Source organism: Bacteroides bouchesdurhonensis, assembly GCF_900155865.1.
In the GTDB taxonomy this organism is placed as follows: Bacteria; Bacteroidota; Bacteroidia; order Bacteroidales; family Bacteroidaceae; genus Bacteroides; species Bacteroides bouchesdurhonensis.
Window position 1 is genome coordinate 458,832 of the sequence record NZ_LT707006.1, and the last position, 922,746, is coordinate 1,381,577.

At 39.8% G+C, this 922,746-nt stretch carries 720 protein-coding genes, 14 tRNA genes, 33 pseudogenes and 3 riboswitches (2 of these 770 running past the window's edge); of the genes and pseudogenes, 418 read left to right on the top strand and 349 right to left on the bottom strand.

The genetic code is table 11. The features are described from left to right. From CZ225_RS01720 to CZ225_RS01750, 6 genes are all read right to left on the bottom strand, one after another. Positions 1 to 2,109, bottom strand: partial view of a HEAT repeat domain-containing protein gene (locus CZ225_RS01720; protein WP_011108060.1) — the 5' portion only. The gene continues 93 nt to the left of window position 1, outside the view; only the first 2,109 of its 2,202 coding nucleotides appear in the window; the start codon lies at positions 2,107 to 2,109; its stop codon lies beyond the left edge, outside the window. 6 nt (positions 2,110 to 2,115) lie between these two features. Beyond that, positions 2,116 to 4,290 carry a HEAT repeat domain-containing protein gene (locus CZ225_RS01725; protein ID WP_005651733.1) on the bottom strand — a complete coding sequence of 725 codons (2,175 nt, stop codon included), beginning with the start codon at positions 4,288 to 4,290 and terminating at the stop codon, positions 2,116 to 2,118. A gap of 30 nt (positions 4,291 to 4,320) precedes the next feature. Further along, complete coding sequence (locus tag CZ225_RS01730) at positions 4,321 to 5,883, bottom strand: DUF6850 family outer membrane beta-barrel protein (RefSeq protein ID WP_004327091.1); 1,563 nt, start codon at positions 5,881 to 5,883, stop codon at positions 4,321 to 4,323. Between the two features lie 23 nt (positions 5,884 to 5,906). After that, complete coding sequence (locus CZ225_RS01735) at positions 5,907 to 7,178, bottom strand: DUF4876 domain-containing protein (protein ID WP_004312956.1); 1,272 nt, start codon at positions 7,176 to 7,178, stop codon at positions 5,907 to 5,909. 13 nt (positions 7,179 to 7,191) lie between these two features. Next, positions 7,192 to 10,062 (bottom strand): TonB-dependent receptor, encoded by a 2,871-nt coding sequence (locus tag CZ225_RS01740; RefSeq protein WP_004311273.1) that lies wholly within the window; start codon positions 10,060 to 10,062, stop codon positions 7,192 to 7,194. A gap of 910 nt (positions 10,063 to 10,972) precedes the next feature. After that, the gene (locus tag CZ225_RS01750; RefSeq protein ID WP_004327093.1) at positions 10,973 to 12,853 is read right to left on the bottom strand and encodes a carboxypeptidase-like regulatory domain-containing protein; all 1,881 of its coding nucleotides are present in this window, start codon (positions 12,851 to 12,853) and stop codon (positions 10,973 to 10,975) included. Between the two features lie 987 nt (positions 12,854 to 13,840). On the opposite strand from CZ225_RS01750, the gene CZ225_RS23590 reads away from it, so the two are divergent. After that, a complete protein-coding gene (locus tag CZ225_RS23590) occupies positions 13,841 to 14,002 on the top strand; it encodes a hypothetical protein (protein ID WP_153862836.1) in 162 nt (53 codons plus the stop codon). Positions 14,003 to 14,110: 108 nt separating this feature from the next. Here CZ225_RS23590 and CZ225_RS01755 read toward each other — a convergent pair whose 3' ends face one another. The 3 genes from CZ225_RS01755 to CZ225_RS01765 all read right to left on the bottom strand — a co-directional run bounded on the left by CZ225_RS01755 (position 14,111) and on the right by CZ225_RS01765 (position 15,825). Further along, positions 14,111 to 14,899 (bottom strand): ParA family protein, encoded by a 789-nt coding sequence (locus CZ225_RS01755; protein ID WP_077152770.1) that lies wholly within the window; start codon positions 14,897 to 14,899, stop codon positions 14,111 to 14,113. Between the two features lie 75 nt (positions 14,900 to 14,974). Further along, entirely contained in the window at positions 14,975 to 15,379 is a 405-nt protein-coding gene (locus CZ225_RS01760) for a DUF3408 domain-containing protein (protein WP_004315818.1), read from the bottom strand. 29 nt (positions 15,380 to 15,408) lie between these two features. Then, positions 15,409 to 15,825: a DUF3408 domain-containing protein gene (locus CZ225_RS01765; RefSeq protein WP_004327094.1), complete on the bottom strand. Its 417-nt coding sequence runs from the start codon at positions 15,823 to 15,825 to the stop codon at positions 15,409 to 15,411. 121 nt (positions 15,826 to 15,946) lie between these two features. On the opposite strand from CZ225_RS01765, the gene CZ225_RS01770 reads away from it, so the two are divergent. Continuing rightward, the gene (locus CZ225_RS01770) at positions 15,947 to 16,156 is read left to right on the top strand and encodes a hypothetical protein (protein WP_005829337.1); all 210 of its coding nucleotides are present in this window, start codon (positions 15,947 to 15,949) and stop codon (positions 16,154 to 16,156) included. Positions 16,157 to 16,487: 331 nt separating this feature from the next. Here CZ225_RS01770 and CZ225_RS23595 read toward each other — a convergent pair whose 3' ends face one another. From CZ225_RS23595 to CZ225_RS24660, 14 genes are all read right to left on the bottom strand, one after another. Next, the gene (locus tag CZ225_RS23595; protein ID WP_159441741.1) at positions 16,488 to 16,676 is read right to left on the bottom strand and encodes a hypothetical protein; all 189 of its coding nucleotides are present in this window, start codon (positions 16,674 to 16,676) and stop codon (positions 16,488 to 16,490) included. 331 nt (positions 16,677 to 17,007) lie between these two features. Further along, positions 17,008 to 17,544 (bottom strand): methylglyoxal synthase, encoded by a 537-nt coding sequence (locus CZ225_RS01775; RefSeq protein ID WP_005654459.1) that lies wholly within the window; start codon positions 17,542 to 17,544, stop codon positions 17,008 to 17,010. A 52-nt stretch (positions 17,545 to 17,596) separates the two neighbouring features. Continuing rightward, entirely contained in the window at positions 17,597 to 18,406 is an 810-nt protein-coding gene (locus CZ225_RS01780) for an arginase family protein (RefSeq protein WP_005825802.1), read from the bottom strand. Positions 18,407 to 18,422: 16 nt separating this feature from the next. After that, on the bottom strand, positions 18,423 to 20,981 hold the full coding sequence (gene glgP, locus CZ225_RS01785; protein ID WP_005654457.1) for an alpha-glucan family phosphorylase: 2,559 nt from the start codon (positions 20,979 to 20,981) through the stop codon (positions 18,423 to 18,425). A gap of 27 nt (positions 20,982 to 21,008) precedes the next feature. Beyond that, on the bottom strand, positions 21,009 to 23,255 hold the full coding sequence (locus tag CZ225_RS01790; RefSeq protein WP_005825801.1) for a cation:proton antiporter domain-containing protein: 2,247 nt from the start codon (positions 23,253 to 23,255) through the stop codon (positions 21,009 to 21,011). A 13-nt stretch (positions 23,256 to 23,268) separates the two neighbouring features. Beyond that, positions 23,269 to 24,255: a 6-phosphofructokinase gene (gene pfkA, locus CZ225_RS01795; RefSeq protein WP_005825800.1), complete on the bottom strand. Its 987-nt coding sequence runs from the start codon at positions 24,253 to 24,255 to the stop codon at positions 23,269 to 23,271. A 22-nt stretch (positions 24,256 to 24,277) separates the two neighbouring features. Further along, positions 24,278 to 24,775 carry an RNA polymerase sigma factor gene (locus CZ225_RS01800; protein WP_032537059.1) on the bottom strand — a complete coding sequence of 166 codons (498 nt, stop codon included), beginning with the start codon at positions 24,773 to 24,775 and terminating at the stop codon, positions 24,278 to 24,280. Between the two features lie 101 nt (positions 24,776 to 24,876). Beyond that, positions 24,877 to 25,305 carry an Hsp20/alpha crystallin family protein gene (locus CZ225_RS01805; protein WP_005825798.1) on the bottom strand — a complete coding sequence of 143 codons (429 nt, stop codon included), beginning with the start codon at positions 25,303 to 25,305 and terminating at the stop codon, positions 24,877 to 24,879. A gap of 75 nt (positions 25,306 to 25,380) precedes the next feature. Then, entirely contained in the window at positions 25,381 to 26,130 is a 750-nt protein-coding gene (gene gpmA / locus CZ225_RS01810; protein ID WP_005825796.1) for a 2,3-diphosphoglycerate-dependent phosphoglycerate mutase, read from the bottom strand. Positions 26,131 to 26,143: 13 nt separating this feature from the next. Then, on the bottom strand, positions 26,144 to 27,193 hold the full coding sequence (locus CZ225_RS01815; RefSeq protein WP_005825795.1) for a class I fructose-bisphosphate aldolase: 1,050 nt from the start codon (positions 27,191 to 27,193) through the stop codon (positions 26,144 to 26,146). A 28-nt stretch (positions 27,194 to 27,221) separates the two neighbouring features. Continuing rightward, the gene (locus tag CZ225_RS01820) at positions 27,222 to 27,704 is read right to left on the bottom strand and encodes a ferritin (protein WP_005859444.1); all 483 of its coding nucleotides are present in this window, start codon (positions 27,702 to 27,704) and stop codon (positions 27,222 to 27,224) included. A 50-nt stretch (positions 27,705 to 27,754) separates the two neighbouring features. Next, complete coding sequence (locus CZ225_RS01825; RefSeq protein WP_005851956.1) at positions 27,755 to 28,402, bottom strand: MarC family protein; 648 nt, start codon at positions 28,400 to 28,402, stop codon at positions 27,755 to 27,757. A gap of 102 nt (positions 28,403 to 28,504) precedes the next feature. Beyond that, positions 28,505 to 28,957 carry a ferritin-like domain-containing protein gene (locus CZ225_RS01830; protein WP_008777875.1) on the bottom strand — a complete coding sequence of 151 codons (453 nt, stop codon included), beginning with the start codon at positions 28,955 to 28,957 and terminating at the stop codon, positions 28,505 to 28,507. 160 nt (positions 28,958 to 29,117) lie between these two features. Continuing rightward, complete coding sequence (locus CZ225_RS24660; protein WP_005654431.1) at positions 29,118 to 29,327, bottom strand: hypothetical protein; 210 nt, start codon at positions 29,325 to 29,327, stop codon at positions 29,118 to 29,120. A gap of 789 nt (positions 29,328 to 30,116) precedes the next feature. Between CZ225_RS24660 and CZ225_RS01850 the strand changes: the two genes are divergently transcribed. Beyond that, entirely contained in the window at positions 30,117 to 30,392 is a 276-nt protein-coding gene (locus CZ225_RS01850) for a hypothetical protein (protein WP_234982977.1), read from the top strand. Between the two features lie 141 nt (positions 30,393 to 30,533). On the opposite strand, the pseudogene CZ225_RS23135 reads toward CZ225_RS01850, so the two are convergent. The 5 genes and pseudogenes from CZ225_RS23135 to CZ225_RS24125 all read right to left on the bottom strand — a co-directional run. After that, positions 30,534 to 31,987 (bottom strand): annotated as a pseudogene (locus CZ225_RS23135) (IS1182 family transposase). A gap of 190 nt (positions 31,988 to 32,177) precedes the next feature. After that, positions 32,178 to 32,483, bottom strand: a complete 306-nt coding sequence (locus tag CZ225_RS01865) for a hypothetical protein (protein WP_005859437.1) — start codon at positions 32,481 to 32,483, stop codon at positions 32,178 to 32,180. 310 nt (positions 32,484 to 32,793) lie between these two features. Further along, a complete protein-coding gene (locus CZ225_RS24815; protein WP_227220777.1) occupies positions 32,794 to 33,087 on the bottom strand; it encodes a hypothetical protein in 294 nt (97 codons plus the stop codon). Positions 33,088 to 33,131: 44 nt separating this feature from the next. Continuing rightward, positions 33,132 to 33,749, bottom strand: a complete 618-nt coding sequence (locus tag CZ225_RS01875) for an FAD:protein FMN transferase (RefSeq protein ID WP_077152772.1) — start codon at positions 33,747 to 33,749, stop codon at positions 33,132 to 33,134. An 81-nt stretch (positions 33,750 to 33,830) separates the two neighbouring features. Then, positions 33,831 to 34,022 (bottom strand): annotated as a pseudogene (locus CZ225_RS24125) (site-specific integrase); the annotation flags it as partial. On the opposite strand from CZ225_RS24125, the gene CZ225_RS01880 reads away from it, so the two are divergent. Next, complete coding sequence (locus tag CZ225_RS01880; RefSeq protein WP_005859435.1) at positions 34,020 to 34,193, top strand: hypothetical protein; 174 nt, start codon at positions 34,020 to 34,022, stop codon at positions 34,191 to 34,193. The pseudogene CZ225_RS24125 and the gene CZ225_RS01880 overlap by 3 nt on opposite strands. A 514-nt stretch (positions 34,194 to 34,707) precedes the next feature. Here CZ225_RS01880 and CZ225_RS01890 read toward each other — a convergent pair. The 3 genes and pseudogenes from CZ225_RS01890 to CZ225_RS01900 form a co-directional block, all read right to left on the bottom strand. Then, a pseudogene (locus tag CZ225_RS01890) lies at positions 34,708 to 35,463 on the bottom strand (tyrosine-type recombinase/integrase); the annotation flags it as partial. A gap of 581 nt (positions 35,464 to 36,044) precedes the next feature. Then, positions 36,045 to 37,451, bottom strand: coding sequence for an alpha/beta hydrolase family protein (locus CZ225_RS01895; protein ID WP_077155644.1), 1,407 nt, complete (start codon positions 37,449 to 37,451; stop codon positions 36,045 to 36,047). 266 nt (positions 37,452 to 37,717) lie between these two features. Then, the gene (locus CZ225_RS01900) at positions 37,718 to 39,862 is read right to left on the bottom strand and encodes a TIM-barrel domain-containing protein (RefSeq protein ID WP_077152775.1); all 2,145 of its coding nucleotides are present in this window, start codon (positions 39,860 to 39,862) and stop codon (positions 37,718 to 37,720) included. 342 nt (positions 39,863 to 40,204) lie between these two features. Between CZ225_RS01900 and CZ225_RS01905 the strand changes: the two genes are divergently transcribed. Then, entirely contained in the window at positions 40,205 to 40,606 is a 402-nt protein-coding gene (locus CZ225_RS01905) for a putative quinol monooxygenase (RefSeq protein ID WP_077152776.1), read from the top strand. 232 nt (positions 40,607 to 40,838) lie between these two features. On the opposite strand, the gene CZ225_RS01910 is transcribed toward CZ225_RS01905, so the two are convergent. Beyond that, the gene (locus tag CZ225_RS01910; RefSeq protein ID WP_077152777.1) at positions 40,839 to 42,059 is read right to left on the bottom strand and encodes a transglutaminase domain-containing protein; all 1,221 of its coding nucleotides are present in this window, start codon (positions 42,057 to 42,059) and stop codon (positions 40,839 to 40,841) included. A gap of 277 nt (positions 42,060 to 42,336) precedes the next feature. Between CZ225_RS01910 and CZ225_RS01915 the strand changes: the two genes are divergently transcribed. From CZ225_RS01915 to cysK, 3 genes are all read left to right on the top strand, one after another. Then, positions 42,337 to 43,143, top strand: a complete 807-nt coding sequence (locus tag CZ225_RS01915) for an alpha/beta hydrolase (protein ID WP_077155645.1) — start codon at positions 42,337 to 42,339, stop codon at positions 43,141 to 43,143. Positions 43,144 to 43,290: 147 nt separating this feature from the next. Further along, entirely contained in the window at positions 43,291 to 44,937 is a 1,647-nt protein-coding gene (locus CZ225_RS01920) for a glycoside hydrolase family 32 protein (protein WP_077152778.1), read from the top strand. A 283-nt stretch (positions 44,938 to 45,220) separates the two neighbouring features. Next, positions 45,221 to 46,183, top strand: a complete 963-nt coding sequence (cysK, locus tag CZ225_RS01925; protein WP_077152779.1) for a cysteine synthase A — start codon at positions 45,221 to 45,223, stop codon at positions 46,181 to 46,183. A gap of 122 nt (positions 46,184 to 46,305) precedes the next feature. On the opposite strand, the gene CZ225_RS01930 is transcribed toward cysK, so the two are convergent. Then, positions 46,306 to 46,785, bottom strand: coding sequence for a pyridoxamine 5'-phosphate oxidase family protein (locus CZ225_RS01930; RefSeq protein ID WP_077152780.1), 480 nt, complete (start codon positions 46,783 to 46,785; stop codon positions 46,306 to 46,308). 88 nt (positions 46,786 to 46,873) lie between these two features. Further along, entirely contained in the window at positions 46,874 to 49,030 is a 2,157-nt protein-coding gene (rnr, locus tag CZ225_RS01935) for a ribonuclease R (protein WP_077152781.1), read from the bottom strand. Positions 49,031 to 49,138: 108 nt separating this feature from the next. On the opposite strand from rnr, the gene CZ225_RS01940 reads away from it, so the two are divergent. From CZ225_RS01940 to CZ225_RS01950, 3 genes are read left to right on the top strand one after another with little or no spacing between them, the layout of a single operon-like run. Continuing rightward, entirely contained in the window at positions 49,139 to 50,038 is a 900-nt protein-coding gene (locus tag CZ225_RS01940; RefSeq protein WP_077152782.1) for a cation diffusion facilitator family transporter, read from the top strand. A 2-nt stretch (positions 50,039 to 50,040) separates the two neighbouring features. Beyond that, positions 50,041 to 51,048: an NAD-dependent epimerase/dehydratase family protein gene (locus CZ225_RS01945; RefSeq protein ID WP_077152783.1), complete on the top strand. Its 1,008-nt coding sequence runs from the start codon at positions 50,041 to 50,043 to the stop codon at positions 51,046 to 51,048. Beyond that, positions 51,039 to 52,004 carry a phosphatase PAP2 family protein gene (locus CZ225_RS01950; protein ID WP_077152784.1) on the top strand — a complete coding sequence of 322 codons (966 nt, stop codon included), beginning with the start codon at positions 51,039 to 51,041 and terminating at the stop codon, positions 52,002 to 52,004. The genes CZ225_RS01945 and CZ225_RS01950 overlap by 10 nt, the downstream gene beginning before the upstream one ends. Before the next feature lie 106 nt (positions 52,005 to 52,110). Here CZ225_RS01950 and dusB read toward each other — a convergent pair whose 3' ends face one another. Then, on the bottom strand, positions 52,111 to 53,109 hold the full coding sequence (dusB, locus tag CZ225_RS01955) for a tRNA dihydrouridine synthase DusB (protein ID WP_077152785.1): 999 nt from the start codon (positions 53,107 to 53,109) through the stop codon (positions 52,111 to 52,113). Between the two features lie 91 nt (positions 53,110 to 53,200). Here dusB and CZ225_RS01960 point away from each other — a divergent pair, with 91 nt between their 5' ends. The 6 genes from CZ225_RS01960 (at position 53,201) to CZ225_RS01990 (ending at position 58,115) form a co-directional block, all read left to right on the top strand. After that, a complete protein-coding gene (locus CZ225_RS01960) occupies positions 53,201 to 53,659 on the top strand; it encodes a DUF2059 domain-containing protein (protein ID WP_077155646.1) in 459 nt (152 codons plus the stop codon). Positions 53,660 to 53,740: 81 nt separating this feature from the next. Further along, on the top strand, positions 53,741 to 55,024 hold the full coding sequence (locus tag CZ225_RS01965; protein WP_077152786.1) for a peptidase U32 family protein: 1,284 nt from the start codon (positions 53,741 to 53,743) through the stop codon (positions 55,022 to 55,024). Between the two features lie 4 nt (positions 55,025 to 55,028). Then, positions 55,029 to 55,436: an acyl-CoA thioesterase gene (locus tag CZ225_RS01970; protein ID WP_077152787.1), complete on the top strand. Its 408-nt coding sequence runs from the start codon at positions 55,029 to 55,031 to the stop codon at positions 55,434 to 55,436. Continuing rightward, a complete protein-coding gene (gene dprA / locus CZ225_RS01975) occupies positions 55,429 to 56,550 on the top strand; it encodes a DNA-processing protein DprA (RefSeq protein WP_077152788.1) in 1,122 nt (373 codons plus the stop codon). The genes CZ225_RS01970 and dprA overlap by 8 nt, the downstream gene beginning before the upstream one ends. 55 nt (positions 56,551 to 56,605) lie before the next feature. Beyond that, positions 56,606 to 56,773: a hypothetical protein gene (locus CZ225_RS22910; protein ID WP_234982978.1), complete on the top strand. Its 168-nt coding sequence runs from the start codon at positions 56,606 to 56,608 to the stop codon at positions 56,771 to 56,773. A 436-nt stretch (positions 56,774 to 57,209) separates the two neighbouring features. Continuing rightward, on the top strand, positions 57,210 to 58,115 hold the full coding sequence (locus CZ225_RS01990) for an alkaline phosphatase family protein (RefSeq protein WP_077152790.1): 906 nt from the start codon (positions 57,210 to 57,212) through the stop codon (positions 58,113 to 58,115). 382 nt (positions 58,116 to 58,497) lie between these two features. Here the strand turns inward: CZ225_RS01990 and CZ225_RS23140 are convergent, their stop codons facing one another. From CZ225_RS23140 to CZ225_RS02020, 7 genes are all read right to left on the bottom strand, one after another. Then, entirely contained in the window at positions 58,498 to 58,710 is a 213-nt protein-coding gene (locus CZ225_RS23140; RefSeq protein WP_159441742.1) for a DUF3864 domain-containing protein, read from the bottom strand. Beyond that, entirely contained in the window at positions 58,679 to 58,921 is a 243-nt protein-coding gene (locus CZ225_RS01995) for a DUF3863 domain-containing protein (RefSeq protein WP_077152791.1), read from the bottom strand. Before CZ225_RS01995 ends, CZ225_RS23140 begins: the two co-directional genes overlap by 32 nt. Before the next feature lie 66 nt (positions 58,922 to 58,987). Further along, positions 58,988 to 60,964 carry a sialate O-acetylesterase gene (locus tag CZ225_RS02000; protein ID WP_077152792.1) on the bottom strand — a complete coding sequence of 659 codons (1,977 nt, stop codon included), beginning with the start codon at positions 60,962 to 60,964 and terminating at the stop codon, positions 58,988 to 58,990. A gap of 18 nt (positions 60,965 to 60,982) precedes the next feature. After that, positions 60,983 to 61,654, bottom strand: a complete 672-nt coding sequence (locus tag CZ225_RS02005; protein ID WP_083714557.1) for a DUF4998 domain-containing protein — start codon at positions 61,652 to 61,654, stop codon at positions 60,983 to 60,985. Between the two features lie 18 nt (positions 61,655 to 61,672). Next, entirely contained in the window at positions 61,673 to 62,878 is a 1,206-nt protein-coding gene (locus CZ225_RS02010) for a DUF4959 domain-containing protein (RefSeq protein ID WP_077152794.1), read from the bottom strand. A 19-nt stretch (positions 62,879 to 62,897) separates the two neighbouring features. Then, complete coding sequence (locus CZ225_RS02015; protein WP_077152795.1) at positions 62,898 to 64,808, bottom strand: RagB/SusD family nutrient uptake outer membrane protein; 1,911 nt, start codon at positions 64,806 to 64,808, stop codon at positions 62,898 to 62,900. Positions 64,809 to 64,824: 16 nt separating this feature from the next. Then, a complete protein-coding gene (locus tag CZ225_RS02020) occupies positions 64,825 to 67,968 on the bottom strand; it encodes a SusC/RagA family TonB-linked outer membrane protein (RefSeq protein ID WP_077152796.1) in 3,144 nt (1,047 codons plus the stop codon). A gap of 236 nt (positions 67,969 to 68,204) precedes the next feature. Here CZ225_RS02020 and CZ225_RS02025 point away from each other — a divergent pair, with 236 nt between their 5' ends. Then, on the top strand, positions 68,205 to 69,104 hold the full coding sequence (locus CZ225_RS02025; protein WP_077152797.1) for an AraC family transcriptional regulator: 900 nt from the start codon (positions 68,205 to 68,207) through the stop codon (positions 69,102 to 69,104). Here CZ225_RS02025 and CZ225_RS02030 read toward each other — a convergent pair. Together CZ225_RS02030 and CZ225_RS02035 are read right to left on the bottom strand one after the other, a co-directional pair. Next, positions 69,094 to 70,515 (bottom strand): L-fucose/L-arabinose isomerase family protein, encoded by a 1,422-nt coding sequence (locus CZ225_RS02030; RefSeq protein ID WP_077152798.1) that lies wholly within the window; start codon positions 70,513 to 70,515, stop codon positions 69,094 to 69,096. The genes CZ225_RS02025 and CZ225_RS02030 overlap by 11 nt on opposite strands. A 34-nt stretch (positions 70,516 to 70,549) precedes the next feature. Then, a complete protein-coding gene (locus CZ225_RS02035; RefSeq protein WP_077152799.1) occupies positions 70,550 to 73,666 on the bottom strand; it encodes a glycosyl hydrolase in 3,117 nt (1,038 codons plus the stop codon). A gap of 502 nt (positions 73,667 to 74,168) precedes the next feature. On the opposite strand from CZ225_RS02035, the gene CZ225_RS02040 reads away from it, so the two are divergent. The 8 genes from CZ225_RS02040 to CZ225_RS02075 all read left to right on the top strand — a co-directional run bounded on the left by CZ225_RS02040 (position 74,169) and on the right by CZ225_RS02075 (position 85,180). Then, positions 74,169 to 78,209, top strand: a complete 4,041-nt coding sequence (locus CZ225_RS02040; RefSeq protein WP_077152800.1) for a glycoside hydrolase family 2 TIM barrel-domain containing protein — start codon at positions 74,169 to 74,171, stop codon at positions 78,207 to 78,209. Between the two features lie 41 nt (positions 78,210 to 78,250). Further along, positions 78,251 to 79,507 carry a Gfo/Idh/MocA family protein gene (locus CZ225_RS02045; protein WP_077152801.1) on the top strand — a complete coding sequence of 419 codons (1,257 nt, stop codon included), beginning with the start codon at positions 78,251 to 78,253 and terminating at the stop codon, positions 79,505 to 79,507. Between the two features lie 160 nt (positions 79,508 to 79,667). Beyond that, complete coding sequence (locus CZ225_RS02050) at positions 79,668 to 80,948, top strand: DUF3575 domain-containing protein (protein WP_077152802.1); 1,281 nt, start codon at positions 79,668 to 79,670, stop codon at positions 80,946 to 80,948. A gap of 3 nt (positions 80,949 to 80,951) precedes the next feature. Continuing rightward, complete coding sequence (locus CZ225_RS02055) at positions 80,952 to 81,914, top strand: DUF5119 domain-containing protein (RefSeq protein ID WP_077152803.1); 963 nt, start codon at positions 80,952 to 80,954, stop codon at positions 81,912 to 81,914. A 49-nt stretch (positions 81,915 to 81,963) separates the two neighbouring features. After that, positions 81,964 to 82,929, top strand: a complete 966-nt coding sequence (locus CZ225_RS02060) for a fimbrillin family protein (protein ID WP_077152804.1) — start codon at positions 81,964 to 81,966, stop codon at positions 82,927 to 82,929. A gap of 195 nt (positions 82,930 to 83,124) precedes the next feature. Further along, positions 83,125 to 83,982: a helix-turn-helix transcriptional regulator gene (locus tag CZ225_RS02065; protein ID WP_077152805.1), complete on the top strand. Its 858-nt coding sequence runs from the start codon at positions 83,125 to 83,127 to the stop codon at positions 83,980 to 83,982. A gap of 127 nt (positions 83,983 to 84,109) precedes the next feature. Further along, positions 84,110 to 84,253, top strand: coding sequence for a DUF4248 domain-containing protein (locus CZ225_RS23145; RefSeq protein WP_262351959.1), 144 nt, complete (start codon positions 84,110 to 84,112; stop codon positions 84,251 to 84,253). Between the two features lie 213 nt (positions 84,254 to 84,466). After that, positions 84,467 to 85,180 (top strand): helix-turn-helix domain-containing protein, encoded by a 714-nt coding sequence (locus tag CZ225_RS02075; protein ID WP_077152806.1) that lies wholly within the window; start codon positions 84,467 to 84,469, stop codon positions 85,178 to 85,180. Positions 85,181 to 85,278: 98 nt separating this feature from the next. Here CZ225_RS02075 and CZ225_RS02080 read toward each other — a convergent pair whose 3' ends face one another. The 4 genes from CZ225_RS02080 to CZ225_RS02095 all read right to left on the bottom strand — a co-directional run bounded on the left by CZ225_RS02080 (position 85,279) and on the right by CZ225_RS02095 (position 89,784). Next, a complete protein-coding gene (locus CZ225_RS02080) occupies positions 85,279 to 86,034 on the bottom strand; it encodes a succinate dehydrogenase/fumarate reductase iron-sulfur subunit (protein ID WP_025076365.1) in 756 nt (251 codons plus the stop codon). 36 nt (positions 86,035 to 86,070) lie between these two features. Further along, positions 86,071 to 88,050 carry a fumarate reductase/succinate dehydrogenase flavoprotein subunit gene (locus CZ225_RS02085; protein WP_077152807.1) on the bottom strand — a complete coding sequence of 660 codons (1,980 nt, stop codon included), beginning with the start codon at positions 88,048 to 88,050 and terminating at the stop codon, positions 86,071 to 86,073. Positions 88,051 to 88,086: 36 nt separating this feature from the next. Then, the gene (locus CZ225_RS02090) at positions 88,087 to 88,791 is read right to left on the bottom strand and encodes a succinate dehydrogenase/fumarate reductase cytochrome b subunit (RefSeq protein WP_077152808.1); all 705 of its coding nucleotides are present in this window, start codon (positions 88,789 to 88,791) and stop codon (positions 88,087 to 88,089) included. Between the two features lie 120 nt (positions 88,792 to 88,911). After that, on the bottom strand, positions 88,912 to 89,784 hold the full coding sequence (locus CZ225_RS02095) for a helix-turn-helix domain-containing protein (RefSeq protein ID WP_077152809.1): 873 nt from the start codon (positions 89,782 to 89,784) through the stop codon (positions 88,912 to 88,914). A gap of 296 nt (positions 89,785 to 90,080) precedes the next feature. Between CZ225_RS02095 and CZ225_RS02100 the strand changes: the two genes are divergently transcribed. The 3 genes from CZ225_RS02100 to CZ225_RS02110 all read left to right on the top strand — a co-directional run bounded on the left by CZ225_RS02100 (position 90,081) and on the right by CZ225_RS02110 (position 95,962). Then, a complete protein-coding gene (locus CZ225_RS02100; RefSeq protein WP_077152810.1) occupies positions 90,081 to 91,553 on the top strand; it encodes a glycoside hydrolase family 30 protein in 1,473 nt (490 codons plus the stop codon). Positions 91,554 to 91,795: 242 nt separating this feature from the next. Beyond that, positions 91,796 to 92,734, top strand: coding sequence for a tyrosine-type recombinase/integrase (locus CZ225_RS02105; protein ID WP_077155648.1), 939 nt, complete (start codon positions 91,796 to 91,798; stop codon positions 92,732 to 92,734). Positions 92,735 to 93,106: 372 nt separating this feature from the next. After that, positions 93,107 to 95,962: a PL29 family lyase N-terminal domain-containing protein gene (locus CZ225_RS02110; RefSeq protein WP_077152811.1), complete on the top strand. Its 2,856-nt coding sequence runs from the start codon at positions 93,107 to 93,109 to the stop codon at positions 95,960 to 95,962. 235 nt (positions 95,963 to 96,197) lie between these two features. Here the strand turns inward: CZ225_RS02110 and CZ225_RS02115 are convergent, their stop codons facing one another. From CZ225_RS02115 to CZ225_RS02125, 3 genes are all read right to left on the bottom strand, one after another. Continuing rightward, complete coding sequence (locus CZ225_RS02115) at positions 96,198 to 96,821, bottom strand: HU family DNA-binding protein (RefSeq protein ID WP_077152812.1); 624 nt, start codon at positions 96,819 to 96,821, stop codon at positions 96,198 to 96,200. Between the two features lie 664 nt (positions 96,822 to 97,485). Then, positions 97,486 to 98,424 carry a sugar phosphate isomerase/epimerase family protein gene (locus CZ225_RS02120; RefSeq protein ID WP_077152813.1) on the bottom strand — a complete coding sequence of 313 codons (939 nt, stop codon included), beginning with the start codon at positions 98,422 to 98,424 and terminating at the stop codon, positions 97,486 to 97,488. 55 nt (positions 98,425 to 98,479) lie between these two features. Further along, positions 98,480 to 99,322, bottom strand: coding sequence for a PHP domain-containing protein (locus tag CZ225_RS02125; RefSeq protein ID WP_129585729.1), 843 nt, complete (start codon positions 99,320 to 99,322; stop codon positions 98,480 to 98,482). Between the two features lie 194 nt (positions 99,323 to 99,516). On the opposite strand from CZ225_RS02125, the gene CZ225_RS02130 reads away from it, so the two are divergent. Beyond that, positions 99,517 to 100,338 carry an AraC family transcriptional regulator gene (locus CZ225_RS02130; protein WP_077152815.1) on the top strand — a complete coding sequence of 274 codons (822 nt, stop codon included), beginning with the start codon at positions 99,517 to 99,519 and terminating at the stop codon, positions 100,336 to 100,338. A 12-nt stretch (positions 100,339 to 100,350) separates the two neighbouring features. On the opposite strand, the gene CZ225_RS02135 is transcribed toward CZ225_RS02130, so the two are convergent. The 6 genes from CZ225_RS02135 to CZ225_RS02160 form a co-directional block, all read right to left on the bottom strand. Continuing rightward, entirely contained in the window at positions 100,351 to 101,298 is a 948-nt protein-coding gene (locus CZ225_RS02135; RefSeq protein ID WP_234982979.1) for an immunoglobulin-like domain-containing protein, read from the bottom strand. Between the two features lie 268 nt (positions 101,299 to 101,566). Next, positions 101,567 to 103,141, bottom strand: a complete 1,575-nt coding sequence (locus CZ225_RS02140; RefSeq protein WP_392387490.1) for a S41 family peptidase — start codon at positions 103,139 to 103,141, stop codon at positions 101,567 to 101,569. 44 nt (positions 103,142 to 103,185) lie between these two features. Next, positions 103,186 to 103,644, bottom strand: a complete 459-nt coding sequence (gene coaD, locus CZ225_RS02145; protein ID WP_025076358.1) for a pantetheine-phosphate adenylyltransferase — start codon at positions 103,642 to 103,644, stop codon at positions 103,186 to 103,188. Then, positions 103,641 to 105,521 carry a DNA topoisomerase IV subunit B gene (locus CZ225_RS02150; RefSeq protein WP_077155650.1) on the bottom strand — a complete coding sequence of 627 codons (1,881 nt, stop codon included), beginning with the start codon at positions 105,519 to 105,521 and terminating at the stop codon, positions 103,641 to 103,643. The genes coaD and CZ225_RS02150 overlap by 4 nt, the downstream gene beginning before the upstream one ends. 84 nt (positions 105,522 to 105,605) lie before the next feature. Next, positions 105,606 to 106,745 carry a hypothetical protein gene (locus CZ225_RS02155; RefSeq protein WP_025076356.1) on the bottom strand — a complete coding sequence of 380 codons (1,140 nt, stop codon included), beginning with the start codon at positions 106,743 to 106,745 and terminating at the stop codon, positions 105,606 to 105,608. Positions 106,746 to 106,862: 117 nt separating this feature from the next. Next, positions 106,863 to 107,849 (bottom strand): calcium/sodium antiporter, encoded by a 987-nt coding sequence (locus CZ225_RS02160; RefSeq protein WP_077152817.1) that lies wholly within the window; start codon positions 107,847 to 107,849, stop codon positions 106,863 to 106,865. 121 nt (positions 107,850 to 107,970) lie between these two features. Here CZ225_RS02160 and CZ225_RS02165 point away from each other — a divergent pair, with 121 nt between their 5' ends. Further along, on the top strand, positions 107,971 to 109,809 hold the full coding sequence (locus tag CZ225_RS02165) for a mechanosensitive ion channel family protein (RefSeq protein ID WP_077155651.1): 1,839 nt from the start codon (positions 107,971 to 107,973) through the stop codon (positions 109,807 to 109,809). Between the two features lie 42 nt (positions 109,810 to 109,851). On the opposite strand, the gene CZ225_RS02170 is transcribed toward CZ225_RS02165, so the two are convergent. The 6 genes from CZ225_RS02170 to CZ225_RS02195 form a co-directional block, all read right to left on the bottom strand. Next, positions 109,852 to 111,033 carry a THUMP-like domain-containing protein gene (locus CZ225_RS02170; protein ID WP_077152818.1) on the bottom strand — a complete coding sequence of 394 codons (1,182 nt, stop codon included), beginning with the start codon at positions 111,031 to 111,033 and terminating at the stop codon, positions 109,852 to 109,854. A 40-nt stretch (positions 111,034 to 111,073) separates the two neighbouring features. After that, positions 111,074 to 111,850: a M15 family metallopeptidase gene (locus CZ225_RS02175; protein WP_083714558.1), complete on the bottom strand. Its 777-nt coding sequence runs from the start codon at positions 111,848 to 111,850 to the stop codon at positions 111,074 to 111,076. A 319-nt stretch (positions 111,851 to 112,169) separates the two neighbouring features. Beyond that, complete coding sequence (locus CZ225_RS02180) at positions 112,170 to 112,607, bottom strand: hypothetical protein (protein WP_077152819.1); 438 nt, start codon at positions 112,605 to 112,607, stop codon at positions 112,170 to 112,172. A gap of 99 nt (positions 112,608 to 112,706) precedes the next feature. Continuing rightward, the gene (locus CZ225_RS02185; RefSeq protein ID WP_077152820.1) at positions 112,707 to 113,327 is read right to left on the bottom strand and encodes a hypothetical protein; all 621 of its coding nucleotides are present in this window, start codon (positions 113,325 to 113,327) and stop codon (positions 112,707 to 112,709) included. Positions 113,328 to 113,559: 232 nt separating this feature from the next. After that, positions 113,560 to 114,573, bottom strand: coding sequence for a hypothetical protein (locus CZ225_RS02190; protein ID WP_077152821.1), 1,014 nt, complete (start codon positions 114,571 to 114,573; stop codon positions 113,560 to 113,562). 76 nt (positions 114,574 to 114,649) lie between these two features. Next, positions 114,650 to 115,918, bottom strand: a complete 1,269-nt coding sequence (locus tag CZ225_RS02195) for a phage integrase SAM-like domain-containing protein (protein ID WP_077152822.1) — start codon at positions 115,916 to 115,918, stop codon at positions 114,650 to 114,652. Positions 115,919 to 116,275: 357 nt separating this feature from the next. Here CZ225_RS02195 and CZ225_RS02200 point away from each other — a divergent pair, with 357 nt between their 5' ends. The 8 genes from CZ225_RS02200 to CZ225_RS02235 all read left to right on the top strand — a co-directional run bounded on the left by CZ225_RS02200 (position 116,276) and on the right by CZ225_RS02235 (position 125,519). Continuing rightward, positions 116,276 to 117,775, top strand: coding sequence for a tyrosine-type recombinase/integrase (locus CZ225_RS02200; RefSeq protein WP_032839064.1), 1,500 nt, complete (start codon positions 116,276 to 116,278; stop codon positions 117,773 to 117,775). Positions 117,776 to 117,950: 175 nt separating this feature from the next. Continuing rightward, the gene (locus tag CZ225_RS02205; protein ID WP_007747646.1) at positions 117,951 to 119,243 is read left to right on the top strand and encodes an ATP-binding protein; all 1,293 of its coding nucleotides are present in this window, start codon (positions 117,951 to 117,953) and stop codon (positions 119,241 to 119,243) included. Between the two features lie 33 nt (positions 119,244 to 119,276). Next, positions 119,277 to 120,680 carry a DUF6043 family protein gene (locus CZ225_RS02210; RefSeq protein ID WP_234982980.1) on the top strand — a complete coding sequence of 468 codons (1,404 nt, stop codon included), beginning with the start codon at positions 119,277 to 119,279 and terminating at the stop codon, positions 120,678 to 120,680. A 141-nt stretch (positions 120,681 to 120,821) separates the two neighbouring features. Next, the gene (locus CZ225_RS02215; RefSeq protein WP_007747650.1) at positions 120,822 to 121,127 is read left to right on the top strand and encodes a helix-turn-helix transcriptional regulator; all 306 of its coding nucleotides are present in this window, start codon (positions 120,822 to 120,824) and stop codon (positions 121,125 to 121,127) included. A gap of 16 nt (positions 121,128 to 121,143) precedes the next feature. Then, positions 121,144 to 122,337 (top strand): primase-helicase family protein, encoded by a 1,194-nt coding sequence (locus CZ225_RS02220; RefSeq protein ID WP_007841857.1) that lies wholly within the window; start codon positions 121,144 to 121,146, stop codon positions 122,335 to 122,337. 224 nt (positions 122,338 to 122,561) lie between these two features. Beyond that, entirely contained in the window at positions 122,562 to 122,909 is a 348-nt protein-coding gene (locus CZ225_RS02225; RefSeq protein WP_007747656.1) for a hypothetical protein, read from the top strand. 34 nt (positions 122,910 to 122,943) lie between these two features. After that, entirely contained in the window at positions 122,944 to 123,720 is a 777-nt protein-coding gene (locus CZ225_RS02230) for a hypothetical protein (RefSeq protein ID WP_007747659.1), read from the top strand. Positions 123,721 to 123,989: 269 nt separating this feature from the next. Then, on the top strand, positions 123,990 to 125,519 hold the full coding sequence (locus CZ225_RS02235; protein WP_007747663.1) for a DUF2968 domain-containing protein: 1,530 nt from the start codon (positions 123,990 to 123,992) through the stop codon (positions 125,517 to 125,519). Between the two features lie 8 nt (positions 125,520 to 125,527). On the opposite strand, the gene CZ225_RS02240 is transcribed toward CZ225_RS02235, so the two are convergent. The 9 genes from CZ225_RS02240 to CZ225_RS02280 form a co-directional block, all read right to left on the bottom strand. Further along, positions 125,528 to 126,097: a hypothetical protein gene (locus CZ225_RS02240; protein ID WP_007747666.1), complete on the bottom strand. Its 570-nt coding sequence runs from the start codon at positions 126,095 to 126,097 to the stop codon at positions 125,528 to 125,530. Positions 126,098 to 126,162: 65 nt separating this feature from the next. Continuing rightward, complete coding sequence (locus tag CZ225_RS02245; protein ID WP_007747668.1) at positions 126,163 to 127,200, bottom strand: HNH endonuclease signature motif containing protein; 1,038 nt, start codon at positions 127,198 to 127,200, stop codon at positions 126,163 to 126,165. Between the two features lie 2 nt (positions 127,201 to 127,202). After that, the gene (locus CZ225_RS02250; protein ID WP_007747671.1) at positions 127,203 to 127,829 is read right to left on the bottom strand and encodes a hypothetical protein; all 627 of its coding nucleotides are present in this window, start codon (positions 127,827 to 127,829) and stop codon (positions 127,203 to 127,205) included. Between the two features lie 345 nt (positions 127,830 to 128,174). Further along, positions 128,175 to 128,248, bottom strand: a tRNA-Ile gene (locus CZ225_RS02255). 92 nt (positions 128,249 to 128,340) lie between these two features. Then, positions 128,341 to 128,652 (bottom strand): DUF4491 family protein, encoded by a 312-nt coding sequence (locus CZ225_RS02260; protein ID WP_077152823.1) that lies wholly within the window; start codon positions 128,650 to 128,652, stop codon positions 128,341 to 128,343. Between the two features lie 4 nt (positions 128,653 to 128,656). Next, the gene (locus CZ225_RS02265; RefSeq protein ID WP_025076302.1) at positions 128,657 to 129,121 is read right to left on the bottom strand and encodes an Lrp/AsnC family transcriptional regulator; all 465 of its coding nucleotides are present in this window, start codon (positions 129,119 to 129,121) and stop codon (positions 128,657 to 128,659) included. Positions 129,122 to 129,281: 160 nt separating this feature from the next. After that, entirely contained in the window at positions 129,282 to 130,163 is an 882-nt protein-coding gene (locus tag CZ225_RS02270; protein ID WP_077152824.1) for a BamJ family beta-barrel-assembly machinery protein, read from the bottom strand. Positions 130,164 to 130,183: 20 nt separating this feature from the next. Beyond that, entirely contained in the window at positions 130,184 to 130,768 is a 585-nt protein-coding gene (locus CZ225_RS02275) for a BamJ family beta-barrel-assembly machinery protein (RefSeq protein WP_077152825.1), read from the bottom strand. 168 nt (positions 130,769 to 130,936) lie between these two features. Then, a complete protein-coding gene (locus CZ225_RS02280; protein WP_077152826.1) occupies positions 130,937 to 132,877 on the bottom strand; it encodes a CotH kinase family protein in 1,941 nt (646 codons plus the stop codon). 328 nt (positions 132,878 to 133,205) lie between these two features. Between CZ225_RS02280 and CZ225_RS02285 the strand changes: the two genes are divergently transcribed. Further along, positions 133,206 to 133,907: an SIR2 family NAD-dependent protein deacylase gene (locus CZ225_RS02285; RefSeq protein WP_077152827.1), complete on the top strand. Its 702-nt coding sequence runs from the start codon at positions 133,206 to 133,208 to the stop codon at positions 133,905 to 133,907. A 43-nt stretch (positions 133,908 to 133,950) separates the two neighbouring features. After that, a complete protein-coding gene (locus tag CZ225_RS02290) occupies positions 133,951 to 134,808 on the top strand; it encodes an SGNH/GDSL hydrolase family protein (protein ID WP_077155653.1) in 858 nt (285 codons plus the stop codon). A gap of 149 nt (positions 134,809 to 134,957) precedes the next feature. Here CZ225_RS02290 and CZ225_RS02295 read toward each other — a convergent pair whose 3' ends face one another. Genes CZ225_RS02295 through CZ225_RS02310 form a run of 4 tightly spaced genes read right to left on the bottom strand, consistent with a single transcriptional unit; the run spans position 134,958 to position 142,596 of the window. Continuing rightward, positions 134,958 to 135,968, bottom strand: a complete 1,011-nt coding sequence (locus CZ225_RS02295) for a DUF4973 domain-containing protein (RefSeq protein WP_077155654.1) — start codon at positions 135,966 to 135,968, stop codon at positions 134,958 to 134,960. 28 nt (positions 135,969 to 135,996) lie between these two features. Then, positions 135,997 to 138,051 (bottom strand): RagB/SusD family nutrient uptake outer membrane protein, encoded by a 2,055-nt coding sequence (locus tag CZ225_RS02300; protein WP_077152828.1) that lies wholly within the window; start codon positions 138,049 to 138,051, stop codon positions 135,997 to 135,999. 19 nt (positions 138,052 to 138,070) lie between these two features. After that, positions 138,071 to 141,169 (bottom strand): SusC/RagA family TonB-linked outer membrane protein, encoded by a 3,099-nt coding sequence (locus CZ225_RS02305; RefSeq protein ID WP_077152829.1) that lies wholly within the window; start codon positions 141,167 to 141,169, stop codon positions 138,071 to 138,073. 20 nt (positions 141,170 to 141,189) lie between these two features. Next, a complete protein-coding gene (locus CZ225_RS02310; protein ID WP_077152830.1) occupies positions 141,190 to 142,596 on the bottom strand; it encodes an IPT/TIG domain-containing protein in 1,407 nt (468 codons plus the stop codon). A gap of 1,861 nt (positions 142,597 to 144,457) precedes the next feature. On the opposite strand from CZ225_RS02310, the gene CZ225_RS02315 reads away from it, so the two are divergent. The 4 genes from CZ225_RS02315 to CZ225_RS02330 are packed head-to-tail and all read left to right on the top strand — an operon-like array spanning position 144,458 to position 152,089. Further along, positions 144,458 to 145,894 (top strand): IPT/TIG domain-containing protein, encoded by a 1,437-nt coding sequence (locus tag CZ225_RS02315; RefSeq protein WP_077152831.1) that lies wholly within the window; start codon positions 144,458 to 144,460, stop codon positions 145,892 to 145,894. A 28-nt stretch (positions 145,895 to 145,922) separates the two neighbouring features. Further along, a complete protein-coding gene (locus tag CZ225_RS02320; RefSeq protein ID WP_077152832.1) occupies positions 145,923 to 148,994 on the top strand; it encodes a SusC/RagA family TonB-linked outer membrane protein in 3,072 nt (1,023 codons plus the stop codon). 11 nt (positions 148,995 to 149,005) lie between these two features. Continuing rightward, entirely contained in the window at positions 149,006 to 151,051 is a 2,046-nt protein-coding gene (locus CZ225_RS02325; RefSeq protein WP_077152833.1) for a RagB/SusD family nutrient uptake outer membrane protein, read from the top strand. A 27-nt stretch (positions 151,052 to 151,078) separates the two neighbouring features. After that, positions 151,079 to 152,089: a DUF4973 domain-containing protein gene (locus CZ225_RS02330; RefSeq protein WP_077152834.1), complete on the top strand. Its 1,011-nt coding sequence runs from the start codon at positions 151,079 to 151,081 to the stop codon at positions 152,087 to 152,089. 131 nt (positions 152,090 to 152,220) lie between these two features. Here the strand turns inward: CZ225_RS02330 and CZ225_RS02335 are convergent, their stop codons facing one another. The 8 genes from CZ225_RS02335 to metG form a co-directional block, all read right to left on the bottom strand. Further along, positions 152,221 to 152,979, bottom strand: coding sequence for a glycosyltransferase family 2 protein (locus CZ225_RS02335; protein ID WP_077152835.1), 759 nt, complete (start codon positions 152,977 to 152,979; stop codon positions 152,221 to 152,223). Next, positions 152,972 to 154,237: a glycosyltransferase family 4 protein gene (locus tag CZ225_RS02340; protein WP_077152836.1), complete on the bottom strand. Its 1,266-nt coding sequence runs from the start codon at positions 154,235 to 154,237 to the stop codon at positions 152,972 to 152,974. The genes CZ225_RS02335 and CZ225_RS02340 overlap by 8 nt, the downstream gene beginning before the upstream one ends. A gap of 71 nt (positions 154,238 to 154,308) precedes the next feature. After that, a complete protein-coding gene (locus tag CZ225_RS02345) occupies positions 154,309 to 155,220 on the bottom strand; it encodes a glycosyltransferase family protein (RefSeq protein ID WP_077152837.1) in 912 nt (303 codons plus the stop codon). 43 nt (positions 155,221 to 155,263) lie between these two features. Next, positions 155,264 to 156,361 carry a glycosyltransferase WbsX family protein gene (locus tag CZ225_RS02350; protein WP_234982981.1) on the bottom strand — a complete coding sequence of 366 codons (1,098 nt, stop codon included), beginning with the start codon at positions 156,359 to 156,361 and terminating at the stop codon, positions 155,264 to 155,266. 5 nt (positions 156,362 to 156,366) lie between these two features. Continuing rightward, the gene (locus CZ225_RS02355; RefSeq protein WP_077152839.1) at positions 156,367 to 157,272 is read right to left on the bottom strand and encodes an alpha-1,2-fucosyltransferase; all 906 of its coding nucleotides are present in this window, start codon (positions 157,270 to 157,272) and stop codon (positions 156,367 to 156,369) included. A gap of 4 nt (positions 157,273 to 157,276) precedes the next feature. Further along, positions 157,277 to 158,092 carry an O-fucosyltransferase family protein gene (locus tag CZ225_RS02360; RefSeq protein ID WP_077152840.1) on the bottom strand — a complete coding sequence of 272 codons (816 nt, stop codon included), beginning with the start codon at positions 158,090 to 158,092 and terminating at the stop codon, positions 157,277 to 157,279. Positions 158,093 to 158,099: 7 nt separating this feature from the next. Further along, entirely contained in the window at positions 158,100 to 159,545 is a 1,446-nt protein-coding gene (locus tag CZ225_RS02365) for a lipopolysaccharide biosynthesis protein (RefSeq protein WP_077152841.1), read from the bottom strand. Positions 159,546 to 159,547: 2 nt separating this feature from the next. Continuing rightward, complete coding sequence (gene metG, locus CZ225_RS02370; protein ID WP_077152842.1) at positions 159,548 to 161,587, bottom strand: methionine--tRNA ligase; 2,040 nt, start codon at positions 161,585 to 161,587, stop codon at positions 159,548 to 159,550. A 319-nt stretch (positions 161,588 to 161,906) separates the two neighbouring features. Between metG and CZ225_RS02375 the strand changes: the two genes are divergently transcribed. The 5 genes from CZ225_RS02375 (at position 161,907) to CZ225_RS02395 (ending at position 171,276) form a co-directional block, all read left to right on the top strand. Next, a complete protein-coding gene (locus CZ225_RS02375) occupies positions 161,907 to 163,118 on the top strand; it encodes a transposase (protein WP_077152843.1) in 1,212 nt (403 codons plus the stop codon). Between the two features lie 483 nt (positions 163,119 to 163,601). Continuing rightward, positions 163,602 to 165,059: an IPT/TIG domain-containing protein gene (locus CZ225_RS02380; protein WP_077152844.1), complete on the top strand. Its 1,458-nt coding sequence runs from the start codon at positions 163,602 to 163,604 to the stop codon at positions 165,057 to 165,059. Positions 165,060 to 165,087: 28 nt separating this feature from the next. Beyond that, complete coding sequence (locus CZ225_RS02385) at positions 165,088 to 168,174, top strand: SusC/RagA family TonB-linked outer membrane protein (RefSeq protein WP_077152845.1); 3,087 nt, start codon at positions 165,088 to 165,090, stop codon at positions 168,172 to 168,174. Between the two features lie 11 nt (positions 168,175 to 168,185). Beyond that, positions 168,186 to 170,237 carry a RagB/SusD family nutrient uptake outer membrane protein gene (locus tag CZ225_RS02390; protein WP_077152846.1) on the top strand — a complete coding sequence of 684 codons (2,052 nt, stop codon included), beginning with the start codon at positions 168,186 to 168,188 and terminating at the stop codon, positions 170,235 to 170,237. Positions 170,238 to 170,265: 28 nt separating this feature from the next. Next, entirely contained in the window at positions 170,266 to 171,276 is a 1,011-nt protein-coding gene (locus CZ225_RS02395; protein WP_077152847.1) for a DUF4973 domain-containing protein, read from the top strand. 855 nt (positions 171,277 to 172,131) lie between these two features. On the opposite strand, the gene CZ225_RS02400 is transcribed toward CZ225_RS02395, so the two are convergent. The 4 genes from CZ225_RS02400 to CZ225_RS02415 are packed head-to-tail and all read right to left on the bottom strand — an operon-like array spanning position 172,132 to position 179,764. Continuing rightward, complete coding sequence (locus tag CZ225_RS02400; protein WP_077152848.1) at positions 172,132 to 173,142, bottom strand: DUF4973 domain-containing protein; 1,011 nt, start codon at positions 173,140 to 173,142, stop codon at positions 172,132 to 172,134. A gap of 32 nt (positions 173,143 to 173,174) precedes the next feature. Then, positions 173,175 to 175,220: a RagB/SusD family nutrient uptake outer membrane protein gene (locus tag CZ225_RS02405; protein ID WP_077152849.1), complete on the bottom strand. Its 2,046-nt coding sequence runs from the start codon at positions 175,218 to 175,220 to the stop codon at positions 173,175 to 173,177. A gap of 11 nt (positions 175,221 to 175,231) precedes the next feature. Next, positions 175,232 to 178,306, bottom strand: coding sequence for a SusC/RagA family TonB-linked outer membrane protein (locus tag CZ225_RS02410; RefSeq protein ID WP_077152850.1), 3,075 nt, complete (start codon positions 178,304 to 178,306; stop codon positions 175,232 to 175,234). Positions 178,307 to 178,327: 21 nt separating this feature from the next. Continuing rightward, a complete protein-coding gene (locus tag CZ225_RS02415) occupies positions 178,328 to 179,764 on the bottom strand; it encodes an IPT/TIG domain-containing protein (protein ID WP_077152851.1) in 1,437 nt (478 codons plus the stop codon). Between the two features lie 325 nt (positions 179,765 to 180,089). On the opposite strand from CZ225_RS02415, the gene CZ225_RS02420 reads away from it, so the two are divergent. From CZ225_RS02420 to CZ225_RS02450, 6 genes are all read left to right on the top strand, one after another. Continuing rightward, positions 180,090 to 182,162 carry an acetate--CoA ligase family protein gene (locus tag CZ225_RS02420; protein WP_077152852.1) on the top strand — a complete coding sequence of 691 codons (2,073 nt, stop codon included), beginning with the start codon at positions 180,090 to 180,092 and terminating at the stop codon, positions 182,160 to 182,162. A 236-nt stretch (positions 182,163 to 182,398) separates the two neighbouring features. Continuing rightward, a complete protein-coding gene (locus CZ225_RS02425; protein ID WP_077152853.1) occupies positions 182,399 to 183,580 on the top strand; it encodes a purple acid phosphatase family protein in 1,182 nt (393 codons plus the stop codon). A gap of 61 nt (positions 183,581 to 183,641) precedes the next feature. Next, the gene (locus CZ225_RS02430) at positions 183,642 to 185,636 is read left to right on the top strand and encodes a glycoside hydrolase family 97 protein (protein ID WP_077152854.1); all 1,995 of its coding nucleotides are present in this window, start codon (positions 183,642 to 183,644) and stop codon (positions 185,634 to 185,636) included. A gap of 24 nt (positions 185,637 to 185,660) precedes the next feature. Continuing rightward, positions 185,661 to 187,658, top strand: a complete 1,998-nt coding sequence (locus CZ225_RS02435; protein WP_077155655.1) for a glucosidase family protein — start codon at positions 185,661 to 185,663, stop codon at positions 187,656 to 187,658. A 181-nt stretch (positions 187,659 to 187,839) separates the two neighbouring features. After that, positions 187,840 to 189,798, top strand: coding sequence for a family 43 glycosylhydrolase (locus tag CZ225_RS24130; RefSeq protein ID WP_234982982.1), 1,959 nt, complete (start codon positions 187,840 to 187,842; stop codon positions 189,796 to 189,798). Positions 189,799 to 189,872: 74 nt separating this feature from the next. Then, a complete protein-coding gene (locus tag CZ225_RS02450; protein WP_077152855.1) occupies positions 189,873 to 190,703 on the top strand; it encodes a glycerophosphodiester phosphodiesterase in 831 nt (276 codons plus the stop codon). An 88-nt stretch (positions 190,704 to 190,791) separates the two neighbouring features. Here CZ225_RS02450 and CZ225_RS02455 read toward each other — a convergent pair whose 3' ends face one another. After that, on the bottom strand, positions 190,792 to 194,769 hold the full coding sequence (locus CZ225_RS02455; protein ID WP_077152856.1) for a hybrid sensor histidine kinase/response regulator transcription factor: 3,978 nt from the start codon (positions 194,767 to 194,769) through the stop codon (positions 190,792 to 190,794). Between the two features lie 350 nt (positions 194,770 to 195,119). Here CZ225_RS02455 and CZ225_RS02460 point away from each other — a divergent pair, with 350 nt between their 5' ends. From CZ225_RS02460 to CZ225_RS02475, 4 genes are all read left to right on the top strand, one after another. Next, on the top strand, positions 195,120 to 197,153 hold the full coding sequence (locus CZ225_RS02460) for a hypothetical protein (RefSeq protein ID WP_077155657.1): 2,034 nt from the start codon (positions 195,120 to 195,122) through the stop codon (positions 197,151 to 197,153). A 60-nt stretch (positions 197,154 to 197,213) separates the two neighbouring features. Continuing rightward, positions 197,214 to 199,283 carry an arylsulfatase gene (locus CZ225_RS02465; RefSeq protein WP_077152857.1) on the top strand — a complete coding sequence of 690 codons (2,070 nt, stop codon included), beginning with the start codon at positions 197,214 to 197,216 and terminating at the stop codon, positions 199,281 to 199,283. A gap of 33 nt (positions 199,284 to 199,316) precedes the next feature. Further along, positions 199,317 to 200,297, top strand: a complete 981-nt coding sequence (locus tag CZ225_RS02470; protein WP_077152858.1) for a glycoside hydrolase family 43 protein — start codon at positions 199,317 to 199,319, stop codon at positions 200,295 to 200,297. A gap of 873 nt (positions 200,298 to 201,170) precedes the next feature. Further along, complete coding sequence (locus tag CZ225_RS02475) at positions 201,171 to 202,142, top strand: glycoside hydrolase family 43 protein (protein ID WP_077152859.1); 972 nt, start codon at positions 201,171 to 201,173, stop codon at positions 202,140 to 202,142. A gap of 142 nt (positions 202,143 to 202,284) precedes the next feature. On the opposite strand, the gene CZ225_RS02480 is transcribed toward CZ225_RS02475, so the two are convergent. The 4 genes from CZ225_RS02480 to xerD all read right to left on the bottom strand — a co-directional run bounded on the left by CZ225_RS02480 (position 202,285) and on the right by xerD (position 207,804). Next, positions 202,285 to 203,823: a YifB family Mg chelatase-like AAA ATPase gene (locus CZ225_RS02480; protein WP_077152860.1), complete on the bottom strand. Its 1,539-nt coding sequence runs from the start codon at positions 203,821 to 203,823 to the stop codon at positions 202,285 to 202,287. Between the two features lie 5 nt (positions 203,824 to 203,828). Then, positions 203,829 to 204,902, bottom strand: a complete 1,074-nt coding sequence (locus CZ225_RS02485; protein ID WP_077152861.1) for a TlpA disulfide reductase family protein — start codon at positions 204,900 to 204,902, stop codon at positions 203,829 to 203,831. Between the two features lie 111 nt (positions 204,903 to 205,013). Continuing rightward, positions 205,014 to 206,708 carry a tetratricopeptide repeat protein gene (locus tag CZ225_RS02490; RefSeq protein ID WP_077152862.1) on the bottom strand — a complete coding sequence of 565 codons (1,695 nt, stop codon included), beginning with the start codon at positions 206,706 to 206,708 and terminating at the stop codon, positions 205,014 to 205,016. Positions 206,709 to 206,844: 136 nt separating this feature from the next. Beyond that, entirely contained in the window at positions 206,845 to 207,804 is a 960-nt protein-coding gene (gene xerD / locus CZ225_RS02495; RefSeq protein ID WP_077152863.1) for a site-specific tyrosine recombinase XerD, read from the bottom strand. Between the two features lie 146 nt (positions 207,805 to 207,950). Here xerD and aroQ point away from each other — a divergent pair, with 146 nt between their 5' ends. From aroQ to CZ225_RS02525, 6 genes are all read left to right on the top strand, one after another. After that, a complete protein-coding gene (gene aroQ, locus CZ225_RS02500; RefSeq protein WP_077152864.1) occupies positions 207,951 to 208,373 on the top strand; it encodes a type II 3-dehydroquinate dehydratase in 423 nt (140 codons plus the stop codon). A gap of 28 nt (positions 208,374 to 208,401) precedes the next feature. Then, the gene (gene pyk / locus CZ225_RS02505; RefSeq protein ID WP_077152865.1) at positions 208,402 to 209,859 is read left to right on the top strand and encodes a pyruvate kinase; all 1,458 of its coding nucleotides are present in this window, start codon (positions 208,402 to 208,404) and stop codon (positions 209,857 to 209,859) included. A gap of 11 nt (positions 209,860 to 209,870) precedes the next feature. Continuing rightward, complete coding sequence (locus CZ225_RS02510) at positions 209,871 to 210,509, top strand: O-methyltransferase (RefSeq protein ID WP_077152866.1); 639 nt, start codon at positions 209,871 to 209,873, stop codon at positions 210,507 to 210,509. A gap of 16 nt (positions 210,510 to 210,525) precedes the next feature. Beyond that, positions 210,526 to 210,858: a 30S ribosome-binding factor RbfA gene (gene rbfA / locus CZ225_RS02515; protein ID WP_077152867.1), complete on the top strand. Its 333-nt coding sequence runs from the start codon at positions 210,526 to 210,528 to the stop codon at positions 210,856 to 210,858. Next, complete coding sequence (locus CZ225_RS02520; protein WP_077152868.1) at positions 210,855 to 212,081, top strand: FtsX-like permease family protein; 1,227 nt, start codon at positions 210,855 to 210,857, stop codon at positions 212,079 to 212,081. Before rbfA ends, CZ225_RS02520 begins: the two co-directional genes overlap by 4 nt. A 95-nt stretch (positions 212,082 to 212,176) precedes the next feature. Beyond that, a complete protein-coding gene (locus tag CZ225_RS02525; protein ID WP_077152869.1) occupies positions 212,177 to 213,073 on the top strand; it encodes a CE1 family esterase in 897 nt (298 codons plus the stop codon). Between the two features lie 116 nt (positions 213,074 to 213,189). On the opposite strand, the gene CZ225_RS02530 is transcribed toward CZ225_RS02525, so the two are convergent. Beyond that, positions 213,190 to 214,200 carry a 2-oxoacid:ferredoxin oxidoreductase subunit beta gene (locus CZ225_RS02530; protein ID WP_077152870.1) on the bottom strand — a complete coding sequence of 337 codons (1,011 nt, stop codon included), beginning with the start codon at positions 214,198 to 214,200 and terminating at the stop codon, positions 213,190 to 213,192. A 3-nt stretch (positions 214,201 to 214,203) separates the two neighbouring features. Further along, positions 214,204 to 216,054, bottom strand: a complete 1,851-nt coding sequence (locus CZ225_RS02535) for a 2-oxoacid:acceptor oxidoreductase subunit alpha (protein WP_077152871.1) — start codon at positions 216,052 to 216,054, stop codon at positions 214,204 to 214,206. A 203-nt stretch (positions 216,055 to 216,257) separates the two neighbouring features. Here CZ225_RS02535 and CZ225_RS02540 point away from each other — a divergent pair. The 3 genes from CZ225_RS02540 (at position 216,258) to CZ225_RS02550 (ending at position 217,627) form a co-directional block, all read left to right on the top strand. After that, positions 216,258 to 216,332 (top strand) — tRNA-Arg (locus CZ225_RS02540). A 404-nt stretch (positions 216,333 to 216,736) separates the two neighbouring features. Further along, complete coding sequence (locus CZ225_RS02545; RefSeq protein ID WP_077152872.1) at positions 216,737 to 217,147, top strand: hypothetical protein; 411 nt, start codon at positions 216,737 to 216,739, stop codon at positions 217,145 to 217,147. A 24-nt stretch (positions 217,148 to 217,171) separates the two neighbouring features. Continuing rightward, a complete protein-coding gene (locus CZ225_RS02550; protein ID WP_077152873.1) occupies positions 217,172 to 217,627 on the top strand; it encodes a hypothetical protein in 456 nt (151 codons plus the stop codon). A gap of 127 nt (positions 217,628 to 217,754) precedes the next feature. On the opposite strand, the gene secDF is transcribed toward CZ225_RS02550, so the two are convergent. From secDF to CZ225_RS02575, 5 genes are all read right to left on the bottom strand, one after another. After that, positions 217,755 to 220,781 carry a protein translocase subunit SecDF gene (secDF, locus tag CZ225_RS02555; protein ID WP_077152874.1) on the bottom strand — a complete coding sequence of 1,009 codons (3,027 nt, stop codon included), beginning with the start codon at positions 220,779 to 220,781 and terminating at the stop codon, positions 217,755 to 217,757. A 164-nt stretch (positions 220,782 to 220,945) separates the two neighbouring features. Further along, entirely contained in the window at positions 220,946 to 223,030 is a 2,085-nt protein-coding gene (locus tag CZ225_RS02560) for a M3 family metallopeptidase (RefSeq protein WP_077152875.1), read from the bottom strand. Between the two features lie 28 nt (positions 223,031 to 223,058). After that, positions 223,059 to 224,144 carry an endonuclease/exonuclease/phosphatase family protein gene (locus CZ225_RS02565; RefSeq protein WP_077155658.1) on the bottom strand — a complete coding sequence of 362 codons (1,086 nt, stop codon included), beginning with the start codon at positions 224,142 to 224,144 and terminating at the stop codon, positions 223,059 to 223,061. 4 nt (positions 224,145 to 224,148) lie between these two features. Next, the gene (locus CZ225_RS02570; protein WP_077152876.1) at positions 224,149 to 225,051 is read right to left on the bottom strand and encodes a rhomboid family protein; all 903 of its coding nucleotides are present in this window, start codon (positions 225,049 to 225,051) and stop codon (positions 224,149 to 224,151) included. Further along, complete coding sequence (locus CZ225_RS02575; protein WP_077152877.1) at positions 225,032 to 225,733, bottom strand: rhomboid family intramembrane serine protease; 702 nt, start codon at positions 225,731 to 225,733, stop codon at positions 225,032 to 225,034. The genes CZ225_RS02570 and CZ225_RS02575 overlap by 20 nt, the downstream gene beginning before the upstream one ends. Positions 225,734 to 225,948: 215 nt before the next feature. Here CZ225_RS02575 and CZ225_RS02580 point away from each other — a divergent pair, with 215 nt between their 5' ends. Next, positions 225,949 to 226,221, top strand: a complete 273-nt coding sequence (locus tag CZ225_RS02580; protein ID WP_077152878.1) for an HU family DNA-binding protein — start codon at positions 225,949 to 225,951, stop codon at positions 226,219 to 226,221. 82 nt (positions 226,222 to 226,303) lie between these two features. After that, the gene (gene argS, locus CZ225_RS02585; protein WP_077155659.1) at positions 226,304 to 228,097 is read left to right on the top strand and encodes an arginine--tRNA ligase; all 1,794 of its coding nucleotides are present in this window, start codon (positions 226,304 to 226,306) and stop codon (positions 228,095 to 228,097) included. A 530-nt stretch (positions 228,098 to 228,627) separates the two neighbouring features. Here the strand turns inward: argS and topA are convergent. Beyond that, a complete protein-coding gene (topA, locus tag CZ225_RS02590) occupies positions 228,628 to 231,063 on the bottom strand; it encodes a type I DNA topoisomerase (protein ID WP_083714701.1) in 2,436 nt (811 codons plus the stop codon). A 250-nt stretch (positions 231,064 to 231,313) separates the two neighbouring features. Between topA and CZ225_RS02595 the strand changes: the two genes are divergently transcribed. After that, positions 231,314 to 235,234 (top strand): hybrid sensor histidine kinase/response regulator transcription factor, encoded by a 3,921-nt coding sequence (locus tag CZ225_RS02595; protein ID WP_077152879.1) that lies wholly within the window; start codon positions 231,314 to 231,316, stop codon positions 235,232 to 235,234. A gap of 199 nt (positions 235,235 to 235,433) precedes the next feature. On the opposite strand, the gene CZ225_RS02600 is transcribed toward CZ225_RS02595, so the two are convergent. From CZ225_RS02600 to CZ225_RS02610, 3 genes are read right to left on the bottom strand one after another with little or no spacing between them, the layout of a single operon-like run. Further along, complete coding sequence (locus CZ225_RS02600) at positions 235,434 to 236,474, bottom strand: glycosyl hydrolase family 18 protein (protein WP_077152880.1); 1,041 nt, start codon at positions 236,472 to 236,474, stop codon at positions 235,434 to 235,436. 41 nt (positions 236,475 to 236,515) lie between these two features. Then, entirely contained in the window at positions 236,516 to 238,513 is a 1,998-nt protein-coding gene (locus CZ225_RS02605) for a discoidin domain-containing protein (RefSeq protein WP_083714561.1), read from the bottom strand. Between the two features lie 24 nt (positions 238,514 to 238,537). Further along, positions 238,538 to 239,086, bottom strand: a complete 549-nt coding sequence (locus tag CZ225_RS02610; RefSeq protein ID WP_077152881.1) for a DUF5043 domain-containing protein — start codon at positions 239,084 to 239,086, stop codon at positions 238,538 to 238,540. 620 nt (positions 239,087 to 239,706) lie between these two features. Here CZ225_RS02610 and CZ225_RS02615 point away from each other — a divergent pair. After that, the gene (locus CZ225_RS02615; RefSeq protein ID WP_077152882.1) at positions 239,707 to 240,909 is read left to right on the top strand and encodes an IS110 family RNA-guided transposase; all 1,203 of its coding nucleotides are present in this window, start codon (positions 239,707 to 239,709) and stop codon (positions 240,907 to 240,909) included. Positions 240,910 to 241,136: 227 nt separating this feature from the next. Here the strand turns inward: CZ225_RS02615 and CZ225_RS02620 are convergent, their stop codons facing one another. The 14 genes from CZ225_RS02620 to CZ225_RS02685 form a co-directional block, all read right to left on the bottom strand. Then, the gene (locus CZ225_RS02620; RefSeq protein WP_077152883.1) at positions 241,137 to 242,264 is read right to left on the bottom strand and encodes a hypothetical protein; all 1,128 of its coding nucleotides are present in this window, start codon (positions 242,262 to 242,264) and stop codon (positions 241,137 to 241,139) included. Between the two features lie 342 nt (positions 242,265 to 242,606). Then, on the bottom strand, positions 242,607 to 243,158 hold the full coding sequence (locus CZ225_RS02625; RefSeq protein ID WP_077152884.1) for a DUF5043 domain-containing protein: 552 nt from the start codon (positions 243,156 to 243,158) through the stop codon (positions 242,607 to 242,609). 22 nt (positions 243,159 to 243,180) lie between these two features. Then, positions 243,181 to 244,719, bottom strand: coding sequence for a hypothetical protein (locus CZ225_RS02630; RefSeq protein WP_077152885.1), 1,539 nt, complete (start codon positions 244,717 to 244,719; stop codon positions 243,181 to 243,183). 126 nt (positions 244,720 to 244,845) lie between these two features. After that, positions 244,846 to 245,397: a DUF5043 domain-containing protein gene (locus tag CZ225_RS02635; protein WP_077152886.1), complete on the bottom strand. Its 552-nt coding sequence runs from the start codon at positions 245,395 to 245,397 to the stop codon at positions 244,846 to 244,848. Positions 245,398 to 245,419: 22 nt separating this feature from the next. Next, entirely contained in the window at positions 245,420 to 246,958 is a 1,539-nt protein-coding gene (locus CZ225_RS02640) for a hypothetical protein (protein WP_077152887.1), read from the bottom strand. Positions 246,959 to 246,988: 30 nt separating this feature from the next. After that, positions 246,989 to 248,710, bottom strand: coding sequence for an O-antigen ligase family protein (locus CZ225_RS02645; RefSeq protein WP_129585730.1), 1,722 nt, complete (start codon positions 248,708 to 248,710; stop codon positions 246,989 to 246,991). A 162-nt stretch (positions 248,711 to 248,872) separates the two neighbouring features. After that, the gene (locus tag CZ225_RS02650; protein ID WP_077152889.1) at positions 248,873 to 249,994 is read right to left on the bottom strand and encodes a DUF4971 domain-containing protein; all 1,122 of its coding nucleotides are present in this window, start codon (positions 249,992 to 249,994) and stop codon (positions 248,873 to 248,875) included. 83 nt (positions 249,995 to 250,077) lie between these two features. Then, complete coding sequence (locus tag CZ225_RS02655) at positions 250,078 to 251,550, bottom strand: BACON domain-containing protein (RefSeq protein ID WP_077152890.1); 1,473 nt, start codon at positions 251,548 to 251,550, stop codon at positions 250,078 to 250,080. 26 nt (positions 251,551 to 251,576) lie between these two features. After that, the gene (locus tag CZ225_RS02660; RefSeq protein WP_077152891.1) at positions 251,577 to 253,073 is read right to left on the bottom strand and encodes a BACON domain-containing protein; all 1,497 of its coding nucleotides are present in this window, start codon (positions 253,071 to 253,073) and stop codon (positions 251,577 to 251,579) included. Positions 253,074 to 253,104: 31 nt separating this feature from the next. Continuing rightward, on the bottom strand, positions 253,105 to 254,829 hold the full coding sequence (locus CZ225_RS02665; RefSeq protein WP_077152892.1) for a RagB/SusD family nutrient uptake outer membrane protein: 1,725 nt from the start codon (positions 254,827 to 254,829) through the stop codon (positions 253,105 to 253,107). A 22-nt stretch (positions 254,830 to 254,851) separates the two neighbouring features. After that, positions 254,852 to 257,629, bottom strand: a complete 2,778-nt coding sequence (locus CZ225_RS02670) for a SusC/RagA family TonB-linked outer membrane protein (RefSeq protein ID WP_077152893.1) — start codon at positions 257,627 to 257,629, stop codon at positions 254,852 to 254,854. A gap of 26 nt (positions 257,630 to 257,655) precedes the next feature. Then, positions 257,656 to 259,419, bottom strand: a complete 1,764-nt coding sequence (locus CZ225_RS02675; RefSeq protein ID WP_077152894.1) for a RagB/SusD family nutrient uptake outer membrane protein — start codon at positions 259,417 to 259,419, stop codon at positions 257,656 to 257,658. Positions 259,420 to 259,431: 12 nt separating this feature from the next. Next, positions 259,432 to 262,608 (bottom strand): SusC/RagA family TonB-linked outer membrane protein, encoded by a 3,177-nt coding sequence (locus CZ225_RS02680; RefSeq protein ID WP_077155661.1) that lies wholly within the window; start codon positions 262,606 to 262,608, stop codon positions 259,432 to 259,434. Between the two features lie 336 nt (positions 262,609 to 262,944). Beyond that, entirely contained in the window at positions 262,945 to 266,319 is a 3,375-nt protein-coding gene (locus CZ225_RS02685) for a BACON domain-containing protein (RefSeq protein ID WP_083714562.1), read from the bottom strand. A 435-nt stretch (positions 266,320 to 266,754) separates the two neighbouring features. On the opposite strand from CZ225_RS02685, the gene CZ225_RS02690 reads away from it, so the two are divergent. Both CZ225_RS02690 and CZ225_RS02695 read left to right on the top strand, forming a co-directional pair. Continuing rightward, positions 266,755 to 267,360 (top strand): HU family DNA-binding protein, encoded by a 606-nt coding sequence (locus CZ225_RS02690; protein WP_077152896.1) that lies wholly within the window; start codon positions 266,755 to 266,757, stop codon positions 267,358 to 267,360. A gap of 110 nt (positions 267,361 to 267,470) precedes the next feature. Continuing rightward, complete coding sequence (locus CZ225_RS02695; protein ID WP_234982983.1) at positions 267,471 to 268,673, top strand: hypothetical protein; 1,203 nt, start codon at positions 267,471 to 267,473, stop codon at positions 268,671 to 268,673. A gap of 64 nt (positions 268,674 to 268,737) precedes the next feature. Here CZ225_RS02695 and CZ225_RS02700 read toward each other — a convergent pair whose 3' ends face one another. The 3 genes from CZ225_RS02700 to CZ225_RS02710 all read right to left on the bottom strand — a co-directional run bounded on the left by CZ225_RS02700 (position 268,738) and on the right by CZ225_RS02710 (position 274,074). Next, entirely contained in the window at positions 268,738 to 270,423 is a 1,686-nt protein-coding gene (locus CZ225_RS02700) for a TonB-dependent receptor (protein WP_077152897.1), read from the bottom strand. A 5-nt stretch (positions 270,424 to 270,428) separates the two neighbouring features. Next, positions 270,429 to 273,455: a tetratricopeptide repeat protein gene (locus CZ225_RS02705; protein ID WP_077152898.1), complete on the bottom strand. Its 3,027-nt coding sequence runs from the start codon at positions 273,453 to 273,455 to the stop codon at positions 270,429 to 270,431. Positions 273,456 to 273,555: 100 nt separating this feature from the next. Beyond that, positions 273,556 to 274,074, bottom strand: coding sequence for an NUDIX hydrolase (locus CZ225_RS02710; protein ID WP_077155663.1), 519 nt, complete (start codon positions 274,072 to 274,074; stop codon positions 273,556 to 273,558). Between the two features lie 387 nt (positions 274,075 to 274,461). Here CZ225_RS02710 and ahpC point away from each other — a divergent pair, with 387 nt between their 5' ends. The 3 genes and pseudogenes from ahpC to CZ225_RS02725 all read left to right on the top strand — a co-directional run. After that, on the top strand, positions 274,462 to 275,028 hold the full coding sequence (gene ahpC, locus CZ225_RS02715; RefSeq protein ID WP_077152899.1) for an alkyl hydroperoxide reductase subunit C: 567 nt from the start codon (positions 274,462 to 274,464) through the stop codon (positions 275,026 to 275,028). Positions 275,029 to 275,113: 85 nt separating this feature from the next. Next, positions 275,114 to 276,664, top strand: a complete 1,551-nt coding sequence (ahpF, locus tag CZ225_RS02720) for an alkyl hydroperoxide reductase subunit F (RefSeq protein WP_077152900.1) — start codon at positions 275,114 to 275,116, stop codon at positions 276,662 to 276,664. Positions 276,665 to 276,777: 113 nt separating this feature from the next. Next, positions 276,778 to 277,512: pseudogene (locus CZ225_RS02725) on the top strand (endonuclease/exonuclease/phosphatase family protein); the annotation flags it as partial. Between the two features lie 191 nt (positions 277,513 to 277,703). On the opposite strand, the gene CZ225_RS02730 reads toward CZ225_RS02725, so the two are convergent. The 14 genes from CZ225_RS02730 to CZ225_RS02795 form a co-directional block, all read right to left on the bottom strand. Continuing rightward, positions 277,704 to 279,230 (bottom strand): ADP-ribosylglycohydrolase family protein, encoded by a 1,527-nt coding sequence (locus CZ225_RS02730; protein WP_077152901.1) that lies wholly within the window; start codon positions 279,228 to 279,230, stop codon positions 277,704 to 277,706. Positions 279,231 to 279,256: 26 nt separating this feature from the next. Then, positions 279,257 to 280,246, bottom strand: coding sequence for a nucleoside hydrolase (locus CZ225_RS02735; protein ID WP_077152902.1), 990 nt, complete (start codon positions 280,244 to 280,246; stop codon positions 279,257 to 279,259). Positions 280,247 to 280,353: 107 nt separating this feature from the next. Further along, positions 280,354 to 281,358, bottom strand: a complete 1,005-nt coding sequence (locus CZ225_RS02740) for a GRP family sugar transporter (RefSeq protein WP_077152903.1) — start codon at positions 281,356 to 281,358, stop codon at positions 280,354 to 280,356. Between the two features lie 23 nt (positions 281,359 to 281,381). Continuing rightward, positions 281,382 to 282,296: a ribokinase gene (gene rbsK / locus CZ225_RS02745; RefSeq protein ID WP_077152904.1), complete on the bottom strand. Its 915-nt coding sequence runs from the start codon at positions 282,294 to 282,296 to the stop codon at positions 281,382 to 281,384. 39 nt (positions 282,297 to 282,335) lie between these two features. Next, positions 282,336 to 283,259: a ribokinase gene (gene rbsK, locus CZ225_RS02750; RefSeq protein WP_077152905.1), complete on the bottom strand. Its 924-nt coding sequence runs from the start codon at positions 283,257 to 283,259 to the stop codon at positions 282,336 to 282,338. 259 nt (positions 283,260 to 283,518) lie between these two features. Next, positions 283,519 to 285,057, bottom strand: a complete 1,539-nt coding sequence (locus CZ225_RS02755; protein ID WP_077152906.1) for a hypothetical protein — start codon at positions 285,055 to 285,057, stop codon at positions 283,519 to 283,521. A gap of 129 nt (positions 285,058 to 285,186) precedes the next feature. Continuing rightward, complete coding sequence (locus CZ225_RS02760) at positions 285,187 to 285,645, bottom strand: HU family DNA-binding protein (RefSeq protein ID WP_077152907.1); 459 nt, start codon at positions 285,643 to 285,645, stop codon at positions 285,187 to 285,189. Between the two features lie 334 nt (positions 285,646 to 285,979). Next, complete coding sequence (locus tag CZ225_RS02765; protein ID WP_077152908.1) at positions 285,980 to 286,675, bottom strand: M48 family metallopeptidase; 696 nt, start codon at positions 286,673 to 286,675, stop codon at positions 285,980 to 285,982. After that, the gene (locus CZ225_RS02770; protein WP_077152909.1) at positions 286,672 to 289,890 is read right to left on the bottom strand and encodes a type I restriction endonuclease subunit R; all 3,219 of its coding nucleotides are present in this window, start codon (positions 289,888 to 289,890) and stop codon (positions 286,672 to 286,674) included. The genes CZ225_RS02765 and CZ225_RS02770 overlap by 4 nt, the downstream gene beginning before the upstream one ends. Before the next feature lie 57 nt (positions 289,891 to 289,947). Further along, complete coding sequence (locus tag CZ225_RS02775; RefSeq protein WP_077152910.1) at positions 289,948 to 290,424, bottom strand: protein-tyrosine phosphatase family protein; 477 nt, start codon at positions 290,422 to 290,424, stop codon at positions 289,948 to 289,950. Positions 290,425 to 290,429: 5 nt separating this feature from the next. Next, the gene (locus CZ225_RS02780; protein ID WP_077152911.1) at positions 290,430 to 291,611 is read right to left on the bottom strand and encodes a restriction endonuclease subunit S; all 1,182 of its coding nucleotides are present in this window, start codon (positions 291,609 to 291,611) and stop codon (positions 290,430 to 290,432) included. Between the two features lie 10 nt (positions 291,612 to 291,621). Continuing rightward, positions 291,622 to 292,455 (bottom strand): DNA damage-inducible protein D, encoded by an 834-nt coding sequence (gene dinD / locus CZ225_RS02785; RefSeq protein WP_077152912.1) that lies wholly within the window; start codon positions 292,453 to 292,455, stop codon positions 291,622 to 291,624. Positions 292,456 to 292,475: 20 nt separating this feature from the next. Next, a complete protein-coding gene (locus CZ225_RS02790; RefSeq protein ID WP_077152913.1) occupies positions 292,476 to 294,005 on the bottom strand; it encodes a type I restriction-modification system subunit M in 1,530 nt (509 codons plus the stop codon). Continuing rightward, positions 293,995 to 294,561, bottom strand: a complete 567-nt coding sequence (locus CZ225_RS02795; RefSeq protein WP_077152914.1) for a restriction endonuclease subunit S — start codon at positions 294,559 to 294,561, stop codon at positions 293,995 to 293,997. The genes CZ225_RS02790 and CZ225_RS02795 overlap by 11 nt, the downstream gene beginning before the upstream one ends. Positions 294,562 to 294,932: 371 nt before the next feature. Between CZ225_RS02795 and CZ225_RS02800 the strand changes: the two genes are divergently transcribed. Next, positions 294,933 to 295,532, top strand: a complete 600-nt coding sequence (locus CZ225_RS02800; RefSeq protein ID WP_077152915.1) for an HU family DNA-binding protein — start codon at positions 294,933 to 294,935, stop codon at positions 295,530 to 295,532. A 269-nt stretch (positions 295,533 to 295,801) separates the two neighbouring features. Here the strand turns inward: CZ225_RS02800 and CZ225_RS02805 are convergent, their stop codons facing one another. Next, entirely contained in the window at positions 295,802 to 296,743 is a 942-nt protein-coding gene (locus CZ225_RS02805; protein WP_077152916.1) for a HEPN domain-containing protein, read from the bottom strand. A 422-nt stretch (positions 296,744 to 297,165) separates the two neighbouring features. Beyond that, positions 297,166 to 298,425, bottom strand: coding sequence for an ISAs1 family transposase (locus CZ225_RS02810; RefSeq protein ID WP_234982984.1), 1,260 nt, complete (start codon positions 298,423 to 298,425; stop codon positions 297,166 to 297,168). Positions 298,426 to 298,717: 292 nt separating this feature from the next. Between CZ225_RS02810 and CZ225_RS02815 the strand changes: the two genes are divergently transcribed. Beyond that, positions 298,718 to 299,647, top strand: a complete 930-nt coding sequence (locus CZ225_RS02815) for an Abi family protein (RefSeq protein ID WP_316242831.1) — start codon at positions 298,718 to 298,720, stop codon at positions 299,645 to 299,647. A gap of 173 nt (positions 299,648 to 299,820) precedes the next feature. Here CZ225_RS02815 and CZ225_RS02820 read toward each other — a convergent pair whose 3' ends face one another. From CZ225_RS02820 to CZ225_RS02830, 3 genes are all read right to left on the bottom strand, one after another. After that, complete coding sequence (locus tag CZ225_RS02820; RefSeq protein WP_077152917.1) at positions 299,821 to 300,984, bottom strand: IS4 family transposase; 1,164 nt, start codon at positions 300,982 to 300,984, stop codon at positions 299,821 to 299,823. 135 nt (positions 300,985 to 301,119) lie between these two features. After that, on the bottom strand, positions 301,120 to 302,640 hold the full coding sequence (locus CZ225_RS02825; protein WP_077155666.1) for a hypothetical protein: 1,521 nt from the start codon (positions 302,638 to 302,640) through the stop codon (positions 301,120 to 301,122). Between the two features lie 73 nt (positions 302,641 to 302,713). After that, entirely contained in the window at positions 302,714 to 303,061 is a 348-nt protein-coding gene (locus CZ225_RS02830) for a DUF3795 domain-containing protein (protein ID WP_077152918.1), read from the bottom strand. A 549-nt stretch (positions 303,062 to 303,610) separates the two neighbouring features. Here CZ225_RS02830 and CZ225_RS24135 point away from each other — a divergent pair. From CZ225_RS24135 to CZ225_RS24140, 3 genes and pseudogenes are all read left to right on the top strand, one after another. Beyond that, positions 303,611 to 303,958, top strand: a complete 348-nt coding sequence (locus CZ225_RS24135; protein ID WP_234982985.1) for a transposase family protein — start codon at positions 303,611 to 303,613, stop codon at positions 303,956 to 303,958. A 341-nt stretch (positions 303,959 to 304,299) separates the two neighbouring features. Next, positions 304,300 to 304,470: pseudogene (locus CZ225_RS23160) on the top strand (4-carboxymuconolactone decarboxylase); the annotation flags it as partial. Between the two features lie 25 nt (positions 304,471 to 304,495). Continuing rightward, positions 304,496 to 304,689, top strand: a pseudogene (locus CZ225_RS24140) (alpha/beta hydrolase); the annotation flags it as partial. Between the two features lie 66 nt (positions 304,690 to 304,755). Here CZ225_RS24140 and CZ225_RS02850 read toward each other — a convergent pair. Next, positions 304,756 to 305,601 (bottom strand): aldo/keto reductase, encoded by an 846-nt coding sequence (locus CZ225_RS02850; RefSeq protein ID WP_077152920.1) that lies wholly within the window; start codon positions 305,599 to 305,601, stop codon positions 304,756 to 304,758. 46 nt (positions 305,602 to 305,647) lie between these two features. After that, the gene (locus tag CZ225_RS02855) at positions 305,648 to 306,493 is read right to left on the bottom strand and encodes an aldo/keto reductase (RefSeq protein ID WP_077152921.1); all 846 of its coding nucleotides are present in this window, start codon (positions 306,491 to 306,493) and stop codon (positions 305,648 to 305,650) included. A 124-nt stretch (positions 306,494 to 306,617) separates the two neighbouring features. Here CZ225_RS02855 and CZ225_RS02860 point away from each other — a divergent pair, with 124 nt between their 5' ends. Beyond that, complete coding sequence (locus CZ225_RS02860) at positions 306,618 to 307,433, top strand: helix-turn-helix domain-containing protein (RefSeq protein WP_129585733.1); 816 nt, start codon at positions 306,618 to 306,620, stop codon at positions 307,431 to 307,433. Between the two features lie 22 nt (positions 307,434 to 307,455). Here the strand turns inward: CZ225_RS02860 and CZ225_RS02865 are convergent, their stop codons facing one another. Beyond that, complete coding sequence (locus tag CZ225_RS02865) at positions 307,456 to 308,040, bottom strand: sugar O-acetyltransferase (RefSeq protein ID WP_077152922.1); 585 nt, start codon at positions 308,038 to 308,040, stop codon at positions 307,456 to 307,458. 252 nt (positions 308,041 to 308,292) lie between these two features. Between CZ225_RS02865 and CZ225_RS02870 the strand changes: the two genes are divergently transcribed. The 6 genes from CZ225_RS02870 to CZ225_RS02895 all read left to right on the top strand — a co-directional run bounded on the left by CZ225_RS02870 (position 308,293) and on the right by CZ225_RS02895 (position 314,073). Then, positions 308,293 to 309,096 (top strand): inositol monophosphatase family protein, encoded by an 804-nt coding sequence (locus tag CZ225_RS02870; RefSeq protein WP_077152923.1) that lies wholly within the window; start codon positions 308,293 to 308,295, stop codon positions 309,094 to 309,096. Between the two features lie 44 nt (positions 309,097 to 309,140). Then, complete coding sequence (locus tag CZ225_RS02875; protein ID WP_077155667.1) at positions 309,141 to 309,848, top strand: ComF family protein; 708 nt, start codon at positions 309,141 to 309,143, stop codon at positions 309,846 to 309,848. Between the two features lie 144 nt (positions 309,849 to 309,992). Then, entirely contained in the window at positions 309,993 to 310,610 is a 618-nt protein-coding gene (locus tag CZ225_RS02880; RefSeq protein WP_077152924.1) for a RyR domain-containing protein, read from the top strand. Between the two features lie 25 nt (positions 310,611 to 310,635). Beyond that, positions 310,636 to 312,681: a hypothetical protein gene (locus tag CZ225_RS22920; protein ID WP_083714564.1), complete on the top strand. Its 2,046-nt coding sequence runs from the start codon at positions 310,636 to 310,638 to the stop codon at positions 312,679 to 312,681. 50 nt (positions 312,682 to 312,731) lie between these two features. Then, positions 312,732 to 313,094: an ISAon1 family transposase N-terminal region protein gene (locus CZ225_RS02890; RefSeq protein ID WP_077153107.1), complete on the top strand. Its 363-nt coding sequence runs from the start codon at positions 312,732 to 312,734 to the stop codon at positions 313,092 to 313,094. A gap of 25 nt (positions 313,095 to 313,119) precedes the next feature. After that, entirely contained in the window at positions 313,120 to 314,073 is a 954-nt protein-coding gene (locus CZ225_RS02895; RefSeq protein WP_449374842.1) for an ISAon1 family transposase, read from the top strand. A gap of 143 nt (positions 314,074 to 314,216) precedes the next feature. Here CZ225_RS02895 and CZ225_RS02900 read toward each other — a convergent pair. Then, positions 314,217 to 314,290: transfer RNA gene (locus CZ225_RS02900), tRNA-Asn, on the bottom strand. A 28-nt stretch (positions 314,291 to 314,318) separates the two neighbouring features. Next, positions 314,319 to 314,392 (bottom strand) — tRNA-Asn (locus tag CZ225_RS02905). 77 nt (positions 314,393 to 314,469) lie between these two features. Between CZ225_RS02905 and CZ225_RS02910 the strand changes: the two genes are divergently transcribed. Together CZ225_RS02910 and CZ225_RS02915 are read left to right on the top strand one after the other, a co-directional pair. Next, on the top strand, positions 314,470 to 315,459 hold the full coding sequence (locus CZ225_RS02910) for an adenosine kinase (protein ID WP_077152926.1): 990 nt from the start codon (positions 314,470 to 314,472) through the stop codon (positions 315,457 to 315,459). A gap of 44 nt (positions 315,460 to 315,503) precedes the next feature. Continuing rightward, positions 315,504 to 317,192 carry a S41 family peptidase gene (locus CZ225_RS02915; RefSeq protein ID WP_077152927.1) on the top strand — a complete coding sequence of 563 codons (1,689 nt, stop codon included), beginning with the start codon at positions 315,504 to 315,506 and terminating at the stop codon, positions 317,190 to 317,192. 84 nt (positions 317,193 to 317,276) lie between these two features. Here the strand turns inward: CZ225_RS02915 and CZ225_RS02920 are convergent, their stop codons facing one another. Further along, a complete protein-coding gene (locus CZ225_RS02920; RefSeq protein WP_077152928.1) occupies positions 317,277 to 318,440 on the bottom strand; it encodes a sensor histidine kinase in 1,164 nt (387 codons plus the stop codon). Between the two features lie 184 nt (positions 318,441 to 318,624). On the opposite strand from CZ225_RS02920, the gene ahcY reads away from it, so the two are divergent. Then, entirely contained in the window at positions 318,625 to 320,043 is a 1,419-nt protein-coding gene (gene ahcY, locus CZ225_RS02925; RefSeq protein WP_077155669.1) for an adenosylhomocysteinase, read from the top strand. A gap of 25 nt (positions 320,044 to 320,068) precedes the next feature. Beyond that, positions 320,069 to 322,570, top strand: a complete 2,502-nt coding sequence (locus tag CZ225_RS02930) for a YfhO family protein (RefSeq protein ID WP_077155670.1) — start codon at positions 320,069 to 320,071, stop codon at positions 322,568 to 322,570. Positions 322,571 to 323,032: 462 nt separating this feature from the next. Here the strand turns inward: CZ225_RS02930 and CZ225_RS02935 are convergent, their stop codons facing one another. Both CZ225_RS02935 and upp read right to left on the bottom strand, forming a co-directional pair. Further along, positions 323,033 to 323,629, bottom strand: coding sequence for a hypothetical protein (locus tag CZ225_RS02935; protein WP_077152929.1), 597 nt, complete (start codon positions 323,627 to 323,629; stop codon positions 323,033 to 323,035). Between the two features lie 326 nt (positions 323,630 to 323,955). Then, entirely contained in the window at positions 323,956 to 324,609 is a 654-nt protein-coding gene (upp, locus tag CZ225_RS02940) for a uracil phosphoribosyltransferase (RefSeq protein WP_077152930.1), read from the bottom strand. A gap of 286 nt (positions 324,610 to 324,895) precedes the next feature. Here upp and pckA point away from each other — a divergent pair, with 286 nt between their 5' ends. The 3 genes from pckA (at position 324,896) to CZ225_RS02955 (ending at position 330,010) form a co-directional block, all read left to right on the top strand. After that, positions 324,896 to 326,503 carry a phosphoenolpyruvate carboxykinase (ATP) gene (pckA, locus tag CZ225_RS02945; protein ID WP_077152931.1) on the top strand — a complete coding sequence of 536 codons (1,608 nt, stop codon included), beginning with the start codon at positions 324,896 to 324,898 and terminating at the stop codon, positions 326,501 to 326,503. Positions 326,504 to 326,677: 174 nt separating this feature from the next. Beyond that, positions 326,678 to 328,468 (top strand): right-handed parallel beta-helix repeat-containing protein, encoded by a 1,791-nt coding sequence (locus tag CZ225_RS02950; protein WP_077152932.1) that lies wholly within the window; start codon positions 326,678 to 326,680, stop codon positions 328,466 to 328,468. Positions 328,469 to 328,708: 240 nt separating this feature from the next. Beyond that, a complete protein-coding gene (locus CZ225_RS02955) occupies positions 328,709 to 330,010 on the top strand; it encodes a MutS-related protein (protein ID WP_077152933.1) in 1,302 nt (433 codons plus the stop codon). A 324-nt stretch (positions 330,011 to 330,334) separates the two neighbouring features. On the opposite strand, the gene typA is transcribed toward CZ225_RS02955, so the two are convergent. Then, on the bottom strand, positions 330,335 to 332,134 hold the full coding sequence (typA, locus tag CZ225_RS02960) for a translational GTPase TypA (RefSeq protein ID WP_077155671.1): 1,800 nt from the start codon (positions 332,132 to 332,134) through the stop codon (positions 330,335 to 330,337). Positions 332,135 to 332,290: 156 nt separating this feature from the next. Between typA and rpsO the strand changes: the two genes are divergently transcribed. The 3 genes from rpsO to CZ225_RS02975 all read left to right on the top strand — a co-directional run bounded on the left by rpsO (position 332,291) and on the right by CZ225_RS02975 (position 335,002). Beyond that, positions 332,291 to 332,560 (top strand): 30S ribosomal protein S15, encoded by a 270-nt coding sequence (gene rpsO, locus CZ225_RS02965; protein WP_025073690.1) that lies wholly within the window; start codon positions 332,291 to 332,293, stop codon positions 332,558 to 332,560. 181 nt (positions 332,561 to 332,741) lie between these two features. Beyond that, complete coding sequence (locus CZ225_RS02970) at positions 332,742 to 333,317, top strand: helix-turn-helix domain-containing protein (protein WP_025073689.1); 576 nt, start codon at positions 332,742 to 332,744, stop codon at positions 333,315 to 333,317. Between the two features lie 35 nt (positions 333,318 to 333,352). After that, positions 333,353 to 335,002 (top strand): AMP-binding protein, encoded by a 1,650-nt coding sequence (locus CZ225_RS02975; RefSeq protein WP_077152934.1) that lies wholly within the window; start codon positions 333,353 to 333,355, stop codon positions 335,000 to 335,002. Positions 335,003 to 335,102: 100 nt separating this feature from the next. On the opposite strand, the gene CZ225_RS02980 is transcribed toward CZ225_RS02975, so the two are convergent. Then, positions 335,103 to 336,185 carry a mannose-1-phosphate guanylyltransferase gene (locus tag CZ225_RS02980; protein WP_077152935.1) on the bottom strand — a complete coding sequence of 361 codons (1,083 nt, stop codon included), beginning with the start codon at positions 336,183 to 336,185 and terminating at the stop codon, positions 335,103 to 335,105. A gap of 163 nt (positions 336,186 to 336,348) precedes the next feature. Here CZ225_RS02980 and CZ225_RS02985 point away from each other — a divergent pair. The 3 genes from CZ225_RS02985 to CZ225_RS23805 all read left to right on the top strand — a co-directional run bounded on the left by CZ225_RS02985 (position 336,349) and on the right by CZ225_RS23805 (position 337,664). Next, positions 336,349 to 336,432, top strand: a tRNA-Leu gene (locus CZ225_RS02985). Positions 336,433 to 336,607: 175 nt separating this feature from the next. Then, on the top strand, positions 336,608 to 337,417 hold the full coding sequence (locus tag CZ225_RS02990; RefSeq protein WP_004323155.1) for a Fic family protein: 810 nt from the start codon (positions 336,608 to 336,610) through the stop codon (positions 337,415 to 337,417). Positions 337,418 to 337,487: 70 nt separating this feature from the next. Continuing rightward, a complete protein-coding gene (locus tag CZ225_RS23805; protein WP_200800542.1) occupies positions 337,488 to 337,664 on the top strand; it encodes a hypothetical protein in 177 nt (58 codons plus the stop codon). Between the two features lie 51 nt (positions 337,665 to 337,715). Here CZ225_RS23805 and CZ225_RS02995 read toward each other — a convergent pair whose 3' ends face one another. The 10 genes from CZ225_RS02995 to CZ225_RS03040 form a co-directional block, all read right to left on the bottom strand. Next, positions 337,716 to 338,276: a hypothetical protein gene (locus CZ225_RS02995; protein WP_077152936.1), complete on the bottom strand. Its 561-nt coding sequence runs from the start codon at positions 338,274 to 338,276 to the stop codon at positions 337,716 to 337,718. Between the two features lie 88 nt (positions 338,277 to 338,364). Next, entirely contained in the window at positions 338,365 to 339,138 is a 774-nt protein-coding gene (locus tag CZ225_RS03000) for a hypothetical protein (protein WP_004323152.1), read from the bottom strand. Then, positions 339,135 to 340,316 carry a hypothetical protein gene (locus CZ225_RS03005; protein WP_077152937.1) on the bottom strand — a complete coding sequence of 394 codons (1,182 nt, stop codon included), beginning with the start codon at positions 340,314 to 340,316 and terminating at the stop codon, positions 339,135 to 339,137. Before CZ225_RS03005 ends, CZ225_RS03000 begins: the two co-directional genes overlap by 4 nt. Positions 340,317 to 340,330: 14 nt before the next feature. After that, a complete protein-coding gene (locus CZ225_RS03010) occupies positions 340,331 to 341,023 on the bottom strand; it encodes a hypothetical protein (protein WP_005833670.1) in 693 nt (230 codons plus the stop codon). A gap of 399 nt (positions 341,024 to 341,422) precedes the next feature. After that, positions 341,423 to 342,826, bottom strand: coding sequence for a mobilization protein (locus CZ225_RS03015; RefSeq protein ID WP_077152938.1), 1,404 nt, complete (start codon positions 342,824 to 342,826; stop codon positions 341,423 to 341,425). A 210-nt stretch (positions 342,827 to 343,036) separates the two neighbouring features. Further along, positions 343,037 to 343,993: a toprim domain-containing protein gene (locus CZ225_RS03020; RefSeq protein ID WP_077152939.1), complete on the bottom strand. Its 957-nt coding sequence runs from the start codon at positions 343,991 to 343,993 to the stop codon at positions 343,037 to 343,039. Positions 343,994 to 344,225: 232 nt separating this feature from the next. Beyond that, on the bottom strand, positions 344,226 to 345,416 hold the full coding sequence (locus CZ225_RS03025; protein ID WP_077152940.1) for a primase-helicase family protein: 1,191 nt from the start codon (positions 345,414 to 345,416) through the stop codon (positions 344,226 to 344,228). 4 nt (positions 345,417 to 345,420) lie between these two features. Then, a complete protein-coding gene (locus CZ225_RS03030; protein WP_004291341.1) occupies positions 345,421 to 345,735 on the bottom strand; it encodes a helix-turn-helix transcriptional regulator in 315 nt (104 codons plus the stop codon). Between the two features lie 169 nt (positions 345,736 to 345,904). Next, positions 345,905 to 346,846, bottom strand: a complete 942-nt coding sequence (locus CZ225_RS23810; RefSeq protein ID WP_004291334.1) for a DUF6043 family protein — start codon at positions 346,844 to 346,846, stop codon at positions 345,905 to 345,907. Between the two features lie 7 nt (positions 346,847 to 346,853). Continuing rightward, positions 346,854 to 348,191 (bottom strand): site-specific integrase, encoded by a 1,338-nt coding sequence (locus tag CZ225_RS03040; protein WP_009037359.1) that lies wholly within the window; start codon positions 348,189 to 348,191, stop codon positions 346,854 to 346,856. 389 nt (positions 348,192 to 348,580) lie between these two features. On the opposite strand from CZ225_RS03040, the gene CZ225_RS03045 reads away from it, so the two are divergent. Next, complete coding sequence (locus CZ225_RS03045; protein ID WP_004323155.1) at positions 348,581 to 349,390, top strand: Fic family protein; 810 nt, start codon at positions 348,581 to 348,583, stop codon at positions 349,388 to 349,390. Positions 349,391 to 349,460: 70 nt separating this feature from the next. After that, complete coding sequence (locus CZ225_RS23815; RefSeq protein WP_200800542.1) at positions 349,461 to 349,637, top strand: hypothetical protein; 177 nt, start codon at positions 349,461 to 349,463, stop codon at positions 349,635 to 349,637. 51 nt (positions 349,638 to 349,688) lie between these two features. On the opposite strand, the gene CZ225_RS03050 is transcribed toward CZ225_RS23815, so the two are convergent. The 16 genes and pseudogenes from CZ225_RS03050 to CZ225_RS03120 all read right to left on the bottom strand — a co-directional run bounded on the left by CZ225_RS03050 (position 349,689) and on the right by CZ225_RS03120 (position 365,399). Next, positions 349,689 to 350,249 carry a hypothetical protein gene (locus CZ225_RS03050; RefSeq protein WP_077152936.1) on the bottom strand — a complete coding sequence of 187 codons (561 nt, stop codon included), beginning with the start codon at positions 350,247 to 350,249 and terminating at the stop codon, positions 349,689 to 349,691. An 88-nt stretch (positions 350,250 to 350,337) separates the two neighbouring features. After that, positions 350,338 to 351,111 carry a hypothetical protein gene (locus CZ225_RS03055; protein ID WP_004323152.1) on the bottom strand — a complete coding sequence of 258 codons (774 nt, stop codon included), beginning with the start codon at positions 351,109 to 351,111 and terminating at the stop codon, positions 350,338 to 350,340. After that, on the bottom strand, positions 351,108 to 352,289 hold the full coding sequence (locus CZ225_RS03060; protein ID WP_077152937.1) for a hypothetical protein: 1,182 nt from the start codon (positions 352,287 to 352,289) through the stop codon (positions 351,108 to 351,110). Before CZ225_RS03060 ends, CZ225_RS03055 begins: the two co-directional genes overlap by 4 nt. Before the next feature lie 14 nt (positions 352,290 to 352,303). After that, positions 352,304 to 352,996 (bottom strand): hypothetical protein, encoded by a 693-nt coding sequence (locus CZ225_RS03065; RefSeq protein ID WP_005833670.1) that lies wholly within the window; start codon positions 352,994 to 352,996, stop codon positions 352,304 to 352,306. 399 nt (positions 352,997 to 353,395) lie between these two features. Continuing rightward, positions 353,396 to 354,799, bottom strand: coding sequence for a mobilization protein (locus CZ225_RS03070; protein WP_077152938.1), 1,404 nt, complete (start codon positions 354,797 to 354,799; stop codon positions 353,396 to 353,398). Between the two features lie 210 nt (positions 354,800 to 355,009). Next, complete coding sequence (locus CZ225_RS03075) at positions 355,010 to 355,966, bottom strand: toprim domain-containing protein (RefSeq protein ID WP_077152939.1); 957 nt, start codon at positions 355,964 to 355,966, stop codon at positions 355,010 to 355,012. A gap of 232 nt (positions 355,967 to 356,198) precedes the next feature. Beyond that, a complete protein-coding gene (locus CZ225_RS03080; protein WP_077152940.1) occupies positions 356,199 to 357,389 on the bottom strand; it encodes a primase-helicase family protein in 1,191 nt (396 codons plus the stop codon). Positions 357,390 to 357,393: 4 nt separating this feature from the next. Next, positions 357,394 to 357,708, bottom strand: a complete 315-nt coding sequence (locus CZ225_RS03085; RefSeq protein ID WP_004291341.1) for a helix-turn-helix transcriptional regulator — start codon at positions 357,706 to 357,708, stop codon at positions 357,394 to 357,396. Positions 357,709 to 357,877: 169 nt separating this feature from the next. Beyond that, positions 357,878 to 358,819 (bottom strand): DUF6043 family protein, encoded by a 942-nt coding sequence (locus CZ225_RS23820; protein ID WP_004291334.1) that lies wholly within the window; start codon positions 358,817 to 358,819, stop codon positions 357,878 to 357,880. Between the two features lie 7 nt (positions 358,820 to 358,826). Continuing rightward, complete coding sequence (locus CZ225_RS03095) at positions 358,827 to 360,164, bottom strand: site-specific integrase (RefSeq protein WP_009037359.1); 1,338 nt, start codon at positions 360,162 to 360,164, stop codon at positions 358,827 to 358,829. 104 nt (positions 360,165 to 360,268) lie between these two features. Beyond that, positions 360,269 to 361,243, bottom strand: a pseudogene (locus tag CZ225_RS03100) (recombinase family protein); the annotation flags it as partial. An 82-nt stretch (positions 361,244 to 361,325) separates the two neighbouring features. Then, a complete protein-coding gene (gene istB, locus CZ225_RS03105; RefSeq protein WP_077152941.1) occupies positions 361,326 to 362,117 on the bottom strand; it encodes an IS21-like element helper ATPase IstB in 792 nt (263 codons plus the stop codon). Next, positions 362,114 to 363,679 carry an IS21 family transposase gene (gene istA / locus CZ225_RS03110; RefSeq protein ID WP_077155672.1) on the bottom strand — a complete coding sequence of 522 codons (1,566 nt, stop codon included), beginning with the start codon at positions 363,677 to 363,679 and terminating at the stop codon, positions 362,114 to 362,116. Before istA (CZ225_RS03110) ends, istB (CZ225_RS03105) begins: the two co-directional genes overlap by 4 nt. Before the next feature lie 92 nt (positions 363,680 to 363,771). Further along, positions 363,772 to 364,467, bottom strand: coding sequence for a recombinase family protein (locus tag CZ225_RS03115; protein ID WP_234982986.1), 696 nt, complete (start codon positions 364,465 to 364,467; stop codon positions 363,772 to 363,774). 8 nt (positions 364,468 to 364,475) lie between these two features. After that, on the bottom strand, positions 364,476 to 364,619 hold the full coding sequence (locus tag CZ225_RS23825) for a hypothetical protein (RefSeq protein WP_195740335.1): 144 nt from the start codon (positions 364,617 to 364,619) through the stop codon (positions 364,476 to 364,478). A 156-nt stretch (positions 364,620 to 364,775) separates the two neighbouring features. After that, positions 364,776 to 365,399, bottom strand: coding sequence for a recombinase family protein (locus tag CZ225_RS03120; RefSeq protein ID WP_077152942.1), 624 nt, complete (start codon positions 365,397 to 365,399; stop codon positions 364,776 to 364,778). Positions 365,400 to 365,555: 156 nt separating this feature from the next. Between CZ225_RS03120 and CZ225_RS03125 the strand changes: the two genes are divergently transcribed. Then, entirely contained in the window at positions 365,556 to 365,840 is a 285-nt protein-coding gene (locus CZ225_RS03125) for a helix-turn-helix domain-containing protein (protein ID WP_077152943.1), read from the top strand. Positions 365,841 to 366,161: 321 nt separating this feature from the next. Beyond that, positions 366,162 to 366,572 (top strand): hypothetical protein, encoded by a 411-nt coding sequence (locus CZ225_RS03130; protein WP_077152944.1) that lies wholly within the window; start codon positions 366,162 to 366,164, stop codon positions 366,570 to 366,572. Positions 366,573 to 366,674: 102 nt separating this feature from the next. On the opposite strand, the gene CZ225_RS03135 is transcribed toward CZ225_RS03130, so the two are convergent. Both CZ225_RS03135 and CZ225_RS03140 read right to left on the bottom strand, forming a co-directional pair. Then, a complete protein-coding gene (locus CZ225_RS03135; RefSeq protein WP_077152945.1) occupies positions 366,675 to 367,670 on the bottom strand; it encodes a hypothetical protein in 996 nt (331 codons plus the stop codon). Positions 367,671 to 367,757: 87 nt separating this feature from the next. Next, a complete protein-coding gene (locus CZ225_RS03140) occupies positions 367,758 to 367,937 on the bottom strand; it encodes a hypothetical protein (protein WP_129585735.1) in 180 nt (59 codons plus the stop codon). Between the two features lie 606 nt (positions 367,938 to 368,543). On the opposite strand from CZ225_RS03140, the gene CZ225_RS03145 reads away from it, so the two are divergent. After that, the gene (locus tag CZ225_RS03145; RefSeq protein ID WP_077152947.1) at positions 368,544 to 369,353 is read left to right on the top strand and encodes a Fic family protein; all 810 of its coding nucleotides are present in this window, start codon (positions 368,544 to 368,546) and stop codon (positions 369,351 to 369,353) included. Positions 369,354 to 369,530: 177 nt separating this feature from the next. On the opposite strand, the pseudogene CZ225_RS03150 reads toward CZ225_RS03145, so the two are convergent. The 7 genes and pseudogenes from CZ225_RS03150 to CZ225_RS03180 form a co-directional block, all read right to left on the bottom strand. Then, positions 369,531 to 370,890 (bottom strand): annotated as a pseudogene (locus CZ225_RS03150) (transposase). Between the two features lie 263 nt (positions 370,891 to 371,153). Continuing rightward, complete coding sequence (locus CZ225_RS03155; RefSeq protein ID WP_077152948.1) at positions 371,154 to 371,594, bottom strand: hypothetical protein; 441 nt, start codon at positions 371,592 to 371,594, stop codon at positions 371,154 to 371,156. 15 nt (positions 371,595 to 371,609) lie between these two features. Further along, on the bottom strand, positions 371,610 to 373,193 hold the full coding sequence (locus CZ225_RS03160) for a LamG-like jellyroll fold domain-containing protein (RefSeq protein ID WP_159441743.1): 1,584 nt from the start codon (positions 373,191 to 373,193) through the stop codon (positions 371,610 to 371,612). 34 nt (positions 373,194 to 373,227) lie between these two features. Further along, positions 373,228 to 374,187 (bottom strand): BT_3987 domain-containing protein, encoded by a 960-nt coding sequence (locus CZ225_RS03165; RefSeq protein WP_077152950.1) that lies wholly within the window; start codon positions 374,185 to 374,187, stop codon positions 373,228 to 373,230. A gap of 21 nt (positions 374,188 to 374,208) precedes the next feature. Further along, on the bottom strand, positions 374,209 to 376,164 hold the full coding sequence (locus CZ225_RS03170) for a RagB/SusD family nutrient uptake outer membrane protein (RefSeq protein WP_077152951.1): 1,956 nt from the start codon (positions 376,162 to 376,164) through the stop codon (positions 374,209 to 374,211). Positions 376,165 to 376,177: 13 nt separating this feature from the next. After that, complete coding sequence (locus CZ225_RS03175) at positions 376,178 to 379,288, bottom strand: SusC/RagA family TonB-linked outer membrane protein (protein WP_077152952.1); 3,111 nt, start codon at positions 379,286 to 379,288, stop codon at positions 376,178 to 376,180. Between the two features lie 36 nt (positions 379,289 to 379,324). Next, positions 379,325 to 380,710 carry an IPT/TIG domain-containing protein gene (locus CZ225_RS03180; protein ID WP_077152953.1) on the bottom strand — a complete coding sequence of 462 codons (1,386 nt, stop codon included), beginning with the start codon at positions 380,708 to 380,710 and terminating at the stop codon, positions 379,325 to 379,327. An 867-nt stretch (positions 380,711 to 381,577) separates the two neighbouring features. On the opposite strand from CZ225_RS03180, the gene CZ225_RS03185 reads away from it, so the two are divergent. Beyond that, positions 381,578 to 381,931 carry a hypothetical protein gene (locus CZ225_RS03185; RefSeq protein ID WP_077152954.1) on the top strand — a complete coding sequence of 118 codons (354 nt, stop codon included), beginning with the start codon at positions 381,578 to 381,580 and terminating at the stop codon, positions 381,929 to 381,931. A 136-nt stretch (positions 381,932 to 382,067) separates the two neighbouring features. On the opposite strand, the gene CZ225_RS03190 is transcribed toward CZ225_RS03185, so the two are convergent. The 4 genes and pseudogenes from CZ225_RS03190 to CZ225_RS24675 all read right to left on the bottom strand — a co-directional run. After that, on the bottom strand, positions 382,068 to 383,351 hold the full coding sequence (locus CZ225_RS03190) for an NCS2 family permease (RefSeq protein ID WP_077152955.1): 1,284 nt from the start codon (positions 383,349 to 383,351) through the stop codon (positions 382,068 to 382,070). Between the two features lie 896 nt (positions 383,352 to 384,247). Continuing rightward, positions 384,248 to 385,450, bottom strand: a complete 1,203-nt coding sequence (locus CZ225_RS03200; RefSeq protein ID WP_077152882.1) for an IS110 family RNA-guided transposase — start codon at positions 385,448 to 385,450, stop codon at positions 384,248 to 384,250. Between the two features lie 95 nt (positions 385,451 to 385,545). Further along, complete coding sequence (locus CZ225_RS23830) at positions 385,546 to 385,851, bottom strand: hypothetical protein (RefSeq protein WP_200800566.1); 306 nt, start codon at positions 385,849 to 385,851, stop codon at positions 385,546 to 385,548. Positions 385,852 to 385,925: 74 nt separating this feature from the next. Next, positions 385,926 to 386,246, bottom strand: a pseudogene (locus CZ225_RS24675) (ISAs1 family transposase); the annotation flags it as partial. A gap of 934 nt (positions 386,247 to 387,180) precedes the next feature. On the opposite strand from CZ225_RS24675, the gene CZ225_RS03220 reads away from it, so the two are divergent. Together CZ225_RS03220 and CZ225_RS03225 are read left to right on the top strand one after the other, a co-directional pair. After that, positions 387,181 to 388,272 (top strand): 6-bladed beta-propeller, encoded by a 1,092-nt coding sequence (locus CZ225_RS03220; protein ID WP_234982987.1) that lies wholly within the window; start codon positions 387,181 to 387,183, stop codon positions 388,270 to 388,272. 104 nt (positions 388,273 to 388,376) lie between these two features. Continuing rightward, positions 388,377 to 388,883: a hypothetical protein gene (locus tag CZ225_RS03225; RefSeq protein ID WP_129585736.1), complete on the top strand. Its 507-nt coding sequence runs from the start codon at positions 388,377 to 388,379 to the stop codon at positions 388,881 to 388,883. A gap of 297 nt (positions 388,884 to 389,180) precedes the next feature. Here CZ225_RS03225 and CZ225_RS03230 read toward each other — a convergent pair whose 3' ends face one another. Then, the gene (locus tag CZ225_RS03230; RefSeq protein WP_077152960.1) at positions 389,181 to 391,289 is read right to left on the bottom strand and encodes a BT4734/BF3469 family protein; all 2,109 of its coding nucleotides are present in this window, start codon (positions 391,287 to 391,289) and stop codon (positions 389,181 to 389,183) included. A gap of 849 nt (positions 391,290 to 392,138) precedes the next feature. Between CZ225_RS03230 and CZ225_RS03240 the strand changes: the two genes are divergently transcribed. From CZ225_RS03240 to CZ225_RS03250, 3 genes are all read left to right on the top strand, one after another. Further along, positions 392,139 to 393,548: a sulfatase family protein gene (locus tag CZ225_RS03240; protein WP_077152962.1), complete on the top strand. Its 1,410-nt coding sequence runs from the start codon at positions 392,139 to 392,141 to the stop codon at positions 393,546 to 393,548. Between the two features lie 68 nt (positions 393,549 to 393,616). Beyond that, entirely contained in the window at positions 393,617 to 395,059 is a 1,443-nt protein-coding gene (locus tag CZ225_RS03245) for a glycoside hydrolase family 140 protein (RefSeq protein WP_129585737.1), read from the top strand. Between the two features lie 297 nt (positions 395,060 to 395,356). Then, positions 395,357 to 396,052, top strand: a complete 696-nt coding sequence (locus tag CZ225_RS03250) for an energy transducer TonB (protein ID WP_077152963.1) — start codon at positions 395,357 to 395,359, stop codon at positions 396,050 to 396,052. Positions 396,053 to 396,190: 138 nt separating this feature from the next. On the opposite strand, the gene CZ225_RS03255 is transcribed toward CZ225_RS03250, so the two are convergent. After that, complete coding sequence (locus CZ225_RS03255; RefSeq protein WP_077152964.1) at positions 396,191 to 397,183, bottom strand: FimB/Mfa2 family fimbrial subunit; 993 nt, start codon at positions 397,181 to 397,183, stop codon at positions 396,191 to 396,193. A 114-nt stretch (positions 397,184 to 397,297) separates the two neighbouring features. On the opposite strand from CZ225_RS03255, the gene CZ225_RS03260 reads away from it, so the two are divergent. From CZ225_RS03260 to CZ225_RS03270, 3 genes are all read left to right on the top strand, one after another. Continuing rightward, positions 397,298 to 397,924, top strand: coding sequence for a hypothetical protein (locus tag CZ225_RS03260; protein WP_077155674.1), 627 nt, complete (start codon positions 397,298 to 397,300; stop codon positions 397,922 to 397,924). Positions 397,925 to 397,969: 45 nt separating this feature from the next. Further along, complete coding sequence (locus CZ225_RS03265) at positions 397,970 to 398,533, top strand: cob(I)yrinic acid a,c-diamide adenosyltransferase (RefSeq protein WP_077152965.1); 564 nt, start codon at positions 397,970 to 397,972, stop codon at positions 398,531 to 398,533. Positions 398,534 to 398,603: 70 nt separating this feature from the next. Further along, positions 398,604 to 398,825 carry a DUF2795 domain-containing protein gene (locus CZ225_RS03270; RefSeq protein WP_025073674.1) on the top strand — a complete coding sequence of 74 codons (222 nt, stop codon included), beginning with the start codon at positions 398,604 to 398,606 and terminating at the stop codon, positions 398,823 to 398,825. Between the two features lie 128 nt (positions 398,826 to 398,953). Here the strand turns inward: CZ225_RS03270 and CZ225_RS24940 are convergent, their stop codons facing one another. From CZ225_RS24940 to CZ225_RS03280, 3 genes are read right to left on the bottom strand one after another with little or no spacing between them, the layout of a single operon-like run. Then, entirely contained in the window at positions 398,954 to 399,625 is a 672-nt protein-coding gene (locus tag CZ225_RS24940) for a PDDEXK nuclease domain-containing protein (protein ID WP_234982988.1), read from the bottom strand. A gap of 53 nt (positions 399,626 to 399,678) precedes the next feature. Then, positions 399,679 to 400,032 (bottom strand): DUF1016 N-terminal domain-containing protein, encoded by a 354-nt coding sequence (locus CZ225_RS24945; RefSeq protein ID WP_234982989.1) that lies wholly within the window; start codon positions 400,030 to 400,032, stop codon positions 399,679 to 399,681. Then, positions 400,025 to 400,243, bottom strand: coding sequence for a helix-turn-helix transcriptional regulator (locus tag CZ225_RS03280; protein ID WP_077152966.1), 219 nt, complete (start codon positions 400,241 to 400,243; stop codon positions 400,025 to 400,027). Before CZ225_RS03280 ends, CZ225_RS24945 begins: the two co-directional genes overlap by 8 nt. 147 nt (positions 400,244 to 400,390) lie before the next feature. Here CZ225_RS03280 and CZ225_RS03285 point away from each other — a divergent pair, with 147 nt between their 5' ends. Continuing rightward, the gene (locus CZ225_RS03285; RefSeq protein ID WP_077152967.1) at positions 400,391 to 402,391 is read left to right on the top strand and encodes a WD40/YVTN/BNR-like repeat-containing protein; all 2,001 of its coding nucleotides are present in this window, start codon (positions 400,391 to 400,393) and stop codon (positions 402,389 to 402,391) included. 72 nt (positions 402,392 to 402,463) lie between these two features. Here CZ225_RS03285 and CZ225_RS03290 read toward each other — a convergent pair whose 3' ends face one another. Genes CZ225_RS03290 through CZ225_RS03300 form a run of 3 tightly spaced genes read right to left on the bottom strand, consistent with a single transcriptional unit; the run spans position 402,464 to position 406,069 of the window. After that, complete coding sequence (locus CZ225_RS03290) at positions 402,464 to 403,651, bottom strand: porin (RefSeq protein ID WP_077152968.1); 1,188 nt, start codon at positions 403,649 to 403,651, stop codon at positions 402,464 to 402,466. Positions 403,652 to 403,666: 15 nt separating this feature from the next. Continuing rightward, positions 403,667 to 404,725: an L-asparaginase 2 gene (ansB, locus tag CZ225_RS03295; protein WP_077152969.1), complete on the bottom strand. Its 1,059-nt coding sequence runs from the start codon at positions 404,723 to 404,725 to the stop codon at positions 403,667 to 403,669. A 33-nt stretch (positions 404,726 to 404,758) separates the two neighbouring features. Next, positions 404,759 to 406,069, bottom strand: a complete 1,311-nt coding sequence (locus tag CZ225_RS03300) for an anaerobic C4-dicarboxylate transporter family protein (protein WP_077152970.1) — start codon at positions 406,067 to 406,069, stop codon at positions 404,759 to 404,761. A gap of 178 nt (positions 406,070 to 406,247) precedes the next feature. On the opposite strand from CZ225_RS03300, the gene CZ225_RS03305 reads away from it, so the two are divergent. The 3 genes from CZ225_RS03305 (at position 406,248) to CZ225_RS03315 (ending at position 410,069) form a co-directional block, all read left to right on the top strand. Then, on the top strand, positions 406,248 to 407,684 hold the full coding sequence (locus CZ225_RS03305; protein ID WP_077152971.1) for an aspartate ammonia-lyase: 1,437 nt from the start codon (positions 406,248 to 406,250) through the stop codon (positions 407,682 to 407,684). Between the two features lie 199 nt (positions 407,685 to 407,883). Then, complete coding sequence (locus CZ225_RS03310; protein ID WP_077152972.1) at positions 407,884 to 409,254, top strand: FAD-dependent oxidoreductase; 1,371 nt, start codon at positions 407,884 to 407,886, stop codon at positions 409,252 to 409,254. Positions 409,255 to 409,472: 218 nt separating this feature from the next. After that, on the top strand, positions 409,473 to 410,069 hold the full coding sequence (locus CZ225_RS03315; protein ID WP_077152973.1) for a porin family protein: 597 nt from the start codon (positions 409,473 to 409,475) through the stop codon (positions 410,067 to 410,069). 97 nt (positions 410,070 to 410,166) lie between these two features. Here the strand turns inward: CZ225_RS03315 and CZ225_RS03320 are convergent, their stop codons facing one another. After that, the gene (locus CZ225_RS03320; RefSeq protein ID WP_077152662.1) at positions 410,167 to 411,828 is read right to left on the bottom strand and encodes an IS1182 family transposase; all 1,662 of its coding nucleotides are present in this window, start codon (positions 411,826 to 411,828) and stop codon (positions 410,167 to 410,169) included. A gap of 143 nt (positions 411,829 to 411,971) precedes the next feature. Here CZ225_RS03320 and priA point away from each other — a divergent pair, with 143 nt between their 5' ends. The 3 genes from priA to CZ225_RS03340 are packed head-to-tail and all read left to right on the top strand — an operon-like array spanning position 411,972 to position 416,744. Further along, on the top strand, positions 411,972 to 414,428 hold the full coding sequence (gene priA / locus CZ225_RS03330; protein WP_077152975.1) for a replication restart helicase PriA: 2,457 nt from the start codon (positions 411,972 to 411,974) through the stop codon (positions 414,426 to 414,428). 30 nt (positions 414,429 to 414,458) lie between these two features. Beyond that, a complete protein-coding gene (locus tag CZ225_RS03335; RefSeq protein WP_077152976.1) occupies positions 414,459 to 416,258 on the top strand; it encodes a DUF4091 domain-containing protein in 1,800 nt (599 codons plus the stop codon). A 15-nt stretch (positions 416,259 to 416,273) separates the two neighbouring features. Continuing rightward, positions 416,274 to 416,744 (top strand): low molecular weight protein-tyrosine-phosphatase, encoded by a 471-nt coding sequence (locus CZ225_RS03340; protein WP_025075477.1) that lies wholly within the window; start codon positions 416,274 to 416,276, stop codon positions 416,742 to 416,744. Here the strand turns inward: CZ225_RS03340 and CZ225_RS03345 are convergent. After that, positions 416,719 to 418,794 (bottom strand): HD family phosphohydrolase, encoded by a 2,076-nt coding sequence (locus CZ225_RS03345; RefSeq protein ID WP_077152977.1) that lies wholly within the window; start codon positions 418,792 to 418,794, stop codon positions 416,719 to 416,721. The genes CZ225_RS03340 and CZ225_RS03345 overlap by 26 nt on opposite strands. Positions 418,795 to 418,888: 94 nt before the next feature. Between CZ225_RS03345 and gltX the strand changes: the two genes are divergently transcribed. Continuing rightward, positions 418,889 to 420,406, top strand: a complete 1,518-nt coding sequence (gltX, locus tag CZ225_RS03350; RefSeq protein ID WP_077152978.1) for a glutamate--tRNA ligase — start codon at positions 418,889 to 418,891, stop codon at positions 420,404 to 420,406. A 10-nt stretch (positions 420,407 to 420,416) separates the two neighbouring features. Further along, on the top strand, positions 420,417 to 421,640 hold the full coding sequence (locus CZ225_RS03355) for a 3-deoxy-D-manno-octulosonic acid transferase (RefSeq protein ID WP_077152979.1): 1,224 nt from the start codon (positions 420,417 to 420,419) through the stop codon (positions 421,638 to 421,640). Positions 421,641 to 421,762: 122 nt separating this feature from the next. Here the strand turns inward: CZ225_RS03355 and CZ225_RS03360 are convergent, their stop codons facing one another. Both CZ225_RS03360 and CZ225_RS03365 read right to left on the bottom strand, forming a co-directional pair. After that, on the bottom strand, positions 421,763 to 422,275 hold the full coding sequence (locus CZ225_RS03360) for a gamma carbonic anhydrase family protein (protein WP_025075474.1): 513 nt from the start codon (positions 422,273 to 422,275) through the stop codon (positions 421,763 to 421,765). A gap of 128 nt (positions 422,276 to 422,403) precedes the next feature. Then, entirely contained in the window at positions 422,404 to 424,185 is a 1,782-nt protein-coding gene (locus CZ225_RS03365; protein ID WP_077152980.1) for an aminopeptidase P family protein, read from the bottom strand. A gap of 187 nt (positions 424,186 to 424,372) precedes the next feature. On the opposite strand from CZ225_RS03365, the gene rpsU reads away from it, so the two are divergent. From rpsU to CZ225_RS03630, 53 genes are all read left to right on the top strand, one after another. After that, the gene (gene rpsU, locus CZ225_RS03370; protein ID WP_002558090.1) at positions 424,373 to 424,564 is read left to right on the top strand and encodes a 30S ribosomal protein S21; all 192 of its coding nucleotides are present in this window, start codon (positions 424,373 to 424,375) and stop codon (positions 424,562 to 424,564) included. Positions 424,565 to 424,637: 73 nt separating this feature from the next. Further along, positions 424,638 to 425,519 (top strand): tyrosine recombinase XerC, encoded by an 882-nt coding sequence (xerC, locus tag CZ225_RS03375; RefSeq protein ID WP_077152981.1) that lies wholly within the window; start codon positions 424,638 to 424,640, stop codon positions 425,517 to 425,519. A 15-nt stretch (positions 425,520 to 425,534) separates the two neighbouring features. Further along, on the top strand, positions 425,535 to 425,834 hold the full coding sequence (gene hpf / locus CZ225_RS03380) for a ribosome hibernation-promoting factor, HPF/YfiA family (protein ID WP_077152982.1): 300 nt from the start codon (positions 425,535 to 425,537) through the stop codon (positions 425,832 to 425,834). 96 nt (positions 425,835 to 425,930) lie between these two features. Continuing rightward, a tRNA-Thr gene (locus CZ225_RS03385) sits at positions 425,931 to 426,004 on the top strand. A 149-nt stretch (positions 426,005 to 426,153) separates the two neighbouring features. Next, positions 426,154 to 426,236, top strand: a tRNA-Tyr gene (locus tag CZ225_RS03390). A 28-nt stretch (positions 426,237 to 426,264) separates the two neighbouring features. Further along, a tRNA-Gly gene (locus tag CZ225_RS03395) sits at positions 426,265 to 426,337 on the top strand. A 12-nt stretch (positions 426,338 to 426,349) separates the two neighbouring features. Further along, positions 426,350 to 426,421, top strand: a tRNA-Thr gene (locus CZ225_RS03400). A gap of 49 nt (positions 426,422 to 426,470) precedes the next feature. Next, on the top strand, positions 426,471 to 427,655 hold the full coding sequence (gene tuf / locus CZ225_RS03405; RefSeq protein ID WP_025075470.1) for an elongation factor Tu: 1,185 nt from the start codon (positions 426,471 to 426,473) through the stop codon (positions 427,653 to 427,655). A gap of 52 nt (positions 427,656 to 427,707) precedes the next feature. Then, positions 427,708 to 427,780, top strand: a tRNA-Trp gene (locus CZ225_RS03410). Between the two features lie 14 nt (positions 427,781 to 427,794). Then, positions 427,795 to 427,986, top strand: coding sequence for a preprotein translocase subunit SecE (secE, locus tag CZ225_RS03415; RefSeq protein ID WP_025075469.1), 192 nt, complete (start codon positions 427,795 to 427,797; stop codon positions 427,984 to 427,986). A gap of 15 nt (positions 427,987 to 428,001) precedes the next feature. After that, positions 428,002 to 428,544 (top strand): transcription termination/antitermination protein NusG, encoded by a 543-nt coding sequence (gene nusG / locus CZ225_RS03420; protein ID WP_073350106.1) that lies wholly within the window; start codon positions 428,002 to 428,004, stop codon positions 428,542 to 428,544. 61 nt (positions 428,545 to 428,605) lie between these two features. Next, positions 428,606 to 429,049 carry a 50S ribosomal protein L11 gene (gene rplK / locus CZ225_RS03425; protein WP_004307548.1) on the top strand — a complete coding sequence of 148 codons (444 nt, stop codon included), beginning with the start codon at positions 428,606 to 428,608 and terminating at the stop codon, positions 429,047 to 429,049. Between the two features lie 15 nt (positions 429,050 to 429,064). Continuing rightward, on the top strand, positions 429,065 to 429,763 hold the full coding sequence (gene rplA / locus CZ225_RS03430; RefSeq protein WP_025075467.1) for a 50S ribosomal protein L1: 699 nt from the start codon (positions 429,065 to 429,067) through the stop codon (positions 429,761 to 429,763). 15 nt (positions 429,764 to 429,778) lie between these two features. Beyond that, entirely contained in the window at positions 429,779 to 430,297 is a 519-nt protein-coding gene (rplJ, locus tag CZ225_RS03435) for a 50S ribosomal protein L10 (RefSeq protein WP_077152983.1), read from the top strand. A gap of 47 nt (positions 430,298 to 430,344) precedes the next feature. Further along, positions 430,345 to 430,719, top strand: a complete 375-nt coding sequence (rplL, locus tag CZ225_RS03440) for a 50S ribosomal protein L7/L12 (protein WP_072529622.1) — start codon at positions 430,345 to 430,347, stop codon at positions 430,717 to 430,719. A gap of 104 nt (positions 430,720 to 430,823) precedes the next feature. Then, a complete protein-coding gene (gene rpoB, locus CZ225_RS03445) occupies positions 430,824 to 434,636 on the top strand; it encodes a DNA-directed RNA polymerase subunit beta (protein ID WP_077152984.1) in 3,813 nt (1,270 codons plus the stop codon). A gap of 105 nt (positions 434,637 to 434,741) precedes the next feature. Next, the gene (gene rpoC / locus CZ225_RS03450) at positions 434,742 to 439,025 is read left to right on the top strand and encodes a DNA-directed RNA polymerase subunit beta' (protein WP_077152985.1); all 4,284 of its coding nucleotides are present in this window, start codon (positions 434,742 to 434,744) and stop codon (positions 439,023 to 439,025) included. 140 nt (positions 439,026 to 439,165) lie between these two features. Further along, a complete protein-coding gene (locus CZ225_RS03455; RefSeq protein WP_077152986.1) occupies positions 439,166 to 439,474 on the top strand; it encodes a DUF3467 domain-containing protein in 309 nt (102 codons plus the stop codon). A gap of 135 nt (positions 439,475 to 439,609) precedes the next feature. Next, on the top strand, positions 439,610 to 440,017 hold the full coding sequence (rpsL, locus tag CZ225_RS03460; RefSeq protein ID WP_077152987.1) for a 30S ribosomal protein S12: 408 nt from the start codon (positions 439,610 to 439,612) through the stop codon (positions 440,015 to 440,017). Between the two features lie 144 nt (positions 440,018 to 440,161). Further along, positions 440,162 to 440,638 (top strand): 30S ribosomal protein S7, encoded by a 477-nt coding sequence (gene rpsG, locus CZ225_RS03465; protein WP_025075462.1) that lies wholly within the window; start codon positions 440,162 to 440,164, stop codon positions 440,636 to 440,638. Positions 440,639 to 440,685: 47 nt separating this feature from the next. Continuing rightward, positions 440,686 to 442,803, top strand: coding sequence for an elongation factor G (gene fusA / locus CZ225_RS03470; RefSeq protein WP_077152988.1), 2,118 nt, complete (start codon positions 440,686 to 440,688; stop codon positions 442,801 to 442,803). A gap of 82 nt (positions 442,804 to 442,885) precedes the next feature. Continuing rightward, on the top strand, positions 442,886 to 443,191 hold the full coding sequence (gene rpsJ, locus CZ225_RS03475) for a 30S ribosomal protein S10 (protein ID WP_002558075.1): 306 nt from the start codon (positions 442,886 to 442,888) through the stop codon (positions 443,189 to 443,191). Positions 443,192 to 443,209: 18 nt separating this feature from the next. Further along, positions 443,210 to 443,827, top strand: coding sequence for a 50S ribosomal protein L3 (gene rplC, locus CZ225_RS03480; protein ID WP_077152989.1), 618 nt, complete (start codon positions 443,210 to 443,212; stop codon positions 443,825 to 443,827). Next, the gene (gene rplD, locus CZ225_RS03485) at positions 443,827 to 444,453 is read left to right on the top strand and encodes a 50S ribosomal protein L4 (protein ID WP_077152990.1); all 627 of its coding nucleotides are present in this window, start codon (positions 443,827 to 443,829) and stop codon (positions 444,451 to 444,453) included. Before rplC ends, rplD begins: the two co-directional genes overlap by 1 nt. A gap of 16 nt (positions 444,454 to 444,469) precedes the next feature. After that, entirely contained in the window at positions 444,470 to 444,760 is a 291-nt protein-coding gene (rplW, locus tag CZ225_RS03490) for a 50S ribosomal protein L23 (protein WP_073350110.1), read from the top strand. A 5-nt stretch (positions 444,761 to 444,765) separates the two neighbouring features. Beyond that, positions 444,766 to 445,590 carry a 50S ribosomal protein L2 gene (gene rplB, locus CZ225_RS03495; RefSeq protein ID WP_073350112.1) on the top strand — a complete coding sequence of 275 codons (825 nt, stop codon included), beginning with the start codon at positions 444,766 to 444,768 and terminating at the stop codon, positions 445,588 to 445,590. Between the two features lie 20 nt (positions 445,591 to 445,610). Continuing rightward, positions 445,611 to 445,880: a 30S ribosomal protein S19 gene (rpsS, locus tag CZ225_RS03500; RefSeq protein WP_004296345.1), complete on the top strand. Its 270-nt coding sequence runs from the start codon at positions 445,611 to 445,613 to the stop codon at positions 445,878 to 445,880. Between the two features lie 34 nt (positions 445,881 to 445,914). Then, a complete protein-coding gene (gene rplV / locus CZ225_RS03505; RefSeq protein WP_025075458.1) occupies positions 445,915 to 446,325 on the top strand; it encodes a 50S ribosomal protein L22 in 411 nt (136 codons plus the stop codon). Positions 446,326 to 446,330: 5 nt separating this feature from the next. Beyond that, positions 446,331 to 447,062 carry a 30S ribosomal protein S3 gene (gene rpsC / locus CZ225_RS03510; protein ID WP_008762038.1) on the top strand — a complete coding sequence of 244 codons (732 nt, stop codon included), beginning with the start codon at positions 446,331 to 446,333 and terminating at the stop codon, positions 447,060 to 447,062. A 23-nt stretch (positions 447,063 to 447,085) separates the two neighbouring features. Next, the gene (gene rplP, locus CZ225_RS03515; RefSeq protein ID WP_004291234.1) at positions 447,086 to 447,520 is read left to right on the top strand and encodes a 50S ribosomal protein L16; all 435 of its coding nucleotides are present in this window, start codon (positions 447,086 to 447,088) and stop codon (positions 447,518 to 447,520) included. Positions 447,521 to 447,525: 5 nt separating this feature from the next. Beyond that, positions 447,526 to 447,723, top strand: coding sequence for a 50S ribosomal protein L29 (gene rpmC, locus CZ225_RS03520; protein WP_008762039.1), 198 nt, complete (start codon positions 447,526 to 447,528; stop codon positions 447,721 to 447,723). Beyond that, positions 447,720 to 447,989 (top strand): 30S ribosomal protein S17, encoded by a 270-nt coding sequence (gene rpsQ / locus CZ225_RS03525; RefSeq protein WP_005675432.1) that lies wholly within the window; start codon positions 447,720 to 447,722, stop codon positions 447,987 to 447,989. Before rpmC ends, rpsQ begins: the two co-directional genes overlap by 4 nt. Before the next feature lie 2 nt (positions 447,990 to 447,991). Then, positions 447,992 to 448,357 carry a 50S ribosomal protein L14 gene (rplN, locus tag CZ225_RS03530; RefSeq protein ID WP_004296340.1) on the top strand — a complete coding sequence of 122 codons (366 nt, stop codon included), beginning with the start codon at positions 447,992 to 447,994 and terminating at the stop codon, positions 448,355 to 448,357. A gap of 19 nt (positions 448,358 to 448,376) precedes the next feature. Then, positions 448,377 to 448,706: a 50S ribosomal protein L24 gene (rplX, locus tag CZ225_RS03535; RefSeq protein ID WP_025075454.1), complete on the top strand. Its 330-nt coding sequence runs from the start codon at positions 448,377 to 448,379 to the stop codon at positions 448,704 to 448,706. After that, complete coding sequence (gene rplE, locus CZ225_RS03540; RefSeq protein ID WP_077152991.1) at positions 448,706 to 449,263, top strand: 50S ribosomal protein L5; 558 nt, start codon at positions 448,706 to 448,708, stop codon at positions 449,261 to 449,263. The genes rplX and rplE overlap by 1 nt, the downstream gene beginning before the upstream one ends. 5 nt (positions 449,264 to 449,268) lie before the next feature. Then, on the top strand, positions 449,269 to 449,568 hold the full coding sequence (rpsN, locus tag CZ225_RS03545) for a 30S ribosomal protein S14 (RefSeq protein ID WP_077152992.1): 300 nt from the start codon (positions 449,269 to 449,271) through the stop codon (positions 449,566 to 449,568). Between the two features lie 52 nt (positions 449,569 to 449,620). Beyond that, entirely contained in the window at positions 449,621 to 450,016 is a 396-nt protein-coding gene (rpsH, locus tag CZ225_RS03550; RefSeq protein ID WP_004296336.1) for a 30S ribosomal protein S8, read from the top strand. A gap of 16 nt (positions 450,017 to 450,032) precedes the next feature. Then, a complete protein-coding gene (gene rplF / locus CZ225_RS03555) occupies positions 450,033 to 450,602 on the top strand; it encodes a 50S ribosomal protein L6 (RefSeq protein WP_077152993.1) in 570 nt (189 codons plus the stop codon). Between the two features lie 21 nt (positions 450,603 to 450,623). After that, complete coding sequence (gene rplR / locus CZ225_RS03560) at positions 450,624 to 450,968, top strand: 50S ribosomal protein L18 (RefSeq protein WP_024988108.1); 345 nt, start codon at positions 450,624 to 450,626, stop codon at positions 450,966 to 450,968. Positions 450,969 to 450,973: 5 nt separating this feature from the next. After that, entirely contained in the window at positions 450,974 to 451,492 is a 519-nt protein-coding gene (gene rpsE / locus CZ225_RS03565; RefSeq protein ID WP_025075452.1) for a 30S ribosomal protein S5, read from the top strand. 9 nt (positions 451,493 to 451,501) lie between these two features. Further along, on the top strand, positions 451,502 to 451,678 hold the full coding sequence (gene rpmD, locus CZ225_RS03570) for a 50S ribosomal protein L30 (protein ID WP_077152994.1): 177 nt from the start codon (positions 451,502 to 451,504) through the stop codon (positions 451,676 to 451,678). 30 nt (positions 451,679 to 451,708) lie between these two features. Continuing rightward, entirely contained in the window at positions 451,709 to 452,155 is a 447-nt protein-coding gene (rplO, locus tag CZ225_RS03575; RefSeq protein ID WP_077152995.1) for a 50S ribosomal protein L15, read from the top strand. 4 nt (positions 452,156 to 452,159) lie between these two features. Then, a complete protein-coding gene (secY, locus tag CZ225_RS03580; protein ID WP_077152996.1) occupies positions 452,160 to 453,503 on the top strand; it encodes a preprotein translocase subunit SecY in 1,344 nt (447 codons plus the stop codon). A gap of 14 nt (positions 453,504 to 453,517) precedes the next feature. Continuing rightward, the gene (gene map / locus CZ225_RS03585; protein WP_077152997.1) at positions 453,518 to 454,315 is read left to right on the top strand and encodes a type I methionyl aminopeptidase; all 798 of its coding nucleotides are present in this window, start codon (positions 453,518 to 453,520) and stop codon (positions 454,313 to 454,315) included. Position 454,316: 1 nt separating this feature from the next. Continuing rightward, positions 454,317 to 454,535: a translation initiation factor IF-1 gene (gene infA, locus CZ225_RS03590; RefSeq protein ID WP_002558052.1), complete on the top strand. Its 219-nt coding sequence runs from the start codon at positions 454,317 to 454,319 to the stop codon at positions 454,533 to 454,535. Between the two features lie 8 nt (positions 454,536 to 454,543). Beyond that, positions 454,544 to 454,660 (top strand): type B 50S ribosomal protein L36, encoded by a 117-nt coding sequence (gene ykgO / locus CZ225_RS03595; protein ID WP_002558051.1) that lies wholly within the window; start codon positions 454,544 to 454,546, stop codon positions 454,658 to 454,660. A gap of 33 nt (positions 454,661 to 454,693) precedes the next feature. After that, positions 454,694 to 455,074: a 30S ribosomal protein S13 gene (rpsM, locus tag CZ225_RS03600; RefSeq protein WP_077152998.1), complete on the top strand. Its 381-nt coding sequence runs from the start codon at positions 454,694 to 454,696 to the stop codon at positions 455,072 to 455,074. Between the two features lie 11 nt (positions 455,075 to 455,085). Further along, entirely contained in the window at positions 455,086 to 455,475 is a 390-nt protein-coding gene (gene rpsK, locus CZ225_RS03605) for a 30S ribosomal protein S11 (protein WP_004296327.1), read from the top strand. A 116-nt stretch (positions 455,476 to 455,591) separates the two neighbouring features. After that, the gene (rpsD, locus tag CZ225_RS03610; protein ID WP_077152999.1) at positions 455,592 to 456,197 is read left to right on the top strand and encodes a 30S ribosomal protein S4; all 606 of its coding nucleotides are present in this window, start codon (positions 455,592 to 455,594) and stop codon (positions 456,195 to 456,197) included. A 12-nt stretch (positions 456,198 to 456,209) separates the two neighbouring features. Beyond that, a complete protein-coding gene (locus CZ225_RS03615; protein ID WP_077153000.1) occupies positions 456,210 to 457,202 on the top strand; it encodes a DNA-directed RNA polymerase subunit alpha in 993 nt (330 codons plus the stop codon). A gap of 3 nt (positions 457,203 to 457,205) precedes the next feature. Beyond that, on the top strand, positions 457,206 to 457,697 hold the full coding sequence (rplQ, locus tag CZ225_RS03620) for a 50S ribosomal protein L17 (protein ID WP_077153001.1): 492 nt from the start codon (positions 457,206 to 457,208) through the stop codon (positions 457,695 to 457,697). 136 nt (positions 457,698 to 457,833) lie between these two features. Then, positions 457,834 to 458,229 carry a hypothetical protein gene (locus CZ225_RS03625; RefSeq protein WP_077155675.1) on the top strand — a complete coding sequence of 132 codons (396 nt, stop codon included), beginning with the start codon at positions 457,834 to 457,836 and terminating at the stop codon, positions 458,227 to 458,229. 105 nt (positions 458,230 to 458,334) lie between these two features. Further along, positions 458,335 to 458,874 carry a hypothetical protein gene (locus tag CZ225_RS03630; RefSeq protein ID WP_077153002.1) on the top strand — a complete coding sequence of 180 codons (540 nt, stop codon included), beginning with the start codon at positions 458,335 to 458,337 and terminating at the stop codon, positions 458,872 to 458,874. 32 nt (positions 458,875 to 458,906) lie between these two features. Here the strand turns inward: CZ225_RS03630 and CZ225_RS03635 are convergent, their stop codons facing one another. After that, complete coding sequence (locus CZ225_RS03635) at positions 458,907 to 460,721, bottom strand: MutS family DNA mismatch repair protein (protein WP_077153003.1); 1,815 nt, start codon at positions 460,719 to 460,721, stop codon at positions 458,907 to 458,909. Between the two features lie 170 nt (positions 460,722 to 460,891). On the opposite strand from CZ225_RS03635, the gene CZ225_RS03640 reads away from it, so the two are divergent. The 10 genes and pseudogenes from CZ225_RS03640 to CZ225_RS03685 all read left to right on the top strand — a co-directional run bounded on the left by CZ225_RS03640 (position 460,892) and on the right by CZ225_RS03685 (position 472,291). Beyond that, positions 460,892 to 462,094 (top strand): IS110 family RNA-guided transposase, encoded by a 1,203-nt coding sequence (locus CZ225_RS03640; RefSeq protein WP_077152882.1) that lies wholly within the window; start codon positions 460,892 to 460,894, stop codon positions 462,092 to 462,094. 537 nt (positions 462,095 to 462,631) lie between these two features. After that, on the top strand, positions 462,632 to 463,273 hold the full coding sequence (locus CZ225_RS03645; protein ID WP_077153004.1) for a DUF6563 family protein: 642 nt from the start codon (positions 462,632 to 462,634) through the stop codon (positions 463,271 to 463,273). Positions 463,274 to 463,469: 196 nt separating this feature from the next. Then, the gene (locus CZ225_RS03650) at positions 463,470 to 464,027 is read left to right on the top strand and encodes a hypothetical protein (protein ID WP_129585738.1); all 558 of its coding nucleotides are present in this window, start codon (positions 463,470 to 463,472) and stop codon (positions 464,025 to 464,027) included. Positions 464,028 to 464,578: 551 nt separating this feature from the next. Beyond that, entirely contained in the window at positions 464,579 to 465,235 is a 657-nt protein-coding gene (locus CZ225_RS03655; protein WP_033886838.1) for a TetR/AcrR family transcriptional regulator, read from the top strand. Between the two features lie 42 nt (positions 465,236 to 465,277). Further along, complete coding sequence (locus CZ225_RS03660) at positions 465,278 to 466,630, top strand: TolC family protein (protein WP_077153006.1); 1,353 nt, start codon at positions 465,278 to 465,280, stop codon at positions 466,628 to 466,630. A gap of 22 nt (positions 466,631 to 466,652) precedes the next feature. Continuing rightward, positions 466,653 to 467,666: an efflux RND transporter periplasmic adaptor subunit gene (locus CZ225_RS03665; RefSeq protein WP_077153007.1), complete on the top strand. Its 1,014-nt coding sequence runs from the start codon at positions 466,653 to 466,655 to the stop codon at positions 467,664 to 467,666. 13 nt (positions 467,667 to 467,679) lie between these two features. Continuing rightward, a complete protein-coding gene (locus tag CZ225_RS03670) occupies positions 467,680 to 470,841 on the top strand; it encodes an efflux RND transporter permease subunit (RefSeq protein WP_077153008.1) in 3,162 nt (1,053 codons plus the stop codon). Positions 470,842 to 470,853: 12 nt separating this feature from the next. Further along, positions 470,854 to 471,147: a PG0541 family transporter-associated protein gene (locus CZ225_RS03675; RefSeq protein WP_077153009.1), complete on the top strand. Its 294-nt coding sequence runs from the start codon at positions 470,854 to 470,856 to the stop codon at positions 471,145 to 471,147. Positions 471,148 to 471,269: 122 nt separating this feature from the next. Further along, positions 471,270 to 472,029, top strand: a pseudogene (locus CZ225_RS03680) (ParA family protein). Between the two features lie 4 nt (positions 472,030 to 472,033). Beyond that, positions 472,034 to 472,291, top strand: a complete 258-nt coding sequence (locus tag CZ225_RS03685) for a hypothetical protein (RefSeq protein WP_074784304.1) — start codon at positions 472,034 to 472,036, stop codon at positions 472,289 to 472,291. Positions 472,292 to 472,479: 188 nt separating this feature from the next. Here the strand turns inward: CZ225_RS03685 and CZ225_RS03690 are convergent, their stop codons facing one another. From CZ225_RS03690 to CZ225_RS03700, 3 genes are read right to left on the bottom strand one after another with little or no spacing between them, the layout of a single operon-like run. Further along, complete coding sequence (locus CZ225_RS03690) at positions 472,480 to 473,598, bottom strand: fimbrillin family protein (RefSeq protein WP_077153010.1); 1,119 nt, start codon at positions 473,596 to 473,598, stop codon at positions 472,480 to 472,482. Positions 473,599 to 473,641: 43 nt separating this feature from the next. Then, positions 473,642 to 474,562, bottom strand: a complete 921-nt coding sequence (locus tag CZ225_RS03695) for a DUF5119 domain-containing protein (RefSeq protein WP_007856438.1) — start codon at positions 474,560 to 474,562, stop codon at positions 473,642 to 473,644. Further along, entirely contained in the window at positions 474,559 to 475,779 is a 1,221-nt protein-coding gene (locus tag CZ225_RS03700) for a DUF3575 domain-containing protein (RefSeq protein WP_013611927.1), read from the bottom strand. Before CZ225_RS03700 ends, CZ225_RS03695 begins: the two co-directional genes overlap by 4 nt. Positions 475,780 to 476,091: 312 nt before the next feature. Here CZ225_RS03700 and CZ225_RS03705 point away from each other — a divergent pair, with 312 nt between their 5' ends. Then, positions 476,092 to 477,153 carry a helix-turn-helix domain-containing protein gene (locus tag CZ225_RS03705; protein WP_007756689.1) on the top strand — a complete coding sequence of 354 codons (1,062 nt, stop codon included), beginning with the start codon at positions 476,092 to 476,094 and terminating at the stop codon, positions 477,151 to 477,153. Between the two features lie 128 nt (positions 477,154 to 477,281). On the opposite strand, the pseudogene CZ225_RS03710 reads toward CZ225_RS03705, so the two are convergent. Further along, positions 477,282 to 477,665 (bottom strand): annotated as a pseudogene (locus CZ225_RS03710) (beta-barrel fold lipoprotein); the annotation flags it as partial. A gap of 6 nt (positions 477,666 to 477,671) precedes the next feature. Next, positions 477,672 to 477,848: a hypothetical protein gene (locus CZ225_RS23605; RefSeq protein WP_159441744.1), complete on the bottom strand. Its 177-nt coding sequence runs from the start codon at positions 477,846 to 477,848 to the stop codon at positions 477,672 to 477,674. Between the two features lie 104 nt (positions 477,849 to 477,952). On the opposite strand from CZ225_RS23605, the gene CZ225_RS03720 reads away from it, so the two are divergent. The 30 genes and pseudogenes from CZ225_RS03720 (at position 477,953) to CZ225_RS03860 (ending at position 505,487) form a co-directional block, all read left to right on the top strand. Next, complete coding sequence (locus tag CZ225_RS03720) at positions 477,953 to 479,725, top strand: DUF3945 domain-containing protein (protein ID WP_075965624.1); 1,773 nt, start codon at positions 477,953 to 477,955, stop codon at positions 479,723 to 479,725. 48 nt (positions 479,726 to 479,773) lie between these two features. Then, positions 479,774 to 480,037, top strand: coding sequence for a DUF4099 domain-containing protein (locus tag CZ225_RS03725; protein WP_075966082.1), 264 nt, complete (start codon positions 479,774 to 479,776; stop codon positions 480,035 to 480,037). A 93-nt stretch (positions 480,038 to 480,130) separates the two neighbouring features. Then, on the top strand, positions 480,131 to 482,230 hold the full coding sequence (locus CZ225_RS03730) for a type IA DNA topoisomerase (protein ID WP_077153013.1): 2,100 nt from the start codon (positions 480,131 to 480,133) through the stop codon (positions 482,228 to 482,230). Between the two features lie 195 nt (positions 482,231 to 482,425). After that, positions 482,426 to 482,662, top strand: coding sequence for a hypothetical protein (locus CZ225_RS24160; protein WP_055300465.1), 237 nt, complete (start codon positions 482,426 to 482,428; stop codon positions 482,660 to 482,662). A gap of 11 nt (positions 482,663 to 482,673) precedes the next feature. Further along, positions 482,674 to 482,997 (top strand): hypothetical protein, encoded by a 324-nt coding sequence (locus CZ225_RS03740; RefSeq protein WP_159441746.1) that lies wholly within the window; start codon positions 482,674 to 482,676, stop codon positions 482,995 to 482,997. Between the two features lie 12 nt (positions 482,998 to 483,009). After that, a complete protein-coding gene (locus CZ225_RS24165) occupies positions 483,010 to 483,225 on the top strand; it encodes a hypothetical protein (RefSeq protein WP_075965632.1) in 216 nt (71 codons plus the stop codon). A gap of 33 nt (positions 483,226 to 483,258) precedes the next feature. Further along, a complete protein-coding gene (locus tag CZ225_RS03750; protein ID WP_075965633.1) occupies positions 483,259 to 484,233 on the top strand; it encodes a PRTRC system protein E in 975 nt (324 codons plus the stop codon). Between the two features lie 3 nt (positions 484,234 to 484,236). After that, positions 484,237 to 484,458 carry a PRTRC system protein C gene (locus CZ225_RS03755; RefSeq protein ID WP_075965634.1) on the top strand — a complete coding sequence of 74 codons (222 nt, stop codon included), beginning with the start codon at positions 484,237 to 484,239 and terminating at the stop codon, positions 484,456 to 484,458. A 5-nt stretch (positions 484,459 to 484,463) separates the two neighbouring features. After that, positions 484,464 to 484,631, top strand: coding sequence for a hypothetical protein (locus CZ225_RS24170; RefSeq protein ID WP_227045009.1), 168 nt, complete (start codon positions 484,464 to 484,466; stop codon positions 484,629 to 484,631). Positions 484,632 to 484,648: 17 nt separating this feature from the next. After that, entirely contained in the window at positions 484,649 to 485,575 is a 927-nt protein-coding gene (locus tag CZ225_RS03760; RefSeq protein WP_227045012.1) for a hypothetical protein, read from the top strand. Positions 485,576 to 485,591: 16 nt separating this feature from the next. Further along, positions 485,592 to 486,293 carry a prokaryotic E2 ligase family D protein gene (locus tag CZ225_RS03765; protein WP_075965636.1) on the top strand — a complete coding sequence of 234 codons (702 nt, stop codon included), beginning with the start codon at positions 485,592 to 485,594 and terminating at the stop codon, positions 486,291 to 486,293. Continuing rightward, a complete protein-coding gene (locus tag CZ225_RS03770; protein ID WP_075965637.1) occupies positions 486,290 to 487,078 on the top strand; it encodes a PRTRC system ThiF family protein in 789 nt (262 codons plus the stop codon). Before CZ225_RS03765 ends, CZ225_RS03770 begins: the two co-directional genes overlap by 4 nt. A gap of 154 nt (positions 487,079 to 487,232) precedes the next feature. Continuing rightward, positions 487,233 to 488,315, top strand: a complete 1,083-nt coding sequence (locus tag CZ225_RS03775; protein WP_077155676.1) for a helix-turn-helix domain-containing protein — start codon at positions 487,233 to 487,235, stop codon at positions 488,313 to 488,315. Between the two features lie 361 nt (positions 488,316 to 488,676). Next, a complete protein-coding gene (tnpA, locus tag CZ225_RS03780) occupies positions 488,677 to 489,111 on the top strand; it encodes an IS66 family insertion sequence element accessory protein TnpA (RefSeq protein ID WP_077153015.1) in 435 nt (144 codons plus the stop codon). 4 nt (positions 489,112 to 489,115) lie between these two features. Then, positions 489,116 to 489,457, top strand: a complete 342-nt coding sequence (gene tnpB, locus CZ225_RS03785) for an IS66 family insertion sequence element accessory protein TnpB (RefSeq protein ID WP_234982990.1) — start codon at positions 489,116 to 489,118, stop codon at positions 489,455 to 489,457. An 88-nt stretch (positions 489,458 to 489,545) separates the two neighbouring features. Beyond that, positions 489,546 to 491,141 (top strand): IS66 family transposase, encoded by a 1,596-nt coding sequence (gene tnpC, locus CZ225_RS03790; RefSeq protein ID WP_077153017.1) that lies wholly within the window; start codon positions 489,546 to 489,548, stop codon positions 491,139 to 491,141. Between the two features lie 163 nt (positions 491,142 to 491,304). After that, the gene (locus CZ225_RS03795; protein WP_077153018.1) at positions 491,305 to 492,390 is read left to right on the top strand and encodes a DUF3575 domain-containing protein; all 1,086 of its coding nucleotides are present in this window, start codon (positions 491,305 to 491,307) and stop codon (positions 492,388 to 492,390) included. Positions 492,391 to 492,406: 16 nt separating this feature from the next. Continuing rightward, complete coding sequence (locus tag CZ225_RS03800; RefSeq protein ID WP_077153019.1) at positions 492,407 to 493,294, top strand: FimB/Mfa2 family fimbrial subunit; 888 nt, start codon at positions 492,407 to 492,409, stop codon at positions 493,292 to 493,294. 20 nt (positions 493,295 to 493,314) lie between these two features. Next, positions 493,315 to 494,202 (top strand): fimbrillin family protein, encoded by an 888-nt coding sequence (locus CZ225_RS03805; RefSeq protein WP_077155677.1) that lies wholly within the window; start codon positions 493,315 to 493,317, stop codon positions 494,200 to 494,202. A 34-nt stretch (positions 494,203 to 494,236) separates the two neighbouring features. Continuing rightward, on the top strand, positions 494,237 to 496,030 hold the full coding sequence (locus CZ225_RS03810) for a fimbrillin family protein (protein ID WP_077153020.1): 1,794 nt from the start codon (positions 494,237 to 494,239) through the stop codon (positions 496,028 to 496,030). A 63-nt stretch (positions 496,031 to 496,093) separates the two neighbouring features. Next, positions 496,094 to 497,773, top strand: coding sequence for a fimbrillin family protein (locus CZ225_RS03815; protein ID WP_077153021.1), 1,680 nt, complete (start codon positions 496,094 to 496,096; stop codon positions 497,771 to 497,773). Between the two features lie 227 nt (positions 497,774 to 498,000). After that, the gene (locus CZ225_RS03820; RefSeq protein WP_077153022.1) at positions 498,001 to 498,498 is read left to right on the top strand and encodes a DUF2589 domain-containing protein; all 498 of its coding nucleotides are present in this window, start codon (positions 498,001 to 498,003) and stop codon (positions 498,496 to 498,498) included. A 21-nt stretch (positions 498,499 to 498,519) separates the two neighbouring features. Next, positions 498,520 to 499,221, top strand: a complete 702-nt coding sequence (locus CZ225_RS03825) for a DUF2589 domain-containing protein (protein ID WP_077153023.1) — start codon at positions 498,520 to 498,522, stop codon at positions 499,219 to 499,221. 100 nt (positions 499,222 to 499,321) lie between these two features. Further along, positions 499,322 to 499,948, top strand: a complete 627-nt coding sequence (locus tag CZ225_RS03830; RefSeq protein ID WP_032856211.1) for an exonuclease/endonuclease/phosphatase family protein — start codon at positions 499,322 to 499,324, stop codon at positions 499,946 to 499,948. 903 nt (positions 499,949 to 500,851) lie between these two features. Continuing rightward, positions 500,852 to 502,276 (top strand): annotated as a pseudogene (locus CZ225_RS24825) (ATP-binding response regulator). A 30-nt stretch (positions 502,277 to 502,306) separates the two neighbouring features. Then, positions 502,307 to 503,614, top strand: a complete 1,308-nt coding sequence (locus CZ225_RS03840) for a sigma-54-dependent transcriptional regulator (RefSeq protein WP_004311804.1) — start codon at positions 502,307 to 502,309, stop codon at positions 503,612 to 503,614. A gap of 312 nt (positions 503,615 to 503,926) precedes the next feature. Continuing rightward, complete coding sequence (locus tag CZ225_RS03845) at positions 503,927 to 504,343, top strand: hypothetical protein (RefSeq protein ID WP_004311805.1); 417 nt, start codon at positions 503,927 to 503,929, stop codon at positions 504,341 to 504,343. A 206-nt stretch (positions 504,344 to 504,549) separates the two neighbouring features. Continuing rightward, positions 504,550 to 504,873 carry a helix-turn-helix domain-containing protein gene (locus CZ225_RS03850; protein ID WP_004311806.1) on the top strand — a complete coding sequence of 108 codons (324 nt, stop codon included), beginning with the start codon at positions 504,550 to 504,552 and terminating at the stop codon, positions 504,871 to 504,873. A gap of 12 nt (positions 504,874 to 504,885) precedes the next feature. Further along, entirely contained in the window at positions 504,886 to 505,179 is a 294-nt protein-coding gene (locus CZ225_RS03855) for a helix-turn-helix domain-containing protein (RefSeq protein WP_004311807.1), read from the top strand. After that, positions 505,176 to 505,487, top strand: coding sequence for a helix-turn-helix domain-containing protein (locus CZ225_RS03860; RefSeq protein ID WP_004311808.1), 312 nt, complete (start codon positions 505,176 to 505,178; stop codon positions 505,485 to 505,487). Before CZ225_RS03855 ends, CZ225_RS03860 begins: the two co-directional genes overlap by 4 nt. A 24-nt stretch (positions 505,488 to 505,511) precedes the next feature. Here CZ225_RS03860 and CZ225_RS03865 read toward each other — a convergent pair whose 3' ends face one another. Further along, positions 505,512 to 506,810, bottom strand: a complete 1,299-nt coding sequence (locus CZ225_RS03865) for a site-specific integrase (RefSeq protein WP_234983142.1) — start codon at positions 506,808 to 506,810, stop codon at positions 505,512 to 505,514. A gap of 414 nt (positions 506,811 to 507,224) precedes the next feature. On the opposite strand from CZ225_RS03865, the gene CZ225_RS03870 reads away from it, so the two are divergent. The 5 genes from CZ225_RS03870 to CZ225_RS03890 all read left to right on the top strand — a co-directional run bounded on the left by CZ225_RS03870 (position 507,225) and on the right by CZ225_RS03890 (position 514,949). Then, positions 507,225 to 508,616 carry an SGNH/GDSL hydrolase family protein gene (locus CZ225_RS03870; protein WP_077153024.1) on the top strand — a complete coding sequence of 464 codons (1,392 nt, stop codon included), beginning with the start codon at positions 507,225 to 507,227 and terminating at the stop codon, positions 508,614 to 508,616. Next, a complete protein-coding gene (locus CZ225_RS03875) occupies positions 508,603 to 509,517 on the top strand; it encodes an SGNH/GDSL hydrolase family protein (RefSeq protein ID WP_077153025.1) in 915 nt (304 codons plus the stop codon). The genes CZ225_RS03870 and CZ225_RS03875 overlap by 14 nt, the downstream gene beginning before the upstream one ends. Beyond that, positions 509,504 to 510,991 carry an MBOAT family O-acyltransferase gene (locus CZ225_RS03880; RefSeq protein ID WP_077155678.1) on the top strand — a complete coding sequence of 496 codons (1,488 nt, stop codon included), beginning with the start codon at positions 509,504 to 509,506 and terminating at the stop codon, positions 510,989 to 510,991. The genes CZ225_RS03875 and CZ225_RS03880 overlap by 14 nt, the downstream gene beginning before the upstream one ends. Before the next feature lie 124 nt (positions 510,992 to 511,115). After that, a complete protein-coding gene (locus CZ225_RS03885) occupies positions 511,116 to 512,132 on the top strand; it encodes an aldo/keto reductase (protein ID WP_077155679.1) in 1,017 nt (338 codons plus the stop codon). Between the two features lie 72 nt (positions 512,133 to 512,204). Further along, positions 512,205 to 514,949 (top strand): alpha-L-rhamnosidase-related protein, encoded by a 2,745-nt coding sequence (locus tag CZ225_RS03890; protein WP_234982991.1) that lies wholly within the window; start codon positions 512,205 to 512,207, stop codon positions 514,947 to 514,949. A gap of 575 nt (positions 514,950 to 515,524) precedes the next feature. Here the strand turns inward: CZ225_RS03890 and CZ225_RS23615 are convergent. Beyond that, a complete protein-coding gene (locus tag CZ225_RS23615) occupies positions 515,525 to 515,671 on the bottom strand; it encodes a hypothetical protein (RefSeq protein WP_159441747.1) in 147 nt (48 codons plus the stop codon). Between the two features lie 175 nt (positions 515,672 to 515,846). On the opposite strand from CZ225_RS23615, the gene istA (CZ225_RS03895) reads away from it, so the two are divergent. The 12 genes from istA (CZ225_RS03895) (at position 515,847) to CZ225_RS03950 (ending at position 527,027) form a co-directional block, all read left to right on the top strand. Further along, the gene (gene istA / locus CZ225_RS03895) at positions 515,847 to 517,412 is read left to right on the top strand and encodes an IS21 family transposase (protein ID WP_077155672.1); all 1,566 of its coding nucleotides are present in this window, start codon (positions 515,847 to 515,849) and stop codon (positions 517,410 to 517,412) included. After that, entirely contained in the window at positions 517,409 to 518,200 is a 792-nt protein-coding gene (istB, locus tag CZ225_RS03900) for an IS21-like element helper ATPase IstB (protein ID WP_077153027.1), read from the top strand. The genes istA (CZ225_RS03895) and istB (CZ225_RS03900) overlap by 4 nt, the downstream gene beginning before the upstream one ends. A gap of 406 nt (positions 518,201 to 518,606) precedes the next feature. Continuing rightward, positions 518,607 to 519,404: a MotA/TolQ/ExbB proton channel family protein gene (locus tag CZ225_RS03905; protein WP_077153028.1), complete on the top strand. Its 798-nt coding sequence runs from the start codon at positions 518,607 to 518,609 to the stop codon at positions 519,402 to 519,404. Positions 519,405 to 519,433: 29 nt separating this feature from the next. Then, positions 519,434 to 520,039: an ExbD/TolR family protein gene (locus CZ225_RS03910; protein WP_077153029.1), complete on the top strand. Its 606-nt coding sequence runs from the start codon at positions 519,434 to 519,436 to the stop codon at positions 520,037 to 520,039. Between the two features lie 15 nt (positions 520,040 to 520,054). Then, positions 520,055 to 520,705, top strand: a complete 651-nt coding sequence (locus tag CZ225_RS03915; protein WP_077153030.1) for an ExbD/TolR family protein — start codon at positions 520,055 to 520,057, stop codon at positions 520,703 to 520,705. 29 nt (positions 520,706 to 520,734) lie between these two features. Beyond that, on the top strand, positions 520,735 to 521,547 hold the full coding sequence (locus tag CZ225_RS03920) for an energy transducer TonB (protein ID WP_077153031.1): 813 nt from the start codon (positions 520,735 to 520,737) through the stop codon (positions 521,545 to 521,547). A gap of 1 nt (position 521,548) precedes the next feature. Continuing rightward, complete coding sequence (locus CZ225_RS03925) at positions 521,549 to 522,499, top strand: PstS family phosphate ABC transporter substrate-binding protein (protein ID WP_077153032.1); 951 nt, start codon at positions 521,549 to 521,551, stop codon at positions 522,497 to 522,499. A 13-nt stretch (positions 522,500 to 522,512) separates the two neighbouring features. Then, on the top strand, positions 522,513 to 523,946 hold the full coding sequence (locus tag CZ225_RS03930) for a tetratricopeptide repeat protein (protein WP_077153033.1): 1,434 nt from the start codon (positions 522,513 to 522,515) through the stop codon (positions 523,944 to 523,946). A gap of 172 nt (positions 523,947 to 524,118) precedes the next feature. After that, the gene (locus tag CZ225_RS03935) at positions 524,119 to 524,964 is read left to right on the top strand and encodes an ABC transporter ATP-binding protein (protein ID WP_077153034.1); all 846 of its coding nucleotides are present in this window, start codon (positions 524,119 to 524,121) and stop codon (positions 524,962 to 524,964) included. Positions 524,965 to 524,969: 5 nt separating this feature from the next. Continuing rightward, positions 524,970 to 525,827, top strand: a complete 858-nt coding sequence (locus CZ225_RS03940) for a hypothetical protein (RefSeq protein WP_077155680.1) — start codon at positions 524,970 to 524,972, stop codon at positions 525,825 to 525,827. A gap of 12 nt (positions 525,828 to 525,839) precedes the next feature. Continuing rightward, a complete protein-coding gene (locus CZ225_RS03945) occupies positions 525,840 to 526,208 on the top strand; it encodes a GntR family transcriptional regulator (protein WP_077153035.1) in 369 nt (122 codons plus the stop codon). Between the two features lie 15 nt (positions 526,209 to 526,223). Then, the gene (locus CZ225_RS03950) at positions 526,224 to 527,027 is read left to right on the top strand and encodes a hypothetical protein (RefSeq protein ID WP_077153036.1); all 804 of its coding nucleotides are present in this window, start codon (positions 526,224 to 526,226) and stop codon (positions 527,025 to 527,027) included. Positions 527,028 to 527,178: 151 nt separating this feature from the next. Here the strand turns inward: CZ225_RS03950 and CZ225_RS03955 are convergent, their stop codons facing one another. Further along, a complete protein-coding gene (locus tag CZ225_RS03955) occupies positions 527,179 to 528,813 on the bottom strand; it encodes an alpha-galactosidase D (protein WP_077153037.1) in 1,635 nt (544 codons plus the stop codon). A gap of 511 nt (positions 528,814 to 529,324) precedes the next feature. Between CZ225_RS03955 and CZ225_RS24185 the strand changes: the two are divergent. The 3 genes and pseudogenes from CZ225_RS24185 to CZ225_RS03965 all read left to right on the top strand — a co-directional run. Further along, positions 529,325 to 529,591: pseudogene (locus tag CZ225_RS24185) on the top strand (DUF2961 domain-containing protein); the annotation flags it as partial. Positions 529,592 to 529,654: 63 nt separating this feature from the next. Continuing rightward, positions 529,655 to 532,798 carry a glycosyl hydrolase gene (locus CZ225_RS03960; protein WP_077153038.1) on the top strand — a complete coding sequence of 1,048 codons (3,144 nt, stop codon included), beginning with the start codon at positions 529,655 to 529,657 and terminating at the stop codon, positions 532,796 to 532,798. A 123-nt stretch (positions 532,799 to 532,921) separates the two neighbouring features. Continuing rightward, positions 532,922 to 535,015, top strand: coding sequence for a discoidin domain-containing protein (locus CZ225_RS03965; RefSeq protein ID WP_077153039.1), 2,094 nt, complete (start codon positions 532,922 to 532,924; stop codon positions 535,013 to 535,015). A gap of 134 nt (positions 535,016 to 535,149) precedes the next feature. Here CZ225_RS03965 and CZ225_RS03970 read toward each other — a convergent pair. The 3 genes from CZ225_RS03970 to gadC form a co-directional block, all read right to left on the bottom strand. Further along, positions 535,150 to 535,222: transfer RNA gene (locus CZ225_RS03970), tRNA-Pro, on the bottom strand. A gap of 10 nt (positions 535,223 to 535,232) precedes the next feature. Next, positions 535,233 to 535,305, bottom strand: a tRNA-Phe gene (locus CZ225_RS03975). Positions 535,306 to 535,532: 227 nt separating this feature from the next. Continuing rightward, the gene (gene gadC / locus CZ225_RS03980) at positions 535,533 to 537,200 is read right to left on the bottom strand and encodes a glutamine/gamma-aminobutyrate antiporter GadC (RefSeq protein WP_077153040.1); all 1,668 of its coding nucleotides are present in this window, start codon (positions 537,198 to 537,200) and stop codon (positions 535,533 to 535,535) included. A 180-nt stretch (positions 537,201 to 537,380) separates the two neighbouring features. On the opposite strand from gadC, the gene CZ225_RS03985 reads away from it, so the two are divergent. Further along, on the top strand, positions 537,381 to 538,178 hold the full coding sequence (locus CZ225_RS03985; protein ID WP_077153041.1) for a potassium channel family protein: 798 nt from the start codon (positions 537,381 to 537,383) through the stop codon (positions 538,176 to 538,178). Between the two features lie 103 nt (positions 538,179 to 538,281). Here CZ225_RS03985 and glsA read toward each other — a convergent pair whose 3' ends face one another. Together glsA and CZ225_RS03995 are read right to left on the bottom strand one after the other, a co-directional pair. Continuing rightward, on the bottom strand, positions 538,282 to 539,247 hold the full coding sequence (gene glsA / locus CZ225_RS03990; protein ID WP_077153042.1) for a glutaminase A: 966 nt from the start codon (positions 539,245 to 539,247) through the stop codon (positions 538,282 to 538,284). A gap of 8 nt (positions 539,248 to 539,255) precedes the next feature. Continuing rightward, the gene (locus CZ225_RS03995) at positions 539,256 to 540,701 is read right to left on the bottom strand and encodes a glutamate decarboxylase (RefSeq protein ID WP_077153043.1); all 1,446 of its coding nucleotides are present in this window, start codon (positions 540,699 to 540,701) and stop codon (positions 539,256 to 539,258) included. A gap of 179 nt (positions 540,702 to 540,880) precedes the next feature. On the opposite strand from CZ225_RS03995, the gene CZ225_RS04000 reads away from it, so the two are divergent. Further along, the gene (locus CZ225_RS04000) at positions 540,881 to 542,122 is read left to right on the top strand and encodes an MFS transporter (protein ID WP_077153044.1); all 1,242 of its coding nucleotides are present in this window, start codon (positions 540,881 to 540,883) and stop codon (positions 542,120 to 542,122) included. Between the two features lie 7 nt (positions 542,123 to 542,129). Next, positions 542,130 to 543,056 carry a DMT family transporter gene (locus CZ225_RS04005; RefSeq protein WP_077153045.1) on the top strand — a complete coding sequence of 309 codons (927 nt, stop codon included), beginning with the start codon at positions 542,130 to 542,132 and terminating at the stop codon, positions 543,054 to 543,056. A 62-nt stretch (positions 543,057 to 543,118) separates the two neighbouring features. Here CZ225_RS04005 and CZ225_RS04010 read toward each other — a convergent pair whose 3' ends face one another. From CZ225_RS04010 to CZ225_RS04020, 3 genes are all read right to left on the bottom strand, one after another. Then, a complete protein-coding gene (locus CZ225_RS04010; RefSeq protein WP_077153046.1) occupies positions 543,119 to 543,511 on the bottom strand; it encodes an HIT family protein in 393 nt (130 codons plus the stop codon). Between the two features lie 52 nt (positions 543,512 to 543,563). Beyond that, positions 543,564 to 544,028, bottom strand: a complete 465-nt coding sequence (gene greA / locus CZ225_RS04015) for a transcription elongation factor GreA (RefSeq protein ID WP_025075211.1) — start codon at positions 544,026 to 544,028, stop codon at positions 543,564 to 543,566. A 177-nt stretch (positions 544,029 to 544,205) separates the two neighbouring features. Then, entirely contained in the window at positions 544,206 to 545,357 is a 1,152-nt protein-coding gene (locus CZ225_RS04020) for a DUF4369 domain-containing protein (protein WP_077153047.1), read from the bottom strand. 193 nt (positions 545,358 to 545,550) lie between these two features. On the opposite strand from CZ225_RS04020, the gene pnp reads away from it, so the two are divergent. Beyond that, a complete protein-coding gene (gene pnp / locus CZ225_RS04025; protein WP_077153048.1) occupies positions 545,551 to 547,677 on the top strand; it encodes a polyribonucleotide nucleotidyltransferase in 2,127 nt (708 codons plus the stop codon). Between the two features lie 399 nt (positions 547,678 to 548,076). Here pnp and buk read toward each other — a convergent pair whose 3' ends face one another. Both buk and CZ225_RS04040 read right to left on the bottom strand, forming a co-directional pair. Further along, positions 548,077 to 549,138 carry a butyrate kinase gene (gene buk, locus CZ225_RS04035; RefSeq protein ID WP_077153050.1) on the bottom strand — a complete coding sequence of 354 codons (1,062 nt, stop codon included), beginning with the start codon at positions 549,136 to 549,138 and terminating at the stop codon, positions 548,077 to 548,079. Positions 549,139 to 549,155: 17 nt separating this feature from the next. Further along, positions 549,156 to 550,103 carry a phosphate acyltransferase gene (locus CZ225_RS04040; RefSeq protein ID WP_077153051.1) on the bottom strand — a complete coding sequence of 316 codons (948 nt, stop codon included), beginning with the start codon at positions 550,101 to 550,103 and terminating at the stop codon, positions 549,156 to 549,158. A 179-nt stretch (positions 550,104 to 550,282) separates the two neighbouring features. Between CZ225_RS04040 and CZ225_RS04045 the strand changes: the two genes are divergently transcribed. From CZ225_RS04045 to CZ225_RS04060, 4 genes are all read left to right on the top strand, one after another. Beyond that, positions 550,283 to 551,089: a glycoside hydrolase family 16 protein gene (locus tag CZ225_RS04045; RefSeq protein ID WP_077153052.1), complete on the top strand. Its 807-nt coding sequence runs from the start codon at positions 550,283 to 550,285 to the stop codon at positions 551,087 to 551,089. Between the two features lies 1 nt (position 551,090). Continuing rightward, a complete protein-coding gene (locus CZ225_RS04050; RefSeq protein WP_077153053.1) occupies positions 551,091 to 551,999 on the top strand; it encodes a S66 peptidase family protein in 909 nt (302 codons plus the stop codon). 71 nt (positions 552,000 to 552,070) lie between these two features. After that, a complete protein-coding gene (locus tag CZ225_RS04055; protein WP_077155681.1) occupies positions 552,071 to 553,051 on the top strand; it encodes a M20 family metallopeptidase in 981 nt (326 codons plus the stop codon). A gap of 32 nt (positions 553,052 to 553,083) precedes the next feature. Next, a complete protein-coding gene (locus CZ225_RS04060; RefSeq protein ID WP_025075218.1) occupies positions 553,084 to 553,509 on the top strand; it encodes a SufE family protein in 426 nt (141 codons plus the stop codon). 88 nt (positions 553,510 to 553,597) lie between these two features. Here the strand turns inward: CZ225_RS04060 and CZ225_RS04065 are convergent, their stop codons facing one another. From CZ225_RS04065 to CZ225_RS04085, 5 genes are all read right to left on the bottom strand, one after another. Further along, positions 553,598 to 554,395 (bottom strand): CPBP family intramembrane glutamic endopeptidase, encoded by a 798-nt coding sequence (locus CZ225_RS04065; protein ID WP_077153054.1) that lies wholly within the window; start codon positions 554,393 to 554,395, stop codon positions 553,598 to 553,600. A 38-nt stretch (positions 554,396 to 554,433) separates the two neighbouring features. After that, positions 554,434 to 555,378, bottom strand: coding sequence for a bifunctional riboflavin kinase/FAD synthetase (locus CZ225_RS04070; protein ID WP_077153055.1), 945 nt, complete (start codon positions 555,376 to 555,378; stop codon positions 554,434 to 554,436). Positions 555,379 to 555,388: 10 nt separating this feature from the next. Next, entirely contained in the window at positions 555,389 to 556,015 is a 627-nt protein-coding gene (locus CZ225_RS04075; protein ID WP_077153056.1) for an HAD family hydrolase, read from the bottom strand. After that, positions 556,005 to 558,707 (bottom strand): calcium-translocating P-type ATPase, PMCA-type, encoded by a 2,703-nt coding sequence (locus CZ225_RS04080; RefSeq protein ID WP_077153057.1) that lies wholly within the window; start codon positions 558,705 to 558,707, stop codon positions 556,005 to 556,007. Before CZ225_RS04080 ends, CZ225_RS04075 begins: the two co-directional genes overlap by 11 nt. 91 nt (positions 558,708 to 558,798) lie before the next feature. Further along, positions 558,799 to 559,974 carry a sensor histidine kinase gene (locus CZ225_RS04085; protein WP_077153058.1) on the bottom strand — a complete coding sequence of 392 codons (1,176 nt, stop codon included), beginning with the start codon at positions 559,972 to 559,974 and terminating at the stop codon, positions 558,799 to 558,801. Between the two features lie 209 nt (positions 559,975 to 560,183). Between CZ225_RS04085 and rd the strand changes: the two genes are divergently transcribed. Then, positions 560,184 to 560,348, top strand: coding sequence for a rubredoxin (rd, locus tag CZ225_RS04090; protein WP_025075222.1), 165 nt, complete (start codon positions 560,184 to 560,186; stop codon positions 560,346 to 560,348). Positions 560,349 to 560,481: 133 nt separating this feature from the next. Here rd and CZ225_RS04095 read toward each other — a convergent pair whose 3' ends face one another. Further along, complete coding sequence (locus CZ225_RS04095; RefSeq protein WP_077153059.1) at positions 560,482 to 562,179, bottom strand: Na/Pi cotransporter family protein; 1,698 nt, start codon at positions 562,177 to 562,179, stop codon at positions 560,482 to 560,484. Positions 562,180 to 562,267: 88 nt separating this feature from the next. Between CZ225_RS04095 and CZ225_RS04100 the strand changes: the two genes are divergently transcribed. The 4 genes from CZ225_RS04100 to CZ225_RS04115 all read left to right on the top strand — a co-directional run bounded on the left by CZ225_RS04100 (position 562,268) and on the right by CZ225_RS04115 (position 566,425). Continuing rightward, complete coding sequence (locus CZ225_RS04100) at positions 562,268 to 563,941, top strand: nucleoside kinase (protein WP_077153060.1); 1,674 nt, start codon at positions 562,268 to 562,270, stop codon at positions 563,939 to 563,941. Positions 563,942 to 564,031: 90 nt separating this feature from the next. Further along, a complete protein-coding gene (locus CZ225_RS04105) occupies positions 564,032 to 565,585 on the top strand; it encodes an ATP-binding protein (RefSeq protein ID WP_077153061.1) in 1,554 nt (517 codons plus the stop codon). 160 nt (positions 565,586 to 565,745) lie between these two features. Beyond that, complete coding sequence (locus CZ225_RS04110; protein WP_077153062.1) at positions 565,746 to 566,207, top strand: hypothetical protein; 462 nt, start codon at positions 565,746 to 565,748, stop codon at positions 566,205 to 566,207. A gap of 11 nt (positions 566,208 to 566,218) precedes the next feature. After that, the gene (locus tag CZ225_RS04115; RefSeq protein WP_025075227.1) at positions 566,219 to 566,425 is read left to right on the top strand and encodes a helix-turn-helix domain-containing protein; all 207 of its coding nucleotides are present in this window, start codon (positions 566,219 to 566,221) and stop codon (positions 566,423 to 566,425) included. Positions 566,426 to 566,540: 115 nt separating this feature from the next. Here CZ225_RS04115 and CZ225_RS04120 read toward each other — a convergent pair whose 3' ends face one another. Continuing rightward, complete coding sequence (locus tag CZ225_RS04120) at positions 566,541 to 567,914, bottom strand: aminopeptidase P family protein (protein WP_077153063.1); 1,374 nt, start codon at positions 567,912 to 567,914, stop codon at positions 566,541 to 566,543. A gap of 137 nt (positions 567,915 to 568,051) precedes the next feature. Between CZ225_RS04120 and rpoN the strand changes: the two genes are divergently transcribed. From rpoN to CZ225_RS04175, 12 genes are all read left to right on the top strand, one after another. Then, a complete protein-coding gene (rpoN, locus tag CZ225_RS04125; protein ID WP_077153064.1) occupies positions 568,052 to 569,536 on the top strand; it encodes an RNA polymerase factor sigma-54 in 1,485 nt (494 codons plus the stop codon). Between the two features lie 28 nt (positions 569,537 to 569,564). Further along, positions 569,565 to 570,236, top strand: coding sequence for a phosphatase PAP2 family protein (locus tag CZ225_RS04130; RefSeq protein ID WP_129585876.1), 672 nt, complete (start codon positions 569,565 to 569,567; stop codon positions 570,234 to 570,236). A 30-nt stretch (positions 570,237 to 570,266) separates the two neighbouring features. Next, positions 570,267 to 570,647 (top strand): glycine cleavage system protein GcvH, encoded by a 381-nt coding sequence (gcvH, locus tag CZ225_RS04135; protein WP_025075231.1) that lies wholly within the window; start codon positions 570,267 to 570,269, stop codon positions 570,645 to 570,647. 50 nt (positions 570,648 to 570,697) lie between these two features. Further along, complete coding sequence (gene purE, locus CZ225_RS04140) at positions 570,698 to 571,207, top strand: 5-(carboxyamino)imidazole ribonucleotide mutase (protein WP_077153066.1); 510 nt, start codon at positions 570,698 to 570,700, stop codon at positions 571,205 to 571,207. Next, complete coding sequence (locus CZ225_RS04145) at positions 571,208 to 573,049, top strand: 4-hydroxy-3-methylbut-2-en-1-yl diphosphate synthase (RefSeq protein WP_077153067.1); 1,842 nt, start codon at positions 571,208 to 571,210, stop codon at positions 573,047 to 573,049. A 127-nt stretch (positions 573,050 to 573,176) separates the two neighbouring features. Further along, positions 573,177 to 573,611, top strand: coding sequence for a DUF6078 family protein (locus tag CZ225_RS04150; RefSeq protein WP_025075233.1), 435 nt, complete (start codon positions 573,177 to 573,179; stop codon positions 573,609 to 573,611). 196 nt (positions 573,612 to 573,807) lie between these two features. Further along, positions 573,808 to 575,469: an IS1182 family transposase gene (locus tag CZ225_RS04155; RefSeq protein ID WP_077152662.1), complete on the top strand. Its 1,662-nt coding sequence runs from the start codon at positions 573,808 to 573,810 to the stop codon at positions 575,467 to 575,469. A 38-nt stretch (positions 575,470 to 575,507) separates the two neighbouring features. Continuing rightward, the gene (locus tag CZ225_RS04160; RefSeq protein WP_077153068.1) at positions 575,508 to 575,741 is read left to right on the top strand and encodes a hypothetical protein; all 234 of its coding nucleotides are present in this window, start codon (positions 575,508 to 575,510) and stop codon (positions 575,739 to 575,741) included. Positions 575,742 to 576,006: 265 nt separating this feature from the next. Beyond that, complete coding sequence (locus CZ225_RS23625; RefSeq protein ID WP_159441799.1) at positions 576,007 to 576,102, top strand: smalltalk protein; 96 nt, start codon at positions 576,007 to 576,009, stop codon at positions 576,100 to 576,102. Positions 576,103 to 577,227: 1,125 nt separating this feature from the next. Beyond that, positions 577,228 to 579,417 carry an RHS repeat domain-containing protein gene (locus tag CZ225_RS04165; protein ID WP_159441749.1) on the top strand — a complete coding sequence of 730 codons (2,190 nt, stop codon included), beginning with the start codon at positions 577,228 to 577,230 and terminating at the stop codon, positions 579,415 to 579,417. Between the two features lie 48 nt (positions 579,418 to 579,465). Then, complete coding sequence (locus CZ225_RS04170) at positions 579,466 to 584,313, top strand: RHS repeat domain-containing protein (RefSeq protein WP_077153070.1); 4,848 nt, start codon at positions 579,466 to 579,468, stop codon at positions 584,311 to 584,313. 38 nt (positions 584,314 to 584,351) lie between these two features. After that, on the top strand, positions 584,352 to 584,738 hold the full coding sequence (locus CZ225_RS04175) for a hypothetical protein (protein WP_077153071.1): 387 nt from the start codon (positions 584,352 to 584,354) through the stop codon (positions 584,736 to 584,738). Between the two features lie 395 nt (positions 584,739 to 585,133). On the opposite strand, the gene CZ225_RS04180 is transcribed toward CZ225_RS04175, so the two are convergent. Then, on the bottom strand, positions 585,134 to 586,135 hold the full coding sequence (locus CZ225_RS04180) for a malate dehydrogenase (protein ID WP_077153072.1): 1,002 nt from the start codon (positions 586,133 to 586,135) through the stop codon (positions 585,134 to 585,136). A 177-nt stretch (positions 586,136 to 586,312) separates the two neighbouring features. Here CZ225_RS04180 and CZ225_RS04185 point away from each other — a divergent pair, with 177 nt between their 5' ends. The 4 genes from CZ225_RS04185 to CZ225_RS04200 all read left to right on the top strand — a co-directional run bounded on the left by CZ225_RS04185 (position 586,313) and on the right by CZ225_RS04200 (position 589,330). Further along, the gene (locus tag CZ225_RS04185; protein WP_077153073.1) at positions 586,313 to 587,161 is read left to right on the top strand and encodes a CvfB family protein; all 849 of its coding nucleotides are present in this window, start codon (positions 586,313 to 586,315) and stop codon (positions 587,159 to 587,161) included. A gap of 106 nt (positions 587,162 to 587,267) precedes the next feature. Then, positions 587,268 to 587,936 (top strand): proline and serine-rich protein 1 family protein, encoded by a 669-nt coding sequence (locus tag CZ225_RS04190; RefSeq protein ID WP_077153074.1) that lies wholly within the window; start codon positions 587,268 to 587,270, stop codon positions 587,934 to 587,936. Positions 587,937 to 587,966: 30 nt separating this feature from the next. Next, positions 587,967 to 588,287 (top strand): outer membrane protein assembly factor BamE domain-containing protein, encoded by a 321-nt coding sequence (gene bamE / locus CZ225_RS04195; RefSeq protein WP_077153075.1) that lies wholly within the window; start codon positions 587,967 to 587,969, stop codon positions 588,285 to 588,287. A gap of 44 nt (positions 588,288 to 588,331) precedes the next feature. After that, the gene (locus CZ225_RS04200) at positions 588,332 to 589,330 is read left to right on the top strand and encodes a hypothetical protein (protein WP_077153076.1); all 999 of its coding nucleotides are present in this window, start codon (positions 588,332 to 588,334) and stop codon (positions 589,328 to 589,330) included. A gap of 21 nt (positions 589,331 to 589,351) precedes the next feature. Here the strand turns inward: CZ225_RS04200 and CZ225_RS04205 are convergent, their stop codons facing one another. Beyond that, positions 589,352 to 591,301, bottom strand: coding sequence for a transglycosylase domain-containing protein (locus CZ225_RS04205; RefSeq protein ID WP_077153077.1), 1,950 nt, complete (start codon positions 591,299 to 591,301; stop codon positions 589,352 to 589,354). 73 nt (positions 591,302 to 591,374) lie between these two features. After that, on the bottom strand, positions 591,375 to 592,403 hold the full coding sequence (msrB, locus tag CZ225_RS04210; RefSeq protein WP_077153078.1) for a peptide-methionine (R)-S-oxide reductase MsrB: 1,029 nt from the start codon (positions 592,401 to 592,403) through the stop codon (positions 591,375 to 591,377). Between the two features lie 355 nt (positions 592,404 to 592,758). On the opposite strand from msrB, the gene CZ225_RS04215 reads away from it, so the two are divergent. After that, positions 592,759 to 593,739 carry an ROK family protein gene (locus CZ225_RS04215; protein ID WP_077153079.1) on the top strand — a complete coding sequence of 327 codons (981 nt, stop codon included), beginning with the start codon at positions 592,759 to 592,761 and terminating at the stop codon, positions 593,737 to 593,739. A 149-nt stretch (positions 593,740 to 593,888) separates the two neighbouring features. Here the strand turns inward: CZ225_RS04215 and rplS are convergent, their stop codons facing one another. Beyond that, a complete protein-coding gene (gene rplS, locus CZ225_RS04220; protein WP_077153080.1) occupies positions 593,889 to 594,239 on the bottom strand; it encodes a 50S ribosomal protein L19 in 351 nt (116 codons plus the stop codon). 220 nt (positions 594,240 to 594,459) lie between these two features. On the opposite strand from rplS, the gene CZ225_RS04225 reads away from it, so the two are divergent. The 3 genes from CZ225_RS04225 (at position 594,460) to CZ225_RS04235 (ending at position 599,136) form a co-directional block, all read left to right on the top strand. Then, on the top strand, positions 594,460 to 595,266 hold the full coding sequence (locus CZ225_RS04225; RefSeq protein ID WP_077153081.1) for a 5'-nucleotidase C-terminal domain-containing protein: 807 nt from the start codon (positions 594,460 to 594,462) through the stop codon (positions 595,264 to 595,266). A 91-nt stretch (positions 595,267 to 595,357) separates the two neighbouring features. After that, complete coding sequence (locus tag CZ225_RS04230) at positions 595,358 to 596,137, top strand: bifunctional metallophosphatase/5'-nucleotidase (RefSeq protein WP_392387528.1); 780 nt, start codon at positions 595,358 to 595,360, stop codon at positions 596,135 to 596,137. Beyond that, complete coding sequence (locus tag CZ225_RS04235) at positions 596,134 to 599,136, top strand: serine hydrolase domain-containing protein (RefSeq protein WP_077153083.1); 3,003 nt, start codon at positions 596,134 to 596,136, stop codon at positions 599,134 to 599,136. The genes CZ225_RS04230 and CZ225_RS04235 overlap by 4 nt, the downstream gene beginning before the upstream one ends. 96 nt (positions 599,137 to 599,232) lie before the next feature. On the opposite strand, the gene CZ225_RS04240 is transcribed toward CZ225_RS04235, so the two are convergent. Next, complete coding sequence (locus CZ225_RS04240; protein WP_077153084.1) at positions 599,233 to 599,859, bottom strand: porin family protein; 627 nt, start codon at positions 599,857 to 599,859, stop codon at positions 599,233 to 599,235. Between the two features lie 15 nt (positions 599,860 to 599,874). Next, positions 599,875 to 600,507, bottom strand: coding sequence for a DUF4136 domain-containing protein (locus CZ225_RS04245; protein WP_077153085.1), 633 nt, complete (start codon positions 600,505 to 600,507; stop codon positions 599,875 to 599,877). Between the two features lie 132 nt (positions 600,508 to 600,639). Here CZ225_RS04245 and CZ225_RS04250 point away from each other — a divergent pair, with 132 nt between their 5' ends. After that, complete coding sequence (locus tag CZ225_RS04250; RefSeq protein WP_077153086.1) at positions 600,640 to 601,944, top strand: S28 family serine protease; 1,305 nt, start codon at positions 600,640 to 600,642, stop codon at positions 601,942 to 601,944. A gap of 118 nt (positions 601,945 to 602,062) precedes the next feature. Here CZ225_RS04250 and CZ225_RS04255 read toward each other — a convergent pair whose 3' ends face one another. From CZ225_RS04255 to CZ225_RS04260, 3 genes and pseudogenes are all read right to left on the bottom strand, one after another. Continuing rightward, on the bottom strand, positions 602,063 to 602,419 hold the full coding sequence (locus tag CZ225_RS04255) for a MarR family winged helix-turn-helix transcriptional regulator (RefSeq protein WP_077153087.1): 357 nt from the start codon (positions 602,417 to 602,419) through the stop codon (positions 602,063 to 602,065). A 38-nt stretch (positions 602,420 to 602,457) separates the two neighbouring features. Next, positions 602,458 to 603,186: pseudogene (locus tag CZ225_RS24830) on the bottom strand (DsrE/DsrF/DrsH-like family protein); the annotation flags it as partial. Positions 603,187 to 603,237: 51 nt separating this feature from the next. After that, positions 603,238 to 604,890, bottom strand: a pseudogene (locus tag CZ225_RS04260) (FAD-dependent oxidoreductase); the annotation flags it as partial. Between the two features lie 129 nt (positions 604,891 to 605,019). On the opposite strand from CZ225_RS04260, the gene CZ225_RS04265 reads away from it, so the two are divergent. From CZ225_RS04265 to CZ225_RS04280, 4 genes and pseudogenes are all read left to right on the top strand, one after another. Next, the gene (locus tag CZ225_RS04265) at positions 605,020 to 606,231 is read left to right on the top strand and encodes a peroxiredoxin family protein (protein ID WP_077153089.1); all 1,212 of its coding nucleotides are present in this window, start codon (positions 605,020 to 605,022) and stop codon (positions 606,229 to 606,231) included. Between the two features lie 82 nt (positions 606,232 to 606,313). Further along, positions 606,314 to 606,518, top strand: a pseudogene (locus CZ225_RS24950) (response regulator); the annotation flags it as partial. 168 nt (positions 606,519 to 606,686) lie between these two features. Continuing rightward, the gene (locus CZ225_RS24955; RefSeq protein WP_262352082.1) at positions 606,687 to 606,809 is read left to right on the top strand and encodes a helix-turn-helix domain-containing protein; all 123 of its coding nucleotides are present in this window, start codon (positions 606,687 to 606,689) and stop codon (positions 606,807 to 606,809) included. A gap of 510 nt (positions 606,810 to 607,319) precedes the next feature. Next, the gene (locus CZ225_RS04280; protein WP_025076144.1) at positions 607,320 to 607,544 is read left to right on the top strand and encodes a winged helix-turn-helix domain-containing protein; all 225 of its coding nucleotides are present in this window, start codon (positions 607,320 to 607,322) and stop codon (positions 607,542 to 607,544) included. Positions 607,545 to 609,164: 1,620 nt separating this feature from the next. On the opposite strand, the gene CZ225_RS23840 is transcribed toward CZ225_RS04280, so the two are convergent. The 3 genes from CZ225_RS23840 to istA (CZ225_RS04300) all read right to left on the bottom strand — a co-directional run bounded on the left by CZ225_RS23840 (position 609,165) and on the right by istA (CZ225_RS04300) (position 611,979). After that, positions 609,165 to 609,491, bottom strand: coding sequence for a hypothetical protein (locus CZ225_RS23840; RefSeq protein WP_200800543.1), 327 nt, complete (start codon positions 609,489 to 609,491; stop codon positions 609,165 to 609,167). A gap of 134 nt (positions 609,492 to 609,625) precedes the next feature. Continuing rightward, complete coding sequence (gene istB, locus CZ225_RS04295) at positions 609,626 to 610,417, bottom strand: IS21-like element helper ATPase IstB (protein ID WP_077152941.1); 792 nt, start codon at positions 610,415 to 610,417, stop codon at positions 609,626 to 609,628. After that, positions 610,414 to 611,979 carry an IS21 family transposase gene (gene istA, locus CZ225_RS04300; protein WP_077155672.1) on the bottom strand — a complete coding sequence of 522 codons (1,566 nt, stop codon included), beginning with the start codon at positions 611,977 to 611,979 and terminating at the stop codon, positions 610,414 to 610,416. The genes istB (CZ225_RS04295) and istA (CZ225_RS04300) overlap by 4 nt, the downstream gene beginning before the upstream one ends. A gap of 214 nt (positions 611,980 to 612,193) precedes the next feature. Between istA (CZ225_RS04300) and CZ225_RS04305 the strand changes: the two genes are divergently transcribed. From CZ225_RS04305 to CZ225_RS04320, 4 genes and pseudogenes are all read left to right on the top strand, one after another. Then, positions 612,194 to 612,640, top strand: coding sequence for a hypothetical protein (locus CZ225_RS04305; RefSeq protein ID WP_077153093.1), 447 nt, complete (start codon positions 612,194 to 612,196; stop codon positions 612,638 to 612,640). A gap of 386 nt (positions 612,641 to 613,026) precedes the next feature. Beyond that, positions 613,027 to 613,179 (top strand): annotated as a pseudogene (locus CZ225_RS22935) (potassium-transporting ATPase subunit KdpA); the annotation flags it as partial. Between the two features lie 148 nt (positions 613,180 to 613,327). Further along, positions 613,328 to 613,775 (top strand): annotated as a pseudogene (locus tag CZ225_RS04315) (sensor histidine kinase); the annotation flags it as partial. 188 nt (positions 613,776 to 613,963) lie between these two features. Next, on the top strand, positions 613,964 to 616,438 hold the full coding sequence (locus CZ225_RS04320; protein WP_234982992.1) for a glycoside hydrolase family 127 protein: 2,475 nt from the start codon (positions 613,964 to 613,966) through the stop codon (positions 616,436 to 616,438). Between the two features lie 95 nt (positions 616,439 to 616,533). Here the strand turns inward: CZ225_RS04320 and CZ225_RS04325 are convergent, their stop codons facing one another. Continuing rightward, complete coding sequence (locus CZ225_RS04325; RefSeq protein ID WP_129585740.1) at positions 616,534 to 618,342, bottom strand: hypothetical protein; 1,809 nt, start codon at positions 618,340 to 618,342, stop codon at positions 616,534 to 616,536. A gap of 539 nt (positions 618,343 to 618,881) precedes the next feature. Here CZ225_RS04325 and guaA point away from each other — a divergent pair. Next, a complete protein-coding gene (gene guaA, locus CZ225_RS04330) occupies positions 618,882 to 620,189 on the top strand; it encodes a glutamine-hydrolyzing GMP synthase (RefSeq protein ID WP_077153096.1) in 1,308 nt (435 codons plus the stop codon). Between the two features lie 399 nt (positions 620,190 to 620,588). After that, positions 620,589 to 620,804, top strand: coding sequence for a hypothetical protein (locus tag CZ225_RS04335; RefSeq protein WP_077153097.1), 216 nt, complete (start codon positions 620,589 to 620,591; stop codon positions 620,802 to 620,804). A gap of 1,048 nt (positions 620,805 to 621,852) precedes the next feature. Here the strand turns inward: CZ225_RS04335 and CZ225_RS04340 are convergent. After that, the gene (locus CZ225_RS04340; protein WP_077153098.1) at positions 621,853 to 622,698 is read right to left on the bottom strand and encodes an AraC family transcriptional regulator; all 846 of its coding nucleotides are present in this window, start codon (positions 622,696 to 622,698) and stop codon (positions 621,853 to 621,855) included. Positions 622,699 to 623,583: 885 nt separating this feature from the next. Between CZ225_RS04340 and CZ225_RS04345 the strand changes: the two genes are divergently transcribed. The 8 genes from CZ225_RS04345 (at position 623,584) to CZ225_RS04375 (ending at position 633,638) form a co-directional block, all read left to right on the top strand. Next, positions 623,584 to 624,168 (top strand): DUF3575 domain-containing protein, encoded by a 585-nt coding sequence (locus tag CZ225_RS04345; protein ID WP_077153099.1) that lies wholly within the window; start codon positions 623,584 to 623,586, stop codon positions 624,166 to 624,168. A gap of 12 nt (positions 624,169 to 624,180) precedes the next feature. Then, the gene (locus CZ225_RS04350) at positions 624,181 to 625,608 is read left to right on the top strand and encodes a DUF3868 domain-containing protein (RefSeq protein WP_077153100.1); all 1,428 of its coding nucleotides are present in this window, start codon (positions 624,181 to 624,183) and stop codon (positions 625,606 to 625,608) included. Positions 625,609 to 625,635: 27 nt separating this feature from the next. Further along, positions 625,636 to 627,432, top strand: a complete 1,797-nt coding sequence (locus tag CZ225_RS04355; RefSeq protein ID WP_077153101.1) for an Mfa1 family fimbria major subunit — start codon at positions 625,636 to 625,638, stop codon at positions 627,430 to 627,432. Between the two features lie 270 nt (positions 627,433 to 627,702). After that, a complete protein-coding gene (locus tag CZ225_RS04360; protein ID WP_077155683.1) occupies positions 627,703 to 628,728 on the top strand; it encodes a FimB/Mfa2 family fimbrial subunit in 1,026 nt (341 codons plus the stop codon). Between the two features lie 21 nt (positions 628,729 to 628,749). Next, positions 628,750 to 629,919, top strand: coding sequence for a glycoside hydrolase family protein (locus CZ225_RS04365; protein ID WP_077153102.1), 1,170 nt, complete (start codon positions 628,750 to 628,752; stop codon positions 629,917 to 629,919). Between the two features lie 18 nt (positions 629,920 to 629,937). After that, positions 629,938 to 633,042: a DUF4906 domain-containing protein gene (locus tag CZ225_RS04370; RefSeq protein ID WP_077153103.1), complete on the top strand. Its 3,105-nt coding sequence runs from the start codon at positions 629,938 to 629,940 to the stop codon at positions 633,040 to 633,042. 90 nt (positions 633,043 to 633,132) lie between these two features. Next, on the top strand, positions 633,133 to 633,345 hold the full coding sequence (locus CZ225_RS24190) for a hypothetical protein (protein ID WP_234982993.1): 213 nt from the start codon (positions 633,133 to 633,135) through the stop codon (positions 633,343 to 633,345). Then, a complete protein-coding gene (locus tag CZ225_RS04375) occupies positions 633,312 to 633,638 on the top strand; it encodes a hypothetical protein (RefSeq protein ID WP_077153104.1) in 327 nt (108 codons plus the stop codon). The genes CZ225_RS24190 and CZ225_RS04375 overlap by 34 nt, the downstream gene beginning before the upstream one ends. A 176-nt stretch (positions 633,639 to 633,814) precedes the next feature. Here CZ225_RS04375 and CZ225_RS04380 read toward each other — a convergent pair whose 3' ends face one another. Further along, positions 633,815 to 635,026: a transposase gene (locus CZ225_RS04380; RefSeq protein WP_077153105.1), complete on the bottom strand. Its 1,212-nt coding sequence runs from the start codon at positions 635,024 to 635,026 to the stop codon at positions 633,815 to 633,817. Between the two features lie 765 nt (positions 635,027 to 635,791). Then, a pseudogene (locus CZ225_RS04385) lies at positions 635,792 to 636,754 on the bottom strand (IS110 family transposase); the annotation flags it as partial. An 80-nt stretch (positions 636,755 to 636,834) separates the two neighbouring features. Here CZ225_RS04385 and CZ225_RS04390 point away from each other — a divergent pair. Together CZ225_RS04390 and CZ225_RS04395 are read left to right on the top strand one after the other, a co-directional pair. After that, positions 636,835 to 637,197, top strand: a complete 363-nt coding sequence (locus tag CZ225_RS04390) for an ISAon1 family transposase N-terminal region protein (protein WP_077153107.1) — start codon at positions 636,835 to 636,837, stop codon at positions 637,195 to 637,197. A gap of 25 nt (positions 637,198 to 637,222) precedes the next feature. Continuing rightward, the gene (locus tag CZ225_RS04395; RefSeq protein WP_449374843.1) at positions 637,223 to 638,176 is read left to right on the top strand and encodes an ISAon1 family transposase; all 954 of its coding nucleotides are present in this window, start codon (positions 637,223 to 637,225) and stop codon (positions 638,174 to 638,176) included. A 173-nt stretch (positions 638,177 to 638,349) separates the two neighbouring features. Here CZ225_RS04395 and CZ225_RS04400 read toward each other — a convergent pair. Beyond that, positions 638,350 to 638,423: transfer RNA gene (locus tag CZ225_RS04400), tRNA-Met, on the bottom strand. A 222-nt stretch (positions 638,424 to 638,645) separates the two neighbouring features. Between CZ225_RS04400 and CZ225_RS04405 the strand changes: the two genes are divergently transcribed. From CZ225_RS04405 to CZ225_RS04420, 4 genes are all read left to right on the top strand, one after another. Next, complete coding sequence (locus CZ225_RS04405; protein ID WP_077155684.1) at positions 638,646 to 639,032, top strand: START-like domain-containing protein; 387 nt, start codon at positions 638,646 to 638,648, stop codon at positions 639,030 to 639,032. An 80-nt stretch (positions 639,033 to 639,112) separates the two neighbouring features. Beyond that, positions 639,113 to 641,011, top strand: a complete 1,899-nt coding sequence (locus CZ225_RS04410; RefSeq protein ID WP_077153109.1) for an LptF/LptG family permease — start codon at positions 639,113 to 639,115, stop codon at positions 641,009 to 641,011. A gap of 5 nt (positions 641,012 to 641,016) precedes the next feature. Next, the gene (locus CZ225_RS04415; protein ID WP_077153110.1) at positions 641,017 to 642,231 is read left to right on the top strand and encodes a bifunctional 3,4-dihydroxy-2-butanone-4-phosphate synthase/GTP cyclohydrolase II; all 1,215 of its coding nucleotides are present in this window, start codon (positions 641,017 to 641,019) and stop codon (positions 642,229 to 642,231) included. An 82-nt stretch (positions 642,232 to 642,313) separates the two neighbouring features. Further along, positions 642,314 to 643,507 carry a pyridoxal phosphate-dependent aminotransferase gene (locus CZ225_RS04420; protein ID WP_077153111.1) on the top strand — a complete coding sequence of 398 codons (1,194 nt, stop codon included), beginning with the start codon at positions 642,314 to 642,316 and terminating at the stop codon, positions 643,505 to 643,507. A 146-nt stretch (positions 643,508 to 643,653) separates the two neighbouring features. Here the strand turns inward: CZ225_RS04420 and CZ225_RS04425 are convergent, their stop codons facing one another. Continuing rightward, the gene (locus tag CZ225_RS04425) at positions 643,654 to 643,824 is read right to left on the bottom strand and encodes a DUF362 domain-containing protein (RefSeq protein ID WP_002559159.1); all 171 of its coding nucleotides are present in this window, start codon (positions 643,822 to 643,824) and stop codon (positions 643,654 to 643,656) included. Between the two features lie 182 nt (positions 643,825 to 644,006). Between CZ225_RS04425 and metA the strand changes: the two genes are divergently transcribed. The 4 genes from metA to CZ225_RS04445 all read left to right on the top strand — a co-directional run bounded on the left by metA (position 644,007) and on the right by CZ225_RS04445 (position 648,351). Continuing rightward, complete coding sequence (gene metA, locus CZ225_RS04430; RefSeq protein WP_025074893.1) at positions 644,007 to 644,924, top strand: homoserine O-acetyltransferase MetA; 918 nt, start codon at positions 644,007 to 644,009, stop codon at positions 644,922 to 644,924. 6 nt (positions 644,925 to 644,930) lie between these two features. Beyond that, a complete protein-coding gene (locus tag CZ225_RS04435) occupies positions 644,931 to 646,760 on the top strand; it encodes a peptidase U32 family protein (protein ID WP_077153112.1) in 1,830 nt (609 codons plus the stop codon). An 86-nt stretch (positions 646,761 to 646,846) separates the two neighbouring features. Next, positions 646,847 to 647,791: a zinc ribbon domain-containing protein gene (locus tag CZ225_RS04440; protein WP_051572870.1), complete on the top strand. Its 945-nt coding sequence runs from the start codon at positions 646,847 to 646,849 to the stop codon at positions 647,789 to 647,791. Positions 647,792 to 647,835: 44 nt separating this feature from the next. Continuing rightward, a complete protein-coding gene (locus CZ225_RS04445; protein ID WP_025074890.1) occupies positions 647,836 to 648,351 on the top strand; it encodes a GNAT family N-acetyltransferase in 516 nt (171 codons plus the stop codon). Between the two features lie 335 nt (positions 648,352 to 648,686). Here CZ225_RS04445 and CZ225_RS04450 read toward each other — a convergent pair whose 3' ends face one another. The 4 genes from CZ225_RS04450 to CZ225_RS04465 all read right to left on the bottom strand — a co-directional run bounded on the left by CZ225_RS04450 (position 648,687) and on the right by CZ225_RS04465 (position 656,180). Beyond that, positions 648,687 to 650,120, bottom strand: coding sequence for a TlpA family protein disulfide reductase (locus tag CZ225_RS04450; RefSeq protein ID WP_077153113.1), 1,434 nt, complete (start codon positions 650,118 to 650,120; stop codon positions 648,687 to 648,689). A 517-nt stretch (positions 650,121 to 650,637) separates the two neighbouring features. Continuing rightward, on the bottom strand, positions 650,638 to 651,930 hold the full coding sequence (locus CZ225_RS04455; protein WP_077153114.1) for a TolC family protein: 1,293 nt from the start codon (positions 651,928 to 651,930) through the stop codon (positions 650,638 to 650,640). 18 nt (positions 651,931 to 651,948) lie between these two features. After that, positions 651,949 to 655,119 (bottom strand): efflux RND transporter permease subunit, encoded by a 3,171-nt coding sequence (locus tag CZ225_RS04460; protein WP_077153115.1) that lies wholly within the window; start codon positions 655,117 to 655,119, stop codon positions 651,949 to 651,951. Continuing rightward, positions 655,119 to 656,180, bottom strand: a complete 1,062-nt coding sequence (locus CZ225_RS04465; RefSeq protein ID WP_234982995.1) for an efflux RND transporter periplasmic adaptor subunit — start codon at positions 656,178 to 656,180, stop codon at positions 655,119 to 655,121. Before CZ225_RS04465 ends, CZ225_RS04460 begins: the two co-directional genes overlap by 1 nt. Before the next feature lie 181 nt (positions 656,181 to 656,361). On the opposite strand from CZ225_RS04465, the gene CZ225_RS04470 reads away from it, so the two are divergent. Beyond that, positions 656,362 to 657,261 carry a helix-turn-helix domain-containing protein gene (locus CZ225_RS04470; protein ID WP_077153116.1) on the top strand — a complete coding sequence of 300 codons (900 nt, stop codon included), beginning with the start codon at positions 656,362 to 656,364 and terminating at the stop codon, positions 657,259 to 657,261. Between the two features lie 614 nt (positions 657,262 to 657,875). On the opposite strand, the gene CZ225_RS04475 is transcribed toward CZ225_RS04470, so the two are convergent. From CZ225_RS04475 to CZ225_RS23205, 6 genes and pseudogenes are all read right to left on the bottom strand, one after another. Beyond that, the gene (locus CZ225_RS04475) at positions 657,876 to 660,248 is read right to left on the bottom strand and encodes a TonB-dependent receptor (protein ID WP_077153117.1); all 2,373 of its coding nucleotides are present in this window, start codon (positions 660,246 to 660,248) and stop codon (positions 657,876 to 657,878) included. A gap of 161 nt (positions 660,249 to 660,409) precedes the next feature. Further along, a complete protein-coding gene (locus tag CZ225_RS04480; protein ID WP_077153118.1) occupies positions 660,410 to 661,012 on the bottom strand; it encodes a helix-turn-helix transcriptional regulator in 603 nt (200 codons plus the stop codon). A gap of 5 nt (positions 661,013 to 661,017) precedes the next feature. Beyond that, positions 661,018 to 661,878 carry a hypothetical protein gene (locus tag CZ225_RS04485; protein WP_077153119.1) on the bottom strand — a complete coding sequence of 287 codons (861 nt, stop codon included), beginning with the start codon at positions 661,876 to 661,878 and terminating at the stop codon, positions 661,018 to 661,020. Between the two features lie 38 nt (positions 661,879 to 661,916). Next, entirely contained in the window at positions 661,917 to 663,575 is a 1,659-nt protein-coding gene (locus CZ225_RS04490) for an NAD(P)/FAD-dependent oxidoreductase (protein ID WP_077153120.1), read from the bottom strand. Positions 663,576 to 663,621: 46 nt separating this feature from the next. Beyond that, positions 663,622 to 664,989 (bottom strand): DNA repair protein RadA, encoded by a 1,368-nt coding sequence (radA, locus tag CZ225_RS04495; protein ID WP_077153121.1) that lies wholly within the window; start codon positions 664,987 to 664,989, stop codon positions 663,622 to 663,624. A 158-nt stretch (positions 664,990 to 665,147) separates the two neighbouring features. Further along, positions 665,148 to 665,258: pseudogene (locus CZ225_RS23205) on the bottom strand (L-asparaginase 1); the annotation flags it as partial. A gap of 508 nt (positions 665,259 to 665,766) precedes the next feature. Here CZ225_RS23205 and thrA point away from each other — a divergent pair. From thrA to thrC, 3 genes are all read left to right on the top strand, one after another. Further along, positions 665,767 to 668,202, top strand: coding sequence for a bifunctional aspartate kinase/homoserine dehydrogenase I (thrA, locus tag CZ225_RS04505; protein ID WP_077153122.1), 2,436 nt, complete (start codon positions 665,767 to 665,769; stop codon positions 668,200 to 668,202). A 29-nt stretch (positions 668,203 to 668,231) separates the two neighbouring features. After that, a complete protein-coding gene (locus CZ225_RS04510; protein WP_077153123.1) occupies positions 668,232 to 669,440 on the top strand; it encodes a cofactor-independent phosphoglycerate mutase in 1,209 nt (402 codons plus the stop codon). Positions 669,441 to 669,527: 87 nt separating this feature from the next. Next, the gene (gene thrC, locus CZ225_RS04515; protein ID WP_077153124.1) at positions 669,528 to 670,829 is read left to right on the top strand and encodes a threonine synthase; all 1,302 of its coding nucleotides are present in this window, start codon (positions 669,528 to 669,530) and stop codon (positions 670,827 to 670,829) included. Between the two features lie 294 nt (positions 670,830 to 671,123). Here thrC and CZ225_RS04520 read toward each other — a convergent pair whose 3' ends face one another. From CZ225_RS04520 to CZ225_RS04540, 5 genes are all read right to left on the bottom strand, one after another. Continuing rightward, on the bottom strand, positions 671,124 to 673,619 hold the full coding sequence (locus tag CZ225_RS04520; protein WP_077155686.1) for a glycosyl hydrolase family 95 catalytic domain-containing protein: 2,496 nt from the start codon (positions 673,617 to 673,619) through the stop codon (positions 671,124 to 671,126). Positions 673,620 to 673,954: 335 nt separating this feature from the next. Then, positions 673,955 to 674,806 carry a sugar phosphate isomerase/epimerase family protein gene (locus tag CZ225_RS04525; protein ID WP_077153125.1) on the bottom strand — a complete coding sequence of 284 codons (852 nt, stop codon included), beginning with the start codon at positions 674,804 to 674,806 and terminating at the stop codon, positions 673,955 to 673,957. A 271-nt stretch (positions 674,807 to 675,077) separates the two neighbouring features. Beyond that, positions 675,078 to 675,707, bottom strand: a complete 630-nt coding sequence (locus CZ225_RS04530) for a thiamine diphosphokinase (RefSeq protein ID WP_077153126.1) — start codon at positions 675,705 to 675,707, stop codon at positions 675,078 to 675,080. Continuing rightward, a complete protein-coding gene (gene pnuC / locus CZ225_RS04535; RefSeq protein ID WP_077153127.1) occupies positions 675,704 to 676,297 on the bottom strand; it encodes a nicotinamide riboside transporter PnuC in 594 nt (197 codons plus the stop codon). The genes CZ225_RS04530 and pnuC overlap by 4 nt, the downstream gene beginning before the upstream one ends. Before the next feature lie 9 nt (positions 676,298 to 676,306). Then, the gene (locus CZ225_RS04540; protein WP_077153128.1) at positions 676,307 to 678,544 is read right to left on the bottom strand and encodes a TonB-dependent receptor; all 2,238 of its coding nucleotides are present in this window, start codon (positions 678,542 to 678,544) and stop codon (positions 676,307 to 676,309) included. After that, positions 678,545 to 678,641, bottom strand: a riboswitch (TPP riboswitch). Positions 678,642 to 678,771: 130 nt separating this feature from the next. Here CZ225_RS04540 and CZ225_RS04545 point away from each other — a divergent pair. Beyond that, the gene (locus tag CZ225_RS04545; RefSeq protein WP_077153129.1) at positions 678,772 to 679,674 is read left to right on the top strand and encodes a mechanosensitive ion channel family protein; all 903 of its coding nucleotides are present in this window, start codon (positions 678,772 to 678,774) and stop codon (positions 679,672 to 679,674) included. 183 nt (positions 679,675 to 679,857) lie between these two features. Here CZ225_RS04545 and CZ225_RS04550 read toward each other — a convergent pair whose 3' ends face one another. Further along, positions 679,858 to 680,097: a hypothetical protein gene (locus tag CZ225_RS04550; RefSeq protein WP_077153130.1), complete on the bottom strand. Its 240-nt coding sequence runs from the start codon at positions 680,095 to 680,097 to the stop codon at positions 679,858 to 679,860. Between the two features lie 122 nt (positions 680,098 to 680,219). Here CZ225_RS04550 and CZ225_RS24200 point away from each other — a divergent pair. Continuing rightward, a pseudogene (locus CZ225_RS24200) lies at positions 680,220 to 680,347 on the top strand (arginase family protein); the annotation flags it as partial. 53 nt (positions 680,348 to 680,400) lie between these two features. On the opposite strand, the gene CZ225_RS04555 reads toward CZ225_RS24200, so the two are convergent. Next, positions 680,401 to 681,237, bottom strand: coding sequence for a hypothetical protein (locus CZ225_RS04555; RefSeq protein WP_077153131.1), 837 nt, complete (start codon positions 681,235 to 681,237; stop codon positions 680,401 to 680,403). Positions 681,238 to 681,772: 535 nt separating this feature from the next. Continuing rightward, positions 681,773 to 682,909 (bottom strand): 6-bladed beta-propeller, encoded by a 1,137-nt coding sequence (locus tag CZ225_RS04560; RefSeq protein WP_077153132.1) that lies wholly within the window; start codon positions 682,907 to 682,909, stop codon positions 681,773 to 681,775. Positions 682,910 to 683,300: 391 nt separating this feature from the next. Between CZ225_RS04560 and CZ225_RS04565 the strand changes: the two genes are divergently transcribed. Beyond that, the gene (locus CZ225_RS04565; RefSeq protein ID WP_077155687.1) at positions 683,301 to 683,675 is read left to right on the top strand and encodes an MmcQ/YjbR family DNA-binding protein; all 375 of its coding nucleotides are present in this window, start codon (positions 683,301 to 683,303) and stop codon (positions 683,673 to 683,675) included. Positions 683,676 to 683,715: 40 nt separating this feature from the next. Further along, a pseudogene (locus tag CZ225_RS04570) lies at positions 683,716 to 683,907 on the top strand (IS1182 family transposase); the annotation flags it as partial. 135 nt (positions 683,908 to 684,042) lie between these two features. On the opposite strand, the pseudogene CZ225_RS04575 reads toward CZ225_RS04570, so the two are convergent. The 4 genes and pseudogenes from CZ225_RS04575 to CZ225_RS23215 form a co-directional block, all read right to left on the bottom strand. Further along, a pseudogene (locus CZ225_RS04575) lies at positions 684,043 to 684,245 on the bottom strand (RteC domain-containing protein); the annotation flags it as partial. Between the two features lie 389 nt (positions 684,246 to 684,634). Next, on the bottom strand, positions 684,635 to 686,347 hold the full coding sequence (locus CZ225_RS04580; protein ID WP_077153133.1) for an ATP-dependent nuclease: 1,713 nt from the start codon (positions 686,345 to 686,347) through the stop codon (positions 684,635 to 684,637). A gap of 23 nt (positions 686,348 to 686,370) precedes the next feature. Continuing rightward, the gene (locus CZ225_RS04585) at positions 686,371 to 687,612 is read right to left on the bottom strand and encodes an ATP-binding protein (RefSeq protein ID WP_077153134.1); all 1,242 of its coding nucleotides are present in this window, start codon (positions 687,610 to 687,612) and stop codon (positions 686,371 to 686,373) included. Positions 687,613 to 687,752: 140 nt separating this feature from the next. Further along, positions 687,753 to 687,857, bottom strand: a pseudogene (locus tag CZ225_RS23215) (site-specific integrase); the annotation flags it as partial. Between the two features lie 261 nt (positions 687,858 to 688,118). On the opposite strand from CZ225_RS23215, the gene CZ225_RS04590 reads away from it, so the two are divergent. The 4 genes from CZ225_RS04590 (at position 688,119) to CZ225_RS04605 (ending at position 690,838) form a co-directional block, all read left to right on the top strand. Beyond that, on the top strand, positions 688,119 to 688,487 hold the full coding sequence (locus CZ225_RS04590; protein WP_077155688.1) for an ISAon1 family transposase N-terminal region protein: 369 nt from the start codon (positions 688,119 to 688,121) through the stop codon (positions 688,485 to 688,487). Beyond that, positions 688,453 to 689,436, top strand: coding sequence for an ISAon1 family transposase (locus CZ225_RS04595; RefSeq protein ID WP_077153135.1), 984 nt, complete (start codon positions 688,453 to 688,455; stop codon positions 689,434 to 689,436). Before CZ225_RS04590 ends, CZ225_RS04595 begins: the two co-directional genes overlap by 35 nt. Positions 689,437 to 689,517: 81 nt before the next feature. Beyond that, a complete protein-coding gene (locus CZ225_RS04600) occupies positions 689,518 to 689,859 on the top strand; it encodes an ISAon1 family transposase N-terminal region protein (protein WP_077153136.1) in 342 nt (113 codons plus the stop codon). A gap of 10 nt (positions 689,860 to 689,869) precedes the next feature. Beyond that, positions 689,870 to 690,838, top strand: a complete 969-nt coding sequence (locus CZ225_RS04605; protein ID WP_449374844.1) for an ISAon1 family transposase — start codon at positions 689,870 to 689,872, stop codon at positions 690,836 to 690,838. 111 nt (positions 690,839 to 690,949) lie between these two features. Here CZ225_RS04605 and CZ225_RS04610 read toward each other — a convergent pair. The 3 genes from CZ225_RS04610 to CZ225_RS04620 form a co-directional block, all read right to left on the bottom strand. Then, positions 690,950 to 691,022 (bottom strand) — tRNA-Lys (locus tag CZ225_RS04610). A 94-nt stretch (positions 691,023 to 691,116) separates the two neighbouring features. After that, on the bottom strand, positions 691,117 to 692,250 hold the full coding sequence (locus CZ225_RS04615) for an AI-2E family transporter (RefSeq protein ID WP_077153138.1): 1,134 nt from the start codon (positions 692,248 to 692,250) through the stop codon (positions 691,117 to 691,119). Positions 692,251 to 692,267: 17 nt separating this feature from the next. Continuing rightward, positions 692,268 to 692,864 (bottom strand): thymidine kinase, encoded by a 597-nt coding sequence (locus CZ225_RS04620; protein WP_077153139.1) that lies wholly within the window; start codon positions 692,862 to 692,864, stop codon positions 692,268 to 692,270. A gap of 1,070 nt (positions 692,865 to 693,934) precedes the next feature. On the opposite strand from CZ225_RS04620, the pseudogene CZ225_RS24835 reads away from it, so the two are divergent. From CZ225_RS24835 to CZ225_RS04680, 11 genes and pseudogenes are all read left to right on the top strand, one after another. Then, a pseudogene (locus CZ225_RS24835) lies at positions 693,935 to 694,198 on the top strand (hypothetical protein); the annotation flags it as partial. Between the two features lie 5 nt (positions 694,199 to 694,203). After that, positions 694,204 to 694,878, top strand: a complete 675-nt coding sequence (rsmI, locus tag CZ225_RS04630; RefSeq protein ID WP_077153140.1) for a 16S rRNA (cytidine(1402)-2'-O)-methyltransferase — start codon at positions 694,204 to 694,206, stop codon at positions 694,876 to 694,878. Positions 694,879 to 694,912: 34 nt separating this feature from the next. Next, positions 694,913 to 695,770 (top strand): Cbp1 family collagen-binding glycoprotein adhesin, encoded by an 858-nt coding sequence (locus CZ225_RS04635; protein ID WP_077153141.1) that lies wholly within the window; start codon positions 694,913 to 694,915, stop codon positions 695,768 to 695,770. 100 nt (positions 695,771 to 695,870) lie between these two features. Next, positions 695,871 to 696,563, top strand: a complete 693-nt coding sequence (locus tag CZ225_RS04640) for a YjjG family noncanonical pyrimidine nucleotidase (protein WP_077153142.1) — start codon at positions 695,871 to 695,873, stop codon at positions 696,561 to 696,563. A 62-nt stretch (positions 696,564 to 696,625) separates the two neighbouring features. Next, positions 696,626 to 697,285: a MarC family protein gene (locus CZ225_RS04645; protein ID WP_077153143.1), complete on the top strand. Its 660-nt coding sequence runs from the start codon at positions 696,626 to 696,628 to the stop codon at positions 697,283 to 697,285. Positions 697,286 to 697,375: 90 nt separating this feature from the next. Further along, positions 697,376 to 698,554 carry a site-specific integrase gene (locus CZ225_RS04650; protein ID WP_077153144.1) on the top strand — a complete coding sequence of 393 codons (1,179 nt, stop codon included), beginning with the start codon at positions 697,376 to 697,378 and terminating at the stop codon, positions 698,552 to 698,554. 102 nt (positions 698,555 to 698,656) lie between these two features. Next, a complete protein-coding gene (hflX, locus tag CZ225_RS04655; RefSeq protein ID WP_077155690.1) occupies positions 698,657 to 699,916 on the top strand; it encodes a GTPase HflX in 1,260 nt (419 codons plus the stop codon). 56 nt (positions 699,917 to 699,972) lie between these two features. Then, positions 699,973 to 701,964, top strand: a complete 1,992-nt coding sequence (locus CZ225_RS04660; RefSeq protein ID WP_077153145.1) for a DUF4954 family protein — start codon at positions 699,973 to 699,975, stop codon at positions 701,962 to 701,964. Between the two features lie 627 nt (positions 701,965 to 702,591). Beyond that, the gene (locus CZ225_RS04670) at positions 702,592 to 704,238 is read left to right on the top strand and encodes a fumarate hydratase (RefSeq protein ID WP_077153147.1); all 1,647 of its coding nucleotides are present in this window, start codon (positions 702,592 to 702,594) and stop codon (positions 704,236 to 704,238) included. A gap of 96 nt (positions 704,239 to 704,334) precedes the next feature. Further along, positions 704,335 to 705,495 (top strand): acyltransferase, encoded by a 1,161-nt coding sequence (locus CZ225_RS04675; RefSeq protein WP_077153148.1) that lies wholly within the window; start codon positions 704,335 to 704,337, stop codon positions 705,493 to 705,495. A 168-nt stretch (positions 705,496 to 705,663) separates the two neighbouring features. After that, positions 705,664 to 706,824, top strand: a complete 1,161-nt coding sequence (locus tag CZ225_RS04680; protein ID WP_234982996.1) for a hypothetical protein — start codon at positions 705,664 to 705,666, stop codon at positions 706,822 to 706,824. A 6-nt stretch (positions 706,825 to 706,830) separates the two neighbouring features. Here the strand turns inward: CZ225_RS04680 and CZ225_RS04685 are convergent, their stop codons facing one another. The 3 genes from CZ225_RS04685 to CZ225_RS04695 are packed head-to-tail and all read right to left on the bottom strand — an operon-like array spanning position 706,831 to position 712,313. Next, positions 706,831 to 708,186 carry a TolC family protein gene (locus tag CZ225_RS04685; RefSeq protein ID WP_083714572.1) on the bottom strand — a complete coding sequence of 452 codons (1,356 nt, stop codon included), beginning with the start codon at positions 708,184 to 708,186 and terminating at the stop codon, positions 706,831 to 706,833. Further along, a complete protein-coding gene (locus CZ225_RS04690) occupies positions 708,183 to 711,215 on the bottom strand; it encodes an efflux RND transporter permease subunit (protein ID WP_077153150.1) in 3,033 nt (1,010 codons plus the stop codon). Before CZ225_RS04690 ends, CZ225_RS04685 begins: the two co-directional genes overlap by 4 nt. 12 nt (positions 711,216 to 711,227) lie before the next feature. Continuing rightward, on the bottom strand, positions 711,228 to 712,313 hold the full coding sequence (locus CZ225_RS04695; protein ID WP_077153151.1) for an efflux RND transporter periplasmic adaptor subunit: 1,086 nt from the start codon (positions 712,311 to 712,313) through the stop codon (positions 711,228 to 711,230). A 553-nt stretch (positions 712,314 to 712,866) separates the two neighbouring features. On the opposite strand from CZ225_RS04695, the pseudogene CZ225_RS04700 reads away from it, so the two are divergent. From CZ225_RS04700 to CZ225_RS04760, 14 genes and pseudogenes are all read left to right on the top strand, one after another. Beyond that, positions 712,867 to 713,169, top strand: a pseudogene (locus CZ225_RS04700) (ATP-binding cassette domain-containing protein); the annotation flags it as partial. 276 nt (positions 713,170 to 713,445) lie between these two features. Beyond that, the gene (locus tag CZ225_RS23845) at positions 713,446 to 713,589 is read left to right on the top strand and encodes a hypothetical protein (protein WP_181982133.1); all 144 of its coding nucleotides are present in this window, start codon (positions 713,446 to 713,448) and stop codon (positions 713,587 to 713,589) included. Between the two features lie 310 nt (positions 713,590 to 713,899). Further along, the gene (locus tag CZ225_RS04705) at positions 713,900 to 714,865 is read left to right on the top strand and encodes an IS1595-like element ISBun2 family transposase (protein ID WP_083714575.1); all 966 of its coding nucleotides are present in this window, start codon (positions 713,900 to 713,902) and stop codon (positions 714,863 to 714,865) included. Positions 714,866 to 715,224: 359 nt separating this feature from the next. Then, a complete protein-coding gene (locus CZ225_RS04710) occupies positions 715,225 to 716,037 on the top strand; it encodes a uracil-DNA glycosylase family protein (RefSeq protein ID WP_077153152.1) in 813 nt (270 codons plus the stop codon). Positions 716,038 to 716,044: 7 nt separating this feature from the next. Then, positions 716,045 to 716,317 (top strand): hypothetical protein, encoded by a 273-nt coding sequence (locus CZ225_RS04715; RefSeq protein ID WP_077153153.1) that lies wholly within the window; start codon positions 716,045 to 716,047, stop codon positions 716,315 to 716,317. Positions 716,318 to 716,337: 20 nt separating this feature from the next. Further along, entirely contained in the window at positions 716,338 to 717,114 is a 777-nt protein-coding gene (locus CZ225_RS04720; RefSeq protein ID WP_077153154.1) for a hypothetical protein, read from the top strand. A 373-nt stretch (positions 717,115 to 717,487) separates the two neighbouring features. Further along, positions 717,488 to 718,132, top strand: a pseudogene (locus CZ225_RS04725) (ATP-binding cassette domain-containing protein); the annotation flags it as partial. A gap of 21 nt (positions 718,133 to 718,153) precedes the next feature. Then, entirely contained in the window at positions 718,154 to 720,448 is a 2,295-nt protein-coding gene (locus CZ225_RS04730; RefSeq protein ID WP_077153155.1) for a Gldg family protein, read from the top strand. 33 nt (positions 720,449 to 720,481) lie between these two features. Further along, a complete protein-coding gene (locus CZ225_RS04735; protein WP_077153156.1) occupies positions 720,482 to 721,405 on the top strand; it encodes an ABC transporter ATP-binding protein in 924 nt (307 codons plus the stop codon). Between the two features lie 27 nt (positions 721,406 to 721,432). Then, on the top strand, positions 721,433 to 723,754 hold the full coding sequence (locus CZ225_RS04740) for a Gldg family protein (RefSeq protein WP_077153157.1): 2,322 nt from the start codon (positions 721,433 to 721,435) through the stop codon (positions 723,752 to 723,754). A 50-nt stretch (positions 723,755 to 723,804) separates the two neighbouring features. Next, a complete protein-coding gene (locus CZ225_RS04745) occupies positions 723,805 to 726,951 on the top strand; it encodes a SusC/RagA family TonB-linked outer membrane protein (protein WP_077153158.1) in 3,147 nt (1,048 codons plus the stop codon). An 18-nt stretch (positions 726,952 to 726,969) separates the two neighbouring features. After that, entirely contained in the window at positions 726,970 to 728,460 is a 1,491-nt protein-coding gene (locus tag CZ225_RS04750) for a RagB/SusD family nutrient uptake outer membrane protein (RefSeq protein ID WP_077153159.1), read from the top strand. Positions 728,461 to 728,481: 21 nt separating this feature from the next. Continuing rightward, entirely contained in the window at positions 728,482 to 729,222 is a 741-nt protein-coding gene (locus tag CZ225_RS04755; RefSeq protein WP_083714576.1) for a DUF4843 domain-containing protein, read from the top strand. Positions 729,223 to 729,234: 12 nt separating this feature from the next. Beyond that, positions 729,235 to 730,968, top strand: a complete 1,734-nt coding sequence (locus CZ225_RS04760) for a PKD-like family lipoprotein (RefSeq protein WP_083714578.1) — start codon at positions 729,235 to 729,237, stop codon at positions 730,966 to 730,968. A 303-nt stretch (positions 730,969 to 731,271) separates the two neighbouring features. Here CZ225_RS04760 and rsgA read toward each other — a convergent pair whose 3' ends face one another. From rsgA to CZ225_RS04780, 4 genes are all read right to left on the bottom strand, one after another. Continuing rightward, positions 731,272 to 732,204: a ribosome small subunit-dependent GTPase A gene (rsgA, locus tag CZ225_RS04765; RefSeq protein ID WP_077153161.1), complete on the bottom strand. Its 933-nt coding sequence runs from the start codon at positions 732,202 to 732,204 to the stop codon at positions 731,272 to 731,274. Positions 732,205 to 732,289: 85 nt separating this feature from the next. Continuing rightward, positions 732,290 to 732,850 carry a ribosome recycling factor gene (frr, locus tag CZ225_RS04770; protein WP_077153162.1) on the bottom strand — a complete coding sequence of 187 codons (561 nt, stop codon included), beginning with the start codon at positions 732,848 to 732,850 and terminating at the stop codon, positions 732,290 to 732,292. A gap of 51 nt (positions 732,851 to 732,901) precedes the next feature. After that, positions 732,902 to 733,813, bottom strand: a complete 912-nt coding sequence (locus CZ225_RS04775; RefSeq protein WP_077153163.1) for a DMT family transporter — start codon at positions 733,811 to 733,813, stop codon at positions 732,902 to 732,904. Positions 733,814 to 734,026: 213 nt separating this feature from the next. Then, positions 734,027 to 735,121, bottom strand: a complete 1,095-nt coding sequence (locus CZ225_RS04780; protein WP_077153164.1) for a GntR family transcriptional regulator — start codon at positions 735,119 to 735,121, stop codon at positions 734,027 to 734,029. 260 nt (positions 735,122 to 735,381) lie between these two features. On the opposite strand from CZ225_RS04780, the gene CZ225_RS04785 reads away from it, so the two are divergent. From CZ225_RS04785 to CZ225_RS04830, 10 genes are all read left to right on the top strand, one after another. Beyond that, positions 735,382 to 736,872, top strand: coding sequence for a family 43 glycosylhydrolase (locus tag CZ225_RS04785; protein ID WP_077153165.1), 1,491 nt, complete (start codon positions 735,382 to 735,384; stop codon positions 736,870 to 736,872). A 359-nt stretch (positions 736,873 to 737,231) separates the two neighbouring features. Then, positions 737,232 to 740,366 carry a SusC/RagA family TonB-linked outer membrane protein gene (locus tag CZ225_RS04790; protein WP_077153166.1) on the top strand — a complete coding sequence of 1,045 codons (3,135 nt, stop codon included), beginning with the start codon at positions 737,232 to 737,234 and terminating at the stop codon, positions 740,364 to 740,366. Positions 740,367 to 740,378: 12 nt separating this feature from the next. After that, a complete protein-coding gene (locus CZ225_RS04795) occupies positions 740,379 to 742,361 on the top strand; it encodes a RagB/SusD family nutrient uptake outer membrane protein (RefSeq protein ID WP_077153167.1) in 1,983 nt (660 codons plus the stop codon). Positions 742,362 to 742,386: 25 nt separating this feature from the next. After that, positions 742,387 to 743,664, top strand: coding sequence for a DUF4959 domain-containing protein (locus CZ225_RS04800; RefSeq protein WP_159441750.1), 1,278 nt, complete (start codon positions 742,387 to 742,389; stop codon positions 743,662 to 743,664). 25 nt (positions 743,665 to 743,689) lie between these two features. Then, positions 743,690 to 744,418 (top strand): DUF4998 domain-containing protein, encoded by a 729-nt coding sequence (locus CZ225_RS04805; protein ID WP_077153169.1) that lies wholly within the window; start codon positions 743,690 to 743,692, stop codon positions 744,416 to 744,418. A 538-nt stretch (positions 744,419 to 744,956) separates the two neighbouring features. Then, complete coding sequence (locus CZ225_RS04810; RefSeq protein WP_077153170.1) at positions 744,957 to 746,579, top strand: glycoside hydrolase family 172 protein; 1,623 nt, start codon at positions 744,957 to 744,959, stop codon at positions 746,577 to 746,579. Positions 746,580 to 746,599: 20 nt separating this feature from the next. Next, the gene (locus CZ225_RS04815; RefSeq protein WP_077153171.1) at positions 746,600 to 747,916 is read left to right on the top strand and encodes a sedoheptulokinase; all 1,317 of its coding nucleotides are present in this window, start codon (positions 746,600 to 746,602) and stop codon (positions 747,914 to 747,916) included. Between the two features lie 11 nt (positions 747,917 to 747,927). After that, positions 747,928 to 749,565 (top strand): glycoside hydrolase family 172 protein, encoded by a 1,638-nt coding sequence (locus CZ225_RS04820; RefSeq protein ID WP_234982997.1) that lies wholly within the window; start codon positions 747,928 to 747,930, stop codon positions 749,563 to 749,565. A 130-nt stretch (positions 749,566 to 749,695) separates the two neighbouring features. Further along, complete coding sequence (locus tag CZ225_RS04825; protein WP_077153172.1) at positions 749,696 to 751,759, top strand: glycoside hydrolase family protein; 2,064 nt, start codon at positions 749,696 to 749,698, stop codon at positions 751,757 to 751,759. Between the two features lie 159 nt (positions 751,760 to 751,918). Beyond that, the gene (locus CZ225_RS04830) at positions 751,919 to 752,221 is read left to right on the top strand and encodes a RyR domain-containing protein (RefSeq protein WP_025074089.1); all 303 of its coding nucleotides are present in this window, start codon (positions 751,919 to 751,921) and stop codon (positions 752,219 to 752,221) included. A gap of 125 nt (positions 752,222 to 752,346) precedes the next feature. Here CZ225_RS04830 and pyrH read toward each other — a convergent pair whose 3' ends face one another. From pyrH to CZ225_RS04855, 5 genes are all read right to left on the bottom strand, one after another. Then, positions 752,347 to 753,057, bottom strand: coding sequence for a UMP kinase (gene pyrH / locus CZ225_RS04835; RefSeq protein ID WP_025074088.1), 711 nt, complete (start codon positions 753,055 to 753,057; stop codon positions 752,347 to 752,349). A gap of 120 nt (positions 753,058 to 753,177) precedes the next feature. Next, a complete protein-coding gene (locus CZ225_RS04840) occupies positions 753,178 to 754,491 on the bottom strand; it encodes an MATE family efflux transporter (RefSeq protein ID WP_077153173.1) in 1,314 nt (437 codons plus the stop codon). A 69-nt stretch (positions 754,492 to 754,560) separates the two neighbouring features. After that, the gene (locus CZ225_RS04845) at positions 754,561 to 755,322 is read right to left on the bottom strand and encodes a glycerophosphodiester phosphodiesterase family protein (protein ID WP_025074087.1); all 762 of its coding nucleotides are present in this window, start codon (positions 755,320 to 755,322) and stop codon (positions 754,561 to 754,563) included. 28 nt (positions 755,323 to 755,350) lie between these two features. Beyond that, entirely contained in the window at positions 755,351 to 756,637 is a 1,287-nt protein-coding gene (locus tag CZ225_RS04850; protein ID WP_077153174.1) for an MFS transporter, read from the bottom strand. A gap of 368 nt (positions 756,638 to 757,005) precedes the next feature. Next, positions 757,006 to 758,448, bottom strand: coding sequence for a sn-glycerol-1-phosphate dehydrogenase (locus CZ225_RS04855; RefSeq protein WP_234982998.1), 1,443 nt, complete (start codon positions 758,446 to 758,448; stop codon positions 757,006 to 757,008). A gap of 343 nt (positions 758,449 to 758,791) precedes the next feature. On the opposite strand from CZ225_RS04855, the gene glpA reads away from it, so the two are divergent. From glpA to CZ225_RS04900, 7 genes and pseudogenes are all read left to right on the top strand, one after another. Further along, complete coding sequence (glpA, locus tag CZ225_RS04860; RefSeq protein ID WP_077153175.1) at positions 758,792 to 760,414, top strand: anaerobic glycerol-3-phosphate dehydrogenase subunit A; 1,623 nt, start codon at positions 758,792 to 758,794, stop codon at positions 760,412 to 760,414. 9 nt (positions 760,415 to 760,423) lie between these two features. Next, a complete protein-coding gene (gene glpB, locus CZ225_RS04865) occupies positions 760,424 to 761,668 on the top strand; it encodes a glycerol-3-phosphate dehydrogenase subunit GlpB (RefSeq protein ID WP_077153176.1) in 1,245 nt (414 codons plus the stop codon). Positions 761,669 to 761,675: 7 nt separating this feature from the next. Next, positions 761,676 to 762,926: an anaerobic glycerol-3-phosphate dehydrogenase subunit GlpC gene (glpC, locus tag CZ225_RS04870; protein WP_077153177.1), complete on the top strand. Its 1,251-nt coding sequence runs from the start codon at positions 761,676 to 761,678 to the stop codon at positions 762,924 to 762,926. A gap of 40 nt (positions 762,927 to 762,966) precedes the next feature. After that, positions 762,967 to 764,310, top strand: a complete 1,344-nt coding sequence (glpT, locus tag CZ225_RS04875) for a glycerol-3-phosphate transporter (protein ID WP_077153178.1) — start codon at positions 762,967 to 762,969, stop codon at positions 764,308 to 764,310. 709 nt (positions 764,311 to 765,019) lie between these two features. Beyond that, positions 765,020 to 766,000 (top strand): 6-bladed beta-propeller, encoded by a 981-nt coding sequence (locus tag CZ225_RS04880; protein ID WP_129585742.1) that lies wholly within the window; start codon positions 765,020 to 765,022, stop codon positions 765,998 to 766,000. A gap of 493 nt (positions 766,001 to 766,493) precedes the next feature. After that, positions 766,494 to 768,167: pseudogene (locus tag CZ225_RS24210) on the top strand (DUF4838 domain-containing protein). 83 nt (positions 768,168 to 768,250) lie between these two features. Beyond that, positions 768,251 to 768,934 (top strand): tetratricopeptide repeat protein, encoded by a 684-nt coding sequence (locus CZ225_RS04900; RefSeq protein WP_077153183.1) that lies wholly within the window; start codon positions 768,251 to 768,253, stop codon positions 768,932 to 768,934. Between the two features lie 23 nt (positions 768,935 to 768,957). Here CZ225_RS04900 and CZ225_RS04905 read toward each other — a convergent pair whose 3' ends face one another. Genes CZ225_RS04905 through CZ225_RS04920 form a run of 4 tightly spaced genes read right to left on the bottom strand, consistent with a single transcriptional unit; the run spans position 768,958 to position 771,778 of the window. Then, on the bottom strand, positions 768,958 to 770,238 hold the full coding sequence (locus CZ225_RS04905; RefSeq protein WP_077153184.1) for a zinc-dependent metalloproteinase lipoprotein: 1,281 nt from the start codon (positions 770,236 to 770,238) through the stop codon (positions 768,958 to 768,960). 60 nt (positions 770,239 to 770,298) lie between these two features. After that, the gene (locus CZ225_RS04910) at positions 770,299 to 771,060 is read right to left on the bottom strand and encodes a biotin--[acetyl-CoA-carboxylase] ligase (protein WP_077153185.1); all 762 of its coding nucleotides are present in this window, start codon (positions 771,058 to 771,060) and stop codon (positions 770,299 to 770,301) included. Then, positions 771,044 to 771,400, bottom strand: coding sequence for an MmcQ/YjbR family DNA-binding protein (locus CZ225_RS04915; protein WP_077153186.1), 357 nt, complete (start codon positions 771,398 to 771,400; stop codon positions 771,044 to 771,046). Before CZ225_RS04915 ends, CZ225_RS04910 begins: the two co-directional genes overlap by 17 nt. Before the next feature lie 12 nt (positions 771,401 to 771,412). Beyond that, positions 771,413 to 771,778 carry a YraN family protein gene (locus CZ225_RS04920; RefSeq protein WP_077153187.1) on the bottom strand — a complete coding sequence of 122 codons (366 nt, stop codon included), beginning with the start codon at positions 771,776 to 771,778 and terminating at the stop codon, positions 771,413 to 771,415. 67 nt (positions 771,779 to 771,845) lie between these two features. Here CZ225_RS04920 and CZ225_RS04925 point away from each other — a divergent pair, with 67 nt between their 5' ends. Then, positions 771,846 to 772,079: a hypothetical protein gene (locus tag CZ225_RS04925; RefSeq protein WP_025074073.1), complete on the top strand. Its 234-nt coding sequence runs from the start codon at positions 771,846 to 771,848 to the stop codon at positions 772,077 to 772,079. Positions 772,080 to 772,083: 4 nt separating this feature from the next. Next, complete coding sequence (locus tag CZ225_RS04930) at positions 772,084 to 772,521, top strand: nucleoside deaminase (protein ID WP_077153188.1); 438 nt, start codon at positions 772,084 to 772,086, stop codon at positions 772,519 to 772,521. Between the two features lie 40 nt (positions 772,522 to 772,561). On the opposite strand, the gene CZ225_RS04935 is transcribed toward CZ225_RS04930, so the two are convergent. The 3 genes from CZ225_RS04935 to CZ225_RS04945 form a co-directional block, all read right to left on the bottom strand. Then, positions 772,562 to 772,867: a DUF4834 family protein gene (locus CZ225_RS04935; RefSeq protein ID WP_077153189.1), complete on the bottom strand. Its 306-nt coding sequence runs from the start codon at positions 772,865 to 772,867 to the stop codon at positions 772,562 to 772,564. A 65-nt stretch (positions 772,868 to 772,932) separates the two neighbouring features. After that, the gene (pssA, locus tag CZ225_RS04940; RefSeq protein ID WP_077155695.1) at positions 772,933 to 773,640 is read right to left on the bottom strand and encodes a CDP-diacylglycerol--serine O-phosphatidyltransferase; all 708 of its coding nucleotides are present in this window, start codon (positions 773,638 to 773,640) and stop codon (positions 772,933 to 772,935) included. Positions 773,641 to 773,650: 10 nt separating this feature from the next. Then, the gene (locus CZ225_RS04945) at positions 773,651 to 774,337 is read right to left on the bottom strand and encodes a phosphatidylserine decarboxylase family protein (RefSeq protein ID WP_077153190.1); all 687 of its coding nucleotides are present in this window, start codon (positions 774,335 to 774,337) and stop codon (positions 773,651 to 773,653) included. Between the two features lie 161 nt (positions 774,338 to 774,498). Between CZ225_RS04945 and dnaE the strand changes: the two genes are divergently transcribed. The 3 genes from dnaE (at position 774,499) to CZ225_RS04960 (ending at position 779,067) form a co-directional block, all read left to right on the top strand. Next, on the top strand, positions 774,499 to 778,305 hold the full coding sequence (gene dnaE, locus CZ225_RS04950; RefSeq protein ID WP_077153191.1) for a DNA polymerase III subunit alpha: 3,807 nt from the start codon (positions 774,499 to 774,501) through the stop codon (positions 778,303 to 778,305). Positions 778,306 to 778,367: 62 nt separating this feature from the next. After that, positions 778,368 to 778,682 carry a thioredoxin gene (trxA, locus tag CZ225_RS04955; protein ID WP_025074069.1) on the top strand — a complete coding sequence of 105 codons (315 nt, stop codon included), beginning with the start codon at positions 778,368 to 778,370 and terminating at the stop codon, positions 778,680 to 778,682. Between the two features lie 49 nt (positions 778,683 to 778,731). Further along, a complete protein-coding gene (locus CZ225_RS04960; protein ID WP_025074068.1) occupies positions 778,732 to 779,067 on the top strand; it encodes a hypothetical protein in 336 nt (111 codons plus the stop codon). Positions 779,068 to 782,552: 3,485 nt separating this feature from the next. Here CZ225_RS04960 and CZ225_RS04985 read toward each other — a convergent pair. Beyond that, complete coding sequence (locus CZ225_RS04985; RefSeq protein WP_077153196.1) at positions 782,553 to 783,278, bottom strand: RDD family protein; 726 nt, start codon at positions 783,276 to 783,278, stop codon at positions 782,553 to 782,555. Positions 783,279 to 783,378: 100 nt separating this feature from the next. On the opposite strand from CZ225_RS04985, the gene CZ225_RS04990 reads away from it, so the two are divergent. The 6 genes from CZ225_RS04990 to CZ225_RS05015 are packed head-to-tail and all read left to right on the top strand — an operon-like array spanning position 783,379 to position 789,506. Further along, a complete protein-coding gene (locus CZ225_RS04990) occupies positions 783,379 to 784,341 on the top strand; it encodes a stage II sporulation protein M (RefSeq protein ID WP_025074066.1) in 963 nt (320 codons plus the stop codon). Further along, a complete protein-coding gene (locus tag CZ225_RS04995; RefSeq protein ID WP_077153197.1) occupies positions 784,322 to 785,257 on the top strand; it encodes a hypothetical protein in 936 nt (311 codons plus the stop codon). The genes CZ225_RS04990 and CZ225_RS04995 overlap by 20 nt, the downstream gene beginning before the upstream one ends. Before the next feature lie 18 nt (positions 785,258 to 785,275). After that, on the top strand, positions 785,276 to 785,890 hold the full coding sequence (locus CZ225_RS05000) for a DUF4129 domain-containing protein (protein ID WP_077153198.1): 615 nt from the start codon (positions 785,276 to 785,278) through the stop codon (positions 785,888 to 785,890). After that, positions 785,887 to 787,161: a DUF4350 domain-containing protein gene (locus CZ225_RS05005; RefSeq protein ID WP_077153199.1), complete on the top strand. Its 1,275-nt coding sequence runs from the start codon at positions 785,887 to 785,889 to the stop codon at positions 787,159 to 787,161. The genes CZ225_RS05000 and CZ225_RS05005 overlap by 4 nt, the downstream gene beginning before the upstream one ends. Before the next feature lie 11 nt (positions 787,162 to 787,172). Beyond that, complete coding sequence (locus CZ225_RS05010) at positions 787,173 to 788,147, top strand: AAA family ATPase (protein WP_077153200.1); 975 nt, start codon at positions 787,173 to 787,175, stop codon at positions 788,145 to 788,147. Positions 788,148 to 788,195: 48 nt separating this feature from the next. Continuing rightward, positions 788,196 to 789,506 (top strand): DUF58 domain-containing protein, encoded by a 1,311-nt coding sequence (locus CZ225_RS05015; protein WP_077153201.1) that lies wholly within the window; start codon positions 788,196 to 788,198, stop codon positions 789,504 to 789,506. Positions 789,507 to 789,527: 21 nt separating this feature from the next. Here CZ225_RS05015 and CZ225_RS05020 read toward each other — a convergent pair whose 3' ends face one another. From CZ225_RS05020 to CZ225_RS05035, 4 genes are read right to left on the bottom strand one after another with little or no spacing between them, the layout of a single operon-like run. Beyond that, positions 789,528 to 789,755, bottom strand: coding sequence for an immunity 17 family protein (locus tag CZ225_RS05020; RefSeq protein ID WP_077153202.1), 228 nt, complete (start codon positions 789,753 to 789,755; stop codon positions 789,528 to 789,530). Continuing rightward, on the bottom strand, positions 789,752 to 790,165 hold the full coding sequence (gene tsaE, locus CZ225_RS05025; RefSeq protein WP_077153203.1) for a tRNA (adenosine(37)-N6)-threonylcarbamoyltransferase complex ATPase subunit type 1 TsaE: 414 nt from the start codon (positions 790,163 to 790,165) through the stop codon (positions 789,752 to 789,754). Before tsaE ends, CZ225_RS05020 begins: the two co-directional genes overlap by 4 nt. 19 nt (positions 790,166 to 790,184) lie before the next feature. Further along, a complete protein-coding gene (locus CZ225_RS05030) occupies positions 790,185 to 790,988 on the bottom strand; it encodes a metal ABC transporter permease (RefSeq protein WP_077153204.1) in 804 nt (267 codons plus the stop codon). Positions 790,989 to 791,003: 15 nt separating this feature from the next. Further along, positions 791,004 to 791,429: a phospholipase gene (locus tag CZ225_RS05035; RefSeq protein ID WP_077153205.1), complete on the bottom strand. Its 426-nt coding sequence runs from the start codon at positions 791,427 to 791,429 to the stop codon at positions 791,004 to 791,006. Between the two features lie 110 nt (positions 791,430 to 791,539). Here CZ225_RS05035 and CZ225_RS05040 point away from each other — a divergent pair, with 110 nt between their 5' ends. Next, entirely contained in the window at positions 791,540 to 792,637 is a 1,098-nt protein-coding gene (locus tag CZ225_RS05040) for a leucine-rich repeat domain-containing protein (protein WP_077153206.1), read from the top strand. 27 nt (positions 792,638 to 792,664) lie between these two features. Then, positions 792,665 to 793,663: a M28 family metallopeptidase gene (locus CZ225_RS05045; protein ID WP_077153207.1), complete on the top strand. Its 999-nt coding sequence runs from the start codon at positions 792,665 to 792,667 to the stop codon at positions 793,661 to 793,663. Between the two features lie 4 nt (positions 793,664 to 793,667). Here CZ225_RS05045 and CZ225_RS05050 read toward each other — a convergent pair whose 3' ends face one another. The 6 genes from CZ225_RS05050 to CZ225_RS05080 all read right to left on the bottom strand — a co-directional run bounded on the left by CZ225_RS05050 (position 793,668) and on the right by CZ225_RS05080 (position 799,506). After that, positions 793,668 to 794,384 carry an SDR family NAD(P)-dependent oxidoreductase gene (locus CZ225_RS05050; protein ID WP_077153208.1) on the bottom strand — a complete coding sequence of 239 codons (717 nt, stop codon included), beginning with the start codon at positions 794,382 to 794,384 and terminating at the stop codon, positions 793,668 to 793,670. A gap of 152 nt (positions 794,385 to 794,536) precedes the next feature. Further along, positions 794,537 to 795,109 carry a Crp/Fnr family transcriptional regulator gene (locus tag CZ225_RS05055; RefSeq protein WP_077153209.1) on the bottom strand — a complete coding sequence of 191 codons (573 nt, stop codon included), beginning with the start codon at positions 795,107 to 795,109 and terminating at the stop codon, positions 794,537 to 794,539. A 10-nt stretch (positions 795,110 to 795,119) separates the two neighbouring features. Next, positions 795,120 to 796,352 carry a 3-phosphoshikimate 1-carboxyvinyltransferase gene (locus CZ225_RS05060; RefSeq protein ID WP_077153210.1) on the bottom strand — a complete coding sequence of 411 codons (1,233 nt, stop codon included), beginning with the start codon at positions 796,350 to 796,352 and terminating at the stop codon, positions 795,120 to 795,122. 617 nt (positions 796,353 to 796,969) lie between these two features. Next, positions 796,970 to 797,242 carry an RNA polymerase sigma factor gene (locus CZ225_RS23225; protein ID WP_234982999.1) on the bottom strand — a complete coding sequence of 91 codons (273 nt, stop codon included), beginning with the start codon at positions 797,240 to 797,242 and terminating at the stop codon, positions 796,970 to 796,972. 129 nt (positions 797,243 to 797,371) lie between these two features. Then, positions 797,372 to 797,926, bottom strand: a complete 555-nt coding sequence (locus CZ225_RS05075) for a TlpA family protein disulfide reductase (protein ID WP_077153212.1) — start codon at positions 797,924 to 797,926, stop codon at positions 797,372 to 797,374. 206 nt (positions 797,927 to 798,132) lie between these two features. Then, positions 798,133 to 799,506 carry an NAD(P)/FAD-dependent oxidoreductase gene (locus CZ225_RS05080; protein ID WP_077153213.1) on the bottom strand — a complete coding sequence of 458 codons (1,374 nt, stop codon included), beginning with the start codon at positions 799,504 to 799,506 and terminating at the stop codon, positions 798,133 to 798,135. Between the two features lie 245 nt (positions 799,507 to 799,751). Between CZ225_RS05080 and CZ225_RS05085 the strand changes: the two genes are divergently transcribed. After that, positions 799,752 to 800,810 carry a winged helix DNA-binding domain-containing protein gene (locus CZ225_RS05085; RefSeq protein ID WP_077155697.1) on the top strand — a complete coding sequence of 353 codons (1,059 nt, stop codon included), beginning with the start codon at positions 799,752 to 799,754 and terminating at the stop codon, positions 800,808 to 800,810. A 50-nt stretch (positions 800,811 to 800,860) separates the two neighbouring features. Here CZ225_RS05085 and CZ225_RS05090 read toward each other — a convergent pair whose 3' ends face one another. The 4 genes from CZ225_RS05090 to CZ225_RS05105 all read right to left on the bottom strand — a co-directional run bounded on the left by CZ225_RS05090 (position 800,861) and on the right by CZ225_RS05105 (position 807,374). Then, a complete protein-coding gene (locus tag CZ225_RS05090; RefSeq protein WP_077153214.1) occupies positions 800,861 to 802,030 on the bottom strand; it encodes an MFS transporter in 1,170 nt (389 codons plus the stop codon). A gap of 31 nt (positions 802,031 to 802,061) precedes the next feature. Beyond that, positions 802,062 to 804,437, bottom strand: a complete 2,376-nt coding sequence (locus tag CZ225_RS05095) for a GH92 family glycosyl hydrolase (RefSeq protein WP_077153215.1) — start codon at positions 804,435 to 804,437, stop codon at positions 802,062 to 802,064. Between the two features lie 68 nt (positions 804,438 to 804,505). Next, positions 804,506 to 805,603 carry an ROK family protein gene (locus CZ225_RS05100; RefSeq protein WP_077153216.1) on the bottom strand — a complete coding sequence of 366 codons (1,098 nt, stop codon included), beginning with the start codon at positions 805,601 to 805,603 and terminating at the stop codon, positions 804,506 to 804,508. Between the two features lie 40 nt (positions 805,604 to 805,643). Then, positions 805,644 to 807,374, bottom strand: coding sequence for a class I mannose-6-phosphate isomerase (locus CZ225_RS05105; protein ID WP_077155698.1), 1,731 nt, complete (start codon positions 807,372 to 807,374; stop codon positions 805,644 to 805,646). A gap of 141 nt (positions 807,375 to 807,515) precedes the next feature. Between CZ225_RS05105 and CZ225_RS05110 the strand changes: the two genes are divergently transcribed. Beyond that, positions 807,516 to 808,244, top strand: coding sequence for a GntR family transcriptional regulator (locus CZ225_RS05110; protein WP_077153217.1), 729 nt, complete (start codon positions 807,516 to 807,518; stop codon positions 808,242 to 808,244). A 104-nt stretch (positions 808,245 to 808,348) separates the two neighbouring features. Here CZ225_RS05110 and CZ225_RS05115 read toward each other — a convergent pair whose 3' ends face one another. The 3 genes from CZ225_RS05115 to CZ225_RS05125 all read right to left on the bottom strand — a co-directional run bounded on the left by CZ225_RS05115 (position 808,349) and on the right by CZ225_RS05125 (position 813,648). Continuing rightward, positions 808,349 to 811,474 (bottom strand): GH92 family glycosyl hydrolase, encoded by a 3,126-nt coding sequence (locus CZ225_RS05115; protein WP_077153218.1) that lies wholly within the window; start codon positions 811,472 to 811,474, stop codon positions 808,349 to 808,351. Positions 811,475 to 812,206: 732 nt separating this feature from the next. Beyond that, positions 812,207 to 812,872, bottom strand: coding sequence for a DUF1349 domain-containing protein (locus tag CZ225_RS05120; protein ID WP_077153219.1), 666 nt, complete (start codon positions 812,870 to 812,872; stop codon positions 812,207 to 812,209). An 83-nt stretch (positions 812,873 to 812,955) separates the two neighbouring features. After that, the gene (locus CZ225_RS05125) at positions 812,956 to 813,648 is read right to left on the bottom strand and encodes an HAD family hydrolase (protein WP_077153220.1); all 693 of its coding nucleotides are present in this window, start codon (positions 813,646 to 813,648) and stop codon (positions 812,956 to 812,958) included. A 185-nt stretch (positions 813,649 to 813,833) separates the two neighbouring features. Here CZ225_RS05125 and CZ225_RS05130 point away from each other — a divergent pair, with 185 nt between their 5' ends. Next, entirely contained in the window at positions 813,834 to 814,898 is a 1,065-nt protein-coding gene (locus CZ225_RS05130; protein WP_077153221.1) for a DUF2027 domain-containing protein, read from the top strand. A gap of 38 nt (positions 814,899 to 814,936) precedes the next feature. Next, entirely contained in the window at positions 814,937 to 817,231 is a 2,295-nt protein-coding gene (locus tag CZ225_RS05135; protein ID WP_077153222.1) for an alpha-L-rhamnosidase-related protein, read from the top strand. Between the two features lie 4 nt (positions 817,232 to 817,235). Here the strand turns inward: CZ225_RS05135 and CZ225_RS05140 are convergent, their stop codons facing one another. The 4 genes and pseudogenes from CZ225_RS05140 to hemW all read right to left on the bottom strand — a co-directional run bounded on the left by CZ225_RS05140 (position 817,236) and on the right by hemW (position 819,655). Further along, on the bottom strand, positions 817,236 to 817,844 hold the full coding sequence (locus tag CZ225_RS05140; protein ID WP_025074037.1) for a LysO family transporter: 609 nt from the start codon (positions 817,842 to 817,844) through the stop codon (positions 817,236 to 817,238). Beyond that, positions 817,841 to 818,128: a LysO family transporter gene (locus CZ225_RS05145; protein ID WP_077153223.1), complete on the bottom strand. Its 288-nt coding sequence runs from the start codon at positions 818,126 to 818,128 to the stop codon at positions 817,841 to 817,843. Before CZ225_RS05145 ends, CZ225_RS05140 begins: the two co-directional genes overlap by 4 nt. 126 nt (positions 818,129 to 818,254) lie before the next feature. Next, a pseudogene (locus CZ225_RS24215) lies at positions 818,255 to 818,500 on the bottom strand (RNA polymerase sigma-70 factor); the annotation flags it as partial. A 21-nt stretch (positions 818,501 to 818,521) separates the two neighbouring features. After that, entirely contained in the window at positions 818,522 to 819,655 is a 1,134-nt protein-coding gene (gene hemW / locus CZ225_RS05155; RefSeq protein ID WP_077155699.1) for a radical SAM family heme chaperone HemW, read from the bottom strand. A gap of 418 nt (positions 819,656 to 820,073) precedes the next feature. Between hemW and CZ225_RS05160 the strand changes: the two genes are divergently transcribed. The 4 genes from CZ225_RS05160 (at position 820,074) to rprY (ending at position 826,296) form a co-directional block, all read left to right on the top strand. Further along, positions 820,074 to 821,381 (top strand): Gfo/Idh/MocA family protein, encoded by a 1,308-nt coding sequence (locus tag CZ225_RS05160; RefSeq protein ID WP_077153224.1) that lies wholly within the window; start codon positions 820,074 to 820,076, stop codon positions 821,379 to 821,381. Positions 821,382 to 821,614: 233 nt separating this feature from the next. Further along, on the top strand, positions 821,615 to 823,771 hold the full coding sequence (locus CZ225_RS05165; RefSeq protein WP_077153225.1) for an elongation factor G: 2,157 nt from the start codon (positions 821,615 to 821,617) through the stop codon (positions 823,769 to 823,771). A gap of 265 nt (positions 823,772 to 824,036) precedes the next feature. Further along, positions 824,037 to 825,593 (top strand): sensor histidine kinase, encoded by a 1,557-nt coding sequence (locus CZ225_RS05170; RefSeq protein WP_077153226.1) that lies wholly within the window; start codon positions 824,037 to 824,039, stop codon positions 825,591 to 825,593. 1 nt (position 825,594) lies between these two features. After that, on the top strand, positions 825,595 to 826,296 hold the full coding sequence (rprY, locus tag CZ225_RS05175; protein WP_077153227.1) for a response regulator transcription factor RprY: 702 nt from the start codon (positions 825,595 to 825,597) through the stop codon (positions 826,294 to 826,296). A 75-nt stretch (positions 826,297 to 826,371) separates the two neighbouring features. Here the strand turns inward: rprY and CZ225_RS23850 are convergent, their stop codons facing one another. Continuing rightward, positions 826,372 to 826,548, bottom strand: coding sequence for a hypothetical protein (locus CZ225_RS23850; RefSeq protein WP_187367538.1), 177 nt, complete (start codon positions 826,546 to 826,548; stop codon positions 826,372 to 826,374). A 172-nt stretch (positions 826,549 to 826,720) separates the two neighbouring features. Then, the gene (locus CZ225_RS05180; RefSeq protein WP_077153228.1) at positions 826,721 to 827,167 is read right to left on the bottom strand and encodes a MarR family winged helix-turn-helix transcriptional regulator; all 447 of its coding nucleotides are present in this window, start codon (positions 827,165 to 827,167) and stop codon (positions 826,721 to 826,723) included. A gap of 161 nt (positions 827,168 to 827,328) precedes the next feature. Between CZ225_RS05180 and rpsF the strand changes: the two genes are divergently transcribed. The 3 genes from rpsF to rplI are packed head-to-tail and all read left to right on the top strand — an operon-like array spanning position 827,329 to position 828,406. Next, positions 827,329 to 827,673, top strand: coding sequence for a 30S ribosomal protein S6 (gene rpsF / locus CZ225_RS05185; protein ID WP_077153229.1), 345 nt, complete (start codon positions 827,329 to 827,331; stop codon positions 827,671 to 827,673). A gap of 2 nt (positions 827,674 to 827,675) precedes the next feature. Further along, complete coding sequence (rpsR, locus tag CZ225_RS05190) at positions 827,676 to 827,948, top strand: 30S ribosomal protein S18 (protein ID WP_004307964.1); 273 nt, start codon at positions 827,676 to 827,678, stop codon at positions 827,946 to 827,948. A gap of 14 nt (positions 827,949 to 827,962) precedes the next feature. Continuing rightward, positions 827,963 to 828,406, top strand: coding sequence for a 50S ribosomal protein L9 (rplI, locus tag CZ225_RS05195; RefSeq protein ID WP_077153230.1), 444 nt, complete (start codon positions 827,963 to 827,965; stop codon positions 828,404 to 828,406). A 251-nt stretch (positions 828,407 to 828,657) separates the two neighbouring features. Here the strand turns inward: rplI and CZ225_RS05200 are convergent, their stop codons facing one another. Further along, on the bottom strand, positions 828,658 to 830,526 hold the full coding sequence (locus CZ225_RS05200; RefSeq protein ID WP_394334016.1) for a PAS domain-containing sensor histidine kinase: 1,869 nt from the start codon (positions 830,524 to 830,526) through the stop codon (positions 828,658 to 828,660). Between the two features lie 226 nt (positions 830,527 to 830,752). Between CZ225_RS05200 and CZ225_RS24840 the strand changes: the two genes are divergently transcribed. Next, positions 830,753 to 831,967 (top strand): serine/threonine protein kinase, encoded by a 1,215-nt coding sequence (locus CZ225_RS24840; RefSeq protein ID WP_077153231.1) that lies wholly within the window; start codon positions 830,753 to 830,755, stop codon positions 831,965 to 831,967. Between the two features lie 152 nt (positions 831,968 to 832,119). Here CZ225_RS24840 and CZ225_RS23855 read toward each other — a convergent pair whose 3' ends face one another. Then, positions 832,120 to 832,368, bottom strand: a complete 249-nt coding sequence (locus CZ225_RS23855; protein ID WP_077153232.1) for a hypothetical protein — start codon at positions 832,366 to 832,368, stop codon at positions 832,120 to 832,122. A gap of 158 nt (positions 832,369 to 832,526) precedes the next feature. Beyond that, positions 832,527 to 834,200 carry a long-chain fatty acid--CoA ligase gene (locus tag CZ225_RS05220; RefSeq protein WP_077153233.1) on the bottom strand — a complete coding sequence of 558 codons (1,674 nt, stop codon included), beginning with the start codon at positions 834,198 to 834,200 and terminating at the stop codon, positions 832,527 to 832,529. 109 nt (positions 834,201 to 834,309) lie between these two features. Here CZ225_RS05220 and mtaB point away from each other — a divergent pair, with 109 nt between their 5' ends. From mtaB to CZ225_RS05240, 4 genes are read left to right on the top strand one after another with little or no spacing between them, the layout of a single operon-like run. Next, complete coding sequence (mtaB, locus tag CZ225_RS05225) at positions 834,310 to 835,626, top strand: tRNA (N(6)-L-threonylcarbamoyladenosine(37)-C(2))-methylthiotransferase MtaB (protein ID WP_077153234.1); 1,317 nt, start codon at positions 834,310 to 834,312, stop codon at positions 835,624 to 835,626. A gap of 4 nt (positions 835,627 to 835,630) precedes the next feature. After that, positions 835,631 to 836,524, top strand: a complete 894-nt coding sequence (locus CZ225_RS05230) for a lysophospholipid acyltransferase family protein (RefSeq protein WP_077153235.1) — start codon at positions 835,631 to 835,633, stop codon at positions 836,522 to 836,524. A gap of 3 nt (positions 836,525 to 836,527) precedes the next feature. Continuing rightward, positions 836,528 to 837,556 (top strand): glycosyltransferase family 2 protein, encoded by a 1,029-nt coding sequence (locus CZ225_RS05235; RefSeq protein ID WP_077153236.1) that lies wholly within the window; start codon positions 836,528 to 836,530, stop codon positions 837,554 to 837,556. A gap of 4 nt (positions 837,557 to 837,560) precedes the next feature. Next, positions 837,561 to 838,082, top strand: coding sequence for a methylglyoxal synthase (locus CZ225_RS05240; protein ID WP_077153237.1), 522 nt, complete (start codon positions 837,561 to 837,563; stop codon positions 838,080 to 838,082). 204 nt (positions 838,083 to 838,286) lie between these two features. Here CZ225_RS05240 and CZ225_RS05245 read toward each other — a convergent pair whose 3' ends face one another. After that, positions 838,287 to 838,646 carry a hypothetical protein gene (locus tag CZ225_RS05245; protein ID WP_077153238.1) on the bottom strand — a complete coding sequence of 120 codons (360 nt, stop codon included), beginning with the start codon at positions 838,644 to 838,646 and terminating at the stop codon, positions 838,287 to 838,289. A gap of 232 nt (positions 838,647 to 838,878) precedes the next feature. Then, on the bottom strand, positions 838,879 to 839,553 hold the full coding sequence (locus CZ225_RS05250; protein ID WP_077153239.1) for an inorganic diphosphatase: 675 nt from the start codon (positions 839,551 to 839,553) through the stop codon (positions 838,879 to 838,881). A 265-nt stretch (positions 839,554 to 839,818) separates the two neighbouring features. On the opposite strand from CZ225_RS05250, the gene CZ225_RS05255 reads away from it, so the two are divergent. Then, positions 839,819 to 840,322, top strand: coding sequence for a DUF5035 domain-containing protein (locus CZ225_RS05255; protein ID WP_077153240.1), 504 nt, complete (start codon positions 839,819 to 839,821; stop codon positions 840,320 to 840,322). Positions 840,323 to 840,426: 104 nt separating this feature from the next. Here CZ225_RS05255 and CZ225_RS05260 read toward each other — a convergent pair whose 3' ends face one another. The 3 genes from CZ225_RS05260 to lysS form a co-directional block, all read right to left on the bottom strand. After that, on the bottom strand, positions 840,427 to 841,764 hold the full coding sequence (locus tag CZ225_RS05260; RefSeq protein WP_077153241.1) for a glucose-6-phosphate isomerase: 1,338 nt from the start codon (positions 841,762 to 841,764) through the stop codon (positions 840,427 to 840,429). 39 nt (positions 841,765 to 841,803) lie between these two features. After that, positions 841,804 to 842,799, bottom strand: coding sequence for an NAD(P)H-dependent glycerol-3-phosphate dehydrogenase (locus tag CZ225_RS05265; protein WP_025074476.1), 996 nt, complete (start codon positions 842,797 to 842,799; stop codon positions 841,804 to 841,806). 90 nt (positions 842,800 to 842,889) lie between these two features. Continuing rightward, positions 842,890 to 844,620 carry a lysine--tRNA ligase gene (gene lysS, locus CZ225_RS05270; protein WP_077153242.1) on the bottom strand — a complete coding sequence of 577 codons (1,731 nt, stop codon included), beginning with the start codon at positions 844,618 to 844,620 and terminating at the stop codon, positions 842,890 to 842,892. A 75-nt stretch (positions 844,621 to 844,695) separates the two neighbouring features. On the opposite strand from lysS, the gene CZ225_RS05275 reads away from it, so the two are divergent. Next, entirely contained in the window at positions 844,696 to 846,078 is a 1,383-nt protein-coding gene (locus CZ225_RS05275) for an MATE family efflux transporter (RefSeq protein ID WP_077153243.1), read from the top strand. Between the two features lie 48 nt (positions 846,079 to 846,126). On the opposite strand, the gene CZ225_RS05280 is transcribed toward CZ225_RS05275, so the two are convergent. The 4 genes and pseudogenes from CZ225_RS05280 to CZ225_RS05295 all read right to left on the bottom strand — a co-directional run. Continuing rightward, complete coding sequence (locus tag CZ225_RS05280; RefSeq protein WP_077153244.1) at positions 846,127 to 846,378, bottom strand: DUF4248 domain-containing protein; 252 nt, start codon at positions 846,376 to 846,378, stop codon at positions 846,127 to 846,129. A 131-nt stretch (positions 846,379 to 846,509) separates the two neighbouring features. Then, a complete protein-coding gene (locus CZ225_RS05285) occupies positions 846,510 to 846,983 on the bottom strand; it encodes an HU family DNA-binding protein (RefSeq protein ID WP_077153245.1) in 474 nt (157 codons plus the stop codon). Positions 846,984 to 847,140: 157 nt separating this feature from the next. Next, positions 847,141 to 847,740, bottom strand: a complete 600-nt coding sequence (locus CZ225_RS05290) for an HU family DNA-binding protein (RefSeq protein ID WP_077153246.1) — start codon at positions 847,738 to 847,740, stop codon at positions 847,141 to 847,143. Between the two features lie 383 nt (positions 847,741 to 848,123). Next, positions 848,124 to 848,771 (bottom strand): annotated as a pseudogene (locus CZ225_RS05295) (cysteine peptidase family C39 domain-containing protein); the annotation flags it as partial. Positions 848,772 to 849,114: 343 nt separating this feature from the next. On the opposite strand from CZ225_RS05295, the gene CZ225_RS05300 reads away from it, so the two are divergent. The 7 genes and pseudogenes from CZ225_RS05300 to CZ225_RS05325 all read left to right on the top strand — a co-directional run bounded on the left by CZ225_RS05300 (position 849,115) and on the right by CZ225_RS05325 (position 854,350). Beyond that, positions 849,115 to 849,495, top strand: coding sequence for a hypothetical protein (locus CZ225_RS05300; protein ID WP_077153248.1), 381 nt, complete (start codon positions 849,115 to 849,117; stop codon positions 849,493 to 849,495). Positions 849,496 to 849,526: 31 nt separating this feature from the next. Continuing rightward, positions 849,527 to 850,330, top strand: coding sequence for a glycosyltransferase (locus CZ225_RS05305; RefSeq protein ID WP_129585744.1), 804 nt, complete (start codon positions 849,527 to 849,529; stop codon positions 850,328 to 850,330). A 106-nt stretch (positions 850,331 to 850,436) separates the two neighbouring features. After that, a complete protein-coding gene (locus tag CZ225_RS05310; RefSeq protein WP_077153250.1) occupies positions 850,437 to 851,705 on the top strand; it encodes a 6-bladed beta-propeller in 1,269 nt (422 codons plus the stop codon). A gap of 238 nt (positions 851,706 to 851,943) precedes the next feature. Further along, positions 851,944 to 853,212, top strand: a complete 1,269-nt coding sequence (locus CZ225_RS05315) for a 6-bladed beta-propeller (protein ID WP_083714586.1) — start codon at positions 851,944 to 851,946, stop codon at positions 853,210 to 853,212. A gap of 90 nt (positions 853,213 to 853,302) precedes the next feature. After that, a pseudogene (locus CZ225_RS24685) lies at positions 853,303 to 853,671 on the top strand (DUF6734 family protein); the annotation flags it as partial. Between the two features lie 2 nt (positions 853,672 to 853,673). Next, on the top strand, positions 853,674 to 853,859 hold the full coding sequence (locus CZ225_RS05320) for a hypothetical protein (protein WP_077153252.1): 186 nt from the start codon (positions 853,674 to 853,676) through the stop codon (positions 853,857 to 853,859). A gap of 5 nt (positions 853,860 to 853,864) precedes the next feature. Beyond that, complete coding sequence (locus tag CZ225_RS05325; protein WP_234983000.1) at positions 853,865 to 854,350, top strand: hypothetical protein; 486 nt, start codon at positions 853,865 to 853,867, stop codon at positions 854,348 to 854,350. Positions 854,351 to 854,868: 518 nt separating this feature from the next. Here the strand turns inward: CZ225_RS05325 and CZ225_RS05330 are convergent. Continuing rightward, positions 854,869 to 855,738 (bottom strand): helix-turn-helix domain-containing protein, encoded by an 870-nt coding sequence (locus CZ225_RS05330; protein ID WP_077155702.1) that lies wholly within the window; start codon positions 855,736 to 855,738, stop codon positions 854,869 to 854,871. A 179-nt stretch (positions 855,739 to 855,917) separates the two neighbouring features. On the opposite strand from CZ225_RS05330, the gene CZ225_RS05335 reads away from it, so the two are divergent. Genes CZ225_RS05335 through CZ225_RS05345 form a run of 3 tightly spaced genes read left to right on the top strand, consistent with a single transcriptional unit; the run spans position 855,918 to position 861,492 of the window. Further along, positions 855,918 to 856,988 (top strand): efflux RND transporter periplasmic adaptor subunit, encoded by a 1,071-nt coding sequence (locus tag CZ225_RS05335; protein ID WP_077153253.1) that lies wholly within the window; start codon positions 855,918 to 855,920, stop codon positions 856,986 to 856,988. After that, positions 856,985 to 860,122 carry an efflux RND transporter permease subunit gene (locus tag CZ225_RS05340; protein WP_129585745.1) on the top strand — a complete coding sequence of 1,046 codons (3,138 nt, stop codon included), beginning with the start codon at positions 856,985 to 856,987 and terminating at the stop codon, positions 860,120 to 860,122. The genes CZ225_RS05335 and CZ225_RS05340 overlap by 4 nt, the downstream gene beginning before the upstream one ends. After that, entirely contained in the window at positions 860,119 to 861,492 is a 1,374-nt protein-coding gene (locus CZ225_RS05345) for a TolC family protein (RefSeq protein WP_077153254.1), read from the top strand. Before CZ225_RS05340 ends, CZ225_RS05345 begins: the two co-directional genes overlap by 4 nt. An 87-nt stretch (positions 861,493 to 861,579) precedes the next feature. On the opposite strand, the gene CZ225_RS05350 is transcribed toward CZ225_RS05345, so the two are convergent. The 9 genes from CZ225_RS05350 to CZ225_RS05390 all read right to left on the bottom strand — a co-directional run bounded on the left by CZ225_RS05350 (position 861,580) and on the right by CZ225_RS05390 (position 873,685). Next, positions 861,580 to 863,697 carry a hypothetical protein gene (locus tag CZ225_RS05350; RefSeq protein ID WP_200800544.1) on the bottom strand — a complete coding sequence of 706 codons (2,118 nt, stop codon included), beginning with the start codon at positions 863,695 to 863,697 and terminating at the stop codon, positions 861,580 to 861,582. Positions 863,698 to 863,766: 69 nt separating this feature from the next. Then, positions 863,767 to 864,330: a Crp/Fnr family transcriptional regulator gene (locus CZ225_RS05355; protein WP_077155705.1), complete on the bottom strand. Its 564-nt coding sequence runs from the start codon at positions 864,328 to 864,330 to the stop codon at positions 863,767 to 863,769. Between the two features lie 180 nt (positions 864,331 to 864,510). Continuing rightward, positions 864,511 to 865,860, bottom strand: a complete 1,350-nt coding sequence (locus CZ225_RS05360) for an MATE family efflux transporter (protein ID WP_077153255.1) — start codon at positions 865,858 to 865,860, stop codon at positions 864,511 to 864,513. Between the two features lie 238 nt (positions 865,861 to 866,098). Beyond that, the gene (locus tag CZ225_RS05365; RefSeq protein ID WP_077153256.1) at positions 866,099 to 866,854 is read right to left on the bottom strand and encodes an ABC transporter ATP-binding protein; all 756 of its coding nucleotides are present in this window, start codon (positions 866,852 to 866,854) and stop codon (positions 866,099 to 866,101) included. Further along, positions 866,851 to 867,867 carry a FecCD family ABC transporter permease gene (locus CZ225_RS05370; protein ID WP_077153257.1) on the bottom strand — a complete coding sequence of 339 codons (1,017 nt, stop codon included), beginning with the start codon at positions 867,865 to 867,867 and terminating at the stop codon, positions 866,851 to 866,853. Before CZ225_RS05370 ends, CZ225_RS05365 begins: the two co-directional genes overlap by 4 nt. Then, complete coding sequence (locus CZ225_RS05375; RefSeq protein WP_077153258.1) at positions 867,864 to 869,000, bottom strand: ABC transporter substrate-binding protein; 1,137 nt, start codon at positions 868,998 to 869,000, stop codon at positions 867,864 to 867,866. The genes CZ225_RS05370 and CZ225_RS05375 overlap by 4 nt, the downstream gene beginning before the upstream one ends. Before the next feature lie 42 nt (positions 869,001 to 869,042). Further along, positions 869,043 to 871,070, bottom strand: coding sequence for a TonB-dependent receptor (locus CZ225_RS05380; RefSeq protein ID WP_083714588.1), 2,028 nt, complete (start codon positions 871,068 to 871,070; stop codon positions 869,043 to 869,045). Between the two features lie 2 nt (positions 871,071 to 871,072). Next, the gene (locus tag CZ225_RS05385; RefSeq protein ID WP_077155707.1) at positions 871,073 to 872,146 is read right to left on the bottom strand and encodes a YncE family protein; all 1,074 of its coding nucleotides are present in this window, start codon (positions 872,144 to 872,146) and stop codon (positions 871,073 to 871,075) included. A gap of 185 nt (positions 872,147 to 872,331) precedes the next feature. After that, positions 872,332 to 872,532, bottom strand: a riboswitch (cobalamin riboswitch). 112 nt (positions 872,533 to 872,644) lie between these two features. Next, positions 872,645 to 873,685, bottom strand: a complete 1,041-nt coding sequence (locus tag CZ225_RS05390; RefSeq protein ID WP_077153259.1) for a DUF4465 domain-containing protein — start codon at positions 873,683 to 873,685, stop codon at positions 872,645 to 872,647. Between the two features lie 146 nt (positions 873,686 to 873,831). After that, positions 873,832 to 874,050, bottom strand: a riboswitch (cobalamin riboswitch). 244 nt (positions 874,051 to 874,294) lie between these two features. Between CZ225_RS05390 and CZ225_RS24560 the strand changes: the two genes are divergently transcribed. The 3 genes from CZ225_RS24560 to CZ225_RS05400 are packed head-to-tail and all read left to right on the top strand — an operon-like array spanning position 874,295 to position 877,912. Beyond that, positions 874,295 to 874,417: a hypothetical protein gene (locus CZ225_RS24560; protein WP_262351969.1), complete on the top strand. Its 123-nt coding sequence runs from the start codon at positions 874,295 to 874,297 to the stop codon at positions 874,415 to 874,417. A 51-nt stretch (positions 874,418 to 874,468) separates the two neighbouring features. After that, the gene (locus CZ225_RS05395) at positions 874,469 to 877,231 is read left to right on the top strand and encodes an outer membrane beta-barrel protein (protein WP_077153260.1); all 2,763 of its coding nucleotides are present in this window, start codon (positions 874,469 to 874,471) and stop codon (positions 877,229 to 877,231) included. Positions 877,232 to 877,282: 51 nt separating this feature from the next. Next, positions 877,283 to 877,912: a cytidylate kinase-like family protein gene (locus CZ225_RS05400; protein ID WP_077153261.1), complete on the top strand. Its 630-nt coding sequence runs from the start codon at positions 877,283 to 877,285 to the stop codon at positions 877,910 to 877,912. Between the two features lie 86 nt (positions 877,913 to 877,998). Here CZ225_RS05400 and CZ225_RS05405 read toward each other — a convergent pair whose 3' ends face one another. Then, the gene (locus tag CZ225_RS05405; protein WP_077153262.1) at positions 877,999 to 879,663 is read right to left on the bottom strand and encodes a putative transporter; all 1,665 of its coding nucleotides are present in this window, start codon (positions 879,661 to 879,663) and stop codon (positions 877,999 to 878,001) included. 503 nt (positions 879,664 to 880,166) lie between these two features. Between CZ225_RS05405 and mutA the strand changes: the two genes are divergently transcribed. From mutA to CZ225_RS24850, 5 genes and pseudogenes are all read left to right on the top strand, one after another. Then, positions 880,167 to 882,068, top strand: a complete 1,902-nt coding sequence (gene mutA / locus CZ225_RS05410) for a methylmalonyl-CoA mutase small subunit (protein WP_077153263.1) — start codon at positions 880,167 to 880,169, stop codon at positions 882,066 to 882,068. Position 882,069: 1 nt separating this feature from the next. Then, complete coding sequence (scpA, locus tag CZ225_RS05415) at positions 882,070 to 884,217, top strand: methylmalonyl-CoA mutase (RefSeq protein ID WP_077153264.1); 2,148 nt, start codon at positions 882,070 to 882,072, stop codon at positions 884,215 to 884,217. 528 nt (positions 884,218 to 884,745) lie between these two features. After that, positions 884,746 to 886,710 (top strand): annotated as a pseudogene (locus CZ225_RS05420) (DNA topoisomerase 3); the annotation flags it as partial. A 359-nt stretch (positions 886,711 to 887,069) separates the two neighbouring features. Continuing rightward, complete coding sequence (locus CZ225_RS24845) at positions 887,070 to 887,243, top strand: hypothetical protein (protein ID WP_394334017.1); 174 nt, start codon at positions 887,070 to 887,072, stop codon at positions 887,241 to 887,243. A gap of 43 nt (positions 887,244 to 887,286) precedes the next feature. Next, positions 887,287 to 887,563, top strand: a pseudogene (locus CZ225_RS24850) (linear amide C-N hydrolase); the annotation flags it as partial. Positions 887,564 to 887,672: 109 nt separating this feature from the next. On the opposite strand, the gene CZ225_RS05435 reads toward CZ225_RS24850, so the two are convergent. The 4 genes from CZ225_RS05435 to CZ225_RS05450 form a co-directional block, all read right to left on the bottom strand. Beyond that, the gene (locus CZ225_RS05435) at positions 887,673 to 889,031 is read right to left on the bottom strand and encodes a dipeptidase (protein ID WP_077153268.1); all 1,359 of its coding nucleotides are present in this window, start codon (positions 889,029 to 889,031) and stop codon (positions 887,673 to 887,675) included. Beyond that, entirely contained in the window at positions 889,031 to 890,107 is a 1,077-nt protein-coding gene (gene aroC, locus CZ225_RS05440) for a chorismate synthase (protein WP_077153269.1), read from the bottom strand. The genes CZ225_RS05435 and aroC overlap by 1 nt, the downstream gene beginning before the upstream one ends. Positions 890,108 to 890,476: 369 nt before the next feature. Further along, entirely contained in the window at positions 890,477 to 891,262 is a 786-nt protein-coding gene (locus CZ225_RS05445; protein WP_077153270.1) for a porin family protein, read from the bottom strand. A gap of 36 nt (positions 891,263 to 891,298) precedes the next feature. Then, positions 891,299 to 892,384, bottom strand: a complete 1,086-nt coding sequence (locus CZ225_RS05450) for a PCMD domain-containing protein (RefSeq protein ID WP_077155708.1) — start codon at positions 892,382 to 892,384, stop codon at positions 891,299 to 891,301. A gap of 133 nt (positions 892,385 to 892,517) precedes the next feature. Here CZ225_RS05450 and CZ225_RS05455 point away from each other — a divergent pair, with 133 nt between their 5' ends. Continuing rightward, entirely contained in the window at positions 892,518 to 893,804 is a 1,287-nt protein-coding gene (locus CZ225_RS05455; RefSeq protein ID WP_077155709.1) for an L-cysteine desulfidase family protein, read from the top strand. 67 nt (positions 893,805 to 893,871) lie between these two features. Here the strand turns inward: CZ225_RS05455 and CZ225_RS05460 are convergent, their stop codons facing one another. Both CZ225_RS05460 and CZ225_RS05465 read right to left on the bottom strand, forming a co-directional pair. Further along, complete coding sequence (locus tag CZ225_RS05460) at positions 893,872 to 896,547, bottom strand: glycoside hydrolase family 2 TIM barrel-domain containing protein (protein WP_077153271.1); 2,676 nt, start codon at positions 896,545 to 896,547, stop codon at positions 893,872 to 893,874. A 174-nt stretch (positions 896,548 to 896,721) separates the two neighbouring features. Continuing rightward, on the bottom strand, positions 896,722 to 897,309 hold the full coding sequence (locus CZ225_RS05465; RefSeq protein ID WP_077153272.1) for an FKBP-type peptidyl-prolyl cis-trans isomerase: 588 nt from the start codon (positions 897,307 to 897,309) through the stop codon (positions 896,722 to 896,724). Between the two features lie 470 nt (positions 897,310 to 897,779). On the opposite strand from CZ225_RS05465, the gene ilvD reads away from it, so the two are divergent. The 5 genes from ilvD (at position 897,780) to ilvC (ending at position 903,905) form a co-directional block, all read left to right on the top strand. After that, entirely contained in the window at positions 897,780 to 899,582 is a 1,803-nt protein-coding gene (ilvD, locus tag CZ225_RS05470) for a dihydroxy-acid dehydratase (protein ID WP_077153273.1), read from the top strand. A 68-nt stretch (positions 899,583 to 899,650) separates the two neighbouring features. After that, complete coding sequence (gene ilvB, locus CZ225_RS05475; protein ID WP_077155710.1) at positions 899,651 to 901,348, top strand: biosynthetic-type acetolactate synthase large subunit; 1,698 nt, start codon at positions 899,651 to 899,653, stop codon at positions 901,346 to 901,348. Positions 901,349 to 901,379: 31 nt separating this feature from the next. Next, complete coding sequence (ilvN, locus tag CZ225_RS05480) at positions 901,380 to 901,940, top strand: acetolactate synthase small subunit (protein ID WP_077153274.1); 561 nt, start codon at positions 901,380 to 901,382, stop codon at positions 901,938 to 901,940. Then, positions 901,940 to 902,683, top strand: coding sequence for an acyl-[acyl-carrier-protein] thioesterase (locus tag CZ225_RS05485; RefSeq protein ID WP_077153275.1), 744 nt, complete (start codon positions 901,940 to 901,942; stop codon positions 902,681 to 902,683). Before ilvN ends, CZ225_RS05485 begins: the two co-directional genes overlap by 1 nt. Positions 902,684 to 902,861: 178 nt before the next feature. Next, positions 902,862 to 903,905, top strand: coding sequence for a ketol-acid reductoisomerase (ilvC, locus tag CZ225_RS05490; RefSeq protein ID WP_077153276.1), 1,044 nt, complete (start codon positions 902,862 to 902,864; stop codon positions 903,903 to 903,905). 318 nt (positions 903,906 to 904,223) lie between these two features. On the opposite strand, the gene CZ225_RS05495 is transcribed toward ilvC, so the two are convergent. The 3 genes from CZ225_RS05495 to CZ225_RS05505 all read right to left on the bottom strand — a co-directional run bounded on the left by CZ225_RS05495 (position 904,224) and on the right by CZ225_RS05505 (position 907,842). Continuing rightward, positions 904,224 to 905,177 carry a hypothetical protein gene (locus CZ225_RS05495; protein WP_077153277.1) on the bottom strand — a complete coding sequence of 318 codons (954 nt, stop codon included), beginning with the start codon at positions 905,175 to 905,177 and terminating at the stop codon, positions 904,224 to 904,226. Between the two features lie 226 nt (positions 905,178 to 905,403). Continuing rightward, entirely contained in the window at positions 905,404 to 905,643 is a 240-nt protein-coding gene (locus CZ225_RS05500) for a DUF6734 family protein (RefSeq protein ID WP_077153278.1), read from the bottom strand. 216 nt (positions 905,644 to 905,859) lie between these two features. Continuing rightward, positions 905,860 to 907,842, bottom strand: coding sequence for an AAA domain-containing protein (locus CZ225_RS05505; RefSeq protein ID WP_129585746.1), 1,983 nt, complete (start codon positions 907,840 to 907,842; stop codon positions 905,860 to 905,862). 54 nt (positions 907,843 to 907,896) lie between these two features. Between CZ225_RS05505 and CZ225_RS05510 the strand changes: the two genes are divergently transcribed. The 4 genes from CZ225_RS05510 (at position 907,897) to CZ225_RS05530 (ending at position 914,414) form a co-directional block, all read left to right on the top strand. Next, complete coding sequence (locus CZ225_RS05510; protein ID WP_077153279.1) at positions 907,897 to 910,140, top strand: aconitate hydratase; 2,244 nt, start codon at positions 907,897 to 907,899, stop codon at positions 910,138 to 910,140. A 4-nt stretch (positions 910,141 to 910,144) separates the two neighbouring features. Then, a complete protein-coding gene (gene icd, locus CZ225_RS05515) occupies positions 910,145 to 911,335 on the top strand; it encodes an NADP-dependent isocitrate dehydrogenase (protein WP_077155712.1) in 1,191 nt (396 codons plus the stop codon). A gap of 28 nt (positions 911,336 to 911,363) precedes the next feature. Continuing rightward, a complete protein-coding gene (locus CZ225_RS05520) occupies positions 911,364 to 912,707 on the top strand; it encodes a citrate/2-methylcitrate synthase (RefSeq protein ID WP_077153280.1) in 1,344 nt (447 codons plus the stop codon). Between the two features lie 711 nt (positions 912,708 to 913,418). Beyond that, the gene (locus CZ225_RS05530; RefSeq protein WP_077153281.1) at positions 913,419 to 914,414 is read left to right on the top strand and encodes a 6-bladed beta-propeller; all 996 of its coding nucleotides are present in this window, start codon (positions 913,419 to 913,421) and stop codon (positions 914,412 to 914,414) included. Positions 914,415 to 914,421: 7 nt separating this feature from the next. On the opposite strand, the gene CZ225_RS24220 is transcribed toward CZ225_RS05530, so the two are convergent. Then, positions 914,422 to 914,763 (bottom strand): transposase, encoded by a 342-nt coding sequence (locus CZ225_RS24220; protein WP_234983001.1) that lies wholly within the window; start codon positions 914,761 to 914,763, stop codon positions 914,422 to 914,424. Between the two features lie 5 nt (positions 914,764 to 914,768). Next, entirely contained in the window at positions 914,769 to 915,035 is a 267-nt protein-coding gene (locus tag CZ225_RS24225) for a hypothetical protein (protein WP_234983002.1), read from the bottom strand. A gap of 368 nt (positions 915,036 to 915,403) precedes the next feature. On the opposite strand from CZ225_RS24225, the gene CZ225_RS05540 reads away from it, so the two are divergent. Continuing rightward, entirely contained in the window at positions 915,404 to 916,498 is a 1,095-nt protein-coding gene (locus CZ225_RS05540) for a 6-bladed beta-propeller (RefSeq protein ID WP_077153282.1), read from the top strand. Between the two features lie 251 nt (positions 916,499 to 916,749). Here the strand turns inward: CZ225_RS05540 and CZ225_RS05545 are convergent, their stop codons facing one another. Continuing rightward, entirely contained in the window at positions 916,750 to 919,728 is a 2,979-nt protein-coding gene (locus tag CZ225_RS05545; RefSeq protein ID WP_077153283.1) for a family 43 glycosylhydrolase, read from the bottom strand. 232 nt (positions 919,729 to 919,960) lie between these two features. On the opposite strand from CZ225_RS05545, the gene CZ225_RS05550 reads away from it, so the two are divergent. Beyond that, on the top strand, positions 919,961 to 920,722 hold the full coding sequence (locus CZ225_RS05550; protein WP_077153284.1) for a DUF1295 domain-containing protein: 762 nt from the start codon (positions 919,961 to 919,963) through the stop codon (positions 920,720 to 920,722). 205 nt (positions 920,723 to 920,927) lie between these two features. Here CZ225_RS05550 and CZ225_RS05555 read toward each other — a convergent pair whose 3' ends face one another. Next, complete coding sequence (locus tag CZ225_RS05555) at positions 920,928 to 921,857, bottom strand: hypothetical protein (RefSeq protein ID WP_234983003.1); 930 nt, start codon at positions 921,855 to 921,857, stop codon at positions 920,928 to 920,930. A 278-nt stretch (positions 921,858 to 922,135) separates the two neighbouring features. Between CZ225_RS05555 and CZ225_RS05560 the strand changes: the two genes are divergently transcribed. Next, a protein-coding gene (locus CZ225_RS05560) for an NADH:flavin oxidoreductase (protein WP_392387494.1) crosses the window boundary here: on the top strand, positions 922,136 to 922,746 show its 5' portion. Its footprint extends 640 nt past the window's final position; 611 of the gene's 1,251 nt are visible here — the first part of the coding sequence; its start codon is at positions 922,136 to 922,138; its stop codon lies beyond the right edge, outside the window.

Consider the following 922,746-nt stretch of genomic DNA (forward strand, 5'->3'; position numbering starts at 1 on the left):
AATGTGTGGCCGTTGTACAGAATTAGTAAACCAACCTAATGCTTCGGCCATTACTACACGTACTTCCTGTGGATTACCGGCATCACGAATTACATTCAAATAATCATCCACGTGGAAATGGAATGTATAGTTACGCACATTGCGGATTGCACTGATACGTTTTGCTTCCGGTGCAGCTACATCCATCAAGGTCTGATGGACTTTTGCCTCTTGTACAAACATTCTTTCCAGGCTTCTTAGTAATCGTTTTTTCTCTTCGTTTTCATTCAAACGGTCAACTTTTGCATAAAAGTCTTCTATTGTCTTTTCTACTTTCTCTTTCGGATAAAGGCTTAAAGCCTTGTTGGCACTCATTTGTACGCGTAAGCGTTCATTATGTTCGACCAATGCTTCCACAATAGCGGGCAATAAGGAATCGTCACCTACAAATCCAGCATAAATGGCACTTTGGCGAGCTACCATTTCATAAGTATCGTTCAAACCTTCGCGTAATGCTTCGATGAAGTTGTCGTCCTGATAACGGCTCAACAACTTGATAGCTTCCATACGAACCGTATTGAAGCCACTTTCCCGGTACTTCTTCAGGAGCAACGGAGATAATTCCTTTTGGGTATCGGCGTCAGCCAGCATACGCATGGCCAAACTTTGTACATCAGCGTATGGGCTGTTTAACAAATTCTTCCAATAGGCTTTGTCATCTTTGTGTATTGTTATATCGGTACTTAAAGTATTGGCTTCGATAGGAGCAAAACGGAAAGTGGGATCACCAAACAAATGACCTTCAAGTGATGCGATTAGCTTATTGTATTGCCCGGCTCGTACACCATGGGACAACAAACCAATCATTTCAATAGTCCAGCGGTCTTGCAATACGTTACGGGTATTTCCTTGTGCTACTAATGTCTGACCGTCATTAAAGATATATTGTCCTGCTATATAGTCGTTTTCGTGAAAAGAACCGTTGTAGCACGCATCAAACATTATCATCTTCGGATTAGTGGAAAGATTTCTCTTCATTAAATCTTCCGTTACGATACGTTCATCAGCGTAGTGAAGAGAGTCTGCTTCCCAGAACTTAGGATTGTCCAGGTCTTTAAAAAACACCTCATTCACTTGTCGTTTTTCCTGCATCTGAATACGTAAGGTGTCTTTGTCACGTTTTCCAACATGGGACATGACTGCATTATAAAGTGTACTCTTCAACATTTTATAACGATTATTGAAATCAGTGCATGCCAATTCATCATTAATAAGCTGCCCTGTTGGCATTCCATGTTCATGAAACATAAATAAGTCAAGGTCCTTTCGTTGCAATTCGCTGAATAACTTATATTTCATAGGGTGTTTCATTCGGAAGTTCCAATGTTTGAATCCCATTTGACGACCAAAAGCTAATGGAAAGTTCTCCATATAAGCTTTTTCGTCATCCATCCATACAATCAGGCAATCGGAATTGTAAGAAGCACCATTGAATGAGAATACCCGATCTAATTGATTATGCTTATCTGCCTTGGCAGCAGCAGCTTTCTTCAGATATGAGGCAATGGCCGCATATTTATCCCCTTCCTTTTTTTCCGGATACTTGATACGAGCTGAATAGAAAGTAGGATTTAGCCGCTGGGGACTGTCTTCTGTCAATTTGTAGTAGAAATGCTGATGATTTACTGAGTCTTGCCTGATGAACTCAAACTTTAAGTTCAGATCATCATAAAAGCGGTCGGTAGGTACGGAAGACTGATCCCAAGGAAAGGCTTTCTCATTCATTTTGAATGCAGTAGTCATGTGTTGCGCATTACGTACCAATGCGACAGGCACATCGCCGATTAAAACCAGACCTTCCAATGAAGGGCATTCTTGATATGTTTTGATGATTATCTGTTTGACTTGATCTGGATTTTGCCAGTCACCGCTGATCAGATAAGTTGCCAAACCATCATCTTCAACCGCAGTTTTGTACTGATGCATGGCATCTTTGGTATTTGCATAAGTTTGGTTATCTGTTATGATAGCAAAAGCGGTAGGTTGTTTGACCAATGGCTTTATGACTGTTGTTTGTGCATTTCCTGCCAATGGCAAAAGAAATGCCAGATATATTATTTTTTTAATCATGGCCAATTAATTTTTAAGTCTGTAATATGTACGGTCGGCTTCTTCACGAAGGTTCTCGGATAAGCTCTTATCTTTTCTCAGTTGATCGCATACCCGAAGGATGTCAGGCTTCCGATAAGAATGAGTGAACCAAGCAAAAGCCTCCAATAAACAGGTTTTTAGCTTTTCACTTTCACTGGAGTCGGTAAGTAAAGCCAAGAGGCCGTCTACACAGGCATGTGCCATATGATTTTTCAGAGAATTGCAATAAAGGATGCGCCAACGTTCGGAAGTTTCTTTGCTTAATAACTCTTTTTGCATGCTACGACTATTATTGGCATTCTCCAAAACCTTACGCATCTCCTCCTTGTCTTGCAACACATAGGTCTCAGCCATTACTTTATCAATTGCCGCCTGTACGGCTGCCTGATCAAAGACTTGAAGCCCCAAACTCACATTAAATGCCACACGCTCGGATAGGTTGTCTTCTACATAGGCTTTGATTTGCGGATAAACATACTCGTTCAGTCCCACATGTTGCATCATACGAACAGAGGTGCGACGAATAAATTCATAGGAATCCGTAATGGCCAAGTGTAAGACTTCCCGGAAGTTTTTGTCACTAATCTTCTCAAGCAATGCCAAGCAGGTGAAACGTACCATCATGAACGAGGAAGTTTCAAAAGTTTTTCTTAATAAATCAGAAATACCCGGATAGTCATTGCGATAAAGGTTGTGCAAAGCAAAATTCTGTATGTCGGCATAGGGCGACTGTAATAACTCCAACATGCGGGACTCGCTATATGGTTCTTTGAACAAAGCATTGGCATCTACCTCATTGATAGATTGAAAACGTAGAGTAGGGTCACCGGTAATGTGCGATTCGAGAATATTCGTCAATTTAGCCCATTGCCCCACTCGTGCTCCCATACCTAACAGGCCGAGCATCTCGTTTGCCATTTTATCTTGCAGTACATTGACTGAATTGGCAAAAGTAGTTACGCATTTTCCTTCCGACATGATATAACGTCCGGCAATGTAATCTTTTTCCCGGAAATCACCATTATAGCATGCATCGAAAATTACCATACGGCTATTAGGCTTAAACTCTGTAACTTCCGACAGGATAATACCGGTGCGCAGGTCTAGTAAAGAATCTTCTGCAATTACTTTGGGATCATCATAGCCTGCAATCCAAGTAGTGTCCAAACCGTATGTGTTTTTCATCATATCCAGCATTTCGTCGAAAGACTTTTTGTTGTTTTGCTTTCTACGCGCTAAACCACGATAATAGTACTTCATTGCATCTACATGAGCATTCCACCTATTAGTAGCGGGACTACCGGAAAGATATTGACGTTCGGGCATACCATGCTCATGAAAAATAGACAAGTCCAGATCTGTGCGTTTCAGCATATTAATGACATCGTCCTTGGGATAATCGCTGAAATTATAACGGATGAAACGGGCCCGTCCCTCTTTATCGAATACGCCCGGCATTTGTTCGCGAATAGTAAAGGTTTCCGGTGTCCATGCAGTCAATGAGTTAGAGTAAGAGCCATCACCTGTATAGGAGAAGAATTGGTCTAATTTATTGTTTATCTGGTGCTCAGCCACCACTTTTTTAAAATAGCGGCTGATTTGCGCATGCGGTTCTTCGCCGTTATCAACAGCTTTGACACGTGCAGAATATATGTCACACCGAATTTGCTGTGGAGATTTTATAGCCAAATTATAATAGAAGAAATTATTTTCGACACTGTCCTGTTTCAAAAAATCGAATTGTAGGTCGAAATCATCGTAGAAACGGTCGCTGGGCACTGAAGAATCTCTCCAGTCATTGTTTTTCTCATCCATTTTAAAAGCGGAAGTCATATGCTGGGCTTTGCGGAGCATTGGAATAGGGATATCACCGACAAATACCACTCCTTCCAATTTATCCTTTTTGTAGAGCTTAACAATAACTTTCTTTACATCTTCCGGTTTATTCCATTCATTGTATACGATGAACGTAGGCAACCCTTCCATTCCTAGAATCTCCTGATAGGCTTTAAGCTCGGCTTCACAAGCCTGAAATGTCCCTTTATCTGTAATTACAGCAAAAGAGGTGTCCTTTACTTTCACAGCCGGTTTAACAAATGTCTGTGCCCGCAGAGATAATATGCTGCAGAGCATCAAACTTCCAGTTATTAATTTACGCATGTTTTGTAATATAGATTTCGTTATGTAGCATTAAAAATTACATCCTAAACTTATCGATAAATGAGTACGCCCATCATAATCATAGTCAGAGGTATTTACACGATCGAATACAACTTTTGCAAATAAGTTCATACGTCTGTTTTCTCTGACTTGTTGCGAATACGTTATCGACCCGCCAATACGATAGTAATCACAGGTATAATAATTAGTCAGCCCTTGTTGTAATTCGGTTACAGTTGGATAGTCTGCATGGCTGCCACCATATACATATTCACCTCCCAGATTATTGTTATACGCAACATGAACATCTATTAAAAGCCTGCGATTCAAACTATTGCCTAAAACAAAATTTTTTTTGCCACCTAAGCCTAAAGATAAATTTTCTGCATTCTGTACAGAATTAGGCATTAAATATTCATCGTCTTGCTTGGTATAATTCACATTTAATTCTGCTTTCCAACTATATTCATTCCCGCGGTTTCTGCTTAATGCATAATTAAGAGAAGCGGTTTGTGCCTTGTACGTAGAACGGATGTTATTATATAATTCCACCCAGCCACTTTGTGATTCAGAGTTATCGCGTTGAGAAATATACTGAATACCATCGATGTTACGATTTGTATATGTGGTTCTCATATAATTGGTATAGTCCTTTCCTTCCTGAATCATCGTTAAAGAAACATGAGCAGTTTTATCTTTTACACCGGCTATTTTTTTAGGAGTCGTATAGCTCTGCTGAACAGTTTCCGCTTTTACATCGTAACTGCCCTCAAGCAGTAAATTGAAAGAGGGCATACTGAAGTTGTACTGGAGAGCTCCACCGAAACGGTCTCCAATATAATTGCTGGTTACACCGCTGCCTATTCCTTTTATGGCTGTTCCCAAACCGTATAATATATAATAGTCCTGATCCACATAAGAGTTGACATTACTCATTCTTGAGTCTTCCTTGATAGAACTATACTTGAAACTTGCACCAAACTTGTGTGAATTATTCAACTTGTAAGTAATCCCCGGCGTCAGTCCCAGCGTATAAAAACGGGTATCCACACGCGGGTCGCGCTGTTTGGCAGCTAATGTAGCTACATAATTACCTTCCAACCCCAATGCCCAATGATTACCAAGTAAAGGAGTAGCTGCACGAAACTTCAGATCGTAATATTGATTTCTCCATTTGCTTAAGTGCTGGTCTGCGACATAGTAAGGCATTCCCCTGAATGGATCGGCAATGGAGGCGTTATATCCGGCATCTGTCAGATTTTTTTGTGCAAAATTAAATGCTCCCCACACATATGCATTTTTCAGATTGATAAAGCCTTCACTGGATACACCTACGATAGCCTCTTTCTGCCCCTCTTGCGGACGGCAATAGTTTCCGTCCTGTAAGTCATATCCCAATATAACATTCGAATAATTCTGAATATCATCGAATGGCATACCGGCAGCATTCTGTGAATGAGACCATAGTCGTCTTGTTTTCAATTGTTCCATAGCGGCGGGAGAGAAGCCCTGTGCCGCTCCCACCATACTTACAAGGCAGGCTATCATTACCAGCAGGCAGCTTTTCATATAGTTCATATATTGTTTTTTCATTGTTCTGTCTTTTTAGTTAATTATTACAATGTGTGATTCCATGAAGGCATTTTTGCTCCATTACGACGCATTACAGGAACAACGCCACGTTCAAAGTCATCCGTACTGTTGTTTGTATCCTGATATATATATGTACCTGTTTCTTCGCGAATAATAGGATTACCTTCTTCGTCTGTGGACAATTTGCGAGCAATACCTAAACCGCAATAAGTAGCTCCTACCCAAGTAATACCTGCATCAAGTACACCGGGGACACGTTTTGCATTCATCTTTGACTCATTGTTTACTGCTTCAACAGCATCCAATACATATTTAATAGGTATTTTTGCATAATAAACATTGCTGTTCGGTTTGCTAAGATCTGTTGTCTTCATATTTTCATCGTTGACCGGATCCCAAGCTTCTCCTTCAGGAACACGAAAAATCACATAAGCACCTCCGAATACGGATGTCAAATATTGTGGTATACTTCCCATCTCTGCTTTTCCTTGGTAGAAAACATGTTGCATATCATAAGCTGCCTGGTCAGGGAAGTTTGGATTATTCATATTAAACTCAAACTCAGAACTACTGCCGTCTATAGGACTTTGAGGGTTATAGATGTCCAACTGATGGTTAGCGGCAAATTGAGAAATGATGCAAGATTCACCTGGCGCTAACGGATATTCGGTTCCATTTCCTGGAAATTTCCACACACGTTCTCCATATGCATAATTATTACCGTCCGCTTCCGGCCAAATAGGTAATTTAGTGGTAGCTGTACCCGGAGTTAAATTTGCGAAATAAATACCGTCCAAATACAAAATGTCAGCAGAGTTATTGTATATCTCATAGAACTGGTCTCGGAAATAGACTCCTCCTTTTTCCGGACGGCTACCGCAATAATAAATCTCCTTGAATATTAATGGGCTCACTTTAAGCCCTTGTACTTCAATATTCAATGCGCTACCATGCTTAAATAATGCCGCATTTACAGAATTGCCATTGATGTAGTATTCATTGTTTTCTGTATCGATCGCTGTACCGGATACTGTTACCGAATAAATTCCGGGGATAATTCCGTCAACTTTCACACTATTATCAGTTACTTCTTTTACATAATGTAAATCTTCATCGTAATTGTCGAACTTTACAGTCAGATCTTTCAGTGTGGATATATTTTCAACGGTAATATCCAAATATACATCCACTGTGATAGGATTCACTTCTGCTGTGCCAGACATGTCCCTGAACGAATCGCATCCTATCAAAAGGGTACTTGCCAATGTAAACAAATATATTAAATATTTTTTCATAACTTCCTAAACATTATAAAGTGAGTGATAATTCCAGCCCAAAGAAAAATCGGTTATTCAATTGAATATATGAACCCGGATTACGTTTGGATTCTCTGCGCGGATAACTTCTGAACATATTGTTGGCAAAGAAAGAAACACGTAGCATATTGCTAATTTCTTTAGTTACATTCAAGTTAAAACAAAAATAAGGACTGTATGATTCTTTTATAGCATTATTATGACTTACATTATTCAACATATATCCATATCCTGCATCCTTTACTTGCTGGGTAGTGGTATATTTCCCCTTGGGAAACATATTTACAGACGCATCTTCCAATGCTAAATAGCCCACAGGTATAGAATCGTTTCCAAATGTATTCCAATTAGACTGCTGCCAAATAGCTTGTGCTGTCATCGTAACAACAAAACCGATACGCGGGATATTGTGAGTGGCACGTAAAGTCGTTACAAATTGTTGTTTGTAACTTGCATTGCCTTCTTGAGAATAAATGGCCACCGGTTTACGGGCTGAAGCAGCATCTTCGCTATTGTCATAGAAGCTATAACCCTGACGCCAACTCTTAGTACGCATCCATGAGCCATTTATTTGGAAGGCCGTACGGATAGCATCAATACGTCCGATATTCAAATCAAATTCTAAACCTTTAGTTTCTATATTTAAATTATTAGTTGGTTTTGCATAAGTAGACAATACCGGTAGGCTACTACTAAGCTCTATCCCGTTTTCTGTGCGCTGGTATTCATTGTAGATAAATGTATTGAAGGTGTTGAAGGTTTGGCTCATTACATAACCATCCTTCAGACGCTCCTTATAAGCTATTACATTCAGATTGGTTTTACCCACTCGTAAATTAAAACCGACTTCTGCTTTATGATTTTGGGCAATCTTCAAATCTGAGTTATCTACTTGCCGAACTTCTGTGGTAGTCATAAACAAGCGCTGGCTTTCCGGAATATTTTCATTGGTAAGCTCATTTATATTGATATATTCAAAATATGCATTTTCTGGATATAAATAGAGAAGAGAAGGCATCTTTGCAGCAATACCGTAACCTCCCTGAAGACTTAATAGATTCGGAATCAAATCAATGGATGCATTTACACGTGGCGAGAAAATGCCTCCTACTACTGAGGTATGATCATAACGCACACCAGCCTGAATGTTCAAATCATGCGTACCGCTTATGGACCATTTGAAATTATCTTCCACATATGCACCAAATTGGTTAATGAAAGGAATATCCTTATAGTTACGTGGACGGAAAGATGAATTATGACCGTATTGACTACGATAAGGAGGAGTACTTGGGTCATAAGTTTTTCCTTTACCAACGTTACCGTCACTCCGGAAATCCGCACCAATCAAGATGCGGTTGTTTACATGACCGCTCGCCTTGAATAGAGAACTCGTCACTTTAGCAAACAAATTAACTTCACGACTATCGATCTCATAGTGTCCCAAATAGCTGCTTGGTAGATAAACAGCATAATGATTTATGTCTTCCGGTCCAAAATTAGTAATTTGATTACCATTGGCATCATAGATATGCTGACCTGCAAAGTTACTAAGTACCGCACCGTTTGTAGTGGTCATGGAATAAGGAGATGTAGCAGAACTGTATACGGTTTCATAATAACTGTCTTTATCCATATACGTACCTGACAATACATAGCGTAGTGTTTTTAACCAGCCCTTATTTATATTCCATGTACCATTGGTATTCAAAGTAAAACCTATATCGCGGCCTTCCGAAGCTGTTTTAGTTTGTTCATCATCAGGATTACGTTCACGTTGATCCTTACCATAAATAAAATCAAAGCTGGAATTGGTACGTAACTTATTATTAAAGAAAGTATTTGAATAGAGCAACTTTGTTGTGGCACGCTGATAGTGCTGGTAACTGGATATTGGATTATTCGTATTATAAGCATAATCTGCACTTACATTTAAAGCGCCTTTCTTTTTTCCAAGTTCAAAACCGGTTCCCATAGACACCTGATAGATATTGGGATTGGCTTTTGCTTTGACACGTAGCGGCTCACGACCAGCTTTTGTATTAATAATTACTGCTCCTGAGGTCAGATCACCATATTCAACAGAAGGGATACCACGAACGATTTGTATAGACTCTATATTTTCAGTAGAAATACTACGAACATCGGTTCCACCAGCCGGCGAGGCACCTCCGGCCAATGAAGCGGGTGTTTCCGTACCACTTAATACCGTAGGGCTCATCGCAGATAGATTAGCATTATTTGAGATGGGGGCACCATCACGAATTATTGCGGTGCCCATAGCATTCATCGGAGCTTCCGGACCACTGGAACTGGAAACTTGACGGATGTTAATCTGTTGTGCCGAACTCATATCTTGATTCTGTGAAATTCCACCTGGCATCAATGACATTACATCATATAAACTGGTCGCTTGCATATGGTCCATAGCAGAGCGGGAAATGTGAGAAGATGTGGATTTGCCTGAACGGCTGTTGGTTGCAGTTACTGTAACTTCTTTCAACTTAAAATCCTCATTCCTCATTGTAAAATTAAGAACCAAATCCTTATTTACATTTATTAAGGTGTCAATGGAGACTTTGCCCAAATATTGAATTTGCATACGAATTTTACCAGTAGGTACGTTTTCCAGTATGTATCTACCATTTTCATCAGAGGTTGTCCCTAGTGCAATTTCAGGAATAGACACAGCTGCAAATTCTAAAGGCAAACGCTTGTTGTTGTGGTCGTACTCATAAACAGTGCCTGTAAGTTTTACTTTGTAATTGTTTTGCGATTTGATAGGGAGGGCAATTCCTATGCAAATAAGTATAAACAAGTATATAATATTACACCCCAAAATACCTTTTTTCATAAGTAACATCATATTTATTAATAATGCAAAATTATATGTAAATTTTAAATTAAAACAAACCATTGTGTGTAACAAAACTAAAATTATTAAAAATACATGTTGTTTTTGTTGGTGCCGTTGCATAATCTCACAGACCTCAACCGTCTGTTGTCTAACAATATAGCAACTGCATTATATTTAGGAAAATCCAATATATATTAGTACTTTATTTAAGTTCCATACATAGTAATACGGATCTTGAGTGATTAAAAGCAAACTGCAAATCTAAATAAAAAACGGGATGGTTGTAGTTCTGATATGCTATATCTTAATACAACGCAGATAAATACTTATATTTTCATTGATAGATCTAACTAAGTTAAAAAACGGATTTTCTCCAAAATTCTTCTGATAGCTCCGTTCCAGCCTCATATTTATCGCACTTTACAGAAGCCCCAGTTCAAATATAAGGAAACTGTATCTCTCTTCGATAAAAGATCTATTTTAGGACGCAAAATTAGATATTACAAAAGATTATAAAAATACCATTTTTTGGGTATAAAAACGCATCTAATACCTATATATAGGTATTAAATATCATTGGCAATGTATGTTCCATTTCATTAAGCAAACAATTTTTTGTATAAAATACAAATAGTACTTTTTTACCCACTTAAAAAGTGCAAGAATGTATAAAAGTCCATGTGTCAGCTATAATAGGGGCATGAATAGGCATCCGTTCCATACCTGTCCCTATTTGAATCGGTCACCCCACAGTGACCGGACATTACTCACCCAATTCGGATTCTCATTACAGTAGGCAACGAAAATCTGTATCAAGTTCCAAAGCCCGAGAATCATTCCATTAAACCTGGCAGGAATTGTGACAACATGTCTGCTTGAAACAGCTACTATTATGGTATCATGCTGTATTGTTATGCTATATACCATGTTCTAAGTCAAAACTCTTTTTTTTTAGAATTGAAGGTTTAAGGCTCCATCCGAAAGTCAATATCACTTTCTCAAAATTCTTTTCTACAGCACCCTTTGTATAAGTTAGGATGTCTTTCTCTAGAAAATTTTTGAAATCAGATGAACTCATGTCTCTAAAAATGTTTATATATTCTTTTTTAAGAAATTCATTTATGGCATGTGCCGATATCTTTTTTTGCGTGCACTTTTCTATAACATATAAGTTGCTTGGTACCGGTACCATCGTGTCCAGCCCCATGAAGATATTACAGTCTACCATAAGAGTATAAGCGCCGCTCTCGGCAAGAGGTGCGGAAATGCAGTAATTGGCTTGCTCAAGCAGAGAATCCACCAGTTCTTTTGTGGAAGAACTGATACTATTGGCCAATTGTTCATATCCTCTTAGATTCAGTTGGGATATGGTCTTTTCGATAGCCGGGATGAATTTCATTCCTGGACCCAGGTTCAAATCAAATCTTTTGTAATAGACAAGAAGCTCATTCCAATCTTTGTACCGTGAAGGTTTGATGATATTTACATTGTCTATACCATGTTGTTTAAGATACTCGCCGGAGGAAAATGCATCTTCTTTGAAGGTCTGTGTGTTTCCATCCGGGAAACTTAAATAGATGGTCTTATATGTGTCTCCAGTGTTGGTCCTTGCAAAAGCTTTACATTCCTCACCTTTGAGATAATATGCTGTGGTGATGTCAAAACCATTACCGCTGGCATCATTGTCATAGCAACAATTCCACTTTACCTTATCAGATGGGAATATACGGCTTATATTCTCTATTTGGGATTTGGTGACATATCCCCCCGTGCTTATGAATGCGCATGTGGTTTCTTTAGTATAATGGTTTATTTCGTAGAAACTCATTGCGTCAATAGCGGATTCAAAGAGATATATGTCTGTAACCTTGTCAAAAGGAACAAAATTGGCCATCCAACAGCTTTGTGCCTTGTCACCACCCGTGGCAAAGGCTTTATAATTGGTATTGGTCTCTGCAAAATAGTTCCTCATTTCAAAGTTAAGGATTTCCATCTGGGAGGGTTTGCGGAATGGAAAGCCGATATGATTGTTTTTTCCTACCTGGTAGATGAACAGTCTATTGGCGAAATCCTCCACAGTCTGTGGAGAGAGCTTCCTTTGGACGGTCAAATATGGATTATCCTTTTTGATAGGACGAGGATTCCAATAATTCAAATTGGATTCAATATCATTTGGATTCAGTCCCAGCAGAGGATTGTTTACCGTTTCGGTATCTTCATTGGTGATCTGTTGAGTAGGCATTGGTACACCATCAATGACGAAGAGAGGCTGGGTTCCTCCTGTGACGGAGTTGACACCTCTGATTCTGAAAGTCATTCCGCTTGACAATGAACCGTCTGTGGGGATAATCTGTACTCCGCTGATTTTGCCTTGTAGTGCTTGCAACGTCTGCGTAGAACTACTGTTTACAATATCTTTTATATTCACAGAAGCAACGGCGGTTGCAATATCACTTTTTCGCTGGCTACCATAGCCTACAACAACCACCTCATCCATCTCTGTGACTGAAGGGTCTAGAATGATATCAAATCTTCGGTTCTTTCCGATAGTGATAGTTTTGGGCTTATATCCCAGATAACTGATGACCAGTTTTTCAGAAGGAAGTACTTTTATCGTGAACTTTCCTTCTAAATCGGTGATTACTGCATTGGTGGTACCTTCGATATTTATCGTGGCACCGATAAGAGGTTCACTCTTCTCATCCAACACTTGCCCTGAAATAGTTACTTGCTGTGCTAATGCTACAGTGAAATGTAGTATTAGAAACAATGTGCTTAATAGTACTTTTCTCTTCATAGTGCAGATATTAAAGTTTATAATAAGGATTAATACAATTAGATTTAAAATGGTAGTGCAAATAAAGCGAATTATAATATCCATGTTTTGACCTATTGTACTTTTCTCTTGACCAAATTACAGACTTTTTCTTCAAAGGTAATCGCTTTCTATTAATTTCATTTATCACCGCGTAAAATTATTCGATTGGACTTTTTATAGTGAGTATTATCATGGGGAGTATTAAAAAAGATTGGATATGAAAAATAGTATGTTAAATCATTCTGTTTTCTCAAATATGCAGTGGGGTGTGAGCGCAAGGAAAAATATCTGTAGAAATTGATAATAATGTATTTTATTCAAACTTTCCATTTATCCAAACTCTATCAGTTATCTGCACTTAAATCAGGCTTTGATATTTCAAGAGTTTGGATAAATGATTAAGGATTCAGTCTGCATTAATACCGAACATAGCAGTCAGTGAACGATTGATACCTTACGTTCGCATCGTGCGAAGTCTATTCCTTTCCACACGGTTTTGCGTCCGGCTGAAGATGCACACTCGGCTTGCGCCTTGTTCCTTTGCTGTTTCTTTATACTTGAAGTTCTACAATTCGTTTCACAAAGAATTACCCTGTGGAAGTCTGCCCACTTTCGCGTAGGGTGACGTTGAAACCTTTATCCAGGGCATTACACCATGGCATTCGCTTTCTCCACAATCCTTTACCCGCACCTCATTCGGCCGCTCTTACAATTGGCCACCCATCGGTTATTGGCTGACGGGAGAGATACGGGCTTACCAAGTTTCGCACAAATAACTGACGACCGACTTAGACTCCGCCTATCCACCAGCAGTGCGACATCCGTGTAGCACGATGTAACAGCGTACTATCCTGACTGCTTGCCTTTTGGAATGGCCCATAAATATCCGTGAGCTAATTCATAGTCACGATGGTACGGCGATTCACTTAGGTTACTCATATCAGTCAGCTTTGACATTCTTCGCCTATGATGCTTAGGTTGGAACGTCGTTGTCAAGAGGGCTTCGCACCCGACCGTTGCCAGTCACGTACGCCTCTTCAGGCTACTATTGATGGAACAATAGGTTCAGACACGATGCTGAACAATTACTTGTGTGACCTCTTGGCGCACATTACACTACTAAGGTAATGCTTTTATAGGAGAAGTCACATCTGTAAAAAACTTATTATCATGCAATTATCTTACTTTATCTTAGGCTAAAAGCCCTTATTCAAGGTGTCTGTATCCTATCATCCGCTACCGCTCGGTATCGGATTCCTCCAGACCGATGGCATGGCATATCTCCTCCACCAGTTCAGGAAGGCCGGAGTCTTTCTCCTGACGGGGATCGGGTGAAAACAGCGTGGAACGAAAGACACCCTTACAGACAGGGTCCGCCTCCTTGTTGTAGCGGAGGGTGTTCGGAATGTGTGAGGACAGCAGCCGCAGCCCCATCCTGTGGATGACCCGGTTCCAGGCATCATACAAATTCTTCCGTCCCCTTCTATCCACCATGTTCCAGAACAGCCGGATTCCTTTCAAGTTGCAGTTCCCCTTGGCGATCAGCTCCTCTTCCAGCACCTTGGTAAACTGCAGGGAACTCTGCATGACGATATTGTCCGCCTTGAGCGGGACAAAGATATAGTCCATCGCGGCAACGGTATGAACCACCCCCTCGCTGCGGAGCGTTCCGGGAAGGTCGAAGAGCACGATATCGAAAGTCTCCCCTTTTTCGTCCATATAACGCCGCAGGTCTTCCACCCCCTTTTCCGGGTCGCTTTTGATGACCGGATAGGCAGGCTTACGGATTCTTTCGTACTGCCGGTACAGGTTCACCTTCAGGTCGTCATTTTTCATGACATTCTCCATGTCCCTCTCACGCATCAGGGCGATGCTGTGCTGCGGGGAGTCACAGTCCACAACCGCCACACGCACGTCTTTGCGGTAATGCAGGACACTGGCCAGCAGTACCGTAAAGACGGATTTTCCCACGCCACCCTTCTGGCTGGCGATGGCAACCAACAACTCTTTTTCTTTTTTCATCATACTTCTTTTTCATTAAAAGTTAAACACTATTGTTTCAGAAACAAAAATAATGCTCCCATCGGGGGAGATCCCCTGTCATGGGGGACGAGCCTTTATGACCGGGCCGGGCAGGGACTCCTCCAGAATCATGTCCGTCGTTTCCCTGTATTCTTCCAGATGCCGCGAGACAAGGTGGTTGATGAACCCCTCCAGAGTGACCTTTCCGTTTCTCGAGGCTCCCGCCAGGATGGACAGTTTCCGGTGCAGGGCGGCGGGAATATGCAGCGACCGACGCTGCACGCCCGCAATGCCATGCAGGTATTCCTCCCCGTAGACGGACGGTTGCATGGGGCCATTTTTCCTTGCGGGACGTATAATGTCGTTACCGGACGTTCCACGTCTCTTCCGGGGACAGGCAGGCGCTTCCCCCATGATCTCACGGATGCGGTCCGCGTCCATCCCGCCAAGACCAATCCGCTCTTTTACGTTCTTTCCTGTCATGATATGCCTTCTTGGACAATGACAACGTTTTATCGGCGAGGTGTTCCTCCCGGCTGTCCGTCCTCATCCCAGGGACGGTAGACCTCACCGAGCAGGGAGGCGATGTCCTCCCTGTGTTCCTCCATATGGAGTTCCAACAACCGGATGATAAAACCGGAGATGCTGCCGCAGCCGGCGGCCCTGACCAGCATGGCGATCCGGCGGTGCAGTCTCCCATCAATGTAGGCGGTCTTCCACTCAGCGGCTCTGGGAGCGGGAACCAGAAACCTCCTCTTGTATTCCTCCGGACCTGTCACTTTCCCTGCCCGGACCTGACTTCCATGACTTGGTATCTCCACCACTGGTTCCAGGGATGGGGAAACGGGAGCTGACAGAAGGTTCCCCGTGAGTCCGACCCTCTCGAGAACGATATCGGAAAGCCGGTTCTTTTCCTTTTCTGAATCCATATTTTAAAATCTTAAATTATTAAATTACACAACTGGTATTGTCTCGGAATACAAAATAAAGGAAGAAGAGAACAGGATGAAACCACCTGTCACTTATAGTCATCCAAAGTCAGTTATTGTCATGATACACATGACGGGGGGGACGGAGATGCCGTTCCGTTCGGACGGTTCTTCCTATGCGGAGGCGACATCAGAGGCCCGTAGTGGTGTGGAAAAGCGAGCGGGATTCCGTTTCCTTGTCCACCGTTCCTTTTTAATCCTTATGGGCAGGCGTGAGAGCGCGCATCCGTCCGGATACGGATTCTTAAATTATCGGTCTATGGGAGTGTAAAAGTATTAATCCGTTAATGGAGAATTATGAAGGAAGACCATAAGGTGTACACGGCTACATTCTCCATTTGCAGAAGTGTAGAAGTAGTAATCCATTAATGAAGATAATGCAGAAAAACCATAAACCATATACGGCTCACTGCCGCTCTCCATTTGTAGATGTGTAGAAGTAACAATCCATTAATGGACAATAGGGCATGTAAAGGGCAGATTTCCCGTATATTCGCCTCCTTATTCCCGAATTATGGACGTAAGTCATATGATTATGGAGAGATATCCACCCTTTTATGGGGAGAGCAGCCGGCAAACACCTGATGGAAATGCCTCGTAAATCACAGGAGAATAGCCATACAATGGGCTAATACACAATAATTATTGGATAAATGTGGTCCGCTCCTGCGGACAGCAAGTTGTGTTTTCGTTAAACGAAAATCGTACGGTTTAACGGCAACCTGCCGCCAAACCGTCCCTACCCCCTGATGCTCCGGAGTCGTGGGGGATAAGCTACCGGCATGTTCCATGTCCCTTTGGCATGGGATCCTGCGGATGAATCCGGGCACAGAAAGGCGATTTTCGCATAATTTTTCACAAGGTAGTTCCAGAAAAAACTGGTAGTAAGACTTTGCTGGAAGGACTAAACAAGAAGGTGAAAGGAGTGATGTACACCCGCAATGCCCTTGTCCTTTTTCGACTGGGATGCATAAAGGAAGCGAAATATTTTATAAGTGGTTTCTTTCCACCAACCAGAAGGGTTGGTGGAAGCAGATTACCATTCAGTAGATACCAGTTCTGAAAGATGTAAACAACTTGTTTCTTAGATAGCCTTATAAATATGCTACTACTTATTACAGTTCATTTGGAAATGTTATTCTCACTTTTATTCCTCCGCTTTTTCACTTGCTCCACTGCTTCAGATATGATTCCCTTGTTTTCAAAACGCTGCGTGTAATTGGTATAATCCGGATGAATACGTTCGTAAGTTGGGTCAGTGAATAAAGGACTCGTAATAATGTGGTCCGCAGTCGAACGGTTACAGCAGAAAACAATATTTTCAACTCCAGCCAGTCTGGTCAATGCTTTCACATCCGTATCGTGCGGCTGTAGTGTCATCGGATCTGTAAAAAAGAACAGATAGTCTATTTCTCCTTCTACGATCCGCGAACCAATTTGCTGGTCACCTCCTAAAGGACCAGATTTCAGGATTGTGATATCCCATTTGATTTCAGGATGTTTTTCTTCAAGGGCTTTTTTAATTAGTGTACCGGTTGTACCCGTACAATAGAATTTATGTCCTATCAGACGTTCCGAGTTCCAGAGAACCCACTCTATCATGTCTTTTTTCATTGCATCGTGTGCAACAAGCCCAATTCTTCGAACAATTGTTTTCATAAAGCTAAATTATTTTTATATGATAAATTATAATAACAAGAAAAAACTAATTCTATTGAAGGCCGGAGGATGACCGGATAAGTCTGAGCAATTCTTTGTTTGCCCGGCTATCCATGATGGTTTCCCGTTTTTCTTCAAAAAGATTGAGTGTTGTGGAGCATTCCCCACAGATGTCAATGCCCACTACCTGTTCTTTCTGAAGAATAACAGCCAGCAGTTTCTCCAATTCCCATAAGCTGAGAGAACCTTGATCCCAGTTTGTTGCTGCCGAAGCCGGATTCAAGACATCCTTGTCTATGGAAATGTAAACCGGCCCGTTGATATGTCCGGAAGAAAAGTCCTGCCAACCCTCTTCGTGCATGAGCGTAGTTTCACTGTAAAACCGGACTTGTCTTTCATATCCTTTCGGCACAGCCTGTATCAGTTTGTCTGAAGCACCTACGATAATTACTTTCTTGCAGTTGTTGTTATGGTCCAATATATCCTTTACCCAACTTCCGCAAGAAAGTATGTTGTCAAACAACGGTGGCTGCATATCGGGATGGTGGTCGAACACAATCAGCGAAAACGGAGTTTCGAGTTTGTCTGTCCAGAATTTAGTCAAATAATGATAATTGCCTGAATCGATGAAATGGACTCCCTCCGCCGGATAATCAGCAATCATCCGCTTCAAAGCCAAAGTACCATCCCTGTCACAGTAGCCCTCTGTACCATAAAGATGACGACAGTCCAGCCATATAAACTTATTGTTCCGGGCAAACGCCTCGTAGTCATACACTCCCGTGAAGTTCATGATGATGATCGGCCATGCTATCCGTTTATCTGTTTTTTGATTTTGCCCGCTCATACGTTGTTTTTGCATATCCTTTTACTGTTCATTAAAACCATCGTACATAACAGAAATCTTGCCGGTGAGGTAACAAAGCATTCTTGGGATACATACGGAAGGCCTGCTTGAAGCTTCCGGCGTTGAAAATGCCGGATGTCGCCTTAAAGGTATATAAATTCCCATTCTTGGAAACTGACGAAAGGGGAATTACCTCATATATGTGATCCTGACCGCCTTCATGCCTGATAATGACCGATTCTATTCCGATTGCGTCATCCAGGCCTTTCTCATCAACGACAACCGTCACCTCATATTCCTTTCCGGCTTCAACCGTGGCATTCAGCCCATTCCCAGCCTCTATGGATTTGATTTCTATGGCATCCCATCTGCTCCGGACGTTTGCTTTCCAGTCAGCCATCATTTTCGCCTTCGCAAAGTTGTCGGCTGCCAGAATATGGAAATGCTCTGACAGCTTGTTATAGAACCTGTCATAGTAGTCGTCCAACTGTCTTTTCATGGTAAAATGGGGAGCGATTTGTGCGATTGAGTTCTTGATATACTTGACCCAGTTTTCCGAATAGTTCTTCCCCCCATGCTCGTAATATAGTGGCAGGATGTCATGCTCCAACAAATAATAGATGGCTTCGGCATCCAACTGGTTTTGGTACTGTTCATTCTGATAAGTACTTTTATCGGTCAGTGCCCATCCGGCATCCTTGCGGTATCCTTCATACCACCAACCGTCCAGCACGGAGAAATTAAGCACACCGTTCATCAATGCCTTCTCGCCCGACGTACCCGAAGCTTCTGCCAACCGCGTAGGGGTATTCATCCAGATATCCACACCCGAGATAAGATGGCGCGCCAGGTCCATGTCGTAATTCTCCAAGAATATGATTTTACCTAAAAATTCCGGGCGCCGGGATATTTCCACGATTTGCTTGATCAGTCCCTGCCCGGCACCGTCATTGGGATGGGCTTTGCCTGCAAAGATGAACTGTACCGGATATTTCGGATTATTCACGATCCTAGCAAGTCGGTCTATATCCGTGAACAGAAGATGAGCCCTCTTATATGTAGCAAAACGGCGTCCGAAACCTATTAGAAGGGCATCGGGATTGAATCTCTCAAAAATGGAAACGCTCAATGCCGGATCAACCTGACTCCTGAGCCAGTCCTTGCTGCATTTGCTTTTGATATAGTCCAGCAATTTTGCTTTCTGTTTTAACCGGGTATTCCATATCTCTTCATCTGGGATGCCATAGACAGCCTCCCAGATTTTCTGATTGGACTGGTCACAGAAAAAGTTCTCATCAAAATTGTCCTTGAAAAGCTTTTTCCATTCTGCCGCACACCAGGTAGGCAGATGTACCCCGTTGGTTACATAACCCACATGGTTCTCTTCCGGGAAGTATCCCTTCCAGATCGGCGCAAACATTTGCTGGGATACCGATTTATGTAACTTGCTGACGCCGTTTACCTCCTGGCAGGTCTTGCAGGCGAAGACAGACATGCAGAAACGTTCCTCCTTGTCTCCCGGATTGTGACGCCCGAGATCCATCAGGTTATCCCAGGTTATACCCAACTTGCCAGGATATCCCTTCATATATTTATTGAAAAGCCCTTCGTCAAAATAATCATGACCAGCGGGTACGGGAGTATGTACGGTATAAAGTGAGGAAGCACGTACCAGCTCCATGGCCTGCCCAAAATTCAAGCCGCCATTTATGTAATCACAAAGCCGCTGGATATTGATCAATGCGGCATGCCCCTCATTACAGTGATATACATCCTTCGTTATACCCAAAGCTTTCAGCGTCATCATCCCGCCTATGCCAAGCAGAATTTCCTGTTTTAGCCGATTCTCCCAGTCACCTCCATACAGATGGTGAGTGATAGGGCGGTCAAACTCGCTGTTGAGTTCATTGTCCGTATCCAGCAGATAAAGGGGGATACGCCCCACACTGGCTTTCCAAACATTGGCATGTACCACAAAACTGTCGGCATAGGGGACGTGGATTACCAGTTGTTTCCCATCCGGTTGCATTACCTTTTCAATCGGGAGCTGCCCGAAATTCTGCGCTTTATAATTGACTGTCTGCTGGCCGTCCATGGAAAGCGACTGGTCAAAATAACCGTAACGGTACAAAAGTCCTATGGCACAAAGGTCCACATTGCTGTCCGACGCCTCTTTCAGGTAATCCCCCGCCAACATTCCCAAACCACCGGAATATATCTTAAGAACTTCATCCAAGCCGTATTCCATGCTGAAATAAGCTATTGACGGGCGCTGGTGGTCCGGTTCCACATCGATGTATTTTTTGAAGGCGGAATAGACGGCATCCATTTTATAGACAAAGTTCTCATCATGTGCCAGCGCTACCAGCTTTTCATAATTTATCCGCTCCAGAAACAATACCGGATTCTGTTCCACCTCTTTCCAAAGTCCCGGGTCCAAATCACAATACAGTTTCTTTACGTCATCATTCCATGTCCACCAGAGATTATGTGCGATTTCTGCAAGCTTCCGCAGTTCTGCAGGAAGATGTGAACCTACTGTAATCTCCCTCCATTGAGGGGTATTTACATTATAACTTGAATATTCCATGACATTTTATATTAAATTAAATAAGTTCTAATCTTTATTCAATCCTTTTATTATTTTTCGTTTACCGACAATCCATACCGTATCATTCTCCTTGAAAATTGTATCAGGGTCTGGATTCATAATATTCACGGTACTTCTCTCTATTCCGATAATGATGCTATCCGATATGTCTGCCTCCCGGATCGTCTTTCCGATCAATGGTGAACCTCCTTCGACAGGAAATTGCCCTATTTCCATCTCATCCTGCGAGGATGTTCCGTTCCCGTTCCTTTCTACCTTCTTTTGCTCCATGGATGTCCGGAAGCTTTCCAACTGCCGGTCCGTACCTACGACCGTAACCTTGTCATATGGATAGAGATGCTCTTCCCCTTGTGGTATATCCAGGCGTTTTTCTCCACGGGTGATTGAAATCACATTTATCTGAAACAAGGTGCGCAGGCTGCTTTCTTTTAATGTTCTGCCCACATATATGGAATCAGGGGATACTGTGAAATCCGCCAAATGTAATTCCTTGAACGGGATATTGCTGCCAAGGGTGGAGCCTGTATCACTTTCTGTAGAAAGTCCATTCCCATCCGTCCCTTGAAAGTTTGCCATAAATTGTCTCTCTATAGTCAGCGACCGTTTCTTGATCCGCTTGGAGAAATAAATGACGGCAATGATAAGGGAAGAAACTACCAGCCCGGCTCCCAAGGCAACATTGAAAAGATGGGTAATGATACTCATCATGATAATCGTGCAAATCAGTATTTTGACAAGTACGATTGATACCAAAGGCCCTCTGTTGAACTTGTTGTCCGTCCAGAGTTTACGGAACTCGGCTGAATTGTTCTTTTTCATGATGATGGCCCATAGAAACGGAGATATGACAAGAAAGATGATGATGAAGCCCAACAAGTTCCCTTCCATTCCCGGCAGACTTTTCCTAATCAAAGGATGCACATAGGAAAAATATAAAGTGATGAAAAAAACGCATACGACCAGATAGAGTGTGACAGACACCAGCATAGACCGGATCAGTTTATGCCAAGTGCCCTGGTGTTTTACAGTCATTGCCCCGGACGTATAGTGTACGAGATAATCTTTCAGGAATCCAGGCATGTGGATGTCTATAAACCGGTATGCCGGTTCCGAAAGCCGTATCATATAGGGGGTAAGAAAAGTCGTTATGACAGATACGGCCACTATGACCGGATAGAGATACTTGTCCGTGACATTCAGACTGACGCCTAAAGATGCGATGATGAATGCGAACTCACCGACCTGTGTCAGTGAAAAGCCGGACTGTATGGCAATTTTCAACGGCTGGCCGGAAAGCAGGACACCAAAGCTCCCGAACAGGACCTGACCGGACAGTACCAGCAATGTCAGGATAAGAATAGGGACGGCATATTCCCACATCATGGCAGGATCGATCATCATTCCCACCGACACGAAAAATATGGAAGCGAACAGGTCTTTTACCGGCTGTACGATATGTGCGATTTTTTCCGCTTCAACGGTCTCTGCCAGCAGGGACCCCATGACAAAGGCTCCCAATGCGGCAGAAAATCCCGCTTTTGTCGCAATCATCACCATTCCCAGGCAAAGTCCCAGAGAGGTTATCAATAAAATCTCGTTGCTGGTGAAACGGCGTATCTTCTTCAGCAGGGTAGGTATCAGATAGATACCCAATGCCGACCAGAAAATCAGGAAAGCGGCCAGCTTCAATATACTTTCCAGCATCTCCTTCCCTTCAAAATGTTTGCCTACCGCCAACGTGGAAAGAATAACCATCATCACTACCGCCACCAGATCTTCGATGACAAGAATCCCCAAGACAATGCCGGTGAATTTCTGTTGGAGAAGTCCCATGTCATTGAAGGCCTTGAATACGATGGCCGTGGACGACATGGACAACATTCCACCCAGAAAAATACTGCTCATGTGGGAGAACCCCATTGCATTCCCCGCTGTATAGCCTATGAACATCATGCCACATACAATAGTGACAGTGGCAACGATAGCCGTAATGCCCACATTTATCAATTTCTTGAACGAAAAGTCCAGTCCCATCGCGAACAGCAGAAAAATGACACCGATGTCCGCCCATATTTTGATATTGGCAGGATCGGAAACAGTCGGGACCAGGGAAACGGAAGGACCCGCCATAATACCGGCTACAATGTAGCCCAATATGACCGGTTGCTTCAGCCACTTGAAAATGACGGTTACAATACCGGCAATAATCAGAATTATGGCAAGATCCGATATTAAAGGAGCAACTTCTGACATATTAACGGTTATTTTAGATCGATAATTCGTTAAGGACCCGGATCAGGCTTTTGTCAATAGGCTTGTCCTTTTTGATTGCCTGGACAAAAGGAACATAAACAATCTCGTTGTTCCGTATGCCTATCATAACATTTCGCTGGCCTTCCATCAAGGCCTGGATTGCGGCTTCACCCAGCCGGCTTGCCAGTATGCGGTCATTGGCACTCGGAGCGCCACCCCGTTGCAGATGGCCCAGGATAGAAACCCTGACATCATATCCGGGATATTCCTTCTTTACCCGGTCGGCGTAATACATGGCACCTCCATTCTTGTTTTCAGGACTTTCGGTCACAATTACGATGCTGCTGTTTTTCGTCTTTCTGAATCCACGTCCGATGAATGTTTCCAACTGGTCCACGTCCGTCCGGTCTTCCGGAATGATGGCCGCTTCAGCACCGGAAGCTATTGCGCTGTTTTGTGCCAGGAAGCCCGCATCACGCCCCATCACCTCGACAAAGAAAATGCGGTCGTGCGAGGTGGCCGTATCCCGGATTTTGTCCACACACTCCACGATGGTGTTCAGGGCCGTATCATATCCTATGGTAAAATCGGTGCCGTACAGATCATTGTCAATGGTGCCGGGCAATCCTATGCACGTCACATCATACTCCTCCGCAAAGATCCGGGCTCCCGTCAGGGAACCGTCTCCACCGATAATTATCAATGCATTGATGTTCTCTTTCTGTATGATCTCATAAGCTTTCTTGCGTCCTTCGGGAGTGATGAAAGTCTCGGAGCGGGCTGTTTTCAGTATGGTACCTCCCCTCTGGATAATGCTGCTTACGTCTTCCGTAGTGAGTTCTTTCACTTCACCGGCAATCAGCCCCTCGTAACCTCTATAAATTCCTTTCACTTTAAATCCGTTAAAAATAGCGGCGCGGGTCACGGCACGGATAGCCGCATTCATTCCGGAAGCGTCCCCTCCGGAAGTCAGAATTCCTATATATTCATCTTTTTTCATCTATCTCAGTTCTTGTTTTGTTTCATTCTGCCAATATAGCTTTCAGTTTTTTCCGGCAGTGAAAAATACGGCTCTTTATAGTTCCCAAACTCACGCCGGTTCTTTCCGCTATCTCACGGTATTTGAATCCTGACAGGTACATCTCAAAAGGTATGAAATGTGACTCCGGTACACTTTTGATGGCATTACGTATCTTTTCCAGGTCATAGTTCTTGTCCACCTCCTCTCTACAGGACTCGTCCATGATCCGCGAATAATATGCAGGATCGGAGGATATGTACAGGCGGGTATGACCGACCTCCGCCCGGTAACCGTTGATAAACGTGTTGCGCATGATGATAAACAGCCACCCTTTGAAATTCGTGTTCTTGTTGTAACTTTCTTTGTGAAGCATTGCCTTGAGCAGGGTATCCTGCAACAGGTCTTCCGCCTTCTCCCTGTTAGCTGTCAGTTTGTACGCAAAACGGAACAGTTCGTCCTGTACGCCAAGTAGTTCTTTTTCAAAATTGAATTCCTTCATCGGTTGTGCCGGTTCCCTGTTCCGGAAGTGTCTGTTAAAGGTCGGACGGCTTTTCCGAACAAGAAAAGCCTGTCCGACCTTACGACATTCCAGATCTGGAATTATTTAACCTCGATAGCCTTGAAAGTTTTTTGTTTTTCTTCCTCCTTCATTTTCGGGATTTCAATGGACAGAATCCCGTGTTCGACTTTTGCGGAGATCTTATCCTTCTCCACATTTTCAGGCAGCAGGATGGTCTGCTGGAACTTGGAATATGAGAATTCGCGGCGGAGATACTTCTTGTCTTTCTTCTCCTCCTTCTTCTCTTCTTTCTTTTCCATGCAGATTGTCAGGTTGTTGTTCTCGTCAACATTCACCTTGAAATCATCCTTTGTCATTCCGGGAGCCGCCATTTCAACCTTGTAGTCCTTGTCATTCTCAATGACATTGATGGCAGGAGCCGTAACTCCCGTTTTTGCCAGCCACTCATTCTCGAAGAAATCGTTAAAAATACTCGGCAACCAGTTTGAGTTTGTTTTTACAGGTACCATTTTTACCTCCTTTTTTAATTGTTAATAAATAAAATATTCAAAAAGACAATACAATCCAGTCTGATTGACTGACTTTTATCGTCTGATCATACCTTGTTCAGCTACAGCCTTTGTCCGTTTCCGTATCTCTTCCGGGTTTCCAAGGTAGTAGTCCTTGACAAGAACCAGTCTGTCGTCAAATTCAAAGACATAAGGAACCGCCGTAGGCAGGTTCAGGTTGGAAATATCCGTATCGGAAATCCCTTTGAGATGCTTGATGATTCCGCGCAGGCTGTTGCCATGGGCGACTACCAGCAGGCTGTCCTTATACATCAATGCGGGAAAGATGATGCATTCCCAGTAAGGCATGACACGCCCAATAGCATCTTTCAGGGATTCCGTACGGGGAAGTTCCCTATCTGGCACACCGGCATAGCGGATATCCATGCCCGGATTACGGGGATCATCTTTGCCTACCGGAGCGGGAGCCACGTCATAGCTTCTTCGCCAGATGTGTACTTGTTCTTCACCATATTGGACCGTCGTCTCACTCTTATTCAGTCCTTGAAGCATGCCGTAATGCTTCTCGTTCAGCCGCCAGGTCTTTTCAACCGGAATCCAGTCTTCATCCAGCCGGTCCAGGACACAGTTCAACGTTTTTACGGCACGTTTCAAGTAAGAAGTGTAAGCTGCCTCAAAAGAAAATCCGGCCTCCCGTAATGCATCGCCTGCCTTGCAGGCTTCTTCGACTCCTTTCTCGCTTAAATCCACGTCCGTCCATCCGGTAAAACGGTTTTCTTTGTTCCATAGGCTTTCGCCATGACGTAATAACACTATTCTTTTCATGGATACTTCTCCTTTATGCAATGGTTATTGAAGAATCCAGATATACGTCCTGAATGGTGTTCAGAAGTTGAACTCCGTCTTTCATCGGTTTCTGGAAAGCCTTACGACCGCTGATCAGCCCCATACCACCTGCACGCTTGTTTACTACTGCCGTTACGACGGCATCATGCAGGTCGGATTCCCCATGGGATTCCCCGCCCGAGTTGATCAATCCGACACGTCCCATATAGCCATTCGCCACCTGATAACGACAAAGGTCTATCGGATGGTCAGTGGTCAGTTCCGAATACATACGCTCGTTTGTCTTTCCGAATCCGATAGCCTTGAAACCGCCGTTATTGGATGGGAGCTTCTGCTTCACGATATCGGCTTTGATGGTAACCCCGATATGGTTGGCTTGTCCTGTTAAATCGGCAGCGGCATGATAGTCGGTTTCATCCTTTTTGAAGCTGCTGTTTCTCAAATAGCACCATAAAATAGTAGCCATTCCCAGTTCGTGGGCATATTCAAAAGCCTGTGACACTTCTACTATCTGGCGGCGGCTTTGTTCCGAACCGAAATAAATGGTAGCGCCGACAGCTACAGCACCCATGTTCCATGCCTCTTTTACCGTACCGAACATTACCTGGTCGTAGCTGTTCGGATAAGTCAACAGCTCGTTATGGTTCAACTTCACGATGAAAGGAATCTTATGGGCGTACTTACGTGCCACAGCTCCCAGAACTCCGAATGTGGATGCCACGGCGTTGCATCCTCCTTCAATGGCCAGCTTTATGATGTTTTCGGGATCGAAATAAAGCGGATTGGGGGCGAAAGACGCTCCTGCAGAATGTTCTATCCCCTGATCCACCGGCAGGATGGAGACATACCCGGTATTGGCCAAACGCCCGTGCCCGTACAGGGCTTGTAGGCTCTCCAAGGTGCGTATATTCCTGTCGGAATTCATCCATACCTTATCTATCATATCCGGTCCCGGAATATGGATAAGTTGTTTGTCTATCGTCTTACATGTATGGTTCAGGTAGTACTCAGCCTGTCCTCCCAATAAATCTACTATTTTCATCTTATTTATTTTTATTGATTATTCTGGTTTATGACTCCCGTTCACCCAGTTTTGCATCCATAAAAAGGATAGCACTGTCTCCGGCTTTCCTTAGCCGACTAACAATATTGAGTACATTCGCTTCTTCTTCTACCTGCTCACGAACAAATTGCCACAAGAAGTTCTGAGTGGCATTGTCTTTCTCTTCGGATGCTACCTGTACCAATTCATCAATCAGTTTGGAAACATGTTTTTCATGCTCCAAAGCATGTTCGAATACTTCAACAGGGTTACCCCAACCTTGTGGAACCACATCGACCTTGTCCACTTTCGGGGTTGCCTCACGCTTAATCATGTACTCAGCAATGGCATATGCATGCCCGATCTCTTCTGCAGATTGTTTCTGCATCCAGCGAGCCATTCCGGAAAAGCCCTCTCTTTCCAGATAAAAAGACATCGATAAATACAGGTTGGCAGACCATAATTCTGCTGTGATTTGCTCATTCAGGGCATTTTGCAATTTTTCAGTCATGACGAATCAAACTTTTAATGTTAATAATAAATCCAAATTATCTCTCTTCTTTAAGAACAAGCATGGGCTTGTTTCAAAATTTCAATTAATACCGGACGTATCCCGCTGATAAAACATTCCACGGCGATCACCATCAGAATAAGTCCCATCAGTCTCATCATTACATTGTTTCCCGTCTCTCCCAAGATTTTTAAAAGCTGGGTGGACGCGCACAGAATAAAGAATGAAAGAATGCAGACCAAAGCGATTACGCCAAGCAATACTATTTTGAAAGTATATTCCGAAGCATCTTCCATCAATGTTATTCCACTGGAAATCGCTCCCGGACCGCATAACATCGGAATGGCAAGAGGTGTGATGGTTATATCTTTGGAATATTCTTTTCGTTCAGTTTCATTCAGTTTCACATGGGTGAAATGTGCCTGCAACATATCATATCCGATTTTAAAGATGATGATACCTCCCACAATCCGGAATCCGTCTGTTGAGATGCCGAAAAAATGAAACAGGAACCTGCCCGATAATGTAAAAAGGACTAATATGATAAATGCAATGGTACATGCTTTCAAGGCGATACATCTGCGTTCTTTCGTATCCATTCCATCAGTCATTTGCAGGAATACCGGCATCACTCCAAGCGGGTCCATCAAGGTGAATAGCGAAGTGAAACACAATGTTATATATACAAATATATCCATGATGACATATATTTTATTGTCGATTATTATATCGCAAAAAACATACCAGATAGCATTCTGCAATATTAAATTTTGCAGAATATCAATCTTAAATCCATACCGTCAAAAATAAGGTAGTCTCCGTTCGTTTTCCTTGGCGAGGATACGTAATAATTCCATAAATACCGTACTTACATATATACGGTCTGCATACAGCCCGCTGATGAAAGAATGGAAGGACATGTTCACATTCCGGCATAATATGAGAAATGTGTTTACCTGACATGATATGTACTGCTCGTGTTCAAGCAATTCATTCAGGGCATTCAATGGCGTTGTCCATTCATGTGTATCCCGTTTCATTTCATTGATTGCAACACATCCTCCATCATGGCATATCCGATTCATCATCTGATAAACCTTGTTCATATTGTCCTGTGCTTGGGAGTTTAGCCAGGAGCTAAGTATTGGAAGCCGTTCATCTTCAAAATAGACCTGCAATGACAGGTATAAACCGGTTGACCATATTTCTGTATTGATCAACTCATTCATGGCGTTTTCTATTCGTTTATCCATTATCACTCTGAATATTGAAAATCCATTACTAATATTATGTGTTATTCCCTGTATATAAAAATTCCATTCGATTGTGGGTAACCCATAAAACGGAATTCTTAAACGAGGCTTAAATAATAGGATACTTATCCGCATAGACAAATTGTCACAAAAAATAGTGCTATGGTGTCTTTTTGTCTTGTCTTCCTTGCAGAATATCCAATAAGATATCCAGTTCTCTTTCTATTCCTTCAATCTTATCGGAAATACAGTCCAAAGTATTATGGTGCAGACTAGCTTTACAGTCCTGCAACTCTCTTGATAGAGAAAGTACCTGCAACCAAAGTTCTTCCTCTGTGTGACAGGGGGAGTTACTATTATCTAGTACCATAGAAGGAGAAGGCAGAAAAGTGTCTTGGCATGTAATTTGTATGATAATGAACGGTATGTCCCGAAAGAGACAGGATGGAAATGAAAGGATAGAATATTCCACAAAAGACAGTAACAAACGAAGGGGGGGGGAGTCGTTGGAGACAGTTGTCTCGCTTTTAAAACAAGTTGCTTTCATAATGTTTATAATAAGCCAACCCTGTTCCCTGGAGTTGTGTTTATATAAAGTTAAGCGTGGGAACTTTGGTATTACCGTTCAGAAGTATCCCCATACTCAACAACATATAATACACAAAGCCCCACGCCTATATATAACAAAAATCTATATAAATAGTACGTGGAGCGTCCAATGTATTATCCAATTGTTGTTTCGAAATTGGGGATTTCCTGAACTTGGATAATGCCTTAACGCTTTACTATAAATCTTCTATTTTTAAAAGACTAATACAAATGTAATAAAAGAAATGAATTCTTTCAAAGGAAATATCTCCTTTTTTAAGGGGTGGCTTAATTTTTCTTCATTAAAAGTCTTAGAATTACTGCCTGCCAAAGCCCGTCACAATTTTTTTGAAATCCTCAAGCTGTACATTAAGCTCTATATAGTACAAGCAGAAAAACAGACCATGATGCCGCAGGCAGTATAGGCCATAACCCACTCTTCCGTGAGTATCTTATCTATTTGACAATAATAAAAATGTAAAGGAGGATAATGGCATGGACAATATTCGTATCCCAATACATATAGGTTAACATATAAGGGAAAATGGTCACGGAGTCCACAAACCGTAGAATGAAAAAATATATTTCCATCGTGCACGGTTTATGCCTCTATCCGGATATTTGGCCGGTGCCGCAAAATGCACAATGCATACTCCATAAAAAACACCAGGGAGGAAAAATAAGTCATACTGAACAACGCCTGTCTGTAATGGGTCATGGATACAAATGGCCTACAGATAATGGCTGCAATGGATATAACGATACAATCAAGCACAAAATAATGTACGAACGTGCCTATCAGTTGCATTTGGATGAAGCAGTACCACTTCATGCGATGTTTGGTTAGATTGAGTATGGATATAGGGGCTTAAAAATTAGACAGATACAAATTTACTAAAAAAGGAGAGGCTGTCTCAAAAGAGGTGTTTACAAACTTACTTTTGAAGATTTCATCCTTTCAAACTGCTTTTTCGTTGCCATAAGCCTCCTAAGAGGCTACTTTTGCAAGATTATATGCTATGGCTAGCAGGGCGAACTCAATTTCAACCTTCTTAAATCCACGAAGATGGAACCTCTTGAAGTGCTTGTTGTTCTTGAGGTTTCCAAATACGGCTTCCACATCCTGTGGTCGCTGACTGCGATATTTCAGACCTTCATCAGAGAGTAGCTTTTCACGTTCTCTTTCCTTGATTTTCCTCAGACGGTGATTTACCTGTACAATCCTTTCCGAGCGGCTTCTGTAGCACCGGCATCTTAACGGGCAGCCCTTATAGTTACGTGCCTTGTATCTTGATATGGTCTGCACAAAACCGTTGTTTGTTACCCGCCTTGCATCGGAGAGTCTTTCCATTCTCTGTCCCGTAGGACAATACATGCCGTCGGTTTCTTCGTTATGAAAATAATTGTACTTTATAAAGGTTTCAATGCCATGTCTGAAAGCATACAGATAGTTCTCTTCACTTCCGTATCCGGCATCACAGACAGACACGTCAGGGTATCTGCCGTAGAGGGAATGGAAATCATCCATATGCAGAGGATAGGTGGAGGTATCGCCCAACACTGATGGATGGTATAGTTCAGAATGAACTGTTTATTGGTACTGAACTGGGGATTGTATCCGGGTTTGAGTTGTCTGTTCTTCATATGGTCATCTTTCATGCGCATGAAAGTAGCATCATTGTCTGTCTTTGAGTAGCTGTTACGTCCGTCAAGTATCTTTCCCTGCGATTCATATTTCTTGAGCTGTTCAGGCCATGACTTCCTTACACGTCTTACCTTCGCTTTCATCTTCTTGTCAGCATCCACTCCATTCAGGGCATCATCTATCTGCCCGAGTGCCTTTTCCACTTTCTCCGGGGTGATATCCTGATAGGCAACCGGAGCGGAATCACGCAGTTCCTGCTTGGTGAGGGACTCGGCGTATTGCCATATCTCCTCAAGCTGTTCCGCGATTCTGGATATGCGGGTATGTATAGATTTGCCCCCCAGACGAACGTATAACGGTTGGCGTTCACCTCCATCTTCGTCCCGTCAGTACAGGCCACATCCAGACTTACAAAACCTTCCGCCACGAGAAACTTTACAATGGTTGCAAATATCGTCTTCAGCACATCCTTTAGCCGGCTGCTGCGGAAACGGTTGATGGTATTATGGTCAGGAGTTACATTGCCGGTAAGCCACATGAAGCGTATGTCATTACGACAGAACTCTTCTATGCGACGGCTGGAATAGATATTACGCAAATGCATAGACAAGAATCTGAAGCATCATGCGTGGGTGGTACGCAGAACAGCCTTTAGGGGAATACTTACGGTAAAGTGCTTCAAGGTTTATCTGTTCAATGATGCGGTGAACAACCCGGACCGGATCGTTCCGGGGAATAAAATCGCCTAAACATGGAGGTAAAAGCAGATTATCGTTGGATGTGTAACTTTTAAACATTATCTTTGGGATATCTTACTTGATGCCCTAAGATACAAAAAATTAGGGAGATGGGCAAGTTCTGGCTGAGCGAAGTTAGGGCTTACCCGATTTTTTGCAGACACAAAAAAGGCCATCCCAAAGTTTATTTGAGACAGCCTTGTTTATTTTATGTGCAAATGTAACTGTTATCCTAAATAACCATTCAGAATTATTTCAGCATTTCACCTTTTTCGTTGAAAAACACAACGCTTTCGGTTCCGACGGCATCAACCAAAGTTACTTTATAAGTCTTTACGCCATCTTCTGCCACTTCTACGGCTGCTTCCTTAATGGTGGATTCAGCATAGTCTTTCTTGATGGCGTCCTGAACTGCCTGCGGGAGTTCCTTTATATCAATCGGTTTAAACTCGTTCACCATTGCAACGATTTCAACATCTGATGCCATGTTGTTAGCGAATGCTACTGAACTACCTAATCCCATTACCAGTGCTACTGCAAACAATACCTTTTTCATAATGCTAATTATTAAATTGTTAAACATCTTATCGTCTTACGCTAAAGAATAGACAATCACCGTGCCAAATAAATGGATATTTATCATATTGCTGTAAAACAGACCCTTATGAATTATTCATATTGCATAATGCAAATGTCTGATGGGCATTTTTTCTACAATGATGTGGAATGCGATACACATGGCTACACATGGTCTAACGACTGTGAATAAGAGAGTTGAGACGTTAAAATCATGCAGACGGCATGCGAAAGGAGTCGTAACGAAAGTAATCTCTCCATTACGGCTCCTGGTTATTATCCTTCTACTGTTAAAAAGTAATATCCAATTTCACCATGAATGTTATCGAACGATAGCCGCACTCCTTGCTCAACAGGTTGTTCACCATAAACTGGAAAGCGACTCCCTTTGTCACTTTCACGCCGAAGTAATTGCGTATATGTTCGTAAAGGAGATGGCCCATTCGCTGGGATTTGAAAATACGGCGTTCTTCACCCAATTCTTTAAACGGTTCACCGGCTCTACTCCGCAGGAATATAGAAAACATTAATCTGCCAGATACCTTTTCATTCGCGGCGAGTACTCTGTCCGGTAGTTTCCGCAACTGTCCGTATAGATAATGAAATTGTCAATTTCCGGATGCTCTTTCTACAACTGACGGGCTTTGCGGCTCCCCAACGTCATAAAGGCCGTTGCATAGGCATCAGCAAGCATGCACTGATGGGCAATAATTGTAGCACTCAATATATCCTTTTGAACCGGATATCCTGTTATCGGATTGATGGCATGAACGTATTTCCTTCCATCTTTCAGATAGAAATTACGGTAGTTGCCGGAAGTTGCGAGTCCCAGCCGTTCCGACAGTTGCACAATTTGTTCAAGCTCGGAGTTTGTTCCGGTACTGTCATCCTTCGGTCTGACAATGCCAATGCACCAATTCCACCCTTGCGGGTTCTTTCCTTTCGCTATCATTTCGCCGCCGATGTCTATCATATAGTTCGATATGCCTTTGCGGTCGAACAAACACGCGATTATGTTACAGATAGTACCGCCGCCGAGCACCGAGAAATTGAGCAGGATGCGGGGATCGTCTTTCATCACACGGTTGCCCTGTAAATGCACTTTTCGGAAGCCTACAAAGTGGCGGATACTGTCTACGAGTTGCGGAGTGATGCTGTCAAACTTTGTAAAGCCAAATCCCCACAGGTTGATAAGCGGTGCACAAGTTACGTCAAATATCCCGCCTGTTTGTTCCGACGCTTGCATGGCTGTGCGGAAAGGATTGCATCAAGTTATATATCTTACGATGTTTTTTGTGCCAAGTGTATCTCTATGTAGAATACATTTCTAATTAGCTAAGCGATATATGAAACTAATCTTATCGAAAATTTTGTCCGTATCTTCTCCGACCTTTGGGTTAATCAGTTCAGCATATATCTGCATAGAAAAGATTGATTTTGTGTCCTAATACTTTTGTAAAGTTTCTTATGGCACGCCTTTTAATATACCCGAAACAACAAAGGTATAATGTCCGATATGAAAAAAACTGGATTTTTATTGAAGCGAATCAATTCTTTTATTATTTTTACCTTTCCTTCCATAACCAACGTGGTGCGCCGTTGCGCCCTGCAGCTGCTCATGTCGAAACAGAAAACACTGGACAAGCAGACGCTGAAGGAAGCCTTACAGAAAGAAACACAGAAAATGTGAAATTATTACGTGGACTCCGACGGACCGCCCTGCTTGTGTTACCGGCTGCCTTGCCCGGGATGAACCTTTGAGATGCAACCGCCAGACAAAGGGGAAGAGGAACACTTCCATACCCGTAACCCGGCAGGACAGTCTTATGCCAGGGACACAACTATAGAAAAAAGGACAGACCTGATAGTAAGATGCGTTTGGTAAAAAAGGAAATGATGAATATTAATAATAGAAAAAGACATTTGTTCCGCAAAGCATACGCGGATATGTACATAAAAGAAGAGAAATATCTTCAAAAGGAGGATTGTTTTCCAGCCCCCCATTACTGGTAGTTTTTAGGAGATAAAGCCTAAGGATATTTTGTTTTTCTCACTTGAAAACCTTATTTTTGCATAACAAAAACGTCCTTTGAATGTATGCAAGATGAAACAAGCCGCTGAATTTCGCTCGTTTCTAAATAGTTACCTATTAAATAAAAATAACAAGAGAACTATTTAATTTTCAGTTAGATAGCAAAAGCATTGTGTTTCGCAAGGTAGGAACTTAAATTGGAAGTAAATCCCAAAATCCTTTTAAGTAGGGTTAATTGATAATTGAAGTTGCGCAAAGCTAGTTGATATTCTCGATAAGCCACTTCGGTACCTTCATCAGCAGTTATTAATGAAAACAGATAAGGAGAACTTGGATCAGTATTCATATACCTTCTTACCAATATCATTGCTTCCGGCGTCAATGTAACACTTAACTGCCGTCCGGTTTTACGACGACGATAAGTAAGCACGTTTTCTTCTAAATCACTTTTTTTCAGATAAGCTAAATCGACGAATGGTAATCCTCTGAGCATAAACATTAGTACAAATAAAGCGTGTGTCTTTTTCAGATAAGAAGGAGTAATTGGACCCGATGGTGAATTATCTAATAACTGTGCCATCTCACCATTGTCCAACGCTCGTTTTCGATCAGCACGCGTCCCGGTATAGACATATTTGAATAAATGCGGTACATAATTTGCCATATGGCACCTTATCGCCCTATTATAAACTGCTCTCAAAGTTCGCAGATAAGTAGAGACTGTATTCCAACTACATCCTTTTCCCCGTAGATGTGTTTCAAAACTCTTTATAAATTCAGGAGTCACTTTACGAAATGGAAGGTGACCATTTCCATGAAATGCAACAAGTGCATTCAAACTACTCTTATACACATGTGCAGTACCATAATTACCGCTCGCTTGTAGCTCATTAGCTACTTTCTGCATAAATGAAATCAAATTCCCCATTTTCTTCCTTTTGATTTTTTATAATTCCCCTGACTGCCACGATATCACAATACTTTGTTGTCCGATTTGCATTCGGAAAAATTTGAATAAAATTACACCTGAATGATATCATGCTAAGGGATTATTTCCCATTATTTGGCACTATTGCCACTTCCAATTACTAAAATTTTCCGTAGTTTGTTTATTTCCCATAGTGTTTTTTCATGAATATTATCAATTAATTATATACAAAAGATGCCCTATTTATGGGGATTTTAGTAAAAAGTAACATCATATGCAGTTCATTAAAACAGATTATTCGAATATGTGGAATCTACTAATATTTTATCCAAGCAACTTATCAAGAATGAATAATGTAATTGCATAAAGAGCAATACAGGTAGGAAAATAGATTATAAAGCGTAAGGAAAGTAATAAACTGAGTTCTAATAATGAGTTGCTAACTCTATTTTCATTAAAACCTAAAAGATAGGGGATTAATATGATTTTACTCAAATAAAAGTAAGCATTGATAACCTGTCGGGGAATTTCTTACATAGAGCATTCTTTGCAATGCTCTATGGGAAGGATTGCTTTGCTTTCTATTTCGGGGAAGCTTTACAAACGGTATTTAGTATCCATTCTGTTATATCCTTTAGAACTTCCTGGCTGATTGTTTCTTCTAAATCTCCATATTCAAGATGGTTACATGTTTGACAAGTCTGGAAAAAGTGATTCAGACCAGGATAAATTTTTACTGTTACATTTTTATTTCCGTTTTTAATGATTCCTTGTTGAATGGCATTTAAGTTCATGGCAGCATCTACTTGAACGTCTTTATCTCCATTGAGTGCAAGTACCGGGCATTTTATTTTATTCAGGGCTTCCGTCGGGTCATATCTCATAAAGTGGAGATACCATGGGCTGGTGGCTGCAGCGAGTTGTGTCGGTAGTTGGCGCATCACGTTTAAATCCTGAAGTTCCTCAGGTGATAGTAATTTTATTGCGTCGGCATACAACTCTTTTTGAAGTTCTTCTACTGTTTTATCTGTTTGTTGCAGTACAGTTGAGTATTGATGGCGGTAAATAGGTTTTTTCTTCTGCCAGACAGAATCCGGTTTACCTGTAGATTGATAAATCAATTCTACTTGCTTCAACATCATACTGTCTCCTCGTACTCCAGCTCCGGCCAATGATACGATAAATGCGACTGCCGGATTTTTCGCTGCTGTGATAAACGAGACAGTTCCGCCACAACTGTGACCAATAATCCCGATTTTCCGGGTATCTATTTCTTTTCTACTTCGCAGATAGTCCAATGCAGCTTTCGTGTCTTTGGCAAAATCCTCGTTGGTGGCACTTGCAAAGTTTCCTTGGGAAGCAGCCACTCCCCGGTCGTCACAACGTAGTACGGCAATTCCCTTTCGTGTGAGGTAGTCAGCTATAACAAGAAAAGGTTTGTGCCCTTTCGTCTCTTCATTTCTGTTCTGCGGACCACTTCCTGTCACCAAGATCACTGCGGGAAATCGGTTCCCTTTTTGCGGAAAAGTCAGTGTGCCGGCCAGGGTGATTTTATCTTGTTCATTCTTTATGCTGACTTCTTCTGTGTGGTATGGGAAAGGAGGGCGAGGTTCTTGTGGACGATGGTAGGCTTCTCCTTTTTGCAGATTCAATAGGAGTGGCAGGCCTTGTGTAAATATTCCGTTGATGGTATGGTCAGGATTTAACTTCCCTTTGAAAGAAGCACTGATGATAGGTATTTCGATCGTCAATGTAGAATCCTGAAAGCAAGTTGTTGCTGTTTTTATGTTCGAAACTCCTTGATCGGGACTATCGAGAGTGGTCACATAGTTTCCTTGCTCTGCGTGGTTGATATGGAAAACGATGGTTAATGATCCGTTTGGAAGAGTCAATTTGCCATGCCAGATACCAGTGATATCTTGTGCACAAAGAAAAGACGAGAATAATAATCCGATAATGGTTATGAAATGGAAATTTGAATATTTCATAATAGGGAGTTTTTGGTTTGGCGAAGATCTTTCTCTATTTGCAAACATACGCAAAAACTTTTAAATATGGTGTTGGTGGAATAGAATTCTCACGTTTCCACGTGGAACGGTAGCGATGTATTATAAACCAATAAAGAGGGATAATATCTTTTTTCTAGGTTATTAATACTTGAAAAGTTGAGTATTAATAGCTGAGAAACGAACTATTAATACTCAACAGGCTGATACATAAAGTACCGGATCAGGGTATCTGACACCTACTTATGTTAGTTGATAAACTCATAACCGGAGAGCTGGTATCTTTTTAGATCGCCATCTTTCGTCCTTTTGAGTTTTACCTCTCCTTTATCTGCTTCCAAAGTGACGATGTTATATTCTCCTTTCTTGAAATTATAGCTGATACCGTCATCTTCAAGAAGTTGGCAGCTAGCTGTAGGAGTGCCGTATACTTTGCAGTGCAGATTGAATACAGTTTGCGGGTCTACATAAGGAACGGGTTCGGACAGAGGCAATAATGTTCCCTGACGGACATAGAGCGGCAATTGGTCAAATTCCGTATTGATTTCGTACTCCTTATTCCCTTCATATTTCTCGTTCGTATTGAAGTTATACCATGTTCCTTCGGGGAAGTAAACAGTTCTTGATTTTTTATTCTCATAGAGAGGTGCAGCCATCAGCCCATCTCCGATCATATACTGGTTGCTGATATCACGCAGACGTTTATCCTTAGGATAATCCATCAATAAAGGACGGAAAGGAGGAATTCCTTCTTTATAATAAGCATAGAAAGCATTATAAAGATAAGGTATGAGCTGCATGCGTAGATTAATCAGTGTGCGTGCATAAGCCTCATATTCCTGGGCTTCCGGCAAAAACTCACCCCGCTCATTTTTTCCACGGTCGAATTGCAACCATGGTGCGTACTGCAAATACCAGGCATTCACCATGGCTTGCGGAGAAAGAATCACCGTTTGCAAGCGGTGGAAGAAGTCTTCGGCAGAGTGTGCTTCACGTACTTCCGGGCACCATAACAGACCGCCGAAAGCAGAGTTGCAAAGTGCTTGAATATATTCTTTATGATCATACGTATCACTGTAGAGCACCGCATTCCGTGAGGACATGAACATTCCCGAAGAACGGTAATCCTGATAAGCGCGGGTATTCATCTCACGATAAATACTGTCTATCGTATTCACATAAAGCGAGCCGAAGATTTGGTGCATCTGTTCGCCGTCAATTCCTGAAGGGAACTGTGCTGCGTCAGGGAAACACCAAGTGGCTGAGGCATAAGATATGTTCGAATTATCACATTCGTCGAGTTTAAAGCCGGAGATTCCTTCTTCTACCAGTGTGCGGTGATAATCACTGAATATCTTACGTGCTTCCGGTGTCAGAAAGTCCGGTACAAGCCCGTTCCAGACGAGGAAGTCACCCGAATAAGGTTCCATGTCTTTCCGGATTGGAGAAGAAGGATGAACGTAGGCATGTTCCCACAGATTGACTTTATAGCCTTTCTGTTTTAACTGATCCAGCATTTCCTTGTGTTTAGGAAAACGTTCCTCACTCCAGATGTATGAGCAGGAATAGGCTGCCGTTTGCCATCCCGGTTCCAGTCCCAACACATCACATGGAATCTGTTTGTCCCGGAAATAATCCGCGAAGCGGATGACCGAATCCTGTACAGCGTCTCCTTTCACCCGGTACTTGAATCCGAGTCCCCACATTGGAGGAAGGCATCCGCCGCCGGAAAGAAGGTTGTACCGCTTTACCACATCCAGTATCTCCGGTCCCGTTATAACAAACACTTCGATACCTTTTGCACCGGGGATGTCGATATATACTTTATTTCCATTACTTCTGTTCTTATATAAATCTTCTGTAGTGGTGGCAATCTTTTTTCTACCTTCTGCGTCCTGCAGATTTTGCTGTTTTTTTTGATTGGAACCGCATAAGAAAGTGGTATACCGGGCGGTATTGACCAGAATCCCGTATCCTTTGGTAGAGACGTAGAACGTCTGTGGAGCGTGTGTATATCCGAGCCCGTTCAGTGGATTGTCGTTTACTATCGGGCGTTTACGCATTCCACGTTGTCCGAAAGTCTCTATCTGAAGCCCGAAGCCGTAAAGTTGCTCGTCGTCTGCCAGAGGTACTTCGACCATACATCCCCGGTCTTTCACTTGTATGCGGACTTCATCCGGACTGAAAGGAAGTTCGGCTGTGGGGAGTTGTTTCATAGCCTCTAATGCAGGTTTCCCACCGAATAGTGCGTAAGGAGTATAAGTATCAATTTCTCCTGCTTGCAGTTTGATCACTCCCGGGGCAATCTCTTGCTGAGTCGGTAATTGTTCTGTCTGGCAGGCAGCGAGGAGCCCTCCTGTAAATAGAAGAAGATAAAGTCGTAATTTTCTCATTGCAATTTGTTTATGATGTTATACTTATATAAGACTTTTGAGTTCTAATTTTCCACTAAAAGTAATACATTTATTTTTAGGAAGAATCATGTCGCTTCTTTTTATTTCTTTGCAGAAGCCCTTTTTTTTCTGGTTGCATTAAGTAACTGTTTGGGTATGAAATCTTTTGGTTATCTCTATAATTTGTTTTTCGGAGGAATTTAGCAACGAAGAATGATTGGTAGGAGTGATTTGAATTGTTACTGCTTTACAAGCGATTACTAAAAAAGTGTATAAAATGGGGGGGCTTGTTCCAATAAAGAGAAACTTTTAATAATTTTGTCGGAACTAATAACAATAGATATGAAAAATTTATTTCTAGGTATAGCCTGTGTCCTGCTGGCAGGTTGTGCAAACTCTCCTAAGCAGGAAACTGTTACCTCTTGTTGTAATGATAAAAGTTCGATGGAAGTTGTACTGAATTTGCATCGGAAAGTAAAGCCCGAATATGTATCTGCTTATAAGGAGGCCTTTGCCAAATGCAAGGCCAATACTATTCAGGAAGTCGGTTGCGTGGATTATGGTGTATACCAATCTCCGGAAGATAGTACTGAATTTCTGATCTGTGAAGTCTGGGAAAATGAGAACGTACTCGCAAAACATGGGGAGACTGCTCATTTGAAACAGCTTTTGGAAGAGACTAAAGATATGTTTGACGGTGCATCTAATAAAAAGATTTATGTATGTGCTGAGGCGCAGAAATAAATTTTTGAAAGATAGAGGGAGACGTGTTTGCGAACTACTTAGACTCAGCCTTGGAATACTTTGTTTAAAGCGGTCGAAAGGATTGTTCTATAGGGTTGAACGCATTGTTTCATACAGATAAACGCATTGTCTCATACCTTGGTGATAGGTGATAGAGAAAAAGCGTTTTTTACTATGGAGAGGATACATGCTGAATTTAGTTTGCTTACACTTCCTCATGAACACTATTTATTTACACTGTTTTGAAATGGACATTGTGGATATCCATTTGTGTTTCTATATTTTCCACCTGCCGTATTGGAATCAGTTGAATCGTATATTCTGTCATTGGTTTCATATTCTTCAGCCTTATATGTGTCTTAGTGGCTTTTACATTCTTTGTCTGTATAAGCGTTTTGCCGTCTTTTTCATATAATTTAATTCTATAGTCGGTAGCTCCCTTTATATCTTTCCATTCCAGCGTGACTTTCGAACTACCTATATCCGATACGACCGGATCTGTGGGCAACTGTATCGGTTTGCCTTCGATGTGGTGGGTTGCCATAACTTTTGTCCCAGCGTTATACCAATACCAATAAAGGAAGTTTTGTAAAATAGCAGTATTGAAGGTCTGTCCCGGTTCCGGCTCTATCGGATGACAGACATCCTCTGACATGACGATGCCATCACCCCGGCAATATCCGAAGTAGTCGCCCTCCGGATGATCCAGCTTCATGTTTGCATCCACCGGGATCCAACCGTATTTTTCCAGATAGAAGTCGGCCCATACATGAAAAGTACCATTCGGCCTTACGGTAACGATGTGGCGGGCAGGGATCTGTTTAGCTCTCAATAAGTTTACAAAGATAGAGGCCAGATTGCCGCAATCTCCTCCGCCTGCCGATAAGATAGTTGCTATTTTATGAATGCCCGTATTCGGATTTAGATATTTATAATTGGCCCCCACATGTTCGTAGCACAGTCGGGCATAATCTATTATATTTCCTTTCGACTCGTTCCATAAGTTATCTGATATTTCTTTGATGCGGGCATTGCCGGTGTCGATATATTCCCCCTTGTTGGTAGTGTATCGCTTATAAATTTCCGATTGTGTATTATATGGATATATTTTTTTGAACTGCTTCATATCGATATACATGGGGTATAAGGTTATGTGGAAGTTCTCAGTGAGAGAGTAGCTATCACCTTTTGAAGGCAGACCTGATGTTTTCAGGTTTCTGAGATATTGGTTATTAGAATTTTCTACATCGAGCACTTCACCTGAAGAATATTTAAAGTTGGCAATCTCCTGATAGTTGTTGCTCTGTGGAACAGGTAGGATAATAGTTGTTTTTGTAAGTTCACAATCCTGATTCTTTAAAGTTACCGAGTTCGTGATTTGATAACTTGTTTGAGCATTCAATGTTACAGAGGTTATAATCAATATGCAGATTAGTAAAATTCGTGTCATCATCATAAGTATGTTTTAAGTAATTTACAGATTTTCTTACTCACAAAGGTAACCGTTATATTTTAATATCAAATTGGTTATTTCATGTTTTTCCCTTCATTTACATCAAGATATATGAATCCTTATATATTCATGATTGGTAGAATCATATTTGTTTTTTATATGTTAATTCAAAACCTAACGAACTATTATTATGGATATTTCCTTATTTTTGCCCTTACTTCCGTAATGGAGGTTTATTTTTGAAATAAAACACTGAAATATTAAAACGAACAGAATGATGAAAAAGAATTACTGCTTACTACTTTTCCTATTTTGTGCTTGTATGATCCAAGCGCAAAATTCTTATCGGACAGATAAAGATATCTCATATATTCCTAACTCGGAAACAGATGCTTATCGTCGTGAACGTTGTAAACTGGATATCTATTATCCCGAGAATAAGAAAGACTTTTCGACCATTGTGTGGTTTCATGGAGGAGGGCTTGAAGGAGGAGGAAAATACTTCCCTAAGGAATTGACAGAACAAGGATTTGCGGTAATTGCTGTTAATTACCGTCTAAGTCCGAAGGCTAAGAATCCTTCCTATATAGAAGATGCTGCCGCTTCTGTTGCTTGGGCTTTTGATCATATAGAGAAGTATGGCGGACGTAAAGACCGTATTTTTGTTTCCGGTCATTCGGCGGGAGGTTATCTTTCATTGATATTGGCAATGGATAAAAAATATATGGCTGCTTATGGAGCAGATGCGGATAGTGTAGCTGCTTATCTTCCGGTCAGCGGGCAGACCGTTACCCATTTTACTATACGTAAAGAGCGGGGATTGCCGGATGGAATTCCTATCATCGACGAATATGCACCTGTGAATAAAGCGCGTAAAAATACAGCTCCCATCGTCTTGATTACTGGAGATAAAAATCTGGAGATGGCTGAAAGATATGAAGAAAATGCACTTTTGGCATCTGTATTGAAGAGTATCGGCAATAAAAGAGTAAAGTTGTACGAGATGCAGGGATTTGATCATGGACAGGTTGCAGGTCCTGCTTGTTACTTGATTGTTGATTATGTCAAGAAGTTCGGGCGATAGATTTTCGGGGGAGGATAGGTTATTCAAGGATAATATCTGTGCAATGTAATCGTTTTTATAGTTTTTGTATCATTTGTTATAGTGCAAACAGGACGTATTGCCTACTTTTACCTCCGAATTCATGAACTAATAAATAATTGCATTGCTATGAGGACATTAAGCAAAATTGTATTCATCCTTTTTATTTTTTTATTCTCTCCTTTGGTTATAATGGCTGGAGAAGTTACTTTTAAAATAACAAAGAAATATCTGAATTTCCCTATTTCTCATAAAGTAGATAGGGCAAAGATGACATTTCAAGTAAATGGGAAACCGGATTTGTCTGTCGTTATACGTTTGGCACCGGATGAAGCTGAATACTGGGTATTTAAAGATGTATCAGCTTATAAAGGCAAGACGATTAAAATCGGCTATGAAGGCGATGAGAAAGGATTAAGTAAAATATACCAGTCGGACGAGTTCGCAGGTCAAGACAATATATATAAGGAAAAGAACCGTCCACAATTTCACTTCACTACTCGTAGAGGATGGATCAATGACCCTAACGGATTGATTTATCACGATGGTGAATACCACTTGTTCTACCAACACAATCCTTATGAAAGAGATTGGGAGAACATGCATTGGGGACATGCAGTGAGCAAAGATCTGATACATTGGACAGAGTTGGCTGATGCGTTATATCCCGATCATCTGGGAACCATGTTTTCCGGATCAGCAGTTATTGACTATGATAACACCGCCGGATTTAATAAAGGAAAGACTCCTGCCATGGTAGCCGCTTTTACTGCCGCCAGTTCAGAGAAACAAGTACAGGGAATCGCTTATAGTCTCGACAATGGACGTACATTCACTAAATATGATAAGAATCCGGTCATAGACTCAAAAGCAAAGTGGAACTCCCAGGATACACGAGATCCTAAGGTTTTCTGGTATGCACCCGGGAAGCATTGGGTATTGGTATTGAACGAACGTGACGGACATTCTATCTATACATCTGCCAATCTTAAAGATTGGAAATACGAAAGCCATGTTTCTGGTTTTTGGGAATGTCCCGAGCTATTCGAACTTCCGGTTGATGGTGACAAGAATCATACAAAATGGGTGATGTACGGAGCTTCCGGCACTTATATGTTGGGTTCCTTCGACGGCAAAGTATTTACTCCTGAAGCAGGAAAGTATTGTTATACTACAGGAAGTATCTATGCCGCGCAAACAATTACCAATATCCCTGCCAGTGACGGTAGGCGTATTCAGATAGGCTGGGGAAGAATTTCTCATCCGGGGATGCCGTTCAACGGAATGATGATGTTACCAACCGAACTGACTTTGCGTACAACGAAAGAAGGTATCCGTTTGGTCAGTGTTCCCGTAAGAGAGGTTGAATCTTTATGTAAGCCTGTACGTTCATGGACTTCGTTGTCTTCGGATGAGGCTAACCGTAACTTAAAAGAATTCTATGACGCAGATTGTCTTCGTATTAAAACTACTATCAAACTATCTCATGCTACAGATGCAGGTTTTAACCTATTCGGACAGCGTATGATCGGTTATGATATGAATTCAAATACATTGAACGGCCGCTTCTATTCACCCCAAGATCCGACCAGCATGGAGCTTACTGCTGATATTTACATTGACCGTACTTCAATTGAAGTCTTTATCGATGGTGGCTTGTATTCTTATTCCATGGAACGCCGTCCGGACATGAATAATAAAGAAGGGTTACATTTTTGGGGAAATAGAATCGAAGTCAAAGATCTGGAAGTCTTTTCAGTAGATTCCATCTGGTAAATAATAACCTCTGTTGGGTAGAGGATAAATCATAGGTAATTAATCATTTCCGGGCAATCAGTATTTTGATATTGATTGCCCGGAATTTTTTTAGTGGGACTTGGTGCCTATGTAATTCCCAGTGAATCTCATTATTTTATTTATAAAGGTAAATATACTAGTGTATACAGGCTTTCGTAATACAGACATGGTATGAAATTACCATAACTGTGGTATTTACTGACAACAAAATCGGTGTTATTTTTGTAATATCTTAAAACAAAAGAATTTAAAACAGGAATATATGGAAAAGATAGCAAAGAGATTGACGGATTTGATAGGTAATACTCCATTATTGGAACTTGGGAAATATAATAAAAGTAAAGGGCTGAAAGCCCGTCTGGTAGCAAAGCTTGAATATTTCAATCCTGCGGGAAGTGTGAAAGACCGTATAGCATTGGCAATGATAGCAGACGCCGAAGGAAAAGGAGTTTTGCATCCGGGGGCTACCATAATAGAGCCGACGAGTGGAAATACCGGAGTAGGACTGGCCTTTGTTGCTGCTTCAAAAGGATATAAGTTGATTTTGACAATGCCGGATACGATGAGCGTCGAACGCAGGAATTTGTTGAAAGCATTGGGAGCTGAACTGGTATTGACTCCCGGTGCTGATGGAATGAAAGGAGCAATTGCTAAGGCAGAAGAATTGAAAGCCGCTACTCCCGGTGCTGTTATCTTACAACAATTTGAGAATCCTGCAAATCCAAATGTACATCTGCGAACTACCGGATTGGAAATATGGCGAGATACCGAAGGAAAAGTAGATATTTTCGTGGCAGGTGTTGGTACTGGCGGAACAGTAAGTGGCGTGGGTGAAGCATTGAAGATGCGTGATCCTAGTGTGAAGATTATTGCTGTAGAACCAACAGATTCTCCTGTTTTGTCAGGTGGAAAACCCGGTCCACACAAGATACAGGGAATAGGAGCAGGCTTTGTTCCTAAAACTTACAATCCTGCCGTAGTGGATGAGATTATTCAAGTACAGAACGATGATGCCATTCGTACCAGCCGTCAATTAGCGAAAGAAGAAGGACTTCTGGTAGGTATTTCTTCAGGAGCTGCCGTATATGCGGCTACAGAGTTGGCAAAACGACCGGAGAATGAAGGTAAAATGATTGTAGTATTGTTACCTGATACAGGGGAACGATATCTATCTACTATTTTATATGCTTTTGAAGAATATCCTCTCGGTGATGAGAAAAGATAATTCAATATGTTCTATCTCTAGTGTTGTGTATGGTTAGTTATATTAGAAATCGCTATAGAAACTCCTCAAAGAGTGACTATAGCGATTCTTGATTTTAATAAAACACAGGATACTTTTGTGGGTTAGGGCTCCTCATTAGGGCGCAAACCAAAAATTTTTCCTGTCATTTGTTTAACCGAAACTTGCCATACCTTCACATTTCGTACAGCAGGATCGGAGTATACAAACTCATTATCTGTATAATGTCGCATGATGATGTCCAGTGCATGGCGTTTTTCGTCCATATTTTCGATAAACTCTACTTTCCCCCTGCACATAGCACTTTCAGAACGCATACTATAGCTGCAAGCCACTTTCTCATGTTGGTAGACAAGTTTATGTCCGAGGCTGAACGTGATACAGACGTTATTATTGTGTTCCAACATCTCCACTTTGCTTCCTTCAGGACCTGAGTGCAAGTAGATTATACCGTTTTCATAACCAAAGTTCATGGGTACCACATAAGGGTTCCCCTCTAAATCCGTAATACCTACAAAGCAAGCATCACAATGCAAAATAATGGATTCAATTCGTTGTATATCCTCAATAACAACTGTTTTCATTGCTGTTTATTTATAAAGAATGAATACACAAAAGCCGCAGAGAAACAAATTTAAGATAATAAAAGCACTGCGACTTTTTGTGATAGATTTATTTTTCGATTAATTGAAAGTCCAATTGTTTCTTCTCTAAGTTTGCTCTTGCCACGCGAATAGTAATCGCATCACCCAAACTGTATGTCCGGTTTTTGCGACGTCCACGCAGACAGTAATTTTTCTCATCGAATTCGTAATAATCGTCATCCAGATCACGCATAGGAACCATTCCTTCGCATTTGTTTTCGTTCAGTTCTACATAAAGGCCCCATTCCGTAACTCCGGAGATCACACCATCATATACTTGTCCAAGGCGTTCACTCATAAACTCTACCTGTTTATACTTGATAGAAGCACGTTCGGCATTGGCAGCCACTTGTTCCATATTCGAACTATGATCGCATAGATCTTCATACTTCGTTTCCGATACGCTACGACCTCCATCCATATATTTTGTAACCAGACGGTGTACCATCATATCCGGGAACCGACGAATCGGAGAGGTAAAATGTGTGTAGTAGTCAAAAGCCAATCCGTAGTGTCCGATATTGTGCGTAGAATAACGAGCTTTTTGCATGGCTCGGATAGAGACAGTTTCAATCAGATTCTCTTCTTTCTTACCATGAACGTCATCTAATAAATGATTGATAGATTTCGAAATATCCGTTTTCGTTCCACTAGTACGTACTTTATATCCAAAGCGGGCTATGAACTGCGCCAGATTATCTAACTTTTCAGGATCTGGAAGATCATGAATACGGTAAGGAAGTACTTTAGCCTTTTTGTTCTTAGGTACTCTTCCTACTTTCTCGGCTACTGTCCTGTTGGCTAGTAGCATAAATTCTTCCACCAATTTATTGGCGTCTTTAGACTCTTTGAAATAAACACTGATTGGCTTTCCCTTTTCGTCAATTTCAAACTTTACTTCATAGCGGTCAAAGTTGATAGCTCCTGCGGCAAAGCGTTTCTCCCGAAGTGCTTTTGCTATCGTATCCAGCATAAGTACTTCTTCCTTAAAATCTCCTTCCTTTGTTTCGATAATCTGCTGTGCCTCTTCATAAGTAAAACGGCGGTCGGATCTGATAACTGTATGTACAATGCGAGAGTCGTTCACTTCCCCTTTTTCTGTAATATCGAAAATAACGGAAAATGCGAGTTTCTCTTCATTGGGTCGAAGTGAGCAGATAAAATTACATAAACGTTCGGGAAGCATTGGGATAGTACGGTCTACCAGATATACGGAAGTTGCTCGTTTCTCTGCTTCTCTATCGATGATACCACCTTCTTTCACATAATGGGTCACATCTGCAATATGTACGCCAACTTCCCATAATCCGTCTTTTAGCAGGCGAATGGAAAGGGCGTCATCAAAATCTTTTGCGTCTTTCGGATCGATAGTAAAAGTGGTTATTTGGCGGAAATCCTCACGCCGGGCTATTTCGTCGGAAGTGATCTCAGCAGGAATTTTATCCGCTGCTGTCTCTACCGCTTTCGGATAAACGTACGGCAATCCGAATTCGGCAAGGATTGCGTGCATTTCCGTTGTGTTATCTCCGGCTTTGCCCAATATGTCGATTACCTGACCGATGGGATTTTTGGCTTTATCCGGCCATTCAGTCACTTTTACAATTGCTTTGTCACCAGTCTTTCCCCCTTTTAATTTATCTTTCGGAATGAAAATATCATTGGCAAGCGTACGGTTTTCTGTTACCAGAAAAGCATATGAGTTAGCTACCTCTAGTGTTCCTACAAAGGTATCATTGGCACGTTCTAATATTTCAATAACCTCTCCCTCTGCTTCTCTTTTCTTTCGTTTGGCATAGAATACGATTTTTACTTTATCATTATTCATTGCATGTGCAGAGTTTCGTTCTGCAACGAAGACCGGTTCGCCTCCATCTTCGGGGATAAATGAATTCTTTCCATTACTCTTACGCTGGAATGTACCTACCATTTCTGTTCCGTGGCTATTCATGCGGAACTTGCCTTTCTCTATTTCGCTGATATAATCGTCGTCTGACAAGTCGTGTAGAATATCGACGCACAACATCTTTTGCGGATGAGTGGTGAGATGTAACTCCGCGAAGATATATTTCATACTGAGCGTTTCGTTGGGTTTGGCATGGAAAAAGTCTATCAATAATGCGGCCAATTGTTGTTTTCCCATTCTTTTACCGGCCTTCTTTTCTTTTTTTTCTTTCTTTTTCGCCATAATTGAATCGTTCTAAATTACTATTCTTACTACAAAGTAAATGATTAAATATCAATAATTCAAGATTTTCATGTACATTTGCCAATATCTTATTGATAATGTAACAAAATGGAGGATAAAAAGACTGCTCGTGAACGAGGAATTTATAAAGTCACGATAATCGGTAGTAGCGTTAATTTTCTGCTGCTTGTTTTCAAGTTTGTGGCAGGATTTATGGGGCATAGTGCGGCTATGTTGGCCGATGCAGTGCATTCATTGTCAGATTTTGTCACAGATTTGGTCGTTATTGTGTTTGTACGGATTTCCAATAAACCGCAAGATAAAACCCACGATTATGGACATGGAAAGTATGAAACATTGGCCACAGCAATAATCGGATTATTGTTGTTGGTTGTCGGTTTTGGAATATTGTGGAATGGAGCTTCCTCTATTTATGCTTTTATCAAGGGGCAACAGTTGGAAAAACCGGGGATGGTGGCTCTGATAGCGGCACTTGTTTCTATAGTTGCCAAAGAGATATTGTATCAATATACAGTGATTGAAGGGAAGAAATTGGATTCACAAGCTGTTATAGCGAATGCTTGGCATCATCGGAGTGATGCGCTTTCTTCTATCGGAACAGCGATTGGTATCGGAGGAGCTATTTTGTTGGGAGAAAACTGGCGGGTACTTGATCCGGTTGCTGCAGTGATTGTTAGTTTCTTTATTATAAAAGTAGCGATTCAGTTATTAATTCCTTGTGTGGATGAACTATTGGAAAAATCATTACCAGATGAGGTGGAAAAAGAAATTGAACAAGCACTGTTGTCTTTTCCGGGTGTGAGTGAGCCGCATCATTTGCGTACCCGGCGTATTGGTAGTTACTATGCCATTGAGGTGCACGTACGAATGGACGGAAATATTACATTGGAGGAAGCGCATGTTACTGCTACCGCAATTGAGCATAGATTGAAAGATATATTCGGTGAGGGAACATTAATCAATATTCATGTAGAACCTAAAAAGTAGTAATGGAGAGTATTTTGATCACAGGGGCAAGTGGGTTTATTGGTAGTTTCATTGTTGAAGAGGCTTTGAAACGTAAGTTTAACGTTTGGGCAGGAATACGGTCTACTAGTAGCAAGAAATATCTGAAGAACAGGAAAATTCATTTTCTGGAACTCGATTTTACTCATCCCAATGAACTTCGTGCCCAACTTTCCGGTTACAAAGGGACATACAATAAGTTTGATTACATCATCCATTGTGCCGGTGTCACTAAGTGTATTGATTCAAAATCTTTCGATTACGTGAATTATCTACAGACGAAATATTTCATCGATACCTTGAAAGTGCTTAATATGGTTCCCAAACAGTTTATTTATATTAGTACGCTGAGTGTTTTTGGACCAGTGCGCGATAAGGATTATTCTCCTATTGAGGCAGATGATACTCCAATCCCTAACACTGCTTATGGGTTAAGTAAACTAAAGGCTGAACTTTATATTCAAAGTATTCCCGGATTCCCTTATGTTATTTATCGTCCTACAGGAGTGTATGGTCCACGAGAAATGGATTATTTCCTGATGGCGAAATCCATTCAACGTCATATGGACTTTTCAGTTGGTTTCCGTCGGCAGGATTTGACTTTCGTTTATGTAAAAGATATTGTTCAGGCAATTTTCTTGGGAATAGAGAAGAAAGTAGTACAGAAAACTTATTTTCTGTCGGACGGTAAAGTATATCAGAGTCGTGTATTTTCGGACTTAATTCAAAAAGAGTTAGGCAATCCGTTTGTTATTCGTGTGAAATGTCCATTAATTGTGCTAAAAGTTATATCTTTGCTTGCTCAATTCATTGCCATGCGCTCAGGAAAGTGCAGTACATTGAATTTGGATAAGTATAAGATAATGAAACAACGCAATTGGCAATGCGACATTACCCCTACAATAGAAGAATTAGGGTATACTCCCGAGTATGATTTGGAAAGAGGAGTCCGTGAAACGATTGCCTGGTATAAAAACGAAGGATGGCTTTAGACTTATTTAAGCGTGTAGAAACCCGGAAAGGGTTGTTCGCAGTGGAGAAGATAACATTGATTTATAATCTGCTGACCTCCATATTAATTCTGTTCCTGTTTCAGCGAATGGACCATCCATGGCATATGTTGCTGGATAGGGCAATGATTGCTGCAATGACTTTTTTGTTGATGTACCTTTACCGGCTGGCTCCTTGTAAGTTCTCGGCTTTTGTACGTATTGTTATACAAATGAGTTTGTTGTCCTACTGGTATCCGGATACTTTTGAGTTTAACCGCTTTTTCCCGAATCTGGATCATATCTTTGCTGTAACTGAACAGTTTATTTTCAATGGTCAGCCCGCTATCTGGTTCTGTGATACTTTCCCTCATTTATTGGTGAGTGAAGCATTTAACATGGGATACTTCTTCTATTATCCAATGATAGTGATTGTAACTTTATTCTATTTTATCTATAAATTCGATTTATTCGAGAAGATGTCTTTTGTATTGGTCACTTCTTTCTTTATCTATTACTTAATTTATATTTTCATTCCGGTGGCAGGACCGCAATTCTATTTCCCTGCTATTGGGATTGAACACGTGGCAAAAGGAACTTTTCCAGCTATTGGTGATTATTTTAATCTTCATCAGGAATTGTTGCCGGGACCAGGTTATCAACATGGATTTTTTTATAATCTTGTAGAGGGTTCCCAACAAGTAGGTGAACGTCCTACAGCCGCATTTCCCAGTTCCCATGTCGGTATTTCCACTATACTGATGATTATGGCGTGGCGTGGTAGCAAGATACTGTTTGGCTGTCTGTTGCCGTTTTATCTATTATTATGTGGAGCTACCGTATATATTCAAGCTCATTATGCAATTGATGCTATTGTAGGCTTCTTCTCAGCTTTTCTGTTGTATGTGGTGGTAACCTGGATGTTTAAAAAGTGGTTTGCAGTGCCTATGTTCAAATAGTTTCGGTGATTTTCTTGTTTTGTATAATGATTACAAGTAATCATCATGCCACAATAGGATAATTGTTGCAATAGATCTAATAACTTTCATATTGCTAAAGTTTTAATTAGATATTTTCATTAGCTGATGACATGATGGTATGTACCTCTTCAAAGATATGGAAAAGGTCCTCTTTTGTTTCCGCCCTAAGCATAGCAATACGAGTATTGCGGAAATTCGGAATACCTTTAAATATAGGGCTGGCAGCCAGATGGCGACGAACATGCAGGATACCTCTACGCTCATCTAGTAAGTTTACGCTGTCGATTACTTCTTGTCGAAGTACTTCCATGCACCATTCAAAACTGAGTGGAGGTAACTCTTCCCCTGTCTCTAGGTAGTGCTTCATTTCTTTGAAGATCCAGGGACGTCCGAAGCTGGCACGTCCGATCATGACTGCATCTACTCCATAACGGTCAAAGCATTCTTTACAACGTTGAGGAGTGGTTACGTCTCCATTACCAATGATAGGAATATGCATTCTTGGGTTATTCTTGACTTCACCAATTAAGGTCCAGTCTGCCTCTCCCGTATACATTTGTGCCCGGGTACGACCATGAATGGTCAATGCCGCAATGCCACAATCCTGTAACTGCTCTGCCAGATCAACGATAATCTTGTTGCTTGCATCCCAACCTAATCGAGTTTTTACAGTGACAGGTATCTTGACTGCATCTACTACGGCACGAGTAATCTCCAACATTTTGGGGATATTCTGCAACATACCTGCACCTGCTCCCTTTCCTGCTACTCTTTTCACCGGACACCCGAAGTTTATATCCAGAATATCCGGTTGTGCCTGCTCTACGATTTTAGCAGCTTCAACCATCGTTTCCGTATCTTTACCGTATATCTGGATAGCAACAGGCCGTTCTTCGTCACTGATACTTAATTTCTGTGCGGTTTTGCTGACTGAACGAATGAGGGCGTCGCTGGATACAAACTCAGTGTATACCATGTCGGCACCAAACTTTTTGCACATCAGGCGAAAAGCAGGATCTGTAACGTCTTCCATTGGGGCGAGCAGTATGGGATGTTTTCCCAGGTCTATGTGGCCTATTTTCATGAATAAATTGAACTAATGATTATTATACTGCAAAAATATGGAAAAAATACCTACTTTTGTATCTATTCATTCATTTAACAAATTTAGAATTATGAGAAAAGGTCTGTTTTTAACAGCTGTAAGTATGATAATGCTTTTCGCTACTGTAACTTCGGTTTATGCACAAAGTGATAATAATAAAGAATATAGAGCAACGTTGGAGAAGATGATGAATCTTTCCGGTGCTTTAGAAGTTTCGAAAACGATGGTACCGCAAATGGTAAGTATGATGAAACAAGCTTCACCCGGTACAGCGGACGCTTTTTGGGATGATTTTGCTGCTAAATGGAAAACAAAGTTCGCTGATAGAATGGTGGATCTCTATGTCCCTATTTATCAGAAATACCTGACTATAGATGATCTAAAAGATTTGATTGCATTTTATGAAACTCCAATTGGAAAGAAATTAGCAGAAGCTACTCCTAAGATGACTGTAGAAGGAATGCAGTTGGGACAGAAGATAGGTATGGAAATGGCGACTGAACTTCAGAATGAGTTGAAGGCCCAGTAAGATAAATTAAGTCTTAGATACAGATAAACTTTGTACCTTTGCACTTTCTTATCATATTTAAAAGATTATCTGACAGTACTGATGAATATTACGGATTTTGAAATTATGGCTCCTGTCGGCTCACGTGAATCATTGTCTGCTGCCCTTCAGGCAGGAGCGGATTCTATTTATTTTGGTATAGCAAACCTGAATATGCGTGCCCGCTCGGCCAATACATTTACCATTGATGATTTGCGCGAGATTGCACAGACTTGTGACGCGCATGGAGTGAAAAGCTATCTGACTGTAAATACGATTATTTACGATAACGATATCCCTTTAATGCGTACCATTGTGGACGCAGCAAAGGAAGCAGGAATTTCTGCAGTTATTGCTGCTGATGTGGCAGTGATGAATTATGCTTTTCAGATAGGGCAGGAGGTACATCTTTCTACGCAATTGAATATCTCTAATGCGGAAGCATTGAAGTTTTATGCTCAATTTGCAGATGTAGTAGTCTTGGCTCGTGAATTGAATCTGGAACAGGTAGCCGAAATATACCGTCAGATTCGTGAAGAGAATATCTGTGGTCCGAGCGGAGAACAACTTCGTATCGAGATGTTCTGTCATGGCGCACTTTGTATGGCTGTTTCCGGTAAGTGTTACCTGTCATTGCATGAGATGAACCATTCGGCCAATCGTGGTGCTTGTATGCAGGTATGCCGTCGTTCTTATACGGTTCGTGATAAAGAAACCGATGTAGAGCTGGATATTGATAATGAATATATCATGTCGCCGAAAGACTTGAAGACCATTCACTTCATGAACAAGATGATGGATGCAGGTGTACGAGTGTTCAAGATAGAAGGTCGTGCTCGCGGTCCTGAATATGTGCGTACAGTTGTAGAATGCTATAAGGAAGCGATCAAGTCATACGTGGAAGGAACCTTTACCGATGAGAAAATTGCTGCTTGGGACGAACGTCTGAAAACGGTTTTCAATCGTGGTTTCTGGGATGGATATTATCTGGGACAACGTTTGGGTGAATGGACTCGGAATTATGGTTCGGCTGCTACAGAACGTAAGATCTATGTAGGTAAAGGAGTCAAATATTTCTCTAATATCGGTGTCTCTGAATTTTTGGTGGAGGCTGCCGAAGTCAGTGTCGGTGATAAACTGTTGATTACAGGTCCAACTACTGGTGCTCTGTTTATGACTTTAGATGAAGCACGTGTAGACTTGGAACCGGTGCAAACCGTAAAAAAGGGTGAACACTTCTCTATGAAGTCTGACCGCATACGTCCTAATGACAAACTGTATAAGTTGGTATCGACCGAAGAACTGAAGAAATTTAAAGGGATCGATATCGAACAGAAGAGAGGATAAAGTCATGAATCAGTATATATATGAGTTGGAAATGAAGGTTCGCGACTATGAATGTGACCTTCAGGGTATTGTTAATAATGCCAATTATCAACACTATCTGGAACATACCCGTCATGAGTTTTTGACTTCGGTAGGTGTTAGTTTCGCTGCTCTCCATGAACAGGGAGTCGATCCGGTAGTGGCACGCATCAATATGGCTTTCAAGACTCCATTGAAAAGTGGGGATGAATTTATCTCGAAGCTATCTATGAAAAAGGAAGGTATCAAGTATGTATTTTATCAGGATATTTTCCGGAAAAGTGATAATAAAGTAGTAGTGAAATCCACTGTTGAAACGGTATGTGTGGTAAACGGACGTTTGAGTGACAGCGAATTATTCGACAATGTCTTTGCACCATACCTAAATGACTGATAACGAAGAAGAACAGATTTATAGCATTGCTTTGACTATGGTGCCCGGTATCGGGCATATAGGGGCAAAGCGTTTGATCGATGGCATGAAAAGTGCCACTGATGTATTTCGTTTCCGTAAAGATCTTCCCGATCGATTACCGGATGTTAATGAACGTATCATAAAAGCCTTGGACTGCCCGCAAGCTATTGCACGTGCCGAACAAGAGCTGGAATTTATTCAAAAGAATCGTATCCGTTGTCTGACGTTTATGGATGAAAACTATCCTTCCCGTCTTCGGGAATGTGAGGATGCTCCTATCGTTCTTTTCTTTAAAGGTAACGCTGATTTAAATTCACTGCACATTATAAATATGGTGGGTACGCGCAATGCTACTGAATATGGTACTCAAATTTGTGCTACCTTGCTACGGGATTTGAAAGCTCTTTGTCCGGATGTATTGGTGGTTAGCGGACTGGCTTATGGGATTGATATTCATGCTCATCGGGAAGCTCTCGCAAATGAATTGTCTACAGTCGGTGTTCTTGCTCATGGATTGGATCGTATTTATCCTTATGTACATCGGAAAACCGCTATTGACATGCTTGATAACGGAGGACTTCTGACTGAGTTTGTCTCCGGAACAAATCCGGATCGTCATAATTTTGTGAGTCGTAACCGTATTGTTGCCGGAATGTGTGATGCTACTATTGTTATTGAGTCTGCAGAGAAAGGAGGTTCTTTAATCACAGCCGAACTTGCCGAGGGATATAACCGGGATTGTTTTGCTTTTCCGGGTCGTATCAGCGATGAGTATTCTAAGGGATGTAATCAGTTACTTCGTGATAATAAGGCTTCTCTGCTTCTTTCTGCCGAGGACTTGGTTAAAGCAATGGGCTGGAATAGTGATTCTCATTCAGTAAAAGTAGAAAGTGTTCAACGTAGTCTTTTCCTTGATTTATCCGTTGAAGAACAAAAGATAGTTAACCTTTTGGAAAAGCAGGGTGATTTGCAGATCAATGCTTTAGTGGTAGGGACGGACATTCCTGTCCATAAGATGAGTGGCCTTCTTTTTGAGTTGGAGATGAAAGGAGTGATTCGTGTATTGGCTGGAGGGATGTATCAGTTATTGTAACTTTAATTATTAATCTGACATATTTAACAATGATGGTTTATATACTTTTCTGAAGGTGGATGAATTGAAGCATTGTATCTTTGATGAGCAGGGGTTGGATGCCTATGTTGCACGTATGAAACAAATGAATGTAGCGGAAGCTGACATGATTTCTATGGTAGACTATAAAGGACACTTGTTGCAAATAGCAAATAAACTAAGAAAGCCAATAGAGAAAAGTTGATAGACTGGCATAAAAAAAGGAGCAACGCTTTGCTCCAACCTTTGTTAACCTTAAATCTAATACTATGAAAAAAATCACATGACAAATGTATGTCTTTATGACTATACATCCAAATAAATTGCGCGTATTTGTTTCTCTTTTGATTTCTTTCACTGTTTTTCACTGTTAGCGTACACGGAAATAGGCTAGGTAGGTTTCCGTAATCAAAGAACCTATATAATATACGGTACCATTTGCTTCATAATCAATCAATGAAGAAGGATTATGAGAGCAAAATTTGTTTAATACTAAAATATCTTTGAAAAATATTGGGACTTTATAAACTTTATAGTTATTTTTACTCAAATTTCCTTTGTTATCGGTTTGACAGTATTAAAATTATATGAATCTTTTGATATCATCCTGTTTTAACAATTAAATATTTAATAGTACACTTATGAAAATAAATTCTTTTCTGCTGATCTTATTATTTATATTAATCTCCTCTGTTACTTCTTCCGGTCAAGCTAAGGAGAAAGCAAAATATGTTATTTTTATTGGTTTGGATGGTTGGGGAGCTTATAGTGTACCAAAAGCTGATATGCCTGTTGTTAAGCAGATGATGGCGGATGGATGTTATACGCTAAAGAAACGTACCGCACTTCCTTCTTCGAGTGCGATCAATTGGGCCTCAATGTTTATGGGAGCAGGTCCGGAATTACATGGATATACGCAATGGGGTTCACGTACACCGGAACTTCCTTCGCGTGTAGTGAACGAACATGGAATTTTCCCTACTATTTTTCAGTTATTGAGGGAGGCTCGTCCGGATGCAGAAATAGGTTGTCTATATGAGTGGGAAGGGATTAAATATTTGGTAGATACACTGGCTTTGAACCATCATGCTTTATCACCTGATTATACAGAAAACCCGGAGGTCCTGTGCCGTATGGCAGAAAGTTATATCAAAGAAAAGAAACCTACATTGCTTGCCGTTTGTTTTGATAATCCCGATCATGTAGGACATGGAGCGGGACACGATACACCTGCCTATTATGCTAAACTAAAAGAATTGGATACATATATCGGCCGGATTGTCAGTGCTGTGGAAGAGGCTGGAATGCTGAAACAAACAATCTTTATTATAACTTCCGATCATGGTGGAATCAATAAAGGACATGGTGGAATTACTATGCAAGAGATGGAAACTCCCTTTATTATTTCCGGTAAGAATATAAAGTCGGGTGGTGAATTTTCGGAAAGCATGATGCAGTATGATGTTGCTTCCACTATTGCATCTATTTTCGGATTGAAACAACCGCAAGTATGGATTGGACGGCCGATGAAGCAAGTGTTTAAGTAGTATATGCTATTTTGGGCAGGCTACTAAGCTACATTTGTTTTCCAGTAATGAAATTCTTTTTTTGTAGTAGTGGAAGTTTGTACGACACCCGGGTCTCAAGCAGTTCGACACCCGGGTGTTGAACATGTCGAGACCCGGGTCTGAGTATGTATGACACCCGGGTGTCGAACAAGATTTGGCTACTAACAAAAAAAGAGAGGAATATAGGGCAATTAAAATTGGGTAACTGTAAAATTGGGATTCGATGACATACATGCTCTAAGATAACGATTTTAGAAAGCGCATTTTCAGACACTCTCTGACGGTTTATTGTATGCATTCGTGTAAGATATGTACGCTATTCAAACCATAAGTAGTGTACTGACTCGCTTCATATTTATATTCAATCAAATACCTCCGGATAATAAGAGCAGATCACCTCTTTTTGTATATCTGTTAGCTGATCGACACAAACAGGTTCATCTTGCTGACGAGTCCGTTTTTGATTTATCTCTCCATATAGTGTCCAATTGCGTGTAGACCCGAATACGGGCTCCTCTACTTTTACATCGTAGCGGGTAAAGTCAATCCTTTGCTCCGGGAAAACCTTTCTCAACAGCATTACGAAACTGAACGACTCTTTCCGGGGTATGCCATTCACGCTCATCAACCCCTACGTTCTTGTCTCTTGTCACCTCTATTTGGTTAACACGAATGACTGTATTTATAGTTAAAAAACGATTCCCCTGTAACTCCAATGCTGAGTTCGTGCAACTAGTTATCACTAATCCCAAGAACCAGCTGCAACCAATCTTCCAATACTTCATTTATTCTTATATTAATAATTTATATTCCTGTCAATGATCTCACAACAAACGATTAGGATTACCTTTTTACCATCTATCGGTCCGGAAAGAAGAGATCGGCAAACCGGATGTACTAAACAAATTACAAATCGGCGAATCTGCCCACCCGTAACGTACTGCAGCAGGAAGACTGACCTGCGCTGAGTAGACAATAATCTCATCACCATCAAAATGTGCCTCTGCCGGATAAAATTGATGATCGGTACCGGCAATCGCAAATCCTTTTAATGAAGCTTCCTTCCGGAATCCATTTCCTAAATCTTTAAATCGAATACGAATGGTGTTTCCTTCTATTCGATAAGTGTCATATACAGGGGCAGACGCGTCTTTGATCTGTTTGTTATAAGTATCTCTTAATGCCAACAATGCCAAACGCCGTCCGACCTCCTGCTTGTTCTTAGGATGGATGTCTTTGTCATCTCCAATATCGGTGGTTATTGCCATACCCGTATTAGACAATGCTAATGCGGCACTTTGCGCTTCTCGCACATAAGGCCATTTAGCATTCACGTCAATGAGAGATGCTTCTCTGAAAGCGGCAAGTTGCACAAAGTAAAACGGTAATGCCTGATTATTCCATTTCTGCCGCCAATCATTGATTAATGCCTGAAATAGATCTGTATATTCATAAGCGCGCCCCTCGTTGCCTTCTCCCTGATACCAGATAAATCCTTTTATGGGGAAATTGATGAAAGGATGCACCATGGCATTGTAAAGAACACCTGGAGTCAGAGGTGTAATTTGCGGTTTGGAAGCATAAAACGCCTGTAACTCCTGTCCGCTTGCCCCGACATTGTATTTCCATTCTCCGGCCAATGCTGCTATCCGTTTCTTTCCATAACGGATATCCAGACTTTCAGGTACACCTGCGAAACCGCCTTCACCTCCAGTATCCAAAACCCGTATAGCGATAAGATTAGTCCCACTTTCCACCAATTCGCCCGGTACGGCATATCGTCGTTCCTTATCTACTCCTGTGGTCGATCCGATCTCCGTTCCATTGAAATAAACAACATTATCATCATCTATCCTTGACAAAGAAAGTTCCAGTGTTTTTCCCTGATAAGCGGACGGAATCCGGATCTCCTTTCTGAACCATACCAATCCGTCAAATCCTTCCAATCCCTGTGTCTCCCAATATCCGGGCACATTCATGCTTTTCCACTGATTGTCGTTATAGTCTGTAGTTGCCCACACTGCTTTTCCGTCTTTCATTCCCTTATCCAGCGGTGAAAGGTTATCCATCCACTTACGATATTCTTGTTGGAAAATCTCATTTGTATTCTTTTTCCCGTCAGACATTGCCGACATCTTCTCGGCATAGGTTCGGTAATTGTTAACTTTCTTCAGCCCCTCATAGCTAACCCATGGTTCTGCCGGAGTTCCTCCCCAAGAACTATGTACCAATCCAATAGGGATCTTCAGCTCTTCCCACAGTTTACGTGCGAAGAAGTAGGCGGTTGCCGAAAATCCGGGAATAGAAGCCGGTGTACATTCCTCCCATCCAAAATCGATACCAGCATCCGTTTGTGGAACAAAATCCACGGCATGTCTTACTTGAAGTAGTCGGATAGAGGGGAAATCAGCATTGGCTATCTCCTGCTGATAATTCATAATCTTTCCCCAACCGTCCAGCGGCATTTCCATATTAGACTGTCCGGAGCAGAACCAGACTTCACCTATCAAGATATTTTTCAATACCAGTTTCGTACCGTCCGAGAAGGTAAGCTCGTAAGGTCCTCCCGCTTTGGGTGTCTGCACATTCAAACTCCATTCTCCTTGTTCATCAGAACGAGTCTCATATTTCTTGCCGTCCCATCCTGTACACACACTTACTTGCTTCAGCGGGGAAGCAGTTCCGTATAACTTTACGGTCGCCTGCTGTTGAAGCACCATATTGTCGGTAAAGAAGGAGGGAAGCGTAATTTTCGCTTCCGCTGACATCAAAGCCAAACCACAGGCAACCGTAACAAATGTTCTTCTAAATAAGCCTTTAGATCTCATATTTTATCAGTCCTTTAGTTATTCAAAATTTTCATATTTTGGTGGGAGTGAAATATATTCCAAAGCGTCTTTATTCGGCTTCACACAAGTCGTAATCTTCAGTTGCGTATCAGGCTGAATATCGGGAATCTCTGTCTGCATGGTAAAAGCAGGTACTACGACTGTCTGTTTATCACCATCCCGATTCGTATACTCCAACAATACTTGCATGAGTGTAGGAATCTCATTCCACATTAAGATAAAACCTCCCTCTCCATTCGAGGCATAAGTATACGCCACCGGATTTTGAGCCGCGATAAACTTATCACCATACACATTGGCCTGTAAGGTTGTAACGATGGAGCGATTGTTGTTCTTGTCCACTGTATACACATCAAACACGTATAAGTCTTCTTCCAAATCCTCCAACAATATTTCCAATACATCCGTCTTCGCATATCCTTCCAAACTTTGTGTATATTGCTGGTCATCCCATTTTATGATTATGTCAGTAGCCGTTTCCGCATAATAAAGAAATCCTTCAAACTGTATTTTATGTAATCCCTCATGCACTTTTAATGAGTCAATCTTACCGACATAATTAATCTCTCCATCTCCCTGAAATTTCTCAAATGTCCCTACCAGGTCTGTACAAGAGAGTAATGTGACGAATACACACAGTAAAACGATCATATATCTTATTCTTTTCATTTTATCTATATTTTAAAATTACTTTATATCTTTATCTGCATATTGTCCCCAGAATTTCATCTCAGTAATACGCGAACATTCCATTCCCGACCACGAGGATAAGGAAATAAAACGTACATAACGCACTGGCTTCATCAATTCGTTATCAAACAAGAACTCATGCCCCTGCTGAGCCACTAGAATATCCTCTGCCGTATTAGGATCGGTAAACTCTCCTCCCGACGGCTTTTCCAGATGACCATCCATCAATAATTCATAGTTTTCTTCTTTAAAAGGATCCAATCCCTCAGGACAACCATATACTGCAAAATGACGGGGGCAACCATGTTTATAGAAGTCATCCTGAACCAGACGTTGCCATATTTTCATACGACTTAACATCACGGTAGCACCCATATCAATAGTAGTAGGGTGCGGAAATGCTTGAGGGTAATCCGTATGAGCAAAATCCATAGAGCCGTAATTATCATTAAAGAAGCAACTCCAGTTGCCGCCGAAGAAGGTCCAACGGACATCACCGGGAATAAACATTTCTTTAAATCTGGTGGCGTCAAGCAATTCTTCTTCTAATGGCGTCAGTTCAAATTCATAAGGTTCCGATTCATTTTCCCAACGGTCTTTCACCTTAACTACAAATTTGGAGGGTAAAGGTGACAACCCTCTGACAGCAAGAGGACCCTCTTTCTGCTCCGTATAATAGACGTCGTACAAGCTCTGTCCTTCCGTTTCGGTATTCTCATAATAAACCATGACAGAAATGGCGTCTTTACCCTCATTCTTAAAATCCAGACTGAAACCGCCCCAATCTACTATCGCCCTCAATGATTCCCGTATATTTACCACAGGAGGCGTATTTGGAACAAAAGCTATTTTTATTCCTTTGGATACATTCTCCGAACGGTCTACAGCATAAACCGTCACTTCATGCTCATCCGTATCTCCTATGCCCTCAATCTTTAACGAATCCACATATTTAGAGGAGCGGACTTCACGTGTCTCTCCTTTCTTAGTCTGGAATAAGGCTTTTACATAGGACAAGTCCGAGTCGTCCGGAACCTGATATTTTATCACAGCTCCACCCGAAATACTTTTTATCACAACTCCCGATATGTCTTGCGGCGGGGTCTGATCATCATATCCATAAGGAGCCCGTACTTCATCTTCTTTGCAAGACAACAATAATGTACATATAATGACATTCAACCATATTAGTTTTGTTTTCATATCCTTTCACTATTTAATATTACCATAATGGATTCTGAACTAATCGCGTATTCTTGTTTAAGTCTCCTTGCGCCAAAGGCCATAGATAGTCACGCACAGAAAAACTACGAGTATAAATTACACGCGGCACATAGAATAACTCCGGAGTCTCTTCCATGATATTTAATCCTCTCATTTGAGCATTAAAATATTGTCCACATTTCTTCCAACGGCGCAGGTCATTCAAACGCTTTCCTTCAAACTGCATTTCAATCAACCGTTCACGATGAATGATCTCGCGCATTCCCTCTTTCGTGAGAGGTTTATTAGGATTGACTGAATATTTGGACCATGTATCCTGTAAAGTAGTACCCTTATCCAATCCGGCACGATGACGCACTAATTGAATATATTTATAAACCTCATCATTCGGTTTATCCAGGCTCTCATTCAATGCTTCGCTGTACAACAAATAAATATCCGCCAAACGAATAATTGTATTCGGAAAGGCATAAAGCACTTCAACTTCTGCCGTATTCATATTTTTATAACTACATACTTTCTTTATAAAATATCCCGTAGCAGATGTCCTGTACGTCTCATCCCCAGCAATACCTCCTTTTTTTGAATTCACTCCATACGCCTCTTCCGGACTAAGGACCTCACTATTAAACCACTTACCGCCATCAAAACCAATATTGGCATAAAAACGAGGCTCACGATTCAAATGTAGTTTAGCCGTAGTGTAATTGGGAACAAAGAAAGCGGGACGATCAGAGGGAGTCGTTGCCAATTCATACAAATCGGTTCCGACCAAAGACTTGTCTTCCTCTATGGGTACTCCATTTTCCGTATAATACTCTTCTATGATATTCAACGTAGGGCTATATTGACACAAATGATGCCATTCCCGATTTCCCATATCATAAGTAGTCAAACGCGGTTGTGCTGCTCCTTGTATCCATGTATCTGTCGACCCCGGAGCAAATACTTGCTCACAGTTATATCGGGAAGTGACAATCTCACGCAAAGTCATTTCCAATTTCGTTTCAGGAGTCAATTGAAATGCCACACGGTCATTAAATTCGAATAAATCGTGATTACCTTCCAACGATATGTCGATTGCCTTCTTACATGCTTCTGCGGCAATACTCCACTTTTCCTGGCTATATGTTTGATTAAAGAAAGGCTGGCGGTCTCTCGGATCGAGAAAGTCCGCATAATCCGTATTACCATTAAACAAAGGACTTGCAGCAGTAACCAGCACCTTAGCTTTGATACAATGAGCGGCCGGAAGAGTGATACGCCCCATTTCGGTAGTTACAGATGATATGTACATGGGAAGTCCTTGATCCATATCGATCGCCTTATCCAATAACTCTACCATATAATTGACTACATCATCTACCTTCTCACGATATTGAATCATTGACTCCAAATCAGAATTGATATCGATATTCTCGTCTAATAGAGGAATAGGACCGTAATGTAGGAAGAGCCAATACAAATAGAAAGCTTTTAACGTATAGACCTCCGCTTTCCACCTATTTCTTTCCGAATAGGATAAATCCGGAACCTTATCCACATTGGCCAAGAACACATTACATTCATGCACGCCTCTGAAATAATTTGCGCCACTCCAATAATTAAAGAGTGGATTACTGGAATTTTGCAATCCTCTCGCCCAACTCCAAGAATTCGTAAAGTCCCAACGGTCGTATTTCATCAAGTAAGGACAATAATCGTCAGCGCATGAAATGGAAGCATTATTTCCCATATCATAAGTGCGCGGTAGAAAATTATAGCACGTAGCCAGGTATTTTCTCGCGTTTGTCCTGTTGTTAAACGCCATATCTATTGTTGTGATATTATCCGGAATGACATCCAGATAATTGCAAGATCCCAAAGAAAGTCCCGCTGCAAGTAGAGCGATATATACTATTTTTTTCATACTCTTTCTCTATTTTTTAAAAACCTATATTCAAACCTATATTATACACTGCCTGAATGGGATAGTTAAACCCGTTTCCTCCCATTTCGATGTCCCATTCTTTGAACTTGCTGAACGTCGCCAAGTTCAGGCCGCTCGCGTAGATGCGTAAGTTGCTCATGCGCAACTTATCGATGATCTTTCTCGGAAACGTATATCCCATCTCCACGGATTTCAAACGAAGATAGGAACCGTCTCTAATCCACCAGGTACTTGCCCGAATATTGTTTTCTACAGTTTCCGTCGTCAATCGCGGCATTGCGGCGTAGCTGTTCCTATTCGATTCTGACCAATGACTATTTACCCAACATTGCATCAAAGCATTAGGAGCTATTCTATTACTAAATGCACCATCAAAAGATGCAGCATTTACAAATGGAGTATTAGCCCTTGCATCTACCCAAAATGAGCTGCGCCCGGAACCCTGGAAGAAGATCGAAGCGTCAAAATTCTTATATTTCACTGAAGCTCCGAATCCATAGTTTATCTCCGGAACGGTCGGATAACCGATCGGCACCACGTCATTGTCGTCGATAATGTCGTCTCCGTTAATGTCCCGATACTTAATGTCACCAGGCATGTAGTCTCCAAACATCTGCCGCGGAGAGTTGGCGATATCCGCCTCATCGATAAATAGGCGGTCGGCTATCAAACCTCTTTGCTGCCCGATAGGATAACCCGTGACGGTCTGCCACCAGTAGTTCAGCCGTGCCTCTTCCGCATATTCGTAATTGCTGCGCGCGAAAGTAAAGTTACCACGGAGTTGCAATAAAAGATCCTTAGTGAACCAGCGATTAGCGTCCATCTGCACCTCAAATCCCCGTGAGGAGGCACGTCCTACATTGGCGGCCAGTCCGGCGGCGTAGCCAAGTTCGGCAGGAATAGTAGGGCGTGCTTGGAAAATCTTCTCGCGCTTTTCCTGGAAGTAATCAGCTTGCACTTCCAAGAAATTAAATAGAGTCGTCTCTAAACCGATATCTAGCTTCTTGGCGACCTCCCAAGTAATGTTTGGATTTGCATAGCGGGTAATAGCAACCGTTTGTATGCCCTGCTGCCAGTTGTCTCCAAACCGGATGCCAGACTCTCCCGCATTCAAATTGACCTCTGAGATATAAAAGAAGCGGTCTCGCGGGCTACCTATCCTGTCGTTACCTACTAACCCGTAAGTACCTTTCAGCTTCAGCTTGTTCACATACTTGTTCTCACGCCAGAACGGCTCGTTGCTGATCAGATATCCGATACCGAAAGAGGGAAAGAAACCGAACCGCTCCTTTTTTGCGAAACGCTCGGAACCGTTGTACCCAAAGTTAAACTCGAACAGGTAGCGGGAGTCGTATGCGTAAGTCGCGCGTCCGGATAATCCGATATTACGAGCCGGAAGAGACTCCTGGATATTGGGAGCGTTACCGGAGAGATACTCGCGCATGGTGCCGACCAGCAATCCTCCCACGCTGTGCTTGTCGAACTGCCGGGCATAATTAATGGCACCCTCAAAGTAGTAGGTGGAGTTTACAGACGGAACACCACCTACAAAGTTTAAGTCCTCCCTTCCCGTCTCTGGGTTCAACTGGTTCAATGTATACCGGTCGGTTTCCCTGTCGTAATAGCCTATGCTGTAATAGAAAGGAGTGATCTCGCGCGTCAGGGAGAAACCGGAATAGCGGGTGGCATTCGCCAAAATGCGCAAACTCAGTCCTTTGGTAATGAAGTCCAGTTTCTGCGACAACTCCAGTTGGGCTGTCAGTGTCGTCTCGTGCGAGTCCCTATACCCCCTGATCATGTCCGCATAAGGGTTCAGGTAGTTTCCCTGGTCGGCATTTCCGAAAAGGACATGTTGCGTCAGTACATTAGAGTCGTCGGGAGCAAAGGATTTTGGGAACATCACCGGCGAAGCAACACGCACCTTGCGGTACATCGCATCTCCACCATCGATCGGGCCGTTGTAATCTCTGAAATTTGTATTGACGCGAATATCGAATCGGGTTGTCTTGGTCAGGTCCAGATTCACGTTCGTTCTCAACTGGATGTTTTTAATATCGATATTAGTGTTGTAGTTATTTTTTTGGTCTACCTTCAGTGCACCGTTATCCTGACTGATAGTGGCCGACACATAATAGCGCGCTGTCTTACCTCCACCCTTAAGGCTCACATTGACCCGCTGGTTCATGACCGTTTTCTTGAACAGCTCGTCATACCAGTCTATTTCCGGATAAACGTAAGGGTTCAATCCCTTTCCGGTATTGGCGATCTTCTCGTCGCTGAAAATACGGGGTGCCAGCGGATTACGGGTCACTATCGCCTCGTTATACATCTTCATGTATGTAACAGGGTCGGCCATTTCAATATTCCTTGAAGCAACGGAAATAGAGTTTTCTAATCGGATATTTATTTCAGCAGGTCCTTCTTTGCCCTCCTTGGTGGTGACCAAAACCACACCGTTAGCACCGCGGGCACCATAAATGGCGGTTGCCGTGGCATCTTTCATAATAGAGAAAGAGGCCACATCATCTACAGGCAAACGCGCTAATTCATCATTTGACGCTTCGATGCCGTCTATTAATATTAAAGGAGAAGAAGAATATCCGAAAGTGGTTACACCGCGAATAAAGAAATTCACGTTGTCCTTTCCCGGTTCACCCGAGGATTGGTAGGCTATGACTCCGGCCAGACGGCCCGAAAGACCCTGAGTCAGGTTGCTGGAAGGGACTTTCAGCTCCGAAGGCTTGATGGTTGTCACCGAAGCAATAACGCTCTCCTTCTTCTGTTTCGCAAATCCAACGACTGTCACTTCGTCCAATTCGTCTGCCTTCGGCTGTAGGTTTACAGTAATTTTCTTTTGTGCTCCGACTGTGACTCTTTGTGTCTGGTAACCGAGGTAGGAGAAAATGAGTACATCGGCATTTCCTACTTTAATAGAGAACGAACCGTCAATGTCCGTAACGACACCTCTGGACGATTTGTCCACCAGGATCGTAACTCCGGGAAGTCCTGCTCCTTGTTCGTCATAGACGATGCCTGTGATTTCCCTTGTCGTTTGTGCTGTGATAGCTGTCATCTGAAAAAAAAGGACGATGAGTGCTAACCATACCTTTAACAAATAATTAATGATTTGCTTTTTCATGTGTTTCCAAGTTAGATAAATGAAAGAATGATTATATAATGCAAAAGTAGGTGGAAACTGTTTTGGAAATTTTTCGATATTGATATATAATTTTTCATTTTTGATAAATTAGAATGGTTGTATCCGGATTTACTTTGTTAATTGTCTTCCATTTGTTCTCGTATATCGAAAAAATGCTTTAATTTGCCTTCGCATTAATCAGTTAACGAGTTATCTTAGTATTTATCGAAACTAGCATGAACACAATTGAAAACCGTAATATTAAGTACTTTAGCATAAGTAATAATGATGAAGCATGGGGGATTGTAGTGACTACTGTGGGGTCTCAATTAATACCGAAACATAGTTCTTATCCTCGTTCCCAGCATCCGAAGTCCCATATCTTTGATCCGAAGAGTGGTAGGGTATTGAAAGAATATCAGCTTATTTATATTTCCAACGGTGGAGGATATTTTGAATCGCAATCCTGCAAGAGGCAACGTATTGAAGCGGGAACTATGATTCTATTGTTTCCGAACGAATGGCATACTTATGAACCGGATACTGCTACAGGATGGTATGAGTATTGGGTAGGATTTAAGGGAGTGCATATCGACAACCGTGTGGCGAATGGATTCTTCTCACCGAAGTGTCCTCTCTATCATATAGGCTTTAGTTCATCCATCATCGGGCTGTATGAGGACATTGTGAATTATACTTTGGAAGAGAAAGCGGGATATCAGCAGATTATTTCAAGTATTGTACTCTATATTTTAGGTTCTGTCTATTATAAAAAAAGGAATGAAACTTTCAACGATTCCTTTGCCGTTAATAAAATCAATGAAGCCCGTACGATTATGAAACAGGAAATTGAGAATAATATTTCTCCTGAAGGTATTGCGGAAAGGCTTGGAGTGAGTTATTCCTGGTTCCGGAAAATGTTCAAGCAATATGTAGATGTATCGCCTGCACAATATCAGGCTAATTTGAGATATTTAAGATCGAAGGAGTTATTGGATACGACAGATATGAGTATCATGGATATTGCTTTTAAACTTAACTTCGAAAATGTGGGACAGTTTTCTACTTTCTTCCGCAAGAAAGAAGGAATCCCCCCTTACCAGTACCGTAAGGAGGGACGCCATATCAAGAAATAACAGTGACGGGAATATTCAGCATAAATGCATATTTCTTGAGAATATCGGCAACATGACCTACGCCGATGGAACAATGGTGCGATGGTCCTGCCTTGCTCCACCTTTCGATAAACTCTTTGGCGGATATCGGGAACTTGTACCTGCTGTTGAGATTGCCGATATTCAGTATAGGACCTGGAACGGATTCTCCTTCAGCAATCAGGAAAGATAACCCATCTTTTCCTTCGACAACGGATAATAAAGTTACCGGACCTTGTTTGACGGACATTTGAATAGATAATCCTTTGCCCGGTTTTCCATGATATACGGGCAATGGAACGAGTTTCACCCGATCTTCTGAAATAATAAAGTGTGCCGGTCCGTCGTGACCCAGCATAACGATATCATCATTGTAGTCTAAGGCGTAGAACTCGGAGAAACATCCGCCGATACCGAGAAGCGACATGATTTTCATGGCTTGTGCATTCTTCACCTCATACTCGCCTGCTATGGGAATATTCTTTCCGGTGAGAAGGGTGTTTCCGGCAATAATAGAGGTAATGATATCCTCATATTCATTCCCATTCATGCCCGAATAGTAATAGGCCATTGAACCTAGCTTATGATTAGCAACCAGCTTGTCAAGGGCTACGGATGTGTGTGCTGCTCTTTCAATCTCATCTGCTGTGCAGGTTTCGTCGATCACGAATATCCGGCTAAACTCTTCTTTCTTCGATTCGATTTCTGCCTGAGTCGCACTCTGTCTTAGTGCTGCCAATTCACACATTTCCAACACTTCGATATGCGTGCCGAATACAGTACTTTGTAATGCCAGATCGGAATATACATCGACCATTCCTCCGTAATAATTACCGAGTATCCCCATACGGTTCTTTCGCATCCCTTGTGAAACTTCCGCTGCTTTGATCCATTGGGAGATTTCTGCCCAAGCTTCCCGGTCGTCCAGATATCCGGATACGATCTCATATCGGATTGAGGTACGATTGAATACTGAGCAAAATTCGGGAATGGAACAAGCCTGACAGTTTGCCAGCCATTCTCCGGTCATACTGCCTCTGTCGCCCATGCTGTTCAGTTTGTCGTATTCGATGGCAGGCAGAGGTTGTATGTTCAACAGGATAACCGGTATATTCAGCCGGTTGGCTATCGGAATAATGGTAGATGAAAGGGCATAGGTTGAAATGTAAATGAATAGAATTTCGACATCTTCGCTCTTCATTAGGGAGGTTACCCGATCTGCCTTTTCGGAGTCATCGACCATTCCTGCATCGATGACTGTCACATTGCCGAGCGACTGCATTTTATTCTTTATTTTGTTCTGATAACCTATCAGACGATCCAATAGTCCTTCGAATTGCTCCCAGTACGTATTTAGTCCGACTCCCATCAAGCCGATTTTTACATTTTCCATGATATTGTTTTTTCTATATTTGAATAATCTATCTTTATTTTGAGGTGATAACATCGAAATCTTCCATTAATCCGTAATCCATGAAGTAATATTCATTTCCCGGTGCTTGCTTCTGTACTCCGTTCCAATGCCAGGGACCGGTAATGCCGACTTCAGTTGTATAGTGAGGTCCCATCAGGTTTCTCAGACTACCTATTACTCTGACTTCAATCTTATTATCTCCTTTCTTTATATACGGTGTAAGGTCAAAATTGTAAGGTTTATAAGCGATGATACCTGCTTTCTGGTCATTTACGTAGACTTCGGCAAGTGTTCCGTTCCACTTGTTCAGTTGGATGGCGTAACGGTCCGAAAGGTCGTCGATATGATATGTTTTACTATAGCCCATATCCCATGAATAATAAGGTTGTCCCTGTTCTTTCCAGCTTCCTGTCTTAAAGGTCTTGACAGGTTCTTTGATTATCCACCCCATCGGTGCAGGTTCCAATGAGAAATCTCCCAGAATGTAAACCGGAGCAATCTCAGCGTAGATACTCATCGGTCTCACACTCAACTCGATGGTGTTTACTCCGTTTTTGGTTACATCTCCGATACTGTAGACTCCGAAACGGCTGTCCAGCCAATACTCTCCCTTAAGCGTTGATAGTGCCTTTCCATTCACTTTTACTTTCCATATGTCCGGTTGTTCGGCAACAAGTCTCATTTTGCTCTTATCCATATTGCCTGCAACAGTGAAATTATAGAGTACTTTGATATCACCTGTGCGGAAAGTATCCTTCTCAACAATCTGTTGTTTAAACTGAACGGCGGAGTTCCACGGATCATTCATGCCATAATGTTGATACAACTTGTTACAAGCTTCGACCGTATAGAGTTGTTTTTCTGCTTTTCCATCTATAATCAAATCACAGAAGTCAATACTCAGTGCGTTATCCTTCAGCCTTTTCACTTCCAACGGCGTGACGGATTTTATTATTTGCCCGTTGGCAATCTCCGGTTTCACCTTATATGTATTAGTACTGGATGGGGAACTGAATAAGATCAAACTACCGGCAGGTGGAAGATTGAACTCTGTTTCTACATGATTACCGTCCGTTTTGCATGGGTATGCGTAGATTGTACCGGACATGGCATCAAGTTCCATCAATGTTTTTCCTTTGATGGAAATACGTCCTGTAGCGGATTCAGTTAATGAAGAGTTGACCAGGAATACCAATTCGCCATCTTTGTAAGTTCTTCTGTGATGATAGAGATGATTGCCCGTCACTTGCTTAAAACTGATTTCGGGACTTGCGAATACCGTCTGAATCAGTGGTTCGGATAGTTCGCTGTACGTTTTGATCTGCCCCGCATTGTCTTTCATGAATTGAGCCAATTCAGCACTTTCTTTACCATCAATAAAGGTAGGTGTTGAGAAAAGGATCAATTCGCCACCGGATTTTACAAATTTCTTCAACAACTGGAATGTCTTTGAGTTCAAGTTCTCGGTAATGGGAGGAAGAACGACTTTCTTGTATCCTCTCTTGCCTACAATGAATCGACCTTTCTTTACACTTCCTTGGTCTTTGATGATATTCTCAGAACCTAAATCGTATTCTACCTGGCTTTTTTCCAGTTTGGTGATAAAGTTCTGGAATGCGATACCGATATCCATTGTTCTGACTTGTCCTTTTACATACGAATAAGTCAGCCACGCAGTGGTAGTCGGTTCTATAATCAATATGTCGTTGAGTTGATCGCCTTGGCTCAGGATCAGAGACAGACGTGCGAAATAATCATTTTGGGTTTTATAACTCGACCACCAGGGCGAGATAGAAGTAAAGACAGGTGGGTAATCGTATTTACGTGCTCCTACGATCGTCATGTGTGACAGATGCTGGTTCATGAAGTTCACTCCCAGCACATATTCCCAGTCACCCAGTCTTTTGAAATCTTCAAAAGTTTCATTCCATCCGCCACCGCCATACGTTTCGCTGAGCGTTCGGGTATATCCCATCTGGTTGGCAACACTACTCAATTCTTTGACTGATCTTATATTTCCGAACTGGGCCATCGGATGCCCTTCGTTATATTGGTTGAACAACATGTCGATTGCAGGCATCTGATGCCAAGCATACATAGCCATATTGTCTCCGCCATGAGACATGTCCGGCCATCCGTGTTCCCAGTAATGACCTGTCCATTTCATGTTTTTCTTCTCGCAATAGGCGTGATAAGGTTTCGACCATCGGTCAATAAAAAGTTGAGTCAGTGTTTCTGTGTAGTTGTGACGGACTTGCTGCCAGTTGTCTGTTGTTTCTACTAATAAGGGAAGTACTGATTTTAAATCATATCCCCAACGCTTTTGGAATACGTCGAATAAGTCGGGAGTCCAGCGTATGCCACCCGGACTTGAAATGTTAGGCTCGTCGGTGAAAACACCTTTAATAACCGTACCGAGCTCTTTTCCAAATGTCTTTTCATATCCTGTCATTGTGATGTCTAAGAATTTCTCTGTTACACCGGGATGTAATAAATCGACGTATGAATAACCGCCATGCCAGTCGGAACGGCCATAGTAGGTCTTCTTATACAAATAGTATTCCCCTTTGGTGTTCTTATAACCGTCCAGGGAAGCTGTGATGTCTTTAAAAGTACTTCCTTCTTTTTTCAGACATAAGAAGTAATCTTTCGCATTATCAGGCAGAGTCTCGACCTTTGTGTAGTCCAGTCCTTGTCCCTGGTTATACGATTCGGGCATTTGTTCGTTCACATGCCCTCCGGCAAATCCGCTAGGATATGAGTTCTCATCGTAGATCCAGATATCCATTCCCAGTTTTTTCCCGGCTTCTACGCTGTATTTATACAATTTGAACCAGTCATCAGAGAGGTATTCGGTGATCAGTCCCGGACGCGGATGTACAAAAGCTCCGCCAAATCCCTGTGATTTAAGTTCCCCCAGCATGCGGTCGATATCCGCATTGGTTACTTTCGTGTTCCACACCCATAGCGGAGCGGAACGGAATTCTTTTGATGGATTTTTAAAAGCTGCTTTCAGCTTTTCGAATTGTCTCTCTCTGGGTTGTTCAGAGGAAGCCTTTCCTACACAACAGCACAATGTCGCAATAGCGAAAACAAGTACTGTACGGAAAGATTGTAGATTCGTTTTCATATCTTTTGCAATATATTTTATGGTAACGTATTCTGAAACCGGAGTTAATAGGGTAAATTTACAAGGACAAAAGTAACAGGTTACAAAAAATAATTATTGCTAATAATGATATATTTCTTATCAAAAATGATATTCGTATTGGCATATTCTTGTTAATCCTGCGTCTCTCAAGTATTAATGTGGAATGTGTTAAATATTAATATAGTAGTAAACGCATCCTAAGGAACGAAAGCAAAAGGAAGTATAACCGGTCTTTCACCAATATAATATATCATTAAAGATAGAGCGAAGAGAATGTTTACGCTTGCGCTCTTTGTCATCTGAAAGATTTTCTATAACTTGCCACTGTTTATCAATCAGACCGGTACCGTATTCCATTTTATTATTCTTTGAATATGATTTGGTTGTTATATTTGAAGATACAAAATTGAGAAAAAATTATCATCTGATGGACTTTTAGATAACTCAAAATAGTCTCTAAATTTTAACACCTGAATATATTATGAAGAACATTCATTTAATTGGTTTCCTTCTTATGACCTTGACTTCCAATGCTCAAGAGAAGACATTGGAAGGATTTACTTACGCAGAAACAGCCGCCCCAACAGGGAAAGAGTGGGAGTCGCCCGGACAGGTGGCGTTGAATAAAGAACAGCCTCATGCTTGGTTCTTTACTTTTTCCGATAGTGAAAACGCACGTCGTGTATTGCCAGAATACAGTAGTTATTATAAATCTCTGAACGGTACCTGGAATTTTAATTGGGCTGGTAATCCCGATGAACGCCCGGTCGACTTTTATCAACCGTCATTTGATGTCTCAAACTGGGATACGGTAAGTGTACCTATGCAATGGAATGTAGCAGGTATTCAAAAAGACGGAAGTCTGAAGTATGGAACACCTATTTATGCTAATCAACCGGTAATTTTCCAACATAAGGTGGAAGTGGGTGACTGGAAAGGGGGAGTGATGCGTACTCCGCCTCAGGATTGGGTGACTTATAAACATCGCAATGAGGTAGGTTCCTATCGTCGGACTTTTGCTATTCCCGAAGATTGGAAAGAACGGGAAGTATATATCAACTTTGACGGCGTTTCTTCTTTCTTCTATTTATGGATTAATGGACATTATATTGGATTCTCTAAGAACTCACGTAATACAGCTTCATTCAATATTACTCCTTATTTAAATAAGAATGAGGAGAACGTGGTGGCAGTTGAAGTATACCGTAATTCGGACGGCTCTTTCCTCGAAGCACAGGATATGTTCCGTTTGCCGGGAATTTTCCGTTCTGTTTCATTAACTTCTACTGCTAAAGTGCAAGTGCGTGACCTCCGTGTGTTTCCGGATCAGGATGCTGACTATAAGAATGGAAATGTACGTATAGAAGCGGATATCCGTAATCTTGGCAAAAAGCCGGTGAAAGGATATACAATTTCTTATTCACTCTATGCTAACAAACTTTATTCGGATGAGAATATAGTAGTGAATGGGGTGAGTGGTATAGCGGATGTAGAAGAACTGGGTAAAGGTGAAATGACATCTGCTGTCGCTACCATACAAGTAGATAATCCGCAGAAGTGGTCGGCTGAAGCACCTTATCGCTATGTATTAGTAGGGCAACTGAAAGACAAAAAAGGAAGAGTTGTTGAAACCTTCTCTACGGCTTTTGGCTTTTGTAAAGTAGAGATTAAGGATACACCGGCCGATAAGGATGAATTCGGATTGGCGGGACGATACTATTATGTAAATGGTAAAACAGTCAAACTGAAAGGGGTGAACCGTCAGGAAATTAATCCGGCTACGGGTAATGCCATTACCCATCAACAAATGAAAGAAGAAATCATGTTGATGAAGCGCGGTAATATTAATCATGTGCGCAATTCACATTATTCCTGTGATCCTTATTGGTATTATTATTGTGATAAATATGGTATTTATCTGGAAGATGAGGCTAATATTGAAAGTCACGAATATTACTATGGTGATGCGTCTTTATCACATGTTCCGGAGTTTGAAGCTGCTCATGTGGCACGCGTGATGGAACTGGCACACTCTCACGTCAATCACCCGTCTGTCGTAATCTGGTCATTAGGCAATGAAGCGGGACCGGGAAAGAACTTTGTGACAGCTTATGAGAGGTTGCATGCTTTCGATCCTTCACGTCCTGTACAATATGAACGCAATAATTCCATTGTCGATATGGGTTCCAACCAGTATCCGTCTATCGGATGGATGCGGGGTGCAGTGACTGGTAAATATAATATCAAATATCCTTTCCATGTATCCGAATATGCTCATTCGATGGGTAATGCTGTAGGCAATCTGATTGATTACTGGGAAGCGATAGAATCAACGAACTTTTTCTGTGGAGCAGCTATATGGGATTGGGTGGACCAGGCTTTGTATAATTATGATCCTCAAACGGGCGACCGATATTGGGCTTACGGCGGTGATTTTGGGGATAAACCTAATAGTGGCATGTTCTGTATGAATGGCATTCTGTTTCCCGGACATTTACCCAAACCTGCTTTCTACGAAGTAAAAAAAGTATATCAGAATGTAGGGGTACGGGCGGTAGATATGAAGAAAGGACAAGTTGAGATATTCAATAAGAATTATTTCACTTCCTTGAAAGACTATGAAATGCTATGGATACTTTATAAGGATGGGAAACCAATCAAAGAGGGTACGGCTCCTAAAAACTCCCTTTCTGCTATCGAGGCCCGTTCGAAAACTTTATTTACTATACCTTATAACTATAATGAGTTGGCAAAAGGAAGTGAATATTTCGTTAAAGTGCAGTTCAGATTGGCAAAGGATATGCCGTGGGCGAAAACCGGTTTCGTGCAAATGGAAGAACAACTGGCGGTAAAAGCTGCTGAAAGCAAGCCTTCTTTGTCTTCGGTGACTGCTGTACTTGACAAACCGACGGTGGTAGAGGATGGAACCTTTACGACAGTTACAGGAAAGAATTTCCTAGTGAAATTCGATAATGAGCAAGGAACTATCTTTAGTCTCGAGTACGATGGCCGCAACGTATTGTGTGAGGGCGAAGGACCTAAGATTAATGCGTTGCGTGCTCCGGTTGATAACGACAATTGGGCATATCGTCAATGGTTTGAAAAAGGGTTGCACAACTTGAAACATAAAGCAACAAGTTATCAATGGATCAATGCCAAAAATAAAACGGATCAAGTAGTACAATTGATGTATACTGTAGAGTCGCAAGCTCCGAATGCTGCCGTATTAGAGGGAGGTACTTCAGGAAGATATAGCGTGAAAGAACTTACCGAACGTCCGTTTGGTCCGGATGATTTCAAGTTTGTCACCAGTCAGATATGGACCATTTATCCGGATGGTTCTATAGAACTGCGTACAGAAATAACTTCGAATGATCCTTCTTTGGTGTTGGCTCGTTTAGGATATGCGATGCAGGTTCCTACAAGATTGCAACAATACAGTTATTATGGTCGTGGTCCATGGAATAATTTTAATGACCGTCGGACTGGCTCGTTTATAGAGATGTTCCAAAGTACGGTCAAAGACCAGTATGTAGATTTCCCCAAACCACAAAGTATGGGTAACCGGGAAGAAGTGCGTTGGTGTGCACTGACAGATAATTCCGGTGATGGTATAGAGTTTGTGGCAGACGGGCAAATGTCGGCTTCCGCATTGCCATGGTCGGATATGGAGATGACACTTGCACCTCATCCTTACCAATTGCCGGAATCCAAGGCTACACACCTTCATCTAGACTTAGGAGTGACAGGGCTGGGTGGAAATAGCTGTGGACAAGGCGGACCGTTGGAGCAGGACCGTATCAAGGCGGAAAATCATTCGATGAGTTTTATCATTCGTCCGGTACGTGGGGCAACCTATACGGAAACGGCAAATGTTGTTCCTGCGGGAGAAGTTCCTTTGGCCATTTCTCGTGCCCGTAATGGTTTGGTAACGATCCATTCACAGAAAACGGATGCTGATATTGCCTATACGTTGAATGGCGGTAAAAAGGAAATAAGTTATACCGGACCTTTCAACTTACGCGAAGGCGGTACAGTTACCGCTTTTTATAGAAGCAATAAAGCCGTATCTACCCGTATGACATTTGCAAAGATTGAGAAGGTCCCATTGACAGTCGTTTATGCTTCCAGTCAAGAAACAGGCGGTGAAGATGCGGCAAATCTTGTTGATGAAGATCCTAATACAACCTGGCATACCATGTATTCGGTTACCGTAGCAAAATATCCGCATTGGGTGGATTTTGACGCAGGAGAAGTGAGGACTGTTAAAGGATTTATCTATTTGCCCCGTCAGGATGGTTCGATGAATGGTTTTGTGAAAGAGTACTCTTTGGAAGTAAGTATGGATGGAAAGACATGGAGCGATGCGGTAGCCACTGGTACTTTTGACAGTAACAAGAAAGCCAAAAGGGTAGAGCTGAAAACTCCTGTACAGGCACGCTATATCCGTTTTACTTGCTTGAGTTCCCAAAATGGAGCTGATTTCGCCGGTGGTGCCGAGTTCTCAATTATAGCAGATTAATTATAAACTATTTAGTATTCGATTAAAAAAATGACGATGCTATGAAACAAGATATCTTTCGGGGAGAGAAACCTGTGAAAATAGTGGCTATCGGAGCTGGAAACCGAACTAATAAATACCTGGAATATGCACGTATACACCCTGACCGGTTACAACTGGTCGGGGTTGTTGAAGTAAATGCCAATCGGATGCAGCGTATTGCTGAAGAATTTGGCTTGGAGCGTTCACAATGCTTTTGTGACTATAATGATTTCTTTGCTCATCCATTTCCTACCGATGCTGTTTTAATAGCAACTCCTGAAGATATCCACTATGATCCTTGTATGAAAGCGATTGATGCGGGATACCATGTATTGCTCGAAAAACCGATTGCACAGAATCTTGCAGAATGTAATGATATCGCTGAGCACGCTAAACGTAAAGGTGTGCTTGTTTGTGTGTGTCATGTGCTTCGTTATCACCCTTATTTCCGGAAGATTAAGGAGGTGGTTGATTCCGGTGAACTGGGAAAGATTATCTCAATCAGCCATATCGCATCTGTAGGATTGGATCGTACTACACATGGATTTGTGAGAGGATTGTGGCGAAAGGAAAAATTGACTAATCCGATGTTGATAGCAAAGTGTTGCCATGATGTTGACCTGTTGTTGTGGCTGACAAAAACACCTTGCCGAAGGCTTTCGTCATTTGGCTCTTTACGCTGGTTCCGTTCGGAAAATGCACCGGAAGGTAGCTCGGAACGCTGCATTGATTGTTCTGTAGAAACAGAATGTCCGTACTCTGCAGTCGATCTATACTACAATCGGCGTAGCTGGATTTCAAATTTCGATATTCCGGCAGGAAAGACCTTGGATGATGTCTTGATGGAAGAACTACGGCATGGTATGTACGGACGTTGTGTTTTCCATTGCGATAATGATGTAGTTGATCATCAAGTTCTTTCGATGGAGATGGCCGATAAAGTGACGATCAATCTTTCTATGGATATATTTACTAATGATGATTGCCGGGAAACTCATATTAAATTGACTCATGGGGAAATAGACGGCAATGAAAAACATTTGCGTGTGCGTAAGTTCCGAAGTAATGAAGAACAGGTTTTTGACTTTTCGGATATCTCTAATAAGCCTTTTCATGCCGGGGCAGACTTAAATTTGGTAGATCATTTTGTGAAAGCATTATCGAGTAAGGAATATGAGCTTCAGACCTCTATTGAGAATTCAGTAGAAAGCCATCGGATCTGTTATGAAGCAGAGCGTAGCCGGCTGACAGGTCAAATTGTTGAATTTGAAATCTAAGGCGGCTACTTAAACTATATTTATACCCCGTTAAACACTTCTCAAAGTTGCAAATTCGTTTCAATCGCTTCACAGAACCTTCCACGGCCTTAAAATACTTCTAAAAGTATTATTTTTTTCATTTCCAAACTTCTATATTTGTTCACAGAAACGAACAATTATGAAACATGGCATCCACATACTGTTTTTTTTTATAGCTCTTTGGGGGCTATCGGTAAAAGGGTATGCGTCGATTCCATCAGTTGCCGTTGTGAAAGACACAACCCAACAAGTAATTGTTTATTTTGATGAGAACGAGAGCCTTGTGGATACTAACTATTGTAGCAATAATCAGTCTATTGCTCTGTTGGATTCATTACTTGGTAAGCCTTGTGGGGCAGAATCTGTTATTTCATTGAAAGTGGAAGCTTTTGCTTCACCTGAGGGGGAGTCCATTAAGAATATTGGCCTGTCTGTCAGAAGAAAAGAGTCTTTGAAAGAATTGTTGCGACAACGCTATCCATATATTGATGATAAAAAAATTGAATTATCGGCTAAGGGGGAAGATTGGTCAGAATTTCGCAGGTTAGTGTCTGCTGATTTGAACTTACCGGATCGGGAAGATGTATTGATGCTGATTGATTATCATCGGGAGGATATGATAAAATTGAAACACTTATTGCAAAGATTGGACGGCGGGATCCCTTATCGGTCTATTGTGCGTGATCTATTGCCCGGATTGAGAAGGGCGGTGATAACAGTAGTTCGGAGATTGCCGGAGACGGATAACAATGCTTTTACACCAGGAACTTCCACTTCCGGATTGTTTGTTTCAACGAAAGGAGAAGTGTTTCCTGATAATAGTTCGAATGAGCCCTTAGAAGAAAGTCAAAGAAAACAGTCTTGTAAGGTGGCTATAGCGGAAGTGGAAGAACCGGTGGAAAGTAAAACAGTTTTAGCCGTAAAGAATAATTTGCTATATGATCTGGTATTGGCACCTAATATAGAGGTTGAGATACCAATAGGCAAAAGATGGTCTTTGAATACTGAATATAAATGTCCTTGGTGGCTGAATAGCACGCATGAGTTTTGTTATCAGTTACTTTCCGGAGGAATAGAGGGACGTTGTTGGTTGGGTAACCGCCAAAAACGTAATCGGTTGACCGGGCATTTCATGGGGCTGTATGCAGAAGGTGGTATCTATGATTTTCAGTTTCAGGGAGACGGTTATCAAGGTAAATACTACGGAGCGGCAGGAGTGACATACGGATATGCCAAACAGTTGGCTCGACATTTTTCATTAGAGTTCAGCTTAGGTGTAGGATATCTGGCAACGGAATATAAGAAATATACTCCTTACGAAGGAGACATTGTTTGGATGAATAGCGGACGTTATCATTTTATTGGTCCTACCAAGGCAAAGGTCTCTTTAGTATGGTTGATAACGACAAGGAGGCGGTGATGTATGCAAGGTGTAAGATATATATTTCCTGTGTTTCTGTTCACGCTGTGGGTGTTAGGGGGTTGTAGCCGTCGGGATATTCTGGATGATTATCCGGTTAGCGGAGTGGAAATATCACTGGACTGGGATGGCGTTGCAGATCAATTACCGGAGGGAGTAAGAATTATCTTCTATCCGAAAGATGGAAAGAGTAAGAAAGTTGATACTTATCTTTCAGCAAGAGGTGGAAAAGTAAAGGTTCCGCCGGGAAGATATTCGGTATTGGTGTACAATTACGATACGGAGACGGTGCAAATCCGGAATGAAGGAGCTTATGAGACAATTGAAGCTTTTACCGGACATTGCAATGGATTGGGAATAGCGGGTACGGAAAAATTAGTTTGGGGACCTGATCCGTTATATGTGGTGAATGTTGAAGAATTGCAAATAAAGAAGAGTGATGAGACACTTCTCTTGATCTGGAAACCTAAATTGGTGGTAAAAACATACACTTTTAAAGTAAAGGCGGAAGGATTACAGTATGTTTCAGCTATTGTCGGAAGTGTTGAAGGAATGGCAAGCTGTTATTGTTTGGGCAGGGGGTGTGGAATGAAAGGTGAAGCACCTATTTATTTTGAGGCAGGTATACAAGGAGATGAGATCATTGGAAGTTTTACTGCTTTTGGAGTACTTGAAGATATGGTTGCCAGGGCTGCTAGAGGAATGGTGAAGATGAATTTTGCATTTGTAAAAACCGATAAGACTGTGCAGAAGGTTGAGGTTGATATAACAAAGGTAATAGCTGATTCTGGAGGTAACGAAGGTGAAAATGAGGAGGAGGATCCTCCTATGGAAATTGAGTTGCCTATTGAAGACGAAATAAAAGTTGAAAAACCGGATAATCCTTCCGGCGGTGGAGAGGGTGGTATTGGTGGAGAAGTTGGAGGCTGGGGAGATGAAGAGGAAGTGGTTTTACCAGTGAAATAAATGACGTAAACAAAATAAACAATATTATAAACTTTTAAAAAATACGATTATGAAAAAAGTACTTTTAGCAACAGCAGTAGCCGCAATGGCTTTTACAAGTTGTTCACAGAATGAAGAGTTTGAAGCACAGGGAACAAACAATGAAATTAAAATTGGGACTATGGTAAAGAAGTCACCAAGAGCAGTGGTAACGGATGATGAGACCTTTAAATCTTTTACACTAAGTTCTTTTATCGTAGATAAAGATCAGATTTATAGTGAAAAAGGGTTAGGGGATGCTTATATGGATGGAGTTTCTTATACTGGTATCAAAGGAAATTGGACGAATACTGGTGTTAACTATTATTGGCCTATTGGCAAGAATGTACAGTTCTTTGGTTATTCTGGTGGGACAAATTTCATGGTTAATGATACAGGATACCCAACTTTATCCTTTTCTATAAAGGGCACATCTTCAGAACAGGAAGACTTAGTTGTTGCTGCTATGAATACGGAAAAGCCAGCTGATGATAATGCTAAAGTACTACTAGAATTTAAGCACATTCTTACTAAAATCAATTTCTCATATAAACCAGAGGCTGATTATACATATGAAATAACAAAACTAAAAATTAATGGTGTAAAAGGAGGGAATGCAACTTACACTTTTAATGCGGATCCGCTTCAGGGAACATGGACAAATGGTAGTTCAGATGAGGCTTATGAATATCCAATAACCACAGAGGGAGCAAATGTTTCAGAGGGTTATTATCCATTGGATTCAAAAGATGGTTCATTGATGTTATTGCCACAAAGTTTTGCTGCTGAAACTGTATCAATTCAGATTACCTATACAGCAAAGAGAGGTGCTTACAGTTATACAGCTACAGATAAAATTATTAAAATACCAGCAACTACTTGGAAAATTGGACAAAGTGTACGTTATAAATTAGCATTACCTGCCGGTGAAGGAGTAATTAGTGTTGAAACAGAGGTATTGAAGAATTGGGAAACTGAAACTTCAAGTACATTATAATTGAAAAAATGAGAAATTGAGAATTTATAATTCTTAATTCTAATAATCTTTCTAATTTTGAATATTTCAAGAGCTGTATAAATCATATGATTTATATAGCTCTTTTTAATATGATTCTACTTTATTTCTTTTTTTTTGGTAATATCAAACAAATAATATACATTTGCTGCAAACAACAACAAACACCTAATATCTATGACATCTACCTGTCAGGGCGATTGGGACTGCCCGTCTTGTTCCAAAGCTGTAGACAATGCGGTTACTCATATTATTCATCAAAGGGGATATCATTCGCCAGCCCGGAAATGTGAGGAGAACTTTATCCTTTTTTTATTAAAAGGAGAGCTGCTTGTGAACAGTCAGGAATATGCAGGTACGATGTTGAATGCCGGAGAATTTATCCTTCAAGCTGTTGGTTCAAAATTCGAGATGTTGGCAATGAGTGATGCAGAATGTATCTATTATCGTTTTAATCAGCCCGAATTGTTTTGTAATTTCCGTTTCGATCATATTATGAATGAGATTCCTGCTCCACTTATATTTTCTCCTCTGAAGATAACTACAGAACTGCGGTATTTTCTAGAAGGAGTCAAGTCTTATTTATGTGAACCTAAGATATGCCGGGAATTGCTGAGCTTGAAACGTAAAGAATTGGCGTTTGTTTTAGGCTATTACTATTCTGATTACGATTTGGCAGGTTTAATCCATCCACTCTCAAACTATACGAATAGTTTCCAATATTTTATAATCCAAAACTATAAGAAAGTAAAGACAGTAGAAGAGTTGGCTAAGTTGGGTGGATATACTGTCAGTACTTTACGCCGCATCTTCACTAATGTTTTTCATGAACCGGTATACGAATGGATGTTGGCACGCCGTAAAGAAGGTATTCTCGAAGATTTGAACAACTCTAAGATCAGCATCTCTGAAATATGTTACAAGTATGGCTTTGAGTCTTTACCGCATTTTTCTAATTTCTGTAAGAAATCATTTGGACTCTCTCCTCGTAATTTGCGCCATCAACAGCATAAGAACGATATTGAAGAGAAATAGTGTAATATAATAATATCGTATCGCTGTGCATATTAACGTTGACATGGTCTAAAGACTTGACAACGGCTTTTTGATGTTGTATATTTGTACTACGAAACAATGAAACTACAAATTAAAAATTAGACGAATGAGAGGAATCTTATCTTTTGCTGTACTTGCTGCGATGTACTTCCCCGGATGTACAACGAGTAAAAATGCAGTGCACTGTCTCAGCCGATGGATTAAAGGTTGTACCTCGTTGGTTAAAGAGCTTATGCCAACTATCAGATAAAGTATAGTTTATTGTGAACTTTCTGCGTTTTCTCATGGTAGTTTCATTTTGAATTTATACTTTTGAAACGAATTACTCTTTGGATATCGCAAATATAAAATATATTTTGTTTGAAGATCAAATGGTTTTAGGCTTTTATTCTTAACTCCTTTCTAACAAATTATGAATAGCTAAGAATTTTGTGATAAGTTAATCAATTTTAAACAGTAACAGATGGATACAATTTTAGACGTTCTAGGAATTGTGAAACGTGCTAAGCAGATTTTGAATTTTAAAAAAGACAGTGAACTGGCTGAATATTTGGGAGTTTCACGGGCTACGGTGTCAAATTGGTGTGCACGAAACCGGATTGACTTTCATTTATTACTCGATAAGATGGGACGTGATGTAGATTACAACTGGTTACTGATTGGCAAGGGAAATCCTAAACATTACACACGTTCCTGCAGCAATGGCCTTGTAGAGGGGGGAGTAGAAATGCTCCGTAACTCGAGAACGATGGAAGCGGTAAACGATCGTATCGTAACATTGTATGATATTTCAGCGGCTGCCAACCTGAAGGCTTTGTTTAAGAACAAAAATCAATATGCGGTGGGCAAGATACAGATTCCGAAAATCCCTTTTTGTGACGGAGCTATTTATGTGAATGGAGATAGTATGTATCCTATACTTAAATCGGGGGATATCGTAGGATTTAAGGAAGTAAACAGCTTCAATAATCTTATTTATGGGGAGATGTATCTGATTTCATTTAATATTGAGGAAGACGAGTATTTGTCTGTGATGTATGTGAATCGTTCGGATAAGGAGGAATGTTTGAAATTAGTCAGCTATAATCCTCATCATGAGCCGTTGGACATTGCATTCGCTTCTATTAATGCAATGGCAATGGTGAAATTCTCTATTCGGAGGCATACGATGATGTAGCGTGTGGGTCAAGTTAAAGTTGTAAATAGATAGTAAAAGAAATCCCCTGCCGGCATTGCCGGCAGGGGATTCTTCTATTAATCAAATCAAGCTTTTGCTTAGTCTTTCAACTTAGCTATAATAAAGTCGCGGTTCAAACGAGCGATATTGCTGATAGAGATGTTCTTCGGACATTCAGCCTCACAAGCACGAGTGTTTGTACAGTTACCGAATCCCAATTCATCCATCTTGGAAAGCATTGCTTTTGCACGGCGCAAAGCTTCCGGTTTACCTTGCGGAAGCAAGTTCAACTGGCTGACTTTAGCAGATACGAACAACATAGCAGAGCCATTCTTACATGCGGCAGCACAGGCACCACAACCGATACAAGCAGCAGCGTCCATGGCTTCGTCAGCAATCTGTTTCGGAATCAGGATAGCATTGGCATCCTGAGGAGCACCTGTACGAACGCTTACGTAACCACCAGCCTGCATGATCTTATCATAAGCAGTACGGTCTACCATCAAGTCTTTGATCACAGGGAAACCTGCCGAACGCCAAGGCTCGACAGTGATTGTGTCACCGTCTTGGAAACGACGCATATAGATCTGGCAAGTAGTAGCACCTGTTGCCGGACCGTGCGGATGTCCGTTGATATAAAGAGAACACATACCGCAGATACCTTCGCGGCAGTCATGGTCGAATACAACCGGCTCTTTTCCGTCACTGATCAACTGTTCGTTCAGGATATCCAGCATTTCGAGGAATGAAGTATCACCTGAGATATCTTTCATTTGGTAGGTTTCAAAAGCACCTTTAGCCTTTGGACCGGCTTGGCGCCATACCTTCAGTGTAAATGATATATTTTTATCCATTTTCTTCTAATTCTTTTTAATGTTTAACTTCACCGATTAGCTCTTGTAGTTACGAGTCTGGACTTTGATGGCTTCGTATACCAACGGTTCCTTGTACAATACAGGAGCCTTTTCATCGTCACCCTGGTATTCCCAGCATGCTACATAGAAGAAGTTTTCGTCATCACGTTTTGCTTCTCCTTCTTCAGTCTGGTATTCTTCCCGGAAGTGACCACCACAACTTTCGTTACGGTTCAGAGCGTCATAAGCTACAAGTTCACCCATAGTGATGAAGTCGTACAAACGGATTGCTTTGTCAAGCTCAATATTCATACCTTCTTTAGAACCAGGGATAAACAGGTTAGTTTCGAATTCCTTGCGGATTTCTTTCAGTTTGGCAATACCTTCTTTCAAACCTTCTGCGGTACGTCCCATACCCATGCATTCCCACATTACATGGCCCAGTTTCTTATGGATAGAATCTACAGACTCTTTACCCTGAATGCTCATGAAGTGATCAATCTTAGCCTGAACAGCTTTCTCTGCTTCTGCGAACTCTGGTAGATCGGTAGAGAAACGGGGAACAGTGATCTGGTCAGCCAGATAGTTTTGAATAGTGTAAGGCAATACGAAGTAACCGTCAGCCAAACCTTGCATCAATGCAGAAGCACCCAGACGGTTTGCACCGTGGTCGGAGAAGTTACATTCACCGATAGCGAACAAACCTTTGATCGTAGTTTGCAGTTCGTAGTCTACCCAGATACCACCCATTGTGTAGTGGATAGCCGGATAAATCATCATCGGGTTATAATATTTCACGCCATTCGTTTCCTTGGCCAGTTCACCCGGGTTAACGTCAGTGATTTCCTCATACATGTCGAAGAGGTTACCGTAACGTTGGAGAACAATATCGATACCTAAACGGTTGATAGCTTCTGAAAAATCGAGGAATACGGCCAGACCGGTATTGTTCACACCGAAACCTGCATCGCAACGTTCTTTAGCGGCACGGCTGGCAACGTCACGCGGAACTAAGTTTCCAAATGCCGGATAACGGCGTTCCAAGTAATAGTCGCGGTCTTCTTCAGGAATATCACTTCCCTTGATTTCGCCTTTCTGAAGTTTAACAGCATCTTCTTTCTTCTTCGGAACCCAGATACGTCCGTCGTTACGAAGAGATTCAGACATCAATGTCAGTTTAGACTGCTTGTCACCGTGTACCGGGATACAAGTCGGGTGAATCTGAACATATGCAGGATTAGCGAATACAGCACCCTTGCGATAGCAAGAAATGGCAGCTGTACAGTTACATCCCATAGCGTTGGTAGAAAGGAAGTAAGCGTTTCCGTAACCACCGGTAGCAATGACTACGGCATGAGCTGCGAAACGTTCCAATTTACCTGTGATTAGGTTTTTAGCGATGATACCGCGTGCACGTCCGTCGATGATGACAACGTCTTGCATTTCGTAACGAGTGTACAATTTTACAGTACCTGCGTTTACCTGACGGCTCAATGCAGAGTAAGCACCCAGCAATAACTGCTGACCGGTTTGGCCTCTGGCATAGAACGTACGTGATACCTGTGCACCACCGAAAGAACGGTTGTCCAAAGTACCGCCATATTCGCGAGCGAAAGGAACGCCTTGCGCTACACATTGGTCGATGATAGCATTAGACACTTCAGCCAAACGATACACATTCGCTTCGCGGGCACGGTAGTCACCACCCTTTACAGTATCGTAAAACAGACGGTAAACGGAGTCACCATCATTTTGATAATTTTTAGCAGCATTGATACCACCTTGTGCAGCAATGGAGTGTGCACGACGCGGAGAGTCCTGGATACAGAAGTTGAATACTCTGAAACCCATTTCACCAAGTGAAGCAGCGGCAGAAGCACCTGCCAGGCCCGTACCTACAACGATGATATCCAAACGGCGTTTGTTAGCAGGGTTCACCAATTTCTGGTGAGCTTTATAGTTAGTCCATTTCTCAGCCACCGGGCCTTCTGGAATTCTTGAATCTATTTTGATCATAATCTTATTTACAATTTAATCATTTACAATTTACATTTAGCAAGCACCGCCACACATCAGTGATTTCAAGAAGAATACCACTACTACCAGTGCGAAACCGAGTACTACAATCGTAGCGTAGATGTTAGAAATACATTTCCAACGGCTGATCCATATTTTGTTGTTCCATCCCAATGATTGCATAGAACTCCAGAAACCATGAGTCAGGTGGAACCATAATGCAAACAGCCAAATCAAGTAAAGCACTACGTAAACCGGGCAAGAGAAAGTTTGCTGGATATGATAAGCACCGTTAGCTGCATAAGCCAAAGTCAGTGTATCAGCATGCATATCCATGTTATGCATCAATTCCGGTAATTGCATGTTTGCCCAGAAGTTGAAAAGGTGCAGACCAAGACCTACAATTACAATGATACCTAACACTAACATGTTCTGAGAAGCCCATTCTACTGTTTTGGGTTTGTCAACTACTGCATAGCGTTCGCTACCACGCGCTCTGCGATTCTGCATGGTCAGCCAGAATGCATAGATGATGTGAATTACGAAGAGGGCAGCTAGTGCTAAGGTAGCTACTAAGGCATACCAGTTTGCTCCCAGGAACTCACAAATCATGTTGTAACCATCAGCCGAGATGATTGCAACAAGGTTCATCGCCATGTGAAATGTTAGAAACAGGACAAGGGCGATACCGGTAACGCTCATCACCACTTTCCTTCCTACAGATGAATTACTTAACCACATAAATGATTGAATTTAAATTATTTAATTGTTAGAACTAAAATTTCGTTATTTTACACCACTTACTGGCTGCAAAAATAGAGCAAATTGATTGATTGACCAAAGAATTAAAGAAATAATTCCTTAATCAGGGAGCTTTCCGATTTTTTCACCGTTGACCGCTTTCTTGCGTAATGCGCGCGGAGTATCTCCAAAAGAATCTTTGCAGAAATGGGCGAAGTGGGATAAGGAGTCGAAACCGTACCGATTACTGATTTCAGTAATACGCATTTTTGTATGCTGGAGATCGGTCAAAATACCTTCCCGTTTTTTCTCTAATATCCATTCGTAGACGGGTACACCGTATAGGTTTCTGAAAAGACGTCGGAAAGTGGTTGTCGTATATCCTCCTAAATGTGCAAATTCTTCTACATTCTTTACCTTGCTGTAGTTCTGCATGATAAAATATTGGAAGCTTTCCGTATAGGTACTGATCGGAAAGAAGAAAGCTCTTAATTGAGGGAGTGGATAATAGGTGAGTATCAAGAAGGTTAGTTCCTGACATTTTAGTTCGATGAATGTATCACAAGGAGGTTGCTCGTCAAGAAAATCGGCAAGGTCTGTAACCAAATACTGTAAACGAGGGTTCATGACCATGGGAGTGTAAGTGATCGGAGCTTCTGCTTGATCTATGATCTCTTGATAGCGATCGGGACAAACCATTGGCAGTTCGTTGAACCAATAGCATATATATTCCACTTCCGTAAGTGCTAGCAACTCGATCTTTGATCCAATAGCTTGAAGAATAAATTGTTTGTCATACAATACAGTGCCGGGATATTCTTCGCTATTGATCAGCAATTCGCCTTTAATCATGAATAGTATGCAATTCTGCGTACACTTATCTTTAGGAAAATGCTGTCCTCTCGACAGTTTACTGTAAACACATATACCTTCAGTAACTTTGGGGCATTGTGAACAATCTTTGGTAGATTTGCAGAAAGGATCTCTTGCCATGAATTTAATTGTAATTAATTCCTATAGGAAGCAAAGATAAGGTTTTTTTGAGAAAATATAGATAGTAATAGTATCATTCTTTCTTTATTCTTGTTCGATTGTGATTGTTCATCCTGATTTTGTGTGGAATAGTTAGTCCTATTGAATGTTTTCTTCATTGCTTAGAAAATTACGGGTGAAGATCATTTGCCGGATAATATATTTATGTAAATTTGTTTATTCTAATGCTTGCATTCCAATAGCCGGACCGTTAGAGTGATGTTCAGAGTTTATTGTTTGTTTAAAGTATATTTTTGATGAGAATAAGATTATTGGTTGCTTCGGTGGGGGTATGGATTATAAATACGGCGGTTTGGTCGCAATCTGCTGTCTTTTTTCAGATAGAGTCCTCAAAACCGTGCCAGACGATGGAGTATTTTAGTGCATCTGATGCATGGAGTATGCAGTTTATCGGTCTTTGGCCGGAGGAGAAACAAAATCAGATAGCCGACTGGTTATTCAGTACGGAGAATGACGAAAACGGACAACCGAAAGGAATTGGTTTGTCACTCTGGCGTTTTAATGTCGGGGCAGGAAGTGCCGGACAAGGAGAGGCTAGTGAGATCTCTTCCCCTTGGATGCGTACCGAATGTTTTTTGAATTCTCCTCCTGCCTTTTATACCCAAAATGGATTGGCTACTAATACCGGTCGTGGAGGAACAGCGAATCTTAAATCGGATTGTTATGGGAAGTATGCTTGTTTTCTGGCAGATGTAGTGCAGGGGGTGGAAAAACACGATGGAATCAAGTTCGATTATATTTGTCCTTTTAATGAACCGGATGGACATTGGAATTGGGTGGGGCCGAAGCAAGAAGGCTGTCCGGCAACTAATAGGGAAATAGCCCGTACAGTCCGTTTATTAAGCAAGGAATTTGCGGACAGGAAAGTAGATACACAAATTCTGGTCAATGAATCATCCGATTATCGTTGTATGTTCAGTACTCATATGACCGATTGGCAACGCGGGTATCAGATACAATCGTTTTTCCGTCCGGACAGTGTGGAAACTTATTTAGGGGATCTTCCGAATGTTCCCCGGTTAATAGTTGGACATGGCTATTGGACAAATACTCCATTGAGTGCTTTGCGTGACATCCGTTGTCAATTGCGTGATACATTAGATAAATATAAGGTGGATTTCTGGCAAACTGAGATCTGTATCATGAGTAATGATGAAGAAATTGGTGGTGGGGGAGGTTTCGACCGTACTATGAAGACGGCACTTTATGTTGCCCGGATGATTCATCATGATATGGTGTATGCTCAAGCGAAAAGTTGGCAATGGTGGCGTGCTATCGGCGAAGATTATAAAGATGGCTTGATTCGTGCATATACAGGCAATGACTTCCGAAACGGGCGTGTGGAAGACTCCAAACTGATGTGGGTATTAGGTAATTATAGCCGTTTTATTCGTCCCGGAGCTGTCAGGTTCGCTGTTTCAGCATTTGATAATACTGGAAAACCGATTCATGAAGGAGATACAGACCAAAAAGGCCTGATGTGTTCTGCTTATAAAAATGTAGATGGAACGTATGTGGTTGTACTCATTAACTATGCTAATGAAGATAAGAGTTTTTCAGTCGGAAAAACGATAGGGAAGAAGGTAAAATGGAGGGTTTACCGTACCTCGGACCGAGAAGGGGAGAATCTGAAACCTATTGAAAAAGTAAAAGGAGGTCTGGTGAGCCGAATTCCTGCACGTTCGGTCATTACGCTTTTGTCAGAGTAATGCTTTGTCTCAAATATACCATTAATTAATAATATTCATGAAAAACATGAATGCTAACAAACATTTTGCAGAATGTTTTGGTAAATGAGAGTGGTAATATTGCCGAAATATATAAGATAGTTTCTCGGTTTGATTATCATAATGAGGTCATTCTACGAATACTTTTAGATCTAAATTAGAAGAAAATGTTGACTTTCGGTGTGCTCTCAGATCGAGAAAATATTGAATTAAATTGTAGGAAAATGGGAAATTTCATTTTATTTATGCAGAAAGTAGCCCAAGGGCTACAGATGAATGGTAATTATGGGACGGCACATGTATATAGGAGTAGTTTGAATGCACTACTCCTATATCATGGAAACACTTACTTGTCATTTCAGAAGATGACTCCTAAGTTTCTAAAAGGTTTTGAACTTCATTTGCGTCAAAGGGGGTGTAGCTGGAATACAGTTTCAACGTATATGAGGACACTGAGAGCTATTTATAATCGAGCAATAGAACGTAATATGGCGATTTATGTGCCTCGATTATTTAAGCATGTCTATACTGGGACTCGTGCCGATCGAAAACGTGCACTTGATAACGGTGAAATGGCTCAGTTGTTGAATGAGCTACCCCAAATGACTACAATTCCCTGTTATTTGAGAAGAACAAAGGCTATGTTTGTGCTTATGTTTTTGCTTCGCGGGTTACCTTTTGTCGATTTAGCTTATTTGAAAAAGAGTGATCTGAAAGGAAATGTTCTTACTTATCGTCGTCGTAAAACCGGTCGGCAATTAAGTGTGACATTAACTGCGGAAGCTATGAATCTGATAAACGAATATATGGATAAGAATATGAATTCTCCTTATCTTTTTTCGTTACTTACTGCTGGTGAAGGTACTGAGACAGCCTATCATGAATATCAAATTGCATTGCGTAATTTCAACTATCAATTGACTTTATTAAAGGAGATTTTGGGGTTTACTTCCCAATTAAGTTCTTATACTGCACGCCATACTTGGGCAACGATGGCTTATTATAGTGAAATACATCCTGGAATTATTTCAGAAGCTATGGGACATTCATCTATTTCTGTAACAGAAACATATTTGAAACCTTTTAGGAATAAAAAAATAGATGAAGCAAATGTTCAGGTAATTGCTTTCGCAAAACAATATTTTGATGGTGTAATCGCTTGATATTTATAATATTACTTTATAGGTAACGGGAATAAAACACGCTGCAAATATGGACATATTTCTGAAAACAAGCAAACAAATAACATCTTTTTCTAATAAACTACTAAAAAAAAAATAGTAAAATACACGAAACTACGAATTCTTTGCATTGACAGTCTGTTAACTTTGAAATTTGGACAAAGAATTCTCTGTCCCTCATCTCTGTTCCGGAACGAGGGAAAAAATCTTTTTATGCCTTTTGTCAGTAATCATCCATCCAAACGCTTTCGAGGATGCCATAAGAGTGTTTTGTCGTTACCTATAAAGTAACGGGGAAGCATTATTGAAACTTAGTGTTTAATAATATATTATTAATGTAATTTTTAAGTAGTTATGAGAAAAAAATTTGTGAAAGTGATGTTCTTCGGAGCATTGGCTCTTTCTACTGTCACCTATGTAGGCTGTAAAGACTACGATGATGACATCGACAATCTGCAAACCCAGATTGATGCCAATAAAGCCGACATCGCCAAATTGCAATCGTTTGTGAATGAGGGCAAATGGGTGAAAACTGTTGAACCTATTACTAGTGGATTCAAGATTACGTTTAACGATGGCAAGTCTTATGAGATCGTAAATGGTACTAAAGGCGATAAGGGTGAAACTGGTGAAACTGGAGCTACTGGAGCCACCGGTGCTCAGGGAACTGCGGGTTCTAAGGTTACCATTGACGAAAAAACAGGCGAATGGCTGATCGATAATGAACCGACAGGGTGGTTTGCCAAAGTTCAAGATGGACGTTCTCCTTATATTGCCGATGGAACAAATGGCGATAAAGGTTATTGGTATTTCTGGGATAGTGCAGCTGATAAATTTGTAAAAGGTGATAAGGCACAAGGGGATGCCGGTCAATCTATTCCGGGACAGAATGGTAAATCTCCTTATATAGATCAAACTACTGGCCAGTGGGTTTATTATAATGAGGCAGGAGAAAAAGTATTTGGTCCTGTTGCTGCCGGAACAAAAGGAGATGACGCTGTTTCACCTTTCATCGGCGAAGATGGATACTGGTACTATTGGGATGTTAAACAAACTGCCGAAGATGGTACTCCGGGTAAACTTGTAAAGGGTGCATTTGCACAGACAAGTGTATACGTAGTGAAGTCTAAAGACAGACCTGCTTACGATCTGCATATCAATGTACAGAACGAAGATGGTACTTTTACTGCAAAAACTTTGGCTCTTCCTTCTGCTGAAGCGATCGCTACAATGGATATCGTTTCTATCAAAGGGGGTAAGATTGCTCAGAATATGGATGAAGCCATTGAATTGTATTATGGCGTAATCGATAAAGAGATAAAGTTCAACGGCAATACTTATGGTGCTAAAGACAAGAAGACTACATTAGTAGGTAGCAACTACAATACTCTTTTTGCGATTATTAATCCTACGAACGTGGATTTCTCTGAATATCCTGTAACATTGATCAATTCGCATGGTGAAGAAGTATTTAAAGTCTCTCAAGAGAAATACATGAGTACTACTCCATTGACTACTACTCGTGCAACTGACAAGGTGAACGTTGGTGTATATGCTTTGAAGGTTTCTTTGAATGCTGCCAGTGTTACCGAAGATCTGAACGGTAAGACTTATGCTTATGCCTTGAAGACTAAAGATGCATTCGGCAATGAAATCATCTCAAAATACGACGCTAAGATTGTTGCTAAGAAACAGACGGCAGATTTCATAGGAAGAAATCCAACTGTTGATTACACAAAACCTGCTGTACTTGACGAGTTGTTTGCTGATGGAGTAAACAAGGTAGTTGATCATTTTTACACAATTGATGAGAATGAATTGAAAGCTATTGGTGCTACCTATGATAAGAATACCAAGACTATCTCTGCTCCTACTAAACAAGGAACAATCAATATCAAGGTGAGCTATTTGAAAACAGATGGTACGATCGTAGAAAAGAGTAATATTGGTAAAGTGACATTTACATATAGCACAGGTACGGATATCAATGTTGCAGAAGCTGTAAAATGGAAACTTACTAAAGATGCGAAAGCTGATATGTCTCAGAACAAGGCTTCTATTACAATTACATCTGCCAACAATCCTGCATTGTTCGCGTTGTTGGATAAAGACTTCGGCAGTGGTAAAAAAGCTCCTTTGGACCTGGCTTCTATTAAGTTTGCACAAGATATCAAAGATATTACTTATGAGGATGGCTCTATTAAACTGGCTGAAAACCAACCTGAGAAGGTTGTAAAGGACAAAGTAACAAGCTATAAGATCACGTTTAACTTTGATCCGACGAATATTTGTGCTACTACGCATAATGTTGTTTTGAATGTGAAAAATCCATTAACGGTTTCCGGTTCCGGATTGAATGACGAAGTCTTGAAGAAAGTAAATGTGCAAGTAGTAGTGGAGGATCCGGGTATATTTGCATTCGAACCATTGGATGCATATTTCGTCAAAGGTACTAATAATGCAGTTGCTTACGGTACTCCGAAGAATGGTGTCGTGGAACAAGACATTTATGCTCTATTCGCAAAAATTAGTGCTGGCGACCAGAAGCTAATTACTTTCTCTGAAGAAAGAAAGAACTTTGGAACAACAGAAAAGCCTGATTTAGCTAAAGAATGGCTGGCTGGTGGAACTACTTCAACTTTGCAAGTTCCGTTGCAAAATAGTAGTAAGAAAGACGAAGGAGTATATTCCACACGCGAATTGACAATCTCTTATCAACCGTTCAATAACAAGAAGTTGGCTACAATTTCTAAGAAGTTTAACCTCACAGTGAAATCTGAGATCAAAGAAGGTGCACATCCTGATATCGATGCGAAAAAAGGAAAAGAACTTTCTATTAAGGCGACAGAATTCGATATACAACCGTTCGAATTTGATGTGAAAGATGTTCGTGGTAAGGCTATATCAGTTGCTACTTATGCGTATACGTATAAAGATGATAAAGGTGAGGAGCAAAAAGAAGAATTTACTAAAGATACGAGAGTGACCAGTGCTACTCTCGAGTTGAGCGAAAACATCGCCAAGTATGCTGAAATAGGTAACAGTAATAAAGCGGATGTTAACGGAGCACTGACTGTGAAATTGAAAGCTGGTACAGTTTCTATTGCAAATTCAATTACTGGTTTTGCTGTATTGAAGATCACAGATACATGGGGTGCTGTAACTGAAGTTAAATGTCCGATCACGTTGAAGGCTGATAACGCAAAATAAATAAACTTTGTATATCCCGGATCTGAAATAAAGTTTTGGGAGGATAAAGTTGATTTAAGGGTATCTCTTCCCCACTGGAGATACCCTTTTACTTATAATTCAAAGAGATAAGTCTGTTCTTGTGAAAGCCCAGACTTTAGTTAACTCTTGATTGAGGATACTCCTAGTTCCCCTGGGGTATCCTCCTTTTTTATCTATTAAGCTCCCGAATTTTCAGCTTCTTCTTCGCTAGTTATTATTGTTTCGGCTTGCCATAATATCCCGGCATGGGTACATAGATCGGTTGATGATAAGTATTGATATTCTGCAACTTCTTTTCTTCTTTTAATCGTTTGAGATGTCGGGTCGCGGTGGTTTGCGTAAACGTGCAAATCTGTTGGAGATCTCGGCGGGTCAATATCTGATTATGTTTAAAGTAATTCGTCAGTAGTTGATCTATCTCAGTGTCGGAATGGGATAAAGAGTGTACCTTCACTTTGGAACGTGCTACTTTAACGACACTGATTGAACTTTTGAGCTTCTTATCGGCTGTGAAGCTGACGTTCGCTTTGAGCTTCATTTGATTAGCCTTTTGTTTAGGTGAAGTGATCGGTTCTTTACTATTCAGCTTTATCTGGAAATACCCGATCCCTTCCAAATGTACCCGTTCGCCTTCCCGTAGCCTTGAACCCATGAAATGGCTAAGAGATTCCAGTACGGCTTTCACATCACCTTCCGTCAATGAAGTTGCCATTTGAATTTCTCTAGCTAACTGATTCGTATCAATGTGTTGAAAATTGACCACTCGTGCATGGTATAGTTCCTTCTCTTCCTTATCTTTAGGACTGGGGACTTTATAAAGTTCAAATTGTATAGCCATTGTTTCTTTATTGTCAAGCGTTTATATATAAGTTATCAAGCCTTTATCTTTGTCTTCCGAAGCTTGTATTGTTCGATTATGTTGCCTTTATCATTTATTAGTCACGTTCGTGACGATATCTCTCCATATATATGATAGTATCTCATTACAGTTGTGACGAGATATCGTCACAACTGTGACGTATAAATAATAACGGTATCAAAAATACAATATATAAAGGAGAAAAACAAAGTATTCCTACTTCATTTGCTTACTATTACGCCTTAGTTGGCAAGTTGTGCCTTGTGGGTTCTATTCTTATCTGATGATAGGGTATAATGCCATCTGCTTGGGAAAACAGATGATTTTGCGGGAATAGTTCAGTATGAAAAGAATTACATACCTGTTGGCGGATGAAAAAGGAGGGAAATGATATGTATATTCTTGTATATCAGCTGCTTATTACTGTTGCAGATGTGTGACAGCAAAACTATCTGCAACACATCTGCAACGGTATCTTACACACAGGTAATAGGCTATGTGTTAGGAATATAAGACCTATCTAGTGACAGGTGACAGATACTTTGGTTGTTTTAAATCTAAGAGTAGAACTCCTGAATTTATTAAGTATCTGTCTTCCTTAAAAGAATTGTTCGCTTTCAATAAGCCCAGTAAGAGAGTATGCTTATTTTTTCACGAACTTAGCATTATTCAAATACTCTATACTCTTCTGTGCAGCCTCAAATACTTCATTCATCACCTGCTCTTGAGTATATTTGCTACCATCAGCATTCTTCTTATCGCGTATATACTGTGGAGTTTCAATCTCAACAAAATAGTTTTTCATCCCATTTTTATAGAACTGTGTGAAGATACCCTCAAAGTCTATTGTTCCGCTTTCGCCGATAACGAAATCATCTTTAATGTGCAACAGTTCTATACGTTTAGGATATTTTTTCAAATACTCTACAGGAGACTTACCTCCTTTTGTACACCAATAAACATCCAATTCAAGGCATACATATTTAGGATCGGTATTCTCAACGAGGTATTCCCACATAACCTTATCGCTATCTTTTAACTTCTTGAACTCACCGGAATGGTTATGGTATCCAATTTTCAATCCGTACTCTGCGGCAATTTTACCAACGCGGTTGAAATAGTCGCACATGCGTTGTACATCCTTTACGGTGTAGTCCACGCCATAGCTCGGAATAACAAAATACTTGCCGCCGCATGCTTTCTGGGTTTCAAAGAGCTGACGCCAGCGTGCCATAATCTCATCTTCTTTGGCAGGGTCCTCTTGAATGCCGGAATGTGTAGAAGTGATTTTGGCTCCGTTTTTGTCACAGAGGGCTTTGAACTCATTGGCAGGAAGGCCGAAAACCTTTGGGTCTCCCCCCCACTGTACCAACTCAAATGAATTGTAACCCATATCACCAAGTCTTTCAACAGATGCTTTGGGATCTTTATTCATGGCATCCATTACTGAATAGAGTTGAATACCGATTGTTTTCTTTTTCTTTGCCGAAACCATTTCGGGCGTTGCAAACATGGCAATTGCCATAGCCACACAAACAAATGTGGTTAATGGTTTGCCGCAAAATTCAAATAACTTTTTCATAATGTTTCTATTTGGTTGAATTAATATTATAATCTTATATTATTAGTGAGTATAACTACCTGCGACTGCGTGGAACAAAAAAATCTTTCTCCGTCAGACCACATCTTCGGGCTATACTTTTACAATAGTTGAGTCGTCCTACATAATGATTACGTGAGTCTGAACCAAATGTGAATTTCAATCCGGCACGTTTTGCCATAAGGATAAATTCTTCGTGAGGAACGTGTACTATATCATTTATTTCTATTGCAATATTTCTTGCTTTGGCAGCATCGATAATTTGTTGCAAACGTTTTTTGGTCCAAAGAGTGTTATATTCTCGTTGTATGCAACTAGGTAAGAATAGCGGGCAGGCAAATATATCCAACGGTTCTTCACCTGTAAGGATATCCATATAGTGTTGCATATTACGCTTCATAAAAGCTTCTGAATCATCTATGTAGGTATTGTATTCCCATAACATGACTGTTTCACCGTAACCATTCCCATTTTTAACAATCTGTGGGTCCATCGCAATATAATCAGCTTGAGATATTAACTCAGGTGACAGATTCTCAGACCATCCGGGACTCATGGGTTGTAGGCCAATATATACCGGATAAGGTTTTATGGCGTTAATGTATTCTTTTAATTGGTCATCGTTGGTAATGCCCCAGGGTGCAATATTTTCCATTACGCCAATCTTCATATTCAATTCTTTGGATTTTGCGACAATATCTGTAATGGTCAATTTGTCCGAACGGTGAACATGTAAATCCATTATCGGAAAATCGAGGTCTGTAGATGTGTTGGTATGTACAGTGCCGTCTATCAGATTTATCTCGTGGGCTGAAATCCTTCCTAATACTGTACTTGCGAGCAACAAGCCTGATGTTTGTAGAAATCTTTTTCTATTCATAGGTTATTTGTTTAATTCCGTTGTCTGTATTCTCCTTGTCATCTACATTAAATCAATTATCTGTATTGTATACTTTTACAAAGTTAGTACTTTATAAAATCTTCCATTTGCTTCATTTTTCATAATGATTGTCTTATATTTGCATAAATCGTGATTTTAAGACATTTATATGGCATTTTTGCAAGAATAGTACAATGATATCGTTCAAAGAACACTCTTTTACTTTTAATAATGTCAGTCTTACCCCGAGTGAGCAAATAGGGTTGCACCGGCAGCCCCTGTGGGAACTTTCGTATATTGTTACCGGATCGGGAATGAGACTTATAGGAGATATGACGGAACCGTTTCAATGTGGAGAAGTGGTGATGATACCTCCCGAGATTCCGCATTGCTGGATTTTTAATAATAACGATACTGACGCCAATGGGCAAATATCCAATATTACAATCACCTTTGCCAATGAATTTCTCGATAACTGCTCGTCTGTGTTTCCGGAACTTCGTAGATATATAGAACAGTTGAAAGATATTCGTGGTGCTGTGAAATTTGATAAACGGAATGCCGGTTTCATAGCCTCGATTATGAAAGTGATGTGTGGTCAAAATGATGTGGGACGGCTTTCGTCAATGATCAGGTTGCTTTCAATCATATCAATAACGGATAAGGCACATATTGTAGGTGCATATAATATGATTGATAAAAAACAAGAACGGTTGAATATGGTACATACTTATGTAATCTGTAATGCTACTCGTAATATATCCCTTGACGATGTGGTGCGTTATGTGGGAATGAACAGATCTGCTTTTTGTGTATTCTTTAAACAGGCTACGGGAAAGACTTTTGTGACCTATTTAAATGAGTATAGGATAGAACTGGCTTGTCAATTGTTGAAACAGAAAAACATGTCAGTCTCGGAGATCTGTTACCATGTGGGATTTACCAATATCCCATATTTCAACAGAACCTTTAAAAAAATGAAAGGATGCTCTCCTACAAAATTTTGTAATGAGTAAGTGGGAATCGTTCTACTTTACTTCAAACTCCGTAGTCAAATAAACTTCCAGTTGTAACCCAATTTTGTATTTGCCGGGAGACAGTTTACCTGATTTGAATCTTTCCTTTTCATTGGGGTCACTCAGGCGATTGATATCCCATGATACCGGAATACTGAATAGAATTGCTTCACCGCCTTGTAGCAAAGCATGTTTTTTCATCCAGTCAGCTTCTCCTACCCAACCCGAACGTGCTAAAGGATGTACGCTATATAATTCATCTGTCCCTACGCTGGGCAGAAATACGGGCTGTACAGATAAGTTGGTGTGATTCTCAAATAGAACATGAATAGAATCATTGTCTGATGGCAGTACGCGGAAGCTGAAAGCACCATTCATTTCACTACCTTCCATAGGCTGAATGCTGCGGTCGGTTAAATTACAGTAGGTATGAATATTCTCAAATACATAGAAATGTATTCTGTATTTATTAGGTTTCAATGGGTTCTTGAATTCCGACATATGGATGTATTCCGGCAATGTATCTCCTTTAGACAGGTCCCTTCCCACTCCTGCAAATGCTAAATTGTCTATGAAAGGGAAAGTAACCCATTTCCCATCTTTCCATTCTTCCATCCAATGGTACTCCGGTTCGGCTGTAGGAGCATTGACATTTATCACATCAAGCTGAATTTGTTCGGTTTGAGGAGAATAAACGGGCTTTTGTGTCTTTATTTTATAGGCGTCAGGGTGAGTAATTGCAACATTAGAAAGACGTTGCAAAGTTACCCGATTTTCATAATCTTCTATCTCAGACAAGGAGATCGGAGCGTCTATGTCGTATGGTTGAATAGTGGAATCTGTGATTACAATGTTGGTCGCACTGTCGGCTGTGCCGATTATCTTTGTCTGCTTGTTTTGACTCGTACATCCCGCAATCAGGGCATAACATAGCAGATTACATAACATTATTCTTTTCATAATTTTATGTTTTACCGTTGTATGACCGTAAATGTATGAAAATAAATTAGGATAAGGAAGTAACGCTTGAAATAAAGATTCTGGTGAAGAGAGTCTTTGAGAGAATATGGTATGTTTTGTAGGAATGATTTATATTAATAAATCCGGATACAACTATGTTGCAGTAAAGTTATCGCCAACATAGTTGTATCAGGATAAATGCTATCTGTCAGATGAATATAGTATTCCTTGTCAAAGCTAACGAATACCTATATAAATCTTATAAGAATTATTTCAACTTCGCCTTATATTCTCCGCTATTCAATATTTCCAGTGCCTTTTGAACGCTTTCATTGGTAGTATTCATTACCCGGAAATATTCATTTATATCCCAGAGATCGCGTGCAATAAGTGCTTTTAACTGTGTTTTGATAAGCGGCAGCGATTTCTGGTATTGTTCTTCGTTGAACTTCACTTCTTCTTTATCGCCCATCTCACGCAAAGCGGATAACATATCATTGCTGATGTTGAACTTCTTATTGAAATCTTCAAAATTCTTATATTCGCCGGTCAATTCTTTCCGATGGTTCTCGATATATTTCATCGTGAACTTTGAAACAATACCTTTGGCTACCAGGTTACGATGATAATTCGTAAAAAGAGTCGTATCGATTGGTACAAAATAGTCAGGCATGATACCACCTCCGCCGTAAACGGTACGTTTCAACTTCTTGGTCTGTACTTTCAAAGAGTCGGGAAAATGGATACTATCAGCATTCATCAATTCGCCATGGTTGAAACGGTCGATCAGGTCTTTATTGTAATCGGTCTCGCTGTTGTAAGGCTTCTGGATGGAACGGCCGGTAGGAGTATAGTATCGAGCCACAGTCAGACGAATCATCGAACCGTCCTGTAAGGGAACCGGGCGTTGCACTAATCCTTTTCCGAAAGAACGGCGTCCTACAATTACTCCTCTGTCCCAGTCTTGGATAGCACCACTTACGATCTCGCTGGCTGAGGCTGTATATTCATCTACTAACACGACGAGACGACCGTTACGAAATTCTCCCTTTCCATTAGCAAGGGTTTCATTGCGAGGGGCAGTTCTCCCTTCGGTGTAAACAATCAGTTCGTTCTGATCCAGAAACTCATTGGCAAGATCTTGAGCTGCGCTCAGGTAACCGCCTCCATTTCCTTGCAGGTCGAGGATGAGGTCTTTCATTCCTTGTTTCTGTAGCTCCTTCATTGCTTTCTTGAATTCTTCTGCTGTGGTAGCTCCAAACCGGTTGATACGGATATATCCTGTACCCGGTTGAATGATATATGAAGCGTCGAGACTGTAAATAGGAATTTTATCTCTTTTTACGGTGAACACCAACGGATCTTTTACACCGCGACGAATAACCGTCAGATTAACTTTCGAATCTTTCGGACCACGAAGTCGCTTCATTATATCTTCCGTACTCATCTTTACTCCTGCAATGGTGCTGTCATTAACCGCTACAATACGGTCCCCGGCAAGGATACCTACTTTTTCCGAAGGTCCGTTGCTGACAGGTTGTATCACTAACAGCGTATCTTCCACCATCTGGAATTGTACACCGATACCTTCAAAGTTACCTTGAAGAGGTTCGTTCATCTTTTTCACTTCTTCTGCATTTGAGTAGGTGGAGTGCGGGTCGAGTTGAGCCAGCATCTTGATGATAGCTTCCTCTACCATTTTGTCCTCATCTACTTCGTCCACATAAAACCTGGAAATAGCCATCTCTGCCATTTGAAGTTTCTGCAAAGCAGGCGAACCGAAGTTCTGGGCGTGTGCAGTGATTGCCCACAGACAAGCAAGTAATATACTTAGTTTTTTCATTATCATCCTTTCTCTTCTAATTTATGAGTCTCTGTCGGGAGGTGTTAATCATTCATTTTCATTCCTTTAGGGATGAACTGGCTGATATCTTTGTTATAAGTTAGCAATTCGCGTACGATCGTTGAGCTGACACATGTCAATTCCGGTTCTGTGAAGAGTAGAATCGTTTCGATACCTGCCAGTTTACGGTTAATATCTGCGATAGTTTCTTCATACTCGAAATCTTTTACTGTACGGATGCCGCGAACAATGAACTGCGCTTCTACCTGTTGGGCAAAGTCTATCGTCAGACAGTCATAAGACATCACTTTGATGCAGGGATTGTCCTTGTAGAGTTCCCGGATCATCTCCTCTCTTTTCTCGATAGGAAAATACGTATTCTTGTTTTCGTTGATACCAATTCCGATCACAATCTCGTCCATAAAGGTAAGTGCACGTTCTACTACCGAATAATGTCCGATGGTGAAAGGGTCGAAAGTACCCGGAAATATTGCTTTTCTCATGATGCCAAGTCTTCTTCTATAACTAAGTTGTCTATAATAAAGTTCTGCCGTTCCATTGTATTTTTACCCATATAGAATTCAAGCAACTCTTTTACAGCATCCGTTTTGCGTAATGTTACTTGTTCCAGACGCATATCTTTGCCAATAAAATGCTTGAACTCGTCCGGTGAAATCTCTCCCAGACCTTTGAATCGGGTGATTTCCGGATTGGGACTAAGTTCATTGATAGCATTGATACGTTCTTCTTCGCTGTAGCAATAAATCGTTTTCTTTTTATTACGTACGCGGAAAAGCGGCGTTTGCAAAATGTATACGTGTCCCTTCTTGATGAGATCGGGGAAGAATTGCAGGAAGAAGGTAATCAGCAAAAGGCGAATGTGCATACCGTCCACATCTGCATCAGTTGCCACAATTACTTTGTTGTAGCGTAATCCTTCTATTCCTTCTTCAATATTTAGAGCTGCCTGAAGCAGGTTGAATTCTTCATTTTCATAAACTACCTTTTTGGTTAGTCCGAAAGAGTTTAATGGCTTACCACGAAGACTGAATACTGCCTGGGTATTGACATCACGGCTTTTCGTGATAGAACCACTAGCAGAGTCTCCCTCGGTGATAAAGATGCAAGACTCCTCTTCCAAGCCTTTTCCTTTCGGATCATTCAGGTGGATACGGCAGTCACGCAACTTACGATTATGCAAATTTGCTTTTTTGGCACGTTCGCGTGCTAACTTCGTTACGCCTGCAATGGCTTTACGTTCCTTCTCCGACTCCTGGATTTTTTGGTACATAACGTCCGCAATATCCGAATTTTTGTGCAGATAGTTGTCTACTTCCTGTTTGATGAAGTCGCCTACGTATTTATTGACCGTTATGCCACCGGGTGCCATATTAGTAGAGCCTAACTTGGTCTTAGTCTGACTCTCGAAAATAGGTTCTTCCACATTTACAGCAATAGCGGCTACCAAACCGTTACGTATGTCTGTATAGTCTAGGTTCTTATTATAAAACTCCTTAATCGTGCGGGCAATGTGTTCTTTGAAAGCACTCTGGTGTGTGCCTCCTTGGGTCGTATGTTGTCCATTAACGAACGAATAGTATTCTTCTCCGTACTGTCCGGTATGCGTGAAAGCGATTTCTATATCTTCTCCTTTCAAATGGATGATAGGATAGAGTCCCGTAGCTGTCATGTTGTCATTCAACAAATCTACCAGACCATTACGTGATAGGATGCGATGGCCGTTATAGATAATGGCAAGTCCGGTATTGAGATATGTGTAGTTGCGCAACATTGTTTCTATAAACTCTGGTATGAAACAATAGTTCACAAACAAAGTGTTGTCCGGCTCAAAGAAAATATAGGTTCCGTTTTCCTCTTCCGTATCTGTTGTCTTATCTGTCAGTAGTACTCCTTTGGAGAAAGTAGCGGTACGTACTTTACCGTCTCGATAGCTTCGTACTTCGAACTGTGAGCTTAGAGCATTGACAGCTTTCACACCGACGCCATTTAGTCCGACACTCTTTTTGAATGCCTTACTGTCATATTTACCACCTGTGTTCAACATACTGACAGCTTCTATCAGTTTTCCTTGCGGAATGCCACGACCATAATCACGGACACTGACACGGAGATTCTCTTCAACGGTAATTTCGATCTTCTTACCAGCTTGCATTTTGAACTCGTCAATACTGTTGTCAATTACCTCTTTCAGAAGGACATAGATTCCGTCTTCGGCATGTGCACCGTCGCCTAGCCTACCAATATACATACCGGGGCGTGTGCGCACATGTTCCATGTCGCTTAAGTGTCGGATATTGTCGTCTGTGTACTCTACTGTTGTATTGTTATTGTCTACAGATATCAATTCGTTCTCTTCCATAATGTTTAAATGAAAAATGGGGAATGAAGAATGAAGAATTGCCATACAGCATAAAAGCGCAGCCTATTTCTTCATTCTTCATTCTCAATTATTAATTTCCTTGATGAATGCACGGCGACGCTTATGTTGCTTCGTTTCAAAGTAATCCCACTGTGCCTGAACTTTTCCGTTCATTTCCAGTTCGGGGTTGCTTTCCGCAAAGATAAAACCTAATTTTTGATAAACCGGAATTAAATCGGAAAATAACAAAGCATTAACACCTTTATTCTGATATTCAGGTTTTACTGCAACAAGCAGCAGATCGAGCATTTTAGCACGACGTTTCATGAATAATGCTTTCAAAAGATAGAACCATCCGAGAGGCAACAGGCGTCCATGTGATTTCTGCAAAGCTTCGGATAGAGAAGGCATTGAGATACCTACACAAACTAATTGGTCGTCGGCATCGGTGATTAGTGTGACCATTCGCAAGTCTACGATAGGCAGGTACATTTTCACGTACTGATTGATTTGCCGTTGCGACAACGGTGAATATCCGTAAAGCGGACTGTAAGCTTCGTTCATCAGTTCGAAGATTTGCTGTCCATACTCCTTGGCTATCTTTCGTGAAGAAGTATATTTCTTGATTTTGAGATTATATTTGCGTTGGATCAGGTCGGAGATTCGTTTGTGCTTTTCAGGAATAGCGTCGGGGATGTATATTTTATATTCTACCCAGTCAGCATCCTTGCCGAAACCCAATTTCTCCATGTGCTCCGGATAATAGGGGTGGTTGTAGATAGTGGCCATCGTACTAAGCTGGTCAAAACCTTCAATGAGCATTCCTTCTGCATCGAAGTCGGTGAATCCCAGCGGACCTACGATATGAGTCATTCCCCGTTCTTTTCCCCATTCTTCTACTGTTTTGATTAATGCAGAAGAGATTTCAAGATCATCGAGGAAATCGATCCATCCGAAACGGACATTCTTGCATCCCCATTTTTCGTTGGCGCGCTTATTGATAATAGCGGCTACGCGCCCCACAATTTCATTATCTCTGTACGCCAGAAAATAGTCTGCTTCACAAAATTCGAATGCTGCGTTTTTCTTTTTGTTGAATGTGTTGAGCATATCGTCGTAAAGGTCGGGCACAGAATAAGGGTTTTCTTTGTAAAGTTTGTAATTGAAACGAATGAATTTCTTCAATTCTCTCTTCGTTGAAACTTTCTTAATTGTAATAGCCATATCTCGTATTTATGATTAGAGGAAGCAAAGATACGTGATAATCTTTAATATTCATCGTTCAGGGACTCAAAATCCAAAGAGATGACTTCGAATTATTGTTCCTTTTATTGCGGTCCTTTATATAGAGCGAATGAGCAGAACTGTATAAATAATGTAAGCTAATACTAAAATTCCTCCTTCTATCCGGGTAATAGTCCGTTTGGCAAAAAAGAGTCCAAGCAACCAAAGCAGAATGCTGGAACCAACTAATACAAAGAGGTCGAAATTAGTAATACCGTTCAGACGGAGGGGCGTAATAGTGGCACTACATCCTAATACAAAGAAGATATTGAAAAGGTTACTGCCGATGACATTACCGATAGCAATCTCCGGATTCTTTTTAATAGCGGCCACAATGGAAGTGGCAAGTTCGGGCAAGGAAGTTCCCCCGGCTACTAAAGTCAACCCGATAATTGATTCACTGATTCCCATGTTACGGGCAATTCCTGTAGCTCCATTCACAAAGATTTGTCCACCGAAGATAAGGGCGGCTAAACCGCCAATAATGTAAATAGTGGATTTCCACCAGGGAAGTAGTTTGATCTCATCCTCTCCTGTAGCTGTTGTTGGTTCTATAGGCTGTCCACCGGAAGGTTTTGTAGGGAAAGCAATAGCAAACGTATATCCCATAAAGATGGCGAAAAAGCAAAGTAACAGTAATCCGTCTACTCTATCTAAGATATTCTCAGCAGCTTTATTCAGAAAAATATCATTGGCGCAAATCAATAATACAATGGAAGAAAGAATACAGAGTGGAATCTCTTTTTTCAGTGTATTCCGGGTGATGACAATCGGGGCTACTAATGCTGTACAACCTACAATCATTAATGTGTTGAAGACATTACTACCCACCACATTACCGATGGCAATATCTGCACTTCCTTTGAGAGCAGAAGCGACACTGACCGTAAGCTCCGGTGCGGAAGTTCCGAAAGCAACAATTGTAAGACCGATGACAATCGATGGAATTCGGAAGCACTTGGCTACCGAAGCTGCTCCGTCTGTTAGCCCGTTGGCTCCCAGGAGAATCAGGAGCAATCCTCCAATAAGTAGTAATATATTCATAATTTCTCCATTTTGCAGCAAAGATAGTGATTCTTTGAGATGATATATCAAAAACAATATGTATGTTTGTATGTTTAATAAAAAGTAAGATTATAAGCTTATATAACCCGAAATGTTCTGTATGGAAAGGAAATGTCTAAAACGATATTGTCTATTGTTTCTGATAGCTTTTGGAACTGTGAATGCACAAGCTCAACTTAAGGAAGCGGTTAAGAATATATTATTGAGGGATACTGTAGAAACCTCTAATGTTTCGTTAAAAAAGGATTCGGATTCCACTCAATTGGCGAATCTGCAAAAGTCTTTAGTGGAAGCTCGTCTCAGCGAAGCAAATCTGCGAATGGAAATGGAGCAAATGAAGCTGCAAATGGCAACTGCCGATTCTGTGAAATTTGCCCGGCAAAGACTACGTATTGACTCATTACGTAAGTTCACGAAAGGAATTCCGGTGGTAGCCGATGGAGATACTTTATTTTATCTCTATACAAAGCGTGGAGGCTATACCCCTCAGCAACGGGCACAAATGACCGGAACAGCGATTGAAGAACTCGGAAGACGTTTTAACCTTAGTCCGGATTCTGTTTCGATAGATCACTCGGATATTGTTTCCGATCTTATGTATGGCAATAAAGTATTGCTTTCTCTAACTGATCAGGACGCTTTATGGGAAGGAATCCCCCGCGATTCTTTGGCAAAGGAGAGAAGAGGCGAGGTAGTGGATAAGTTGCATGAAATGAAAGCTGAACATGGCCTTTGGAGAATGGCAAAACGTGTCCTTTATTTTGTATTGGTGATTGTAGGACAATATTTGTTTTTCCGTCTAACCAATTGGCTGTTTAGGAAGCTCAAAGTGCGTATCCTACGTTTGAAGGATACTAAGTTGAAGCCTGTCACTATTCAGGGATATGAATTGCTGGATACACAAAAGCAAGTGAATCTGTTGGTTTTTGTAGCGGGTATCGGGCGATATATCATTATGGGGCTTCAGTTACTAATCACTGTTCCTTTGGTCTTCATAATTTTCCCGCAAACCGAGGGATTGGCTTATAGCCTTTTTGGATACATATGGACTCCCGTTAGAAAGATTCTGATCGGTATTGTTGATTATATTCCGGATTTGATTACCATTATAGTCATATGCTATGCTATAAAATCTTTGATTCGCCTTGTCCGCTATCTGGCACATGAAGTGGAGTCAGGAAGGCTTAAATTGGGCGGTTTCTATCCCGATTGGGCGATGCCGACTTATCATATTGTCCGTTTCCTGCTTTATGCATTTATGATCGCGATGATTTATAATTATTTGCCGGGTGCTGATACAGGAGTCTTTCAGGGAATTTCAGTATTTGTCGGGCTGATCGTCTCACTTGGATCTAGTACGGTAATCGGAAATGTTATGGCGGGGATGGTGATTACTTATATGCGCCCGTTTAAATTGGGTGACCGTATAAAATTGAATGATACAGTGGGGGATATTATAGAGAAAACTCCTCTTGTCACTCGTATTCGTACCCCGAAGAATGAAGTGGTTACTGTCCCTAATTCGTTTGTTATGTCTTCACATACAGTAAATTACAGTGCATCTGCCCGTGAATATGGTCTGATTATTCATTCGGAAGTTTCGATTGGTTATGATGTTCCTTGGCGACAGGTTAATCAATTGCTGATAGATGCAGCATTAAATACGCCCGGTGTTTTAGATGATCCCCGTCCGTTTGTATTGGAGACTTCATTAAGCGACTGGTATCCGGTTTATCAGGTAAATGCTTATATTAAAGAAGCGGATAAGATGGCACAGATCTATTCGGATTTGTATCAGAATATTCAAGATCGGTTTAATGAAGCAGGGGTTGAGATCATGTCACCTCATTATATGGCTGTGCGTGATGGCAATGAGACGACAATCCCTAAGGATGATCTGAGAGGGAAAACGAAAACGGAAACAGGGACAGCTAAATAATTATTGCTGCACCCTAATTGTTACCTTTCGAGTTTATACTGATTAGGTCTTCTCGCACAGGATTAATAGCTTCTTTTCATTATTTAAAGTGGTTGCAAATAGGTAAGTGGAGCCTCCATCGGATAATTTGGTCCGTTTGCGGAGTTCCGCAACAGAAGCGGGAAAATTGCGGATCGTGATATTGGCTTTCTCTAGATTCCCTAAAGTCTCTTTAATTTCTTTTCTGTTGAAACTGCAATATCCTTTAATCTGGAATACTCTTCCGGGGAAGTTCTCAATCAGTATATCGGATGTATAAAGATGGCTGTTAGGATGAAGTTTTGAAATATGATAGGCGGACGATAAACTTTTATAAGCACCTCCTTTCAGTAGTGAGGCATGTGGCTCATAGAGATAGTCTGCAAGGATATTTGTATAAGTACATTCGCTGTGTTGTTCTTGTTCGCGGGTAAAGGTGAACTTTTGCTCACCTTTGGATGAAAAGTTTACACAATAGATAGGAACTTCTTTGGCTGGTGTTTGCCCCAGAATTAAAAGGAGTTCTTTGCATTCATTATTGACGGAAATAATATGAGCCTCCTGCGTGTGTTGTAGCTCTTTCAATGCGAGGGATAGGTCAAGCATAGGGGAGAGCTTAATCATAACTTTATTCGCTTTCTCCAATAAAAGTTGTTCCAGTTCGGCCACATTGGGTTCACAATCGGAAATAGCTACGGTTTTTGCTCCATGTTCGTTGCGGCGGGCAGGATCAAGGAAGATACAATCTACCGGAGACATCATTTTCAGATAGGCTACTCCGTCTTCGTTTTTAACACTAATATGATTCAAACCAAGTATGGGGAAATTGTGGGCTGCAATCTCACAAAGCTCTTCTTGGCACTCTATGTATACAGCGGACTTGAATCCTGCAGCAAGGAACGAACAGTCGATGCCGAATCCACCGGTAAGATCAGTCAAAGACTGGCCTTGTATTAATTTGGCTTTATAACGAGCTGTAATTTCTGAAGAACATTGTTCTAATGATAGATGCTTTGGGTACCAAATATCATCTATTTTTTTCCACGATGGAATCTTCTCTGTTGCAACTTGCCTTCCTGCTATTTGGGTAATAGCTGTTGGCATATCTACATTCGGATATTTCTTGGCTTGTAAAGCCAAGGTTCGTACATCATCTGCTTGATGTTCATGAATAAATACTTGAGTTGCTGGAGAAATCTGTATCATAACTATCAGTATTCAGAACTAAATAATAATTTATAATTGATTATGGAATCAGTTTATACTTCCGCTTGGCTTCGTCCCTGCTGCAGAAATTGAAATGCCACCATTCACTTGGTAGTGGACGGAAACCTGCTTTTTTCATAACTGTTCTTAGTAATATCCGGTTTTGCCGTTCGTTTTCACTTATTTTACCTGTATGTACTAATTCATTTTCCTGTGTAATGTTTGCTTCGAAGCCGAGATGGTCTACTTGGGTTCCCATTGGTAGTGGAGTCCCCAAAGAATCCAGTATACTGATGTCTACCGCAAGTCCGTAATTATGTAGTCCACCTCCATGGTTCGGGTTAGATACGTATTTGAATTTAGATGTGCCTTTTACTACATTCCACATTTTCTTTTGCACAGACATTGGGCGTGCTGCATCGTAAACGATGAGGCTGTATGATGGATATGACTGTTTGAGCTCTTTTTGTGCCTGCATAAGAGCGTGTGCTGCATCCGGGTGAAGATAAGCTTCTTTCAGGTCATCGTAGAGTATTTCTCCTGTGAAGTTGTCTGAGCGAGTGTACATTAATTCGATGTGAATGGTCGGATCTAACTCGGAGATATTCACAAATCCTAGAGAATCTAGTGTAACTGCTGTCTGGCTTTTAGTTGAGGTGTTTTCTAGAGGAGTAGGGGTAGTTGGTCTTATTGAATCTATGTACGCAGCATTCTGCTGTTGTTTTTCTTTTGTCGGGGTACAGGAACAAGAGAAAATCAACATTAACCAGAATAGGAATAATGCATTACGTCTTATTAATATCAAGGTTTTTCCCATCTAGTCCACTTATTTTCAATAAATTAATGCTCTCTTAATAATGCCTTGGTGAAATATCAAACTCTATAGTTGCAAAGGTAGTTATTTGATTTATATTTAGCAAGTTGTAAGGGCATCATACAATAGCCAATTGATATTATTGATTTCATGTGTTTCTCTTTTAATTGAACTTAGGATATGCTAATGGATAATTCATGAACCTGCTGTATTTTAATGTGAATAATTCCAAATTTGATAGCACAAGGAGCAGTTCTTATGTCGGGTGATAGCGAGATTTGCTTATTTCGTTAATAAGCGAACTTCTGTTCACCTCTCATGATTATTTCTTTACGCAACGCACGAAGCAAGTATCAGAACCGTTATCATCATATATATTCGATGTATCAATATCATTAAAATCGAAAGTGAAATAATTGATATCCCAGCCAAATTTCTTATTTCCTTTAACAGTTGCTTCACTTTCAAACCAATATATCGCTCCGGGTCTTCTGAACAAATCGAAAAATAGGGGTCTGTCTTTCACTCGTGAGTTTCCCCAGGAATGATATTCATCTTCGGGATAATAATCCGTGCGCCCGGCAGAATATCTCAGAATTCCATGTTCATTGCGTTTTCGATGCCCATAGCCGGATGCGCCTATCGGGAAGAAAAGGCTCTTGCCCGTTTGTTTATTATAAGCGAAACAGCCTCTCATACCACGTCCATTATTGTTGTTCTTGTAGTCGTAACCGTACGCTGTTTCGATATATATAGTCACTTTGCAAATTTGCTCCTAACTGTTTTTTTAATATAAAAGTATGTTTAAGAGTAGAATTTAGAGAGGAAGGGGAGCGAACTCCCCATTCCATTCTCATCATTACAGATTGAAGTAGTCTGTCTTATTAATTGTCAATCGTTCGTGTATGAACTCTTTGACATCATCTGTGAGAGGCATATCAAATCTTACTTCACCGCGATAGAATCGGAAGTAACCACGAAAGTAGGTAACACCTTTTCTAACTTTATCACGTTCACGATAAAGACGTTTATACTCGTCTTTCAAACGCTTTAAGAGTTTCAGTTGGAAGTTGTCAGTAGCATTCACTTCTTGTTCTTGTTTAAAGAAATCATCATTGGGATTGATTCCGTTACCTTTTAACAGGCTTAACACAATTTCAACTGCTCTATCATTTACATACGTACCTTGCTTCTCTACTAATCCGTCAAGTTCGGCAATGATATAAAGATACGCCTTACCCTTAGTGTTGTAGGGGACAACCGTCACTCTAGCAAAGTTAAAGACAGCATTGAATAGCCATATTAAAACTGCCTTATCTACATACACTGGCGGTTCACTCTTTACTGTCGTAACTTTTAAAACGCCTTCATTACCCTTCTCCACCTTTAAGGTGTTAGTTGAATTAACACTTGAAGTTTTACCAACTTCTTTACCATTCACCATTGCAGTCTGTCCCGCTGTCATAATCTTTTCTTCCATAATTATGAAGTTTTTGATTTTACATTAAAACTAATCAAGAGTGGTATGTACCGTTTATCTCTTGATTACGTTGCAAAGGTGAGGAATTGTCAAGAGGTGTGTTATAAAGAATGGAGAGCCATTTCTAGGCAATTCTTTAGATAGTAGTATATCAGCAAGTTAGCTAATTTAAGGATATAAAAAAACTACCACGTAATTACATGGTAGTCTGTGAGGATTGGTAGATTATAAATTACCAGAGATGTTCTGTAGATCGATTAGTAGGTGAAAAATTGTAGTCCGCTATCTGCTTAGGCTTCCACATAGGTTTATAGCTTTGCTTCACTAAGTAGGCTATAGCTGCATTGGTGTAGTTCTCGTCATCATTGAAGCTGCCTTCTTCAAACAGTAGCCTCATGTAGTCTAAAGTCATGCGTATCTGTTCGCTCTTTGTCTTTAGTGAAGAGTACTTCTGTAACAGGTGGAATGTACCGTACATGATTAATTCGCAAGCATGATTCTTAGTCTTTCTGCCTTTTTTGGCTGCATATACTTCCTTCAATTCTGCTTGGGCTTCTTCCAGACTGTTTACTCCTAAGTATATATGTAGGTAGTTATCCAGTAAGTCAGTAAGCCAATGGCATGAGTTGTCTAGTGTTATCTTCTTTACTCCATTATCAATGGTGATAGAATTTAGTGATCTCAACTCTTTCTTCTTACTAGGTGAGTATCTCTTAGTGTTTAGCAACTCATATAGCTTTAGCATTTCTGGACGGACTTGTTCCAGATAAGGCAGTGTGTCCTCTGACATGGTAACTTCTGTATAAAGTTCACCATTCTTATACTTCTCATATATAGCAGCTACTACAAACAAGGTTGTACCAATGACTTCGTTATAGTCTGCTTCTCCATGATCTTGTAACAGATCAAACAGTTTTTTTAAGATCTTATCATCAGACAAGGTGATAGTGATGTTAAAATCTGAATCCATTATAAAGCTACTAGGATCAAACTCTTTACTAGTTGAGGCTGGTCTTGGTGCGTAACGGTGATAGTCAAATGCACCATTATCTACTGCAAACTCATCCAGAATTGGACTATCAATCATATAGGCATTGGCTATCTCCTTATCAATCCCATTGGGATAGTGAGTATAATAGGCATGTAGTAGTTCACTCTCAAACATAGCACGCTTATAACCAAAGTACTCTGTTAAGATTGGCTCTAATTGCTTTAGTTCTGGAATTGGTAGTATGTAATCTCTCATGTCATATCTGCATTAGGAGCTGTAAAGTTAAAAAGAAATCCCCACTTGCATTGCTACAAATGGGGATAATCTTAAATTACTTGCCAAACACGTACTTTACTACTTTGGCATTAGCCTTGTTCTCATTCATGAAGTCACGTTCAATGTAGATGTCAGTAACCTTCATTGCTTCATCAACATGGTTTAATGCTGCGTGGACTGTGTACTTGTCAATTCCTACTTTGTTGAGTGCTATGGTAGCCCATGAGTGGCGGGCGGCGTAGTACTCTAAATCATACACACCCAACAATTCACCAATTTCTTTTAAACCGTAGTTAATGGCTTTGTTGAAGTTTCCTTCATCAGCATAGTAGCGGTAGAAGTTGAAGAGACGTTTACCGCTTGGGTCTTTGTACTTCTCAACCAAAGGAAGAATTGTTTTAGGAATCTCTACCATCATTTTTGCACCATCCAGCCTACGAGCTTTGGTCTTGGTTCTGTTGTAAGTAATGGTGTTACCTGTTCTTTCTGTGGCATTATAAAGGTCAGCTGAATTGATTCCCATAAGACAGAATGATAGAATGAAACAATCCTTAGCCAAATTATAACGGCAGGTAGACTTATATCCTTTCCTCATGTCTTTATAAGGTAACTTCCACACCTTTTTAATGATGTCTGCTGGAATGGCTCTCTTACGGGTAGCTTCCTGTTTTGGTATCTCAAACTCATCAAAAGGAGAATTGGAGATGAGGATTAAGTTCTTGTCTTTCTTATTGAACTTGCGTTTAGCTTCATTGAACAGCTTTTTAATGCTTACCAAGTAGAGGGAAAGGGTACGGTTAGAGGGAACACGCTTACCCTGCTGCATCAGTTTCTTGGTACGTGCATCACGTTCTTCAATTAAAAACGCTTTGAACTGTTCTAAGAAGTCTAAGGTGATAAGATTTATATCCAATTCCTCCTTACCAACAAACCGTACCAAAGCATTGATGGCAGTTGTATAATTGGGTGCGCCTTTGATTGTAGTTGAGGCTATCCATTCACGACTGAACTTAATGAAGTCAATGGTTTGTTGCTTTTGATGTTCACCATCTAAAAAGTCCATCACATCGTCAATGGTGTAGTTGTTTAATTCAATTTGAAGTTTGTTACACTTGTTTTGATAGCACCGAATGAGGTCGTTTACTTCTTGTTTTAAGGGAGATGATTGTTTGATTTTTAAATCTTTAGTTAAGTCTTTAGAGGTTGCAAACAGGCTTGTAGATAATCTTTTCATTCGTCTGTTTAGGGTAAACCTAAGTCTTACAATGAAACATTCATTTGATTTTCGTTGGCTTTTTACTACTTCTGCATTGATTGTCAGCATACTACATGTTGTTTAACTGGTGAAACAATAGTGAAACAACTGCATCAATTTGTGGATAAAACCACTAAAGCAACAGACCTTTAATCGGAGGTCTCCATAAAGAAAAAGGCTGTATTCTCTTAGGAATCAGCCTTTTTCTTTGTGGACCAGCCTGGGCTTGAACCAGGGACCTCCAGATTATGAGTCTTTTTGTATGGTATTTCATGGAATTACATATTATATAAATATACTGATTGTCAGTACTTAATGCATTTTGTGGTTTGCAGGAAAATACGTATGTTTGCAGTAGTTTCCGTGCGAAAAGGTCACCTGAAGGTCACCAAAGAAAGCGGAATATCACTTGTAAATAAACATATTATGGAGAAGAAAGAAACGAATAAGGTCACTAAAACGGCAAAAATGGAAGCCAAAACCACTTCAAGGGGAGAAAAGTGCCTCGCCAAATTCACGGCTGCAAATGGCAACGTATATGGGTCGTTGACTCTTGACATACGAAAAGCAGGAGATTACTCGCAACCGCTTCCTGTGGCTGTGCGTGTGTGCCATGCTGGACAGAAGGTCTTTCTTCGTTTGGGCAAAACATACACTATGGAAGAATGGTTGACCTTGTGCGAATACGAGAAAAGTGGCCGTCGTGTTCAACTGACAGAGAGAAACGACATGAAAAATCTAATGGACAGGGTGGAACTTATCGCCAATCAACTTATCGCAGAAAACAACTTCTCTCTTCGCAAGCTGCAAGACAGATTTCAGGGTAAAAAAGATGATGACAGCACCATTATTACAGTGTGGGATTCATACATTCAATCTAAGACCAATGAGGGCAAGGCTGGTTCAGCCCGTTGTAGCAAAGATGTTCGTAACCGCTTTGTGAAAGACTTGGGGACGGATGTATCATTTGCTGACATTAACAGGGAGTTCGTCTTGAAGTGGGTGAAGATTATGAGGAAAAATGGACTGAGTACCACGACCATTGCCATCGCACTTCGTAGTTTCAGAACAATCATCAATATGTGTATCTCAAATGGTTTGATGAAAGGTGATACCAAGGAAATGTTCAAGGACACAGGTTACAATAAATCCCAAAGCCGCAAGCATGAGTTTCTTGATGTGGCTACCATGCGTAAACTTTATGACTTCTGGAAAGCAGGTGAGGCAAAAGACAAGGATGGGAACGAGTTGTTTCTTGGGCGAGAAAAGCATGCTATATTTCGCGACCTTGGATTATTCCTCTTTATGTATTTAGGCGATGGGCAAAATCTTGCTGATACTCTCCGTCTGACTTATGATGAACTATACTATGCCACTCATGGCAAACAGTTACGTTTTCTTCGTCATAAGACCCGGGAACGAAACGAGAGTGCCAGTGAGGTAATATTTCCTGTTACACCTGAGATACAAGAGATACTCAACCGATATGGTAATGCTCCAGAACTTGGGCGAAGGGTATTTCCCATAATGAGCGAACTTATTACCCCTGAACAGGAGATATGGGTTATCCAACGTTATAACAGATATATACGTGAGCACATGGCAAAAGTCGCTAAACTCATAGGATTGGAACAAACACCATCACCAACATGGGCAAGACATAGCTTTGCTACCAATCTCAATAATTCAGGTGTCGTACCTTATAAATATATAAGTGACAGCATGGGGCATAGTGGTGGCAGTGACATCACTTCCAACTACATAGGCGCCTATCCTCTTGCGAAGATGTTGGAGTACAATTATTATTTGCTTAATGAGAAGCCTAAAGAAACTGCCCCAGTTGTAGATAAGAAAGCTTTGTTGGAGATGCTGAAGGGCTTAAGCGAAGAGGAGAGGATGGAACTGATAGCTAATCTATCTGACTAATTATAGCTGTTTACCGCAAGAGCACCAAGTGAAATACCACAAAAACACGGAACAAAACACAGCAAAAATACCGAATTAAATACCGCAAAAAAGTGGATTTAATTACCACAAAAAACACGAATTAGCAATACAATTCGCAGGAAATGTGTATCTTTGCCATTGAAAAATATATTATATGAATTATTATAAAAGAACAGCCGATGCCCTGCTGCAAGATTTACTGGATGCATTTGGGGCAGTATTGATAGAAGGTCCCAAATGGTGCGGTAAAACCACTACGGCATCTCAACTTGCCAATAGCATCTTGAGAATGCAAGACCCAAGTATGCGTGAGGAGTATTTAGCCACAGCTAAAACTAAGCCGTCCATTCTGTTAAAAGGAGATACACCTCGTCTTATTGATGAGTGGCAAGATGCTCCAATGTTGTGGGATGCGGTACGAACAACTGTTGATGACCGCCAAATTCCCGGACAATTTATACTCACTGGTTCCAATGCTGTTGACAAATCTCAAATACATCATTCCGGAGCTGGTCGTATTGCCCGGCTGCGTATGTTGCCTATGAGCTTGTGGGAGTCGCAAGAATCTACGGGCGAAGTTTCATTGAAAGAACTTTTCAACAATCCTGATTATGATATTGACGGTAAAATGTCTAAGATGACAGTCGAAGACCTAATCTTTGCCGCATCCCGAGGTGGATGGCCGGCTTCTTTGTTGGCTCGTACTCCAAAAGCTCAATTACTTGTGGCAAAGAACTATGTTCAAACCATTTGTTCTGACGACGTTTCCGGTATTGATGGAAAGAAAAGAGATGCCAAACTGACCAGCATGATACTTCGGGCTTATGCCAGGAATGTTTCGACATTGGTCAAGAAAAAATCTCTTTTAGATGATGTAACCTCGTCTGGCGAAGTAAGTTGTCACGTAGATACATTTGATGATTATGTTTCGGCTTTAGAAAAACTATTTGTTATCCAGAACATAAGTGCATGGTGTCCTGCTATAAGAAGCAAGACCGCTATCAGAAGCAGTGTAAAACGATGCTTCTGTGACCCTTCTATACCGATTGCCCTTTTGGGACTATCTCCCGAATCATTAAGTATGCAGCTTAGGACGTTTGGATTTATCTTTGAGCAGATGTGTATTCGTGACCTAAAGGCGTACACCATTGATTTGAACAGTCATGTATCTTACTACCATGACCGATACGACTTGGAAGCGGACATAGTGCTGCATTTGGAAGATGGACGTTATGCTCTCATTGAGTGCAAACTTGGTAGTAGCGAAATTGATGAAGGAGCTAAACACTTACTCGAACTCAAAAGGCTTATACAGGAGCACAACAAAACGGAGAAGCAGGTGCCTATTCGGGAGCCGGACTTGCTTATTGTGATGACGGGTGGAACAATGGCATACTCTCGTCCCGATGGAGTTAAAGTGATTCCTTTGGCATGTCTCAAAGATTAACCATTTAGCGAAACTGTTTATATGGACGATGATATGAAGGAACTTCACCATGATAACTATCCCAGTCAATCGGAAATGCAGGAATGGCTTGAAGCGAATCGAGAAATCTATACAGACTTTAAGAGTAAGATTCAATCAATCTTAAAGAACCTGTTGTGCGATAACTACAGTAAACAGATAGATGATGAGGCAAACAAGCTACAAAGTATAATCCTGGAGATAATGACCACAGAAGAAGGGGCTGCTACCGATGAGATGATTGACAAATTCTCCAATACCATAGAAGATGGGAATGTGTCTGCCTGCTGCTTGTATTGCTATTTGGAACTGGACAATGGGCTTAAGGAAATAGAATATGCCATAAGCAAATTTGAGCAATCAGAGGATGCAAAATACATTAAAGAAGGCATTCATGCTTATTGGGAGGACGAGAAACGTGAAACTCAAGAAGCAGTTAACAAGGATTTGAATTTGCTCAGCTTGCGTCGCTGGCACTATGAACACCCCGGAGACTATCAAGAATTTACAAATCTTTTTGCCAAAGCATACGAAGGTGACATGACTTTCATTCTTAAAGGCATGTCTTACTTGGCAGAGATGCTGTCTCTCAATGGAATTAAGGGCATTACAGAATTACTTGAAAGTCTTTGTCCTGGGACTGAAAGCTACAATAAAGCTCAATTTGGAAGCAATTACCAACAAGTCCATGAGAAACTGACAGCCTTGTTTGCTTCTACATTTAATCAAGAGGCTACGAAACAAAAACTCCTGCATAACAATCCTTTCATGTGTAGTGCGTTCTACTGGATGATATTTGACGATGGTTTTGTGAAGATGGGAGATTTACTCTCCAAAACAATGATGGGAGAAAACTCGTCTGTCTGGCAGAAAGGTTTTGGTGGGCAATTTATACGCTCTTTAATGCTTACCAGTTTTGACAAAGCGGCTTATACCAAAGGGGCATGGAAAGCTATGGGTAAAAATGGTGCGGCAAAAGAGGTGGTCAGTTCCACCTTACAGGCATCTATAGGACGCCGTGGACGCAAGCAAGTCTGTGTTCTGCTTGAGGAAATGCTTATACAACCTTATGCGGAACTTCTTACCAATGGGATAGAGACAATACTCACCGAATGGATGGAAACGAATGCTACAGACTCCGTTCTTGCCTATATTTTTGCTGCGTTGACTAATGGTGGTTTGCTTAATGACTCTTATAATTACCGAACTTTTCATACTGCCATTTTGGAGAAATTCCCATCCCTTGGATTCAAATTGGGTTTTGATTGGGCAGAAGCCCTTTATTGTGCCATTATCAATGAACATGGCGACTATGGCTATAATTTGAGCTTATCAGAAAAAACTATTCAAACAGGAAGGGAACAAGCGAAGTTGATGGGGATAAGACTGCGTACTTTGCTTTCTCCCAATGTATATTAATTCTATCATAAACGCTTGGCTAGTTAAAAAGAAACGCTATCCCGTTAAAAGCACCTCGGCAGAAATCGACGCGATTTTTACCGAGGTGCTTTCTTTGTGTTCTATAATAATTTCGCGGCATAATCATTTAAACAACATATTATGCAAGGAAATTTTATCATGTTACAGAAGGATGACCTCAAGCAGGTTGTTTCTGAATTAGTAGAAGAACTGATTGGGAAAAAGTCTCAAACTGACTTGACACCAGAAGAGAGTGACGAATACTATACGCGCGACCAAGTATGCGAACGGCTCCACATCACCTACACCACTTTGTGGCGTATGCAGAAAGAGGGTACAATCATCGTTCACAAGTTAGGTGGACGCAACCTTTACTCAAAAAGGGAGATTACTTCACTTGTGAAATCGAAAGTGCAGGGTTCTGGCTGTAGTGAATTGAATGTATAATCCCAAGAGGAACAATATGGAAGAATTATATATTCGGGTAGGTACTACAATATATAAGGTAGTGCAGCAACCTTTGGTTGATGGTACAACTATCACTCGCCGGATTCAATGGAGCTTTGGCACTATCCGGCAGGACTATGGGAAGAACAACATTCCTCCCATCACAAAGTATAATGGCTTTTGTACGGTGCCGAGTCATATTAACTATCAAAAAGAGGTTGCAGGTTTCTATAACCTTTACGAGCCGATAACCCATATTCCTGTGGAGGGCGATTTCAAGCATATCCGCTCGCTGGTGGAACACATTTTTGGTGAGCAGTATGAGTTGGGAATGGACTATCTTCAACTGCTATACCTAAAGCCCACGCAGAAGCTGCCGATACTTCTGTTGGTTTCGGAAGAACGGAATACAGGCAAGAGTACATTCCTGAACTTCTTGAAAGCATTGTTTCAGGATAATGTTACTTTCAATACGAATGAGGACTTTCGTAGTCAGTTCAATGCCGATTGGGCAGGCAAACTGATGATAGTTGTGGATGAAGTGCTGCTCAACCGCCGTGAGGATAGCGAACGGTTGAAGAATCTTAGCACAGCCCATTCCTATAAAATGGAATCCAAAGGGAAAGACCGTTATGAAGTGCAGTTCTTCGCTAAGTTCGTGCTGTGTTCTAATAACGAGAATTTCCCCGTTTACATTGAGCCGGAGGAAACACGTTATTGGGTGAGAAAGGTTCGCAGATTGGAAAAGGATGATACTTCGTTTCTACAGAAATTGAAAAACGAAATCCCAGCATTTTTGCACTATCTGTTGCATCGTGACTTGACAACCAAAGAAGAAAGTCGAATGTGGTTTTCGCCGTCACTCATACGCACGGAAGCATTGGAGAAAATCATCCGCTGCAACCGGAGCCGCATAGAACTTGACATGGCTGAACTACTGCTCGACATCATGGACTGCATGCTGGTGGATGTGGTGGATTTCTGCATCAACGACCTATTGGCGTTGTTCAACTATTCAATGGTAAGGGTGGAACGCCATCAGGCAAGGAATGTCCTGCAACAGTGTTGGAAACTGGAGCCTGCGCCCAATGCGTTGTCTTATTCCACTTACCAAATATCCGTGTTGCCGGGACAGAAGTATTCCTTATCACCCAAGAAAGTCGGTCGCTTTTACACCGTCACCCGAGAAATTCTGAAAGGCTACCGTTGAGTTTGTTGAATTTGATGAAATATAGGGAGAAACGTATGAACAAGGCTTATATGATTCAACAATAGTCTCAACAGTTTTCAACAGAATTGCTGGCCAAAAAAGAAAAGTAGAATCCTAAACCGTTGGATGCGATTTTTATTTTCCCTTTTGTCGGTACTCTCTCAACAAAGTCAACAAAATCAACGAGAAATAAACAATCACAAGACTTCTAAAATAACAGTCACATGAAGAAAGAAGATTTGATACCAATTATCGCACAGCACAATCCGCTGTTGGCAAATGCGGTCGACAAAATGACAGACTACATTCAAGACAAATGGGCAGCACCGTATCCCTCAAAGGAACAGACGGAAGCGGTCAATGCCTACCTCCGTTCCGTCCATGCGGACGGTGACGGCACGATGAACGAGAACAACATCGCCCACCGCAGGATTGCCACGCAGAAGATAACCATCAATGCCATCCGGGTGCTTGACCATGAACAGCTTGACCGTTTGCAGGATGTGCTGAACCATATCGCAGCGGACAGGGAATACCACATGCCGGAACACGGGTATGGCATGGGCAGGTAGCTGACCGGTGTAACACCTATAAACATCATAGACTATGTGCAAGAACGAACAGACCATACATTACTGCACCATCCTTTCCGCCGGGCAGTGGGATTTCCTTTTGGACGGCAAAGCCGCCATCGACAGGCAGAAGTGCCTGCACAGGCTGATGACCGCCGCCGTGCGGACAAAGGCCGTCCTCCATATCAAGGGCGTTGAGATTGCCTTGGAGGTGGGACAGGCGGCAGCTTCCGATGTGGAACTGGCGGAATACATGGGCTGCAACCGAAAGACCATCGGAAAGCTCATCGACAGTTTCAACAGGCTCGGTATGCTGACCACCCGAACCAACAACCGTACTTCCGTACACACCCTGCATTTCCTGACGGGATGGTATGTGGATGGTGTCCTGTTGACCAATCCCCATTATGTCAAGCCAGCGGCAGTTTCCAAAGGGCAGACAGACGGAGTGCGGACACCATATTCTAATGATACGCCGTCGGAAAACAAGCCGTGTACCGTGCCGGACGGTTGCCAATGCCCAAGACAGGAAGCGGACAGCATGGCAGACGTAGCAGTCGCCCTTTCTTCTTCCCTTTGTTCCTCTGTGGTTTTTGACAGTTCGGATGACAGAGCGGATGCGAAGGACAAAGCCGACAATCCTCATATCGCAGACAACGGCAACGGACAGCATGGGGATGACCCCGTAGAAAGCCCGAAAGAGGCGCAGAACGGCACGATTGGCGGAGCGGATGATACCGACACAGACAGGGTGGATGACGGGCGCACAGCGCAGGATTTCAGCGGTACTCCGTTGGCGTGGCGTGACTGACTGGGCTTGCCCAGATATAGCCCACTATAACTTCTCCGCTGCGCTCCGAAGTTGTGGGCTCTCCCGAGGGGCTTATGGCTCTGCCCTAAGAACCCGGCAAGGACTTTCAGCCCTGTGCAACCCGACCAAAGAGTGACCCCCTCTTTGGAAACTCCGCTTAGTGGCTTCCACCCCTAAGAACCCGGAGCAGGAAGTGACCCTCTCCCTGCCCCCACCGATTAAGGCTCTGCCCTAATAACCCGAAGTGAAACTCAAAATACAGAAAGCCTATGGCACAGAAGACATCCATCAACATCAAGCCGTGCAACATCGGCAGCAGCGAAGCGCACAACAGGCGGACAGCGGAATACATCACCAATATCCGCAAGGAGAAGTTCTACATCCGTACCGACATCATGGCAGGAAACGAGGCATGGGTATCACCTGATTTCGGTGAAGCCACGCTCACCGACCGCTACAATCAGATAGCCGCTATGGTCAAGGAAAAGACAGGACGGGCGATGCAGACCAAAGACCGGGAAAGGGTGAACAAGAAGACTGGTAAGGTGACCATAGTCCGTGGCAGCACTCCGCTCAAGGAGGGCGTGGTCGTCATCAAGGACGACACCACGATGGAGCAACTGCGGCACTTCTGCGAGGTGTGTAAGCAGAGTTGGGGAATCACAGCCCTGCAAGTGTTCATCCACCGTGACGAGGGACATTACGGAACACCCGGCGACAATGCCACATGGAAGCCCAACCTCCACGCCCACATCGTATGGGACTGGATGAACCACGACACGGGCAAATCCTGCAAACTGGACGAGAAAGCCATGAGCGAGATGCAGACCGTTTTGGCTGAGTGTCTGGAAATGGAAAGGGGCACCTCAAAGGAGGTGACGGGAAAGGAACATCTGGAGCGCACGGACTTCATCATCGCCAAGCAGAAACAGGAAGCGGAACAGGCGAAAGCCGCAAGGCAAGCCGCCATCGCCGCCAAGGAGAAAGCCGAAGCGGAACTTATGTTTGTGGAGGGCGAGAGCAAGGCGAAAGAACAATACAGCCTTTCCCTCGACAGCGAGATTGCCGAAAAGGAGAAGCAACTCAAGGACGAGCGCAAGGCGAAAGTGGACAGCATACTGGACAGTGTCGGCAGTCTTGTGGGGGTCGGTAAATCCGCAGCGGTCGAAAAGGAAAATGCCAAGCTGAAAGCCGAGAACGAGCGCATGAAGAAAGCCTTTGCCGAAGCCGTAAAGGACAAGGTGGAGGAACGGACAAAGGCATTGGTCGCAGAAAAGCAGAAAGCCGAAACGGAACGTGACAGGGCTTTGGTGCAGAGCCGTTCACTTGCCATTGATAGGGACAAGGCGGTACGGCAGCTTCAGGAGCAGAAAGACAACGAGCGACAGCGCATCAGCCAAGCGGTAAACCAAGCCACGGCAGAGAAAGACAAGACCATCCGCCTGTTGCAGAGTACGCTGAAAGCGAGCAGGCATGTCCTAAGCCTGTTTGCGGATATGCTCTACAAGGCAAGTGAGGTTTTCCGGCGAGCCATTGATGCGATTATCCATTTCGGTACGGAACAGCACAAGTCCATCTTTGCACCCTCCGAAGCCGCCGACATCAAGAGCGTGATGCAGGAGTACGGGGAAACGACCGAACAGCAGAATGCGGTCGGCGCATGGCTCTGTGATTATGCGGAGAGCCGACAGCCGTTTGACGAAATAAAACATCGCCATACACTCAAAGAGGTTGGCGATGTGGCAGAAGGTAAGTATGATTGGAAAATAGAGAGTATACAACAAAGATTACAAAGATGATATTGGATCTAAATATCATCCAAATCGCTTTGAATTTTGGCTTCTACATTTTGAGAATCACGATAGCGAATCAGCACCATACCTTCGTAAACCCCAGAGGATTTTTCAATTGAAAGTTGTATATCTCCACCTGTCACTTCCCATGCACTACCATATACAACTGTTCCTTGATGGACTTCTGCCATTAAAGCAGTATTGGAATCAGAAAGGGCTGGATTTTTTTCTTTTGAGATAGACGGCTTACCATATTTGCGAGTATACAAATCTTTATAGTAGTCATAGGTGTTAACGAGAGTGTTCCATTCTCCGCTCGGTTCAAACAACACAACTACAGCAAAAACATTTTTCCCATCGTCTGTAGCAGTTACACCTACAGTCGCTTCACTGCCAGTAAAATCCCCTGTAAACAAAGAGATATTGTTTTCCTGCCCGATAGAAGTAAATCCTTTGGTTTTTAGTTTTTGACAAAACTCGGTCATGCTTCCTTCAATAGGAATCCCTTTGAATGAAAGGTGTTCTTGTGCCATGATGTTAATGACAGCTAAGAATACGGCTAAAGAGGCTAGAATCTTTTTCATAATTTATGATGGTTGATTTGTTATAGTTACAAATTTACTCATTTTTAGCCATATAGCAAATTATTTTAGCAATAATCGTCAATTCCATCTTCACCATCCCATTCTAAACCTTGGGCTAATGTAAAAGCCTTTCGTGCGCCCTGTTCCTCAAAGAATGTTTGTCCCTCGTGAATATATTTATCACCTTCAAATGACACAGTAATCAAAGAGAATTTCTTGATGCCATCATCTGCATGGGTTCTGATTAAAAGGGAGTCCCCTTTCAAGGCGAAATCGTCAATATAATGAGTGGAATATTCATTCTTGGTAACGATAGCCCCTTTTTTAAGCATCTTGGAATATGTTTCCAATGGTTCTTCATCCCAACGAATTGGGCATAGCGGAAATTCTGTCGGTGTACGCCAATACTTTTGCATCGCAGTCGGTGATAGCGATTCAGTCAGAATGTCTTGCTTGTATTCTACGGCAGAGAATTCTGATTGGCTACTGGGTACAGAACTGTATTTAGAAAATGGCTCAATGTGTTCGTGGCGTTTGGTCGGTGCATAAATCCACTCGCCCATAGTACCATTGCTTGTGTTTGTTGGGGCAGATGGTGTTTCCGCCCATAATTTCAAGCGTTCATATGAAGCCTTTGCTTCCTCGGCGGAAACAGTCCGCATCCATGCAAAGTTTGGGTTGTCATTGGCAAATTCCTGTATGATTGAAGGGTCGTTTATGAATGCTTCAATACTCCCACATAGAAACTCTATTCTCTTTCTTGTAATAGGATTTAGCAAAACATTTTCCAACTTTGTTAACCACCTTAGATTTTGAGGGCGATTGTTTCGTCTATTGGTGTCTATATGGTCAACAACATGTTGGGGTGTAGGTGGCTCCCCTAAGAAAGCATAGGCAACAATGCGATGTACTCTTTCGCCGCCAATAATCATATATCCAGTTTGTTCATTAGCTTTTCCGAATGTCCAAATATCATCTTCTTTCCTCACTCTTTTACCTATGCGAGAATGGCGCAATACCGCCCCATTGTCACGGACAGAGTAGGTTTCACCTTTGTAGATGCAATCCTTAACCTCCTTATAATCATCCAATAAATTTCTCATTATTACCTCCGTCCAAATCTGTCATAGGTTTCAAAAGCTAACAGCAAAACTTTTCTCCATTCGTCTTGTGTCTTGTAATCCAGCTTTACATTTACACAGACTGACCCATAGACGACATTAGTGCAGACTTCGACTTCACAGTTATTCGTGCTGTCGTGGACTACTCCAATAGGAAGCGCAAGGTTGTTGCCGATTCGCTCTTGGAGAGTGTCTCCGATGGTGAAAGTTATGAAATAGTCGGGCAATCCAAAATCTGGTGTAGCACAATCTTCATAGCCAGAATCGTCCAATTTACAGAAGATAATTGTAGACGGTTTTCCCAATTCTCGCAATATATTCGGTACGACCTCAAAGAATTGTGATACTGCCTTTTGCTTTTTTACATCAGCCCCACTCATTTCTTCTTCATTTATCAATTCAAGGTCATCGGCAAGCTCTTTGAAAAAGTTCTGCCTTAAAACCTTTGATATTTGTTTAAGCTGTACGATGTCAATTTTGCTGCGCTTGAATATGTCATACACATTGTTCCTTTGGCAGCAAATCAATCGTGCAAACTCTGTGATTGGAATTTGCTGTTTCCTCACCTCCTTTTCGATGAGTTTGCCAATGGTTAATTTTTCGCTTTCCATATTGCATAATATTTATGGATACAAAGTTACAGAACAAAATATACGCAAAGAAAAAATAGGTGTATCATGTTATTGTGCATAATGTATTAATTTCAAGAATACTCAATAATTCCCCGACAAGTTATTGCGGTCTCATCTTATCCCTTACACGAATAATCGCAATGATTTATTTAAAGGCCAGATTTAGCCACTCTTTCTATTTAAAAATCTATAAAAACTCTCTGTAATTTCATGGAATTGCAAAAGGCCATTATTACAGAGTTTCGCCTCAAAAAGGTCACCTGAAGGTCACTGTATATAAGAATCAAGCACTTACAAATATTTGTAAGTGCTTGATTCTTAGTGTGGACCAGCCAGGGCTTGAACCTGGGACCTCCAGATTATGAGTCTGTTGCTCTAACCAACTGAGCTACAAGTCCGATGTATCCTTTTATTGGATGCGGTGACAAAAGTAGTTCTTTTTGTCGAATTATGCAAGTTCTTTTAATAAAAATCTGTAAATCCTTTCTTCTCAGAACTTATATTTTCGTTTTGGATTCTTAGGGAACCAACCTTTTCTTACTCGATCTTCTTGTTCAAAGACTTCTTTTATAGTCCAGAATGAAGAAAAAGCAAATACACCTAATAACGAAGAAAGAATCACATTATCAATACTTAGTGAGGCAATGATACCTGCAATGCCAAGTATAAGGAATATCCACCAACATCTTGTTCCCCAATGATATTCAGCCTTTACTACTATAGGATGAAAAAGACCGATAATTAAAAAGGTGCAGATTCCGATGAATAATCCAGCCAGATGATATTCATTCAGAAACTCCATTGGGTTATTTTTCTATGCGAATTGGAATTTCTTTTTTAATACTTTGCTCCAGAGAGATTAATGTCTCTGTAGCAACTACGCCTGGAATTTCTTGCATTTTGTTATTAAGTAGGTCCATCAGGTGTTCGTTGTCACAAGCATAAAGTTTAGTTAGCATGGTATAAGGACCTGTAGTAAAGTGGCATTCCACAATCTCAGGAATTTTTTGTAATTCTGCTACTACAGATTTATACATGGAACCTTTTTCCAACTTGATACCGACATAGGTGCAAGTTCTGTATCCCAGAGATTTCGGATTCACATGATAACCTGAGCCTACAATAACTCCGAGATCAATCAGTCTCTGTACACGTTGATGAATGGCTGCGCGTGATACACCACACTCAGCTGCTACATCTTTGAAAGGGATACGGGCATTCTGCGAGATGATCTCTAGGATTTGTCTGTCGAGGTTGTCTATTTTTTCCATAATAATAAATTATATTTTCCAGTTGTTATCAAATAGTAAGCAAATATAGAGATTTATTTTAATTCTTCTTCTTTTTCGAGAAAAAAAAGAGGAAAAAGCAAAAAAAAGAGATGCAAGCGAGTTGCACCTCTTTTTTTCTTTATTTAAGCCAAGACTTTTCTTATTTCTTGTCCGGTTCGATTTCCACTAATTCAACTTCGAATATTAAAGTAGAGAACGGTTTGATCTGACCAGACTCTCTAGCACCGTAAGCAAGTTCCTGAGGAATATAAAGTTCCCATTTTGAACCTACAGGCATCATAGTCAGAGCTTCTGTCCAACCTTTGATTACTTGGTTAGCACGGAAAGTAGCAGGTGCATTACGTTTGTAAGAGCTGTCAAATTCAGTTCCGTCAATCAAAGTTCCTTTATAGTTTACTTTTACTTTGCTAGAGTCAGCAGGAATTGCTCCTGTACCTTCAGTGATAACTTTGTATTGAAGTCCGCTAGGAGTAGTTTTTACACCATCTTTAGTCTTGTTTTCAGCCAGGAATTTTTCACCTGCAGCTTTATTGTCTGCATATTTTTCTTCCATAGCTTTTGCTTTAACGGCTTCCATAGCTGTACGAGTATATATCTGCGCTTCATCCATAGACATCAAACCACCTTTCTCTAAAGCACCCGCGATGAAACCTGCCATGAAGTTATCTTTGCTGATAGTTTTAAGAGAGTCACCGGCAAATAATTCTTGGTTGATATTCTTAATCATACCATTAGCACCGTTGATTTGTTGACCGATCTGCAAACCTGCCATATAAGCAATTTCTTTCTTGCTTGTCTTGTCAGCACCTTCGTTCAAACCTTTGATAAATTCTGCCATATAAGCAGTATCTACACCCAGACGTCCTACCAGATAATCTTTCAGACCTTGAGTCTGAGCCATACCAATTGAATAAGACAATGAATCGATGTCTGATTTCAGGTTTGCTTTAGGAGCTTGTGCTGTACAAGAAGCAAGACTTGCAGCAGCAGCGATTGCCATAAAAATACTAACTTTTTTCATGTTGCTTTGAAATTTTTTATTTATAATACTTCAAGTAATTCTACTTCAAATACAAGTGTACTGTGAGGAGGAATCATTTCTCCGGCACCTTGTGCACCGTAAGCTAACTCTGACGGAATATACAGTTTCCATTTTGAACCTTCTGGCATTAGCTGAAGAGCTTCTACCCATCCTGGAATCACTTGGTTTACTCCAAATACAGCAGGCTCACCACGTTTTATAGAACTATCAAACAATGTACCGTCGATCAACGTACCTTCGTAGTGGCATTTAACCTGATCGGTAGCCTTTGCCTGTTTGCCATTTCCTTCCTTGATAACTTCATATTGTAATCCGCTCGGAAGGGTAACAACATTAGCTCTTTTTTTGTTTTCTTCCAGAAAGACTTTACCCTGTTCAATACTGGCGGCACTCATTTTAGCTTCCAGCTCTTCAAAATATTTGTTTACTATTTCACGGGCTTCCGTATGACTGATTGCAGTCTGGTTACCTTCAAATACGTCTTTAATAGCTTGTGTAAAGTCATCTACCTCGATGCCTTTTGCTCCCATGCTTAATAAGTTTTGGCCTATTCCGAGACCAATAGCGTAACTAAATTTATCCATATAATGTTTTTATTGGAGATTGAACTATGGTCCTTCATGACTTTAACATTCAATCAATTGCAATTTTATAAGCCGCAAAAGTACACGTTTTATTTGAATGATTTAGCATTTAGTATTTAAAAATTCTTATATTGGCAAAAGTTCATTCTTTTCTTTATGATAACTTTCTTATAATTCGTTAATATATTTGTCTAACCAGACTAGGCGTTGTTCTATAAAATCTTTTAGGAATTTAACCTCTTTCTCATAGCTTCCGCGATCTATATAGTTAGGCCACATCACTTTATGTATATCCCATCCGGCTCCGCCGTCTTCTATGTTCCCGAAATTACGTGCGGCAGCACTTTCCAATTCGTTGGAATGGTTCTGAACAAATTGTGGTAACTGGTCTAATTGAGGTTTTACTGTATTCCATTTCTCTTTAAGTGCTTTTACGAAAGCCGGATCCCTAAATAATTGGTCGAACCATGGTGAACAGGTTTTGATATACCAACCTTTCGGACCGGTTGATGATGCTCCTTGCTCTGTCGTAATGTGATTGGCATTACCAAATGCAATGTCGAAGTCCCATACAAGAGGCTGTTCTATAATATTATTGTTGAGAATGGCCATATAACAGCTTCCTCGCATATTTCCGTCACAATTCTTTGAGAGTTCCTGTACGATGAAGTATTTAACAAACGATTCTATGTCTATATATTTATGGTACCCATTTTCAGGATCGGTGAATTTGTCGGAATATAAAACAGATTCTGCTTTATTGTAGAAGTCTTTTACAAAATTGAATTGTTCGTCAGTCGGTTCATCCGGATCTTTAAACATCATAGGCAATTTCTTTATATCTGTTTTGAAACGTGCTCCTTCATCATAGTGAAAGTCTAGTTCCATGAGATAGTCGCCATCAACAGATTTATCGGCTAAATTGATGTTGAGTCGTTCTTCGGAGACTTTGACATGTTCTGTCAAAGCGTAGACTCCCAGATATTTTCCATTAAGATATACTTCAACGCTAATAGATTTTGGGGTCCATCTCATGCCAACAATTCGTGAAATATGGAATGCAGTGATATTTCTTAAAAGTGATTTATCTGCATAATTAGCAAGCAAAGCCCAATCTTTATCAGTACTCATGCCTAATAATTGCGTTTTTTTATCCAGTTTTATTCTATATGGCTTTTTCGGCATTCCCCAAGTAGAATTTCCCCGTCCACGTATTCTGGCACTTCTTTCAACTGTAGTTCCATCGGTATATAACTTACTAGGATCTTCTACTCTGATATTAGCATTTACATAATTTTCTTTATCTTTAATTTCAGCATTGTTTTCTGTGTCAATATAAATTTGAGGAATACGGATTGATCTTATGTTTACTAAATAATCGATCTTGGTTCCATCTTTTTTCTTTAGACTATAAGTCAGAGGGTTTTCGAAATTGTTAGCGGTTTCACCACTTTCTTGTGCGGTACCATTGACTGTAACTGAAACACCACGATAACCAAAAGTTAAAACGAGTGATTCTGTTGAAATTCCTTCAGGTAGGATAGCATTTATGGAGTTACCTTCGATGACAGCTATAATATCTTTATCCAGTTCTCTGTTTTTTGCTGCCTCAATAATAAATGAATAGATACCTTCTTCTCCTTCTCTATTGATTGTTTTTCTTTCTCCATCGTTTAGATATATTGTAACAGCATTATTGTCATAGGCTATACATACAATGAGCGGGTCATCGGAACCGGTAGTTTTAACTGGAATGCCTAAATTAGTACCGTTTACAATCCATGTGTTTGTGGTTCCTTTGGTGACAACAGGTATGTCTTTGCCTGTAAAATCAATAATATGATATTTTATTGGGAGTTCTATAGTGCTTTTATCACTAAAGGTAAAAGTGGTTGTTGCTCCTGTAGCTTTGATATCATTGACCATTAAAGACTTATCCAGCGCATCTTCAAATTGTTGAAGAATTGTTGTGGTAATAACGGGTGGTGGTTCGTTTCCATCAATATTACCTATATCTTTTTTGTCATCAGAGCATGAGAAGAGAAAAATTGATAGAACGACACAAAGCTGTATGAAGCCTTGCAGGAATGATAAATTGTGCTTTTTCATAAATAAATGTATTAAGTTAGTTATTTGGAATATAGATTATATAAGGCTAATAATGTAAAATATTATGGATTACTTGCTTGAATACCAGGACTTTGATTGTTTACGCAAGTGGTAAATATAGTCCAAAAATATGAAGTTTTTAGCTAACAAGCAAGAAATTTATCTGGAAATTTTCTTTTATCATTGTTTTTCGAAAGAAAAGCTATATTGACTATGGTAACAATAAGAAAATTAACTCAAAGTGCAAGATTACATATATTTGTACTTTCTTTTATCGACTATTCTCTTTATTTTTGTATTCTTATATATAAGATAGGGAGGATAGGTTATGAAGAATTTGGTAATATTGACAGGGGCTGGCATGAGTGCTGAGAGCGGAATTAGTACCTTTCGGGATGCAGGCGGATTGTGGGATCGTTATCCTGTAGAACAGGTCGCGACTCCTGAAGGATATCAACGTGATCCAATATTAGTAATCAATTTTTATAATGAACGTCGAAAGCAGTTGTTGGAGGTGAGACCGAATCGTGGACATGAACTGTTGGCAGAATTAGAGAAAGAATATCATGTCACAGTGATAACACAAAATATTGATAATTTGCATGAACGGGCGGGTAGCAGCCGTATCATTCATTTGCATGGTGAATTAACAAAAGTTTGTTCTAGTAGAGATCCATATAATTCTCATTATATAAAAGAACTGAAGCCCGAAGAATATGAAGTAAAGGTTGGAGATAAAGCAGATGATGGTAGTCAGTTACGTCCTTTTATTGTATGGTTTGGAGAAGCTGTTCCGGAGATTGAGAAAGCGATTCGTTATGTAGAAAAAGCAGATGTTTTCGTGATTATTGGTACTTCGTTAAATGTATATCCGGCTGCAGGTTTACTGCATTATGTACCGCGAGAGGCAGATGTTTATTTGATTGATCCCAAGCCAGTAGAAACACATACTTCCCGACCGATTCATATTATTCAGAAAGGTGCCTCTGAGGGGGTGGCTGAACTGAAGAGCATGTTGGAAGTTGGATGATAAAGATATTATTGTTATTTATTCCTATAAATATAAGATACTTATGAAAAACAAACTATTAATAGTTGGTACTTTATTATTTCTTAGCTCGTGCTTATGTGGACAGAATCAATCTTCTATCTCAAAAAAAGAGTTATTTGGAAATGAGGTGGGTTGTTTTCAACATCCATGGCAAGGTAAACGAGTAGGATACATTGGTGACTCTATCACAGATCCTAATTGCTATGGTAAGGAGATTAAAAAATACTGGGATTTCTTGAAAGATTGGTTGGGAATTACTCCTTTTGTTTATGGTGTTAGTGGACGGCAGTGGGATGACGTACCTCGTCAGGCAGAAAAACTAAAAACGGAGCATGGGGCGGAAGTTGATGCTATTATTGTCTTCATGGGTACTAATGATTTTAATAGTGGAGTGTCAATAGGAGAATGGTTTACTGAACGGGAAGAATCGGTAATGGCAGCTACTGGAGAAATAAAAAAGTTGGTAAAGCGTATAAGGCGTATTCCAAATATGGATAAAGATACTTATAAAGGTCGTATCAATATAGGTATATGTCAGTTAAAGAGGCTTTTTCCTGATAAACAGATTGTTTTATTAACTCCTTTGCATCGTTCTTTAGCTGAATTTAGTGAGAATAATGTGCAACCGGATGAAAGTTATCAAAATAGTTGTGGAGAATATATTGATGCTTATGTTCAAGCTATAAAAGAAGCCAGTAATATTTGGGGAATTCCTGTGATAGATTTTAATGCAATGACAGGTTTGAATCCGATGAATGAGGAGCAGCTTGTTTATTTCAATAATCCGGATTTTGATCGTTTGCATCCAAATACTAATGGTCAAAAACGTATGGCACGTACATTGATGTATCAATTACTTTCATTGCCAGTGACGTTTTAGAGACTCTTTGGATTTTGTTTCCTTTAGGGTCAATTGAAATAGATAATTAGATTGGAATTATTTGATTAAAAGTCAAAAGAACTGTCTCCTATGGGTGAGACAGCTCTTTCTTCATGGTTTTCTTATATACTATATTAAATATATAATCATCACCATTGAATAGCCTGATCTTGATCTGGAATCAGCGTATTGATCTGGCGTTCCATTGTCATGGAACCCTTTACATCATATATCATCGGATTCTTTGGATCGGAAGTGAAGTCTGTATATTTATATTCTAAACGTAAAATCGTGATATGACGTTCCAAATAGGGTTTCGTCTCATGTTTTTGTACAATTAACTCATATGTACAGTCGCCGACAGGCACAATGTTAGCTCCACTTGTAGGGTCACCTTGTTTAATGGTTAGTGAACCGGCCATATTTCCATCTTTATTAAGTTCTCCTTCATTAAAGGTCACAATCACCTTATATTTACTGCGATTCTCATCTTCTTCCCATACTGAACCAGCATAGAAGAAGATTGAATTGTTGTCTACTACGCGGGTTACGCGATTATCTACTATAGCCGGGTCATTGGTAGTACCATCGACATAAATATTCATTAATGTGGTTGAATAAGTACCGGAATAGTCGTTATATAAGTTGATACCCAATAAAGCTTTGCACCATCCCTTACGAATATTGCGAACATAAGACGGATCCTCTTCAACATTTAATGGAAGCACCCATTTTTCATTTAGGTCTAATCCCTTCAGATTAAAATTAAGGGTGTAGTTTTGTACATTTTCACCAGCAGGTATTTGGCAAATCTCTGATGGGAAAGAATAAAAATTCTCAGGCAGTTGCCGATACCAAAGATCCTTACGTCCCACTGCAAATTTCTCCGTATTCAAGTGATAAAGTGTATCGTTATCTACACCGATTTTTACATCGATATTCCGTTCGTTATCACGTGTGCCGCTGACGATGACTGGTAACTCATAGGACGCAGTACCATCTGGCTGGTAACGCATATAAATGTCGCATACGCCGTTGCTTCCTACTGGAGCTTTAAACGAAATCATCTGGCTGTGTAGTTCTTCCTTCCATTCATCGTTGCATGATCCGAAGAAGATACATACAACTGACACAATTCCTAAAAAATATAATTTCTTCATATCATCTTCATTGTTTATATTAATACTTTTAATCATAATCCTGCCATCCTGGTGCCTGTGTCATATTCTTATTACGTTTCAATTCGTCATAAGTGATAGGCCAGAAATACTGTTTTCGTGAGAAGGAAGTTTGAAGGTTGGCTACTCTAACTGGAGTATAGAAAGCATCTCTGTGCTCTCTGTTAACTAAAGTGTTGCAACCATATATCTGCTCACTTTCATGCTCTTCTGCAATCTTCCAACGACGTAAATCAAAGAAACGCTGATTCTCGTTGAAGAATTCGATTTGTCGTTCGTGCACGAGTTTATTAAAGAATAATTTGGGATCTTGGTAAACAGTATTATCGTAGTCTGGGAGTCCGGCACGCATACGGACAGGTTTAACGCCACGACGCATTTCTTCGATATCTCGTTTGATAGTATGTGTCTTACTCTCGTCCCAAGAAGCGATTTCGTAGCTTTGTCCTGAGGTTAAATTATTTAGTGCTTCTGCATATATCAAAAGAATGTCAGCATAACGAAGAGTAGGTTCTACCTTATCACAGATGCTTCCTCCGTGGTTAGCACAATCTGTAGGGTGAACATATTTTTTTACTCCAATGCCGGTAACTAGCCAATTCTGCCCGCCATTGATTCGACCATCGTCTGCACCACGATAATACCATCTTTGTATATATCTGTAATGTTCATCTTTTCCCTCTACGGCACTTGCACAATCCCATACACATCCGTTGTAAGCTATTGATGCATAGAATCGAGGTTCTCTGTTGGTATATTCCATGTGAACGTCATTCGGTACGTGGTCATAAAGATGATCCTGTTTGTTATCATTGGTAACATACCCATCGGGACAAGTTGCCCGGTCAAATGGTTCTCCCCATGCCATATCATATGCGTCACATTGTTTCTGTGTTACACCATGGATGTTCCATCCACCGCAGGAAGCCGGTAATTGATGTCTTACTAAATCAGCGATACCTTGTGCTGTTTCCAAGTTATTACCGTCTTTATTTAAACCACGAGTGAAGATTAATTCAGGGTTTTCTGCAGCATACAATTCTCCATTGAATATAGCACGATAAGATTCGAATGGATCTATATTTTGCCATCCTTCAGGGAAGTTTTTATTGGAATAAATCTCATGTGGCGGTGGAGTAATTGTACTAGGGTATGATTTATCATTATCTTGTTTTCGTACTCCTACCGTGTAAATCCTATAAAAACCTGTTTTTTCTGCATATTCAATCATGTCTTTTGCGGCAGCAGCAGCTTTCGCCCATTTTGACTCGTCATATTCCTGTGGAATTAGGATGCGTCCACTTTTATCTGTAAAGTCTGCCATTTCTGTATTTCCATTGGCTAATGGGCTAGCTCCATAAAGAAAGACTTTTGCACGTACTGCTAAAGCTGCTCCTTTGGTCGGACGACAAATATTCAAGTTATCTCGTCTCTCGAATAATTCAAATGCAGCTTGCTGCATCTCAGAAGTGATAAAGTCTACACATTCATCATAAGTGTTACGCGGAAAACTTAATTCTTCATAAGATTTAGTATAATCGGCACCTTCTATTGGCATAATCGGTACTGGACCATATTTTTTTAACAGTAGCCAGTAAAAATACGCTCGAAGAAAACGCGCTTGTCCTTTTACGTCAGTGATCTCCTCTTGAGTGAAATCCTTATTTTTATCTACATTATTGATTAAGATAGATGCTTGGTAGATAGCGTCATATGCCCAAGGCCATGAATTGGTGTAATATCCTCCGTAGGAATATCCATATCCGTATTCACCCAATTTGAATTTACGGTAACGGTCTCCATTATTTCCTTCATTAAATGCTTGATCATCAGAGAAATTAGTTGGGCAGATGTCACTATGTCCTACTTCGATATTATCACCCTGCAGACGACTGTAGCAAAATGACAGCCATTGTAATGTATAATCTTTACTTTCGAATATATGATCGTTTGATTGTTGTTCTTTAAAGTAGCGATCTACATTTAAGTAATCAGAACAAGAAGTGAAGCCAAGTCCAAGTCCGACTATTATCGCTCCCATCAATATATATATATCTTTTTTCATATTTTTTATTTATTATAGGTTATAAGTTTATCGTCAAGCCTATTGTATAGGATTTGGCCAATGGGTATTCTTGTCCGTTAGAACTTCCTAATTCAGGATCCCAAAGCTTGAAATTGGAGAATGTTAATAAGTTAGTCCCCATGAGATAAATACGTACGTTATCCAAACGGATACGGTTTACTAATCGTTTAGGAATTGTATAACCGATATCCAGATTCTTTAGGCGGAGATATGAACCATCACGCAACCAATATGTAGAAGCTCGGTAATTATTGGAGTTGCCGCCATAACTTAAACGAGGATAGGTTGCATGCGGGTTTTCATTCTCTCCTAATGACCAATAGTTTCCTGGTACATCGTTTAGGATATTTCCCCAACTGTTTTCTTGGAATGGATAAACCGTAAATCCATTGATAAAGAAAGATGATTTCCCGGCTCCTTGGAAAAGTACATTGAAATCTAATCCTTTCCATGCCGCAGAAAATCCGAATCCATAAATCATGTTTGGTTTGGTAGTAGCACCAATAGGTACTACGTCATTATTATTAACAACTCCATCTCCATTTACATCTTTATATTTTATGTCACCGGGAGCTACCTCACCAAAATCTTGTCTGGGACTATTGCGAATTTCATCATAATCTTTGAATAATCCTTCAGCGATTAATCCACGTGCTTGATTTACACGGAACCCAGCATTCATATTATAGGAGTAATGGCTGAACTGCTCATCGTACTCTTTAATTTCATTCTTGCTATAGGTCATGTTGGCACGCAAAGTCAGGGCTAAGTTCCCGAATTTCTCATGGAAAGCAATATTTCCGTCAAATCCTCTAGACAATACAGCACCTACATTGGCATACGGAGCTGGGATATGGTTTAATCCGACACTTTGTGGTAAAAACTTACGATTTAGATAAATTCCATCGCGTTGTTCGTGGAAGTAATCAACCGTACCGCTAAGTTTGTCATTGAAGAGTGAAAAGTCCAAACCTATATCATGCTTTGTAGCGACCTCCCAAGTGATGTATGGAGACGAAATTCTCGAATATGATAATCCTGGGTAGTAGTAAAGAGATGTTTTGATGTCACCGTAATAATATCCATCTGCATCATAAGTTGCAAATCTTTCTACGTAAGGGAAACGGATCTGGGTGTTACCATTCATCAATTTATCATTTCCTACTTTACCATAAGAATAACGTAACTTAAACATATTTATCCATTTGAGATTTTTCTTGACAATTGGTTCTTCTGCAATGTTCCAAGCGGCAGAGTATGCGGGGAAGAAGCCGAATTGATGGTCAGTCGCAAAGTTCTCCGAACCGTTGTAACCGAAGTTGAAATCAACGAAATAACGATATTTCCATCCGTAAGTAAATCGTCCGGCAAGACCCTGATGACGATATTGAATTCCGGAAACGATTCTTTCGTAACCCGCTAATTCATAATAATTCTTGTTATCCACTTTTTTATCTTGTGAATACTTCATTACGGCTCCTACCTGGTGATTACCAAAAGTACGGTTATAATGTAACTCTGCTTCCAGATTCTCATATCGTGTACCGCTAGCTCCCGTTGTTGATAACATCAACTGCTCAGTTTCTATTCTTGTAAACTGAAGTTTACCTTCAGTCGTACGTTGTCTTTCTGCTAACCAGCTTTCCGGCCATCTGTAATGGTTATCACTATTATCTGTATTTGTATCAAAGCCAAATCGTCCGTAGAACTTCAATCCATTTGTTATAAATTTCAGATCCTGTTCCAGATTGACAGTTGTCTGTATTTTATTTTTCCATTTTTCCTGATATCCTTGTTGTGTAATCAGTACCCATGGATTTCTTTTTCCACCACTTCCTTGTGCTCCCCATCTACCGTCACTATATTGTGGAGGAGAGGCAATTGGATTATATCCCATCAAAGATTTCCAAATTTCACCATATTGGCTTCCCGGTAGATTTTGTTTATCTAATGAACCTGCTACACCAACTTTCAATAAAGTAGTCTTCGTCAAGTCAATATCTACATTCATACGATAATTCCAACGATGGTAATTAGCGTTGGTCTTATAGTCTTTCATGGTCCGATCTGATTCGTACATACCTCCTTCGTCCACATAGCTGGCAGAAATGAAATAACGTGCTACTGTACCACCACCGGTTAAGTCGATATTAGCGCGGTAGGTAGGTGCTCCATCTTTCAATATCATTCCCATCCAGTCTACATTCGGGAAAAGATCAGGATCCAGTCCGTTCTCGATTAGCTCTATATCACTATCAGAATAAGCTGCCGACTGATTACGTGTCATTAATGCTTCGTTCATCATACGGGCATAAGTCGGTCCATCTACAAATTCCGGGGTTTTTGTGCGTGTATTGTAGGTCATCTCAGCTTTTGCATTGATACGGGTTTTACCTTCTTTTCCTCGCTTAGTAGTGATCAATACAACACCGTTGGCACCTCTTGAACCGTATATAGCAGTAGCGGAAGCATCCTTTAAAACAGAAAAGGTTTCTATATCCTCTACGTTCAATTCATCCATGCTACGTTCAAAACCATCTACCAATACTAAAGCACTTGATCCTGCACCGAATGTGGAAATACCTCTGATCCAAAATTCGGAAATATTGTCACCTGGTTGTCCTGAAGTTTGGCGTGCCATAATACCAGGTACATTGCCTGCCAACGCATTTGTGATACTGGATGTTGAGGTTTTTAATTGAGATACGTCCACTGTAGTCACAGCTCCGGTTATAGTTACCTTTTTTTGAATACCGGTACCTGTTACTGTTACTTGGTCTAATACGGTCGATGAAGTTTCTTTCATCATAACAGAAAGTGCCTTATTGTCTTTTACAAGTATCTCTTGCTTATCAAAACCAATGTAAGAGAACACCAAATAAGAATAGGCAGGGACCTTTATCTTAAAATGCCCATTTACGTCTGTCATCACACCTAAGCTCGGCACGTTTTTTACAACAATATTTACACCGATCAATGGCTCTTTGTTTTCTTCTGTGACCGTACCTGTCACTTCTATCATCTGTTGCTGATCTTGGGCATAGGACATATTCATCCATCCTACCATCAACAAAAACAGTAAAATATAATTCTTCATAAGTATGTGTTTATATAGTATTATTCTGTAGTTAAGTAACGAATTCCTTTGTTGTTGATATCACCAATATAGAAGATTTCCTGTTCTGCATCGTAAGCCAAGGAAGTCGGTCGGTTGAAGCGTGCTTCCGTAAGTGGAGCTCCATCTACATAACCCGTATATTTTTTATCTGCATTATAGTTACTTCGTCCTGCTACCATGGTGGCTACACCTTCTGGAGTCAATTTCCAGATACAATGATTTACATCATCACTGAAATAGAAATCGTAAAGCTCTTTCTTACCGGCTACTTCATACTCTCTATTTTTTACGAATATTCCAGCCCATGGTTCTTCAAATCTAGCTACGTTACCAACTCCTTCTGTGCATCCTTTTGAACTGAGAGAACCGGCTATTACTCTTGGTGTATCAAATAATTTTGTTTCTTCGTTGTAGTCAGATCTCATAATTGCTCCTCTTTGTGGTGCAAATACATACATATATTTTTCTGATGGATGTAGTAGTAATCTTGTGTGTGCTGAACCACCACCGATAGCTGTCAATGTGAAACATTTTATTGGCTTAACATCTATATTGGGTAGTATGTCATTGGCACGTTGCATCTTGTAAATCGCTCCATCATTCCAAGATGAATAAAATACTGAACCATCTCTCATTGATATGCAACCATAACTACAATATCCATAGTTATAAGCACGAATCTTACGGAACTGCTCACTTCGTAATGCATAATATATGTTAGGGGCTGTATTATCAGCTCCATGTCCATTATCATCAGGGAACAATAACGTATCACCATCAGCTGTGAAAGTAAAAGATACCATTTTTGCATACTGCGTTCTTGGAAAGAGACGTTTTACATAGCGTTGAGTGAGATTCAATTCACGAAAACCATCATAATAGTTACTTGAGAACAGTATTTGATCACCATTTTCCGATGGCTTAGGATCAAAAACCATCCAGTCATTTGAAGGACACGATCCTTCACCGTCGAAAGAGCCATCTTGAAAAGCGGAGTTACCATCCTCATCTACTTTGCGAAGTAGGGTGCCCACTACTGTTCTAGCCTCATAGTTGAATGGTTCTTCAAATGTATAATCTGCAACAGTCTCACCGTTTTTACCATCAATTCGAACGCTCACATTACCGTCATAAGCACGTTTTGGAACCATACAATAGAGCTTTCTACCATCCGAACCAATGGTCATAGCTTCCTGTCCACCTATGTTTATGTGTATTTTTGAAAGGTCTTTCCCAAAATTACTACCCGTAATGTACATTCGAGTACGTACCGGTCCTTCTTTGGGGGTAAAATCTGTAAAAACTACAGGTTGAGATGGATCAAACTCGCTAGAGTCATTTTCATCCTTACAACCCACTAATAATATGCTACATAAAGCTAGCATGTAAAATAAGTGTTTATTCATAAATTAAACAATTAAAAAGGTTAATGTAATATATTATGTAATTTGCATTAAGGATAAAGATTTTTTATTTGTTAGCTGAATTAATGCAATGTATCTTTTCCCAAATGCTATTTTAGATTTATTGCCAATTATGGTAGTGATATATTTCTCGTCTATTATTAATTTATTTCTAGTATATTGAGATATCGTTTGTATAACATATTTTATATAAGTAACATAATGCGAATTATGTATTTCTTGGCTGGATAGGTAAAAGAGGCTAGTTTTATAATATAGAATGTTGAATAAGTGGAATTTATTTCCATGGAGGTGATAACTTTGAGGTTTACCATTGTTTTATTATAGAAATATTAGAAGATTGCTTTTTATAAATTTGAAAAAATAGAGTGTATAGAATACTCTAGTATTATTTCGTAAATAATACTAGCAAAATTACTATTAAGTATGTTGGGTAATTTAAAAGTGGATAAATCTATTAGTTTATACTGAAGTGTTCTTCCTACTCCTAATTGCTATAGCGATGACTTTTTATGCAAAGTCAGTTTAGAATCAGTTTTTTATAATAAGCGGCAATGATTTATTAATGGAAATTTGTATGAGAATAATTTCTCATGTAAAAAATCTAGTGATACTTATTTATGATGGAATAATAAGATAGTAGAATATTTAAAGTTTATTTTTATAATTGATATTGACTTTTAATTAAGTCTTATTTACATATAAGTAAGATTTGCTGAACATATTTGAAAATGGATAATATTGTTAATCCTATCGAATCCTTGCTAATATGTTTTAATGAAAAGGATATGCTAATGAATGGAAACATCTCAATTATTATGAAGAATTTATTAATATAGATGTTTAGGCTAAGAAAAATGCAGGCAATATTTTAGTTCTATGATAAATCGAAACTCAATGAAAGGGATAAATACAACATGTAAGAAATGCCTTATCTATTATCTTATTTTCTCTCTTATGAATATGATTATCTTTATCTTAATATAAATAACCAAGAATTAGTGATAGATACATTATATTTATGTAGTATTCGTATATAATTATCTTTTGTGTTTTATGAGATGATAAAACTATGATTATAATATTTATACTTATATCGTGTAGTTATTTAAAGTTTCGTTTTGAATAATATTATAAAACACAAAAAAGTGTTTTTATACCGAAATATATGTTTCTAATTAATGAAAAATCGAATAAATAACTTCTATAACGCTAAAATGATTGAAATATTGTATCTTTTGATTTGTTTATTCTATTCAATTAGATTTTTCTTTGCTTCCTTTGTACTAAGGAATGTTATATAAAAAGCAATATTTATTAGGCGAAATTCTTTTGTTTTATGATAAATATATGGCAAAAACGAAAAATAAGTGATTTTTTTTTTTGATTTATGTTTTTTTGTTCTATTTTTGTAGCGACAATAGAAATGAGACTATTTGTTAACCGAATTTAAAAATACACAGAATATTATTATGAAAAAGATACAACTATCCGTAATATTCATGATTTTAGAAGTAACAAAGCTTTTAAGATATCTATTTTTGATTTATGTTTTAAATGCTGTATCCATTATATTTTTAGAGGTACACAAATTATATATGTCTTGTAAACTAAGTGGTGCTATACATTCTTTATATTTATCAATTTTAAGAATACATAATTCGCATTATGTCATGTTGGGGGGTGAATTTAAACTGAGAATAAGTATCGATAGAATTGAATGTATTTAAACGAAGTTTGATATATAGGATAAAACAGTTATTTATATTATATGCATAGTTAGACTATATACATATATTACCTAATAAATATATTTTTATTAACCTTTTTAATTATTTAATTTATGGATAAACACCTGATTGTAGCACTTATGTGCTGTTTATTTATGGTCGGCTGCAAAGACGACTTCAAAGATCCTAGCATATGGGATTTTAAACCGTGTGATCCGTCAAAGCCAATAGAGTTTACAGACTTTACCCCTAAAGAAGGAGGCGTACGTACTCGAATGTATATCATGGGCTCAAATTTTGGTACGGATGAAAGCAAAATTCATGTAACGATAGGGGGGCAAAAAACACCAGTCATCGCATGTGATGGCTCAAAAATTCATTGTATGCTTCCGGCACGTGCTTATAACGGTGATATTAAAGTTGTTATTAATGACAAAGATGGTAATGTTGTAGCAGATTATGCATTTGAAGAACGTTTTGATTACAAGTCTCAAGTAGTAGTCGGAACATTATTGAGAAATTATAATTCAGAAACTGGAGCAGCTCCGTTCCAAGATGGTGCTTTCTCTGAAGGTGCCGGAATTCCAAGGTCTGATTGGATGATGTTTGATCCTAAACCAGATAATGGAGACAAAATAATATTTACGTCTAGTTTTACGGATGGAAGTGAAGGTATCCGCATGATTAATCTGACAAAACAAGAGGTGAAGACGATTTATACGGGGTCACGATCTCCGAAAATGCAAACTTTTACTTTCTCGGCAGACGGTGATACATTGTTGATTGCTGATGATAATGGTAAGGGTAATCTAGGTGATGTCTCAATGCCTAACATCCATTATTTATTGCGTTCGGAAGGCTTTCAGAAGTTACGTCCATATTCCTATGCTTCATGTACTTATGCTGTGGCATATATGCCGGATGGTACTGTTTTCTTTACCACTTATACAGGTGGATCTATTATGAAACTTATCCGTAATAGTGGAGTTCCAGTAATAGACAGAACCTCAACTGTTTGTTTCGATTTTCTCAAGAGTGCAGGTCGCCAAATAAAAATGAAGGCACATCCGAGTGGGAAATTTGTTTATGTATTTAGCCGTTATGATGGCGGTATTTATAAAAGTGACTATGATCCTGTCACTAAAATGCTGGTAAGTCCTACACTTGTTGCCGGTTCTTCTTATGGTGGCTCTGCGGGAGATCTAAGAGAAGGAGTTGGCTCATTAGCTCGTTTCGGACTTCCTTGGTGTGGTGATTTTGTAAAAAACCCCAAATATGTGGAGGAAGGTAAAGAAGATGTTTATGATTTTTATATCGCAGATCAACTTGGACACTGTATCTGGAAGATTACTCCCGAAGGCATTGCTTCCATTGTTGCAGGACGTAGTAATTATACTGCAGACAATGCTTACAATGGATATATTGATGGAGAACCTTTACATGAAGCTCGTTTCAATAGTCCGAAATCTATAACGTATGATGAAGAGGAAGAAACATTCTATATTGGTGATACTGGAAATCGTTGTGTCCGTTATCTAAGAACTGAATAATACTATATACTATAAAAGCATATTTAATATGAAAAAAATATTTTTACTGTTTTTGTTGGTGATAGGATGTATCAGTGCTTCCTATGCACAAGAACAACAAATAGAAGTAACAGGAACCGTTACTGATGTAAACAAAGAACCTCTTATAGGTGTAAACATCACTGTAAAAAACATGCCTGGATTCGGTGTGATGACTGATATAAATGGTAAATATAAAATAAAAGTACCTGATTATTCCACATTAATTTTTTCTTATGTAGGATTCCAATCAAAAGAAGTATTGGTAAAAGATAAGAAAGTGATTGATGTTATCATGAAAGAAGATGAGAATAATGTATTGGATGAAGTTACTATTACAGGTACTGGTGCACAGAAAAAGATTACTGTAACCGGAGCTGTGACTACAGTAGATGTGTCTCAGTTGAAAACTCCCTCCTCTAGCATCACAAATGCTTTGGCTGGAAATGTACCAGGTATCTTGGCGCGTCAGACTTCCGGGCAGCCGGGTGATAATATCTCCGAGTTCTGGATCCGCGGTATTTCCACTTTTGGAGCGGGATCCAGTGCATTGGTCTTAGTAGATGGATTCGAACGTGACTTGAATGAAGTGAATGTAGAAGATATTCAAGATTTCTCGGTATTGAAAGATGCTTCTGCAACAGCTATTTATGGTTCTCGAGGTGCGAATGGTGTTGTATTAATCACTACCAAACGAGGAAAAGAGGGTAAGACAAAGGTAAACGTAAAGGTTGAAACATCTTATAGTACACGTACCAAGACCCCGGAATTTGTAGATGGTGTTACTTATGTTAATATGGTAAATGAGGCTTTTACTACACGTAGCAAACCTGCTCCTTATTCAGCTGAAGACGTTGAACTTTTTAGAAACGGACTTGATCCGGAATTATTCCCGAATGTAGATTGGATGGACCTGATTCTTAAGAAAGGTGCTCCTATCTATCGTGCTACAGTCGATTTGAGTGGCGGTGGTACTACTGCACGTTATTTCGTTTCTGCAAGTTACGTAGACGAAGGTGGTATGTATAAAACAGATGAAGGATTGAAAGAATATAATACCAATGCAAACTATCGTCGTTGGAACTATCGTATGAATATTGATTTGAATCTGACAAAAACGACTTTATTGAAAGTTGGCGTATCCGGTTCTTTGGACAAACAGAACCAGCCGGGAGGATCAGCCAGTCAAATTTGGATTTCTGCGCTCTCATACAATCCTATTGCTACTCCGGTGAAATATAAAGATGGAAAGTGGGCTGCACAGGGAACAAATAACCAAATAAACCCATGGTTCTTGGTTACCCAAATGGGATATGCAGAAAAGTGGAATAATAAAATTCAAACTACTATTAATTTAGAACAAGATTTGAAGTTTATTACTGAAGGATTGAAATTCTACGGACGATTCGGATATGATACTAATACCTATAACACTAACTCACATATTAAGTATCCTGATATGTGGAAAGCACAAAATAAACGAAATGCTGAAGGAAAGTTAGAATATGATAAGGTAGTATCTGAACAGTTGATGGTAGTTAATCCACATGCAACTGGTAACCGTAAGGAATATCTGGAAGCTGAATTACATTACAACCGTACTTTTGGTGACCATATAGTAGGTGGCGTTTTAAAATATTCACAAGATAAGACAGTAAATACCTCTGAAAACCTTGAGAAAAACGCAATTCAAGCTATTGAACGCCGTCATCAGGGATTAGCCGGACGTTTTACTTACGGATGGAAGTATCGCTATTTCTTTGATTTCAACTTTGGTTACAACGGTTCGGAGAACTTTGCAACAGGACATCAGTTCGGTTTCTTCCCGGCTTATTCCGCAGCTTGGAACATTGCAGAAGAGCCAATTATTAAAAAGATTTTACCGTGGATGAATATGTTCAAACTCCGTTATTCATACGGTAAGGTAGGTAATGACTATTTATCATCACGCTTCCCTTATTTGTCAACGTATAAAACTGAAGATAAATATGGCTATTATTACGGAGATATAGGTACTAATAGTTCTACCGGGGCCTTCTATCAAGGATTGACGTACAGTAATTTCGCTTCAACAGGTATTACTTGGGAAGTTGCAAAGAAACATGATGTCGGTGTTGATTTCTCTCTATTCAACGATAAGTTTAGTGGTACTGTAGATTACTTCCATGAACAACGTGATGGGATTTACATGAAACGTACTTATTTACCCTATAGTACCGGATTGTTGGAATATTCTCCATATGCTAATGTAGGATCTGTTTTGTCAAGAGGTTTTGATGGGAATATAGCTTATAATCAAAAACTAGGAGATGTTGCTCTTACTTTCCGTGCAAATATGACTTATAGTAAGAATGAAATCAAAGCGTATGATGAAGCTTATAGTCATTTTGACTACAAGAGAAACCAAGGTTTCCGTGTAGACCAATTAAGAGGACTAATCTCAGAAGGATTGTTTGTAGACTATGATGATATTCGCAATAGCCCAAAGCAAACATTTGGGGATGTAGCTCCAGGTGATATTAAATATAAGGATGTGAATGGTGACGGAGTAATTGATAGTAACGATGAAGTGCCTATTGGGGCTACAACTAGACCTAACTTGATCTATGGTTTCGGTTTGTCTGCTCAATGGAAAGGATTCGATTTCAACTTACATTTCCAAGGAGCTGGAAAATCTTCTTTTGTACTTTATGGTTCGGTAGCTTATCCTCTTAGTCAACAATATTGGGGTAATATCCTAACCGATGTGGTAGGCAATTACTGGTCATTGGGAGAAAATGAAAATCCGAATGCAAAATATCCTCGTCTTACTTTTGGAGGAAATAGTAACAATTACCGTACTTCTACTTATTGGATGCGTGACGGCTCTTATCTCCGTCTGAAGAATTTGGAATTAGGTTATACATTACCTACACAATGGACAAGAAGTTTATATCTAAATAAGGTACGAATCTATCTTATGGGAACTAATTTACTGACATTCTCCAGTTTCAAACTGTGGGATCCTGAAATGGGAAGCGGAACAGGAGAGAAATATCCTTTATCTAGAACCTATACAATAGGATTAACCGTTAATTTATAAAATAGAATACTATGAAGAGAAAAATATGCTTAATATTAGGAGTGGCAGTTGTTACTTGCGGACTGTTCTTCACCTCTTGTTCCGATTATTTAAATGTGGAAAAACATTTTAGAGATACACAATCGGAAGATAAAATATTCGCTGACGATACATATACATTACAATGGCTAGCTTATTGCTATTGCCGGTTGCAGGGTGATAATATAGAAGTTGGACATACTCGTTTCTGTCCCCAGAATTTTGCGGACGACCAAGTATTTAGTGAGACTTATGGACGTTATAAGGCTTATAAACTGGGAGAGATCGGATATGGTTATTCATACAGCGGTTACTACCAGAATGCTTGGAAATGGTCGTATGCAGCTATCTATCAAGCTACAGTTTTGATTAATAAAGTAGATGCTAATCAAGACTTTACTCCGGATGAGATTCTTGATGTAAAAGGGCAGGCACGTTTCTTACGAGCTTATTTTTATTGGATGTTGTTAAGAAGATATGGTCCGATTCCTTTATTACCGACTGAAGGGGTTGATTACACTAAATCTTACGATGAACTAAGTTACCCGCGTAATACATACGATGAATGTGTGGAGTTTATTGCGGAAGAAATGAAACAAGCTGCTAAGGAGTTGCCTGAAAAACGAGATAATCTGAATCTTGCCCGTCCTACTCGTGGAGCTGCTTTAGCAGTACGTGCTAAAGTCTATCTTTATGGAGCTAGTCCATTGGCTAATGGTAACACTGAAATGGCTGATTTCACAGATAAGAGTGGACGTATTTTGATTCCACAAGAATATGATGAGTCTAAATGGGCAAAAGCAGCAGCAGCGGCTAGAGATGTAATAGAGGGCGGTTGGTATAAACTTTTTACAATAAAGAAACGGGAAACCGCGGTTGCTGGTGATTATTCTTATCCAAAAACTATCGAGCCTCCGTATAATGAAAAGTACTCAGACAAACCTTTCCCAGAAGGATGGTCAGATATCGATCCATTCGACTCCTATCGTTCATTGTTTAACGGAGAGGTCTTTTTATATAATAATCCGGAAATAATATTTAGTCGTGTTGTAAATGACGGTGGAGCTGACCATGATTATTTGGTAGATTATTGTGATGTGGCAGATATGGCTAAGCATCAGATGCCGTCATCTATTGGTGGATGGAATATTCACTCAATGACAATGAAGCAATGTGATGCTTATGATATGGCAGATGGAAAACCATACGATCGTACAACCGGACTGACAGGTTTTACTGACAAAAATAACAAAGACCTCCATCCATATGATAATTTGGAAGAAGGGATTTGGTTAGGATATGCTAATCGTGAACCTCGTTTTTACGCATCTGTTGGTTATAATGGAGCAAGATGGAATTGTACAAGTGCTACTGGAACAGGATCCGAAAAGATTATAAATAAGCAAGTATGGTACTATCGGGGTGACACAGACGGGCGTTCCAATGGAACTGAGCGTTGGTTGGTTACCGGTATTGGAATTAAGAAGTATGTTCATCCATCCGACTGTGCATCATATGGTGGGTCGATTGTTGAGAAAGTAGAACCGGCTCTTCGTTATGCTGATATATTACTTTCATATGCAGAAGCATTGAATAATTTGACAACTACCTATGAAATTCCTTCTTGGGATGAAAGTACAACATATACTATTAGCCGTGATGTGGAACAAATGCGTCGTGGTGTGAAACCTGTCCGTATGCGTGCCGGAATGCCTGATTATGATGACGATGTATATGGTAATCGTGATGCATTCTTTAATAAAATCGTACATGAACGCCAAATCGAGTTCTTTGCAGAAAGCCAACGTTACTATGATGTACGCCGTTGGAAGATTGCACCGGAACATGAAGGAGGACAGATTTACGGTTGCAACGTAATGATGGATAAGACACATGCTGAGGCGTTCTATACACCAGTTCGGGTGGCTGGAGTCCAGACTGCTTTCTCTCGGAAGCAATACTTTTGGCCCATGAATTATGATGAACTGAAACGGAATAAGAATATGACCCAAGCTCCAGGATGGCAGGATTATGATTAAGCGATATAACATAAATAATGAAGTAATATGAAAAAAGTATATATTTTAGGAATCATGCTATGCGCATGTACCTTATTTAATTCATGCAACGATGAATGGAAGGAAGAGCTATATCGTGAAATGATTTCATTCAAAGCACCGATAGGTAGTAACGGAGTGCATGATATTTATGTACGCTATCAGCCTGATGGTAGCGGTGCATTTCAACTACCGGTAATTGTTAGTGGATCTCAAGATAATGGGCGGGATATTAATGTAAAAATCAGTGTAGATAATGACACGCTTGATCATTTAAATCAGGAAAAATATCTGGACCGTAGAGACTTGTGGTATAAACAGTTACCTGAACGTTTTTATTCCTTCCCAACAGAAAACGTTTGTCATATACCAGCTGGAAAGAATGTTCAGACTTATGATATTAATTTTCATTTAGAAGGTTTGGATTTGAATGAGAAATGGGTACTTCCGCTGATGATCGATGAAGATCCTTCATATGCACAAAATGTTCGTAAAGGATATTATAAGGCTTTATTAAATATTCACCTTTTTAATGATTATTCGGGTACATACTCTTCATCAGGTATGAATGTATATTTGGGAGAAAGTAATAATGACCCTGCTACAACAAGTACACGAACTGTTCGTGTAGTGGATGATAAATCAGTTTTCTTCTATGCCGGAACATGGTGGGAAGAAGACGAACATCGCGACAAATATAAAGTGGTCGTTGAATTTGGTGAAGGTACAAAGGATGAGGATGGAGTGGTTACCGGTCCACTGACAGTTAGAGCTGGTGATGCTGCTAATGAAGCTCAAATTAGTTCGTTTGGTAACTGTACATACAGAAGAAGTGTGGAAGCACATCCGACAAAACCATATATAGAATTACATACTACAGTGATGTATTTGAATTATTATTATACAGATGTCACCTCAGACCAATTTAATCCATTAGCTTACCGTGTCGTTGGTAGTATGACGATGCAACGTTCGATCAACACGCTGATACCAGACGAAGATCAGGCTATCGAATGGTAGTTTATTTTTGTACATAGTACAGTTTCATGTTTTAATAAAAAGAGGATGCTCTCGATTTTCTGTGAGCATCCTCTGATTTTTATCCAAATATTCAATATAGTAGTGATAATGTGAGGAGGAAATATAAAAGATTATACCTTCTTACGATGCGTAACTGCCCGTATAACGAACCAAATATGCCACATCACGGTGCTGAACAAACCATAATGCTTTGCCATGATATGGAAACGTTCTTTTAAAGAAGCTTTATGATTCTGGGTGGTAAGTCCCTCCTCCAAATAATCGATAACAATCACATGGGTATTGTGTAAGCTATGCGCTTTCTTCATGGCATATATGCACCAATCGAAGTCAGCAGAATAGCGGTATTTTAGATCGTATGGTTTGACTAACGTACACTTAGCAAAGAAAGCCTGATGACAGACCAACATTCCTTGTTTGAAACTTTTCCAATTTAGCTTTTCAGGAGTTGATAACCGGCGCATATGCAAGAAATGTCCCTCAGTATCTACAATTGCTGTTTCACCGTATAAGATATCAGGAAGTTCGTTTCCATTAATCGTATGTACTATTTGTTGTAAGGTGTCATCTTCATGAAAACAATCTCCAGCATTAAGGAAACACAGATAATCTCCGGTGGCAAGTGATATTCCCTTGTTCATGGCATCATACAATCCTTTGTCCGGCTCACTGATAACGGTATCTATCCGTGAACGATATTTATCAATGATAGATAAAGTGGCATCTTTAGAAGATCCGTCCACAATGATATATTCCACACGATGGTAAGTCTGCGAAATAACACTCTGAATCGTATCCTCCAATACTTTTTCGGCATTGTAGGTTACAGTGATAATCGAGAACTTAGGTGTTGGATGACCGTTATGCATACTTTCCTGTTATTTTGTTATAAATATCCGTATACTTTTTAGCTATAGCACATTCAGAATAGTTGGCTACAGCCTTCCGACAAGCTTGCTCAGAAAGTTCATCATATTCCTGGTCGGTTAGTATCCATTGAATGCCGTTAGCAAAATCTTCCGAAGACTTGTATTGTGCCAGATAACCATTGTGCAGATGATCAATCATTTCAGGAATACCACCGATATTGAATCCTACACAAGGTACGCCGCACGCCATTGCTTCCATAATCATATTGGGAAGATTTTCTTCAAGAGAAGGAGTTACGAAAATGTCTACTGCATTATATATATCAACTAGCTCATGCTCATTTTTAATGAAAGGGAGTGGATAGACATGAAAAGGGAGCAGACTCTGTAGTTCTTGTGACTGGTTACCAAATACAACTACCCCCAATGATTCTTTCCATTCCGGATGTTTCTCTGCCAATATTCTGCATGATTCAATTAGATAGTCAATCCCCTTCCGTTTATCTGTGATCTTTACGGAGCCGAACAACATTAATTTACGGTTTTGAGGCAGTCGGCATTTGTTACGGGCTTCTTCCATATTCCGAGGTTTGAACAGATTAGTATTAATCGGATTCGGAATTGATGTTACAGTCTGACCGGAGAATAATGCACTGGTTTTAGCCCTTTTCTCCAACCACTTGCTGCAAGCTACAAAAGTGATAGGAGCTATACCATATATTTTTTTCTTTTTCCGGAAAATACGGGTAGATAGATCCTTCTTTTTTCCTCCTCCACAGATAAAAGGGCAATGATGACACTCTGTTTCATAGTTCACACACTCGCGTGAATGATGACAAATACCCGTACAAGGCCACATATCGTGCATGGTCCAAACTACCGGCTTGCCGGATTTCAGTATTTCACGGATATTCTTGAGTGATAACATCCCTTGATTGATCCAATGCAAATGGATGACATCCGCTTGCTGGAATTCGGGAAGAGAAGTAATGTCTGTCCCAGTATTAGCGATATCTACAGCAAATAGATTGTTCTTCTTAAAACAATTGGCTTTCCAGATGACAACGCGTTCCCAAATGAATTTCCATACATGCAGCCAGTTACGCTTTAGTCCGACAACACTGATTTGATCAGTTTGCTTGTCACGCACTAGCATTTTTGCTTTAATCCCGTTGTTCTTTAATGACTCCATCAACCGACTGGCAGCGACAGCAGCACCACCTATTCGTTCGGAAGTATTAATAATCAGTATTCTCATGCCCTATCATTTACTATCGTGGAAAAGAAACTTTTTGCAAAAGTATGTATTTCTCGGTAAACAGCTTCTTTTTAAGCACTAAAATCTCCTTTCAATGTTCGTTTTAACCGTCGAATAGCCTTTGCCATAAAACAATTGGTACGGTGATAATAACGGGCGAAAACATCGCGCGCCTGTTGATTTTCCTCGATCGGATGCAGATGTTCTACAGGTAGCGGTTGGAGCCAAAGAGAGGACTGGTATAGATTCCCACCTCCACAATTGGTTCCACTTCCATCAAATCCGTTGTTTTGTACCAAGGAACGGCCTACATTTACAGAAAGTATATCATTTAGAAACAGACTTGCATTCCAGCGAATTGCCCAGGAATTGTTCTTCCCTTCAATTTGACGACATAACATCCGTGTGAATGGGTAATTACCGTTAAAATCGAATTTATGTGTAAGTTTTCGCTCTTTCATTTCTTTCAGTAGCACTTCTCCATCCGGATTGAAGTATTTCCAGGCTCTATCCCAAGTTGCCCAGCCCCAGCTTCCGGTAAACTTGATAAGAAAAGTATCCGGTAAAGAAGAATCATTGGTGAAATCGCAAGCTTGGATGTGTCCGACACGTGGTTCATCTTTATAAGTTTCGAGCGCATCATTCATAAACTGCAAAAAATAAGGAGCCACAATCAGATCGTCTTCCAATACGATGACACGACCAAAACGACTCACTTGTGTAGTGACTCCGTCGATGATGTTGCGGGCTAACCCCCAATTCTCACTTCGTTCGATAACAGTAACAGATGCAAAGCCTGTAATTTGACGAATGAAATTACGAGTTTCTTCCACAGCATTTTGATCGGCATCTGTTTTGGCAGCATCGGAATAGATATATAATGGACTTTCAGCTGCCAGTTCATTCTTCAATAAGGAAATAACAGCTTGCTGTGTATGAATGGGACGATTATATACAAATAGCAAAATTGGTGCTTGAATCATAACTTATTGTTTATGTATAAGTTCATTGATTATGAATCTTAATTTATTTAGAATTAATTTCTTCAATTGCTTCCTTAAGTGCTTTGAGATAGGATAAACCAAATTTTAGATCTGGTTCTATGTAATTACCTTCGGCCCATTCATTCCATGACTTGAGGAATACCAGACGTTTATCCATAGGTTTATGTACCACATTAGAGAAGGATTGAAGCACGTGTTTCTTAAACTTTTCCGGAGTAGAATGGACAAGAATATGTCCCATGCGTCCTGACCGTGGAGAATGATCCCAATTAGGGATAATAGTTGGATAACAATCCACTTCCCGGTCTTCACTGCCTGAAAAGAATTTTGCTGCTTTGGCATATTCAATGATACGTCCTTTTTTGAAAACTATACGCATAATCTTCATGTGCATCTTCTCAAATATAGAGTAATCCTGTTTAAAAAACTCAAATAGTCTGACGATATTCACAGCATCAAATCCCATATCTTTCAATGTCTGTACATCTCCGGCATTATTGGTCTGACCAATAAAGTGGATACCTTTCAATCCATTATCTTGGGCAAGTCTCTGCCACAACTGGATAAAACGTTTCGCGTCAGGAAGGTTGAAAGGTGCGTATACCATAAATACAGGTTTGCCATCCACCCGTATATAGCGATGATCCTTGAATGCGGGGAGTAAATAGTTAAAGTGAGCTATCTCATCTGTTTCACCCGGATATAACTGTTCCATCAGCATTTTATGTGTACCCTCCTTACTGAATTGTTTATCTTCCCAACTATGATTAGCCCAGGAAAGGCAGAAAGGAAAATTCGGCTGTCCGGATGTAAGTACTTCCTGAAAAGGACGTTGAAGAAGTTGGCGGCCATTGCCAAACCAATAATGCCAGTAACAAAATCCCTCTACTCCGTATTTTCTTGCCATTTCTGCTTGTTCAACGCGAGTTTCCGATACTCTCAAGTCATAGTATCCTAAATCAGCTGGAACCCGTGGCTGATAGTGTCCGCGGAATAAAGGCTTTGCTTTGCCTACGTTAGTCCACTCCGTAAATCCTTTTCCCCACCATTGATCATTTTCGGGCGTGGGATGGAATTGTGGCAAATAAAATGCAATGACACGAATTTCCTTCTCTTCCATATTCTTTATATTTTTATCCATTCATCGGGCATGACGTTTACGAGATTCTCTGTCCGGGAAAAGATCTGGGGACAGATTACTATTTTTTCCTCGTTTTTGTTCAGCCATGCACCCCACCAACTGAATGTACTATTAGCAATAATATGATGCTGGCAATGTGACATCAGACACATGTCCTGCCATGAATCAGTTTTCATATTCCAGTTCACATAAACTGTATTTTGGGGAAGGTCAAGATTCTCCTTTACCCATTGTATATCATCAGAGAAAACATAAAATCGGGCATTATCGATTTTTTCTTTGATTAGTCCGATAGCTTTCCGATAATAAGTTGTGTTGCAGATATCGAAATATTGTGGGTTCTTCAGATAATCTCCCCGACGTACATGAATAGATATACTGTTAGTCCCTGTTTGCGAGAGTTCTTCCAATAGGTTGGCAGATTTTGGAGATAGCTTCTGTAAGTCAAATGAAAAGCACTTTTGTATCTCTTCTTTTATTGGTAAAAACCACTTCTCAGACATCCATCCTCCCCAAAATACTTTGTATTTTCTATTCCAAATATAGGATTGTGCACCTTGATAAGGTATTTCGGGCTTCTCCATACATAACCCTATATGAAGTATATAAAGAAGCTTTAACGTATATCTCCCGAATATACCTGTGAAAGTCTGTTTTTTGCTTAGATAATATAACTTTCTGTACATCCTCATCATAATCCGGTCATGCTTCTTTTCGGATAGAGGAAGCGAGAATATCCTGTCTATCTCCAATCCGTTATGATCGCACCGTCTGGCAAACAGATAAGTTGTTATTCTGGCTTTCGGATAGATCCTTTTCAATGCCAGATAAAATGCATAATCGAACATCTGGTTTCCCAATCCATTCTGTATGGCAACAATCTGTTTCATAACTTTAAATGATAAGTGGAATATTAGAAAGATCAGCAGCAAGAATAGAGTAGCTACTACGATAAGAGCCGTATATCTTTTGAGTAGATTTCAATGCATACATTTCTGTAATCGCTTCAATAATCCCCTCACTTGTTGAACGATCTGCTTTATAAGGCGAAGTGATAATACGTTCTTTGAACTGTTCTTTCAACCGTGTTTTGTCTTCTTCCGAATCGGTAGCCACATAGAAGGCAACTTCCGGATGAAGTTTCATTTCCTTTTCCATGTTTTCAATGAAAAAAGTGAGAGGGCTATGCTGAATAGAAGCAGTATTGTCGGTCCGCCTGATATGAATCCCGACAGTATAGTCCGGAAAGTTTTTTATCCGTTCCATGATCCGGGCTTGTATCTGTTCATTAGGTTCAAAAACCTTCAGCATATTGGGAGCATCATAAAACTTTGCCAAATGAATGAGGTAGACGAACTTGCCTTTTTTAAAATCAGTGAAGATATCTTGTGGATTTTTATATCTGTAGATATCTTTTTCATAAATACGATAATCGAAAGCTATCATTTGCCAGAAAATAGGAAACCAGAAGTTTTTACGACGCGGTTTATCGAGCATCAGGTAATCATACCATTTGCCATCTTTGATTTCCACATTTTCGATTGTGGGTGAAAGCTTGAATAGAGAATGAAAATCGGCTCCCATTCCCCAATCCTTGAACCACACTATTTTTAATGGAATAGAGTGTGCCTGACAATATGCTATGGCAGAAGTGATTGCATATATTCTGTTAGCAAGTCCTCCGATGGGGATTAGAGTTAATTTATCCATATATCTTTTATTTTTTTGAACGTCCGGATAGATATTTTATGCTCTCTTTAAAAATGGCCACTTTGCTAAGCCACATAATAAGTGAATAGATAGCGATAGCTAGTATTATTTTTGCAATTAGCATGAGATAGATATTACTGATTCCTATCGTTATATAATATGTGGCTACCATAGTGGCAGTTCCAACTCCGGCAAAAGGTACGGTGTCTTTCAATGCATTCCACAGACTGAGACGTATCTCCTTCCATATAAAATATTGCCAGACACCCAGCCAAATGATGTTAAGCACAACAAACAGCATTAACATGATATGAATTCCGTATGGATAGGCAAGTAACATGATAATTAGTTGTAAGACACATAACAATATTGAGTTCCACATAAATATATTAGGCTTTTCTTTGCTAAGAATCAGCCTGGAGTACAAAGAGATAACAGGCATAAATGCTCCCCATACACACAGAATCTGTAAAATAGGTACACAGGATATCCACTTGTCAGTAATGGTAATAATGATAAATTCTTTAGCTATCAACGCTAGCCCAAACATTGCAGGAAAAGAAAGGAAAGAAGTGAAACGCAACATTTTACGAAATACGTTTTGTTGTCGTTCCGGATCATCAGCTACTTCTCTCAGAACGGGTTGCGCTACGCTGCTTATCATTCCCTCTATAGCATTGTATCCCATGTAATTCCACTTACTGGATTGTGTGTAGTTACCCACTTCTGCCTTAGTATAAAATGCACCAAGTATGGTAGATACAAGATTGTTATTAATTTGTTGGAAGATGCTTGTAACGAGTATTTTGCTACTGAATCCGAAAATGCCTTTTAATGGCCGGAAATCAATGCGAAAAGTGGGCCTCCAAGGAGAAAAGTGCCAATACCAGAGATTAATGGTAGCAATATATACAAGATTTTGTGTTGCTATCCCCCAATACGACATCCCATTGTATGCCATGATAATCCCTATCGTACCGGATAGAATGAGAGCGGGTAATTGTGCCATTGCTCTCTGTTTTATCATCAGATTACGAAGAAAATATGCATTGTGAACAACGGAGGTGCTTGACATTAAAAAACCTAAAAAAACATATCTGGAGAGCCATATAAGCTCTGGAGCGTTGAAAAAATCGGCAATAAGCGGAGCACAGAAAAAGAATATGATATATATAGACGTTCCAATACTTAAACTGCACCAGAAAACAGCATTGTAGTCTTCTTGTGTAACATTTCGTTTATTGACTAAAGCTGTTACAAATCCACTGTCTTGAAGCGTACTGGCTATGGCAATGAAAATAGCGAGTACCCCGTACATTCCATAATCGGTATTATCTAATAAACGGGCAATAACAATTCCGAAGAGGGCACTCAGCAGTTGCTGTAGTCCACTGCTGAATCCTCCCCAGAATATTCCTTTTGCTGCTTTCTGCTTCAGTGACGGTTCCGGCATGCTTATTTCACCTCACTCCCAGGTTTCACCTCACGTCCCGGCATGATCACAGCCAGACTACCATCATTGTTTTCAGCACTTAGAATCATGCCTTCGCTAACGATGCCTTTCAACTTGCGTGGAGCCAGATTGGCAATAAAGCAAACTTGCTTGCCTACCAATTCTTCGGGTTGATAGTGTTTGGCAATACCCGACACAATAGTCCGTGTTTCCAGTCCGTCGTCAATCTTGAATTGTAATAGTTTGTCTGCTTTGGGCACCTTTTGACATTCAAGAATAGTCCCCACACGAATATCTAGCTTCATGAAGTCATCAAATTCAATGTTCGGACGTATTGGATTTGCTTTATAATTAGCTTCTTCGTTTGCTTTTTTTGTATCAAGTAACTTTTGTACCTGAGCCTCGATCGTTGCATCTTCAATCTTCTCGAAAAGTAATTCCGACTTGTTCAATTGATGGCCTTCCGGAAGCAAATTGCTCCGTCCAAGTTCAGCCCAATCAAAGTTATCCATATTCAACATCTGACGTAGTCTTTCCGAACTAAACGGAAGGAATGGTTCGAAGGCAATAGCCAGGTTAGCAACTAGTTGAAGAGCAATATTCAAAATGGTGCCTACACGCTCCATATCAGTCTTAGCTAACTTCCAAGGTTCAGTATCAGCGAGATATTTGTTACCAATACGTGCTAGATTCATGGCTTCTTTTTGTGCATCACGGAATTTGAAAATATCAAGTAGTTTTTCAACTTCTGCTTTTACATCAGCAAATTCCTTTAGTGTATCTTTGTCATAATCTGTCAGTTCACCGCAAGTTGGCACTTTTCCATCAAAATATTTTTGAGTCAGTACCATAGCCCGATTTACAAAGTTACCATAAACGGCTACCAATTCATTATTATTACGTGCCTGAAAGTCTTTCCAGGTAAAATCATTGTCTTTAGTTTCCGGTGCATTAGCAGTTAATACATAACGGAGTACATCTTGTTTATCGGGAAAATCAATCAGGTATTCATGCAACCATACTGCCCAATTTCGTGAAGTTGAGATTTTATCACCTTCCAAATTCAAAAATTCGTTGCTTGGAACATTATCCGGCAGGATATAACTACCTTCCGCTTTCAACATAGCAGGAAATACAATACAATGGAATACAATATTATCTTTTCCGATAAAATGAACCAGACGAGTTTCGGGGTCTTTCCACCAAGTTTCCCAACTGTCCGGCAAAAGTTCTTTCGTGTTGGATATATAACCGATAGGAGCATCAAACCATACATACAGTACTTTACCCTCAGCACCTTCGACGGGAACAGGAATACCCCAATCAAGATCGCGGCTCACCGCACGTGGCTGCAAGCCCATATCGAGCCAACTCTTGCACTGTCCATATACATTCGGCCGCCATTCTTTATGGTCTTCCAGAATCCATTGACGCAACCAGCCTTCATGTTTATCAAGAGGAAGATACCAATGCTTGGTTTCTTTCATGACTGGTTTACTTCCGCTAATGGCACTTTTAGGATTAATCAGATCTGTTGGTGACAAGGAAGTACCGCATTTTTCGCATTGATCACCGTAAGCACCTTCTGCGTGGCAATGAGGACATTCGCCGGTTATATAACGGTCGGCAAGAAACTGATGAGCTTCTTCATCATAATATTGCTCAGAAGTTTTTTCAATAAATTCTCCTTTGTTATAGAGAGTTTTGAAAAAATCCGAAGCCAGTTGGTGATGAGTAGGCGAAGTAGTCCGGCTATACACGTCAAATGAGATACCAAATTCTTTGAATGATTGCTTAATGAGCGAATGATAGCGGTCTACCACATCTTGCGGAGTAATTCCTTCCTTTTTTGCACGGATTGTAATAGGCACTCCATGCTCATCTGAACCTCCAATAAACAGTACATCTTCTTTTTTCAACCGCAAATAGCGTACATAGATATCTGCGGGTACATATACACCTGCCAAATGACCAATGTGGACAGGTCCGTTAGCATACGGCAATGCCGATGTGACAGTAGTTCTTTTGAATTTCTTTTCCATTATATAGTGTGTATTTTGTTATTTTTTATAGCACTTGCTTTTATAATAATGTGCAAAGATAAGGAAAATCTGACATCATTAGATGTCTTTGAAGGGAAGATTACTTTTTTATCATTGAAATAAGTCTCATATTTTAAAGAAATAAGGGCTTTAATTGAAAGTTCCGAATATAAACCCGAAAGTTCTACAATATAGATTCAAAGTTTACAATTGTAATTAAGCTTAATAACAATAGTTCGTTAAGTTTTGAATTAACAACTAAAAAGTAGGTCAAGTCCTACCAATTCATTATATTAAGGGTTCCTACATCCTGAAAAAAATGAATCTGAACGAACTTGACCAATATCTTGAGATAATAAATAATTTGCTGAGTCAGTCAGCTGCAAAGATAAACAAATGGCGTGAGAAATTTATGCTTGAAGTACTACTTTTATATCTGATTATCCCCGGTAGGATTAATTTCCTTCAACTGGGTCGTTATGGTCGCTTTTGCGAACAACGCTATCGTCAGCAGTTTGGTCGCAAGTTTGACTGGCTCTGCTTCAATGCGACTTTGGCTGAATCTCAGATAAGTAGCCGTGTTGCTATCGCTTTCGATCCGAGTTATATCAGCAAGTCAGGGAAATGCACTCCCTATCTGGGCCGTTTTTGGTCCGGTTGTGCAAAAATGGCTAAGCATGGTCTTGAAATCTCCGGTATAGGTATTATTGATATGGATCTTCATACCTGCTTCCATTTGGAGGCCGTTCAAACGCCGCCTGTGAAAACCTTGGAACAAGCTAAATGGACATTGATAGATTGGTATTTGCATGTACTTCGTACCCGTAAGGGAACTCTTCAGCAGCTGACCAAGTATGTAGTTGCCGATGCTTATTTCTCTAAATCCACTTTTGTGGATGGTGCCCTGGATATAGGATTCCATGTCATCAGTCGTTTTCGGGATGACGCTTATTTCCGGTATCTGACGATGGAACAACCTACGGGTAAAAAGGGCCGACCTAAATTGTATGATGGTAAAATTGATATGAAACACTTGGAAGAGGAACGTTTTGAAATTATTCAGTTGGAAAAGGGAGAGGGACGAATACTTTCAGCAATCGTCCACTCCCGTTCCTTAGGGAGAAATATTCGATTGTGTATTTGGGAAAGTGATGACAAGAAGGTGCGTAAGTTATATTTCTCTACGGACACGCAGATGAAAGCGATGGATATACTGGATTATTACAGGACTCGTTTTCAAATTGAATTTTGCTACCGGGATAGCAAGCAATTCACAGGGCTGACCGACTGCCAAAGTCGCGACTTGGACAAACTGCATTTCCACTTTAACGCTTCATTGACCAGTGTAAATCTGGCAAAAGTGAAAGCCTTGGAGAAGGGAACTGTTCTATCAATGGCATCTGTAAAGGTGCTGTGCCACAATCTTTTTCTTATGCAACGATTTATTTCCGTGTTAGGGATTAATCCTAACGAGGAAATAAATCGAAGACTATGGGAAGAGGGAGTGAAATTTGCAGCAATTGCTGCGTAAATGTTAATTAAATATTTAACGAACTATTGTAATAAGAAACATATTTTCTATTAAGGTAAAGCAGTAAGAAATAACCGATTGTTCTCCGCTGATTAAGTAAAGATAAGAAGACCTTATTACATGTAAAATAATTGAAAGCATCTACTTAACTAATAAAACACGTGTAATCTATTGATTGAATACTTATTTTGTTTTTCAATTTTAAAAATAAGCATTCATAATTCGCATTATGTCATGTTGGGAATAAAAAGGGTTCCATAGTATCATAGAAGAGACTTTTTGAATGATAAAAGATATAACGTCTGGAATGTTTGGTTGAAACAAATTGAAATTATTAAACACATATAAATTCTATTGATTGAATTAAATATTTGTCAATTCTATTTATTGATATGATGAAATTATGCTCGCTTTAATATATAGATATTATAAAAGTAAATACATGTAACGTGATTTTTATTAACCTTTTTAATTATTTAATTTATGAATAGACACTTAATTTACATGCTAGCATTATGCAGCATGTTAGTGACTGGCTGTAAAGACGATACTAAAGACCCGACAGTGTGGGATACTACACCATGTGATCCGTCAAGGCCGGTTGAGTTTAAGGATTTTACTCCTAAAGAAGGTGGCGTACGTACCAGGCTGTATATCAGTGGTTCGAATTTTGGTAAAGATGAGAGTAAAATTAGTGTAACTATTGGCGGACAAAAAACACCCGTTATTTCTTCAAATGGTTCAACTCTGTATTGTATGCTTCCTGGGCGTGCATATGGCGGTGTCATAAATATTGTGGTCAGAGACAAGGACAATAAGGTTGTGAAGGACTATACATTTGACGAAGCTTTCAACTATCACTCCAAAACCGTGGTAGGTACCTTATTGAGAAATGTCGATCCGAATACGAATGCACACCCGTTTCAGGACGGAGCTTTCTCCGAAGGGGCAGGACTGCCTTATTCCGACTGGATGATATTTGATCCGAAACCGACAGATGGTGACAAGATTATTTTCACCATCAATTATCAGGGAGGTAACGAAGCAATTCGCACGATTAATCTGACTAAACAGGAGATAAGTACGATCTATACGGGAGCCCGTTCGCCTAAAATGCAGACCTTCGAGTTCTCTGCCGATGGCGATACTTTACTGATTCCCGACGATAATGGAAAGGGCACTATGGGTAATGTAGAAATGACTAATATCTGGTACGCTCTTCGTTCTGAAAACTTCAGTAAGTTGCGTCCCTACTGTTATGGACCGTGTGCTTATGCTGTGGCTTATATGCCGGATGGAACTATATTCTATACGGTTTATCCCAATGGATCAGTTCTAAAGATGGATCGCGGTGCACAGGCAACTCCTCCCTATATTGACAGAAAATGTGAAGTAATGTGCTCCATGAATCAAGTTTCTGCAGATAAAGGACGGCAAATTAAGATCAAGGCACATCCCGATGGTAAATATGTACTTATTTTCAGTATCCAAACAGGTGCTATTTATAAGTGTGAATACAATGCAGCAGGACATCGACTGAATGGTATTCAACTTTATGCCGGTGATTATGGCAGCAAAGATAATGCGAACAATATTCAGGAAGGTGTAGGTGCTCAAGCGCGTTTTGCAAGACCATGGGCAGGTTGTTTTGCATATAATCCTAAATATGCGGATCGTCCCGACGGTGATATGTACGATTTTGTATTTATGGATCAAGTGGCACATTGTATGTGGAAACTTACTCCGGACCAAGTTGCCACTATTATCGCCGGACGTAGTAATTATACGGTTGATAATAAATTTGATGGATATATTGATGGCGAGCCGTTACATGAGGCACGTTTCAAAGCACCACGTGCCTGTACCTATGATCCGGAAGAAGAAACTTTCTATTTGGTAGATAATGGAAACCATTGTATTCGTTATTTGAGAACCGAATAATACTATATACTATAAAAACACAGATGATATGAAAAAAATATTTTTACTGTTTTGGTTGGTGATAGGATGTATGAATGCCTCCTATGCTCAGGAACAACAAATAGAAGTAACGGGGGTTGTCACCGACAATAATAAGGAGCCACTTATCGGAGCGAACATTACGGTGAAGAATATGCCGGGATTTGGAGTGATGACTGACATAAATGGACGTTATAAAATCAAAGTAAGTGAATATGCCACTTTGGTATACTCTTATATAGGTTTTAAAACTCAAGAAAAAATAGTGAAAGGGAATAAAGTAATCGATGTGGTGTTGAAAGAAGACGAAGCTAATGTACTTGACGAAGTAACTATCACCGGTACTGGTGCGCAAAAGAAAATTACGGTGACAGGTGCAGTGACTACAGTCGATGTTTCCCAGTTAAAAACTCCCAGTGCCAGCATCACGAATGCACTAGCAGGTACCGTTCCAGGCATTATGGCTCGTCAGACTTCCGGCCAACCGGGTGAGAACTTTTCCGAGTTCTGGATTCGCGGTATTTCCACTTTCGGAGCGGGTGCCAGTGCACTGGTTTTAGTCGATGGATTCGAACGTAGCTTGAATGAAGTAAACGTAGAAGACATTCAAGATTTCTCGGTATTGAAAGATGCTTCCGCAACTGCTATTTATGGTTCTCGTGGCGCAAATGGTGTTGTATTAATCACTACTAAGCGAGGAAAAGAAGGTAAAACGAAAGTGAATGCAAAAGTGGAGACTTCTTACAGTACACGTACTAAGACTCCAGAATTTGTAGATGGTGTAAAATATGTACAGATGGTAAATGAGGCGTTTACTACACGTAGTAAGCCAGCACCATATACGGATGAAGACGTAGAACTTTTCCGTAACGGACTTGATCCGGAACTTTTCCCGAATGTAAACTGGATGGATATGATTCTTAAAAAAGGTGCTCCTATCTATCGCGCTACAGTCGACTTGAGTGGTGGAGGTACTACTGCGCGCTACTTCGTTTCTGCCAGCTATGTGGATGAAGGTGGTATGTATAAGACGGACAAAGGATTGAAGGAATATGATACTAATGCGAATTATCGCCGTTGGAACTATCGTATGAATATAGACTTGAATCTAACCAAAACTACTTTACTCAAGGTAGGTGTAAGCGGCTCGCTGGATAAGAAAAACCAACCGGGAGGAACAGCCAGCCAGGTTTGGATATCTGCTCTTTCATACAATCCTATTGCTACCCCAGTGAAATATAAAGATGGAAAGTGGGCTGCGCAAGGAACAAACAATCAGATAAACCCATGGTTTTTGGTTACTCAGATGGGATATGCTGAAAATTGGAATAATAAAATTCAAACTACGATCAATCTGGAGCAAGATTTGAAGTTCGTCACTAAAGGTCTGAAATTCATCGGACGTTTCGGCTATGATACCAATACTTATAATAGCAATGCACACCGTAAATGGCCTGATATGTGGAGAGCGCAAAACCAACGCAACGGTTTTGGACAATTGGAACTAAAAAAAGTGGTAGATGAACAATTAATGAAGATTACGCCAACTTCAACTGGTGACCGTAAGGAATATCTGGAAGCGGAGTTGCATTATAACCGTACATTTGGGGATCATATAATAGGTGGAGTCATGAAATACACACAGGATAAGACGGTAAACACTTCTGAAAATCCTACACTTAATGCTATTCAAGGCATTCAAAACCGTCATCAAGGTTTGGCCGGACGCTTCACATACGGATGGAAATACCGTTATTTTGTTGATTTCAATTTTGGTTATAACGGATCAGAGAACTTTGCTACCGGACACCAGTTTGGTTTCTTCCCGGCTTATTCCGCAGCATGGAACATTGCAGAAGAACCAATTATCAAGAAAAATCTCAAATGGATGAATATGTTCAAATTACGTTATTCATACGGTAAAGTAGGTAACGATAATCTAATGGAAGGTAGTACAAAGATCCGTTTTCCTTATCTGTCAACGTATAAAACAGCTGACAAATATGGTTACTATTTTGGTGATGTGAGAACTGAGTCCTTTAGCGGTACATTCTATCCAGGATTGACTTATAGCAATTTTGCCTCTAATGGCATTACATGGGAAATTGCTAAAAAGCACGACGTTGGTATCGATTTCTCTATGTTCAACGACAAATTTAGCGGTACTATCGACTATTTTCACGAACAACGTGACGGAATTTACATGAAACGTACTTTCTTACCTTACAGCACCGGATTGTTAGAGTACTCTCCGTATGCTAATATAGGATCTGTCTTGTCAAGGGGTTTTGACGGCAACATTGCTTATAACCAGAAGTTTGGAGATTTTAATCTCACATTTCGTGCCAATATGACTTATAGTAAGAATGAGATTAAAGAATACGATGAGCAATTCAGCCACTTTGACTATAAGTATAAAAAGGGCTATCGCGTAGATCAACTGCGAGGATTGATCTCCGAAGGTTTGTTTTCCAGTTATGATGAAATCCGTAACAGTCCTAAACAGACGTTTGGAGAAGTAGCCCCAGGTGATATCAAATATAAGGACGTGAATGGTGACGGAGTGATTGACGGTAATGATGAAGTACCTATCGGAGCTACGACTAAACCAAACCTGATCTATGGTTTCGGTTTGTCAGCTCAATGGAAAGGATTCGATTTCAATTTACATTTTCAAGGAGCCGGCAAATCATCTTTCGCTCTCTACGGGTCTGTCGCTTATCCTCTTAGCCAAGGATATTGGGGAAATATCCTGAGTGATGTAGACGGTAACTATTGGTCATTAGGTACCAATGAAAACCCGAATGCCAAATATCCACGCTTGAGCTTTGGAGGCAATGGTAACAATTTCCGTTCTTCTACGTATTGGATGCGCGACGGTTCTTATCTTCGTCTGAAGAATCTGGAATTGGGTTACACATTGCCTACAAGGTGGATGAACCGTATCTATTTGAATAAAGTTCGCATTTATTTCATGGGAACCAATTTGCTAACATTCTCCAAATTCGACCTTTGGGATCCGGAAATGGGTAGTGGAACCGGTGAAAAGTATCCTTTGAGTAGAACCTATACGCTTGGGTTGACTGTTAACTTATAAAACAAAATATCATGAATAGAAAAATATATATATTATTAGCAGTGTCCGTAATGACGTTTGGATCGTTTTTCACTTCTTGTAGCGATTATTTAAATGTAGAAAAGCATTTCGCTGACACGCAGTCTGAAGATAAGATATTTACAGATAGAACTTATACGATGCAATGGTTGTCTTATTGTTACTGCCGATTAATGGGAGATAATATAGAAGTCGGTCATAGCCGTTTCTGCCCGCAAAACTTTGCGGACGACCAAGTGTTTAGTGAAACCTATGGACGTTATAAAGCCTACAAGCTGGGAGAAATCGGATACGGTTATTCATACAGTGGTTATTATCAGAATTCTTGGAAATGGGCTTACGCTGCTATCTATCAGGCTACCGTTTTGATTAATAGAATAGACGGAAATATTGACCTGACACCCGAAGAAATTTCTGATGTAAAAGGGCAGGCTCGTTTCTTACGTGCATACTTTTACTGGTTAATGATGAGAAGATACGGTCCGGTACCCATCATGCCGACGGGAGGCGTGGATTACGGAAAAAGTTACGAAGAACTGAGTTATCCACGTAACACATACGATGAGTGTGTGGAATTTATTGCAGAGGAGATGAAACAAGCTGCCAAGGAACTGCCGGAGAAACGCAATAACTTGAATATGGCACGTCCCACCCGGGGAGCTGCACTAGCGGTCCGTGCCAAAGTATATCTCTATGGAGCCAGTCCGCTTTTTAATGGAAACACTGAAATGTCAGATTTCCAAGACAAGACCGGGCGCGTGCTGATCTCTCAGGAATATAGTGAAGAAAAGTGGGCGAAAGCCGCTGCTGCTGCGAAAGATGTGATAGAAGGCGGATGGTATCAGTTGTTTACGAGAAAATTCCGCGATAGTGAAGTTGCCGGTGATTATGCGAATCCTAAAACAATCAAACCTCCTTATCATCCGGTTTATTCGGAAAAGAATTTCCCGGAAGGATGGAAAGATATCGACCCGTTTGAATCATATCGATCGACATTTAGCGGTGAAGTCAATTATTACAATAACCCGGAGATTATTTTCAGTCGCGTCACTAATAGGGCAGAAGGCGACCATGATTATTTGGTAGATTACTGTGATGTAATTGATTTAGTTAAACATCAGATACCAAATTCTGCAGGTGGATATAATATGCACAGTATGACCATGAAACAATGCGATGCTTACGATATGGCAGACGGTAAACCTTTTGACCGTGAAACTTGCTTATCCGGTTTTGCCAGTGCTAAAAATAAAAAAGACCGACCTTATGATAATCTAGAAGATGGAGTTTGGATGGGATATGCCAATCGCGAGCCTCGTTTTTATGCATCTGTGGGTTATAATGGTGCAAGATGGAACTGTACGAGTGCTTCGGATAATTCTGCATCTGATGTAATCAACAAGCAAGTATGGTACTATCGTGGCAAGCCGGACGGACGTGCCAATAATAGTGAACGTTGGCTGGTTACCGGTATAGGCATCAAAAAATATGTTCATTCGAATGACTGTATGAATCATGGTGGAAATATACTTGCTAAACTGGAACCGGCTCTTCGTTATGCCGATATATTGGTATCTTATGCAGAAGCTTTGAATGAAATAAAAGATGGTAACAGTTATGAGATTGAGTCATGGGATGGCAGCAAAACACATGTCATCAGCCGTGATATTAACGAAATGCGCCGTGGTATAAAACCCGTCCGTATGCGTGCCGGAGTACCTGATTTTACTGATGATATTTACGGGAATCGCGATCTGCTATTTGAAAGAATTGTACACGAACGTCAGATTGAATTCTTTGCTGAAAGTCAGCGTTATTATGATTTGCGTCGTTGGAAGATTGCTCCGGAACATGAAGGTGCACAGATCTACGGATGCAACGTGATGATGGACGAAGCGAACAAAGAAGCCTTTTATGTGCCTGTCAGAGTAGCAGGAGTACAAACTGCTTTCTCCCGCAAACAATACTTCTGGCCTATGAACTATGATGAGTTACAACGAAATAAGAATATGACTCAGGCACCCGGATGGCAGGATTACGATTAATAAATCTAAGTACATAAAAAAATATAATATGAAGAAATTATATATATTAGGAATGATGTTAGGAGTATGTGCTGTATTCAGTTCATGCAACGACGAATGGAAAGACGAATTATATGTGGAGATGGTATCATTGAAAGCACCGTTAGGCAGTCAGGGAGTACATGACATTTATGTACGTTACCAATCTGACGGTTCCGGCTCGTTTCTGTTGCCAGTCATTGTGAGTGGTTCACGGGAAAACGCCCGGAATATAGATGTGAAAATCAGTGTAGATAACGATACGCTTGATACTTTTAATCGCGAAAAGTACTTGGACCGCAATGATTTGTGGTATCATCAACTTCCGGAACAATTTTATTCGTTCCCGACAAATGGAGTTTGCCATATTCCGGCCGGGAAAAATACAGAGACATTTGCCATTGACTTCAATTTGAAGGGATTGGACTTGAATGAGAAATGGGTACTTCCATTAACCATAGACAAAGATCCGTCATACGTGCAAAATATCCGTAAAGGATATCATAAAGCCTTACTGAATCTTCATTTATTCAATGACTATTCCGGAAGCTACGCATCGAATGCCGTGAGTGTTTTTATTGGTGAAAGTACAAAAGATCCCGCAACTGTAGCTACTCGCGAGCTACGTGTTATAGACGACAGGACAGTGTTCTTCTATGCCGGAACTTGGTGGGAAGAAGATGAGAAACGTAATCAATATAAAGTTGGTGTCAGATTCGGAGAGGGGACAATTGATGAAGACGGAGTTGAGACGGGACCGATTGAAGTGTTTGCGGTAGATCCAACAAATCCGACTCAAATCGAACCATTTGGTAGTTGCCATTATCGTAGAAGCGTAGAACCGCATGCGACTCTGCCGCATATCGAAAAGCATACTACGACCATATACCTGAATTATTATTATACGGATAATACATCTGATCCGGATCATCCGATTCGTTATCGCGCTACCGGAAGTATGGGTACACAACGCTCTATCAATACGTTGATACCGGATCAAGATCAGGCTATTCAGTGGTAATTTCCGACTGAGCTATATATAAGATGATTATATGTAGTATCACTAAGGAAAATTTCTGAAAAGATAATGTATTCCCCAAAAGGTGGATAAGTTGGATACTATAGATTTTGGCAAAGTATTCGGTACGCTATCGGATTCTTTACCAAAATCTATTTTTATTCATATGATACAACATTTGCTCGTTAAACCTTCCATCCATTTTTATACAGCAATAACCGCAAATTCAATTTCCTCTTCCCATGTAGTCGTCGATTTATTTCCGAGCTCAGTTTTCCATATCCACAATTTTCATGATATTATAAGTGATGAGCAGAAGTATTAATAGATTAGTTCTTCTCCTCCTATTACAAACTTTATTTTCTTTAATAGTAAAGTTGTTTTTATTAATTTGTAAACTATAAATGGAAGTTGCAGTTATATAAACAAAAGTTGCGGTTATATAAATTCAACTTCCATTTATATAACCGCAACTTCCGTTTATAGTTTATTCCTAACAAAAATAATTTTTCTATCAGGGGAGAAGAAGTTAGGTATTAAAGAACAGAAAGTTTGTTATTAATGAAATGTATGTTTACTATTAAGGAGTTTAAAAGGTTATCCGCATCCATAAAACGAAGAGGATAATGGCAAGAACCGGCAAAGGTGATAGGTGATAGAGAAGGTGATAGGTTGATTTCCAACCTATCACCTCTTGCAAGTACGATGAATAGGGGGATATAGAAAATTGGTGATAGGTTGATAGAGAAAATGATGTTTTTTCTAGTAGAGTTATATTAAGAAGTAAACCCTAATAGTTTGTTAATAACATTTAGGGCTTACTTCATATGTTCATGTCTTGCAGTATTTACTAAAGACTTACCACTGAATAGCTTGATCTTGATCCGGAATCAACTTATTAACCGAACGTTGCATAGACATGTTACCTGTAACTCGGTAAAGAATTGGATTGGCCGGATCTGAAGTGACATCCGTATAATAATAATTCAAATACATCACCGTAGTATGTAATTCTATATACGGTTGAGTCGGATGCGGTTCCACGCTTCTACGATAACGGCAGTTACCAAACGAACTGATTTGAGCTTCATTAGCAGCATCACCAGCTCTAACAGTCAGTGGACCGGTAACCACTCCATCCGCATCCTCAGTTCCTTCACCAAATTCAACAATCACTTTATATTTGTCGCGGTGCTCATCCTCTTCCCACCAAGTTCCGGCATAGAAGAAAACCGATTTATCGTCCACTACCCGAACATCACGGGTCCCTGCCGTGGCAGGATCATTACTGCTTTCTCCCAAATAGACATTCATGCCCGTTGCAGAGTAAGTGCCCGAGTAATCATTAAAAAGATGAAGATTCAACAATGCCTTATAATATCCCTTACGGATATTCAGCTCATAAGAAGGGTCTGTCTCAATTGTCAGCGGGAGTACCCACTTCTCATTCAAATCCAGTCCTTCCAAATGAAAGTCGATGTCATAGGTTTGGACGTCCTTTCCTGCGGGAATACGGCAAACTCCGTTTGTCGGGAATGAATAAAATTGCTCTGGCAATTGCTTGTACCACAGGTCCCTGCGGTCCAGATATTTCTCTGTATTCAGAATTGCGAGAGTATCATTATCCACACTGATTTTCACGTCTATATCCTTAGTATTAGCTTGAGAACCGCTGACAATCACTGGTAATTGAAACGAGCCGCTACCATCAGGCTGATAGCGTATGTAAATATCACTCACGCTATTATTGCCGTTCGGTGCTTTGAAAGAAATCATCCTTGTAAAAAGCTCGTCTTTCCATTCATCGTTACATGAACTGAATAAAGTACATGCACCCAATATGATTCCTAAAATATATACTTTTTTCATCTTGTATTAATTCATTATTTATATTACATCTCTTAATCGTAATCTTGCCATCCCGGAGCTTGAGTCATGTTTCTATTCCGTTGCAACTCATCATAGTTCATAGGCCAGAAATATTGTTTCCGAGAAAAAGCGGTTTGGACTCCGGTTACTCTGACCGGCGTGTAGAATGCTTCTGCATGTTCCTTATCCATCATTACGTTGCAACCGTAAATCTGTCCTCCTTCATGTTCCGGAGCAATCTTCCAGCGACGTACATCATAGTAACGCTGACTTTCAGCAAAGAACTCGATCTGACGCTCATGTACGATTTTATCAAAGAATGCGTTTCTATCTCTATATACGTCATCATCATAGTCAGGTACTCCGGCACGCATACGGACAGGTTTCACACCACGACGCATTTCTTCGATATCGCGACCAACGATGTATGTGGTACTTCCGTCCCATGATGGAATCTCATAGGTAGTTGTTAAATTGTTCAACGCTTCCGCATAAGAAAGCAAGATATCTGCATAACGGAGAGCGGGTTCCGGCTTCTGTGTAATGCTTCCGCTGTTATTGGCACAGTCGGACGGATTGATATATTTCTTTATACCAATACCGGTAACCAGCCACCGCTCGACACTATTGGAACGCCCGTCCGTTTCACCGCGATAATACCACACCTGTTTGTTTATAACATTGGCAGCACCGGTACCTGTGGCACTTGTACAGTTCCACCTCGCGCCGTTATAACCTACAGACGCGTAGAAACGTGGTTCACGGTTAGCGTATCCCAGCCAAACGCCGTCTTCCAGATTGTCATAAGGGCGATCTTTCTTATTATCACTGCTTGCAAAGCCAGTCATACCGGTTGCACGGTCGTATGGCTTTCCATCCGCCATGTCATAAGCGTCACACTGTTTCATTGTCATGGCATGCATATTCCAACCACCGACAGATGACGGCATTTGATGTTTTACCAACTGCACTACATCGCTATAATCTCCCAGATTATCAAAATCGGCAGCGGCATCGTTTACGACACGACTGAAGATAATCTCCGGATTATTGAACAGAAAGACCTCCCCATTAAATAATGAACGATAAGAGTCAAATGGGTCTATATCTGCCCATCCGTCAGGGAATGGTTTGTTTGAAAACTTTTCATTATATGGGGGCTCGATAGTTTTTGGATAAGAATAATCTCCCTTGGCTGCCGTTTCCCGTTTTTTAACCGTGAATAGCTTATACCAACCACCCTCTATTACATCTCTAGCCGCTGCCGCCGCTTTTGCCCATTTGGACTCATCATATTCTTGTGGAATCAATACGCGTCCAGTCTTATCTGTAAAATCAGACATCTCCGTATTACCGTTCGCCAATGGGCTGGCCCCATAAAGATAAACCTTGGCACGTACCGCTAGGGCGGCTCCCCGGGTGGGGCGGGCAAGATTCAAATTATCCCGTTCTTCTGGCAACTCTTTGGCTGCTTGCACCATTTCCGAAGTGATAAATTCTACACACTCATCATATGTGTTACGCGGATAACTCAGTTCATCGTATGGCTTGGTATAATCAACGCCTTCGGTCGGTAGCAAAGGTATTGGTCCATATCTTCTTAACAACATCCAGTAAAAATAAGCTCGAAGGAAACGCGCCTGCCCTTTCACATCTTGAATCTCTTCCGGGGTAAAGTCTTGATTGACGTCTATTTTATTAATCAACACTGTCGCTTGATAGATAGCCGCATATGACCATTTCCAAGCATTCTGGTAGTAACCGCTGTATGAATAACCATATCCGATCTCTCCCAGTTTGTATGCCTTATAACGGCCATACGTTTCACTGAACACCTGATCGTCTGCGAAGTTTTGCGGACAAAAGCGGGAATGGCCCACTTCTATGTTATCACCCAATAAACGGCTATAACAATAAGAAAGCCACTGTAGTGTATACATATCATCGGAGAATATTTTATCTTCGGATTGTGTATCCTCAAAATATTTCTCTACATTCAGAAAATCGGAGCAGGAAGTGAAGGACAGTCCGCAAGCAACAACTGCCATTCCCAGCAATAAGTGTATTTTTTTCTTCATAGTATTCTATTTTATAAATTAACAGTCAATCCTACTGTATAGGTTCTGGATAAGGGATATTTTTCTCCTGTTGCGCTACCCATTTCAGGGTCCCACAACTTAAAGCCGGAGAATGTCAGCAAGTTGGTTCCCATGAAATAGATACGCATCTTATTTATATATAAGTTTCTTGTCCACCTAGTAGGAAGTGTATAACCCAACTCCAAATTCTTCAGACGAAGATAAGAACCGTCGCGCATCCAATAAGTAGAATTTTGGTAGTTGTTGTTATTGGGTCCGAAAGTCAGACGTGGATATTTCGCATTAGGATCTTCATTGGTACCTAAAGACCAATAATTTCCCACCACATCGGTCAGAATATTTCCCCAATATCTACTACTGAGAGGACGGGCAACTGTCCCATAGGTTATGAAAGAAGATTTTCCCGCTCCTTGGAAATGTACGTTAAAGTCGAACCCATTCCACTGAGCCGAGACTCCGAATCCATAAATCAGGTTCGGTTTGGTGGTAGCACCGATAGGTACGATATCATTGCTGTTAATCACTCCATCGCCATTAATATCTTTGTACTTGATGTCACCTGGGGCTACGTCTCCAAATGTCTGCTTCGGACTGTTACGGATGTCATCATAGTCTGTAAACAGTCCTTTCGAAATTAGCCCCCTCAACTGGTCTACGCGGAATCCGCTGTAAAGGGTATAGTCATAATGGCTGTAAGCCTCATCATACGCTTTGATTTCATTTTTACTATAGGTCATGTTGCCGCGGAAGGTAAGATTGACTTCACCCAATTTCTGATTGTAAGAGATGTTCCCGTCGAACCCCTTTGATAAAACGGATCCCACATTGACATACGGAGCATCCTCCAATAAACCAGTACTGTACGGTAAAAATGCTCGCTTCTGATAAATTCCGTCACGCTGTTCGTGGAAGTAATCTATGGTACCGCTGAACTTGTCGTCGAACAGAGAGAAATCAATTCCGACATCGTGCTTTTTCGCAATTTCCCATGAAATGCCTCTTGAGGCAAAATTATTAAAAGTTAATCCCTGATAGAAAGCGGAGGGAGAAGTAGAAGTACCTATATCCCCGTAATAATAACCGTATATATCATTGGTCTTATACGATGACAAATAGGGGAAACGTGATGATAAATAGTCGTTGCCTACCTTGCCGTATGAATAACGGAGTTTGAACATGTTCATCCATGGAAAAATCTTTTTAATAATTGGTTCTTCTGCAATGTTCCATGCTGCGGAATAAGCCGGGAAAAAACCGAACTGATGTCCGGTAGCAAAGTTTTCCGAACCGTTGTAACCAAAGTTGAAATCAAAGAAATAACGGTATTTCCATCCATAAGTGAAGCGTCCGGCTAGTCCTTGATGACGACGTTCAATAGCTTGAATTGCGTTTTTCTCAAGGTTTTCAGAGGTATTTACTGTCTTATCTTGTGAATATTTTATAACGCCACCCACCATATGATCACCGAAGGTACGGTCATAATGCAATTCAGCTTCCAGATACTCTTTACGTTCACCTGTCGAATGAGGATTAACTACCATCAATTGTTCGTCTACTACCTTGTCATATTCCAGCTCCCCTAAAGCATTCCGCTTATTCTGTGCCTTCCACATGTCAGGCCATTTAATATGTGAGTTGGTGTTATAAGTATTAGTATCGTATCCGAACCGTCCGTAGAACTTCAGTCCTTGGGTGATAAACTTCAAGTCTTGTTCCAGATTAGCGGTACTTTGTATCTTGTTGTTCCATTTTTCCTGATATCCCATCTGCGTAACCAACATCCATGGATTAATTTGGTTATTAGTACCCTGTGCAGCCCATTTTCCATCCTTGTATCTTACTGGAGTAGCGATGGGATTGTATGAGAGTGCAGAAATCCATATCTGACTAGCAGACCCTCCCGGTTGATTCTGTTTATCCAATGAACCGGATATGCCGACTTTCAACAAGGTAGTCTTTGTCAGATTTAGGTCGATGTTCATACGATAATTCCATCGGCGGTAGTTGGCATTAGTGTTGTATTTTTCTAGTCCTTCATCCGACTTGTACATACCTCCTTCATCCACATAGCTGGCGGAAACAAAGTAACGGGCAGTGGTACCTCCACCGCTTAAATTAAGCGTAGCGCGATAGATGGGGGCACCTTTCTTAAGAATCATGTCCATCCAATCCACATTCGGATAGAGCTCCGGATCTAACCCGTTCTTAAAGAGCTCAACTTCCTCATCTGTATAAGGAATTGGCTGACTACGGGTGGAGAAAGCTTCGTTCACCATATTGACGTAGGTCACACCGTCTACAAATTCCGGAGTCATGGTACGTGTACTATAAGAGGTCTCTACTTTCGCGTCTATTTTCGTTTTTCCTTCCTTTCCACGCTTGGTGGTAATCAACACAACACCATTTGCTCCGCGGGAACCATAAATAGCTGTCGCGGAAGCATCTTTTAAAACAGAAAAGTCTTGAATATCCTCTACATTGATTTCGTTCAGACTACGTTCGAATCCATCGACCAAGACTAGTGCACTGGAACCTGCTCCAAACGTAGAGATACCGCGTATCCAGAATTCGGAGATGTTTTCACCTGGTTGTCCGGAAGTCTGACGTGCCAAAATCCCCGGCACATTACCGGCTAGGGCATTTGTAATACTGGAGGTAGGGGTCCTTAATTGCTCCACGTCCACCGTGGTTACTGCACCGGTGACGGTAATCTTCTTCTGTACACCGGTACCTGTAACGGTAACTTCATCCAATACATTATTTTCATCCTCTTTCATGACAATGTCAATCACTTTCTTGTTTTTTACAAACACTTCTTGTGATGTAAAACCTACATAAGAGAAAATCAATGTGGAGTAGTCGGGTACTTTTATCTTATATTTACCATTGACGTCAGTCATCACACCGAATCCCGGCATGTTTTTCACGGTAATGTTTACGCCAATAAGAGGCTCATTGTTTACATCGGTAACAGTACCCATCACTTCCACTTGTTGTTGCTCCTGCGCATAGGAAACGCCGACATATCCTGTCACCAACAAAAACAGTAAAAATAGTTTTTTCATATTACATGTGTTTTTATAGTATTATTCGGTTCTTAGATAACGGACACAATGATTTCCACTGTCACCGATATAGAATGTCTCCTCTTCTTCATCATAAGCTATAGATTGTGGGTTGTAGAAACGTGCCTCGTGTAACGGATCGCCATCGATATATCCATTGTAAGTATTGTCCGCTGTGAAATTACTACGGCCTGCAACGATGCTGGCGATTCCTTCCGGGGTGATTTTCCAGATACACTGCCCCCGCTGGTCGGCTAAATAAAAATCATAAATATCTTCTCTACCCTCTTGCACATATTGGGGATTCTTTACAAAATCACCACACCAGGGAAGTCCGAAACGAGCCAGTGAACCAGCCCCTTCTTTCACATCCGCTGCTGATCCAGCCAATGTAGATCCCGCTACAAGCGTAGGGCTTCTAAGCATTTTAGCTACGGGATCATATTCACTTTTATAAACGCCACCTTCATAACGGCTGAATATATAAACGAATTTTCCACTCGGATGTGCCCTCATCTTTACTTGGCGACCCGCGCTTCTAAGAAAATCGAAAGCGACGGTGCCGCTTCCATCTATGACAGGCACTCCGCTATTACGTACCAGTTTCATTATCGACGCATTTGGATAAGTAGCAAAGAAAATAGTTCCGTCCGGCATATATACCAAGCCATAAGTACACGAACTATAAGAATACGCGCGTAATTTCTGAAAGCCTTCCGAACGCAATAAGTAATGGATGTTAGGCATTGTAATATCGCCCTTAGTACCTCTACCATTATCATCAGCAATCAACAATGTATCACCATCTGCCGAGAAAGTAAAAGTCTGCATTTTGGAAGATCGTGAACCTGCATAGACCGTTTTTACCTCCTGTTTAGTCAAATTAATCATGCGGATACCCTCACTTCCACCACTGAAATTAGAGGTGAAGATTATTTTGTCACCATTATCCGGTTTGGGATCAAACACCATCCAGTCGCTGGTCGGGACTCCAGCACCATCGGCAAAGGCACCGTCTTGGAACGGGGCAGCTCCGGTTTGGGAATTGTAGTTTCTCAACAATGTTCCTACGACCACCTTAGACTGATAATTGAAACGTTCCTCGAATGTATATTCTGTGACAACATTGCCATCTTTGTCATTAATAACGACTTTAATGTCACCGTCGTAAGCACGCGCTGGAAGCATACAATGAATTTTTGAGCCATCAGATGCAATTACCGGTGCCTTATGCCCTCCTATCATCACATGAATCCTGCTTTCATCCGTACCAAAATTTGAGCCTGTGATGTACATTCTAGTACGTACGCCACCTTCTTTGGGAGTAAAGTCTATAAACTCCACTGGCTTTGACGGATCACAAGGTTTGAGGTCCCACACGCTGGGATCCTTGAAATCGTCTTTACAGCCGATCATAAACAAACAACACATAAGTGCTACAATCAGGTGTTTATCCATAAATTAAATAATTAAAAGGTTAATAAAAAGGTATATTATTTTAATATGTATTTACTTTAACACAGTACTCTTTCCACATATTTTGGGATCTTACTTGTCCCAACCCAAACATTCCAGACGTTATATCTTTTATCATTCAAAAAGTCTCTTCTATGATACTATGGAACCCTTTTTATTCCCAACATGACATAATGCGAATTATGTCATTAAGTTATAGTATAGACACCTCAATAAATAAGTACCCCAATCTTTCTGCATATTTTTTCATATTTCTTTCAGAAAAAGAATATATTTGTACTTACGTTAAATAAAACCTGTAGACGATATGATAACAACCCAGTTACTGTGTCCCAAAAGCATTGTTGTAGTAGGGGCTTCGAATAATATACATAAGCCAGGTGGTGCTATATTGAAGAATCTGATTAACGGAGGATATTGTGGAGAACTTAGAGCAGTGAATCCAAAAGAGAAAGAGATACAAGGAGTTCCTGCTTTTGCTGATGTAAAAGATATACCAAATACAGATTTGGCTGTATTGGCTATTCCTGCAGCTTTATGTCCGGATGTAGTCGATTTGTTGGCAAAAGAAAAAAAAACAAGGGCTTTTATCATTCTTTCTGCTGGATTTGGAGAGGAAACACATGAAGGAGCCTTGCTTGAACAGCGGATCTTGGAAACTGTCAATCAATATGGAGCATCTTTGATCGGTCCTAATTGTATTGGATTAATGAATACTTGTCATCATAGTGTTTTCAGTCAGCCTATTCCTAATTTAAATTCAAGGGGAGTGGATTTAATTTCCAGTTCTGGAGCTACAGCTGTATTTATTTTAGAGAGTGCCGTAACGAAAGGATTACAGTTTAATTCCGTCTGGTCAGTAGGTAATGCGAAACAAATAGGGGTGGAAGATGTGCTTCAGTTCATGGATGAGCATTTTGATCCGGAAAGGGATTCCCATCTTAAATTACTTTATATTGAGAGTATTAAAAAACCGGATAGGCTGTTATTCCATGCTTCTTCTTTAATTAGGAAAGGCTGCAAGATAGCAGCTATTAAGGCAGGAAGTTCGGAAAGTGGAAGTCGTGCAGCTTCTTCGCATACAGGGGCAATTGCCAGTTCAGATTCAGCAGTTGAAGCTTTATTCCGTAAAGCAGGCATTGTTCGTTGCTTCTCACGTGAAGAACTCACTACTGTAGGATGTGTCTTTACTTTGCCGGAATTGAAAGGGAAGAATTTTGCCATCATAACTCATGCGGGTGGTCCCGGAGTTATGCTGACCGATGCTTTAAGCAAAGGTGGATTGAATGTTCCCAAACTGGAAGGAGAACAAGTGGAAGAGTTGAAAGCACAGCTTTTTCCTGGTGCTTCTGTTGGTAACCCAATCGATATTCTTGCAACCGGAACGCCAGAACATTTACGTACCTGTATTGATTATTGTGAGGAGAAATTTGAGAATATAGATGCAATGATGGCTATCTTTGGTACGCCAGGATTAGTGACAATGTTTGAGATGTATGATGTACTTCATGAGAAAATGCAGATTTGTCGCAAACCTATTTTCCCAATTTTACCATCCATAAATACTGCTGGAGCAGAAGTGGCGGCATTTCTGGCAAAAGGTCATGTAAATTTTGCAGATGAAGTGACATTAGGGACAGCTCTGTCCCGTATTGTGAATGCTCCTAAACCTGCAGCACCCGAGATTGAATTGTTCGGAGTAGATGTGCCGAGAATTCGTCGTATCATTGATTCTATTCCGAACGATGGCTACATCGAACCGCATTATGTCCAAGCCTTGCTTCATGCCGCAGGAATCTCGATTGTGGATGAATTTGTTTCTGATAAGAAAGAAGAGATTCTTGCTTTTGCCCATCGTTGCGGGTTTCCGGTTGTTGCTAAAGTAGTAGGTCCGGTACATAAGTCAGATGTTGGAGGAGTTTCCCTGAATATTAAAGGAGAGCAATATCTTGCGTTAGAATTTGACCGGATGATGAGAATTCCCGAAGCTCGTGCAGTGATGGTACAACCCATGTTGAAGGGTACTGAACTGTTTATCGGTGCAAAATATGAAGAGAGATTTGGTCATGTAGTACTTTGTGGATTGGGAGGTATTTTTGTAGAAGTACTGAAAGATGTATCTTCCGGTTTGGCTCCACTCTCTTATGAAGAAGCATATTCTATGATTCATTCTTTGCGTGCTTATAAGATTATACAAGGAACACGTGGTCAAAAAGGGGTGAATGAAGATAAGTTTGCAGAGATTATTGTTCGTTTGTCCACACTTCTCCGGTTTGCAACAGAAATTAAAGAGATGGATATAAATCCGCTTCTCGCTACAGATAGGTCTGTTATAGCCGTTGATGCACGTATCAGGATTGAGAAAGGAGATATGCAATAGGGTTTATATCTTTGTCAATACTTTAGTATTTGAGTTAAAGAAACGATTGCTGTATTATATTTACTAAGACAAATTGAGTAAAATAGAAATATAAGTCGGCATTTATGCACTAATTGGTTGAATCGATTTTTTTAGGTTTTGATTCAAATGTTGCATTTGCTTAAAGAATAACGGGTTAGCTTTGCAACAACTAATTACGACACCTTTAAAATAACTATATGTAAACTGAAAATGTAATGAGAAACACACTTTTACATCTTAAACGATTTACTTTGGCATTTATTCTGATTATTGGGCTTACTTACAGTCTTTCTGCCAAACAAGCTGAAGCTTTTAAGATCTCTCATGGTCCTTATCTGCAAGAGGTTACCACCGATGGTGTAAGTTTTATTTTTACCACATCACTTCCTGCTTTTTCGTGTATCGAATTACGAAAGCAGGGAGAAACACAAACTAAAAAGTATCGCCATACAGAATATGGATTGCATGATGCATATAATGTTTTTCATTCCATTCGGGGAAAAGGTTTAGAACCGGGGACTACTTACGAATATCGTATTCTTACAAAAGAAATACGTGAGTTTAATCCTTATAAGATTGTTTATGGAGATAGTATCACTTCTCAATGGTACTCTTTTCAAACTACCGATCCCAAAGGTAAGGGTGGCTCATTGTTTATTGTAAGTGATACACATAACGATGCTAAGAAGTTGGAAACATTACTGAATCTTTGTGACTATAAAACTTGTGATGTTTTTCTTTATGCCGGTGATCTTATGAATTATATGGAAAACGATGAGACTCCATTTGAAGCTTTCATTGATACCAGTGTACGTCTTTTTGCTACATCTATTCCTTTTGAAATGGTAAGAGGTAATCATGAAACACGCGGAAAACTGGCACGTACCTATCCGAAGCTATTTCCGAAAACAACTAACAAAATATTTGGTAGTCGTTTGGTAGGAGATATTATGATAGTAATGATAGATTGTGGGGAAGACAAACCAGATACAGCTCCTGTCTATGCAGGATTGAATGATTTCGATAACTATCGTACTGAACAAACGGAATGGTTGAAAGGACTGGTAAGAACCAAAGAATTTAAGAATGCCAAATACCGTATTGTCATATCGCATTTTCCAATGGTTACTTCTCTCGACAAAGGTCGGGATACCGATCATGGAATAAGCGATTTAGCAGCTAAAATGTTACCTGTTTTAAATAAGGCAAACATTGATCTTATGATTTCCGGTCATACTCATCGTTATGCTTTCTTTGAAACAGGTAGTGGAGGTAATCATTTTCCAGTTATTGTAGGAAGTAATCAAAGTGCTACTCGATTAGATATCCAAGATGGAAAGATTAAAGCCAAAGTAGTAGATAAAGATGGAAAGATATTGTTGGATACGCAGTTTTAAGAAGAAGATAATCTCTTATCGTAGATTTTAATAAAATATTATACCTATATAAAATAAAAAAATGAAGAAATTAATACTAATGATCGCATGCGGAATGCTAGTGCTTTCCGTTCAGGCACAAAAGGTGTTTAAGCTCAATTCTCCGAATGATAATTTATGTGTTAAGATTACTACTGGTAAGCAGTTGGTATATGACATCACTTGTAATGGCAAACAGATACTTGCTCCTTCTCCGATTTCTATGACATTGGATAACGGACAGGTTTGGGGAGTAAATGCCGGATTGGCGGGTAGTAAACAGAAAAAAGTTGATCAGGTAGTTCCTTCTCCTTTTTATCGTGCAAAGGAGATAAAAGATTGCTATAATGAATTAGTACTTCGTTTTAAAGGAAATTATTCCGTTGAATTTCGTGCCTATGATGATGGAGTGGCTTACCGCTTTGTCAGTCAGGTAAAAAAGCCTTTCAATGTAGTAAATGAGCAGGTCGATTTTTGTTTTCCTTCTGATGTGTCGGCAACTGTCCCTTATGTGAAAAGAGGAAATGACGGTGATTTTGGATCGCAATTTTTTAATTCGTTTGAGAATGAATATACTACAGATAAACTATCGAAGTTAAATGAAAAACGCTTGATGTTTCTTCCGTTAGTGGTAGAAGTAGATGAGGGAACTAAAGTGTGTATTACTGAAACTCATTTAGAGAATTATCCGGGACTTTATCTTTCGACAGCGAAAGGGGGAAATAGTTTGAGTGGTGTATTTGCTCCTTATCCTAAGAAAATGGTTCAAGGTGGGCATAATAATCTCCAAATGTTGGTAGAAGAACGTGAAAATTATATTGCCAAAGTAGATAAAGAAAGGAGTTTCCCATGGCGTATTGCTATTGTGACCACTTCGGACAAAGATCTAGCAGCTAGTAATCTGAGTTATTTACTGGCTGCTCCATCCCGATTGAAAGATATTTCTTGGATTAAACCGGGAAAAGTTGCTTGGGATTGGTGGAATGCTTGGAATTTGGAAGGTGTTGATTTTGCTACTGGAGTAAACAATGCTACTTATAAGGCATATATTGATTTTGCTTCTGCAAAAGGTATTGAATATGTGATTCTTGATGAAGGTTGGGCTGTGAATAAAAAGGCAGACTTAATGCAGGTTGTGGATGAGATAAATCTGGAAGAATTGGTAGGTTATGCTGCGGCTCAGAATGTAGGAATTATATTGTGGGCCGGTTACCATGCCTTCGATCGTGATATGGAGAATGTTTGCCGTCATTATTCGGAGATGGGTGTAAAAGGTTTCAAAGTAGACTTTATGGATCGTGACGACCAATTGATGACAGATTTCAATTATCGTGCGGCAGCAATGTGTGCCAAATATAAAATGATCCTCGACTTGCATGGTACGTCTAAGCCGGCAGGGTTAAACCGTACTTATCCGAATGTATTGAACTTTGAGGGCGTAAACGGATTAGAGCAGTTGAAGTGGAGTTCAGCTGCACTTGATCAGGTAAAATATGATGTGATGATTCCTTTCATTCGTCAAGTATCCGGACCGATGGATTACACGCAAGGTGCAATGCATAATGCAGTTAAAGGAAATTATTATCCATGCAATACTGAGCCGATGAGCCAAGGCACACGTTGCCGTCAGTTAGCTTTATATGTAATATTTGAGTCACCGTTTAATATGTTGTGCGATTCTCCCAGTAATTATATGCGTGAGCCGGAATCCACTAGTTTTATAGCCGGTATACCTACTGTATGGGATGAAAGTAAGGTGTTAGACGGTAAGATGGGTGAATATATTGTGACTGCACGTCGGGATGGAGATGTGTGGTATGTTGGAGGAATTACAGACTGGAATACGAGAGAAATGACGATCGATCTTTCTTTCTTACCGGATGGCGACTATCAGGTAGAGGAATTCCGTGATGGAATGAATGCCCATCGCAAAGGTACGGATTATCGCAGGGAAGAGAAAAGTTTACCTGCGGATAAGAAACTGAAAGTTAAGATGTATCCGGGCGGAGGATATGTAGCTAAAATTCAGAAAAAGTAATCTTCTAATATTTGAAGGGCGATGATGAAAAAGATAAGCTTGTGGATACTTCTCTTATTTTTCTTAAATGCTACTAATAATGCGCAGCAGTTCTGGAAAATTGATAGCTTGGGTAATAGTATCACGTGGCAGGTGAGAGAAGGTGAAGCTCATTCCGATCATATTGAGATGGCTGGTAAGCGGCTTGCCACGGTACTTCGGTATGGAGTAAATAAAGAAGGATCTTTCAAACTTAATAAGAGTTTAGTCTGGCCGATGCTTCGTACGATACCTAATAATACGCATGGTAATGTGATTCGCCGTTTCGACTGGAATCCGCTGGATGCGGTGACAGTGAATGGATACAGTATTCGTGAGCAAGTGAAGACTGTGACTTTGAATGGCACAATGGAGGTAATTAGTCAGATATCATTAGGAAATAATTCATCATTGTCTTTAAGACGGACTTATTTCCCATCTGTGGGTTCCCCTTCTTTAGTGGAAGTCTATGAGTTTACCAATACAGGGAAAGAAAAAGTAAATCTCGAAATTCCCGAAACTCATTCGGTACTTACGACAGATCCGAGTCGGGGAGTCGAAGGTAGTTATACTATACACTTACAGACTTGGAATTCGGGATATGTGGATTTAAGTCCGGGAAAATCATATTCGTTTTCAGCAACGATTTCAGCTTATAAATCTTCGGAAAAGGAACAAAAGATAGATGGTATTGTAGAAATGAATAAGCGTAAGGAATTGGTGGCGGAATGGATGAATAATCTGGTGTTGGAAACCCCGGAACCTGTACTTAATGAAATGTTTGCTTTTTCTAAGATACGTGCATGCGAAAGCATTTATGAAACCAAGTCCGGTCCGATGCATGGACCGGGTGGTGAAGCTTATTATGCTGCGATCTGGGCTAATGATCAGGCAGAATATGTTGATCCTTATTTCCCATTTGTAGGTTATTCCTATGGAAATGCCTCTGCCTTAAACTCATTCAGATTATTTTCAAAATATATAAATGATGAGGGTAAACCGATGCCCAGCTCAATCATTGCCGAAGGACTCGATCATTTTGGGGTGGCAGGTGACCGTGGTGATGGTGCTATGGTTGCTTATGGTGCTGCTCGTTATGCTTTGGCAAGGGGAAGTAAAGCTGAAGCGGAAGAGTTATGGCCATTGATTGAATGGTGTTTGGAGTTCTGTCGTCAAAAACTTAACGATAAAGGAGTTGTGGCCTCTGACTCAGATGAGTTGGAAAACCGTTTTCCTTCCGGAAAAGCGAATCTTTGTACCTCTTCTTTGTATTATGATGCATTACTTTCGGCTGCCTATTTGGCAGAGGATTTAGGAAAAGGGAGTGCTGTAGTGAAGAAATATCGTGAGCAGGCTGCTCAGATGGAAAAGAACATCGACAGTTACTTTGCTTCCACTGTGGAAGGTTTTGATACGTATGCTTATTTTGAGGGAAATGATATTTTGCGTTCATGGATCTGTATTCCTTTGGTAATGGGAATCAACAAGCGTGCATCGGGAACAATTGATGCACTCTTCTCCCCCCGGTTATGGACAGAGAACGGTTTGCTGACGCAAGCAGGTACAAATACTTTTTGGGATCGTTCCACATTGTATGCATTGCGTGGAGTGTTTACAGTTGGTGAGATAGAGAAGGCTATGACATTTTTGAAACGTTATTCTGTAACGCGTTTGTTGGGTAGTCATGTCCCTTATGCAGTAGAGGCTTGGCCGGAAGGTAATCAGCGTCATCTTTCTGCAGAAAGTGGATTGTATGGTCGTATCTTTACAGAAGGAATGTTTGGCATTCGTCCCACCGGACTTCATTCGTTTTCTTTGACGCCACGTTTGCCGGAAGAGTGGGATCGTATGGCATTTCGAAAAATGAAAGCTTTTGGAGCGGATTTTGATGTTATAGTGGAACGTGTGAAAGGAGAGATAATCCGTATTAAAATAGAAAAAGCAGGAAAGATTGTTCTAAACAAGAAGATAAAGAGTGGTAAAACAATCTTGTGTAATATTTAAATAATTTCCTTATCCAAAGTGTCTTTCTGAGGATTCGGTATGATTACTTGATGTATTTGAACAATGGTTGATAAATATGAATAATAATATTAATATGCGTTTAAATAGAATAAATAAGAAAGTAGGTGTAATAAAAATTGGAGTTTGTCTAGTTATTGTATTGTTAAATAGTTACGTTCTTTTGGCACAACAGAATTCTCTGTCGGCAACAGAGGAAGTGGGTTATGGCATTTCTGCCGAAGATATGCATATGCGTGATCCTTTTGTTACAGTAGATCGTAAAAATCATTGTTATTATATTATTACTTCTCGGTGGAAAGATGGTAGGGGCGGACTTTTTGCTTATAAGAGTGAGGATTTGAAAAGTTGGAAAGAAATAGGTTTTGTGTTTCAGGCAGCTCCTGATTATTTAGGGAAAGATGATTTCTGGGCTCCTGACACATATGAATATAAAGGTAACTATTATTCCTTTCTGACTCTGAGTAACAAGGAAAAAGGGATCTTGCGAGGAACTACTATTTTGAAATCGACTACAGGAGTTTTAGGTACTTACAAGCCAGTGTTACCGGCAGGACAGTTGAATATAACTCCCGAATCTATGCAATGCCTGGATGGTTCATTGTTTGTGGAAGACAATGGTACACCTTGGATTATTTTCAGTGTAGAATGGTGCGGTCCGAATGTCCAGAATAAAATTGGAGAAATATGGGCACAGAAGTTGAAGCGTAACTTGACAGGAACCGTTGGTAAACCACACCGATTGTTTAGAGCTTCCGATGCAAAATGGCCCACAAAAATAGGAGATGGAGTATTAGTTACAGATGCTCCTTTCATTTGGAAAGATAAAGTAAGTGGAAACTTGATATTGACTTGGTCCAGCTTCTCTCCGCTTTATTCTATTGGCCAGGCTATTTCCAAAAGTGGTAAAGTATTAGGTCCTTGGGAACACGAAGAAAAACCTGTTTTTTCTAATAATGGTGGACATCAGATGATTTTTGAAGATTTACAGGGGAATTTGAAGATATCTTTTCATTCCCCCAATGAATCAAAAGGAGCAAAACGCGAAACATTGACAATTATGGATATTAAGATTAAAGATGGAAAGTTTGAAGCCCTCGATAAAAATCTGGTGTCTGAAAAGAATGTTTTCAATCCGTTAGTAGTAGATGGAAAGAATAAAATGTGCAGCAAACCTGAGAAGGAATATTCTAATCCTGTAAAAACAACGGATAATAAAGATTTGTCTATAGGAGATCCGTTTGTCTATCAGCATAATGGTATCTATTATCTGACAGGGACGACAAATGATTCCGGTTTTGATTATTATACTTCTAAAGATCTTATCACATGGGAAAATAAAGGGTCTCTTTACCGCAAACCTGCTAATCATATTGGAACTAGTGCTTTTTGGGCACCCGAAGTGAGGTATTACAAAGGCAAGTTTTATATGACTTACTGCTGTTACGTTCCGGGAAAAGATATGTTGCAAACGTGTCTGGCCGTAAGCGAAAATCCTGATGGTCCTTTTACTGATCTCTATACCCCTTGGTTTGATTTGGGTTACTCTGTTATTGATGCTGATATATTTGTGGATGACGATGGTACTCCTTATCTTTATTATAGTAAAAACGGCATGTTGAATGGCGTTGCAACGGGAGAACTTTATGCCGCGAAATTGAAAGAAGATCTTTCCGGGCTCGACGGAGAGCCTGTGTTTGTGTCCGGAGCATCTCAGGTATGGGAGAAAGTGCGTTGGGATGTAAATCGTTGTAACGAAGGACCTTTTGTTTTTAAGAGGAACGATACCTATTATATGACTTATTCTGCTAACGATACGGGGGAAGGTTTTTACGGTGTTGGAGTCTCTTTAGCACAGCATCCGTTAGGTCCATGGAAGAAATGTGCTGATAATCCTCTGATGACAACTGATCTTTCGAATAACATTTCTTCTCCCGGACATAATTCTATTATTGAAGCACCGGATAGAAATTTATATATAGTCTATCATCGTCATGCAGATGCACATTGTAAGAAGCCGAATTGGGATCGTGTAGTTTGTATAGATAGGCTTTATTTTGATGAAAGGAGCAGGTTGAAAGTGGATGGCCCGACTAATACTCCTCAATTGGTTGCCTGGTAATTAACTTTTGATCCTCGTATTTATTCTCAAATATACCCTAATATATCAATTAAGTCTGTCAAGTTAATAAAAAAATGAAAACACATCGATTATCTTTTACTTTGTTTGTAGCACTTTTCACATCCGTAGAGTTGTTCGGACAGACTCAGGAAATACGCTTGTTCTCGCACCGTGGCGGACGGATGGAAAACGATGAGAATACGCTAAAAGCTTTTAAAGCCAGTTATGATGCCGGTTATCGTGGTTTTGAAACTGATATACGAATGACTAAGGACGGAGAACTAGTAATTACGCATGATAGTTCATTGGAACGAACCACTAATGGTAAAGGTGTTGTTGAAGATCATACAAAAACGGAGATTATGCAATTGCAGACAAAGCAAGGGAATAAGATGATCTTCCTTGATGAACTACTTGTGTTTCTGCAAGATAAAAAGGGATTGTATGTGGAATTTGAAATGAAAACGAGTCCTGCATCTCTTTATCCTGAAGATCGTTTGAAAGAATATTGTGACAAGTTATATAAAAAAGTAATGGAAAAACGCCCATCGGATGCTCTCTATGTATTTACTTCAAGTGATTATCGGGCTTTGCGTTATCTTCAGTCACATTATCCGGGTGTTGATTTGTTATTGATAACTTCAAAACCTTGTAATGCCGAAACGATAGCTTTATGCAAAGCCGTTGGAATAAACCGTTTAGGAGCAACCATGAATGGAACAAGTCGCGAGAGTGTTCAAAAAGCTCATAAAGAGGGAATCATTGTAAGCTTATGGCCAGGAACATCTGTTGAGGATTTTATGCTAGGAGCATATTTAGGATGCGATTATATGTGTACCGACATCCCAATACAACTCAAAAAATGGATTGCAGTGAAAGCTCCTTGGATCAATGTGAAATATTAGACAACATAGAAGATATACCGAAATTTTCAGTTTAGTATAGAAATTGTAATACAAGTTTTAATAATCCATATTCCTAAGGACTCTTATTTTAAAAGTCCTTAGGTAAAGTACCGAATTGCTTTTGGAAACATTTAGCAAAATACGATGGAGTATTGAACCCCACCATATAGCAAACCTCATTGATCCTATACTCTCCTTTCTTTAAAAGTAGAGCAGCTTTCTTTAGTCGTTCCAATCGGATATAATCATTGGGAGTCATATTTAGAATTCCCTTTATCTTGCGGTTCATGCTTGATCGGCTCATGTTCATCAATACAGCCATTTTATCCAAGTCGAATTCCGGATCTTGCATATTTGTTTCCACTGTTTGTGACAAGGTTTGTAGGAATTTCTGATCCGCTTCTGTCATTGCTACCGAATTAGTTGGAAGGAAAGGTGAATTTGCAAATGCTGCATACAACCGTTCACGACTTTCCAGCAAGTTCTCTATGGTGGTTCTTAAAAGCTCCAGAGAAAAAGGTTTTTCTATGTACGCATCAGCTCCAGATTTTAACCCGTCTATTTTAGCTTGCAGTGAGACTTTTGCTGTTAATAGAATGATAGGTATGTGACTATAGTTTACATCTTTCTTTAATTGGTTACATAGTGCCAATCCATCCATTTCAGGCATCATGACATCACTGATCACTAATTTGATTTCCTCTTGTTTGAGTGTTTCTAACGCCTCAACGCCATTCCCGGCTGTCACTACTTTATACCAAGGAGATAGTTGCCGTACTATAAAAGCTTGCATATCTTTATTATCCTCTATGATCAATATAGAAGGTAATTTTTTGTTTTCTATATTAGTTTCAGGCACTTTTATGGTAGCAGAAGCTTCATTTCCCTCAAGTATTATATCTTTGTTTTCACCTAAATCTTTCACTTCTGACTGATAATGGGTAATCGGAATTGAAAGGATAAACCGATTACAATCCATGGTTTGGTCGATGACTAATGTGCCATGATGGAACTCTGCTAAAGAACGGGCCAAAGCTAAGCCAATACCTGTGCCGGATGTCAGGTGATTTTGCTCATTCTTATATTGAATGAAAGGCTTGAAAATTTCTTCTCTCATATTCTCTGGTATCGGTTCTCCGTCGTTACATATAGATAATAGAAAACAGTTATTTTCTACCCATAATTTGATATGTATATAAGTTTCAGCATATTTAATAGCATTCGTCAGTAAGTTGCTAATGATTTTGATCAGTGCTTCCCGATCGACTGATGCATTGACTTGATCGACCCCTTCAATGGTGTATTCCAACTTCCTTTGCAATGCTAATGGCGTGAAACCTTTATAAGTTTGCTGCAGTAACTCTGTAATATTGCATTCTTCAAACTTTAGTTGGAAACCCTGGATCTCCGCTTTCCGGAAATCAAGAAGTTGATTGACCAAATCCAATAATCGGTTGGCATTCATATTCATAATTTCCAAGTCCTCACGTATTTCATTAGGAAGTTTCTTATAAGAAAGAACGTTCTCCAATGGCCCTTTGATCAAAGTTAGCGGGGTCCGTATCTCATGGGTTACATCTGTAAAGAAGTCTATCTTTGCTGTATATAGGTCACGTTCTTTTTCTTGTTTGATTTTCTCTATTAGTTTCAGTTGATTCTCCTTATTCCTTTTCTGAAAATAAGAGAGCAATAGAAAAGCTGATAATAAGCTAAACAAAGCATAAATAAAATACGCCCATTTTGACAGATAAAACGGAGGAAGAACTTCAATCTCTAAGGTACGTTCCATATTTATTCCGGAAAGATTTTTGTTTTTTGCTAATTTTAACCGGAGCGTATAGGTACCATAAGGTAGATTTGAATAATTGATAATGAAGTTATTCTCTACCGGAGCCCACTTTTCGCTGAATCCATCTAATTTGTAGATTAATTGCTGCGTTGAAGGTGATTGATAATTCAAAGCAGCAACATGCAATGAGAACGAATTTAGTTTGGGTTGCAACTGGATTTTATCTGAGAACAAGATACTTTTTTTTAATGGGGAATTCTCGTCAGTCACGATTACCCGATTGTTGAATATGGAAAAGTCGGTTATTACAATGGGAGGGTTAAAAGGATTTTCCATAAGCATGTCAGGTTCAAAAGCAATAAAGCCATTGATACATCCAAAATAGATACGGCCGTTTTTATCTTTGAAACTAGACTGATAGTTGAACTGATTACATAATAAACCATCATCAGTGGTATAAATACGTTTCTCATTCGTCTCCGGATTGAAACAAACAAGCCCATTATTGCTAGTCAGCCATAGTTGATGCATATTATCTTCTTCCATTCGGTAAATGGTATTACTTGGGAAACCATGCGGCATACCATAACGGAGAAAATTATCATTTTCCGGAATGTAGCGACAGAAACCTCCCCCTTGAGTCATGACCCATAGCCTTTTTTGACTATCTTCATAACAATTGGTTACTTTATTGTAAGGCAAAGAATTCGGATCATTTGCCTGATAATGAAAGTTTTTCCATTTCTTTAATTTGATATCATAACGGAATATTCCACTAGCATACGTAGATACCCAGACGTTGCCATGCGAATCTTCCAGAATATGATAAATGTTTTTGTTAGAGAGTTCCGGAATTGATGTGAAATTATCAGATTCGGGATTATAGCGTATCAACCCTCGGACAGTTCCCAACCATAAATCACCTGTGGTTGATTTACATATTGACATCACATCGTTGATATCCATAGTACTCGAAGTTATCCCTTTCTGAAAATGTTTCACTTGCTTTGTTCGTAGGTCTATGCGGTTTAATCCACCCAAATAGTTGCCTACCCATAAATAGTTTCCATCCAGGCACAGGCCATGTACATTGTGAGAAATATCAGGATGCCGGAAAGGTTTTATCTCCCCGCTGACTGGGTTAAAGTTGAATAGTCCGCAATCTTCCGTACCGATCCATATCGTGCCATCATTGCTTTCGCAAAATTCTCGTACTCTTTTCCCAAAGTCTCCGATTCTTCCGGAATAGAATTTCTCAAAGTAAGTATAGGGATACGGGTGGTAGTTAATTCCCCCAAAAAAAGAGCCAATCCACATTCCTGCCTCTCTGTCCCGATAAATAGAATAGATAGCATTATCTGCCAATGAATATGGATCATTACCGTCTGAATCTGTAAGGTGTTCGGTTTTGCCATCATTTAAGTGGCAAATATATAATCCGTTTTCAGTGCCTACCCATAATTCATTATCAGAGCATAATTCCAGATCGCGAACATAATGGTCAAGTAGCCGTCTGGTTTTTAGGGTTGTCAGATTGATCTCTGTCAGTCCATTTGAAGAACCGACATACCAGCAGTTATGTGCTCCAACGAGTCTTGCAGTGATTATCTCGTTTTTGAATGTTTCTTTTCCCTCACTGTCCTTAAAAGGTTGTAGGGTTTTGAAGTCATCATTTGTATAGTAGAGATTGTCGGCATACAATCCTATCCAACAGGCTTGATCTTCAAACCAGAAATGGCTGATATTTGCCAATGACTTTCCGGGCTTCTTAGGAGACAAATAATTGGATAATGTCTGTTGGTTCGTGTCGTATTTAAACAGACCTTGGTAATCTACAGAAATCCAGATGTCATTATTCCTATCACTTCCGATTTTGGTTACAGCTTGAGTGATTACTTCTCCTGTATCGCTGGTTATATTAAAGGCGGTAAACTTTTCTTCTCTCGGGTCATATATGTATACTCCGGCATCTGTTCCTATCCAGATTTTCCCTTTTCTATCTTCAAATAAAGCTGTAATGAAATCATTTCCCAGACCGGATTCTTCTTTCTTAAAGATACGGAAACTCTGTCCGTCATAGCGGTTCAATCCTTCTTTTGTACCAAACCACATAAAACCTTGTCGGTCTTGCAGAATTGCAAATATGGTATTCTGTGACAGTCCGTTTTTGATATCCAATGTTTTGAAATAGTGTTGGATATTATCTTGCGCAAACAACGGAAAGCCATAGAGAAAGACAGTACAGAGGATAAACAACAGAGCTTTTATCTTTTTCATAATGCAAATAATGATACAATTTAGAATTGGCTGGCTTTTTATATTAAGGCTATGCAAACTTATATAAAAATTCCGAGATTATTGTATATGTGTCTCAAAAACGAGATTATTACTATTGTTTTTATATGGATTCATTCCCTTTAGTATCCAAAATATCTAGATGATAGGGGAATGTAGTTCGTTTGGAACAATTTTTTTATTTATTGACCAATTTGTTATGTTATGAGCAGATTATGTTCGCTAACTTTGCCTACATCACATATTCATGTGATGACGAAACATGAAATGAACAACCGAATTTAGTGCTAACAGAATCAGGAAATATGGCTGATTCGAATAATTTAATTTATATGAATTTGAAATACTTATTTTTGGGTATAGCTATTGCAACATTTACAGTGACTGCTAAAGCTATCGACTATGTACCGCAAAACACTTCTGCATCTATTTCTTTGAAGGTGCCTGGAAACATTGCAAAACAATATCCTTTGAACATGCAAAAGCTGCAGAATGATGGTTCTGCTTATTTATTGGAAGCTTCTGAAAGTATTCCTTTGATCGTTTCTCAAAGAGTGGAGAATATCGATGGCAAAGTAAATATCAAAGTGTGCATTACTGCATTAGAAGATGTCTATTTTAACTATAATCAGCAAGTATCTACAGGTTTCCGCCATGATGATTGTCAATTTTACATGCCTGGTTTCTGGTATCGACGTAATCTTCGTTCACCGAAGGAGGCACCGTCATTCCATACATCGGATAGCTGGTTGGTTCGTGAAGATAGATTGAGTGCACCGCTTACCGGTATTTACTGTGAGAAGGAAAAAAGTTATATGACAGTAAATCGTCTGGACGCGTTTACGGATGATGCCCTGACTACCCATCGGGAAGGGGAGGTTATTCTTTCCGGCAAAACTTCCATCGGTTTTACAGGCTTTGAGAACAAGAACGGAACAGCTACTCTTTCTTTTGGCTTTCCTTATCGTGAGGCTCCCAGAACCTATATTCGCAAGCTTACATTAGCACCGGAAGTAGAGGCTTTCCAATTCCTGAAGAAAGGAGAAACTGTGTTATTGACATGGGTGCTTGCGGAAAATAAAGCAGAAGACTTTTCTGAGTTTATTCAACATGCGTGGGAATATTGCTATGACACATACTCTCCGAAACCAGTTGAAACTCCTTATTCTATAGCAGACATGAAGGAAACAATGAGTGCTTTCTTTGTAAACAGTCTGGTGGAAAAACATCCGTTAGTATTTAACTCCGGAATACATCTTAGAACTGATGAATGCCATAAAAATGGGCAGGCTGAAGTGGGTTTTATCGGACGGGTACTTTTGAATGCTTTCAACGCATTGGAATATGGCTGGGAGAACAACCGCGAAGACCTGAAAAACAACAGTACCAAAGTATTTGATAGCTATCTGAAGAATGGTTTTACACCGGCAGGTTTCTTTAAAGAATCTGTGAATTTTGATCGTAACACTGAAGATCCGGTTCATAGTATTCGTCGTCAGTCAGAAGGAATCTACGCAATGCTTCATTATCTGGCTTATGAAAAAGAAAATGGCCGCCGTCACCCGGAATGGGAACAACGTATGAAGACAATGCTGGATATGCTTTTACAGTTGCAAAATGCTGACGGTAGCTTCCCGCGTAAGTTCAATGATGACTTTACGATTGTAGATAAGAGTGGCGGTAGTACTCCTTCTGCAACCTTACCTCTTGTGATGGGATACAAATATTTTAAGGATAAACGTTATCTGGAGAGTGCTAAACGTACGGCAGCCTATCTGGAGAATGAGTTGATCTCGAAATCCGACTATTTCTCTTCTACACTCGATGCAAACTGTGAAGATAAAGAGGCTTCTCTTTATGCAGCTACGGCTACTTATTATCTTTCATTGATTACCAAGGGAGAAGAACGTCGTCATTACGCTGATTTGACAAAGAAGGCTGCTTATTTTGCTTTGTCATGGTATTATTTATGGGATGTTCCTTTTGCTCAGGGACAGATGTTGGGTGATATCGGTTTGAAAACTCGTGGCTGGGGTAATGTATCCGTAGAGAATAATCATATCGATGTGTTCGTATTTGAATTTGCCTCTGTATTGCAATGGCTATCGAAAGAGTATAATGAACCTCGTTTCTCTGATTTTGCGGAAGTTATCTCAACTTCTATGAGACAACTGTTACCTCATGAAGGACATTTGTGTGGAATTGCCTTGACTGGTTACTATCCGGAAGTAGTACAACACACGAACTGGGACTATGGAAAGAATGGAAAAGGATATTATAACGATATTTTTGCTCCGGGATGGACGGTTGCATCTCTTTGGGAGTTGTTTACTCCGGGACGTGCAGAGGAACTATTGGCAAAGTAATCCTTTGGATGGATGAAAAGATAGTAATTATACTATGATTTTGTATAAAAGCCAAATTGTATGATTAAACTTCCCTTTATCCTAACAGCCGCAACTGCGGCTGTTAGTGTTTCTGCACTCGCTCAGACTTGCAATACAAAGAAACCTAACATCATTGTAATCCTGGCAGATGATATGGGATACTCCGATATCGGGTGTTATGGTGGGGAAGTAGAAACTCCTAATTTAGATCGATTGGCTAAAAACGGACTTCGTTACCGGCAATTTTATAATGGTGCGAGAAGTTGTCCTACTCGTGCCAGTCTTTTAACGGGATTGTATGCTCACCAGGCAGGAATGGGATGGATGGCTGCTGCTGATATGCAACGCCCGTCTTATCAAGGATGCTTGAACAAAGAATGTATGACGATAGCGGAAGTGTTGAAAGGTTCCGGATATAGCACTTATATGAGTGGTAAATGGCATGTAAGTAGTGACCGCCAGAATGAGGGAGGTATTAAAGATAACTGGCCCAATCAGCGAGGATTTGATCGTTTTTATGGTATTGTAGGGGGAGCAGCCAATTACTTTAATACCACTTATAACTATAATAATGATCAATTCCAATCCCCTAAAGATGGAAGTTTCTACTTTACTCATGCTATCAGCGACAGTGCTACGGTTTTTATTCATCGTCATGATTACGAAAGATCTCCTTTGTTTTTATATCTTGCCTATACAGCTCCACACTGGCCTTTGCATGCTTTGCAAAAAGATATAGATAAATATGTGGAAGTATATAAAGCTGGCTGGGACCGTTTACGTGAAGAACGTTTCCGTAAGCAAAAAGCGATGGGGTTGTTTTCGAAAGATGCAAAGATGTCACCTCGTGATTCAAAAGTTCCTGCATGGGATAGTCTTTCAGAAACAGAGCAGAATGAGTTTGCTATGCGTATGGCGATCTATGCAGCTCAGATAGATGCGATGGATCAAGGCATAGGCAGAGTGATTGATGAACTCGAGAAAAGGGGGCAATTAGAGAATACAGTGATTATGTTTCTGAGTGATAATGGAGCATGTGCCGAATTTATCAGTGGAGGTAAGAGGAAAGCGGTGGATGGAAAGGAAGATACTTATGAGAGTTACCGCATTAATTGGGCAAACCTGAGTGACACCCCTTATAAAGAGTATAAACATCACACGAATGAAGGAGGAATTGCCACGCCGTTGATAGTGCACTATCCTGAAGGTATCAAGAAGAAAATGCGTAATTCGTTTATCGACCAGTATGGACATATCACAGACATTATGGCTACTTGTGTTGATCTAGGAAAGGCCGACTATCCACAATCGTATAAAGGACATAAAATTACTCCCATGCAGGGAGTTAGCCTGACTCCGGATTGGCAAGGGAAGAAAGCGGAAAGAGGTAAAACATTTTGGGAACATGAAGCCAACATTGCCGTAAGAGACGGCAAGTGGAAGATTGTCACCAAAGTGATGGAAGGAGAAACCTTTAGTGAAGACTCAATCAAATTGTATGATATAAAAAAGGATCCGACAGAGATGAATGATCTCTCCTCGAAATATCCCGAAAAAAAGTTAGAACTTTATGCTGCATGGAAACAATGGGCGGCAGAGGTTGGAGTTCTTCCTATGGATACTCGTTTTTACGGCGAACGTCAGCGTGACTACAAACGCGAATGTATAAATGGAGGATTTAGAGATAATTTCGGAGGTTGGGTATGCTCATCCGGCGAGAAAGCGAAAATTAAATTTTCTATTGATACTATGCAAGTTATCTCGGGAAAGAAAACGGCTAAGATTGAGATACTTAAATCGGGAGATATGCCTAGAATGGGATTCTTGAAATGGGAATTCAATGCGAATAAAGGTGAGAAGGTATCTGTTCGTTTTAAAGCGAAGTCATTGCAAAAATCGGATATGATTGTCAGGCTGGAAACAATGAGGAATTTGTCCGTCAAGTATATAGATAAGGTAGTTCCACTTACAGAGGACGTTCAGACTTTTGAATTTGAATCACAGGAGTTACCTTCGAGGGGAAGTTACCAGTTGGTGTTTTACGTCGGAAAATCGGAAGAAGGTACGATTTGGCTTGACGATATTGAGATGACATTTGGAAGAGATTGATACAGAAATATATAATACTTTAAAAGCTAGTTTATGAGTTGTAATTTGAGAAGACTATTTTCTTTGTTGCTATTTTGCAGTTGTGTGTCGTTTGTTTGTTATGGTACAAATGATGGAGTACCTCGGATAGATGAATCCTGTGATAAGGTGTCATCTAATTTGCCTATTGCTGATCCTTATATATTGAATTATGATGGTACATATTATGCCTATGGTACACATGGGAATGGTTTTGAGGTATATATATCAGATGATTTGAAACATTGGAAACAAGGAGAAAAATTGGCTCTTTCTCCAAAAGATTCTTGGGGAACAAGATGGTACTGGGCTCCTGAAGTATACTATGTAAAGTCGAAAAATAAGTTTTATATGTTTTATTCTGTAGACGAACATATTTGTGTCGCTACTTCAGATAGTCCCGAAGGTCCGTTTGTACAGGATAAGAAGGAACCGATCTGGGACGAAAAAAGTATTGATACCAGTCTGTTCATTGATGATGACGGTACTCCTTATCTCTATTTTGTACGTTTTACGGGTGGTAACGTAATCTGGGTAGCTGAAATGAAAGCTGACTTGAAAAGCATTAAGAAGAAAACTTTGAAACAATGCATTAGTGCTGAAGATGGGTGGGAGACGATTCGTGATAAAGTAGCAGAAGGTCCTTCTATACTTAAAAGGAACGGTACGTATTATTTAATTTATTCAGCCAACCATTATCAAAGTCAGGATTATGCAGTAGGATATGCAACAGCAACTTCACCACTAGGTCCTTGGAAGAAATATACCGGGAATCCTATTTTACGGAGAGATCAAAAAGTAGCTTCGGGATTGTTTGGTACGGGACATGGGGCACCATTTGTTTGCAATGACGGGAGTTATAAATATATCTTTCATGCTCATTGGAACGAGAGTAAAGTAGCTCCACGTACTTCGTTCATTGCTGATTTTACATTTTCGGATGATGGAGTAATTTCTATTGGTGGAGAACTTATTAGACCGGAAGTGGTGAAGTAGTATAGAGTATCTCTTTAAAAAGATAGATAGAAAGAAGCGAAACAATCTTTTCGTTTCAGTTGAACAGATTTGACGTGTAAAATTGCGTAATCCCCTTTACATAAAAGGAATTAAGCCGTTTGCTTAGTTGTTTTAAAGCTTTAATTAATGTTTTTTTTGAGATGGTAAATATCGTTTTGCGTACATGGTCCCATGGCTTCACGTACGTGGTCCTTTGGGTTCTCGTACGTCATCCGAATGGTTCACGTACGTGAAATGAGGATGTGTACCTTACAAAAAACACTAATCGAGCCTTGTCTGTATATTAAGGTTAGTAGTATTTGTTCTACTACATACCGTATTGGTGAGTAACAATTCTATTAATTAATAAAAAACGAGTAATATAATGGTTGCACATGATGGTTTTATGAGAAAATTCGATGAGAATGGAACGGAAAACTCTAGATTTGACATCTTTTAAAGTGTATCTAATGACCTGCCAGATTAATATTTATTATGTAATTAACTGCTGATTATTAGATGATTAAATAGTTAAAATAGTAGGGTGGAAGTGACAATAGAGATGTCTTGAACTTTTGTTGTCACTCTATTGTCACCGACTATTGTCACCAATTTATTATTGATTACCAGAGGTTTAGTTTCAAAAAGTGACAAATGACAATAAATAGCCACTTTATTTTCTCCAAGAGTATAAATGGATTATTCATGAGCCAGGTGTTTAGCTGTGATGCAAGAGGTAAATATGCTGTTGTCTTTTATAATATTGCTGTATAAGAGTCTTTTGTATTTTACTGAATTTCTGTACATTTGTCGTGTAGAATGCTAAGTCATAATATCTATCTTGGGATTATAAAATTAAAACAAACTTATAAAATGAAGAGATTATTTGGTTTTTTATTGTTTTGCTATTGCCTTATAGTGACGTGTGGTGCCGAAAATCGGGATGGTTCATTTCTGATTAATAAATCTGATGATATAATAGAAGATCGTTTGCCTATCGCTGATCCCTACGTGTTGTGTTATAATGATAAATACTATGCCTATGGTACAAATGTCGAAGGTTTTGAAGTTTATGTTTCAGATGACTTGAAACATTGGAAACGAGAGAGCAAGCTGGCATTGTCACCGAAAGATTCTTGGGGGACTACCTGGTTCTGGGCTCCTGAAGTATACTACATAAAGTCCAAAAATAAATTTTATATGTTCTACTCTGTAAATGAACATATTTGTGTCGCTACTTCTGATAGTCCTACAGGACCTTTTGTGCAGGATAAAAAAGAGCCTATCTGGGAGGAGAAAAGTATTGATACCAATCTATTTATTGATGATGACGGTACTCCTTATCTCTACTTTGTGCGCGTTGCCAATGGCAATGTTATTTGGGTAGCTGAGATGAATGCAGATTTGAAAAGTATTAAAGAAGAAACCCTGACAGAGTGTGTGAGAGCGGAGACTCCGTGGGAGCGTGTACAAGCTCATGTAGCAGAAGGACCTTCCGTCTTGAAAAAGAATGGTTTATACTATCTACTTTATTCTGCTAATGATTATAAAAGTAAGGATTATGCGGTAGGTTATGCTACTGCCTCTTCTCCATTCGGACCTTGGAAAAAGTATGATGGAAATCCAATATTGCACAAAGATAAAGACCCTACTATGAAGTTAGTCGGTACGGGACATGGTGCTCCTTTTATGTGTAAAGATGGGAGCTATAAATACATTTTCCATGCTCATTGGAGCCAAGAGAAAATACAACCACGTACCTCTTATTTTAAGAATCTTACTTTCTCGGATGATGGTGTGATAACTATAGATGGTGATCTCATTAGACCCGTAGTGGAGAAATAAGAGAATTGTTATTGGATGGTTGAACTGAACATATCATAAAATAGCAAAGAGAACAGGAGTTTTAAGTGTACTTAAAGATTCTGTTCTCTTTATTGCTACAGGTAATATCCTGTTATTGAATACTACATTTTTTATGTAAATCTTATCCTGCCCAGTTCTCTCTGTCCAGATTGCGATAACCGATTGCTTCTGCCAAGTGATTAGGAAGTATCTGTTCGCAACCTTCCAAGTCGGCGATGGTACGTGCTACTTTCAATATACGGTCATAAGCTCTGGCTGATAAATTGAGCCGGTCCATAGCAGTTCTTAATAATTGAAGTCCCTTTTCATCAGGATGCGCATAAGTGGCTAATAATTGGCTATTCATTTGTGCGTTACAATGTACTCCGGGAAAACCCTTATAGCGTTTTTCTTGTATTTGTCGTGCTTTCATCACACGCTCTCGGATTATAGCACTGGCTTCTCCCCGTCGCTGGTCGGAAATCTTGTCGAAAGGAACAGGCACAATTTCTATTTGGATATCAATCCGGTCAAGTAATGGACCGGAGATTTTATTTAAGTATTTCTGCACTTGTCCCGGACTGCAAACACAGGGCTTTGTCGGATGATTGTAATATCCGCAAGGGCAAGGATTCATGGATGCGATCAGCATTAGGCTAGCCGGATAATTTATACTGCTTCTGACACGAGAAATGGTAATGCATCTGTCCTCCAACGGCTGGCGTAATACTTCCAATACACTTCTTGAAAATTCAGGAAGTTCGTCTAGAAATAAAACCCCATTGTGAGCTAAACTGATTTCTCCGGGTTGTGGAAAACTACCTCCTCCTACCATTGCTACTTGAGAGATTGTGTGATGTGGTGCGCGGAATGGACGTTGTGTAATCAGCGAGGAGTTACGGTCCAATTTGCCTGCCACAGAGTGTATTTTTGTTGTTTCTAAACTTTCGCTTAGAGATAGTGGAGGCAAGATAGAGGGTAAGCGTTTAGCCATCATTGATTTACCACTCCCAGGAGCACCTACCATTATTAGGTTGTGTCCTCCGGATGCAGCTACTTCTAAAGCTCGTTTTACATTCTCTTGACCTTTGACGTCCGCAAAATCAAATTCAAAGTTACTTTGTTGGGCATAAAATTCTTCCCGCGTATTGACAATTGTCGGCTCTAGTTCCCGTTCATTATTGAAAAACTCGATAACTTCCTTAATATTACTTACTCCATAAACTTTTAGTTGATTAACAACAGCTGCCTCTCTCGCATTTTGTTGTGGAATAATTAGCCCCTCGAATCCATCCTCACGTGCTTTGATCGCAATAGGTAAAGCTCCTTTGATGGGTTGAATACTACCATCCAGACTGAGTTCACCCATTAATAAATAGCGTGAAAACTTTTCAGAGGATATCGTCTCACTGGCACCTAAAAGACCGATTGCAAGGGGCAAATCATAAGCAGAACCTTCTTTACGGATGTCAGCAGGGGCCATGTTGACTACTAAATTGCTGGTAGGCATTTTATAGCCATTAACTTGCAGTGCAGAGATAATGCGTTGATGACTTTCCTTTACCGCAGAATCCGGAAGGCCGACGAGATAAAACATGCAGCCCCGAGAGCTGTTTACTTCAATTGTGATGAGTGTTGCATCAATTCCTTGAACAGCCGCTCCGAAAACTTTGATTAACACGATGGCTAGCGATTATTTTTCTTTTTACTATTCTTTTCTTTTTCTTCTGCTTTGATAACTACCTCTTCCAATTTCTTTTTCAACTCTTGTCCATGCAGATTCTTAGCAACAATTTTTCCTTCTGGTGAGAGTAATACATTTGAAGGTAAATGTTTGATAGAATATTGTTTGGCAATATCTGAATTCATTCCGTTGAAGTCACATACTTGTTCCCAACTTAGACTATCTCGTTTGATAGCATTTTTCCATTGTTGCTTGTCAATATCGAGAGAAATGCCAAGAATATTTAGGTATTTACTCTTCTTATATGTTTGATAGAGTGCTTTTAGCTCTTTATTGTTTTGTTGGTTAGAAATGCTGTCTCCCCATGAAGCCCAAAAGTTGATTAATATATTCTTGTCTTTGAATCCTTCAGATGAACGGGAAATTTTTTCCCCTTTCTCATTAGGTAGGGTGAAGAATGGAGCATATTTACCTATTTCTGTCTTTTCAGCCTGAGCCATTGTTTCATTCAGACGTTCGATATATGACTTATCCTGCAACACTCCCGTCATGACTTCAATTAGCTTTTTAATCTTATTGAAATCAGGTGCATCCTTTTGAACAAAGTATTTATCCAATAGATAGAGACTTACGTATGAGGAATGATGCTGCTGTATAAACTCTTCGGCTTTTTGTTCCAGAATTTCAGCAGAAGGATTTCCTAACTCTCCTAATTCCTTTTGGAATTTGGAGAATTCTTCATTATATATATTTCCGTCAATGGAAAGAAGATTCGGATTAGCTATATCTCCTTTGATCGTGATTTTATTACCTTTATCAAAGAAAATGGGATATTCTGTCCGATTGTTGAATAGTAAATAAGCAGAAATGACTGTATCTACTTTTGTCGTAAAGGAGAATTTGCTATCCTTAGCATAAATCGTATCTATCTGGTCATACGATTCATCCATGCCATATAAGTAAATTGTATCTGTTCCCAAGCCGTTGATCTCTCCGGTGATATTGACTTTGTCCGAAATCTTTTTGCAACCGACTAAACAGATGATTATGAGGATTAAAATACTGCTCTTTTTCATTGCTTTGATTACTTTTCTGCGAAAGTACGGTTTTTTACAGATAAAAAAAAGAATTGCCCGCCATTTGTCATGACAGGCAATTCTTAATATTTAAAATAAGTGATAAATCTCTTATTTAGCAATGCTCATGAAATCTGCGTTAGTGAAGAACTTAGCAAATTCTAAGTCAGTTGCAGCTTTCTTAGCCAATGCAGGTTCTTTAGCAACAGCACTCTTCAAGCTGCTAATTACCATAGAAGCGTTGTTAGTTCTAGCACCCAAAACAGCCATCAAGTAGTCTGTGTAAGCATCCGGTCTTTGAACATTTGCCAAAGTGTTTTTAGCTTTGTTGTAGTCTTTTGCCAAGATCTGAGCCAAAGCAGCACTATTAGTCTTAGAGTCACCGAATGAGTTTACTGCTCTTTCGTATTGGCCTTGAGCGATGTATAGGTTACCCATTGATTCGCCAAGTTCTTTAGTACCGGCAGCTTTACCAAAGTAAGCTTCAGCAGCACCCTTGTCACCCTTCATCAAAGAGATCAAACCTAAGTTCATATTAACTTCAGGAGATGCATTTACGCTAGCAGCTTTCTTGAAGAAAGTTTCAGCTTTGTCAATGTTACCTGCTTGGTAAGCCAATTTACCAAGGTTGTTGAATGCACGGTAATCGCTTGGGAATTGTTTAGTAGCCTGAGTGTAGATAGCTTCTTGTTGAGAAGGATTGTTAGTCAATGTAGCAGCATACAGTAACTCTTCAATATTCAGTTCAGAAGGTTTAGAAGAAGCCAATTTAGTGATTTCTTCGTCAGACTTACCAATGATCTCATAATTCAATGTCAAACGAGAACGGCGCAATTGAGGTAAAATAGTGTTAGCCAATTCTTTGTATACAGCAGAGATGTTCTTGATTTCGCTTTCTCTTTGAGCTGGATCTTGATACATAGAGATTACACGAAGGATCAATTCTTTATCTTGGATGTTAGATTTAGAAACCAGTTCCTGGAATCCTTCCCAGTCCTGAGCAGTATATTTAGCATCCATAGGAACATCGATTTTGTCTTTCTTCAAATCTTTGCTCAACAGCTTAGTTGTATTGTCTTCACGATTTTCAGCAAGAGTAGTATTCAAACTTACACCACCATCAGGAGAAGCGTATGCAGAAACTTCGATGTTGCTGATTTTTTTGTTTTCAGCAGCGTTTACGTTAGCAACTTCTTTGTTGAATTCTTTAGCTTTCTTCAATTCGCTTGAACGGATGTTAGCTTGTTGGATAAGGAACATGATGTTAGATTCATGTTTTTCTTTGATGATACGTTGGAAAGCGTCTTCACCCAAAGCCGGGTTAGCATTAGCTAAAGTGTTGTTTACCAATTCAGAAGTCGAAATCACACCATCAGCGATTTTAACGGCAGGAATAGTAACCACTTTCTTTCCGATAGTAGCCTTGAACTCAAGGTAGAGTTCTGACTTAGCCATTGCAGGTACATAGTCGAAAGAGGTTTTCATAGTATAGCTACCACCCATCTTATAAGAGATAGTCTGATCGTTACCTTCTACTTTTTCACCTTGGAATGTAGCAGGTTGACCTTTAGCTTCGCCACCGTTCCATCTCAAAACCGGAGTAACTTCTACTACCGCTTTCTTGTTGAAATACTTTTCAGGGAATTTACCATTAATGGTTGCAGGAACTTTGCCACCAATAGCCTCCAGCACTTGCGGAGTTACAGTGAAGTAATCTGCTGACAATTCACCCATTTTTTTGCTGCAAGAAGAGAATAATGCAACAACCATTGCCATGAGTAAAGGCAAGTACAACTTCTTAGTCATTTTAGGTATAAAATTAAATGTTTGTAATTGAAATTTCGCCTATTTGATCACTTTTGCTGCCTAAGGTAGAAAAAGTAGGGCAAAGATATTAATTCTTAATATAATTATATAGATAAGGTCCTGATTTTATCATAATTTAATAAAAACTTCCTCCTTTTTCTTGCCGATACTTAATATTTCGGGGGTGATGCTCAATTATCTCACTACGAAGCATATTGCGGTCGATGTGTGTATAGATTTCAGTTGTTGCTATCGACTCATGTCCCAGCATGCATTGGATGGCTCGTAAATTGGCACCTCCTTCCAATAAGTGGGTGGCAAAGGAGTGGCGAAATGTATGCGGACTAATGTTTTTGGTAATACCTGCTTCTTGTGATAATTCTTTTATCATGTGGAATACCATAATTCTCGAAAGAGATTTGCCTCTTCGTTGGCTGACAAAGACAAAATCTTCGTAGCCTTGTTTAATATTTATTTGGTTTCGGTCAATAAAATAAAGTTTTATTTCGTTAATTGCTCGGGGAGAGATGGGGACGAGACGCTGTTTGCTGCCTTTTCCCTCCACTTTAATAAAACCTTCGTCAAAATAAAGGTCAGAAAGTTTGAGATTGACGAGCTCGGATACACGCAGTCCGCAACTATATAATGTCTCCAGGATAGCTCTGTTTCGTTGTCCTTCTGTTTTGCTGCGATCTACTGTGGAAATAATGGTGTCAATTTCTTCAACAGTTAGTACTTCGGGGATCTTGAAGCCGATCTTAGGACCTTCGAGTAGTTCACTGGGATCAGCTTGCAGATAATCAGACAGAATTAGAAATCGGAAAAAAGACTTGATACCTGATAGAATTCGTGCTTGGGAACGGGGATGAATACCGATGTCATGTAACCCGGCAGTGAAATGTTGAAGATCTGCCAGACTTACTTCTAAAACATTGATACCTTCAAGGGCTAGGAAACTCATGAGTTTATCCAGGTCGGTAAGATAGGCGTCCAATGTGTTGGGAGATAAAGACTTTTCCAGTTTCAAGTATTGTTGATACTTTCTGATTATCAGTGCTTGTTGTTCCTTCTTTTGCATTTTTTCGTTGATTTCCATTTCTTTTTTCTACCTTTGCTCCGCAAAAATAGGCTGCAACTCAGCAGAATACAAATAAATTTGTTTCTGCATTCGGTTTGCACTATCTTTGCACCTTGAAATATTGTTCTTTGGATGCAAAGGTATTAAAAAAACAGGATTACGTGATGAGGATACAAATTATTAACGGCCCGAACATTAATCTGTTGGGTAAACGTGAACCTTCCATATACGGAAGTGTTACATTTGAAGACTATCTGTCTGAACTTCGTAAAAAGTATGCTGACGTGGAGATCGACTATTTTCAATCGAACATTGAGGGAGAAATGATTGACTGCATTCAGCAAGTCGGATTTGATGTTGATGGGATTATCCTGAATGCTGGTGCATATACACATACGTCCATAGCATTGCAGGATGCCATTCGTTCTGTGACCTCCCCTGTGATAGAGGTGCATATATCTAATGTACATAGTCGTGAATCCTTCCGGCATGTGTCCATGATTGCTTGTGCCTGCAAAGGAGTGATCTGCGGTTTCGGGCTGAACTCTTATCGTTTGGCTTTGGAAGCTTTATTAGAAAATATATAAGATAATAATATAAATAGGTAAAAGGATTATGTTACTGAAACAGACTAAGATTGTTGCTTCTATTTCGGACAGACGTTGTGATGTGGATTTTATCAAACAATTGTTTGATGCTGGGATGAATGTGGTACGTATGAATACGGCTCATGCCAGCCGTGAAGGTTTTGAAGCTTTAATTGCAAATGTGCGGGCGGTATCTAACCGTATTGCGATATTAATGGATACGAAAGGTCCTGAAGTGCGTACAACTGCCAATGCTGAACCGATTCCATATAAAATAGGTGAAAAAGTTAGGATTGTAGGTAATCCGGATTTGGAGACTACTCGCGAATGCATTGCCGTTTCGTATCCGAACTTTGTACACGACCTGAATATTGGTGGTACTATTTTGATTGATGACGGTGATTTGGAATTGGAAGTTATTGATAAAACGGTCGATTATCTCCTTTGTGAAGTGAAAAACGAAGCAACTCTGGGAAGTCGTAAGAGTGTAAATGTACCGGGTGTTCGTATCAACCTTCCTTCATTGACTGAAAAAGATCGTAACAATATCTTGTATGCTATTGAAAAGGATATTGACTTTATAGCGCACTCTTTTGTTCGTAATCGTCAGGATGTGCTTGATATTCGCACAATATTGGATGCTCATAACAGTGATATCAAGATCATTGCCAAGATTGAAAATCAAGAGGGTGTGGATAATATCGACGAGATTCTTGAAGTGGCTGATGGGGTGATGGTTGCTCGTGGTGACTTGGGGATTGAAGTTCCGCAGGAACGTATTCCGGGTATTCAGCGTGTGTTGATCCGTAAGTGTATTCTTGCTAAAAAACCTGTAATCGTTGCTACTCAAATGTTGCATACGATGATTAATAATCCTCGTCCGACTCGTGCTGAAGTGACTGATATTGCCAATGCTATTTATTACCGTACAGATGCTTTGATGCTAAGCGGCGAGACTGCTTATGGTAAATATCCTGTTGAGGCGGTGAAAACTATGACCAAAATTGCTGCTCAGGCTGAAAAAGATAAATTGGAAGAAAACGACATACGTATTCCATTGGATGAAAATAGTAATGATGTGACTGCATTCCTTGCTAAACAGGCTGTGAAAGCAACTTCTAAGCTTAAGATTCGTGCTATTATTACTGATAGTTATAGTGGACGTACAGCTCGTAATCTGGCTGCTTTCCGTGGCAAATATCCAGTATTAGCTATTTGCTATAAAGAAAAGACAATGCGCCATTTGGCTCTTTCTTATGGTGTGGAAGCTATTTATATGCCAGAGCTTGCTAACGGACAGGAATATTATTTTGCTGCTTTGCGTCGTCTGTTGAAAGAAGGACGTTTATGTCCGACAGATATGGTGGGTTATTTGAGCAGTGGAAAGGAGGGCACTCAGACTTCCTTCCTTGAAATCAATGTGGTAGAAGATGCGTTGAAGCATGCAGAAGATACTGTGTTGCCTAATAATAACCGTTATTTGTAAAGAACAGTTTTATGCAAGAGACTGAATCTATTGACGAATATATTTTACAGCATATAGATGCGGAAAGTGATTATCTGAAAGCACTTTACCGGGATACGCATGTGAAACTACTTCGTCCCCGTATGGCTTCCGGGCATTTACAGGGAAGAATGTTGAAAATGTTTGTGGAGATGATTCGGCCTCGGCAGATCTTGGAGATCGGAACGTATAGCGGGTATTCTGCTCTTTGCTTGGCAGAAGGTTTACAGCCGGGTGGAATGTTGCATACGTTTGAAATCAATGATGAACAAGAAGATTTTACTCGTCCGTGGTTAGAGAATTCTCCGTTTACGGATAAAATCCGTTTCTATATAGGTGATGCTTTAGAGCTTGTTCCCGATCTGGGTATCACGTTTGATCTGGCTTTTATCGATGGAGATAAACGTAAATATATAGAATATTATGAAATGACATTGGCACATCTCTCCGACGGTGGGTATATCATTGCTGACAATACATTATGGGACGGTCATGTACTTGAACAACCTCGTAATACGGATACACAAACTATTGGTATTAAGGCATTCAATGATTTGCTTGTCGGTGATGAACGGGTGGAAAAAGTCATTTTACCTTTGCGTGACGGATTGACTATTATAAGAAAAAAGTAAAAAAAGGAGTAAATTTATGGAAACAACCAGACAGAATAAGATTTCTCGCCTGTTGCAAAAAGAACTGAGCGAGATATTCCTGTTGCAAACTAAGGCAATGCATGGAACCTTAGTGTCGGTAAGTGCAGTACGTATCAGTCCTGATATGAGCATTGCTCGTGTTTATCTCAGCATATTTCCCTCTGAGAAAGCAGAAGATATGGTGAAAAATATTAATGAAAATATGAGATCCATCCGTTATGAGCTTGGAACTCGTGTGCGTCATCAGCTACGTATCATTCCGGAACTGAAGTTCTTTGTGGATGATTCTTTGGATTATATCGAAAAGATTGATTCATTGTTGAAGTGAATTTTCCTTTCTATATAGCCAAGCGTTATCTTCTTTCTAAAAAGAAACATAATGCTATTAATATCATTTCCGGCATTTCTGTGTGCGGAGTAGCTTTTGCTACGCTTGCTTTAGTCTGTACTCTTTCTGTTTTCAATGGATTCCAGGATATGGTAGCGAGCTTTTTCACAGCATTCGATCCGGAACTGAAAATTACTGTACGTGAAGGTAAAGTGTTTGATGGACAGGATGAACGGATTCGTGCGGTATCTGTTTTGCCTGAAATAGATGTCTTTTCAGAATCACTCGAAGAGAATGCAATGGTACAGTATAAAGATCGTCAGGCTATGGTAGTTCTTAAAGGAGTGGAAGATAACTTTAACCGGTTGACTGCAATTGATAGTCTCCTCTATGGAGCCGGAGAATTTTTACTCCATGATTCGATTGCGGATTATGGGATTATGGGGGTGGAATTAGTGGCAACGCTGGGTACAGGATTGCAATTTGTTGATCCTTTGCAGGTATATCTTCCTAAAAGGAATGTGAAAGTAAATATGGCGAATCCGGGAGCATCTTTCAATCATGATTATCTTTATTCTCCGGGCATTGTTTTCTCTGTAAATCAGCAGCAATATGATGCTAAATATATTCTTACTTCTCTTGATTTCTTGCGTCATTTGTTGGATTATACAACAGAAGTTTCTGCCATTGAACTGAAATTGAAGCCCAACGTGAATCTCTCTTCCGTGCAAGCTAATATAGAGAAAATATTGGGAAGTGATTTTGTAGTGCAAAACCGTTATCAACAACAAGAAGATGTATTTCGTATTATGGAGATTGAGAAATTAGTCTCTTATCTGCTTATGACATTTATTTTAATGATTGCTTGTTTTAATGTGATAGGCTCGCTTTCTATGTTGATATTGGATAAGAAAGATGATGTTGTCACATTGCGTAGCCTTGGGGCAAGTGATAAAATGATTTCTCGGATATTCTTGTTTGAAGGACGGCTTATCTCTCTTTTCGGTGCTCTTTCCGGTATTATTTTGGGATTGATTTTATGTTTCATTCAAGATAAGTTTGGCATCATAGCCCTTGGTGGTGGAAATGGTACTTTTGTGGTAGATGCTTATCCTGTGAGTGTTCATGCCTGGGATATTGTGCTTGTTCTTGTGACTGTGTTGGCTGTCGGATTCCTTTCTGTATGGTATCCAGTACGTTATTTAAGTAAACGGCTCTTATGATGTTTCTAGAAAGAGTACTTATTATATTAGGCATTATAATGTTTCCTATTTAGAATTCTGGAAATATTAGGTACAAATTAATATAAAATGCTTTTATGAATCTATCTTCAACGAAAAGAAAAACAATATGGCAGATATGTCTCTTGTTTTCGTTTATCTCCGTATCCGTACAAACGTCTGCTCAAATAAGTGATTCCATATACACATTCAAGGCAGGACGGTTGGAACGCACTTACTACCTTCACAAGCCTATTGATTTGGCAGAAGATGCACCACTCGTTTTTGTATTGCATGGATATGGTGGTAATGCGCGATTTCGTGAGCATTCTATTCTAGATTCCTTAGCCGATCAGAAAGGGTTTGTTGTTTGTTATCCGCAGGGGATAAAAGACGGCAGAGGAAAGACTTGTTGGAATGTTGGCTATCCGTTCCAAGAAGATATGACTGTCGATGATGTGGATTTTTTATGTAAACTGGCACGACATTTGCAGAAAAAGTATCAGCTGAGCAAAGTAAATACGTTTTGTACCGGACTTTCGAATGGTGGAGAGATGTGCTATTTATTGGCGTATGAAAAACCTGATGTCTTTTCTGCTGTAGCTCCCATAGCGGGATTAACTCTGGTCTGGATGAATAAAACACTCAAATGTCGAAAACCGATTTCATTGTTTGAAGTACATGGGACAGAAGACAGGACTTCAGAATGGTGCGGTGATCCAACTAATAAAGGTGGTTGGGGGGCTTATATGGCTGTGCCTTTAGCGGTGGGTTACTGGGCTGCACAAAATCATTGTACCTATGAAGTCACAGATACGCTTCTGGTCAAAAAGAACAAAAATGATCACTATGTTATTACCCATAAATATATGGGAGGTGATAATGAAAATGAGGTTTGGCTGTATGAGGTCGTGAATGGTAAACATGGATGGGCTTTGCAAGATTTAAATACATTTGAAGAGATCTGGAGTTTTTTTGAGAGATGTATGAAATAGTCTAAGTTTGAAATTGGAAGAGTATGATATTAGGGTTTAATTGATTTAATAATAAAGGCGTAGTTGAGATTTTGTTCTCAAATCTACGCCTTCTATTTTTATATCATAGATGGGAGTTATTTTACTTCCCAAGTATCGTTGGTCATCAATAGTTCCTGGAAATTGTGATATTTCTTTTTGCCTTTAACTTCCTCAATCTGTTGATCGATTGCATCGTTGTATGTTGGGGCTTCTATATCACGAATCACACCTAGTGCAATCGGGAAGTCGGGACCTTCCATCAATGCGAGCTTTAATTGCAATGTGTTATCTTGGCAATGAGCGTCATGCACCAGAATATCTTTTTCTGTTACACCATTCTCACCAAGTTTTACGACTTTCAGTCCGAAACCTTCCTGCATCAATCCGAACTCCTTGTTTTCACCAAATAACATCGGTTTGCCATGTTCCAAATAAATAGCATTCTTAGCACGTCCTTCTTTCGTTGCTACGGAGGCATGTGTACCATCGTTGAAAATAACACAGTTCTGAAGAACTTCAACTACTGACGCACCTTTATGATGAGCAGCTTTTTTCAACACTTCTACAGTTGCAGCAGCATCTACAGCTACACAGCGTGCAAAGAAACGTCCACGAGCTCCGAATGTGAGTTCTGCCGGGCGGAACGGATCTTCCACAGTGCCATAAGGAGAAGACTTGCTGACGAATCCACGAGCTGAAGTCGGTGAGTATTGCCCTTTTGTTAGGCCATAAATACGATTGTTCAACATAATCATATTTAAATCGATGTTACGGCGAATAGCATGGATAAAGTGGTTTCCACCAATTGCCAGACCGTCACCATCACCGGAAATCTGCCAGATGGTCAAATGGGGATTGGCCACTTTTGCGCCAGTTGCTATGGCTGCAGCACGTCCGTGAATAGTGTGGAATCCATAAGTATTCACATAGTAAGGCAAACGGGAAGAGCAACCGATACCTGAGATTACGGCGATATCGTGTGGAGCTACTCCCAGTTCGGCCATAGCTTTGTGCAGTGAGTTCAGGAAAGCGTGGTCACCACATCCCGGACACCAGCGAGGCTGACCTGATTTATAATCTTGCATGGTATATACTGTTTCGCTCATCTCTTATTCCTCCAATAATTTAGTGAATGCATCTATCAATTCTCTTGTAACGAAAGGTTGTCCTTTTACTTGATTGAACTGGCTGATGTTTAATCCGGGTATCTTCATCCGCAGATAACCGGCAAACTGTCCCAAGTTCTGCTCTGCTACGATAATTTTCTTGTATTTACGTAGTACGTCGGCTGTATTTTTGGGGAGCGGATTGATGTATTGGAAGTGAGCAAAAGCCACTTTCTTTCCATGATCACGCATAAAGTCCATAGCCAGACGGAGATGTCCGTAAGTTCCTCCCCAACCAACGATCAGAAGATCTGCATCCTCGTCACCTAACACCTTCAGTTCAGGGATAGAATCCGCAATTTTATCTACTTTTGCTTGGCGAAGGTGTACCATCTTGTCATGGTTTTCCGGTTCAGTGGAGATCGCACCAGTTTCGTTGCTTTTCTCAAGGCCACCGATACGGTGCATAAAGCCTTCTGTTCCCGGAACAGCCCAATAACGTACTCCTGTTTTCTCGTTACGTTGGTATGGAGTCCATTTGCCAGCCATATCAGGAGTAACGTAGGGAGGATTGATGGATGGATATTCGTCCAAATTGGGAAGTTTCCAAGCTGCAGAACCATTAGCGATGAAAGCATCAGTCAGCAATACGACCGGAGTCATGTGTTCCAGTGCTATTTTGGCAGCCATATATGCGGAATCGAAACAGTTAGTGGGAGAAGTTGCGGCAATGACAGGCATTGGGCTTTCACCATTACGTCCGTAAAGTGCTTGCAATAAATCAGTTTGTTCAGACTTAGTTGGCATACCGGTGGATGGACCACCACGTTGTACATTTACAATAACCAATGGAAGTTCTCCAATCACAGCAAGGTTCATTGCCTCACTTTTTAGACAGACACCTGGACCGGATGTGGTTGTAACTGCCAAAGCACCGGCAAATGCAGCACCTACAGCTGAAGCACAGCCTGCAATTTCATCCTCGCATTGTACGGTTTTTATTCCCAGAGATTTATGTTTAGCTAATTCGTGCAGAATATCAGTTGCCGGAGTGATAGGATAAGAACCTAGATAAAGATCCAAACCTGCCTTTTCAGCAGCTGCAATCAGTCCGTATGACGTTGCCTTATTACCATTAATATCCGTATAAAGTCCCTTTGACTTTGGAGCCTTACTTTCTATCTTATAAGTAGAAATAGAAGCGTGTGTATTAGCTCCGTAGTTGTAACCATCGTTTAATACCTTAATATTAGCTTCTGCAATTTCAGGCTTTTTAGCGAACTTCTCACGCAACATCTTTTCAGCTGCTGACAGGTTACGGTTGAACAGCCAGCAAACCAATCCGAGTGCGAACATATTTTTACAACGGAGGATTGTTTTGTTGTCTAGTCCGGAATCCTTCAGGCTCTCTTTACACATGGAAGAGATAGGAACTTCCAGTATTTCTTGTTTGATGCCTAATTCTTCAAAAGGGTTGTTAGTCGTGAATTTGGCTTTTTCCAGATCTCTGGCTTCGAATGAGTCGGAGTCGGTAATGATCAATCCTTGCGGTTTACAGAATTTGATTTGAGTTTTCAGTGCTGACGGGTTCATTGCTACTAATACGTGACAACGATCTCCTGGAGTATATACTTGTCCGGCACCTACATGGATTTGGAAACCGGAAACACCGGTGAGTGAACCTTGCGGGGCGCGGATATCTGCCGGATAGTCAGGAAATGTACAGATGTCATTACCTACTGTCGCCGACACGTTCGAGAAGATGTTGCCGGCTAGCTGCATACCGTCGCCGGAGTCGCCGGAGAAACGTACTACTACTTCCTCCAATTCTTTAACCATCATTTCGTCTGCCATAACTTTAATTACTATATTTAATTTAAAAATTGATTTTGCTTTCAATTTGTGAGCGCAAAGGTCGGAAAGTTAATCGAATTATCAAAATAAATCGACCTTTATTGTCCTATTGACGCTATAGATTTGAAATAACTGAAAGGAAGCTGTATTTTTATTCTTGTTAAATCAACAGAAACCTTTATCTTTGCAACCAAAATAGAAACGGCCTTGTAGTTCAACGGATAGAATAGAAGTTTCCTAAACTTTAGATAGGGGTTCGATTCCCCTCGAGGCTACCACTTTGTCATGTGATTTGCTTGATGTGCTGTCACATCTTCTCTTTAATTTAAGTATTTCTCTGTTGTCCATGTCTCTTTAAGGTATAATTTACTACTATTACAACTATTTTGTGAGCATCTTATTTCGCTGTAAAGATACTCTTTTCGAATTCAATTTGCGAATAGAATCCTTTTTATTCTTTAATATATAACGTAAATGTTAATCAACTTGTTTTATTGTAAAATGATTTCGTGCCTTCTGTTTGTTTAAATTCGTTTTTGATAAATGTAAGCTAACCAACTGAAAAAAAGAAATTTATGTTGTTAAACAGTTGATAATATTTGCGTAATGTGCTTTTATTCCTTAAATTTGTATAATTGTTTAGCTAAATAACTAATTTTTAGTATTTACATTGAAAAATAAAATGAAGAAAGTATTTATTTTATCTGTAATATTATTGGTAATATTAGATGTTACTGGGCAAACAAGAATTAAGAAGGATGAGTGTTCAGCTTCAAAGACTTTTATTTTTCCATCTCATTCCAGTGATGGCAAAATTAAATGGGTATTTAAAGGTGGTCAATGTATTTGGATGTTTTATAGAAATGAGAATATTTTAGGTGTTACTTTGACGGTAGAATGTCTTAATTTTTTAGAAAAAGATCCTCAGCGTACTTGTTCATATATAATTCTTCCTATGTTTGAGGCTGATGGTGGCAAATATTGTATATTTGGATATACACCGATAGGCTGGGGGTTTACATTGTCTACAATCTCTGATGCGGCATTCATTACAGCTATTGCTCGTTGGGATCCGTTTGAACCAGATGACTAAGTGATTAACTAAAATATAAAGCTTATGAAAAAAATAATTGTTATTGCATTAGTTGTCTTCGCTTATGGGTTGGCTGGTTGTCAATCAAGTGAAAAAACTTCATCGAAAGCTGAAGTACAAAATGTAGGTAATAAATCTGCAAAGGAATATGTAGAGGATAATACTTATATTGATCTTGACGTAAATTCACTGCATGCGACAATTGCTACGAATGCTACCCGAAGTGGTGCTAAGGGGGATGATATGGCTCGAATGAAAGCAGCTTTATATCGTTTTTACAGCCATGTGAAATTGGAAGAGGAAGGATATGTCTGTGATTTGTCTTCTGCTAATGAGATAAATGTTTCTTCCACCGTATATACGGCTTTATTGAATAATATGAATGATATGAATGCTTCTTATAAAAAGGCTAAGTCGGAAGGAAAAAATGTGGTTGCATTATCTGTTAATAAGGCATATTTAGATTCTTTGTTAGAATAGATTTCAATTGTAAAAATCCCCTTATTTTGATCCAACTTCTCAAATGAAAAAGGATAAAATAAGGGGATTTTTTAAGAGATGCATCAATGAGTATTTCAATTGATGCTCTCTTTGCTATATATGATTATTAATCTTCTGTAACTTTCTTACCTTTCATCATATTGTATGCGATCGGAGAAGCAATGAACAATGAAGATAATGTACCGATTACTACACCGAGGATCATTGCGAATGCGAAGCTCCGGATTGAGTCACCACCAAGGATGAAGATACACAACAACACGATCAATGTACTCAATGAAGTGTTAATAGTACGCGCCAATGTAGTATTCAAAGAGTCATTGAATAACTGACGTTTATCACGTTTCGGATATAATCCGAAGAACTCACGTACACGGTCGAAAATTACCACCTTGTCATTGATAGAATAACCGATAGCCGTCAGGATAGCACCGATAAATGTTTGGTCGATTTCCAATGAGAACGGCACGAAGCCCCACAATAGTGAGTAAGCACCAATAATCATAATGGTATCACAAGTCAATGCAACAATAGAACCTATACTATAAGCAATGTTGCGGAAACGAATCAGGATGTAAAGGCCGATTGCGAACAATGCCAGAACAACTGACCAGATAGCACCTGTCTTTATGTCATCAGCGATACTTGGACCTACTTTCTGGGAGCTAACGATACTACCACCTGTATGATTATCACGGTCGATGAAAGTAGCTAAATCAATATTCTGAGTCAGCAACGGTTTCAGTGTTTCATACAAGAAACTTTCAATTTCAGAATCGACGTTATTACCTTCGTCATTTATACGGTAGTTGGTGCTAATACGTACTGTCTTTTTGTCTGTACCGATAGCGATAACACTTACGTTAGCTTCACCGAATTTACTTGAAATCAGTTCGCGAACTTGTTCCGGTTCTACTGGGTTTTCGAACTGTACTTTAAAGTTGCGTCCACCCGTAAAATCGATACTTTGACTTAAGCCACGATATGCGAATGAAGTAATACACGCAAGGATGATTATACTTACAATGATCAACGCTTTCTTGTTGGTTCCCATGAAGTCGAAGTGAGTATTTACCAGCAAGTTTTTAGAAATCTTAGAAGTAAATGTCAAATTCAACCATTTGTCTTTGCTCATGAAATGTTCGTAAACCAAACGGGTTATGAACACTGCTGTAAAGAAGGAAATCAAAATACCGATAATCAAAGTTGTAGCAAAACCACGAATCGGGCCTGTACCGAAGTTGAACAGGATGATACCCGTAATAATAGATGTCAAGTTGGAGTCAAAGATTGCAGAGAAAGCGTTGGAGTAACCGTCAGCAAGTGCTTTCTTAACTCCTTTACCTGCTCTTAACTCTTCTTTTGTACGTTCGTAAATAAGTACGTTCGCATCCACCGCCATACCTAAAGCCAATACCATACCGGCAATACCTGACATTGTCAATGCCGCTTGGAAGGAAGAAAGAATACCTAGTGTGAAGAAAAAGTTGAGAATTAATGCTCCGTTAGCAACCATACCTGGGATAAAGCCATACATAGAGCACATATAAATCATCAACAGGATTAGAGCCACAACAAATGAGAAAATACCTGCGTTGATAGATTCCTGACCCAGTGACGGACCAACAATGTCTTCTTGCACGATATGAGCCGGAGCAGGCATTTTACCGGATTTCAATACGTTAGCCAAGTCTTTTGTTTGTTCCGGGGTGAAACTTCCAGAGATTTCAGAACGTCCACCTGTGATTTCTTTATCTACACCCGGTGCAGAATATACATAGTTATCAAGTACGATGGCAATGTGTCCTTTTTCGGTAGGGTTTGCTACTTTTTTAGTTAGCTGTGCCCAACGGCGGGCACCGTCATTATTCATAGCCATGGTAACGATAGGCTTGCCAAACCGGCTGAATTCGTCTTTTGCATCAACGATAACGTCCCCTTCTAATGGAGCTTTACCGTTGCGTTCGGTTAATCTGATACCGTATAACTCAAAAGTCTGCTTTTTCTTGTCAAAATCAGCGGCAGCCACACCCCATTTCAGACTAAGGTCTTTCGGGAGTTGTGCTTTCACTTCTGGCATAGCTAAATATTTATTGATTTCAGCAGTGTCTTTGTAGTTTGCATAACCGATTACCGGACCTTGACCACTGGTATTCAATTGGAGAATAGCCAACAATGGATATTGCTTTTTAGCTTCTTCTATATTTGTAGCAGTAGCCTTTTCCTTCTTATCTCCTTTTAGTGCAGCTGCAAGGCTGTCGGCAGCACTGACCGCTTTAGTGCCCGTAGTTGCTGCTGTAAGCTCAGTAGCAGGAATTGTATCGACAGTGTTTGTAGTTACTGAGTCTGTTACATTATCCTGATTCAGAATAGTACGTAATTTAGCATCGGCAGCTTGCATAGCCGGAAGTAAATCCTTTGCTATATAAGTTTCCCAGAATTCCAGATTGGCAGAACCTTGAAGAAGTTTTCTCACACGTTCAGGTTCTTTGATACCTGGAAGTTCCACCATGATACGTCCCATCTTGTCTTCCAAACTTTGGATATTTGGCTGAACCACACCGAAACGGTCGATACGAGTACGGAGTACGTTGTATGAATTTTCAACGGCAGCTTTAACTTCTTCTCTTAATACTTTTTCAACTTCTGCATTTGAAGATTTCTGATTGATTTTGTCTTTCAGCTGTTGAGTTGCGAAGAGTTCGGATAATTTTGCATCCGGAGCGGCTTTATGGTATTCTTTGACGAATAGAGTGATGATATCTTCTTGGCTATTGATAGCTTGTTTAGCGGCTTCAGCCAATGCTTTGTTGAAAACTTCATCCGGCTTATTGTCAGCTAATGCTCTGATAACGTCCGGCACAGAAACTTCAAGGATAACGTTCATACCACCTTTTAGGTCCAAACCTAAACCAATCTCCATCTCACGACATTGTTTCAGCGTCCAGTTACCCAACCATACTTTCTCATTTGCGAGAGAATCGAGGTAGTCTTGTTCTACTTGAGCGTCGCCTTTCGCAATTTCTTTCGCCTTATTGGTATAATGGCGAGTCACGAAGGAGAAGGAGAGGTAGAACACGCATACCAGCGTGAGTAATACCGCAAAAACCTTTACAAATCCTTTGTTTTGCATTTTACTTTTAATTTATGATGATTACTTTTTTAATTTAATTTTCATTTAATTCTGTCGTATACAAGTTCATTTTGCCGTATACAAGGCTGCAAATATAGTTTTTTTTTCACATTCATGTGTCATAAGCCCTCAAATATTTGATGTTTAAGGGCTTTTTTGCCGAATTATTTCATTCCTCTGTTTTTTAATAACGGCTCCAAACTGGGTTCTGTCCCGCGAAAACTTTTGTAAAGTACCATCGGATCTTCACTGTCTCCTTTTTCCAATACATTGTGGCGGAACAGGTCTGCAGTACTTTTATCAAAAATGCCATGTTCCTTGAAAGCTTCGAAAGCATCATTATCCAATACATTAGCCCAAAGATAACTATAATATCCGGCTGCATATCCGCTAATGATATGGTTGAAGTAAGTTGTGCGGTAACGTGGTGCGATTTCCGGGATTAAACCGAGCTTATCCATTGCTTCTTTTTCATAAGAAAGTATATCCAAATTATTTACATCTGTCAGGGTGTGTAAGTTCATATCGAGGAGGGCGGCTGCAAGTAATTCAGTAGTCATGAATCCCTGATTGAATGTTTTTTGTTCTTGAATTTTTTCGATGATTTCATCGGGGATTGTTTCGCCGGTTTGGTAATGTTTTGCATACATTTTCAAGACTTCAGGTTCGGTTGCCCAATGTTCGTTGATTTGCGAAGGAAGTTCTACGAAGTCACGTACAACATTAGTGCCTGAAGTACCTTTATATTCGCATTTAGTCAATAAACCATGTAAGCCGTGTCCAAATTCATGGAATAGTGTTTCCACTTCATCCATCGTGAGTAAAGATGGAGTATTACCTATGGGTTTTGTAAAACTGGCTACGTTACATACGAATGGGCGGATTGATCCTTGCTGTTCGCGGTAATTACTCATCCATGCACCGCCACTTTTTCCTGGACGAGGAAAATAGTCTACATAGAAAATACCAAGTTGAGATCCATCTGTATCTTTTACCTCAAAGACCTCTACATCCGAATGATAAGTTGGAATACCTTCCAATTTATTTAGCGTAATTCCATAGAGCTTGTTTGCTACTGTGAAAGCACCTTCTCTTACATTCTCCAGCTTAAAATAGGGTTTAGTTTCCTCTTCTGATAAATTGTACTTTTCTTTCCGTAGCTTTTCCGTATAATACCACCAATCCCATGCTTCTAATTTTTCACCTTTACCTTCTTTGTCCATTAATTTTTGGAGATCGATAGCTTCGGCTTTTGCTTTTGGCAGTGCGTAACTCCATAGATTGTTCAAAAGATTCATGACGTTATCGGCATTTTTCGCCATTGTCTCATCTAAAACAAAATTAGCGTAGCAATCAAAACCTAATAAATTTGCTTTCTCCAGGCGAAGAGACACAATTTTCCGGATTATTTCTTTGTTATCATTAGAATCGTTATTGTTTCCTCTGTTAATGTAAGCTTTATACATTTTCTCCCGTAGTGGGCGATTCTCTGAATATTGCAAAAAAGGCAAACGGCTGGCATTGTGCAATGTGAATAGCCATTTATTAGCTTGTCCGGCAGCTTTAGCTTCTTCAGCGGCACTTTGGCGGAACCAATCAGGTAATCCGGCTAAATCTTCTTCTTTATCTACAAAGAGTTGGAAGGTGTTATTTTCATTCAGTATGTTGTTGCTGAAAGTGATACCGAGTGTAGAAAGTTCTTTATTGATGTCACGAAGTCGGGCTTGTTTATCAGTGCTGAGATTTGCACCAGAACGTACAAATCCTTTATATGTCTTTTCTAACAAACGTTTCTGTTCGGACGTGAGATTAAGGGACTCTTTTTGTTGATACACTGCGTTTACACGTTTAAACAGTTCTTTGTTTAAAGAAATGTTGTCTTCGTGTTCGGAGAGTACCGGAGCTAATTTGATTGAAAGTTCAGTTAGCTGATCGGTAGTTTCAGCATCTGTCATGTTAAAGAAGATAGCACTGACACGATTTAGTATGGGAGCACTATTGTCTAATGCTACTATAGTATTTTCAAAATTGGGTATTTCTGTGTTTTCAATGATTGCCTTGATACGATGATTTTGTTCTGCAATACCTTCAAGAAAGGCAGGTTCATAATGTTCTAATTTTATTTTATCGAATGGAGGAACTCCATTATCTGTTTGAAACTCTGTGAGAAAGGGGTTGTTTTCTGTTTTTGTAGAACAAGAGTAAATCATACAGCTTATTGCTAAAATGGTTAGTGTTTTTTTTATCATAATAGGGGATATATTAAAAAATCAGTATTTATCGTTTGGTTATGTGGCACCAGATAGGATAATGGTCTGAATCTTTGATAGAACGGTCTACTGTGCAGTTATAAGTTTTCAGATTCGGACTAATAAGGATATTATCTATCCGGAAATAAAATTTATTTTGGTTGTAGGAGATACCTAATCCTTTACCGGATTGCGTAAAGGCATCATCCAAATGTTGTGTGAGTATCCGATGTGTGTACGAGATGGAGACATCGTTGAAATCGCCACAAGCAATAATAGTAGGATATTTGCTTTCTGTGATGGCGTTGGCAACAGAATCTGCTTGTGCGGAGCGAATAGATGATGCTTCTGCTAATTTCTTGACAAGTTGGCGGAGCCCGGTTTTTACCTTTCTGGCATTTGGATCATTGATCATGTCTTCATATATTCCTCTGTCCTCCTTAGTGAGTTTATTGGATTCCAAGTGGTTGTTGATTAGGGTGATGGTGTCCTTATTTACTTTTAGTGTGTACTGCATGGAACCATTGTAGGAACTTTCGTAGTTGATGGGGATTGCTGAGATTATAGGAAATTTGGAGAAACAGGCAAGTTGGGAATCACCCGTTCCAGGTCGGCGGATGGAATAGTATGGGTATGCTTTTAAGGCTTTCTTTATATCTTTTTCTGTCACATACTTTTGATTTCCGGAAGCGTTGTATTCTTGTAAGCAGATAATATCTGCGCCACTCTCGGACAAATAGGATAATATTGGGTTTTTTTCGTCCTTCTTTTCCAGATTGTTAAATCCCATTACATTGTAAGAGAGAAGTTTTATACTATTCTCCGGGATGGATTTGTCGGTAAAGTTAATAGGTATATAAGTTTGTATCTGCTGATAGCAAACCAGTAAACCAACAATCGTTAGAACGGTATAACGGTAATTGATGATTAACCAGAAAATGACAAAGCAGATATTTATGGCTAGAAAAATAGGAAATGTTAGTCCTAAGCATGAAGCAAGTGGATGTATTTTCGGATGAAGATACGGACTATAGGCAGTCAAGATTAACATTCCTACAAAGAATGCGTTGATTGCTAAAATTAAATATGAGACAATTTTTCCAAAATGCTTCATGCTTCTATCTTTTACTTGCATCAAACAAGCTTTTCTTTTCTTCTGTCGTCAGACTTTCGTAACCGGATTTTTTAAGTTTTTCTAGTATGCGGTCTACTTCTTCTGATTGTGCCTTTTTCCGGGCATTGTAATCATAGTCTTTATCACGCGAAGTCTGGCCGCCATAATGCACTTTCATCCTTGGTTTACGCTTCCATGTCTTTTTTTTGAATAAAGATATGAAACCGTCCAGTAACCAATTGATCCATCTGGTTATATCTTTTCCTTTGCTTAGACATGCAGCGAACCATAGCCCGGCAAGAGCACCTCCCAAGTGTGCAATATGTCCTCCTGCGTTGCCTGAAGTAATAAATAACAAGTCTGTTCCTATAACAATTAATGCCAGATATTTTAGGCGTACTGCGCCAAAAAGGAAAAGTTGTACTTGGAAATTAGGCTCTCGATAGGCAGTCGCTGCTACAATGGCCAATACAGATGCGGAAGCACCAACTAAAGTGGAGTATGGAACAGCTTGGCTGAAATAAGGAAAGATATTGTAAGCAGCCATATAGAGTAAACCACCACAAATTCCTCCTAAAATATATAGTCCACGCAAATGTTTTGCTGAAAAGAAGTAGAGGAATAGACTTCCAAACCAGTATAGCCAGAGCATATTGAACAGGATATGCAGGAATCCGGCATGCATAAACATATAAGTGAATAACGACCACGGCTGAAAAATAAACCGGGTAAAAGAAGCCGGTAATGCGAATTGATCAAATATCCCCGCCGCGCTGAGATTGAACAGTTGCAGGAATACGCTTATTAACGTACCGATAATAAAAATGGCTACGTTAATGAAAATCAGTTGAATGAAGATGTTTCCTCTTCTGAATGTTTCTTTTAAATCATCTATAATATGTCCCATTACTTCTACTTTTTTTTCTCCAATACAAAATAAAGATGAGTCCGAATAACATTCCTCCTAAATGAGCGAAGTGGGCTACATTGTCTCCTGGATTATTAGACAGTCCTGACCATAGCTCAATTGCGGCGTATCCGATCACAAAGAATTTTGCTTTGATAGGGAAAGGCAACGGGAAAATGAACATTCGATTATTGGGATACAACATACCGAATGCCAGCAAAATAGCATATACCGCTCCCGAAGCACCTACCGTAGTCCAAATGTTCAAATAACTCTCTACAGGCATATTAGTTATACTTCCTGCCAGATCTCTTACGGGAATTATGTCAGATAATTGTAGCTGTGAAAGATTACTGACTGCGTAGGTAGCAAACTGGACTCCTTCCTGAATAAGACCTGCCCCGATACCACAAGCAATATAGTAAAAAAGGAAACGTCTGGGTCCCCAAGTTTGTTCGAGAACCGGACCAAACATGAATAAGGCAAACATGTTAAAAAAGACGTGGGGAAATCCACCATGCATGAACATGTAAGTAATAAGCTGTGCTGGATTGAAATCGCTTGCGAGGAAAAAATGAAGTCCTAGATAATCGATTAAATCGATACCATAATTTTGGGCAACGATTGTTCCAAAAAATATAAGTACATTGATAATTATCAGGTTTTTAGTTACAGTTGGCATAATTTTAATTTCTGAGTATTTATAGTTTAAATGCAAAAGTACGAATAAATTCTGTTTTAAAGCATGAAAATGGTATCCTATTAGCTCTTTTTCAATAATTTGCTGCGTTTTTTTGATGTTTTTATTTGATATGTTGTTTTGTTCGTCTATATTTGTAAGGTTCTTGTGAGAAATCTTTTGTGTAACATATATATTAATTAATCATTTTACGTACCATGAATAAGTCTGATCTTATTAGTGCAATGGCTGCTGAAGCTCAAATGAGTAAAGCCGATGCAAAGAAAGCTCTTGATGCTTTCATCTCTTCAGTTACTAATGCTATGAAAGCTGGTGACAAAGTATCTTTGGTTGGTTTTGGAACTTTTGCTGTGAGTGAAAGAGCTGCAAGAACCGGTATTAACCCGTCTACAAGGGCAACTATTACTATTCCTGCTAAGAAAGTAGCTAAGTTTAAACCGGGTGCTGAATTGTCTGCAGCTGTTGAATAAGATATATAGTTGAAAGAAATTAAAAAGAGGAGGCATGGCGTCTCCTTTTTTTGTATCTTTGCGCGCAAGAAACAACTTGATTATGAAGATAGAAGATAAACTTGTAGCGTCCGTTATTAGCGGACTGAAGGCACTTTACGGTCAGGAAGTGCCTGAGAAGATGGTACAGTTACAAAAGACCAAGAAAGAATTTGAGGGACATCTGACATTAGTCGTATTTCCATTCTTGAAAATGTCAAGAAAAGGACCGGAGCAGACAGCTCAGGAAATAGGTGAATACTTAAAGGCAAATGAATCGGCTGTGGCAGCTTTTAATGTAATAAAAGGTTTTCTGAACCTGACTGTTGCTTCGGCTACTTGGATTGAATTGCTTAATGGAATTCAAGCTGACGAACAATATGGTTTGGTAAAGGCTACAGAAAATTCTCCGCTAGTAATGATTGAGTATTCTTCTCCGAATACAAACAAACCGCTACACTTAGGTCATGTACGTAATAATCTTTTAGGAAATGCGTTGGCCAATATTGTTGCTGCGAATGGTAATAAAGTTATCAAAACAAATATTGTGAACGATCGTGGAATCCATATTTGTAAATCTATGTTGGCATGGAAAAGATATGGTAATGGCGAGACTCCTGAAAATTCAGGCAAAAAAGGTGATCACTTGGTAGGTGATTATTATGTTTCTTTCGATAAACACTATAAAGCGGAAATTGCGGAGTTAATGGCAAAAGGCATGACGAAGGAAGAGGCGGAAGCTGCTTCTCCGTTAATGCAAGAAGCTCGTGAGATGCTTGTTAAATGGGAGGCTGGCGATCCGGAAGTTCGCGCTTTGTGGACTATGATGAATAACTGGGTATATGCCGGATTTGATGAAACCTATAAAAAAATGGGCGTTAGCTTTGATAAAATATATTATGAATCCAATACCTATCTTGAAGGGAAAGAGAAAGTAATGGAAGGTCTGGAGAAGGGTTTTTTCTTTAAAAAAGAAGATGGTTCTGTGTGGGCTGACTTGACTGCGGAGGGATTGGATCATAAACTTCTTCTTCGTGGTGACGGGACATCTGTATATATGACTCAGGATATTGGTACTGCTAAACTTCGTTTTGCGGATTATCCGATTGATAAGATGATTTATGTAGTAGGTAATGAACAGAATTATCATTTTCAGGTACTTTCTATCTTGCTTGATAAATTAGGTTTTGAGTGGGGAAAGGGGTTGGTACACTTTTCATATGGAATGGTAGAATTACCGGAAGGTAAGATGAAATCTCGCGAAGGAACTGTAGTGGATGCAGACGATTTAATGGAAGAAATGATTGCTACAGCAAAAGAAACATCGGAAGAACTTGGTAAATTAGACGGGCTGACCAAAGAAGAAGCAGACGATATTGCTCGTATCGTAGGTTTGGGAGCTTTGAAATATTTTATTCTTAAGGTAGATGCCCGCAAGAATATGACTTTCAATCCGAAAGAATCAATCGACTTTAATGGTAATACCGGGCCTTTCATTCAATATACTTATGCTCGTATTCAATCTGTACTTCGTAAAGCGGAAGAGTCGGGGATTGTGATTCCGAAAGAAATTCCTGTGGGTATTGAATTGAGTGAAAAGGAAGAAGGATTGATTCAAATGGTTGCAGATTTTGCTGCGACTGTGAAACAAGCTGGTGAAGATTATAGTCCTTCTATCATTGCAAATTATACATATGACTTGGTAAAAGAATATAATCAGTTCTATCATGATTTTAGTATTTTGCGTGAAGAGAATGAAGCGTTGAAAATCTTCCGTATTGCTCTTTCTGCAAATGTTGCTAAGGTGGTTCGTTTAGGAATGGGTTTGTTGGGAATTGAGGTTCCCTCTAGAATGTAGGTTGCTTCTCTGGACAAAAGATACTTTTACGGGATTTCTTTACTATTATTTGTAAAAGGAGTCCCGTATGTTTTATTCCTCCTATCTTTTACTTCGGAATAGAAAAGCAAAAATAGTTTTCGTTTCTTATTCTGAATTGTTGTTTGACTTCATTTATGTGTTTGCTGTCACATACTTTCTCATTATTTAATACACTATTTGACTCGGATTGGCTTGTATGGCGAGTGTTATTCCATATACTTTTACTTATCGAGGACCTATTATTGTTATTTGTCTTGTCTTGATACAAATAGAGTAAATATTTTACGTTATCTATGTATTGGCTAAGCATCATCTTATGGTAAAGTTTAAACGAATGGTGGAGGAATATCATCTTTCTTCGTTGTTGATAAGTACAAAAATGTAGATAAACAAAATATATTATATGCAAAATGCTAAAACCTAGTAATATAGATCGGTAGAAAGAAAAAGTCGGTAAACTGGATATCTCCAAGCTTACCGACTTTTTTATAAACATACTACTTCAAATTTTATTTCTTTTTAGTAGTGGCAGTTTTAGCCTTCGTTTGGGACTTTGGCTTTGCCTTTGCTTTAGGTTTATCTTTGGGCTCTTCTTTAATCTTTGCATTCGGTTTTGCCTTTGGACTAGCAAGTGCATTAGCTTCCTTTTCTTCTTGTATTTTAATAAGCCCCATACAACTTTCTAAATTCAGATCTTGTGGAACAATGTCTTTAGGGATCTTATAGTTTTTACCTTTATAAGTAATGTAAGGTCCATAACGTCCGTTCAGAATCTCAAGTTCAGGTTCTTCTTCAAACTTCTTGATATGGCGTTCAGCTTCTTTCGTACGTTTCTCTAAAATCAACTGTTCTGCCTCTTCGAGTGTAATTTTCATCGGATCAAGTGTTTTCGGAAGTGATACATATACCTTATTATGTTGTATATAAGGACCAAAACGACCAGCACCAACAGAAACTGTTACTCCTTCGTATTCACCTAAAGTACGTGGTAGTTTAAATAAATCCAAAGCCTCCTCCAGTGTGATTGTCTCTAAAGATTGTCCTTTCTTCATTGAAGCAAACCGCGGTTTTTCTTCGTCATCCACTGTTCCTATCTGTACTACAGGTCCGAAACGACCTATTTTTACAGAAACAGTTTTTCCCGTTCCCGGTTCTTCCCCCAAAATACGTTCTCCTACTTTGTGCTCTGTTTTAATAGACAACGTTTTTTCTACAGATGGATGAAACTGTTCATAGAAGTTTTTCATAATAGAAGTCCACTGTACATCTCCTTCTGCTATTTCGTCGAATTCTTTTTCTACGCTTGCAGTAAAGTTGTAATCCAAGATATCCGGAAAATATTCAGTAAGGAAATCGTTTACTACTGTTCCCGTATCTGTTGGGAAAAGCTTGGCTTTTTCCGTACCGGTAATTTCAGAGCTGGTTTCATCGTTAATTTGATTGTCCTTTAATGTCAGTACATTGAAGGTACGTTTTTCGCCTTCTTTATTACCTTTTTCTACATATTCTCGTTGTTGAATGGTAGAAATGGTAGGAGCATAAGTAGAAGGTCGCCCGATACCTAACTCTTCCAGCTTACGAACAAGACTTGCTTCTGTATAGCGTGGTGGACGTTGAGTGAAACGTTCCGTTGCTACGATAGGACCTTGTCCCAGTTTCTGGCCTTTAGTTAAGGGAGGCAATAAATGGCTTTCATCTTCTTGTTCATTGTCATCATCATAAGATTCGCGATATACACGCAAAAAACCATCGAATTTGATTACCTCACCGGTTGCAGTAAAAAAGTCACTACTATTAGTGATTGAGATATTGGCTGTCGTTTTTTCAAGTTCCGCATCGGCCATTTGTGAAGCAATGGTACGTTTCCAGATTAAGTCGTATAGTTTTTTCTCTTGTGAACTACCTTCAATAGATTGGTGTTCCATATAGGTCGGACGAATTGCTTCGTGTGCTTCTTGAGCTCCTTTGGTTTTTGTTTCGAAATGGCGGGGGTGTACATAACGCTCGCCCATTATTTGGATAATAGCTTCCTTACTACTTGTAGTTGCATATTCCGATAGATTCACAGAGTCGGTACGCATATAAGTGATAAGTCCAGATTCATATAGGCGTTGGGCGATCATCATCGTCTGCGCTACAGTATAACCCAGCTTACGTGCTGCTTCCTGTTGCAGTGTAGAAGTTGTGAATGGAGCAGGAGGTGTTTTCTTTATTGGGCGTGTGCTAATATCGTCAATAGTGAAAGTTGCCCCTTGGCAAGTTTCGAGAAAAGCCTTTGCTTCTTTCTTGGTTTTGATGCGGCGAGCTAACTCAGCTTTCATTTCAACTAGCTTTCCATCTGTATCCGGAACCAAGAAAATGGCAGTGATACGATAAGACGCTTCTGTTTTGAAAGTATGAATTTCTCGTTCTCGTTCTACAATCAGGCGGACAGCAACAGATTGTACACGTCCAGCGGATAAAGCAGGTTTTACTTTTCTCCAAAGTACAGGAGATAACTCAAAACCAACAATTCGGTCTAGAATCCTTCGTGCCTGTTGGGCATTCACAAGATTGAGGTCAATATCACGTGGTTGTTCAATTGCTTTTAAGATAGCTGTCTTTGTAATTTCATGGAAGACAATTCGTTTGGTGTTTTCCGGTTTTAATTTTAAGACTTCATACAGATGCCATGCAATAGCTTCTCCTTCGCGGTCCTCATCGGATGCGAGCCACACTGTTGTTGCATTTGCTGCCTCTGCTTTCAGCGTATCAACCAGCGTCTTTTTGTCTTCCGGAATTTCGTAGTGAGGATTAAAGTTCTTTTCTACATCAATACTGAACTCTTTTTTCTTCAGATCACGTATATGTCCGTAACTTGAAAGGACTTTGAAATCTTTCCCAAGAAACTTCTCAATTGTTTTAGCTTTTGCCGGAGACTCGACAATGACAAGGTTTTTTTGCATAATTTTTTCTTTTATAATGGCTAGTACCATAATATTCGGAGCAAAAGTAGAAAAAAAGATTTTCCTTACCTTATATTATAAGGAGAAACTATTATTTTTTTAGAAAAAAGGAGGGAGTAATAAGAAATATTGTTGATTAGTCAAAAAGAAGTGGAAAATTTCAGCGATTTGAGAATAGATTTTAATATAATACATTTTTATTTAAAGAGAATTCTTTATATTTACATCTCAAATATGATATTATTAGCTTATGATGAAGATACTATTTAAAATATACGTTTGTTTTTTACTACTTGTTAGTTGTATTCCAGTTGCTGAATCCCAGACTACTTCCTATTATTATAAACAACTGGGGATAAAAGAAGGACTTTCTCAATCAAGAGTACAATGTATCTTGAATGATTACAGAGGATATTTATGGATTGGCACGGAATCAGGATTGAATTGTTATGACCGTGATCATCTGAAACAGTATTTACATCAATCAGGGAATAATACGACACTTATCTCTAGTAATATTACTTTTATAGCCGAAGACTCCATTTGCAATCTTTGGGTGGGAACTTCTGATGGTATTTGCCTGTATAACAGAGAAAATGATAATTTTACGACTTTGATGAAAGATGGCAATCCCATATATGTTGCTTCTTATCTGTTGGTTGAGGGAGGGATCTTATTCGGAGGATCAGGAGCTATTTATAAATATGTATATGAGACCAAACAGTTAGAGCCATTGTATTATGCCCAAGATCCCGCTTTATATAATCCTTTTTGGGAGATGGTACGTTATGATGAAGATAATATCCTGCTAAATTCTCGTTGGCATGGAATTTATTCATTCAACATGGTAACTCGCGAATTTAGTAAAGTCACCGCATTTGATGAGAAGAATTATACCAGCATTTACTTAGATTCTCATAAACGCTTATGGCTTAGCGCATATGGTAATGGTTTGTATTGTTATCAAAATAAGGAGCTGCTCAAACATTTTACGACACTCAATTCTCCTTTGACGTATGATGTAATTCATGATATCACAGAAAGAGATGACCAGCTTTGGGTGGCGACTGACGGTGGTGGAATCAATATGATTAATTTGAATGATTTTTCATTCTCTAACATACAACAAACTGAGGGGGATATTCATTCATTTCCTGCTAATACGATTTATCGTTTGTATGTAGATCCGGTAGATAATATGTGGGCAGGAAGTATACGAAATGGTTTGATTGGTATTAAAAATGTATATGCCCGATCTTATGAATATGTACCATTCGGTAATTTGCATGGCTTGAGTAATCAGACAATAAATTGTTTTTTTCAGGATAGCGATGGGATTATTTGGATAGGAACAGATGGTGGTGGCATCAATCGTTTTGATGCTGTAACATCCACCTTTAAACATTACCCTTTCACTAAGTATGAAAAAATTGTTTCCATTGTCGAATATAGCCCGGACGAGTTGTTGTTTTCCTCCTTTAATAAAGGGCTTTATCTCTTTAATAAGCATACAGGACAGCAACATCCTTTTGTACTTATGAACCAGGAAATGAATGCTCAATCTTGTATAAATGGTTTTTCAGTCTACATCCAGCGAATATCGGAAAATAAGATTCTTTTTAGTGCACAACATGTGTTTGTTTATGATATCCCTACTCGGAAATTTGAGATTGTAGCAACTATGGGGAAGGAATATGAGCGCACTTCTCCGGGAATTATTACTACGGTGGGAAATAAGACATATCTTACGGATCTGAAAAATATATGTGTGTATGATGCTTCCGAACAAACTTTTAAAACACTTTATCAGGGAGAGTACGTAATAAATGATGCTTGTATGGACCAGAATGGTACTTTTTGGTTAGCTACTACCGAAGGAGTACTGCACTATGATCCTCGAACAAGAAAAAGTGACTTTGTAAAAACCGGTTTATTTCAGGAGGCCACTTCCGTTATGTCGGATAATCAAGGACGTATTTGGATAGGTACGCGACGCCATTTATATGTATATTCTTCATTAACTCAGAATTTTGTTATTTTGGATGAAGTAGATGGTGTTTTGCCCAATGAATATCTTTTTAATGCCGCCCTTCTCGCAAAAAACGGAGATATATTAATGGGAGGAACTGAAGGAATGACTTTGATAGATCCTGCAATCCATTTTGAAGCGAATGTAAATTATACTATAGAATTGTTAGATGTGTTATTAAACGGTTTACCTGTATCGTTGGAAGAAAAACAAAATGTGGTTACTGAATCAATTAAAGTTCCATGGAATTTTTCTTCTCTTCAATTAAAAGTATTGCTAAATGAAAATGATGTATTTCGTAAAAATAGATTCCGTTTTCATATCGAAGGATATGAACAAGAATTGACGCAGTCAAATTCTAATTCTTTGATTATAAATTATCTTCCTATTGGGGAATATACAATAACAGCCTCTTATTATACCCGTAAAGGAGAGTGGGGACCTAAACAGCAGATTCTTCATCTTATTGTTACCCCGCCTTGGTGGAAAACAGATTGGTTCTACATGGGGTTAATCATCTTGTTTTGTTTGTTAGTTTATGGAGTTATGTATTTTCTTTATCGTAAAAAGAAAATCAAACAAAAACGTGAAATCATGCGATTGAAGAATAAGATGTATGAAGAAAAGATTAATTTTCTGACCAATATCAGCCACGAACTTCGTACCCCATTGACACTGATTTGTGCACCGTTGAAACGTATACTTAATCATGAAACTGAAGAAGGTGATGTGAATAGGTTGTTGGTTTCGATTTATAAGCAAGCACATCAGATGAAAGGTATAATTGATATGGTATTAGATGTGAGAAAGTTGGAGGAAGGAAAAGAAATGCTACATATTCTACCACATCCTTTGAATGAGTGGGTACGTTCTGTGGGAGATAAATTTACTTTTGAGTTTGAGTCTAAAGGTATTCGGATAAAATATGAGTTGGATGAAGATATTAAGGAAGTTCCTTTTGATAAGAGTAAATGTGAATTTGTTCTTTCCAATTTTTTGATGAATGCATTGAAATTCAGCGAATCTGGGACTACCACCACTATTATTACCAGTCTTTCTCCAGAAAAAGATTGGATCAGAGTATCTGTACAAGATGAAGGCATGGGACTGACGTTAGTAGATATGAATTCTCTATTCTCTAATTTTTATCAAGGATCTCACGAAAAGGGTGGAAGTGGTATTGGTTTATCCTATGCAAAAAGTCTGATTAATCATCATAAAGGGAAAGTAGGTGCATCTAATGCGCCAGGACATGGAGCAATCTTTTATTTTGAGCTTCCGCTTTTTACTAATGCGCATGGTCAGCTAGCTCCTATTTCTGCAGAAGTTCCTGGGGATATTGAGGTTAAGGAGGCAGATCGTATTGATTATACATTCTTGCAGAAATATTCAGTGATAATAGTGGAAGATACTGCTGATTTACGAAATTATTTAAAGGAGACACTAGGTAATTATTTTGCTCGGGTGTATGTAGCTAAAGATGGGAAAGACGGATTGGAGCTGATCAAACAACGTTTGCCAGACATAATTATAAGTGATGTGATGATGCCTCGCATGAATGGATTTGAGCTTTGTAGAGAAGTGAAAACTAATCTGGATATCAGTCACATTCCTTTTATTTTGTTGACTGCCTATCATAATTCGCAGAATATGTATACCGGATATAAAACGGGAGCGGATATCTTTTTACCTAAGCCTTTTGAGATAGATAGTTTATTGGCTTTAGTATATAATCAGCTGAGACTTCGTGAACAAATGCGGAAGAGATATATAAATGATAAACTATTATCTCATAAAGAAATGAGTTTTAGTAATGCAGATGAGGCTTTCCTTTTAAAGTTGAATACGATTATTGAGGAAAATATGAGCAACCCGGAGTTAGGTGTGGCATTCCTAGCTACAAATATGTGTATTAGTCGTTCTTTATTATTTAATAAGATAAAAGCGATTACTGGAATGGGAATTATTGATTATGTTAATAAACTACGTATTGATAAATCTGTTGTCTTGTTGACTACTACTTCTATGAATATTACTGAAATTTCGGAGGTTGTAGGCTTTTCTTCTCTGCGCTATTTCAGTAAAGTGTTCAAAGCTATAAAAGGAGAAATACCTTCTGCATATAGAAAGCAAGATAAGTAAGTTGCAGATTTATAATGTCTTATTTCCTGTTTTACAATCGGCATGTTATCTCATAGAAATGAGTATTTATTCTCACTATGGTGAGAATTTTTTCTCGTCACAGTGAGAATAAATTGAGAAAAGTAAGTAAGAAGAATACCTTATGATATTAAAGCCATTTAGACTACTTATTTTTCAGATAAGCAATTATGTATCTTGTTTAGCGTGAAAGTATAATTGTTTCGCCTACTGCTTTTATTAATTTTAGATTTTGATTATTGTTGTGAGCATCTTGGAACAGTTGCCAGATCATTACACCTGCATATCCGTTTTCTTTCACGAATTTACATTTCTTGCGTATAGTCGGTCGCCCGTTATAGTATGTTTTATCTATCACATCAAGTTCTGCCGCTTTGGTACCTAGGTGTTCTAGAATTGCGTGATAGCGTATTCCCCGGACATCATCCACTATATCTTTCAGATTTTCGTCCCAAGAATATCCATAGAAAGGTAATCCGCCTACGATTTTATCTTTAGGTGCCATGCATACTGTATTCCAGTATTCCAAATCTTTCATAAAGTCATCATAAGAGGCATGTTGAGTAGGGGTTTCAGTGAATGCTCCACGATCGTAACTCATAAGATTTATATAATCGAAATACTGTTGCCATTCAGTCCCATAGTTGAGCCATCGGCTATTTACAGCACAAGTCATGAGCATCTCTTTCTCTTTGGCATCATATAAACTTTTGGCGAAGACCAAAAGTGAGGGAAAATAGACGTCCCACTTATCGTACTCTTCATAATCAATGTCAAATCCATCCAATTCATACTCTTTGGTGAATGCTACGATTTGTTTTACCAACTCTTTTCTTGCCTTCGGGTCATTAATAGCAGACGTGAATTCACCTTTTCCGTTCTTGGCAAGTGAAATCAGAACCTTGACATTATGTTTACGGGCTGTTTCGCGTACTTCCTGGATTCTGTCCCGGATCGATTCGATATTAAGTGTGCCATCAGCCTTTACTCTGGCAAAGCTCATATTGATATGTGTCAGGTACTTCCATTCTATGGAAGAGAATTGAGTCTTAAATTCCCAATCGTCTAGTGGTAGATAACCAATGACTACTTGCTGTACTTTTTCCGGCTGAGTCTCCGGAATATCTGGAATTGGTAAAATGTTGGCACCAGAAGAGGTAGATGTACAACTCATAAAAAGAATACAGATTACGATTGATAATGTTTGTAATAAGCGTGTCATAATAAATGTGGGTTAAGTTAATATTTATTCTATTTGCTTCTTTATAACCAAACAACTTTTCCGTTTTTATAAATAAAAATACGATGATGTTCCTGAATCATTTTTTCGGGATTTATAAGTCTTAATAAAGCATTTTTAGGAACATGATTAAAGAGAAGGTAATTGCCGCTCCCTTCTTTATGCTCTATTGGTTGCCATCCGTTTTTCCAATAGTGTAATTCATATGTATTTGATTTGCCAAGCCATGACCTGATGTAGGGGGTTATTCCTATGTCGGATAAATTATATTCATTATTTAAATCAAAATCAATGTATCCTTTCGGAGCCTCTCCGCTAAAAGCGGTATCACTTAATCCATCAATAAGCATTTCTGGCTTTTCATTTTTATTGCTACCTGACAGAGCAGAAATGATTTTCACATAGGTAATTTGTTGGTTTGTGGCATAGAATGAAAGTTCTCCTAATGCAATGTTCGAAGAAGGCAGACAAAGTCTGACAAATCGATAAGATGTTGTGTCTTTTATATGGAAGAGTTGATGTTCGATTTGTAATGTATCATTGATAGTACATAATAATTTGTCTTTTTTCCCATTTTTTATTCCCCAAAATTCACTTCCTATTAGTGATGTAAGATACTTCCTGTTCTCATTAAAAGGTACTTGTCCACCATAATTACGAATAACCACTTGTTCTTTTTCTGTACTTGGAGACAAATATTGTATGGTTCCATCTGTTTTTAATAAGAAGGGATCACCTGCGGGTATATTCATGCCTTTTGTGTAATAAGTGGGGAGATAAACAATATCTTTTCCCATTTTGCCGAAGGTTACGTGATTGCCTTCCACTTTACCCCATTGAATAGGAGTCCAGTTTTGAAAGTTGTACACAGATAAATAAGCATATTGAGGAATGGATTTCATAGAATCGGTGTTTAATTTGATTTCTACGTCCTGAGTCTCGAAATATTCGGAAGATACATCCTTTTTCTTTTCATTTTTAAACAGTAAAGGAATATTCTCGCGTGAAACTCTATTATCTGCCAAGGGACCTTCTATATAATTGGTGTATGTCCTTCGGTATACTTTAGCCAGTCTGAATTTACCCCATAGGTTGTCATAAGATTTGTTGTTGTATACACGTTTGTATTTCCAACGGTCATTATCCCAGAATGCTTCGAAAGGATACGATACTCCATTGACGATGATTACATTCCAGCTATGTCCTCCATTACGGTTACCCCATACAGGGACAAAATCTATAGCGGTAGCCATACCCAAGGAAGAAAGTAAGATGGAGTTGAACCAGCAACGTTGTTCACACGTACCTGTTTTCACCTTTTCAAAGGCCGATACGTTTAATAACGGAATTTTAGGAACATAATACGGTGAGTGTTTCATATCTTTATAAAGAAACAGTAAAGAATCAGTCTCATCTATAAAGTTTTTTCCATCTCTGGTATAGAAATCATTATGATGACGATGGTAGAAAAGTTTTCTAGAGTCGTCGATAATTAATTCGTTCTCTCTGCGATAAGGTAGGATATATTCGCAGAATTCATTGAAAGAACATGTGCGGGTGTATATATTTTCCTTCCAAACTTTAAATGCCAGTTCTATCTCGGAAATAAGAGTCGATGCTTTTAAAAATCTCGCATCATCCATCTTTTTCTCCATCAACTCCTCTGAATTTACAAAACAGAAAACTTGCCATAAACTGTCGATTTCTTCTCCGCATTTCTTATTGATCTCATTATTATACTTTTCACAGACATTATAATAAATCTGATAAAAGGCAGAGTATGCTTTTTGCATACTTGAATCGATTGCGTATGACCCGGTCATGTTAGAAATCAGATATTTCGCGGCCTCAAGTTTTAAAGAATCATTCTTATAATATTCTAATACTTTTTGTAGCTCTGAGCGATTTTCTTTGGCAGAAGATAGAACGGTCTCTAATTTACTGTTTCTTTCTGTACATGAAGATACTAAAAAGAGCATCCATGAGGTGTAGATATAAAATAACCATTTCTTTTTCATCATATCATTTTCTGTTTTTTATTGATCCTATTTCGGCTCTATTGCCCACCATTGATATACATAGTTCAATGTTTTGGCTAGTGGTGTTAATGTGTATTTTAACCCTACTAGCTTTGTCTCTATTTCCCGGTATACAGAAATTGGAACGGTTGCATAAGGAGTACGGTTTGAAAAATCAAAATAAAGTTCACTAATTTCTCCTGTTTCTGAACTTATACAGGTTATAATAAACAGTTCATAACTTTTCATTTTACCTCTATAATTACCAAAAGCGTCATTGACAATAACTTTATAAATGGAATCGTTATAAGCTTCACGCTCATCTTCCACCATTAAAGGTTCATAATTTTCTGGAGTTACATAAAATGGGACATTGGTACCTATTTTCATCTGATCAGTATATGTCCATCTGTTTTTACTATTGTATAATCTTACTTCCCCTCCTTTAAGTACATCACATTGGTAGGTGTATTCAGGACCTTTAAGTGGTTGACTAATAGTATAATAATTGGTCGTTTGAGCTATAGTGAATATTATATTAAATAATAAACCTATAAAAATGGATATCTTTTTCATATCTATTATAATCTTAATATTTTAAACCATAGTGTAGTATTTTTACTAAATTCTCAAAGTTGCTTATTCCTTTTCTGCTTATAAGCCAAGGATAATTAATACTGTCATAGCCTGTTCTGTGTAAATCATTGATTACTCTATTTTCTAGAATTTGTTGTAAATCATCATTTGTGAAATCATCTTTTAACTCTCCTCCTGATAATTTAAAATATTTTACTAACTCACGAATAGAATTCTAACGAGGGTCATATTTAGTTATTTTTAGCCACCAAATTTGTTCACTTTCAGGCAAAGAATTGATATACATTTGTTGTAAAAGATGTGCTTCAACCTCTCTATTTAATGCTGATCCATTCCATGTTTCTTTTTCTGTATACGATTGAAGAAGGTGAATCATTTCATGAAACAGGGTGCTACTATTGCATTCTGTTCCTAATTCAATAGAAGTAGTGGTTGGGTCAAAGCGTGATCCTTTACCTTCTACAAAATTATATAGAAAAATCGAGTTTTTCTACACCAGCGTAATAAAAACCGAGGCCAACCCGCAAACTCTGCTTCATACTTCGTTTAATTGTTATGAATGTCCTATATTTAAGGAGTGTAACTAAAAAATCTCAAATATGGACAAAGACAGAATCGTGGCCGGCCTCGATGTCCACAAAGATACAATTTATCTCTGTGTGATGGACAATACAGAGTCCGTTATTTTTGCAAAAGTTTATGGTACATTGACTCCTGATTTACAACTTATGTGTTCCGACATGGTTTCTCATGGGGTGACAGAGGCAGCAATGGAAAGCACTTCGACCTATTGGGTTCCAGTGTGGAATGCCTTGTGCGAGAGCATGTCTCTCAAATTGGTAAATCCTTATTTTATAAAGCAGCTTCCCGGTCGCAAGAGTGATGTGAAGGATGCCCAATGGATAGCGGAATGCTTGTTGAAGAATCTGATTCGTGGAAGCTTTGTGCCGGATAAGACAGTGCAGGACATGCGCAAGTATAACCGTCGCATCTTCGACCTGAATGAAGACCTGACGTATAACACCAATAAACTGGACGCTGCTTTACAGCGATGTGGTTTTCGGTTAAGTAACTATGTATCCCGAGTCAATGGAAAAAGCTATCAGAAGTGCGTCCGTGCAATAATAACCGGTATAACAGACCCTGAGGAGCTGGTGAAACTCATTCATGGAAAAACTCTGCGTAAATACGGACGCAACATCATAAAGGATGCCGTAACGGGTGACTTCCACCAGGCAGACATCTGTTTGTTAAAGCAATACGCAGAGCTTATAGAGGTAATCGAGCGACAAATCGAAGAATGCAGGAATGCCCTCATTGCCATGTGCCAGGAACACTTCCCGAAACAATTCAAACGTCTACAGAGCATCCCCGGTGTTAAAGAACGCGCCGCTTCGGCTATAATTGCGGAGACCGGGGCTGACATGAAACCGTTTGAAAAAGCAACAAACCTCGTAGGATGGTGTGGATTGAAACCACGCAATGATATAAGCAACAATAAAGTCAAGAGCAACAGGACGACGCATGGAAACCGATTCCTGCGTCAGATATTGATTGAAATATCCTGGGTCGCATCCAGAACCCGCAACTGCTTTTTCTCAAACTTCAGCTACGTGCAATGCACCCAACGCCATAAGAACAAGATGAAGATACAAGTAGCCATCGCCCGAAAGCTATTGGTCGCGGTATGGCACATGCTGACAAAAGACGAGGATTTTATAGATGTTTACCTCAAGCGTCTTGAAAAGGAGGCGGAATGGCAAAATGATATTCAGGCATTAGAATCGTTATGGGTCGGATAGACCTTTCCGATATACCTCTATCGACAACATAATTACCTTTGTGCTGCCACAGGAGCGAGTTTACAAAATTATTGTATCCATAGAGGGATTGGACACCGGCGTAGTCCTTTCAGGCTGAAGAGGAAAGTAACAAACTTTATTACTTCGGACGACAAAACACTTGTCGTCTTAGGCGTTTTGTGGGAAAATTTACGGACTATAAGTATAATTAATTAGATACAAGTAAGTTACATACGAATATAAGAGCTGGGGATTTTTCTTTTTAGAGGAAAGGTAATTATAGCTGTTTTCCCTTCTAATTCAGATAATAGAATATTATAAAAGTTATAACCGATACTGGTTTTGTACATTTTGTTCAGCATCTTCTCTAATACTTCCCAATTATTTTCCGTCATCTTAGAATTTCGGAATATTGCTTTAGCTTTGGGAGTTTTGGGTATGTAACCACCATTAGTACTTCCTCCACCACCTCCACCATTATGATTATTATTATCCTCAGGATACCATGTTTGACTATTTCCACTTTCGTCATAGTATATGTCTTCACATACCTCTACAGTCTCCCATTTTGTTTTTTTACGGCATTCAATTCCGATTTCAAGACCATATTCAGGATCTTGATAAAGTGTTGGATTACAGTCATTATATTCCACTAGGATATTTTCAAAATGGCAAACATGTACTGTGAATCCTCTCGAAGCCGCTTCTGTTTGCATCTGTACCCCCTCTTCAGTCCCCTGTTTGATGGTAGCCACAATTTTTCCATCTTCATATTTCCATCCATTTACCAAACTACCTTCAGGTTCATAGAAGTAGACACTACCACTAAAATGAGGCTCTCTATATAAATAGCTGTTCTCCTCAAAATGTTTAGCGTTCATCAGATAGTCATAAGTCCCTATGATATGCATAACGAAGTTGATGATTTCCCCTGTTTCCAGATTCTTGATGATAACCATTCGTGAAATATTGCGAATCTTTCCACGTTCTGTCTCTTTACATTTCTCCATCGTTTGGCTATCCATTAAAACCGCACCTCCTTTGTTTAGTAAAGGCACTTCCACGACTTCAAACTTCTCCTTTCGGCTTTCGAGGCCTTTTCCCCAATGCAGTTTTGACAATAATTCAAATTTGGTATCAACGGAACGTGTAGAAACTACCGGTGTCTGATTAGCCTCATACCAACTTAGCGCAGTAGCTACGCTCAACTCCCTGTTTTTACCTTTAATAACTCCATTTGATGTCTTTTGCAACTCCCAATCTGATTCATCCTTTAAACAAGAATACAGAATCAGACAAAGGACGAACAAACCGTCAAAGTAACAAGCTCTACGTTTGACTTCTTCTTTTCTCATGTTTTCTACTCTTTTAGTGAATACTTATTTGAGTTGATATTCGAAAATCCTTCGTAATTCCCGGTGCATCTTATTGGGCTCGAAACCATAGTAAGATGTTTAGAATATGCCAAATAGTCCCCTGTATAATCATTCGTTTGAGCCTTAATTCCTGATATGTTCAAATATGCTATAATAAAGAAACATGTTATTCTCATGGCATACAATTTAAAAGATTTGTTATTAATTACCACAATGGTATGTTTTTGACAGTTTATACATTTCAGGATATGTTAGAAGAGGTCAAAATACGTAATATGTATAACCTCTTCTAACTGTAATTCTTTGCTCAATTCGGATTAGCTATTTCGGCTCTATTGCCCACCATTGATATATATAGTTCAATGTTTTAGCCAGTGGTGTTAGTGTATACTTCAATCCCACTAGTTTCGTCTCTATTTCTCGATAAACAGAAATGGGAACAGTAACATATGGAGTGTGCTCTGCAAAGTCAAAGTAAAGTTCACTGATTTTCCCCGTTTCAGAACTAATAGCGAGGACTATGATTAGTTCGTATCCTTTCATTTTACCTTTGAAACTACCAAATGCATCATTGATAATAACTTTATAAATAGAATCTATATAGGCTGCATGTGTGTCTTTTACAGTTAAAGGCATATCATCATAATCCTCCATTTTGATATAAAATGGGGTGTTTGTCCCTTTTTTCATTTGATCCACGTATGTCCATTTATTTAGGTTATTGTATAGTGTTATTTCACCGGATTCATCCACATCGCATTGGTATGTGTAACCTTTTTCTTGGAATGTTTTTGTTATTGCATAATAATTCGTTTGAGCTACAACGAATATAATGTTGAATAACAAACTACTCAATACAATTACTTTTTTCATATGTGTTATATATTTTATAAATTTATTGTGATAATATTCTTATCGTATTAAAGTTGCTTGTTCCTATTCGGCTATTAAGCCAAGGATAATTGTTGGCAGTATAGCCTACTCTTCGAAAACTTTTGATGACTCTGTTCTCTAATAATTTCTGCAGTCTAACTTCATTAGATCCTTGGCGTAACTCCCCTTTTTCATTTATCAATCTCATTAATTCTCGGATTGCGTTCCAGCGAGTATCTCTTATACTTCTCTCTCGCCACCAGATTCGTTCACTTTCAGGTAAGCTATTTATGTAAATTTGTTGTGCAAGATGTGCTTCAACGTCTCGATTTAATGCAGATCCGTTCCAAGTTTCTTGTTCAGTATATGATTGGAGAAGATGAAACATTTCATGAAATAGAACTCCACTACTGGCGTCTGTCCTTAATTTGATGGTAGATAGACTCGGATCGAATAGAGAATTGCTGTTTTCAACAAACTCAAGAATAATAGTTTTTGAACTTAGTGTTTCTACAATTTTGTTATATAAAGCATTACCGATTGATGTTCCAGTCATTTTATTCAGCATCTTCTCTAATACTTCCCAATTATTTTCCGTCATCTTAGAATTTCGGAATATTGCTTTAGCTTTGGGAGTTTTGGGTATGTAACCACCATTAGTACTTCCTCCACCGCCTCCACCGTTATGATTGTTATTATCCTCAGGATACCATGTTTGACTATTTCCACTTTCGTCATAGTATATGTCTTCACAAACTTCCACAGTCTCCCATTTTGTTTTTTTACGGCATTCAATTCCGATTTCAAGACCATATTCAGGATCTTGATAAAGTGTTGGATTACAGTCATTATATTCCACTAGGATATTTTCAAAATGGCAAACATGTACTGTAAATCCTCTCGAAGCCGCTTCTGTTTGCATCTGTACCCCCTCTTCAGTCCCCTGTTTGATGGTAGCCACAATTTTTCCATCTTCATATTTCCATCCATTTACCAAACTACCTTCAGGTTCATAGAAGTAGACACTACCACTAAAATGAGGCTCTCTATATAAATAGCTGTTCTCCTCAAAATGTTTAGCGTTCATCAGATAGTCATAAGTCCCTATGATATGCATAACGAAGTTGATGATCTCCCCTGTTTCCAGATTCTTGATGATAACCATTCGTGAAATATTGCGAATCTTTCCAAGTTCAGTCTCTTTATACTTCTCCATCGTTTGGCTATCCATTAAAACCGCACCTCCTTTGTTTAGTAAAGGCACTTCCACGACTTCAAACTTCTCCTTTCGGCTTTCGAGGCCTTTTTCCCAATGCAGTTTTGACAATAATTCAAATTTGGTATCAACGGAACGTGTAGAAACCACCGGAGTCTGATTAGCCTCATACCAACTTAGGGCGGCATCTAAACTCAACTCCCTGTTTTTACCTTTAATAACTCCATTTGATGTCTTTTGCAACTCCCAATCTGATTCATCCTTTAAACAAGAATACAGAATCAGACAAAGGACGAGGAAACTGCCAAAGTAACAAACTCTACGTTTGACTTTTTCTTTTCTCATGTTTTCTACTCTTTTAGTGAATACTTATTTTAGTTGATATTCGAAAATCCTTCGTAATTCCTGGTGCATCTTATNGTAATATGTATAACCTCTTCTAACTGTAATTCTTTGCTCAATTCGGATTAGCTATTTCGGCTCTATTGCCCACCATTGATATACATAGTTCAATGTTTTAGCCAGTGGTGTTAGTGTATACTTCAATCCCACTAGTTTCGTCTCTATTTCTCGATAAACAGAAATGGGAACAGTAACATATGGAGTGTGCTCTGCAAAGTCAAAGTAAAGTTCACTGATTTTCCCCGTTTCAGAACTAATAGCGAGGACTATGATTAGTTCGTATCCTTTCATTTTACCTTTGAAACTACCAAATGCATCATTGATAATAACTTTATAAATAGAATCTATATAGGCTGCATGTGTGTCTTTTACAGTTAAAGGCATATCATCATAATCCTCCATTTTGATATAAAATGGGGTGTTTGTCCCTTTTTTCATTTGATCCACGTATGTCCATTTATTTAGGTTATTGTATAGTGTTATTTCACCGGATTCATCCACATCGCATTGGTATGTGTAACCTTTTTCTTGGAATGTTTTTGTTATTGCATAATAATTCGTTTGAGCTACAACGAATATAATGTTGAATAACAAACTACTCAATACAATTACTTTTTTCATATGTGTTATATATTTTATAAATTTATTGTGATAATATTCTTATCGTATTAAAGTTGCTTGTTCCTATTCGGCTATTAAGCCAAGGATAATTGTTGTCAGTATAGCCTACTCTTCGAAAACTTTTGATGACATTGTTCTCTAATAATTTCTGCAGTCTAACTTCATTAAATTCTGGGCGTAATTTCCCATTTTCATCAATATATCCTGTTAGTTCTCGAGTTGCATTCCAACGAGCATCTTTTTTACTCTTTTCTCGCCACCAGATTCGTTCACTTTCAGGTAAGCTATTTATGTAAATTTGTTGTGCAAGATGTGCTTCGACGTCTCGATTTAATGCAGATCCGTTCCAAGTTTCTTGTTCAGTATATGATTGGAGAAGATGAAACATTTCATGAAATAGAACTCCACTACTGGCGTCTGTCCTTAATTTGATGGTAGATAGACTCGGATCGAATAGAGAATTGCTGTTTTCAACAAACTCAAGAATAATAGTTTTTGAACTTAGTGTTTCTACAATTTTGTTATATAAAGCATTACCGATTGATGTTCCAGTCATTTTATTCAGCATCTTCTCTAATGCTTCCCAATTATTTTCCGTCATCTTAGAATTTCGGAATATTGCTTTAGCTTTGGGAGTTTTGGGTATGTAACCACCATTAGTACTTCCTCCACCACCTCCACCATTATGATTATTATTATCCTCAGGATACCATGTTTGACTATTTCCACTTTCGTCATAGTATATGTCTTCACATACCTCTACAGTCTCCCATTTTGTTTTTTTACGGCATTCAATTCCGATTTCAAGACCATATTCAGGATCTTGATAAAGTGTTGGATTACAGTCATTATATTCCACTAGGATATTTTCAAAATGGCAAACATGTACTGTAAATCCTCTCGAAGCCGCTTCTGTTTGCATCTGTACCCCCTCTTCAGTCCCCTGTTTGATGGTAGCCACAATTTTTCCATCTTCATATTTCCATCCATTTACCAAACTACCTTCAGGTTCATAGAAGTAGACACTACCACTAAAATGAGGCTCTCTATATAAATAGCTATTCTCCTCAAAATGTTTAGCGTTCATCAGATAGTCATAAGTCCCTATGATATGCATAACGAAGTTGATGATCTCCCCTGTTTCCAGATTCTTGATGATAACCATTCGTGAAATATTGCGAATCTTTCCAAGTTCAGTCTCTTTATACTTCTCCATCGTTTGGCTATCCATTAAAACCGCACCTCCTTTGTTTAGTAAAGGCACTTCCACGACTTCAAACTTCTCCTTTCGGCTTTCGAGACCTTTTTCCCAATGCAGTTTTGACAATAATTCAAATTTGGTATCAACGGAACGTGTAGAAACCACCGGAGTCTGATTAGCCTCATACCAACTTAGGGCGGCTTCTAAACTCAACTCCCTGTTTTTACCTTTAATAACTCCATTTGATGTCTTTTGCAACTCCCAATCTGATTCATCCTTTAAACAAGAATACAGAATCAGACAAAGGACGAGCAAACCGCCAAAGTAACAAGCTCTACGTTTGACTTTTTCTTTTCTCATGTTTTCTACTCTTTTAGTGAATACTTATACTTATTTGAGTTGATTTTCGAAAATCCTTCGTAATTCCCGGTGCATTTCATAGGTCTCGAAACTATAAATTTTTACCTTTTCAGTTAGTATTTCGTTTGCCAATTCCACAGCCTCAGGGATACGTCCTTGACGATAATAAAGGAGAGCTAATTTATAACGGGCTTTCTGTCGGGAAGGAACCATCTTGTGAGCTGTCCAATAAGCTACTTCGGCATCTTTTAATTTTCCTGTACGCTGCAAGGCATCACCTTTGAGGATATAAGTGTGCGTGCTTGGATATAATCTTTCCCAATTAATTATCTTTTCCAGTAATGTGGTGTCCTTTTGGCATTTGTCAAGTGTATGGCAATAATATATCCAAAATATAGTCTCATTTTTCATTGCTGATTCTAAGTGAGATAGATCGCTGATTATTTCTTCTGATGGCCGATTTATAGAATATTGGGATATTTGATGTAACTCATGTTGGTTTCGATACATTCTTTTCAGTAGTACTCCTTCCCCTACGATGGCAAAAAGGAGCAATGTTTTTAGAAATATAGATTTATAAGAAAATTGTTTTACTATACTTTTCTTCTGTTGGTTGGACATTTCAGCTAATGCTATTACCATGATAACCAAAATTGGAAAAGCTTGGTCGGGATAAGAGAAAAATCCCCAGACAAGTCCGGCTATACATATGGTTTTAGCGGATAAAGAACGTATTTCTCTTTCCTTATAGGAAAATATGATGTAGAGTATACCGATGTATAACAGCAATCCTGGAATACCGTATTCTACGGTCCAACGTAATGGCTCGTTGTAGACGTAATGGTTGTTGTCTGCGAGTCGTTTGTCGCCTATTGTTCCTTTTTCCTGCAGATAGTCACCTTGAAAATGCATGTAGTAGGTGTTAAAGCCATGAGGACCAAAACCGCTAAAAGGTTTCTCTTTGACCATTTGTGTGGTGACTTTCCAGATCAGTACTCTTCCATTAGCGGAAGCTGGTTTTAACTGATATAGCCAGAATGAAAGTAAACCGATTAATAACAAGGTAAACAAACCCCATCGGACAGAGCATGAGAAACGGTGATGAATGGCATAACCAATAATAGCTAGTATTGCTATCCAAGCAGACCGACAGTTGGTGAGCCATAATGCGGGTAAAGCCATAGCATATATAAAAATACTCATAAAGTATAAATGTGCAGGGATTATACTCTTTTTGAAGTGTAATAACGTTATAGTAGGGACAGTCAGCAATAAGGCTAACATTCCGGCATAAATCGTAGGATTACCATAAGGTCCTGTTATTTCGAAATCGGGATGGTAGGAAGGAAATACGTGAAATACTTGTAAATACCCGATAGCCGATAAAATAATGATTGCAGCAAGAATGACATAATAAAGAATGGTGGCATTTAATCCTCCTGTTTGACGTATGCCCCAATATATGATGACCAGAGCAAAACGGGCTAATCCGTAAAGGCTAGAGTGTGGGGGATAAAAGTAAATACTACCTATAGCTATTAAAATGAATAACCAATCGATAACAGTCGGTCGCTGAATAAGCCGGTTCCTAGAGAAGAAAGTTGATATTCCTATTAGTATTGATAGTGATATGCTCGTAAACAAGCATGATTGATGGGGAATATCAAGTATTCCTTTCACTGGATTGAACAGTAAGCTCAATATAATAACTCCCGTGAACAAAGATAGTATGTTTTTCCTGATGATTATCATTGATATTTCTATCTTAGTTTCTAATGAAAATAGGATAGCGTTTTGTTCCGTGTGAGTTTTGTATTTATAGAAATAGAGGAATGAAAGTCATTGGAAGAATTTCCATGCTCTCATTCCTCTTAACTTGAGAGTTCCTAAAACAATAGTTTTCTACCTTAAAACCTATTTATCTAATTTGGACACTTTTACATAGTCAATTTCCATAATAGCGGGTAGATTATCGTCGTCAATAGGACCGGGCCAAGAGCCATCTCTATCTCCTCCTAATCCCATGTTCAGAATAATGTAGAAAGGATTTTCATTAGTGAAAGGCCATTGCTTCATTTCTGCCTCATTTTCCAGATTCAGGTTCGAGTATGAGAAAGTTTCTTGTCCATTGACAAAGAATGTCAACTTATTCTCATCCTTTTCTACTGTATAGATATTCCAATCTTGATAGTCGCAGGTTATCTGTGCTGTATTTGTCGGATCTTTTATATCTAAATCATAAGTGTAGTGGGTATGTATGGTGTGGTGGATCACAGACTCTTGTTTTATGTGCTCCATGATATCAATCTCTCCACTTTGAGGCCATCCTCCATAAACGGGTGTTTTTGGCATCATCCAGATAGCAGGGAATGCACCATTCGGATAGCTTGTAATTCTTGCTTTCACTTCTATTTTTCCGAATGTGAAATCGAATTTGCCTTGTGATTCAATGCCACCGGCTTTGTATTCACCGTTTATTTTTTCAGCTTTTAATATCAGTTTGCCATCTTCTACATAAGCTTGATCATAGCTTTCGGACATCTCGTCGTTCCAGTCAGAACCTTGCTTTTTACATAGTACCCATTTTGTTGGATCCGGATTGCCGTCTACGCTAAAATTATCAAAGAAGAGTATATTCTTCATCGCTTCATCGAACTTGGTCAATACAATGGTATAGGTGGTCGTTTGATTATCTTCAGTGGTGACGGTCACTTTCTGTTCTTTGTTCCATTCTCCGATAAATTTCTTCGGATCAGGTGAGATCGTAGCCCCTTCACTCATTAATGTATAATCTACGCCTGTGATCATATTGGCGTCTTCTATATAGCCAATTTCTACCCTATGAGTTGTTTGGTCAATCTTTCCATGATAATAGGATATATTATCAGCCTGCGTACCTTTTACTGCTACGGAAAAGGATGTTAGCGGATATCTCTTCTGTGGAGTGATATCATTGGTCTCATCATCTGAGCAGGCAATGCTGGAGATTCCCATAAGTGCCATACTCAGTAAAAGTAATATTTTTCTTTTTATCATACTCTTTTTCTTTTTATTGATTTGTGAGTTTATTAGAAGCGATTACCTGATTGGGGGCTCAGGTAATCACTCTTATTGGAGAATTAATCTCCCCAAACTAATGGGGCGATATATTCCCACTTAATAAATCCGATACTGCCACCGGAAGCTGACATTGAGAAGTTAGCACCTACTTTTGTCCGTTCAAATGGAATCTTATAAGTATCACTTGTACCATTGGCATCTGTTACACCATCACTTGTGGCTTTGCCTAACAGGACACCATTTAATATCCATTCGGAGTATATCCACGATTTAGTCGGATCTGTTGCGTCTACTGCTTCTTTGATATCGAATGTTAAGACGTTCGAAATGCTAGTATCAACAGCGTGACCGCTATTTTCATTGTATACATCACCGTTCCATGGTCTTGTACTCAATTGTGTCTTTTGGCTTAAAATGTGGAAACGAAGTTCTACATTTCCTCCATCATCAGCTTGTCCTGCCCACATCATGAAGAAACTAAGATTTGCACTGCCAAATGGATCAAAATAGAAGTTGTAACGTCCTTCTTTCAATCCGCCTGGACCGGAATAACTGGTCATTGCTTGATTTACATCATGTACGACTGGTCTTTGTGGATTAGCTTGTTTGATCTTTATAGTTTTCACTAATGGAGTAGCACCTTCGTCAGCTTTAGTTGCCAGTAAGATAACCCCTGTACGTACACTGGTTCCTGTGTGTTCGTTTACATTGATCACAATGTCACCATCACCATTGAATGATGTTTCTTCGAAATTATACCAAATGTCATCAGCCTCATTTTCTTTCGATATTGTCCACTCTGTATTAGATTCTACGTGAATAGTAAGTTTTTGTGCCTCTTCATACATTCTGAACCATTTTCCGTTCTCCGGAATCTCCGGATTTAATACTACACCGTCTTGTATACATTTTACTTCCTGAGCCACAACACCGTGACGGTCGTATATTGTTACAATACCCGTACGTTGTTCGCCTGTATTTGGAGTTGCCTTTACTGTGATTTGTCCATCCAGTTCACCGGAGTTTCCGGATTTAATGGATAACCATACATCACCCTCCGTTACTTTTGCAGTCCATTTTTGGTTAGTAATTACATCAAATGTTTCGTCATCTCCTTCTTGGTTGATCATATCAACATTCTCTACGTTCAAATAGGCAGTACCTTTTTGTGTAAGTACAAATGTTTTACCTATCCAGTAATCACTTTTGATATTGATTGTATCTATACGATCATCTAATGAAGTGTTTTCTTTACAAGTGATAGTAACAGTAGAAGTTTTATCACTAGCTTCGCCCTTATTAGGTGAAATAGTATACCAATCATATTTTCCGAATACTTCCCACGGATCAGTTGATTTAACCTGAAAAGAGAAAGATTCAGGATTTTTAGCTTCAACTAGGTATGAATCCTCTACTCTATAGCGCAGATCTACCCATTTCATGGCTTCGTCGTCATTGCATCCAGAGAATGTGGTGAGAACGGAGATGCCGATGAAACTATTGTATATAAGTTGTTTTAAATTAAATTTCATACTCTATATTATTTAGAGGTTATTTATTACTCTATCGGTTCCCAAGTCATCGAATTTACATGCATGCTTGAATCCTCAGCACCATTTTGTAGTCTGTAGTATATGGTTTGTGGACAATACTGATTATCATCCCCAAAGGCATAAATATCTTGAATGTTATTGTCTAATACAGCAACTTCTTCACCATTAAATAGTAATCTGATAATAAGTTTATCAGTAGTACCTGGTTTATAAGTTACTTCAGCCACGATTTGGCGGATCGCATTACATTCTTCTGTTGTCATGGTGAATGTCTTTTGTGTCCAATTGTAACCTCCACCACATGTAAAATTACTTTCTTTGTTAGGTTTCAGGTGTAAATGGAAGTTAGGTGTACTTGTCCAGTCGATATTAGGCCAATAGTTTAGTTCAATCCAGCTTTCACCTGTTAAGTTTAGAGAAGCAAGGTCAATTGTCAAACGACCTTTCTTGCTTCTAAAGTTGGAAACAATTTGAGATGTACCGGTTCCACTAAGAATAATTGAACCATTCTCTTGAACTTGAGCTGCAGTACCTCCTCCGTTCCACCAGAATGACTTACCCTGTTGCTCGACGTCAAAAGTGATTCCATCAAATCCATCGATTACTTCTTTTGTTTTGATTAACACTTGACCTTTACGTGACGCGAACAAAGGATTATAACTAGTAGTAATTAGTTTTAGTTCAGAATCACTGATAGCCTCTGCTTGTAACCAACTTTGATATTCTTTCGGAACTTCTACTTTCCATTCTTTATTGGAACTTATCTTTATAGTCGTTTCAGACGGACCGGCATTAGTTATTGCCATTGTCGTGTTTGCCGGATCTTCTTCTTGAACAATGGTAATACCATTCTGAGTAATAGTAAAAGAGTATTCTTCAAATTCTGTTCTTACAGTAATAGTACCTTCACGACGTGCACCTGCATTTGCAGGTATTTTAACAGTGATGATTTCTTCCTGGCCATCTTCATTTCCATTACCTGATTTCTTATCAATGTCACTTACATAAGAAATAGAAGGAATAATTTCCCATGGTTTGTTGGAAATGATAGAGAATTGAATCTCTTCACCTTCTGTTGCAACTAGTTCTCCGTAAGGAACAACAACAAGTTTTTCTTTAGAAACTTGTTCAATTGTAATCACCTTTGTATTTGAAATACCTTCTGCCTTGATAGTCAGTTTAGCAGTACGTGATTGTTTTCCTGTATTGTTTTCCATTGCCACTACAATCTCCGAAACCAATGAACTGCTTGCACTCATGGAAGGAGTGGGTACGCACCATTGTGCATCACTTTCGATAGTCCAAGGAGTATTGGAACTGATGTTGAAAACTACATTGCTTGGAGATGTTGCCAAGGCAGTATAAGAATCCTGAGCGTCGATTTGGATATTGAGCGGACCTTCTGGCTGAGAGTCAATGCTGTACTCTTGGCATGCTACAAAACTGAATGTGCACAGAGCAACAATCAGTTGCATTAATGTATTACTATATAACTTTTTCATATTTCTTTAAAATATTAGATTTGACAATTAATTACCATCCCGTATTTTGAGGATTTAAGTTTGCATTTTTGTACAACTCGCTTTGAGGAATAGGATACAAATACATTGCATCTCTCCAATTACGAGTTTCATACAGATTTTTGTAGAAGTTAAAAGTACCGTCAGGTTGTTTTTCGATTTTTACTCCATACAGTTCACGCTGAGTTGAGTCCGCGATTTTCCATCTTCGTACATCCCAGAAACGGTGGTCTTCGAAAGCAAACTCTACGCGCCATTCATTGTATAGACGTTCTAAGAATTCATCTTTGCCGGAAGAAGGAATTGCCGGCATACCAGCATTCTTTCTAACCTCGTTGATTGCCCATAGTGCAGAATATTTATAAGTATCGTCTGTGTAATTTACATCGTTGAAGGCATTCACCATAGATTCTGCATAAGTAAGCAATGTCTCGGCATAGCGATAAATTACCCAATGGTGCTTATTCGAAGTTTCTTGTCCGTCGGTGAAAAGAGTTCCTTCCTGAATGTATTTGCGTAAGAAGTAACCGGTAGGTGAACCACCTTCTGATACGATTCCGTCGTCGGCACCACCTTTATAGGTTTCAATCGTCTTCTCTTGGAATTGCATGCCATTGGCTAAAATAGCAAGGTAGAAACGTTTATCGCGTTTGTCATAAGGCAACTGCGGATCAAACTCCGGGTCTTCAGAAACCCAGCCTGTGTTTTCTAAGGTCACTTTGTAACCATTGACTGTTTCGAATGCGTCTACAAGGTTCTGAGAGGGGAAGTTGCTATAAGGAATCTGGCTTGAGTTACGCTTACCTGCCGTGAAGCGAATAGGAAAGTTGAATAGCTCGAAGCTTGCGTCATTATCGTTAATTCTCATCAGTACAGTCTCTTTGGATTCGAGATTGTTAGCACTCTCTTTGGGATCCAGAGAGTATAACCCTGTGTTGATAATATCTAATGCTGCTTTTGCAGACTTTTTCCATAAATCTGTGTTCATGGAAGGATTGTGTAACTTGCTGGCAGCATATAAAAGTGCTTTTGATTTTACTGCCATCGCAAATCCTTTGGTAACTCTACCAACTTCCGCATTCGGCTCGTTTACATAACTGTCCGGCAGATGATTGTCGGCAATGGCTTCATCACATTCGCTGACAATGAAATCAATAACATCATTGAAAGATGTCTTGCCAATGGTATTAGCTTCTTCTTCAGTCAGTACTTCTAATGGCATGGCGATGTCACCGTAACGGCGTGCCAGTTCAAAGAAATAGTGTGCCCGTAACACTCTGGCTTCGTAAGGGAAATACTTTAATTGCTTCATCCAGTTGGTATATTGTGCATTATGCTCATAACGTGTGAAGTCTACTTGAGCAATTTCTGCAATAAAACTATTGGCAGCACGTATACCTTTGTAAAGAGACCAAGAGTCATCAAATGTCTTGATGGCAGACCAGTTACCGTTATTAGTATTTTGGATATTGGCCGCTACTGCTCCAAATTCACCGTCATCGCTGGCGCAATCACGCATGGCAAGCCCATCCGGAGTAAAGTTACCGGATGTTGCAAACCATTGGCATCCCTGTGGCATGAATGAGTATACATACGTAAGCATTGATTTGCTCGTATCGAAATACTTGTACATGTCTTCTTTTGTCTTCAGATTATTAGTCTCGTCAAAATCCAGGTAATTGCAGGAGGCAAAGACTAACGAAGACAAAAGAGTTAAGATTATGTATTTAGTTCTCATAATATTCATTTGTTACTTTGAATTAAAAATTAAGTTTGACACCTGCCCAATAACTTCTTGTCGATGGATAAGCAACACCAAGTTGTTCCGGATCAGCAAAATGAAGGTTGTCTAATGAGAACAGATTAGTTCCCTGTACAAATACTTTCAGATCAGCAAAGCGAGTCTGTGATTTTGAGAAAGTATAAGATACGAGCAGGTTACGCAATTTCAAGAATGAACCGTCGCGGTACCACAATGAACTGGCACGATAGTTGTTCAGGTTTTCCTGAGTAGTCAGTCTTGGCATGGTTGCGTTCGCTTTGTTCTCCGGAGTCCAATATACTTCCTCGTTCAAGAAAGTATTTGAGATATTTCCATTTTTTACCAGTGGCTGATACAACGGGCTGTTGAGCAAAGAAACTGTAACGCCAGTCATACCTTGGAAGTCAGCAGAAAGCTCAAATTTCTTGTAAGCGAGGTTCAGATTAAATCCGAAGTAGAAACGTGGAACGGATGAACCGAACATTTTGACAACGTCTTTTTCATCAATAACATTGTCTCCATTCTGGTCTTTATATTTCACGTCACCCGGAGCTACGGTGGAGAAGGTTTGCTGAGGACTATTGTTGATTTCTTGTTGGCTATTGAAGAAACCGATAGCTTCCAGACCATACATCTGTCCGACACGATTACCTTTCATATACAAGTAATTGTATTCCTGATATTCCTGATTTACATTGACTACTTCTGAATTCAAGTAAGACATACTGGCTCCTATACCGTAGTGAAGGTCACCGATTTTGTCATTCCAACTCAGGGAAGCATCCAGCCCTTTGTATTTATAGATCCCTTCATTCACCTGTCCCACAGTGATACCGATGATGCCGGAAGTAGAATTGGCTCCTGAAACAAGCATGTCCGAGCGTTTTTCGTAGAACCCTTCTACGGTTGCACTCAAGCGATTGTCAAAGGCTTCAACATCAAAGCCGAAAGTGGCTTTTGTTGATTTCTCTGCTACTAATCCTATGACTGGCAAGTTACCTTCGCTGCCGCCACTTATATAACCGGCGTTTACTCCAAAGTTATAGCCAGTATTACCAATGTAAGATTGGCGCCACAATTCATGGCTTAGGTTACCGTCCCATCCGGACAAACCGTATGATGCACGAATCTTGAAAAGATTGATCGGAGTTATATTTTCCATGAATGCCTCGTTGGATGCGATCCATGCGACAGATACAGCCGGATAAGTTGTAAATTTATCTCCATCCGGTAAATAAGCGGAACCGGAATGATTGATTACGGCATTAATGCTGTAACGGTTATCATAGGTATAAGTTGCGTTCAGCAATATGGATTGGTTCTTCCGGGAGCTGTTTCTGCCATCCTCCACGATAGATTGCATATCGTAGATCAATGCTCCACTCACCTGGTGCTTTTCAAAACTACGGTTATAATCTACCTTTGCCTGAAAATCGCTACGCATGATCAAACTTTCGAAAGGCTGGGTGTGTCCCAATGTTTCAGAGTCTGTTCCCCACATAGTAGGAGTGGTCACCAGCGTACCATCACTAGTGATACTTGCCGAGCTATTCATATAACGGTAGCTTTTGCTGGAAGTTTCGTACATCCCTCCTATATTGTCAAAAGATACTGCTACCTCAGCACCAAGTCCTTTGACCAGTACATCTAAATCCTGACGTAAACTCAAATCAGCCAGCAATGTGCCATACATATTTCTGATATGGCCATAGTTTTTCAATAAGGCTACCGGATTGTTGGCCCCATAAACAGAACTACCTCCATAAATGCCGTTTTCGTAACGGATAGGGAATGCAGCCGATGGTGTGTTATAGATATTGCGGAAGATATTAGAGCGTCCGTAGCGGGTGCCTCTATATTCCTGTAACTTTCCTACTAAGCCAACCTTCATATGAGTGCTTTCAGTAATATCCGCATCAATGTTAGTGCGCAGAGTAAGACGTGTATCCGTTGGAGTCGTATCATAACGTTCATCTTCAGTGTTCTTCTTCAACATGGAACGGTCGCGATAATAATCGATTACGGTGAAATAACGGAATTTCTCACCGCCTCCATTGAAAGACATTTTTAGATTGTGTGTAAAACCGGCTTTATTCATCGTCTGATCCCACCAGTCTACGTTTGGAAAATCATACGGGTAGATCCCTGTGCGGAAGGCATCCAATTCTTGTGAATTGTAACGCGCATCCAGCCCATCACTCTTCAATGCCGTATTGAGACTGTTAGCGTATGTGTATGCGTCTGCAAATTCCGGTGAACGGAATTGGGTATTAACACCGAAATTATAGTCTACGTTCACTTTCAGTCCGCTTTTAGCACCACGTTTAGTAGTGATAAGCACTACACCGTTTGCACCGCGTGTTCCGTAAAGTGCTGCTGCGGCAGCATCTTTCAGAACATAGCACGATTCAATTTCCATAGAAGTGATATCGGTAATATCACGAGGAAAACCGTCAATCAGTATCAGAGGGGCATTGCCGTGCAGAGAGAGAGTAGATACGTTGTCAGGAGATGTACCTATACCTTGATACACATTCAGACCTGCTACTTTACCATACAATGCTTTGCTTATATCTACATACGGAGACTTTTCAAATGCAGCAGCATTGACTCCGTTGATAGAATAACTGCTATTTTGGGAAGATACGTTCATTTGATATCCGACGCTCAGTGTATCAGCAAGCTGTGTTTCCGAAACAGCTTTTGATTTCTGTGCATTCAGGGAAACCGAACCTCCCAAAAGCAGGGTAATTAATATATAATTTAATTTATTCATTGTTCGATTGATATTAGTTAAGATATTTACCAACCCGGATTTTGGGTCATTCCATATTTCTTGTTGATTTCATTCTGAGGAATTGGAGCCAGGTACCATTTGGTATCCCAATTGGTCTTCCAATAACGATCTCCCAATACTACTTTCTCAAAAGTGAATGCAGTAGGATTATGCAGGTCGTTACCTCTACTTCTCAGTCCATATAATGTTTTCTTGAAATCATTTTGACGGTCTCTGCGTACAAGATCAAACCAACGAACTTCTTCGAATCCTAACTCCAGGGCTCTTTCTTTTAAGACAGCTTCCAGAAACTGGTCATGGTTCATTGTTTTGGGGAGTGCAGAAAGTCCTACTCTGGCCCGTACATCATTGACCATTTTGTAAGCTTCATCGTTCGGACGACCGTTTACTTCATTCAGTACCTCCGCATATCCCAACATGATTTCCGACAAGCGGGTATGTGCCCATTGTACCGGACTGTTACGATCATTGTTTTCCTGCAGGATATATTTCATGATCAGGAATCCGCTACCGTCTTTGTAATCTTCATGGTTGATATAAACAGGAGCAGTGGTACCGGTACAATATTTATCTCCCGGGCAGGCTACATTTTCATACAAACGCGGGTCGCGGGTTGGTACCATCTCGTCATTCGTATAAGTAAAGAATGGCTGTTTAGACGGATTTGTCCAGTCGAAGTCTTCCGGAAAATCAGAACCGTCTTCCCAAGGGAACATATCTACATAGTTCAGGGTTGGACCGGTATAGTAACGTTGGTTAATGAAGTCGGAATGAGTACTGACATCATAACCTTTGCGCGTAGAAATCAAAATTTCTGTTCCGCCCCGGTTGTAATATGCTTTACGATATGCCAAACGTCTTGCCCGATGAGTATCTTCAGTAGGCTGGATCAGTTCGTATCCATGTTGCTTTTTGATTTCATTGAAGAAAGCCTCCCCAGCCGCTGCTGCATCTTTCCAACGTTGGTCGCTGTAATTGCCGTAACAAGTGTACTCATCCGCCTTCGCATTCCATTTTGTGTTGGAGTTGAATGTCGGACTTGCTGCCCATTGCAATACCTTGAATTTTAATGCCATGGCACCTGCTTTCGTCATTCGACCGTCATTCTGGTCATCTTGCTTCCATTTTAAATTTGAATTAATAGCTTCATCGAGCAAGTCTACGATATTTTTTACCGTTTGCTCAAAGGTGATTCGTGGAAATTCCATTTTCTCATTTACATCTATTGCATGGTCCAACCAAGGTACACCGCCTATATATCTCATCATTTCGAAATAAGAAAGAGCGATCAATGTTTTGGCCTCAGCGATGCGTTCGTTCTTTTCATCGTCGGTCATGTCGGGTACTTTGGCTACATTTTCAATAAACAGCCATGCGTAACGGATGGTAGTCCAGTCGGATTTTCCTGCATATAGATAGGCAGCACTTCTAGGAACATTGTTTGCACTCAATGCTCCGTTATAATATAGTTTCATGGGACCATCGCTGATGTTATCACGAAAACTCTGGCACAAATCGGTGATTGATTCAAGGATATTGCCTCCCAATTTGAAGTCCCCACCGGTAGGCAATCCGTATGGTACACCGGTATAAGCTTTCGTCAGTACTTTCTCAGCGTTTATTTTCGAAGAAAACATTTCTTCGGTGGTAGCTCCGGAGCTTTCAGGTTGGTTGCCTAAGAAATTATCCCCAAAGCTGATTTCAGAACAAGAGGATGCTATCAGTATGTAACTAAACGCAATTCCAAGTCCTTTTATTATGCTATTCATAAGTTGTCTTTTTTAGAAGTTAAGATTTAAACCGAAACTATAAGTCTTGATGAGTGGATAATCTCCGAATCGGTCAGGATTACTTTCCGGATCAAGATACTTAAGTGGCGAGAAGGTTAGTAAATTGTAACCACTGAAATTCAGACCAAGTGAACTAATTCCTAATTTTTTTAGGAATTTCTTTCCGGTTATGGTATATCCGAAGTTCAAACTCTTTAAACGGAGGTAAGAAGCATCTACTAACCATAAGGTTGAAGGTTCAGAGTTCCAGCTTTCCGATTCTTCTGATGGACGCGGATAAACAGCTCCCAATTGGTTTTCCGGAGTCCAGCAACCATCATAGAAATAAGTCAGCAAACCACGTTTCCCGGCATTAGTGTACGGAATCCGGTATTCGATATCATACATACGGCTCACATTTTTTGAGCCAACCCATTGCATGGATAAACTGAAGCCTTTCCAGTCGAATCCCATATTCATACCAAATGTATATTCCGGACGGTTAGCATAACCTGACACACATTTATCATTACCGTCTACAATCCCGTCTCCACTAAGGTCGGCATACATTGCATCACCCGGATACACTTTTTGGTAAGGTTGGGGAAGGTTGGGGTTCAATGTCAGTTCTCCGTTTGCACCTTCGATGAAGTCGCTATACTGGTAGAGTCTCAAGTATTTATACACGTCAGTTTGTCGTCCGGTTGAACCGCCTGTTTCATTCATGTAACTGAATTGCTTGGGTACTTCATCCATGTTAATGATCTTGTTGCGTGCGAAAGATACGTTTGCATTAACAAAATAGCTGAAGTCTTTTCCAATTCTGTCATTCCAGCCAACAGAGATTTCATAACCATGATTGTTCACCTGACCAATATTCAGATTAGGTAAAGAGGTTGCAATAATACCTGGAGTCGATAATGGAGAAATCAGAATACCAGTACGATGCTCTATAAAGTAATCGAATGTAGCGGATAAACGGCTATCTAAGAGTTTGATGTCGATACCGTAATTCTGCTTTTCGGCTGTTTCCCACGTAACTGCCGGGTTACCGATGGAGGAAATGCCGGAAGCTGATTGTGAATAGGCATTATCTACACCGAAACTGTAGCCACCTGATCCTCCCCATACGGCAGGCATATACATAAAGCGGGAATTCACCCCTTTATCATTACCGACACGTCCCCAAGACGCTCTGAGCTTTAAGTAATCAATTACCTTTTGATTTTCCATAAATTCCTCGGCAGTTGCTATCCAGCCTGCGGAGAATGACGGGAAAACACCAAAACGGGTACTACCCGGAGCAAAGTTTTCCGAACCGTTGTAGCCGACATTTACGTCAAGTAAGTATTTACTTCGATAAGCATAAGTAGCACGTCCAACTAGTCCTACATAACTACGGGGAATATAGGTATAGCTGTCAGGATAATAATTTCGTGATTGGTTGTAAAGGAACAGACCGGATACCCTGTGATCGCCGAATGTACGGTCATAGTTGACACGTCCTTCCAGATACCAATTCTGTCCACGTCCACTACTTTCTGAATAGTTCAGCGGGGTATCGCTTCCATTGGGTACATAAATATATGTCTTGTCATAATCCGGATCGGTCTGTGCCATGGAGCCATTTGTGTCAAAATAGGACTTGTAGTATACAGTCTGTGACTCTATGGCACCTCCGGTACGTACTTTGTTTAACGTGAATTTATTGTCGTATGCTCCTTTCACAGCCACGCTCAAGCCCGGAGTCACAAAGTCCAATTTCTGTGTGATCTCTAGGTCCAGATTTAAATTCGTATCATAATTCTGATTATAACCTTGTCCGTAAAATACGAACATACCATCACGCATAACTTCTCCCAAAGGAACCATATCTTTAGGAACTAACGTACGTACTCCGTTGATAAATCCCGGTCCTGCGAACGGATGTGACCAGATCTGTGCAATCACCCAAGGATTCTGATCCTCTCCGGTACCCGAAACGACACTACGTGGCTCTTGCAGCTTACCTAAAATACCACTAATGCCAAGTTTCATTAGTGTAGTCTTAGTCAGGTTAGCGTCGATATTAGCACGATAATTATATCGGTTGAAACGGTAGTTGTTATCATACATCTGTCCGGGAAGTTCCTTTAAAAGACCGTTTTGGTATGTATAACCTAATGAAATGTAATACTTTACATTCTCGCTGCCGCCAGAGATGTTAAGGTTGTTCTGGCTTTGAAGATAGAGGTTATTAAAGATATACTTTTTCCAGTCCATACTCGGATACATAATCGGATCTGATCCTGTACGATAGGCTTCTACCTGTTCCGGTGTGAAATAGAGTTTGGGATTACTAACGTGATCCATTTCCTGTTTTATGTTCCAGAAACGAGCGAATTCATAGCTTCCGGTTTGTTCAACTAACGAAATAGGTTGTTGTAAACCCAGTTTGGTGCTGACAGAAATTTGCGTTTTGCCGGCTTTACCTCTTTTAGTGGTAACTAATACTACGCCATTCGCTCCTCGTACACCGAATACAGCTGTTGAAGAAGCATCCTTTAATATAGAGATGGTCTCAATCTCGTTCGGGTCGATCTGTGAAAAATCACGTTCGATTCCGTCTACGAGAATCAATGGCTTAGCCTGTGAGTCATTCAGTGTACCGGCTCCACGTACATAAATAGTGGCGGCGTCTTTACCGGGTTGTCCGGTAGTCTGTACTGAAGATACACCGGGTAAAGCTCCTGCCAATACATTAGTAATACTAATAGCCGGAGATTTGATCAACTCCTTGTTGTCAATGGAAGAGACTGCACTGGTAAGCATCTTCTTGTCTTGGTTACCATAGGCAATCGCAACAACTTCTACTTCACCGAGGCTTTGCGCGTCTTCTTTTAAACTAACGTTAATGATTTGTTTGTTTCCGACTGTGATCTCTTGGGTTACATACCCCATAAAAGAGATGACCAATACGGATTCCTTGCTTGGAACGACGATTGAGTAGTTACCGTCAAAGTCTGTGATTGTCCCGATAGTAGTGCCCTTCACGGTCACGTTTGCCCCGGGAACGGCTTCTTTAAGTGCTTCGTCCACTACTGTACCTTTAATAGTAATCCCTTCCGGTGGAAGTGCATACGTTATTAAAGGTATGAATGAAAGAAACGTAATAAGAAAGCAGATTCTTAATTTGAGCGCGTTTCTCATACTTTTTAATTTGTAGGTTAATAATATATTTAGTTCTGTCAATGAATGACCTTCGTTTTGTTCTAAAGAATAGACTTTGTGTGTATAAAAGCCTGACATTTTTGTTCTCTTTCATTGCAAAGTTAGTTGGTGCGCCTAAAATCGACGTGTAATATTCACCATATTAGGTACAAAAATAGCTAGAAACGTTATCTGTAGCGAATGATAAGCCTTCCCGTTAATTTTGTAGACAGGACGGAAAATGATAGGTTTTGCTACCTATAAAAACAGTTTTCCCCTCAGATAAAAGCTTATCTGGGGGGAAATATATACGAAATTCAGAGAATATTAATTGATTTAAGGTTTATATAATATCCAGTCGAAAACCTCTCCGGCATCTTCTTCTTCTCCTTGCTCTTGCATAATCAGTAGATCTTTATTCAAAGAGATAACAGGCATATTCTCTGTCTCACCAGCCGCAGTCATCTTAATTGTTTTGTGAACCGGGTCATAAGCATAGGTTCCGGAAATATTTTCACCATCCATATCTTTCATTGCAAAGGTCCCGTTTGCATTAAAAGTAAATTGCACTCCATCGATGTCCTTCCATTGTCCTTCTATCAGCTTGCTGTTACTTCTTTCGTCTTCTACATCATATCCGGTTCTGTCATCTGTCAATCGTATCAACGGAATATTCTGCCCATCGGCACTGAAGAATGGTGAAATCAGGATATTTCGGGTCAGTTTTACTATCTTTATGTTTATAGACACGTCATCAAAGAGTGACGAAATAGTTTGGGTCGTTTCATTGTAAGTGTATGGATGAGTTTCGGAAGTAGTGCCTTCATCACCGTATTGAAAGAGAGTGATGGTATTGTCGTCACGCAGCACCATCATTGTCTGTTTGCCGGCTCCCCATGTGCCTGTCAGCCCGCCGGATGCTTCATTTCCTTCGATTACTACCCTAAAAGTGGCTTTCTTTCCGTTGTTCAGTTGGGCTGTCAGTACATCCCCCGTAGTAGTGGGAGTCCAAACGACTGAAATAGTTCCGTTGGCTTCTGTTTTGCCTGTATTCGTGCCGAGTGTACCCGACGTTGCCGAGAAGCTGACGGGTTCAGACGGACAAGCAGTTCCCGTGTGGCTTTCCTTCACTGCAAAGGTGACTGTCACGGACTCGCCTTTCTTTATTTTCTGACCGTTCGATGGAGAAACCAGCATGATATCTTTGCCTTTTATCTGTGGAGTAAAGGTCACTTTCTTAATCAGTTGCGTCCCGTCTTTATCTCTGATCTCCGCTGTCAATACGTCTTCCGTACCTTTGGGTGTCCACTTTAGCGTCACTTTCCCCTCAGCATTCGTAGCGGCAGTCTGTTTAAAGTCTGTAGACGAGAAATAAACCTTACGTTCCGGATAAGCATGGTTTTGCCCCTCTGAGAGATATTGTACAAGGAATGTGGCACTAATGCTTTCTCCTTCGTTCATCACCGTCCCGTCTGCAGGAGTTAGAAGTGCAATGGAGGAAGTTACTACCGTAGGCGTAAAGGTAGCAGCGGTAACGATCACCGTACTTTCTTTCCCGTCTTTGTCCGTCACTTTGTTCACGACTTTGGCTGTCAGCCTGTCGCCTTCCTTTTTAGGAGCCCAGTCGACGCTTGCTATCCCCTTCTCATCGGTTGTGGCAGCCGAGATTTCCTCCGGTGCGAATTCTATTTCGGTTCCATACTTAGGCGATTTCTTTCCGTCTTTATCTACCAAGCTTACTTTAAACTGAACGTTTTCGGTACTTCCCAACTCTATTTTATCTTTGTCTTTATGGGAAATCAGTTCTATTTCCACCTTTTCTATAATAGGTTCGAATACATCCATTCCGATTTCATTTCCGTCCTCGTCGGTCAGTGTCGCCCCATCCTTATCTACAACTTTTGCGGTCAATTTATCGTTTTGTCCTTTGGGGGTCCATTTCACAGTGGCAAGTCCTTCTGCGTCCGTTTCCACAAACTCATGTTCAATTTTTCCTCCTTCTTCTGACGAGAACTGCACGTAAGCCAACGGACAATTATAAGGATTGTCCGGAGTCAAATCGCTATAAGAAGTCACTCGGAACGTTACTTCCTGCTCTGTCCCCTCCGTAAGAGTAGCATTCTTTTCCGGTGAAACAAGTTCTATCTTGTAGGGTGCTTCGAAAACTGTTTTTCGTAGCATACTATAAGGGGCATTTGGCAGTTTCCACTCGTATCTTTCGAACAAACCGAAATCCATCGCCAATCCCATGTCCAACTCTATTCCGGCATTTGTTTTTGATTTCCAACCTATATACTGGTTGTTGCCGGATGCGGTAGCCTGAAGTCCTGCTTCTAGATTCTCTTCCACATAGGGCATCACGGAAAACCACGGGCCTACGAAATTGTAAACTTCAATCTCCACTTTCGGATAGCTGTACACTTTACTATATAAAGATCCTTTAAAGGTAAAAATAGGGTCGTAAACAGTAAACGACGGTGTGAGCTCGTTAATTACTGTCACTCCCGCATCTTTCTGCCAAGACAGACCTGTTTTGGACTGCGATCCTAAATAGAATCCTGCGCTTGCTGTGATGTCTGCTTTGGAATTAAATTCATATTTCATCCCCCAATGAGTGTTTATCTTTATCCAGATGGGCACGTTGCCAATCATAAAACCAAACTCAACGAAAGGCAGAATGTTTTCCCATGTCTTAGTTTCAGACTGTTTACATTCGGCTTTGAATTTATATTTGAGCAAAAAGTCCATATTATAGTCACCTTGCAAATAATATTCGAATTTCTGCAACTCTCCTACATTAAGTCCATCAAACAATGTCTCTCCAAATTCGAAATCAAAGATTCCTTGTAGTGTTACGCCGTAATAGCATTTTTCCCAAAAGAGTTTTCCGTAAGAGCCTTCGTAAAGTTTTTCTTCACTAAAATCGCGATCAATGGTGTAGAACGTTTTGCTATTTGTAATTTCACCTCTTGCCAACGCATCCGACTTTTCATAAATCTTTTTCGCTCCTTCTGTTTTATCGACCAGATAAACCACTTGTGGAGTTACTACCCGCGTGCGCCTTCCCGATGCCGATCTCACATTAGTAGGCGTTCCCGGATCGGTAGCCAACGTAAAGTTTATATTTTTAAAGATGTTGGACATATTACCTTCTTCCGTTTGCAACGTTAAGCGATTCCCAGATGCTTGAACGTTTTTCACTACCCGGATTGCATGGTCATACTCTTGCGGCAGCACCAATGCCTTGCCTACTTCTACCTTAGGAGGAGCAGACTGGTCGTACTGTACTTTCAATTCTCCGGTACCGACATTATAGTTGGTGATTGTTCCCCCTTCGCCAATCTTTAAGTCGGCATAGTTCGTTTCCGCTTTGCCATATTGCAGGACTTCCAATGGTAACGTAGCTTCCCGGCAAGTAAAAGTCAATGTGCAAGTCTGGTCTTCGGACGTTTCATTCGCTTTCACCTTTACAGTAACCAATTGTCCGTCCGAACCCTTATCCGGAGATACGGTGCACCATTCTGCTTGTCCGCTTACTTCCCATTCATCGCTGCTCGAAACTGTCAGGACCTGCATATCCTCATTCGAGTCGAACGTCATTTCACTTCTGTTTACTGAGATGGTAGACGTGCTTTCATCATGATTACTACTGCAACTCCATATCATCCATATGGAGAACAGAACCAGAAATCCACAAATCTTTCTTCTCATTGAATTATAAATTTAAGTTTCGTAAGTATTTATATTAAGGCTGTATTAGCTACTTGCCATAGTTGAACTATTGATTTTAAAGTCAATCTGTCTGAACATAAGCAATATTCAAATACAACTTTTTCTTCTGTTCTTAGGTGTGAATGTAAAAATACATAAAAACGTAGAATATCCTAAGCGCATCTGTTTTTTTAGACTACAGTTTTATAGGGGTAACTAGAAATAAAAATCCAATATGCATAGATTAATATACGTTTATTCTATGTATATTTGTTTCGTTACTACTGAAAGTTTCGTTCCATTTAAGTGGAACGAACGAACTAGTTAAGTAGAACTATCGTTCCACTTAAGTGGAACGAAAATCGGATTGAACTTTAATAAATTAATAGATGGGAAGGAATAAATTAATCTCTCCTAATAAAAAAATAATAGATAATGAGCGTATATTATGATCTTTACGAGACTCCCGATCTCACTAAAAGTGGGGAGGAACAACCTTTGCACGCACGTGTTGTGCTGAAGGGCAGTTACACGGCAGATGAATTTATTAACCGGGTGGTGATGTGCCAGCATGTAGCACATGCCCAATTGGTAGGAATTCTTGATGCAGTAGCAAATGAACTGAAAGATTTGCTTCTTGAAGGGTTTTCAGTAGAACTGGGTGAAATCGGTTATTTCTCTCTTTCTCTGAGTGCAAATAAGAAGGTGTTTGATTCGAAAGGGATTCGTTCTTCGTCTATCTCGCTTAAAGATATTAACATACGAATTAATCGCCAGTTTAAAAAAGAGGTAAAAAACAGACTTGAGTTGGAACGTTTCCATTCGCCTTTACGGATAGAGAATCCGTTGGAAAGAGAGAAGTGCTTACGATATTTGAAAAAGTTCTTGGAACAAAATCCGTGTATCAATCGACAAGACTATGCGAAGCTTGTAGGGAAAACAAAGAAACAGGCATTGCAGGATATCAATGCTTTTATTGAACGAGGGATTTTGAAAAAATATGGGTCGGGACGTTCAGTGGTATATATTAAAGTAGAATAATGATAGGTCGTTAAAAGTATTGGATAATATACCATACGAGTAACAGGCTTCTGCATGGAACAGAATATACATTTTAATTTATAAAAAACACATCACAATTAGTTGTCTATATGGAATTATCTGTCTGTTATTCAGAGCGCAGCGAAGAATGGCAGATACTCTTGGACATAGTAGAAACTAATTATGAAGCAGTACTTAGAACGGATATGAAAAACAAAAAGAAAAGCTGGTTTCTATTTTTCGTTTTACTTCCTTTTTTCTTACAGGCAGGTGCGGGAAATATATGTGATTTTACTGTTGAGGCACAGGAGGCTGACCTTCAACCGTGGGATACGATTGAATATAGGGTATTTGTAGCTGTGGACAAGGCCGCAGTGGAGCATTGGGGCGGAAAAGCGTCATATCAAGCGAAATTGAATGCCTTCTTCAACCAAATGAATGATTTTTGGAATAAAGCTGGGGACGGGCGTTTTAACTATTACTTCCGCTATCTTCCGGATTTGCAGGTTGTTTATGATTGTTCTTCCCGCCAATTGGAAAACATTTATAGAAAGAGCGCAGGTTTTCCCAATCACGATGTGTTGCTGATTATTGATTCTCTGCTTGATTTTGATGATGAAGAAGGAGCGGCAGGTTGGTATTGTGGTGGAGGTGCAGACAATCTGAGTATAGTTGTTTGCCGTAGCCGGAGTAAAACGGAGCATGAAGATTTGTTCGGTATTGATTATTTCCACCGGGGACTGGCGCATGAGTTCGGGCATTATCGTGGAGTGACGGATTTGTATGCTGATAGGATTCTGGCGGAAAAGAATCCTGTGAACCATCTCCGGTATGAGCCGGAGGCTTGTGTGATGAACAGTCATTATAATACGTATAAGTGGAGTTCGTATGCCGTGAATATCATTAACCATACGGCAAAGTCGAAACGACCGGGGCGTGACTTCCCGGGCTTATTCAAGCAAATGTTTCCGGAAAATATTTTGGTGTCTGTAAAAGTGAAAGGCAAAAATAAAAAAGGAGTGAAGTTGAATCTGTACGGTTCACGTGCACAATTTAATGATTTGATTGCTGTTCCTTACCGGACTTATGAAATGGATAAAAAAGGAGATTTTTTGATAACTGATGTCTCTAATTTGTATGATAATCCTGCAAAACCTCTGAATGTGGATGAGCTGCCCTATAATCGTTGGTTTACTTTCTTGCTCGAAGCAGAATATGAGGGGCAGAAGAAATATGTATGGCTTCCCGAGTACGAGGTGCAACAAGCCTTTTTTGAAAATAAGGATACTTATCAGGTAGCTATTGATTTCTAACCAATGAGGGTGCGATTCTGAAGTGAACCGCACCCTCATTACCTCTCTAAAAAATGTGAGTGGTTTAGAAACTAAAACTCAAACCTCCTACAAAATTAAATCCTTCTGTAGGATAGCCAAGATAGTATTGGTACTTCTTATTCAACAGATTATTGATTCGTGCATAAACAGATACACCTTTATATATATTATAGTTCCCTCCTGCGTACAGATTGCTGATGGCAGACAGCTTTCCGAAATCTTTGACCTCTTCACGGCCGATATAATCGAATCCGACATTAATGCCCAATTCCTTTATCGGTTTGAAAGTGGCATTAAAGTTAAACTCGCTGGCGGGCTTTAGCAACAAAGCATAGTCTTCTTTCGTATCCCAGTTGCGATAGGTGCCTGATGCGGATAAGGCGACAATGTCTTTGTATTCATAGCTGATCTTCATTCCTGCATAGAAGTTATGAGAATTAGTCATAGCCATGTTCAGGAATTGATAAGGCATCGGTTCACTGTCAGGACCGGCATTGTTATCTACTTCCTCACTTACCTGGTACAGGTCATCTTTCAAATCCTGATAGCCACCATACAAATTAAACCATAACCCCGGATAAGGACTTGCTTTGAAACCTAAAGAGGCATTGAACTGTTCGTAAGTATCCTGAATTGCATTCACAGGAAGTGCGTATGGACAAAGTGTTTCCAATCTGCGGAAGTCGTTTACCAATTTACCTCCGGTAGCCTGGGCGTAAAGTACATAGCTCTCAGAGAAGATATATTGGGCAACCACATCAGGAGAGACGCGGAGCGTCTTTCCGCTACCAAAAGATAAGTCTACATTCGCTCCAATACGTAAGTTCCAGTTGTCACTATGAAGTTTATAATAAGGATTCAGGTTCAATGCAGTGCGGTCTTCATAAACAGGTATCTCATTCAGTTTAAGATCTTTGTTATAGAAGATATTACGCATATCCAATCCGATGTTGATACTCTGTTCGTCACTGATGGTTCCGCCAATAAAGCCCTTTGTATGTATCTGGGTTTCTCCTAATGTTTCGTTGAAGAACAAGCTGTTGTTATTCTGACGATTATACATCATGAAGTTTGTCTCAGCATTGAATAATACCGGGGAACTCTCATCCGTTGATTTCACTCCTAAGTGAAAATCAGCTTCCGTAAATTTCTGCTTGCCCGGTTCGTGGGGAGCAAGGTTGAAGTTACTAAGTCCGAAGTTGGCAGCGATGTTGAGATCCACTTTGTTGAACTGATGGGTATAATCCATGTTGGCACGCGTACGGTAATAGTATGCTTTCCACTTCTCTTCTTGCGTTGGTATAGTCAGCTTCCCGTCCATACCGTCCATCTGGAAACGCAGGTTCAGTTTGTCTTTGTCCGAAATATTGAACAGGTAGTTGGCTAGTATATCCAGATTACCATAATTACCGTATCCGGCACGTACATAACCAGGTTTGCTTCCGGGCTCGATTTCCGTTCCGACGTAAGGACGCATCAAATCTATCGGGATGGAACTTGCCGGAAGGAATCCGATCGCATATTCTACATCTTTTTTGGTGATGCTCGGTTCTTCTACCTTGGGGAGGACGTTTACTTTGGAAGCGTCCATAATATCCGGGTTATATTCTTGTTCTACCACCACTGTACGGTTCATGGTGGTATCCTTGGGTTGAGTCTGGGCTTGGAGGCCGCATGGCATTAAAGCTGCTAAAGTAATTCCTCCTGCTATATAAAGAGATCGTTTCATATTTTTCAATCTTTTGGTTCGTTCGTTTTTAGTTTCTGTAGTCTGCTTTCAATCATGCTCTCGATATCGTCATCGCCTTTATAATTCTGTTGCAAACTCAACAGATATTGGCGTGCATCCAGGTCTTTGCCCATAGCAACGTATACATCCGATAAAAGGACGAAGCTACGTGCCAGCCAATAGGCGTGAGGCGTACTTTGTTCGATATAGCCGAGAAGCTCTTTTTCTGCTGCAGTATATTGATGGGTATCATAAAGTGATTGTGCAACCAAATATTTTGCTTCGGCACCATAAAGGTTACGAGTATCTTTGGCTAATTCACGCAAATCGGCCAATGCTTTCGTATCCGCTTTCTGCTTCAAGTATGCTTTGCCACGATAATAAAGAGCCTCGTTTTTCAGTTCCGGGCTTAGTTTGGCTTCTGCCAATAGGTCCGTAGCAGCCTGAATCGTTTCCACATCATCTCTCAAAGCATATGCGCAACGTAAAATACCAGTCTCAGCGAGCTGACGACGGTCTACATTACTTGCCTTTTCTTTCAACATCTTGTAGCTAGCCAGGGCTTCCTCCATCTGGAGTTTATTGAACTGCACTTCTGCGCGCATTACCAATGCTTCTTCAGCAAACGGATTATTAGGATATTCAAGCAGCTTGCCGGAATGTTCCAACACCATGTCATAATTCTTTTGCTCGTTCCAGATCAAGCAGAGATAGTAATGAGCATTCAGGCTAAAGGCTCCTTCCGGGAAAGTTTGCAAATATTTCTCAAAACTGCTTTTAGCTTCCTCTGCCCGTCCTTTCATATAAATCTTTTCCGCAGCAACGTAAGTCAGAGAGTCCTGTTCGTTGGTATCGAAACGAATGTTACCAGGCATTGCATTAGCCAAAGCTGCGAATTCGTCGATACGGTTCATATCCACATAAATAGATTTCAAGTCAAGCATAGCAAGGCGTGCTTCTTCACTACCCGGATATTTTTCAACTACATGTTTGTAGGCTGGGATTGCCTGATTAAAGTCTCCGTTCTGGTAATATAGCAAGCCGATTTCCGTTGCCGCTTTACGGCTGACCGGGCTTTCGGGATATTTATTTAATAATTCTTTGAAAGAGGTAATTGCCTGAGCATTGTTTTCCATCAACACATAGGAACGTCCTTTCTCATAAAGAGCATTCACTGCATAAGGTGAAGACGGGTACTTACCAATCAGACGATTTAAAAGTGTAATCTTGCCACTGTAGTCTTTCTGCAAACCGGAAACGAGAGCGAGTTGATAGAAAGAATAATCTCCGGAAGGAGTATTCATTTGTTCTGCTTGTGAATAATAGCGTTTGGCCTCTTCAAAGTCGCGTATATTCAAATGGCAGTCACCGATACGGTTGTACGCATCTGCCAGAGCTGTAGTGTTCTCACCTTTCTCCAGCTGAATGTATTTCTGGAAATAATTGCTCGCTTGAGTATAGTCTTTCCGGTGGAAAGCGATGTATCCCAAGTTATAGTTGGCAAGCGCATACATTTCATTATTAGGTTGTGACGTCAGTTGCAGATAAGCGTTGAAGTCACGCGCTGCTTCAGTCATCCGATTCAGGCGATAATAGGATTCTCCACACCAATAATAAGCGTCTGCTTTAGTCTGACGGTTGTATTGGCCAAGAGTAATAGATTGATTCAGGTAAGTGAGAGCTTGCTCGAAATTGGCATTGGCAAACGCTTGTGTGCCTAGCTGGAACAGTATCTTTTGTTTGGCTTCCAGTATTTGCGGACTTGGATGTGTGATACGGTCGATAGATTTCAATGCGGCGTCATAGCTTCGGGTAGTCATATAGACTTCCACCAGATAATTGCTCACCTTTTCAGCATACGGTGAGGTAGGGAACTCATTCAGGAATTTCTCAAATGCAGTTACTGATTCGCCGAAAGCAGAGAAAGAAGTTTCATGCAGGCACAGAGCGTAATTGTAAGCTGCTAGTTCTTTTACCTGAATATTCGCATCAGAAGCAGCTGCCTGTTCGAAAGCCATACGAGCTTTATTTTTCTCAGCTAATTGCAAGTAGGCAAGGCCCATATGCAGATTGGCATTTTGCGTCAGGGCATCGTTGATGGTAGTTACTTTACCTAGCATTTCCACAGCTTTGGTATAGACTTTCGTTTGATAATAAGAGAGTCCTAACATATAAAGCGCATCACGTCGTGGAGCGGATTGATCTCTGTCCAGATAATTATTGAATGCTTCTACTGCCTGTTGATATTGTCCGAAATGATAGTACGCGTCTCCTAAAATGCGATACATTTCAGCAGCGTGCTCGTTATTCGGATAAGCCGACAAATAGTTTTGTGCTACGATCTGCGCCTTATCATAGTTCTTTTTGATTGCATAAATTTCTGCAATATAATAAGGTACTAATGCTTTGTACTTCGGATCATCCTGCAAAGGGAGGAAGTCCTTTAATGCCTCGTCGTAACGTCTTTGAGAATACCGGATATAAGCCAGATAGTAACTGCAATCTTTTGCATATTTAGGGCTGCTGGCACGTAAGGTTTCAAACCATATGGCTGCTTCCTTCAGATTATCCGTTTTCAGGTAGCAAGTTGCCAACTGATAGGTACAATCATCACGTTCTGCATTGCTCAATAAATCAAGTCGTGCCGAGTTGAAAAGAGACAAAGCTTCGTCATACTTTCCTTCATAAAAATAGCAGGAAGCTATAAGCGCATAAATGCGGTTGGCATGGGGCGTATCAGGATAATGATCAAGGTATCCGCGCAACAGTTCAATACGGTTTTTGTCTTTCAGCTCATAAGCAGAGCTTACCAGCATATATTCAGCTTCTTGACGAAGGCTGGCTACTGGTTTTTGTTTTACGAATGCTTTTAAGGCAGGTACAGCTGCCGCATAATTTTTTTCAAGGAAAAGCTCTTTTCCTTCTTTGTAAAGGTTGTCGGGAGAAGTAATCTGTTCACTCGTCTGAGCCAATCCTATGATTGGTGTGCAGCAGATGGCTGTACAAATAAGTCTGGTAATTTCTTTTTTCATAATTGGGTATTTATGCAAAGGTGCCATAATAATCATTAAACAAATGACGGTCACAAAGATAATGATAAAAATAAAATATGCCTGTATTTTAATGCTTTATCTATATTGATAAGAACTTTTTAAGCCCTTGACGGATAGAACCCAGTCCAAATTCCTCCGGATTGATCTTAGACAAAGGTACAAAAAAAGAGTCGGATACATCATCCCTTGCAGAGAAGTGTTCCGTATTTTCTACGGTGCAACGGAAAAACATATCCAAGGTGTGAACCGGAAAACCGGAATAAATATAGATGTTGGGCAGTGAAAACAGGTAAGTAGCTTCTTTTACTTTCAGGTTTGTTTCTTCCAAAACTTCCCGGGCAACGCCTTCTTCACCTGTCTCATTCATATCAATAAAACCACCCGGGAGATCCAGTGTCCCTTTCGCCGGCTCTTTGGCACGACGGCAGACTAATAACTCGTTATTATCATTCAGAATAAGTGCTACTGTCGCCGATGAGGGGTTGAAATAGTAGACAAAGCCACAATCGGTACATTTTTTCGATTTCTCATTGTGAATCTCAAAATGAGAAGAACCACATTCCGGGCAATATAGGAATTGTGAAAGAGGATGTTTCATCATTGTCTAAATAGTTTCTTGTATTAAGCCAACAAAAATACATAGAATTAGTTTTTAATGGGCATTACTTATATAACTTTAAGTAAATAAAGTATGAAATGAACCGAATCTTGTTACATAGATAACTATTCCCGGACGTACATCCGGGGATTACCGAGATGTACGTTTGGGGATAACTGTTTATATAGCCGAAAAAGGTAGAAGTATTCATCTTTATCATTCTGGTTTTACTGATTTGTTTCATCTATCAGTGCATAGATTTATTCGATTGGACTTTTTTTGCAGAAGCCCCCTTTCTACCTTTATCTTTGCATCAGAAACGAAAAACAAAATATCGTTTTTACTGTTATAAGTCAATCAATTAAAAACAATAAAAATAAAAAGATTATGGAACCAATTTTAAACTCTCACCTTCCTGAATTCAGTGTTCAGGCTTTTCACAACGGTGCTTTTAAGACTATCACTAACAATGACCTGAAAGGTAAATGGGCGGTCCTTTTCTTCTATCCGGCCGACTTTACTTTCGTATGTCCGACAGAGTTGGTAGATATGGCCGAGAAATATGACCAGTTCAAGGAAATGGGAGTCGAAATTTATTCGGTAAGTACTGATTCGCATTTTGTGCATAAAGCTTGGCATGATACTTCTGACAGTATCCGCAAGATTCAGTATCCGATGTTGGCAGATCCGACTGGTGCTTTGAGCCGTGCATTAGGAGTTTATATCGAAGAAGAAGGAATGGCTTATCGTGGCACGTTCGTAGTAAATCCGGAAGGAAAGATTAAAGTCGTTGAACTGAATGATAATAACATTGGGCGTGACGCCAGCGAATTACTTCGTAAGGTAGAAGCTGCTCAGTTTGTAGCAACTCACGACGGAGAAGTTTGTCCGGCTAAATGGAAAAAGGGGGAATCAACCCTGAAACCAAGTATCGATCTGGTAGGTAAGATTTGATAAACTACCTTGATCATGTATACGAAAGGCCGGTAACGGGAAACGCTGCCGGCCTTTCTTTTAAAGAAATGAAAGGAGAGAGAATATGTTAGATTCAGCATTAAAAGAACAATTAAAAGGTATTTTCGCCGGGTTGGGAGCGAACTTTACCTTCGATATAAATGTATCGTCGCAACATGAAAACCGGAATGAACTTCTGGAACTTTTGGAGGATGTAGCTGCTTGTTCCGATCACCTGACTTGTGCTGTGAATGAAGGGGACGGATTGGAGTTTACGATCTTAAAGAACGGTGCTCCTACGGGTATTACTTTTAGAGGTATTCCTAATGGACACGAATTTACTTCTCTGCTGCTTGCTATTTTGAATCTGGATGGTAAAGGCAAGAATTTCCCGGATGAAGGTGTTTGTAATCGCGTAAAAGCTTTAAAGGGTCCCATCCACCTGGCTACTTATGTATCGCTGACTTGTACCAACTGTCCGGATGTGGTACAGGCGTTGAATGCTATGACTACGCTAAATCCGTCCATTTCACATGAGATGGTAGATGGAGCGTTGAATCAGGAAGAAGTGGAAGCATTGAAGATACAAGGAGTGCCTTCGGTCTTTGCGGATGGAAAACTGATTCACGTGGGACGTGGTGAGTTTGGAGAGTTACTGGCAAAACTTGAAGAACAGTACGGGGTTGATGAGGCTTCACTTTCAACGGAAGAGAAACAGTACGATGTGATTGTGGCCGGAGGAGGCCCTGCAGGAGTTTCCGCAGCTATCTATTCCGCCCGAAAAGGGTTGAAAGTAGCGATTGTTGCAGAACGTGTGGGTGGTCAGGTGAAAGAAACTGTAGGAATTGAGAATCTGATTTCTGTTCCGGAAACTACCGGAAGTGAACTGGCTGATAACTTGAAAACCCATTTGTTGCGTTATCCGGTGGATCTGCTGGAACATCGGAAGATTGAGAAAGTGGAACTTGTGGGAAAAGAGAAACAAGTAACCACCTCTGTAGGCGAGAAACTGACTACTCCGGCATTGATTATTGCTACCGGAGCAAGTTGGAGGAAACTGAATGTTCCGGGCGAAACGGAATATATCGGAAGAGGTGTTGCTTTCTGTCCTCATTGTGACGGTCCTTTCTACGTAGGTAAACATGTGGCGGTTGTTGGTGGTGGAAACTCCGGTGTGGAAGCAGCTATTGATTTGGCAGGTATTTGTTCCAAAGTGACCGTATTCGAGTTTATGGATGAGTTGAAAGCTGACCAAGTCCTTCAGGAAAAACTCAGAAGCTTACCGAATGTAGAAGTATTTGTAAGTTCTCAGACTACTGAAGTGATCGGCAATGGAGATAAACTGACTGCCTTGCGTGTAAAAGACCGGAAGACAGAAGAAGAACGATTGGTGGAATTGGACGGTGTATTTGTACAGATCGGATTGACAGCGAATAGTGGAGTTTTCCGCGATTTGGTAGAAATGAATCGTCCGGGAGAAATTGTGATCGATGCTTTTTGCCGTACCAATGTTCCGGGAGTTTATGCAGCCGGTGATGTTTCTACAGTGCCCTATAAACAAATTATTATCTCTATGGGCGAAGGCGCAAAAGCTGCACTTTCTGCCTTTGATGATCGGGTCAGGGGAAATATCTGATGAATATAAAAAGTTGATAATAAAAGCTATAAAGGTATGACCACATATCTTTGTAGCTTTTTGTTTTTTTCATATCTTTGGGGAGTTCTAATAATTATAATCTATTGAAAAACATGAAAAGTATCTTTTTATTGATTCTTACGAGTCTCTTTATCCTTCCGGTACAAGCCCAGCATACATTGAAGCTGATGAGTTATAATATCAGAAATGGGAATGGCATGGACAATGTTTGTAATTACCGACGCATAGCAGATGTGATTAATAAAGCTGCTCCTGATATAGTAGCTGTGCAGGAATTGGACAGTATGACGAATCGAAGCGGGAAGAAATATGTATTGGGTGAACTTGCTACACTTACCGGGATGCACGCATATTATGCTCCGGCTATTAAACATGATGGAGGCAAATATGGAATAGGAATACTGTCTAAACAAGTCCCGGTTCGTTTGAAAACGATGGCTTTGCCGGGAAGGGAAGAATCTCGTATGTTGGTGATGGCAGAATTTAAGGATTATATTTATTGTTGTACTCATATGTCTTTAACGGAAGAAGATCGTATAAAGTCATTGCAGATACTAAAGGAGTTTGTTTCTTCTTGCAAGAAGCCTTTGTTTCTGGCGGGTGATATGAACGATCAACCGGACTCCGAATTCATCAAAGAACTGCAAAAAGAATTCCAGATTATATCCAATCCTAAACAATTAACTTTTCCCGCTTCTCAACCTAAAATGACTATAGACTATATTGTGAGTTTAAAACGTAATATGAAGGGAATTTCTGTAAAATCTACAGAAGTAGTGAATGAACCGATAGCATCCGATCATCGTCCGTTGATTGTAGAATTACGGATGGGCAAATAAGCTCTTATATGATAATGTTATATCCATTGCTATTTGGCAATGAGGTGTAAATCAGTTGGCATTGACAGAAATGCTAGCCATCATTATTGAATGGTTTCGTAAGAAATGGAAATATGCAAAAAAGAGACTCTTCAGTAAAAATGAAGTAGTCTCTTTTTCTTGGAATATTCTATGATTATCTAGTCTGAATAGATGATATACTCCCATGACCTCAACTGGGCATTGCAGTTGTCCTCCAGGACTTCCATTTTCACTTGATGTTTTCCTTTAGGCAATTGATAACGCCAGAAAAGATCCAAACGGCGGGCATTGGCGTTAGTCGGAAAGACAGCCTCTTCGACAAATTCCCCATCAATATAAAGTTTGGCTTTCACTTCCGCATCCGGTAGGTTGTGGTTTCTACGGATTGTTCCTCCTCTCAATACAAATCCGGTACCATCGAAATCGAATGTAAGTGTTTTAATATCCGGGTTATTCAAATCTACTCTCGCAATGGGAACCATATGTGGAAAACTTTGTTCGAAGCGGACTGCTTTGGGTTTTTGAACATTGATTATAACGTTTTCTTGCTCTACTTTTCCACCGTTTTTCTGTATCATTTCCAGAGCATGTTTATAGCTGATCTGATAGGTTTGATTTAAGGAAAGTGATGTGTATTCAAATACCTTGTCTTCTGCCCCCTTCAAGCCTTTCATCCAATATTCCGGTATTTTGCTATAGCCTATCATTGTACCCAATATCCCCCCGGCGGAAGAAGGATTACAATCTGAATCCTGCCCGGCTCTTGTAGATATTTCCATCGTTTGTGTGAAATCACCGTTTCCATATAAAAGCCCTAAAACAATGTATGCCGCATTGATTTTAGCGTCGATATCGAGGGTTTGAAATACTCCGTCCGGACAACCGATGTCTTCCGCATGATATTTTTGTATTTCAAACCAAGTCTGTTTCCAGTCTTTGGGATACTTCTTATGCCATTTTATAACGTCTGAAATACATTTATAGAATCCACTTTCTTTAGGGATTGTTTTCAGGGCTTCCGTTACAATGTACTGAATATCGTTGGATACGAAAGCGAGGCTATACATAGCTCCTACGTATACGCCACCATACCAACCATCACCGTAACACATAAGATGTCCGATTTTGTCACTGACTTGCGAAGCGGAGTTGGGCATACCCGGATTCATCAATCCGGCAAAGTCAGCCTCTATTTGATAGTCGATATCGTCTGCATGAGGATTGTTCAGCCAGTGTCCGGGGTCCTCTATTCCCTGAAGAATATTATATCTTGCTGCCTGATTAGCATGCCATAGCGGATATCCTGCCTGAGCAAACGCTTCTGCAAAGTCTTTTATCGGGGCGTCTAAACCTTTCTTTTCAAATACATCCACAAAGGTGAGATCCATGTATATGTCATCATAAAGCCCCGGCCATTCATCCATTGTTTTACTGATATAACCTTCATACCAGGGAATGGTCTGATAATCTTGGATGAAAGTGCCTTGAAAACGAAACTCGGTAGGACCACCGAAAGTTACTCCAATGGTTTGTCCCGCCCATCCTCCTTTTATCTTGTCTAATAATTGGGCTTTGGAGAGGGTGATTTGTTGAGGCAGAGCTTTTGCTTTATCAACGGTGGCAGCAGTACACAAACTAATAATAACAGATAGAATGATTGTGTTTAAAAGACATTTCTTTCTCATTTCAAGAGTTTGTATTTTAGGTTTTATTAATTCTGTTTATTTTGGGGCTTATGAAGCATTAGATCCTCTATGATCTTTGTCAGTTGTGGAATGGGCATTTGGAAGATCAGTCGGGAATGCAAGCCTTTTGGATCGGCTGTCCATGTGTTACTACCATCGGGGAATACTTTCATTATTCCTTTTTCTAGTTTGAAATAGGGGGCGGCTCCGCGTACGGCAACAAGGACTGCTGTCTGGTCCCAACTCATTCTGCCTTCAGGATTGTCTTGTGGGAGACACATTGAGAAGGCATCAACAATAGGACTACCTTGTATATCGGACGATGCTAAACGTTTACCTGTTGAGATTTCATTACCAATGTCCCATCCGCTTAATATAATGGGTGTAGGCCATTCTTCAAAAACAACTACAGAAGCTGTCGAATCCTTCTCTACATTAAATTCTTTTCCTTGAGGCATTCTACCTGCCATTGCTACCAGTAGTTTAACTTTCTTTTTAACCAAATCGGCTCCGGATAACTTACTATACTCATCAGGTTGCGATTGCAATAAGTTTTTTAAGTTAGAAAAGAATCCCACAGTTACGATAGTTACACTTGTATCCGGTTGTAGACTCAATATGCGGCGATATACTTTCAGCGCATCTTCACTTTCAGAGGCTGATTGAGCTTTATGAGGATAGCGTTTGGGTAATTCATCCGTCCAGCGTGGTTCTCGATGCCAAGTAGTCAGGTTGGGCGCATCCCCTTTTACACAACCAACCGGAATATCAGGCCGACCGAAATAAGTATTGATTACATCGATACAAGGTACTGTCGTCTCACACTTGTTAGAAGATACTGTTGCGAGTATTTTGACTTCTCCCGAATCAGCTAAGGCATGCAGAGCCGCCAAAGCACCTACATCATCATAATCGGGTGCCATATCAGTATCAAAAATCAAATTTGTGGTTTGTTTGCCATTTGAGCAGTTACTAAACAGGCATACTGCGAACAGATAAATTAGTAGTTGTTTCATTGTCTTTCTTTTTTAGAGTTTTACGGTTAATAATTTCTTTATGTATTTTTAGACGTTTTGAAGATATGGATAAATGTTGAATATAAAAGGTAATTTTAAGTCGGCTCTTAGTTTCCTCCGGATAGAATGATAAGAATCAGTCCCAGAATGAACAGTATGAACATGATAGTCAGCAATAAATTGATCTTTTTGCTGGAACCGCTGAATTCTTTCCAAATGAAGACTCCCCATAAGGCAGCAATCATAGGAGCACCCTGCCCTAATGCGTAGGAGATGGCTGCTCCGGCTTTCCCGGCTGCAATATAGCTTAGTGCTGTTCCCAATCCCCAGATACATCCGCCTAAAATTCCGACTAAATGTGTGCTGGCTTTTCCGGCAAAATATTCTTTATAAGTGACTGGTTTCCCGACAAAAGGATGTTTCATCACTAAGGTGTTGAACACAAAATTACTAAGAAAAATACCGATGGTGAAAATGAAAAATGCTGTGTAGGGAGTTGCCATTCCTGCAGTCGGTGATTCGAAATTATTTAAATCCATGGAAGCAGCAACGAAACGATAGAAAAAAGACATTAGTATACCGGCAACTGCGGCAAGGATAATTCCTTTTTTACTACTACCAGCATTTTCCTTTTGCTTTTGTCCGGCTGCTATCCCATTACAAATAATGGCGATGACAATCAGTAATACTCCTGTAAATAACCAGATCGGATCTCCTTTGGGAGCACTGAAATAGTTGATGAATACTCCTAATACTAACGCTAATCCTACGCCAAGCGGGAAAGCGACGGCCATTCCTGCAATGGATACGGAGGCTGATAGGAGAATGTTGGAAGCATTAAAGATGATACCTCCGATCAATGCACTAACTATATTCGCAGTACTTACTTGTTGTATGTTTTCGAGAAATCCTACACCGGAACTTCCGAAGCTGCCTAACGTAAATACCAAAAGAAGTGCGAATAATAGAATACCGATTGTATAATCCCAATAATAAAGTTCGTAACGCCAGTTTTTACTGGCCAGTTTCTGGGTATTTCCCCAGGAACCCCAACAAATCATTGTGATGAAGCAGAATATGACTGCTAATGTGTAACTATTAACTATAAACATGGTATTATAAGGATTTAAAGATTTTATTCAATGGTTCGGATAAATGCACTTACTTCGATAAGAGTCGGAATAGAAGATTGCGCTCCTAATCGTGTCACTGTGATTGCTGCTGCTGCATTTGCAAAACATAGTACATCTTTACTTATTTCTCTTTGGGCACAAACTACGGCTAATGCTCCGCAGAATGTGTCGCCTGCTGCAACAGTATCAATAGCTTTTACTTTGAAGCTGGGGACTTGCATGATTTCCCGTTCGTTCATCATGTAAACACCTTGGCTTCCCAACGTGATCACTATATTGCGTGCTCCCGATCTTAGTAGGGTTTGAGCAATATCATCCAGATTGTTTCCTGTATATTCGATTCCGGAAATGAAAGATGCTTCCAGTTCATTAACTACCAGTATGTCAATGGCTGTCATTAACTCCTCATCGATCAGACAGGCAGGTGCAGGGTTAAACAATACTTTTTTGCCTTTTTGTTTGGCTAATAAAGCGGTCTTTTTTATCGTTTCGTAAGGAATCTCAGCCTGCATGACAACAATATCTGCTTCTTCTATTATTTCAGAGAAATGAGTGATAGATTCGGGCAGTAAGGAATAATTAGCTCCGGGAGCCACTGCTATGCAGTTCTCACCACTATTAGCAACGTAGATAAGTGCGGTTCCTGTGGGGTGGTGGGAATCGTCGATGATATAATCCGTGTTGATTCCTTCTTCTGTGAAATGCTTTTTCAGGATATCTGCATACATATCATTTCCCAATGCGGTGACAAAAGTCACAGAACCGCCCAGTCTTGCTGCTGCAACGGCTTGGTTCGCCCCTTTTCCACCAAAGGATTGAATAAACCTGGCATTACCGACAGTTTCTCCGGGTGCCGGAATATGGCTGACTTGTGCCACCATATCGATATTAGAACTTCCAACAACTACTATTCTCATTTAAAAATAAAATTATATATATTTGACTTAGGTTTATTCTTATACTATCACTTCTCTTTTATAAGGAATGGCACTTTGGGCACCAATACGGGTTACAGCGAGAGCTGCTGCGGCATTGGCAAATCGCACTGCTTCAGCCAAACTGTGTCCCTCGGACAAATGGACACTGAAAGCTCCACAAAATACATCTCCGGCTCCGGTTGTATCAATTGTTTCCACTTCTTTAGCCGGAATCATGGTGAATTCATCTTTCTCTTTTACGTAAGCTCCGTCTTTTCCCAATGTGATAACTACATTTTCGATTCCTTTCTCTCCGATCGCTTCGGCAGCCCGATGTGCACTTTCCGTATCCATAACTTTGATTCCTGACAACATTTCAGCTTCGATACGATTGGGGAGTATGGTATGTACATTTCTTAAAAAGGAATCACTTAGCGTAGAGGCCGGGGCTGGGTTGAGGATTACTTTCTTACCATATTCATTCGCTATAGATGCAGCATATTCTACTGTTTCTAAAGGAACTTCCAGTTGCATAAGTACGATATCCGCTTCTTTAATCTTTTCTCTGGCCTTGTCTATGTCCTCTAAAGAAAGCGAGCGACTTGCTCCCGGGGCAACAATGATACTGTTTTCGCCAAAAGAATCGACCGATATAAGTGCCACTCCTGATGGACTTTTCTGATCAGTGAAGATAAATTCAGTATTAATCTTCTCCGATTTATATATTTCCAATGCCTGTAGGCCAAATAAATCATAACCTATTTTGGAGATAAATGTGACTTCGGCTCCTAATCTGGAAGCGGCAATTGCCTGATTGGCGCCTTTGCCGCCCGGATTCATGTAGAAAGTTCCTCCCAGAATGGTTTCACCGGGCACAGGCAGTCTGCTGGCTTTGACAACCATATCAGTGTTGCAACTACCGATTACTACGATCTTAGGTCTATGAATGGACGTTATTTCCATGGTATTTAAAATTAGGATTGTACAAAAGAAGAAAATAATAATATACTGTTTTCTACATTAATCTTCTATTTATATAATCTCAAATTGCATCTATTTCTCAATGAACCTTGTATGTATCGAGAAATGAATATGAATTCTATTCTTTGATTAAACAACGTCATTTAACGAATTGTTCTTTTTCCTCAGGGTGTGTAAAGGATATACTTCTTTTGATTATTTATATAATTTCAATGTCATTCTTATCAGATAAATTTCTTTCTCATAGCCTTTTTGCATTGATATGCTGTTGGAGAGTTTCAGTCAGGCTTTTTTTGAGTATTTTTGATTCTATCCATGCAGTAAAGTCGAAAATGCGGAGTAGCTGGTTTTCGAATTTATCATCGAATAAATGTTCGATTTCAGGAGTTAGTTTCTCCCAGAATAGTTCCCGTTCATTTCGTAGGATTGGGAGATTCTTCTTGTTCAGAAACCATAATATGAGGTGTTCTGTTTTGAATGATTGTTCTTTAGAAGATGAGAGTCCTCGACTGATGGATCGGGATTCATGCCGGATTAAGTCATATTCCTGCATTTCGTAATAAGCAATCAAACGGACCAACCGGATGGTTCTCATTAAAGGCAGGTACTTGATGTTATGGTCTACAATCGCATTGCTAATGTGTTTTTTTGCAGCTTTGTAATCTTGATTTCCGATATGAATTAGTGTAGTATAAAGTAATAATTCACTTTTCCGAATGGGACTTAACCATGCTTCTTTTTCGTAAAGTGGTTCGTGATAAAGATCCATAAGCTTGGTGCATTCCAGGAAATTTCCTTTGTCAAGTGACGGGAAAAGTTCGTATTGAAAAAGCAGACAAGTTGCATTGACTTTAAATTCCAGTGAAGTGGTTGTAATTAGCTTTTTCAGTTTTTCGAGGAAATAAGGCATTTCTTCATAGTTGCCGACAAAACGTAAACTGCTAAGTACTCCTTCGAGTACAGATAGATAATAAATGGGTGGATTTGACCAGAACTGCTGATTCTTCTCAAACAACAGATCAAGTTCTTTGTATGAGTTTAAGGCAGCTTTGTAATTTCCTGTCATCATTAAATAGTTGGCTTGAAAAAGCTTGTGATTCCGGTTTAATTCAAAGTTCCCCTCGGTTTCGGACGAGGCTGCGATATAAAGCTCATTGACCATGAGATCGTTCATGTCTTGTTTCTGTTGGGCTGTTCGGATAGATCCGATATGAGCCAGACGGAATTTTAGAAGATTGTGCAGAGAGGATTGTTCGGTGATTTTTCTGATTTTCTTTAATGCTTCATTTTGCATAAAGTGTTTGTGAAAAAGTTCTTTTTCAGTCATACCGGGAAAGTTCAGCCGGAGCAGATATTCCAGTTCTAGCTTGAGGGCAATGATCAATATCTCATTATTTTCATAATATTGTGCCTGCTCAATGGTGGCGGATAGTATCTCGAAACATTCCTCAAATAGAGAACGTTCGTAGAGCATGCGGGCTTTGCAAAGATTGTTGAGCAAGTCATAGCAGATGTCTTTTTTCTTTCGGAGAATGAGTAAGGCATCTGTCAATTTCTCATATAAATATTGAATAGAAACTTCAAAAGATCCATTCGGTCTGCGTTTATAAAACTCCTCCTTTATTGTATTTCCATTTGGTTGTTTGCTTTTTATAATAATATCATAAATCACCAGATAATCTTTCTCATCCTTGTCTTTTACGACTAAAAGGGAGAAATGCTTTTTTTCAGCTTTTGATAGGGAATATATCAGGGAGATGACGGAATCGACTCTTTTCATGGGAATTTCATTAGTATTAGCCTCGCAATATTCGGGAATTTATATGGAAAATGCAAATCATAGGAATATAAAAATCCGACTTGAACGAAATCAAGCCGGATTTTCTGATACTAATGAATGAAGCTAACCTTACAAGGTTGGGTCCGGTGATTCTCCACCGCCTTCTCCACCGCTGCTGGGAGGGACTGTATTATTTTTACTTGCCGTATCCAGTTTTTGAATGCTGACCTTGTTTATCATATCTTTTAATAAACTGCCGGGTGTGAAAATAATCTTTCGATTTCTTAGCGTATCTGTGCTCACTTCTCCCTCCTCATCCTGACTTTTACATCCGAACGAAGGACGGAAAGTTCCGAATTCTCCGAGACTGACAGAGGCCCCTATCTCCATATATGTTTTCAGGGAATCGATTAATCCGTCGAGGACAGACTTTACTACACCGCGTGGGACGAATCCTACAGCTGTTACTTGATTGCATAGCATCTTAAAATCAACATTCACTACATTGAACGGACGTGCTACATACTTTTCGGCTTTTTCCTTATCAAAGCCAAAGGTTGTTTTTTTGACTACATATCTCAGTGCCATAATCTTTAATAGTTTTAATAGTTAATACTTCTAGTTTTTTTGTTTTGTGATCACGATGCAAAGATATGTAATCGAAAATAATTAAAGGGGAAATCTCAAAAAAGTTTCTCAATTAAATTATTAATTGATTTATATAGCTTATAATCAGTATTGTAATGGGCAAACTTCATGTTCCAGTTGTCTGTCCTTATTGAGATGTAACGGTATATTATATAATGTATAAAATGTAAATTCTTATACGAGACTAAATGGTGGGTATAGAAATAATACGGATGATTCTTGATGGTATATTTTTTAGGTGTGATTGATGTGGGGTTTTTATTTGAAATTTTCTTTAAACCATAAAATTCTCCAATCTATTTTTCCAGCGTTTCCAATCGGGCATTTCTGCTTCGAGAAGTTCAAAAAACGCTTTGGTGTGATCATGATGTAATAAGTGGCATAATTCATGTGTTATCACATACTCAATACATGGTTTAGGAGCTTTTATCAATTCTGTATTTAAGATGATTTTCCCTTTTGGCGTACAACTTCCCCATCTGTTTCCCATTTCTTGTATATAGATAGAAGAAGGTGAAATTCCATATTTGGCGAAACGAGTGATAATAGGTTCTGCTATTTCGGCAAACTTTATCTTTGCATGTTCTCTGTACCAACTTTTCATTAATTCTTCTGCCTTATGTTTTTGCGAACACACCACTTCAAAATAACGTCCTTTGTATTTGGCACTGTTGGTTTTTCCATTTATTACTTTGAGCATATATTGTTTACCCAGATAATAATGTGATTCGCCACTTACGTATTTTTTAGGAGGTGTGTGCGTCCCGAACGAAAGGAAGTATGATTGTTGTTTTACAATCCATCTGGCACGTTTTAGTAATTTTGACTCAATTAGTTCCTGTGAGGAACCTAAAGGAGCACTAAGTAAAACCTTTCCTTCGGGCGTGACGGTAATTCCCAACGTTTTTCGTTTGGTAAATTTTATGCTATACTGAATTGATATTGTACCGTATGTTATCTCACCATTCATTGTTTAAACCATAATTTTGCTACTTCTACGCATCGGTCTATTATTAAATCCATATCGTCAAATGAAATTGGAAGGTTATACATTCTTTTCACTTCATCGATTAAATAATCTTCAATTTCAATTTTTATTTTTCCGATAATGTTTCCTTTATTAGGCCAATCGATAATAATCATTTCATTATCCATTATATGTTCTTTTATAATAGTGTCTATAGCATTAGCTGTATTTAATGCCATTTCTTTCAAGTTGATCTCAGCCCCATCTTTCATGATCATTTTATAAACTTCAAGGCTTAATCCGAAATAAGCTCTTGCGGCATTATTATTTTGAATAGATACTGGGATGTCACTGTCTGTGTGGGAAAGTACCTTATTCATACATTCAGTCACCCGTTTAAGATATTCTATTTCATCAATTCGGGCTTGCTCATAGGCAGCGATGGTTTCTTCAAGCAATTGCGAGAACTTCTTGTAGAAGGCCGGGTCGGTATCCATATTCTCTGTTATGTGCTTGGCTGTTCTTGATGCGATGGTGTCAGCTTTGGCTGCGGTGCCTGTCACTTTTTCTACTTCTTGGGCAAACTTTTCCTTATCGAAGATATTCACCAGTTCTGTTATGATTTTCACTTCTCCACTTTCTATGTGGGTATTAATTAATTTCTGTATTTGGCTTTCATACTGTTTGAAGTTAATGGTGTCAGAATAACGTTCTTGGACTGCACTTCTAAGTTTTAAGAACATGGTTAAGTCATTCTTGTAAACTTCGATCTCATTTTCGGGCGTATTTTTATGGAAATAGATTGCCGATAGTGCTATTTTCAGCGTTTTTGCATAGGCTGTAAGCTTTTCGTAAAACTCTTCACGGATATTATCTGCACGTAGCAGTTCTCCATAAGCTTCTAAATCCTTTTTGTTGCCAATTTCCTTAAAGATATTCCAAAGGTCTGAATGTTTTTGAGGTAATTGGGATATTTCTTCGGAAATATCTGTAAATGTACCTTCCAATTCTTCGGCATTAAAATTCGAATACAGCTCAAGAGCTGAATTCAGGTTACTTAATACGCCGTAGTAATCTATAATATAACCGAAATCTTTGTCATCACAAACACGGTTTACGCGGGCTATAGCTTGCAATAGCGTATGATCAGTCAGCTTTCGGTCAAGATACAGAACCGTATTCTTCGGTTCGTCAAATCCTGTTAATAGCTTATCAACTACAATTATGATTTCGGGCTTCTCACTCTCTTGGAAGCGGTTAATAATATTTGTTTCATATTTTTTAGCTGTTCCATGTTCATCCATCATGCGTTTCCAGAAGGCAATCTCGGTGTCGGATGTATCACCATATGCGGTATCTTCTCCTTCACGGGTATCAGGAGAGGTTATTAAGACTTCTGAAGAAACAATTCCTATTTCATCTAAGAACTTTTTATAAAGAATTGCAATACGTTTGCGGGGTGCTACGAGTTGAGCCTTAAATTTAGTTCCCTGCCAGTTTTCTTTAAAATGGATAGAAATATCCCAAGCGATGGCGTAAATACGTTGCTCCGTTTGGTTTAACTGGTCGGCACGACTGAATTTCTTTTTCATGTCTGCCCGCTGGTATTCGTTTAAGGGTTCACAGACTTTCTCAAAGTACAGGTCGATCGGCTTTTCGTGTACAATTTGTGGAATCATGCGTCCTTCGTAAAGCAGGGGAACTATTGCACCATCCTTGACTGCCTGATCTACTGTGTAAACAGGCAGAATGATACCTCCAAATTTTTTGGCTGTACTTTTTTCTTTTTTCATCAATGGCGTTCCAGTCATAGCTATGAAACAGGCATTCGGTAATGTCTTTTCCATTTTAGTTCCCATTTCATCATATTGTGAACGGTGTCCTTCGTCGATGAGTACGAATATATTAGGATCGGCAAGTGGTTTCTTTATACCTTTTACTGCTGTTTGAAATTTATTGATGACTGTTGTAATTACGGCGTTACTTTTGCTTTCGAGTAATTCAGTCAGTTTGCTACCGGTACGTGCATTTTCTACATATGTGCCGCACTTTGTGAAAGTTTTTGTTATTTGTCTGTCAAGGTCGGTCCGGTCAGTTACTAAAATGATTTTAGGATTACGGATGTTTTCATCTAAAACAATGGCTTGTGCCAAAAGTACCATTGTTAATGATTTACCGCTTCCTTGGGTATGCCATATTACACCTCCGTGTCGTTTCCCACCTTCGATGTTACGGATTCTGTTTATGGTTTTACAAACGGCAAAGTATTGCTGATAACGGGCTATTTTCTTGATTCCATCATGATAAAGCGTATAGCGATACATTAATTCTAGTAACCGTTGGGGACGGCATAGAGAGTATAGGTATTCATCTTGTACTGAAGGAGTGATTGGCGCAAGATATATTTCCTCAAAATGCTGCCGGACATAGTGAAAACGTTCAGAGAAAAGTTTGTTGTTAATCTGTTTGATATTAACTAAGTTGTAGAGTGCTTGTTTATGTGCATTCTCTTCTGTACTATCGGCAAATTGCTCTGTCCATTTTGCCCAAAACTTTTCTGGGGTAGCTGTTGTTGCGTAACTTGCTGATTGGGTCGCAACTGAAAGTAGCAAGGCTGAGTAGAGATATAATGAACGTATGCCATCATCTTTTTGATTTCGCAAGTGTTGTGATATAGCTTGTGCGATAGAATCTTTTATATCAGGACGTTTACATTCTATTATACATAGAGGTATACCGTTTACAAACAGAACGATATCCGGACGATAAGTCTCAGTTGTTCCTGTGCGTGTTACTGCAAACTCTTCGGTTACGTGGAAAACATTGTTTTCAGGATGCTTCCAGTCAATATATTGCATTGTGAAACTTTTCTTGTCGCCATCCACTATTTGTTCGAGTGTTTTTCCTGCTGTTAGCAGATCATAAACAGCTTGCGATGCCGACATGAAACCTTCATTCAATGGTACGTTTCGGAGTGCCTCAATCCCAATTGTAATGTTCTGCGGTGTGAATAGAGAGGTTTTTGTAGAGCTTACTCGTATGGTGTTGATATGTTCCAACTGACGGCGTAGAATTGGTGTAAGCAACACATTGGAGGTGTTACCTTCGCGCAATTCCAAAGCTTCATCTTGAGTGAGGTAGGTATAACCTAGCTTTTCAAGTAACATGAGAGCTGGGATTTGGCTGATGTGGTCTTCTTTGAAAGATATTCCGTTCATAGTGAATGTTTTTTATAATCAGCTTTAATTATTCTTTTGGAGTTCGTAGATTCTATTTTAATAATTATCCCAATTAGCTGCTGCAAACATTTTCATTCCATTAGCAGGATTGTACCAAGGATACAGTTTTAAAAACTCTTTTTCTGCATCGGCAAAGTTATTATTGATCACTCTTATATGATGTAAATATAATAATCCTATCGTAGCAGAACGAGACATTCCTTGATTGCAATGTACAAATACTTTCATGCTAGGTAGATGTTGGTCAATTGCTTTAATTGCTTCGTCGATAATTTGTTTTGGAATATATGCAGGATTAGGAGCATCTACCAAATTTAATATTAAGTGATTCTCACGATAAGCTATTAAGTATTCACGATGGGTTTTAGGTGCACCTTGTCCTGAATATCCTAATGCTTGTCGATGATACGGTTCTTTACAGGCATGTATAATAAACCAACCATCTTGTTGTTTGACAATATTCTCGTAATCGTCTTGGGAACCAATGTGTAAATTGGGATAAATTTCTTTCATATTGTTTATGTTTTTATTCTTTTTTTCCCAGTAAGTAATTGTTGCATAAGGCTACGTTTCTGAGTGCCGAATTGATCAAGACGTTTTTTCACTAGTTCAATTTCCAGATCAGCTGTTGCTAGAATAGCAGCGATTACTTGCTGCTCTGTAAAGTGCGGAAAAGGAACAGTTGTGTTGAAAAAATCTTTTCTATCTACATTTAATAAACCATCACCTCTTGCACCAGATGTAATTATTCGTTTAAGCTGTTTGTCTAATCCATGATTAATAAACCATTGTTGATAGAAACTAATGTTTATTTTGGCAGTTTTTCGAAAACAAATATAGACAAAAGGAACAAGGGCATATTCGTATTCATCTAGTTTATAAATGCATCCCATTGGATATGTTTTAGAATTTCCTTTGTTATATGCGAAATCATCTTTTTTTAATAGTGTGTATTTATTAAGGCTATTCCCCGCAATGATTCTGTCGAATTTATTTTGCTGAGAAACTAATCCTAATTTTGCAGAAATCGTCATTACTGGGTAGTTCTGTTGCTTGTCATTTATTGCATTAACTTCACAGAATATATTTCCGAGTCTTACTTGTTTCCATGGTTCAGTATAATAAAGAAGCCGTTTTTTTCCCGTGAGTAGTTGTTGCATTAAAGCACGTTTACGACAGATGAGTGCATCAATTAGTCTTGTTTGCTTTTCAATAGCATCATCCCATACACTGAGTATTTCAGCTATTTTTTTCTGCTCATCAATCGGCGGGACTGTGAGTTTGTAACGAACTAATTTCTCGACAGATAATCCTGGTTGAGCTGAAGATTCAGAGAATTTGTTTAGATTCCAATAATCAAGTTTATATCTTAACCATTGTATATTTTCGAAAGATTGAACAGCAATTGCATGTTCCGAAATATAGTTTCTGCCTTCAACATAGTTTATATTTCCACATAATGCTCCTTGGCGGCCTATTAATATATATGCTCCATCATGTGTGTAAGTATCAGAATAGCCTCGTAATCCATTACCACCATATACTGGATATTTTCCTTTTTCGGATATTTGTTTTGAGGTTATTGTTGTTCCGCTCTTAAAATGAGAACATATCTCTCCTAATCTTTTCACCTCCCACTCCTTCGGAATAATCCCCAACGGTGAATCTTTATATCCTTTCGGTATATTTTTATGTTTCATATTCCTAGTCTTAGTCAGATACCTTTTTATTCAACACCTTTTTCTGCTCGCTCGCCAACCTACGTACCACCTTTTTAATATCTTCCGCTGCTGGCAAATCTTCCGGAACAATGCCTCTTTCCAAAAGCATTTTTCTTACTGCGAGATTGTTATCAACATGTTCTTTGGATATAGACGTTTCGCCATGTAGATCTTTTGCTTGCACATTGACACTTGTCATTTCCGCAGCAAAGTCCTTTGCTTTTATGCTGATAGTCGGTAGAAAATCTGCGATGGGGCGTTTTTCGGGTACTCCCATTTTATGTTTCATGAGTGCTGTATTCAATCGAAAGAGAGCCTGGTCGCCTTTCGAGCGAATGATAGCAAAGCCTTTGTCATTCACACCACGTTCGTATAGAACGCCGGAAAGATGCTTCTCTGTTTCTTGTAGTTTGATGCGAGCTTTGATACGTTCTACTTCCAGTAACCGTTGCTCTATTAATTCTGCCCTTCGCGTTTGGACGGCGAAATACGTCTGTGCAAAAGCAACTTGCTCCTTTCGAGAATCTCCATTTTGAGCGATCAGATAACAGGCATAGCGTGTCAGAAGGATATCAATTATCTCTTTTTCGGCTCCTTTGGGCATGGCGATCGTTTTCCTGACGTCAGGAAAATGATCAGCAGTGTCTTGACCGGCATTTTTGCACGATTCTTTTGCTTTTTCAATAACTTTGGAAAAGTTTTCCCATTTACTGTATCCAAATAAATGTTGTATTTCTCTGGCACTCCAACATTCTACTCCTTCTAGTTCTGAAGCAGCTGCCTCGAAGTCGGAAAATAAACGCTTAATTTCTTCTGTCTTCATTTTCAATCAGTTTTCTTTTGTCAATAACCTAATTCTTTTAGATAAGCTTTCATCTTTGTTTGTACTTCGGCAAGTTCCGCTTCAAGCGAATCAATCTCCTTTTGCACGGCTACAATATCAATTTCCTCTTCTTCTTCGTAGGTATCTACATAACGAGGTATATTAAGGTTGTAATCGTTTTCAACGATTTCTTCCCGCGTTGCCACATAAGCATATTTATCTTCCGCTACACCTGGTGATAGTTCTCCTGCTGTAAATTTACGATAGGTGGAAACGATATGATCAATATCTTGATTACGTAACTTGTTCTGGTTCTTACCATTCTCATATTCACGGCTGGCATCAATGAAGAGTACATTATCTGTCTTTTTTCCTTTATTGAATATTATAATCGTTGCCGGGATACCTGTGCCAAAAAACAGATTAGCCGGAAGACCTATAACTGCTTCCAAGTAGTTTTCTTCAATAGTCTTTTGGCGTAGTTTCCCTTCGCTTGACCCTCGGAATAGCACGCCATGGGGTGCTACAACACCAACTTTACCATGCCCTTCATATGCAACTTCGAGCATGTGACTGATAAATGCCCAGTCTCCTTTGCTTTTGGGAGGCACACCTCTCCAAAAACGTTTATATTGATCGTTTGCGGCTTCATCGGCTCCCCATTTGTCGAGAGAAAACGGAGGATTGGCTACAACTGTATCAAACTTCATTAACGCATCGCCTTCTTTAAGTTTCGGATTTCGAAGTGTATCACCCCAACGTATGGTGGCACTGTCAAAGCCATGTAGTAACATATTCATCATTGCCAAAGCCCATGTGCTGCCGTTAAGCTCTTGTCCGTAAAGTGAGAAGTTGTCTCCCCCAACTTCTTTCCCTGCTTTAATCAACAAAGAGCCGGAACCACACGTTGGGTCGCAAATTCTGGCTCCTGGTTTGCTTTTAGTTAGTTTGGCCAATAAAGTCGATACTTCTTTGGGAGTAAAGAATTCACCTGCTTTTTTCCCGGCACCGCTTGCAAAGTACTCGATTAGATACATATAAGCATCTCCAATTACATCGTTATTCTCCAAATGTGATTCATCAAATTGTAACCTTTCGTCAGAAAAATCGATGAGCAGGTTTTTCAGTCGGGTGTTTTTATCTTTGGCTTCTCCGAGATTACTACTATTAAAACTTATATTACGGAATATGCCACTACCATCTTCGCTACTCAGTTTTTCCCGATTAGCATTTTCGAGGTCGGCAAGTGCGATGTCTATCAGTTCTCCGATATTTGTTTCGTTGCGACGTTCGTATAAATAGTCAAAAGTACTGTTCTCCGGTACAATAAAGCGTTCATGACGCATGGCTCTTTTGGCACGTTCCTCATCACCTTCATACCTTTTAAGATATTCCTGATACTTTGATTTATTTACATCGCTTACGTATTTTAAAAACAGCATGGTGAGAATGTAATCTTTGTATTGGCTGGGGTCAATCACCCCTCTGAATGTGTCACATGCCTTCCAGATTACTTTGTTAATATCGTCTTGAGTAATTTTAGTTTCCATTATTTATTATGTTTTTTAATTTGTATTCTGTTAATTGGTTGCGTTTGCGGATAATCTCCTTATATAACCTTTCTTCCTCTTTTTGAAGTTCGGCTATTGCTAAAATTGTTTTTTGTTTATCAATAGAAAGAATCGGAATGTTTAGTTCTTCCATTGTTGCCTTTGATATGGAGCGGATTGCGGTCCCTTTTGCATTTAGACTCAAATATTGAAGTGTCGTAGGCAAATTCAAAAACCAACATAGATACTCGGGGAGTACTCTGTCTTTGTTAATGATTTTTATAACGAGGAATGATGATGAGGCTACCGCATTATATTCCTGAGTCTGGAAAATGGCACAAAAAAGATTTGTTCCTTTTGCTACAAACAACAAATCTTTCTTTCTGAGAAGATATTTGCTATTTGTGTTGTCAAGTGCAATCGCAGGTTTTTGTTTTGAGTGCATACGCCCATTGTTGTCGAAGTTATTAACTTGCAGATACAAAGTGTTAGCTACTGGCGATGGCTTGAGATAGACACCAGTTTGTACTTCTGCTATATCTTTTAATTTAATCATTATGATTTATTTTGTATTACGTCTACAAAGAAATAAATTATTATTCAATTACACAAATTATTTTCAGTAATAATTCTACAAAATGATGCGATTTGCTTTTTATCTTTATTTTTGTTACCCGTTTTATATCTTTTTTATCCTCTAATGAAATTCCAATTAAGAAGTTTAACCCTAAAAGCTTAGTTATTTCTCTGAATAAAGTAATATCTTTGACTGCATAAATTAATTCGTTGAACTATAGTCTTCCTTTCGTTGAAGTATAGTCCTACGAAACGAAGACTATAGTTGTCGCTTCGAAGGACTATAGTTCTACGAATTAATGTGTGTATACAAAACTATTAATTGTTGAACCATTATATATTAATTATAGTATGAGCATTTATTATGATCTTTACGCCAGTGGAAATCCGCTGAAACGGGAGGAACAACAACCGCTTCACGCGCGTGTTATTCCATCAGGCACCCTTGATGCCAAGAAATTTATCGAATTGGTATCCAAGTCCAATGGTTTTAGTCAAGCTACCATTGAAGGTTGTCTGCAAGCTGTGACAGACGAATTGCAGCGTTGGCTCTCGCAAGGGTGGACCGTAGAAGTGGGAGAGTTGGGATATTTTTCTTTGTCATTAAAATGTGATCGTTCGGTGACGGAGAAGAAAGAAATCCGTTCACCTTCTATCCGTCTTAATAAGGTGAACCTTCGTGTTAATAAGAAATTCTATGAAGAGTTGGAGCCGTTGCAGTTGGAACGTATTGAATCACCATATCGTGCAGACAATACTCGTGGGGAAGATGAATGTCGTGCACTTCTTATGCAGCATATAGATGAACATGGTTGCATTACTCGTGCTGATTTTATGAGATTGGCAGCTATCAGTCGGGATAAGGCAGTCGAATTTCTCAGGAAATATCAGGATGAAGGAATTATCCGGAAATATGGAGCAGGTAAGACAGTGGTGTATTTGAAAAAGTGATGGCATTAAAAAAGGATAGAGATTTTTCAATTCCGCTCCTTTGGATGATAGATAGTCTGATAATATAAAATAATAAGAGTACATGCTTAGCTCGGTTGATTTGTCATTATATCGCGAGGATGATATCTATAGAGGTTGTTTTGTTAGGTAACAGAAATTAATTTGTTATTCTATGGTGAAAATCGAATAACTTTTATTTCTTGATGTGGATTTGACAGATGATTCGGGCTATTATCAGTTGAGCTATTAGCCCCGAGGTTCTATCAACTTTATTTCGAAGTCGGATTGTTTAATTGATTTTGTTGTGATTGTGTTTTTTCATTCGCAATTAGCGCATCATAAGAGGCTATTTTCTCTGTGCAGATTCTGAAGGTGATCTCTTTTAATATTTCAATTCGTTCGAGCATATAGGCATACTCTTCTTTGGTTACAATAAAGTCTTTATTGTAACGAGCTTCAATATATGCGCGACAAAGCAGATCAAAACATCGTTTTTCAAAATCTGTACTTGATGGAAATATTACTGCTAACTCTCTCGAAAATTCTTTTGCATGACCTGCCAATTCATCTAGTTTATGGCTCTTTAGACGGTAGTTTGTATATACAAGGCTGATAGAATTATAAAATCGTTCACAGGTTTGATGCAATAGAAATGAACCGCCTCTATACCGTTCTTTATTATAATCGGTATACCCATGTTCTAAATAATTTACCCCCAGCGGATAATGTATATCAAATTCTTTAATTGCAAATTCTTTAATCTCTTTAAACGACAGTTCACGAGGTTTAGCCAATTTAAATTCTTTGCTGTCATACATCTTGATGCCCTCTTTCACAATATCGGTAAAGAAATACTGACTGCGTTCAAGTTCTTTATTAAGCGTATTTACGTATTCAACAATGAATTGTGGTGAAGCATGACGACGATGGGCAAAAGCTTTGTGATATTTAGGAGTTATCTGGTTTCTTAGTCTATCCTCTACATGTTTCATTCTTGGCTTTGGGATGACTACCATTATATCATAATCACTCTGATAGGAAGTATTCACACCGAACTCTACCTTCTGATCCCACAGGACGTAACCGCCACGGGCATAGCTACCATATAATACAACCATACAGCACCACGGAAAATCGTGTTTAATTAACTCCAGCAAGGTGTTTAACTCTTCCTGTGTTCGTTTAGGTAGATGCTTTATTGACCTTTTCATGTGTTATGATATTTATCCGATCACAAAGTTAATACAAATTAATTGAGATATCACTTATTTCTATCTCTTAATTCCTCTGTTTTGTTCTTTTTAGCTCCATACTTGAACCGAATAATCCTAGATAAAGTTATGTTATTCAGATAGAATTATTGAGAATAATGTTACCAGATAGTTCCCGATAATTGTTAAGAGTTAAGCCTGTTATTCTCAACTTCTATTGCGTTAAGCAATAAAACCATGTAGCTAGGTTATCTGTAGGTAGTGTACTATGACTTATTACGAAAACCCTCATAATGCCCACGGCTTTTTCATTTAAGTTTTGATTTAGGGGTACAATCCCCCTACCCATGCCAGTGCGGCATGGGCGGGTATCCCGTTGTTGGTAATCAATGCGTTACGAATATGTCAAATCTGAATTTTTCTCATTTTTGAGCCAAAAAATGCAACACGTTAGTGAAGCTTACCGATAGTTCCCTTATTATCTCAGCTGTACCCTTTTGCTTATCTGATATTTTTTTCCTTCTGTTCTTCCAAACGGCAATCAATGCCAACACCATCCTTTGAATTGTGTCCAGATTCCTGGCCGCCCGTTCAGCCTTACGCTTTATGCTGTCCTGCCGGAGATTGCGGTCAAGATCCCAGTGCATGCTTTCAATAGCCCAATGCTGTTTGGTTATCTGACTAAGCCGCTCTGCACTGCTATCCAGGCTTGAAATGTAGAGTCGCTGTTCAGATGTACTCCTGCCATCGGACTTTTTTTCGGTAGATGTGACTATTTCTATAACTGTCAAATTGCCATTCCATTTTTCCCTGTCCACAATAAGTTCTTCCCCACGGTATATACGGCATATCCTTGACTCAATCCTGCCGTGTTCCAAGTATGGACCTTCCTTGTAGACATCAGTCGGGGTGGCGGTCTTTATAGAATCTTCAAGTCCATAGCGCAAAGATCTTTGATTCGCCTTGAGTTCGATCACGAAGTCTGCTCCTTTATCTCTAATCTTGTCTATTATTACCTTTTGGAATGACATGGCGTCTGCTGTGACTACACATCCTGACACGTCTAGTTTGTCCAATAACCGGGGCACGGATTTGATTTCATTACTTTTCTCCTTGCAAATATCAGTAGCCAAAGTAAGGCCCGAACCAAGTGAGTAGGCAGAGACGATATCAGGGTTACGTCCGTTGTCGTACAAGGTACCCCGCATGGCCTTGCCATCAATACAAATGATATCAGTTGCCGTAGTGGATATTTCCTTGCGGAAAACATCTGCAAAAGCAGACATGCGCTCAGCCATCTTTTCATCGTCTATGCTTTGAAACACACGGCAAAGCGTAGCTGCTGAGGGTAGCCCATACGGGAATAGCCCTTTCCCCTGCAGGCGTTTTAAGTGATGTTTGCCAAATTGAAGTATTTCAGCCCTGGTAATACACTTGCTGAGTCTCCCCAATATGACAAGCATGAGTATGTCTTCAAGTTTGTGCTTGAAGTTTCCCCTGCTTGTTCTGCGGTATTCAGGGACTGAGGATACAAATTTTCTCAAATGAGTCAGGATGCTGCCACGAAGACAGTCAAGGTGTTTCTTCTTTAGTAGTATTATGCGTAAAAAGTTGTATATCAGGGAAATAAATCGTATTTTTGCTGTCGCAAAAACAAAGGCGGAAGACAATAGAAACATCATACCACTATTGAATTCCGCCTATAAAAAAATAAAAATGAACGATAAGAAGAAACACCTAAGGCGGTGCTTCAGCATCGCTGCGCACGAATATAAGGATTTTTATTACAACAACAAGCGATGAACAATATTTCTTAAATGAAAAAGCCGTGCATAATGCCGAAAATATTTTTGGCACATCCATTGCAGAATCAAATAAAAGTATTACCTTTGCACACGATATGACCTCCCACGCTTCCCGTAGAACAGCGCACCCGGGGAGGTCTTCGAGTTTTTATATAATAGCTTGATAGGATTGGCTGATAAAATTGATTATACAAAGAGACCGTTGACCCTCGCCGAGCAAGTCGCACGGCTAAAACAACGAGGGCTTGTTTTCGATGATGAAAACGAGGCTATTGCTTATCTTGATAATATTAGCTACTATCGGCTTCGTGCATACACTTATCCGTTCCAAGAAAACGGCGAAGATTCTGAACACAACTTTACTCGCAAAGATATTCACTTCAAAGACATAATAGACCTTTATTGTTTTGACCGCAGACTGCGTTCTCTTATTTTCAATGCCATTGAAAAAATAGAAGTGGCAGTGCGTACAAAAATCGTACAGGTATATGCTGAAAGCACAGGTGATAGCCATTGGTATGATGATGAAAGTTTATATCGTTTCGGCTATGACGATTTGATGAATCATGTTGATGCTGATGTAAACCGAAGTAATGAAGATTTTATTAAGCACTACAAATCAAAATACGACAATCCCCCGATGCCGCCAAGTTGGATGGCACTCGAAGTGGTATCGTTTGCAACATTGAGCCGCTTGTTCCAATCCTTAAAGTTGGACAACAGCAAAGAGTACATTACTGAACAATTCGGTTTGAAAAAAGTGGCTATATTGGAGAACTGGCTTCACGCTATTTCCAATCTCCGCAATTGTTGTGCCCACCACAGCCGAGTGTGGAATCGCCGTTTTATGGTTAGCGTGATACTGCCATACAACACTCTTTATCCGTTCATGGATAGAACAACAATCGGACAAATACGCACAAACAAATTATTTGCTGCGCTTTCTTGCGTTGCGTATATTCTTGATATTATCAGTCCCGGAAGCGACTTTAAAAGGAATATCAAAGAATTGCTCAAATCCGACTGTCGTATACTTGACCTTAAAGATATGGGATTCCCCAAATACTGGCAATCGCTCTCTGTTTGGCGAGAAAAATAACAACCCCAGCGTTTTATTATGCTATAAATAGTTTATCCCAGTGTCCCGGTAGCCCTTGATTCGTCAAACTATCGGGTTTGTTGTTTTTATTTGCCTGAATGATTTTATATATAGAGATGTAATTGGCGTTTTCTTATATTGTAACATTAGTTTCCCATTAAAATTGGGACGAATTAAAAATTAAACAAGCTTGGCCCATTTGGTCCGAATCGTTCTTTGTCATTTTGAAATTTAGTTTTATTAAAGAGGTCTCTCAGATGAGTCTTATCAGTCAATGAGATGCTCAGTATTTGTAACACTTCATATGTACTTCTGTCCAGTTGCATATCGTGTTGAATGATTGCCACCAAACAGTAAGCGCATATAGCAGCATATATCTGTATTCGAACAGCATTCTCTGTAGTTCCCCAAAATCTTTTGATTTTAAGGTGCTGCTTGAGCCATTTGAAAAACAGCTCTACCTGCCAGCGATTTTTATAAAGTTCAGCAACTTGAAGCGCAGATATATGCATCGCATTGGTTATGAATATAAATTCTCGTTCTTGTTCTTCATCCCAATATTTAACCAGCCTAAGTGGCTCTGGGTAATATTGTTTAGGATAGAATCCTGTCAGAAGTACACTCGCGTCTGAAAGCACATTCTTAGTCAGCCTGCGTTTCCATTGGATGGATTTGTACCCGAGATTCTTTTTTGCTCTGACAACAAAGTAGGCTTCAATTTGATGAATTTTATATAGCATTTTGAAGTTGTTATAACCGCGGTCAAAGATGTAATAAGAGCTTGGTTCATAAGGAATTTCAATCATGACTTTAGAATCGTGTACGGATGCTTCCGTGATATGAAAGAATGCAGGAATCTGTGTTTCCACCTCATATAATGTATGCACTTTGATACTACCTTTCTTTTTGCGGAATTTTGCCCACCAAAAGACTGAAAGGCACAGGTCAATAGTTGTCGAATCGAAAGCATAAACGTTACCGCCAAGTTTGAAAATATGATTAGCACACTTTTGTCGTGCTTCGCTAACCAGGTAGTAAGCATATTCTTCAAAGAGGTGATAGTCTCTATCTTGATTTGCTCTTGCCAGCGATGACTTTGATACATTTTTACCCATTCCTAAATGATAACATTTGGAATAATGAGCTTCAAGAGCAACTATCAAATCTCGTAGACTATCACGATTAGAAAGTTGGTCAAACATCAAAGCAAGTAGTTGATTCCAGCAGGTGAAGTGCTTCACATATTTGTCGCCATCATACTTGGTGACTATGCGGTTAAACTTACTTCGATTCAGAAATGAAGCCAATTGAGCGAAAACGTATTTGTCTTGGAACATATGCCATCGGATTAATCTGATGCAAAGCTACAAATTCAAGTCCGTTCGCTCGGAGAATCGCTGTAACTAACTAAATTTCAAATATTTCAAAGAACTCTTTTAGATTTTAATGGGACAGTAATGTTTTCTTTAATATCAGAAAATCCTCAGCACTAATCCGGGATCCGAACAATCATCTTTTGATGCGTTCATCAACCCTACAGTACGTATCACTTCTCCCGGTATTGTCAAAAAGTTCCCTTTTACTGAAACTTTTTTGGTAATATTCACCGGTATATCCCCTGCCAAATCTTGTGCATAGATTTTATGCTTCTTCAATTTCACAGATGAAGGAAAAACGATTGTAATATCTTTGAAGTAACCGAAGATACCAATGGGAGAATCGTAGTTCTCAACCGCTATTTTTACGGAAACTTCTTTCGAAACGTATTCATGACCTAATGCACGTCCTATGCTGGCAATGGCAACAGCACCATTGGGATAACGGGAAGCAAGAATAAATGGTCTATCTTCACCTGAATCGGAAACTTCGGGTAAAGGCATCCCTCTACTAACTCTGGCAGGTGCTTCGGCAGTTAATCGGGTACCGACAGGGCGACTCGTATTCCAAGTTTCACGATCTTGCAAAACCCAATAATCATTTAACTTTTCGTTATCTATTGCCACCGATTCTTTTCCGACTCCGAATGGTTCCGCTATCCGATGCCATCTTACTCCACGAACGACCTCGTCCAACCGATGTTTCATATCCCGTATTGCAGGAGGAAAAACAAAATCCTGAGTTCCATTCGGTAGATTCCCGACAAATGGATGACGCATCACTCCGATAGCACATCCTAATCCGGCCGCGATATATGGTTCATCTTCGCAGTTGATAATACCTTTAGCATTTCCTTGCGCTTTGTAAGGTAGTAAATCACAAATTCGTTGTATGGTGACCGGTTGTGCTATCACGTTTTCTACGTCATACGTACGGAAAGCGTCACTAAACTCTATAAAACTATTCTGAAAGGCGTGTTCAATGCATAAACGAGGTGCATACTGCTTACCGATAGTAGTCAGCATCTTTCTCCATGCTTCATCTTTTTCATGAGCTCCCCAATCTACTTTCCAATAGTCAAAGCCTGCTGCATTTGCAGCCTTGATACGTTCTGTCCAGTATTCTTCTTCAGGAATATCAGAGAAGATCTCAGCTTTTTGTGCACAAATCCATCCGCCTGCTCCTTTCCATCCTTTTTCTTTGATGCGATCCGTCAGTTGTTTCAAACGGCTGGCAGCATCTCCACGAAATGATGGAAACCGACCGGGATCTAGTTCTACAGTTCCTAAATACTTATTTGGCGTGTGATTGACATCTTTAGGGATATCCCATGAATCGTCCATTACGAAGTATAGATCTTTGCGGATAGATGGATAACAGTCTACCCAATTCTGGTAAGTACCCTTACCAAACATATATTCCTCGTTCATGGCTTCTCTGGTTGGGTCAGAACCCTGATAGCTTACTACGTAGCCTTGCAAATTCCAGGTGCATAAGTAATCCGGAGCTTTAGACGGTTCATCCGGTACTAAACTTCTTAAAGACGATTGCTGCCCGGTTATAGATAAAGAAACAGCACAAAAGGCTGCTAGTAGTGATGTCTTGATATGTTTCATGGTGATGTGAGTATAAATCAGATAAATTAATGTACAAAGTTTTTTTGTGATCTTCATCCAAAGTTATCGGTCTTTAGATCGTTTCCGAAGCTAGAAGATTCTCTTTTGCGTTGGGGGAATGCTGAAAAATAGCACCAACTATTTGGCAATGATTCAATTCCTTACAGTCACCACAGGTATTAAATCCTTTTTCGGATACACATTTTCGGATTCCGCAATAATTGCTGCAAAATGCAAATTTCACCCCATCAGTACGGCAGCCCATACAATTTATGGTCTCTGCTGTGATTTCCGGTGTGTTGTTCATTTCACTCCATTTTTGAGCAGTCTTTTCTCTTAATTCATTATCATTTTTGACAGTGGCTATGCGGGCTTCGCAACTTTCGCAATCTAGTCCGCAACATGCAATTAATTGTTTCATTGTTTTTTTATTTCTGACCTTTCAGTTCTTAGTTCCTGTTAAAAAATGGCTGAAATTTTTTCTACTAAAGTTTCTGTATCAGCCGGATCGTTGCTTTCTTTGAAGTGACCAAACTTAAAAAAAATATATCAGACTGATTTAACGGAAACAGAGTGGCAATATATAACAAAAGTGTTGAAGTTGCAAGAAAGAAAGCGAAAATATAATTTACGAATCCCGGCTTTTTCATTTAAGAAATATTGTTCCTCGCTTGTTATTGTAGTAAAAATCCCTATATTCGCGTACAGCGATGCTGAAGCACCGCATTAGGTGTTTCTTCTCATCGTTCATTTTTATTTTTTTTATAGGCAGAATTCAATAAAATATGATGTTGATATTGTTTTCCGCCTTTGTTTCTGCGATAGCAAAAATACGGTTTATTCCACTGACATACAACTTTTTACACGTAATATTACTAAAGAAAAAACACCTTGACTGTCTTCGTGGCAGCATCCTGACTCATATTTGAGAAAATTTGTATCCTCAGCCCCTGAATACCGCAGAACAAGTATGGGAAACTTCAAACACAAACTTGAAGACATACTCATGCTTGTCATATTGGGGAGACTCAGCAAGTGTATTACCAGAGCTGAAATACTTCAATTTGGCAAACGTCACTTGAAACGCCTGCGGGCGAAAGGACTATTTCCGTATGGGTTACCCCCGGAAGCTACGCTTTGCCGTGTGTTTCAATGCATAGACGATGAAAAAATGGCTGAGCGAATGTCTGCTTTTGCAGACGTTTTCCGCAAGGAAATATCCTCTTCGGCAACTGACATCATTTGTATTGATGGCAAGGCCATGCGAGGTACCTTGTACGAAAACGGACGTAACCCAATAATAATTAGAACGGTATGAAATCATTAGTCATTACAGCAATGTGGTTCTTGACTTTAACAGTCGGAGCAAACGCACAGGAGAATCAGAAAGTATTCGCCGCCGAGGAAGAGGCAATCGTGGATTTGTCCAACAGCAAATGGGACTGGATGTCGGAGAAGAATGTGGAGCGGCTGGCGGAACTCTTGGAAACCATCCGCACGGGTAGCATCTGGTACAAGAAAGCCGAGATACACGATGTGCAGGTGAAGTTTGCCGCAGGAACGGCAACGGTTTACAGCCGCATCCATCTGAACTCGGTGGTCGGCGGTAACTCCGTGCGCTTCCCTTTTATCGTGACGGAAGTATACCCCAATCCAAACTTCACGGGCGAAGTATGGCTCGCCCCTCTAACAGAGAAGAAAGAGTTGAACGTCCCGATGGCAAACGTCACCTTCGAGCCGGGTTGTCGCAACAGTTGGCACTCGCATAAGGCAGGGCAGCTCCTGATAGCCACAGCAGGCATCGGTAACCACCACGACAAAGCCCGTAGCCGATGAAATGTTTTGGTTCGACATCTGGCGCGTGCGTCTTCAAATGGCACGCAAGTTCGTGGAAACCATCAACTGACACGGAGGAAATGCCACGTTGGTGGAACTGCCTAAATCGGGATTTATGGGAATACGCATTTCTTGATGCAGGACTTGAATAATGGTGAATTGGCGGGATTGCTTAATGAATGGCTAACGAAGAATCAATTATCAAATAAATAGTTTTAGACATAATTCCCTAAAGAAAGATTAAAATCTTTTTTTAGGAAAAAGGTTATACCTGTCGGATTATCCGTAAGTTCCGATAAGGTACTTAACAAATTGAGGGTCTCCAAATGACACAGTACCCACATCCTGCTGATTGAGAGTGGCAATGTGTGTCATTTCTTCATCAGTGAGAGTGAAGTCAAAGACGTCAAGGTTCTGGCGCATACGCTCCACATGCGTGCTCTTGGGGATAGCGACTATTCCACGCTGGGTCAGCCAGCGGAGAGCCACCTGTGCGGCTGTCTTGCCGTATCGTTTACCGATTTCTGTAAGCAGGGGATTATTTGTGACCCCGTCAGCACCTTGCCCGCCGAGAGGTCCCCACGCCATCATCTTGGTATCGAACTCGGAAAGCGTGGGCTGTATGCCGCTCTGCTGGACGAGAACATTGCACTGCAACTGGTTGACCATCGGTTTGATGTCAACATAGTGGGCAAAATCGAAAAAACGTCCTGCCTGAAAATTGCTGACACCTATTGCGCGAACCTTGCCGTCGCGATAGGCTTTTTCCATAGCCCGCCATGTGCCGAACACATCTCCATAAGCTTGGTGTATCAGCAACAAGTCGATATAGTCGGTGCGGAGTTTACGGAGACTCTCGCCAATACTCTTGGCGGCCTTTTCTTCCCCGGCATTTGAAATCCACACTTTCGACACAAGAAACAGATCATTACGGTTGATACCGCTCTTGGCAACGGCATTGCCGACACCTTCTTCGTTGAAATAGGCCTGCGCCGTGTCAATAAGGCGGTAGCCGACATTCAGGGCATCGCTTACGCATCGCTCACATTTTTCAGGAGCTACGAGAAATACGCCGTAGCCCAACAGGGGCATGTTAACCCCATTGCTCAATTTTATTGTCTCCATATTGTTTTTGATAATTACACATTAACATTATACCAATAAAGATAGTTTAACGTATAGTGTGGGTGCTGATGCCTCTGACCGTCGCCAAGTCCATATCGTCATATATCGGGCTTTTGCCGGTGTCAAGCCGGGCTATAGCTGCCATTTCTTCCGAGGATAGAGAAAAATCGAATATATTGAGGTTCTCTGCCATCCTCTCCTTGCGGACGCTCTTGGGTATCACCACCACATTGCGCTGGTTAAGCCACCGCAATATCACTTGCCCGACACTCTTGCCATGTTTTTCCGCTATCCCTGCAAGCACCGGATTATGGAATATATCGTTCTGCCCCTCGGCAAACGGGGCCCATGCTTCATGAACGATACCCTCTTTGGCAAGAAACTCGTTTGTGGCTTTCTGCTGATGAAACGGATTGGTCTCAACTTGATTGACCATCGGCTTTATCCCGTTGTGGAGGAAAAGGTCGAGCAGCCGCTCATCGGTGAAACTCGTCACACCGATTGCATGTATGCGCCCTTCTTTGTAAAGCCGTTCAAGGGCACGCCATGCGGCATAGTAATTCCCATACGGCTTATGCAGGAGATAGAGGTCAAGGTAATCAAGACCGAGATTGCTCATGGACTTGTCGAAAGCCCGCAACACATCATCGATCTCATAGTCTTGTACCCATAGCTTTGTCGTCACGAATATCTCCTCACGCTTTATCCCACTGTTGCGGATTGCAGCCCCGACCTCTTTCTCGTTGAAATATGAAGAAGCCGTATCTATCATACGATATCCGGTTTCAAGGGCATCGCTTACACAACGCTCCGTTTCATTCTGAGGAATCTGGAATACTCCATATCCGATAGACGGCATCATGACGCTGTTGTTTAACCTCACTTGTTTCATAATCTTATGCTTTATTTTCTGATGCAAAATTACGTAAGGATGTGTGAGTAGCCGTTATAAAAATCGTGGCGATATTTTCACAAATCGTGGTATTTCATTATTTTTGTACTCAAAAAGACAGGCTATGATGGAGCATCATGCGATATTCTTTATAGATGACATTACGGGATATGACTTCACGGCTTATCCTGACAACACGGTGCATGCGTTGTGTCTGAAAGGGAATATGAGTTTCTCCGCTTGGCGCACGAGATTCAATGTGTCAAAAGGAGATTATGCCATATTGCCGACCGGGATAGTCGCCGGTGACATTCTTCAAAGCGATGACTGCTCATTGATTACCATGAGTTTTAATGGGGCGGTGACATCCAAATGTGGAATAAGAAACGATTACGGAGTTATCGGTCATCTCTCATTGTTGCAGAATCCGGTGTTACGGCTTGACGACAAGGATTTCAAAAAATGTAGGGAGGATATATATCGGATTAGGGAGCGTGTCAGCGAAACGGGACATCTTTTCTATGATGAGATGATTACTTCGATTCTGAAGACACACATTCTTGACCTATATGACATCCATGCAAGAAATAACCGTGATATCATGACCAACTCACGTCCCGCTGCACTCATGCGCAGATTCATCGGGATGCTTGTTGACGGCGACTATGAGACCGACAGGACGTTGGAACACTATTCGTCACGGCTGTGCATAACCCCGCACTATCTTTCAGAAATAAGTCAGATGCTAAGCTGCCGCCCGGCAACCTACTGGATAGACCGTTTCGTGATAAATGAAATTTCCCGTCTGCTGGTTCACAAGGAACTTTCATTGACTGACATTGCAGAAAGGCTTAACTTCTCGTCTGTATCTTACCTAAGCCGTTATGTGAGCAAGCATCTTGGCATATCCCCGTCCGCCTATCGGAAAGCGTTGAAATAATTTCGCATGTGCATAATTCAACTCATAACCTCTTCAATATCTTGGCTGGAACGCCTCCGATAAGACAATTGCCGGGAAAAGATTGTGTAACCACTGCTCCGGCTGCTACCGTGACATTGTCACCCAACGACACGCCTCCGAGGACAATCGCCCCTGCCCCTATCCAGCAGTTATCGCCGATGGTGACAGGACGTGCGTATGTCTTGCAGAAATAAGCCTGCGGATTGTTCTCAAAATCAGGGTTACGCCTTTCCGGCCATTCCACGGGATGCGAGGCTGTATTTATCTGCACTCCGGGGGCGATGAGCACATTGTTGCCGATTTTGATGGTGTTGCAATCTATGAGGGTACAGCGATAGTTTATGGACACATTGTTCCCAAGAAATATATTGCAGCCAAACCCGCATATAAATCCGTCGGCTACCGAGCAGTTTTCCCCGACCTCGGCAAACAGTTCTTTCAACATCGAATAACGCTGCTTCCGTTGTTCGTATGACAGCGAGTTGTATCGTTGCATCCATAGGGTTGCAACCGCTTTCATCTTTATAAACACATCATCGTGGCAGTCATAGAATTCTCCTGCCATACATCTTTCAAGTTCAGTCATCGTCTTATGCTATTAATCCCAAATACAAAATTATGAAAATCCGTACATACTGCAATGGAGTCCAACGGAAATGAGTAATTTTTCATATTGGTTGCTGTCAATATATGCTGAGCATTCTCCGAATGTAAATCTATTGAAACTTATATCATATCCAAGTTTGTCAGGTTGATGAACTGAAATATTACTATTTTGATATGGTTTTTCATATGAAAAGTTATATCTTCGAAGCACTTTTAAGATTTAAAGAGCAAAATGTTAGATTTACAACAACTGACTGCTGATGTTTGCCGAATAGCTACAGAAGCCGGATATTTTTTGAAAGAAGAACGGAAAAGTTTTCGTCGTGATCGTGTGGAGGAGAAACATGCGCATGACTATGTGTCTTATGTAGATAAAGAATCGGAGAAAAGAGTGGTATCGGCACTTTCCACTTTGTTGCCTGAAGCCGGATTTATAACAGAGGAGGGTTCTGCTATTTATCAGGATGAACCTTATTACTGGGTAATCGATCCATTGGACGGAACGACAAATTATATTCATGATGAGGCACCATATTGTGTATGTATCGCTTTGCGTAGCCGTACGGAATTGCTCTTAGGAGTGGTTTACGAGGTATGTCGGGATGAATGTTTTTATGCTTGGAAAGGAGGAAAAGCCTATATGAATGCTAAAGAAATTCATGTATCAGACATAAAAGATGCAAAAGACGCTTTTGTCTTTACCGAACTACCTTATAATTATTATCAATATAAACAGACTGCCCTTCACTTAATTGATAAACTGTATGGCAAAGTAGGTGGTATTCGTATGAATGGTTCCGCTGCTGCAGCTATTTGTTACGTAGCTATGGGACGTTTCGACGCTTGGGCTGAGGCATTTCTCGGTAAGTGGGATTATTCGGCTGCCGCATTGATTGCTCAAGAAGCTGGTGGAAAAGTGACCGATTTTTATGGCAATGATTATTTTATAGATGGACATCATATTATCGTGACTAACAAGTACTTGCACCCTTTATTCCAAAAACTATTGGCAGAAGTTTCTCCGTTGGATATGTGATGTTATTAATTTATTGAACTGTAATAAAACAAATCACTGCTATGATGAAACACACACTATTAATTAAAGATTGGCTCAGTTCATTTTTGTCCCTGCTTTTTCCTCGTTGTTGTCTGGTCTGTGGCAGACCATTGGCAAAAGGGGAAGAATGTATTTGTACAATGTGTAATATAAATTTGCCGCGTACCAATTATCATCTTCAGGAGGATAATCCGGTGGAACTGCTTTTCTGGGGGAAAATACCTTTGGAACGGGCTACTTCTTTTTTCTTTTATCGGAAAGGTAGTGATTTTCGTCAGATTCTTCATCTACTTAAATATGGCGGACGGAAAGAATTAGGAGCGACTATGGGACGATATATGGCGTCGGAACTTTTACCGTCCGGGTTCTTCAAGGGAATAGACGTGATTATTCCGGTTCCGTTACATAAGAAGAAGCAACAACTTCGTGGTTATAATCAAAGTGAATGGATTGTCCGAGGGATTGCTGCTGTGACAGGGATATCCGTAAATACCGAATCTATTATTCGCAGGAAGAATACAGAAACTCAGACACGTAAGTCTGCTTTTGAACGCTGGGAGAATGTGGATGGTATTTTTGAACTTCATTCTTCTGAACCTCTTCAAGGAAAGCATGTACTGGTTGTAGACGATGTGCTGACAACAGGAGCTACTACTGTAGCCTGTGCCTCTGCATTAATGGAAGTACAAGGGATACGAATTAGTATATTGACTTTGGCTGTAGCAGAGTAATAATTTAAGAGGAAGAGGGGTATATTATAATAAAAAGAATGTATCTTTGTCCCATACCCCCCAAAAAATCTTTTTGAATTATGAGAATAAATAGGGAACTAGGTGTCTGATATCTGGAAGATTAATACCATTAAAAACACAAATATGGAAATGAACGAATACATTCCTCGTCCGCGAGATACACAAGGGATTGAATTGCCGGAGTCATTGAAAGGATTGTCCGAAGCAATGGCTGCTCATACACATGAGTTATGGACGTATCAGCAATATTTGAAAGGTTGGAGATATGCTCCGGAGAATGATAATAAGGAAAAGAAAACGCCTAAAATGGTGCCTTATGACAAGTTGCCTGATGTGGAAAAAGAGGATTCTCTTATGGCTGCTACAGAGGCTTTAAAATTCATTTATTTAAATGGATATGAGATACAGAATAAAAAGAATGAAACGAATTACAATCCGGTAAAGAAAGGCTGGAAGTGGGCCACTGTAATTCTTATATTCTTTTTTCTGCTAGTATTGGCTTTTGTAGCTTTGGGGGCAGTTAAGGTATGCATAGGTACGTTCCCTTCCACGAATGAAGTTTATATGAGTATTATATATCTAGTCATAGCATGTGCTTTTTTATTGGGTATAACAAAGATTATCTTAAAACTGATTGCTTTATATACGGATGTCCTGCGTAAAGAGCATGAAGTGTTGAGTGAACTTTATACTGAAGAACAAAAGAAGGAGATTATTCGGAAGAATAAGAACCGAATTTGAGTTACTACTAAAACTGTAATATGCAATGATTTCTATATTTAGGCTTTTGTCTTTGCATTTTGACCGTTCTTTTTCGGGAAAAGGATGGAAACAATTGTCTTGGCTATTTGGCATTATACTGTTGGTGTTTGTGCTTATCTTTGTGATGAGTCTGGCTTATAATTGGGCTAATCCTTCAGCTGAGCAACTAGCGTCTGATGAAGTTAGTGCTCCATTGGGAAGATTATTTCAGTTAATTTGTCTTTTCATTGATCCCGGTAATATTAATAATGTACCTCCCTCTTTTCGCTGGTTTGCACTAGTGGTAGTGATAATTGGTATGCTGCTTTTTACGGGACTGCTTATTTCGGTGGTTTCCAATATGTTGGAAAGAAGAGTGGAACGTTTTCGTGAGGGAGACATTGACTATCAATTGAGAGATCATGTCGTAATTATCGGTTTTGATGAGATGGTGCCAACGTTAATTCAACAGATATGTTCAGATCCTCATTATGGGCAATGCTATATATTAGTGCAAAGTACCTGTCCGGCTGTGGATATTAGAAATAAGGTACATACTCTGTTGGATACTAAAAATGAAAGTCGGATTGTGGTACTACATGCCCGTCGGGATTCAAAGGAGGAGCTTTATAAACTTCACACAACCCAGGCTCGTGAAGTGTTTCTTATCGGTGAACGAGATGAGCATGATCATGATTCACTTAATATCGATTCTCTAAAAAAAATAGTTTCTATTCACGAGAAGAAAGAAGGTTGTCCGATGATCCCTTTTACTGTAATGTTTGAGTATCAAACGACTTTTGCAGCTTTCCAGCTAACGGATTTGTCTGTGGAATGGCGAAAGTATATAGAATTTCATCCTTTCAACTTTTATGAAGAATGGGCTAAAAAGCTTCTCGTCAGCCGTTGCTATAATAAGGGGGATAACCCCATTATTTATCCTTCTTTAGATAGAGTTCCCATTACAGAAGATAGTTCGAAGACGGTACGATTTGTCATTATTGGTATGAGTCGAATGGGGATTGCTCTTGGTGTGGAGGCGGCTCACTTATTGCATTTCCCCAATTTTTGCAGGGATAATAAATATAAAAGTGTGATTACTTTCATAGATGATCAGGCCGATACGGAAATGAACTATTTCCGTGGGAGGTATCAACATTTTTTTGAAATAGCACCTGCTATATATAAAGAGGTAAACCAAGAAGGAGGACTGGATATTCAGATACTTTCTCCAACAAAATTTGAAGGTACGGATGCTAATTTTCTGGATATTCGGTTTGAGTTTATCAAAGGGCGTGCCGAAAGCGAGGTTATACAGCAGCAATTGAACCAGTGGGCTTCCCCCGAGAGTAATGAGATCCTTACTATTGCAGTCTGTTTGAACTATCCTCCTCAAAGTGTTGCTATTGGGCTTTATTTGCCTGATAACGTTTTCGAAAATAATATCCCGGTATTTATCCGGCAAGAAACATCCAGTGCATTGCTTAGTATGTTGAGCAGCCGGAAAGATGAGGAAGAATGCCAATATCATAAATATTCGCACATTTATCCTTTTGGTATGATGGATAATTGCTATGATCTTGACCGTAGTGGAATGGAAAAGGGAATGGTTATTCATTATATCTATGAGTTTTTTAATACTTATGGTGTCTTACCTGAAAGTTGTCCGGGCATGGAACGTTTGAAGAAAAGCTGGAACGAGCTGTCTGTAGCTAAACGGTGGTCCAATTTGTATAGTGCCTGTTCTATTGATTATAAGTTACGGTCTATTGGTTGGGATGGTAAGAGTGATATATCACTGACTTCTGAGCAAATTGAACTATTGGCTCGGGTGGAACATAATCGTTGGAATGTAGAAAAGTTACTTCTTGGTTTTAGAAAACCAACTGCTGATGAGATGGAGATTATTGCTAGTAGTAAAGCAAAGAAGGATGAATTTAAAAATGAACGGTTTGTGCACCCGGATATCTGTTCTTATGAAGAATTGCCGAAAAGTTCGAAGGACTATGACCGATGCATTGTTAAAGGAATATCGGGTCAGTCCGAAAATCCTGTGGGTATGTTATGTTAATACGCGAAAGTAATCTATCTTTGCGGTTAGATTTTAACAACAACAATCCAATGAATTCTAGTCGCACCCTACATAAGTTACTACGAGTCATCTTCCCCGAAGTTTTAATGGAGTATTTTGAGATTTCCGGTTGGCATGACGACTCTGCCAAGATCGAAGTTTGGCTTGATGAAAAGAACTACCTGGAACGTTCCGATTACAAGAGTGGAACTGTGATTTCACATGGTTTTACAGATGAGAAAGTTATCCAGGACTTTCCTCTTCGTGGCAAACCGGTTTATCTCCACGTAAGACGTCGCCGCTGGTATGACAAGGCTAGCGGGGAAACGTTTTCCTATACCTACGATGATCTTACTGCCGAAGGGACGAAACTCACTCCTGAGTTCGTTGCTTTTTTAAAAGAAGAAGATTGAAACTACGGCGGCCAGTATAAGCTCCATAGCAGATGCTTATGGGGTAAACGGTAAACAGTTAACTTCACAGTACAAGGAGTTTATCAGTGCATACAGACAGTGGGACCAGTTGGATCATGCTTCAGACTATGTCCTGTTCAAGCAGAACCTGGGTCCCAGCCTTTGTATTGACGAGACTTCCTTGAGCTGCGGAGAATTATATACTGTTGTCACTAACCGTGCGGGGCGTGGTGGCAGAGGCACCCTTGTGGCCATGATACGTGGCACGAAGTCTGAAGACGTCATCAAGGTGCTTGAAATGATTCATGTCTCCAAGCGCAAGACGGTCAAAGAGGTCACTTTGGATCTTTCGCCGACCATGATGCGGATTGTCCGAACGGCTTTTCCCAACGCCACTATGACCAATGACCGGTTTCATGTACAGAAGCTCTTTTATGAGGCAATTGATGAACTCAGGATTACTTATCGCTGGATGGCACGGGATCTGGAGAACGATGAAATTCAGCGGTGCAGGGAGCAGGGTATAGAGTATGTTCCGTTTCGATATGCCAATGGCGATACCCGTAAGCAGTTGCTGGCCAGGGCTAAACATCTACTTGTCAAGCATTTTAGCAAATGGACTGAATCCCAAAGAATACGTGCGGAAATCATATTCGAACAGTATCCGGAATTGAAATCAGTTTACGACTTGGCTATAGAGTTGACCAATATATATAATAAGCACTATGACAAGAATGTGGCACGTGGAAAGCTTGCCTTGTGGTACAATAAGATAGAAAAGCTTGGATACGGATGTTTCAGAACCGTAACGAATACCATGCAGAACTATTATGAAACAATACTAAACTATTTCGTTAACAGAGAAACGAATGCATTTGCAGAATCATTCAATGCAAAAATCAAAGCCTTCAGAGCACAGTTTAGGGGAGTCGGAGATATACCTTTCTTTATTTTTAGATTATGCAAACTAACTGTGTAAATTTAACATACCCACAGGATTTTCGGACTGACCCGGAATATCTCTTGTCGTGAATTACCGGAAGTCAGTTCAATAAAATAGTTTAGGAGTCTGATCTTATGAAAATATAAAGCCACCCAAATAAATAGGTGGCTTCTTTATTGCTCTTCCTCTTGGACTTGAACCAAGGACCCTCTGATTAACAGTCAGATGCTCTAACCGACTGAGCTAAGGAAGAATATTTGCAACTGAGATTTTGAACTTTGCTCTTCCTCTTGGACTTGAACCAAGGACCCTCTGATTAACAGTCAGATGCTCTAACCGACTGAGCTAAGGAAGAATGTTTTTCTCAATTGCGATGCAAAAGTAATAGGATATTTTGAAATATGCAATATCTTTGCAAAAAAAATATTGAGAATGGACAAAATAATAGGATTGGGCAACGCCCTAGTAGACGTACTTGCAACCCTGGAAGATGATACACTCCTAGATGAAATGGACTTACCTAAGGGTAGCATGCAACTAATAGATGATGCTAAGTTACAGCAAATTAACTCCAAATTCTCTCAGATGAAAACACACTTGGCAACCGGCGGATCAGCAGGGAATGCTATACTTGGACTGGCTTGTCTCGGAGCGGCAACAGGTTTTATAGGAAAAGTGGGAAATGATGATTATGGAAACTTTTTTCGTGAGAATCTGAAGAAAAATACGATTGAAGACAAATTGTTGATCTCTGAACAACTGCCTTCGGGCGTTGCTTCTACTTTTATTTCTCAGGATGGTGAACGCACTTTTGGTACTTATTTAGGAGCTGCTTCCAGTTTGAAAGCGGAAGATCTGACATTGGATATGTTTAAAGGTTACTCATATCTTTTTATTGAAGGGTACTTGGTGCAGGATCATGAAATGATTCTTCATGCTATTGAATTGGCTAAAGAAGCCGGATTGCAGGTTTGTCTGGATATGGCGAGCTATAATATTGTGGCCAATGATCTTGAATTCTTTTCTCTATTAATAAATAAGTATGTAGATATTGTTTTTGCTAACGAAGAGGAAGCGAAAGCATTTACAGGTGAAGAACCGGAAGACGCGTTAAGAATAATAGGAAAGATGTGCAGCATTGCCATCGTAAAAGTTGGAGCAAACGGTTCATATATTCGTAAAGGAACAGAGGAAATAAAAGTTTCTGCTATTCCTGTCGAAAAAGTAGTGGATACTACTGGTGCCGGTGATTATTTTGCTTCCGGATTTTTGTATGGTCTTACTTGTGGATACTCTTTGGAGAAGTGTGCTAAAATAGGTTCTATTCTCTCGGGAAATGTTATCCAAGTGATTGGAACTTCGATGTCAAAGGAACGTTGGAATGAAATTAAGTTAAATATTAACAAGGTTCTAGCAGAATAACCAAGGATTGAGTTATTTTTACGTCTTATTTTAATGAAAGGAATATGAAAAAATTGCTGAATAAGCGGATAATCGTCGGTCTGGTAGGCGTAATCGCTGTGGTTGCTTTCTTTAGTTTCAAGAATGGAGACGACCGGAATTTCCAGCTTGCTAAGAATCTGGATATATTCAATGCCATTGTGAAAGAGTTGGATATGTTCTATGTAGACACCATTGATCCCAATAAAACGATTCGCCAAGGTATTGATAATATGTTGTTGTCTTTAGATCCTTATACGGAATATTTTCCTGAAGAGGATCAGAGTGAATTGGAGCAGATGGTCAAAGGAAGTTTCGGAGGAATCGGTTCGTTGATAACTTATGATGTGAAGATGAAACGTTCTATGATCGCGGAACCATTCGAAAATACTCCTGCTGCTAAAGTAGGATTAAAGGCTGGAGATATCTTGCTGGAAATTGATGGTAAGGATCTTGCCGGAAAGAATAATGCCGAAGTGAGCCAAATGCTTCGTGGAGAAGCAGGTACTAGCTTTAAATTAAAGATAGAACGTCCCAACGAAAAAGGTGGACGTACTCCCATGGAATTTGATATTGTACGTGAGTCGATCCTGACTCCTCCTATTCCATATAGTACTTTGATGGAAAATAACGTGGGGTATATCAGTCTGAGTACATTCTCGGGTAATCCTTCGAAAGACTTTAAGAGAGCATTACTGGACCTGAAAAAGCAGGGAGCCACTTCCTTGGTAATTGACCTTCGTAACAATGGTGGTGGGCTTTTGGATGAAGCAGTAGAAATAGCCAACTATTTCTTGCCTCGTGGAAAAGTCATTGTAACTACAAAAGGAAAGATAAAACAAGCTAGTAATACCTACAAGACCTTACGTGAACCATTGGACCTGGATATTCCAATTGCTGTATTGGTAAATAGTGGAACGGCTTCTGCATCGGAAATCTTATCCGGTTCTTTGCAGGATTTGGATCGTGCTGTTATTGTGGGTAACCGTACTTTTGGAAAGGGATTGGTTCAAGTTCCCCGCAATCTGCCTTACGGTGGAACGATGAAAGTGACTACTTCTAAGTATTATATTCCGAGTGGACGCTGTGTGCAGGCTATTGATTATAAACATCGTAATGAGGATGGAAGTGTGGGTACAATACCGGATAGTTTGACGAAAGTGTTCTATACGGTAGCAGGACGTGAAGTACGTGACGGGGGCGGTGTAATGCCGGATATTGTTGTAGAGCAAGAGAAGTTGCCAAATATTCTGTATTATCTGATGCGTGATAACCTGATATTCAACTATGCTACTCAATATTGCTTGAAGCACCCTACAATTCCTTCTCCGGAAGAGTTTGAAGTGACCGATGCTGATTATGATGAATTTAAGGCTATGGTTAAGAAGGCTGATTTTAAATATGACCAGCAAAGTGAAAAGATCCTGAAGACTCTGAAAGAAGCTGCTGAGTTTGAAGGTTATATGACGGACGCTTCTGAGGAATTTACCGCATTGGAAAAGAAGTTGAATCATAATCTTGATCGTGACTTGGATTATTTCTCCAAAGATATCAAACCGATGATTGCTTCTGAGATTATCAAACGTTATTATTTCCAACGTGGAGGTATCATCCAACAATTGAAAGATGATAATGATCTGAAAGCGGCATTGAAAATATTGAATGATCAGGTAAAGTATAAAGAGATACTAAGTACGCCGGCAGCAAAGAAATAAGTTTTTATTGCTATATCAATAATATAAAAGACGATGGATAGCTAGATTCAACTATCCATCGTCTTTTATTTACCTGTATAATTATTAATATGCTTTCGGCAAAGTGAAATAAAAGGTCGTTCCTTTCTTTTCTTGGGAGCGTAACCAAATGCGTCCTCCCATTCGTTCTACTAGCATTCTACAGAGAGTTAGTCCCAATCCTGTTCCTTGAACGAAATTATTGATTTTACCGAACCGTTCAAAAATGGTTGCAGCTTTTTGAGCCGGAATGCCAATACCGCTATCTTTGACGTAAAATTCTACGAAGTTTTCTTTCTCTTGACAACCGAAATGTATTTCTCCTTTGATCGTGAATTTCGTTGCATTACTGAGTAAATTACTAATCACTTGGGTGACCCGTTCAGAATCACCCAATACGTAGGTATTTGCTATTCCATCATCTAGGATTAACTTTACTCCATCATGAGTTTTAGAGTTGTATTGTTGTTCTAGTTGAATACAAATCTCCAATAACCTGATAGGGTGAATCTTGAACTTAAGGGAATCTGATTCCAAAGCGGATAAATCCAGAATATCACTGAATAAATTAAGTAATAACTCTGAGTTTTTTTCAATGATTGCTGAATATTGTTTCTTTTCCTCCGGGTTATTAGAGGTCGCTATTAATTGTGAGAATCCTACAATTGAGTTGAGAGGAGTACGAATCTCGTGGCTCATGTTGGCAAGAAAAGCAGACTTCAACCGGTCGGCTTCTTCCGCTTTGATACGAGCTTTATCCAACGCTTTTTCTGTTTCCCATTGCTGTGAAATATCCCGACACATACATAGTAAGTATTCATTGTCTAACGGGAAAATACGATTTTCAAAATGGTGTATGACACCATTTACCGTCAAATTATGTCTGGAAGTAGAACTTTGTTTTGTGCGTATCACTTTCTCCATGTTCTGGCGTACGCTTTCGTAGGCTTCTTTCGGAATGATATCTTTTACATTTGAATGGATAATACTTGTTGCCGTCGTTCCTTCTACATGATTGGTAGCCGGAGAAGAAGCTAGTTCTATAATATCTCCATTATGGTCAAAAACCGTCAGCATATCGGGCAAAGCGTCCAATATACGCGTACAATATTTGTCGCGAAAACATTCTTGTCCGGAAGATAATCGAGAAGAAAGGCTTTCTACTTCGCTTTCTAACTGATTTATTATTTTCAACAGCTCTTCTTTTGTCTTGTTTTCATAGTGCTCCATAGCAAATGGATTATAACTGTATAAATGTTGTAGAATATGTGTAACTTGTTGCAAATATAAAACAATATTTTAATAATATATCTTCCCCTCCAAGTTATTATTTGATAAAAAAGCCGAATAGCTTTTGTCCTACCAATCAGAATGTTCTATCTTTGTAACCATTATATATTAAATGATTTACAATATGTCTACAGAATTATTCTCTACTCTGCCTTATAAAGTGGCAGATATTACGCTTGCTGACTTTGGACGCAAGGAAATCGATTTGGCAGAAAAAGAAATGCCCGGGCTTATGGCTCTTCGCGAAAAGTATGGAGAATCCAAACCACTGAAAGGTGCCCGTATCATGGGATCATTGCACATGACCATTCAAACGGCTGTTCTGATTGAAACGCTGGTTGCATTGGGAGCTGAAGTCCGTTGGTGCTCTTGTAATATATATTCAACACAGGATCATGCTGCGGCTGCTATTGCTGCTTCAGGAGTAGCTGTGTTTGCTTGGAAGGGGGAAACACTGGCTGATTATTGGTGGTGTACATTGCAAGCATTGAACTTTGCCGATGGTAAAGGACCGAATGTAATTGTGGATGATGGTGGCGATGCTACGATGATGATTCATGTAGGTTATGAAGCTGAAAATAACTCGGCTGTTTTGGATAAGGAAGTACATGCAGAAGATGAAATTGAGTTAAATGCCATATTGAAGAAAGTATTGGCTGAAGATAATACTCGTTGGCATCGTGTTGCTGCAGAAGTTCGCGGTGTTTCAGAAGAAACGACTACCGGAGTACATCGTCTTTATCAAATGCAGGAAGAAGGGAGACTTTTGTTCCCGGCTTTTAACGTGAACGATTCTGTAACAAAATCTAAGTTCGATAATTTGTATGGTTGCCGCGAATCATTGGCTGACGGTATCAAGCGTGCTACAGATGTGATGATTGCCGGTAAGGTAGTTGTGGTGTGCGGATATGGTGATGTAGGAAAAGGATGTGCTCATTCTATGCGCACTTACGGAGCGCGTGTGTTAGTGACTGAGGTTGATCCAATCTGCGCTTTACAGGCTGCTATGGAAGGCTTTGAAGTCGTAACAATGGAAGATGCATGTACAGAAGGTAACATTTTCGTGACAACAACAGGAAATATTGATATTGTTTGTATCCATCATATGGAAAGAATGAAAGATCAAGCGATTGTTTGTAATATTGGACACTTCGATAACGAGATTCAGGTAGATGCTTTGAAACACTATCCCGGCATTAAGTGTGTCAATATCAAGCCACAAGTAGATCGTTATTATTTCCCGGATGGACATAGTATTATTCTGTTGGCAGACGGTCGTTTGGTAAATTTGGGCTGTGCTACCGGTCACCCGTCATTTGTGATGAGTAACTCTTTCACTAATCAGACTTTAGCTCAAATCGAACTGTTCAATAAGAAATATGATGTAAATGTCTATCGTTTGCCGAAGTATTTGGATGAAGAAGTGGCGCGTTTGCATCTTGAGAAGATTGGGGTGAAACTGACAAAACTCACTCCTGAGCAAGCTGCTTATATCGGTGTGTCGGTAGATGGGCCGTATAAGGCTGATCATTATAGATATTAGTCAGTTTCATTTATTATTCATTATTATGAAGAAAATCCTTCCTGATTTGATTGCCATTCTGGCTTTCGTTATTCTTTCTTTTGCCTATTTTTTCCCAGCGGATATTGAAGGACGTATTCTCTTTCAAAATGATTCGGTTGCCGGAGTAGGTGGTGGCCAAGAAGCTACCGAGTATTTGCAACGTACCGGCGAACGTACTCGTTGGACAAACTCTCTTTTTGGAGGTATGCCTACTTACCAGATGTCTCCGAGTTATGATTCAACCAAGCCATTGAAATGGGTGGAAGCGGTCTATCATTTGTATCTTCCGCCTTATGTAGTGCTGACATTTATTATGATGCTTGGCTTCTATATACTGCTCAGGGCATTTGGAATATCGGTTTGGTTGTCGGCTTTAGGAGGTGTTATCTGGGCTTTCTCGTCCTATTTCTTCATACTGATATCGGCAGGACATATTTGGAAATTTATAACCCTTGCATATATTCCGCCTACGATTGCCGGTATTGTGTTGGCGTATCGTAAGAAGTATCTGCTGGGAGGAATCATTACTGCCTTGTTTATAGCACTTCAGATACAGGCAAACCACATACAGATGAGTTACTACTTTATGTTTGTAATCCTGTTCTTTGTTGGAGCTTATTTCGAAGATGCATATAAGAAGAAAGAATTACCTCACTTTTTTAAAGCCAGTGCTGTATTGGTATTGGCAGCAGTGATAGGAGTCTGTGCAAATCTTTCCAATCTATATCATACGTATGAGTATAGCAAAGAAACGATGCGCGGTAAAAGTGAACTGAAACATGAAGGGGCAGCCGCAGCAAATCAGACAAGTAGTGGCCTGAACCGCGATTATATCACACAATGGAGTTACGGGATAGGTGAAACACTGACATTGCTGGTGCCGAATGTCAAAGGGGGAGCATCTGTTCCTTTGTCAAGGAATGAAACGGCAATGGAAAAGGCAGATCCGACATACAGTAGTATTTATTCTCAACTGACACAGTATTTTGGTGATCAGCCGATGACATCCGGTCCGGTTTATGTAGGAGCATTTGTACTGTTTCTGTTTATTCTGGGTTGCTTTATTGTGAAAGGACCTTTGAAGTGGGCATTGCTAGGCGCGACTATTTTCTCCATTTTGCTTTCGTGGGGAAAGAATTTCATGGGGCTGACGGACTTCTTTATAGACTATATGCCGATGTATAATAAGTTCCGTGCGGTTTCTTCTATTCTGGTGATTGCCGAGTTTACTATCCCATTGCTAGCTATTTTTGCATTGAAAGAGGTGCTGGCAAAACCGAATATTTTGAAATTGAAGGAGAACCGGACAGGATTAATTGTCAGCTTGGTATTAACGGCGGGTGTTGCTTTAATTTTGGCAGTTGCACCGGGAATATTCTTCTCTAATTATATTCCGGCTCAGGAGATGGCTGCTTTGCGACAAGGGATTCCGGCAGAACATTTATCTCTAATTGTAGCTAATTTGGCTGAAATGCGAAAAGCATTAGTGACTTCGGATGCATGGCGTAGTTTCTTTATTATAGTAGTAGGATGTGCGTTGTTATTCCTTTATTTGCAAGAGAAGTTAAGAGCTTCCTTGACGATAGCAGGTATTGCAATCCTTTGTCTGGTAGATATGTGGAGTGTGAATAAGCGTTATTTATACGATGAAGAGTTTATTCCCAAATCCCAAAAGACAGATGTCTTCCGTAAGAGTCAGGCAGATGAAATAATTCTTCAGGATACTACTTTGAATTATCGTGTATTGAATTTTGCAACGGATACCTTTAATGAAAATAATACCTCTTATTGGCATAAGAATGTAGGTGGATATCACGCTGCAAAATTGCGCCGTTATCAAGAAATGATCGAACATCATATTTCTCCGGAGATGCAGCAAACCTATCAGGCGATAGCTGCCGCCGGCGGGGCTATGGATAGTGTAGATGCTTCTAAATTCCGGGTACTGAATATGTTGAATACGAAATATTTCATATTCCCGGCTGGACAGAAAGGCGAGACAGTACCTGTAGAGAATCCTTATGCTTACGGCAATGCTTGGTTTGTTGATAAAGTTCAGTACGTTGATAATGCTAATGAAGAAATAGATGCACTGAATGATATTTCCCCGATAGAAACTGCTGTGGTAGATGTGAAATTCAAGGAGAATCTGAAAGGGGTAACAGAGGGGTATAAAGATTCTTTGTCTGTGATCCGTTTGACAAGTTATGAACCGAATCGTTTGGTTTATGAGACCTCTTCTGCCAAAGACGGGGTCGTTGTCTTCTCTGAAATTTATTATCCGGGTTGGCAAGCAACAATTGATGGGCAACCGGTAGACATAGCTCGTGCTGATTATATTCTGCGTGCCATGAATGTTCCGGCCGGTAACCATACAATTGAAATGTGGTTTGATCCGCAAAGCTTACACTTGACAGAGAGTATAGCATATGCTGCCATGGCTTTGTTGTTGATTGGTGTGATGTTATTTGTGTGGTTGAAAAGAAAACAATTAGCCAAAAAGTGAATAAAACGCAGAATAAAGATTCTTATGGCATAATAAGAACTTTTTTGTTATCTTTGTTCTGCATAAATTCTTTTTAATCGGAAGGAAACTTGTTCCTTCGAGGACTAAAATGTGTTTTTGTAGGAAAGGGATTATAACCGCAAGTCCTGATTATAAAACCGGAACCTTTGATTATATAATCAAAAGTTTCAGTTATATAACCGGAGCTTGCGGTTATAGTTTTATATGAGAGAAAGATAAGTTTTCTCCTAATAGAGAGTAAGTTATCTATAGGTAAAGGATAAGTTTGCTATTATAGAAAGACATGTTTTATATGAATGCCCAACAGATAATGCACAGAAGATGACTATATGAAGTCTAGGAAAATAAAAACGGCTCCTTTCCTCACGAAGAGAGCCGTCTTGTATTCACTAAAAAATTATGAAAACAAAAAACTGTTTTTACTTATTTATTGAGTGTAGATTATATGCCATTGTGATTTTGTTCCCTTCTTGGGCGGTTATCGTTTGATTTTCTCATTTGAGCCGCTTTGGCGCGATTGGCTTCTTGTTCCGCTTTCCACTTCTCATATTGTTCGGTGGTCAGAATCTTCTTTATTTTTTTATCTTTAGCTTCTGCCGCCTTTTTTAGAGCTTTGGCGGAATCATCGTCTAATTGCATTCGTGGTCTTTCTCCCATTCTACCGGGAAATCCACCTTCTCTTGCCATCGGAGGTTCACCTCCACCCATAGGCATGGGAGAAGGACGTCCTCCCATGCCGAATCCTCCTCTCATAAATGAACCTTGGTTTTCTGCATTTTGCATCAAATTAAAGCGTTTCTTCTGTTCTTTCAGATTAAGTTTATAAATCTTGTTATATTGTTTTTCAGTTAGTTGCAATGACCTCTGCATCTGTTCCGTTATTCGCGTTGCTATCTTTTCCGGATTAGCCACTTCGTGGGGAAGACGTTTTTCCTGTTGTTGATTGGCTTGAGATTCGGGTGCTTCTTGTGCAGTTGCAAGGCCGGCAAGGGTCATAAAGCATATCATGGTCCCAACAATTTTCATGCTATTTTTCATATCTGTTATCTTTTTAATTGATTTTATTGAATCAAAGTTAGGCAAATATAGGAATTGAGAAAAATAAAATCGACCGGAGACGAGGTTTTGTCTATCAAAGGTGATAGAAATGATTTATTCGAACGATCTCCATTCATCTAAGTAATCTTTGTACAAGGTTTACTTTCAAAATGGGATAAGAAAATAGTTAAGGACTTCTTGGATGCATATATGATCCCAACTGTCTCTTCTTGAGAAGCACCCTCAATAAGAAGCAGTTGGGATGATCACCTTATAATATAGTACGTTAGGATAAGATTTCAGATGTAATTAGCTTTGGTAGAATATTATTCTTTCTCTCCATAAGCCAAGTCACCTGCATCTCCCAATCCGGGTACAATATAAGAATGCTCGTTGATTTCAGGGTCGATGGCTGCACACCAGATCGTTGTCTTGTCTTTCGGAAATACATTCTTTATATGATCAATAGCTTGTTGGCTGGCAATAATAGAAGCAATGTGGATTTCTGAAGGATGGCCTTTGGTCAGCATAGCCTGATAACTTAACTCCATACTACTGCCTGTTGCTAACATTGGGTCTGTAATTATCAATGTTTTTTCGTCAATACGTGGAGAAGCTATATATTCAATATGTATATCAAATTTTAGCTTGTCTTTATATTTTCTATATGCAGAGACGAAAGCATTTTCTGCTTGATCGAAGTAGCTTAGGAAGCCTTGATGAAAAGGTAATCCGGCACGAAGAATAGTACTGATAACTATTTTATTATCCGGGGTGCTGACCGGGGAGATCCCTAGAGGAGTCTGTATGTTTTTTACTGAATATTGTAACTCCTTGCTTATTTCGTAAGCCATAACTTCTCCAATTCGCTCGATATTGCGGCGAAAACGCAGGCGGTCATTCTGAACTTCTACATTTCTTATTTCAGCAACATATTGGTTTAGAATGGAATTTGTCTGGCTAAAATCAATTACTTTCATTGTATATTATTTAATTGTTATTTAATCTTATATTCATCATATTGATGACGTACTGCCTTGCAAAGTAAATGATAATCTTTCAAATTGCAATATTCAGTTTGCAGATATTGTTAGGAATTTATAAAAGAGATTCTATTAGGGAAAAATTTCTCTAATAGCTTCTTGCTTTTCAAAGAAAGTATTACTTTTGCCCTCGGATTATAAAAGGAGTACCCAAGACTCCTCCATGTTAAGGTAAAAAAAGAGATAATAAACGAAATACCAATTTAAATTAATTCAAAAGAAAATGGCAAATTTAGATTTGAGCAAGTACGGAATTACAGGTGTAACTGAAATCCTGCACAACCCGTCTTATGATGTTTTGTTCGCTGAAGAAACAAAACCAGGTCTTGAAGGCTTTGAAAAAGGTCAAGTAACTGAATTAGGCGCTGTTAATGTGATGACAGGTATCTATACCGGTCGTTCTCCTAAAGATAAATTCTTCGTTAAGAATGAAGCTTCTGCTGATTCTGTATGGTGGACTTCTGACGAATACAAAAACGACAATAAACCTTGTACTGAAGAGGCTTGGGCTGATCTTAAAGCAAAAGCTGTAAATCAATTGTCTGGCAAACGTTTGTTTGTTGTGGATACTTTCTGTGGTGCTAACGAAGCTACTCGTATGAAAGTTCGTTTCATCATGGAAGTGGCTTGGCAGGCTCACTTCGTAACTAACATGTTCATCCGCCCGACTGCTGAAGAACTTGCTAACTACGGAGAACCTGATTTTGTATGTTTCAACGCTTCTAAAGCTAAAGTTGATAACTACAAAGAACTTGGCTTGAACTCTGAAACTGCTACAGTTTTCAACTTGAAGACTAAAGAACAAGTTATCTTGAATACTTGGTATGGTGGTGAAATGAAGAAAGGTATGTTCTCTATCATGAACTACATGAACCCACTTCGTGGTATTGCTTCTATGCACTGCTCTGCTAACACAGATATGGAAGGAACTAGCTCAGCTATCTTCTTCGGTTTGTCTGGAACAGGTAAGACTACTTTGTCTACTGACCCGAAACGTAAATTGATCGGTGATGACGAACACGGATGGGATAACGAAGGTGTATTCAACTATGAAGGTGGTTGCTATGCTAAAGTTATCAACTTGGACAAAGAAAGTGAACCGGATATCTACAATGCTATCAAACGTGACGCTTTGCTTGAAAACGTAACTGTTGCTGCTGATGGTAAGATCGACTTCACAGATAAGAGCGTAACAGAAAACACTCGTGTTTCTTATCCTATCTACCACATCGAAAACATCGTTAAACCGGTGTCTAAAGGCCCTCATGCTAAACAAGTTATCTTCTTGTCAGCTGATGCATTCGGTGTATTGCCTCCGGTATCTATCCTGAACCCAGCACAAGCTCAATACTACTTCTTGTCTGGATTTACTGCTAAATTGGCTGGTACAGAACGTGGTATCACTGAACCGACTCCGACATTCTCTGCTTGTTTTGGTGCTGCTTTCTTGTCATTGCATCCAACTAAATATGCAGAAGAGTTGGTTAAGAAGATGGAAATGACTGGTGCTAAGGCTTACTTGGTAAACACTGGTTGGAATGGTTCTGGCAAACGTATTTCTATCAAAGATACTCGTGGTATCATCGACGCTATCCTTGATGGTTCTATCGATAAAGCTCCTACTAAGGTGATTCCTTTCTTCGACTTCGTTGTTCCTACAGAACTTCCGGGGGTTGATCCGAAAATCCTTGACCCACGCGACACTTACGAATGTGCTTGTAAATGGGAAGAAAAAGCAAAAGACTTGGCTGGACGTTTCATTAAGAACTTCGCTAAGTTTACAGGTAACGAAGCTGGTAAAGCTTTGGTTGCTGCTGGTCCGAAACTCTAATTTATTGGATTCAGATATGAGAAGGCGGTTCCGAAAGGAACCGCCTTTTTCTGTATTGATAACTTTCATCTCTATGAGTAATCTCCGTAGGTAAGGAATGAAAGTAATAACTTGTAAATATGTAGGTTATGTTGTATCTTTGTGTAGACATGATATAAACCAAATTACTGTAATATGAGAAAACTACAATCATTTCTTTGTTGCCTTATTCTTCTGTCCATAGGGCTTTCTGCGAATGCAAAGGAGCGTGTATATGATATGTCTAAATTGGGACTGAAGGCTGATAGCCGAAAAAATGCCAGTCCTGTTTTGCGAAAGGTGATCGCAAAAATAAAAGCTGAGTGTGAAGTTGGTGACGAGATCGTTCTGAGATTCTCTGCTGGAAGATATGATTTTTATGAGACGGGGGCGGATGTGCGTGAATACTATATATCCAATCATGATCAAAGTAATCCCAAAAAGGTGGGAATAGCATTGGAAGATTTATCCAATTTAGTATTGGACGGGCAAGGGGCTGAATTTATTTTTCATGGAAGAATGATTCCGTTGTCTTTGTTACGTTCTGTCAATTGTACTTTAAAGAATTTCAGCATTGACTTCGAAAATCCGCATATTGCACAAGTAGAAATCATTGATAATACTCCTGAGCATGGAATTACTTTCAGACCGGCTCCATGGGTGAAATATCGGATTAGGAAGGATTCGGTATTTGAAAACTATGGTGACGGTTGGCAAATGCAGCCAGGTAGCGGTATTGCTTTTGAGAAGGGAACGAAAAGGCTGGTATATAAAACGAGCGATTTACATTGTCCGACTAAAGGGATCAGGGAAGTTTCTTCTGATTGCCTGAACGCTCCTCAGTGGAAAGATAAGCGTCTGATTCCGGGGACAGTGGTTGCAATGAGGACAGGAGAACGACCTACACCGGGAATCTTTCTGTCTCATGATGTGAACACTACATTGCAGAACGTAAAGATACATTATGCTGAAGGCATGGGATTATTGGCACAACTTTGTGAAAATATAACTTTAGATGGATTCAGTGTTTGCCTGAGGGGAGAAAACGATCTGCGCTATTTTACTACTCAAGCGGATGCGACCCACTTTTCCGGTTGTAAAGGAGTGATTGTTTCTCAAAATGGGCTTTATGAGGGAATGATGGATGATGCAATTAATGTGCATGGCACCTACCTGAAAGTCATTAAGAGACTGGATGATAATACTTTGGTAGGACGCTATATGCATAATCAGGCATGGGGATTTGATTGGGGATACCAAGGTGACAGTGTGCAGTTCATCCGCTCGGAGACTATGGAAATTATTGAAGGAGTGAATCATATTGTTTCTATTCGTCCATATGATAAAGAAGGGGTTCAGGGTGCCCGTGAGTTCTGCATTACTTTTCAAGAACCGATCGATCCAATGATTAATGAAAAGGCTGGTTTTGGTATTGAGAATTTGACTTGGACTCCGGAGGTGTTTTTTGCCAATAATGTAATACGTAATAATCGTGCTCGCGGGAGTCTGTTCAGTACCCCCCGAAAAACAATTATAGAAAATAATCTTTTTGATCATACTTCAGGAGCAGCCATTCTTTTATGTGGTGATTGTAATGGTTGGTTTGAGACCGGTGCTTGCCGTAATGTGCTTATTCGTGGAAACCGTTTTGTAAATGCCCTTACTAATATGTTTCAATTTACGAATGCTGTTATTTCTATTTATCCGGAAATTCCTAATCTAAAAGATCAGCAGAAGTACTTCCATGGAGGGAAAGATGGAGGAATTGTCATCGAAGGAAATATATTCGAAACTTTTGATGCACCTATATTATATGCTAAGTCGGTAGATGGTTTGATTTTCCGCAATAATACAATAGTTCAAAATTCCGATTATAAACCATTCCATTGGAACAAAAGCCGATTTTTACTGGAACGGGTGACCAATGTGAAGATAATGGAAGACTGATACACAGATGACAAAATTAATATTGATAGAACATGAGATTGTAGACCATCATCATTGGCTGACTTCACGACAGTTTACTGATGTGTAGCTATTTCTCAAGTGACTTTGTTTCAGTTTTCCTGATAACATGGAAATGGAACCTTCATCCGATTTTGTTAACTTTGTTTGGCGGGTTCTGTAGGACTAATTTTATATTGAGGATTAAGAATTCATTGTTCTCGTATTATAATATAATTGTTTATGACATATCTGGATACCGATAAGCAAACTTGCATAGATCTTAGTATAACGGATGGCGTACAGGACGAACAAGCCCTTTCTTCTTTGTTTCTGAAAACGGAAACGAAGCAAGGGAAATCTTTAATGATGGAATGGATTATGTATCCGTTGAGTGACTGGGAAATGATCTGTAAAAGACAGAAACTTATAGCTTGGGGGGCACTACCGGAACTTCCTTTGAATGAGGAAGAGTTGGACTTTATCGAGTATTACCTGAGTTATCGTGACCAGATTAGGGAGGCGAATGTTATAATGTCTTGTGCTACAATTATTGATCGTCTTGTGAGGTATGATTCTCAACGTTATGTCGTTTGTAGAGGGGTTAAACTTATAGTTCGAATGTTACATCATTTGGAAAAGTGGATTACAGAGCAACAGGAAATTGTACCGCAACTTTGGAAAGATATGATTGATTTGGTACAGGATATCTTGCATGGAACTGAACTGAAAAATGTCTTGCAACAGGCGTTTGATAAGGATACCCGATTCTCCAATTATGTGATAGATAAATATGATTATTTATTTCGATGTACCCGCTTGCTATCTTTGAAAGAGTTGCTGTCAGTTATTTATACGTTGGACGTTTGCCGTACTGCTCATCGGATTGCTGAAGAAAAAAATCTTTGTAGCACTCCAAAGGTGGTTTGGAGCATGGATTTCTCGGTAGAAGGAGTAGTACATCCTTTTGTGAAGAATGCGCAAGAAAATGATTGGGAAATGTCCCAAGGTAATATCTGTCTTTTTACGGGATCCAATATGGCGGGGAAATCGACTACGTTAAAAGCATTGACTCTGGCTGTCTGGTTAGCGCATTGTGGATTACCTGTTCCAGTAAAATCAATGGTTTGTCCTCTATATGAGGGCATATATACTTCAATCAATTTGCCCGATTCTTTGAGAGACGGACGAAGTCATTTTATGGCAGAGATACTTCGTATTAAAGAGGTGTTGGAGAAAGCGGGAAAAGGTAAGAGGTGCTTAGTCGTGTTGGATGAAATGTTCCGTGGCACAAATGCGAAGGATGCTTTTGAAGCTTCTGTTGCGGTAAATGAGATATTAAAAGAATTTGCTAATTGTCATTTTCTTGTTTCTACGCACATTCTTGAATATGCGAAAGCATTTGAAAAAGATAGTTCTTGTTGTTTTTATTACATGGAGGCGGAAATCAAAGAAGATTGTTTCGTCTGTCCTCATCGATTGCGGAAAGGTATCTCGGAAGCAAGAGTAGGTTATTGGTTGGTGAAAAAGATATTGAATTTGTAAAAGCTGAATAATTAACTTGATGTTTTGTTAGTGGATGGTATATGGTAACTTTCATCCCTTTAATGAGTGAATCATTAGTGGGAATGGCAGAATTTATATTCTTCATGTTAACTATTTTAGCTGCTGTGTCTAACACATAGGATTTAGTTTATTGCTATCTTGTTGTGAGAAGCGAATAAGATGCCAAGAATGGATAAATATTATTTTCATAAATACAATTTGTTTTGTTGGTCATAAATACATCTTTTTCTTTTTAAAGAAAAAAATAACGGGAGATAGTTATTTTCCATCTCCCGTCACTTATATTGATTTGGTTATTATTTATTAGATCTTGTTAGCGCGTTTACGCTCAATTTCATCCAGAATAACTTTACGCATACGCATTGCTTTCGGTGTTACTTCTACATATTCATCTTCTTTGATGTATTCCAAAGCTTCTTCCAGTGAGAATTGTATTGGTGGAATCAAACGAGCCTTTTCGTCAGAACCGGAAGCACGCATATTAGTCAGTTTCTTCGATTTTGTAACGTTGATCACTAAGTCATTATCGTGAGAGTGTTCACCTACTACCTGACCGGCATAGACATCTTCTTGTGGGAAAATGAAGAACTTACCGCGGTCTTGTAATTTGTCGATAGCGTAAGCAAAAGCTGTTCCACTTTCCATAGCAATCATAGAACCATTGGTACGACGTTCGATCTCTCCTTTATATGGCTGATATTCTTTGAAACGGTGAGCCATGATTGCTTCGCCTGCAGAGGCTGTCAATACATTAGTACGCAAACCGATGATACCACGAGAAGGCATATTAAATTCCAGATTGATACGTTCACCGGTATTTTCCATTTTTACCATTTCACCTTTACGGCGAGTCACCATATCAATGATCTTGCTTGAATATTCTTCCGGTACGTTGATTGTCAGTTCTTCAATCGGTTCGCATTTTACTCCGTCGATTTCTCTGAAAATAACCTGAGGCTGTCCTACCTGTAACTCATATCCTTCACGACGCATCGTTTCTATTAACACAGAAAGGTGAAGTACGCCACGGCCAGAAACGATCCATTTACCGTCCTCCTCGCTTTTCTTTACGCGTAGAGCCAGATTCTTGTCGAGTTCTTTTGTAAGGCGGTCATGGATATGACGTGAAGTCACAAACTTACCGTCTTTGCCAAAGAATGGCGAATCGTTAATGGTAAATAACATACTCATTGTAGGCTCATCAATTGCAATAGGCGGCAATGCTTCCGGGTTTTCATAATCGCAGATTGTATCTCCAATTTCAAATCCATCAATACCTACCAATGCACAGATGTCTCCCGAAGAAACTTCATCGGTTTTGACGCGTCCTAAGCCTTCAAATACATGTAGCTCTTTAATTTTTGTTTTGAACTTATCACCATTACGTTTCACGAGTGTTACATTCATACCTTCTTTCAGTGTACCGCGATGAACACGTCCTACGGCAATACGACCTGTGTATGAAGAATAATCCAATGAAGTGATTAGCATTTGCGGAGTACCATCCAATTGTTCCGGAGCCGGAATATTTTCGATAATGCAATCTAATAATGGAGTGATACTGTCGGTCTGTTGTTTCCAGTCAGTACTCATCCAGTTGTTTTTGGCAGAACCGTAGATGACAGGAAAGTCGAGTTGGTCTTCAGAAGCATTCAGGCTGAACATTAAGTCGAATACCATTTCGTAAACTTCTTCCGGACGACAGTTTGGCTTATCGACCTTGTTTACTACTACAATCGGCTTCAAGCCGATTTCCAGTGCTTTTTGTAATACAAAACGCGTCTGGGGCATCGGGCCTTCAAAGGCATCCACCAATAGAATACAACCATCGGCCATATTCAATACACGTTCTACTTCACCCCCGAAATCACTGTGCCCCGGAGTATCAATGATATTAATTTTAGTACCGTTGTAATTGATGGATACATTTTTGGAAAGAATAGTTATACCACGTTCACGTTCCAAATCGTTGTTATCCAGAATGAGTTCACCACTATTTTGGTTACTGCGGAACAAGTTTCCAGCCAATAACATCTTATCAACCAGCGTTGTTTTCCCATGATCGACATGGGCAATGATTGCAATGTTTCGAATATTTTGCATATAATCCCTATTATTTGGGCGCAAAGGTACTAAAATTGGATTAGAAATATACGCTATAAACATACTTTTTTCCTGTAAAACGTTGTGGGATATAAAGATAATGTTTATCTTTGCACGCTCAAAAGAATAAATTACTATATCAAAATTCTAAAAATTATGTATTTAGACGCAGCTAAAAAGCAAGAAATCTTCGGAAAGTACGGAAAGTCTAACACTGATACTGGCTCAGCTGAGGCGCAGATAGCTTTGTTTTCCTACCGTATTTCTCATCTGACTGAGCATATGAAGCTCAACAGAAAAGATTATAGTACAGAGAGAGCTTTAACAATGTTAGTAGGTAAGCGTCGTCGCTTGCTCGACTATCTGAAGGCTAAAGATATCGAAAGATATCGTGGTATCATTAAAGAACTCGGTTTGCGTAAGTAATCTACTTGCAGCGAAAAGTTTGAAAACCGTTTCTCGAGAAAGAGAAACGGTTTTTTTGTGCCTATAGTTGTGTATGACTGATAGATTTTAACGCTTATAATTGTGATGGAATAAAGATTTTACTATTTTTGCAGCTTAATAATTATAATTTATAACCTTTGAAGACAAAAATACTTTCAATATGGATACAAGTAAAATTGTAGGAGAAAAAATTAAAGCTCTCCGCGAAGACAAAACTATTACTATTGAGGAACTTTCCCAGCGCTCCGGTTTAGCTGTGGAACAGATCGAACGAATTGAAAAGAATATCGATATACCCTCTCTAGCACCACTTATTAAAATAGCACGTGTGTTGGGAGTTCGTTTGGGAACTTTTTTAGATGACCAGGATGAAGTTGGACCTGTTGTTTGCCGTAAAAAAGAAGCGAAAGACGCTATCAGCTTCTCGAATAATGCGATTCATTCTCGTAAGCATATGGAGTACCATTCTTTATCCAAGTCGAAAGCAGACCGCCACATGGAACCGTTTATCATTGATGTGATGCCTACAGAAGATAGTGATTTTGTACTTTCATCACATGAAGGTGAAGAATTCATTATGGTTATGGAAGGAGTGATGGAGATTAGTTATGGCAAGCATACTTATCTACTGGAGGAAGGTGATAGTATCTATTATGATTCTATTGTACCTCATCATGTCCATGCATACGAAGGTCAGGCGGCAAAAATATTGGCTGTTGTTTATACACCGGTATAATTAAGTAATGAGTATCAAGTCTTAAATTTAATCCCATGCAATTATTTGAACGTACTTTGGGACAGTGGCTGGAACACTGGGCCGAAGAAACTCCCGATAAAGAATATATTGTATATTCCGACCGCAATCTCCGTTTTACATGGAGCCAGTTGAACCGTCGTGTAGACGATATGGCGAAAGGATTGATCGCTATAGGTGTGGAACGAGGTACGCATGTAGGTATTTGGGCAGCTAACGTGCCCGATTGGCTGACATTATTATATGCCTGCGCAAAGATTGGTGCAGTATATGTGACTGTGAATACGAACTATAAGCAGGCTGAACTGGAATATCTTTGTAAGAATTCCGATATGCATACTCTTTGTATTGTCAATGGTGAAAAAGACAGCGACTTTGTGCAAATGACCTATGCAATGCTTCCTGAACTGAAAAATTGTGAACGTGGTCATCTGAAAAGTGAGCGTTTCCCTTATATGAAGAATGTGATTTATGTCGGTCAGGAAAAACATCGTGGAATGTATAATACTGCAGAAATTCTATTGTTGGGAGATAATGTAGAAGACGACCGACTGAATGAAATGAAGAGCAAAGTTGATTGTCACGATGTGGTGAATATGCAGTATACTTCGGGAACGACTGGTTTTCCGAAAGGCGTGATGCTTACTCATTACAATATTAGTAACAATGGTTTCCTGACAGGGGAGCATATGAAGTTTACTGCTGATGATAAACTTTGTTGTTGTGTACCATTGTTCCATTGTTTTGGTGTGGTATTGGCTACTATGAACTGTTTGACACATGGTTGTACACAAGTGATGGTGGAACGCTTCGATCCATTGGTTGTATTGGCTTCCATTCACAAAGAACGCTGTACTGCTCTTTATGGTGTGCCGACTATGTTTATTGCCGAGTTGAATCATCCTATGTTCGATCTGTTTGATATGTCTTGTTTGCGTACAGGCATTATGGCAGGTTCACTGTGTCCTGTGGAATTGATGAAGCAGGTAGAGGAAAAAATGTATATGAAAGTCACCAGTGTATATGGCTTGACAGAAGCTGCACCAGGTATGACGGCCACACGCATCGATGATCCGTTTGAGGTACGTTGTAATACTGTAGGGCGAGATTTTGAGTTTACAGAAGTCAAAGTGATTGATCCAGAGACGGGTGAAGAATGCCCGGCAGGCATACAAGGTGAAATGTGTAACCGTGGATATAATACTATGAAAGGTTATTATAAGAATCCGGAAGCTACGGCAGAAGTGATTGATAAAAACAACTTTTTACATTCTGGTGACTTAGGCATTAAAGACGAAAATGGGAACTATCGTATTACTGGGCGTATTAAAGATATGATTATCCGTGGTGGTGAGAATATTTATCCTCGTGAGATAGAAGAGTTTCTTTATCAGCTTGAAGGTGTGAAAGATGTTCAGGTTGCAGGTATTCCTTCTAAGAAGTATGGTGAAGCAGTTGGTGCGTTTATTATTTTGCATGAGGGAGCTCAAATAAGTGAATCGGACGTGCGTGATTTCTGTAGAAATAAGATTTCCCGCTATAAGATACCCAAATATATATTCTTTATCGATGAATTTCCTATGACTGGTAGTGGAAAAATTCAGAAGTTTAGATTAAAAGATCTTGGTTTGCAACTTTGCAAAGAACGAGAAATAGAAATCATTTAAAGGGGAAGACAGTTGGAAATGAATAACTAAAAATGAGGAATGAAGAATGGGTGGTGCAATATATTGCAAATAGTTCTTCATTCCTCATTTTAGTTCTTCATTAAATATAATCGTCTCCCAATTGCATTTGGGCATCGTTTACATATTTGCGGATGGCATGTTCTTCATTTTTAGGGCAGATCAATAATACATTATTTGATTCAGCTACAAGATAGCCTTCTAAGCCGTCGATAACGGCTAATTTATTGTTAGGGAGAACCACCATATTATCTTTACTATTATAAATTAGGGAGTTACAGCTTAGCGCAGCATTCCCGTACATGTCTTTTTCTGACAAGTCATAAAGAGACCCCCATGTGCCTAAATCGGACCATCCGAAATCTCCTAGAGATACATATACGTTGTCAGCTTTCTCCATGATACCAAAATCTATTGATACATTGGGACATGCTGGAAAGTTTTCTTCAATAAATGCTGCTTCTTTATCAGTTCCATAAATATCTTTGCCAGGTGCTAGTTTCGACGCAAGTTCAGGTAAAAGTAGTTCTGCAGCTTTGATAATTGAATTTACGTTCCACATAAAGAGTCCCGAGTTCCAATAGAACTCACCGCTTTCTACAAATACTTTCGCGAGTTCCAACTCAGGCTTCTCTGTGAAAGTTTTGACTTTATAGAAGTTATTGCCAGCCGGTTCATCAATTTGTATATATCCATACCCTGTCTCTGGACGATTAGGTTTGATACCTAATGTTAGAAGTTTCTCGGAACATGAAACAAAATCTAATCCTTTTTCGATGGCAGAGAGAAATTCTTCTTCTTTCAGAATCAAATGATCCGAAGGAGCTACTACAATATTAGCGTTTGGATTCAAGGCACGAATGTGGTAAGCAGCCCAAGCAATACAAGGTGCAGTATTTCGTCTAGCTGGTTCTAACAGAATTTGTCTTTCATCCAGTTCAGGTAACTGTTCTTTCACCAAATCAGCATATATAGTATTGGTGACAATTAGAATATTTTCAGTTGGAATTACTTTTTTGAAACGATCGAAGGTTTGTTGAAGAAGTGAGCGACCAGTTCCGAAGAAATCAAGAAATTGTTTAGGCAACGTTTTACGGCTGAAAGGCCAGAAACGACTGCCAATACCGCCCCCCATAATAACACAATAATTATCTTTACCTGTCATGATTGTGACTCTTTTTAAAGTTTCTGCTAATGTACACTTTATTCTCTGAATACAGAAACGTTTAAGATATGTTTTATAAATTTTTGCTCCTTTTTTTAGTGAAACTATTGCGGATTTAAAATTAAGTCGTATCTTTGCACCGCAATTGAGAAATCAAGTATGCGCCCAGATGGCGGAATCGGTAGACGCGCTGGTCTCAAACACCAGTGGATTCACTTCCATCCCGGTTCGACCCCGGGTCTGGGTACAAGGAAGAAAGCTAAGTATTTGATAATTCAATACTTAGCTTTTTCTTTTGCTTGAATTTTCCCCACATTTTCCCCACACGTGCAAAAAATATAGCAGTAAGTCATTATTTCTTTTGGTTGAACGTAGTAAATAAGTTACCTTTGAAAAGAAATAAAGCCTATTAAATAAAAGTAATGGAACAAGGTGTTTGGCAAGAAATAGAACTGTTGTACCAGAAGTTTCAAAAACTTGGTATCAGTGAAGCGGTGGACTATGACAAGTACTACCTTTATTCTCTCATTACCCATTCCACAGCCATAGAAGGCTCAACGTTGACCGAACTTGATACGCAGCTTCTCTTTGACGAGGGAGTAACAGCGAAAGGGAAACCGCTTGTGCATCATCTGATGAATGAAGATTTGAAGCAAGCGTACGAACTTGCCAAAGTTGAATCAGACAGCCTTGTACCTATAACTCCTACTTTTCTGAAAAGGATGAATGCAATGCTGATGCGTACTACTGGCAGCGTTCACAGTGTGATGGGTGGCTCTTTTGATTCTTCTAAAGGAGAGTTCCGTCTATGTGGTGTTACGGCTGGTGTTGGCGGACATTCTTATATGAACTATTTGAAAGTTCCTGCTAAGGTGGATGAACTTTGTGCGATTCTTCAAGAGAAGCAAAAGAAAATGGGAACATTTCGGGAACAATACGAATTGAGCTTTAATGCCCACCTTAATTTAGTAACTATTCATCCGTGGGTGGATGGCAACGGAAGAACAGCTCGATTATTGATGAACTACATCCAATTTTGCTATCACCTTTTTCCGACCAAAATATTTAAAGAAGATAGAGAAGCCTATATCCTTTCCTTACGTCAATGCCAAGATGAAGAAACCAATCAGTTGTTCTTGTTGTTTATGGCAGGACAGTTGAAGAAGTCGCTTTCTTTGGAGATTGAAAGGTTTAAAGCTTCGCAAAAGAAAGGATTCTGTTTTATGTTCTGATATTATATTAAGCAAAGAATTACTATTTACGAATTTGGGTAACTTTGTGTAGAATTAAAAAAAGTTTAATATGGACTTGGTGCAAACTTATCATAAAGCAAATATTTTGATTGCTCAGACTTACGGTATAACAGGTGTACCGGAAAAAGGATATGTTATCGTTACTGTTAATAATGTTAGATATATTGTATATTTCTACAAAATAGAAAGTGGCTGGAATATTGAGAAAGTAGAAGAATGCTTATAACTGAATTCTGCCTTTCTTTCCATTATTACAGTTGAAGCTAATTTTTTATGTTTATCTTCTATATAGTTTATGTAAATGTCTAAACAAATTATGTAGCCAATTTCCTTTTTTCTGAAGTTTTACACCAAATATAGCTTCGCATAAATCACTCATATTTCTTTCTTCCATTCTCTTTTTATTGGCATAGAAATGAGTATTATCTTCTTCACGATAGCTTACAAGAATTCCTGATTCAAATCTTAAGAAAAGCTCTTTTTCATACAGTGAAGCATATCCTTGATGTACATATTTCATCATTTTGCCATGTGGAATACGTATAACTTCTGAGTACCAATTCGCAAAGACTTTTGTTTGTCCGGGAAATAAAAAATCTAATCCAACTTCTTTATCTGCACCAAATTTTTTATTACCCTCAGATATATTAGCTTTCAAATCAACAAGATATAATTTATTATCCTCAATAAGCCAAGAACCTATATACCCTCTCCAGCACGCCGTATGTGGAGCAATAAACCTTATATAATGCTTAATAAGATAAGAAGCTAATGGCTCTGTCGCAAGATAATATTCTTCACCATTATAAATTAATCGTTCTCTACATTGTGCTGTCATAATATATCTAAATTATAAATGAAATTTCCACTTATTAGTATTTAACATAACTTTTAAATAGCATTAGGTCTAATGTTACATTTTAGGATTAATACTTTTCAAGTCGTCTAAATATTGCACTATATTTATTTGAAATGGTTGAAGTTGGTATAGTTAAAAAAGAATTTTGACTTTCTTTATCTTCACTTTCTATTGCCTTATACTTTGCAAGCAAAGTCTGTATATAAGATTCCTCTAAATCAACATTTAAATTATGCTGAACAAAATCACGTAACATTTCATAATTGTATTTTAATTCAAATATTTCAATAAAATTCTTTTCGCCATTTGTATATAAAACAAATTGTCTATCGACAATTGCTCCAGAAGCAGTTCGATAACCGCAAGCATAATATATTCTGTCACCATGAAATTCTTCTTCCTCCAAATCTTTTATCATTTTTCGAATTTTAGGAACTGATTCACTATAATATATATAATCACAGATTTCGCGTTCTTCTTCTGTAATATATGACTCTTTAATTTTTTTAGCATATCCTTGAGGCTTTTCAAAATTCGATTCAAAGATGTTTGGAAATAGCCATCCTGTAGTTTTAGTAAGAGGAACATAGTTATTTGCCAATATAGTTCTTCTTTGGCTTGCATACATATAAAGTTGGCGTTGAATTCTGTATATGTCAGATTTCCAACTGAAACTATCAATATGTTCCTTTACCATATTACGCTCAAAGAAACCATAAGAACCATCTACATTATTACTTATATAGTTCTTCATTTCTTTTGTAATAAAACTCTCACTTTCATTCTCATTACATGAAGAAAACAAAAGTAGTCCAAACATAAATACTATATACTTAATCATAATTCTTTCTTTATTCTATCTAACAATTTTTTTAAAACATCCCTATTATGCTTATTTTTCAAAGCTTCTGAATAAATTTCATTTGCAGTAGCTAACTTATTAGGCTGGTAAGGTTCTATAAACATTTTAGGATTAGCTTTCGTTATAATTTCATTATATAAATACGATATATCAGGTTCTATATTAATTTTAGAACTTAAGCTGTTCGCTGTTGAACGATATTTTGAAAAACGATATATTAGATATGACAAATAAACAAATAGTATAAAAAATAATGTCCAAAAGCAAATTTTGACAACAAAAAAGTGCTCTGTATAATAAGTTTCTTTATCATTATTATAGTTTAGATGATTAAATGTGACTTCATAAGTCAACAGTGGATATGTATCATAATACACACGATAAAAACCATTATAAATCCAATTTATTCGATGCCCACATAACGGTTCGCCTTCTGGGTTAGGTGAGAGTTTTATATTTTCAAAATTTACATAATTATTGTCTTCAAAGTTTTGATAATGACCTTCTGTCTGCAAGTAGTAATAGCGATTGTAAAGACTTAAAATTTTATTAATTGTTTTCTTGTTATTTTGATTATAGCAATCCTTATAATTTCTATCTTCTTTTATAAGGTACTCAAGTGCACTAGTACAACTCTCATCTAAAGAAGGTCTCCAATCTCTCAAATTATATGAAGATTGTAAGTACCCTACAGCTACTGGTTTAAAAATAAACATCTGAAACTTATCTTTCTCTTGATATTTCAGCAAGAAGGCCCTCCAAGGCATATTCTTTACTGCATTCAATTCATATAACTCCCTAAAACACCCCGGCCTTAAACATTTGAACATTGTTGATGTTAGTAGAGGGAATCTGTCATAAGGGAATAGCCTTTCAACAGAACTATAGAAAGTTGCATCTTTTTCATTCCTATTATCAATAAACTGAACTGCATCCATATCCATAGGAACATAAGACGTACTGCCATACTCTTCTGAATACATCAAACGAGATTCTCCTGCCCAATATTCATTTAATTTATCATAGAACTCCTTCTGTAAAGTGTTCTTTTTCTTTTCCACATAACTCTCTGACATCTGTAAAACATGCAAGTGCAAGAAATAGTAAGCTATAGGAAAGAATATTAATACTAAAATACCAATAAAAATTTTCTTCATCTTTACAATTACATTTATTTACGAATAGATTTGGCTTTTACAACTTTACGATAAGAAACATTTTCGTTATCTTTAAATTGAATCATTCTATATTTATTTCCACCAACATAATAAGACCCTCCAGCACCATATGGTCCTTCATACGTAAATGTCACTTCAATATTATGATAGCAATTATTCATATAATCATTTCTTGGGCGAGTGCTCTTTACAAACATCATCTTAAAATCTTCATACGAATATTCTACAAAATAGGCATCAGGACATGTTACGTTAAGTATTCTTTTCTCCCAACCAGCTTCATCAAAAAGAGGCTCCAATAATACTTCCATTACAGTTCCCTCAATACCACTAGAAGTATATCCTGCAATAGTTCTTAATAACTCTTCAAAAGCATCTGCAATGGCTTGCATTTTATCTGTCGTATCATAAAACAGTCTCACTTTATAATTATCCCATTTTGAAAGAACTTCATATTTGTTAGATTGTATTTCTTTATATATTGTATTCAATTCCTTTAATTGATTAAATACAATTATTGTGTTGCTATGGTTATTAGGAAATTTCAAAAAAGATGCAGAAGCATCTAACAATAAATCATTTACCTTTTCCAATTCATTCAAACTTCTGTCATAATCATCTTGTGAGAACGAAGGAATAGTACATATCAAACACACAAAAAATATAAGCAATTTCATTCTTCTCATTTTACAATTAAATTTATTCTACAATCAGAGTATTTAATTAAAGTATAGCCTTTTAGATTACATATACAATAATCATCTAATATCAAATATAAAATTTATTATTCTTCTCAATATCCAAGAAAAGATAATATTAAATTATAAAGCGTGGAACTGTAATGCCACGTCTTTGAATGAAGGTCCTGAGAAAACCTTTGTGTACAGATGTAACAATAGCAGCCCACGCTATAGCGTGAGAACCACTATGCTATTCTTGTACACGTTTGAAAGTTTCTCAGGTTTTCATTCGCAAGAAATAAGCATAACGCTTCTTCTAAATTTTAATATGTCTTGGACAGAGTTGTCTCAATCCGCTTACAAAGATATTTAATTTTATTGAGATACAATCAAATACTATCAATATTACATTCTGAATCCTCTACTTTTTCTTGATTCTTCCGTTGATTGTCGTAAACCTTGCCTTAATTTCTCCCATTGCTCTTTGAACCATTCGCTGATTGGTTGTCGGTTTATAGTTAGCACCAATTTGTTATCATCAACCGAACTTTTCTCCACTTTGAAAACATCATTCTTTATTTCAAATCTTCGTCTATGCTCTTCGGAATAGACTTTTCCATTGCATCTGATAGCTTCCTTTTTGGTCAAAAGACTGTTTACCATGTCTTTGGTAAATCCGATGGCATAGCAGAGTTTTTCCATTTTCAACATTTCTTTGAGCAATGGGAACCAGTTGAACGCTTTTTCAAGAATGGCGTTCAATCGTGATATTTCCTTGTCTTTGGCTTCAAGTTCTTGATGATGTATTTCTTGAAGATTGCGAATCTGCTTGCCATGCTGTTCCTGCATTTGTTGCATCTTGACTTTTAATTCATCAATGCCCTTGTCACGCTTGGCTATTTCATGCCGTAAACTCTCGTTGGCTTGCTCCAAATCTTTCAATTTTCCGCTGCCGAAAAGAGAACCGACGCCACTTGCTATGGCTGTGGCTGCATCAGTGGCTACACTTTTGAGCTTGTCGGTGCGTATCTCCGATTTTACCTGTTTGAGTTCCTGTTCGGCAAGGCTTACCTGTTGCTCCTTGTGTCGCTTGGTTTCCTCTATACGTTGCAGTTCGGCTTTCTGCTTCTCAATGATGAAGTCGTTTCGTTCCAGATGCTCTTTGCCTGTAACAGCTTTTGCCTGCCCACGTTCCATCAGGAGAATATCGGAAGCAAGGGTCTGCATGGTTGCCATATCCTCGTCATTGAGCTTTCGGCTCTTTCCGGTTTCGTGGTTCATCCAGTCGAAAACGATATGTGCATGATAATTCGGCTTGAACCATCTGCTCCCGACCTGAAAACTTTCCCTGTCTTCCGCTTCCGGCTGACCGTTCAGCCAATGCCCTTCGTCTTTGTGCAGGAAAATTTGTAATGGAGTGATGCCCCAGCGTCTTTGACACTCTTCACCGAATTTGCGTACATCAGCCAGTGTGGTATCCGGTCTGATGAGCAATACTCCTTCACGGATGGGTGAACATCCCGCCACCTTGATAATTTTTCCATTCTTTCCCTTGCGTTCCCTTTCCTTTTCCTGCATGGCACGTCCGGTCTTTTCCTTGACCATTTGCTTGATATTGTCATAATGAGTTCGCAGTTCGGGAGTGCCGAAGTCGGGATTTATCCACTGTTCGTTGTCGGTGGAAAGTTCGGGAACGACATAGATTCTGGACTCCCCGATATTACGCATATACTCGGCAGTCCTTCGGTTGTGCGCCTCGCTCGATGCGATTCTGCAAGGCTTGATATGTATGCTTGATTTTGTTGCCATAGCTTCTTTTCTTTGTTTGCAATTGATTATTCTGCTCGCTTTCGCAGAGGGGTTCTTAGGGGTAACCCATAAGCGGAGATTGCAAAGAGAGGGTCACTCTTTGCTCGGGGTTCTCAGGGGTGAAACACCCTGAGTGGGTCATTAGGGCAAAGCCCTAATCCCCTCGGGAGAGCCCACAACTACGAAAGCGGAGCGTGTAGTTATAGTGGGCTATAACCGAAAGCCGTTTTTCTTTTTCGGTGACTGGCTGCTCACTCCTTTGACGGATTGGACTTGCCTTTTTCTTTCAACCTGTTTCTGTAAGTATTCGTTCAAGTCCTTGCATCCTCTGTAAATCTGCGAAGCGTCCCGGATGTATCGGTCTCTGCCGTATTCCATGCGGATTTGCCGGAGTGCTTCCATTCCTGCATGGTCGTTGTCTAAAAAGCAGTGGATGCGTTCGTAATTGCCCAACGGATAGAGAGCTTTGTTTACATTCGATACTGAGTTCAATACAATGTAGTCCTGCCCGTCCAATTCCGGATAATTTGGGCAGCTCTCTTGTCTCAATGTCAAAAAGGAGAGGTAGTCCATAAATCCCTCGAACACATAACAGGTATTCCTCGCTTTCCCAGACTGTCTGATGTGGGAGATTTCCTTTGGAGCGATGCAGCCCTTGAAATAGCGGTTGCGAACCTCAAACCCACCCGAAGCATTGGGAAAGGCGATGGCAAAGTACCGCTTGCCGTTGTGGGTGAAACGGGCTTCACTACATTCTCTTTTCGCCAGTTCTGTATTTATTCTTCTACCTTGCAAGTAGGCAAGCAGGGCAGGAGATGACAGCGGAACAATCTCCAACTGTTGGAAACTCGGCTCAGAAGAGCTTTGCTTGCCAAAAGAAAAAGATACCGGGCGCACGTGCGGTGTCTGCTCTGCTATCCGTTTCAAGATGTAAGGTACATGGTCGGTAGCGTACAGATGTGCAGCCAGTGCAATGATGTTTCCGCCCTTTCCCAAACCGAAGTCATACCATTGTTCACGTTCGGTATTCACTTTGAACGATGCTTCACTCTCTTCCCGAAACGGAGATTTGTACCAAAGGTTGATACCTTGTTGTTTTACTGGTGAATAACCCAAGCTGTGCAGGTAGTCGGCTATTCGTATGCTTTTAGCTTCTTCTATTGTCATTTTCTTGCGGATTTGTTGGTGAATGAAAAAATGATGATTTGATGAATTTGGAATTTAACACACTGTTAAACAGCGTTATATCGGCTCATCTTTTTCTCATCAGATTGCTTGCCAAAAGAGAAATGATGTTTTCTTTTTTCATCAGCAATCGTTGTTGATGAGTGTTTGATGAATACATATCTATCTGTAAGGCAATATATTACTCCCCTTATTCATCATTTCATCAAAATAATTAGATAGCGGTCAGTTGTTCTTTCGTTACCGTATAAAACCGACCAGTTTTCCTTTTCGGCTCATAGTGGCACTCACGATGGGGTGCGAACTCATAAGCGGTGTAGGATAGCGAATTGTGTGCGGAAGTAAGTTTCCATACTTCCTGCACAACTTTCCTCACTTGATACTTTTCAACCTTGACCTGTGAATAGAGTAGCAAGGTTACAAGGTCGTTCAGGCAGAATGATACGCTTTCCACGTTCATGTTCGACATGATGTCAAGCAACAACTCGGTCATTTCTATTTCCAGTCGGTTGCGGTTGCTTCGGATTATTTTCTGCAAGGCTGCGGTATGTGTCAGTCTTGGGTTGAACCACATACGGCTTTCCTGTGTTGTGGATAGTTCCCTTTGGATCAGGAAATAAAGAAATGCGGGTATTTCCGCTTTTAGCTTTTGCAGAAAGTTGGTATCATCACTCTGCAACGGCATTATCTTCCGCACCCAGTAGCGTGTTTCTCCTGCGTCTATGAGTATGGGCAGATATTCGTTGTTGGAACATAGCACGAACTTGGCGAAGAAAGCAATCTCCGTTCGGTCTTTGCCTTTGGCTTCCACCTTGTAGGTGAAAGTGGTGCTCAGGTTTTTCAACCGTTCGCTGTCTTCCCTGCGGTTGAGCAAAACTTCGTCCACAACGATTAGCAGCTTTCCTGCCCAGTCGGAATTGAACTGGCTGCGGAAATCTTCGTTGGTGTTGAAAGTCACGTTGTTCTCAAACACGGCTTTCAGGAAGTTCAAGAACGTGCTTTTGCCTGTGTTGCGTTCTTCTGAAACAAGTAGGACAATAGGCAGCTTCTGTGTCGGCTGTAGATACAGCAGTTGCATATAGTCCATACCCAGCTCGTATTGTTCCCCGAAGATGTGCCGCATCAAGGATTGGATGTGGGAGAAGTCCCCCTGCTGCGGTTTATGCTTTATAGGCTCGTAAAGGTTCAGAAATCCCTCAATCTCCTTTTGGTAGTTCAAATGGTTGGGAACGGTGCAAAAGCCGTCATACTTGGGGACGGTGGCAAGATAGTTCTTTCCATAGTCCTGCCGTAATGTGCTGTTGTTCCATACGACACGTTTCTTTTCATAACCGCCATTAGCGCATGGCTGATTGACCACCTTGTACAAAGTTGTTCCTACGCGCATATATTCTTCCTCCTTCATAGGCTTAGATTAAAGGGTTGTGTTCACCTAAAATTCTCTGAATGTCGGATTGTCGGTATCTGACCTTGTTTCCAACCTTTACAGGCTTCAGATAGTTTTTCTTAGACCAGTGCCAGAGTGTGGTATCACAAACACCGCACATCTTTTTCACTTCCTCTTTGGTTAGATACTTCTCCTTTCTTGCTTCCGCAATGGCGGTAGAAAGTTCATGCTTCGCACGGCTGATTAACTGGTTGGAGAATAATAGCAAATCTTCTCCTGTTACTTCCAACTTGATGTTGCCGTTTCCGTTTTGGATAATTGCCAATATGTCTGTCATAGGCTTCTTGAAACTGCCGGTTGTAAGACTTCCCGTTTCGGCAGTATTATAAACGAAAAGCCACTACCCCGATTAGGATAGTGGCGCAAATATATAATGAAAATCAATCGTAAAACAATGATATTCAATTCGTTAAATTCGTAAAAACGAAAAGCGAATTAAACGAACTTCAATTGGATAGATAGGCTTTCAATTCCTCGATGGCTTCATGGTCTTCACCAATGTCTTTTACCAGTTTCTTGCTGTTTCCAAACGGAGAAGTGAGATTTCTGTATGCTTTCTGGATGCCTCTTTCGTGGACGATTTCTTGTTCCTTGAACTGCTCGTACAGTGCGTTTCTGAAAGTCTTGATGGGACACTTCCGCATGAATCGGTATTCCACCAGTGCGATAAACAGTCGTGCTATATCTGTTTCCGTAGCATGGGTTTTCAATCGTGTGCCAATTCTTTCAATCAGTATGTCATGCCTTTCTATCAGAAGTTCGGGCAACGTGCGTGTGTCGGCTTTGCGCCCTGCGGTCTTTGGCTGTTCTTCCTGCAGCATATCTGTTTCTTCCTCGTCCATGTCTTCATCTTCTTCTATTGCCCATTCCACAAGAGAGTTTTCCTCAATGGCTTTCTGCTGCTTCCTGAATACTTGCCAGTCCTCTTTGGTTCTCATGCCATTGGCGATGCTTTTTCTGATAATGAATTTGACCATGCCGGAAACAAGCCATTTGTATAAGGTGGGAATATCCTTTCTTTTGGTCAGTTCCTCACCCTGTTCCACCATGCACTCATAGCTTCGTCCGTAATAGAGCCATGCAAGCATGGCAGGAACAATGCTTCTCTTATTCGGGGTATGAAACTCATTCACTATTTTCTCGGCAAGGTCTGATTGTAAAAGAACATTTTCCAGTTCCTCGAAATCAGGGTTTCTATCATCGCCTATTCTCTTGCGTGCTGCTTCTTTATATTTCGGAACAAGCCTTACAGCCGTATTGAAAATATTGAAGAACCCTTTGAACTTCTTGTCGTTCATTTCTTCTACAAAATCAGCATATTCATTCGGATGGCTGTCGAGCCATTCCTTTATCAGTCTTTTGAAATTATCATATTCCTGTTGTCCCATACAAGTATCAGTCTAATAGTTTTACAAGGTCTTTCTTCATTTCTTCGTCAATATCCCTGTATCGTCTGAAAGCTTTGCTTCCCTCCTTGTGTCCCGACAGTGCGGAAACAAGGTTCGGGTCTTTCACTTTTTTATAGATATTGCCGATAAACGTACGTCTTGCCAGATGGCTGCTTGCCACTTCATAAATAGGTCGTTTGATTTCGTTGTGCGTCAACGGGTCTAAGATTGTTACGATGCGGTCAACTCCAGCTAATTTGAATATCTTTTTTATGGCATCATTGTACTTTTGCTCGGATATGAACGGCAACAGTTTTCCCTCATATTCTTTGTAGCGTTCAAGGATTTCTTTCGCTTTGTCGTTAAGTGGAACACGTACCGTAACCGGATTCCCCTCTTTGGTTTTCTTGGGAATATATTCTATGGCTTCATTGACCACATTTAGTTTGGTCATTCGGTACAGGTCGCTCACCCTGCATCCTATCAGTGTCTGAAATATGAATATATCCCTCTGTATTGCCAGTTGTGGGGTGGCAGAAAGGTCTGCATTAAAAATCCTGTCCCTTTCTTCGAGTGTTATATAATAAGGTGTGCCATATGTACACTCCTCTATCGGAAACTTGTCGAAAGGTCTGTTTGTGGTGCGTTTGTTATCGAAGCACCACAGGAAGAATGTGCGTATTCTTGAAAAACAGTCTATCAGCGTGTTCTTGCTTCTGGGCTGTGGTGTCCTCTTTTCGGGAATGGCTTCATAAATGCTTGGGTAAAGTTCATAATACTGGTATTCGTTCTGAAAGAAATCCCACATATCCCGAAGCGTGTCAGGTGTTACCAAATCCACGTCAAAGATAAAGCCCTTTTGTCCTCTCTTTGTAGCCCTTACATATAGTTCATAACGCAGTAAGGCTCTTTTGACAACCCGGAAATTTTTCTTTCGTACTTCCGACAAAGGGTGCTTGTTTAGAAATTCATCGAATAGTTCTCCAATGGTAGGCTTGATAACCACTTCCTCCGGCAAAAAATATTTTTCAGGATGGTAAAATTTATCAAGTGTTGTTTTTAGCCATTCTTTGTCTATTGCTTCCTTTTCTTGTTGATATACCTTCTCGATATAGGTTTTCAACTGGCGTATCTCTTCATTTATATGGGTACGCATTTCTTCATTGCAGACAGCTTTCGTTTTTACACATTCGTCTTTATCATCCCATAGATTGGGATTGATGGCTAACTGAGTAGGAGCAACGGAGTCTAACTGCCTTCCGTTTCTAAAACGGACATAGATTGTAGCCATGGATTCTGTATCATATCGTTTGGCTGCTTTTTTAATGATAAAGGTTACTTTCATAGACTTTCAGGTTGAATTTTACTCTGCTGCAAATATAGATATTTTCCCCACATTTTCCCCACATCTGCTAAATATTTTGCAATTCGATTAACTTGGATTAAAATTTAATAGGATTGTAATATATTGAAATACAGTGTAGTTATGGCGTTTTTTCGCGTTTTTCTTTTTACCCACATTTTCCCCACTTTAATTATTTCAAATGCGGGTCTGGGTACAAGGAAGAAAGCTAAGTATTTGATAATTCAATACTTAGCTTTTTCTTTTGCTTGAATTTTCCCCACATTTTCCCCACACGTGCAAAAAATATAGCAGTAAGTCATTATTTCTTTTGGTTGAACGTAGTAAATAAGTTACCTTTGAAAAGAAATAAAGCCTATTAAATAAAAGTAATGGAACAAGGTGTTTGGCAAGAAATAGAACTGTTGTACCAGAAGTTTCAAAAACTTGGTATCAGTGAAGCGGTGGACTATGACAAGTACTACCTTTATTCTCTCATTACCCATTCCACAGCCATAGAAGGCTCAACGTTGACCGAACTTGATACGCAGCTTCTCTTTGACGAGGGAGTAACAGCGAAAGGGAAACCGCTTGTGCATCATCTGATGAATGAAGATTTGAAGCAAGCGTACGAACTTGCCAAAGTTGAATCAGACAGCCTTGTACCTATAACTCCTACTTTTCTGAAAAGGATGAATGCAATGCTGATGCGTACTACTGGCAGCGTTCACAGTGTGATGGGTGGCTCTTTTGATTCTTCTAAAGGAGAGTTCCGTCTATGTGGTGTTACGGCTGGTGTTGGCGGACATTCTTATATGAACTATTTGAAAGTTCCTGCTAAGGTGGATGAACTTTGTGCGATTCTTCAAGAGAAGCAAAAGAAAATGGGAACATTTCGGGAACAATACGAATTGAGCTTTAATGCCCACCTTAATTTAGTAACTATTCATCCGTGGGTGGATGGCAACGGAAGAACAGCTCGATTATTGATGAACTACATCCAATTTTGCTATCACCTTTTTCCGACCAAAATATTTAAAGAAGATAGAGAAGCCTATATCCTTTCCTTACGTCAATGCCAAGATGAAGAAACCAATCAGTTGTTCTTGTTGTTTATGGCAGGACAGTTGAAGAAGTCGCTTTCTTTGGAGATTGAAAGGTTTAAAGCTTCGCAAAAGAAAGGATTCTGTTTTATGTTCTGATATTATATTAAGCAAAGAATTACTATTTACGAATTTGGGTAACTTTGTGTAGAATTAAAAAAAGTTTAATATGGACTTGGTGCAAACTTATCATAAAGCAAATATTTTGATTGCTCAGACTTACGGTATAACAGGTGTACCGGAAAAAGGATATGTTATCGTTACTGTTAATAATGTTAGATATATTGTATATTTCTACAAAATAGAAAGTGGCTGGAATATTGAGAAAGTAGAAGAATGCTTATAACTGAATTCTGCCTTTCTTTCCATTATTACAGTTGAAGCTAATTTTTTATGTTTATCTTCTATATAGTTTATGTAAATGTCTAAACAAATTATGTAGCCAATTTCCTTTTTTCTGAAGTTTTACACCAAATATAGCTTCGCATAAATCACTCATATTTCTTTCTTCCATTCTCTTTTTATTGGCATAGAAATGAGTATTATCTTCTTCACGATAGCTTACAAGAATTCCTGATTCAAATCTTAAGAAAAGCTCTTTTTCATACAGTGAAGCATATCCTTGATGTACATATTTCATCATTTTGCCATGTGGAATACGTATAACTTCTGAGTACCAATTCGCAAAGACTTTTGTTTGTCCGGGAAATAAAAAATCTAATCCAACTTCTTTATCTGCACCAAATTTTTTATTACCCTCAGATATATTAGCTTTCAAATCAACAAGATATAATTTATTATCCTCAATAAGCCAAGAACCTATATACCCTCTCCAGCACGCCGTATGTGGAGCAATAAACCTTATATAATGCTTAATAAGATAAGAAGCTAATGGCTCTGTCGCAAGATAATATTCTTCACCATTATAAATTAATCGTTCTCTACATTGTGCTGTCATAATATATCTAAATTATAAATGAAATTTCCACTTATTAGTATTTAACATAACTTTTAAATAGCATTAGGTCTAATGTTACATTTTAGGATTAATACTTTTCAAGTCGTCTAAATATTGCACTATATTTATTTGAAATGGTTGAAGTTGGTATAGTTAAAAAAGAATTTTGACTTTCTTTATCTTCACTTTCTATTGCCTTATACTTTGCAAGCAAAGTCTGTATATAAGATTCCTCTAAATCAACATTTAAATTATGCTGAACAAAATCACGTAACATTTCATAATTGTATTTTAATTCAAATATTTCAATAAAATTCTTTTCGCCATTTGTATATAAAACAAATTGTCTATCGACAATTGCTCCAGAAGCAGTTCGATAACCGCAAGCATAATATATTCTGTCACCATGAAATTCTTCTTCCTCCAAATCTTTTATCATTTTTCGAATTTTAGGAACTGATTCACTATAATATATATAATCACAGATTTCGCGTTCTTCTTCTGTAATATATGACTCTTTAATTTTTTTAGCATATCCTTGAGGCTTTTCAAAATTCGATTCAAAGATGTTTGGAAATAGCCATCCTGTAGTTTTAGTAAGAGGAACATAGTTATTTGCCAATATAGTTCTTCTTTGGCTTGCATACATATAAAGTTGGCGTTGAATTCTGTATATGTCAGATTTCCAACTGAAACTATCAATATGTTCCTTTACCATATTACGCTCAAAGAAACCATAAGAACCATCTACATTATTACTTATATAGTTCTTCATTTCTTTTGTAATAAAACTCTCACTTTCATTCTCATTACATGAAGAAAACAAAAGTAGTCCAAACATAAATACTATATACTTAATCATAATTCTTTCTTTATTCTATCTAACAATTTTTTTAAAACATCCCTATTATGCTTATTTTTCAAAGCTTCTGAATAAATTTCATTTGCAGTAGCTAACTTATTAGGCTGGTAAGGTTCTATAAACATTTTAGGATTAGCTTTCGTTATAATTTCATTATATAAATACGATATATCAGGTTCTATATTAATTTTAGAACTTAAGCTGTTCGCTGTTGAACGATATTTTGAAAAACGATATATTAGATATGACAAATAAACAAATAGTATAAAAAATAATGTCCAAAAGCAAATTTTGACAACAAAAAAGTGCTCTGTATAATAAGTTTCTTTATCATTATTATAGTTTAGATGATTAAATGTGACTTCATAAGTCAACAGTGGATATGTATCATAATACACACGATAAAAACCATTATAAATCCAATTTATTCGATGCCCACATAACGGTTCGCCTTCTGGGTTAGGTGAGAGTTTTATATTTTCAAAATTTACATAATTATTGTCTTCAAAGTTTTGATAATGACCTTCTGTCTGCAAGTAGTAATAGCGATTGTAAAGACTTAAAATTTTATTAATTGTTTTCTTGTTATTTTGATTATAGCAATCCTTATAATTTCTATCTTCTTTTATAAGGTACTCAAGTGCACTAGTACAACTCTCATCTAAAGAAGGTCTCCAATCTCTCAAATTATATGAAGATTGTAAGTACCCTACAGCTACTGGTTTAAAAATAAACATCTGAAACTTATCTTTCTCTTGATATTTCAGCAAGAAGGCCCTCCAAGGCATATTCTTTACTGCATTCAATTCATATAACTCCCTAAAACACCCCGGCCTTAAACATTTGAACATTGTTGATGTTAGTAGAGGGAATCTGTCATAAGGGAATAGCCTTTCAACAGAACTATAGAAAGTTGCATCTTTTTCATTCCTATTATCAATAAACTGAACTGCATCCATATCCATAGGAACATAAGACGTACTGCCATACTCTTCTGAATACATCAAACGAGATTCTCCTGCCCAATATTCATTTAATTTATCATAGAACTCCTTCTGTAAAGTGTTCTTTTTCTTTTCCACATAACTCTCTGACATCTGTAAAACATGCAAGTGCAAGAAATAGTAAGCTATAGGAAAGAATATTAATACTAAAATACCAATAAAAATTTTCTTCATCTTTACAATTACATTTATTTACGAATAGATTTGGCTTTTACAACTTTACGATAAGAAACATTTTCGTTATCTTTAAATTGAATCATTCTATATTTATTTCCACCAACATAATAAGACCCTCCAGCACCATATGGTCCTTCATACGTAAATGTCACTTCAATATTATGATAGCAATTATTCATATAATCATTTCTTGGGCGAGTGCTCTTTACAAACATCATCTTAAAATCTTCATACGAATATTCTACAAAATAGGCATCAGGACATGTTACGTTAAGTATTCTTTTCTCCCAACCAGCTTCATCAAAAAGAGGCTCCAATAATACTTCCATTACAGTTCCCTCAATACCACTAGAAGTATATCCTGCAATAGTTCTTAATAACTCTTCAAAAGCATCTGCAATGGCTTGCATTTTATCTGTCGTATCATAAAACAGTCTCACTTTATAATTATCCCATTTTGAAAGAACTTCATATTTGTTAGATTGTATTTCTTTATATATTGTATTCAATTCCTTTAATTGATTAAATACAATTATTGTGTTGCTATGGTTATTAGGAAATTTCAAAAAAGATGCAGAAGCATCTAACAATAAATCATTTACCTTTTCCAATTCATTCAAACTTCTGTCATAATCATCTTGTGAGAACGAAGGAATAGTACATATCAAACACACAAAAAATATAAGCAATTTCATTCTTCTCATTTTACAATTAAATTTATTCTACAATCAGAGTATTTAATTAAAGTATAGCCTTTTAGATTACATATACAATAATCATCTAATATCAAATATAAAATTTATTATTCTTCTCAATATCCAAGAAAAGATAATATTAAATTATAAAGCGTGGAACTGTAATGCCACGTCTTTGAATGAAGGTCCTGAGAAAACCTTTGTGTACAGATGTAACAATAGCAGCCCACGCTATAGCGTGAGAACCACTATGCTATTCTTGTACACGTTTGAAAGTTTCTCAGGTTTTCATTCGCAAGAAATAAGCATAACGCTTCTTCTAAATTTTAATATGTCTTGGACAGAGTTGTCTCAATCCGCTTACAAAGATATTTAATTTTATTGAGATACAATCAAATACTATCAATATTACATTCTGAATCCTCTACTTTTTCTTGATTCTTCCGTTGATTGTCGTAAACCTTGCCTTAATTTCTCCCATTGCTCTTTGAACCATTCGCTGATTGGTTGTCGGTTTATAGTTAGCACCAATTTGTTATCATCAACCGAACTTTTCTCCACTTTGAAAACATCATTCTTTATTTCAAATCTTCGTCTATGCTCTTCGGAATAGACTTTTCCATTGCATCTGATAGCTTCCTTTTTGGTCAAAAGACTGTTTACCATGTCTTTGGTAAATCCGATGGCATAGCAGAGTTTTTCCATTTTCAACATTTCTTTGAGCAATGGGAACCAGTTGAACGCTTTTTCAAGAATGGCGTTCAATCGTGATATTTCCTTGTCTTTGGCTTCAAGTTCTTGATGATGTATTTCTTGAAGATTGCGAATCTGCTTGCCATGCTGTTCCTGCATTTGTTGCATCTTGACTTTTAATTCATCAATGCCCTTGTCACGCTTGGCTATTTCATGCCGTAAACTCTCGTTGGCTTGCTCCAAATCTTTCAATTTTCCGCTGCCGAAAAGAGAACCGACGCCACTTGCTATGGCTGTGGCTGCATCAGTGGCTACACTTTTGAGCTTGTCGGTGCGTATCTCCGATTTTACCTGTTTGAGTTCCTGTTCGGCAAGGCTTACCTGTTGCTCCTTGTGTCGCTTGGTTTCCTCTATACGTTGCAGTTCGGCTTTCTGCTTCTCAATGATGAAGTCGTTTCGTTCCAGATGCTCTTTGCCTGTAACAGCTTTTGCCTGCCCACGTTCCATCAGGAGAATATCGGAAGCAAGGGTCTGCATGGTTGCCATATCCTCGTCATTGAGCTTTCGGCTCTTTCCGGTTTCGTGGTTCATCCAGTCGAAAACGATATGTGCATGATAATTCGGCTTGAACCATCTGCTCCCGACCTGAAAACTTTCCCTGTCTTCCGCTTCCGGCTGACCGTTCAGCCAATGCCCTTCGTCTTTGTGCAGGAAAATTTGTAATGGAGTGATGCCCCAGCGTCTTTGACACTCTTCACCGAATTTGCGTACATCAGCCAGTGTGGTATCCGGTCTGATGAGCAATACTCCTTCACGGATGGGTGAACATCCCGCCACCTTGATAATTTTTCCATTCTTTCCCTTGCGTTCCCTTTCCTTTTCCTGCATGGCACGTCCGGTCTTTTCCTTGACCATTTGCTTGATATTGTCATAATGAGTTCGCAGTTCGGGAGTGCCGAAGTCGGGATTTATCCACTGTTCGTTGTCGGTGGAAAGTTCGGGAACGACATAGATTCTGGACTCCCCGATATTACGCATATACTCGGCAGTCCTTCGGTTGTGCGCCTCGCTCGATGCGATTCTGCAAGGCTTGATATGTATGCTTGATTTTGTTGCCATAGCTTCTTTTCTTTGTTTGCAATTGATTATTCTGCTCGCTTTCGCAGAGGGGTTCTTAGGGGTAACCCATAAGCGGAGATTGCAAAGAGAGGGTCACTCTTTGCTCGGGGTTCTCAGGGGTGAAACACCCTGAGTGGGTCATTAGGGCAAAGCCCTAATCCCCTCGGGAGAGCCCACAACTACGAAAGCGGAGCGTGTAGTTATAGTGGGCTATAACCGAAAGCCGTTTTTCTTTTTCGGTGACTGGCTGCTCACTCCTTTGACGGATTGGACTTGCCTTTTTCTTTCAACCTGTTTCTGTAAGTATTCGTTCAAGTCCTTGCATCCTCTGTAAATCTGCGAAGCGTCCCGGATGTATCGGTCTCTGCCGTATTCCATGCGGATTTGCCGGAGTGCTTCCATTCCTGCATGGTCGTTGTCTAAAAAGCAGTGGATGCGTTCGTAATTGCCCAACGGATAGAGAGCTTTGTTTACATTCGATACTGAGTTCAATACAATGTAGTCCTGCCCGTCCAATTCCGGATAATTTGGGCAGCTCTCTTGTCTCAATGTCAAAAAGGAGAGGTAGTCCATAAATCCCTCGAACACATAACAGGTATTCCTCGCTTTCCCAGACTGTCTGATGTGGGAGATTTCCTTTGGAGCGATGCAGCCCTTGAAATAGCGGTTGCGAACCTCAAACCCACCCGAAGCATTGGGAAAGGCGATGGCAAAGTACCGCTTGCCGTTGTGGGTGAAACGGGCTTCACTACATTCTCTTTTCGCCAGTTCTGTATTTATTCTTCTACCTTGCAAGTAGGCAAGCAGGGCAGGAGATGACAGCGGAACAATCTCCAACTGTTGGAAACTCGGCTCAGAAGAGCTTTGCTTGCCAAAAGAAAAAGATACCGGGCGCACGTGCGGTGTCTGCTCTGCTATCCGTTTCAAGATGTAAGGTACATGGTCGGTAGCGTACAGATGTGCAGCCAGTGCAATGATGTTTCCGCCCTTTCCCAAACCGAAGTCATACCATTGTTCACGTTCGGTATTCACTTTGAACGATGCTTCACTCTCTTCCCGAAACGGAGATTTGTACCAAAGGTTGATACCTTGTTGTTTTACTGGTGAATAACCCAAGCTGTGCAGGTAGTCGGCTATTCGTATGCTTTTAGCTTCTTCTATTGTCATTTTCTTGCGGATTTGTTGGTGAATGAAAAAATGATGATTTGATGAATTTGGAATTTAACACACTGTTAAACAGCGTTATATCGGCTCATCTTTTTCTCATCAGATTGCTTGCCAAAAGAGAAATGATGTTTTCTTTTTTCATCAGCAATCGTTGTTGATGAGTGTTTGATGAATACATATCTATCTGTAAGGCAATATATTACTCCCCTTATTCATCATTTCATCAAAATAATTAGATAGCGGTCAGTTGTTCTTTCGTTACCGTATAAAACCGACCAGTTTTCCTTTTCGGCTCATAGTGGCACTCACGATGGGGTGCGAACTCATAAGCGGTGTAGGATAGCGAATTGTGTGCGGAAGTAAGTTTCCATACTTCCTGCACAACTTTCCTCACTTGATACTTTTCAACCTTGACCTGTGAATAGAGTAGCAAGGTTACAAGGTCGTTCAGGCAGAATGATACGCTTTCCACGTTCATGTTCGACATGATGTCAAGCAACAACTCGGTCATTTCTATTTCCAGTCGGTTGCGGTTGCTTCGGATTATTTTCTGCAAGGCTGCGGTATGTGTCAGTCTTGGGTTGAACCACATACGGCTTTCCTGTGTTGTGGATAGTTCCCTTTGGATCAGGAAATAAAGAAATGCGGGTATTTCCGCTTTTAGCTTTTGCAGAAAGTTGGTATCATCACTCTGCAACGGCATTATCTTCCGCACCCAGTAGCGTGTTTCTCCTGCGTCTATGAGTATGGGCAGATATTCGTTGTTGGAACATAGCACGAACTTGGCGAAGAAAGCAATCTCCGTTCGGTCTTTGCCTTTGGCTTCCACCTTGTAGGTGAAAGTGGTGCTCAGGTTTTTCAACCGTTCGCTGTCTTCCCTGCGGTTGAGCAAAACTTCGTCCACAACGATTAGCAGCTTTCCTGCCCAGTCGGAATTGAACTGGCTGCGGAAATCTTCGTTGGTGTTGAAAGTCACGTTGTTCTCAAACACGGCTTTCAGGAAGTTCAAGAACGTGCTTTTGCCTGTGTTGCGTTCTTCTGAAACAAGTAGGACAATAGGCAGCTTCTGTGTCGGCTGTAGATACAGCAGTTGCATATAGTCCATACCCAGCTCGTATTGTTCCCCGAAGATGTGCCGCATCAAGGATTGGATGTGGGAGAAGTCCCCCTGCTGCGGTTTATGCTTTATAGGCTCGTAAAGGTTCAGAAATCCCTCAATCTCCTTTTGGTAGTTCAAATGGTTGGGAACGGTGCAAAAGCCGTCATACTTGGGGACGGTGGCAAGATAGTTCTTTCCATAGTCCTGCCGTAATGTGCTGTTGTTCCATACGACACGTTTCTTTTCATAACCGCCATTAGCGCATGGCTGATTGACCACCTTGTACAAAGTTGTTCCTACGCGCATATATTCTTCCTCCTTCATAGGCTTAGATTAAAGGGTTGTGTTCACCTAAAATTCTCTGAATGTCGGATTGTCGGTATCTGACCTTGTTTCCAACCTTTACAGGCTTCAGATAGTTTTTCTTAGACCAGTGCCAGAGTGTGGTATCACAAACACCGCACATCTTTTTCACTTCCTCTTTGGTTAGATACTTCTCCTTTCTTGCTTCCGCAATGGCGGTAGAAAGTTCATGCTTCGCACGGCTGATTAACTGGTTGGAGAATAATAGCAAATCTTCTCCTGTTACTTCCAACTTGATGTTGCCGTTTCCGTTTTGGATAATTGCCAATATGTCTGTCATAGGCTTCTTGAAACTGCCGGTTGTAAGACTTCCCGTTTCGGCAGTATTATAAACGAAAAGCCACTACCCCGATTAGGATAGTGGCGCAAATATATAATGAAAATCAATCGTAAAACAATGATATTCAATTCGTTAAATTCGTAAAAACGAAAAGCGAATTAAACGAACTTCAATTGGATAGATAGGCTTTCAATTCCTCGATGGCTTCATGGTCTTCACCAATGTCTTTTACCAGTTTCTTGCTGTTTCCAAACGGAGAAGTGAGATTTCTGTATGCTTTCTGGATGCCTCTTTCGTGGACGATTTCTTGTTCCTTGAACTGCTCGTACAGTGCGTTTCTGAAAGTCTTGATGGGACACTTCCGCATGAATCGGTATTCCACCAGTGCGATAAACAGTCGTGCTATATCTGTTTCCGTAGCATGGGTTTTCAATCGTGTGCCAATTCTTTCAATCAGTATGTCATGCCTTTCTATCAGAAGTTCGGGCAACGTGCGTGTGTCGGCTTTGCGCCCTGCGGTCTTTGGCTGTTCTTCCTGCAGCATATCTGTTTCTTCCTCGTCCATGTCTTCATCTTCTTCTATTGCCCATTCCACAAGAGAGTTTTCCTCAATGGCTTTCTGCTGCTTCCTGAATACTTGCCAGTCCTCTTTGGTTCTCATGCCATTGGCGATGCTTTTTCTGATAATGAATTTGACCATGCCGGAAACAAGCCATTTGTATAAGGTGGGAATATCCTTTCTTTTGGTCAGTTCCTCACCCTGTTCCACCATGCACTCATAGCTTCGTCCGTAATAGAGCCATGCAAGCATGGCAGGAACAATGCTTCTCTTATTCGGGGTATGAAACTCATTCACTATTTTCTCGGCAAGGTCTGATTGTAAAAGAACATTTTCCAGTTCCTCGAAATCAGGGTTTCTATCATCGCCTATTCTCTTGCGTGCTGCTTCTTTATATTTCGGAACAAGCCTTACAGCCGTATTGAAAATATTGAAGAACCCTTTGAACTTCTTGTCGTTCATTTCTTCTACAAAATCAGCATATTCATTCGGATGGCTGTCGAGCCATTCCTTTATCAGTCTTTTGAAATTATCATATTCCTGTTGTCCCATACAAGTATCAGTCTAATAGTTTTACAAGGTCTTTCTTCATTTCTTCGTCAATATCCCTGTATCGTCTGAAAGCTTTGCTTCCCTCCTTGTGTCCCGACAGTGCGGAAACAAGGTTCGGGTCTTTCACTTTTTTATAGATATTGCCGATAAACGTACGTCTTGCCAGATGGCTGCTTGCCACTTCATAAATAGGTCGTTTGATTTCGTTGTGCGTCAACGGGTCTAAGATTGTTACGATGCGGTCAACTCCAGCTAATTTGAATATCTTTTTTATGGCATCATTGTACTTTTGCTCGGATATGAACGGCAACAGTTTTCCCTCATATTCTTTGTAGCGTTCAAGGATTTCTTTCGCTTTGTCGTTAAGTGGAACACGTACCGTAACCGGATTCCCCTCTTTGGTTTTCTTGGGAATATATTCTATGGCTTCATTGACCACATTTAGTTTGGTCATTCGGTACAGGTCGCTCACCCTGCATCCTATCAGTGTCTGAAATATGAATATATCCCTCTGTATTGCCAGTTGTGGGGTGGCAGAAAGGTCTGCATTAAAAATCCTGTCCCTTTCTTCGAGTGTTATATAATAAGGTGTGCCATATGTACACTCCTCTATCGGAAACTTGTCGAAAGGTCTGTTTGTGGTGCGTTTGTTATCGAAGCACCACAGGAAGAATGTGCGTATTCTTGAAAAACAGTCTATCAGCGTGTTCTTGCTTCTGGGCTGTGGTGTCCTCTTTTCGGGAATGGCTTCATAAATGCTTGGGTAAAGTTCATAATACTGGTATTCGTTCTGAAAGAAATCCCACATATCCCGAAGCGTGTCAGGTGTTACCAAATCCACGTCAAAGATAAAGCCCTTTTGTCCTCTCTTTGTAGCCCTTACATATAGTTCATAACGCAGTAAGGCTCTTTTGACAACCCGGAAATTTTTCTTTCGTACTTCCGACAAAGGGTGCTTGTTTAGAAATTCATCGAATAGTTCTCCAATGGTAGGCTTGATAACCACTTCCTCCGGCAAAAAATATTTTTCAGGATGGTAAAATTTATCAAGTGTTGTTTTTAGCCATTCTTTGTCTATTGCTTCCTTTTCTTGTTGATATACCTTCTCGATATAGGTTTTCAACTGGCGTATCTCTTCATTTATATGGGTACGCATTTCTTCATTGCAGACAGCTTTCGTTTTTACACATTCGTCTTTATCATCCCATAGATTGGGATTGATGGCTAACTGAGTAGGAGCAACGGAGTCTAACTGCCTTCCGTTTCTAAAACGGACATAGATTGTAGCCATGGATTCTGTATCATATCGTTTGGCTGCTTTTTTAATGATAAAGGTTACTTTCATAGACTTTCAGGTTGAATTTTACTCTGCTGCAAATATAGATATTTTCCCCACATTTTCCCCACATCTGCTAAATATTTTGCAATTCGATTAACTTGGATTAAAATTTAATAGGATTGTAATATATTGAAATACAGTGTAGTTATGGCGTTTTTTCGCGTTTTTCTTTTTACCCACATTTTCCCCACTTTAATTATTTCAAATGCGGGTCTGGGTACTGAAGCGGAGAAAGTTGAAAAACTCTCTCCGTTTTTCTTTTCTACTCCTCGTAACTCGTTGGTTTGCTGATAGATTAAATCAAGAACTTTATTGTAAGAATTGGTTCGATATGTTTTTCCATCAAATTCGATTTTTTCGGGAAACATCGAACTTATCAGCTTAATTTTCACCCCTACAGACGCATTTCTTATATAGCTATCTATATTGTTTATCAGATTGATAGAGTAGTTTAGTTTTGGTTCGATATTACTACGGTTAGGGTTCTCACGCATTTCAATCTGTTGTTGCATGGCTGAGGCTTCTTTGGTGTATCTCTCCAGCATTCTGTTATATTGTTCTTTGGTTAAATCTCCGTCTAGATATTTATCTTCAATGCTGTTGATGCGTTTTTGGACGGTAGAAAGTTCATTTTGCAGTGCTGCTGCTTCTTTTTTGCTTTCTCCTTTGCGTTCGTTTTGCAAATCCTTTAGAATTTCGTTATACAAGTCCAATACCGTTTTATTGGGCTTTAATTGGGCTGTGTATCGAGCGAACTCTTCGTTTACGTTCTCTGCTCTCATTCTTATATGTTTTTGATTGTTGCAGCAAAAGTAGTAGGTGTATTTGCCGCCATTGCCCGAACTTGTCGCACCAGTTAGGGCACAACCACATACGGGACAGATTAAAAACTTCCGCAAAAATAAGTCAGGATTTATGGCTTTGGATAGTTTAGGTGTTTTCTTTCTTTTGCCGTCTAATATTTCTTGAACTTTATAGAATGTTTCTTTATCTATAATTGCTTCATGTTCACCGTTTACATAATATTCGGGTTCTCCTTTGTATGCTGGCACACGAATTTTACCGATGTAATAAGCAAATTTTAAATCGTCATTTTTCGGTAAAGTTAAATCACCATTTAATAATTGAGACTACCAGTTTATACTATTGATTACATTTTAATGTTGGTCATCTTTGGCTGGGGGTACCCCCAGCCAAAGATGCGTCTTTTTCCTCTTCAAAAATGGATTTTCGGTTTCCCATGCGGTAGCTTTGCCCGGCGAGTTTTATGACCTCGCAGTGATATAACAGCCTGTCCAGAATTGCTGAAGCCAGCACTTCGTCATCCAGCGTTTTGGCCCATTCGGTGGGTGCCTTGTTCGTGGTAATTATCAGTGAGGCTTTCTCATGAAGCGTGTTGATCAGATTGAAGAATCCTGCGGCATCCTCTTTTTTCACCGGGAAGAGCATTATATCATCGATGGCCACCAGATCAGCTTTGAGCAGACGGTTGTATGCACTCATGGCCGAAGGCATCAGCGTTTTCATCTTGATGGTGTTTATGACATCCTCCATCGTGACCATGTAAGCCTTGTATCCTTGCCCCACAGCCTCGTACACGAGTCCTGCGGCGATAAAGGTCTTGCCTGTTCCGGAAGGTCCCATGAGTATCAGGTTGTAGTTCTGTTCGAGCCACCCCAGCCGGCGCAGTTCACGCAGTCTTGGTGCGGTTATACCTTGCGAGTAGTTGTGGTCGAAAAGGTCGAGGTCGTGTCTTGCCGGCAGAGCCGCCGCTTTCAGCCGCCGTTGGAAGTCCTTGCTGTCTCTTTCCTGAACCTCGCGGGAGAGCAGGTCATGCAGGAACTCGACATGGGTTTTTCCCTGCTCCTGCGCCAGATGAGCTTCAGATTCCAGCAGGCGTGGCAGGGCGTACAGGCGCAGACGCGAGCACAGGTTCTTGATTTGTTCGTTCGTTATCATACGAAAAGGGTGTTAAAGGTGGATATGTCTGTTTTCTCGGGGATCATGGCGGATGTGTCGGCTCCGGGAACCGGCCCGGTTTCCGTCCGGACCTCGATGGGGGCTTCTCCCTTACGGATCCTGAGGGTCTCGGCTACCTCCATCAGGCTGCATCCGTTGAAGACACCTGCCTTGAGGCACTCGGCAAAAGCTTCGGTAAGCGTGATGTCCGAGTATGCCGCGTGGCGCCGCACTATAAACTGGAGGTTGTCGCGGTAATTACGGGCCTTATGCACACGTAGTTGTGACAAATATGTATCAATCACCGTGCTTACGGGAAGTTCTTTGCGTACAAAAGCCTCATAATCGTCCAGCGGGGCTTCGCGGTCACGCCGGTGGGAGGTGTTGCTTACCAGACGTCCCTTATCTCCGCTTATTTTGTGAACGGCAAGGGTTTTGCCTGTCTCATGGCTGTAGATATATAGCCGGCCTTCCTTTTCTTCGATATAGACCAGTGTCTGATGGCCGCGGTAGGTGCCTGTGGGAACGCTGTAATAGTTGCCCCTGTAGGTTATCACGTTGTCCTTGCGCACGTGATGCGGCAAGAGGGTTTCGCAAGGGACTGTCGGAACTCCCTTATAAGGCGTGAGGTGTGCTTTCTCCGTCTCGAACTCCTCAGACGGGACACGACGTATGCCGTGGTGTTCCGTGCCGTTGGCCGTGCGTTCCAACCAGCCAAGGGCCTCCTTGTTGAGCAGGCCTATGTCAACCAACTCGCGGCCGCGAAGGAAGTTGTACTTCACATATTTGACGACGTTCTCTATCTTGCCTTTGCTCTGGGGATCGGATTTGCGACAGAACACGGGCTCAAAGCCATGTTCACGGACAAGAGTGCGGAAACCGCGGGTAAGCACCAGGTCACCAAGGTTTTCATTGACAAGAAACACCTTGTCCTGGTCATAAACTATTTTTCGGGGTACTCCCCCGAAGAACTCGAAAGCCAGTTCATGGGCATAAACCGCAAGAGCGGTGGTAAACGGTGTACGGCTAAAGAAGACGAACTTATACCTGCTGCGGCTCAGGCACATCGCAAAGAAATACACTTTTAAAGACTGTCCCGGAGGTGTCTTCATCCACCGTTCACCGAAGTCGCATTGGGCGTATTCGCCATAGGCCGTCTCGGGCTGTTTCTCATAGGGGCGGTAACCTTTCTCAACCTCCTTGGGAAGATCGTGCGTTAAACGCAACCGGTTGACGAAGTTGAAGACCGTTTTGGGAGTCACGCACGGAAGATCCGAAAAATGCTCCTTCAAGCGGTCATGGAGCTGCGGAGCGGACAAAAAAGGCCACTTGCGCAACTCATTGACTACATAAGATTCATAGCCGTCAAGTTTATGACCGTAATGACGGTCATAGCTCTGGCTGGAAATGAACTCTTCTTCTGTCATGGACAGATACTTGGCCACCGTTTGACGGTGGAGACCTAAGGATTGACCTATTTGGGTCTTGTTTAGGCCAGTTGAAAATAATTCTTTAACTTTGTACCACATCAGATACTTCTTTAATTGGGAAGTCTCGGTCATAGCATTGTAATTAGTAGTTAGCACCACAAAATTACAATGCTATTTTTTCTAATCATGTCGATTTTACTTTTCCGATTTTTGACGATACAAAGTTACCGATTACAACCGATATAAAATTTGTTGCGTAGCATTTCAAGAAATGAACTTTCGGGTATATTATATCCTTTTCTTGCAAACTTCCTGCGGATATAACAAGGTGTTTCAATGCCTTTAGCCACTTCTTTAAACATGGCTTGTATAAATGGTGCTGTATTGGTATCTATTTCTACATGGGTTTCATGTTTGCTAATACGTACATTCTTATATCCTCTTGGTGCTTTATTAGCGCATTTTCCTTTTGCTAATGTTCCATGAATGCCGTCCATTGTGGCTTTTGACCTCTTGATGTTGTCGCATTGTGCCGAACCTATGTGTACTCCCAATAATAGGGGCCAAGTGTCAGAATTGAAGTCTAAAGGTGCTTCGATTGCGTTTGGTTCAACTCCCAATTTGAGTAATTCTTTTAAGTTCTCACTGGCACTGATAATGTCTCGTGAATATCTATCCCACCGTAAGAATAGTAATTTGTTTACTCTACCTTTGTTTTTACGTATATAATTCATTATTCCTTGTATGACAGGACGTTTCTCAAATGTTTTAGCACTCTCGTCCTCTCTGTATGGGATATTGTCAATGATGTTATATCCCATTTGGTTACAATACTTCCGTAGGCGTTCTTCTTGTACATCTAAGCTGGCTCCTAACGTTTGTTCATCAGAACTTACTCTGCAATATATTATAACATTCATAATTTTATTTATTCTTTTTTGTATTCTTCTTCACTTTCTATTTGTAGCTCTGCTAATAGATATAGATATTCTCTTAGTAGCTTTATTTCTTCATTATTGAATTTTTCATATTCTTGGTTTAGTATTTGCTTACATTTTTCTAATGTAATCATTTAATTAAGATATTACCGTCTGCTCATTGGCAGTTATTTCTGCATTTTAACCTTATCGAGATGAATTTACATTTTAGTTGTATGCAGATTAATTCATCCCATCTTTCTACAATATATGTAGAGTAAGACTACTCATGGATGAGGTTGTAGATATATTTATATCATAGTTTTTAATTTCCTTAATGTGTTAATACTAGTATTTGTTAATGTATGTATATTTCTAAGACTGTAGTTCTTTTTGAGCAGTCTAATTTCTTCTTTATATTCTTCTCGCATAGTTTCTTTATCCTTTCGATACCCAATTTTACGGCCTACGACGCCACCATTGATGCGATAATTTTTGTAACCACTTTCTATTCGTTCATGGATAGTTTTTCGCTCCATTCTTGCTACTTCGGCTAAGATTGTAATAAGAAATTGGGACATAGGATTTATTGCTCCTTCTGGTGTAAGTGTTTCGATAGCATAATTTTGAATGTATATGGAAACTTTTTTGCTGTTTAAAAGTTCTATAACTTCTAATACTCCTAGTGTATTCCGCCCTAGACGGGATAACTCCGTTACAAGTACTTTGTCTATTGCATTATTTGTAACGTATTCAACCATACGTAACAGTTCTGTTCTTTCTGTGTTTGCTTTTGCCCCACTAATTTTTTCCGTAAAGCAAGCGCATACTTTCCAATTATTATTAGCAGCTAAAACTGTTAATTCATTCACTTGTCTATCGTATTCCTGATTAGACGTTGAAACTCTTGCAAATATTACTACCTTCTTATCCATAGTCCCATCTTTTGTTTTATATATCAATTATTTTGTCACAAATATACATATAAAACAATTAAATTCAAAATATAAATTGATATATTTAGCAATTATGAATACATTATTTGTTTTTTACGATAATTCCATGTAATTTTGGGAAAAAATAAAGAGACAATGGAAAAAGTTCTAGCTGAAAATGTAAAACGCATTTGTAAGGCACAAGGAAGACAGTTAAAAGAGCTTGCTAATGAAATGGGAATAGACCCTGGCAGTCTAACACGTGCAATCTACGGGAACCCACGTTTGGACACTGTTGAAAAAATAGCAATAGCGCTAGGTGTGTCGGTTAAGAGCTTATTGGAAGCAACAAATGACAACGTAGAGGGATACATTAAAATAAATGGAAAAATATATCAATTCAATAGTAGAGAGGAATTAAATTATATACTTTCACTTTAGCTATTATGAGAAAAATTGTATTTTTGTACACAAATTTAAAGTAACTGCCTATGTAACATTGAAATTAAAGACATATAAATAAAAAGCGTTAGCTTGTATATTCTTGTTTTCTGAAAATCGCCAAATTAAAGAAAATTCCCAAGAATTACAAAGTTGATGCCTGCGCTTATATAGCGTGGGCTTTTACTTATGTATTCGGGAATATGGTGTTTGGCGATACCACAGAAAACAATACAAAGTAAATAGTCCACGTTTTTTATTGTCTCCCCCACTTTGGACTAAACATTAAATTATGTATACAAATTATAAAATAGACATTATATGAAAAAAATTAATTTATTCACATTGTTATTAATCCTACTCGCAGCTAACATACTAGTCTCTTGTTCTTCTGATGATGACGAAAAAAAAGAAGACAACAATGGAAATATTAATTATTCCGAGATGATAGTAGGATGGTGGAAAATGACATATTCAAGTGAAGGAGATTTAGATGAAGATGATAAAACTTCAATCTTCAAAATCGAAGCAAACAAAACATACTGGAACGGAAATGATAATGGAAATGACTATGGTACTTGGTCTATGGAAGGAAACATTTTCAGATTCAAATCACAAAAATGGGGTTTGTCATTTGAAACTGAAATCACCGAAATTACAAAAGACACATTTACCTCTAAAACGAAACTAGGAAGTGCATCAACAATAGCCTCTTACGAACGTGTGAAATAATCATATTAATCTTTTAGGTTAAGCTGACACAAAATAGAGTGTATCAATATGTCTTTTGATAGATTATATTGATACGCTTTTTGTTTTGATACATAAGCCTCATCAAAGTAACAGATTACGTATCTTTTCAACAGGGCTTTCGCTAGTTGAGGCTGTTGTCATTGCATGATAAACAGTCTCAAACTTTTTCATTCGTTTGGCTGCTCCACTGCGTGAATTGAATTTACTCCTAACATCTTGCTCCAGTAATTTCAAATCACCTTTGTACCTTTCGAGAATGATTTTCATTGCCCAATTCTCATAGTCGTCAAAAGTTGTATTTGACATATCGGCTGTAGAATTGCCGAAAACTTTGTCGAATTGAGTAAGGATAGGATTCGTATTGGAATTTAGTACACTGGATATTTTGGTGTCGGCTAAATTCAAATAGCTCATTATCTTTTTAGGAGTGTCCAATGTGATTTCAAATCGTGTTTTCCCTTTGAAGTAGTCCACTATTGATTGTGGTCGTGGTAAGCTACTTAGGAAGTTTTTATTGTGGCTGGTACATATTTCTTTTTCCTTATTATATAGGGTAATTGTTTCTGTGCAACCTTTAGATTTCACGTCTTTAGTGAAGGTGATGCCTTCTTTCTCGTAATGCGTCCATTTAAAACGTCTGTAATTGTTTACTTGTGAATTGAGTGCATTTAATGCTTCGTCATCTAAAATAAAATTAGTGTCATAAGTGACATCTACTGATGTTATAGCCCCTTCTGCTAGGATGTTGTCTACATCAATCTCACAAATATCTAATAGGTTAATATTGGTAAGACATTCTTTGATGGTGTTTTTTGAAATCAATTTTGGATAGTTCTCTTTTAAAATTTTGCTTGAAAATTCAAGAGTTAGGGTTTGTTTAGGATAACTGACAGCTATGTAAAGATTATAAGGTACATCTATATCGTCTTTGGAGCTGTAAAATAGACCTGTCTTTTCTCCACTGCGTGAGTGAAATCTTTCATTGAATTTCACTTTGGTATTGAGAAGATATTTATAGTTGGATTTAATCTTGATTCTATCAAAAGTTATTGTTCCTTTCTCATGGTGGTAATTCATTTTAAATTCAAAATTTACTTTTTTATTTTTGGGAAATGTACTCTACAGACTACAGTTTCCCCCTTTGATAATAAGGAAGAGAGAAGATTATTCATCTTCTACTTCCTTTTCATCTTTTGGCTTATGTGGTATTGTTGCCCAATATAATTTCATAGCTTCGGCTATTGCCTGTTTGTGAGCCTCGCTTTTATTGCGATGCTTTAGGCTTTGGCTAATTTTTAATTTAGTTTCGTTGGTTAGCTCCCGATACTGACGTTTACTTTTCATACTCATCTCCTTTTTAGAATAAATAGTAAATGCAGTAAGAAAGTAAAGTATAGTAACCTTTTTATAGCTCTTTCTTTGCGAAAAGAAACAAAAAGAACGGTTGGGTTAAGCAATGCACCTATATAGCCCATTGTTTGAGTGTGAAGTTACGTAGCTAACATCCTATATATAAGGAAATAGAGTGGTCTTTTCTTACCTGACGTTTATATTACAAAAGGTGTCCTTTTCGTAAGAATATAAAAAATAATATTGCATACTTTGTCTAGTGGCTATTTTTATTTACCTTTGTCTATATATCCTTATGTGTTCTTTGCTTGATGATAAATGAGCTTATTGGGGTTTGGAATAAAATCCCTTAGTTCCCAAATTAGATTTAAATCATGTAAAAATTGGTTCGAGAAAAGAACGCTTAAGGGTACCACATAGGAAGCTAAATGATAAAATATCAATCATTTAGCTTTCTTGTTTTAAGGTGTTTGTTCCCAAATTGACCCCCAATCATTCTTGAACAAAATCTTTCTTTCCTTAAAAATATGTCGCTTCCTTTTGTCGGAGTATAAAATCGGAGTAATTTTGGGAAAAATAACAATTTAAAGATAGCCTATTATGGAAAAGGATATTTGGCAGGAGATAGAAGAACTGTATCAAGAGTTTCAGAAACTTGGTATCAGTCAGTCGGTGGACTATGAGAAGTACTACTTTTATTCTCTTATTACCCATTCTACGGCTATTGAAGGCTCTACGCTTACTGAAATGGATACGCAACTTCTCTTTGATGAAGGGGTAACTGCCAAAGGAAAGCCGTTGGTGTATCATCTGATGAATGAGGATTTAAAGAAAGCGTATGAACTTGCCAAAGAGGAAAGCAAACAAGACACAGTGATTACCCCCGCCTTCTTGCGAAAGTTGAATGCTACGCTAATGCGTACTACTGGAAGTGTGCATAATGTTATGGGTGGCTCTTTTGATTCTTCCAAAGGTGAGTTTCGTTTGTGCGGTGTTACTGCTGGTGTTGGTGGGCGTTCTTATATGAATTATCAAAAAGTGCCTGCTAAAGTAGAAGAATTTTGTACTATCTTACAGGAAAAACAAAAAACGGTGGGAACATTTCGGGAACAATACGAGTTGAGCTTCAATGTTCACCTTAACTTGGTTACTATTCATCCGTGGGTGGATGGTAACGGAAGAACGGCTCGCTTGTTGATGAACTATATCCAGTTTTGCTATCACCTTTTCCCAATGAAAGTCTTTAAAGAAGATAGATCCGACTATATTCTTTCTTTGCGGCAATCGCAAGATGATGAAGTAAATCAACCTTTCTTGGATTTCATGGCTGTGCAGCTAAAAAAATCACTAGCATTGGAAATTGAGAAGTATAATACGGCTCATGAAAGAAATTTAAATTTTTTGTTTTAATTTCCGCTGACCTGGTTTCCTCTTAATTTTTCTCTGTAAAGTCTCCAGTCTTCTGTCTTTTTTATGGAATATTATTCACATATCATTATTTTTTCTTCCCAACCATGGATTATGTATATGTCTTTTTAGGGGAAGTTAAAAAAAAACTCCTGTTTTCCTCTTATTATTTTAGTCCGATTATGCAGCGGTTCTTTTTTTCTTTTCAACCTTTTCTATCATGCATACCGCATTGGCGGTATGTATTCCAAAGAGAATCCAAAGCATTTCCGTTTTCCTGTTTCTGGCTTTTATCCTAGCCAGTGAGTAATGTTGTTTCTGTGTTCCAAAGCTTCCTTCCAGGCGGGTAGCTCTTTCACGGCTGAATTCCGAACATAATATCTTACGAAGCAGCTCATCTTTGGCCGCTCTGCCCTTACGCTTAAAGGAAGTACTTATATGATATTTAGTACAAAATTTCCGGTTGGCATTATTGGCATAGATTGAACCTGCCGCAAGTGCCTTAACCCTAACCCCGGTCAGTTGTTGTTGCAGCTGAATACAGTCTTTCAAACGTACTCCTTCGTTAAAAGCCTTAAAGGAGATATGTTCTATAAAGGAGATTCCGTCTATCTGTATATTGTTGACTTTGGCTCCGAATTCAACGGATTTGGTTTCCTTGCCCCTGACAATGGGGCGAAGGTAATGCCGGTCGATACTCACGATACGGTCGGACACTTTTTTGCCTGCAAATAAATTCTTCCCTTGCTCAAGGACTGTCTGTATGACCGAGAAACGTCTTTGGTAATCAGAGGATAGTGTGAGCTTGTGCCTGCAGGATGAATGAAGCTGCTCCAGCTGGTCCAGTAACTTTTCCAACAACTGAAGTAGTCTGCGTTTAATCATACGGTTCTGTGATTTCCTGCGTTTACGCAGTTTGCTATAAGCAAGACAGGCACGGCTTACATCAAGATACTTGTTACGGGGACGTTGTATATGCAATGTCCGGCAATGTTTGCACAGATGACGATGAAGCCATACAATACCTTCCCATAAGAGTTTGACATCAGTAGGAAAGCGCAAATGGCTTTCATAACAGGTGGCATCGGTCATACAGACATGAAGGTTCTCAAGATAAGGTTTCCAATGCTCTGCCAGAATAAGCTGGAGGGACTCAATATCAAGGCGGTCCGCTAGTTCCTGACGAATTGCACTGACGATTTTAGGATTGGTCAGTGGATGAAGAGGATCAATCTGAACACCACAAAATAACTGGTAATGAATATTACCGTTTAAATGTTCAATCAGTTGTGAATCGGAAAAGTTGGTATAGGACTTCAAGACCATCAAGGCTATTTTGCCCTCAGGAGAAAAATAACTTTTACGACCCAAAGCAGAGGACTTCAAATGCATTTTGTCGGGCCAGTTCCGAGAAAGGAAACAGAGCATGGAGGCGACCTAATTCACTCGTTGCAAAACTTTGACGATATTTTTTTAGCATATCGAACTCAGTAAAACCTAAACAAGGTTCGATTTCGGAGATTTTTTGTATCTTTACCATGTGTTTTTAGTTTAGATTACCCTCATTTTGGCCGTCAAACCGTTTTGGGGGGTGAATGCTTAAAGATACAAAAAAGGCAACTGACTCGCAATGAATTAGTTGCCTTAAATTTTATTATTTTAGGAATATCCCTAAATAAAGTTTTTATTATTTGAAATATTTCTTTTTTTGTGTATTTTCTTCCCGTATCAGAATGTGCTTATAAAAGAGAACCATCACAAAATTGAGTTCTGTGATGGTTCTTATCTTAGATTTCAGACGTATTATTCTTCTTTGTCGTCAGATTCTGTAGACTTAGGAAGATAAGGTTCTGCTTTTACGCTTTCTTTGGGAGAGCGTATACCTGCTTTATTGATGGCTACTGCAGAAATAGTGTAGACATCATAGCAAGGTACAGTAATGAGTACTTCCCCTTCGGTACCCTTAGATGCTTCAACTAATATAGGGCTGCTTGAAAACGCACGTGTGGTGACTGCTGAATAAGAAATCTCTACCCGATACACATCTTTGTTCATCGGATTCGTCCATTTGACTAGTAGCTCGTTTTCATTCTCTGTTACTTCTGCACGCAACAATGAAACTGGAGCCACAGTATCAATGACAGGATCTTTTATTAAGGATGTTTCGTCATCGTCATCGCTACAAGATGAAAATGTCCAAGTAAATAGGAAGGACAATAATAATAACTTATAAAGTGTTTTCATATCGTTTCGTTTTTATTATTTTAGGTAATCTTTTTCAATCCATGCCGACATAGGTACTTTAGTGCTAATAGCACCACCTTTACCACAAATAGTTAAGTTGTTTTCAAATTTTCCTCCGGCGATATCTTGAATATAATTTGTTTCAACTCCGGCGTTAAATTCCCAGTGACCTAGTAAGCCTACAGGGTCCTTTTCTGTTAATCTCCACAGATTAGCTCTGATTTGTTCTGGCGTACGGGCAACAGTCCATACACGAGCTTCTCCGATAGAACCATTCAGCATACGTCGGTCGTCACCACAGGCACGTCCAAGTGTGAACTTGTTATCATCATTACTAGAGGCTAAATCTACTTCTTCATGTCTATTACTTTGATTGTCGATAATATAATCATCTTCTTCTCCGTTAATGAACAAGCGGTATTGTTCTTTATGATTAGTCTTAGAACAGTCTATGACAAATGTGATATGTATCCATTCATTTGTTTTAAGTTCAGTTTTACTATGGAATTTAAAGGCATCTCCTAATGCTGATAGTTCAATGTGTGAACCATCTCCTGTTCCACGTAATAGACATTTCCCTTCCATACCTATAAATGTCTCTAACCATGAAAGTGAGTTTAAACGACAGATGATTTCCCATGTAGTTTGTTTGACTTTAACAAGCTTATTATCAGTTATATTGCCGAAATTTGCATAGAGCCAGAATTTGTTATCGAGTGCTAAGCCATAATTCTTTCCATCTACTGTTACAGTCAATTTATTCTCTTGTTTCTTAGAGTCAGTAATTGTAATGTATGTAGAACCATTTTTCTTACCGGTTATTTCAATTGTATTGCCGTTCATGGATGCTTTCACAATGCTTGGATCAGCAATTTCCAATTTATATCCTCCATTACCACTGATTATTTCTACTTTTCCGCTCTGTTGTGTTGCACTAAATTGCAGGATCTTTCCGTCGTAATTTGTTATGAGTGGGTCTGGAGCAATTACTTTTGTAACAACTGTTAGAGATTTATTTAATTTATCAGTTATTTTGATTTTGGCTGTACCATTATCTAAACCTTTTACAGTAAAAGTACCGGTCGTTTCTATATCTTCTACTCCGATTAGTTCCGTACAATTATCTGGGTTTTCAAGGTATTCTACCTTATATCCACCGTTACCAGTGATAATTTTGAACGTGAATACATCCTGTCCGTCAACTTGGGAAAAAAGAGTAGCTTCCGATTTATTAAGGCGTATTCCGAAGACAGCAGCCGTTTCTACTTTAATATAAGCTCTTTTATAATATTTGTCTGTCACGACGATCATTGCTTCAGCATTATTATCTGTCGGGAGTGCTGTGATTGTGATCACTTTACCATCGACAGTGGCTGTTACCACTTCTTCATTAGAGGAAGTTACTTTATAATCTCCATTACCAGCCATAATATTCACTATACGGCTATTTTCTTGTGCAATCTGTAATTCTGTTTCATCTACTTTCAGTTCTACGGCATTGGCGGGAATTGTATTTCCTCCATTGTCGTCATCATCGCTACAACTGGTAAACACTAGTGGGAGCATTGCTATTGATAGTATGAATAATATTTTTTTCATGTTTATTAATCTTTGGTTAATAATTACTCTTCGTTTACTCCTCTTCATCTTCTATAGGTACATCTGGATAGTCTTTTGCCCATACGCTTTGGTTCATCGTCAATGTACCTTCATATGAATAACGTGCGGAGCTGCCTTCTGACAAATCATTATATTTGTAATTCATAACGATGACAGTTTCTTCGTTGTACTTACGCAGATCAGTGGTGTTTTTGGTATATTTGCGCGTAATACTGACAGGTTCTGCTTCTAAATTCAACGCACTATTTTTTGTACTTAATGTAATATTTTTAGTTGTTTCGTCATACGTTAATTCAACGATATATTGTTTGAAGTCAGTACTATTATCGCGAGTTACATTACCTACGTACATATAACATTTATTTTTAGAAATCGCATACAATGTCTTACCATTAGCTGAAGTGGTATAGCTGGTACCTTCTTCCTTTATAGTACCATATCCGGCAAAGTTTCCAGAAAAATGATTCTTAAAGGCAATGTGATACAATGCCTTAGAATATTTATTTGGACCGATCGGTTCGCCTACAGAAGATGTGATTTTCAGAGGTAATACGTAATCATCATACAAATCTCCAATAAGGGAAAGGTCTATTGTACAATACCCACTTGTGTTTAGATCTCCTTTTTTGATTGTGAATGTATTTTGATTTAAAGTAAAACTTTCCTCGGGTAACTGTTGGTAGTATTTACTTGTTTCGTTCTTGTATTTCTCCCAATTATAGGCATCTAATGTATCAGCATCAAAACCAATTTTGATTTGAATATCTTTATCATTACCGGAAGTTCCGTTTATTCCAAAATATAGAGGTAATATAGCTGTATTATCCTCTTCAATATTCAAGGACGTTTCTTGCCATCCACTTAGCTTCAGGTTAGTGAACTTTGTGAATAATTCGTCATCTAACTCGTCTACACAAGAAGAAAACGCCAATAAAAGCAAGGAGATAAGACTTATATTTTTAATCTGTTTCATATTTATAACTTAATTATGTTGTTATTGCCATCCTGGGTTTTGGGTCATATTTACATTTCGCTTCAGTTCTTCGGTCGGTATAGGGAAGAAATACATTTTTTGTTCAAAGTTTTTAGGCATTGAAGTAATGGCTGTAGGTACATAATATAATTGTATTTTATCTTCATCATAACTGATGTTGATATTACAACCCATTAATGGCATATTTTCTTCTACCATAGCATCTTTCCATCTACGATTATCAAGGAAACGGAAAGCATTTTCACCAAGAAACTCTATTTGTCGTTCTCTTTTTATTCTAGTACGGAGTTCACCTTGATCAGCATATATATCATCCTTAAAATCTGGTAAACCGGCACGAAAACGGATTTGTTTTAACGCATATCTCATTTCCTCAATATCACGTGAAATGGTCGTACTAGTTCCGTTATAGGTTACTACATTGTGCGTGGTTGTCAGTTCGTTAAGTGCCTCTGCATAAATCAATAGTACTTCTGCATAACGCATTGAAGGTTCTGTTTTGTTTACCACATATCCTCCAGTCGTCAACGCGTCTTCAGGGTTATAGAATTTTTTGAAACCAATACCACTTAAAGGGAGATCTTCTTTGAATCCTAATTTTCCGTCGTTCTCATTTTTGTAGTAGAAAAGTTGTTGTCTTCTATATTTACTTTCATTCGCACTTTCGCATTCCCAAATAGAACCATTGTATGCAATAGATGCATAGAATCTAGGTTCCCGGTTAGCATATTGTAATGAAACTTTTGCTGGTAAATATGGATATTCTGTTGAACTAGTTGTAAATCCTCTTTCTTGGTAATAGCCGTCAGCTTTTCCTTCTTGGATGGTACGTCCGTCATTCATATAATAAGCATCTACCATTTTTTGGGAAACGCCAATTTTATTACCTCCATTTAAGGTTCGTGGTATGCAAGACTCCACTAATCCTCTAATAGTGTTATGTCCTTCATTGGTACGGGTGAAAATCAATTCATCATTTTTAGAACCAAGGATTGTTCCATCAAAAATTGATTTATACGATGCATATGGGTCAACATCAGCCCAGCCGTTAGGAAATTCTTTATCAGAATATTCTGGATGATGTGGAGGCATGATAGTTGTTGCTGACGGTTTTATAATATTTAATGCGTATTGGTTTAATTCCATTACGTCTTTGGCAGCGGCGGCGGCTCGTGCCCATTTCCCTTCATCGTAAGTTTGGTTAATTAATTGATTTCCTACGTTATCTTTCATGTTGAATAAATCTGTATTTCCATTAAATAATGGACTTGCTGCATACAGAAGTACTCGTGCGCGTAAAGTCAGAGCAGCTCCCTTAGTAGGGTGTCCCATGTTATTAATGGTACGTCTTACCGGTAGGTTTACAGCTGCAAGTTCCAAATCTTCGTTAATAAAGTTAATGATATCATCGAATTTGGAACGTGGTAATGAAAGTGTTTCATATGAAAGATTCACATCTAATCCTTCTTTAGGAATTAAGGGAATGGGGCCATATCTACGAAGTAAAGACCAATAAGCATAAGCGCGTAAAAAATGTGCTTGTGCGGTATAATCAGAGATTTCTGTGAGCGTTAGTTCGGGACATCTGCCAACATTTTCAATAAATGTGGAAGCTTTACGTACACTCTCGTATACCTTATACATTGTACCGGCTGCACCACGACCATCCATATTGTCTAATGGGTCATCAGCACTGTAATTACCATTCTGCATTGCTTTTTCATCTGGATTAATCAGGTCATCGGATCCCCAGCGATAACGCTCTTTAAACTCTGCCATAAAATTCATTCCTTCATAGGCGTTAGCCAACCATCCATCTACATAGATTTTTTTTGCAAAAGCCGAATCCAGAGAAAGTTGATCGTAGAAATATTTATCTACATTAAGATAATCGGCACATGAACTAAGCATAAAGATTGTCCCTATTGCTATTATGTTGAATATTAATTTTTTCATATTTAATATTTTGTTAGAATTCAACTTGAACTGAGAATGAGTATGTCCGGCTAATTGGATAATTAGAACCGCTTTCATTATTACCTTCCGGATCCCACCATTTAAATGGACTCCAAGTGTAGAGATTTTCTCCAACAAAGCCTAGGCGTATATTGCTCATATACATTTTGCGAGCAAACCCTTTGGGTAGATCATAAGTAACTTCCACATTTTTTAGGCGTAAGTAACGTCCGTTTTTCATCCAGAAAGTAGATTTACGATTGTTGTTTGCATTATTTCCCCAAGTTAAGCGTGGCCAATCTGCATTCGGATTTTCTGTGTCAGCTGTTCCAGAGACTTCTCTTGGACTCCAACGGTTGCCATCTACCATTTCTTGAAGAATGTTACCTGTCATTCCATTATGGAATGCATGAGGTCCGTTTCCACCCACAAACCAGTCACGTCTACCTGCTCCTTGGAACAAGACATTAACATAAAGATTTTTCCATTGGACACTTGCTCCCATACCATATTGTAAGCCTGGCATTTCTCTATATCCTAATGGTACATAATCATCATCTGTGATAACGCCGTCACCATTTACATCTTTGTATTTGATATCTCCAGGTAAAACGGGGCGTCCATCTGTTGCTAACCCTGTTTGTGATGGGCTGCAATCTATATCTTCTTGATCTTTGAATAATCCAAGCGCAATCAAACCACGTGTCTGATTGAGGCGGAATCCTTTATCCATCTTATACCAAAGTTCATTAGCTGCTTCATCACGGTCTACGATTTCATTATTTTGGTAAGTCATGTTGGCACGTAATGTGATATCTACTTGTCCGATTCGTTGCAAGAAAGCAATGTTACCATCCCATCCTGTGGCTTTCATGCGTCCAACATTTGCCATTGGAGTTTGATCGGCCAGACCTGTAGTTAATGGCATGTGATTACGTCTCATGAAAATATCATCGCGTACGTCTTTATAGATATCGACTGTACCTGTTAATTTACTGTTGAAAAGATTGAAATCGATACCTAAATTGTATTTTTTTGCAGTTTCCCAAGTTAATTTTGGAGTACCAACCGTTGTTATACGGTATCCTTGAATTCCATGAGAACCGAATTCTCCCCAGTTATACCCACTGGTTGTTCCTATTAAAGAAATGTAAGGAAAACGTTGTCCACCGATATTATCATTACCTACTAAACCATAAGAACCTCTAATTTTAAGCATTTCTAGCCATGGTGCAATTCTTTTAATAAATGGTTCTTCAGAAATAACCCATCCGGCAGAATAGGAAGGGAAGAAGCCAAATTGTTTGCCATGCTCAAAATTCTCAGATCCTGTGTATCCCCAATTGAACTCCACCAAGTATCTGTCACGAAATGCATAAGTAAAGCTTCCTGAATAGGCGAGATTACGGTGAGGGATAGAAGCGATAATATCACCTTCATTGGCAAGTCTGGTATCTGCATTTTGTTCTTGATAAAGCATGGCATAAGCTCCTACGCGATGAACCTCTGCAAATAACCGATTGTATTTTAAATGGGCACGTAAATAATTACGTTTCCAGCCTTCGGTCGTCACAGTTTGGGTCATTGTCTGTGGATTGGATGTCCTACGAAGAATTAGTTGACCTTTTTGATCGCGATAGTTTTGAGCTACCCACAATTCAGGTAATTTACGGCGATTGGTAATATTTGAATTTTGTGTATCAAATGCGTAAGTACCTTCAAATATCAATCCTTTAGTAATAAAATTTAGTTCTTGTTGTAAAGTAACGTTTAATTCTGCTTTATTTTCCCATATGGTTCTATATCCTGTTTGGGTTAATTGAATTTCAGGTGTCAATCGACCATTAACATGGGGCCACTGTCCGGTTGAATATTTACGTGGAGAACTTAAAGGAGTAAATTCTGAGAATGATCCCCAGATATTGTCTCCTTCTGCACCTGGTTGTGTGCGGTCAACTAACCATCCACCTACTCCAATTCTTACTAAAGTGGTTTTAGTTAGATTCATATCAACATTTGCACGATAATTGTATCGTTTGTAGGTGGAGTTGGTATTATATTTATTTTCTGAACTTTGAGTCTTGTAAATACCATTTTCATCATAATATTGTCCAGATACATAGTATCTGACATTATCACCTCCTCCTGAGAAACTGATTTCTGCTTTGTATTGTGGGCTTCCTTTTTTAAGCATAAGGTCTTGCCAGTTTATATTAGGATACAAATCAGGGTCTAGTCCGTTTTGGATAATATTGAGTTCCTCTGGGGTATACAGAGGACTCTCATAACGTCCTATTTTAGCTTCATTTGCCAATGTAGCCCAATCATATGCATTGGCAAACTGTGGCATACGTCCTGTTTGATTATAACCATAAGTAAAACGAGCCCTAATATTAATTTTACCTGGCTTACCTCGTTTAGTGGTAATTAATACAACTCCATTTGCTCCTTTGGAACCATAGAGAGCTGTAGCAGATGCATCTTTCAGAATAGAGAAGGACTCAATATCTTGTACCGGTATTTCATTCATGCTTCGTTCTACTCCATCTACCAATACAAGTGCTCCACTACCGCTACCAAATGTACTAATACCTCGAATCCAGAACTCAGACATGTTTTCACCCGGTTCACCTGAACTTTGAACAGCAATGATACCAGGAACCACTCCTGCTAAAGAGTTTGTCAGGTTTCCGGAAGGAGACGCTAATTGTTTAATATCTACAGATGTATAAGCACCGGTTAGAGTCTTCTTGGTTTGTGTACCACTAGCTGTAACTACGACTTCGTCGATTTTTTTACTACTTTCAGTCAATTTGATATCTACATTTGAGATATCTTTGATTTTCACAATCGGGAGCTCGACTACATCGTAGCCAAGAAATGAAATGACCAGAATATCAAATTGACTAACTTTTAATTTGAATTTTCCATCTATATCAGTTGTTACACCCAATCCTGGTTGTCCTTTGGCAATAATAGAAGCTCCAATGACCGGCCCCATTTCATCTCTTACAATACCTTTTACTTCAATCGTATTGTTTTGTCTCGACTGCTGGGCAAAGCTTGAAATTTGTGTACCCAGCAAGAGTAGTAACATAAAAATTGCCCGCTGTATGTTATTCATAATATATTATAATTATCTGTTTATTTTTCATATTATTTATTCTACTACAACTCGACGTATACAGTGATTGTCGCGGTCGGCTACATACATAGCACCGTCACTCAAAAATACGACAGCTTCAGGACCACGGAAACGGGCACGGTCGGGAGTACCATCTTTATAACCTGCTTCAGTGCCTTTACCGGCATATAGTGAAACTTCACCTTGTGGAGTTATTTTGCGGATGCAATGATTGTCTTTGTCGGGAACAAACAGATTTCCATCTTCGTCAAGAGCCGGTTGTCCTGGCCAATTAAATCGTGCTCCTGTTCCAACTCCGTTGGCATACCCAGATTCTCCCCAAAGTCCTGCAAACATTTCAGGAACACCAAATGTACGAGTTTCTGTATCATAATTTATTTTATAGATACAATGTCTATTACGAATTACAACATAAAGTGTGGAACCATCTTGGGAGAATAACATTCTCATCTCCACATTTGAACTTCCACTGATACGGAAGAGTTGTTCGTATGGTGTATCTTCTTGTGTTGCAGTCTTACCGGTACCAGTATATCGATAAATATATCCATCTGTTTGGCTGTCGAAGAAAACTTCTCCAGTTTTCGGATTTACTGCAATTCCCTGTGTTTGTGCGCCTTTCATATAAACGAAAGGTTTAGTATCAACAAATCCTCCGGCACGTGTACAATAGAGGATATTAACATCTGTTGTTACCTCATGACTGGATTTATTGGTTATATAAAGAGTATCTTCGTTCTTGCTGAAAGCCAAACAAGTCGGTGATTGGAATGGACCTGCTGAACATTGAACTAATGTTTCTATTAAATCTTCACGTGCACGGCGTAGAGCACCGTTTTTATCCGTTCCACGACCTTCGTCAACAAAGTACATTGCATCATCTTTATCGGCGAGAAGAAACCAAGGACGTTGTAAACGTGCTTCTCCATAATCACCGTCTATACGTCCGTTTTCTTGGTCTTTACCTGCTAAAGTCGTTACGTTACGTTTAAATTTGTAGCGGAATGGTTTATCCAATGCATATTCTTCTACGTTGTCTCCTTGACCCACATATAAGCGCACATATCCGGTGTCTGCACGGGCAGGAACTACTGCGTAAATATAATCGTTCTTTACACCAACAATTTTGGCTTTCTTGTCATTGACAGTAACATACAAATAGTTACTGTCTGTACCAAAATTCTGTCCTTTCAATACAAGCTGAGTTCCAACACCGCCACTGTCTGGGCTGAATGACTCTAGAATAATTGGTTTACTGAAATCCGGTGGCGTACTTTGGACACTGGAAATGATAGGAGGAAGGTCACTGTTATTGCATCCACTAATAATGGATAGTGCAACAATTAGAAATAGCGGAATGCTAATTCCTAATCTCAAACTTGTTTTTCTATTAAATTTCATAAGTAATAGATTAAAGAATGAATTTAATAATTAATTAGATAATGGTTAATTGGAAAACTGACTACTATTTATATGTATAGTTGTCTGGAGGTAATTTAATACATGGTTTTTTCATTGTTTCTAATATTTAAAGTTATAACAATTGGTTCTATATTCTAAAATATCTTTAGTAGGATGATAATCTTACTAAAGGAGTGTTGTGTGTTTTTATGCTTTATTTCTCATTAATTAGTGTTTTATATTTGTATTAGTTATAATTAAATAAGGTTTTATTTTGTCTTATTAACTGTTTTGCGAAAGTATAATAATTAGATGGTTTATAAAAGAATTAACTCGGATAAATTTTATTTATGGCACCGATATTAACTAATTTGTCTTTAATATTAACTAATTTGGCTCTAATATTAACATTATGTCTTGTTTACTATTGTTGTTTCTTGAGGATTTTTTATCTTTACTCTATTTGATAGTGAATTGTTCTCTGATTGAATGTCATTATTGAGCTAGATTTACATTAATATATCTACTTTATTGAGGTTTTATATTGAAGTGGAATATTGATTCTACTAGAAATTTGGTTTTACTCTGTGACTAATAAAACAGTTGCATTACATTTATATTTTAAAGAGATTTATGAGTAAAGGATAAATAAAGGTGAACCATCACTAATTAAAAACGAGAAACTATACTAAAAATGAGCACAAAGCCCAAAGCCATTTCATGTGTTCAATTTGCGAAAATATATTCCTTCTAACTGCTTAATACATAAATAATGCAAAAATGATGTTTTTTTCTTTAGGGTGGGATTAACTTTCAATCATTTATATGGTCATATATACATTATTCACTTAATATGATAATTAAAATATGAAAAAGCAGATTTTAAGTTTAGTTGTTGTCTTATTAATAGGTACAACAGTTTGTATTGCACAAAATCGTCCACAAGGTCAACAAAGAAAAGTTGATAGAGAAAAGCGTATGGAGAAAATAATTACAGATTTGGGGCTGAATGAAAAACAGGCAAAAGATTTTAAAGCTGCTCTGGAGGAAATGAGACCTGCTAAACAGAAATCGGGTGAAAGACCTTCGCGCGAGGAGATGCAGAAGAAGAGGACAGAAGTAGAAGCTAAGATAAAAAAGATCTTAACGGATGAGCAATACAAGAAATATCAGGATATGCGTAAGAAGGAAAACGAAAATAGAAGAAAGAGAACTAAATAACTTCGCTTATTCTTTTAAACTTTTTATTCATAAATATGGTGTGAGGTGACAATATATTTGTTATTTCATAAAGAGAAAGAAAGTATATTGTTGAAAAATGATATACTTTCTTCCTTTTATATATTATATAGGATATTTACACCAAGTACTTGAGTGTAAATAATGCGGCTAAAATATACATTGTAATCGATATCTTTTTAAACTTACCGCAAAGTAAGTTAGTCAGTACATAACTTATAAGTCCAAGTACGATGCCATCAGAAATGCTATAAGCCATCGGAATCATGATGATACAGATAAATGCAGGGACTGATTCCGTATAATCATCTAAATCAATTTCTTTAATTGGAGACATCATAAACAGTCCTACTAATACCAGAATGGGGCAAGTTGCTGCACTTGGAATAGAAAGAAAAAGTGGGGCGAAAAGTAATGCGACAGCGAAACAAAGAGCTGTTACAAAGGAAGTAATACCAGAACGTCCTCCCTGTGCAATGCCCGACGCACTTTCAACATAAGTGCTAACAGTATTGGTTCCTAACATTGCACCTACTGTAGTACCGATAGCATCAGCCATAAACGCCTCTTTGACATGTGGAATCTTTCCATTTTCCATCATTCCGGCTTTATTAGAAACACCGACTAGAGTACCTATTGTGTCGAACATATCAATAAACAGAAGTGTGAATACGGTAAATGCCATTTTAGTTGTGAAGACTTCAGTAAAATCAAATTTAAAGAAAACCGGTGCTAATGACGGCGGGGCACTTATAATCCCGTTATATTCTGTGATACCCATAGGTACGCCAATTAGCATAGTAGCAAGAATTCCCCATAACATAGAACCCTTAACCTTTTTGATAAGCAATACGGACGTAATGGCAAGGCCGATGAGTGCAAGTAAAGGAGATCCTGATGTGATATTGCCTAGTGTCACCAAGGTTGCATCGTTATTGGTTATTACACCAGCATTTTGTAATCCTATAAAAGCGATGAATAGTCCGATACCTGCTCCGATAGCACTTTTCAACGAGTTAGGTATGGCATTGAGTATAGCTTCTCGGAGATTAGAAAGAGTTAATAAGATAAATAAGATTCCTTCGATGAGGACGGCAGTTAATGCAAATTCCCATGTATTACCCATGCCTAAACAGACTGTGAATGCGAAAAAAACATTTAAACCCATTCCGGGTGCTAATGCAAAAGGTAGTTTAGCCCAGGTAGACATGATGAGTGTAGCAATGAAAGAAGCAACAGCAGTCGCAGTAAATACAGCTCCTTTGTCCATACCAGTTACACTTAAGATACTTGGATTGACAGCCAAAATATAAGACATGGTCAAGAATGTAGTAAGTCCAGCCAATATTTCAGTTTTTAGTTGCATTGATTTTGGATTGAATCCGAGTAATTTTCGTAGCATAACTGTTTTATTAAAAGTATTCTGTAGTAAGTGATTTTTTAGTAGTACAAAAATAGATAAAATAATCAGTTATAATGAAACATGAATCTATTTTGTTATAGTTACCCACGGCTTTTTCATTTAAGCTTTGATTTAGGGATACAATCCCCCTCCCCATGCCAGTGTGACATGGGCGGATATTCCGTATTTGGAAATCAATGTGTTGGGAATAATCAAATCTAATTTTTTTTCATTTTTGAGTCAGAAAATGTAACACCTTAGTGAAGCTTACCGATAGCTCCCTCATTATCTCAGCCGTGCCTTTTCGCTTATCTGATATTTTTTTCCTTCTGTTCTTCCAAACAGCAATCAGTGCCAAGACCATCCTTTGAATTGTGTCGAGGTTCCTAGCCGCCCGTTCAGCCTTACGCTTTTTCCTTGTCGACAATAAATTCTTTCCCACGGTATATACGGCATATCCTTGACTCAATCCTGCCGTGTTCCAAGTATGGACCTTCCTTGTAGACATCAGTCGGGGTGGCGGTCTTTATAGAGTCTTCGAGCCCATAGCGCAAAGATCTTTGATTCGCCTTGAGTTCGATCACGAAGTCTGCTCCTTTCTCTCTAATCTTGTCTATTATTACCTTTCCTCTAAAAAGAAAAATCCCCAGCTCTTATATTCGTATGTAACTTACTTGTATCTAATTAATTATACTTATAGTCCGTAAATTTTCCCACAAAACGCCTAAGACGACAAGTGTTTTGTCGTCCGAAGTAATAAAGTTTGTTACTTTCCTCTTCAGCCTGAAAGGACTACGCCGGTGTCCAATCCCTCTATGGATACAATAATTTTGTAAACGCGCTCCTGTGGCAGCACAAAGGTAATTATGTTGTCGATAGAGGTATATCGGAAAGGTCTATCCGACCCATAACGATTCTAATGCCTGAATATCATTTTGCCATTCCGCCTCCTTTTCAAGACGCTTGAGGTAAACATCTATAAAATCCTCGTCTTTTGTCAGCATGTGCCATACCGCGACCAATAGCTTTCGGGCGATGGCTACTTGTATCTTCATCTTGTTCTTATGGCGTTGGGTGCATTGCACGTAGCTGAAGTTTGAGAAAAAGCAGTTGCGGGTTCTTGATGCGACCCAGGATATTTCAATCAATATCTGACGCAGGAATCGGTTCCCATGCGTCGTCCTGTTGCTCTTGACTTTATTGTTGCTTATATCATTGCGTGGTTTCAATCCACACCATCCTACGAGGTTTGTTGCTTTTTCAAACGGTTTCATGTCAGCCCCGGTCTCCGCAATTATAGCCGAAGCGGCGCGTTCTTTAACACCGGGGATGCTCTGTAGACGTTTGAATTGTTTCGGGAAGTGTTCCTGGCACATGGCAATGAGAGCATTCCTGCATTCTTCGATTTGTCGCTCGATTACCTCTATAAGCTCTGCGTATTGCTTTAACAAACAGATGTCTGCCTGGTGGAAGTCACCCGTTACGGCATCCTTTATGATGTTGCGTCCGTATTTACGCAGAGTTTTTCCATGAATGAGTTTCACCAGCTCCTCAGGGTCTGTTATACCGGTTATTATTGCACGGACGCACTTCTGATAGCTTTTTCCATTGACTCGGGATACATAGTTACTTAACCGAAAACCACATCGCTGTAAAGCAGCGTCCAGTTTATTGGTGTTATACGTCAGGTCTTCATTCAGGTCGAAGATGCGACGGTTATACTTGCGCATGTCCTGCACTGTCTTATCCGGCACAAAGCTTCCCCGAATCAGATTCTTCAACAAGCATTCCGCTATCCATTGGGCATCCTTCACATCACTCTTGCGACCGGGAAGCTGCTTTATAAAATAAGGATTTACCAATTTGAGAGACATGCTCTCGCACAAGGCATTCCACACTGGAACCCAATAGGTCGAAGTGCTTTCCATTGCTGCCTCTGTCACCCCATGAGAAACCATGTCGGAACACATAAGTTGTAAATCAGGAGTCAATGTACCATAAACTTTTGCAAAAATAACGGACTCTGTATTGTCCATCACACAGAGATAAATTGTATCTTTGTGGACATCGAGGCCGGCCACGATTCTGTCTTTGTCCATATTTGAGATTTTTTAGTTACACTCCTTAAATATAGGACATTCATAACAATTAAACGAAGTATGAAGCAGAGTTTGCGGGTTGGCCTCGGTTTTTATTACGCTGGTGTAGAAAAACTCGATTTTTCTATATAATTTTGGAATGACATGGCATCTGCGGTGACGACACATCCTGACACGTCTGGTTTGTCCAATAACCGGGGCACGGATTTGATTTCATTACTTTTCTCCTTGCAAACATCAGTAGCCAAAGTAAAGCCCGAACGATGTGAGTATGCAGAAACGATATCAGGGTTACGTCCGTTTTCGTACAAGGTACCTCGCATGGCCTTGCCATCAATACAAATGATGTCAGTTGGCGAAGAGGATATTTCCTTGCGGAAAACGTCTGCAAAAGCAGACATCCGATCAGCCTTTTTTCATCGTCTATGCATTGAAACACACGGCAAAGCGTAGCTTCCGAGGGTAATCCATACGAAAATAGTCCTTTCGCCCGCAGGCGTTTCAAATGACGTTTGCCAAATTGAAGTATTTCAGCTCTGGTTATACACTTGCTGAGTCTCCCCAATATGACAAGCATAAGTATGTCTTCAAGTTTGTGTTTGAAGTTTCCCATACTTGTTCTGCGGTATTCAGGGGCTGAGGATACAAATTTTCTCAAATGAGTCAGGATGCTGCCACGAAGACAGTCAAGGTGTTTCTTTTTTAGTAATATTACGTGTAAAAAGTTGTATATCAGGGAAATAAACCGTATTTTTGCTATCGCGAAAACAAAGGCGGAAAACAATATCAACATCATATTTTATTGAATTCCGCCTATAAAAAAATAAAAATGAACGATGAGAAGAAACACCTAATGCGGTGCTTCAGCATCGCTGTGCGCGAATATAGGGATTTTTACTGCAATAACAAGCGAGGAACAATATTTCTTAAATGAAAAAGCCGGGATAATCAAATATAAAAGTAGTACTTCAAGCATAAACTTCTCACGCCATTTGTTTATCTTTACCGCGGATTTTAACAGCACACTATTTATTAGCTCTAAATATTGGTCAAGTTCGTTCAGATTCATTTTTTCAGGATGTAGGAACCCTTAATATAATGAATCGGTAGGACTTGGTCTATTTTTTATCTGTTAATTCAAAAGTTACCGAACTATTGTTATAAGTTAATTACGTTAATATTGCATAATATGAAGTATAATAAATGATTATATTTTCTTTATTTATAAAAATATACAGATAAAATCTGTTTTTCTATTAACCTTTCAATATATCTATTATGAAAAGAAAAATGCTTAAGATTGTTATGCTATTGGTTGTAGCTATCAGCTTGTATAACATTTTCATTTGTTCTTCAATGGGAAAGAAATCTGTTTCTATAATTCTGAATGACATCGAGGCAGTCGCTGCAGATGTGAGCGGAATTAATCATGGACGTCTTTTATTACAGTCAACATCTGGATACTTTAAATGTGCTAATTGTACAGGTACAGATTGTGGCGCGGTATGCTAGAATCAAATCGAGAACTGACTAAAGTATTCTAATTTATCCTTATTATCATAGGAATAATACATCTTTCAGTCAGTTCTCTATTAACCTTTCACATTAAGAAAACTTTCCAATTTAAGATATGAATTATATAAAATATCAAGATGAAATCATACCTACTTGAAATATTGTGTATCATGCTTTTTCTTTCTTCGTGTCATTCATCCAAAAAAGAAAATGATTTGAATGAAAAAAAAATTGAAATAAAGATTAATGAAGCATCGAAAATTCATTTTTCTAATATTTTTGAACAGGTGAATTATATACCTTTAGAAACAACAGACTCTTCCCTAATTGGAACAGTAGAACGTTTGCGAATATTCGACAATAAAGTTTGTTTGTTAAGTGATAAATCACTTCTGTTATTCAATAAACAGAGTGGCAATGTAGAACTCCAGTTATCAAAATTAGGCAGTGCACCTGAAGATTACAAATCACTATATGATGTCTATATTGATAATGAGATGGGAGAAATTGAATTATTAGATATGAATGGAAAAAAAATTCAGAAATATAATATGCATGGGCAATATAAGAGTTCATTATCTCTACCATTCATGTCATTTTCATTCACAAAAACAGGCAAGTCAGATTATTGGTTTTATAATAATAATTTGATTTCTGATCAAACAAAATCTAAAGTTATCCATTATGATTCTAAAGAGAGAAAAATTTTAGAAGAATATTTTCCTATTGACTCATCTCTCTCTAATTTTTTCTTTGTCGTTGAAGGTAATAATTTTGTCAACAAAAAAGATGGAATGTTTTTCTTTTCATGTCCGTCTCAAAATATTTACTTGATTGATAACAAACTATCTCCACAAGTTGCTTATACATTTGATTTTGGTAAACATTCTATTCCTGAGGAGTTTTTTAAGCATAATTTTTCAGATATAATGGAATTTTCCATAGAAGCTAATAAGCGGGAATATGTTTATTTTGTTAATAATTTTGCATTAAACAAAGAGTATATAATGCTATCTTTTCTCTTAGATAAAAAATGTTTTTGGAGCATTCACAATACTTTAAATAGCATTAACATCGCAGGAAATATTTTAGAAGATGATATCAATACTTTATCTCATATTAATATTGATAATTTGAATACACTTATCACAATGGATGAGGAAGCTCTTTATTTTCTTATTTCATCAGAACAATTTATCAACATGTGTAAGGACAATAAGGAGTTTCAAAAAATATTGATTAATAATAATATTACAGAAGAGTCAAATCCAATATTAGTAAAATGTACTTTCAAGAAAAAACTATAGAATATCTAGCAGTAATATGCGTTGTTTCATTATTACTATCGACTTTTTTATTGTATCGTAAAACAAAAGAATGTCAAGTTTTAGAACAAAAAAATAGCATACAAATGGCTAATAGTACAACTCTACATAAAGTTTTATCCAGAAATATGAAAGCAACGATGTATTTTGATTGTACTCAGTTAAATGACGATATTTTTTTATACAAGTATTCTAATGGAAAGACAGATTCAATACCTATTGGAAATATAAAAAATCAGAATGTACTTTTTGTTCCAAAACAATGTTGTAATGTTTGTTATGATGAGGTATATGATGCCTTGCTTTATGCTAAAGATTCTTTGAATATTGAGATAATAGCAATTACAGAAAAAGAAAAATACAATGAAGTCCGTAATATAATTCATGATTTAGGATTTAAATTAAATGTTTATTACATTAACTCCTTCTCATTTTGGAAATCTACCTCAATTGAATATGCTCCATTTTTTAGCTATATTGATAAATATTTAAGATGTAATCACTGTTTTATTCCTTTAGTAAATTACCCAGAATATTCCTATTTGTATTTAAGAAATATATCTAAGAAATATTGGAATAAACCAATTTATTAAAGAATCTACTCCTTATAGACAATAGTTCGTTAAAAATTATCCTAACCTAAGCTATTTTGGCGGTAAATTAAATGAGTTCAATAATTAGTGTGTTTGATTTCATATCAGACACACTAATAAATCGTTCAAAGCATATATGCATTGTGTATGACCGACTTGCAGGAGGATTATGGTATTCCTGGCTTCTTACATGCGGCTTTAGCCAAATTGACTGCAGTCAGTGACGCATTACGGTGGAAATTCAAGTGAAGAAGCCCCCCCTCATCTATCACTTATCACCTTCGATAAATTGTATATTTATCCTTTTTCAGGCTTTATGCGCACCACTTTATACATATTCCCTCTCTTCGACCTCGTAGAAGGCACTTTGTTCTTCTGCAAGATTCTTCCAAACTGAATAATGTTGCAGTTTGATACACGAATTTTGCTGTCGTGTTGTACTTGTTCCAATATTTCGATGGCGAGCAACTGTTCGCATTCTTCGCCTTCACAAGCCGGGCGGAAATATTCGTGAAACAATTGTTCGGCAATCGGCATGACCTGAAACTCCTTATTACCCTCCTCTATAAATTTTTCATCTTCTGTGTCAAACCAATAACGTTCGTTTTTATAAAGATGATGAATTGCTTGTGCATAAAGTTGTTCATAATCAATAGGTGAGCAATCTATTGGTCCCATGACGTCGATGACGATATAACGCCGGTTCCCTGATGTGTCTGTCAGTAAGTCTTTATGATTACTCGTTCCAATGAAGGAAGCGTATCTCCGAATCTCTTCGGTAGTTGTGCCATACGGACGTTTAACATTCACGACAGGTTTCTGAAGAATATGTTTCAGGAAAGCCTGTTGATTTTCTTTGTTTTGGTCGAATTCGTCCAAGTTGATCAGTAAAAAGCGATTGAGAGATAGCTCTGCATCCCGTTTGTTACTGAAGTCAATGCGGTCGTTATAATATGTCTGTAATTCAGGAGGTAATAAACTCCTGCAAAATGTTGATTTCCGGTAAGCTTGCGGACCGACTAGCAAAGGAACCGTACAATTTGCGTGTTTCCGATCTATCTGACGCCAATGAGCAACCATGTTCAGGAACCAGCGGTAGAACAGGTCCGGCCAATGGGGATTGCTGCAAGGCACTCGGTTGGCAAGTTCGCGTATCCGGTCGCGTCCGTCCCAACGGACATCCAAACTGAAAAGGTAATCTTCTATCGGGTTGAATATCGGTATGCGGTCGGAGTCGAGATACCGAATCACATCTCTGTCCCAGAGATTCAGTCCTTCCAATCGCGCATTTATGGCGATACTGTTTCGTATACGGCTGCTAATAGGACGAAAATAGAAACAAAACGTGTTTCGTTCGCGATACTCCGTTACTGCGGTTATGGTGTTGTAGCGGAACTCATATCGCCGTTGCATAAACTCCTCAGTACGAAGTCCCAGTTCCTGTTCCGGAGAGAGGGGAGATTTCTTGCCAAATCCTTTTGCGTTTGTATATACGTTTTGCACTGTTTGCCGGACGAGGAATTCTTTCTTTTTTGTATAGAAATGAGCGATTGCCCAACGAGTGGTTTCTTCTTCGGGTATGCCTGCCAAAAAGCAGTTCCGGGCTAACTGAACTAACAAGGGTTTTAGGTCTTCGTCGGAGCGGGTGTGCAGACTTGGTTGGAGCTCGCTCAACGATTGATAGGCTTTATTTAGTGCCACTTCAAAAAGTGCGGACAGTGTATCGAAACTGTCATATCCCGGGATTAACCGTTTGAAGGGGGATGATTCTGCCCGGACGGTTTCTTTGTAAGTCGTTTCCGCAGGCATCTCTAACGGTTGGCGCAGGTAGACGACAGTAGATTGGGGGTTATAATAGAGTTCCGGATCATATGTCTGTCGGCAAAACTGTTCCAAAGTCGGGTTTTTCAGTTCGATGGGGTAAGATAATACCGGTTGGTAGAGGCTGACAGCTTTCCGGTAAGCATGAGCCTGAAATATTTCGGCTTCTTCCCGCGTTGTCGGTAGGGAATCGTCCGGTCGTGTGAACCGTACCCATATTTTTACGGAATGTGCTCCCGATCCCATGAATGCGGCGAACGTTTGGGAAAGTTCGGAGGCTTCCTGTTTTACCAGATTTACTTCCACCTGATTTGCCAGGTGGTTTACTTCTATTTGTACAACCCCGTTGTATTCGGTCATTTGCATACCGTTAGGCGTTTTTCGGAAAGCGGCGGCAGGAATGATCTTCGATAGTTTTTCCACTCCTTCCAGTTGGCTGTCCGGTGATGCGTATCGTATGCTCATCCGCAGATTGCTTACCGGTTGAGCTTTTGTTTCATGCATCATCGCTTTCATTTGTAGGTCTGCGTCAAGCGTGCGCATGGTTGTTGCTCCACCGTTTTCCCGCATCAAAGTTACTTTCATGATAAAAATGTTTTCTAATTTGTGCCCTGTTCTTTAGGACATATAAAGGTACTGCTTATTCTCCGGTTTTCCAAATGATGTAGCATGTTTATAAAATATATTGTTGAGGGAAAAATAGAAACTATAAGGATGAATATTTTATAAGTAATGCTATAATTACAGTTCTATAGGGTGGAACAAAGTGTTTTATACATTGAAACACTTTGTTTCACTATATAGAACACTTTGTTTCCCTATATGAAACACTCTGTTTCAATAAGGCGAACACTTTGTTACAAGCATTTGAACAAAGTGTTTATAGGCTAAAAACATCTGGTTTACCTGTATGTTTTCTGGTAAATATAGGTTATATGTTATATAGTTTGCCGGTGATAGGTGATAGAGGAGGTGATAGGTTGATTTCCAACCTATCACCTCTTGAAAGTACGATGAACAGGGGAATACAGAAGACTGGTGATAGGTTGATAGAGAAAATGATGTTTTTTTTCTGGTAGAACGGTTTCGGGATATAATCTGATCAGTCCAAAAGGGAAAATCTGATATTCTCCAGATTAAAGGAATACTTGGATCTGCACTTTTACTTTGTTGCTGAGTCATACGATGGATGGTATTTGTTGGCTATTTCCCATTGTTTATATATTCCATAATCAATTCTATTTCAGTTTATTTTTAATTTGATCTGATATAAAGTTTTGTTTTGTAAAGCTCAAATATAAGAAAAGAATTTTTAGCCGGAAAGACAACCCTCTTAATAATTGCCCGCAAATTATATTATCGCTTCTTTTCTTGTAGATTCAAGATTTTTTTAGTATTTTGCCACCCTATATCTTTTAAATCTATATTGGAAAAATGAGAGTGACCACTTTATTGATCGGAATCCTTTGCTTGCCCCAGATGTTATCAGCAAAGAAACATACAAATTTTGTAATTATCTTGATGGATGATATGGGATATGGCGATGTGTGCTCCAATGGAGCTATGGGATACGAGATGCCGAATCTGAACCGGATGGTAAAAGAGGGTATGCAATTCACTCATTTCTATGCCCCACAAGCTGTGAGTGGGGCTTCGCGTGCGGGACTATTGACAGGATGTTATCCCAATCGTATCGGAATGGCCGGTGCACCTTCTCCCGGAGCAAAAAACGGAATACATGAGGATGAATTGACTATTGCTGAAGTTTTGAAGCCTAAAGGGTATACTTGTGCAGCTTATGGAAAATGGCACTTGGGAGACGCGATACAATTTCTTCCTTTAAGAAATGGCTTTGACGATTATTATGGCATACCTTATTCTAATGATATGTGGCCGAACCATCCCAGTCACCGTTATCCTGATTTGCCGTTAATTGAAAAAGAAGAGGTAATTGAACTGAATCCTGACCAAAGTCGGTTTACGACGGATTTTACCAATAAGGCTGTTGATTTTATTGATAAAAATAAGAAAAATCCTTTCTTTCTGTACTTAGCTCATCCTATGCCGCACGTTCCATTGGCTGTGTCTGACAAATTCAAAGGAAAAAGTGCAATAGGATTATATGGGGATGTGATGATGGAATTAGACTGGAGTATAGGGGAGATACTGCATAAATTGAAAAGAGAGGGACTGGACGAAAATACGTTGGTTATTGTTTTGTCCGATAATGGACCTTGGCTGAATTATGGCAATCATGCCGGTAATACCGGAGGATTACGTGAAGGGAAAGGCACAAGTTTTGAAGGCGGACAGCGGGTCCCATGCATCATGCAATGGAAAGGGACGATCCCAGCCGGGAGTATCTGCGGCAATTTGGCATCCGGCATTGATTTGTTGACTACATTTGCTGAGATTGCAGATGTGCCACTTCCGGAACATAAAGTAGATGGTGTCAGCTTAGTTCCTTTATTGAAACAGATTCCCGGTGCAAATCCTCGTTCTACATTTTATTATTATTATCGTCGAAACGATTTGGAAGCTGTGACGGATGGGTTCTTTAAATTGATATTTCCACATAAGCATCGTACTTATGAGGGATTTCTGCCTGGTAACGATGGAGCACCCGGGAAAGTCAATGAGTTTTATCCGTTAAATGAGAAGTGGTTAATTGATCTCCGTCGTGATCCGGGAGAAAGATATAATGTGATAAAATTGTATCCGGAAATAGCAGAACGATTAGAGAAGGTGGCCGAAGAGGCAAGAGAGGATTTGGGCGATAATCTGACGAAGTCGAAAGGAAGAAACAGGCGTCCGGCAGGTCGTGTAGAGGATGTTTCTCATTAAATAGTTAGTTTGCTTTATCCTGATAGGGCAATATCTGACTATGATTAATAATAAAACATGATACAAACATGCAAAATAAAAAATGGTTTATCATTTGGATAATAGTAATGTTGTCTGCCGGAGGGATAGAAGCGCAGGTAAGTAAATACTCCAAAACAAAAGGAGATTTTCTTAAAACTCGTCTTGAGATCTCTGAAAATAAACGTTTCTTGCAGTATAGTGATGGTACGCCTTTCTTCTATCTAGGAGATACGGCGTGGGAATTATTTCATCGCACCAATAAGGAAGAAGCTGATTTATATCTTGAAGATCGTGCGCGGAAAGGTTTTACTGTTATACAAGCAGTTGCTTTGGCTGAGCTCGATGGAATCAATGTGCCAAACGCTTACGGTTTTCTACCCTTTGAAAATAATGATCCGGATAAACCTTTAATAAAAGAAGGTGCCGATAATGATTATTGGGATTATGTGGATTATGTTGTAAAAAAAGCCAACGAACTTAATTTATATATAGGCTTTCTTCCAACATGGGGCAGATATTGGCATGACGGTACTCCCATCTTTAATAAACAGAATGCGAGGAGTTATGGAGAATTTCTGGGGAAACGTTATAAAGAGGCGCAAATTATATGGATTCTGGGAGGAGATCGAAATCCTGAGAATGAGAATCAAAAAGAAGTAATAAGGGCCATGGCCGAGGGACTTGCGGCTGGGGATGGAAAGAACCATCTCCGCACATTCCATCCTACAGGAGGACAAGGTTCTGCCCAGTTCTTTCATGCGGAAGATTGGCTGGATTTTAATATGCGTCAGAACGGGCACGAAGTAGAATATGGGAACTATTCTAAAACCAGGGATGATTATAATCGTACTCCCGCTAAGCCGGTAATGGATGGTGAACCTCTGTATGAAGATCATCCTGTTGCTTTTCAGGCTAAACGTAGGGGACATTCCATCGCATCGGATATTCGTCGTGCTCTATATTGGGATTTATTTAATGGAGCTTTCGGGCATACTTATGGTCATCATTCGATTTGGCAAATGTATGATCCTGACAAATCGGGACCTATTAATAATCCTTTAATGTCTTGGCGTGATGCCATACATCAGCCAGGTTCAGAGCAAATGATATACGGACGTTTATTGATAGAATCACGCCCATTCTTTACCCGTATACCTGCAACAGAGAAGATTCTGGTTACAGACAAAGTTCCGACAGCCATGCCGGGAGAAGGCCGCTATCGTTTTGTTGCTACTTGTGATCAAGATTTCTCCTACGCCATGATATACGCACCTGTCGGGAGAAAGTTTAAGGTACGAATGAATGTATTGAAAGGTGATAAAATCAAGGCTTGGTGGTATAATCCAAAAACAGGAAAAGCTAGTAATGCAGGTATTTACTCTAATAAAGGAGTACAGACATTTATTTCTCCTGATCCGGGAGAAATGATAGATTGGGTTCTGGTTTTGGATGATGCCTCAAAAAAATATCCTGCACCAGGAAAAAGGTGAATGTAAAGTCAAAGTCTGGCTTTGGATATCATTACGAAATGTGTCAATCATCAATTTCTTTCATTCAAAGATGGAAATCGTTCGTTAATATTTCTTTAGTTAATAACTTCAATCTTTAAATAAAAGCAAACAACAGCCTTTATTCTTAAATAATTTGTTGAAAAAGAACAACTTGTCTAAAGTTTTACTATATTTATTGCAGCTAGAGAGCACTTTAAGTAATGCTTTAAGAAGAAATACGATAAGTAGTATATATACTATATATTTTCTATTATTAATTACTTAAACAAATTTTTTATGGAAGCCAAGAAATCAAAAAAGGCTGCAATTGAGAACCAACGTGGTTCTTGGTTGATGATGGGTTTGATTGTTGCGCTTGCGTTCATGTTCGTTTCGTTCGAATGGACACAACATGGTGTAAGAGTTGCGACAACATCGTCATTGAATGACGACCCCATCTTTGTAACGGAGCTTGTTCCAATCACATTTCCTGATGAGAAGAAACTGGAACCACCACCTCCCGTAGTGACAAAAATAGTCGATGTATTCGTAGTAGTGGATGATAAGACAGAGATAGCGGAAGATGTTTCTATGATAGCGGAAGATATGTCGTTTAAACCTGTAGAGGGTATTTTGGCACCGCCAACTGAAGTAGTGGAGGATGTGGTAGTGGAGGATGAGATTTATGTGGCAGTAGAGAATATGCCGGAATTTCCCGGCGGGACTGCCCAATTAATGAAGTATCTTTCTTCGCGTATCAAGTATCCGACAATTTCTCAGGAGATGGGCACAAGTGGAAAAGTAATTGTTCAGTTTGTCGTAGACAAAGACGGATCGATCACAAGCCCTGAAGTGGTGCGAGGTGTGGATCCTTATCTGGATAAAGAAGCTCTCCGCGTGATTAGTACAATGCCCAAATGGAAGCCGGGTGAACAAAACGGCAAGAAAGTAAGAGTAAAATTTACTGTACCGGTGAGTTTCACATTACAGTAGTTACTTTGGAATAAATGAGTAAAAGGGTCGATTCTCGCGATGAGAATCGACCCTTTTCAATTGATAGTCAGAAATGTTATTAATCGTCAAACGTGTTTTCGGTAATTGTTACTTTACCGATTAATGGATACCTCTTATTTAATTCATACTGGGTATGTCGATTGTTTCGCTTTCCTCCTGCCAATTGTCTATTGTAAAATTTCCGGTCTCTTCCTCCGAGAAGATTTCGGCTAAAGTCAATGTTAGGGTAAGTCGGGTATTCGCTTTCAAAGGAGAACTCAGAGGTTGCTTGAATGTTTTTACAGTTCCGTTTTTTAGAGTGACAATGAGTTGAAATAGAGGACTAACCGAGGATGGAAACAGCATAACGGTAGCATTACTCATTTGAGTGCCATCTGTGGATAGCACAAGCGGGAAAGCTACAGTCTTGGTTTGGTTTGTCACAGCCGCAGTGTATAGGTTCATCTTTTCAGCAATGCCTCCGATATGAACTGTCATACTAGCTATGCTGGAACTTAAAATACCATTATTCTTATTTTTTACAATAACTTTCAAACCTGCAACTTGCCGTTTCATGGCAGCATTCAACTCTTCCGTACCAATATTAGCTGGTTTCACGGCATATACCAAATCAAAGACCGGATAATATGTAGTATCCGGAATATTCTGGCGAAGTCCAAAGTACTGTTGTGATAAATCTCCGCCAACAGTGATCTGAGGGTCAGTCACTGTCGGATTACTATAGATAGGTTCTTCATATTTAGGTGTTCCCCAATAAATCATGTTATATGTCCCTATCGGAAGTGATAGCGCACGTTTCGGAGCACCGAAAGTACTTCCGTCTTTCAGGTTGTACAACCCTGGAAATGGCGTAAGCATATCATTAATATAATTTCCAAAATAGATGGAGGTTCCGGCTTGGCAGGGGTATACTTCCAGAACACCGGTCATCGGACTCTGTAAGTTGTCGGGTGAATTGACCGTAGCATTTATAACTGGACTGATAAGTCCGTTGTCTCCTCCTCCATTATTTCCGTTATTGCAATCGTTTTCGGGTAACATGGGATTGTCGCTGGAACAACCGGAGAAGATGGCAACTATTAGTGTTGCCATAAAAAAAATTTTCTTCATAATTAAAGCTGTTTTAGGTTCTGTTTTCCCCTAATAACATTTTCTATCCGAATTGGTTCTATGAGATTAAAAAACGTATCTTTGCATTACGAATGATAAATGAATGATTGTCTTATGAATCATCTACTACTTTGCTTGAAAAGACCTTTTGTCTGGCTTTCCCGTTTCCGTTATCGTTGTGGTTATGGTGTTCATTCTCCTTTTGCTTTCAATTTGATTACGGACGTGATCTATGAAAAGCTACCTTACTATGCTTACCGTTCTTTAGCGTCTGAACAGAAAAAGATGTCTAAAGAGCGGGGATGGTATAGAGGAACACAAAAGGTTAACCGCTTATTGTTCCGATTGGTAAACAGGGCACAACCTGACATCATTGTAGAAGTAGGACGTCCCTCTGTGAGTGCTCTCTACCTGCAATCTGCAAAGCCTTCTGCCGGATATCTTTTTGCATCCGACTTGTCGGAACTTTTTCTGGATACAGACGTACCTGTTGATTTCCTGTATCTGAATGATTGCCGGAATCCGGTTCTTGTAAAAGAAGTTTTTGAGGTTTGTGTGCAACGGACTACTCCTAAAAGTTTGTTTGTTGTTTATGGAATAGCCTACTCCAGGCAGATGAGAACGTTATGGCACGAATTGCAAAATGATGAACGGGTAGGGATTACTTTTGATTTGTATGATGTCGGTCTGCTTTTTTTTGATAAAACAAAAATAAAACAGCATTATATGATCAACTTCTGAGAACCGTTATGCGTTACTTTACTATATAATGATAAATAGAAGATTATGAAAAAGAGCCTTGTATATACAAAAACCGGTGATAAGGGAACTACCAGTCTTGTTGGTGGTACCAGGGTTCCGAAGACTCATATACGTTTGGAAGCTTATGGAACAATCGATGAATTAAATTCCCATTTGGGTTGGTTGCATACCTATTTGATAGATGAGAATGACCGCGATTTTATTTTGGGAATACAGCATAAATTATTTTCTATAGGTTCGCACCTTGCTACCGATCAGGAGAAAACACAACTGAAATGCGCAAGTATTATTACTAAGGAAGACGTGTTACGTATAGAAAAAGAAATTGATAAATTGGATGAACAGTTGCCGGAACTTCGGGCATTTATTATTCCAGGAGGTGCTCGTGGTGCAGCTGTTTGTCATGTTTGTCGTACTATTTGTAGGAGAGCCGAACGCCGCATTTTAGTTTTGTCCGAAACTTGTACAATTTCTCCCGAACTTCTGGCCTATGTAAATAGATTATCAGACTATTTATTCGTTTTATCTCGAAAAATTAATTTTGAGGAACAAAATAATGAAATATTTTGGGATAATAGTTGTAAATGATAGATTTTATTATACTTTTGCCGAAAAATAGAAAACAAGACGTTAGTATTCACTTTTAATACTCAAGATTATGTATTGGACATTGGAATTAGCATCCAAACTAGAAGATGCGCCTTGGCCGGCAACCAAAGAAGAGTTGATCGATTATGCCATGCGTTCAGGGGCTCCTCTTGAAGTTATTGAGAATCTCCAGGAAATGGAAGATGAGGGCGAAATCTATGAGAGTATCGAAGATATTTGGCCGGATTATCCTAGCAAAGAAGATTTCTTCTTTAACGAAGAAGAGTATTAATACCCACAGATAAGCTAAATAGTTAAATATCAGTGCGATAAACAATGGAATTTGTTGTCGCACTGGTGTTTTATGGGGGCAGATGGCGCAATTTGTTTGTCCTCAGGAATATGTGATTAAGTTGAGTGTTAATCCTGTTCCTCTATCCACTCTCTTAATTTTGCTTGTAGCAGCTGTTTGTCAGGAAGATATAATGCATATTGCTGCGCATAGATATTGGATTCTTTTGGTAAAGTAAGTTCTACCAATGCATCTTTCTTTTCTTTGCAAAGTAAAATTCCAATTGTAGGCTTTTCAAAATCCTGTTTTACATATCGGTCATAGTAGTTGACATACATCTGCATTTGTCCTAAATCTTGATGAGCCAGTTTATCTACTTTCAAATCAATAAGCACATAGCATTGTAGAAGCCTGTTATAAAAGACCAAATCTACATAGAAATTTTCTTCCTCAAATGTAAATCGTTTCTGCCGAGCTTCAAATAGAAATCCCTTTCCCAATTCTAATAGAAAATGTTGCATCTTGTCGATTATGGCATTTTCCAGCTTGGTCTCAGAATAAGACGCATCAGGCTTTAGACCTAGGAACTCTAATGTTAAAGGATTCTTTATGATGTCATCTGGTTTATTGATTGTTTGCCCCTCTTGTGCTAAACGCAAGATTGAATCTTTGTCTTTGCTGAGAGCCAAACGCTCATACAGACTTGAATTATATTGCCGCTGCAATTGACGTACACTCCAATTTTGTTTCTGAGACTCAATTTCGTAAAATCTGCGTTCTTTATCAGATTCAATGCGCATTAATATCAAATAGTGAGACCATGAAAGCGTAAACGGATATTCACTAGTTGATTTTATGGGGCTTTCGGTGAATTTTTCAATTTGGTCAACGCTGTTGTTCCAATCTCTTTTGTCGAGTATGTTGAGAAAAACTTACGACATCTTTTCAATGTTTCTACTGACCAGCCATCGCCAAAACACTCTGTCAATGATTCTGCTACACCTTGCAAAAGTTGCTTGCCGTAGGTTGCTCGATCTTCACCCTCTTGTACGACATCTACGATGATGCGTCCGATTTCATATTTGGTGATGACTTCGGTAATATTAATGGACCGCGCGACATTTGCCCGTGCATTATTTATCAGGTGTTCAATACGTTCTGCAACATCTGCTACGATACGCTTATCTATGTTTTGTATATTACTCATGTTCTTTAGGGTTATCTTTACTGATCAAATCCTGTACTTTAACACCTAAACACTCTGCTATTTGGAATAATGTCTCAAGGCTCGGCTGGCTGGTGTTAGTACACCATTTGGAAACAGTAGCCTGATCTTTCCCCAATTGTTCAGCTAACCAACGATTGGTGCGTTTCGTCTCAGCAAGTACCACTTTCAGCCGATTCATCTCTTTATTCATGCGTTATAACTTTATCTGTATGCTACAAAGATAGCAATAGTTCAAATATTATGAGATATAATGATAAATATTTCCTTTATTATTTTAATGTTTTGCGTATTGAGTCAAAAAGAAGTTGTATATTTGTAGGTAATCTATATTCGTGCTATGAAGAAGATTATTTTTATCATAACCACTTTATTGATTGGTATTAATGCTTTGAGTCAAAGTTTGTTTTCCTCACGTCTTCCTTTTCATGGAGGGACTCTTGCTGTGTCTTCTACAGAAAACATGTGGGTAGCAGATAGATCTGGCTATTTGTGGTATGTAGAGAGTATAGATAGTCTTTGGACTCTAGCTCCTTTGGGAGATAAAGCAAATTATCCTTATGGGGGTATGTCTATATTTGAGCATGTGACACTTTTCAATAGAGATACCTTGATGATTTCCGGATTCATAAGAGAAAATAATTTAGAGGGAGATTTTGTTTTGTGGTCGGGTGACAAAGGAAAGAATTGGGAAAAAATAAAGTTTGGTTACTCTAGTTGGCTAAATGCCTTTTATCATCTTCCCAATGGAAAAGCCTGGATGAGTGGTTCTTCACAATATATCTATTATACAGAAGATTTTGGAAAAACATGGAAACAGTTTGATAAGGTAGAGAAAGAAGGCAATTTACGGTTTCAATCTTTGTGTTTTGCTAAAGATGGTAAAGTTGGTCTGTTTGGTTCTTTATGGAATGTTATATATAAGACTTCTGATAATTGCCAAACATGGGAAAAACTGCCTACTCCTTATACTCAAAAAAAATACAAGTGGCAGTATGGTTCGGGAGATACAACTGGTAATCGTCCGGAAATAACTAAGATCAGAATGATTGGTAATTATTATATCATTAAACAAGACGGACGAACATTCATAACCAAGGCGAATGATGTAGATTGGATGCCATTAAGTTCCGTATTGGACTTTGAGGTTACCGCTAATGAAAAAATATATCTTATTTATAAAGATTATACGGTTGAGCTTTTGGATTGTAATCTTGCTACATTATGGAAATCAATTATTCATCTTCCCTCAGATCCTACGTCTATTGCAGTACAGAATGAAACGCTATTTTTTATTACCTCCTATTTTGTAGTAGCAATAAGTCCTGAACGGTTTTATATCAAGGAAACTTTTACGGATGAGTTTTCTATTTCCGAACCTTATTTACAAGTTGATTATGAAAAAGAGAAATATGGATTTGATGAGAAGGATGTTTTGCTTTACGATAAATTGCGAGAACAATGGAAACGTTTCCTGACGACAGATTTTCTTATCGGAAATATCTCTAATTATAAGGGTGAATTGCTTATTTCTAATGTTGATCTAACGAAGCATTTTATATTAGATATAGAGCAGAAAAAATTAAAACCGTTTATGTTACCTGAAAGAATTATTGGAGAAGATATTTCTATCAGAGGATTTAATATAGAGATTGGCAGTAAGGGGTGTTTCCATTATGATGTTGCGCGGAGAGTGTATGAAAGGGAGAAAGATGTGTTGGTTTCTAATCCTCGAAAAGATACGACAGGTGATTTGAACGAAATGCCTACTCAACTTGATATTAGTATAATCGAAAATTTGATTATGGCAATTGATAGCTTGAAATGTCATCCACTGTCACTTACTGATTTGGAGATAACAGAAGAAGACATTCTGGATTTTCAGAGTTTTGTGGACAAGGAATCTCTTGTGACCGAAGATAGGACACCTTACTTGATTGAAGAGGAAATACCTCTGTATACTTTTGATAATAATACTGACTATAATTATTATAGAAGGATAACTTCTTTACTTGATAAAGTGAATGATGATACCATGGGGCTTATTTTTAGTCTTAGTTCAAGAAAGTTGTCTACTACTACAGATTGGCATAAGATAACGATCTTATTGGATAACCATACAACTATAGAAATAAGGAATGAGGATAATAAACCAAATTATTATTATTCTCCTTGGATAATAAGTAGCAATGGATTAAAATTTAAAGTTAATTCTTTTGAAGTTGGTCGGATGATAAATACTCTGACTAATAATTGTTTCCTTCGTAAGAAATTCCGAGAGAAGAGATATCTGTTGTTCCAAATCGCTGATTATTTTTATCGTAAAGAAGTGTTGAATTGAAAACTTTCGTATATAAAAAATACCCGATAACGGCTAAAAGGTTATCGGGTGTTTTGGGTAGTTTCTGTTATATTAGAATATAGGCATCTGCCAAATGAAGCCTACGGATATCCGATTCGTACTGTAGTCCTCTTGTCCCAAGACTTTGGCACGTGAGGTGAAATTGTATGAACGTCCTACGTAAGTCAGGAAAAAATGGAGGTTAGTTTCCATTGGATAAAATTCAATCCCTGCGAGATATCCCCAGGAAGTGCGATAATTTCCTTTTTCTATATCTTCACCGGCTTTCCTGATGGAAGCAGTTTCATACATGCCTTTTACAAAAGCATTCCATTTGGGGAGAAAACGGTAATTGCATTTGGCTACTACAGAGAGATAATCAGTATTAAATGTATTATGTCCGTTTGGACGACCGACAATACTTGTGATTATTCCGGTACGGTCAATTGCTTCCTGTGAATACATGAAATCGACAAACGCATTCCATTTCCCAAGATTCAATTCATTACCCATGGCATAATAATAGAGATTCTTGCTACTAGCTTCATTCAAAAGAGAAGCTGACCAACGGGTTTTGAATACGTTGTTGAAATTACCATTCCAGTTTAATGTATAGACTAACGGCATTTTCCCCGATTTTAAATCGGGAAGCTTACCTTCTGAGTCTTCTGTGATACCATAAGTCTTCTCAAAACTGTTATTACGGCTGTTTAACACTTGGAGGTTTAACTGCTGATCCGGAGTAATATTATATCCGACATTCAATCCAGTCATAAAGTTACTCATATTCTCAATCATGTCGCAGTATTCATAGACATCTATAGGATTTAAATCAAATTCGAAACCTCCGTATGCCGTACATTGCTTTCCTGCAAAAAGGCTGAACTGATCGTTTAATTTGATATTAATACCAGCCCAGTCAATAGAAGTCGGTAGATTGTCTATCATGCCGTTAGCATCGTTCGAACGGTTAAGCCGTTGGCGATAGCGGTAAGAAAGCCAGTTGTTGATGTTTCCTTTTGCTTCTATACGAAGCTGGTGCATGTTGAAATCCCCTTCTTGAAACCCATCTCTGAAATGTGCATCAAAACTACCCTGCATATTAAGGAAAAGATTGAATTTATCTGTTTTCTTTTTCACATCAGTCAGTTCCTCAAACAACGGAGTGTTGGGTGAGAACTTTTCCTTTTTTTCAGTATTTTGGGCGTATACTCCCTGTATGCTACCCGCAAGGAGTAGCATAAGCACTAGTCTTTTCATAAGTTGGCTCGGTTTTTAATATTCGTTAAAATATTCCTGAATTTGTTTCCAATCCATGGTTTTGGTTAGTGCAAGCATTAGCAAAACGCGTGATTTTTGTGGGTTCAATTCCTGAGAAGCCACAAACTGATACTGGGCATCATCTACTTCAGCATCGAGAGTAGTAGGACCCGTCGGTACACGAGAAGAACGGACTACTAGGATACCTTTTTTACGTGCATCTATCAGTAGTGGGAAAATGTTTTTATGGATATTACCGTTTCCTACTCCTGCATGGATAATTCCTTTGTATCCATTATTGAGTAGAGGGGCTACCATATCTGCTTCAATATTGGAATAACTGTATACAATGCCAACTTTAGGTAGTGAAGTCAGGTGAGTTATATCAAATACAGAGTGGGTAGTATGTTTTTTGAGGGTAATTTGGTTATAAGTAACTTTTCCATTCAGGACATAACCTAGTGCACCGGAATTAGGAGCCTGGAAGGTTTGTACATCTACTGTATTCATCTTTATTACACTTTCTGCTCCCAGGATAAGACCATTCATAGCAACCAATACGCCTTTTCCATAGGATTCTTTAGCAGCCGCAGTAACTACAGCATTATAAAGGTTTAGCGGACCATCGGCACTAAGTGCTGTGGAAGGACGCATGGCACCTACTATTACTACCGGTTTGTCACTTTTGACTGTCAGATTCAGAAAGTAAGCGGTTTCTTCCATCGTATCTGTTCCGTGAGTGATAACGATACCGTCGATATCTGCTCTTTTCAGTAGCTCATTGATCTTTTTAGCTAAAGTTAGCCAGACTTCATCATTCATATCCTGTGAACCGATTTTTACGATTTGCTCGCCAGTTACATTAGCAATGTTCTTAACCTCGGGTACTGCCTCGAGCAATGTACTGATAGCTACTTGCCCGGCGGTGTAATTGGTTCCTGTTGCCGAACTTCCTGTTCCGGCAATTGTTCCTCCGGTGGCAAGAATATGGATATTCGGTTTTTGGGCAAAAGCCATTGTTACGGAAAATAGTAGTGTGACTACTATCAGACCTAGTTTCTGGAATTGTTTCATAACTAAATAATGATGTTTAGGTTAATTATATTATTAAAATACTTGTATAAAAAGTAATCCCAAACCAATTGCTACGATAGTAGATACCAGTCCGGGCATCATAAAGGAATGATTCAACACATATTTGCCGATTTTTGTTGTCCCTGTCCGGTCAAAATTGATGGCGGCTACTACAGTCGGATAGTTAGGTATAAAGAAATAACCATTTACAGCGGGGAATAGTGCTATCAGCATATAAGGAGAAATTCCGAGTGCAATGCCCAGTGGCATCAATGCGCGGACTGTAGCAGCCTGGCTATATAATAGGATTGACATGACGAATAATGCAATACCGAACAACCAAGGCATTTGTCGTACAATACCTTCAATGGATAAGGTAAGTTGTGCCATATTACCTTGCAGGAAAGTGTCACCCATCCAGGCAATACCGAAAATAGCAATAACAGCTTGCATTCCAGCAGGAAATACGGAACCTTGTGTTGCTTTGATCCCGTCTGTCTTGGTCACTATAAGAATAATCGCAGCAGCGGACAACATCACAATCTCGATGATAGCAGACATTCCTAGAGTTACAGTTTCTCCATCAATGAAGAAGCTCGGACGCATCCCCTCAAATGAACCGAAACAGACAATGAAAACAGTTGCTAGTATAAAGATGATAACGGATAACATAGCAGAACGTTTGTTCTTGACATCCTTTATTTCTATCTTCTTATCATTAAACAATCCATCTTTTAAGCGTTTCAGATATTCAGGATCGTCTACTAATTCTTTACCCACTCTCATGGAAAACAGCGCACCGACCAATACCCCGACAATAGTGGCAGGAATTGTAATTTTAAGGATATCAAATAAAGTGATATCAAATCCCGCCAATAAACCAAGCAAAGCAACTGTTGCAGCAGAAATGGGACTTGCTGTAATAGCTTGTTGCGAAGCAATTACAGCAATGCCAAGCGGACGTTCCGGTCGTATCTTTGTTTCTGTAGCAACTTCGGCAATCACTGGTAAAACAGAATAAGCAACGTGCCCGGTTCCGGCGACAAAGGTGAATAGATAGGTTACCAGCGGACTAAGCAACGTGACGTGTGACGGATTTTTCCGAAGCAAATGTTCTGCGAGTTTCACCATGTAGTCGAGTCCTCCCGCAGCTTGCATACAAGAAGCCGCCGAAATGACAGCTGCAATCATTAACATAACATCGATGGGAGGGGTAGTCGGCTGCAAACCGAAAACGAATGTTAGTATTCCCAGACCTACACCTCCCATCACACCAAGTCCTATACCTCCCAGGCGTGCACCGATAATAATAGCTGTCAGAACAAAAGCTAATTGTAATATCATAAACTGTTATTTTAAGTTTAAAGCAAATATAACTAATTTCTTTTCTTGTTTTCTATCTGTTTGGAATTAACAACAAAAAAAGTTATTGAATGGTTTTTGCATATTTATTAAAACAATAACATCTTTGATTGGTTATTATATCAACTAACGATAAAGTTATAGCTATAAAACAACCGATATGGAACAAAAATTATCAAAGAAAACTCGTATGGAAAGCGACTTGATAGGTAGTCGTGAAGTGCCGGAAAATGCATTGTATGGAGTACAAACACTTCGGGGAATTGAGAATTTCCGAATTAGCAAATTTCACTTGAGTGAATACCCTTTATTCATTCAGGCTTTGGCAGTCACCAAGATGGGAGCTGCCATCGCTAATCGTGAATTAGATTTATTGACGGAAGAACAAGCGGATGCTATTTTAAAAGCTTGCAAAGAAATATTAGAAGGAAAACATTGCGAACAATTTCCCGTTGATATGATTCAAGGCGGAGCGGGAACAACAACGAACATGAATGCTAATGAAGTGATAGCCAATCGTGCTTTGGAATTGATGGGGCATCAACGTGGTGAATACCAGTATTGTTCCCCCAACGACCATGTGAACCGTTCACAATCGACTAATGATGCTTATCCTACCGCTATTCACATTGGATTGTATTATACTCATCTTAAGTTACTGAAACATTTTGGTATCTTGATTGAGTCTTTCCGAAAAAAAGGAAGAGCATTTGCCCATATTATAAAAGTGGGACGTACTCAATTAGAAGATGCTGTTCCAATGACTCTTGGACAAACATTTAATGGTTTTGCAAGTATTCTGGAAGATGAAGTGAAGAATTTGGATTTTGCTGCACAGGACTTTTTGACGGTCAATATGGGTGCCACAGCGATCGGAACCGGAATTACTGCCGAACCGGAATATGCTGAAAAGTGTATTGATGCTTTGCGTAAAATTACCGGTCTGGATATTAAACTAGCTACTGATTTGATTGGTGCTACTTCGGATACTTCTTGTATGGTCGGTTATTCTTCTGCGATGAGGCGGATAGCTGTGAAGATGAATAAGATATGTAATGACCTTCGTTTACTGGCATCCGGTCCCCGTTGCGGATTGGGAGAAATTAATCTGCCTGCCATGCAACCGGGATCTTCTATTATGCCTGGAAAAGTGAACCCGGTGATTCCTGAAGTAATGAATCAGATTTCTTATAAAGTCATTGGAAATGATCTGTGTGTGACTATGAGCGGTGAAGCCGCACAAATGGAACTCAATGCTATGGAACCGGTAATGGCACAATGCTGTTTCGAATCTGCGGACTTGTTGATGAATGGCTTCGATACATTGCGGACATTATGTATTGATGGTATTACTGCAAATGAAGAAACTTGTAAGCGAAATGTACACAATAGTATCGGTGTAGTTACGGCATTGAACCCAATCATTGGATATAAGAATTCGACAAAGATAGCAAAAGAAGCTTTGGAGACAGGGAAAGGGGTCTACGAACTTGTCTTGGAACACAATATACTTTCTAAGAAAGATCTGGATACTATTCTGAAACCGGAAAACATGATTAAACCGGTGAAGTTGGATATTCATCCGAACCATGAATAAATAGTAAGTGGCAACATAATCAATCGGAAAAGATTCGCCGGAGAAATTGATTTGATATCGATTCCGGCGATTTTTTTTGTTACTTTTGATTCATTTGGGAATAATTGCCAATTCATTCGGTGAAATGGTCATTGATTGTTTCTCCGAAAAGGGAGAACTTTGCATCATTAATAGGAATCACTTTTAAAAAGAAATAGATATGAAAGATTTTGATGTTATTATTATTGGCTTCGGCAAAGGAGGAAAGACGCTTGCCGCTGAGTTCGCAAAACGTGGTAAGAAGGTAGCTATTGTTGAACGTTCTGAGAAGATGTACGGAGGTACGTGTATCAATATTGGATGTATCCCGACTAAAACATTAGTACATCAGGCAAAGATAGCTTCCGGCATGAAGGGACTTACTTTTGAAGAAAAGAGTGAATTTTATCGTCAAGCTATTTCTATAAAAGAAGAAGTAACAAGTTTGCTTCGGAATAAAAACTTTCATAATTTGGCTGATCACCCCAATATTACAGTTTATACAGGGATAGGGTCTTTTGTTTCCCCGAACGAGATTTCTGTACATACAGCTACAGAAGAATTTATATTGAGAGCAGAACAGATTATCATCAATACAGGGGCAGAAACGGTAATTCCTCCTATAGAAGGAATTACTGATAATCCATTTGTGTATACAAGTACTTCAATCATGGAACTTACCACTCTTCCTCGTCATTTGGTCATTGTAGGTGGTGGTTATATCGGATTGGAATTTGCTTCGATGTTTGCCTCATTTGGTTCGCAAGTGACAGTGCTTGAAGGATATTCGGAATTGATTTCACGTGAAGATCGTGATATTGCTGCCAGTGTCCAGGAGACATTGGAGAAGAAAGGCGTTGTGTTTCGTCTAAATGCAAAAGTACAATCAGTTAAGTATGTAGATCAGAAAGCCATAGTTACTTTTGGGGATTCTCTGACAAACGAAGTGCTTGAACTTGAAGCTGATGCAGTGCTTTTGGCTACGGGACGTCGTCCTAATACCGAAGGACTCAATTTGGAAGTAGCAGGAGTGGAAGTAGATGCGCGTGGAGCCATTATTGTGAATGAATATTTGAAAACTACGAATCCTGATATACGGGCCGTGGGCGACGTGAAAGGCGGATTACAGTTTACTTATATCTCTTTGGATGACTATCGGATTGTGCGTGAAGATTTGTTTGGTAAGAAAGAAAGGAAGATGACAGATCGTAATCCTGTTAGTTACTCGGTATTTATTGACCCACCATTGTCACGTATCGGGATCAATGAAGAGGAAGCACGCAAACAAAATCTGGATGTTGTCATTAAGAAATTACCTGTAATGGCAATACCGAGAGCTAAAACATTAGGAGAAACTGATGGGTTACTAAAAGCTGTTATTGATAAGGAAAGTGGTATGATATTGGGGGTTACGTTGTTTGCTCCCGACTCTAGTGAAGTAATTAATGCGGTTGCCATTGCAATGAAGACGGGGCAGGATTATACATTCTTGCGTGACTTTATATTTACCCATCCTAGCATGAGCGAAGCTCTTAATGATTTATTTGCCTAAAACTGGTTGTCCCAGACGTACGTCTGGGGATGTCCCACATGTACGTCTGGGGAAGTAAATCTTACTAAAGTATATGGTTATCGTATATTACTTGTCGGAAAGATTAGCAATAAAGTAGAGTATGGTTTAAGTTAGTTGTACGAACAAAAAATGATAATTTGTGTTTAAATTACTATAAGATGTTGTATCTTTGTAGCAAATTATAAACACGTAAATTTATGAAAAAGATTTTTAGTGCATTGTTGGTTGCTGTATGTATCTGTATGGCAATGCCTGCCCAAGCTCAAATAAATTTTGGTGTAAAGGGTGGTTTGAACTTGTCAAAAGCAAGTTTCTCAAAGGCTGACTTTAAGAAAGATAACTTTACCGGTTTCTTTATTGGTCCAATGGCCGAGTTTAAAATTCCTGTGGTGGGCTTAGGATTGGACGGAGCTTTATTGTTTTCCCAACGAGGTATAGAAGTAGAAGGAACAAAAATCAAACAGAACGGATTGGATATTCCTATTAATCTGAAATATAACATTGGTCTGGGAAGTCTGTTGGGAGTTTATCTGGCTGCAGGTCCTGATTTCTATTTCGACTTTGAAAAGAACAAGCAAGTTTGGGATGCTGACGACTATAGAATAAGAACTGATAAGAAAAGGACAGAGGTTGGTATCAATCTAGGTGCCGGTGTGAAGTTGGTAAACCATTTACAGGTCGGATTCAATTATAATATCCCGTTAGGAGATTCTGCTAAACTTATTGATAGTGATGCAGAAAGTGCTTCTTATAAAACTAAGACTTGGCAAGTTTCCATTGCTTACCTTTTCTAGTAGATTATATTTATTAAGATATGAATTAGAAGGAGGTGTGTCAAAACTCAGGCACATCTCCTTTTTTTGATCTAAAACATTCATTTTCCTTTTTTGTCTATGCGGCTATTTTTTGCCTCATTAAACGATAAGTCGTTACATTCCCCGCATTTTGAGCCACACATGGTCTGAGAGCGATAAATATAGCGTGTACATTCTTTCCCTTTCTCGCTTTTAGCAGTTTTGCACACATTTTTTTGATATTAAATGCTATAGCAAAGAAGGCAAAGTCCATTGTAACCTTGTCTTGTCCCACATGCCGGAACCTTCTGTATGCCATGTTGTGTTTCATTTGTCCAAAAACTGCTTCCGGTTCTATACATCGCCTTCCCCTATGCCTGATGCCTTCTTCCGAGAGCAACCTTTCCCGTGCCTGCCGTTTGTATTGGTTTAACCGGTGGTTTACTTCTATAATACGGTTCCCCCGGGCTTTAAAGCAACTGCCACGCAAAGGGCACCCTTCACATCTTTGTGCTTTATACCGGGCACTTTCGGTGATGTATCCGCTCGCAGTCTTGTCACATCTGGTTCCTATACGGTTCATGTGCTGCCCCATAGGACAAACGTAATAATCCTCTTCCGCATTGTAATGGAGACTCTCCGTATGGAATGGATTGGGGGTATAACGGGGACGCCGTTCTTTATGGAAGTAGTTGTACTTGACAAAGGCTTCTATCCCATTATCTTGCATGAACCGGTAATTTTCTTCCGAGCCGTAACCGGAGTCTGCCACACCGACAGTTGGTAAGCGGTTATAGCGTTGCTCAAAGGAGTGGAAGAAAGGTATGAGGGTCAGTGTATCGGTTGGGTTTGGAAACAGTCGGAAGTCTATGAGGAATTGGTTCTCGGTACCTATTTGCAGATTATATCCGGGCTTTGTCTGCCCGTTTCTCATGGCGTCTTCTTTCATGCGCATGAAGGTGGCATCAGGATCGGTCTTGGAATAGGAGTTGCGTTCTCCAAGAGTATCAAGATGGTTGTCGTATTCCATCAACTTGTCACGGTACTCCTCAAGTTCCCGGACCTGTTTCTTCTTTTCCCGGATGACTTTCTTTTGTTCCTTGTCCTTTGTTACAGGTTGGTGTTCCAGTACCTCTTTAAGTTCATCCACTATATCTGAGAGCATGGCGGGAGTGAACTCTACGGGGGTGTCTTTGACGGAGTTCTCTTGGGCTATGGCTTCATCCACCTGCTCCAGGAGAATGCGGATCTTATCCATCAGCTTTGTACGGTTCTTTTCGACTGTCTTGCGCCAGACAAAAGTATATTTGTTGGCCCTGGACTCAATCTTGGTACCGTCGATATACTCTACGTCAAGGCTGATGAAACCTTTGTCGGCAAGGACAAGGACCAACTGCGTGAAGACGTTGTTGATTTCCTCCTTGACACGGTTACGGAAACGGTTGATGGTAATAAAATCCGGATGTTCATTACCGGAAAGCCAGATATAATGAATGTCACGTAGGAGAAGCTTCTCTATTTTGCGGCACGAATAGATATTGTTCATGTAGGCGTAAATAATCACCTTGAGCATCATTTTAGGATGATAAGGACAACGACCGGTTGCTTTATAAAGCTTCTTGAAATTGTCAAGATTGAGATTATCAACAACAGTATTAACTATGCGAACCGGATCGTTCGCTGCTATGTTTTCATCAATTCTTTGGGGAAAAAGAACTGTTTGGTTGGGAATGTAAGGACGAAAATGTAACTTTGCCATAACGAAAAACTTTATGCCTAAAGATACAAAAACTTTGGGTAATAACAAAGCCCGGGCTTGGGAAAGTCTGGGCTTTGTGCATAAAAAAAGGTTGGGCCAGCGTTTTGACACAACCTCTTTTTTTTTCTATCTTTGTCGCAACAATGAACAAATATGTAGATGTAATATTACCGCTTCCGCTTCCGAAATGCTTTACTTACGCGCTTCCGGGTGAATTTGCGGAAGAAGTGAAGGTCGGTTGTCGGGTGATAGTGCCCTTCGGGCGGAAGAAGTATTATACGGCAATTGTCCGTAATGTACATTTTTCTGTCCCGACAGAATATGAGGTAAAGGAAATATCTGCATTGCTGGACGCTTCTCCTATTTTACTACCGACTCAATTTAAATTCTGGGAATGGATAGCAGATTATTATCTCTGTACACAAGGTGATGTTTATAAAGCGGCACTTCCATCCGGATTAAAGTTAGAAAGCGAGACCATCGTAGAGTACAATCCCGATTTTGAAGCGGATGCACCATTATCCGAGCGAGAGCAAAAGATATTGGATTTACTCTCTGTAGATCCGCAACAATGTGTCACAAAATTAGAGAAGGAAAGCGGATTGAAGAATATTTTGTCTGTTGTCAAATCCTTGCTTGATAAAGAAGCAATTTTTGTGAAAGAAGAATTGCGTCGTACGTATAAGCCGAAAACTGAAGCGAGAGTACGTTTAGCAGGCGTAGCAGATGAAAGACGTCTCCACATCCTTTTTGATATCCTTTCACGTGCTCCGAAGCAGTTGGCATTATTGATGAAATATGTAGAATGTTCCGGTGTTTTGGGAAGAGAAAAGCCAAAAGAAGTTTCCAAGAAGGAACTTTTACAGCAGGCAGGCGTATCTCCTGCTATTTTAAATGGACTGGTCGAAAAAAAAATATTTGAAATTTACTATCACGAGATTGGCCGGTTGAATAGGGAAGTAAATATTGCCGGTGAATTAAATCCTTTAAATGGGTTTCAGCAACGAGCGCATGATGAAATCAAACAGTGTTTTCAAGAAAAGAATGTTTGTTTGCTGCATGGAGTCACTTCCAGTGGAAAGACTGAAATATATATTCACCTGATTGAAGAAACTATTCGTCAGGGAAAACAAGTATTGTATCTATTGCCTGAAATAGCATTAACCACTCAGATTACGGAACGTTTACAACGAGTGTTTGGTTCGCGTTTAGGAATTTATCATTCTAAGTTTCCGGATGCCGAACGAGTGGAGATATGGCAGAAACAACTGGGAGAAAAAGGGTACGATATTATTTTGGGAGTGCGTTCTTCTATTTTCTTGCCTTTCCGAAATCTTGGGCTGGTAATTGTGGATGAAGAGCATGAGAATAGTTATAAGCAGCAAGATCCTGCTCCTCGTTATCATGCACGTAGTGCAGCGATTGTATTGGCGACTATGTATGGTGCTAAAACACTGTTGGGCACAGCGACTCCTTCTATTGAAACATGGCAGAATGCAATGCTGGGAAAGTTTGGCTTTGTGCAACTGAAAGAGCGATATAAAGAGATTCAATTGCCCGAAATCATTCCAGTTGATATTAAAGAGTTGCATCGTAAAAAAAGGATGGTCGGACAGTTTTCCCCATTGCTGATACAATATATGAAGGAAGCTCTGGAGCAAAAAGAGCAAGTGATTCTTTTCCAGAATCGGCGAGGATTTGCTCCGATGGTAGAATGCCGGACTTGTGGATGGGTGCCGAAATGTAAAAACTGTGATGTGAGCCTGACCTATCATAAAGGGATTAATCAGCTTACGTGTCACTATTGCGGTTATACGTACCAACTTCCTAAGGCCTGTCCCGCTTGTGAAGGGACTGAATTAGTGAATCGAGGATTTGGGACAGAAAAGATAGAAGATGATATCAAAGTTATTTTTCCGGAGGCGGCTGTAGCACGAATGGACTTGGACACAACTCGTACCCGCTCGGCATATGAAAAAATTATAGCAGACTTTGAACAAGGAAAGACGGATATACTGATTGGAACACAGATGGTTTCAAAAGGATTGGATTTTGACCATGTAAGTGTGGTTGGTATCTTAAATGCTGACACAATGTTGAATTATCCGGACTTTCGTTCTTACGAACGAGCGTTTCAATTGATGGCGCAAGTGGCCGGACGTGCTGGACGTAAGAACAAACGGGGAAGGGTAGTGTTGCAAACGAAAAGTATTGATCATCCTATTATTTATCAGGTGATTGGTAATAATTATGAAGAAATGGTGAATGGACAATTGGCAGAACGCCAGATGTTTCATTATCCACCCTATTACCGGCTGATCTATGTATATTTGAAGAACCATAATGAGTCTCTGTTGGATCAGATGGCTACTGTAATGGCGGATAAATTGAGGACTGTATTTGGCAATCGGGTGCTGGGACCGGATAAACCTCCTGTAGCCCGGATTCAGACCTTGTTTATTAAAAAGATTGTGGTCAAGATTGAACAGAATGCCCCGATGGGACGTGCGAGGGAACTGCTGTTACGTATCCAACGGGAACTGCTAGAGGATGAACGGTATAAATCACTGATTATTTATTATGATATGGACCCTATGTAAAATTATATAATCACTTTAAATTTATTTACTATGACACGATTTTCTATTTTTTGCTTGTTGGGATTGTTTAGCACTAGTATGTTGTTTTCCCAAAATGGAGTGACTCAATGTGGAACGCCTACCGGTCAGCCTCGTTTTCCTCTGAATACTTATCAGGAGTTACCTGATCCGGTTGCTCCCTCTGCTGAAAACTGGGTAACTGTTTCTACTCCCAAAGCGTCATGGGGGAGTATCGACTATCGGTATGCAAAACACATGGTCCCAGCGAAAGGATTGCAAAAGGTATCTGTTTTGCAGGGATGGCGTGGTGAACGAGTAAATGCACAGGCAGTAGTATGGACAGGCGAGGATATTCAGAATTTGAATCTTAGCCTCACAAGTTTTAAGAGTTCGAAAGGAGCAGTGCTTCCGGCAGATGCTTGCACAGCTGCTTTTATGCGTTATGTAATGACGGATCAATTGAATCTAAATGGTAAGGGAGGTTGTGGAAACAGACCGGACCACTCTCTTTTTGATTCTTTGTTGGTAGCGGATATGATTGATCCGGATCTGAAGAGTATGAAACTTCCTGCTCGTACTTCACAACCTATCTGGGTGCAGTGCTGGATCCCCCAATCTGCTACACCGGGTATGTATAAAGGTAATTTATTGGTGAAGGATGGAGAAAAGCTAATTGCTAGCCTTCCTCTGGAAATTAAAGTTTCTTCACGTGAACTTCCTCAACCTTCGGAATGGGCTTATCATCTTGATTTGTGGCAAAATCCATTTGCAGTAGCTCGTTATTATCAAGTTCCACTTTGGAGTCAGGCACATCTGGATGCTATGCGTCCTTTAATGAAGATGTTAGCGGATGCTGGACAAAAGATTATTACTACTTCAATCATGCACAAACCTTGGAATGGCCAGACAGAAGATTATTTTGAGTCAATGGTTACTTGGCTGAAGCGCGCAGACGGTACATGGGCTTTTGACTATACGGTTTTTGACCGTTGGGTGGAATTTATGATGGGAGTGGGTATCAATAAACAGATTAATTGTTACTCCATGGTTCCTTGGAAATTGTCTTTCCAGTATTTTGATCAGGCAACAAATTCTTTGCAATTTGTAACGACTGCCCCCGGAGAGCCGGCTTATGAAGAAATGTGGATGGCTATGCTTACTTCATTTGCTAAACACCTCAAAGAGAAGGGATGGTTTGATATTTGTACCATTGCCATGGATGAGAGGCCAATGGAAGTGATGCAGAAAACATTGAAAGTGATTCGTAAAGCCGATCCGGATTTCAAAGTCTCATTGGCAGGAAACTATCACGAACAAATTGAAAAGGATTTGTATGACTACTGTATCGCTATCGGACAGAATTTCCCTGAAGATGTACGGATTCGTCGTGCGGCAGAAAATAAGCGTACTACGTATTATACTTGTTGTTCGGAAGCGCATCCTAACACCTTTACTTTCTCTGATCCGGCTGAGGCTGTTTGGATTAGTTTCTATTCCTCAAAGAAACATTTGGATGGGTATTTGCGTTGGGCATACAACAGTTGGCCCTTGGAACCATTGCTAGATTCCCGTTTCCGTAGTTGGGCAGGTGGAGATACTTATCTGGTATATCCGGGAGCCCGTAGCTGCCTTCGTTTTGAACGTTTGATTGAGGGCATACAAGCTCATGAGAAGATTCGTATTCTTCGTCAGGAATTTAAAGAAAAAGGAAATGAGGCCGGTTTAAGAAAAATAGAAAAAATGCTGGTTCCGTTTAATTTAGGTGATATGCCGGAGATTCCGGCAGCGACAACGGTGAACCGGGCGTATAGTATATTAAATTCATTTTAATAAAGAAAGGATAAAATGGTAAAGATCTTATTTGTGTGTTTGGGAAATATCTGTCGTAGTTCTACGGCAGAAGGAATCATGCTTCATTTAATAAAGGAAGCGGGATTGGAACAAGAATTTGTGATTGATTCCGCAGGGATTCTTTCATATCATCAGGGAGAGCTTCCCGACAGTAGAATGCGTGCTCATGCTGCTCGTCGGGGATATCAGTTAGTGCATCGCTCCCGTCCGGTACGTACAGAAGATTTTTATCATTTTGATTTGATTATTGGTATGGATGATCGTAATATTGATGATTTGAAAGATAAAGCTCCTTCTCCGGAAGAGTGGACGAAGATTCATCGTATGACGGAATATTGCACACGAATTCCTGCGGATCATGTACCCGATCCTTACTATGGTGGTGCTGAGGGCTTCGAGTATGTACTCGATGTCCTTGAAGATGCTTGTGTGGGGTTGCTTACTTCTTTAACTCAGGATAACTGATTCGAGTATGATAAGCAATTTTTAGCTTTTCTTTAAATACTGATTTAATGATCGCAATATCTTTAAAAGTAATCGGACATTCTTTGAAATAACCTTCAGCAACCTGAGAGTCGATAATCTTATCCACCAGGTTGCTGATACTTTCTTCTGTATATTCAGGTAGACTGCGGGAAGCCGCTTCAACAGCATCTGCCATCATTAGGATAGCTTGTTCCTTTGTAAAAGGATTCGGTCCCGGATACGTAAATAGTTCTTCATCTGGTTCTTCACCCGGATGTTCGTTTTTCCAGGAGATATAGAAAAACTTCGTTTTCCCACGTCCATGATGGGTGCTGATAAAATCCTTGATTACTTTAGGTAGGTTATGCTTATCTGCCAATTTCAATCCATCTGTGACATGACTAATAACAACTTGCGAACTTTGTTCGTGGCTCAAGTTTTTATGTGGATTGACTCCACCGGATTGATTCTCCGTAAAGAAAGCTGGGCTTTCCATTTTACCGATATCATGATATAATGCGCCTGTACGTACCAGTTGACTCTTTACTCCGATTCGTATAGCAGCTTCTGCGGCAAGATTGGCTACCTGCATAGAATGTTGGAAAGTTCCGGGAACAGTTTCAGACATTTGTCGGAGAAGATCATTGTTGATATTGGAGAGTTCTATTAGCGTAACGTTGGACGTAAATCCGAATGTCTTTTCCAATATGAACAATAATGGGTATGCAAATAGTAAAAGGATACCATTCGTTATAAAATGAGTGTACATTCGGACATTCAATTTTGAGAAATCATTGGAGAGTCCATTTTCAGTCATGAGCTCAAAAGAGAAATAGATGGCAGCATAGGTCAGTATTACTAATAATGCCGTTCGGAAAAGTTGCGATCTCTGAGAGAGTTCCCGTAGACTGAATATAGCGACTAATCCGGCTGCCAACTGAGTGAGGATAAACTCATGTGGAAAACGGAGTGATATGGAACAGAGTAGGATGGTGACCGTATGTGTCACGAAAGCGGTACGTGAATCTAGGAATACGCGAATGATAATCGGTAACATCGCATAAGGGATTATGTACACATTTGATAGATTATGTGTCACCATAAAGGCGGTAACTATATTGTAAAAGACGATCAATGTAAAGAGTAATGACAGACTTCCTTTACGTTGATAATAGTCTTTTCGGAATAGGTCCAAGTAAAGCATGAAACACATGATCAAAATACCGACAAATAGAATTTGTCCTCCAAGTATGAGGCGGCTTTGTCCGATTGATTCATTTCGTTTGATAGATTCTTTACGCAATGATTCGAGAATGTTATATGTCTCTGGCGTTATCATTTCCCCACGATCGACGATTTTCTGTCCGCTTACCACAAGTCCGTTTGCCCATGGATAGTTACTTAGTATTTCTTTTTGAGCAGTTTCGGTTCGTTGTTGGTCGAAGATAAGGTTCGGGGTGATATATTCATTCAAGGCACATTGACGCAATATATCTTTATTTAAATGAAGTGAGTCTGCTTGGGCTAATAAATGTTCGTAGGCTTTCTTTACCGTATAAAGATGATCGGTGCTTCGTGGATTGGCAAGCTTATCATCAATAACCAGAATGGAAGTGACGCTATCCTTATGGAGTTCTTGCATATTTTCTGTCGATACAATTCCTGATTCATAGATGTCTTTCAGCATTCGTTCAATGTATCGCAGATAATCGGTAGAAGGAAGAATGCCCTTCAAATTGGCATGATAATTCTCTTTCAGTTTGTTTAATGCATCCTTTTCTATTGATTTCTGGAATTGATAATAAGGTTGGAAGGATGCCATCAGACTATCCTGTTCCCGTTTAACGGTCGCGTCTTCTTTATATATAGGAAAGTTGAAAGTAGCAATTAATTGTCCGTACTTCCAAGGCTTGTTTATATCATACTGATAATTGAATTTTCCATCACGTGGCAGGAAATAGACAATTAATGCTACAGTCCCTACAAATAGTAGGGCTTTATAGAGTAAATCTCTCCAAGAGAAGCTTCTTTTCTTCTTTAGATGTTCCATAACCGTTTAAATTTTGGCGAAAAGTACAAAAAAAAACAATAGTGTGGAAAAAAAGATTTAATTTTGCCGTGATTTACCTATACTAACCCAAATTATGGCAGAAAGAAAAGTAAGAGTTCGTTTTGCTCCAAGTCCAACAGGAGCATTGCACATCGGTGGTGTGCGTACAGCTTTATATAATTATTTATTTGCACGTCAGCACGACGGAGATTTGATTTTTCGTATTGAAGATACTGATTCTAACCGTTTTGTTCCGGGTGCAGAGGAGTATATACTTGAATCTTTTAAGTGGTTGGGTATTCACTTTGACGAAGGGGTAAGCTTCGGAGGTGAACACGGTCCGTACCGTCAGTCTGAGCGTCGCGAGATCTATAAGAAATATGTGCAGATTTTGTTAGATAGTGATAAAGCATACATTGCTTTTGATACTCCTGAAGAATTGGATGCTAAACGTGAAGAGATTGCTAACTTTCAATACGATGCTTCTACCCGTGGTATGATGCGTAATTCGCTGACTTTGGCTAAAGAGGAAGTGGATGCTTTGATTGCGGAAGGTAAGCAATACGTGGTTCGTTTCAAGATAGAACCGAATGAAGATGTACATGTGAATGATTTAATTCGTGGTGAAGTAATTATTAATTCGTCTATTTTGGATGATAAAGTTCTCTATAAGTCTGTAGATGAGTTGCCTACTTATCATTTGGCAAATATCGTGGATGATCATTTGATGCAAGTATCTCATGTAATTCGTGGTGAAGAATGGTTACCTTCAGCTCCGTTGCATGTTTTGTTATATCGTGCTTTTGGTTGGGAAGATACCATGCCGCAATTCGCTCACTTGCCTTTACTCCTCAAGCCGGAAGGAAATGGAAAATTAAGTAAGCGTGATGGCGACCGTTTAGGCTTTCCGGTATTTCCGTTGGAATGGCATGATCCGAAGTCTGGAGAAATCTCTTCTGGTTATCGTGAATCCGGTTATCTGCCTGAAGCGGTAATTAATTTCCTTGCTTTGCTGGGATGGAATCCGGGAAATGATCAGGAAGTGATGTCGATGGATGAGTTGATTCAGTTGTTTGATCTTCACCGTTGCAGTAAATCGGGAGCTAAATTTGATTATAAGAAAGGAATTTGGTTTAATCATCAATATATTCAACAGAAACCGAATGAGGAGATTGCTGAGCTGTTTTTGCCTGTATTGAAGGAACATGGTGTGGAAGTTCCTTTTGAAAAGGTAGTTACGGTTGTCGGTATGATGAAAGACCGGGTAAGTTTCATTAAAGAATTATGGGATGTATGCAGTTTCTTCTTTGTTGCACCTACTGAATATGATGAAAAAACGGTAAAGAAGCGCTGGAAAGAAGATTCAGCTAAGTGTATGACCGAATTAGCGGAAGTGATTGCCGGAATTGAGGATTTTAGTATTGAAGGACAGGAAAAAGTTGTTATGGACTGGATTGCGGAAAGAGGATATCACACAGGCAATATCATGAATGCCTTTCGTTTGACATTGGTTGGCGAAGGAAAAGGTCCGCACATGTTCGATATTTCTTGGGTATTGGGTAAAGAAGAAACATTGGCTCGTATGAAACGTGCCGTAGAGGTATTGAAGTAAACACAACACTATGCTTTACAACCTGGCAATAGTCATTTATGACTTTCTGGTCCATTTAGCTGCACCGTTTAGCCGTAAGCCCCGGAAAATGATGAAGGGGCATTGGGTGGTATATGAACTTCTGCGTCAGCAAGTGGAAAAAGGGGAACGATATATTTGGTTTCATGCTGCTTCATTGGGGGAATTTGAACAAGGACGTCCATTAATCGAAATGATCCGGGCAAAGTATCCGGATTATAAGATTTTGCTGACATTCTTTTCTCCGTCTGGTTATGAAGTTCGTAAGCATTATAGAGGGGCAGATATCGTTTGTTACCTGCCTTTTGATAAGCCACGAAATGTGAAAAAATTCCTGGATATTGCGAATCCTTGTATGGCGTTCTTTATAAAATATGAATTTTGGAAGAATTATCTGGATGAACTGCATAAACGCCGTATTCCAGTATATAGTGTTTCTTCTATTTTTCGTCGAGATCAAATCTTTTTTAAATGGTATGGAGGAACTTATCGGAATGTATTGAAGGACTTCGATCACTTGTTTGTGCAGAATGAGGCTTCCAAACGTTACTTGTCTAGGATTGGCATTGGACGTGTAACTGTGGTGGGGGATACTCGTTTTGACCGGGTGTTACAGATTCGTCAGGAAGCTAAGGATCTTCCATTGGTTGAGAAATTTAAAGGAAATAACTCTTTTACATTTGTCGCTGGAAGTTCATGGGGACCGGATGAAGATATATTTCTTGAGTATTTCAATTCTCATCCGGAAATGAAATTGATTATTGCTCCCCATGTCATTGAGGAGAACCACCTGGTTGAGATAATTAGCAAATTGAAACGTCCGTATGTCCGTTATACTCGTGCTGATGAGAAGAATGTATTGAAAGCAGATTGTTTAATTATCGACTGTTTCGGATTGCTTTCTTCTATTTACAGGTATGGTGAAATCGCTTACATTGGAGGTGGTTTTGGAGTCGGCATTCATAATACATTGGAAGCTGCTGTTTATGGCATTCCGGTTATTTTTGGTCCAAAGTATCAGAAGTTCATGGAAGCAATTCAGTTACTCGAAGCGAAAGGCGCATATTCTATTAAAGATTATGAGGATTTGAAAAATCTTTTAGATCGTTTTCAATCGGATGAAGTTTTCTTACGTGAAACGGGTGATAATGCAGGGTATTATGTGACAAGCAATTCCGGAGCTGCAGAGAAGATAATGCATATGATTAACTTCTAAATATAAATTGAAGGGTACTATGAAAAGCAGTACCTTTCAATCTGTAATCTTCTGGACGCTAATAATTGTGTCTAAAAGGCAAACTATTAAAGTTTTTGATCTTTATCTAAAGCAATATTTTGTTATTTATACCATTGTGAGTACATTAAATAGTTGTGAGCAATCTTTTGATTTAGTTCTTTTGCTTGTTCCGGATCTACTTTCTTGATAAATTTAGCCGGCACTCCTCCCCAGATACTACCAGGTTCAATTACCGTATTGCTTAATACTAGAGAACCGGCAGCAACAATTGCTCCTTCCCCTACTATAGCATGATCTAATATTGTTGATCCCATTCCAATCAAAGCATAGTCTTTGATAGTTGCTCCATGAATGGTTACATTGTGTCCAACAGAAACATGATCACCGATTTCAAGAGTCGATTTCTCATATAAAGTATGTAGAACACTCCCGTCTTGGATATTTACTCCGTTGCCGATTCGTATGGAATTGACATCTCCACGTAAGACGGTACAAAACCAGATGCTACAGTCATTTCCTATCTTAACATCTCCTATGATGGTTGCATTGTCTGCTAAAAAACAGTTTTCTCCGATTTCGGGAGTAAATCCTCGTACTGATTTGATTAAAGCCATAAATCTTTGGTTATAATAATGTTTCTAATTTAATATGCTAATATGTTGTTCTTCCTCCCTCTGGATGTCGTGAGATTTAAAACGGAGGTCTTGTATAATCCGACATCTGAAGTAGAGCAAGATTTGTTTTAAATGGAAGAGGTAGCTTTTTTTAGCCAGTTTTTCTCTTCTTCGTTGAGATGTGGAGAAAGTTTTTCATAAACGGTTTGATGATAATCATTAAACCACTTAATTTCTTCGTCTGTTAGCATCTCTTTGACAATACCTTTTTTACAGATAGGACATAAAGTGAGTGTTTCGAATCTGAAATATTCTCCAAACATGCCTTCTTTATCTTTACAAACTAATATCAGGTTTTCTGTACGTATTCCATGACTGCCTGATTTATATACACCAGGTTCATTAGAGATGACCATACCGGGTTGTAACACAACAGGGTTTTCGTTCATACGGATACTTTGAGGACCTTCATGTACACTTAGAAAATGTCCGACGCCATGTCCTGTACCATGGAGGAAGTTCATTCCATGCTTCCAGATTGGCATGCGGGCTAATACATCGAGTTGTGCACCTCGGGTACTATTTGGGAATTTGGCCATGGCCAGTGCTATATGTCCTTTTAATATTAAGGTATAGTCTGTTTTTTCTTCTTCCGTAAGTTCTCCTAGTGCAATCGTACGGGTGATGTCGGTAGTTCCATCTAAGTATTGAGCACCTGAATCTAGAAGTAGAAAGCCTTTAGGCAAGAGAGTTGCATTACTTTCCGAGGTAGCAGAATAGTGCACAATGGCTGCATGCTCCTTATATCCAGCAATCGTATCAAAACTTTCTCCTATATAAAGCGGTTGGGCTGCCCGAAAATCATGTAGCTTTTTATCAATGCTTAATTCAGTCTCTTTTTCTGAAGGAACAGCTTCTTCCAACCATTTCAAAAATCTTACTAATGCTACTCCATCTCTTTGCATGGCAGCATGTATACCACTAATTTCCTGTTCATTGCGGATAGCTTTCAACAGACTAACCGGTGATTCTCTTCGGATGATCGAACATTGAGGAGGAATGGTTGAGTAAATGGCATAATTTGTTTTTTTGGAATCGATAAGTAGGTTCTTCCCTGTATACGAGTTTAGGAAGGTTTCAACATCATTGTAATCTCGGAGATTGATATGCTCCTCCTTTAAATACTTTTCAACTTCTTTAGTAACTTTCTCAGGTGAAATGAAAAAGACAACTTCGTCTTGAGTAATCAGTAAGTAGCTTATGACAACCGGATTGCAATGAACATCATTACCTCTTAAGTTGAGAGTCCATGCTATTTCATCGAGAGCTGATAGAAATAAAGCATCGATTCCTTGCTTTTTTAGCTCATTGCGAAGAATCTCCACTTTTTCACTGCAACTTTTCCCCGCATATTGGAGTTCATAGATGAAAGCCGGTGCTTTGGGCATAGCAGGACGATTTTCCCAGATATAATTCATGAGGTCACCGGATAGATTCACATGGATATTATGAACAGCAAGTTCTTTCTTTATCTGTTCTATTTGGAGTACGGAAAACATTTTTCCATCGATACCAATTGATTCTCCAGGCTTTAAATTGTCGCATAGATAATCGGTGATACTAGGTGTGTCGGGTAGCATTTCTTTAAATAGTGTAATATCGCTACCCTTTAATTCTTCAGCTGCTTGAAGGAAATATCGGGAATCAGTCCATAAGCCGGCTTTGTTTTCCAAAACAACAACTGTTCCTGCAGAACCTGTGAAGCCGGAAATCCATTCACGTGATTTCCAATGCGGTGCTACATACTCACTTAGATGAGGATCGGTACTTGGAATAATAAAAGCCTTTATATGGTTAGGCTTGAACATCATCCGTAATGCTTGTATCCGTTCTTTTATATTCTCTTTCATACATTATTATATTATTAGATACATAAGTGAATTCAAAGGTAATAACTTTCCATGGTTAATTGCTTGTTTATGAATAGTTTTTGAGAAATATTTGCCGAAAGTTTTGTGAATAAAGAAACTATGTGTAATTTTGCGGCGCAATTTGACTGCAGAAATTTTTAACCATAACATATTTAATAAAAACAAAATGATTGTAGTACCTGTAAAAGAAGGCGAAAACATTGAAAAAGCGCTGAAGAAGTTTAAAAGAAAATTTGAGAAAACTGGCATTGTAAAGGAGTTGAGAAGCAGACAGCAGTTTGATAAACCGTCTGTAACTAAAAGACTTAAAAAAGAACGTGCAGTTTACGTGCAACAACTTCAGCAAGTAGAAGATTAATAATTCGTAAATTCCTTTGAATTATTGAATTCTTTTCATACATTCGTTGCACGATTTTAGATGTAGCGATATTATGTTGATAGAATCTTTTCTTGATTATCTCCGGTATGAACGGAATTATTCCGATAAAACCATACTTGCGTATGGTGAGGATATAAAGCAACTACAGGAGTTTGCTCAGGAAGAGTACGGAAAATTTGATCCGCTGGAGGTGGAAAGCGAACTGATTCGTGAATGGATTGTTTCATTAATGGATCAGGGATATACTTCTACTTCTGTAAACCGTAAGCTAAGTTCACTCCGGTCGTTTTATAAGTATCTTTTAAGGCAAGGGGAGGTGGCTGTGGATCCGTTACGTAAAATAACGGGCCCTAAAAATAAGAAACCACTACCAGTCTTTCTGAAAGAGAGTGAAATGAATAGGTTGTTGGACGAGACCGATTTTGGCGAAGGGTTTATAGGATGTCGAGACTATTTAATTATCGAAATGTTTTATGCCACAGGCATGAGGCTGTCGGAGTTGATAGGACTGGATGATAAAGATGTGGATTTTTCGGCTTCTCTTCTGAAAGTGACTGGGAAAAGAAATAAGCAGCGGTTGATACCGTTCGGTGACGAACTGCGAGGTTTGATGCTGGAATATATTAATGTAAGAAACGAAACAATTCAAAAAAGGTCAGAAGCTTTTTTCGTTAGAGAAACTGGTGAAAGGCTTTATAAGAATTTAGTCTATAATTTAGTGAAACGGAACCTGTCAAAGGTGGTGGCGCTGAAAAAAAAGAGTCCTCACGTGTTGAGACATACTTTCGCCACAACTATGCTGAATAACGATGCAGAACTGGGGGCGGTAAAAGAACTTTTGGGTCACGAGAGTCTTGCGACTACCGAGATTTACACGCACGCCACGTTTGAAGAACTTAAAAAAGTGTATAAACAAGCTCATCCAAGGGCTTAAAAAAAGGAGGTAAGTATGGACATTAGAATTCAATCAATTCACTTTGATGCGTCAGAGCAATTGCAGGCATTTATTCAAAAGAAAGTGTCTAAGTTGGAGAAATATTACGAAGATATAAAGAAAGTAGAGGTGTCATTAAAGGTAATTAAGCCGGAAACTGCTTCTAATAAAGAAGCAGGCATTAAAATACTAATCCCTAACGGGGAATTTTATGCTAGTAAAGTGTGTGATACATTCGAGGAAGCAATAGACTTAAATGTGGAAGCACTTGAGAAACAACTGGTGAAATACAAGGAAAAACAACGTAGCAAATAAAAAAACTGCAAATGTTTTGCGGGAAAGAAATAAATAACTAAATTTGCAGCCGTTTCGCTCGCGTTAGAACGTGACGGTTGCATTTTTTAGCTAAACGCCTCTTTAGCTCAGTTGGCCAGAGCACGTGATTTGTAATCTCGGGGTCGTTGGTTCGAATCCGACAAGAGGCTCAAGGATTGATGAAAGTTAATTTAACTCGCTTGGCGAGAAATTGATGAACTGAAAATGAAGAAAGAATAGTCATAGGGAAGAACATAAGTATTCAATGTATTGTTCGCTTTTAATTCTTAATTTTTATGATTCGTTCTTGATTTTAAAAGGGCAAATACCAGAGTGGCCAAATGGGGCAGACTGTAAATCTGCTGGCTTACGCCTTCGGTGGTTCGAATCCATCTTTGCCCACAAACAGAGTGACAACTTTGGCAAGAATGCGGAAGTAGCTCAGTTGATAGAGCATTAGCCTTCCAAGCTGAGGGTCGCGGGTTTGAATCCCGTCTTCCGCTCTCAATTTTCTTGCTGTTATAGCTCAGTGGTAGAGCACTTCCTTGGTAAGGAAGAGGTCCCGGGTTCAAGTCCCGGTAACAGCTCATAAATGATGAAAGCTGATTATTAATCAAATAAATAACAAGTAAAGCTATGGCTAAAGAGAAATTTGAACGTACCAAACCGCACGTAAACATTGGTACAATCGGTCACGTAGACCACGGTAAGACAACGTTGACAGCTGCTATCACAACTGTGTTGGCAAAAAAAGGTCTTTCTGAATTGCGTTCTTTCGATTCTATCGATAACGCTCCTGAAGAAAAAGAAAGAGGTATTACTATTAATACTTCACACGTTGAGTATGAAACAGCTAACCGTCACTACGCACACGTTGACTGTCCGGGACACGCTGACTACGTAAAGAATATGGTAACTGGTGCTGCTCAGATGGATGGTGCTATCATCGTTTGTGCTGCAACTGATGGTCCGATGCCTCAGACTCGCGAACATATCTTGTTAGCTCGTCAGGTAAATGTGCCTCGTTTGGTTGTATTCTTGAATAAGTGTGATATGGTTGATGATGCTGAAATGTTGGAACTCGTTGAAATGGAAATGAGAGAACTTCTTTCATTCTATGATTTCGATGGTGACAATACTCCTATCATTCAGGGTTCTGCTCTTGGCGCATTGAACGGTGTTGAAAAATGGGAAGACAAAGTTATGGAATTGATGGATGCAGTTGATACATGGATTCCACTTCCTCCACGTGATGTTGATAAACCTTTCTTGATGCCGGTTGAGGACGTATTCTCAATCACAGGACGTGGTACTGTAGCAACAGGTCGTATTGAAACTGGTGTTATCCACGTAGGTGATGAAGTAGAAATCCTTGGTTTAGGTGAAGACAAAAAATCAGTTGTAACTGGTGTTGAAATGTTCCGTAAACTGTTGGATCAAGGTGAAGCTGGTGATAACGTAGGTCTGTTGCTTCGTGGTATCGACAAGAACGAAATCAAACGTGGTATGGTTCTTTGTAAACCAGGTCAGATTAAACCGCACTCTAAATTTAAAGCTGAGGTTTATATCTTGAAAAAAGAAGAAGGTGGTCGTCATACTCCATTCCATAACAAATATCGTCCTCAGTTCTATTTACGTACTATGGACTGTACAGGTGAAATTACTTTGCCAGAAGGAACTGAAATGGTAATGCCGGGTGATAACGTAACTATTACAGTAGAATTAATATACCCTGTAGCATTGAACCCAGGTCTTCGTTTCGCTATCCGCGAAGGTGGACGTACAGTAGGTGCTGGTCAGATTACTGAAATTCTTGACTAATATACTATAATTAATCAGTTCTCGGTTTCGATCGAGAACTGATTATGTACACACGGGAGTAGCTCAGTTGGTAGAGCACCGGTCTCCAAAACCGGGTGTCGGGAGTTCGAGCCTCTCCTCCCGTGCTAATATTATTGAAATGAAAAAGGTAATAACTTATATCAAAGAATCTTACGACGAACTTGTTCATAAAGTATCGTGGCCTACGTATTCCGAGCTTGCTAACAGTGCAGTAGTTGTTTTATATGCTTCCCTGCTTATTGCATTGGTAGTATGGGGTATGGATGTCTGTTTCCAGAACTTCATGGAAAAAATTGTTTATCCACATTAAAAAATGGAATTGAAAATGGCTGAGGTAGAAAAGAAATGGTACGTTCTGCGTGCTATTAGCGGAAAAGAAGCTAAGGTGAAAGAGTATCTCGAAGCTGATATTAAAAACAGCGACCTTGGTGAATATGTATCTCAGGTATTGATTCCTACTGAAAAGGTTTACCAGGTTCGCAATGGAAAAAAAATTGTGAAAGAGAGAAGTTATCTTCCTGGGTATGTCTTAGTGGAAGCTGCTTTAGTTGGTGAGGTCGCTCATCATCTGCGCAATACTCCAAATGTGATAGGCTTTTTAGGTGGTTCCGAAAAACCGGTGCCCCTTAGACAATCAGAAGTGAATCGTATACTTGGTACAGTAGACGAACTACAGGAAACGGGTGAAGAACTCAATATTCCTTATGTAGTGGGTGAGACTGTGAAGGTTACTTTTGGTCCTTTCAGCGGATTCAGTGGCATTATTGAAGAAGTGAATAGTGAAAAAAAGAAACTAAAGGTCATGGTAAAGATATTCGGGCGCAAAACGCCGCTTGAATTAGGCTTTATGCAAGTGGAAAAGGAATAACACGGAATTGTTACGCTGTTGTTGTTCTTCGTTTAATGTTTATATATAAATCAATAAAAAAATGGCTAAAGAAGTTGCTGGACTAATCAAATTACAGATTAAAGGAGGTGCTGCAAATCCATCACCTCCCGTTGGACCTGCTCTAGGTTCTAAGGGTATTAATATCATGGAATTTTGCAAGCAATTCAATGCCAGAACCCAAGACAAAGCAGGTAAAATTTTACCTGTTATCATTACTTACTACGCAGATAAGTCTTTCGATTTTGTAATCAAGACTCCTCCCGTTGCCATTCAATTGCTTGAGGTGGCTAAGGTAAAGAGTGGTTCTGCTGAGCCTAACCGTAAGAAAGTTGCCGAGCTTACTTGGGAACAGATTCGTACGATTGCTCAGGACAAAATGGTAGACTTGAACTGTTTTACTGTGGAAGCTGCCATGAGAATGGTTGCAGGTACAGCTAGAAGTATGGGTATCGCTGTAAAAGGGGAGTTCCCGGTTAATAATTAATAAACTTCAATTGTAATGGGTAAACTGACAAAAAATCAAAAGTTAGCTGCAGAAAAAATTGAAGCAGGGAAGGCATACTCACTGAAAGAAGCTGCATCTTTGGTAAAAGAAATCACTTTTTCCAAATTTGATGCTTCACTGGATATTGATGTACGTTTAGGTGTTGATCCACGTAAAGCTAACCAGATGGTGAGAGGTGTTGTTTCACTTCCTCATGGTACTGGTAAGGAAGTACGTGTTTTAGTGCTCTGTACACCGGATGCTGAAGCTGCTGCGAAAGAAGCTGGTGCTGACTATGTTGGTCTTGACGAATATATTGAAAAGATCAAAGGTGGATGGACTGATATTGATGTGATTATCACTATGCCATCTATCATGGGTAAAATTGGTGCACTCGGTCGTGTACTCGGTCCTCGTGGATTGATGCCGAACCCGAAGAGTGGTACTGTAACTATGGATGTTGCTAAGGCTGTAAAAGAAGTAAAACAAGGTAAAATTGACTTTAAAGTTGATAAGAGTGGTATCGTTCATACTTCAATTGGTAAAGTTTCATTCAGTGCTGATCAGATTCGTGATAATGCGAAAGAGTTTATCTCTACACTGATTAAGCTGAAACCTACTGCAGCAAAAGGTGCATATATTAAGAGTATTTATCTTTCTAGCACAATGAGTGCGGGTATTAAAATTGACCCGAAATCAGTGGAAGAAATCTAATAAAACAGAGAAAAAATGAGAAAGGAAGATAAAAGTACGATTATAGAGCAAATTGCTGCTACAGTAAAGGAGTATGGTCACTTCTATTTGGTAGACGTTACAGCTATGAATGCTGCTGCTACTAGCGCATTAAGAAGGGAGTGTTTCAAAGCTGACATTAAATTGATGTTAGTGAAGAATACACTGCTTCATAAAGCACTGGAAAGCCTGGAAGAAGATTTTTCTCCTCTTTATGATAGTTTGAAAGGTACAACAGCTGTGATGTTTTGCAATACTGCAAATATTCCTGCTAAACTGATTAAAGACAAAGCTAAAGACGGAATTCCTGGACTGAAAGCAGCATATGCAGAAGAAAGTTTCTATGTTGGTGCAGACCAATTGGATGCTCTCGTTGCTATTAAGAGTAAGAATGAAGTTATCGCTGATATCGTGGCATTGCTGCAATCTCCGGCCAAGAATGTTATTTCTGCTCTTCAATCAGGTGGTAACACCATTCACGGATTACTCAAAACCCTTGGTGAGAGACCCGAATAATTTTTCAAAAATCAACTAGTATTTAAACATTAAAATCATACAAAAAAATGGCAGATTTGAAAGCTTTTGCAGAACAATTAGTTAACTTGACAGTAAAAGAAGTTAATGAACTTGCAACTATCCTTAAAGAAGAGTACGGTATTGAACCTGCTGCTGCAGCTGTAGCTGTTGCTGCTGGTCCTGCAGCTGGTGCTGCTGCTGTAGAAGAAAAAACTTCTTTTGACGTAGTATTAAAAAGTGCTGGTGCAGCTAAACTTCAGGTTGTTAAGGCTGTGAAGGAAGCTTGTGGTCTTGGCTTGAAGGAAGCTAAAGATTTAGTAGACGGTGCTCCTAGCACAGTAAAAGAAGGTTTGGCTAAAGACGAGGCAGAATCATTGAAGAAAACATTGGAAGAAGCTGGAGCTGAAGTTGAACTTAAATAACATTAGCCTGGTAATCAGGTAATTCGGTTAGGAATCCTTCGCAAGAGGATTCTTAACCTTTTTGTGTATATATTTAAAATTAAGTTCTCCAAATTCATTGACAGATGTCTTCAAATACTGTAAATCAAAGAGTTAATTTTGCTTCGACTAAGAATCCGCTTGAATACCCGGATTTTCTGGAAGTACAATTGAAGTCATTCCAAGACTTTCTACAATTAGATACCCCACCTGAAAAGCGTAAGAATGAGGGTTTGTATAAAGTATTTGCTGAAAACTTCCCTATTGCCGATACAAGAAACAATTTTGTTCTTGAGTTTTTGGATTATTATATTGATCCGCCGCGTTATACCATCGACGATTGTATAGAGCGTGGGCTCACTTATAGTGTTCCTTTAAAAGCGAAACTTAAGCTTTACTGTACAGATCCCGATCATGAGGATTTTGATACAGTAATTCAGGACGTATTCCTCGGCCCGATCCCTTATATGACTGACAAAGCTACTTTTGTCATTAACGGTGCCGAACGTGTAGTTGTGTCGCAGCTTCACCGTTCTCCGGGTGTATTCTTCGGTCAGAGTGTACATGCCAATGGTACGAAACTTTATTCGGCCCGTATTATTCCGTTTAAAGGTTCGTGGATTGAGTTTGCTACTGACATCAATAATGTGATGTATGCATACATCGACCGTAAGAAGAAGTTGCCAGTTACAACTCTGTTGCGCGCTATTGGTTTCGAAAATGATAAAGATATTCTTGAGATTTTTAACCTTGCAGAAGATGTAAAGGTGAACAAGACAAATCTGAAGAAAGTGCTTGGTCGTAAGTTGGCTGCACGTGTCTTGAAAACATGGATTGAAGATTTCGTTGATGAAGATACCGGTGAAGTGGTTTCAATCGAACGTAACGAAGTTATTATTGATCGTGAAACCGTTCTGGACGAGGAGCATATTGATGAAATTTTAGAATCGGGTGTTCAGAATATTCTTTTACATAAGGATGAGCCGAACCAATCTGATTTCTCTATCATATATAATACTTTGCAGAAGGACCCGAGTAACTCGGAAAAAGAAGCTGTATTGTACATTTACCGTCAGTTGCGTAATGCTGACCCGGCTGATGATGCAAGTGCTCGTGAGGTTATTAATAACTTGTTCTTCTCTGAAAAACGATATGACCTTGGTGATGTGGGGCGTTATAGAATCAATAAGAAGTTGAATCTAACGACTGATATGGATGTGCGCGTCCTGACTAAGGAAGATATTATTGAAATTATCAAATATCTGATTGAGTTGATTAACTCAAAAGCAGATGTAGATGATATTGACCACTTGAGTAATCGTCGTGTACGTACCGTAGGTGAACAGCTATCTAATCAGTTTGCTGTAGGTCTGGCTCGTATGTCTCGAACGATTCGTGAGCGTATGAACGTTCGCGATAATGAAGTGTTTACTCCGATTGATTTGATTAATGCGAAGACTATTTCTTCTGTAATCAACTCTTTCTTCGGAACGAATGCATTGTCTCAGTTTATGGATCAGACAAACCCGTTGGCTGAAATTACGCACAAGCGCCGTATGTCTGCACTAGGTCCTGGTGGTTTGTCTCGTGAACGTGCCGGCTTTGAGGTTCGTGACGTTCACTATACACACTATGGTCGTCTTTGTCCGATTGAGACTCCTGAAGGTCCGAATATTGGTTTGATTTCTTCATTATGTGTATTTGCTAAGATTAATGATCTGGGATTCATTGAAACCCCATACCGTAAGGTAGATAATGGAAAGGTGGATCTTTCAGATAATGGGTTGATTTATCTGACAGCTGAAGAAGAAGAGGATAAAGTTATTGCGCAGGGTAATGCTCCGTTGAATGATGATGGAACGTTTATACGTAATAAAGTTAAATCTCGTAAGGATGCAGATTTTCCGGTTGTGGAACCGTCGGAGGTTGATCTGATGGATGTTTCTCCTCAGCAAATTGCATCAATTGCGGCTTCTTTAATTCCATTCCTTGAACATGATGATGCTAACCGTGCATTGATGGGATCAAACATGATGCGTCAGGCTGTTCCTTTGTTGAGAAGTGAAGCTCCGATTGTGGGTACAGGTATTGAACGTCAGTTAGTAAGAGATTCTCGTACACAGATAACTGCTGAAGGAGATGGTATTATTGATTTCGTTGATGCTACTACTATTCGTATTTTGTATGATCGTACAGAAGATGAAGAGTTTGTAAGTTTTGAGCCTGCGTTGAAAGAATACAGAATTCCGAAGTTCCGTAAGACTAACCAGAACATGACGATTGATTTGCGTCCGATTTGTACCAAAGGTCAGCGTGTGAAGAAAGGTGATATCTTAACGGAAGGTTATTCCACTGAAAATGGTGAGTTAGCTTTGGGTAAGAACCTATTGGTAGCTTATATGCCTTGGAAGGGATATAACTATGAGGATGCTATTGTGTTGAACGAGCGCGTGGTACGTGAAGATTTATTAACTTCTGTTCATGTTGAAGAATATTCATTGGAAGTTCGTGAAACAAAACGTGGTATGGAGGAACTGACTTCTGATATTCCTAATGTTAGCGAAGAAGCAACTAAAGATCTTGATGAAAATGGTATCGTTAGAATTGGTGCTCGTATCGAACCAGGTGATATCATGATCGGTAAGATTACTCCGAAAGGTGAATCTGATCCATCACCGGAAGAAAAATTGCTTCGTGCAATCTTTGGTGATAAAGCTGGTGATGTGAAAGATGCTTCTTTGAAGGCTTCTCCTTCTTTGAAAGGTGTAGTAATTGATAAGAAGTTATTCTCACGCGTAATCAAGAATCGTAGTTCGAAATTGGCTGATAAAGCATTATTGCCTAAGATTGATGATGAGTTCGAATCTAAAGTTGCTGACTTGAAACGTATTTTGGTTAAGAAGTTGATGACTCTGACTGAAGGTAAGGTTTCTCAGGGAGTGAAAGATTATTTGGGAGCAGAAGTTATAGCTAAAGGTGCTAAGTTTAGTGCTTCTGATTTTGATTCTCTTGATTTCACTTCTATCCAGTTGAGTAATTGGACCAATGATGATCATGCTAATAACATGATTCGCGATTTGGTGATGAACTTCATCAAGAAATATAAAGAATTGGATGCCGAATTGAAGCGTAAGAAGTTTGCTCTTACTATTGGTGACGAGCTTCCTGCAGGTATCATTCAGATGGCTAAAGTATATATTGCTAAGAAACGTAAGATCGGTGTAGGTGATAAGATGGCTGGTCGCCACGGTAATAAAGGTATTGTATCTCGTGTTGTACGCCAGGAGGATATGCCATTCTTGGCAGATGGTACTCCGGTTGATATTGTATTGAATCCGTTAGGTGTGCCTTCACGTATGAACATTGGACAGATTTTCGAGGCTGTATTGGGACGTGCAGGAAAAACATTAGGTGTTAAGTTTGCAACTCCTATTTTTGACGGTGCTACTATGGATGACTTGAATGAGTGGACAGATAAAGCGGGATTGCCTCGCTATTGTAAGACTTATCTTTGTGATGGTGGTACTGGTGAACAGTTCGACCAACCGGCAACTGTCGGTGTGACTTATATGCTGAAATTAGGTCACATGGTTGAAGATAAGATGCACGCTCGTTCTATTGGTCCGTATTCATTGATTACTCAGCAACCTCTTGGTGGTAAGGCTCAATTTGGTGGTCAGCGTTTCGGAGAAATGGAGGTTTGGGCACTCGAAGGTTTCGGCGCAGCTCATATCTTGCAGGAAATCTTAACAATTAAGTCTGATGATGTCGTAGGACGTTCAAAGGCGTATGAAGCAATTGTGAAGGGAGAACCGATGCCACAGCCGGGTATTCCGGAATCTCTGAACGTATTGTTGCATGAGTTGAGAGGTTTAGGTTTGAGTATCAACCTAGAATAAATAATAGAAGATTGCAGATGCCAATATGCCGCTGATGGCGTGTTGGCATTTGCTCGCTCTTCATTTTCCAAAGATTCAATTATCAAAATCTCAATTATATAGAGTATGGCTTTTAGAAAAGAAAATAAGACAAAAAGTAATTTCTCGAAGATCTCAATAGGTCTGGCTTCTCCGGAAGAAATCCTAGAGAATTCGAGTGGTGAAGTTTTGAAGCCTGAAACCATTAATTACCGTACGTATAAACCTGAACGTGACGGGTTGTTTTGCGAGCGTATCTTCGGTCCTATCAAGGATTATGAATGTCATTGCGGTAAGTACAAACGTATCCGTTATAAAGGTATCGTCTGCGACCGTTGTGGTGTGGAAGTTACAGAGAAGAAAGTACGTCGTGAACGTATGGGACATATACAGTTGGTGGTGCCTGTTGCACACATTTGGTACTTCCGTTCACTTCCGAATAAAATCGGTTATTTGCTTGGATTGCCGACAAAGAAGTTGGATTCTATTATATATTACGAACGTTATGTTGTCATTCAGCCGGGTGTAAAAGCCGAAGATGGTATAGCTGAATATGATTTGCTTTCTGAAGAAGAATATCTGGATATTCTGGATACTCTTCCAAAAGATAATCAATATCTTGAGGATAACGATCCGAATAAGTTTATTGCTAAGATGGGAGCTGAAGCTATCTATGATTTGCTGGCTCATTTGGATTTGGATGCTTTGTCTTACGAACTTCGTCATCGTGCAAGTAATGATGCTTCACAGCAACGAAAGAATGAAGCTTTGAAACGTCTTCAAGTAGTAGAATCTTTCCGTTCTTCACGTGGGCGTAATAAACCAGAATGGATGATTGTACGTATTGTACCGGTTATCCCTCCTGAACTTCGTCCGTTAGTACCGTTAGATGGTGGTCGTTTTGCTACCTCTGACTTGAATGACCTTTATCGTCGTGTAATTATTCGTAATAATCGTTTGAAACGTTTAATTGAAATTAAGGCTCCAGAAGTCATTTTGCGTAATGAAAAACGTATGCTTCAGGAATCTGTAGATTCATTATTCGATAATTCACGTAAATCAAGTGCAGTTAAGACAGATGCTAATCGTCCTTTGAAGTCTTTGTCCGATAGTTTGAAAGGTAAGCAAGGACGCTTCCGTCAGAACTTGTTGGGTAAACGTGTCGATTATTCTGCACGTTCGGTTATCGTTGTTGGTCCGGAATTAAAAATGGGTGAATGCGGTATTCCGAAATTGATGGCAGCTGAGTTGTACAAGCCGTTTATTATTCGTAAATTGATCGAACGCGGTATTGTGAAGACTGTTAAGTCTGCAAAGAAAATTGTAGATCGTAAAGAGCCAGTGATCTGGGATATTCTTGAACACGTAATGAAAGGTCATCCGGTGTTATTGAACCGTGCTCCGACTTTGCACCGTTTGGGTATTCAGGCATTCCAACCAAGAATGATTGAGGGTAAGGCTATTCAATTACACCCGTTGGCATGTACGGCATTTAATGCTGACTTCGACGGTGACCAGATGGCTGTTCATTTGCCTTTGAGTAATGAAGCTGTTCTTGAAGCTCAGATGTTGATGCTTCAATCGCATAATATTTTGAACCCGGCAAATGGTGCACCTATTACTGTGCCTGCGCAGGATATGGTTCTTGGTTTGTATTATATTACCAAATTGCGTGCTGGTGCGAAAGGCGAAGGTTTGACATTCTATGGACCGGAGGAAGCGTTGATCGCATATAATGAAGGCAGAGTGGATATTCATGCTCCTGTGAAAGTTATTGTGAAAGACCTTGATGAAAATGGTAACATTATAGATGTAATGCGCGAGACTTCTGTAGGACGTGTCATTGTGAATGAGATTGTTCCGCCTGAAGCTGGATATATCAACGAGATCATTTCTAAGAAATCATTGCGCGATATTATTAGTAATGTAATTAAGGTTTGTGGTGTTGCAAAAGCTGCTGATTTCTTGGATGGAATTAAAAATTTAGGTTATCAGATGGCCTTCAAAGGTGGTTTGTCATTCAACTTGGGTGATATCATTATTCCAAAAGAGAAAGAAGCATTGGTACAGAAGGGTTATGATGAAGTTGAGCAGGTTGTAAACAACTACAACATGGGTTTCATTACTAATAATGAACGTTATAATCAAGTGATTGATATCTGGACGCATGTTAATTCAGAGTTATCTAATATCTTAATGAAGACTATTTCTTCAGATGATCAAGGATTCAACTCCGTATATATGATGCTTGATTCTGGTGCTCGTGGTTCTAAAGAACAGATTCGTCAGTTGTCAGGTATGCGTGGCTTGATGGCTAAACCGCAAAAAGCTGGTGCTGAAGGTGGTCAGATCATTGAAAACCCTATCTTGTCAAACTTTAAAGAAGGATTGTCCGTGTTGGAATACTTTATTTCTACTCACGGAGCTCGTAAAGGTTTGGCTGATACAGCGTTGAAGACTGCTGATGCTGGATATTTGACTCGTCGTCTGGTAGATGTATCTCACGATGTGATTATTACAGAAGAAGACTGTGGTACTCTTCGTGGATTGGTTTGCACAGATTTAAAGAATAACGATGAAGTTATTGCTACTTTGTTCGAACGTATTTTGGGACGTGTTTCCGTGCATGATATAATTCATCCTACTACAGGTGAACTTCTTGTTGCTGGTGGTGAAGAAATTACAGAAGAAATAGCAAAGAAGATTCAGGATTCTCCAATTGAAAGTGTTGAAATCCGTTCGGTATTAACTTGTGAAGCTAAGAAGGGTGTTTGTGCTAAATGTTACGGACGTAATTTAGCTACGAGCCAAATGGTTCAGAAGGGTGAAGCTGTTGGTGTGATCGCTGCTCAATCTATTGGCGAGCCGGGTACACAGTTGACATTGCGTACATTCCATGCTGGTGGTACGGCTGCGAATATTGCAGCAAATGCTAGTATTGTTGCTAAGAACAATGCTCGTTTGGAGTTTGAAGAACTTCGTACAGTAGATATTGTAGATGAAATGGGCGAATCTGCAAAAGTAGTAGTCGGTCGTTTGGCTGAAGTACGCTTCGTAGATGTAAATACAGGTATTGTCCTTTCTACGCACAATGTGCCTTATGGTTCAACATTATATGTATCTGATGGTGATTTGGTAGAAAAGGGTAAATTGATTGCTAAGTGGGACCCGTTCAATGCTGTTATTATCACTGAAGCTACTGGTAAGATAGAGTTCGAAGGTGTTATTGAGAACGTAACTTATAAGATCGAATCTGATGAAGCAACTGGTCTTCGTGAGATTATTATTATTGAATCTAAAGATAAGACAAAGGTTCCTTCAGCTCATATCCTGACTGAAGATGGTGATTTGATCCGTACCTATAACTTACCGGTTGGTGGGCACGTTATTGTTGAGAACGGACAAAAAGTAAAAGCTGGTGAAGTTATCGTGAAGATTCCGCGTGCTGTTGGTAAAGCGGGTGATATCACAGGTGGTCTTCCGCGTGTTACTGAGTTGTTTGAGGCTCGTAATCCTTCGAATCCCGCTGTTGTTTCTGAAATTGACGGTGAGGTTACTATGGGCAAGATCAAACGTGGTAATCGTGAAATCATTGTAACTTCCAAAACCGGTGAGGTGAAAAAGTATCTGGTTGCGTTGTCTAAACAGATACTGGTGCAGGAGAATGACTATGTGCGTGCTGGTACTCCATTATCTGATGGTGCTATTACTCCGGCAGACATCTTGGCAATTAAAGGTCCTACGGCTGTACAGGAATATATTGTGAATGAAGTTCAAGATGTATATCGTTTGCAGGGGGTGAAGATCAATGATAAGCACTTCGAAATCATAGTTCGCCAGATGATGCGCAAAGTACAGATTGATGAACCGGGTGATACTCGTTTCTTGGAACAACAAGTGGTAGATAAGCTGGAATTCATGGAGGAAAATGATCGTATTTGGGGTAAGAAAGTGGTAGTAGATGCGGGAGATTCTCAGAATTTGCAACCTGGTCAGATTGTGACCGCTCGTAAATTGCGTGATGAGAATAGTATGTTGAAACGTCGTGACTTACGTCCGGTTGATGTTCGTGACGCCGTTGCTGCTACATCTACCCAGATTCTTCAAGGAATTACTCGTGCTGCATTACAGACTTCAAGTTTCATGTCTGCTGCATCTTTCCAGGAAACTACGAAGGTGTTGAATGAGGCTGCTATCAACGGTAAGATTGATAAACTCGAAGGCATGAAAGAAAATGTAATTTGTGGTCACTTAATTCCTGCAGGTACAGGGCAGCGTGAGTTTGAAAAAATCATTGTTGGATCAAAAGAGGAGTATGACCGTATTTTGGCAAACAAAAAAACGGTGCTTGACTACAATGAAGTAGAATAATACAAATCAATTGATTATATGTAAAAAGGAGTGATTGTCATAATTGGCAGTTACTCCTTTTTTATTTCTTTTTATTCTAATGTGCTATTGTCTCAGGAAATTTGTGTTATTTTGCAGAGAAACTTTTAATCACATTTAATATGGAAGAACAAACTAACGATGGTCAGTTACAGATTGAGCTAAAAGAGGAAATAGCTCAGGGAACCTACGCTAATCTAGCTATTATTACTCACTCAAGTTCCGAATTTATTCTTGATTTCGTACGTGTAATGCCTGGAATACCGAAAGCTGGTGTTCAGTCTCGTATAATATTAGCACCTGAACATGCGAAACGATTGTTGCGTGCTTTAGAAGATAATATAGCAAAATATGAACATGTGTTTGGTTCGATAAGAACTTCTGATGGAGCACCCTTACCTCCTTTGAATGGTATAAAAGGCGAAGCATGAGGAATATACGAAGTATTAAAAAATAAAAAAAAGATGTAGCGCATTGAAAATTCAAATATTATTCGTATTTTTGCAGCCCAAAATGTATAGTTACGAAATTAATATAACAATAATATAAATCAAAAAACAATTAAAATGCCTACAATTCAGCAATTAGTAAGAAAAGGACGCGAAGTGCTGGTGGAGAAAAGTAAATCTCCAGCCTTAGATTCATGTCCTCAAAGACGTGGCGTTTGCGTGAGAGTATATACTACTACTCCGAAAAAACCGAACTCTGCAATGCGTAAAGTAGCTCGTGTGCGTTTAACTAACCAAAAAGAAGTAAACTCATACATTCCGGGTGAAGGACATAACTTGCAAGAACACTCTATTGTATTAGTACGCGGTGGTCGTGTGAAAGACCTTCCAGGTGTACGTTATCACATTGTACGTGGTACGCTAGATACAGCAGGCGTTGCAGGTCGTACTCAAAGACGTTCTAAGTATGGAGCTAAGCGTCCTAAGCCAGGGCAACAAGCTGCAACAGCTAAGAAGAAAAAATAAGGATTAAAACCTAATTAAAATTTAAAGTAATAATTTACGTTTTAGTTTGTTGGAGATGCTAAAGGTTGAGTAAATTCTCCGGTGGGAGAATTGAAGAAGTCAAGAAGTAGACAACCAAGAACAAAAACATTATTTTTCAAACAAATGAGAAAAGCAAAACCAAAAAAACGCGTTATCCTTCCGGATCCTGTGTTTAATGACCAAAAGGTTTCTAAGTTTGTAAACCATTTGATGTATGATGGTAAGAAGAATACATCTTATGAAATCTTTTATGCCGCTCTGGAAACAGTGAAAACAAAACTCCCTAATGAGGAAAAATCTGCTCTCGAAATCTGGAAAAAGGCTTTGGATAATGTGACTCCACAAGTGGAAGTAAAATCTCGCCGTGTAGGTGGTGCTACTTTCCAAGTTCCTACTGAAATTCGCCCAGATCGTAAAGAATCGATATCTATGAAGAATTTGATTCTGTATGCTCGTAAAAGAGGTGGTAAATCTATGGCTGATAAATTAGCTGCTGAAATCATGGATGCATTTAATGAACAAGGCGGTGCTTTCAAACGTAAAGAAGATATGCACAGAATGGCTGAAGCTAATCGTGCATTCGCTCATTTCAGATTCTAATACTGTAAGAAGCATAAATTATAAACTTGAAGTAAAAGAATTAGGAAATGGCTAAAAATGATTTACATTTGACTCGCAATATCGGTATCATGGCGCATATCGATGCTGGTAAGACTACAACTTCTGAACGTATTCTGTTTTATACTGGATTGACTCACAAGATTGGTGAAGTTCATGATGGCGCAGCTACAATGGACTGGATGGAACAGGAACAAGAACGTGGTATTACAATTACATCTGCTGCTACAACAACTAGATGGAAATATGCAGGTGATACTTATAAAATCAACTTGATTGACACTCCGGGACACGTGGATTTTACCGCTGAGGTAGAGCGCTCATTGCGTATTCTTGATGGAGCTGTTGCTGCTTACTGTGCAGTTGGTGGTGTAGAACCACAATCTGAAACTGTATGGCGTCAAGCTGATAAATATAATGTACCGCGTATCGCATACGTTAATAAAATGGACCGTTCTGGTGCAGACTTTTTTGAGGTTGTACGTCAGATGAAGGATGTTTTGGGTGCTAATCCTTGTCCTATTGTTATTCCTATTGGTGCTGAAGAAACTTTCAAAGGTCTAGTTGATTTGATTAAGATGAAAGCTATCTATTGGCATGATGAAACAATGGGAGCTGATTATACTGTGGAAGAAATCCCTGCTAATCTTATTGATGAAGCAAACGAATGGAGAGATAAAATGCTTGAAAAGGTAGCTGAATTTGACGACGCTTTGATGGAGAAATATTTCGACGATCCTTCTACTATTACAGAAGAAGAAGTGTTGAGAGCTCTCCGTAATGCAACAGTTCAAATGGCAGTTGTACCAATGTTGTGTGGCTCTTCATTTAAGAATAAGGGTGTTCAGACATTGTTGGACTATGTTTGTGCTTTCTTGCCTTCTCCATTGGATACTGAGAATGTGATTGGTACAAATCCGAATACAGGTGCAGAAGAAGATCGTAAACCGAGTGATGATGAGAAAACATCAGCTTTGGCATTTAAGATTGCTACTGACCCTTATGTAGGTCGTTTGACTTTCTTCCGTGTATATTCGGGTAAGATTGAAGCTGGTTCTTATATCTATAATTCTCGCTCTGGTAAGAAAGAACGTGTTTCTCGTCTGTTCCAGATGCATTCAAACAAGCAGAATCCGGTTGAAGTAATCGGTGCTGGTGATATTGGTGCAGGTGTAGGTTTTAAAGATATTCATACTGGTGATACGCTTTGTGATGAAACAGCTCCGATCGTATTAGAGTCTATGGACTTCCCAGAACCGGTAATCGGTATTGCAGTTGAGCCTAAAACTCAGAAAGACATGGATAAATTGTCTAACGGTTTGGCTAAGCTCGCTGAAGAAGACCCGACATTTACAGTTAAGACTGATGAGCAAACAGGACAGACTGTAATCTCTGGTATGGGTGAGTTGCACTTGGATATCATTATTGACCGTTTGAAACGTGAATTTAAAGTGGAATGTAACCAAGGTAAACCTCAGGTTAATTATAAAGAAGCTATCACTAAGACAGTTGATCTTCGTGAAGTTTATAAGAAACAGTCTGGTGGTCGTGGTAAGTTTGCTGATATCATTGTTAAGATCGGTCCTGTTGATGAAGATTTCAAAGAAGGTGGATTGCAGTTTATCGATGAAGTGAAGGGTGGTAATATTCCTAAAGAATTTATTCCTTCAGTTCAGAAAGGCTTCACAAGCGCAATGAAGAACGGTGTGTTGGCTGGATATCCGTTGGATTCAATGAAAGTAACTTTGATCGATGGTTCATTCCATCCGGTTGACTCTGATCAGTTGTCTTTCGAAATCTGTGCTATTCAGGCATATAAGAATGCATGTGCTAAAGCAGGTCCGGTATTAATGGAACCTATTATGAAACTGGAGGTTGTAACTCCAGAAGAAAATATGGGTGATGTAATCGGTGACTTGAATAAGCGTCGTGGTCAGGTTGAAGGTATGGAATCAAGCCGCTCTGGCGCTCGTATTGTAAAAGCGATGGTTCCATTGGCAGAAATGTTTGGTTATGTAACAGCATTGCGTACCATAACTTCAGGTCGTGCAACTTCTTCAATGACTTATTCTCATCACGCTCAGGTCTCTTCTTCTATTGCTAAGGCTGTATTGGAGGAAGTAAAAGGACGTGCTGATTTACTCTAAAATATCTAGGGCAGCAGACTAGCGAATGACTCTTAGTCTGCCGCTTTATCTTATTTATAACTATCTTAATTAAAAAAATATAATGAGTCAGAAAATTAGAATTAAATTGAAATCTTACGACCACAACTTGGTTGATAAATCGGCTGAGAAGATTGTAAGAACTGTAAAGGCTACAGGTGCTATTGTTAGTGGTCCAATCCCTCTACCTACGCATAAACGTATCTTTACTGTAAACCGTTCGACTTTCGTTAATAAGAAATCTCGTGAACAGTTTGAACTCTCTTCTTACAAGAGATTGATCGACATTTATAGCTCAACAGCTAAAACTGTAGATGCTCTAATGAAGTTGGAATTACCAAGTGGTGTAGAAGTAGAAATTAAAGTTTGATAATTAAAAATTAGTGAAATGCCAGGATTATTAGGAAAAAAAATCGGAATGACATCCGTTTTCAGTGCTGATGGTAAGAATGTACCATGCACTGTTATCGAAGCAGGTCCTTGTGTTGTTACTCAGGTTAAAACTGTAGAAAAAGATGGTTATGCAGCTGTTCAGTTGGGTTTCCAAGACAAAAAGGAAAAGCATACAACTAAACCGTTGATGGGTCACTTTAAAAGAGCTGGAGTAACACCAAAGAGACACTTGGCTGAGTTCAAAGAATTTGAAACAGAATTAAATCTAGGTGATACCATTACCGTAGAGATGTTCAATGACGCTAGCTTTGTAGACGTTGTTGGTACTTCTAAGGGTAAGGGTTTTCAGGGTGTAGTGAAAAGACATGGTTTTGGTGGTGTAGGGCAGACTACTCATGGTCAGCATAACCGCGCTCGTAAACCGGGTTCTATTGGTGCTTGTTCTTACCCCGCAAAAGTATTCAAAGGTATGCGTATGGGTGGACAACTTGGTGGCGACAGAGTCACTATACAAAACTTGCAGGTATTAAAAGTAATCGCGGATCATAACCTTCTTTTGGTTAAAGGTTCTATCCCGGGTTGCAAAGGTTCAATCGTTTTAATTGAGAAATAATGGAAGTTAACGTATATAACATTAAAGGTGAAGACACTGGGAGAAAGGTTACGTTAAACGAATCTATCTTCGGAATTGAGCCCAACGACCACGCTATCTATTTGGACGTAAAACAATTTATGGCTAATCAGCGTCAGGGTACTCATAAGTCAAAAGAAAGAAGCGAAATCAGTGGTTCAACTCGTAAAATTGGTCGCCAAAAAGGCGGTGGTGGAGCACGTCGTGGTGATATGAATTCACCGGTACTTGTAGGTGGTGCTCGTGTTTTCGGTCCAAAACCAAGAGACTACTTCTTCAAGCTGAATAAAAAAGTTAAGACATTGGCTCGTAAGTCAGCTTTGTCTTATAAAGCTCAAAACAATGCAATTGTTGTCGTAGAAGACTTTACTTTTGAAGCTCCTAAGACAAAAGATTTCGTTGTAATGACAAAAAATCTTAAAGTTTCCGATAAAAAGCTACTTGTGATTTTACCGGAAGCAAATAAAAACGTATATTTGTCAGCTCGTAACATTGAGGGTGCTAATGTACAGACTGTCTCAGGATTAAATACTTACAGAGTATTGAATGCTGGGGTTGTTGTGCTTACAGAAAACTCTTTGCAGGCTATTGACAATATCTTAATTTAAAAAGGAGGCTTAAATAATGGGAATTATTATTAAACCGTTGGTAACAGAGAAAATGACTGCAATCACTGATAAGCTGAATCGTTTCGGCTTTGTTGTGCGTCCTGAAGCTAACAAACTGGAAATTAAGAAGGAAGTTGAAGCTCTTTATAATGTTACTGTAGTTGATGTGAATACTGTGAAGTATGCTGGCAAAAATAAGAGCCGTTATACCAAAGCAGGTATCATCAATGGTCGTACAAATGCTTTCAAAAAGGCAATTGTGACATTGAAAGAAGGAGATACTATTGATTTTTATAGCAATATTTAATAAAAATGGCAGTACGTAAATTTAAGCCCACTACACCGGGGCAAAGACATAAAATTATTGGTACTTTCGAAGAAATTACTGCATCAGTACCAGAAAAGTCACTTGTATATGGTAAAAAATCATCTGGTGGTCGTAACAACGAAGGTAAGATGACTATGCGCTACATTGGTGGCGGTCATAGAAAAGTGATTAGAATTGTCGATTTCAAGAGAAATAAAGACGGTGTTCCAGCAGTAGTTAAGACAATTGAATATGATCCGAATCGTTCGGCTCGTATTGCTTTGTTGTTTTATGCTGATGGAGAAAAAAGATATATTATTGCTCCCAATGGATTGCAAGTTGGTGTGACTTTGATGTCAGGTGAAAACGCAGCACCAGAGATTGGTAATGCTCTTCCTCTTCAGAACATACCGGTGGGTACTGTAATTCACAATATTGAATTACGTCCGGGACAGGGCGCGGCTCTGGTTAGATCAGCTGGTAATTTTGCTCAGCTGACTTCTCGCGAGGGTAAATATTGTGTTATTAAATTACCTTCAGGTGAAGTAAGACAGATTCTTAGCACATGTAAAGCTACTATCGGTAGTGTTGGTAACTCGGATCATGGATTGGAAAGTTCAGGTAAGGCTGGACGTTCTCGTTGGCAAGGACGTCGTCCTCGTAACCGTGGTGTTGTAATGAACCCGGTTGATCATCCAATGGGTGGTGGTGAAGGACGAGCTTCCGGAGGTCACCCAAGATCTCGTAAGGGACTGTATGCTAAGGGACTTAAGACTAGAGCTCCTAAGAAACAGTCGTCTAAGTACATTATTGAGAGAAGAAAAAAGTAATCTGATTAATTGAGTAAACTATGAGTCGTTCATTAAAAAAAGGTCCATATATTAACGTAAAGCTTGAAAAGAGAATTCTTGCGATGAATGAATCGGGCAAGAAAGTCGTAGTAAAGACTTGGGCCAGAGCTTCAATGATTTCGCCTGATTTTGTAGGCCATACAGTTGCAGTTCACAATGGAAATAAATTTATTCCTGTTTATGTTACCGAGAATATGGTAGGACACAAGTTGGGCGAATTTGCTCCAACTCGTACATTCAGAGGACACGCTGGTAACAAGAAGAGATAACAGGATTATTTGAAATAATAAAGTAATAAATATAATGGGAGCAAGAAAAAAAATATCGGCTGAAAAAAGAAAAGAAGCCCTTAAGACCATGTATTTTGCTAAATTGCAAAATGTTCCTACTTCTCCGCGTAAGATGCGTCTGGTTGCAGATATGATTCGCGGTATGGAAGTGAACAGAGCACTTGGTGTTTTGAAGTTTTCTTCAAAAGAAGCTGCTGCAAGAGTGGAAAAATTGCTTCGCTCTGCAATTGCTAACTGGGAGCAGAAAAACGAACGTAAAGCAGAAAGTGGAGAGTTATATGTAACTAAGATTTTTGTTGATGGTGGCGCAACTCTGAAAAGAATGAGACCGGCACCACAGGGTAGAGGTTACAGAATTCGCAAACGTTCAAATCACGTAACATTGTTCGTTGGTTCTAAAAGTAATAACGAAGATCAAAATTAAGGTAGATGGGACAAAAAGTTAATCCAATAAGCAACCGTTTAGGAATTATCAGAGGATGGGATTCTAATTGGTATGGTGGAAATGATTACGGAGATTCTTTGCTGGAAGATAGCAAAATCCGTAAATATCTTAATGCAAGACTTGCAAAGGCAAGTGTATCAAGAATCGTAATTGAACGTACGCTGAAGCTCGTTACTATTACTGTTTGTACTGCTCGCCCGGGTATTATTATCGGTAAAGGTGGCCAAGAAGTTGATAAGTTAAAAGAAGAGTTGAAGAAGGTTACCGACAAAGATATTCAGATCAATATCTTTGAAGTGAAAAGACCTGAACTTGATGCAGTGATTGTTGCTAATAACATCGCTCGCCAAGTTGAAGGTAAAATTGCCTATCGCCGTGCCATTAAGATGGCTATCGCAAATACAATGCGTATGGGTGCTGAAGGTATCAAAATTCAGATTTCAGGACGTTTGAATGGAGCTGAAATGGCTCGTTCTGAAATGTATAAAGAAGGAAGAACTCCGTTACACACTTTCAGAGCGGATATCGACTACTGTCATGCAGAAGCATTGACTAAAGTGGGTCTTTTAGGTATCAAAGTTTGGATTTGTAGAGGTGAAGTGTTTGGTAAGAAAGAATTAGCTCCGAACTTTACACAAAGCAAAGAAAGTGGTCGTGGAAACAATGGTGGAAACAACGGCGGAAAGAACTTCAAAAGAAAGAAAAATAATCGCTAAACGAATTTGAATTTTAGGAAACTATGTTACAACCGAAAAAGACAAAATTCAGAAGACAACAGAAAGGTCGTCAGAAAGGTAATGCCCAAAGAGGTAACCAACTGGCCTTCGGTTCTTTTGGCATAAAGGCTTTGGAGACTAAGTGGATTACAGGCCGTCAGATCGAAGCTGCTCGTATTGCAGTAACAAGATATATGCAACGTCAAGGACAGATCTGGATCCGTATATTCCCGGATAAACCGATCACTAGAAAACCTGCTGATGTACGTATGGGTAAAGGTAAAGGTGCTCCGGAAGGATTTGTGGCTCCTGTGACTCCAGGTAGAATCATTATTGAAGCTGAAGGAGTATCTTACGAAATTGCGAAAGAAGCATTGCGCTTAGCTGCTCAAAAGCTTCCTATCACAACGAAGTTTGTCGTAAGACGTGATTATGATATTCAAAATCAAAATGCGTAATGTTTATGAAAATTGCAGAAATTAAAGAAATGACTACTAATGATTTAGTAGAAAGAGTAGAGGCAGAAACAGCTAATTATAACCAGATGGTTATCAATCATTCTATTTCTCCTTTGGAAAATCCTGCTCAAATTAAACAATTACGCAGGACTATTGCGCGTATGAAAACTGAGTTACGCCAGAGAGAACTTAACAATAAATGATCAGCTTGATGGAAGCAAGAAATTTAAGAAAGGAAAGAACAGGGGTTGTATTGAGCAATAAGATGGAGAAAACTATCACAGTTGCTTCTAAATTTAAGGAAAAACACCCTATATATGGTAAGTTCGTTAGTAAGACGAAGAAGTACCATGCTCATGATGAAAAGAATGAATGCAATATCGGTGATACTGTACGCATTATGGAAACTCGTCCTTTGAGCAAGACTAAAAGATGGAGATTAGTAGAAATAATTGAAAGAGCTAAGTAATTATGATACAAGTAGAATCCAGACTTACAGTATGTGATAACAGTGGAGCTAAAGAGGCTTTGTGTATCCGCGTTTTGGGTGGTACAGGTCGTCGTTATGCTTCAGTGGGGGATGTCATTGTAGTTTCAGTGAAGAGTGTTATCCCTTCTAGTGATGTTAAAAAAGGTGCAGTATCAAAGGCTTTGATTGTACGTACAAAGAAAGAAATTCGTCGTCCTGATGGTTCTTATATACGTTTTGATGATAATGCTTGCGTGTTGCTGAATAATGCAGGTGAAATTAGAGGAAGTCGTATTTTCGGTCCTGTAGCAAGAGAACTTCGTGCTACAAACATGAAAGTTGTTTCACTTGCGCCTGAGGTACTTTAATTTGTAAAAGATTTGAGTAATGAGTAAATTACATATTAAAAAAGGCGATACAGTTTACGTAAATGCTGGTGAAGATAAGGGCAAAACTGGTCGTGTATTGAAGGTTCTTGTTAGTAAGGGTCGTGCAATCGTTGAAGGTATCAATATGGTATCTAAGAGCACAAAACCAAGTGCTAAGAACCCGCAAGGTGGTATCGTGAAGCAGGAAGCTTCTATCCACATTTCAAATTTGAACCCGGTTGATCCAAAAACAGGTAAAGCAACGCGTATTGGGAGAAAAGTTAGTTCTTTGGATGGAAAAAGAACTGTAGTGCGTTATTCTAAAAAGTCAGGAGAGGAGATTAAGTAATGAGTAATACTGCTAGTCTTAAGAAAGAATATGCAGAGCGTATAGCACCTGCATTGAAATCACAGTTCCAGTATTCTTCTACAATGCAGATACCCGTACTTAAGAAGATTGTCATCAATCAAGGTTTAGGTATGGCTGTTGCCGATAAGAAGATTATTGAAGTAGCAATCAATGAAATGACGGCTATTACAGGTCAGAAAGCTGTAGCTACCATTTCTCGTAAAGATATTGCTAACTTTAAATTACGTAAGAAAATGCCGATTGGTGTGATGGTTACTTTACGTCGTGAAAGAATGTACGAATTCTTGGAAAAATTGGTTCGTGTAGCTCTTCCTCGTATTCGTGACTTCAAAGGTATTGAAAGCAAGTTTGATGGTAAAGGTAACTATACCCTTGGTATTCAGGAACAAATCATTTTTCCTGAAATAAATATCGATAGTATTACAAGAATTCTCGGAATGAATATTACCTTTGTAACTTCTGCGCAAACAGATGAAGAAGGCTATGCATTACTGAAGGAATTCGGTTTACCTTTTAAAAACGCTAAAAAAGATTAATAGATATGGCAAAGGAATCAATGAAAGCACGTGAAGTTAAGCGTGCTAAATTAGTAGCCAAATACGCCGAAAAAAGAGCTGCTTTGAAGCAAATCATAAGAACAGGTAATCCTGTTGACGCTTTTGAAGCTGCACAGAAATTGCAAGAGTTGCCAAAGAATTCTAATCCGATTCGTATGCACAACCGTTGCAAACTGACTGGTCGTCCAAAAGGTTATATCCGTCAGTTCGGAATTTCAAGAATTCAGTTCCGTGAGATGGCATCTAACGGGCTGATTCCAGGCGTAAAAAAAGCAAGCTGGTGATTATTGTTTAAATATTGTCAGGGAAGTCCTGATTAATTTAATTTATTTATATATGACTGATCCAATAGCAGATTATTTGACGAGGTTACGGAACGCAATTGGTGCAAAGCACAGAGTTGTTGAAGTTCCTGCTTCAAATTTGAAAAAAGAAATCACTAAGATTCTTTTTGAGAAAGGTTACATTCTTAATTATAAGTTTGTAGAAGATGGTCCTCAAGGAACTATAAAAGTTGCCTTGAAGTATGATTCTGTTAACAAAGTTAATGCAATCAAAAAACTAGAAAGAATATCTTCTCCAGGTATGCGTAAGTATACTGGTTATAAAGATATGCCGCGTGTTATTAATGGGTTGGGTATTGCTATAATATCTACTTCCAAAGGTGTAATGACTAACAAAGAAGCTGCTGAACTTAAGATCGGTGGTGAGGTTTTGTGTTATGTATATTAATTAGGAGGAATTAGCAATGTCAAGAATAGGAAAATTACCCATTAGTATTCCTGCAGGAGTGACAGTCACTCTAAAGGATGATGTGGTTACCGTAAAGGGACCGAAAGGCGAAATGAGCCAATATGTGAATCCTGCAATCAATGTTGCCATTGAAGACGGACACGTTATTTTAACAGAAAATGAAAAAGAAATGATTGATAATCCAAAGCAGAAACATGCTTTCCATGGATTATATCGTTCTTTGATTCACAACATGGTTGTTGGTGTATCGGAAGGATATAAAAAAGAATTGGAACTTGTTGGTGTTGGTTATCGTGCTTCTAATCAAGGTAACATTATTGAACTGGCTTTAGGTTATACACACAATATTTTCATTCAATTGCCTGCTGAGGTGAAGGTTGAAACTAAGTCTGAAAGAAATAAGAACCCTCTTATTATATTAGAATCGTGTGACAAACAGTTGCTTGGTCAAGTTTGCTCTAAAATACGTTCTTTCCGTAAACCTGAACCATATAAAGGTAAAGGTATTAAGTTTGTTGGCGAAATTATTCGCAGAAAGTCTGGTAAATCAGCCGGTGCTAAATAATTCATATAAAATTAGAACATTATGACAACAAAAATAGAAAGACGAGTTAAGATCAAATATAGAGTACGCAATAAGATTTCAGGTACTACTGAATGTCCGCGTATGAGTGTATTTAGAAGTAACAAGCAAATTTACGTCCAGATTATCGATGATCTTTCTGGTAAGACACTAGCTGCTGCTTCTTCTTTGGGTATGACTGAAAAAGTTGCAAAGAAAGAACAAGCTGCTAAAGTTGGTGAAATGATTGCTAAAAAGGCTCAGGAAGCAGGTATTACAACTGTTGTTTTCGACCGTAATGGTTACTTATATCATGGGAGAGTAAAAGAAGTAGCTGATGCTGCTCGTAACGGAGGACTTAAATTTTAATCATTATGGCAGGAGTTAATAATAGAGTTAAGATTACTAACGATATAGAACTGAAAGATAGATTGGTTGCTATTAATCGTGTTACTAAGGTTACCAAAGGTGGTAGAACTTTTAGTTTCTCTGCAATCGTTGTTGTAGGTAACGAAGAAGGAATTATCGGTTGGGGACTTGGTAAAGCAGGTGAAGTAACAGCTGCTATCGCTAAAGGTGTTGAATCAGCTAAGAAGAATCTGGTTAGAGTACCTGTGTTGAAAGGTACAGTTCCTCACGAACAATCAGCTAGATTTGGTGGTGCTGAAGTATTTATCAAACCTGCATCTCATGGTACGGGTGTTGTAGCTGGTGGTGCAATGCGTGCTGTATTGGAAAGTGTTGGTATTACTGATGTTTTAGCAAAATCTAAAGGTTCTTCAAATCCACACAATCTAGTTAAAGCTACAATTGAAGCTTTGAGTGAGATGCGTGATGCAAGAATGATTGCTCAGAACAGAGGTATTAGTGTTGAAAAAGTATTTAGAGGATAAGGAGGAGATATGTCAACTATAAAGATTAAACAAGTTAAAAGTAGAATTGGTGCTCCAGCTGATCAAAAAAGAACTCTCGATGCGCTGGGACTTCGTAAGCTGAATCGTGTGGTTGAACACGAATGTACTCCTTCAATTCTTGGAATGGTAGATAAAGTAAAACACTTGGTTACCATTATTAAGTAATTATTTGTTGAATAAAAAACGAATTACAATATGAACTTAAGTAATTTAAAACCTGCAGAGGGATCTACTAAGACAAGAAAGAGAATAGGACGTGGTGCTGGTTCTGGTCTAGGTGGTACTTCTACAAGAGGTCATAAAGGAGCTAAATCAAGATCTGGATACTCTAAGAAGATTGGTTTTGAAGGTGGGCAGATGCCTCTTCAACGTCGGGTACCTAAATTTGGTTTTAAGAATATTAATCGTATAGAATATAAGGCTATCAACTTGGATACTATTCAGGCACTTGCTGAAGCTAAGAATTTGGTGAAAGTTGGTGTAAGTGATTTTATTGAAGCAGGATTTATCTCTTCAAATCAGTTGGTAAAAGTATTAGGTAATGGGACTTTAACTAATAAGCTGGAAGTAGAAGCTCATGCATTCTCTAAGACTGCAACTACTGCTATCGAAGCTGCTGGTGGAAGTGTAGTAAAACTCTGATTCAATGAGAAAAGCTATTGAAACATTAAAGAATATATGGAAGATTGAGGATCTGAGACAACGGATCCTCATCACCATATTGTTTGTGGCAATTTATCGTTTTGGTTCTTATGTAGTATTGCCTGGTATTAGTCCGGCTATGCTGACAAAATTGCACGAACAAACAAGTGAAGGGCTTTTGGCCTTGTTAAATATGTTTTCTGGAGGAGCATTCTCTAATGCATCTATTTTTGCATTGGGAATTATGCCTTATATCTCTGCATCTATCGTAATTCAGTTGTTAGGAATTGCTGTACCGTATTTCCAAAAATTACAACGTGAAGGTGAGAGCGGCAGAAGAAAGATGAATCAATATACTCGTTATTTGACGATTGCTATATTATTAGTTCAGGCTCCTTCTTATTTGCTCAATCTTAGGGCGCAGACTGGCACTTCCTTGAATGCTTCATTAGATTGGACTCTGTTTATGTTTACCTCTACTGTTATTTTGGCAGCAGGTAGTATGTTTATTTTGTGGCTTGGTGAAAGAATTACTGATAAAGGTATTGGTAATGGTATTTCATTTATCATCTTGATTGGTATTATTGCTCGTTTCCCGGATGCTTTAATTCAGGAAGTTGTTTCTAGAGTTACGAATAAGAGCGGTGGTCTGGTCATGTTTATAATTGAAGTAGTATTCTTGTTATTAGTGATTGGTGCTGCTATTCTCTTGGTGCAGGGTACGAGAAAAATTCCTGTACAGTATGCAAAGAGAATTGTAGGTAATAAGCAATATGGTGGTGCAAGACAGTATATTCCTTTGAAGGTGAATGCTGCTGGTGTAATGCCTATCATTTTTGCTCAGGCAATAATGTTTATTCCAATTGCTTTTATCGGTTATTCCAATGGTAATAATGCAGCAGGTGGTTTCTTGCATGCGTTTACTGATCATACAAGTTTCTGGTATAATTTCGTTTTTGCGGTAATGATTATATTATTTACATATTTTTATACTGCAATTACAATTAATCCGACTCAGATGGCGGAGGATATGAAGAGAAATAATGGTTTTATTCCGGGAATCAAACCAGGAAAGCAAACTGCTGAGTATATTGATGATATTATGTCACATATTACTTTGCCTGGTTCTTTCTTCTTGGCATTGGTTGCAATTATGCCTGCTTTTGCTGGTGTTTTTGGAGTACAAGCCGGATTTGCTCAGTTCTTCGGTGGTACATCTTTGTTAATTCTTGTAGGTGTTGTTCTTGATACATTGCAACAAGTAGAAAGTCATTTGTTGATGAGACATTATGACGGTTTACTGAAGTCTGGTCGTATTAAGGGACGTGCTGGTGTGGCGGCATATTAATTCTTTGATTGGAAATGATATTTCTTAAGACAGAAGATGAAATAGAATTGCTCCGTCAGAGCAACTTACTTGTTGGTAAGACATTAGCTGAAGTTGCCAAATTGGTGAAACCTGGTGTTACTACGCGTGAGTTGGATAAAGTTGCTGAAGAATTTATCAGAGATAATGGAGCAACTCCAACTTTTAAAGGATTTCCGAATCAATATGGTGAACCATTTCCTGCATCCATCTGTACTTCTGTAAATGAGCAAGTAGTACATGGAATTCCAGGGGATACCATTTTAAAAGAAGGTGATATCGTTTCGGTGGATTGCGGAACTTACATGAATGGTTTTTGTGGTGATTCTGCATATACTTTTTGCGTAGGAGAGGTGGATGAAGAAATTCGTAATTTGTTGAAGGTAACTAAAGAAGCGTTATATATTGGCATACAGAATGCAGTGCAAGGCAAAAGAATCGGAGATATCGGATATGCTATTCAGCAATATTGTGAGTCTCATTCTTATGGCGTAGTGCGTGAGTTTGTTGGTCATGGTATTGGCAAAGAAATGCACGAAGATCCTCAGGTTCCCAATTATGGTAAAAGAGGGTACGGTACTTTGATGAAAAGAGGTCTTTGTATTGCGATTGAACCGATGATAACATTGGGAGACAAACAAGTGATTATGGAACGTGACGGATGGACTGTGAGAACCAGAGATCGGAAGTGCGCAGCGCATTTTGAGCATACGGTAGCCGTTGGGTCTGGTGAGGCAGATATTTTGTCTTCGTTCAAATTCATTGAAGAAGTTTTAGGAGATAAAGCAATATAGTATGGCAAAGCAATCTGCAATAGAACAAGATGGAGTTATAGTTGAAGCATTGTCAAATGCAATGTTTCGTGTTGAATTAGAAAACGGACATGAGATTACTGCACATATTTCAGGTAAGATGAGGATGCATTACATCAAAATCCTGCCTGGTGATAAAGTGAGAGTCGAAATGTCTCCTTACGACTTATCGAAAGGAAGAATTGTGTTTAGATATAAATAAAATAAGATATGAAAGTAAGAGCATCATTAAAGAAACGCACGCCAGAATGTAAGATCGTTAGACGTAATGGCCGTTTGTATGTTATTAACAAGAAAAATCCTAAGTATAAACAACGTCAAGGATAATTTATTATTTTTGCAAAAAGAATAATTTAGTATATGGCTATAAGAATAGTTGGTGTAGATTTACCTCAGAATAAAAGAGGTGAAGTTGCGTTGACCTATATATATGGAATAGGTCGCAGTAGTTCAGCAAAAATTTTAGATAAAGCTGGTGTAGATAAAGATCTGAAAGTTAAAGACTGGACAGATGATCAAGCTGCTAAGATTCGTGAGATTATCGGTGCAGAGTTTAAAGTAGAAGGAGATCTTCGTTCTGAAATCCAATTGAATATTAAGCGATTAATGGATATTGGTTGCTATCGTGGTGTACGTCATCGTATTGGGCTACCAGTTAGAGGACAGAGCACTAAGAATAATGCACGTACTCGTAAGGGTAGAAAGAAAACCGTTGCTAATAAGAAAAAAGCTACTAAATAATAATTGTTGATATGGCAAAAAAAACAGTTGCAGCTAAGAAGAGAAATGTGAAAGTAGACGCTAATGGACAGTTGCATGTTCATTCATCTTTCAACAATATTATTGTTTCTCTTGCAAACAGTGAAGGGCAGATTATCTCATGGTCATCTGCTGGAAAGATGGGATTTAGAGGTTCCAAAAAGAATACTCCTTATGCAGCTCAGATGGCTGCCCAAGATTGTGCTAAAATTGCATTTGATCTTGGCCTAAGAAAGGTAAAAGCGTATGTGAAGGGTCCAGGTAACGGACGTGAGTCTGCTATTAGAACTATCCACGGAGCTGGTATCGAAGTTACTGAAATCATTGATGTAACTCCGCTTCCGCACAATGGTTGTCGTCCTCCGAAAAGACGTAGAGTTTAATTTACCTTTAACTTAAAATGATCTTGATTTTGTTTTTGGATTGCAATAATTTCTTCTCTGCAATCGCGGCTGCAACAAATTGAGTTCATGAATAAACAATTAAATATTTAAAAGAAATGGCTAGATATACTGGACCAAAAACAAGAATTGCCCGTAAATTCGGTGAAGGAATTTTTGGAGCTGATAAAGTTTTATCAAAGAAGAACTATCCTCCCGGACAACATGGTAATTCTAGAAAAAGAAAAACTTCTGAATATGGTGTGCAACTTCGTGAAAAGCAAAAAGCAAAATACACCTATGGAGTTTTAGAAAAACAATTCCGTAATTTGTTTGAAAAGGCAGCAACAGCTAAAGGTATTACCGGTGAGGTATTGCTTCAGTTGTTGGAAGGTCGTCTTGACAATGTAGTGTTCCGTTTGGGTATTGCTCCTACACGTGCTGCTGCGCGTCAGTTGGTTAGTCACAAGCATATTACAGTAGACGGTGAAGTGGTAAATATCCCTTCATATGCCGTAAAACCAGGACAATTGATTGGTGTTCGTGAAAGATCTAAATCTTTGGAAGTTATTGCTAATTCTCTCGCAGGTTTCAATCATAGTAAATATGCTTGGTTGGAGTGGGACGAAACTTCAAAGGTTGGTAAGTTGTTACATATACCTGAAAGAGCAGATATTCCTGAGAACATTAAAGAACATTTGATCGTTGAATTGTATTCTAAATAAATAATTAATTTCATGGCGATATTAGCATTTCAAAAACCTGATAAAGTATTAATGTTGGATGCGGACTCCAGATTCGGTAAATTCGAATTTCGTCCGTTGGAACCGGGTTTTGGTATTACTGTCGGTAATGCATTACGCCGTATCCTTCTCTCATCATTAGAAGGTTTTGCTATCACTACTATTAGAATTGATGGTGTGGAGCATGAATTTTCTAGTGTACCGGGAGTAAAAGAGGATGTTACCAACATTATCTTGAATCTGAAGCAAGTAAGATTCAAGCAAGTAGTTGAAGAGTTCGAGAGCGAAAAAGTGAGCATCACTGTCGAGAATTCTAGTGAATTTAAAGCAGGTGACATAGGTAAGTATTTGACTGGATTTGAAGTGTTAAATCCGGAATTAGTTATTTGTCATTTAGATTCTAAATCAACTATGCAGATTGATATTACAATTAACAAAGGTCGTGGATATGTTCCCGCTGATGAAAATCGCGAATATTGTACGGATGTTAATGTAATTCCAATCGATTCTATTTATACACCGATACGTAATGTCAAGTATGCGGTAGAAAACTATCGTGTTGAACAAAAGACTGACTATGAAAAGTTGGTACTTGAAATTACTACCGACGGTTCTATACACCCGAAGGAAGCGTTGAAAGAGGCTGCAAAAATTCTGATTTATCATTTTATGTTGTTCTCAGATGAGAAGATTACTCTGGAAAGCAATGATTCTGATGGCAATGAAGAGTTTGATGAGGAAGTATTGCATATGCGTCAGTTGTTGAAAACTAAACTTGTTGATATGGACTTATCTGTCCGTGCACTCAACTGCTTGAAAGCTGCTGATGTAGAAACTCTTGGTGACTTAGTACAATTTAATAAGACTGACTTATTGAAGTTTAGAAACTTCGGAAAGAAATCGCTTACCGAGCTTGATGATTTGCTGGAAAGTCTGAATCTGTCGTTTGGAACCGATATTTCTAAATATAAATTAGATAAAGAATAAAAAATGAGACATAATAAAAAATTCAATCATTTAGGTCGTACTGCTTCTCATAGAAGTGCTATGTTATCTAACATGGCTTGTTCTTTGATCAAGCACAAAAGAATCACTACGACTGTTGCAAAGGCAAAAGCTTTGAAGAAGTTTGTTGAGCCTTTGATTACAAGAGCTAAAGATGACACAACAAATTCTCGTCGTGTTGTATTTAGTAATTTACAAGATAAGTTTGTAGTAACTGAATTATTTAAAGAAATTTCGGTTAAGATTGCTGATCGCCCAGGTGGTTATACTCGTATTATCAAGACTGGTAATCGTTTAGGTGATAATGCTGAAATGTGTTTCATTGAGTTGGTTGACTACAATGAAAACATGGCTAAAGAAAAAGTTGCTAAGAAAGCTACTCGTACTCGTCGTTCTAAGAAGAGTGCTGAAGCTGCTGCTCCTGCTGCTGTTGAAGCTCCTGCAACTGAAGAACCAAAAGCTGAATCAGCTGAATAATTTTAAAGTTATTCGTATACATATAAAAAAGGCTACTCACAACGGGTAGCCTTTTTTGTTTATTTTCTAAAGATACATTAAAAGATTTCCTGAGTGAACAATTCTCATAAATATTCTGTTATATTTGCAAGAGAATATGGCAAGATTTGTAAGGGTTATATTATTCCTGTTGCTAACAGTTTTCCTGAATGGGATTGCGAGCAATATTTCCAATGAAAAACTGGAACAAGAAGAATGTGTTCCTGTAGTTCACTTGGTACATCAGGATCAGATCGGTGCTCCAGAATTCCCATATTTGCCTGTTGCAGTATTGGCTAACAATTTGCAATGTCATCAGGTTTCAATGTCCCGTATACAACGTGTGCAGAACTGTGAATATTTCTTTTTATTAAAAAACTTCCTGCAAAATTGGGCGGAAAGAGAGAGCTCTTTATCATTGCATCGGGAGAAAATCTACGCAACAACAGTTTCGTGTTATTGTCAGCCAGCAAGTGAATACTATGTATTTACTTTAAAACATATTATTATTTAGGAGTTTGTTTATTAGTGTAAACTTGTCAGTTGCTTCTATGTACTGATTACATACTAGCAGTTTTTATATTTTCTATTTTTACTAATAATTTAAATTTCAAATAATATGGCAACTCAAACTATTGATGCAACTATTTTTGCATCTTCACATCCTGATATCGCTAAACGTACGAGTATTTCTGGAATTGTATTCTCATGTATAATGTTATTGATAGGTATCTTATCTTTTGCTTCTACTTTTGAGCTGGAAGATAAATCATCTACAATTAGTATGGCTTTAATGGTATTTGGAACTGGTTTATTTCTTGTTGGAATATTTCGTATATTTTGGAAATCAAAAGAAGTTGTTTATGTTCCAACTGGCAGTGTTGCTAAAGAGCAGAGTGTTTTCTTTGATTTGAAGCATATGGATAAGTTGAAAGAGCTAGTGAATTTCGGAAATTTATCGATGGATTCAGGAATCAAAAGCGAAACAAGCGGTAATCTTCGTATGGACATAATACTTTCTGAGGATAATAAATTTGCCGCTGTTCAGTTGTTTCAATTTATTCCTTATACATATCAGCCGATCACTACTGTTCATTATTTTACGAATGGAGAGGCTGCAACTATTGCTGCTTTTCTTGCAAAAAGTAAGATGAATTAATAAGATTTTGATTCTTTAAATTTGATGGGAATTTAGTCGTCAATGACGGCTATTCCCATTTTTTTCATTAAAAAGCAGGCATTCATGTTTTGTGCAACTCCGTCTCTCATTTTATAAGAAAAAGTCAATTCGTTATTAGTGATATCTGCTTCAAAACAATAATTACGGATATTCTTTGGAAAGGAGTTGGCCAAGCTACTTAATAATAGATCATGAGTGGCGATGATGCCATTGGCATTCATACTCATAAATTGTTTTATAAGGGCAAAAGAGCCTTTTTGCTTATCTACCGAATTTGTCCCTTTTAGAATTTCGTCGAGGATAATGAATAAATCTTCCCCTGCTTGAAGCTTGTCAATGATTAACTTTAGTCGTTTAAGTTCTGCAAAGAAATAAGACTCGTTATCCGTCAGTGAGTCACTTGTCCGTAGACTGGTGATAAGACGGGCAGGAAATATTTCCATCTGTTTGGCCCATACAGGTGCACCTATACAGGCTAAGAGATAGTTGATTCCTACCGTACGTAAGTAAGTGCTTTTTCCTGCCATATTTGCCCCCGTAATAATAATAAAGAATGGACGTTTTTCTATACTAATTCCGTTTCTAACACATTTGTTTCGATCCATAAGCGGGTGTCCTAAAGCTTCTGCTTGTAGATGGAATGATTGTGAGCTTATTTGCGGATAGATAAATTCCGGATGATTGTAGGAAAAAGTAGCTAGCGAGCAATAAGCATCAAATTTTCCAATAGCTTCTAGCCAACGAGGAAGATCAGAGGCATGAGACTCTTTCCATTTTTCAATTCGTATTACTTGACGTAATTCCCAAAATAAAAGACCATTCAATAGAGTACTCATTAATAAGTTACTTCGTTGATCGAGTGCATTCATCAACTTGGAGAGGCGATGTACAGCTTGTGAAGCTGTTTGATTTTTGCTTGTTAATTCACTTTTTAATCCTATTAGAATAGAACTATGCATCTCTTTTTTCTCAGTGAGAAGAATCTGATCTGCATAAGTAGACAGTATTTGCAGCTTTTCTCCGTAAGTTGCTTGCATTTTAGTAATTCCTTTTGAGAAAATGAAACTAAATGTGACAAAACATGCAAATACTACTCCGGCAATACTACCTGGAATAACCCCCAAAATAGAAGCACTGATACATAATATATTGGCAATAGTGACTATACTTGGTAAAATTCTAAGAAATGAGTGTTTGCGATAATAACTGGCACTGGCAGCCCATTGGTTGATTTCGGAGATATCGGCCGATTTTCCTTTGTATAGTAAACCTAATACACGGAACTTTTGCCGATATTCCAGATCTAAAGATAATTCACGTATGGCTTTTTGCCTTTGCTCAATACTTTCTTTATCTTTGAGATGATGGTTAAACCATTCGGCAAGTTGCTGTTTGCCGATAGGAGTAGAACTTCGGTTGATGTATTGAAAGAGAGAGTGTTCTCCAAATACATCCAAGTCGAAAGTATAGAGATGAGATGGATCGATATATTCTTTACCACCGTCAAAATTGGAAAAGTCGTATTGGATAGCACAGAGTTCTTGGTTATTAATTTCTATTTTCTTTTTTAAAAAGTCTTTTCTATGAAACCATAGATTATGCCGTTTTACTAACCAGATAAACAAGAGGATAGGAAAGACAGAAAAAAGAAGAATATATTCCCACCCCTTATCCCAAAAGTAAAAAGCAGCTATTACAGCTTCTATAAACAGAAATAATCGCAATAAGCTAATATTTCGGATCTGCTTACGAGTTTTTTGTAATTGCTGCTCTGATTCGAGAACTATTTTCTGATAGTTTTCTATGATGTTTTCTAATGTTTCCATAAGATAGTTTACTTAAAATATATTAGTTTTGGACAAAATTATATAGAAAAATCGAGTTTTTCTACACCAGCGTAATAAAAACCGAGGCCAACCCGCAAACTCTGCTTCATACTTCGTTTAATTGTTATGAATGTCCTATATTTAAGGAGTGTAACTAAAAAATCTCAAATATGGACAAAGACAGAATCGTGGCCGGCCTTGATGTCCACAAAGATACAATTTATCTCTGTGTGATGGACAATACAGAGTCCGTTATTTTTGCAAAAGTTTATGGTACATTGACTCCTGATTTACAACTTATGTGTTCCGACATGGTTTCTCATGGGGTGACAGAGGCAGCAATGGAAAGCACTTCGACCTATTGGGTTCCAGTGTGGAATGCCTTGTGCGAGAGCATGTCTCTCAAATTGGTAAATCCTTATTTTATAAAGCAGCTTCCCGGTCGCAAGAGTGATGTGAAGGATGCCCAATGGATAGCGGAATGCTTGTTGAAGAATCTGATTCGGGGAAGCTTTGTGCCGGATAAGACAGTGCAGGACATGCGCAAGTATAACCGTCGCATCTTCGACCTGAATGAAGACCTGACGTATAACACCAATAAACTGGACGCTGCTTTACAGCGATGTGGTTTTCGGTTAAGTAACTATGTATCCCGAGTCAATGGAAAAAGCTATCAGAAGTGCGTCCGTGCAATAATAACCGGTATAACAGACCCTGAGGAGCTGGTGAAACTCATTCATGGAAAAACTCTGCGTAAATACGGACGCAACATCATAAAGGATGCCGTAACGGGTGACTTCCACCAGGCAGACATCTGTTTGTTAAAGCAATACGCAGAGCTTATAGAGGTAATCGAGCGACAAATCGAAGAATGCAGGAATGCTCTCATTGCCATGTGCCAGGAACACTTCCCGAAACAATTCAAACGTCTACAGAGCATCCCCGGTGTTAAAGAACGCGCCGCTTCGGCTATAATTGCGGAGACCGGGGCTGACATGAAACCGTTTGAAAAAGCAACAAACCTCGTAGGATGGTGTGGATTGAAACCACGCAATGATATAAGCAACAATAAAGTCAAGAGCAACAGGACGACGCATGGGAACCGATTCCTGCGTCAGATATTGATTGAAATATCCTGGGTCGCATCAAGAACCCGCAACTGCTTTTTCTCAAACTTCAGCTACGTGCAATGCACCCAACGCCATAAGAACAAGATGAAGATACAAGTAGCCATCGCCCGAAAGCTATTGGTCGCGGTATGGCACATGCTGACAAAAGACGAGGATTTTATAGATGTTTACCTCAAGCGTCTTGAAAAGGAGGCGGAATGGCAAAATGATATTCAGGCATTAGAATCGTTATGGGTCGGATAGACCTTTCCGATATACCTCTATCGACAACATAATTACCTTTGTGCTGCCACAGGAGCGCGTTTACAAAATTATTGTATCCATAGAGGGATTGGACACCGGCGTAGTCCTTTCAGGCTGAAGAGGAAAGTAACAAACTTTATTACTTCGGACGACAAAACACTTGTCGTCTTAGGCGTTTTGTGGGAAAATTTACGGACTATAAGTATAATTAATTAGATACAAGTAAGTTACATACGAATATAAGAGCTGGGGATTTTTCTTTTTAGAGGAAAGGTACTATTATTTGTAAAGGTTAAGAAAGAATACTATCATTCATAAATGTAGATTTACTGTTTATTAACGCTCGTATAAATACGTCTATTTATAGTATATATATTTCTTCTACATGGTTATATAGCAGAGTATGATCTACCTTATGGGTAGAGGATTATCGTTTATCATTTTACATTTTTTCTTTTTCCAAACTTGTTTTTATGCGGTTAAATATATAACTTTCCACACGAAAATGCGTTAAGTAAGAGAGAAGGAGGATAGCTTATGAAAAGAAGATATATTTTATGGTTACTTTTAGGTGCAATTAGTCTTCCGTCAATTGCGCAAAATGTTATATATTCCAATCTGAAACAATTACTCACTCAAGATGGTGATACGGTTGCTGTATTAAGGGTTGAGAAGCGTTCTAGAAATCAGATTGTTTTATCAGGGGGTGCTGATTATCGGATAACGGTTGCTGAGGATGAATCGATGTGTCGTTTATTGAAGAAGCGTTGTTTTGCTGTGCGTACAAATGAAGGAGATCTTTATGTAAATTGTCGTAAATTGCGCTATAAGAAGTTACGGTTTGGAGCCTGGTATGCTCCTGCAGTTCAGTTGGGCAATAATATTTATTTTTGTGCAATGCCTTTAGGTTCCAAGATTGGTGAGAATTTTGTGGAGGCGGACGATGTAAAACTTGGAGGTAATGTTGGAGATGCTTTGGCAGCATCAGGCTTGGTAACCAAACGTGTATGTTATGTACTCAATGGTGAAACTGGTAAAATTGATTTTCTGGGTCAAGAAGAAATGCTCAAATTACTAAAAAAATATCCGGATTGGAAGGAGGCTTATTTGAATGAGGGTAGTCAGGAAGCGGAGAACACTTTTAAATACCTATTGATGTTACAAAAGCAAAAGAAGTAGTTCTTTTTATAAACTCCCTAATTTATATTCAGGTTTTGAGACTCATTTGAATACCGTTATTTACTCGAACTAAAATTAATCAACTTTCAAATAATAAATAAGTTGATTTTCTTGTCTTTATATAATCTTTTTCTTATCTTGCGAAGAGTTATAAGACAGTCTTGTTTACGGTTTGTAATCTTTGATTCTGCTTATTATGAGAATAACTCTTGGTGACACATTACTTCTCTATACAACTTTTGTAGAAGGTATCCGGAGAGCTTCCAACCGTGGTTATACGTTTACCCCGGGACAAGTTCTTGTAACACTCAATAATACATTACGTTATATCCTTTCTGAACCAACTGAACAACTTACTATTGAATTAATAGAAAAACTTTGTATTCATATCAGAATTTACGGATATTATTTCCCTCCGGAAAGAAATTCGAAGTTAAAGCCTATTGAAGAATGCTATAATAGATATATTGAAATCAAATCTTTTCAGACGATGATTGGCCATAGTATTAATATATGTCCTTATAAGTTACATTTAAATGGTGAAACGGGTCAGAACTGGCAAAAATTGGTGCAGTATAGTCTGGTTAAACAATACCTTAGAAAGTTGATTCACGAGCGAGCTTATGTTATTGAATCCAGATATTCATTAGAATTTTTTATTTCACCACACTTCAGGGCTTTACATATTAATATAACCAATCCCATGAAGACAAGCCAATTCCATAATCTGTGCAATTGGCATATTGCGGTATAAATGGAAGTTGCTAATAATGTTCAGATAACTGCAAAAGAATGATTAGAATATATTGCATAATGAATCGAATACCGTTACCTTTGGGAAACGTCGTTATTTCGGGAGCGTTTTCTAAGAGTAGATAGGTACAATTACAAAAGATAATATGGTAATATACAAAGAGAAACATAAGACGGTTGCCTTTTTAGAAAGAACGGAGTTAGAGTACTAACACATTCTTTATCCTTTTTCATCTCGTTAATACTGGTAACTGTTATGCCGGATAAAAAGTCGTTCTCTTATCGGCTTTTATCCGGCATTTGTCGATTCTCATCCTTTAGATGGCGAGAAAACTTTATGCTACTTCTCTATCTTTTCTATTTTTGCTCCGTATTTCCTATTAACACTTGTTTTTATATTTGTTGGTAGAATGATAATATTTATCAATAAGGCTATAAATATATGGAAACTTAATCTGTTAATTGAGTTTTCTATATATCTTTGTTCCGTTTTTCCTATTATAGAGGTGAAATTGAAGAAAACTAGGAGTCTAACCAAAAAGAAAACGAGTGATGATGGAACATGGAAAAGACGCTTCACAAAGGGCGGAATTGAGAGAACGGATCATAATGACATCAACAGAAGCATTTACTTCAAAAGGTATCAAGTGTATTACAATGGATGATATTGCAGCAGCCTTAGGAATATCGAAGCGTACTCTTTATGAGGTCTTTGCAGATAAAGAAACCTTGCTGAAAGAAAGTATTTTGAAGATTCAGCAAGACAGGGATAAATATCTGCAAGAAGTATATGAGCATTCATCGAATGTATTAGAGGTGATTCTTGCCGTTTTTCAGAAGAGCATAGAAATTTTCCATAAGACGAACAAGCGTTTCTTTGAAGATATCAAGAAATATCCAAAAGTATATGCAATGATGCAAGATCGTCAGGATAGTGACTCAGAGAAAACTATGTTTTTCTTTAAATCGGGTGTTGAACAAGGTATTTTCCGTTCGGATGTCAATTTTGCGATCGTTAATCTATTGGTACGTGAGCAATTTGATGTTCTTCTGAATACAGATATTTGCAGCGAATATCCTTTTATTGAAGTGTACGAATCCATTATGTTCACTTATATACGGGGAATTTCGACAGAGAAAGGAGCGAAAGTATTAGAAGATTTTATACAAGAATATCGTAAAAACCGGATCGGGCATATTAATGACTGAATTCCGGCGACAAACAATTAAGGATTAATTAAGAATGAGATTATGAACAGAATGAAGAAATTGACAGGCAAGAGGTTACTTTTGACAGCGATAGCGGTTGGAGCATTTGGTCTTGCAAAGGCTCAGACAGCAGATTCACCGCAGGACACGTTGGTCCTGACGTTGAATAAAGCCATAGAAATCGCATTGGATGAGAATCCAACGATGAAAGTGGCTGCAGATGAAATAGCCTTGAAAAAAGTGGCAGGTAAAGAAGCCTGGCAGAACTTATTACCTGAGGCTAGCCTGACGGGAACGTTAGATCATACAATTAAAGCAGCTGAAATGAAATTGAACAATCAGTCGTTCAAGATGGGACAAGACAACACTAATACAGCAAATGCAGGGTTGAGCATTAATCTGCCATTGTTTGTACCGTCTGTTTACCGGGCTATGTCGATGACGAAAACAGATATAGAACTGGCTGTGGAGAAGTCGCGTGCATCTAAACAGGATTTGGTAAATCAGGTTAGTAAGGCATACTATCAGTTGATGCTTGCACAAGATAGTTATAATGTGCTTCAAGGAAGTTATAAAGTAGCAGAGGACAATTATAATGTAGTGAAAGCAAAATTTGAACAAGGAAGTGTTAGTGAATTTGATAAGATCAGTGCGGAAGTACAGATGCGTAGCATTAAGCCTAATCTGATTTCCGCCGAGAATGCTATTACTTTGGCAAAATTACAGTTGAGAGTATTGATGGGCATTACTGCGAATGTAGATATTAAGATCAATGACAACCTGACAAATTACGAAACTGCTGTTTTCGCCAATCAACTATCAGAAGAGCATCTGGGATTGGATGATAATACGACAATGAGGCAGATGGACCTGAATATGAAACTGTTGGAGAAGAATGTAAAATCTTTGCGGACAAACTTCATGCCTACATTGTCAATGAGCTTTTCTTATCAATATCAGTCTCTGTATAATCCGAATATTAATTTCTTGAAGTATAACTGGAGCAATAGTTCCTCTTTGATGTTTAATTTGAGTATTCCTTTGTATCGGGCAAGCAATTTCACTAAGTTGAAATCCAACCGGATTCAAATGCGGCAGCTCGATTGGAATCGTATCGATACGGAAAGAAAGTTGAATATGCAGATAACAAGTTACCGCAATAATATGACTGCCAGTTCGGAACAGTTAGCTAGTAACAAAGAGAATGTGATGCAAGCAGAAAAGGCTGTTCAGATTGCTGAGAAGCGTTATGATATCGGTAAAGGAACAGTGCTTGAACTGAATAGTTCGCAGGTATCGTTAACTCAGGCGCAGCTGACTTACAATCAAGCAATTTATGATTACCTGGTATCTAGAGCAGATCTTGACCAGGTTTTGGGAAAAGAACAAAGATAGACAACTAAAACAACTAAGGAATATGAAAAAAGGTATCCAATTAGTAGCCCTGTTATTGACAGTATTTATGACTTCATGTACAGGTGGAAAAGAAAAGGAAGCTGTGAAAGAAGAAGAGAAACTCAGGGTAAAAGTGGCTGATGTAACAGCTCGTCCCGTAGAGCAGATACAAGAGTACACAGCAACAGTAGAAGCAGAAGTGAAGAACAATATCGCTCCTTCATCACCGGTGCGCATTGATAAGATTTTTGTCGAAGTAGGTGACCGCGTAAAAAAGGGGCAGAAGTTGGTACAGATGGATGCTGCAAACCTGAAACAGACAAAGTTGCAGCTGGATAATCAGGAGATTGAATTTAATCGCATCGACGAACTCTATAAAGTGGGTGGTGCCTCCAAATCAGAATGGGATGCAGCTAAAATGCAGTTGGATGTGAAGGAGACTGCTTATAAGAATCTGTTGGAAAATACAGCATTATTAAGCCCGATCAACGGAGTTATTACTGCTCGTAATTATGATAATGGTGATATGTATAGTGGTGGTAACCCTGTACTGGTAGTCGAACAAATTACTCCGGTGAAACTTTTAATCAACGTATCAGAAACTTACTTCACTAAAGTAAAGAAGGGGGCACCGGTGGATTTGAAATTAGATGTATATGGTGACGAGATATTTAAAGGAACGATTAGCCTGATTTATCCGACTATCGATGCAGCTACACGTACTTTCCAAGTAGAAATCAAACTTGATAATAGAGACCAGCGCGTACGTCCAGGAATGTTTGCCCGTGCTACTCTCAATTTCGGAACGGCAGATCACGTCGTTGTTCCTGATTTGGCAATAGTGAAGCAGGCCGGTTCAGGTGATCGTTATGTATTTGTTTACAAAGACGGTAAAGTATCTTATAACAAAGTCCAATTAGGCAGACGTATGGGATCAGAATATGAGTTGATATCTGGTGTCCCTGATAATTCACAAGTAGTCGTTGCCGGTCAGGCACGTCTGGTGAATGGAACAGAAGTAGATGTTGAAAAATAATTAAATTAAAGAAATGAGTTTATACGAAGGTGCGGTTAAGAAACCGATTATGACCTCCCTCTGCTTCCTGGCAGTGGTGATCTTTGGTCTTTTCTCTTTGTCCAAATTACCTATCGATTTGTATCCGGATATTGATACAAACACGATTATGGTAATGACCGCCTATCCCGGCGCAAGTGCGTCGGATATAGAAAATAATGTGACTCGCCCGTTGGAAAACACATTGAATGCGGTGAGTAATTTGAAACATATCACCTCTCGTTCCTCCGAGAATATGTCATTGATCACGTTGGAATTTGAGTTTGGCAATGATATTGATGTACTAACAAACGATGTACGCGACAAGTTGGATATGGTAAGTTCTCAACTTCCAGACGATGTTGAGAATCCAATCATTTTCAAGTTTAGTACAGATATGATTCCTATTGTGCTGCTTTCAGTACAGGCCAATGAGAGTCAGTCCGCTCTTTATAAAATATTGGATGACCGTGTAGTAAATCCGTTGGCACGTATTCCGGGTGTCGGTACCGTTTCAATCAGTGGTGCGCCGCAACGAGAGATACAGGTATATTGTGACCCGAATAAATTGGAAGCTTATAATCTGACAATCGAAACGATTAGTTCAATCATCGGAGCTGAGAATAAGAACATTCCGGGCGGTAACTTTGACATTGGCAGTGAGACGTACTCATTACGTGTCGAAGGTGAGTTCAATGATTCCCGGCAGCTGAAAGATGTTGTAGTTGGTACACACAACGGGGCCAATGTATTCTTGCGTGATGTCGCCCGAATCGTGGATACTGTAGAGGAACGTGCACAGGAAACATATAATAATGGTGTCAAAGGAGCCATGATTATTGTTCAGAAACAGTCGGGCGCTAATTCTGTAGAAATTTCAAAGAAGGTAGCAGAAGCACTTCCGAAACTACAAAAGAGTTTGCCGAGCGATGTGAAGTTGGGTGTGATTGTCGATACCTCAGACAATATTTTGAACACAATCGACAGTTTGACAGAAACCGTTGTCTATGCGTTGCTGTTCGTTGTGATCGTTGTGTTTCTATTCTTGGGACGTTGGCGTGCGACGTTGATTATTTGTATTACCATACCGCTTTCATTGATTGCCTCCTTTATTTATCTGGCAGTTACCGGAAATACAATTAATATCATTTCTCTATCATCACTATCCATCGCAATCGGTATGGTGGTGGATGATGCGATTGTAGTACTGGAAAACGTAACAACCCACATTGAACGCGGTTCGGACCCGAAGCAAGCTGCTGTACATGGAACGAATGAGGTGGCTATCTCTGTAATCGCTTCTACATTGACCATGATTGCTGTATTCTTCCCACTTACAATGGTTAGTGGTATGTCCGGTGTACTCTTCAAGCAGTTAGGATGGATGATGTGTGCTATTATGTTTATTTCTACCGTAGCCGCTTTGTCGCTTACTCCAATGCTCTGTTCGCAGTTACTTCGTTTACAGAAGAAGCCATCAAAGATGTTCAAACTCTTCTTTACTCCGATTGAGAAAGCTCTGGACGGACTTGATGTATGGTATGCAAAGATGCTGAACTGGGCAGTACGTCATCGCCCGGTTGTGATTGTGGGATGTATTACATTCTTCATTATCAGTTTGCTTTGTGCCAAAGGCATTGGTACCGAGTTCTTCCCGGCACAGGATAATGCTCGTATAGCAGTACAATTGGAATTGCCGATTGGTACGCGAAAAGAAATAGCACAAGAACTTTCCGAGAAACTGACACAGAAATGGCTCGAGAAATATAAGGGCGTAATGAAAGTGTGCAACTATACTGTCGGTCAGGCAGACTCAGACAATACTTGGGCTTCTATGCAGGACAACGGTTCACATATTATTTCCTTTAATATCAGTTTGGTAGACCCAGGGGATCGTGATATTTCATTAGAACAAGTTTGTGACGAGATGCGTGAAGACCTGAAGGCTTATCCGGAATTCAGTAAAGCACAGGTAATTTTGGGAGGTAGTAATACAGGTATGTCTGCTCAGGCAAGTGCTGACTTTGAAGTGTACGGATATGATATGGCGATCACTGATAGTGTGGCAGCTCGTTTGAAGCGTGAATTGCAGGCTTTAAAAGGTGTATCGGAAGTAAATATTAGTCGTAGTGACTACCAGCCGGAGTATCAGGTAGACTTTGACCGGGAGAAACTTGCCATGCATGGGTTGAACCTGTCTACTGCCGGTAATTATTTGCGTAACCGGATCAATGGTGCAGTGGCTTCGAAATATCGTGAAGATGGTGATGAGTATGACATTAAAGTTCGTTACGCACCAGAATATCGTACTAGCTTGGAAAGTATTGAGAATATTCTGATTTATAACACTCAAGGTGAAGCTGTTCGTGTGAAAGATGTGGGTAAAGTAGTAGAGCGTTTTGCGCCTCCTACTATTGAACGTAAAGACCGTGAACGTATTGTAACTGTCTCTGCTGTTATTTCCGGTAAAGAAGCATTGGGTAATATAGTAAATGAAGGTAACGCTATTATCAATAAAATGGATATCCCCGGTGAAATCTCTATTCAGGTAGCCGGTTCATATGAAGATCAGCAAGATTCGTTTCGTGATTTGGGAACACTTGCCGTTTTGATTGTTGTCCTCGTATTTATTGTAATGGCGGCACAGTTCGAATCATTAACTTATCCGTTCATCATTATGTTCTCTTTGCCGTTTGCATTTAGTGGCGTTTTGATGGCATTATTTTTCACAAAGAGTACATTAAGTGTTATGAGTTTGCTGGGAGGAATTATGTTGATCGGTATTGTGGTGAAGAACGGTATTGTGCTTATTGACTATATCATTCTTTGTCGTGAACGTGGTTTGACAGTCATGAATTCTGTAGTAACGGCTGGTAAGAGTCGTCTTCGTCCGGTATTAATGACTACTGCTACTACCGTACTCGGTATGATTCCGATGGCTATCGGTGGAGGTCAAGGTTCGGAAATGTGGAGCCCAATGGCGATCGCTGTAATTGGCGGTTTGAGCGTATCAACCATATTGACATTGATTCTGATTCCGACTCTATATTGTGTATTTGCCGGTACAGGAATCAAGAACCAACGTCGCAAGTTACGCCGTCAGCGTGAACTGGATCTTTACTTCCGGGAAAATAAAAGTGACTATATAAAGAAATAATAGAAAAGAAATATGAAATCAGTATTAATAACATTCGATCAGGCCTATTTTGAACGTATCATTGCATTGCTAGACCGCTTGAATTGTCGTGGCTTCAGCTATTTGGAGAAGGTTCAGGGGCGTGGCTCGAAGACTGGTGATCCGCATTTTGGTAGCCATGCATGGCCAAGTATGTGTTCGGCAATCCTTACGGTAGTCGATGATGATAAGGTCGATCCATTATTGGATACATTACATAAGATGGACCTGGAAACCGAGCAATTGGGTTTACGGGCTTTTGTCTGGAATATTGAACGAACGATCTGACACCTATACAGTGAATAAATAAATGGAAAGGAGAATCGCATTAAATAATGTAGATTCTCCTTTCTTTTTATCGCTTTTTAACTATATTTGCGGACATGACAACCATTTAAAAAACTGAATTTATGAGCAAAGCAAAAGTAATCTCCGTATTGAATCACAAGGGGGGGAGTAGGAAAGACCACAACCACGATCAACCTGGGCGGTGCGTTACGTCAAAAAGGGTACAAGGTTCTTTTGATCGACCTTGACGGGCAGGCCAACCTGACCGAATCGCTGGGCTTCTCTGCGGAGCTTCCCCAAACGATCTACGGTGCGATGAAAGGCGAATACGACCTGCCGATCTACGAGCATAAGGACGGCCTTAGCGTCGTTCCCTCCTGCCTGGATCTCTCGGCCGTTGAAACGGAGTTAATCAACGAGGCCGGACGGGAGCTTATCTTAGCCCACCTTATCAAAGGCCAAAAGGAGAAATTCGATTATATCCTGATCGACTGTCCCCCCTCGCTGTCGCTGCTCACGCTTAACGCACTGACGGCCTCGGATCGGTTGATTATCCCGGTTCAGGCTCAATTCCTGGCAATGCGTGGAATGGCTAAACTTATGCAGGTAGTCCACAAGGTGCAGCAACGTTTGAACTCGGATCTTTCGATAGCCGGGGTTCTGATAACCCAGTACGACGGAAGAAAGAACCTGAACAAGAGCGTTTCGGAACTGGTACAGGAAACATTCCAGGGCAAAGTGTTCAGCACCCATATACGCAACGCCATTACGCTGGCCGAAGCCCCGACACAAGGGCAGGATATTTTTCACTATGCTCCAAAATCTGCCGGGGCAGAGGACTACGAGAAGGTATGTAACGAACTGCTAACAGAAATAAAGTAACCATATGGCAAAGAAGAACGATTTAAAAAACAATATGTCGGCCGGGCTGACCGGGGGGTTAGACAACCTGCTCCAATCCACGGCCGGGCAAAAAGAGGCTCAAAAGCCGAAGAAAGCGAAAACCGTGCATTGTAATTTTGTCATGGACGAAACCTATCACCAGAACTTAAAGCTGATCGCGATCCGCAAAGGCGATTCGCTAAAATCGGTATTGCAAGAGGCTATATCTGACTACTTGGATAAAAACAGTTCCCTGCTATAACAGCGTATCGGGAATATACAGGGCAAACACTCCACAAAAGAAATTCTCCAGGAAAAAGGTACGCAAAAAGCACCCCTACACATCAAAAAGTATATTGAAAATGCGATTCCCTATAAAGAACCCGTTGGCGGGATTAATCTTGCGTATGTTTAACCTGCCAACGGGTACGATATTAATAAACGTTTGGATTAAGGTTTGACGTTTACGTCTTTATTATCTGCATCAACCCAGCCTGTTGTCTCTGCATCAAACCGGATCGGATTCAACACAGCCTCTCCCTGATCATCATAACCACCACCGAAAATCAACGTGTAGATATGACGCTTGCCCGCTACCCATGTATCTCCGAACGGAACATAAATTGTTTTGTATTCGCTTGCTGAACCCAACAGATAAGCTCCGGACTGCCGGATTTTGCAGGAGATCTCCAGGTAACATTGCTTCGCATTATCGGCCTCCAACTTGCTTTTGTTGGGTGCGGAAACAGTCCAAGCAGTCAGCGTCTGTGGTATATTCAGCATAGGAGTATTTGTGGAAATATCGGTAGCTGCGGTATTACTATTGACCGTGATATTTGCGTTTTTCACTACGGTAAATGCGTGTGGAAATGCTAAATCAGACGAACTCCAACTTCCCGTTTCTTCGGCTGTCGCAGGCAATGTGAAGGCGCCGGCAAATTTGAAATTATGAATCTTGATCATGTCGATGTCCACCTCCATGTTATCGTATTCGGTCTTTGCTTTGAATACGACCTGTGACAGAATATGCTTGAAGTTAAATTTCACTACTCCGTTGTTCATGTCTTTTGTCCGGTCTTTGGCCATGGCATACATCACGTCGTAGTTTTCATGAGTACCGGCTCCATACTCATCGATGCAGGTATAACTTATCTTTTGGACAGTCCCGGAGGCTTCCCACATATAATTCACCATCATGTCTTCACTAACCGTTCCGGGATTGAACGCGTAAAAGTCCAAAGCCTCGGTAGGCCAATAACGAAGGTCGCTCGCATTGTCATAATCCCACTTACCATTTTTGTACACGATCTTCACTCCGTCATGTCCAAAATCCGTGTCTACCTTTCCCATGAAGGCAGTACCATCCGCCGTAAAAGCGAACACGTCGAAATCGGTGTTCTTCAAGTTGGTGTTGGTAGTAGGGGTAGCCCTCGTTTCCGCCGCATTACTTAACACGTTAAAACCAATCGCATTTCGTGAGGAGATTTCCACATTCGCAATCTCCTCTTCTGAGCAACTCATCAGTAGTACTCCAAAGATTGCCCAAAGCATTACTGTACTTTTTTTCATAAAATGAATAAAATTGTTAATAAATATAATTAATAAAACTCGATTACAACACTATATCCACATTCACATCATCCCAATCATCAACGTCCACATCAAATCCCGGACCGCCACTTCCCGGCTCGGATGGTACCTCATAATCAAAATTCAACACCAGATGCACATCACCGATATGCCCCGCTACCGGGACATCATGCACTTGGTCGCTCACGTCCTGTTCCAATACAGACATGCTGCCTGAACGGTTCTTGAGATACAGCCGGAAAACATTGGGCTCTCCTTCAAGTGCGGAATGTCCAAACGTATAGAATCCGCCTATAATCTGATTCCGTGAAACCATTCCATCAAAGAGCAGGCTCTCCGAAAGATCGGCGGGCAAACTGTCGCCGGACATGTTAAGCGAGCCGGACATGCCGGAAAGAGCGGCCCGCAAATCCGCCACCCTGTCCAGTCCCCGAATTCCGTTCACCTCATACGTGTAGTGACATACCATGTTTACGGGAGTTAGCCGTATTATCTTCGTGCTTCCTTCCGGAATGTCCTTGAGGATAACTCTGTCTATATGGTCGCCACACAGCCAGGGTGGGGTGACGGCCATTGTCTGGTTATCCGGCGACCGAACATCACGCGTATCGGCAGTAAAAAGCGTGTAACTGCCGTTTTCTTTCCAAACCATCCCGTCGGTATCGTAGTTGAAGCAAATTACCCGGTAATCATTCTCGGGGAGCTCCACTTCCCCATCCTCTCCTCCGGGGAAATCAAATATCCACGTGTTGCTTTCATCATCGGTCGGATAAAATACGACCCTCATGCCTTCAGGCTTGTCATGATTGGAAATCTTGGTCCAGTCGAATACTACCCGCACCGTGGCAAAGTGCGGATGATCGTAACATAAATCCTTATGCTCACAAGCCGTCAGTCCCATCCATAAAAATATGAACACCAGACTAAAGCGTATCAGTATCACTGCCTGCCTCCTTTCTTCCGGCTATAATTCCCCCGCCCGATCAACCACACCAAAGAGATACCCGCCTTGGTCGGGCCGAACCAGCGGCGTTTTTTAGTGGTCTGCCATACATAGTGACCGTCCAAAGGGATGTACTCCTTGTACAATCCTCCAAGGTAGCCGATTCCCAACGTGAAATCCACATTGAACCGATGTCCCACAGGTAACGAGTAGCCGTAAGCCACGCCTCCCCCGTAACTCCATTTATCCCCCAAGTAACCTTTCCCACCCAATTCGAAATCATAGGTGACGATCTGCCCGTACAATCCGACATGATGCCCGGAAAACGGTTTTTCCACCGCTCTCCGACCGAACCAGCGGCGCAACTCCACATCTCCCCCATAGATACGCCAATAATTATGCTTCCGATCACTTTTCCACCAGGCATACATCCAATTCCCGGCCACAGACCAGTTCTTCCCCAAACAGAACTCAACCCCGATGTCAGGTATCAAAACAGCGTCATAAAGCAAGTTTGTTTTCACCGCCATGCAAAACGGCCGTTTCTTTACCGGAGCTATGACGGTAACGGTATCACGGATGCACAACGTATCACGTGTATGTATATATACCGTATCTCTGACGGGATTTATCGGATCACTATCATAGCATATTTTCACCATCGACGAACGAAGTTTCGGAAAATGGAATTTATACAAATATGAGTATGGCCTCCCCCCTTTCAGTCTTTTCAGTTCTCCCCCCAAATAAGGGCTGTCCTGGTTTTCCAAACGGACGATCTTCTCCAACAAACGAAGGACATCCTCCCTCTCCGGAACATTCACATCCGCTCTCACCATCGTTATAAGTCCGTTCCAGTCACTTCCCGAAAAATGAAAATCCTTCTCCAATACCGGAATCTTTATATAAGGTGATATATACCGCCACAAAACCTCTGCTCGTTTTTCAGACAGCCTTCCATTCAATAGCCCCCCTCCTTCCGGGGAAGCTCCTCCTATTATTTGAATTTTCCTGATAAGACGGACGGAGTCGTTCAATGCGGAACAGATTTTAGCAAACCGCTCCATCTCGTTCCCATTGTCAAGTAAACATGTATCTATATTTACCTTTCCTTGATGAAAATAGATCCTTACCGAATCACGCTTCTCCTGAGCGGATATTTCTCCGCTTATACTCAACACGAGCACGAACAATACACATTTAATATAAAAAAACATCTTTTCGTCATTTAATCATTTGTTAATATGACAATCCAAACCCAGGCTTTTACACCCCTTGAATTTCGACCGCAAAAATACATACCTATAAACCAACCTCCAAAGCAAAAAACAAGTATTTTAAACTTATAAATACTTAAAAAGACAACCACACAACAGCTACAACACTTACCACAGCAGCCAATCACGCTTACACAACAATTAAAAACACTTAACATCATAAAGAAAAGTACTTAAACATACAAAAAAAAAAAAAAACAGTTATTTTTGCAGGAAACATTATACTTAATAACACTTAAAACAATAAAACACATGAAATTCAGCACAAAAGCCGCTACTTTTCTAAGTTCAATAAAAACTCAAACTTACGACAAAAAAGAAAGCGAAATGATAATAACGTATCAACAAAAACGTGTCTTTCATCTATCCCTGCTCATGCTGGCCTTATGCGCACCCATATACATATATTCAGTTCCATTTCCCAATGAACAGTTTTATTATATTAACAGCGTATTATTCCTGTTTATCATTATGTGCACTCTCGCTTATTTTAAAAAGAGAGTAAATCTGACCACGACCTTTTCCATTATACTGATAGCCATACATATCGAGATTTTTATCGAGATAATTTATTGCTCAATATGTAGCGGATATGAATATAGTTATCAAAGAGCATTGATAATGAGTAACATTACTATCTCTCTCTTATTTACCATGCTTTCCATCTGTGCCTATATGAGTAATATCTCCATCCTATTGTCCTCCCTTACCATAGCTTCCTATACAATCTGCACACTTATCACCGACGAACCGTTCCTATACAGTTATCTGCCTTTGATCATCATCATATACACCATGATCCCCTTATTAGGAAGATCCTTACACAGTAATATCAGCAGCTTGCTAAAAAGTAGCAACTTGCTAAAAGAGGAAGAGGAAATGCTTTTGAAACGTCTCCAAATGAAAAAGGAAGAACTATTCGCGTTCGCCGAGTTGTTAAGCGAGAATAACCCGGAAGAAAAGACAAGCTCCCTGTTAAACATAATAGGGGAACAATCCAAAGAAAATCTTTTTACAGCCCTTGCCGCATACCAGAAAAAGGAAAAAAGTAAACTTGATACAATCAGGAGAATATATCCCAATTTATCCCCGTCCGAATTAAACATCTGCCGTTTAATACTGCAAGACAAGACCGTCAGCCAAATATGCGAATTATTACATCGGAGTAGCGGAAACATAACCAGCCAACGAGCGAACATACGTGCCAAACTCGGACTGAAAAAAAGCGACAATTTAAAAGAAGCATTACAAGAACGCATGAGGCTGTATGAAGAAGAACACCACCGGCAAGAGGAGTTTTCAGCCATGCGTTAGGGATTGCAGAGTAAAGCCCACAGCCTTTAGGCGAGGACTTGAAACGTAAAGCCCGACCGTCCCACGGGAACGCCCAAAAGAAAAAAAATCCCCCGAACATTCATCCGGGGGACATTCAGGTCGTCACGTCAATTATAATACAGATTAAGATCATCCATACCGATCTCCTTCCCGTCCCGGAAAGAAAGGCTCTTTTTCTCGATCTCCTTTCCGTTCTTGTAAACGGTCACAACCCACTGCATCGGCTCGTTCACGACACCGTCCTCCCCGTCCACGACACTACCGGAAACGGCGAACTCGATCGCCTTTCCCGTCGTGGTTAACGTCACCTTTTCGACGGCCAGTTCTTCATCGCTTAGAATCAACGGGCTTGCGAGGCTTTCCCCCGTCGCCCCGTCTTTCAACCGCGTACCGTTGGCGACTACCACGACCGACTTAATGAAGCTGCGGAAATCTCCCGACTGCTCGATCGTTACCTCATACATCGCCCCTTTTCCTCCCGGTTCGTCGTCGCATAATTACAGTTTTTCCTTTTCTTCCGTTCGGCAGTGCGTACCGCCATGCCCTTGTCTTTCCAGCCTGTTCCCGTCTTTTCCCTTTTCTTTCTCGTCCCTTGTTTTTTCTCCTTTTCCTGCCGTTTTCCCACGCTTTTTCGCTCCGTTTTCTCCGACCTGCGGTGTAATGTGATGACACATGGTGTAATGTGCATCCTAACATATTGCAAATCAATTATTTATCAATTTTTCTCCTATATATTTGCGGTGACAACATGAGTTATCAACACTAAAAATCAAAAATTATGGCAAAGAAAAATGCAAGGGAAGAACCCCCGAAACCGCAGGTCTCCGAAAACGAGCAGATGAGTGACATCGTGTTCATCCTTGACAAGATGGAACTGATTCTGGAAGCGGTGTCGCAAATCGGACAGGACGGAAAATTCAACACGGTAGCCGCCGACAGGCAGAACCGGAACTCCTTCCTGAAGATTGACCGCTATGCAGACGCCTTCGAGAACTTCATCAAGAACTTCTGGAGCCAGCTGAAAGACCCGACACGCTTCGGAATCCTCTCCGTCAAGGAAGACAGGCTGGACGACCCTGCCGTACAGCAGGCCATCGAGGACATCGCCGCAGGAAAAAAGACAAAAGCCGTGGAGGAATTTCTCAAGCAGTACGAGATTGTTCCGCGCAACAAGGAAAACCAAAGTATCAACCCCAAAAACCAAGAAGAAATGGCAAAGAAAAATGAAACCCAGCAGCAGGCTGCCGCAGCTGACAGCCAGCCGCAGAACCAGTCCCCCCAGTACCGTTACAACGAGTCCATGATCAACTGGGAACAGCTCAAGAATTTCGGAATCTCCCGTGAATACCTCCAGGAACGCGGACTGCTCGAACAGATGCTCAAGGGCTACAAGACCAACCAGGTCGTGCCCATAAGCATGAACTTCGGCTCGGCCGTACTGAGAACGGACGCACGTCTGTCCTTCCAGCAGTCCATGGCGGGCGAAGTGGTGCTCGGCATCCACGGTATCCGGCAGAAACCCGACCTTGACCGACCGTACTTCGGACACATCTTCTCCGACGAGGACAAGAAGAACCTGCTCGAAACGGGCAACATGGGGCGTGTCGTGGAACTGAAAGGACGCAACGGGGAATATATCCCATCCTTCATCAGCATCGACAAGCTGACCAACGAGGTGGTCGCCATGAAAGCGGAGAATGCTTTCATCCCGAGGGAAATCAAGGGAGTGGAACTGACAGAGCAGGAGCAGAATGACCTGCGTGAAGGCAAGAAGGTCTATGTAGAGGGCATGATCGCCAAATCCGGCAACGAGTTCAACGCCTTCATTCAGGTGAATGCCGAACGCAGGGGTGTCGAGTTCATTTTCGAGAACGACAAGCTCTTCAACCGCCAGACACTCGGGGGCGTGGAACTGACACAGAAACAGATTGAGGACCTGAACGCTGGAAAAGCCATCTTCGTGGAGGGAATGCAGCGCAAGGACGGCGAGGTGTTCTCCTCCTACGTGAAGTTGGACGAGGCGACAGGCCGCCCGTCCTACACCCGCTATAATCCGGACTCTCCGGAAGGCGCACGCGAAATCTATATTCCCAACGAAATCAACGGGGTGAAGATTACGGCGGAGGAACAGCAGCAGCTCCGTGACGGCAAGGTGATTTTCCTCAATGACATGGTGAACCGCAAGGGAGAGGAATTCTCCTCCTTCATCAAGGCCGACCTGGAAACGGGACGCCTGAGCTACTCCCGTACGCCGGACGGCTTCGAGCAGCGCGAGGATTTCAAGATTCCACCCAAGGTATGGGACGTGGAACTGACCAGACAGCAGCGTGCGGACCTGCAGAGCGGAAAGGCCGTGCTGGTGGAAGGCATCAAGGGATATGACGGGAAGACCATCTCGCAGTACGTCAAGGCGAACTTCAACCAGGGGCGTCTGGACTTCTACAACGAGAATCCTGACCGCAAGCGTGATGCCTCGCAGCGCAATGTGGTGGCCAACAGCCAGCGACAGGAACAGGGAAACCGCAAGTCAAAAGGTGCGAGCATTGCCTGACAACAGGTTACTGAAAAATGAATGTTGAATCAAAAAAAAGAAAGAAATATGAAAAAGGAAAACGGAAACGACATGCCTTTCAAGGCTGATGAAGTGAACTGGGACGAACTCTCCGGTATCGGTATCATGAAGGACGAGCTGGAACTCTCCGGCGAAATGGACACCCTCCTCAGGGGAGAGAAAACGAAAGTGATGTCCCTGAGCCTCGTGCTCCTCGGCGTGGACGTGGTGATGGACGCCACGCTCCAACTGGTCCGTAAGGGCGAGTCCCCGCTACTGGAAATCCAGGGAGTGACACCGCTGGGCAAATAATCTGGGAGCAATTATCAAGTAAACCGATGTCTTACCGCCGTTTCCTGTCTTCCGCATGGAAAACGGGAAACGGCTTAATTTTTATCTTACAATATGATAGCAATCATCGCAGAAAAGCCGAGTGTAGGCATGGACATTGCCCGTGTAGTCGGGGCTGATACAAGAAATGACGGCTACTGTTCCGGTAACGGATATATGGTGACCTGGGCACTGGGACACCTCGTGTCACTGGCCATACCGGACACTTATGGTTATACGAAAACGGCGGAGGAGGACTTGCCGATGCTGCCGGACCCGTTCCGCCTGGTCTCCCGACAGATGCGCACGGACAGGGGAATGGTTACGGACATCGCCGCCTCGAAACAGCTGAAAGTCATAGAAAGCGTGTTCAACCGCTGTGACAGCATCGTCGTGGCTACCGATGCCGGTCGTGAAGGGGAACTTATCTTCCGCTGGATATACGACTTTCTGGGCTGCACGAAACCGTTCAGACGCCTGTGGATCTCCTCGCTTACTGACGAGGCCATACGAAAAGGTCTGGAGGAACTGAAGGACGGCTCGGAATACGACAGCCTGTATACCGCCGCCGACAGTCGCGCGAAGGCAGACTGGCTGGTGGGCATGAACGCCAGCCGTGCCCTGGCCATCGTTTCCGGCTCGTCCAACAACTCGATCGGACGGGTGCAGACTCCGACGCTCGCCATGATATGCAGCCGCTACAGGGAGAACCGCAGTTTCGTATCCACACCATACTGGCAGCTGCATGTCACCCTCAATGGCGGCACGTCACACCGCCGCTTCTTCCATCCCGCGACCTTTGACGACAGGCAGAAGGCGGAAGCCGCCTACCGCAGTCTCTCTCCCGATTCTTCGGCGACGGTCACGAAGGTGGAGCGCAGGAAAAGCCTGCAACAGCCGCCGTTGCTCTACGACCTAACGGCACTCCAGAAGGACTGCAACGTGCACCTCGACCTGCCCGCAGCAAAGACGCTGGACATCGCCCAGTCGCTCTACGAGAAGAAGCTCATTTCCTACCCGAGAACGGGAAGCCGGTATATCCCGCACGATGTGATGGCCTGCGTGCCCGGTCTGTTGGAAAGGATAATGGCCATGCCCGAATTCGCCACAAGTGCCGGAATCCTTGACTTTGCGCGTCTCAACACCCGTAGCGTGGACGACCGTAAAGTGACGGACCACCATGCTCTCATCACGACCGGCATCGCACCCGAAGGGCTTTCCGAAGCGGAGGAGGCCGTCTATACGCTGATAGCCGGACGTATGCTGGAGGCGTTCTCGCCCTGCTGCGAGAAGGAACTGATTCTTATGGAATGTCGCCTGGACAACATGGATTTCCGCTCGAAAAGTTCCCTTGTCGTCAGTCCGGGATGGCGCGGCATCTTCTGCAGGAAAGAGGACAGGCAGGACGACGAGCCGGAAACCGACGAGGGTACGGCCGTATTTGCCGAAGGGGACACGGTTCCTGTTTCAGGATTCGGACTGTCCCAGAAGAAGACCGTGCCCAGACCGCTCTATACCGAGGCCACGCTGCTGGCAGCAATGGAGACCTGCGGCAGGGAGATAGCCGACGAACAGGCACGCGAGGCCGTGAAGGAGCTGGGCATCGGCACGCCCGCCACAAGAGCCGCCATCATCACCACACTGTTCAAACGTGACTATATCGCCCGCTCCGGCAAGAGCATCGTCCCCACGGAAAAGGGACTCCATATCTACGATGCGGTGAAGGACATGCTCGTGGCGGATGTTTCCCTGACAGGAAGCTGGGAGAAGACCCTGCTCCAGATAGAGCGGCACACGCTCGGACCGGACACGTTCATGGCATCCATCACGGACTACACCCGCAAGGCTACCCGTGAAATCCTGAACCTCAGCCTTCCGGCGGCAGCCGCCCGCACATTCACCTGTCCCAAATGCAAGACCGGACACATTATCGTCAGGGAAAAGAGTGCCCGTTGCGACAATAAAGGGTGCGGACTGACCGTGTACCGCAGATTCCTGAACAAGGAACTGACGGACCAGCATCTGGAACAGCTTTTCTCCTCCGGTTCCACACGCCTTATCAAGGGATTCAAGGGAAAGAAGGGCGTGGCTTTCGACGCTTCGGTCACCTTTGACGCCGGGTTCACCCTGACACTCTCGTTCCCCAAAAACGGGAACGGCAGGAAAAGGAAATGATGAAGCCATCCCGATTCGCGGGGCAAAGGTCGCAGCCCGCCCGTTTCCACCGGCAAGGTCAGGCCTTACGGTTTCTGGGAAAAATCATCCTCGCCAGAGGCTCCGGTATTTTTCCCGAAAACCTTGCCTGTGGAGGCGGACTGCAAGAAAGCCCCTGAAACCGGGAATGGCATTCCCGCCAAACAAATGAAGATTATGAAAGCAAAAGAACGTATCAGAAAGATAGCGGACAGCAGATGGGCAAGGACACTCGCGCTGGCCGTAACAGCAGCCATCATATTCAGCTGGCTCTATTCCCACGGTATATCGCCTGTATGGACTGCCGTGGCCATCATCTGTTTCAGGGGACTCTTCAGGTTCCTCTACCGTATAGCCTGTTTTCTCGTGGCATTGGCAATCATTCTGTGCATACTGAGTTTTCTGGTCTTCTGAAATCTGACGATATGGAACATGCACGGAATTTATCATTGCAGCATAAGGGAGCTGTCCGGGAGCGGGCGGCTCTTTTTGTATCCGTCACAGCCGGAAATGACACGGAAAGAAAAAGGGAATGGACGGAAAACACAGACATTGGCAAACCGAGAACTACAGGGCAAAGTTGGCAAACGCTTCTTGTCGGACGGCAAGGTCAGGCCGCAAGCGGTTTCGGAAAAAATCATCCTCGCTGCGCTCCGGTATTTTTCCCGAAAACCCTGCCTTTCCGGAAGCATTTGCCGTTGGGCCCTTGTAGTTCAACGGGCTGCCAAAGCCCGGGTATTCACAGTTAAAAATTAAAGAATATGCAACAAGCGATCATCACAAGACAGTCACCAGCTCCGATAGGGATGCCCGTGACAAGAAGACCAAAAGTACACGTCCCGCAACCGGCAATCAAGCTGCCGCCAAGGGGAACCACAGGTCCCGTTCACATCTCAAAGCTGCTGAACCCCGTTCTGGAAATATGCAGACATCCGGATAGGAACAGGCTGCTGGCTGAATTATTCAGCGAATATTGAAACACATCGTCTAATCATTTAATATCTGAAATTATGTTTTTTACAGCAATCCACCAGATGATGACGGAAAGCGTGGACCTCACGATCGTCATCCGCAAGACAAACGGACAACTGACCGTTTCCACATTGCCCAAATCGAACGGACTCAAGGACGAGGCCCAGAACCACATCGTGCCGCTGACTGTCACGGGCACACCGCAGGAACTTGACACAGGATTCCTGCAGGCAGTCACAAGACCGATACAGAAAGCGTGCGGGCTGATCTCCAACATGGCACAGTTTGAGGCACAGGCGGACAAGGCCGCCGCCAGCAGCAAGGCCGCCAAGGAAGCGAAATCCAAGGAGACGAAGGAAGAACGCGAGAAACGGGAGAAGTACGAGAAACTGATGAAGAAGGCGGAAGAACTGACAGCCGCCAGGAACCATCGGGAAGCCGTCAGCGTGCTTACACAGGCGAAAGCACACGCGAATGCCGCCCAGTTGAAGGAAATCGAGGAGAAGATAAAGGCAGCCGACACGGAAATGAACCGGGGAAGCCTCTTCGACCTGATGGAACAGGAGGCACAGCCGGAACCTTCGGTACAGCAGCAACAGCCACACTCCCAACAGCCAGTATACACACAGACACCGGTACAGAGAAATCCGCAACCGCAACGTCCGCAACAGCCGGTACCGCAGAGACCACAACAGGCATACACGCAGCATCCGCAACAGCCAGGAATATGGCCACCGCAACAACAGCCGCCACAGCCGCAAGCAAGACCGCAGATACAGCCGCACGCGCAATACGTACAGCTGACAGGCGGACAGCAGCCTTCCCAACCTCAATATCCGCCGCAGCCTGAAATTCAGGACTGGCAGGAAGAACGGTTCATGCAGGAGGACGAACAGCAACCGTACCTCTCCGATCAGGAACACCCCGCATACAGTGAGAAGGACTACGAGGAATACATCGATTTCCCGCAGTCCATGCTGGAACCCAAGTATTCACCTTATCAGACAGTTTAAGACATGGCACTCGAAATTAAAGGAATGACACGCTCATTCAGATTCAAGAAAGGAACAGAGTATATTACTCTTCAGGACCCGGATCCGAACATCTCGCCGGACATGGTCATGAACTACTATTCGAACATGTACCCGGAACTGACGACGGCTACCGTTCACGGACCGGTCATCAGGGAGGACATGACAGAATATGAGTTCAAGACAACTATCGGAACAAAAGGATAAAGGATATGGCAAAGGACTACAGAAAAAAGAAGAAATCATGTGTACCATTGGACGGATATCAGGCGGAACAGCTCGCGAGACTTATCATTGCGGAAACCGAAAGGAAGGTGCATTACGGCACGGAAAGGAAGAAACGGATTGCGGCACCCAGCGGTGCCGTAATTCTTTTCTGAACACCACATTCACGCCGATGCCTCCGCCGGAACTGTTCTCGGAAAGTCCTGACGGAAAGCCGTGCAACCTGATCACGCGGGAAAACTACGAGTACCTGCGTGATTCCTTTTTCAGATATGCGAGTCTTATGAAAAAGGAAGCGGTACATGCACCGGGACTCACAATGGCGGAAGGAATAACGAGACTGCATGATGAAATGAGCGACCTTGTCGGCAATGACATGAATGTAAACATCGAGCAGGATGGGGAAAGACTCATTTTCCGTCTCTGGAAATGCCACAGATGGGGAGAACTTACGCTGTATTACTTCCCTGTGAAATTTGTGGAAAATCTCGGGCCGGAACTGAGACGCATATCTGTCACCTTCATCCACAACCTGATGCAGGCAAACGGAATTGACACCATACTGGACGAGGATGACACGGAATATGCGCTTACCTGGCTGGCTGAAGAGAATGACGACGAACAGGACGACAGGAAAAAACGGCTGAAACTGCTGCATTCATACGAGAAAGGCAGGATACACAGTCTGCTCAGGAGAGTGGAACGGAAATCCTACTACAAGGACCTGCCGAAGGCAATCGGACGGTATAAGCCGGCGAACGGATACGAACAGTCCCTGCTCTCCGCCATGAAGGAAGGTCTGGAATTCCTCTCGCCTGAACGCGGCATCATGGAATACGGCTACGACCCGTTTTATGAAGAGGAACCGGACTACCTGCCCATGTATCTCAACAGGCAGATAAGGGTCGTCTATGACTGCAATGATCCCGTGACGGACAACCTCGTGGACTACTACAACTCCTACAGCCGGGAGACATACGACATCATTCCGGTCACCACCTGTGACCTGTCTCCGGAAACGGAGGAACTGTTCCGCATGGACGACTACCCGGAACGCTTCTTCAAATGGGCGGAAAAATTTATCAACATCACAATATAAACCAATCTGAAAGCATATGATAGACAGCAACGAACTGACCAGAAAGATCAAGACACCGCTCAACCCCAGGGCGGCACTGATAGCCTATGCCTCGGAAGGGGACAAGAACTTCTTCCTTGAAATCCGGGGTATTGACGACCGGGGAAACATGACGGAAGGAAGACCGGTGACACTGGAATTCATGAACACCCTCGTGAAGGAATACTCGGAAAGACACGGTACCACTCCATACGGGAAGATACCCGACAACCTGCTGTATTGCGACTCGCGCAAGGGCAGCGAAAGATACGTGTGGTACAATCCACCGCACAAGCGGATGATGTTCTTCAGCACCGCACTCAAAATAGAAAACGCGGAATATTACCTGCCGGGAGTAATCTACGAGGCCGGAGAGCACGGAATGAGAATCTATGCCTACAAGGGGAACGTTCCCAGACCGGATACCGTACTGTATGCCGCACCGTTCTTCAACGTGACAGGTTCCAGCGTATGTCTGGGAAACGCCAGGATAGAGCTGCCGAAGGACCTGACCTATGAAAAGCTGCTGCAGTACTGGGAACGGAAATTCTGGCTGACGGAATTCACCCACCTGGGAGGGAACGGGAACCCGACAAGGTCAAACCTCGTGCTGGTGGCAAAGGCGGCACGGGACAGGGACTTCAACCTCGACGAACTGAAACAACTGAACAACATGAAACTTAAAGACATACTGAAATGAAAAGAGTACACTACATCGACAACTATCTCATAAACCCGCAGCATCCGGTAACGGTAAACCTTATCGGAGCGGGAGGAACAGGCTCACAGGTGCTTACCTGCCTGGCCAGGCTTGACACGGCACTGAGGGGACTCGGACATCCCGGACTGTTCGTGACACTGTATGATTCCGACATCGTGACGGAAGCCAACATCGGGCGGCAGCTCTTCAGCCCTTCGGACATCGGACTGAACAAGGCGCAGTGCCTCGTCACACGCATGAACAACTTCTTCGGCAACGACTGGAAGGCGGTACCGGACATCTATCCGGCAGCCCTGAAGGACGCCAGACGGGATAATCTGGCCAACATAATGATTACCTGCACGGACAACATAAAGTCCCGTCTCGACCTCTGGAACATACTGAAAGCCGTGCCGGTTTCGGAATACAGAAGCCACGAAACACCACTGTACTGGATGGACTTCGGCAACATGCAGAATACGGGACAGGTCATCCTCGGAACCGTACCTAAGAAAATCAGACAGCCGGCATCCAAGCTGTACGAAACGGTGGAATCGCTGAAGGTGATCACACGATATGTCAAATACGCAAGAGTGAAGGAAAAGGATTCCGGACCGAGCTGTTCGCTGGCGGAGGCTCTGGAGAAACAGGACCTGTTCATCAACTCCACACTGGCACAGCTCGGCTGCAACATCCTGTGGAAAATGTTCCGCAACGGTATGATCGAGCATCACGGGCTGTACCTGAATCTCTCCACCATGAAAGTGAATCCGATAACTGTATAATATCAAAGCGTTTCCGTATGATTAAAATATAAAAAAGAACTCAGGAAAATAATCCTGAAAACCAATATTTTTCGTAACTTTGTATCAAAATCAAATAAGCATAACAATGGAACCATCTATATACAGTTTTTCACTTTGTGCCGCACTGCCGTTGATGTTATTCTTCGGCTTTTATTTTTTGTTTGCAAAGACTCCTGAAAAGAAAATTTTCAAGAATTATCTCCGCTCCCGACAGATTATGGGTATAGCTATGCTGCTGCTTTCGGCAAATTATTCGGTACATTTCTTCTTTGGTATTCGATTCAAAAATGCGGATTCTTCCATATTGATGAACATGTCCACATACTTCCTGTGCTATTCTCTGTTCAGTTCGGCATTGATAATGTTGCTTGATTGTTTTTACATTACCAAACGGCGTGTGTGGACACATATCATTTTATGGATTATATTCTCAACTCTTTCCGGAGTTGTGTTGTTCCTGTTGCCAAGCGGAATCATGCAAAAAATCTCTTTATTTGCTTTAGCTGTCTGGTTAATCGTTTTTGGAGTCGTTTTAGCTCGCAGAGTCATAATTGCATATCGTAGAGCCATTCGGATTTTCAATGAAACTCAGGCGGATGATATAGGCACATATATCGAATGGCTTTCCATATTCACTTATTGGGCTGTTATCTTCGGTGTCGGATGCGGATTGCTGACATTTCTGCCAGACAAATATGTTTTTATCTGGATTTTGTCGTCAATACCGTTCTACAGCTATCTTTTCTACAGCTATCAGAACTACCTGCTGTTCTATGAACAGGTGGAAAATGCTTTTGAGCAAGATATACAGTCTGAAGAAGAACTTCTGACAGATACGGAAACAGAACCTGAAATAGTTTCTGAGAAAGAAGTTCCAGTGTCCTATACAGAAATTATAGAGAAAGTGGCCAACTGGATAAAGACAGACGGCTATGTCCAGCAGGGACTTACCATAAAAGAACTGTCCGAAATACTTCATACGAACCGTACCTATCTTTCCGCTTATATCAAGACTACGTATAAAATGACATTCCGCGAATGGATAACCGGTCTCCGGTTGGAGTATGCGAAAAACATACTGAAGGAGCATCCGGAAATCAATATACAGAAGCTGGCTGAGTCTTCCGGTTTTCTTTCCCGCAGTAACTTTATCAAATCATTTACAGAGAAGGAAGGATGTACGCCTGGCAAGTGGAAAAAAGCAAATCTGGAATAATTTGTGTGGTAAAAAGCCGATGAAAAAGGTCTCAGAAGCTCATTTTCAAAAAGTGCTCAAGCGACAAAAAAGTGCTAATTCGACAAAAAAAAGTGCTCAAACGACAATTTGAAAAGTGCTCAAACGACAATTTTTATAAAACGCTGTATTTCAACAGAAAAAGTTTTTGTAATATTTTGGGCGCTGAATGGCATTTATTACCTTTGGAGAAGACAAAGATAATAAATTCAAGTTTATATGAGCAGAAAAATCACTTTTCTCACCCTGTTTCTGTGGCTGATGGTAAGCGTCTGAACAAATCCATCTTTTTCTAAGCCTTTAGGCTTCCTACTTTTGTATCCTAATAAATCAGTTCATAATTATGATACAAAAGAAGAAGTACATGACGCGTGAGGAATTTATCAGGATTCTTCGCCGTCAGAAGGCCAGCAATTTGAGTATAACAGATTTTTGTCACAATGAGGGTTTCCATCGCTCCAAGTTTTACGAATGGAAGTTGCGTTTCAAAATCACAGATGAAGAGCTTGCCTGTTCCCCCATGGAGGATATGGTAGGTTTCAGTCCCATTATCATAGAGGACCGACAGGCTTTACCGGCTTCCCATTCCGCCCCTATGTCTCCTCCCGCTACGGAACCTTACCGGCCGATGAGACAACCGTGCAAGGTTGTAGATAACTCAGAGATCTCCCTTGAACTTCCCAACGGGATGAAATTGAAATTTAAAGGTCAGTCCGGTTGCAAGGCTGCCCTGAGTTTTATCTCTAAAATATACAATGCCAATGTTCTGCCTAAATGATAACATGCGCTACTTCCTGTGCGGCGGCTATACAGACATGCGCAAAAGGATTTTCAGTCTCAGCGGTCTTGTCCATGACAAGATGGGTGGTGATGTAAGAAGCGGCGATGTCTATCTGTTCGTGAATCGTGCGAAAAACCGTCTCAAATTGCTTCACGCGGAAACCGGCGGCTTGGTTCTGTATGAGAAGCTTCTTGAAGAGGGTACTTTTAAACTGCCTGATTATGATCCCGACACAAAATCCTATCCCATGACGTGGAGCGATCTGGTGATGATGGTCGAAGGAATAAGTGAGGACAAGAAAAAACGTCAGAGGCGTCTGCGGGATCTGAGAAAGAGGTGGTGATGCCTTAAAAGACACTGAAAATAAACCTTTTGCAAACTTGCCTATCCCGATTTTTTTCCTTATCTTTATATCACAAATAAATCAGGAAATGACAAGGGAAGACACATTAGTGCAAATGATACAGTCCTTGAAGGAGCAACTTTCTGTGATGGCGGCGACCAACCGCAAGCAGAATGAGACGATTGTCTCGCAAGCCCAAACAATCGAGGAACTCCGGAGTACGATAGTTGATCTGAACGCTTCACTGGCATGGCTGAAAAGGAAAGTGTTCGGAAAGATGAGTGAGAAATGTAAACCCATTAAGGGGGACCCCATGCTCCCTTTTGAATACGGCGATCTGGAACAGGTCGAGGCGGAAATCGAAGAAGCCCGCAACAGGGCGGCGGCGCAGATTACCGTCCCGAAAGTCCAGATCGCCGGAAAAACATCCCGCCGTAACCGGGTGGTGATGGATGACCTGCCTGTGGTTACCGTCGTCATCGAACCCGAAGGCCTTGATCCCGATAAATACGTCAAGATAGACGAGGAACACACCAGAACTCTTGAGATGAAGCCGGGATATCTCTATGTGAAAGACACGGTACGTCCCACGTATGCCCTCAAGGATGACACGGAAGCCATTGAGAACGGCAGGAAAACTGTTATAACCGCTCCCATGCCACTGATGCCCATATATAAAGGCATGCCCGGGGCTTCCATGCTCGCTGAGGTCCTCTTACAGAAATACGAATACCATGTCCCGTTCTACCGACAAGTGAAACAGCTGGAACATCTGGGGGTGAAGCTGTCACGAAAGACATTGGGAGGTTGGTTCAAACCCGTCTGCGAACTTCTGGAACCGCTTTATCTGGAACTCAAGAAGGTAGTACTCTCCTCCGATTATATACAGGTTGACGAGACCACGCTTCCGGTTATAGACCATGACAGGCACAAGGCGGCGAAGGAGTACATCTGGATGGTCCGAGCGGCTATGCCGCGCCTGCTCTTCTTCCATTATGACGACGGTTCACGTGCGCAGAAAGTGGCGGTCGAACTCCTGAAGCCGTTCAAGGGATACCTTCAATGTGACGGTTACTCCGCTTATGACATTTTTGAAGAGAAGGAGGATGTGCATCTGTGTGCTTGTCTCGCACACATACGCAGGCATCTGGAGTCAGGAAAGGAAGAAAACCGGGAATATGCCATGCAGGGACTTAAATTTATACAAGACCTGTATAATGTGGAGCATATGGCTGATGAGCGGCAACTCTCCTATGAGGAACGTGCGGCACTGCGGCAGCGTCTGGCCGGACCACTGCTTGACGCCTTTGAGCTCTGGCTTCAGAACACATACCCCAAAGTACTTAAACGCAGTCTTATGGGAAAGGCCATAGCCTATACTTATCCTCTCATGCCAAGAATGAGACACTATCTGTATGATGGAAGAATCTTTATTGACAACAACGGGGCGGAAAACGCACTGAGACCTATCGTTCTGACCAGAAAAAACATGCTGTTCTGTGGGAATCAGGAGGCGGCTAAAAATACAGCTGTCATCTGTTCGTTGCTCAGCTCCTGCAAGGAGTGTGGAGTCAATCCGCGCGAATGGTTGAACCATGTCATCACAAAACTGCCATATTACCTCGAACCCAAATCGAGCAGGAATCTCCGGGAGTTGCTTCCGGACAAGTGGACATTAGCATGAGACAAATCCATAGACAGTCCATGGAAAGTCCACGGAAAATCCATGGACAATCCACGACAATCTCACTTCTGAGATACGACAACCAAACATGAGCAGTAATAATCATATCTGACCACCATTAAGGTAGTGCGTAAACAAACTACACTAAAATCAAATACGCAAGATGGAGTTGTTCAACCGCTTACGGCTGATGACGGTAACTTTTCCTGTCATTGCGCAGCAGAAAGCAGACACGACCTACACCTTCCGGTTCGTTCCGCAGAAGGACATGTTCTACGTGCCTTGGAATGGCAATGACACGGAACTTGCCCGTCTGCTGGAATGCATCGAGCGCAACAGAACGGACATTCTTGACGGCAGGCTGCCGCTGCTGGTTGACGGCTACTGCAACTCGCTGGGCAGTGAAACCGAGAACCTTGCCACGGCGAAGATCCGTGCCAACCGTGTGAAATCCGAACTGATTATCCGTGCGGAAATCAAGGAAGAAAACTTTATCACCCGCAACCATGCGACAGAGGGAGACTTTGTCACTGTGCGCCTGACGGTACCGGTCAAGGAAACAGCCGTGACGGATGCGGAAGCGGAAGCACGACGCAAGGCGGAAGCCGAACGACTGGAAGCCGAGAAGCGTGCCGAACAGGAACGACTTGCCGAAGAGCAGCGCAAGGCGGAAGAAGCCCGACTTGCCGCTGAAAAGGCAGAAGCCGAGAAAGCCGCTCAACAAAATACACTTGCCGACACGCCGTCGGAAACCAAAATCACAACTGATTATCATCTCTCCCTGCGTGCCAACCTGCTGCGCTGGGCTACCCTGACACCCGACCTTGGCGTGGAATGGCGCATCTGCCCATCGTGGGGCATTGCCGTAAACGGCTCGTGGACTTCATGGACGTGGAGCGACAAGGACCGCCGCTATGCACTCTGGGAAGTGGCTCCGGAAGTGCGTTACTATATGGGTGAGAAGAAAGCCTGGTATCTGGGCGCGCTGTTCAAGGCCGGACAGTTCAACTACAAGCTCTCCGAAACAGGCAAACAGGGCGACCTGATGGGTGGCGGCATCACCGCCGGCCACCAGCTGCGGCTGAACAAGGCACTGGCTCTTGATTTCAACCTCGGTCTGGGCTACCTGAATGCCGACTATGAGAAATATGAGGTCATCGACGGCGTGCGTGTACGCCACGGCAACGAGACAAAAGATTGGTGGGGCCCCATCAATGCCGGTGTGACATTGGTATGGAAGTTATTCTAACACGGAGGAATAGAATATGAAAGCAAAACAATATATAAATATGATGGGAATGGCAGCCGCCGTGCTGCTCTCTTCCTGCGTGAAGGACACGCTTTATGACACGCCGCACCCCGACTACGGGAAGATTGCGGTAACAGCCGACTGGTCGGCCCGCGGTGAGGGTATCGACATACCTGCCACATGGACGGTCACCATGGGCGACTATACGGGTACGGAGACTTCCGCCACCCATGCCCCCGACCATCTGTTTGCTCCGGGCAGCTACACCCTTGCGGTGTGGAACCCGGCTGAAGGAATCACGGTGAACGGCACCACAGCCACCATTGCCGCAGCCACGGGAACCCGGGCAGGCACGGATGCCTTTGTGAACAATGCCCCGGGATGGTTCTTCACCTATACGGAACAGGTGACCATCGAGAAAGACAAGAACTATCCGCTGACCGCTACAATGAAGCAGCAGGTGCGCGAGCTGACGCTTGTCGTCGAACCGACGGGTGATGCCGCTGGACGCATCACGGAGATTGTTGCCCATCTGACGGGTGCAGCCCGAACACTCAATTTCGCTACTGATACCTACGGAGCCGCTTCGAACGTCGTGCTGCCCTTCACCAAGATAACCGAAGGTGACGATGCTGGCAAGTGGAAAGCCACGGTGCGGCTACTGGGTGTGACAGGCACGGAACAACTGCTGACGGGTGAAATCCGCTATGCGGACGGCAACCCGACCCCCACGATGCTGAAAAGCGACCTCACGGAAGCCCTCAAGGAGTTCAATACCAGAAAGGGCGCATCGCTGACCCTCGGCGGAACGCTGGTTGAGACTCCCGAAGGCATGGAAGTGGACGGAGCCGAAATCAACGGCTGGGAAGAAGTGAAAGGTGATGATGTAAATGCCGATTTGTAACTAATATAATGACAGATATAATGAAGACAAGATTTTTTGCACTTGCGACGCTCGTCCTCGCACTGGCAGCCTGCAACAACGACAACGAGAACCTGAACGGTGACCCAGTGGCCGCCCAGTTTACCGCCGACATCGCCCTCGCCACCCGCGCCAGCGGAACCACCTGGGATAACGGCGACCGTATCGGCATCACCGACATCGGCAACGACACCCAGTACGGCAACGTGCCTTTCATCCTGAAAAATGGGAAATTTGAGGCAGAAAAAAAGGTCATCTATATCGAAGATACAAAGACCCATACTTTCCGCGCCTACTATCCGTACAACGCGGCGGGAGGTATCCTCGCAGCCACGACCGATGCCACGGCGCAGCAGAACCAGTCTGCCATTGACTTCCTCTTTGCCACAGGAGCCACGGGAGACAAAAAAAGCCCGGTAGTGAGCTTCACCGACAAAACCGGCAAAGGCGGTGAAGACAACTCCTTCCACCACCGCATGAGCCGGATAACCCTTACCTTCGAGGCGGGCGACGGCGTGGATTTCAGCGTGGTCAAGCCTGAACGTTACACGCTGGACGGATTGTTACTCACCGGTACGTTCAACACGGCCGACGGTATTGCCACCGCAGACAACGGAGTACAGACCGGAGAACTGGCCATGAATCTGGCAGACGGCAATCTCACGTCATCGATCATCCTCTTCCCGCAGACAGTTGCATCCCTGCCGTTGGTTGTGAATTACAAAGGTCAGGAATATCATGCCACACTCACCATGCCCGAAGGCGCACTGCTGGCGGGCAACAACTATACCTATACCGTCAAGGTACGCAACAAAGTCCTTGAAGTCAGCGAAGCCACCATTGCAAAGTGGAACGATATAGACGGTGGAGATGTGGGTGCTGACCTGTAGGATTTTAATAATTAATCGATTAGAATAAAGAATTATGAGACATAGATTATTTATCCCCGCAGCCACCGCACTGCTGTTCGCCCTCGCCGCCTGCACGCAGGACGAACTTGCTGACGATAACCGTCTGCCCGAAGGTGAATACCCCGTCGTCATCCGTGCCACCGGACTGTCCGTAGAAGCAACGCCGCTGGCAGCCCCTTCCACTCGTGCCGCTGTGGACGGCGATTGGCAGGGCGTCACTTCCGTGGCACTCAAGATGGGCGATGCGGTAAAGGAATACACCGTAACGGCTTCTACCGATTTCAAGAGTGCCACGCTTTCACGCGAGAACGATCCGTACTACTGGACCAGCCGCGACCCGATTACCGTATCGGCATGGTGGCCCTTCAACAATGCCGACATCACACAGATGCCTGCCGTGAAGGTGGCCGAAGACCAAAGCAAACTGGCTGACTTCCAAAACAGCGACTTCATCTCTGCTGAGAACCGGAAGGTGGAATTTAACAACCCGACTCTTGAATTTACCCACCGCACGGCACGCGTGACAATCGAACTGAAGCCCGGCACGGGATTCACGAGCGTCGCCGGTGCCACGGTGAGCCTCGTGAGCCTGTCCGCCGATAACGGCAACCCGACCGCCATCAAGACCTACAACGCAAGCGGCAACACCTACGAGGCACTGACTGCCCCGCAGACCGTTGCGGCAGGCAAGCAGTTCGTCAAGGTGGAACTCGGCGGCGGCACCTTCTACTTCCGCCCGCAGAACGACGTCGTATTAGAAGCGGGCAACCGCTATTCTTACACCGTCAAGGTGAACGCCACTGGCTTGACATTAGAGGGTTGCACCATCGGTGATTGGGCTGACGGCGGCGGCGAGAGTGGTGCAGCCGAGTTGGGCTACATCTACGATAGCAACACCAAGACCTACACGGTCTATAACGCCGACGGCCTACTGGCATGGAACGAAGCCGCACAAAAAGACAGATCGATAAATTGCACCCTCACCGCCGACATCGACCTCACGGGCAAAGACTGGTCACCGATAGGCACAAACTTTTATAACTCATACACCGGCACCTTCGACGGCGGTGGCCATACCATCATGGGGCTGACCGTTACGACAAATGACCAATATGTGGGTCTGTTCGGCAGGCTCGGTAGAGCTGGCACGGTGAAGAACGTGGTGATGGATGGCATACAGATAACATGCAATCACAGGTTGGGCTATGCCGGCGGCGTGGCAGGATTTAGCTGGGGAGGCACCATTGAAAACTGCTCGGTGTCGGGCAGCGTCAGCGGCACGATATGCGCCGGCGGTGTGGTGGGTATTCAATGGGAGGCTTCCATCACCGGATGCAGCTCCTCCGCCACAGTGAAGGGAATGGTCCAGGTCGGCGGCGTGGCAGGTGAGACGAATTCGGGTGCCACCATGGCCGCTTGCTATGCCACAGGCAACGTGACCATAGAAATAGACCCCATAAATAATATCCTTGGCGGCGGTCTGGTGGGATTCAACGCAGGAAGCAGCGTCCTTGCCTGCTATGCCACGGGCAACGTAACCAGTACGGGTAGTGGCACTGGCAATGTATCTATCGGCGGCTTTTTGGGAGGAAACTACACCACCGTGACCGCCTGCTATTGGAAGAACAATCATGAACAAGGTATCGGCTACAATAAGGAAGGCATCGCCCCCGAAGCCACGAAGGTGGACGGCACTGGCGTTACCTGGCAGGACGCCGTTGATGCCATGAACACCGCCTTGCAGAACGCAGGCTCAGAGTGGCGTTACGAACTTAAAGGAGCATTGCCTACCTTGAGGAAGCAGTAAACCGTCGGGGGGAAAAGTTACGCCCGCAACGGAAAGAACCAGAGTAATAAAATAACAGATATTATGAGGATAAGATTTTTTGCACTTGCAGCGCTCGCCCTCTTATTGGGCGCCTGCACGCAGGACGAAGCGGGCTTCCTACCAGAAGGGGCGGAAGGCACCCCCATCGTCTTCACCGCCACGGGGCTGAATCCCGCCGCGACAGCCATCGCCGGCACCCGTGCCCCTGTGGATGGCAATTGGGAGGGTGTGCAGAGCGTGGCAGTCCTGATGGACGGCATGGTGAAGACGTACGACGTGACGCCCACCACCGCCGACCCCACCAGCGCCACGCTGACCTCCACCGACCCGTACTACTGGACCAACCACAAAGACATCACCGTCACAGCCTGGTGGCCCTACACCGCTGGCGAGACAACCCCACCTGCGGTAAAGGTAAAAGCCAACCAAAGTACCCAGAAAGACTTTGAGGGCAGCGACCTCATCGTAGCCGACGGACAGACGGTGACCTACGGTAGCCCCACGCTTCGCTTCACCCACCGCACGGCGCGGGTGACCATCGTTCTGACGGACTACACCGAGGGGCTGGCATCCGTGCGACTGACGGGCCTCTCCACCGAAGGCGGCAACCCAGCCGAAATCACCCCGTATGACAAGGGCAGCAACACCTACACCGCCCTCGTAGCCCCGCAAAGTGTGGCAGCTGGCACGACCTTCATTACCAGCACCTTCACTAACGGCAAGACCTTCGTTTATAAGATGAAGAATGCTGCCGACTGGCAGGCGGGCGGTGAATATACCTACACCGTCTCCCTCGCTGCGGCAAAAGACCTGGGCTATACCATAGAGAGCGACGGCAGCTACACCGTGACCTCCGCCGATGGCCTGATGAATGTAGCCGAATTAGTGAACGGAGGTAAGACCGACATTAACATTACCCTCGACAAAAACATTGATCTGACGGGCAAAGGCTGGACGCCGATAGGCACAAGCTTCGATAACTCATACAAAGGCACTTTCGACGGCGGCGGCCATACCATCACGGGGTTGACCGTTACGACAAATGACCAATTTGTGGGTCTGTTCGGCTATCTCAATAGAGCTGGTATGGTGAAGAACGTGGTGATGGAAGGCATACAGATAACAAGCAATCACATGTTTGGCTGTACTGGCGGCGTGGTAGGATATAGCTGGGGCACCATTGAAAACTGCTCGGTGTCGGGTAGCGTCAGCGGCACAGATTGTGTCGGCGGTGTGGTGGGTTCACAAAAGGCCGGTTCCATCATCGGATGCAGCTCCTCTGCCACTGTGAAGGGAAAGCACTATGTCGGCGGTGTGGCAGGAGAAAAATGGGGCACCATGACAGCTTGCTATGCCACAGGCAACGTGACCTTAGAAATAGCTTCCCAAAAGAATAACTTTGGCGGCGGTGTAGTGGGATTAAACGGAGGAAGCCGCGTCCTTGCCTGCTATGCCACGGGCTACGTAACCAGTACGGGTAGCAGCACCGGCAATGTGCATATCGGCGGCTTGTTTGGAGATAGCTACACCACCGTGACCGCCTGCTATTGGAAGAACAATCAGGAACGAGGCTATAAGACCGCCCCCGAATCCACGAAGGTGGACGGCACTTACGTTACCTGGCAGAAAGCCGTCGATGCCATGAACACCGCCTTGCAGAACGCAGGCTCAGAGTGGCGTTACGAACTTAATGGAGCATTGCCTACCTTGAGGAAGCAGTAAACCGTCGGGCGGAAAAAGTTCCGCCCGCAACGGAAAGAACCGAAGTATAACCCCAATAAAGAAAGGAGGACGTGATGGAACACACGGAGAATCCACCATATTGGTTTTGGCATCAAGGCATTGTCAATAATAATATAGTCTCCAGTGTAAATATGGAAGCTGTAAGCCGGACATTGTCAAGATTGGTGCTCATTAAAGACAACAAATCAAGTATTTAAATTAAAAACATGGGACTTTTTCACAGAGGCAAGAAAAATAATGACGATGAGCCGGACAGTGTTCAAACCAATTCATTCTCTGATATTATGAATGGTTTGCAGTACGCCGTAAACTGTGCACAAGATACATTACAGAATCATCAGATACAAAATCTGACCAGACTTTTTGAAGGAACAAATGCAAATAACGCAAATACGTTCCAATCAAAAAAAATCATGGTTGGAGACAAGACTATTGATATTCCACTTATAGCCTTGATATCCCATCATTATCTTGCAATGGATAATGTGCAGATAAAGTTCAAGGCGAAGGTCGGAAGCGTGGAATCACAGATTCCGGAAAACAACTTGCTGTTATCCAGTCCGCACAGAGCCAATCTCCAGATGCAGATGAGCAACATAAAACCAGATACAGATGATGTCATGGAGGTTTGCGTCAATTTTAAAGTTCAGGAGACTCCGGAGAGTATTTCCCGAATTATTGACGATTTTGTAAAAAACATCTAACAATTTTAAAATTCAAATGTTATGGCAGAAGAAATATTAAACCAAGGGCAACAAGAAAATGCGGAAAACTTGAATGAAAATGTAAGCGGACAGGCGAAAGAAATTATCTCCGCTGCATTGGAAGAGACTCAAAACAGAGAAACTTCTCCAGTTCTTAAAGCAGATTCAAACGTGACTGACAAATTCAAGGGTCTTCCCATGCGCGAACTTATTGCTGCTCCACTGATTGCAGCAGCCGAAGCCCAACAGGAGCTGGCAGCAACGGCATGGAATTTCTACCAGCAAATTGCATTTGATGGTAAAAGCGGCAATAAAGCGCGTATATTGGAATTCGATGTCGAAAGACCGATACAGCAGAATGAAAAAATGACAACAATAAAACAAACGGTAAAGGCTCCGTTTATAGGATTGGTGCCTATTCCTGCCCTGCTTATAGATCGCGTGGATGTCGATTTCCAGATGGAGGTTACCGATACGTCAAACGTAAAAAGCACTACCAACGCAGAAGTAGAGGCAAAAGCCTCTGCAAAACGTTGGTTTATAAATGCGGAAATCAGCGGCAAAGTCACGACCGCCCGCGAGAACACCCGCATGACCAACCAAACGGCAAAATACCAGATACATGTTTCGGCCAGCCAGCAACCACAGACCGAAGGTCTGTCAAAACAGATGGATATAATGGCTTCCTGTATCGAGCCTATAAATACAGAAAGCAGTAAATAGAGTATAAACATATAGAACGGAATGGATAAAGTCCCGTTCAAATTTGATAATAATTATTATGAAAACATAATAAATGTATCAAACATCTAAAAATAGCCATATGAGAATTTGTACATGGAATTCCCAAGGAAATCCTCTTAATGATGCTATTAAATTAAATATATTGAATCATCTGTTAACAATAGAACAATGTAATGTCGTTATGATACAAGAATGTGGTAAATTCATACTGCCTGCACATTTTAGTGGTATCTACCACTATGTTGTGGTAGAACAAGCAGGTGCTTATAATTATAGAGGTAATACTTGTATCATTGCGGATTTGAATTTTGTAGCATCAATACATTATCTGATATCAGGAACAGGCCGATCCGCAATTTGTTTAAATTATAATGGATATAACATTTATACCCTTCATTGCGAATCTGGGTCTGGTGCTGTAGGAGATATAAGAGATTTAGTACATCATGCAGTATCTCCTTTCATCATTGGCGGAGATATGAATTCAACGCCAAGCGAATTATCAGAAAATTTAAGAATAATGACCACAGGTGTCAGGAGTAGGCCGGGAAATAGTGCTCATTTTGCTTGTTGTGGTATGCCAACACATATTTCAGGTCGAGAATTAGATTATTTCCTTATCGATAGCAGATTACAGCTAAGAACATGTGTACGAAGATATCATATGAAGGGTGGGGATCACTATCCTGTGATATTGGAAATTTAGTTAACCAATTATATTTTTCATCAACAAACAGTGTCGCTGCGATATAAAATATTTTTCGGCTATGCCATACTTATGGCGGTCATCGGTAGCATGGCCGCCATTTTGATATATGAACGGCAGCGGATGCGCGAAATTGAGGCAGAGACGGCAAACATAAACCTTGTACGTCGTGGTATCAACACGGCTCATCGCCGTATTACGGGGCTCGCCACATTGGGTGAGGGTGTGGTAAATTGGAACAAAGCGGACTATCTGTACTATCGTAACCACCGACTTCAAGCCGACAGTTTGTTGAACTCGCTTAAACGACACTGCCGTGAATATGTACGCCCGGAACAGATAGACACTCTTCGTGCTCTGCTTGCCGAAAAGGAGACACACCTGCTGCACATAATGGAAATGTTTGAACGGCGAACTGAAGCGGACAGCGTGCTGGTAAACCAGTTGCCGGAAGTGGCGAGGCGTGCAACACATATCCGTACCATAGAACAAAAGAAAAAAGGGATTGCAGGATTCTTCGGGAAAAAAGAAGAAATACAAGTAATGCCATCCCAAAAAGAACTTCATGATTTCAGCGACAGCCTGATAGCAATACATCAAAGACAGGCGAACGAAATGGACATTTATGCCGACAGCCTGCGTATGCGCAACAGGGAATTGAACAGGACATTGAACAAGCTGATAAACGACCTTGACGAACAGGCACAGACTGCCTTCTCACAAAGAGAGTTAAAAATGGCAGAAGCAGAGAAAATGTCGTTCTTTTTAATGGCAGGAGTAATCGGCATGGCCATCATCCTGCTCATCATTTCGCACCTTATCATCATGCGTGACCTTAACCGCAGGGAAAGGGACAAGGCTGAACTGGAAGATACGGCAACACAAAACCGTACACTCTCCGACATGCGCAAGAAAATAATCATCACACTTTCCCATGACATACGAGGACCTCTCAATGCCATCAGTGGCAGTGCTGAACTGGCCATGGATACTCGTGACCGGAAACGCCGCAATGCCTATCTCGGAAACATCCTTGAATCATCCCGTCATATCACCCGGCTTGCCAACAGCCTGCTTGACCTCTCCCGTCTGGACGATGCTAAAGAAACCCTGAACGAAATTCCTTTCCATCTTGAATCCTTTCTGGAAAGTATCGCTGAAGAATACACACGCAAGGCGAACGACAAAGGATTGATGTTTGACAAGGCTTTTATGGGGTGCGGCATCACCGTCCTTGGCGATGCAGACCGCATAAGGCAGGTAGTGGTCAACATTCTGGAGAATGCTGTAAAATTCACCCGTACAGGTTATATCAAATTTCTGGCAAGTTATGAAGAAGATACTCTTTCAGTAAAGGTCAAAGATACGGGGATAGGAATGGGCGAGAACACAACATAACGCATTTTTCAGCCCTTTGAACGGGCTGCTCCTGATTTGGATTCAGAAGGCTTCGGACTGGGACTTTCCATTACGAAAGGGCTGGTGAACCTGTTCGGAGGAAGACTCTCTGTTTCGAGCCAGATCGGTAAAGGCAGCGAATTCAAGGTGGAAATTCCGCTTAGGCAGACCAATGAGCCTGCAAGAGACAAGCCAGAAACTTATACGGGAAACCTCAGACTTCCTCGGCGGGTTCTTGTAGTCGATGACGATCCGATACAATTGCGCAACACAGTTGAAATGATGGAACGGAACGGTATCTCATGCCGAGCCTGTACCAATGCACAGGAAGTGGTCAAGGCATTGAGAACCGGAGAATACGACCTATTGCTGACCGATATACAGATGCGTGGTACGGGAGGTTTTGACCTGTTGCATCTGCTACGCCTTTCCAACATAGGAAATTCACGGACAATTCCCATAGCTGCAATGACCGCCCGTAACGACGGCGATGCAGACCGCTATATTCAAGCCGGATTTGCCGGCTGTATCCACAAACCGTTCTATACAAGGGACCTGCTCGAATTTCTCTCGTCACTCATTGGACAGAACAGAACAATGGATAATCATTCTCCAGATTTCGAGGCTCTGTATGTCACTACAGGAGACGAACGCTGGACTTTGGAGACTCTTATAGAGGAATCCAATAGGAACAGTTCTGACTTGCTGGATTCTTTGAGTCAGGAAAAGCTCGACCGGAAGCGGATATGGGAAACTCTGCACAGGATGTACCCGATGTGGGAGCAATTGGGAATAGCCCATGAGCTGGAATCGTACAGCTATGAAGAGTATGTGGAAGATACGGATGAGTCAGCATTCCGCAATGATGTGGAAAGAATTGTCAGAAGAATAGACCGGCTGATATCTGAGACAAAAAGCCGATTATCGTAAATGGACGGACATAATTAAATGAAAACATGAATGAAATACAGAATACTGATAGTTGAAGACAACATCATGCTTGCCGGGCAACAGAAAAAAAGGTTGGAAAAATCCGGTTATGAAGCAGAGATAACAATAGATGAACCTGGGGCACGAAAACTGCTCAAGAAAGAAAGTTTCGACCTTGTGCTGTCCGACGTACGCCTGCCGGAAGGGGACGGTATATCTTTGCTCGAATGGATGCGGAAGGAACGGATGGATATCCCTTTCATTATCATGACCGGATATGCTTCAGTACCGGATGCTGTACAAGCCATAAAACTGGGAGCCAAAGACTATCTGGCAAAACCGGTACAGATGGACGAATTGCAAAGACAACTGAAAGATATTTTCCGTCCCAAATCTGTGATATGCGACAAAAACAAGGATTTGCTCCCCAGAAACAGCCTTCAGATGCAGGAGGTCGAACATCTGGTCAGTACAGTCGCCCCATTTGACATTTCTGTGCTTATACTTGGTCCTAACGGTGCCGGAAAAGAATCGGTTGCACAGCGTATCCACTATATAGGAGAGCGGAAGGATATGCCGTTTGTCGCCGTGAATTGTGGAGTCATACCCAAGGAGCTTGCACCCTCCCTCTTTTTCGGGCACATAAAGGGAACATTTACCGGTGCCGACGCCAACAAGGACGGATATTTTGAAGTGGCAAAAGGCGGAACACTCTTTCTGGATGAAATAGGGATCTTGTCCCTGGACGTCCAAGCCATGCTGCTGCGGGTTTTGCAAGAAGGCACATACATCCCAATAGGTGGTAACAAAGAAAAGCGGGCTAATGTAAGAATTGTAGCCGCCACCAATGAAGATCTCCAACTTGCAATACAAGAAAAACGGTTCAGGGAAGACCTATACCACCGGCTATGCGAATTTGAGATTGTCCTGCCTTCCTTGCATGAATGCCCCGATGACATTCTGTCTTTGGCTCATCATTTCAGAAAAAAGTTTTCCGGAGAACTGAAAAGACCGACAGAAGGCTTCAGTTCTGAAGCGGAACAATTGCTTCTCTCTTACCGCTGGCCTGGGAACGTACGGGAACTGCATAACAGGATAAGAAGGGCGGTACTTATGGCTAAACAGCCGCTCATTGAAACCGCCGACCTGAATATCAAACTGGAAGCGGCGACCGAGGAAATCAATCTTTTTCCTGAAAACGATGCGGAAGAGAAACACTCGATAATACAGGCATTGAAAACCAGCCATGGGAGTCGCAAACAAGCAGCAGGCATACTGCATATTGATCCGTCCACACTATATCGGAAAATGAAAAAATATGGATTGAATGACAAATAACCGTCATTCCATATTTCTGTTTGGAATAAAATGCCTACATTTGCATATGATTGGAAATCCTTGTAATATAGGAATGACAGTCACAACATAAGGAGAAAATATCGGCATTGCTTTAAGCCTTGCCGAACATTACAACATAAGTCGCAAGACGTCTCAGGTAGAAATCTGGTAAATTGATATTGTAGAGGCTTTTGCGTGTAGCTTATGCTATGTCCTATAGCGTGAGCTCATGCATGATTCTACAATGGGCTTACCAGAGCCTCTACCTGATAGTGCGTGAGTTTCACGCTTTTCATTTAGAGGAAAAAAGGTATGGCCAAGTTACAGGTTCTGATAGCAATGACATTAGACGGTTCCATTCCGGCGGAAGACGACCCCTTATTACAATGGATGAGAGACGACAAGGACGGATTCTCATACGGGCGCGACAAATGTACCCGCCGGCTCTATCCGGGTTATCCGCTTGTGGATTTCATGTGCGAGAAAGACATGTCAGACCCATCCATCCTTTATCAAGCCGAGATACATGACGAAGAAAGCATAGAACTTTTGCGTGGTCTCTCAGTTTATCATCTCATAGATGAAATGATCATTTTCCTGTTTCCTTCCACTCGTCCGAACCATAAATCCGTCTCAAAACATCTGCCACGTGGAGAGTGGAAAACCGTAAAATCCAAAACATTCAAAAACGGAATTTGTCGCCTGGTTTATTGCAAGACATTGCAATAAGGCATTGCAACATATTGCATTTGCAATACTTCCATCAGTCTCATTTTTATGGGGCTGATTTTTTATTTTCCTATTACTCAATGACTTGTCATGCTTTTATGTGGCGATATGTTCCGTTGGTCTATGTTTTGGCCTATATCATAATGAAACCTGTTGCGCAACACGGTGTAAAAAATGGAATTATTACACTAAAAACAGAATTCATTATGATACAGATAAACAGGGAGACATTCCAGATGATGCTCCATCAGATAATGGAACGGTTTGACAGGATAGATGACAGGCTGAACCGCATGAACAGGCAGACGGCCGCTCTTGAGGGTGACAAGCTGCTTGACAACCAGGATATGTGCGAGCTCCTTGGTGTTACCAAGCGTACACTTGCACGCTACCGCCAGAAGAAACTCGTCACCTACTACATGATTGACGGACGTACCTATTACAAGGCTTCGGAAGTCCAGGACTTCCTGAGCAGGAAAGGAAAGGTACTTCCGGCAAAAATTAAAAAGGAACTCGGTATTCAATTCTAACAAAACGGCAGTATGGAAATTATATGTATAGACAAACGGACATTTGACGAACTGGTTGTCCGATTCAGCATGATAGAGAAAAAAGTCACTGGTATATGCAATCCGGCCAAAGATGCAGGACTGAAAAAATGGATGGACAATCAGGAGGTATGCGGGATTCTCCGCATATCAAAGAGAACGCTTCAGGTATATCGTGAGAAAGGGCTGTTGCCTTTCACCCGGGTCAAGAACAAGTTCTTCTACAAGCCGGAAGATGTGCAAAACATGTTGGAATCAAGTTATCACCCACAAAAAAGAAAGCCATGAGTTACGATCTTATAGACAGAAAGGACCAGCGGATTGATACTATTTTCAAAGGGCTGGAAAACATGGAGCGTATGATAGACGCAATAAGGACGGCTCCGAGACCCGCATTCCACAGTGATTATTTCCTCACGGACGAGGAACTTTCAAAGCTGTTGAAAGTAAGCCGGCGTACCTTGCAGGAATACCGGACCCTCGGTGTGATACCTTACTACCTTGTGCAGGGAAAAGCCCTTTACAAAGAGTCAGACATACAGAAAGTTCTTGACGACGCATATAAAAGATGCAGGGAAGAACAGCGATGGGTATGAAACAATGCAAAAGAAACGGCCTCGTTACAAGGTCGTTTCTTTATTTTCTGATAGCTGGCTTTGGGATTTTCGTCTCTGTTTCCTTACTATAATATCCTCCTCATATAAGCCGGATGTTTGGCTTAGACCAGCTGCCTTCAGACGTTTCATGTCTTCATCTACTTTCTTGTCGGTGACTTTAGCATAAAGCTGCGTAGTTTCAATTCGCATATGGCCCATCATTTTACCGACCGTTTCAATTGGAATGCCCATTGAAAGAGTTATATGAGTTCCGAAATTGTGTCGCCAACTGTGGAAGACCAGCTTGCGTTCTATGCCACAGAGTACGGCTATCTGTTTCAAATAATGGTTCAACGAACTGTTGGAATACATAGGAAGAAGCTTTCCCTCAGGAGCCACATCCCGGTACTTTTCAATGATATGAAGCGGCAATTCCATAAGCGGTATTTCAAAATCTACACCGGTTTTCTTGCGTGAACTCCTAATCCACCAAATGCCATCTTCAGCAAGGGAAAGATTCTCATTTGTCAGCATACACATATCGCTATAAGGAATACCAGTATAGCAGGAAAACAAAAACAAATCCCGTACATGATAAAGGGTGCGACTATGCAAAGGGGTGGTCATGATTCTGTTCAATTCCTCTGTTGTAAGATATTTTTGTTCCGATTGCGGATGCGTCGGTTCATAACCCACAAAAGGAAACGCTGTAATGATACCGTCCGCAATCGCTTCTCCGACAATTGTTTTCAGCCTTACAGTAAGATTTACAATCGTTCCTGGAGCCAAATGACATTCCGTACGCAAATGCAAATCGAATTTTTCAATGAAAGAACGGTCTAATGCTGCAAAAGGAATGTCTGACAACTTGTATTGTGACTGTAAGAAACGAACCAGATGATCATAGGAATTTCGATAACCGTTCAAGCTGCTTTCCGTCCGGTTAATCCCAACACGTTTCTCGAAATTTCTCATGAAAAGCCTGAAATAGCTTAACAAGGTTTCCTGTTCCGAAGCCATTCCCAAAAGCTGGTGTTTTACTTCTTCTGCAGTAACAACTTCACGGTTTGCGGATTGTTCCGCATAGATACTGAAAGCAGCTGCACGTATTTCATCCAGCCTGTTATTTATGTCTCGGGCCGCAGCGCTTTTCCCACAGGCACGTCCAGATAACCACAAAGACTGTGGCACACGAAGCTTAACACTGAATGCTGTTTCAGAGTACTTGCCGACAATAAGCCGTGCCATTACGGGACAATTTCCCTTGGCATCCGCCTCGCTCTTTTTAAGGTAGAACGAAACCTTTACATCTGTTTGATTCATAATCTGTTCCATTGTTTGCAAAATTAACGGAGACAGAGTTAATCATCGGCATGTAAAATATCGTCAAACATAGACAAAGCTATCACCATTGACTTCCGGAACCTATATTTTTCATATCTCAAAAAAAATAAGTACCTTCGCTAAGCCAAAATGATAAAACTGCGTTCTTTATGGTCGGAGCAAAAAGGATTTTCAAACAACTCCATACAACTGGAATGGGCAACGGATAGGTAGCAATTTTTCCGCTTAACTATTCAAAAAACAGCTTCAAAGCACACGTTTACAAATGCGGAATAATGCTGCGTATCTCCCTGAAAACCCAATAGTTTACATTATTTTTCCTGAATCCATCCATAATCGGGCGAGTTTGTCTATCTTTGCAGTCGTTTCAAGAATTTGAACGTAAGGAAGATTATGAAAAATTATCTGAAATATTCGCTCTGGCTGACTTTACTTGTGTTTGTCATTCTGATAGGATTGCATTGGTTACCGGTCGTAACAATTGCCGGACATACAATGAGACGTGTCGATCTTTTGGGAGATTTACGCTATCCTGAACCGGAAGAGGTTATTTCCGACTCGGATAGTATTGTACTGCCCCCTGTAGTAAAACCTGCTTTTGTAGATACTTGCCGCACAGGGCTGACTTGTATTGAAGATTACAGTGATTCTACCCATCGGGGTATGGCTCCTTTTTATGAAGCGCTTGATCGCATTTCTTCTGCCGATGCTAATAATTCCGAAGATAATATGGTACGTATTGCTGTATTTGGAGATTCTTTTATAGAAGCGGATATTTTTACTGCCGATTTACGTGAAATGCTTCAAAAACGTTTTGGTGGGTGTGGAGTTGGTTTTGTTACAATTACATCAATTACGAATGGGTATCGGCCTACGGTACGTCATACCTTCAGAGGATGGTCGAGTCATGCTGTGACCGACACTATTTCTTTCGATAGAAAAAAACAAGGGATATCCGGACACTATTTCCTTCCTTCAGAAGGAGCATATGTTGAGTTACATGGGCAAAATAAATATGCCTCTTTGCTTGATACATGCCAGCGAGCATCTATATTTTTCTATAATAAAGGAGATATGCAGCTTTCCGTTAGTATTAATCGGGGGGGCGAACAATCCTATTCATTTCCTCCTTCCAACAAATTACAACAGATGCATTTAGATGGACGAATCGGTTCGGTACGATGGACTGTAAATGAGGCGGATTCCACTCTTTTTTATGGCGTGGCAATGGATGGCAAGAAAGGAATCATTCTGGATAATTTCTCTTTGCGTGGAAGTTCTGGGCTTTCTCTCCGAGGAATACCGGCAGAGATGATGAGGCAATTCAATCATCAGCGACCTTACGACCTGGTTATTCTGGAATACGGATTGAATGTAGCTACGGAATATGGACGTAATTATGATAATTATAAGAAAGGTTTGCTTACTTCTATCGAGCATATCAAGAAGAATTTCCCTCAAGCCGGAGTGTTATTGTTGAGTATTGGTGATCGCGAATCTAAAAATGAGAATGGAGATCTACGTACAATGCCGGGAGTTAAGAATCTGATCCGTTATCAACAGAGCATTGCGGCGGAAAGCGGTATTGCTTTTTGGAATATGTTTGAGGCAATGGGGGGCGATGGAAGTATGGTTAAAATGGTAAATGCCAAACCTGCTATGGCAAATTATGATTATACGCATATAAATTTCCGGGGTGGCAAACATTTGGCAAAGCTATTGTATGAGACGTTGATATACGGAAAGGAACAGTACGATAGGAGGCGTTCTTATGAGAAAGAGTAACCGGCTGTTTGTCTGTTTTTTGATTATATGTATAACTGTTTCCGGATTTTTGTCGAAGGCTGCGGCACAAGATCAAATGCCTGCCCGTCCTTCCTCCACAAAATCTTTGAAGACTGTGAAGCCAATGCGGGAAATGACTTGGATGGCCGATACCGTTTCTCTGCCACAACTTTTTTTCCCTTCCGCTTTCAAAAAGACCGGGCGGAATGAAATTATCGATAGTATTGCTTTGTTTACTCCTATCTTTGAGCGTCTCCGACAAGTACATGCCGGAATCTCAGAAGACACAGTGCGCATTGTTCATATCGGTGATAGCCATGTCCGCGGTCATATTTATCCTCAGACTACGGGTACATTGCTGAAAGAAGCCTTTGGAGCTATTTCCTATACAGATATGGGAGTGAATGGAGCTACTTGTCTGACATTTACTCATCCTGACCGCATTGCTGATATTGTCGCACTGAAGCCCGAATTGTTGATTCTTTCTTTCGGGACAAATGAAAGCCATAGTCGGCGTTACAATGCTAATGTGCATTATAATCAGATGGATGAACTTATTAAATTGTTGCGTGACAGCCTTCCCGAAGTTCCTATATTACTGACTACTCCTCCCGGTTCTTACGAAAGTTTTCGTCAGCGTCGGAGAAAACGTACATATTCAATAAACCCTCGTACAGCGACAGCGGCAGAAACAATTCGTCGTTATGCTAAAGACCATCACTTATTAGTGTGGGATATGTATGATGTCGTAGGCGGGCGTGAACGTGCCTGTCTTAATTGGATGGAAGCACAACTGATGCGTCCCGATCATGTACATTATTTACCCGAAGGATATGTTCTACAGGGGAATCTATTATATCAAGCCTTAATCCAAGCTTATAATGACTATGTTACCCGTTGATATAGATTTTAGCCGTCTCAAAGAGGTGCTGACTTATGATCCGCAAGCACCAATGATATTCAGCAGTGGTATCTTCCTCTGGTTGTTTACTGCTTTTATGATCGTTTATGTGTTGTTGCGACGAAAGAATACGACCCGTATCCTGTTTGTTACCCTTTTTTCCTATTACTTTTATTATAAAAGCAGTGGCACATACTTCTTTTTGCTTGCTATTGTTACAGTCTGCGATTTTCTTTTGGCGCAATGGATGGACCATACGGTGGGACGTTGGAAACGTAAAGGGTTGGTGACGTTGAGTCTAAGTATTAATCTGGGTCTTCTCGTTTATTTTAAATATACGAACTTTCTGGGAGGGGTTATTGCTTCCTTGATGGGGGGTGAATTTACTGCGCTCGATATATTTTTGCCGGTGGGTATTTCTTTCTTTACCTTCCAATCACTAAGTTATACTATTGATGTTTATCGCCGGGAGATAAAGCCATTGACCAATTTGTTCGATTATGCTTTCTATGTATCCTTCTTTCCGCAACTGGTAGCCGGACCGATTGTGCGTGCACGCGATTTTATTCCTCAAATCCGGAAACCGCTTTTTGTTTCGCAGGAAATGTTTGGGCGTGGTATCTTCCTTATAGCATCCGGTCTGTTCAAAAAAACAGTGATCTCCGATTATATCAGTATCAATTTCGTAGAACGAATTTTTGATAATCCCACGCTTTATTCGGGTGTGGAAAATCTGATGGGAGTATACGGGTATGCTTTACAGATATATTGCGACTTTTCCGGTTATAGTGATATGGCTATCGGTATAGCTCTGTTGTTAGGATTTCATTTCAATATAAACTTTAATTCTCCTTATAAGTCTGCTTCCATCACCGAATTTTGGCGTCGTTGGCATATTTCTTTGTCCAGTTGGTTGCGCGATTACCTGTATATATCTTTAGGAGGAAACCGGAAAGGAAAGTTACGTCAATATTTAAATCTGATTATTACCATGTTTTTGGGTGGCCTTTGGCATGGAGCTTCTTGGAATTTTGTGCTTTGGGGAACTTTCCATGGCATTGCTTTGGCTGCACATAAAATGTGGATGAGTCTCACTGGACGTAAGAAAGGAGAGGAGAGTCATGGCTGGAGGCGTGTATTCGGAGTCATAATCACTTTTAACTTTGTTTGTTTCTGCTGGATTTTCTTCCGTAATGCCAATTTTGATAACTCGATAGATATGTTGAGACAAATATTTACGGCTTTCAATCCGCAACTTTTTCCACAACTGTTGGAGGGATACTGGCGTGTATTTGCTTTGATGTTACTCGGTTTCTTGCTTCATTTTGCACCTGACCGTTGGGAAAATGCACTTTGTCGTGGAGTCATCCGTTTGCCATTATTAGGAAAAGCATTGTTGATGGTAGCATTGATTTATCTCGTGATTCAAATGAAAAGTACGGAAATTCAACCATTCATTTATTTCCAGTTCTGATACTTTCTCATTAGACGTTCATTCATATAAATTACATTGTAGGCGAACAAATGCCGGACAATTGGAAGTTTATTGAAAAAAAAATCTTTTCTTTGTGAATTACAAAGTTAAAATGAGTAATCATATGAATGATTCTGTAAATTATCAGCCGGCTTCCAATCGTTATGATGGGATGCTGTATAAATACTGTGGCGAAAGTGGCTTGCAGTTGCCTGTGATTTCTTTGGGATTGTGGCATAATTTCGGTAGTGTGGACGATTTTGCTGTAGCAACGGATATAATCAAGTATGCTTTCGATCATGGTATTACGCACTTTGATTTGGCAAATAATTATGGCCCTGTTCCTGGAAGTGCAGAAATAAACTTCGGTCGGATTCTGAAAGAAAACTTTCAGGGCTATCGGGATGAAATGATTATTTCTTCTAAAGCTGGTCATGAAATGTGGGCAGGTCCTTATGGTGGAAATAGTTCACGGAAGAATCTGATGGCAAGTATTGACCAAAGCCTTCGTCGTACCGGGTTGGAGTATTTTGATATATTTTATACTCATCGTTATGATGGAGTCACTCCTCTCAGGGAGACAGCTCAAGCACTGATTGACATTGTGAGAAGAGGAAAAGCCCTGTACGTCGGAATATCTAAATATCCTCCTGAGAAAGCATGTTTAGTTTACGAAATGCTGTCAGATGCAGGTGTGCCTTGTCTCATTAGTCAATATCGTTATAATATGTTCGACCGTACGATTGAAAAAGAAAACCTTAGTTTGGCAGCAAAGAATGGTTCTGGTTTTATTGCATTCTCTCCTTTGGCTCAGGGACTGTTGACAGATAAATATTTGAATGGTATTCCGGAAAATTCACGTGCTGCGCGCCCTTGTGGATTCTTACAACCCTCACAAGTGACTCCTGAAAAAGTGGAGATTATCCGGCAACTGAATGAAGTCGCTCATCACCGTGGTCAAACGTTGGCGGAGATGGCATTGGCATGGACACTTAAAGATAAACGGATAACGTCAGTAATTGTAGGAGCAAGTTCTGTGAAGCAATTGGACGATAATCTGCATGCTTTAGATAATTTGGAATTTACGTTTGATGAGTTGGCTGAGATTGACCAAATCTTACTTAAGCTTGTGGAAACATAGAGAAGAAAAATAGTAGAAAAGAATACACGCCTTTAAATAACCAATCTTAATACCATGAAGAATTTGAACTCAATGAGAATATTGTATTTGTTTTGTGCATTGTTTGCTGTGTCAGCGGGATATGCCAAATTAAAACCAGTCTCACTGACCTGTGAATATATGGAGAACCCGGCCGTAGTCGATGTCCCGTCTCCTCGTTTGTCGTGGATCAATGAAGTTACTTCAAAACAGGTTCGCGGTGAAGTTCAGAAAGCCTATCGCATTGTGGTCGCTTCTTCAAAAGATAAATTATTGAAGGGAGAGTTTGACATTTGGGATAGTGGCAAAAGAAATTCTTCCGATTCGTATTTGATTCCTTATGAAGGACAACAATTACAATCAGCAAAGGATTATTGGTGGCGTGTCATGACCTGGAATCGACAAGAAGAGGCGTCCGTTTGGAGTGAACCTGCTTATTGGGGCATGGGACTTTTGTCTGCTGACGAATGGAAAGCAAAATGGATTGGCGTACCCTGGCAAGGAGAGGCACCTAAGAAAGCACTTAAACCTAACTCAACTGTGTATCCCTCTTATCCATCTCCTCTTTTTCGGAAACTATTTAATGTAAAAGAAGATATTGTTTCGGCAAAAGTTTTTGTTACCGGACTGGGATATTTTGAACTTTATATAAATGGTGAAAAGGTAGGGGATGATTATCTTGTACCGAACTTTACCAATTATACGGTTCGGGATGATCTTAAATATGCAAATATTGCTATTGACAATCGTTTCCGTAATTATCGGGTGATGTATTTAGCTTATGATATTACCCGTTTGTTGCAGGAAAAAGAAAACGTAGCAGGAGCTATTGTCGGGAATGGATTTTATGATTGCGTAAGCCATTGGGTATGTCCGTTCGGTTCACCCCGCTTCCTTTGTCAGATAGAAGTGACTTACAAGGATGGAAGTAAAGATATTATTGCTTCGGATGAGACATGGAAGGTTAAAGAATCTCCTATCTTGATGGATGGAATATATGAGGGAGAAATCTATGATGCGAATGCGGAAGTAGAAGATTGGGCAACCGCAAAATGTGATGATTCAACGTGGAATTATGCGGTATTGCGTCAGGCTCCGACTGGAATGCTAACTGCCCATACTGCTCCTACAGATAAGATTACAGAAGTCCTTCAGCCGGTTTCTTTAAAAAAAATAGAAGCTTCAGTTTATGAAGTTGACTTTGGTAAAGAGATATCTGGATGGATACATTTTAAGGATATTAGGGGACAAAAGGGCGATACCTTAAATGTTAAATATATTTGTGAATCTCCATTGGGGATTCAACAGTATATTTTAAAAGGCGAAGGGAAGGAGTCTTATGCCCCCCGGTTCACTTGGTATGTTTTTAGTAAAGCTATTATAAGTGGTCTTTCTGATCTGTCTGCAAAGAATGTAATTGCTGAGGCTGTAAATACGGATGTGAAAATTTCGTCAGAATTCAAAACGTCCAATTCGCTGTTTAACCAGATAAATGAAATATGGCAGCGTAGCCAATTAGATAATATGCATGGAGGCGTTGCCAGTGATTGTCCGCATCGGGAACGTTCTGCTTATACGGGAGACGGACAAGTGGCATGTGTTACGGTAATGCATAACTTCAACGCTGCTGCGTTTTATCAGAAATGGATTCGTGATATAAGGGACGTACAAAATATCGAAACTGGTTATGTTCCCAATGGAGCACCGTGGCAACCCGGTTGTGGTGGAGGCGTTCCGTGGGGAGCAGCTATGAATATTATGCCTTGGGAGTTTTATCTTCATTATGGGGATAGGCGTATGTTAGAAGCCAATTATTGGGCGATGAAGGAGCAAGTACGTTATATGTTGACATGGCTTACTGCTGATGGAACAATGTTGGCTAAGAGCACCAACTGTAATTCGAAAGAACCAAATTATTGGTTGAACTTAGGTGACTGGGCACCTGCATTTGCTACCCCTTTGGAAGAATTGGTACATACATTTTATCTTTGGCGTTGTGCTGATTATACGGCAAAAGCTGCTGAAGCTATAGGTAACGTTACTGATTTTAGATATTATTCAGAGTTAGCAGAACGAGTTAAAGGAGCTTTTCATCGTAAATTTTATGATAGAGAAAAGAAAACGTATGGTGATTATGGTAGTAATATTTTCGCTTTGGTGATGGGAGTTCCGGAAGAATCATATAAAGATGTTGTAGCGACTTTGCGTCAGGAGATAGTAGAAAAATATAAAAATCATTTGAATACGGGAATATTTGGCACTCAGTTCTTTTTTGAGGCTTTGGCTGCAAATGGGTTGAATGATGTGGCTTATGAGGTTATGAATCAATCAGATTTTCCTAGTTACGGTTATTGGATTAGGCAGGGAGCTACTACTACTTGGGAACAATGGAATGGTAAAGACTCACGTAATCATCCAATGTTTGGTGGAGGATTAACCTGGTTTTATCGGACTCTTGCAGGAGTAAAAGCAGACGAGAGTGCACCTGGATATAAGCATATTATCATAAAACCTGCATTACCTCAGAAATTGTCGGAAGTTTATTATTCAAATATGACCCCTTATGGTAAACTTGTGTCAGAAGTCCGACAGAACATTGGTTCTTTAGAATTAAATGTTTCTATACCTGTAGGAAGTGAAGCGACAATTTATATACCTGCGTACCATTCTGATCCTAAAATAACAGAGAGTGGAAAAACATTAGACTCATGTCCTGGTATTGAAATGTTAGGTATTGAACATAATTATTGTAAAGTAAAGGTTGGGCAAGGTAATTACCGATTTTTGGTAACAGAATAGATAGATTCTATTAATCTCTTTTGTTCAGCCTACATAGTTTAAAAAAGCTCTTTTATCTTCCTCTTGCACCAAATTGTCTGTATTTATCTGATATATAGCCTTTTGATAGTGTGCAAGATACTGTGGCAGATGTGTTGCAGCTCCCTTATCTGCCACATTGTTTTTTTTGTTTTTATATTCATATTGTGCTGTTTATTAGTTATTAATACCCTACTTGATAATTATTCATCCCCCCATATTTTCGTTATTAAAAGTCTGTAATTCCTCTCTCAATCGTCTGTTTTGGTTTAAAATGTTCCAGCTTAATCACCTTCCCGTGGCAGCATTCTATATTTAAGATCCTATTTATCACCTACCACTTTGTATTTCGTCATATTCAAAATGTCTTTTAACAACGTATAATACAGAGTGTTCCACTGCCTGAAACAAAGTGTTTAGTATGTCAAAACACTTTGTTTCTTGCCTTTGAACAGTTTGTTTCAAGCACTGAAACTAAAAGTTTCACGGCTTGAAACCTTTCGTTTCACCCCGCTAAACCAATCGTTTCAACCGTATGAAACCTTTCGTTTCCAGCCTTATGATGGTAAATCCAGGTACAAATAAAAAATATCCCAAAGTACTATTACCGGATAAATGGAAGAAGTAAGAGCAGCACGGAGACGCTTTTCCTCACGAGTGAGGGCAAATCGTTGCTCCCACTCTTCTCCCCCCGTATCTCTCATCGCTGAACCCCCTATAAACAGGGACTTTTATGAACATAGTTAGAGCGTGAGGGCAAATTGAATACAAATTATGTAATCGGTAACTTTGTATCGTCAAAAATCGGAAAAGTAAAATCGACATGATTAGAAAAAATAGCATTGTAATTTTGTGGTGCTAACTACTAATTACAATGCTATGACCGAGACTTCCCAATTAAAGAAGTATCTGATGTGGTACAAAGTTAAAGAATTATTTTCAACTGGCCTAAACAAGACCCAAATAGGTCAATCCTTAGGTCTCCACCGTCAAACGGTGGCCAAGTATCTGTCCATGACAGAAGAAGAGTTCATTTCCAGCCAGAGCTATGACCGTCATTACGGTCATAAACTTGACGGCTATGAATCTTATGTAGTCAATGAGTTGCGCAAGTGGCCTTTTTTGTCCGCTCCGCAGCTCCATGACCGCTTGAAGGAGCATTTTTCGGATCTTCCGTGCGTGACTCCCAAAACGGTCTTCAACTTCGTCAACCGGTTGCGTTTAACGCACGATCTTCCCAAGGAGGTTGAGAAAGGTTACCGCCCCTATGAGAAACAGCCCGAGACGGCCTATGGCGAATACGCCCAATGCGACTTCGGTGAACGGTGGATGAAGACACCTCCGGGACAGTCTTTAAAAGTGTATTTCTTTGCGATGTGCCTGAGCCGCAGCAGGTATAAGTTCGTCTTCTTTAGCCGTACACCGTTTACCACCGCTCTTGCGGTTTATGCCCATGAACTGGCTTTCGAGTTCTTCGGGGGAGTACCCCGAAAAATAGTTTATGACCAGGACAAGGTGTTTCTTGTCAATGAAAACCTTGGTGACCTGGTGCTTACCCGCGGTTTCCGCACTCTTGTCCGTGAACATGGCTTTGAGCCCGTGTTCTGTCGCAAATCCGATCCCCAGAGCAAAGGCAAGATAGAGAACGTCGTCAAATATGTGAAGTACAACTTCCTTCGCGGCCGCGAGTTGGTTGACATAGGCCTGCTCAACAAGGAGGCCCTTGGCTGGTTGGAACGCACGGCCAACGGCACGGAACACCACGGCATACGTCGTGTCCCGTCTGAGGAGTTCGAGACGGAGAAAGCACACCTCACGCCTTATAAGGGAGTTCCGACAGTCCCTTGCGAAACCCTCTTGCCGCATCACGTGCGCAAGGACAACGTGATAACCTACAGGGGCAACTATTACAGCGTTCCCACAGGCACCTACCGCGGCCATCAGACACTGGTCTATATCGAAGAAAAGGAAGGCCGGCTATATATCTACAGCCATGAGACAGGCAAAACCCTTGCCGTTCACAAAATAAGCGGAGATAAGGGACGTCTGGTAAGCAACACCTCCCACCGGCGTGACCGCGAAGCCCCGCTGGACGATTATGAGGCTTTTGTACGCAAAGAACTTCCCGTAAGCACGGTGATTGATACATATTTGTCACAACTACGTGTGCATAAGGCCCGTAATTACCGCGACAACCTCCAGTTTATAGTGCGGCGCCACGCGGCATACTCGGACATCACGCTTACCGAAGCTTTTGCCGAGTGCCTCAAGGCAGGTGTCTTCAACGGATGCAGCCTGATGGAGGTAGCCGAGACCCTCAGGATCCGTAAGGGAGAAGCCCCCATCGAGGTCCGGACGGAAACCGGGCCGGTTCCCGGAGCCGACACATCCGCCATGATCCCCGAGAAAACAGACATATCCACCTTTAACACCCTTTTCGTATGATAACGAACGAACAAATCAAGAACCTGTGCTCGCGTCTGCGCCTGTACGCCCTGCCACGCCTGCTGGAATCTGAAGCTCATCTGGCGCAGGAGCAGGGAAAAACCCATGTCGAGTTCCTGCATGACCTGCTCTCCCGCGAGGTTCAGGAAAGAGACAGCAAGGACTTCCAACGGCGGCTGAAAGCGGCGGCTCTGCCGGCAAGACACGACCTCGACCTTTTCGACCACAACTACTCGCAAGGTATAACCGCACCAAGACTGCGTGAACAGCGCCGGCTGGGGTGGCTCGAACAGAACTACAACCTGATACTCATGGGACCTTCCGGAACAGGCAAGACCTTTATCGCCGCAGGACTCGTGTACGAGGCTGTGGGGCAAGGATACAAGGCTTACATGGTCACGATGGAGGATGTCATAAACACCATCAAGATGAAAACGCTGATGCCTTCGGCCATGAGTGCATACAACCGTCTGCTCAAAGCTGATCTGGTGGCCATCGATGATATAATGCTCTTCCCGGTGAAAAAAGAGGATGCCGCAGGATTCTTCAATCTGATCAACACGCTTCATGAGAAAGCCTCACTGATAATTACCACGAACAAGGCACCCACCGAATGGGCCAAAACGCTGGATGACGAAGTGCTGGCTTCAGCAATTCTGGACAGGCTGTTATATCACTGCGAGGTCATAAAACTCGCCGGGCAAAGCTACCGCATGGGAAACCGAAAATCCATTTTTGAAGAGGAAAAAGACGCATCTTTGGCTGGGGGTACCCCCAGCCAAAGATGACCAACATTAAAATGTAATCAATAGTATAAACTGGTAGTCTCAATTATTAAATGGTGATTTAACTTTACCGAAAAATGACGATTTAAAATTTGCTTATTACACTTTTTAAGGATATCTTACACAAGTTTCTTTTGTTAAGAGAAAATTCACTTGTATTAGACCAGAGTAAATTTTATTGTTCGGATAAGGATCCACATTATTCTACTATCTGTAGCGACTATTATGTGTTCGCTCTTAGACGTATCCTTATTTAGTGTTTTTCCCTCCTTATTTATTTTTGTACTTCTATATGAACTTTGCACGACTTATTTGTTAAAAAGGTTGTAAGGTCTATGGTGTAGTGTGTCTAATCGTATTCGAAATTTTCTAAATAACTAAAATTTATTTTCTTAACAAAAAACTTATTATGAAAACTACAGAAAAAAGTCATGTTGTTGGCATAAAGAATGCTGGCATTGTTATCATTTGCTGTTTTATAATAGCTTTGTGTATTTTTTATTTCTTATTAGGAAATGGGGCTAATTTTATGAATAATGACCCCGACAACCATCCGTTGAATATCTTAGGTACTATTTACAAAGGTGGTGTTATTGTACCTGTTATTCAAACATTGTTGCTAACAGTTATTGCTTTGAGTGTTGAGCGTTATATCGCACTTCGTTCTGCTTACGGTAAAGGTTCGTTAGCTAAATTCGTGGCTAATATCAAAGAAGCTTTAGCTGCTGGTGATGTTAAAAAAGCGCAGGCAATCTGTGACCAACAAAGTGGTTCAGTAGCTAATGTCGTTACTTCTACTTTGCGTAAGTATGAAGAGATGGAAAAGAATACAGAGTTGTCTAAAGAGCAAAAATTATTGGCTATTCAAAAAGAATTGGAAGAAGCAACTGCTTTGGAAATGCCAATGATGCAACAGAATCTTCCTGTTATTGCTACAATTACTACATTGGGGACATTGATGGGATTGCTTGGTACTGTAATCGGTATGATTCGTTCATTTACGGCTTTGGCAGTAGGTGGTGGAACTGACTCTTTGGCATTGTCACAAGGTATTTCTGAGGCCTTGGTTAATACAGCATTCGGTATCTTGACTGGTGCATTGGCTGTTATTTCTTACAACTACTACACTAATAAAATTGACAAATTGACTTACGGTCTCGACGAAGTCGGATTCTCTATTGTGCAGACTTTTGCTGCTACTCATTGATTTTGCAGCCCCTTTAAAATCTATTAGTCATGGGTAGAGCGCAAATAAAAAAGAAAAGTACGTTCATAGATATGACAGCTATGAGTGATGTAACTGTATTGCTTCTGACTTTCTTTATGTTAACTTCAGCATTTGTGAAGAAGGAACCGGTAACAGTTAATACTCCGGCTTCTGTATCGGAAATTAAAATCCCGGAGAAAAATGTACTCCAGATTTTAATTGATCCGGAGGGAAAAGTATTTATGAGCCTCGATAAACAGCAAGATATGCAGGCTGTTTTGGGGAGTATGGGTGATGAGTATGGAATTAAGTTTACTCCGGAGCAGGAGAAGAAATTTATTGTATCTTCTACATTCGGGGTACCTATTGAGAGTATGCAAAAGTATCTGGATCTTCCGGAGGAGCAACAGGATAAAATCTTGAAAAATGAAGGAATTCCTTGTGATAGTACTGATAATCAGTTTAAGTCGTGGGTACGTAATGCGCGTGCTGCTAACGCTGATTTGCGAATCGCTATCAAGGCAGATGCTTCGACTCCATACTCAGTGATAAAGAATGTAATGAACTCTCTTCAGGATTTGCGAGAGAATCGGTATAATCTGATTACTTCTCTCAAAGGATTGTCTGAAGAATAAAATGGAGGAAAAATTATGAGTGCCGAAGTACAAGAGAGCGGTGGAAGGAGAGGAAAAAGCAAGCAGAAAAAAATATCTGTGCGGGTAGACTTTACTCCGATGGTTGATATGAATATGTTGCTGATTACCTTTTTTATGCTTTGTACCACATTAAATATACCTCAAACGATGGAAATAAGTATGCCGTCGAATGATAAGGATATAACAGAAGATCAGAAAAGTATGGTAAAAGCTTCTCAGGCAATAACATTGCTTTTGGGAGGTGATAACAAACTTTACTATTATGAAGGAGAGCCCAACTATAAAGATTATAGTTCGTTGAAGCAGACCAGTTACGCTGCGAACGGAGTGCGCGATGTGCTTTTGCGTAAAAATGCTGTTGCAGTAAACAAAGTAAGAGCATTGAAACAACAGAAATTGGATCTTGTGATTACTGACGATGAATTTAAGAAGAAAGTTTCTGAGATAAAAAGTGCAAAAGATACACCAACCGTTATTATTAAAGCTACGGATGATGCTTCTTATGAGAATCTGGTTGATGTGCTAGATGAAATGCAAATTTGTAATATTGGTAAATATGTAATTGCCGATATTGCAGAAGGAGATGAGTTTTTGATGAAGAATTTCGATGCAAAAGGAGAATTGTCGAAAACATTGGCTGAATAAATAAGTAACACCTAAAAAAGAAAAGTAAAATGGCAAAAATAGATTTGACTTCTTCGGAATGGTGTCAACTGATTTTTGAGGGTAAGAATCAAGCATATGGTGCCTTTAGGATACGCGAAAATTCGACCAAACGTCATAATATCGCCATGCTGATTGTATTAGTGGTAACTGCGATTGGTTTCACTATTCCTACACTAGTTAAGTGGGCAACTCCGAAGCAAAGAGAAGTAATAACAGAGGTGACTACACTGTCGAAATTGGAAGCACCGGAAGTGAAACAGAATGAAGTAAAAAAGGTTGTTCCTGTGGCACCTCCTCCTCAGGCTGTGAAAAGTTCTATTAAGTTTACGACTCCTAAAATCAAGAAGGATTCAGAAATTGATGAAACGAATGAAATTAAGAGTCAGGAAGAATTGCTTTCCACTAATGTGGCTATTTCGATTGCCGATGTAAAAGGTAATGATGAAGTGAATGGAGCGGATATTGCAGACTTGAAACAGATCGTGGTACAAGGTGAACCCGAACCGGATAATACGATATTTGAAGCAGTAGAACAGATGCCCTCATTCCCGGGAGGTGAGCTTTTGGCTTATCTTGGTAAGAATATCAAGTATCCGACAATTGCACAGGAGAATGGTATACAAGGTCGTGTTATCATACAATTTGTGGTAGAACGTGACGGTTCGATTACGGATGTACATGTAGCTCGTGGAGTGGATCCTTATTTGGACAAAGAGGCAATTCGTGTGATACAAAGTATGCCCAAATGGATTCCGGGTAAACAGAATGGTAAAGCGGTGCGTGTGAAATTCACAGTTCCGGTTTTATTTAGATTGACGTAAAATGAAGATAGAGAGACAATTTTGGCTGATAGGAATCGTATTATTGACGGTATTTAGTGCTTGCGGTTCCAAAAGCGGATCGACGGATACTTATTCGTCAGGTGTGATAGCTATTGCGGCGGATGCAAGTTTCGAACCTATAATACAGGAAGAGATTGATGTATTTGAAAGACTTTGTCCTCTGGCCGGAATTGTTCCTCGTTATACTACGGAAGTGGAAGCGATAAATTTACTTCTGAAAGACAGTGTACGATTAGCTATTGTGACTCGGACATTGACTAAGGAAGAAATGGAATCATTTCATAGCCGTAAGTTTTTCCCAAAAGAGATAAAGTTGGCTACAGATGGTCTGGCATTGATCGTTAATCGTTCAAACCCAGACTCTTTGTTGAGTGTACGCGATTTCCGTCGTATTTTGACAGGGGAAGTGAAAGACTGGAAAGAAATTTATCCGGATTCCCGTTTGAATGAGATTCAAGTGGTGTTCGATAATAAAAATTCGAGTACAGTACGTTTTGCAATAGATTCTATTTGTGATGGAAAGGCATTGGCAACGGGCAATGTCAGTGCGTTGGAAACGAACCTGCAGGTTATAGATTATGTTGCTAAGACACCTGATGCGATAGGAGTAATTGGAGTAAACTGGTTGGGTAACCGTAAGGATACAACTAATCTATCTTTTATAGAAGAAATCAGAGTTATGGCAGTAAGTGCAGAAGATGTGGCAACTGTTGCCAACAGTTATAAACCTTTCCAAGCATATCTGTATTATGGTAACTATCCGTTGGCACGACCTATTTATGCTTTGCTAAATGATCCCCGTGGAGGGTTGCCTTGGGGCTTTGCTTCTTTTATGACTTTCGATAAAGGGCAGCGGATTATTTTTAAGTCGGGACTTCTTCCGGCTACGCAACCAACGCGTATTGTTAATGTGAAGACAAGTAATAACTAAAATTTGAGATATCATGAAACGAGTACAAATGTTTTTAGCTGGAGCGTTTATAGCAATTGGGTCGCTCTATGCGCAATCATCAGATACTGAATGGCAGGCGGGTGTTGCAGAATTGAAAGAAACTATTCAGAAGAATCCGACTCAAGCAATGGAAGAAGCTGAACAACTGATAAAAGGAAAAAATAAAAAAAATGTTGATCTTTTGGTAGCAATTGGAGAAGTTTATTTACAAGCAGGAAAACCTGCAGAAGCAGGAGAATATGCTGTTCTTGCTAGAAAAGCGGATGGCAAATCAGCTCTTGCTTCTCTATTGGAAGGAGACATTGCAATAAAACAGAAAAATGCTGGTTTGGCTTCCCAGAAATATGAAGAAGCCATTTATTTCGATTCGCATTGTGTAGATGCTTATTTGAAGTATGCGGATATTTATAAATCAGCCAATGCAAGCCTTGCGATTGAGAAACTGGAGCAATTAAAGACCTTAGAACCGTCCAACACGAATGTAGATAGAAAACTAGCTGAAATTTATTATTTTAAAAATGATTTTGTAAAAGCTGCCGATGCTTATTCGCATTTTGCGATGGAACCAACAGCAACAGAAGAAGATTTGGCAAAATACGCATTTGCACTTTTCATGAAGCATGATTTTCAGAAATCTCTTGAAGTGGCTAACATGGGGTTAAAGACAAATTCACGCCATGTTGCGTTCAATCGTTTGGCAATGTATAATAACACAGACTTGAAACGTTTTGATGAAGCAATTAAAGCTGCTGATATCTTCTTTAATGAATGTGATAGGGCAGACTATTCTTATCTGGATTATATGTATTATGGTCATTTGTTGGAAGCTTTAAAGAAATATGGTGAAGCTGCAGAGCAATATGAGAAAGCGGTTGCACTAGATTCAACAAAAACTGATTTGTATAAAAATATATCTTCTGCTTATGAAGAGCAGAATGAATATAAAAAAGCAATCAGTGCTTACCAAAAGTATTATTTGTCACTTGAGAAGGAACAGCAAACTCCTGATTTGCAATTTCAGATGGGGCGACTTTATTATGGTTCAGGTACGCAAGCTGATTCATCAGCGATCTCAGTAGAAGAACGTAAGAAGGCTTTGGAATTGGCAGACTCTGTCTTTAAAACCATTGCCGAAGCGGCTCCGGATAGTTATTTAGGTAATTTCTGGAGAGCTCGAACCAATTCTGCATTAGATCCCGAAACAACTCAGGGATTGGCAAAACCTTTCTATGAGGCAGTTGCTTCTATGTTGGAAGGCAAGAATGATTCACGGTACAATTCTGCGTTGGTTGAATGTTACAGTTACCTTGGATATTATTATCTGGTAGTTAATAAACTGCCTGAATCTAAAGAATATTGGAACAAAATTTTGGCCGTAGACCCCGCTAATGCTACTGCTAAAAGAGCATTGGACGGCATCAAATAGTGAATAATTTTAGTTGTTTGTCGTGACAGGAGGAGTGGAGAGTGATTCTTAGCTCCTCCTTTTTTTATTATTTTTTCTCTTTTCTATTGGAATATTCAAAAGATTATCTGCCTTTGTAGTGTACTATTTGACTAATACACTAAAGGACGTATAAACTTTTAATTTAAGAGCTATGATTACAGTTGAGAATCTTTCGTTTTCTTACCGAAAATCCAAGCATTCTGTATTGCAGGATTTCTCTCTTTCTTTGGAGAAGGGGAGAGTGTATGGATTGTTGGGTAAGAATGGTGCAGGTAAGTCTACACTTCTTTATTTAATGTCTGGTCTTTTAACTCCGAAGGGAGGGAGAGTAATGTTTCATGATACAGATGTGCGTCGTCGTTTGCCTGTTACTTTACGGGATATGTTTCTAGTGCCGGAGGAATTTGATCTGCCTTCTGTACCATTAATGAGTTATGTGAGATTGAATAGTTTGTTTTACCCACGATTCAGCAAAGAAGATATGATGAAATATCTTCATTATTTTGAGATGGAAATGGATATTAATCTGGGAGCACTTTCTATGGGTCAAAAGAAGAAAGTGTTTATGAGTTTTGCTTTGGCTACTAATACTTCTCTGTTATTGATGGATGAACCAACTAATGGATTGGATATTCCCAGTAAAAGCCAGTTTCGTAAATTTATTGCATCGGGTATGTCGGACGATAAGACTATCGTAATTTCGACTCATCAAGTTCGCGATATTGATAAAGCGTTGGATCATGTAGTGATTATGGATAAAAGCCAAGTATTACTCAACGAAGCGACAACAAGAATTACCGAGAAATTATTGTTTGTCGAGAGTGATGATCGTGAATTGTTGAAAGATGCTTTATTTAGTACTCCTTCCGTACAAGGAAACAGTATTATGCTTGTCAATGAGAATGAAGAAGAATCGGACATAAATCTAGAACTTCTTTTTAATGCAACTCTTTCGTGCTCTGAGAAAATCTCCCAATTGTTTCACTCTCAAAAGTAATGAAGATGATAAAAGATACTTTTTTTAGTATGCCTCGTTTTGTGAATCTCTGTCGTAAAAAGGTGGTAGAGAATTGGAAATCAAATGTGCTTCGTATTGTTTTAATTTATGGAGTAATGACAATTGTTTTTTTATGGAATGGTTATTTAGAATATAGACACTCTGATTCGCAATATTATCTAATCAATCATGTTGATTATGATGCTGTCTGGCGATTTGTATTGATGTCTTTTTTCTTCTTCCTGTTTGGCTTTGGTTGGTTGAGCGCATCGTTTACGATGGAGAATATGAAGAATAGAACAGGGAGAATTGCTACATTAATGACTCCGGCGACTCCTTTTGAAAAATACTTTTTAAATTGGTTGGTATCTACTATTATATTATTGATTGTTTTGCTTATTGCTTTTAAGCTGGCAGATTATACACGTGTATTGATCTATTCATTAATTTATCCCGATCTAGCAGAGGCTATTCTTCCTGTAAATCTGAATGATATGGTCGGAGTAAATGTTCTTGGGCATCATTTCCATGTTTTTAGTAATATGTATCAGCTGAGATTTACGCTTTCTTTATATTGGTTTGTACAATCATTATTTGTATTAGGTAGTTCTGTTTGGCCAAAGAACTCATTCATTAAGACTTTTGCTGTTATCGCAATTATTGTTTTAATCTATATGGTAGTGGGCACATCCTTAGTTAGCGTATTATTCGAAAAAGGAGTATTGTACAGATCTCCGTTTGACGATTTTAGTCAAGAGAAAATCTTTAACCTAATTTCTGCTGTTCTGATCTTCTTTACTCTACTCAACTGGATTCTTTCCTATTTCCGTTTTAAAGAATCAGAGGTTATTCAACGTATGTAATTTCCTAAGCCTATGAATTTTAAAGAAAGTAAAGCTATTTATTTACAAATTGCTGATAGAATTTGTGATGAGATACTTTTGGGGCAATATATGGAGGAGGAACGTATACCTTCGGTTAGAGAATATGCTGCCATTGTGGAAGTAAATGCTAATACGGTAATGCGTTCATACGATTATCTCCAGTCTCAGAGTGTCATTTATAATAAGCGTGGTATTGGCTATTTTGTAGCTACGGGTGCTAAAGAACTGATTCTTTCTTTACGAAAGGATATTTTCTTAAGGGAGGAAGTGGAGTATTTCTTTCGGCAAATTAAGACACTTGATATTCCTATGGAGGAGATTACTGAAATGTATCAGAGATTTTGTAAAAAAGAACAGTAAAATGAAGTAAAGATTATGAAACGTACAACTTATATATTAATAGGTCTCTTTATTGCCGGTCTTATTGTACTGGTAGGGGGAGTATTGGTGATATTTCACACAGGAAGACCTTATGGCTCTTATGACATTGTTTTGGGAGGAGAGCAGGTGACAAAAGAGTTCCCACCATGTAAAGTAATATGGCTTACCCAGTCGGTACTTGAAAAAGAGGGTTATACTGTTTGGATGATGAACTCCTGTCTGGAAGTATTACCTTCGGAAGGGAAGAAGAATGTGTTCTCATGCCCCAAAGAGGTAAATGATTATCTGACAATGAAGGTAATAGGAGATACTTTAAAAATTACTCTTGATTATCCTATGGATAAGCTTTCTGAAAAAATTGAGGAACAAAAGTATGTGTATATGACTATTGGTGAATGGCAAATGCAATTGCCATCGGGCGTGGAGACTATTATCAGTGATATCAGAAATCAGAAACTGGTACTCAAAAATCTCTCGAAGGATTCTCTTTCTATTGATGTTTCAGGTTCTGCTACGGTTGAGGATTGTGATTTGAAAGCCTTGAACGTTTTAAGATGTGGTAATCATCTGAACCTTTTGAGCGGGAATATTCGTGATTTATATCTATATCTCGATCATATTGATGGGTGGAACGTGGATCCAAAAACATGTCATATTGATACCGAATACTTAACGGGGTATAATGCTAATGTGCAATTAGAAAAAGGAGAGTGTAAACGTATGTTTTGGATTCCTACAAAAGAAGATGCAAAGTTGTATGTTACACTTAATGAAAGGTCTTGCATTACAATGGAATGATGGTATCTGAGAAAATGTTAATGCACTTATTGAAAATAGCTTATAAATAATAAAATGCGAATCCTACAATATCAACACAGAACCACGAAATCTGTGATATTGAAGAGATTCGCATTTTATATCGTTTTTAGTAAAACTTTCAGCTAAGCTTTTATTCTTTAGCTAAAGTGAAGTTGTCAATATCCGGTGCCCAGTTATAACTATTACACATACGGATTACATTATAACCAGGTTTTAATTCCACTGGTACTGTGATTTGATGATGATTATCATCATCAGCTAATGAATTGATTCTTGTAGTGGTATCATTAACTGTCAGATCCAATTGGCGACCTTTTCCAAATGAATAGTTGATAGTCATATTATAACGTCCTCCCTTTTCACTGTATACTTCGGACCATTCTGCATAGTTTTCCGGTTGTCCACCAATAAATCCGACTTTCATCTTACCGGAAGCTTGTCTGTCATAGGAATATACAATACCTTTAGAGTTCTTACCTAAATCATTGTAAAGAGGCAAGTAAGCCCATTCTGCTTCGTATAGTGTTGGTTCTAGACGATTTTCTCCTTCCATACGTAGGAACATACCACTATGAGCAGGAAGTGTTTGTTCGAAGGTACCGGAGAAAGTACCTAGATCATTGTGTTTTACCAGGTCACGTACTTTTACATTTCCCCCGAATTCCAATGTAGAAAATGGAACAGAGAACGTACAAACTGTATCCGATGGATTGTAAAGAGCAACAGCACGTACGTTGCCACGTTGTTGTTCAATGTCTTTGACCAGTACGTATCCTTCATTCTCGTGTTGTACTACATAAGCTTGGCGTCCTAATGGATCTTGGTTCAATGCAATTAATTCTTTATTTGTCACTAATTGTAGAGAAGATTCTGGCATTGTTGCCAGATTACAACCTATTAATAAAGGTGAGCTCATGATACACCATAAACCAAAGTGAGCCTCTTCTTCAGTCGGAGTAAGTCCTTCTCCTCCTACCTTACAGCTATCCCGGAATCCGATTACCATCATGTCCATATCGTTATAATGTCCGTTACGGGCGTAGGCAGACAGATATAGGTTTTTGCCTACCACGTATTTTAATGAGTTCCAATGAGCATTGATATCTCCACTAATACGCCATGAATTTGCTATATTTTCTGCCCATGTTCCCGGAAATGCCCATCGGCAAATATTAACGGAAACATCCTTGTTTACTTTATCAATGCTTTTTCGGATAGAAGTATATCTTTCTTCTTCATCTAATCCTAGAAAACTTCCACCACAATAGTCTATTTTGATGAAATCGAATCCCCAGTCGCCGAAATATAATTGGGCGTCTTGTTCTTCATGTCCATAGATACCGGCTCCTACTCCTGCATGGTCTTTGTCGGCCATAGAACCGCAGGTGTTATTTCCTGCATCGGTATAAATGCCAGCTTTCATACCCAGGCTGTGTATATGGTCTACTACGGGTTTCATACCATTAGGAAAACGAGTTGTGTTGGCTTGCATGTTTCCATTACTATCCCGTTCGTTGAAGAAGCCGTCGTCGATATTTACGTTGAGATAACCGGCATCTTTCAAACCTTTTTCTACCATAAGATCAGCCTGATTTTTGATAATATCTTCGCTGATATCTACCCGGAAGGCATTCCATGAACTCCATCCCATTAGAGGTGGTGGAACAGATTTACCACTATTAGAGTGATTTACCTGAGTCTCTGCGCAACTTGCACATAACAAAGAAAAAGCAGCAGTAGCTAAGACGTAGAATTTGTTTTTCATAGTGTAAATGAAAATTAATGATGAATAAATAAATTGAGTTATCAAAGATATAAATGATTCTATTTTCCTGCAAATAAAATGGAAAAGAACTGTCATTTTTTATAGTATGCACGGCAAAAATGCAAAATTATGTTTTTACTTTTTCTTATGAAATGATTTCTAAGTTTGTTTTTTTTGATGTCAAACTAATATTATGAAGCAATAATAAATGGATTTGTCGAATTGTTTCTGTTGTTTATTAGTATACTTGATTTTGACATCTGTTTATTCATAATGGTAGATGTGGATTAACCATGAGTAGTGGAAATAATCTTTGAATAAACGGAGAATTAATTGAAGATAACATAATGTATCTGTAGTCTAATCGATTTGTTGGTGATGATTTTAAAGATTATGACCAGATTATGAATAGTCAATGGAAAATGAAGTTACTTAAAGGTAATAATATCCTTTCTGCATTTCTTGCAATTTTGAGAATAAAGAGACTATAATGCTTTAAGAATAATTTATTTTTGCACCTATGCACCAAGCGAACAGATCGAACGGGTTGTATATCTCTGTTCAAACATTCGGACTCTAACGTTGGCATATCGTCGATCCGAGCCGTTTTGATAAGGAATTAAAGGTGACTATACAGGATTTGGGATGAAGACATGACGGCAGATATAATGCACAACAATCGGATATTTCCTCTACCGTATTCTGGTATCAGGCGGAATCTCATGCTAAATTTCCGGCTTTACCGAAAAAAGATGACTTGGAAATACCGGCTCCTTGATGGATAATTGTTATCTTTGGCAACTAGATAACATAAACGATATTACTAAAACACATTTAGATTATGAGGACAGTCATCTTATGTCTTTTGTTAAGTGTCTTTTCTTCTGTTGTACGTGCAGAACAGAAAGACAAGTTTATACCTTTTGAGAAAATAGAATCAGGTTTTCGGCAGGTTCCGAATGATGTAAGAATAGCTGTTTATTGGTATTGGATCTCCGACAATATCTCTAAAGAAGGAGTTATTAAGGATTTGGAAGCTATGAAAGCGGCAGGTATCAGTCGTGCTTATATTGGTAATATCGGTTTAGGTGATATCACAGCCGGAAAACATAAGATTCTTACAGAAGGATGGTGGGAAATAGTTCATGCTGCCTTGAAAAAGGCAACGGAGCTGGATATTGAGATTGGTATTTTCAATAGTCCGGGATGGAGCCAGTCCGGTGGACCATGGATCAAACCGAACGAAAGTATGCGTTACCTCGCCTCATCCGAACTGAGAGTAAAAGGTCCCAAAATGTTACAAACGGATTTACCCGTTATTGCAGAGGATGCAGAAGACGTTAAAGTCATTGCTTTCCCGGCTCCTACAGGTGATGTGGTGCGTGGTAACTGGAAGGTGAAGAAGCAAGAAGGGAAAGAAGAAGTGGTGGAGATGAAACTCCTTCAGGAAACTACGGTCCGTAGCTTTTCTCTTCAAGTAAATACACCTATAAAGACCGATGCTGATTTATATATTAAAGAAGGAAATGAATATCGTATCCTTAAAAAGATTCATATTGATAGAAGCAATGCTGCTCTGAATGTCGGGTTTATTCCTTATCCGCCTATTGTAATCTCTTTGCCGGAAGTAAAAGGACAGGAGTTCCGTCTTGTCATCCATGCCGGTGGTAATGCAGAACTGGATATTGTACTCTCTTCACAACCGATGTTGGAACGTTATCCTGAAAAGATGTTGGCTAAAATGTTCCAGACTCCTCTGCCTCTCTGGCATGACTATATGTGGGATAGAATGCCGGGTCTTTCCGATAAGGATTACTTGATTAAGACTGATAAAGTGGTGGATATAACTTCCTCCTTTAAAGATGGAAAACTTAATTGGGCAGTTCCGGAAGGAGAATGGGTAATCATGCGGACAGGAATGCGTTCTACGAGAGTGACTAATAGTCCTGCCAGCCCGGAAGGTACGGGATTGGAAGTGGACAAAATGAGCAAAAAACATGTAGCAACTCATTTTGATGCTTATATTGGAGAAATACTACGCCGCATTCCGGCACAGGATCGGAAGACTTTTAAAGTAGTAGTACAAGATAGTTATGAGACCGGAGGACAGAACTGGACAGACGATATGATTGCCAGTTTTAAAAAGAAATACGGATATGATCCGGTGGTTTATCTTCCCGTTTTGAAGGGGATGATCGTTGGTAGCCCGGATCAGTCGGATCGTTTCTTGTGGGATCTACGTCGTTTGGTAGCTGATCGTGTAGCCTACGATTATGTAGGTGGTCTGCGTGAAGTATGTCATAAGCATGGTCTGACAACTTGGTTGGAGAATTATGGTCACTGGGGATTTCCCGGCGAATTTCTACAATATGGTGGACAGTCGGATGAAGTCGGTGGTGAATTCTGGTGTGAAGGTTCATTAGGAGATATTGAGAATCGCGCAGCCTCTTCTTGTGCTCATATCTATGGGAAAAAGAAAGTATGGGCAGAATCATTTACGGCAGGCGGTCCGAATTTTCATCGTTATCCATATTTGATGAAACAGCGTGGAGATCGTTTCTTTACGGAAGGGATTAACAGTACTTTATTGCACGTATATATTCATCAGCCTTCAAGCGATCGTTTGCCCGGTATGAGTGCTTGGTTTGGTTGCGAATTTAACCGCAATAATACGTGGTTCGGGCAGATGGATGTATTTACCGGTTATCTGAAACGTTGTAACTTTATGTTGCAACAGGGACAATATGTTGCTGATGCTGCTTACTTTATCGGTGAAGACGCTCCTAAAATGACAGGAGTTTGCGATCCGGCTTTGCCTAAAGGATATTCTTTCGACTATATAAATGCTGAAGTACTTCTGAACCAGGCTTCTGTAAAAGATGGGAAATTGACATTGCAAAGTGGTATGCAATATCGTATACTTGTATTGCCCAGGCAGAATACGATGAGACCGGAAATATTGAAAAAAGTAAGAGAATTGGTGAAAAGCGGACTTGTAATAGTAGGAACTGCACCGGAATATTCTCCAAGTTTGGCTGGGTATCCTAAAGCTGACCAGGAAGTGAAATCGATGGCCTCAGATTTGTGGAACAGGCAAGGCTCTGGGCTAATTTATGGGAAAGGACGCGTTTTCTCATCCAATGAATCGCTGGATAAGGTTTTTGCAACGTTGTCTTTATCTCCGGATTGTAGTGTCAGTAATGATGCTCCGGTTCTGTTTATTCATCGTACAACATCGGACGGGGATTTTTATTTTATCTCTAATCAGAGTGATAAAGCCATATCTTTTGACGCTACTTTCCGAATTTCTTCTAAAGTACCAGAATTGTGGAACCCGCTGACTCAGGATATGCGTCTCTTACCGGAATATTCTGAAAAGGGCGATCTGACTACAGTACCTTTGCAATTGAAAGCTTTTGAGAGTTCCTTTATTGTTTTCCGTAAGAAATCAGAAACAAAACAGTCGGGAAGCAATTATCCGCAATCAGAAGTTGTAGTAAAAGTAGATTCTCCATGGACAGTTGCCTTTGATAAGAATGCTAGAGGACCGGAAGAAGCTGTAACTTTCTCTACTCCGATAGATTGGAAGGATTCGGAAGATGCTCGTATTAAATATTATTCAGGTACGGCTATTTACACGAATACATTCAACCTGGAGAAATTACCGAAGAAACAGTTCTATATTGATTTAGGTAAAGTGATGGTGATGGCTAAGGTATATGTGAATGACCAATATGCCGGTGGTGTATGGACGAATCCTTATCAACTTAATATAACTGACTATCTGCGTACAGGAAAGAATACTCTGAAAATTGAAGTTGTGAACAATTGGGAGAATCGTTTGATTGGCGATCAGCAGTTGCCGGAGGAATCTCGTCCTACTTGGACTGCGGTGAATCCATGGAACGCAAATTCTCCATTGCAATCTTCTGGATTATTAGGACCTGTTCAAATAGAAGCTTACGATTATCTGATGACAAAATAAGTTTTTATATAAAAATAAAACTTGAATGAAATAGAGTGTATCAAAAGTAAAAATGACTTCAAAATAAATCACAAATACTTTTGATTCACTCTCTGTGAACGTATTTCTAACAAAACACTTATCATGAAAAAGAAAAGATTATTAAAACCACTATTTATATTTGCTGGTTCTGTAGCTTTATCAATCTTCGGTTTATATGCCCAACAAGGGACTAACCAATACATTCCTCTTAGTCCGCAACAGACCGTAGGAAGTGGGATTTTTTGGCCAAATGGTCAAATGCTTCCTCATTTTGCAACTCCCGCAACTCAACTGGATGGATTTGATTTGAAAAAGGCTAAATTGCAACCGGAAGAAAAAACAATGATTCTCTGCCTTCAGGGAATAGTCAATAAAAAACAGCCACGTATTTTTTTATTCGACCATAGTGGCGAAGGTAAAGAGAAATGGCCTCGTCTGTTGAACCTGAGCATCCGTGAATTCGAACCTACAGAATATCTGAAATTAGTAGAGAAATATAAAGATGAATTGAAAGGAGTCATTTTATATGATCGGACGAAGAGTGATCATTATCTGAACCTTGCCTCTACAGTTGCAGGATTGGAAGAAGCGATTCCTGTGTCTCTTCAATTATACGATCGTTTAAAACTGCAAGGAATTCTGTTACCTGTTCTGGAAGATTTTACAAAGTTGCCATATACTAAATCTACTGAAATCTACGAATACATGTTTCAGAACTACTGGAATAAATGTACTCACCGTTTATTAGTCAGCCTTCCGCCTCAACGGGGATTTGTACGTGACATGGCGATAGCTGCGGGAACTGCTATAGTCTGGTTGGACCCACGTGTTTGGGGAGAAAACACCGTATTACGCAAATTCCTGAAAACGATGAAATCGGGTGAAAGCATTATTACCGGCTGGTATGCTGAAGAGCGTTCCGGAATAGGACTGGCAGCAGAATATGGGCTTTCAACTATTCCATCAGATTTCTATGAGAATGCTACTGTATACGCCGGAATGCAGCAACAGATAAAATATCCGGAAGTTCCAAAGATGCCGGAACTGGAAAATAAGATTTATCTTGCTATCTATCTAAGCGACGGTGACAATGTGCAATATTGCCAACATGCAATGTCTGAATTATGGGATAAGGCAGGAAGAGGCAGTATTCCAATTAACTGGACTATTAGTCCGGGATTGGTGGATTTCGGTCCGGGGCTGCTTAATCATTATTATAGTACGGCTACACCTAATGACTTCTTTGCATCGGGTCCATCTGGAATGGGATATTCATTAATCTACGATGCGCACAACTATTTGTGGAATGCAACTTCAGGAACGGATTTTACGCCTTATGCCAAACTGACACAACAATATTTGGAAAAAAGCGGACTGCGTGTGATCACTATCTGGGATGAAGTGAATCAAGAACAAATGGCTGCCTACGCTCACAATTGCCGTTATCTATATGGTTTAACTCAGCAAGATTGGGAATTCCATCCTTACAAAGTTCCGACTTATATTCAAGACCACAGGCTGGCCTTCGTCCCCAATTTGCCTTGCTATGCAAGTGGAGTGGATGTTATCTATTCTTTCTGGAAAGATACGATAGCCGGATTTGATGGTTCAAAACCGATATTCTTATCAGCTCAAGGTGAGTCATGGAAGATGGGACCGGATAATATTGTAGCATTAAAGAAGCGTCTAGAAGAATTATCTCCAGGTAATATCGTGATTTGTCGTGGCGATCATTTCTTCAATCTCCATAGTCAGGCCAATTATCTGCCTTTCAATTTGACTCTTTCCCCGAAAATGAAAATTACTTCCAGCAATGCCACTACAAAGGTGAAGACTGCTGCGGACGGAACTCCATGCGAGGGACATATGTGGATTTCCAAGGAAAAAGGAAATGAGGCATGGATTCAGTTTGATTTTAAGGATGAATATTTAATCAACCGTTATGTAGTGCGTCATGCCGGGAATGCCGGAATGATGAAACAATTAAATACTCGGTCCTTCACAATGGAAGTTAGCCGGGATGGTAAGAAATGGACACGTGTAGATTCACAGATGAATAATACTGCATCTGTGACCGATGTCGATATTACTCCGGTACAAGGAAGATATGTTCGTCTGCAAATACAAGATGCAGGTGAAGATGGAATCGCTCGTATAGGTGATGTGGAGATATACGGAAGTATTTTGGGGAATTAATATAATCTCCTAATTGCGGATCATACTTAAATTCATTTATAGTCTTCGACTTTTCGGACTGACCCGATTTACAGAGACTTACAAAGGTGAAAAAGAAAAAGCGACAACCGATTTTACTCGTTTGTCGCCTTCTGTCGGAATGAGGCGACTCGAACGCCCGACCCCTACGTCCCGAACGTAGTGCGCTACCAACTGCGCTACATTCCGCTCATAAAAGTGGTGCCACCAGGAATCGAACCGGGGACACAAGGATTTTCAGTCCTTTGCTCTACCAACTGAGCTATGGCACCTTTCTCGTTTGCGGGTGCAAAGATAAGTATATTTTTTAATACCGCAATGGCTTAAATGGAAAAAATATCCCAATTCAAGTAAAAGAAGAAGATATGTAGTGAAGAAAAGATACGCAGACATTGTAAATGGCAAAAAGGTGAATGAAATACATAAATAATCCCATGGCGGAATTATAGATTCCATCATGGGATTAAAAGTTTATAAATTATTAATGATTTGTATTCAACTAAGACGTCGGATTTTTATCCTTGTCATTGTTAAAAACAGATGAAGCATTTGAACCTGATGGCGAAGAATTGCTTGTTGAAGCAGAACTTCCGTTGGTTGGGGTTGCTGTGCTTGATTTTACACCATCCCTAGCAGATGTACTATTGCTTATAGATGAAGTGGTAGATGAAGCAGTTGTAGCTGTTGTATTGACATTAGCTGTAGCAGGTTGAGCCTGTACTTCCCAATGGAATGGTTCGAAATTAGAGTTTGGGTCTACCCAAGATGGCTTCTTAGATGCATAGATAATAAACGGAGCGATTACAACAATCAAAGCACCGATGATTAATACAGAGAACCATACAGTATTGCTACCTGTAGAAATTTGGCTCGGTGGAATGAAACTTAAGATGAAAGCAAGTAAAGAACCGAAGAATCCTAAACCACCGACAACCCACATCAATCCATTACCATCTTTACCAATGCGGAACGGACGATTCAGTTTTTTCATTTTATAACGTAGAGCGATTGCTCCAGAGAACATCAACATGTACATAATTAAGTATAGGATTACTGTCAGCTGTGACAGAATCTGATAGAAGCTTTGTACAGAAGGCATAACAACGAACAGAAGGCTTAATACTGTTACAGCAATACCTTGTACGAATAGAATGTTTTTCTGAACACCTATCTTGTTGGTCTTTTGGAAGAATGGAGGCATATAACCAGCTTTTCCAACCGCAAAGATACCTTTTGACGGACCGGCAACCCATGTTAATACACCTGCTAAAACACCAAATGCCAAAGCGATAGCAATGATTGGTGACAACCAAGATGCATGGATAAACTTAAAGTAATTATCGAAACCAACAAGTAAACTCTGTGTTAAACTGATGTCTTTGGTAGGTATAATAATTCCAAGAGCAAATGTTCCTAAAACGAAAATGATAACAGTAATAAGAGCACCTATAAATACAGCTTTCGGGTAATTCTTTGACGGATTATCCATATCTTTCACGTGGATACCGCCCATTTCCATACCAGCATAAAACAGGAAAATACTAGCTGCTAATACAACATTGTCAAATTTAGTTAGATCAGGGAAAAAACTGCTGTGAAAGTCAAGATTAGAATATCCGCCGGAAGCCAGATATACAATTGCCAGAATGATCAGAAGAGCAGCAGGAATAATAGTTCCCACCATACCACCGACTTTGGCTACTTTACCTACCCAACCCATACCTTTGAGTGAAATGAAAGTAGCTAGCCAGTAAATAATGAGCACAACAGCTAGAGTATAGTATTTATTGCTTGCTAATGTCATGTCATGTGCGTCATTCGTACCTATAAATGCGATGGAAACAGCACCGAAAGTTAATACGGTAGGATACCAGATAGTACTTTCGATCCACTGTACCCAGATGGCAAGAAATCCGAGTTTTTTTCCGTAAGCTTCGCCGACCCATCGGAATACACCACCTTGTTTATCCTGAAACATAGCTGCCAATTCGGCTGCTACAAGTGATGTTGGGATCAGGAAGACAATTGCTGCAAAAAGATAATAAAAAGCCGAGCTCATTCCATAGACGGCTTCGGCTGGCAGTCCGCGCAGGGATACAACTGCCGTAACGTTCATGATAGCTAGTGTAAACACACCTAGTTTCACTGCATTTTTAATATTCGCCATAAGTTAAGGTTTTAAGTGAAAAATATTTTAAAGTCAGTGATTATAACAAGATTCTTTGGGAGATGTTTGCAAATAATAGTTCAAAGTTGGTTAATTAACAAATGTATACTGCCGGAACATTTGTTGCTTCTTTTTGTTTCTGTACATAATAATACTAGAAACTTTTTTAAATTAACAATTATGAAATCCGCTCTTTCTGATTTTGTATGGGAGAAAAAGGGTATTTACGGCATTCTTCATGTAGTTATTTTGTTGATGTCACTTTTTCTGGTCATAAGTATTTCGATTGATACTTTCAAAGGCATTCCTTTCTATACACAGACTTCGTATATGAAAGTTCAGCTATGGATATGTATCTGGTTCTTGTTCGATTTTGTGTTGGAATTCTTTCTGGCGCAGCATAAATGGCGTTATTTGCGTTCGCATTTTATTTTCTTGCTGGTGGCAATACCTTATCAGAATATTATAGCGTATTATGGTTGGACGTTCTCACCGGAGATCACTTATATGTTACGTTTTATTCCTTTGTTAAGAGGAGGATATGCATTGGCAATTGTGGTAGGATGGCTTACTCATAATAGGGCTTCCAGCCTTTTTATATCTTATCTGACAATGTTATTGGCAACTGTTTATTTTTCCAGCTTAGCTTTCTTTGTACTTGAGCATAAAGTGAACCCTTTGGTTGTCGGATATGGGGATGCTTTATGGTGGGCATTTATGGATGTTACTACGGTAGGTTCGAATATCATTGCTGTGACCGTTACAGGGCGTGTATTGTCCGTTGTATTAGCAGCATTAGGTATGATGATGTTTCCGATCTTTACAGTATATGTGACGAATTTGATACAACGTTCTAACGATCAAAAAAACAAATATTATCAGCAACAAACAACCCAACAAGAGTCAGCTGCTCCACAAGGGCAGGTTTCACAAGGTCAAACGTCACAGCAATCACCAACAGAGAAACCTGTTTCATAAAGATAATAACGATCAATAACCGAAGCCCTGCTTCATATAATAAATTAGAGGGCGTTATCTTTTTAACAGATAGCACCCTCTTTCACGTTAGAAAAATTGAATTTTACTCCCCAACAATGATATGATTATTTCCGAATACGTTCAGATCAAGTTTGTTCATAATGTACTGAATAGCCAGCTGAGCTTTAACAGAATTACCTGCACTATCCAAAGGAGGAGCAAATGCGGCAATACCAAACTGACCTGGCAAAATGCCCATTACACCACCGCCTACGCCAGTCTTGGCAGGAATACCTGAAGTATACATCCAGTCACCTGTGTGCTCATAGAAACCTACGGCAGCAATCATTGCCGTGATTTTAGGAGCCAGACTGGCGTCAAATACTTCTTTCTTGGTTACTGGATTCACGCCACCGTTGGCTATGGTGCCAGCAGCTATTGACAACATCTGAGCAGTTACTCCCAAAGAACATTGACGGGTATAGAGGTCTAATGACATATCCGGATCATCATAGATACGATTGTAATTTTTCAGCAACCAAGCGATAGAACGATTGTTGAAATTAGTATCTGACTCCGATTTATACAATTCGTCAATCAGTTGAGGTGCACTACCACATAGGTCGGTAATATTCTGCACGATAGCTTCCCATTTCTTAGTAGAGTCACCTGTCGGTTTCACCATACTACAAGCGGAAATAGCACCAGCATTTACCAGCGGAGTAGAAGGATGATCATTTTCCAACAAGATAGCAATAATAGAGTTGAAAGGTAATCCGGTTGCGTCAGCACCGATCTTTTCTAATATCTCTTTTGCACCATACTGGCGTAAAGCTAGAATCGCTGTATGTACTTTGGATACAGATTCAATACCGAAGCGGTAATCAGTATCTCCCACATGAATGGTCTGTCCGTTGAGCAGACAGATGCTAATTCCGAAGAGATCTTTGTTCACATTTGCCAGATAAGGAATATAGTCAGCATTCTTGCCGCCCGTATTAGACTTTACCTGTTCGTATGCTTCTTGAACTATTTCTTGCAATTGAGCAAGAGTTACTTTTTTATCCATAAGGAGATTTATTTTTTTACAGATTTCTGACGACGTCCGCCATGATTAAAAATTTTAGCTTCTACCGGCAAATTCTTTTCCTGAGCCAAGCGGGTAGGAGTCGGGAAATCAAGTTTCTCCAATTCGGCAATTGCATTTTTGATGTCACCCAACAACATGTCTGCCATATCGCGGCTAAATCCCTGACGAACAACAATACGCATTACTACGTAGTCTTGCAACTTTTCAGGCAATGTGTAAGCAGGAACCATCCAACCATGTTGGGACAGTTTATCTTGCAAATCATACAGTGTCCATTTAGCAGTCTTAACATATTCCGGTTTCATGTACCAGATGAATAGTGGGTTCACTACTTCATTAGAGTAGTTAACGAACGGAGTCATCTTGGCTATTTCTTCATGAAGATACTTAGCAATCTGTAAAGAGTTGTACTGAACTTCTTTGTAACCTTGGAATCCTAAACGGATGAATTGATAATACTGACCCAGAATCTGAGCGGCAGGACGAGAGAAGTTCAAACCAACTTGAGTAATGTTAGCACCCAGATAATTTACGCTGAATGCCATTTCTTCGGGCAGATATTCTTTTCCTTTCCATACTACCCAGCCCAATCCCGGATAAACAAGTCCGAACTTATGGCCTGATACGCTGATAGAAAGTACCCATTTCAGACGGAAATCCCATTTCGTTTCCGGATAAAGGAATGGAAGGATGAAACCACCACTAGCGGCATCTACGTGGATAGGAATGTCAAAACCTGTTTTTGCATTGTAAGCATCAAGGGCTTTGTCAAGTGCTTCTACGTCATCATTCAATCCTGTCCATGTAACACCTTGGATAGGTACAATACAGATCGTGTTTTCATCACACATTTTCAACGCTTCTTCCGGGTCGAGAGTTGTCTTTTCCAATGTCAAAGGTACTTCGCGCATTTCAATCTGCCACAACTGAGCAAATTTTTCCCAAACTACTTGGAAACCGGTTGAAATAACAAAATTAGGTTTATCAAATGGTTTACCTTGAGCTTGCCTTTTTTTACGCCAGCGTAGCCATGCTGCTACACCACCCAACATACAAGCTTCGGAAGAGCCGATAGCCAGGGCACCAGTTTTCCAAGTATCCTTTTCTGGAGAGTTCCACAGATTGGCAACGATATTGATACATTTACCGTTCATTACTGCGATACGCGGATACTCTGTTTCATCAATGTAGTTGATGTTGATAGCCTCGTTCATCAGTTTGGTAGCATATTCGTCCATATAAGTAGTGACGAAGGTTGCTAGATTCAGTCTTGGTTGAGTCTGAGCAAATGTTTCATCTTTCACCATTTGATATGCGATTTCTGGGGTAGTCGGCCCATCAGGAATCTTTTCTACGGGTGAAGGTTGTAACATTCTGTTAGAACCAAATACATCTGTCTTGGCATCACCTTTTCTAAAGTTTAAATCTTCCATACTTAATTTGTTTTTTTAAAGGTTTAGGCGATGGGGATTTTCCCCGTCTAATGTTCCACAACAACAGCAGATAGTATTGAAAGTTTGCTCATTTTACATTATTTGGCGTTTATTAAGGGGTGAACTTTATTGCGGTGTGATTGTTGTTTTCAAACCAAAACATTTAACTTTCATATAATATGAGAATACAGACGGGCCATGGGACTATTCCCCTTATCACTCTGATTGGTATCTGGTCAATATCGGCATTGAATGCATTACCGGGGTTAGCTGTTTCACCTATTCTGGGGAAACTTTCTGTCATCTTTCCTCATTCTACGGAACTGGATATTCAGATGCTTTCGTCATTACCTTCGTTGTTGGTTATACCTTTTATTCTGTTAGCAGGTAAACTGACGGAGAGGGTGAATTTTATTCGTTTGCTACAAGCGGGGCTAGCGATTTTTGCTTTGAGTGGCATTTTGTATTTATTGTCTAATAAAATGTGGCAATTGATCGCTGTCAGTGCTATGCTTGGAGTAGGTTCCGGTATGATTGTCCCGTTATCCACAGGGCTGATTTCCAAATACTTCAGTGGAGCTTACAGAGTGAAGCAGTTCGGACTTAGCTCAGCAATAACCAATGTGACACTTGTTGTAGCCACGACTGTTACCGGTTATTTGGCAGAAGTAAACTGGCACCTGCCTTTTGTGGTTTATCTACTTCCCATAGTGTCTCTTGTTCTGTCTGTTTATTTGAAAAGAAGTATGGATAGTGAAGGTGATACTTCACTTGCCAAAAAGGAATCGTCTGATGGAAGTGAAGACGAAGAAGTGGATACAGATACATTACACAGCAAATATGGTATCAATGTGAAGCACTTAATACAAGTAATGCTTTTTTATGGATTGTCTACCTTCCTTGCGTTAGTTGTAACTTTCAATCTTCCTTTCTTGATGGAAGAATATCATTTTAGCAGTGGCAATTCTGGCATTATGATATCACTATTCTTTTTGGCGATTATGGCTCCCGGTTTTTTCCTCAACCAAATTGTGGGTCGATTGAAAGAGAAAACAAAATTTTATAGTTTGTTATCCATTGCGATTGGTCTTGCTTTGATCTGGATTTCTCCTAAGGAGTGGGTGATTGCACCCGGATGTATTTTTGTTGGTTTAGGCTATGGGGTGATTCAACCGATTATTTATGATAAGACAACTCACACTGCTATTTCTAGAAAAGTAACTTTAGCACTAGCTTTTGTGATGATGATGAACTATCTCGCCATCTTGCTTTGTCCGTTTATTATTGACTTTTTCCAGTCAATGTTCCACATAAAGACTCAGCAGTTTGGCTTTGTATTCAATTTATGTATCACAATTGCTGCTCTTATATGGGCGTATGTTCGCCGACACGAATTTTTGTTTAATGACCAATTGAAATAAGACAAAGATGAAAAATAAAAAACTGGAAGCCAACCTAAGTATGGCAGTCTCAAAAATCTTTAGCGGATTGAATATGAATGCCCTGAAATTTCTCCTCCCATTGTGGATGAGTCCGCTGACGGGTGCAACGTTTCGTTGTACTTTTGCAGCAGTTGCTTTCTGGGTGATAGGTTGGTTTATGCCTCCGGAGAAATCGACAACAAGAGATAAGTGGCTTCTATTCTTATTGGGGGCTTTGGGGCTTTATGGATTTATGTTCCTCTATCTTACAGGATTGAGTAAAACAACTCCGGTTTCCAGTTCTATCTTTACTAGTTTGCAACCTATTTGGGTTTTTCTGATAATGGTTTTTTTCTATAAAGAGAAAGCTACCGGCAAAAAGATAATCGGAATTTCTATAGGATTAATAGGGGCATTGGTTTGTATTTTGACTCAGCAAAGTGACGATCTGGCTTCCGATGCTTTTGTAGGAAATATGCTTTGTCTCATCAGTTCGATAGTGTATGCTATTTATCTGGTATTGAGCCAGCGCATTCTTACTTCTATCGGCGCAATGACAATGTTGAAATATACCTTCTCGGGTGCGGCAGTTTCTGCCATTATCGTGTCTTGTATTGTTGGTATCGATGCGCCTGTCTTTTCATTACCATTCCATTGGACACCTTTCCTGATCTTAATGTTTGTTCTGGTATTTCCGACCACTGTTAGCTATATGTTACTTCCGGTTGGCTTGAAATATTTGAAGACTACAGTAGTTGCCATTTACGGTTACCTTATCCTGATTGTTGCAACGATAGCTTCTTTAGCATTAGGTCAAGACCGTTTTAGCTGGACACAAACTTTTGCTATCTTATTTATCTGTGCGGGAGTTTATTTGGTAGAAGTAGCGGAAAGTAAAGACAAGTCGGCAGACCCATTGAAAGCCAAAAAATGAAAGAAAAAAAGGTATCCCTATATCACCATAGAGATACCTTTCAATTATTTAATCATCATGTTTTATAGAGAGGAGTTGATAGCTTTAGCTATGGCTGTAAATTCTTCGTCCGATAATTTCAACTTAGGATTGGAAAACAGCATATCCGATTCCTTCTGGATAGGGATCAGATGAATGTGGGCATGAGGAACTTCCAAACCAATAACAGCTTCACCAACTTTCTGACAGGGGAAAGCCCTTTGAATGCCTTTAGCTATTTTCTTGGCGAAGACGTGCATAGCTGCCAGATCTTCATCACTTAAATCGAAAATATAATCCACTTCTTGTTTGGGGACTACTAACGTATGTCCTTTTACCAATGGGTTGATGTCAAGGAAAGCAAAAAACTTATCGTCTTCGGCCACCTTGTAGCAGGGAATTTCACCTGCGATGATTCTGCTGAATATTGTTGCCATAACGTATATAGATAAAAGAAGGCAAGCTCCTTTGCGGAGACCTGCCTTTACATTAAATTGATATGTTTACTACTTCCAGTGCAATCTGACCTTGTGGAACTTTGATTTCAGCAATATCACCTACCTTTTTACCAAGTAAACCTTGTGCGATAGGAGTATTTACGGAAATCTTTCCTTCTTTCAGATTGGCTTCACTTTCAGAAACGATGGTATAAGTCATCTTCATACCGTTTTTTACGTTTTTCAGTTCCACCTTGTTTAAAATCTGTACGGAATCTGTTTTCAATTTTGATTCGTCGATGATCTTAGCATCTGCGATAACAGCTTTCAATTTGTTAATGCGCATTTCCAGCATGCCTTGCGCTTCTTTAGCTGCATCGTATTCTGCATTTTCAGACAAATCTCCTTTATCTCTTGCTTCAGCTATTGCCGCGGAGATTTTAGGGCGTTCTACTGTTTCCAGTTCTTTTAGTTCCGCCATAAGTTTTTTGTAGCCTTCTTCTGACATATAAGCCATGATGTTTCCTCCTTTAATTAAAAATGGTCATATAAACAAAAAAGAATTCCAACATGAGTCATGCTGGAACCCTCTTCTAATGATTTCTTTGCAAAGATAGCCTTTTAAGTGATATGAGTCAAGCAAAAAAGAATGCTATGTAACATATTTAAATGAAATATGCTAAAATATAACAACTTAAAGCAAGGATTTGACCGATGCTTCTATATCCTTGATGTCTTCGCCACGAAGTTTTAACTCGTTGTTACGATTCACTAGGAAGATAGATGGTATCTGACGAACATTATATACAGCTACATTGCTGGAGTACACACCGTTGCCGTCGCGAACGCATACCCAAGGTAAATTGGCTGCGGATGTTTTCCAGAAGTGCTCGTCGGCATCCAAAGATACTTGATAAATCTCCAATCCCTGTGAAGCATATTTATTATATAATTCACGAAGCAGCAAGTTGTGTGTCGCGCCTGCCGGAGCTTGGTATACAGTGAAATCTAACAGCACTACTTTACCTTTCAGGTCAGTCAGTTTGCGAATATTTCCTTTCACATCACGTAATGCGATATCGATAATACCTGTTTCTATAATCTTGTCTTGTGGAATCTCCAGATTTTGTGCCTGAGGATTGCGAGTATTTTTCATCCCTTTAATCACAATATTATAAAGGTTCTTGGAACGTACAGCATGGGGAAAAGCATTGTTGAGGCTGGTAGCAACGGCTGCAAAACATCTTACATCGTCTTTATTGTTCAACGGATCAAATATCAAATAGTCGTTGAGTTTCTGGAACAAAGCGAAATAAGCAGCTGCAGTATTAGGAGCCGCAAAAATATAGTTCATTTTAACATCGTCTTTGTATCTTTTTACCAGTGCGGTGAGGCTATCTTCCAGAACATTGTGACTTAATTTATTAGCTCGCAGTGCATTTAATAAATTATCCGCATCTTTCTGAAGACGGATCTGCTTTAAAGTCAGTTCTTTAATCTTACTGCTGTTTTCTGAACCTTCAACGGTATATGCTGTAGAAAAATCGGTGTAAGGGGCATTGATTTGAATCGTTTCAAGTGAATCCACAGAAAAATTGATGACTTTATCCTCTACCCGTAATCGATAAAATTCCGGAGATTCGGGACGGGGTTGTTTGAAGCTGAACTTGCCTTCCCCTTTTAGCTTTACAGAATCAAGCGGAACGATCCCTTCCAGACCGGATGCTTCCAGATAAAGAGTTTTTCCGTCAGCTCCGGATACGTCGCCGTTTACATGGAACTTAGGACCGGAACTACAGGCTGTAATGGTCAGTGCAGCAAGGGCTGCAATAGTTATTTTTTTCATATCGTGTGTTATTATAAGAGTTGCAAATATACTTCTTTTCAAGATTAGTCAAAGCATTTTGCCTGCTTCTTCACCCTTATTTTGAAAAAAAATCATATTACAACTAACTTTTTACCTCATTTCCACCCGATTACAATGAAAATGTGTATCTTTGCAAGAATTTTGAAAGAAAAGTATTGATAAAACAATTTTTATGATTAACCCAATTGTTAAAACGATCGAGTTACCTGATGGAAGAACCATCACACTCGAGACGGGAAAGTTGGCAAAACAGGCAGACGGTTCTGTAATGCTTCGCATGGGAAACACCATGTTGTTAGCTACTGTTTGTGCCGCTAAAGATGCAGTTCCCGGAACAGATTTTATGCCTTTACAGGTAGAGTATAAAGAAAAATTTGCGGCATTCGGCCGTTTCCCTGGTGGTTTTACCAAAAGAGAAGGTAGAGCTTCTGATTATGAAATTCTTACTTGTCGTCTTGTAGACCGCGCTCTCCGTCCTCTATTCCCTGATAATTATCATGCAGAGGTATATGTAAACATTATCCTCTTTTCTGCTGATGGTGAAGATATGCCGGATGCTTTGGCAGGACTTGCTGCTTCTGCAGCACTTGCTGTTTCAGATATCCCTTTCAACGGACCGATCTCTGAAGTACGTGTAGCACGTATCGATGGACAGTTCGTTATCAATCCTACTTTTGATCAATTGGAAAAAGCTGATATGGACCTTATGGTTGCCGCTACTTATGAGAATATCATGATGGTAGAAGGTGAAATGAATGAAGTATCGGAAGCTGAATTGTTGGAAGCAATGAAGGTAGCTCATGAAGCTATCAAAGTTCATTGCAAAGCTCAGATGGAACTGACTGAAGAAGTCGGTAAAACTGTAAAACGTGAATATTGCCATGAAGTAAATGACGAAGATTTGCGTAAGGCTGTACGTGAAGCATGCTATGACAAGGCTTATGCTATCGCTGCTTCCGGAAACAAAAACAAGCATGAACGTATGGATGCTTTTGAGGCTATCTGTGACGAGTTCAAGGCACAATTCTCTGAAGAAGAATTGGAAGAAAAAGCTCCGCTGATCGACCGTTATTACCATGATGTGGAAAAAGAAGCCATGCGTCGTAGCATTCTTGATGAAGGCAAGCGTCTGGATGGCCGTAAGACTACCGAGATTCGTCCGATCTGGTGTGAAGTGGGTTACCTGCCTGGACCTCACGGATCTGCGATCTTTACTCGTGGTGAAACTCAGTCATTGACTTCTGTCACTTTAGGTACGAAGTTGGATGAGAAGATCATAGACGATGTATTGACTCATGGAAAGGAACGTTTCCTGTTACATTATAATTTCCCTCCTTTCTCAACAGGTGAAGCTAAAGCACAACGTGGTGTAGGCCGTCGTGAAATCGGTCACGGTCACTTGGCTTGGCGTGCATTGAAAGGACAGATTCCTGCTGACTATCCGTATGTAGTACGTGTCGTTTCAGACATTCTTGAATCTAACGGTTCTTCTTCAATGGCGACTGTATGTGCCGGAACATTGGCTTTGATGGATGCGGGTGTGAAAATCAACAAACCGGTTTCTGGTATTGCTATGGGATTGATTAAGAATCCGGGTGAAGAGAAATATGCTATATTGTCTGATATCTTGGGTGATGAAGACCACCTCGGAGATATGGACTTCAAGGTGACTGGTACAAAAGACGGTATTACCGCTACTCAGATGGATATCAAGGTAGACGGTTTGTCATATGATATTCTGGAACGTGCTTTGAATCAGGCAAAAGAAGGACGTATGCATATCCTTGGTAAGATTACTGAAACAATCTCTGAACCACGTGTTGAGTTGAAAGACCATGCTCCTCGTATTGAGACAATGACTATCCCGAAAGAATTTATCGGTGCTATAATTGGTCCGGGCGGAAAAATCATTCAGGGTATGCAGGAAGAAACGGGGGCTGTGATCACTATCGAAGAAATCGATGGAATTGGTCGCATCGAGGTTTCTGGTACAAGCAAGAAGTGCATTGATGACGCTATGCGCATGATCAAAGCGATCGTTGCTGTTCCTGAAATAGGTGAAGTATATAAAGGTAAGGTTCGTTCTATTATGCCTTACGGTGCATTCATCGAGTTCTTGCCAGGCAAAGATGGTTTGCTTCATATCTCAGAAATTGATTGGAAACGTCTCGAAACAGTTGAAGAAGCTGGTATCAAAGAAGGTGATGAGATTGATGTTAAATTGATTGATATTGATCCGAAGACAGGTAAATTCAAACTTTCAAGAAAAGTGTTGATGCCAAGACCGGAAAAGAAATAAAGAAACAAATTGTTTCTATATAAATAGATGGCCCGATTACTTTTAAGTAGCCGGGCTATTTTATTTATATGTGCATCTTGTTTTGTCAGAATGATACTAAAAAAAGAATCGGAAAGTACCCCCATACTTCCCGATTCGAAACAGTCAAAAATCGACCTTAATCAATTTATTAACTTAACACGTTACAAAGATATGAGAAAATTTTCTTTGGAAGAGCTTTTTTACTCAAAAAAGTTTAATCGTAGAGTAAATAATGTCGTTATGGAAGTTGTTTCTAGGTTAGTGAGAAAGCAGGTAAGGACTTTTTTCGATTATAAGATCAGTCTATAGGTTGTATAATATTCTTTTCTGAATGATTGCATGAATGACTTTCCCTGGACGTACGTCTGGGGATATAAGTTACTTATAAACTTGTATTGGTAGTTCTCCTTTTAATGCACTTAGAGCATTCAATGCCAATGCTTCCATTTCATCTTCTCCGGGATAGACATGTATGGGAGCCAGGAATGCAATACGTTTTGTCAGACGGGAGACTACATAATCGGAGTAAGCAATACCGCCTGTTAGAAGGATCGCGTCTATTTTTCCGCAAAGTACAGTAGAGGCGGCACCAATTGCTTTAGCAATATTATAGATCATGGCATCTATTACTAATTCTGCTGTCTTGTCACCTTTTTCTATGGATTGGATAATAGCAGCTACATCTGTAGTACCTAGATGAGCGGTAAGTCCGGCGCGTCCCGAAATACGTTTCTTTAATTCGTCTTTGGTGAACTGGCCACTAAAACATAAATCAATTAACTGTCCTGCAGGAAGTGTACCTGCTCGTTCCGGTGAGAAAGGACCTTCACCATCCAGCGCATTATTAGCGTCAATGGCACGTCCATGGTGATGGACTGCTATAGAAATACCTCCTCCCAAGTGGCAAATAATCAAATCCAGATTTTCATAGTGAGTATGTTGCTCCTGAGCGAATCGGCGTGCGATTGCTTTTTGGTTTAAAGCGTGCCAGATGGTAATTCGTGGCATTAATGGAGATCCTGTGATGCGGGCTACGTCTTCCAGTTCATCTACTACTCCGGGGTCGGCAATAAATGCACGACAACTAGGTAAAGAAGAAGATAGCTCGTCAGCAATTAATCCACCCAAGTTACAGGCATGAGTACGCATTGCGTGTAAGGTATCACGTTTCATCGCATCGTTTACTTCGTATACACCACCGGGAATAGGTTTGACCAGACCACCGCGTCCGACGATTGCATCGAATGCAAAAGGTATTCCATTAGCTTCCAGTTCCTGAAGTACCAGATTCTTCCGAAATTCGAATTGATCTATCACTTGTGGATAGGCGGCTAATTCTTCTACCGTATGTCGGATATTACGAACCAGAATCGGAGTCTCGTTTTCGTATACAGCTATTTTGGTGGAAGTAGAACCAGGGTTGATTGCCAGAATCTTCATTAATCTTGAATTTTAAATTATGAATTCGGATGAATTTGTTTTCTGCATTCGCAGTCTCCTGACACTTGCAGGCAAGCCATTGCAATACTATAATATTTGGATAACCCCGAATCACTGCGTGACGGAAGTACCACCGGACAGATAGGACCTTGCAATAATCCTGCCATTTCCGCTTTCGCAAATAATGATACAGATTTATAGAATGCATTGCCTGATTCGATGTTGGGGAAAATCAGTACGTCTGCCTGTCCATTGATAGGAGAAACAATACCTTTGATATCTCCGCTCGCTTGTTCACAAGAGGTACGCACATCGAGTGGACCGTCGATAATGACATTTCCAAATTCTCCTGCCTCAGCTAATTCCACAATATTCACGTAATCCAGTGAATGTGGGAATTTGGCACTTACTTTTTCAGTACAATGAATCAGTGCGATGCGTGGTTGATCGATACCAAAGTGGCGACAGGTGCAGATGGAATACCAAATCATTTCTATTCGTTGTTGTAATGTAGGACGTGGAATTACGGCTGCGTCCGAAAAGAATAGTAACTTATGGTAAGTCGGGATTTCCATAACAGCCAGATGAGTGAGGATTTTGCCTTTAGGTAATAATCCTTTCTCTTTGTCGAGTATAGCATGGAGCAAGTTATCTGTATTAATGATACCTTTCATCAAAATATCTGCTCCCCCTTCACGTACAATACGCACAGCTCCACGTGCAGCCTCGTCCGGATCATCAATGTGAATTGTTTTCACATAGTCGGGATATTGTTTGAGAGTGGGGAATTTATTTAGAATAGCAGAATCACCAATCATAAGAAATTCTGCAATTCCTTCCTCTAAGGAACGGGCAATGGCATATTCTGTGTTGGCATCATTGGCGCAAACTACTGCTATTCGTTTTCTACGGCGTTGTTTCTTTAGATGGGCTGTTAATTGGGCAAAACTTTGAATAGGTTCCATAACGTTAATGTTTTTAGCAAATATCTGAAAAATGATTGAAAAAGCAGGTAGAATGATCTTAAAAAATCCTCCTTACATATAACAATTTGCTATATTACATTTGTTTTTAAGTTCTGATATGCATCGCATTGTTTTTTCATGTATTTTTGCAAAAGAATTTTCCTGAAAACAAAATTGATATGAAACATTATAAGGGTCTCTTATTTATTAGTTCATTGTTCTTTTGCTGGATGTTCGTATCTTGTAAATCAACTCAAAGACTAGCGGGCTGGTCGCTGGTGTGGGAAGAGAATTTTAATCAAAAAAAAGATTTCAATGAACAGGTATGGAGCAAGATACCACGAGGAGGGGCTGATTGGAATAATTACATGACAGATTTTGATTCCTGCTATGCAATGCGTAAAGGAAAATTAGTGCTAAGAGGTATTGTCAATCACACGCAACTCAATGACACGGCTCCTTATTTGACAGGTGGTGTTTATTCGAAGAGGAAAAAAGCTTTCTCCAATGGACGCATTGAAATTCGTGCCAAGTTAGATCCAGCGAAAGGAGCTTGGCCGGCTATCTGGATGTTAGCTGAGAATGCCGATTGGCCGGTAGGGGGCGAGATTGATATTATGGAACGTTTGAATCATGATTCAATCGCTTATCAAACGGTTCATTCTTATTATACTTATACCTTAGGTCTAAAAAAACATCCGAAGTCGGGTTCTAAAGGAAGGATAGATCCGGATGGCTACAATGTATTTGCAGTTGAAATGTATCCGGACAGTCTTTCATTCTATATCAACAATGTGCATACGTTTACTTATCCCCGCATACAAACAATAGAGAAAGGCCAGTTCCCATTTAATCGGCCTTTTTATTTGTTGATTGATATGCAATTGGGCGGCTCTTGGGTGGGGGCAGTCGATCCGAAAGAGCTTCCGGTGGAGATGAAAGTAGACTGGGTACGTTTTTATCAGCGAAAATCAATAAAACAATAATATGGATATTCAATTCCCTTCTTTTTTGCAACGAGGTGATAAAGTGGTGATTATTTCTCCTTCCAGTAAAATTGATAGTCAATTTCTAAAAGGAGCGAAGAAACGTTTGGAGTTGTGGGGCTTGAAAGTTGCTATGGGAAAACATGCCGGAGGTTCTTCCGGACGTTTTGCCGGGACTATCAAACAGCGTTTGAAAGACCTTCAAGATGCGATGGATGATCCGAAGGTAAAAGCAATCCTTTGTAGCCGGGGAGGATATGGAGTGGTACATTTAATTGATAAAATTGACTTTACTGCTTTTAGGGAACATCCTAAATGGTTACTAGGATTCAGCGATATTACCGCTTTGCATAATCTTTTCCAGAAAAATGGATATGCTTCGTTGCACTCGTTGATGGCTCGCCATCTCACAGTAGAGCCGGAGGGTGATCTTTGTGTCGGTTATCTGAAAGATATTTTATTCGGAAATCTGCCCGAATATACTTGTGAAAAACATAAGTTGAATAAACAGGGAAGTGTGCAAGGAATCTTACGCGGAGGAAACATGGCAGTAGCGTATGGTTTGCGAGGTACTCCTTATGATATTCCTGCAGAAGGTACTGTGCTGTTTATCGAAGATGTCAGTGAGCGTCCCCATGCTATTGAACGCATGATGTATAATCTGAAGTTGGGAGGTGTGCTGGAGAAACTGTCAGGATTGATCATCGGACAGTTTACCGAATACGATGAGGATCATTCGTTAGGTAAAGAGCTGTATGCTGCTTTGGCGGATTTGGTGAAAGAATACGACTATCCGGTTTGTTTTAACTTTCCGGTAGGGCATGTCACTCATAATTTACCACTAATCAACGGAGCAAAAGTCGAGTTTACAGTTGGTAAGAAAAATGTGGAACTAAAGTTTATTTGTTAATAATCTATTCCATTTGAATGATGCTGTGATGAAAATGACTAATTTTGAAGTCTTAACATAAAAAGATGACAATGAAAAAGAAAGCTATGATATTATTGGGTAGTACTTTCTTGTTATTCTCCGCTTTTTCTTGTGGGGGAAGTAGCAAAGCTGGTAGTACAAACAATGTAGAGAGTGCAGGGGTGGTGAATGTGCCTCAGTTTGATGCGGATAGTGCGTATTTGTATGTGAAAAGTCAAGTAGATTTTGGTCCCCGGGTACCTAATTCTAAAGAACATGTAGCATGTGGTAATTATCTGGCTAAACAATTAGAGACATTTGGCGCAAGAGTAACCAATCAATATGCCGATTTGATTGCTTATGACGGGACTTTACTGAAAGCGCGGAATATCATAGGCTCTTATAAACCTGAAAACAAAAAAAGAATTGCTTTGTTTGCACATTGGGATACCCGCCCATGGGCTGATAATGATCCGGATGAGAAAAATCATCATACTCCTATTCTGGGTGCAAATGATGGAGCAAGTGGAGTAGGAGTTTTGTTGGAGATTGCCCGATTGATTAATCAGCAACAACCGGAGTTAGGCATTGATATTATTTTTCTGGATGCAGAAGATTATGGGGCAAGTGGAGGTAAAGAAGAATCATGGTGTTTGGGTGCTCAATATTGGGCTCGTAATCCACATGTAGAAAAATATAATGCTCGTTTTGGTATTTTACTTGATATGGTTGGAGGTGAAAATACTATGTTTTTAAAAGAATCTCACTCAGAGCAATATGCGCCGGATATTAATAAAAAGGTATGGAAAACCGCTAAGAAACTGGGGTATGGGAAAATGTTCATTGATGAAAATGGAGGAGCTGTTACGGATGATCATTTGTTTATAAACGAACTTGCACGTATTAAGACAATTGATATCATTGCTTCTGATCCGGAAGGAGGTTTTACTCCGACTTGGCATACGATCAATGATAATATGGATCATATTGATAAGAATACTTTGAAAGCTGTAGGACAAACAGTATTGGAAGTAATCTACAATGAGAAATAAATAATTTATCAGTACCTAAATAATTATTTTATATGTCAATAAATGAATTGCAGGACGAAGTTATTGCTGAATTCAGTGACTTCGATGATTGGATGGACCGCTATCAACTGTTGATCGACTTGGGAAACGAGCAGGAACCGCTTGATGAGAAATATAAAACAGAGCAGAATCTAATTGAAGGTTGCCAGAGTCGTGTGTGGCTTCAGGCAGATGACGTGGATGGTAAGATTGTCTTTAAGGCAGAAAGTGATGCGCTGATCGTAAAAGGAATAATTGCTTTACTTATTAAAGTTCTGTCCGGACATACAGCCGATGAAATTCTAAAAGCTGATCTTTATTTTATTGATAAAATTGGTTTGAAAGAACACTTGTCGCCTACACGAAGCAATGGTTTGCTTTCGATGGTGAAACAGATACGTATGTATGCTTTGGCGTTCAAGGCAAAAGAAGGAAGATAACCTAATGATAGTTAGTTAACCAATAAAAAAAGTAGATTAAGATAAAAAACTTAATCTACTTTTTTATAATATAATGGAGTACAATAGGTTAGTTTATATTCGTTTCATTCCATGGATAACGAACAGTTGTCCGATTCATCAATAGGATAACTCCTGCCAGTATAAGCAATGATACAAGACAGGTAATCAGATAAGGAGTTCCGGTGATAATCTCGTCTATATACTTAGCTTCTGGAAATTTTGCACTTAGATAAAGAGACAGTGAATTGTTGAGAACATGTATAAGAATACAAGGAATCAGACTCGCTGTTTTATAATAAATCCATGTTAATAGTATTCCGATTAAGAATGCGGGTAGTATTTGGGCCGGATTGATATGAATTACGCCAAATAGAAATGCTGAAAAAAGAATAGCTTTTGTTGGATTATACTGTTGCAGCAAGGCCTTGGTGATTGCTCCACGAAATAGTAATTCTTCAAATATAGGGCCAATAAGTGATATGACAAGTATTCCAATCCAGTTAGATTGGAGAATCTCGAAGGGGAATTCCATGATATTGGGAATCCATTTCATTAAGTCTGTGATAGCGGATACTACAAAAGAACAGGAAAGAATTGCCAGCACACTAAGAAGCAGATAAGAACCGGATACCAGTGACCAAGTTGTTTTTTGTTTGCTGATATAGCCGGCTTTCCATAAATATATAAGCATCATGAGTTGCCCGGTTAATTGTGCTGGAATTATAATCAAGTTCATCAATGCTTCATTATTTAAACTTCCAGTGGTTATTATTTGATAAATTACACAAGGAATCATCACTAAAATTGGAGCGACAATCTGTGCAATGACGAGGTATAATAAAATTAGTTTGATCGCAGTTCTCATATTTGTTATATTCTTTAGTCTATGAATATAGACAGTATTTAGCTTAATATAGTTTCTACTTCCTTAGCATCTTTATGGAGTTCTTCTATTAACTCTTCAATACTGTCGAATTTTAATTCGGGACGTGTTCTTTTTACAAAAGTAAGCCTTATGAATTTATCGTAAATATCTGAATGGAAATGTAGGATATTTACCTCAATAGTCCGGTTAGAACCATTGTCGATAGTAGGACGTACTCCAATGTTCAACATTCCCATATAAGTTTTCCCATCAACAGTCACCCAAACAGCATATACCCCGTCTGCAGGAATTAATTTATCGGGATCATCAACGTTTAAGTTAGCTGTCGGAAATCCTATTTTCCGTCCTACCTGATAACCGCCTACGACTGTACCATTCAGAAAATATTCGTATCCCAAACAACGGGCAGCTAGATCGACATCCCCTTGATGAAGCAGTTTCCGAATAAGTGAAGAACTTACTGTTATCTTTTTAGCATCATCTATTTCTATATAATCTGTACATGCAAGAGCACGAACTACTTCCATGCCAATAGATTGGCCATAACGTACATAATCTTCGAATCCTTCACTCCGATTATGTCCAAAACGATGATCGTAGCCTATAACCAGACATTTTACCTGAAATCGTTCTTTCAACAATCGTTCCATAAACTCCAAGGCTGTCAAACTGGAAATCTCTGGAGTGAAATCAAGCATCAGGCAATAGTCTACTCCGGTATCGGCTAACAAATTGATTTTTTCATCCGGAGTCGTTAATAATTCCGGACGATAATCCGAATGCATCACCTTACGAGGATGAACGGGAAAAGTAACTAAGGCAGAACGCAAACCTTTGGCTGTCGCTATCTCTTTCACTTGTTGAATCAAATAGCGATGTCCGATATGTACTCCATCAAAAAAACCGATGGTGGCTACACATGGCTCAGGAATTATAGTGTCTGTATCACGTATAATCTGCATAGTTGCAAAATTACCTTTTTTTATTGAATAAATGGCTCCAATCTTCACCGGCTTTTGGAGTATAGGTCGAAATTCCCAATTCCTGAGCTACTTTACAGTTTATGTCAGAGTCGTCAATGAAGAAAGTTTCTTTAGGGTCAATATCTGCATCTTCGATGACAGCTTTAAAAATCTCCATTTCGGGTTTGATCATTTTCATTTCAAAAGAGAGATAAGCCTTTTCGAAGTAGTCTTCTACTTTGAATGTGCGGTAAGGGAAAGCATTCTCACAAGCCCATTTCCAATGGATAGCATTCGTATTACTAAGCAAGTAGACTACATATTTCTCGCGAAGTTTCAATAAGAGTTCAAGCTTATAGGTAGGTATATCCACAAGAAAGCTGTTCCAGGCTGTATCAATTTGCTGATCACTGAGCGTTTTTCTCATCATCTCGCGAACCCCATTGCGAAATTCAGCAGAAGTAATCATTCCTTTTTCATGTTGCATGAGGATTCCCTGTGGATGATAGAAATTCAGCAGGGAGTCGACATGTTCACATCCTAATTTCTTAAAATTGTCAATACAACGTTGGCGGTCTAGATTTATAAGAACCCCACCAAGATCGATAAGGAGATTCTTAATTCCTTTACTTTTCATTTTTCTTTTTGTGAGTAATACGTTGGACAAGGCGAATAAGTTCTCCAACCCATAACACCATGGACGAAACGCCTATAATACAAAGCCAGGTTTGCCAGTCGAGCGGTGTTGTACGGAATACTGCTCCTCCGAATTGTACAATGAGGAACTGACCGGTTAAAATGGCTAAAATGATAAACTCCATACCATACGATTTGGAAATCCCTTTGAAAGCAGAATCGGTAGTACCGAATACACGGGCATTGAAGAGATTCCAAAATTGAAGCATGACAAAAAAAGTAAAGAAGATAGTGAGATTTTGTACATCCATACCTTGAGGAGAATGATCGAAATAATAGATCATTCCAAGCAGTATGATAAGGAAGACAGAACCTACACCTAATATATTATGCCTCATTGCTTTCGTAATGATAAAATCGCTGCTACGCCGGGGTTTATCCTGCATTACAGTCTCGCTGGGAGGAATAGAAGCTAAGGCTAAAGCGGCAAAGGTATCCATAATAAGATTTACCCATAACATTTGTGTAACGGTTAGGGGTAGTTCTGTACCGATGATAGAGCCTAGCAGTACAATTAACAAAGCAACAAAGTTGATTGTCAACTGGAATACGATGAACCGTTGGATATTTTTATAGAGTGAACGTCCCCACATAACGGCAGTTCCAATGCTATTGAACGAATCATCAAGCAGTGTGATATCACTTGCTTCTTTGGCAACGGAAGTTCCTGTACCCATTGACAATCCCACTTGAGCATGATTCAGGGCAGGTGCGTCATTCGTACCATCTCCTGTTACGGCAACTACTGCTCCTTTTTGTTGAAGCAACTGCACCAGGCGTTGTTTGTCCGTAGGACGTGCACGTGACATGATTTTGAGGTCCATGATACGTTTCAATGCCTCTTCATCACTTAATTCAGCAAAGGCAGCACCTGTTATCCGATTCCATTCAGTGTCTTTTTCAGGATTCCATAGTCCGATTTGGCGTGCAATCTCTGTAGCAGTTCCCGGAGTGTCTCCGGTGACAATCTTAATACCGATACCGGCTGATTGGCATTTAGCTACCGCAGCAGGTACATCCGGACGTATAGGGTCTGAAATGGCAACTATACCTAAAAAGTTTAAGTCATTGGCAGAGACAAGCTCTGTGCAGTCATTCGGCTCATTTTCTCCTACTATTTTGAAAGCAAAACCGAGAGTACGCATTGCCATGTTCTGATAGTTCAGTAACTGTGCTTCTACCGTAGAGCGATATTCTACTGCATCTACTCGACGTCCGTCCAATATAACTTCTTTGCATTTGCCGAGAACGATTTCGGGAGCTCCTTTGATATAGAGTATTTTCTTTCCGATAATCGGTGATTCAACAAGCGTAGCCATGAATTTGCGTTCTGTAGAGAACGTTAATTGGTCAAGTATATGTACGTTCTCTCTGAGCTCCAGATAATTTCTGCCCTGGCTATTGAGCCATAATAATAAAGCAACTTCAGTTGGATTTCCTACTCCTTTAGGCTTTTCGCCATTGGTAGTTTCTTCAAGGAAAGCAGTTGAGTTCGCACTAATTCCTTCTGCAATAAGAGCACTGATATCGTCATCAGATAACTGACTATTATTTTTGATTCCATAAAAGTTTGGCTCATATACTTGCATCTGGTTTTGAGTCAGAGTACCGGTTTTGTCTGTACAAATGACCGTAATTGCCCCCATTGTCTCACAAGCGTGCATCTTTCTCACCAGGTTATTAGTGGAAAGCATACGGCGCATATTCAGTGCCAGACTTAATGTAACACTCATAGGCAAACCTTCCGGAACAGCTACAACGATTAAGGTAACTGCCATCATAAAGTATTTCAGTGTCCGTTCCAAAACAGGAAGCCATTCCTGCCAACTGTTGAGTGCGCTGAAATCATAATATAGCAACACATCTTTTACAAAGAATATAAGGAAGGCCAATCCTGCAACTGTAAATCCGATCTTTCCGATCAGGTTAGCAAGCTTGGTTAGTTGGATGTTTAATGGAGTCGGTTCAAGGTTCTGTTCTGTGCTTTGACGGGCTACTTTCCCAATCTCCGTTGCATCTCCTACATGTAAAACACGCATTGTCCCGTGACCGTCCACCACTGTTGTTCCGCGCATAACCAGATTAGAAGCATATGTTGCTTCTTCATCAAAATCAGCTTCGACAACTGTTTTATTGATTACCGGTTCACCGGTAAGGTTGGATTCGTTAACTTGTAGAGAAATGGCTTCCAGTAATTCTCCATCGGCAGGAATTTCCTCTCCTGTTTCCAGAATTACAATATCCCCCACAACAATATCTTTACGGGGAACTTCTTGAACATGCCCGTTTCGGATAACTTTGACTAACGTCTCTTCATTAACGGCATTCAGCAGATCGAATTTTTTGTTAGCATCGTATTCGAAAAAGAAACCGATACCTGTAGCAAGCAGAATCGCTGCAATAATTCCGATAGTTTCGGCATATTCATTTTCGATGATAGAGATAATCAACGAAAATGCGGCGGCTATTAATAATACGCGTACAACAGGATCTTCAAACTTTTCGAGGTAAAGTTTCCAAAGAGATGGACGCTTAGGGGGTGTTAGCAGGTTTACACCATTTTTTCCCCTGCTTTGTAGGACTTCCTTATCAGTAAGTCCTAAATGATTATAATCATCTTTTTTTGCACTCATGCAGATACATGCGTTTAGTTAGGATTGCAAAAGTACAACATTAAATTGTGATAAAATGTTTAATTAAAATTTTTTATGAAGTTGCAATTATTCATTTAGGTCTGCCGCATGAACTATAGGGGATTGTAAACCAGAAAGTAGAGCCTTCTCCTTCCACAGAATCTACGCCAATTGATCCGTTTAACTTGGAAATAATGGTTTTATACCATGAAAGTCCCAGTCCTGTTCCCTTTTTATCCTTGTTTAATTTTACAAAACGTTCGAATACATTCGGTAACTTTTCAGCTGAGATCCCAATTCCAGTATCAGTGACATGGAAATAAAGTTCATTTTCTCTAGCTTCGTAGCCGATGCAGATACTTCCTTTTTTTGTAAATTTGATAGCATTGGTCATGAAGTTGGCGAGTACTTGCGAGATACGATTACGGTCTGTTTGTATCAGACAGGAAGGAAGGGAAGTCTCTGTCAATATCTTTATATTTTCTACAGATCCGGCTGTTCTCAACTGGAAAAGTTGTTGTAACTCGTGAATTAACTGATTGATATCCACTTCGGTATATACGAATTCGAGAGTTCCTGCTTCTATTTTCGACATATCCAGAATATCGTTGATCAATTGTAATAACAGTTCAGCATTTGTTTTGATTATTTTTTGATATTGTGCTTTGTCTTCTGCATTATTGGTTACTTCCAGAATTTCAGAGAATCCCATGATCGCGTTTAACGGAGTACGTATTTCATGACTCATGTTTGCTAAAAATGCAGATTTTGAAATATCGGCTTCTTCAGCCTTATTTTTAGCTTGTACTAATGCCCTTTCTATTTGTTTTTGATGGGTGATATCATGTACGGTAATTACCATTTTCTCTTCCTCGTCGAGCATAAGATATGTTCCGGAGATAATAGCATCACACTCAACAGTTTCGCTATCCGATGTAACTACATTTAAAGTTGCTTCTAAATTGGTGAAACTCTTTTTCTGGTCGAATGCCTGTTGAATGGCGTGGCGTATTGGACAAGTTCCACAAAAAACATGTGTGCCACAGCCTCCTTTTGCAGATAGTGCGTTGCGGCATTGCAGTAAATCACCGACTCTTTTTCTATCCAAGCTTTCCAGTACTCCTGTCAGTTGGTAATAATTGGTTTGTTGTACTTTAAAATCATTATCTATCAATAAAATGAAAGCATGTACATTTTTTAATATAGCATTTGTAATATGATGGGCATGCCTCAACTCTTTGGCGTCTTGGAGTAACTGTTGCTGCATATAAAGACGTTTTTTTCGCTCCCACAAGAAGATGCTTAGCAGGACGATATCTATGATAAGGAAGATAAATAGTAATATTGTGTGCATGATGTATTTTGTTCAGTATGTGCTTACAAAGATACTTTTTTCCTTTTTATAAAAAAAGGAATCTGAACAATTTGCTTATATTAGCGTTTTATTATATAGAAAACCAATAAAAAACGAACAGTATGAGAAAGTACATTTGCACGGTTTGTGACTACATTTATGATCCGGAACAAGGTGATCCGGATGGTGGAATTGATCCAGGTACAGCGTTTGAGGATATTCCGGATGATTGGGTATGTCCTCTTTGCGGAGTAGGCAAAGAAGATTTCGAACCGTATGAAGAATAAAAGAGAGAAATAAAGATTCTGTGAATTGAAATGGTCGGGTATGTATGGATAACATATCCGACCATTTAAAGAAGTAACACGTCTATTTATAGATGTATATATAAAATGAGAGATTTGTTATTCCATTAGTAGATTAAGGGATTTTTTTCTCTTTCACGTCACTACTCGCTTCCACCACATTAACTACATAGTCACCGAGCTTTTCACATTCAGCGATAATATCCATGTAGTAAACTCCCATCTGGTAATCATATTCTTTGTTGTTCACATCCAGAATATTCTGATTCTTCAGTTGATTGCGGTAGTTATTGATTTCATTCTCAATGTTGAAAGACTTATTGATGTCAATGCTTTGATGTTCCGGTTTTTCTACCACTACAATCATTTGCGAAAGAGCATCGCTTGTTAGTTTCATCATAAAATGAATATGCTCATATTGCTTTTCTGTAAAGTCCTGGTTTGTCTGACGTTTCCGGTTGATGGTACGAGCCAGGTTGTAACAACTGTCACCGATACTTTCGATTTCAGTTACTTCACGTAGCATGGCACGAATCTGCAACTTACTTTCAGAGCTTAACCGTCCTTCGGAAACCTGATTCAAGTAGTTGGCTATTTCTAACTCCATATTATCGCTGATATTCTCGTATTTCTCTACTCTACTGAATAACTTATTGAAGTCATCATCTTTTTCGGTGTGTAGCAGATCCTGAACCATTCCAAACATACGATGAGTACGTTCCGCAAACAGGTGAATTTCTTTACGTGCCTGGAGAATAGAGAGTTCTGCCGTAGAAAGCATACCACCTGTGATAAACCGGAGGCGTGGCTCTTCGTCTTCATCTTTCAGATGTATTAAAGCACATACGGTACGTTCTATGAGTTTTACAGCCCAAATCAATATAAACACATTACATATATTGAAGATGGAATGGAAAGCGGATAGTTTGTAAGATATAGCCACTTCGGGATTACTTGTTTGAAAGAATGTATCTACGACCCAATTTACGAACTGCATAAAAGGATGGAAGATGATCAACACCCAGATGACGCCGAACACATTAAAAACAAAATGGGCCAATGCTGCCCGCTTAGCCTGGGTGTTGGCTGTTAGTGCGGCAAGATTGGCCGTGATCGTAGTTCCGATATTTTCACCTAAAACTAGTGCTGCTCCCAGTTCAAGGCTGATCCAGCCGTTGGCACACATAATTAAGGTAATTGCCATGGTAGCTGCCGAGGCTTGTACGATCATGGTCAGAATGGTGCCGATGAATAAGAACAGTAGAACAGAGAAAAATCCCATGTCTGTGTAGTTCTGTACGAAAGCGAGCATTTCCGGGTTGGAGTTTAAGTCGGGTGCATTTGCTTTCAGATAAGAAAGCCCCATGAAGAGAAAAGAAAAACCGAAAATGAATTCACCTATGGATTTACGGTTGCTCTTACCCGAAAAGATAAGTGGCAAGGCGATGGCCAGAAGAGGAAGGGCGAAAGCAGCCATATCAACTTTAAATCCAAAAATAGAGATAATCCAAGCAGTAACTGTAGTACCGATGTTGGCTCCCATAATTACGCTGATAGATTCAGCCAGAGTCAGTAATCCGGCATTAACGAAACTCACGACCATGACCGTCGTTGCTGATGAAGATTGGATAAGGGCTGTGATTAGCACTCCTGTTAATACACCTGTTACCCGGTTGGTGGTCATTGCTGTCAGAATACTTCGTAGCCTGTCGCCCGCGACTTTTTGCAAGCCCTCACTCATTATTTTCATTCCATATAGGAAGAGGCCTAATGAACCTATGAGCTTTAAAAAATCATAAAAAGAATATTCCATCTATAATAATTTTAATGGTTGTTTGTTCTCTATCTGATTAATATAACGTATATTTAGTCCCACATAATTCACCCTTTAAAGAACAACGATGAAACAGATGATACAAATATGTTGCAAAAATAATAATATTTATAAAGAATTCCCTATCGGAAGCTCACTTTTGGATATTTATTACGGTTTTAATCTTAATTTTCCTTATCAGGTAGTTAGTGCCAAAGTGAACAATCGTTCCGAAGGACTTAACTTCAGAGTTTATAATAATAAAGACGTAGAGTTTCTCGATGTACGTGATCAGTCGGGTATGCGTACGTATGTCCGATCTTTATGCTTTGTCCTGTATAAGGCAGTTACAGAGCTTTTTCCGCAAGGAAAACTGTATGTAGAACATCCGGTGTCAAAAGGTTATTTCTGCAATCTGCGAATTGGTCGTCCTATAGAATTGGAAGACGTGACACGCATCAAAAAGAGGATGCAGGAAATTGTAGAAGAAAACATCTCTTATCACCGGATTGAGTGTCATACAGCTGAGGCCGTACGGGTATTCAGTGAACGGGGAATGAATGATAAAGTGCGGTTACTCGAAACATCCGGTTCTATTTATACCTATTATTATACATTAGGCGATACAGTAGATTACTATTACGGAAACCTTTTGCCGAGTACCGGCTATCTGAAACTATTCGATATTGTGAAATATTACGATGGGTTACTTTTGCGTATTCCGAGTAGAGAGAATCCGGAAGTATTGGAAGACGTGGTTAAACAGGAAAAAATGTTGGATGTATTTAAGGAACATCTCAACTGGAGTTATATCATGGGACTTAACAATGCCGGTGACTTTAACCTTGCATGCGAAGTGGGGCATGCTACGGATTTGATTAATGTGGCAGAGGCTTTGCAAGAAAAGAAAATAGCTCAGATAGCCGATACGATTTTTCATCGGGGAGAGAATGGAAACAGGGTGAAACTTGTGTTGATTTCCGGTCCTTCCTCTTCCGGAAAAACCACCTTTAGTAAGCGGCTTTCGATACAATTGATGACAAACGGGTTGAAACCGTTTCCGATTTCATTGGATAATTACTTTGTAGACCGAGAAGATACTCCGTTGGATGAACATGGGAATTATGATTATGAATCTCTGTATGCGCTCGATTTGGATCTGTTTAATCGGCAGTTGCAAGCTTTGCTTCGTGGAGAGGAAGTGGAATTACCTCGTTTTAACTTTGCACTTGGTAAGAAGGAATTCAAAGGCGATAAACTGAGAATTGAAGAAAATACAATTTTGATTTTAGAAGGAATTCATGCTTTGAATCCGGAACTGACTCCTCATATACCCGATGAGAAGAAATTTAAGATATATGTATCTGCTTTGACTACCATCTCATTGGATGATCACAATTGGATTCCTACCACAGATAACCGATTGTTACGTCGTATTATCCGCGACTTTAATTATCGGGGTTATTCTGCTCGTGAGACAATTTCCCGCTGGCCTAGTGTACGTGCCGGAGAAGATAAATGGATATTTCCTTATCAGGAGAATGCAGATGTAATGTTTAATTCCGCTTTACTATTTGAGTTTGCAGTGTTACGTTTGCATGCTGAACCTATTTTGACGGGAGTGCCTCGTAATTGTCCGGAATATTGCGAGGCATATCGCTTGCTGAAGTTTATTAAGTATTTTGTTCCGGTGCAGGATAAAGAAATTCCACCGACATCACTACTTCGGGAATTCTTGGGAGGAAGTAGTTTTAAATATTAGGTAAAGAAAAATGTTCTCAAATGAAATAGCAAAAGGTATACGGTTTAGAATTATTTTTTACCTTTGCAGTAGAAGCAAATACTATGATTTATGAAAATATGGTCTTTATTTTGGGTTATTATTCTTAGTATCAGTACAATAACTAAAGCAGAAGAAGCCTCTGACAAAGCGACGGAATTGATGAAAATGGGACAGAGCTATCTTGAACAAAAAGAATATGTCAAGGCACGTTATCTTTTTAAACAAGCATATTCTGCATTTTCTTCTTATGGGAATTATGAAAAAGCCGTTCAATGCGGGATTCAAACTGCTGAACTCTATGTTCGGGAGAACTATTATAAGGAAGCATTTGAGCTTTGCCGGGATATGAATCAGTTGATTGCGACTGGGGCAGAAAAGCTACATAAACCTTTCTATGACTTGCAATTTTTAGTCACCAAAGAAAGGTTGAAAATGTATATCAGGCTGAAAGCTACTGCACAAGCTAAGGAGCAATTGGCTAAGTTGGATGAAATAGCCGGTTTGGCAAAAACTGATTCTTTGAGTGAGGAACTTCTGTATATTCAGGCTGAGTACTATTATACATTTGGACTTAATGCTCAAGGAGATGCATGTTTCCGAAAACTTATCAGTCAATATAAAGAAAAGAAGAATTACGAGAAAGTAAACGAGTGTTATCGGAATTTGATAGAAATCTCCAAGAAATCAAATAATACTGCATTGGCTTGTCGTACTTACGAGAATTTTATATTGTGGACAGACTCGGTTAAAACATTGACTGCACAGGATGAACTTAATGTTCTTAAAAGAAAGAACGAGGAAAGTTTGAATATTATTACAGAGAAGGATGACTCTTTAGCTGTGAAACAATATATAATAATAGGACTTGGTATATTTGCCGCTGTACTTATTGCCGGCTTGATCCTGCTTGCTGTTATTTGGCTTCGTTGTGTCGTTAACAATAAGAAATTAAAGAAAAGTATAAAGATTGCCAATGAGCATAATGAATTAAAGACGCAGTTTATTTCCAATATCTCGGCACAGATGGCACCGGCTTTGGATACGTTGGAAACTTCGGCTGGGCGTATCTCTGAAAAAGCATTGCAGGAGGGACAACAAATGCAATTGCAGGTAGCTTCATTGAAGAAATTCAGTGATGATATACAGGAACTCTCCTCTTTGGAAAACTCGCTGACAGAAATATATGAGTTGCGTGAAGTCAATGTCTGTACATTTAGTGAAGCGGTTATGGCAAAGATTTCAGGATTATTGCAACCGGGAGTTACTTCAGTAGTGAATGCTGCCAAATTGCAAATAAAAACGAATCCTGAACAGTTAGAACGAATTTTAATTCATTTGTTGAAAAATGCTGCTTACTATACTTCCGAAGGTAAAATAATACTTGATTTCAAGAAAAGGGGAGCACATACACATCAGTTTATAGTGACTGATACCGGTTGTGGAATTCCGGAAGAACTGAAGGAGAATCTCTTTAAACCTTTTGCTGAAATAAAGGATCTGACACAAGGTGACGGGCTGGGATTGCCAATCTGTTCTCTGCTTGCTACTAAAATGAATGGAAGTCTGACACTGGATACTACCTACACCAAAGGAAGTCGGTTTATATTGGAATTACATGTTTAATTGAAAAATAAAACTGATTAATGGTATAGGGACTATTTCAAAAGTTTCAAAGCACTTTGATATTTATCGTATTTCGATAAATAATTATCGTTTTTCTTTTGAGTGTTACCAGAAATATGTATTTTTGCTGGTAGAAAAGGAATCTTAAAGATAAACGATTATGGGAATAAAATTAAAATTCAAAGGATTAAAAAGTAAGTATGCCGGAGTTGGAATCGTAGTATTCATTGCTGCTTTAACTATTCTGCAATGTCTTGTTTACAGTATTGGGATTTTTAAAGAATTGCATAACAGTACAGTAAATTATGCATCAGTAGGAATATTAGTTTGTAATATCGTATGTTTGCTTTTTATTTGCATACAGATTTTCCGTATCGACAGCCGTAATTTATTGACTAGAAAGACGGCTGGAATTGTAACAAGTTGCGGTATAATTATTATTTTATGTATGTTAATTCGTGGGCGTTTGTTCGATCATACTATTGAAGCGGTAACAATACAGACATATACAGTTTATCAGGATTGGTTATTAATTTATGTAATTGGTTTCTTAATGATATTCCTTGGAAGTATCATAAGAAAAGCTGTAAATATTAAGGAAGAGAATGATTTAACTGTTTAATTGATGATGCTATGCCTATTATAGTAAATTTGGATGTGATGATGGCAAAGCGGAAAATTTCGCTTAGCGAGTTAGCGGAAAGAATAGATCTGACTCTTGCGAATTTGTCTATTTTGAAGACAGGAAAAGCTAAGGCAATACGCTTTTCTACTTTAGAGTCTATTTGTGAAGAGTTAAATTGTCAGCCGGGAGATATATTGGAATATCGACCTGAATAATTGGGCAAGGTAATTGTTTTCGGCAGAATGAGCCTATCATGTAAAAAGCGATTAAAGAGTATTTCTTATAGCGGGAAATACTTTTTAATCGCTTTTACATGGTAATTCTTGTTTTTTATCTCAATGCTTCCACTTCTTCGGGTGTCAAAGGAATCTTTTTACCCAGACGACGTGCGCCGGTTTCTGTAATCAGATAATCTTCCTCGTTACGGATACCACCGAAGTCTTTGTAAGTTTCCACTTTATCGTAATTGATGAAATCGGTAAACTTCTTTTCTGCCTTCCACATATCAATCAATTCGGGGATAAAGTAAATACCCGGTTCAACGGTATGCACAAATCCCGGCTCCAGTGGAATGGCAAGACGTTGTGACTTGCGACCGAATTGTGTACTTTTGGGTTGTCCGTTGTAACCTACCCAAATTTCTCCCAGATTTTCCATGTCATGAACATCCAGTCCCATCATGTGTCCCAATCCGTGCGGATAGAACAAAGCATGGGCACCTTCACGTACAGCGTCTTCTGTGTCTCCTTTCATCAGTCCGAGAGCTTTCATTCCGTCCACCATGACACGAGCGGATAATTCATATACATCCATATAAGGAATGCCGGGGCGGAGTGCTTTGACCGATTCCAGATGCATTGCATTTTGAATTTCATAAACTTCACGTTGGCGTTGTGTAAATTTCTTGTCAGCAGGGATGGTAGATGACATATCTCCGGCGTACCCCATTTCTACTTCCGCTCCGGCATCTATTAGGAATAGATCACCCGGTTTTACTAAATTTCCGTGATAATGATTATGCAAAGTCTGACCATTGATCGTAGCAATTGTTGCAAAAGAAAGTTCGCAGTTGTTAGCCTCGGCAACCCGATTCATTTCTGCTACCACTTCATATTCATACATTCCTGGACGGAGCACTTTCATGGCGGTGATGTGCATATCTGCGGTAACATCACAAGCCTTTTCTATTTCTACGATTTCTTCTTCCGATTTATAACTACGTTGAGCGATTACGGCACGAATAAAAGGGATGGAACCTTCCTGACGTGCAGGAGGAATACCTAACCAATCCATCAATTTCAACTTATGTTCGGGGCGGTAAGGGGGTAAATAGTGAATTGCTTTTCCTTTTTGCACACATTTGTGCAGATAGTTTGCAATTTCAGCGGATGGCATCATTTCTTTAATCCCAACCCGTTCACATTTTTCATGTAGAGTAGGTTGTGATCCCATCCATACAATAGCGTCAATAGACAATTCATCGCCGAATATAATTTCTTTGTCAGCGTCGATGTCAATGATAGCCGAAAGACCGGCACACGATAACCCGAAGTAATAAAGAAAAGTTGAATCCTGACGATAGCGGAAAGTGTTGTCTTCATAATTCAGCCCACATTCGTCGTTACCTAGAAATAATAATACTCCGGAGCCTAATTTCTTTTTCAGCAGGGCTCTGCGCTGCATATAGGTTTCTTTGGCAAACATACTGTCCTAATTTTAAGTTCGTGCAACAAAGATAAGGAATTTTGTGTTATAGGATTAAAAATAATCCCTGTAATCTGTGTAATCTGTAGTTAAAAAGTTACTTTTGTAGCGATAAACAGTAGAAAGCAAAAATAAATATGGCACAAGGTTCCCGTCAAATACAATCGCAGGCGCAACAGCAGATACAAACGCTCTCGCCCCAGCAGATTCTGGTCGTGAAATTGTTGGAACTTCCCGCAGTAGAACTGGAGGACCGTATCCATGCTGAGCTATTGGAAAATCCAGCACTTGAAGAGGGTAAAGAAGAGACTGCTACGGACGATTATGCCGATGGCGATTCTTCAGAAGATGGAATGGATAATGAAACCAACGATTACGATTCTTTGAGTGATTATCTGACCGAAGATGATATTCCCGACTATAAACTTCAGGAGAACAACCGCTCAAGAGATGAACAGGCGGAAGATATCCCGTTTTCCGATTCCACTTCTTTTTATGAAATTCTGAAAGAACAGTTGCGTGAACGTAACCTGACCGAACATCAGTGTGAACTGGTTGAGTATCTGATCGGTTCGCTGGACGATGACGGTTTGTTGCGTAAATCTTTGGAAAGTATAGGTGACGAACTGGCTATCTATGCCGGTATCGAGTCTACTGAAGAGGAACTGGAAGAAGCATTATGCATTTTGCAAGACTTTGATCCGGCCGGTATCGGTGCCCGTTCGCTTCAGGAATGCTTATTGATACAGATCCGACGTAAGAAAGAGGAGGATAAGAACCCTGATCCGCTGTTGGAACTGGAAGAACGCATAATTGGAGATTGCTACGAGGAGTTTACCCGGAAGCATTGGGAAAAGATGATAAAGAAGCTGGATGTGGATGAGGATGAATTTAAAGAAGCAATTGCAGAGATTACTAAGCTGAATCCACGTCCGGGGGCTTCGTTGGGAGAGACTATCGGAAGAAACTTGCAACAAATAGTTCCGGACTTTATCGTGGAAACATACGATGACGGGACGATTAATCTTAGCCTGAATAACCGGAATGTTCCTGAACTTCGTATGAACCGTGATTTTACTGAAATGGTGGAAGAACATACCAAAAACAGAGCGAATCAATCTAAGGAATCCAAAGAAGCCATGATGTTTCTGAAACAGAAGATGGATGCGGCACAGGGATTTATTGATGCCATAAAACAGCGTCAGAATACATTGATGACTACCATGCAGGCGATCATTGATTTGCAGCGTCCTTTCTTTCTCGAAGGTGATGAGTCATTGTTGAAACCGATGATCCTGAAAGATGTTGCCGAAAGAACAGGGTTGGATATTTCGACTATCTCTCGTGTGAGCAACAGTAAATATGCACAGACCAATTTCGGTATCTATCCGCTGAAGTTCTTCTTTAGTGATGGTTATACAACAGAAGACGGAGAGGAAATGTCGGTTCGTGAAATCCGTAAGATTCTGAAAGAATGTATTGACGGTGAAGACAGGAAGAAACCGTTGACAGATGATGAACTGGCGGATATACTAAAAGAAAAAGGATATCCCATAGCTCGCCGGACGGTAGCTAAATACCGTCAGCAATTGAATATACCTGTAGCGCGACTTAGAAAATAATTCATAAATCAAAATAAAGTTAGAGATGATGGATAAAGAGAAAGAACATATCATAGCAGACAAGACTATGTTGCGGGTAGCACGCATTACTTCAATGGTGTTTACCCCGTTTTCCATACCGTTTCTGTCATTTCTGGTATTATTTCTGTTTTCTTATTTGCGCATTATGCCATTACAGTACAAACTGATTGTGCTGGGTGTTGTTTATTGCTTTACCATATTGATGCCTACCATTACTATTTTTCTGTTTCGCAAGATCAACGGTTTTGCCAGTCAGGAATTAAGTGAACGTAAGAAGAGGTATATACCTATCCTGTTGACGATCATTTCGTATGTATTCTGTCTGTTGATGATGCGACGGTTGAATATACCCTGGTATATGACAGGCATAATACTGGCTTCTTTGGTTGTATCTGTGATTTGCATTATTGTAAACATAAAATGGAAGTTGAGTGAACACATGGCAGGAATGGGTGGGATTATCGCAGGATTGATATCTTTTAGTGCTCTTTTCGGTTATAATCCGGTGGCATGGTTATGTTTGTTTATTCTGATAGCAGGAATACTGGGCTCTGCACGTATTGTGTTGGGACACCATTCTTTGGGTGAGGTGCTTTTCGGCTTTATTATAGGTTTTCTATGCGCCTTTGTGATTCTTCATCCGATGTATAATTTATTATTCCGAATCTTATTATTTTAAAACAGTATAAATCCTAAAAAACTAATTATTATGAATTTTCCACAGAATTTGAGGTATACGAACGAACATGAATGGATTCGTGTAGAGGGAGATATTGCTTACGTAGGTATAACAGACTATGCTCAAGACCAATTAGGGGACATTGTATTTGTTGATATTCCTACTGTAGGAGAATCGCTTGAAGCAGGCGAATCTTTCGGTACGATTGAAGTAGTGAAGACTATTTCCGATCTTTTCTTGCCGGTGGAAGGCGAGGTGCTCGAACAGAATGAAGCATTGGAAGAAAATCCGGAACTGGTGAATAAAGATCCTTATGGTGAAGGCTGGCTGATTAAGATGAAACCGGTTGAACTGAAAGATGTGGAAAATTTGTTGGATGCAGAAGCATATAAAGCAGTTGTGAACGGATAACCTCCTTGCGGCTGTAGATCATTGATAACAATTTGTAACTAGTATATAATATGAATCCAATTGTAAGTATCATCATGGGCAGTACGTCCGACCTTCCTGTTATGGAGAAGGCTGCACAACTGCTGAATGATATGCACGTTCCGTTCGAAATGAACGCTCTTTCCGCTCACCGCACTCCGGAAGCTGTGGAAGAATTTGCAAAGAATGCCCGTTCACGTGGCATTAAAGTGATTATTGCTGCTGCAGGAATGGCTGCTGCTCTTCCCGGTGTAATTGCAGCAAACACTACATTACCAGTGATCGGGGTACCTGTTAAAGGATCTGTACTTGATGGTGTAGACGCTCTTTATTCAATCATCCAAATGCCTCCCGGAATTCCTGTAGCTACGGTCGCTATCAATGGTGCTATGAATGCTGCTATTCTGGCTATTCAGATGCTTGCGTTGAGTGATGATGAATTGGCAAAAGCGTTTGCAGCTTACAAAGAAGGTCTGAAGAAAAAGATCGTAAAAGCAAACGAAGATTTGAAAGAGGTTAAGTTCGAATATAAAACCAATTAAATGGATTTATTCAATTACTCCCGAAGGGAAACATCTGAAGTAAATATTGGGGCCGTTCCTTTGGGCGGTCCCAATTCTATTCGTATCCAGTCGATGACAAATACATCCACGATGGATACGGAGGCTTGTGTGGAACAGGCTAAAAGAATTGTTGATGCCGGCGGTGAGTATGTCCGCCTGACTACGCAAGGTATTAAAGAAGCCGAGAATCTGATGAATATCAATATCGGCTTGAGAAGTCAGGGATATATGGTCCCGTTGGTAGCTGATGTTCATTTCAATCCGAGAGTAGCCGATGTAGCTGCTTTGTATGCGGAGAAGGTACGTATCAATCCGGGTAACTATGTAGATGCGGCCCGTACTTTTAAAAAACTGGAATATACCGATGAAGAGTACGCGCAGGAGATACAAAAGATACGCGACCGGTTTGTGCCGTTCTTGAATATCTGTAAAGAAAATCATACTGCTATTCGTATCGGAGTGAATCATGGTTCCTTATCAGACCGTATCATGTCGCGTTATGGAGACACTCCTGAAGGGATGGTAGAATCCTGTATGGAGTTTCTGCGTATTTGCGTGGCGGAGCATTTTACCGATGTGGTGATTTCGATCAAAGCTTCCAATACGGTCGTAATGGTGAAGACAGTCAGATTACTTGTTGCCGTAATGGAACGGGAAGGGATGTTTTTCCCATTACATCTTGGCGTGACGGAAGCTGGAGATGGAGAGGACGGACGTATTAAATCCGCATTAGGAATCGGTGCACTGTTAAGTGACGGATTGGGGGATACCATACGTGTATCTTTGAGTGAAGCACCCGAAGCGGAAATTCCTGTTGCCCGTAAATTGGTGGATTATGTACTGTTGAGGCAGAATCATCCCTATGTTCCGGGGGCAGAAGCACCGGAATTTAATTACTTGTCTCCTTCGCGTCGGAAAACACGTGCCGTTCGTAACATTGGAGGAGAACATTTACCGGTGGTTATTGCCGACCGTATGGACGGGAAGACAGAGGTAAATCCTCAGTTTACTCCTGATTATATTTATGCGGGAAGGTCCTTACCTGAACAACGTGAAGCAGGCGTGGAATATATTCTTGATGCTGATGTCTGGAACGGCGAAGCCGGAACGTGGCCGGCATTCAATCATGAGCAATTGCCATTCATGGGAACATGCAATGCTGAACTGAAATTCTTGTTTATGCCTTACATGGCGCAGACGGATGAAGTGATTGCTTGCCTGAAAGTTCATCCGGAAGTCGTTATTATTTCTCAAAGTAATCATCCGAACCGATTAGGTGAGCATCGTGCATTGGTACATCAGCTGATGACAGAAGGTTTGCAGAATCCGGTTGTATTCTTCCAGCATTATGCGGAAAACAATGCGGAAGATTTGCAGATTAAATCGGCAGTGGATATGGGAGCTTTGATCTTTGATGGGCTTTGCGACGGAATATTTTTGTTTAATCAGGGTAGTTTGAGCCATGCTGTGATTGATGCAACTGCTTTTGGTATTTTGCAAGCCGGGCGTACCCGCACTTCTAAGACGGAATATATTTCTTGCCCCGGTTGCGGTCGTACACTTTATGATTTGGAAAAGACGATTGCACGTATTAAAGCAGCTACCTCTCATCTGAAAGGTTTGAAGATCGGTATTATGGGATGTATCGTGAATGGTCCCGGTGAAATGGCCGACGCTGATTATGGTTATGTAGGCGCAGGCCGTGGTAAAATCAGCCTTTATAAAGGAAAAGTATGTGTAGAAAAAAATATTCCGGAAGAAGAGGCTGTAGAGCGGTTATTGGAATTTATCCGGAATGATCGCAAAGAGATGGAACTTTAATTAGAATATTTTATTGTTAAGACAGGAATTGCCTTAAGTATGCTTATGGTAACTCCTGTCTTTTTTTTATTGATATATGTGCCTAAAAGGCTGTAATGAAATAGATATATTTAAAGAAAAAGTAATTATGGAAGATGAATTTAACTATCAAGCAGTGCCCTATGGATATACCCATTGCTTCAACACCCACTGTCCGAAAGGAGAGAAATGTTTGCATCATTTGGTAGCGATGCATAGTACCAACCAGTATCCTACGTTGTCGGTGGTTAATCCGAACTGTATTCCGGAAGATGCGAATTCCTGCCCTTCCTTCCACCCGATACGGAAGATACGTGTGGCTTGGGGAATCAAGCATTTGTTGGATAATGTACCTCATAAAGATGCGGACTCCCTTAAACGTATGATGCTCAATCATTTCGGACGAGGAGTGTATTATCGTTTCTATCGTAAGGAGAAATTTATTGCTCCGGAACAGCAGGAATATATACAACGTATTTTCCGTCAGAAAGGAATCACTGATCAACCTATATTTGACTCCTACACAGAAGAATTTGAATGGTAATTATCTGCCATCTTACACTGATATGCTGTTAATAGGTTGATTATTAGTTAGTAAATGGTGTGCAAGATACGTGTTGCAGGAGGTTGTGTCAAAACGCTGGCCCAACCTTTTTTTATGCACAAAGCCCAGACTTTCCCAAGCCCGGGCTTTGTTATTACCCAAAGTTTTTGTATCTTTAGGCATAAAGTTTTTCGTTATGGCAAAGTTACATTTTCGTCCTTACATTCCCAACCAAACAGTTCTTTTTCCCCAAAGAATTGATGAAAACATAGCAGCGAACGATCCGGTTCGCATAGTTAATACTGTTGTTGATAATCTCAATCTTGACAATTTCAAGAAGCTTTATAAAGCAACCGGTCGTTGTCCTTATCATCCTAAAATGATGCTCAAGGTGATTATTTACGCCTACATGAACAATATCTATTCGTGCCGCAAAATAGAGAAGCTTCTCCTACGTGACATTCATTATATCTGGCTTTCCGGTAATGAACATCCGGATTTTATTACCATCAACCGTTTCCGTAACCGTGTCAAGGAGGAAATCAACAACGTCTTCACGCAGTTGGTCCTTGTCCTTGCCGACAAAGGTTTCATCAGCCTTGACGTAGAGTATATCGACGGTACCAAGATTGAGTCCAGGGCCAACAAATATACTTTTGTCTGGCGCAAGACAGTCGAAAAGAACCGTACAAAGCTGATGGATAAGATCCGCATTCTCCTGGAGCAGGTGGATGAAGCCATAGCCCAAGAGAACTCCGTCAAAGACACCCCCGTAGAGTTCACTCCCGCCATGCTCTCAGATATAGTGGATGAACTTAAAGAGGTACTGGAACACCAACCTGTAACAAAGGACAAGGAACAAAAGAAAGTCATCCGGGAAAAGAAGAAACAGGTCCGGGAACTTGAGGAGTACCGTGACAAGTTGATGGAATACGACAACCATCTTGATACTCTTGGAGAACGCAACTCCTATTCCAAGACCGATCCTGATGCCACCTTCATGCGCATGAAAGAAGACGCCATGAGAAACGGGCAGACAAAGCCCGGATATAATCTGCAAATAGGTACCGAGAACCAATTCCTCATAGACTTCCGACTGTTTCCAAACCCAACCGATACACTGACCCTCATACCTTTCTTCCACTCCTTTGAGCAACGCTATAACCGCTTACCAACTGTCGGTGTGGCAGACTCCGGTTACGGCTCGGAAGAAAATTACCGGTTCATGCAAGATAATGGGATAGAAGCCTTTGTCAAGTACAACTACTTCCATAAAGAACGGCGTCCCCGTTATACCCCCAATCCATTCCATACGGAGAGTCTCCATTACAATGCGGAAGAGGATTATTACGTTTGTCCTATGGGGCAGCACATGAACCGTATAGGAACCAGATGTGACAAGACTGCGAGCGGATACATCACCGAAAGTGCCCGGTATAAAGCACAAAGATGTGAAGGGTGCCCTTTGCGTGGCAGTTGCTTTAAAGCCCGGGGGAACCGTATTATAGAAGTAAACCACCGGTTAAACCAATACAAACGGCAGGCACGGGAAAGGTTGCTCTCGGAAGAAGGCATCAGGCATAGGGGAAGGCGATGTATAGAACCGGAAGCAGTTTTTGGACAAATGAAACACAACATGGCATACAGAAGGTTCCGGCATGTGGGACAAGACAAGGTTACAATGGACTTTGCCTTCTTTGCTATAGCATTTAATATCAAAAAAATGTGTGCAAAACTGCTAAAAGCGAGAAAGGGAAAGAATGTACACGCTATATTTATCGCTCTCAGACCATGTGTGGCTCAAAATGCGGGGAATGTAACGACTTATCGTTTAATGAGGCAAAAAATAGCCGCATAGACAAAAAAGGTTTTGTGAAACTAAAAAGTAATATACCAATGAACAAATTAAATCTCGATATAACATCGGATGTTTCCGCTCTGAGAGACAATGCAGAACGGCTACAATCAACCAACCATTCCGGCAAGACTGGACCTGAGGTGCCGCAAGTTCAAGATATGTCGGTAAACGGGAAAGCTCCACTGCATACCGGCGAGTTTTCCAATGGACGCGAACCTTACCCGCACCCTTGTCATTCGCCGCCGCAGGCAATGGGGCATTCCAATGGCTAGCAATTATCAGCTAACTTATTAATAATCAATCTGATCGTAGTAAACACCCTTACTATGAAGGGGAATCGTACGCCCTATCTGGAGGCTCGGAACATATCCGTGTCCGAAGTGAAAGAGCAAATCCAGAGCAAATTCAGAGTTGATCGACGACCGGTTGAACATTAATAGTAAACCAACTGACAGTGATTGAAAGCCACTTTCAGGAGCATTATAAACCGATTCAAACTATTTAAAGACCCGGAAAGGAGGTGGGAAAATGATGGCAATGAAGAAACCAGCCTGGGATATCATCCTCAAAGCGATTATCGCCGTGGCTTCAGCAGTGCTCGGCGCACTGGGAGGCAATGCAATGAACCTGTAGAATTTGTAGGCAGCTTTCGTCAATGAATGCTCCAAACAGGTTCGGTACACAAACACCGGTACAATCCCCTGTGGATAAGAGCCTGGTTCTGCCAGGGGGATTGTTTACCTGAATTTTATTTATAAATAAACTACTTAATCCATTTAAATCAAGATAATAATGACTATTTTTAATACAATCCATTCTAAAAGCAGAATAAAGCGGATAAGCGGAAAGTTATCCCGAGTTCTTTTGCTGGCCTGTTTCCCGCTATTAGGACTACACGCGCAACAACCCCATGAGATCAGCCTGGACGTTCCCCGCATCGTCCCCGTATCGCCGGAGGCGGCAGCGATGGAGAAATACCGGTCGTACCCGGTAGACTATTGTACGGGAATCCCCAATATAACAATCCCCCTGTATGAAATCGTAGCGGGAGACATCACCCTTCCGATCTCCCTGTCCTACCATGCCTCGGGGCTGAAACCGAAAGAACGCAGCGGGCTTGCCGGCACCGGTTGGACACTGAACCTGGAACCATCCATCATGCGGGAGGTCAAAGGCATCGTGGACAGCGACACGTACGGCTGGTTCAACACCCGCAACAGCCCGGTCCCGACAGACAAGGTGGAGCGGTTGAGGTATTATAACGCCCAGGTGGACAACCAATATGACACGCAACCGGACAAGTTTGTCTACAAGCTTCCCCATGGTGGCGGAAGCGGGTATTTCCTGGAGCCGTTCAGCCCCATGCGTTGTATCCCCCTGACCAATGATGACGTCCGCTACCACGGAACACGCATGGATATCACAGACGGCAACGGCGTGAAATACGAGTTTGACGGCGTGAACGAGAAAGCGGACGATATGATCACCCGCTGGATGTGCACGGCTATCCGTTCTCCGCGTCAAACTGGTCATCCGGTCACCTTTGAATATACCACGGCCCGAACGCGGCTGCATGCGGGCGCATATTTTAACATGGACAGCCGGATCGTCATTAATGACATCCAGAATGGTTCCCCCAAGATCGTATTCTCCAAGATGGTGCCCGGAAAGCCCAACGGACACTACCGCATCGACGCTGAGGGCTACACTTCGCCTTATAACGCCAAGCTCACTCCCCTTTCGGAGGCGCAGGCAGGCGTGCATTATCCTACGAGCGGTTCTTTCCTGGGCGGGCGTGGCGAGGAGGCGCGTCTGGGCAAGATCAATTATTTCGGCAATGCCCTTACTGTCTCTTATAAGACGGTAGGCTCCGATGTGACCGCTACGGACGTTTACGACCGTATGGATGTGACCGATGCCCGGGGTGAAACGGTCCGTTCCATCGAGTTCTTTATCAGCCTTTACAACAGTTCCACTTCCTTGACCAAACTCGACTCGGTGCGTGTCTCGGCTCCCGGGGTGGAGACAAAGGTGTATGCGTTCCATTATAATAATATTTATAGTGTCCCTTCCATCTATACCGTGGCGGTAGACCATTGGGGGTTCTGCAACGGTGCCAACACCACCACCGAAGACGAAAGGAATATTCCCAGTTTCCGCAGAAAAGTGTATGTGCCCAACGGAATAGGCAAAACACTGGAAACCATTCTTGAGCATTCGGGCAGGAACCGGGAAGCGGATGCCGGGTGGGCTGCAGCCGGTATTCTCAGCCGTATCACCGACCCGCAAGGGATACAGACGACTTTCGAGTATGAAGGGAATTACGGCGGGTTCCGCGACCCCAGCCGCTCGGCCGATTACCGTAATTATCTCCATCCGGTCGGCGGGCTGCGTGTAAAGAGCATTGTTACCAGGGATCCGCATACCGGCCGCCGTACGGTTAAATCGTACCGGTATGGGCTGACCCAGGTGAATAATGCCGGTTATGAACCGGTCTGGGGTGGCGGTGCCATCAAGCATATTGTCAGCGAGCGGGATTATTGCTCGGGCATGGGTAATTTTGTAGAAGGTTCCATTAGCAACTTTACCTGGTTTGAATACCTGACTACGTATCGTTCCATGCCCCACTCCAACATTACGTTCAATAACGGAAGTGCCGTGATGTATAATATTGTCAGTGAAGAAATCAGCGGGGACGGAATGGAATCCATTCATACGGATTACTATTACAATGTGAAGCTGCACAATTACGAGGGAGTGCTGAGTTGGTATGACGGACAGACCGATATGGTTAAGCAGTTTCTGGAAAGCAAGCCGGAGAAAGAACTGCGCAAACTGTTCCGTCCTTTCCCCGCCCATCCGCAAGACCCCTCGGATGATCTGGCGAGACACCCTTCGGACAGTTATCAGATTTACGGGCGTTTGATCCGTAAGAATTGTTTCAAGAAGGATGAATTGGTTTCACGTACGGATTATGAAAATACCAGGGTCTCTTCCAACGGGAGCGTTTTTGTCGATCTTCCGGTACGGCTGATTTCGATTGGTGCCGACAGTTATAGCAAATACATGAATGCAAGCACGCTCAGCGGCAAGGAGTTTTTTGTCTCCGGCAATTATTATACGCCTGGTGATGAGAATGCAAAGGTGCAGACTGAGTTTTTCCTGGATGTGACCAACTACTGTGTGCTCAGCAAGGAAAAAACAACCGAATATTATTCGGCCAACGGACGTCGTGACAGCCTTGTGACGACGAAAGACTATTCGTACAACATCAATTTCTCTAATCCGGGAGCTTCGTTGGAGCCCAAGAAGGTGGAGGTGGCCAACAGTAACAGTACCGCCGTTACCGATGAGTATGAGTTCTTGGATGGTTTTCCTGCTGTCCTTTCGTACCACAAGCATAGCGAAGGCGGGCATTCACGTGAAAATCGCATTTTGTTCAAGGATGGCACCTGCTTCCCGGAACGTATCCGCAGCAAGACGGACCAGACGTCCGACTTCCGCGATGAAGTGGTCTATACGGCTTATGACGGCCATCATAATGTGGCGGAAATTAAAGGCAAGGATGGCACTCCCGTCACTTTCCTGTGGGGGTATCTCAACCGTTTCCCGATAGCTAAGATTGAGAATGCTACCCGTAATGAGGTGTTGGGCGGAATGGGCTACTCGGCGACAGATACGAATGTGTTGGATGCCTGGTCGGGCTTTGCGGGACCCTCGGATGATATCCTGAATAAGATCGGGTCCCTGCGCGAGGCACTGCCGGGTGCCAGGGTGACGCTCTACGATTACGACCCGGTGAAGGGGCTTACCGGAGTGACGGACCCGAACGGTGTGGTGACCCGTTTTGAGTATGACCATTATAACCGATTAACGGACAGTTATTACGTGGATCCCGATTTGCAGAAGGTGATGTTGCAACAGTATATCTACCGTTTGGGGAAATAACACAAGAAATGAAATACAATAACAGAATTAAAAAAAAAGAAGAAACGTATGAAAAAATATATTTGCATCTTATTGTTTGGCCTGTTCTCGGCGGTGATGTCCGGGCAACCGGCTTACCAGCACCGTATGGACACAGCCATTGACATCGGCACGCATGACAGCCCTTTTACATTTACCGACAGCCGGTATACGGGGGATTTCGGGGATGATTTTTACTGGGATGTGGATTATCCTCCTTACCTTGGCGTCAAGGAGGTCTTTTACCGGATTACGCTGACTAATTCAATGACCGTAAGGTTTAAGATAACCCGTCCTGACCGTTGCTGGACCAATGTCGCATTGTTGGATGACGCCGGTAAGAGGTGGGAATACAAGTTACACTCCAATATTGCTTTCGGATTGACTCCGGGTGTCTATTACTTTGTAGTGGAGGGGCAGCAGTCGGGTAACCTGAATGACCCTGTACCTGATGTGACGATTGACGTGCAGGTGGAGGGAAGCGGGCGTACCACGGGAGAGGATTTCCTGTGCCCCTTTGAGCTGGGGAGTTTTAGCGATAACTTCAACCTGGCTCCCGGTGTGGAGGATTTCGACCAGTTTAGAAATGACTACCGCTCGGCCAAGGATATGAGGGTGGATGAATACACGCACGATGTTGTTTACCGTTTCACGCTGGATAATCCGATGAAGGTGAGTTTAAGGCAGGGAGGTGTCCGGGATGAATATGATTATTCGCAGTCCAGCCTGATGAATGCCGCCGGGGATACTATCTGTGTATCCAATAGCGGGGACAGCAATGCCCGGCAGGTGGAGCTTTCTGCGGGGGAGTATTATATCTACGGATGGGGAAGGAGCTTTCGAAGTTCCGGGTTCAGCTTCAACCTTAGCGGCACTCTCCCTCCTGTGGGCAGTGACTTCTCCTATCCGGTAGAGGTGGGCAGCCGTTTTTCCGACTTTACCTATACCGATACGCGGAGCACTTCCAACTTCTCGGGTAGCAAACAGCCGGAAAAGGCGGGCAAGGAGGTGTACTACCGTTTTACCATTACCCAGCCGATGGGGATAGGTATAACTACCTGCGGTTCTGCGGTAGCGGACACGTACCTGAAGGTGTTCTCTTCCGACAGGCAACGGGTGTTGTACTTCAATGATGACTATTCGGGCAGTGGCGCTTGCAGCAATACGAAAAGTGCTTGTATCCATATTCCATTGCTCATGCCGGGAACATATTATGTGGTTACGGATGGGGCAAGTAATGGGAGCCTTACTACTGCCCTTACGGGGACGGTGGTTAATACTCCGGGGGATTCTTTTGAGATGGCCATTGATCTGGGACCGCATAACAAGGGCTTTTCTTTCTCCGATATCCGTAATACGGCTTCGGGGTATACGAACCGGTATCAGGGGAAGACGGCCAATGACGTGTATTATAAGTTCACGATGGAGAAGGTGCTGGCTGTTACGATAGACCATGCTGGGTCTTCGCTTGCGGATACGTATATGAGCCTGCTGGATAAGGACGGGAAGCTGCTGCGTAACAGTGGCAACACGAAGGGGCATGCGCAGTTGGAGTTACAGGAGCTGGCGGTGGGTACTTACTATGTGGTATCGGAGGGTATCAGCCTTAACGGTTCCATCACCACCAATATCCGAATCCGTGGTGCCGGTGGGGATATTGTGACGACAAAGGGGCAGCCCCATGTCATTAGCCTGACGCCTTTGAAGAAGGCTTCCTCCACTTCTTCTTTAAAAGAGGATGAGCAGCTTCTTGAGATACAGTATTTCGACCATTTGGGCCAGGCGACGGAGAGGATTCTGCGGGGGATTACTCCGGGGGGTAATAATCTGATCACGTTACAGGAGTATGACGGTATGGGGCGTGAGCTTCGGCAGTGGCTGCCTGCGCCGGTTGCAGATGATCTTGGGGCTTATGTCCATCCGTCGGTGGTGAAACGGGCTGCCCAGGCTACTGAACTTTACGGGAATGACGGGCGTCCTTACAGTGAGACGTCGTATGACGGGTCGGAGCTTGGCAGGGTTGTCAGGCAGGCCGGTGTGGGTAATGACTGGCATGCTGCCGGGAAGGCTGTCACGACGGATTATGTGACGAATGCGGGTGATGTTGCTCAACTGTCAGTGCGTATGTACGGGTATTCGGGGAATGGCCTGAAGAGTACGGGGTATTATGCCGATGGTTCACTTTACGGTGTCAAGGTTACGGAGGAGGATGGTAATGTCAGTTACGAGTTTAAGGATAAGCTGGGCCGGGTGGTACTGAGCCGTCAGATGGACGGGAGCCTGGCGCATGATACTTATTATGTGTATGATGATTATGGTAATGTACGTTTTGTGTTGCCTCCGCTTGCGGCGGACAATCTGAACAGTGCCGCTTCCTGGACAGAGAGTAATGAGATACTTAAGAAGTATGTGTATGTTTACCGTTATGACAAGCTGAACCGTTGTATCTATAAGAAGCTACCGGGTTGTGAACCGGTGTATACGGTTTATGACGCTGCGGACCGACCTATCTTTACCCAGGATGGGGAGCAGCGCACTAAAGGGGAATGGTCGTTCAGTATACCGGACGCTTTTAACCGTATTGTGCTGACGGGAACCTGTAAGAACAATCCCGATTATACGGCTGACCCGTTGAGGGATATTGTGGTGAAAGGTACTTGGGAACAGGCAGCAGGTGCGGTGAAAGGTTACAGTATTTCGGGTATCACCCTGAATGCTCCTACGGTTCTCTCTGCTGTTTATTACGACAGTTATGATTTTCTGGGTAAAAGTAACAGTATTCCCAATGATGCTACTACTTCTTATACGGAGGTTCCGGGTTACGGGAAACGTTACAAGGGTGGCTGCCGGGGGCAGCAGACGGGATCATATGTAGCTAAGCTCTCGAAGACAGGTGCGGTTACGGGGTATCTTTATTCTGTGATGTATTATGATGAACGTTACCGGATGGTTCAGCAGAGGGGTAACAATGGGTTGGGTGGAACGGACCTGACCTGCACCCTATACAGTTTTACCGGCAAACCGGCACAGGTCAAACAAGTACGCACTGTCCCTGGAAAAGAAACGGTTACGGAAACAAGAACCCATACGTATGACCATGCGGACCGTTTGCTCAGGACGACTTATCAGTTGAATGACGATGCTCCGGTTACGCTGGTGGATCATGTGTATGATGAGGTGGGTCGTCTGAAGTCTGACCGCAGGAATGGGAACGGTAAGCTGAGGAGTGATTACACGTATAATGTCCGTTCGTGGACGAAGAGTGTCAGTGGACCGTTGTTCAGCCAGACGCTCAATTATCAGGAGAAGATGACCGGGAATACTCCTTGTTACAATGGTAACATCAGCAGCATGTCCTGGAAGGCGGGAACTGAAACTGCAGACAGGGGGTATCGTTTTACGTATGACGGTCTTTCCAGGTTGAAGGATGCGAATTACGGGGAAGGTAATAATCTTACGATTAATCCGAACCGTTTTAATGAACAGATAACCGGTTATGACAAGATGGGTAATATCCTGAAATTGAAACGTTACGGACAGATTTCTGCAACGGCTTACGGATTGGTTGATGACTTGGCTTTGACTTATAGTGGTAATCAGTTGCTGGCTGTGAAGGACAACGTAACGAATTCAGTTTACGGTAATGGTACGGAGTTTAAAGACGGAGCTAATCAGACAACAGAGTATACTTACGATAAAAATGGCAATCTGATTAAAGATTTAAACAAGAATATTAGTAGTATTGGATATAATTGTTTAAATTTGCCTGATCAGGTGATCTTTGGTAATGGTAATAGTGTTGAGTATGAGTACACCACCGACGGAGTAAAGTCGCGTACTGTACATAAGACGGGTTCTACTACCTTGACTACGGATTACTGTGGGAATGCGGTCTATGAGAATGGTGTGCTGAAGATGCTGCTCAATGAAGCGGGGTATGTGAGTTTTCCGGATAGGAAGTTTCATTTTTATCTGAAAGATCATCAGGGAAATATTCGTGTAGTGGCGGATAAGGATGGGATTGTGGAGGAAACTAACAGTTACTATCCGTTTGGTGGTATGTTTACTTCTACAGTGAATGTTCAGCCTTATAAGTATAATGGTAAGGAGTTGGATCAGAAGAATGGACTCAATTGGTATGATTATGGTGCGAGACATTATGATGCGGCGATAGGAAGGTGGCATGTGGTGGATCCGATGAGTGAGAAGTATTATTCGATGAGTCCGTATGGCTACTGTGCCGGAAGCCCTGTTTGTCATAAAGATGAAGAAGGAAAGTGGATCAATAATGTTGTAGGAGCTGTTATAGGTGCTGCCGTAGATCTTGGGATTCAAGTTACTGCTAATCTTGTACAAGGAAATAGTGCTTTTCATGATATCAAATGGGGGAATGTCGGAGTTTCTGCTGTAGAGGGATTCGTAACTTCTGGTATGAGTGCAGGAAAAACATTAGTAGTTAAAGCTACAGCATCTATTGCAAAGAATACAATTAATGCCATAGATAATAAAAAGCTTAACAATGTTAATGACGCATTAGGTGTTGTGACTGAATCGGTCAAGGATATTGCTGCTGACAAGGTTATAGGTAAAGCTGGTGATTTGCTTGGTAAAGGAATGAAGGAAGTTATTCCACAATTGAAAGAGGCTACACAAAAAGGTTCCAGCTTAATTCTAAGTAATAATAAAGCAACACAATTAGCAGAGGAACTTCCCGGGGTTTCTAATGTAAAACAAGCTCGTGGTATTGCTATTAAAAAAAATGGTATTGTCGATGCAAGTAAAACTATTAGTAATATTGTACAGAAAGCTCCTGAAAATACGTTTAAATTTGGTATGCAGGTTGCAAAAGGTAGTTTGGAGAAGGATGTGAATAGATAAAAATAGCAGATTTGGCGTTGAACTAAAAAATATGATGAATGGAGATAGCTAAGAAATTCAATAAAAGAGTTCAGAAAAGAAAAGCTGGATTAAAAAAGAGTAAGATGGTATTAATTATATATTTTATAGTGATAACATCACCTATTTGGCTGTATGCAGGAATTATACGTGGAGTAATTCTCCCTTATTTTGGTGAAAAGACAATAGGAGTTTTATCAGGATTAAGAGAAGCAAGTAGTTGGAATCAATATCATCGTTACGATCCCTCTAGCTATTATTGTACTTTTAATGTAAACGGTAAATCATATAAAAGTAATTCTACAATATCGGTAGAAGATACGTTATATCACTTAGGAGATACGGTTATAGTTATTTATCTTAGCCATTTTCCAATTATCAATACATTAGATTTATCTAATGAATAAAAATAATGGATTTGGGGTTCTGGAACTGTTTACCCTGGTATAGATTGTCTAATAACAGATCATTTATATCAGGGTATTATTTGTATATGATAGTTTATCTCATTTGTAGAAAGTGTTAATCTTATTCCTAATTTGGTATGTGGTAATGGTCTGAGTTTAAAGACGGTGCCAATCAAACAGTTAAGTATACTTATGATAAAAACGGTAATTAGGTTAAGGATTTAAACAAGAATATAAGTAACGTAAGTTTTATATAGCTGAGCAATCTATTTATGTCGAACTTACATAATTTAAATGTATTTATTGAATAACATATTTGATATAAAAATCCCTGCTAGCTTTTTCTATTTAAACGAAGAAGCCTCAGGGATTTTTGGGGGATTAGAAATTTAGATTTAGTTGATATTCGGATTTAATGTATGCCAGTCTTTGATAGCAGGGATGATACCCATCTCTATCACTTCATCACGCAATTTGCATAAATGTTCGTAGCTTTTTTCTAATTCTTCTTGTTCAGCAGGAGTACCTGCTACTTCCTTATAACTAATACCATCTTTAGTGATTGAAGTCTCCATTGCCATCATGATATGGTCAAACTTGCCGTTCGACACGTACGTTCCTGCAGGCCAACGGAAAGGTTGTCCCCCCATAGCGGCAGCAATCATTTCGATAGAAAGGTATGCCGGACTTTGGAAGGAAGAACGTCCGCGTAAATCAATAATATGTTTTCCTCCTTGTATAACACGAACTTTCAAAGCTTCCCATTCAGCTAATGGAAGGCGCGTAGTGCCGATAAAATCGGTTAAAGGTTCTCCATTAACTTTGGTTGTTGAGGCGAATACAGCCATCTGTTCTCCATGTCCACCATAAGTACGGCAGTTTTGGATGTCGGAAGCAGGGATATGGAAATATTTAACCAATTCGTTTTGTAGACGAGTACTGTCCAATGCAGCTAAAGTAGAAACCTGCGAAGGCTTCAAGCCGGAATAAAGCAATGTGATCAGGCCGGTAATATCTGCAGGATTGAAAATCACAACGATATGTTTTACGTTTGGACAGTATTGACGGACATCTTTACCGAATTGAGCTGCGATCTCTGCATTTCCTTTCAATAAGTCTTCACGAGTCATACCTGCTTTGCGAGCAGCACCACCGGAGGAAACAATGTAAGAGGCCCCAGTCAATGCTTCTTTGATATCGGAAGTAAATGTCAGGTTTACACCTTCGAAACCGCAATGGTATAACTCTTCTGCCACTCCTTCCAGAGCGGGAGCAAATGGATCGTATAGACAAATGTTCGGAGTGAGTTTCATCATCATGGCAGTTTGTGCCATATTGGAGCCGATCATTCCGGCAGCTCCTACAATCGTAAGTTTCTCGTTGGTTAGAAAATTCATAATTTTATATCTTTTAAAAGGTGAGTAATCTTTATCTTTAACGGTTACAAAGATAACGCATTTATTCTCAGATTGTTCATTGAAAAAAGTGTTGGCAGATAACGAAAAGTTATATCTGTAGGGAGAATCTACTTAAAATAGTTTATCTTTGTATATCATATAAACAATAGATAGAGTATGAGCATCGAATTAGGAAAATTCAATCAGCTTGAAGTTGTCAAGCAAGTAGATTTCGGAATGTATCTGGATGGAGGGGAAGAAGGCGAGATCTTATTGCCTAGCCGATATGTGCCGGAAGATTGTAAAGTAGGAGATATATTGAATGTATTTCTTTACTTGGATATTGAGGAAAGGTTGATTGCTACAACATTGACCCCGTTGGTGCAGGTTGGACAGTTTGCCTGTTTGGAAGTGGCATGGGTAAATCAGTTTGGAGCTTTTCTTAATTGGGGGTTAATGAAAGACTTGTTTGTACCTTTTCGTGAACAGAAGATGAAAATGCAAGTGGGGAAGAAATATGTTGTATATGCATATATTGATGAAGAAAGTTATCGGATAGTAGCTTCGGCCAAGGTAGAACATTTTTTATCGAGAGATAAAGCTGAATATTTACCGGGAGACAAAGTGGATATTTTGGTCTGGCAGAAAACGGATTTGGGCTTTAAAGCGATTATAGATAATAAGCATAGTGGGTTATTATATGATAATGAGATATTCAGTACGTTGGAGACAGGGATGAAAATGAAAGCATTTGTGAAACAAGTGCGCGAAGACGGAAAGATTGATCTAATGCTTCAGAAAACAGGATTCGATAGAGTGGGAGACTTTTCGAAAGTACTGTTGGAGTATATTGAAGAGCATGGTGGCAGAATTAGCCTAAATGATAAAAGTCCGGCTGATGAAATCTATGCTGTTTTTGGTGTGAGCAAGAAAACTTTTAAGAAAGGTGTAGGAGATTTGTATAAGAAGCATCTGATTATCTTAAAAGAAGATGGGCTTGTACTCGCAAATTCCGAAGTGAAATAGGGAAATCCCTATTGATGAATAGAGAGAATCATTAGGGTGGGGAGTTTCCTCACCCTATTTTTGTGATGAATCAAAAGAATGCTAATTATAAAAAACTAGATAAGTTATGCGTAAAATTATTATATGTTTCTGTATATTGCTTGCCACTCTTTCATTAAAGGCACAGACGATAAGTGGGATCAGTATTGATGGTGGAAATATTCCAATTCTCGTTTATATAGGCGGTAATCAGATGTGCCTTCCTTCAACAAGTTGTTTTATTGCTAATTTGAGACCGGATTATTATACTGTAGAAATATATGCGACTCGACGTATTCGCCCCGGAGAACGTGTTTGGAAAGGAGAGAGATTGTATACCGAACGTATTTATTTTAATGGTAATGGTGTGAAATATATTCAGGTGGGAGGAATGGGAGGTCATCGTCCTGGTAGACCAGATCAGGGTGGACATCGCCCTGAATATGGTCAATATGATAGAGTGATGAGTTCACAGCTCTTTGATGCGTTTTTTAATAAGATGAAAAATGAGCCTTTCTCATCAGATCGTCTTAAAATGTTAGAGGCGGCATTGGTAAATACAGATTTTACCTGTGGACAGTGTCTTAGATTGGTAAAGCTTTATAGTTTTGATGATGACAAGATGAAAATAATGAAGTTGATGTATCCTCGGATTGTGGATAGAGAAGCTTTCTTTACTGTTATTGATGTATTAACCTTTTCCTCAAATAAGGATGAGATGAATGAATTCGTAAAAAACTATAGTATTCGTCGGTAAGCTATCAATATTCATTAAAAAGATATGATTATGAGAAATATACATGCTGTTTTGTTATTCTTGGTACTTATTTTGAATGGTAGTTGTGCATCTTATTATGTTTCCGGTAAGAAAGTGATGGAAGTACAGAAAGGCATGACGCAACAAGAGGTACGACAGCTTTTGGGGAAACCTGATTATCGACGTTTTGAAGGTGAATTGGAAGAATGGGAGTTTCGTCGTGATAAAGGAACTCCATTAACTCCGACACCTATGACGATTATTGTTCAATTTATGGATGGTGAAGTGGTAAGTATGGATACTTTTAGTGGTTATGGTAGGCCTGCATTACCTTCACCGCCTGCTATATAAAAAAAGAATGAGTTTTAAATAATAAATCAAGAGGAGGTTGAATCATGAAACGAATATTATTTTTACTCTTTGCTATTGGTCTGAATGCTAGTATGACTATGATGGCTTCTATGAGCACTAGCAAAGTGCGTAAGGAGACACGTTTCCTTACTGATAAGATGGCATATGAATTGGACTTGAATACTCGGCAATACAATGATATCTATGAAATCAATTATGATTTTATATATTCTGTCCGTAATATAATGGATTATGTAGTGCGTGGAGATGAATGGGCAGTAAATGACTATTATGAAGCTCTGGATATCCGTAATGATGATCTTCGTTGGGTATTGAATGATTCGCAATATCGTCGATTTATGGGAGCCGATTATTTTTATCGTCCGATTTATGTTACTGGGGGGAGATGGAACTTCCGGATCTATATTAACTATCCGAATCGAGGATTGTTTTATTTTGGGGTGCCCTATCATTACCGAACTTATTGTGGAGCTCATTATCGTCCACACCTCCATCATGTAAGTTATTATAGGGGTAGATATAATGACTTTGGACATTATCCGACATCACATCGGGTGAGAGACCAAAGAGTGTTCCATTCTTATCGTCGTTCGGATTTTGGTTCGGTGCGTTTCCGTCCTAATACTTCTGTTCGTCCTCATAATGTACCAACTCGTCCGGGAGTCACTGAACGCCCCGGAGGATCGAATCATCAGCGGCCCGAATCAGGGCATAGGTCCTCTGCTCCGAGTAGGCCTTCAGCATCTGAACGTCCTTCTACGTCTAGCAGACCTTCAACTCCATCTAGGGGAGAATCATCTCGTAAAGATGCAGTTCCCAAAAGGAGTGAAAATAATAAAGAGCGACCTACTACGACAACGAATCGGGAAAATAATCGTGGAAGTAGCAGTAGTCGTGGCACCAGAAGGGAAAATGTTTCAAGAGGTTCAACCGAAAGACGTTCGCCCACTCAAAGTACAAGAAGCAATAGTAAACGTAGTTCTTCTCGTTCTTCGGAGAGGGGAAATAACACAAGAAGATAACCTATCCCTTTATTGATATATTTACTCCTCAGCGGAAGGAGAACTAGACTCCGGCTCGTTGCCGGCTAGACTGTTCCGGGCTTCGCCCGTTACTTGGATGTCGGGGCGGATATTATCCGCCTCGATTTCACTTATTAATCCTTTCTTAGCAAGGCGTCCGGCAATAAGTTTATAATATCCTTCCATACTTTCTTTTAACTGTCCGTTGGCGGCAAATGAACTGCGGAAATGTTTAGGTTTTGGGATTATAGAAGCTAGAAAAATACTTTCTTCTATAGTCAGTTGGGAAGGACGTTTGTTAAAGTAGAAGGAGGAAGCTTCTTGAATACCATAGATCTGTGGTCCCCATTCTGCGATATTTAGATAAACTTCGTACATCCTTTTTTTAGATGTTAGTCTTTCTGTTTCTATCAACCATACGATTAATGCCTCTTCTAGTTTGCGCGCAAAATTCTTATTGCGGTTTAGGAATACATTTTTTACTAATTGCATAGTGATGGTACTTCCACCACGGGCAAAACGTTTTACTTGCAGGTCATAAATGAGTGCCTCGCGCAGTGCATCTGGTAGAAATCCTCGATGATAAAAGAATGCACCGTCCTCGCTTTGCAGTACGGACATTTGTAATATGGGAGAGATACTATCTAGTGGGGTGAAGTGCTCCCAAGAATTACCGACTGGGAAAGTACGGACAGGAACTCCATTTTCATAAGCTGTATGACTGAATTCACCAGACATTTTAGAAAGAGGGATGGTTCCGTATTCGATAATTCGAAAATCTTTTTCTTTCAATTCTGATTCTAATTTTAAACTATCTATCTGAGCAAAATCAACATCAAATAGAAAATGGTAGGCTAATTCTCCACTCGTTTTTATACCTTCCAAATTATTGAATAAACCTCTTGGCAAAGAACTGAATAGATTATCTGCAGGGAACCAGGTTTTATTAACCGATACTATGAAATGCCAGTATTCTTTTTGTTTTTCAGCACGCAAATACGGATGAAACTGAAGTTTATTAAAGATAACAGTAGTAGTGGTGCTATCGAGTTCCAAAGCATTTTCACCAATGTTTATTTGATAATCCAATTTCCCTTGGTCTAGGTGAATGACTTCCGGGGAAAGAGCTTTATGGTAAACATCCAGCCCATTTACTTGCACCTGTCCGTTGAGGCGCACTTGACTTCTGCCAAGAATATCTTTCTTCAGACTGTATGATAAAGTGTCAAATGTGACTTCTGCTCCAAATCGTCGGGTAATATAGGGTAAAGAGATCTTTTGGGGGTCTGATGAGTAAAGATTGATTTTTAAGGTGTTATCATGTTGTTTAATTTCTCCATTTGCAATCCAATACTGCGATAGAGTATCTTCTTGTATATTGATATCCGATTGAAAATGATTCTCTTTTATGATGAATGAAGGTAGAGTAATAGAAACGAAATTTTTATTCTTTTGTTCTGTGAGACAGATATGGTTTAGCGTTCCGTTCTCGGGTAAAAAACCGAAGCAGAGGTTCAGGAGTTTATTGATTCTTTCTGAATAGTTAGCTTCATTTACTGTTGTTTGAGGAAGTTGCTTTGTGCCATTTTTAAAAAGGAAATCATAATTAGCAATCGAATCCTGTTTGATAAAGGCAAGTGACAGATCGTTCACTGTTACATGACGCATTTCTATCTCGCGACTGAGTAGCTTCCAAAAGCTAAGTTTGATAATTGCAGATTTTAATGTAAGAAGAGTATCTCGTTGGTCTGGTACAATTGATAATTGTTGGAGAATGATTTTGTTCAGTCCTTTCATCTCCATTTTTTCATAATGAATTTTAAGCCCATACGTCTGTTCGATTCGGGCAGTACGTTTACTGACAATACTCTGTAAAAGAGTGTTACGATATAAATAAATACTGATGAGGCAGATAAGTATTCCTCCACCGATAGAAAGTAGGAGAATCTTTTTTTTACTGTACTTTTTCATCGTTCGCTTTTGATAATAAATCAGGTGCAAAGGTAGATAATATTCTGTTGATCAGTATATAAACCGTTCTTTTTTATTTGACAAGTGATAAATAATCTCCGTAACCTTCTTCCTGCATTTTATCTTTTGGGATAAATCGTAATGCGGCACTGTTGATACAATAACGAAGCCCACCTTTTTCTTTCGGTCCGTCTGTGAATACATGTCCTAAATGAGCATCGCCCGTTTTGCTACGTACTTCTGTTCGTACCATCCCATGCGTAGTATCCAATTTTTCATTAATTAGATTTTTCTGGATAGGTTTAGAAAAGCTAGGCCAACCACAACCGGAATCAAATTTATCGGAAGAAACAAATAATGGCTCACCTGTAGTTATATCTACATAAATACCCGGACGGTGTTCGTTCCAATATTCATTATGAAAAGCTGGTTCGGTAGCATTCTTTTGGGTAACAGCATATTGTGCTGCTGATAATTTCTTACGAAGGGTGGCAGCATCTGGCTTTTGATAAACTTTTGTTTGAGGAGCATTGGCTTTACGTGCCATGTCAAATAAAGCTGAATTGATATGACAATATCCATTGGGATTTTTATCAAGATAATCTTGATGGTAAGTTTCTGCCGGATAAAAGTTCCCTAACGGTTTTACTTCGATCATCACTGGCTTTTGATATTGGGCAGATAATGTTTTTATGGCTTGATTAATAATAGGAATATCCGCTTTATTGGTATAATAGATACCTGTACGGTATTGTGTCCCACGATCATTTCCCTGACGGTTGAGGCTCGTAGGGTCTATAGTTTGAAAATATAAGTCAAGTAGCAGGTTTAAATTTACTACTTCAGAGTCGTAAACGACTTTGACTGTCTCCGCTGCATTCGTTTTTCCCGAACAAACTTGTTCATAACTTGGATTGGAGATAGTACTGTTGGCATATCCTACTTGGGTAGCTTCTACCCCTCTGATTTGTTTCAGGAAGTGTTCTGTTCCCCAGAAACAACCTCCTGCAAAATAGATTTCTGCTTGCTTTTTCATTGGTCCTGCAATTCCTAAAAATACATTACTAATTATCAGAATCACTAAGATGATAAAATGTCTCATATTCGTTGGTTCTTTTTCTAATAACGGATGAACCTGCGGATATGTTTATTTTATTTTTCTACAGAAATAATTTTGCAAGGTGATGTAGACCAGAATATGTTTTCTCCTATCAGAATGATAATAGACAGCAAAAATAATAAGAAACTTTAATGATATGTTATTTTCTCGAAAACCAAATTTCTGGAAAAAAGAGCGGGGAAGAAAGACATTTATTACCATCCAATACCCTATGAGTTACGAAAAGTTGCAAATGAGTTGAACTTTTTTTAGAAAACATTTTGTAGACTCAATCTTCTTTGCGTAATTTGTGTGCAACAAATTTAGTTATTAACTAACCCTTTTAAATAAAAGTATCATGAATTCAAACATGGAAAAGCCCTACGTAGTAGGTATTGACATAGGCGGAACGAACACCGTCTTTGGAATTGTAGACGCACGCGGAACTATTATTGCTAGTAGCTCAATCAAAACAGCAGGTCATCCGACAGTGGAAGAATATGCTGATGAAGTATGCAAAAATTTACTTCCTTTGATTATAGCTAATGGTGGTGTAGATAAGATTAGAGGTATCGGAATTGGTGCTCCGAATGGTAACTATTATACAGGAACTATCGAGTTTGCTCCGAACTTGCCTTGGAAAGGAATTCTTCCGTTGGCTGCCATGTTTGAAGAAAGATTAGGTATTCCTACTGCTTTGACGAATGATGCGAATGCGGCAGCTATTGGTGAAATGACTTATGGTGCTGCCCGTGGTATGAAAGACTTTATCATGATTACACTGGGCACTGGTGTAGGTAGTGGTATTGTAATCAATGGTCAGATGGTATATGGCCACGATGGTTTTGCTGGTGAGTTGGGACATGTGATTGCTCGTCGTGGTGGTCGTGTTTGCGGTTGCGGTCGCAAAGGATGCCTTGAGACTTACTGCTCTGCTACTGGCGTAGCACGTACTGCTCGCGAATTACTAGCTGCTCGTACTGATGAAAGTTTGCTTCGTAATATTCCTGCTGAAAATATCACATCTAAAGATGTATATGATGCAGCTGTGAAAGGGGATGCATTGGCTCAAGAAATCTTTGATTTTACAGGTAATATTCTAGGTGAGGCTTTGGCAGATGCTATTGCATTTTCTAGCCCGGAAGCAATTGTATTGTTTGGTGGTTTAGCTAAATCGGGTGATTATATCATGAAGCCGATTCAGAAATCAATCGATGAAAATATTCTGAATATCTATAGAGGAAAGGCAAAATTACTTGTTTCTGAATTGAAAGATTCCGATGCTGCTGTATTAGGTGCCAGTGCATTAGCTTGGGAGTTGAAAGACTTGAAAGAATAATATCAATATTATAATAAAGGTAATAGAATCCTCGGGAGTAATTGTTTATTTCCGGGGATTTTTTATTGTTATTATTGATAGCTAAAATAAAAAAGAGGAAACTACCACTATAGCATTTCCTCTTTTTTATTTCGAATCTTAGAGATTGATTAATTAACTCTTTTTTCTTTGATTCTAGCTTTCTTACCGGTAAGAGCACGCAGGTAGTATAATTTAGCGCGACGAACCTTACCTACCTTGTTCACTTCAATGCTATCAATAGCCGGTGATTCGATTGGGAAAATTCTTTCTACGCCAACAGTTCCTGACATTTTACGTACAGTAAAACGTTTTTTGTCTCCATGACCGGCGATTTTGATAACAACACCACGGTACAACTGTACACGTTCTTTGTTACCTTCAATGATACGATATGCTACTGTTACAGTGTCACCTGCTTTGAAGCTCGGGTGCTGTTTACCTGTAGCAAATGCTTCTTCTGCAATTTTAATTAAATCCATTGTTGTTATTATTAAATTGTTTTATCGTTACAACGCAACATACCAAGTAACTCTTATCTTGACAGCGATTGCGCGAAAGCGGTGCAAAGTAACTAATTATTTGTCAGATTGCCAAATGTTTTTGTGTATTTCCTCTATTTAAAGAGGAGGTTATTTTCATTGAGTGTGTTTATAAATGAAGATTTTTATGTAAGTTTGTAGCATCAACAAAATTAGTAAAATGAAACAAAGTCATATTAAGTTTATTTCAGGATTTGTTCTGTCTGGTTTGTTTTTGTTTACCTCTTGTCACTCTACTCGTGAAGCCGGTCAAGCTAATTACGAAATAATAAAAATAGAAGGTACCAGAGTCTGTATGGATTCCACGTGGGATGCTAATCCGGATGTACAGGCAGAAACTATTCTTAAACCATATAAAGAAAAGGTTGATAAGATGATGTACGAAGTGATTGGGGTTAGTGAGATGACGATGGATAAAGGACGTCCTGAAAGTTTGCTTTCTAATTTAGTCGCAGAAGTGTTGAGACTTTCTGCTGAACGTGTGTTGAAACAACCTGCTGACATTGGCGTGATGAATATGGGGGGATTGAGGAATATACTTCCCGCTGGTAATATAACGGTAGATGCTGTGTATGAGATACTTCCTTTTGAGAACTCTCTTTGTATATTAACAATGAAAGGAACAGAAATCAAAAATTTGCTGTCTGTTATCGCTTCTCTGCATGGCGAAGGACTAAGCGGGGCCTGCATTGAGATGACAAAAGACGGGAAACTGTTAAACGCTACAGTACAAGGTAAACCGATTGAAGAGGATAAGAATTACACGGTAGCTACTATCGATTATTTAGCTGACGGAAATGACGGGCTTACTCCATTTCTGCAAGCAGACAAACGTGAATGTCCGGATGGTGCGACATTGCGTGGACTTTTCCTGGAGTATGTTAAACAACAAACCTCCATGGGCAAGAAAATAACTTCTAAATTAGACGGACGTATCACCATTGTTCCTGATACAGCTCAGAAATAAGGGGAGAAAAAGAACTAAATGCTAAATGTTTAATCTACACATTATTATGACCATTCGTAATTATATTATATTCGTTTTTTTATTGTTTCCTATGTTGATATGGGGACAAGAAACAGAGACGCTAACCATTTTACAAACCAGTGATGTACATAGCCGGATAGAACCAATTACACAAAAAGGGGATCAAAATTATGATAAAGGAGGATTTGTTCGCCGAGCCACATTTCTTTCTCAATTCCGTAAAGACAATCCCCATGTATTATTGTTTGATTGTGGTGACATTTCTCAAGGTACTCCTTATTATAATATTTTTAGAGGAGAAGTAGAAATCAATCTGATGAATGAAATGGGCTATGATGCGATGACAATCGGTAATCACGAATTTGATTTTGGTTTAGATAATATGGCACGCATTTTCAAGTTGGCTAAGTTTCCGGTAGTGTGTGCCAATTATGATTTGGATGCTACTGTACTTAAAGATATAGTGAAACCGTACGTAGTCTTAGAACGTTATGGTTTAAAGATTGGTGTCTTTGGGTTAGGAGCCCAGCCTGAAGGATTGATACAGGCTAATAAATGCGAAGGAGTAAATTATAAAGATCCTGTAAGTGTTTCAAATGAAATAGCAGAATTATTGAAAGAAGAAGGATGTGATGTTATTGTTTGTCTCTCACATTTAGGAATCCAGATGGATGAGAGGTTAGTCGCAAATACCCGTAATATTGATGTAATTTTAGGAGGACATTCACACACTTTTCTGGAAGCACCAAAGAACTATTTGAATATAGATGGCAAAAATGTCCCTATTATGCACACTGGTAAGAATGGAATTTATGTTGGACGTTTGGATTTGACCTTAAATAAAAAATGAGAATATTGATATTTGTGATAGCTATATTTTTAATCCTTCCTCTCAAAGCTCAGGAAGTGGCTACTGGTACAGCTGTAGAACCCTTATTACTTTATAAAGCCAATCAGGACGAGCAATGTCGTCAATGGGTAGATTCTGTCATGAATAAGCTTACTCTTAAAGAAAAGGTTGGTCAATTATTTATCTATACCATTGCTCCTGTTGATACCAAACGTAATCAGATATTGCTGAAAGAGGCAGTCGATACATACAAGGTTGGTGGCTTGTTGTTTTCCGGAGGAAAAATGCAGAATCAGGTAGAACTGACTAATCGTGCTCAGCGTATGGCAAAAGTACCCTTAATGCTTACTTTTGACGGAGAATGGGGATTGGCAATGCGTTTACGTGGAACTCCGGTATTTCCCAAAAACATGGTGTTGGGATGTATACAAGATAATCGTTTGATTTATGAATATGGTCGGGAAATGGCCCGACAATGTAGGCTGTTGGGAATCCAAGTTAATTTTGCTCCTGTCGCTGATGTCAATATCAATCCTAATAATCCGGTGATTAACACCCGTTCTTTTGGTGAAAATCCGATACAGGTCAGTGATAAAGTGATTGCTTATGCTTCCGGTTTGGAAGGAGGGGGAGTACTCTCTGTATGTAAGCATTTTCCCGGTCATGGAGATACCGATGCAGATTCGCATAAGACATTACCTGTATTACCTTTTACTCGCGAGCGTTTGGACAGTGTGGAACTTTATCCTTTTAAAGAAGCGATTCGTGCAGGTGTGAGTGGAATGATGGTTGGACATCTTCAAGTGCCCGTTATTGAACCGGTTGGAGGGTTGGCTTCTTCTCTGTCCCGTAACGTGGTGTACGATTTACTCACAGATGAATTAGCCTTCAAAGGCCTGATTTTTACCGATGCACTTGCAATGAAAGGAGTGTCTGGCAATCAAAGTATATGTCTACAGGCATTAAAGGCGGGTAATGATATTGTATTGTCTCCCCGCAATCTTAAAGAAGAGATACCTGCGGTGATTGAAGCTGTGGAAAAAGGTGAAATCAGTAAAGAAGATATTGAAAATAAATGTCGCAAGGTTTTGACTTACAAGTATATACTAGGATTAAAGAAGAAACCGCATGTACAACTTTCCGGTTTAGGACAACGAATCAATACTCCACAGACACGTGATTTGATTCGCCGATTAAATTTGGCGGCAATAACCGTTCTGAATAACAAAAATCAAGTTCTTCCTTTACATGCAGATACAAGCCAGTCGGTGGCACTACTTGAAGTTGGTGATGTAGGAGAGACGAATCCATTAGCTCAGCAACTGTCGAATTATGTATCTATATCCCGTTTCCGTCTACAACCGAATTTAGCAGAAATACAAGCCCGGCAATTAAAAGACTCTCTGGCAACTTATAAACGAATTATCGTTGCAATTAGTGAACAGCGTCTTGCACCCTATCAGGCCTTTTTTGCTAAATTCGCTCCTCAGACTCCGGTTATTTATCTGTTTTTTACTCCGGGAAAAATGATGTTACAGATTCAACAGGCAGTAACCGCTGCTTCGTCTGTTGTATTAGCTCATAGTTATGATGATGATGTGCAGAAACAGGTTGCCGATGTTTTATTTGCTAAAGCGACAGCTGATGGAAGATTGTCTGCTAGTTTGGGTGGAATATTTAGTGCCGGTGCAGGAGTGACCATTACTCCGCAAACTCCATTACATTTCATTCCAGAAGAATACGGTCTTTCTTCCACCATCTTGCAACGAATAGACTCAATTGCTTTGGATGGTATTCGTCAAGGAGCTTATCCCGGTTGCCAGATAGTGGTGATGAAAGACGGTCATTTGATGGTAGATAAAACATTTGGTACTCATTCCGGAGAGGGAAGTAACCGGGTACAACCCACCGATGTTTATGATTTGGCTTCACTTTCCAAAACAACAGGTACATTACTTGCTCTGATGAAACTTTACGATAAAGGGCGTTTCAACCTGACAGATAAGATTTCGGATTATTTGCCTTTCCTTCAACGGACGAATAAGAAAGATATAACAATTCAAGAACTGCTTTATCATCAGTCAGGATTGCCAGCAGGTATAGCTCTCTATCAGGAGGCAATAGATAAAGATAGTTATGAAGGACGATTGTTTAGTGCACGAAAAGATGCACATCATTCAGTGCAATTAGGTACTTCCACTTGGGCAAATCCCAAATTTGAGTTTAAAAAAGAATATGTTTCTCCCATTGAAAAAAAAGAATATAACTTGCAAATCTCTGATAGCTTATGGTTGAATCCTGCCTTTTTGAAAGAGATGGAAAAGAAAATCGTAGAGGCTCCGATGAAATCGAAAACGTATACATATAGTGATGTAGGTTTTGTCCTGTTACGTTTGTTAGTAGAGCAATTGGCAGGTGTACCAATGGATACTTATCTTCAACGTGAGTTCTACCAACCGATGGGATTAGGACATACAGGCTATTTGCCTTTACGCCGTTTGCCGAAATCAGTTGTAGTCCCTTCTTCCGACGATCATTTTTTGCGTAAAACAACGCTTCGAGGATTTGTACATGACGAAACAGCTGCATTTCAAGGGGGAGTTTCCGGGAATGCCGGATTGTTCTCTACGGCGCGGGAAGTTGCTCAGGTTTATCAGATGTTACTGAACGGAGGTGAATTGAATGGCAAACGCTATTTGAGCAAAGAAACATGTCAGTTGTTTACAACAGAAGTGTCCAAAATCAGCCGTCGGGGATTGGGCTTTGATAAACCGGATACAAAGAATCCGAGGATGAGCCCATGTGGCACTCATGCTACGGCAAAAGTATACGGACATACCGGATTCACCGGAACCTGTGCTTGGGTAGATCCTGATAATAGATTGGTTTATGTCTTTTTGAGTAATCGTATCTATCCGAAAGTAACGAACGGTAAATTGAGTAAAATGAATATCCGTGAGAACATACAAGATGTAATTTATGAGGCGATGAAGCAATAATTAATTTTTTTATTAGTAATAAAAAAAGTGCCCTTTTACAATGGAAAGCAAAGGGGCACTACTTATTAATATAAGTCTAGTTAAATTATTTATCCTTTAGAAAGACAAACCAACGCGGAAACCGAAGTTATTCAATCCATCTACACTATAGTGCAGTACATCAGCTTTATTGGTACCATAGCTGTAGTACAATGCTAAGTGCAGCCCCGGTCCGTAGGCCCAAGGAAATACGTTGATACCGATTTCAGGAGAAGCATAGAAACCCCAGCAATTTTCTCTGGCTTCCAGCATATTGAAGTTAGAACGGATTTTAGCATATTCAGCACCTAATTTAGCACTAATGTATGGTTGTACTGTTCCGCCTCGATTCCATTGATAACGTGCAGCGGCACCAAAAGGCAACTGGAACATTGTATGCTGTTGGTCAGTAGTTACATCACCTGCCCCCAATTTGAATGTTTCGCGAGGAAAATACTCATGATTGCTGTGATAATTTAAGAAGAGTCCTAAACCTAAGTTCGGAGTTACGAAGTAACCACCTTCAAAGTTCATACCCCAACCGCTGGCTTTGTCGGCAAAATTATTACTCAACGGAACGTTGAATTGCCAGTCTATATTTGCATATCCGTTGTCAGATAACTGTGCCTTAGCTGGCATAGCGAAGGCAATGGCAATGACTACTAGGGCCACCACCTTGAAATATATATTCTTTCTTGTTTTCATAACAGTTGTAGTTGTTTATTTATTAGTAAGATAGGGGGACTGAGCGAATGATTGGTTGACTGCTTGTACAGCGAGTGCACGGTTAATCACTTTAGAACCAGTTTCAAATCCAGTCAGATAGCTACTCCATAAAATAGGAAGTTTTTTGTTCGTACCTTGTTCTGCTTCCAGATTTACAATTTCAGTCAGGAATGAATTAGTGCTATAGCTATAAGTCACAGCATATGGATAATACCATCCACCCCAATTACCCCAGTAAGAAGGTCCCCAGTAACTTGGATATCCCCACCACCATTCGGGCTGTGAATAACTGGTGAAATAATAAGTACTAGCAATATAGCTCACTTGGATACCAAGATCTGCACTTTCCTGATCAGGAGCCGGTTGGTAACCTCTTGCTTCCATATTTTCCGCATAGGCAGCCAATATCTGTTCAGCACCTTCCCCTTCCAGATATTCTGGTTCCTTGCTATCGGATATAATCAGTATCTTATCTGCCAGATAGAATGTACTAAAGTCTTTAAAGTTGGCTTGCTTGTCGTAGTTAGTGTATACCAGATAATTGTCATCCAGCTTACCCATGTCCGGGTCTTTTTCGCAAGAAGCGAGTGCGAAGACCGCCAATAAAATAGGAATTAATTTCTTCATATCATTTATAATGTTTAGGTTATATAAAAATCGCGCCCTGGTACCTCGGGGCTTTTGTTACAAACAACAAGGAAAGTGTAAAAAGGTTCGCTCAAATGATTATCTTTGCCAGATAATTAACATTCTAACTATATGAAACGCATTCAAATAAATTTCGTCGGATGGCTTTCTATCTTGCTGCTGACGGCAATTATGCCATCATCTTTGTTGGCACAGGAAAGTTTTCTTCAAAAGATTGAAAAAAACACTTCTATTACCGGAATAAAACCACTCGAAACGAACCGCTTTTCTGAGAAATATGTGATGTTTTTGACACAACCGTTGGATCATCGTCATCCCGAAAAAGGAACTTTTCGTCAACGTGTAATTGTAGGTCATGTCGGTTTCGACCGCCCTACAGTGATTGTAACCGAAGGATATGGTGCTGGGTATGCCTTGAGGTCGCAATACAGAGAAGAAATCTCCGAATTATTCGATGCAAATATGATCTTTGTTGAGCATCGTTATTTCCTCGAATCCACTCCCGATCCATGTGATTGGCAATTCCTGACAGCCGAGAATTCGGCAGAAGACTTGCATTCTGTGACTGCGACTTTCAAAACTCTTTACTCTGGAAAGTGGATTAGTACAGGTATCAGTAAAGGTGGTCAAACGTCTCTTTTGTATCGTGCTTTTTTTCCTGATGACGTTGATGTTTCGATTCCCTATGTAGCTCCTCTTTGCTATGATCTTGAAGATGGACGGCATGAACCTTTTCTTCATCGCGTATCTACGAAAGAAGACAGGAAAAAAGTAGAAGATTTTCAGTTGGAAGCTTTGAAACGAAAGGCAAGTTTGTTACCACGTTTCGAGAAACTATGTACTGAAAGAAAACATACATTCCGTATTCCCTTGGAAGAAATCTATGATTACTGTGTACTGGAATATTCTTTTGCTTTTTGGCAATGGGGAACTCCTGTCGGCCAAATACCGGAATCTTCTGCTTCTGACGAAATTATCTTTGGGCATTTATTGAACATCAGCGATCCTTCTTATTTTTCGGTCGAAAGCTCTAATCTCTCTTTTTTTGTACAAGCAGCTCGTGAATTGGGATATTACGGCTATGATGTGACTCCCTTCAAATCTTATCTCTCCATTGAGACAAGCAAAGATTACCTAAGGCACATAATGTTGCCCGAAGATTTAGAGAATATAAAGTTTGACAAGAAGCTGAGTAAGAAGATTGTGAGATTCTTGAAAAAAAACGATCCGAAAATGATTTTTATTTATGGTGAAAATGATCCTTGGACAGCTGCTGGCGTCACTTGGCTTAAAAATAAGAAGAATATTCATGTCTTTTTAGAACCAGGTGGCAGCCATCTGGCGCGGATAAGTACTATGCCTGAACCTGAAAGACAGAAAATTATTTCTATTATAAAAGAATGGCTGGGCGAATAATGATTTCCGATTGGTAAGTGATGAACTCCACAATAAAAACTAAGAATATCTGGGCGAATAGGATGAAAGCCTGATTCGTTTAGATATTCTTAGTTTTTTGTTTTTTAGTCAAACGTTACTAATCCTCAAATAATGGTTTCAGCAAATCCGGAATCTCTACTTTATCTAATTTCAGTTCATTCATCCTTTGCTTTCCGGTTGGGCTAAGATGAAAATACATCTGCCTTCTATCTTGATTCCCAAGAGTTCTGATAATTAAAGACTTTTCTTCTAATATCCGGAGCATTTTCGACGTATGAGAAGGACTAAGCTCTGTTTGTTTAGAGAGATTAGTGGCTGTCATCTTTTGAGGCGATTCTTGCAGGGCACATAATATAATAGCCTCATTCAGGGATATTTTATAAGTCTTTTCAAAAGCAATCTCAAAGTTGGACATTGCTCTGAATACTTCTCGCATTGCACATATTGTTTTCATATACAGCTAAATATTTGTTCATTTTAAATTATTCTTTTTTATATGAACAGGTTGATATTAGCATTATCAGCACGTTCCATGTAAGTTGCCACACCGCCGATAGTTACTCCATCAAGAAGCTCTTCCTGTTTTACCCCCATCACATCCATTGACATCTGGCAAGCAATAAATTCTACACCGTTCTCTAAAGCTTGCTGGCGCAGAGATTCCAGTGAGTCAATACCTTTTCGGTTCATGATATACCGCATCATTCTCCCTCCTATACCTCCCATGCTCATTTTAGAGAGTCTCAGCTTATTAGAGCTTGAGGGTAACATCATGCTGAACATTTTTCCGAAAATATCTTTCTCGACATTTGGCTTATGCAACTTTTTGATAACGTTCAATCCCCAAAATGTGAAGAAGATAGTAACTTTCTGTCCTGTTGCTGCTGCACCGTTAGCTAGTACAAAAGTAGCTAAAGCCTTGTCCAGATCATCGCTAAACATAATAAAAGTTTTCCCTTTATTGTCACAAGAAGTAACAATATTGCACGATTTTGGTTCTCCTTTTTCAATAATAACTATTGATTTTCCTCCTACAGACTCTTTTTTAATCAGTTGGTTCCCTGTTGAGTTGCACCATGCGGCAGCATCGCGGGGAAATCCGGGGTCAGTGGCTGTGATTTCTACCCGTTCTCCTGAAGCGAGCGTATCCATCGTTTTTTTCATTTTTAAGATAGGTCCCGGGCATTGCAACCCACAGGCATCTACTTGAATAGTTTTGGCTACTTCAACAGTAGGAGTAGTCACTTTGTTTTGTTGTACGGATGCATTATTAAGTATAATAGGGGCTGTAGCAGCGCGATAAGTTTTCAGTCCCCCGGAAAGATTGCGTACGTTTTCAAATCCGTGTTGTATCAGAATTCGATAGGCGAGATAACCTCTCAATCCAACGGCACAGAAAGTATATATCATCTTATCCTTGGGAAGTTCAGCCAATCGGTCACGCAACTCATCCAGAGGAATATTCACCGCATCTGGTAGAGTTCCTAATGCAAATTCATCCGGCGTACGAACATCGAGCAAGAAATTGTTCTCCATCTCGATATCTCTTAGTTCCCTCCAATAGACTGGTTTCACTTTACCGGTAATTATATTTTCTGCTACATATCCTGCAACAGCTACCGGATCTTTTGCAGAAGAGTATGGAGGGGCATAAGCCTGTTCTACTTTCATCAGATCGTAAATCGTGCCTTGGTGTTTAATAACAAGAGCTATTTCATCAATACGTTTATCTACTCCATCATATCCTACAATCTGTCCACCATATAACTTTCCGGTCTCTTTGTCGAAAGTAATTTTGATACTCATTGGCATTGCGTCCGGATAATAACCGGCGTGCGAGGAAGGGTGAATCGTACTTGATAAATAGCTGATTCCTGCCTGTCGAAGTTTTTTCCCGGGTAATCCGGTAGCAGCAACTGTTAAATCGAATACTTTTGCAATTGAAGTACCGATCGCACCTTCATATGGGATCTTGGCACCTAAAATATTGTCTGCTACGATACGTCCCTGACGATTGGCCGGTCCGGCCAGATAGTTAAGCCAAGCTTTGTCTGTAATCGGATGACGGAATTCGATAGCATCACCAATGGCATAAATCGATTCATCGGAAGTTTGCAAGTAATCATTAACAGCAATACCGCCCGCTTCTCCGATTGTTAATTCTGCGGCACATGCCAGGTTTGTTTCCGGACGTACCCCGATAGACAAAATAACAATATCGGCAGAAATAGAATGACCATCCTTAAAGAAAACTTTCAATCCTTTACCCTCTTTTTCAAAAGAAGCTACCGCTTGTCCCAAGAAAAGATTTACTCCTTTATCCATCAGATGTTGGTGGACCAGAGAAGCCATTGAGAAATCAATAGGTGCCATTACTTGGTTGCCCATTTCTACAATAGATACTTCCGCTCCCTGTGAGTGCAGATTCTCTGCCATTTCTAGCCCAATAAATCCGGCACCGATAATAACTGCCTTACGGGGAGCGTGCTGATTGATATATTCTTTGATTCGGTCTGTGTCCGATACATTCCTTAAGGTGAAAATTCCGTTCAGATCAATTCCCGGTAGGGGAGGACGAACGGGAGAAGCCCCCGTTGATATTAATAACTTATCATAGCTTTCTTCATAGGTGTCTTCGCTACTTTGGCGTACGGTTACCGTTTTTCTTTTCCGGTCGATAAAGATTACTTCATTTTCTGTCCGTACATCGACGCGAAAGCGTGTGGAAAATGCTTCGGGAGTCTGAACGAATAATTTTTCCCGTTCTTTGATGACTCCTCCTATGTAATACGGAAGTCCGCAATTTGCATAAGATATGTACTTACCTTTCTCCAGCAGAATGATTTCTGCTTTCTCATCTGATCGTCTGATGCGTGCGGCTGTGGTGGCACCTCCTGCAACTCCTCCTATAATTATTATTTTCATATTTTAATTATGTAAATAGTTTCCTATGGAAATAACAAAGAGACATACTAAATTGTTCTTAGATTCATGGAAAAAACTTATATTTGCGTATCGTTCCATTATCTCTGATTATTAATAAAAACATACATAATGAAAACACGACTGATATTTATTTTTTGCTTTCTGTTATCGGTAATGATAGTAAGTGCCCAGAATGGTCAGGAGGATTATTTAAGAAAGGTATTAGGTAATCTTGAGAAAATAGAATCAGCTACTTATTTTGTAATCGAGCAGACTTGGGAGCCAGGTGATACGACCGCATTAGTGAATAGAAGAACTTTTTGTATCGAGTACGACCATCCCGGTGATACTACTATAGGAGCGAGATTTGTCAATTTTGATGGAATTGATACTACGAAGGCTGTGTTTGGTTATGATGGAACTATTCGTGCCATTGCTTATCATGATATTAAAAAGTTAGAGATAGATGATTTCACCACAAAGCCTTTACCTTTTAGACCCTTATCTTCCCCTTTCTTTAATTATACCAGAAATATAATTAAGTATGCACTTGAAACTCCGGATAACATAACAGTGGAAGTGGAGGATGATGCTGCCAACTGGCATATCAGAATCGTTATCAATGAGAATGAACAAGTCGAGTTTTTTGGAAAGGCCTGCCATCTGCCTGCCAATCCGTATTGTTGGGATCCTACTTCTATATATGAGTTATGGGTGAGTAAGGCAAATGATCTGCCTTATAAAGTGCGAAGGGAGATGTCGACTAACATTTCGATGAAAGAATGTCTGGATGCACAATTGAATAGTGCTTCGAAAGAGAAGTTTGATCTTTTATCGTTTTTCCCGAAGGATTATAAAATAGTGAAGTATGGTGAGAGAAAAAATGTGCAGCATGCTTCGAAACTGCTTTCTAAGAAGGCTCCGGACTGGACTTTAAAAGATGCTGCTGGAAAGACGGTGTCTCTTTCTGATATAAAGAGTAAAGCTCTATTGATACAGCTTACAGGAATAGGCTGTGGCCCTTGTCGTGCATCGATTCCTTTCTTAAATAAACTAAGGACGGAATTTAGTATAGATGATTTGGGGCTTGTCGCTATCGAAACATGGAAGCGAGAGGGACATGCGCTTCAAAATTATATTAATCGCTATGGCATAAAATATATGCTTTTGGGTGGGACGGATGAAATAAGCAAAGAATATCAGACCGGTGGCTCGGTTCCGGTTTTCTTCCTGTTGGATGAAAAGCGGATTGTCAGAAATGTTTTTAATGGGTATGGTGAAAAGGTTACTGACAAAGAGATATTGAATGCTATAAATTTACTGAACCTTTCTTCAGAATGATAATTTACTTGTTTTTGGATGCATAAAAAAGACTTATATTTGCGCACCCTGTTTTGCCATTCTTCTTATTAAAAGACTCACTATGAGCAAAATTCTTATTATAGACGATGAGAGCTAGAACCGTAGCCTCTTGGCTCGTATGTTGGAATTAGAAGGGTATGAAGTATGTCAGGCAGGCGATTGCAAAGCTGCTATGAAGCAGTTGGAGATTTAATTGCCCGATAGCTTTATGCGATGTTTTTCTTCCTGATGGGAATGGGGTAGACTTGGTGCTGGATATTAAAAAGGTGAATCGAATGCGTTGAAAGATAAGAAGGGCGTTTTCGTGAAGACTTATTCTATCGTCTTTCCGTATTTCATTTCAGGTACATCTTCCGCCACTTCGCGAACGTACAGGCGATATAAAGATTCTAGCTACTGCTTTTGCAGAGAAATTTTCCGAAAAACTCTCTGCCATGGAACGGAGACATATTGCCCGTGTACTTGAATATACTAAAGGAAATAAGACAGAAGCTGCCCGCTTATTGAAAATCGGACTTACTACACTTTACCGGAAAATAGAAGAGTATAAGATATGAGTTGAAGTTTTTGATTCGTATAAAATTGAATTGTTTTATTCTAATATGGAGCTGTAATGCTAAAAAATGTGATATTTGAGAGAAATACAGTGAAAAAAGAAGAGATGGTATAATCTTTTATTTCTTTTATTTGTTGTATTGACAATAGCCGTTAAAGGATTGCGTTCATTGAGATAAAATTTAGAAAAGCGTTCCACTTTTTTACATAGTAATGAAATTACCGATTTCTTTTACCTTAGGGTATAAATTACGATATGTGAAAATGGCAGAGCACCTGCGTTGATGGTAGAAATATGCGTGGGCGTTCTTCATTTTTGTGTTGTATAGAAGGGTAGTTATTTTGCTATCTTTGAAGATAAAAGGCTTATGTCTTATACTATAATGAAAGAATAGAGCTACCATTTATCTTGGATGGAACAGAGGTTTTTATTGATAGAATTCTTAGTGATTGAATACTTCTAAACTGCTTGTGTCTCTTTTTTATTATTAATTTTTAATTTTGATCTTGCTATGGATAAGAAAATTGTGGGTGCTAACGCTGGAAAAGTATGGTATGCTCTTAAAGAAATTGATGAAATATCTATTCCGGAACTTGCCCGAAAACTCAATCTGAGTGTGGAAAGTACTGCGCTGGCTGTTGGCTGGCTAGCTCGTGAGAATAAGATATGTGTGGGACGTAAAAATGGTCTGATCGAGGTGTACGATGAGAATCATTTCGCTTTTTCCTTTGGATGAATCTTTTATTCTAAGCACTTTTTAATTCATAACTAATAGTATACCAATTCTTAAATTGAAAGAAGTGGTTTTGCAAAGAACAATCTTTTTAGGTTGTTCTTTGTTTTCGAAATGCTTAATTGGGGTGTTAATTACTTAAATTATGCTTTAGAGACTATTATTTCTTTTTCATCTATAATGTGATGTTAGATCTTGAACATGGGTATTGTAAAGTAAAGGGTTGGGCAAGGTGGTTACCGTTTTTGAGTTAAAGAGTAGGTTTTATTACATATAGTTTAAAAATGATTTTTTTATCTGCAACTTACACCAAATCGTATGTATTTATTTGATAGATAGAAGTTTGATGGTGTGCAAGATACGGTGACAGATCGGTTGCAGATCAAGTATCTGTCACATCCGTTTTTTGTCTGTATATTCATATTATGCTGTTTATCAGCTATTAATACCCTGCCTGATACCCATTAATACTCTACTTGATAGTTATTAATACCCCATATTTTAGTTATTAATAGTCTATAATTCCACGATCAAACGTCTGTTTTTGGTTTAATATGATTTGGCTTAATCAACTTCCCGGTGTGGAATTATATTTTTGATATCTTATTTAGCAACTAGCACTTTGTTTTTAGGCATAGTCACACTTAGTTTTAAGCATAGTCAAAATGTCTCGTAACAACGTAGAATACAAAGTGTTTCACTGCTTGAAACACTCTGTTCGGTATATCTAAACACTTTGTTTCGCATCTTTGAACACTTTGTTCTCACTGCTTGAAACACTTTGTTTTGCACCTCTGAACAGTTAGTTTCAAGTGTTGAAACTAAAAGTTTCACCCTAATGAAACGTTTATTTCCCCTGCTTGAAACTAAACGTTTCCCCGCCTGAAACTCCTAGTACCCCTATATTATAACTATTCCTGTATTTACTTCACACCCTCATGTTATACTTCCTATTTCACTTCCCCCATATTTGTTTTTTTCCTGGTTCACTTTACTCTTTCAGTTATTCCTTCCTGATTCAGTTTGCACAGGAATAATGACTATTCCTAAGAACGCTTAACACCGATTGATTATTCCTTTCTGATTCACTATACATCTCCAAGATTTTTTCCTATCATAAGCATTCTCCTTGATTTTCTACAGCCTTTTCCACCAATCTCACCTTATTTCTCCCTTTATTTAAAACATAACCTCTTGAATAAGCGTTAAATTATTATCCCGTTGTATATCAGCTGTTTACGGATGTCCCATCCCTATGATTTATCTCCTGAACCTTTCCTCACGAGTGAGGGCAAATCGTTGCTCCCACTCTTCTCCCCCCGTATCTCTCATCACTGAACCCCCTATAAACAGGGACTTTTATGAACATAGTTAGGGCGTGAGGGCAAATTGAATACAAATTACGTGTGGTGACATAATCCTGAGTTCCAGTTTCTCTTTCTTCTTTTCCTTCTCGCGCGTCTCGCGCGCGCGTAATATAATAATGAGCTTTCCTTTCCCCTTGTTTTCCTTCCAATTGAAAATTATGTTCTACAACATCCCTATCCCTCAGCCACTTACCCGCCGCCATAAAAAAACATGCATAAAAAGTGCTTAAAAATTAGGATCACATCCTAAAATCCCCTACTTTTGCACCCGCTTTCCAAGAGAAGAAAGCCTTAGTTGCTTGACATGCTGCAAAAGCGTAATTCGGCTTAAATAAAGAACAAAAAAACTTCTTAAAAGTTTTGGAAGTAATGTAATAAAGTTCTTATCTTTGTCGTCCAATTCGCAAAGAAACGGTTTAAAAAGCTTCTTCTTGTTTGTCCCTTCTTTCCCTTTCGCTAAGAGAGCCTTAGAAAGAACCAAGAGAAGGATCTGAAAAAAACTTCCGAAATATTTGGCAGTTACAAATAAACCCTTTACCTTTGCACCCGCTTTTGAAGATGAAGCGATTAAGTTCTTTGACATATTGATAAACAATACAAGTAGTACAAGAAAAAATGTAATAAGCAAATTTTAAATCGTCATTTTTCGGTAAAGTTAAATCACCATTTAATAATTGAGACTACCAGTTTATACTATTGATTACATTTTAATGTTGGTCATCTTTGGCTGGGGGTACCCCCAGCCAAAGATGCGTCTTTTTCCTCTTCAAAAATGGATTTTCGGTTTCCCATGCGGTAGCTTTGCCCGGCGAGTTTTATGACCTCGCAGTGATATAACAGCCTGTCCAGAATTGCTGAAGCCAGCACTTCGTCATCCAGCGTTTTGGCCCATTCGGTGGGTGCCTTGTTCGTGGTAATTATCAGTGAGGCTTTCTCATGAAGCGTGTTGATCAGATTGAAGAATCCTGCGGCATCCTCTTTTTTCACCGGGAAGAGCATTATATCATCGATGGCCACCAGATCAGCTTTGAGCAGACGGTTGTATGCACTCATGGCCGAAGGCATCAGCGTTTTCATCTTGATGGTGTTTATGACATCCTCCATCGTGACCATGTAAGCCTTGTATCCTTGCCCCACAGCCTCGTACACGAGTCCTGCGGCGATAAAGGTCTTGCCTGTTCCGGAAGGTCCCATGAGTATCAGGTTGTAGTTCTGTTCGAGCCACCCCAGCCGGCGCAGTTCACGCAGTCTTGGTGCGGTTATACCTTGCGAGTAGTTGTGGTCGAAAAGGTCGAGGTCGTGTCTTGCCGGCAGAGCCGCCGCTTTCAGCCGCCGTTGGAAGTCCTTGCTGTCTCTTTCCTGAACCTCGCGGGAGAGCAGGTCATGCAGGAACTCGACATGGGTTTTTCCCTGCTCCTGCGCCAGATGAGCTTCAGATTCCAGCAGGCGTGGCAGGGCGTACAGGCGCAGACGCGAGCACAGGTTCTTGATTTGTTCGTTCGTTATCATACGAAAAGGGTGTTAAAGGTGGATATGTCTGTTTTCTCGGGGATCATGGCGGATGTGTCGGCTCCGGGAACCGGCCCGGTTTCCGTCCGGACCTCGATGGGGGCTTCTCCCTTACGGATCCTGAGGGTCTCGGCTACCTCCATCAGGCTGCATCCGTTGAAGACACCTGCCTTGAGGCACTCGGCAAAAGCTTCGGTAAGCGTGATGTCCGAGTATGCCGCGTGGCGCCGCACTATAAACTGGAGGTTGTCGCGGTAATTACGGGCCTTATGCACACGTAGTTGTGACAAATATGTATCAATCACCGTGCTTACGGGAAGTTCTTTGCGTACAAAAGCCTCATAATCGTCCAGCGGGGCTTCGCGGTCACGCCGGTGGGAGGTGTTGCTTACCAGACGTCCCTTATCTCCGCTTATTTTGTGAACGGCAAGGGTTTTGCCTGTCTCATGGCTGTAGATATATAGCCGGCCTTCCTTTTCTTCGATATAGACCAGTGTCTGATGGCCGCGGTAGGTGCCTGTGGGAACGCTGTAATAGTTGCCCCTGTAGGTTATCACGTTGTCCTTGCGCACGTGATGCGGCAAGAGGGTTTCGCAAGGGACTGTCGGAACTCCCTTATAAGGCGTGAGGTGTGCTTTCTCCGTCTCGAACTCCTCAGACGGGACACGACGTATGCCGTGGTGTTCCGTGCCGTTGGCCGTGCGTTCCAACCAGCCAAGGGCCTCCTTGTTGAGCAGGCCTATGTCAACCAACTCGCGGCCGCGAAGGAAGTTGTACTTCACATATTTGACGACGTTCTCTATCTTGCCTTTGCTCTGGGGATCGGATTTGCGACAGAACACGGGCTCAAAGCCATGTTCACGGACAAGAGTGCGGAAACCGCGGGTAAGCACCAGGTCACCAAGGTTTTCATTGACAAGAAACACCTTGTCCTGGTCATAAACTATTTTTCGGGGTACTCCCCCGAAGAACTCGAAAGCCAGTTCATGGGCATAAACCGCAAGAGCGGTGGTAAACGGTGTACGGCTAAAGAAGACGAACTTATACCTGCTGCGGCTCAGGCACATCGCAAAGAAATACACTTTTAAAGACTGTCCCGGAGGTGTCTTCATCCACCGTTCACCGAAGTCGCATTGGGCGTATTCGCCATAGGCCGTCTCGGGCTGTTTCTCATAGGGGCGGTAACCTTTCTCAACCTCCTTGGGAAGATCGTGCGTTAAACGCAACCGGTTGACGAAGTTGAAGACCGTTTTGGGAGTCACGCACGGAAGATCCGAAAAATGCTCCTTCAAGCGGTCATGGAGCTGCGGAGCGGACAAAAAAGGCCACTTGCGCAACTCATTGACTACATAAGATTCATAGCCGTCAAGTTTATGACCGTAATGACGGTCATAGCTCTGGCTGGAAATGAACTCTTCTTCTGTCATGGACAGATACTTGGCCACCGTTTGACGGTGGAGACCTAAGGATTGACCTATTTGGGTCTTGTTTAGGCCAGTTGAAAATAATTCTTTAACTTTGTACCACATCAGATACTTCTTTAATTGGGAAGTCTCGGTCATAGCATTGTAATTAGTAGTTAGCACCACAAAATTACAATGCTATTTTTTCTAATCATGTCGATTTTACTTTTCCGATTTTTGACGATACAAAGTTACCGATTACAAATGCTGTTTTCAAAGATTTTTGTTATCTTGTAGCCGATTTAAAATACGATGTCAGAAACATTATATTAGGAGTTTAATGATAAAAACACAATATTTAAAGACTTGAAAAATGGAAAAATTAAGATATTTCATAGTTATATTATTAGGAATACTAATGTATAGCTGTACATCTCATTCACCTTTAAAGAAATATAGAGAGACAAAAGTAAATGCAAATATGTTGGATACTATATCTTATAATCGCCTAGGTGCTTATAAAGAGACAGCAGAAGTGACCTACCTATTTGGATTCATCCCGCTTAATATTTATGGATGTGGAAGTGAACATGCTCCTATTTCTCCAAATGAATTAGAGGTATTATCGAAGGAGCAGGAAGAAAGTGCACCATTATATGATAAAAGTATGATGAGATTACTTATAAGTCCGAAGGTTTCTACTGAAATTAATTTCAAGTATTTAGGCATTTATAAATATAAAAGAACAACTATTGAAGGGATAAGTGTAAGTTCACTTTCTCAAAATGAAAGGGTACTACTAGGTATAATAAATAACTAATATTGTTGTATGTGATTGATAAATAGTTAATTATGCTCTATTCTACTTCTCTGGCACGCATTTGGCATAATACATGGCAGATAATTTTAATAGTTAATCATAAAAAAGAAAGAAGATGGAAATTACACTCTCATTCATTTTTGCCTGTTAAGCGGGATTGTTTTATGTACATAGCACTATTTGTATTGGGTATTGTAATCTTCGGTTATTTAATGTATTACTTATTAGACCCGAAAAGTTTTAAATTACACAATTAAGGTAAAAGTATGAACACAGAAATTTCAGGGGTGATTTTGCAAATTATCCTGATGTTGGTATTGTCTTATCCATTGGGAAAATACATTGCAAAGGTTTATAAAGGAGAAAAGACGGGTCAGTCCGAAAAGGGGCAGGAACAAATGGTGTCTCAAGGTCCTACTACTGCTATTATTCCTATTAAACAATTAGGTACGAATGGAGGTGGCTACTTTGGTGTAAATTCATCTCATCCGTTGGAGAATCCAACTTACCTGACGAATATTGCAGAATGCTGGTCTATTTGCAGATTATAGTAATACTGTTATTACCATTGCTTCTTTAATCTCGTTGTTCGTTTGTTTAATTCCGACGACTATCGGTGGGCTACTGTCTGCTATTGGTATTGCCGGAATGGATCGTGCACTTCGTGCTAATGTCATTACTAAACCTGGTAAATTGCAAATGATACCGAAAATAACTAGGCCGATCGAGTTGATAGAATATGTGATTAAGACAAATTAGGTACAAGCATTCAGATAGAAGTAGAATATCCGGAAGAGAAAATAGGAAAACTTTTTGTTGATAGCGAAAAGATAGCATGGGTGTTGACTAATTTATTGAGCAATGCTATCCGTTATTCCAAAGAAAACGGTCGTGTCATTATTGGTGCTAAACGAGAGGAAGAAATTATCGAACTTTATGTCCAAGACTTCGGCAAAGGCATTGATCCGCGTTATCATAAAAGTATTTTCGACCGTTATTTCCGTGTGCCAGGTACGAAAGTACAGGGTAGCGGGTTAGGATTGTCTATCTCTAGAGACTTTGTGGAAGCTCATGATGGTACATTGACAGTAGATTGGGTAAAGGGAGTCGCTTTATGATGCGATTGAAGGCTTGATGGAGAGAAAAATCTATTTCATATCTTTTTCATTGTAAGTCCTATCAAAATGCACATTATCTATATTTTATAGCATGAGAGAACAGAATCTATCCGGGAAAAAACGTATTTTTGCTACATGCTTTGTATGGAATTGTGATAGTATTCTTAATTAGTAATTCCTTTATTCAAAATAAATTAAATTATATATGGAGAAAAAACTACTAAAATGGATGTATTGGGGAATCTTATTACTGTTTGCATCTTGTGCTTCTATGGTAAAAAAAGAAAGTGCGGAGATATTGCAATCTGTTCCTTTTCATCGGGTGCATCTGGAAGATAACTTTTGGTTACCTCGTTTGAAGACTCAGAAAGAGATTCTTGTTCCGTTTGCGTTGGAGAAAACCAGACCGGCTATGGATAACTTGAGGAAAACCGGTAATTTCTTGAAAGGAATCAAAGATGAATTACCTTTTCCACATCGTTTTATTGCTTCTGATTTGTATAAGGTGATGGAAGGAGCTGCTTATCTACTTATTCTGGAAAAAGACTCAATGTTGGAACATACCATGGATAGTATCATTGATCTGATTGGTGACGCGCAGCAGGAGGATGGATATTTGTATGAATCCCATACAACAGGTGTGGCAGCCCAGCATAAGGATGAAATGGGAGAAAAGCCTTATTCATGGGTTGTTCATAGCCATGAACTGTACAATATGGGACATATGTATGAAGGAGCAGTAGCTTATTATCAGGCAACCGGCAAAGATAAATGGCTGAATATTGCAAAGAAAAATGCCCGTCATATTAATCATGTGTTTTTTGAAGGCGATCCGAACTATAATAATGGCAAACCTATTAATCAGGCACCGGGACATGAAGAGATAGAATTAGCATTGGTTAAGCTATTTCAAGCTACAAATGATTCGCTTTATCTGCAAATGGCTAAGAAGTTTATAGATATACGTGGAGTGACTTATAAACCTGAAGGAGAAGGAGTGATGTCGCCGGATTATGCCCAACAACACTTGCCGGTACGTGAACAAACAAAAGCTGTCGGACATTCAGTCAGAGCTACCTATCTTTACGCCGGTATGGCTGATGTACTTGCTCAAACGGGCGATGAAACTTTAAAACCTGCTTTGGATAGTATCTGGGCTAATATTGTGGATACCCGAATGCATATTACTGGTGGTTTGGGAGCCATTCATGGAATTGAAGGGTTCGGACCGGAATATGTGCTACCGAATAAGGAAGCATATAATGAAACTTGCGCAGCAGTAGGGAATGTGATGTTCAACTATCGTATGTTCATGGCCGAAAAAGATGCTAAATATATTGATGTCGCAGAAGTTGCATTATATAATAATGTCTTGGCAGGGGTGAATCTTGAAGGCAATAAGTTCTTTTACGTCAATCCGTTAGAAGCAAATGGGACTAAAGGTTTCAATCAAGGTAGGAAGGGGCGTTCACCGTGGTTTGATTGTGCATGTTGTCCTTCTAATATTGCCCGGCTTATTCCTCAGATAGCAGGAATGATGTATGCACATACTAGTGATGATATTTATTGTACGCTATATGCCGGCACATCTACTACAGTTCCTTTGAGTACGGGTAAGGTCGATATTAAGCAAGAAACAAACTATCCGTTTGATGAATCAGTGCGTTTTGAGATATCTCCGGAACGTGATGGACAAACTTTTGCAGTACATTTTCGTATACCTACATGGGTGACTAGCCAATTTGTTCCCGGTAAGTTATATAGCTATCTCAATAATGAGAATGCTGATTGGGAGTTGATACTTAATGACAAAAAGGTTTCTGCTCAAATAGAAAAAGGATTTGTTACTATCAATCGTGACTGGAAGAAAGGGGATCGGATAGAGCTTAAATTGCCTATGCCTGTTCGTTATAATACGGCTATTCATGAAGTGGAAGCAGATCTTGATCGTGTATGCATCACTAGAGGACCTTTGGTCTATTGTGCCGAAGCTATCGATAATGCTGCGTTAGTGAGTAGTTATGTGGTGAATGCTTCAGAAAAAGAAACTGTGCGTAAAGAAACTGAAGGGGTACTCAAGAATATTGATCTTGTCACGATACCGGCCACTTCTGTCTCTGATTCTAATATTCAACAGCTTACTTTAGTTCCTTATTATGCTTGGGATAATCGTGGAGATGATGCAATGATTGTATGGTTCCCTCAAACTGAGGATTTGGCTCGAGCATCTGTTCCTGTTATATCTGAATATATTTCTAAAGTGAACGCATCTCATACGTTTGAATTGGATAATATGTATGCTATGGTAGCTAATAAATATCCGGATAGTTCATCGGATACTTCAATTGAACGATGGACAAGTTGGCCGGAGAAAGGGAAAAGCCAATGGGTAGAATTAAAACTGAAAGCTCCTCTTAATTTACAAAGCTTGTCGGTATATTGGTATGATGATAATGGTGGCGTACAAATCCCAAAGTCGTGGAAGCTGGAGTATAAGAGTGATGGTAAATGGAATGATTTTCCATTGTATGTTACTGATGAATATGAGGTACAAAAGAATCAGTATAATATGGTACATCCCGGGAAACCGATAATCACTGATGCACTTCGTTTGCAGATACAACCAAAACCAGACGCAGCTGTAGGTATTTTAAGTATTGATATTGAAGAAGTGAAATAGTTATCTTATCAAAGTGAATGAAAAAGTCTGAGACTAATGTCTTTTGATAAATAAGTTATAAGATGGCACTATACATAAGAGTTTGTGTAGTGCCATTACTTTTGCCAGTCAGATGTATAAACATAATTAAAACGTCCTCCGGGAGCGACATCTCCACTGACATAAAAGTCCATGATATTCCCTTCGTCCTGCATATTATCACACCATTTGAATTCTATATTGACAGAGGAATCTAAACCCAGTAGTTTCTTTTCTATTGCTATTTCGAGTATATTATCTTTAGCAGAAAATGTCCCTTTACCGATAGGGCTCCATATCCATTTATTCTTATCACATTTTTCAATAATCACGTTCTTTCCGATAGGAGTCTGGTGGTTGATTATATAGTCGTATCCATTCCATCCCGTACTTTTATTTCTATCCGCATCAATGAACAACATCATCCAATTCGGATCTTTGCAGGAGGTCAGTGCTTCAGCAGTTTCTACATAAAAATAGATATATTTATCATCATGAGTTACTTTTGCACCGATTATATCGTTACGCCCACTTGCATCTTTATAATAGGTATTATATCTGCCGGCGCAATCTCTATGCACAGTGTTTCCTTTGTAAGATGTGTAATAGGGCTTCACGTCCTCCCAACTTCCCTTTTTCCCGAGTTTGATTGTTTTAGGAACTGAAGGCTTTTCAGGTTTATTCATCCCTTTAAATTGTCGGACATTATCAACAAGTTGTAAGTAGTAGACATCTCCTTTGTCTCCCCAACCTTTATTAGGTTCTATATCACGACTGCAATTCCAATTATATTGATCGACAAAAGAAAATGGTTTACCTGTCCAACCATGTTCCGGTAGCCACATACCTGCAATATATTCATTCCAACCAGTTACGAATATTAGTTCAGGATCTAATTCATGAGCTCTGTCCCATTGCTCTTGGAAATTCCAACCATATAAATAGCCATCTACGCGAGGATCAACTCCTTTACTTACCGTAAAACTCCTACCATAAGCGTTTGGTAAATTAAAGGCACTGCAATGACCTTTACTTATAGGATTTGCATTTTGAGCTACTCCGACTGTTACTTGTTCGAAGTTGTTGTTGTCTGTTGCCACATAACCGTGCTGGGGATACATTTCCAACCATCCCCATTGATCTTTTCTGGTCGGACCATTGACATAATCCGGTTGGCCCGGGCGGAAGGTGAAAAAGTTTGCGATTTCTTGATCAGTTTTGTCGGTTGTTAAATTATCCGGGTAAGCCATAATGCAAGGTTTCCCTTTCCATATAAACCATAAGTCACTATATCGGTTAGGTTTATAAATATCTTGATAGAGTTGGCGGAGAGAGACTAAAGAATGGGGAGCGGGTCCAAAAGGCAACATGAAAGCAATCTTCGGAACATTGACTCCATCTATACGGGCTTGTTCCCAGGTTTTCATCAAAGCTTCATAAGACTCTTCCCAAGTAAAACTCCCGTTTGTACAATCAAAGAAGACTACATCTACTCCTGCGTCAGCCAATAGTTCTGCATGTTTACGCAACACCCAAGGATCTGTCGTTCTATAATAACCAAACAGTGGTTGTTCCCAATAAAAGAAACCTGGTTTATTCTTTCCCCATGCTGGATGATCATATGAAGCCATTGCTTCCGGATATTGACGAACGATTTCAGTTATATTTTTAATAGGATATGTCGTGTCATCTATGCCTTGATGCCAAGTCCAGTAGAACATAGCTACATATTTATTTTTCTTTTTATCACCGGTGTCTTTATATTCTTTGACTTTTCTTCCGAGTGCATCGGTAGCAGCCCAGTTATCGCTATTGACTGTTGGATTTTGAGCATATGTTGTAGTGGCTAATATTGCTCCTAAAATTAGGATTAAACTGTATTTCATGATAGTATTAGATTTAAAGGAGTAATATATAAATCTTATCATTATGATTTGAATTATATACCAAGGAAATCTTTTGTTTTCTATGGGGCGTAAAGTTATAACAAAATGAGTAGTTTTCCAAATTTGCTAATTGTTTGTTGTCTAACGGTTCAATATTTATGTAAAACATTCATTTCATACAGAAATTCTTTCATCCTGCTTTAAAATTAAGATCTATCGGAGATCTTAATTTGTAAAGAAGCAGGGTACTAGGATTGGATTGCGGAACTCATGATTAAGAGATATTACTAAGTTTTTGTTTGCCAGTTCCTATTTTGTTTGATATCTGCTTAAATGTCTGTTTATCAGCAATAAATGCACTGCTATTACATGAATAGTTGTAGAAGACCTATAAAGAAATGTTTTGTTCAATTAAATTTGAAATGAAACTTTGCGGAATCAATACATTGCTACAACTTTGAAAATCTTTATATTTGCGGATAATTTGGAAATAAAGTCAAACTATTGGCAATAAAATAATTTAAAAGAACCGGAATCAGATGAAACAGGACATGATTGTTATCCTTGACTTGGGTAGTCATGAGAATACGGTATTAGCTCGCGCTATCCGTGCATTAGGAGTTTACAGTGAGATTTATCCTCACGATATCACAGTGGAAGAACTGAAAGCATTACCCAACGTAAAGGGTATTATTATCAATGGTGGACCGAACAATGTGATTGATGGTGTTGCTATTGACGTAAATCCGTCTATTTATAAGTTGGGCATTCCCGTCATGGCTGCCGGTCATGATAAAGCGACTTGTGCAGTGAAACTTGCGGAATTTGTAGACGATATCGAAGCTATTAAGGCTGCTGTAAAATCATTTGTCTTCGATACTTGCAAAGCTGAGGCTAACTGGAATATGACTAACTTTGTGAACGACCAGATCGAGTTGATTAAGCGTCAAGTTGGTGATAAGAAAGTATTGTTAGCTCTGTCAGGGGGAGTTGATAGCTCTGTGGTAGCTGCTCTGCTTCTAAAAGCAATCGGTGATAACTTAGTTTGTGTGCATGTAAATCATGGATTGATGCGTAAAGGTGAATCTGAAAATGTAGTCGAAGTTTTCAGTAATCAATTGAAAGCAAATCTTGTCTATGTAGATGTTACAGACCGTTTCCTGAATAAATTGGCAGGGGTGGAAGATCCTGAACAAAAACGTAAAATTATCGGTGGAGAATTTATTCGTGTATTTGAAGAAGAAGCACGTAAGCTGGATGGTATCGACTTCTTAGGTCAGGGTACTATTTATCCGGATATTGTGGAAAGCGGAACAAAGACTGCTAAAATGGTGAAATCTCATCATAACGTAGGTGGTCTGCCCGAAGATCTTAAATTCCAATTAGTAGAGCCATTACGACAATTATTTAAGGATGAAGTTCGGGCTTGTGGTTTGGAGTTAGGTTTGCCTTATGAGATGGTTTACCGTCAGCCTTTCCCGGGTCCTGGCTTAGGTGTCCGTTGTTTAGGTGCTATCACACGCGATCGTTTAGAAGCAGTACGTGAGTCTGATGCTATTTTGCGTGAGGAATTCCAAATAGCCGGCTTAGATAAAAAGGTATGGCAATACTTTACCGTAGTACCTGATTTCAAATCTGTTGGTGTGCGTGATAACGCCCGTTCTTTTGATTGGCCGGTTATTATTCGTGCTGTCAATACCGTAGATGCGATGACAGCTACTATTGAACCGATAGATTGGTCGATTTTGATGAAAATCACAGATCGCATTTTGAAAGAAGTGAAGAATGTAAATCGCGTATGTTATGATATGTCGCCGAAACCTAATGCGACTATAGAGTGGGAATAAAAAAATAAACTAAAACGCCCCGAAAGTTGAATAGAAATATGAACTGCACTTTTGGAATTTTGTGTCCAACTTTTTGTGTTCAGTTTAAAAACTTTTTTGGGTATTTCTTTATAAGAAAAAGGCATTCAGAAGTGTAGGTCTTCTGGATGCCTTATTTATTAAATAGTATAACTCGGAACTGAACTAGCGACCTCATGTTAATGAATCCATAAATACTTTTCTTGTTGAGAGTTGCGTGCAATTTGCATGTAAATGATAGTTTTGTGTTTATAGTTCCAACACTATTACAAAGAAGACTTTGGTGATGGCTTTATAGGAAGTATGAAAGTCTATCTGAATGAAAGCAAAATGTTAAAGCTATATTAAATAACAACCGGACTGGAAAACAGACTGGACACAATGGATATACGAGGGAACTTTAAGAATGTGATTGTACTTTGGACAATAGATGATGAGGCTATGAGGAATGTTATCGGTATGGACTGGGAATGCGTAAATAAAGTCAGATTTGATTATTGGGATGCTTTAGGGATAAGGAGATGTGTGAGAGAAAGATGTAAATACAATGAACTGACAGAGGTATTGGGTAAGATAAAAATAGCTCTGCTAATATAATAAGAAGGATTGAGTAGCAGATGTATAAGGCATGAAGAGAGAAGATATGTTACGTTGTCTTTTAAAGTGATACAGAAAAACTTAAATTTTTATTTCCCTTCTCTCTTATCATTTAGGAAACAGTACGAAGTGGTATCTCTTGTTATTTATTTCATTATTTTTATTCTAATTTATTACTATGAATATTGGACATAGCACTTACAATGAAAATAGAGGCTATTTCAGAAAATAATAATTAAAGATATGATTAATAAAACAATCAGTGACTAAAATAATGCAGATGATTCGAAAAGTAGAATTCGTTATAGCCTTGGTCGCATCCTGAATATGATTAAGGATTATTAAAAAAATAGTAAACAGAAAGAGTCAGATTGGTGTTGGCAGAATAAGAATACAAGCAGGCGAAGAAGTTGTTACCAATGTTTGTTTCATCTGGCATATTTGATCACCGGAACGATGATATAAGAAATCTTAAAGAGTATTTTAATGTATTAGTTCTGGATTTTGACTAATTTTCAAGCTATAATGACGTCGGTGGACTAAAAAATGATCAGTAATGCAAAATGTCTCCATATCTATGCAGTGCGGTTTTCACCGAGTGGATTAGAAGTAAAAGTGGTAATGCTTTATGATAATCCAGATTCGATGTATCCATCTAGAACTTTCTAGATATGTCAAAGAACAATTCTACTCTGGTATACCACAGTTTGATGATGAATGTGGTAACCTTTCCGTATATATTTATGTTTGGACCCAGAGGTTTGTATTAATCTGCAACGGGATTATCTTACCTTTTATCATATTGAGTATGATCCGTCTATGAGGGCTGTTCCCATGAGAAGTTATAATCATGGAACATAATCGGCAGAAATAACTAAAAAGAATTGTTTTTAGTACAATGGAAGGGCAAGACGCTGATTAATAGGAAATCAAAGACTGAAGTTAAAAGAAAATGGATAATAGTGAATGGAAAATAAGAAGGAGGCAGGTATAGTTTGAATTGACATAGCCTCCTTTGGTTTAGTATATGATAGAATATTTCCCCCTTTTATCCTTTATTTCGATATTCTAACGGAGTCATTCCTGTGTATCGTTTAAAGTATCTACTGAAAAAAGAAATATTAGGAAAGTTCAGCGAATCGGAAATTTGTTGTATGGAAAGGTTTGAAAGCTTTAGTTGGGATTTCGCATCTATAATTACCATGTATGATATGAAGTCTGTACATGTCTTTCCGGTAACCTGTTTTACTATTGTACACAAATATACTTGAGTAACTTTCAATTTTTCGGCATACCAGGCTACTCTTTTATTTTGGGTATAGTGGTAAAATACTAGTTGTGCGAAATTTCGGCATAGTTGTTCGTTTTTTGAAAGAGAAAAGGTGTTCGCTCCCCTATGTTTATATAATATGGATATACCAGTATGTGCATTCAGGTAAATATTGTATGTAACCCTTTTTCTGGTTTCTTCATCCATGGATGAATATAGTTGCTGCAAGAATATGAAGTGAGTTTTTATCATATTTGCTTCTGCCGATTTTATAGTCAACTTGGCTTTTCCCAATGCGATATATAATGTTTCAGGTATTATATTGTTTGGATTATGATGTTCCATGTATTGTTGGGAGAATCCAAGAATATGGAATTCAGAATTAGTTTCTATTCTGTGGATTTGCAATACACTTCCTGGGGTAAGAATTACCAGATCATTAGGCTTTGCTATCATTAAGTCTGTATTGATTGTGGCTTCTATTTCCCCTTCCATGCATAGAAATAGTATTTCACATTTTAAACGTACTGGATACTTTAAATATTTTTTTAATGACTCCCGATTAATATTGGTGTGTACAATCCAGTCATTAGATAAATCTATTTTTAGAATTTCATTCTTCATATTTCAGACTTTTGGTACAAATATAAACATTAAAAATAAAAAATGATATTATAAGTTATTTTTATATACATTTTATAGCGTTTTTCATATTCGTTTTAGTATGTTATAAAATAGAATAGGAAATATATATAAATAGCAGATAATACTTGTTGATGATTGTACGAATGGTATTTGGGTCGATATTTAAGTAATACGCGTAAATTACTATGATAAATTTGTATGTTTTTTTGTTAAAGGTATTTGACTGTATAGTAATTAATATTATTTTTTACGTTCAAAATTAAAAATAGGACAAAAAAAATAAAAAATAGATATTGATATTAACATTAATGCTCTTTTACTTTGCATCAAAATATATAAAAAAACATTATAATATAAAACGGTATTATTGGGGAGGTTAAATTATAGCTGTTTTGTTCTTTTCTTATTCTTGTAAGGATTTTAAGATAATCATTTAAGAATGAGAATAAAATATAAAATATATTCGGAACAACTGTTACATATTTTATTTGTTTCATAGATATTATTATATATGAAAATTATGTGAGCTTTTTAATCTTAGAACAATAATAAAAATACGAAAAGTAATGAACACGATAATGATGGTGAATTATATAAAGATATTGGGAAGGACAAATGTAAGTGATATTTGTATTTCATTTGTTAGGGGTTGTTTTGTAGTTTATAAACATTCTGTTGTTCAGTTAAAAGTGTTGTTTTCTCACTTATTCAGAGGTATTTTGTGTTCATATAAGTTTCCATACAAGATTATTGCGGAATCTTGTTTAAAGATATTGATAAATCAAACGGATATCCCCCCCCAAAAAAAAAGAAGTTGCAATAATTATTGCATTTGTTTTATAAATATAGCAAAGTAGTAGTAATATGAAATTTAAATACCATATAGTTTTACTTTTGGCTCTATGTTTCTGCTTGGAAATGAAAAGTCAGACAATTGCTGTTAAAAGTAATTTGTTATATGATTTAACATCAAGTATAAATGTAGGTATCGAGGTAGGTCTTGCCCCGAAATGGACTTTAGATGTCACGGGGCAATTTAATGCGTGGACTTTCTCGCACGACCGCCGCTGGAAACACTGGGCAGTGCAGCCTGAGGTCCGCTATTGGCTGTGTGATCGTTTCGGTGCGCATTTTTTTGGTGCGCATTTACATGGCGGGCAGTACAACATCGGCGGCTTTGACGGCAAAATCAACATGTTGGGAACGGATGCCCGGAAACTGAAAGATTCTCGTTATCAAGGCTGGTTTGTAGGTGCAGGCATGGCATACGGCTATGCATGGATTCTTGGTCACCATTGGAACTTGGAGGCGGAAATCGGATTCGGCTATTCCTATACCCGTTACGATAGGTTCCGGTGTACGGGATGTGGGAAAAAGGTAGAAACGAACAAGCCGCACCACTACGTGGGTCTCACCAAAGCGGCCATTAATATGGTTTATCTATTCTAAATAGCAACGAACATGAAAAGGACGATATTCATACTGGCAACCTTGCTGGGCATAGGAAATATGTCCGGAGCGGTGGCGCAAAACAGAGAAAACATTATACCCGGTGTTTCCATCGAGAATTTCGATATGAACCGTAACGGCAAATACCTCACCGTCGAGATGGATGTCGATTTGACCGCACTTGACGTGGACGCCAATCGTGCCGTACTGCTTACTCCGCGATTGGTCAACGGTGCGGATTCTTTGGACTTGCCGTCGATAGGTATTTACGGACGCCGTCGGTATTATTACTATGTACGAAATGGCATAAGCACCATTTCGGGCGAGTCGGAAAAGTCATTCCGATTATCGAAAAAACCAGAACGATTGGAGTATGACAACCTTGTTTTCTACGAAGACTGGATGAATGGAGCTACGCTAAAGGTACATCGTAGCGACTGGGGATGTTGTCAGGCAATACTGGCAGAATACGAAGGCGAGCTGGGAAGACACCATGAGGCGTTTTTCCCGGAATTGGTATTCGTGCAGCCCAAGGCAGAAGTCATGAAGAGCCGCTCGTTGTCCGGCTCGGCATACATCGATTTCCCTGTGGACCAGACGGTGATTTATCCCGACTACCGCCGGAACACGGTCGAATTAGGCAAGATTCAGGCTACCATCGACTCCGTTCGCAATGACAAGGACGTCACCATCACTTCCGTGTGGTTGAAGGGGTACGCTTCGCCGGAGAGCCCCTACAAACACAACACAGAACTTGCTATCGGACGTACCGCTGCGCTCAAAAAACATATAGGGCAGTTATACAATTTTGCGGATAACATCATCCAAATTGATTACGAGCCGGAGGACTGGGTCGGCTTGCGCCGTTTCGTGGAACAATCGAACATCGACCACCGTGCGGAGATTCTGGTTTTGATAGACAGTAACATGGAACCGGATGCCAAAGAGGCGAAAATCAAACGCACTTACCCAGACGAGTATCGCTTCATGCTGCAAAATTTCTATCCTGCTTTGCGCCATACCGACTACCGTATAGACTACAACATCCGCACGTTCAGCGAAGCGGATGAAATCAAGCGCATCATGGCGGAGCAGCCGCAGAAATTGAGTTTGAACGAGTTTTATTTCGTTGCCGGAAAGTATGAACCCGACACAGACGAGTTCACAGATGTCTTCCAAACTGCGGTGCGCATGTTCCCGAATGATGAGATAGCCAACCTGAACGCAGCTAATGCCGCCATCCGTCGTGATGATTTCGGGACGGCACGCAAGTATCTCGACAAGGCTGGTGACACCGTCGAGGCTGTTTATGCACGTGGAGCACTTGCCGTGCGGGAAGGAGATTACGACACGGCACGCCGCTACCTCGGCAAAGCGAAAGAGATGGGACTGGAACAAGCTTCAGCTACTTTAGCTGAATTAGACGAAAGAGGATATTAAATAACCATTCATAAAAAAAATATAAAAATGAAAGCATCAAAATTATTTTTGAGTTTGTTCGGAATAGCGATATTCAGTGCATGTTCCGAAAATGAGCTCCCAACTGCAAATGATTGGGAAAGTGAAAAGGATGGGCACTTCTTGGCCGTGGAAATCGTAAGTCCGTCGTCGGCCATGCCCAGAGCAGGGGAACCGGGAGACAATGACTTTGAAGAAGGCTTGGGCTCTCCAGATGAAAATAAGGTTAATTCTTTACGCTTCTATTTTTTTGATGCATTAGGGAATCCAATCAGCGTTAATTCTACAGGGTACAATTATCTGGATGTAACTCCAATACCTGAAGAAGATGGTAAGGATGCGCCTAATGTGGAGCAAAAGTTGAAAGCCGTTGTCGTGGTTAAGCCGACAGATAAAGCCAATGTAGCTTCCATGCTTGCCGTTGCCAATTTCGACAATTCAGGGCTTCTGGATAGCAGAAATTATAGTCGCGAGGAGCTCGCCGCATTGGACGGTGATTATAGTGCCGTGAAAAAAGACGATAATCCCAATTTCATGATGACAAGTTCAACATACGCAAATGAAAGCGGGCAAGTTACCCGTGTCATGATAGATCCTTCCAAACATCTTTGCAATTCGCCGGAAGAAGCCATAAAGAATCCCGTCGCTATTTATATAGAACGCGTGGTGGCAAAAGTGAGATTGAAAACCGCTTGGAGAACAACGGCAGCATCCGGTAAAGTCCAAATGGAGGTCCGTGACATAACATACAATGGAAATAGCTATACAGCAATCAAGGCCAAAGACAAAGAAGGAAACGTTATTAAAAATAACGACCAAGATGTATATATCCTTTTCACTGGCTGGAATGTTACCGGTAAGGCCAACAAATCTTATCTCATCAAAAAAGTGAATTCCACAACCGCTTGGTCGGGGTTGACTGGTCTTTGGTTCTGGAATCATCCGGCTTACTACCGTTCTTATTGGGCTGTGAATCCTAACGACGTTCAACTTAAATATGATAACTATACATCCATCAATTTGGGAATCGGAACCACACCTACTTATTCTTATTGTCTGGAAAATGCGGCAGACGGAGAAAAGGGATTTTCATTAGGAATGAAGGCCTCATACGATCCCAAGACACAGAAAAGTAACCGTACTCAAGTAATCCTTGCTGCAATTTTGGTGACGGTGAACGAATCTAACGAAGCGACTCCTATCAGTTTGGCTAAATGGGGTTATCAAGATTATACTGAAGAGGAGGTGAAGACTTCAATGTTGAACCTTGTAAATCATAAAATTTATGTAAAAGAAGAAAACGAGGGTGGTACAACATATAGAACTATTAAATTGGATGAGGTGAGATTGGTCTCTGCCTTGGACGCGGGAAAAGATGTTAATAACGCAGAAGCTGATGAAAGATTCCTAAGCTATCTAAATTTAACAGAGACGGCGACTACAAATCTGAAATTCTATACCGATAATACAGGAACCAAGGAATTGACAAGCAGTCAGGTAAACTCCATCCTTTGCGATATGCCCGGAGCTAAGGTCTGGCGTGATGGTCAGACCTATTATTATACGGATATCAGACATTTGGGTCAAAATGCCAACAATGTAGGATATGGCTATTACGGCGTGGTACGTAACCATATATATGACATTTCTTTGAATTCGGTTACGGGTCTGGGTACCCCAATCTTGAATCCGGATGAAAATGTCATTCCACAGAAACCTGAGGATGACAAAGACATTTTTGTGGCCGCACAAATCAATATTCTCTCCTGGCGTATAGTGAAAAACGATACCGATTTGGAATGGTAATTCAAAAGATAAGCAACTAAAAAGGTGGGGGGACGATCCAGGGAAATCTTTTCCCGCCTTTTAATCCTTTCCCCTTGCTTTTATAAACAAAAAACACCGGCGTACCGGTGTAAAGAGAGGTGCGCTCTCATGGAGAGCTTCGCGGAAGTACTCCCACTTGATATGGAAACTCTTTGCGGAGTAAGCCCTGCAATTAATATATAGAATAAAAGAACAAGGAATATAAACGGCATGAGAATAAAGACTTTTATACAGAGAAAGGTGATACGTATGCTGTTGGCAGTGATGTCGTTGGGAGCTCTTGTGTCATGCGACGATTTCGTTTATGACTACGAAGGCGATTGTTCGGTGTACTACCGGCTCAGATTCCGCTACGACAGGAACCTGAAGTGGGCAGACGCTTTCGCCAACGAGGTTTCATCGGTTCATCTGTATGCTTTTAACAAATCAGGCGTACTGGTATGGCAGCGGGAAGAACAGATAGCTCCGTCGACGGCAGAAGACTACTCGATGTTCCTCGACCTACCCTCCGGCGACTACCGGCTGTTGGCATGGTGCGGTCTTCGGAACGACGGCGAGCGTGAGGAGTCCTTCTCCGTGCCCGAATCCCTTGTCGGTGAGACCCGCATCGAACAGTTGCAGTGTGCGTTGAACCGCCAGCATGACGAGTCCGGTGCCTACAGCAAAGAAAGACTTTATCGTCTCTTTCACGGCACTTTGGATGTGTCGCTGCCTTCTGACGAGGACGGAGGCAGTTACGACTATACCATGTACCTGACCAAGAACACCAACCATATCCGTGTCATACTGCATCATCTATCGGGCGAGGATGTGGATGTCAATCAATTCAACTTCCGCATAGAAGACGAGAACGGGTTGATGGCTCATGACAACGAGTTGCTGGAAGACGAGAATATCACCTACCGTCCTTGGAAGCTGCAGAACGGCGAGGCCGGTCTGGGGAAAGATGATCCCCGTGCCATCATCCATGTAAAGGGTGCCATCGCTGACTTGACCGTGGGACGCATGATGGAAACGCATCGTGAAAAGATGTTCCTTACCATCACTAACCAAGAGGGCGGGACTGTGGCCCGCATCCCGGTAATCGACCATGCGCTACTGGCGAAGGATTATTACGAGGAGGAGTACAAGCGCATGATGACCGATCAGGAGTTTCTAGACCGCGAGGACGACTATGTGATGACATTCTTTCTCGACGAGAATAACAAGTGGATTAGCAGCTACATACTGATTCACTCTTGGCGGGTGGTGTTGAATAACGTTGAAATAGAATAATCAGGAAAAAGGATTGGACTGATGAAACCGAACATTATACATAGCATTGCAGTCTGCCTGGCGGCATTCGCACTGCCTTTTATGGTGGCGTGTAGCAGTCAGGAGGAATCCTTACCGGAGGACACTACGGAAGCTGTTCTGTATTTGAATATCGCTACCATGGGACAAACAAGAGCGAGTACGACGGAATTGCCAAATAATGAGAAGATGCAAAGTTTGCGCGTTGTAGTCTTACATGAGAATGAAACGGTGGAACATAACCGGTACTATTCGCTGGAAGGTGCGCAAGTACAGAAATACATCTTACTTAAGGTAAAACCCAACGAAAAGAAAAAGATATTCCTTTTCGCTAACGAAGAGAGCGTGTCCAAAGTAGAAGGTGTAAATGTAGCAGGTAAAAATCAAACTCTGACCGCGTTCTTCAACAGTTATACAGAGGGTGCGTTCAGCTTTGAAGCTGCGGTGAACGGTCTTTATTTCGCTCCGGATTACTCGGACGGAAAACCCATCCCGATGTCTTCCATGTACGAAATAGATTTCCCTAAAAAAGGAAATTTCGATGGGACGTTCTACGTGGTACGTGTTGCCACCAAGTTCACGATGAACTTTATGAATTGGCGTGGAGAGGAAGTAAAAGTAGACAAGTTCACCATAGCGTACCATGCCGACAAGAACTTTCTGATGGCACATGTCAATGATAGCGAACAGAACAGGAAACTCTTCAACGGAAAAACTTGGATAGACTGGTTGAAAGAGGTTTCCGATGCCTCGTCCGAAGATGACGATTATGCCACTACAGAAGCTGCCGGCTGGATGAAAGACTACGAACTGCCGGCACAAGCGAATGAGGCTTTCACCTATACCCACGGAACGGTTACCGTTAGAAAACCGACAGTGGATATAGACAACCCCGATAACTCGAAACCGGGTGTGGCAAAGAATATTCCCGTTTTCTACCTGCCCGAAAGCAAGAATCTCAAGGCAGGAACAACGGATGGCGAGCAGGAATACACCTTAACCATTAATATAGATGGTGGGACGAAACCTTTCGTCCGCAAACTGCCCAATTTGAAAGCACTTTTCCGCAACACCCATGTCGTGGTGAACATAACCATGTATAATAGCAACGAAATCGTAGTGGATGTGATTCCATATAGCGAGGTAAACCTTGAACCGGAATTCGGATTATAAAACAAAAAATAATAGTATATGAAGCATTTTGTACGACATATCATTCTCTTCCTGATGATCTTAACCGTTACAGGTTGCTATGACGAATTTATGAAGGAAGAAACCATAGGTGAAGGCAAGGCGAGTATATCCGCTACGCTGGACTTCAAACCCATGTCCTCGGCACTGAGCCGGACACGGGCTGCGGGAGATGTCTTAAAGGATATTAGTAGTTTACATGTTTTATTGTATGATTACGATACAAAGGAATTAATAAATGAGTCCAAGTGGAAGATAGAAGAATATTCCGTGTCCGATGAAAAACGTACGGATATTGATGCGGAAGCAAATCCAAACGGCGAACACCATACAGCGGAAACAACCACCAAACGCGCCACTTTCAAGCTGCCGGAGGAAATCAACTTCGGCAAATATTATATGTATGCCGTAGCGAACATCCCCGACCTACTTACAAATACCGCTTATTCTGAAGCCATAAAAACAGTGGACGGACTCAAAAATATTCCTCTCACATGGGATTCCAAAAACGTGGCTAACAATGCCCAGATGATAGGCTTTTTTACAAAAAAATCTGCTCCTGCTCTATCAGCGGACGATGAGTCTCTTGTAGTGAATGAAAAAAGCGTAAAACTCCATGCGTGGCTACGCCGGGCGGCTTCCAAAGTGACCGTGGCATACGACGGTAGCGCATTGAAAGAAGGAGTGTTTATCTATCTCCAATCCGTGCAGATTAAAGATATCCCTTCGCAATGTTATTTGGGAAAGGAAAATAATGTGGGAAAAACAGGATACACCTTGGATGTGCCGGAAATCGGACCTGATATGATTGATGGAGAAATCATCACTTATCACGAAGGAGATATATCGGATAATTTTGAATACGGAGAAGACTGTATAGACCATCGTGTCACGGTAGGTAGTCCCCATTTCGGTTCTCACGAAGAAACAGCTCCCGCACTGTACTTTTACGAGAATATGCAGGGGGCGGATAGTAGTATGCCCGATAAAAGACAGGATGCAGACGGTAATGGGATATTGGATTTTCCCGGATTGCCAAACAAACCGGATAAATACCCTGATTACCGCCTAAAAGATAGTGTACTTTACGGGACATATATTGAGGTACATGCGCACTATATCTCCAACAATTCTGAGCGATTGGGCAACGGGTACATCATCTATCGTTTCATGCTGGGACAGGACGTGATAAAGGATTATAATGCCAAGCGTAACTGCCACTATAAGTTGACATTGAAATTCAAGAATTTCGCCAACGAAGCAGATTGGCATATAGAGTATGAGGAACCGGAGCCTGGCGTGATGACTTCCGAACCTTATTACATTTCTTATCTGTATAATCATTCTATGATGTATCCCATTAAGGTGAATACTGGTGGTCGAAAGATAGAATACATAAAAGCGGAAATCGAGGAAAACAACTGGGCACCCCATAATGCTGGTGGCGATATTTATTATACGGGTGCTCCGAATGGTGTTGCAGCACCGTGGAACGGTTTCCTGTCATTACACAAGACAACGGAAACTGTTCTATATAAAGATAGTATCGTCTCAAATAAAAACTATTATTATACAGCACCAGAACGCGGTGTACGTGAATTTAAGAATTTTACTTTGAATGAGGGTAAGACATCCGAAGAGTTTACGACTGATGGTTCTGTATGGAACGATAAATACCGTGTAGAAAAACATCCTACGGAAATAAATACATTTAATGTTTATATTCCTATGTACACACGCGCTAAGCAGATGATATCAACGACAGGATACACTGGAAACAATCCTTATGTGGCATACCAGAGAATGGCGAGGGTCAAGATTACAACTAAGTTGGAAGGATTGGATGAATGTTTTTACAATGAAGTTCCGATATACCAGGTACGTCGTGTTGTGAATCCGAAGGGCATCTATCGATCTTCCGGAAATAATGAGTCGTTTCATGTTGTGTTGAAGCGATTGCCGGGAGAGGATGAACAAATGTTCAAAACATTCCAATCTGAAGGTCCTTGGAAAGCCTATGTCGTCAAGAAATATAACGGGGATGGAATCACCCTGTCGGTAACATCGGACAAAACAGAGTTAAAGGATGATCCGGACTATGAAAAAGCCATATATGGTAAAACCGGCAGCGAGATTGACTTTAGTGTGGATTTTTCCGGGAGCTCGTTAGAGAACCGTTACGCTATTATCCGTGTGGAATATCACAATTATACCTGCCAACATTTGATTTTCGTACGGCAAGGTGACAAACCTGATGATTTGGTTCCAGGTGGCGTGAAGTGGTATGCCCAAAATATGAGGACTTCGACGGTGCTGGCTTCTGCTCCGTTGGACGAAGGGTCGCTATTCAAATTCGGAAATTGGGATCAGCCGATAGACGCATTGAGCAATAAAAATCCGTTCGAGCCATGGATAAACCTTAATCCGGAGAATTTTAAAGTATATCCGGAAGATGGTTTGACCAAAGCCGGAACTAAAGAGAAAATGGAGTGGACAAAAATTACTAATCTTGGTAAGGACAAAGAGTTCGGTAATCCTCAGATGAAAAACGCTAGGGTGGCTACAGCTGCAGACTTTTGGGAATTGAGGAAGGACGGCAGTCATGTTGAGCAGGGATACGGTGTATTGTACGGAGATGATGCCAAGGAAACGGCTGATGATATCGTAGATGTTTACGGCTATGACTATGAACATAATACGCAGGGACGTGGAATGAGAGGCTGTTTCGCATATAACAGCGAAACAGGCAAAAGTGTGTTCTTTCCTATAGGTGCCTCCGGCTACGGACATAGAAAACAAAGCTATACTGCCACTTGGGGAGATCCTGAAATCCTCAATGGAGTATTGAGATATGCTGCCGGCCGAACAAAATTATATCCCGATCCTACAGAACGTCCGTTGTTTTACGATTTGTACAAACGACCGGGTGCTATCTATTGGTTAAATGCGGAGATTCCTAAAGACCAATTTACGAAGACGGATGGTGCTAGCTTAGGATGGGATATAAACTATTTCTCATTCGATTTCAATTTTATAAGTACGGACAACCTGATCAGAAGCGGTGGCTCGGATGCTTGCTTTGTGCGCTGCGTAGTAGATCCATAATCCTGGAGAAGAACCGAACTTCTAATGGAATGAACAAGTTATCGCTCCATATCTTATATTTAATATGGCATTAAAAGAGCAAAATGTAACTTGATAAAAGGCTGCAAACTGGAGATGGAGGCGAAGTATCATCCCGCACTGGAGTTATACACGACAACCGACCTGTCTTGTGGCGAAATATGTTGGCAGTGTGGGGTGTCTCTTGAAGGATTCTCCCGATATGTCAGAACATACCATCGTCATCTGATGCTGGAGCGCAATGGCATTAAATGCAATCCGGAGGAAGCGGCAGCATCAAGATAAACCAGCGACGAGGGCAGCGTCCTGAAACACACGCCAAATACGCGGATGCTATAGCTCGGCTGAAAGAGGACGGACTGACTACGGCAAAGGTTGCAGCGGAGTTTGGTCTACATCCTGAATGCTTTAGACGATACCTGAAAGAGCATGAGCCGGAACTGCACGCTAGTTTGGGAATGAAAAAAGCGGAGAACGGCAAAATGGTATCGCATAAAAGCATGGAGAAATACAATAAGCAAAACACATTTAATCTGAATATTCTAATTTCGCATGAACGGCATCGGAAACTGGTGTAACAAATGAAAAAGACAGATTAAAATTACACTATATTATGGATTATATACTCTATTGGTTCTCTACGAAAATAATCGGATGCCTATTCTTGAAAAAGATTTGTTAAGAAAAGCTCTGAAGGCTCCAAATTTTAGTGATGATACCTATGTTAATAGTTCGTTAAACATTTCATTTACATTTATGCAGCAATTGCTGCAAATCTGATTCCTTCCTCCCACAGCCTTCGATTTATTTCTTCGTCCGGCCTGATCCCTAACACAGAAATAAATCGTTGCATGAGGAACATATTGTGGCACAGCACTTTTACTGATGCCATTGATAGGACTGTCCCTTTTTCTATCGCTTTGACTTTAGCCAGATTAACACTAGTAAGCGAAGCGTTAAAATGAAAGTGCAATTTATTCAAGTCGCGACTCTGGCAGTCGGTTAATCCAGTAAATTGTTTTCCATCGCGATAGCAAAATACGATTTGAAAACGTGTTCTGTAATAGTCAATAATCTCTTTTGCTTCCATTTGGATATCAGTTGAAAAGTACAGTTTGCGTATCTTCCTGTCTGCACTCTCCCAAATACATAAACGAATATTTCTTTTCAAAGCAACAGAATTCACCACTGCTGACAGGATACGACCTTGCCCATTATCCGGGACAAGAACTTCAAATCTACCTTCATCCAGATTCTTTATATCAATCTTTCCATCGTATCGTTTAGGCCTACCCCTACCACCAGAAGGCGATTGTGTAGTCAGATATCGTAATGAAGCGTCATCCCGCAAGCGGCTAATGACATGAAAGCCCATCCGGATGGCACCGTTCACAAAGGGTGCTTTGGAGAAATAGGCATCGGCAACCACGTAACGGGTTATCTTCAAAAGAGATTCTTTGCGGACACGTAATACATGTAGGTACCAATCTACCAACGTCCAGTCCACTGTTTCCAATGCAGAGGGAGCAGGGGTCTGAACAGCTTCCAAATGCAAACAGGTGCGCAAATCCAAATCTATAACACCAATGCCTGAAATCTCCAAACCGTGTTTGGCTTTACCCGCACAGCCTGACCAAAAACGACCCAAATAGGGAGTGCATTTACCCGACTTACTGATATAGCTGGGGTCAAAGGCGATAGCAAGACGGGATCCCAAGTGAGATTTTACTAACGAGGAATTAAAAGACAGCCAGTCGAAACCTGCTTCAAACTGTTGCCGATAACGTTGCTCGTTATACTTACCGTAGCCGCCCAATTGAAGGAAATTAATCCGACCGGGAATTATCAAATATAAAAGTAGCACTTCAAGCATAGATTTTTCACGCCATTTGTTTATCTTCGCACCAGATTCAATCAGGCACACTTTGATGATCTCAAGATATTGGTCAAGTTCTATATGGTTCATTATAATTGAAGATGTGGTTATCCTAAATTTAATGAATTAGCAGGACTTGACCTACTTTTTTATGTTAATTCAAAACTTAACGAACTATTGTATGTGAATAAAGAAGTATTTTCATGTTCTGTATTGAAGCGTATAAGAGAAAATAATGAATATCAATTTTTGCATAGCTTGATAGATAATTTTGCGGCACGTAATGAATGTTTATAATCCTTTTTAAATCATATAGAATTTGAGGAGGTTGATAATATAGAACCAGTTTGGGTGTGTTATTGTGAGGATTGGATAATACAAAATTTACTGGAGAATAGAGTAATAAAAGAAAAGGTGAAAGAATATGTAACTAATGATACATTGGGAAAATGGAAGTTTGATCACATGTGGAAGTTATTATGATAAAAGGTACAAAAAAGGATATAGTATTTATATAATGTTTGTTTGGAGCTTTGTGCACTAAAATGTTTTTTCTTTGTTAATATAGAGGATTTTGTTTACCTTTCCTCTAAAAAGAAAAATCCCCAGCTCTTATATTCGTATGTAACTTACTTGTATCTAATTAATTATACTTATAGTCCGTAAATTTTCCCACAAAACGCCTAAGACGACAAGTGTTTTGTCGTCCGAAGTAATAAAGTTTGTTACTTTCCTCTTCAGCCTGAAAGGACTACGCCGGTGTCCAATCCCTCTATGGATACAATAATTTTGTAAACTCGCTCCTGTGGCAGCACAAAGGTAATTATGTTGTCGATAGAGGTATATCGGAAAGGTCTATCCGACCCATAACGATTCTAATGCCTGAATATCATTTTGCCATTCCGCCTCCTTTTCAAGACGCTTGAGGTAAACATCTATAAAATCCTCGTCTTTTGTCAGCATGTGCCATACCGCGACCAATAGCTTTCGGGCGATGGCTACTTGTATCTTCATCTTGTTCTTATGGCGTTGGGTGCATTGCACGTAGCTGAAGTTTGAGAAAAAGCAGTTTCGGGTTCTGGATGCGACTCAGGATATTTCAATCAATATCTGACGCAGGAATCGGTTCCCATGCGTCGTCCTGTTGCTCTTGACTTTATTGTTGCTTATATCATTGCGTGGTTTCAATCCACACCATCCTACGAGGTTTGTTGCTTTTTCAAACGGTTTCATGTCAGCCCCGGTCTCCGCAATTATAGCCGAAGCGGCGCGTTCTTTAACACCGGGGATGCTCTGTAGACGTTTGAATTGTTTCGGGAAGTGTTCCTGGCACATGGCAATGAGGGCATTCCTGCATTCTTCGATTTGTCGCTCGATTACCTCTATAAGCTCTGCGTATTGCTTTAACAAACAGATGTCTGCCTGGTGGAAGTCACCCGTTACGGCATCCTTTATGATGTTGCGTCCGTATTTACGCAGAGTTTTTCCATGAATGAGTTTCACCAGCTCCTCAGGGTCTGTTATACCGGTTATTATTGCACGGACGCACTTCTGATAGCTTTTTCCATTGACTCGGGATACATAGTTACTTAACCGAAAACCACATCGCTGTAAAGCAGCGTCCAGTTTATTGGTGTTATACGTCAGGTCTTCATTCAGGTCGAAGATGCGACGGTTATACTTGCGCATGTCCTGCACTGTCTTATCCGGCACAAAGCTTCCCCGAATCAGATTCTTCAACAAGCATTCCGCTATCCATTGAGCATCCTTCACATCACTCTTGCGACCGGGAAGCTGCTTTATAAAATAAGGGGTCAGTCCGAAAATCCTGTGGGTATGTTATGTTAATACGCGAAAGTAATCTATCTTTGCGGTTAGATTTTAACAACAACAATCCAATGAATTCTAGTCGCACCCTACATAAGTTACTACGAGTCATCTTCCCCGAAGTTTTAATGGAGTATTTTGAGATTTCCGGTTGGCATGACGACTCTGCCAAAATCGAAGTTTGGCTTGATGAAAAGAACTACCTGGAACGTTCCGATTACAAGAGTGGAACTGTGATTTCACATGGTTTTACAGATGAGAAAGTTATCCAGGACTTTCCTCTTCGTGGCAAACCGGTTTATCTCCACGTAAGACGTCGCCGCTGGTATGACAAGGCTAGCGGGGAAACGTTTTCCTATACCTACGATGATCTTACTGCCGAAGGGACGAAACTCACTCCTGAGTTCGTTGCTTTTTTAAAAGAAGAAGATTGAAACTACGGCGGCCAGTATAAGCTCCATAGCAGATGCTTATGGGGTAAACGGTAAACAGCTAGCTTCACAGTACAAGGAGTTTATCAGCGCATACAGAGAGTGGGACCAGTTGGACCATGCCACAGACTATGTCCTGTTCAAGCAGAACCTGGGTCCCAGCCTTTGTATTGACGAGACTTCCTTGAGCTGCGGAGAATTATATACTGTTGTCACTAACCGTGCGGGGCGTGGTGGCAGAGGCACCCTTGTGGCCATGATACGTGGCACGAAGTCTGAAGACGTCATCAAGGTGCTTGAAATGATTCATGTCTCCAAGCGCAAGACGGTCAAAGAGGTCACTTTGGATCTTTCGCCGACCATGATGCGGATTGTCCGAACGGCTTTTCCCAACGCCACTATGACCAATGACCGGTTTCATGTACAGAAGCTCTTTTATGAGGCAATTGATGAACTCAGGATTACTTATCGCTGGATGGCACGGGATCTGGAGAACGATGAAATTCAGCGGTGCAGGGAGCAGGGTATAGAGTATGTTCCGTTTCGATATGCCAATGGCGATACCCGTAAGCAGTTGCTGGCCAGGGCTAAACATCTACTTGTCAAGCATTTTAGCAAATGGACTGAATCCCAAAGAATACGTGCGGAAATCATATTCGAACAGTATCCGGAATTGAAATCAGTTTACGACTTGGCTATAGAGTTGACCAATATATATAATAAGCACTATGACAAGAATGTGGCACGTGGAAAGCTTGCCTTGTGGTACAATAAGATAGAAAAGCTTGGATACGGATGTTTCAGAACCGTAACGAATACCATGCAGAACTATTATGAAACAATACTAAACTATTTCGTTAACAGGGAAACGAATGCATTTGCAGAATCATTCAATGCAAAAATCAAAGCCTTCAGAGCACAGTTTAGGGGAGTCGGAGATATACCTTTCTTTATTTTTAGATTATGCAAACTAACTGTGTAGATTTAACATACCCACAGGATTTTCGGACTGACCCAAAATAAGGATTTATCCCTCAGGTTTTTACGTTGACGGGTTTTTACGTTGATCCCCAATTTGAGCTGGCGCAAACCATAGCTAAAAAAGAAAAAGGCACCCAAGAGTGGAAGCCTCTCAAATGCCTTATTCTTATCAAGTAGCGGGACCCGGGATTGAACCGGGGACCTCATGATTATGAATCATGCGCTCTAACCAGCTGAGCTATCCCGCCATCATTTCTCGATTGCGGGTGCAAAGATAGGTGTTTTTTTATAATCTCCAAAACAATTGAGCACTTTTTTGTGTTTTTCTATATGATAAAATCTTACTTTCCTTTTAATTAAGGAGGTTGAGGGTTAAAGATGGAAGATGTTTTAAATAAAGTGCTTGATTTATACTATGTATTTAGAAAAAAGTATTTATCTTGGCGCACTCAATACAATTTGAAATTGCTATGAAAAAAGAAAAAATTCATTTGGAGTATTTGCTAAATGCAACATCAAAAAATATTATTTGGACAGCTATTAGTACACCGACCGGGTTGGAGGACTGGTTTGCTGATAGAGTGGTATCCGACGACAAAGTTGTAGAGTTTCATTGGGGGAAGACGGAACAAAGAAATGCCGAGATTGTTGCAATTCGTGCTTTTTCCTTTATCCGTTTTCGTTGGTTGGATGACGAAAACGAACATGATTATTTTGAAATAAAGATGATTTATAATGAGCTGACAAGTGACTATGTATTGGAAATTACTGATTTTGCCGAACCGGATGAAGTAAATGACATGAAAGAATTGTGGGAGTCACAGGTATCTAAATTGCGAAGAACCTGTGGATTTTAGTTAACTTTCAATTAAAAATTTCCTAGGCTACTTTTTTTATACTAATTTTGCGTCTTAAATGCACGAAGAACCAATTTAAGATGCTACGCATAAAGAAATTAGATATATTTATCGTTAAGAGCTTTTTTCTGCTTTTTATCGGTACATTCTTCATCTGTCTTTTCATTTTCATGATGCAGTTTTTATGGAGATATGTAGATGAATTAGTTGGAAAGGGATTGGAGATGAGTGTCATGGCTCAGTTCTTCTTTTATTCCGCATTAACGTTGGTGCCATTGTCATTGCCATTGGCTGTGTTGTTGGCTTCTTTGATTACTTTCGGTAACTTTGGTGAACGTTATGAGCTGCTTGCAATGAAAGCAGCGGGTATTTCTTTGCTTAAAATCATGCGTCCGCTTGCAATTTTTGTCTGTGGGTTGGTGGGCGTCTCCTTTTATTTTCAGAATGTTGTCGGACCTATCGCTCAGGCTAAACTGGGGACTCTGATTCTTTCGATGAAACAAAAATCTCCGGAAGTCGATATTCCGGAAGGAGTGTTCTATTCCGAAATACCGGATTACAACCTGAAGATTGCCAAGAAGGATAGAAAAACCGGTATGTTATATGATGTGTTGATCTATAATTTGCGCGATGGTTTTGAGAAGGCACATATTATCTACGCAGACTCCGGTCGTATGGAGATGACAGCTGATAAGCAACATCTTTGGTTACATTTATATAGTGGTGACTTGTTTGAAAATTTGAAAGCACAGAATTTGAAAGCACAGAATGTGCCTTATCGTCGTGAATCATTTCGTGAAAAACACTCGATCATTGAGTTTAATTCCGACTTCAATATGGTGGACAGTGATATTATGGGTAAGCAGTCCTCAGCCAAAGATATGAAACAGTTGGAAGCTTCTATTGACTCAATGAAGTTGGTAGGTGATAGCATCGGGCGGCAATATTATACGGAAGTGTCACAGGGTAATTTTCGTCCATCTTACACGTTGAGTAAGGAAGATACAATAAAGATAGAAGAAGCGGATATTCGTACATATAATGTAGACAGTCTTTATGAGGTATCATCGTTGGCACAGAAACAGAAGGTGATTACAGCAGCAGCAGGTAAAGCAGAGAATATATCTAATGATATCTCTTTCAAAACTTTCCAAATGGCAGACAATGACACCCGTATCCGTAGGCATCGGACGGAGTGGCATAAGAAATTTACCATATCATTGTCCTGTTTATTGTTCTTCTTCATCGGGGCTCCGTTAGGTGGTATCATTCGTAAGGGGGGGCTTGGCATGCCTGTGATTGTGTCTGTAATGGTATTTATTATCTATTACATTATAGATAATACAGGTTATAAGATGGCACGCGACGGAAAATGGATTGTATGGATGGGAATGTGGACCAGTAGTGCTATTCTGGCTCCTTTAGGTTTTTTCCTTACCTACAAATCGAATAAAGATTCAGTGGTGCTTAATGCCGATGCTTATATTAATTGGTTCAAGAAGATTGTCGGTATCCGGAGTATGCGTCATTTGTTTAAGAAAGAAGTAGTAATTAACGATCCTGATTATGAACGTTTACCCCAAGATTTGGATCGACTTACTGCTGAGTGTAAAGCTTACATGGCGAAAAATCGCTTGACTAAAGCACCTAATTATTTCAAATTATGGATGGTGGGTGAGAAGGACGATGAAGTGGTGGCTATCAATGAACAACTAGAATCGTTAATAGAAGAAATGTCCAACACGAAGTCGGTTACTTTAGTGAATACATTAAACAATTATCCCATTATTCCCGTTTCGGCTCATATACGTCCGTTCCATAAATATTGGATGAATCTGCTTGCCGGAGTCATATTCCCTATTGGTTTATTCTTTTATTTCCGTATCTGGGCATTTCGTGTCCGGTTATCTAAAGATATGGAGCGGATCATTAAGAACAATGAACAAATTCAATTCATCATACAGAATATTAATAAATAAATGTAATGGAAGAGATTAAAATGGATAAAATAGAAGATGCGATTGCCGATTTCAAAGAAGGCAAGTTCGTTATAGTAGTGGATGATGAAGATCGTGAGAACGAAGGTGATTTAATTATAGCTGCTGAAAAGATAACTCCTGAGAAAGTAAACTTTATGTTAAAGTATGCGCGTGGAGTACTTTGCGCTCCTATCACGGTATCTCGTTGTAAAGAATTGGACTTACCACATCAGGTAAGTGACAATACCTCTGTATTGGGTACTCCTTTCACCATTACGATTGACAAGTTAGAAGGCTGCACAACCGGAGTTTCTGCTAGTGATCGTGCTGCAACGATTCAGGCATTGGCAGATCCTGCCTCTACACCGTCTACATTCGGCCGCCCGGGACATATTAATCCGCTTTATGCACAGGAAAAAGGAGTGTTGCGTCGTGCCGGACATACAGAAGCAACGATTGATATGGCACGTCTTGCCGGACTTTATCCTGCTGGTGCTTTGATGGAGATTATGAGCGACGACGGTACGATGGCACGTTTGCCGGAGCTTCGTAAGCTGGCAGATGAACATGGATTAAAGTTGATCTCTATTAACGATTTGATTGCTTATCGTCTTAAACAAGAATCCATTGTAGAAAAAGGGGTAGAAGTAAGTATGCCGACCGAGCATGGTATGTTTCGTCTGATTCCTTTCCGTCAGAAATCAAATGGTTTGGAACATGTAGCTTTATTTAAGGGCACTTGGAAGGAAGACGAACCTATTCTGGTACGTGTACATTCATCGTGCATAACAGGTGATATTTTCGGTTCTAGACGTTGCGATTGTGGTGAACAGTTGCACAAAGCCATGGAGATGATCGACCAGGCGGGAAAAGGAGTTGTTGTCTACCTCAATCAGGAAGGTCGTGGTATCGGTTTGATGGAGAAGATGAGGGCCTATAAACTTCAAGAGGACGGAATGGATACAGTAGATGCAAATATCTGTCTAGGACATTTGGCTGACGAACGTGATTATGGGGTAGGTGCACAGATTCTTAGAGAGTTAGGAGTACACAAAATGAAGCTTTTGACAAATAATCCTGTAAAACGGGTAGGTTTGGAAGCCTATGGATTGGAGATTGTCGAAAATGTTCCTGTTGAAACAGTTCCTAATCCGTATAATGAACGGTATTTGAGAACGAAAAAAGAAAGGATGGGACATACATTACATTTTAATAAGTAAATCGCTATTTTGTTTTCATATATCAAATAAAATCGCTTATTTTGCAACGAATTTCACTCAACAACAATAAAATAGATACAAAATGAATCAATTATCAGATCGTTTGAACAGCTTGTCGCCATCGGCGACACTTGCCATGTCTCAAAAGAGTAATGAGCTTAAGGCACAAGGCGTTGATGTTATTAACTTAAGTGTAGGAGAACCAGATTTCAATACTCCTGACCACATCAAAGAAGCTGCGAAAAAAGCTATAGACGACAATTTCTCTCGCTACTCTCCGGTACCGGGTTATCCGGCTTTGCGTAATGCGATTGTTGAGAAACTGAAAAAAGAGAACGGTCTGGAATATACAGCCGCTCAGATTTCTTGTGCGAATGGTGCAAAGCAATCTGTTTGTAATGCAATCATGGTGTTGGTTAATCCGGGTGAAGAAGTAATTGTGCCAGCTCCTTATTGGGTGAGTTATCCGGAAATGGTGAAATTGGCAGAAGGTACTCCTGTGATTGTTTCAGCAGGTATCGAACAGGATTTCAAGATTACTCCGGAACAGTTGGAAGCTGCTATTACTCCGAAAACAAAGGCGTTGATTCTTTGTTCTCCGTCTAATCCGACCGGATCTGTATATACTAAGGAAGAATTAGCAGGATTGGCTACTGTGTTGGCTAAACATCCGCAAGTAATAGTAATTGCTGACGAAATCTACGAACATATCAACTATATCGGTAAACACGAAAGTATTGCTCAATTTCCGGAAATGAAGGAACGTACAGTGATTGTAAATGGTGTTTCTAAAGCATACGCCATGACAGGATGGAGAATCGGTTTTATTGCCGGTCCGGAATGGTTGGTGAAAGCTTGCAATAAGTTACAAGGTCAATACACTTCAGGTCCTTGTTCTGTATCTCAGAAAGCTGCTGAGGCTGCTTATACAGGTACACAAGAGCCGGTTAAAGAAATGCAGAAGGCTTTCCAACGTCGTCGCGACTTGATCGTTAAGTTGGCAAAAGAAGTGCCGGGATTCGAAGTAAATGTACCGCAAGGTGCTTTCTACTTGTTCCCGAAATGCGATAGCTTCTTTGGTAAGAGTTGTGGGGAACGTACAATTAAAGATTCAGATGACTTAGCTCTGTACTTGCTTGAAGAAGCTCATGTAGCTTGTGTAGGCGGTGCATCGTTCGGTGCTCCTGACTGCATTCGTATGAGTTATGCTACAAGTGATGAGAACATTGAAAAGTCTATTTGCCGTATCAAGGAAGCGTTGGCTAAATTGAAATAATCGACAGACGAAATAAAATTACTGCGGCGGAAGTTTTCCAAAGAGGAAAATGCTCCGTCGCATTTGTTATTTGAATGTACCCATCCATCCATAAAAAAAGGCTACCTTCCGTAGAAAGCAGCCTTCACTTTTTTGAGTAGATTGTATTATTCAGCTGGGTGAATAGCTTCAGACGGACAAACGTCTGCGCAAGTACCACAGTCAGTACATACGTCCGGGTTGATAGAATAGATATCACCTTCAGAGATAGCTTCAACCGGACACTCGTCGATACAAGTTCCGCAAGCAATACAATCGTCACTAATTACGTAAGCCATTTTTTTAAGATTTAAATTATTAGTACTAATTCGTTTGGCAAAAATAAGCGTTTTATTTGTTACTTGGTATGATTCTATGATTAAAATGATTTAATTTGTATTTCTTCTAAATAAGAGACACGTCTTATTTGTGCTATATTTTTCGTATTTTTGCAGACAAATTACTAATACATAGCAATAATATGCCTTTAAATTTACCTGATAGACTCCCTGCGATAGAATTGCTAAAGGAAGAAAATATTTTTGTGATCGATGCTTCCCGTGCTACGCAACAGGATATTCGTCCGCTACGGATTGTCATATTGAATCTAATGCCGTTGAAGATTACGACGGAGACAGATTTGGTTAGATTGCTTTCAAACACACCTCTTCAGGTGGAGATCTCATTTATGAAGATCAAGAGCCATACATCCAAAAATACTCCGGTAGAGCATATGAAAGCGTTCTATACGGATTTTGACCAGATGCGCGATGAGAAATATGACGGTATGATTATAACCGGAGCACCAGTAGAACAGATGGACTTCAAAGAGGTGACCTATTGGGATGAAATAACGGAGATATTTGATTGGGCGAAAACACATGTCACATCTACTCTGTATATATGCTGGGCGGCTCAGGCAGGACTGTATCATCATTACGGAGTGCCCAAATATTCTTTAGATCAGAAAATGTTTGGTATTTTTGAGCATTGTGTATTGGAACCATTGCATCCGATTTTTCGTGGATTCGATGATTGCTTCTATGTGCCTCATAGTCGTCATACGGAAGTGCGGAAAGAAGACATTCTGAAAGTTCCTGAACTTACTTTGCTTTCAGAGTCTGAGGAATCAGGCGTTTATATGGTGGTGGCTCGCGGTGGGCGTGAGTTCTTTGTGACCGGACATTCGGAGTATTCTCCTTTGACGTTGGATACGGAATATCGTCGTGATCTAAATAAAGGGCTACCTATTGAAATGCCTCGCAATTATTATGTTGACAATGATCCGGAAAAAGGTCCATTGGTGCGTTGGCGAGCTCATGCCAACCTCTTATTCTCCAATTGGTTGAACTACTTTGTTTATCAGGAGACTCCTTATAATATTAATGATATCGAATAATACTGAATGGTTAAACAGCGTAAAATAGAACTTCTGGCTCCGGCGAAGAATCTGGAATGTGGTATCGAGGCTATCAATCATGGTGCGGATGCTGTCTATATCGGTGCACCTAAATTTGGTGCTCGTGCTGCTGCAGTGAATTCATTGGAAGACATTGAAACATTGGTAAATCATGCTCACTTGTATAACGCCCGTATCTACGTCACTGTCAATACGATACTGAAAGAAGAAGAATTGAAGGAGACAGAAGAAATGATTCATGCCTTATACCGGATTGGAGTCGATGCGCTGATTGTTCAGGATATGGGAATTACGAAACTGGATCTTCCGCCAATTCCCCTTCATGCCAGTACGCAGATGGATAACCGTACACCGGAAAAGGTTAAATTCTTGTGGAAAGCTGGATTTCGTCAGGTAGTGTTGGCGCGTGAATTGTCGATTCGGGAAATTAAAAAGATACATGAAACCTGTCCGGAAGTTCCTTTAGAGATATTTGTTCATGGTGCTCTTTGTGTGAGTTACAGTGGGCAGTGCTACGTTAGTCAAGCTTGTTTCGGACGTAGTGCAAATCGTGGAGAATGTGCGCAATTTTGTCGGTTGCCTTTCAATCTGGTCGATGCCGAAGGAAAGGTAATTGTAAAAAATAAGCACTTGCTTTCTTTGAAAGATCTGAATCAGAGCGATGAACTGGAACAACTTCTGGATGCCGGTGCTTCTTCCTTTAAAATAGAAGGTCGTTTGAAAGATGTCTCATACGTGAAAAACGTGACAGCTGCCTATCGGCAAAAACTGGATGCCATCTTTGTCCGTCGTTCCGAATATGTACGTGCTTCTTCGGGGACATCCCGTTTTGAATTTCAGCCACAATTGAACAAAAGTTTCAGTCGGGGATTTACTCATTACTTTTTGCATGGTCGTGACCGGGATATTTTTTCTTTTGATACACCGAAATCATTAGGAGAGGAGATGGGAACAATGAAAGAAGCCCGTAGCAATTATCTGACAGTTGCCGGGTTGAAATCATTTAACAATGGAGATGGCGTTTGCTATATAGATGAACAGGGACGTTTGCAGGGATTTCGTATCAACCGGGTGGATGGTAATAAACTTTATCCACAGGAAATGCCGCGTATCAAACCTCGAACTGTCCTTTATCGTAATTTTGATCAAGAGTTTGAACGGTTGCTTTCCCGTAAATCGGCCGAGCGCAAGATAGCCGTTGATATCCTTCTTGCTGATAATAATTTCGGATTCTCTTTGACTTTCACCGATGAAGATGATAATAGCATTACACTTTCCATTCACCGTGACAAAGAACCGGCTCGTACCCCACAGGAGGAGAATCTGAAGACGCAACTGGGCAAATTGGGTAATACCCCATTTGAAGCGAAAAAGATAGAAATCTCTTTTGCGAAGAATTGGTTCCTTCCGGCTTCTGTGCTAGCTGATTTTCGTCGTCAGGCGGTAGAAAAGCTGATTGCTGCCAGAAAGATCAATTATCGTCAAGAGTTGGCAGTGTGGAAACAAACTACTCATGCTTTTCCTCAAACCACTTTGACGTATCTGGGAAATGTGATGAATACACGTGCTGTTTCTTTTTATCAGGATCATGGAGTGCAACGTGTTGCTGAAGCTTACGAAAAAACACAGCTAGAAGATGCTATATTGATGTTTTGTAAACATTGTTTGCGTTATAGTATGGGTTGGTGTCCTATTCATCAACGGGAGAGATCACCTTATAAAGAGCCTTACTATCTGGTATCGAACGATGGAAAGCACTTCCGTCTTGAGTTCGATTGTAAGAATTGTCAAATGAAAGTAAAAGCTGCACAATGAGCATATTCCACTACAGAGTAGCACAGAGTGTCACGAAGGTTGATTCGTTGAAGAAGAAACCTAGTGCCAATTTTTGCCGTTATGTAATGAATTTGCTGTTTTGTCTGTTATTTCTTTCATCATGTTTTTACTCCCGTCCCGATCTGTCTTCGGAGGAGATTCCGCAGAAAATAAAAGACTCTTTGGATTATCTTTACGAACGGCATTATACTTGGAATACAAACCTAGAAGTAATGGTAGATTCTTCCATATTGGAGTGTTTACCTATTAAAGAAAAGTACATCACATTATATAGGGGAGATCGTGTTGTAGTAGCCGAATTTGCTGTCCACCCTGCTGATAGTATAGATACTGTCTGGGTGAAACTGGCGCATACACAGGATGAACAAGGTTGGATACGGGAGACGGAACTGAAAAAAGCTTTTGCGCCTACCGATAGTATTTCGCAAGCGATTCACCTTTTTAGTAATACTCATGCCTCCTATTTTGTGATTATCTTTGCATTGTTTGTTGGGGTATATCTGTTCCGTGTCTTTCGTCGTAAACAATTGCAGTTGGTTTACTTCAATGATATTGCCAGTGTTTATCCGTTGTTTTTGTGTTTGTTGATGGCTTTTAGTGCCACAATTTATGAATCGGTACAAGTTTTCGTTCCGGGAACGTGGGAACATTTCTATTATAATCCGACGTTATCTCCTTTTAAAGTTCCTTTTATACTTTCTATTTTCTTGTTGAGTATCTGGCTTTTCTTGATTGTTGCTTTGGCGGTACTCGATGATCTGTTCCGTCAATTAACTCCGGCAACAGCTATATTCTATTTGCTGGGACTGATGTCTTGTTGCATTTTCTGTTATTTCTTCTTTATCTTGATGACTCATATTTATATTGGTTATTTATTCCTGGCATTTTTCGTCTGGGTATTTGCCAAGAAAGTACATCGAAATATTGGTTATAGATATCGATGCGGTCATTGTGGAGAGAAAATAAAAGAGAAAGGTGTGTGTCCACATTGTGGCGCGATCAATGAATGATGTCATATTTACCTAATCCTTACATTTTAATAATCGATTGAATAATGAGAATCAGCGCTACTGAACCGAAAGATCTTCCTATCGTAATGAATATTTATGATTATGCACGTACCTTTATGCGTGCAAATGGAAATACTACTCAATGGATGGATGGTTATCCTTCCGAGACTTTGATTCGCCAAGAAATCGAAGACGGTCATAGTTTTGTTTGTACGGATGAACAAGGTGAAATTCTAGGAACTTTTTGTTTTATATTGGGAGAAGATCCTACCTATCAGCATATCTATGATGGTGCTTGGCTCAATGATGAACCTTACGGAGTGATTCATCGAATGGCAACAAGCGGTAAACAAAGAGGGGTGTCGGAAGCTTGTTTAGATTGGTGCTTTCAACGTTGTGGTAATATTCGTGTGGATACACATCGTGATAATAAAGTGATGCAACACATTTTGACGAAGCATGGCTTTCAGCGTTGTGGCATTATTTACGTGAAAAATGGTACAGAACGTATTGCTTATCAGGTGTATTTACCTCCTAGTATGAGCGTAGAAGGCAAATAATATATTCTTCTTTCAGAGTGATTGAATACTTCGGAATATTTTAGCATTTAGGTTCCTAACTTGTATTGCTTTATATTGATCTCCATAAGAGTGATAAAAAGAAACTCTATTTTTGCATGCTTTGCTCAATATTTCGCAACCGTTGCTCTAAAGTAGCATATTTTCGTCTTTTTCTTTTAAAGACGTTCGTAGAGTTCGCTGATCTTTTCAATCGGATTGTAATTATTTGTTCTTTTCTTCTTATACCTAAAAATAATTCTTTTGTCATTTAGTTCATAACTATTCCAGAATGAGTCAAATTATTCCGGTTTAAGATAATTCTAATCAATGAAACATCATTCTTTTTTTTCTAATGCATCATGGATTTGATTGTAGAAATCGTCACCTTCGCTTAGGTCCTTTAACTTGTTAATCAGTATCTTACCGTCGGGACTTACAAGCATATAGTGTGGAAACATGTATATACTATAGGCTTTATAAATATCTTCGTGTAGACTCTTGCATGCTTTGATGTGATTACCACCAATCTCATAGTATTTTATGGCATTATGCCATTGCTCTTTATCTTGATCTATTGAAACGCAAAGTAATGTAATACCATTCTGCTCAGTAAATCTTTCCATTTCTTTTCCAAATTTTTTAGAATTACTCACGCATGGTCCACAAGTGCTGAACCAGAAATCCACAAGTACAGGCTTTCCTTTGAACTTTGTTAGTAATTCTTGGAATGTCTTAATACTATCTCCATTTTCCACAAATGAAACATTCTTATCGAAATCGCTATTAGCTTTTGCATAGAAATGGTCTATTGCTTTTATAAATGGAATGAAAGTCGTTTTGAAACCTTCATTAGGGTATGTAGTCAGAAATTCATTTATATATTTCTTCAGTATCTTCTCAAATCGTTTGTTGTTTAAGGCTTCCATAAACAAAGCTTGTGCCCAAAATGCTTGTTTTACTTTTTTGTTTTTTATTAATCGCACATTATTGAATAAATAGTCATAATATTCCTGAGCGGTTTTAAAGTTACAAACTTTTCCGTCTGTTGCTGATTTGAGAGCTGCGGCTATTTCTACATAGGGTTTAAAGTATTGTGAAGGTATCATCTGTGTTGTTAGTGGATAATCTTTGTATATTTTGGACCACTCTTTCATATAATCGTCATACATCTGCTTTTCGTTTCTGGAACAATCACTAAAATTTGCTCTTATCACTTTAGCCATTGATCCCATCCAATATAATTCCAAATCCAGTTCTATGAACTTTCTCATAGCCTGGCTCATCTCTAATTTCTCAAATTGTTTCTTATCCGCCATTAGCAAAGCATCGAAGTTAGCGCGCATCTTGGCACCAATCGTATCAAGTGGAGTGGCTTTATAATCTCTCACAAATTCATACTTATAAAAATTCTTATCCCGAAATACTTTGTTTCTCAACATCTGTACAGGATCACTGATCTGAATGATAGGATCAGCTCCATAATCGAAACATATGGAATAATTTTTACCTGGCTCCACGATGACATTACAAAATGTTTTCCCATGTTGTAAATAGACAGATGATAAATCATTTATCTCCAGTTGCAGTGTCGCTTTTTTCCCTTCTGTAGCATATAATGTATCCGTAAATCCTAATGTGATGCCCTCTATCGGCGGTGCTACAAAGATAACTGAGTCTTGGGTTTTCCGTAAACTAATCTCAATAGACGTTTTTTCTGCCCCATAACTTAACGTTGTAGCAGTAATAAATAGTAATAGTAACTTCTTCATTAGTATATTATAAAGTGTTTGTTAATATGATTATAAGGCTGTTCTTTATTAAATCTCATACCAGTCTTGGTAAGCCATAAGTCTGCTGATTATCACCATTCGGTATTTCTATATCACCACTGAGAGAAGATATTTTTTCCATTGGGATTGTCCGAAAAGGATGACCGGACAGATTGATATAAAAAATAAGATTATGTAAATCATAACATCTATAAATGTACGGTTGTACAAAAATAGAGAAATAAGATGAAAGTTTCTCTTTTTCTTTCTAATTATATTGGTAATTAAGGTCTTTTATGTAATCATTGACTTTCTATGATATTACAATGAAAAGTGAGTGGTACTATAATAATGTGAGATTCTTTCTAATGTTCCTTTTTCTAAATAGAAAGTCAAAGAAAAGTAGTTTTTGGAGATCAAATCAGTTGCAACTTAATCATAGTCTGATCTCTATTAGCCGGAACTCTGGTGAACTGAGAGACTATGATAAGTTTGCATCTGATGTATAGAGGTACTGCTAAGGTTTTAATTGTCCCGAAACTCTCATATATTCCGATTCATAAATCTTATACTGAGTCTTTGCTTCAATCTGGTTACTGTATGCTTCTTGCCATTGTGCCTGTGCATCTAATAAATCGGTTAATGTGCACATGCTTACATCGTAACTGTTTTGCATATTACGTAAGTTTTCAGCTGCTTGTGACATTCCGATATTGGCAGTTTCTACTAGATTGTAACTATCTGCTATATTCTGAATAGCCTGTTGCAGTTCTATATTGAGTAAACGTTCGTTTCTCTGCAAGTCCAACTGAGCATTTTGGTAATTCAGTTTAGCTTTCTTTATTCCTTTCAGCCCTTTTCCCCATCTGAAAAGAGGAACGCTGATAGATGCCATTAGCATGGGAGATCCATCTTTATATTCCTGTTTGAAGGGCGTTCCGTCTTCCGCTTGTCCGGCAAGTTTGAGGTTACCGTAGTAAGAATATTGAGCGGAAATTCCGAAAGTCGGGAGGATATCGGCACGTGCCACTTTGATTTGCTGCTTTTGGGCTTCTACCTGATTTAAAAGTAATCTGTATTCGGGACGCATAAGAATGCTACTTTCCAATTGCTGAGGTGAGGTGATTTCTATATTTGTCTCAGTAGCTTGGATGGTGGTATGAATATCAACTCCTAATGTACTACATAAAGACATTCGGCAAAGTTCAACTCCATTTTTAGCTTTCTTCAATTGATAAAGTATCTGGCTACGTTTGGAATCTACCCGTAACAGGTCAGCCTGAGTAGCCATTTGGACTTCCACACTCTTGGCTATTTGATGATGCAATTCGTCCAGTTGCTTTTGATAAGCTTCCAGTAGTTTAACTTTTTCCCCCACAGCAATGTATGTCCAATAAGCATTATCAGCTTCGGCGATAATATCCATCTCCGTTTTCCGGAGTGATTCTTCTGCACAATCTACACCAATTTTGGCAAGTTTGTTGGAAGCAACGATTTTTCCACCGGTAAATATGGGTTGAGTCAAGGTGAGCCCTGCCAGATACGTTCCACGCATTTGCAGTTCTGCACCCATTAGGTCCATATCTTTGCGGTAGATGCCGGTCAGTGAACCTTCCAGTTCGGGAAGATATGCGGCGAAGGCGATTTCTTTATCTAGTTTCGCCTGTCTGTAAGAGTTTTCCGCTATCTTCATTTCTTCATTATTCTTCAATGCCATTTTCCGGCATTCTGCTTGAGAAAGTTGAAGTTGGGCGAAGGCAGGCAGATTGACTGCCAGCCCCAATGCTATCCATAAAATAGTCCTTTTCATATACTCAGGGATATTCTTTTATTCATTAGTAGTTTTAGTTGTTTTAGGTCGTGTACGAGGTGGTGTGATATGGAAGAAAGCCGTATAGAACAGAGGCAAAAGTGCCAGTGTAATAATGGTTCCCATAGCAAGACCACTCATAATGGTGACCGCCATCGAAGCGTACATTGGGTCTGTGACTAATGGCAACATACCAAGAATCGTGGTAACAGAGGCCATTATAACCGGGCGAGTACGTGAGACTGTCGCATTGATTACCGCATCATAAGGATGTTGTTGCTCTTCGTTGATGAGACGTGTAATTTCGTCCACCAGAACGATGGCATTTTTAATCATCATTCCCATCAATCCCATCACCCCGATAATTGCCATAAATGTGAATGGTTGTTTGCTTAGGAGCAATGCCGGAGTGATGCCGCAGAGAACGAACGGAAAGCAAAGCAAGATGAGAATCACTTTCTTCCAGTTGCTAAATAGCAATAATAAGATGGTTAGAATGATGAATAGAGTAATTGGTCCGTACTTCATCAATCCTTCCATGGAATCACCCTGTTTGGCAATTTCTCCTGACCAGCCCATAGTATAACCTTCCGGTAACTTAATCATGTTGATTTGGTCTTCAATATCTGCTTTCACTTTGGCAGGAGTTGCTTCCCATTGTGTATAGTCCGGATCACATTCTGCTTCAATATGACGCGAACCGTTCACGCGAAGTATCATCTGTTCTTCCCAGCCAAGGTCGATATTACGGGTGACATTACTCATAGGTGCACTTTTATACATATCATCCTGAATGGCATCGGAGCTTTTGCTACCTGTAATCAGTTGGTTGATATCGTTATCGTCCACCTTAATATTAATGTCTGTCCATACCGGAATATCGTTCAGATCTTGAATCTTACTTCCGTCTGCATTGCGAATACGGAAGTTGAGCATTACTTGCTGGTCTTGATCATTGATCACTCCACAAACCATTCCGTCGGTAGCTGCCTGTAATGCGTTCCCAATATTAGCACGACTGATGCTCGAACGGCGTGCTTCTTGTTCCATGTATTGGGCGGTTAGTGCTTTGCCTGTCGGCTTCCAGTTGTTTTGTACCGAATAGGTATCTACATATTTGCATTTACGCATAATCTCTTCAGCTTGTCCGGCAAGATCACGGAGCACGGCAGGGTCGGGTCCTGTAAATTCCACCTCGACAGTGTGCGTGCTTGATATAGAGAAGTTGTATTTACGTGCACGGATATAGGCATCGGGATAACGTTCGCGCAGTTGTTGGCGTATTTTGGGAAGTTCTTCTACCACTGTCTCATAATCGGGACAGTCGATAATCAGCTCCCCGTAACAACCTCCACCACTTGTCATGGGACGAACCAGGCAATAGCGGGCAGGTGCACTTCCCATTGAAGCGGCTACTCGTTCTACGTTCGGGTTTTCCTTCACCAGTTTGCTCATTTCCAATAAGTCCAGTTTCACTTGCTCTGGATTAGTCTGATAAGGGGTAAAATATTCGATGACGAATTGTTTGTAACTAAAGTCAGGAAAGAACAAATTTTTGATCTTGGTCATACCGAGGAATGAGGCTATCAACACTACCACTGAGATACCTATAGTCAGCTTTTTATAATTAATTAGTTTGATGATAATCTTTCTGACGACTTGTTGCATCTTGCCAATTTGCTCTTCATATCCTACTTTGCGTACATGAAGTGGCAATATGTATTTGGTAAACATCGGGACTTGGGTCAGTGCTAATATCCAACTGACGAGCAGACTGACACAAAGCACAAGGAATAAGTCCCGGGCATATTCTCCGGCGGTATCTTTGGATAAGAATACGTTCAGGAATGCAGAAGCTGCAATTAGGGTTGCTCCTAATAACGGCATAGCGGTTGCTTTACAAATACGATAAAGATAGACTTTCGGTCCTAGCCCTCGTGTCCGGTCTACCAAGATACCGTCGATGATAACAATGGCATTATCGACAAGCATACCCATTGCAATAATAAAGGCACCCAATGAAATACGCTGCAACGTTGTGCCGCACATCAGCAGGATGGGGAAGGAGCCGGCAATAGTCAATACTAAACCGGCACCGATAATCAATCCGCTTCGGAGACCCATTGTGAAGATGAGGGCAATGATAACAATAAGAACGGATTCCACCAAATTGACCATGAAGGAACTAATTGCTTCGTCTACTTTATCCGGTTGGAAAAAGATTTTCTCCATATCCATTCCTACCGGTACATTGGGCATGATTTCTTTCAGTTTGGCTTCCACTGCTTTTCCAACATCCGGCACGATAGCATCGTTTTCCATAGAGATGCAAATAGCCAATGCTTGTTCACCGTCTACAAAGAAGCCATTCTCTTGCGGATCTTTATAGGTACGCTCTACTTCTGCAATGTCACCGATACGCATTTGCTTTCCGTCTAAAGTCTGGACAATCAGATTCTTGACATCTTCCACGCTCTGTGAACGATTGGTGATTCGTAGCTGTATCTTCTGGTCACCGTCCTGATAGTTTCCTGCATCCACTGTTTTAGTAGCGTCTTGCAGCACACTCATGATTTGTGTCGGGATAATACCGTTGCGGGCTATCTTTTCTTTTGATAAGGTAATGTTGATTACTTCATCCCGGTTACCATAAATGTTGATTCTCTTTACGCCTTTGACACCAAGTAATTCTCGGCGGATCATCTTGGCGTACTTGTACATTTCCGGATATTCGTAACCGTCGGAAGTCAGTGCATAGAACATGCCGTAGACATCCATCATATCGTCAATTACAATCGGTTCATAACATCCTTGCGGTAGTTTGTTTACGGCACCGCTTACTTTACGGCGGAGTTGGTCGAAATGCTGTTCGATAGCTGTCATCAGTACTGTTTCCTGAAATTCAACAGTAATCTGTGCCATTCCTTTGGTACATTCCGAACTGATTTTCTTTACGTTAGGGATCGTGCGCAATTCATCTTCCATGACTTGTGCAACCTGCAATTCTACTTCGTGTGCCGTGGCTCCGGGATATACGATTACGACCATCGCCTGTTTTACTCCGATAGCGGGGTCTTCGAGTTTCGGCATTTGCACGAAAGATAGTACTCCTGCAATGAGTAGAGCTACCATTAGCGACCAGAACAGTGTCGGGTGCTTGATGAAATATTCGGTTAAGGCAAATTTCATTAGAATAATCCTCCTACATTGGTTTTGTCTGATTCGGGAAGCACATGCACTTTCTCGTTTTCGGTAAGTGAATGCACTCCCGCTTTGATAATTTGTTCATTACCTTGAATACCTTCTGTGATGATGGCTTTTCCTGTGGTATCTATTCCTTGCAGTTTTATTTCACGTCTGCTGACGGTGGAATCATTTCCTAATACCCATACATAACTCTTCTCCTGTTCGCTAAAAATTGAGTTTACCGGAAGGGTAAATCCGGTTGTATTCGGTTGCGCATCTGTCAGCGAGATGTTTACCACTACGTTCATACCCGCCGTAAGTTTGGTAGAGTGATTGTCGGTGAGAGACAAGAGCATTTTATAAAGTTGTGTACTGCTTGCTTTCTGGTTAATACTGATGAGCGTAAGAGGATGGCTGACATTGGGTGACAGCGAAGAAGCACAGGAGAAGCCTGAAAACTTATCCTGCTGCATATAAAGGCTGGCAGGGATATCCACTTCTACTTCAATTTTAGAAACATCCAGCAAATTGACAATGGGCGAACCGGCTTGTACCATTTCCGCTTTTTCGTAATTTACCGTTTGTATATAGCCGCTAACTGGAGCCTTTAGAGTTGTATACTCCAGTTTATTCTTATTTATCTGTAATTGTACCCGAAGCTGTTCCAGTCCTGCGACTGCCTTTTCGTAGTCATTTCCGTTAAGGCTCTTTGCCTCGTACAATTGTTTCATACGTTCCACTTCGTTTTTCATTTGGTCGTATTGAATCTGATAAGCGTCTACTCCGAGTTGATAATCTTCCTGATCCAACATTGCAATAGTCTGTCCTTGACGTACAAAATCACCTTCTTTTACTAAAATCTTATCAATTTGTCCGCCGGTTTTGAATCCTAGGCTAATTTCCCGCGATTCCTTTACTGTTCCCGATAAGCTTTTATAAGATACATTACCTAACGCTACTGGTTGGACTAGTTTTACACTTCGTACGAACTTCTCTTCCTTGTTGGTATTACAAGCTGCCAGTAATACAATCATTGCCGGCATAAACCACCTTTTTACATTCATTGTTGTCGCTTATTGTTTGATTGAAAAATATTCATTTCATTTTCGGCTGCAAAATTCTCTCTTATTTAGGAATGATTCAAGGTAAAAAGGAATGCTTTTTTGGTCATTTGGTTGAATAAGACAGATTTTATATTCCAAATAGATTAAATTTGTCGTCGATTATTCTAATTCTTATATAAACATGGACCAAAATATCTTTTTGCTTGATATCTCACATCTTACCGAAATAGACATGGCTACTTTTATTGAAGGAAAGATTGTATTGTTGGATAATATCGATTCACCTTCTGCAGGACAAACGGCACAACAGTCGCAAAATAGTTTTCCGGTGCAAGCCAGAATGTCTATGGTGTTACTCTGTCTGGAAGGGGAATTGCGGATTAGAATTGCTCTGAAGGAATATGTTCTGCATCCGAATATGTTTGTAATCATCATCCCCGGAATAATTTTTGAGGTACTTTTTATTTCGGATGATTTTCGGGGATTCATGGTGGCTACCCAGAATGATTTTATGCCTATCACGGAGAAGACAACGCAAGTGATGTCTTTTTATAAATGTTTGCAGGAAAAATACTGTTTTACTTTTGAAGAGAAAGATGTGCCGGAGTTTGTGAAGGTATATCGTGCTATAAAGGAGACTCTGCTGGATGAGGAACATCCTTTCCGAATTTCTATTTCACAGTCGTACGTTCAGATTATGTATTATCGGATGGCACCGGTGGTGATCAAAGAGGCAGAGTTGCAGTCGAAGTATCCCCGTACCCGCCAGGAAGAGATTTTTTATAATTTTGTCAGTGCAGTGGAAATGCATTATCGGAAGGAACGGAGTGTGAAGTTTTATGCGGATTTGCTGTGTCTTTCTCCTAAATATCTTTCTTCTGTTATATATAAGGTTAGTCAGAAATTGGCGGGAGAATGGATTGATGGTTATGTGATTCTGGAGGCGAAAACATTATTGAAATCGGGAAAGTTGACCATCCAGCAGATCAGTGAACAATTGAATTTTCCGAATCAATCCTTTTTCGGGAAGTTCTTTAAGCGTTGTGTGGGGATGTCTCCGAAAGAGTATAAAAATAAATAGTTGTATGCTCTTGATAAGTAATGTCCTGAATGGTTAGGACATGGAATCTTTTGGATTGTTTTTGGAACGTAGTACAAGAATGGTTGGGAACATGTACTAGAGTTAGGTAACTGAAGTACTAGACTTGGACGATTGAAGTACTGGAGCTGGTTGGAAGAAGTACTAGAGTCAGCTGGCTCTAGTACTTCTTTGACTTTAACTATAGGCTATGATTCTAATTATATTAGTTTATTCTTTTAAAATCTATAGGAAGATCATTTTCAATCTATTCGATGTTTTTTTCAAACATAACGAGGTTTGATAATAATCTATTCGATGTTTTTTTCGTAAATAAGGCTTGCTTTTAGTAAGTGAAAGTACTTTGGGTCATAGTCATATTTTGGCATATTACTCTGATATATAGTCAGTTGCATTGCGTCATCTTTTTTGATATGAAATTCAGCTATCATTCATTGCTCTTGTTGGCACTATTCCAATAGCTGCAATTCTGTATGTTTGATCCGTTTATTTTTTCTATGTTTTTGCATCTCTAAATTACTATAAAAAAGAAGCTTCATCGTAATTGGTTGTATGCCAACTGGATATGATGAAGCATGACAGAGAGTATGAGCGATTTAGAAACGGCAACGGAGATCTATTCCTAATTGTATCGGACGACCTTGTTGCTTGAAACCTTTATCCATCGTTTCGAAATAGAATGCAGCGTAATTTTTGTTTAGCGCGTTGCGCGTCCAGAAACTGATCATGGCATTGCCTACTTCGAAATTTACTCTACCATTCAATGTGCCATAGAAAGACTGGCTTGCATTATTTTGTTCTGTCCAGTAGATACGTCCGGCAGCACTGTAGTTTGCTTGGAGAACGATTCGGTCGAAGATACAACGCGGGTTACAGGTGAAAACATATTCACCACCTATATTCAAGGTGTGTTTAGGCACAAATGGTACATATTTGCCATTATAGTTTTCTTTCTCTTCGAGATTGCCTTCTGCATCTTCCTGCATAATCACGTAATTGGTAAAGGTAGCATACGTATATCCGTAGCTGGCGTTCAAGCTCAAAGCGTTTGTCAGACTGGCGCGAAGGGCGGCTTCGACACCATAACTACGGCTCTTCCCGGCATTGGTAGTAATACGTCCAAGACCACTTTTGGCAAATTGTGAAACTTGCTGGTCACGTGTGTCCATGTAGAAAGCGGCAAGATCTGCCCAGAGTTTACCTTCCCATAAAGTAAGGTGACTTCCTACTTCATAGTTCCAGGAATATTCAGGCTTGTATTGGGTAGCTTCGCTAACTTCCGGAAGTTTGTCTTTTAGTTTTTGAATCATACCTGCCATTCTAGAAAATTTTGGATCGGCAGCTAATGCGTCTAACATTGAATTTTTTAGAGCACCGGTTGCCAGGTCGGAAAACATTTGAATGTTATAGCCTCCTGAACGATAACCTTTAGAGACTGTGGTGTATAGGTTATTTCCTTTTTTCCATTCGTATTGGATAGCGAACTTGGGAAGCAATTGCATATAGTCGGTAGATTCCTTACCAATAAAAGAGCTCATAGCTTCCATACCACTACTACTAAGGCTTGCTACTGAGAAATCGAAATTTAAAGGGTCGCTGACAGAGTTATATTCCATTTTTAGTTTCTCATAGTCTAATCGCAATCCGATAGTGGCTGATAATCCTTCGGTTAGAATATTATTAAAGGTGGATTGATGGAAAACTGCCCCGTTCAATATGGGAGTGTCAAATTTGCCACCTACTGTTAAAGTCTGATTATTGGCAGTCATTTTCATTGGAGGAGCACCTGTTAAACCGCTAAAGATATCATTTGTTTTCTTTTCGATCATTGTTTTCACTCCATCCCTCCGAAATTCTACCGGACCGCTTGTATGTAGCCATTGATAAAATCCAGAAACGCCGGTAGCCCATTGCCAACTATTTCCCGGTTTCGATTTGAAAGTAATTTCTTCTGAGACTGTATTTGCTCTTTGTTTTTGTTCCAATATATAAATATCTTCTTCAGTAAAATCCTGATCAAGGAACATGCGGTCATTCAGGTTTTGGTAGCCGGTGGATCCACTAAGAATGAAGTGATTAGCTTGGTATTCCAGATTTACTCCTGCATTCAATAGTCCACGACGGTAACTGCTACGATTGTCATAGGATATTTTACCGATATATTCCGGACGCTTTTCTTCTCCTGTTATGGTTCCTGTATATTCATAAGGATATCCACCTTGGTCACCATATTCATAATTGAGAGTCATGTCTACTTTCAATTTCTCTGTTGGAAGATAGATTCCACGAAAGCGTCCACCGCCTGCATTACTACGGTCCACTCTTTCGTTGTTACGCGCTACGTTTTTGAAGAAACCTCCTGTATGCTCATAAAATCCTCCGGTGGAAAAAGCAAATTTGTCGGAAATACGATGATAGTGAGTCAACGAAACATTGTAGTCATTATAGGTTGCTGCTCCCATACGGATATCTGTTCCTTGATAAGTGAACGGTGATTTGGTATGTACTTTGATAAGCCCCCCCATTGTGTTACGTCCGTAGAGTGTTCCCTGAGGACCGCGAAGAATATCAATACGTTCAATATCGCAATAATTGAAGTCGAAAGCAGACTTGTCGATATAGGGGATATTATCTACATAAAGCCCTACGGAAGGAGTATTGATGCGTGAACCGATTCCGCGAATATAAATAGAGGTAGTCAATTTAGAACCATAATCCGGAATAAATAGATTGGGAACAATGGCTGACAGGTTTTTGACCGATTTTATTTGATTGGCTTGCATGTCCTTTTGAGACAGGAGAGTTGAAGCCATAGGCAACTCGCGCAGCTTACGATTCTCTTTGGGAGCGGCAATCACTACTACTTCTTCAATATCTACCACTTTCAGTGAGTCTTTCGGGAAATCTTCTCCCCATGCAGTCCCTGTCGTTAAAAGAGTGAGGACAATCAAAATATTTTTTTTCTTCATTTGCAGTTATTTTGTCGGGTGCAAAGTAAAGACAAATATTCCGGTTAGTCAATCCTCATTTATTAGGATATCGGCTTCGGATAGTACATACTGTGATTATCCTGAACGATATCTGATAAATGCTCGTATACAATTCTGCATCTAACTACCGATTTCACTGTTTATATCCGGTCGGCTTCTACGTATCCATTCATCACTGCATAGATTGTTAAACCGGATACAGATTTGATTCCGAGTTTTTCTGTGATATTTTTCCGGTGTGTAATAACAGTTGTTAAGCTGATATTCAGTTTGTCGGCAATCTCTTTGTTGATTAACCCCTTTGTGATGAGTACAAGTACCTCAATCTCACGAGGAGAAAGAATTTCCTGATGAGGCTCGACTGTATGGACTGGTGGCATATCTTTTACCGGATAACCGTTGTGATGGGCGTGCTGGTGCAGTTTCAGAATATTTTTTACTAACTCCTCTTCGGGTTCGTAGATATTTAAAACCGGAATCCCGGAAAGTTGGAATTGTGGACTGTCACTTGCCAGTACAATTGTCTTTCGTTTTCGCGGAAGAAAAAAAGCATTGTGTTCTACGTAGATTTGTGCTGAAATAAAATAATGAGCATACATGTCTGGGGTATCATCCATTAATTCATAAAAACTGTGGAAAGTACGAATGATTGCCATTGGAATGATTTCTTCTAATATGGACTTTAGCCCCAGGCAGGTGAGAGTATTTGTTTCTACAATCGCTATTTCCGGTTGATGGTTCATAGTTTTTATTGTTTAAGTAACATTTCGAAATCAATCTTATCAAAATCAACGTGAAACTCTTCCGGCATGTCAGTAGAATTCCAACAAATTGCATCAAGTAAAGGAGCTGTATCTTTAGCTATATATAACGTCTGCCATTTTCTTTCATTCTCTTGATCAACAGTGGTGATAACAGCTATTTTACGTTCTGTATCTATTATTTGCAAGTCAAGATGACTTAGATTATCATGGCGTATTAAATCAAAAAGATAGTGAGTTGGGCTAACTTGTTTAAATGATTGAATGATGTAAGGAATTGGACCATCCATATCTTTTTTAATATATAAAGAATCACTAAAGAAGGAAGTATAACAAGCACTTAACTCACTGATATAATAGGTATTTTGAAAAGAGCGAATCGGAATCCAGTTCCTTGGAAAGTCATCAGATAATGTATGTTTGGGGAAAGACTGTGGATGTTTTTCCCTAAGATACTTTAATTCGTAATCAAAATGTTCGACATCCCAATGATTTAAAAGGTAGGTAGAAGCATAATTAAGTACCTTTTGGTAACGTTTCGATTGGCGATCTCTTTCAATATAGGCATCCTCAAAACAGTAATATCCATCATGGTTTGTTGCGAATCTGTATAGAAATGTAGTGTCATTCTCAACAAAGGGGCCTTTTTTTTCATAACTGAACGTATCTTTTATTACAGAATCTGTAGAGTTAGCAGTCTGAACGGGTACTGTTTCTATAAGTGTGAGATTTATACTGTCGGTAGCTGTGGAAACAGCTTGTTTATTACTGGCAGCTTTTGATGTACAAGACATCATTCCGGTTAATAATCCGGCAACTAGCATGATAAAAAGGATTGAGCGTTTCATAATCTTATTTTTGTGTTACTTATTCTATATCTAATCATCTATATTTTAGTTTTCTGATAAAGAGCGGCAGCTTCTGCACATCTCTCCCCATCCACTCCTGCGGAAACAATTCCACCGGCATATCCGGCTCCTTCTCCACAAGGGAATAGTCCGCGGATAGTTACGTGCTGCAATGTTTCCTTGTCACGCGCGATCCGGACAGGAGAAGAAGTACGTGTTTCCACACCAATCATCACAGCTTCGTTCGTCAGGAATCCATGACTACTTCTACCGAATTGTTGAAATCCAAGCGATAATCGCTTGCTAATAAACTCAGGCATCCAAAAATGAAGCGGAGAAGAAATCAATCCCGGACTGTATGAAGACTCCGGCAAATCATAACTTAACTTTTTACGAGTGAAATCCAGCATTCGTTGTGCCGGTGCTGTCTGCCGTCTGCCTCCTTGCAACCAACATTGTCGTTCCAATTCTTCCTGGAAATGCAAAACAGGAAGAATCTGAGAATGAATAGCTGAAAGTTGGTTATTTGTAAGGGCCGGATTAAAAGCAAGCAACTGCTCATCCTGTTGTGCAGCCAAATCTTCATTCTTAGTTCTTAGTTCGTCATTAACTATCTCTTCCGGTTGAAGTTCCACAACCATTCCCGAGTTACTCCATCGTGAACCACGATTAGAAGGAGACATACCGTTCACCACTACTTGTTCCGGTCCACTGGCTGCGGGGACAATGAATCCTCCGGGACACATACAGAAACTATATACTCCCCGTCCTTCTACTTGAGTGACAAAACTATATTCGGCAGCAGGGAGATATTTCCCTCTTCCGTTCTTATTGTGATATTGTATCTGATCAATAAGCATTGCCGGGTGTTCCAGACGAACGCCTACAGCAATTCCTTTGGCTTCAATCGTCACATTATTGGCTGCTAACCAGCGATATACATCTCTTGCAGAATGACCTGTTGCCAGTATTACTGGTCCTAAAAATGTTTTTCCTGTATTTGTCTCTATTCCTTTAACTTCGTTATTCTTAATAATTAAAGCATCCATTCGTGTCTGGAAATGCACCTCACCGCCGCATTCGATAATCGTATTTCTCATGTTCTCAATGACACGGGGCAGTTTATCCGTTCCTATATGTGGGTGTGCATCCGCTAATATGGCAGTCGAAGCTCCATGCTGGCAGAATACATTCAGTATTTTATCGACATTTCCTCTTTTCTTGCTTCGGGTATAGAGTTTACCATCTGAATAAGCTCCCGCACCTCCTTCTCCAAAACTATAATTGGATTCAGGATTTATCAAGTGTTCCCGGCTGATTTGCGCCAGATCTTTTTTCCGTTCACGTACATCTTTTCCACGTTCCACAATTACCGGTCGCATTCCGAGTTCAATAAGACGTAATGCTGCAAATAATCCTCCGGGACCTGCACCGACTACGATCACTTGTGGCTTTCCTTCTACATTATTATATATAGTATGTTCATATTCATCGTCCGTAGGCATCTCATTGAGGTAGATGCGGACTTTCAGATTGACAAAAATCGTACGTTGGCGAGCATCAATGCTACGTTTTAATATACGGGTAGCAGTTATGTTACGGAGATTCAGCCCTTTCTCTTTCACAAGATATTCTTTTAACAGTTGTTCGTTAGCTGCAATTTCAGGGAGAATGCGGAGTTGATATTCTTGGATCATTAATAATCGATTTATGATATGATTACGTTTTCTAGCTTATTTAATTTTATCCGAATAATGCCCGGAAAGCTTCTTCAACTTTTCTTACCGGCACTAATTCTATTTTGAGTTTTTGGGTATCTATCCCTTGCAGATTATATTTGGGCAATAAGAATCGTTTGAAACCAAGCTTTTCTGCTTCTCCGATACGTTGTTCTATGCGGTTTACCGGGCGTATTTCTCCTGACAAACCGATTTCCCCTGCCATACAAACTTCCGGTTCGATAGCTGCATCCATATTGGAAGAAAGGATAGCACTGATAACTGCTAGGTCAATGGCCGGGTCATTTACTTTCAATCCTCCGGCAATATTCAGGAATACATCTTTTTGTGCGAGTTTAAAACCTACACGCTTTTCAAGAACAGCCAATAGCATATTCATTCTTCGTATATCAAAGCCGGTTGCCGAACGTTGCGGATTTCCGTAAACAGCAGAACTGACTAGAGCTTGTGTTTCAATCAGAAACGGACGGACTCCTTCGATAGCGGAAGCAATAGCAACACCGCTCATCCCTTCATGATCCTGACTTAGTAATAGTTCCGAAGGATTACTAACCTGGCGCAAACCATCCTGACGCATTTCATAAATACCCAATTCCGCTGTACTTCCGAAACGATTTTTGATGCTACGGAGAATACGATACATATAATGTTGGTCTCCTTCGAACTGAAGGACAGTATCTACGATATGTTCCAGCACTTTCGGTCCGGCAATACTTCCTTCCTTATTTATATGTCCGATTAACAATACCGGAGTATGGGTCTCTTTGGCAAAACGAAGAATGGAAGCTGAGCATTCACGTACCTGAGCAATGCTTCCGGGAGAAGATTCTATATTTTCCGTAGAAATGGTCTGAATCGAATCGATAATTACCAGATCAGGACGGGTATTTTTTATATGTACATAGATTTGCTCCAAGGATGTTTCGCAAACAATGAGGCAGTCGCTGGAAACTTCCGACAGGCGATCGGCGCGAAGCTTCAATTGCCGGGCACTTTCTTCTCCGGATATATAAAGAATCTTTTTTTCCGGCATTCGGAGTACGGTTTGCATCACTAGGGTAGATTTGCCGATTCCCGGTTCACCACCGATCAGTACTAAAGAGCCTGGTACAAGTCCGCCGCCTAATACACGATTCAGTTCGTTATCGTGCATATTAATACGCGGTTCATCGTCGGCTTCTATTTCGCCGAGAGTAAGAGGTTTTACTTTTTGAGTTTCGATACCGGAAACCGGGCGTCGGTTCGTTGGCTCTTTTCGTACAATCTCTTCCACATACGTGTTCCACTCTCCACATGATGGACATTTTCCTACCCATTTGGGAGACTCTTGCCCGCAGTTACTGCATACATATACTGTCTTTTCTTTAGCCATTATTTTGTAATTCAGGTTAGAAAATAACCTTGCTCAGGTTGCTTTTTGGACAAAAGTAAGTATAAATACCTCAAAACACAAAACAAATCTCACCGATTGTTTGTAAACTGGCTGAGAAAATTATTCGGTTAAAAAAGATGGCTCTGACCTTCTTACCGTTAAATCGTTATTTCTCCAGCCATTGATCGATTCATGCGGTCACGTACCTCATCCGGTGTATAACCATGTCCCAGTAGGAACATTAATTTGGTTACTGCTGATTCTCTCGTGAATGATATGTACCAGTTTTCTCCACATTTCGGCGTTTTCGATCATTCCAATCGTACCGCCGGTGTATATTAACAATACGGAAGTATATGGTGAATTCGTTGGCTGGTTTTATGCTTGTATTTTCTGCAAATATAGCAATATAATCCATATTTAATAACAATATGTCATAAAAGTGCGAGGGTATTCCAAGGAGTGCGAAAGAGAAAAGATTCTTTTTATTAGAAAAATATAGAAAAATGTGATAGATTGAATGTTTTTATTATTACTTTTGCGACACTTATCAAAAACAATAGTAGAACAAAGGACAATGATGAATTGCTATCCACATACAGTCACATCCATGTGCATGTGCACCATGACCCTTAGGGGTTGAGGATAGTTTTGTGTATCTACGTGATTCACGCCTTGGAAAAAGGCAAAATTCAATTTATAAATATTTTCGTAAAACAACCAATCGTACTGTATTTTAAGATATATACAGGACATTGCATTTAAATAAGTATCTTCATGAAAGTAATGAAATTCGGCGGAACGTCCGTAGGTTCCGTGAACAGCATTTTAAGCGTAAAGAGAATTGTTGAGTCGGCAAGTGAGCCGGTAATCGTAGTTGTTTCCGCATTAGGAGGCATCACTGACAAATTGATAAATACATCGAAGATGGCAGCAGCCGGGGATTCTGCTTATGAAGGTGAGTTCCGTGAGATTGTTTATCGTCATGTGGAAATGATAAAAGAGGTTATTCCTGCCGGGGAAGGGCAAGTGGCATTGCAACGTCAGATCGGTGAGTTGCTAAATGAATTGAAGGATATTTTCCAGGGGATTTATCTGATAAAAGACCTTTCGCCGAAAACTTCGGATACTATTGTAAGTTATGGTGAGCGTCTCTCTTCTATCATCGTTGCCGAATTGATTGACGAAGCTGAATGGTTTGACTCACGCACTTTTATTAAGACTGAAAAAAAACATAATAAGCATACTATCGACGCTGATCTGACTAATGAGTTGGTGAAGAAAGCTTTTCGCTCCATACCGAAAGTAGCTTTGGTGCCGGGATTTATTTCATCCGATAAAATGACGGGAGATGTGACGAACCTTGGTCGTGGTGGTTCGGATTATACGGCTGCTGTTATAGCTGCTGCGCTTGATGCGGCTGCTTTAGAGATATGGACAGATGTGGATGGCTTTATGACTGCCGATCCGCGTGTCATTTCTACTGCCTATACAATATCTGAATTGAGTTATGTAGAGGCTACCGAGCTTTGTAATTTTGGTGCTAAAGTAGTTTATCCACCTACTATTTATCCGGTATGCCATAAGAATATTCCTATCTTGATTAAGAATACCTTCAATCCCGAAGGAGTAGGAACCATCATTAAACAAGAAGTATCCAATCCTCACAGCAAAGCTATTAAAGGTATTTCTTCTATCAATGATACTAGTTTGATTACTGTTCAGGGGCTCGGTATGGTAGGTGTGATCGGAGTCAATTACCGTATCTTTAAGGCTTTGGCAAAGAATGGTATTAGTGTATTCCTTGTTTCACAGGCTTCATCCGAGAATAGTACTTCTATTGGTGTTCGTAATGCTGATGCAGATCTGGCTTGCGAAGTATTGAATGAAGAGTTTGCTAAGGAAATAGAAATGGGTGAGATCTCACCGATTCTTGCTGAGAGAGATTTGGCAACAGTTGCTATCGTAGGTGAGAATATGAAACACACTCCGGGTATTGCAGGTAAACTGTTCGGAACATTGGGACGTAACGGTATTAATGTAATTGCTTGTGCACAAGGTGCTTCAGAAACAAATATATCTTTTGTTGTTGATGGAAAATCATTGCGTAAATCGTTGAACGTTATTCATGATTCGTTCTTCTTGTCGGAATATCAGGTACTCAATCTGTTTATTTGTGGTATCGGAACAGTGGGAGGAAGTTTGGTGGAACAGATACGGTCTCAGCAAGAGAAATTGATGGTGGAAAACGGATTGAAGTTGCATGTTGTAGGTATTATAGATGCTACAAAGGCAATGTTCAGTCGTGCCGGTTTCGACCTGGCTAATTATCGTGAGATACTGAATGAGAAAGGAGAAGATAGTAATCTTCAAAGTATTCGTGATGAAGTGATTGGTATGAATATTTTTAATTCGGTATTTGTAGATTGTACGGCAAGTGCAGAGATTGCATCACTCTATAAGGACTTCCTGCAACATAATATATCTGTAGTAGCTGCCAATAAGATTGCTGCTTCTTCGGCTTACGATAATTATCGTGAATTGAAAACAATTGCTCGTCAGCGTGGAGTAAAATACTTGTTTGAAACAAACGTAGGCGCGGGACTTCCGATTATTAATACGATTAATGACCTGATTCATAGTGGGGATAAGATTCTGAAAATTGAAGCTGTACTATCGGGTACATTGAACTATATATTTAATAAAATCAGTGCTGATATTCCTTTTAGCCGTACGATAAAGATGGCACAGGAAGAACGGTATTCTGAACCCGATCCACGTATTGATTTAAGTGGTAAGGATGTTATCCGTAAGCTGGTGATTCTGGCACGTGAAGCCGGATATCGTATTGAGCAGGAAGATGTTGAAAAGAATCTTTTTGTTCCGAATGATTTCTTTGATGGTACATTAGAAGATTTCTGGAAGAAGGTTCCAAGTCTTGATGCTGATTTCGAGGCTCGTCGCCAGGTTTTGGAGAAAGAGCATAAACATTGGCGTTTTGTAGCTAAACTGGAGAATGGAAAAGCTTCTGTCGGTTTGCAGGAAGTAGACTCCAATCATCCGTTCTACGGATTGGAAGGCAGTAACAATATTATTTTGCTTACTACAGAACGTTATAAAGAATATCCGATGATGATTCAAGGATACGGTGCCGGTGCCGGAGTAACGGCTGCCGGAGTATTTGCTGATATCATGAGTATCGCAAACGTCTAACATCATTCTTCATTCTTAATTAAGTAAAAGTGAAACATATTATTATATTGGGTGACGGGATGGCCGATTGGCCGGTGAAGTCATTAGGAGGAAAGACGCTCCTGCAATATGCGAAGACGCCTTATATGGATAAATTGGCCCGAATGGGGCGAAACGGGCGGTTGATGACTGTGGCCGAAGGATTTCATCCGGGTAGTGAGGTAGCTAATATGTCTGTATTGGGGTATGATCTTCCAAAGGTATACGAAGGTCGCGGACCATTGGAAGCGGCTAGTATCGGCATTGATCTACAACCGGGAGAGATGGCTATGCGTTGTAATCTGATTTGCGTGGAAGGGGATATTTTGAAGAATCACTCTTCCGGTCATATTTCTACGGAAGAAGCGGATGTCTTAATTAAATATCTGCAAGAGAAGTTGGGAAATGACAAAGTACGCTTTCATACGGGGGTACAGTATCGTCATTTGTTAGTGATTAAAGGAGGGAATAAGGAATTGGATTGTACGCCTCCACATGATGTTCCATTGAAACCTTTCCGCCCGTTGATGGTAAAGCCTTTAGTTTCGGGGGCCAAGGAAACTGCAGACTTGATTAATGATTTGATTCTAAAGTCTCAGGAGTTGCTGAAAGATCATCCATTGAATAAGAAAAGGATAGCAGAAGGCAAAGATCCTGCAAACAGTATCTGGCCTTGGAGTCCTGGGTATCGTCCGCAGATGTCTAAACTTTCCGAGACTTTTCCACAGATAAAGAAAGGAGCTGTTATCTCAGCTGTGGATTTGATTAATGGAATCGGTTATTATGCCGGACTACATCGTATTACCGTAGAAGGTGCCACCGGACTTTATAATACGAATTATGAAAATAAGGTAGCTGCTGCATTGGAGGCTTTGAAGACCGATGATTTTGTTTATCTACATATTGAAGCCAGCGATGAGGCTGGTCATGAAGGAGATATCGACTTAAAACTTCTGACGATTGAGAATCTGGATAAACGTGCTGTTGGACCTATTTATGAGGCAGTGAAGGATTGGGATGAACCGGTTGCCATTGCTGTATTGCCCGACCATCCGACTCCTTGCGAGCTTCGTACTCATACTGCCGAACCAGTTCCGTTCTTTATTTGGTATCCGGGAATTGAACCTGATGAAGTAGAAACTTTTGATGAAGCGGCTGCTTGTAATGGTAGTTACGGAATTATGAAAGAAGACGAGTTTATAAAAGAATTTATGAAGTGATTCACAGCGGGTTATCTAGATTATTTTCAGCTATTTGGTAGCTGTGTAAATCTGTATAATTTGTGTTGAACTCTAAAATATAGTATAATGAAATATTACAGTACAAATAAACAAGCACCGATGGCTTCTTTACAAGAAGCTGTGGTGAAAGGACTTGCTGACGACAGAGGACTTTTTATGCCTATGACTATAAAACCTCTGCCGCAGGAGTTTTACGATACAATTGATACATTATCTTTTCAGGAAATAGCTTATCGGGTAGCCGATGCTTTCTTTGGTGAAGATATTCCGGCAGATGTTTTGAAGCAGATTGTATATGATACATTGAACTTTGATGTCCCTTTAGTGAGAGTTACGGAGAATATCTACTCGTTAGAGTTATTTCATGGACCGACACTTGCTTTCAAAGATGTAGGTGGGCGTTTCATGGCTCGTTTACTGGGTTATTTTATCAGGAAAGAAGGACAGAAAAATGTGAATGTATTAGTTGCTACTTCCGGTGATACGGGAAGTGCTGTGGCTAATGGCTTTCTGGGGGTAGAGGGAATTCATGTATATGTACTTTATCCAAAAGGAAAAGTTAGCGAGATTCAGGAAAAGCAATTTACTACATTAGGACAGAATATTACGGCTCTTGAAGTAGATGGAACTTTCGATGATTGTCAAGCATTGGTGAAAGCTGCTTTCATGGATAAAGAACTGAACGAGCATTTATCTTTGACCTCGGCTAACTCCATCAACGTTGCCCGATTCCTGCCCCAGGCATTCTATTATTTCTATGCATACGCTCAGTTGAAGCGTGTCGGAAAAGCTGATAATGCCGTCATTTGTGTGCCTAGTGGAAACTTTGGTAATATCACTGCCGGCCTATTTGGAAAGAAAATGGGATTGCCTGTAAAACGCTTCATTGCTGCTAATAATCGCAACGATATTTTCTATCAATATTTGCAAACGGGTGAATATAAACCTCGTCCGTCTGTTGCAACGATTGCAAATGCAATGGATGTAGGTGATCCTAGTAATTTTGCCCGTATTCTTGATTTATACGGAAATTCTCATGCGGATATTACTGCTGAAATCTCCGGCGCGACTTACAATGATGAGCAAATTCGTGAAACTGTGAAAACTACTTGGAAAGAACATCATTATCTGCTCGATCCTCATGGAGCTTGCGGATATCGTGCTTTGACAGAAGGATTGAAACCGGAAGAAACAGGAGTATTTCTTGAAACGGCTCATCCTGCCAAATTCCTTGAGACAGTAGAGGCTATCATTGGGGAGACTGTCGAAATTCCGGCTAAGCTACAGGCTTTTATGAAGGGAGAAAAGGAGAGTTTGCCGATGACGAAGGAGTTTGTGGGCTTTAAGCAGTATTTGCTTTCTATCTGATATCTTCTGATACATAAGGAGGAAATTTTTCGTCGCTTTACTCCTCTGAATAACAAGAAACTGTTGACTGTCACTTAGCTAAAAACTTAGTAGTTGGTAACAAAAAACAGTCTATAAGGACAAAGTATTATTCTCACCGCAATGAGAATAAATACTCATAGTAACGAGAATTTTTTCTCAATGCAATGAGTATTTTTTCTCATAGCGATGAGAATGCTTTGAGAAAATAATCAATTGTAATTGCTTCGTACTGATACTAAGATGAATCTTCTGAAGATACTGTTATATAGCTTTTCACCCAATCCTGAACAAACCTTTGATTTCGTCATATTTAAGTTGATAACTACGTTCTTTTACTGTTTTCCAAGACAGTGTTTTGCCTGCATATTTTATAGTACAGTTACCTCCGGCTTTTGATAGAATAGTAGCTTCTTTCAATTTACCATTTTCCCATACCATAGCTATCTCAAAATTCCCTTTTGCGCACAGACCATTAATAGAACCATCTTTCCAAGCATCCGGTAAAGCTGGCAACAGCTGAATAAAGCCTAAATGGCTTTGCAGCAGCATTTCAGTAATTCCCGCTGTTCCGCCAAAATTTCCGTCAATTTGAAAAGGGGGATGAGTATCCCATAAATTATCCAATGTCCCATTTTTTAGCAGATTGCCAAATAAAGTATATGCATGGTTTCCGTCTTGTAAACGTGCCCATTGATTCAGTTTCCATCCCATGCTCCAACCAGTAGCACCATCACCCCGATGTACAAGTACTACTTTAGCTGCTTTTGCCAATTCCGGAGTAGTAATTGGTGAAAGGGTACGGCCCGGATGCAGTCCGAACAAATGATTCACATGGCGATGTTCATCCTTCGGATCGTCGATATCCACCGACCATTCCATCAACTGCCCGTAACGTCCGATTTGGTAAGGTACCAGATTGGCTAGAATGTCTTCCCACTGTTTCCGTTCCTTTTTATCCACTCCTAATATTTTGCTTGCTTCGATGGCATCTAATAAAATTTCACGTATTACAGCGTGTACAAAGGTGGCTCCCTGATCAATGGGACCATGCTCGGGAGAGGTAGATGGAGCAGCAGTATAAGTACCGTCGGGTTTGTGCCACAAGTAATCGGCAGCAAAATTCGCACTGCTTTTTATCAGTTCATACCCTGTCTCTTTTAGAAATTTCAGATCTCTCGTATAGTCATAATACTCCCAGATATGGGTAGCTAGCCAAGGCCCTGCCATGGGATTGAAGTTCCACGACATACTCTGACTTTCCAGCGGGGTGGTAAATCCAAAGATATTGGCGGAGATAGAAGCTGTCCATCCTCTTGCTCCAAAGTATGCCTGTGCTGTTTTCTCACCCGGTTTCACTAATGTGCGGATGAAATCTACCAAAGGTAGCATACACTCGTTCAGATTAGTGGAACAGGCAGGCCAGTAATTCATCTGTATGTTGATATTATTATGATAATCTACAGACCAAGGTCCACTTATATTATTATGCCAGATTCCTTGTAGATTAGCCGGCATATTGCCTGGGCGGGAACTGGAAATAAGTAAATAACGGCCAAACTGATAATACAGAGTTTCTAAATAAAAATCCGGTTGTCCTTGTCGATAGTTCTTCAACCGTTGTCCGGTTGGTAAATTATCTGTTTTCATGGCAGGGTTGAGGCTAAGCTTAACCCGGTTGAATAAAGCGGCATAATCCTCATAATGTTGTTTAAACAAAGCTGTGTATCCTTTAACTGTGGCATTGTCTATCCATTGACGGGTGGTTTCAGCCGGATTAACCCCGACATACGTTTTCGGATCTTTAAAGTCCGGATTAAAGTTAGCCTTGTAGTCAGTATCTGCTGAGATATAAAACACAACTTCGTCTGCTTCTTTGACGATCAGCTTTCCATTCTCATTTGTCAGTTGCCCGCCTTTGGTTTCTGCTTGGATCCGAACTACATATTTCATACCATTATTGTTCAAAGCAGCAGTATACACTAAACCGTTTTTACCGTCTGCTTTCATTTCTCCACTGGAGACCGGATTAGGAGCGTAACTGAAAATCAGATTCTGCATTCCCGGATGGTCTGCACTGAAACGCATCACCATTACGTTTGCCGGATAAGAAATAAAGTAATTACGTTGATAAGCCACATCATCTTTTTTAAACTGCACTACCGCCAAAGCAGAATCCAGAGATAAGATACGCTTATATCCGCTCATATGGAGGGTATTCAATCCGGTTTCTACATAAAATTCTCCCATAGTTGTAAAACTACCAAAGCGATAAGGCTTTTCTCCACCGGGTTCGTAGGCTACTTCGCTGTTGAAATTGAGTTGAGTCAGTCTCTCTGCTTTTTGCTGATCTCCTTCTGTGAATGCTTTCCGTATTTCGTCTAAAACATGGGCAGACTGTTTGTTGATGTTCCAATAATAATCTGCTCCCTTCGCTGTATTAGGGCCTCCCCGCCAAAGTGTTTTTTCATTAAAAGTAATGCGCTCTGCTTCAACAGAGCCCATAATATTCGCACCAATGTTACCATTTCCAATAGGCAATGATTTTGATTCCCAGCTGGGGTCTTGATTCGTATTGGTGTTTCCAGCCACTTCCAGTTCATCTTGAGTTCTCGATATATCTGGTTTTCCATTATACCAGACGGCATATCCTTGCAAGGTATTAGGGGTGTCAAACCAAATAGAAAGTCCCTGTGTGTAGTCGGTTTCTTCTGCCTGAAGCCCGGAGAAAGATAGACACGCATTGATAAGAAGCAGATAGAGTTTTTTCATTTTCATAGTATTAAAAGTCTGTTTTACTTTATAAACAGTACAAAGTTAAATAAATGCCTTGATTTATAAGCGGGTGATATAAGGAAAATCACGATCACTTCCAATCTTTCCGGTATGAATATTCTGATATACGAATCATAAAATAAATATTGCTTCAGTAAGATATAAGTATATAATTAATTGAGCTTCAAGTTGAAAAACGAACCTATTGTTAACAGGTAAGGTGAAAAATGCGTTTATTTCTGTAATTGATGAATCAGGAACAATAAAATACGAGGTTTACATTCGAATTGTCCGAACGTAAACCTCGCAAATGGAAATTTCTATGATTTTTCTTATGATAGATCTGATACTGCTTTGAAATAACCGATTGATTCGGCTATACCCATAAATGGATCACTCATATCCTTTTCATACTCAAGACTGCACATTCCGGTATATTTTACTTTCCGCATCATCTTAACCAATGCAGGAAAATCTATTTTACCACGTCCGAGCTCAATGGCATGTCCGGCTTTTGTGGAATCCGTTACATCTTTAATATGCATATCAAAAACACGTGTATGATACTTCTTCAAGTCCGCAACCGGATCACAACCGTTACGCAAATCGTGGCCTATATCCAAACACATGCCAATACGCGGATCTAAGTCTTTTGTATGTTCCCAAACATCTGTAGCATCCGGATATGTTTTAATATCTGGTCCATGTAAATGGATGGCATATTTAAAATCATATTCCTTGACCTTTTTATCGACATAAGGAAGTAACTCATAATTAGGAACTCCTACAATTATTTTCACACCCACACGTTTGGCATATTCGAAGCTACGATCTATTTCTGCTTCACTTTTCATATAGATGGGACCCACAGCATATCCTGTCACTTTATGAGTCGCGCATTTTTCATGAAAAGCTTTAATTTGCTCGTCAGTACTGTTGAATGGCAAATGGAAATCTTTGATGCATAGATAATGAACACCCAGACGTTTCAAAGTCTTTAAAGTAGTATCTATATCAAATTTAGCAAAGGTAAAACCCGCCATTCCTAAATGGAATGGATTAACAGCTTTCGGAGCCTTTGATTTTGCCGGTTCCGGTAATTCTGCATGAGCTATACCGCCTGTTCCCAAAAGGATGGCACCGGCAAGGCTTTTCTTAAGAAATGTTCTTCTTGATTTCTCCATGGTATTAGTAATATGAGTTGTCTTTTAAATGTGTCGAAAGAAGTTGTTTTTAATGGTAGCAAATATAGTGTTTTTTTTTCGTGTGCGATAACGTTAAACGTTAATTTATATTGAGACATTAAAAAACTACAATCAACTTTTCCATTACTGTAGCTAAGAAAACTTCATCAATTGAAGAAATTGTGGATAATAAAGCAATCATAAGTTTACTTTCTTTGTGCTACTTTAAGTTTGTAGCAAACTTTTAGGTGAAAGTAATAAAGTTTCTATCTCATATTTGATAAGTGAGAAACACAAGATAATCTCCACTGCAATGTATTGTAAACTCATTAGTTAGAACTTCATTCAAGGTGCCTTGCCACCAATTTGTGAAGTCGCTTAATGGATATACTAAACCTTCTCCTTTTAAATCTTTTGCACTAAAATTGAAAATTGAGATTTGCTGACCTGGGTGTGAGTTGAAAGTCTGTGTATGCTGTGCCGGAATAAACACGCCATAATCTGTGATTGTCCGGACTTCCAGATCGTTTTTCATATAGTCGATTAGCAAGCTGATATTTCCAAGAGTATGGTCTTCTCGCTTTCCGGTAGCACCCAGAATGGCAATCTTATGAAATCCTTTCTCTTTAAGAAAATAGACAGCTTTTGTCTGGTCATTTGTTTCTTGATCGGAGATATGATGTATGATAGAGGAATAACGCTCTTTATTGGCGGGTGAAAGAGAATCACCATCTCCGATGATAATATCAGGAATATGTCCCTGAGCAATATATTCATTGGCAGCACCATCGCAACAAATTACGAACTTAGCTTCCTTTAATATCTTTAAGGGAAGGGGACTTGTTGGATACTCACCATTGGCAAGTACCACAGCTTCTGGTATAAATTGTTCATTTATCATTGCAGTTGTTTCATCAGTTTTTTCCATTTGAAGTAGCCAAAGATAGCAATAATGGAGTAAAGTCCGTATAATCCTGAGGTGAAATAAAGATCTTTATAAATATAAAGTCCGCAGCAAACAATATCAACAAGAATCCAGGCAAACCATTGCTCAATGTATTTACGTGCCAGCATCCACATTCCTACTATACTTAACGCAGTGGTGAAACTATCCAGCCAAGGGACATTGCTATCTGTATATTTAATTAATATCCAGGCGATGCCGAGAAAAGAAATAATGAAAGCCAATGTCAGTGGGAGATAATATTTCCATGGAGTGTGTACGATGGGTAATTTTGTGGGCTTGTTGGCTATTTCTGCTTTTTCTTTTCGGCGTCCCCACATCCAGAAAAACCATCCGTAAATAGCGGCAATCAAATAGTATATATTTATACCAAAATCGGCATATAGACCTGCTTTGTAGTAAATAAAGATATAAATAGCAGGCATGATAATACCTGCAATCCACAGATAGATATTTGCCCGGTACTCTAACCACAGGTAGACCAGACCAACGATTGTTCCGAATATCTCGAGATAATTTAGTTCCATATAATATAATTAAAAACGGAAGGAAAGATGTGCCATAACATTGGTTCCTGCTTGTGCAGCGTAACCGGCAACATCTATTCTATGATTCACATCATTTTCGTAAGAGCTGGAGGCCCAGCCATTGTTCTCATATTCCTCATTGAAGAGATTATATATAGTAACTCCGAAAGTTATGTCTTTTACTAATTTTTGGGGTTTGAATGTATAAGCGACATTCAGGTTACTAACAAAGTATTTGTCCAATGTTAGTGCTTCCACTTCTGCATTCGTCATATATTGTTTTCCCACAAATTGAGATTGTAATGCTGCTTCGAATCCTTTGAAATGAAACGAAAAACGATTGTTGAGCAAAAAATCGGGGGAAAATGCAATGCGGGTACTCTTATGTTGAGTACTGACAATATCCGATAAATACCCTTTCGTGTTGTATATAGGAATGGTTTCTATAAAGTTCTTAATCCGATTCTTACTCCATGTAGCATTGATATCCCATTGAAACCATTCACATGGTTTGATACCTAGCATCAGCTCTAATCCCATGCGATAACTGTTCGGAACATTTTCCGTCAATGGTTCGCCTATCTCATTTAATGCTCCGGTCAAGACAAGCTGGTCGGTATAATCCATATAATAGAAGTTGGCTCCTGCTGCTAGCCAAGGATTCGAAAAACTATATCCCACTTCATAGTCAAGTAATTTTTCTGCTTTAGGATAAGAGCCGGGATTACCTTCTGTATAGTTGTTTCGTGTCGGTTCTTTCTGTGCAACAGAAAAAGAGGCATAAGCACGATGATTAAGAGTAATATTCCAATTTAGTCCGATTTTTGGGTTGAAGAAATTGAATTTCTTATCTACTGCTAACGGCTGAGGAATATTTTTATTCCAGTCGTATTTGTCGTTTGTTCCGTCAATCGTGTAATCAATGTGGCGATATTGTAAATCAGCATAAGCACTCAATCCGCTAATCAGATCATAACTGGCTTTCAAGTAAATATTTCCATCCGTTTTTTTCGATTTATTTCTGTAGTATTCATGATTTGGAGAGAGTGTACCTATATAATTTTCTATCCAAATCACTTTCCCGAAATTGTTTCCCTGATATTGGTTGAGCCCACCACCCAAAGAAGCAATCAGGCGATTGTCTGTATAGTTGAGAGAAAATACTCCACCCCCGAATTTATTATCCATTTTTTTCTGACGTACAAGGTCGCTTTCTTCTACTTCTTTCTCATTATATATGAAAGGTTTCAAACCATATTCCAAATATGATCTGTCTTCTTTATACTCTTCATAATAACCATCTCCTTTAGTATAATGCAAGGCTACATTCAGATTCCACGCATTAGAGAAGGTATGGTTGAAAAGTAGTTGGTAATTTTTTTGCAGGTAGTTATCTGTTTGGTCGTCATAATAATGTACTGTTTTATCCTTATCTGTGTATTTTCCACAAGGATTATAATGTCTTCCAAATTCCTTCATCTCATCTTTAGTAGCATATCCCCACGCATGATATGTTTTTTCTTTTCCGGCAAATGTGATTAACTTTATTGATGTGTTTCCGGCCAAATATCCTCCTTGTAGGTAATATGAATTGAGATTAACGGAGGCACGGTCAATGTATCCTTCCGTACCGATATTTGAGAGACGTGCGTCGAAAGTCCAATGATTGTCTAGTAATCCTGTACCTATTTTTACAGTTTCTTTATGTGTATTGAACGAACCATAAGAACCGTTGAACTCTGCATACGGTTTCATGGAAGCACCTTCAGTTTGCATATTCACACTGGCACCAAACGCACCTGCGCCATTAGTGGATGTTCCTGCTCCACGTTGTACTTGTAGGTCTTTTACGGAAGAAGAAAAGTCCGGCATGTTCACCCAGAATAAGTTATGGCTTTCGGCATCATTCATAGGTATTCCGTTTACGGTAATGTTGATGCGTGTACCGTCTGTACCACGAATACGAAGGGTAGTATAACCAATACCTGCTCCAGCGTCTGAGGTAGTTAAAGTAGAAGGTGCCATACTTAACAAGTAAGGAATATCTTGTCCGAAGTTTATTTTTTTTAGTTCGTCTTTACCGATATTGGTGAAAGCTACAGGAGTTTTAGAGGTGGCACGTGTAGATACTACCTGCACTTCCTGCAGATTTATTACTTTCAGACTGTCTGAAGTCGCACTCGTTTGTGCATGGACAGCGATGCCTGTGCCTAAAAAGGCAGCGGTCATCATAATCATTTTTTTCATTGCGCTTATTTATTAATTCTCTACGCCGGCATTACCCGGTTCAGATTCTATGGGTATGTTCTCAGCCCGTCATATTAAGGCACCCCCTCTTCGGTGAATCGACTGCGAAATTACAGCTTTTGCAGGAGTAAAACAAAAATAACTTTCAAATTTGACAAAAACAATGTAACTTTGTAATTTCTTGAAAGATGTAAGCGAACAAGTATTTATTTTAATTTATATAGGTTATGTTATTATTTCAAGCAACTTTGGCGGCAGATTCTACACAGGTAGCTGCTGATAAATTATTGAAACAAGCGATTGCTGATGCGGACGGTTTGGATAAACTGTCGCTCATTACCCAACAACTGATTGATTTTGGTATACGTGCCGGGGAACGTATTTTGATTGCGGTCGTTGTTTTCATTGTGGGGCGTTTTCTTATCTCGTTACTCAACAAGTTTGTTGTGCGGTTGATGGAGAAAAGAAAAGTTGATATAAGCATCAAGACCTTCGTAAGAAGTCTGGTGAATATTTTGCTGACCATCTTATTGATTATTTCTGTTGTTGGTGCATTAGGTGTTGAAACCACTTCATTTGCAGCTTTGTTGGCGTCTGCCGGTGTCGCTGTCGGTATGGCTTTGTCTGGTAACTTACAGAACTTTGCCGGAGGATTGATTGTCTTATTGTTTAAACCTTATAAGGTTGGGGATCTGATTGAAAGTCAGAATGTAATCGGTACAGTGAAAGAGATTCAGATTTTCCATACTATTTTGGCTACCGCAGATAATAAAGTAATTTATGTTCCGAATGGAGCTATGAGTAGCGGAGTAGTGACTAATTATAGCAATCAGGCAACTCGTCGTGTGGAGTGGATCGTAGGTATCGATTATGGTGAGGATTATGAAAAAGTGGAACGAATTGTAAGTGATATTCTGACAGCTGATAAACGTATCTTGGCTGATCCTGCTCCGTTTGTTGCTCTTCATGCACTGAGTGATAGCAGTGTGAATGTAGTAGCTCGCGTATGGGTAAAGAGCGAAGATTATTGGGGAGTTTATTTTGATATCAACAAGACGATTTACGAGACTTTCAATGAGAAAGGTATCAATTTCCCATTCCCGCAACTTACTGTACATAAAGGTAACTGATAAAAATTATTGGGATTAGCAAACATATAAAGTATAACAAAAAGCTTCACCACAGATTGCGCAAATATTCAAAGAATAGGGAATATAATAATCAAATGTTTTGAATTTTATCTGTATGGATGTATAATCTGTGGTGATTTTTAATATAAATGTTATGTCTGGTGTGATTCGTTATTCAAGCTTTTATTGTATGCCGAAATCTTCAACCAATTCATACTTGTCTTCTTTAATCCCTAGTAGGTGATTGATCTTCCTTCTCTTTTCCAGATCCGTAAAGTATTTTTCTACGACTTGATAGAGATCAAAATTACTGGTTGATCCTGCGGCCATATCAAGTGATTCTACCATTTCTTTTACTGCCTGATGGATCTTTTCAGTTTCTATCAGGTGTAGTTCGTTACTGTGTATTAAATATCTTTCCATAACTGCAATGTTTTAGTTACATAGTTATAACGTTCCGTAAGGATGGAAAGTTCAGGGGAGAAGATTTACTTTTGTAACCTTCAGAATTGATATTGTTGATTATAAAAATATAACTATTGTAAGATGATGTTGCTATTGTTTGGATTGACGCACATCCTGATGTGAATTTGTCATACAATGAATATAAAGGTATCATGCAATAGTTTTGAAAGCTTATTTGGGAATGGGGGATGAGGAAATTATGAACTTGTAACCGGATCCTGTTGCCATTCGTGTAAAATTTTGGACAGTGTCTTAAAGCTTTTATTGCCTTTTCCCAACAACTTCCTGTATGATATATGCGTGCTCTAGAGCTGGATATTGAGTTATGTATTTTTCTGTTACATCTTTGATATAACAATAGGTTGGGGCAGGAGTATAGTTGGCTCTTACACTCCGCTGTCCAATGAGTGGGAAGAAATTTCGTGTAATATAGAAAACACTATTATCATCTTTGACTGTTACACGCCAATAATCACGAAGTTTGGTATTTCCTGCAAGGGTGATAGCACTTTCTTCATCTAAAATAATATGTTCTTTTTCAAAATCTGTTTCTTTTTGCTGATCATTCTGATCATATATCTGTATTGTTCCTCCAGCTTCAGCAGGTTCTTTATAGGTAAATATATATCCTTTTTCCGTATCAGACTGTTCCATTTCCTTTTCTAGTTTGCTTTTATCGCCTACCGTTAAGTTATTTCCTTGAATAATATATATTCTTTGATGGACGGCATTATTTTCTTCCCGGTATTTTACTGTAATAGTCAATATGTATACATTGTTAGATTTATCTTCAATTTTGATCGATGCAATTCCTAGTCCAACAGGCTTAAAAGTTATTTTTTCACCATCAAAGTTGACTTGAATAGCTTCTTTATTGCTATTGGTCACTGTATAATTGCCGTCACCACCTTTAATATATAGAGCTGTAGTTTCTCCACTGAAAGGTGTTAAGGTTATAGAACGACCTTCGTTGTTGAAAATAATATGTGGATTTTCGTATGCAAGAGTGATAGGTGATTGATCATCATCGCTACAACCTGCAAAGTTGATAGTGCAGAGAAGTAACAGGAATATCCCGAATAAACGTTTAGTTTTCATGTCTTTAAGTGTTGGGTTATAGTTCAGTTTAGTTTTTCTTTTCTCGATTATGATTTCTTCAATGTTTTATTTGAAACGAATACAGATATATCATTCCTTGTATGTGGGCAAATATATGAAATTAGTATGAAAGGTGAAATGAATGCGGCTTTTTATATTTATATGGGATGGAAATTTGTTTGTCCTAACTCAACTTTCTAAAGAAACGAGTATCTGTATAATCATTCCTGCGAAATACCATACAATTTCCAGATAAGCATAGTTTCCCGAAAAATAATTCTGAGTGAGTAGTGGCTGACATATGGCTTATAAGGCATCCTTTTGCGAACTTCAACTTCACACCCATTCAATTTATTAACGATTAATAATGTTACAAAGTAAAGCAACAAAGTAAAATGATGACAGATTTGTCAATGAAAAATCCATTGAAGGCATTGTCTATAATGAAGTGATATATGTCGAATGATTATAAGATATCCCATTCCATCTGTTAATTATAGCAGACGGAATGGAATATATAAATAAAAAAGAATATTTATTTCTTCAACTTCCCTACAAACATTACATTGTTATCATCCTCGTTCAGAGAACTTAATAGTTCTTTCAGTACTTTTTTATCATTTTCCGTGCAACTGCTTTCCGTTAGTCGTTTTTCAATAATATTCATTAATTGGATAGGTTCGTACATTGCAAAGAAATAACCGTTTGTGAAACAAAGGGGAGCACCTATTCCTCCGAATTTGTCGTTTTTCAGTCGGATATAATGTGTATCTTGCGTCTTTTTATCTACTGCAATTGCACCTTTTCTTCCAAGATTTACAATATATTTTTGTGGAAGATCAAAATAGATTTTGAAGAAATCCTCTTTTTCTGGTAAATTACTTAATGCAAATAGGGGTTTGGAAACTCCGGCTTGTGCATCATATACATACAAAGTATCATTACCGGTAATCATATAAGTTAAGTTTGAGGTATTTCCATATGACCAGATTTCATTGTCAAAACCTGAAAAATTACCTTTTTCGTCCAATGGGTTGGTTAAATCTTCCGTCTTTCCACGATATGTAGTTACTTGGTCGTTGGCGTCAACAACTGCTGAAAATATTCCTTTTTTATCAAAACAAAGATTGACTAAAGAAATACCTCCATCACTATTTAGTGCAATCTTAGGTTTGTTTAGATCACTTTTAATATCAATTGATTTCTCAAAAGTACCATCTATATTATACTTATACAACTTAGAACTGCTAGAGAAAGGTGCCAAGTAAATAGCTTTACCTGCTTCGTCGATTACTTCACTATAGAGAGAGCCACTATACTCACCTGGACCCTGCCCTATTTTTCCGATGTCATATAGATATTTTCCTTCTCGGTTAAACAATTTGTAGACTCCTCCACGCTGGCGGATGCCGATATAGTGATCGGTAATTGTCGGCCACCAGTATTTAAATAATGCGGAATCACTGTTGTCGAAATGGACAAGCTGACAGTCTTCTACCCATTCACTCAGAGGTACATCAATTGTGTCAGTCACTTTGCTGTAATCACACAGGGTGAGTGTGTATGCATTACTGTTATTTGCGGTAGTCGCATTGTTTTTATCCTTGGATGTACATGAGAACATACCTCCAGCCAACAAAAAACACAAACCTAATAATTTTACCTTTTCCATAATGTATTTTAATTAAAGTTACAAATGCATTGACCCTTGCAAGCTACCGCTATCTGCTGAAATACAAACTAACATAAAAAGAATCGCATTTCCAACTATTTCACTATTAATTTTATTTTAAAATGTCTTTATATCAATTTCTTATATTTGATTGCTATCTATCAAGATGTATTGATTTGTTGTCTTTTCATGGTTTAAAAAGAAACCATATTGATGTAACCTCTACTGATATTATTTACATATTTAATGGTACAAATATTGTAGTTTACAAGAGGAGATTGTGAAAATTATCATGTACATTTGCAGTATTCGGATATCTTTGATGAAACGTGATGTGTAAATGACTTTTGGAAAAAATAGATGTGAATGCGGAGTTTTAAAACTTTGAATGATGAATATAGAAGAATTTAGAGATTATTGCCAGTCTTTTAAAGGGGTGCAGGAAAAAATGCCTTTTTGGGATGTTTCGGATAAATACAGTCGAGATGTTCTTTGTTTTTATATCGGGAGTAAATGGTTTTGTTTTGTAAATATTGAGATATTCGATTTTTGTTGTTTGAAATGTGCACCGGATAGAAACTTAGAACTTCAAGCTTCCTATATGGGTATAAAACCGGGATGGCATATGAATAAACATCACTGGATTAGTGTTTACTTTAATCAAGATGTCTCGGATCGCACAATTAAAGAACTTGTACAACAATCTTATGATATTGTCTATAAATCTCTTTCTAAAAAGGAGAAAGAATTGATACAGGCTATATAAGATTATATTTGTGGTTATGATAGAAATTTAGGGTGTAGTTCATTTTGGAAAGGATAAGGTCGTTATGGACTTCTCCTTCTTGGTCATTGCCTTCAATATAAAAAAGATGTGTGCAAAAATGAGAAAAGAAGGTATAGATTGGCTGATTAAACTGTTTTATGACCTTGAAGCCGCTCTTTTTAGATATTTGGAACACATTAATCAAAGAAATTTGCAAAATATTGCAGCTTGAAGAACGGTAACTGATTTGTATAGGTGATGAGGAACAAAGAAGGTGCATCGTTCATTACGATACACCTTTAATAATTGTTCATAAGTGACTGATTTATAGATAGCCTTTCTTTTTACTTTCTTCGAAAATAGCTTTTCAAAGTATATCCAAAAACTCGGTGCGTTTATTGGCTTTCCGAGAAATTACATTTTCATGCTTTTTGTGAATGTCCCTTAGTTTAATATTGAATAGATATTCAAAGGTTCGTCCGATTTCTGTCAGTGGTGATTTTGCTTCGTTGTTGGTCACAACTTTTTTAGATAGAAACAATCCGCTAACCTCTCCATTACTTCAATGAGATTATCCGTAATTGAGTAGGTGCCTTAAAAGAATTTGTATTCTTACATTGCAATATTGGAATTTTCTCAAAATATTATGCCCACAGGGTTTTCGGACTGACCCGGTTTTCCGGTTTACACACTGGTTTACACAAACGTAGCAAAATATAGTGTATATAAAGAAAAAAGCGATTGTTTGTTTTAGATAACTGCTTGATTTTCAATCTTTTAAAAGTAATCCGCCTGGAGCTGCGAAATATCGTTGTAACTAAGTAGTATTCAGAATATTGCAATGCTGCCATTTCTGTTGTTCACGAATTGCACACGGCACTATTTCAATGTTCTTCCCCATTGTTCCGTTGGATTAGTACAAAGTTACGCAAAATATTTAGAATATAAAATATACAACATTATATGTTCATAGTCTTGATAAACTGTTTAACATCTTCATATACGCCATCATTCAAGTCAGGATATTTATCAAGTACATCTTCGACCCATGATGGACCATGGCCTCCAACTTTTGGAATGAAGTTTTCCAGCTCTCCCACCAATGGAATATGTATACCTGCTTGTTGTAATGCTGTATTGAGGCTGTCAATTGCCTCTTGTGCATCACCATTGGGTAATGCCCTAATCCCCGACTTCTTAATCATAGACCAACCTTTATGTTCAAAAATTGATTTCTTTAGTTTGTCTAACTGTTTTTTATTAAGGTCCTTTATTCCATCTTTTTCAAATTCTGATAAAATTTCTTCAATTCGCTCTCGCTGTTCTTTGATAGATGTTGGTTTATCAAGAGATCTTGCACCGTCAGCAATAACATTATATTTTTTCTCGATTGTCGACCATTGACCGCCACAAATCTCATACAACAACTTAATCAAATTTGAGTCGTTTAGAATATCTAAATCGGGGATAATCCGAAAATTGACTCCTAATGTCTTAAGTGCGGTTGCTACCATTGGAAGTCGTTGCTTACCTCCACAATGTATGAATAGAGTTGAATTTGGTTTACCTTCTTCAGCCTTTATACAATCAAGAATTATAGAATATAATTTGCAATCAGAATCACTTTCACAAACTATTGTTGATTCATGAAATACAGAATCTATAATGTTTGAATAACGTAACAAGGAATCCTTCCAAATATCATTCAATTGACCATTATCCAACAATTTGATATTATTAGTATTGTCATTACGAGTTATACGAATAATTTTCACCCTGTTTGGACAACTGCTAATTAATCCTTTAAGAAACTCTTGACTATGGGTGGATATAAACACTTGTTTGTCATCAGATAGAGCTTCACTGAATATCTGACCGAGAATGCGAGCTTGAGGTGGATGTAGAAATGATTCAGGTTCATCAATTAGGAAACATGAATAGTTTGGCAATAGTAGATGTAAAAGAATTCCGGTAAAACTTCTCATTCCATCCCCTTGTTCATGAAGAACAGGGAGTTGTTGTAATCTCCTTTTATATTCTTCTTGTCTAACTTGTTCATCATCATAAGTGTCTTCAATTTTAATTGGATCTCCAATATACAATGGAATGTTCATCGAATCAAAGCCCGGTATCAATGATTTCCCAAACGCTTTATGAAAAAATTTTGAAAGTCTTTCTCGAATTGGAGGGAACGCTTTCACGCTATGAATTGGGTGAGTAGGCGACTCATTCTCATTTAAAATATTAGGCGGATATACAATTGATAATCGATTATCAGTTTTAAGTTCATTTATGAAGAAATTGCTTAAATCTTGCAAATGTGCGCTAACCAATCTGTTGTTCTCAAGATGATAAGGGTATATGTAATAATTCATTCCAGAATATATATACCCGCTCGACGGATTCTTTGAATGTGCTGAGCAACGCTCAATAAATGCTAAGTCGTTATCTGAATTTTGGAATGTAAGAGAAACATCATTTATTACAACCTTTCGATGTTGGTTGTTTATACAAGCATAGATATCTTTTAATGATTGACTTTTACCAGAGTTATTGGGACCAACAAATACGACAATATCATTTTTATTAATATCAACTTTTTCCCCATTATTAAAAACAATTGTATTTACAAACAATGCAGGAGTTGTTCCATTTGTAGTTATAGTATTCATCTGATTGAATTTATTGTAGTTATTTATAGTTTGCGAATTGGGATAATTGATATTCTTTTACTTGTTCTCCATTCAATTTCTTCCTGTTGTTCGTTGGTGATGACAAGGAGGTTGTCGCAGTGGAGTTCTTCGGCGGCTTCAACAAGGGCATCAAGTTCGCGTTTACGGGTTTTCTCGGAGGTCATGTCATAGCATACTTGGATTAATTGCTCTACCTTTGTCCCTTTGCGGGTAACGAAGTCGATCTCCTTGTCGTTGCGTGTACGGTAATAGAATAGCGTTTGACCGGGAGTATAGCCACGGCGCAACAGTTCTACAAACACTTGATTTTCCAACAATCTGCCGAGATTTTCGCTAAGGTTGAAAGCCGTGCTTTGTACAAATCCGTTGTCAACAACATATACCTTTTTCGGTGCTTTGTTCATCAATTTCAGTTTGTTGTTAAAGCGGGGCAAATAGAAGAAAAGATATGGCTCGTTTAGATAGTCGCAATATTTCTTTGTCGTGGTCACGCTTGAAAGCCCAAGTTCTACCGCAAGGTCGTTGGCTGAAATCGGATTGCAGAAATTTGATAGCAGATATGTGGCAAGGTCGTATAAATCGGTCGTGTTTCGTACTTTATGGCGTTTGGCAACATCTTTCAGCAGAATTGAATCAAACAGCGTTGAAAGATAACTTTTGGTAATACTCCGGGTCGGGATAGTTTCCGGGTATCCACCGTTGCGCATATAATCGTCGGTCAGCATTATCGCCTGTACGGAATGTTCCTCAAGCAGCGGATTGACATTTTTCCAGCTCATTGTTTCTTCAAGGCTGAAAGGCAACATTTCAATCTGAATATAACGCCCTGTTAAAACGGTTGCCATTTCGCGGCTCAACATTTTGGCGTTGCTGCCCGTGATTATCAAGTTCTTCCCACGACGATAGAGTTTGCCAATCCACAAATCCCAGTCGGGAAGATTCTGGACTTCATCAAGCAGCATGAAATCATAACCGGGATAGACATCATCAAGTGCTGACATAACCAAATCCTCATCCCACTTTTCAAGCAGTTGGCTGTCATCGAAATTGAGATAGGCGAAATTCCGACCTTGCAACATAAGCAGGGCAAAAACCGATTTTCCAACGCGACGAGGTCCAGTTATAAGTTTGATAAGCGGATTTTGCAGCAGTTCTTCAGCGTCATATTTGGTATGACGCTGTTGGTAGGGGCGTGACATAAGTTCATCACGTTCTGCCCGCTGATTGAGTATCGTTGTTTTCATCGCAATCTGTTTTAGACTGCAAATATAGTAGTTTTTATTCAATAAAATCACTGTATTGGATAAAATAAGTGGTATTTTATCCAATACAAGCATATCGTTGGTTATCTTAGCATGATATCAGGTGGTGTAATGTACCACAAACCGTTGATTGTAATACGGGCATGAATGGGTACTAAACCATTCTTTTTTATCTTGTCTTTTTTCAGGTAAAACAATACGCTGAATGTACTCTTTTCATTCTTCATAATCTCACTTTTTTTAGATTGCAAAACTAATTTTAATCACTGAAAATGAGATAAATAGAGTATAGACAAATCACGTCAAAAGTAAGCCATTTTCCGACAATCGTACCCCCTAATCGTTTTTTGGGGAAGGGGGTACGATTTGGATACTCAACCGTGTCTTTTCGTGCCCCTTTTTTTGGGTCACCTGCAAAACCCTGTGTTTTCTTTCTTTTCTTCCCTTTCAAAGTCGTACATTTGCAAAATACTTAAATGAAATTCCTTATGAACCCTTATTTTCAGTTAGCTCAATATATCCTTCCGGGTGAGTTATTCACCCATTTTGAATTATGTCGTGTCGAGGAAGTTGGTTCCGAACTCCATCTTTATCTTGAAGAGAAAAATCTTCCACCGGATTCCGATGTTGATTTGCAGCCCAATGGTTTCCATGAAGAGTCCTGTATTCGTGACTTTCCTATCCGCAATCATAAAGTGACTCTTCATGTACGTCGTCGTCGCTGGAAAAGTGCTGAAGGTAAAAGCGTTTCCAAAGACTGGAAATTAGTAGCAGAAGGTACCCGCCACTCACCTGAGTTTGCGGCTTTTTTAAAAGGATTGCTTGGAGAAATACCCGATTACGGGCCGCTCTCTTGAGAAATACTTCTATATTGACGGTGATCAGTTCGAGCGGCAATACAAAGAGTATTTGAGTGATTTTAGGTCTTGGCCTCAGATAGATCATGCCTTGAATTGGCTTTTATTTGCTGAGAATCTGGGTCCATATTTGAGTATTGACGAGACTTCTCTTTCTAATGGTGAGCTATATACCATTGTGACCAACAAAGAAGCCCATGGACGAAAAGGCAGTATAGTAGCTATTGTGAAGGGTACAAAGTCTGAGGATGTCATCGAAGTGCTTGAGAAGATACCGGAAGAACAACTGCAAATAGTAAAGGAGGTTACGTTAGATTTGTCGGATAGCATGCGCAAGATTGTTCGCCGTTGCTTTACCGGAGCCATTCGTGTGATAGACCGTTTCCACGTACAGAAGTTGGCATGTGATGCGGTACAGGAAATACGTGTCGGTCATCGATGGGAAGCTATTCAGGCAGATACCGATGCACGGGAAGAAGCTAAAGGTATGGGAAATAAATATGAGCCTTTCCGCTTTGAAAATGGGGACACACGTAAGGAGTTGCTGATCAGGAGCAGATATTTACTTTTTAAGTCAGCAGAGAAATGGAGTGAGAGCCAGAAGGTGCGTGCCAGAATATTATTCAATGAATATCCGGATATTAAACGAGCCTATGGATTAAGCCACTCATTAAGAATGATATTCAACAAAAGGTCTATAAAAGCAGGAGCAAGAACGAATTTAGCTAAGTGGTATAGGGAAGTCGGAGAATCAGGATTTGACTCATTTAACACCATAGCCGCTACCATATACGAGCATAATGATGAAATTCTAAACTTTTATGAACGCAGATCAACCAATGCTGCCGCTGAATCATTCAATGCTAAGATCAAAGCATTTAGAGCCCGGCTCAGAGGAGTAGTGGATATTAAGTTCTTCTTGTTTAGGTTAGCAAAACTATATGCATAAACACAGGGTTTTGTGGATCAACGTAAAAATCTGAGGGGTTAAAATTCTAAATTGTTATCTTTGCCTCCAAATTAATTGATTATGGAATTAAACGGTTATCGCCTTCTTCTTCCTGAAGGCACTTTGGATTACTTTGACCTTGTTGATGTGAAGGAAAGCGTGAATGAAGTTGTTATTTACCTTGAAGAGAAGAATATTGTTCCCCAGAAGTATTCCGATCAGGATACAGAAAGCAAAGGTTTCTATGATCCTGTTGTCGTTCAAGACTTCCCCCTTCGTGGCAAGAAGGTCTTCCTTAACATTCGTCGCCGTCGCTGGATATTAAAAAAGAGTAATGAGTATATCTGCCGTAACTGGCGTATGGTAGCCGAAGGCACTCGTTTGACGCAAGATTTTGCGTCTTTTTTAAAAGAACTATATTGATAACTATCCGATCAGTTGCAAGCTATTAGGGATTTTATATGGAGTTGACGGAGAATTATTGGAGCGTCAATACCGTAACCATCTAAGCGATTACCTTAATTGGGATCAACTAGTCCATGCAGAGGATTGGTTGTTGTTCGAAAAGAATATCGGTGCTTATATCTGCATTGACGAGGTGGCTCTCTCGCGTGGAGAACTCTATACTGTACTGATCAATAAAGAAGCTCACGGTGGTAAAGGTAGTATTATCGCTATCATTAAGGGTACGGATGTCTGTACAGTCACCTCTGTTTTGCTTAAGTTATCCCGTCGTCGCCGTTACCAGGTGCGTGAGATAACCTTGGATATGGCTCCTAATATGGAACAGATTGCCCGGACTTGCTTTCCTGCGGCCAAGCGTGTTACCGATCGTTTTCATGTACAGAAATTAGCTTATGAAGCCGTTCAGGAGATGCGTGTGAAAGCTCGCTGGGAGGCTTTGGATGAAGAATCCACTCAGATTGCTTATGCAAAGGCCTGCGGAAAGATGTATCATGCCCCTGTTTTCGCTAATGGAGATACAAGGAAGCAATTGCTGGCAAGAAGTATTTATCTGCTTTACAAGAAGGAGTCATTATGGACCCAGTCTCAAAGAATACGAGCTGAAATTCTCTTCAAGGAATATCCCGATATAAAGAAAGGATATTATCTGGCTATGCGGTTAGGTTTAATCTATCATCAGTGTAAGTTTAAGGATATTGCTTTGACAAGGCTTGCAAGGTGGTATGATGAAGTGGATAAGTCAGGTTTCCTCACATTTGGAAGGGTGGCACGTTCTATACAAACACACTATCTGAATATTATCAACTTCTTTGAAAGGAGAGCAACCAATGCTGCAGCAGAGTCGTTCAATGCTAAGATCAAAGCATTCAGAGCACAGTTTAGAGGAGTTAGGGATAAGGCTTTCTTTTTATACAGACTAACTAGGTTATATGCATAAAATGAAAATCCCTCAGGTTTTTACGTTGATCCGTTTTGTGGGTGATCCAAAATATAGTGTATATAAAGAAAAAAGCGATTATCTGTTTTAGATAACCGCTTGATTTTCAAGTGATCCGCCTGGGGCTCGAACCCAGGACCCCAACATTAAAAGTGTTGTGCTCTACCTGCTGAGCTAGCGAATCAATCCTTATTTGCAAATCAGTTATTTCCTGATTGCGGGTGCAAAGGTAGTGACTTTTATTTAATCTGCAAGCATTTTGTGGAAAAAAGTGCTAATTATTTTTCTTCTTTATTGCTTGTCTCTTGATTATCAATAACTTCTACCTCATCATATTTTATTTGTTCTTTGTTGATAATAAAGCGTTGATAATAGGAAAGCATTAAAGTTGTGAGTGGCAAGGCGATGATCATGCCTAGCATTCCCATTAATGACCCCCAAATAGAGAGTGATAAAAGGATAATTGCAGGATTTAATCCTGTAATTTTTCCCATGATCTTAGGAACAAGTAGAGTATCTTGTATGGCTTGAACGATGACAAAAACTGCTAATGCACATGCTATGATAACCCAGAAGTTCTGTCCCGTATCGGCAGCTTTGAGGATGGCCAATATAATTGTAGGGAAAAAACCTATTATTTGCAAGTAAGGAACCATGTTCAGAGCACCGATGAAAAGTCCCAGGGCGATAGCCATTGGGAAATCGATAATTAGAAAACCAATACTGAAGAGAATTCCTACACAAAATGCTACAAGAGCTTGGCCGCGAAAATACTTGTTCATGCCGTTCTGTACATCGTAAACCAAATTAGAGGCAAACTTACGATATTTGTTGGGGAGCAGGTGCAACCATCCTTCGGCTATAACTTCATAATCCAATAATATGAAGATAACATATAATAGTATGATGAAAGAAGCAAAAATGCTGAAAATAATATTGAGAGACTCTGCCACTAAAGCCCACATCTTAGGAACCGTATCTTTGATAGCTGCAAGAATATTCTCCTCACTCAATAGACGGTTTAATGCTTGTAAGTCAATGTTCTCATGGATAAATTCAGAAAGCGTCTTGGGAACATTATTTCCTGCCCCATTGGTGAGGTAAGTAACTAAAAGATCATTCATCCTACTCATTTCTGTGATCATTGGTGGTACTAACAGATAGAATAAAGCAACTCCGACAACTGTAATCAAAAACAGAGCACAAAAAATGGATATAATCCGGCTCTTTAAACGTAATTTATATTGGAAGAATTTTACTAAAGGATAAATCATGTAGGCAATTAGCCAGGCAATGAAGAAAGGTAATAACACTCCGCTTAAACGTTGTACCAACATTAATATTCCTATTGCTAAAGCCAATCCGATAGAGCCACGTATAAAACTGTCAAATGTAATCTTCTTCCTTTCCATATCTGTTCTTATTGAGATTATACTTGTTTATCTTTCTCTAATGCCTGAAGATAACATTCTCTGCATAAAGGTTCATATTCTGCGGTCTCACCTAAAAGAACTTGTTTGTCATTTTTCACTGTACGGTGAGAGAAGGAGGCTAGCTGACCACATTTTACACAGATTGCATGTACCTTAGAAACCTCATCGGCAATAGCGCATAATTGAGGCATCGGACCGAATGGATTTCCTTTAAAGTCCATATCCAATCCTGCGATGATCACACGAATACCATTGTTGGCAAGTTGATTACATACGTCAACCAGACCATTATCAAAGAATTGTGCTTCGTCAATGCCGACAACATCTATTTCGGAAGTGAACAATAGAATACTAGCCGATGAGTCGATGGGGGTAGATGCAATAGAATGACTGTCGTGGGAAACAACTTCTTCTTTGGAGTAACGTGTGTCAATGGCAGGTTTGAATATCTCTACACGCTGCTTGGCAAATTGTGCTCTCTTCATTCTTCGAATCAGCTCTTCCGTTTTCCCTGAAAACATAGAACCGCAAATAACTTCTATTCTACCTCTTCTTCTAGTTTCTAGTATGTGATCTTCTGAAAATAAAACCATGTGATTTTGTGTTATCTTTGTTAAATGAATATGTGTACAAAGGTAATATAACCTTGGAAATTTCATTGTTAAAGGAGAAGTTTTTATTTTTCGTATTCCTTTATTAAGCTGGTGGTAAGAAACTAAGATTGGTATATCTACTGTAAGATATCTCCGATATTTTACTAGAAAATCTCCATATATATGTTTAAGTGAAGCTTTTAAAGCAGAATCTCTTATATATAAGAACTGTTAAATTATTCTTTATTTTAAGTTATTGCACAATTTATTTCTAAATTCGCATAATAAATTAATGATAAAGGGACATGAAACAGAAACTATTGGCAGATATAGAGTTGGATGTTCAGGAGTTGAAATGCCTTATGAAGTCATTTTCTCAGGAACCAAACTCGACTTTAACAGAATTGTTGAAGCGTAATATCCTGCAAATGCAAGGGCGCTTGGAACAACTGCTACAAGAATTAGATTCTGATCGGGAAACTCCCTTGACTTCTATAGCCACAGAAAAGACTGAGAAAAGTTTTGTTCCTGTTATAGAGCATTCCGATGTTAAAGAAGACGTTTCTATCACAAAGAATGCTTTGGTTGAAGAATCGCCTGTTATTAAAGAAACGGTAAAGGAAATAACAACAACCTTAACGGAAGAAGTTACAGTAACAGAGACGAGAAACGAAGAACTCCCTGTTGTGAAAGAATTTTTTGTTGTTGAAAGACCTCGGATAAAAGAACAGACACAAGTGAAAGTGGCTGGACAATCTCAAATAACAGAGCAATCTCAAAAAACAGGGCAGATTGAGGTAATAGAGCCGTCACAAGTGGCAGAACGACCTCAAACAGCAGAACAATCATATGTGGATGAGCAACCTCAAATAGCAAAAGAACTTCCAAAAACAGAAGAATCTCATAAAGCAGCAGAAAGTAGTATAGAGACAGAATCTCTGACCGAGGAAGAACTATCTGTACAAGAAGCTCCTGTAACAGAGAGTGTTCTTATTTACGAAAAGGTAGAAGAGAGAGCACAAATTATCATGGAAGAGCAAAGTAACATACCCGTTCTGAAGGATGAAATTAAAACTTCTGTTTTGGGAGAAAGCATAAAAATATCGAAAGGTTTACGTTCTTCTATAAGTCTGAATGACTCTTTCCGCTTTTCGCGTGAATTGTTTGACGGAGACAGTAGCTTGATGAATCGTGTCATTGAACAAATATCGGTAATGAGTTCTTATAAAGCAGCTATGGCTTTTCTTTCTTCGAAGGTTACTATCAATGAAGAGAATGAAGCTCATCATGATTTTCTGGAACTACTAAAAAAATATTTTAATCAATCAGCATAAGATATATGGGAAAGTTATATGTAGTGCCCACACCGGTAGGAAATTTGGAAGATATGACTTTTCGCGCTATTAAAGTGCTGAAAGAGGCCGATCTGATTTTAGCGGAAGATACACGTACTTCCGGAATCTTGTTGAAGCACTTTGAAATAAAGAATGCAATGCAATCTCATCATAAGTTTAATGAACATAAAACGGTGGAGAGCGTTGTTAATAGAGTAAAGGCTGGTGAAACAGTCGCACTGATATCGGATGCCGGTACGCCGGGGATCTCGGATCCCGGGTTTTTGGTAGTTCGTGAGTGTGTCCGTAACGGTATCGAAGTACAATGTCTTCCGGGAGCAACCGCTTTTGTTCCGGCGTTGGTAGCTTCGGGCTTGCCGAATGAAAAGTTTTGTTTCGAAGGTTTTCTTCCTCAGAAGAAAGGACGACAGACACGGTTGAAAGCACTGGTAGAAGAACGTCGGACGATGGTATTCTATGAATCCCCTCATCGTTTGTTGAAGACACTGACTCAGTTTGTTGAGTATTTCGGTGCGGAACGTCAGGCAACTGTATCGCGTGAAATATCCAAAATCCATGAAGAAACAGTGCGTGGAAGTTTGGCTGAATTGGTAGAACACTTTACCGCTACCGAACCGCGTGGCGAGATTGTGATAGTACTTGCAGGAATAGACATTTAAAATAACTTCATTTAAAAACGTAAAATGTAAACGTATGAAAAAGTTAGCAATTTTATTTGTATGCGCAGCTATATTAGCTTCGTGTGATGGCTTAAAGGGTGGAAGTAAAGACCTGAAAGCTGAAAATGACTCTCTATTAATGGAATTAACACAGCGTAATGCTGAATTGGATGATATGATGGGAATTTTCAATGAAGTCCAGGAAGGTTTTCGTAAGATCAATGCGGCTGAAAGTCGTGTGGATTTGCAGCGTGGTACTGTGACCGAAAATGCAATTAGTGCTAAACAACAGATTGCTTCTGATATAGAATTTATCACTAAGCAGATGGATGAAAACAGAACTCAGATTGAAAAATTGCAAGCACAGTTGAAAAATAGTAAATCTAACTCTGTTCAGTTGAAAAAGGCCGTAGAAGCTTTGACGGTAGAATTGAATGCTAAGCAGCAACGCATTGAAGAACTTCAAACCGAATTAGCTTCTAAGAATATCCGTATTCAGGAATTGGATGCGGCAGTTAGCGATTTGGCCGCTACTAAAGAAACTCTGACAGCAGAAAATGAGGCAAAAGCTAAGACCGTTGCTGAACAGGAAAAGATCCTGAATGCTGCATGGTTTGTGTTTGGTACCAAATCCGAATTGAAAGCTCAGAAGATTCTGGAAAGCGGAGATGTACTAAAGAGTGCAGATTTCAATAAAGACTACTTTACTCAGATCGACATTCGTACAACCAAAGAAATCAAGCTGTATTCTAAGCGTGCTGAGTTATTGACTGCTCATCCTGCAGGTTCTTACGAACTAGTTAAGGACGATAAAGGTCAGCTGACTTTGAAGATTACCAATCCTACTGATTTCTGGAGCGTATCAAAATACCTGGTTATCCTGGTAAAATAAGCTAGATAATCTTTATTTAATAGCCAATGTGCTGATACCTCGATGCCTGAGTAATCAGTACATTGGCTTTTTTATTTTCCATATCGATATAAAACTACTAATGAACTATAAGAATTTATTTTTTGATCTTGATGATACAATCTGGGCCTTCTCTCAGAATGCTCGTGAAACTTTTGAAGAAGTATACCATAACTATTCGTTGGATCGTTACTTTGATTCATTCAGCCAGTACTATATGCTTTATCAGCAACGGAACACCGAACTTTGGGTTGAATACGGTGATGGAAAGATAACGAAAGACGAGCTGAACCATCAGCGTTTTTTGTTTCCTCTTCAGTCGGTTGGAGTGAATGATGAGGCTTTAGCCAAGCAATTTTCAAAAGACTTTTTTGCGATTATTCCTACCAAGAGCGGTTTGATGCCATACGCACAGGAAGTATTGGAATATTTATCTCCTCGTTATAATATGTATATCCTTTCCAATGGTTTTCGTGAATTGCAATCACATAAAATGCGTTCGGCAGGAATCGATCATTATTTTAGAAAGGTGATTCTATCGGAAGATATAGGCGTGATGAAACCCTGGCCGGAAATCTTCAATTTTGCTTTATCCGCTACTCAATCCGATTTGTGCACTTCACTAATGATAGGGGATAGTTGGGAAGCTGATATAACCGGTGCATACGGGGTTGGAATGGCTCAGGTTTATTATAATGTAGCAAAGCGGACCTCTTTCCCTTTCTATCCTACCTATCAGATTCACTCTTTGAAAGAATTAATGGATTTATTGTAGTTTTTATGGATTAAGTCGTATTTTTGCTGCGTTTAATAACTGCATAAAAATACGATAAAATTATGGATGGTACGCTTCTTCCGTTCTTCTTGCTCTGTTTTACTTCGTTCTTCACACTGACTAATCCTTTGGGAACCATGCCCGTATTTCTCACCATGACACATGGAATGACAGATCAGGAACGTCGGGCAATTGTACGTCGGGCCACTTTTGTATCGTTTATAACGATTATGGTGTTTGTTTTTGCAGGGCAGTTCCTCTTTAAATTCTTTGGTATATCGACCAATGGTTTTCGTATTGCAGGAGGCGTTATTATCTTTAAAATAGGTTTTGACATGCTGCAAGCCCGTTATACACCGATGAAATTGAAGGACGAAGAAATCAAAACTTATGCTGACGATATCTCCATTACCCCTCTAGGGATACCGATGCTGTGTGGACCGGGTGCGATAGCCAATGCAATCGTATTGATGCAAGATGCAAATACCTTTGAGATGAAAGGAGTTCTAATTGGAACCATTGCCTTGATCTATCTCGTTACTTATTTCATTCTCCGCGCTTCTACACGTTTGGTGAATGTGTTGGGAGAAACTGGCAATAATGTAATGATGCGTTTGATGGGGTTGATTCTGATGGTAATTGCAGTAGAATGTTTTGTGAGTGGAGCAAAACCAATATTAACCGATATTGTAAAAGATGGAATGTTGGGAATGATTCAATAACGTTTTTGCAAATAGTGAGGCTTATTCTTTTTTATTAATTATACAGAGCTACAACTAATTTGTTCATAGTATTAATTCAAAATTAAAAGTATGGGAAAAATTAGCTATACTCTTGTATATAACCGCAAAAAGAAGTTGAATAGGAAGGGCAATGCACTTGTACAGGTAGAAGCCTATCTGAATAGACGGAAGGTTTATTTTTCAACCAGGGTTTATCTCCGACCTGAACAATGGGATCCTAAAAGAAGGATGGTGAAAGATCATCCTAATAAAGAAGCTTTAAATCGCATGCTCTATGGACTTGTGGGTACCCTCGAACAAAAGGAACTGGAACTTTGGCAGCAGGGAAAAACAATTTCGTTGGAGTTACTAAAGGATACGGTAAGCAGTTCGGCAATAGACAGGAAAAAATCCTTTCTGACATTTGTCAAAGAAGAAATAAAAAACTCTTCGTTAAAAGAATGTACCAAACAAAACCATCTCTCTACTCTCCGGCTGTTGCAGGAATTTAAAAAAGATATTCACTTTGCTGATTTAACCTTTGAGTTCATTTCTTCATTTGATAATTTTCTTCAGTCGAAAGGATACCATATTAATACAATAGCCAAACACATGAAACATGTGAAACGCTACGTGAATGTGGCTATCAATAAAGAATACATGGATATCCGAAAATATGCTTTCAGGAAATATAAAATAAAAAACGTGGAAGGAAAACACACGCATTTATCTCCGGAAGAACTTCGTAAGATAGAAAATCTGAAGTTGGAAGGGCGGTTCAAAAAGTTACAGCATGTTAAGGATGCTTTTTTATTCTGCTGTTATGCAGGATTGCGTTATTCCGATTTTGTAAATCTCACAGCAGCTAATGTTGTGGAACTTTATCAGGAGACATGGTTGATTTATAAATCCGTTAAAACCAAGATCGAGGTACGTCTTCCGCTCTATCTACTATTTGGAGGAAAAGGACTTCTGGTGTTAGAACGTTACAAAGATATCCTCAATGATTTTTTCCGATTGGAAGATAATTCAAATGTGAATAAAGAATTGAATGCATTGGCTAAACTGGCGGGAGTAGATAAACATATTTCTTTTCATACCGCCCGTCATACCAATGCCACTTTGCTTATTTATAACGGAACCAATATAACGACCGTACAGAAACTACTCGGACATAAGAGTGTGAAAACGACTCAGGTTTACACGAATATAATGGATATTACCATTGTGCGTGATTTGGAACGGACCACTCTTTTGGGCGGCGAGTGATATGAAAAACAAGACCTGCGAAGTGTGAAAATAAGAGGAATGCAACAATGTCCTCTTTTTTTTTGTTATATTTGCCGCCATATTTTTTATAGAACAGAAGAAATGAAAGAATTTGTAATCTCCGAAGCCCAGGTTGAAACAGCTGTACTGGTGGGACTCATCACTCAAACGCAGGATGAGCGTAAGACCACTGAGTATCTGGACGAACTGGCTTTCCTTGCCGAGACGGCTGGGGCGGAAGTAGTGAAACGATTTACGCAGAAGTTGCCGACCGCTAATTCGGTGACCTATGTTGGAACAGGTAAACTGAATGAGATAAAAGAATATATTTTGCATGAAGCCGAAGAAGAACGTGAAGTAGGAATGGTGATCTTTGATGATGAGCTTTCCGCTAAACAGATTCGTAATATTGAGGCTGAACTGAAAGTAAAGATACTCGACCGTACTTCTCTGATTCTTGATATATTTGCAATGCGTGCGCAGACAGCTAATGCTAAGACGCAGGTAGAGCTTGCCCAATACAAATATATGTTGCCCCGTTTGCAACGATTGTGGACGCACTTGGAACGCCAGGGAGGTGGTTCCGGAGGCGGAAGTGGTAAAGGTGGTTCTGTAGGTCTTCGCGGACCGGGTGAAACACAGCTCGAGATGGACCGTCGTATCATCTTAAACCGTATGTCATTGTTGAAAGAACGTCTGGCTGAGATAGATAAGCAGAAATCAACTCAACGGAAAAATCGTGGGCGGATGATTCGTGTTGCTTTGGTAGGTTATACCAATGTAGGAAAATCGACCATTATGAATTTGTTGTCAAAAAGTGAGGTGTTTGCAGAGAATAAACTGTTTGCGACACTGGACACGACGGTCCGTAAAGTCATTATTGATAACCTGCCGTTCTTATTGTCCGATACAGTCGGATTTATTCGTAAATTGCCAACGGATCTGGTAGATTCTTTTAAATCGACACTCGATGAAGTGCGCGAGGCTGACTTGTTGCTGCATGTTGTCGATATTTCTCATCCGGGATTTGAAGAACAGATAGAAGTGGTGAATAAAACGCTTGCCGATATCGGTGGTTCCGGAAAACCTATGATTCTTATATTTAATAAAATAGACGCCTATACCTACGTGGAGAAAGCGTCGGACGACCTTACCCCCAGAACAAAGGAAAACTTAACACTCGAAGAACTGATGAAGACGTGGATGGCTAAGATGGAGGATAATTGCCTCTTTATTTCCGCCCGCGAGCGAATCAATATAGACGAACTGAAAAGTGTTGTATATCAACGAGTGAAAGAATTGCACGTTCAGAAATACCCCTATAACGATTTTCTTTATCAGATCTACGAAGAGGAAGAGTAATTAATCGAATGTACCGCTTTGCAAATTGGGGAAGGCGGTACATAATTTGTATCTATATGAAAGATTATCGTAGACTGACTGAAGACGAGGTGCTTCAGCTAAAGAGCCAGTCGTGTCTGGCTGATGATTGGGGGAATGTGCTGGTTGCCGAAGGTTTTAATAGTGAATATGTTCATCACACTCGATTCTCGGGCGAAGTGAAGCTAGGTGTGTTCGACGCCGAATTTACCTTGCCGGGAGGAATCAAAAAGCACTCGGGATTACGGCATGTTACTTTGCATAATGTAGTGGTAGGGGATAACTGCTGCATTGAGAACATCCAAAACTACATTGCAAACTATGAGATTGGGAATGATACTTTTATTGAGAATGTAGATATCATTCTGGTAGACGGGTTGAGCACTTTTGGTAATGGGGTAGAAGTTGCCGTCCTAAATGAAACCGGTGGTCGGGAAGTGTTGATAAACGATAAGCTGTCAGCTCATCAGGCGTATATAATGGCTTTGTATCGCCATCGTCCGGAACTGATCAATCGGATGAAATCGATAACGGATTATTATTCCAACAAACATGCTGCTACTGTGGGAAGTATAGGAGATCATGTAATGATTCTTAATACAGGGTCCATTAAAAACGTTCGTATCGGTGATTATTCGCATATTTGCGGAACCTGTCGTCTGACCAATGGAAGTATCAACAGTAATGTGACAGCTCCTGTACGGATCGGTCATGGGGTGATTTGTGATGACTTTATCATTTCTTCCGGTTCTCATGTGGATGATGGATCAATGCTGACCCGTTGTTTTGTTGGGCAGTCTTGTAAGTTAGGACATAATTATTCTGCTTCCGAATCTTTGTTTTTCAGTAATTGTCAAGGAGAGAATGGTGAAGCCTGTGCAATCTTTGCAGGTCCTTTTACAGTGACACATCATAAGTCTACTTTACTGATTGCCGGAATGTTTTCGTTTATGAATGCAGGTTCGGGATCTAATCAGAGTAATCATATGTATAAGTTGGGACCTATTCATCAGGGAACGATGGAAAGGGGTGCTAAGACAACTTCTGATTCATACATTTTATGGCCGGCACGTGTCGGAGCTTTTTCTCTGGTGATGGGACGTCATGTGAATCATGCGGATACTTCTAATCTTCCTTTTTCTTACTTGATTGAGCAACGGAATACTACTTATCTGGTTCCGGGAGTGAACCTGCGAAGTGTCGGGACCATTCGTGACGCCCAGAAGTGGCCGAAGCGTGATAAACGAAAAGATCCGAATCGTCTGGATTATATAAATTATAATCTTCTGAGTCCGTATACTATTCAGAAGATGTTCAAAGGACGTTCTATTTTAAAAGATCTTAGACGGGTATCCGGTGAAACGTCTGAAACATATTCTTTTCAGAGTGCAAAAATAAAGAATTCTTCTCTGAATAATGGGATACGTTTCTATGAGATTGCCATTCATAAATTCCTGGGTAACTCTATTATTAAACGTCTGGAAGGTATCAACTTTCAGAGTAATCAGGAGATACGCCAGCGGTTGAAGCCGGATACCGAAATAGGTAAGGGTGAATGGGTGGATATTTCCGGATTGATAGCTCCTAAGAGTGAGATCGACAGACTGTTGGATGGTATTGAAAGTGGTTCGATAAATCGTTTAAAGTCAATAAATGCTTGTTTCTCTGAGATGCATGAGAACTATTATACCTATGAGTGGAGTTGGGCTTATGATAAGATTCAGGAATTTTATGGACTGAATCCGGAAACTATTACTGCCCAAGACGTGATTTGTATTGTGAAATCTTGGAAAGAAGCAGTTGTTGGTCTAGATAAAATGGTGTATGAAGACGCCAAGAAAGAATTCTCTCTTTCTTCCATGACCGGATTCGGTGCTGATGGTTCGCATGATGAGATGAAGCAGGATTTTGAACAAGTTCGCGGGGATTTCGAAAGTAATACGTTTGTGACGGCAGTACTGAAACATATTGAAGACAAAACAGCCTTGGGTGATGAACTTATCAAAAGGATTGAGCATATTGAAGAGTAACTCTTAGATTCTTTGAAGAAACATATTCATTGAATAATGTATATTCATATTGGGCTGAAAGACTATATGTATAAATTAGGCTTTCAGCCCATGTTTTATCAATCGGATTTCCATTGGGATTATATATGGATGAATTTTAATCATCCGGTTTTTATACTACATAGAGTTTTTAAAAGTGATTTTTATCTGCAACTTGCACCAAATTGCATGTATCTTCCTGATAAATAGGAATTTGATGGTGTGCAAGATACGGTGGCAGATCGGTTGCAGATACTTCATCTGCAACAGTCGTTTTTCTTTTTATTTCAGAATATTGAACCTATCAAAGTAGTCGCTTTGTCCGTTCTACCAACTGTTTCAACTGCTTGAATTAACTGTTCAGAGCTTCCAAACAAAGTGTTTTGTTGCTTGAAACAGTTTGTTTCCCTATTTGGAACACTTTGTTTTCCTACTTGGAACACTTTGTTTCAAGTAATAGAACACTTTGTTTCAACTAACCGAAACTAATTGAAACAACCGGGTTCTCCGTTATTCATTCTTAATTCTTCATTTTTCCTTCCACATTCTTCATTCATATTTATTACCTTTGCCTCACTAACTAATATTACGTAATAAAATAAGAAACTTATGGCAACACCTCCGTTTAAGTATCAGCCCATGTTTGAAAAGGGGAAAGATACAACTGAGTATTATCTGCTTACAAAAGACTATGTATCAGTAAGCGAGTTTGAAGGCAATCCTATCCTGAAAGTGGAGAAAGAAGGTTTGACTGCGATGGCTAATGCGGCTTTTCGTGATGTGTCATTTATGCTTCGTCGTTCGCATAACGAACAAGTTGCTAAGATTCTTAGTGATCCCGAAGCTAGTGAAAACGATAAATATGTGGCACTGACTTTTCTCCGTAATGCAGAAGTGGCTGCTAAAGGAGTATTACCTTTTTGTCAGGACACCGGTACGGCAATTATTCATGGTGAAAAAGGACAGCAGGTATGGACAGGTTTCTGCGATGAAGAAGCTCTTTCATTAGGTGTTTATAAAACCTATACGGAAGAAAATCTTCGTTATTCGCAAAACGCACCTCTTAATATGTATGATGAGGTAAATACAAAATGTAACCTTCCTGCACAGATTGATATCGAAGCTACCGAAGGCATGGAATATGAATTCCTTTGTGTAACGAAGGGCGGTGGTTCTGCAAATAAAACTTATCTGTATCAGGAGACAAAAGCTATTTTGAATCCTAGCACATTGGTTCCTTTTTTGGTGGAGAAGATGAAAACATTGGGTACTGCGGCTTGTCCGCCTTACCACATCGCTTTTGTCATTGGTGGAACTTCGGCTGAAAAGAACTTGCTGACTGTAAAATTGGCTTCTACTCATTTTTATGATAATTTGCCGACTACAGGAAATGAATTCGGTCGCGCTTTCCGTGATGTTGAATTGGAAAAACAGGTGTTGGAAGAAGCTCATAAGATTGGTTTAGGTGCGCAATTCGGTGGTAAATATCTTGCTCACGATGTTCGCATCATCCGTTTACCTCGTCATGGTGCTTCTTGTCCGGTAGGTTTGGGCGTATCTTGCTCGGCTGACCGTAACATTAAGTGTAAGATTAATAAAGAAGGTATTTGGATCGAAAAGCTAGACTCTAATCCGGGTAGCCTGATACCTGCGGAACTGCGTCAGGCTGGCGAGGGTGATGCTGTCAAGATCGACTTGAATCGTCCGATGCCCGAGATTCTGAAAGAACTTACTAAATATCCGGTAGCTACCCGTCTGTCATTGAATGGAACTATTATCGTAGGTCGTGACATTGCTCATGCTAAACTGAAAGAACGTTTGGATCGTGGCGAAGATCTGCCTCAATATATCAAAGATCATCCTATTTACTACGCAGGTCCGGCAAAAACTCCGGAAGGTATGGCTTGTGGTTCAATGGGACCGACTACAGCCGGACGTATGGACCCGTATGTAGATCTGTTTCAGGAACATGGAGGTAGCATGATTATGCTTGCAAAAGGTAATCGTAGCCAACAGGTAACCGATGCTTGTAAGAAACATGGTGGTTTCTACTTAGGTTCTATCGGTGGACCGGCTGCTATTCTTGCTCAAAACAATATCAAGAGCATAGAATGTGTGGAATATCCTGAATTGGGTATGGAAGCTATCTGGAAAATTGAAGTGGAAGATTTCCCGGCATTTATCTTGGTTGATGACAAGGGTAATGACTTCTTCAAGCAAATCAAACCTCGTTGCACTTTAAACGGTAGTAAGTAATTACTATCACTTAATTTAATAATTTAAGGGATACCTGTCATTGTGCGTATAGGTATCCCTTTTTTACTAACTTTCTTTTTTAATACTTGTAATCTGATGAACCAATCCACGATAAAACTACCTAATCAGAACAATCAGCATATCGTTTGGCTGGATGTAGTACGATTAATTGCAATGTTTACAGTAGTCTGTTGTCATTGCACGGATCCTTTTAACTTTTATCCCGGTACGGCTCCCAATATTGAAGAAATAAAACTCTGGGGAGCCATTTACGGTGCGGCATTGCGTCCATGTGTACCTTTGTTTGTGATGATAACAGGAGCACTGTTGTTGCCTGTCAGAGGGGATGCATCTACTTTTTATAAGAAACGTATTCCTCGTGTGTTTTTCCCGTTCTTACTCTGGTCGATCCTCTATAATCTTTTCCCCTGGATAACGGGACTGTTAGGATTGAACCCTCAAATTATTCTTGATTTCTTTCCCTATGCAGGTGGAGATGTGATGCGTCAGTCTTTCTCTGTCGCTATGAAATATATAGCATCGATTCCTTTTAACTTCTCCATTCTGGCAGTACATATGTGGTATATTTATCTGCTGATCGGACTTTATCTTTATCTGCCTGTTTTCTCCGCATGGGTGGAAAAAGCTTCGGAACGTGCTAAACTCATGTTCTTGGTGGCATGGGGAGTGACATTACTTCTTCCTTATTATTATCAATTTGTTTCCGGATATCTGTGGGGTACCTGTTCATGGAACTCATTTGGTATGCTTTATGCTTTTGCCGGATTTAATGGATACTTATTGTTGGGACATTATTTGCGTAATATTGAATGGAGCATGCGTAAAACACTGCTTATCGGTATTCCGATGTTTGCGGTTGGCTACTGTGTGACTTTCTTTGGTTTCCGCCATATGACAGCTTTGCCGGAGTGTACGGATGAAATGCTTGAACTATTCTTTACTTACTGCTCTATCAACGTAGTAATGATGACCATACCTGTCTTTATGCTGGCGAAGAAAGCCAATGTACGTTCGGAAAAAGTGAGAAAAGCCTTGGCAAATCTTACAGTTTGCGGTTTTGGAGTTTATATGATTCACTATTTCTTTACCGGACCTTCGGTTGAATTAGTAAGAGCCATTCATGTGCCAGTTCCTTTGCAGATACCTGTAGCTGCTGTAGTCGCTTTTATCGTTTCCTGGATGTTGGTGCGACTCATTTACCGTACAGGAAGGATTGCTAAGTACATTGTGGGATAACCTTCGGCCTGTGCTCAAAAATGAATGGTTTATTGAGTACTTTGTCTTGCGACATTATTATGATAATATAAAGTGAAAGTATGATCTAAAGATTTTGGCTATAAAAAGAAATTTTGCGATTTATGTTTCTTTTCGTATCTTTGCGAAAACAATCTAGAATCAATAAATATGAAACGCTTTTTTATTTTTGTAGTAGCGGCTTTATTAGCTGTTTCAGATGCGCTTTTCGTCTCAGCACAGAACGGGGTTACAGAGTTGCAAAACCTACCCAAAACCATTAAGTCAGGTCCTTATAAGGCTGGTCACATACAGGGTATCGCAGTTGATGCCGAACGAAAATATATCTATCTTTCGTATACCACTATGCTCATTAAGGCGGATCTTAACGGAAACGTAGTAGGATCGGTGAAAGGTCTTTTGGGACATCTTGGTTGTTTGGATTTTAATGCGAAAGATGGTCGTGTATATGGTTCACTGGAATATAAAGATGATGGCATTGGCAAGGGTATCTTGAAGATGGAGAAGAGTGCTCGTAAATTGGACAATGCCTTCTATATAGCTATCTTTGATGTGAAACGTATCACGCGTATGGATATGGACGCTGAAAAGGATGGTATTATGACTACGGTTTATCTACCTACTGTATTGGATGACTATCTGGCTAAAGTTACTACGAATGAGGGGGAGAAACAACATCGCTTTGGTTGTAGTGGGATAGATGGTGTGAGCTTCGGACCTCGTTTCGGAAAGAAGGATGGTAAGGAATATCTCACAGTAGCTTATGGTATTTATGGTGAGGTGGATCGTTCTGACAACGACTATCAAGTATTGTTGCAATACGATACTAACAAGTGGCATAAATACGAGACGCCGCTTTCACAGGAAAATATGCATACTAATGGTCCTGCACAACCCGACAGAGAGTATTTTGCCATGACAGGTAATACCACTTATGGCGTGCAAAACTTGGAGTATGACCCTCATACTAATAACTGGTTTATGTGTGTATACAGTGGTAAGAAGAAGCATTTTCCAAACTATTCTCTTTACGCTATAGATGGTGTGGGACGTCCAGTGAAGCAGCCTCTCAAAGGTATACCTTATCTCAAGAAAGGTTTTGTTATACCTCTCAAAGCAGAAGGATTGAAGGATGAATCAACGGGTATCCGAGGCTGGAACTTTACTATCGGATCGACGGGAATATGCTCATTGGGGAAAGGTTACTTCTACATTTCTCAGAATTATCGTTCTGCAGAAGGACAGGGGAGTAATATACGCCTCTACCGTTATACAGGTGAGGCGCAAAATCCGTTTGAATTGGTAAAATAGTAGAGCTTAATTTCCTGATTCAAGATAGTGCATGACCTTACCACTGATTTGCAATAATGAAATCTCGCAAAGTTTAGTGTTGTATTCAGCCGTAAGAATGCGTTCCTCTGCATCCAGTAAGCTCTTTTGTGCTTCACGAACTTCGAAACCGGAAATGTCTCCTTGTATATAACGTTCCATGGCAATCTCATGATTGTCTTTAGCAGTTATAACATTTTGCCGTTCTAGGTTTAATAATTGAAGATTATTGCGATAGGCTTGCCATAAATTGCTAAGATCCGAGCGAAGTGCCAGTTCAAGTTCCTGGCGCTCCAAACGGCTGTTCTTAATGGCAAGACTTGCATTCCGTTTTTCACGACGTCGATTACCGTCAAATATATTGAAGCCGACAGTGACTCCTGCATTAAAGCCTAAGTCACCTCTTCTGGTATTTGCGTTGATGTCATATTTATTGAAAGTATATCCATATCCGGTATTTAATTTAAGATATGGATAATTGCGCGAATTTATCTTTTTATAATCCAATTGCGAGAGAGTTGTATTTTGATCGGCTCTCAGCAAGGAGGCATTAGTAGTCAGAGTCGATTTCCATAATTCTTCAAATTGCAAACTGCTGTCTATATTGATTGTGGAATCTTTGATTACAATAAACTGATCTACATTTTTATTAGCCATTAACTCATTTAATTGGATACAGGAAGAACGAAGTAACTCTTGTTGCTTTATGTATTGTGCGCTGTCTGCATTGAAGTCTACCTTTGCCTGTTGATAATCCAAACCGGAAAACTTGCCGACAAGATGACTTATTTCTGCAATACGCAGGCGTTCCTTTGATAATGACATAGCATATCGGAAATTCTCCAGGCGAATCTTCTGTTGGATAAAATTGTAATATTCAGAAGTTAGAGTCGCTATAAAATCTTCGATGGCAATTCGAGTGTTAGTTTCACCTTGACGTTCCAATATTTTTAATTGTTGATAGGTGGTACTGATGTTGAATCCGTCAAAGATGGTCCAATTCAGGTTAAGCCCTACATTAACAGTCTGATCGTATACACCGTTGTTGCTGGTAATCTCTCCGGTCGCACGGGATTTCGTTTCAATATTGTCTAAATTACCTTTATAGCCGGCGGAGAAGTCTAATGTCGGTAAGTACCCGGCATTTCCTAACGTTGCGTTATTCTTGCTGATTTGTTCTTCATTGTGGATAATACTCAGCGAATAATTGTTTTGTAATCCCTCTTCCAGGCAGTCTTTTAATGTGCGAACCTGTGGTTGCGCTTTTGCATCAGAAACCGATAGAAAGATACATGCTGTAATGATATATGTAATGCGTTTCATGCAAATTACTTTTGGATTCATTCTTTTAACTTTTTAACTCGGTTGGTTGAAATGTAACTATAAATAGCAGGAACAATATACATCGTAAGCAAGGTAGAAACCACCATACCGCCAACTACTGCAGTACCCATGGCAATACGCTGATTACAACCCTCACCGGTGGCAAATGCGAGTGGGATTAGTCCCAATACCGTAGAAGCACTAGTCATCAAAATCGGACGAAGACGTTGTAAAGCTGCGTCTTTAATAGCCGACATCTTGTCGATTCCGGTTTCCTGCTTCTGGTTGGCAAATTCTACAATTAAGATACCGTTCTTTGCTACCAGACCAATTAGCATGATAATACCGATCTGGCTGAAAATATTCATCGTGATTCCACTGAAGTGCATAAATACTAAAGCTCCGGCAATAGCCAAAGGCACTGTCAGCATGATTACCAATGGATCTTTGAAACTTTCAAACTGAGCTGCCAGAATCAAGTAAATCAGCAGAATGGCCAAAATGAAAGCAAACATAAGACTGGAAGAACTTTCACGATATTCTTTGGAGTCACCGGCCAGTGCTGTACGGAAAGAATCATCCAGCGTCTCTTTCGCAATCTTATCCATCTCTTCCAATCCTTGGCCAATGGTTTTTCCATCAGCAAGTCCGGCGGATATAGTGGCAGATACAAAACGATTGTAGCGGTATAATTTCGGCGGAGCGATACCATTGACTAACTCTATCAAGTTATCTAATTGTATCATTTCTCCGTTATTGCTTCGGATATAAATCGCTTTCAAATCGGACGGCTTATTACGTTGCTGACGATTAATTTCGCCAAGAATTTCATATTGCTTTCCGTTCATGTAGAAATATCCCATTCGCTGACCACTCAAACCGTATTGTAATGTTTGCGCTATATTTTTGGTACTTACACCCATAACACTCGCTTTATCACGGTTTATTTGAATACGTGCTTCCGGTTTACTGAACTTCAAGTCCACATCCGCCATCTGGAAGATCGGATTCTCATATACCTTAGCCATAAATTTAGGTAGAACTTCCTCCAATTTTTCCAGATTGGTTGCTTGTAGCACATATTGAACAGGCATGCTTCCTCGTCTTCCTCCAAAAGAAGACTGCTGTTGCACGAACGAACGTGCCATTGTTTTACTTTGTACGGCTTTAGATATCTTCTCAGCAACTTCCATCTGAGTATAGTCACGATCTTTCATATCTTTCAAAGTAATGCGGACATTTCCACTACCACTCGATACCCGGGCTGTAATTGCTTCTGCATCCGGTAGTATAGAATCCACAAGTTGGTTGATATCTTCCGTATAATCGCGAATATATTCATAAGTGATCCCTTCAGCACCACGTGTATTGATCGTGATTTGCGACCGGTCCTCTAATGGTGCCATCTCTGCGGGAATTGTGTTCCATAAATATCCAATTACGCAAATCGTGATGAGAGTGAAAGGAATAGCAATCCAGCGTTTACTTAGGAAAGCTGCCAATGAGCGACTATATATGTTGTTCATCCCATTGAAGAATGGTTCGGTCTTACGGTAAAACCAATTCTTCTGATCTCTTTTTACGAGTAGCTTGGTTGCCAGCATTGGAGTAAAAGTCAATGCAGCAAATGATGAAATGATTACCGAACCGGAGATTACGATACTAAATTCTCGGAACAAACGTCCGGTAGTACCTTCCATGAAAACAATTGGGAAAAACACAGCTACTAACGTAATAGTCGTTGAAATGACGGCAAAGAAGATTTCTTTAGCTCCCTCAATACCTGCCTCTTTCGGACTCATCCCACGTTCAATACGTATATAGATATTTTCCGTCATTACGATTGCATCGTCCACCACAAGTCCTACGGAGAGTACAATGGCTAGCATGGAAAGTACATTGATGGAGAATCCTGCCAGATACATTACAAAGAATGCACCGATCAGTGATACCGGAATCACAATACAAGGTACCAATGTTACACGCCAGTCGCGTAAAAAAAGGAAAATAATGATAATGACTAATATGAAAGCCTCATATACCGTTGACTTGACTTCATTGATAGAGGCCCGAATGAATTTAGTATTGTCGAATCCATAATTGTAATGTACATCCTCCGGCAAATCTTTCTTCATCTGCTCCATACGCTGGTAAACAGCATCGGCAATTTCGATATGGTTAGCACCGGGTTGTGGAATTACTACAACTCCCACCATCGGTACTCCATTCATTTTCATGTAGCTTTTGATATCTGCCGGACCTAGTTCCGCCCGCCCTATGTCGCTGAAACGGACAATCTGATTATTAGATTCCTTTATGATCAAATTATTGAACTCTTCTGCCGTATGCATGAGTCCTAATGTACGAATCGTCAATTCTGTAGTGTTTCCCTCGATACTACCGGAAGGAAGTTCTACATTTTCATTATCTACCGCATTTTTTATGTCAATAGGCGTAATGCCATATCCTGCCATTTTTGTTGGGTCCAGCCAAAGACGCATTGAATAACGTTTCTCTCCCCAGATAGACACACTACTTACATCAGAAATGGTTTGTAATTGTTCTTTTACAGTCAAATCGGCAATTTCACTTAATTCAAGTAGTGAACGTTTATCGCTTTGAAGGGCTACCATTAAGATAGGCATGGCATCTGCATCAGCTTTTGAAACAGTAGGCGGGTCACAGTCACGAGGAAGATAACGTTGGGCACGAGACACTTTGTCGCGAACATCATTCGCTGCTGTTTCAAGGTCTACCGATAATTCAAACTCCACTGTAATGCGGGATTGTCCTTGCTGACTGACACTGGATAGGGAACGAATTCCCGGAATACCGTTAATGTTTTGTTCCAATGGTTCGGTAATTTGATTCTCGATTACATCGGCATTAGCACCGGGATAGGAACAACTGACTGAAATAATCGGATTATCTACCGATGGATATTCACGAACACCCAAGTAGTTGTATCCGATGAATCCAAAGAGAAGAATAATGATCGTGAGTACCGTGGCTAATACCGGACGGCGTATACTTAATTCAGATATATTCATACTGGGAAGGTTTTAGTCAATGTTATCCAAAGTGACGGGCAGGCCCAGACGAAGTTGCAAGATTCCGGAAGTAATGATGGTGTCTCCAACTTGTAATCCCCGGATAATTTGTACTTCGGATTCATTACGGATTCCTGTTGTCACTTCCACTGGTTCAACTTTGCCGGATTTATATAAGAACACTTTATCCTTACCCATTTCCGGTTGGATAGCTTCTGTCGGGATAGCAATGGCATTAGGTATTTCTTCCTTTTTTAATAAGATGTTAGCATAACGACCGGGAAGTAATGCGCGATTAGTGTTCGGATAAAGCGCACGTGCGGTAAACTGATGCAGGTCAGGATCAATGGCGGATTCAACCGCATACACTTGCGCATTGAATGCATCCAGCTTTCCTTCAACCTTAAAACTAAGATTAGTGCCTTTCTTTATTTGTGTAGCGTAACGTTCCGGTACAGAAAACTCAACTTTTAGTGGAGCTATTTTAGTTAGCTTAGCAACCACTGTGGTTGGCGAGGCATATGATCCGACACTGATTTGTCGAAGACCAATTATTCCGTCGAAAGGAGCATGCAGTTCTGTCAATGCAATGTTTGCTTTCACTATTTCTATATCAGCATTGAGGGTGGCTAAGTCTGTTTTTACTTGTTCATAAGCCTCTTTACTGACAGCATCCCGCTTTAATAAGGCATCTTGGCGAAACACACGATCTTCTGCCAATTTTAATTGAGCAAGTAATCTTTGTAGTTGTGCTTGTAATGGACGATCATTGACTTTAGCAAGAAGCTGTCCTTTTTTTACAGCTGTTCCTTCCTCAAAGTTTATTTCAATAACTTTACCGGATGTTTCAAAAGATAAATCTACCTCCTCGTCAGGCTTGAGTAAACCAATAGTTGGAAATCCGTCAGTTAATAGTTGTGGTTTTATGACCTTAGCATTAACATTCAGGATTTTCTTTCCGCTCTTTTTGTTATTGTTCAGTACTTTGTCGGCAGCAGCCAATTCATCGTTTGTTTTTGGTAATTGAGAGTAGATTCCTCCACCGATGATTCCGGCACTTACTAAGATAATGATGCCCCATTTTGTCTTTTTATTCATGGTTTAGTATCGTAATAGATATATTTTTATTCTTTTCAGTTAGACAATAACAGGTGTCAAAGGTTTAATGGGGAGGGAAAATATAATTTAGTTAAGTAATTTAAGAAAAAGAGGAAATGTGTTTAAAGGATAATTTCTCTCTTTTTGTTCATTATGGGTTTACCTTTTTAATTAAATTTGCTAAAAAAAGACAAACTCTAGCTGAATGATTAATAAAGGTTAAAGTTTCAAATGTAACTTTTTGACTTTTAGAAATTAAATATTTGTATAATTGGGATTATTTGATGCGTTGACTGGTAAATGTAGCCTGTTTATTCTATATATTGCTGACTATATGTTACTTATTGGGCTTCTGAAAAAAAAGTGCATATAAAACTAAAACCTGAAAAATTTGCGTATAATTATAAAGGTTTATAATTTCGCGAAGTTTTTTAGGGATTTATAAACGAGAACGACACAAAGTTAAAATACACATTCTTTATTTATAATAGCCTAATATATTCAATTCAGAGTTTAATGTATTTATAAGATATTTAACTTATTAACAAGTGTTATGAATGAATCTATTGTGAAGGTAGAGCATCTTTCACATCGTTACAGTGTGCAATGGGCTATTCGGGACATTAATCTTGAAATCAAGAAAAAAGGTGTTTTCGGTCTGTTGGGCTCCAATGGTGCAGGAAAATCAACTACTATGAACATCATGTGTGGAGTATTGAATCAGACGGAAGGTGAAGTTTTTATAAACGGCATCAGTTTGAGAGAAAATCCGGTAGAAGCTAAGAAATACATCGGTTTTCTTCCTCAGAAACCGCCTTTGTATTCTGATTTTACGGTAGACGAATATTTGGTTTACCCAATTATATACTTTAATGTACTAATTTTAATTCTATCTGTTTATATCTTATTTCAATAGGGAAATCTTTTGGGTTTCCCTATTTTTTATGCCCGTTTTCAAGTGAATCAAAGAATTTTGTTAAAGAATCCTAAGTAGATAACACTTGAGATTGGATTTGGGTACTATTACAAAAATTGAAATAGGAAACAGTTGGCCTATGATAAATCTTTTTTGCTATAAGTCTTTGCAAGCAGAATAAACCACAATAGTGTGGCAAGTAAAATGATATCCGTTATGAGAGATTTTTTGGCAAAGATTTATTTCTACCAACTGGATGGAAATAAATATGTACGTGTCAAGTCCCATTACCGACATAGAAAAGGGAAATTGATATTTGTACATGCATATTATCGTGCCAAATGGGGCACGAAACGTTAAGTTACAAAATTTGTCTATTTGATAGACAATAATCCTCCCATGCTGTTTCCTATTTTAGGAACCCGATTGTTCAGAGCAGTCGGGTTCTATTTTTTATATAGATATATGATAATTATACTCAGATAAAAACCAAGTGTTCCAAGTATCATATTGGAAGCACTTGGTTAATGTTTAAATGAGCAATAATTACAGGATATATGTATATGATAATTATACCCAATTGTTTTATTTAAGTGTCTAATTTTTAATTACTTATGTTTTATGTGTTAGGATTTTTTATTATATTTATATAATAAAAATAACATGTCAATTGGAAACAGAAATAATCAATATTGTAGAAATAATAAAGAAGAATAAACAAATGCGAGAAGTAAAGTCATTTATTGATTTGATGAAATCCTTTTATGATGAAAAATCATGTAGAGAATTTCTTGAAGATATTAAATGGCATGGAGAACCGATTTGCCCACACTGTAATTGTCAAACGAAAGAGCATTATAAGTTAAAGTCTAATGGAGAATTTAAAGGACTATATAAATGTAAACGATGTAAGAAAAGATTTACGGTTACTATTGGTACAATGTTTGAAGGTAGTCATGTATCATTAAAGAAATGGTTCTATGCATTGTATATATTCTTAGCCCATAAGAAAGGAATAAGTAGCATACAATTATCTAAAGATATAGATGTAACACAGAAAACAGCTTGGTTCATGTTGGAACGGATAAGACATAATTTGAAAGACAAGCTTGTAGTTCAATTTAATGATATGACACAAGTTGATGAAACCTATGTAGGTGGTAAGAATAAAGGTAGAGTAAAGAATGCACAAGGAAGAAGCCTTAAAGTTAAGACTCCCGTAGTAGGTCTATTATCTAATGGAATGGCATATACAGCCGTTGTTCCAAATACTGGTGGAAAGGTTTTGAAAACGATAATCAATACTTTAGTCAAGGAAGGTTCTACCGTTATAACAGATGGATGGAAAGGTTATACTGGAATATCGAAAAATTATATTCATAAAGTAGTTGAACATAGTACTGGTGAATATGTAAAAGACGGATTCCATACCAATAGTATTGAGGGATTTTGGTCACACTTGAAACGTGGAATATTAGGAATATATCATAAAGTAAGTCCAAAGCATTTGGATAAATACTGTGATGAATTTGCATTTAGATATAATACGAGAGGACTAACAGATGTTCAAAGATTTATTTATTTTACGATGTCAGCCTATAAAAGATTAAAGTATCAAAGTTTGATTTACCCATAAGAATAGGTAAATTTGAATTGAAAATAGAAAAAGAGCAGTTCACGAAGTAGCATTTTTGCTAAATAGTTCCTATATTTGCATTGTCCCAAGTGGACAGACATAGTAATTAGGAAGCGTTTAGCTTATTCCTTGTCAATGAATCTGGACAATTCACCTGCACTGAGGAATATGAAAGAATGCTCCCTTTGGTTTGCATATATAGCACTGATGTGTTGATATACAGCCAAAGGCGTGAGCTGTTTTCATTTTTCGGTGCAGAGGTAGTCCAGAACCCATTGACGGAATTTGATAACAGTCTTGCGCCTTCCCTATTTTAAAAATGCTTTCTTTGAGACTGGGGGAGCGCAAAGTGATTGTGTATGAGAACAGTCTTCTGCAATGATTGTCATTTGTCGGATGATATTCCAAAGTTAGTTGCTGATGAATTGTTGGGTGCTCAGCAATTAGATATGTTAAAGGCTCGTTATAAGCAAATGAGAAAGTGCTATGACTTCTCGTATGCAGAATGGCAAAAAGAGTTTTCCGATGATTTGAAGCCTTTTAATGGATATACAGATACTACCTCTGTTTGTATTCCTATTTTGAATCCATTGTTTAGAAAAGATTTTGCGGATAAAGGTGCAATAGGTTTAGATTTGCCGACTTGGTTTAATGTTCAAGTCGATAATGCCCGAATTATGCTTATTGCGCAAGACCCGTTACGCGATGCGAAATGGTATGAAGAATGCCATGATGCGATGGTGTCAAGTCCATTTGGGATGCATGATGCAACCCATAGGAAAAGTGGAAGTGGTGGCAAAATGGCTGACTTGTTGATTAATGGTTTGATTAAGAAAGGGTTTGCAATATATCTGACTGATGCGAATAAGTATTTTGTACATGATAGAGAAATGTCTAAGACTTATGCTGAAAGTAGATTAAAGACATATACTGATATATTGCAAAAAGAATTAGACTTAGTGAGACCAAATCTTTGTGTTTGTTTGGGTAAGAAAGCGAAAGAGGTTTTAGATAAATGTGTGGTAAATGCCAAATCAATAATGTTGCCACATTTGTCGGGAACTGCACGAGGGGCAATAGTCAAAAGGTTTCCAATATTAGAAGATATTAAAGCAACAGCCGAAAATGTTGCAAATGTATATGTAGATGAAATTGTTGAATCATTAAAATAGTAGAATTATGGGTTGTATAACATTCGTATTATTAGTATTGAATATCGTTGCATTAGTTGCAATAGATATTATGTTTTGGGCTGAAAGTGCAGCTTCGGGACTTGCTGGAGTATTTGGTATTATAGCATTCTTTATAGGATATGCTTTGAGTGTGGAAGTAACGATTGCTCCAAGAGATTTTTGGGTAAATTCTGCATTTGGTATCTTTATAAAGAAACTTGGTGTAGCCAATATGACAGCTTTCGCAGTGTGGTTTATCGGAAATTTGATAATTGGGTAGAAACATTAAAATGAGAAGATATGAGCAATAATGAAAATTCAGTTATAGAGTATCTGAAAGCAAACAATGAAGCATTGTTTGATAAAATCGTGAATGCTTTGCGTAAAGGAAAGCAAGTTAATTTTACGGATATTAATCAAAGTGATATTATCATTTTGAGTCCACAGAAAGCATTTGAATATGCGGGAGAAGAAGGCGATAAGTATTTTAAAGTTTGGATGGTGGGGAGTACTATTGCTTGGTGTACTTGGGCTAATTCAATGGTTGATAGCGATTTCCGTTGGAATGCTAAGGCGAGAAATGAAAACAAAAGAGATAATAAGGACATTTTGGGTAATGAACCTTATGTTTCTGCTTATTTGAAGTCTAATTCTGCCATTGAACAATGTTCAGTAGTTTATATGTTCCCATTTGAAGCCTTTTCCAAGAAGAAAGTAGAAGTTGTGAAGAAGGCGGAAGAAAAAGAAAGTAAAACAGAAAAGGTCGTTAAAAAGACGACAAGTGAACCAAATAGTGAAAAGGTTGAAGAGATTATTGATAGTCTTTCGATATATACCCAATTTATTGAAGAAGGCTTTGCACCTAGTATTCCAATACCAGGAATAAGTAGTTTGGTAAAAATTTGTAATAAACATGAGCTTCTTAGTAATCGTGCGAATTTTGACACAGAATTAATGCGTTTGAAATGTTTGGATGAGCATAATAAGATGATACCGTATTTCGAGAAGAAAGCCCAAGAATGGGATGAGAAGAAAGCTGGAGTGTTTGAAAAGATAGCGAAAGCGTTGAAGAAATAAAGTGTTAGAAGTTGTTATTATACTTGAGTATAATTATCATATACATATATAACAAAAATAAATGGAACAACTCAAGATATTTGGTTCTGCCCAAATACCCGAAGAATCACGTTGCAATATTATCGAGCCGAAGTTAATAGGTTGCGCCGTTCACTCAGGGCTGTACGATATGCTAAAAGAAAATTCTTCGTTTCTTGGTTGTTCCTTTATTTTGCAAATATAGTGAAATAGTTAATAATAAGTAAAAGAAAGCGCGTTTTTAACATTTGAAAAAGTTTTCCTAATTTGAAAAGATAATAAAGCCGCACCTAAGTTTGAATTTGGGTGCGGCTTTTATTTTTGTGTGATTGGTGCATTAAAGTATATAATTGGGTTGGTTTATTGTGCGCAACTTCGCCGAATGGAACCAAAAAGCATCAGAGCAGCTGTAGACTTTGCGAAAGAAAAGTGTGGTATCATGCACTTTAGTAAACGTCTTATTAGTAATTTGTCCGGAGGATATCAACAGCGTGTGGGCATAGCTCAGGCAATTGTACACAATCCGTTGTTTGTCGTATTGGATGAACCGACTAACGGACTTGACCCGAATCAGATAGTAGAAATCCGCAATTTGATTAAGGAAATTGCTGTTGACCGTGCAGTCATGTTGTCTACTCATATTCTTTCTGAAGTACAAGCTTCATGTGACGAGATTAAAATGATTGAACATGGAAATGTGGTGTTTTCAGGTACGATTCGTGATTTCAATAATTACATGGCCCCTAGTACTTTTGTTGCTATTCTTGAGAATCCTCCTTTGGTTGCTGAATTAGAGAAAATCGAAGGTATTCTCAAAGTAGAGAAACTGACAACAACTCGTTTCCGTTTCCATTTTGACGGAAACGATCATTCCATGACCAAACGTATCACAGAGATGGCTGTGGATAAAGGATGGCGTCCCAGTGAAATAATTCTTGAACGGGATTCTCTGGATACAGTTTTTGCACAACTGTCTGGAAAGGGAATCAAAATTGATTAATCATATAATTCAAACATTTACATGAAAACTACATATCGAGTAGCTATTGCCGAATTACGTTCGTTGTTTTGCTCTCCGGTGGCATGGCTCATTTTAGTTATTTTTGCTGTACAGGTAGGTGTGGCATTTGGAAATGCCTTTGACCGTCAGGTATTAGGGCAAGCATTGGGAACTGGACTTTGGGATGTGACGGCAAACATCTTTACCGGTTGGTTAGGTATTTTCCCCGGATTCCTGCGTAATCTCTATTTGTATATTCCTTTATTGACTATGGGATTAATGAGTCGCGAATATAGCAGTGGTTCTATCAAACTGCTTTTCTCCTCTCCGGTCACAGATAGTCAAATCATATTTGGAAAGTATGTATCTGTACTTATTTATAACCTGGTGCTGATCCTTCCATTATTGCTGATCGCTCTTTTTTGTAGTATCTTTATTAAAGAAGCTGATCTCGGATTGCTGTTAACAGGAATTTTAGGAATTTACTTGTTGATTTGTGCCTATGGTGCAATTGGCTTGTTTATGTCTAGTATCACTTCTTATCAGGTAGTTGCAGCAATGGGTACACTGGCTGTATTGGCTGCATTGAATTATATTGGAGATGTAGGACAGAATTATGCTTTTGTACGTGATATAACCTATTGGCTTTCTATTTCCGGACGTGCTGACCAATTTATCAGTGGAATGATTTGTAGTGAAGATCTGCTTTATTTCTTCCTGATTATAGGATTGTTCTTGACTCTTTCCATCTTAAAACTTCGTGCTGGACGTAGTAAAGTATCTCCCGCTAAAACTTGGGGAACTTACAGTGCTGTAGTTGTGGTTGCTTTGTTGATTGGTTATGTTTCGACTTTGCCTTCGATGAAGTTATATTATGATGCAACCGCTACCGAACGCAATACATTAACGCAAGTGAGCCGGGACATTATGGAGAAAATGGATGGACCGCTGAAGATTACCAGTTATGTCAATTTGTTGGATGATAATTATGGGATTGGTTTACCGAGTCAATTGAAATATGACCGCGAAAGGTTTGAACGGTATATTCGTTTCAAACCGGATTTGGAGATGGATTACGTTTATTACTATGATGAAGCTAATTCACAATTGGATTTCCGTTTGAAAGATTGTAATACGATTGAAGAGAGAGCGGAGAAAATGTCAAATATCCTCGATTTGGACCTTAAGATGTTCCTTACACCGGACGAAATTAAAGAGAGAATCGATTTATCCGCAGAAGGTAACCGTTTCATACGTGTAGTGGAACGTGGTAATGGTCAGAGAAGTATCTTACGTTTATTTGATGATAACGAGAAACATCCGTCAGAAACAGAAATCTCTGCTGCTTTTAAACGTTTTATCGTGAAATCACCGAAGGTTGTTTTCCTTGAAGGTCACGATATGCGTGATATCTATAAAGTGGGGGACCGTGATTATAATCGTGTTGCGGAACGTCAGACTTTCCGTCATTCATTACTTACGCAAGGTTTCGATGTCGAAACTTTGAATTTGGCAGAAAAAGATATGCCGGAAGATGTGGATATCGTTGTGATTAGTGATGTGAAGACTCCATTTGATGAAGTTGAGCAGGAACGTTTGCGTAAGTATGTAGATCGAGGAGGTAATCTTTTTATTCTAGGAGATGCCCGTCGACAGGATATAATGAATCCGCTTTTAGAGCAGTTTGGAGTGACTTGTATGCCTGGAACATTGGTTGAAATCAAAGAAAATGATTCACCGTCCTTAATTATTGGTCGGATTACTAAAGATGCGGCCGAACATTTCAAACCCTATGCTCGTCCTTATGAATTTGGTTATACAGTGACAATGCCGGATGCAGTCGGTTTGTCCTTCGATCCTTCCAAAGGTTTTAGTGCCATTCCGGTTATTGTAACCGATTCATTGTCTTGGAATGAATTGCAAACAACCGATTTCTTGGATGGTACTCCTGAATATAATCCGGAAACGGGTGAAAAGCAGGGAGTGATGCCTGCCGTGCTTGCTTTAAGTCGTAAGGTAGGCGATAAAGAACAGCGTATTGTTGTTTCGGGGGATGCAGATTGTATAAGTGATGGTGAAATGAGTAAAAGTCGTAATGGATATTCATCTACTAATTTTACAATTGTAACCGGAACTTTCAGATGGCTTTCTTATGATGAATATCCACTGGATACGGAACGCCCTCGTCCGTTGGATGATGAGGTGTATGTCGGTCGTGATGCACGTAAGTTGGTAAGATACGGGTGGTATGGTGTAATGCCGATTATATTGGCTGCCATCGGCATTACTATTTTGGTCCGCAGAAAGAGAAGATAATAGAATGTGTATCCTATAAAATACGAATGTATCATGGAAGAAGTAATTGTTAAAGTAGAGCACTTGTCTCATCGTTACAGTGTAGACTGGGCGATTCGCGATATAAATTTTGAAGTAAAAAGTAAGGGAGTTTTCGGCTTGTTGGGTTCTAATGGTGCCGGAAAGTCTACTACGATGAATATCATATGTGGTGTTTTGAACCAAACAGAAGGAAATGTTTGGATCAATAACATCAGTTTGCGTGAGAATCCGGTAGAAGCGAAGAAGTTCATTGGGTTCTTGCCACAGCGTCCTCCTTTGTATGCTGATATGACAGTGGAGGAATATCTGACGTATTGTGCCAACTTGCATTTGATGCAACCGGAGGAGATCGGAAAAGCAGTGGAACGTGCAATGGATCGTTGTGGAGTAACCCATTTCCGTTCCCGTTTGCTGCGTAACCTGTCAGGAGGTTATCAACAGCGTATTGGCATTGCACAAGCTATTGTCCACCGTCCTAAGTTTGTGGTATTGGATGAACCTACTAATGGTTTGGACCCGAATCAGATTGTCGAAATTCGTAATTTGATTAAAGAACTCGCCACTGACCATGCCGTAATGCTTTCTACGCATATCCTTCCTGAAGTTCAGGCAACCTGCGATGAAATTCGCATGATTGAACAAGGTAAGGTCGTTTTCTCGGGAACCATTGATGACTTTGATAACTATGTAGCTCCAACTTCTTTTGTAGTAACTTTGCGGAATGCTCCAGCTATGGATGTTTTGAGCAAAATGGAAGGAATTACCGCTGTAGATAATTTGGGCGATTGCCATTATCGTTTCCATTTTGCAGATCCAAAGGATATTACTGAGAAAATGATCGCTACTAGTGTCGCTAAAGGTTGGCAGTTAGAAGAGATTCAGTTAGAACGTCTTTCATTGGATGAGATTTTTGCTCGTCTTTCAGGAAAGAGGTAATCATAAACTTTGAAAATAGAAATAAGTATGAAAACTATATGGAAAATAGCAAAGGCTGAACTGAATACACTCTTTTGTTCACCTATTGCATGGTTAATCCTTATTATATTCGCATTTCAGGCCGGACTTACCTTTTCCGATCTGATTAGTGATCAATTACGTTATTTGGCATTAAATTATCGTCCTTATAACTTAACATCGAGTTTGTTGGCAGGGTATAGAGGTGTTTATGCTGATATGCAGAATAACTTGTACCTTTATATCCCGTTGCTTACTATGGGACTTATGAGCAAGGAATATAGCAGTGGCTCTATCAAACTATTATATTCTTCACCTATTACCAATGTACAGATTATCATAGGTAAATATATATCTATGCTGGTCTATGCTTTGATTTTGGTGGCTATTTTATTTGCTTATTTTATTTATACAGCTTGTATCGTAAAGAACTTTGATTATCCGTTTGCATTAACTGCAATTTTGGGTATTTTCTTGTTGGTATGTGCTTATGCTGCTATTGGTTTGTTCATGTCTACTTTGACTGCTTATCAGGTAGTGGCAGCAGTGGGTACTTTGACGGTTCTTGCTATCTTGAACTTCATGAATTCTGTTGGACAGGATATCGATTTTGTTCGTGATTTGACCTATTGGTTAGCTTTGTCAGGACGTTCGGCTAAATTTTTGAGCGGAATGATTTGTAGTGAAGATGTATTCTATTTCATAATTGTTGTTCTCTTTTTCCTTTCTCTCTCTATCTTGAGATTGAAATTTGAGCGTACTAGCACAAGTAAGATCAGTAAAACACTTCAGTATACAGCTGCGATCTGTGTTACACTGTTACTCGGATATACTACTTCACGTCCTCAACTGATGGGTTATTATGATGCCACTGCAACCAAAGCAAATACATTGACCCCTCCCAGCCAGGAAGTAGTAAGCAAACTGGATGGAGGACTTACTCTGACTACATTTGTCAATCTGCTGGATGAAAACTTTAGTCGTGGTATGCCTAGCAGCAGAAATTGGGAAATGCGTAAGTTTGAAGATTATATCCGTTTTAAACCGGAGATGAAGATGAAGTATGTCTACTATTACGATCATGTGGATAATCCCCGGCTTTATGCCCGATATCCGGGATTGACAGATAAGGAAATCGCGCAACGTATGTGTGATACTTACGATTTCGACTTCGATATGTTCCTTTCTCCGGAAGAAATTAAAGAACTGACCAAATCCAAAGGTATTAATCTAGAAGAGGAAGGAAATCGTTTTGTTTATTTGTTCGAACGTGAAAACGGACAGAAAGCTTTCTTACGTATTTATGATGATAATCAACGTGATCCTTTTGAAGCCCAGATTTCTTCTGCATTAAAGACAATGGTAGTGAAAGCTCCTATGGTTGCTTTTGTAACTGGTCATGGAGAACGTGATATTTATAAAGGTGGAGAACGAGATTACAGTGCTTTTGCCAAGAACCTGACTTTCCGTTATTCTTTGATTAATCAGGGATTTAGAGTCAGTACGCTCGATTTAAAAGCCGATACAGCTGCTGTTGATATAGCTGAAGATGTTGATGTACTTGTTATTGCAGATGTACGTGAAGCTTATACTCCGGAAGAGGTAGCGAAAGTACAACGCTTTTTGGCTCGTGGAGGTGATCTGATTATCGCTTGTGAACCTCGCCGTCAGTCATTAATGAATCCGCTGGTAGAGAAAGTAGGTATTACTTTTATGCCGGGAACGGTAGTAGAAGAGACTCAGGGATATGCAGCCAACCAGTTGTTTCTTGACCCGACGGAGGCTGCTATGAAAGCCAATTCTGAATTCTATCGTATGTCGAGATATGGTTCTAAGCTTTCGATGCCGGGTGCGGTAGAATATCAGGTTAGTGATAGTTGCGGATTCCAATCTACTGTGTTATTTGCTACTACTTCAAAAGCATGGAATGAATTACAAACAACGGACTTTGTAGACGATATTCCATCTCTTAATCCGGAAACCAGTGAGAGAATGGATTCCATTCCTTTGGTAACACGTTTGGTTCGTCAGGTTGGGGACAAACAACAACGTATTTATGTCTGTGGAGATGCAGACTGCATGGCCAATAGTGAATTGACTACTAACAGAGACAATATGCCCACTTCCAATTTTACGTTGATCAGCGAAGTTTTCCGCGAATTGTCGGATAATGAATTTCCAGTCAATGACAGTCGTCCGCATCCGGCTGACGATGAAATGTATATCGGACAAGGAGCTTTGATTTGGGTACAGATTGTCTTTATGGGACTCATACCTGTTGGTTTGTTGGCTGGTTATGTTATTACTTGGTGGCGTCGTCGTAAGAAGTAATTAGAATATAAGATTTGTTGGATAACAGTATATAACTAAACACTGTATTTATGAGAGAAAAGCGAAGTTTTGTAGTAGGTTGTTGCTTAGCAGCCTCCTTGTTGGTGTGCACTTCACCTTTGAGTGCTCAGACAACAACGGTTACTGTTAAGGTGGAACATGAAAGTAACCGTATCATAAAGGGTAAGGTTACTGATCTAGAAGGACACTCTTTGCCAGGAGTGAATGTGGTAGTGAAAGGATTTAAAGGTGGTACTGTCTGTGACATTGATGGTAATTTCAAGATCAGTGCTCCGCGTGAGGATGTAACTCTGACGTTTACATATATTGGTATGAAACCTCAGGAAGTTACAGTGAAAGCCGGGCAAAAGAAAGATCTTCAAATTCGTATGAAAGAAGATGCGAATGAACTCAATGAAGTGGTAATTACCGGTATGGCTGATATACGTAAAGAAAGTTTTACGGGTAATACCATAACGATAAAGAAAGACGAACTTCTTAAAGTGAACAAGACAAATGTTATTGCTGCCTTGCAAGCTTTTGACCCATCTTTTCGTATTGCGGAGAATGTAACTTGGGGATCTGACCCGAATGCATTACCTGAAGTGTATGTGCGTGGTAAGTCTGCTTTTGGTCAAAAAGAACTAGATATGAATGTTACGGATAAATCTTCATTGAAGAATAATCCGAACCTTCCGACATTTATTATGGATGGATTCGAGATCAGTGTAACGAAGCTTTATGACTTCGACCCTTCTCGTATTGAAAGTGTGACCATTCTACGTGATGCGGCGGCTACAGCGATGTACGGTTCGCGTGCAGCTAATGGGGTTGTCGTTATCAAAACAGTAGCACCTAAACCTGGAAAGTTGAATGTTTCTTATAGTTTGACAGGGCAGATTGAAGTTCCGGACCTGAGTGATTATGATTTGATGAATGCGGCTGAACACTTGGAAGCGGAAAGACTGTCTGGGCAATACGATATGAAAGCTGGCATGAATTTAAGTGACTGGTCACGTTTACAAAGAGAGTATGCTCGTAAGTTGTATAATGTAAAGAATGGAGTTGATACTTACTGGCTGGATAAACCATTGCGTACATCTTTTAACACAGTGCATAGTCTATATGTAGATGGGGGTACGGAACAAGTCCGTTTTGGCGTTGAAGTGAATATAAATAAAAATGATGGTGTCATGAAAGGCTCTCATCGTAATGTATGGGGAACAGGTGCATATATTGATTATCGGATCGGTAGATTGCAGGTACGTAATCATACAACGTATAATGTTACTAATTCTACCGAATCTCCTTATGGATCTTTCTCAGATTATACCAGTCAATTGCCTTATAATATCTATATGGATGAGAATGGTAAACCTTTGCAAATGCTGGAACAATGGCATGGCTTTGGAAAAGCTCCATATAACCCTCTGTATGAAGTTACTTTGAAGAATCGGAATAAATCTTCTTATGAGGAGTTGATCAATAATTTGAGTATTCAATGGAATATTATTGATTACTTGCAGTTTAAGAGTACATTAGGTCTTACAAGACAGTTCAATTCGAGTGAGAATTTTCTGGACCCTAATTCGAAAAGAAATTCAAATCCTTTGAGTTCTACAAATTTGTCATCAGGTGAATTGACTACCGGCAGTGGAGACTTGTTCACTTGGGATTGGCAGGCATCTTTGATTTATAATCGTTTTATCAAAGAACACAATATTAACGTGGCGTTGAACTGGAATATGATAGAAGATCGTTCTAATAACACCTCTGCTTTTTATAGAGGCTTTCCTTCAGGGTCTTTGAGTTCTCCCAATTATGCGCAGGAAATTGTTGATAAACCGACAGTGACTGAGTCTCACTCACGTTTGATGGGTGTAACGGGGCTTGTGAATTACAGTTTCCAGGATATTTATTTGTTCGATACGAGTCTGCGTATGGATGGTTCATCTAAATTTGGAACGAATAGCCGATATGCTCCTTTTTGGAGTTTAGGAGGTGGTTTAAACCTGCATAACTATCCGATTCTGAAAAATTTAGGGTTTGTTGATTTGTTGAAAGTACGTGCTAGCTATGGTCAGTTGGGTAAAGTAAGTTTTAGTTCTTATGAATCACGGACTACTTATAATATTCTCACTGATGAATGGTATAAAACCGGTTATGGTGCTGTGTTGGCTGCATTGGGAAATAGAGACTTGACTTGGGAGACTACCAATACTTTGGATATTGGTGGGGAACTTCGTCTTTTTAACGGACTGATTTATATCCGTGGTTCTTATTATAACAAGCGTACTGTCGATTTGATAAATGATGTAACGATTCCTAGTCATACCGGTTTTACAACCTACAAAAATAATGTAGGTGAGATTGAAAATAAAGGTTTTGAGTTGGATGTACGTTCCGAGATTCTTAATACAAAAGATTGGTATGTGTCTGTTTATGCAAATCTTGCACATAACAAAAATACTATCTTAAAAGTTTCTGAGAGTTTGAAAGCTTATAACGACCGGGTAGATAACTTCTTGAATGATTTAAGCCAGCGTCAGGCTCGTAATGGTACGGGATCCAAGAGTTATAAGAAGTATGTAGAGGGTGGTTCGGAAAGCTCTATTTGGGCTATGCGTTCTTTGGGGATTAACCCTGCGAATGGTGAGGAACTTTTCCTGACTCCTGATGGGAAGATAACGAATACTTGGAATTCTGCCGACCAAGTTGTAGTAGGTAGTATAGAGCCTGCAGCACAAGGTAGCTTTGGTGTCAATGCCCGTTGGAAGAACTTTAGTTTATATGCCACCTTTATGTATGAATGGGGAGGACAACGGTATAACCAGACCTTGGCTGATCGAGTAGAAAATGTGAATATCTATGAGGTGAATGCAGATAGACGTGTCTTTACCGATCGTTGGCAAAAGCCGGGTGATAATGCACAGTTTAAGAAATTGGAAGCAGGTGATAATATCCATACAACACAAGCTACTTCACGTTTTGTACAGGATTATAATTGGCTTTCTTTAAATTCATTAAATTTGGGATATGATTTTGATCAAAAACTGATTGCTCCGTTGAGCCTTACTATGTTGCGTTTTGAAATTGGTGCAAATGAATTGTTCCGTATTTCTTCTGTGAAACAGGAACGTGGATTAAGTTATCCTTATTCACGGACTTTTAATTTCTCTATTAAGGCAAGTTTTTAATCATCTAGATTTATTCGTATGAAAATATATAAATATTTAATAGGGCTGATCTCGCTTTCTATGTTGTCTGCTTGTAGTGATTGGTTGGATATACAACCCCAAGACACCACTGAGGATGATCAGCTTTTTGAGACTGGCGAGGGATTCCGGAATGCCTTGAATGGTGTATACAGACAAATGGCCGGCTCGAGTATGTATGGAAAAGAACTCACGTGGGGGGCTTTGGATGCGATGGCAAATTATTATACTCCATCGACTGGATCTAATGAGTATTATTTTTCAAAGTATCAGTATACAGGTTCATATGCTTATCCTGTGATTCAAAATTTTTGGTCAATAGCTTATAACTGTATTGCCAATTGTAACAATCTTATTCAGCGGACTCAAAAAGAACCGGTGACTACTTTCATGAAAGGTGCCGACGAGAAGAATGTGATTTTGGGAGAAGCTTTGGCACTTCGGGCGATTTTACATTTTGATGTGATGCGCTTGTTTGCATCGGCACAAATGAATGATCCGATGAAGCAAATTCCTTTTGTAGATGTGTATCCATGTACTTTTAAAGAGTATGGGACGAATGAAGAAGTGTCGGATCTGATCGTAAAAGATCTGAAACAAGCGAAAGAACTGTTGGCACAGTTTGATGTTCCGCGGGTTGCATGGATGTTATGGGATGTACGTTGGAAGAATGATTTTCAAAGAATATTATCTTCATCTTCGGAAGTACCGGAGGATTTATTCTTTGCTTATCGCAGTTATCGCTTGAATTATTATGCTATTTGTGGTATGTTGGCGCGAGTTTATTTATATAAAGGAATGTATAAAGAGGCTTTTCGTGAAACAGAGATTGTTGTAAATGCTGTATCAGAAGCGCACCAGGAATATATCTTTAATTTTACAAATAGTCGTGATATGGCTGACGGAAATAGTAAGTTGTATGACGAAATAATTTTTGCTCTTTCCAATCAGAGAATGGAAGAAGACTATCGCACTTATCGTTCCGGTAATGAGAAATTGTATCTTTCAAATTGGTCACCACTTAATGGATGGTTTGCGGGAGATGCTAATGATGTTCGTTATAAACTATTGGTTGAGGAAGGATGGGATTATTACAGTAGTAAATATTTGCCGGCTGAAGGTTCGCTTAAAAAGTACGCGGTGGATATTATTCCCATGCTTCGATTGGGTGAAATGTATTATATTCGGGCAGAGTATTATAATCACTTGAGTTTGGCAGAAAATCTGGAACCGGATGCAAAAGAGGCATTTCAGAAACAGGCTTTAGAGGAATTAGCCAAAGTGCGACGTGGACATGGTTGTAACCAAGAGTATGTGAGTACTTCAGGTGGTGATGCGTGGTTTAATAGAGAATTGCTGAATGAGGCTAGACGTGAATTTATAGGTGAAGGTCAGTTGTTCTTCTATTATAAGCGTTTAGGTGAGAAGGTTCCGGGCATGAAAGATACGAAGAGTTTTGTCTTGCCTTATCCGCAGAATGAAGCTTTATAATTATTTAAAAAAGTGATTATTATGATAAAGAAATATATCTGGTGCATGGGTTTGCTTTTGATCGTTTTAGGCTCATGCTCGCAAGAAGACTTAGTGAATTATGACCAATCGACTCGGTCACTTTATATACCGACTGAGATGGAAAATGAAACAGGGGAAACGATTAAGGGGATTGATTCTACATATTTCTCTTTCAAACAATATGCAGATATAACGGATTATGAGATTCGTTTTTCTGTGATATTGAATGGTCAGCAATTGGAGGAGGACAAAACTTATCGTTTGGAGATTATTAAAGAGAAAACAACAGCCCTTCCTGAAGACTATACTGTGGAGTTGGAACAAACTTTTCATGCAGGTGTCTGGTCTGACTATATTAGTATTAAGTTGCACCGGACAGCGCATCTTGCTGACAAAAAAGTTCGTTTGGCAGTTCGTTTGGTCCCTAATGAAAATTTCGGAGTCGGTTCTTATATCGGAGATCCATATTGGCCTACTGTGCGGGAGTCTATTTCTTGTTCAGTCACTTTCTGTGATATGTTAAGTAAGCCGGATTGGTGGGATAATACTATCACTAGTCGTTTCCTAGGAGAATATTCGGATGAGAAATATGCGCGTTTCATCGAAAGTTCAGGAATAACCGATATAACGGGTTATACTTCTACAGAGCTCAGGCTGATCGTTCAGCAATTTAGTAAAGATATTCAAGAAAACGGATGGACAGAAGAAGATGGTTCTTTGATGGAAGTTGTTATGAATTAAATTGTATTATCTATGAAATTAATAAAATTATTATTTATAAGTGCTAGCTTAGCGGTTACTTTGTCCGGTTGTTTTGAGGATAAGGGTAATTATGATTATAAAGATTTGACGAGAATCGATATGGATCCGTCAGGGAGTACATATACGGTTCCCATACGAGGAACATTAAAGATTACTCCAGATTATACGTTCTCAAAGGAAGATTCTAATAAGGACTTGTCATATTTGTGGACACTAGATGGAGAGGTTATTAGTACGGATCCGGTGTTGGAATGGGTGGCAGATCGTTACACAGAAAAGAATACCTATAATTTGCTGCTTGAAATAACCGATAATAAAACAGATATAGTTTATCGTTGTGTTTATGGGGTGTCTGTGTTGGAACCGTATGATGGTATTGGTTTCTTCTTGTTGTCACAAAAAGACGGCAAGCGGTGTGCTCATATGATAAAAGAAGATTTTGACGAAGAGGGTTACAGGTATTACAATGTTTTGACAAACATCTATTCGTTAGAGAATGAGGGTGCTACTTTGCCTTCGAATGCTTTTAAATTGTATGAACATTATGCGTTGGAGAAAACAATGGGCAGTTCTAGTAAGAAGGTTATTAACCAATTTATGTTTGTTTCTCCCGACCAAGTGACAGAAGTAAAACCGGGTAGCTTTAAGGATGTAAATACTAAACCAACGGATTTGTTTGGCGGTGGATATCCGGGAGGTTTGAAGATTGCTGATGTTCATTTCATGCAATTCTTAGACATGATTACGGATGAAGAAGGACGTTTGTATACGCGTATTAAAACGACCAATGAGTTTTTCCATGTAGATGAGTTCCTTCCTACACCGACTTCGTTTGATGGAGAAGAATTACGTGGTATTGAACTTATTCCATCGGCATTGCCTGCTCAGCATTGTTTGTTATATGATAAAAATAAAAAGCGGCTATTGATTATTTGGGATTTTAAAGATTATAATGGGAAATATTCTGTCGGAAAGATCGAGAATGTAAATTCGAGTTTAAAAACTGCAAATGTAAGCTGGCCGCAAAATACTCCGACTATCGAAGAGGCGTTTGCTAATTATGAGGTAATTCACCTTTCATCTTTCCGGACTGAATTTTCTACGTGGGGAGAAGGTGCGAAAACTTATTATTTCTCTGTGTTGAAAGATCCGGAAACAGGTAAATTATATCATTATCAATTCGCTTTGGAACAGGACTATAATTCAGCTATTATGCATTTGGCTTCGACCAGTGATGGGAAAATGGTAGATGTTGAATACGTTGAGCTGAGTGCAGAAGCTGCTGCTTTGTTTGATAATCCGCAGAATGTCATTTTTACTTTACCTACAAACTATTTAGGGTATGGATATAATGGATATTTGACTCTGATTGGTCAAGGTAATTCATTGTATGTGTATAATCGTATAGCGGCAACTACAAATGCCAAAGCTTCTGTTGCTGCTGATGAGTCTGATGATGACGATCCTTCCCAAAAGGAGCTTACTGTAAGGTTACTGTGTACTTTTGATTCGGAAATTGCTTGTATGGCATCTACACACGCTTCCAACTATTGGGGTGAGATCTTGGGCGTTGCTTTAAAGAATGGAAGCGTTGAAGTATTATCGGTAAAGAATGCTCAATATACTATCTGGAACGGACGTATTTGGAAATCTGAGGGAGTTGATCTCGGAGAGCCTGTAAGTCTGATTTATAGTGTTGGAAATCCAGGAGTGGATTGGAATTGATCGAAACCTGAATTATAGGAAGGTAGTGTATTTATATAAATTCCCTTATTTTGTTTCATTTTATAGAATGAACAAGATAAGGGATTTTTTAAGGCTAAAATTAGCCAACTGATTTTAAATGTGGTAGTTAGGATGCACACACATGCAATTAACCTGATCTACTCACTAAGACCAAAGTTAAAAATCGAAAGGTGGAAATAAGTTGGATTTTCTTTGGAATACATACCATACAATTTTGATGACTAAAAAATCAATAAAAAGTAAACAAGATTACCTGATATTAGATATCATTTTTGTTATTCCTTAGTACGCCGCCCTATACTTTCCCTCCTCCTTATCCTCCAACATATTCAGATAAGAAGTATATCGTGACTCGCTGATAAGATGTTCCTCCACTGCCTTACGTACAGCACATCCCGGTTCATGCCGATGCGTACAATTTCCATATTTACAGTCTGCAGAAATCTTAAAAATTTCCGGAAAGTAATGACTCACTTCTTCTTCTTCCATATCGAAAGTTCCGAATCCTTTGATTCCCGGCGTATCAATGATATACCCATCTCCCGGAACAGGAAACATTTCAGAGAAGGTAGTAGTATGCATCCCTTTATTATGATAGGTTGAGATTTCACCGGTTTTTGTTTCTATACCTGGTAGGATGGCATTGATAAGAGTTGATTTACCAACTCCGGAATGTCCGGAGAAAAGAGTAATCTTACCTTCCAGCTCCTCTTTAATTGCATCTATTCCGATTCCATCTTTTGCAGAAACTTTAAAGCAAGGATATCCGATATTAGTATACAAGTTGATAAGTGCATCCAAATAACGTAATTCATCTTCATCGTAAGCATCTACTTTATTAAATATCAACTTGACAGGTACACGATATGCTTCAGCGGATGCAAGAAAACGGTCAATGAAAATAGTAGAAGTTTCGGGATAATTGACCGTTACTATCAGCATACATTGATCAAGGTTGGCGGCAAGAATATGAGACTGTTTGGAAAGGTTAGAGGAACGGCGGATAATATAGTTTTTTCTATCCTCTATTTCGCTGATAAAAGCAGTCCCTTCTTGGTTTAGTATAATTTGAACACGGTCACCTACCGCTACAGGATTAGTGCTGCGGATACCTTTTAACCGGAAATTCCCTTTGATTTTACATTCGATAAATTGTCCGTCGTCGGTCTTTACTTGATACCAACTACCTGTATTCTTGATTACTAATCCTTTCATTTATTTAATGGATAATGGAAAATAGAAAATGACTATGCAGATATTATTTCTCTGCATAGTCATTTCTTTATATCCGTTATTAATATTAGACAGTCATAATTTCTTTGTCTTTTTCTGCCAACATCTCGTCGATCTGCTTGATATACTTATCATGTATCTTTTGCAGTTTCTCTTCGGCATTCTTTTGTTCGTCTTCAGCCAAGCCATCTTTTACAGCTTTCTTCAAAGCGTCAATACCATCACGACGAGCATTACGGACACTGATTTTAGCAGTTTCGCCCTCACCTTTACATTGTTTTGCCAGTTGTTTACGGCGTTCCTCTGTCAAAGGAGGGATGCCAATACGAATGATTTCACCGTTATTTTCCGGCATAATGCCAAGATCAGAGTCGATAATTGCTTTTTCGATGATACGGAACATACTTTTGTCCCAAGGCTTGATGGTGATACTACGTGCGTCAGGAGTAGTAACTGCAGCCACATTACTGATGGGCACCATGCTTCCGTAAGAATCTACACGGATACCGTCCAACAATCGGGTACTCGCTTTTCCGGCGCGGATATGTGCCAACGCTTCTTCCAGATACATTATAGCCATATCCATTTTTTCTTGTGCATTGCCAAGACAAGTCTTTACGTCTACCATATTTTTGATAATTAAAAGTTGCTATTGGGTTGATTGATTAGCAAAAGTATACTATTTTTTATTTATCTGCAACAGCATACCCATCTTTTTTATAAGCGTCTTTCCTAAGATTATCAAAGTGACAGCGGTAATAATCATTAAAACACCAGCCATTAAGCGCGGAGTTAGTTGCTCATGGAATAAAAGTACTCCGAAGAATAAAGCTGTTACCGGCTCCAAAGCACCAAGAATAGCAGTAGGAGTAGAACCTATATAATGAATTGCTAATGCAGTGCAAACCAATGATATCGCAGTTGGCAATATAGCTAATGCTATAACGTCTGCCCAAAGCCATCCGGTAGGTATCATTTGTAGTTCCGTACAGAAATGCAAACGTATGATATAGATTGCCAATCCAAATAGAATTGCGTAAAAGGTTAGTTTGGTGGTAGGCAGGTTTTTCAAAGACGAACGGTTTACGCCTACGATATAAATCGCATAGGAAAGAGAAGAAAGTAATACTAAGATAACACCGATTGTTGATAATGGCTTATTTCCATCACCTTGATAAAGCAAAGCAATCCCTGACAATGCCAACAGAATGGAAAAAATGGTGATTGCGGAAATTTTCTCTTTAAAGAATGCCCCCATAATGATTGCTACCATTACCGGATAGACAAATAGAATGGTAGAAGCAATTCCCGCGTCCATGTAATTGTAACTCATAAACAGAAGTAGCGAAGAGAAAGAAAACAATAATCCCATGATGACCAAAGGGAGAATGTCCTTTTTCTGAAGGGCAAAAGACTGTCCCTGTACCTTCATCAGAATGCCCAGGACTATGGCTGCAAGCAGGTAACGATAGAATAATACGGTATCGACACTCATGCCCGCCCCATATAGAGGGAGTGCGAAAAGAGGATTCATGCCATAGCTGGCAGCTGCAATCGCTCCGTAGATAAAACCTCTGGTTTTGTTATTCATCAATTGTACTTTCTAAAATAGCGTGCAAAAGTACAGAGTTTGCGGATGAGAAACAAGCGTTTATGTCGCTGATAGCATAATTTAATCTTTTTCTCCGAGAGTTAGCTTATTCGATAAAATGAAATCATCTTTTCGCTTCGTCATATTTCTCTATATCTTGTTGTCATTCAGGAGAATAAAATGAAGCATCTTTTTTCTCTTTGAATGTTTCTTTTATTCCATAAATTTACTTGAATCGCGAATTACAATTTCGCCAGCAAGATTTACCGTTACGGGATAGGCGGATTTATCATTGATTCTTCTGAACATTAGATCAACGCTGACATTTGCGATCTCTTCGCAAGGTTGCTTGAAAGAGGTCAGTGAATGTTTCAAATGCATGGAGTATTTCATATTATCATATGCACAAATAAGAAGATCTGAAGAAATCTTCCAGCCGATGTCTGTTAAAGAAGACATCAAAACAGCTGCGGTAGAGTCATTTGCACAAATAATACCTGTTTTCCCCGGAATTATTTGCATTTGCTTGACAAAGTTTGTGTCTTCGGGGTTTCCACAATGAACATCTGATAAATTGAACGGCAGTTTATGTTGTAGCATAACTTCTTTGATGCCTATTAAACGCATATCAACAGAATAGGCAGAATCCGGTCTATGGAAAAAATGAATATTCGTACAGCCCTGGTCTATAAGGTGCTGCGCCATAATGCAACCTGCACTGAAATTATCCAAGCAAACAATATCAAAATTACTTCTTTTAGGGAACTTGAATATATCTCTATCAATTAGAATGAGTGGGATTCCGGCTTCTTCCATCCTTTCACAAATACGAATGTTTATCTCATTAGCGTCAGCTACTCGTTCCAAAGGAGAAAAGAATACTCCATCTACTTTTTTACTTATATAATTATCGCAGCAACTGTCAATTAACTCCCTTCTGATGTTTGCATTACTTGCTGTTGCGCCTTCCCATAAACATGTGAAATTGCGTATTTCCGATTGTTTCAGTAATTGATCGTTGATAATGGAAAATATTTCGGATTCACCTGCTCCGGGAAGCAATAATCCGAAAGTTAATGTTTGGGTAGTCTGTTTATAATTAACAATAGTACCTAATCCTTTTTTTTTCGTAATGTAACCTTCTGTTTGCAATTGATTGTAAACTTTTGCTATAGTTGGTCTTGATACTGAGTATTGGTCAGCCAATGTAAGTTCGGTAGGTAATAAAGAACCTGTTGGGAATGTGCCGTTTAAAATATCCTTTTTTACTATACTGTATATTGATTTGTAGCTTGATTTTGTTTCCATTACTCTAATTCTTTCTTGATATATTTTGCAAATATAATAAGATTTTGTGGATTAGTAAGTCGTATATCTGAATAAATGCAAAAATGATATCGAACCTACATTTAATAAAAGAAGGATATATGTAATCTTGTTGTTTCCATATATGTTATTAAAATGGATGCTTATTTTATTTAGAAATATTACATATATGTTTGCTTATTATAAAAAGATACTTTATATTTGTTGCCGTAAAACGTGCAAACACTTAAAATAATGATATTATGAGAATCAAACTGTTGTTGTCACTGACCTTATTTGCGATGAATGTTTCTGCGCAAGTAGTGAAAGATTATAATCCTTCTATTCAACGAACTAGCAATCTTCAGTATTTCAAGCCTGTGGAAAAACGTTTATTCACAGGTGATTGTATGCCCTATTATCATGAAGGCACATTTTATATTTATTGGCTGCTGGATGAAGGACATCATGCCGGTCTCGGTGGTTTGGGCGGACATCAGTGGGCGTTGAGTACTTCCAAGGATCTTGTGGAGTGGAAGCATTATCCGGTAGCTGTTGGTATCGATGAAGATTGGGAGAAATCAATTTGTACAGGCTCTGTAATTGCTGACAAAGGTAAATTCTATGCTTTTTATTCAACCCGGGTACAAGATAATGATGGAAAAGTACATGAACAATTGAGCTATGCGATGAGTGAAGACGGAGGAGTTTCCTTTGCAAAGCAAGCACCCAATCCTTTTTATTATGCTCCTGAAGAATGCGTAAGCCGGGATTTTCGTGATCCCAAAGTTTTCAAGGATGATAAAGGTGCATACCATCTTTTTATTTCGGGATATAAGAAAGAGCCCGAATTAGAAGGGTTCGGAGGATATCTGGTTCATCTTATATCGACCAATCTGAAAGATTGGAAAGAAGTAACTTCGCCTTTGACGGGACAAGTGGCTACTCCTGAATGTTCTGACTATTTTCATTGGAATGGCTGGTATTATTTATTATATAGTATAGGTGGAGACACTTATTACGTAAAATCAAGAAAACCCTATGGACCGTGGGAATATCCTACGACACAAGCTTTCGTGGAATCGTGGGCAAGTGTGTATAAGACAGCGGAATATAAAGATAATCGAAGGATAGCAGTGGCGTATATGCCTTGTAGAAGTAATAATAAGGACTTTGATGGACCTATCTGGGGTGGAAATATGCTTCTAAGAGAAGTAGTGCAAGAGCCGGATGGTACATTGAATACAAAGTTCTTATCAGAGTCTCTTCCTGCCATGACTCCTATCCGGATGCCGGAAGTTGAAATTCCTGCTGACAGCAAAACGGTTTCATATTCGAATGGTAAACTGACTTTGAATTCTCCCAATGGAACCAGTGTCGCTTCTCTTTCCGAACTACCGGTGAACTACCGGATCACAATGAAAATAAAGCCACTAACTAATTATGATGAGGTCGGCTTGTTTGTCAGAGCTACTGACTCAAGAGACAGAGGATATAAGGTTGAACTGAACGCTAATAAAGAGAGTGCTTTCATTTATAACACCGGAATAAATACGGTAAAAAATTTAAGGGGGGAAATTACCTTGGATCTAATACTGAAAGATGAATTTATTGATATGAATATTAATGGTAAAAGGTCAATAATCAATCGTCTGCCGGAGAAAAAGGGGCATAAACTTTTCTTTTTCCTTAAAAATGGAAGTGCAGAAATTAAAGACATAAAGATTAGTCAATGGAGTGACGGAATTTGGTGAGATTGAGGTAAGGATTGTTTGGGGATAACTTGATTTGTAAATGTGTTTTGCTTGTAATATTTACATATGTGCAATAAATAATAGGCAAATGTTAGTGTAAAGTATCAAATTTGATAGCATTTGAAATAAATTTTATATTTCTCAGCTAGTCAAATTCATAGTTTTGTGCCGAGATGATGCTTAATATGTAAACTACAAAAAACACTATTATCATGAATACTACTTAATTTTTATTTCTGTTTTGATCTGTAAAATCAGGTATTGATAGATTTTACAGCGAGGTACATTGACCTTTTATTGAGGAATAGATTGCAAAATTTGAATTTATAAACCTATCGTTAATCATTAAATGTAGAATTATGGAACATTCTAAAAACACGAAAAAAGAACCGGTCGGTATTCTTAAACTGTTTTTACTGTTACTATGTATGGCGGGGACTTCCGTTTTTAATCAGGTGTTGGCGGCAGCTGATCAAGAACCGTTGAAAGTAACAGGAGTTGTGTTTGATGAATTGGATACTCCTCTTCCGGGAGCTACAGTTCAGGTAGACAAATCCACTAAAGGTGTTATTACTGATTTGGATGGAAAATTTGAAATTGAAGTATTGCCGACAGACAAATTACTTATTTCTTATGTGGGATATGAGACAAAGTTAGTAACTATTGGTGATAAGAAATCTTTAGTTGTAAAACTTGAAACGAAAGCCAATGAATTGCAGGATGTAACAGTTGTTGCCTTTGGTAAACAAAAAAAGGAGAGTATGACTTCGGCTATTGAAACCATTAATCCTAAAGAACTTAAGTTGCCAACTGGAAACTTAACAGCTGCGTTGGCAGGACGATTGGCAGGAGTGATCTCTTATCAAAAAAGTGGAGAACCGGGTAAAGATAATGCGGAATTTTTTGTACGTGGTGTGACTACGTTCGGGTATTCATCTTCTCCTTTGATTTTATTGGACGGTTTTGAAATCTCAGCGAATGATTTGGCTCGCATACAACCAGATAATATCGAACAGTTTTCAATATTGAAAGATGCGACTGCTGCCGCACTATATGGATCGAAAGGTGCAAATGGTGTTATTATGGTAACAACCAAAAAAGGAAAGGAAGGAAAGCCGCGGGTGTCTTTCCGTCATGAATCACGTTTTTCTACACCTACTAAGATTCCTGAAACGGTAGATGGGGTGACTTATATGAAATTGTATAATGAGGCACAGTTCAATGATAATCCATTGTTGCCTCCTTACTATGAAGCGCAAAAGATTCAAAATACGATTAACGGAGTCAATCCATATGCTTATCCTAATGTAGATTGGTATGATGAGTTGTTTAAGAACTTTACATACAATCAATATTATTATTTGAATGTAAGTGGGGGTAGCAAAGATATTCAATACTATTTGGCGGCTGCTTATACCAATGAAACCGGTATCTTGAAGAATGAAAAAAAGAATAATTTTCAGAATAATATTAATATCGGTACTTATGATGTAACGGCAAAAGTCAATCTACAATTGACAAAAACGACTTCTTTTGAGGTTAATATGAATTCTCGTTTTCAGAATTATACAGGTCCCTCGGTGGAGGCAAACGATATCTTTAACAGAGTGATGGACGCTAATCCGGTTGAATTTCCTAAATATTATTTGACGGATGAAGAGCACCGTTATGATGAGCATGTACTTTTCGGGATGAATCCCCGTAACAGCATGGCCAATCCGTATGCGGATATGGTGAAGGGGTATAAGGATGGATTCTCAAGTAACATCTTGTCGCAGTTTTCCTTTAACCAGAAGTTGGACTTTTTAACTAATGGACTTGCTTTTCATGCCAAAGTCTCTATCAAGACGGATAGTTCACACGACAGCAATCGTTCATATAATCCGTATTTCTATAATATCAAAGATTACGATGAACTGTCTAATATCTATTCTTTGTCTCAAATAGCAGAAGGTACTAAGGTACTGGGCGATCCTGCTAATACTCGTACGGCTAACAGTCATTTTTATTTTGAAACAGGCTTGAGTTATGCCAATGTATTGAATGAAGATCATGAATTGGGAGCTGTTTTGGTGTATACACAGGAAGAAAATAAAAATACGGCAGCAGAAGGAAGCATTCAGGTTACATTGCCACAGCGTAATCAAGCTATTCGTGCTCGTGCGAATTATGCTTATAAGTCTAAATATATGGCAGAGGCCAGTGTGACTTATAATGGTTCTGAAAAGTTTGATGCAGATCATCGTTGGGGTGTTTTTCCTGCCATGGGTGTAGGTTATATGATTTCGAATGAGGATTTCTGGCAACCTTTGTCAGAGGTTATGGAAAAATTCAAGATCCGTTACTCGTACGGATTGGTAGGAAATGATAATATTTCAGATCCGAGGGATCGTTTCTATTTCTTATCGGATATAAAGAGAGAAGGCGGATATACATGGGGAAAAGATTTTCTGACATCTTATAGCGGATTGAAAGTGAATCGTTATGCTAATCCGGAAATCACATGGGAAATCGCTCGTAAACAGAATTTGGGCGTGGAAGTTAATCTATGGAGAATGTTGGATATCCAACTGGATTATTTCATGGAAAAACGTGAGAAGGTGTACGAGAAACGGGCACATATCCCGGCAACGATGGGAATTATAAATGATATTTGGGGAAATGTCGGAGAAGTAAAATCATGGGGATGGGACGGATCAGCCGACCTGAATTATGTGATCAATAAGGATGCTTGGGTTACAGGTCGTTTCAATTTTACTTATGCAAAGAATAAGGTTACGGAAAGAGAAGAACCCGCTTATCGTGATGAATATCTGAGAACTATAGGATGGCCGGTAAGACAGCAATGGGGATTAATAGCCGAACGTTTGTTTATTGATGAATATGACGTAGCTAATTCTCCGGTCCAGAATTTAGGAACAAAAGCTCAGGCGGGAGATATTAAGTACAAGGATATTAATAATGATGGAATAATCAATGATAATGATAAAGTTCCTATCGGTTATCCGTCAGTACCTGAGTTGAGTTATGGTTTCGGTTTATCGGCAGGATATAAAAACTGGGATATTTCTTTCTTCTTTCAGGGACAAGGACATTCTTCTTTCTTTATAGATCCTTATAAAATATCTCCGTTCAGGAATTACCGGAATGTGGTATCTTATATTGCCGACGATCATTGGAGCCAGAATAATCCGGTCAGTCACGCATTCTGGCCTCGTTTGAGTACCCAGGATAATTCGAATAACTATAAAAAAGAATCAACCTGGTGGTTGCGTGACGGGCGTTATCTCCGTCTGAAAAACGTAGAACTTGGCTATTCTTTACCTAAACATGCTTTGCGTAAGGTGGGATTGGGTAATGTACGCTTTTATTTCACAGGCTTGAATTTACTTTGTTTCAGTTCGTTTGATTTATGGGATCCGGAAATGGGAGACAACGGACTGGGATATCCTTTGCAGCGAGTGTATAATGTAGGTGTTCAATTTGATTTTTAAAAAGTAGTAGCAATGAGATTTTCATTAAAACATATTATGGGAGCGATGGCTATCGTCCTAGGGATGGGCAGTTGCGATTATCTGAATATTGTTCCGGATAATACCATTGAGTTGGAAAGTATGTTCGAGACGCAGAAACAAGCTTATGGAGCATTGGCGGCTTGCTATGAGTATATGCCTAATTACGGTTGGTTAAACAATTCTATGAACCTTGCGGGGGATGAATTTATTGTTCGTCTGGACGGAGGTGAATCGGGAGATCGTGGCCGTATGCCCGGTGAAAAATTAATGAAGGGATGGAACAGTGCTCAAGATCCTTTTTTAAGTTATTGGAACGGAAATAGAAATGCAGCGTCTTTGTATGTAGGCATCCGTTATTGTAATCTTTTCCTGGAAAATATTCATCTGGTAAAAGATATTAAAGAGGAAGATAGAAAAGATTGGATTGCGCAGGTAAAGGTACTGAAAGCTTTTTACCATTTCTATCTGACTCGCCTGTATGGTCCTATTTGTATTGTAGACAAGAACCTGACGCCTTCCGCTTCACCGAGTGAGGTGCGTTTGAAACGTCAGCCTGTGGATGTTTGTTTCAAATATGCGGTCGATTTGATTGATGAGGTATTATATGATGAGAACGGGAATGAGAAAACAGACCTGAAAGACGATCGCCCCAATGAATTTTTGGGAATGGTAGACCGTACGATCGCTAAGGCGATTAAGGCTGTTATATTAGTGACTCAAGCCAGCCCGTTGTTCAATGGGAATGCTGAGTATTATAGTAATTTTAGAAATGTGGATGGTGAGTTGTTTTTCCCGATGGAAAAAGATAACGAGAAATGGAAGAGGGCGTTGGATGCCATTAAGATTGCTATCGATGCAGCTCATGCACGAAACAAAAAGTTGTATAGATATGATGCTCAAGGTGGAGCAAATATAGAATTTTTTGATAAAGACATCTGGGGAAAATCGGAGATTATTGAACATTGTTATAATAATCGTTATTCCATTGTCGATCCTTGGAATGATGAATTAATATGGGGGTACTCAAATGTTGGTGGCTTCGACCAAGGAACTTTCCAACATGCTTCTCAATGCCGTCGAATGGATAATCAAGGAATGTCGGAATATAGTTGGCAATGGCTGTGTGCCACTTATCGGATGGGTGAGCTGTATTATACAAAAAATGGAGTACCCATCAATGAAGATCAGACCTTTGATTATGACAACCGTTTGGATATAGTCACTATTCCGGATGATACTTATCATTTAGGTTATATGCAGGCTAATGAGAAAACTGTTAAGTTATACTTGAACCGCGAACCACGTTTCTACAGTTGGATTGCCGTTGATAATTGCTATTGGCGTAATCATCAAAACAAATTGGAAATGCATATGAAGTACGATGAATACCCCGGTGGACGTTACGGTACGAAACAGGATGACTTTTATTGGTCGGGTATTGCTATCAAGAAACTGGTGCATCCGGAATCGTTGAATGAGTATGCTGTTCGTATGGTTCGCTATCCGAATCCGATTATCCGTCTGGCGGATCTTTACTTGCTGTATGCAGAAGCTTCTAACGAGTATTACGGACCGGGTGAAGACGCTTATCATTATTTGAACGAAGTGCGGAAAAGAGCCGGACTACCCAAAGTAGAAACTGTTTGGAGCGATGCGTCTATTGTGAAGAATATAAACAAACACCAGACACAAGAAGGATTGCGAGAAATCATACAGACAGAAAGGTTGATTGAACTTTCGTTTGAAGGACACCGTTATTTTGACCTTTGCCGTTGGAAACGTGCTAATGAGTTCTTTGTATCGTCGGTGAAAGGATGGAACGCACGTACCGGTCGTACCTATGAAGACTTTTATCAGGTGACTGAATTGCAAGCGCGTGTATGGGAGACTCCTAAGAATTATTTGTTCCCGATTCCGCTGGATGATATTAATAAAAATCCTAATCTGGTGCAGAATCCGGGATGGGGAAAGTAAGTATTCACAAAATATAAATAGGAACATGAAAAAGATATATTATGGCTTAATGTTGCTTTTAAGCGGAATGTTTATGATCACTGCAAGTTGTTCGGACGATGACGAAGGTAGTAGTGACAAGGCAGCACCGGGACAAATCTCTAATGTACGTTTTGTTCCCAATTACGGTGGAGGATATTTCTTGTATGATATCCCGGATGATCCGGACTTCTTATATGTGCGTGCCGATTATACGGTAGATTCCGGTGAGAAAGTATCGAAGACGAGCAGTACATACACTGATACTTTGTTTATTGAAGGATTCGGGCAGGTGAAAGAATATGAAGTCAAACTTTATTCCGTAGACCGTAACGGTAACGTATCTGTACCGGTAGTTGAAACGATTACTCCGATGGAGGCCAATACGAATATGGTAGCTTCCACATTGAAGATACGTCCGGGTTTTTCTGCATTGATTGCCGAATGGACCAATGAATTAAAGCAAACGGTAGACGTATATGTACGTCTCAGTGATGGGGAAGCTGTTGCTGAGAAAGTGCTCTCATCCAATTCAAAAGACGGCTTCTTCTTGGTAGAAAACTTGCAGAATAAGGATTATACGGTTTCTACCTATGTGAAAGATCAGTACGGAAATGTTTCCGGGGTACAGGATTGTGGAACCCTGAAACCGTTGGCTGATGCTCCTTTGAGTAAATCAAGTTGGACTTTTCTTGCTAACCAAAAGTTGTATGGAAATCGCTGGAATTATGATATTGATCCGAACCCGGATAACCAGCAACCTTATGATGAGTATTTAGAGGCCTTTACAAAAGACAGTTTGCGAAATGCGCCACCGGCTGCTTATGAAGGACGTATCGAGAAGTTCTGGGATGATGTAACTTATAAGATGAGTCCGGAAAATTATAACATCTTTAATACCGGGGAATGGGGATATCCATATTCTTATTTCATTGATTTGGGACGAACAGTCAGAGGAAGTCGTGTGCGTTACTGGCAACGCTTATCCGATAAATATGGTAATGAGAATGTACAAACATTCCAATTGTATATCAGTGATGACAAAGATCCGACGGACGGAATAACAGACTGGGAGTTTGTAGGAACATATAAAATCATTAAACCGGCGGATTCTTATGAAGCAGATCAGGAGGCAATGGCCGGACATGAGTTTATCTTATACCCGAAAGAAACCAAATACACTAAACCATTCCGTTATTTGAGATTTAAAGCTATCAAAGGATTTTCGGAAAGAATGGTGTCTGTAGGTTCTGAAATCACGTTATATGGGTTGGAAGGTGAATGATTAATCTAAATAAAAACGGATAATTATGAAACGTAAATATATTTATATAGTAGGAAGTTTGTTGTTATTTGCCGGTCTGATCGGTTGTGAGGACATGGATGATAATTATAAACAGTATTTGCAGGAATATAACTATTCCGGTAAGGTTGAGGCTTTGCGGAGTTACATTGGGTTTGAACGTATAGCGTTAGCTTGGGATGTCCCAAAAGATCAAAAGTCAAAACAAATCCTGGTTGAGTACGGAGCAGATAAACAGCAGAAATTATTTGACCACATGGTGGATTCTGTTGTGATTGACGGGTTGGATGCTGCTACGGGATATGATTTTGCCGTATATACTTTGGATAATGCCGGTAATCGTTCTGTACCTGCTACTATTACAGCTTTACCTATTTCTCGGACGGTGGTGGATAATTTGGTTCCACCTACTTGTTCTTATGTCGAAGTAGATGGGGTACCAAACGTATATTGGGCAGGACTTTCGGCGGTCAGTATGGCATTCTGTAAGTATAGTTATATTGATTATAAAATAATGTCGGAAGATGAAAGTGAAGTTGTAACCAAGGGATGTCTGAAAAATACAGACGTAACGAGTTTGAATCGTGTGGGTGAATTGAAACTGCCTGCTCCGCAGTTGAGCAAAGGATCGACTTATTATGTTGATTTTACAGCCTATGTATATCCTATTTCAAGCGATATTGTTACCATGGATTCGGTTCCGGTCAATAAAAGGACCAGAATTATAGTAGAATAATACTGTTTTCAAGGCGGAGCTGACTACAGATTCGGATAGGTTATCTCAGTCCATTCAGATATACCATAAGGACTTTGGGTCAGCCCGTAGTATGAAGCACTTTGTTTTATATAGAGAAATGCCTTGTTCTAAGGCATGAAACACTCTGTTTCACTATATAGAACACTTTGTTTCAATAGGGTGAAACACTTCGTTCTCCTATATGAAACACTTCGTTCTGGCGGTTGAAACTATTTAATTATACGGTTGAATTTAGTTTCTTTACTGTGTAGACGCTTCCGGGAAGCATAAAGTAAACTGGTGATAGGTGATAGATGGGGTGATAGGTTATAAACTAACCTATCACCTTCTGAAACTACTATGAATAGGCGGATACAGAAGGTTGGTGATAGGTTGATAGAGGAAATGATGTTTTTATCTGGGTAGGAGTATGAAATCTACAATAAGTACCGATTATAAATTAATTGTAATGATGTACTTGTGGAAAAATAATGTACTTTTGTGATACTCATCTCCGGATATTTAATAAACTAAAGTTATGAATAGAATTAAAGGAATATGTTTAGCGGCTTTACTGATTATTATAGGAGGTCGTTCTATAGCGTCCGATAAAGTGACAATAAGCACTTTGTTGGATGAAATGATTTCATTCGAAAAGGCAGCGGAGTTTCCGGATCCTTATTATACGTGTAAAATGATTAGTAGTTATGATCGTCGAACAGTATCACCTGATAAAGACTGGTGGTATGCCAATGACGATGGTTTCGGCTGCATGAGACTGGACACGATTCAAGGTCGCGTAGAAAAAGTCATGTTCGATTATGAAGGACCGGGAGTCGTTACACGTATCTGGCTGACTACAAATGTAAAAAATGGTACCCTTCGTTTTTATTTTGATGGCGAAGAAAATCCACGACTGGTAATTCCCGCTTACGATATGACACGTGCTCCTTTCAGGGTAGGTGATGCACTTTCTTTAATTCATACCAATTACACCCCCGAAGGTGCAGGAGGAAATACATTTATGTTTCCGCTTCCTTATCAGAAAAGCTGTCGGATTACTTTCGAAGAGCCCAATAAAGATAGAAATACCTGGTCACCGCGATATCATGAGATAGAATACCGCACTTATGCCCCGGGAACAGAAGTCGAAACGTTTCATCCCGGACAGGTACATTCCCACATCATGCAGGAAAAGATACAAGATGTAAACAAGGCACTTTGGAACCCTTCGACTTTTAAAGGCGGCGAACGTCGTGAGTTTGCTATGGATATTGCCCCTAATCAAAAAAGCTCATTGGAACTTCCTGCCGGAAGTCATGCGGTCCGTTCATTGATTATTGATGTACATTGCCGGAAAGGAGACTATGCGAAGATGATGCGACAGTTAATTCTCAAAATATCTTTTGATGGAAAAGAAACAGTCTGGGCACCGTTAGGAGATTTCTCAGGAGCAGGATTGGGAGCTCCGAAGGTAGATAGCTGGTATATGGATGCAGACGGTCGTGGACATATCACATCACGCTGGGTAATGCCTTATAAAGAAAATGCTAAAATAGAAGTGGAGAACTTATTTGAATTCCCCGTCTGGATGAATGTCAGAGCACATGTGTCAGACTGGAAGTGGAACAAGAACACGCTTTATTTTCATACGACTTGGAAGCAGGAGAGAGGGATTGAATTATCAAACCGATATGATGACCATAAGGGGGATCATATGTGGAACTATATCACAATCAATGGTAGAGGAGTCTTTAAAGGCGATTTGCTTTCATTGTTTAACTATGCTCCCGATTGGTACGGTGAAGGAGATGAGAAAATATGGGTGGATAATGATGTCTTCCCTTCCCATCATGGGACGGGTACGGAAGATCATTACAACTGTTCTTGGGCACCGGTAGTTCCTTTCCACACTCCATATGGAGGTGCACCGCGGGCAGACAATCCTTCTTCACATGGTTTTAATGCTTTTGTACGTACCCGAAATCTGGATGGCATTCCATTTCAGAAATTATACCGGTTTGATATTGAAATGTTGAGTTGGAATCCGGGTAAAGTAGATTATGCAGTGACAAACTATTGGTATGGAGATTTGGATACCAAGATAAATGAAAGTTCGGGTAAAGAAGAAGTAGTAAATCCTTTACCTTATCTCATGTAGTTGAAACTAAACTGATAAATATGTATTGTGTAGGAATTGATATAGGTACGAGTTCTATTTGTGGTGTCGCTTATAATCTATCGACAGAAGACTGCATCACGATTGTAAAGGATAATAATACAAGTATTATATCTGGCAATCAATGGGAGAAAACACAGGATGCGGATGCTATCTTTCATATTGTAGAGGAAATCCTTTTGGAATTCAGACAGCAATGTACTGATATAAAAGGAATCGGATTCTCCGGACAGATGCATGGCATGTTGTACGTGGATAAATGCGGTGAAGCTGTCAGTCCGTTATATACGTGGCAGGATGGCAGGGGAAATCTGATTTATAAAGAAGGGCAAAGCTATGCAAGTTTTCTGAATCAGGAAACAGGATATCCGATGGCTACGGGCTATGGATTGGTCACTCACTTTTATAATGAACAAAACAATCTGGTTCCTTCGTCTGCCAATAAGCTGTGTACCATTATGGATTATGTGGCCATGAAGCTATGCCGTCGAAATGAACCGCTTATCGATTATTCCAATGCTGCCGGATTAGGACTTTTCGATAAAAGACGTTTGTTGTTCGATGTATCGGCTTGCGACGCAATACATTTAGACAGAACCTTATTGCCGGAAGTTATACCCTCCGGTTCATTGGTGGGGTATTGTGAAAATATTCCTGTATACGTTGCGATTGGTGATAACCAAGCTGCATTTTTAGGATCAGTGAAAGACATTGAGCATTCCATACATATAACGGTAGGTACTAGCAGTCAAATATCTGTTTACACAGATCGGTATATGGAAGTGGAAGGGCTGGATATCCGTCCATTGCCCGGAGGAGGATATATTCTGGTTGGTGCTCCTTTAAGTGGTGGTGTCTCATTTGCTATGCTAAAGGATTTCTTCGCTGATACGGTGAAGCTTTTTACAGGAATAGAGAAAAGCAGTCATGAACTGTATGAACGTATGATTTCTATTCCCTATCAAACGAATACCAATGACGGTATCGAAGTAGAAACTTTATTTAGCGGAACACGAGTGGAACCGGACAAAAGAGGGAAAATAGACCATATATCTCTTTCTAATTTTACTCCTGAGAATTTGATACGGGGATTTGTCAAAGGAATCAGTCAGAGCTTATATGATTACTTCCGGCTAATTCCTGATTCAGTCAGACAGAATAAAACAATATTAGTTGGATCGGGGAATGGCATAAAAAAGAATCCGTTAATACGTCAAGCACTTGAAGAACGCTTTGGTTATTCCTTGTATTTATCCAATGTACAGGAAGAAGCCGCTTTGGGAGCATGTGTTTGCAATATGGTATCAGACAAGAAATAATCAGTCAGAGTATGAGTGTAGTGGTAATAAGAAATTTGTATGTAAAAGCAGTATGCTTCTTATGGATAGCATTAGGCTCATGCTTAATGGCATTAAGTTCATGCAGTTCGGGAAATGATAAAACTAATTGCATAGCTTTAGAGAATTTGCTGGATGAAATGGTATCTGTAGAGGCGGACGTTGCTTTTCCGGAACCGGCTTTTACTACCAAGCATGTCTCTAGCTATGATAGGCGTTCTGTACTTCCGGGCACTTCTTCGTGGCATGCAAATCGGGATAACACTGGTTTTGTTCGTTATGAGGTCAATAACGGTCGGGTAGAAAAGGTATTGTTTGACGAAGAAGGTCCGGGAGTCATTACCCGTATGATAACAACGGGTGGTGCTAACGGAGCGAATTTGCGTATCTACTTTGACGGAGCGAAAGAAGCTGCTATTTTAATTCCCGCTTATGACATCGCTAAATTTCCATTGGCAATTCCTGAAGGATTACTCTATCGTCACGAACATTATGATACGACACAAGGCAGCAGTTTTTATTATCCGCTTCCTTATGCGAAAAGCTGCAAGATTACGGTAGACAATGTAGATCGTGATTATTTCTTCCATGCTTCGTGCCGTACCTATCCAAAGAATACGGAAGTCAGGACTTTTACTTTGGAAGAAGCGAATGAGTTGCAGGCGGAAGCACAACAAGTGAGCAATCAGTTGATGCACCCTCGTACTTATGGAGATAATCCGGTCAGCCGGAAGGAGTCTATGGCTGCCGGAGCATCCATCCTTATGGAATTACCTAAAGGAGGAAAAGCTATCCGTAGTCTACTATTCCAAGTTTCAGAATTTGATTCCATTCATTATGCTTCATTGATGAGGGGACTGATTGTGAATATCTCTTTTGATGGCAAAAGAACGGTTCGTGTACCATTAAGCGATCTTGTTGGTGCCGGTATGGGTGCTCCTGCTGTGGACAGTTATTATTTGGAAGCAGACGGCAAAGGTAAAGTGCTTTTGCGATTTGCGATGCCCTATCAGGAACAAGCAAGAATTGAAGTCAATAATATTTCCGGCTATCCGGTTACTTTGGAAGTAAAAGCATGTCTTTCCGATTGGAAATGGGAAAATAATACACTCTATTTCCATGCTGACTGGCGACAGGAAAACGGCTTGCCTACGAATTGCGGAATAGACTATAATATGGGAACGTTGAAAGGAAAAGGTGTTTTTAAAGGCGATATGTTGTCTCTTTATAATCATTCCCCACGCTGGTATGGCGAAGGTGACGAGCATATTTGGATAGATAACGACACTTTCCCTTCTCATTTCGGATGTGGTACAGAAGATTATTATAACACGACCTTCGCACCTATTCACGTCTATTTTAATCCGTTTGGAGGAGCTCCGAGAGAAGATGATGAGGCATCCCGGGGATATAATACTTTTGTCCGTACCCGTAATTTGGATAATGTACCGTTTAATGAACATTTGAAGTTTGAATTTGAACTGATCAGTTGGGATGGGGGGAAGGTAGATTATGCTTCAACTCTGTTTTGGTATGGTGATTTGGACACGCACATGACAAATCCATCGGATGATCAGGCTGCATTATATGATTTTCCGCCTGCTATTTTTACGGATACAGAACACAAATGATACTATTAGAATAATAGGAGAAATATGAAAGCTACTCTTAAAGCTATGTAAACTGTATCAATTGGCTGATAAGCGTATGGAACTAACATTTGGATAATTGATTTATTTATATAGAAACACAATTGAAAGTATGAAGAAATATGTATGGATAATTGGTCTTTGTACCCTAATGACGGGAGGAATGATTTCTTGCGAACAAACCGGTAGTGAACAGGAAGGAGCACGAATACATTTACTGAATAATAATTGGAATTTAAATGTGCCTGCCGTAGCGCAAGCGCAATTGAACGGAGATTCGGTTGAAGGCACGCTACCTGTTCTTTCAGATATAGAGAAAGGTTTTACGATTAAATGTAAGGTAAACTTGTGCACACCGACTTTTGACCGTCATCTCATAGAAATACCTGGAGTACTGGATGTTTGCCTTAAACAATATAATCCTTTCGACCGTAATAAGCAGAATTATCCGGCATATAAAATGCAGGATGGTACTGTTCCGGTTTTGGAAGCCGGGCTGGAATTAAAGTCTCCGGTGGATGGACATATGGAACGAATGACAGTAGGTATTCCGTTGGCTATGTTGGAACAACCGTGGGGAGAACATGAAGTTGTTTTAAACTTTTCCGGTGTTCGTTGGACTATGTATGTAGATGGGCAATTGTTGGATAATGATTTCCCTTTAGGGTATCCTCTGGTGGAGAAAATGGAACGTTGGAAGATAGACACAACATTTGTTTCACAAGCTGAGTTGTTTTATCCGGCTATACAACCCGAACGCATGGGCGGAGCAGAAGCGGGATTACAGCCCCAAGTACAATTCTGGACACCTACCGGACATAATGCGTGGGTAGGGGATGTTGTCAGTCTGTATCATGACGGAACTTATCATCTTTTCTATTTATATGACCGTCGCGGACATCAAAGCAAGTTCGGACGGGGCGGACATTATTTCGAACATCTTTCAACGAAGGATTTCCGGCATTGGACAGAGCATGAGGCAGCTGTGCCTATTGAAGAACAATGGGAAACATTTGGCACAGGTACTCCTTTTGTTTTCAATAACCAGCTTTGTATTAGCTATGGCTATCATACCACTCGTATCTATCCTCGTGAAGAAACTACACTCCCCGAACTGTATAAGTACTTGGAGGATAATGGACATACAGGTAACTTTGACCGCCATCAGATGTCGGGCGTTGCAGCGGGATCCTCTTATTCGGTAAGTGATGATGGCATTCATTTCCGTAAGACAGGTGTCTTGTTTCACCCTTGTGAAAATCCAAGTATCTATGTCGATCCGAAAGGGAATTTGAAGATGTTGGCCAATTATGGTGCTCGTGGTACGTGGGCTTCTGATTCTGTGAGTGGTGGCTGGCGTTGTTTGGACGAGAACTTCCCTTTAGGAGGTGACTGTACTTTCTTCTTCCATTGGGGAGATTATGATTATATTATCGGAGGTTTCACCCGTCTATGGTCTAAGCAAACTGCGCAACCGGATTCTGCTTATCAGGATATGGTAGCAATAGGTACGGATTTTTATAACGGTTCGTGTGTACCGACTATTACGGAAATATTCGACAACCGTTTTGTGATGGCAGGATGGATGTGGATGAAAGCTTGGGGCGGACCATTAGTCATTCATGAATTGGTACAATTGCCTGAAGGACGTATCGGTACGAAATGGATGGATGAATTGCTACCTGCAACCTCAACGGAAGTTACAACGATTCCGGAGAATTCGACGAAGATAGAGACTTTACCTTCTCATTCTTTCTTATTAACTTTTGATGTCACTCCGATTACTTCTGGCGGAAAGTTGTCAGTCTGTTTGTTGCCCTCTATTGATAAAGGTATGCAGGATGCCTGTGAATGGAAACTGGATGGTGCTGAAAAGCGAGCACAATACTCTTTTGCCGGTGATTGGACTACTCGTGAACGTTCTTTACGTGAAGGTGGTGCTCCACAGCAAGGACGTAATTATGCCATTGAGAATTTGATTGATACGGACCAACCTTTTAGGGTACGTATGGTAGTCAAAGCCTCTGATAAGTTTGACGGTTCTCTTGTGGATACGGAGATTGCCGGAAAACGTACAATGGTTTCTTATCGTGAAAAATTGACTCCGGAACGTCTGCAATTCCGTACAGAAAATATGAATATCACGAATATACGTATTACTCCTTTGGCGGATTAAGAGGTTCTACTGAAAATACGAATCGGATAAGATCAGGGCGGGAAACCTGAACTTATCCGATTATTTATTTGTTTGGGTTGAATTAAATCTGATAAGTAATGCTATCTTTGTGAGTTGGCATTACGTATCTGACAAAATAATCTATAAATAACAGTAAATATGAAAGATAATAGACAAACTTATATTCCTTCTCCGATGGACCTCTCATCAGTAGAATTACCCGAATCTCTTATTGAGTTGTCGGAAATGATTGCAAAGAATGTACATGAGGTATGGTCTAAATCCCGAATGGATGAAGGATGGACTTATGGCCCGGAACGTGATGATGTACATAAAAAACATCCTTGTCTCGTTCCTTATGAAGAATTGCCGGAAGGGGAGAAAGAATATGACCGGAATACTGCTTTAAATACAATAAAGTTGGTAAAGCATTTGGGGTATAAAATAGAGAAGGAGAAATAAAAAGACCACGAATAACATGAAGTTTCATTGATTAAATAAGAATGCGAATCCATAGTTGAAGATCGCTTACTTTATTGTTTATGTGAAAAAGCATGTTATTCGTGGTAATATACCAATGGAGAGGATTAGTTGTGAACGACAGTTCCTATTTCTTCGCCACTGATTACTTTCTTTAAGTTGCCAACAGTATCCATATCGAATACTACAATCGGCAGATTATTTTCTTTGCACATACAGGTAGCGGTCAGGTCCATTACTTTCAGGCCACGTTTTAATACTTCGTCATATGTAATATCGTGGAACTTGGTAGCAGTCGGATCCTTTTCTGGGTCGGCAGTATAGATACCGTCTACTCGGGTGCCTTTCAACATAACATCTGCTTCGATTTCGATACCTCTTAAAGAAGAGCCGGTATCTGTAGTGAAGAAAGGATTACCTGTTCCGCCGGACATGATAACGATTTCACCATTTTCCATGCATTCGATAGCTTTCCATTTGCTGTAGAATTCACCGATAGGTTCCATACGAACGGCTGTCAGTACGCGGGCTTTCACTCCGGCTGCTACTAGCGCGGAACTTAATGCAAGACTGTTGATAACGGTAGCCAACATTCCCATCTGATCACCTTTCACACGATCGAAACCTTTGTTGGCTCCGCTCAAACCGCGGAAAATATTACCTCCGCCAATCACAATACCTATTTGTACTCCCTGTTCGTGAATATCCTTAATCTGAGCAGCATATTCAGCCAGTCTTTTTTCGTCAATGCCGTATTGCTTTTCGCCCATCAGACTTTCCCCGCTCAGTTTTAGCAGGATTCTTTTATACTTTGCCATATCGATTTACTTTTAATTTCGGACAAAGATAGAGATAAAAACTGAAAGAGAAAGTCGTCCTGTCCCTATTTTTGATGCAGATAGATTTAGAAATGTACGAAGCAGATAGATGGGATCTCATTAGAGAAATATGACCTTTCTTCCCAAGTAGGTTTGTACAATTCCACGCATGAAGAGATAAATAAGGAAAGCTAGCCATAGTGCATGATTACCAAGAAGATGATGAAATATATAGTAAACTCCAAAAAAGCAAGCAGATGCAATGAACATAGAAATAAGCATTTGGCGAGTGGCGGTAGCACCAATAAAGATTCCATCCCATAAGAAAGCGGAAAAACCAGCGAGAGGAATGGCAAGCACCCAATAAAAATAAGAGTTTGCTTCCTTAATTACTGAAGATTCATTGGTTAATATGCCCAAAAATGCTTTTCCACCTACTAGATAAAGTAATGTAAATGCTAGTGAAAGGCCGAATCCCCAAAGGAAAAGCTTGCGTACAATCCGGTGAAGAGCGATTTGGTTCCCGGCACCTATATATCGCCCGGCTAAAGCTTCTCCGGCATAGGCAAAACCATCCATGATGTAAGAGAATAAAGTAAATAATTGCATGAGTAGGGTGTTTACAGCCAATACAATTTCCCCTTGTGCTGCTCCGGCAGAAGTGAAATACATGGTTACAACTACCAGACAAAGTGTTCGGAAAAAAATGTCTCTATTAACTTGGAAGAAACGATTCATTGCTTTCTTTTGCAGAATTTCTTTCCAAGTAATGTGCTGTTTATAAGGCTTATAGTAGCGTAAGTATAATAAGATTGCCATTAAAAAGCCTGCATACTGTGCTATTAAAGTTCCGGTGGCTACGCCTGCTACTTTCATATCTAGCAAGTAAACCAAACATAGACTTACAATGATATTCACAATGTTTTGAGTGATGGCAATGTACATCGGAAAACGGGAGTTCTGCATGCCGATGAACCAACCGGCAAAACCATATAAACCCAACATAGCAGGAGCTCCCCAGATACAAATGTAAAAGTAGAGGGTAGCCAGTTCTTTCACTTCATCAGTGGTATGTATGAGCATAAAGGCTATCTTGCAAATAGGGTATTGGAGCAAAAGTAAACAGAAAGCTAAAAATAATCCGATCCCTACAGATCGGATTAATAATCGTGTTACCTCGTTTGAGTCCTGCTTACCGAAAGCCTGAGAAGTCATTCCACTGGTTCCCATACGCAGAAAACCGAAAATCCAATATATGATATTGAAAAGCATACCACCCACTGCTATGGCACCAATGTAGGACGGTGCTCCCAAATGACCGACAATAGTAACGTCAATAAGCCCCAATAACGGTACGGTAATATTGGAGATGATGGACGGAATAGCTATCTGGAGAATACGTTTATTCGCGGTATTTTGCTTTATCTTAATCACTTTTATCTGGTTCTTTGTTAAAACAACAGCAAAAGTACTCTTTTGTTAGCTATTCTTAAAGCAATCTCTTTATTTAGCCAATAATTTTTGTAATTGTTCCGGCTGATTGGTGGTGATATAGTCTACACCTAAACCAATGAAATATTTCATATCATCTTCTTTATCTACAGTCCATACATTTACTTCCAGACCGAGTTTATGCGATTCTTTTACCCATTCAGGATGTTGCTTTATGGCTCCCATTGAATAATCGATACCTGCAAAGCCTAATCTTTTAATCTTTTTCGGTTCCATATCTCCCTCTAAGTAATAAATCTTAGTGTCGGGAAGTAATTTTTTGAAAGTCAGACAAGCATTAATAGAGAAAGCGATAATGTCCGTTCGGTCCAGTACCTTATATTTCTTTAAAGCTTTTACGATTTTAGCTGCGGCTTCATCTTCTCTTTTGATGTCTGTTAATGATTTCATTTCCAGTACGAGACGAGTTTTTGTGTTGGCTGCTGCATGTTTTAAGTATTCATCTAATGTCGGTAACTGTTCTCCATTATCCAGATATACTTTGCGTATTTCAGCAAATGGGGTCGTTTCCATGTTTACGCCTTTGAAGCTTTTGTCGTGATTGACTACCAGTTTACCATCTGTAGTCATCCATACATCAAATTCAGAACCAAATGCACCGATAGCATCAGCTTTTGTGATGGAGGCTATAGAATTCTGAGCAGACCCCGGAGTAGTCCAATAGCCTCGGTGGGCTACCACTTTGACTTGTGCACATACCATTGTACACATTGCAAGTGTAAATACTGTAAAAAAAGCAAATCTTTTCATCATATTATTTGATATTAAAAATAAAACTATTCTATTTCTTTTCGTCCTCTTCATAGCCATTCGCTTTAGCTTTCCAAGCGAGCATAAAGACAACTGCTCCCATGGAACCGAAAATAATTAAAGCACCGATGGCATAGTTCCAACCCATTGTTTGAGCTAGTAGTCCCAGCCCCCAACCGGAGATTAATGTACTTGCGTAACCAAACAGTCCAGTGAATCCTGCTGCACTTGCAGCAGCTTCTTGTGTTGCGATATTGGCTGCGGCAATTCCTACTAAAGCTTGCGGCCCGTAAATAAAGAAACCTGCACAACCTAGAATTAAAGCTGCCATCCACATGGGCGGATGATTTAATCCCCAAAATAGAGTGATAAATACGGTAGACATAATCATACAGATAACACATACGCGTGGTCCGCGTCCACCAAAGAAACGATCGGTTGCCCAACCGGCTACCAACATTCCGATAATACCGGATATCTCAAAACCTGCTACCATCCAACTGGCGTGTTCAATGGAAATACCTTTCCATTCTCCCAATAAGGTCGGTCCCCAGTCGAGTACGGCGTAACGAACAGTATATACAAAGAAGTTGGCAAAAGCTAATATCCAGATATAAGGATTGCAAAATACTCGTTTACGAATGATTTGCTTGAACTCTTTCGAGTCTTCATCCTTCTTTTCTTTTTTGGTAATGTTTAGTTCGGGGAGTCCTACTGAACTAGGAGTATCCCGTAGGGCGAACCATAAAAAAACTGCACCTAACAAAGCAACTATAGAAGGAAAGAAAAAGCACCAACGCCATCCCAGATTAACTACATAACCGCAGATGATAACAACCAAACCAGCTCCAATGGAATGGGATGTGTTCCAGATAGACATTTTGGTGGCCAGTTGTTTAGGGGGAATCCAATGCGTTAGCAATCGTACACAAGGAGGAAATCCCATGCCTTGGAACCATCCGTTTAGTACCCACATAATACCTAATATTAATACTGTGGAAGAAAAACCGAAAAGAATGTTACAGAATGCACAGAGAACCAAACCTGTAACCATAAAATAGCGGGAGTTTACTCGGTCGCCCAAGATACCGTTTGCAAAGCGAGATACGCCATAGAGCAATCCATGTAAGGTTAGAAATAAACCTAGGTCTGTTTTAGTGATACCTAGTTCGAGTTGCATGGCTGGCATGGCGATACTCAAGTTCTTACGAACAAAATAAAACATTGCATATCCTATCATTGTAGCTACAATCGTCCGAGTCTGCCAATATTGGAATTTTTTAGCAACGTCTTGAGGCGTAGTTGTAAGTTGTCTCATTTTCCTGTTTTATTTTAAAGGTGTATTTTCATCATAGTAATAAGCGGTTTTCTAGTCTGACAGATTAAACCGTTTTGAAGTATGAGTGTTTCGAATACTTTCGATTAAACGGTTTGATTTGTTTTCTGTGTCGCAAATATATGGAAAAAGAAATGTTTGCCAATGGAAAAAGATGATTATTTTCTTATAAAATGGATTTGTATGTGGGCTTTAAATATAAAAAGAAAGTAAAAGCTTCGATTCTGTTACTTTTCGATTACAAGAGTAAATTGAGGGTTTAATGAATAAAATAGCCTGAGTTTACCTCTTATCAGTAAACTCAGGCTGGCGTTTTCAATGTCTATACCTTATTATAATTATGTGTGAAATCAAATTTCCCAGATCTTTCCCTTGCCGAATAAACCATTCAGCCAGGTATTCATATATCCGGTGCGAAGTGCCAGGTCGAGTACGGTGAAACGACGGTTCATATATTGAGTACATAAAAATGTCTGTCGTAAATGGGTTCTTGAAATACCGACTTCTTCAGGATTGGTGGGTAGGCCTATTTGTTTCATCTTTGCTTTCATTTCTCTGTAAGGAATGAGTTGTTGTGACAAACGTTCACGAATCTCCGGCCAGTATTCTTTTAATTGTTGAAGCTGTATGCCAAGTTGCTCACGAGAGATGTATTTTGCCTTTGCTTCCTGAATGCAAACATTTAAACCTATCTCGGAAATGGCTTCTTTGGCTTGGCGTTCATATTCTTCTGCATCCGGCCAGTTGGCACAACATTTCTGTATATCCAAATCTTCAAGCGAGGCGTTTACTACCCATTCATAAAATGCTGTAATGGCAAGAATACCAATGCTGAGGAGGTCCCCATGGCTGACTGCTTTTGTCTTTTTGATCCGGCGTTCCAATTCCCAAAAATTGCTAAGCAAATGTTCGGCACCTGAAGCGGGACGGTTAGTTTTTACTAGTTGCATAGCAAATCCGCCCAGCATAAGACCTTCCATTAATTTAGCAATCGTGGTGTGTTCATCCTGAACAGAAGCCTTTTCGGTCAGTAGTAAAGCTTCATGGAAACCACTTTGGGTGATTTTCCATGCTTTTTCATCTATTGGCTCTACTCCCAGCCAGTCCGCAATAATCCAATCGGCACCTGCGGTCATTTTTGCAAGTAAGTCGGCATAGCCTGAAGTAGTCATCTTTGTCGGTGACTGCAAAATGACGTCTGTGTCTACTAGAACGGCTTGCGGGGCGACACATGGAAATAATTGTTTGATATCGTTTGCACGAATAGAAGCTCCGTAAGCTGTGTATCCGTCCATCGATGCAGCAGTAGCTACACACATATATCTTTTTCCTACCAGGTGGGAGGCAAGTTTTGTCAGGTCATTAATTGTGCCGGAACCGACCGCGATAGGTATTGCTTCACATTTCTTAAAGCATTCCACTAATTCGGTCACACAACTATATTCTGCATGTAAGGTTGAGGATTCGAAAATGAATGGAGATTCTTGTTCGATGTTCGCTTTGTGAAGAGCTTCCTCTACTCGTTTGCCGGCAGCAGCGTATGTATTTGTATCGGCTACAATAATTGCCTTTCTTCGTGGGAATTGTTTGGTGAACAAGTCTGCGACTTCTTCTAGTATTCCATCTCCCAGACGGAGTGCTCTGGTGTCACTGGTAGCTTCCAAGGCTTGTTCTATTCTTAACATGCCTCGTCTATATGGTTTCGGTTTATAGTCCGGATCTTCTTTTATGATGGAGTAAATCCGTTGGATGATTTCAGGGTTAAATTCAATTGAGATTTCAATATTCTCCATAATTCCTTTATATAATCAGGTTAAACATTTCATTTGACTAACTAAATTTCGTTTTCTACTTTCATTCATTCGCTTATTAGTTCTTATGAAGGCTACAAATATACATAGAAAGATAATTAGTTTGATAAAAATAACTATTCTTTTTTCGTAAAAGAAAGTTTTTTTGTTCTTTCCTGAGAAATCAGGTTTGCTTTGAGGATGAAAAGAATGCGGATAATAGCAAAAAGAAAATATAAATGTTTCGTAATATCGAAAATAATATCTATTTTTGCATAAAAGCGAAATGATAGATGCGTAAATCGAAATAGTTAAAGGCTGTTTCATGCTTAAAAAATAAATATTGATGGAAAATAGAGCGAATAAAGAGCAATTTGATGTAATTGTCATTGGGGGAGGTGCGACAGGAGCCGGCACAGCTCGCGATTGTGCGATGCGTGGATTGCGTGTGTTGCTGCTGGAACGCTTTGATTACACGAATGGTGCAACTAGTCGTAACCATGGACTGCTGCATAGTGGTGCCCGGTATGCGGTTAACGATCAGGAGTCGGCTGCTGAATGTATTAAAGAAAATATGATCTTGCGCCGTATAGCAAGTCACTGTGTAGAAGGAACTTCCGGTTTATTTATTTCTTTACCGGAAGATGATATAAATTATCAGACAACATTCATAAATAGCTGCCGGAAAGCGGGAATTGAAGCGGAAGCGATTGACCCGAAGGAAGCACTTCTTCTGGAGCCTTCGGCAAATCCTAGTTTGATTGGGGCGGTAAGAGTCCCGGATGGTTCCGTTGATCCGTTCCGATTGACTATTGCCAATATATTGGATGCACGTATGCATGGGGCAACGACTCTAACTTATCATGAAGTGATTGAGTTCATCAAAGAGCAGGATCGTGTAGTCGGCGTTTGTGCGCTTGATCATAAAACGAAAGAAAAGAAAAACTTCTATGCACCTGTCACTGTGAATGCCGGGGGGATTTGGGGACATCATATTGCAGAGTTGGCAGGAGTCAGAGTAAATATGTTCCCAGCTAAGGGAGCTTTGTTGATTTTCGGTCATCGTGTGAATAATGTTGTGTTGAATCGTTGCCGTAAACCTGCCGATGCGGATATTCTGGTGCCGGGAGATACCATTTGTGTAATTGGTACTACCTCCAGTCATATTCCATATGATGAGATTGACCATATGCATGTTACTCCGGATGAAGTGAAAATCCTTTTGGAAGAAGGAGAGAAGCTGGCACCTTCATTGGCTACGACCCGTATTCTTCGTGCGTATGCCGGAGTTCGTCCTTTGGTGGCTGCCGATGATGATCCTTCCGGTAGAAGTATTAGCCGGGGTATTGTCTTGTTGGATCACGAAAAACGCGATGGACTTGATGGATTCGTAACCATTACGGGCGGAAAGCTGATGACTTACCGGTTGATGGCGGAATGGGCAACCGATCTGGTTTGTAAGAAACTAAGTATAGATAAAGTTTGTCGGACGGCTGACGTTGAGTTACCTGGATCAAGAGGGGCGGTAGATGTAAAGGATAAGAAAGAAGCTGTCACTATCTCAATGGTGAGAAAGGCGGAAGAAGGACGTCATGGTGAACTTGCCAGTAGAATAGCCAATAATAATAAATTTGATGACAGTCTTGTGTGTGAGTGCGAAAGTGTAACGGTCGGTGAAGTAGATTATGCTTTTAATGAGTTGGATGCTGATACGTTGGTTGCACTTCGCCGTCGTACTCGTTTAGGGATGGGGACCTGCCAGGGAGAACTTTGTGCTTGTCGGGCTGCCGGATTATTAGGGAAGGCACATCAGTGTTCCGGTCGGGCAAAAGCGGACTTAGTTACTTTTCTGAATGAGCGTTGGAAAGGTATGTATCCCATTGCCTGGGGCGAATGTCTGCGTGAAAGTCAGTTTTCGGCATGGGTGTATGATAATGTATGTGATTTAGGCTCGACTGACAAAAAATGATAAAGACTTATGAAATTTGATACAATCATAATAGGAGGAGGGCTTGCCGGATTGGTCTGTGGTATCCGTTTGCAAGAGAAAGGACAAAACTGCGTTATTATATCTACCGGCCAAAGTGCATTGCATTTTTCTTCCGGATCTTTGGACTTATTGGGTAAGTTGCCCGATGGTTCCGAAGTTGTTCATCCGTTGGAGGCGATTGGACGATTGGAAGAGTTTCATCCTTATCGAAAGATTGGAGTTGAGAAAGTAAAGCAATATGTAGAAGATACCAATCAGTTCATGGAACGTTGTGGAGTTTTAGTACAAGGTAATTCGGATAGAAATCATTATCGACTAACTCCGATGGGAATGTTAAAGCAAACTTGGCTTACATTTGAAGATTTTACTACGTTTGAGAATCGTGATAAGTTTCCTTGGTCGCGTGTAGCCGTTATTAATTTTGAAGGATTTCTGGACTTTTATACACAGTTTATTGCAGATTCATTTGAGGCGCGTGGGGCTATGTGTACAGTTTCTTCTATCAGTTTGCCTCCCGTAGAGAAATTGCGATCTAATCCTACAGAAATGCGTTCGGCTAATATAGCGCGTGTATTTGATTCGTATGAATCAATTAATCAGTTGGTTGCGGCACTTCATCCGATGTGCGACGAAGTAGATATGTTAGTGCTTCCTGCCGTTTTTGGTTTGTCATCTCCCATACCGATGCAATATTTGAAGCACCGATTGGCGAAACCACTTTGTCTGGTAGCCACTATGCCCCCTTCTGTGCCGGGAATACGTACCCAGCAGCAATTAACTCGCCGCTTTATTGAATTGGGAGGAACTTTTATGATGGGAGATACCGTAGAACGTGGGAGTATAGTAGACGGACAGATAAAAGGAATAGTTACGACGAATCATGGTGATATTGAATTGTCGGCAGATAATTATGTACTGGCTTCCGGAAGTTTCTTTAGCCGGGGGATTATTGCCCGTCCCGACTCTGTATATGAACCGGTGTTTAATGTAGACGTTTACTTTGATGAAGATCGTGCAAATTGGTATCAAACCGATGTTTTTGCTTCTCAACCATACATGAACTTCGGAGTAAAAACAGATGTGGATTTTCATCCGATGATACAAGGTAAGAAAATAGGTAATTTATATGCTATCGGCTCCATTTTGTCTGGATTCAATCCGATGCAAGAAGGTTGTGGGGCGGGTGTTTCCATTCTGTCTGCCATGAATGTAGCCGATCAAATAGTTAAATAAGAGTATCATGAACTCACAGCAATATAATATAAGTAACAATAACTTTGAGCAATGCATCAAATGTACGATCTGTACGGTGTATTGCCCTGTAGTACCTATCAATCATGATTTTCCCGGTCCCAAACAGGCAGGACCGGACGGAGAACGTTTCCGGTTGAAAACGCCCGATTTTTTTGATCCGACTCTTAAATATTGTCTGAATTGTAAACGCTGCGAAGTCTCTTGTCCGTCTGGAGTACGGATAGGCGATATTATTCAAGCGGCACGTATTAAATATAGTCGTTCGAAACCGAAACTGCGCGATATTATGTTGGCTAACACTGATATAGTAGGAACGATGTCTACTAAGTTGGCTCCGGTAGTGAATGCAACGCTAAAGTTGAGTCCGGTAAAAAAGGTAATGGATACTGTGCTTCAGATAGATCATCGGCGTACGTTTCCCAAATATGCTTCACAAACCTTTGAAAATTGGTATCATCAACAGGCGGAAGCAAAACAGGATTCTTATCAGCGTCATGTGAGTTACTTTCATGGTTGTTACGTGAATTATAATTTTCCACAGTTAGGAAAAGATTTAGTGAAAGTAATGAATGCAATCGGTTATGGAGTACATTTATTAGAATACGAAAAGTGTTGTGGGGTAGCGTTGATTTCTAATGGACTTATTTCGCAAGCTAAGAAGCAAGCATTGCATAATATAAAGGCAATTCGTCAGTCGGTGATTGAGAATAATCGTCCTGTGTTGGCCACTTCCTCTACTTGTGTGTTTACTTTGCGTGATGAGTATCCCCATTTATTGGATATTGATAATGCGGATGTTCGCCAGAGTACGGAGCTTGCTACTCGTTTTATATTCCGGCTGGTAGAATCGGGAGAGGTAAAACTAGCTTTCAAGAAAGATTATCACAACAGGATTGCTTATCATACTCCCTGCCATATGGAGAAGTTAGGATGGTCTATTTATTCCACTTCCTTGTTGCGAATGATTCCGGGGATGGACTTTGTAATGCTTAACTCACAATGTTGTGGCATTGCGGGAACCTATGGATTTAAAAAAGAGAATTACGAAACTTCACAAGGAATCGGTAATTCCCTTTTTCGCCAGATTCAGGAGTCACATGTCAGTTACGTTGCCACCGATTGCGAAACTTGCAAATGGCAAATTGAAATGTCTACTCCAACACGTGTCATGAATCCGATCTCCATTTTAGCTGATGCGTTGGATCTGGAAGCGACCATTGCGCTGAATCGGCATTAAAATATAAAAACGAAAAACACATTACGAAAAACGATATACTATGTCACACTTTCTAACTCCCCCTGCTTTTAAGGCTGAAGTGCCGGCAGGAAAAATTGATAAACAGTATAAAAGACTTCGTTTACAAGTCTTTATAGGAATCTTTGTGGGCTATGCCGGATATTATCTGGTACGTAAGAACTTCACAATGGCTATGCCGGAATTGGAGCAGATGGGGTATGATCATGCCGCTCTTGGTTTTGCCATTTCTGCCAATGCCATAGCTTATGCTTTGTCTAAGTTTTTAATGGGTAGTGTTTCTGACCGTAGTGATGCCCGGAAGTTTCTTCCATTGGGTTTGTTGCTTGCAGCCGGAGTAACCTTTATTTTGGGAACTCAATGGGGGACATCATCCATTATTATGATGTTTATTCTTCAGTTCCTGATTGGTTGGTTTCAAGGGATGGGGTGGCCTCCTTGTGGGAGGGTGATGACTCATTGGTTTTCAATTAAAGAACGGGGAACTAAGATGTCTATTTGGAATTGTGCACATAATGTAGGAGGAGCGTTGGTAGGACCAATGGCGGCTTATGGACTGATTTGGTCGGGAAGCTGGCGTTTCGGAACTTTCTGTTTTCCGGCTTTTGTAGCTCTATTTATTGCTGTACTTGCTTATCTGTTGATTCGGGATACTCCTCAATCCTGCGGATTGCCTTCCATTGAGAAATATCGAAATGATTATCCGAAAAATTATAGTGCTAAGAGTGAGGAGGTACTGACTACGAAAGAAATCTTTTTCAAATATGTCTTGAATAACCGTACTCTTTGGTTTATAGCGATTGCTAATGCTTTCATTTATATGGTGCGTTATGGTTGTCTGGATTGGGCTCCTACATATTTGCAAAATGTGAAGGGGTATAATTTAAAGGATATTGGGTGGGCTTATTTTGCTTATGAGTTTGCTGCTATTCCGGGAACAATTATTTGCGGTTGGCTGAGTGATCAGATTTTTAAAGGACGCCGTGCCATTACGATTATGATTTATATGGTGCTGACTGCCATATTTATTGCTATCTATTGGTTTAATCCTTCGGGACATGCCATGATTGACGTTATTTGCCTGATTATGATTGGTTTCTTAATCTATGGTCCTGTCATGTTGATCGGCGTTCAGGCTTTGGATCTTGCTCCTAAAAATGCAGCGGGAACTTCAGCTGGTCTGACCGGATTCTTCGGATATTTCTTCGGTACTGCTTTGCTGGCTAATATTTGTGTTGGTTTTGTAGTTGATCAATTTGGATGGAATTGGTATTTCATCATGATGTTGATAGCTTGTGCGCTGGCATTTCTGTTTGTGACATTTACATATAAGGAAGAGCAATATTTGGTGAAGGGAAATAAATAATAATAAGCGTGTTGTTTGCATATGTCCGGCATAGCATGTATATGAATCTATACAGATCTTTGTCGGACTTGCTTTTTTATCAGGTTTGCTTTACTTCATTGGTTGTCTAAGGTAGCCGCTGCTATCGAAACGGATCAGCAGGTGCAGGATACTAGCGTTTCCGCTAAGCTATTGGGCTGGATATCAGCTGTTCAGGAATGTACTATTGGACGAATGTGGATAAAACAATGTCTCTTCAATATCTCATTGTCTACATAATAAAACTTTCGTTTAATTGTGGATGATATTCGATATGTGTTATTATTTCCTAAAAAAAAGTATTAATCTTGTCTAGCTGTATTTTTTTCTTATATTTGTAATATTTTGTTGAGGTAATATTTATTTAAATCTAAAATTAAAAGATATGAAATTAAAATCACTTATTATTTGGGGTTCGGTTGTTTTGTTGTCATTATAAGTATTTATAAAATCGAATAATGTAAATCAATCAAATTATTGTTTGTTTTTAAGTAGTATAGAGGCTCTAGCAGGGGATGAAGCTGGTTGCTCTTGTACGGTTTCGTCGGAATGCTTTAATCTAATTGGGCAAGAGACTGGAGAAGTAAGTTGTACGGGGGAAAAATGTTAGCAGAGGAAATGTAGGCCTTTGGGGTAGTGAGCCATGGGTTGAATGTGATGGAAATAAAACAACTTGTTAAAATGAAATATTATGAAACCACGTTATTTATTTATAGGCTTTCTATGTATTATGCTTTTTTTTTCTTGTATAACTAATACTCGTAAAGAAATAGCTTCTTATGATTTGTTTGTTGATAAATCAATTGCTGAATATCCGGACACATCTTTCTTCTCAGAAATACGGTGTATGCAGTATTATAATAATTGTATTTATACAATGGATGTTAGTAGAAGGGATATTGCAGTACTTGACACTGGTTTTAATGAAATACGTGTAATAGGGAGGGGAGGGAACGGACCAGGAGAATTAACAGCACCTATAAGTTTTTACATATGTGCAGACTCTGTATACGTGGTTGATGGTGGAACGGGTAGAATTAGTACGTTTCTTAATGAATCATATATAGGTAGTACTCCGATTGATAGAGCATTAGATAAACGCTTTTTTTATCGGGAGGGTGAATTCTTTGTACCTCAAAAATCGCCTCGTGGACTATTTCTGACTAAATTCAAAGACCGTTCAGATTCATGCTCCTACTATGGAGATTTAGAGAAAGTAGGTAACGAAATGCGAACAGTGACAATGAATGGTCGTGATCTCCTATTTGCAAAGGATTGTTTCATTTCGGTTCCAGATGCACTTCCTTTTATAGAGAAATATGATATTAAAACAAAAAAATTAATTCAAAAATATGATTTGTCAGGAATTGAGGTCTTTAAAAATAATATTGATTTTATACTCAAAAAGGATATTCGAAGTGATAAATCTTATTATGTCTTAACAAGAGATTCTTATGGAATTGATGGTCATGTTTTTTTGCTATGCAGTAATTATGGCGATGACTATAAAGCAAGAACTATCGTTCGTGTTTCATTATATCCAGAGATGAAAGTGATTGCAACATATACATTACCTGCAGATTATTATAATTCTATATGTGTGTCTAAAACTCATATTTATGCGTTTAATGCACTGGAGGCTAAAATTGAATCGTTCCGTTATGAATTTTAAATATAGTTCTTCTTTTTATTTTGATGATTTATTCGGTAGAGTCGTAAATGCTATGGGTTCTGTTTTGGATGTCAAAGACAAAAAACGTCTTGATATTTAATTGTTTTGATTAACTTTCCAAGTATGTTGAAGAAGTGATTCCGAAGTAATTGTTGCGATAGTTCAAGTGATTTTAAAGTTTAGTGGCTGTGTATTGGCATAAAAAATAAAATGAAGAAAATGTTTAGGTTTATGTTCTTTGGTATCTGAAAGATTTTCTATAACTTGCCAGTGTTTATCAGTTTGGTCTATACATAATACTCTGCTATTTTTACATACGATTGGATTGTTATATTTAAAAGGAAGAAAGATGTCAATCGTCCACTGATAAATTTCTTTGTTAAACCATAATAGTTTCTTTATAATGAAAGACAAGAATAGTACGCAATTAATAATCAGGAAATCATTTACTGTTATTATATTATGCAGTATTTTGATTTGTACAACGAGCACAATGGCAAGTAATGTGCTGTTCAAAAATGGGAAATCAAAATATCAGATAGCTATCTCTGCTGAAGCTTCTTCATCCGAACAAACTGCTGCTAAAGAGTTACAAGCATACATTAAGCAGATAGGTGGAGCAGAACTTCCTATTACTAACTCGCTAAATTCTAATGGCCCAAAGATATTTGTAGGTTATAATGATAGAGTCAGCCAACTTGTTGGAAAACAAGATATCACACCTGATTATGAGGGCTTTACTTACTGTAACAAGGGGAAGCATCTGATCATATACGGAGGTAGTAAGCGTGGCACCATGTATGGAGTATTTAGTTTTCTGGAAGATCAGTTTGGAGTGCGATGGTACACACCAAATTGCACTAAAGTGCCCAAACTAAAGAAATGGAATTTTGTTACTTTACATCATAGCGAGAAGCCTGCTATTCAATATCGCTATTCTAATTATTATGTGACTGAAAATGTGCCACAATGGAGTGCACATAATAAAGAAAATATGAAATGGGGACCAGTAGATAATTTATATGGAAGTATAGAAGCATACTGGAACGCACATACCATGGGACAGCTAGTTACAGCTAAAGAATTCTTCAAAGAACATCCGGAATATTTCGCACTAAGAAATGGTAAACGTATTGATAATGGACAGTTGTGCTTATCGAATCCTAATGTGTTAGACATCTGCAAGAGACGGTTATTTGAAAAAATGAAATCGCTGCCTGGCTACAGAATATTTAGTCTTTCACAAAACGATAATCAGGCTTTCTGCGAATGTCCTAATTGTAAGGCTATCGAAGAGCGATATGGTGGTCATTCAGGGCTTATTATATGGTTTGTAAATCAAGTGGCCGATGAAGCCCAATTGTTGTTCCCACAGAAATATATTGGTACTTTTGCTTATCAGTATACTCGTAAACCGCCTGTAGGTATTTGTCCAAAAGACAACGTAGTAGTACGCTTATGCAGTATAGAGTGTTGCTTTGCTCATCCGATTACAGCAGAATGTCCGCAAAATAAAGCTTTTGTAGACGATATGAAGGCTTGGAGCAAAATAGCTCCTCATCTGTTTATTTGGGATTATATTGTCGATTATGCCCAATACATGGCTCCATGGCCGAACTTTTAGGTGCTGGGACCTAATATTCAAGCATTTCGTGAACACAATGTCATTGGTGTCTTCGAGGAAGCACAATATCAATCCGGTGGAGCCGAGTTTGATGAGATGAAGGCATGGGTGGCAAACAAACTTTTATGGAATCCACAGCAGGATGTTAATATATTGGTAAAAGATTTCATAGATGGTTACTACGGTAACGCAGCACCCAAAATTATGGAATATTACCTGCTTTGTCAGTCGTTGGTTAATCCGCAGACTCACTTTGGTATCTATATCAAAGAGAATGATCCGATATATTCTGATGAGTTTATTAAGAAAGGTTTTTCGATTATCAATGGTGCCAAACAAGATGCAGAAAACGATACGATAAAAGAGCGTGTAGAGCGAGTGAGTATGCAACTGTTATACTTGCAAAGTGTACGTAATAAAAAGAAAGCTATGGAAGATGGTACTTGGGCTGAATTTGTAAGATTGGCCCGACGCTATAATGCCAGACCTAGTGAAGGGCAAACTCTGGATAGCTTTATCTCAAGCTTTGAAGCTAATAATTAAAATAAAATGCTTATTCCCCGAACAATATTTGTTTTTTATTGTATCTTTGTAATGTTGCAAACTAAATGACAATATAACAGATTATGAGAACCTTAACTATCTTTTTTTTCTCTTTATTGACAATGCCGTTGATGCTGAATGCTCAAACGGTAGAAGATATGTTGTCTAAGGTATCGGCAGCTATCGAAGCAGATCAGCAGGGGCAGGCAGTTAGTTATTTTCGTCAAGCTATCAGATTGGGAATCAACCAATGCGAAATGTATTACTGGACAACTGTGGAAAAGAATAGTCCCATTTGTCCTAAGTTGGCGAATGAAATGGCGACAGCTTTTAAAAAGAACCGCAATTACGATAAAGCATATTTGTTTTATAAGGAATTGTTGCAGAAGAGTCCTGATAATGTCGATTATCTCGAGGCTTGTGCTGAGATGCAGGTTTGCCGGGGACAAGAAAAAGATGCTTTGCGTATTTATGAGCAATTACTGAAGATTGATTCTGATAATCTGGCTGCAAATATCTTTCTGGGTAATTATTACTTTTTGATGGGAGAACAGGAAAAGAAGAAAATGGAAAATGAATATAATAAGATTTCTTCTCCTACGAAGATGCAGTATGCGCGTTATCGGGATAGATTGTTTCGGCTGTTCTCCACTGAATATGAGAAGGCGAGAGCCTCTTTGAAAAAAGTAGTTCAGAAATTTCCTTCTACAGAAGCTAAAAAGACATTGGATAAGATACTATCTATAGAAAAAGAGGTGAATCGTTGATACGGTTCACCTTTTTCTGTTATTTATTTCACAATACGTATTGGTAAATCAAGCGGTCCATCGCTTACAGCACGTGCACTTGTAGATTGTCCTATCTTGGGACCTGGTATTAATGGGCTATACATCAATACATGGCGGACACGCGAGAATTGGTCAGAAGTAAATTGATTCAAATAACTATATGAATAATCCATTATATTGCGCGAAGTGAATTTCTCTTCCGTATTGCAATTAACCCGCAAGGCGAGTATCGAGAAAGAGGAACCGTAATTCTCTCTTGCGTAATCATCATATTCAAACTTATTATAAGGAGGGGTATCTTCACAATAATCACTATCAATGCAAGCATTTACTGTCTCACCGTTTCTTTCATTGAATACATGATGTAATCCTAAATAATGTCCAAGTTCGTGCGCAACAGTCGCATTAATATTTCCATCCATGGTATGATCGTTGATATAAATACTGTTGATGGATACACAATACGGAAATTTCAAATTACTTTTTTTAAGAAAAGAGTTGTCTGTCTCGACAAGTCCTTTCAAAAAATTCTTTCCTTTAGTGGAAAACGGTAGGTTGGATATGCCTAAAATAATAGTATTGGATTTAGTCCGTTTGAAATTGTAAACCATTACATTTATATAAAGGTTAGGTTCCCATAGATAATTTACATATCCTTTAGTTTCGTCTTCCATAAATTTTTCACAGTCTATGGGATAACTTTCCGGCCATTTAATATATTCCACGCCTGGAGTAGTCATTTCATTCCCTTCGGGATCAATTGTTGCAAGTGTAAAAGTCAGATTCATATCTATACTTTTATTAGCATCTTTATAAAGTTTATTGACCTCTGTCAGTATCTCGGAAAGAATGTTTGAATTGACATATTGCAAGGCATCTGCCTTGTCTTCATAAAAGACATGAAAGATAACCGGAAGCTTGTAGTGATACTCTTTTGCTGTACTGTTTAAAGCTTTTTGATTTATTTGAATCTTTTTACTAGCTTTACTACTCATAATTGTTACTGTAGCATCTCTGGAGCTACCGTCCAGATTGGCGACAACTGATAGAACTAGTTCTCCGTCGTTATCTCCTTTTTCCTGAAAAGGGATACACCATTGCTGATCGCTACTTACTTTCCAAGCGGAATTACTTTCAATATTTATTCTTAATGTCTCACCGTTTCCATCCACATTTTTAAAAGTAGATTCGGAAAGTTTCAATGAACTGGAATCTGTATCAGAATCGGTACAATTAATAAATAAAAGTAATAGTGGTAAGAAGAAAATTAATTTTGTTTTCATAAATCAGAGCTTTGTTAATATAACATTTTCCTCAAAGATAATGTTTTGTTTTATAACTAGTTATCTTTCTAAGATATATTCTACTTCTTTAAACATATAATCTCGCTTTTTCAGTCCTTCATCTTCTAGTATTAATCTTCCTTCCGGTTCTACCTGAACAATACGTGCAAGAAATATTCCATTAGCATCTTTATACAGATGTAAACCGTTTTTTCTGAAAAGAGACTCTTTATAATGGTTGGCAATCAATTCAACCTGATTTTGTTGAAGTAGAGTATAATAATCTTGGATACGGATCATAATGTTTTTTAGTATTGTAAATATGTCGTATTCTTTCTGAGTGATCTGTAGTAATGATACAGGATTGGGAGCCTGACTGAAAAATGTTTCCTGATTAATGTTGATACCGATTCCTGCAATGCTTTGATTAATCAGTTTTCCCATCAAATCATTTTCAATCAGCATACCGCATATTTTTTTCTCTTTCCAATAAATATCATTCGGCCATTTGATAGAGATATCCGTAGTATAAATATCCAATTCATCCTTAATTGCCAAAGATATAATTTGAGAAATTAGAAACTGCCGACGTGCTTCCAGAAACTTCGGGAAAAGGACAAAACTGAATAGAAGATTCTTACCGATCTGTGATTCCCAGGAATTGCCACGCTGCCCTCTTCCGGCTGTTTGAAAGTCGGTAATGACTGTAGTCAGTTCTTCTACTGGCTGTTGGATGCAAAGGGCTTGCAGATAGCTGTTTGTAGAACTAGTTTCGTTCAAATGAACGAAGCGGAAAGGAAATTTATCAGAGGAGAGCATCATATTCGGCACGTAGCTTTTTAGTAAACTTCTTGATAACTTCTTCGTAGGAATGATCAACCAATTCTTTCATTAATTTATCATCCACATCACTGTTAAAACGGACACTATTCCAGTATTTCTTATTAAAATGATAGGCTCCTTCAATCCCGGAATAACGCTCACGTAGTTCGATAGCTCGCTCCGGATTACATTTTAATGAAATTGTTTTTGCTTCTTCCAAATCAATAAGAGCAAACATTTTATTCATCACCTTCATGACGAGTGATACATCATCAAAAGGAAAAGACTCAGTTACTCCTTTTTTACTTAAGCAATATTCTCTAATTATTTCTACATTCATACATATACTTTATTAAAACAGAGGAGGATAAAATGCCTCCTTTATATGTTCTATCTTAAAATCTATTTTGTTACCTACTACCGTAATGATATCGAAACGTACGGAAGCATCAATCTGAAATAATTTTATATAAGTATCGGCAGCGCGTACAGTTCGTTTTATTTTGGGTAGATCAACAGCATCTTCCGGCATGGTAAATTGTGTGTTGCTACGAGTCTTGACTTCTACGATCACTAACTCATTCTCTTTTGCGGCAACAATATCAAGTTCGAGATGTCCTTTTCTCCAATTCCGATGCCGGATGACGTAACCGTTATCCTCAAGATAAGCAACTGCGGCATTTTCACCAGCCTTCCCTAATTCATTATGTTCAGCCATCTTTTTTCGCAAATTTACTGCTTTTATTCTTTGTTTTTACAGAAGTAAAAGTAAATTTGCAGGTGATATGAGAAAAAGAAGTAAAAAGTGCTTGAAGATGCACGTCGAGAGTGTTAAACGGGAGCGACGTATGAGCATTTTGTTAAGCGAAGATGAACAGCAGATTGTTGATCGTTATCTGGAGAAATATAAGATAACGAACAAATCGCGCTGGCTTCGCGAAACGATTCTCATGTTTATTCATAAAAATATGGAAGAAGATTATCCTACACTTTTCGGAGAACACGATATGAGACGTTGATATTATGCTGGACGATACCTATTTCATGAAACAAGCTTTGGTAGAGGCACGTAAAGCCGGTGAACGGGGAGAAGTTCCTATTGGTGCTGTAGTGGTTTGCAAAGGGCGAATTATTGCACGTGCACATAATCTTACGGAAACTTTGAATGATGTAACTGCTCATGCTGAAATGCAGGCGATTACAGCTGCTGCGAATGTATTGGGAGGCAAATATCTGAATGAATGTACCTTGTATGTTACTGTAGAGCCTTGTGTGATGTGTGCTGGAGCTATTGCCTGGGCACAGACTGCTAAACTTGTTTTCGGTGCTGAAGATGAAAAACGGGGTTATCAGAAATACGCTGCTCAAGCGTTGCACCCCAAAACGGTTGTCGTGAAGGGGGTATTGGCGGATGAATGTGCAGGATTAATGAAAGACTTCTTTTTATCTAAACGAAAATGAAAGAAATAATATAGTCGAAGAAATAAAAGAGGATAAGTAACTATTTATCCTCTTTTATTTCTTCGAAATCCACATATTCTCCTTCATCTTTCGAGAATATTTTCTTATGTTTACGAGACCTGTTATTTTCTGAGACGACTTCTTCTGTATTATCAGATGAATTATTTGTGGTAGAATTATAACTGGAACGTTGTTGCTGACTACTATTGCTATATCCGGTTTGTCTTGGTCGAGAAGAAGAGCTTCGTCCAAATCCGAAAATAGCTCTTAAAATGGCTCCAACAATTGAGAGACCGAATAAGATAATAACACCTAAAAATATAAAGAAGAATAAAATTATATACATTGGGCTATGATTTTAATATTGTACTTGCAAAAACTAATAGTACAACAAACGTGCCAAGAGATTGTTTATTTACTTTCTCTTGTAAAAAGTGAAAGAAGAATGTACCAGACGATGATTGCAGCAAAACCACTTATACCTAGGAAAATGAGGAATGGAATACATACAATCAGGAAAATGAAACTTATTTTATTGCTGCTCCATGATAGATTTTTGAATTTCAAAGAGAACATCGGAATTTCTGACACAAGTAACCATGAAAACAGACAAACCAGAATCAGCAGATAGACAGGATGGCAGTTATCTGAAACTAACCAATCATGTGTTCCTACGACCAGAGAACCCCAGAACAAAGCATTTGCTGGGACAGGCAGGCCAACAAAAGAACTGGTTTGACGTGTGTCGTTATTGAATTTAGCTAAACGCAATGCTGAAAAAACAGAAATCAGGAAAGCGGTATACGGCAGATAAGCTGCTATAAAACTGATATTTGCCGGATAGTACATCTCTTTAAATAAAGAGAAAACAATCATTGAAGGAGCCACACCGAAACTAATGTCGTCGGCCAAAGAATCCAAGTCTTTTCCAATTACAGAATGAGCATTTAAAGTACGCGCCAGCAAACCGTCAAAAAAATCAAAAATAGCACTTAAAATGATGAAAAACAATGCCATCTCATATTGGGCTTCGAAAGCCATGATACAAGCGATACAGCCGGAGAAAAGGTTTAGGCAGGTTACTGTATTAGGTATGTTGTTCTTAATAACATTTGTCATTGTGACCGGATTATTTAAGTTTGGCAATAACCGTTTGGTTACCCGTTGTTAATTGCCCCATACTGACACAGACTTTTGTGCCGATAGGGAGATATACATCTACACGTGAGCCGAATTTGATAAATCCCATGTGTTCGTCAATGTAGCATTCTTCACCTACTTCCGCATAGGTAACGATACGACGTGCTACAGCTCCTGCAATTTGGCGGGTCAGCACTTCCACTCCTTCAGGGGTTTCGATGACAACTGTAGAGCGTTCATTCTCAGTGCTGGCTTTTGGTAACCAAGCTTTCATAAAGTTACCGTTGTGATGTGCTACCTTTTTGATGGTGCCATCTACGGGATACCAGTTTGCATGTACATTTACGATACTCATAAAAATGGAGATCATCAATCGACGATCATGAAAATATTCGTTTTCCTCTACTTCCTCAATAACTACTATTTTGCCGTCGGCAGGGGCAACTACAATATTTTCCGTATCCTGCCCGAAAAGACGGATGGGGCAACGGAAGAAATTAACCATCAGCAGGTAAACTGCAATACTGGCTACTGTCATTACGTAAAAAGGTATCTTGCAATCAATTCCCCAGTAAAGAGCCGCATTGATTAATAGCAATAGCAAGAAGCTGGCCCATAATATATGTGTTCCTTCGCGGTGAATACGTATCTTTTTTAATTTCTTTAGTCGGCCCATGAATACTGTTTAATGATATTGTGTGCAAAAATATACTTAATTTAAAAAATCAGCAAGTAAATGAGCATAGAAATGCAAGTGTTGATAACTTTTTGAGGATTATTTTTGTTTATAACGAGGGAGGTAGTAATTTTATGCCTTCAATTTAACGACTTATCATTATGCAGGATTTCGTTCATTTACACGTCCATACGCAATATTCTCTTTTGGATGGTCAAGCTAGCGTAGCTCGCCTAGTTGATAAAGCCATGCAAAATGGAATGAAAGGTATTGCCGTGACTGATCATGGAAATATGTTCGGTATTAAGGAATTTACGAACTACGTCAATAAGAAAAATAGTGGTCCGAAAGGGGAAATCAAGGACCTGAAAAAGAAAATTACAGGAATTGAAGCAGGTACGGTAGAGTGCGAGGACAAAGAGGCGGAGATTGCTGTTTGTAAAGCTAAAATAGTAGAGGCGGAGAATAAGATTTTCAAACCGATAATCGGCTGTGAGATGTATGTAGCACGCCGTACAATGGAACTGAAAGAGGGTAAATCTGATCAAAGTGGTTATCACTTGATTGTGTTGGCCAAGAATGAGAAAGGCTATCATAACCTTATTAAATTAGTATCGCACGCGTGGACACGTGGATACTATATGCGTCCACGTACCGACCGTAGTGAATTGGAAAAATATCACGAAGGGTTGATTGTATGCTCGGCTTGTCTGGGTGGAGAGATACCCAAACGGATTACTAATGATCAGTTTGCTGAAGCAGAAGAAGCAATCCAATGGTATAAGAATCTGTTTGGCGATGATTTTTATCTGGAGATGCAGCGCCATCAGGCAACGGTTCCTCGTGCTAATCACGAATGTTACCCCTTACAGGTAAAAGTAAACAAGTATTTGCAGGAATATGCCCAAAAGTTCAACATTAAGTTGATATGTACTAATGACGTACATTTCGTAGATGAAGAAAATGCTGAAGCACATGACCGATTGATCTGTTTGAGTACAGGTAAGGATTTGGATGATCCGTCCCGTATGTTATATACCAAACAGGAGTGGATGAAAACCCGTGAGGAAATGAATGAACTTTTTGCGGATGTACCCGAAGCCTTAAGTAATACGCTGGAGATTTTGGACAAAGTAGAGATGTATTCTATTGACCATGCTCCTATTATGCCTACTTTTGCCATTCCCGAAGATTTTGGAACGGAAGAGGAATATCGGAAGAGATTTACGGAAAAAGATCTTTTTGATGAATTTACTCAGGATGAACATGGGAATGTAGTCTTGAGCGAGGAGGATGCGGTAGCAAAAATCAAGCGTCTAGGAGGATATGATAAATTGTATCGTATTAAATTGGAAGGCGATTATCTGGCCAAGTTGGCTTTTGACGGAGCCAAAAAAATATATGGTGAACCTCTATCGGATGAAGTCAAAGAGCGTATGAACTTTGAGTTGTATATTATGAAGACGATGGGTTTCCCGGGGTACTTTTTGATTGTGCAGGACTTTATCAATGCTGCCCGTAAGGAATTGGGGGTATCGGTAGGACCAGGACGTGGTTCGGCTGCCGGTTCGGCTGTTGCATACTGTCTGGGGATTACAAAAATTGACCCTATCCAGTATGATTTGCTGTTTGAGCGTTTTTTGAATCCGGACCGTATCTCATTGCCTGATATTGATGTCGATTTCGATGATGATGGTCGTGGTGAGGTGCTTCGTTGGGTGACTAATAAGTATGGTCAGGAGAAAGTAGCTCATATTATTACTTATGGTACGATGGCAACCAAGCTGGCAATCAAAGATGTTGCTCGTGTACAGAAGTTGCCTCTTTCCGAATCAGATCGTTTGGCAAAGCTCGTCCCGGATAAAATTCCCGATAAGAAACTGAATCTACGGAATGCTATTGAATATGTTCCGGAATTACAGGCTGCTGAAGCGTCTTCTGATCCTTTGGTACGGGATACGATTAAGTATGCTAAAATGCTCGAAGGAAACGTGCGTGGTACAGGTGTACATGCCTGTGGTACAATTATTTGTCGTGATGATATCACCGACTGGGTACCTGTGAGTACAGCGGACGATAAGGAAACGGGAGAGAAGATGCTGGTTACTCAATATGAAGGTTCAGTCATTGAGGATACGGGATTGATTAAGATGGACTTTCTCGGATTGAAGACTCTCTCTATTATAAAGGAGGCAGTCGAAAACATCCGTTTGAGTCGTAACTTGGAGATTGATGTTGACCAGATAGATATTACAGATCCTGCTACTTACAAGCTATATAGTGACGGACGTACCATTGGTACTTTCCAGTTTGAATCTGCCGGTATGCAGAAATACCTACGTGAGTTACAGCCTTCTACTTTTGAGGACTTGATTGCCATGAATGCTCTCTATCGTCCCGGACCGATGGATTATATTCCTGATTTTATTGACCGTAAACATGGTCGTAAGCCGATAGAATATGATATTCCGGTGATGGAGAAGTACTTGAAAGATACGTATGGTATTACTGTTTATCAAGAACAGGTGATGCTTTTGTCACGTCTGTTGGCTGACTTCACTCGTGGTGAATCGGATGCACTTCGTAAAGCGATGGGTAAGAAGCTGCGTGATAAACTGGATCACATGAAACCAAAGTTTATCGAAGGTGGTCGAAAGAACGGTCACGATCCGAAAGTACTTGAGAAAATCTGGACTGACTGGGAAAAATTTGCTTCTTACGCTTTCAATAAATCACATGCTACTTGTTATTCTTGGGTTGCTTATCAGACTGCTTATCTGAAGGCAAACTTCCCACCGGAATATATGGCGGCTGTGATGAGCCGAAGTTTGTCGAATATTACCGATATCACTAAGTTGATGGATGAATGTAAGGCAATGGGGATTCAGACACTGGGACCGGATGTGAATGAGAGTAACCTTAAGTTTACGGTAAACCATGATGGTAATATCCGTTTCGGATTGGGAGCAGTGAAAGGAGTGGGTGAAGCGGCTGTGCACAGTATAATGGAGGAACGCGAGAAGAACGGACCTTTTACAGGTATCTTTGATTTTGTGCAACGTGTCAATCTGAATGCTTGTAATAAGAAAAATATGGAATGCCTGGCACTTGCCGGAGGTTTTGACAGTTTCCCGGAGTTAAAACGTGAACAGTATTTTGCTGTTAATTCAAAGGGGGAAGTGTTCTTGGAAACATTAATGCGCTATGGTAACCGATATCAGGCGGATAAATCAGCAGCTGTCAATTCTCTTTTTGGTGGTGAAAATGTGATTGATGTGGCTACTCCTGAAATCCCTCAAGATGTGGAGCGTTGGAGTGATCTTGACCGCTTGAATCGTGAACGTGATTTGGTTGGTATCTATCTTTCGGCTCATCCGTTGGATGAATTTTCTATTGTTCTGGAACATGTTTGCAATACACGCATGGCCGACTTAGATGATAAAGCAGTTTTAGCAGGACGTGAGATAACAATGGGAGGTATTGTAACCAGTGTGCGAAGAGGGGTTAGCAAGAATGGCAATCCGTATGGTATTGCCAAGATTGAAGATTATTCCGGATCTGCCGAGTTGCCATTTTGGGGAAATGATTGGGTGACTTATCAGGGATATCTAAATGAAGGAACATTCCTGTATATCAAAGCTCGTTGCCAGCCTAAGCAATGGCGACAGGATGAATTAGAGATAAAAATAACCTCTATGGAACTGTTGCCGGACGTAAAAGAAGAGTTGATACAGAAAATTACTATATTAATTCCTTTATCAATACTCAACTCGGGATTAGTAACAGAATTGGCTACATTAACAAAGGAACATCCCGGTAAAACGGAACTTTATTTTAAAGTGACGGATGATTCTGATGCCAATCGTATGTCGGTTGATTTAATCTCTCGTCCTATAAAACTTTCGGTCGGTAGAGATTTAATAACTTATTTAAAAGAGCGTCCTGAACTAGCTTTCCATATAAATTGATTATATTTGTAGCGGAAATCAATTAGAAATCATTTATAATAAACACTTAATATTTAAACAAAATGGCTTTAGAAATTACAGATAGCAACTATAAAGAGCTTATTGCAGAAGGTAAGCCGGTTGTAGTAGATTTTTGGGCTCCTTGGTGTGGCCCTTGTAAAATGGTAGCTCCTATCATAGAGGAATTGGCAACCGAATTTGAAGGGCAGGTACTCATCGGCAAATGTGATGTAGATGAAAATAGTGATGTGGCTGCTGAATACGGTATCCGTAACATCCCAACTGTTCTGTTTTTTAGGAATGGTGAAGTTGTTGATAAGCAGGTAGGTGCTGTCGGCAAACCGGTATTTGTGGAGAAAGTGAAGAAACTTCTGTAAAGGAAGTTTTCATTATACTTATAAATGTATCACTTAACACTTAAAAATCATGGGAGTGGAAGACGAATTTTTATTTGAGGATGTTGATGACGAAAAGACCATCGAATACATCAGAAATTATCTGCCTCAAGAACTGAAAGAGAAGTTCTCGGACGATGAGCTTTACTATTTTCTCGATTTAATTGACGAATACTATTCAGAAAGTGGTATCCTTGATGCTCAACCTGATGCAGACGGCTACGTTGAGATAGACTTGGATGCTATCGTTGAGTATATCGTGAAAGAAGCCAAAAAGGACGAAATGGGTGAGTTTGATCCTGAAGAAATTCTTTTTGTGGTTCAGGGGGAAATGGAGTATACTGACTCTCTGGAGGAGGAAGACTAAAAAGTCTATTCCGTGTAGATAAAGATAAAATGGAAGGTGTGCCTGTCGGCATGCCTTCCATTTTATATGAAAGTTTTTATTTTGTTCTCAATGAAATCAATGGCTGAATTTCATATATTGAATTAGTGAAATATAGAATGAACAGCTCTATGTGCAAGAGATGGATGCACTACGCAGGAATGAGCAGTATATTGGTTCGACAAGGAAGAGGACGCTTTGCTGGGAGAAGTTAAACGTGAATTTCTTGTAGATAGTGTTTCCTTAACTGCGTAACAAATTCTCACAAAAAGGAATGATAGAAGCTCGACTCTTTGCAAAGGTTACTTCATCAGGAAAATTTAAAAATTATATCCAATATTACTAAAATTCTTATTTAAGTCCTTAAATCTGATTATTTTTTTATCATAAGTATGCTCTACCGCCTGGTTAGTGCCGTCCTTAAACTCTAATCCACTGCCGAGTACCAAATAAATGACAAAATCAGCACCTTGAGTATAACCATTTTTCTTTAAATACAATAAGTTCTTACAAGTAAGATCTTTCCAGATGTGGACGTACTTTTTCCATTTTATATCTGCTTGATTTACTACAAATGTTCCGAAAAACTATCAAACTTTGCTATACAAATTCATCCATGCTTATAAATCTTTATATCAAGTTTCTGTACGTCATAGTAGATATTCGCTGTAGTCTTCCCTCAAATTCTGTTTCACAATAGGTACACTCATTCTAGGCTAGACATTTCTTGTGAAATCTACCCATTAGAAAACATTTGTGATGAGTGAAAAAACTACCCTAACATAGAGTGATAAAAGTCATATGCTAGGGTAATAAGTTATTGTTTTTCTATTTTGCTTACATAATCTATATTAGATTATATAAAGAAGCAAATGTAACTCCAATTATAATTAATATTATTTCTAAAATCCAAATAGTCCTAAGCCTTAACTGTGATACTATGGAACGATCAATTAGGAAAAACATATACATTATAAATACAAATCCAATAATAAATAATAATCTAAATGGTATCCATCCTGGTCTATAGCATAAATGTAAAGCATATCCTATTATTGATATTGGAAAAAATAATAATATAGGGGTTAATTTTACCTTCTTCATAATATTATTTATAAATTAATTTCCCTTTTGGATTATATTTAATAATTGATTTAAATGCGGTACTAGGGATCATAGACCTCTGTGTTGATTCAGGTACTGTAAATCGAAGAGAGGTATTGACTTTAGGAATATTAAACTTTGAATTTTTCTGATAATGCGTTTTAACACCCCCCTTTCTCTAAAGCCCTTTGTGCTACTACAGAACAATTGTTCAAAAGCAAATCATATGGTTCATTCGTACTTATTTCCACAAATGTACTTCTGATTATTTCATCCTGTTCTTCAGATGTAGGGATTATATATCCTTCTGTAAAGCCATAACTGTTTATAGAAGTGTCACTACCATTACCTTCAGTATTATATTGGCTATTTAAAAAATTCTTACACTTTGTGCTGGCGAATAAATCTTACAGGGACGGGAACGGGGGAGGGCGGCACTGTTGCCGATAAAGTTTCCATTGGTTCGGATGGACATTATTAAGCAAGGCATTTGCGGCAGTACGCGGATACGCCGGAATGGGCAGTGCTCCAGCTTGCCCTTTGACGGCAGGAGGCAAGGCTGGCGTTTCCTTTTTGAAGAAGGGGTGCCCGGTTGTCCTATGGATGGTTAATTTGTTCATGATGTTATTATTATTAGGGTGTTTATTGTTTATAATATCTGCTTTATTTCCGGCTGTCGCCACATGGTCTTGCGCATAAGCCCGGCAGGAACGGTGCAGGCGGCCGGAATATGGAAGCCGTATAATAAGTATTACTAACGGGACCGTAAAAAATCCGGTGGGAGCGGGATTTTTAACAGGATTTATTTCCGGGGCTGCCGGGCAACTCCAAGATGACGGCGGATTATGGGTCAGGTTTCATAGGGGTTCCTCCTTTCTTAATGGCTAAAATGGTTAGCATGTTAGTATATATGACTCGTATGCCGGTTTGCGGATCACAGATCTATTTATTATGGATACTAACCGTATACGCTATCACAATGCAAATATACTAACTATATTATAAATACCAAATATAATATTAGTATTTTATACTATTTAACTAATAACTATTAGCTAAATAATAGCATACGTAAGCATAATACGCCAATAAATCTAAAGAGGTTATTGCCATAACAGGATGATTGCTAACAGAAAACTAACAATAGCGGATTGTCCGAAGCATGGGAATAAGATATTAAAGCCCGGACAAGATATTGGATGGCTGGGGAGGGGATATCTTACTATGAAGCAGCAATTAACTACGGCTACTAAGCATGATAAAACGGTTATTTTATTGTCATTTGTCACTTTTAAGTGTTATACATCTGATAATCAACGGTAAATTGGTGACAATAGAGTGGTGACAATAGGGTGACAATAGACATTTGCAGCATTTCTATTGTCACTTTCATTTTGCTGTTTAGCAACAGGACACACTGGCTGTCATGTGTTTAAGATGCTATTATAAGAATAGGGGGATTAGGGCATTTTACAGCCATTCCATGCGTTTTGGGGGAAAACCATAGCCGTGCTGTCTTTGCATTGCTTGTTTTGGGGGGAGCGGACAGACGTTTTGCCTCACCATTACTCTCACTCAGGAAAAGCGGAAAGGGCTGCGGAAAGAACACGGGAGAATAGGGCAGAAGAGAACCTTGAAGAAATACATGGAAACAGATTAAGGCTAAGATAATATGAATTTAGTTCATGCCGCTATTTCATTAATGGATAGTCTGGTGTCCATTAATAGAAAACTTGCTCTCTACTAATAGAAAACTTGTTCTCCATTAAGTAATAACTTTCTTTTCCTTTATACAAAACTATAACCGCAAGCTCCGGTTATATAACTGAAGCTTTTGGTTATATAATCAAAAGCTCCGGTTTCATAATCAGAACTTGCGGTTATAGTTCTTTGCCTGCAAAAACACATTTTAACGCTTGAAAGAACAGGTTTCCTTCCGGTTGGAAGGGATTTATGCAGTACAAATTTAGAAAAAAATATCGGTTTAGAAGCGGTTTTCATAATACTTTCCTACACTTCTAGTTTATTTGAAACGTTATACTCTCATCTTTGACACTTCACTTTTACAAAATAGATACCTAATTACGCTATAATGGTGTTTTGGGTACTTTTTTCATATCTCACTATGTAGCTAAATATAAATAGTATATTTATTTGATATAAGAAAGGACTTTAATAGATGCTATTTAAGAGAGTTACAAATTTCTTCGAAGACAGAAAGTGTCAAACTTCCGCGAAGAATCTGTTCTTACAGGTTGTTTCCAATGATGTAAAGATACTAATTTAAAAGCAAATCACAACGCTGAAACGAGCGGTCCGGAAGGTATTTTAAAGGATAGGAATAGTTTGTTGCTTTTGTATACTTAAATCTCTTCTAGCGCATAATATTGATAATCTCTAAGAACAGTTTGTAAGAAACGTTCTCCATTGGAATCTAAAGGGGTGACAGACAAAAGCTCTTGTACTTTCTTTGCCAACATCGTGATACGGCGTTCACGATCTTTTTTGTTTGATTCCAATGTGCGAGTAATTACATTGACCTGTTCCAATGATAAGTCAGCAGATTGCGGATAAACAGGATGATAATCTTTTGTCAGATAATCAAACTCATCCAGGCTGACATGTATTTTCCGGTAGTTTTTCTCCTTAATTATCATAGTTCCTGCAGCAAGATCTCCTAAACGTTGATTGTTCTTGGTCAATATGACAGATAAGACTCCTAAACCTCCGGTCAAAGGAACATCGATGGGAAACAACAACCAACGAAGTAAATAGGAACTAATACCGGGAGTAGAACCATCTATTTTTACGACGCGGATATTCATTAACTTTTTTCCGAAACTCTGTCCTTGATTGAATGTTTCACAAAGAAAAGAGTAAAAAAGTACTGGAAGGATAATGAGGAACGTATATATAACAGTGTTGAAATCTCGTGGAGTATAAAAATTGAGTAAAAGAGTAATGGTAGACATCAAATAGATTACAATCAAAATATAATCGATGAGAAATGCTATGAAACGTTCACCTATACTGGCGGGCGTCTGGCTAATACGAACGAATTGTCCGGTGATAATTGTAGATTCTGCCATTTTTGATTAAACATTTTATGATTCCGTTGCAAATATATTAAAATTCTCTTACTTTTGCTTTCGGTTTCGGACAAATCTTATCCGAACACTCGTGAAAGGCATGAAGGAAGTAACGTTTATCCGTCAGAATATTGATAAATGGAAAGATACCGAGAAGGTAGTGGAACAGGCTAAACGTTTGTCCCCTGATCAACTTGCCGATGTTTATTCGGATCTGACTGCTGATCTGGCATTTGCTCAAACCCATTTTCCTAACTCCCGTATTACAATCTATCTGAATAATCTTGCTTCTTCGTTGCATAACGAGATCTATCGGAATAAGCGTGAGAAATGGACGCGGATTATCACTTTTTGGACTCGTGAGGTTCCACAAACAATGTATGATGCTCGTCGTGAATTATTGATCTCCTTTTGTGTTTTCATGGTAAGTGTATTCATTGGTGTGTTGTCATCTGTGAATGATTCGGATTTCGTTAGATTGATTTTAGGAGATCGGTACGTAGATATGACTTTGAACAATATAGCGAATGGAGAGCCGATGGCTGTATATGACGGCTCTTCCGAAATTCCTATGTTTCTAGGTATTACATTAAATAACATAATGGTATCTTTTCATTGTTTTGCAATGGGATTATTAACTAGTTTCGGTACAGGATATATCCTTTTGAGGAACGGGATTATGGTAGGTGCTTTTCAAGCATTCTTTTATCAGCATGATTTGCTTTGGGAATCTTCTCTGGCAATCTTTTTGCATGGCACGCTTGAGCTATGGGCGATTATTGTAGCCGGTGCTGCAGGAATAGCTTTAGGTAATGGCTGGCTATTTCCAGGAACATATTCCAGATTAGAATCATTCCGTCGGGGAGCAAAAAGAGGATTGAAGATTATAGTGGGTACGATACCTGTATTCATTTTAGCGGGATTTATAGAGGGGTTTGTCACCCGTCATACAGATATTCCTGACTTTTTACGGCTTGGATTGATCTTATCATCGTTGGCTTTTATTATTTTCTACTATATTTATTTACCTAATAGGAAAAAAAATGGAATTACAGAAACCTAAAATTGCACTGTATGTTAAACGTCCTTTTGGCGAGAAGTTGAACGCAGCTTTTGATTTTATAAAAGAAAATTGGAAACCGCTGTTGAAGTTAACTACTTATTTGATTTTACCGTTGTGTCTTATACAGGCATTAAGTTTAAACGGGCTTATGGGCGGGGCTATGACAATGACTACTCTTGCCAATAGTGCTGTGGCAAATTCTGATTTAGGAATGCTGGCCGGGTTTATGACATACTATGCGTTGTATATGTTGCTGTATTTGATCGGGACAGCTATGCTATCTTCGCTAGTGTATACATTAATACGTACTTATAATGAGCGTGAAGGAGGGTTGCAAGGTGTTACGTTAAGAGAATTAAAGCCTTTGTTGCTCCGTAATATTGGTCGCATGTTGCTGTTAATGGTTGTAAGTACTGTATTAGTTGCGTTAGCGATGATTCCGATAGGTGTCTTAATGTATTTGTCGATGTATACATTGGCCCTTACTATTCCACTTTTGATTGCTTTTTCTGTACCACTCGCGTTATTTGCTCCTATTTATCTATTTGAAGATATTACAATAATGGCAGCATTGGGAAAAACTTTTCGATTAGGGTTTGCAACATGGGGAGGCATATTTTTAATTTCTATTATAATGGGAATTATTGGTAGTGTGTTACAAGGAGTGACGATGGTTCCTTGGTACGTGGCTACGGTAGTAAAGTACTTTTTTGCAATGAGTGATACAGGAAGTACGGCAACTGTATCAGTGGGATACAGTTTTTTGCTTTATTTGTTGGGCATTATTCAGGCATTCGGTGCATATCTTTCAATGATATTTGCTTTGATCGGGTTGGCTTATCAATATGGTCATGCATCGGAAGTTGTAGATAGTGTGACTGTGGAAAATGATATTGATAATTTTGATAAACTTTAAAACCGGAATTTGAACTGGATGATAACTTCTTCTATAGATACGTTGGTTTGTGATACGGCACAGATTGCTGTCTGGCAATCTGATCCTGCCTATGACTATAATCGTGAGTTGATTACTCCGGAGATTAATTTCTTTGAATGGATTAACCAGCGGTTTGGGGAATTATTACGTAAGATATTTGGTGGCCGCTTTTCGGAGCAATATTCAGAGTTGATTTTAATATGTATTGCTATTGTTATTTTGCTTCTGATTATCTGGTTTGTTTACCGGAAACGCCCCGGATTTTTTATGCGTTCGCCTAAAAGTGCTTTACCATATACTATAGAAGAGGATACAATTTATGGAGTTGATTTCCCGGAAGGAATTGCTGACGCACTTGCGCGTAGTGATTATCGGGAAGCTATACGTTTGCTTTATTTACAGACATTAAAGTACTTGAGTGATGCCAAACGTATTGATTGGCAACCGTATAAAACAGCTACTCAATATAATAGCGAAGTACGAATGCCTGCCTTTCGTGAACTGACAAATCATTTTCTGCGGGTTCGTTATGGAAATTTTGAAGCAACGGAGCAACTTTTCCGTATAATGCAAACCTTGCAAGAGGAGATCCGGAAAGGGGGTGCTTCGTGAAAGGAAGTCGTTGGTTTATTTTGGGTATTACGGCTTTTCTGCTGCTGATGTTTGCAGTGGAATATCGTATGCCAAAGAAATTCGTGTGGACTCCAACTTTTAGTCATTATGATAAACAACCTTTCGGATGCGCATTGTTCGATAGTATATTGTCATCTTCTTTACCTCTTGGCTATTCTCTCTCGTCCAAAACATTTTATCAATTGGAACAGGAAGACACATTACATAATCGGGCTATATTGATAGTGGATAAGTCTCTGAGGTTTAGTGAATTGGATGTAGAGTCTTTGTTGGAAATGGCTGAACGGGGGAATAAGATTATGTTGATAAGTACTTCCTTTGGTAAGGAATTGGAAGATACTTTGAAGTTTACTTGCTCCTATTCTTATTTTAGTCCGTTGATGATGAAAAAGTATGCGTCTTCATTAGCAAAAAAGGATAGTATTTATTGGGTAGGGGATACTACTGTTTATTCCCGACAAGTATTTTGTTTTTATCCAATTCTATGTAGCTCTTATTTTCGTGATTATTATTCATTGCCTTTTCAAAGGTTGGCGGAGAAAGATCTTGTAGGAGGCATGGATGACGTTGTGATTGATGAAGATACAGCAAAGGTATATGGAAATTATCATCCTTCAATGGCATTTGTCCGTCCATGGGGGAAAGGGGAAATCATTTTAGTGTCTACGCCTTTGCTTTTTACGAATTATGGTGTGTTGGATGGAGACAACGCAACTTATCTTTTCCGGTTATTGTCAAGAATGAAAAACTTGCCTGTCGTGCGTACAGCGGCATATCAGCAAGGAATAGAACAATTGCAGGAAACGCCTCTCAGGTATTTCCTCTCTCAGCGTCCTTTACGTTGGGCCATATACCTAACTATGATTGCAATATTGCTTTTCATGATATTTACTGCAAAAAGGAGGCAAAGAGCGATACCTGTGATTCCTGAACCGGAGAATAGATCGCTGGAATTTACTAAATTGATAGGTACACTTTATTATCAAAAGAATGATCATGCCAACTTGGTACATAAGAAGTTTACTTATTTTGCAGAAGAGTTAAGAAGAGAAGTACAGGTAGATATTGAAGAAGTGACCGATGATGAGTACTCGTTTCTTAAGATTGCTCAAAAAACAGGTATGGATGTGGAAGTAATAGGGAAATTTATTCGTGAAATCAGACCGGTGATTTATGGAGGACGTACTTTGTCGGCGGAAGAGATGAAACGATTTATTGATAAAATGAATGAAATAATGAATCATATCTAAAGAAAAAATATATGGAAGAGAATACAGAACAACGGATAGATTTAACGCTTTTTTCCGAGAAGATACAAGAACTGAAGGATAGGATTGCTTCCGTTATTGTTGGACAAGAACAAACGGTTGATTTGGTGCTGACTGCTATCCTTGCCAATGGTCATATCTTGATAGAGGGAGTGCCGGGAGTTGCTAAGACTTTGTTGGCCCGATTGACTGCCCGCTTGGTAGATGCAGACTTTAGTCGTATTCAGTTCACTCCGGATTTGATGCCGAGTGATGTATTGGGTACTACAGTATTCAACATGAAAAACAATGATTTTGATTTTCATAGAGGACCTATTTTCGCTGATATTGTATTGGTGGACGAGATTAACCGTGCACCTGCCAAGACACAAGCTGCTCTGTTTGAAGTCATGGAAGAACGTCAGATAACCATTGACGGGATGACGTATCGGATGGGCGACCTTTATACCATTCTTGCTACTCAGAATCCTGTAGAACAGGAAGGTACCTATAAGCTTCCTGAGGCACAGCTCGATCGATTTTTAATGAAAATAACGATGAGTTATCCGTCCTTGGACGAGGAAGTGAATATCTTGGAACGTCATCATACAAATACTTCATTGGTAAAATTGGATAATGTGGTACCAGCAATCACTCGTGAGGAGTTATTATCGCTCCGGGCATTGATGGGGCAGGTTTTTGTAGATCGTACATTGATCCAATACATTGCGATGATTGTACAACAGACCCGTACCAGTAAGGCGGTATATTTGGGAGCTTCTCCACGTGCTTCAGTTGCCATGTTGCAGTCTTCTAAAGCATATGCTTTGCTACAAGGCCGTGATTTTGTGACACCGGAAGATATTAAGTTTGTAGCTCCTTTTGTGCTTCAACACCGTTTGATTTTGACTGCGGAAGCTGAGATGGAGGGATATTCTCCTGTTAAGGTTACTCAACGATTGATTGATAGGGTGGAAGTGCCGAAATAATATTCTCTTAGCTGTTAAATCAATTTGTATAATTTATAATTTAAGGATTTGTACCTCACTCGCCGTTTTTATATTGCCCTTGTTCTGGTTATCCTATTATTGGGTAGCGGATATGTATTTGCTCCATTGTTTATAATAGGGCAAATAGCTCTTGTTATCTTATTTCTGATGGCGTTGATAGACGGATTTCTACTTTATAGTATTCATGGGATCAGAGCATATCGTCGATGTGCCGACCGTTTTTCAAACGGAGATAACAATGAAGTGAATATCCGTGTAGAAAGTAGTTATCCACGCTCGGTATCTCTGGATATTATTGATGAGATTCCTTTTATCTTTCAGAAACGTGATATTGATTTTAAGATAAAGTTGCAAGCGAATGAAGGAAGAACAATTACTTATTCACTGCGACCAACGAGACGGGGTGTTTACGGCTTTGGACATATCAGAGTCTTTGTAACCTTGCAGATCGGTTTGCTTTCACGACGTTACACTTGTGGTGAACCTCTGGAAATCAAGGTATATCCTTCTTATCTGATGTTGCACCAGTATGAGTTGCTGGCTATTAATGATAATCTTACTGAGCTGGGAATTAAACGTATACGTCGGATAGGACATCATACAGAGTTTGAGCAGATAAAAGATTATGTAAAAGGAGATGATTATCGGACAATCAACTGGAAAGCCAGTGCCCGCCGACATCAATTAATGGTGAATGTTTATCAGGATGAACGTTCTCAACAGATTTTTAATGTGATTGATAAGGGGAGGATCATGCAACAGGCTTTTCGTGGAATGACATTGCTTGATTATGCGATGAATGCTTCTTTAGTGCTATCTTATGTGGCTTTACAAAAAGAAGATAAAGCAGGTTTGGTAACCTTTGACGAACATTTTGATTCGTTTGTTCCGGCTTCTAAACAGCCCGGACACATGCAGACTCTCCTTGAAAGTTTGTATAGTCAGCATACGACTTTTGGTGAAACAGACTTTTCTGCTCTTTGTGTTCACATGAATAAGCATGTTGGTAAACGAAGCCTTCTGATTTTATATACGAATTTTACTAATATCAGTAGTATGAATCGGCAACTAACTTATTTGAAACAGTTGAATCGCCAGCATCGTTTATTAGTCGTCTTTTTTGAAGATGCGGATTTGAAAGCCTATATTGCTGCTCCTGCACAAAATGCTGAAGAATACTACCGGCATGTAATTGCCGAGAAATTTGCTTTTGAAAAGAGACTGATTGTTTCTACTTTGAAACAGCATGGAATTTATTCCTTGCTGACTACTCCTGAGAATCTGTCTATTGACGTAATCAATAAATATCTGGAGATAAAGTCAAGACAATTATTGTAGTTTTACCAGTTGGAACTAAATTTATAATCCAAGTGCTTTCTGTGTCTCGATAAAGAAGAAAGTAGCCATACCGATAAGCACAATTCCTAATACTCCATAGAAAAGTCGTGCCCGATTGTGCCCCACATTCCGGACGATAGATTGTGCATTGCGGGTAGTGAAAAACCAGTTCCAGTTAAACAATGCCGCCAGCAGGGAAGTTATTCCTGCCAGCGCAAAGATTCCTTGTACGATATATTGTCCAGTCATAACTTAATAGTTCTGCTTCCGTCTTCCAATTCCTCTATAGTTACTTTTACAGCGTCTCCCGGTAATAGCTCTTCTACCAGTTCTGGCCATTCAATGAAACAAAGAGCACCGCTATAGAAATAGTCCTCATAGCCCATATCATAAACTTCACTCAGTTTTTTGATACGGTAAAAGTCGAAATGATAAATCAATTCTCCCGTTTCATCCGAACGGTATTCATTAACAATAGCAAAAGTTGGAGAACTAATTACATCCGAAACGCCTAGTTCTTCGCAAAGTGCTTTGACAAATGTAGTTTTACCTGCGCCCATTTTTCCATATAAGGCAAAGACTGTGTTGTCTCCCATGGCAGCAATAAATTCGCGAGCTGCTTCATGGATGTTTTCTAACGATTGAATTTTGATTTCCATATGCTAACTTTTTATCTAACTATTTTTTGATAAGGCTCTTCCCGGTTTTGCAAATTGCATAAATCAGAATAGAGAAGAATATAATGGAAGCCCCCGAAGGTACTTTCCAATGATAAGAGATGAACAATCCTCCCAAACATCCCAGAAAACCGATGACAATAGATAGCCAGATGATTTTCTTGAAATTATATGTAAACAGATTGGCAGTCATTTGCGGGATTGTGAGTAATGAGATAGCTAAAACAATGCCTACCATACGTAAGCAAGCGACAATCGTTAATGCGATGAACATCATTAGCAGATACTCAAATATTTCTACGGGGATCTTTTGAGAACGGGCAAACTCCCGGTCGAAAGCGATATATACGATAGGGCGGATATACAAATAGAAGAATCCGGTCATTATTAGGGCTAATATCCCCAACATCCATAAATCTACCTGATTGATGGTTAGAATGTTCCCGAAAAGATAAGCGGAAAGGTCGGGTGCAAAACCCGGAGACAGAAAACTGAACATGATGCCTAGAGCCATTCCTAAAGTCCAGAATACAGCGATGGCAGAATCTTCCCGCATGTCTTTCCGTTTACTGAGCCATTCTACTCCAAAAGCAGATAGTACGGAAAAGATGGCAGCTGTAAGTATTGGCGAAATCCCAGTAAACAATCCTAATCCTATCCCTCCGAAAGAGGCATGGGTTATTCCGCCACTGATAAACACCAGTCGGCGGGTAACGATATATGTACCGATAATTCCACAGGCAATGCTTGCCAGCAAGCTTCCTAATAGGGCATGTTGAAAGAATGTATATTGTAGTAAATCCACTTTTTAAATTTTGAATTATGAGTGTGATGTCCTGCGTTCTCCGATGATCAAGAATACTTCATCTTTAAGATCGTCCGGCAGTTCAACTCCTCGAAGTTGCAGACTGCGTATCCATCCTGCGACATCTACATCCTGCATGGTATACAATACATCTCGAAATTGATTGGTCTCTTCATCGGTATAGGTGTCTCCGGTCCGTCCGATAAACTGATCCAACTCTTCGTCATCGTAATATTCTATTTTTTTGCTGACGGCAGCCAAAAGACTTTCTTTCTCGCATATCTCATGTTGTCCGCAGCATTCTACATCCACTTCCTTCACTTCAGGCATTCGATCCAATTCGCCTTTGGCAATTTTCTGTTCCAGTCTTTTGTTGCGGATTATTCCGGCAATCAGTGCGATAATGCCCAGCAACACTAGACCCGTTATGAGTATCCACATAATTATAATCAGTCAATTTTCTGCAAAGTTACTTATTAATTTGTATTCTATCATGTATGGTATCTATTTCTTTTCTTACTTTTGTACCTTACTAACTAAATTATTATACGATGAAACGACTTCATTTGTTCGATATAGTAGGTATATGTTTATTCTTTCTTTGCATTTCTTGTGCAGAAGACAGAAGTGTGTTTGGTGATGACTTTGTAACTCCGAAGATGACAAATGAGAATACAATCCAGTTTACGGTAGAGATAGCCAGTGATTGGAGGCAAATTGATTTGTCTGCCAATGGAGGGAGAATGGTGATCGATTGGGGAGATGGGCGTTTACAAAAGATTGAAGATCCCAGTCAAACGATTATTAGTTATAAATATGGAAATTGCCGGAGTTATCGTGTTAGAATTTGGGCCGAAGAATTGGATTATTGTGCGATAGGGACCGAATTATTGAATGTGAGTGACTTGCATTTGGGAATTCTGCCTCGGATGACTAATTTGAATATAAATAGTTTAAAATCTACTACAGAATTGGATTTGAGTACTTCTTGTCCTAATGTGGAAGATCTTAGTATTGGCAATATGCCTGATCTGGAACGGTTGGATATCGTTCAGTGTGATAACTTGAAAACATTACAGATTTATTCGAATCCTAAATTGACATCATTGGAAATAGGTAGTAAGCCTTATCTGGAGAAATTATACTGTTCTTATAATAACCTGACTTCTCTTTCTATGAAAGGTCTGCCTCTCTTAAAGGAAGTCGATTGCAGTTGTAATCCGAATCTTTCGACATTAAAATTTGATGATGGGATGGCAATAGGTTCCTTGTTTATCAATTATTGTAATTTTGATAAGATTGATTTTCTGGATAAATTGCCAACGATGACCGAGTTTGGTTGTAGTTACAATAAACTAACGGAATTACATATGCCAGGAGCTTTTTCAATTGCTTATTTACGTTGTGATAATAATCAATTGACGCACTTGTCAATTGAGGATACGTGGATATTAACTCAGTTGGATTGTCATTCCAATTGTCTGGGAGCAGATGCTTTGAATGAGCTTTTTGAATCATTGGAACAAGTCCGTCCGTCCGATTATATGCGGTATATACTTTCGATTTACGATAACCCAGGAGAAAAGACTTGCCAGAAAGAGATACCTATACGCAAAGGATGGAAGCTGGAGGGTTATCGTTGGAATTAGCTATTAAATTAAAATCTATATAATACTATGAGGAAACATATTTTGTTAGTAGGATTATTATTTGCCAGCTGGAGTCTTTATGCTCAGACTCCACTAGAAAAAGGGTTGAGAAGTATTAATTGTTCTTCTGCTAAAGCTACTATTGGCTTTTTGGCTGCAGATGAGTTGGAAGGGCGTGAGGCAGGATTTCATGGGGCACGTGTATCTTCTGAATACATCGTTTCTTTATTACAGTGGATGGGAATACAACCTTTGAATGAAAGTTATTTTCAGCCTTTCGAAGCTTACCGTAAAGAACGCCAGAAGCAAGGGAGACTTGAGGTGCATCCTGATTCTATTGCAAAGTTGAAACTTGGAGTCCATCAAAAACTTTCTATGAGAAATGTTCTGGGAATGATTCCCGGTAAAAATGCCAATGAATATGTTATTGTAGGTGCGCACTTTGATCATTTAGGGGTTGATCCGGCTCTCGATGGGGATCAGATATATAACGGTGCGGATGATAATGCTTCCGGTGTATCTGCTGTATTACAGATAGCCCGCGCTTTTGTTACGAGTGGGCAGCAACCGGAACGGAATGTCATCTTTGCTTTTTGGGATGGAGAAGAGAAAGGTTTGCTCGGTTCTAAATATTTTGTACAGAATTGCCCTTTTATTTCTCAGATTAAAGGATATTTGAACTTCGATATGATCGGACGTAATAATAAGCCCGAACAACCTCAACAGGTTGTTTATTTCTATACCGCAGCTCATCCTGTTTTTGGTGATTGGCTGAAAGAGGACATTAAAAAGTATGGGTTGAAACTTCAACCTGATTATCGTGCGTGGGATAATCCTGTGGGAGGTAGCGATAACGGTACATTTGCCAAAGTCGGTATTCCTATTATTTGGTATCATACAGATGGGCATCCTGACTATCACCAACCATCGGACCATGCCGACCGGTTGAATTGGGATAAAATTGTAGAAATAACTAAAGCCTCTTTCTTGAATATGTGGAAGATGGCGAATGAGAAAAGCTATTAGTTAATTACATTCTGCAATAAAGAGCCGAAGGTATCAATCTGAACAGCCATGCTACATATTTCCATCTTTTGGAGACGAAAGCTACCTTTTTCTTATGAGAGATGGCTTTCGTTATTTGTTTTACAGCTTTATCTACTGGTGTGACCCAAAATAGCCCTTCTCCTTTTGCCATAGCTGTGTTTACAAATCCGGGACGAATATCCGTAGTATAAATAGGGTACGGAGATTTGGTCGCTTTTTGTCGAAGTCCTTCCATGTAGTTGATTTGATAGGCTTTGGAAGCATTGTAAGCGGGAGCGATGCCACTTCCTCGAGTACCTCCTACGGAAGAAATGGCGACTAAATGACCGCTCTTTTGGGTTTCGAAATAGCGGAAGCCCCAATTGGCTATATGGGTAAATCCGATTACATTGGTTAATAGAGTCGGTTCTTCCAGCTGATAAGATAGTTCCGGGTTTAACTCTCCCGTTCCTGCACAGATAATCAGAATATCCATTCCTCCCATTTTCTGTACAAGTGATTCTAATCTTGAGAGGGTGGTTTGGGTGTTGGTAATATCACATACCTGATAAAATACTTGATCTTGATTTTGATTGAAGAGTTCTTTAAGTAAGTTTTCTCTGCGTCCGGTAATGCCGACCAGACAATTTTCTCGCAGATATTGTTCTGCTAATCCGCGACCAATGCCCGAAGTGGCACCTATAATCATTATTCTTTTCATAAGTGAATGTCAGTATGGTTTTGCCTGCAAAAGTAGAGGAGGATAATGAGAATATTCTTGATTTCAATCAAGAATTGAAAGAAATTTGTAGTTTAACTATTTAGACAGGAAATTGATACTTATAATGGTAGTTGTATGGGTGCAAGTGTATGCTATTGTTTGCGAACGACTCTTTTTCGTATTCGGCTAAGTGTTTCGGGACGGATCAGGAGATAGGAAGCAAGTTCTTTTAAAGTGATAAGTTTTAGCAAGCCGGGGCAGCGGTTTAAGATTTCCAGGTAACGTTCTTCCGGCGTCAGGCTATACATTGAAATCATTCGGTCGTAGACTTCCCATAATAAGGTTTCGGCAATGTGGCGTCCTAAACGTTGATGTTCTACGTTGGCTTCATAAAACTCATTAACTTGTTGATGAGTGAGTTCATATACAGTACAATCACATAAAGCTTGTATGTCTACGTTTGATCTATCTTGCAGTTGAACGGCAGGATAGTTGCCGACAAAAGACTCTTCAAAGGTATAGCCTACAATATTCACTTCTCCCAAACTATTGATACAACAGTATCTGAAAGAGCCGGAGGTTACAAATCCTAAAGTTTTGCAGATTTCTCCTTGTCGGACGAAGTATTCCCCTTTTTTATAACTAACAGATTTCCCCTGTTGGATTGTAAAGTCTATAACAGGGGAGAAATTGATATGTGAAGTGTATTTATTAAAATCTTTCACAATATAATAGTTACTTTACGTTTATTATTTGAAACCCAGCTTGCCTTAAATCTTCCCAATAATTAGGATATGATTTAGACACTACTTCTGGTTCTACGATTTGAAGATTCGGATAGAGAATGGCTGCCGGGGCAAATGCCATTGCCATCCGATGGTCCTCGTATGTTTGGATCATTGGTGTTTGTTCAGGAGTACAACGTTCACCATTCCACATTAATACACTATCATTTTCTTCTTCGATAAGGTATCCTAGTTTTTTCAACTCATTTCTTAAAGCAGTAATGCGGTCTGTCTCTTTGATTTTTAGACTCTGTAAGCCAGTAAAACGGAAAGGAATATTCAACAATGCACAAGCTACAACGAATGTTTGTGCCAGATCTGGAATATCAACAAAGTCTTCGTCCAATCTTTTGGGTGCTTTACCAGTCTTTTTCAGCTTTATACCTTTAGCTGTAAATTCGGTGGTGATTCCCAATCGTGAGAAAACTTCTGCTCCACGGCTGTCTCCTTGATAGCTCTGGTGAAATAATCCCAATAATTCTATTTCTGCTTTGGAAGATAATGCTGCAATCTGATACCAATAGGAGGCAGCACTCCAATCGCTTTCTACAGTAAAAGGAATACTCTCGTATGGTTGTGGTGCAACAGAAATACGGTTAGGAGCAGTCCATGCGGCTTTTGCTCCAAAATCATTCATTAATTGTAATGTAAGGTTGATATAGGGGCGTGAGATGATCTCTCCGCTTAATTGTAATGTTAGTCCGTTTTTGAGTACAGGTCCTATCATTAATAAAGCGGAAATGTATTGGGAACTTACATTTCCTTTCAACGTGATTTCATTCTTTTTTAGTTCTGTCCCTATAATATGTAATGGAGGAAAACCTTCATTTCCTGTATATTCGATATCAGCTCCCAGTTCACGAAGAGCATTCACCAATATTTGTATGGGACGTTGCTGCATACGAGCAGTTCCTGTGATAGTACGTTCTCCTGAAGTAACACTTAGATAAGCGGTCAGGAAGCGCATGGCAGTTCCGGCAGCCAAGATATCGATCGTTTCCTTGTCTTCAGTCAAAGCCTTTATCATAACTTGGGTATCATCACAGTCGGACAGGTTCTCAGGAGAATAAATACCTTTACCCAACGCATTGATGATGAGTGCGCGGTTGCTGATACTTTTGGAGGCTGGCAACTGGATTGTTGCTTTTACCATTGGCGGAGAGGTGAGTTTATAGCGTACCATTCTAAGTATATTCTTTGTTATAGAGGGCAAAAGTAGAGATTTATTCGGAGACTTCCAACTGCTTACGACTCTTATCAAGTGAGTTGAAATAATATCTGTATCGGTGTTTCTGCTGATATCTTATTAGCCAGGGAATAATAAAAAGAAGTCCGACAAAGAGTATTAAAAGGAGTGACATACTTTTTAATTCATCTAAACTGCTAAAATACATGCAGATTAATCTGATGGCCATTCCATAAAAATATATCAGATAGATCATAAAATCAAAATTGATCTTCCGTTTTAATTGTCTTTTAAGTATCCTATCAGAATCTGTGATTGAATATAAATCGGCTGATTTTGTATATAGTTGATAGTGTCTGATACTCGAAAGTAACAAATATAATAGAAAGGTGCTTGGTATCCATAGGCGAATAGAGAATCTTTCCATAATGATCGTATCTAAAGTACTGGTTGCCACTGAAATTATCAGGAAGATAGTAAATAGACAGATTAGAATTTTCTGACGATGTAATGTGTGAGAAATTACATTGCAGTGTTTTCTGCGTATAACCTCCTTTATATTAACCGGTTTCTCTTCGGTGTTAATATGTATTTCTTTCCAGAATTCTTTTAAATTATTTTCTTCCATCTTTTATCCGTTTTATGAGTTGCTTCTTGATTCTATTAATTTTCACTCCAACATTGGTTTCGGAAATATCTATTAAGATTGATATTTCTTTGTATTCGTAGCCTTCAAGATAGAGAATGATAGTTGCTTTTTCTATATTGTCTAATTGATTAATTGCTTGGTATAATTGCTCTTTTCTGTCTGTCATGGAGTTATCTTCTGAATGTATATCATGTATGAGATATTCTCTTGCTGATAGTTCGATGAATTCTTCTTCCACTTCTTTTATTTTTTACTTATTATGGAAAGTTAGTCGTATTTGTATAGTTGATTATTACAAAAGAAGAAATAAAAATCAAATAAACTTTTATTTTCAAATAGACTCAATGCTTTTATACACTTTGTAAATTTATTTTTCTGGTGATTTATCGAATGCTTTGATTAATGACTCTATATTACCTTTAAGTTCCTCATATTTGGCAAGAGGATCATCTGTATATATATATTGGACTATTTGGTTTTTATTTGCAATATATATGCGTGGAACTCCGCTTTTGGCGAATAAACTGTAAACAGTTCGGTCTTCTTGGGCCGAATAAGGTATTGTGTAGCGTTGTTCCTTCCAGAATTTTCCTACTATTTGTTCTCCTTGTTCACGACTAATTGTGAATATGACAATATCCTTATTGTCTTTGTATTCTATATACAACCTCTCTATAATAGGAAGAATAGCAATACAGTCTGGGCAAGTTACACTTATGAACACTATGAATGAAATTTTTCCTTCTAACGATTGGCTGGTAATTGTTTCACCAGTATTCAATCGTACAGAAAATGTGGGTAACTCATCATTCACTTGAATGTTAGCTCCGTTCGGTTCTTCATCGTCGTCTTGTATACATCCGGTTAAGAAGAATACAGATACGGTAAGTAGCAGTAAATAATTAACTATTTTTATTTTCATTGTTATTGTGTATATTACATAACAAAGATATTATAATGGTGTGAATATACGGGATATAGATGGTGATTATTTTGTGAGAAATGGTACGAATATCTGTTGGCGGAGTAAATTGAAGTGGGGAATAAAACAAAAATCCTCGCCCCATATTTCTATGGGTACGAGGATTTTTTGTTAGATGTTTTTGTTATTTATGCTTTTCCGGATTTCTATGCAAACCCATTCAACATTCCGTAGAAATACATAGGTTTTAAGATGTGAACTTTCAGCCACCAAGCTGCTCGTTGTTCTTTGGAAGTGTCGATTAGGTTGAACGGGAAAGAAATCTCCGGTTCTTTCTTGTAGTTGAATTCACATAATAGTACGTGTCCGTAATCTGTTACGATCGGGCAAGCGGCATATCCGTCGTATTTCTCTTCAGGTTCCTTACCTTCCATTAGTGAGATCAGGTTCTTGGCAGCAATTGGTACCTGTTTGCGGACGGCAGCTGATGTTTTACTGGTTGGGATTCCGGCAACATCTCCTAAAGAAATGATATTTGGGTAAGTCTTATGGACTAATGTTTCTTTGTCTACCATGACCCAAGCTTCGGCGGCCAGTTTTCCTTCCGTCCAGCCTAATCCGGCTTCACGTACGAAGTCGGGAGCCGACATGGGCGGCGTAAAATGAAGGAAGTCATAGTCTTCAATGAATGGCGTATAGACTTTCTGATCGCCTACGGTTTCAATCTTTTCGAAATGTACTTGTTTGGCAACTGTATCTACTCCTTTTACACGAACATTCAGATTGATAGGGATGTTGCGTTCCTCGTAAATTTTCAATAGACGTGGAGTGAAGAAAGGAATGTCGTACAATTCTTTAGAGGCTGTGTAATAATGCATGTCTGCATTATCGCGTGTTCCTTGTTTACGAGTGTAATCATCTGTCAGTAAACATATTTTTTTAGGTGCACCTCCGCATTTGTGCTTTGTATAGGTGTCGGTATAGATGGCTTTACCACCTGTCTTGCTGAATTCTTGTAAGGCTTTCCAAGTTTTTTGTGCACCTTCGAAATCATAGATGCTATGAGCATTACCTTCTCCTAATGTTGCTTGTGTAATACCTTCAACCTTTTCCCAGTTAGTCTGAAGACCAGGTGTCAGGACTAAGAAGTCATATGCAATTTTACCATTGTTTTTAGTTGTAACTTGGTTTTTATTTGGATCAATAGCAGCGACAGAATCTTTTATCCACTTGATGCCACTTGGCATACAGTCTTCTTGTTTCCTCCATACTTCGTCGGGTTGGTAGACACCTGATGCGATCAGGGTGAATCCGGGCTGGTAGAAATGACGATCGCTAGGGTCGATTAATGTAATATCCGGTTCGTCCAACCAATCGTTTAGGCGGGCAGCCATGCTGATACCAGCAGCTCCTCCTCCGATAATGACAATTTTTCCTTTAGCGTTGCTTGAAAATTCTTTCGCCTTGTATATGCCAACAGCGGTCACTAAACCTGCTGCTGCCATCAGTTTGAAAAAATGGCGGCGATTGATACCTTTCTTTTCAAATGTTTTTAGTAGATCTTCCAATTCGTGGCTCATGTTTATGAATGAATAATTTTATCTGCAAATATACAAATAACTAGGGAGAATTAATCATTAAAATGAAAACAGAAGTAGGAAGGAGTATTATTTATTATTTCTGTCTCTTTAACTCGCAAAGTAGATTGAAATTCTTGTTAGTATGTTTGTTTGTTAATGTTCTTAAGACTATTAAAAAGAAAACCGGAAGTATATTTGATTTATATGGGATAGAAATCTTATTTTTGTGGATAAAATCGACTGATATGAATCTATTAACAATTCGTCTTTTAAATCAACAGTTATTAAATCCACAATTTTGCCGACCTAAAGAATTAGTGTCTTGGATGGGAGCGATACAGGCTCAAGATTATACAATGGTAAAATGGGCTGTTGGGATGCGGTTAAAATCAGCAACTATACAAACAGTGGAAAAAGCATTGCAAAAAGGAGAGATATTAAGGATTCATGTGATGCGGCCGACTTGGCATTTGGTGGTTGCAGAAGATATTCGGTGGATGTTGAAACTTTCTGCTCAACATATCAAGTCTGCGAATGACTCTTATGCTAAAGGACATAGTTTAGATATTACAGAGGAGGTTTATACAAAAAGTAATAACCTATTGGAAAAAATCTTATGTGGAAAGAAAAACCTCACTAAACAGGAAATAGCAGAACATTTTGAACGTGCCGGGCTTTTAGCGGATACCTATCACATGACTCGTTTCATGGCACGTGCGGAAGTTGAAGGCATTATCTGTAGTGGTGAGTGTCAGGGAAGAAAACATACTTATATGCTTTTGGAGGAACGTGTCCCTCCTGTACCGGAAATAACGAGGGATGAGGCTTTAGCCCGTTTGGCAAGAAATTATTTTCGTAGTCACGCTCCTGCCGTTTTGCAGGATTTTATCTGGTGGTCCGGATTATCGATTTCTGAAGCAAAACAGGCTGTTTATCTGATAGAGTCTGAAATGATTACTGAACAGTGGAATAGCCAGACTTGGTATATTCATAACTCTTGCCGCACTCGTGGTAAAATAGCTGATAGTTTACATTTACTCCCTCCATATGATGAGTACCTTCTAGGATATAAGGATCGGACGGACGTTCTACCTAAAGAATTCTACCCTAAAGCATTTACAAACAATGGATTATTTTATCCGGTATTACTTCATGAAGGGCATATTATCGGAAATTGGAACAAGTCAGTGAAGAAGGGGGGGATAAACTTGGAACATTCTTTTTTTCAGGAAAATGTTTGTTTAGAAGAAAGTTTATTAAGTAATGCGAAGGATAGATATAAGCAATATCTTTCATTTTTATAGGAGTTATGGATAGTAACTCCTTTTAGATTGCATTAACATGGTTTTATTGCTTAGTTTAATTTGCCTGTTTTTATGCCGAAAGCACAATAAGTTAAATACAACACGCATACTAACGTAACAAACACACCACCAATAATACCGACTTTCCCGATTGCTATACCAATAATAGGAGTGACTACTCCTCCACCCGCAATCGCAGTAATCATCAGACCAGAGATTTGATTAGCCTTTTCCGGTCTTGCTTGTAATGCCATTGAATAAATAATAGAGAATACTGAAGAGGCAAAGAAACCAACAGCACCAATACAAATCAGGTTTGTTATATCATTTTCTACGAATGCTAAGATCAATAAAGAGCAAAGACATGCGATTATGTTTACTCTGAAATACTTCATTTCGGCAATGCGTGCCAAGAAGAAAACGCCTAATAATGCCCCTATCGTACGAGTCAGGAAATAAACCTGTGGAGCGAATTTTACTTGTTCTGTTGTCCAGTTAAAACGTTCGGCCATTAGTTTAGAACTAATAAAGTTGGTAGCCACATCCACACCGACTATAAAGAAAATGCCAAGGAACAATAGCAGTATCTTTTTATCTTTCAACAAGAAAAAAGTATCACTAATAGGCAGTAGTTGTGTTGTGGCAGAATCTTCTCTCTTTATAGGAGTAGCCATTAGCCAAATTGCTGACAATAAGGTGATGCAACCTAATATCGGGAAACAATAATACCATTTATCATCTCCAAAATAAGCGACGGCAAACAGAACAATTTCCGGTCCGACAAGAGACGAAACAGCTTTAATCACTTGTCCTGCAGTCAGACTGCTGGTCAATAAATGTTGGTTGGTAATAACATTACTCAACAATGGATTCAGTGAAACTTGCAGAATTGCATTACCAATTCCTAGAAGAGCATAAGCGATCATGCAAGTTGCACTATTATAGCTGATTAAGGGCAATAACATACCTATTACAGTAATTGTCATACTAAGTAATACTGTATTTTTACGTCCCCACTTGTTCATATGATTTCCGATAGGGATTCCTAAGAACAAGAACCAGATAAAAACAAGAGAAGGAACAAATCCCGTCATAGCAGGAGACCAGCCGAAAGTACGTTGAACATAGTCGGAAGAAATTCCGACTATGTCACAGAATCCCATTACAAAGAAACCAAAAAGAATGGGAAGAGTCGCTAATGTTGAATTTTGTGTTTTCATGAATATCTTCTTATTTGTTTTAAGTAACTATTTATTCGGAACAACGCGGAGGATTTTCTACTCCCCATTGTTCTTTAGGCTGGTTTCCCATGGTTAATTTGAGTATTCCTCCCTGATAGAGTTCGTCCCGATACATCCAGCATTGTTCCAATGGTTTCCCATTCAAAGTTGCTGATTGTATATAATAAGCATCCGGTGTATTATTAACTGTTTCAATGACAAAAGTTTGTCCCACAGCATTCATTGGGTTAAGTTTAATTTCGATCTTATCAAATAAGGGACTGCCCATTTGGAAAGTAGGGCGTTCGCAAGAACCGCCCTGTACGTCAAACAACCCCATTGCAGCCATTACATACCATGCACCCAATTGTCCCTGGTCTTCATCTTGTCCATAACCGTAACCATGCTCACCGCTAGTACCATAAAACTCATCACAAATTAAGCGAGTCCATTTCTGAGTGAGAAATGGCTTTCCGGAGAAGTTGAATAGCCAAGATATGTGGAGGCTCGGTTGATTTCCATGATTATAAGGACTTTGCAGACCGGAAAAAGCATTCACCACTTTTCCTCCTCCGAAGATAGACTTACGAGCTTCTGTAAAAATAGAATCGAGGCGATTATTGAATAATTCTTTGCCTACTTTCTCAATCAAACGACTTGGATTCTGTGGAACAAAGAAAGTATATTGCATTGCATTCCCTTCTTGAAATCCTCTCCATGATTCCAATGGATTGAAGTTATCGATAAATTCACCCTGAGGAACTCGTGGACGAATCATCTTTAATGAATCATCAAACAATTTTTCCCAGCCATTTGATAATGACATCAAACGTTTGTAATCTTCCGTATGTCCCAATGCTTTCGCCCATTGAGCTACTGCATAAGCACTGAAGCTATACTCTAATGTATGTGATGCCGAGAAGCTGGAACCTTCTGAATGCGTACCGTAAAAAATACTATTTTCATAAGGTACATAACCTCTCTCTACAAACTGTTTCACATCCGTTTTACCAGCTCCTTCAATACGCCCTTCCCAGCCAAGTTCATTTTTCAGAGCGGCCTGATAACCTGTTTCGACATCAAAATTACGGATACCACTATTATATGCACCAGCCAATGCAATGCTTACCATGTTGGTTCCTACTCCTGAAACATATTTACTGGTAGCAATACCATCTCCCAACCAACCGGCATCTTTATATACTAGCAATTGACTATTAACGAAGTCATTATAGTATTCCGGATAAGCTAACGCCCAGAGAGGAGTCAGGTTCCAATACGCTCCCCAGACAGCATCCGTATTATAATGATTGTGTTCAGGTTTCCCATTCTTATTTAATGGAACTTGCCCGATGGTACCGTCATTTTTAGGATAAGTTCCATTCACATCATTGGCAAGTCCTCTACCTAACAAAGCATGATACAATCCGGTATAGAATTTGATTTTACTATCTTCCGTACCTCCTGATACCACAATACGGTTCAACGATTCATTCCATTTCTCTGTCGTTGCTTGTACCACTTCGTCAAAGGTAAGTTTTTCAGCTTCTGCTTCCAGATTCAATTTCGCATTTTCGATTGATGTATACGACAATCCTACTTTTATAGTAACAACATCATCTTTCTTGGTTTTGTAATTTAAGCACATAATAGCTCCCGGTCCTTTTATTTCATTGCCGGGCATCAGGGTGCTATCCTGATAGAAGACTTCCACCGATTCCGGAGCTCGATCTAGTTTAGCATAGAAATACATGGCAACAGAAGCACCAGCCTGGTATTTCTTTACGTATTCCGGTTCTGTAATCACATATCCTTCAACTGTATTCTTATTGACCTGTTTAATATACGCATCGCGTACAGCACCACTTTCTCCTTGACGGTTTCCTATATTAAAAAGAATGTGTGCATTTTCAGAATCCGAGAATGTATATCGTTGAAAGCCAACACGAGCCGTAGCCGTAAGTTCCGCTTTAACTTGGTAATCTTTTAGAAAGACTGCATAATACCCCGGACGTGCGATTTCATCTTTCTTATCAAAACGAGAACGAAAACCATTGTCCGGGTCTTCCAGTTTTCCCGGATTTGTCTTTACCTCTCCTGTAACCGGCATCAGAGAAATACCGCCAATTTGAAACTCGTGCAGACAAGGGAAACCATCAATTGAAGTATGTCCGTCTTCATAGCCCACAGCTTCCCATCCCTGATTGTTCCCGTAAGTGCCGTTTGTAGAAGCACCTAACTTTGCTAATCCGAAAGGTTCAGCTGCGGGGGTATAAAAGAACCAACGACTATGTATGGTTCCGATATTAGGATTTACATACTCTACAAGATTAAGAGTCTTGGGAGAACTACATCCCCAAATACCGACTAAAACAAACAGGGAACTTATCCATTTCAACCTCATCATATTATACTTATTTTTTCTATTAACTACTTCTTATTTTATTATACTACTCTAATATAAAAACTGAAGATCTATGTTTCCAGTTGGGACAGGGCAAAAGTATAAGCTCCCAAAGCTACAGCTTTATTCGTTCCTAATGAAGAAACTGCGATACCTACTTTTTTATGGTTGGCATAAATGACTTGTTTCTTAGAAAATGGAATATTCACTATCGTATTTTTCTCTTTCAGGAAGTTCTTCCTACCTTCTTCCTCTGTCAAATTGAATACTTCCATTTGTAAGCAGGGAAAAGAGGCTTCGGCAAATGTGTGAATCTGTCTTTGCATTTCTTTCATCATACTTGGAAGAATGTATTTGGCTGCTCCGGCTATTCCTCCTCCAATGACGACTAAACCGTCTACAATATTCAGTGCCTGAATGATAGCATGACCCGCCATTTCTCCTAATTCATAGAAACTGTTGATAGCAGCTTGCTGATTTCCCTTTTTTGTTCCTTCGGCAATATCAAAAATATCTTTAGGAGTCAGTGAGGAAGCATCTTCTCCGCTAACCTCTTGATATACTCGTCTGACGGCACGAATGCTGACACTTTCTTCCGTTATCATCTCCGGATATTTCTTATTCCGCATGATCCAAACGTCACCACCGCAACCGTTATCTCCGGTTAGTAATCGATTGTCAATGACCACTCCGGCACCGAATCCTGTACCTAATGTTATTCCTAATAGATTCTTGTATATTTTGTTACTTCCCGCAGCTTTCAAGAGTTTATTTATTTCGGGAAGAGTGCCTGACAAAGCTTCACCGTAAGCAAACAAGTTGCCATCATTATTAATAAAAACAGGAATACCGAATTGCTCCTCCAAATAGGGACCAAGTGCTACTCCCCCTCTGAATGCAGGGAAATTGGGCAAATCACCTATAATCCCATGCTCGTAATCAGCGGGTCCGGGAAAAGCAAAACTTATGGCTACCGGAAGTTTGGGTAATCGCTTTTCTACTTCCAGAAATCCCTCTACAAGCACAGACAGGCAATGCTCCAAGTTGTCGGATACTGCCGGTAAGCAAATAGAATCTATTATTTCGCGACAACCTTGCATTGCCGAAAACACGAAGTTGGTTCCTCCGGCATCAAGGGTCATTACAATTCGTTCGTCATGTTCATACATAGGTCTCAGGATATTAGATTAATGTGTCTGTTAGTTATTATTAAAAACGTACGTAGGCTTTCAATGTTATACATTCTTTTCCGGCAGATTTACCATAAGGACTGATCGTATACTCTTTGATTCCGGCAGGTATGATGAAAGTCTCGGCATAATGTACCACAAAAGGTTCAAAATTATGAGTCGGACTTTCAACTACCACTTCTTCTCCTTCAAGCAGGTTCAGCACGTTTACACTGTCATTCGTGTGATGCAATACTGACGATGAGAAGCGGTGGCGGCGGGTTTCGATAAATTCATTCGGATGTAAGCCGGTACGTTCTTCTACCCAACCGTTTCCTGATGCAACTTCTTCAAATTGATTACGAAGGTGCTGATATACATATTCCGTATTTCGGTCCCAATTGATGACGTGTTTTCCTCGTTCTATGTTAATAGGACGTGGTTTACCGTCTAAACCCAAACGTTGCCAATCCCATAATTTGAAAGTAAAAAGATTGGGTGTCGAACTTATTTCAAGTACCATGCTGTTTGCACCGGAGCAATGTATCGTGCCTCCCGGGATTAAGAAATGATCATGCTTCTTTGCGGGAATCTTGTTGATGTATTTTTCAGTATCAAAAATCTGTTCTCCCTTTTGAGCTGTACGTAGATCATTAATCATGGCTTCTTTATCTACTCCTTCTTTTACTCCCAGATAAACCACTGCGTCTTCTCCGGCATCTAACAGGTAATAGCTTTCGTCCTGAGTATAATACATGCCGAAACTTTCACGAATAAACTGTGTAGTTGGATGTACCTGTAGGCTTAAATTACCTCCTTGCATCGTATCTAAAAAGTCGAAACGAATAGGGAAGTCTTTGCCAAATCGTGATTCTACGGGTTCACCCAATAATTCTTTGCTTTTCAGCAGAACTAAGTCAATAGAAGGTAATTCAAATCGTACACCATTTATTTCAAAGTAAAGACTGTTTTCCTCCGGTACACAGTCGAAACACCAACCAAAGTTCTTGCGCTCACGATCTAAGTCACAAACCTCTTTCATCCACTGACCGCCCCAAGGAGCCGGATCGAAGAAAGGAACTACCCGAAACGGTGTTTTTATTGTTGCCTCTATTCCTTTAAAGAAAGTTTCCCGATCAATCATTTTCGGTGATCCGGCTATATGAGTATCGATCCAATAATCTATCCTGCTAAATAAACTATCTTTATAGCTGTCGCAAACTCTCCAATCATTAAAATATCCTCTTTTATATTGTAAGGAAACCATTTCGGTCCGGTTGTCCACTCCTAAAGCCATTACCTCATGGCGTCGGAAACGTTGCTGTATTTCCCAGCGCGCCATATCTGCATAAATAATTAGCGCATCTTGGGGAGCCACTAAAGAAGCCCCCGTTCCAATGATTAGCATAGTGCCTTCGAATTCATTGACTTCCTGCTGGGCTTTTGCTAATTTGTCTGCATCAAAATAATCTTGTAATTTCAGATTAGTCACGTACCCAAACAGTACATCTTCTGTCATGAAGCGTTCGGTCATTGCGAGAATTTCTTGTTCCGGTTTCATTAAACCTCGCACGTTGATTACTTTTTCGGAGAAAACTTTCTTAAAAGCTTCCATCACTTCTTCTTCATATACTCCCGTATACATGTCAATCGCCAGGACCTTTTTCCCGTTCATTTTTTCTTTTAAAATGGTAATGATAGTATCCCACCCTTGCGCAATCATTCCTGTTATCTTTGTAGAAGGATATTTATCATAATTAGGTTTTCTCATGTTTACTTCTATTTGAGATTTTGTATGTTCATACATATATAGTATTGTGCAAATATAAAGGTTTTATTTTTATTCTCTACAATACTTGGAACTTTTTTTGATAAGTCTTATATTTGCTGAGAAATAAACTGCTTTAAAGTAATGAAGTTAGATCATAATAGTGATAAACCTCTTCATATTCAGGCTGAAGAAATCTTGAGAGGATTTATAGAGTCTGAAGAATATAAGAATGGGAAGTTACTTCCCAATGAAGTTGATTTGTCTAAACAATTGCATATTTCAAGAAATACATTGCGGCAAGCTATCAATAAGCTTGTGTTCGAAGGACTTTTAGTACGAAAGAAAGGATTTGGTACTAAGGTAGTCAAAAAAGGTATTGTAGGTGGAGTGAAAAATTGGCTTAGTTTCTCTCAAGAGATGAAGATGTTAGGAATTGAAATTCGTAACTTTGAATTACATGTCAGTTTAAAAAGACCTACTGAAGAGATTAGTACTTTCTTCCATTTAGATGATAATTCTGACGCACGCTGCGTAGTGATGGAGCGGGTAAGAGGAAGAAAAGAATATCCATTTGTATATTTTATCTCTTATTTCAATCCTGCTATTCCTTTGACAGGGGAAGAAGATTATACTCGTCCTTTGTACGAAATGCTGGAGAATCAATATCAAATAGTAGTAAAGACCAGTAAGGAGGAAATCTCTGCAAGGCTTGCCGGAGAGTTTATTGCAGAAAAATTAGAAATTGAGTCTAGCGATCCTATATTGATAAGGAAAAGATTTGTGTATGATGTGAACAACGTTCCTATTGAATATAACATCGGCTATTATCGGGCGGATAGTTTCACTTATACAATCGAGGCGGAAAGATAGATTGTGATAAATATGATTTAGATGATAATTGTGGGACTGATTAGAAAGTAATCTGATTCACTTTTTAGTCAGTCCCGACGTTTCTTAGATTTGAGTTCTACTTTTCATAGGGTAACTCCCCATGTCTTATTAGGTGTGTCGCCCATTTCTAAAATTAATTCTCCTCCTTTCAGTAACTCAGAGGCAGGGAAATAGAAACTTTCCAGAGGTTGTCCATTTAGTGTCGCACTTTGAACATATTTGTTCTTTCTTGATGCATTCTTTGCTGTAACTGTAAACTTATCTCCTCGTCCATAGAGTCCTTTTAGGTTAATAACGGTCTTTTCAAATAGCGGGCTTGCTATTTCATAAATAGGATCCACTCTGCAACCTCCATCTGTTTGGAATAAGCCGATAGCGGCCATTACAAACCATGCACTCATCTGTCCTTGATCTTCATCGCCCAGATAGGCATTGGCGATACCGTATCCATAATATCGGTCAATTACAGAACGACTCCACTTTTGAGTTAGCCAAGGTTTTCCTGCCCAATTGAATAAAAAAGCAAAATGCATCGATTGTTGGTTACCTTGAACTACCGGATAATCCCAATATTGGTCATTAGGAGCATTATATCTCCATGGCTCGCTGGCTGAAAAGCCCCAATTCAATCGTTCCACGAACTTGTCTTGTCCTACCAATTTGACTAAAGCGGGCATGTCTTGAGGTACAAAGAAACTTAGTTGCCATGCATTCCCTTCGACATAGTGGCCATTTCGTCCCGACTTAAAAGGATCGAAATCGGATGTATAATTTCCGAGTGTATCTCTCATATGTGCATATCCGCTTGCCGGATTCATTGCATTTTTCCACCAGGTTCCTCGTTCGCTAAAAGTTTGGTACTCTTTATATTTACCTAATGATTTAGCCAATTGCCCGACTGTCCAGTCATCGTACGAATACTCTAAAGTATTAGAAAAACGTCCTTTTTCGATTGGGACATAATGATATTGGAGATAAGGGATCAGATCTCTGTTTCCTGCAAAACCACCTGCAACATGAGTGGCAGGAGTTGTCTGCATCTTCTTGACTGCTTCAAAAGCTTTATTCACATCGTAATCCCTGATCCCCATTTGATAGGTGGAAACAATTAGAGGAATCTCATGCTCTGCTACCATGACAGGAATATATTTCATGCCTGCCGGTCCCTTGGCTAACCAACCATTTGTGTCATACAGAGCCAATTGAGAGTTCACCCATCTGGAAGACCATTCGGGTGTCAGTAAATTCCAGACTTGATTTAAATTCCAAAAGGTATTCCAAAAAGCATCGCATCCTAAAGCGCGGTGTTCCGGATTGCTTAGTTTCTGCACTTTTTTGTCTGCTGACATCCACTCTCCGTTCACGTCACTCCAGATATTCCTGCAAAAAGCTCGATACACATTTGTATAAAACCGTACCTTTTCCAAACGATCATTGGTTGTAATCTGTACCCGACCCAGAATATTGTTCCATACTTGTTTCTGGTTTTGTACGATTGCATCAAAGTTCCAATCGAATTTATTGGATATTTCTTCCTTTAAATTCTCCGAGGCATTGGCTATGCTTACTAAAGAGATCCCTGTACGGGCTTGGACAATCGGATGTCTCTGGGTATCAAACTCGACGTATAATCCTGCATATTTTAAATCTTTTCCTTCAATGACGTCAGAGTCAAGCACTTTGTCTTCCATCCAACCGCCGACCTTCTTAATAGGAGTGTCAAACTCTATCACAAAATTAACTCTATAGTCCTGATCCGCATCATTGCTCCATACATGAGGGCGGGGAGACAGTTGATGACTGTACCCTTCGATTCGATAATCACTGACCTTGTTTATTTTAATATCTACTAATTGATAATCATATTCCGTAGGAATTTGAAGATCAATCATTACACGTCCGTCTTGTTCTTTGGGAAAAGTGTACTTCTGAAAAGAAGCTCTGGTAGTTGCCGTACTTTCTACCCATATCTTCGTATCCGTCAGATAGACTTTATAATATCCCAGAGGAGCTTCTTCTGTTCTTTTGTCGATACGTGAACGATAGCCCTCGTCCGGTCTTAATTCATTGCCCACTCTGATTTGCAGTTCACCATTAGTAGGCATCATACCCAGTCCTCCCATTGTCCACTCATGTATGTGGCTGAAACATCCAATCGTTTCAAAAGTAGGTTGATACCCGGCTTGCCATCCTGCATTTTGATTATCCGGACTTAATTTTACCATACTGAAAGGCATCCAAGGGCCGGGGGCGATCATCCAACGTGAATGCCCTGTTCCCATTTTGGTATCTACATAATCAGCATAGGAATGCAATGCTTGAGGAGTACGTATAATGGTGCCGGATTGTAATAATTCATTGTCCGCCCATATCTTATAAGTACTTTTTTTAGATTGATGTACTGCCGGCATAGGAGCTTCAAATTGATAACGAGCGGTGTCCATGACAGAGGAAAATATCTCAACGTTATCAACTTCTACTTTAAGCCTGGGGCTTCCAGTCAAATGTTCGACATCAACTAACAACGGTTGAAATCTGTTTCCATCATTTTCTATTTCATAATTAGCAGCGTAGATATCACGAAGAAATGCTTTTGCGCTCGTTTTACCTAATGTTGCCTGATTGGGACCCATTAGTTGTATTTGGTCAAATACAATCCAACCACCCTCTAAGACAGAGATAACAATGGAATTCCCTCCTTTTTTTAATAGTTTATCTTCAAGCGGAAAGTTTAAAGTTGTTTTCTTGGCATTTTGTACGTCCCCTTCTAATACTTCTTTGGGACCACCTTCGATTACAAACCTTTTACTTACGGAATTAACTGTCACTTTTACAACTGCTCCTAATGGGCTTGCTCCCAATAAATCTATGACTAGATTCCAATCTTTAGATTTAGAAGGATTTTCAAGATTAAAAAGGATCGTTGTATCATGTGTTCGCCAGCCTGATGTGCCTCCTGTTCCTCCCCACTGATCCGCAGGTCCGGGCAGTACATACGAAAATTCCTTTTCTACCTTTGAAGTTCCTATTAAAAAATAGCGATCTTCGTATCCGAAGTCATTGGCCAGAAACTTTGTGTAATCTGAGGGACCTAATGCTAATTCAGCTGATGAACCATCTTTTTCTCCTATCTGCCATATTATTTTATCTGCTATAATATATAATGTAGGAAATATCGTTAGCAATAATGAAAAAAGTAGTCGTTTCATATAGATGTGTTTTTAGTTTGTTCAGACATATTGCAAAAGTATAAAAAAAACTGTGTAAACTTTGATATATAATGTGGAAAATATTGCTGGCAATAATGAAAAAATAATCGTTTTATATAGATGTGTTCTGTGTTTGTTCATACATTTTTTGGATAAAGTATAAAAGTAGGTATATCATAATCTAAACTTTAAACATTTACTTACTGTTTATGAACAGTAAATACATTCCTTGTTCAATGGATCTTATTAGTACCTGTTTATATAAGTATTAATAGAAAAGTTGCTTTCCATTAGAGACAAACTTTCTTTCCTCTAATGGTAAACTTTCTTTTTGCCTTTACAAAACTATAAACGTAAGTTTTGTTTTTATAAATGCAAGTTGCATTTATAAAAACGCAAGTTTCGTTTATATAATCAAAACTTGCAATTATAGATTTGTTCTAAGCAAGAAAAACTTCTCTATAGAGAGAAAGTAAGTTTATGATTAGTAGAGAAGAACTTATCTATTAATGAATTGGGCGAGAGATAAGGTTATTGTGAAATGTGATAAAGAATCGTCCGATTAAGGAATTACCGAATTGGGGCTAGTGAATAGATGGACGCAGATGTGAAGGGAAGCCTTCACCCTCTAATGACTAAGAATAAAGGGGTGTGAAGAGGTGAAGGACTTTTTGTCTATAATAGGAATTCCAGATGTTATTCCGGAATTCCTTTCTAAAAGATTATCAGTTCTTATTTATTTTGCTGTCTTTTAGCCCATTCCAATCTTCGTTGGTCAGGTAGTTGAGTTACTTTGAACTCTTCAAATGTAGCAGTAAATCCATTTCCGTCGGGGCAAGCACCCATTAATCCGACCATTACGGGGCAGTTATCTTGTAACCAGCAGGTGCGCATCATAATATATTCTTTGTCATCACGTGAAAAGAAGATTTCTACTGCGTCTAACTTCCGGACTGCTTTGATCCAAATAGAACGTGGGGCATCCGGTAATTGTACTACACTCCAATCACTGGTGTGATGTGTTACTACAGCACTCACATTCTGTTTACCGTTTACGTATTCTACACCTGCCTTAATCCAGTTCTCATGATCGATGCGTAACATTAATCCCATTTGATCGAAGGTAGTCACATAGTTCCCGGTGATTTTTACTTTTGCTTCAAATTCTCCTCCATAGGTAGCATAATAAAAAGGACCGTCATCAACAGTGAATCCATAATGTGAAATTCTCCAGAAGTCGGTTTTTGCCGGAACATCCATTACCAATGTTTTACCGTCTTTAATTTCCCATTGTTGAGGCTCATTCAGCCAGTTCATTTTATCCAAACTTTGTGCCATAGTCGAAGTGGTGACCGTCAATAAAGCAATTGACAGTAATTTGAGTTTTAAATGTTTCATGTATGTTTCTTATTTGTTTATCTTTGTGGGGGCAAAGATAAGTTATATGTACTATTCCAACTTCTCATATCAATGTTTGTTTGCTAGAACAAGGATAGCAGTTCACCGAAACGTTTTATCTGTTTCAGATGTTCATGCGTAAAAGTATCCACTATTTCGTGTTTCCACATCACCTCGAAGGGAATATGAACTCCGTATCCTCCCAAAGATAATACAGGCTGAATATCTGATTTAAGAGAGTTGCCAATCATAACAAATTCGGAAGGATCTATTTGTAGAATCTTTAATAACCGAAGATATTCTTTCTCTGTTTTATCAGACATTACTTCAATATGGTCAAAGTAAGAAGATAATTCAGAACGTTCCAACTTATTTTCTTGATCCAATAAATCCCCTTTTGTTGCGACAACTAGTTTATATTTACCTTTTCCTTTCAAAACTTCTAATGTTTTCTTGACTTCTGGCAATAATTCAATTGGCATTTCTAATAATGACTTACCCAAATTAATTATTTTCTCGATATCACAAGCTGAAATTCTTTGTTTGCTAACAAGCAGTGCAGTTTCAATCATTGAAATTGTAAATGCTTTCGCACCATATCCCAAGTATTTTAGATTCTTCATTTCAGTTTGGAATAAGGCTGATGATATCTCTGGTGAAGTACCATAAGAATCCAATAAGGTTGTATATTGTTTTTCTACTTCTTGAAAAAAGGGCTCGTTACTCCATAATGTGTCGTCTGCATCGAAAGCAATCACTTTGATAGAATTTTTCATTGTTTCTGTTATTGTTTTGTAGTTACTCAAATGGAAACGTTTGTACTAATGGGGCAAAGTTAGAGAAAAATAATAAATAAAAATGGATTTCTTGTTTTTGGAATTGATTTCGGTAGCATTTTCATAGAAATGCTCTATCTTTGTTACTCATTATTAATTTGAACTTTAATAGGAGATATATAACGATGAAAATAGGAGATAAAGTACGCTTTCTTAGTGAAGTAGGTGGGGGAGTCGTAACAGGATTCAAAGGCAAAGATTTCGTTTTAGTAGAAGATGCAGACGGATTTGATATCCCGATGCCGATACGTGAGTGTGTAGTAATTGAAACAGATGATTATAATATAAAGCGTAAGCCAAGCACGTCGGTCCCGAAACATGAAGAACCTGCGAAACCTGTGAAACCGGAAATGCCTATGGTACAACGCCAACCGGAAGTACGTGGCGGAGATACATTAAATGTATTGCTTGCTTATGTGCCCGAGGATGCAAAGTCAATGATGACTACCCCCTTTGAGACATATCTGGTAAATGATAGCAATTATTATTTGTATTACACGTATATGAGTGCGGAAGGGACAGCCTGGAAAACCCGTTCGCATGGATTGATTGAACCGAATACAAAATTGTTGCTGGAAGAATTTACTAAAGATATATTAAATGAAATGGAACATGTAGCAGTTCAGTTTATTGCTTTTAAAGACAGCAAACCTGCGGCAATCAAACCTGCTGTGAATGTGGAGTTGAGAATTGATACGGTGAAGTTTTATAAGTTGCATACATTCAGTCCTTCTGACTTTTTTGAAGAACCTGCGCTAATTTACGATATAGTCAAAGGCGATATGCCGGCTAAACAGGTATATGTATCGGCGGAAGAACTTCAAACGGTTTTATTGCAAAAAAAATCTATTGATAAACCTAAGTCACAGCCTGTCGTAAAGCCAAACCGGGGACATGATGGAAAAAGTGGAATAATTGAGATCGATCTTCATATCGATTCGTTGCTGGATGATATTACAGGAATGAGTAACAGCGAAATATTGAATTATCAACTGGATAAATTTCGTGAAGTGATGGAGGCATATAAGAATAAGCGTGAGCAAAAGATAGTCTTTATACATGGTAAAGGAGATGGAGTACTTCGGAAAGCAGTGCTTGATGAACTGAAGCGGAAATATAGTAGTTGTCGTTATCAGGATGCTTCTTTTCAGGAATATGGATTTGGTGCTACAATGGTGACTATTAAATAAACACAAGTTTTTGCCTTATTAATAATACTGTGAATTGCATGAGAAGAAATAGATTACTGAAGCGGTTGGCTCTAGTAGCTTTGGAAGTATTTTCTATATCATTATCAGCTATGGCTGGTAACAAACCATCCGGCCTGATGACCGACTTGATAGAACATACCGACCGTACCTGGAACAATGGATATGTTTCCAGTCTTCCGGTTTGGAAGCTTGATTCTGCTATTGAATCACTTCAATATGCTGCTATTCGTTCAATGTATCCTGCCTTTTCATGGATCGTTCCGGGAGAAGCACAGAATACACATCAAATTGCTTATCGACTGATTGTTGCGGATAATCTGTCCGATGCAACTTCCGGAAAGGGGAATGTGTGGGATAGTGGTGAAGTAAAGAACGGACAGTCGGTTGCTGTTTTATATGGAGGTGAAGCTCTGAGACCTGATAAGACTTATTTCTGGCGAGTGAAGACTGTGACAGATACAGAAGGGGAGAGTGAATGGTCGGGAGTGAAAGCTTTCCGCACTGCCGGGAGCTTATCCGAATATGCGACAGCCTACTATCCACAGGTAAAAACAATGGAATCTCCGGCTGCTGTGAAAAATCTCTCCACTAATGCGTGTCTGGTTGATTTTGGAACTGATGCTTTCGCCCAATTGGTTTTAACGTTTACGTCAGTGAACGAGTCTGATTCGGTAACTATACATTTGGGAGAGTGTTTGGAAAACGGGCATGTACTGCGTAATCCGGGACAATCGACCATTCGATATCGGCGTTGCCAGTTAGGATTACTGAAAGGAACTCATACTTATCGGATTAAAATAGAAAAGGATGGCAGAAATACTGGAAAGGCGGCAGTGTTGATGCAGGAATATATCGGTGAAGTATTACCATTCCGGTATTGTGAAATTGAGGGATACAATGAGTCTCAATCACCTGTTTCTATCGTTCGTGAAGTGGTGCACTATCCGTTTGACGAGACGGCTTCTTCTTTCCGTTCTTCTGATGATATCTTAAATCAGGTATGGAAACTATGTAAATATTCTATTCGTGCAACCTCATTTGCCGGAATCTATGTGGATGGAGATCGTGAACGAATCCCTTATGAAGCAGATGCATTGATTAATCAGCTTTGCCATTATGGTGTGGATCGAGAGTATTCGATGGCACGCCGTTCGCATGAATATCTGTTACAGCATCCTACTTGGCCTACCGAATGGATTCTTCAGGCTGTGTTGATTGCTTGGCAGGACTATCTGTATACAGGAGACTGCCGTTCGCTCAAAGCCAGCTATGAACAACTGAAACCTCGACTCCTGTTGTCACTCCGTGAAAAGAATGGGCTGATAAGTACAAGTACCGGATTGCAAACTCCGGAGTTTATTTCATCCATTCGTATGAATGGGCAGATTAGAGACATTGTGGATTGGCCTCATACCAAGCCGGACAGTAAACTATGGGATGTAATGGGAGAGTCGGACGGATTTGTTTTCACTGATTATAATGCAGTAACGAATGCTTATCATTATGAAGCTTTAAGATTGATGGGGCAGATAGCAGACGTTCTGGAAAAGTCGGAGGATGCTGAATTGTATACTTCGGAAGCAAAGAATTTCAGGAAGTTGTTTATCCGTTCATTCTTTAATACGAGCAAAGGATATTTTATGGATGGGCTCTCGGCAGATACAGACCATGCTTCATTACATGGCAATATGTTTCCGCTAGCTTTCGGTCTGGTGCCGAAAGGAAAAGAACAGGGAGTAATTAATTTCATCCGCACTAGGGGAATGGCGTGTAGCGTTTATGGTTCACAATTTCTAATGGATGCCTTATACAAAGCAAATGATGCGGAATATGCATTACAAATGCTGACCAAGACAGATGATAGAAGTTGGTATAATATGATTCGTGTCGGTTCTACTATATCCTTGGAAGCCTGGGATAATAAATATAAGACGAATCAGGATTGGAATCATGCCTGGGGAGCAGCTCCAGCCAATATCATTCCACGTCATCTGATGGGGGTGGAACCATTAACGCCCGGTTTTGGAACAGTTCGTATCAAACCTCAATTGGGATCATTAGAGTGGGCGGAGGCAACTGTTCCAACCATTCGTGGAAAGGTCCGGATAGCTGTCAAAAATAAGAGTGAAGAGTATTCTCTAAAAGTCTCTATTCCGGCTAATATGGATGCCGAGGTTTATTTGCCACTTCCTTCCGGTAAATATAAAGTTATGATGAACGGAACTCCGGTAAAGGCTACTCGAGTGAAGGGAGAACCATATTTGTCTGTTGGAAAGATTGGTTCCGGTACTTATTCTTTCTTAATAAATTGATTATTCAGAATGATACAGAGCAAAAGAATGTTACCAGAAAGGGTACGCTAAAGTCTACAATGAAACCATGAAAGATGGAAATGATGACAAATTCCTGTCCTGAATAACGGGTGATAATGGGAAGTGTTGTATCCATGGTGGTGGCTCCTCCCACAGATATAGGAGCTAGTTTACCGAAGTATTTCACTAATAAAGGTGCACCTAACAAGGCTATTATTTCACGCATAATATTAGAAAGGAGTGCGATCGTTCCTAATTCCGCTCCTTTGTATTCGGTAATAAAGATACTGGATAGTGAATAGTATCCAAATCCGGCTCCTACAGCCATACAATCTAAAGGAGTACGCTGACTCATGAAAAATCCTGCAACGGCACAACCGGCCAATGTTCCTAGTATAGTTATAATGGGCAGAAAAACTAGGCGAGGATTCAATGACCGGAAACTTTTCAATGTTTTCGGGTCATTACCGATACTGATACCTACACAAAACATCAATCCGCAAAGAGCATAATAACTGAGATTGCTATCAGAGAAATTGAACGGAATGAGATGATAGAGACCGCAAAGAGTACCTATGATGAAAAAGGATACAATGATTAGGCTGCCTTTCATGCTTTTTCCTCCTTATTTCTGTTCCTTATGTATAATAGGTACCAAAGTCCCCATGCTAATAAAGTACTGCCGATAACTGCAGCCAAAGTTATGGTCAGTGCTTCAAGCCCCAACGTATGTAACCCATTCATGATGGCTTTGTTGTCTCCTACGTCTATCCCGAGTAGGAAGAGCAACAGCCATATCAGAAAGGTAATAATCTTGTGTATCCATGTCAGCCGTTTGCTACGTAGCAGGTAGCCGATAAGCATACCTGACAGCATGATTCCTATAATAATGAACATAATTTCTTGCTTTTGGCTGCAAAGATAATATTAATATCGTCTCCAATAATCCGGGAAGCGGATCGTTTTGCTTACTTCAGTACTACTGTTTTTGTACTAATCCCTAGCTCTTCCGCTACCTGTGCATAACTTTGCTTTTTTGACTAGGATAAAACAGTAATCTTCGATATTTCTCACCTCGAGTAAAGTACTACGTTGTTTCCAAAGTTTCAGAAATACATCGAGTACAATTTCCTGCGACCATTCTTCCCTTTTTACATAGTAATAAGCTATACGGAAGAGCCGATCGTATGTTATAAAAACCGCGGAAAACACTTTGTGAGTTCTGCTCCTTTGTTTGCGTAATAACTTTCTGACTTCTGATCCGATCATCCGTGATTCTTTTTATAGGGTTTATTCTTCGACAAAAAGCAAATCTCTCATAATGCTGTCGGATATGAAAATTCCCTCTCGGGTGAGGCGTAAAGTGTTGTCTCGTTCAGATAACTTTCCACTTTTTACATAAGGAACAGCCATTTTCCGGCAGTAATTCAAGAACTCCGGACCGTATTCTTGTTCGAGCTTGTCTAATGGTATGCCCCACATGGTGCGGATGGAAGTAATGACTAGTTCATTGTAAGCAGTGGCTTTATCACGTACTTCGGTTTCGAAACGTCGTGCTTCTTTTTCTATCCCTTCTATATAATCATTGATGGAGGCTACGTTCCATTCACGTGTGTGCCCATTGAAAGAATGTGCTGACGGACCGCATCCCAAATAGGGGATACCTTTCCAATAAGAAGTATTGTGGCGGGAATACTTCCCCGGCTGGCAAAAGTTGGATATTTCATAATGTTCATATCCCGCAGTTTTCAACCGGTCTATCAAAATAGAGAAGAAGTTTACACTACTTTCTTCGTCTACTTCCTGCACTTGATGTTGCTGCAACATAATATATATAGGTGTACCTTCTTCATAAGTCAGGTGATAGGCAGAAATATGCTCTGGTTGTAGGTCGATGGCTTGTTGTAAGTCATGTTCCCATTGTCCGGCTGTTTCACCAGGCAGACCGTAAATTAGGTCAATGCTTATATTCTTAAATCCTGCTTCGCGACTTCTCTTTACTGCTTCTATGGCTTGAGAAGCACTGTGTCGTCGTTTAAGTAGTTTGAGAGTTGATTCATTGAATGTCTGTATCCCCATGCTGATACGATTGAAAGGAAAAGAAGCAAGTATTTGAAGATAATCGTTGGATAGGTCGTCGGGATTGGCTTCCAATGTAATTTCTTTGCAGTTGCCGATGTCGTAATGTGTACGGATAGTATTGAATATCAGCTGAAAATTATCTTCTTCCAGTTGTGAAGGTGTTCCTCCACCGAAGTAGATCGTTTCTATTGGCTCTCCTTTCAGGTATTCTTTTCGCATTTCCAATTCATGACAAAGTGCCTTTACATAGCTCGTTCTGAGTTCATTATGCGTAGTTGAGTAAAAATCACAGTAAATACACCGGGTTTTGCAGAAAGGAATGTGGAGATAGATACCTGCCATATGAATCAGTTGGTTAATGTGGTTGGCAAATTTAGATAAATATTCCGATACTTGCAAACAATAAACTGCCATTAGAGGAAAGGTCTGGAACATTGAAATTCGTCTTGGCTCTTTTGTTACTGGATATTCTTTAAAAAATAATAGAAATGCGATCGGGTTAATTCAAAACGATGCAAGAATAAATCGTATATATGGTAGTTGTTAATGTCTTGGAAACAGGTTATATAATCAAAAAAATACCAGATACACTTGTGAGGGTTCGGTAAATTATCTAATTTTGCGTTTATGATTAAGAACCATTGCTATCATTTTGGGGCTCAGTTATTTGTTTGACAATTGCTAGTTTGCAAGCAATTATTATAAGAGCCTGTTATTTTCAAACTCTTTTTATTTAAGTGAAACTTTAGATAATAATATTATGACTACACGACGTGAATTCCTAAAAAAGATGGGAGTGATGACAGCTTCCGGTCTGGTTATTCCATCTATTTTAACTGATAACAGTTTGTTTGCCCGGACTGTTGCTGCTAACGATCAAGTAAATGTTGCATTAATCGGCTGTAGAAGTATGGGTTGGGCCGATCTGAATGATTTTCTGATTCATCCCGAGATCAATTGTATTGCCTTATGTGATATAGACAGAGGCATTCTGGAAAATAGAGCCTCGGAATTAGTGAAGAGAACCAACAAAAAGCCCGAACTTTATGGTGATTATCGTAAACTGCTGGATAGAAAAGATATAGATGCGGTTATTATAGGCACACCTGACCATTGGCATTGTTTGCAATTAGTGGATGCTTGTTCTGCCGGGAAAGATGTTTATGTAGAAAAACCGCTAGCGAATTCAATTGCCGAATGTGATGTGATGGTTGCCGCTGCCAAAAAATACAACCGGGTGGTGCAAGTGGGTCAACAACAACGTAGTGGAAATCATTGGCACGAAATGAAAAGTTATATTGACAGTGGAAAACTGGGCAAAATAGCTAAAGTAAATGTTTGGGCTAATTTTGGTTACGCAGCAATTCTCGATTCAGTTCCTGATTCTTCGGTTCCTGCGGGAATAGATTTTGAAACATGGCTCGGACCGGCACCTCAACGAACTTTTAATGAAAAGAGATTTCATGGCTCCTGGAGAATGTTCTGGGATTATGGTGGCGGATTGTTGACAGACTGGGGAGTACATCTGATAGATATGGCTTTATGGGGCATGAATGTGAAAGGTATGCCTAAACGAGTATTAAGTTCCGGTGGAAATTTTGCTTTCCCAAACAACTATGCAGAAACATTTGATACGATGTCCGTCATTTACGAATACGATGATTTCACTATTCAATGGAGCAATGTAACTGTGGAAATGGGACCTTATGGCAGAAATTATGGAGTTGAATTTGTCGGAACAAACGGTACGTTGGTTGCTAATCGCGAAAGTTGGGAAGTGTATCCATTCCAAAATAGAATAGAGGCAGTTAAAAGTATGCCCAATTATCAAGACCACAAGGACCATGTCACCAACTTCTTAGATTGTATGAAGAAACGTGAAATGAATACAGCTTGTACCATTGAAAATGGTAGCCTTTGTGCAAAATATGCTCATTTAGGAAATATATCCGCAAGGGTTAAATCGGCTCTTGTGTATGATGACGTAAAGAAGTCCTTTAATAATAATGAAGCTAATAAACTCATTAAGCCGGATTATCGTAAACCATGGAGGTTTCCTAAATTATAGGAGATTGTGACTGATGTATATCATAAATAAGATTGAATAGCACTTGTGTAGCTTGCTGATAATAAGGGCCGTCTTGATGATATGGAAGGGAAATGATGATAGTATGTTACATAACATTGTTTAGTAACACTGACATAAAACTTGCTTTTCCCCTAATTAATCCCTAATTTGCGGCTCACTAAATTAATGGTATGTGAGAAACATACTGAGTAATTATTTAAATCTTATATATTATGAAGGTATATCAGACTAATGAAATTAAGAACATAGCCTTATTGGGAAGTTCTGGCTCTGGGAAAACCACTCTCGTGGAAGCAATGCTTTTCGAGAGTGGTGTTATAAAACGTCGCGGATCTATTGCCGCAAAAAACACTGTTAGTGATTATTTCCCTGTTGAACAAGAGTATGGTTACTCTGTTTTCTCTACCGTTCTTCATGTAGAATGGAACAATAAAAAGCTTAATATTATAGACTGTCCGGGTTCGGACGACTTTGTAGGCAGTACTGTAACTGCACTGAATGTGACCGACACGGCAATTCTTCTTATCAACGGCCAATACGGGGTCGAAGTCGGTACACAAAATCATTTCCGATATACTGAAAAACTGAATAAACCCGTCATTTTCCTCGTTAATCAACTTGATAATGAGAAATGCGATTATGATAATGTTCTGGAACAACTCAAGGAGGCTTATGGGTCGAAAGTCGTTCCTATTCAATATCCAATTTCTACAGGACCTAATTTTAATGCACTGGTTGATGTCCTGTTGATGAAGAAATATTCATGGAAACCTGAAGGTGGTGCTCCAATCATCGAAGATATTCCCGCTGAAGAAATGGATAAAGCGATGGAAATGCACAAAGCATTGGTTGAAGCAGCTGCTGAAAATGATGAAGGTTTAATGGAGAAATTCTTCGAACAAGATTCTTTGTCAGAGGATGAAATGCGTGAGGGGATTCGTAAAGGGTTAATTGCAAGAGGAATGTTCCCTGTATTCTGTGTGTGCGGAGGCAAAGATATGGGTGTCCGCCGTTTAATGGAATTTTTAGGTAATGTGGTACCTTTTGTTTCTGAAATGCCGAAGGTGCAAAATACAGATGGCAAGGAAGTAGCTCCGGATTCTAATGGACCTGAATCTCTTTATTTCTTTAAAACGAGTGTAGAACCGCATATTGGTGAAGTTTCTTACTTTAAGGTAATGAGCGGAAAAGTGCGCGAAGGTGATGACTTATTGAATGCTGACCGCGGTTCAAAAGAACGTATCGCACAAATTTATGTGGTTGCAGGTGGTAACCGTGTTAAAGTGGAAGAACTACAAGCAGGTGATATTGGTGCTGCTGTGAAACTGAAAGATGTGAAGACTGGTAATACATTGGACGGTAAAGATTGCGATTATAAGTTTAACTTTATTAAGTATCCGAATTCGAAATATTCACGTGCCATCAAACCGGTAAACGAGGCTGATGTGGAAAAGATGATGACTATCTTGAATCGTATGCGTGAGGAAGATCCGACTTGGATAATAGAGCAATCGAAAGAATTGAAACAAACGTTGGTTCATGGCCAGGGAGAGTTCCATCTCCGTACGTTGAAATGGCGTTTGGAAAATAATGAGAAACTTCTGGTTAAATATGAAGAACCAAAGATCCCTTATCGCGAAACTATTACGAAAGCTTCACGAGCCGATTACCGTCACAAAAAACAATCCGGTGGTGCCGGTCAGTTCGGTGAAGTGCATCTGATTGTCGAACCATATAAAGAAGGTATGCCCATACCGGAGATTTATAAATTCAATGGGCAGGAATTTAAGATTAATGTAAAAGGAAAAGAAGAAATCCCATTGGAATGGGGTGGCAAACTGGTATTTATCAATAGTATCGTAGGTGGATCGATTGATGCACGTTTTATGCCTGCCATCTTAAAAGGTATTATGTCTCGTATGGAACAGGGACCATTGACTGGATCGTATGCACGCGATGTACGGGTTATTGTGTATGATGGTAAGATGCATCCGGTAGATTCTAATGAAATCTCATTTATGTTGGCGGGACGTAATGCATTTAGTGAAGCTTTCAAAAATGCTGGTCCGAAGATTTTGGAACCTATTTATGATGTAGAAGTATTTGTTCCGTCAGATAAGATGGGTGATGTAATGGGAGACCTTCAGGGACGTCGTGCTATGATTATGGGTATGAGTAGTGAGAAAGGTTTTGAAAAACTAATCGCTAAAGTTCCATTGAAAGAAATGTCCTCCTATTCTACGGCTCTTAGTTCACTCACTGGTGGACGTGCTTCATTTATAATGAAATTCTCAAGTTATGAACTTGTTCCGACAGATGTCCAGGACAAGTTAATTAAAGATTTTGAAGCTAAGCAAACTGAGGAATAACTAGTAATTCTCGTGATAATGTTAAAATCGCTGTCTTTTTTAAGTAAAAGGCAGCGGTTTTTGTTTAACTATGATTAATAAAGATGGAAATTCCGGAGGGAATGATTTAATTTTTTATTAAATTTGCAAACCAAAGTGCTGTTTTTTTTGTTGTAGTCATCAGAATACTACTTAAATAGCTTCTTTCGGTTAATTTACGAGAACTTCCGGTTAAATCAAGTTAATGAGTTAGGAGTGTTAATTAGGGAGTGTTAATTTTGTTGCTATGAAAAAGTCGACAATTTGGATATTAGGTATAGTGATGGGGCTTTCATTCCTAAGCTTACTGTATTTGCAAGTAAGCTATATAGAGGAAATGATAAAAACCCGGAAAGGACAATTTGATTCTGCTGTACGTAACAGTTTGAGTCAGGTTTCTAAAGATGTGGAGTTTGCTGAGACGCAGCGGTGGCTGATTGAAGATATATCTGAAACGGAAAGAAAAGCCTTGACTGCCAATAGTTCTTCTATGCAGCAAGATAGTCCGCGTCAGCAAGTGCATGGTTTTACGATGAAATCTCAGGATGGGAAAGAGATTTCGGGTTTTAGGATAAATATAATCACTAACAAACCGTCAGAGTTACCGAAAGCATTGATCTCTCCTTACCGGGGAACGAAAACAATTCCGGAAACTTCGAGGTCGTTAGCAGAAGCGATACAGAATCGATTTGTATATCAGCGAGGATTGATCGATGAGGTGGCGTTGCAGATGATTTATCAGGCTAGTGACAGGGCAATAGGAGATAGAGTTAGATTTAGGGATTTGGATGATTATCTCAAATTGAGCTTTTTCAATAATGCTATAGAGTTGCCTTATCATTTTTCTGTCATTGACAGAGATGGAAGAGAAGTATATCGTTGTGCGGATTATGATCCAAAAGGTAGTGATGAATCTTATCAACAAGTGTTGTTCACAAATGATCCGCCTGCAAAGATGAGTATATTAAAAGTGCATTTCCCTGGTAGGAAGGATTACATCTTCGGCTCTATCAATTTTATGATTCCGTCGTTGATATTTACTTTAGTATTGCTGGTGACTTTCATCTTTACTATTTATATTGTATTCCGCCAAAAGAAACTGACGGAGATGAAAAATGATTTTATCAACAATATGACGCATGAGTTTAAGACTCCGATATCGACCATTTCATTGGCGGCACAGATGTTGAAAGACCCTGCGGTAGGTAAATCTCCACAGATGTTCCAACATATTTCTGGAGTTATTAATGATGAAACGAAACGCTTGCGTTTTCAAGTAGAGAAAGTGTTGCAGATGTCAATGTTTGATAGACAGAAAGCAACCTTGAAAATGAAAGAAATTGATGCGAATGAATTGATAACGGGAGTGATTAATACCTTTGCTCTGAAAGTAGAACGATATAATGGCAAGATCACATCGAACCTTGAGGCTACCGATCCTGTTATATTTGCAGATGAAATGCATATTACAAATGTTATTTTCAATCTGATGGATAATGCGGTGAAATATAAGAAGCCGGAAGAGGATTTGGAGTTGAATGTAAAGACATGGAATGAACCGGGTAAACTGATGATTTCGATACAGGATAATGGTATTGGTATCAAGAAGGAGAACCTGAAGAAGATATTTGAGAAGTTCTATCGCGTGCATACGGGTAATCTGCACGATGTAAAAGGTTTCGGCTTGGGTTTGGCTTATGTGAAAAAGATAATTATGGATCATAAGGGGACCATACGGGCAGAAAGCGACGTGAATATTGGAACTAAATTTATTATTGCATTACCTTTATTAAAAAATAATTGATATGGACGAGAAACTGCGTATTTTATTATGCGAAGATGATGAAAATCTTGGCATGCTTTTAAGAGAATATTTACAGGCAAAAGGTTACTCTGCTGAGTTGTATCCTGATGGTGAAGCTGGTTACAAGGCTTTCCTGAAGAATAAGTATGACTTATGCGTGTTTGACGTGATGATGCCTAAGAAGGATGGTTTCACTTTGGCGCAGGATGTTCGTGCCGCCAATGCTGAGATTCCTATTATCTTCCTGACTGCGAAAACGCTGAAAGAAGATATCTTGGAAGGTTTTAAGATTGGCGCGGATGATTATATCACCAAACCATTCAGCATGGAAGAGCTGACATTCCGAATTGAAGCGATCCTGAGACGTGTTCGTGGAAAAAAGAATAAAGAAAGTAATATCTATAAAATCGGTAAGTTTACTTTCGATACCCAAAAACAGATTTTGGCTACAGAAGGTAGACAGACAAAACTGACTACCAAGGAATCTGAACTTTTGGGATTGCTTTGTGCTCATGCTAACGAGATTCTGCAACGTGACTTTGCATTGAAGACTATCTGGATTGATGATAACTATTTCAATGCCCGCAGTATGGATGTGTATATTACGAAATTACGTAAACACTTGAAAGAAGATGATTCAATCGAGATTATCAATATTCATGGAAAAGGCTATAAGCTAATCACTCCGGAAGTTGAATCGTAATGAATTTCTTGATAATTGGCAATAAAAAATCCCGGGAACAGTCGTACCTGGGATTTTTTATTGATTTTCACGAATTTAATCAGTGATCCTCTTATTGATAACAATATAAGAGATAAGTCCTAACACAACGAATACAGCCGATGTGCCCAAAACGGCGTTGTTGTTTACATTTCCTGTAATTGAACAAGCCAGTAAGATGACTACTCCGATCAAGATTAAAATCAATCCCAGATTCTTTAATAAGTCTTTCATGTGTGTGTATTTAACAGTTTATTATTTAGTTATTTATTATCTATTGGATACTAGATTGTATAATAGTTACAAATTAAAGCATAATTCTTCAACGGGCGAAATAAATTAGGTGAAAAATCCATTATTGAGACAGATTTAGTGGATTTTAGGAATTAGATAATTCGTTTTAAGCTTAATCTTTCGTATTATAGAAGACCTTTTTTAGTACTTCTTGTCCAATACTTAACTCTTCAAGAGTAATGCCTTGGAGTGCTTCTTTCAGAGTTTGTCCAACAATAATTCGTGCTTTTTCTTCCAGCTCTTTTCCATCTTTAGTCAAGTGAATGAGGTTAGTACGACGATCTCTTTTGTCCGAAATGCGTACTACCAAATGCTGTCGTTCCATGTTGTCTATCAAGCGGGTCATACTAGGTTTGTCTTTAAAAGTTGCATTACACAACTCTTGTTGGGTAACGCCATCTTTTTCCCATAGAAAGATTAGCACTGTCCATTGCTCAGGACTGATTTCCAGCCCATTCTGACGGAAATTACGATATAATTTCCGATTGATGGCAGCGGAAACTTTGCCATTAAGTATGGCAAATATAAGTCGGATATCGAAGTTGAATTGCTCTATCATGAAATTATTGTTTAAACAACCTTGCAAAGGTAAACTACTTATTGGATAATTCCTATATTCAGGTATAAAAAAAGATTAAATGTTTGTAGTTCAAAATAAAATGTCTAACTTTGCACCCGCAATTTTAAATCATAAATAATTTATTTATTAATTAAACGAGTATGAATCAATACGAAACCGTTTTCATTTTAACTCCCGTTTTGTCTGATGTTCAGATGAAGGAAGCGGTAGAAAAATTCAAAGGCATTCTTCAAGAAGAAGGTGCTGAGATTATCAATGAAGAGAACTGGGGACTAAAGAAATTGGCTTATCCAATTGAAAAGAAGTCTACAGGTTTCTATCAACTGATTGAGTTCAATGCAGATCCTACTGTAATTGACAAGTTGGAACTAAATTTCCGTCGTGATGAACGTGTAATCCGTTTCTTGACTTTCAGAATGGATAAGTACGCTGCAGAATATGCTGCTAAGAGAAGAAGTGTTAAATCAAACAAAAAGGAGGATTAATCATGGCACAACAAGTTCAATCAGAAATCAGATATTTAACTCCGCCCTCAGTAGACGTTAAAAAGAAAAAATACTGCCGTTTCAAAAAGAGTGGTATTAAGTACATTGACTACAAAGATCCTGAATTCTTGAAGAAATTCTTGAATGAGCAGGGGAAAATCCTTCCGCGTCGTATCACTGGTACTTCTTTGAAGTTCCAACGTCGTATTGCGCAGGCTGTGAAGAGAGCTCGTCACTTGGCATTGTTGCCATATGTAACTGACATGATGAAATAAGAAGGAGGAAAAGTATGGAAATTATATTAAAAGAAGACGTAGTAAACTTGGGTTATAAGAATGATATCGTAAACGTTAAATCTGGTTACGGTCGTAATTATTTAATCCCGACAGGAAAAGCTGTCATCGCTTCTCCTTCTGCAAAGAAAATGTTGGCTGAAGAACTGAAACAACGTGCTCACAAACTTGAGAAAATTAAGAAAGATGCTGAGGCTATGGCTGCTAAGTTGGAAGGTGTTTCTTTGACTATTGCAACTAAGGTTAGCTCAACTGGTACGATCTTCGGTTCTGTTGGTAACATTCAGATTGCTGAAGCTTTGGCTAAATTGGGTCACGAAGTAGACAGAAAGATTATCGTTGTAAAAGACGCTGTGAAAGAAGTTGGCAATTATAAAGCTATCGTAAAATTGCATAAGGAAGTTTCTGTAGAAGTTCCTTTTGAGGTAGTAGCTGAATAATTCTTTGTTATAAATATTGTTAGAGCGGCTTATCCAAACAAGATAAGCCGCTCTTCTTTTATTCTACAACATAATTTTTGTATCAAATTCCTGTTTTTTCGGTGTTAAATTCTCTAAACTTTGTTGTTATGTATCTTTAAACTTTAGATTGTGGTCAATTAAATGGAGTGATACTTGTTATGTTGCTTTTTGATGATTCTGAGTTAGTTGTGAATGGTTATTTACTATTAAATAAATGGGCTTTTCCTTATTTAATAATTGTTCTCTAACGGATGTGTAAACCAAAAACAGGAACCTTTTCCGAATTCAGATTCCACACCAATTTCTCCTCCCAGTTGAGTGATGATGCTTTGGCAAATAGAAAGTCCTAATCCTGTGCCGGGTATGAAACTGCTGAGCTTTACGAAACGGTTGAATACTGTCGCTTGCTTATCCTGTTGGATCCCTATTCCGGTATCGGTGACAGAGAACTTAACGAAATGATCCTGAAGCTTATAATCTATAATTATACTTCCTTTATCGGTGAATTTTAGAGCATTTGTAATAAAATTTAATAGTACCTGCTGGAGCCTGTTTTTATCGCTGGTAAAATACAAGTCGGGGAGGCAGGTGGCAAGATGAAGGTTGACCCCAGGTTTAGCTTTCATTTTCATCATTTCTTCGAGTTCTATGCAAATCTGTCGGGCATTTACTTTTTCTCGCGTCATTTCGATGGTTCCGGCTTCTATTTTGGATAGATCGAGGATATCTGAAATCAGTTGAAGCAAGAGTTTGTTGTTTTCTTCGATAATGCTGATATATTGTTGCTTTTCAAAACTGTCAGTAGTTTCTTGAAGTAGGCTTGAAAAACCCACAATTGCGTTGAGTGGCGTACGTATTTCATGACTCATATTAGCTAGAAAAGCTGATTTCAATCGGTCTGATTCTTCTGCTTTTTCTTTAGATTGGATCAACATCTGTTCAGTCTCTTTTAGTTTGGTAATGTCGTAATTGATACAGAGCATTTCAATTACATTGTCTTGAGGTCGATAACTTCTTACCATCACATTAATTCGCGTCCATGTGTAATGCCCGTCTTCCCTAAGAATACGGACATCGCGGCTCAATTTTGTGGCGTTTCCATTTACTACCTGATCTAGAAATGCGAGTATGACAGCGCGGTCTTCTGGATGGAAATGTCCGTGTACGCCGATAATTTCAGGTAATGGAGTTCCTTCTATTTCTCCTACATTTCTGTACCAGCTTCTCAACGCGTATCCATCTCGGCTAAGAGCATCAAAATACGCATAGCCAACTTTTGCATAATCGCCAACAAGATCGAAAAAGTTTTCAAATTCTTGAATTTTGTTGTAGGCAATCGTATTTTCTGTTTTATCCATATTGATGAGTAGATAGTTGATAGGCATCTGGCTGTTATCGTATAGGGTAGTGATTCGGGTCATTAAATCAATACTTCCGTTGCTCATTTGAGACTTATAATATTCACTTATCATGGAATATTTATATTGGAATGAGAAATCAGCATCTTTGTGCGTTCTTATCATTTCTTTGATTTCTTCTGAAAATACAGGATTGTCGAATATGTTAATTCCTAGAACATCTTCTTTATGATTTATATGGAACATTTCCATATCCTTGATATTTAAGTCTATTAAATGTCCTTCTTTATCATATAATTCGATACCTACCGGTAAATTCTTATAGATATTGTGTAAAATGCGTTCGCTGTTTTGCAGGGCTTGATAGGCTGAAGCCAAATGAGCTCCATCCTGTGTTTCGGCAATACCATATACTTTAGTGTTTCCTTCTTCATCAATTTCTTGATAACAAACTTTGCTTCGGAGCCATATATTTCCATTAAGAGTATTGATAAGGTATACTTCTTCAGTGGTTTGTTGTATAGTATTGCTAAAAAAAGGAGTTGCATGAAGCTGGTCTTCCTTTAGGATACGTTTGTTAAAGTCCTCAAAGCTAATGGTCCCTTCTTCGCCAAGTCCAAGAAGATCTGAAATGTATTCTGAGCATACATAACTTTCTGTGTTTAAATTTGCTTCCCACCATCCTATTTTGCCCTTATTCATAAGTTTTTGGAAGAAGTTGCTATCAGTTTGTCTTTTCATGTTCGAAGAAATGTTATAAGAAACATAAATTCTGTAAATGTAATAAATTCAATCGGATTAATGCTAATAAATACTCATTATTAGGTGTTACTAGTTTAAAATGTTGCTGATTAAAGAAGTGTTGCATATGGGAAAGATAATATATTGAGGATTTAAAAAAAATAAAAAAAATAGTTATCTTTGTAACATTAGATATCAAAGTTGAATTTTATTTGATTGATACATAATGGAAATAACACATTTACAACCGGGGGCTTTCTTGCAAAAAAGAAAATATCAGATAGAATCTGTATTGGGGCAAGGAGGATTTGGAATAACTTATGTCGGCATTCAAACTGGATTAAATCGCAAAGTTGCTATAAAAGAATTCTATATGAAGGAGTTCTGTAACCGTGATTCTACAACAAGGACTGTCACTGTGGGATCAGAAGGTAGCCGTGATTTAATAGAACGGTTTCGAGATAAATTCATTAAAGAAGCACAGACGATAGCCGGTTTGGATAATTCACACATTATCCGTATCTATGATATTTTTGAAGAGAACAATACAGCATATTATGTGATGGAATATCTGAGCGGTGGATCTTTGAAGGATTTAGTGGATAGAGAAGGGGCATTGTCTGAAAAGAAGGCCTTGGAATATATCTATCAGATTGCTGATGCTTTAAATTATATTCATTTGCATAAAGTGTTACATCTGGACATTAAGCCGGCAAATATATTATTAGGTAATAATGGAATTGTTTTGATTGATTTTGGAATATCTAAACGATATGATGAAGAGGGTGGACAGACAAGCTCTACTCCGGTTGGTAAAAGTGAGGGGTATGCACCTTTAGAACAGTATAAGCAAGGGGGCGTGCAAAATTTCTCACCTAGTACGGATATTTATTCATTAGGAGCCACTTTTTACTACTTGCTGACTGGACAGAGACCTCCGAGTGTTGGGGATATTACTGAAAATGGCCTTCCGCTTTTACCTAATTATATTTCAAAGGGAACGGTGAAAGCTATAAACGGGGCGATGCAAATACGTCGTGCGGATAGACCACAAAGCATAGGTGAATTTTTGAGAATACTAAATTCTCCGAATCGTTCGGATGCATCATTATCCGATGATACGGATGATACGATAGTACTAGGTGCGAATAAGGTTGATGATGTAAAAGTTGTGAAGCCTGTATCTGTAGGGAATAATAATGAATCTAATGGTGGAAATACAGTCTGGAAATATCTAATAGGCATTGTTGCTGTTCTTTTTTTTATTTTCCTCGTTGTTAAGATAGGAGGAGGAAGTAATAATGCTGAAATGAGAGCTAGGACCTTGGCGGCAGATTCCATTCGTATTGCAGATTCAATAGCGGCAGCGATTGCTGAAGCCGAAGCGGCTGAATTTGCTGACACTACTGTTGTATGGAGTGATTCTGCAGCCGTATATTAATGAATATCAGTAAATTGAAAAAACGATAAATCCATGTGGATGTAAAAAGGGATTTGTTGACTTCTTAATTTAATAAAATGATAAAGATATAAAAAAAGTCTGTGCATGCTTTGCATGTCAGACTTTCAATTCTCTCTAGATTCGCTTAAAAATTATTCTGCTTTAGCAGCTTCTTCTGTTTCAGTTGCAGCTTTTGCATCATCACCTACTTCCACTGTAGGGGTATCTACTTTCTCTGCTTCTATTACTGGTGCTTCTTCTACTGCACTTTGTGCTGCAGCGATAGAGTCAGCGATACGGATAGAATCCTGTTGAGCTTTCTGAGCGTCAGCTGCTTTGTTTCCACATGATGCGAATGATACTGCTGCGATAGCTACTGCCATCAAAACTAATTTTTTCATTTTCTTTGCTTTTTAAAACGTAATACAATCAATTGCTTTATTAAAACGCTGCAAAGGTATGTACTTTTTCTATATGTTGTTCTCGAAAACCCAACTTTTTTTATGTTTTTTTTTGAAGATTGGCACTTTTCTTACTTAATTCCATGTTTTACAACATATTAATTTACTGCAATGCTGTTATAAAGATATCTTTTGATACTACGTTTGGGAGTCTTCTCAAACTCAGTGGGATAGAGTTGAATCTGGCTGATCTTTTCGTAAGCTGCTACACTGTTATTAAGATTCTTGAGATTCTCATCCATTATTGTTTTTAAGTTATCTGGGTTGTTGAGTCCAAGTGAATCTAAAGCTTCATAATCTGCATAGACTAGCGCAACTAATTTTTTATTTCGTTCGATGACAAGGCTTTCAAGAATGAACGGTAGGTTATTAAGTTTTGCTTCCAACTCCTCGGGAAAGATATTCTGACCATTTGAACTTAAAATCATACTTTTAAGACGGCCACGAATGAAAATATTTCCACAGGCATCTATTGTTCCGAGGTCGCCTGTACGTAACCATCCATCTTCAGTGAAGACGTCTTCGGTAGCTTCTTGATTTTTGTAATATCCCACCATTACATTTTCTCCTCTAACTTGAATTTCTCCAATTTCAACTTCTGGGTTCTCCTTATATATACGTGCTTCCATAATATCCAGTATTTTTCCAGAAGAACCTAGCACAAATTCATTCCAAGGGGCGTAACTAATAAGTGGTCCACATTCTGTCATCCCATATCCGATAGTAAATGGAAATTTAATTCTATAGAAGAACTCTTCCACTTCTTCGTTCATGGCTGCACCGCCGATGATGATTTCTTTGAAACGTCCTCCCAAAGCATCAATCAGTCTTTTGCGTATTTGATTATAGATTTGGGTGTCAAGTAAAGGGATATTCAAAGCCCATTTCATCCCTTTTTTGTTGATGAGGGGCTGGATGATATTCTTATATATTTTCTCGATTACTAGCGGGACAGTAATGATAAGGTTCGGTTTTACTTCTTCGAAAGCTTTCATGATAATCTTAGGCGAAGGTGTCTTTCCGAGCAGGGTAACATGTGTACCGACAGCTGTTGCAGTGAGGAAGTCGAAAGCACAACCATAGGCATGGGCTAATGGAAGGAAGGAGAGGACTTTATCTCCTCTCTTCAGCAATTCTGTTCGAATGCCGAAAGTAACGTTACCGGCAAGGTTGTTTCCGGTCAACATAACTCCTTTGCTGAAACCTGTTGTCCCGGAAGTATAGTTCAGGAGCATTACTTTGTCATTAGACAAGGTGGTATATTGCACATCATCGCGAGTAAAACCTTTCGGGTAAGTGGTGTGCATCTCTCTATCGAGATTCTTCATGAACTTCTGTATTGTTTCTCCATCGCGTTGATAAAGGCAGCGAAAATCTGTAAGGGAGAAAACTCCGCGAAGTCCCGTTAGCTTTTCTTCCTCCAGGTTTTCCCAGATACTGTCACTAGTAAACAAGAAAATAGATTCGGAATGATTAACGATATGATGAACATCATTCGGAGTAAAATCTTGTAGAATAGGAACTACAATTGCACCATAAGTGATTGTAGCCATATAGGCTATGCACCAGTGAGCGTTATTCTTCCCAATTATGGAGATCTTATCTCCTCTGCGGAGACTACAATGTTTAAATAATAGATGCAGGCGAGCGATTTTCTCTGCTACTTCCCCGTAGGTATATTGGGTGTTTTCTCCGTAATCGGTGTAACAAGGTAAATCCCAGTTTTCACGAAAACTATTCTCGTATAATTTAATGAAATTCTCTTTAATCATTGCACGTTTTTTAGTGAATTGTGCAAAAATAGGAATAAACTTTTGTATCCTAAAGTGTTTTACTAATAATAATGTGTAACTTTGCATCAAATATGCGTTAAAACAGAATATGATAGATACCACTGTATTTCAAAATAAGACAGCCGTATATTATACATTAGGCTGTAAATTGAATTTTTCAGAGACTTCAACTATCGGTAAAATCCTGCGGGAGGCAGGAGTCCGGACTGCGCGTAAAGGGGAAAAAGCGGATATTTGTGTCGTCAATACTTGTTCGGTGACAGAGGTGGCAGATAAGAAATGCCGTCAAGCTATTCATCGGTTGGTGAAACAACATCCTGATGCTTTTGTGGTAGTAACAGGGTGTTATGCACAGTTGAAACCAGGTGATGTGGCAAAGATAAAAGGAGTAGATGTGGTGTTGGGTGCTGAACAGAAAAATGATTTGTTACAGTATTTGGGTGACCTGCATAAACATGAACAAGGAGAAACAATAACTACCATAACTAAAGATATTCGTTCGTTTGCACCGTCTTGTTCGAGAGGGGATCGTACCCGCTTTTTTTTAAAGGTACAGGATGGATGTGATTATTACTGTTCATATTGTACTATACCTTTTGCACGAGGACGTAGCCGTAATGGTACTGTTGCTTCAATGGTGGAACAGGCAAAGCAGGCGGCTACCGAAGGTGGAAAGGAGATCGTATTGACCGGAGTGAATATCGGTGATTTTGGTAAAACTACCGGTGAGACTTTTTTCGATTTGGTAAAAGCATTAGATCAGGTAGAAGGAATCGAACGTTATCGTATCTCTTCTATTGAACCCAATTTGCTGACAGACGAGATTATAGAATTTGTGTCTCAGTCTCGTAGATTTATGCCTCATTTTCATATTCCGTTACAATCTGGATGCGATGAAGTACTGAGGTTGATGCGTCGTCGTTATGATACAGCTCTTTTTGCTTCAAAAGTGAAGAAAATTAAAGAAATTATGCCGGATGCTTTTATTGGTGTGGATGTGATTGTGGGCACTCGCGGTGAAACAGAAACGTATTTTGAGCAGGCTTACAGATTTATAGCAGAGTTGGATGTGACCCAGTTGCATGTGTTTAGTTATTCCGAACGTCCGGGGACACAGGCTTTGAAGATTGAACATATTGTTTCGCCGGAAGAGAAACATCAGCGTAGTCAGCGTTTATTGAATCTTTCGGATGAAAAGACGCAAGCTTTTTATGCCAGACATATTGGACAGGCAATGTCTGTGTTGATGGAAAAATCGAAGGTGGGTAATCCGATGCATGGATTTACAGAGAACTATATCCGTGTGGAAGTGGAAACAGACAACTCTTTGGACAATCAAGTTCTTTCTGTTCGTCTGGGTGATTTTAATAAGGATAAGACAGCACTTAAAGGTACAATTCTATAGGATTATGAAATCTAGGCTTATCTATTGGTTGGTATATGCCGTAATGTGGTTGTTTTCAGCCCTTCCGTTCAAAGTATTATATATGCTTTCGGATTTCAACTATTGGTTAATGTATTATATCGGAAGATATCGTCGGAAAGTGGTTAGGGAAAATCTGAAAAAGTCTTTTCCGGATAAAAGTGATCCAGAACGGTTACAGATAGAACGTAAGTTTTATAGGTATCTTTCTGATTATATGCTTGAGGATTTGAAAATGCTGCATATGTCAGCGGAGGATCTTTACCGGAGAATGACTTATAAGAATACGGAGCAATACCTTGAATTGACTGAGAAATATGGAGGGATCATAGTGATGATTCCGCATTATGCCAATTATGAATGGTTGATCGGTATGGGAGCCATTATGAAACCGGGAGATGTGCCGATGCAAGTATATAAGCCTCTGAGAGATAAATATCTGAATGAATTGTTTAAACGGATACGTTCTCGTTTTGGAGGCTACAACATTCCGAAGCATTCTACTGCACGTGAGATTATCAAATTGAAGCGTGAAGGAAAGAAAATGGTGGTGGGGTTGATTACCGACCAATGGCCTAGCGGAAGTGAAAAGTACTGGACAACTTTTTTAGGACAGGAAACAGCTTTTCTGAATGGGGCAGAACGTATTGCTAAAATGATGAATTTCCCTGTTTTTTATTGTGAACTAACAAAAACACGTAGAGGATTTTGCGAGGCGGAGTTTAAGTTAATGACAGAAAACCCAAAAGAAACTGCCGAAGGAGAAATCACAGAAATGTTTGCCCATTGTTTGGAACAGACGCTCCGTCGGGAGCCTGCTTATTGGTTATGGTCTCATAAACGTTGGAAAGCTTCGAAAGCAGAATGTGAAAGGAACTAGAAAATGAAAGTATCAGTTGTCATTTTGAATTGGAATGGATGCGATATGCTTCGTACTTTTCTTCCATCCGTCGTCCGGTATTCAGAGGGAGAAGGGATTGAAGTATGTGTGGCTGATAATGGTTCTACCGATGCTTCGGTGGATATGCTTCAGAAAGAATTTCCATCTATTAAACTGATCTTACTGGAACAGAATCATGGTTTTGCCGATGGTTATAATTGGGCTTTGCAGCAAGTGGAAGCAGAATATGTGGTTCTTTTAAATTCTGATGTTGAAGTGACTGAGCGTTGGCTTGAGCCGCTGATTGATTATTTGGATAATCATCCGGAGATTGCAGCTTGCCAACCGAAAATACGTAGCCAACGACAAAAAGAATATTTTGAGTATGCCGGAGCGGCAGGTGGGTTTATAGATAAATATGGTTATCCTTTCTGTCGTGGACGTATCATGGATGTAGTTGAGAAAGATAAAGGTCAGTATGATACGGTAATCCCTGTTTTCTGGGCTACGGGTGCAGCATTGTTTATTCGTCGTGCTGATTATCTGGAAGCAGGTGGGCTTGACGGACGCTTTTTTGCTCACATGGAAGAAATTGATTTGTGTTGGCGTCTACGTTCTCGTGGTCGGGAGATTGTGTGCATTCCTCAAAGTGTAGTTTATCATGTAGGGGGGGCTACCCTGAAAAAAGATAATCCTCGTAAAACTTTTCTCAATTTTCGTAATAATCTTGTCATGCTTTATAAAAATCTTCCGGAAACGGAGTTGAATAAAGTAATGTGTATTCGTGCATGGCTCGACTATGTGGCAGCACTTACTTTTTTGCTGAAAGGTCAGCTGGATAATGCTCGTGCAGTGATGCAGGCACGGAAAGAATATAAACGTAACCGTTCTTCCTTTTCCTCATCTCGTGAAGAGAATCTGAGAAAAACTTTCTTGAATCCGATACCTGAACAAATAAAAAGTAGTATCTTGTGGCAGTTTTATGTGAGAGGATGCAAGCGTTTCTCTCAATTGTCTGATTTAAAAGGATAACATAATGGAACCAAAAGTTAGAAGAGGCATCGGGCTGGTCGCACATGATGCTATGAAGAAAGATCTCATTGAATGGGTTTTGTGGAATTCAGAATTATTGATGGGGCATAAATTCTATTGTACAGGTACTACGGGTACTCTAATTTTAGAAGCGTTGAAAGAGAAACATCCGGATGTAGAGTGGGATTTTACTATTTTGAAGTCAGGTCCTCTGGGAGGTGATCAGCAGATAGGTTCACGTATTGTTGAAGGGCAAATCGATTATCTTTTCTTTTTTACAGACCCGATGACGCTGCAACCGCATGACACGGATGTGAAAGCATTGACTCGTTTGGCAGGTGTGGAAAATATCGTTTTCTGCTGTAACCGTTCAACGGCAGATCATATTATTTCCAGTCCGTTGTTTATGGATCCTACGTATGAGCGTAGTCATCCGGATTATTCCGGTTATACGAAACGATTCCAGGGTAAACCTGTGGTGACGGAAGCTGTAGAATCTGTAAATAAAAAGAGGAAGAAGAAATAAATCCTGTTTCGGAAAAGTAGAAGAAGAGAGTATTGGTTAGATAAACACTGTTGAGGAGTGTGTCGAAACCCTCATAAATTAAGGATCACCCTTGCTACAACTATTTGTGGCGAGGGTGATCTCGTTGAATGGGGAGTTTTGGGTACATCCCCTTTTCATCTTTCTATATATAATTGTTAATGTGTTGTCAATGAGAGTATCGTATTAATACGTTCGTATTCCAGAACTTGTGTTTTCTTCTTTCTTTTCTGTATTCTTTCTTTTGTTATGACAGTTATCATCATATATATAATAATGACTATCCATCTTAACTACCTTATCATCAATAAGCCATACTTTTACGACTTTGTCAGCAGCACCAAGTTTGTAAGAGTAAAACTCCAGAGATTCACCTTTATCATCAAAATTTCGAAATTCAGGTTCACCCAAAATCGCTATGACTTCTTTTGAGGACATTCCTTGTTGTACTTTATTGAGCCTTTTATAGCTAATTTGGCTCGTACTACAGCTACTGAATACTACTATAAATAGTAGTAAAGATAGAATGATCTGAAACTTTTTCATAATAGGTATAGTTTTATGGTTTTTGTTACTACAAATGTAGGACGGGAAAACTCCTCATGCAAATGGATCTTTCTATTTACTAATAGGGATTTCCCTATTAGTAAATAGAAATAAAATCTATGTTTGTATGTTTCTTGCCTTTATTTATCACATAAGGCTCACATAATATCTATTGAGAAGATTTATTAGTGGATCAAGGTCGGATAGTCTAGTCTAAGAGTCTCTGCGTTATTTATAAATCCAGATTATCCCAAGTATCGCAAAGAGCTTGCATAGATGGTAACAATAAATCAGCCCCTGAATCCAGCAAGACTTGTCCATCCAGAGGACCCGTATTTACTGCGATAGTGAAGATTCCAGCTTTGTGTCCGGCCTCCACTCCCAAGGGTGCATTTTCTACTACAACAGCTTCGCTGGCTTTTATACCTCCCTTCTTTAGAGCCATCAAATAGGGCTCTGGATCAGGCTTTCCGTATTTAACATCGAATGCTGTAACCATCAACTCTTTATGGAACATTCCCGGAAAGTTATGTTCCAATCTCTCAAGCAATGAAAGCTGGCCGGAGCCTGTTACTACCATTGTGATTAGCCCTTCACTTTTGATTTTTTTCAGCAATTCCCATGCACCGGGCATACGTTCTGCTTCCGGATGAGTATTAAACAGAATACTTTTTTCTTTGTATATTTTTTCTATCTCCTCTTGGGAAGCTTCTCTTCCCAATTCGCGTTGAAATACAATGTTTATCGTAGCGGCACCTGTTCGTCCTTCATGCATATATGCCTCTTCACGACTGAGATTGAGACCATGTGATTTCATTACCTGATGCCAAGCTTCGGAGTGGTAAGGCATGGAATTAAAAAGTACACCGTCCATATCGAATAGGACGGCTTTTATCTTTTTTCTCATAATTTCTGATTAGATGAAAATCTGGTAATATTTATTTGTTTTTCAATATTTCTTCCAGTTCGGGTACAGTGACAACCACCTCATATTGAGTATCGGACTGGTTGCCAATATATCTATGCAAAGATAGACATAAAAAATGAAAGATCGGGTAGAACAGAGCAATAAGAGTGCTATAAGTAAGGGTTTTGGAGGATAATTTAGGTGATTATTTGCCGTTTTGAAGATTATATGTATTTTTGTAGTCTAATAAAAAACTTTCCATAGCATGAAGAAGAAAGCATTATTTCTGTTGCCATTGTTTTTTTACGCTTGCTCTGATAGTGGGGAAAGTCCTGTTATCGAAATTCAAAAGCTGTATATAAACGTAGATCCGAAGGCAGAAGAAACAGCGAAAGAAAACTATGCAAACCGAATGGACGAAATTCCTGCTTTAAAAGTAGGTGATAAAATAGAAGCATTCCTGTCGTTGGATGGTAACGGAGCTGAACTTAAAAGTTTTAGACTTCAGAATGATGCTGAAGTAAAGACGGAACTTCATTATAAAAAAACAGAAGTTTCTACAGAGGGAAATCTGACGGATGCAGAAAAGGGGCAGTTACGTTTTAAAGACGGAGTGACAAAAACAAATGTACTGGTACAGGGTACTGTTGAAAAGGTCGAATCTAACGGAGATGTACAATTAACTTTCTATCTGTCGTCAAAAGCGGAATGTGAAGGTGCTCAGGAAATGATTGGTCTAAAAATAAAAGAAGATAAAAAAGACGAATAATAAGTTTTAAAAAGCGTCTGATAAATTATAAATGATGAACGGTGAACAACTATGCGGACTGCATGATGTTCACCGTTCATTGTGTTTATACGTTTACTGTTAAATTACAGTTTTGCCTGAATCGCTTTTGATTCTTCCTCGTATCCTGGTTTGTTGAGTAATGCAAACATATTCTTTTTGTAAGCTTCAACACCCGGTTGGTTGAATGGATTTACTTCCAATAGATAACCGCTGATACCGCAAGCCTTTTCGAAGAAATACAGCAATTCACCAATATTGTATTCGCTCAATTCAGGGAGAACGATGCGCATATTAGGAACACCACCATCTACGTGAGCCAACTGAGTTCCCAATTCTGCCATCTTGTTTACTTCGTCTACCCGTTTTCCGGCAAGGAAGTTCAGGCCATCCAGATTTGCTTCGTCAAAAGGTACTTCCAATTTATGATTTACCTTTTCTACGGAGATTACAGTTTCGAAAATCGTACGTTCACCTTCCTGAATCCATTGTCCCATAGAGTGAAGGTCTGTAGAGAAATCTACAGATGCAGGGAAAATGCCTTTGTTATCTTTACCTTCAGATTCTCCGTATAACTGTTTCCACCATTCGCTTACATAGTGAAGTTTCGGGCAGAAGTTTACTAAGATTTCAATCTTCTTACCGTTCTTGTACAGTTCGTTACGAGTTGCCGCATAAATCGCAGCAGGGTTCTTATCAAACGGAACGTCACAACCACAAGCTTTTTCCATTTCAGCAGCACCGGCCACCAATTTTTCAATGTCGAATCCGGCAACTGCGATTGGCAACAAACCAACCGGAGTCAATACCGAGAAACGTCCGCCCACGTTGTCGGGGATAATGAAAGTCTTGTAACCTTCTTTGTCGGCAGTAACACGTGCAGCACCTTTCTTAGCATCTGTGATAGCTACAATAACCTTCTTGGCAGTCTCTTTACCGCGTTGGTCTTCGCATTGTTTTTTCAGCAGACGGAAAGCGAGTGCAGTTTCGGTAGTAGTACCTGATTTAGAGATATTGATAACACCGAATTTCTTGTCTTTCAGATATTCAGTAAGTTCAAATAGATAATCTTCACTGATGTTGTGTCCGGCATAAATCATGATAGGAGCCGTTTTCTTTTCCTGCAACCAAGTGAAGCTGTTAGACAATGCTTCGATTACGGCACGTGCACCCAAATAACTACCGCCAATACCGGCAACAATGACTACTTCACAATTATCTTTCAATACTTGTGCTGTAGCTTTCAAGTCAGCCAGATGTTCTTTGCTGATAGAAGAAGGAAGATGCAGCCATCCTAAGAAATCATTTCCTTTTCCTGTTCCTTTTTCCAACATTTCTTGTGCGGCTTTTACCTCAGCTTCGTAGGCGAAAACCTTTTCTTTGGAGATGAATCCAAAAGTTTTTTCAATATTCAAGCTAATCATAGTTATATTTATTTAGTAGTGACTACTACTTTATTATTGTCATCTAAAAGAATCTGTTAGCAATTTTATCTCGATCATCGGTGAGATTCGTTCATACAAGATATTATAAACAGCGTCCAAAATCGGCATATTGACATGATGATGTTTGTTGATCTCCTTGATACATTTTGTACCATAGTAACCTTCTGCAATCATTTCCATTTCAATTTGCGCACTCTTTACCGAATATCCTTTGCCGATCATAGAACCAAACGTCCGGTTGCGGCTAAAGTTAGAATAACCCGTTACCAGCAAATCTCCCAGATAAACAGAGTCATCTACATTTCTGTTCAACGGATGAACGGTATTTAGGAAACGATTCATTTCCTGAATGGCATTTGATATTAATACTGCCTGAAAGTTATCTCCGTATTTCAAACCACTACAAATACCGGCAGCAATCGCATATACGTTTTTCAAAACCGAACTGTATTCTATTCCTGCTACGTCGTCGCTTACAGAAGTCTTGATGAAACTGCTTCCCAGACGGCGACCGAAAATACGGGCCTTGTCTTTATCCGGGCAAGCAATAGTCAGATAAGAAAGGCGTTCAAGTGCTACTTCCTCCGCATGGCATGGTCCTGCCAATACAGCAATATTTTCTGGTGGTACACCATATTCCTTAGTGAAGTATTCCGATACGATTACGTTGTCATCGGGTACGATTCCTTTGATAGCGGTGATAATGAATTTATCCTTGATCTTCGTCTTCAACTTTTTCAGATGCGCTTTCAGATAAGGAGAGGGGGTGACGAAAATCAGCGTATCCGATTCCTTCACAATATCATTGATATTAGAACTGAAATTGATACGCTTCATGTCAAACTTCACACCTGTCAGATAGGCCGGATTGTGTCCCAATCTCTTAAAATCAGCAATGCGGTCATCTCGTCGCATATACCAATTAATAGAATCTTCCTGAGCCAGACACATTTTTGCGATTGCTGTAGCCCAGCTTCCTCCGCCCATTATCGCTATCTTACCGGGTAGTTTCATTTCTATGAATTAAGAATTTAAGAATGAAGAATGAAGAATTGTGAATGAAAAACCGGAGCGATTCTTCATACTCAATTCTTCATACTCAATTTATTTAAGTTTATTAATCCATTCGGTTACTTCATTCACGGTTGGATTGGTCAATTCTAGTTTATACTTCTTATTGATACCGCAAATGTCTTGATGCAGCTTTTGTGGATTAACATCCTTCATGTCTTCTACTGTGTTGTAACCGGCTTTCTGGATAACCTGAACCCAGTCTTCTGCGATACCCAGTTCCATATATTTAGCGGCAGAATCTTTCTTTACTACTTTCTCCGGACGCATTTGCGGGAAGAACAATACTTCCTGAATAGTAGTCTGTCCCGTCATCAACATAACCAAACGGTCAATACCTATACCGATACCTGATGTCGGAGGCATACCATATTGCAAAGCACGTAAGAAATCCTGGTCGATAATCATAGCTTCGTCATCTCCCTTGTCAGCCAGGCGCATCTGCTCTTTGAAACGTTCTTCCTGATCGAGCGGATCATTTAACTCAGAATAAGCATTTGCAAGTTCTTTACCATTCACCATTAGTTCGAAACGTTCGGTCAATCCCGGTTTGGAACGGTGCATCTTGGTTAATGGAGACATTTCAACAGGATAATCGGTAATGAAAGTAGGTTGGATATAAGTACCTTCACAGAATTCACCGAAGATTTCGTCAATCAGTTTGCCCTTACCCATGGTCTCGTCAATCTCCTCCATTTTAAGTTCCTTACAGATCTGACGGATCTCTTCTTCGTTTTTGCCATTCAGGTCATATCCGGTTTTTTCTTTAATTGCATCCAAGATAGGAAGGCGGCGATATGGAGCTTTAAAATTGATGGTCTTTCCGTCGATAACGCTTTCCGTACTTCCGTTCACAGCAATACAAATACGTTCCAACAGTTTTTCTGTGAAATCCATCATCCAGTTATAGTCCTTATACTGTACGTAAAGTTCCATACAAGTAAATTCCGGATTATGGTTCTTGTCCATACCTTCATTACGGAAATTCTTTCCTATTTCATAGACACCTTCAAAGCCACCTACAATGAGGCGTTTCAGGTAAAGCTCAGTTGCAATACGCAGATAAAGGTCTACATCCAATGAATTATGGTGAGTGATAAACGGACGTGCACTTGCTCCACCGGCAATAGATTGCAGAATAGGAGTTTCTACTTCCGTATAGCCCGCTTCATCTAATGCTTTACGTATCGTTTTCACTACAGTAGCACGTTTTTCGAATGTTTCTTTAATACCATCATTAACGATCAGATCGACATATCGTTGGCGGTAGCGGAGTTCCGGATCTTCAAAAGAGTCGTAAGCAACCCCGTCTTTGTATTTTACAATCGGTAGCGGTTTGATAGACTTGGCAAGAACAGTCAGTTTCTTTGCATGGATACTGATCTCACCCATTTGTGTGCGGAACACAAAACCTTCGATACCGATAAAGTCACCTAAGTCGAGCAGGCGTTTGAACACCGAGTTGTACATTTCCTTATCTTCTCCCGGACAGATATCGTCACGTGTGATATACACCTGGATACGTCCTTTAGAATCCTGTAATTCGATGAACGAAGCTTTACCCATCACACGACGGCTCATAATACGACCCGCTACAGAAACCTGGCGCGGTTCTTCTTCGTCTTTGAATTCAGATTTTATGTCCGTAGAGAAAGCATTGGTTACATACTCTGCAGCAGGGTAGGGTTCAACTCCCATTGCACGAAGTTCATTCAAACTATTACGTCGAATGATTTCCTGTTCACTTAGTTCTAATATATTCATTTCGTTACGTATTAACTCAATTTTGGAGGCAAAAATACGAAACTTTTCTCATATATCCTGTAATCTGTCTCTTTTTTGTATCTTTGCAGCTTCAAAGTAATAGGTATGACAGGACAAAAGACACCCACTGCGCTGGGTACAGAAAAGATCGGAAAGCTTTTAATGCAGTATGCTATTCCGGCAATTATCGCCATGACAGCATCTTCTCTTTATAACATGGTAGATAGTATTTTCATTGGGCATGGTGTGGGAGCAATGGCTATTTCCGGGTTGGCTTTGACTTTCCCGCTAATGAATCTTGCCGCAGCTTTCGGTTCATTGGTAGGTGTGGGAGCAGCTACACTGGTTTCGGTGAAACTGGGGCAGAAGGATTATGACACTGCCCAGCGGGTATTAGGAAATGTGTTAGTTTTGAATATCATTATAGGATTGGCATTTACCGTACTGGCCCTTATTTTTCTTGATCCGATTCTTTATTTTTTTGGTGGAAGTGAGGCTACAGTTGGATATGCGCGCGATTATATGGTGGTGATATTGCTTGGTAACGTAGTCACACACCTTTATCTGGGATTAAACGCAGTACTGCGTTCTGCCGGCCATCCTCAGAAGGCGATGTATGCGACGATTGCTACAGTAGTCATTAATACCATTCTCGATCCTCTTTTTATTTATGGTTTCGGTTGGGGAATACAGGGAGCAGCTATTGCTACTATTACAGCACAGGTGATTGCATTAGGTTGGCAGTTTAAGTTATTCAGTAATAAAGAAGAACTATTGCATTTTCACCGAGGGATATTCCGGTTGAAAAAGAAAATCGTATTTGATTCTTTAGCGATAGGTATGGCTCCTTTTTTAATGAATTTGGCTGCCTGTTTTATTGTTATTCTTATCAATAAAGGACTGAAACAATATGGAGGAGATTTGGCAATTGGAGCTTTTGGCATAGTCAATCGGTTGGTCTTTCTGTTTGTTATGATTGTGATGGGCTTGAATCAGGGAATGCAGCCGATTGCCGGTTATAATTTTGGAGCACGGCAATATACGCGTGTGACAAGAGTACTGAAAATAACAATTTATGCGGCAACGGCAATTACTACTACCGGTTTCCTAATGGGAATGCTGATTCCCAATCTGGCAGTCTCTATTTTTACTACTGATGAAGAGTTGATTCGTATTTCCACGAAAGGGTTACGTATTGTGGTAATGTTCTTTCCGATTGTTGGTTTTCAGATGGTGACTTCTAACTTCTTTCAAAGTATTGGTATGGCAAGTAAAGCGATCTTCTTATCCGTTTCGCGTCAGGTCCTTATTTTGATTCCTTGTTTATTGATCTTACCTCAATTCTATGGGCAAGAAGGTGTGTGGATGAGTATGCCTATTTCTGACTTAATTGCGAGTTTGATTGCAGGAATTATGCTGTGGTGGCAGTTCCGTCAATTCAAAAAGGATACTGTTTGAGTTTCACTCTATAATAAGTTTTACTTTATGCAGACACTCCGGGCATTCTTAAGGAATGTCCAGAATACTGGTTATGATTCTGACCTGTAAAGGGGTAAAGGTACGGGTGCGTGTATTGTAACCGGTTGCCACGAGCCGGGTGTACAACTCCTTGTTTTTTTTGATCCATTTGGTAAGCATCCGGATGGCGCATCGTGGTGTAATATTCGGATTGTAAAGACAGGCTAATTCTTTTTTCTTGTAGGTTTTGATAATAAACGGTTTTTCTTCTTCTTCGTATTCGTAAATAGCTGAATTCATATTGATTTTTGTTTAAGTTAATAGACAGTAAAGATACAACATTTTTGAGGCGTTGTCAAGTGTTTGACAATATAGTTTGCGAAAAACAGTATCCGCCCGAAGGCGGATGCCGTTTTTGCATTGTTCATTGATTATAGAGTCGGGTCTGGAGACTCTCCGTTATCATCACCCGGATTCGGAGTCGGATCAGTATCTTCGGGAATCATCGTTCCGTCATTAGACACAACTAACTTTTGAATGCTGACTTTATTCAGCATATCTTTGAACTTATATCCCGGAGTGAAAACGATTCTTACCCTGCGAATGGTATCGCTGTCCACCTCTTTGGCCGTATCCTGGCTTTCACAATTCATTCCCGGACGGAAACAACCGAAATCGCCTAACTGAACGGAGATTCCTTTATTAAGGTTCATGTTCAGGGTATCAATGAGCGCATCGAGTACAAACTTGACTGCTCCGCTGGGAACTAGTCCTATCTTGGTGATTTCATCACACAGGGTTTTAAAATCCACTGTATTGGTAATCACATTCTGAGCTACATACTTTTCAGTTTTAGTTTTATCAAAACCGAAGGTTCTTTTTTTAATGACGTATTTTAATGACATAATCCTGTTTTTTAAATGAATACTTTTAATTAACATATCTCTTTGTGATCACGATGCAAAGATATAACAGCCGGTTACCGGAGAGGTGCTTTAATGACGTTCAATGAACGACAAGAAAATTATGAATTTCTAAAGTGTTGATTGATAGTGAAATAATTTATACCTTTGTATATACAGTCAGTTTTCCTATTCCTTCTTTTCGGATGACCCCTTCGTCAATGAATGAATTCAACTCTATAATGGCTACTTTTTTGTTTCTTCCTGTCAGCAGGCAGTAGTCTGTCCGGCTGATGAATAAGTGGGCTGATAAGTATAGCTGCAGACGAGCGAGGCAAGTCTCACGGGAAATGCTGTTTTTTTTCGGCCGGATAGGGGATTCTCCGCGTTGCAATCTCATTTTATCACCCACTTCTTTCTTGAATGAGTGACTTGCACGAAGATGAATGTTTTTCATCTTGACGGAAGTGGACCGGACTTCTTTCTTGTTATTGACGGGAGGACATTGCAATGAGGTGGTTAGAAAACCGAAGTTACCTATCTCTACTGTCCAGCCTTCGGCTAGTAAGTCGCGTGCTTCGTTGGAAAAGGCTTCCATAGCACCTGTTAATAGACTGCGGCTGATACCGGTGAATTTGTGTACACGGTCCAGAAACTCTTCTTTGTCTACGGTTCCTTTGGAGACAATGCGGGCGTGTAGCGGTTGTTTTTCTCCATTTTCAATAGGGGGATTCTCGAATAAATCATATAAAGCACTCATATTCTAATATTAAGGGATTTGATTGTTAATATTGGTTCGTTCTACCTAGGTTATCGTTTCGTTCCACCTGGGTGTCCGCTTCGTTCTACCTGGGTATTCCTTTCGTTCTACCTAGGTGGAACGAATCGGCTTTTGCTACAAAAGTAGATAATCTGTGCTGTGGGTGAGTGCTTTAACGATTGGATATTGTTTCCTTCATCCCGATGAATGTCATAATACACGATCTCATCTTTCAGTATCTCTGTTTGAATGTTTGTCGTGCAATTCATCTACTAGTCGTGACACATCGTAATAGGTGTCCATGTTTTTTTTGAACACTTGAGTGGTTATGTGGACGATCCGGTCAGAAAGGCTTCAATCCGGTTGTGGTCGCCGATGAGTTACATGATATCACCGATCATCTTCGTGTCAAAAAAATGTAGTGGCAGCCTCATCAGTTTGATCAGAAAATCGGAAATGAGCGAGATGTTAATGCGAGTATTCATGTGCAGTACAATCTGCCGTTTGTAGGGTGACAAGTAACGTGCGAAAAACAGAAGGCTTCGTGCGTTCTCTGTTTTTTCCTCCCCTTGTGTTTCAAACTCCGGTGTAGGTATAAGGGCGAGAACGGTTCCTTTTTCTTCTCCTCCTTCTTTGGTCGAAAACCAACATTTCTCGAATTCCTTTTGAGAGTAGGTCACCAATTGCGAAGCGGGATCGGCGATGTAAAATCGATATCCTTCCTTTTTTTTTCGGATCTTGTAACAGACTACAAAGTGGTTTTGGTTCCAATGTAGTATACAGGGTAACGGGACATCTTCCAAAAGTTGTTTTAAAGAGATCCGTATGCCGGATGTACGGAATCCGATTGATTCGGCAGCATCACCGATACCTAGCATCAATACTCCTTCGCGTGTAATGAACGAACGGGCACGTAAAGTTTCAATCGAAAATGTCTTTCCGTAGTATTTCGCTATCATCCGTAGGCAGGTAGGACCACAGTCCATAGCGTCTAATTGTAAATGATGCGGAAAGTTCTTGATGTGCTTCATATTTAACATTAGAATTGCTGATTATTTAATTTTGAATAAAAATAAGTGTTTATTGAAATACTGGACGTATTATTTGGAGAAAAAACAAATTTTCACATTTTTGACAGATCAGTCTTTGTTTTAGCATGGCCTTGATCATAGAGGTTCTTTGAGAAGAAATTTATCATTGATGTGAACTTCATATATGGAAGTAACCTATAAATAATATGAATTTATATTGTGTCCATGATAAGTCAACTTTAATGGATGAGTGATTGCTAAAATTAGTTAATTTCTGAGGGCGGCTTTTATTTGTGAATAATTTACTTTAATATTGTGATAAATAACAATAATATCAATATTAATGAAAGCACTGCCTAATAAATTGAAAGGAATTATAGGCTATCAAATATTATATGGAAGTTTTAGTACCGATCAAAGCCTGTTGAATGGAAGGATGGGACTTACCCTCTTCTTCATTTATTGTTCACGTCTTCTTCACAATCGTTTCTATGAAGACTTTGCCGGAGAATTATTGGAAGATATTTGTATGCATTTGCCTTTTGATGCCGATTATGTGGAGGATCTGAAAAACGCATGCCAAAGAACAGGTGTCGATTGGCAATCGGAAGATTATATACCGGAGAAAGTGTGGAAACGGGTGGTGGACTGGTGGCAGCAAGCAGCTGCCATAGCCGAAGTCTACAATTGGAAACGTGGCATACCTTTACTTGAAACATATTAAAACACGTAATAATTATTTGCTTGAAGAACACATGAACAAAACCATAAAAGTCAGTATTTTGATACCCGCTTATAATGCGGAGGCTTACATCGATAAATGTTTGACCTTTGTTCGACAGCAGGCACTGGACGAGATCGAAATTATTGTGGCAGATGACGGTTCTACCGATGCCACGTTGCAACATATCGAACGTCATGCGGCAATGGATGCTCGTATCCGATTATTACATTTACCTCACCGGGGTGTTTCGCCTACACGAAACGCTTTGCTAGAAGCGGCAGAGGGCGTTTATGTCGGTATCGTAGACAGTGACGATACGGTGGCACCTGATGCATTCGAACAACTATATCATCGAGCGGAAGCTTGTCATGCGGATATGGTAATCGGTAGCATACGTTACTGCGATGAAGATGGCACCTTTTTCCGGATGGGCGACCGTTCGCATACATTTCCCACTCAGGCTGAGGTATACAGCGGCAAAGAGTGTTTCTGTCGGCTGATAGAGAATGGTGAATACATTCCGATGACTTACAGCAGCCTGTATCGTCGTTCGCTGATCGAAAAACACGGATTGCATTTTGAGGGAACTACCCACGACGATGAATTTTTCACTCCCTATGCTTTTTATGCTGCCGAACGGGTGGCATACTATCCGGGCGATTTTTATTTCTATCGTTTGCATGATGCTTCGATGATGCATGTGACGGAGCGTTTTCGCGAACGGGCGGCATCGCTATATTTTATCGCTGGGCAATTGGAGTCGTTTATCGACGAGCAGTTGGTAGAGAACGGATGTTCAACTGTTACTCGTTGGAGGATTTTCGAGAACGGATAGGAATAGTTTATCACAGTGTCAATGCTTTATAAGGTTATTGTATTTTCTTTTATAATAATACCGTGCGGATGAGCTATGCAAATTATTAATTTAAATTTTATTGTTTATGAAATTGAATAAAATTTCGTTGCAAAACCTCAGCCAAGCTGAGATGGCAAACAAAGGTATGTATAGATCAATAAGTATAAGTATATTAGGGATTATTCTTTTGACGCTATTACTCTCATGTGCTGGTTCTTCTTCTCAATCGTTATCCAATGAGTTGATAAAGATAGATGTCAAAAAGGAATATCCTAAGAAAGATATTGTATTGAATGATATTGCGGAAATTACTTATATTCCGTTGGAAACCAATGATAGTTCAGTGATACGTCCTAACTTTGAAATTAGTCTGTCTGCTGATACAATAATTGTGGGTGATAATGTCCAATCAGAACTCTTTTTCTTCAATAAAAAAGGAAGTTACTTGGGCGGTTTTAAACGTTGTTGCGGGCAAAGTGGAGAAGAATATAATAGATTAAGTTTATTCACTGTTGACTATACTCAAAAGGAGTTGTATGTTTATGATAGATTCTTTTTTTCTCGCATATTGGTATATGATTTCTCCGGAAATTTTAAACGGAGAATAAAATTGCCCAAACAAGTGTGGCTTAGGCATTTGTATGTTTATGATGATAAGAACTTGATAGGATACAGTAAATGGTCATGGCATGGGAATTTTGATGGGAAAAGCGATGTCCTTGAAGAAAATCCCTATTATTTTATTGATAAACAGACTGGAGCTATGAGTCCGGTTCCTATTACGATAAAAAAGCGTATTTCTGATGATGTAAGGTTTCGTGATGAAAAAACAGGTGAGAGCTGGTTAACCTCACTTTATATGGATCCAATGTTAAAGACAAAAGATGGTTTTATTATTGCAGATCCTTCGTTGGATACTGTATATCATTTTGTGAATGATGTATTAACTCCGGTGACGGTTTTCAAGAATAGAGATATGGAGGAAAATCTGGTGGATTTACATTCGGTTATATTTTACAGTGACCGTTATTTGTTGTTGACAGTTCAAAAAAAGGAGGTGGATTATGCCCGCAAAACCCTGGTTAATCATCCTCATAATCTATTGTTCTGTGATAGGGAAACTCAAGAAATATGTGAGGCAACGTTTTATATATCTGACATGACATTAAAATTAAAAATTGATTCATATGATGTTTCAGAGATACCGGATAATATGTTTGTGACTCGTTTTACCGCCGGTGATTTGAAATGGCTTCTTGAACAAGGATTTTTGAAAGGGGAACTAAAAAAGATTGCAGAAAATCTGGATGAAGAAGCGAATTCAGTGATGATGATTGCTAAGTTTAAACAATAACTTAAAGTTTATATATATGAGAGTTTTCAGCAGTGATGGACATAGTTCCTTGGTCATGTATTCTAATGTATGTTTTTTGTAGTAGAGATACCTAGAGTATTTAAGGAATATATTATCATAATATGCATAAGGTTGAGTCGCTACAGGCTGCTTTAAAAGCATTATTGTATTTTTTATAATATATCGAACAGATAAGCCGTGCGATTAATCTAAATTATTAATTTAAATTTTATTGTTTATGAAATTGAATAAAATTTCGTTGCAAAACCTCAGCCAAGCTGAGAAGGCAAAAAAAAGTATGTGTAGATCAATAAACATTAGTATATTAGGGATTATTCTTTTGATGCTATTACTCTCATGCACTGGTTCTTCTTCTCAATCGTTATCCAATGAGTTGATAGAGATAGATGTCAAAAAGGAATATCCTAAGAAAGATATTGTATTGAATGATATTGCGGAAATTACTTATATTCCGTTGGAAACCAATGATAGTTCAGTGATTCATCCCTACTTTGAAATGAGTCTGTCCACTAATACAATAATTGCAGGTGATTATTTCCAATCAAAACTCTTTTTCTTCAATAAGAAAGGAGATTATTTAGGAGGTTTTAAGCGTTGCTGTGGACAAAGTGGAGAAGAATATCATAGTCTAAATCTATTTGCCGTTGATTATGCTCAAAAGGAGTTGTATGTTTATGATGATTTTTTTCTTTCTTACATATTGGTATATGATTTCTCCGGAGATTTTAGACGGAGAATAAAATTGCCCAAACAAGTGTGGCTCAGGCATTTGTATGTTTATGATGATAAGAACTTGATAGGATACAGTAAATGGTCATGGCATGGAAATTTTGATGGGAAAAGCGATGTCTTGGAAGAAAATCCCTATTATTTTATTGATAGACAGACTGGAGCTATGAGTCCGGTTCCTATTACAATAAAAAAGCGTATTTCTGATGATGTAAGGTTTCGTGATGAAAAAACAGGTGAGAGCTGGTTAACCTCACTTTATATGGATCCAATGTTAAAGACAAAAGATGGTTTTATTATTGCAGATCCTTCGTTGGATACTGTATATCATTTTGTGAATGATGTATTAACTCCGGTGACGGTTTTCAAGAATAGAGATATGGAGGAAAATCTGGTGGATTTACATTCGGTTATATTTTACAGTGACCGTTATTTGTTGTTGACAGTTCAAAAAAAGGAGGTGGATTATGCCCGCAAAACCCTGGTTAATCATCCTCATAATCTATTGTTCTGTGATAGGGAAACTCAAGAAATATGTGAGGCAACGTTTTATATATCTGACATGACATTAAAATTAAAAATTGATTCATATGATGTTTCAGAGATACCGGATAATATGTTTGTGACTCGTTTTTCCGCCGGTGATTTGAGATGGCTTCTTGAACAAGGATTTTTGAAAGGGGAACTAAAAAAGATTGCAGAAAATCTGGATGAAGAAGCGAATTCAGTGATGATGATTGCTAAATTTAAACAATAATTTTAATTATATATGAGAGTTTCAGGCAGATAATATCAGGTACAACTTGAATAATTTGTTTCAGTTGGTATTTGAGGTAACAGATTTGGATGGTCTCATCCGCAGTATCACTTGATGTCATGGGCGTTAAGTTGTCTGAGTCTGCGTGAAAACTATAATAACGTAGTCTTTTATACAGACAGTAATGGTTATAAAGTCTTTATAGAGTTGTTGAAACTACCTTATACAGATGTAGTGGTTCAATATGACGATCTGCCATGCCCCGACATTCATTAGGCTTATCCTAAGATACTTACTTATTCTTTACAGAAAGAACCTTTTATTCATGTGGATGGCGACGTGCATCTTCCTCATCGGCTGGACGATTCCATAGAATCCGGTGCATTAATTGCTCAAAACATAGAGCTGGGCAGTCAATATTATAAGAATATGATGAATGATATTTTAAAATTAAGATAATAATGAAACATATTATATTGTTGTTTGTATTATTGTTATTGTCTTGTGGCAATAGGAACAATAAAGAAACAAATGTAAATGATAATAGAGAGCAGCAACTTGCCACTTTGGAGTCGGAGATGATTAATTTCTTCCAAGCGACGTTGGAAAAAAACTATGGAATCGCTATGCTGTTGATCTGTTTGTAGAAGGTATGAACATATATCATTTCAATTATCTGTTGGAAGTGGATAAGAAGCGGTTGAAAGAAATCAATGAGAAATTGTATGGAGATGGTTGGCTTTATTCTTACTTTTTAGATAAACAAATGCAGAATGTTAGTAGTTTGGATAAACAGCAAGAATATAACAGGGCGCAAGTAGAATTGATGCCGCTTGCTTTAAACTTATTTCCGAAAGATGGTTCTTCTTATTATCGGAAAGAGTTACAACATGCTTCCCATCCGGCAATGAAAGAGATTGCTAGAATCATAGAAGAGACCAGTGTACCTATACCCTCTTTGATATGGGGACAACTAAACACTGATAATCATCGTATTTGTAGTGATTTTAAATCAGACAGAGATATACAGATGTTTTTAACTCTCTATTTCTGGAACTATTTGTGTTATTTTGCCAATATTGACTTTTATACAGGGGAAGATAAAACAGAGTTCGTTATGAAAATGATTGGTAAATAATATGCTTATGTCACTGTTTTCTTTAATTAATCATCATTCTCCGAATAAATTATTTCGGATAAAAGGAAGTCCATTCCTTTGCATTGCCATATTGTGTACTTTCGCTTCTTGTGTCAGTGTGCCAAAGCAGTTGTAGATATATCAGTGCAATTGGAGTAGCAACTTTATACGTTGCAGCAAGCCATTAACAGTATTGTGGAGAAAGTATATCAGGAAAAAGAGAAGATGTGATTGCCTATATAGATAAGGAGTTGGGAGCGTCTACCAATCCGAATGAAACCATTCTAAGAGTTATTCGAAAAGGAGGTGTAATAGCCAATACTATTTTATCCTTGTTGAAGTGAGGCGGTAGAATGATTACATTTGTTCTATGTTGGTGACATCAGAGGTGGAAATGTGAGCTGACATTTTATTCGGCAGAGGAAATAGTCAGAATTGCGGGTATAGGATTATTGTTGAAGGAAATTTCAACAGGCTCTTATAGAGGATTGTGGTATTTACTGTATCGATTCTTGGTATCAAGAAAGAGGTGACATAAGTTGCTTATTCCGATATTCTTTAGGAGAAATGCCTACGTATTGCTTGAAATATTTTCCAAAGAAAGACTGTGTAGGAAAATTCAGTTTAGCTGCAATTTCTTTAATACTTAGATCTGTGTTTTCCAACAATTGTTTTGCTTCTGTGATTACCATTTGAATAATCCATTGCAGTGCGCTGTTTCCGGATTTCTCTTTGATCACTGCGGAGAAGTAACGGGGAGAAAGGCATTGTTTATCTGCGTAAAAGGTGACGTCATGTTCCTGATGATAATATTGGAAAAGAGTGATCATGAAATTCTGAAAGATTTTATCCTTTTTATTTTGTGATAGAAGTTGTGAGGGCTGATAGGAGAAATAGATATTCAAGACCTCATAACAAAGGGTTTGTCCCCATGATTTTATGAGTTCGCTGGTCAAACGAAGTCTTTGTATGGAGATATTCTGTTCTTTTGCTATAAGCATTCGTTGTTGGAGTGCTTTGATTAGTGGTTCCAAGTAGTTATATTGCTCTTCGGTGAGTGAGAAGCTAGGATTTTCTCGTAAATAAAGTAAGTTTTCTGAGTTGATCACTTTATTCACGATCGGGATGATGTAATTGAGATCCACTTCGATCATGATTCCTTTTAAGTCCGGACTCGTTCGACTAATTTTCATTAGGCACCCTGTCATATATATGCAAATATCTCTTTTGCCGATCGAATAGGATTTATCTCCGAATGAAATATCCATCTCTCCTTCTTGACAAAAAAAGAAGCCACATTTGTCGATGCTAGACAATGTTTTCCATACTTTCTTAGGAGCATATTTCGGAGATATTATAACATAGTTGAAAGGGATCTGTTGTTCCATGTATCTGTCCTTTTTTGAATATTCTTTCAGCAAAGAAAGAAGCAAAAAATACAAATCGCAAAATATTAATCTGTTTTTTTGAGAAAATACTGCAAATCGAACAATTTATAGCTTAAATCAACCTTTTTAGTCTTGTTTGCTTGGAATAATTTTGCATCTATCAAATAAAAACTGAAAATATGAGACGATTGAACTTTTTATTAGCTGGAATTTTTATTTTTTTGTTAGCTTCTTGTAATCATCGTTCAGAAAAAGAGGAAAGTAAGCTGACAGTGAAGATTGATACGGTGGTTTCTACTGAAAAGCAGGATATTTTGCAGTTCCCAGGGCGGGTAAAAGCTGCGCAAGACATTACGTTGGCTTTTCGGGTAAGTGGGACTATTCAGCGTATGTACGTGAATAATGGATCTTATGTGCGTAAAGGACAATTGTTGGCGGAACTCGATCCTACTGATTATCAGATTCAGTTGGATGCTGCCGAAGCGGAATATCTGAGTGTCAAGGCGGAAGCAGAACGGGTAATGGCACTTTATAAAGAAAAGGTTACGACTCCGGATGCGAATGACAAGGCTATGTTTGGGCTGAAACAAATTACTGCCAAATATAATCATGCCAAGGACGAGTTGGAATATACTCACCTGTATGCTCCATTCAATGGGTATATTCAAGAGCGTTTTTTTGATTCACATGAAACGGTTGGTGCCGGTATGCCGGTTTTGTCTATGGTAAGTGAAGGGAAACCGGAAGTTGAAATTAACCTGCCGGCTGTGGAATATATCCGTCGCCGGCAGTTTGTCCATTATCATTGCACTTTCGATATCTATCCGGGGCAAGAATATGCTTTGGAACAAATCAGTATTACTCCGAAAGCAAATGCAAATCAATTATATACGATGCGCTTACAATTGGGCACCGGAGACAGGCAGCCTTTGCCTTCACCGGGTATGAATACAATGGTTACTATCAAGTGTGCCGGAGATAGCATTCATAATTTCTCTGTCCCTAGTGGATCGGTTCTTAGGGAAAACGGGAGAACAAGTATTTTTCTTTATAATGCTTCCAACCGTACCGTCCGTCAATGTGATGTGACAGTGGTTCGTTTATTGAGTAATGGCAGGGTGCTTATTACTTCGGATCGAGTGAAACCCAATGACTTAGTAGTGGCATCGGGAGTGCGTCATATCAAGGACGGTGAGCAAGTAACCCCTCTTTTACCAACGTCAGAAACAAATGTAGGAGGACTGTTATGATTGATATCAGTAAATGGGCTTTTGAAAACAAGAAGTTGATATACTTCTTGATTGCTGTCCTGCTGTTGGGAGGTGCTTACTCTAGTTATGAAATGAGTAAACTGGAAGATCCGGAAGTAAAAGTGAAACTGGCAATGGTGGTGACTACTTATCCCGGAGCTTCTGCACATCAGGTTGAGTTGGAGGTGACGGATGTACTTGAAAAAAACATTCGCACTATGGGCAATGTGGATAATGTGGAGAGTTATTCATACAATGATCTTTCTTTGATTCAAGTAGAACTGAAAACAACTGTTAAGGATGTGGATGTGGAGCAGCATTGGGATTTATTGCGTCGTAAGGTTGCCAATGCGCAGGCTGAGCTACCGGAGGGTGCGGCTCCATCCATTGTGAGAGATGACTTTGGTAATGTTTATGGTATGTTTTATGCCTTAACGGGAGACGGGCTTTCTGATCGTGAATTATCAGATTACGCAGAGCTTATCAAGCGGGAAGTGAGTGAACTGGAAGGTGTGGAACGAGTAGATTTGTATGGTAAACGCTCGGAATGTATCAATATCTCTTTGTTACAGGACCGTATGGCCAATCTTGGTGTGAAGCCTGCCGAAGTACTCGCCACTTTGAGCGGGCAGAACAAAACTACTTATACCGGATATTATGATAATGGTGATAATCGTATTCGTGTGACGGTCAGTGATAAGTTCAAGACGGTAGAAGATATCGGTCAAATGTTGATTCAGGGACATGATGCCGACCAGTTACGGCTGTGTGATATCGCCAAAGTAGAAAAAGACTATGAGAACCCTACCCGTAACGAGTTGTTCTACGACCGGGAACGGGCAATGGGGATACTGATCGCCGCGACCTCCGGTACGGATATTATCAAAATCGGTAAAAGTGTAGAGAAGAAATTGGAAGAGTTGAAAACCGAACGTTTACCGACAGGAGTAGAGTATCATAAAGTCTTCTATCAACCGGAACGTGTGTCCGATTCATTGGGTACTTTTGTCCTGAATTTGATAGAGTCAGTAATTATTGTCGTAATCATTCTGATGATAGCCATGGGATTTAAGAGTGGGGTCATTATAGGTATCAGTTTAGTTGTGACGGTATTCGGCTCTTTCCTTTTCCTGTATTTTGTAGATGGAACCATGCAACGTGTGTCATTGGCCTCTTTTGTGCTTGCGATGGGAATGTTGGTGGATAATGCGATTGTGATTATTGATGGTATTTTGGTTGATTTGAAAGCGGGTAAAAGTCGCATGGAAGCAATGACGGCTATCGGACGGCAAACTGCCATGCCTTTATTGGGGGCCACATTGATTGCTATTATAGCTTTTTTACCTATTTATATGTCACCGGATACGGCGGGTGTTTATACGCGCGACTTGTTTATCGTCTTAGCCGTTTCTCTGTTACTTAGCTGGGTACTGGCTTTGGTCCATGTACCTTTGATGGCAAACCGTATTTTGCATCCGGAAGTGACAGCAAGTACTTCTACTGAAAAACGGGTATACAAAGGCAAGATTTATGCTGCGCTACGTTCTTTGTTGAGGTTTAGTCTGGGACATCGTTGGAGTTTTGTGATTACTATGGTGGCTTTAGTGGTACTTTCCGCATTTAGTTATCAATTTATGAGGCAAGGGTTCTTTCCGGATATGGTGTATGATCAGCTTTATATGGAATATAAACTGCCGGAGGGTACGAACTCTACTCGTGTAGTCCGGGATTTGGAAGAGATAGAAACTTATTTGAAGACACGTCCGGAAATCACACACGTCACGGCTTCGATAGGTGGTACTCCTGCCCGTTACAATTTGGTACGGAACGTGGCAAATCCTTCTCTTTCGTATGGAGAATTGATTATTGATTTTACATCTCCCGATGCATTGGTGGATCATATGGATGATATTCAGCAATACCTTACTGCGCGGTATCCGGATGCTTATGTGAAGTTGAACCGGTATAATCTGATGTTCAAGAAATATCCGATTGAAGCGCAGTTTACCGGTCCTGATCCTGTTGTGCTGCATCAGTTGGCGGACAGTGCACGATCTATTATGGAAAAATGTCCGGATGTCTGTCTGATTACTACTGATTGGGAACCACAGATTCCGGTTTTGACGATTGACTATGATCAGCCTACTGCACGTGCGATTGGTTTGAGTCGTAATGATGTGAGCTTGTCCTTGCTCTCTGCAACAAGTGGTATTCCTATTGGGGCTTTTTATGAAGGTATCCATAAAGATAATATCTATATACGTTGTCTGGACGAACAAGGTAGGCCGATAGAGAATCTGGATAATACGCAAATCTTTTCATCGCTTCCTTCTCTGAATGGTTTATTGACGCAGGATATGATGTTGAAATTGAAAACAGGAGCACTTTCGAAGGAAGAATTGGTGGAGATGTTGATGGGTACTACACCTTTAAAGCAAATCAGCAAGCAAATTGAGGTGAAGTGGGAAGACCCTGTTGTTCCCCGCTACAATGGGCAACGGAGCCAGCGTGTACAATGTTCTCCTGTCCCGGGCACTGAAACGGAAAAGGCACGACAGGCAATTGCATCGCAGATTGAGCAGATTCCGCTTCCGGATGGATATAAACTGCAATGGCAGGGGGAAAGGAATGCCAGTACTAAATCTATGCAATATTTGTTTAAGAATTTTCCGCTTGCAATTATCCTGATGATTGCTATCTTGATTTTGTTATTTAAGGATTACCGGAAACCATTAATTATTTTTTGCTGCATACCGCTGGTTTTTGTAGGAGTGGTTGCTGTCATGTTATTGACTGGAAAGACGTTTAATTTTGTAGCAATTGTAGGGACTTTAGGACTGATTGGCATGATTATTAAAAACGGTATTGTGTTGATGGATGAAATAACTTTGCAGATAAATCAAGGAGTGGAACCGGTCACCGCTTTAATAGATAGTTCTCAAAGCCGTCTCCGTCCGGTGATGATGGCATCGCTGACTACTATTTTGGGAATGATCCCATTGTTGTCGGATGCCATGTTCGGTTCGTTGGCAGCTTCCATTATGGGAGGATTGTTGTTCGGCACGTTAATTACACTATTGTTTATTCCGATTTTATATGCGTTGTTTTTTCACATAAAGAAAACTGATAAATGAAGAAAAAGATATTAATTGTTACCGGTTTGTTGCTTGGAGTGACAGGTAACCTTTTCGCACAAGAAAAACTGAGTCTGAAACAATGCCGAGAAATGGCATTGACCTATAATAAGGAAATGACGGCTGCTTCTCGTCAGACTGAAGCGGCAAGACTGATGATGCTTAGTTATAAAGCAAATTTTCTGCCGAATTTTATGGCAAATGGGCTTGGACTATATAGTACAGCAGATGGTAGTCTGAATATTCCGGGAGGGAATTTGCCTGTTCTTGCACCAGTTGGAACGGCAGGCCAGTTTGCTCCTAATGGAAGTTTTGCTTATTTCCCGGGTTTGAATCTGGATTATAAAATTGGAACCATTTATACAGGAGGAGTACTAATGGAGCAACCTTTATATATGGGGGGTAAAATTCGCGCAGCATATAAAATGTCACAGTTGGGAAGAGAAATGGCTCATTGGAATGAAGCATTAACAGCTTCCGAGGTAATCTTGAGTACGGATGAGGCTTATGTGCAGGTGATTAAAGCAAAAGAAATGAAGAAAGTGGCTGATAAATATCACACGCTACTTACCGAGTTGCATCGAAGTGTGGAAAGTGCTTATCAACATGGAATGAAATCACAAAATGATTTATTGAAGGTACAGGTTCGTTTAAATGAGAGTGAGTTATTACTTCGCAGAGCTACAAATGCCTTTCGGCTGGCATCGATGAATTTGTGTCATTATATTGGTCAATCTTTGACTGCTGAGATTGATATTTCCGATGAATTTCCGGAAATAGAAAAAGAACATAAGATACAAGTCTCTGATATTACTGCTCGACCGGAATATCATATTTTAAATAAGCAGGTAGCTATTGCCGAACAACAAGTGAAACTAAATCGTAGCGAGCTCTTACCTAAGGTCGGGGTGAGGGGCAGTTATGATTATTTGCATGGGTTGGAGATTAATGATGAAACTTTTATGAAGCAAGGTTCTTTCTCAGTATTTTTAAATGTGTCCGTACCTTTGTTTCATTTTGGTGAACGCAGTAATAAGGTACGGTCGGCAAAAGTAAAGTTGCAACAGACAAAATTGGAACTTGAAAATGCAAACGAGAAAATGTTGCTGGAACTGACACAGGCTGCCAACAATCTGGATGAGGCTCGTCTGGAAAGTGAACTTGCTGATCGTTCGTTGGCACAAGCAGAAGAGAATATGAAAGTTAGTGGAAAACAATATGAAGTCGGATTAGAAACGCTTTCCGATTATCTGGAAGCACAGTTGCTTTGGCAGCAAGCATATCAAACAAGAGTGGATGCTCATTTTCAACTCTATGTGAATTATATTGCTTATCAAAAAGCTGCGGGACAGTTGGGACAGCTGCAATGATCTTATAGTGGTAATTCCGGACATGGCTGAGAGCTGTCCGGAATTACTGGCAATAAGGATGAGTAGTCAAAAAAGATATTTTACTTTTTATTTTTTGATTCGGTAAACTCTCACATCCTGTGGCGGAACAGAATACTGAAGACCTTTGTGATCAGAAATAACAGGAGTAGAGGTCCATAATTCTTTTCCTTGAATGTGTTTATTAGGGGAGTATCCGATTCTTCTCATGTCCAAACAACCTTCCTTCACAGAAGTAATGTCGAAATTGAAAATGACAATATAAGTGTAGTTATCGGTTTCCATCATATAGATGCTTTCTGCTTTTTCCGGGCTCTGTGCTGTATATCCTTCTACTGGATAAAAGGATTTCCCCAATCGGGCAATCTTATTAATCTCTTTGTTGGTGACCAAAGATGCTGCTTTTCTTCGAGCTTCTTCACTTCCCGGTATTGAGCCTTTGGTACTGAAATTATCTCCTAACATGTATATTCCGGTGATGACAGCAGAAGTAATTCTTGCACGATTGGCTCCTTCTTTATAATTCTCGGCTTCTTCCGGTTTATGCAATAAAATATGGTCTGCATCATTAAACGTGTATACGCGATCCAACCACCAGCCGAAAGACAGGCTATTGAGCATGTAGTTTGTAGTTCCCCAACCTTGCTCGCTCATCGCTCCCCAAGTGTCGCAACTAATTCTACGGGAATTTCCGTATTGAGCCGGAAAAACAGGGGCAATGGATAGAGCCATGAACATATCATTACCACATAATTCAGATAAGTATTTCATCCCTTCATTGTATGCTTGCGTACCCGTAGTAACATTGGGATTATAGAATGAATCGGCTTCTAAAGAACCGTTATTGATAAAATCTAGTTTTATATAAGTATATCCCCATTTTTTAAACTTTTCTATATAATGCTTCATCCGTAACTTCGTTCCCGGATGGGTAGGATCTACTGCCAGTGATTCTATTTTACGAGGTTTTCCATTTGCATATAGGTAGATGTCTTTGTATTTCCATTGTTGGTCGGTCCCTTCAACGAAAACATCCGCATTACCGAACCAGTCCGAAAAAGGACACCAATAAATCCCGGCTTTCTGACCATTTTCTTTGCAATGTCGGGCAAAAGCTATTAATTGTTCTTCATTGAAATTATCCCAGAAAGAATCCAGCCCGATATAAACGGTATTGTCATTTTCAAAACTATTGGGCTGTAACTCTTGTTTGATGAAATCGGCAATATCAACAGCTCCCTCGTAATTTACCTTTGTAGCCATGGCGGCCCAACTGTTCCATCCGAAAGGAGTTCCCGAATTCCATTGACGGGGAGGAGTAATCGTTGCATTCATTTCTCCGAATTTTTCCATACCTTTTCGCCAGTCATTGAAATAACCTACAAATATTTGGGGTGATTTCAGCCTTGTTCCCCGAACACTTCCATGTTCTTTAGAAGGACGATCCGATCGATCGCTGATATCGCGGGTTAGTTCATGAGTTACCCCTCCAAAACATTCAAGATGAGTAATATATCGGTCATTCTCTCCTTGATAGCGGATGCCTGTTTTCCAAGTATCATGTTCTACTGAACCGATCACCAATCCATTTCTGCTGATTCCATTGAATATTGCGGTTACTTCAAAGGAAATACCTTCCTCTTTTAATGGAGCGGATAAGTAACTTACGAAAGCATCATTATCATATGGCACACGCAACACTCTATTAGTGGAATCTTGGGGTAAAAAAGAGTTTTTCTCCGAGGTATATACAGGAGCTATATAATTACTTGTTATCTTTTCGTTGGCAGAGCAGAGCCATACTTCAGTAAGAAAATATTCTTTGTCCGGGTAGAAATAGTAATTTTGTTCTATCTTGATATTGGATAGGGGACCGTCAGAGTAGGTGATTGTGTATTTCTTTCCTTTTCCCACCCCATCATTAATTTTCTCTTTTTGGATTTCTGTGGTTTTGAAATCACAACTTCTGATCTCTGTTGTGTTTACCTTTGCTTTTACGAATGTTCCTTTCAGTATATTTTGTCCTTTGTAACTATAATCAATAGTACGGGTAGAAGGCTGATAAGAGATTTCCCAGTTGTTATTTTTGATTTTTTTATTTGCCCCCTGAATTAAAGGGTGGAAACATATCAACAGTAGGAGGCTGATTACTAAATATCTGAAACTAGTGGCGAGAAACTTACTCATAGTCGTATTCAATTTATGAAGTGATTATTTAATCTAATTTAGGTATGCCTATAGTTGGAAAAAGACTGATTACAAGGACGCTCGTATTCTACTTAGTGATTGAGGAGTTATCCATAGGTAAGATGCAATATATTTTAAAGGTACATACTGCAATAATTCCGGAGTCTCTTTAATAAGTGTAAGATAACGTTCTTTTGCTCGTGGACTTCCTGTACTGATTAGCCAGTTCTCTTGTCCAAGGAATTGACGTTCCATCAGACTAAGTCCCAAATTCGCTAACTCGATGGAAGAAGAAAACAAATTGTTCAGAACTGAGCGAGAAACGCAATAAGCTGTACTGTCACACATTGCTTCAATATTGATTAATGAATAGGCATTATCTACGTATCCCCAAACGGAAAAAGCAGCTTCTCCTTCAGAGGCAAACCATATCGTTGTATCTACTCCGTCTTTATGATAATATCCTCGCCAGATACCTTTCTTTATTAAATAAAGGTTACTGTTCTTTGTACCTTCCCGTACAATTAATTCTTTTTTGTTGAAATGTACTTCTTCCATGCATTCCAGTAAAAGTTGTACATTGGCTTCTGATACTTTGTACTTATTGCAAAGTTTCTCTATAAATATATTCATATTGCAAAGATACGGATCATTGGCGTACAAAGGAATGGTCTATCCGATAAATTTTAATGATAATTTTTATGTTCCAATTATAGATGTCAGAGTAGCAAAAACAAAATTCAATATATGTTTTGCTTAAGCTATTATGAAACTCTTATGTGTTATGCAATCTCCATCTTCAGATTTTGCTACTCATTTCTTAATTCGATGATCTTTCAGATAAACTCCGATAATATAGATTGTAGTTAATAACTCTGCTAAAGGCACAGCCAGCCATATACCCGGTACTCCCAGAAAAGGAGGTAATGCGAAAAATCCTATTAACATAAAGATAACTCCCCGGAGAAGCGTAATAATTGTGGCTCTTCTTGCCCGTTCAATACTTTGATAATAACCTATTCCCACCATATTGAATGCGAAGAAGATGTAACCGATTGCAAAATAAGGAATTCCTTTTTCAGCAATCTCAAAAGCTGCGTAACTACGATCAATGAATAGAGCGGCAATGTATTGGCTACAAAGAGCAGTAATCGCGAAAAAACATATTCCACACAGTAAGGCCGTCCGTATGGAAAGATAAAGAGTCTCGCGTACACGTATCGGTAAATCAGCTCCGAAATTATAGCTGATAATTGGTTGGGCGGATTGTGCAATCGCATTATATACCATGAAAATAATTGGGAAGAAGTAGCAGACAATACTGAATGCAGCTACTCCATCTTCTCCCAGGTGACGGATGAATACGTAATTTCCCAGAAACATCATACAGGCGATGGAGGCTTCACTGATAAATGCAGAAGTACCCAGTTTGATCATATAGCCAATGTTACGTATGGTTAGCAACAGACTTTTGGGGCTTAATTTAATACGGTAAAGTCTAATGTGACGGGAATATCCGGTGAGATAAACAATTGTCATCAGGCTTCCGACGGTAATCCCCAGACTGGTAGCAAACGCAGCACCCATTAATCCCCAACCGAATTCGAAAATGAAAATATAATCAAGTATGATGTTTAGCACAGCAGAAACTACATTGCATAACATAGCATAATTGGGTGAACCGTCCAAACGGATGTAGAACATGCCGGCATTTAATAGTACATAAAAGACAAGGAAAGGAACATACCAGATCATATACTCCACTACGTCAGGCATTAGTCTCTCAGAACTTCCGAGTAATCGTGCCAATGGTTCCACAAAATAAAAGCATAGAGCTGACATCACTAATATGGTGATTGCTGAAACAGCCAGTGCTTGAGTAATATTGATACTCGCCACTTTGCGTTTTCCTTGGGACAGATGAATGGAGGCTACTACCGAAGCTCCAACTCCGAACATCAGTCCGATACCAGTAGTGATCATAAACAGAGGAGCGGTAATATTAACGGCTGCTAATGCATCACTACCTATTCCTTTACCTACGAATATGCCGTCAGTGATTACAAATATAGCAGAGAATACCATTCCCAATACCGTAGGAATCAGTAATTTACGGAACAACTTAGAGATGTCCATGCTACCGAGATCAATACTATCTTTCATACCTTTTTATCTTTTATTATTTTGAAAACGATTGCAAAGGTAGACTGAACAGGTGAGATAAAAATTACCAATTGGTAATTTTTATAGGCTGATCTCTTTAAAGTCTCCTCCCACTGTGGTAAAAGTAATCGGTATTTTCACACGATTCCCTTTTATTCAGATAGTTGATAAGGCTATCTGAAAACAACTCGCAGATCAAGAAGGAGAATTTATGGATAACCCTGATTGAAGGGTATGTTTATTTTATGCGTACTCTCATCTCCTGAGCATCGAACGTGACAGACTCGTTCCGGAAAAGTCTTTCGATATGTCCGCTAGTTATCATTTCGGGAGTAAGAAGGGAGTATAATTGCGGATTGTCTATCAACATGATAGAGTCACAAAGAGATAGAGCGATATCCAGATCATGCGTGGAGAAGATGATACATTTTCCTTTTTTCTCTGCCAATTTCTTGAGGAGCAGACACAGCTCATAGCGGTTAGGCAAATCGAGGAAAGCTGTCGGCTCATCGAGCAGAATGACGGGAGTATCTTGAGCAAGTGCTCTTGCAATCATGATACGTTGGCACTCTCCGTCTGACATTTTATCCATGGTCTTTTCAGCATAATCAGTCATACCTACCAATCGCATGGCTTCGTCTACCCGTTCTTTATCTTCCGGTTGCAATTGTCCCAGCCAGTTGGTATAAGGAGCACGACCTAATGACACGACATCTTCACAACGTAAATTGGCAATACGCACTTTATCAGTGGTTACAAAGCTAATATTACGCGCAAGTTCTTCCGGCTTGAGTAACGAAATATTTTTATTTTTAAGAAGAATTTCTCCTTTCAAAGGCTTTTCCAATCCCATTATGGCACGAAGTAGTGTGCTTTTTCCCGTACCATTGCGTCCTAATAAAGCGATAAGTTGGCTTCCTGCAATTTGAGTGGAAACTTTATCCAACAGCGTACGCTGTCCATATCCTAGTGTAAGTTCTTTGAATTGAATCATTTGATTATACGCAGATTTTTAGCTATTACCCATAAAATAACCGGCACTCCCAGTAAGGCAGTAATACAATTGACCGGTAATAAAAACTTCTTCGCGATAATGTCACAAAGTAACATACTGATCAGGCCTGTCAGCATCGTGCCTGGTACTAGTACTCGATGGTCAGCATTATTGAATAATAGTCGTGTGATGTGTGGAACGGCTAGACCAATGAACCCTACGGGACCGCAAAAGGCAGTTACTGTTCCGGTCAATAGAGCAGTAGATAAGAAGATTAGCGTGCGTGAACGTTTAATGTTCATTCCCATACTACGGGCATAATTCTCACCTAACAACAATAAATTAAGTGATTTGATACAAGCAATGGAAATTAGTAATCCAATAAATAACATGGGGATCATTATACATAGTTGGGTAACAGTAATATGGCTAAGCGATCCCATTGACCATAAAGTAAACATTTTCAATTGTTCAGCAGAACTCAAATATTGTAATATTTGAATAATAGCACCTGCTACATAACCGATCATTACTCCCATAATCAGAACACCCAAAATGTTTTTAACTTTCTGGCTGATGATGGCCACACCCACTAAAATAACAACTGCACCTATCCAGCCCGAACCTACGACTCCCAGTGATTGTAATAATGGAAATTCAGCCCAGCCTAGTAATGGAGCACCTAATATAAATAATGCTACTCCTAAACCGGCACCGGAGCTTACACCGAGTAGATAAGGGTCTGCCAGTGGATTTTGAAATACCGTCTGCATCTGTAAGCCACTCACCGAAAGAGCTACACCGATCAGAGCTGCAACTATTACTCGTAATAATCGGATAGAAAGTAAAATGTTGCGTGTCATTTCATCACATTCGCCTCCCGTAAATACCGCCCATATTTTGGAAACTGGTATGAAGGTGTCCCCTGTTACCATATCTGTTATTATTAATAATATAGCAACTATCCCTAAAACGATGAATAAGAGTGATGTGGCTCTGCGATTCTGTTTCATTCTAAATGTCTATAATAATAAAGTGAATCGGATACAAGTTCCGGATGGAAAATATGAATGAGGTCACGTAGTACAATGTCTGGATGCACTACTGCGGATTCCCAATAATCATTGCCACCTGTCGGAGTGAGTCGTAAATTATTGTTATATACAGCCCTTTCTTGTACTGCTTTTGCATCTGCGAATTTAGGATTCACAATTTTTAATTCATCCAATGTAGAAACAGAACCTAGATTAATCCAAAAATCTGCTTTTTGTATAAGTCCGTATGCTGTTTCCAGTCCGATAGGAGAGGAAATATTGGAATTATTCTCTTTATAGATGTAGTCCGCACCCGCATCGGTAACTAGTTGTGCCATGTAACTTTGAGTTGAAGGCATAACCCAACTGTCGTTCCAAGGTGTATTGAACATGACTGTTGGGCACTGGGTTATTGAATCTGTAAGGGATTTGAGTGCATAATAGCGTTTGGGTATTTCCTGAAATACTTCGATACCCTTTTCCCGGCTGTCTGTTATTTCAGATAGGGCAACGAGCCATTCAGCTTTTCCAAGTGGTGATTCTTCAAGGTATTCGCCAACATACATATAAGGGATAAATAGTTCTTTCAGTTTATCCGTTACGGCTGTTTGTTCATCTCCAATACCGTATAATAGGACGACATCCGGTTTTAATCCTAGTAATAATTCATAATTGATCTCTGCGCCCATATCTTTAATTGAATCTTTATGTGCCCGAATGTAGGGATTGGATATATAATCAATACCGGATACGCCAATAATCCGGTCGGTCTGTCCCAATATATCAAACATGGCAATGTAAGATGAGGCCATACAAACGATACGTTTGGCCCCGGCGGAAATTACAGGTCCGGTAAACCCTGTAGGAGGACGTTCTCCATGACGGGAAATGAAATAATACATTTCCACATCTTTGGATCCTTGCCATGGGTTGGATACTTGTATCAAGGTACTTTCGATATTGTCCGCACCTAGTATTTTGAATCCGGAAGCATATTGTGGAGTATATAATTCATGTTGGAATGCTTCCAAAGATGTTTTTTTACTGGGTATGCAACTAGCCAGAAAAAATAGGCAGAGCATTGGGAAGTATGAAATAGAATATTTTGTCATATTGTATGGGCTGATTCTATAATTATTATATTCTTTCCTATCTTATTTTTTCCATCGTGGATTGATACAGATTGTTAAACCATAGTTTCTCCTTGGCATTGGACGACTTAATACTGATACATATTCTTCATTGAATAGATTGTAAACAGAAGCTTTAATAGATACAGCAGTCTGTTTCCATCTGAACCTTTTTTCTAAAGAAATGTCGTTCATATAGTAAGGAATTAATTCATCTCGTCTGGTATACAGTTCATTACTTGAAGTAGTGTATCTTTTACTATAATAATTATATTTATAGATTAGATAGAAATCTTTCCAACTTAATTGTCCCATAACAGCGGATGAATATTCGGGAATATAAACAAGTTGTTTCCCTACAGATACATCTTCCGTACCAACCGGATCTCCGTTGTTAATAGCTTTTGTATGATTCCAGTTGGCATCCAGCCACAATGTCCAGTCGCCTAATCGCAATGATGCCTTTCCTTTAAGTTCGATACCATAACTATGAACTTGTTTTATGTTACGAGGAGTCCAATAGCCTTTAGGATGAACCACCCATAAAATCCAATTGTCAATATAGGAGTCGAAAGCGGTAATTTCTCCTTTTAATGAGAAACATTCGTCCGATTTTAATGTAAATTCGACTCCTGTATCATATGTGAATCCTTTTTCAGATAATAAGTCCGGATTTCCGCCGGGTTGAAAATAAAGATCGTTCAGAGTAGGGTAACGGTAATTGCGCGCTATAGAAGCTTTAAACATCAATCCATAGCGTGGCCAAAGTGTTATGTCAAGAAAACCGGCTGGTATGAAAGGAGTGAATTTGTCATCGTAGAATGTCTCTCGTAAGTCAACAGCCAGCCCTATACGGGAACAAGGACGATAGCGTATTGTTGCAAGTGCTGTTGCCTCGGGACGAGTCTCTTGATATCCTGGATGGTAAGCATTTACTTCTAAATTCTTACTATCTACATAATTGAATTTTCCATCTATGTATCCACCTATCATCCATTTCTCAGATGGAAGATATTCAGCATTTCCTGATACAAACCCCGAATAAATATAGCTGCTTGCATCTTGCATTCTACTCATTTGCTCTTCGCCTATTCTAATATCATACGTGTATAACATATGAGTATATGTATATCCCAATTTACTGGATATCTTTAATTTTTCTGAGGCTTTATCCCAACCGCCTACTCCGCGAAAAGTCGTTTCTTTTTGGCGAGTTTTATAATCATTGTCATTGCGTTGGTCGGTAGTAAGCATTGGAATACCACGATTGGAATTCATAAGCCAGGCAGCAAGTGAAAATTTATTGCCATCTTTACGGTCATAGTAAAGCTCTTGTAATATATGAAAGTCTTGGTATTGGCAATTCTTATTTTTGGTTTCTTCAAAGTCCTTATTATAACTGCCATCATCGTTTATTATTGCTTTTTCATAATTGGTGTATTTAAAATCATTTTTTGAGTGTGCTAAATAGATGCGAGTGGAACTTTGCCATTTTTCTCCTCCATAACGGAAATGAAGAAAATCATCAAATGTTCGGTAACTGCTGATACCTTGTATGAATTTTAAATCATATCCTTTAAATTTTTCCGGGCTTGTCCCTAATGTAATTGCACCTCCCAAACCACTGCCGGATACATTCACTGAACTTGCGCCGTGCCACAAACTCATATCATCAACAAAATATGACGGAATAAGTGAGAAGTCTACTTGTCCCATCATTGGAGAATTGATATTCATTCCGTTCCATAGTACCTGTGTGTGAGAAGGAGAGGTGCCGCGGAAAGAAGCGGTTGCCATAGTTCCTCTACCATAACTTTTAATAAAAATAGAGGTGTTTTGTGACAATATATCCGCTAAGCTGTTAGTGATACTTTCGCGAAGGATAAGAGTGTCGAGTACGGTTTTTGTGGTTCCAATATCTTTAAATGGGCGTTTACCAATAATCGTTATTGTATCCAGACGTAGTTGCCATGCCACTTTATTGTCCTGCCCCTGAATAGAGAAGATACAACAGAATAGAAGTACTATGCTTATCTTTATTTTATCTTCCATGTTTATTGATTGTTATATTGAAAGCAAAAGGCACCTGGTGTAATGCCAACTTTAAATGTATCTACTGGTTCTCCTTTGGGAGTAAAGCGATAGATAACTCCTGGTTGTTGGTAATCTATAGCATCTGCCACATATACTTCAGATGTGTTGGGATCTACTGTTAGCCCATAATAAATACTATTGTTTGCCGGTGCTTTAAGAAAAGGACGCACTGGAACCCGAGAATCAGTTACATCCATGCGCCAGATATCTTCTGAAATGAAATATAGAGTATCTCGTTCACCGTTTAATACTACTTCAGATGCTCTTTTTTCTTTGTTAAAACTGTAAAATCTAGTAGCTTTTTGTGAAGCGGCATCTATCTTATAAAGAGTAGGCTCTTCGTAACTATAAGGACTACCTTCATAGCCACCATCGGTTATTGTCCATATTTGTCCGTATTTATCGAGGACGAGTGATGTAGGCTGTGTGCCTACGGTGATTTCGTTTACCACTTGGTCTGTTTCAGTATCTATCACCAGTATTTTGTTGTCATAAGACCAACAGTTTGTGAATACATATTTTCCGTATTGTACCATTTGTTCTGTCGATTGATGTCCTTTCGTTTCGATGGTTCCTGTCTTTTGTAAAGTTTGAGGATTGAATATGGTAATTGCTGAGGCATATAGATCGGTAATGTATGCTTTTGTATCACTTACAAAATGTATGTAACGAGGGGAAGTTAAATTTGTGATACCGCCCAATATCTCAAAAGTTTGCAAGTCTATCACATATACTACTCCGGAATTATTGACTACTACATAACCTTTGCCGTCGTGTACAGTCATTGATTGCGCTACATCACCCAATTTTCTCCCATTTGCACGAAAGAAAACATCATTTTCTATCTTTTGGGTTTCGGGATTATAATAGGAAAGGCTGGCATTGCCATATTGAAAATTCCCTTCATTGGTGATAAATAATCCGTTGCCGGAAATTTCAAAAGGCTTTTTGTCAAATGGATCATAGTCCATGCACGATGCTACGGCAAAGAATAAAAGAAGGATGGGAATAATGAACGGAGTCTTTTGCTTCATAATCTGTTGTTTTCCAGAATCTATGTATCGTTGACACATTTATTCTTCGGAATTATTAACCAAAGTAATAATTGAATTTACAGTGAGCGGCAAACTAAGATACATGTCAATAGAAAAAGTCTTTCTGACACATAATGTATGTGAGAAAAAGGGTTAATGACCTACTTCCTGAATGCCGCAGGAGTAAAATGCAAACGAAAGAGGCAGGTCTTCTGACTTATTCCCTTATTCGGTAGCACCTTCCCAGAGAAGATTTCCAGTGGCAATGTGCTCCAAATTGCATGATTTTGTAATCCATGCGGGAAAATACAGCAGCGGCTACTGTTACCGATTATTACGGTATTTCCTTTTGTCTCTTTCAGAGAACCACTTTCGTGGGTGCAAAGATAGTTATCTTTTCTTAGATGATTATCTTTTTAATGAGGTAAAGTAAGGAAGACCAATGCTGTTCTTCCTTACTTAAGGTATTGAATAGATTTTAAAGAATCTCTTTCTTGCTTATAATGCGACAGCTATATCATCTATACAAAAATAGGCTGGAGTATTCATTCCATAATCTCCGATATCAGAACTATTCATAGAGAATTGGATTTTGTGTACTTTACCCAATGATGATAGATCTACACGTTTCCAGTCGGTTAGCACACCTCCTGCATCTGACTTGCGAAAATCAGCTAGATAAGCCTCTACTTTACTTGTCTTTTCACCTGCTGCATTAAATCCTTGGATTGTTATTTTAAGCCAATCCTTATCTTCAAAGGAAAACTTTTTAGCTGTATTATCACCTTGCAACATAGAAAGTGCAGCATAACTGCTGTTGGCTATGTACAAATGGTCAATGATATATTCTGCATTGTCGTCTATAAAATCTATAGAAGTTGCTTCTTCTCCTGAAAAAGAACTGTAATAAGCGACAGCAAATGTTTTAGAATGGTTATGCCCACCGTTTTTCTGGTTATGGTCGCCATAATATACACTACATTGATTGGTGTATAACTTTGTTTCTTTGTCATTCCATTGAGAGATTGCAATACCTCCATTATAGAATTCGTTACTGGTATGGAAGAATAAACCGGATTCTAGATCGTCGTATCCTCCGTAAAGATACTCGCCTGTATAATTCGAATAGAGATTTTCTCCGTATGAAGTCGGGCCTGCCAAATAACTCTCATCTGCATTCTCAAAAGTTACATAATGGAATACCTTTACTTCGAAAGAAGCATTCAAAGTCGATTGATCATTTCCGGTAGCAACGATTTCGATTTTACCGCTTTTTGAAATATTAGCAGTTCCTTTTTGAGGGGCAACCACTGTCAGGAGACCATCTTTGAGAGAAGCGTTCCATCCTTCAGGTTGTTTGATAGCAGTTGAATTTACATCTTGCAGTTTAACTTCAAAAGTTCTACTTTCTGCATAATTGAAGTCTTCAATAGATGCAGCGGTAATCGTTAAAGAAGATTTTCCTTTGGGGATTGAATCATCATCCGAACAAGCAGCCAACAGGCATACTGTAACTAAAAAGAGAAGATACTTTTTCATACGTTTCATATATAGTTAATAAATTATTGTCTCGCAAAAGAAAGCAAACAAAAGCTGCGTCAGACAATATTGTTTTTATATGATAGATGAAATGCTATCTGATATGAAGACAATGATCATCGGCACTCCCGTTGCTCGCAAGAGTTATTCCTTTTTCTGTATAGGTAGGTCTTCTGACTCATTTCTTAATAGATATGCCTTCCCAATCTTGTTGAGACCAGTGGCTTTTTGTCTCTATATATTCCCCTATTAATAGGAGAAGTGAAATTTACAGCAGCGAGAACTGTTGCCGGTTTACACGGCATTCCCTTTTAATCTTTCCATAGAGATACCTATCGGAAAGAACCTTAACGGCACAAAGGTAGTGTTTTTTTGAGAATTGGAAAAGAAGTGTTATGTTAAATGTTAGAAGTGAGTGTTTCGTATGGAAAAGTTGAAGATATTTAATCAGTGAGTGCAAATATAATATTGTGTAAGAATATAGTTAGTACTTAATTTTACCTTTTTTACAGGCTTTTTCTCTTGAATCACTTTTATATTGTGTACTTTTACCGCCTTAGAACTTAAAACCACTTTTTAGGTTATTTCAGATTAATGTGGTGTGGAAAGATGAAAAAGAATAGACTTAACTCCTTTATGCTTGCCGGTACAGGAGGTGATGTAGGCAAAAGTATTTTAGCTGTGGTATTTTGCCGTATTTTGAAGCAAGATGGTTATATATCTGTTCCGTGAGAAAGCACATTGATATGTTATTGTTGTATATGATTTTGGAACACAACTAATATGAAAACTTATAGACTAGCCGGACTATTTTTATTTTTAATGGGGATATACTCTGTTTTGTATGCCCAGCAGACAAGGACAATCAAAGGAAGGATACTGACGCTTGAAACTGGAAGCAAAGAAAAACAGCCTTTACCTTCCGCAAGTGTCGTCGTATTATCAAAAAGTGATTCTGCTTTTGTAAAAGGAACGACAAGTGACAAAGAAGGTCGTTTTACGATTCGTTTTCAACCTCAGAATAAAAAGATATATTTGTTGAAAACTTCTTTTGTGGGAATGCAATCTGTTTTCCGTGTCCTAAAGGATTCAGTATCTGCCGATGTTGGGACAATTGTCCTGAAGGATGATGATATCCGGATTAGCGAAGTCGTAGTGACTGCCAAATTAAAAGAGATAGTGATGGAAGGTGATACGACAGTAATCAATGCAGCAGCCTATAAAACGCCGGAAGGTTCTTATCTGGAGGATTTGGTGAAGCGTATTCCGGGCTTGGTGTATAATAAGAATGATAAATCATTGAGTTATAACGGTCAAACGATCAGTGAAATTAATGTAAATGGAGAATCTTTCTTTTCCGGCAGTAAGGAGACTGCGTTGGAAAATCTTCCGGCAAATTTAGTCAGTAAGTTACGAGTGTACGACAAACGTTCGAAAGAGGAAGAATTTACCGGTGTTGATGATGGCAAGAAAAATTATGTCCTCGACCTGCAAACTAAAGATGAACTGAATGAAACATGGTTGGGGAATACAAAAGTCGGATTTGGTAATAACCGAAAGAAAGACCTGGAAGCACAAGCGAACTATTTTCGGAAAAATGGAGATAATATTTCATTGATGATGCGTTCTACAAATAGATACCAGAATAGTACTTATAAAGATAACATCAATAATTCGATAGGGTTGAATATAACAAAGAAGTTAGGAGAAGATTTAAGATTATCAGGCAGTGTGAATTATGGTCTTAATCGGAATGGTAATATTTCCAGTACCTATCAAGAGCAATATTTGACTAGTGGTAATCAATATTCTTCTTCCGTTAGTGAGAACAATTCTAAAAACAGAAATATATCCGGTAACTTCTTTGGAGATGGAAAGATTGATAAACGTACCCGTTTCAATTTTATGGGAAATTTTTCATTATCTCCCAATCAAGGTGAAAACAGTAATCAGAATGCAACTTTTGATGCACCTCCAGGGATTGATCAGAATAGTTTTTTTGATAATTTTGAATCGATCCCTAATGCTATCAGGATCAATCGGAGTGAGAGTCGTTCGCTATCTAAAGGCCAATCAAATAATTATATGTGGATGGCAAGCGTTATGAGGCGAATGGATGAGAAAGGAAATACCACCATTAGCTTGAATCTTCAAAATTCAGATACTTGGGGAACAAACAAAAATTTCTCTCTTTCCAATACGACTTATTACCGTCTGAAAGATAAGTTGGGTAATGATTCGGTGCTTTTTCGAAATCAATATTTGCAATCACCTACTCGGAATGGTAATTGGCGGATGGGACTTTCTTTATCACAATTGATAGTTAAGAAGATACGTTTGAATGCTGCCTATGCCTGGAGTACCCAGTATGAGAGAGATAATCGCGATACGTATGAGCTCTCTTCTTTGACAACAGCAGATACATTCGGGAAACTTCCTGATGATTATCAGGAAGGGTATGTCGATAGTTTGAGTAATAGAAGTCGTAGCCGTTTTAAAGGGCATGATTTGAGCCTGGGAATTAACTATAATGACACTACATGGACACTCAATGCAATGGTAGTCGTTACCCCACAAAAGCGTACGGTTGAGAGAAAAATAGGGAAACTTAGTGCTGATACTACTATGAATACTATCGATTACCGACCGATGATATGGGTAGGCTGGCGAAAGAAACAACTTCAACTGAATCTGAATTATGATGGCATGACCCGTCAGCCTTCTTTGTCTGATTTGATGCCTTTGACAGATAATAGTGATCCGTTATTTATCACTCGTGGAAATCCGGATCTTAAACAGATGTTTACTCATAATTTACGTCTGAGTTTTCAGAATCAAGCGAAAGGACTATCTGCAAATGTTGGCTGGCGGATGGAACAGAATAGTGTAACTCAGGTTATGATATATGATTCACAGACGGGAGGACGTGAGACATATCCTATTAATATTAATGGTAATTGGGGAGTAAGTGCCGGAGCCAATTGGTGGAAACGTATGGGAAAATCCTTCTCTTTGCGATTGGATGCTTATGGAAATCGTGATAACAGAGTCAGTATGATCAATGAAGATAAAAGTCAAGATCCGAAGAAGAGTACAACACGTGCTTCCAATCTGAATTGTGAAGCTCATCTTTCATATCAACCTACATGGGGTGGGCTTGATCTTTCCACAGGCTGGCAATATCAGTATTCGCTCAATTCGGTGAATGATAATAATACATTTACTCGAAATTATCGGTTGGGGCTTGAAAGTTATGTGGATTTACCTTTCGGACTACAACTACGGACGGATGCAACGTATGAACTTAGAGGTGGAACCAATATTCAAAAGGATGATAAGAACGAAATTCTCTGGAATGCGGGGGCTACCTATCGTTTTCTGAAAAAGAAAACTGCGGAGTTGTCAGCATATTGGTCGGATATTCTGAGTGATAAGAAAAATTATACACGTTCAGTTACTTCCGATGGATTTTATGAATACCGTAGTCAGCAAATACGTGGATATTTCATTGTAAGTTTCAAATATAACTTCCGTACAATGATGTAAGTTTTGGAAATAATTCGTATGTTTGCTTCAAAACCATAAAACAAATGTACTATGAGTGGTAATTATGTCATTAATATCGGTCGCCAGTTGGGTAGCGGCGGAAAAGAAATAGGAGAGAAGTTGGCTGCCCGTTTGGGTATTGACTTCTATGATAAAGAATTGATTAATTTAGCTTCGGAAGAAAGCGGTCTTTGCAAAGAATTTTTTGAAAAGGCGGATGAAAAAGCTTCACAAGGTATTATTGGAGGTTTGTTTGGAATGCGGTTCCCTTTTATTAGTGAAGGGGCAATGCCTTGTACCAATTGTTTAAGCAATGATGCTTTGTTCAAAGTACAGAGTGATGTGATTCGTCGGTTGGCAGCTGAAAAATCTTGCGTATTTGTTGGACGTTGTGCTGATTATATTTTGAGAGAGCACCCCCGTTGCGCAAATATCTTTATTTCAGCTTCTAAAGAAGATCGTATCGCGCGTCTTTGTCAGATTCATCGTATTGACGAAGAAGCAGCAGAAGCAATGATGGAGAAAGCTGATAAGAAGCGTTCGGAATACTATAATTATTATAGTTTTAAAACATGGGGAGCTGCGGCTACTTATCATTTATGTATTGATTCCTCTTCATTGGGTATTGATGGAACCGTTCGGTTTATAGAGGAATTTGTAGCAAAGAAACTTCAACTGTGAAAACATATATTGTGTGAGGAGAAAAATAAAGCCGACTTATTCATTTATGAATTTAGCCGGCTTTTCTATTAATGATAAAACTTAATTTACATCATTGCTAATAATATCATCTGCCCTGTCAGAATACGAAGGAACATTGATAACGGGTAAACAGTGGAGTATCCAACTGCTGGCGCATCACTGGATGTTGTCTGGTTTGAATAAGCCAATGCGGGAGGATCGGTATTACTTCCGGCAATTAATCCCATCAAAGTGAAATAGTTTACCTTGTAATATAGACGGGCAATTGTACCGATGATAAGCAATGGTATGACTGTAATCAAGAAACCGCTACCTACATAAAGTAACCCATCTCCTTCTACCACTGTTTGCACGAAGTTAGCTCCTGCATCAATACCTACACTCGCCAGGAAAAGCACGATACCTATTTCGCGAAGCATCAAATTAGCACTCATAGTAGTATAGGTTACTAAATGAAGCTTATGGCCAAAACGTCCGATCAAAATAGCCACTACTAATGGTCCGCCTGCCAACCCTAGCTTTAATGGAGTCGGCATGCCCGGGAAGGTAATAGGAAGGCTGCCTAAAAGGATACCTAAGAAAATACCAACAAAGATAGTTATTATATTAGGTGTGTCAAGACGCTTTAGTTGGTTACCTAATGCGTTGGCAACACGTTCGACAGCATCTTGTTGGCCCACTATCATAACGCGGTCACCCACCTGTAATATCAGATTAGGATCGGCAAACAAGTCCATACCGGAACGATTGACACGAGTTACGTTTACACCATACATGCTGCGGAAATGCATAGAACCTAATGTTTTTCCATTGATTTCCGGTTTGGTAACCAAGATGCGACGGGATACCATTGGAAGGTCTTGCTTTTCCCAATCCAATTCTACTTCTTTTCCTATAAATACAGTAATGGCGGCGGCATCTTCTTCCGAACAAACAATAAATAGCTGGTCGCCCACATTGAAGAGAGTTTCATGGTTCGGAATGCTTACATGACCTTCATGACGAATACGTGAGCATACAAAGGGACGTCCCAGAAAGTTTTTAATCTCAATCAATGTTTTTCCACTGATAGACTCATTACGCACCTCAAGACTCATCATATGTGGCTTATGGTGTGTATCTTCACTTTGTGTTTTCAGACTTTCTTCTTCCTTATTCAGATTGATGCGGAAGATATAACGGATAGCAATAATCGAGCCAATTATACCAACCACACCAAGCGGGTAAGCACAGGCGTAACCAAGCGCAATTTGCGGACCGTTATAGCTCAACTGATTCAGTGCTTCGTTAGCAGCACCAAGTCCCGGAGTGTTTGTTACAGCACCATAGAGGATACCTACCATCATGGGCAGTTCAACACGTCCGTTCCAGAGATAATAAAGTCCCAGAGCAACAGCAATATTTAACACTACGATGCCTACAGCCAACAGGTTTAATGTCATTCCACCTTTCTTAAAAGAAGAGAAAAATGATGGCCCCACCTGAAGACCGATACAGAATACGAACAAGATCAATCCGAATTCGCGGATGAAATGTAGGATGCGTGTATCGGCTGTGAAGCCGAAATGTCCCATTAGGATGCCGGCAAACAAAACAAAAGTGACTCCCAGAGATACTCCGAATATCTTGATCTTGCCAAGATACACACCGGCTGCCACTACGAAGGCGTAGAGGAATACGATATGCGCTACGGAGCTGGGGTCCCATAGTAAACTTTGTAACCAATCCATAATTTAATAGTAGTTTTTATGATATTTTTCTAAAAAACGGATGCAAAATTAGTCATAACATTGGAGCTAATCAAATAAATGAAGAATTAAAAATGAAGAATATCCATTTATGCAATTCTGTAGATATTCAATTGTAGGAGATTACTTCTCTATTATATTATACAATTTCTAAATGATTCAAATGGTTATTCCTTTTACTGCATACGTTAATTCTTGTGGCTGCATAACGTTATCCCTTCTGGTGTATATATTAATTCGTAGGACTATAGTTCAGCGAATTATTTTGTGCATAAGCAATCGTTGTTCTATGAACCGGGAATCCTAAGTCTTTGCATCGTTTCCTTTGAACGGGAAAAGAGTAGCTTTCTGTTTGTACGAATTTTCCCTAAAAAAGACAGTCTTTTGAACTTAATGGTTATATTTGCAGATCTAACGATGGGCATTTGGTGTGAAATAGATAAATATAAGGACAATATTAATTTTGTTTTAATTTTAAATAAACTATGGCAGACAAAAAAGAAAAACTCTTCTCGGACTTTTCTCCTGTCTCTACCGAACAATGGATGGAGAAGGTTACAGCCGACCTGAAAGGTGCTGATTTTGAGAAGAAGCTCGTTTGGAAAACAAACGAAGGGTTCAAAGTAAAACCTTTCTATCGTATGGAGGATTTGGAAGGTTTGAAGACAACAAACGCACTTCCCGGAGAATTCCCTTACTTAAGAGGTACGAAGAAAAACAACAATGAATGGCTGGTTCGCCAGGAAATTAAAGTTGAGTGCCCGAAAGAAGCAAATGCAAAAGCATTGGATATTCTGAATAAAGGTGTAGATTCTCTTTCTTTTCACATAAAAGCAAAAGAACTGAATGCTGAATATATTGAAACGTTGTTAAATGATATTCAGGCTGAATGTGTAGAATTGAACTTCTCAACTTGTCAGGGACATGTTGTTGAGTTGGCTAATCTACTTGTTGCTTATTTCCAGAAGAAGGATTATGATGTGAAAAAACTGAAAGGTTCTATCAATTATGATTTCTTCAACAAGATGCTGACCCGTGGTAAGGAAAAGGGGGATATGGTACAAACTGCCAAAGCTTTGATTGAAGCTATTCAACCGCTTCCTTTTTATCGCGTAATTAATGTAAATGCTTTATCTCTGAACAATGCTGGTGCGTATATTTCTCAGGAATTGGGTTATGCGTTAGCTTGGGGTAATGAATACTTGAACCAGCTGACAGATGCAGGTATACCTGCTGCTACAGTTGCCAAGAAAATAAAATTTAATTTTGGTATTAGTTCTAATTACTTCCTTGAAATTGCTAAGTTCCGTGCAGCACGTATGTTATGGGCGAATATTGTAGCTTCATACAATCCTGAATGCTTGCGTGACTGTGATAATAAAGGTCCTCAGGGAGAATGCCGTTGCGCTGCAAAGATGGCAATTCATGCTGAAACATCGACTTTCAATCTCACTTTATTTGATGCGCATGTAAACTTGCTTCGTACACAAACCGAGGCGATGAGTGCGGCGTTGGCTGGTGTTGATTCAATGACAGTTGTGCCGTTCGATAAGACTTATGAAACTCCGGATGAATTCTCGGAACGTTTGGCACGTAACCAACAATTATTATTGAAAGAAGAGTCTCATTTCGATAAAGTGATTGACCCGGCTGCCGGTTCTTATTATATTGAAAACTTGACGGTATCTATTGCAAAACAGGCTTGGGAACTCTTTCTTGCTGTAGAAGAAGCTGGTGGTTTCTATGCTGCGCTGAAAGCTGGTACTGTTCAGGCTGCTGTAAATGAAAGCAATAAAGCTCGCCATAAAGCAGTAGCTCAACGTCGCGAAATTTTGTTGGGTACTAACCAGTTCCCTAACTTTAATGAAAAAGCCGGTGAAAAACGTCCGGTTGAAGCGAAATGTTGTTGTGGAAATGATGCTCAAACTTGTGCAAAGGATGTGAATACATTAGTATTTGATCGTGCTGCCAGTGAATTTGAAGCTTTACGTCTGGAGACAGAAGCCTCTGGTAAGTGCCCGAAAGCATTTATGCTGACGATTGGTAACTTGGCTATGCGTCAGGCACGTGCCCAATATTCTTGTAATTTCCTTGCTTGTGCAGGTTATGAAGTAATCGATAATCTTGGATTTGAAACTGTAGAAGCTGGTGTTGAAGCGGCAATGTCTGCTAAAGCGGATATCGTTGTTCTTTGTTCCAGTGATGATGAATATGCAGAATATGCTATTCCTGCTTTCAAAGCATTGGACGGACGTGCTATGTTTATTGTTGCCGGTAATCCAGCTTGTGCTGAAGAACTTAAAGCTGCAGGTATCGAGAACTTCATCCATGTTCGTGTAAACGTATTGGATACCTTGAAAGAGTTTAACGCCAAACTATTGAAGTAAAATGAGAAAAGATTTTAAAAATATCGATATATATGCTGCATTTCAGCCTGCTAACGGTGCTGAATGGCAAAAGGCTAACGGTATTTCCGCTGACTGGAAAACACCGGAACATATTGAAGTGAAGCCTGTTTATACAAAGGAAGATCTTGAAGGAATGGAACATCTGGAATATGCAGCCGGACTTCCTCCCTACTTGCGTGGTCCTTATTCAGTAATGTATACTCTTCGTCCCTGGACTATCCGTCAGTATGCCGGATTCTCTACTGCGGAAGAATCAAATGCATTCTATCGTCGTAATCTGGCTGCCGGACAGAAAGGTTTGTCTGTTGCATTCGACTTGGCTACTCATCGTGGCTACGATCCTGACCACGAACGTGTTGTGGGTGATGTTGGTAAGGCTGGTGTATCTATCTGTTCATTAGAAAATATGAAGGTTCTGTTCGATGGCATTCCTTTGAATAAGATGTCTGTATCTATGACAATGAATGGTGCGGTACTTCCGATTTTGGCATTTTATATCAATGCAGGTTTGGAGCAAGGTGCTGTATTGGAAGAAATGGCTGGGACTATCCAGAATGATATTCTGAAAGAATTTATGGTGCGTAACACTTATATTTATCCACCTGCATTCTCAATGAAGATTATTTCTGATATATTCGAGTATACTTCGCAAAAGATGCCGAAATTCAACTCTATCTCTATCTCCGGTTACCATATGCAGGAAGCAGGTGCTACGGCAGATATTGAATTGGCTTACACATTGGCCGACGGATTGGAATATCTTCGTGCAGGAACAGCAGCAGGTATTGATATCGATGCGTTTGCTCCCCGTTTATCTTTCTTCTGGGCTATTGGTACGAACCACTTCATGGAAATAGCTAAGATGCGTGCCGCACGTATGTTATGGGCGAAGATTGTAAAACAATTCAATCCGAAGAATCCTAAATCATTGGCATTGCGTACACATAGCCAGACTTCTGGTTGGTCGCTGACTGAACAAGACCCATTTAATAACGTAGGTCGTACTTGTATCGAAGCTATGGCTGCTGCACTGGGACATACGCAATCACTGCATACCAATGCATTGGATGAAGCTATTGCTCTTCCGACTGACTTTTCTGCCCGTATTGCGCGTAATACTCAGATCTATATTCAGGAAGAAACAAATATCTGTAAGAACGTAGACCCTTGGGGTGGTTCGTATTATGTAGAAACATTAACTAATGAGTTGATTCAAAAGGCCTGGGATTTAATTCAGGAAGTCGAGAAGTTGGGCGGTATGGCAAAAGCAATCGAGACTGGTATTCCTAAGATGCGTATTGAAGAAGCTGCTGCACGTACTCAGGCTCGTATTGATAGCGGTCAGCAGACTATTGTGGGTGTGAATAAATATCGTCTGGAAAAAGAGGATCCGATTGATATTTTGGAAGTGGACAACACTGCTGTGCGTAAAGAACAGATTGAAAACTTGAAGAGACTTAAAGAAGGACGTAACGAAGCCGACGTGCAAAAAGCCCTTGATGCCATCACGAAGTGTGTGGAAACTAAAGAAGGGAATCTACTTGAATTAGCTGTAGAAGCAGCTCGTGTCCGTGCGACTCTGGGTGAGATTTCTTTGGCTTGTGAGAAAGTTGTAGGACGTTATAAAGCAGTAATCAGAACAATATCAGGCGTGTATTCATCAGAAAGTAAAAATGATGCCGACTTCAAACGTGCTTGTGAATTAGCCGAGAAGTTTGCGAAGAAAGAGGGACGTCAACCTCGTATTATGATTGCGAAAATGGGACAAGACGGTCACGACCGTGGTGCTAAAGTGGTAGCTACCGGTTATGCGGACTGTGGTTTCGATGTAGATATGGGACCGTTGTTTCAGACACCGGCAGAAGCTGCCCGCGAAGCAGTAGAGAATGATGTTCACGTAGTGGGTGTTTCTTCACTGGCTGCAGGGCATAAGACACTGATTCCGCAGATTTTGGATGAATTGAAGAAGTTGGGTCGCGAAGATATTATTGTGATTGCTGGTGGCGTAATCCCTGCACAGGATTATGATTTCCTGTATAAGGCAGGTGTAGCGGCTATTTTCGGTCCAGGTTCTCCGGTAGCGAAAGCAGCCTGCCAGATTCTGGAAATCTTGATGGACGAAGAATAAATAGGTTGCAATAGACTTAAGAGGATATTAAAATAAGAATTTCTAAGTTGAAAGTTTTCCAGATTGATACCTCTTTATTATAAATCCCCTTATTATATTCTTTTTTATTATTGAAATAGGATATAAATAAGGGGATTATTATATCCCCCAATATAGATAATAATAATGTATTTCTGCATCTTTCCTTTCAGTCAGACGGATGCTTGTTATGCATGTAATAATGTTGTTACTTCATTTTGATATTGGTATTGCAGCAGAAAGGCTGGCTGTTATTTTCGGACGTTTCAATAAACGGAAATAGCTATGTGAAAGGGGCAGGATTAGGGTTATCTATCTGTCAAATCATTGTTAGTATGCTTTTTCTGGGTGCGATGGGATTGATTCGGAAGAGGGGGAGGTTCCCGTTTTGGGTTCAGGATACGGAAAATACAAACCAGTGCTATGTTGAATCGGGAATTTAATGTAGAATGAGGTAAGAAGAATGGCTAAAATTACCTACCTTTGTGCGATAAACCAGAAAAATAGAGAATGATAGTTTGCATAGCCGAAAAGCCGTCTGTAGCGCGTGATATAGCCGATGTACTTGGTGCCCATACAAAGAAAGAAGGATATATAGAAGGAAACGGATACCAGGTGACTTGGACATTTGGTCATCTCTGTACCCTGAAAGAACCTCATGAATATACTCAGGGATGGAAGTCTTGGAGCCTAAGCAGTTTGCCGATGATTCCGCCTCGTTTTGGCATTAAGTTGATAGAAAATCCTACATACGAAAGACAGTTTCATATTATCGAAGGTTTGATGCAGAATGCAGATGAGATTATCAACTGCGGTGATGCTGGTCAGGAAGGAGAATTGATTCAGCGTTGGGTGATGCAGAAAGCTGGTGCACGCTGTCCGGTAAAGCGTTTATGGATTTCTTCATTGACGGAAGAGGCAATTCGGGAAGGATTTTCAAAATTGAGGGACCAGATAGAATTTCAGTCATTGTATGAAGCAGGGCTATCTCGTGCGATGGGGGACTGGTTGTTGGGAATGAATGCCACTCGACTCTATACAATTAAATATGGTCAAAATAAGCAGGTTCTTTCTATTGGACGTGTGCAGACCCCAACTTTAGCATTGATTGTTAATCGGCAGTTAGAGATTATTAATTTTCAGCCTAAGCAATATTGGGAACTGAAAACTAGATATCGTGATACTACTTTTTCTGCACTAATCAGGAAGAGTGATGAAGAAATTGCTGCGGAGGAGGAAAAGAATGGCGGGAAAAAGAGAATAGAGAATCCGGGCATTGATCCTATTGCCAATCGTGAAGAGGGAGAAGCATTGGTGGAACGTATAAAGGAGTTGCCTTTTGTGGTTACTAGTGTCGGTAAGAAGGATGGGAAGGAGTATGCACCCCGTTTGTTTGACTTGACTTCTCTTCAAGTAGAATGCAATAAGAAGTTTGCTTATTCTGCCGATGAGACATTGAAATTGATTCAGTCTCTTTATGAAAAGAAAGTGGCTACTTATCCACGCGTTGATACCACGTTCTTGAGTGATGATATTTATCCGAAGTGTCCTGGAATTTTAAAAAGCCTTCGGGATTATGAAGTATTGACAGCTCCATTGATTGGCACTACATTATCAAAGTCGAAAAAGGTTTTTGATAATTCGAAGGTGACAGATCACCATGCAATCATTCCAACTGGGGTTTATCCGCAAAACCTGACAGATATGGAGCGACGTGTTTATGACCTGATAGCCCGTCGGTTTATAGCTGTATTTTATCCTGACTGTAAGATTTCTACTACTACAGTAATGGGAGAAGTGGATAAGATAGAGTTCAAGGTAACCGGTAAACAGATTTTGGAGCCGGGGTGGCGCGTTGTTTTTGCAAAGGATGTGAAAGATTCTGCTGAGGAGAAAGAAGGGGAGGACGAGAGTGTACTTCCTGATTTTATAAAAGGAGAGAGCGGGCCTCACATTCCTGAGTTGAATGAGAAATGGACTCAGCCACCTAAACCTTATACGGAAGCTACTTTGCTGCGTGCAATGGAAACTGCCGGAAAGTTGGTTGACAATGATGAATTACGTGACGCACTGAAAGAAAATGGTATCGGTCGTCCGTCTACCCGTGCTGCTATTATTGAGACTTTGTTCAAGCGTAATTACATTCGTAAGGAAAGAAAGAATCTAATTGCTACACCTACAGGAGTGGAATTGGTGCAGATGATTCACGAAGAATTGTTGAAATCGGCTGAATTGACAGGTATATGGGAGAAGAAATTACGTGAGATTGAAAAGAGAACGTATGATGCCCGTCAATTTTTGGAAGAGTTGAAGCAGATGGTGTCTGAAATTGTAATGAGTGTACTTTCGGATAATTCGAACCGGAGGATTACTATTCAGGATGCTACTTCACAAGCGAAAGAAAAGGAAAAGAAGGAACCTAGAAAAAGGGAACGGAAGCCGAATACTCCCAAAGATAGTAAAACTAAGAAGGAGATGAAAAAAGAGAATAATGTGGTGGTAAATGCAGAAAAAACTCTGGAATCTGCTTCGACTGTGGATAGAGACTTGATAGTGGGTCAACCGTGCCCCTTGTGCGGTAAAGGCACAATTATTAAAGGAAAAACAGCTTATGGCTGTTCGGAATGGAGAAGTGGATGTACTTACCGCAAGGCTTTTGAGTCGTAATCTTGTGATTTTGTTGTAACAGTGAGGAATCTAAAATGCTTCTTTTGAGCTTTCCTATATGGGCAAACTTCCTTTTTCCCCTTAAAATTAGTCTGATCTTTCGGCATTAATCATTGTATAATTGTTCTCGTACAATAAGAATGTCAATAATTCAAATAGATGAGAATGTGAAAAAGAAGTTAGTAGGAGTGGCTCTGCTATTAGTTGCTGTCTCTTTATGGAGTGTGCAGCCTGTAGATGGTTGTACCATGGATTGGAAAGAGGATATTATGTCTAATATCTATGTGTTCCCGCGTGGAATGGAGAGGGAAGGACATAATAAAGAGAAAACGATAAACTAGACCTCTAAATATGGAGGTGTGATTGCGACCGGTTATGATATAAGTATCGGTTCCCTTTGGTATTAATACTCCGGATAAACCGTATATCTCTTCTGACCCGTTGGCGTACCGTTTCTGATCAGAAGAATAAAGTATATTATTTTGAGTCTACTTTAACCCCGAATCTATTTTGGTTGGATTTAAAGAAAATAGATTTTAGCCCGAAAGCAGGTGTGAAGAAATTAGCGTTAACATATGGTGAGATCTATGCAGGAGATACTGTGAAAGATTTGAAGGATAGTAACCCGTTTACCTTCCTTTTTCAAACTCCCGTAATGTAAATGTTGATTGGACGATGGGTTATTATAAAATAAAGCGGTGGATAGACTGCGAGATGCAAGTTAATCCACCGTTTTAATTATGATGATCATTTATATTTCAGTTATCCCATTACGCATATTCCAAATGGAAGTTGATTACTGCTTCTATTCCCTTTCTGAAAATATCCAATGAGAAATTTTCATTAGGCGAATGAATCGCATCCGATTCAAGTCCAAAGCCCATTAATATAGTTTTGATTCCTAAAACCTGCTCGAACGTTGAAATGATAGGAATACTTCCACCGCGTCGTACAGCTAACGGCTTTTTACCAAATGCTATCTCGAATCCTTTTTCTGCTGCTTGATAAGCAGGATGTGAAATAGGACAAACATATCCTTGTCCTCCATGCATCGGAGTTACTTTTACTTGTACAGTGTCAGGAGCAATACTAAGAATGTAGTCAGCAAATAATTGAGAAATCTTGTGATGATCCTGATGCGGAACCAGGCGGCAAGATACTTTGGCAAAAGCTTTTGAAGGGAGAACTGTTTTAGAACCTTCTCCTGTATATCCACCCCAGATGCCGCAAACATCAAATGAAGGCCGGCAACTATTGCGTTCCAGTGTACTATATCCTTTTTCTCCAAAAAGAGCCTTTACTCCGATTGCCTTTTTATATTTTTCTTCGTCAAAAGGAATATGTGCAATCATTTCTCTTTCCGCTTGTGGCACTTCTTCCACATCGTCATAAAAACCGGGAACTGTAATTCTTCCATTCACATCCGTTACTTGGCTGATCATTTCACAAAGTACATTTATCGGATTAGCGACTGCGCCGCCAAAATGACCGGAATGTAAGTCCCGGTTCGGTCCGGTCACTTCAATTTCCCAATAAGCTAATCCGCGAAGTCCTGTTGTTAATGACGGAAGTTCCGCACCTAGCATACTAGTGTCCGATACCAGGATTACATCCGCTTTCAATAACTCTTTATGCTCTTCGCAAAAAGCCTCCAGGCTAGGGGAACCGATCTCTTCTTCTCCTTCGAAGATAAACTTTACATTATTCTTCAATAACTCATTCTTTACCAGATACTCAAAAGCTTTTACCTGAATAAAAGATTGCCCTTTATCGTCGTCTGCTCCGCGTGCCCAAATATATCCATTCCGAATTTCAGGTTCGAAAGGTTGGCTTTTCCAGAGTTCCAACGGTTCAGCAGGCATTACGTCATAATGAGCATATATCAATACGGTTTTAGCGTTTGGGTCTACAATTTTCTGACCGAACACAATTGGATTTCCTTTCGAAGGCATTACAAGTGCTTCGTCGGCTCCGGCTTCCAAAAGAAGTTGTGCCCATCGTTCAGCACATGCAAGCATATCATCATGATGTTCCGGCAAAGCACTGATACTTGGAATGCGGATGAGGCTGAACAAGTCCTCCATCATTTTCGGTTCGTTTGCAGCAATATATTTCTGAATATCGTTCATTATAATTGTGTTGTTTTATCTAACAAATAGTAATCGAGTATGGTCATGGCAGCCATTGCTTCCACGATAGGTACGGCACGTGGCAACACACAGGCATCGTGGCGTCCGCGAGCTTTCAAGGTAGTGTCAATACCGTCTATATTAACAGTTTCCTGCTCCATGAGCAAGGTTGCAATCGGCTTGAATACCACACGAAAATAAATATCCTGTCCGTTACTGATACCTCCCTGTATACCTCCGGAGTGATTGGTCTGTGTCTCAATCCGCCCGTTGTTATTGAAGAAAACATCGTTCTGCTCGGAGCCTCTCATCTTCAACCCTTTAAATCCTTCGCCATATTCGAAGGCTTTAGCGGCATTGATACTAAGCATTGCGTTACCTAGTGCAGCGTGCAGTTTGCCGAATACCGGTTGTCCTAATCCGATGGGACATCCTTTGATGACACACGTGATTGTACCGCCGATCGTATCGCCTTCTCCTTTTACCTTATATATAAGGTCTGCCATTTCCTTTGCTTTTTCCGGATCGGGACAGCGTACGTCATTTGTCTCAATCAAATCAAGATCATAGTCCGAGTAGTTACCTTCCAGCTTAATGGCTCCTACTTGTGAAGTATAAGCAGTGATATCGATGCCTAACTGGCGAAGTGCTAACTTTGCCAATGCACCGGCTACAACGCGCGAAATCGTTTCGCGTGCCGAAGAACGTCCACCGCCACGATGGTCACGAATACCATATTTCACATTATAAGTATAATCGGCGTGTGAAGGACGATATACGTTTTTCAGATTATTGTAGTCATTGGAGTGTTGGTTTTCATTCCATACAATGAACCCGATAGGACATCCGGTAGATTTTCCTTCGAAAATACCTGATAGAAACTCTACTTTATCCGCTTCTTTGCGCGGTGTAGTAAGAATGGATTGTCCCGGACGGCGCCGGTTTAGCTCTTGTTGCACGAATTCTTCATCAATGGAGATTCCTGAGGGAAATCCGTCGATAACTCCTCCTACTCCTTTCCCATGAGACTCACCAAAACTTGTGAGTCGAAAAATATTGCCAAATGAATTAAACATAGTTGTGGCTTATTAAAAATTACTCTATGCAAATATAACAAAGTTTTTGATAAGAAGGTTGTGATTTCGAAATATCTTCGGAAATAGAGGCTTTTTGAACCTTTTCTTCCCTTTTTAGCTTATAGGTGATGGCTTTTTAATAACTAAACCCGAAATGTATGAAAAAGAATCTATTGTATTTATGTGCATTGGTCTGTTTGGATGATCTGCATTTAAAGGTATAGACAACTGAATATGGGGATCACATTGTTGTATGAGTGCCAATAGGTTGGCATAGTTGTGCCACCTTATTGGAACGATTGTGCCACACTACTGGCACAACTGTGCCAATAAGGTGGCACAAACCGTTCAAAAGCAAGAGGAAGAATCTTAGAATGCGTATCCGAATCCTATGTTTAAATAGATAGGATACATGGCAAATGTAATTGTGTGGAAATCGCTTTTAAAGATGTTATTTAACCCCCATGTGAGGTCTGCATAAATATTGAGATGTTTGAATGCTCTCCATCCTGCACCGAATTGCAATCCCCATTGGAAATGTCTTAAGTCATTTGAGAAATCATAAGTTGCGATCTTCCCGTCATTAAATTCCACTTTGTCTCCTGTGGGATTTCCTTCACGGAGATAACCTTCATAAACGTGCCCGGAAAACTCTCTAGAAAGTAGATAGGAAAAGTAAGGACCTCCCTTTATATTCCAGCGGTTACTTATCCTGTAGGTAGCCATCAGTGGAATAGTCAGACCGGAAGTGTATACTTTCGTTTTTACTCCGCCTGTCCATGCCCCGCTTATTCTTTCGCCACCTTGTCCCAGAATCTCCATACTGTAATTTTTTACAGTAGCTTGTGTGATCATGGATTTATTTTCGAGTCGAAGTCCGGCGATGATTCCAAACTTGTTTTGAAGAGCAAACCATTTGGTTACTTCTCCTCCGATACTGATAGCAAGAGTAGGTTTGTAACTATCAATGGATCGAATTTCTGCCGGAAGCGGAAGTGGAGCAGTACCGCCAATACTAAAACCGGCTTTTATTTCGTACTCTAATCCATGCAGGGCAGAGCGAATAAGCGTTTTATTTCTATCTACTTGAGAGTAGGCGGGTAAAGCAATTCCTGCGGCAATAAGCAGACTTGCTATATAGGGATAGATTTTCATAATTCTATTGTTAGAATGAGTATTCTGTTTGCTGTTTTAATTCTCCGAATGATAAATCAGTTCAGCCTCATCAATTTGCAGGTTACTGCCGACTGCTCCATTGAAATGATCTCCTTCAAGGCTGGAAGAGAAGACAATAGATATGTTATATTTTCCTTCTTGGAGCTTCTCTTTGTCAATAAACTTTCCAGGAAGGGTAGTGAACGGAAGTTTGAAGTAAGTCCATTCGTCAGTCTCCTTAGCGTCATTGATACGTGCCATTGATACCAGATTCGGACTTGTGAACGCATTGGTTCCGTCAAGAGTGGAAACTGTTTCACTGGTCTCGTACATGATAGCATATATATCACATATATCTCGTTTGCCATTGACCGGTTTCCCACCTTCGGTAAATTGATTTCCCGCTTTATACTTATAATAACCTGCCAGATAAGTAGGAACATGTCTGAAAGGAAGACCGAACTTAGTCGCTTTCAATGGATTGGTCATAGCGTTGTTTACGTCAAAAGAACCGATAAAGAGATTACCTGCTGCGATGGGCATTCCCACCATTTGTCCGAAGAATCCGGTACTGCGGGTAACGAGTGATAAACATTTGCCTTCACAACCATCTGTTGTCTGGAAGGTTGGGTAATCGTCGGCCGTTTTGGCAACTCCGGTCAAAGCATAGCCGGCATTCCCACTTGCCCATTGCATAATTACTTTCCCTGCTTCCCGCTCTACAAAAATGTAATATTTCTGTCCACCAAGCGTATCCTCAAAATTATAGTTGGTTGCTAATTCCGTATCGATAACAGATACTGTATAAAGTTTCTTCCAAAAGCCATCAGCAGCAGTTACTGTGTATTTCTGGGGCGATTCGAAGTTGCGTTCTGTTCCTCCGACGGGGGTGATGCTTGCACCCGGTGTAAGAGTGAATTCCGGTGCAAGGGCTGATAGGTCAGTTCCCGGACCAACAAAGAGAATGATGGAATTATTATTTATGATAGGACTAGTCGTCATGATGACTCCCGGTAAACTGCAAGTTAATATATCAGCTTCTGCGTTTGGGGCCTCATTGCGGATACATGCAGTGGAGAGGATTATTGACAACGTATAGATAATTACGTGTTTTGCTCTCATTTTCTTCATTAAATTTGCTTATACATATTACTACTTCAAGTGTTTTATAACAATATGATATTTTATTTGTTCAATATAAGATGATCAGTAGAAAAGTTTTCCTACTTTTGTGGGAACTAAATCTATGTTATTTATGATTGAATCAGAAAGGAAACAAATCATCGGTTTAATAAAAAGAGAAGTCGTTCCGGCAATAGGCTGTACTGAACCAATCGCTGTAGCACTTTGTGTTGCCAAGGCTGCTGAAACTTTAGGAGTGCAGCCTGAAAAAGTCGAGGTACTGTTAAGTGCTAATATATTAAAGAATGCAATGGGAGTCGGTATTCCCGGAACAGACATGGTCGGACTTCCGATAGCAATTGCTTTAGGAGCTTTGATCGGAAAATCGGAATATCAGCTGGAAGTTTTAAAGGATTGCACTCCGGAAGCTGTAGAGCAGGGAAAACAGTTTATTGGGGAAAAGCGGATTTGTATTTCTTTGAAAGAGGATATTACTGAGAAATTATATATAGAAGTCATTTGTAAGGCAGCTGATAGAATAGCGAAAGCCGTCATTGCGGGAGGTCATACTACCTTTGTTTATATAGCAACCGACAATAAAACTCTGCTCGACAAACGGCAAATAACCAATGAAGAGGATGAAGAAGAATTGCTAGAGTTAAATCTACGTAAAGTCTATGATTTTGCTTTGACAGCTCCTCTGGATGAAATCCGTTTTATTCTTGATACTGCCCGTTTGAATAAAGCTGCCGCCGAACAGTCTTTTGCCGGTAATTATGGACACTCTTTGGGAAAAATGCTTCGCGGAACATATGAACATAAAGTGATGGGAGATAGTATTTTCTCTCATATTCTTTCCTATACTTCCGGTGCTTGTGACGCCCGAATGGCAGGTGCAATGATTCCGGTTATGAGTAACTCCGGCAGTGGTAACCAAGGAATTTCTGCCACTCTTCCTGTTGTAATCTTTGCCGAAGAGAACCATAAGACAGAAGAAGAATTAATTCGTGCTTTAATATTAAGTCATCTTACTGTTATCTATATCAAGCAAAGTCTTGGGCGTCTGTCCGCTTTATGTGGTTGTGTTGTAGCTGCTACAGGTTCCAGTTGTGGAATTACCTGGCTGATGGGAGGTAATTATAATCAGGTTGCTTTTGCCGTTCAAAACATGATCGCTAACTTGACTGGTATGATTTGTGACGGAGCAAAACCTAGTTGTGCTCTAAAAGTAACTACGGGAGTATCAACTGCTGTATTATCCGCTATGATGGCAATGGAAAACCGTTATGTTACTTCTGTTGAAGGAATTATTGACGAAGATGTAGATCAAAGTATTCGTAACTTGACTCGAATTGGTTCGCAAGCGATGAATGAAACGGATAAAATGGTTCTTGATATTATGACACACAAGGGGTGTTGATATTACTAAAAAGAGGGCAAACGATTGTGCAAATGACTCAATGTCTGTCCTCTTTGTTGATGGACCGTTATTTTTTCTCACCAAAATCAGCTTGCTGTTGTTCCACCTCTTTTAGCTTTTGTGCATTTTGTTCTTTTAGCAGGCGTTCTTGCTCCAGTTCTTTTGCCGACTTGGCAACTGATTCCCCGAAAAAAGAATCATTTTCCATTGGAATTAAAGCAGCTTCTTTTTCTGCATAAATCATTGGAAGAACAGTAGGCTTACTTTCTAATTCAATTACCGCACTAGCTGGCATTTGCGAACCTTCAAACAATACGCTGGCTGTTACTTTTATTTTTCCAGGTTTTAGTGTGGATTGTATCAGCACAGGAGCTGTTCCCCATTTAACCGGAGCCGGATTGGCGAGGACATTTGCTCCTCCCAGTATCCTTCCTTCGCCTTCTACATGAAATTTTATATAATCGTTGTTGAGATGTTTGATATTGCCATTATTATCCGCTATAGCAGCTACTACCGTTACGAAGTCAGAACCATCAGCTTTTAAGTCTGTTCCCTCGTTATCTATCCAAAGTAATAGTTTGGAAGGACGGAGGCTTGGACATACTTTGTGTGTGGCAACTACTTTGCCGTCTATGATTCCTTCGGCCAGTAAAAATACGTTGTCTTGCTGCTTTTTTTCCATAGACATTTCTTTATTTATCATAAAATCATATACATCTTTAAATGTAATGATGGGTGAAGGTAATCCTTCCTGGTTAGCTGGTTTATGATAAGTCCATGTTTTCCCATCTTTATTATAGGTGAGCCTCACTTCGTCGCAATTAGAAAAGACAGTAACATCTTTGGGGGAGAATGGAGTCATTTCATGAGCGATGTAAATCATTGGGCCGGTTTCAAATAGACAGTCTTGCTTTTCGGGTGAGCGTTGCGCCTTAAACATATAATAAGAATATTTAGGTTGGCGGAATACATCCATCAATCCGCCGTAAAACGGGTCGGGATGATAACCACGTTGGTGATCAAAGGAATGCCAAAGACAACCACCGACATGTTGGCGTGGGGTGCGGTAGAGTACATCATAACAAGTATATGGATAGCTGGGAGCAGCATAATGCTGTGCTTGGATAAGCATAGCTTGTTCTCCCCAATTACGTGCTACACGACTTGGGGAGTTATGTGCGTTCCAGTCGTCTACATTGTCTCCCCATTCACGAGTAAAATAGGTGATTTTCGGATCTAAGTTTTTAATAGCCCATTTCTTGTCTGCATTGGCAGGATGAGTAAAAAGCACCGGATAGACTTCATGTCCCCTAGCTTCGCTGTCGCAACCGGAATAGCAATACGGATAAGGATATTCTTGATTGACTACGTCCAGTGTATTTTTGGCGAAGTCTGCCGGATACCAAGTTTCATTTAAAATGGGCTCCCATAGCCATACACAAGGATGGTTACGGTCCCTGCGTACTAAATTTCGGATATCATTATAGACGCGTTCTGCAAATATAGGGGCGTCATTCCAAAACTGCCAACCCGGCGTATTGACAATAACAAATAATCCTAGTTCATCACAGGCATCCATAAAAGCCGGATCTTGCGGACAATGTGCATTACGGATAACCTTCAGTCCGGCATCTCGTAATTTCTTGGCATCACGCCAATGAATGCTGTTAGGTACAGCATTACCTACTACGGCAAAGTCCTGGTGGCGGTTAGCACCTATCAGAGGACTTTCATAAGGCTTTCCGTTGAGCCAGAAACCGTCTTTCCCTCTAAATTCAATACTGCGAATACCTATACGGCGGCGATATCCATCTACTACTTTACCATTATGGTCGCGGATACGGACAAACAGATTATATAAAGTAGGTGTTTCCGGACTCCAGAGCATGGGAGTTTTGACTGTGACTTTATCTTTGGACGTTACGGCTTTGCCGGGAAGAATTTGAATTTTGTCATTAAGGAAAGCAACCTGTTGCCCATTCGGCTGCTGTAGTTCGTATTCCACTACTCCGTTGAATTTCTTTTGGCTGTCATTACGTACTTGTGTGCTGAGTAAGATTTCGGCAGAAGTATCCGATACCTTATCATAAGCAATGAAAAGACCTCCTCCGGCTGTTTCGTTCTCAAAATTGGGGTCAGTGATAAAGATCTGATTATGGGCGATGAGCCAGCAGTCGCGGTAGATACCACCGAAATAAGTATAATCTAATACATCTTGTGCTTTTCCGGGAGGATAATAGGGATCATTACTGTTGTCGGCCCATACAGCGACAACATTATCTGTATCCCAGTTCAGAGCGTTGGTAACATCGACTATTATAGGAAGATAACCACCGAAATGCTCGGTAAGTAGTTTACCATTGACAAAGACTTTACTTTTCCCCATGATTGCTTCAAAATGTAGGAAGAGCTTTTTGCCTTTCCATGTCTTGTTAGGGGTAAAATGCTTGCGATACCAAACTTCACCTTGGTAATTGATACAACCGCTAGCCTCAGTTGGCAAATATTCAATGCCATTGGGCAAAGAAACAACAGGCCATTTTTCATCATTAAAGTCCGGAGCCTCTGCTCCTGTAACTGTACCTTTGTGGAAGCGCCATGCTGGGTTCATGGAAAATACTTCACGACCTGTATTTTTCAATTGATAAAATCCGGCTGTCGAGAATTCGGGTTGGTGAGCCGCTGATAAATGGCAGGAGACGGACAATAGTATAATGAGGTAGAAGAAAATGTTTTGTTTCATGGCTTTTCAGTATGATTAGTATTATTAAGTTCTGCGTAAAATGAAGAAGAGAGCGTGTTGAAACTCTCATAAATTTAAAATCACCCTTGCTACAACTATTTGTGGCGAGGGTGATTTCGTTGAAAGGGGAGGTTTTACACATCCCCTTTATACTTCTTTTATCTTCTTCTTTGCTTAATGGCAATGTCCGCCTTCGCAACCACAGTCGTCACCACATTCATGGTCGCCACAACCACCGCCACAGCTATCGCATCCGCAGCCACCTTCGCCGCTCATGGACTTTATTAATTCTTGAATTTCTTCGTTAGTAGCAGGACGGCTTTCGATTACTTCACCTTCGAAGATCAAAGCAGCACCAGCTAGTGGGTGGTTAAGGTCTACAACCACTACATCGGGTTTGATTTCTACTACGCTAGCGTTTACACGTTGTCCTTCTGAAGTCATCAAAGGCACAATATTCCCTTCTTTTACACGTTCGTTGTCAAACTTACCATCAATTTCGAAGATGTTTTTAGGAAGATCGATAACGTGTTGCTCATCGTACTCGCCATAAGCTTTTTCGGCAGGAATGGTAAAATTGAATTTATCACCTGTCGAAAGGCCGGTTACCTGGTTTTCAAAGTCCTCAAGTGTTGCGCCTAGCCCGGAGATAAATTGGAAAGGATGTTCTGCTTTAGCTTCTTCGAACAATTCTTTTTCTCCGTCTTCCATTGTATATAGTTTGTATGCAACGGTAATGTACTTGTTTTCTGCTGTTTCCATTTAATTTTTTATTTCTGATTAATAAATTCCGGTATTCCGAAAGAACAAAGATACGTACTTTATTTGGTTGAACCGGATGCAAAGGTAGTAAATTTCAGATTATTAAGCGAAATGTTAAAAACGAACACTTATATATTCTTGTGATTAATAGCGGGAATTCAATCTTTAAGTGATAAAATAGGACTTATATTCGTGCTTTTCTTACGATTATTCGCTTTTTTGTGTTTTTTTTATTCGATTTGTTTGGTGGTAAGAAAAAAGCCCTTACCTTTGCATCACGAAAATGAAAAGAAGTTATGAATATGTTACATACATCTATTAACCTAGCAGTTCTGCATATTATTCGCGTCGTGGTGGTCCCATCAAGAGCGTGAGAAAGGTTTTATGTATGTATTCGTACTATAAAAGATAAAATTTGGAGCCTTTCTCACTATTGTGAGGAAGGCTTTTTAATTAAAAGAAATATTGAAATGAAAAAGCAATTACGCAGTTCGTTTAGTACGCAGGGACGCCGCATGGCAGGAGCCCGTGCATTATGGGCAGCCAATGGCATGAAGAAAAGTCAGATGGGGAAGCCTATTATAGCTATCGTTAATTCATTTACACAGTTTGTTCCGGGACACGTGCATCTGCATGAGATCGGTCAGTATGTGAAAACTGAAATTGAGAAGCTAGGATGTTTTGCTGCGGAATTCAATACAATAGCCATTGATGATGGTATCGCTATGGGGCATGATGGTATGCTTTATTCACTTCCTTCACGTGATATTATTGCTGATAGCGTAGAATATATGGTCAATGCACACAAAGCGGATGCTATGGTATGTATCAGCAACTGTGATAAGATAACTCCGGGAATGTTGATGGCAGCTATGAGACTGAATATTCCTACGGTATTCGTTTCCGGTGGTCCGATGGAAGCCGGTGAATGGAAAGGGCAGCATTTGGACTTAATTGATGCAATGATTAAGTCGGCAGATTCAAGTGTAAGTGATGAGGTAGTGGAACAGATTGAACAAAGTGCTTGCCCGACTTGCGGTTCTTGTTCGGGAATGTTTACGGCTAACTCCATGAACTGCCTGAATGAAGCAATTGGCCTGGCATTGCCGGGTAATGGGACGATTGTTGCCACTCATGAGAATCGTACTGAGCTTTTCAAAGACGCGGCAAAGTTGATCGTGGAGAATGCAATGAAATATTATGAAGAGGGGGATGAAAGTGTACTTCCACGCAGCATTGCAACTCGGCAGGCTTTCTTGAATGCAATGACATTGGACATTGCGATGGGTGGTTCAACCAATACAGTTCTTCACTTATTGGCAGTAGCTCACGAAGCTGGTGTAAATTTCACTATGGATGATATTGATATGTTATCTCGCAAAACTCCTTGTTTATGTAAGGTAGCTCCGAATACTCAGAAATACCATATCCAGGATGTGAATCGTGCCGGTGGTATCATTGCTATTATGGATGAACTGGCAAAAGGAGGTTTAGTGGATACTTCAGTTTGTCGTGTAGATGGAATGTCTTTGGCGGAAGCTATTGATGAATACTCCATCATGAGTTCGAATGTAAACGAAAAAGCAATTAAGAAATATTCGAGTGCGGCAGGAAATAAGTTTAACTTGGTTCTGGGCTCACAGGATACATATTATAAGGAATTGGATAAAGATCGTGCCAACGGTTGTATTCGTGATATTGAACATGCTTATAGCAAAGACGGAGGATTGGCGGTACTGAAAGGAAACATTGCTCAGGACGGTTGTGTAGTAAAAACCGCGGGAGTAGATGAAAGTATCTGGAAGTTTACAGGACCCGCAAAAGTTTTTGACTCGCAGGATGCTGCTTGCGAAGGTATCCTAAGTGGACGAGTCGTCAGCGGCGACGTTGTCGTCATCACGCACGAAGGTCCGAAGGGTGGTCCCGGTATGCAGGAAATGCTTTACCCGACTTCTTATATCAAATCCCGTCACTTAGGAAAAGAATGTGCCTTGATCACTGACGGACGTTTCAGCGGTGGAACTTCCGGACTGAGTATCGGACATATTTCTCCTGAAGCAGCTGCCGGAGGTAATATTGGAAAAATAGTGGATGGAGATATTATTGAAATCGACATTCCTGCCCGAACGATTAACGTGCGACTGACAGATGAAGAACTGGCTGCCCGCCCGATGACTCCTGTCACTCGCGATCGCTATGTGCCGAAGAGTCTGAAAGCATATGCCAGTATGGTAAGCTCTGCCGATAAAGGAGCGGTGAGATTAATCGATTGAGAATAATTAAAAGAATAAGTGCATTTGCCAATTAATGATTGGCTGGTATGCTACTACATTATATTATTATGAGTAAAGACTTAATAACAGGTGCGGAGGCGTTGATGCGTTCCTTAGAATATCAGGGGGTAGATACTATCTTTGGTTATCCGGGAGGTTCTATAATGCCGGTATTCGATGCTTTGTACGATCATCGAAAGAATTTAAATCATATATTAGTTCGTCATGAACAGGGAGCTGCACATGCAGCGCAAGGTTTTGCCCGCGTATCGGGAAAAGTAGGCGTTTGCTTGGTAACCAGTGGACCTGGTGCAACTAATACCATAACTGGTATTGCGGATGCAATGATCGACAGTACGCCGATTGTTGTAATAGCAGGACAGGTTGGAACAGGATTTTTGGGAACAGATGCTTTTCAGGAAGTAGATTTGGTAGGTATTACCCAACCTATTGCTAAATGGAGCTATCAGATTCGTCGTGCGGAAGACGTAGCGTGGGCAATAGCACGTGCTTTTTATATTGCGCGTAGTGGTCGTCCCGGTCCGGTAGTATTGGACTTTGCTAAGAATGCGCAAGTTGAAAAAACGAAATATGAACCTACGAATGAAGATTTTATCCGTAGCTACGTTCCGGTTCCCGACACTCATGAGGATTCTGTAAAAGAAGCTGCAGAACTTATTAATAACGCTCAACGTCCGCTAGTATTGGTAGGTCAAGGAGTAGAATTGGGTAATGCCCAACAAGAACTACGTACTTTTATTGAAAAAGCAGATATGCCTGCCGGATGTACTTTACTTGGACTTTCTGCTTTACCTACCGATCATCCTTTGAATAAAGGTATGTTGGGTATGCATGGAAATTTAGGTCCGAATATTAATACCAATAAGTGCGATGTATTGATTGCTGTTGGTATGCGCTTTGACGATCGTGTTACAGGAAACCTTGCTACTTATGCGAAACAGGCAAAAGTTATTCATTTCGATATTGATCCGGCGGAAGTAAATAAAAATGTGAAAGTGGATGTGGCTGTATTGGGAGATTGTAAAGAGACATTGGTAGCTGTAACCAATTTGCTGAAAAAGAAACAACATACTGCATGGATTGACAGCTTTAAAGAATATGAGCAGATTGAGGAAGAAAAGGTTATCCGCTTGGAACTTAATCCCCCTACTGGATCATTAAGTATGGGTGAGGTAGTACGTGCAGTTAGTGATGCTACCCGACATGAGGCAATTCTGGTAACTGATGTCGGCCAGAACCAAATGATCTCTGCTCGTTACTTTAAGTATACTAAAGAACGGAGTATAGTAACTTCGGGAGGACTTGGAACCATGGGATTTGGGCTTCCGGCAGCTATTGGAGCTACATTCGGCTGTCCTGACCGTACCGTATGTGTATTTATGGGAGACGGAGGACTTCAGATGAATATTCAGGAATTTGGAACCATAATGGAACAAAAGGCTCCAGTAAAAATGATCTGTTTGAATAATAACTATCTGGGTAATGTACGCCAATGGCAAGCGATGTTCTTTAATCGCCGTTATTCTTTTACACCGATGTTGAATCCTGATTATATGAAGATTGCATCTGCTTATGATATTCCTTCCAGACGGATTTTCACTCGTGAGGAATTAAAGGGAGCTATCAACGAAATGCTTGCGACCGATGGTCCTTTCTTACTAGAAGCTTGTGTGGTGGAAGAAGGAAATGTATTGCCAATGACCCCTCCGGGTGGTTCGGTAAACCAGATGCTATTGGAATGCTGAAAATAAATGAAGAATGAAGATTTAAAAAGTTATGGATAAAACATTATATACGATTATAGTTCATTCCGAAAATATAGCCGGATTACTGAATCAGGTAACAGCTGTATTTACTCGTCGACAGATAAATATTGAGAGTCTGAATGTTTCTGCTTCTTCAATAAAAGGGGTACATAAATACACGATTACAGCTTGGACAGATAAGGATACTATTGAGAAAGTGGTGAAACAGATTGAAAAGAAGATTGATGTTATTCAGGCTCATTACTTTACCGAAGATGAAATCTATTTTCATGAAATAGCTTTGTATAAAGTATCGACTCCTGCTTTTCAAGAGAATACGGAAGCATCGAAACTTATTCGCAAGTACAATGCACGTATTGTGGAAGTGAATCCGGTTTTCTCTATTGTAGAGAAAAATGGTATGAGTGAAGAGATTACTTCCCTCTATGGTGAGTTACGTGCTTTGGATTGTGTTTTGCAATTTGTCCGTTCCGGTCGTGTGGCTATTACGACAAGTTGTTTCGAACGGGTAAATGAATTTCTGGATGGACAGGAAGCAAAGTATAACCAAAGCAAGAAACAACAAGAATAATGAACGGAGAAAACAAAATAGGTACTTATAAGTTTGTAGCAGAACCTTTCCATGTAGATTTCAACGGTCGTCTGACAATGGGAGTATTGGGAAATCATTTGTTGAATTGTGCAGGTTTCCATGCTAGTGATCGGGGATTCGGAATTGCCACATTGAATGAGGATAATTATACATGGGTACTTTCGCGTTTGGCTATCGAGTTGGATGAGATGCCGTATCAGTATGAAGAGTTTACGGTTCAGACGTGGGTAGAGAATGTCTATCGTCTGTTTACGGATCGTAATTTCGCTGTCATCAATAAGGACGGAAAGAAAATCGGTTATGCTCGTTCCGTATGGGCGATGATTAATCTGAATACTCGTAAGCCAGCTGATTTGTTGGCATTGCATGGAGGGAGTATCGTAGACTATGTGTGCGATGAACCATGTCCGATAGAAAAACCTTCGCGTATTAAGGTGACTTCAACTGAGCCATCGGCCACAATAATGGCTAAATACAGTGATATTGATATAAATGGTCATGTAAACAGTATTCGCTATATCGAACATATTTTGGACTTGTTTCCAATTGAACTATATAAGACCAAACGTATTCGTCGTTTTGAAATGGCGTATGTGGCGGAAAGTTATTATGGAGATACACTTACTTTCTTTTGTGATGAAGCGAATGAAAATGAGTTTCATGTAGAAGTGAGAAAACATGGTAACGAGGTTGTTTGCCGTTCGAAGGTAGTATTTAAATAAAAGATTGAGATGAAGGAGTATCCTGAAGAATGGTCCGCTTCCGGAAAGAGGTGTAATAACATCTTCCAATTTAATATAGGTTGGACAGTAGGATTTTAGAAAGATTATAATTATTAATAACTCGCTCTTGCTTATCTCTTTGTGGAGGATAAAGGGAGCTTAAAAATTGAAAAAGAAAATGGCACAGTTGAATTTTGGCGGTGTTACAGAAAATGTAGTAACCCGTGAAGAATTTCCTTTGGAAAAGGCTCGTGAAGTATTGAAAAATGAAACAATTGCTGTAATCGGTTATGGTGTACAAGGTCCTGGTCAGGCATTGAATCTGCGTGACAATGGTTTCAACGTAATTGTAGGTCAGCGTCAAGGAAAAACATACGAAAAGGCAGTTGCAGACGGATGGGTTCCGGGTGAGACTTTGTTCAGCATTGAAGAGGCTTGTGATAAAGGTACAATTATCATGTGTCTGTTGTCTGATGCAGCTGTTATGTCTGTATGGCCGACTATCAAACCTTACCTGACTCCGGGTAAAGCACTTTATTTCTCTCATGGTTTTGCTATTACCTGGAGTGACCGCACAGGTGTAGTTCCTCCTAAAGACATTGATGTAATTATGGTGGCTCCTAAGGGTTCCGGTACTTCATTGCGCACTATGTTCCTTGAAGGTCGTGGATTAAACTCTTCTTACGCTATCTATCAGGATGCCACTGGTAAAGCTATGGACAGAACGATTGCATTAGGTATCGGTATCGGTTCGGGATATTTGTTTGAAACTACTTTTGTTCGTGAAGCTACTTCTGACTTAACAGGGGAGCGTGGTTCTTTAATGGGAGCTATCCAAGGATTACTGTTGGCACAATACGAAGTATTACGTGAAAATGGTCACACTCCTTCTGAAGCATTCAACGAAACAGTAGAAGAATTGACTCAGTCATTGATGCCATTGTTTGCAAAGAACGGTATGGATTGGATGTATGCAAACTGTTCTACTACTGCTCAGCGTGGTGCTCTTGACTGGATGGGCCCGTTCCACGATGCTATCAAACCGGTAGTTGAAAAACTGTATCACAGTGTAAAGACTGGTAATGAAGCACAGATTTCTATCGATAGCAACTCACAGCCTGATTATCGTGAAAAACTGAACGAAGAACTTCGTCAATTACGTGAAAGCGAAATGTGGCAGACTGCTGTTACTGTTCGTAAGCTTCGTCCGGAAAATAATTAATCCTAACACTGTATAAATAACAAGCGGGCATGTTGTTGGAAAAGGCTTGCTCGCTTGTTTTATGGTGTCATTGGTTCACGTATTTCTCACCGAAATAAGGACGATATATAAAGTAGTCATTCTTTTGATAGCTATTGTAGACTGTTTGAAGTTTTGGATCTTTTATATCCGATACTTCACACGAATTGTCACATCATAAAGGAAGTTTTTTCATAATAGATCATTTAATGTAAGTTTAATGGAATTGATATAGAATAAGAAACAAGGACTTTGATTCTCCGCATCCTAAATGGATGGTAATTTAACAAATTGACTATATCATTTTTTTGACCAATTTACAGCATTAGGAAAAAGCTTGTCGAGATCGATATCAACCACCATAAAGTGACTGTCTGCCATCTCATAGCCTGCATAGTAATAATGTGTACCTCGAAGAACTTCACCTTCCGGAGAAGGCAAATGACTCTCTTTGTCTATTTCATCATTCAATGCTTTCAAAGGCAACACATTAAAATACACATCACCAGTAATGGCGTGAGAGAATTGAACATCTCCGAAATTAGTTAGAATAAATTTATTCCCGAATCCAAAAAACAGATGCATGTCTCGGAAAATACCTTTATAATATATTGCCTTCATATCTTTATAGGACATTGGCTCGTAAGGTGTAGGTCTCATCATTTTTATGCTATACTCACGCTTCATTTCATCTGTCCATGCCAATTCCCCCTGATAATTGAAGAAACTTACTTTAAATTGAAGACTTTCCCAATAATGCGTCATTCTGGTTTCATCCGTTACACCTCGATCTCTGACTACAAAGTAATTCTCGTGCATCACGCCTTCGTCTATATCATTCGTTGCCAACTTCACATGGCGTACATCCCCCTTGCCGTTCTTGCTCAGAATGATAAGTTCATGCGTTTGGTCGTGCACAAGATAAAGGCTGTCACCACGCAGACGGAATAGACTGCGTTTAGTGTAAACGTCAGATACCTTGCGACGCCATTGCAATGTAGTACCCTTAAAACATGACACACGAAGCGGACAACCACCGGCAAAATAGAATGTACCCTTACCATCGGTGTCGAATCCGGAAAGAAACAGTTCATTGTTTTTAGGATTGTAGCGACAATCCACAGAATCTACGACACCTCTATACTTGAAGTCCCAATAGCTAATGGCGGGATAACGGTCGTTCACACGCTGTGCTGACAACGATGCAAGCGTAAAAAACAATAAAAACATAATCAAAAGATATTCCTTTTTCATAACTATCTTCGTTTTAATCTTATACAAAATTCGTGTACATTATATGAATATCCACAAAGCCCCAAATCAAATTAACGAGTTAACAAGATATTGTACAGAGCGACTTATCTACCTATCTAATGAATGGACGTTTATATTGTATTATCTTTACTTTTTTCTATAAACAGCAGGACATTCGAAAGTTTTGACCCAATACCTCATTAAATCACCGGTTTCACTGACACCGCTAGAGTGGACATGGCAAATCGTCATACTGAACCACTACATCCGTATAAGGCAGTTTCAACAACTTGATGAGGACTTTATAGCCATTGCTGTCTGTATAAAAGGATACATCATCATAGTTTTTACGCAGGCTTAGACAGCTTAGTGCCCATGACATCAGGTGATATTGCGGATGAGGCCATCCAAATCCGTTCTCCAATAACGATTTGTTTGCTGTCCAAAAGGTCTGTACGATTCTCATAATAATTAATTTAAGTCATTACAAATTAAAGTGTTTTTTACGATAAATGCAAACAGAAATTGCAAATATGGATATTATTGACAACAAACAGGATAATAAATTATGTTCTTAATCGAATCATTCTGTAATTCCTAAAGGTAAAAATATATTCGAAGTATAAAACATGATCGTAGAGAAAGTGTAGTGACTTAAGCGTATCTCTGCTTTTATCCATTTTTAGTGGACAGTAGTGTTCGTTAGAGACAGATCAGAGGACGAAAGCTTGATATATTCCATTAACTTCTTATAGAACGAGTGTTGCGTCAGCGTGGCAGCATCCCCTAAAATGACTAATTTCATACGTGCTCGTGTGATGGCGACATTCATTCGTCGTAAGTCATTCAAAAATCCGATTTGTCCATCCTCGTTAGCTCGTACTAGGCTGATAAATACCACATCCCGTTCCTGCCCTTGGAAACCATCGACGGTATTGACCGTAAGGAGGCTACGAAAAGGACGAAGGAAATTACTTCCCTTGATTCTACTTCTCAGGTATTGAACCTGTGCTTTGTATGGAGAAATTAGTCCAAAGTCTATTCGTTCATCTAAGATCCTTTGTTTGCCTATCCGGTTGATGTACACTTCCAATTCTTGCAGTAACAGATTGGCTTCTTGTTTATTGATTCTTCCGAAACTTTCTCCTACAAATTCCTCATGGAAGTCCATCTCTGATGTGTCAATCCAACTCATGGGAGTATCATAGTCTAGTATTCCTCTATGACGTATTTCAGGAGCAGCCTCCAGTTCTCCATGGTAAAACCATTCGGAAGGAAAACGCATGATGTCTTCATGCATCCGATACTGTACTTTAAGTAAAGAGACGGCAGATGGTTTTTGTGCTACTATTTTTTCCATTAACGTATGGGCGAGTCCTCCACGAGCAGCTTCAATACACTTGATAGTGGGAGGAAGTTGGCAATGATCTCCGGCAAGAATAACCCGGTCGGCCTTACGAATGGCAATCCAACAAGCAACTTCGATTGCTTGGGCAGCTTCGTCAATAAATAAAGTAGGGAAACGTCGCCCATTAAGCAAACGGTGATTACTACTGACTAAAGTAGAAGCAATTACTCGTGAACTGTCGAATAGATCAGCATTGATTTGGATCTCCAATTCTGTAGCACGATCGCGTAGACGACTCATACGGCTACGAATGCCTTCCCGTTCGGAATAACTTCCTCGTCGCATTCGGCTACCCATTTCCCGGATAGATTTTCGGATACCCCAAAGTTCGGGGTAAGCAGGATGATTCTCAAAACGGCGTTCGTAAGTAAATGACAACATCTTGTCATTTACTCTCGTAGGATTACCAATACGGAGTACAGGTATACCACGATCCACTAATTTCTCACTGATCCAATCTACGGCAGTATTGCTTTGGGCACAAACTAACACTTGCGGTTCGCGATGCAACGTTTCGTAGATAGCTTCAACAAGTGTTGTCGTTTTTCCGGTTCCCGGAGGACCATGTACAATAGCAACATCTCGTGCACATAAAACTTTATTGACAGCTGACTCCTGCGTGCTATTTAGCCATGGAAAACGAACTGGATATAACTCACGAAATCCGGTTTTGGAAGTACCTAATAAAATATCGCGTAGTTCGGCAAGGCGATTACCTTTGGCACGAAGTACATCTTCCAATGCTTCAAACATACATCGATAAGACGTCTCGTCAAAGTAAAGTTGTACGCCCAGTACATCGTCCGTTTGAAGCTCTAGCAGTGCACCTGCTCCGGGAAGAACAACGACCATTCGTTCTTCATCCGCATAACTGACGGTTGCGATGAAATTCATATATTTCACTTTTCCATCGAATGATTGGCGGAAAAAACATACGGGACGGCCAAACTCAAAAGAATGTTCTATTTCTTTGTTTTCGATTCGTGTAATATCTATTACAAGTTGATTCAGAGAATTGTAGTAACTTCGACCGGGAGAAGCAGGATACCAGCAAAGACCGCGTTTTACTTTGCGGGCAACCCCCATCGTTTCGGTCTGCCGCTTAAACTCCTCCTTCTCATATTCATACTCCATTCGTAGGAGGAGTTGCTGTTGTTGAAGGTCCATTATCGGACTTTTCGGATTATTATTCATAATAGATGCAAAGGTAACAAATCTTCTACAGGAAGCGAAAATATATTTCAATTTGTTAAACAATCAAGGAGCTTCGTTCGTTATTTTTATAGTTGGATTTAAAAAAGATAAAAGCATATGGTGTATGATTTGAATATGATAGAGGCTTTCTATTCTGCCTATAAATGGAAGATAGAACACGTACGGGCTGCATTGAAACGCCCTTTGACATTGGCTGAGAAGATTTTATATGCTCATTTGTATCATGCGAATGATATAAAAAATTATGAGCGGGGAGAAGATTATGTAGATTTCCGTCCCGACCGGGTGGCTATGCAGGACGCTACTGCTCAGATGGCTTTACTTCAATTTATGAATGCGGGAAAAGAACATGTTGCCGTGCCTTCGACTGTGCATTGTGATCATTTGATACAGGCGTATAAAGGAGCGAAAGAAGATATAGCCACTGCTACCAAGACAAATGCGGAAGTATATGATTTCTTGCGGGATGTCTCTTCCCGTTATGGCATTGGCTTCTGGCAACCGGGTGCGGGAATCATTCACCAAGTAGTACTTGAGAATTATGCTTTTCCCGGTGGAATGATGGTAGGGACAGATTCTCATACACCGAATGCCGGAGGTTTAGGTATGGTAGCTATTGGTGTAGGAGGTGCTGATGCTGTGGATGTAATGACGGGTATGGAGTGGGAACTGAAAATGCCGAAACTGATTGGTGTAAAACTAACTGGTGAATTGAACGGATGGACTTCTCCGAAAGACGTTATTCTGAAGTTAGCGGGTATTTTGACCGTTAAAGGAGGTACCAATGCTATTATCGAATATTTTGGTCCGGGAGCTGCTTCACTATCGGCTACGGGTAAAGCAACAATTTGTAATATGGGAGCTGAAGTGGGAGCTACTACTTCGCTTTTCCCTTATGATGAGCGAATGGTAACCTATCTGGAAGCTACCGGAAGGAAACGTGTCGTTGAAATGGCTGAATACGTTGCTGATGATTTGCGTGCAGATGAAGAAGTGATCAATAATCCGGAGAAGTACTACGACCGGGTTATCGAAATGAATCTGACTGAATTGGAACCTTATATAAACGGACCTTTTACTCCGGACGCTGCAACTCCTATTTCCGAGTTTGCAGAGAAAGTATTATTGAATGGGTATCCCCGCAAGATGGAAGTGGGATTGATTGGCTCCTGTACCAATTCATCTTATCAGGATCTGAGTCGTGCTGCTTCTTTAGCAGAACAAGTTGCCGAGAAGAACCTGAGTGTAGCTGCGCCTTTAATTGTCAATCCGGGATCGGAACAGATTCGTGCAACGGCTGAGCGGGACGGAATGATTGAGATATTCGAGAAGATAGGTGCTACGATTATGGCAAATGCTTGCGGACCTTGTATTGGACAATGGAAACGCCATACGGACGATCCTACCCGTAAGAACTCCATCGTCACCTCATTCAACCGTAACTTTGCCAAACGTGCTGACGGTAATCCCAATACTTATGCCTTCGTAGCTTCTCCGGAACTGACTATGGCATTGACTATTGCCGGAGATCTTTGTTTCAATCCGCTGAAAGACCGATTGGTCAATCATGATGGAGAAAAAGTGAAACTATCTGAACCGGTAGGAAAGGAGCTTCCGCCTAACGGGTTTGCTAAGGGTAATCAAGGATATATACCTCCTGCCGGAGCAACTGTGGAAATTACGGTAGATCCGAAATCACAGCGTCTACAATTACTGGCTCCTTTTCCTGCCTGGGATGGAAGCGACTTGCTTAATATGCCGTTGCTGATCAAAACTCAGGGAAAGTGTACCACTGACCATATTTCTATGGCAGGACCATGGCTTCGTTTTCGCGGACATTTGGAAAATATCTCGGATAATATGTTGATGGGAGCAGTCAATGCTTTTAATGGTGAAACGAATAAAGTGTGGAATCGTTCGACTAATACTTATGGAACTGTCTCTGGTACTGCTAAGATGTATAAGTCCGAAAACATACCTTCGATTGTAGTAGCGGAAGAAAATTATGGAGAAGGTTCCAGTCGTGAACATGCAGCTATGGAACCACGTTTCTTGAATGTCCGTGTTATTCTCGCTAAGAGTTTTGCTCGCATTCACGAAACAAACCTGAAGAAACAGGGAATGCTTGCCATTACTTTTATAGATAAAGCAGATTATGACAAGATACAGGAACATGACCTTATTTCCGTAACAGGATTGGTAAATTTTGCACCGGGACGTAACCTGACACTCGTTCTTCATCATGAAGATGGGACAAAAGAAAGTTTTGAAGTACAACATACCTATAATGAACAGCAGATTGCATGGTTCCGTGCCGGCTCTGCTTTAAATGCAAGATAAAAAGATGAGCAAAATAACCATGCAGGAAAATGGTACGTTATTGGTTCCCGATGTACCTACCGTACCTTATATTACAGGGGATGGAGTAGGAGCGGAGATTACTCCCTCTATGCAGGCCGTAGTGGATGCAGCAGTACAGAAAGCCTATGGAGGCAAGTGCCGCATCGAATGGAAAGAAGTTTTGGCCGGAGAGCGTGCATTCAACGCTATCGGTTCATGGTTGCCCGACGAAACGATGGCAGCATTTAATGAATTTCTGGTAGGCATCAAAGGTCCGCTGACTACTCCGGTCGGTGGGGGAATTCGTTCACTAAATGTAGCTTTGCGTCAAACACTGGATTTATATGTATGCCTTCGTCCGGTTCGATGGTATCAAGGAGTACAATCTCCGGTGAAAGCTCCGGAAAAAGTAAACATGTGTGTCTTCCGTGAGAATACCGAAGATATCTATGCCGGAATTGAATGGGAAGCCGGTACACCGGAAGCTAAAAAGTTCTATCAGTTCCTGAAGGATGATATGGGAGTGACAAAGGTCCGTTTCCCGGAAACCTCTTCGTTTGGAGTGAAACCCGTTTCAAAGGAGGGTACGGAACGTCTTGTACGTGCAGCTTGCCAGTATGCACTCGATCATCACTTACCTTCTGTGACTTTGGTACACAAAGGAAATATTATGAAATTTACCGAAGGAGGTTTTAAGAAGTGGGGATATGAGTTGGCACAGCGTGAGTTTGCCGATGCTTTGGCGGACGGACGCTTGGAAATAAAAGATTGTATTGCTGATGCCTTTTTGCAAAATACACTGCTGATCCCTGAAGAATATTCAGTAATAGCCACATTGAATCTGAATGGAGATTATGTTTCCGATCAATTGGCTGCAATGGTGGGAGGTATTGGAATTGCTCCGGGAGCAAATATCAATTACAAGACAGGACATGCTATTTTTGAGGCAACTCATGGAACTGCTCCCAATATTGCCGGAAAAGACGTAGTAAATCCATGTTCCATTATACTTTCGGCAGTAATGATGCTTGAGTATTTTGGCTGGAAAGAAGCAGCGGTATTGATAGAAAAGGCTTTAGAAGAGAGCTTTTTGGAGGCTCGTGCTACTCACGACCTGGCTCGTTTCATGTCGGGAGGAACTTCTTTGACTACCTCAGCTTTTACTCGTGAAATAGTAGAAAGAATTGAAAAATAAGAAATAACGATCAAAAACGAAGAATATCATGAAGAAAGAGTATTTGATTTACAAACTTTCCGAGGAGATGAAGGAAGCTACCCGGATCGATAACGATTTGTTTCCCAAGTATGATGTAAAGCGGGGATTGCGTAATGAAGACGGCACAGGTGTGTTGGTAGGATTGACTAAGATTGGTAATGTAGTAGGTTATGAGCGTATTCCAGGGGGAGGGTTAAAGCCTATTCCCGGCAAATTATTCTATCGTAATTATGATGTGGAAGATATATCCCATGCCATCATCAAAGAAAAACGTTTTGGTTTCGAAGAAGTTGCTTACCTTTTACTGTCCGGTCGTCTGCCCGATAAGGAGGAATTGGCTTCCTTCTCTGAATTGGTCAATGATAATATGCCATTGGAACAAAAGACCAAAATGAATATCATCGAGCTGGAAGGAAACAATATCATGAATATTCTTTCTCGCAGTGTGCTGGAGATGTATCGCTTCGATCCGAATGCAGATGATACTTCACGTGATAATCTGATGCGTCAAAGTATTGAATTGATTTCAAAGTTCCCAACTATAATCGCGTATGCTTTTAACATGCTTCGTCATGCAACACATGGTCGTTCCCTGCATATTCGTCATCCACAGGAGAAACTCTCGATAGCGGAAAACTTCCTTTACATGCTGAAGAAAGATTATACAGAGTTGGATGCGCGGACTTTGGATTTACTACTGATTCTTCAGGCAGAACATGGTGGTGGTAATAACTCTACATTTACTGTTCGTGTCACTTCTTCTACTGGAACAGACACCTATTCGGCTATTGCAGCAGGTATTGGTTCGCTGAAAGGTCCGCTTCATGGAGGAGCTAACATTCAAGTAGCCGATATGTTCCATCATTTGCAGGAGAATATCAAAGATTGGACAAGTGTGGATGAGATAGATACTTATTTTACCCGTATGTTGAACAAAGAAGTATACAACAAGTCTGGATTGATCTATGGTATCGGTCATGCTGTTTATACGATTTCCGATCCTCGTGCTCTTTTACTGAAAGAACTGGCGCGTGATCTGGCACGTGAAAAAGGTAAAGAAGAAGAGTTTGCTTTCCTTGAACTGTTGGAGGAACGTGCAATCGCTACTTTCGGCCGTATTAAAAATAACGGGAAAACAGTATCGAGCAACATTGATTTCTATTCCGGTTTTGTATACGAAATGATCGGATTGCCGCAAGAGATATTTACTCCTCTTTTTGCTATGGCTCGTATTGTTGGTTGGTGTGCGCATCGCAATGAAGAATTGAATTTTGAAGGTAAGCGCATTATTCGTCCGGCATATAAGAATGTTTTGGAAGGAGCTCCTTACATTCCTATCAAGAAGCGTTAATAGATTGGGTGAAACTGTCTGAAAATAGAAAAACAAGCTTTTCAACTCCTACAATAGAAAAAAAGCATAATCCTCTATCAACCTATCACCGATGCTCTGAATCCATTTATTCATCGGTGTTTCAGGTGGTGATAGGTTGATAAATAACCTATCACCCAATCTATCACCTATCACCTTCTTCCTACTTATTCTTTCTCTGATGTAGTAACCTATACTGCTTTTCTTCCAAAGTCTTAATGGATAAATTCTTCTCCATTAAGACTAAACTTCTTTTCCTTTAATAGTAAAGTTGTCCTCTGTTTGATATAAACTATAAATGGAACTTTTGTTTTTATAAACGCAAGTTCCATTTATAAAAACGCAAGTTGCATTTATACAATCAGAACTTGCAGTTATAGATTGTTCTTTGGCAAAAAGAACTTTTCTATTAGAGAAGAATAAGTTTACTATTAATGGAGAGGAACTTATCTATTAATACTTTAAAAGGAAAGTAGCTGATAATGTACGTCTACTTGATATATCAGTCAGAAATGGTTGAAAGGTAGATAGACAGAAAAGTAAATATATAACCATATTACGAACATATAATCAAGAAGGTTGGTATCGCAAATATCTGTTTATAATATTATTGCTTTTGTATCGATTAACAATGTTTATTGATATATATATCATATATTTGTATGCATAATTCTTATCTTAAAATTTAATATTATGAAGGTAGCTAATGTGTCGTTATATGTTTGTGCAATTCTGGTTATATTTAATATCATATCCTGTAAAGAAGAAAAGAAGCTTGCAGAACTTAAATGTTCTCTATTTTCTTCTTTTACGACTTATCCTGATTCAACATTCTTTAAAGGTATATCATGCTTGTTTTTTGAAGAAAACAAACTTTATATGTTTGATCCGTCAAGGGCTGATGTTGCTGTTTTAGATATTGATAGAGATACTTTCTATACTATTGGTAAATTCGGAGAAGGTCCTAAAGAAGTGGTGTCACCAACAGGTTTTTATGTACAGAAAGACACTGTTTATATTTCAGATGCTGGCGCAATGGCTTTGAAACTTTATGATGGGAAAGGATTTATAGAATCTGTGTCAGTCCCAACATGTAATGAGTTCCGTTTCTTTATAGATAATGATACTGTTTATGCAACAACGATGACAGATAGTTCATGTTATGTTAAGACGGCAATAAATTGGGATCGTGTGAATAATAATGATATACAATTTTGTGGGGATGTATTTACTATGACAGAAGATGCAGATATGAATATGTTACGTAATCAACGTCATTTAGTAAAAGGTAAAGATTGTTTGTATACTATATGTCCAAGTTATCCTGTAGTAGAAAAATATGATTTGCATAAAAACAAACTACTTGCTTCTTGTGATCTGTCAGATATTGGTGTTATTAAAGATAATTTATCTTATATAAAACAGAAGAATACATCCCCTAGAAGCTTTTTCACCTATTTATGTGATGCTTATTGGGATGAAGGTAAATTGTATCTGTTGTGTGCTACTTGGGAAAAAGGATATAGAGTAAATACTATCATAATTTTAAACTCGGATTTAACTCCATTTTATATTTGTCATTTACCTGGTAAAATATATAATACAATTTGTGCTAATAAAAATTATATTTATGCAATGAATTATGAGCAGTGTGCTATGGAAATATATAAGATTAATGAGCCTTTTTAGAGCCTGTTTAAATTTTATTCAATATCATCCTAATGGCTGCTAGTTTTACCATTTCCTCTGCCGAATGGAATGCCAATTCATAGTTTCGGCAGAGCCTTCTATAGTTGTCAAACCATGCAAATGGCCTTTCCACCATCCATCTTTTTCCAATTGGTTTAAAGACATTAACCTTATCTCCGCTTACCACAACTTCAAGGATATATCCGAAAACTGTTTTTATTTTGTCTGCTATTTCCCCACGATAACCAGCATCAGCTAATATGATTTTGATATTGCAACAAAGCTCTCTGAGATACCTTGCTAATAAATATGCCGCTTTACTATCATGTACGCGGGCTATTGTGACCATCACAGCTAGTAGGAAACCATTCTTAGAACTACTACATGACGTTTAACTCCTTTTATTTTCTTATTCCCATCAATGCCGCTGAGAGAACGATTATTACCCCAACGTACACTTTGACTATCCGTAATACCCAGGCTAGCTTCTGCTTTTTGTCCCATTTGAACACGCACCTTCTCTCGTAGGTTATTCAATAACAAATCAAATTCACCCAAAGAGCACCATTTGCGATAATAATAGTAAACCAACTTCCACGGAGCATAACCAGAAGGAAGCATACGCTATTGGCACTTTGTTTTCACTAGGTAGAAGATTGCATTCCATATCTCACGCAAATCATATTTTCGCTCCCTTTCTTGCAAGTTCAAGATTTTCTTGATAACTTGCCACTGTGTTTCTTCTAAATCCGTACAATACATAATTATTTCAAGTGTGGTAACTAAAAATAATCATTTTGGAGGAAAGAAGAAATACTCTTTTTATTTCAAACTACTAAATTTAAACAGGCTCATAGATTTATATTAATTATATCACATAGGTGTTTGGTCTTTTAAATAAAACTATGTGTATCTATAGTGCAAAACGAGAGTCTAAACTCCTATGTGTGAATATTAATAATATAATAATGTCTTAACATATATCAATCATGAAACATATAAGTATTATTTTTCTTCTTATTCTACTATTTTCATGTACGTCTCGCGATAAGAGTAATAATGAAGGAATAACATACACTATTAAATTAGCTGATAACCAAAAAACAGATTTGAAATACTCTGATATCATTGATGTTCAGAAATGGATTGCACTCGATACTCTCAATGAATGCATTATTGGAGACGTTGCAAAGATAGAAGATTTTAATAAGGAGTATTACGTTCTTGATAAAACTATTCAGAAATGTGTGCTTGTATTTGATGAGCACGGAAAGTATTTGCGACGCATAGGGAAGTGTGGCCAGGGACCTGGAGAATATGTACAAATTTACGACTTTACCATAAATAAAAAGACTGGTTGTATAGTTATACTTACTGGACTATCAAAGGTCTATTTATACAGTTTAGAAGGAGAATTTAAAATGTCTAAACAAGTGAGTAAATCCTTGTTGTGGAATATTGCAAGTAATGATTGTGGATACTTAATGTCATCCAATCATAATACATATACTGAGGGTGAGAATGCCTATCTGTTATATGCTTTTGACAGTGATTTTAACCTCACAGGCAGATGGGTACATGTCCTTCCAGAACAGATGCCTACTCTGCCTTTACTATCTTCTACACTGCAAACAGTTGGAAATGAAGTATACTGTTGCGATACTTTTACCAATTCTATTTATACCTATAATTGTGATGTTGATAGTGTCATTAAAAAATATAATATACTCTTTTCTGTACCGATGCCCGATCACATTTTTGCTAATGTTATGGATTTCATGGAGAAACAGCGTGACTATGACTTTATTAGTGAGGTGGTCATAAATGAAGATAATATGTTGCTTGGCTATATTCATCAAGGACGTTATAATCTTGCGATCATTGGTTCTGATGGCTCTATAGTAAGAAATGGTCAATATTCAGGTCATTTCCCTAAAACATTCCATGGTAGTAATAAAGAACTTTTGTCTCCTATTTCAGCAGACGAATACTTGACATATTGGGAAAAGCTTCCTGTAACTCATTATAATGGTATAATATCTCCTGAAAGCAACTTTATGATACTTAAGTGGACTATGAAATAACTTTTATGTAGTTCGGCTATTAGTCTTCTGGATACTGTCGAGAGAAATATGGCTTTCCAGTAGATTCTATCCTGGCTTTCAGGTCTATGTTATCTATTAACGTTGTTTCAAGCTCTAGTTATGTATGTGTTCTCTACATAAATTATGCATATACAGCAAAACCAACTTCGTTTGTAATGAAACGGTCGGTTTCGCTGTATATTTGCTGGATGTTTCTAATTGTCGAACGGGGAGTTTTATAGCTAATTTTATTACTTTAAATTGCTAGACTTCTCAAATCTGAACCAATCTAATTTAAAGAGATTGTCTTCTTGTCCTTTTCCTTTGAATACAAGATAAAGCTTCTTATAAAAACCTTTTGCGTTTTTACTTAATCCGGTGGATTGAATAGTCCATTTTTGTTCTCCGCCTGTATTTTTTACTTCTAAAACACCAATGGGCTTGTTAAGCATGGAATCAAGATAAATCTCAAGTTGTCCTCCCTTCGTTTCTGAAGCTACTTTTGCTGAAAAAATATTAGCTCCATTTCCCAGATTAATGTTTTCGTATAGGAGATAATCGTTGTTTCCGCCTTTACAAATATCCAGTCCGTCGGGAGTACATTTTTCGAGAGTTAATCCATAGAGATTATGGAAGTTCTCAGCTTCAAAAGTGCGGTTAATATCATCTGCTTTCTCTTCTCCGAAAACTTTTAATTCAAAGATACTCAATGCATTCTTTGCATTGATAAGATCGATTCCATCTGCCGTCTCCGGAATATTTATACCATCGAGAATGGTCAGACGAACGAATCGTCCTTGTACGGAGGACTTATTTGGGAGAGTATCTATGACAGGAGATTGAGGTACTCCGTTCATAGTTCTGTCTACAAAAACTTTCCAAGCTTTACTCTCTGATGCAATATCCAGATTACTTGCTTCTTCTTGCTGTAAATATTCGATCTTGTATTTATAAGTACGGCTTGTAAATTCAAAAATAGTTTCTATCTCATCTATCCGACAGTTACTTCCCAAATCTACGATGATCCATGGATTCTTGACATCGATTCCTGCATCCCAATGTGTACCGTAATTCTCATCAACAGCAAAGTTACCGGAATAACGGAATGAGATGTCATTGGTACGGTAACGACCGGAAAAAGCTGAGCTGTCATATTTTCTGGCAGATGACACTTTGGTTTGTTTGCCTAATGCTATGTTTTTATGAGAATCTTTCTCTGTATTTACTACTGTTACTCCTTTGTGTGTGGGTTTAATCTTTTGTATACTTCCGTCAGCGTTGAAAAATACTTCCTCGATACATGTTTGCCGTTTACTATCGACAAAAGGATAGTGTTGTCGGTGGTAAGCAATAAATGTACGTCCGTTATAATCAAACATGGAATGATGTCCCGGTCCTAAGATTTGATTAGTATCATCACGTTGCAAGATAGGAGTGGTCATTGATTGGTTGATCTCCCGATAGGGACCGGTTATATGTTCTGATACTGCATATCTAACATTGTAGTTTTCACTTCCATTGAAAGACCACATTAAGTAGTATAAATCATTTTTCTTATAGATGTAGGATGCTTCGAAAGCATTCTTAATTTCATCAACTTGATGATATTTGTAGGTTCCGATAAATTTATTAGAGGCTGTTTGCTCATATTTGGGGTCCTCATTGTCGATGTATATTTTCCCTGCTTTATCAAACTTTAGTTTCATGATCTTAAAATGCCATGAGTCTGTGGTGATATACATCGTATGGTCATCGTCTATAAAAAACTGTCCGTCGTATCCTTGGAAGAGCATTTTTCCGGGTGCAATGCTATTTGCGTCTTCCCATGGTCCTAACGGATGGTCGGACATGCCAACAAAAGTATGTGACGCAATGCTATACATCAGATAATATTTTCGCGTATCGGGATTGTATTCAATACTGGGAGCCCATACGGCAGTTGTACCTGCATAATCAGTCCACGATTTAGGAAAAGTTATAGGTTCGTTTTTCCATGTCTTGCAATCTTTCGAATACCATACTTGTGTCGGGTAAACATTACCTCCTCCGGCCCCATCATTCGTACCATAGGCATAGAATAAATCAGTCTTTGGGTCGTAATAAAAGGATGCATCTGCCAGATATGCTGGTACGGTAGGATTACCCGTTTGCATAGAGAATACATTTAAGTCTTCGGGTGCTGTGGAGATATCCTTTATTGTGGCTGTGAAATTCTTCTTTAACAAAGTTTTTCCTTTTTGTAAAGTTGCTGTAAGAATTATCTTTTTATCACCGCTCCCTGCATCCGGACGGTGAACTATTCCTTGGTTGCTTATATATTCAGTCTTATTTGAACTCCATGAGATTTTACTTCCACTTTCTCCTACTACTGGAAGAAGTATATCAGAAGTTACTGCTGATAAGTCGCTTAATGAAAGCTTGTCTTTATCATCTTGTACTAATAAAGGGTCTGCTGCTGAAGAAAGTTCTAAGATTTGTTTTTCTGTTAAAGCACAGTCATATATTTTGAAATCATCCATCATTCCGTTGAAGTATGGGTCGGGCCAAGTTGGTTTACCGATATAGTTATCTGTGGTGTGCCCTAATACAGAAGGATTAGTAGTAAAATCATTTTTTACTTCCGCTTTAACTCCATCTACATAAAGTATTCCGGTGTTACCTTCCAGAGTAAAAGCCAAATGATGCCATGCGTTTGCAGATAATTTATCTTTTTGTTTGGTGTATGCGATTCTTTCTTCTTTGTTGGTATGTCCCTCTTGGTCGCTATGTTTCTTGGTCATTACTAACGATACTCCATTTTCTTCATTTCCTCTTTGAGTAGTTAAGATGAGGTATTGCTCTGTTCCGTTGGCAAATGTGCATACAGTTTGATTAGAAACCTGATCATTGATATAGACCCATACGGATAAAGTGAAGTTTGTGATATTTTCCATTATCCCGTCCGGTAATTTGAAGTACCCGTTATTACTGAATTGGGATGCTCCTTTAAATAATCCCGGTACCCATGTGATGGTTCCTCCGTTCACCTGAGCATTTAGTCTTTCTCCGGAGCTTCCGCTATTATGTGCTATATTTCCATCTGTTTCATCAAAAGATAATTCTAAGAAAGGAGTGGGAGAATTGCCTTTTATATCTTTTGCCGAAACTTGTTCGTTTATTAAAGAGATGCATATCATTAACGTGATAGCCAGTATTCTTGTTACAAGATCTTTGTTTTTTCTTTTCTTCATATTATTAGTACTGTTGTTTTCGAAAATTGTCGAATTTCTTGTCGTGTTGTTCCGTAGTAAGAATTTAGTATCAAAGAGTTATTTATGACGCCAAAATTAGTTAATAGTTTTAAGTTTGCCAAAAAAAATGATAGTCTTGATATAAAGAATAATACTCCTGCTCCTTATATTATATAAGTTCTAGCATATTGCAGCGATTTTATTATCTTTGCGTGTTGAAAATAAGTTTACTATGACTATAGATTCTTTTTATTGGTTTTTGGGTAGTATGAGCCTAATTGCTTTGATTGTTTTTATCGCACTTTACTTTGTAAAAGCCGGGTATGGAATGTTCCGTACGAATTCGTGGGGAGTAGCTATTTCCAATAAGTTGGCTTGGGTATTTATGGAAGCCCCTGTCTTTTTAGTGATGTGTTGGATGTGGTTACATTCGGAACGTCGTTTTGATCCGGTTGTTCTAACATTTTTTCTGTTCTTTCAAACTCATTATTTTCAGCGTGCCTTTGTCTTTCCTTTTTTGTTGAGTGGAAAGAGTAAAATGCCATTGGCTATCATGTCAATGGGAATACTTTTTAATTTGTTGAATGGCTATATGCAAGGAGAGTGGATCTTTTATCTTGCTCCGGAAGAAATGTATCAATCCGATTGGTTTGCTACCCCTTGGTTTGTAGTGGGTACGCTTCTTTTCTTTACAGGAATGTTTGTAAACTGGCATGCCGATTATGTGATTCGTCATTTGCGTAAACCCGGAGATACACGTCATTATTTACCCCAGAAAGGAATGTATCGTTATGTTACTTCTGCTAATTACTTTGGTGAAATTGTGGAATGGTTGGGTTGGGCCGTATTGACTTGTTCCCTTTCCGGACTTGTTTTCTTTTGGTGGACAATTGCTAATCTTGTTCCTCGAGCTAATGCTATCTGGCACCGTTATCGGGAAGAATTTGGAGAGAAGGTTGGACGAAGGAAACGAGTATTCCCGTATCTGTATTAATTTGCTTTTGCCTGTTTAGGAATAAAGGTATTCAGAAATGGTCTTAAAATATTGATTAGTTTATCATTCTGTTATTTGGAACAGTGTGAAGGGTTTCTTACCGTCCTCGTACAAAAGATAGATTCTTCACTGTGTTCTAAATGGCAGAGCAAAATAATAGTGATTATCAACTTTGATACAATTCCTAAATGATAAATAGTATTGTTTATTCTACAACTTCAAAAACTTCGATTTTTAGTTGTTGAGAAGTTCCATTCTGTACCTTTAGTTGTTTATAGATATCGGTAACCCAACCAATATTGCATTGGACATACGTTTCGCAATCTTCTTCAATAAACAATACAGGCTGTTCTGGATCATTAGGAATGTTTTCTTTGAGATTGGCAAAATTCTTAGCGTATTCTTTGATGGCATCTATCACTTGATCACTATTGTAGGTAGTGTGGCTAAGTATTTTGGCATGTGTTTCATCCATGTCGTCTAAATAGAATTCAGTACGTGTATCAATGGGTTTATTGGAAAAGAGAGTATTTCTTTGTTCGTCAAAAGCTGCTACTTGACCAACTGTCAATTTACAACCATGATAGAAGAATAGTGGCAGAATGCTTTTTACGGCAATTTGTAAACTGTTGGTATCCCGTATAGGAGTGATAGCACGCTTACACATCTCTCTGAGTTGAGGTTTGTCGCTGTCCGGACAATCTTTTAGAAAAAGTTCGTCAATATGTGCCTCTATAGAGTCAGCGACAATTTCGAGTGCACGAATAGATTCATCTTGATTAACAATTTCTAGGAAACTTCCCATTTCATCTGTTTTTACATAAAAAGGAATATCATTTGTGACATTTAAGATATTAGTCATCAGCTGGCTTATAAGAGAGTCCTCCATATTGATGTCACTTTCCAAGGTTGTAAATTTCAGTATATAGTTATTAGCGGTTGAATCTATAACTTCCACAACGAAACGTTCTGTAGCAGTTTGAACAATAGTGGTGTCGGTTCCTTCTACTTTTATGTCTTGGTTGATATGGTTGAAGATATGCTTTTCACCTAAGTCCCAGTATGCTACTATTTGTGCAGTAGAGTCATTAAGTTGCTGTGCATTAAGCGTTGAGGCAAATAGAAGCAATAGCATTAGTAAGAACTTGATTTGTTTCATAATATTAGTTACTGTCATTAAGTATTTAAAGTCTTTAAACAAATGTAGTTATTAAAACGAAACTATTCTTTTTCTATACAATATTTAACAGTGCTTTGATAGAATAAGTTTTCGGATATCGTTTTCGGACAACATAAATGCGCTGTTTGTTGCACAACATAACTTTGATTCTATCTGATTTAAACGACGAAAAGCTTGTTCATATAAATAATTTTAGCGAATATTGCAATCAAATTTTTGTAAATTAAGAATCTATGAATTCGACTAATAATATGAAAGAACAACGGAAATTACTTTTTTCTCCAGTCACAATCGGACCTCTTACTTTACGAAATCGTACCATTCGTTCGGCAGCTTTTGAAAGTATGTGTCCGGGAAATGCTCCTTCTCAAATGTTACTTGATTATCATCGTTCGGTAGCTGCGGGAGGGGTTGGAATGACAACGGTTGCTTATGCCGCTGTGACACAAAGTGGGCTTTCTTTCGATCGTCAGTTATGGTTACGTCCGGAAATTATTCCCGGTTTGCGGGAAGTGACGGATGCCATTCATGCTGAAGGTGCTGCTGCCGGAATCCAAATAGGGCATTGTGGCAATATGTCTCATAAAAAGATTTGTGGAGTAACTCCGATATCAGCCTGTTCCGGTTTCAATCTTTATTCTCCTACTTTTGTGCGGGGGATGAAGAAAGAGGAATTACCTATAATGGCTAAAGCATATGGACAGGGTGTGAACTTGGCTAGAGAAGCTGGGTTTGATGCAGTCGAAGTACATGCTGGTCATGGATATTTGATCAGTCAGTTTCTTTCTCCATCTACAAACCATAGAAAAGATGAGTATGGAGGTTCGTTGGAAAATCGAATGCG

What these genes read in the sequence shown, in the direction of transcription:
- rnr (WP_077152781.1), bottom strand. Translation starts at nt 49,030, where the DNA reads ATGGCGAAAAAGAAAGAAAAAAAAGAAAAGAAGGCCGGTAAAAGAATG.
- CZ225_RS03260 (WP_077155674.1), top strand. Translation starts at nt 397,298, where the DNA reads ATGAATCATCTACTACTTTGCTTGAAAAGACCTTTTGTCTGGCTTTCC.
- dinD (WP_077152912.1), bottom strand. Translation starts at nt 292,455, where the DNA reads ATGAAGACAGAAGAAATTAAGCGTTTATTTTCCGACTTCGAGGCAGCT.
- CZ225_RS03930 (WP_077153033.1), top strand. Translation starts at nt 522,513, where the DNA reads ATGAAACGAGTACAAATGTTTTTAGCTGGAGCGTTTATAGCAATTGGG.
- CZ225_RS03985 (WP_077153041.1), top strand. Translation starts at nt 537,381, where the DNA reads ATGAAATCCGCTCTTTCTGATTTTGTATGGGAGAAAAAGGGTATTTAC.
- istB (WP_077153027.1), top strand. Translation starts at nt 517,409, where the DNA reads ATGATAACGAACGAACAAATCAAGAACCTGTGCTCGCGTCTGCGCCTG.
- CZ225_RS05500 (WP_077153278.1), bottom strand. Translation starts at nt 905,643, where the DNA reads ATGAGAATCGTACAGACCTTTTGGACAGCAAACAAATCGTTATTGGAG.
- CZ225_RS04215 (WP_077153079.1), top strand. Translation starts at nt 592,759, where the DNA reads ATGAATTCAAACATGGAAAAGCCCTACGTAGTAGGTATTGACATAGGC.
- CZ225_RS02790 (WP_077152913.1), bottom strand. Translation starts at nt 294,005, where the DNA reads ATGGAAACTAAAATTACTCAAGACGATATTAACAAAGTAATCTGGAAG.
- CZ225_RS04845 (WP_025074087.1), bottom strand. Translation starts at nt 755,322, where the DNA reads ATGATGAAAAGATTTGCTTTTTTTACAGTATTTACACTTGCAATGTGT.
- CZ225_RS03070 (WP_077152938.1), bottom strand. Translation starts at nt 354,799, where the DNA reads ATGGCAACAAAATCAAGCATACATATCAAGCCTTGCAGAATCGCATCG.
- CZ225_RS03960 (WP_077153038.1), top strand. Translation starts at nt 529,655, where the DNA reads ATGAGGACAGTCATCTTATGTCTTTTGTTAAGTGTCTTTTCTTCTGTT.
- CZ225_RS04355 (WP_077153101.1), top strand. Translation starts at nt 625,636, where the DNA reads ATGAAAGCATCAAAATTATTTTTGAGTTTGTTCGGAATAGCGATATTC.
- CZ225_RS02295 (WP_077155654.1), bottom strand. Translation starts at nt 135,968, where the DNA reads ATGAAGAAATTATATTTTTTAGGAATTGTGTCAGTTGTATGTATCTTC.
- rpsJ (WP_002558075.1), top strand. Translation starts at nt 442,886, where the DNA reads ATGAGTCAGAAAATTAGAATTAAATTGAAATCTTACGACCACAACTTG.
- CZ225_RS04735 (WP_077153156.1), top strand. Translation starts at nt 720,482, where the DNA reads ATGGAAGAAGTAATTGTTAAAGTAGAGCACTTGTCTCATCGTTACAGT.
- tsaE (WP_077153203.1), bottom strand. Translation starts at nt 790,165, where the DNA reads ATGGAAATCAAAATTCAATCGTTAGAAAACATCCATGAAGCAGCTCGC.
- CZ225_RS02735 (WP_077152902.1), bottom strand. Translation starts at nt 280,246, where the DNA reads ATGAAACAACTACTAATTTATCTGTTCGCAGTATGCCTGTTTAGTAAC.
- rbsK (WP_077152904.1), bottom strand. Translation starts at nt 282,296, where the DNA reads ATGAGAATAGTAGTTGTTGGAAGTTCTAATATCGATATGGTGGCACAA.
- CZ225_RS03005 (WP_077152937.1), bottom strand. Translation starts at nt 340,316, where the DNA reads ATGAAGAAAATTTTTATTGGTATTTTAGTATTAATATTCTTTCCTATA.
- CZ225_RS04810 (WP_077153170.1), top strand. Translation starts at nt 744,957, where the DNA reads ATGAATAGAATTAAAGGAATATGTTTAGCGGCTTTACTGATTATTATA.
- ahcY (WP_077155669.1), top strand. Translation starts at nt 318,625, where the DNA reads ATGTCTACAGAATTATTCTCTACTCTGCCTTATAAAGTGGCAGATATT.
- CZ225_RS04340 (WP_077153098.1), bottom strand. Translation starts at nt 622,698, where the DNA reads ATGAAGAATGAAATTCTAAAAATAGATTTATCTAATGACTGGATTGTA.
- CZ225_RS02625 (WP_077152884.1), bottom strand. Translation starts at nt 243,158, where the DNA reads ATGAAAAAAGTAATTGTATTGAGTAGTTTGTTATTCAACATTATATTC.
- CZ225_RS04590 (WP_077155688.1), top strand. Translation starts at nt 688,119, where the DNA reads ATGAACCCTTATTTTCAGTTAGCTCAATATATCCTTCCGGGTGAGTTA.
- CZ225_RS04905 (WP_077153184.1), bottom strand. Translation starts at nt 770,238, where the DNA reads ATGAAAACAAAATTAATTTTCTTCTTACCACTATTACTTTTATTTATT.
- CZ225_RS04150 (WP_025075233.1), top strand. Translation starts at nt 573,177, where the DNA reads ATGGAAGATGAATTTAACTATCAAGCAGTGCCCTATGGATATACCCAT.
- rplF (WP_077152993.1), top strand. Translation starts at nt 450,033, where the DNA reads ATGTCAAGAATAGGAAAATTACCCATTAGTATTCCTGCAGGAGTGACA.
- CZ225_RS03345 (WP_077152977.1), bottom strand. Translation starts at nt 418,794, where the DNA reads ATGGAACATCTAAAGAAGAAAAGAAGCTTCTCTTGGAGAGATTTACTC.
- CZ225_RS04915 (WP_077153186.1), bottom strand. Translation starts at nt 771,400, where the DNA reads ATGAATGTAGAAATAATTAGAGAATATTGCTTAAGTAAAAAAGGAGTA.
- CZ225_RS02740 (WP_077152903.1), bottom strand. Translation starts at nt 281,358, where the DNA reads ATGTTTATAGTTAATAGTTACACATTAGCAGTCATATTCTGCTTCATC.
- CZ225_RS02690 (WP_077152896.1), top strand. Translation starts at nt 266,755, where the DNA reads ATGAGCGTATATTATGATCTTTACGAGACTCCCGATCTCACTAAAAGT.
- CZ225_RS03815 (WP_077153021.1), top strand. Translation starts at nt 496,094, where the DNA reads ATGAGGATAAGATTTTTTGCACTTGCAGCGCTCGCCCTCTTATTGGGC.
- CZ225_RS23590 (WP_153862836.1), top strand. Translation starts at nt 13,841, where the DNA reads ATGATGCTTAGGTTGGAACGTCGTTGTCAAGAGGGCTTCGCACCCGAC.
- CZ225_RS03740 (WP_159441746.1), top strand. Translation starts at nt 482,674, where the DNA reads ATGGAACATGCACGGAATTTATCATTGCAGCATAAGGGAGCTGTCCGG.
- CZ225_RS02060 (WP_077152804.1), top strand. Translation starts at nt 81,964, where the DNA reads ATGAAAAAAGTACTTTTAGCAACAGCAGTAGCCGCAATGGCTTTTACA.
- rpsS (WP_004296345.1), top strand. Translation starts at nt 445,611, where the DNA reads ATGAGTCGTTCATTAAAAAAAGGTCCATATATTAACGTAAAGCTTGAA.
- CZ225_RS02460 (WP_077155657.1), top strand. Translation starts at nt 195,120, where the DNA reads ATGAATTTGAAATACTTATTTTTGGGTATAGCTATTGCAACATTTACA.
- CZ225_RS02855 (WP_077152921.1), bottom strand. Translation starts at nt 306,493, where the DNA reads ATGAAACAAGTGAGGTTAAACAACAGCGTCATGATGCCGTCTATCGGA.
- CZ225_RS04100 (WP_077153060.1), top strand. Translation starts at nt 562,268, where the DNA reads ATGAAACAGATGATACAAATATGTTGCAAAAATAATAATATTTATAAA.
- coaD (WP_025076358.1), bottom strand. Translation starts at nt 103,644, where the DNA reads ATGAGAAAAGCAATATTTCCGGGTACTTTCGACCCTTTCACCATCGGA.
- rplK (WP_004307548.1), top strand. Translation starts at nt 428,606, where the DNA reads ATGGCTAAAGAAGTTGCTGGACTAATCAAATTACAGATTAAAGGAGGT.
- CZ225_RS03055 (WP_004323152.1), bottom strand. Translation starts at nt 351,111, where the DNA reads ATGATTAAGTATATAGTATTTATGTTTGGACTACTTTTGTTTTCTTCA.
- CZ225_RS02955 (WP_077152933.1), top strand. Translation starts at nt 328,709, where the DNA reads ATGACATATCTGGATACCGATAAGCAAACTTGCATAGATCTTAGTATA.
- CZ225_RS04010 (WP_077153046.1), bottom strand. Translation starts at nt 543,511, where the DNA reads ATGGCAACAATATTCAGCAGAATCATCGCAGGTGAAATTCCCTGCTAC.
- CZ225_RS03075 (WP_077152939.1), bottom strand. Translation starts at nt 355,966, where the DNA reads ATGACAATAGAAGAAGCTAAAAGCATACGAATAGCCGACTACCTGCAC.
- CZ225_RS23145 (WP_262351959.1), top strand. Translation starts at nt 84,110, where the DNA reads ATGAGAGGAATCTTATCTTTTGCTGTACTTGCTGCGATGTACTTCCCC.
- CZ225_RS05060 (WP_077153210.1), bottom strand. Translation starts at nt 796,352, where the DNA reads ATGGTACGCTATAAACTCACCTCTCCGCCAATGGTAAAAGCAACAATC.
- CZ225_RS03635 (WP_077153003.1), bottom strand. Translation starts at nt 460,721, where the DNA reads ATGGAAACATTAGAAAACATCATAGAAAACTATCAGAAAATAGTTCTC.
- CZ225_RS04350 (WP_077153100.1), top strand. Translation starts at nt 624,181, where the DNA reads ATGAAAAGGACGATATTCATACTGGCAACCTTGCTGGGCATAGGAAAT.
- CZ225_RS02000 (WP_077152792.1), bottom strand. Translation starts at nt 60,964, where the DNA reads ATGAGATCTAAAGGCTTATTTAGAAGAACATTTGTTACGGTTGCCTGT.
- CZ225_RS05145 (WP_077153223.1), bottom strand. Translation starts at nt 818,128, where the DNA reads ATGTTCATTATTATAGGAATCATGCTGTCAGGTATGCTTATCGGCTAC.
- CZ225_RS05445 (WP_077153270.1), bottom strand. Translation starts at nt 891,262, where the DNA reads ATGAAAATCTATCCCTATATAGCAAGTCTGCTTATTGCCGCAGGAATT.
- CZ225_RS02080 (WP_025076365.1), bottom strand. Translation starts at nt 86,034, where the DNA reads ATGGATAAAAATATATCATTTACACTGAAGGTATGGCGCCAAGCCGGT.
- CZ225_RS24170 (WP_227045009.1), top strand. Translation starts at nt 484,464, where the DNA reads ATGGCAAAGGACTACAGAAAAAAGAAGAAATCATGTGTACCATTGGAC.
- CZ225_RS23805 (WP_200800542.1), top strand. Translation starts at nt 337,488, where the DNA reads ATGGACTTGGTGCAAACTTATCATAAAGCAAATATTTTGATTGCTCAG.
- rplN (WP_004296340.1), top strand. Translation starts at nt 447,992, where the DNA reads ATGATACAAGTAGAATCCAGACTTACAGTATGTGATAACAGTGGAGCT.
- CZ225_RS03310 (WP_077152972.1), top strand. Translation starts at nt 407,884, where the DNA reads ATGAAAGATTTTGATGTTATTATTATTGGCTTCGGCAAAGGAGGAAAG.
- CZ225_RS02780 (WP_077152911.1), bottom strand. Translation starts at nt 291,611, where the DNA reads ATGAAACATAAAAATATACCGAAAGGATATAAAGATTCACCGTTGGGG.
- CZ225_RS04240 (WP_077153084.1), bottom strand. Translation starts at nt 599,859, where the DNA reads ATGAAAACAAGAAAGAATATATATTTCAAGGTGGTGGCCCTAGTAGTC.
- CZ225_RS01740 (WP_004311273.1), bottom strand. Translation starts at nt 10,062, where the DNA reads ATGTTACTTATGAAAAAAGGTATTTTGGGGTGTAATATTATATACTTG.
- rplV (WP_025075458.1), top strand. Translation starts at nt 445,915, where the DNA reads ATGGGAGCAAGAAAAAAAATATCGGCTGAAAAAAGAAAAGAAGCCCTT.
- CZ225_RS05550 (WP_077153284.1), top strand. Translation starts at nt 919,961, where the DNA reads ATGACTATAGATTCTTTTTATTGGTTTTTGGGTAGTATGAGCCTAATT.
- CZ225_RS04470 (WP_077153116.1), top strand. Translation starts at nt 656,362, where the DNA reads ATGGACCAAAATATCTTTTTGCTTGATATCTCACATCTTACCGAAATA.
- rplQ (WP_077153001.1), top strand. Translation starts at nt 457,206, where the DNA reads ATGAGACATAATAAAAAATTCAATCATTTAGGTCGTACTGCTTCTCAT.
- CZ225_RS04335 (WP_077153097.1), top strand. Translation starts at nt 620,589, where the DNA reads ATGGATATACGAGGGAACTTTAAGAATGTGATTGTACTTTGGACAATA.
- CZ225_RS05085 (WP_077155697.1), top strand. Translation starts at nt 799,752, where the DNA reads ATGAATCTATTAACAATTCGTCTTTTAAATCAACAGTTATTAAATCCA.
- CZ225_RS02825 (WP_077155666.1), bottom strand. Translation starts at nt 302,640, where the DNA reads ATGAAACATATCAAGACATCACTACTAGCAGCCTTTTGTGCTGTTTCT.
- CZ225_RS03650 (WP_129585738.1), top strand. Translation starts at nt 463,470, where the DNA reads ATGAGAATAACTCTTGGTGACACATTACTTCTCTATACAACTTTTGTA.
- CZ225_RS04820 (WP_234982997.1), top strand. Translation starts at nt 747,928, where the DNA reads ATGAGTGTAGTGGTAATAAGAAATTTGTATGTAAAAGCAGTATGCTTC.
- CZ225_RS24165 (WP_075965632.1), top strand. Translation starts at nt 483,010, where the DNA reads ATGCAACAAGCGATCATCACAAGACAGTCACCAGCTCCGATAGGGATG.
- CZ225_RS05385 (WP_077155707.1), bottom strand. Translation starts at nt 872,146, where the DNA reads ATGAAGCAAAAGACTCCGTTCATTATTCCCATCCTTCTTTTATTCTTT.
- CZ225_RS01915 (WP_077155645.1), top strand. Translation starts at nt 42,337, where the DNA reads ATGAAAAAGAATTACTGCTTACTACTTTTCCTATTTTGTGCTTGTATG.
- rpoB (WP_077152984.1), top strand. Translation starts at nt 430,824, where the DNA reads ATGTCTTCAAATACTGTAAATCAAAGAGTTAATTTTGCTTCGACTAAG.
- CZ225_RS05110 (WP_077153217.1), top strand. Translation starts at nt 807,516, where the DNA reads ATGAAGTTAGATCATAATAGTGATAAACCTCTTCATATTCAGGCTGAA.
- CZ225_RS04190 (WP_077153074.1), top strand. Translation starts at nt 587,268, where the DNA reads ATGCGTAAAATTATTATATGTTTCTGTATATTGCTTGCCACTCTTTCA.
- CZ225_RS02970 (WP_025073689.1), top strand. Translation starts at nt 332,742, where the DNA reads ATGGATACAAGTAAAATTGTAGGAGAAAAAATTAAAGCTCTCCGCGAA.
- CZ225_RS03045 (WP_004323155.1), top strand. Translation starts at nt 348,581, where the DNA reads ATGGAACAAGGTGTTTGGCAAGAAATAGAACTGTTGTACCAGAAGTTT.
- CZ225_RS04670 (WP_077153147.1), top strand. Translation starts at nt 702,592, where the DNA reads ATGGCAACACCTCCGTTTAAGTATCAGCCCATGTTTGAAAAGGGGAAA.
- CZ225_RS02675 (WP_077152894.1), bottom strand. Translation starts at nt 259,419, where the DNA reads ATGAATAGCATAATAAAAGGACTTGGAATTGCGTTTAGTTACATACTG.
- CZ225_RS04160 (WP_077153068.1), top strand. Translation starts at nt 575,508, where the DNA reads ATGAACAAATTAAATCTCGATATAACATCGGATGTTTCCGCTCTGAGA.
- CZ225_RS01995 (WP_077152791.1), bottom strand. Translation starts at nt 58,921, where the DNA reads ATGAAGTATTGGAAGATTGGTTGCAGCTGGTTCTTGGGATTAGTGATA.
- CZ225_RS02050 (WP_077152802.1), top strand. Translation starts at nt 79,668, where the DNA reads ATGAAACATGGCATCCACATACTGTTTTTTTTTATAGCTCTTTGGGGG.
- pyrH (WP_025074088.1), bottom strand. Translation starts at nt 753,057, where the DNA reads ATGGCAAAGTATAAAAGAATCCTGCTAAAACTGAGCGGGGAAAGTCTG.
- pssA (WP_077155695.1), bottom strand. Translation starts at nt 773,640, where the DNA reads ATGACAAATGTTATTAAGAACAACATACCTAATACAGTAACCTGCCTA.
- CZ225_RS05405 (WP_077153262.1), bottom strand. Translation starts at nt 879,663, where the DNA reads ATGGATTGGTTACAAAGTTTACTATGGGACCCCAGCTCCGTAGCGCAT.
- CZ225_RS04800 (WP_159441750.1), top strand. Translation starts at nt 742,387, where the DNA reads ATGAAAAAGATATATTATGGCTTAATGTTGCTTTTAAGCGGAATGTTT.
- rpsR (WP_004307964.1), top strand. Translation starts at nt 827,676, where the DNA reads ATGGCACAACAAGTTCAATCAGAAATCAGATATTTAACTCCGCCCTCA.
- CZ225_RS03130 (WP_077152944.1), top strand. Translation starts at nt 366,162, where the DNA reads ATGAAAAAAATTAATTTATTCACATTGTTATTAATCCTACTCGCAGCT.
- CZ225_RS01790 (WP_005825801.1), bottom strand. Translation starts at nt 23,255, where the DNA reads ATGTCAGAAGTTGCTCCTTTAATATCGGATCTTGCCATAATTCTGATT.
- CZ225_RS05170 (WP_077153226.1), top strand. Translation starts at nt 824,037, where the DNA reads ATGAAAAAGTCGACAATTTGGATATTAGGTATAGTGATGGGGCTTTCA.
- radA (WP_077153121.1), bottom strand. Translation starts at nt 664,989, where the DNA reads ATGGCTAAAGAAAAGACAGTATATGTATGCAGTAACTGCGGGCAAGAG.
- CZ225_RS03630 (WP_077153002.1), top strand. Translation starts at nt 458,335, where the DNA reads ATGGCAACTCAAACTATTGATGCAACTATTTTTGCATCTTCACATCCT.
- ahpC (WP_077152899.1), top strand. Translation starts at nt 274,462, where the DNA reads ATGGAACCAATTTTAAACTCTCACCTTCCTGAATTCAGTGTTCAGGCT.
- CZ225_RS04060 (WP_025075218.1), top strand. Translation starts at nt 553,084, where the DNA reads ATGTCAATAAATGAATTGCAGGACGAAGTTATTGCTGAATTCAGTGAC.
- CZ225_RS05510 (WP_077153279.1), top strand. Translation starts at nt 907,897, where the DNA reads ATGGTGTATGATTTGAATATGATAGAGGCTTTCTATTCTGCCTATAAA.
- CZ225_RS05340 (WP_129585745.1), top strand. Translation starts at nt 856,985, where the DNA reads ATGATTGATATCAGTAAATGGGCTTTTGAAAACAAGAAGTTGATATAC.
- CZ225_RS05485 (WP_077153275.1), top strand. Translation starts at nt 901,940, where the DNA reads ATGAACGGAGAAAACAAAATAGGTACTTATAAGTTTGTAGCAGAACCT.
- CZ225_RS24840 (WP_077153231.1), top strand. Translation starts at nt 830,753, where the DNA reads ATGGAAATAACACATTTACAACCGGGGGCTTTCTTGCAAAAAAGAAAA.
- CZ225_RS01970 (WP_077152787.1), top strand. Translation starts at nt 55,029, where the DNA reads ATGAATCAGTATATATATGAGTTGGAAATGAAGGTTCGCGACTATGAA.
- CZ225_RS23820 (WP_004291334.1), bottom strand. Translation starts at nt 358,819, where the DNA reads ATGGGACAACAGGAATATGATAATTTCAAAAGACTGATAAAGGAATGG.
- pyk (WP_077152865.1), top strand. Translation starts at nt 208,402, where the DNA reads ATGTTACTGAAACAGACTAAGATTGTTGCTTCTATTTCGGACAGACGT.
- CZ225_RS02100 (WP_077152810.1), top strand. Translation starts at nt 90,081, where the DNA reads ATGAGAATAAGATTATTGGTTGCTTCGGTGGGGGTATGGATTATAAAT.
- CZ225_RS04120 (WP_077153063.1), bottom strand. Translation starts at nt 567,914, where the DNA reads ATGTTTGCCAAAGAAACCTATATGCAGCGCAGAGCCCTGCTGAAAAAG.
- CZ225_RS01735 (WP_004312956.1), bottom strand. Translation starts at nt 7,178, where the DNA reads ATGAAAAAATATTTAATATATTTGTTTACATTGGCAAGTACCCTTTTG.
- CZ225_RS05290 (WP_077153246.1), bottom strand. Translation starts at nt 847,740, where the DNA reads ATGAGTGCTTTATATGATTTATTCGAGAATCCCCCTATTGAAAATGGA.
- CZ225_RS03080 (WP_077152940.1), bottom strand. Translation starts at nt 357,389, where the DNA reads ATGAAGGAGGAAGAATATATGCGCGTAGGAACAACTTTGTACAAGGTG.
- CZ225_RS02055 (WP_077152803.1), top strand. Translation starts at nt 80,952, where the DNA reads ATGCAAGGTGTAAGATATATATTTCCTGTGTTTCTGTTCACGCTGTGG.
- rpsM (WP_077152998.1), top strand. Translation starts at nt 454,694, where the DNA reads ATGGCTATAAGAATAGTTGGTGTAGATTTACCTCAGAATAAAAGAGGT.
- CZ225_RS04985 (WP_077153196.1), bottom strand. Translation starts at nt 783,278, where the DNA reads ATGGCAGAATCTACAATTATCACCGGACAATTCGTTCGTATTAGCCAG.
- CZ225_RS04045 (WP_077153052.1), top strand. Translation starts at nt 550,283, where the DNA reads ATGAAACATTATAAGGGTCTCTTATTTATTAGTTCATTGTTCTTTTGC.
- CZ225_RS03750 (WP_075965633.1), top strand. Translation starts at nt 483,259, where the DNA reads ATGTTTTTTACAGCAATCCACCAGATGATGACGGAAAGCGTGGACCTC.
- CZ225_RS04990 (WP_025074066.1), top strand. Translation starts at nt 783,379, where the DNA reads ATGAAGGAAGTAACGTTTATCCGTCAGAATATTGATAAATGGAAAGAT.
- CZ225_RS05335 (WP_077153253.1), top strand. Translation starts at nt 855,918, where the DNA reads ATGAGACGATTGAACTTTTTATTAGCTGGAATTTTTATTTTTTTGTTA.
- CZ225_RS02085 (WP_077152807.1), bottom strand. Translation starts at nt 88,050, where the DNA reads ATGATCAAAATAGATTCAAGAATTCCAGAAGGCCCGGTGGCTGAGAAA.
- CZ225_RS02095 (WP_077152809.1), bottom strand. Translation starts at nt 89,784, where the DNA reads ATGGCAAGAGATCCTTTCTGCAAATCTACCAAAGATTGTTCACAATGC.
- CZ225_RS24225 (WP_234983002.1), bottom strand. Translation starts at nt 915,035, where the DNA reads ATGCTTCCTTCTGGTTATGCTCCGTGGAAGTTGGTTTACTATTATTAT.
- CZ225_RS05350 (WP_200800544.1), bottom strand. Translation starts at nt 863,697, where the DNA reads ATGAGTAAGTTTCTCGCCACTAGTTTCAGATATTTAGTAATCAGCCTC.
- CZ225_RS04785 (WP_077153165.1), top strand. Translation starts at nt 735,382, where the DNA reads ATGAGAATCAAACTGTTGTTGTCACTGACCTTATTTGCGATGAATGTT.
- CZ225_RS05090 (WP_077153214.1), bottom strand. Translation starts at nt 802,030, where the DNA reads ATGAAAACACAAAATTCAACATTAGCGACTCTTCCCATTCTTTTTGGT.
- CZ225_RS04305 (WP_077153093.1), top strand. Translation starts at nt 612,194, where the DNA reads ATGGAAAAATTAAGATATTTCATAGTTATATTATTAGGAATACTAATG.
- CZ225_RS04475 (WP_077153117.1), bottom strand. Translation starts at nt 660,248, where the DNA reads ATGAAGAAAAAAAATATTTTGATTGTCCTCACTCTTTTAACGACAGGG.
- CZ225_RS03775 (WP_077155676.1), top strand. Translation starts at nt 487,233, where the DNA reads ATGTTATTCTTCGGCTTTTATTTTTTGTTTGCAAAGACTCCTGAAAAG.
- CZ225_RS01880 (WP_005859435.1), top strand. Translation starts at nt 34,020, where the DNA reads ATGAAAAAAACTGGATTTTTATTGAAGCGAATCAATTCTTTTATTATT.
- CZ225_RS24135 (WP_234982985.1), top strand. Translation starts at nt 303,611, where the DNA reads ATGGGAAACTTCAAACACAAACTTGAAGACATACTCATGCTTGTCATA.
- CZ225_RS02045 (WP_077152801.1), top strand. Translation starts at nt 78,251, where the DNA reads ATGAAACAAGATATCTTTCGGGGAGAGAAACCTGTGAAAATAGTGGCT.
- istB (WP_077152941.1), bottom strand. Translation starts at nt 610,417, where the DNA reads ATGATAACGAACGAACAAATCAAGAACCTGTGCTCGCGTCTGCGCCTG.
- CZ225_RS02345 (WP_077152837.1), bottom strand. Translation starts at nt 155,220, where the DNA reads ATGATTCAAGCACCAATTTTGCTATTTGTATATAATCGTCCCATTCAT.
- CZ225_RS24940 (WP_234982988.1), bottom strand. Translation starts at nt 399,625, where the DNA reads ATGCGCATTGAATCTGATAAAGAACGCAGATTTTACGAAATTGAGTCT.
- CZ225_RS02880 (WP_077152924.1), top strand. Translation starts at nt 309,993, where the DNA reads ATGGAAATGAACGAATACATTCCTCGTCCGCGAGATACACAAGGGATT.
- CZ225_RS02430 (WP_077152854.1), top strand. Translation starts at nt 183,642, where the DNA reads ATGAAGAAATTAATACTAATGATCGCATGCGGAATGCTAGTGCTTTCC.
- CZ225_RS02645 (WP_129585730.1), bottom strand. Translation starts at nt 248,710, where the DNA reads ATGATAATCATCAGGAAAAACATACTATCTTTGTTCACGGGAGTTATT.
- CZ225_RS01825 (WP_005851956.1), bottom strand. Translation starts at nt 28,402, where the DNA reads ATGGATATATTTGTATATATAACATTGTGTTTCACTTCGCTATTCACC.
- rpsL (WP_077152987.1), top strand. Translation starts at nt 439,610, where the DNA reads ATGCCTACAATTCAGCAATTAGTAAGAAAAGGACGCGAAGTGCTGGTG.
- CZ225_RS02150 (WP_077155650.1), bottom strand. Translation starts at nt 105,521, where the DNA reads ATGGAAGAGAACGAATTGATATCTGTAGACAATAACAATACAACAGTA.
- hflX (WP_077155690.1), top strand. Translation starts at nt 698,657, where the DNA reads ATGAAAGAATTTGTAATCTCCGAAGCCCAGGTTGAAACAGCTGTACTG.
- CZ225_RS02680 (WP_077155661.1), bottom strand. Translation starts at nt 262,608, where the DNA reads ATGAGAAACGCGCTCAAATTAAGAATCTGCTTTCTTATTACGTTTCTT.
- CZ225_RS02020 (WP_077152796.1), bottom strand. Translation starts at nt 67,968, where the DNA reads ATGAAAAAGCAAATCATTAATTATTTGTTAAAGGTATGGTTAGCACTC.
- CZ225_RS02320 (WP_077152832.1), top strand. Translation starts at nt 145,923, where the DNA reads ATGAAAAAAATATTTTTACTGTTTTTGTTGGTGATAGGATGTATCAGT.
- CZ225_RS03305 (WP_077152971.1), top strand. Translation starts at nt 406,248, where the DNA reads ATGGAACAAAAATTATCAAAGAAAACTCGTATGGAAAGCGACTTGATA.
- CZ225_RS02475 (WP_077152859.1), top strand. Translation starts at nt 201,171, where the DNA reads ATGAAGAGATTATTTGGTTTTTTATTGTTTTGCTATTGCCTTATAGTG.
- CZ225_RS01730 (WP_004327091.1), bottom strand. Translation starts at nt 5,883, where the DNA reads ATGAAAAAACAATATATGAACTATATGAAAAGCTGCCTGCTGGTAATG.
- CZ225_RS04000 (WP_077153044.1), top strand. Translation starts at nt 540,881, where the DNA reads ATGAGAATACAGACGGGCCATGGGACTATTCCCCTTATCACTCTGATT.
- CZ225_RS02705 (WP_077152898.1), bottom strand. Translation starts at nt 273,455, where the DNA reads ATGAAAAAAGAAATTACCAGACTTATTTGTACAGCCATCTGCTGCACA.
- CZ225_RS04020 (WP_077153047.1), bottom strand. Translation starts at nt 545,357, where the DNA reads ATGAAAAAAATAACTATTGCAGCCCTTGCTGCACTGACCATTACAGCC.
- CZ225_RS02335 (WP_077152835.1), bottom strand. Translation starts at nt 152,979, where the DNA reads ATGCATAACGGTCATCCAACACCTAAGTTCTCGATTATCACTGTAACC.
- rplJ (WP_077152983.1), top strand. Translation starts at nt 429,779, where the DNA reads ATGAGAAAGGAAGATAAAAGTACGATTATAGAGCAAATTGCTGCTACA.
- CZ225_RS04070 (WP_077153055.1), bottom strand. Translation starts at nt 555,378, where the DNA reads ATGCAGATTATACGTGATACAGACACTATAATTCCTGAGCCATGTGTA.
- CZ225_RS03660 (WP_077153006.1), top strand. Translation starts at nt 465,278, where the DNA reads ATGAACAGAATGAAGAAATTGACAGGCAAGAGGTTACTTTTGACAGCG.
- CZ225_RS04145 (WP_077153067.1), top strand. Translation starts at nt 571,208, where the DNA reads ATGGATTTATTCAATTACTCCCGAAGGGAAACATCTGAAGTAAATATT.
- fusA (WP_077152988.1), top strand. Translation starts at nt 440,686, where the DNA reads ATGGCTAAAAATGATTTACATTTGACTCGCAATATCGGTATCATGGCG.
- CZ225_RS04795 (WP_077153167.1), top strand. Translation starts at nt 740,379, where the DNA reads ATGAGATTTTCATTAAAACATATTATGGGAGCGATGGCTATCGTCCTA.
- CZ225_RS04050 (WP_077153053.1), top strand. Translation starts at nt 551,091, where the DNA reads ATGGATATTCAATTCCCTTCTTTTTTGCAACGAGGTGATAAAGTGGTG.
- CZ225_RS01960 (WP_077155646.1), top strand. Translation starts at nt 53,201, where the DNA reads ATGAGAAAAGGTCTGTTTTTAACAGCTGTAAGTATGATAATGCTTTTC.
- lysS (WP_077153242.1), bottom strand. Translation starts at nt 844,620, where the DNA reads ATGAATATATTAGAACTAAGTGAACAGGAAATCATTCGACGTAATAGT.
- CZ225_RS05460 (WP_077153271.1), bottom strand. Translation starts at nt 896,547, where the DNA reads ATGAAACAAAACATTTTCTTCTACCTCATTATACTATTGTCCGTCTCC.
- CZ225_RS05240 (WP_077153237.1), top strand. Translation starts at nt 837,561, where the DNA reads ATGGAACCAAAAGTTAGAAGAGGCATCGGGCTGGTCGCACATGATGCT.
- cysK (WP_077152779.1), top strand. Translation starts at nt 45,221, where the DNA reads ATGGAAAAGATAGCAAAGAGATTGACGGATTTGATAGGTAATACTCCA.
- metG (WP_077152842.1), bottom strand. Translation starts at nt 161,587, where the DNA reads ATGGAAAAGAAATTCAAAAGAACTACTGTCACATCGGCATTGCCGTAT.
- icd (WP_077155712.1), top strand. Translation starts at nt 910,145, where the DNA reads ATGAGCAAAATAACCATGCAGGAAAATGGTACGTTATTGGTTCCCGAT.
- CZ225_RS23845 (WP_181982133.1), top strand. Translation starts at nt 713,446, where the DNA reads ATGAGAGATTTTTTGGCAAAGATTTATTTCTACCAACTGGATGGAAAT.
- tuf (WP_025075470.1), top strand. Translation starts at nt 426,471, where the DNA reads ATGGCTAAAGAGAAATTTGAACGTACCAAACCGCACGTAAACATTGGT.
- CZ225_RS04425 (WP_002559159.1), bottom strand. Translation starts at nt 643,824, where the DNA reads ATGGCTTACGTAATTAGTGACGATTGTATTGCTTGCGGAACTTGTATC.
- CZ225_RS05285 (WP_077153245.1), bottom strand. Translation starts at nt 846,983, where the DNA reads ATGTCATTAAAATACGTCATTAAAAAAAGAACCTTCGGTTTTGATAAA.
- rpmC (WP_008762039.1), top strand. Translation starts at nt 447,526, where the DNA reads ATGAAAATTGCAGAAATTAAAGAAATGACTACTAATGATTTAGTAGAA.
- CZ225_RS04930 (WP_077153188.1), top strand. Translation starts at nt 772,084, where the DNA reads ATGCTGGACGATACCTATTTCATGAAACAAGCTTTGGTAGAGGCACGT.
- CZ225_RS02455 (WP_077152856.1), bottom strand. Translation starts at nt 194,769, where the DNA reads ATGAAAAAGATAAAAGCTCTGTTGTTTATCCTCTGTACTGTCTTTCTC.
- CZ225_RS04695 (WP_077153151.1), bottom strand. Translation starts at nt 712,313, where the DNA reads ATGAATAAAAAGACAAAATGGGGCATCATTATCTTAGTAAGTGCCGGA.
- CZ225_RS03965 (WP_077153039.1), top strand. Translation starts at nt 532,922, where the DNA reads ATGAAAAAGAAAAGATTATTAAAACCACTATTTATATTTGCTGGTTCT.
- CZ225_RS24955 (WP_262352082.1), top strand. Translation starts at nt 606,687, where the DNA reads ATGGAACGGAGACATATTGCCCGTGTACTTGAATATACTAAAGGAAAT.
- CZ225_RS04745 (WP_077153158.1), top strand. Translation starts at nt 723,805, where the DNA reads ATGAGAGAAAAGCGAAGTTTTGTAGTAGGTTGTTGCTTAGCAGCCTCC.
- CZ225_RS03175 (WP_077152952.1), bottom strand. Translation starts at nt 379,288, where the DNA reads ATGAATAACATACAGCGGGCAATTTTTATGTTACTACTCTTGCTGGGT.
- CZ225_RS04680 (WP_234982996.1), top strand. Translation starts at nt 705,664, where the DNA reads ATGAAACGCTTTTTTATTTTTGTAGTAGCGGCTTTATTAGCTGTTTCA.
- CZ225_RS05380 (WP_083714588.1), bottom strand. Translation starts at nt 871,070, where the DNA reads ATGGAAGATAAAATAAAGATAAGCATAGTACTTCTATTCTGTTGTATC.
- CZ225_RS02650 (WP_077152889.1), bottom strand. Translation starts at nt 249,994, where the DNA reads ATGATAAAAAGAAAAATATTACTTTTACTGAGTATGGCACTTATGGGA.
- bamE (WP_077153075.1), top strand. Translation starts at nt 587,967, where the DNA reads ATGAGAAATATACATGCTGTTTTGTTATTCTTGGTACTTATTTTGAAT.
- CZ225_RS05330 (WP_077155702.1), bottom strand. Translation starts at nt 855,738, where the DNA reads ATGGAACAACAGATCCCTTTCAACTATGTTATAATATCTCCGAAATAT.
- CZ225_RS04085 (WP_077153058.1), bottom strand. Translation starts at nt 559,974, where the DNA reads ATGCAGCAACAGTTACTCCAAGACGCCAAAGAGTTGAGGCATGCCCAT.
- CZ225_RS03340 (WP_025075477.1), top strand. Translation starts at nt 416,274, where the DNA reads ATGGTAAAGATCTTATTTGTGTGTTTGGGAAATATCTGTCGTAGTTCT.
- CZ225_RS03190 (WP_077152955.1), bottom strand. Translation starts at nt 383,351, where the DNA reads ATGCTACGAAAATTACTCGGATTCAATCCAAAATCAATGCAACTAAAA.
- CZ225_RS03230 (WP_077152960.1), bottom strand. Translation starts at nt 391,289, where the DNA reads ATGAAAGTAACTTTGATGCGGGAAAACGGTGGAGCAACAACCATGCGC.
- gltX (WP_077152978.1), top strand. Translation starts at nt 418,889, where the DNA reads ATGGCAGAAAGAAAAGTAAGAGTTCGTTTTGCTCCAAGTCCAACAGGA.
- glpC (WP_077153177.1), top strand. Translation starts at nt 761,676, where the DNA reads ATGAACTCACAGCAATATAATATAAGTAACAATAACTTTGAGCAATGC.
- tnpC (WP_077153017.1), top strand. Translation starts at nt 489,546, where the DNA reads ATGACAAGGGAAGACACATTAGTGCAAATGATACAGTCCTTGAAGGAG.
- CZ225_RS02290 (WP_077155653.1), top strand. Translation starts at nt 133,951, where the DNA reads ATGAAAAACAAACTATTAATAGTTGGTACTTTATTATTTCTTAGCTCG.
- CZ225_RS23850 (WP_187367538.1), bottom strand. Translation starts at nt 826,548, where the DNA reads ATGAAAGACTTATTAAAGAATCTGGGATTGATTTTAATCTTGATCGGA.
- CZ225_RS02995 (WP_077152936.1), bottom strand. Translation starts at nt 338,276, where the DNA reads ATGACAGCACAATGTAGAGAACGATTAATTTATAATGGTGAAGAATAT.
- CZ225_RS23815 (WP_200800542.1), top strand. Translation starts at nt 349,461, where the DNA reads ATGGACTTGGTGCAAACTTATCATAAAGCAAATATTTTGATTGCTCAG.
- CZ225_RS03945 (WP_077153035.1), top strand. Translation starts at nt 525,840, where the DNA reads ATGAATTTTAAAGAAAGTAAAGCTATTTATTTACAAATTGCTGATAGA.
- CZ225_RS03285 (WP_077152967.1), top strand. Translation starts at nt 400,391, where the DNA reads ATGAAGAAGATTATTTTTATCATAACCACTTTATTGATTGGTATTAAT.
- CZ225_RS02185 (WP_077152820.1), bottom strand. Translation starts at nt 113,327, where the DNA reads ATGGAAGAAAAGATTATGACAGCGGGACAGACTGCAATGGTGAATGGT.
- CZ225_RS04635 (WP_077153141.1), top strand. Translation starts at nt 694,913, where the DNA reads ATGAAAAAGTTAGCAATTTTATTTGTATGCGCAGCTATATTAGCTTCG.
- dusB (WP_077152785.1), bottom strand. Translation starts at nt 53,109, where the DNA reads ATGAAAATAGGCCACATAGACCTGGGAAAACATCCCATACTGCTCGCC.
- CZ225_RS05200 (WP_394334016.1), bottom strand. Translation starts at nt 830,526, where the DNA reads ATGAAAAGACAAACTGATAGCAACTTCTTCCAAAAACTTATGAATAAG.
- CZ225_RS02245 (WP_007747668.1), bottom strand. Translation starts at nt 127,200, where the DNA reads ATGAGAAATTTATTGGATGATTATAAGGAGGTTAAGGATTGCATCTAC.
- CZ225_RS03725 (WP_075966082.1), top strand. Translation starts at nt 479,774, where the DNA reads ATGAAAAAGGAAAACGGAAACGACATGCCTTTCAAGGCTGATGAAGTG.
- CZ225_RS03145 (WP_077152947.1), top strand. Translation starts at nt 368,544, where the DNA reads ATGGAAAAGGATATTTGGCAGGAGATAGAAGAACTGTATCAAGAGTTT.
- CZ225_RS03940 (WP_077155680.1), top strand. Translation starts at nt 524,970, where the DNA reads ATGATAAAAGATACTTTTTTTAGTATGCCTCGTTTTGTGAATCTCTGT.
- CZ225_RS02425 (WP_077152853.1), top strand. Translation starts at nt 182,399, where the DNA reads ATGAGAAACACACTTTTACATCTTAAACGATTTACTTTGGCATTTATT.
- CZ225_RS03765 (WP_075965636.1), top strand. Translation starts at nt 485,592, where the DNA reads ATGATAGACAGCAACGAACTGACCAGAAAGATCAAGACACCGCTCAAC.
- CZ225_RS03185 (WP_077152954.1), top strand. Translation starts at nt 381,578, where the DNA reads ATGAAAAAGCAGATTTTAAGTTTAGTTGTTGTCTTATTAATAGGTACA.
- CZ225_RS03675 (WP_077153009.1), top strand. Translation starts at nt 470,854, where the DNA reads ATGAAATCAGTATTAATAACATTCGATCAGGCCTATTTTGAACGTATC.
- rplB (WP_073350112.1), top strand. Translation starts at nt 444,766, where the DNA reads ATGGCAGTACGTAAATTTAAGCCCACTACACCGGGGCAAAGACATAAA.
- CZ225_RS02175 (WP_083714558.1), bottom strand. Translation starts at nt 111,850, where the DNA reads ATGGGAAAAACCTTGATATTAATAAGACGTAATGCATTATTCCTATTC.
- CZ225_RS04995 (WP_077153197.1), top strand. Translation starts at nt 784,322, where the DNA reads ATGGAATTACAGAAACCTAAAATTGCACTGTATGTTAAACGTCCTTTT.
- CZ225_RS05255 (WP_077153240.1), top strand. Translation starts at nt 839,819, where the DNA reads ATGAAGAAGAAAGCATTATTTCTGTTGCCATTGTTTTTTTACGCTTGC.
- CZ225_RS01940 (WP_077152782.1), top strand. Translation starts at nt 49,139, where the DNA reads ATGGAGGATAAAAAGACTGCTCGTGAACGAGGAATTTATAAAGTCACG.
- CZ225_RS05540 (WP_077153282.1), top strand. Translation starts at nt 915,404, where the DNA reads ATGAAACATATAAGTATTATTTTTCTTCTTATTCTACTATTTTCATGT.
- CZ225_RS02670 (WP_077152893.1), bottom strand. Translation starts at nt 257,629, where the DNA reads ATGAATAAATTAAATTATATATTAATTACCCTGCTTTTGGGAGGTTCG.
- CZ225_RS04910 (WP_077153185.1), bottom strand. Translation starts at nt 771,060, where the DNA reads ATGATGCTCTCCTCTGATAAATTTCCTTTCCGCTTCGTTCATTTGAAC.
- rpoN (WP_077153064.1), top strand. Translation starts at nt 568,052, where the DNA reads ATGGCACAAGGTTCCCGTCAAATACAATCGCAGGCGCAACAGCAGATA.
- CZ225_RS02570 (WP_077152876.1), bottom strand. Translation starts at nt 225,051, where the DNA reads ATGGGACATATTATAGATGATTTAAAAGAAACATTCAGAAGAGGAAAC.
- dnaE (WP_077153191.1), top strand. Translation starts at nt 774,499, where the DNA reads ATGCAGGATTTCGTTCATTTACACGTCCATACGCAATATTCTCTTTTG.
- CZ225_RS05045 (WP_077153207.1), top strand. Translation starts at nt 792,665, where the DNA reads ATGAGGAAACATATTTTGTTAGTAGGATTATTATTTGCCAGCTGGAGT.
- CZ225_RS04435 (WP_077153112.1), top strand. Translation starts at nt 644,931, where the DNA reads ATGGTTAAACAGCGTAAAATAGAACTTCTGGCTCCGGCGAAGAATCTG.
- CZ225_RS02300 (WP_077152828.1), bottom strand. Translation starts at nt 138,051, where the DNA reads ATGAAAAAAGATATATATATATTGATGGGAGCGATAATAGTCGGACTT.
- CZ225_RS04200 (WP_077153076.1), top strand. Translation starts at nt 588,332, where the DNA reads ATGAAACGAATATTATTTTTACTCTTTGCTATTGGTCTGAATGCTAGT.
- CZ225_RS03355 (WP_077152979.1), top strand. Translation starts at nt 420,417, where the DNA reads ATGCTTTACAACCTGGCAATAGTCATTTATGACTTTCTGGTCCATTTA.
- pnuC (WP_077153127.1), bottom strand. Translation starts at nt 676,297, where the DNA reads ATGGAACTAAATTATCTCGAGATATTCGGAACAATCGTTGGTCTGGTC.
- greA (WP_025075211.1), bottom strand. Translation starts at nt 544,028, where the DNA reads ATGGCTTATATGTCAGAAGAAGGCTACAAAAAACTTATGGCGGAACTA.
- CZ225_RS03850 (WP_004311806.1), top strand. Translation starts at nt 504,550, where the DNA reads ATGATACAGATAAACAGGGAGACATTCCAGATGATGCTCCATCAGATA.
- CZ225_RS03820 (WP_077153022.1), top strand. Translation starts at nt 498,001, where the DNA reads ATGGGACTTTTTCACAGAGGCAAGAAAAATAATGACGATGAGCCGGAC.
- CZ225_RS03920 (WP_077153031.1), top strand. Translation starts at nt 520,735, where the DNA reads ATGGCAAAAATAGATTTGACTTCTTCGGAATGGTGTCAACTGATTTTT.
- CZ225_RS04775 (WP_077153163.1), bottom strand. Translation starts at nt 733,813, where the DNA reads ATGAATAACAAAACCAGAGGTTTTATCTACGGAGCGATTGCAGCTGCC.
- CZ225_RS02765 (WP_077152908.1), bottom strand. Translation starts at nt 286,675, where the DNA reads ATGAATGGTGAGATAACATACGGTACAATATCAATTCAGTATAGCATA.
- glpA (WP_077153175.1), top strand. Translation starts at nt 758,792, where the DNA reads ATGGAAAATAGAGCGAATAAAGAGCAATTTGATGTAATTGTCATTGGG.
- CZ225_RS05260 (WP_077153241.1), bottom strand. Translation starts at nt 841,764, where the DNA reads ATGATTAGCTTGAATATTGAAAAAACTTTTGGATTCATCTCCAAAGAA.
- CZ225_RS02755 (WP_077152906.1), bottom strand. Translation starts at nt 285,057, where the DNA reads ATGAAAAGAGTCGATTCCGTCATCTCCCTGATATATTCCCTATCAAAA.
- istA (WP_077155672.1), top strand. Translation starts at nt 515,847, where the DNA reads ATGACCGAGACTTCCCAATTAAAGAAGTATCTGATGTGGTACAAAGTT.
- CZ225_RS05310 (WP_077153250.1), top strand. Translation starts at nt 850,437, where the DNA reads ATGAAATTGAATAAAATTTCGTTGCAAAACCTCAGCCAAGCTGAGATG.
- CZ225_RS01965 (WP_077152786.1), top strand. Translation starts at nt 53,741, where the DNA reads ATGAATATTACGGATTTTGAAATTATGGCTCCTGTCGGCTCACGTGAA.
- CZ225_RS03860 (WP_004311808.1), top strand. Translation starts at nt 505,176, where the DNA reads ATGAGTTACGATCTTATAGACAGAAAGGACCAGCGGATTGATACTATT.
- CZ225_RS03925 (WP_077153032.1), top strand. Translation starts at nt 521,549, where the DNA reads ATGAAGATAGAGAGACAATTTTGGCTGATAGGAATCGTATTATTGACG.
- CZ225_RS05555 (WP_234983003.1), bottom strand. Translation starts at nt 921,857, where the DNA reads ATGCTATTGCTTCTATTTGCCTCAACGCTTAATGCACAGCAACTTAAT.
- ilvN (WP_077153274.1), top strand. Translation starts at nt 901,380, where the DNA reads ATGGATAAAACATTATATACGATTATAGTTCATTCCGAAAATATAGCC.
- rpsF (WP_077153229.1), top strand. Translation starts at nt 827,329, where the DNA reads ATGAATCAATACGAAACCGTTTTCATTTTAACTCCCGTTTTGTCTGAT.
- rbfA (WP_077152867.1), top strand. Translation starts at nt 210,526, where the DNA reads ATGGAAACAACCAGACAGAATAAGATTTCTCGCCTGTTGCAAAAAGAA.
- CZ225_RS02135 (WP_234982979.1), bottom strand. Translation starts at nt 101,298, where the DNA reads ATGAAAAGAATAATGTTATGTAATCTGCTATGTTATGCCCTGATTGCG.
- CZ225_RS04750 (WP_077153159.1), top strand. Translation starts at nt 726,970, where the DNA reads ATGAAAATATATAAATATTTAATAGGGCTGATCTCGCTTTCTATGTTG.
- CZ225_RS05140 (WP_025074037.1), bottom strand. Translation starts at nt 817,844, where the DNA reads ATGAAAGGCAGCCTAATCATTGTATCCTTTTTCATCATAGGTACTCTT.
- CZ225_RS02580 (WP_077152878.1), top strand. Translation starts at nt 225,949, where the DNA reads ATGAATAAGTCTGATCTTATTAGTGCAATGGCTGCTGAAGCTCAAATG.
- CZ225_RS01920 (WP_077152778.1), top strand. Translation starts at nt 43,291, where the DNA reads ATGAGGACATTAAGCAAAATTGTATTCATCCTTTTTATTTTTTTATTC.
- CZ225_RS05180 (WP_077153228.1), bottom strand. Translation starts at nt 827,167, where the DNA reads ATGATAGAGCAATTCAACTTCGATATCCGACTTATATTTGCCATACTT.
- CZ225_RS03025 (WP_077152940.1), bottom strand. Translation starts at nt 345,416, where the DNA reads ATGAAGGAGGAAGAATATATGCGCGTAGGAACAACTTTGTACAAGGTG.
- CZ225_RS02125 (WP_129585729.1), bottom strand. Translation starts at nt 99,322, where the DNA reads ATGAATAGAAAAAGATTTCTACAAACATCAGGCTTGTTGCTCGCAAGT.
- CZ225_RS01875 (WP_077152772.1), bottom strand. Translation starts at nt 33,749, where the DNA reads ATGCAAGCGTCGGAACAAACAGGCGGGATATTTGACGTAACTTGTGCA.
- CZ225_RS04065 (WP_077153054.1), bottom strand. Translation starts at nt 554,395, where the DNA reads ATGAGAACTGCGATCAAACTAATTTTATTATACCTCGTCATTGCACAG.
- CZ225_RS02375 (WP_077152843.1), top strand. Translation starts at nt 161,907, where the DNA reads ATGAATCTGAACGAACTTGACCAATATCTTGAGATAATAAATAATTTG.
- CZ225_RS03720 (WP_075965624.1), top strand. Translation starts at nt 477,953, where the DNA reads ATGGCAAAGAAAAATGCAAGGGAAGAACCCCCGAAACCGCAGGTCTCC.
- CZ225_RS02365 (WP_077152841.1), bottom strand. Translation starts at nt 159,545, where the DNA reads ATGCCGGAACCGTCACTGAAGCAGAAAGCAGCAAAAGGAATATTCTGG.
- CZ225_RS04055 (WP_077155681.1), top strand. Translation starts at nt 552,071, where the DNA reads ATGAAAAAGAAAGCTATGATATTATTGGGTAGTACTTTCTTGTTATTC.
- CZ225_RS05375 (WP_077153258.1), bottom strand. Translation starts at nt 869,000, where the DNA reads ATGACAAAATATTCTATTTCATACTTCCCAATGCTCTGCCTATTTTTT.
- CZ225_RS01945 (WP_077152783.1), top strand. Translation starts at nt 50,041, where the DNA reads ATGGAGAGTATTTTGATCACAGGGGCAAGTGGGTTTATTGGTAGTTTC.
- CZ225_RS01725 (WP_005651733.1), bottom strand. Translation starts at nt 4,290, where the DNA reads ATGCGTAAATTAATAACTGGAAGTTTGATGCTCTGCAGCATATTATCT.
- CZ225_RS02660 (WP_077152891.1), bottom strand. Translation starts at nt 253,073, where the DNA reads ATGAAAAAGTTATATAGTAATACATTAATGCAACTGATTGTTGCTCTG.
- CZ225_RS03200 (WP_077152882.1), bottom strand. Translation starts at nt 385,450, where the DNA reads ATGGACAAAGACAGAATCGTGGCCGGCCTCGATGTCCACAAAGATACA.
- CZ225_RS02635 (WP_077152886.1), bottom strand. Translation starts at nt 245,397, where the DNA reads ATGAAAAAAGTAATTGTATTGAGTAGTTTGTTATTCAACATTATATTC.
- CZ225_RS02640 (WP_077152887.1), bottom strand. Translation starts at nt 246,958, where the DNA reads ATGAGAAAAGAAAAAGTCAAACGTAGAGCTTGTTACTTTGGCGGTTTG.
- CZ225_RS01900 (WP_077152775.1), bottom strand. Translation starts at nt 39,862, where the DNA reads ATGAGAAAATTACGACTTTATCTTCTTCTATTTACAGGAGGGCTCCTC.
- CZ225_RS02035 (WP_077152799.1), bottom strand. Translation starts at nt 73,666, where the DNA reads ATGAAAACGAATCTACAATCTTTCCGTACAGTACTTGTTTTCGCTATT.
- CZ225_RS04360 (WP_077155683.1), top strand. Translation starts at nt 627,703, where the DNA reads ATGCTGTTGGCAGTGATGTCGTTGGGAGCTCTTGTGTCATGCGACGAT.
- CZ225_RS02265 (WP_025076302.1), bottom strand. Translation starts at nt 129,121, where the DNA reads ATGGAAAAAATAGACAACCTCGACAGACAAATCCTAGAGATCATCTCG.
- CZ225_RS04945 (WP_077153190.1), bottom strand. Translation starts at nt 774,337, where the DNA reads ATGGGCCGACTAAAGAAATTAAAAAAGATACGTATTCACCGCGAAGGA.
- CZ225_RS05230 (WP_077153235.1), top strand. Translation starts at nt 835,631, where the DNA reads ATGAAATCTAGGCTTATCTATTGGTTGGTATATGCCGTAATGTGGTTG.
- ansB (WP_077152969.1), bottom strand. Translation starts at nt 404,725, where the DNA reads ATGAAACAATTCCAGAAACTAGGTCTGATAGTAGTCACACTACTATTT.
- CZ225_RS24160 (WP_055300465.1), top strand. Translation starts at nt 482,426, where the DNA reads ATGAAAGCAAAAGAACGTATCAGAAAGATAGCGGACAGCAGATGGGCA.
- CZ225_RS05320 (WP_077153252.1), top strand. Translation starts at nt 853,674, where the DNA reads ATGAAACATATTATATTGTTGTTTGTATTATTGTTATTGTCTTGTGGC.
- CZ225_RS02710 (WP_077155663.1), bottom strand. Translation starts at nt 274,074, where the DNA reads ATGAAACATCCTCTTTCACAATTCCTATATTGCCCGGAATGTGGTTCT.
- CZ225_RS02565 (WP_077155658.1), bottom strand. Translation starts at nt 224,144, where the DNA reads ATGAAGCATTTTGGAAAAATTGTCTCATATTTAATTTTAGCAATCAAC.
- CZ225_RS04410 (WP_077153109.1), top strand. Translation starts at nt 639,113, where the DNA reads ATGCTACGCATAAAGAAATTAGATATATTTATCGTTAAGAGCTTTTTT.
- CZ225_RS03255 (WP_077152964.1), bottom strand. Translation starts at nt 397,183, where the DNA reads ATGAAGAAAATTTTTTTTATGGCAACACTAATAGTTGCCATCTTCTCC.
- CZ225_RS02240 (WP_007747666.1), bottom strand. Translation starts at nt 126,097, where the DNA reads ATGAAAAAGATTCTAGCCTCTTTAGCCGTATTCTTAGCTGTCATTAAC.
- CZ225_RS04645 (WP_077153143.1), top strand. Translation starts at nt 696,626, where the DNA reads ATGGATGGTACGCTTCTTCCGTTCTTCTTGCTCTGTTTTACTTCGTTC.
- frr (WP_077153162.1), bottom strand. Translation starts at nt 732,850, where the DNA reads ATGGTAGACGTAAAGACTTGTCTTGGCAATGCACAAGAAAAAATGGAT.
- CZ225_RS05130 (WP_077153221.1), top strand. Translation starts at nt 813,834, where the DNA reads ATGAAAATAGGAGATAAAGTACGCTTTCTTAGTGAAGTAGGTGGGGGA.
- CZ225_RS03670 (WP_077153008.1), top strand. Translation starts at nt 467,680, where the DNA reads ATGAGTTTATACGAAGGTGCGGTTAAGAAACCGATTATGACCTCCCTC.
- CZ225_RS01895 (WP_077155644.1), bottom strand. Translation starts at nt 37,451, where the DNA reads ATGAAATATTCAAATTTCCATTTCATAACCATTATCGGATTATTATTC.
- CZ225_RS02990 (WP_004323155.1), top strand. Translation starts at nt 336,608, where the DNA reads ATGGAACAAGGTGTTTGGCAAGAAATAGAACTGTTGTACCAGAAGTTT.
- CZ225_RS04585 (WP_077153134.1), bottom strand. Translation starts at nt 687,612, where the DNA reads ATGAAAACAACGATACTCAATCAGCGGGCAGAACGTGATGAACTTATG.
- CZ225_RS05000 (WP_077153198.1), top strand. Translation starts at nt 785,276, where the DNA reads ATGATAACTTCTTCTATAGATACGTTGGTTTGTGATACGGCACAGATT.
- CZ225_RS05360 (WP_077153255.1), bottom strand. Translation starts at nt 865,860, where the DNA reads ATGAAAGATAGTATTGATCTCGGTAGCATGGACATCTCTAAGTTGTTC.
- CZ225_RS02400 (WP_077152848.1), bottom strand. Translation starts at nt 173,142, where the DNA reads ATGAAAAAAGTATATATTTTAGGAATCATATTGGGTGCATGTACTTTA.
- CZ225_RS02910 (WP_077152926.1), top strand. Translation starts at nt 314,470, where the DNA reads ATGGACAAAATAATAGGATTGGGCAACGCCCTAGTAGACGTACTTGCA.
- CZ225_RS03000 (WP_004323152.1), bottom strand. Translation starts at nt 339,138, where the DNA reads ATGATTAAGTATATAGTATTTATGTTTGGACTACTTTTGTTTTCTTCA.
- rplD (WP_077152990.1), top strand. Translation starts at nt 443,827, where the DNA reads ATGGAAGTTAACGTATATAACATTAAAGGTGAAGACACTGGGAGAAAG.
- CZ225_RS03655 (WP_033886838.1), top strand. Translation starts at nt 464,579, where the DNA reads ATGATGGAACATGGAAAAGACGCTTCACAAAGGGCGGAATTGAGAGAA.
- CZ225_RS02850 (WP_077152920.1), bottom strand. Translation starts at nt 305,601, where the DNA reads ATGGAGACAATAAAATTGAGCAATGGGGTTAACATGCCCCTGTTGGGC.
- CZ225_RS04485 (WP_077153119.1), bottom strand. Translation starts at nt 661,878, where the DNA reads ATGAAACGCTCAATCCTTTTTATCATGCTAGTTGCCGGATTATTAACC.
- CZ225_RS04115 (WP_025075227.1), top strand. Translation starts at nt 566,219, where the DNA reads ATGCCTATTATAGTAAATTTGGATGTGATGATGGCAAAGCGGAAAATT.
- CZ225_RS04370 (WP_077153103.1), top strand. Translation starts at nt 629,938, where the DNA reads ATGAAGCATTTTGTACGACATATCATTCTCTTCCTGATGATCTTAACC.
- CZ225_RS03140 (WP_129585735.1), bottom strand. Translation starts at nt 367,937, where the DNA reads ATGAAAAGTAAACGTCAGTATCGGGAGCTAACCAACGAAACTAAATTA.
- CZ225_RS02220 (WP_007841857.1), top strand. Translation starts at nt 121,144, where the DNA reads ATGGAAGAATTATATATTCGGGTAGGTACTACAATATATAAGGTAGTG.
- CZ225_RS03240 (WP_077152962.1), top strand. Translation starts at nt 392,139, where the DNA reads ATGAGAGTGACCACTTTATTGATCGGAATCCTTTGCTTGCCCCAGATG.
- rplW (WP_073350110.1), top strand. Translation starts at nt 444,470, where the DNA reads ATGGGAATTATTATTAAACCGTTGGTAACAGAGAAAATGACTGCAATC.
- CZ225_RS03995 (WP_077153043.1), bottom strand. Translation starts at nt 540,701, where the DNA reads ATGGAAGATTTAAACTTTAGAAAAGGTGATGCCAAGACAGATGTATTT.
- CZ225_RS05160 (WP_077153224.1), top strand. Translation starts at nt 820,074, where the DNA reads ATGACTACACGACGTGAATTCCTAAAAAAGATGGGAGTGATGACAGCT.
- CZ225_RS23855 (WP_077153232.1), bottom strand. Translation starts at nt 832,368, where the DNA reads ATGAAAAAATTAGTTTTGATGGCAGTAGCTATCGCAGCAGTATCATTC.
- CZ225_RS05370 (WP_077153257.1), bottom strand. Translation starts at nt 867,867, where the DNA reads ATGAAACAGAATCGCAGAGCCACATCACTCTTATTCATCGTTTTAGGG.
- CZ225_RS05135 (WP_077153222.1), top strand. Translation starts at nt 814,937, where the DNA reads ATGAGAAGAAATAGATTACTGAAGCGGTTGGCTCTAGTAGCTTTGGAA.
- CZ225_RS04390 (WP_077153107.1), top strand. Translation starts at nt 636,835, where the DNA reads ATGAATTCTAGTCGCACCCTACATAAGTTACTACGAGTCATCTTCCCC.
- CZ225_RS02805 (WP_077152916.1), bottom strand. Translation starts at nt 296,743, where the DNA reads ATGAAAAGGTCAATAAAGCATCTACCTAAACGAACACAGGAAGAGTTA.
- CZ225_RS01800 (WP_032537059.1), bottom strand. Translation starts at nt 24,775, where the DNA reads ATGAAGGAATTCAATTTTGAAAAAGAACTACTTGGCGTACAGGACGAA.
- CZ225_RS04480 (WP_077153118.1), bottom strand. Translation starts at nt 661,012, where the DNA reads ATGAACCATCAACCGGAAATAGCGATTGTAGAAACAAATACTCTCACC.
- rpsK (WP_004296327.1), top strand. Translation starts at nt 455,086, where the DNA reads ATGGCAAAAAAAACAGTTGCAGCTAAGAAGAGAAATGTGAAAGTAGAC.
- CZ225_RS02025 (WP_077152797.1), top strand. Translation starts at nt 68,205, where the DNA reads ATGAACACAATTGAAAACCGTAATATTAAGTACTTTAGCATAAGTAAT.
- CZ225_RS04185 (WP_077153073.1), top strand. Translation starts at nt 586,313, where the DNA reads ATGAGCATCGAATTAGGAAAATTCAATCAGCTTGAAGTTGTCAAGCAA.
- CZ225_RS03320 (WP_077152662.1), bottom strand. Translation starts at nt 411,828, where the DNA reads ATGGCAAAGTTACATTTTCGTCCTTACATTCCCAACCAAACAGTTCTT.
- CZ225_RS03135 (WP_077152945.1), bottom strand. Translation starts at nt 367,670, where the DNA reads ATGAATTACCACCATGAGAAAGGAACAATAACTTTTGATAGAATCAAG.
- CZ225_RS01750 (WP_004327093.1), bottom strand. Translation starts at nt 12,853, where the DNA reads ATGAAGAGAAAAGTACTATTAAGCACATTGTTTCTAATACTACATTTC.
- CZ225_RS02040 (WP_077152800.1), top strand. Translation starts at nt 74,169, where the DNA reads ATGAAGAACATTCATTTAATTGGTTTCCTTCTTATGACCTTGACTTCC.
- CZ225_RS03885 (WP_077155679.1), top strand. Translation starts at nt 511,116, where the DNA reads ATGAATGATTCTGTAAATTATCAGCCGGCTTCCAATCGTTATGATGGG.
- CZ225_RS01815 (WP_005825795.1), bottom strand. Translation starts at nt 27,193, where the DNA reads ATGAAAATAGTAGATTTATTGGGAGGACAGGCTGAGTACTACCTGAAC.
- CZ225_RS02620 (WP_077152883.1), bottom strand. Translation starts at nt 242,264, where the DNA reads ATGAGAAAAGAAGAAGTCAAACGTAGAGCTTGTTACTTTGACGGTTTG.
- CZ225_RS05355 (WP_077155705.1), bottom strand. Translation starts at nt 864,330, where the DNA reads ATGAATATATTTATAGAGAAACTTTGCAATAAGTACAAAGTATCAGAA.
- CZ225_RS05545 (WP_077153283.1), bottom strand. Translation starts at nt 919,728, where the DNA reads ATGAAGAAAAGAAAAAACAAAGATCTTGTAACAAGAATACTGGCTATC.
- CZ225_RS24220 (WP_234983001.1), bottom strand. Translation starts at nt 914,763, where the DNA reads ATGGTCACAATAGCCCGCGTACATGATAGTAAAGCGGCATATTTATTA.
- CZ225_RS03065 (WP_005833670.1), bottom strand. Translation starts at nt 352,996, where the DNA reads ATGAGAAGAATGAAATTGCTTATATTTTTTGTGTGTTTGATATGTACT.
- CZ225_RS04520 (WP_077155686.1), bottom strand. Translation starts at nt 673,619, where the DNA reads ATGAAAAAACTCTATCTGCTTCTTATCAATGCGTGTCTATCTTTCTCC.
- CZ225_RS02075 (WP_077152806.1), top strand. Translation starts at nt 84,467, where the DNA reads ATGGATACAATTTTAGACGTTCTAGGAATTGTGAAACGTGCTAAGCAG.
- thrC (WP_077153124.1), top strand. Translation starts at nt 669,528, where the DNA reads ATGAAATATTACAGTACAAATAAACAAGCACCGATGGCTTCTTTACAA.
- purE (WP_077153066.1), top strand. Translation starts at nt 570,698, where the DNA reads ATGAATCCAATTGTAAGTATCATCATGGGCAGTACGTCCGACCTTCCT.
- CZ225_RS04760 (WP_083714578.1), top strand. Translation starts at nt 729,235, where the DNA reads ATGAAATTAATAAAATTATTATTTATAAGTGCTAGCTTAGCGGTTACT.
- CZ225_RS02795 (WP_077152914.1), bottom strand. Translation starts at nt 294,561, where the DNA reads ATGATTAAATTAAAAGATATAGCAGAAGTACAAACTGGTGTCTATCTC.
- CZ225_RS02190 (WP_077152821.1), bottom strand. Translation starts at nt 114,573, where the DNA reads ATGAGAGATTACATACTACCAATTCCAGAACTAAAGCAATTAGAGCCA.
- CZ225_RS04110 (WP_077153062.1), top strand. Translation starts at nt 565,746, where the DNA reads ATGGGAATAAAATTAAAATTCAAAGGATTAAAAAGTAAGTATGCCGGA.
- CZ225_RS04580 (WP_077153133.1), bottom strand. Translation starts at nt 686,347, where the DNA reads ATGAATACTATAACTACAAATGGAACAACTCCTGCATTGTTTGTAAAT.
- CZ225_RS04790 (WP_077153166.1), top strand. Translation starts at nt 737,232, where the DNA reads ATGGAACATTCTAAAAACACGAAAAAAGAACCGGTCGGTATTCTTAAA.
- CZ225_RS03165 (WP_077152950.1), bottom strand. Translation starts at nt 374,187, where the DNA reads ATGAAACAGATTAAAAATATAAGTCTTATCTCCTTGCTTTTATTGGCG.
- argS (WP_077155659.1), top strand. Translation starts at nt 226,304, where the DNA reads ATGAAGATAGAAGATAAACTTGTAGCGTCCGTTATTAGCGGACTGAAG.
- CZ225_RS04550 (WP_077153130.1), bottom strand. Translation starts at nt 680,097, where the DNA reads ATGGAAAGATATTTAATACACAGTAACGAACTACACCTGATAGAAACT.
- rsmI (WP_077153140.1), top strand. Translation starts at nt 694,204, where the DNA reads ATGGGAAAGTTATATGTAGTGCCCACACCGGTAGGAAATTTGGAAGAT.
- CZ225_RS04380 (WP_077153105.1), bottom strand. Translation starts at nt 635,026, where the DNA reads ATGAACCATATAGAACTTGACCAATATCTTGAGATCATCAAAGTGTGC.
- CZ225_RS05465 (WP_077153272.1), bottom strand. Translation starts at nt 897,309, where the DNA reads ATGGAAACAGCAGAAAACAAGTACATTACCGTTGCATACAAACTATAT.
- CZ225_RS04565 (WP_077155687.1), top strand. Translation starts at nt 683,301, where the DNA reads ATGAATATAGAAGAATTTAGAGATTATTGCCAGTCTTTTAAAGGGGTG.
- CZ225_RS02695 (WP_234982983.1), top strand. Translation starts at nt 267,471, where the DNA reads ATGGAATTATCTGTCTGTTATTCAGAGCGCAGCGAAGAATGGCAGATA.
- CZ225_RS02235 (WP_007747663.1), top strand. Translation starts at nt 123,990, where the DNA reads ATGGCACAGAAGACATCCATCAACATCAAGCCGTGCAACATCGGCAGC.
- CZ225_RS03685 (WP_074784304.1), top strand. Translation starts at nt 472,034, where the DNA reads ATGGCAAAGAAGAACGATTTAAAAAACAATATGTCGGCCGGGCTGACC.
- CZ225_RS02030 (WP_077152798.1), bottom strand. Translation starts at nt 70,515, where the DNA reads ATGGAAAATGTAAAAATCGGCTTGATGGGAGTCGGACTAAATACGTAC.
- CZ225_RS02160 (WP_077152817.1), bottom strand. Translation starts at nt 107,849, where the DNA reads ATGAATATATTACTACTTATTGGAGGATTGCTCCTGATTCTCCTGGGA.
- hpf (WP_077152982.1), top strand. Translation starts at nt 425,535, where the DNA reads ATGGACATTAGAATTCAATCAATTCACTTTGATGCGTCAGAGCAATTG.
- CZ225_RS02820 (WP_077152917.1), bottom strand. Translation starts at nt 300,984, where the DNA reads ATGTTCCAAGACAAATACGTTTTCGCTCAATTGGCTTCATTTCTGAAT.
- mutA (WP_077153263.1), top strand. Translation starts at nt 880,167, where the DNA reads ATGGCAGACAAAAAAGAAAAACTCTTCTCGGACTTTTCTCCTGTCTCT.
- CZ225_RS02090 (WP_077152808.1), bottom strand. Translation starts at nt 88,791, where the DNA reads ATGTGGTTAAGTAATTCATCTGTAGGAAGGAAAGTGGTGATGAGCGTT.
- CZ225_RS02310 (WP_077152830.1), bottom strand. Translation starts at nt 142,596, where the DNA reads ATGAATAAACACTTATTTTACATGCTAGCTTTATGTAGCATATTATTA.
- CZ225_RS01910 (WP_077152777.1), bottom strand. Translation starts at nt 42,059, where the DNA reads ATGATGACACGAATTTTACTAATCTGCATATTGATTATAACCTCTGTA.
- CZ225_RS02655 (WP_077152890.1), bottom strand. Translation starts at nt 251,550, where the DNA reads ATGAAATTTAATTTAAAACAACTTATATACAATAGTTTCATCGGCATC.
- CZ225_RS03015 (WP_077152938.1), bottom strand. Translation starts at nt 342,826, where the DNA reads ATGGCAACAAAATCAAGCATACATATCAAGCCTTGCAGAATCGCATCG.
- CZ225_RS02420 (WP_077152852.1), top strand. Translation starts at nt 180,090, where the DNA reads ATGATAACAACCCAGTTACTGTGTCCCAAAAGCATTGTTGTAGTAGGG.
- aroC (WP_077153269.1), bottom strand. Translation starts at nt 890,107, where the DNA reads ATGTTTAATTCATTTGGCAATATTTTTCGACTCACAAGTTTTGGTGAG.
- CZ225_RS02545 (WP_077152872.1), top strand. Translation starts at nt 216,737, where the DNA reads ATGAAGAAAGTATTTATTTTATCTGTAATATTATTGGTAATATTAGAT.
- mtaB (WP_077153234.1), top strand. Translation starts at nt 834,310, where the DNA reads ATGATAGATACCACTGTATTTCAAAATAAGACAGCCGTATATTATACA.
- CZ225_RS01770 (WP_005829337.1), top strand. Translation starts at nt 15,947, where the DNA reads ATGATACACATGACGGGGGGGACGGAGATGCCGTTCCGTTCGGACGGT.
- pckA (WP_077152931.1), top strand. Translation starts at nt 324,896, where the DNA reads ATGGCAAATTTAGATTTGAGCAAGTACGGAATTACAGGTGTAACTGAA.
- CZ225_RS04405 (WP_077155684.1), top strand. Translation starts at nt 638,646, where the DNA reads ATGAAAAAAGAAAAAATTCATTTGGAGTATTTGCTAAATGCAACATCA.
- CZ225_RS02875 (WP_077155667.1), top strand. Translation starts at nt 309,141, where the DNA reads ATGAAACACACACTATTAATTAAAGATTGGCTCAGTTCATTTTTGTCC.
- CZ225_RS02935 (WP_077152929.1), bottom strand. Translation starts at nt 323,629, where the DNA reads ATGAAAAATAGCATGAAAATTGTTGGGACCATGATATGCTTTATGACC.
- glpT (WP_077153178.1), top strand. Translation starts at nt 762,967, where the DNA reads ATGTCACACTTTCTAACTCCCCCTGCTTTTAAGGCTGAAGTGCCGGCA.
- rplE (WP_077152991.1), top strand. Translation starts at nt 448,706, where the DNA reads ATGAGTAATACTGCTAGTCTTAAGAAAGAATATGCAGAGCGTATAGCA.
- pnp (WP_077153048.1), top strand. Translation starts at nt 545,551, where the DNA reads ATGATTAACCCAATTGTTAAAACGATCGAGTTACCTGATGGAAGAACC.
- CZ225_RS02385 (WP_077152845.1), top strand. Translation starts at nt 165,088, where the DNA reads ATGAAAAAAATATTTTTACTGTTTTGGTTGGTGATAGGATGTATGAAT.
- CZ225_RS04710 (WP_077153152.1), top strand. Translation starts at nt 715,225, where the DNA reads ATGAGAACAGTCTTCTGCAATGATTGTCATTTGTCGGATGATATTCCA.
- CZ225_RS03250 (WP_077152963.1), top strand. Translation starts at nt 395,357, where the DNA reads ATGGAAGCCAAGAAATCAAAAAAGGCTGCAATTGAGAACCAACGTGGT.
- CZ225_RS04525 (WP_077153125.1), bottom strand. Translation starts at nt 674,806, where the DNA reads ATGGAGAAATCAAGAAGAACATTTCTTAAGAAAAGCCTTGCCGGTGCC.
- CZ225_RS05080 (WP_077153213.1), bottom strand. Translation starts at nt 799,506, where the DNA reads ATGAGCCACGAATTGGAAGATCTACTAAAAACATTTGAAAAGAAAGGT.
- CZ225_RS04880 (WP_129585742.1), top strand. Translation starts at nt 765,020, where the DNA reads ATGAAACCACGTTATTTATTTATAGGCTTTCTATGTATTATGCTTTTT.
- CZ225_RS03935 (WP_077153034.1), top strand. Translation starts at nt 524,119, where the DNA reads ATGATTACAGTTGAGAATCTTTCGTTTTCTTACCGAAAATCCAAGCAT.
- rpsN (WP_077152992.1), top strand. Translation starts at nt 449,269, where the DNA reads ATGGCAAAGGAATCAATGAAAGCACGTGAAGTTAAGCGTGCTAAATTA.
- secE (WP_025075469.1), top strand. Translation starts at nt 427,795, where the DNA reads ATGAAAAAGGTAATAACTTATATCAAAGAATCTTACGACGAACTTGTT.
- CZ225_RS02200 (WP_032839064.1), top strand. Translation starts at nt 116,276, where the DNA reads ATGGAGAAGAAAGAAACGAATAAGGTCACTAAAACGGCAAAAATGGAA.
- CZ225_RS04825 (WP_077153172.1), top strand. Translation starts at nt 749,696, where the DNA reads ATGAAGAAATATGTATGGATAATTGGTCTTTGTACCCTAATGACGGGA.
- CZ225_RS04415 (WP_077153110.1), top strand. Translation starts at nt 641,017, where the DNA reads ATGGAAGAGATTAAAATGGATAAAATAGAAGATGCGATTGCCGATTTC.
- CZ225_RS04805 (WP_077153169.1), top strand. Translation starts at nt 743,690, where the DNA reads ATGAAACGTAAATATATTTATATAGTAGGAAGTTTGTTGTTATTTGCC.
- CZ225_RS01865 (WP_005859437.1), bottom strand. Translation starts at nt 32,483, where the DNA reads ATGAAAAAGGTATTGTTTGCAGTAGCACTGGTAATGGGATTAGGTAGT.
- rbsK (WP_077152905.1), bottom strand. Translation starts at nt 283,259, where the DNA reads ATGGAAATAACGTCCATTCATAGACCTAAGATCGTAGTAATCGGTAGT.
- CZ225_RS03270 (WP_025073674.1), top strand. Translation starts at nt 398,604, where the DNA reads ATGTATTGGACATTGGAATTAGCATCCAAACTAGAAGATGCGCCTTGG.
- CZ225_RS05455 (WP_077155709.1), top strand. Translation starts at nt 892,518, where the DNA reads ATGATTGAATCAGAAAGGAAACAAATCATCGGTTTAATAAAAAGAGAA.
- CZ225_RS03300 (WP_077152970.1), bottom strand. Translation starts at nt 406,069, where the DNA reads ATGATATTACAATTAGCTTTTGTTCTGACAGCTATTATTATCGGTGCA.
- CZ225_RS05125 (WP_077153220.1), bottom strand. Translation starts at nt 813,648, where the DNA reads ATGAAAAATTCTATCAAAGTGATTGCTTTCGATGCAGACGACACATTA.
- CZ225_RS23605 (WP_159441744.1), bottom strand. Translation starts at nt 477,848, where the DNA reads ATGTGTCATCACATTACACCGCAGGTCGGAGAAAACGGAGCGAAAAAG.
- CZ225_RS01775 (WP_005654459.1), bottom strand. Translation starts at nt 17,544, where the DNA reads ATGAAAACAATTGTTCGAAGAATTGGGCTTGTTGCACACGATGCAATG.
- CZ225_RS02120 (WP_077152813.1), bottom strand. Translation starts at nt 98,424, where the DNA reads ATGAAAAAGTTATTTGAATTTTGCGGCAAACCATTAACCACATTTGTT.
- CZ225_RS05345 (WP_077153254.1), top strand. Translation starts at nt 860,119, where the DNA reads ATGAAGAAAAAGATATTAATTGTTACCGGTTTGTTGCTTGGAGTGACA.
- CZ225_RS04755 (WP_083714576.1), top strand. Translation starts at nt 728,482, where the DNA reads ATGATAAAGAAATATATCTGGTGCATGGGTTTGCTTTTGATCGTTTTA.
- xerD (WP_077152863.1), bottom strand. Translation starts at nt 207,804, where the DNA reads ATGGAAATCAACGAAAAAATGCAAAAGAAGGAACAACAAGCACTGATA.
- CZ225_RS03280 (WP_077152966.1), bottom strand. Translation starts at nt 400,243, where the DNA reads ATGAATAAAGAGATGAATCGGCTGAAAGTGGTACTTGCTGAGACGAAA.
- CZ225_RS02550 (WP_077152873.1), top strand. Translation starts at nt 217,172, where the DNA reads ATGAAAAAAATAATTGTTATTGCATTAGTTGTCTTCGCTTATGGGTTG.
- rpsC (WP_008762038.1), top strand. Translation starts at nt 446,331, where the DNA reads ATGGGACAAAAAGTTAATCCAATAAGCAACCGTTTAGGAATTATCAGA.
- CZ225_RS05495 (WP_077153277.1), bottom strand. Translation starts at nt 905,177, where the DNA reads ATGAAAAAGGAATATCTTTTGATTATGTTTTTATTGTTTTTTACGCTT.
- CZ225_RS02605 (WP_083714561.1), bottom strand. Translation starts at nt 238,513, where the DNA reads ATGATGAAAAAGAAATGGTTATTTTATATCTACACCTCATGGATGCTC.
- CZ225_RS02405 (WP_077152849.1), bottom strand. Translation starts at nt 175,220, where the DNA reads ATGAAGAAAAAAATACACTTATTGCTGGGAATGGCAGTTGTTGCTTGC.
- CZ225_RS02110 (WP_077152811.1), top strand. Translation starts at nt 93,107, where the DNA reads ATGAGAAAAAAATTTGTGAAAGTGATGTTCTTCGGAGCATTGGCTCTT.
- CZ225_RS04235 (WP_077153083.1), top strand. Translation starts at nt 596,134, where the DNA reads ATGAGAATATTGATATTTGTGATAGCTATATTTTTAATCCTTCCTCTC.
- CZ225_RS02005 (WP_083714557.1), bottom strand. Translation starts at nt 61,654, where the DNA reads ATGAAAAGAATAAGATATATGATCGTTTTACTGTGTGTATTCGTCACA.
- CZ225_RS02215 (WP_007747650.1), top strand. Translation starts at nt 120,822, where the DNA reads ATGCAAGGAAATTTTATCATGTTACAGAAGGATGACCTCAAGCAGGTT.
- CZ225_RS22920 (WP_083714564.1), top strand. Translation starts at nt 310,636, where the DNA reads ATGATTTCTATATTTAGGCTTTTGTCTTTGCATTTTGACCGTTCTTTT.
- CZ225_RS02830 (WP_077152918.1), bottom strand. Translation starts at nt 303,061, where the DNA reads ATGAAACAATTAATTGCATGTTGCGGACTAGATTGCGAAAGTTGCGAA.
- CZ225_RS03760 (WP_227045012.1), top strand. Translation starts at nt 484,649, where the DNA reads ATGCCTCCGCCGGAACTGTTCTCGGAAAGTCCTGACGGAAAGCCGTGC.
- CZ225_RS04850 (WP_077153174.1), bottom strand. Translation starts at nt 756,637, where the DNA reads ATGAGACAACTTACAACTACGCCTCAAGACGTTGCTAAAAAATTCCAA.
- CZ225_RS02890 (WP_077153107.1), top strand. Translation starts at nt 312,732, where the DNA reads ATGAATTCTAGTCGCACCCTACATAAGTTACTACGAGTCATCTTCCCC.
- rpsE (WP_025075452.1), top strand. Translation starts at nt 450,974, where the DNA reads ATGGCAGGAGTTAATAATAGAGTTAAGATTACTAACGATATAGAACTG.
- CZ225_RS03050 (WP_077152936.1), bottom strand. Translation starts at nt 350,249, where the DNA reads ATGACAGCACAATGTAGAGAACGATTAATTTATAATGGTGAAGAATAT.
- rplP (WP_004291234.1), top strand. Translation starts at nt 447,086, where the DNA reads ATGTTACAACCGAAAAAGACAAAATTCAGAAGACAACAGAAAGGTCGT.
- rplS (WP_077153080.1), bottom strand. Translation starts at nt 594,239, where the DNA reads ATGGATTTAATTAAAATTGCAGAAGAAGCATTTGCTACAGGTAAACAG.
- ykgO (WP_002558051.1), top strand. Translation starts at nt 454,544, where the DNA reads ATGAAAGTAAGAGCATCATTAAAGAAACGCACGCCAGAATGTAAGATC.
- CZ225_RS02230 (WP_007747659.1), top strand. Translation starts at nt 122,944, where the DNA reads ATGTGCAAGAACGAACAGACCATACATTACTGCACCATCCTTTCCGCC.
- rpsG (WP_025075462.1), top strand. Translation starts at nt 440,162, where the DNA reads ATGAGAAAAGCAAAACCAAAAAAACGCGTTATCCTTCCGGATCCTGTG.
- trxA (WP_025074069.1), top strand. Translation starts at nt 778,368, where the DNA reads ATGGCTTTAGAAATTACAGATAGCAACTATAAAGAGCTTATTGCAGAA.
- CZ225_RS02105 (WP_077155648.1), top strand. Translation starts at nt 91,796, where the DNA reads ATGGGAAATTTCATTTTATTTATGCAGAAAGTAGCCCAAGGGCTACAG.
- CZ225_RS04105 (WP_077153061.1), top strand. Translation starts at nt 564,032, where the DNA reads ATGAAAATATGGTCTTTATTTTGGGTTATTATTCTTAGTATCAGTACA.
- CZ225_RS04440 (WP_051572870.1), top strand. Translation starts at nt 646,847, where the DNA reads ATGAATTTGCTGTTTTGTCTGTTATTTCTTTCATCATGTTTTTACTCC.
- CZ225_RS02810 (WP_234982984.1), bottom strand. Translation starts at nt 298,425, where the DNA reads ATGATGTTTCTATTGTCTTCCGCCTTTGTTTTTGCGACAGCAAAAATA.
- CZ225_RS02325 (WP_077152833.1), top strand. Translation starts at nt 149,006, where the DNA reads ATGAAGAGAAAAATATGCTTAATATTAGGAGTGGCAGTTGTTACTTGC.
- CZ225_RS01990 (WP_077152790.1), top strand. Translation starts at nt 57,210, where the DNA reads ATGAAAATAAATTCTTTTCTGCTGATCTTATTATTTATATTAATCTCC.
- CZ225_RS02775 (WP_077152910.1), bottom strand. Translation starts at nt 290,424, where the DNA reads ATGAAAGAAATTTATCCCAATTTACACATTGGTTCCCAAGACGATTAC.
- CZ225_RS04095 (WP_077153059.1), bottom strand. Translation starts at nt 562,179, where the DNA reads ATGGAATATTCTTTTTATGATTTTTTAAAGCTCATAGGTTCATTAGGC.
- ahpF (WP_077152900.1), top strand. Translation starts at nt 275,114, where the DNA reads ATGTTAGATTCAGCATTAAAAGAACAATTAAAAGGTATTTTCGCCGGG.
- rplL (WP_072529622.1), top strand. Translation starts at nt 430,345, where the DNA reads ATGGCAGATTTGAAAGCTTTTGCAGAACAATTAGTTAACTTGACAGTA.
- CZ225_RS03770 (WP_075965637.1), top strand. Translation starts at nt 486,290, where the DNA reads ATGAAAAGAGTACACTACATCGACAACTATCTCATAAACCCGCAGCAT.
- CZ225_RS05020 (WP_077153202.1), bottom strand. Translation starts at nt 789,755, where the DNA reads ATGACTGGACAATATATCGTACAAGGAATCTTTGCGCTGGCAGGAATA.
- CZ225_RS03315 (WP_077152973.1), top strand. Translation starts at nt 409,473, where the DNA reads ATGAAAAAGATTTTTAGTGCATTGTTGGTTGCTGTATGTATCTGTATG.
- tnpB (WP_234982990.1), top strand. Translation starts at nt 489,116, where the DNA reads ATGCGCTACTTCCTGTGCGGCGGCTATACAGACATGCGCAAAAGGATT.
- CZ225_RS02360 (WP_077152840.1), bottom strand. Translation starts at nt 158,092, where the DNA reads ATGGATAAATTAACTCTAATCCCCATCGGAGGACTTGCTAACAGAATA.
- CZ225_RS05040 (WP_077153206.1), top strand. Translation starts at nt 791,540, where the DNA reads ATGAAACGACTTCATTTGTTCGATATAGTAGGTATATGTTTATTCTTT.
- CZ225_RS04780 (WP_077153164.1), bottom strand. Translation starts at nt 735,121, where the DNA reads ATGGAAACAAAATCAAGCTACAAATCAATATACAGTATAGTAAAAAAG.
- CZ225_RS03880 (WP_077155678.1), top strand. Translation starts at nt 509,504, where the DNA reads ATGTTACCCGTTGATATAGATTTTAGCCGTCTCAAAGAGGTGCTGACT.
- CZ225_RS01905 (WP_077152776.1), top strand. Translation starts at nt 40,205, where the DNA reads ATGAAAAATTTATTTCTAGGTATAGCCTGTGTCCTGCTGGCAGGTTGT.
- CZ225_RS02530 (WP_077152870.1), bottom strand. Translation starts at nt 214,200, where the DNA reads ATGAGCGAAACAGTATATACCATGCAAGATTATAAATCAGGTCAGCCT.
- rpsU (WP_002558090.1), top strand. Translation starts at nt 424,373, where the DNA reads ATGATTGTAGTACCTGTAAAAGAAGGCGAAAACATTGAAAAAGCGCTG.
- CZ225_RS02800 (WP_077152915.1), top strand. Translation starts at nt 294,933, where the DNA reads ATGAGCATTTATTATGATCTTTACGCCAGTGGAAATCCGCTGAAACGG.
- CZ225_RS02275 (WP_077152825.1), bottom strand. Translation starts at nt 130,768, where the DNA reads ATGGATAAATTTAGTTACGCTATTGGTCTCGGAATAGGCCAAAACTTA.
- CZ225_RS01850 (WP_234982977.1), top strand. Translation starts at nt 30,117, where the DNA reads ATGAAAAAATATATTTCCATCGTGCACGGTTTATGCCTCTATCCGGAT.
- CZ225_RS05305 (WP_129585744.1), top strand. Translation starts at nt 849,527, where the DNA reads ATGAACAAAACCATAAAAGTCAGTATTTTGATACCCGCTTATAATGCG.
- CZ225_RS03645 (WP_077153004.1), top strand. Translation starts at nt 462,632, where the DNA reads ATGAAAAGAAGATATATTTTATGGTTACTTTTAGGTGCAATTAGTCTT.
- CZ225_RS23830 (WP_200800566.1), bottom strand. Translation starts at nt 385,851, where the DNA reads ATGTCTGCTTTTGCAGACGTTTTCCGCAAGGAAATATCCTCTTCGCCA.
- priA (WP_077152975.1), top strand. Translation starts at nt 411,972, where the DNA reads ATGAACAAATATGTAGATGTAATATTACCGCTTCCGCTTCCGAAATGC.
- CZ225_RS05400 (WP_077153261.1), top strand. Translation starts at nt 877,283, where the DNA reads ATGAGTGGTAATTATGTCATTAATATCGGTCGCCAGTTGGGTAGCGGC.
- CZ225_RS02760 (WP_077152907.1), bottom strand. Translation starts at nt 285,645, where the DNA reads ATGGCACTGAGATATGTAGTCAAAAAAACAACCTTTGGCTTTGATAAG.
- CZ225_RS04445 (WP_025074890.1), top strand. Translation starts at nt 647,836, where the DNA reads ATGAGAATCAGCGCTACTGAACCGAAAGATCTTCCTATCGTAATGAAT.
- CZ225_RS05315 (WP_083714586.1), top strand. Translation starts at nt 851,944, where the DNA reads ATGAAATTGAATAAAATTTCGTTGCAAAACCTCAGCCAAGCTGAGAAG.
- CZ225_RS04720 (WP_077153154.1), top strand. Translation starts at nt 716,338, where the DNA reads ATGAGCAATAATGAAAATTCAGTTATAGAGTATCTGAAAGCAAACAAT.
- rpmD (WP_077152994.1), top strand. Translation starts at nt 451,502, where the DNA reads ATGTCAACTATAAAGATTAAACAAGTTAAAAGTAGAATTGGTGCTCCA.
- CZ225_RS03335 (WP_077152976.1), top strand. Translation starts at nt 414,459, where the DNA reads ATGACACGATTTTCTATTTTTTGCTTGTTGGGATTGTTTAGCACTAGT.
- CZ225_RS04130 (WP_129585876.1), top strand. Translation starts at nt 569,565, where the DNA reads ATGGATAAAGAGAAAGAACATATCATAGCAGACAAGACTATGTTGCGG.
- xerC (WP_077152981.1), top strand. Translation starts at nt 424,638, where the DNA reads ATGTTGATAGAATCTTTTCTTGATTATCTCCGGTATGAACGGAATTAT.
- CZ225_RS24560 (WP_262351969.1), top strand. Translation starts at nt 874,295, where the DNA reads ATGAAAAAGAATAGACTTAACTCCTTTATGCTTGCCGGTACAGGAGGT.
- CZ225_RS02285 (WP_077152827.1), top strand. Translation starts at nt 133,206, where the DNA reads ATGAAGAATTTGGTAATATTGACAGGGGCTGGCATGAGTGCTGAGAGC.
- CZ225_RS03905 (WP_077153028.1), top strand. Translation starts at nt 518,607, where the DNA reads ATGAAAACTACAGAAAAAAGTCATGTTGTTGGCATAAAGAATGCTGGC.
- CZ225_RS04005 (WP_077153045.1), top strand. Translation starts at nt 542,130, where the DNA reads ATGAAAAATAAAAAACTGGAAGCCAACCTAAGTATGGCAGTCTCAAAA.
- CZ225_RS02870 (WP_077152923.1), top strand. Translation starts at nt 308,293, where the DNA reads ATGTTAGATTTACAACAACTGACTGCTGATGTTTGCCGAATAGCTACA.
- CZ225_RS23810 (WP_004291334.1), bottom strand. Translation starts at nt 346,846, where the DNA reads ATGGGACAACAGGAATATGATAATTTCAAAAGACTGATAAAGGAATGG.
- CZ225_RS03625 (WP_077155675.1), top strand. Translation starts at nt 457,834, where the DNA reads ATGGCAAGATTTGTAAGGGTTATATTATTCCTGTTGCTAACAGTTTTC.
- CZ225_RS02865 (WP_077152922.1), bottom strand. Translation starts at nt 308,040, where the DNA reads ATGACTGAACTTGAAAGATGTATGGCAGGAGAATTCTATGACTGCCAC.
- glgP (WP_005654457.1), bottom strand. Translation starts at nt 20,981, where the DNA reads ATGGAATATTCAAGTTATAATGTAAATACCCCTCAATGGAGGGAGATT.
- CZ225_RS04450 (WP_077153113.1), bottom strand. Translation starts at nt 650,120, where the DNA reads ATGAAGAAGTTACTATTACTATTTATTACTGCTACAACGTTAAGTTAT.
- CZ225_RS02130 (WP_077152815.1), top strand. Translation starts at nt 99,517, where the DNA reads ATGATATCGTTCAAAGAACACTCTTTTACTTTTAATAATGTCAGTCTT.
- CZ225_RS02615 (WP_077152882.1), top strand. Translation starts at nt 239,707, where the DNA reads ATGGACAAAGACAGAATCGTGGCCGGCCTCGATGTCCACAAAGATACA.
- CZ225_RS02015 (WP_077152795.1), bottom strand. Translation starts at nt 64,808, where the DNA reads ATGAAAAAAATAGTATATATCGCTCTACTTGCAGCGGGACTTTCTTTG.
- rpsQ (WP_005675432.1), top strand. Translation starts at nt 447,720, where the DNA reads ATGATCAGCTTGATGGAAGCAAGAAATTTAAGAAAGGAAAGAACAGGG.
- CZ225_RS03225 (WP_129585736.1), top strand. Translation starts at nt 388,377, where the DNA reads ATGGCTAATAGTACAACTCTACATAAAGTTTTATCCAGAAATATGAAA.
- CZ225_RS04170 (WP_077153070.1), top strand. Translation starts at nt 579,466, where the DNA reads ATGAAAAAATATATTTGCATCTTATTGTTTGGCCTGTTCTCGGCGGTG.
- CZ225_RS05520 (WP_077153280.1), top strand. Translation starts at nt 911,364, where the DNA reads ATGAAGAAAGAGTATTTGATTTACAAACTTTCCGAGGAGATGAAGGAA.
- CZ225_RS02920 (WP_077152928.1), bottom strand. Translation starts at nt 318,440, where the DNA reads ATGGAGCACTATGAAAACAAGACAAAAGAAGAGCTGTTGAAAATAATA.
- infA (WP_002558052.1), top strand. Translation starts at nt 454,317, where the DNA reads ATGGCAAAGCAATCTGCAATAGAACAAGATGGAGTTATAGTTGAAGCA.
- CZ225_RS03795 (WP_077153018.1), top strand. Translation starts at nt 491,305, where the DNA reads ATGGAGTTGTTCAACCGCTTACGGCTGATGACGGTAACTTTTCCTGTC.
- CZ225_RS03845 (WP_004311805.1), top strand. Translation starts at nt 503,927, where the DNA reads ATGGCCAAGTTACAGGTTCTGATAGCAATGACATTAGACGGTTCCATT.
- CZ225_RS04620 (WP_077153139.1), bottom strand. Translation starts at nt 692,864, where the DNA reads ATGGTTTTATTTTCAGAAGATCACATACTAGAAACTAGAAGAAGAGGT.
- CZ225_RS03360 (WP_025075474.1), bottom strand. Translation starts at nt 422,275, where the DNA reads ATGGCTTTAATCAAATCAGTACGAGGATTTACTCCCGAAATCGGAGAA.
- rplX (WP_025075454.1), top strand. Translation starts at nt 448,377, where the DNA reads ATGAGTAAATTACATATTAAAAAAGGCGATACAGTTTACGTAAATGCT.
- CZ225_RS02510 (WP_077152866.1), top strand. Translation starts at nt 209,871, where the DNA reads ATGCAAGAGACTGAATCTATTGACGAATATATTTTACAGCATATAGAT.
- CZ225_RS03870 (WP_077153024.1), top strand. Translation starts at nt 507,225, where the DNA reads ATGAAAAATTATCTGAAATATTCGCTCTGGCTGACTTTACTTGTGTTT.
- CZ225_RS05165 (WP_077153225.1), top strand. Translation starts at nt 821,615, where the DNA reads ATGAAGGTATATCAGACTAATGAAATTAAGAACATAGCCTTATTGGGA.
- CZ225_RS04280 (WP_025076144.1), top strand. Translation starts at nt 607,320, where the DNA reads ATGGATAAGAAAATTGTGGGTGCTAACGCTGGAAAAGTATGGTATGCT.
- aroQ (WP_077152864.1), top strand. Translation starts at nt 207,951, where the DNA reads ATGAGGATACAAATTATTAACGGCCCGAACATTAATCTGTTGGGTAAA.
- CZ225_RS05115 (WP_077153218.1), bottom strand. Translation starts at nt 811,474, where the DNA reads ATGAAACGACTACTTTTTTCATTATTGCTAACGATATTTCCTACATTA.
- CZ225_RS24945 (WP_234982989.1), bottom strand. Translation starts at nt 400,032, where the DNA reads ATGAGTAATATACAAAACATAGATAAGCGTATCGTAGCAGATGTTGCA.
- CZ225_RS02225 (WP_007747656.1), top strand. Translation starts at nt 122,562, where the DNA reads ATGAAGAAAGAAGATTTGATACCAATTATCGCACAGCACAATCCGCTG.
- CZ225_RS03825 (WP_077153023.1), top strand. Translation starts at nt 498,520, where the DNA reads ATGGCAGAAGAAATATTAAACCAAGGGCAACAAGAAAATGCGGAAAAC.
- CZ225_RS05245 (WP_077153238.1), bottom strand. Translation starts at nt 838,646, where the DNA reads ATGAAAAAGTTTCAGATCATTCTATCTTTACTACTATTTATAGTAGTA.
- CZ225_RS02950 (WP_077152932.1), top strand. Translation starts at nt 326,678, where the DNA reads ATGAGAAAACTACAATCATTTCTTTGTTGCCTTATTCTTCTGTCCATA.
- CZ225_RS04640 (WP_077153142.1), top strand. Translation starts at nt 695,871, where the DNA reads ATGAACTATAAGAATTTATTTTTTGATCTTGATGATACAATCTGGGCC.
- CZ225_RS02355 (WP_077152839.1), bottom strand. Translation starts at nt 157,272, where the DNA reads ATGAAACAGATTGTTGCCATACAGAATGGATTGGGAAACCAGATGTTC.
- CZ225_RS02010 (WP_077152794.1), bottom strand. Translation starts at nt 62,878, where the DNA reads ATGAAAACAAAACTAATATGGTTGAATGTCATTATATGTACATTATTG.
- CZ225_RS02205 (WP_007747646.1), top strand. Translation starts at nt 117,951, where the DNA reads ATGAATTATTATAAAAGAACAGCCGATGCCCTGCTGCAAGATTTACTG.
- CZ225_RS03155 (WP_077152948.1), bottom strand. Translation starts at nt 371,594, where the DNA reads ATGAAAACACTTTATAAGTTATTATTATTGTCCTTCCTATTTACTTGG.
- CZ225_RS03040 (WP_009037359.1), bottom strand. Translation starts at nt 348,191, where the DNA reads ATGAAAGTAACCTTTATCATTAAAAAAGCAGCCAAACGATATGATACA.
- CZ225_RS03800 (WP_077153019.1), top strand. Translation starts at nt 492,407, where the DNA reads ATGAAAGCAAAACAATATATAAATATGATGGGAATGGCAGCCGCCGTG.
- CZ225_RS02280 (WP_077152826.1), bottom strand. Translation starts at nt 132,877, where the DNA reads ATGAAAAAGCACAATTTATCATTCCTGCAAGGCTTCATACAGCTTTGT.
- CZ225_RS03060 (WP_077152937.1), bottom strand. Translation starts at nt 352,289, where the DNA reads ATGAAGAAAATTTTTATTGGTATTTTAGTATTAATATTCTTTCCTATA.
- CZ225_RS05250 (WP_077153239.1), bottom strand. Translation starts at nt 839,553, where the DNA reads ATGAGAAAAAAGATAAAAGCCGTCCTATTCGATATGGACGGTGTACTT.
- CZ225_RS02770 (WP_077152909.1), bottom strand. Translation starts at nt 289,890, where the DNA reads ATGAACGGAATATCTTTCAAAGAAGACCACATCAGCCAAATCCCAGCT.
- CZ225_RS04465 (WP_234982995.1), bottom strand. Translation starts at nt 656,180, where the DNA reads ATGAATGTAAAAAGGTGGTTTATGCCGGCAATGATTGTATTACTGGCA.
- CZ225_RS02390 (WP_077152846.1), top strand. Translation starts at nt 168,186, where the DNA reads ATGAATAGAAAAATATATATATTATTAGCAGTGTCCGTAATGACGTTT.
- CZ225_RS02525 (WP_077152869.1), top strand. Translation starts at nt 212,177, where the DNA reads ATGAATCTATCTTCAACGAAAAGAAAAACAATATGGCAGATATGTCTC.
- metA (WP_025074893.1), top strand. Translation starts at nt 644,007, where the DNA reads ATGCCTTTAAATTTACCTGATAGACTCCCTGCGATAGAATTGCTAAAG.
- CZ225_RS04615 (WP_077153138.1), bottom strand. Translation starts at nt 692,250, where the DNA reads ATGGAAAGGAAGAAGATTACATTTGACAGTTTTATACGTGGCTCTATC.
- CZ225_RS03020 (WP_077152939.1), bottom strand. Translation starts at nt 343,993, where the DNA reads ATGACAATAGAAGAAGCTAAAAGCATACGAATAGCCGACTACCTGCAC.
- CZ225_RS05450 (WP_077155708.1), bottom strand. Translation starts at nt 892,384, where the DNA reads ATGAGAGCAAAACACGTAATTATCTATACGTTGTCAATAATCCTCTCC.
- CZ225_RS02350 (WP_234982981.1), bottom strand. Translation starts at nt 156,361, where the DNA reads ATGGAAGAGAAGGAAATTCGTGTCATTGCATTTTATTTGCCACAATTC.
- CZ225_RS02305 (WP_077152829.1), bottom strand. Translation starts at nt 141,169, where the DNA reads ATGAAGAATTATATTTTACTGTTTTTGTTGATGGTAGGATGGATGAAT.
- CZ225_RS02155 (WP_025076356.1), bottom strand. Translation starts at nt 106,745, where the DNA reads ATGGCTATTACAATTAAGAAAGTTTCAACGAAGAGAGAATTGAAGAAA.
- CZ225_RS03810 (WP_077153020.1), top strand. Translation starts at nt 494,237, where the DNA reads ATGAGACATAGATTATTTATCCCCGCAGCCACCGCACTGCTGTTCGCC.
- CZ225_RS02065 (WP_077152805.1), top strand. Translation starts at nt 83,125, where the DNA reads ATGACATCTACCTGTCAGGGCGATTGGGACTGCCCGTCTTGTTCCAAA.
- CZ225_RS05010 (WP_077153200.1), top strand. Translation starts at nt 787,173, where the DNA reads ATGGAAGAGAATACAGAACAACGGATAGATTTAACGCTTTTTTCCGAG.
- CZ225_RS04375 (WP_077153104.1), top strand. Translation starts at nt 633,312, where the DNA reads ATGCAATCCGGAGGAAGCGGCAGCATCAAGATAAACCAGCGACGAGGG.
- gpmA (WP_005825796.1), bottom strand. Translation starts at nt 26,130, where the DNA reads ATGAAAAGAATAGTGTTATTACGTCATGGCGAAAGCCTATGGAACAAA.
- CZ225_RS02435 (WP_077155655.1), top strand. Translation starts at nt 185,661, where the DNA reads ATGAAAAAGATAAGCTTGTGGATACTTCTCTTATTTTTCTTAAATGCT.
- CZ225_RS01820 (WP_005859444.1), bottom strand. Translation starts at nt 27,704, where the DNA reads ATGACTGAAAAATTGCAAAATGCCCTGAATGAGCAAATCACAGCAGAA.
- rd (WP_025075222.1), top strand. Translation starts at nt 560,184, where the DNA reads ATGAGAAAGTACATTTGCACGGTTTGTGACTACATTTATGATCCGGAA.
- CZ225_RS02470 (WP_077152858.1), top strand. Translation starts at nt 199,317, where the DNA reads ATGAGTTGTAATTTGAGAAGACTATTTTCTTTGTTGCTATTTTGCAGT.
- CZ225_RS02115 (WP_077152812.1), bottom strand. Translation starts at nt 96,821, where the DNA reads ATGGCTATACAATTTGAACTTTATAAAGTCCCCAGTCCTAAAGATAAG.
- CZ225_RS05220 (WP_077153233.1), bottom strand. Translation starts at nt 834,200, where the DNA reads ATGATTAAAGAGAATTTCATTAAATTATACGAGAATAGTTTTCGTGAA.
- CZ225_RS03890 (WP_234982991.1), top strand. Translation starts at nt 512,205, where the DNA reads ATGAGAATATTGTATTTGTTTTGTGCATTGTTTGCTGTGTCAGCGGGA.
- guaA (WP_077153096.1), top strand. Translation starts at nt 618,882, where the DNA reads ATGAAACAGGACATGATTGTTATCCTTGACTTGGGTAGTCATGAGAAT.
- CZ225_RS03755 (WP_075965634.1), top strand. Translation starts at nt 484,237, where the DNA reads ATGGCACTCGAAATTAAAGGAATGACACGCTCATTCAGATTCAAGAAA.
- CZ225_RS04455 (WP_077153114.1), bottom strand. Translation starts at nt 651,930, where the DNA reads ATGAAAAGGACTATTTTATGGATAGCATTGGGGCTGGCAGTCAATCTG.
- CZ225_RS02340 (WP_077152836.1), bottom strand. Translation starts at nt 154,237, where the DNA reads ATGAGAATACTGATTATTAATACTTCCGAACGAATAGGTGGTGCTGCT.
- CZ225_RS04920 (WP_077153187.1), bottom strand. Translation starts at nt 771,778, where the DNA reads ATGGCTGAACATAATGAATTAGGGAAGGCTGGTGAAAATGCCGCAGTT.
- CZ225_RS02485 (WP_077152861.1), bottom strand. Translation starts at nt 204,902, where the DNA reads ATGAAAAAGAGCAGTATTTTAATCCTCATAATCATCTGTTTAGTCGGT.
- CZ225_RS02140 (WP_392387490.1), bottom strand. Translation starts at nt 103,141, where the DNA reads ATGAAAAAACTAAGTATATTACTTGCTTGTCTGTGGGCAATCACTGCA.
- istA (WP_077155672.1), bottom strand. Translation starts at nt 363,679, where the DNA reads ATGACCGAGACTTCCCAATTAAAGAAGTATCTGATGTGGTACAAAGTT.
- rplA (WP_025075467.1), top strand. Translation starts at nt 429,065, where the DNA reads ATGGGTAAACTGACAAAAAATCAAAAGTTAGCTGCAGAAAAAATTGAA.
- CZ225_RS23615 (WP_159441747.1), bottom strand. Translation starts at nt 515,671, where the DNA reads ATGAGAGATACGGGGGGAGAAGAGTGGGAGCAACGATTTGCCCTCACT.
- CZ225_RS03640 (WP_077152882.1), top strand. Translation starts at nt 460,892, where the DNA reads ATGGACAAAGACAGAATCGTGGCCGGCCTTGATGTCCACAAAGATACA.
- CZ225_RS03455 (WP_077152986.1), top strand. Translation starts at nt 439,166, where the DNA reads ATGGAAGAACAAACTAACGATGGTCAGTTACAGATTGAGCTAAAAGAG.
- CZ225_RS04740 (WP_077153157.1), top strand. Translation starts at nt 721,433, where the DNA reads ATGAAAACTATATGGAAAATAGCAAAGGCTGAACTGAATACACTCTTT.
- CZ225_RS02170 (WP_077152818.1), bottom strand. Translation starts at nt 111,033, where the DNA reads ATGATACAGATTTCTCCAGCAACTCAAGTATTTATTCATGAACATCAA.
- thrA (WP_077153122.1), top strand. Translation starts at nt 665,767, where the DNA reads ATGAAAGTAATGAAATTCGGCGGAACGTCCGTAGGTTCCGTGAACAGC.
- CZ225_RS04490 (WP_077153120.1), bottom strand. Translation starts at nt 663,575, where the DNA reads ATGATCCAAGAATATCAACTCCGCATTCTCCCTGAAATTGCAGCTAAC.
- gadC (WP_077153040.1), bottom strand. Translation starts at nt 537,200, where the DNA reads ATGGCGAATATTAAAAATGCAGTGAAACTAGGTGTGTTTACACTAGCT.
- CZ225_RS03950 (WP_077153036.1), top strand. Translation starts at nt 526,224, where the DNA reads ATGAAACGTACAACTTATATATTAATAGGTCTCTTTATTGCCGGTCTT.
- CZ225_RS04855 (WP_234982998.1), bottom strand. Translation starts at nt 758,448, where the DNA reads ATGGAGAATATTGAAATCTCAATTGAATTTAACCCTGAAATCATCCAA.
- CZ225_RS05395 (WP_077153260.1), top strand. Translation starts at nt 874,469, where the DNA reads ATGAAAACTTATAGACTAGCCGGACTATTTTTATTTTTAATGGGGATA.
- CZ225_RS02685 (WP_083714562.1), bottom strand. Translation starts at nt 266,319, where the DNA reads ATGAGAAGAAAGATTTGTGGATTTCTGGTTCTGTTCTCCATATGGATG.
- CZ225_RS03865 (WP_234983142.1), bottom strand. Translation starts at nt 506,810, where the DNA reads ATGAATCAAACAGATGTAAAGGTTTCGTTCTACCTTAAAAAGAGCGAG.
- CZ225_RS03085 (WP_004291341.1), bottom strand. Translation starts at nt 357,708, where the DNA reads ATGACAGACATATTGGCAATTATCCAAAACGGAAACGGCAACATCAAG.
- CZ225_RS03160 (WP_159441743.1), bottom strand. Translation starts at nt 373,193, where the DNA reads ATGAAAAAAATATTATTCATACTATCAATAGCAATGCTCCCACTAGTG.
- rpoC (WP_077152985.1), top strand. Translation starts at nt 434,742, where the DNA reads ATGGCTTTTAGAAAAGAAAATAAGACAAAAAGTAATTTCTCGAAGATC.
- map (WP_077152997.1), top strand. Translation starts at nt 453,518, where the DNA reads ATGATATTTCTTAAGACAGAAGATGAAATAGAATTGCTCCGTCAGAGC.
- CZ225_RS03915 (WP_077153030.1), top strand. Translation starts at nt 520,055, where the DNA reads ATGAGTGCCGAAGTACAAGAGAGCGGTGGAAGGAGAGGAAAAAGCAAG.
- CZ225_RS23825 (WP_195740335.1), bottom strand. Translation starts at nt 364,619, where the DNA reads ATGATTACATTAGAAAAATGTAAGCAAATACTAAACCAAGAATATGAA.
- rprY (WP_077153227.1), top strand. Translation starts at nt 825,595, where the DNA reads ATGGACGAGAAACTGCGTATTTTATTATGCGAAGATGATGAAAATCTT.
- CZ225_RS01755 (WP_077152770.1), bottom strand. Translation starts at nt 14,899, where the DNA reads ATGATGAAAAAAGAAAAAGAGTTGTTGGTTGCCATCGCCAGCCAGAAG.
- CZ225_RS02930 (WP_077155670.1), top strand. Translation starts at nt 320,069, where the DNA reads ATGAAGAAAATCCTTCCTGATTTGATTGCCATTCTGGCTTTCGTTATT.
- CZ225_RS05365 (WP_077153256.1), bottom strand. Translation starts at nt 866,854, where the DNA reads ATGATTCAATTCAAAGAACTTACACTAGGATATGGACAGCGTACGCTG.
- CZ225_RS05390 (WP_077153259.1), bottom strand. Translation starts at nt 873,685, where the DNA reads ATGAAAAAGTATCTTCTCTTTTTAGTTACAGTATGCCTGTTGGCTGCT.
- CZ225_RS04675 (WP_077153148.1), top strand. Translation starts at nt 704,335, where the DNA reads ATGAACCAATCCACGATAAAACTACCTAATCAGAACAATCAGCATATC.
- istA (WP_077155672.1), bottom strand. Translation starts at nt 611,979, where the DNA reads ATGACCGAGACTTCCCAATTAAAGAAGTATCTGATGTGGTACAAAGTT.
- CZ225_RS04650 (WP_077153144.1), top strand. Translation starts at nt 697,376, where the DNA reads ATGGGAAAAATTAGCTATACTCTTGTATATAACCGCAAAAAGAAGTTG.
- rplO (WP_077152995.1), top strand. Translation starts at nt 451,709, where the DNA reads ATGAACTTAAGTAATTTAAAACCTGCAGAGGGATCTACTAAGACAAGA.
- CZ225_RS04180 (WP_077153072.1), bottom strand. Translation starts at nt 586,135, where the DNA reads ATGAATTTTCTAACCAACGAGAAACTTACGATTGTAGGAGCTGCCGGA.
- CZ225_RS03615 (WP_077153000.1), top strand. Translation starts at nt 456,210, where the DNA reads ATGGCGATATTAGCATTTCAAAAACCTGATAAAGTATTAATGTTGGAT.
- secY (WP_077152996.1), top strand. Translation starts at nt 452,160, where the DNA reads ATGAGAAAAGCTATTGAAACATTAAAGAATATATGGAAGATTGAGGAT.
- CZ225_RS04545 (WP_077153129.1), top strand. Translation starts at nt 678,772, where the DNA reads ATGTTATTATTTCAAGCAACTTTGGCGGCAGATTCTACACAGGTAGCT.
- dprA (WP_077152788.1), top strand. Translation starts at nt 55,429, where the DNA reads ATGACTGATAACGAAGAAGAACAGATTTATAGCATTGCTTTGACTATG.
- CZ225_RS03265 (WP_077152965.1), top strand. Translation starts at nt 397,970, where the DNA reads ATGAAAAAGAGCCTTGTATATACAAAAACCGGTGATAAGGGAACTACC.
- CZ225_RS02165 (WP_077155651.1), top strand. Translation starts at nt 107,971, where the DNA reads ATGGAAAGGAAATGTCTAAAACGATATTGTCTATTGTTTCTGATAGCT.
- CZ225_RS03690 (WP_077153010.1), bottom strand. Translation starts at nt 473,598, where the DNA reads ATGAAAAAAAGTACAGTAATGCTTTGGGCAATCTTTGGAGTACTACTG.
- hemW (WP_077155699.1), bottom strand. Translation starts at nt 819,655, where the DNA reads ATGGCAGGTATCTATCTCCACATTCCTTTCTGCAAAACCCGGTGTATT.
- CZ225_RS23625 (WP_159441799.1), top strand. Translation starts at nt 576,007, where the DNA reads ATGAAGAAACCAGCCTGGGATATCATCCTCAAAGCGATTATCGCCGTG.
- ilvC (WP_077153276.1), top strand. Translation starts at nt 902,862, where the DNA reads ATGGCACAGTTGAATTTTGGCGGTGTTACAGAAAATGTAGTAACCCGT.
- CZ225_RS03955 (WP_077153037.1), bottom strand. Translation starts at nt 528,813, where the DNA reads ATGAAAAACAAATTCTACGTCTTAGCTACTGCTGCTTTTTCTTTGTTA.
- CZ225_RS01780 (WP_005825802.1), bottom strand. Translation starts at nt 18,406, where the DNA reads ATGCAAAAACAACGTATGAGCGGGCAAAATCAAAAAACAGATAAACGG.
- CZ225_RS03095 (WP_009037359.1), bottom strand. Translation starts at nt 360,164, where the DNA reads ATGAAAGTAACCTTTATCATTAAAAAAGCAGCCAAACGATATGATACA.
- CZ225_RS03875 (WP_077153025.1), top strand. Translation starts at nt 508,603, where the DNA reads ATGAGAAAGAGTAACCGGCTGTTTGTCTGTTTTTTGATTATATGTATA.
- CZ225_RS04815 (WP_077153171.1), top strand. Translation starts at nt 746,600, where the DNA reads ATGTATTGTGTAGGAATTGATATAGGTACGAGTTCTATTTGTGGTGTC.
- CZ225_RS02415 (WP_077152851.1), bottom strand. Translation starts at nt 179,764, where the DNA reads ATGGATAAACACCTGATTGTAGCACTTATGTGTTGTTTGTTTATGATC.
- CZ225_RS05075 (WP_077153212.1), bottom strand. Translation starts at nt 797,926, where the DNA reads ATGAAAATAAAAATAGTTAATTATTTACTGCTACTTACCGTATCTGTA.
- CZ225_RS05300 (WP_077153248.1), top strand. Translation starts at nt 849,115, where the DNA reads ATGAAAGCACTGCCTAATAAATTGAAAGGAATTATAGGCTATCAAATA.
- CZ225_RS02560 (WP_077152875.1), bottom strand. Translation starts at nt 223,030, where the DNA reads ATGATAAAAAAAACACTAACCATTTTAGCAATAAGCTGTATGATTTAC.
- CZ225_RS04250 (WP_077153086.1), top strand. Translation starts at nt 600,640, where the DNA reads ATGAAACGCATTCAAATAAATTTCGTCGGATGGCTTTCTATCTTGCTG.
- CZ225_RS04420 (WP_077153111.1), top strand. Translation starts at nt 642,314, where the DNA reads ATGAATCAATTATCAGATCGTTTGAACAGCTTGTCGCCATCGGCGACA.
- CZ225_RS03170 (WP_077152951.1), bottom strand. Translation starts at nt 376,164, where the DNA reads ATGAAAAAATTAATATTCAACATAATAGCAATAGGGACAATCTTTATG.
- CZ225_RS04830 (WP_025074089.1), top strand. Translation starts at nt 751,919, where the DNA reads ATGAAAGATAATAGACAAACTTATATTCCTTCTCCGATGGACCTCTCA.
- rpsD (WP_077152999.1), top strand. Translation starts at nt 455,592, where the DNA reads ATGGCTAGATATACTGGACCAAAAACAAGAATTGCCCGTAAATTCGGT.
- CZ225_RS03805 (WP_077155677.1), top strand. Translation starts at nt 493,315, where the DNA reads ATGAAGACAAGATTTTTTGCACTTGCGACGCTCGTCCTCGCACTGGCA.
- CZ225_RS05100 (WP_077153216.1), bottom strand. Translation starts at nt 805,603, where the DNA reads ATGTATGAACATGACGAACGAATTGTAATGACCCTTGATGCCGGAGGA.
- CZ225_RS03830 (WP_032856211.1), top strand. Translation starts at nt 499,322, where the DNA reads ATGAGAATTTGTACATGGAATTCCCAAGGAAATCCTCTTAATGATGCT.
- CZ225_RS03290 (WP_077152968.1), bottom strand. Translation starts at nt 403,651, where the DNA reads ATGAAAAGACTAGTGCTTATGCTACTCCTTGCGGGTAGCATACAGGGA.
- CZ225_RS04225 (WP_077153081.1), top strand. Translation starts at nt 594,460, where the DNA reads ATGAAACAAAGTCATATTAAGTTTATTTCAGGATTTGTTCTGTCTGGT.
- CZ225_RS04245 (WP_077153085.1), bottom strand. Translation starts at nt 600,507, where the DNA reads ATGAAGAAATTAATTCCTATTTTATTGGCGGTCTTCGCACTCGCTTCT.
- buk (WP_077153050.1), bottom strand. Translation starts at nt 549,138, where the DNA reads ATGAAGATTCTGGCAATCAACCCTGGTTCTACTTCCACCAAAATAGCT.
- CZ225_RS03180 (WP_077152953.1), bottom strand. Translation starts at nt 380,710, where the DNA reads ATGAAATTTAATAGAAAAACAAGTTTGAGATTAGGAATTAGCATTCCG.
- CZ225_RS04320 (WP_234982992.1), top strand. Translation starts at nt 613,964, where the DNA reads ATGGAGAAAAAACTACTAAAATGGATGTATTGGGGAATCTTATTACTG.
- rsgA (WP_077153161.1), bottom strand. Translation starts at nt 732,204, where the DNA reads ATGAAAGGATTAGTAATCAAGAATACAGGTAGTTGGTATCAAGTAAAG.
- scpA (WP_077153264.1), top strand. Translation starts at nt 882,070, where the DNA reads ATGAGAAAAGATTTTAAAAATATCGATATATATGCTGCATTTCAGCCT.
- CZ225_RS04555 (WP_077153131.1), bottom strand. Translation starts at nt 681,237, where the DNA reads ATGAAAACTAAACGTTTATTCGGGATATTCCTGTTACTTCTCTGCACT.
- topA (WP_083714701.1), bottom strand. Translation starts at nt 231,063, where the DNA reads ATGCAAAAAAACCTTGTCATTGTCGAGTCTCCGGCAAAAGCTAAAACA.
- CZ225_RS02250 (WP_007747671.1), bottom strand. Translation starts at nt 127,829, where the DNA reads ATGGAAAGCGAAAAATTAACCATTGGCAAACTCATCGAAAAGGAGGTG.
- CZ225_RS02410 (WP_077152850.1), bottom strand. Translation starts at nt 178,306, where the DNA reads ATGAAAAAACTATTTTTACTGTTTTTGTTGGTGACAGGATATGTCGGC.
- CZ225_RS02270 (WP_077152824.1), bottom strand. Translation starts at nt 130,163, where the DNA reads ATGAAAAAAGTTAGTATTTTTATGGCAATCGCTGCTGCTGCAAGTCTT.
- CZ225_RS04935 (WP_077153189.1), bottom strand. Translation starts at nt 772,867, where the DNA reads ATGTATATAATTTTATTCTTCTTTATATTTTTAGGTGTTATTATCTTA.
- CZ225_RS03125 (WP_077152943.1), top strand. Translation starts at nt 365,556, where the DNA reads ATGGAAAAAGTTCTAGCTGAAAATGTAAAACGCATTTGTAAGGCACAA.
- CZ225_RS04730 (WP_077153155.1), top strand. Translation starts at nt 718,154, where the DNA reads ATGAAAACTACATATCGAGTAGCTATTGCCGAATTACGTTCGTTGTTT.
- CZ225_RS04040 (WP_077153051.1), bottom strand. Translation starts at nt 550,103, where the DNA reads ATGGAACCTATTCAAAGTTTTGCCCAATTAACAGCCCATCTAAAGAAA.
- CZ225_RS02380 (WP_077152844.1), top strand. Translation starts at nt 163,602, where the DNA reads ATGAATAGACACTTAATTTACATGCTAGCATTATGCAGCATGTTAGTG.
- CZ225_RS03910 (WP_077153029.1), top strand. Translation starts at nt 519,434, where the DNA reads ATGGGTAGAGCGCAAATAAAAAAGAAAAGTACGTTCATAGATATGACA.
- rplC (WP_077152989.1), top strand. Translation starts at nt 443,210, where the DNA reads ATGCCAGGATTATTAGGAAAAAAAATCGGAATGACATCCGTTTTCAGT.
- CZ225_RS01950 (WP_077152784.1), top strand. Translation starts at nt 51,039, where the DNA reads ATGGCTTTAGACTTATTTAAGCGTGTAGAAACCCGGAAAGGGTTGTTC.
- CZ225_RS03705 (WP_007756689.1), top strand. Translation starts at nt 476,092, where the DNA reads ATGAAATTCAGCACAAAAGCCGCTACTTTTCTAAGTTCAATAAAAACT.
- pfkA (WP_005825800.1), bottom strand. Translation starts at nt 24,255, where the DNA reads ATGAAAAAAGATGAATATATAGGAATTCTGACTTCCGGAGGGGACGCT.
- CZ225_RS05435 (WP_077153268.1), bottom strand. Translation starts at nt 889,031, where the DNA reads ATGAACGATATTCAGAAATATATTGCTGCAAACGAACCGAAAATGATG.
- CZ225_RS04325 (WP_129585740.1), bottom strand. Translation starts at nt 618,342, where the DNA reads ATGAAATACAGTTTAATCCTAATTTTAGGAGCAATATTAGCCACTACA.
- CZ225_RS02915 (WP_077152927.1), top strand. Translation starts at nt 315,504, where the DNA reads ATGAAAAAATTGCTGAATAAGCGGATAATCGTCGGTCTGGTAGGCGTA.
- msrB (WP_077153078.1), bottom strand. Translation starts at nt 592,403, where the DNA reads ATGAGACATTTTATCATCTTAGTGATTCTGATAATTAGTAATGTATTT.
- CZ225_RS04155 (WP_077152662.1), top strand. Translation starts at nt 573,808, where the DNA reads ATGGCAAAGTTACATTTTCGTCCTTACATTCCCAACCAAACAGTTCTT.
- CZ225_RS03665 (WP_077153007.1), top strand. Translation starts at nt 466,653, where the DNA reads ATGAAAAAAGGTATCCAATTAGTAGCCCTGTTATTGACAGTATTTATG.
- gcvH (WP_025075231.1), top strand. Translation starts at nt 570,267, where the DNA reads ATGAATTTTCCACAGAATTTGAGGTATACGAACGAACATGAATGGATT.
- CZ225_RS05280 (WP_077153244.1), bottom strand. Translation starts at nt 846,378, where the DNA reads ATGAATTCAGCTATTTACGAATACGAAGAAGAAGAAAAACCGTTTATT.
- CZ225_RS04365 (WP_077153102.1), top strand. Translation starts at nt 628,750, where the DNA reads ATGAAACCGAACATTATACATAGCATTGCAGTCTGCCTGGCGGCATTC.
- CZ225_RS04230 (WP_392387528.1), top strand. Translation starts at nt 595,358, where the DNA reads ATGTTGATATGGGGACAAGAAACAGAGACGCTAACCATTTTACAAACC.
- upp (WP_077152930.1), bottom strand. Translation starts at nt 324,609, where the DNA reads ATGAAAGTAATTGATTTTAGCCAGACAAATTCCATTCTAAACCAATAT.
- CZ225_RS05265 (WP_025074476.1), bottom strand. Translation starts at nt 842,799, where the DNA reads ATGAAACTACCCGGTAAGATAGCGATAATGGGCGGAGGAAGCTGGGCT.
- CZ225_RS02450 (WP_077152855.1), top strand. Translation starts at nt 189,873, where the DNA reads ATGAAAACACATCGATTATCTTTTACTTTGTTTGTAGCACTTTTCACA.
- CZ225_RS03840 (WP_004311804.1), top strand. Translation starts at nt 502,307, where the DNA reads ATGAAATACAGAATACTGATAGTTGAAGACAACATCATGCTTGCCGGG.
- CZ225_RS04690 (WP_077153150.1), bottom strand. Translation starts at nt 711,215, where the DNA reads ATGAATATATCTGAATTAAGTATACGCCGTCCGGTATTAGCCACGGTA.
- CZ225_RS05530 (WP_077153281.1), top strand. Translation starts at nt 913,419, where the DNA reads ATGAAGGTAGCTAATGTGTCGTTATATGTTTGTGCAATTCTGGTTATA.
- CZ225_RS04960 (WP_025074068.1), top strand. Translation starts at nt 778,732, where the DNA reads ATGGGAGTGGAAGACGAATTTTTATTTGAGGATGTTGATGACGAAAAG.
- CZ225_RS02395 (WP_077152847.1), top strand. Translation starts at nt 170,266, where the DNA reads ATGAAGAAATTATATATATTAGGAATGATGTTAGGAGTATGTGCTGTA.
- CZ225_RS02860 (WP_129585733.1), top strand. Translation starts at nt 306,618, where the DNA reads ATGATGGAGCATCATGCGATATTCTTTATAGATGACATTACGGGATAT.
- glsA (WP_077153042.1), bottom strand. Translation starts at nt 539,247, where the DNA reads ATGGATAAAAAAGTAACTCTTGCTCAATTGCAAGAAATAGTTCAAGAA.
- CZ225_RS05105 (WP_077155698.1), bottom strand. Translation starts at nt 807,374, where the DNA reads ATGAGAAAACCTAATTATGATAAATATCCTTCTACAAAGATAACAGGA.
- CZ225_RS04265 (WP_077153089.1), top strand. Translation starts at nt 605,020, where the DNA reads ATGAAAACACGACTGATATTTATTTTTTGCTTTCTGTTATCGGTAATG.
- rpsH (WP_004296336.1), top strand. Translation starts at nt 449,621, where the DNA reads ATGACTGATCCAATAGCAGATTATTTGACGAGGTTACGGAACGCAATT.
- rpsO (WP_025073690.1), top strand. Translation starts at nt 332,291, where the DNA reads ATGTATTTAGACGCAGCTAAAAAGCAAGAAATCTTCGGAAAGTACGGA.
- CZ225_RS04715 (WP_077153153.1), top strand. Translation starts at nt 716,045, where the DNA reads ATGGGTTGTATAACATTCGTATTATTAGTATTGAATATCGTTGCATTA.
- ilvD (WP_077153273.1), top strand. Translation starts at nt 897,780, where the DNA reads ATGAAAAAGCAATTACGCAGTTCGTTTAGTACGCAGGGACGCCGCATG.
- CZ225_RS03120 (WP_077152942.1), bottom strand. Translation starts at nt 365,399, where the DNA reads ATGGATAAGAAGGTAGTAATATTTGCAAGAGTTTCAACGTCTAATCAG.
- CZ225_RS03700 (WP_013611927.1), bottom strand. Translation starts at nt 475,779, where the DNA reads ATGTTTTTTTATATTAAATGTGTATTGTTCGTGCTCGTGTTGAGTATA.
- CZ225_RS01760 (WP_004315818.1), bottom strand. Translation starts at nt 15,379, where the DNA reads ATGACAGGAAAGAACGTAAAAGAGCGGATTGGTCTTGGCGGGATGGAC.
- CZ225_RS02575 (WP_077152877.1), bottom strand. Translation starts at nt 225,733, where the DNA reads ATGCCAACTGTAACTAAAAACCTGATAATTATCAATGTACTTATATTT.
- CZ225_RS02665 (WP_077152892.1), bottom strand. Translation starts at nt 254,829, where the DNA reads ATGAGAACTAAATACATAATCTTAACTCTTTTGTCTTCGTTAGTCTTT.
- CZ225_RS04540 (WP_077153128.1), bottom strand. Translation starts at nt 678,544, where the DNA reads ATGAAAAAAATGATTATGATGACCGCTGCCTTTTTAGGCACAGGCATC.
- CZ225_RS01805 (WP_005825798.1), bottom strand. Translation starts at nt 25,305, where the DNA reads ATGGTACCTGTAAAAACAAACTCAAACTGGTTGCCGAGTATTTTTAAC.
- CZ225_RS02490 (WP_077152862.1), bottom strand. Translation starts at nt 206,708, where the DNA reads ATGACTAAGAAGTTGTACTTGCCTTTACTCATGGCAATGGTTGTTGCA.
- CZ225_RS02700 (WP_077152897.1), bottom strand. Translation starts at nt 270,423, where the DNA reads ATGAAACGATCTCTTTATATAGCAGGAGGAATTACTTTAGCAGCTTTA.
- CZ225_RS02330 (WP_077152834.1), top strand. Translation starts at nt 151,079, where the DNA reads ATGAAAAAAGTATATATTTTAGGAATCATGCTATGCGCATGTACCTTA.
- glpB (WP_077153176.1), top strand. Translation starts at nt 760,424, where the DNA reads ATGAAATTTGATACAATCATAATAGGAGGAGGGCTTGCCGGATTGGTC.
- CZ225_RS04175 (WP_077153071.1), top strand. Translation starts at nt 584,352, where the DNA reads ATGGAGATAGCTAAGAAATTCAATAAAAGAGTTCAGAAAAGAAAAGCT.
- CZ225_RS04075 (WP_077153056.1), bottom strand. Translation starts at nt 556,015, where the DNA reads ATGAAAAGTAAAGGAATTAAGAATCTCCTTATCGATCTTGGTGGGGTT.
- CZ225_RS03010 (WP_005833670.1), bottom strand. Translation starts at nt 341,023, where the DNA reads ATGAGAAGAATGAAATTGCTTATATTTTTTGTGTGTTTGATATGTACT.
- CZ225_RS02465 (WP_077152857.1), top strand. Translation starts at nt 197,214, where the DNA reads ATGATTAAACTTCCCTTTATCCTAACAGCCGCAACTGCGGCTGTTAGT.
- CZ225_RS02610 (WP_077152881.1), bottom strand. Translation starts at nt 239,086, where the DNA reads ATGAAAAAGATATCCATTTTTATAGGTTTATTATTTAATATAATATTC.
- CZ225_RS04560 (WP_077153132.1), bottom strand. Translation starts at nt 682,909, where the DNA reads ATGGAAAAGGTAAAATTATTAGGTTTGTGTTTTTTGTTGGCTGGAGGT.
- CZ225_RS02630 (WP_077152885.1), bottom strand. Translation starts at nt 244,719, where the DNA reads ATGAGAAAAGAAAAAGTCAAACGTAGAGTTTGTTACTTTGGCAGTTTC.
- CZ225_RS02600 (WP_077152880.1), bottom strand. Translation starts at nt 236,474, where the DNA reads ATGACACGCTTATTACAAACATTATCAATCGTAATCTGTATTCTTTTT.
- rplR (WP_024988108.1), top strand. Translation starts at nt 450,624, where the DNA reads ATGACAACAAAAATAGAAAGACGAGTTAAGATCAAATATAGAGTACGC.
- CZ225_RS05325 (WP_234983000.1), top strand. Translation starts at nt 853,865, where the DNA reads ATGAACATATATCATTTCAATTATCTGTTGGAAGTGGATAAGAAGCGG.
- CZ225_RS02980 (WP_077152935.1), bottom strand. Translation starts at nt 336,185, where the DNA reads ATGACAGGTAAAGATAATTATTGTGTTATTATGGGGGGCGGTATTGGC.
- CZ225_RS03730 (WP_077153013.1), top strand. Translation starts at nt 480,131, where the DNA reads ATGATAGCAATCATCGCAGAAAAGCCGAGTGTAGGCATGGACATTGCC.
- typA (WP_077155671.1), bottom strand. Translation starts at nt 332,134, where the DNA reads ATGCAAAATATTCGAAACATTGCAATCATTGCCCATGTCGATCATGGG.
- CZ225_RS05120 (WP_077153219.1), bottom strand. Translation starts at nt 812,872, where the DNA reads ATGAAACATTTAAAACTCAAATTACTGTCAATTGCTTTATTGACGGTC.
- CZ225_RS24660 (WP_005654431.1), bottom strand. Translation starts at nt 29,327, where the DNA reads ATGGTACTAGATAATAGTAACTCCCCCTGTCACACAGAGGAAGAACTT.
- CZ225_RS05035 (WP_077153205.1), bottom strand. Translation starts at nt 791,429, where the DNA reads ATGTGGATACTCATAACGGGTCTAGTGTTGCTGGGCATTATCGCACTG.
- CZ225_RS02975 (WP_077152934.1), top strand. Translation starts at nt 333,353, where the DNA reads ATGCAATTATTTGAACGTACTTTGGGACAGTGGCTGGAACACTGGGCC.
- CZ225_RS02195 (WP_077152822.1), bottom strand. Translation starts at nt 115,918, where the DNA reads ATGCTGACAATCAATGCAGAAGTAGTAAAAAGCCAACGAAAATCAAAT.
- CZ225_RS04080 (WP_077153057.1), bottom strand. Translation starts at nt 558,707, where the DNA reads ATGAGTGCAAAAAAAGATGATTATAATCATTTAGGACTTACTGATAAG.
- CZ225_RS04900 (WP_077153183.1), top strand. Translation starts at nt 768,251, where the DNA reads ATGAGAACCTTAACTATCTTTTTTTTCTCTTTATTGACAATGCCGTTG.
- CZ225_RS04460 (WP_077153115.1), bottom strand. Translation starts at nt 655,119, where the DNA reads ATGAAATTTGCCTTAACCGAATATTTCATCAAGCACCCGACACTGTTC.
- CZ225_RS03855 (WP_004311807.1), top strand. Translation starts at nt 504,886, where the DNA reads ATGGAAATTATATGTATAGACAAACGGACATTTGACGAACTGGTTGTC.
- CZ225_RS04345 (WP_077153099.1), top strand. Translation starts at nt 623,584, where the DNA reads ATGAAATTTAAATACCATATAGTTTTACTTTTGGCTCTATGTTTCTGC.
- CZ225_RS01930 (WP_077152780.1), bottom strand. Translation starts at nt 46,785, where the DNA reads ATGAAAACAGTTGTTATTGAGGATATACAACGAATTGAATCCATTATT.
- CZ225_RS04600 (WP_077153136.1), top strand. Translation starts at nt 689,518, where the DNA reads ATGGAATTAAACGGTTATCGCCTTCTTCTTCCTGAAGGCACTTTGGAT.
- CZ225_RS03115 (WP_234982986.1), bottom strand. Translation starts at nt 364,467, where the DNA reads ATGAATGTTATAATATATTGCAGAGTAAGTTCTGATGAACAAACGTTA.
- CZ225_RS04660 (WP_077153145.1), top strand. Translation starts at nt 699,973, where the DNA reads ATGAAAGATTATCGTAGACTGACTGAAGACGAGGTGCTTCAGCTAAAG.
- CZ225_RS05235 (WP_077153236.1), top strand. Translation starts at nt 836,528, where the DNA reads ATGAAAGTATCAGTTGTCATTTTGAATTGGAATGGATGCGATATGCTT.
- CZ225_RS03245 (WP_129585737.1), top strand. Translation starts at nt 393,617, where the DNA reads ATGCAAAATAAAAAATGGTTTATCATTTGGATAATAGTAATGTTGTCT.
- nusG (WP_073350106.1), top strand. Translation starts at nt 428,002, where the DNA reads ATGGCTGAGGTAGAAAAGAAATGGTACGTTCTGCGTGCTATTAGCGGA.
- CZ225_RS02595 (WP_077152879.1), top strand. Translation starts at nt 231,314, where the DNA reads ATGATGAAGATACTATTTAAAATATACGTTTGTTTTTTACTACTTGTT.
- CZ225_RS02210 (WP_234982980.1), top strand. Translation starts at nt 119,277, where the DNA reads ATGAAGGAACTTCACCATGATAACTATCCCAGTCAATCGGAAATGCAG.
- CZ225_RS04530 (WP_077153126.1), bottom strand. Translation starts at nt 675,707, where the DNA reads ATGATAAATGAACAATTTATACCAGAAGCTGTGGTACTTGCCAATGGT.
- CZ225_RS02730 (WP_077152901.1), bottom strand. Translation starts at nt 279,230, where the DNA reads ATGAGAAAGAAATGTCTTTTAAACACAATCATTCTATCTGTTATTATT.
- CZ225_RS05095 (WP_077153215.1), bottom strand. Translation starts at nt 804,437, where the DNA reads ATGATGAGGTTGAAATGGATAAGTTCCCTGTTTGTTTTAGTCGGTATT.
- CZ225_RS03030 (WP_004291341.1), bottom strand. Translation starts at nt 345,735, where the DNA reads ATGACAGACATATTGGCAATTATCCAAAACGGAAACGGCAACATCAAG.
- ilvB (WP_077155710.1), top strand. Translation starts at nt 899,651, where the DNA reads ATGAGTAAAGACTTAATAACAGGTGCGGAGGCGTTGATGCGTTCCTTA.
- CZ225_RS03365 (WP_077152980.1), bottom strand. Translation starts at nt 424,185, where the DNA reads ATGAAAGAGAATATAAAAGAACGGATACAAGCATTACGGATGATGTTC.
- CZ225_RS23595 (WP_159441741.1), bottom strand. Translation starts at nt 16,676, where the DNA reads ATGGAACATGCCGGTAGCTTATCCCCCACGACTCCGGAGCATCAGGGG.
- istB (WP_077152941.1), bottom strand. Translation starts at nt 362,117, where the DNA reads ATGATAACGAACGAACAAATCAAGAACCTGTGCTCGCGTCTGCGCCTG.
- CZ225_RS02535 (WP_077152871.1), bottom strand. Translation starts at nt 216,054, where the DNA reads ATGGCAGACGAAATGATGGTTAAAGAATTGGAGGAAGTAGTAGTACGT.
- CZ225_RS01765 (WP_004327094.1), bottom strand. Translation starts at nt 15,825, where the DNA reads ATGGATTCAGAAAAGGAAAAGAACCGGCTTTCCGATATCGTTCTCGAG.
- CZ225_RS02260 (WP_077152823.1), bottom strand. Translation starts at nt 128,652, where the DNA reads ATGGAGTTTCTGAATGAATATCATCTGGCTGGATTATTCATCGGAATC.
- CZ225_RS05050 (WP_077153208.1), bottom strand. Translation starts at nt 794,384, where the DNA reads ATGAAAAGAATAATGATTATAGGTGCCACTTCGGGCATTGGTCGCGGA.
- rplI (WP_077153230.1), top strand. Translation starts at nt 827,963, where the DNA reads ATGGAAATTATATTAAAAGAAGACGTAGTAAACTTGGGTTATAAGAAT.
- secDF (WP_077152874.1), bottom strand. Translation starts at nt 220,781, where the DNA reads ATGCAAAACAAAGGATTTGTAAAGGTTTTTGCGGTATTACTCACGCTG.
- CZ225_RS04925 (WP_025074073.1), top strand. Translation starts at nt 771,846, where the DNA reads ATGAGAAAAAGAAGTAAAAAGTGCTTGAAGATGCACGTCGAGAGTGTT.
- CZ225_RS23840 (WP_200800543.1), bottom strand. Translation starts at nt 609,491, where the DNA reads ATGTCAAAGAACTTAATCGCTTCATCTTCAAAAGCGGGTGCAAAGGTA.
- CZ225_RS02315 (WP_077152831.1), top strand. Translation starts at nt 144,458, where the DNA reads ATGGATAAACACCTGATTGTAGCACTTATGTGCTGTTTATTTATGGTC.
- CZ225_RS04255 (WP_077153087.1), bottom strand. Translation starts at nt 602,419, where the DNA reads ATGAAAACAATATGTGCAATGCGAGAAGTATTCAGAGCAATGTCCAAC.
- CZ225_RS01830 (WP_008777875.1), bottom strand. Translation starts at nt 28,957, where the DNA reads ATGGATAAACGAATAGAAAACGCCATGAATGAGTTGATCAATACAGAA.
- CZ225_RS04685 (WP_083714572.1), bottom strand. Translation starts at nt 708,186, where the DNA reads ATGAATCCAAAAGTAATTTGCATGAAACGCATTACATATATCATTACA.
- tnpA (WP_077153015.1), top strand. Translation starts at nt 488,677, where the DNA reads ATGATACAAAAGAAGAAGTACATGACGCGTGAGGAATTTATCAGGATT.
- CZ225_RS04205 (WP_077153077.1), bottom strand. Translation starts at nt 591,301, where the DNA reads ATGAAAAAGTACAGTAAAAAAAAGATTCTCCTACTTTCTATCGGTGGA.